Raw genomic sequence first — 922746 nt, 5'->3', positions numbered from 1 at the left:
TTCTTATAGAGCTTGTACTCAACAGGTTGGCTGTCAGCAATTGTCTCTCCCGTAAGCTCATAGGCAGACGTCAACCACTCAGGCTCTGTCGTAATTCGGGCATCGTAAGCGACATACACATCGGCATCGGCAGATAAATAGAAGGACACCAAATCGTCATTCGTCGCGCTTCTCGAGGCGACGGCCGTACGTACCCATTCCTGACCTTTTAAATGCTCCGGCATCGACAAGAACTTATAGATCTTGCTGCCGGTCATGCGGTCTCCGAATACAACGTCCCCCAGCTGCAGATTGCTTTGTACCGACCAGTTCGCTTCGTTGGCGCTGCCGCTGGAGCTATTGTCGTTGATCACCACATTGCGGAGCATGGCTCCATCGATGCTGGGTGCCGGTTCCGGCTCCGGTTCAGGTTCCGGCTCGACGACCGGCGGCGTAAATGGAGGACCGGACCATACCGGCGGCTTCATTGGGTAGTGAGCAGGGAAGCCGGGAGCCGCAAGCTCATTCAAATATGCCTCGAGATTGGTATAACCGTCCCCGTTAAGATCGCCGTTCCGATCCTCGGCATCTCCCGGATTCAGCCCATTCGCAAGCTCCCATGCATCGGGCATGCCGTCCCGGTCTTGATCGGCGGGCGCTGTGTCCCTCTTGATCGGAGGAAAGCCGCCCATATCCTGCTCATCTCCGATAATAACGCCGGTCTGATTTCTCACACTGTTCGTTACTCGCGTATCCACCGCATCGCGTACGAGGGATGAACCCGCGTGATCCAATATGGACGCATAGGCTTCTTCCGGAGCTTGCGTGTTAACGAGTGGGTATTCGAAGCGTTCCGGCATGACAACGCTTGGCTTCTCCGCTTCGATGATGCCTGTGCCGGTGTCTGCTCCGTCCAGCTGGCCGTTCTTGTTGCTGTCTATCCGGTTGTTTTGGAGATACACCTGATAGTTCTCGTTGCCGCGAACGACGGCGTATTCGGGATCCGCTGAATTCCTGCCGGCGATAAAATAGTTTCCGACCACATTCCCGTAGCCCTTCGTCCCGGATTCGCCGCCTGCTACATAAGGGAAGCCGCCCCAGTTGTAGACGATATTGTTCACGAAGTCGATTTGGCCTTTTGTTTTCGGATTTCGATCGTTGTTGTGGGCATACAGATTGTGGTGCATCGTGATCGTATTCATTTCGATCAAGCCGCCCATCGAATGGGTGAGCAGTCCTTCCGAGATGATGGACCATTGGACGGTAATATTTTTGGAGCGCGGATTCTCGTAGTCCTTGCTTTTGATAGAAAGCACCTCGTCCGTCCCCCATGAGAAAGTGGAGTGGTCGATGATGACGTTCTGACAGTCTTCAAAATACATCGTATCGTCGTTAACATTTAATTTCCCCATGCGAAAGCGTAAGTACCGAATGACAATATCGTTGGAATCGATGAACCGGATATTGTTTCCCCGGATGGTGACGCCGTCGCCCGGTGCCGTCTGGCCTGCGATCGTAATATGAGATTTGTTCGTCACGACAATCTGTGGGATCGTAATCTCTCCGGATATGTCGAAAACGATCGTGCGAGGCGTGCTGCCGGCCGTCATGAGCGCATCATGAAAAGTACCGGGACCCGTAAGCTCATAGCTTGTGACGTGATAAACTTCGCCGCCGCGGCCCCCTGCAGCTGCATTACCGAAGCCCTCAGCCCCTGGGAAAGCCGGGAGCAGGGAGTTGTTAGCTTGTGCGGTCGGCATGCTCAGCGGAAACAACGATAATGCCATAACCATAATTAACATCAGTGCCAAAAAACGCTTCATTGACTGCCTCCTTATGAATCTGTATTGGATCGTTTGGCGATGCGCTTGTCCGTCCTCCTTTTGTCTGAAATGATGAGTGCCCGCAAGTTTCAGTATAGAGAGCGCTTTCATGAAGAGGCAACCAATCATAAAACCATGGAGTGCACATTTTATGGATTTGAAGGCGATTATTGGATTGGTTGATGCCAGGGAGGACTGGTTGATTGAACTTTGCAGCCGGATGTGTTATTAGGTAGCGTAAAACATCTGAAAGATTGCGAGAATGTATAGAGAACAGTAATTGCGGGAGTAAGCCGGCTTTTTAAGTATTAAAAAAAGAATCCGGCATGTTGGTTTGCAGGCTTCTTCCTCTTCCAGTACAACGACAAAATAATCCCGCTTTAGAACCTTGATATATCAAGGTTCTTTTTCATTTGTACGTATTTTCTTGTCGTTATTTTATGGACGTGAAAATCCCATTTTACTGCACTAACGACAAAAAAATCACCTTATTAAGGTATGTAAGGAATAATATTGGGAAATAATAGTTTATATAGTAAAATAAAGGGGATGTTCTGCGAGCTTAAATTTGCAGAGATATGTCCTTTTCATTTGAAAAAAAATTAATTAACAGATGCCCTTCGTGTAATAATGTTATTTTATATTTATTTAGTTATAAAAGTCAGTTTCAATGTGAATGTGGTTTTATCGCAACAACTCAGTGTACATATAACATAAACCCTTGGAACAATTGGGGTACTAATTTAGAAATACAAGATGATTTGTTTAAGAAAATGGATAATATTTTAAATAATAATAGAATTGGTATATAAAAGTCAGAAAAAGAACCTTAGGGTTCTTTTTTCATGAACATGAGAATCCCGTTATAATGCACCAACGACAAAAAAATCACCTTATTACAGTTTATAAGTGCCTTTCTTAGGCAATAATAACTACTAAAAACAATAGAGGTGATTAGAAGTGTATACAACGCCCTTAATTAAATCACGAAGTGGACGTTACGGTAATAATCATTGGATCGTCTACAGCACCCGAATAGAAAGGGAAGTAAATTTATTCAGTGATCTTGAATATGACCACTGGGTAATGGTTGAGGCTGATCCAACTATTGAAGCTTTTTGTGAACAGCCTGATAAAGCTGAAATTGAAGGTGAGGATGGATCCTCAATATTTGATTTGTGGATTAAGAAAAAAGATGGCAAAGAGATCTATATTGAAATTAAATATGAAAAAGATCTAGAGGATGAAAAAGTAGTCAAACAAATCGGGTTGCAAAAACGTTGGTGTGAATTGCACGGTAAAGAGCATCAGGTGCGTACTGAGAAAGATATACGAAGCAACGAAATCTATTTAGAAAATTTGAAAGATATAATTCCATACTTACAGAATAACGACACTATAGTTGAAATTGATCGCCATAAAGTGATTTCACAGCTCAAGGGTGGAAAAAAAGCAGTAAAGGAATTACCTCAATTACTAAACCTAAATTTACCGCGTCTATATGAAGCAATTGCATGTTTGATATGTACCGGTGAAATTAAAGCGAATATTGATAAAGAATATTTTGGTCTGGAGACGGAGGTGTGGATCGATGAGGCGTAAAAACTTGGTTGAGAAGCTGGGGGTAAGCCAAGACATGCTCGAATTATCCAACTGGCCAATTGTAGACATAAATGCATTAGATGAAGTTGCAGCGGAGAAATATCAAAACAGAAAACGGGCTGTTGAATTGTACCTTCAAGATCATGGAACCATCTCTGAAATTTCCGAAGTTACAGGAATTGAAAAAAAAGAGATAACGAGATACGTGGAACGTTGTTTTAGGAGTAATCAATTCGGAGAGACTCTGGGTTTTAGAGCACTCGTCCCAGGTCTTCATTTGAAAGACTATGAAAGGAAAAAGCTTCCCAAAATAAAAGCCTCTAATTACGCTGGTGCATTCGAGCTATTACTTGAAAAATATATTGAATTGCGGGATTGGATCGCTGAAAAGGCGTTAGCGAAAAAAAAGAACTCAGCAAGTTTCACTTACTCCGTGAAATATCTACATAAACATTTTATTGATGAGTGTAAGGAACTGGGGATATCTGCAAGTGAATATCCTCTAAATACAGAAGATCAGGGAAGGAGATCGTTAGAGAGATATGTAAAAAAGTTAAAAGAACGACATTTTGGAAATGAGCACATTTATGGTGAAGTTGCTGCTATGATGGCAAGAACTGTGGGTAAAGGTGAGAAGAATTACACAATCAATTTTAGGCCTTTCTCACGAGTTATGTTCGATGCACATAAAATTGATTTAATAGTGACGATTCGATATACGGACCCTAATGGCAACCATGTGAAGAAAGTGTTAAAAAGGATTTGGCTGCTTGCAATTCTAGAAGTCCCAACAAGTGCAGTCCTAGGTCACTTGTTATGCGTGAAGCCAGAATATTCTCAGATGGATGTCCTACAGTGTATTCAAAATGCAATTTATCCGCATGCACCAAAGATATTCACAATAAATGGGCTTCAGTATCCAAAAGAAGGATCTTTCCCTTCAATATCTATTCCTGAGACCCAGTGGGCAGTATGGAGAGAATTCTGGATGGATAATGCGAAGGCAAATTTAGCTATAAATGTAAAGGATAAATTGACCAAAACAATCGGGTGTTTTATAAATGCAGGTCCAGTAAAGTCTCCATTACGAAGATCTTATATAGAGAGATTTTTTCGTATCCTTGAAGTGAATGGATATCACTTACTTCCTTCTACTACAGGAAGTAATCCAAGCGATCCTAAGCGTAAAAATGCTGAAGAAAAGGCATTGGCTTCAGAAATTAGTATTGAGCATCTAGAGGAATTAACAGAGGCTATGTTAGCCCAATATAATGTTGAACCACATAGTGGTAACTCAGGATTAAGTCCTATTAAGGCAATGAAAGACAAAATTGGAAGAGGATTCCTGCCAAGAGTTCTGCCTGAGCATCGACGTCAAGAACTGGGTCTTTTAGTCATTAGTCAGACTGTCACTGTGCAAGGTAACTTGCTCAAAGGAAAGAGGCCTTACATTAACTTTGAGGGTGCGCAATACAGAAATGAGATTTTATCTCAGCATGCGAGTTTAATAGGAAAGAAGCTAACGATTTATATAAATATTATGGATATACGCTATGTCAGGGCTTTCTTAGAAAATGGAAGCGAACTTGGTCAGTTACGTGTATCCGGTAAGTGGGTTAAAACTCCCCATAGTTTAGAAACAAGGAGATATATTAATAAATTTCTACGAAGTGAAAAGAGGGCGTTCTTCTTGGCTAGTAATGATTATGTCCAAGCTCTCAGAGCACATCTTAGTACGAGTAAAAATAAAGGTGATAAAAATTGGTTAGCCCATATAGATAGGTATCAGAAGCATATGGAAAATATGGTACAAGAGGCAGCTGTTGATGTAGAAGAAGAGGAAGTGGCACCCGAAGTTCCCGAAACTAGAAGTTATCAAGATGAATCTGCATTCAGTAATACTTTTGTATTTAAGAAAGAAGAAGTTACTATCGATGAACATGATGATAGTTGGGATGAATTTTTTAAACCGATATCATTTTAGGAAAGGGTGTTAAATCGTGAGTACGGAGTATAACGATAGGCCAGTCATACCTTCTGGCATGCATAAGCTAGTACAAGATAAGTATTTGGTACCAACTAATGAAATAAGGAAACTATATACTAAAGTAGCTGAATGGATAGAAGATCGCGCTCCTGGTGGAATTATTTATGGCTTTCAAAGACGAGGAAAGACAGAAGCTATTAAATATGTTCGTGATAAGCTTAAGGAGCAATATAACGATGAGTTACCTATTTTTTTTATACCAGCCAAACACAAGTTCACTGCGAATGAAGAAGTATTCTATGAGTTGTTATTACTGTGGACGGGTCATCTGTTTCCGTATGCTGGTAAGAAAAATCATAAGTTTGATAGATTAGCTCAGTTTTTACATGATAAAGGCGAGAGTTCAAGGTTTAAACAAGTAGTTATGTTTATTGATGAAGCACAAGCACTTCTAGAGGCTCACTACAAATGGCTTATTGATGTATACAATTACTTAAACGAACATAATGTCAAATTAATTGTAATACTGGTAGGTCAACCTCAACTTAAGGGAAATAAAAATCTTTATGCCGCAGAAGGAGCTTTGCATATCGTCGGTAGATTTATGTCTAGGGAGCATCAGTTGTTTGGGGCAAAAAGTGTGAATGATATAAGTGTGTGTTTAAAAGGTTATGATAATCTTGAATATCCCGAAGGAAGTGGATGGTCATTTACTAGATATTATTATCCTGAAGCATACGCTGCGGGAGAAAGGCTTGAGAAATGTGCATCAACTTTATTTGAAGCATTTGCTACTGTTAGGCAAGAAAATGGTTTAGGTGGAAAAATGGAAATAGGGATGCAGGATCTTACGAATACGATAAAGCATGCTCTCGTAAAATATGGAGCGGAGTCAAAAGAGAAAAAATATTGGATTGATCTTGATACCTGGATTGGATGTGTTAGGAGATCCGGCTACATAGATTCAGAAGTTTCTTTTATTGTTCAAAAAAGCTAATCGCAACCGAAATAAAAAGGCAACCGTTCCTAAATGATTGGTTGTCTTACTTTGTTATTGGAGTATTTAAAAAGAGAAGCAGCGATCCAGGTTTATTAGCATTAGCAGTTAAGCGTTACGCTTCAAGCAGTCTCCATCTTTCTTCAATATAGTTTTTTTGACTTTACGAACAGGGGCTACATCGGTATCCTAACTAAAACTAATACATATAACAGGGAGGGAGAGAGGGCCATGGGCAGGATGTACGTTATGGCTAAAGCAGTATATCTACGAGAGCAAATCGAAAAAACGCAGGGAGTATCTTCCTTCGTAATTATTCGGCGGACAGTAATAGAAGATACCAATAAATTAAGGATGTATGTTGCAAAGAAATCGAGAAAAAATCGAGATAATAATTGATGATCAAGTGAGAAAATAGAGTTTGTTAATTGATCCGGGAAAATAAAGATCGTTAGTGGAAAATAGAATTCGTTAATGGAAAATAAAGTTCGTTAGTCGTTGTTAACTTTTGTAAATGCGTGCTTTTTGTGGTCAAATCGAGGGTGAATATTGAATTTTAATACTAAATTGCTCAGATTTTTAGTTTTTTTTAAAGGTTTGAGTCCAATGAAGTAATTAAAAGTCCAATTTCAAAAAAGATATATAAGGGATCTTTATAAGTAAATTGTAAAAGGGTGGTGGGGAGCAGTGATATGAGGATCATGGCTAAGACCGATTCGTTTGTGAAGGCTAGAATAATCAAAGGGTTCTCCCAGAGGGAGCTGGCAAAACACTCGGGTTTAAGACATTCCTATATCAGCTTGCTAGAAAGATCATTGAAGTCAGTGGGGCCGGCGACTGCAAAGAAATTGAGTGACTTGTTGGGGAAGGATTTGGAGGATGTTGTTCGGATTGATTAATGGTAGTAAATTGAGAAACTTAGTTCAAAGCAACAGATTAAAACCTCTCATTAGAAGAAACCCTAGATTTAATAGGACTAATGGGAGGTTTTATTATGATGAATATAAGTCAATTGTGGAAGCTATATGAAGCCGATAAGCGGATCCAGGGATTCAGTACAAATACACTAAAAGCATACGCCCTCCAGCTAAAAATGCTGGTTAATGAAATTGGCGATATTCATATTTCAGATGTTACCCTACAGCTGTTAAAGGAATACTTATCGAAACAGTCGGATCGACTGAAACCAAGCAGTTTAGGGCATCGTATCCGCTTTGTTAGATCCTTGTTTCGCTTTGCATATGAAGAGACCTACCTAACATCAAACCCATCTCTAAAACTAAGAGAACCTAAGCTGGAGAAGCGTATTCCTAAGTATTTAATTGAGGAAGATGTGATCCACTTAAAGATCTCTTGTCTATCCATGCGGGAACGTGCTCTTCTTGAGTTCCTATATACTACCGGTTGTCGAGTTGGAGAAGTACAAAAGATAAACATTGAAGATTTGAACTGGGAGAATTGCTCTGCAATCGTTAATGGTAAGGGATCTAAGCAAAGAGAAGTTTATTTCACTACTGAGTGCAAGGTCTGGCTGAAAAAGTATCTGGCAAGTCGCAAGGACTCCTGCAAAGCTTTGTTTGTTACCGATACTCATCCAACTCGCCGAATGGCCATTCCTACGATCAGGTGGTCATTAAAACGGATTGCAGATCGGGGGAAGTCGCAGCCAACGTGTACCCTCATAGATTTCGCCATACCTATGCGTGCCAGTTATTGGACAATGGAGCTCCTTTGGATTTTATTCAAGGCATGCTAGGGCATGAGAAAGCATCAACCACTCAAATATATGCCCAGCTTCGCGGTGAGCGCCGAAGGGAACTTTATCGTCGGTTCTTTTAGAATTTCTCTGCCCTTCAGTAATGATGGTTTGGATCAACTAACGGGCAGCATTCCTATTATGAAGAAATATGAGGTTTGAGAAATAAAAAGACTCCTTGGTATGATGTTTATGGATCCCAGATGCTGGCCAGCGTCAGATCCAAAAACAAAACCAAGGAGACTACAAGATGAATTCTACTCAAAATGAACGCATTAATCAAATCACTTCTTCTACCTTAATTGTCGGAGTCGATATCGCAAAATTCAAACATGTGGCAAGGGCCCAAGACTACCGCGGAGTCGAGCTCGGGAGGCCAATTACGTTTGAGAATAACCGAGAAGGCTTTGAATTGTTTGTTAGATGGTTCCGGAAGATTGCGACGGAGCAAGGGTTCAAGGACGCCATTGTTGGCATGGAACCCACCGGACATTACTGGCTAAATCTGGCGTATTACCTGGGCGAACAACAAGTACTATGTGGCGTAGTTAATCCGCTGCACGTGAAGAAAAGCAAAGAATTAGACGACAATTCACCGACCAAGAACAACGTCAAAGATACCAAGGTCATCGCACAGCTTGCCAAAGATGGTAGATACGCCATAGCAGTAGGTTCTTGGAGTAGAGGAATCTGGTTTTCTTAGCTTAGGTATTATAAGTCACCCAGATTATCGAGGTAAAGGACACGTCAAAAGCAGTTGTAAGTGCTTTAACTAGAAAAGGGTTAGAAGATGGTTTCACGATGCATTATCAAACTTAATGTCCAATAGTTCGTCAGTAGCTATTGCCAAATCGCTGGGATTTGAAAAATTAGCTTGTACTTTTGCTGTAAGGATTCTTGTAGTCCATACGGCGGCTTGGTTATGGCTATCAGCAATAGGTTGTATGTTTGTACAGACCCATCAAGGATATTCCATTACCGCGATTACTCCAGCAATGATAGTATGTAGTTGGCTCCTTATTGTGTGGTTTTGTATTTTGGTGCATTCTTTTTTACTTTATGTAAGGGAGAAAAGATAATGAGAAATTGGATTATAGTCGCTTTCATTTTGCTGGTGATCGGATTGATTGGAATAGGAGGGACGTTTAGTATTGGTAACATTTTCGGTCCTGGAGGTGTGAAGGTTGAGCAGAATCAGACGGTTGAAGGTGAAGGAGTAAGAAATATCAAGGTACAATCCGGAAGCACTGATTTCCAGGTTGTGAAGGGTTCAAAGCAGCTGTCTTTAATCGAGTTAAATAACTCGGTTATAAAGATAGAACTACCTTTGAAAATATTTTTAAACTTTTGAAATAAGTGCAATTGGAAATTATATATTAAAGGGATTTACTTACAGTTTTTGTTGTCGTCTCCCGTACAATGTGTCTAAGAACCAAACGGAGAAATACATCCAAAAGATCATTGAAATTCCAATTGGCACAAAATATCCTTCCCGGAAGATAAGAAGATGACCTCTGTAACCGAAGTATATCAAAGTACCCACTAAAGTTATGGATACTATTCTCCAAATCCAATGTTTTCGAAAGAATCCCCATATCACAAGTAAATAGCTTACCAAAGTAAAGACTTGGTATAGACCGTAACGACTTATTCTAGGTTGGCTAGGGAACAAAGTTGTCGTAAATTGCATATACCCAAACAAATCGAGAACACCCCAAAGAAACAGAATTGTACAGATTGGGAACATACCCAATATCATATAGATTTTAAAGTATGATGACCTGACACCACGAACTAAATGAGAATACATCCATTTCGAAATGGCGAAAAAAAGTAACAGCGCTATGAATGTCATCCATGTTCTCCACCAATAATGACGATATATATCTAAAAACACAAATAGTACCTCTACCATAGAGTAAATAAATGAGATAACCACATACCAGTAAAATGGTTTTCGACGAACAGTCAATAGCAGTGAAGATGATGCCACTCCAAATTGCGAGAATAGATTCCCAGCTAACACATCATTGAAGGGATCAAGTTTTGGATTTTGTATAATTTTTGGAGAATATTCATAAGCATTCAAAAAAATCATGATAAATGTTTCAAAATATAGTGGAAACCCCACAAGTGATAAATAGAAAGCAAATGTACGGAAGCGATTCTCCGAATGATACAGAGTATATATGACTTGAATTAAGGTTGCTACGCCTAATAATAAATACCAAAAGGTATGTGACCAGAATGAGTTCATAAAATATTCCTTTTAAATAATAATAGGAGAGCAATATAATTTTAACCAAAATTTTCGAAGAATATAGTTAAACGAAAAAAAATTTGTGCACTATTGGAGAACACCAAAATTATCAAAATAAGCCGCGGAAGGCAGCTGCCCCTTTTAATCCAATTCAAGGTTCCGATCTAACAATACTCCCATTTGTTTGGCCACAAGCTCAACCGATTCTTTCAATTCCTCGGTAAACCACGATTCGACGAGCCCTACGATAGCTGTTCCAAGAAAATAGATTAATACTTCCTTGTTTAACCCTTCATTGATCCCTCTCGATACATTAACGCAAAGCAATAATCGTTCTTTCACATATTCAAGAAATCGGATGCGATAGGAATTCACTTCTTTGCTTTTAAGCATCGTTGAAAAAAAAGCGTAATTGCGCTCGAAATAATCGAACCAAATAAGACATCTATCCGCAAAGCTCATATCGAATGCGGATTCGCAAATAGTTCTTAGCACGTTCATATGTTCTGTAACGACCTGATCCAACAGTTCAAATTTATCACGTAATGAAGATAAATCGTTCTTCGGCCGACGTTTGCTTGACGGAAATATCCTGCATCGTGATTTGGTCGAACTTTTTTTGCGACATTAACGTAAGAAGTGCGGTTTTTATGGCTTCCTGCGGACTTAAGTTTTCTTTTATCGGCTTTATTCACCCTGACCTCCGATATCCTATCACACAATATCAAACGGTTTGTGCGTTAATGCACCGAACACCTTAGTTTGGCCATTGAAGAGATTTTGTTAACTTATATAATTAACAAACAGATGTACAACAATACATCGACATGAAATTTAAAGGGCATTAGATCACTCACAATAATGAGGAGGAGTTCCGATGGATCTTAAACTACCATGAAAATTAGAAAGCTGGCAGTCGAAGAAAGAGACATCACTAAATATGACGCGGCTCAGTCTCTTTTAAAAAACTGCAGCGTGTAGTATCATCGTAATCCACAGATCAGGAGACTTCAGAAATTGTTACGTTGTAGCCTAAGGTTTTAAGTCTTCGAACTGAATTCCTTACAATAGATCCCGAGCTTTTGCTTATCAAAATAATCTTCACCTAAATCTATGTCCAATGTCAGAACGAAAAAGCTTGAGAAATCAAGCTTTTATTTTCTACATTGTAGTCGTGTGACACAAATCTCCCAACATTCTAGACACCAGCCTCTAGAGTTACATCTATGAGGCAGTATAATAACACAAGCGTAATAACCTTTAACATTGATTGGGATGTAATGAGTGACCAGTCGGTAAAGTCGAATAAATCAAAACACTTTGAGTTATATATAGGTGAAGCGTACCATTGTCGAATGGATAGTGGTGGAGGTAGTATAATTATTAAGATTTTATATTATTAGTGTCAGAATGATTGAAATGGATTTAGGATGTAACTATAATAAGCTTACCGGCCGGTCAGTAAGTACGATTCATCAAGAATTCTCACCAAGAAGGAGATTGTTAAAGATGAGTAATCAAAGCAAAGCAGATGTGATGTACAGAAATAATAATAAAGAGAATACATTCCTATTTCTTAGTGACGTAAATTCAATATTGGTAAGCGGTGATGATACGAATGGAGAGTTTTGCGTCGTGCATTGTGCCGTCAAGAAAGATGATGGACCTCCCCTGCATTTGCATCAAAAAGAAGATGAATCTTTTTATATTCTGGATGGTGAAATAGAGATGACGCTAGGTACGGAGACTATTTCCGTGAAAAGTGGAGAATATGTGTTCGCACCACGCGGCATTCCACATACATTCAAAGTAAAATCAGACACAGCTAAGTTTCTGGTGACCGCGTACCCTGCAGGATTTGATTCTTTTGTGAAGGAACTAGGCGTCCCTTATGTAGAAGGGATGGAGGCTCATGTAGAGCCACCTACTCCTGAGGCTATGCAACATCTGTTATCAGTTTCCAAAAAGTATCATATTACTTATCCCGGTCTTTAATTAAATAAAAATGTAATCAGCCTGTGAGGCTAGTGGTTTCCTTAGTGGGAACAATAGCCTACAGGCCGATGATTTTTAAATAGTGTGCCAATTGATTTGATTATATGCTCTTGCTATTTTTTTAAAAGACGATTAATTCCATACATGATATCTGGAATGAAATTGTCACGCATTGCGCGGTTGTACTGCAGTGCTCCCTTGATGACAGATAAGATAGTGATCGCCAAGGCACGCGTATTAATTGCAGGATCATCTAATCCTTCAGCAACTATTTCATCGATGATCGAAAGTTCAAACTGACCTATCTCTTGCAGTTTTTGTCTCATCGATTCTGGTAGCATTTCATAATCAGACTGTAAGGAAGAGGTCGGACAAATGTCATACTCTACAAACTGTTTGGAATTGTACGCACAATATTGAATTAGCTTCTCTTCAACCGACTGCGATGAAAGTTGAATAACAGACTTAAAATTGACCAATCCTTGATAAAGTTGATCCAATACGGCAAGGCCGAGGTCTTCCTTTTTCTCGAAATGATAGAAAATACTTGCTTTTGTAACGCCAAAATGTTTTGAAATTTCATCAATAGAAAAAGTTGAATAACCCTTTTTTCGAATGAGTGATGATGCAAGATCTATGATTTGCGATTTTCTGTTTTCCATGTAGTAATTATTGCTCACAGGTGTATAAGAGTCAAGTACTTACCCAATTTGAAAGTAGAAAGCTGGAGGAGATCTAATTGTCAACGATTCAGAATCTTATTCTTGAAAATATGATCCGCGCTTACGAGAAATTGAGTCAGCTTAGCCAGGTATTCACATTCGTGGAGACGGATCGCACGCAACGATTTGAGTCCGAAATCCCATATGGACTGTTCAATAGCGTTTTTACGTACAAGCGATCTGAGGAGATCAATCCCGCGGATGAGATGGAGTCCATCAAGTCCCTTTACCATAATCGTGGACATAAATTGGCATGGTTGACCACCTCGCACGAGCAGGACGAAGTCATTAACCAAGCGCTTGCGGTTAATAATTTTAATCAGATTGGCGTCATTTCGGGCATGGGGCTCTCTCTGGAAGGATGGCGTTCGGATTTGCCGGAAATGCCGGGCTTGGAAGTCCGAGCTATACGCGAACCACAAGAGATTGAAGAGTTCCGAAAGGTAATGCTGGCAGGATATAACGTTCCAGAGCCAATGGCCGATATTTTTTGCAAAGTGTTTGTGGATGGCCCCAATCAAGATACGACTACGGTTCAACATTATCTTGCTTATATGGATGGAGTACCAGTAACTACGCTTACGACCTTTACCGAGGGTGATGTCGCAGGCTTTTATAGTATTGCAACATTAGAAGCTTATCGTTTGAGAGGAATAGCCCGAACTGTGCTTGCTCGCGTATTGCGTATTGTGCAGCAAAAAGATGTGAAATTGGCCGTTATTCATGCAACCCCAATGGGCCGAAGTGTTTACCCCAAAGTTGGATTTAAAGAAGAACTGACCTTCAATATTTTCTCCAGCTAAAGCGGGTTCGTGGGGAGTTGTCTGTGTAGATTTGCTTCAAACACGTAATATTAAGGGGATAGAACCAATGGCTGCAGATCCAAACGCTATTCGAACGAATTTGTTGTCTACTTTTGATTATTTTAGTACAAACAACCCGCTTACTTGGTTCAAACGGGCTCCAACAATCACTCGTATGGAATCCGATGTGCCATTCTCCTTGTTCAACGTTGTCTTTGACTATAAAAAATCTGATCAAACAGATGTTGTCGCGGAAATTATGGCGATTACGGAATCTTATCATGAACGAGGCATGAAGTGCCTCTGGTACACATACTCTCATGATTTGGATCCTGCTGTCATTGAAGCGTTGAAATCTAACGGATATGTTCATACCGGTATGTTGGCTGGCATGTCGCTATCTCTGGAAAATGGTAAGTTTCAGATTGAGGAAGTGCCCGGGCTGAAGATTCATACGATCCATAACGAACAGGAATTCGATTTGTTCCGTCAAACCTTCATTGCTGAATATGGGCTAAGCGAGGAACTTGAAGCATCCGTCGTTCGAATTTTTGCTGACGATCCAGACGGCAAAGCAGAATATTATGTTGCCTATTTAGACGATACAGCTGTAGGAACATTAATGACTTATGGAGAAGGCGACGTTAAGGGGATCTATACCGTTGCCACGTTAAAAGCATTCCGTTCCAGAGGAATCGGCAGTGCCCTTGTTTCCCGTGCCCTGTGCGACATGCAAACAGTAGGGGTGAAGCAAGTGATATTGCAGGCGAATGCGATGGGAAAGAGCATTTATAACAAACTAGGTTTTAAAGAAGAACTTATTATAGACTTCTATTCCGCATAGACCGTATATTTCTCTGCCTTCTGCCTTGGAGTCGCATGTTTCTTAAGGATTGTTGCGCAAGTGCACATTTAGATAACCTCTATAAAATTCCAGCCAACTTTTGAGGAAGCTCTTGAACCCTATAGTCCAGCTCCATTTTTCATATGTTGGGTAATCTCAGGAATTGGCCTTATAGTTGCTAGTATCTACAACTTCAATCGGCGAATCGTTTAGAAAAATAAGTTAACCAACAACTGATTAACCTAAACAATCCTGTAGAGCTTAAGAAATGAGCTTTGTAAAAAAGGGAGCGCCTCGGTATGATGGGTTTGTCGACAACACATCAGGGAGGCGCTCTTACTATGAAGTTTAAGCAAATAGATACACAAAATCAACGGGTCGAACAAATTACCACCTCGCATCTTGTTGTAGGAATCGATATGGCGAAAGAAACACATGTCGCGCAAGCTACAAACTTCCGCGGAATAGTGGTTTCGAAACGTCATCTCTCATTTTCCAATAGCATTGAAGGGTTTGAAAAACTTAACCGTTGGATGAGTGAATTACAGCAGAAACATCAGTTGAAAAAGCTCATTATTGGCATGGAACCGACCGGGCATTACTGGTTTAATCTGGCCAACTGGTTATTAGATAATGGTGTACATGTGGTTATGGTTAATCCAGCCACCACGAAGAGAAATAAAGAAAACCGGGATAATAGCCCGTCAAAGAATGACCCCAAAGATGCGCTTACCATCGCAGATTCTGTCAGCCGAGGCTTCTACTACGAGTATACCCGTCAGTCACTTGTGTTCCAACGCTTGCGGACCATGATGAGTGACCGAGAATTTTGGGTGACGAATAGTGTGAGGCTGCAGAATCGAATCGTCCGCTGGTTAGACATTCGTTTCCCGGAGTATACGTCTGTATTTAAAGACTGGACCTGTAAGCGCTCATTGGCGACTCTCAAGACCTTCCCTTGTCCACAAGATCTTGAGAAGTATACAGTACCGGATATCATTAGCGCTTGGCGAGTCCATATGCAGCGTGCTGGAGGGACTACGGGGATCGAGAAGGCCGCGCAACTGATCGCACAAGCTAAGCGAAGTGTTGTAGAACGAGTTGCTGTTGAAGAAGCGAAAGCAGATTTAAAACGGCTCATTGAAGAACATGAGCGAGTGACCTCCATGCTAGAACAGATCGAAAAGGATATCGAAGCGCTGCTTTCGGAGATTCCAATGGCTCAGCAACTTCGCAGCATAAAAGGACTCGGGAAGATCTTCACTGCGGCCATTTTAGCTGGTACAGGGGATCTAAGGCAATACGCACACGGACGCCAGGTTTTACGGAAGGCTGGTCTTAATTTGGCCCAAAGCACGTCCGGGAAGCGCAAGGGACAAATTGTTCTTTCGAAACGAGGAGACTCCGCCTTGCGAAAATATCTCTATCTCGCGACGGTTCAACTCGTTTGGAATAATCCCGTTTTTCGCCATCTGCATGAACATAATTTGCAGGAAAAGAAGATGAAAAAGCAGCAGTCCATCTTTAAGTTAATTGGGAAACTAGCAAGAATCTTAGTTGGTATTGTTCAACGGGGAGAAAAGTTCACACCAGAAAAAACTGTTTTGAACTGGACTGAAGCAGCTTAAGTTTTTGAAGATACATCACGTATATTGACTCGTTCGCGGGATTTCACAAAGAAAGCACGGAGAACCGAGTTCGTTCCTCTTAAGGGCTAAGACCCATCCGCTAAACGCGATCGGTCTCCACACCTTGGACAAGTATAACGAAGGATTGTAAGGGCAATGACCCGTTGAGTTATGGGAGGGTGAACGCCAAGGGATTCGTGGAGTATGTGTGCAGTAGAAACTAATTGGGGAATATTTCCTAATAGTCCTCTATTTCCGCATGCGCTGCCCGCCCCCTCAACCGGGTCCATCTGTTCTCTATCCTAAAATTTATTTGATTTAAGGTGATGAAATTCTGCGAACGAGTGAGTATATGTGAGATAAACCCTTAAAACCGAGGGAGATAAACCCTTAAAACCGAGGGACGAGGAACGATAGCGTAATGACTAGGGAGCAGAACGCCACGCGGCAACTGCTCCCTGGTCGTGTTAAGCTAAAGGACAGAATAATGGAATGACATATCAAAAAAATGTGCTTTTAAGTCATAAAATTACAGGGATAATTTTTATCGGATTAGGATTAAAGCTGCTTCGTACAAAGGCTCCGCAATGAATGTGCCTTTAAGTAGTTCGCTACGCTAACGGGACACAATAGCTTTGATCATAGTGACTAGGAAGACCCGTATGCAATGAGAACATCATCGGGCATTTTTAAGATGTTTCTATGATTTACTATAAGCTCATTCAATCGTTAGTACTCCCTGAGCTTTAATAAGGTGTTATTGACATTACCTGAGGTTAACTTTTCTTATTCTCTGCTTCAGTATGGCGATAATAAGCAGAAAAAGCGGTAACCCGGCGATGAAGATCGGAAGAACTATATTTTTCCAAAAAATGGGGAATGACATTTGCGATACCACAATGTTATTTGGAGAAATTGCAATAAGAAATAAAATAACAGCAGCAATTCCTGTCATTTTTCTCCACTTTATAATTCCAAATAATTTAGCTGTACCGTAACTGGTCATGAACAAGTACATGGATAGCTTAATGAAGATGCTAAAGATTAAGACGTTCACCGCGAGCACGTCAATATTTTGAATGAATTCCATAACGGATACATATTGGCATATTGAATAAACGGGGTAGATAAAATAAGTTGGAAGTACGGGACCAATAATCATACATGTACTCGCTGCCATTACGACAAGCAATATGCCTGCTAATGCAACCCCGCCAATTGCTGTAACGGTTGCTTTTCGCTGTATAGGCAGAAATCCAACTAGCATTAATACTGCGATCGACTCACCAAGGAAAGATAACGTTCCAAGGCTTCCTTTCACTAATGAGATGAAACCATTCAAAGGGATTAATGGTAAAAGTCTATATGGCTTGAAATCCTTTGTTAAAAATATAGTTATTAAAATAATGGTTCCTACGATGAAGGGGCCGATGATCTCACTGCAACGTCCCAAGGTTTGGATGCCGCCATTAACGGTGTAGAGCATCATCACGACCATCATAATCATAATGACCCAAATCGGTGTTTTGGAGAATAGCGTCATAAACACGAAATCCGCGTACTCCCGAAGAATAATACCCCCAACGGCATACCAAATCGCAAGATACAATACGAAAAGAACTTTACCGAGCAACTTACCGATAATATCGGATACGAATTCATCGAACGTTTTTCCGGGATACAATAAACTCAATTTAACGGAAATGTAGGTTATGACAAGGCTCGCCAAGAGGGCCAAAAACACCGATAGCCATGCCACTTGCCCGCTTTCATTAAAGGCATCTCCGATAGCTAGTAATGCAGTCATGCCAATTTCCATCGTTACGAGCAGCCAGAACAGCTGATTCAAAGACAGTTTCATGTAATCCCAACTTTCATTTGAATTGAATCGAAGAATTTTGTTGTCCGAGTTGTTTGATTTCCAAATTAGTTCGAACGACGAATTCAGAATTAACGAAGATCGTATCCCAATCCTTTCTGTGTTGGATCCAATAGTTTGGATGTTGTCGATATAACGTTTCTCCGATGCCGAGGACGTCTAACTTAAACGTTTTCTGCACCTTATCGATGAGCTGAAGCATCTGCTTGCTGATCTCCTGATTGAATGATTTTTGAAGTTTCATTAGATCGGAGTAATTAGATAACACAAGCGATGTATTGTTTTCTTTGATGACGATATGTCCTTTAATTGTAATCTCAATTCGAATTTTGCTGGAATCCAAGACTGTAATACGGATTTTTCTTTTCGGTTGGAAGACGACTCCGGATGATTGACCCTGAAGTTCGGTCGTGAGAACTACATATTTGCCGAATCCAAGGATCCAGTCTCTATTGTGCGCTTCTCCATTGTCTAGGTATCCCACCAACTGATTGTCGTGATTGAATATAGCTCGCCCATAGAACATCATCGTTGGCTTAGCTAGGCCAGGGGGGATTATTTTCTGCATGACAGGAAGCGTTGGCGAACTTCCTTCTCCCTTGGAAGTTATTAAATATTCAACTAAAGAACTTCCGACTATACCTCCGGTAGCCTGATGAATTTTGATAGGCGCCATTCCCGGGAGTTCCTCTAGTGGATAGTTGACTTTCATAATATCCATCGCAGTACCGTCTTTGACTACCCATATATCTGTCCGGAGCCTGCTATCTGGATCGTGGGTATAAGAGTCCAGAATTTCTGATATTCCGTTTTTTGCAAGCCTTTCGCCAATGAATAGATTACGTCTATGCCCGCGAGTCATTGACCTGGAAAGGTAACGCTGCATAAACTCGATCGATTCATAAATATTTCTGCCGCTGCTTGTCTCAAGAAAATAAGACGGTTTCGATGATGATTGTCCTTCCCCCTTTTTAGAGGGAATAAATAGTTGAGCTGTAGCTAGGTAACGTTTGTCCTTACCTTCGTCCAAGTCAATCCCGCCTGCAAGATCAAAAACCTGATCGTTCAGCTCTTTTCGATCCCAGCAGCCGCATAATAGACAAGCAAGTGTCAGTATTAATATACAAACTTTACAGCTCCCCTTCATTACCAGTCTTCCTCCTAAACACGGACTTTCCATATCTCATTCGACTAGTATGCGTTCGTGGAGCTCTGATGAATACATCACCCAATTGCCGGAGACGTAACGGGGAGACAGGGGACAAATATGGAACGCCGAATGGCTCCAATCGGGCCAAATGAGCTAAAAGCCCCATCGTTCCCATTGCGACTCCATATAGTCCGAACATCCCTGAAAGGAGAAGCATCGGAAATCGAAGGATTCGAAAAGCAATGCTCATGTTGTAACGTGGTATGGCAAAAGAAGCAATGCCGGTCATTGAAACAACGATTACCATAGGTGCAGAAACGATTCCTGCTTGTACGGCAGCTTGTCCGATGACAAGTGCGCCTACGATGCTGACTGCTGAACCTGTCGCCTTGGGCAAACGAATTCCCGCTTCACGGAGTGCCTCGAACATGAATTCCATCAATAATGCTTCGATGACGCTGGGAAACGGAACACCTTCTCGAGCAGTCGTAATACTGAAAAGGAAATTCGTCGGCATGAGCTGTGAATGAAACGTTGTAATCGCTACGAACAACGAAGGAAGATAGAGTGAGACGGAGAAGAGTATGAGCCTTGTCCACCTTATAAGAGAAGCGAAAATGAAACGTTCATAATAATCATCTGCAGACTGAAACGTTGACCAAAACGTCATAGGGACGATTAATGCATTTGGCGAACCGTCCGTAAGTAAAGCGACTTTGCCTTCCAAAATATTTGCCGTAACAATATCCGGGCGTTCTGTTAGTTGGATTTGAGGGAAAGGAGTAAACGATACATCCTCAATCATTTCTTCGATATAACCCGAATCTAAAATCGCATCCGTTCGAATGCGGTTAACCCGTTCCTTCACCTGACTCAATACGTTTTCCTGGACAATACCTTCCACGTATACGATAATGACGCTTGTATTCGATAATGAACCGATCTTGACGGATTCAAGCTTTAAGCGAGTCGATTGAATTCTTTTACGAATAAGAGATGCATTTACTTCAATCCGTTCCGTAAAGCTCTCTCGAGGTCCTCGAATCGTCTGTTCAAATGTTGGCTCATCAATGCTGCGACCATCTTTTGATTTCAAATCCAGCGAAATACAACTGGATCTTCCTTCGACAAATACCGCTGTTTGGCCTTGAAGAAGCAAGTTGCAGACTTCTTGAATGAACCGCGTCTCGCTGCTTGGGGCAACGGAAGAGATGTGAGCAGTCGTAAATAATCCACACCACTGAAGGGAATCGGGTCGAAAGAGTTCATTGTTAAGTTTGTCCGTGTCGACTAATCCGGCGATATAAATGATCAGTATGCTTGGACCGTCAGGTGGATGGATGGAGCGAAACGTAATATCGAAACAAGCATCGAACAGTTGACGTAGCACTTGTTCGTTCTCCGCATGATTTTGGGATACGAGTGTGTCCAGCTTGAATTCACCTCACATATCTTTGCCAAGATTATTTTTCCATTATTTATCAAGTTTATGCATGATAAAGCATGTTGGACGTTAGATTTAGAAAATCAACGTCTCATACTGAGCGCTCTTACGTATTGCATGTCGCGGCAGTACGGCCGGAGAAACTCTTAGAGTTTGGGTGATGTGATTCAATTGTGTTATTGAACCAGCGAGATCATTGTGCAAAGCTTTTTTGGACTAACAATTTGACATATCGCAAAACTGTAATGTATAATAGCGACATGGGTAACCAAATTGAAGTTTTTAAGGCACTATCTAATGAAGCGCGTATTCAAATTTTAGAATGGCTGAAAGATCCAACAACTCATTTTTCACCCCAGGAAGGGGCTGATTTAATCACAGTGGGGGTATGTGTAAGTCAAATCACTGAAAAATTAAACATGAATCAATCTACTGCTTCGCAATATCTCTCTATTCTTCAAAGAGCAGGATTGGTCCACGCTACACGCCTAGGGAAATGGACTTATTACAGAAGGAATGAAGATGAGATTAAAAATATCGGCCAGTTCCTTCAGAAATAGGATAATCAGCAATTAAGAAGAAACTGAATTCATTTATTGGATTCAGTTATTCTAAGAAAATTCATATCGACAATTTCCGAATTGTAAATTTTTTTAGTATTAAATATCGATATTTCGTTATATTTGAATATACCAACTTGAGGAAGTGAAGATCTTGTGTTAATTTTGTCATCCTTGTTTTAGCAAATTAATTATTTTAAAAGTAACCGGAATACCCGTTCGTAGTATGCTTTTCTAGCTACTCATTTTGATTACTCAAAATGAAAATATAAATGATCCACTTCATTAGTAAAACCAACGTTTAACGAGCACATGCACATTTGGAAGGTCCTGAAAATGGGTGTAGCCTGCCACTTAAGTTAAGCAATATTGATTTCAAATTAAAACTTAAATAGAGAGAGGTATGACGAATATGGAAAACTTTGAATTTCATAATCCGACTAAGATCTTGTTTGGAAAAGGTCAAGTAAGCAACTTGAGAAAGGAAATACCTGTTTATGGAAAACGAGTCTTGCTAATGTACGGAGGCGGCAGCATCAAAAAAATCGGCCTTTATGATAAGGTCATAAGTGAACTAAAAGAAATTGGTGCTCATATCATTGAGTTAGGAGGGGTTGAACCGAACCCTCGACTTACGACTGTCAATAGAGGGATTAACCTTATAAGAGAAAATCAGCTTGATTTTATTCTTGCAGTCGGAGGTGGCAGCGTTATTGATTGTGCTAAAGCGATTGCCGCGGGTGTTCCCTACGAAGGTGACGTATGGGATATCGTGACCGGTAAGGCAAAAGCATCGTCCAATTCTGTACCAATTGGTACAGTTATCACGATAGCGGGAACAGGATCAGAGATGAACGGAAATTCCGTTATCACGAATTGGGAAACGAATACGAAAGCATTTTTCAACTCCAATCATGTACTTCCAAGATTCAGTATTCTAGATCCAGAGCTTACAATCTCTGTACCTCTGGACCAAACGATATACGGCACCGTTGATATTATGGCCCATGTCTTCGAACAGTATTTTCATGCTTCAAGCAATGCACCTCTTCAAGAGAGAATCGGTGAAGCGATTCTTCGTACCGTTATCGAGACAGCACCTAAGCTCGTGAACGATTTGAACAATTACGAATATCGCGAAGTTATGTTGTTAAATGGTACATTGGCCTTAAACGGACTAACTGGAATGGGCGTTAATCCGGATTGGGCAACGCATCTTATCGAACACGCAGTATCGGCTGTCCATGACATACCTCATGGCGGAGGGATCGCGATTATCGCACCGCATTGGATGGAATACGTAGCGGCCACACGTCCGGAGAAAGTCGCACAGCTCGGAGTTCGTGTATTTGATTTGGACCGGACAGGGAAAACAGATACTCAATTGGCAGCGGAAGCGATCCAGTCTCTCAGAAAATTCTGGACATCTATTGGGGCACCTACGAAATTATCAGACTATGGAATCGATGACAAGGAAATTGAATTGATGACGGAAAGGTCCATGCTCGCCGATCTAATAGGCAACTATGTTCCCCTTACCAAAGAAGACGTCAGAACCATTTTGAGAAACTCTTTATAATGAACTATAAAGGTGGGCTGCCTCTTTTGAGACAGCCACCACTTGTAAATGGAGTTTCTTTGGCCGATAAGCAGCGCAAGTCATGGAACTTCTTTTGAAGGTATAATCAGTTGAGAACAGCGTGATAGCTAGTGCAAATACATTGCATAGCAAGGAAACTGTAATTAAGACTATCGGGCAAAAGGTAAGAGGAGTTATGTTTATGGTAACCCGCAAGTACCTTTCGGCTCTGGTTTCAGAACTTCATCAACAACCGATCGCTACTGAAGTTTGCTTTCGTCTAATTTAGTTACCTTAGCGGAGGGGTCGTGAGAAGCTTGCAAATTCCTTCACTTCACAACTTATCTTGGCTAGAAGGAGCGAGCAGAATATTGGCATCCCTTCAAATGGCACAACTACTTGCATAATCTTTTATGGATTCAAATCGGTTCAATTTGATCGCCGAAGGTAGTATTATATCCGATTTAATGTAACTAGATGCGGGAGGAAATTTTTTTGAAACAAATTCTATCTTTTAATAGGTAGAATAATAGGAAGTGAATAATCGTCTATATTATGTCTTCAAGCATCCCGACATGGAGTTGCGCAATATAAACCACGAACGCGAATGTTTCCGCGCCGATCCCGAATGGATCGAAGCAAAGCGGCTTTCGGAATTGGACGGCCTCTGATTCAGAAGCAGAAAGTATTCTCACGAAAACGCAGTATTTTCAAAAAACTAATAAATTAATAGAATGGAGCGAATCAAATGAAAACACTCGTAATCGTAGCACACCCGAACCTGGAAGCATCTAACTGGAACAAAGCATGGGTTGAGGAACTCAAGAAACAAGAAGACATCACGATTCATGATTTGTACAAGGAGTATCCAAGTGAGGGCATCAACGTAAAGCGCGAACAGTTGCTGGTCGAAACGCATGACCGTATCATCTTCCAATATCCGCTTTACTGGTACAATATGCCGCCGCTTCTCAAGAAATGGTTCGATGCCGTGCTGCTGTACAACTGGGCTTACGGTCCGGAAGCTACTGCGACAACCGGCAAAGAAATAGGGGTTGCCATCTCGACTTATGGCACAGCCGATTCGTATCAACCTACAGGATCCAATCGTTTAACGCTGGAACAAATTTTAGCGCCAATTCAAGCAAGCGCGCGTTTCATCAGCGCTGTATACCTCCCGCACTTCACGGTTAATGACACGTCCGACGTGACACCTGAGCGTTTGGCGCAAAGCAGTCTAGCATACGTCGAGCACATTAAAACGATTAAACCAGTAACGGTGGCGTTATGAAAAATGTAACGATTGACGTTTATATGGATACGGTGTGTCCATGGTGTCGGATGGGGGATGCAAGCCTAAGAACCGCGTTGAATGAGCTTTCGGAAGGCATGAAAGTTACTGTTCGTTATCATGCGTATCAACTGAACCCTGGCATTCGAAATGAAGGCGAGGATTACCGTAAGGTTATGGTCAGCCGCTTGGGCGGTCAAGCTCAATTTGAAGCGAGAATGAAGCAATATAATCAAATCGGTGCTCAATTCGGCCTGAACTACAATATGGATTTGGTCAAATATACACCGAATTCAGTGTTGTCGCATCAGTTGATCGCGATTACGCCGGAGCGTCAGCAAGCAAAATTGCTTGAGCGATTGTATACAGCCTACTTTGAAGAAGGCGTTAATCTTGGTGATGTGAATAAGCTTGTGGAAATTGCGCAAGCGACCGGTGTCACGAATGATCCCGAGGCACTCAAGGCACGCCTCCTCCAGGGTGAAGGACTTGAGAAGGTTGAAGAAGGACAGCGCGAGGCGCAGAAGCTTGGTATCCGAGGAGTACCTTTCTACTTAATCAATGATAAGTACGCTTTATCCGGACTGCAGTCGCCTGACGATCTGATCCGTGCATTCAAGCGGCAGTAAATAGCTGCTTGGCAACTTGCCGGCGCAGTTGAAGCAATTCCTCGATACAACCGGTGGTTTGTGGGCGCAATGCAAAACAGTAAACAAAGTCGTGAGTGCTATGACATCAGCTACGAATCCGAATTCGGGACAAGAGCAAACAATCCTGCAGTTGTACACGTCTATGTACCACTGGGGCGCCATCGTCGCTGCGCCTGGATTTACGGATCAAGCCATATTCACGGCCGGAGGCAATCCATATGGTACAAGCGTAACCGTCGGTCAAGACGGCAACATTAAGGAAGATGCACGCGGAGCTGTCGAACATCAGGCCAAACGAACCGTATCCATTGCAACAGCATTGAAAATCGGTTTTGGACAATAATAATAAAAGCTAGGTAAACGAGCAATCAAGGAAAAGAATATGCCGTCACTGGCTCCAATAGCGGACTTGGTAAAGCAATGGCTGTAGATAGTTCAAGAAAGCAGGCGCTGAAAACCAATTTTAGAAGGATGAAGTCAAAAGGTTGCGTTAGGTAGCGTCTATTGCAAAGTCGCTATCAATTCAAACACTGTCCGTCTGTTGATTAATTGCATATTGCCACTTTGGTTGGGAATACTTGATGTGCGCAACGCAAGTAATGGCTAATGGTGGCAGTCGATCATAAATATCTTCTATTGGGGGTGGAACGAATTTGCTAAGCTTAGGAACGTTAATTGCTTTTGGAATTGTGTTACTTGGGATGGTTTGTTCTCCCGCCCCCAATATGATCTACCTGATTTCACGTTCTATTTCATAAGGGCGTAAGGAGGGCATTACATCTTTAATGGGAGTTGTGCTCGGCTTCGTAGTTTATCTTACTGCTCTATGTTTGGTTTAATAACGATATTCAATACCGTACCGGTTATTTATACGGTAATGAAGTGGGCGGGGGCTGCATATTTGCTTTGGCTCGCATGGAAGTCGATCAAGCCTGGTTCCGCCTCTATACTGGCACTACAAAAAGATTTTGAGAAATTCTTTATAATGTCTTGAAAATGGCTGTCTCAAGAAAAAAGAGACAGCCCATTTTTTGTCTTTGCTAGCCTTTCACCCGGTCATTCCCTCGGATATTGTTCCTAATATATCTATTGCTAATATGTTCCTAAAGATTTGCTAAGCACACAAGGTCACTTACAATCATATCAGGTTATGTATTCCCTGGGGTTCAACGTAGCCGCTATGCATTCCGAATTCAAATGGACAAAGAATATAGACTGTTGAAATGCCAGCATCAGCAGCACCGTCCAAGTCGTAGGATGTGCTGCTACCATCAATATTTCTTGAGGACTCCTTTGTTCGATATCTTTTGTACGGATAAACGAGATTTTATAACGTTCAATTAACTCAAGTAATTTTCTTTTAGTAATCACATCGTTTGTTTCCAAGGGCTTTAATCCTTTAGCTATTTCATCAGTTGCAATCATAGAACTTTCCATATTCCAATCTATAGAGAAACTTCCTAAACAAATACCAGTTTCTACAATAGCACCGAGCCAATCCATTATAGTACCGAAAGTATCAAACATAATAATCTTTATTTTTGAAATATCCATGATAACCCCCTTGTAGTGGGCAGAATGTACAACTCCAATACCATTACTATATTTTTTATAAAATTCATATGGCAAATACTAGGCGAGCAGAATGAGGCTTTCCGTGATCCGTAATGTATATGGGTTATTGGGCTAGGGAAACTTAACTTATGATGGCGAAATAATGAAGTTAATGGAGGAATTGTGATGTTAAAGACCAAATTTAAGGCTCGAAAGATAGCGAGACTGCTGATCCTAACGCTAATGCTTCTCCCCGTAAGCTTGGTAACCTACAAGCAAAATGTCGCAACGGGAACAGAACCTACATTTATTTCTGCCTCTTCTGATTCGGGTAGAACTGAGATTACGGACGAAGAACTCGTTAAAACGCTGCAGGGTTTTCATAATGAAACTAAAACGGTCAATGGAATCAAACTTCACTATGTGGAAGGCGGTAAAGGCGAACCGCTATTTCTACTGCCAGGATGGCCCGAAACGTGGTATGAATATCGCAAAATAATGCCTGAGTTAGCTAAGTATTATCATGTCTATTCCATCGATATTCGAGGAATGGGTAGTTCTGATAAGCCTACAACCGGCTATGATAAGAAAACGATGGCGTCCGATATTTATGCATTGATGAACGAGTTGGGTTATAAGAATATTTATATTGCAGGCCATGATATCGGGTCCACCGTTGCTTATGCTTTCGCGGCTAATTACCCGCATGCCACAAAAAAACTAGCCATGCTAGACATCTCACATCCAGACAACAACATGCTAAAGATACCGCTGGTGGCACCATCTGGCTCATACGATGAGAGTAATCCAGCCCGTGTAAAGTTCCCGTGGTGGTGGGCGTTTAACGCTGTACCCAATTTGCCGGAGCAATTACTGCATGGTAAAAATCTAGACATAGTCTACAATTGGTCTTACGATTATTTATCCTATGATAAACCTGCTCTTACCCCACAAGAAAAAGCAATTTATATTGCTGCCTATGCAAAACCAGATGCGCTTCGCGCAGCTAACGATTGGTTTCGGACGTTTCGACAGGATATCGACGATTTCAACACATATAAAAAACTATCTATGCCGGTCTTAGGTATATATGGTTCAACGGGCATTAGCGATCTGGGTCCTTTCCTAAAAGAAAATACAGTGAACCCGAAAGTGGTTGAACTCAAAAAAACCGGACATTGGATTGCAGAAGAGCAGCCAGAAGAAGTCATTAAACAGTTTAAGGAGTTTTTCCGGTAAAGAATGATTCATCATAGTGGATTGGGGTAACCGGTTGCCTAGCAACACATTTTTTTGAACACAAGTAGCCATTTCGTAGCCGAAAGTAAAACATAGAAATGACCAATAATTGAATTGGTTATAAAATCCCAAAAAACACACCGTCCCAATAGGTCGGTGTGTTTTTTTGATTTCGAAATTTTGCGCCCCGCGGGAATGGGAGTAGTTCTCTCCAAATGTTAAGCTAAAGGGCAGGTTAACGTGGTGAACCGGTTATTGTATGTAGCTAATAACAAAATTTTGCAGGCACGAGTTTTTTTCAAGAACAGCTGGCAACACGGCAGCAGCACCTTGTGAGAATAATGAAAAGTTCATGCTAATTTGACGAAGCTAATAATTAAATCAGAACTTGCCAAACTAAAAACTCAGAACAAAGTCCTGAGTTTTTTAGTTTGGTCTTGTTTTCATTTTACGGTCTAGTAAAAGTACCTGAGAAAGCAAAAACGCTGCTATCGGCAAACATGTAAGGAGGAACAACTACTTCTTTTGAGTCAGTCCAATACCCAGTGACGTAATCTGTTCTATTATTGCCGTAATAAAAGGCTTGCCATAAAAATTTTGAACAATAGTTTGGGTTAATAGTACTTAATTTAAAATCTTCCCAACTGTAAATTGGAATTGAGTAATTAGTTACCCTAGAGTAATTCACTTTTGCCCAGTTTGCAGCATTTGTTGCGTATGATGCTCCAGCACGAAGTTTATAAATAGTAATTGTTTGACCTGAGGCGTGTCTATTCCTATATGTAGTAATATCATCAGACTTACCACCAGTTACCCCATTCTCTGCTACGGGGTTAACATGATATACTCTGAAGTCAGTTCCTACAATACCAACATGCCCTACAATTGGAGAACTACCACCTAGCGATTTAGAGGAATAAAGAACGTCCCCAGGTTCCATAGCAATAGTCGTTCCAGGATACTCAGGGTTAGGTATGCCATACGGTACAACTTCTTGTGCGCTAGCAGTAACTGAAGAAAATAAAGAGATTAATAGAACAAGAACCAATACAACAGAAAAAAACCTTTTTTGACTTTGTTCAAACAAAATGCAACATCTCCCATTTTTTGATATAATTACAGTATTACTATATTAAAAGAAAGGTAAATAGTCAATAATTACCATGGAAAAAATATGTATGAAGTGAGAAAATTTAGTATAGTTAGTCGAAGAGAAGTGTTAAATTAAATAAATATAATACTGGGAGGCTATAACAGATAATGAATGGCACAACAAAGAAAAGAATTACCATTTCTATTGTTATTTTTATACTACTAATTATTTTGAGTATATTTGTGAAAATCAGATTTGATATTTATCAACATGAGAGTAAAATGCATGATTATCTAATTTCTAAAGGGTATAAAGAAGAAGAAATCTTAAAAATAAATTGTGAGTTAAGTATATTGCCCAAGTACCCAGTTTACGTTACTTTCAAAGATGAGCCTGACCACACATATTTGTACTCATACTCAGCAACTAGCGGATGGTTTCAGTTTCCTCCTCAAGGTGAGTACGACCCACGGAAGTTTAAGCATTTAGAAACAAAGTAATTAAATAAAAATACAAAGAGGGATTCATGCAGTAACGAAAAGATGATTAAGCTATCGGCGAACGATAGTTGAACGGCTGCCGCGAAGCAGCCTTTATTACGTTAACTGGCAGAATACTTTAAATGTGAGGGAGGTTTAAGAATTGTATTGTCCTTATTGCAAAGAAGAACTGAAAGTTAAAAATGAAGAGTTATATTGCAAAGCTGGAGATAGTTATTTTTCAAAGCATATAGAAAAAGTTTTTAATGGAGCAATAGATAATTCTAAAGAGGTTAAAGTGCGGATACCAGAAGTTGAAAATAGTGAAGCCGGAAGATTCTTTTGTGTGAATTGTGGAAGCGAAATGATGAAAATTGAATCTATGCATGAAGTTTGTACATGTTGCGGATTCGAAATAGACAAACGTACATTCTATGAGATTATTGAACGTAACCCTCATTGTTCATTCAGGTGAAAAAATCATTGTAAAAATGAAATTATTGAAGTAACGAGGAACTATAGTTCAAAAACAGCAGGCTGCTGTGCGAGGGATGGGGAGTTATATTTAATAAAACATTGCCATTTTCCATAATATGGTTTATCGTTATTGTGTAAATAATTAATAAAATACTTTATTGAAGGATGGGATATGATGAATAAAGGCACTTGGGCAAAAATGGAAATATTCGTTGCGGACGCTCGGCTAAAGGTCGTATACAGCGGCTTTGCGATGGCTTTTCTTTTACCGTTCATCTACGGAAGCAACTGGCCCGAGGTGGGCTGGTGCTAAGCGTCTAACCCGCCGAAAGGCAAAAGGCAGAATCTTCCGCGGAGGTTCTGCCTTTTTGGCGTTTCACGGACGCCCGCTAGGAATCATAGACACGTGGTTCGCGTCAAGTCTTGGTGCTGATGAACAGCCTCTCGCATTAGTGAGAAAAATTATAAAAGTTATCCCACCCAAGTATAATGATTTTGCTGAGTGGCAAGAAAATTCATTAATCATTTTGGTTTACTTGAGGAGATCCGCTGCAGACTATATTGCTGGGCCGCGCCGGCGCTTATGTTTTACGCTTACCTATAAACATCGCGGTAGGTATTGTGGCGACCGTGCCGATGCGAGTATCTGCGTCACTCCCAAAGGCCGAGGGCGAACGAGGGGGCTGTCTGCAACGGTCCACCACTGGCGTTAAGCTAACGGGCAGCATTCCTATTATGAAGAAATACGAGGTTTGAGAAATAAAAAGACTCCTTGGTATGATGTTCTTAGGTCCCAGATGCTCGCCAGCGTCGGATCCAAAAACAAAACCAAGGAGACTACAAGATGAATTCTACTCAAAATGAACGCATTAATCAAATCACTTCTTCTACCTTAATTGTCGGAGTCGACATCGCAAAATTCAAACATGTGGCAAGGGCCCAAGACTACCGCGGAGTCGAGCTCGGGAGGCCAATTACGTTTGAGAATAACCGAGTAGGCTTTGAATTGTTTGTTAGATGGATCCGGAAGATTGCGACGGAGCAAGGGTTCAAGGACGCCATTGTTGGCATGGAGCCCACCGGCCATTACTGGCTAAATCTTGCGTATTACCTGGGCGAACAACAAGTATTATGTGGCGTAGTTAATCCGCTGCACGTGAAGAAAAGCAAAGAATTAGACGACAATTCACCGACCAAGAACGACGTCAAAGATGCCAAGGTCATCGCACAGCTTGTCAAAGATGGTAGATACGCCATACCTAATCTTCTCCACGGCAAATATGCCGAACTAAGGGAAGCGATGAAAATTCGCGATCATCTGTCGACTGACCTGCGAGTGGTGCAAGGCCGGGTTCATAATTGGTTGGATCGGTACTTTCCAGAGTTCCTCACGGTGTTTAAAGATTGGGAATGCAAGTCTGCACGCCAAATGCTTAGCCTTTGTTTGTTGCCACATGAGCTGGTTGCTCAGTCAGAGGAAGCTCTGTTAAGGCATCTCAGAGAGGTGGCTAAGCGAGGTCTCGGCTTGGAACGTATGAGGTGTTTGAAAGCAGCTGCAAGCCGATCTGTTGGCATCCGAGAAGGTACAGAATTAGCAAAGCTCGAACTTAAGCTGCTGTTAACACAGTACGAGTTGCTTGAAAGTAAGTTTGAAGAGCTCGAAGAAAAGTTGGATGAGCTCCTGGAGCAAATCCCTCATGTAAAGCAAATAATGGCCATTAAAGGTATTGGTCGGGATAGCATAGCTGGATTTCTGGCTGAAGTTGGCGACATTGAGCGTTACCGGCATCCTAATCAAATCATAAAGCTAGCGGGCTTGAACTTAAAAGAAAATACGTCCGGTAAACACAAGGGACAGACAAAGATCACCAAGCGTGGTCGTAAGCGGCTACGAGCACTGCTATTTCGCGTCATCATGCCACTGGTGGCTAAGAACCGAGCATTTAAGGCCTTACATCAGTACTATACCAAACGGTCAGATAATCCCTTGAAAAAGATGCAGTCGCTCATTGCGTTATGCAATAAGCTGATTCGAGTTCTCTTTGGTGTCCTAAAAAAGGGTCATCGGTTTTGTGAAGAAAAGATGTTGCAGGATATCCCCCGATTCACGGCAGTGTCGTTAGCAGCTTAGATTCAATGTTTTCGTAAAAGTCGAAATATTAATAGAGATAGACAATTGAAGCACGGATGAGTCGGAACAGAACTAACATACGGACGAAGATCCTGCCGGGCAGCATATCCGACCTCCACCTCATGGACAGGTTGAATGAAGGAATGTGGGAGCGAAGACTCTGTGAGACATGGGAGGGTTGACCGCCATGAGCCATGTGGAGATCCAAAGGTGCGATCATATATTTCCAGAATCTCCACTTTTTAAAACGAGTGGTCTGGGTGGATGTGTTTTTTTGCTTCCTTAATCCCATATTTTACACTTTCTACAACTTTGTTCCTTGTGTTAATTGTCTTTCACGGAAGAAAAACGTTCGAAATCTAAGAAAACAAGAGTATTTAAGAGCTAACTGATTCTCCATAGAGGGAGATTAGTGGAATTGTTACTTAGATATTTTCAGCCAATTGATCATCGGACAATCTCTCCAAAACCAAAAGTTCAGTGACTTATGGATGTCGGAAAGCATACTCATCAGCTCAAAAACCACCAAAGGTACGACTGGTAATTCTACCTTCTCGGTAAGTTATTAGTGTCAAGTAATTGAAAGGCGCCGCTTCCTATCAATTGCGTAATCATTAACGCGATCTCTCTGGGCGATTGACGTCTTTCCGTATCAATCCAATGCTGAAGGATGCTTAAATTCGCCGAAGCGATACTAGCAATGAGGAACTCTAAGGGAGGTGAAAAATTCGAAATTTCAGGTTTTACAGTACTCAGCATGTTGGATAAATGTTGCTTTATTAAATAATCCTTGATTCGAATGCTGTAGGACGGATCGCCTTTTGGTCCGAGAATAACTCGAAAAAAAGCAGCATTTTCCCCAAAATACTCCACAACCTTCACTAATGTGGGATAAACCTCTTTCTTATTTGCAAAATGAAGGTAATCATATGGTTCAAGTTTGTCAATGCGTTCCCTCAACCCTTCCCATATCTCTTCCTTTACTTTTTGGAGCATATCCATTGAATCCGTGTAGTGCAGATAGAAGGTACCACGATTTACGTCTGCTTTCTTGGTCACATCACTAACCGTAACTCGTTCGGCTCCCTTTTCATCAATTACTTCAAGTAAAGCTTTTTGCAATAGCCGTCTTGTCTTCAATTTCCTTCGATCCATCTTCATCCCTGCGAGTCCCCCAATATTTTTAATAAGTAATCGACAGATCTACTTCTTTTTGTTCAGTAGTGTACATATCTCGGAAATTCTACTGATTGAATATTTTTCGACGCTTCCATAGTATATAACTTGTAAATTAAGATAATCAACACTGATGATGATTAAAATCGGAAGGGTAGTGGATTCATGAGTGACTTGAGACAACAGCGCATCGTAATGGTGACAGGAGCAAATTCCGGGCTGGGCAAAGCGACAGCAATATCTTTAGCAAAACAAAATGCTAGAGTGGTTATGGTCTGTAGAGATCCACATCGAGGAGAACTTGCAAAAGAAGAAATCGTGAAAGAAAGTGGCAATCCGAATATCGATTTGTTGATTTGTGACTTCTCCGCACTGTCTAACGTTAGAAGATTAGCGATTGAATACAGTAACAACTATGATCGTCTGGATGTATTAATCAATAATGCGGGCATTATAACACGAGAGCGGCAACTCACTCAGGACGGTTACGAAATGCAATTTGGCGTCAACCACCTGGCACCATTTTTATTAACAAACCTGCTGTTAGAACAGCTTAAGATGAGTAAAGCAGGGCGAATTGTGACGGTCTCTTCTCTTGGGCATTTTTATGGAAAGATCCACTTTAGCGACTTACACTTTTCCAAACGTTATCGTTTCTTTAAGGCATACGCACAGACGAAACTAGCCAACATTTTGTTCACCTATGAACTTGCCCGGCGTTTGGAGGGAACGGGCGTAACTGCAAATAGTCTTAATCCTGGAGAAGCGAAGACAAATATCAGCGTTTATACGGAAGGTGGATTTGCACAGTTTCTAACTACGCTGTTTACTCCGTTCCTAAAAACCCCGGAAGAGCATGCGGATACTTCAGTATATCTAGCAATGTCTCATGAAGTGGAGGGGATAACGGGTAAATATTTCAGCAAACGAAAAATAGTAAAGTCTAAGTCAGCTACCTATGATCGAAAGATGGCATCGCGTCTTTGGGAAGTAAGTGCTGAAATGGTCAATCTGCCGAGTTCATTAAAATAGGGTGCCGACGATTGCGGAAACTCACGCGTGCTTCAGCGGCGTTTTCGCAGAAGTTTATTCGAAGATTAAGCTATCGGGAGACGATAGCTGAATAGAGACACCGCGGCAGCCGGCACATAAAGATCGGCTGCCGTTTCCGCACTAACGGGCAGAGTTCACAATCGAAAAGCCTTTAGTAATAGAAATTAGTTGTGGAGTTGTTATCCAAAATATGGTGCAAATATTGATGAGGTGTATAATGGAATTTAACATAGAAAGTTCTTTTGGAGAAATAACAGAAGAACATATTGTAGCAGTTGAGGAGAGATATGATTTCATTCTTCCAGAGGATTATAAAGATTTTTTATTGAAATATAATGGCGGAAAACCAAAATGCAGAAAGTTCACAACTAAGAATGGAAGATTAACAAATCATTTGATGTATTTCTTACCTTTAATTCATAATGAAGTGCTGTGTCTAGCAGTTGCTTTTTTAATTTTCACTAAAGAGAATGAACTTCGCTTCAATATAATCCCTATTGGAGAAGATCCAATAAAAAATTTTGTTTGCATCTCTGTTGCAGGAGATGATTTCGGTTCAATTTATTACTGGGACTTTATACATTGCGATGAGGAAATACCAACTTATAAATATCTAGTGCCGATTGCTGATAGCTTTACTGAATTTATTGAAGGGTTGGAAGAGTCCGATCAGTAGTACGGATCACTGATCTTTAAACTAACGCAGAACTATAGTTCAATTAAGACATGACGGCAGCCGGCACCGATAGGCTGCCGTTGTCTATTGAAGTAACGGGCAGCATTCCTATTATGAGGAAATACGAGGTTTGAGAAATAAAAAGACTCCTTGGTATGATGTATATGGATCCCAGTTGCTGGCCAGCGATCGGATCCAAAATACAAAGCCAAGGAGAGACTACAAGATGAATTCTACTCAAAATGAACGCATTAATCAAATCACTTCTTCTACCTTAATTGTCGGAGTCGACATTGCAAAATTCAAACATGTGGCTCGTGCGCAAGACTTCCGCGGAGTCGAGTTTGGGAAGCCCATTACCTTTGAAAATAATCTAGAAGGCTTTGAATTGTTCATAAGCTGGTTCCAGAAGATTTTAATGGAGCAAGGGTTCCAGGACGTTATCGTTGGCATGGAACCAACGGGCCACTACTGGTTGAACCTTGCTCATTTTCTAAAAGAAAAGCAAGTGAAATACGGTGTAGTGAATCCACTGCACGTGAAAAAAAGTAAAGAACTAGATGACAATTCACCAACAAAGAATGACATGAAAGATGCGAAAGTGATCGCACAGCTGGTCAAAGACGGGAGATACGCCGTACCGAGTCTTCCCAAGGGTATTTATGCCGAACTGCGGGAAGCGATGAAAATTCGCGAACACCTAACAACTGACCTTTGTGTTGTGCAAGCACGTGTCCATAACTGGTTAGATCGGTATTTCCCAGAGTTTATGACGGTCTTTAAAGACTGGGAATGCAAATCTGCCATCCAAATGCTAAGCCTTCATCTACTGCCGCATGAACTTGTTCACGTGCCGGATACAACCTTACTACGGCACTTGAGAGAAGCTGCAAAACGAGGGCTTGGTCTAGGACGAATCATTAGTTTGAAAGAAGCAGCAAGCCGTTCTGTCGGCATACGAGAAGGCACGGAGTTAGCTAGAATGGAGTTAAAATTACTACTGACTCAATACGCATGGTTTCAAAGCAAGCTCGAAGAACTGGGAGCAAAGTTGGATGAACTGCTCCTGCAGATCCCTCATGTAAAACTATTACTGGGCATAAAAGGGATCGGTAGGGACACTATTGCAGGTTTTTTGGCTGAGGTAGGCGACATAAATCAGTACCGTCATCCCAAGCAGATTACGAAGCTTGCTGGATTGAACTTGAAAACAAATTCATCAGGTACACACATCGGACAAACGAAGATAACGAAGCGAGGCCGAAAACGCCTACGTGCTTTGCTCTTTCGGGTGATGATGCCCTTAGTCGCTAAAAACGCAGCCTTCCGGGCTTTGCATGAGTATTACACCAAACGACAGGTGAATCCGCTCAAGAAGATGCAATCTCTCATTGCGTTGTGTAATAAGCTTATACGTGTCTTTTTCGGCATATTAACAAAAGGTTACGAATTCAGTGAAGAAAAGATGATGCAGGATATCCCTCGATTTACAGAGTTACCGAAAGCAGTTTAAATAACGAAAGATACTCAGTGTTGATGATCTAAGCAAAGGAAAAGATAACAAGAAGCACGGATGAGTCGGAAAGGCACTATCCTTACGGACGAAGATCCTGCCGGGCAGCATATCTGACCTCCACCTCATGGACAGGTTGAATGAAGGAATGTGGGAGCGTAGACTCTGCGAGATGTGGGAGGGTTGACCACCATGAGCTCATGTGGAGATCCAAAGGTGCAACCATACATTACCATACCATCCGTTTTTTACGTCAGGTGGTTTAGGTAGAGAGACTTTTGCCCTTCGGCATATCCATAAATTTCTTCCTCTACAACTTCATACCATTGAAATGTTATCTGCTAGAAAGTATTGAAGGTCAAAAACCGAGAAAACGAGAGTATTTAAGAGCAAAGCGTTTCTCCATAGAGGGAGGATACTTCCAATTTGTGTTAATATAAATTGCAGGTAAACAAAAGGGAGGTTTGTGATATGGCTATTTGTCTGAACTTTGAGCTAATTACTATCAGAGGAGACAACGCTGAGTATCGATTCGGCAAATGCTTAGCGGAATTGGACGGTATTTTTGAAATAAATTTGCCAAAATTGATTACCGGTGAAACTTCTAAGGAAACTCCAATGAATGAAGTAGTCAAATTAACAAATGGTAATCAATCACAAGCTATGGCCAACAGAGTATTTGGAAAGATATATAAACATTATCTTGAACACCAGGAGTACCTTACAAAAGGCGGGTATTATGCGTAGTACATTAACCTAACGGGGAACGTTAGTTGAAAGACACCGCGGCAGCCGACCATTACGATCGGCTACTGTTTCCGTGCTAACGGGCAGTTTAACTGAGCAGCAGGAACCAAATTGAGGTAGTATGGAGTAGATAAGTTAGTGATGAAAGGTGTGGTTGTTTGGATATTGAACATAGACAATTCGCAATGCGGGCTTTAAATCATATATTTGTTGGTTGCCAATTAGATGGTGTTAAATTTGGTTTAGGTCCAGGTGCATTTTTAATACGTTTTGAACAATACGTAAATCATTCACCAGATCAATTATGGTTAAACATTGAATCAAGATGGGCTGTCTTCCCTAAAGGGACACAATTATTCCCAGTATCCGAAGCTGAAATGGTTGAACTATCAGAAGAAGAAGAGTATCAATTAATATTTGAGTTACGTAGGGAGAAGGTAATTGCCGTTACGTTAGGCACTCAATCGCCACATCTACACATTGAATTTGAATCTGGCAAAACGCTCTTTGTAAATGGGCACCATGATAAATATGAATGTTGGCAAGTAGGAGATGGAACTGGATACACACATCATGAATGGCTTATAGTAGCTACACCTGGAGATGGAATCTCTACATGGGCACCAGATTCGTTCAACTAACGGGAAACTATAGCTTAATAAAAACACCGCGGCAGCCTGTTACGATCGGCTGTCTTTTTCAACGCTTACGGGCGGAATAACTTGGTAATTCGCTTGGAAATAAAGAGGGAATTAATCATATTTCTCGAATAATTGTCTGAGCTTGCAGTGAATATCTGGCGTTGTTACGCATTCGAACGAAGGTTTGTTTTATGGAGGATACTATGGAAAAAGACTTAGTAAAATATCTTGGAGAACTGCTTTTACATCAAGATGACGGGTTGCTAATTAAATTAAGGATGGGTGACGGTTTAGTTAAAAGTAAAGTTGATGAGGTTTGTGCAGTATTAAGTCAGTTAGCCATCGAGTGGGGAAATGATGATAAGATATCGAAAGAGGCAGTTGATTACTTTATTCATATAGATCCAGTTATGAATGCAACCTTGAATCTATATTCCGAGAAACAGCAAGAAGAAATCTTAATAGCGCTTGATACAATAATGGATAACGTAAGACATTGCTTACAGTAACTACGTTGCGCTAACGGAGAACTATAGTTGAGGAGCATGCTTCTAACGGGAGGATAAAGGATATGGTATAGTAAAAATATGTAATTATATTAATGATTTTAATGGAGGAACAGCATCATGACATGCAAAGGGGAAGGGCAACTGACTGAGATTCAAATCGAGGGTAGCGATATTTTATTGAGATTTGCACGGGAGTCTGATCTAGAGGGATACTTCACTTTTATACAAGATACTGAAATCAACCGATTGACTGGATCGCAAAGGGAATTCACCCGTGATGAAATTGCTACTTGGATTAGGAAAATAAGTGTTCAAAACAATGATCGAGTTGATTTTATGATCGTATTAAAAGGAATTAACGAGCTACTGGGTGAGGTCGTGTTAAATGAAATCGATTCTATCAACCTAAGTGCAAATATCCGCATCGGAATTCAAGGGACTCAGCATCGCGGTAAAGGCTACGGTACGGAAGCGATGATCCATATGCTCCGGTACGGCTTTAACGTATTAAAGCTACATCGAATTCATTTGGGCGTGTATACTTTTAACCCACGTGCCATTCATGTGTATGAGAAGATCGGATTCAAACGAGAAGGGGTACAACGAGATTCCCTTTATATAGATGGGAAATTTCATGATATGATCACGATGGCTATTCTAGAAGATGAGTTCCGATTATTACATGATTCGTTACACTAACGGGATACGTTAGCATTCCTGTAGAGCGTTAATTATCAGCTTTGCAAAAAAACGAGCGCCTCGGTACGATGGGAATACGCAACGGGTCATAGCCCTTAAAATCCCATCATCCAGGAGGACGCTCTACTATGAAGTTTAAAGCGCAGAACAAACAAAATCAACTCATTGAAAAAATTACCGCCCAGCATCTAGTTGTCGGGATCGACATCGCTCAACAAGCACATGTCGCACGAGCAGTTAATTTTCGTGGAATCGTAGTCGGTAATCCACTATCCTTCTCGAATGATGAAGAGGGATTTCAAAATCTTCTTCGGTGGATTCATTCGCTGCAAGCAGCCCATAGCCTGAGCTCGGCTATTGTTGGCATGGAACCTACCGGTCATTACTGGCTTAACGTCTCTAAATGGCTCTCCGAGCGTCAATATGAAGTTGTTCTCGTTAATCCTCATCTAGTGAAAAAGAATAAAGAAAACCGCGACAATACGCCATCTAAGAGCGACAAAAAGGATGCTCTCGTCATTGCGGATATGGTTAAGAACGGCTACTACTCGTTCACTCGCAACACACCCGAAGCCTTTGAAGAACTTCGAGTTTTTCTCTCAAACCGAGACTCTGTCGTAACGAGACTTGTTAGTGCGAAGAATCAAATCCATCGTTGGGTTGACGTTGTGTTCCCCGAGTTGAGACAAGTCTTTAAAAACCTTATGTGCAAAGGCTCATTGGCCACATTACGACTGTTCTCGACACCTGAAGAACTGAAGGAATTAGAGCCTCAAGACGTAGTAAGCGGGTGGAAGTCCATAATGAAGCGTCAGCCTGGTGAAAGAAAGGCTCGAGCGCTTATTGCATTTGCTAGTCATTCTGTTGGTTCTAAACAAGCTACTTATGCGTACAAGCTTCATTTAAAGCAGCTTCTCGCTGAATACGACCTTGCTTGCCAACAGCTGAAAATAGTAGAGACAGAGATTATTGCTGTTTTAGACCGCATTCCTTTTGCTAAATCAATGCTTGCTGTAAAAGGGATTAACGCCATTTCACTTGCTGGTATTCTTGGTGAAGCAGGGGACTTAAGTGGCTTTGTACACGGCAATGCATTGCTTCGGCATGCTGGTCTTAACCTTGCAGAAGCAAGCTCAGGCAAATGGACTGGACAGATGAAAATTAGTAAACGCGGACGATCTCGCCTCCGCCGTTTCATCTTTATGATGACAATGAGCTTGGTAGGGAACAATCCGGAATTCAAAGCTATGCATGCATACAATGTACAGGTGAAAAAGATGAAGAAAATGAGGTCTCTTATGAAACTGTGCGGTAAATTAGCTCGAATACTCGTTGGAATGGCTCGCAGCAACGAAGTCTACAATCCTCATAAAACGATGCCACTTCAGCTAGCAGCTTAAGTAATATCTTACCGTTTCGTCGTACGAATTTTGGCTTATTCGCGGGATATCAAAAGAAAGCACGGGGTACCGGATGTATTCAACCAAAGGGCACCGACCCGTAACGTTAGCAAGACCGGCCTCCACCCCTTGGAAAGGCGTAACGAAGGAATGAGAGGGCAATGACCCGTTGAGACATGGGAGTGAAAACCTCCAGGGGCGGCGTGGAGAAAGCGTGCAGTATGTGGAAATATATGGGATGATAACCTCACCCTTTGTTTCAGTGCGCCTTCATGTTGCCAGGGTCTATTACGGTGATACTCATCCAAACATTCTGTCTTTTAAACAAGGGTGATATCCTGCGAATAAGCGAGCATCCGTGAGAAAAATGAATCGTACCGAGGGAGTTGAACATTCTGGGAGCAGATCGCCGCGGCCGGCAGATCCTCCCTTTTTCATTGAACTAATGGGCAGGATAGTTCCAATATGTGGAAGTATAGAACAACTGACTCAGTAGGAATATAATGCCATATGACGATTTCTTTACTGATCGTTCTCAATATGTTATATTACTTGAGGGAGGGAGATGGGAATGGCGAGAAGCAAGGAGTTTGAAGAGAAAGAGGTCTTGGATAAGGCGATGAGGCTCTTTTGGGAGCAGGGGTACGAGAAAACGTCCATGACCGAGTTGGTTGAGCATATGGGCATTCATCGAAGAAGCTTGTATGATACTTTTGGCGATAAGCACAATCTGTTCCTAAAAGCGATGGACCGGTTTGACGACAAAATCAGCGCCGCGCTTGCTGGAGGGGTTAAACGTTCCAAGACTGCATCGGAGGCATTACAGTTTATTTTTAGTTTTATGATCGACGGGGATGAGGACTCGCCAGCCGGGTGCTTAATGGTGAATTCGGCCGTAGAATTGGCGGCGCGCGACGCCGAGGTCGACAACAAGTCCACGAAATCATTCACGACAGCAGAGCAAGTGCTCAAGGAGATTATTCTTTGGGGACAGCGTGAAGGTGAATTCACCTCCACTTACAATGCTGAGGAATTGGCGGAATACCTGCATAATGTATGGATAGGGTTAAGGGTAATGGCAAGAACCTCGGCTTCCAAAGAAAAGCTTCACCGCATTAGTCATATTTCGATGAAACTTTTGGAAGAATGAGTGTAGTCAGTTCAGATGCAAAAAGTCACCCTTATGCTAATTCATGCTCTTTCAGATCTATTTATTTTATACCTTTTTTAGAATGATCATTCCCAAATCGAGCAATAACTCGCTTACCGTATACTACAGATCAAAACGCAGAGCGAATAGCTTTAAAAACAATTTCATAAACAAAATACAATAAAAGGAGCACATGAACATGAATATTTCACAACAAGTTGCATTTGTCACTGGCGCGAATCGAGGTTTTGGTCGCCATCTCGCCCTTGAACTTCTATCCAGAGGAGCTAAGGTGTATGCCGGAGCCAGAAATCCGAAGTCCATTGACATTCCCGGTGCAATTCCTGTAAAGCTTGATATTACCAACCCTCAAGAGGTAGCTGCAGCTGCTATGGCCGCTAAAGATGTTACGCTTCTGATCAACAATGCAGGCTCGGCTACAGGCGCTACTTTGCTTGACGGTGATCTCGATCAAATACAGTTGGAAATTAATACGCATTTCTTTGGCACATTATCCATGATTCGCAATTTCGCACCTATTCTTATTAATAATGGGGGAGGATCCATACTGAATATTCTTTCCGCATTATCATGGTTCAGTATTGGGGGAAGTGAAGGCGCTTATTCAGCTGCAAAGGCAGCAGCTTGGGCAATGACGAACGAGTTGCGCTTAAATCTGTATCCTCAAAATGTAAGAGTAGCTGGCTTGCATGTGGGCTTTATGGATACAGACATGACATCAGGGGTTGAAGCTCCGAAGTCCAACCCTGCTGATATTGCAAAAATTGCAATTGATGGAATAGAGTCCGATAGCTTTGAAATTCTTGCTGATGAACCGAGCCGTCAACTCCAGCGTGCTCTCGCTGGCGGTGTAGCTGCTATTTACCCACAGCTTAAATGATGAACAAAACTGTGCTAATTACCGGAGCGTCGGGCGGAATTGGAAAAGAGCTGGCGGATCGTTTCGCCAAAGACGGATATGACTTGGTATTAGTCGCACGCAGCGAGGACAAGCTCGTGGAACTCGCGAGGGAATATCGGGAAAAGTACCATGTCCAAACGACATACATCGCCAAAAATGTTGCGTTACCTGGGGTGGCAGAGGAAATCTACAGGGAGCTTAAAGAAAAAGGGATTACCGTCGACTTTCTTGTTAATAATGCGGGCTTCGGCTTGTACGGTGAATTCTTAGAGACACAGCTAGAGCAAGAGATGAATATGATCGACATCAATATCAAGGCTCTGACTGTAATGACGAAGGTGTTCTTACCGGATATGGTCAAAAGGCACCAAGGGGGCGTGCTGAATGTGGCTTCATTGGTTGCTTTTTTTCCAGGACCACTTATGGCGGTTTACTACGCGACAAAGGCATACGTACTATCGTTCACTGAGGCTTTGGAGAATGAGTTGCGTGGCACGGGCGTGACTGTGTCCGCACTCTGTCCGGGGCCAACTGCCACAGGTTTCGTCGATCGTGCTGGGCTGACCACCTCAAAGTTGTTTAGAAACGGCGTCATGGAGGTTGGACAGGTGGCTGACATAGGATATCGCGAATTCTTGCGGGGCAAGACTTTAATCATAACAGGGGGGCGCAACAAGTTCATGGCGTTCTTGCCGCAGTTGCTGCCTCGTAAGCTCATGACAAATGCGGTCAGATCCGCACAGGCTAAAGTGGAGCGATAATTGAAAAAACATTGGAGTTAATAAAATAGACCAAACTCAAAAAGGGGTTATTAAGAATGGAAATACTGTGGAGCAAAACGAAAATTGGCAATCTGGAATTACCCCATCGGTTAGCGATGGCACCAATGACACGTAGTAGAGCGCACGAGGATGGTACGCCGGGAGAGTTAACTTCACATTATTATGCACAAAGAGCATCGATGGGTTTAATTATTAGTGAAGGCACACAACCTTCTGATGATGGACAAGGTTACTTAAGGTCACCGGGCATCTATACGGAAAAACATATTGAAGGTTGGAAAAAGGTTACGGACTCGGTACATGATGCAGGTGGATTTATTTTTATCCAATTAATGCATGTCGGTCGTGTTTCGCACCCCGACAATACACCACATCATCGTCAACCCGTTGCACCATCTGCGATCAAACCCGGTGAAGAAATGTTTACGGCAAAAGGGATGCAGGAAATACCCGTTCCAAGAGAATTAAGTGAAGAGGATATCCAGACGACAATTGCAGACTTCCGGAAAGCAGCAGCGGCAGCAATTAAAGCAGGTGCTGACGGCGTTGAAATTCACGGAGCCAATGGTTATCTGATTAATCAATTTTTCGGGGAGAATTCTAATACACGGGCGGATAAATACGGTGGATCGATAGAGAACCGTGCTCGCTTTGCAATTGAAGTAACAAAAGCAATCGTTGAAGAAATTGGAGCAGAACGAACAGGTTTCCGTATTTCGCCGGGAACACCTCTTAACGGAATTGATGAGGGCGAACACGGCCCTGAAGTATATCTTCACCTTGTAAAAGAATTAGCTCAATATAATTTAGCTTACCTCCATGTTATGCATTTAGGGAACGAAACACTGCTCCGTGAAATTCGCAACATCTGGCCAAATCCTTTATTAGTCAATAGAGCTGGACGGTCTCTAGATGATCTTAGTGTAGATATTGATAATGGCCTTGCTGATATGGCGCCAGTCGGGGTATGGTCATTAGCTAATCCAGACTTAGTTGAACGTCTTAAAGAAGGCTTTCCTTTGAATGAAGCAGATCGTAATACATTGTACTCTGGCAACGGAAGTGAGGGTTACACAGATTATCCTACGATGAAAGAACTTCAATCTCAACAACAGTAAAGAACAACATGGATATTGCTATATGATGGCGTACAAGTTAAAGTACGCCATCAATTTTTCCAAAATACGAATGTGGAAATAAGATAAATGAGAAAAGGAGAAGATGAATAATTGAAAGCTGCACAAATGAAAAAATATTCGAAACAAATCCAATTAGAAATAAACAATATAAAAATACCGGAAATCAATAACCATGAGGTTCTTATCAAAGTAAAAGCGGCGGGTGTAAATCCCTTAGACATTCTTATCTTAAATGGGAGTATTCGCATGATTGCCGATTATGACTTCCCTTTAACTTTAGGAAACGAACTATCCGGCGTTATTGAGGCTGTTGGAAAAGATGTTGTGAAATTCAAGGTTGGAGATCTCGTTTATACGAGGCTGCCAATGAATAAAATTGGAGCTTTTGCTGAGTACGCGGCAGTCCATGAGGGGGCGATTTCCATTATGCCTAAAAACCTTTCTTTTATTGAGGCCGCCGCGGTACCCCTCACGGCTTTGACTGCATATCAAGCCTTGCATGATGTACTTCATGTTCAGCCCGATAAAAAGCTATTTATTCCTGGAGGAACCGGCGGTTTTGGTACGATGGCAATCCCGATTGCCAAATCGATGGGGTTATATGTGATTACGAGCGGCAGTGAAAGAGGTAGATCACGTACTCTGTCCATCGGCGCTGATCAATTCATTAACTATAAAGAGGAAAATTATTATGATTTGCTATCTAATATCGATTATGTTATCGATACTTTAGGGATAAAAGAAATTAAAACGGAACTTGCTATTCTCAAACCACATGGGAAATTGGTTTCATTGAAGGCTTTACCCAATTACCGCTTTGCTGTTGAAAATAACTTTCCAATATGGAAAAAGCTATTATTTGGTTTAGTAGGTGCTCGTTTAGATCGATTAGCAGCTAAACAGAATAAAGAGTATCGCTTCTTATTCGTGTCCGCCAATGGCAGGCAATTACAAGAACTAACGAAGTTAGTTGAAGATGAAGATATTAAGCCGGCTATAGATTCAGTTTATAATTTTGATGACATTAACAAGGCTTTAATTAAAGTTTCTACTGGTCACTCCGAAGGAAAAGTGATTGTAACCTTTTAAGGAGCGGACATATAAATTTTGGAAATAGCTCGAAGGGGGCCTTTGCATAACACTGCATTCACGCTTCGTGGCATTTGGCTGATTACGCTAACGGAGAACGAGAGTGCAAAACAAAGGACAGATTGCCGCGGCCGGCAACTGTCCCTTGTTTCATTTAAGGCCTGCGAGATTGACTCTCGGGCTTTTTTTCAATTCCAGAGGGATTTACTTGTCCTCTTCTTCTTTTGACTCTGATTTGGCAGCATCTTTAATATACTCATCCTGATCGCTACCCCAAACATAATCGTAGTTAGTTATATCAGGTTTGTAATCAGAGTCGTTTTTCTTTATATCCATTGGGAGTATCAATCCTTTGCTAATTAATTAGGTAATTGTCCAGTTAGTTGATTTCTAATTGTAGGTGAAAAGTCCGTCATTGAAGCTTAGCTAGTTACGGTTCATCAATATATTCTTCTTCGCTCGGAATACTGTTCAAAAGGTTATTATCTTGTTTCTCATTTTGCTCGGTATCGCAGTTAACAATACACCTCATTATTTCTTCAGAGTTGTCTTGAATATTAGTGTACTCAACCATCCATGTACCTCCTTTCATCGAAATTAGATTTTCCAATATCAAGAAAATTATTCGATTAGTGGTTGGGATGCTTCCATTAAAGTAACGGGCAGTTTAACGCAACTTCCAGTGTATGGAAAAGTATAATAATTAGGTTATAAATGGGAAAAATGATTATTTGTATAGTGGTGCTAATAATCATTAGTAAAGGTGGGCAATCAATGCAAGGAATTATCTTAAATATAATATGCTTTTTTATTGGCAGTTTCCTTGTGCTGCGTTTGTTCAGTCCATGGGCGAAGACTTATTGGAAAAAGGAATTAATTATTGCCCTAATACAGGCAGTGGTTTTCACAATCGTTCTTGTCTCCATATCTCATCATAACAATAACGACACCATTAAATTTCCTTTAATAATCAATCTATTTGCAAAAAATACTACAGAATTAAACAGTGAACCAGGTATCATTCGCATTGGTATAGCAAGTGATCAAAATAAGAACTTAATAAAAGTGGGTATAGGTGTTGATAACACAAAAATAACAGACTATCGTCTAAAACAAGTAGTTGAATCTTATTTAAGTAATTCTGCGGCATTAACCAATGAACATGATTGGAAGAAATTACTGCTACCTTACACATTGATAATAGAAGACATCGGTGATGCCAATAACGGTAGAATATTAGCTCAAAAAGAGTCTGGAATGACAGATTTATTATGGTCAGAATAAATAAAAACGAAAAGTGTGTATTGTGGGAGTATTTTTAAGCTAACCCCTACAACTCCGTTACTTAATCTTGAGGAGGATTAATATGTTGAGAAGGCATGCTGGTATTTGGGTTGCTCTTTTACTTATCGAATTAATTTTCTTGTATGATAAGATTCAATCCAACGGATTCTCGGGGCATAACAATAAACACTAATTCAAAGATTAGAGGGCTGTCGCATTTCAGTCCGTTGTGCAAACGATACACTATAGTTTAAAAAAAGGTGATGGCAAATGTTTTCCGAACATGAAGACTTCATAATCAATAATTTCGGTATTTTGATTGCCGAAAGTGCAAATGCTTTGCCTCTTATAACCATTCCTAAAATATATGATGTAGAGGAAGTTGGTGCTATTTACGAAGTTTACTCAGCTGGAATTGTTTCAGGCAAACCGATAATTATCGCTAATACAGATGGTGAACTTGTTTTATATCGTCTTCCTGACGAATTGTTGAAATGGGCTGAAATGTGTATTGAGGCTTTCAAAGATAGAGAAGTAGATGTGTTTCCAGATAAAGTTGAATTTGGAATATTGGATGGTCATGGATATTATGCGAATTTTCTATATGAATCTGATTAAAGTTTAGAGGTCGTTAAACTATCGAGTAACTTTAGCTTTATTAATAATATTTTTGAAACGGTGATGATTATATGGACAGAACTGAGTCACTACTTGAAAAGTATGGTCTAGAACCAACAAAAGAACACAGGGATATTCTTAAAGAGTTACTGGGTAGAGAGTCTTCAAATGAGAAGCGCAAGGATAATGAATACTTGAAAACACTTTGTATCCTTTTATATACCTATGGAATTGCTGAGGATACATTGCAGATATGGATGGCAAAAAATATTGATTTCGATACAGGTTGTTATATTGACGGAGAACTGCTTATAGGCGCGGGACTTGAAGAAACCATTTCATATTTAAAAACATTAAAAACTGCTGAAGCGGACAAAGAATTAGATTATCTCGCGAACCTCGAGACGAATGGAAGGGATAAAGTTTTGGAGTTTTATAGGAATTATTATGGATTGAACTAACGGCGAACGTTTGTTCAAAACACAGCAAAGGGAGGCTGCCGGCACGATCGGCACCCTTTCGCTCACCTAATGGGTAGTTTAGTTTCAATATGTGGTAAAAATGAAATAAAAGCTTAGGGGAGGCGGCTAAACTTGAAATTAACTAAATTATCTCTTTTTTAGTTGACTCATTGTTACTATAAATTAAACAGCTTTTTTAATGTATAGTCGAAACGATGCCAAGTTTGGGTGGAATTCACTAATTTTATGCTATTGCCCTTATTAACGAGAAAAGTGTTTCCCTTCGCATCAATGAAGGCAGAATAAGATGAGAGATCCGTTAGTTTTTGGACTGAGAAATTCGTGTCTATAGAATAAAATCCATCAGTTTCTTTCGTTATATTAGTTCCAAACCGGTTGTTAAATGATTTTACGATGATTTTACTTTCTTTAATTGAGACAATTTCAACGTCGAGACTATTGAATTCCGCATTGAAACCGTGAATTTCCGCATTCGATTTAATGAGTCCGATTTGCGATCGAGCATTAGTGGGTTTAGACACATTTATATCCGCATCACTAACAAGCCAAACTGAACCATCGGATGTTTTAATGTAACGTGTTGGCTGTTGTGTTAACCCAGGCACGAGTTTGGCCGCATGGTCTTTTACCACATAGGTGTAATATACCGGGAGTATGGTCCACCATTTTTCTGAATCGGCATCATCTCTTTGGGCTCCCACCACCACAAGATCCATATCGTCGGCAATTTTAGTCTTAAAACCTATAGGATCATGACTTACAGACTTTACAGCAGAAAGGTCCATAATGTCTGTACCTCCGTAACGGATCGTATTGCCCACTCGCTCGAATTTTTCGTTCTTTTCATCAAGTAAAGAAATAATGGTAGCTCCACTGGATTTGAGAGATGCAATTTTAATCGATTCAGCCTCACTAATATTTAATGGAATGGGGTCACTTTGCAAGTTCTTTGCAACTTTTATGAGTGAAGAAGCTGATGTATCCAGGTAGAGATAGGAGTCATCTTCATACAATATATTGTTCAGTATTTGTTCTTGATCAGTTTCAATTCGAAGTCCTTCTGTACTGTTCCAATTTGTTACCCACCCAAATTCGTCATGAACAAATCTCCAGGTCAAAGGGAAGTATGTTATGTCTTTATACACCAATATTGGGTAAGTTTCATTAGCGTTGTCTATGGATTTACCGTTTACTTTAATAGGGAAAGTGGGTATAGATGCTTTTTCTAAATATTGATCACGTGAAGTAGTCTCTGGTTTAACTTCAATCCCTTTTGGTGGTAATTTGCTAATCTCCAGGCCGGTTTCTTGGCTCCAGTTAACTTGTAGTGCGAGCGATTGGCAATAGTCCCACGTCATTGGTACATATGTGATGTTTTTATGAAGCAAAAGAGGGTATTGCGCTGTTTGGTTGTTAATGGTAACTCCATTAAATTGAACAGGAAATGGGGCTTTTGTAACCGGAAAGGAACTTGTGGCAGCTGTAGTTGTTGAAGATATCAATGTTAAGCTTCCAGCTATAGCAAGGGTGACAACTTTGATCATTTTTCGCATTATGTTTCCTCCTTTAAATCCATGTATACTTTAGACGTATAATAAGTATAATAATAAAAAGTCATGTCAAATGTATAGAAAACATATATAAGATCGATGAGGATATTGGGCATAAAATAACTCAAATTTACCTAATAGAATTAAATGATCCAAATTTATATAAGCAAGAACGATTTGAGGTCAATGAAGGTGAAAAAATCGCCTATGCGATATGGATACCAGTTGCTGATTTTGAACTCGGTCAAAGAATTCTATATCCTAATGGCTTAATTGAATTACTTAAAGAAATTACTTAAAAAATTATAAGATACTAGAGGTATGATTTAGCGGGAACTATAGCTTAAAAAACACCAGGAAGGCAGCCAATCAAGCGGCTGCCTTTTCCATGCTAATGGGCAGTAGAGCTACATTATATGGTAATAATATATTCATGTGGGACGCGGAAGGCATTTAGTTAACTAACTCTTCTATTTTGACAAGGCAGGAAGGGATATAAGGAGGCTCCTTCGTACTGATTTATGGTCAGGGCTCCCATGCTCAGTATCAATTCTAGGATACGGATACCCGGGATTGCCTCCAGTTGTTGGATCAGAATAATTTTCTGTCCACCAGCGCTGTTTCGACAAGACAACCAGCTCTAAAAAGCTCTAAAAAGAAGAGGCCCTCAACCAGAAATAAGGGTCTCTTTTTCTTTTTATGGCGCCTCAATATATAAGGTTAATATAGATAGAGAAATAGGTTTCAGGTGGTGTGTAGATAAAGTTCGCTGCATTCCAACGACAAGAAAATGCCCTCATTAGCGGCAAGAAAGTCCCTACAATCTCCAAATTTAAGAATTTCGCGAAACGAAGATACCTCTAATGAGTGCAATTTCAATATGCACGACAGGAAAATACCTATAATAAGTGCTGACATATGGCCAAGGAGTCGAAATTAACGTTATTTGAAATTGCATACACATTCCTCAAAAAGTGGCGGGAAATAAGAAAGGCCCCAACAAAGAGGCGTGTTGAACGGCCGTATCCGTTCAAAAATTCAGTGGGTAGTCAAGGGTCCATGATATAGTCTCGAATGAGTCATATTGCAAGCTTTGTAGGGATTTTCTTGTCGTTGGCACGCTTTATAGGGATAATTATCTTGTTGTACTTCGTTTTAATAATCAGATCCACGATGTTGATCCCACGGTACCTGATATCTTAGGGGACTCTCTAGGACTTTAATTTTTATGCTTGTTCAATCGAACGAGATAAGGCTCTTGTCATTTGGTTTTGACAAGAACCTTATCTCGTAGAGTAGAGAACTGAATTTTCATCATTGGAGGCGAAAGCCTCCTTACGACTTAACATTTCTGCAGTTGAATTGCGTAATAATTACCCTCATCAAAAATCTCAGTGTGTCACGAAATTAGAAATAAAGAATATATCTTTGAATAGAGGACTAGTAATGGTGCTGAACACAAGAATTATAAGGATAAGCCCTCCCACGGTTAGACTTATTAATCCAAATATTTTACCGATTTTATTTTTAAAGATTGGAAATAATAGTATTAATAGAGTACCTAATCCGAGTGTTAATAAGATTAGTAAACGAACAATTATCAAATCAGTTTGTGTTATTCTAATCATTCCTTTCATTTAACTAATGCTAAACGTAAGCTCGGTTCAATATCCATGCTATTAAGTCGATTATACAACTGAAATGGCTTTGGTATAAGTATTGTAGTAAAATTACTTACTTTTGTTACATTTTGAACGTCAAGATTTTCAGTATAAATATTCCTTTTATTGGGAGACACAGAACCAAAAATGGCATATTTACCATCAAACTTTATCGGCACCCAATCCTTCAAAGCAATTATAGCATAAGGCAATTCGCTTTCACTGGTATTTCCCACTTGTATTTTATATTGAATATTATTAGTTCCTTCCAAGTCTTCTATCAACCACCTCGTTAGCTCATCTTTTTTAGATAAGAAGATCCCTTGTAGGACTTTATTTTCCAATGTAGTACCCTCAACAATTTGATGCTCAGGAATTTTTTCTTCATCCACTATGACACTTAACCTAAGACCTACAACATGATTAAGTTCAGTACTCTTTCTGTATTCTTCATTAATATCGTGATTATTTGGATCTTTTATTATTAAGAATATAATATCATGTCTTCCTTTTTCCAAGTTACTTAGTTTAACTGGTACAATCGATGCTTTTTGGGCCTCTAAATTAAACATGATTCTGTCTTGTTTTTTATTATTAATAATTACTTCTCTAGGGGCAAAATCAATTATTGGCAACACCATTAAGTCCATTGCAAGCTCTTTACCATTTGCAATCATTATATTCAATTCAAGGTCTTCGTTATGCTTAATATTAAATATTCTTTCTTCAACTGTTCTGTTTAAGTCATCGCTAACAAATCCAAATGAAAACCCATTTCCTCTAGGGATATAGGGGTAATTTTCTATATCCCTACCAATAACAATTTTATCATTAGTTGAGCAAGATGTGATTATACTTGATAGTGCTAGTATAAATATGAGTATTACTAAACTAGTTCTTATCCTAATGTTCATTGATCTCTCCAAATATTTTTTATAATCTAATGGGCGACAATCACAAAAACTAAAATAAGCAAGGACAGGGAGTCCTGTCCTTGGTAAAATGCATAAATTATAATTAGTAAGGAGCAGTCTGTTGCGAAAGATTAGTATCGTGTGATTCGGGAACATAATCTAAGTAGCCTGCGTTTTTAAAGACATGATTTCCATATCCATCCGTATACTTTCCTGATAAATCATCTGTTTTAATTGCAGCATAGCTAGTATTAATCTCTTTGTCTTCTTTAGAGGTAGCTAATCCCCCTGTTGAAGAGTAAAGTCTTGCTTTTGCTTCAATTACATCAATACGTTGGCGACTAGTGTAACCACCTTCTGAACAATATGCAATGCTTTTGGCGGTATAACTTGTACTGAAACTTCCTCCACTGCCGCCATACCAAAGGTCACCGAAATAGGAATATTGAAGAGAGCATCCACTTGGTACATCAATAAATGTACTAATACCACTTTTCTGTGCAGCAGCTGTCCCAAAAGGTTTTAATGTTTCTGTGGCAAATGCAGAATTAACTAAAGAGCTCATTAAAGCAAGAGATAGCACTAATACTTTAGTAGCCTTTTTCATGCAATATTCCTCCATGTATTAATATTTTGGTTTTAGCGTGAACTCTGCGCAGTAGTTCGTATTACTTTCCTTAATATGGAAGAGGTAACAATCTAAGGGTACCATCTATTTTATTATAGAAAAATAGTTCTATTGAATCATTTTATTTGTATCATGTTGAACTTTATTTACTAGAATTAGATTGAAGTTATTTCCTCGTCAGGCGCAGTGAACCATCTGAGTTTCCCAAACCTCGAGATTTAATCTCCCTCATTTACATATACATTTGCAAAGGAATTAATTTCAATTAACTCTCCAATAGCTGGAATTTGGCTAATTACAATGCCTTTCTCCACCTGATTACTAGTGGCCTTGGCCTTAGAAACATTTAATTTTAGACCCTTAGAGTCTGCAATTTTAATCGCATTATCAATAGTTTGACCTACTAAATTAGGCATTTCTACCGAATTGTTAACCAATGGGTAGGTCTTACCTTCTTCTCTTATAGTTAAAAATAAGGCTAACGCTATTACCAATAATAGACCAAGAATCATCAATACTAAGTTTAGCTTTTTTATTTTTAAAAAATTATCTTTCAATAGATATCCACCTACTTTTGAAAATTTAATCCTTATTATAAAACAATTGGCAATTAAAATCCAAATGTTTTATTTTATTGTAAATAACTTGAAAATATTTTGAGGTTGGTGATATGATAGGAATATATTTACATGTCATATAATGGATGTGATGGAGAAAATAACTATCTATTGTTTGAAGTAATTTCAAGTAGTTATCTTTATTCCTATTAAAACTAAATTATTGGAGGACTGATTATCATTTTTAAGAAAACATCCAAAAGATTAATACCACTTGTACTAGCAATGTCCTTTGCTTTTCTACCGAATCTTGTGAGTGCTGATAGTGTTGAGCCTGTATTAACAGAAGCAATTATTTCTCAATCTGTAAAAAGTATTGTTAAAGCCCACAATAACCCTAACGAAGCAATAATCGCTGATTCAGGTTACAAAGATAAAGATGGTACTAAAATATTTTATTACATATTACCTCCGACTGTTTCTGCATCCGGAAACAATAATGAATTTTCAATTCAAAGTGTTACGCCAATTTCAAGCCACACAATTCCGCAGGGAGTAAGATTACTTTATTCACAATCCAATGGTAACCCATGGACTGTAACTACTAATCAAGTTGTTGGTATGTCTTTCACTACAAATCAATCTTCAGCAACTTGGATGGAATGGGGGCATATTAATACTGATACAGGAGCAGATGTTTGGTTGAATTCTGGTAATGCAAACCCGGGAACCGGTGGTTATAGTTATAGTGGATTAGCATCTGCTACGCATATTAGGTTCTTTATTAAAAATGGATCGGCATCTAATGTAATAGTGAGTGGTTCAATAGTGTTTTAATATTCTTGGTTTATGAAAGAGTCTACCAAACTTGGTAGACTCTTTGTTTTAAGCGGTTCATTAGGTATGTGTGACAGTCGACAGTCGTCGGGTGACAAGAAGATTATTCATTAAAAGCTGCGAATTTTTCCGCCAATGCTCATATGTGCATCCTGTTGTTCAACAGAACAACAAGAATGCATGCACAGGAACATCATTTTTTTCCGTAAGGTGAAACTGAGACTCGGTATGCAAAAAGAAAAAAGTAACCGGGAAAAATGGGTTCTTTTAGCCGAATCTCTGAGCAATAACAAAGTATTATTGCCAAAGAGTATTTTACTAAAAAAACTTTGACGGAAAACCAATCAACCATTGCTAGTAATGAATTATAGAACTTAATACAACAGGCTGCTAACATTAGTTTATTTATTTCATAAGGCATTTACTCGTAATGATGAGTAATTTTGAAACCTTTTCCTTGACTGAGTGTCTTTATTATAGAAGAAGGCAGAAAGTAGGTGAGAGCCATTGAAGCAGAAAGATCTATTTATGCAATGGATCCAACAATATTATGATCGGTTAACCTATGTAGCGTTTACCTACGTTCGTGATCAAAGCAGAGCACAAGACCTTGTTCAAGAAGCTTTTATGAATGCGTATCTCTCGATTCATCAACTTAAAGACCCAACTCGCCCGTTTCCCTGGTTAGTTCGGATTGTAATAAATCAATGCCATAACGCAATCCGGAAAAACCGCTGGGAGTTAACAACGGAATATCTTCCCGAGCAGAAAAGTATGAGTACAGAAGATATCTACATGCAACAAAGCAGAGACAGGGAAGTATATAGCGCAATCATGTCATTGCACGAGAAATTCCGCACGCCTGTCGTTCTTTATTACTTTGAAGAGTTGTCAATTCGGGAAATTGCAGATGCATTAAAACTCAGTGAAGGAGCAGTTAAGACACGACTCAGAAGAGGAAGAGAACAACTGAAAAGTAAATTAAGAGGGGTTGATATGGATGAACTTGGAGACGCTTATTCGTCAAGCTAAACCAGATTATATTCACGCTGATTCAGAAAAGGTGGCATCGGCCATTCTGGAAAGATTACATGAATTGCCTAAGCCAAAAAGACGGAAAGTTTCCATGCGGATTGCAGTTATCGCTGCAGCTGTAGTTGCTATGATGTTGTCCGCATTAACCGTCAATGCTGCTACTGGAGGCAAGTTGTTTGGTGCGATATTACTAAACAAGGAAAACAGGCACATTGCCAAAGAACCAAATTATGTTGCCATGCAAGAAGTCCCTGCCGGAACTAAAATCCCACCTGATAAAAGGCCGATTCCGAATAGCAATATTATTAATAAAGACCTGCTGCAAACGGTCAATGCCAGTTCGGTAACTAATGTTGCTATAGCAGAGAACAATGGAAATTCTGAAATACCGGAGCTTTTGCTCAAATACAATGGTGATCTTGTGATTTTCACAAAAAAGGGTGAATCGGGATGGCACTTGAACAAAGGCGAGGAGTTGACCATCCAATATAAGCTTGACTTGAAAACTAGCGAGTATTCCGATCCTGCAGGAGAATGGATGGAGATCGGATATATTAAAAACGGTGAATTAATCACTAGCTATACTAAAAAGGCAATGGAGTTTTCAAACACTATTACGGCAGATGAAGCAGGAGAATATTATTTCTACGCTGAGAATTTTTCTGCCGGCTCTATTATCATTACATCTGGAATGATTAAATAGAACTACTAACCCACCGAAAGGATCTGGATAATGAGTGGAGTGGATTATGCACATCATATTAATCTCTAAAAAGTAAACGTTCAATGAAACAGCTAGAACTTATTTTACTCTTCCTTGGTTGTCGCTGTTTCAGTTTCTGAAATCAGTCTAATACTTATAAGTAGATATAAGTAAATGGAATTACAGAAGAACCCACTTACGATCTTGCGAAGGTCATCCAACTTTATTATCTATTATTATAATTTATTGCTCTGTTAGGTCTATAGCAACCATGAATTTACCTTCATAAAATGCAACTTTGAAACCGAAGCACTTTCATTGAATTACTATTTATAGCGAAGACCTATTGTTAGCCGTAGCACTTTTTTTTGGGCTACGCCAAATTATATATAATTACTCATTATAACAACGAAATGTAGTGTATTAGGAGCTAAAATTAATAAGTAATAATAGGCCAAAAGTAACATTTTGGAAATAACAAGAAACTTTTTCCATCATTTAACTGTCTAATGGTATGAAGATCATATTTATACTATTTAAGGAGGAGAATGGAAATTGATTCTTAGAAAAAAGAAGATAACTATTATTACAACTGCACTATTATCAATCTCAATTTTAGGTACTGCATATGCTTATCCGGCCACAGTTGATGGTTATCTTCGAGGAGCGCACTATTATTCGGGGCTTCTAAACACAAGAGCTTGCGGAACTAGTTATTACATGAATGGAGCGTCAACTGTAATTACAAATCACCAACAAATCTACACTACGTCTCCTTTACAAGCGACAGCAGGGGTAGAGCTATGGAAAGATGGTTTTTACGTAGACGCACACAGTAATACTGTGAATGGAAGTGGTAAGGTCGAAGTTAATGACTTACTAGATGCGTGTTTCCATCCAAGCAACAATGATTACGATTTATATGTAAGTCAAAACATATGGTTCACTGATGCTACTGTAAATAATATTTATGGCGCATACAAAAGTTCGCATTTAGCGAACTGGTAGACTTTTTAGGAGGAATATTAATGAATAAGAAGCTTATTTCGATAATGAGTATTGGTGCAATTATTACTGGAATCGTTGCACTTACACCTGTATTTGCAGAATCAAATGTCAACCCAGAGAGGGTTAGTAAAGTAGTAACAGTACCAGCAGAGCAACAACAAAAAAAGGAAGTTGTAGATCGTCTGAAAAAATCTTGGGCGAAGGGAATAGCTAAAATTGAGCAAAGTAAAGGCCAGACGTTCAAGAAAGAAGAATGGGACTTAATATATGGTGTAGATGTTGATTTTCATTTTACAAACAATCTTTCAGCCACTGAAGCACAGTCATTCTTTATGGCGTTGGATTTGGCTAAAAAAGAGTATAAAGCTGGCGATTCTCAATATGGGATATTGCTAAATAAAGACCATAAATCGGCTAGGATTATTTGGGAGCGTGCCAATGGAGGTTTCCATATTGCAGATATATCCATAAAAACCGAAACTAGAACTTTGGAAAATGATCCAAACGTAAGCAAGAATCCAGTTTGGTCGTTAACAAGCCAAGAAGAATTACAGTGACTTTATATTAATATATTCAAATCATATATAATGCTAGCCTTCTTCTGAGGCTGGCATTAACACTGTTTGGCAGCCAACAGGTTGTTGTTTTGCTAATAATTATTTAATAAACCGCAACAGCATCTCAGTTATTCACTTTCAATTAAATGCATTAAATTACAAATAAATTTTTTGATTTTAAGCTGCATGCGGCATTCAGTTAGCTAGAGTTGTATGATGGTAATATTGTTCTTTGACTGCTTGGCTTAAACCATTTAAACCGCACTTGTGATCGAATGATTTGTATAGAAGCATACCGGCATCTGATGACAAGTCGCCACCGCCAAAACCGCACGTTAAGACAATTCTAAGTAGACTAACTCACCAAAGAGTAGTATTATCCGCTTTTATTAAACACTCAACAATGTAGGGAGAGAAGAGTAGTATGAGGAAAAAAAGCAAAATACTAAATTTTCTTAGTGTAGGTTTGTTAAGTATTATTTTAGTTGTTCCATATAACGTTACTGCTTCGGAACCAAATATTACACAAGTTCAAAATAGTAATGAGATGCAAGATAATATCAAATTCAGAACAGAATTTGGTCTCAATGTTAATCAAGAATATATTGATAATGTCATAAGAGATGCGAAAAATAAAGGTAAGAATAATAGATTCGGTGCATATTTAACAGATGTAGAAGAAAAGGAATTAGATATACGTTTTAATAGACAAAAGGAAAATATAACAACAATCATAAAGCATATTGAAAATAGTGTTAACTCTAATCAGTTTGCTACAATATTTATAGATCAAAAAGAGGGCGGAAGAGTAAAAATTGGATTCAAGAAAAAGCCTGATTCAGTTTTTGTAAATGAGTTAAACGAAATATATGGAACTAATGACATCGAATTGTTTGAAACCAAATATTCACAGAAAGAATTGGACCAACTCAATGAGCAAATTGGAAGAGATCGCAATAAATTGATTAATCTAGGGATCTCTCTTTCTAGCGTCGTTACTAACGTGATTAGTGGTAAAGTTGATATAGGTCTAAAACATATAAATGAAGAATCGCTTACAAAGCTTAAACAACTATATCCTGCCGACATAATTAACGTAATTCAAGACAACGAAAATCGTCAAAATCAAGCGTCTCCCTCTGATAATTATCGACCTTTAGAAGCTGGTTTAAAAATTACCGCAGCCGAAGGAAATTCATGCACCAATGGATTCACCGCTACGGGACAAGGGTATAACTATTTAGTTACAGCTGGTCACTGTATGACTTATGCAGGCTATCCAGGTCAGCAATGGTATCAGGGAGGCGGTTTAGTAGCTTATGCAGATCGTTATCAAGAATCAGGCTCTGTTGATGCTGCGGTAATGAAGATAGATTCTGCGAACTTAACCAACCAGTTATTTGCTTACGGTACTCACAATTTCCTTAAGTTTAATACAACCCAAGCTTATTCTTCTGAGGTAGTGGGTCAGACTACTTGTATATCTGGAGCCGTTGGTGGTACAAATTGTGGTACACTAAAATCAACGAGCTGGTCTGGTTTTTGGGGGACCACTTGGTTTTCTGGTCTAAGAACCGCAAACTATACTGCTCAGAGCGGTGATAGCGGGGCACCAGTATTTTTTGCTTATTCACTCAATGGAATACATAAAGGAGCAGATTCTAATAATAAATACTATAGTATGATTACTAATGTAGAATCCGCACTATCAATTCAAGCCCGATTATATTAAAAAATAAAGGAACTATTTTATTGAGGAGCGGTTCATCGCTCCTCAATTCTCTAGGAAGGTGATTCAAATTAAAAAATTGGGTTTATTATTTATTCTTCTTTACACAACAATCATTTGCAACGGATGCTCTGAGAAAGAACGATTAGATGGAATGATAATAAAAATACATGATGACCAACTTATTGTTTCTAGTAATATTGACTCCAACGTCACCGCTTTTTATTTCGACCTATCTAAAGTAAACCGATTAACGAATGAATCAAATAAAAAAGTTAAATCTACCGAACTAGTAGTTGGTCAAACTATATCCATTTATTATGATGGAAAAACTGAAGATAGTTTTCCTGCAAGAATTTACCCTACAAAAATAGTTCTTCAAGGTGAAAGCAAAGATTCGGTTGAGAAGAAAAAAGCCATTGAGATGGTTTTAGAACAAACCCCAAATGATAAGTATTTTTATGTTAAAAATGCTATCCAAAACAATCATGTTTGGGATGTGTACTTAGGAGATATTACTAATAAAAAGATAGAAATAAAATATAAAGTAGATATTTTAAATGAATCATTATCTGAAATTAAACAGTCATAAAAATACAACCTGCATTGAATGGGTTGTATTCTTTTAAGATAGACTTTGTAAGCCTGCAAGAGAAGGGGAACAACGGTTATGCAAGCGGCCTACTTGAGGGCCAGGCGTTATGAACAGCATAGCCCCATTATTTTCCTCCTAGACGGTCTTTTTAATTTATGGGATCAAGTTCTTGTCACGAGTTAATGACAAGAACTTTATCTCATTCCCGACGGAAGGCCAGGGCGAGTATTTTCCAAATGATTAAACTAACGGGAGAACGATAGTTGAACATTCAACAAGAACAAGGCTGCCGACAATGTACGGTAGCTTTTCGTTCACCTAACGGGCAGGATACTTCCAATATCTGTTATAATAAAATGTAATATGCTCTAGGGGGATGATACAATGCTTAGTCTACCACAGGGGTTTAAAAACAAGAAATTTCAATTTTGGTTTTACAGGGTAAGTCACGGAGAACTTCTTATTCGTAGTCCCAAAAATAAGGAAAACCAAAAAAATATAGATATTTTGTTTTTTGATATTAGATATATCGAGTTACCAAGAGTTCTGGATGAAATTGTGCTCGATGATGCAACTAATGAAGAAATCAATTATGTAAATAACAAATTAGGTGAACATATAACTGATCAAAAGGTAACTATAATTGTTTCAAAAGGCATTCGATATCTCATTGTAGCATCATTTTCTAAAGTAAAAGAAAACGAGCTAGATCTTTTTGAACATCCTTTTAATGAATAACTAGGATTATCGCTGAACTAAACAATCCTGTAGAGCTTAAGAAATGAGCTTTGTAAAAAAAGGAGCGCCTCGGTATGATGGGTTTGTCGACAACACATCAGGGAGGCGCTCTTACTATGAAGTTTAAGCAAATAGATACACAAAATCAACGGGTCGAACAAATTACCACCTCGCATCTTGTTGTAGGAATCGATATGGCGAAAGAAATACATGTCGCACAAGCTACAAACTTCCGCGGAATAGTGGTTTCGAAACGTCATCTTTCGTTTTCCAATAGTATTGAAGGGTTTGAAAAACTGAGCCGTTGGATGAGTGAATTACTGCAGAAACATCAGTTGAAAAAGCTCATTATTGGCATGGAACCGACCGGGCATTACTGGTTTAATCTAGCCAACTGGTTAGTAGATAAAGGTGTGCATGTGGTTATGGTTAATCCGGCCACCACGAAGAGAAATAAAGAAAACCGGGATAATAGCCCGTCAAAGAATGACCCAAAAGATGCGCTTACCATCGCAGATTCTGTAAGCCGAGGCTTCTATTATGAGTACACCCGTCAGTCACTTGTGTTCCAACGCTTGCGGACCATGATGAGTGACCGAGAATTTTGGGTGACGAATAGTGTGCGGCTGCAGAATCGAATCATTCGCTGGTTAGACATTCGTTTCCCGGAGTATACGTCTGTATTTAAAGATTGGACTTGTAAGCGCTCATTGGCGACTCTCAAGACCTTCCCTTGTCCACAAGATCTTGAGAAGTATACGGTAACAGATATCATTAGCGCTTGGCGTGTCCATATGCAGCGTGCTGGAGGGACTACGGGGATAGAGAAGGCCTCGCAACTGATCGCACAAGCTAAGCGAAGTGTTGGAGAACGAGTTGCTGTTGAAGAAGCAAGAGCAGATTTAAAACGACTCATTGAAGAACATGAGCGTGTGACCTCCATGCTAGAACAGATCGAGAAGGATATCGAAGTTCTGCTTTCGGAGATTCCAATGGCGCAGCAACTTCGCAGTATAAAAGGACTCGGGAAGATCTTCACCGCGTCAATATTAGCTGGTACAGGGGATTTAAGGCAATATGCACACGGACGCCAGGTTTTACGGAAGGCAGGTCTTAATTTGGCCCAAAGCACGTCCGGAAAGCGCAAGGGACAAATTGTTCTTTCAAAACGGGGAGATTCCGCCTTGCGAAAATATCTCTATCTTGCGACGGTTCAACTTGTTTGGAATAATCCCGTTTTTCGCCATCTGCATGAACAAAATTTGCAGGAAAAGAAGATGAAAAAACAGCAGTCCATCTTTAAGTTAATTGGGAAACTAGCGAGAATCTTAGTTGGTATTGTTCAACGGGGAGAAAAGTTCATACCAGAAAAAACTATTTTGAACTGGACTGAAGCAGCTTAAGTTCTGAAGATATATCACGTATATTGACTCGTTCACGGAATTTCATACAAAGAAAGCACGGAGAACCGAGTTCGTTCCTCTTAAGGGCTAAGACCCATCCGCTAAACGCGATCGGTCTCCACACCTTGGACAAGTATAACGAAGGATTGTAAGGGCAATGACCCGTTGAGTTATGGGAGGGTGAACGCCAAGGGATTTGTGGAGTATGTGTGCAGAAGAAACTAATTGGGGAATATTTCCTAATAGTCCTCTGTTTCCGCATGCCTTGCCCGCCCCCTCAACCGGTCTACCTGTTCTCTATCCTAAAATTCACTTGATTTAAGGTAATGGAATTCTGCGAACGAGTGAGTATATGTGAGATAAACCCTTAAAACCGAGGGACGGGGAACGATAGCTCAATTAACTTCAAATAAATCAAAAGAAAACCCGGCATTCACGCCGGGTTCGTTGTTACATAAATGTTACCATGTTAGCCATCCGCTTGTTCTCTTATAGCCGACAATCATATCGAATTTCTCTGAACGTACTAATTGAGTTATTTTGTTTCTGTAAATCCTGTAGTGATCTTTACGACAGGATTTTATTTCTTTATCGTAGTGAACGGCCTTGATACCTTTTCGAACTTCTTTTAGTTTCTGAACTCTAGGGTCCTTATAGCTTTTTTTCTTGATAAAAATTTTTCTACTTGCAATTTCGCATTCCCAAGCCTTGATTTCTTCGTTATCAAACATTTTCTTCCCCGTTGCGTGGGGCTAGATTATGGTTTGCACCATGACACCATCGCAACTAACGGAAGAACGTATTAGGATTTTGCATGAAATCCTCTCCTTAGAAAAGCTCTGTGAATTACAAATAAATTATCTTATAAATACCTCTAATAAGCAACAAATTAGAACTTATCATTACGTTAACGGGTAACGATAGTTAAATACCAGGAAGACTGACCAAGACTGACCTGAGTGAGGTAGGAGGAGAATATTGGACAAAAGAAAGGTAATGTTGTTTACGCTTACTACTATTATTGTTTTGCTAAATGTGTTTGCAAGTTTCCGATGGAATTATAACAATATTGAAGGTGACATGAGATACAAAACTGATCGTTGGACCAATATAGTTTGGGTTGAATTTTACGCACCTCTTGCAAGTGGAACAGCTATGGAGTTTCCGTTATTATCGAATTCAGAGATTAGTTCATACCCACAACTAGAGTCTCATGTAGAAAAAATTGCTATGTCCGGTTATTTGGTGAGTGAATGGCTTAAGAGAATGAAATTTACTTACTTATATTATGGCATTAACTCGTCCCACGAGGAAGAGTGGTTTGAACTAACGGGACACGATAGCATAACAACAAAAGAGCAGATCGCCGCGTGATATGCTCTTTTGTTGTCAGTCAGGGGGATGTCGAGAGGTCAGTTCTTAACTGTTAACTAAGGGAGTCCGTTTGAAATCGTAATATTGCAGTATGAACTCCATTGCTCCTGGTTCTTTTATTAGTTGTGGAAAATAAAAAAAGTCATTTTTAAACAAGTATGATGCTGTTGTGATGTCAATTTCTAGCCACTTTATCAATAACTCATCTTTTATTGGTACGTGGAGTTGCCATTCTGATAATGATTTGAAATTCAAATCAGTGATTAATTCAGAACATTTACATGTAAAGCCCTCGAAAGTTTGAAAATTAACAAAATTAAAGGTGATTTTTCGACCACACTTGCTACAAGCGTTCCTTAAATCACATAAATGGAATGGACATTGATGCAATAAACTGAATTGGTGAAAAAGGCTGTGGTGTCCCATACTCAAACATTCCTCGCAATAAGTAAGGTCGGATCTTATTAGATAGTTAATGTAAGTTATTTTTGAAAACATTCCAGTAAGTCTGGTCAAGTTTTGTTTTGACTGTTCCAAGAAGTCGAATCCAATTACATGAATGAGATTTTCGAGATCAAATTCAAATTCGTGTAGCAAATCTCGAGTATTAATGACGTTTGCGTATTTAATTTTCTCAAGAATTGACCATCCGGATTCAAAAGGATTAACCCAAGACGCATTCCATGTAAGAGTGCCCAATTGTGTCACTTCCTTCTTTTAATTAAAATATGTTTTCGATTATTATGTTCCAACTTTAATTGATTTAATTTTCGATAATACTCATCTAAATCTAGTTGGGGTAATTTCTTTGTGTCTGAAAGAACTTGTGTCTTTATCAGCTCTCCAGTATCTAAAATGATGCATAGCGCATGCTGCTCTTCTGAGTAAATAACCGGAATTTTCACCATATAATAAGGGCTATTTAGTGAAAACCATTGCTCGGATATAGCCAGAGTGCAAGTGTATCTTTTTTCTTTAAAAATGATTCCTTCAACTGTTACAATTGCTAATGAGTCGATATTGTTTGGAAAATACGTAGAAATCCCTCCTTAGAGATACAGGGCTATACTAGTATGTATTGCCAATATATTCAAGGAAGATTCATTTTTGAACACAAATAGTAATCAAAAAAAGATGACAACAACCATGGTAGGTGTTGTCATCTTTTTTCGCTTGTCCCTTTAATGAATTTTGCGTTTTTCATAGCATATTCAAGTGCTAAGTTTATTAATTCGTTTCTAGATCGATTGCTTATTTTCGAAAGGTGGTCGAACTGCTCCTGTAATGCTCTATCTACTCTTATGGTGATAGTAACAGATTTATCTTCTTTTGGAGTAATAATAAAATCATCGTCACTCATTAAATCACCTCTATAAAATAGTATAGAAGTAATAAAGCACATAAAAATATAACACAATTTGTATTCATATATGATTACAAATTAAATTCGTGGTTAGACTGGTAAGCAGTAAGTGAATTAAGGTTTATTAAGTATAGGAGTTGAATAAGGTTATGAATAATAGTACGAAAATGCAATTACTTGAGGCAGCAAAGAGTGTTTTTGCAAGGAAAGGCTTTGAGAAAACCAACCTTATAGAAATTATTCATGAAGCCGGAATACGTAACAAACTTGTCGTTTATCAATTTAAAGGAAAAGATGGTTTGATGTCCGCGGTATTACAAACATTTCTACCTCTAAACAAAATTATCTGGAAAAAGGAGCTTCATGATGACCCGGTCGTATGGATGAAGCAAATTATTAATGATGTTGTTCATTTACGAGAAAAGGATCCTGAAATTCTATCAATCCTTCAGTCAGAAATAATGTTTCCTTCAAATCGTGGTGATTTAGTTGACTTTTACATTTCATCAATTTGGAAAGAATTTAGAGATGTGCTGGACTCAGGAAAAACTAGGGGATGCTTTCAATTCGGCTCCTTAGAACTAACATTAGCGTTCGTTATTAGTTCAACTTTTATGTACAAGCAAGAGTTCCAAACTAACACTAAAATCATTAGTAGCGACATTATTACTAGTGAAACAACAAGCCTTGTATTAAAGGCATTAGATTATAAATCAACTGATAATTCATTGACTGCAAGAGGGATTTTATGAGTCTATCAAATTTCGATAAGTTTTTAGAAACTGGGGAATATAGTAGGCTTAAACGTATTTCAGAAGAAATTAAGTTAATAAAGGATTTTATTAGAGAAGATCTATGTTTTAAAGGAGTTACCCGAGAAGTATGGAAGGAATACGGGATTGTCGGGAAGTTTCGAAGTATAAATCGATATGAGTACAATCATTCGATATTAAATGAATATTTATTTGATTTGGGAATCTTACCTCTGTTATCTAATGTAAAGGGAGTATGTTTAACGGATGAAGAGAAGCAATGTTTACTCAGAGCTAACAAAGCAGACCGAGAAGATAGGGTTTATTTTATTCCTACAAAATTAATAAATTTAGGTTTTAACAGAGCACAAGAATATAATTTGTCACTTAACGAATTGAGCGTTAATGAGAAGGTGCTTCTATGGAAGGAAAAAATGGTCTTAAAAGAAATTCTGGAAAAAGAATGGGAGTCTCTATTAAATAGTTTGAGGGGGTTACTCAAGCAAGAGGATAATTTTAAGATAAAATCAATGTTTGGCACTGTCACGTTGAAAAGTAAAAATCTGTATTGTCCGAAGGATGTCTTAGAGTTATTAGGGAAAGATGTTCTCATACAATCAACGAAAGTTAGATTTGAGAAATTAGAGGAATATGCTGCACAAGGATTTTTGAATATGACTGAAATAAAGCGATTTCGAAGAGTTGTTAATGTCGAACAACAGTTTGTTCTAATGGATTTAGATAAAGAAGAACGCTGCAAGTACTGGTTCAATCAAAGATTAAATAAGTTATCGGAATTAAGTAGGAGACGAAATTAGGGAGTCTGATCGTTTACGTTATTATGACGATCGTTGAATCTCTCATTAATACAATAGAGCACGAAGTTCAAGTCTTGCTTCATAGATATATTTTTAATGTTTTGAAATACAGTACCCTTCAGAATTTGTTTATGTTCGCCGTACATATTAAGAAGGTCGAGTAGATCTTTTGATCTAATATCGTTCTTAGTATAAGATTTATAGTTTGGAAACGAAGGTTGGTGCAACAAAATAGGTTCATTACAATTGGTACAGCACTGTGAAATTAAGGGACTCTTATAAAATGCGTAAGTTAAAGGTTGATCACACACTCTACAATTGTTTTTCAGTGATTCCTGATGAAAGGGACATTCATTAATAAACTTGAATTGAAAAAATAAACTGTGGTAACCAGTTAAAGAACAAGAATTGCAGTAGTAAAGATTTTTATTATAAAAATCATCTGCATGATTGGCATAACTTATAAAATCCTCAGATAAATTATTTTTTACATTATGAAATTGAGACTGCAATGGATATGAAATCATGTTTTCAATTTTATTATGATCTAGTCCTCTTATTAGTAAAAAGGAGATGCTATTATTATGTGGGCAACTAAAATTTTTGAAAAATTCACTATGTGATATTACATTGGCATAACAAAATTTATCATAGACGCTTAATGGTGATTCATATTCTGATATCCAGTCATTTCTCCAGGTAATTTCCTTATGCATAATATCATCCCGAATTTAATTTTAAAGTTAATTTTGTACTTCACTGAATCATTTACGCTCCATGACTATTTGTAACGGTGTTGGGAAACAGGAGATTGCTTTTACTGAGAGATAATAAAACTATACATGTAGAAGAATTGCCTTAGGCTCTTCTTCTTTTTTTGATTTATTTTTATTATGCACCGACTATAGGACGCACCAACATACCTCTTGGATGTCTATTGACTGTATTATATTCAAATAATAAATATCAATCGTTGCTACAAGCCTTCTGCAAGATTGTAATTATCATGCATGATTGATATCTCAAGTATTGGTTTAAATTTAGACCAATTTTTCCATACTGATTCATCAAATGTTTGATATAGTTGATTACCGCATTTACAGGTGAAAGGGATATCTTTCGCAATATTGAAGAAATAAATGTCTTTACCGCAAAAATCACATTTAGTTTGAAGCTCGGTTAAATGAAAAGGACAAACATCTATTTGCTTATATTGATGTAAGTAACTATGGTAGTTGTACTGGATGCATTTTTCACAGTAGCATAAGTGTGTATGAAAGTAATGCAGCGGATTGTATCTTTCAAGTTTGGAGAGTTTTAACATAGTTGTTTTAATCTCGAAGAAATCGATATCTGTGAGTTCTTTTAGCTTATTAAGTGCATCGTCAGACAGCTTATTTACATTTCTTAGACTACGCATTCTACTAGTTGTATTATTATTAATGTATTGCGACAGTTCACTACCATTGATCCAATTGGAAATTTTTATGTTCTCAATTAATGACCAAATTGATTCGTAGGGTCTTTTCCATTCATTGCGCCAGATAATGTTTCTCCCCATATAATTAGCCCCCTAAAATGAGTTCTGGATATATTTATTTCCAGCCGAGAGCCTTTTTTATACATGCGTTTTCTCTATTATTGTGATTTTCATGTCGTAATAATCCGATTTTCTTGATTATCGGCATTTTCTTGTCGTGAATAGTATCCTTTTTTTACGATGTCGGGATTTTCTTGTCGCTAATGAGGATATTTTCATGTCGTTGTACTCTTCCTCCCTCTCCTTATTTATAATAATTATAAAAAAGTATTGACTTCAGCCCACCCCTTATTTATAATCATTATTAACTGATATGGATTATCAGTGGACAAGCAGTTGATATGGATGAAAGGGTGCAGCCTATGTACGATGTCATTATTATTGGAGCCGGACCAGCAGGTGCTTCCGCAGCCATTTATACAGCAAGAGGAAACTTGAAAACACTTGTGATCGACAAATCGCCGAACAATGGGGCGCTCGCTATCACACACAAAATTGCTAACTATCCGGGTGTACCGGGCGAGATGTCGGGTAAGGATTTGCTCGATACGATGCGTGAGCAGGCGAAAGGCTTCGGGGCGGAGTTTATTCAGACGACGATAACAGCTGTCGATGTGGAGGATGAAACGAAGGTCATTTTCACCGCTGACGGGATTTATGAAGGCAAATCGGTCATCGTTGCAACAGGCTCCAAAGGACGGAACCGGATGCTGCCAGGCGAAGAAAATTTGCTCGGACGCGGGGTAAGTACATGCGCAACGTGTGACGGAGCCTTCTTCGAAGGCAAGACGGTAGCCGTTATCGGCGATTCGGAAGAAGCGTTGGAAGAGGCGCAAGCCCTTAGCAAATTCACGGATAAAATATATTTCGTCGTGCCGCGTCCGGAGCTGCAAGGTGTTCACCATATGCCGGAGCTGCCGGGAACGGAAATGTTTTACAAAGCCAAGCCGCTTGAAGTGCTGGGCGACAATCAGGTGGAGGGACTGCGAATTCGGACAGGCGCCGGCAGCGAGGAAGTGCTTAAGGTCGATGGCCTTTTCGTTTTCTTGTCTGGCAGTAAACCGGGCACGGACTTCCTGCAGGATCAAGTGCCGCTTGATGAGGATGGCTTTATGATTCTGGATGCTTCCATGCAATCATCGGTTCCTGGCGTATTCGGAGCCGGAGAAGTAAGACGCACCCCTGTGAAACAAGCCGTCGTTGCTGCAGCCGATGGAGCGATCGCGGCAATGGCCGTCGACAAATTTATTAATAAAAGGGCTCAAATGATCCCTCAATACAAATAATTTCAACCTATTCTAAGGAGAGATGATCGATGTCTAATGTTATCGTTTATTCCAGCACGAATTGCCCTTATTGCCAGCAGTTGAAAAAATACTTAACCGATCAGCAAGTGGCGTATGAAGAAAGAAACATCGACTTGAACGATCAGTACGGCCAAGAGCTGCACGACATGGGCCTCATGTCTTTGCCGGTAACGGTGATTGGCGAACACAAAATTCTGGGACTGAACGTCACGAAGCTGAAGAAAGCTTTGGCCGAAGTTACAGCTTAATTTAACACGTTGACCAACCAAACATACATCAGGAGGAGACCATCATGACACAATCAACCGTTCAATCTGTACCATCATTTGCGAAAATAGGGCTGCCAGCCCCTGATTTTTCCCTGCTGTCCACGAAAAACATGGAGACCTTGGAAGAGAAAATTTCCCTCGAGGATTATAGAGGCAAATGGCTTGTGCTCTTCTTCTGGCCATTCGATTTCACGTTCGTATGTCCGACTGAAATTACAGCGTTCAGCGATCACTATGAGGAGTTCCTTGATTTGGATTGCGAAATCGTCGGAGCTTCCGTCGACAGCGTGTACACGCACAGAGCGTGGACACAAACGCCGCGCGACCAGAACGGCATCGGTCCTGTGAAGTTCCCGCTCGTCAGCGACTTCTCCAAAGAAACGGCCCGCGCTTACGGTGTGCTGGACGATGCAACCGGCGCGGCTCACCGCGGCTTGTTCATCATCGATCCGGACGGCGTGCTGCGCTACCAGGTTGTGACCGATATGAACGTAGGCCGCTCCGTCGACGAAACGCTGCGCGTGCTGCAAGCTCTGCAAGCAGGCGGTCTTTGCCCGGCGAACTGGAAGCCAGGCGACAAAACGCTATAAGTTCAAAGATAGAAGCAGCAAGCCCCGGTTCGCGCGCCACTCGCGGACCGGGGTTTATTCTGTATTCAAGCCCGCATTTGCAGTATAATAGAGAAGCAAATGAGGCGAAGGCAGAAAGGTTAGATCGATGATGCAGTCCTTATCGGACAAGTTATTTATGGGTTCTTTGATTTTACTTATGATTTCCGTTGTCGTCAGCGGCATCGGCTTTCAATTTGTGAATTGGCGCTCGCAAGTGACAGACGAGATGGAGGGAGAGATGAGCGACAGCTCCGCCCGGAAGAAAGCGGTCATGGACCGTCAGGATAAGAGCCTGAAGCGGGTGCTGCGCTCGTACTTATTTTGGATTTCCATCGCAGGCATTCTTATCTCCATCCTGCTCTCTCGATTGTAAGCTCTTCATACAGGAATAAGGCGTACAGCGGCTCTATCCGAGCGCGGCTGTACGCCTTATTTGTTTTAACCCGATTCGCGGGCAATGAGACGCGAGGAGAGGATGATTTTCTCGGTCTGTCTCCCCGGATGCTTCAACCTGTACAGCAGCGTTTCCACGGCCCGGATACCGAGCGATTCCTTCGCCAGCTCAATGGTGCTGAGCGGCGGGTGCGCATATGCGGAAGTTTCGATGTTGTCGATGCCGATAACTTTCACTTGACCTGGGATGTTGATACCGGTACGCCTCAAGATGTGCATAAGCTCCAGCGCCAAATGATCGTTCGCACAGATGATGCCGTCCGGCAGGTTCTCAGCGGTTAGGGCAGCTGCTTTGCGTTCGAGGAAGGGAACGATTTGCTGAGGGTGATAAGGGACGTTCCATTTCTTCAAGGAACAATCCTCGCCCGATGCAGCGAAATCTTCCATCGCATGGCGGCAGCCCCAATAGCGCTCCTTGAAGCTTACGGCGAATGTATCGTCGCCTATGAACAGGAGCCGTCTGGCGCCTGCGGATAACAGGCGCTGGCAGGCCATTTTGCCGGAATCCAAATTGTTATTCAGCACGCAATCCACATCCACCAGCGGTTCGGAATGATCGATTAAGACGAGCGGTATCCCTGTTTGCTTGAGCGAGATGACGGAGCTAGGGGGAAACGTTCCCGCCAGCAAATGACCTGCGCAATGATCGGGATTCACGTAGGAAGGGATCTTCAAATGCTCTTGATGATGCGCCGGAACGGGAATGATCAGATGCTCGTAGCCCAGCTCCTTGCTGGCTGCGCCGATGCCGGCGAGAACCTTCCCCCAGAACGGATTATCCTGTTGGTACATAGCTTGAATCCAAACCAGGATGTAAGGAGGATGACCGTGCTCGCGAGATTGCTGCGCATATGCATCCGATTGAGAGGCCGGCTGAGACGGGGCCGTTTGGATGAGGTAGCCCATGGCTTTGGCGGTCTCTTGAATTCGCAGCCGGTTCTCTTCGCTGACACCGGATTTGCCGGAAAGCGCTTGGGACACGGTATATTTGGACAAGCCGAGGCGGTCGGCGATTTGCTGCATCGATACTTTTTTGCTCAAAGCGTACCAGCTCCATGGGAATTTTAGATGATTACATAACGAAACTAACAAGCTATATTGTTGATGATAGGAGGGGAGTTGTCAATGTTTGAGCAAGTGAACTTACTTCTTGGAAAAATCAATTGACGGATCACCATCGAATCAGTAAAGTATGGGATGAAAATGATATGTTAGGCTAACAAAACAAACAAAAAACAAATTATCGTTTTGGAGGTTGACCAATATGAGTACGTGTCTTATTTTCTACGATGCCGGATTTCCGTATGAAGGAACCCGGCCGGACAGCGACAGCTTGCAGGCACTTCGGCAAGCCGGCCGCATCGTTGGGGCGGAGGAGCTTGAAGCGGCTTTGCGGCAAGGAGCGGATACGCTGCTGCATCTGCATGGCCGCTATTTCCCCAAAGCGGCATGGGGAGCGCTCATGGCGCATGTGAAGGAGGGCAAAGGGCTGATCCATATCGGGAGCGCACCGTTCCGCACGCCTGTGTACTTGAGCGGCACCGGCTGGATCGAGGAGACGGAGCAGACGGCTTATCACCAGCTCTTGCAAATTCATGAGGTGCTCACCGTCGATCCGGCTCCGATCGCGCGCTATGCCGCTCATCCGGAACTGCCGCTACTTGCGGGCAAGGAAGGGCTGTTCAGCATCCAGCCGACGGTCGGTATGGCCTTGCACGTTACGCGCTCGGATGATCATCCGGGGCAGATCGGCTCCAGCGGTCCGATGGATGCGCACCTTCTGCCGCTGTTGAAAGGCATCTCCCCGGAAGGCCGTGAGGTGGCGGCGCCGGTCGTGCTTCTGGAGAATACGAAGGGGGATTTCGCGGGAGGCCGCTGGATTTTCGCCAACCTCGTGACGAACGGCCACTTCTGGTCGCAAGGCGGCGCGGAGCTGCTGACGGAGTTGGCTGCCTTCACGGCGCGGGGCGTAACCGAAATATGGTTCAAGCCGAACTATGCTTGCTACGACCCTGGCGATCGCGCTGCGCTGACGGTGCAATTGCAAACGCTGCCGAATCGCCGGGAAAACCGTATATCGGATAATACCTCGTGGACATTCTCAGTGACCGTGAAGAAGGACGGGGCTTCGGAGCCGCTATGGTCGACAAGCTTTGCCATGGACGCTTCTCGCGAATTGACCTACCGGAAGCTCAATGTACCGGCAGATCTGGAGCCAGGCTATTACACGGCTGTCTGCACGGCTGCTTCCAATACGGGCGAAACGCGTGCGCTGCAGCAAGGCTTCTGGGGCAACGATGGCGAATTGCTCCGCCAAGGTACGCCGCTTACTTGTGATCGCGATTATTTCATCAAGGACGGGCGTCCGCTTCCGATCGTCGGCATGACTTACATGACGAGCGATGTCGCGAGGAAGTTTCTGTTCATGCCGAATGTTGCCGTCTGGGACCGGGATATTGCGCAGATGGCCAAGGCGGGCATCAATTTGCTGCGGACAGGGATCTGGTCGGCTTGGCGGCAGGTCATGTTCATCGACGGGCATCCTTACGAAGAGGTGCTGCGTGCCATAGACGCTTTCATTCTCACATGCAAAAGGCATGGAATGGAAGTCACGTTCAACTTCTTCGCCTTCACGCCTGAGCTGTGGGAAGGGGTGAATCCCTACCTGGATCCGCGCAGTGTGGAAGCCCAGAAACGGTTTATTTCCTCGATCGTCTCACGGCATAAGGAAACGACGAATGTCCATTGGGATTTGATCAATGAGCCTTCGATGTTTAATCCGCAGAAGCCGTTCGCCGGCCCGCAATCCGCGCATGACCGGTTCGAGCAGGAGGCTTTCGCTGTCTGGCTGGAGAACCGCCATGGCGATATCCGCAAGCTGCAGGAGCACTGGAATATGACGCCGGACGAGCTGCCGGATTTCCGAAGCGCGCGCTTGCCGGACGCTGCCGAAATGAACATGAAAACGACGGAAACGCTGGAGAAAAAGGGCGGGCCGTGGCTCGATTACACGTATTTCACGATGGATATGCATAATCGCTGGGCGCGGGAGCTGATTTCGACGATCCGCAGCATCAATCCGGCGCATCTGGCCACCGTCGGCCAGGATGAAGGGTTGGGGGCTCAGCGCCCGTCGCCGTTCTTCTATGAGGAAGCGGTGGACTATACGACGGTACATACCTGGTGGCTGATGGATCAGCTCGTCTGGGACGGCATTTTCGGCAAAGCGCCCAACAAGCCGAGTCTCATTCAAGAAACGGGCATCATGTACGTCGAAACGGCCGACGGCCGCGCCAAGCGATCGGAGCTGGAGCTGCGTAACATTTTGGAGCGGAAATATGCATATGCGTTCTCTACGGGCGGAGCGGGCGCCGTGCAATGGATATGGAATATTAATTTCTATATGAACAATATTAATGAATCGCATATCGGAGCGCTGCGGGCGGACGGCACTGAGAAGCCGGAGGCCGACGTCTCTTACGATTTCGGCGCTTTCATGGGCGGCATTCGCGATCTGTTCAAGGGGCGGAAGCTGGAGGAGGTCGTAGCGGTATTCCCGTATGCCAACGATTTCTCTACGAGAAAGCTGGCCGGGGAGGCGACAGCCAAGCTGACGCGTACGCTTGCGTATGCGCTCAACGTACCTTTCCGCGGCATGGGGGAATATCACTTGGACGCGTTGGAGCAAGATCATCCTAAGCTGATTATCGTCCCAAGCGCTCACAATTTTAGCGACGAGGCCTTGGCGAAGCTGACCGGGCATGTGCGCGAGAATGGCGGAACGCTGTTGTTCACAGGTCCTCTCGGTCTTAACGAATACTGGACGCCGGTGACGCGCTTAGCGGATATTGTGGGGGAGACGGTACTCAGCAACGTGCTGCGGGAAGAGATGATGCTGCTGGACGGCAAGCTGCATCCGGTTTCGTTCGGCGGGGCGCGCATTGCCCAGGTGAACAAAGAAATCCCCGTTGGCGGCGGAAGCACCCGGTCTAATGAAGTAACCCGTTATGCGCTTGGCAAAGGGCAGCTCATCTGGTGTCCGCTGCCGGTTGAATTGAATGAACGAAGCGCATCGCTTGAAGCGCTCTATCAATATGCGCTTGCGGAAGCGGGCGTGAAAGAGGAATTGAGCTGGCTGAAAGGCGGAGAGCTGCCGGGCATTTATGGGCGCAAGCTAAACTTTCACCAGGGTGCCTTATACATTTTCGTCTCGGAGTATAGCGCAGATACGGAGCTTGAAGTGAAGGATCCCGACACGGGCCGAATCTATACATTCGAGCTGGAAGCGGAACGGACCGTGATGTTTGCGGCAGATAGCGAAGGCGCTTTGACAGCCGTTTACAGGCCTCATCAAGTTCATATCGACGTGAAATAATAGCGAAAAGCCTCTGAACCTGAGCGCCGGCGGGAGCCGGCATCGTGTTCGGAGGCTTTTATGAATTTACACGATTTCATCGATGCAAGAGCTGCAGACCATTTTACCTTTGAAATACGTCATATTCTCGAAATTACCGCAAAAAACGCATGCGGGCATATACTTTTTGAGGGTAATGCGCTCCGGGTCGACATAAACCTCGATGGCATCGCCGATATCGATGTGAAGTGTTCGCCGCAATTCAATCGGCAGGACAATACGTCCCAACTCATCTACTTTTCTAACAATCCCTGTTGATCTCATGATTTACATCCTCCTATAACCGTATGAATGGAATCGATCTGTTTGATAGATACTAGTATTCCACATTTGGACTGGAATTCCTTTTATTTACTTGCATGTATTTGTATAAATTTTGCATACGGCCATCGAGTTTCCTATAATGAAGACAACTATTTTCGGATTAATTTAAAATAAATCGTGCATCTCTCTTATATAAACGGCTGCCCGCTATTGGTACTATAGACGTAAGCAAGACATCAATGACGAAATAGGGGGATTACACACGATGATGAAATGGAAGCGTTCTCTAGGCGTCGTATTAGCGACCGCGTTAGCAGGATCATTGGTAGCCTGTGCGAATGGCGGCAATACAAATAGCAATGCAGCACCGAATAACTCAACAGCACCGGCAACGGCAGCGGCTTCGAATGAGCCGGTTAAGCTGCGCATTATGTGGTGGGGGGCAACGGTTCGTCACGAGGCGACGCTTGCCGCACTGAAGCTGTACACGGAGAAGCACCCGAACGTTACGTTCGAGCCCGAGTACTCCGGTATTGACGGTTATTTGGACAAGCTGTCCACACAAGCGGCGGCGAATAACGCGCCTGATATTATGCAGCTGGATCCGGGCTGGATTTCCGATTGGGCAGGCCGCAATCAATTGGCTCCGCTGACAGGTGTCAATGTGGAGAAGATCGATGCCAAAGTGCTGTCCGGGGGGCAGGCCGGTGGGAAGCAATATGCCATGCCGCTAGGCTCCGTTGCTTACGGGATGATTTATGACAAAGCGGCGATGGACAAGCTTGGTCTGAAGGCGCCGCAAAACGGCTGGACATGGGATGACTTCTTCGCCCTTGCCAAAGAAGCGAAAACGAAGCTGCCGGAAGGACAATACTTCACAAAAGATTATGCAGGGGATTATTTCGCTTATTCGGCTTACCAATATGCCAAAGGCAAAGGCATGGTCGTATCGGCAGACGGTAAATTCAATGTCGACCAAGCTTCTTTCCTGGAGTGGACGCGCAATTTCGAGGAGCTCCGCAAAGCGGGAATCGTGCCTCCGGCTGACGTGAACTCCTCGGACAAAGAGTTTGATCCGAAAATGGACTTGATGGTAAACGGCAAAATTTTGTTCCGCATGGGCTTCTCCAGTAACTATGGTTCTTGGGACAGCTTGAAAAAAGGCGCGTACGCGCTTGTCACAATGCCGCGCAGCGTGGAAGCGGGCGGATGGTTGAAGCCTTCGTTGTACTTGGGCGTTTCTGCGACATCCAAGAAAGCCGAAGAAGCCAAGAAATTCGTGGATTGGTTCGTGAACGATCCGGAAGCTGCGAAACTTTTGACTACGGTACGCGGTTTGCCGGTTAACAAAGAGATTGCCGCCTCCTTGGAATCCAGCATGAGCGATGTCGACAAAATCGGTTCGGCTCTCCTGCACGCGACGGAGAAAGACGGCCAAACGTGGAATCCAGGCGTGAAGGGCTGGACGAACTACATCGATAAAGACTGGCCGCTTATCCGCGATCAGCTCAGCTTCGGGAAAACAACGCCGGAGAAAGCCTTCGAACAATTGAAGGTAGCTGCGCAAGCTTACGAGAAATAAGGCACAATGGAGTCCGGGACATGCCTGTTCCGGCTCTTGCCTTTTATAAGGAGGAGCGGATGGCTGTGACGATTCGAATTCAGGATATCGTAGACCACTTGATTGAGCCGGTCGGAAAGCTGGATGTAACGGTAGATACGTTAAAATTCGGGGACCCTTCTGCTGAAGTGAAAGGGATCGCAACCGCCTTCATGCCGACTTATGAGGTGATTCGGCAGGCCATTGCGAGAGGGGCGAATTTGCTGATTGCGCATGAAGCTCCTTTTTATCATCATCATGATCAGACCCAGTTCCTCGCGAACGACCCGGTGTATCTCGAGAAGGTTAGGCTGATCGAACAATCGGGCATTGCCGTCTTCCGGTTTCACGATTATTGGCACCGGTATCGCCCGGATGGCATTATGGAGGGCTTAATTGAAGCGTTGGAATGGCAGCCTCATATAACGGAGAACAGACCGGCCGCAGCATTGGCTGCAGTGCCTGCTATGACGGTGAAAGCGCTGGCCGAGTATGTCAAAAGCAAGCTGAACCTCTCTTACGTCCGGGTTGCCGGGGATTTGAACATGACCTGCACGCGCGTCGGTCTGCTTGCGGGCTACAGAGGCGGAGGCGGGATGGCCATTCCCCTCTATCAGGATGGGGTCGATGTCATTCTCGCGGGTGAAGGGCCGGAGTGGGAGACGCCGGAATATGTGCGGGATGCCGTGCAGCAAGGGGGGCGTAAGGCGCTGATTATGCTGGGGCATGCGGAAAGCGAAGCGTCCGGTATGCGCTATTTGGCTGATCGGCTGGCGGCCAGGTTCCCGGATTTGCCTGTTCATTATTTGGAAGAACAACCTGTCTTTCATTCGTTATAACGGCATTATTTTCATACCTTTGGAGAGGACGATTATGTTATGAGTGAACGCAATGTGAATCAGACCGGCTATAATGCCTGGCTTGAATATCCTCCCCTGTCAGGGGGGCAATTCCCGCTGTACAGCCGTATAGTTTGTACGGAACAGCATGAAGTCATTCGTACGGCGGCAGAAGAATTAACTCGCGGCATCGGAAAGCTATTGGGCACGGAAATTGCCGTGGCGTCGAACGCCGAGGGGCATCCGGCTATCGCCTTGGGCACGTTCGGCAGCGGAAATGAGCTTGTCGATTCGGCATTCGGGGAAGAACGCCGTTTGGCTGTCGGACCTGAAGGTTTTGCTATTAAGACGGTTGAGGACGGCGGCCATATCGTAATCGGAGCGTCCGCGGCTTCCGGCGTTTTGTACGGAGCTTTTCATTTGCTGCGTCTGTTCAGTACGGGGCAGCCGGTGACCGGCTTGGACATAGTCGAGAATCCGGTTAACCAACTGCGGATGATCAATCAATGGGATAATATCGATGGGAGTATCGAGCGGGGCTACGCCGGTAAGTCGATTTTCTATGAGAATAACCGTATTACTTCGGATTTGACGCGGATTCGTGATTATGCGAGGCTGCTGGCTTCCTCCGGGATTAATGCGATTTCCATCAACAATGTGAATGTGCATAAATGGGAAACGATGTTTCTAACCGGGGAGTATCTGCCGGATGTCGCCAAAGTCGCCGAGGTGTTCCGCGCGTACGGCATCAAGCTGTTTTTGAGCATTAACTATGCGAGTCCGCTCGAAATCGGCGGCTTATCGACGGCCGACCCGTTGGACCCTGCCGTGCGCGAATGGTGGAAGGGCAAAGCGGCGGAAGTGTATGCGGCCATTCCGGACTTCGGCGGCTTCCTGGTGAAGGCCGATTCGGAGAATCGGCCGGGGCCGTTCACGTATGACCGCGATCATGCGGACGGCTCGAACATGCTGGCAGAGGCGTTGGCACCGTACGGCGGCATTGTTATTTGGCGCTGCTTCGTATACAACTGCAAGCAGGACTGGCGCGACCGAGCGACAGACCGGGCGCGGGCGGCGTATGATCACTTCAAGCCGCTGGACGGCCGATTCCTGGACAATGTCATTCTGCAGGTGAAGAACGGCCCGATGGACTTCCAAGTACGCGAGCCGGTGTCTCCGTTGATCGGAGCTATGGAAACTACGAACCAAATGATCGAATTCCAGATCACCCAGGAATATACCGGCCAGCAGCGCCACTTGTGCTACCTCGTGCCGCAGTGGAAAGAGGTGCTGGACTTCGAGACGTATGCGAAGGGCGAAGGGTCCAGCATTAAACGGATCGTTGACGGCTCTCTGCATGGCAACCGGTACAGCGGCTTTGCCGCTGTGTCCAATATGGGGAACGATGAGAATTGGACGGGACATCTGCTGGCGCAGGCGAACTTGTACGGGTACGGCCGATTGGCGTGGAATCCGGAGCTGTCCGCAGAAGCGATTGCGGAGGAATGGATTCGTCAGACGTTCGGCGAGAATGAGCAGCTCGTCAGCGTTGTGCTGAGTATGCTCATGGATTCCTGGAGCATCTATGAAGCCTACACGTCGCCGCTCGGCGTGGGCTGGATGGTGAATCCGGACCATCACTACGGACCGAACGTGGATGGCTATGAATATTCGAAGTGGGGCACGTACCACTTCGCGGATTGCCATGGCATCGGTGTCGACCGGACGAAGGCCACCGGTACAGGGTATGCCGCGCAGTACGAAGGGGCGAACTCCGACATGTACGAGTCGGTGGCAAGCTGCCCGGATGAGCTGCTGCTGTTCTTCCATCACGTGCCATATACGCATGTGCTGCATTCCGGCCAAACGGTGATTCAGCATATTTATAACACTCATTTCGAGGGAGTCCAGCAGGCGGAGCAGCTGGTTGCGAGATGGGCGAGCCTCGAGGGCCTTATGGGCGAGGGGCTGCACAAGCAGGTCGCGGACCGGCTTGCGGAGCAGGCTTCGCATGCTCGGGAGTGGCGCGACATGATTAACACCTATTTCTTCCGTAAAAGCGGCATTGCCGATGCTTTGGGAAGAAAGATTTATTAGGTGTTCAGCAGTTAAAATGCCTATAGGGTAGCGAATTGCGGTAAAACCGCCTTTGTGAGAAAATAACAGCCTATACGAAAATTGCAACAAAACAGGCAAAGGCAAATTGCGATAAACCAACTTAGCCAAAAGTTGCAATAAAACAACCAATGCTAAACTGCGATAAAACAACCTATGCTATGGCAGTAAAACAACCCCGCTGTTACTTTCGTTGAAAGTAGCGATGGGGTTGTTTTGTTGCCATGGATGCCAACATCGTCTGAGATGCCCCTTCGCTCACTCGCCTCTCCACCCCCAGCCAGCCGATACATGGAAAAACTCCCGTTATTCCGCCATCCAACTCCCTCAAAGAACGAATAACTGGAATACCTCCAGTTAAAATCAACACTAGTTGAACAAATGTGGCACTTTTGGCGAAATTAGCAGGAGAAATTCCAGTTGTGACTGCAGCGTGAGGAGGATTTCGACAATTTAACAGGAGAAATTCCAGTTACGGGGGAGCCGAGGCGAGGGACAACGCAAGGATTGCCTCGCCTTGCCCCCGCCTCGGCTCCCTGAGCTACCTGAAACCCGATTCTGGTCGTACATTTCCGCAACATCGTCTGATGCCCCTTCGCTCACTCGCCTCTCCGCCCCCAGCCAGCCGATACATGGAAAAACTCCCGTTATTCCGCCATCCAACTCCCTCAAAGAACGAATAACTGGAATACCTCCAGTTAAAATCAACACTAGTTGAACAAATGTGGCAATTTTGGCGAAATTAGCAGGAGAAATTCCAGTTGTGACTGCAGCGTGAGGAGGATTTCGACAATTTAACAGGAGGAATTCCAGTTACGGGGGCGCCGAGGCGAGGGACAAGGTCCGCCCTCGCCTTGCCCCTCGCCTCGGCTCCCTGAGCTACCTGAAATCCCGATTCTGGTCGTACATTTCCGCAACATCCTCTGATGCCCCTTAGCTCACCGGCCGCCCCTTCCCCCAGCCAGCCTATACATGGAAAAACTCCCGTTATTCCGCCACCCAACACCCTTAAAAAACGAATAACTGGAATACCTCCAGTTAAAATCAACACTAGTTGAACAAATGTGGCACTTTTGGCGAAATTAGCAGGAGAAACTCCAGTTGTGACTGCAGCGTGAGGTGGATTTTGATAATTTAACAGGAGGAATTCCAGTTACGGGTGATCCGAGACAAGGCAAAGGGATCAAAATAAATAATCGATCGCCTCCCGAGTCAGTTCATATCGGACAATTCTAACTTTATTTTCCCCATAGACAGGGGATAACAAGCCTTTAGCGCACATGCGCTTCAATAGGAGGATGGCCGTCTTGTGATCGACTTCGAGATGAAGCTCCACATCCTTCGGACGGATGGATTGAGCTCGATGTATAGCAAGGCGTATGATTTCTTTTTCGGTGAACAAAATACGCGGTATAGGTCCGGCGCCCGATATATATTTGCTCAGGACCATACGCAGCAAGGTGATGCAAAGTTCAGGTCGCTGCTCAACGTCATCGTAAGCGAAGGATATGACATGGAAGCCGACGGCATGGAGAAACGTCTCGCGATTTAATTCCCTGCAATAGTTAGGCCGATCCATGTCGCGCACATGGGTGCCGAAGCCTTTGATTTCGATGACTAACTTAACAAATCCCGGCAGCCAAGCGAAATCGGCAAAATAGGGTCGTCCCCGCCAATCTAGTACTTCGTACTCCGGATGGAGATCTTGGAAGCTGCCCTGCAGCGGCCACCATACGTTGCTTAGAAACAGTTTTTCACCGTGCCGGTGACCCCTCTCCAGTCTGCCTTTGCGCTCGGCCGATCTCTTTTCCGTATGTTGATGGATAAAAGCGGCATGTGCTTCTTCAAACGTCATCATCAATGTCAACTCCCTCAATAAAAGTAGAAAACGCCCCATATCCACGCAACCGGCATGGAAAGGGACGTTCTTCGTCACTATTCATTATAAACTCTCCGACTATTCCAGTACCAGCTTAACTGTTGGGGAAAAGGCTGTCCGGGAGGAAGGAGTCAAATCCTTACTTATGGTTCAATCTGCGGTCACCGGCATGGCGAAAAGTGCAGCCAATTGTCCGGGTTAGGTTCACCGCACGCACACGCCGCGGCCACCGTATAGTGAAAAGATGCAGGGAGCGGTGCGCGGTAACCCGCTTTTTCGGGATATTTTGAAAGAATTCGATGATTCCTCTCATTTAGTCCCTCTGCCGCAACCTTTATACTTGAACTATATCAAGTTACTAGACTAACTGCAGAGGTGAAGCTACATGAATCGTTCCACAGCCGTTGCCGTGCAAGCCGCTGCGGGCACTAAGAAACGCCGCACATTCCTGAAACGCTGGGACGCGCCCATCGCGGGATATTTATTTATTTTGCCGTGGCTGCTCGGATTTTTCGGGCTTACCGCGTACCCGATGTTTTTATCTTTGTACTATTCTTTTACTGACTATACGCTGATGGAATCGATCCATTGGGTCGGTTTCCGTAACTACGAACGCATTTTCACGGCTGACGCCAAGTTCCTGCAATCGGTAAAAATCACGTTCTACTACGTCATCGCCTCTGTGCCGCTGAAGCTGGCTGCAGCACTGGGAGTAGCCCTGCTGCTCAATAAGGCGATGAGAGGGATCTCCGCCTACCGCACGGCAATTTATTTCCCGTCGTTGATCGGCGGCAGTATTGCCGTTTCCTTGCTGTGGCGGAACATTTTCGGAGTGGACGGAATTTTTAACGAAATTTTGGCCAAATTCGGCATCCAAGGGATCGGCTGGATCACGAATCCGAGCACGGCGCTTTGGACGCTCATTCTGCTGACGGTTTGGCAGTTCGGTTCGTCGATGGTCATCTTCCTCGCAGGACTGAAGCAAATTCCGAATGATCTATATGAAGCGTCCGGTGTGGACGGGGCGAACAAGTTCGTGCAGTTTTTCAAAATTACGCTGCCGATGCTTTCGCCGACGCTATATTTTAATCTCATTATGGGCGTCATCAACGCGTTCCAAATGTTCACCTCCGCTTACGTAATCACGAACGGCGGACCGATGAACTCGACGTACGTTTATGCTTTATATTTGTACGAGCGGGCTTTCAGCCGCTACCAACTCGGTTATTCTTCGGCATTGGCGTGGATTATGCTGGTGATGATTGTCATTGTAGCAGCCATTATCGCCGGGACATCGAAGTACTGGGTATTTTACGAGACTGATACGGGAGGCAAGAAAAGCAAATGACCTTCAAATGGAGCCAAGCAGTCCGTCATCTGTTCATGATCGCCTTCAGTATACTGATGGCCTATCCGGTCCTTTGGTGGGTCGGGGCATCCTTGAAATCCAACAGCGAGCTGAGTTCGCCGAACTTATTCCCATCGTCTCCGCAGTGGAGCAACTTCGTTAACGGGTGGAACTCGGTTCCCGGGCATTCGTTCACGGATTTTTATCTCAACACGTTCGGACTTGAAATTGCCGTTCTTGCGGTAACGCTAATCTCCAGCACGCTGGTTGCGTTCGGCTTCGGCAGACTGGATTTTCCGCTGAAAAACCTGTGGTTCTCCCTGCTCATGGTCACGCTGATGCTTCCGGGGCAGGTGCTCATCATTCCGCAGTATGCGATGTTCCACCAGTTGGGCTGGGTGAATACGTATCTGCCGTTTATCGTGCCTCATCTGCTCGCCAGCGGTGCAGGCGGTACGTTCTTCGTCTTCCTGCTCATCCAATTCGTGCGCGGCATCCCCAAAGAGCTGGACGAATCTGCGAAAATGGACGGCTGCTCCTGGTTCGGCATTTATTGGCGGATCGTGATGCCGCTAACGAAGCCGGCGATTGTGACCGTCATGATTTTCTGCTTCCTATGGAACTGGGACGATTTCCTCGGGCACTTGCTGTACATTAACTCGGTTGATAAATATACGGTCGGGCTCGCGCTGCGGATGATTAACGATTCGCAAACCGGTCAAGAATGGGGACAGTTGCTCGCCATGTCGCTCGTATCTATCGTGCCTGCGACGCTGGTCTTCATGTTCCTGCAGAAGTACTTTGTTGAAGGGATTGCAACGACAGGTATTAAAGGATAAGATGAAAAACAAATAAAGCATGTCCAGAGCGGTAGAGCAGCGTCAGATTACGTTGTTTTACCGTTTCTTTCGCCTAATCGCAACGTTTACGGGAGTGCTATCAAGCATGAAGAATCCTTTCAAAAAATTTAGAATCGACCACCTGTTCTTCCGCAGCTTCGCCGGGCTCATTGTCGTCGTACTGGCTTGCAGCGTCTGGGCCAGCTACAGCATCTCCTCCAAAGAGCTTGTGCAAACGACGTTTCAATACCAGCAGAAGCTGCTCGACGAACTGAATAATGAGATTAGTACAAGGCTTGTGACCATCGAGCAAATCTCGCTCTCCACATCCCGCGATAATGAATTGATTACTTTCTTGACCAGCAAGCAGGATGAGTTCGACCGGTACAGGAGATCGATGAGCGTGGAGAAGGCGTTGGCGAATTTGACGTATTCGATCCCGCTCATCCAGGGGATTGATCTCTATATGAACCGCCCCCTGCAAGGCGATGCCAAAAGCTACATCCAGTTCCGGGACATCGCGGATTTGAACAATCAATCCTTTGCGCAGCTGCTCACCGGTAACGATTTCACATGGTCGATTGAGCATCTCATCCCAAGCTTTCAGGGCGATGTGCCGGTTCTTAGCTTTGCCCGCAAAATTGTGTACGACGACAAATACTTAGGCGTGCTCGTCATTCATGTGAAGGCGGACCAGATCAGGGCCCTGCTGACCGGGCATTCCACCGAATCGAACCGGCTGATGATCGACTCCAGAGGAGAACAGTTTCTGAAGATCGGCCGAATTCCCGACCATAACGAGCTCTCCAACTGGATCGGCAGCGATGCCAAGCAGAAGCAATCGGGGTATATTCGCATCCAGGGCAGCGGCGAGACCGTCGACTCCCTGCTCGTGTACTCCAAGCTGGTTGATTCGAATTGGACACTCGTCGAAATTACACCTTGGCAGCAGATTACGGCGGGGAGTTTTCGATTGGCCGAAGTAATCGGCCTTATCGGGATCGCCGCGGTGCTGCTCACGCTCATTCTCACTCATATTCTGAGCAGACAGTTCACGAAGCCGATCAAAAAACTCGTAAGCGCCATGGGCGTCTATTCCGTTGGGGGCAACAACGTAGAGCTTCCCCATGACTATGAGAACGAGTTCGGCTATTTGTTCTCCGGCTACCGCAAGCAAAATGAGCGGATTGAGGAATTGTATCTCTCCCTGCAGCGCAGGTACGAACAGCAGCGCAAGGCGGAGATTGAGGCGCTGCAAGCCAACATCAATCCGCATTTCCTCTATAATACATTGGACCAGCTGAATTGGATGGCGATTGAAGCGGGGCAGGATGAGATCAGCCGCATTCTGGAGCTCATGGGACGCATGTTCCGGATCGGTCTCTCCAACGGGGCTGCCTTCATCACGATCGAAGAGGAGCTCATGCATATCGAGAGCTATCTGGAAATTCAACAGCTGCGATGGCGAACGGGGCTTGACTACACCGTGGAAGCGTCCCCCGACATTCGGAAGCTGTTCATTCCCAAGCTCACGCTGCAGCCTTTCGTCGAGAATGCGATCGTTCACGGGTTCAACATGCGCAGTCAAGGCAGGATTGACATCCGCCTCGCGCTTGCAGACAGCAGACTTCACATCACGATAGACGATAATGGAATCGGCCTGCAGCAGGCTGTGGACAAGCAGCATAAGCGCAAAACAGGCGGATATGGCATCCGCAATGTCAAAGAACGAATCGCCGGGTATTTCGGAGGCGGCTATGGCGTTACGCTGATGGAGCGGGAAGAGGGAGGTACCCGGGTCTTGATCAGACTGCCTATGCTCGAAGTGCCTCCAGTGAACGACCCGTTGTAGGATGCGGCATAGTTCGGTGTATTTTATAAAGAATCGTGCATCTGTCTTCTACCGCGCAAGCGCAAGGACTGATAGGATAGTTGTAGACATTTCCAATAACGTCACTCAAGCCTGGAACAGCTTCTGTTCCGGGCCGAAGTTATATGCTGTGCAGACGGTTCCGGTTCACAAGGTTGAAGTTTAGGAGGTAAGCGTTGTGTGGAAAATCGCGATCATTGACGATGAACGCCAAGTGCTTCAAGGGATGAAGAGAGCCATTCCCTGGGACGAGCTGGAAGCCGAATGGGTCGGGGAAGCCTTGAACGGACAGGAAGGGCTGGAACTGATTCGGAGAGCCGCGCCGGACATTGTCATTACAGATATTTATATGCCGGTGATGAGCGGTCTTGATATGATCGAACAGCTTAGGCGGGAAGGCTTTGGCGGTAAAATCATTATTCTGAGCGGATATTCCGATTTCGAGCATGCGAGGCAGGCGCTTCGCCATAATGTCAGCGATTATTTATCCAAGCCGATCTCCGTTCCTACGTTGAAATCCATTCTCGGCAAAGCCATCGAAGAGTTGATGGACGAGGAAGAGAAGCGTATCAAGCAGGACGAGCTTCAGCAGAAATTGATGCTTTACGAGCCTTTTATCGAGAAGGAATGGGTGAAATCGGCGGTTGCCGGAACGCTGGACAGATCTTATCGGAGCGAGGACAGACTGCCGCAGCCATACCGTTTCTGGTGCGGACGCAAGCATGTGGTCGTCGGGATCGAACTGATCCGCGACGTTCGGTCGAGCCGTCTTTCGCTGCCGGATTGGAACTTGTTCCGCTTCGCAATCAGCAACATCGCTTGCGAGGTGGCCCGCGAATCGTTCCAAGCGATTGAATATGTAGAACTCCATGGCACGAGAGCTGTGCTTATTCTGCATCCCGAGGCGGACTGCCGGCAGGAAGACCTGGATCGGAGCCTCGGGGAGCTTGGCGTCAAACTTATCGACTGTATCAAAAATTACTTGAAGCTGGTCATTCGTATCGGCATCGGAGGCACCAAAGCCGAGTGGACGGCGATGCCGGACTCCACCGAGGAAGCGTTCCGGGCTATTGACTTGCGGGACCGCCGCGTCGAGCCGGCTTACGAAGTCTTCGCTTATAGCGAAGAGACGGGGGCCGGTCAGGGAACGCTGGTCATGCGTCCGGCGAAGTTTTATTTCGAGCTGGCCGGCGCGATGAAGGCATCGCAGGAAACGCAAGCGCAGCAGCTGGTTGCCGGATATATGAAGCAGTTGAAGGAGCAAAAAGGCATTACACCCGAATATGTGCAGATGCTGGCGGGCGAGCTTTGGGGAATTTTCGCCTACTGCTTGTATGAGGTCGGCATGGTGTTGGACGATATTTTCTCGAACGAGCAGATTGTCCAAGAAATGGTCGGGCTGACGCAGCCCCAGCAGCTGGAGGAATGGCTGACGGCCAAAATATCCGTGATTTTCAGCAGCAGGCAGTGGAAAGGCAACAGCAAGCACAGGCAGGCGGTCGATTTCATGACGCAGTATATCCACGAGCATTATGCGGAAGATATGACGCTTGCGGATTTGGCGGACAAGGTATATATCTCGCGCAACCACTTGTCGATTATTTTTAAGAATATGACAGGCGAGACGTTCAATACGTACTTGACGCGCGTGCGCATCGAGAAGGCCAGAGAGCTGCTGTTGGAAAGAAACATGCTCGTCTACGAAGTGGCGGAGCAGGTCGGTTATAAGAACGTGCCGTACTTCAGCACGCTGTTCAAGAAGTTTACCGGAATGAACCCAACGGAACTTATCAAATGACGAAACAAGGAGAGAGCATGCGCATGAGCGAACTAGTACAATTACCCGTAACGATGAAAGCAGCCGTGATGACCAAGCCTGGCACGATCGTATTGGAAGAACGTCCGGTGCCTGTCCCTGGCCCCCATGAGGTTCTGATCAAAGTGATGGCGGTCGGCGTGTGCGGGTCCGATGTCCACTATTTCGAGAATGGCCGCATCGGCCGCTACGTGGTGGAGAAGCCGATCATTCTCGGGCACGAATGCGCGGGCGTTATCGCGGCTGCGGGAGCGGCGGTTACGAACGTGCGTCCCGGCGACCGCGTCGCCATCGAGCCCGGCGTGACTTGCGGGCATTGCCGCTCCTGCAAAGAAGGCCGCTACAACTTGTGCCCGGATGTGCAGTTCCTCGCAACGCCGCCGGTAGACGGCGCCTTCGTTCAATATATGACGATCCGTGCGGACATGGTGTTCCCGATCCCGGATCATCTGTCCTTCGAGGCGGCGTCTCTCGTCGAGCCTTTCTCCGTCGGCATTCACGCAGCCAAGCGCTGCAAGCTGCAAGCGGGCTCGACCGTGGCTATCATGGGCATGGGACCGGTCGGCTTGACGGCCGTGGCTGCGGCCAAATCGTTCGGTGCAAGCCGGATCATCGCCACCGACTTGGAGCAGGTTCGTTTGGATGCAGCCAAACGGATGGGGGCGACAGACGTCATCAACGTCAAGGAGACGGACGCGGTTCAGCGCATCCGGGAGTTGACGGATGGTGAAGGCGTGGATGCCGCTTGGGAGACGGCCGGCAATCCGCGTGCCTTGCAATCGGCGCTCTATTCGCTGCGCCGCGGAGGCAAGCTGGTGATCGTGGGCTTGCCGGCACAGGATGAGATTCCGCTCAATGTGCCCTTCATGGCGGATAATGAGATCGATATTTATGGCGTTTTCCGGTATGCGAACACATACCCGACAGGGATTGGATTTCTTGCCGGGGACGGCATTGACGCCATGTCGCTCGTGACGGACCGCTACCCGCTCGAACAGACGCAGGAAGCGCTGGAACGCGCGATTCATAATAAGAGCGGCAGCTTGAAAGTTATGGTCTATCCGAACGAAGTTCTGTAACATGCAATCGGGAGGGATGTACGTTGAAACCAGTAAAATTCAGCATTATCGGCGGCGCCGGCTTTCGGGCGCAATATTTCCTGCGAATCGCTCAAGCGCTGCCTGAGCGATTCGAGGTTAGCGGCATGGTGGTCAGGAATGAAGAGAAAGGGCGGGAGATGGAAGCTGCCTGGGGAACGCCAACGTACCGAACCCTGGAAGGGCTGCTTGCTGAAGAACGGCCTGATTTTGTCCTCATTTCGGTCTCTCCGGCACAGAGCCTGGATTATCTGCTGAAGCTCGCCGAGCTGGATATTCCTGTTCTGCTGGAAACGCCGCCGGCTCCGGATTTAAGCGGACTTCAGCTGCTGCACGAGCGGTTGACGCTTCGCGGGGCGCGCGTGCAGGTTGCTGAGCAGTACCATTTCCATCCCGTCCAGCAAGCAAGGCTGGCACTCATTCAATCCGGCCGATTGGGCCGGATTACCGAAACGACGGTATCGATCTCGCATCTGTATCATGGGGTCTCTCTGATCCGCAAAATGCTGGGGATCACCTATGAAGACGTTCGGATTCGAGCGATGCGCTTTGCCTCCGAGTGGGTTCAAGGCCCGACGCGGAGCGGTCCGCCGACGGAAGATAAGCTCGTCCCTTCACAGCGGGATTTGGCTTGGCTCGACTTCGGCGACCGGCTGGGAATTTACGATTTCACGAAAGATCAGCATCGTTCATGGACGCGCTCCAATCACTTGTCCGTCAGGGGCGAACGCGGGGAGATTTTCGATAACCGGGTGCTGATTCAGCAGGATTCATGCGCAGAGCTGCGCATGGAGCTGAAACGCATGAACCGGGGCGAACTGGAGAACGCGGAAGGCTACTATTTGAAGGGCATCCTATGCGGGGAGCAGTGGGTGTATGAGAATCCGTTTGCCCCGGCGAGATTATACGACGACGAAATTGCCATTGCCTTCTGCATGCAGAAGATGGCTGAGTATGCTGCCGGCGGTCCCGGCTTCTATAGTCTGGCGGAGGCTTCGCAGGATCACTATCTCGGCATGATGATCGAGAAGGCTATTGCAACCGGAGAAACCGTAACATCGGTGCCCCAATGTTGGGTACCCTCATGAGGTACATAACCCAAAGACTGATGCGAATAGCATTGGTCTTTTTATTATTTTGGGGTTTGGGGGAAACCGGCCGTTGTCCCGTGCCTTGTTAACGGACACAGTTGACCTTTTTCGATGAAAAAGGGCCCCTTGGAAAGTGTAACGGACACCAGTATCGTTATTTGCCTGTTTTGGGCCTGATTTGGTCCCGAAGACGGCGAATAAGGTCCATGTTGTCCGTTAGCAGCGATATGCAACGTTTTGCACGAGGATAACGGCTGCAGTGTCCATTAGCGCGATACACATCTACATTGTAGATTTTTCAGAAAATTATGTCAATATACCTTACATGATATTTTCTTAGGATGACGGATATAGGCCGAAAGTATTACAGATTCAAGAATTTAACTACTTTTGTCTTGCTTTACGATAGAAATCGCTATAGAATGTCGAATAAGATGATGAATGTCATAGAAAATCACACCATATGTGATTAAAGGGGGATGGGGTATGTTTGATTGGCTTGGGTTTCGAAAAGGACTGCCTTTATGGTGGTCGTATCGCCTGAATCGGCATCTCAAGGAAGATGTAGAACATATCTTTGAAGGTATTGCCCATACGCGTACCGAGATTTTGCGCAATTGGGTCGAGTCTTATTGGCTGCATTTGGACAGGTTGAACGTACAAATCGCGAAGTCGGCAGCGGCGCAGGATGCAGTGGGTCTGCACAAAATGCTGGCCATCACGCTGAAAAACGGTGCCGATTTCTCGGAAATTTTCATGCTGGACGACAAGGGGACCGTCTGCGGCTCCACCTATCCCGCTCATGTCGGGAAATCTTACGAGGCTGGAAGTGTACTGGCGAAAGGGCTGGAGATGAGCCGCAAAGGGGACAAATGCTTATTCGGGCCCTTTTCCGACGAGATGACGCTGAAGATCGGCCCCAGCACCTCGCCGTTTCACGATGCGATGACGTTGGCTTTCATTCTGCCTGTGATGGAAGGCGGCGTGTGGAAAGGGGCGCTCTGCGGACGCGTGCCCAATGATGTGCTCGGCGATCTCATTCAGCGGGAATCCGGGCATGTATACCCGGATTCCGGCGACAATTATTTGTTCATGGCGAAGCCTGTGCTCAATAAGCATATCGCTCCGGGTACGGCGCTGTCGCGCAGCCGGTTCGAGGATCTGACCTTCACGCACGGGGATAACTTGAAAGACGGCGTACGCACGGATTTCGGCATCGTGCGGGTCAAGGAGCATACGGAGCTGGAGCTCGTCTTCACGGATCCGGCTACGGGCCAGCTGCATCCCGGGGTTGCGGGAACGATTGCCCAAGGACACAACCTCTTCGTAGAGTTTCCCGGCTATTCGGACTACCGGCATATCCCGGTTATCGGCAAAGGGGTGACGTTCCAGCTGCCGCATTGCCCGGACGTATGGGGCATGATGTGCGAAGGGGATCTGGAAGAGGTGTACCGGATCCGCAGCATTGACTGGAAGCTGTTCAGCTTGCAGCTGTGGTTCCTCGCAGGCTTTATCGTTTTATCGGGCGCAAGTTTCTGGCTGTTGTCCGGCCATGTTTCCGGCTGGCTCGGCGGAGTGATCACCGCAGCCGCCAGCGCGGTGTACGGTGTCATTGGCTCTAGCTTGATCCGGCGCCAAGGAAGTAAACCGCTCGTCCGGCAGCTCGCACAAATCAATAAATTCATCCGTGTGAACGCCGAGGGCAGCGGAGACTTAACGCAGCGTCTGCAGGTGCAGGAGTTCGCCGGGGATGAAACGCGGGAGCTGGCGAAGTGGATCAACAATATGATCGACTCGCTGGAAGGGATTATGCTGCAGGTCAAGCAGGCGGCCGCCGAGGTGCAGACCAGCCAGGAGCTGATGAACGAGTCGACGGGGTCCACCGAGCAGTCGACCGGCCGCATGAGCACCCAGATTCACAACATGATCCGCTCTTTGCGCGGCCAGCTGAAGGACATCGATATCGCCAAGGATGTCACGCAGAATATGAGCGGCACGCTGCGCGAGCTGGAGGATAAGGCATCCGATCAAATTGCCGTCGCCCAGGACGAAGTAGGCCGCATCGGTGATAAGATGGATCAGATCTCCGTCAAAGTCGCCGATACGAACCGCACGATCCAGACGTTCCTGCTCACGACGCAGGAGATTCCCAAGCTGCTGAAGGTGATTGAGGAAATATCCGCGCAGACCAACCTGCTCTCGCTGAATGCCTCCATCGAAGCGGCCCGGGTCGGCGAGCACGGCAAGGGCTTCGCCGTCGTGGCCGGGGAGATCCGCAAGTTGGCGGATCTGACGAAGAAATCGACGGAAGAGATCAACGAGACGATCGAGCAGATCGAACGCCATGCCAATGAAGCGTTCCTCTCGATGGAGGAAGGCACGAAGGTCGTCCTGGAAGGGACGCAAATCGTTGCGGCGGCCACGGAGATTCTCAGCAGCGCCAGCGCCCGCGACACGAAGAAGACCCAAGTCGTCGAAGAAGTGGTGGCGCTGATGGAGAAGGTTGCCGGCGTGAGTAAGGAGAACCGCCAAATCTCGGCGGAGGTGGAGCAAACCGTGCAGGAGCTGCTGCACGATATGCTGCACGTGCGCCAAACGACGGAAGAGGTCGGAGCGATTACGGAGTCGCTGCTCCAGCTCGTGAAGCAGTTCAAATTGACCGAAAGCCGCATTCGATAATTGCCCTTGTTTTCCTTCGCATGTTAGCTGACCCCTTCTGCATACAATGGTAATGCGGAAAGAGTCAGTTTTTTTCTTGCGCAACAAAACTTAAAGGAGGATGACGAATGAACCACCGTTTGAGCATTCAAACGAATAGGGAGTATGTCGCGGATCCCGGGAATTTCCCGTTGCTCGTAGAGCGTCTGAAGGAGGAGCACGTGCAGATGCGTCAGCAGCTCTCCGAGATTCGTATGATGGCGGCTTCCTTGTACTCCCTCGAGGATTGCTCAATAGGAATGTGCAAGCTGATTGAACTCCAAGACAGGATTCTATTCCTGGTAGAAGAGCTGGAGCAGCATTCGGAATGGGAAGAGAGGGTACTGTTTCCCCAGCTGCAATCGTATTTGCATCCGACCACCGCGCTGTCTGTCTCCCGTTCCATCTCTGTGCTGGAACAGGATCATGACTTGGCCAAACGGGTTGTGCAAACTTTCGTTGACGGTGTGAATGCGATGAAAGTGCCGATAGATGAGGAGTTTCTGCATTTGATGGCATCGGAGCTGTCGACAGCCTGCCTCATACTGCTTAAACATTTCACATTGGAGGAGGAGTTGGTGTATCCGCTAACCGACCGGATTATGGAGCAGTTCACGTAGCTTTACATAGCAAAGGGCCTTTCGCAAGTCGGATGACTTGCAGAAGGCCCTTTCAAATTGACATGCCGGATGGTGAAACGCCGTTAAGCCTCAAGCCGGCTCATCGTTTTCTCTTCGCATTCCGTGGAGCAGAAGCTGTTGTGCTCCTCTTCGCAAGCCTCGCAGCAAATATGCTTCAAGTGGCAGAGGTCGTTCGCGCAATTGATGTAGCGGTCCTCCGCCTTGCCGCAGTGGTAGCATTTTCCTACGATGACATCTTCTTCGGTACGGTTGATCGGAACGGAGATGCGCTCGTCGAAGACGTAGCATTTGCCGTCGAAGAGACGGCCTTTCACTTCTTCGTCTTTGCCGTAGGTGACGATGCCGCCATCAAGTTGGTACACTTCCTTGAATCCTTCGTTGATCAGGAAGCCGGACAGTTTCTCGCAGCGGATCCCGCCCGTACAGTACGTTAGAATCGGCTTGTCCTTATACTGCTCAAGATTGTTGCGGATCCACTCCGGGAACTCCCGCGTCGTTTCCACTTCCGGACGAATCGCGCCGCGGAAATGGCCGATATCGTATTCATAATGGTTGCGTCCATCCAGAACGATGACATCCTCCTGCTGGAGCTTCTCGTAGAAATCCTTCGGCTTCAGATGAACGCCGGTAAGCTGATTCGGGTTCACATCTTCCTCAAGCCGGAAGGTGACGAGCTCTTTTTTGGGGCGGACGAACAGCTTCTTGAAAGCATGTCCTTCGCTCTCGTCGATCTTGTACACCATATCCTTGAACAGAGGCATCTGGCTCATCATCTTCATGTAAGCATCGGTCTGCTCGACAGTTCCCGAGAGCGTTCCGTTGATGCCCTCCGGGGCGATCAGAATCCGGCCTTTGATGCCGAGCTTCTTGCAGAAGGCGAGATGCTCGCTTGCTAATGCTTCATGATCTATGACGTTAACGAATTTATAATACAACAAAATGCGGTATGGAGCGTTTTGTTCTGCCATGATTTGTTTAACCACCTATACGTATAAAATGCATGCTCCCAGCCTGAAGGCAGAGAGAGCATAAGCATAGTGTGACATAAAACCGCACATTTTTCAATCGAGGGGCAATTTTTGGATCGTATGAAACACCTCTTCCAAGGCAATGGCCAGCGCTTGCAGCTGGTTGTGGACGAGATTGGACCGGGATTCGTCCGGCGGCGCCGCATCGGACAGCATGTCTTCCAGAGCCGTTGCCGCGGCAAGGACACGATAAGCGGACAAGTTGCTCGCCGAGCCGCGAAGCGTGTGCAGCAGCTTCAGGGCTTCCTCGTATTTGGTTTGCCGAATGGCTGTACCCAACTGCTCGACGAGACCTTGGGACTGCTCATGGAACTTGCGCAGCATGTGATGATAGATATCGGTTTTCCCGAGCAGCCGTCCCAGCGCTTCATCCTTGTTCAATCCGGGAGTCGCCATGTTGGCCCGCTCGTTCAAGATGCCGTTGACGGCTTCGAACAGCCGGTCCGGTATGATCGGCTTGGAGATGACCTCATTCATGCCGGCACGGATGCAGGCAAGACGCTTCTCCAGAGTCGAATCGGCCGTAACTGCAATGATCGGAATATGCCGCCACTTGGGTTGAAGCCGGATGTGCTTCGCGGTTTCGATGCCGTCGAGCTCTGGCATATGAATGTCCAGCAGGATCAGATCGTAATCCTCCGCCTCCATGAGCGCCAAAGCTTCGAAGCCGTTGGATGCGACATGCACGTCAGCGTTCATGCCGGTAAGGAGGTTCCTGGCGACCGTTTGATTAATTTCGTTATCTTCGACTAGCAAAATGCGCGGGGCTGAAGTCCACGATTCTATGGCGCTGATGCCCCCGCTGCCGGATTCGGCGCCGCCGGTCAAGTTCTGCAGCGTGTGATACAAGCTGCTTCTGGAGACGGGTTTCACCAGGATCGCGTCCGGCGCGGCCTCAGGAGGCAGCTGTTCCAGAGCGTCGCGGCCCGGAAGCGTCGTGTAAATAATCGTTCTCAGGTTATGGCGCTTGCACGCCTCCAGCATGTCCAGCCACACTTCTTCCCCGTACATGTCAGAAGCCTCCATATCCAGCACGATTATATCGAGCGGGATGGCCCCAACCGCTTGCCTCGCTTCCTTCCACGCGTACACGCCTTCCGCATCCGTGCACATGGCGTGAAGCGTACGCAGCAGCACCCGATGCAGCTCGGGATGATCCTCGACGAGGAAGGCCCGAAGCGGGAACGGCTTGGGCGTCTTCACCGCCTGTGAAGATAAGGAGAACGGAAGGCTCACTCTGAACTCGCTGCCGGTGTCAGGCTGGCTGAACGCTTCGATCCAGCCCCCCATGTTCTCGATAATATTCTTGGCAATGACAAGGCCAAGCCCTGTACCGCCGAATTTGCGGCTGGTTCCTTCGTCGGCCTGCACGAAGGGCTGAAACAGCTTGGCGAGCTGATCCTCGCTCATGCCGATGCCCGTGTCGATGATGCTGAAGCGGATAGCGGCGAAGTCGTCCCTTTGCTCTTCGACATGAATTCGCAGCGTGACCGTCCCTTGCTCCGTGAATTTGATGGCATTGCTGGTGAGATTCAGCAGCACCTGGTACAGACGCAGCGAGTCGCCGATGAGACTGAGCGGAACATCCTCTTCAATATCGCAAATAAAATCAACCGGCTTATGTCCCAATAGCACGCTGAGTGTTTCGCACACTCTGTCGACCGTGTCGTCTAGCAGGAAGTCGTGGTGTTCGATCAACAGCTTGTCGACCTCCAGCTTGGAGAAGTCCAGAATATCGCTGATGATTTGGGACAGCGAGAGCGAGGATTTCATGATTTTGCTCATATAATCGCGCTGCAGCGGGGACATGGCGGTCCGCTCCATGAGATGGGATAAGCCGACGATGCCGTTGAGCGGGGTTCGAATTTCGTGGCTCATCCGTGCCAGGAAGATGCCCTTGGTCAAATTCGCGTCATCGGCTTCCTGCTTCGCGCGGATGAGCCCCTCTTTGGCCTGCCGCTGCTCGGTAACATCCCGTGAAATGGCGGAGAAATAGCGTTCGCCTTTCTCGGCCGGGCTGTGCGGGACGACGACGACGTCGATGAATATTCGGCGTTGCTCCTTGGTCAAGACCTCCGCCTCGAATTCCCAGAAGCCATCGGTTATAGCTGTAAGCAGCCCTTCGTCCAGATCGACGTCCGATTGGATGTCTACGTACTCGCTGAAATGGTAACGCGGGTTTGTGTCGCGCTCCAGGTCGAGCAGGTTTCTGCAGGCTTGATTCATATAGAAAATGTTGCCCTGCATATCGAAGGAGAGGATGGCGTCCCTGGCGCTTTCTACAATCGTCAGCAGCCGCAGCTTCGTTTCATTGCTTTCTTTGATGTCGGAGATGTCGCGGGCAATGAAGACGAAGCCTTTGAGATCGCCGCCAGGGTGCGTAATGGCGCTCACACTGAGCTGGACGAAGATGCGCATGCCTTCCTTGTGATACCAGATCCATTCCAAATCTTCATTCATCTGGCGCAAGGACCGGATGACGAGCGCCGTACAATCGGCCGGGATGTGCTCTCCCAGCTCCTGCGAATATTTGGCGGCCCGTTCGGCGAGCTGCTCTTGATCCAGCCATAGCATCGGCGTAGCCTTCTTATGCACCTCGCTTAACGAATAACCGAGCAGCTCCATCGCTCGACGGTTCATATGGTTAATAGAGAAATGAGGGTCCGTGACGATCATCGCATATTGATTATGGTGAATGAAAGCTTCGAAGGGCTCGAACAGCTCGCGCAAATTGTCGATCATCCCGTTGACGGAATGGGCGAGCGCGCCGAGCTCATCTTTGCTGGTGAAGCTGAGCGGTTGGATGTAAAAGTCGCCGGCTGCGACCGATTCCGTTACCCGCAATATTTGTTGGACGCGCGAGATGATCAAGGTGTTGGCCGTCAAGCGAATCAGCAAGAAGATGACGACCGTCGTGACGAAGATCAATCCGACAGTCCACCACAGCAGCGTGCTGGCCGGCGCTTGCACCGCTTTGGCCGGCATCGAGTAGGCAAGATGCCAGTTCAGATGGGGGACGCGGGCATAGAACCACTGCGCTTCGCTGCCGTTATCCAGAACTTGATCGAAATAACCGGCATCATGCTGGAAGGCTTCATTAAAGTCCTTCGTTAGCCCGGGATTGTTCTTGAAAATGTTTTGGGTCAATATTTTGCTGTTGTCGGAATGGTAGAGAATCATGCCTTCATGATTCACGATAACCGTCTGGCCGCCCGCCAGCGGCGGATACAGATGCTCGCGGAACGTTCGGTCCGCATCCAGCGAGATATCGACGATGCTCGTTATCTGTTTGTTCTCGTTATAGATAGGCGCTGTAATTGTAATGATGTACGTCTTGGATACTTCGCCGATGTGCGGATCGGAAATGAACGTTTGGCCGAGAAGAGCTTCTTCGAATCTTCGCTCGCCTTTAATGTTCAATCGCTGTCCGTTGGTTAACAGCAAATTGCCCTGCAAATCAACGACCCCCATAGAGGAGAAACGATTATTGCCCGCTTGCAGCTCTTGGGTCAAATATTGAATCTGCGCTTTCGGCGTTCCTTTTCTCATGTCGCTCACGCGGCTGACAAGCTCCACTTCGGCTACGCGAATGGACAGGAAATCGTACAAATTTTGCGCGGAATTGGCGACGGAAGCAACGGCCTGATTTTTCATTTGCTCGATTAATTTGTCTTTGGACAGCTTGTAGTTCGTAAAGCCGACGACGGCTAGTGAAATCGTTGTAATCAGTACCATCAGCGCAACCAGCTTAAAACGCAAGGAAGATGACATGGAAACCTCCATAATTCGACAAAATGTTAGGAAAACTCATAATTTTTACGAGATCTATGCAGAATTCCTTTAACGTTTACCAATTAATATCAATGATATCAAGGATGAATTGAGTATACATCATAGTTCGAACATTCATTCACAAATGGAGGGGTTTGGTTCAATGCGTTTTACGGTGAAAACGAAATTGATGTCGGTATTTGCGATTATTCTGCTCATGGTCGGCGGTTTAAGCTATACCGATATGACGCGGATGGCCGTTCTTAAGGAGAACAGCACGAAGATGGCGACAGAGTGGATGATCGGCGTACAAATCATGGATGAGATCCACTACAACTCGGAGCATTTATTGACGGTATACTATCAGAAAAAGATGGAGCCGGATACGAAAAAGCATGAGCCCTTGGATGCGGCTATTGTCGGGACGATGACAAACATCGACAAATTGTTAGAAAACTATAAGGGAAGTTTGTCCGGCGATGAAGACGTTGTCAAATTCAATGAGCTTAACACGAATTGGAATGGATTCAAAGAGGCTTTTGCAAATAATAAACAGCTGTCGGGTGACCCGGCTAAAGGGAAAGAAGCGGCGGAAAGTTTGCAAGCGATGTCGGCGGCGTTCGGCAAAGCGCAAAAAACGATGGCGGAAATGGTCGTCTACAACCAGGAAGGCGGAAAGCTGGCCGACGAAGAGAACAAGCACCTCTATGATGAGAGCGTGAGGATATCTCTGATTGTGCAAGGCGTGCTGGTCGTCTTCATGATTGCTGCCTGCGTGGGGCTAGTGCGCAACATTTCTACCCCGGTTCGGAGAACGTCGCAGGTGTTGAGCCGGATTGCAAGCGGCGATCTGACGAGCGAGCCTATTGTCGTGAAAAATAAAGACGAAATCGGCGAACTGGCCTCTTCCGTGAACCGGATGGTCGAGCATCTGCGCGGATCGGTCCTGCAAATGATGACAGCCGCAAGCAGCGTGGCGGCCTCTTCCCAGCAGCTGTTCGCCAGCTCGGAGCAAAATGCGTCCGCGTCCCAACACGTCGCCACAGCGGTTCAGGAATTCGCAACCGGCGCCGACTCGCAGGCCCAGAGCTCGATGGAATGCGGCAGAGCCATGGAAGAAATGTCTGTCGGCATCCAGCGCATCGCCGAGACGACCTCCGACGTGTCCGAGCTGTCCGTATCCGCGACGCAAATCGCCGAAGAAGGCACGCATTCGATGGAACGCGTCGTGAGCAAAATGACCGCGGTCAGCCACTCCGTGGATGCTGCGAATAAAGTGATTCAAGAGCTGGAGAAGCATTCGCAGAGCATCGGGCAAATCTCCACGCTGATCGGCAGCATCGCTTCCCAGACGAATCTGTTGGCGTTGAACGCAGCGATTGAGGCGGCGCGTGCAGGTGACAGCGGCAAAGGCTTCGCGGTCGTGGCGGGCGAGGTTCGGAAGCTGGCTTCTCAGACCGACGACTCGGTCCGCGGCATTTCCGAGCTTATCTCGAGCATCCAAAGAGATTCCATACGCGCAGCCGCCGTCATGAACAGCGGTCTGCTGGAAGTGCAGGAAGGCTTGCGAGAAGTCGGCCATGCCGAACAGGCTTTCGGCCAAATCGTGTCGGCTTCGCAGGAGGTTGCCAGCAAAATTCAAGAAACGGCGGCTGCCGCTCAACAAATGGCCGCATCCTCCGAACAGGTGGCGGCGACCGTAGCGAACGTCGGCTCCGTGGCGCAGATAACCTCGGGAACGGCGCAATCGGTTGCCGCAGCAACCGAGGAGCAGCTGGCCTCGACGGAAGAGATCACTTCCTCCGCCAGAAATTTGGCGACCATTGCCCAAGATTTGCATCAAGCCGTTACGACATTCCGCATTTCCTAAATGAAATGCCAAATCCAACAAGAAACAGCAACGAAGCCTTCGGTTCGCCCAAACATTTGGGTGAGGCGGAGGCTTTTCCTGTTCACATTATTGAAAGCGCTTGCGTATACTAATATATCTCGTAATTTCCATATCGGATTCACGATGATGCCAAAAACTTGTAGGAGGTGGAAGATGACCATGTATATGAAAAATTTGATTTCGGCGTGCATGGGACTCTGGTTTGTGCTTAGCCCCTGGGTATTTGGATTCTCGGATCAAACGAATGCGCTCTATGCCAGTGTGCTGCTTGGAAGCTTACAGTTCGTAGGATCCCTGCTGGCATTAGGGAAGTCGGGGAAGCGGGTATGGCAGAATTGGCTCTGTTTGGCCATTGGCGCCATCTTCATTCTCGTTCCTAATTTGTTTCATGTCGGTTTAATGGCTTACTTCTCTTTTGTGTTCCTCGGCTTCATGACCATTCTCGTGAATTACGCCAACTTGTACGCCGATGAGCAATAATCGTTTATACTGGAAGGAAACGACCAGGAACTAATAGGAGGATACAAATAGACATGCTCCGTTCATTGGAATTGATCCACAAATATCGAACAGGGGACGCCGGCGCAGCCAGCGGGCACCCATGGCTGACCTACCTGATTTCGGCGGAAGAACGCATCGTCAATCTGGAGCGGATTCAGTCGATTCGGGAGCTGGCTCAGGCGAACCCTGTTCTTGATTATGTTGAGCGCACGCTGCGCATTTTGGACGGGCTGGCGTTGTCTTTCTGGAAGAAGGAAGTGTTGGAGGAAGTGCTGATATGGTCCGAGGTCGCCAAAGGCGGAACGTTGAGAGACCGTCTCAGGTGGCAGGAACAAGGCATTGGTTACCATGTACATAATCTGGGCTCGGCACAGTTGTACAAGCTCCATGACGATCTCAGCAGCGACAAGAGCACCGTGATCCATACGTTGATCGTCACGCACGGGCTCATCGGCCAAACCATACGGGGCGAGGTCCCGGTTCAAGAGCACGAGCCTTTGAGACAGCTTGTGAAGAGCGGTCATCTCTCCGAGGAGGAGCTGCGAGAATTGCTGCTTCCGCTCAATCGCTGCATCATTGCGGCGGTATCCGAGGAGCTGTGGCTTTCCGTCGGCCCTCAAGTCGAGACATGGGTCGCGCTCATCGCATCGGAGGAACGGCTCAAGGAGCCGGAGTTCTCTGAAAGGCTTGCGCGCTTGCGCGGAAACAGCATTCGGAAGGGCGAGAACTTCGAAGCAGCCTTCCGGAAGCTGCAGGAGGAAGCTCCTGCCCTTCTGGACGGACTTGCCGGTTACCTCGACGGGACAACGCTGTGGTACGTGGAAGCGGGCCTGCAGGAGTTCTCACTGGAGCAAATGGTCAAGGTTCTCCTGCTCGTTCAGCTTGCATGCGCGCCTGGGGAGAATGTCCGGCATATCAGCTTCGAGCCGCTAATGAACACGATGTATTATGACTACAAAGGAAGCAAGAAAGTTAATGTTTATAAGAAGCGAATGATTGAGAAATATGTGGACGAGCTGTCGTGGGAGGACATCCTTCAAGGGCGTCTTCAGCGGAATAACGCGCATTTGCGGCATCGCGCGGAATGGATGGCGACCCTACCGGACACGCTGTTCGTGACGTTCGAATTCTCGCCGGCAGCGGAGAAGCTGATCGAATTTTGCGTGGAAGCCGAGAAATCGCCGCTCTACGAGAAGGCGGTTCTTCTGCTGTTCGATCTGTTCGAACTGCGCCGGGATGCCTATGACCGTTTCCATAACGAGGAGGAATATTTGGCCACGATGAACCGGACGGCGGATTACAAGAAGTTGATGCTGGACTATGTCGTCGGGCAAAGGGTCGTCGATATAGGGCCGGGCGGCGGTGTCATGCTCGATCTCATCGAGCAGTATTTGCCTGACAAGCAGGGAATCGGAATCGATATTTCGGCGAATGTGATCGAGGCGCTTCTGCGCAAGAAGCAGTTGGAGGGCCGCAAATGGGACGTCATGAAAGGCGATGCGCTGGACCTTAAGCGATATGTAGAGCCGGGGACAATCGATACCGTCATCTTCTCTTCGATTCTGCACGAGTTGTATTCGTACATCCCCTACGAGGGCCGGAAATTCAACCACGCGACCCTTGCGGCCGCACTTCGCAGCGCATTCGAGGTGCTGTCGCCGGGAGGGCGGATCGTCATCCGGGACGGGATCATGACAGAGCCTGCGGAGCAAATGCGCAGAATCCGGTTTCTGGACCCTGGGGCTATGGCCGTCTTGGAGCGGTATGCCAAAGACTTCGAGGGGCGGGCAATCCGTTATGAGGTCGTCGGACCCGACGAAGTGGCGATGCCAGTGAACGATGCCATGGAATTTCTATATACATACACGTGGGGGGAAGAAGCCTATGTGCATGAGGTCCAGGAACAGTTCGGCTATTTCACGCCGAGCGGATTCATCGCTTTCATTCAGCATACGCTCGGTGCGGAAGCCCGTATTGTAGAATGCCGCCATTTTCTCCAGGAAGGATATACGGAAGCACTGCGGGACAAAGTAAAGCTGATGGATGATCATGGCAACGAAGTGGCGCTGCCGGACAGCACTTGTTTGATTGTGATAGAAAAATAGGCGCTCCAGGCTCAGGTTTTAAGCAAAAAAGCTGTTGCATACGGATTTTATTTATGTCATAATGAAAATATCAAATTGATAATATCAAGAAGCGAATCAAGCAGGTGAGTACCTTGAACACAGAGAACGAAAGCAATTATCGAGCAAGCAAATATCGCACGCCGGACGGTGCGCCTGCGGACATTGTCATATTCACCATTACTTCGGAGGGCAAAGGCTCTGTGAAGAAGTCGCTCCCGCTGCGGGAGCTGCAGGTACTGCTGATTCAGCGCAAGCAATGGCCGTTCGAAGGCCAGTGGGCGCTGCCGGGCGGATTCTCGGCCGAAACGGAAACGATACACGAAAGCGCGCGCCGCGAATTGACCGAGGAGACGGGCGTCTCCGACGTCCACCTCGAATATTTCAACGTGTACAGCACGCCGGGCCGTGATCCTCGGGGATGGATCATCTCGCATGCCTACTTCGCTCTAGTGCATGAACGTTTCCTGGAGAAGCGCCAGGCAGCGGATGACGCCGCGGATGTGCGGCTGTTCCCGGTGGAGGAAGCGCTCGCGATGGATCTCGCGTTCGATCATGAGACCATCCTCCGGGATGCGCTGGAGCGGGTTCGGCAGAAGATGCTGACGACGACGATCGCCAAGGAGTTTCTGTCGGAGGAATTCACGATTTCCGAGCTGTATCAAGTGATTCAGACCGTTGTTCCGTCGTTCAATGAGCGCAATTTCATCCGCAAAATTACGTCCACGCAGAGCCGCAAAGGGATCATCGAGGAAGTGCTGGATAGGAATGGCCATGGGAAAATGTCCAACCAATACTCCCAACGCGCTGCCCAGTTATACCGGTTCACGGATTATGTGCCTCAGCTGTCCATCTACAGCTAGGCCTCTCTTTTAGGGATTGATATTGTCAAAATAATAATATTAATAGTACTTAATAAGGAGTGTTGCTAGATGCGAGCACTGATTGTCATTGATTACACGTTTGATTTCGTTGAAGGGAAACTCCCCTGCGGAGAGCCGGCTATCGACATCGAGAACCGGGTATGTGAGATTACCTCCAAGTTCGTCGCCGAGCATGATTTCGTCGTTATGGCGGTGGATCTGCATGATGAAGACGACCCCTATCATCCGGAGACGAAGCTGTTCCCGCCGCACAATATTCGCGGCACGGCGGGACGCGAGCTGTACGGCAAGCTGAAAGAGGTGCATGAACGGCATGCAGACGAGATTTACTGGATGGACAAAACGCGATACAGCGCGTTCTGCGGGACCGATCTGGAGGTGAAGCTGCGGGCCAGAGGCATCCGGGAGCTGCACTTGATCGGCGTATGCACGGACATTTGTGTGCTGCACACCGCGGTGGATGCTTACAACAGAGGCTTCGACATCGTCGTGCATGAGGATGCGGTCGCCAGCTTCAACGAGCAAGGCCATGTATGGGCGCTGCAGCATTATACAGGTACGCTGGGGGCCAAAGTTGTTCGCGGCTGGTAGTATGAAACGGCGGTATGAACAGGAATGCTAGAATCATCCAATCCAATTCCAAGGAGATGTTTCTTATGTCACAGGCACAACAACGCGAAATACAAGCGGCACTGCACGTACAGCCGGCCATCAACCCGGCAGGCGAGATCCGGCGGCGTGTGCAGTTTCTGAAAGACTATCTTCGGTACACCGGAGCCAAAGGCTATGTGCTGGGCATGTCGGGCGGTCAGGACTCGACGTTAACGGGCAAGCTGGCTCAGCTGGCCGTCGACGAGCTGAACGCCGAGAGCGGCAAGGACGCATACCGGTTCATGGCGGTGAGGCTGCCCTACGGCGTGCAGCAGGATGAGGCGGACGCGCAGGCGGCGATTCGGTTCATCGGGCCGAGCTCCGTCGTTACGGTGAACATCAAGCCTGCTGTGGATGCATCCGTTCAGCAATTCGCGGAAGCGACCGGCGAGACGTTAGGCGATTTCCATAAAGGGAACGTGAAGGCGCGTGAGCGCATGAAAGTGCAGTACGACTTGGCGGCGCATTACGGACTGCTCGTGCTGGGGACGGATCATGCCGCTGAGGCGATTACCGGTTTCTACACGAAGCATGGCGACGGCGCTTGCGATGTCGCACCGATCTTCGGCCTGGATAAACGGCAAGGCCGGCAAATCCTGAAGGAGCTGGGCTGCCCGGAGCATCTGTATTTGAAGAAACCGACGGCCGACCTGGAAGATATGAAGCCGGGTCTTCCGGACGAAGAAGCGCTTGGGCTTACGTATGAGCAGCTGGACGATTATTTGGAAGGACGCCCCCTCCCTGCTGACGCCGTACGGAAGATCGAGGAGCGCTATGGGATGACGGAGCACAAACGAAGAGGACCGGTAACATGCTATGACACATGGTGGAAGGGTGACGGGGAATGAAGGGGACTGAAATGAACTATGACAATTTGACGCTTCATACGGATAAATATCAAATTAACATGATGTACGCGCATTGGCTGCAGGGCACTCACCGGAATCGGGCGGTCTTTGAGGTGTATTTCCGCAAGCTGCCGTTCGGCGGCGGGTATGCGGTGTTCGCCGGCTTGGAGCGGCTCGTCCGCTACATTCAGAATTTGCGCTTCGGCGATGACGAGATCGCCTATCTGCGGGAGCAGGAGGAACAGTATCGCGAAGATTTCCTTGAAGCGCTGCGCGACTTCAAGTTCAGAGGCGACCTGCAGGCCGTACCCGAAGGGACGCTCATCTTCCCGAACGAGCCGATCGTGCGCGTCGTGGCGACCATCTTCGAAGCGCAGCTTGTGGAGACGGCGATTCTCAACTTCGTGAACTACCAGACCCTCATCGCGACGAAAGCGTCGCGCATCAAGCAGGTCGCCCCGAACGACGTGCTGCTGGAGTTCGGCACGAGACGCGCCCAAGAGGCGGACGCCGCGATCTGGGGCGCAAGAGCGGCTTACATCGCGGGCTTCCATGCGACTTCGAACTTGCGGGCCGGGATGCTGTTCGGCATCCCGGCCAAGGGCACCCACGCGCATGCCTGGGTGCAGGCGCACGACACGGAAGAGGAAGCCTTCCGTGCTTATGCCGAGGCGCTGCCGGAACAGGTGACGCTGCTCGTGGATACGTACGACACGCTGCGCAGCGGCGTGCCGAACGCGATCAAGATCGCGCAGCTGCTCCGCCAGCAGGGCAAGCGAATGAACGCCATTCGCCTCGACAGCGGCGATTTGGCGTATTTATCGCAGCAGGCCAGGCGGATGCTCGATGAGGCGGGCTTCCCCGATGTGGCGATCGTGGCATCGAACGATCTCGATGAGAACATCATCGAGGGCTTGAAGGCTCAAGACGCCAAGATTACCGTCTGGGGCGTCGGCACCCAGCTCATTACGGCCGCCGACCAGCCTGCGCTCGGCGGCGTTTATAAGCTGGTCGCCCGGGAGAAAGACGGCGAGTTCCTGCCCGTCATCAAGATTTCGGGCAACCCGGAGAAAGTGACCACGCCCGGTTTTAAGGAATTGTACCGGATTGTGAACAAGCAAACCGGCAAAGCCGAAGCGGACTACCTCGCTTTGGAGCACGAAACGGATATTCGCCGCGGCGCGCGGATCAAGCTGTTCGATCCTACCCACACGTACATCTACAAGTATATTGAGGATTATGAGGCCATTCCCCTGCTGCGCTCGATTTTCGCCGGAGGCGAGCTTGTGTACGAGCTGCCGGCGCTGGATGAGATTCGCGCCTACCATACGGAGCAGATCGGAACGTTCTGGCCGCAATACCTCCGGAAGCTCAATCCGGAAGGTTACCGTGTGAATTTGAGCGCCGAGCTGTGGGAGCTGAAAATGAATTTGGTTCATGCGCACACGATTATGTAATCCCTGTCTCCGGTGGTATGATAGTTAAGTATGCAGCTATGTATCTCTTACACGATTCATACGAAAATGGAGGTAGATTAGGATGACGACAGGTGCATTCACACAAGGAGTTACTTTGAATAACGGCGTGCACATGCCATGGCTGGGATTGGGCGTTTGGAAAACCAAAGAAGGGCAAGAAGTGATCGGCGCTGTCCGGACGGCCCTGCAGCTAGGCTATCGCAGCATCGATACGGCGGCCATCTACGGGAATGAAGAAGGCGTCGGTCAAGGTCTGCGCGAAAGCGGCGTGCCGCGCGAGGACATTTTCGTGACGACGAAGGTGTGGAACTCGGATCAGGGTTATGAGTCCACCTTGCAGGCGTTCGAAGCAAGCCGCAAGCGTCTGGGGCTGGAAACGATCGATTTGTATTTGGTTCACTGGGCGAAACCGGCGACATATAGAGAAACATGGAAAGCGCTCGTTCACCTGTATAAGGAAGGCCACGTGCGCGCTATTGGGGTCAGCAATTTTCAAATTCATCATCTGCAGCAAATTATAGAAGATACAGGCGTAGTGCCGGCGGTGAACCAAGTCGAGTACCATCCTCTGCTCGCTCAGAAAGAGCTGCTCGCTTTCACCCGCGAGAACCATATTCAGCTGGAAGCCTGGAGCCCGCTTATGCAGGGCAATCTCGATCAGCCGGTGCTGTCGCAGCTGGCAGCCAAGCACGGCAAATCGCCGGCCCAAATCGTGCTGCGTTGGGACATCCAGAACGGTGTCGTCACGATTCCGAAATCGGTGACCGAGCAGAGGATTCGCGACAATGCGAATATTTTCGATTTTGAGTTAAGTTCCGAGGATATGGCGCTTATCGATACGTTGAATCAGAACAAACGCCTTGGCGCGGACCCGGACAACGTACCGTTCTGAGGATGGCTTCGGAGGAATTTCCGCTTGCAGCGGGAATTCCTCTTTTTGCTGTGCCGGCGTCACTTCAGGAGCGCAATCATCTGGTACACCTCGCGGTGATCACCGGGCAGCAGATCGTCCGCGACCTTGAGCTGGGAAGAACCGTCGCCGTCCAGGAACAGCCCGTCCACCAGCTGTCCGTCCCCCACCTGCTCCTGCACGGCAGTGCGGAATTGCTCGCCGGTGCACGGCGTCGGAGCGACAACGAGATAGACGTTGTTGTTCCGATCATACACGATGCCGGAGCGCATCCGCTTCTCGTCGATGACCGGCATCTCTTCCGCCACCGCCTGTGCGGCCCATCCGTCCGGATTGGCCAGTCCCATGCTTACGCCCCCTTGCGCCCAGTAATGCCCGCGGTCCATCACCTTCAGCTCACCGGCATGCCGGGCGACTTGAACGGTGAAGGTTTGCGCCTTCTCATCCCAGACCAAAGTGCCGCGTTTGCGGTCGATGTTGTACCACCCGGACCCGTAATCGCCAGGCTGGCCCTTCACAGGCCGGTCATTCATCACGGCGATGCTGAGCAGATACCCCTGCCAGAAAAATCCGCCATTGATCCCGTTCTCAAGCGTGTCCGTGACGTTGGATGCGATCGCTCGCAGCCCGATGTTCTGCGGCAATGTCCGGATGCTGTGAAGCGTCACGCCGTTGCTCGCCTGGTGAACGCTGTATTCGGATACCGGCAGCGCAGGTGCCGGGTTCTTAGGCGGCGCCCCCAGAATGACCGTCCATATGAAACTAGTAATGGCAACTAGGACATAGATAAGCAGGGAGGCCGCTTTGGATCTGACAGGAGGGAACGTGCGCATCAGGGCAACACTCCTATTCTTCAACTCTCTTATTTCTATTAGTCTATGAAAAAAAATAGGGGATATGCCTGCTATTATGAAAAAAAAGCCCATCCGCCAAAGCGATGGATCGCATGGTCGAGAGGGCTTTCTTTTGTATGTAGGCGTGCATTTAGAAAATCGGAATTCTGGCTTTATTTCCATCCTTTGCATATAAAATGGCTTCCGAACTAAATAAATCCACGTGTTCTAACGTATGAACAAGGTTCGTCGTCGTAAATTTGTTATAACGAAGAGCGTTGATCAGAGAGGGAATCAATTTGTGGTCGGTGCCAATAAAGTTGACAGAAATCGGCTTCTTGTTAAATAAAATATTCATTCTCAATTCAACTCATCTCCTAACATGAAAATTATTATCAATTAACTGAGTTCTAAGCGTACCATGGACGTGACAGGATGTCCGTCGATTATCGTTGTCGAGAAAGCACTTCTTTTGTCACAATGAAAAGAGAGAATAACGATTGTTTGCAATGTTAATATATTGTCATATAACCTCACATATGATAAGATGATGTCACTTGAAGTCGAAATAGTTGACGGCCTTTACAGCGGCGTAAAGGCATGTCGGAGCAAAGAAGCTCTAATTACCTGTCGTGCAAGCCATGCAGGCAAACTCACGTTTGTCATGCTTTGCTGCTCCGGGTGAGGAGGGCTTCTTTTTGTTTTTTTACAAATTGTGGTCATAGGGGTGGCGCTTATGAAGATGTTCCGTTCTTCTGCAAGCAAATGGATGGAAGAGAAATTACTTAACATGGCATCGGGCGACTTCAGCATGGCACTGGCTGCCAAAGGCAAACCTCCGTTACTGATCGTTTCTCTCCGGAAGGCGATCGGCAGCCTTAAAGGGATGATCAGGATCGTGAATCGTGCTTCCGAGCGTCTGCATGCCAAAATGGTTGATATGAGCAAGCAGTCCGCAGTAATGGCCGAGCAGGTAGAAGGCGTGACGAGCACCGTTCGGGAAATTGCCGTCGGCATGCAGGATACGTCGGAGACGATTCAGCATATGGCGGAGGAAATGGCGGGAATTCATCAGGTTCTCGGACATGTGGGCCACAGCAACGGCGTGCTGGTCCGGGATGCGCATCTTTTTGCGGAGAAGCTGGCCGCAGGCAAGCAGGACATGCGTACCTCCAAGGAGCAAATGCTGGGCATTTCCGAAGACAGTGCCAGCATTCATGCGGGAATGCAGCAGCTGCAGAGCGCCATTCACCGGATTACCGGGATCGTCAAGCAAATTAAAGAGATTTCCAATCAAACGCAGCTGCTTGCGTTGAACGCGAATATCGAAGCTTCCCGCGCGGGCGAGCAGGGCAAAGGCTTCGCTGTCGTTGCCGAGGAAATATCCAAGCTTGCCGTTCAAGCGCAGCAAGCTACGGTTTCCATCCATGAGCAGATCGCCTCGGTTACGGAGAATGCCGACGGTTTGAAAGACGGTATCGACCGGCTGCAGCAGGCGGTCGGCACCGGCGTTGTCACGATGGAGGCGTCCGAGCATGAGTTTGCAGAAATGTCCCTGTTCCTTGAACGCATTCTGGGGCAAATGCAGGAGATGGATGGCCGGTTTACCGACATGCTGTCGAACAGTTCTTCGGTTTCGGCATCTTTGAACGAAACGTCGGCGGCCATCGAGCAGGTGGCCGCAGGCTGTGAAGAAGTGCTCGCCTCGACCGAAATCCAGCAGCTGTCCATGCACCGGATGAACGATGATATCCACGAAACGACCCGGGCGAGCTCGTCGCTTCGTTCCGTCATCTCCCAATTCAAGCTGCCTGCCGGGCAGGATGACCATCCGCTGCAGACGGAGATGGACCGTTGGGTGGAGCATGCGCTTGGTTTGCGGGCTATTATGGTTTCCATGATCGATGCCAGAGAGATCACCGAGATCCGGTATTGGAACGGGCAGAAAGCCGCGAAAGAACGGGAGCTGGCAGCGTGCCTGGAGGAGCTGGAGAGGAAGGTCGCCAGCGGGCGGGACCGGCACTATTTGGCCATTTTGAAACAAAGGTGGCAGGAGTTCAGCAAAGCGAAGGAGCAGAATGTCAGATGGATGCTGAATGGCGAGTATGAGAAGGCGAGAAGCGGGTTGGTGAATGCGGGGCGGCTGGGCTTCAAGAGCACGATGGATTTGGTGAATGAGTGGATGGAGGAGGCGGTTGCTGAGGGCGGTAATTCGCGGTGATTGAGCCCGGAGTCCAGGCTGCGGCGCGATGACCTATACAGCCCTACGTTTGGCGGGCGGGGGATTCATATACAATTGCTTCAGCCCCCATGTTTGGAAGGAGCACCTGATTGTATATGAAATTTCATATACAATTGCGCAAATGGCGGCGGATTTGATGATTGTATGTGAAAAATCATATTCAGCCCCGGAGTCGACGATGACGAAGCGTGACTTGTCTTCGAACCGTTCGTTACACTTGAAGGTTGTCCATCCTTCACGACGATATAGGAGAACCAGCCGTTAACGCGCGAAGCAAACAGTTGATTGCGATATTTTCCCGCGTTTTATCGCTGTTCACAATCAGATTAGCTGATATCCATTAATTTGTTCTATGCATCAAAGGTGACCTGTCGATGATTTTGATTCCGATCCGGAAATCAAACAAATGATCGAGGATTCCGAGAAAGATCTAGCGCTAGGCAAAATCTACTTCACAGAAGAGATGATTGAAGCGATAAAGCGCGGTGAGCTCTAGTTGAACATACAGTGGACCGAAAAGGCACGGCATCTCTTTTAACAAATTCATAGTGAATATTTTAGTCAACAGGAAACAATTGAATATAAAATTAAGTTAATCAGAAGAGTCGAGGAGAAAGTATCCTTATGGGAAAGTCCGTGCCTTCACGAGAATTTTGAATAGCACCAAACATCCGAGTACTCCAAAGAACCGCCAAAAGCCCATGCTTATAAGCATGGGCTTCATTTCTTCTATAGAAATCTGCGATGATGCTTCTTTCCGTCGAAAGTGAACAAGACCGGCTTCTCTTCCACCACCGTATGCAAATGGGTCGGTTTGCCCCACAGCTTATAAATATAAGGGAGGGTACGCTCCACATATTTGAGGTCCAGCTCGACGCCTTCATAGCTGTGCTTCAAGTAGAGCTCGCCGTTCCGCTGGTAGTCGCCATCCTCCACCACAATGTAAGGGAATCCGCCGTTGACACGCGAGGCGAACAGCTGATCCCGGACATTTTCCCACGTTTTATCCGTAATTTTCCACTCGGGCCCTTTCTTCTCAAAAACATACAAATCCAGCTCTTCCACCAGCGGCTTATTCATATAGTTCCGGATGAACGACGTATCCGATTCGTACTCGCGGACCTCGAATATTTTGCTGCGGCCCTCGCCTTTTTTGCGCCCTTGGGTCCGTATTTCTTCTTCGGTCGGATTGTCCCAGCGCTTCTCGATGTCCTCGAAGATTTTGAGCCCTAAGTAATACGGATTCAGCGTGTGGCGGGAAGGCACGACAACCGAGGAGTTCAGCTTGGAGTATTCGATCGTTTCTTCCTCCGTCAAATCCAGCTCGCGCAGGATGCGCTGATGCCAGTAGGAAGCCCAGCCTTCGTTCATGATTTTGGTCTCCAGCTGCGGCCAGAAATAGAGCATTTCATCCCGCAGCATCGTTAGAATATCCCGCTGCCAATCCTCCATATACGGCGCGTTCTCTTCGATGAAGAGCAGAATATCTTTCTCCGGTCTCGGCGGGAAGCGTTTGACTTCCTCTTTATCCGCTGCGGGCGCGGGTTTGCTGCGGTTATCCAAACTCCATAAATCCTCGTAGCCGTATGTGACTTCTTTGGGCGTTTCAGGCGCTTGCACTTTGTTATATTCCTGGCGCTTGCGGGCCTGCCGGTAGGACAGGGTCAGCACGGGATCGATATGCTCCTGAATGGCGAGAACGGCGTCGATGAATTGCTCGACTTCATCGATGCCATGCTCGAGCTCGTATTGGCGAATGCGTTCGGCCGTCGCGGACATGCTTTCGACCATATTCCGGTTCGTTTTGGAGAAACGGACGTTATTTTTGAAGAAGTCGCAGTGCGCCAGCACGTGCGCGACAATCAGTTTATTTTGAATGAGCGAGTTGCCGTCCAGCAGGAAAGCGTAGCACGGGTCAGAGTTGATGACCAGCTCGTAAATTTTGCTCAAGCCCAGGTCGTACTGGGTTTTCATGCGGTGAAAGTTTTTGCCGAAGCTCCAATGGCTATAACGGGTTGGCATCCCGTAAGCCCCGAACGTATAAATAATCTCGGCAGGGCAGATTTCATAGCGCATGGGATAAAAGTCGAGACCGAATCCTCTGGCAATTTCCGTTATCTCGTCAATAGCGTATTCAAGCTGCTCGATTTCGGATTTACTCACGTTGCAGCCACTCCCTCCTGCTTGCTAAAAAAGGTTTTCAACGCTTTGTAGACTTCGCCTTTTTCACGGATGACGTAGTGCAGGAATTTGGGGTCGTGAATATGGCGAAAAGCGGACATCAGCGTAGAGCTGCGATTGTACTGGTTGACCTCTCCATAGCCGAACATGTTGCACCGCTCCATCAATTGGGAGATCAGCTTGACACAGCGTTCGTTGTCGGACGTTAAATTGTCGCCATCCGAGAAGTGGAACGGATAAATATTAAACTGGGAAGGCGGGTAACGTTTGTCGATAATATCGATCGCCGTTTGGTAGGCGGAGGAGCAGATCGTGCCGCCGCTTTCGCCTTTGGTGAAAAACTCCTCTTCCGTGACTTCTTTGGCTTCCGTATGATGGGCGATGAATACAATCTCCACATTCTCGTATTTCGTGCGCAGGAACCGCGTCATCCAGAAGAAGAAGCTGCGGGCGATATATTTCTCGAAGGAACCCATGGAACCGGATGTATCCATCATGGCGATGATGAGCGCGTTGGAATGCGGCTTCTCCACTTCATCCCACGTTTTGAAACGTAGGTCATCGGGGGAGATATGATGAATGCCCGGCGCGCTTGAGCGGGAATTACGGCGCAAATTCTCAATAATGGTGCGCTTCTTATCGATGTTGGACATGATCCCTTTCTTCCGGATGTCATTGAAAATGACTTCGGTTGTGGTCATGTTCCGTTTTTCTTTTTTCTGCAAATTGGGCAGCTCCAGCTCGGAGAAGAGCATCGCCTGCAGCTCCTCCATGCTTACTTCGGCTTCATAGTAATCTTCACCGGCCTGATCGCCGGCACCCTCGCCTTTGCCGGGACCTTGGGCTGGCTGCGGATCGGTCCCCAGCACATCGCCGACTTGTGAATCGCCGTCTCCCTGACCGACGTGCTTCCCTTTGTTGAAATTATAACGGAAGCGGTATTCATCCAGGCTTTTGATCGGCACTTTCACGACCTGCTTCCCGTTGGACATGACAATACTCTCATCCGTTACCAGATCGGGGAGGTTCTGCTTGATGGCTTCTTTAACCTTCTCTTGGTGTCGGGTTTGATCTTGATACCCTTTGCGGTGCAAGGACCAGTCCTCACGAGATACGGTAAATAGGGGTTCTGTCATGCTGACACCTCCTTAGGCGTGATCAATCTTGACAAGTTGCAGCTTACAGTGACCGTATGGCATGCATAAAGCAATGATTTAGAATGGAAAAAATAGCTTGTTACTAAATATATTCAAGTCCGCGGGGGATATGTGATGGGAAATTTTTCAAGTGGCGGGGATGCGGGGAAATGCAGGCGTTGGGTGTCCGTTAAGTGGGGGTCTAACGGACACCACAGCCGCTAATGTTCTGGGAAGCGGCTGGTTGCGATTCTAACGGACACAGGTGACGTTATTTGGGGATATCGGGGCAAAATCTCGCCCCATAAGGCCAAATAACAGCACGGGTGTCCGTTAGAATGTGTGATCGGCCGAAATGGGCCGATTAAGAGCATCTGTGTCCGATAGCCGGCCGCGGCGGACACAGCACCCAGGATGCCCACGGCCCAAGGCGCGCATCTAACGGACACCACAGCCGCTAATGCCCTGCGAAGCGGCTGGTTCCGATTCTAACGGACACAGGTGACGTTATTTGGAGAAATCGGGGCGAATTCTCGCCCCATAAGGCCAAATAACAGCACGGGTGTCCGTTAGAATTTCCAATCGGCCGATATGGGCCGATTAAGAGCATCTGTGTCCGTTAGCCGGCCGCGGCGGACACAGCACCTAGGATGCGCGCGGCCGAAGGCGCGCATCTAACGGACACCACAGCCGCTAATGCCCTGCGAAGCGGCTGGTTCTGATTCTAACGGACACAGGTGACGTTATTTGGGGAAATCGGGGCAAAATCTCGCCCCATAAGGCCAAATAACAGCACGGGTGTCCGTTAGAATCTCCAATCGGCCGATATGGGCCGATTAAGAGCATCTGTGTCCGTTAGCCGGCCGCGGCGGACACAGCACCCAGGATGCCCACGGCCGAAGGCGGGCATCTAACGGACACCACAGCCGCTAATGCCCTGCAAGGTGACGTTATTTGGAGAAATCGGGGCGAAATCTCGCCCAATTAGGCCAAATAACAGATCTGGTGTCCGTTAGAATCTCCAATCGGCTGATATGGGCCGATTATGAGCATCCGTGTCCGTCAGCCGGCCGCCCCAGCCTTTTTTCACTTTAACAATGATAATCATTATCACTTGTGCTATAATGATCATTATTCAATTACGTCACGTTTATGGTGTTCATGTCGGAAGGAGATTTTGTTCATGAGTGTTACTGCAGCATCTGGCGATGCAACGCGCCCTAAGCTGCGCAGCCGCCCGCTCGTTGCGACTTTGATTATTTTCGGAGGGTTGGCCGCGCTGCTGTTAGGATTAGCCGTGTCTGTATCGGTCGGAGCCGCTGATATTAAGCTCGCAACCGTGTGGGAAGCCGTATTTCGATTTAATCCCGAGCTTACGCAGCATCAAATTATTCAGGAGCTTCGGCTGCCGCGAGCGCTTGCCGGAGCGTTAGTCGGCGTTGGATTTGCCGTATCCGGGGCGATCATGCAGGGCATGACACGCAATCCGCTAGCCGACCCCGGTCTGCTTGGCATTAATGCGGGAGCTGGCTTCGTGCTTGCGCTTTGCTTCGCTTTCTTCCCGGGGCTGCCTTTTCGCTATTTAATTTTATTTTCTTTCGTAGGCGCCGCTATCGGAACGGGTCTCGTGTACGGGATTTCCTCCATAGCCAAAGGCGGGCTATCCCCCGTTCGGCTGGCGCTGGCCGGCGCCGCGGTAAGCGCGCTGCTTGTGGCGCTTAGCGAAGGGATTGCGCTCTATTTCCACATCTCGCAGGATTTGGCGTTCTGGTATGCCGGAGGCGTAGCCGGAACGAAATGGCTGCAAGTCAAGATCGTCTGGCCTTGGATCGTGGCCGGCGTCATCGGTGCGCTCATGCTGTCGCGGTCCATCACGGTGCTCAGCCTTGGCGATGAAATCGCCGCAGGACTCGGACAGCGCACCGGATGGGTCAAACTAGCCGGCATGCTGTTGTCGCTTGTGCTGGCCGGGACATCGGTTTCGGCGGTCGGCGCTGTCGGGTTCGTCGGACTCGTCATCCCGCACGTGGCCAGAGCGCTTGTCGGCGTCGACTACCGCTGGATTATCCCATGCTCGGCAGTGCTCGGCGCGCTGCTCATGGTGACGGCGGATATCGGCGCGCGCCTGATTAATCCGCCATTCGAAACACCGATCGGCGCTCTGATTGCGCTGATCGGCGTGCCTTTCTTTCTCTATCTGGCACGCCAAGAAAGGAGGGAGCTCTAATGGCCTCTCCCGTCGAAGTTTCGATGCGCAAACGTTCTTCGAAAGCTTATACGATGCTCGCCATTCTAGTGGCGGCAATCGTTGTCGTTTTTATCATCTCGATGAATACCGGCTTCATTCGGCTGTCGCCGCTCGACGTCTTGCGGACGCTCTTCGGCCAAGGGACGGACCAACAAGAGCTGATCTTGTTCGAGTTCCGCTTGCCCCGGATCATCATCTCCGTGCTCGTCGGCGCCGGTCTAGCCTTATCGGGCGCTATACTGCAGGGACTATCGCGCAACGCGCTCGCGGATCCGGGCATACTCGGCATCAATGCCGGAGCGGGGCTAGCCGTCGTACTGTTCATTTCGTTCTTCCCCATCAAGCAGGCAGCTCCGGTTTTCATGATGCCGTTGCTGGCGATGCTGGGCGCTGGGGCAGCGGCGGCGCTGATCTATATCTTAGCGTTCAAAAAAAGCGCCGGCATCTCGCCCACCAGGCTCGTTCTTATCGGCATCGCCGTAGCGGCGGGCATAAATGCCGCGATGCTCGTGCTGACGATTAAATTGAATCCTCAGAACTATCAGTTCGTTGCGGTGTGGCTTGCAGGCAGCATATCGGGGAACAGCTGGAAATTCGTCGGAGCCTTGCTGCCGTGGCTCATTATCATCATCCCGTACGTGCTCTACAAAGCTCAATCGCTGAATGTGCTGCAATTGGGAGATCAGTTGGCGAACGGGTTAGGAAGCGCCGTGGAACGGGAACGGCTTGGCTTGCTTGTAGCGGCTGTTGCATTGGCCGGATCTTGTGTGGCTGTCGGCGGAGGCATCGGCTTCGTCGGATTGATCGGACCTCATCTGGCCAGACAATTGGTGGGACCGAAGAATCAATTCCTGCTTCCGGCTTCGATGCTGACAGGCGGATTGCTGCTTATCGCGGCGGACACGATTGGCCGCTGGATCCTGCAGCCGAGCGAAATACCGACCGGAATCGTTGTCGCCGTGATCGGCGCACCGTATTTTCTGTTTTTGCTGGCTAAATCCAAAGCATAAAGAACCTAACCATGAGAGGGGAACCCCAAATGACTCGTTTGTATACCGAGCAAGTAGACATTGCGTATGATGACCGCTTAATCGTCAGCAACCTGAATTTAACGATTCCCGATGCCAAAATAACGGCGCTCGTCGGCGCCAACGGCTCCGGCAAATCTACGATTCTGAAGTCGCTAGCCCGCATCATGAAAATAAAAGGCGGCCAGGTGTATCTCGACGGCAAATCGATTCATCAGCGCACAACGAAGGAAGTTGCCCGGGAGCTGGCCATTTTGCCGCAAAACCCTACCGCGCCCGAAGGACTTACGGTCAGCGAGCTGGTATCGTACGGCAGGTTCCCGCACCAGAAAGGCTTCGGCTCGATGACCAAGGAAGATAAAGAAATGGTTGCCTGGGCCATTGAAGTGACGGGCATGATGCCGTTCGCGGACCGTCCGGTGGACCAACTATCCGGAGGCCAGCGCCAGCGGGCGTGGATTGCGATGGCGCTCGCGCAGCAGACGGATATTTTGTTCCTGGATGAGCCGACAACGTTCCTCGATATGGCCCACCAGCTGGAAGTGCTGAAGCTGCTGCAGAAGCTGAACCGGGAAGAAGGAAGAACGATCGTGATGGTCGTACACGATTTGAATCACGCGACGCAATATGCGCATCACATGGTTGCGATCGTGCAGGGCAAGGTCGTCAGCGAAGGGACGCCGGAGCAAGTTGTGACCGCACCGGTGCTGCGCGAAGTGTTCGGCATTCATGCGGACATAGTGCAGGATCCTCGCACGGGCGTGCCGCTGTGCATCCCTTACGATCTGGTAGGGGCGGAGACGGCGAAGAGTCAGGCGCAAGAGCCGGAATTGGTTGCGGCTGGAGAAGCCCGCTAAATCGAGAAGGGAGGCAGGAGCATGAGTTCATCCATACAGCAGGCTATCGCGGAGCAGTTCGGAGTGACGACGGAGTTTCATCCAGATCCGCTTTATGCGATCGCAGGGAGCCGTCTAATGACGGAGTGCGGAATGCAGGAGTTGATCGACGCCTACTCGCCGCTTATGAAGGCGCTGGAGCCGGCGGCGGCCGGTGCGTATTTTATCGGCCGACTGAGCGTTTTGAACATGGCTATGCATTATATGTTGACCCAGGATGAGCTGATTGATTTGGCTCCCGAGCTTTGGACGCTGCAGATTTACATGCATGACAAAGGGTATGTCGAGTTCCGGTACGCGCTTCACGAGATCCGGCCGCTGGAAGGCCCTGCGGATGGAGAGCGCAGCGCTTGGCGCGAGGAGCGTTTAAGCCATTGGTACGGCACGCATCTGCGCCCGATCGTCGAAACGACCGCCCAAGCGGTTGACATGGATCTGCTGCATCTATGGAAACTGTTTCCGATTCGGCTGCGCTATATGTTCGACCAGTTGAAAGAGAAGGCGGCTTCCGAGCAAGAGCGGCTGCGCTTGGAGGAGGAGTGGGCGTTCGTTTCGCAACAGTTGGACGGCCAAGTATTCGGACGCGCGAGAAATCCGCTGGATGTGAAGTTCGTCACCATTGATTATCCCGGAGCTCCCGGCGAGCCGGATAAGCAAATGCGGATGAAAACGGCCTGCTGCATGTTTTACCGTACGGATGGCGGCTACAAATGCTACACATGCCCACGGATGAAGCCTGCTGAACGGGAAGAGCGCAAGGTGCAGATTCGAGAGAAGCTGGCACAGGAGGCTGCGGTCCAAGCAGCCGCCCGATAATGACCAAAAAATCTGCCTGGAGGCTCAGCTCCGGCAGATTTTTTTGGCATTTCCCTTTATTTTTTTAACGCCTGCTCAACGAACTTGCTCTCAAGCACCTTCGATGTATCCAGCTTCTTGTTAATAGCGCCTACCGATTGAAGGAAATCGGCCTGTTCTTGATGCGCTTTGGCGAATTCCGGGGTAATCGGCGATAGAATCGGAAATGTATTTTTTAGAACGTCAACAATAATGGCTTTGTCCAGCTTCTGTGTCTTGGAGAGCTCGTTCGCAATTTCATCCTGATGCTCGACGTAGTATTTGCGGGCTTCCTCATAAGTTTTGAGGAACAGCACGGTGAGATCGGGATGCTCCTGCGTGAATTTGGTCCGCGCAATCAAGAAGGAAGGCGCATTGATGTTCAGGTCCTCGCCGCTCACCAGAACGGAAGAACCGGTCTGGTACACGGCCGTTGTCGCGTAAGGCTCCCAAATGGACCAAGCGTCGATGGCGCCGCTGTCGAGCGCAGGTCTCGCTTCATCGGGCTGCAGCTGAATGACCTTCACGTCGTCGCCTTTAAGTCCGGCTTTATCGATGGCCATGTACAGGAAGTTATAGGCGCTGCTTCCTTTGGCTACGGCGACCTTTTTGCCTTTGAGATCTTTCAGCTCCTTGATCGGACTGTTTTTGGGCACGACAATCATATTGCCTTTCTTCCCGTCGCTCGTAACGGCAATGCCCTTGAAATCAACGCCTCCGACTTGCCCGGAGATCAACGGAGTCCCGCCGGTGGCGCCGAAATCGAGCCGGCCTGCTGCGATCGCTTCGAAATGCGGAGGGCCGCTGGCGAATTCGTTCCATTTGACCTCGGCGCCTACAGCGGAGAAGGCTTTCTCGAAGTATCCTTTATCCCGGGCAAAGACGAGAACGCCTGTTTTGCCTTGGATCCCGATGTTGACCACGACTTTCTCCTTGGAGGAGGAGGCGGGAGTGGAAGAAACCGCGCTGCTTCCGGCAGCGGGGGAACCGTTGGGAGCGGCTGTGCCGGCACCGGTCGGCGCTGTCGTCGTTTTCGCCCCGCAAGCGGCGGTCAGCAGCATGAACGTTAGCAATGTAAATAATGATGCGCTTTTATAATAAAATGATTTCTTGACCATATCGATTTGACCCCTCTCAAGTATGAATAAAGATTAGTGAACCGAAGATGCCGATGCGGCGCGCGCGGCATAACGATTGACAGGCTTGGCTAAGCCGAGGTGCTCACGCAGCGTCGTACCCTCGTAATCCGTCCGGAACAACCCGCGGCGCTGCAGCTCAGGTATGACAAGCTCGACGAATTCATCCAGCCCGCCGGGCAAGTAGGGAGGCATGATGTTAAAGCCGTCGCAGGCTTTGCTCACGAACCATTCTTCCAGCTGGTCGGCGATTTGGACCGGCGTGCCTGCGATCGTCCGGTGCCCGCGGGCGCCGGTCACCCGGTTGATCAGCTGGCGGATCGATAACTGCTCTCTGCGCGCCATGTCGAGGAGCAGCTGATAACGGCTCTTGCCGCCATTGATCTCGGTGGAATCCGGCAAATCGGGCAAAGGACCGTCCAGCGGATAGCCGGTGAGATCGACCCGAAGGATGTTCTGCACCATGCCAAGGCCGACTTCGGGCAGAACGAGATGTTGGAATTCGGCTTCCTTCTCGCGGGCTTCCTCCTCGGTCGCGCCGATGAAGGGAAGAATCCCGGGCAATATTTTCAACTGGTCCTCCGAACGGCCGTATTTGGGCAGCTGGCTCTTCAAGGAGGCGTAGAAGCTCTGCGCTTCCTCCAGCGTTTGCCAAGCGGTAAACACGACCTCTGCCGTCTGCGCGGCGAACGCTTGGCCTGTTGTCGAAGAGCCGGCCTGCACGATGACAGGACGTCCCTGTACGGAACGATGAATGCTCAGCGGGCCGCGCACGGAGAAATGCTCGCCCTGATGATTAAGCGCATGGACTTTCGCAGGATCGGCGAATATGCCGGAGGCTTTATCCACGACGAGCGCGTCCTCCTCCCAGCTGTCCCATAGCCCGGTGACGACATCGACGAATTCCTTGGCTCGCTCGTACCGGAGAGAATGATCCAGATGATGGTCGCGTCCGAAGTTTTTGGCCGTATTTTCCATGCTTGTGGTCACGGCGTTCCAAGCGGCACGCCCCCTGCTCAAATGATCGAGCGAGGCGAACTTCCGAGCGACGTGATAAGGCTCGCTGTAAGTGGTGGACACCGTCCCGACAAGACCGATTCTGGTTGTCACGGAGGCGAGTGCGGACAGCAGGGTGAGCGGCTCCGCCCGGACCGGCAACGTATACTGAACCGCTCTGGCCAGCGGCTCGGGAAGCACCGGGATGTCCTCAATGAAGACAAGATCGAACTTGCCTCGTTCCGCCGTCTGCGCGAAGCGTTTGTAGAAATCGAGCTTAAGCAGTCCGTTCGTATCGGTGTGCGGGTAACGCCATGCGGCGATATGATGGCCAACGCCGAAGATGAATGCCCCAAGATGAAGCTGTCTTTGTCCCATTGTCTGATTCCTCCTTAGTAGCCGCTTGCCGATTCAGCACTGCTGCTGTAACGGCTTACCGGTCTGGTTAATCCCAAATGCTCGCGCAGCGTCGTGCCTTCATAATCCGTCCGGAACAACCCGCGCCGCTGCAGCTCGGGAATGACGAGATCAACGAACTCCTCCAGCCCGCCGGGCAAGTAAGGAGGCATAATGTTGAAGCCGTCGCAAGCGCCGTTCCGGAACCATTCTTCCAATTGGTCGGCGATTTGCACCGGCGTGCCATAGATGGTGCGGTGACCGCGGGCGCCTGTCACCCTGTACATCAGCTGGCGGATCGTCAGGCCTTCGCGGCGCGCCATGTCGGATACGAGCTGGAAGCGGCTCTTGCCGCCGTTCACCTGAGCCAGCTCGGGAAGCTCCGGCAGCGGTCCGTCGAGCGGATAGCCGGTCAGATCGACATTCAGCGATGCCGACAGCATCGATAAGCCGACGGCAGGAAGCACCTGCGACTGAAGCAGCGCCTCTTTCTCGCGGGCTTCCTCCTCCGTCGCTCCGATTACCGGGAAAATGCCGGGCATAATCAGGATGTCGTCCGGAGAGCGGCCGTATTGGACCGCGAGCTCTTTGACGCTGCGATAGAAGCGCTGGGCTTCTTCTAACGTCTGCCACGCCGTGAAGACGACCTCCGCCGTCTGCGCGGCAAGCTCTTTCCCGGTTTCGGAGGCGCCTGCTTGAATGACGACAGGTCTGCCCTGCGGCGAACGCGGCAAGTTCAACGGACCGCGCACGGCGAAAAATTCGCCCCGGTGATTCACTTCATGCACTTTGCGGGGATCGGCGAAAATGCCCTTCTCCTTATCGGCGACAATGGCGTCGTCCTCCCAGCTGTCCCATAGCGAGGTGGCCACATCGACGAATTCACGCGCTCTGGCGTACCGTTTGTTGTGATCCGGATGCCGGTCCTGGCTGAAATTATGCGCCTCCTCGTCGCGGCCCGAGGTCACGACGTTCCATGCGGCGCGCCCGCCGCTTAAGTGATCCAGGCAGGAGAACTCCCGCGCCAAGTTAAACGGCTCATGATACGAGGTGGAGACGGTTGCGGCCAAGCCGATCCGTTCGGTTACGCCCGCCAGATAGGAGAGGAGTGTAATCGGTTCGGGCCTAACGGTTACCGTATGTTTGATGTTCGTTTTGAAGCGGTCGATGACGGCTAGCGTGTCGGCCAGAAAAATCATATCGAACTTCCCGCGTTCCGCCGTCCGGGCGAAGTGTTCATAAAATTCATGCGTTAAGATCCCCTGCGCATCCGTATCCGGGTAACGCCAAGACGCGATATGATGTCCGACCTGGAATAGAAAGGCGCCCAAGTGCAATTGACGCTGCTCAGTAGTTGGCTGACTCATCGTTCATTCCTCCAATTTCGATAATGATGCCCTTTAATAAGAAGAAAGGCCCTCGCAAGCAGCCGTTCGGAAACGGAGCCTGGAGAGCCTTTGGTTGACCAATGGGCTTTCGGGTTATTGATTAGTTATGCTAGCATATTAAATCCGATAAAACAAGTGGGAAATATAAGATTAAAGTGTTGACTTCCAAAAAATGTGATGATATGATCCTTTTATATCCAAGTCGTTTACTATGAATTAAATGGTCGACCAGCCATCTGGAGACTTTCTTACATCCCCGAGAGGGATATGGTGAGGAGGTCTCTTTTTTATTTGATCATAAGGGGGAAGAGCGCATGAGCGTCATATCACTGGATATCGATCTGCCGAGCAAAACGTTCGAGACGCCGCAAGGGCAGCGTGTCGAAGCACTGCATGACATTCAGCTTAAGATTAAAGAAGGAGAATTTATTACCATTATCGGGCCGAGCGGCTGCGGCAAAAGCACATTGCTCAAAATTATCGCCGGTCTGGACACGGATCATAACGGGAACGTGCTGCTTGAAGGCAAGCAAGTAGAGAAGCCGGGGATCGATAAGGGGTTTATTTTCCAGGAGCATCGCTTATTCCCTTGGTTGACCGTCGAGAAAAACATCGCCGCCGACCTCAATCTGAAGGATCCGGACGTACGCGAGCGGGTGGATCGTCTCATCGAGCTAGTGCGGCTCCAAGGCTTCGAGAAGTCGTATCCGAGGGAGCTCTCCGGCGGCATGTCGCAGCGGGTTGCGATTGCAAGAGCGCTGCTGCGGAATCCGAAGGTGCTGCTGCTCGATGAGCCGTTCGGCGCATTGGACGCGTTCACGCGTTCGCATCTGCAAGAGGTGGCGCTGGATATTTGGCAGAAGAACCGGACCACGATGATTCTCGTGACCCATGATCTCGACGAAGCCGTATTTCTGGCGACCCGCGTCGTTGTGATGAATGCGCGTCCGGGGACGATTCGCAATATCATTCCCGTTGACCTGCCTTATCCGCGCAAAAAGACGACGGTTTCCTTCCAGGAGCTGCGTAAAAAGGTACTGAGCGAATTCGAGCCTGTCGATGAGTTAGAGCTGATTGACAGCTCGGGCATTTAATAGATGAAAGCGAGGGAGCAGCAATGAGTCAAGCAGAAGTGATTGTTGGCCAAAACGGGCCGGTTACCCGGCCGAAAACGTCCGAACCGCAAGTGTCGTCGGAACTTCCTCAAGTCACGAAGCCGCTGAGGAAAGAAGGCAAGTGGGGGCTAATCGTGCGGGGGAGCATTTTACCGCTTACCGTTTTGATTTTATGGCAAATCTTCGGTTCACTGGGCATCGTCTCTCCGACCCTGCTGCCTACACCGTATGCCATCTGGCAGGCGTTCTATGATCTGCTCATCAGCGGCGAGCTGTACATGCATGTCAAAATCAGCATTTGGCGGGCGGCGATCGGCTTCCTGATTGGCGGAAGCTTAGGTCTCGGGCTGGGCCTCCTTGTCGGACTATTCCGCAAGTTCGAGCAAACGGTCGATCCTTCCGTCCAGATGCTGCGCACGATTCCGCATTTGGCCATCACGCCGCTCTTCATTCTGTGGTTCGGGTTCGGCGAGTTCTCGAAGGTGCTGTTGATCGCCAAAGGCGCGTTCTTCCCGCTATATGTGCAGACGTTCTTGGGGATTCGCAATGTCGATTCGAAATTGTTCGATGTTGCGAGAGTGCTGGAATTCAGCAAGTTCAAGCAGATTACGAAGCTGGTGCTGCCGGCGGCTCTGCCGAACATTTTGCTTGGCCTGCGGCTTTCGATCGGCGTCGCCTGGTTGGGGCTCGTGGTGGCGGAGCTGATGGGATCGAGCGAAGGGGTCGGCTACTTGATTCTGGATGCCAGACAGTTCTCGCAGACGGCGATCGTGTTCGTCGGGATTATTATCTTTGCTTTCGTGGGCAAAGGCTCCGACTCCTTAGTGCGCATTCTGGAGAAGAAGCTGCTGAAGTGGCGCGATAGCTTTAACGGATGAAGGCTGCTGCACGCCGGTTGAGCATATGGGGTTAGCGAGGAGGACACAGGCCTCGTTAACGGACAAGGAGGTCCTTATTCGATGAATGAGGGCCTCTTTGTACTTGTAACGGACACGGATGCCGTTATTTACTCAATTTGGTCTGATTTTGGATAAAAATCGGCGAATAAGTTCTCTGGTGTCCATTAGGCTGCGAGATGGTTCTTTATCGTACGTATAACGGCCGCTGTGTCCGTTAGCGAACGAAACCCGTCACTGAGGGAATGAGAGGGGGATGCTTGAAGCGGTTGCGGGGACGAGTCTCGGATTCGAGGCTGCCATTAAGTCCGATTTTACCAATCGCCTCATTTCGACAGACAATAGCTCACTTATGCTCTATGATGTATAATAAATTGGAAGCGCTTTCCCATAGAGTGCGTACAAGAAAATAATGAGGTGAGCCGTTCGTCATGAAGCTAATGCTCAATCCGAGACGCCATGCATCGACTAACCATAAACCTAAGATCAAACCGATCCACTCCCCCATCTTCAGGAGCTTCCTTATTTCCTATGTGCTGATTCTCATCATCCCCATGCTGACAGGCTTCATCTCATACTACGTATCCGCCGGCATCATCAAGAGCAGTTCGCTGGAAGCAAGCACCATGCTGCTGAACCAGAGCAAGGACGTGCTGGACCGCCGCATGGAAGAGGTCGAGAACATTACGAGACAGCTGTCGCTGGATCAGGAATTGAACTATGTGCTGAACGAGCAGGTGGATACGGACAGCTATAATGTGTACGCGTTATGGAAATCGTGGCGCAATACGGCGGCGTACAGCTTAACGAACACGTTTCTGGAGGACTTTTACATTTATTTGAACAACTATCATGCGGTGTTTACGCCATCCGGCGTGTTTGTTCGTCCCGATGATTTTTTCGACTTATACCATTATCAGAATGTGGAGCCGAAGCAGTGGAAAGAGCAAATTTTGGGCAAAATTCACCGCAGAGAAACGCTGCCTTTGCAGCCGTACAACAATAACGGCAAGAAAACGAATGTCATCACGTATTTGCAATCCATTCCTTTTGACAGCTTTCAGCATTCGCTTGGAACGGTGGTCATCTTGATCGATGAAAGTGAAATCGTCAAAATGCTGGAACGCATCCCGCAGCAGTACGGGGGCTGGGCTTACATTAGCGATAAAGACGGCAATGCCATCGCCCGAATCGGCATTGACGATACGCAGTTCCATGCGCTTAACATCCCGGAGCCCAACCTTAATCAGCCCAGCAGCACGCTTGTCGCTGACAAAACCCTGCTGATCTCTTCCCGTTCTGCCTACAACGGATGGACGTATGTCGTAGGGCTTCCGAAGAGTGTGGTTATGCAGCAATCGGCGTTCATTGCCAAAGTTACGTGGACGATTACGGCTTCGACGCTTCTGCTGGGGATTGTTGCCGCGCTGTTATTCGCCTATAGGAACAGTGCGCCGATTAACCGGATCGTGACCGTTTTCCGCGAACAGACGGGCCAGGGCGGTTACAGAGGGAAGAATGCTTTTGATTTCCTGCAGGGCAACATTTCCAATTTGCTCGCCAGTCAGCGTTCCTTGGAAGAGGAGCTTAAGCGCCAACTGCCTTTGTTGGAGGACGCTTTCGTGAAGCGGCTGCTCAAGGGGGAGTTCGATTCCCTCCAGGAAGTCCGTACGTCGATGTATCTGCTCCCGAATTTGAATTTGAAGAGCGAAGCAGGGTACACGGCGATCATTCGCATTAACGGCTACAGCGGAGTCGTGTCCAAAGAAATTATCCGCGAGCTGAACGCAGCCCGATGGTTAGTTAAGAAATGTCTGCTGGAGGAGGCAGGCGCATGGCAGTTGAGCGTAACCGATATCGATTCGGATAAAATCGGGCTTCTCCTGACATTGGGCGAGGAGGAAACCGACCCCGATTCGCCGGATATGGCGTCCGGTATCGAAGCGATGTTCGCCAGACTGAGGGAAGAGGTGAAGGAGGAATACCGGATCCAGATTACGGTCGCGCTCGGAGGCAGCTTCGATGCGCTCTCGGATATCAGCCGTTCGTTCGAAGAAGCGAAGGGCGCTCTGGATTATTCCATGCTGAGGGAAGAAGAGGCATTCATCCGTTATCGGGATGTGATTAAAGAATCTACGTCCTATTATTATCCGATCGATATGGAGCTGCGCATGCTGAATGCCGTCAAAATCGGCGAGCTGCAGGAGGTACACCGCATTTTCGAACAGCTACTGGAGCACAATTTCTCGGAGCGCCAGCTGTCCGCAGAGATGGTCCAGCAATTGTTCGGCGAGCTGAAGGGGACTTTCTTCAAGCTGCTCCAGCATAGCCCTTTCACGGACCAGTCGGTATCCCAAGGACTGAAAGCGCGGGTCGAGCAGCTTCAGCTGTCCACCAGCCTGGAGCGGTTCCGGAACGAAGTGCTGGGACTACTGGAAGCGTTCTGCAGCCGGGTATTGAAGATGAAGGAAGACAGCACAGGCGAAATGATCGGCAAAATCATCGCCTATCTGGATAATCATTATTCCGATGCCGATATGAATCTGTACAAAATTTCACTCGCTGTCGAGCTGCCGGAGAAATCGATCTCCCAACTGTTCAAGGAGCAGACCGGGGAGCATGTCTCCGACTATCTGGAGAAGATCCGCATCAAGAACGCTACGGACTACCTGTTTAATAGCGAGCATACCATTGACGAAATCTCGCAATACGTTGGCTATAACAGTGCACATGCGTTTCGGCGGGCATTCAAGCGCGTATCGGGGGTATCGCCCAGCATTTACAGGAAAACGGTCAATTAGATTGTTTTATGCAAAAGTACCTTAGTATTGTGCTATCCTTCACCATCGGTTTTATGATGAAGTGGAAGTGTTCATTATTCACTCGTACATAGGAGCTGATGATTATGAAATTGCGCTATAACAGCTGTGCCAAAGCATGGACGGAGGCGCTTCCGGTCGGCAACGGACGACTGGGAGCAATGGTGTTCGGCGATCCCGAAACCGAGCGTTTGCAATTGAATGAAGATACGCTGTGGTCGGGCCCGGGGCCGGTCGACGGCAACAATCCGGGAGCCAAGGCGGCGCTGGCCGAGGTGCGGGCGCTGATCGCGGAGGGCCGCTACGCGGAAGCCGATACCAAGAGCAAGGAAATGATGGGACCTTACAATGAATCTTATATGCCGCTTGGCGACCTGTATGTGAAATTCCGGCATGGAGGCGTTATCCGGGACTATGCGCGCAGCCTTGACTTGACGAATGCGCTCTCGCAGGTGACATACCGGATCGGGCAAGTAAGCTATACGCGCGAAGTATTCGCTTCTTTCCCCGATCAGGTCATCGCTTTGCGGTTAGAGGCCAGCGTTCCCGGCGCCTTGCATTTCACGTTAAAGCTGGACAGCCCGCACCCGTACCGGTCAGGCACGGCGGCGGATCAGCTGTATATACAAGGCATCTCCCCGGAGCACGTCGATCCCAACTACTACAATACCGATCAGCCAGTCGTGTATGGAAGTCTGGATGAAACCGAAGCGATGAGGTTCGAAGGCCGGGTGGCCGTCCAACTGGCGGGCGGGACGTGCCGTGCCGATCACGACGGACTGCATGTGCAGGATGCAACAGCGGTGACGCTGCTGTTCAGTGCGGAGACCGGCTTCCAAGGCTATGACCGTCCTCCCGCCGGGACGAACAGCGAGCTGGCTGCCGCTAACATCGAGCGTTTGCAGCGGGCTATTGCCAAACCTTACGCGGAGCTGAGGCAGGCCCATATTGACGATTACACGGCGCTCTACAACCGCGTGGAACTGGATCTCGGCGAGTCCCTGGCGCCTGAGGAGATGCCGACCGACCGGCGAATCGCCGAGTTCGGGGCGAAGGATCCGGGCCTCGTCCAGCTGCTGTTTCAATACGGCCGTTATTTGCTGATAGCCAGCTCCCGTCCGGGATCGCAGCCTGCCAATTTGCAGGGCATATGGAATAAAGAGCTTCGGCCGCCATGGAGCTCCAACTGGACGCTGAACATTAACGCCCAGATGAACTATTGGCTGGCGGAGACGTGCAGCTTGTCCGAATGCCACGAGCCGCTGCTGCGGTACATCGGGCAGCTGTCCCAGAACGGCCGCAAGACGGCCGAGGTGAACTACGGCTGCCGGGGGTGGGTCGCCCACCACAATGGCGACATCTGGTGCCAATCCGCTCCGGTCGGCGATTATGGCGAAGGCGATCCGGTGTGGGCGATGTGGCCGATGTCGGCCGCATGGCTGTGCCAGCATCTATGGGAGCATTATGCGTTCACGAAGGACGAACGCTTCCTCCGGGATCAGGCTTACCCCGTCATGCGGGAAGCGGTGCTCTTCTGCCTGGACTGGCTGCATCCGGACGAGAACGGTCATCTGATTACATCGCCGTCCACATCGCCGGAGCACAAGTTCGTAACAGCGGACGGTCAGCTGGCGGCTGTCAGCCAAGCGACGACCATGGACTTGTCGCTAATCTGGGATTTGTTGACGAACGCGATCCAGGCCGCTGAGCTGCTGGAGTCAGATGAAGGGTTCAGAGCCGAGATGGCGTCAGCGCTGGATAAGCTGAAGCCGCTGCAGATCGGCAAGCACGGCCAGCTGCAGGAATGGTCGGTCGATTGGGACGATCAGGATGTTCACCACCGCCATGTGTCGCACTTGTTCGGGATTTACCCTGGCCGGCAGCTAACGCCTCAAGGCACGCCGCAGCTGTTCGAAGCCGCCAAACAATCGCTCGAGCGGCGGGGTGACGGCGGAACAGGCTGGAGCCTGGCCTGGAAAATATGCCTATGGTCCAGGTTCCAAGACGGGAACCGGACGCTGCAGCTTATTTCCAATCTGCTGCAGCTGGTCGGAGAGGATGGAACGAACTATCATCGTGGCGGCGTGTACGCGAACCTGTTCGACGCTCATCCGCCGTTCCAGATCGACGGCAACTTCGGCTTTACCGCCGGCGTGGCGGAGATGCTCGTCCAATCGCATGACGGGGAAATCTGCCTGCTGCCGGCGCTGCCGGATGCGTGGCCGAACGGATCCGTGAGAGGGCTGCGCGCCAGAGGCGGGCATACCGTCCATCTGATTTGGGCGGAAGGCGCGATGCAAGAAGCCGAAATTGAAGCCGGATTCGGCGGCAGCTGCCGTGTCCGTACCCAAGGCAAGGTACAGGCAGTCGAGTCGGATGGCAAGAGCATCTCGTTCGAACGGGTGGCGGACGATGTCATTCGTTTCGATGCGGAGGCCGGGCAAGTCTACAGACTCAAATAAGAAGGGTAACGGCGGGTTCCACCGAAGGAACCCGCCGTTTTCTTATCTGCAGCGTGTAATGTACCTCCCCGAAGGAAGTGTACGCTGCCGTGAGGAAGCTGTTGTACGCAGCGATTTGAGGTGTACCTTTACGGCGAAGGCCGGAATGTGGTGTTGTAGACATATAGAAAGCGCTACCAAACAGGAGGGATGGTTTTGGAAACAGCAGCAGTCAGAGAAACGCGCGCTCCTAGTCTTGCGAAGAAAGCTTCGCTATGGACCGAGATGAAGCGAAGCTTTCGGAAGCATTGGCAGTTTTATCTGCTCATTATTCCAGGTATTCTTTACTTCCTCATCTTTAAGTACATTCCAATGGTGAATGCGGTCATTGCTTTCAAGGATTACAGCGTCGTCAAAGGGATTTGGGACAGCCCTTGGGCAGGGCTCAAGCACTTTCGCCTCTTCTTCAATAACCCGCAGTTCTGGACGCTCATTAAGAATACGCTGGTCCTCAGCCTGTACCAGATAGCGGTCGGCTTCCCCGTTCCGATCCTGCTGGCCTTGGCGTTGAACGAGATACGAGGCGGTATTTTCAAAAGAACGGTTCAGCTGGTGACTTATGCGCCTTACTTCATTTCAACGGTTGTCATGGTCTCGATGATCATGCTGCTCCTATCGCCGAGACTCGGCGTGATCAACATTTTACTTCAAAGCTTCGGCCTGGAATCGATCAACTTTCTCGGCATTCCGAGTATGTTTCGCAGTGTCTACGTGTTCTCCGACGTATGGCAGGGAGCCGGTTACTCGGCCGTCATCTATTTGGCGGCGCTCGCCGGGGTAGATCCGTCGCTGTATGAAGCGGCCAAAGTGGACGGGGCATCCCGTTTTCAGAAGATCATCCATATTGACATTCCCGGCATCATGCCTGCGGCCGTTATTATTTTGATACTGAGCGTCGGCAGCATCATGTCGGTCGGATTCGAGAAAATTTACCTGCTGCAAAATCCGCTAAATCTGGAAACGGCTGAAATCATCGCGACTTACGTGTACAAAATAGGTCTGCTCAATGCCAATTTCAGCTTCGCCACGGCTGTAGGTTTATTCAATTCGATCGTGAATCTGATTCTGCTCTTAATCGTGAATGCGATCGCCAAACGAATTTCCAGTACAAGTCTATGGTAACAAGAGAGGAGGCTTCCTTATGATCAAGGCAGGTCGCGGAATTCGCGAATCGACGGGAGACCGGTTGTTCCTTGCGGGGGTGTATACCCTACTGGGCATCGTGCTGGTCGCCGTCCTCTATCCGCTCATATTCATTGTCAGCTCGTCTCTGAGCTCCCCGCTTGCGGTTTCGTCGGGCAAGGTTTGGCTCTGGCCGGTCGATCTGACCTTTGTCGGATACAAGGTCGTCTTAAGCAATCCGCAAGTACTGCAAGGCTATGGCAACTCGTTATTTTATGCTTGTATCGGAACCTTAATCAGCGTCACGCTGACGATCGTACTTGCGTATCCGTTGTCGCGCCGAACCTTTTTCGGCCGTAATGCGCTCATGATGTTCATTACGTTCACGATGCTGTTCTCCGGCGGATTGATTCCTACTTATCTGGTTGTGAAGCAGCTCGGTATGCTCGATACGCGGTGGGCGCTGCTGATTCCGCAAGCGATATGGGTATGGCAAATCATCATTGCCAGAACGTTCTTTCAGTCATCCATTCCCGAAGAGCTGGCGGAAGCTAGCGAAATGGACGGCTGCAGCGATCTTCGCTTCCTGTTGAGCGTAGTCATCCCTTTGTCGAAGCCGATCATTGCCGTGCTGATCTTGATGTATGCGATCGGGCAGTGGAACGCTTATTTCGATGCATTGATCTATTTGAAAACGCAATCCTTATACCCGCTGCAGTTGATTCTGCGCAGTATTCTGATCTTGAACTCGGCGGCGTCCAGCAACATCGATGCGGCTGAGCAGCTGAGAAGGCAGCAATTCGCCGATCTGACCAAATATTCGCTTATTGTCGTTGCGAGCCTGCCTGTGCTGGTCATTTATCCTTTCGTTCAGCGGTACTTCGTGAAAGGGATGCTGATTGGCTCCGTGAAGGGCTAGGCTGCCCGGCAGGAAAGGAGGTGAGGCCAAGAGAACTTGGGTACGGTACGGGAAAGCGTATACAGGGGTTATCATTTGAACATGAAAGGGAGAGATCGCATTTGAAAAAAACAATTTCGACAGTCTGGATTATGCTGCTTACCATCAGCTTGGTGCTTACCGCTTGTACATCCGGGACAGATTCCAATACGAACTCGCCCGATGCACAGTCGACAACGAATAGCTCGGGGAGCGGCAGCGCGCCGGTGCCGATCAAAATTTTCGCGCAACAGGACACGAATACGGATTTGGCGACGAACAGCTTTTCCAAATTGGCTGAGCAGAAATTTAATATCAAATTCGAATGGCAGACGGTTCCGTTCGACGGAGCTGCTGAGAAAAGGCAGATTTCGCTGGCCAGCGGCGACTATCCGGATGTGTATATGCTGATTCCGTGGGTAGATAAATTCTCACAAACGGATATTCTGCGGTATTCCCAGCAGGGCGTCATCCTTCCGCTCGACGATCTCATTAACCAATATGCGCCCAATGTGAAAGCGGCCTTGGACAAATTCCCTTATTTTAAAGCGATGAATACGGCCCCTGATGGCAAAATATATGGACTAACGCAGCTGGTTGAGTGTTACCACTGTTCTTATCCGAACAAAATGTGGATCAATTCGTCTTGGCTGAAAAAGCTGAATCTGACGATGCCCGCCACACTGGACGATTACAAGAACGTGCTTGAGGCTTTCAAGACGAAGGATCCGAACGGCAACGGCAAAGCGGACGAAGTGCCGCTCAGCGGTTCAATTGAAGACTATGGGGTTCATATCATCCCGTATTTCATGAACTGCTTCATCTATGATGACGACCGTACGTATCTCCTTCTGAAAGACGGCAAGGTGGATGTGGCGGCGGATAAAAGCGAGTGGAAGCAAGGCTTGCAATTCGTGAAGTCCCTGTATGACGGAGGATTGATCGATAAAGGCGCATTCACGCAAAATGCAACGGCATATAAGAAAATCGGCGACAATGCCGATGCGCAAATTTTGGGCTCCGGCGCAGCGATGCACCCTTATATTTTCGTAACGGGAGGGTCGGATGCTTCCAAAACGTATGATGCCGTGCCGCCATTGAAAGGGCCGAACGGGGCTTTCGCTACTTATAACTATCCGAGCGACCCCGGCGCGACCTTCGTCCTGACGAATAAAGCGAGCAAAGAAGCGCAGATCGCCGCCATGAAGCTGGTGGATTACATGTTCTCCCAGGAAGGCCAAATTCGCGGTCACTTCGGCGAGGAAGGCAAAGACTGGAGGAAGCCGAAGGATGGCGACGTGCCGGTTGAGAAATCGGCGTCTCCGCTGCTGGCGACGATTCCGACGCCGACGGGCGAAGCTCCGCATAACTCCGCATGGGGGGCGATGGCGCAATATTTCCAACCCAAAGCGTTCCGTGACAGCTGGGTTGCGGCTACCGACATTTATGATACGACCGGTTATGAGCGCAGATTGCAGGAAGCTACCCATCTCTATGACGGTAAGCAGCCGAAAGACGTGTTCCCGCACTGGGCGATCTGGATCGATCCGTCTACGGCTGACGAAGCGGCAATGCTCAAGACGAACATCAAAAACTACATCGATCAGAATGCGCTGCAGTTCGTTACGGGCGCCAAAGATTTGAACAAGGATTGGGATGCCTACGTCGCCGGCCTCAATAAACTGAATTTGAAGCGGTACCTGGATATTATGCAGCAATCTTACGATAAATCGTTCAAAAAATAATGCCGCCGAATTCGAAGTCCTGCGCAGCCTGCCGGCTGCGCGGGATTTCGTGCGGCACATAAGGGAGCGGAAACGATGAATCCAACCGAGCAAGTGAAGCGGCACGGGATCGTTCACGATAAGCCGGCGCCGGATTTCTTCGAAGGGGCGCTGATGGGCAACGGCGGACTGGGCGCCGTCGTGACGACGCGTCCGGATGCGGTCGTCATCCATTTCGGACATAACAATGTGTGGGACATTCGCATCGCCGAGGATAACGCGGACAAGATCGGCACGTTTCAAGACGTCTTCGAGCAGTTGAAGCAGATTCCGCAAGAGCTGGATACGTTCCAGGAGCATGCTTGGTATCGCGAATATTGCCATATGACGCAGGAGAACTACCGCAAGCCGTATCCCCGGCCCATGCCGTGCGGTTCTCTGCTGCTGGGCTACGACAGGCGCAGGGCGGAGGTGCTGGGCCATAAAGTGCATATTCACGACGGCCTCTGTGAAGTTTATATGAAAGCGGATGCGGCTGAGGTCACGCTGCAGCTGTTCATCGAGCCTGATACCGACCGCATGTGGCTGAGGTTGGTGGCTGCCGGAACGGAGGCCGGTGCTGCTGGGGGAGCTGCAGGAGACTCTGCCTCTATGCGAGGCGTGTTCGACAGAATCAAGCTCATTCCGGACCCGGATACGCCGAAGGTGTTTGCGCCGGCGGAGAAAGCGGCGTCCGCCGAGCTGGGGCAGCTGTTCTTCCGGCAGACGCTTCCGTTCACGTCGGAGGGCGGCACAGGCCATCCCAAGGACAAGGCTTTCCGCCTTGCTGTTCGCACAGCCGAAGCGATTGCACCGGCGCATAATGTCAAGGACGGTGTGCAGGCAAGCTTGCTTGGCACGGAGGATTTCCTCGTCTGCGTGGAGCTGGCGGAAGGGGCGGATACAGCGGTTGCGAAGGGTCTGACGGTCCTTCAAGCACCGGCTGCCGAGGGCTGGGTTGAGGCATATGCCGCATGCCGAAGCAGCTGGGCCGACTATTGGAGCCGTTCGGGCGTGAAGCTCGGCGATGAGTTCCTGGAGCGGATCTGGTATTGGAACTTGTATTTCTATCACTGCTCCGTCAAGCCGGAGGCGACCTGTCCCGGCTTGTTCGCGAACTGGAGCTACCGCTCCATCGGCTCGGAGTGGCACGGCGACTACCATATGAATTACAACACGCAGCAGCCGTTCTGGCTCGCGTTCTCCAGCAACCATGTCGACAAGCATCTTGCTTATGTCAACATGGTCGATCATATCCTTCCCGTGAGCCGCAAGTGGGCGAAGGATTATTACGGCATGCGAGGCGCGTATTATCCGCATTCCGCCTATCCGGTCGAGATGAACCTCATGCCGTATCCGGTGCCTCATTGGGGGTGGGAGGTTTGCGAGACGCCATGGACCGTCCAAAGTTTATGGTGGCATTACTTATATACGATGGATCGGGAGTTCTTGGCGAACCGGGCCTTCGTGCCGATGAAGGAAGCCGTGCTGTTCATGGCGGATTACATGGACCGTCCGGATACGCACGGGGAGGCGTGGGGCGATGACCGGTACCATGTGTATCCCACCGTTGTTCCCGAGCTTTATGAGCTGACGCCCGGGTTCAAGAGAAATTACGATTGTCTCGTCGATCTGACGTTGACGAAGTTTCTGTTCCATGCGTATGCCGAAGCTTGCAAGGTGCTCGGCGTCGAGCAGGAGGAGGCGGAGCTGCTGGGCAGCGTTCGGAAATTGTTGCGCCAATTCCCGGAATACCCGACCGCCGAATCCCGGCGCGGAACCGTGTTCGTCTCCGTGCCCGGAGAGGATCCCGAAGTCGTCTATAATACGCCGAACGGCATTATGACGATATTCCCGGGGGAAGAACACGGACTGCATTCGCCGGAAGATCAATACCGCATCGCCGTGAACTCGTATTGGAACCACCGCAACGAAGGCGGTAACGAGCTGGTGTTCTACCACCTGGCCGGGGCGCGTCTGGGGCAGCTCGATTTGGAGCGGTTCAAACGGCAAATCAGCTACTGCATGCTGCCCAACGGCACGTGCACCGACCGGGTTCTGCTGTCGGGAGGCAGGTACAGCGACACGCTCAGCTTCGACTTCATGCGCCGTGTCGGCGTATGGTTCGAGAATTTTGCGCTGCCGGTCGTCATTAACGAGTGCCTGCTCCAAAGCTATAACGGCATCCTGCGTTTCTTCCCGAATTGGCCGGCAGAACAAGAGGCCGAGTTCGCCACTTTACGGGCGGTTGGCGCTTTCCTCGTCAGCGCTTCCTTCTCCGGCGGCGAGGTGCGGTGGGTAGAGATTGAAAGCGAAGCGGGCGCAGCGCTGAAGCTGTACAATCCGTGGCCGCAAGGAGCCGTATGCCGGATGGCCGGAGGCGAATCGACGATTCATGCCGATGTGATCGAGCTTCCGACTTCGCCCGGCGACAGAATTCGGCTCGTGCGAGCGGATGTTCAAGCGGCTGCGGGGTGAGAGATTGGAGGCCTCCATGGTGCTGCCTCATGACAGATGTTCCGGCGCGCCGAAGTGTCAGGCGGATTGATCGCCAAACGCCAAACCCCCAGCCTAAGGCTGGGGGTTTGACGTTTTTATGCTCGGTAAGCACGTTCTATTCTTCGTAAATGACAACGGATTGCGTTTCGGCTTCCCATTTAACGGCTGCTTTCAAAGCTTCGCTCACGAAGCGAACCGGAACTACCGTGCTGCCGTTCTCGATTGCCGCCGGAACTTCCAGCGTCACTTCATTTCCGTTCACCGTAGCGGTTTTGCTATCGATGAAGAGCTTCACTGTGATACCGTCGCGCGTTACCGTGACGGAACGCTCTTCCGGATCCCAGCTCACAGTTGCTTTCAGAGCTTCGGAAATCGCACGGAAAGGGACAAGCGTGCTGCCTTCACGAATGAAAGGAGCTACTTCAAATGCTGGCTCTTCACCGTTGACATACAGCTTAACGCCTTTTTTGCCCAATTTGTCATATAACTTTCCAAGCTTCTTGTAAGAATCGATGTTTTTCACATTTGCCGTGATCGCTTCTTTTTGAACATAAACGGCTTCCGTTACGCTGCCGTTTTGAACCAGAATATCAGCGACGGCCGACAATGCGGCATCCTTCTCAGTAATCGCTTCAAGCTCAGCCTTCATCTCGTCTGTCAGTTTCGTTTCATACTTCGTCAACAGAAGATCAGCAATGACGGCGCCGGCAGGCTTGTCCTTCACATTGTTGATTGCATTCAGAAGCCCTTTGTAGCCATTGCTTCCATGGCTGCCGTACGTGTCGGATGTTACGCTTGCATCTGCATTCGCGTTCACGTCCACATCAACCGTAATGCTCTTGTCCGGCTTGTTGTCGCCGTTGCTGCCGTTGTTGCCGTTCTCCGATTTCGCGAATGCCGATCCTGCCATCAAGCTTGTTGCAAGCGCGCAGGATGCGAGGATGGTCCAAGTTTTTTTCATATGTCATTTCCTCCCTTGTTATGTACAATTCATATATTCGGTATAGCGAACGAGAATTGTGAGGGTAGGGGCGTAAAAAATTAAATTGACCAGGGACAGGGGGAAAGGTTTTCCGCTTTAAATTTTCATGTAAAATTAAGGTAACATTCAGCTAATTTTCAGTTTAGCTTGCTATGCTTTTAACACTACACGGTGTAGTGTGCTTATAAACTTACAGAAAAGATGAATATCGATAGGAGGCAGGATAATGAAAATGAAACTTGCAGCATGGACGGTGGGCGCTTTTGTAGTGCTGGGAGGAGCTTATTATGCTTACGACTATTATGCAGGCAACCATGTGACGATTCAAGAGGCAATCCCCGCGGGAGCGGCAGCTGCAACGACGAGTGCGGCTTCGGCTCCTGTCGGGGAAGCTCTGAACGGAAATTGGAACATCCGCCCGGACTCGAAAGTGTATTTCACGGTGAAAACCTCTAAGGAACAAGTGAATTTTGAAGGCAGCTCCGTTGCGGGGAAGTGGGCGCTGAATAGCGCGGATCCCGCGAAAATGGCGGCCGACGCCGTAGTCGGCATCGCTGCGCTGCAATCCGGCAATTCCCAAAGGGACGGCCATATCAAAGGGGCGGAATACTTGAATGCCCAGACGTTCCCTGAAGCCAAATTCAAGCTGAAAACAGTCAATAATTTTCCGAAAGAATGGAAAGAAGGCGAAAAGGTTTCTTTTGATATGACGGGAACTTTGACGATCAAAGATATTTCCAAGGACGTCACGTTCAAGACGGACGCTGCGTACAATCAAGGCATTATTAATATGGGGGGCACCGCGGTGGTTACGTTTGACGATTTCGGCATGAAGAATCCGCATGCGGTTGTGCTGGACACGGAGAATAACGTCACGATAACGCTGAGCCTTGCAATGGAGCAGCAAAATTCATAATTTCATTAACGAGCTCATCCAGATCGTTAATCGGAGAGGTGCCCGCGCGGGCGCCTTTCTTTGTTGTTGGCATACCGTCCCGGCGCCGGCATTCTTACTTTCGGCCCGTTTTCCGGTTATAATGGTGATAATTGCAGCGGAGCGAAGGGGGAAAAGGATGGAACATATCACGCTCTTGCTCATCGAGCGGATGGGGATTTTGCTGCTGCTGACGTTCATCTTGACCAGGATCCCCCAGTTCCGGTATTTGCTTGACCGGCGGTTGGACTTGCGGACAGGAGTGACGTTCTCCCTGTTCTTCGGCTTGATCAGCATCGCAGGTACTTACGCAGGCGTTGTGGTTACCGAGAGCGGGCTGGACTCGACCTTCTTCGTCCGTTCCCTGAACGCCCATGAAGCGATGGCCGATTCCGCGCTGATCGGCGTGATGGTTGCGGGACTTCTTGGAGGCGCTTTCGTGGGCACGGGAGCGGGGCTTATATCGGGGATTCATGCTTATTGGCTGGGCGGAGTGACGGGCGCAGCCGATGTATGGTCCACGCCGATCATCGGGCTTCTAGCCGGATTCGTGGCGCGCTTTTTCGCGGAGGAACGGGTGATCGCACCGGTGAAGGCGCTGTTTATCAGCGTGTTCGCCCCTATTCTGCAGATGGGCGTTATTCTCATCGTCAATGAGTCTTCGCCGCTTGCGATCCATACGGTGGACGGGATCGGGGTTCCGATGGTTGTGGCGAACAGCATCGGGGTCGGCATCTTCGTGGCGATGATTCTGGCGGCCATGAAGGAGGAGGAGAGGGCGGCGGCTTCCGAGACGCAGCGGGCGCTCCATATCGCGGAGATGGCGTTACCGTATTTGAAGAGGGGCTTGACGTTCGAAACGGCCGAAGCGACGGCGAATATTTTGCGCCGGGAGCTTCATGCGAATGCGGTGGCGGTTACGGATACAGAGAAAATCTTGGCTCACGTGGGGCTCGGGTCGATGCGGCACGTACAAGGCGAGCGGATCGTCACGGAGCTGTCTTTGCGGGCTATTCAAACCGGAGTCATCCAGATCGCCGTCAGGAAGGAGCAAATTCAACCGCACCATCCCGCCATCGGCGCTGCGTTGATTGTTCCGTTCCGCAGCGGGGGACAGGTGGCCGGGTTAATCAAATTATATTATCAGAGCGCCCGGCAGATTCGCCCGGTAGAGGAAGCGTTCGCCCAAGGTCTCAGCAAGCTGGTATCCATCCAGCTGGATATGGCGACAACCGAACATTTGAGAAATCTGATGAGGGAGGCGGAGCTCAAGGCGCTGCAGGCTCAAATTAATCCGCATTTTCTATTCAATACGCTCAATGCCATTGTGACGTTGATTCGCATCAAGCCGGAGGAAGCAAGGCGGGTCACGGTGAAGCTGGGGACGTATATGCGGATGAATTTGACGCTGACCCAATCTCCGCTCGTCCCGCTGTATAAGGAAATGGAGCACCTGCAAACGTATTTGGACATTGTCAATATCCGCTTCGAGGATCAATTGCACGTCCATTGCGGGTGCGAGCCCGGTTTGGAGTCTCTCGGCATACCGCCTTCTACGCTTCAGCCGCTCGTCGAAAACAGCATTAACCACGGTTTTAAGGGAAGGACGGACAGAGGCGAAATTCATGTAGAGCTAAGGAGAGCGGAGAACGGCGTCCAGATAACGGTTATGGACAACGGCAACGGATTTCCGCCTGAGGTGCGGACGGTATTAGGCCATTCACCGATTACGAACAGTGACAGCACCGGCTTGGGCGTATTCAATGTGAACCGACGGCTGATCGCCTTGTTCGGTCCGGAGGCATGCCTCCGGTTCAGCAATCCGCCGGGCGGAGGCGCACGCATCGACTGCATAATTCCTTACCCGGATGAAAGGAGTGGAGCCTGATATGAAAGTGATGATCGCCGAGGATGAGAGACTGGCTCGCGAGGAGCTGATCTATTTGCTGTCGCAGGAGCGGGACGTCGAGCTCCTTCCGTCAGCCACGAACGGTGCGCAGCTGCTTGAACTGGCGAGCGTACATAAGCCGGATGTCGTTTTCCTCGACATTCATATGCCGGGATTGGACGGGGTGCAGGCGTCGCAGAGCTTGATGGCCTTCACGCCCAAACCGCTCGTGGTGTTTGCAACGGCCTATGAGCAATATGCCGTCGAGGCGTTCAGGCAGGAGGCGGTCGATTATTTGCTTAAGCCATATGACGAAGAGCGCCTGCGATTCACGCTGCAGCGAATCCGCAAAATGCGGGCTGCGATGGCAGCGCCGCCCCAAGCGGCTGTTATTCCCGCCCCGCCTGCGGCGAAGCCGAAATTGCTGGTTGACGACGGCAGCCGCATGGTCGTGATCGAGCCGGTGAAGATCAGCTTTGCCGTGAAGGAGGAGAAGCTGACGCGGATTCATTTGTCGGACGGGCAGATGCACACGACGAGACAGACGCTGCAGGAGCTGGAAGACAAGCTGGTCGGGTATTCTTTTTTTCGCACGCATCGCAGCTATTTGGTTAATATGGATTTCATCGATGAAATCGAGCCATGGTTCAATGGCGCTTACAATGTCATTCTGAAAGATGCGAAGCGCAACCGGGTTCCGTTATCGAGAGTGGCCGCCAAGGAGCTGATCCGGCGGCTGGAAGGCGGGTAGCAGCTTTGGGCCTGAACGGTTCAAGGTTGTTTTCTGCTGTTTGAGGAACGATTACCGACGTTTCGCGCCGGGAAACGAACAGGAGAAGACGGCTCGTGATAAAATGATAAAGCGCTTACAAGAACTGCGGAATCACGAGATTGTATCATTCAGGAGGGACTGTATGAAAGAGCAGCATAACCACAATCGTTATAGTGAAATTGTAAGATCCGAATCTTTCCAGAAGCTTCTTGCCAAGAAAAAGCGATTTATTTTACCGATGTCCATTTTCTTCCTGGTGTTTTACTTCGTACTCCCAATTATGACCTCTTATACGAAAGTGCTGAATGAACCTGCGATTGGCTCGATTACATGGGCGTGGTTATTTGCTTTTGCGCAATTCATTATGACTTGGGTGCTGTGTTCGCTGTATTCGCGCAAGGCCGCCGAGTTCGATGCTTTATCCGATCGAATTAAAGCGGAAACGGAAACGGCCAATCAGAGAAAGGCGGGGTAAGCGATGAATACGGCATTTTTATTATTTCTGGTCATTGTTGCGGGAACGCTGGTCATCACATATTATGCAGCCAAAAAAACGAAGACCGCCAGCGAGTTTTATACGGCCGGAGGCGGCTTGACGGGATGGCAGAACGGGCTTGCCATCGCCGGCGACTACATGTCGGCGGCATCGTTCCTGGGCATTGCCGGGATGGTGGCGCTCTTCGGCTTCGACGGCTTCTTCTACAGCATCGGCTTTCTCGTCGCCTACCTCGTCGTGCTGTACCTGATCGCCGAGCCGCTGCGCAATTTGGGCAAATATACGATGGCCGATATGATCGCGGCCCGTTTCGACAATAAAAAGGTGCGCGGTGTGGCCGCACTCAATTCGATTACGATCTCGATCTTCTATATGATCGCTCAATTGGTCGGAGCGGGAGCGCTGATTAAGCTGCTGCTCGGCTTGGATTATATGACATCCGTCCTAATCGTCGGGCTGCTGATGACGGTCTACGTCGTGTTCGGCGGGATGACGGCGACGAGCTGGGTGCAGATAATCAAATGCGTGCTGCTTATTGCCGGTACGTTCATCATTTCGTTAATCGTCTTTGCCAAGTTCGATTTCAATGTGATGCACATGTTCGAACAAATGCGAACGGCGACGCCGCTCAAGGAAGCGTTCTTGAACCCCGGCAATAAGTTCACGAACGGTCTTGACACGATATCGCTCAATCTGGCGCTCGTCCTTGGAACAGCGGGCTTACCTCACATTCTGATCCGCTTCTTTACGGTGAAAGATGCTCAGACGGCAAGGAAATCGGTCGTCGTGGCGACGTGGGTCATCGGAATCTTTTATGTCATGACGCTGTTCCTGGGCTTCGGTGCCGCCGCATTCGTCGGTAAGGACGTCATTGTCGCGGCGAACGCAGCCGGCAATATGGCGGCGCCGCTGCTGGCGAAGTCGCTGGGCGGGGATTTCCTCTTTGCTTTTATATCGGCCGTAGCTTTTGCTACGATTCTTGCCGTCGTGGCCGGACTCGTTCTGTCTGCCGCCTCGGCGTTCGCACATGATTTCTACAGCCATATCGTCCGTAAGGGGAAGGCGACAGAGAAGGAGCAGGTCGTTTCCGCGAAGCTCGCTTCCGTCGGTGTTGCGCTGATCTCCATCGTTCTGGCGTTGTTCGCCCAGAAAATGAACGTCGCCTTCCTGGTCGCTTTGGCCTTTGCCGTTGCCGCAAGCGCCAATCTGCCGGTGCTCGTGTTCACTGTGTTCTGGCGGAGATTTAATACGGCCGGTGCCGTGACGGGAATGCTCGTCGGCTTAATCAGCGCTCTGATCCTAGTTATCGTGAGCCCCAACGTCTGGGATCCGGTTGCCGGCAAAGCGATCTTGGTCGGAACTCCGCTAATTTCGCTAACTAACCCGGGGATTATTTCCATTCCTTTAGGCTTCTTGGGAGCTATCGTCGGCACCTTGCTTTCCTCCAAGCGCGCCGATGCGAAATATGATGAAATTCTGGTTAAAGCCAATACAGGCTTATAGATAGGATACATGCTGAAATCCTGAAGAAAATAAGTATAACCAATCTTTCCGCCCCGGGCGGATTGACGCGAAGCAGGTTTGACTCGTATGATGTTTGTAAATGAATGGAAAGGGGGCCGATGGCTATGATTCGCAATCGAATTCGTAATCTGACAATTGAAGCAAGCGGTATACCACCGGTCTCGCACGCACGTTTGACATAGCAGCGCAGGCACTCCGCGGAGTGGCCTCCGTGCATTGCACATGTTAAGCCGTAGACGATGTCGGTCTAGGGCTTTTTGGCGTTCCTACCTAATTAACGAAGAAAGGGTGAGTCCCATGACATTGGATACAGCTACAATCAAAGATCAGCTTCAGCTTATCGAGCAAACAGAAGGCGTCAAGATCATATATGCCTGTGAGTCAGGCAGCCGGGCATGGGGATTTCCGTCGCAAGACAGCGATTATGACGTGCGGTTCATCTATGTAAGACCGGTGGACTGGTATTTGTCCATCTTCGAGAAACGGGACGTCATTGAGCGTCCGATCAGCGATCTTCTCGACTTGAACGGTTGGGATGTGAAGAAGGCGCTGAATTTGTTCCGCAAATCGAATCCTCCCCTGCTGGAATGGCTGCAATCGCCGATCGCTTACATCGAGCCGTACGGCATCACAGAGCAAATTCGCCGGTTATCTCCGCTTACCTTTTCCCCGCGTTCGAGTATGTACCACTACTTGCATATGGCGAAAGGGAATTTCCGGGACTATTTGCAGGGCGATGTTGTCAAAATCAAAAAGTATTTCTACGTGCTGCGCCCGATTCTGGCGTGCATGTGGATCGAGAGGCACGGCGGTATGCCGCCGATGGCCTTTGAACAGCTGGTGGAGGGCGTGCTCCCAGAATCCAGGCTGAAGGAAGACATCGATACATTACTGGCGCGCAAAAAAGCCGGTGTGGAATTCGATTTGGAACCGAAAATATCGGCGATCCACGATTTTTTGGAAAAGCAAATTGCTTATTATGAGGAAACCGCCAAACATACGGCTGTTTCGGGAGAACAGCAGGACGCAGCGCTCGATGCTTTGTTCCGCGAAGCGCTGAAGGAGGTTTGGGGTTCATAGAGAGGATAGAAACAGATGAAAGAAAATTATACACATCAGGTGCAGCTTCCTTCGGGGGTTGTACATGTCTACGCAGCTCCTGAGCTGTTTAAATCGTTGGACTATCAGGTGTTCCAGATGGCCAACAACAATCTGCAAATACCGAACCAAAGGTTCATGAGCTATACGCCGGACGTGCACGTAGGCATCGGAACCTGCATCGGCACGACCGCCGCCTGGTATACCCATGACGGCTACGTATCTCCCTCGATCGTCGGCAGCGATATCGGCTGCGGGATGAGGGTGCATCTGACCAATCTGCACCGGAATGAGCTCAAGGATGTGAAGCTGCGCCGCAAGCTGGTGAAGGCTATCGAGAAATATTTGCCCGTCGAGGATCATGCCCGGGGGCATTTCTCGGACATTCGCCTGGAGCACGTCGTGACCAAGGGTTTGCACGGGCTGCCTAAGAAATATGTGCCGGACGGCTACACGCCGAGGAAGGCGACATCGCTTACGCATGTGGAATGCAGCAAATTTACTGTGGATGAAAATGATTTGAACCGTTTCCCGAATGCAGTCTGGCACCGGTCGCACCGCCAGCTTGGCACGCTCGGGAACGGAAACCATTTTGCCGAGATCCAAGCGATAGAGATTGCCGAGGAGAACCGGGCTGTCGCGGAAGCATGGGGGTTGTTCGACGGGCAGGTGGCCGTCATGATCCATTCCGGATCACGCGCATGGGGAGGTTCTGTGAACCTCAGCTGCACCAGCGACATGCAGAAGGTGATGCGTACGCTTGGTTTAGGGACGGCGGACCCGAAGCTCGTGTTTGCTCCGCTTGCCCATCCGGCTGCAGAAGCTTATGTCAATTTGATGTATTCCGCGCTGAATTATGCTGTGGTTAACCGGCATCTTATTGCGTATGCCATTCGTGAAGCGGGCAAGGATGTCTTCGGCTCGAAGTTTGAGATGACGACGCTGTACGATTTGATGCACAACTATGCCTGGGAGGAGCGGCATGAGGGCGAATCGTACTTCGTTCACCGCAAAGGGGCGACGAGATCGCTGCCGGCCGGCCATCCGGACAATCCGCAGCCCTATGCGGCTACCGGCCACCCAGCGCTCATCCCGGGGTCCATGGGGACGGCCTCCTACTTGATGGTCGGCGCGCCGGGCGGCAAGGCCAACTTTCACTCCATCTGCCATGGAGCGGGCCGCCTCCGCTCGCGGGGGGCTACGAAGCGGCTGGTTACGCTGAGTGAATTCGCCTCCGCGATGCGTGTGGGGACGGACGAGGAGGTCGTCGTCAATCAGAAATCGCTGGAAGCTATTCTCGATGAATCGCCGCAGGCATACAAAGATGTCGATCAAATCATCGAGAGCGTCGTAGGAGCCGGTTTGGCTCAGGTTGTAGCCAAGTGCAAGCCGCTTGCAGCGATTAAAGGCGCCAAATGAGTTATGAAGGAGGCGGCTGTGTGTTAACGAACAAGGAGCGGACGGCTTTAAGCAAGTTGATGAGTAAAATATTGCGGCATTCGCCTGAGCCATTCGGCGTGCAGCTTCATCCGGCGGACGGTTCTTGCCAGCGGAAATACAGTTCGCTATTACGGCTGAATTAGCGGTTCTGGAAGGTAAAGCGGAAATACAATGCGTTATCCTTGCTGAATTTGAGTGTTTCGCAGCTCAATCAGCAAAATAGCGCATCTTATTTCCGCTTCGGCGGCTATTGGCCCTCGTTATACTGAAATAAGGGCCTGTATTTCCGTTCCGCTCCCGCACCGCCAAGCTTCCCACCCGAATCTACCTGCCAACACAAGTACGAACTCCATCCTCGCACCCTTGATGCCTGTTCCTTCAACGTCGCACACATCCACCAAACAAGCTGCCGCACCGGAATGACCTCGCTACTCTTTATTGCCTAACAACCGCACGTGTTCTCCCCTTGGAAATACTGAGGCTAAACGACCCTCACGCCAGCGGAAATACAGTTCGCTAATACGGCTGAATTAGAGGTTCTGGAAGGTAAAGCGGAAATACAATGCGTTATCCTTGCTGAATTTGGTTGTTTCGCAGCTCAATCAGCATAATAGCGCATCTTATTTCCGCTTCAGCGGCTATTTTCCCTCTTTATGCTGAAATAAGGGCCTGTATTTCCGTTCCGCTCCCGCACCGCCAAGCTCCCGCCCGAATCTACCTGCCACCACGGCACGAACTCCATCCTCGCACCCTTGATGCCTGTTGCTTCAATGTCGCACACATCCACCAAACAAGCTGCCGCGCCGGAATGACCTCGCTACTCCTTACTGACTAATAACCGCATGTGTTCCCCCCTTGGACTCTCGCGCCAGCCGGAAATACAGTTCGCTAATACGGCTGAATTAGCGGTTCTGGAAGGTAAAGCGGAAATACAATGCGTTATCCTTGCTGAATTTGGTTGTTTCATAGCTCAATCAGCATAATAGCGCATCTTATTTCCGCTTCGGCGGCTATTGGCCCTCGTTATACTGAAATAAGGGCCTGTATTTCCGTTCCGCTCCCGCGCCGCCAAGCTTCCCGCCCGAATCTACCTGCGAACACAAGTACGAACTCCATCCTCGCACCCTTGATGCCTGTTGCTTCAATGTCGCACACATCCACCAAACAAGCTGCCGCGCCGGAATGACCTCGCTACTCCTTACTGACTAATAACCGCATGTGTTCCCCCCTTGGAAATTCTGTGGCCAAAGGACCCTCACGCCAGCGGAAATACAGTTCGCTAATACGGCTGAATTAGCGGTTCTGGAAGGTAAAGCGGAAATACAATGCGTTATCCTTGCTGAATTTGGTTGTTTCGGAGCTCAATCAGCATAATAGCGCATCTTATTTCCGCTTCAGCGGCTATTTTCCCTCTTTATGCTGAAATAAGGGCCTGTATTTCCGTTCCGCTCCCGCGCCGCCAAGCTTCCCAACCCAATCTACCTGCCAACACGGCACGAACTCCATCCTCACACCCTTGATGCCTGTTCCTTCAACGTCGCACACATCCACCAAACAAGCTGCCGCGCCGGAATGACCTCGCTACTCCTTACTGCCTAACAACCGCATATGTTCCCCCCTTGGACTCTCGCGCCAGCGGAAATACAGTTCGCTAATACGGCTGAATTAGCGGTTCTGGAAGGTAAAGCGGAAATACAATGCGTTATCCTTGCTGAATTTGGTTGTTTCGCAGCTCAATCAGCAAAATAACGCATCTTATTTCCGCTTCGGCGGCTATTGGCCCTCGTTATACTGAAATAAGGGCCTGTATTTCCGTTCCGCTCCCGCGCCGCCAAGCTTCCCAACCCAATCTACCTGCCACCACGGCATGAACTCCATCCTCGCATTGATGCCTGTTCCTTCAATGTCGCACACATCCACCAAACAAGCTGCCGCGCCGGAATGACCTCGCTACTCCTTACTGCCTAACAACCGCACGTGTTCCCCTAGCAAATATGCTCTTTGCACCTGCCAGCCGTACGCCTTTTAGAAAATCCAACCTGAGACCGTATCTCAGGTTTTTTTCGTTCTAATTAAGGCGGAAAAGCCATACCCATGAAAAAGGAAAATTAGGAACTGCGTGGAAACAGTTTCTATACCAAGTCATGAGGGGTAGAAGATGAATCATTTAACGGAAGCTTATGTCGATAGTCTGGCGCTTAACAGCAGCGCGATCAAGAATGGCAAAGATTTGGTGAAGAAAAACAGCTTCCCGCTGCTTTGCCGTTCGGAAGACGGAACGATCATTTTCGGGGAATGCAAAGGCAGCGGCAAGGAGCCCTATAAATGTTCGGTCGATGCGCTCAAGGAAGGAAGTCCTGTGTTCCGCTGCACTTGCCCAAGCCGTCAGTTTCCATGCAAGCACAATCTCGGGCTGATGTATGCATTTACCTCAGGGAAAACGTTCGTCACAGCCCCTATTCCCCCAGATATCGCCGACAAAAGGGAAAAGGCCGAGAAGCGGGAGGAGAAGAGGAAGGAAGCCGCCGCTGTCGGGACGGATGCCTCGAGCCGGGCGGCCTCGATAGCTTCGACAGCTTCGACAGCTTCGACTGCATCGACATCTTCAACGGCTGCCGCAGCCGCAACGGCCACCAAGCGCAAAACGAGTAAAGCGACCCTCACGAAGAAGATAGCCGCTCAGCTCGAAGGGATCGGCATCGCTGAGAAGCTCATTCTGCAGCTGGTCACGTCAGGGCTGGGCTCCCTGGACAAGAAGGGGCTGCAAACCGCTGAAGATCAAGCGAAGCAGCTCGGCAATTATTACATTCCCGGCATTCAGTCCCAACTGCGGGAATTGACGCAGCGATTCCGAGCCGAAGACAATCGCGAAGCGGCATACCCCGCCGCGATTGAGCAGTTGACAACGCTCCATGCGCTGATCAAGAAAAGCAAGGAGTACTTAGGCGGGAGATTGGAGAATCCCGATGCGCCGGTTGACAGCGAGTCCACGCTGGAGGAATGGATCGGCCATGCCTGGCAGCTCGCGGAGCTGAGAGAGCTTGGCCGCGTTCGCAGCAGGGCGGAGCTGCTTCAGCTCTTCTTCCGCTCGTACGCGGATCAGGCGAGAGGCGAATATATCGACGAGGGCTATTGGGCCGATCTCCAAACCGGACACATACACCTCACGAGAACGTACCGACCGTTTCGTGCGGTGAAATACATACGCGAGGAAGATTCCGTTTTCCAAGTCGTCCAAGCGAAGGATTTGGCCCAATACCCAGGAGAGCTGAATGCGAGGGTGCGCTTCGAAGAAGCGACCTACCGGGAAGCCGTTGCAGACGATTATAAAGCTGTCATTGCCTCCGCCCGTCCGTCTTTCCCGGAAGTCGTGAAGCTGGTGAAGAATCAAATCAAGAACCCGCTGTCCGACAAGCATCCGGTCATGCTGCTGCGGTTCGCCGAGATGATGAGGAGCGGTTCGGGCTTCGTGCTTCTGGATCAGCAGGGGAAGCAGCTGCCTCTGGCGGACATTCCGCATCTCGGCGAGCCGACCATGCATTTGCTGACCTTACTGCAGGAGTCCAGCCTGCATGACCAAGCGATTGTGGTTATGTTCGAGCATAACCGTGAACATAACCGGCTGGAAGCGCAGCCTCTGAGCATTGTAACGGCGACTGCCATCATTCGCCTGCTGTATTGATGATGAGAATTAGGAGACGATTCCATGAGCATAGACATTTTGTATGAGCTGCAGCATGAGGTGCGGCGCTTGTTTATTGCGGGGAGCGGTATGGCGGCGGGCGATTTGCGCTTGCAGAAGATGCTTCCCCGCCTGCAGTCGCTGGGCGAGTCCGCTCCGGTGTTCCAACGAATGGCGCAAGCTGTCAGCCAAGTGCTGGAGACGGAAGCGAGCGGCTCGGCCGGGAAGCTGCTGGAGCTGGGCATGCTGCTGAACTCGGTGCTGTATACGCAGGGGAGAACGGAGACGAAGGAATCGCTCGAACCCGTTGCATCAGCATCAGCATCAGCATCAGCAACGGCTGCGCCACTGCCTGCCTCCATCCCTTACCGCAAGCTACATCCGCTCAAGGAGGCACTGACACAGAAAGGCCAGGGCCGAATGGAGCAGCTGCGGATCGGATACGATGAGGGACTGTTTCACGATCTCCGCGTGATTCCCGCAGCAGTGTCTGCGTTAGACGACAGCTACGCGGAGATTCCTGAATTCCTGCACCGTCAAGTGCTGCCCTCAATCGGCGCTGCGGCGCTCCCCGCACTGCGGCAGCAGTTCAACCGGGATGGCGGCAGAGGCGATGCCCGCCGGTTAGAGCTGCTGCATGCCGGGCTGCCTGCCTGGGAAAGCGAGAAGCTCCTGCTTGAAGCTGCGGCGGAAGGCTCGATTGAAGTGCGGGCGGCGGCAGTTGAAAGGCTTGGCTATTATCCGCAGCATGAAGATTTGATCATGGGGTACGCGGACGACAAGAGGAAAGAGATCCGTAAGGCGGCGCTGTACGCTCTATCACGGCTTGGCACGGACGAAGCCGCCGCCCGTCTGTACAAGGCGCTGGGCTCCAAAGATCAGGAATTGGCGATCGAGCCGGTTCAACTATGCGCAGCCGGGGGATTGACGCTCGCCGTTCTAGAGCAAGCCGACAGCATGCTGGCGCGCATCGTTCAGGGAACGAACGTCAAGGACGCAGCCCAGCATTTGATGGCTGACATTCGCAGCCTGCGTGGCAAGAGAGTGCCGGAAGTCGTCCACTTCCTGGAGAAGTTGCTATCGTCGCCGGGCTTCCTCTTACCGGAGACGGATGCCGTACAAGAGGAGGCCGCCGACCTGCTGCTGGCACTGGATATGCCGGAGGCGTACCGTGTGGCCGTTACGCTGTATGAAGCATGCGACCGCAAATTTACTCCGTACAGCTTTCGGGCGGCTCTGCGCATTTTGCCTCCAGAGGCTGTATACGACCGCTTCGCCCGCGAGCTCAAGGACCTCAAATCTCCCGCTGCCAAGGGACTGGTTCGGGTACTCTACGATGAGACCCCTTCGATACATGAACAGCTGTATGGTCAGGAAGACTTCGAAGAGAGTAGATGGGATCCGAGATGGGTGCATCTCTTCATCAAGTTAAACGAAGTGGAGCTGGTCTGCCGGTTCGCCCGGGAGCCCGATCCGAAGGTGACGAAATTTATCGTCGCCAAATGCGAGGAACGGCCTAATTTCAACACGGCGAAGACGGTTCATCTCTTGCTCGTGCTGTTCCGTCAGCAGCATCCGGAGGCGCCGAGGCTGCTCATGGACATCCTGGAAAAGGGTGGAAACAAGCCGTTTTATTATTTGGACCGCCTTCAGCTTACTCTGCTTTCGCTGCTGCCCAAGTCTTATGCGCCTAGCTTACAGCGGTTCGCAGAAGGTTTATCGTACCAAGGAATAAGAAATCAGCTGCTGGACATTGCGGAAACCGTCGCCTCCGCGCAGGAGGCGGAACAGGAGCAAGCGGACAGCTCAAATCAGGAAAAGAAGGGACAGGGATTATGGGGATGGCTCACAAGCAGGATGTTGTAAGATTGCCCTCCGAGCGGCTGTACGCGGAAGAGCTGGAGGCATTGAAGAAACTGGACCAGGACGCGAAACCGGCCGGATGGCAGCTGTCTCCCAAAGCCGTTCTGACCTTTCTGACGGGAGGCCAAGTCAGGGGAGTCAACATTACGCCGAAATACATCGGAAACAAAAGACTCGTCGAGATGGCGATCGCCACGCTTCTGACGGATCGGGCGCTCCTGCTGATCGGGGAGCCGGGTACGGCCAAGTCATGGCTTTCGGAAAATTTGACGGCTGCAATAACCGGGGATTCGGGCCGGGTTATCCAAGGTACGGCAGGCACAAGCGAGGAGCATATCCGCTATTCGTGGAATTATGCGATGCTGCTGGCGCAGGGGCCGTCCGATCAGGCGATTATCAAGAGCCCGATCTTCCGGGCGATGGAGACCGGCGGAATCGCCCGGTTCGAAGAAATATCCCGCTGCGCCTCCGAGGTGCAGGACGCGCTGATCTCCATCCTCTCGGAGAAGACGATAGCGATTCCCGAGCTGAACCGGGAAGTGTTCGCCGCCAGAGGCTTCTCCATCATTGCAACGGCGAACACGCGCGATCGCGGGGTGAATGACATGTCGGCGGCCTTGAAGCGCCGCTTCAATATGATCGTGCTTCCGCCGCCTGCGGATATGGAGACGGAAGTGGAGATCGTGCGCAAGCGGGTCGGCGAAATAGCGGTCAGCTATGAGCTGAAGGCAGCGCTGCCCGACGAAGAGGCCGTGCGGAAGGTGGTGACGATATTCCGCGAGCTGCGCAGCGGGATGTCGCTGGACGGCAAGGAGAAGGTGAAGGGGCCGAGCGGGGTCATCTCCACGGCGGAAGCGATCTCGCTGCTGACCGGCAGCATGGCGCTGGCGGGCAGCTTTGGCAGCGGCAGGATTGAAGAGGAGGATATTGCCGCCGGGCTGCAAGGGGCTATCGTGAAAGACGAGGAGAAGGATCGTCTGGTCTGGAAGGAATATTTGGAAAATGTGATGAAAAAGCGGGGATCGACATGGAGAAATCTGTACTTCGCGTGCTCGGAGATGAACAACTAGCGGACGGCTCGGGATTTCATGTTTTCGGAATTCGGCATCTGTCGCCTGGCGGCGCGCATCATCTGCTGGCTTTCCTGGATGCCGTCAAGCCTACGGCCGTCCTGGTGGAAGGGCCGAGCGACGCGAGCCCGCTCATCGCCGAGCTCACGGCGGACGACGTCAGTCCGCCGGTGGCCATTTTGGCCTATACGGATACGCTGCCGGTAAGAACTTTGCTGTACCCGTACGCCGAATATTCGCCGGAATATCAAGCTTTCCGCTGGGCGAGCCGGCACGGTGCGGAGGCAGCCTTCATCGATCTCCCCGCCGGGCAGGCATTGGCTTTGTATGAGCTGAGGCAGCAGGTGCCTTCGGAGAGCTTTCAAGCCTATGCTCACGAACAGAACGATCTGTACCGGCAGCTGGCTGAGCTGTCCGGAGAGCCGGATTATGAGGCCTATTGGGAACGGCATTTCGAGCATAATTTGCACGAAGATGCTTACCGCCAAGGCATTTACCGGTTTTCCCTGCAGATGCGGGAGCTCACCTCCCCGGGCGAAATGCAGCATGCCCCGCAGGAGGCGGCATATAACGAAATTCGGGAAGCTTATATGCGGCGCCGAATCCGGGAAGCCATCGCATCCGGCCATGACCCGCAGCGAATCGTCGTCGTGACCGGCGCGCATCATGCCTCGGCTATGGATCATCGCCTCCCGGCGATGACGGACGAACAGTGGAAGGGACTGCCCAAGACGAAGGCGAAATTGACGTTAATGCCTTACTCCTACTACAAGCTTTCGTCGCATTCCGGCTATGGGGCAGGTAATCAGGCGCCGGCTTACTTCGAGCTCTTCTGGCAATGCCTGCAGCGGGGGGATCTCCATAGACTTCCGGCTCTGTACTTCTCCCAAGTCGCCGCTTATCTGAGAAAGCATGGCAACTACAGATCGACAGCTTCCCTCATCGAGGGCGTGAGGATGGCGGAAGCGCTGGCCGCTCTGCACGGAGGGAGCCTTCCGACCTGGAAGGATTTACGTGATGCCGCGGTCGTATGCCTCGGCTATGGCGAGCTGTCGACCATCGCGGAAGCGCTGGCCAGAACGGATGTCGGCACGGCGATCGGGAGGCTGCCGGAAGGCGTTAGCCAAACGCCGATTCAGGACGATCTGAACAGACAACTGAAGCGGCTTAAGCTGGAGAAGTACAAGTCGGCCGTAGCAGCGACGCTGGAGCTGGATTTGCGCGAGAACCGCAGGGTGAAATCGGAGGAAGCGGCGTACCTGGACTTGAATCGCTCCGTTCTCCTGCAGCGGCTTACACTGCTCGGCATTCGCTTCGCCAAGCCGCAAAGGGTGAACCAGGATTCCGCTACATGGGCGGAGCACTGGGTGCTGCAGTGGACGCCGGAAGCGGAAATTCAGGTCGTGGAGTCGACGCTGAAAGGGGAGACGATTGAGCTGGCGGCGGCGTTCGTGCTGAAGGAGCAGCTCGAATGCTGCGCAGATATCGCCGAAGCATCCCGTATCGTTCGCATTGCCTGCGACTGCGCTCTAACGAAGGAGATGGAGCGGGCAATAACCGCACTGCACAGGCTAGCGGTGGATGCGGGCAGCTTCGAGCAGGTGGCGGCGGCCGTCTATGAACTGTCGGTGCTGATCCGTTACGGCTCGATCCGCCGGATTGAAACGGAGGAGCTCCTGCCGCTGCTCCGGCAGCTGTTCCTGCGCGGAGCGCTGCTGCTTGCTGGCGCTTCAAGCTGCAATGACGATGCCGCCCACGGCATGGTTCGGGCGATTCAATCGCTGCATGCCGTTGCCGGTGACCACTACGACGTCGTCGATGACGGCTTATGGCTGGCCAAATTGCAGGAGCTGGCTTCACGCGATGATTGCAATGCCAAGCTGTCCGGCTTCGCCTTCGCCCTTTTGCTGGAACGTAATGAAATTCCTGAGGAACGCGTTGCCAGGGAAGTTTCCCGGCGGCTTTCGCCGGGAATACCCGCCGATCTGGGAGCGGGTTGGTTCGAGGGCATGTCCATGCGCAACCGGTATGCGCTGCTCTCAAGAGTTACGCTGTGGCAGCAGCTGGATAGCTATATCGGTTCGCTGGATAAGGAAGCCTTCCATCGTTCGCTCGTTTTCCTGCGCCGGGCCTTCGGCTCGTTCGAGCCCAGGGAGAAAGCGGCAGTGGCCGAAATGATGGGCGACATATGGGGCGTCGGCTCCGTGGCGGCAGGCTCTGTCTTACAGCAGCCTCTAAGCGAGGAAGAGAAGGAGAAGTTGGATGAGCTTGGTGAATTTGACTTTGGAGATTTGTAGCCTATGACGACAATCGATCAGGAGCAATTAAACCGTTGGCGGTTAATACTTGGTGCAGCCGTCGAAGAGAAGCTGCAAGCTTATGGCACAGGCGAAGCTATGCTTGATGAGGAAACGCGGCTTATGGATGAAGCGCTCGCCGCCATTTATGACGACACCTTCGGCGGAGGTGACGCCGGAACGGGTGCGGGCGGTCCCCGCAAAGCGGGGCTAGGCGCATCCATGCCGAAGCTGGCCAAGTGGCTGGGCGATATCCGCACGTTCTTCCCGCCGGATGTCGTTTCTGTCATCCAGGGGGATGCCATCGAGCGCAGGGGCCTCAAGCAGCTGTTGTTCGAGCCGGAGCTGCTGGCTCAGGTGAAGCCGGATATTCAGATGGTGGCTACGCTGATGGCGCTCAAAGGGAAAATCCCCGAGAAGACGAAGGACACGGCCAGACAACTGGTTAAGGCGGTTGTGGATGAGATCGTGAAGCGGCTGTCGCAGGATTTGCGCCGGGCGGTGACCGGCGCGCTGAACCGCAGACAGCACTCGCCGCTGCCGTCGGTGACAGGGCTCGATTGGAAGACGACGATCCGCAAAAATCTCAAGCATTTCGACAAGGAACGAGGACTCCTGCTGCCGGAGAAGGTATATTTCTTCGATCGTGCCAAGCGGAGCAAGGAGTGGACGGTCATTCTCGACATCGATCAGAGCGGTTCGATGGCGGGCTCCGTGATCTACGCCTCGATTGTCGGCTCGATATTCGCCAGCATGCCGGCGCTGGATACGCGCGTCGTTGCTTTCGATACGGAGGTCGTCGATTTGAGCGAGCAATGTGCCGAGGATCCGGTCGACATGCTGTTCGGCATACAGCTTGGCGGCGGAACGGATATTAACAAGTCCATCACATACTGCGCGCCGTTCATTACCGAACCGAAGAAGACGCTGTTTATTCTAGTCTCGGACCTGTACGAAGGCGGCAACCGGACGGAGATGATCCGGAAGCTTGCGGAGATGCACCAAGCCGGCGTCAAGACGATCTGTCTGCTGGCATTGACCGATCAGGGCGTGCCGTCTTACGATGAGGCCGTGGCCAAGAAGCTGTCGCAGTACGGCATTCCATGCTTTGGCTGTTCGCCCGATAAGCTGCCTGAGCTCATTGAAGGCGCCTTGAAGGGGCACGATCTCGGCGTGCTTGCCGAGCGCGTGAAGCAAGGAGGCGGGCAGGGATGATAAGCTGGCTGCAGCGTCTAGTCAGCCTAGTGCTTGTGCTGGTCGTGCTTGCAGGTATTCAAGCGCCGCCGGCGCAGGCCTGCTCACGCGGGCCGACAACGCAGGAAGCGGATTATTTGGCCGCGAACGCTATTTTCTCAGCCACCGTACTGCGCCTGGAGGACGTCTATCCGTCGCAGACGCTGGCCGTTCTCCAGCCGCTCGACGTATATAAAGGGAAGGCCTCTTCTTATGTAGTGACGAACGACGATTCGGATCAATGCGGCGCAAGCCTTGAAGCAGGGAAGACGTATTTATTTTTCGCACAGGGATGGGATATTCCGTATATTAGTGTGTTTGATGCGTATGAGGATGGGACTGAACACATGAAGGCGCTTGTGCAATGGCTTGAGGCGAGAGCGGAGGAGCCTTCGGGCTATAAGGCGGTAGAAGCGTTCAGGCAGGGAGAGATCCGCCTTACGCTGGAGCAGCAGGACCAAGGAAAGATGGATCAAGCGTTCATCTCAAATCATACGGTATATGCTCCTCTTCCGTATATACTCGAAGTATTGGGAAGCATTCCTGCATCTGCAAGGGAACGGCTTCAAGCGGAAACGATCGCATACGGTGAAGAGCGGTTCGTTCCTGTACGGCTCGCCGCCGAGAGCATGGGCTACGAGGTCGGGTGGATCGAGCACAACTCGATGGTCGTGATTCATACGCCGATCGACAAGCGGAAGGGACCGATGACGCTCGCAATGCGCTATCTGATTCAAGTCGGTTTGGAAGGCAGCCTTGAGGTTGACCGTTTGACAAAGGATGAGATTGCGTACCGCTCTTATCATGGACATATGCCGCCGGGTCTGGAGGTTCAGCCACAAACGCACCCTTTCTCCGATATGCTGCAGGAAGAGATCGGGCACAGGAAATACATCCTTGAGTTTTATATGAAAAATGGGCAAAATGATATCCGGCTGTTAGCAGCCCCCGAACTGGTTCGCCGAATCGAAAGCGATTCCGCATTCCGCGCACAGGTAGGGAAGAGGCTGGGCAAGCCGGCCGGCGCGCTGCCGGCGCATCGGCTGGTAACTGCAGCGGATTTCGAGTGAAGAATGTCAAAGGGGAGGATTCGATGAAGCTATTTCAGAATATACCCCTGCTGCCGACCAAATTAAATAGGCCGCAGCAGCCATCGTATCATATCCCCCGGGAGCATTTGATGGCCGGCATGTCCAAGGCGCTATCCTGCAAAGTGACCTTCGTCACGTCGCCGCCGGGCTTCGGCAAAACAACGCTGGTCGGCGAATGGCTGCTGCACGGGTCCGTACCCGTCGCATGGGTTTCCTTGGATCAAGGGGAGAATGACATGCTCCGGTTCTGGACTTATGTCATAGCAGCCTTTCATCGGCTGTATCCAGCGCTCGGCCACAAATCGCTTTCCTTATTGCGAACGATTTCGTTCTCGGCGGAAGAAATGATTGATTGGCTGCTTCATGATTTATTTGACATCCATCATGATGTGCTGCTTGTACTCGATGATTACCATGTGATCGATTCCCAAGAGATCCATTCCCAGGTTGCTTATTTCCTTGACCGTATGCCGCCGCATGTCCATCTTATTCTGCTAAGCCGCAAGCAGCCGCCGATTGCCGTCGGCAAGCTCCGTGCCAGAGGCCAGCTGTGTGAAATCGGTTTGAAGGATTTGCGTTTCTCCCCGGATGAGATGAAGGCGTTCTGGCTGAAGCAAACCGGCGACACGCCTAGTGAAGCGGTTATGCAGCTGTTAACGGAGCGCACGGAGGGGTGGGCGGCCGGCGTTCAGCTGGCTGTGCTCACCCATCTGTCGGGTCATCCCCAGGCGTTGAACGATTTCAAGGGAAATCACCGGTATGTCGTGGATTATTTGATGGAAGAGGTTTTCGACCATATGCCCGATCGCGTTCGGTCGTTCCTGGTGAAAACGTCGGTGTCGGAGCGGATGAACGCCGGACTTTGCTCGGCGCTTATCGGGCGCGATGTTCAGGTGGACGAGCTTCAGGACATGGAGAAAGCGAACTTATTCGTTATTCCCTTGGATGCGGAGAGGCATTGGTACCGGTATCATCATTTGTTCGCCAGCTTCTTGCGCAGCAAGTTGGAGGGGGCGGAAGCGAGCGGTCTCCACAGGGCGGCATGCGAATGGTTTGCGGAGCAAGGCTTCACGGCAGAAGCCGTCGAGCATGCGCTATCGGCAGCGGCGTACGGCCGGGCAGCGGGTCTCATCCTGCAGAGTGCGCCGGAGATGCTCAAGCGAAGGGAGCTGGCCACCCTGCACAGATGGCTGCTGCAGTTGCCGTCCGCTGTGCGGGAGCGTCCGGAAATGCTGATGATTCAAGTGTGGACGGAGCTGCTTCTGGGGCGCAAAGAGCAGACGGAGGTCCACATCCATACGCTGCACCGCGCGCTGCAGCTGCCTGCTCATGCCCTCACGCCGCAATTGATCGGAGTCAGAGAGGATTTGAAAGTGGTCCGGTGCTTTCAGGCCATGCTGGCGGGCGATTTCCCTCTGTGCTATTCCTTGCTGCAGCAGATGTGCGAGGAGGAGAGCCTGCCGGACCTTCAAGATGTGCCGATGCTGTTCAGCATGGGGGTGGAGATGAACGCCGGAAGTTTGCCGCTGATTCGCAGCTATTACGGGTTTCGCGGACGGATCAAACAGGCGAAGCGCTATCACCGGTTATACGGCTCATTCATTGACAAGCACGGGTTTCACGATTACCCGTTCACGGCTTATCAAAGGGCGGCGCTGAGCGAAGTTTGTTATGAGCAGAACCGGCTCGACGAAGCGCTGCGTTGGGCCGACGATGCGGTTCGCCTTGCGAGGTTGAACCGGGTTATGGGGGCTTATGTGCCTGCAGAGATCGTTCGTTCTAAGATCACAAGAGATCGAGAAGGGGCGGAATCTGCTCTTGCCATCCTTCGGGAAGCAATGGCGTATGTGAACGCAGAGGATCTCCCGGGTTCCCGGTGGCACGACCTGCTCTATGCGTATTACATTCGCTGCCGGCTGGAGGTTGGCATTACGGAGGATACCGGCCCATGGATGGCGGCTGCCTCATGGGGCAAAAGAAACGAGATGATCGGCGACCAGGACGACGAGCTGCTGACGTTCATCCGTGTCTTAATGGCCGGAGGCGATATCCGCGAAGCACTTCTATGGTGCGAGAAGCTCATGCGGAAGGCGCAGTCCTCCGGCAGCATCATGACGGAGATCGAGGTTCGGCTGTGTCTGGCGCAAATTCATCACTGGTTGGATGAGCCTCATACGTCGCTGCTTCAGCTGCATAAGGCGCTTTGCTTGGGAGAGCAGGAGGGTTACTTGCGCATATTTGCCGGAAAGGAGCTATCGGCTTTGCTTACCCGCTATGCCGAGGTACGGCGAAGCAAATATATGCCGGACATTCAGTCGGACGGGGTATCGCTGTCTTATCTGCAAAGCATAGTATCTATCGCTCAGGAGGGGCACGCGGGGGAGCGTCAGAGCGCAAGCTCCGTGCATACGCTGACTCCTCGCGAGCGGGAAGTGCTGCAGCTTATGGCGGAGGGCTTGTCGAACAAGGCCATTGCCGAGCGGCTGGTGTTGTCGGAAGGCACGGTGAAGCTGCATCTCCACCGGATCTACAGCAAATTGCAGGTGAACGGGAGAGTGCAGGCGGTTCAGAAAGCGAATGAAAGTAAAATATAACGATCGCATATATCTTTCGTTAGCTGGCCGCACCCCACGCATCTGTTAAGCTGAAAACAGTTCAACAGATGAGGAGTGGAAAGCATGAATTATGATGTGATTGTCGTCGGGGCGCGCGTTGCCGGATCTTCGCTCGCTTATGAATTGTCGCAGGCCGGCTTCAAAGTGCTGCTCGTGGAGCGGTCTGTTTTTCCAAGCGATATGTTGTCGACGCATAACTTTTTTAACAATTCGGTGGCTATGCTTAGGGAAATGGGTGTACTGGACAAGCTGCTGCAGACGGGCACCCCCTTGTACCGGAGGGCTTATGTGCGAATGGACGATGCCGTAATTGACGGCCTGTATCCCGAGGTGTCCGGTGAATCGTGCTGCTTGTGCATCAGACGCAAATATTTAGATTCCATTCTGTTCGAGCATGCGGCAGCTTCACCGCTCGTTACCGCCATTCAAGGGTTTCGGGTTACGGATGTATTGCGGCAAGGCGATACGGTCACTGGTATTGCAGGCGTGGGACGCGATGGCCGTAGAGAGCAATTCACAGCCAGGCTGGTGGTCGGAGCGGACGGCCGCCATTCGACGGTGCGCGATTTGGTGCGGAGCGAGCGGATAATGGCTGTACCGACGGACTATGCTTCGTATGTAGGTTACTTTTCCGGGTATCGGCAGGAGGGGGAGCCTTGTGTGGAGTTTTATAAAATGAGAGATCGTCTGGCGATCCTATTCCCCACTAGCGACGAACTCGTCGTTGTTGGCGTCATGTTTCCGCTGGTGAGCACGGAATGGATGGACAAATTCAAATCCGGACCGGAGGCAGCTTTCCGCGAGCTTGTCGATTGCGGGTTCCCGGACACAGGCTTCCCCGAGCGGTTGCGCGCAGCGAAGCTGGAAGAGCCGGTTCGAGGACTGCTGGGCTATGATAACGACTGGTTTCAAGGGCTGGGCCAGGGCTGGGCGCTTGTCGGAGACGCCGTTTCTTTCAAGGATCCCGCGGTGGGGCAGGGCATGCACGATGCGATCTACGGCGCTCGATTGCTGACCTCGCTCTTATCCGAGGAAGAGGATTGGGCCGGCAATTGGGAACAGTTGGCAGGGCGTTATCAAGCGGCGATGGAGTCCAAGCTGATGTCCCGCTACGGGATGGCTTGCCAAATGACGAAAGTTACTCCCGTTACGGCAGAGCAAGCGATCGTGAATCAAGTTATCGCCGCGAATCCTGCAGTGACGCAGGCATTCCTTGGCATTTATAATTATGCGAACGAACCGGAGGCTTTCGGAGAGATGGTGATGCAGGCGATGCAGGGGCCGTAGAACGACTCTATCATTTTGTATGCCGCCTTTCCTCCATTTTCATAGTATAATAGTTCCTAATGACATATGGAGGAACTAAAATGACGTTAATTAAGCACATGCAAGCCCCAGATGAATTTCTCGGTTTCTATCTAATTAAAGAATTGGAAATTAAACAAACGAATACGACGCCGGCCAAAGATTTCATGGATATCGTGCTGTGCGATGCCAGCGGGCAAGTCACCGCCAAGATGTGGGATGTCAGCGCGGCGGACAAGGAAACCTTTTTCCCGATGACGCTCGTGAAGGTCCAAGGGCTCGTGCAGACATACCGGGATAAATTACAGGTGAAAATCGGGAGAATCCGCAAGGTGCTGCCCGAAGATGGCGTGCAGATGACGGACTTCATCCGGTCGGCTCCCATAAGTCCGATGGATCTCATTCATACGATAAATAACGTTATGGCCAGCATCACGAATGAGGCGGTGAAATCCATCGTATCGTACTGTGTGGCCAAAGTAGGAGAGAAGCTGAACCACTATCCGGCCGCCAAAACGCATCATCACGCATATTTCGCAGGTCTCGCCTATCACATTGTGCGTATGCTGGAAATCGGCGAGTTCATTTGCAAGCAGCGCCCATTCCTTAATCCCGACCTGATTAAAGCGGGTATCATTCTGCACGATATCGCCAAACCGGAAGAAATGACCGCCCAGCTGGGCATCGTCACGGAATACAGCGTGCAGGGCAAGCTGCTCGGTCATATTTCGATGGCGTCGAGCTGGATCACGGAAGCGGCACTGCACCATGGGCTGGACCTGCAGTCCGATGTGGTGATCGGGCTGCAGCACATCGTGCTGTCCCATCATAATTTGCCGGAATGGGGAAGCCCGGTGCTGCCGCAAATCCCGGAAGCCGTCGCCCTGCACTACATCGACTCGATGGATGCGAAGCTCCAGATGGTCGAGGATAGCTTGCAGGTAACGCCGGAAACGGATGCCTGGACCCCGGTTATCCGCGGGTTGGAGAATAAAGCGATGTATCGTTTGAACTTATAATGGGAAGCCGTCAGGATAGTCTGGCGGCGCTTAATAACCGCTTTCCCCGTTATGTGAACAGGGGGGCGGTTATTTTTGCTCTTCTAATGTTTACTTGGTAAAAGAAGGAAAGGTGGTCGGATTGTCGAAATAATGTTAATGCCTATGTCATTGTTCAAGGCTGTAAGTTTTGTCGGGGAAGGTGAAAGCGTGAAGCGGGTCATTCAGATGTGCTGGATAGGTTTAATTATTGTCATATTATCTAGTGTATGGACAGGTTCGCGAGCTCATGAAAATGAACAATCTATTGAAATGAAAACGATTCCAGAATGGAGCGTTATGTGGGGCGATCCTCCGGGCGGATTGGAGGAAGTGGAATTAATTTCACCGGATAAGTGGATTGCCGTGAGAAACGGTCAACCTGCACCGCATAAACCGGCGCTTGTTACATCGGCTTGGATCAAAATTCAGCTTCCGTCCGGCATACCTAAAGACTATGGGATGTACATAGAAGATATTCGGTCACAACGAACGAAAGTATACATAGACCATCATGTCGTTTGGGAGGCGAATTATCATTTTCCCTACGATACCCAACGAAGCTTATTTCCGATCAGCAGCGAGGATGGGGAGAAAACGGTCTATTTGAAGCTTGAGACTTCAATGGACCGGTTAAGCATATACTCCGATGTCAGACTCGGCCATTACACAGCGTTAATGCGGTCGTTCATGCTGAAGGATCTGCAAAATATCATTTTCGGATGTTCATTTCTTTTCATCGCTGCGATCATGCTGATCGGTTCCGTTTTTCTGAACCGCGGTCAATTCCAAAGCTGGGCGATCATCAGTGTGCTTAGTTTATCGGTAGGCGTTATTTTCATCACTTACTCGCCCTTCATGTACGCCAACTTCACGCAATATGGCGGTATTTATAGTGCTTCATTCGATGTCGCGCTTTTTTTATTTTTGCCGGCACTCACTTATTTTATTGAACGGATCTTCGATGACGGCAGGTTTACATGGGTACGCTGGTTTCGGAAGTTCCAAATGGCTTACTCCGGCTTGTTAATTTTACTCATGTGCGTGAATCTGCTGAGTCGTAATCAACTGCTCAATGTCTACTTTTTCGCATCCGTTACGGTTTTGGCCGTAATCATGGTTTGCCAATTCATATTGATCATTGGTTTATGCATTAAGCTGGTTCGCAAAGGGAATAAGGAAGCGGTCATTTTTTCCAGCGGCTTTGCGATGTTGGCGTCTATGGGCATATTGGATTTGACCAACTATTACGCCTCTTCCGGGAATTACCAGTTTTTTCTGTGGAAATGGGGGGTGATCGCCTTATTTATTGCCCTCGTGGTCATTCTGGTCAGACGCTTCGCCATGAATCAGGCACTGATGATGAATTATTCCAAGGAACTCGAATTTTACAATCACCAGCTCCAGCTGTCTGAGAAAATGGAAATCATTAGCGCGCTGGCTGCATCCGTCGCCCATGAGGTGAGGAATCCGCTGCAGGTCACAAGAGGTTTCCTTCAGCTTGTCGCTTCCCGTACAGATGGCAAAAATCAAGAATACATGCGAGTAGCCATCGAGGAGCTGGACCGGGCTTCGACGATTATTACCGATTTTCTGAGCTTCTCGAAACCGCAGCTGGAAGACTTGGCGGACCTCAATGTAGCCAATGAAATCAAACAAATCGAAGGCATTATTGTGCCTCTCGCTACTTTGCATGGCGGACGAATTACGGTTCATGTTCCTTCCGGGCTTTATATTCGCGGCAATGTTTCGAAGTTCAAGCAAGTGCTGATTAATCTTATCAAAAATAGCATAGAAGCTTTCCAAGAGGATGGTGAAGGCCAGATTCATATCTGGGCTTATGAGAAGCAGGAGCACATCTACATTCATATCAAAGACAATGGGGAGGGAATTGAACCGGCGAAGTTGGCGAAGTTAGGGGAGCCTTATTTCTCGACCAAAACGAAGGGTACAGGCCTCGGTCTCATGGTTACCTTCCAAATCGTTGAGGCCATGAAGGGGACGATCGAGTTCAAGAGCCAGCGGTATATCGAGACGGAGGTCGTCATGTGCTTCCCGCGCGTGAAAGAAGCGGAGGCGGGGTGAGTTGGCGAGCGGTCGCGCTCTAACGGACACCACGGCCGTTAATGCCGGGGAACGCGGCCGGTTTGCGCTCTAACGGACAGGGGAGCCGCTATTTGCCAATTTCCGCGCGAGAATCGCGCCGATCGAGGCAAATAACGTCCACTGTGTCCGTTAGGACCCGGAATCGGCGCAAAACCGCCGAATAGCGGCTTCTGTGTCCGTTAGCCGGAAACGGGGGGCGCGGGCGCGGTGCTTCGTGCGCCGTGAACGGCGCGCCGCGAACAGCGGTGCCGAGCTGTGCAGGCGGCCCTCAGTCGCGAGCGCTCCGGGGTACGCCGCTCTAACGGACACCACGGCCGTTAATGCCGGTGAACGCGGCCGGTTCGCGCTCTAACGGACAGGGGAGCCGCTATTTGCCAATTTCCGCGCGAAAATCGCGCTGACCGAGGCAAATAACGTTCGCTGTGTCCGTTAGGGTCCGGGATCGGCGCAAAACCGCCGAATAGCGGCTTCTGTGTCCGTTAGCCGGTTCCGGGCCTCGGCCGCGGAGCTTCGTGCGCCGTGAACAGGCGCGGCCGTGAACACCGGAGCCGAGCTGTGCCGGCGGCCCACAACTGCCGATCGCTCCGAGGTACGCCGCTCTAACGGACACCACGGCCGTTAATGCCGGGGAACGCGGCCGGTTTGCGCTCTAACGGACAGGAGAGCCGCTATTTGCCAATTTCCGCGCGAGAATCGCGCTGATCGAGGCAAATAACGTTCACTGTGTCCGTTAGGACCCGGAATCGGCGCAAAACCGCCGAATAGCGGCTTCTGTGTCCGTTAGCCGGTTCCGGGCCTCGGCCGCGGAGCTTCGTGCGCCGTGAACAGGCGCGGCCGTGAACACCGGAGCCGAGCTGTGTCGGTGGCCCACAACTGCCGATCCGAGGTACGCCGCTCTAACGGACAGGGGAGCCGCTATTTGCTAATTTCCGCGCGAGAATCGCGCCGATCGAGGCAAATAACGTCCACTGTGTCCGTTAGGACCCGGAATCGGCGCAAAACCGCCGAATAACGGCTTCTGTGTCCGTTAGCCGCCCGAGCCTAGCCGGCGACAGCCCGCTCATCTCGCTTCCCGTCACCCCTCACCCGTCCCCGCTTTTGCGCGATCACGTGCTCCCAACATGCAAACAAAAAAAGGAGCTGAGCAGCAAGCTGCTCAACTCCTTTCTATTTATGTAGTTTACCAGTTGGGGTTGGATGGTCCCGCAGTTACCAGCACCTTGGCCGGGTTCGCAGGGATCACGAGTACAAAATCGGTAGAAGTTTCTTCGACGGCTTTCACTTGGAAGTCATCCGGAATGGTGATACCGAAAGTTTGCTTGAGCGCAGCTTTAGGATTCGCTAACAGTTGGTTTTTGAAAGCTTCGTCTTCCCAGGCTTTTTGAATAATTTTCGCTTTGAGTTGTTCATTCGTTGACATAACAGATCACTCCCCTTTTTTAGTTGAACGGACTAGTAAAATAGTCCGTCATTCGCAGGATAAATTCCTAATTTTTCCTGCAAAATCATTATAGCACGAATATTCAAAATTTTCTATCAAAAATTGCTAGTTTCCGACATAAAATAGTAGAAACCGCCGGAAAGTAACTTTAATCGCTTTTCTTTGATCTCATCCGCAGCCGCCTGCAGATCGTTCACGAGTCCGCTTTGAAACTGAGCGAGTTCATGCAGTGGCAGTCCCAGCCTCCGCACATTTTCCTGATGCGAAGCGGCAATCTCCTTGAAGCCCTCAAGCCGGTCTTGGACAAACACTTGCTGCTTGACCCACTCCGCCGTCATCGGCTCTTCTCCGGGGCGATCCGCACTCCTTCGCAAGAAAGCCAACAAGCAGTTATACGTTCCTTCCGCCAAGTCTTCCTCCCAATCGACCCAATCATCCAGCATTTGCAAACAGATGAGCACTTGATCGACCGCTTCCGTCACGACGGGCACAAGATCTTCCCGGCCTGCAAGCAGCAGGGCGCCGGTAGAGGCGTTTTTGACGGGACTGGCCTTCCAAGCCACTTGTTTGCGATCCGTATAGAAGGGATCCCGTGTGGACTCGCCTGCAACCGCATCGGCCCATTCCCGCACATACGATTCATAATGGTGCCAGAAAGGGGAGTGCGGCGGATACAGCTCCCGATAGATCGACTGAAACTGCAGTTGAAATAGATTGGCCAGCGGCAGCTTGTCCCGGTGCTCTCCAGTGGCGGAATCCATAACGTCGTCCACGACGAAGTAATACAGCATGACGAAGACATTGGCCAAGCACAGCTTCCGAGCAGCCGAGTCAGGCACAGCTACGATTTCTTTCATCCAATAGGGAAGAAGGTAACAGATGTAGTTCTTGGTGCTATCTTCCCGGCGCATGTCAAATTTGGCGAAATAAGCAAGTCCGAGACGATTCAACCCGTCAGGAAACATGTTGATGATACGTTCCCCTTCGGCAAATGTCTCGTCCAGATCGGCTCGATGTGCATTCAACCACAACATAGGTCAATTTCCCCTTTATTGGTATATTCTTGAAATAAGCCTAGCATGAAATCTTTTGGGTGGCAATCGATTTTTATCACCAGTTCACGGAAGTTAAGATAGTTCATACCCCGTTTCACCACTATGTTCACAGACGTAGCGAGGCTTCACTACCCAGAAGCACAGCCGCTGATTATGATCATCCTAAGACACATCGCCCCAAGGAGGATCTAACGGAACATGGTCAAACGAAGAGGTTTACTGTATGAAATTGTGACGAACAAAATTATGTTTCTCATGCTGCTCCCCACGCTGATCTTCTTCTTCATTAACTCGTACATTCCAATGGTGGGCATCTATTATGCGTTTACGCGCTTCGATTTCAACGCCGGACTGTTCGGCAGCCCATTCGTCGGCCTGGATAATTTCTCATTTCTATGGAAATCCGGCATTTTGCTGCGATTGACGCTGAACACGCTTGGCTATAATTTGGCTTTCATTATATTAGGCAACGTATTCGCCATTATGTGCGCTATATTGCTAAGCGAGATTCGCAGCGCCTGGTTCAAGAAGATGGCGCAATCGGTCATGTTCCTGCCGTATTTCATTTCTTTTGTTATCCTGAGCGTTATCGTCTACAACTTGTTTAACTACGAAAGCGGATTTCTGAATACGACGTTAAAAGAGTTCAGTTATGAGCCGGTCGATGTGTACAACACGCCGTGGGCCTGGATTTTCCTCATTATTTTGTTTTACCTGTGGAAGAATCTCGGATACAGCATGGTCATCTATTTGGCTGCCATAACCGGGATCAGCGATGAATATTACGAGGCCGCCAAGATCGACGGCGCTAACATTTTTCAACGTGTCTGGCACATTACAATCCCGATGCTGAAGCCAACCTTTGTTGTCCTGCTATTGTTCGCGTTAGGGAGCATTATGAAAGGGCAATTCGACTTATTTTACCAATTAATTGGAAATAACGGCGTGTTGTTCAATGCCACGGACATCGTCGACACCTATGTGTACCGTTCCTTGAAAGTGACGTTCGATGTGGGGATGGCGACGGCGGCCGGGCTTTATCAATCGCTGTTCGGTTTTATTCTGATCGTGACGGTGAATTACATCATTCGCAAAATCAACGACGATTACGCTTTATTTTAGGAAAAGAGGTGCTAAGAGCTTGAGAGTCAAGGATGAGAACTATATGCTGCTGTTTCAAACGCTGGCCTACGCCGTCATTATCGTCTCTTTCCTGGTGTGTTTGTTTCCCTTCCTGATGATAATTTCAGCGTCCTTCACGCAAAACGAGTCGATTCTTAGAAGCGGCTATCACTTCTTCCCCAAGGTGTTTTCGATTGAAGGCTATAAAACGGTGTTCCGCTTCCCTGAACAGGTACTTAAGGCATACAGCGTAACGATTCTGGTCACGATTGTCGGAACGGCGCTCGGCTTGTTCTTCATGACGATGGCGGGCTACGTGCTGCAGCGCAAAGATTTTCGCTACCGCAATCAATTCGCGTTCTATATTTATTTCACTACGCTGTTCGGCGGCGGCTTGGTCCCTTGGTATATTCTTCTGGCCAGCTATCTGAAGCTGACGGACACTTATGCGGTGCTTGTGCTGCCGGGACTGATGAGCCCGTTTCTCATCATTCTGATGCGCAGCTTCATGAAATCCGCCATTCCCGAAGAACTCATCGAGTCCGCCAAGATTGACGGTGCCAACGATTTCAAAATTTACTACAGCGTCGTGCTGCAATTGTCGATGCCCGGCATCGCAACCGTCGGCTTGTTCCTGGCGCTGCATTATTGGAACGGCTGGTTCATGTCCTCGCTGTTCATCAATGATCCGAACAAGTATGAGCTGCAATATTATTTGTACAACGTGATCAACACGATGCGCTTCATCTCGCAGATGGGGGCAGGCACCGGTGTCGTCATGACGGGCGAAATGCCGACGGAATCGACGAAGATGGCGATGGCCATTGTCGTCACAGGGCCGATCCTGTTCCTGTATCCGTTCGTGCAGCGATATTTCGTCAAGGGATTGACAATCGGTGCTGTCAAAGGTTAGAACCGAAGAAGGGGCAAGCATGCGTCCACCTTCTCGGCTGACATATCATTACACACTAAAGGGAGGATTCACATGAAAAAGCCATCATCACCCCGATTCTCGGCCATCCTGTCCGGAGCGCTGGTTGTTACGGCTCTAACAGGCTGCAGCAGCGCCCCGGAGCCTAAACAGGAAACGGCAGCGCCGGCAGCGAGTGCGGCAGCCCCGGCGGCTACAGCCAAGGCGGAAGCGCCCAAAAGAGAGAAGGTCGAGCTGCAATTCTATATGCTTGGCAATGCTCCCAAAGATCTGCAAATCATTCAGGACGAAGTGAACAAGCTGGCGCTGAAAGATTTGAATACGACAGTCAAATTCAATTACACCACCTGGACCGACTGGGATCAGAAATATAAGCTGCTGCTTTCCTCCGGACAGCAAGTGGACTTGATCTTCACAGCCGACTGGACGCAGTATCAATCGTATGCCAAGAAGGGCGCCTTCCTGCCGCTTGACGACATTTTGCCGAAAGTTGCCCCGACGCTGAACCGATATGTCCCAAAGGACATGTGGGACGCCGTGAAAATCGACGGCAAAATCTACACCGTACCGGCGACCTTCAAAGAATATGTGACTAACGGCTTCGTTTGGCGCGAGGATTTGAGGGCGAAATATAATTTGCCGAAGCCGACATCGATGGAAACCTTCGAAGCCTACATGGACGGCATTAAGAAAAATGAACCGAACATGCTGCCATTCGCCAGCGGCGGTGACGGCAACTTGATTATTAACGGGCTGAGAGACGTCGTCCATAACAGCATTGGCTCGCCGCTTTATGGCATTGGCATCAATTACAATAAGCCTGGCGAGGTCTATTCTTACTGGGGCTCCGAGGAGCATCTGGGCGACATCAAGATCGCCAAGCGCTGGATGGATAAAGGCTTCATTCCGAAAAACGTGCTGAACGTGAAGGATTCCACCTGGGACCAACTGGTCAGCGGGAAAGCGGCGGCGGAGTTCGGGGATAACCCGGCGCGCTTCAACGATTCCCTGAACAAAATGAAGTCGACGCATCCGGATTGGAATCTGGAGTATTACCCATTCCCGGTTATCAAAGGGTATGCGACGCCGGTTCATCCGATCCACAATGGCTTCGCCATTCCGAAAAGCAGTAAAAATGCGGAGCGTGCGCTCGAATTTTACGAGAAAATGGTTACGGATAAAACGTATAACTGGCTAACCTCTTACGGCATTGAAGGGAAAAACTTCCAGGTTGAAAACGGCTATTATAAAATGATCGGCGATAACAACTCGAACGGCTTTCCTCGCGAGTCCATGAATTCCTGGGCATGGCGCAATCCGCAGTTTATGTTGTTCGAGAAGAGCTTTGATGGCGTGAAAGCGATCTATAATGATTTGGATAAAATCCAGAAGCCGGACTTGTTCACGGGCTTTGCCGAAGATTACAGCTCCTATCAAGCGGAGAAGGCGGCGCTGGAGCAAGTGGAGAAGCAGTACTTGTGGCCTCTGCAGATGGGGCTTGTAGCGGATGTGGAAGCAGGCTTGAAAACGTTCATGGAGAAGGCCAAACAGGCCGGACTGGAGAAGGTTCAAGCCGAGTACAAGAAGCAATGGCTGCAATATGTGAGTGAGAAAGGTATTAAATAAGGAACCGGAGCTGTCCCCAAAGTAAATGTAACGGCGAGTTGTAAATTGGGGCAGATGACGGAATTGAAAGAGGGTGCCTTTTGGGACACCCTCTTTCGGCGGTTTTTGGAGCCACGTCGTGCGGTTAGTCCGCTGTGCGTTATGTGCGGAGCAGACTTCACCTCGCGTCAAGCTTAGCGATCTGGCTGAAGGCTCCTACCAAATATGGGATTATATATGATTTTTCATATACAATCATCAGAAATCTCTCCCTAAGCGGGAATGTGTATGATATTTCATATAAAATTATCAAATCCGCCGTTAAACCAACAAATGTGTATGATTTTTCGTATTGAATCAGCAGGCTCCCGCCAAACCTAAAGTGGGTGTCCCACTTCCGGGACACCTGTTTTAGGTCGAGGCTTGGTTGCCAGGCTCGAGCAGCTCGCTTTTGCGGTAATCGGTAGGCGTAACGCCAAAATTTTTCTTGAACATGCGGTAGAAATAGGAACTGTTGGTATATCCGATCCGCTCGGCGATATCGGCAATGGGCAAATCAGAATGCTTGAGCAGATCTTTGGCGCGTTCCATCCGCATCGTATTAATGACATCGACAACGGCATTCATGGTGTTTTGCTTATAGACCCGGCTCAAATAGATCGGCGACATATCCAGCTCATCGGCTATCCAGTTCAGACAAAGGTTGGGGTTACCGCAGTGCTGTTCAATCATATCGTTAATTTTACGGATGAGATCGTCCTGCTTCATGCTCCGCTTGTCGTCGAGCCGCCGCTTGATGTCATCGAACATTTCGAAGACGACGGCTTCAATCTGTTCGATCGTTTCGAGTTTGGCTAACGAATGACGGGATAACTGCAGTCCCGCGGGGACATCGAGGGCGTTATTCTTGAGTATCGTATGCAGGACGCCATTCAGCGTGATCGTTAAACGCGATAAGGTTGCTTGAAAGACGCTGATCGGATAAGGCCGTGTTTCTTCAATAATAACGCTGTACAATTTCTTGGCTTCGGCAACCTTGCCGGCCATTAACGCATCAATCAGCTTCTTCTCTTTCTCCACGGTGAATAAGTAATCGTCCGTTTCCCGCATTTGGTGATCCAAGGAGGCGATCAGGCAGCCCGGTCCAAGGAACACGCGATGCTCCGAAGCCTCGACAACGCTGCGGTACAGAGGGACAAGATCCTGCGGCTGGGAACTGAGCGGGCTATAGGTGATCGACAAGCTGATTTTGAGCAGCTCGCTGACGGCTTTCTGAATTTGCTTCAGAAGCGCCTGCAGCATACTCTGATCTCCGCCCGTCGGCGTGTTCTGCGCATTCACGAGCAGCACCGTGCTATCGCTGCCGATATCCACCGTTTCCACCTGGAACGCTTGCGAAGCTATTTCCGAGGAAATATTCATAATCGCATATTTATAAACGTGCAGGTCGTCCTGATGGTTGTGCATGAAAGGCTCAAACCCGTCAATCCGCAGCAGAATCAACCGGTAATCGCTTTGGAAATCGAAGGAGATGCCAAGCTCGCTGCGTTTATCCCGCATCATTTTGGCCGTAACGGGCTCTTGCCCTTGAAGCAGCTTCCGCAGGACATCTTGTTTCAGCGTAAATAGTGAATTCCGTTTATCCGATTCCAACGCTTTCATTCTCGTTACGATTCGATCGATCGGTACATAGAGCTTACGGGACAAGTGCCAGGATACGAGCAGACCGGCCAGCAGGATAGCAAATCCGATGTAAATGGTCGTTGTCCGTATGTTGTTGATTTTCTCGATGATTGCTGCATAAGACGTTATGCGGATGTACCGCCATTCTAGCGAGTCGGGGGCCGTGTAAGAGATCAACGATTTATGTCCTCCGACCTGATCGATGAAGTAGCCGGAGCCTTTATTGCTCATAATTTGCTTGGTAATGGCCGAATCCGGTGTCAGCGCCTGGGCGAAGTCGGGGAGGTCGCCGGCGAGCGTTCGGCCTTTCATATCGATAATGAAGGAGCTGCTTCCTTCCTTGCCTTTGGGCTTGCCGATATCTTTATTGATCCAATCGGTGGAGATGTTGACGATAATCGCGGAGTTCAAAGCGTTATTGTTGCCGATCGCATCATAGCACAGATAGGTGTACACCTTGCTTTTCTCCGCGCTGGAAGCGCTTTTCAGATAAGTTCTGGGGATGGGCACGAAAGGCTTGAATTCCTGAAAATGGTCCAGTACGTTCAAAATGTCTTTGTCCGCCAGCTCTTCCTTGGTCATGAGACCGTTCTGACCCGAGTTCGAGGCGATATATACATAACTGGCTTTGGGATTGTATACGTAGATGGAATCGATGTAAGGCATGGAATTCAAGTAATTACTTAATTCCCTCATGGCCGCGGTCGTATCGTAAATATCCGGGTTCTCGTAAAACATCAGCTTGCTGATGTTCCCGTTCCGGTACAGCTGGAATGTAAGCGATTGCGCGCTTTCCGTCATGGAGATGACTTCCCGGCTGGTTTGGGTGAGATTCTCCAAATCGGTCTGATACACCTGGTTCAAATTGATGTTCCGGTAATTGACGAAGTAAATGGCGGAGGATACTAACAGAGTGAGGACAGTACACAGAATTGTGCTCAATAAAAGTTTGATATACAGCTTACGGTTATCTCCCGAATTGTTTGCATTCACAGGCATGCCTCCTCCACGCGGACTAACAGTATTACTACCATATCACCCCCGCGCAAAAGGGCACAAGATGAAATCATGCAACATTTATGAACTTATCTGACTATTCATAATTGACAGAGGGGGTATTTTTATATACATTGGAAGCAAATCGATTGTTCGCAATAAGACTCAAAGAGAAAGGAGCTTCGTTATGGACAGCAGTGAACTTTTAAAACTAGAGAATCAGCTGTGCTTCAGCTTGTATGCAAGTTCCAGAGCGATTACCCGGATGTACCGCCCCTTTCTTGAAGAATTGGGCATTACGTACCCGCAGTATTTGGTCCTGCTCGTTCTGTGGGAGCAGAAGGAGAGCACGGTCAAGGAGCTGAGCGAGAAGCTTGATCTGGATTCAGGCACGCTCACGCCGATGCTCAAGCGGATGGAAGCGCAGCAGCTCGTGCAGCGGAAGAGATCCGCGCAAGACGAGCGCGTCGTGAACATTGTCATTACCGAAGCCGGTCTTGCCTTGTATGAGAGAGCGCTCTGCATTCCTCAGACGCTGCTGGCTTCCAGCGGATTGTCGCCGGAGGAAATTCACAACTTCAATGTACAGTTGAAACGCATCATCCACAGCGTCAACGCATCAACTACGTAGCAGCCCGCACGGCTGAGAGGATTGGAGCTAGAAGCATGCCAAGATTAACGTTCAGAGGAATCACCGTCGAACAGCTCTGCGCTATCAGCGAATCACTGGTCGACCGGCTTGCAGTTGTTTGCAGCTGTGACCGTGATAATTTCACGCTGGAATGTATCCAGCATGCCGCCGTCTTCGGCGGGAAACAGGTAGAGGCGTACCCGTTCGTTGAAGTCGCGTGGTTCGAACGAGGAGACGAGGTCCGGGATGGCGTAGCCGGAGCGATTACCGACCATGTGCTTGGCCTCGGCATTCCGGAGGTTGAGGTTGCGTTCACGACCTACGCCAAAGAGGCCTACTACAGTAACGGAACTTCATTTAAGTGAGGAATTGAAATGGGTTATTTTGTCTACATCTTAGTTAACAACATCGTGCCGATTTCGATTATGATCGCCATCGGGGCTGTGATGTATCGTGCTTTTCATCTTGACATCAAGACATTATCCAAGCTCAATTTCTATGTGTTTTCACCGGCTCTTGTTTTCGTCAAGCTGTATGAATCCGAGATGAACTTGCACGTTCTGCTGCAGGTTCTCTTGTTTTTCGTCCTTTTCTTTAGCCTTCTTTTTGCCTTGATTGAGATTTACATACGGATTCGCAAGCTGCAGCGCGGAATGCGCATTGCGATGCGCAACAGCGTTATTTTCTATAACAGCGCGAATTATGCGCTGCCGCTTAACCAGACCGTTTTCGGCGGGAATGCGTATACGCTGTCGATCCAAATCGTGATCATGATTATGCAGACGCTGCTTCCGAACACGTACGGCATCTATACGCTGAATGCCCATAGATCAAACTGGAAGGCCACGATGAAGACGATCCTGTCCTTGCCGGTCATTTACATGATTCCGCTTGCGCTGCTGCTGCGCTACTTCCACCTGCCGGTGCCTTCCTCTATCAATCTGCCGCTGACGTATATTGCCAATGCGTTCATGGCTACGGCACTGCTTACGCTTGGCGTGCAGCTGGGGGGAATGAAGTGGGAGTTTCACTTCTCCAACGTGGCCGTCTCGCTCGTATTAAGGCTTGCCGCTGCGCCGCTAATCGGATTCTTCGTTGTGTGGCTGCTTGGGATCGACGGATTGACGGCCAAGGCGCTTATTCTTTCATGTGCGGTACCGACGTCGCTCAGCAGCGTGCTGCTCGCCATTGAGTATGAGAACGAAGCGGAGTTCTCATCTCAGGCCGTGTTTACATCCACGCTGTTAAGTATGTTTACGATACCGATTGTCATCTATTTATTGGGTTTTCTGTGAACATTTCGGGTAATAATTGAAAAGAGCAGGACTTTCGACATTTTTCGGCGAAATGGTTATTTCAGCTATTATTCAAAGGGGGCAGCTTTTGATGAAATACCAATTTTGCCAGTATGTTACGATCGTGGACATGAATGAAGAGATTTTATCCGAGGTGTTGTTCGAGCACGGGGAATTTGAAGGCATCAGCTTGTCCATCGGCGCTTCTGTTCTCATGAATCAATTGGGTCTTAAACAGTTCGATGTCGTGTACGATCGTAGAGAAGGTAAAACCGCGCGCAACAAAATTGTAGATATTGAAATCGATTTGATAAAAAAACCGTCGGTCACGAGAGTCTATCTGGAGCCGGTTCGCCTGATCGTCGGCCAACATGATATCGGCGAAGTGGAATGATTGCGAGTGCCGTAAGGAAAAGGAGTAAACGAGCATGATGAAACTATTTGTATTGCTCGGCAGTTTGAACGCTTTTCTCTCTGTCGCGCTTGGCGCTTTCGGAGCGCATATTTTGAAAGGGAAACTAACGCCTGAGAAGCTGGATGTCTTTCAGACCGGCGTCCACTATCACATGATTCATGCGGTCGCGCTGCTGGCGATTGCCATCTTGTCCGACAAGCTGGCCAGCACTTCCTTGGTGAATGCATCCGGCTGGCTGATCTTTATCGGCATTATTTTGTTCTCGGGCAGTTTGTATGCCTTGAGCCTGACCGGGCTCAAAATATTTGGACCGATTACCCCGCTTGGCGGCGTAAGCTTCCTTGTCGGTTGGGTTTTGCTGGCGATTGCTGCGCTAAAATAAAAAGAAATGGAAAGAGTCTGGGAAATCCGACTCTTTTTTCTTTATTCATGACAGATATGCAGGAAAAAGCTCGACTCATGTAGAAATAAGGTTTCGAAGATACGGACGTGTGTCGAATAGATCACACGCCATATGGATAAGGAACTGTAGTCAGTGTGACGCTTCCTATTCCTTTAAGGGAGACAGCAAGAGGAGGCAATCTTGTGAGAAACAGGCTCTATATCGGCGCGTATGTACTCGTGGCCATATTCGTAAGCCTTTATGTAAAGCCGTATGCCGCATGGATCTGCTTGATTGCATCAATGCCGCTAGTCGCGCAGCTGCTCAGGACGACCGGGCAACCCCGGCCGCCGTCAGAACCGGTGATGCAAGGTCCGGCGTACCATCATGTGCTGGATTCTTTATTCGAACACAATCCGAATGCGATCGGGATCTTCGATCAGGAGGGGACCTTCATTCGGATCAATCAAGCGGCCGAAACGATGCTCGGCTACTCCGCCGCGGATTTGATCGGTCAGCCCTTCAGCCGGTTCGTGTCCCAAGAACAGCTTGATCTGACCTGCAAGCAGCTTCAGCAGGCGAATGGCGGTACCTCGGCTTCCTTCGAAACGACGGTCTCGCATAAGAGCGGCTATCGCGTGGATTTGCAGGCGACGGCCGTGCCCGTTGACTTGCAGAACGGTGTCCATGGTTATATTTTGATTTGCCAGGATATTACGGAGCGCAAGCGCGGAGACGAGCAAGTCCGGTATATGGCTTATTATGACGATATGACGGGTCTGCCGAACAGGCGCTTGTTCCGGGACCAGCTGAACGAGCGGCTCGGCATGAGCAAATCAATGGGATTTAAGGTGGCCGTCTTCTACCTCGACATCGACCGCTTCAAGCTGGTGAACGACAGCTTCGGCTACGATTACGGCAACATGCTGCTGCTGCAGCTGGCCGAGCGCTTCATGCGCTGTGTGAAGGAGAACGATTATCTGGCGCGGACCGAAGGTGATGAGTTCGCGTTCTTCTACTCGTATGTAGCGGACTCCAACGATGCTATCGCCGTCATCGCAGAGATTAACCGCGTACTGGAAAAGCCGTTTCTGCTGGAACAGTACGAAGTACATATTACGGCAAGCATCGGAATCGCCATTTCCTCCGAAGACGCGGAAGATGCCGATATGCTGATGAAATATGCAGACATTGCGCTTGCCAGGGCCAAGGAGAAGGGCCGCAACGATTTCCAAATCTTCAACACCGACATGAAATCCGTCTCGCTCAACCGGCTGAAGCTGGAGAATGAACTGCGCCGGGCGATTGCCGGAGAAGAGTTCGTCCTATTTTATCAGCCGCAGGTTGACATCGAAACAGGACGCATTGTGGGCACCGAAGCGTTGATCCGGTGGCAGCACCCGGAGAAGGGGCTGATCTCTCCGAACCATTTCATTCCGTTCGCCGAGGAGTCCGGGCTCATTGTGCCGATCGGCGAATGGGTGCTGCGCGCGGCCTGCAAGCAAAACAAAGCCTGGCAGAACATGGGCTTTCCGAAGATGCCGATATCCGTGAATTTGTCGATGAGACAGTTTTTCCAGCATAATCTCAAGGGTAAAATATCGCACGTGCTGGACCAGACCGGGCTGGACCCGCAGTATCTGGAGCTGGAGATCACCGAGAGCATGACCATGGACGTCGACCACGCCATTCAGTCCCTGCTGGAGCTGAAGGAGCTGGGCGTGCACGTCAGTATCGATGATTTCGGAACGGGGTACAGCTCTCTCTATTATCTGAAGAAATTCCCGATTGATAAGCTGAAGATCGACCGTTCCTTCGTTCGCGATATTATGGTGGACCCGAATGACGCGGCGATCGTCGCAACGATCATCGCCATGACCCACCATCTGAATTTGAAGGTTATCGCCGAAGGCGTCGAGACCGAGGAGCAGCTGCACTTCCTGCACCAGAACCGATGCAACGAAGTGCAGGGCTATTGGTTCAGTCCGCCTGTGAACGCGCAGGAGCTGGAGAGCATGCTGGCTGAAGGTGTTGCTGCGCCGGCCAAATAACAAATAAGGTGAGCCCGATCCGATACGGATTGGGCTCACCTTATGCGTGGGCTAGAAGGCGACGTAGTCGTCAATTTCGTTCAGTTTGAAGGAATACACTTTCTTCTCGTCCACGTGATAAACGGTCACGTTCTGGTTGCTGCTGTCGTAATTGAGTATCCGGCAAGGAAGATTCAGCTTGATGCCCTGGCCCTTGATGACCGTAAGCCGGATCAGCGTGTTGTTCGCTTTGAAGCCTTCCAATTGCTTAATGATGAGATCGGCGGCTTCGCTAGCCGCGGGTACTGCTGCGGGGGGCGCCGGAGCGGCAGGAGGGGGAGCTGCTGCTGCCTTTTTGCTTGTATGTGAGGGAGGCGTGCTCTCTTTAGTCGTGTTCAGTTCAATTAATTTGCCGAGCTCGATGCCTTTGACGATTCGATAATCTTTGACCGACGGGGTGTTCAATAGATGAAGGAGCTTTTCCATGGCAAGACCGTTCGTGGCCTCTTCGACTAGAATTTCAACGGTAAATAAATGACCTGTGTGGTTTGGTTTTCCTTGACTCATATGGCCTCCTTGCAGCCTAGAAAAATTGCTCGTCATCTAACTATATCAGAATATGGTACCCAAATATAGATTCGTTTTGCGACGTGGTTAAATTCTTTTCAGCGAACTATCACACCGTACTAGCCGCACGCGCATATACTACCGTAAGACTGCAAAGAGGAGCTGTGCAGAGCATGATGCGCGTAGAACCCATTACTCTGGAGGGACATACTGCAATTGCCATAGAGGTCAAATTGCCCAAGACGACGTTGCTGGTGGTGACGACGGATAAAGGTTATATCATGTGCGGTGCAAACGTAATACCGGAAAATCGGACAAGTGTATAATGCCTCTGTTCATAGGGATAACTCAGGAAGGACAAGCGTTTGAGCGATTTTATTCGTTCTGTGTAATTCTGCCTATTCCTGAATAATTCTATTCATTAATCAGCTTTTGTGACCTCTTTTGTGACCTTTCCTGTGACCTGTTGTGATTCACAGAAACCAAAAGAGAAGATGGTGATTACTTTGACTAGGAACACACCTTTCGGCGGCCCAATCACCCCGCAGCGGCAAGCATTTAAATTTATGATGAAAAGAAATGAAGCACTCCAAAGACGTGGCTTGCTCAAGTTGCACATGGAGCAGAAATTAAAAAGAGAGCTGAAAGAAAAATTCGACAATGCAGAAGATTGTACGTAAAAAGAAAGTGGTTTTCCCGCTCTTAGAACGCCGCCATTTGGTTTTAACCATGGTATATTTATATCATAGGAAATCAAGAAGAGGGCAACACCCGAAAAAAACATTTGGTAAGCAGGCAGCGCCGCTGCATTGGTGAGAGAAGTACGCACTGATGGCCGCGCATAAGCCCTGCTCATTTTATTTTCGCGGGGATGGTCGCCTTCTCTTGTTTCCTCTATGTTGAGCTGCGCACGGCGAGCACTCTGTACAATTACCGGGGTGAGACTGCAGCCTTTGCTGTGCGCTACAACATAACTATCGCAGCGAGTGACTAAAAAATCTAATGGTTGCTTTTCAGACGAGTAAAACCTGCTCGTTGCGATCTGCGGTCCTGTAAAAACTATCTCCGTAGGATGACTCAGGACCGCGTTTTATAAAACTGCATTTAGAAAGTGAAATGATCCTTCGTTGCACTCTTTAAGTGCGGTTTTAACTTCCTTTTACGAGGTGATTCCATTTGTCATCTAACAAGCCAAAACGCGAGAAGAAGAAGCCAAAGCAGCTCAGGGAAGCTGAAAAGGCACACGATGCCGGCATCTATAGTGAGGGATATCGGCATGGATATCAGATGGGTTTGGAAGAAGGGAAAAGACAGGCTCTTAAAATGGCGTCTAAGGAATCTTAATGGTTCGACAGTCGAATAATTCATTTTGGTTGTGAAAGCGGCTAAGAATGGCGATACGGGCTTTATATGATGGATCGAGAGGGAGGGCGAAGATAATCATGAGTGAAAGATCGAAGTTGGCTCAAGGCGGTATTATTAATCCTGACGAAATTAAAGTGAATCTAGGAACGGAGAAGATCCTTCCGTTAAATGGACAGAGCATTGTAGAAGCCATCAAGAACGCATTTGCAGCGGCTGGAGTTAAGACTGTTACAAAAGACAACATCAAACCAGATCATTACAAAGTCGGCGGCATGGAACCAATTGAATACATGAAGCTAAAAATGTCCAAAGAGGCATTCAACGGTTTTCTGCTCGGGAATGTGATTAAGTACACATCAAGATTCGAACATAAGAACGGGCTTGAGGATTTGAAAAAGGCGCAATGGTATCTGAATAGGCTGGTTAGTGAGAATGAATAGGTTATTAAGAAAAATTGCTTGGTGGCTGCTTACAAAGGATTTTAGGAGAAACATATATTTGAGAAGTTGGTCATATACAGTTGATGGCGTTGAGTATGTTGTTAAAAGAGTAGAAGATCCAAAAGAATGGAAATAGACTTGAAAGGTTGTTGAATCCGTGAGAAGTATAGTAAATGCCTTGATTACATTCGCTGTATTTTGGGTTAGTTCTAACTATTTCAGCGAGCATGTTCACATTGACAGTACTAAAACTATGATCTTGGCAACCTGTTTCATGGTGGTAATAAGCTATCTATTCACTTGGTTATTCGTGATCAGCCTTCTAGCCATTTCTGTTGGAGTCGGATGCGTAACGAGTGTAATTCTATTCATAATCGGACTGGTTTTGACTCCGGTCAAACTATTGCTCTTGTCTGCGTATTTGCCAGGATTCGAGGTTAGCGGGTTTTGGACGTATGTGATCTTGACCGTAATTCTTAGCGTCTTTAAAATTCGTTCTCGTACAAAACAAAAGGACGGCGATAAGTCTTGAAACTGATCTTCCTAGACATTGATGGTGTCATGAATCATAGAAATTACATGGTCCGCAGCAGATTGCACATGATGCAGGAGTTTTGCCCGGTTGCTGTTCGTAATTTGCGTGAAGTGGTTAAACGGACCGGCGCCAAGATTGTTCTTTCGTCGACTTGGAGAAAAGGTTTATCGATCAAAGAAATTAAGAAGCTCTTTTCCTGGTACGATCTCGACAAGCATGTGATTGGCAAAACTCCTGTGCTTGACTGGGAGATCCGCGGCAAAGAGATACAGTTGTTTATGGATGAGTTCAAGCTACAACCGATCGAGAGTTTTATTATTCTTGATGACGATGACGACATGGGTCAACTGCTGCCACATTTGATTCATTGCAAGAATTACTCAGGGTTTGTCAGTGATGAGAGAAGGGAACAGGCAATAATGCTTCTTGGTGAAGTGCCGGTTGAAAGAAAATAAAACCACCAGCGGGGGGCTAGTGGTTAGGTATGATGGCTAAATTACTTTTTCTTTGTTTGTGATAATGCACTTCCAGCTACTTTTTTAGCAGCATCACTGTAACGATCATCGCGTAAAATCTTAGATGCAGTTTTAGCGACGGATGGGCTTGTTTGCTTTTTATTCGGCATACATATTCCTCCTTTCTTTGTACCGACTTCATAAATAATTATAAGAAATTTCTAGGATATTTTGGCGAATATTAAAGAATCTTTAGCTGATGTTCGTATAGCAAAATAAGAATATACGTTCGTGAGAACAAGTATTCGTGAGATCGAGTATCTCCGATATTTAAAAAACGGCTGATTTTGTACGAATATGAGCGAATTTGAAAACCGCTGATTTTTTCCTACATTATAAAATAATAAGACCTTTTCTTTATACGTACTTAGTTACTAAGACGGTGTTTTAAAGATCCTTATGTTAATTCGACGAAGTTAAAATATATGGCCTTTTCGTAAGAAAAGGTCGAGTGAGGTGTGGAACGACGGTGAGTTCCACGGTCTTAAACAACGCCTTAGTAACAAGGGTGCTATAAAGGGAAGTAAGTATGACAGGCTCATTCTTTCGAGGATGGGCTTTTTGTTTTGCTGAAAAGAGGTGGATTAAATGATCTCTATGATATGGATGTACACATGGCATACGTTCATAGTTTGGGTAGTTATTGGGTGGTTTGCTTTAACAAGTGACGCCTTTAAATTCTCTATATTGTTAACGATGATATTGCTGATGTATGCGGTATTGGTATCAGGTGGAAATCCGCTTGCTGTACCTATCTTACTCTGGAGATTGTTCATAAGTTGGTATACTGACTCTCCTTTTGATTGGACACCGATAACATGAGCAACAACAGAGGAAGGACTGAGGAGGATCGGTATTACGATAAGTTCAAACGTGATAAGGATTCAAAATCTTTCTACAATTCAACTGACTGGCAGAAGGTTCGAGAGCAAGCTCTAACTAGGGATAACTACTTGTGCCGAAGGTGCTTCAAACAAAAGAAATTAGTGCCGGCAGATATGGTCCATCACATCGTACCTTTGCGTGATGATCCAGGTAAGGGACTTGAGTTAGATAATCTTGAAAGCCTATGTCATCCATGTCACAACAAAGAACATGGCGGTAAAGAAACGAAAGAAGTAAAGATAAGAGCTGCACGCATCATCCAATCGAATGCAAATAGTGAAGTGAGGTGATTACATGCACGTCATTAGAAGCGCTAGGAGCGCCGTACAGGCATCGAACCTATCCAACACTCTAGATGTCGAAAAGTTGTTCAAGCCCCCCTCCTTTCGATTTTAAAATGATTTAAGGGCTAAGACCGCGTGTCCACATTCGTTTTCGGTGCAGACTAAATTTTCGTATGGGAGGGGGGGTTCAATGTTTAAACCCAAAACAATAATTACGACGGTCGCTGCCAGGGAGTTATTTAAAATTCTGGTCAGAGAACTCGAGATCGATAACAACCTAAGCGAACGAACGATTATGTTGGTTGATAATATGGTGCTGCTTGAGCAGTTGAAGCGAGCGCACATTGAGGATATCAAGAAACGCGGATCGGTTGAATTGTTCAAAAACGGCACGCAGGAAATGTACCGTTCAAACAAATCGGTCGATGCAGTTTTGAAGATCGTTGAGCAGCAGCGAAAGCTGCAAGCTGAGCTCAAGCTTACACCGGCATCAGATCGTAAGGTCGCGGGCCTTGTTAAGTCGGAAGGTGGCGACAATGATGGTGACAGCGACAAGCGAGACGAATTCGAAAAATTCTAAGCTTAAAACGACGGCATATGCGAGAGCAGTTGTTGCTCACTTAATCATCACATCGAAAAAAGTTTATCAGGCATGTCAGCGTCATTTAAACGACTTGGAGCGCCAAGGGTATGAGAACTTCCCTTATATCTTCGATGAAGAAAAAGGGTACAGGCCAGTAACGTACATCGAGCAGTTCTGCAAACCATCACAGGGCGACTTTGACCGGCTTGAGCTGCAGCCGTGGCAGCATTTCGTTATCGGCTCCTTGTACGGTTGGGTTCATATGAATACAGGGATCCGGAGATTCAAGGAAGGTCTGGTTTATGTCGCCCGGAAAAACGGGAAGACCACACTGATTAGTGGTCTGTCTCTTTATGCTGCCTCGAAGGATGGGGAGAATGGCGCCAGAGTGTTCCAACTTGCCAATTCAAAAGAACAGGCTCGAGAGTTGTTCGATGAATGCAAGGCGATGGTTAAGGCCTCCAGGCTGCTTGATCGTCACTTTGAATCGACGCTGCATGAAATCAGATATGGTAAGACTGTTTCTAAGATCGTACCGCTTGCGACCGACAGTAAAAAGCTTGATGGTAAGAATGCATCATTCGCTGTCTTCGATGAGATCCATGAGTACAAAGGTTACAAGCTAATCAACGTCATTAAGAACAGCACCGGGGCCAGATCGCAGCCGATGTTGATTTATATCACGACTGCAGGTTACCAGCTCGACGGTCCACTCATGGATTATTACGAGAAGGGTGCAGATGTACTGAATGGTGTGATACAAGATGAGCGTACCTTTTACTTCATGGCTGAACTCGATGAGGATGATGATCTCAACAATCCGGATAACTGGATCAAGGCGAACCCTAGCTTAGGAACAACATTGAAGATTGATACGCTGATTGAGGAATGGGAAAGCCGGCAGCACATCCCGGCAGAGCGAAACGACTTTATAACAAAACGCTTAAACCTATTCGTGCAAGCGGATGAGCAATCATTCATTGATTTCGAAGTCATCAAGAAGAACAACAAGGTCATCGATATACAAACATTGAGGGGTCGTAGCTGCGTTGGCGGTTTCGACCTGTCACAAACTGAGGACTTTACAAGCGCGTGTCTCGAGTTCGCACTCGACGATGGACGCGTTTTTGTTTTGTCGCATTCCTGGGTTCCTGAGAAAAAAGTGAAGCTAGATAATGAAAAACTTCCGTTTGAGGAGTGGAAAAAAGAGGGTTTGCTCTCTATTTGTCCGGGTGCTTATGTTGATTATAAATACATCTATGACTGGTTTGTTCAACAATCGAAACTATACCAAATTGATCTAATAACCTTCGACCCTGCCAATGCTTATCGATTAGTAGAGGATCTGAAGGCTTTTGGATTTGTTTGTGAGATAGTCCGTCAAGGAGCACTCACCCTGAATAGCCCGCTGAAGGACATAAAGGAACTTCTGCTTGCTGGAAAAGTCATCTATAACAATAACAAGTTGTTACGATGGTATTTAAACAACGTGAAGTTGGTCGAAGATCGCAATGGCAATTGGTTACCTACAAAGCAGGGGAGATATCGGAAGATAGATGGTTTTGCTGCGTGGCTTAACGCTCACACCGAAACGATCAAGCGTATGGCTGCGCCTGAACTAAATGGGAATGTTGACTTTGTATCTATCAAGGATCTGCTAAGGGGGTGATGAAATTTGAATATATGGCAGAGAGCTAAAGTTGCTTGGCGTGTAATCAGGAATAGTTATAACGAAGTGACTGACGGTAATTTTTCAAGGTGGTTTCGTGGCGGGAAATCAATCTTCCAGTGGGGAGTTAGTGGTAAATTAGCCAACAATGAGACAATATTCGCGGCAGTATCACGGCTTTCTAATTCAATGTCTACGCTACCCTTGAAACTTTACCGGGACTTCAACCCGGTTCAAACGGATGTGTCGGACAAAATATCAAATGCACCAAACAATAACATGACCAGTTTTGATTTCATTCGAATACTCGAGACGCACAGAAACGTACACGGTAATGGATATGCATTGAAGATGTATGGCAGGATGCAACAATTGGAGCAACTTCTCATACTGGATCCCACCTGTGTTAGTCCGATTATCGAAGTGGATTCAGGTGACTTATGGTATGAAATAGACGGAGATAAGGGCCGTTATTACGTCCATAACCTTGATATGATTCACGTCAAGCACATTCATACGATTCAAAACGGTTATAAAGGCATTAGTCCAATCGATGTGTTGAAGAATACAATCGACTTTGACCGAGAGGTTCGCGAGTTTAGCTTAAGCCAGATGGAAGGTGCTATCCATGCATCATTCATCCTGAAATACGCAGCCCATGTCGGTAAGGAAAAGAAAGCTGAAGTGATAGCTAACTTCAAGGACTTTTATAAAGACAATGGCGGCGTGTTGATTCAGGAGTCCGGGATTGAAATTGAACCTATCGAGAAGAAATTTATCGATACTAAGGTATTTGAGGTTGAAAAAATTACTCGATCACGCGTCGCAACAGTATTTAATATGCCGGTCAGTATGTTAGGTGAGACTGAAGGCGCCAGCTACTCAAGCATGGAGCAAATGAGTCTCGAGTATGTCACCTACACACTACTAGCCATTGTTAGGCATTACGAACAGGAATTTAATAGAAAGTTGCTCACCCAGCAGGAGCGCCGATCCGGACTTTACTACAAGTTCAATGTCGGCGCTCTTCTGCGTGCAGATATGGCTACTCAAATGGAGGCATTCTTCAAAGCCATTCGTTCTGGTATCTACAAGCCGAACGAAGTACGCGCAATGTTGGAACAACCTCCTGAGCCTGGCGGCGAGAAGCTTTATATCAGTGGAGATTTATACCCGATTGATACACCTATTGACCAACGAAAAGCTTCAAAAACAAGTGATTAGGGAGTGATTTTATGAGTGTGTTGACATTGGATATTGTACGGCAAGAATACCACATCAAAGGACTCAGTGACCGTCAAATTGCCGAGAAGTATGGGGTGGTCAGAACAGCCGTCACGAAATTCAGGTCATATCATGACATAAAATCACGGGCTCATTCCGGAGATGCGGGTGAATCGCTTGTTAAGTCCAAACTTGAAAATCTAGGTTTTCAAGTTGACGATATGAACAAATTGCAAGGGAAAACTCACCCTTATGATCTGTTGGTCAATAAAAATATAAGGGTAGAGGTGAAAACAGCGAAATTCCTCGATAATAAGTGGACTTTCGTATTAACAAACAAACACGAATCAGGCATGGTGGAGTCAGCATTCAACATTAGACTTCCGAACGGAAGAATAAAAAAAGACTTATCTCTATCTTCAGACATTGTTATCTTGTGCGCACTAATCGGGCAAGAGGCAATGTTTTTTGTTATGCCATCAACTGCAATACCTAAAGATCAACAAACTTTATCGGTCACCGCGAATGGTAAGTGGGCAATTTGGCGTGATAGATGGGAACTCATTATTAAGTAGGGGAGGTGATAATAAAAATGGCAGATAAGCAAAATGCGAAGAATAAGAAGTTTTGGGAGTTCAAAAATCAAACAAGTGACGAAGCTGACCTTTACCTTTACCTCGAAATTGCCTCTTGGGGTGGTGGCTACTACGCACATTCAGCCAAAAGTTTCAAAGGAGAACTGGACGCATTAGGTGAGTTGAAAACACTTAATGTTTATATTAATTCTCCTGGTGGTGATGTGTTTGAAGGTGTGGCAATTTACAACATGCTCAAGCGTCATAAGGCGCATGTAAATATCCATGTTGATGGGCTTGCAGCGTCAATTGCATCCGTAATTACGATGGCCGGCGACACGATCATCATGCCAAGCAACGCTATGATGATGATTCACAATGCATGGATGTACACCGCAGGTAACGCTAAAGACCTTCGTGAAGCCGCGGACATGTTGGAAAAGGTTGATACGTCGATCAGACAGTCTTATCTCACCAAAGCTGGTGATAAACTTTCTGAGGACGATCTAATCTTACTTATGGAAGCGGAGACCTGGCTAACTGCACAAGAGGCATTTGACTATGGACTCTGTGATGTTGTCGGGGAATCCAAGCAAGTTGCGGCTCATGCCAATAACAAGCTTTTAGCTAAATACCGTAACGTTCCGGCCGCAATTATCCCAAAAGAGGAGCCTGTAGCCGCCCCTGAAAATAAGGTTTTGACAGAGCAACAGCGGCAAGAAATTGCCAATAACGCAAGACTTGAACTACAAAATTTGAAATCATACCTGGGAGGTATTTAAATGAAAACTTTATTCGACCTTAAGAATGACCTTGTTACAATCGGTAATGCGTACGCTGCTGCAAAGCAAGAAAAATTGACAGAAGCCTCTAAGCCGGATGCAAGCATCGATACAATCAAGGCGCTGGAAACGAAAGAGTCCAACTTGAAAGCTCGCTTCGACATCCTGCAAAAAGAGCATGACGAAATGGAAGCAGAGCAACTGAAGAACCTGCAACGCAACCCAATTGAGAACGTTGCTGATCCTAAATCGAAAGTTGCTGCGGCTAAAGCAGCCCTGATTCGCGCGGTTATCGGCGGTAAAACCGTATCTCCAGAGATCAAAGCTGCTCTCGGTGATGGAAACAGCACAGGTGGAGAGAAGATCCTTCCATCCACAATGTCGACTGAATTGCTCCATGAGCCGTTCGTGAAAAATCCGTTGCGTAATGTTGCGACGGTGACAAGTGTTGCTAATCTCGAAATCCCGAAAGTAACCTTCACGCTCGACACTAATGATGATTTCATTGCTGACACAGCCACGGCTAAAGAACTAAAAGCCGATGGTGATGTTGTAACGTTTGGTCGACACAAATTCAAGGTATTCGTTCCTATTTCCGAGACGATCCTGGCGGCTACGGACACCAACCTTGTACAAACCGTTGACCAAGCTTTGCAAAGCGGTCTTGCTGCAAAAGAGAAGAAAGTTGCTTTTGCTACAACACCGGCCACAGGTGAAGAGCTGATGAGCTTCTATTCCACTCAAAATGGCATCACCGAAGTTGTGGGGTCTGACCTTTATAAAGCTATCAAGGCCTCGATTGCAGCTCTGCATGAAGATTACCGCGAAAACGCAAGCATCATGATGCGCTATGCGGATTACATGGATATTATCGAGACGCTGGCAAATGGCAACGCAACACTCTATAATGCGCAACCTGAGCAAGTTCTCGGTAAGCCTGTTGTGTTCTGCGATTCTGCAACTAAACCAATTGTTGGTGACTTCCGTTATTCCCACATCAACTACGACCCACAAGTGCTATACGATCGTGACAAAGACGTTAAAACCGGCATTGAATTGTTCGTTCTTACAGCTTGGGTTGACCACAAAATCAAGCTGAAATCCGCATTCCGCATCGCGAAAGTGGTTGCTACGCCTTAATTAAGGGTGATTTTATGGAGCTCTCGTTGGGAGAATTGAAAGGATATCTGCGCATTGATGGGAGCGAGGATGATTTAACCCTCGCTCTCCTAATTGAAGCAGCCAAGGAGTATTTGCTAAAAGCGGGAGTGGAGGAGCAGGATGGGGCCAGTTATACACTGGCCGTCATGCTCTATGTATCCCTTCATTACGAGAATCGGGATCCTTCAGTGAAGATCGACAAGCTGAATTTCAGCTTGGAAAGCATCATCTTACAGCTTAAAGATTGATGAGAGTAGGTGATTACATGAAAAAACACATTGTTTCGGTCGAATTTATCGAGAAAAGTAATGGTATTTACTATCCTGTTGACTCTGTTTACGAAGGAAACGCCCAAAGGTGTAATGATCTTCGTGAACTTGGTTTCCTTGGCGAAGAAGTGAAGGAACAAAAAAGTCAGCAGAAGCAGGAGGCTTCTCCTAACACTGGCAAAGGTCCAGGGCGAGGGGGAGTCGATAAAAATGAATCTCCTCGGAACGACGATGAGGATGATGCGTCGAAATGATCAACGCCGGTAAGTTGAAGCAGACAATAACGATAAAAACATTGAAACCGGGTCGCAATTCATTTGGTGAAAGTAACCATGAATGGATTGATTTCATGACCATACGAGCCTCCAAAGATCCCTTGATAGGTAAAGAGTATTTCAGCGCTGCAGCGATACAGAGTTTGGTTGAAGTGAAGTTCAGAACGAGGTATCAACCTGGAATAAACAATACTATGAGAATTCAACATGGCACTGAGGTCTACGAAATACTTTCTGTTATAAATGTTCAATCATCAAACCGAGAGTTACTTTTTTATTGTAAGTTGGTGGTTTAGTGGCTCGACGAGGAGATATCGATGGTTTAAGACGGCTTGAGCGTGACATGCGGCGACTCGGACAAGTGCCTCAAAAGGTCGCAAATAAGGCGGCTAGAGCGGGTGCTGCAATCGCGAGGAAAGCCGCAAAGTCAAATGCTCCGGTAGACACCGGTCAACTGAAAAAGGGCGTCATCATGAAGGCAGAGCGCAAGGTGAAGCCCGGTAAAAAGGTTTATGGAGTTATGATCGATCCAAAGATGAATGACGTATTCGTCAAGCTTTCAAAGACGAACAAGCGCTCATACTATCCAGCTTCGCAAGAGTATGGATGGACGACCAACGGACACTATACGCCGGGTTATCGCTATCTGAGGCATGCTATTGAGAATAATGCGGACAAGATCGAGAAGCAGGTTATTCAAACAGCCGGGAAAGAAATTGATAAGATCCTTAGTGAGAGAGGGTGAGTTAGTTGAGATTCGAGGAAGCTTTGGCTTTTGAAATTGAGTTGATTCCAGCATTGGCGAACAAAGTATTTCCTTTGGTTGTAAGTGCAGACAAGACGGCTCCTTATGTGGCTTACGTCTCGAATGAAGGTGTGAAGCTAAAAACATTGACTGGCTATATTAACAGCAAAAGCATATCTGCAGAAGTCAGCATTGTAGCTAAAACCTATCCGGAGATGAAGCAGCTAACTTCACTCGTCACTGAGTCTATTATCAGTTTTCAAACCCGGGCTATTGGCGACGGAACGTTATATGTACAAGATGTCATTCTCTCTGAACCACAAGAGGGTTATGACGTTGAGCCTGATTTATATCGGTCCACAATTCCGTTTCAAGTTTATTTATAGGAGGTTGTTAATTTGGTACAAAGAGCAATGGGGACGAAACTAACGATTGGAGCTAATAATATAGCATCGATCACATCCATCACACCACCTGAGATGCAGTCAGACTCGATTGACGTTACAACCCTCTCCAGTCCAGGTGGCTATAAAGAGTCTATTCCCGGGTTTAAAGATGCTGGTGAGGTTAGTGTTGTTGGGTTCTTTGACCCATCGGATACACTCGGTCAAATGGCGCTATATAATGCTTTTAACAATGGAACAAATGATTCATATGCGATCATTTTCCCACCGGCTTTAGGAGCGTCATGGAATTTCACTGGAGGGGTAACAGGCTTTAAGACAACAGGTGTTGAGGTAGAGGGAGCGATCGGCTTTGAAGCGACAATTAAAGTCTCAGGAGCTCCTTCGTTGGTCACAACACCAAGTACTGGACTGTCTGCTCTTGGACTTTCCGGTGCTGGTGGTACATTATCACCGGCATTTTCAAACAACAATTACAGCTATACTTTCAGTGGCGTAACCGCCACGTCAACTACAATTACAGCAACAGCAGCTTCTCATGCGCTGAAATTGTATATTGATGGTGTATACTCACAGGACTTGGTGAGTGGTTCTCCATCGGCCGTTATTCCTTTGACAATCAACATCGGTAAGAAACTGACGATCCTTGCTAACGAAAATGGCAAGACACAAAAGGTTTACGAAGTTGTTGTGGTTAAAACAGCTTAGTAATTAAGCAAGCGAGGGCTAGGACTTTAAACGGTTCTAGCCTTATTTCTATTAATCGGAGGATGAAGAGGAAATGGCGAACGCAAACAATAATGACGTTGTAATTGTAGAATTGGACAGACCACGCGAACTGCGTTTCGGTCACAAAGCTCTGAAAAGAATGTTGGCTCGCAATGGTAAAAGTGTGGAGGACATGGAACAGGAAAACCAAGGAACAGATCTTGATGAACTTGAAACAATCTTTTTCTATGGACTAGAAAAAGATGCAAGAGAGAATGGCGAAAAGCTCACTTTGGAAATGATGGAGGACATTTTGGATTATGCACCTTCTCATGAATACTTGATGGAAAAGATTTATGAGGCTTTCAATAAAGCCTACGGCAAGTTTGGGGGAAACAATCTAGCGGTGGACCAAATGAAACCGGCGAGCCGCGAGAAGTAAAAGCTTTCGATTGGCAAGAATCATACAGGGCTGCGGTGGCGGTCGGTATTAGCTTGTACGAGTATAACGATATGACGCCATATGAACTAACAGTCCATATAGAAGAACACCACAAGCGCGAAAAGTTTATGCAGAATGAGCGAATTTCTGCGGCTTATTATGGCGCATATTTCGGTCGGGTAAAGAACTGGCCTAGATTGGAAGACATCCTCAAAGAAAAACCAAAAGAGAATCAAGAGCAAGCTGCCGTCGATATGTTCGCGGAGGTGAAACGATTAAACGCGATGTTCGGCGGGACAGTGACATGAAGCATACAAGGAGGTGAACGGCCATCTCGATCATCCGGAATTTAGTTATACGTGCTGGCGCAGACTTCACCCAGATGAAAAAAGAGCTGACCAAAGCTCAAACAGATCTGAAAAATTTCGGCGGAAAAATCGCTGGGATTCTCGGTAGTATCGGAGTTGGATTGGCTTTAAGCGATGCGGTGGATGATGCTATAAAATTCGAAGCATTGATGGGAACCATAAGTAATACGCTCGGGAAGAGCATGGGCGATTTTGTAAAATGGCAAAACACCGTCGGTGATGCCATGGGGTTTTCAAAGCTATCGGTTGCGGAAATGGGCAATAACTATTCGCTACGATTGAAGTCTATTGCTAAAGATGAGCAAGATTTGCTCAAAAAGACGACTGACTTAATTAAAGCTGCTGCGATTATTCGGAGCAGAACCGGCATGGATCAGGTAGAGATTTCCGACCGGATGCGTTCAGCGATGAACCAAGAGGCCGATGGTGCTGACGAGTTGGGCGTCAACGTTCGTGTTGCAGCAATCCAACAATCCAGAGCATACAAAATGATGGCTAACGGTGCCCCCTGGGAAGAACTCAGCGAGGGAATGAAAAAAACCATCCTTTACTATCACATCTTAGATTCAACAACCACTAACTTTGGTACAGAAATAGCGAACAACACAGCCTTGTTAAAAGGTGGTTTTGTTGCCGCTTTATCCGATGTTAAGTTGGCTTTAGGGCAAGCATTTCTTCCTATTCTTAACATAGCATTACCATTGCTCACGGAAATGGCAAGAAGAGCGGAAGTTGTTTTTAAGAATGTCTCTGCATTCATGAGAGCATTATTTCCTAAATCTAATATTGCGGCGGGTAATGCTCAAGCGGCTGCCATTGATTCTCAATCGGGTGCTGTGGATGGTTTGGGGGATTCTCTTGACGCTGCCGGTAAAAAAGCAAAGAAGGCAGCTAATTCGCTCGCAGGATTTGACGAGCTTAACCAACTAGGAAGCGCGAGCAAGGATGACAATGACTCAAAGTCAGACTCAGTGGGCGGTGGATTGGGCGTAGGAATGAGTGACGGATTTAATGATGAATCCACAAAGATTCCTACAAAAATTCAGGAGCTAGCCGATAAGTTTCGAAAAGCCATTAATGATTTCATTCCGGAAGAGGACAAAAAGCGCCTCAGTGATTCTTTGGGAAATCTAAAGAATTCCTTTGGTGAATTAGGCGAAAGCATTGAAGACCTTGTTAAATCAATTTCCAACTCTAAACCTATTCAAGATTTCTGGGATCAATTCAAAAGCGAATCAGCTAAACGAGTGTCATATTCCATTGATTCCATTGCAGGTGGCATTAGATCTTGGGCAGGTACTATTCAGTTAATTAGCGGATTGATCAGCGGGGATTTTGAAAAGGCTTTTAATGGTTTCGAAAAAAATATCTCTGGTTCATTTGATGCGATTACCGGATTCATTGGGATATTCTCACCTGAAACAGCAAACAAAATGAAAGAATGGAAAAAGGAATTCAGCGACACATGGTCTGGATTGAAAGAAGAAATCAAGAAGTACGGCGATCCAACCAAACTAGAAGCTTTAGACTTTGCCGAATATATCCGCGATAAGGTATCGACCAAGTTTGGAGAAATGAAAGAAAGTATAGGTAAAACATGGTATGCCATAGAAAACGGCATTGTTTGGGATGCCGTAAAGACGAAGGTCGTTGCTTACTGGGAAGAGATGAAAGGTGAGACGGAAACAAAGTGGACAGAGTTTAAAGAAGTTCTATCCAAGGGTTGGGAAAACACAAAAGCATATGTTAAATGGGATGAAATTAAGAAGGCAATTGTCGATAAGTGGACCGATCTTAAAACCGAAACTGGGACCAAGTGGGATGAATTCAAACAAAGCTTGAGTACTAAGTGGGAAGAGACGAAAGCTTTTGTGAAGTGGGATGAAATTAAAAATACTATCGTTACGTCCTGGGAAAACCTTAAAACGGATACAGGGACCAAGTGGGATGAACTTAAGAAAAAAGTCAGTGAGAAATTCGACCTCATTGCTAAACTCGACTTCTCTGGAGTAAACACAGCTGTCCTTGCGGTATGGGGAGAGTTGACAGAGAAGACCGGTGAAATTTGGGAAGGCATTGGTACGGCAATTAAGAATGGAATCAATTCAGCTATCGATCTGGTCAATGGTTTCATCGACAAAGTTAATGCTATCAAAATTAATATCCCAAGTGTTAGTGTACCAGGTACTGATATTGTTCTTGGTGGCGGATCTATCGGAATGCCACAAATCCCGAAAATTCCAAGACTCGCCCGGGGTGGGATTGTAGATAGTCCGACGATTGCGCAGATCGGAGAGGCTGGCTCTGAAATGGTCGTGCCGCTTGAGAATACATCCTTCGTCGACAAATTAGCAGGCGCTCTTGGCAATGCAGTACTTACAGCAATGCAATTCAGTAATGGCGGAAATAGCAACAACAAGTCAGGTGACGTCAACTTAATCATTGACGGTGTTAGTCTCGCCCGTGTTGTCGGCCCATATCTGAATAAAGAGAATTCGCGTATTGGTGGAAGCATGATTACAACAACCTAGGAGGTCGGTAAACCTATGGCATTGTTAACAATTGACGGGGTTGAAATGCCGACCCCTTCCGATCTTACAGTAAGTCACCAGGATCTAACAAAGGACCCTATGAGGAATACAAATGGTCTTTTGATAACTGAGTTCATCGCACGCAAAGTTAAATTAGAGTTATCTTGGAAGTTCCTCGATGCCGAACAAATGAGTCAGATATTAAATGCAATCGATCCGTTTTATTTCGAAGTGACATATATAGATCCGAAAACAAATAGCCCTGCAACCAAAACGTTTTATAAGGGCGACCGGAAGATGCCTATGTTGGACTTCATCGATGGAACCCCGCGGTACAAGGATGTTGCTTTCAATGTAGTCGAAAGGTAGGCGCGGCATATGTACAGGACAACGCAAAATTTCAAGAATAACATATACGCGCCTGTCAGACGTACAGCGGGGCGCGTGACATTCGATATTAGCGATGTTACCGCCTCCGGGGATGTTACCAATATCACAACTTCACCTGAATCACCGTTAAGTGTTAAGGCTCACTTAATCGATAAGAGGCGCAGCATGACATATAAGGCTGCAACATTAGAAAAGGACCGCTTCCGCTTGGACGGTTCTTTTTCATTTGCTGACGATGTAATCGCCAATAACGAGGAGTTAGGCTGGAGTAGCTCTGATATATGCGACGCTTTCGGCGTATTCGCAACACCTCTTACTATATCCTTTGACTTCGGATCAAATCACTCTAGCGCCGGGTTGACAATCACATTCGACCAAGTGAATGGTGAATACGCGGTTGACTTCGATATGACCGCTTATGACGCTGGGGGAGCTGTAATAGCGACGACCTCAGTCACGGGTAATACCGATATTATCGCAGTCCCAATCGGGCAACTATACAACTATCGCAAGGTGTCGGTCATCATTCGTAAATGGTCCAAACCGAACCGCAGAGCTCGAGTTTTTGAAGTTGACTTTGGTTTTGTGAAGCAGTACACCGATGACAACTTAGTTAACCTAAGCTCAGTCGAGGAAATGGACTTGCTTACTGGCAAGCTCCCTTCTGCTGAGTTCAAGTTCACAATCGATAACTCCGACAGGCTTTTTAATATCTTGAATCCGACCGGGTTCTATAAATACTTGCAGCAGCGTCAGCAGGTCATAGGGGAGATCGGGCTTGATACCGGGGGCGGTAACTTTGAATACATTCCCATTGGAAATTACCTGCTTCAAGAATGGCAATCGGACGAGGGCAGCTTAACAGCTACGTTCACAGCCCGGACCAATCTCGACACCATGGCGAGCTTTGTTTGGAACAATTCAGCGCCCGCCTCGCAGTCATTGGCATCATTGGCGAGGTATATTTTCTTCCTTGCGGGGATATCGAATTACTGGATTGACCCGGCACTAGAAAATATAACAACAAATTCGGTTGCCGAAAAAGTGAATTACCGGGACCTGCTCCAAATGATTGCCATAGCCGGGGGTGCAAACATCTATGTCACCCGTGACGGTAAAATCACTTTGAAGTGTAATAAAACTCGCAAGGTGCGATACATCCGGGATACCACAAACGGCAGCACTTTCAACAATGCGGGTCATTGGGTGGAAATACAGGCGGTCAATTCGAGCGGTACAAATATAGCCCTTGGAAAGCCTGTGACGACTTCCTTTGTTCCGGTTAATTCGCCCTCATTAATTACCGACGGCAATACAGCTTCAGAAAATTGGTGCGGACAAGGTGGTTTAGGGAACGTAACCGTTGACCTTGGCGCAGTATATGACATTGAGACAGTCAAGGTATGGCACTACTACGCAGACGGGCGCACCTATCACAACACCAAGACGGAAATATCTGCCGATGGGGTAACGTGGAAAACTGTATTTGATAGCGCGATATCCGGGGAGTATGCAGAGACATCAGCCGGGCGCACCTACGCCATGGAAACCGTCTTAGGCGATATGACCCCGGTCGATTCAGCCGACTTTGACAACATGTATACGGAGCCTCAAATCGCCCTTGATAAAGCAATCAAACGGGTAGAGGTAACATACTGGACAGACCTTTCAACGTCCGGCTTTGTCGGTGTTAACCATCCCGTTAATACCGTAGGCGACACTCTGAAGCTAGAAAAGAACACCCTTATCAACACCTCTGCACGCGCTCAGGCGGTCGCTGATTGGCTTATGGCGCAGTTGGCATATAGAGCGACCTATTCCGTCAGATGGCGCGGAAACCCGGCTCTAGAGCTTAATGACGTACTCTCAATGGAGAACACATACGGCAGCACAATGAACGCCTATGTCACAAAGAATGAAATCGAGTATGCCGGGTATCTGACAGTAAAAACGCAAGCGAAGGGAGGGGTCAATTAATGGCATGGATCACTCCCCGATTGAACTGGACGGAAAATGATTACATGAACCCGGATGACTGGAACCGGATAGAAAATAACATCAAAGAGGTTGCCGACTATCTAAACAGCATTCAATACAATATCGTTGGACTGGAAGAAAACCTCTACGCCCTGTCATTCGATGGGGTTGACGATGCCGTGAATTGTGGCAATAGCTCTGTTTTCGACTTAACGCAATTGACTGTTGAGTGTTGGATTAAGCCGGGCACAGCGCAGGTCGATTATGCGAATATAATAGATAAGTCGCATACATCAACTACAGGGTGGGCATTTGAGTACAACAGCACAACGAGCCAAGTATACTTTTTTGTGGGCGGGGCGAAAGCCTACACGCTCACAGCTTTAAAAGACAATAGATGGCATCACATAGCAGCCACATACGACGGTGTGACTATACGCATATATGTGGACGGTGTTCTTGAGGGATCGGGTGCTTGTCCCGGCGTAGTGCAGAATACAGGAAACCTATATATAGGTTCTTGGCAAGGTGGCTCCAGGTGGTTCAAAGGCTGTGTGGATGACGTTCGGATTTGGAACTATGCGCGCAGCCAAGCACAGATTCAGGACAGTATGCGCCGCTTCCTGAAAGGTACTGAACCGGGGTTAATTGCATATTGGAGGTGCGACCAAGGCACGGGCACAAGTTTAGTTCCCACAACCGGGGTCGCATTTGGCACGCTTACAGGCGGCACAGCATGGACCTCAGACACGCCGAAAGTCGGCATTGTGAAGAACCGGACGAACTACAGCATTGATTTTCTCTCGTCCATTAACAGGATTGAACAAAACATTGAATACATCAAAAGTAACTTCATGGTTCCGTCAGGGTATGGCGGCGTTAAATCTTGGGCGGTCGGCACAACGTTCGATTACAATGACGCGATCCGGCTAGAGAAAAATGTCTTGGACTTACTTAACACCGGGGTTCTCGTTTATCAAAGTTTCGTGTACTGCGGAACCATAAGAAGCGGCGAGAGTGGAGGGTTATACTAAATGGCTTACACAAAAACGACTTACATTGATAGGGCTGTACAGTGGGCGAAAAGGTTTTTTATGAACTGGGACGGTGGGAGCGACAAGAACCTTTTGCCGCCTTTCTCGGACTGGACGCTACATGCGAATGCGGTGGTTACATCGCCTTACGTTCTGACATTGAACTCTACGGGTACATGGCAGCAATCATACATTGAGGTCCCCGTATTGCCTAGTACGTCTTATGCTTTTTCTTGTACACTTGCAGGAAGTAACGCCGGACACTTTTATATCTTGTATAACTCAGCAGGAGCGCAAACATTTTCATCTTCTTCGTCTACGGCTTCGAGCATTACTTTCACAACGCAATCCGATACAGCGAAAATTAGAATTATCGTGACTAGCGCTTCGGGCGCTTCAACGGGAGCCATCATCTTCACCAACCCGCAGCTCGAACTAGGCAGCGCAGCCACAGCATTCGCGCCAAAGAAGCTCTACACTATCACCCAATCGCCGGGCACGGTTACACAAGCAGGAACGCCCCTTAACGCCGCCAACCTGAACAAGATGGAGCAAGGTATCTATGACGCCCATGTGACGGCTGACGGGGCTTTACAGCGTACAGGCGGTACGATGACGGGTTTATTAAGAAACACAACAAATTCGCCGTTAGTCTCTAAAATGTCAGGGTATAAATCGTGGATTATCCATCACCCATCCGCTAATTCTTTTATTTTTGCACCTTCTGCAACCGTTGACGGAGAGGATTGGGATTGGCCGAAGAACATTATATTCAATGAAAACGGGACTATCCAAGCAGGACAAAATTCAGTTTGGGATACTGGGAAACTACGCGTCCACTCAAGCGGGACATATATCGAGTGGTTCAACGGTTCAATATGGCAGGGGGTGGGAGGATTGAAAAGCATTCAAAGAGGGGTTGTAGGTGCGTCGGGGACTAGCGCAACTGATGTGACGATTTCAGCGGTTAATATGGCAAAGACAGTGATAAGCCTTGACGCTTTTGGTCCTATGAGAGCTTCAGATACTATTATTCCGGCTTCCATTTATGCAACCCTCATATCATCTACAACACTCAGATTTGTTGGAGACAGTGGAATTAACACGGTTCCCGTCGCTTGGCAAGTAATCGAATACTACTAATGAGGTGTGAGCATGTTCAGATACGCACAGATTGACATTGAAACGGGTGTTTGTATATCGGTTTCGTTACTTTCCGGTGAATTCGTTGCGGATCACATGATACCTTTGTTCAAATGGGTGGACAAGGAACAGCCGGGAGAACCAGACGAGGACGGAAATCCCACGACAATTATAGTTCCCGAGGTAGTTATGCTTGATATCGAAGTAAACCCCGGTGATACATACGCCGATGGGGTTTGGACGCCAGCGCCGCCTCCTGAACCAGTAGATCCGCAACCCACTCCGGTTCAAATAAAAATAGCTCAACTCGAGCAAGACAACATCAACCTCATGCTCGCAATCACTCAGGTCTACGAAGAAAAAGAGGCCGAAAAGGCTGCCGCAGAGCAAGAAACCATCAACAATATGTTGGCTATCACAGAGCTGTACGAAATGATTTTGGCACTTCAGGGAGGCGTGGAGTAGTATGGCACTAATTTATTACAAACTCATTCTGTTTGGAAAGAAAACGATCGAAGAAGTGCCGTTGAATTTAAGACCCGAAGTACAAATTTTACTGGATCAAAGCAATGTTTAAAGGAGCCGTTATATGGCTTCTTTTTTTGTTGTTGGGAGGAGGTGAAGAAACAATGGTCACAGTATACGTAACGCTAATCGTCAAGGGATACAAAACATTCGAACAAGTTCCTGTTAACTTGAAGCCAGCTGTTGAAGCTGAACTCGCTGCTATGGACCTGGGAACTGACGGCAAGCCATTGGAATAATTGAATTATGCCCCGGTTTAGTACGAATCGGGGCTTATTGTCTTTTTAGAGAAGGTGGTAATCATGGATAAAAGCATTGTGATTGAACCCATCAAAAATAGTGTTGACGTGCAGCTTGTGAAGGTCGAAACCCTCCTGCATTTCGTTGCTCCTGTACAAAATGTCGTAGAGCGGAAAGAGGTGGATTGATGGCACTAACGATGAAGCGAGGAGACACAAGGACAGCCATAAAAGCAGCTCTGATAAGCCCTAAAGGAACGCCAGTGAAATTGAATAATGCTTCGGTGAAATTCAAAATGGCGACGTACAGGAAAGGCTCGATCCTAGTTAATCGTGAGGCTGATATCTTATCTGCTGACGATGGCATCGTTTCTTTTGTTTTCGAGCCGGAAGAAGTAACAACTCTCGGGACAATGAAAGCGGAATTTGAAGTTACTTATGAGGACGGAAGCGTCGAGACCTTCCCTAATCAGGGATATATCCTAATTAATTTTGAATCTGATTTAGCGTAGGAGGTGGGTTAATTAAATGCCTGATGAACTTAAACCAATGATTAAAATAGGCAATGTCACGCCTCCTCAATTCTTAAATGAGCAGGGAGAATGGGAACTTGTAAGAGGATCGGGCGGCTCTTACCACATGCAGTCGCCCATTGAAGTCTCTGACGAACCTTTCAGTGGAAGTGGAAATCTAACCAAAGAGTTCGCTAGCGAAATGATTGGGATCGAAGTCAGTAATGATTCAAAGCCAGAAACATCCGGAGCTGCTGATCTTACATTTACCATTAATGGCAAAACACGAACCGTAAAGGCTGGAGAAGTTGTTACAGGCCGTTTCAAACCATTCACAGTAGTTACCATTAACAGCACCGTACCGTGGCGTGCAGAGGGCATTCAACTGATCGGCGGATTTACACCATCACAACCTGTCGATACCACTCCACCGGACAACGTCACCAATCTTGCAGTATCTAATCTGACTGCAACGAGCCTCACATTAACCTGGAATGCCTCATCCTCCAGCGACTGTATCGGCTATGATGTTTACCGCGGATCCACATTGGTAGGCAGCGTAACGGGCACGACATACAATGCAACCGGCTTGACACAGGCTACTCAATACACATTTACAATCAAGGCAAAAGACGCAGCGAATAACATTTCGTCGGGAACTTCAACAACAGTGACAACTTCCTCTAGCGCAGATACGATTCCGCCGGCGAACGTTACAAATCTCACAACATCCAATATCACACAAACGGGCCTGACGCTGAACTGGACTGCTTCGGTATCGAGTGACGTAGCATCATATGACATCTACAACGGGACCACATTCCTGGCTAACGTTACGGGAACGACCTACAATGTGAATGGCTTGGCTGCTTCTACAGCTTATACTCTTTGGGTAAAGGCTAAAGATGCGAGTGGGAATGTTGCAAGTGGTACGAGTGTAGATGTAACAACGAGCGCACCGCCGGCAGATACAACAGCACCGAGCAATGTCACGAATCTCACGACAAGTGGATTGACGCAAACAGGCGTAACGCTCAATTGGACAGCAGCCACGGATAACGTCGCGGTAACTGGGTATGACATCTATAACGGCCCTAGTCTTGTGACGACCGTAATCGGGACCTCATACAACGTCACAGGGCTTACAGCGGGCACTCAGTACACTTACACAGTTAAAGCGAAGGACGCGGCGGGGAATGTGGCGAGTGGCACAAGCACAACGTTCACGACTACTGCAGCAGCGGATACAACGCCGCCTAGTCCAGTTACCGGTCTAGCAGCCGGAACTCCGACAGCAAACAGTGTGCCGCTTTCGTGGACTCTTTCTGCTAGTGGTGATGTAACTGCTTATGAGGCAGCATATTCCGCTGACGGAACGAACTTCACAGTGTTCAGTGGAGCAATCAATCCAAGTTCGACGTCTACAACTGTGACTGGATTAAGTGCTAATACTGCTTATACATTCCGCCTTGTTGCTATCGATGGTGCAGGTAATCGATCGACAGCGATGACAACGACAGCGACAACATCAGGAGCAGCGCCGTCAGCCCTAGTATCAGACTCTTTCACAAGAGCTGACGGAAATTTAGGTGGAACCATCACCGAGGTTGGTAATAAAACCTGGATAGCACTAGCTGGAACGCCAACAATAGCATCAAACGTTGTGAAGCCTGGTCTTAGTAATGGTTTAGCGGTTGTTGATGCGGGCGTTTCGGATTGTAGCGTAGAAGCTAAATTTGTAAATATCGTTGCAGCAGCTACGCGCTTAGCGTTCCGAGTTACGGACGCAAATAACTGGTGGTTTGTTCAAGGCGCAAGTGGAACTGGTAAGTATGAACTTTATAAAAAGAATGCAGGAAGTTACGTTGCCGTGAAGTCAGGTGGTATTTCCTATGCGAACAATGACATTGTAAAGGTCGTTTTATTAGGATCTTCTATAAAAGTTTTTGTTAATGGAGTTGAAGACACAGCATTAGCTACAACTGATACATTTAATCAGAGCGCTACTCAACACGGTCTTGCTGCAAATTCAGCAACTACAACACTTGATGACTTTAAGGTTTATTAAGGGAGGTAATATTGATGTGGCAAAAACCGAAGTCCGGTCAATCTATCCCTGACCCTAATAGTCATACACACAACAATAAAACGGTGTTGGATAGTTTATCGGAAGATACAGGAGTTTTGATGTTTCACGGAAGCCCTGTAAGCATCGGAGGTGGCGGTACGAGTAGTGCCTATTCCGCTAAAGACGATATTTTTAATGTTATTACAAGCCCGTTAAAGCGAGCTAATATCGCTTTTGTTGGTGATAGCATAACTAATGGTGCAGGGGCAAGTGCAGGTAATTCTTGGGTTTCTAAAACAATTGACCATATCACTAAAAAATTCGTTACTGGAAACCCTGTAAAAGTTAGCGCGGCTGATTTGTCTTATATAACTCGTTTGGGTGGTTTACAACCCGACTTTACAGGGGCATTGGTTGCTTATCCGGTGAGTTCGATAACTAATCCACCGTTGGGGATACAATTTAGTTTTTACGGCACATCGTTCACACTATACACTACGTTTAGTAGTCAGGGCGGGAAGTTAACAGTAAATGTTGATGGCTTAGACATTCAAGTGATTGATTGTTACATATCAACAGCGAGTGCGGTTACACCAGTGTTAATTGCCGGTTTAACTGAAGGTAATCATATAGTGAAAATTACTTTAACATCACTAGGACACACACCAAATCAAACCTACTTGAGTATTAGCGATATTGAATTTACCAAGGTCGGACGGTTAGAAAACAGGGGTGTAAATGGTTCTGTTTCTGATGCTTTAAGAACAACTCCCAGTTTAATAAAGACTGACGATGATGTAATTTTTATTTGTTACGGAACTAATGAAAGGAACCTACCTAGAAGTACTACTTTCAGCAAGTTTGATTATCAACTCAACTTAGTTGAAACGAAGATTGGTCATAAAAGGATAATCCTCTTGGCACCAAACCCGGTTTGGGCGAGTGATGAAAATGCCAAAACTGGATTTCATCAAGAAGATACGTCAAGCGAGTATAAAAAAATAGCCAAGAGAAGAGAATACATGTTCATTTCCCATTATCAAGCGATAATTGACTATTGTTTGTATAGCGGGAAAACTATTGATCAAACTCTTGCTGACTCCTTACACCCAAACGATACGGGCCACGACGCTATGTTTAAGAATGTTCTTCGTAGTTTGGAGTTAGCTATGATAAGAGACGGAAGAACGGTTTACTAAAACTGTTCTCACCAGATATTTCTTTCGGTGCGATCTTCTTCAACGTCAATATCTAATTTGTCCATTTCTTTTTTAGTACTATAGCCGTAAGCAAGCAGTGCTATTACCCCAGTTATAGCTAAAGATGTTACCAAAGTAGTATCCAACAATATTCATTCACCACCCATTCTATAATCTTAATGTTCATGATACAGAACAATTCGTTTATTGTTAAGAACAAAATTTCATACTTGAATTATGAACCCGAATTATTATATTCTTTATGAAGAACAAATTTCGTTCTTTATGAAGAATTTTTATGTAGGGGGTCGCAATGAGTAAAAGATACGATGAATTAGATTCATTAAGAGGATTGGCAGCAGCGACTGTGGTATTCTGTCATTTACTGCCCTTGGGGAATTTCTGGCTAATGAATAAATTAGACAAAACTCCATTCCATCTGTTATGGGCAGGTCATGAAGCAGTGATTTTATTCTTTATATTAAGTGGCTTTGTGCTGTCATTACCTTATTACAATAATGATTTTAAAAAACCAATTTATAAAAATTATCTAATTAGACGAATCTGTAGAATTTATTTACCTTACGCCGTCAGTGTTATTATTGCAATTGTCTGTATGAAGAGCTTCTATTCAATAGACTTCTTTAAATTAGGTGGGTGGTTTGACAAACCAATCTCATCTGACCTTGTATTGAACCACGCTGTTTTAATAACAGAATTTGATAGTTACAGGTTTAACATGGTTGTCTGGTCTCTCGTCCATGAAATGAGGATTTCGCTGATTTTCCCACTGTTAATGTTTTTAGTCTTGAAATTCAGTTGGAAACGTAATTTAATTCTATCTGTTTCGGGATCGATTTTCTTTTATGTTTTGTATGTTGCGTTTCTTAAAGTATTTAATTATGATGCGACAAAATTACAAGGGTCTTACTTGTATACTATTCATTACTTCGGTTTCTTTGTCGCAGGGGCTTTATTAGCCAAAAATAGAGAACATCTGAATCTCATTTATGCTAAAATGGGGAGATCGTTGAAAATCACATTATTGGTTGCTGGTGTCTTGGCATACACATATAATTGGTGGTTTTTAAATGATTTATCAATAGTTCATTTGTTAATCGTAAATGATTGGATTATTGCAGTTGGAGCAGCAATTTTTATCTTATTTTTTGTCAACTCAAAAGCTATAAGCTCATTGGTGTTGAAGAGACCTATTCGTTTTGTTGGCAAAATCTCTTACAGCTTATATTTGTACCACCTGATCGTTGCGCTTTCAGTCGCTAATTATTTTCATGGTAAATTACCAATGGAAGTAATCACGGGAATATCTATAGCACTCACATTTATTGTAGCGACCGTAATGTATTACTTAATTGAGAATCCATCAATTAATTTAGGTAAAATCATGACTCAACCGAAGAAAAGTAAACACCTTGGAGCAGAAAAATTAAGCAGGATCGCTTAAAACTTCATTTAGGTAAAAGTAAGCCCCAATCCGATTGGGGCTATTTCTATTTCCGGGAGAGTGGGACATGTTTAAGAGAATACTAGCTGAAGGATTAGGATTGCCATCCACACAACAAGCCGCAGCCCTCACGACATCAACAGGAGTAATCGGAGCAATTCTCACTTATGCCTATGGGGGGTGGTCGGAATTGCTAAGCTTATTCTTTATCGCGATGGTGGTTGACTATATTACGGGTATTGGGGCTTCAATCAAAGAGGAAAAAGGACTGAGCAGTAAAGTTGGCTTCCTTGGAATCTTCAAGAAGTTCCTCATGGCTGTGGTGGTTGTGCTGGCTCATCGGATGGATATCTTACTTGGCACCAATGTCTTAATGACTGGTGCCATTTACTTTTATCTTGCCAATGAGCTTATTTCAATCACTGAGAACTATGGTCGGCTGGGGCTGCCGATGCCTCCAAAGCTAAAAGAAATGATCCAGGTACTTAAGGCAAAAGGTGATGGAACGTCACAAGATAAGGATGTGTAGCAATGAAAGGATTCGACTGTGCAACTCCATTGACTGCGAAGACAGCTGTATTGTTTGCTGCAGATGGTTTTCAATTCGCAGCTCGTTATTTGGTCCCGGCTAGCAGTTGGAAAGCACTGAAGAGAGAAGAAGCTGAGGCTCTAAATAAAGCAGGCATCGATATCATTTCAGTATTCGAAACAACTGCTGATCGAGCACTTGGCGGCCGTGCTGCCGGATTGGCTGACGGAGCAACAGCTGTTCAGGTGGCTAAGCAAGTTGGGCAACCGATCGGCAGCTGCATCTATTTCGCCGTGGATTTCGAAGCTAGGGCTTCTCAGATGGCAACTGTGATCGAGTATATACGGGCAGCGAGTGAAGCCACTCCGGATTATACAACTGGCGTTTATGGCTCTTATGCAGTTATTGAAGCCGTATATGCAGCTAGCGCCTGCTCGCACTTCTGGCAAACACGAGCATGGAGTTATGGTAAAGTTTCTGACAAAGCAAATATTTATCAGTACGATTGCGGTCCGCAAGGTTTAGGTCTGACATTGAACGGTATCGGCGTTGATCTGAATGAAAGCTTTGGAAATGAAGGAGCATGGAACAATATGAAGGCGAAGGAGGAAGAACCGATGCTGAAAGTTGAGGATGCAAACAAAATTATTAAGTTATTGAAAGCTGTTTACGAATTGTCTCCACACTTAGAGATTGGCCGCCTTGCAGATGAATTGCGTGTAGCTTCTGGTCAACCAAAAGAAAACTCCTAATCAGAACGAATCCCCCACTGGCCGTGAAGGCTGGCGGGGGATTTTTTATTTTGAACTGAATTTTACTCTAAGCTCGCTATAAGCTTTTTTGTCATTTTCACTTGTGGCATCCGACATGAGTAGGATGAAAAACTTCCCTTCTTTAGTCATTGCAATTACTTCTTTTTTCTGCTCGGAATCATTTTTGGCATTGATCAATAATAAATCAACCTGCGTTCCTTTATCTTCAAACTTTGTGGTTTCAATAATCTCAGGATCAAGCAAGACATGAGGTTCTTTAAGGTCATAAGAAGCTAACATTTGATATATCGGTTGAGTATCGTTGTGGATTTTTTCTTTTAGAAAGCTCTCCATTTTAGTCTTGTCACGCTCGTTAAAAAAAGTATTGATGAATTCGATTGCCAATTTATCCGGAGTATCAGAAACGGCGTCGGCCGATGTGCTTGGTTTTGTTTCAGATACACCCTTTTGCTGGATGGATATTTCCCTTTTCTCCCCATCCCACTTAACATCAGCTCCTAGTGATTCGCTTACCACTCTAAGTGGAACATAACTGTTTCCATCAACGATCTGCAAATCTGCATTGATCAATTTCCCGTTAATAAATAATTTAATATCTGAAGCAGCATATGCCCCGACTGCGACAGAAGCCGCGATGATTCCAGAAAGTCCTAGTGCAACGAGTAGTTTCTTCTTCAAGTTAATTCCTCCTCATTTTGTATCCTCATCACTTCTGTAATACCTACGCCAAATCCTACCAAACTGTTTCATTAATTTTACATTTAATCCTCTGTTCGTCTTTTTTGTTCCCATAAAATTTCACTTGCATAACTATTACGTCCACGGTGTATAATACAAAAACGCGAATGAATGTTCTTATTCATGGAGGTGTTATGGATGAGTTTCACAACTAAAGAGGAGCAAGACGACATAAGCACTTACGTAATTCTCCCTTTGTTACTTGATTTGATTGATAAGTACATGTGGTTTCCCGAAGTCACACCACTTAAACATTTGCATCCCGATCAGTTCCAGGAGCTGCTAGACATGGTTACAGTGGACCATGTAGAGTGTAAACAACGGTTAAAAGCCGCCAATGTCAAAGTGGTCAAGAACTGGAAAGTTGGAGAGACACTGGACTACAAAATTTACGTTAGGCGTTATGAGGAGAACTTTAGCTTATGGAAAGGCTTAGCTAAGGCAGAGTTGCAAATTCGATTGGGGAAATACGTTGCTCGCTTAGATAAAAGTAAGTTCAAGAAAATCGCCGCGGCTCCGGTTGAGAAGAAAGAACAAAATATTGATGGTAAATTGTTTGTCAATTTTGAATAGAAGGTTGTGTGAAGAGTGAGCAGCACATTCGATGAGTTGACTGAAACATTTTTTCATTTGTACGGGAAAGGTTACAGGTTTGTAGAAACGTTGGAAGACCAAGTTGTCGTTGAGCAAATTGGTGTAAGCAAAGTAGTCACGCCAATAATGAAAAGAGGTGGCTTACTTATTGATGGAATAAAATTGTCTGATGAAGAAATTGAGATGGGTATTAATTTTTTCGCCTTTAAACGATCGATCAAACTTAAGAATGGTAAACCTTTATAAAAAAATATAAATGTGCGTCACTGGAGAAATCCAGTTGGCGCTTTTTTGTATTTACCAAAAATCCTCGACTGTAACATCATAACCTTTTTTGCGCAAGAAACTAATGACTGTAATGATGGTGTCTTCATATGGCTCATAATCCAAGTCATTGCACAACCTTGAAGCAGTATTCTTATTAACCGGAAGTTCCCCTTGTTTGATCCCCTCCTTATCCAACCATTTTCCAAACCTTGTTCTTGACTTTCCTAATCCAAACATATTATCCATCCTCCTTCTATTATGAAGAATGGACAATCTATGAAAAATTTATTCTGAAATATAAAAAACCATAGGAAACGTGACCAAGCATTCGACATATTCCTATATTGTCAGACAACAAAGAGAGGATGATGACGATGGCAAGAGTGGTCCAGCAAGAGAACAATTTTATCAAGCAGGCAACGCGCATGGGATTGGAGCAAATGTTGGCGGATGTAAATTTGCTTTTATCGATGGAGCTCACTGAAGGTCAGAAGATTACGAACGAGGAGATTAAAGCGCAAATTCTGAAGCACCTGGATGAACTGAAATGAAAGAAAAGCGATTTACATTTCGCGTTAAAGGCTGGCTGTTGGAGAAGTTGTTGAAGGAGAAAGATGTTTCGAAGGTAATTCGTCAGGCTTTGATTACGCATTATGAGGTGAAGAAATGATTATCCCTCCTCAAGTTTTATCGATCGTAGGCATAGCGATCATCGGCCACATCGGAAACAATCTTATCGTAAGTATGGGTGGTAAAAACTTCGCAATATTCTTCACCATTATTTTGGATGTGGCTGCAGCTGTGGTGAGCTTGAAATGGGTATGGGATAAAGTCGGGGAAATCGCCCATACCTTCGGGGTGATGTTGTGAAAATCGTCTTAGTTCCTAAGGTGTGTTCGCAGCTTGTTGACCAATCGAATTGTGCAAAGGCAATTGAATTATGCGGAGCTGACACGAATCCTGACTTATGCACCGCTAAATTAATCGGCAAAGCGTTTGCTGATCCAGAACCGTTCGTAGTTACAAAATCGTTGTATGGATTCGGTCGATCTACTTATCACTTTACCATGCGACATGGACACAACTACTTGCATTCTTTAGCAAAAGATCTGATTCAAAACATTGGCGGAGATGGGCAGATTGGCGTTGTAGGGAACTTTATCGCCGATGTTTTAGGGGTACAGTAACATGATTAGTCTATTTACTGGGTTCTGTATCTTTGCTGGCAGCGTTCTAGCTTATGCTTCAATTCCCACTAATCCCAAAGAATGCGCACCAACTAGAAATGCGAAGCTGATCAAAAGGGAGGATGGTAAGGATGTTTTTATTACCATTAGGCGCAGGAATGATGGCAGCATCAGCGGTTTTACTAACGAAGTTTCGCTTAGACAAAATGAAAGAAGAATCGAATCATTACCATATCACCATAGAGGATGAACCAGATAACGTAATTCCGTTCAATCGTTTAATTGAGAAGCAAGAGAGTAGTAATGAGCAATTTAAGAACATGCTTCGAACTGAGTTTGATATCGATTGGCCGCCGTCAGATAAGTTCAAAAAGTAGGTGTCAGCATGAAGAATACTCTTGCATGGACAATAGCAGTAACCGGCATTACAGCAGAAATTTTCATAGCAACATTAGATTTTTGGTTTGATGTTCCACATTTTATCTTCCATATTGGCGACGACATGAATTTTACAAGGAGGTAATTCTATGGGCTGGCTTGTTAAGATGCTTGCAAAAGCTTCGCGTGTTGATATGACAGAGGTTATGAATCAACAGACTGCAGATGATGTCATTCACATCATTAAGGAGCTGCTGCTGTGATGTCTGGTCCGTTAGGTGGTTTACTTAAGTTCTTCGCGAAGGAGATCGGCAATAAAGGAGGTAGAATAGTCGCCAGAGATATCCAAGCGGCCGAAAGCTCTTTCCGCTGGACGCATGCAGATAAGATCGCAGAGCTTAAAAATGATGTTGGTCTTTCACCTTCTTATGTCAAAGAGTTAATCAATGAGAGTACCAAAGTTGAGGATCTAGATAAAATCTATAGATACCTTAACAAACCTGGGAACCATTACGATAACTCAATGCTCCATAGTTTGTATCAGAAACTCATGAATAAAGTTATTGAAGTCGACAACCAAAACACCATGCGTGAGATGATTCGTGTGTTCAAAGAAAAAGGAATGTCGATGATTGATCATCTAGATTACTTCATATGAGGTGGAATATGAAAATTGGTAAAACTGCTTTCGCTTTAGCTGCTGTCACGGTTTACATCGTTTGCCCGGCATACCGTTATTACATCATAGGGTCCTGGATCGGCTACAAGATTATAAATGATAAACCTCGTTTCCGAGTCGTTCCTAAGGGATCGAAAACTTACAATAGATTGGTGGGGAAGCCGGCATGATTACATTGTTTAAAGTTTTGTTTCTAGGTGAGCAGCACGAAGGAGTTACACATGGGAAGCTGTCCAACACTTATAAATGGCAATCATTCTTTAAGAACCAGTGAAAGTCCGAGCTACATTCTTTGCTTGTTTCCGGTGATAGTGAGGGGTGAATGGTACAGGGAGGTAATTCATTGCTTGTTCGGCTTAATATTCGTGACATTCACCCCTATTAATTTTTTCGTATCCTTTCGTTTCGTTCCACTCAACTCACTTATTCGCGCATTGCGCTCACTGGAGGTGCGCCGCCATCATGGCCGATCCATTCTGGCAAGATCGACAAGGTTCAATACCAAAATCAAATTGGTTCAAAGATCACCCTAAAACCACGCTTGTACTTCTCTTATCCGCTGCTATAGTCCTCGTTCTCATAAGTATATGAACTACACACAACGCATTCTTCAGATACTCAATAAGCCGCTGCTAAAAGACATCAAGGAAGGTCATAAGGGTTGGGCGTATTACAAGCACAGAAGGGTTATATGCGGGTGGGAAATCGGATTCCATGTACCGCTGAACTCGTCCTATGAAGAGGCTCAAAAGTGCCTTCCTGCGCTTATAGCGACGTGTGGGAAAGAGGTGGAGCTAATCAACTTTAAGGGGCTGCTTGTCTGTAGAATCATCGAAAAAGATTGGCCGTTTCCATTGCGCTATAAAAAGGAGCATTTGAAGCAGAATCAATTGCTTATTGGATACGATCGATTAATGCAACCTGTGTACCATCCGCTCAATGTTCATATCTTGGAGGGAGGTGCGTCCGGTGCAGGAAAGACGGATTGGCAGAGATGGATAGCTTACCAGCTTCTATTGCAGGGATACGAGGTTTATATTTGCGATATGAAGGGATATTCTTTTTCACCTTTTGAGGGTCTTGTGACGGTGGCAGATGATCTTAAATCCTGCAGGAAGATACTTATGGGATTGGTGAAGGAGCTCGAGAGGAGAAAGGCCGTAATTCAGTCGAGGGAGTTCGGGAATCGGGAAGAGACTGTTGCTACTTTCAAGCCGATTGTTGTGCTCATTGATGAGGCTGCCGATCTTTCTCCATCTCAATACGCCGCGAGAACTCTGGATAAAGAACTAGCATTTGAATGTGATTATGCAATTGGATTCATCGGTCGAAAAGGTCGGGAACCAAAAGTGTTTTGCATTTACGGCACACAGCGGCCGGATGCCCGAGTGATCAATAAGCAATTCAAAGATAACGTTGAAGCTTCCATTGCATTCCGGACTAAGGATCACTTCGGGTCCCAAATTATCATTGATCGTCCTGGAGCTGAGAAGATTAATCCTAAGGATAAGGGGCGTTGCATCTATTCCCACGGGGAAGATATTTTAGTTCAGACTCCATACATTGGCGGCGATAGAGAGTGGGAGAGATTGCTGGCGCCACTCAAGAAAGGAATGATCATCGAGAATGGCAACTCTAAGCGCTCCAACAAAGAAAGAAGTTATACTGAAGGCTCTTTCACAAGTTCCGATAGCTCGCACGGATCAGATAGCAAAACTATTCAGTTCAAACTCCAGTCCGCTAAAGAAGGCTTCTCAGCACCTTCAGGATCTGCTTCAGGAAAAACTAATCGAATGGGAATGGCACAGGAGAACAAAAATATGGCGTCTAACACGCAAGGGCCTACTGATGATGAATGGATCTAGGCAGACATGTGAGCACGTCGAGCACGCTTTAGAAGTGGGAGAGATATATTTCACCTTGCAGCCGTTTCAATGGCTTTATGAATACAAGCAGGAGTTTAACTTTGCTGGCAGATCGTTAGTGTGGAATCCAGACGTGGTATTTGCTTTCGTTACTCCAGAAGGTAAGAAGAAACTTGCATGCGTGGAAGTTCAGAGGACACCGCTAAGTGTGAAGCAATGGCAGAGTAAATTTTCGATCTACAATTCTTTCTTTGAGGAGGCTTATAGATCCGCGGAGTTTCAGAGTTGGAGATCCGGAGTAAGCTCCAGTGCAATCATGCCGCACTTTTATGTTATCTCCAATCAGAAGAATATCGAAGGTTTAAGTATTCCTAATCGAGAGCTAAAAGTTATTTCATGCGCAAGTGAAATTAACTAAAGGGGCCAAATCTTCTCTAAGATTAACTAAACTTGTGATATAATATTCTAAATTATCCATCATATAAAGGAGTAATATATGGCTAGTTATGCGCATGAATTTAGAGGGCATGATATTAAAATAAAAAATGAGATTTCAAAGATGTCATTAATAATTGATGGAGAAACACAAGATTGTAGAACAGGTGCTTACCCTTCAAAAACTTTCACACTACAAGGTCAAATACTGAATGGTAGAGATCAAGGGGATGAAATCAAAGTGGAATTCAAAAGAGGATTTCTTTTTAGTAGTTTGATTTTTTATTACAACGATAAACAGATTGGAAAAAGTACAGTACTAATTTAACTATTTTTTACGAAAGGCCCGAGGAGGAGGAACTCGGGCTTTTTTCCTTCAAGTACCATTAGTCATGAATAGCTCTAAGGTGTACGATTATTATGGGTGATGAAGATAATGTTTATTCCTCCAATGCTTCTCCAATATGCCAAAAACAATGAACCGTTTGAAAGTAGTTCCACTTTCGCTGAGTTGAAGTGGGATGGCATTCGATTAATCGTTTCGAATATGGAAGTGCTCAACTTATATACTAAAAATACAAATGCTACAGCGAAATACCCTGAGCTACACAATCCTCCAATTCCGAAAGGCACAATACTTGACGGTGAGATCGTGGTTCTTGATGAACTCGGGCGTGCAGACTTTGAAGCAACAAATGCGGGATTCAGGTCCAGCAAGAAGCGCAAACCGGTTGTATTTATGGCTTTTGACATCTTGTACCACCGCGGTATAGATGTGACTGGATTACCGCTTGTTCAGCGAAAGCAGCTGCTAGAAGAGACGCTCGAGGAGACAGAGCATTATAGAATTGTCCGACCGATAAAAGGCAGTGCAAAGGATTTCTTTAAGATCGTATGCCAGCATGGGCTCGAAGGAATTGTGATTAAGAAGAAAGACTCGAGATATGAAAAGGGGACGCGTTCTTGGTCGTGGCAAAAGGTAATCAATTATCAGAATGCTGAGGTCTACATAACTGGGTACAGCAAGAAAGAATACTCTTGGCTGCTTGGATATCCGGAAGGAGAACGTATACGGCCGATCGGCACTATGGAGCTCGGAATCACTCAGTCTGCTCGTGAATCAATGTGGCCTGTGTTTCAGTCGTTTAAGAGTGGTGAGAGCAAGGATCATGTTTATGTGAAGCCGGTTGTGCGCTGCAAGGTGAAGTATCGGGACTGGTATAAGTCTGGGGCTATGCGGCTGCCAGTGTTTGAAGAGTTTATTGTTAGGGAGTGACCTCAATAATTATATACGAAGAAAAAAAAGCCCAGAAACTCTTGGGCTTTTTGGCGTATGGTCGATGACTTTCTATCAAAGGAATAACTCATCTTTAAGGCGAATTATTATTTCAGGGGTGAAAAAATGGATCTGACGATTACATATAGTTCTAACGAACTGGAAAATGCAATTGATTACCTGGAACAAACTAGTTACTACTATGAAAGAAAAAATTATGATCACCGGTTTAAATGGCTAATGATATCTTTACATGGGGCATTATATGGATTTTGTGTTCTTGCTGTAAAAGGAACCAGCCCAACTCAGACAGTGTACAAATCGTTAGATAAGGTAATAAATAATAAAGGAAGGTTAAGAGAAGCTAGAGAAATCATCTCAAAATATTACAATGTAACAGATGAAACGTATATTGATATTTACGTTCAACTTAGTAAAGGGAAGCTGTTGGATATCTATAATGTGTTAGAACGTTGCCAAAATGAATCGGATATGCGAATGTTCACGGACAGCAAGGTTTTAGTTTTATCAGAGGAACAAAGTCTTGCAATTGGAAAATTGGTTAACCACAGAAATCAATTCGCACATTTTAAACCGATGCAGTATGCTATCACTGGTGATTATGATTTTAGTATTGTATATCCTGTCCTTGAGGTTATTAGGTTTCTAGCTCTTGAAAGTAATAATGTAATGTACTACCAAGAAGAACAAAGAGTACGAGTAGAAAATACTTTTACCAGGTTGTGTCCTAAAATTAATGGCTAGTGCCCCAATCGGCAGCTAGCCATTTTCTTTTAACCAAGAGAATTTAATCTTCGCGCCAGCGATTCGAGAGAATAAAACATTAATTATTCCAGTCGTGAATTTTGTAAGAACCTAGTTATGTAAATCGCTTTTGCATCGTATAGAATGTGAATGATGATCGGAACAAGCAAACCGCCAGTTGTAAAGTAAAGATACCCCATGATCAAACCAAAGATGGTTGAACTGATAACCCCACTTAATCCCTGCATGAAGTGTCCAGCTCCGAAAATCACTGAGGTAATAACCAAAGCCCAAAGATCAGATAACCCCAAACTGACAGCATAATTCTGCAGGAAGCCCCTAAACATAATCTCTTCACATATCCCGACTGTAACAGCCACACCAATGAACATTAGTTGTTGCCGGCCAGTAACTGGATAGAGTTTCGAATCGTAGTTCTCTGCTACCTTCTCACGAAGCATTTTAACAAATGGAAGGAGTATGAAGGGTAAAACAACGGTAACAATTGTATAAGCTATTAGAAGCCAGATAATGACGTCCCATAAGGTGTTAAATGGCATTATAGTGGTTTTATAGTGAGTTTGATCTATGAGTACGATAGGCAATGTGAGAAGCCAGTACACTGCGTATATGAGCAAATATCCGCGTTCTTTTGCCTGGTCGTTGTAAGAGGATGATTTGATTCTTTTTACCATGATGACATTGATAATTGGCATTATCAAAAGTATTAATACGACCATTGTTGTACTCAAGATTTCACCTACCTAAAGATTGTATAAAGATTAAGGTTTCCAATTGACGACCGATATCGGTCATGATAAGATCGTAACAGAAAGACCGATATCGGTCAATATTTCTGGAGGTAGCGCCAATGAACATCGAGCAGATTAAGGGACTTGTAATGGGGACCGAAGAAGCAGCCGCGATGTGGGAGCTCTCACAAGATCACGTTAAAAAACTTTGTAGACTTGGAAAATGTGAGGCGTTCTTACTCGGGAAGAGTTGGATACTTCTTAGGGATCAACCTAATCCTAAAAAAGAGAGGCGGAAAGAATAATGGAGTTATTCATAAAGCTAGTCTTATCAATACTCTTCGTAGCAGCTTTTGTAACACTAAATTTTGCAATATTTAAATTGCCTATCAAGGGAAATGACAAACAAATTGCAACATTAGCATTAGTGGTCGGTGCTGTAAATTTCTACTTTAAATTTGTGGTTGATTCACAATATTTCTTTCTGATACAGACTTTGACTTACATCATTATCTTGTCATCATTAAGAAGGTACCCGCTATTATTCTCTTGCATAGTTGTTTTAGGTGGTTCAGTCGCTGGCTCATTCCTTGACGTTGGAGTTTCATTTGCTGCCGTTGGGTTAAACCTCAGCAGTATTGAATTAATGGTAAACAACTTAACGCACTTCACAGTATTTCATCTAGCACAAACCTTCGTCTATTTCATTATCTCTTATCTGCTAGTTAAGTTTAAGATCGGGTTCAAATTGATTGCTTATAAATACAAGTTTTACGTCTTGGAAAAATTTAATGTTCTTTGGATGCTCTTAGTTATTTCTGTAACTGCTGTTCTTATATACTCCAGTCAAAACTTCCATACATCTTCATTGCACGCTTACATACTAGCCCTTATTACATTAGGTCTAATAATTTTTCTTACATATGGATATTCACAGAACAAAAAAGATCAGCAATCAAGAAGAGATGTTCTGAAAAAATAATAAGGAGGAAATCAATGATTTCAGTTGAAAAAACGGCAAATTACATAGCTCAATCTATAAATAAATACGACTCAAGTAGATCAGTTACAGTTATGGCTTACATCTTGAAACCATTCTTAAATGTATTAGTAACAATTGCATATGTGCTAATTATCGCGGCTTTAACAAGCCACTTCCTAGACGCATTAAGTTGTGTCTGGGCTTTTCCATTACTCAGGCACATTTCTGGTGGTATGCACTTTAAGTCAAACACAGTCTGCAATATTATCTCATCTCTGTTCATCCTAACTTCGGTTTATTCTCCAGTTATTTACTGGAATACAGGATTTATTATCAATATAATTGCAATAATGATTCTTTTGATCTGGGCTCCTAATGGTGTGAGTGGGACTATGGACCCTAAGAATTACCCATTACTAAAAGGTGCAGCAATCCTAATTGTTTCAACAAACTTCTTATTTCAATCACATATCTTATCTGTCGCATTCCTAATTCAGGCGATAACGACGATTCCTATTTCTCAAAAAGTGATCCACAAATTAAAGTTGTGAAAGGAGGTTGAGAACCTTGAAAGAGTTCGTCGCTAAAAAAGCTGGAGCTGCCCTTGAGTTCCTTGCTAAGAAGTTCAGCAAAACAAACTGTTGGTTAGCTTGCTACAATGAAGATGTTCCACAAGAACTGACGAAGTAATTACATAACGAAAAGGTGAGCTTCCTTTTGGGAGACTCACCTTTTTTTTGTCTTTCTATTCAAACGATCCTTTGAGGTTAAAGCTTCTCAAAAACGCTTCAACAGCTACTCTTTCATATCTCTTAACCTCTTCCTTTAGTCGCTCGAACAATTTCATGCTGCTTGCTGTTACAACTTTGGTTTTGCCCTTCTGGCTGCTGTTATGATGTTTCATGAGAATTTCCAACGTATTATCTAGGAGATCGTGGTGGTACTTACTCTCATCTTGCAAGCTCTCATTGAGGAAAATAAAGTAGTTTCCTTCAGTCGTCTCATTGTAGGTTCCATATATCTCATCCGAAGGAAAAGGAATAAGCGTCACAGTTACATTTTGAAGCATCGCTAATTTGAATGGATTAGCATCTAAATTCAGAGCGTCATTATTTTTCAATAAATTCATCCCCTGGTCTGTTTGATTTTTTAATCTTATGTACTCATTATAAGCGAACGCTTGTTTGTATTGTCTGCCGAAAGTCGGCCAAAAGAACTACGAATGAATTCCGTTATTAACACAAAATTGTTTGCACGTCAACGCAAGTTTTGCGTGTGAAACTGTAAAAAAGTGTACATACACAATTCGAATAATCTAATGTATACTATCACTATAGCGATATCCAATCGGACCATTTCACATATGTGCGCAGCCGCCAAACTACTGCACATTGGAAGTGGTTTTTTTATGTCCTCCTCCCCCAATAGTATGATTTGATTTGATTTAATCTCAAAGCACTGATACCATTTAAAGGTAATCTGATTTATTGGAGGACAGTTATGCCGCGCTATAAGCTCGGACGCTGCAACCTGCCAGAAATACTCGATGAATTAGGCATTTCAAATATTGAGTTCGCTGAGAAGATGGGTATGTCTAGACAGCAAGCCGGTGACTATATCAACAACAAAAAGAAGATGGGAACAGCATTGACCTTTTCTGTTGCTGATACTCTCGGTATTCTGGATCGGAGTATCTATCCACTTATCGAAGTGCCAATTAAAGCATCGACGCGCAGGAAGCAGAAGTCCCAGAACGAAGAGTAAACTTCGGTTTCTCTTCCGGGCAAGTTGTCAACCTTTTGGTTTACAAAGTATTTTCCAAAGCCCCCCAGATTCGGGATGACTGTGGAAATTATTATAGCACGAACACGAGGTAAAAATAGGCGAACAAATTGACTTTATCAAAATTTAATTGGTTTGTAGATAAGTGTCGAAATCATTATGTAAACCTTTTCGCTTACTGCTTTTTCCGCTTCGAATCGCCAAGCTTCTCCAAGAAAGTGACCTCCATAATCCGCAAAGTGTGCTGCAGCATGGTTTCATCCACGTTATCACTTTTCCTCAGAATATCCTCCATCTCAATCAATGCACGTCTTATTTTCAACTCATCTTCAGTCGGTGTTTCATTACGGTTAACTGGTGGTGTCGGATCATCAGTGCGGCCGAGAAGATAATCCGCGCTTGTTTTTAATGCATCAGCAAGAGATCCAAGTGTTTTACCTGGAGGAAAGTTGCGATCTGATTCATAACTGGATAACACATGCCGAGTGATCCCCATCATGTCAGCGAGTTGATCTTGTTTTAAGTTCAATTTCTCGCGTCTTTCTTTAATGCGCTCTCCTAGAGTTGTCATATCGTTGCGCTCCTTCATTGTCATTTCTATTTGTTAATTTTAAATTTCTAAATTTTATACTTGCCGAATTTTAAATACCATGTTATAGTCAGTTTACCAACAGGACAGGAGGTGATAACTGGTAATGAAAACAGAACAAAGAGCAGCAAGAAGGCCAAAAGCTTCTCCACCCAAGAAGGATCGTGTGCAGCCACGGGAATGGTTCAAGATCCTTCGATTACAGAAGAATGTTTCGCGAGCAAGAATGGGAATTGATCTAAAGTTGTCTGAAAACACAATCAAGAACATTGAGTACGGCGAAAGTGATCCCAGCTTTATGATGGCTTTTGTTTATGCGTTATACTTCGGGGTCACCGTTGAGGAATTGTTTCCTGATGTCGCTATTGAAGGTAAAAAGTATTTCGAAAAATTGCAACTTGAATTTGCAAAATAATCATTAATGTCATTCTCGCTTACATGATCATTATATTATGGTATTTAAAATACCACAAGTGGAATGTACGTTCGTGTTTTTGTTCCTTTATTTCGTAAAGGTTTATTTTTCTGTGCCCATAATGAAATCCTAAATTTCTTTTATGGACATTTTAGGAATCCAAAGTACATCCGAGGTAGGAGTTGATGAAGTGAAAGACATCGACTATAGACTTCACTTAATTAGTTTATTGCGGCATTCTGTTCAGAATGATCCGACACCTAAGCCAGTCACTATGCTCCAAATGTTCAGTGACATCGTTAATAAATCCGCCGATATTGGCGACGAAAGAACGCTTGAGTTCATTCATTGCATGATGTTGCTACTCAAATCCTTCATGGAAGATGGTGATCAGCATGCGGATAAAAATTAATGGCGAAGATATCGAGCCCGGTACCCGCGTCACTTTTGAAAGCTCCAGTTACTCTGATGTTCATGGTTTATTCGTAGTCATTGCCGGCGCTGTAGCAGCGTGGCTCTGGTATAACTCCTTCTAAAACTTAAAAAGAGGATGTGTTCTCATGATCGGTATTCACGAAGTTCACCGTAAGATGGCGGAAATTGCTTTTATGAATACGAACGAAGAAGGAATCCTTGAATTGGATTCGGTCGCAACTATGAGAGTCATTCAACTTCTTAAGAAAAACATGGAACTTGTCTGGAAGCACGATGGCCTTAAGAGCCTTGCATTAGAAGCTCAAGTGGCTGGAGACATGAAGTGGGTTCAAGAAATTTGCATTCAAATTGAAGAGCTTGAAGCTCAGATGATATGAAAGGAGCATTTGCCATGAACAATATGACCGTAGCGGATGCTATTCATCTTAACCAACTGCACTGCATCCTAAACAGCGGCGTTGTTCTGGAAGCTGCAAAGGATTGGTTACGCGGTGAGATTTATCAAATGGAAAGAGACTTGGGCTTAGATCCAGTGGAGGCGATTGCGTAAATGAACATCTCAGTATTGATGGGAAAAACTTTGACGGAGATAAAGAACAAAGATAACGAGGAACTTCTATTCTTCGTGTCTGATGGTGAAGTGTACCGCATGTATCACGAACAAGATTGCTGCGAAAGCGTAATGGTCGAAGAGATAATCGGGAATTTAGATGATTTGCTACACTCCGAAATACTAATGGCTGAGGAAGTGACGAATGAAGGAGAGTCGGAATGGGCTTCCCAAACTTGGACTTTCTATAAGTTAGCCACAGTAAGAGGTTACGTGACAATTCGGTGGTTGGGCGAATCAAACGGGTTCTATTCTGAGTCTGTCGATTTCGAATTGTGTTCACCTGATGAGGTCAATGATGGATCGCTTTGATCAGCCTATGAGCTGGGAACGTAACGGCCGAATCATTCATGAGGATGAGATGGCGGATTACAAGCGGCAGGTTGAAGAAGAGATGATTGAACGAATAGAAGATGAATCTGGAGGAAATGCAAATGTACGATCATGATGAATGGTGCCCGCCTGTCGATGAAATGGATGATTTCAGCTACAAAATGAAAGAGCTTATCGACGCGGAGATTGATCTACGTATAGGTGAGGTTGTCAAAAATCTTCATAACTCGAAAGAGTTGAACGCTAAGCTGTACAAGGAGAACCGTGAACTGCGAAACCTATTGCACATTAACGGTCACGCAAAGGATAACATCCTCCGAGAAGCTATGAAGGAAGCGCGACGGGAGATATTCGGCGGGTTCTACCCCGGGGATACCGTTTATTACCCGGATTACAAATATGACCGCACCACCTGCGCGACATGCAACGGTAAAAAGAAAGTAACAGCGGACGTTAATGGTGTGGATCACACGTTTGATTGCCCAACATGTGACGGCTACGGTTCTAAGTCGAAAAGCTATTATGTCTCATCCAAAGAGGACAGAATCGAAACAATTACACTTGAATTTAATCGTGACAAAAAGGCGAAGCATCATCGCTTTTATCTACAACGAAAAGACAGCAGCGTAGAACAAGAAAAAATCTTTAAAACCGTCGAAGAATGCCAAGCTTGGTGCGAAGCCAAGAACAAAGAACTAGAAGAACAGGAGGCAAAGAAGAAATGCAAATAAAATTCATCTCACTCCACCTTATCAGCTACACCGGACACGACGAAATCACAGTTAATTACGGAGATATCACCAAGCTCACTGGAAAGAATGGCGAAGGGAAGTCTTCTATCGGAGGGGCTCCATCCTGGATCATGTGGGGTTGCGACTTAACCGGTGGTAAGTTCGATCCTTCACCTACTGACCGTCCATATGAGCGCGTATACGCCTCTCTGACACTTTCTGTTAATGGGGCTGAACAAACATTAACCCGTGAGATTATCGGCGGTACAAATAAGTTCTATGTGAATCAAGTTCCAATGAAAGCCAAGGAATTCGAATCTCATGTGGCCGGCTTATTTACCAAAGAGCAGTTCTTAGCACTTTATAGCCCGGGCTTCTTCTTTAATCAACATTGGTCGAAACAGCGGGAACAGGTCATGCAGCACGTCTCGGCGCCAACCAATAAAGAAGTGTTTCAAGCAATGACCCGCACATCACCGGATCAAAAGGTAAAGGATATAATTCTTAATCCGCACGCTGCCCGACTTGAGGAAGAGCTCAAAAAGCATACTATCGCCGACCTGGAGAAGAAGTACACGGACCTAAAGGGCAAGAACGACAAGCTACATATTCAGTCACAAGGAAGCGTCAAAACACTCTCAGATCAGCTTAAAGCGCTGGGTCCTGCTGCTGAGATTGACAGAGAAGCATTGCAAACTGAAGGCGAAGAGCTTGATAGAAAGATTCAGTCTTATGAGGCTGATAAATCAAAGGTTACACAATGGGAAAATCAGCGCAGCCGCCTTCAAATGCAGATTGACTCATTATCGCAGCGGATCATCGACGGCAAGGCTGAGCATGCCAGAACAAAGGGAACAGAGATCAACACGACTTGCAATTCCTGCGGCCAAGAGTTGACGGAAGAAGCTAAAGCGACATCGCTCGATAATAAAAAGACGGTAGTAAACGGTATTGCAAAACGAGTGAACGACATGATTGAACAGAAAAAGGAACTCGTTGCCCAGCTGGAAGCATTTCCGCTTATGGAAGGTCCGAACTACTCAGTGGCAGACCTAATCAGCCGCATCGGCGAAATCAACTCTATTCTGCAGGCTGACATCACGAGAGCAAAAGCGGCTAGCGAATTGGATAAAGCAAAGCAGAATGAGGTTGAATACCTCAAGGCCAAGAACGACTCGATATTTGTGCTCGATGCAATCAAGGCATTTAAGGCAACAGAAGCACAATTACAAGTCAGCAAAGTGCAAGAGCTCTTCACCACATTGTCCGTCCGGTTGTTCGATTATGTTGCTTCTACAGGTGAATACAAGCCAGCATTCGTCATCCAAATGGATGGCAAGGACTATCCAACCTTATCCGCGGGTGAGAAGATCGGTGCCGGCTTGGAATTATCGGATGTACTCTACAAGCAAAGTGAGTTAATTGTTCCGACGTTTGTGGATGGGATTGAATCCTACACTGGCAAAGTTCTGGTGTATGGGCAGCTTATCACGGGGCGCGCGGTACCGGACCAGGAACTAAAAATCGAAACGGAGGTTATTGCATGACCATTCTAACATTCATCATCCTGGCACTTGCGGTTTACCGAATCACTCACCTCATCGTCTATGACAAGATTTTCGAACCAGTAAGAAATAACTTTGTAACACGGGACTTCATTGATTATCAGTTTACTTACACTCTCCAAGGTGGTTCTGTAAGACGCTTCATCGGCAGTGTTATGAACTGTTACTGGTGCGCAGGGATATGGGTTTCAGCGGTCCTCATTGGCTCTTATCTCATTGCTCCGACCATAACCTTCTATGTAGGTCTGATCTTCGCTCTATCATCCATACAAGCCATTTTAGAGACGGGTGTACTGAAGTCGGTAGGCATGCCACTTGATATGGTTGAAGTGAAGCCGGAGCTTGAAGAGGATCCACTGAGTGCAGCGCGAGGAATCAAGAACGCACTCTTCCTTAGTCTCATTTTTTACTTGGTTGTGACGTTCATCGCATTAATCGTGATAGGTCTCCTTAGGTGACTCCTATGAAGAACCAGATGGCAAATCTGTCGCTAAAAGTTTTCGTTCTATATGTTCACCGTGAGTACAGCACACATGAAATTGCGAAGATTTTGGGTGTTAGTCAAAGGACAGTCTCAGGTCACCTGAAGAAAATCGAGTTAACGAGTAGGTCATTAAAGATACTGATTCAGAAACAAAAGAAGCTAAATTTACTTAACGCTCAGTCTAAGCAACAAGAACTTAAATTAGGGAGGATTTAATATATGTCAACTCAAGTACAAGTGATTGGTGAATTCACGCAAGCGGAATTGGACACTATCAAAAACACGATCGCTAAGGGCACGACGGATGCTCAATTCAATCTTTTCGCTCGGACAGCTGCTGCCGCTGGACTCAATCCATTCCTCAACCAGATTCACTGCATCGTTTATCAAAGTGAGAAGTACGGCCCGCAAATGTCCATCCAAATTTCCGTTGAGGGCATTGTCGCACTCGGGAAACGTCATCCTCAGTACAAAGGATTCATTGCTTCGGAAGTGAAGGAAAACGACGATTTTGAGATCGACATGGTTACGGGAGAGCCTAAGCACCGGATTATTTCCATGACGCGTGGAAAGACGGTAGGAGCTTATTGTGTAGCGTATCGCGAAGGTGCCCCGAATATCGCTGTAATCATTACAAACGATCAAGTAGATCACTTAACAAAGGGTCGTAATAAGGAGATGTGGACCAGTTATTTCGATGACATGATTGTAAAGCATGCAATTAAGCGGGCTTTTAAACGGCAGTATGGTGTTGAAATCAGTGAGGATGAATATGCCACACAGAACAACCTTGATTCGAGCCTATCTCAAGAAACTCCACAGCGCAGAGACATTACTCATGAAGCCTCTCATACAAGCCAGCCAGCTAAGCCGGTAATTGAAGAACCTAAAATCGATCCAGTACAGAAAGCGATGAGTGATATTTCCGACAGGTTCACACAATTGGGAATTACAGATAGAGCAGCAAAAAATCAGTACCTGAAAGACAATAAAATTGTTTTCAAGGATCCAAAGGTTCCGACTCTTGCTGAATTAGAAGGTGCAATCCTGATGCTTGATCAAAAAATTACAGATAACGAAGCTCCAATTGATATGGAGTAATACTTATGAAGGTTACTATTATCGCATCCGGATCCAAAGGTAACTGCATTCATCTACAGAGTGGCAGCACGAGCATCCTAATCGATGCTGGCATTGCAAAGACGAAGATTGAACAGCGGCTGATAGACAACGGGATTATTCCTGGAGAGCTTAATGCAATATTAATCACCCATGCTCATGGTGACCATATTAAAGGCTTGCCGATTGCTAATAAGTACCGCATTCCAGTGTTCGCAGGTGAAGAGGAATGGAAAGACATCTCGACTGTTGATGAAGAATTAAAAAATGATATCGACGATTACTCAAGTGTTCTACTGGGTGGTTCATGTGATGACGGATGGTTCGAAGTGAATGCATTCAAGACTCACCATGACGCCTACAACCCTCTAGGGTACGCGATCAAGGGATCATGTGGTGAGAAGGTTAGTGTTTGCTTAGATACTGGCAAGGTTGATACCGACATGCTTGAAGCTATGGCTAACTCGGATATCTTTGTTATCGAAGCAAACCATCATCCAGATTTAGTCTTAGCATCTAATTACCCGATCAGCACCCAAACACGGATTCTTTCTGACATCGGTCATTTAAGCAATCAGCAGACAGCGGCGGCGCTTAAACAGTTGGTCAAAGGAAAAGGCGAGAGGATCTACCTCACCCACTTATCCAGCAACAACAATACTTCGATGCATGCCCAGGCTGAAGTCATGCGGGCTCTCAGGGAAAAGGGATTTAAAGAAGGACATCATTATCATTTGGAGGTGTGTAGTGAATGAGATTTCTAAATGTTGCGGATGCACTAGAGGATTTGAAAAGAAACTGCAAGCGTAATGTTGGTCAGTATTCTCCTAGAGTTGTGCTGGAAGTTATCGAGCATTACGAACAACAGGTGAAGGTTCTAGAGGAGGAGAAGGCATTGCTCCTCCAGCAGATCGAGCATGAAGTAGATAGTTTGCAAGAGGATCAAGCAGTTTAGTAAGTGGGTGGTGTAAATGGCAAGCCCGCAGAAGGAAAAAGGCTTTACACCTGTTGCTAATGAGATCCTGGACCAGATATGCCAATTCAACTTCAACGGAGCTCAACTCCGGATCATTATGAAGATATGGCGACTCACATACGGTTATGGCAAGAAAGATCACGAGTTCGCAATCAGCTTCATCCAAATGACTACCAAGCTGGCAAAGAGCACCGTTAAAAAGGAAGTTGCTGCACTTATCAAATCCAAAGTTCTCATTGTCACAAAAACAGAGACGAACTCAGAGGGCCGCATGCTAGGGTTCAATAAAAATTACGAGGATTGGATGGTTCCGAAAGGAAGTGAGTCCGTGAAAAAAACGGGGCAAGTTGATTTGTTCGATGAGTTGGAGGTACACGATTGTGACCCTCCAAACACAAATCTTGAGGTATACGATTGTAACCCTCCAGAGGTATACGATCATGACCCTCAAAGTAAAGAAAATGGTTACTTTGAGGTATACGATTGTGACCCCATTAAAAGAAAAAGATCTTTAAATAAATTATTTAAAGAAAAGAGTAACGAGGATATATTTAATTACTTCTATAGTAAGTATCCAAGAAGAATATCAAAAGCTGCAGCTAAAAAAGCATGGGAAAAACTTAGCAAAGAAAAAGGATTCGATCCAGTTCTTATTATCTCTAATACAATAAACTTTGCTGAGACATGCAATCTCCTTGAAACAAAAACAAATTTCATACCTCACCCTTCGACTTATCTCAATCAGAAAAGGTATGAAGATTATTCCGTGGTCGATCCGGAGGGATTAGCAGCGGAGAAGAAATCAAAATCTGCAGATAACGTTGACTTCTTACTTGGCGATATGGGCGGTGTATCAATTGACGGAGCAAGAAGTCAGACTCTTATTGGCGAAGGCGGTTGCGGCATATCCGAATAAGGCACCGGATTTTAAGAGCAGTCCAGTAACTTTGCAAATTTGGATCGAACGTCTCGCCTTCACAGATCCTTTAGTAGCGCTTGAAAATTTAAATGCTCATATCGATTCAAGTAACTTCTTTCCGGACATAGCCGACATCGTAAAGAAAAGGAAGATCGATGCAAATAAGCAGCTTCGACTTCAAACGGAAATGCATTTCATGGAACTTGAATCATGGTCAACTAAGGATGAACCGCCACCGGATAACTTCTGGAAAGATGTCAGAGCGCGAATAGCAGGTGAAGGAACATGAAAAACATCATAGACACGCTCGGTATCGATATGCCACATGATGAAGCAAGTGAAAACGGAGTTATCGGCGCAATCCTGGTAAACCCTACACTCTTCGAAACGGTAAGTGAAAGATTGAAGGGTGACGAGTTCATTAACCCAGCTCTTAGAACCGTATATAAGTCCATGGGAGAGGTTGTAGATGCTAAGGAGCCACTAGACCTAATAACACTCACATCACGCCTACAAGACGCCAATAAGCTGCAAACAGTTGGTGGGGTAACATTCTTATCTAACCTAGCCTCGGGCGTCGGGAAATTATCAAACGTCGATCACTACATCAGGCGAATTAAGGATATGTACCGGAAACGTCAAGCCATTGAATATGCAGCTGACCTGCTTGATAAGTCTGTCCAGGATCAAGACGTAACTGAGTTCGCTTCCCAAGCTGAGAAGTATGCTGCAAAGATCAGGGAACAAGATAAGCCGGCCACTACGTTCAAACCGATTAGAAAGGTTCTGCTCAATGTATGGGACCAATCAGAAGAACGTTATAAGAACCGGCACGAGTCAAAAGGGATAACCGGTATTCCCACTGGTTTCAATGACCTTGATAAGATGACGAAGGGTCTCCAGCGATCTGACCTTATCATTCTAGCTGCCCGGCCATCAGTCGGAAAGACAGCATTCGCCCTTAATATCGCTCAGAAGATAGGTGTAGCAGCCGATGAGGTAGTAGCAATCTTCTCCCTAGAAATGGGAGCAGAGCAGCTAGTAACGCGAATGATGAGTACTGAGGGACATATCGATGCTGAGAAGATGAAAACAGGATTCTTCGAAGGCGATGACTGGGAAAAGATGAGCGGCGCAATGAGCTCACTTGCACAAGCGAAAATCTTTATTGAGGATACACCAACTGTTACTGTGCATGACATCCGGGCTAAATGTCGAGATCTGGTGAAGCAACATGGGAGCCTCGGATTAATCGTTATCGACTATCTGCAGCTTATCTCAGGTCATGGCAGCAAAGGTGGAGGCAGAGGGAATCGGCAAGAAGAAGTTTCAGAAATATCACGGGAACTTAAACAGATTGCAAGGGATCTGAATGTCCCCGTCATTGCCTTATCACAGCTCAGTCGAGGTGTCGAGCAAAGGCAAGATAAGCGTCCAATGATGTCGGACTTAAGAGAGTCGGGTTCCATTGAGCAAGATGCTGACATTGTAGCTTTTCTTTATCGAGATGATTACTACGATAAAGAAAGCACAAAGAAAAACATCGTTGAAATGATTATTGCAAAGCATCGTAACGGCTCACTAGGAACAGTAGAGCTTGCATTCCTGAAGCAATACGGGAAATTCGCTAACCTAGATCGCTCCCATCAAGAAAAGGCGGGTGATGCTAATTGAGCAAGGTCAATCAAGTGACGAATGATGAAGAGCGGCAGCTCATGCAAAGCAGAATCATCAAAGCCTCAATCGTTATTGAAGATATGCCAGAAGGTGCAGAGAGAACCCGCTTGGTAGCTGCCTATGATGAAATGGTTCGCATCATGAAGGCTTACGATCGAGCTCAGTACTGCCTGCAGTACCCAGGAGTCAGGACGATCTACGAGCAACTTGGATGGGTTGTAGCAGATGTAAAAACAGAGCAAAGGGATACGTCTGTCCATGATGTAACGGAAAATATCGAAACGGAAGTTAAAAGTAACTCAGGATTACACGAGCAGCCAGATAGGGTAGAAGATGATGCACCTGACTGGCTGTAAGGGAGGACATATGAAATCCATCACCATAACACTTAGCAATGTAGAAACAGGTCAAGACGAAGAGAAGGCGCGTCGCAAAACACTTGAAGCTTTGGATACATTGATCGACGAACTATGCAAGCCACCGGTTGATAAAGAAGCTGCTCTAAAGGCATTCTTCGATGCCGGACAAGGGTTGGTTAACTTGATCAGAGCGGCCGGCAAGGAAACTCTTGTAGGTGAAGATGTTGGTTTATATGCAGAAGAGTTTATTCGGCAGCAGAATGAGAGCTACATTGCAAGGTGCTTACTATGAAACAGTTGACGAGAGAGCTCGTGGTCGATAATTTTGCTGGCGGAGGCGGCGCCTCTACTGGAATAGAGTTAGCAATTGGTCGAAGTGTTGATATTGCAATTAACCACGATCCAGCTGCTATTGCAATGCATAAAGCAAATCACCCTGAGACAGAGCATCATTGCCATTCGGTTTGGGATGTCGTGCCGAAAGATGTAGTTCGTGGACGTCCGGTCGCTCTTTGCTGGTTATCACCGGATTGCAAGCACTTCAGCAAAGCAAAAGGCGGAAAACCCAAAGAGAAAAGTATTCGTGGTCTGGCATGGGTAGCAGTGAGATGGGCAGCAACGGTCCGTCCGAGAGTGATCATGCTGGAGAATGTCGAGGAGTTTAAAACTTGGGGTCCACTCTTAAAGGATGGCTATCCTGATCCTGATAAGAAAGGGAGAACATTTCAAGCTTTTGTCAATGCGCTGAAGCGGCAAGGATACCAGGTTGAATGGAAAGAGCTCAGAGCATGTGACTATGGGGCTCCAACAATACGCAAAAGATTCTTCCTTGTTGCCAGATGCGATGGAAATCCGATTGTTTGGCCAGAACCCACACATGGAGATCCAGCCAGCGATGCTGTTAAAAGCGGTAGGCTACAGCCATGGAGAACGGCTGCTGAGATTATCGACTGGTCAATTCCTTGCCCGAGTATCTTTGAACGAACCAAGCCTTTAGCGGAAAATACACTTCGAAGAATAGCCCGAGGCATTCAAAGGTTTGTTATTGATAATCCGCGGCCATTCATTGCTAGGATCGGTCAAACTGGATTTGCTGGAGATCGATTACAGTACGAACTAAGCGATCCTTTAACGACCATTGTCACAAAGGCGGAACACCTACTTGTAACACCATTTCTTGCGCAATACCATTCAGAAACTACTAGCCACGATGCACGAGGTCAAACGTTAGATAGGCCTATTCTTACACTGGATACATCGAACAGGTATGGATTAGTAGCTGCATTTCTTGCACGACATTTTGGTGAATCGATCGGTCATTCAGCAAATGAACCTGCTGGTACGGTAACTGCCGGAGGTGGAGGGAAGTCATCGCTAGTAACCAGTCACTTAGTGAAACTTCGAGGTACGTGTGCTGATGGTCAACCGGTTTCCGAACCTATGCCAACTATTACAGCCGGCGGGCTTCATGTTGGAGAAGTCAGAGCTTTCTTACTGAAATATTACGGTAGTGCTGATAACGGTCAATCACTAAATGAACCATTACACACCATTACAACAAAGGACCGGTTCGGTCTTGTAACCATCGAAGGAACGCTCTACCAAATGGTTGATATTGGAATGCGCATGTTAGAACCACACGAGCTATTTGCAGCACAAGGATTCCCAAAAGAATACATCATTGATCATGACGCAAACGGGAATAAGTACCCGAAAACAGCTCAAGTTGCACGATGCGGAAATTCCGTTCCGCCACCATTTGCAAAGGCGCTGGTAGAAGCAAATCTCCCTGAACTCTGTAAAGTTAAACGGCCTTACCAATCTCAGTACCAATATGAAATGCAATTTATGTGAGGAGGGATAAGATGCCTGATACTCATTACCGAACTAAATGCCCGAAGTGCTCTTATCCCAATCTAATCGAAATACCGGTTAAGCAGCGTCGCAAAACCTTAGATATCGTCTGCAGCTTCTCTGATCCTAAAACGGGCAAATCATTCTGCGGCGCCCATTACACGGTGCTTGTAGAGGAAGCAGAGACGTTTGAGATGGTCCAGCACAAAGTGAAGCCATACATGAACAGCGCCGAGAGAGACGCCTTCATCATTCTTCTCGCTTTAGCAAATGAACTTCCGGCCGCAATGTCCAAGATTCCTACGATGCCGCAGATGTCCAACTATGCAATTGAACAAGCAAAAGAGTGGATCTCATACGCTGCACATGAGTGGGTTAAAGAGAAGGACCAGAAGACAACTGCAACGTTGTACCGGGAGAGCCAAGTTTATAAGTTCGGTCTAATGCATAAGCGGGAAGCAAAGGAGATTGTCCGTAAGAATGCAGCGCTAGATGCAGAGATGCGGAATGAGTTGATCAAAGAAGACGTCGATGTCGTTCTAAATTTAGCACTCGCAACAATTCAATTCGCATGTCGAGAATGCGACGGATCGCCAGAGAAGAACGGCGGATGCCCAGTGAAGAGTGCAATGGATAAGCTGTCGATTCCTCCATACGAAGCTGTAGAAGCCTGCCATTACGCCTACTCCGGACTTACTGATGAAGAGATAGCTGAACGCAAGGCGGTGACAGCGCAATGAAGTGGCGGGAAGCAAAGAATTATCAACTCGCAGAAATTGCCTACAATGACCAGGGATGCAGCTTGGAACACAAACTAGCTGCCCTTGAAGAGATAAAACGACGGAAGAGAGAACGTGCTTACTGCATAGTTCAGCAAACAAAGATAAGGAGGAAGCGAGCATGACAGCTACGTTCAGAACACCAACACTGTGCAAATATCCGGATTGCAAAGCAGTAGCAAGAGCAACATGGGCTTTTGTTCCCCTATGCCCAGGCCACCATTTGACGATTCGGCATGAAACGATGAACTACTATGCTAATAAATTCAGCTATCAACATCGGCAGCATTATTTGCAGATTGAACCTTTGGTTCGAGAGGCAAGGGAAGCATATTCGAAGTTAGTAAAGCGGCAGCGCGGGAAGGGTGAGGAGTTATCAGATTCGTTGGGATCGACCCGGCAACAAGGACTGGATTTGTCGTTCTAGATGAGTTCATGAACGTCCTTGTTGAAGAGGAACTGAGAGGTAAGGGAACAGGTGCAATGAGTATCCCTCAGCTGGTTTCCCTTGAAGATATGCTCTTCAAACGTCTTCAGAAAGAGGATGAAGTGGTCATTGAATCAGCTTCGGTTAGTACTCAGATGGCTATCACAACAGGCATGATTCATGGTGGTCTCCGCTCGATGATTCATAGGGCTCGATTGGATTTCGACGATGTTAACCCGATGCAAACAAAAAAATATGTCGGTGTCACTGGTTGGGTTAAAGACGGCGGAAAGAATCGCAGGCTCAAGGATGCTGAGAAGAAAGCTGCCGTAAAGCAAGCTGTACTGGAACACTTCGGATACACACACAAGAGTGATAACGTCATTGACGCTTACATCATTGCTCGCATCGCTGTTAATGTGCATCGTTCACGTAATTTGCTTCCAGAGATAGACCGTATGCCTTATCAACTTGAAGTCGTTGAAGCAGTCTTAAATAAAAAATAAACCAAAGGATGAGTGATTCAATATGACAATCAAAACAACAGCTTCTATTAAGAAAATTACAAGCGGTAAAGGTGTAGAAATCGTCTTGAGCTTGCCTTCAAGCGTAAGCCTTGATGACCTGAATGAACTTAAGCAGCGTGATGAGTTTCATCTTGTTCTCGGGATTGCACAGATGGAAGTCCAGGATTACATCGAACCGCGTCGTGGTCTGCAGGTCGTTACGAATGCCGGCGTTGTTGAGTCTGTGAAGGAAGATGAGAATCAACTGGCGATTGATGATGTGGAAACGGAAGAAGTCGATGATGAAGAGCAGTCCGAAGGGGATGTCATGGTGGAGGACTCCGAGGAAACTGATTCAGTAGAAGAGGAAGTCGAACATGCTGAGGACGACCTTCCATTTACTCCGGATCCCGATGAAGAAGAGGATCAAGATGCCCCGTTAACGTTCTTGGACGAAGAGTAATCGTTCAATGCCCCTGCTAGTCGGGGGCTTATATAAAAAACTGGAGGTGGTGCTGCATGAGAGAAATTAAGTTCAGAGCGTGGGATAAGGTTCAGAAAGTCATGATCGAACATGACGATGACAATGAATTTTACATCTGCAACGAGTATGGGAACATCACGTTTCCAATTAAGACACCTGATAATTACAGCATCCCATTCGGGGAAGGTGAAGATCGTTTTGAGCTAATGCAATTCACCGGACTCCTGGATTCTGATGGAGTGGAGATATACGAAGGTGACCTGCATGAACTAGATGGTGAGGTCGGAGTCGTTGAATACCACGATGGTACTTACTTTGTAATAGGTGAATGGGTGACAAGATTTCTTTATCTACAGTATTCGGAAGAAAAAGGAAAAGTCATCGGTAACATCCACGAGCACCCCGAATTCTTGGAGTCCTAACAATGAAAAAAGAGCGAGTCGGAATCTATCTACTTCCTCAAATCGTGATTAAAGGCAAGACATATCGAGCAAGTAACTTCCGGTGGAATCACAGAAAGAAATGGGCCGAGGTCGATTGCTGGATAGATGGACGCGGCTGGCAAGCAGTACATGATATTAACAAGATAGACATGGTAGCAAGGCTGCTATGGAGCCAGAGAACAGAATAGGAGAGTGAACGATGAATAGACAATATGAGATGGTAAAGGTGTTCCATGAAGCCATTGGCTTAGAGATGCCAAGTAAAGCTACGATACTTAGTAATGGCGATCATCAAGATACTCTCGATGGATTCGCAGATGATTTGAACATTCTTGTAAGTCGGATGAAATTTGTTTCGAGCAACGGATTCGGCGGTCAAGTTCTGAAACGTTCGGCCTACATGCTCGAAGAAATAGCGGAGTTTATGAAAGCAAAGACAATTGAAGATCAAGTCGACGCATTGTGTGACAATCAATACTTTAATCTTGGGACCTTTACTTTGATGGGGGTAGAACCTGAGAAACCTTTTGATATTGTGGGTAATGCAAATCTAGGCAAGATTCTACCTGATGGATCGGTTCTGAGAGATCCTGAAACCGGAAAGATCATGAAGCCTCCAGGATGGGAAGAAAACTTTGCTCCTGAGCCGTTACTTCGGTTAGAACTCGAAAGGCAATCAAACCCGACTAAGAGCTTCCTAGGAGGCGATTGAATGATACAGCTTCTAGCTGCTGAAGCCATCGTTTTCGAAGGTTTGAAGGCTGGTAAAAAGGTCTCACAAATTGCTAAAGAGCTTGACGATCCAAAGAGTGTAAGAACCTATGCCCGGATTAATAAGATGATGGAACTTGGTGTAATAACTCGGGAAGGTTATCCCAAAAAGTATGTGTATCATTGTTCGGATAAACCTTATGAGGTCGTTGAGAGCAGGGAAGCGAAGGCCCCAACACTTTCACCAGCTGAGCCCGATACCGTACTATGTGGGTTGATTGAGTTCTCATTGAGTGAAGATAAGCTACAGTTTCTGAAAAAGAACTATCAGATAATGAGCCGCACGCAGTTAGCTAAAAAACTTTGCGTAAATAAGCTTGAGTTAACCTATGTGATGCATAAGCTGGGATTGAAACAGAAGGAAGTTAAGGGTGAAGCGGCTGTTGTGAATAGATGAATAGGCGGTGTGAAAATGCAATTTATCGTCGTGTGGTTTATATTCGTAAACTTTTTAAAATCCGTTGTGCGGTCAATCTTTCGCTTGAAAGGGTGAAAACATGGGGAAAAGTGTCTATTTCACTGATTTGCAGATTGAAATGATACAAAACGCATTTACTCCCGGGAATTTCGCTTTTGAGGGAAGAGACGAAGAAGAAGAACTCAAACGGCAGGAAGCCGCCGCCGAAATTCTTCGAAAAGTATCTGAATGAATAGGCGGTGTGCGAGTGGTTAACGTAACAGTTTATTTGAAATCAGGGCAAACAGTTAAGTTTCAATGTGATTCTTGTACGTTCACTTACGACAATGCAAGTTTAGAATTTACGGGCTATGAGTTTCAAGGAATAAAAGGGTTTCAGAAAGTTAGTTTTGTTCCAAGCCAGATTTCGGCTTACACAACAAAATGAATATTTAGTTACAGAAGGAGGCCATATGAGCAAATTCAAAGCATCAACTCACGATAAGATTGATCAGCGCGTTAAAGAATTGTTGCGGCCTGCGATAGAGCCCGGAAAAACATACCTATTCAACGGCAGAGACGCAAATGGACAGGCTGTACTTGAACGTCTAGTCATCGAAGTGGACGTCCAGCACGTGACATACCTTCGGCAAGGCGTGCCCACTAAATGTCAATTAGCAACGTTTCAGAGGATGTATGAGGAGTACGGAATAAAATAGAGGTCGAATGTTCATTCATATTCAATGCCGTATTTCTTCTTAAGTTCATACAAAATTAGAAAAGTCCCAATCATTTGCCCTAAACCAAGACCGGCTTCGTATGATTTTTTATCTTCAGCATTTATGTATTTACTCATTCCTAAGTCACAAAGGATTTGCAATTGTTCATGGACGAATTTATTGATTTCACTATCAGTAGTTTGGTTCTTATCCATTATGATCACCCACAAAAATATTATCACAGTATGGTGATTAAACAAACCAAAGGCTTTAGTCTGTCCGTGATGCAACGCAAAATGCCGAGAATCAAATAAAATGTAACGGAGAATAGCTCCAGTAAAAGGAGTGAACAATTTTGCAATTAAGTTTCGGTGACGATATTTTCCCTGATCTTGATGGTGGTGAGACGAAAAAAGCTCTCATGAGAGTATTCGAACATTACCACATTTGCAAGTACATGGAGTTCGTCGAACGTGAAGCTACACTAACAGCAAGCTATGAAGATCGTCCAAGCGGACCCACGAACGTGACCAGTGACCAGACTGCGAATATCGCCATTTACAATGTAGACGAAAGGGCGCGGCGCAAAGCATTCTGTGATCGTGTAGAACGTGCTGTGAGGCATCTGGCTCCTAAAGAAAGGTTGCTCATAGAAGAGCGATACTTAAAGCCTTACGACAAGAATGGTGAGCCGATCAAGGACTATCAAGTGTACAACTTCATCTTCAATCCAGCTATCGGGAAGGACCAGTATACTAAGATCCGAAAAACCGCTCTGTACAAGCTGGCTTTGAATCTGAGGATCGATGTGGAGAAGGAACCAAAAGAACAGTAAATCAAGAAAAGAGAGGCTACTTCAAGCCTCTCTTACCAATAAACAGGAAGAAATAAACATTGTGACAAGCGGTGCATAAATACAAATAATTTTGAGGTGATAATCCATGAATGATGAAAAGGTTATGATCGGTGTCAGCGATGTGATGAAGAAGATGGGCATCGGCCGCGATCGAGCGTATGAAATTATGAAAAGTGGTGAATTCAAAACCCATAAGGTCGGTCGGAGGTATCTCGTACATTACCAAGTATTTGAGAATTGGTTGATTGGCGGGAAACAAACACCATCCAAAAAATAAAAATTTCAGAGGAGTTATATCATGTGATAAAATCAACCTACAACAGGTCACAGGATAGGCTCCTTTTTAGTTGGTCACTAAAGGGAGGAGATCTATATGGCTTCAATAACTCAAAATCCAGATACGAAAAAATGGGAGTTTGTTTTTGATTACTACGACAATGGGAAGAGAAAGCAGGTAAGAAGGAAGGGCTTTAAATCAAAGAAGGAAGCTAATGATAAATTAGTAGTCCTTCAAAAAGAGGTTCAGGATGGTGAGTTTGTTCCCATCAATAGAGACACACTTGGGGATTTCATGAAGTACTGGCTAGAGAACATTAGAATCATGGAATGCGAGAAAACGAGTTATTACAATAATGTGTTGTATCTAAAGAATCACATCATGCCGCGTATAGGTAATATAAAAATGCAAGAGCTGAGCCCTATCATATGTCAAAACTTCGTCAATGACATGCATAAGTGCGGTTATGCAAGAAACACAATTGATCGAGTTTGTACATTGATAAAGCTAGCTCTCGACAAAGCAGTCACTTTCAAATATATCAAAGAAAATCATATGCGGAAAGTAACTCTTCCGAAAAAGGCGAAAAGTGAGTTGAAAGTATGGACTTCTATCCAGGCAAATCAATTCCTTGAATTCACCAAAGAAAAAAGATATTTCTGTGTTTACGCTCTAGCCTTACTAACCGGTATGAGACAAGGTGAGATTTTGGGATTACGGTGGAAGGATATTGATTTCGAAAAGAAAATCATAACCGTTAGTCAGACACTAACTCACGATGGAAAGACTTTAAAGAGTGGAGCGAAGACAGTAGCAGGCGAACGAACAATATCAATGCCTCAACAGTTGGTTACAATATTAAAAAATCACAGAAAAAAATATGTAGAGTTTAGAATGGCTGCTGAAGATTTTGTTGACGAGGATCTTGTGATATATAACTTAAAAAATGGTGGGGTCGTGTTTCCTGCTAATCTGACGGCAACTTACATCAAAAATGTAAAGGCCTCCGGATTACCTCACATTAGATTTCATGATCTTCGTCATACTCATGCAACGATGCTGATTGAGAAGAATGTAAATGTGAAAGTAATATCTGAACGGCTAGGGCATTCTAAGGTAGGAGTCACACTCGATGTATACAGTCATGTGCTCCCAAGCATGCAACAAGAGGTTGCCGACAAGTTAGATGAAATCATAAGTTTGTGACCCTTTTGTGATTTGTGACTTGACTAACTCATGAAAAGCTTGAAACAACAAGGTTTTTCCGAAGAAAATATCATGTGCGGTGCGCTCGATGTGGGACTTTTGAACGAGCGGCTGAGAGAACGCAACATCATCGCGGCCAGGGCAACGGGCGTACGCACCATTGAGGAGCTGCTGGAAGCACCGCTGGAATCGGTGACTTACACGGCGGAGGACCTTGGCATTGTAGCCGGCATGACCGGCAGGGAAGCCATTTTAAGAATGATGTAGCTGTCGATACTTACGGAAATTTAAGCGCTCGGGATCGTGGAGATCCGGGGCGTTTTTCTATTTCCTTATAGGCAAAGCGTACAAAGGGACTGCCGCTCTATTGTGCGCCAATCCGAAAATGAACAAAAATCGCTGTTACCTGCAATTTCCTTCGATATTTTCTATAGAGAGGCGTTGTCATTTTATTGACCAAGTGTTAAAATATGATTCGTTCAATACATAGAACGGGGGGAATTATTTTGAAAAAATTATCTTTTTTTGTAGTAGCGGCAGCGCTGGTTATCGGTTTAACAGGCTGCGGAGCTAAAGACAGCGCCGGCGGCACGAAATACAAGTTCGCAACGGATGCTGCATACGCACCAATGGAATATATGGACAAAGACAAGATGACCGGATTTGACATCGATTTTCTTGCTGAAGTCATGAAGGAAGCAGGACTTTCCTACGAAATCACGAATACAGGTTGGGACACGATGCTGACGAGCGTTCAGCAAGGCAAAGAGTTCCACGCAGGTATTTCTTCCGTTTCGATTACAGATGAGCGCAAGCAAACTTATGACTACTCTATTCCTTATTTCGAGTCCACGAACATGATTCTGGTCAAAGAAGGCAGCCCGATCAAAAGCGCAACGGACCTGAAGGACAAGAAAGTCGCTGTGCAAATTTCCACGACAGCCGACACGCTGATGAGCAAAATCATGGGCGAAACGAACAAAAACCTGAAGCGTCTGGACAACAACACGCTGGCGCTCATGGAGCTTGAGAACAGCGGCGTTGACGCGGTTGTAGCCGATATTGCTATTGTTCGTGAATACGTGAAAAATAATCCGAACAAAAAGTTCGTAACGATCAGTGACGCGACGAACTTCGAATCCGAGTACTACGGCATTCTGCTTCCGAAAGGCAGCGAGCTGAAAGCGAAGCTCGATCCGGCGATCAAGAAAGTGATCGAGAACGGCGCTTACGCCAAAGTGTACAAAAAATGGTTCGGTCAAGAGCCCGACACCAAAAAATTGCTTGAGCAAAAATAATAAAACAGGCAGCATGCGTGACTTCATCCTTGCGCATGCTGTTGTTCTGTTATCCGCATAATACCATGGAGAAAGGAAGTGTGGAATGGATTTTCGTTTTGACATTATTGTTGAGTATATACCGCTCTTATTGAAAGGTACCGCATGGACCATCGGCATCTCCATTCTCTCCATCTGCTTCGGTTCGGTGCTCGGACTTGCGGTTGGATTAGGCAAAATGTCGCACCGCGGCTATCTGAGATGGCCCACTAGCATATACGTTAACTTCTTCCGCGGCACGCCGCTGCTCGTGCAAATTTTGCTCGTGCACTTCGGGGTCGTTCCGCTGTTTCTTGGCACCACCAACGCCATCGTCGCTTCGATTGTGGCTTTATCTCTGAACTCGGCGGGTTATATGGCCGAAATCTTCAGAGCCGGTATCCAGTCCATCGATAAAGGACAGACGGAGGCCGCTCACTCTTTGGGGATGACACACTACCAAACGATGAAGAATGTTATTTTACCGCAGGCGATCAAGCGGATGATTCCTCCTTTCGGGAACGAGTTTATCGTCTTGATTAAAGATTCGTCCTTATTTGCAATTATTGCAGCTCCGGAACTGATGTATTGGTCTAATGCGATGCGCAGCCAATATTTCAAAGTGTGGGAGCCTTACTTGACGGCAGCTCTTATTTATTTCATTCTCACTTATTCTCTAAGCAAGCTGCTTAGCTATGTGGAAAGGAAAGTGTAGAGATATGACAGCGATGATTGAAGTTAGACATCTGCAAAAAGCGTTCGGCGACAACGTCGTGCTGCGGGATATTTCCGCGGATATTCAGACTCGGGAAGTGCTTGTTGTTATCGGACCCTCCGGTTCGGGGAAATCGACGTTTCTTCGCTGCCTGAACTTGCTGGAGCAGCCGAACAGCGGCTCGATCAAGATTGAAGGCAAAGATATTATGGACCCCGCCAACAAAATCAACGAGATGCGCATGGAATTGGGCATGGTGTTCCAACGTTTTCATTTGTTCCCGCATATGAAAGTCATTGATAACATTACATTGGCGCCGATGCAAGTAAGGAAGTGGCCGGAGGACAAAGCGCGCAAGAAAGCGCTGGAGCTCTTGAACAAAGTAGGATTGGCCGACAAGGCTGAAGCTTATCCGGATTCGCTTTCCGGCGGTCAAGCCCAGCGTGTGGCGATTGCCCGCGCGCTCGCGATGGAGCCGAAGATTATGCTGTTCGATGAGCCGACATCGGCGCTCGATCCGGAGATGGTCGGCGAGGTGCTGGCGGTCATGAAGCAGCTGGCCAAGGAAGGGATGACGATGGTCGTCGTTACGCATGAGATGGGCTTCGCCCGCGAAGTTGGCGACCGGGTCATGTTCATGGAACAGGGCGTCATCGTAGAAGAAGGCAGACCTGAACAAATTTTCGAGAATCCGCAGCAGGAGCGGACGAAGGCGTTTTTATCTAAAGTGCTTTAAGGTGCTTGAAGTGCTCATAGTGCCTAAGGTGATCTAATGTGTATGTGTGCTGTAAGTGGCTAGGGTATCAAAGTGACTAAGTGTTCCAAGTGCCGAAATGCGGAAATGCTAAAGTGCCAAGATGCCGATGTGCCAAAGTGCCAAGATGCCGAAATGCCGAAATGCCGAAATGCCAAAGTGCCGAAATGCCAAAGTGCCGAAATGCCGAAATGCCAAAGTGCCAAAGTGCCAAAGTACCAAAGTGCCAAAGTGCCAAAGTGCTTCAAGTGCCAAACGGTGATCTATAGCAGGTGTGAGTGCTGTAAGTGGCTATTGTGATGTAAAGTGTATGAGTGCTGTAAGTGGCTAAGGTGATATAAAGTGTATAAAGTGCTGTACGTGGCTAAGGTGATTTAAAGTGTATGAGTGCTGTAAGTGACTAAGGTGATCTAAAGTGTATGAGTGCTATAAGTGGCTGTGGTGATCTGAAGTGAATGGGTGCTATAAGTGGCTGAGGTGATCTGAAGTGTATGAGTGCTGTAAGTGGCTGAGGTGATCTGAAGTGTATGAGTGCTGTAAGTGGCTGAGGTGATCTAAGTGACTAAGTGCTCGAAGTGCTCGAAGTGCTCTATAGTACACTCTCGCGCTGGATGCTGCTTTAGTACGGTGAATAATTATAGCAAATGGAGGAGGAGCCGGCTGGCTCCTTTTTTATATTTGTAGTCCGGCAAGACGGGTTGGTCCTTAACGGTACCAAATCGACCGAATAACGGCCGCTGTGTCCGTTAGCCGTGGCACGAACCGCTGCCGGGCAGGTCCGTCCTGCAAGCCTGTTCCGGTAAGCCGGAAACGGGGCATGCTAACGGACACCAGAGCCGTTAAAGCAGTGAAACCAGCCCCGTTACCGATCTAACGGTCACCCGTGAGCTTATTTGCCGATTTCTCCGTGAAATGGCGGCACAGACGAGCAAATAACATCACTGGTGTCCGTTACAATTCCAAAACGGCCCAAATCGACCGAATAACGGCCGCTGTGTCCGTTAGCCCTGGCACGAACCGCCGCCGGGCAGATCCGTCCTGCACCACGCCCGGCAAGCCGGGAAACGGGGCATGCTAACGGACACCAGAGCCGTTAAAGCAGTGAAACCAGCCCCGTTACCGATCTAACGGTCACCCGTGAGCTTATTTGCCGATTTCTCCGTGAAATGGCGGCACAGACGAGCAAATAACATCACTGGTGTCCGTTACAATTCCAAAACGGCCCAAATCGACCGAATAACGGCCGCTGTGTCCGTTAGCCTTGGCACGAACCGCCGCCGGGCAGATCCGTCCTGCACCACGCCCGGCAAGCCGGGAAACGGGGCATGCTAACGGACACCAGAGTCGTTAAAACAGTGAAACTAGCCCCGTTATCGATCTAACGGACACCGGTGCGCTTATTTGCCGATTTCTCGGCGAAATGGCAGCACAGAAGAGCAAATAACGTCACTGGTGTCCGTTACGATTCCAAAACGGCCTAAATCGACCGAATAACGGCCGCTGTGTCCGTTAGCCCTGGCACGAACCGCTGGAAGGCAGATCCGTCCTGCACCACGCCCGGCAAGCCGGGAAACGGGGCATGCTAACGGACACCAGAGCCGTTAAAACAGTGAAACCAGCCCCGTTACCGATCTAGCGGACACCGGTGCGCTTATTTGCCGATTTCTCGGCGAAATGGCAGCACAGAAGAGCAAATAGCGTCACTGGTGTCCGTTACGATTCCAAAACGGCCCAAATCGACCGAATAACGGCCGCTGTGTCCGTTAGCCTAACGTGACCGCCGTCTGCTCGTTACCCGTCTGTTAGCTGAAGCGATCGCCGACCTTACACCGTTACCCCGTTAGCCGTGACACCGCCTAATAGATTTATAGAAAGAATAGCGAGACTAGTATAGAAAAATATCCCACTGTGATATATTGACTATAGCTAGATATTTCCATTAGAATGTATTACATACTATTCCAGTAGGAATTATCGAGTTTTGGGTTTTCATTTCACTCATCTATTTCATCCCCATTCCGAGGAGGCACGTTCAATGTCAGATTCCAAACGCCAGTACTTACCGGAAACATTAGCAATCCACGCAGGCCAAGAGGTAGACCCTGCAACCAAGTCGAGGGCTGTGCCGATTTATCAAACGACGTCCTACGTTTTCAACGATACGGACCATGCCGCTAATTTGTTCGCGCTCAAAGAGTTCGGCAACATCTATACACGGATCATGAATCCGACGACGGATGTGTTTGAGAAGCGGATTGCTGCTTTGGAAGGCGCTCCTGCGGCACTTGCTGTGGCTTCCGGCCAAGCGGCGATCACGTTCTCCATCCTGAACATCGCCGGCGCCGGGGACGAAATCGTTTCTGCGGCTTCGCTGTATGGCGGAACGTACAACTTGTTTGCCAACACCTTGCCTAAGCTGGGCATCACCGTGAAGTTCGTCGATCCGAGCAACCCGGAAAATTTCCGCAGTGCAATCACTGATAAAACGAAAGCGCTATACGCCGAATCCATCGGCAATCCGAAAGGCGACGTGCTCGATATCGAGGCCGTAGCGGCGATTGCTCACGAGAACGGCATTCCATTGATCGTGGACAATACGTTCCCAAGTCCATACCTGCTGAGACCGATCGAGCATGGTGCCGATATCGTCGTCCATTCAGCGACCAAATTCATCGGCGGCCACGGCACGACCATCGGCGGCGTTATTGTCGACGGCGGCAAATTCGACTGGGCAGCCAGCGGCAAATTCCCAGGCTTAACGCAGCCGGATCCGAGCTATAACGGCGTTGTATATACGCAAGCGGTCGGACCGATCGCCTACATCATCAAGGCACGCGTGCAGCTGCTGCGCGACTTGGGAGCTTCGCTCTCGCCGAACAGCGCCTTCCTGCTGCTGCAAGGACTTGAGACGCTGCATCTCCGGTTGGAGCGGCACAGCTCTAATGCGCTGAAGGTTGCGCAATTCCTGGAATCGCACGAGGCGGTTGAATGGGTGAGCTATGCAGGTTTAGAAAGCCATCCGTCCTATAAGCTGGCACAGAAATATTTGCCGAAGGGGCAGGGCGCTATTCTGAGCTTCGGGATCAAGGGCGGCGTAGATGCAGGCAAAAAGCTGATTCATAACGTGCAATTGTTCTCGCATCTGGCGAATGTCGGTGATTCCAAGTCGCTGATCATTCACCCTGCGTCTACGACCCATTCCCAATTAAATGAGCAGGAACAAATTTCCACGGGGGTAACGCCTGGACTTATTCGTTTATCGGTCGGGACGGAAGCCGTCGAAGACATCATTTACGATCTGGAGCAAGCGATTGCGGCAAGCCAAGCCTAGGGGGCAATTGCCATTAAGCACTTTATAACTTGTATCGATCCAGCATAGCGAATAAAATATGAGAAGGCTGCGATTTAGGCGCATAAGCTGAACGCAGCCTTTTTTACGTTGTTTTGAAACTTTTCATCCGTGCATGAAGTCTATTTCATGAATAGCTTGTTAACTTGAGGAGGCATTTTACGAACATGAGCACAAAGTCTAAACTATCGCTAATCTTCCTGATGGCGATATCGATATTAGCTGCCGGCTGCGGCAGTCAAAAGGAGAACGCGGCAAACAGCCCTGCGGCGACATCAACGCCAGTCCCTACCGCTGCGGCAACCATGCCGCCTGCGACATCCAGCCCGGCCCCGTCCGCAGGAGCATCGGCATCGCCGCAGACCACGGCGAGCAGCAAGCCGTCTCAGAGCCCGGCTGCATCTGCAAAGCCACCGGCCAAGAACGATGGCCTGCAGGTCATTGCGAAGCCGGAGAGCGTAACGGTATTGGTGAATAAGCAGTTCGCTCTGCCTTCGAGCTACGAGCCGACGGATCTCGTCTATCCGGATATTCCGTTTACATTCAAGGAGAAGGTGGAGAAACGCAAAATGCGCAGCGTCGCGGCTGAGGCGATCGAGAAGCTGTTCGAGGGAGCGAAGAAGGACGGTATCAACCTTGCCGGCGTATCGGCCTACCGCTCGTATGCAACACAGAAAGCGTTGTTCCAACGCTACGTGCAGCAGGACGGCGAGGAGAAAGCCAAGACGTACAGCGCCGTCCCTGGAACGAGTGAACATGAAACGGGACTGGCCATTGATGTGTCGGGGAGCGACGGGAAGTGTGCGGCGTCCGACTGCTTTGGCGGAACGAAGGAAGCCGTCTGGCTGGAGAAGCATGCGCCGGAGTACGGATTCATCATCCGATATCCCAAGGGGAAAGAGAAAATTACCGGCTATCAATACGAGCCTTGGCATATTCGATATGTTGGGGTAGATGCAGCCAAGGAGATGGCGGCCAAAAAAGTAACGATGGAAGAGTACTACAACGCCGTACCTGTCGCCAAGTAATTCCGAATGGAACCGAAACGATGTCGCTATTTTGTACCTTTGCCTGTCGCTAATTCGAAATTTATCAGGCTGCTATGGCATGTTACAATGAAGCCAAGTCACTTATTTGGAGGTTAACATGATTAGAGTAGCGATGTTAAGTTTTTGGCACGTGCACGCGAAGGACTATGCAAGAGAAGTTACGGAGCACCAAGATACGGAAATCGTAGCCGTATGGGATGAAATTCCGGAGCGCGGCCAAGCGGAAGCGGCGCAGCGCGGTGTTGCCTTCTATGCGGATCTGAATGAACTGCTGGCCAATAAGGACATTGACGCTGTCGTCGTCGACACGCCGACCAACATGCACCGTGATGTGATGATTGCGGCTGCCAAAGCGGGCAAGCACATTTTCACGGAGAAAGTCATTGCTCCGACTTTACATGAAGTGAATGAGATTCTGGACGCGGTGAATGAAGCGGGCGTCACGCTGACGGTTTCATTGCCGCGCCTGAATCCAACGTATACATTAGCGATTCAAGAAATTATCGAGAAGGAATTGCTGGGGCCGATTACGCTCGTTCGCACCCGTTTATCGCATAATGGCGGTATCTCTACGGAAGCGAACCCGAACGGTTGGCTGCCGCAGCATTTCTATAATGCCGAGCAGTGCGGCGGCGGGGCGCTGATCGACCTCGGCTGCCACCCGATGTATTTGGCACGTCTGTTCCTGGGGCTGCCGGAAGCTGTAAGCGCTTCTTACGGCTATGTCACAGGCCGCGAGGTTGAAGATAACGCCGTGGCTACGCTGCAGTATGCCAACGGTGCGCTGGGCGTCGTAGAGGCCGGCTTCGTCAATGCGGTTTCCCCATTCGTTATTGAAGTTCACGGCACGGATGGAAGCGTACTGTTCTCCGAGCATGACGGTAAAGTGATGCTACGCACGAAGAAGCTGCCGGAAGCGAGCGCGAGCTGGATCGTCTACGAGAACGGACCGGCAGCCAAACCGCCGGCATTCAGCCAATGGGTTTCCCATATTCTTAATGGCACCAAAGCGACAGAGAATATTCAACTTGCGGTGGATTTAACGAAGCTGATGGAAGCGTCCAACCGCTCCGCGCAGTCGAAGCAGCAGGTGCGCATAGACTCTCTGGCTCAGTAGCAGGCTGCAGGACAAGTAAGGAGGAACAGCATGAGCCAGCCCTTTTATTTCGAACCTATGCTAGAAAATCCGATGGCCCTGGACCGCCTGGATCTGCGGTTTCGGTGGGGTTCTTATGGGATCCATGTGCTGCGCTGCCATCTGACCTCTTTTCCGGCCGGTACGATCATTGATTTCCATCATCATTCCGAGTTTGAAATCCATTATATTCCCAGCGGCAAAGGCAAAGTCATCCTGGACGGCGTCACCTATCCTTTACAAGAAGGGATGCTGTATGTCACGGCGCCGGGAGTCTCCCATCGCCAGGAAGCGGATGAACAGGAGAAGATGGATGAGCTGTGCCTGCATGTCGATTTCGTGAAGCTGGACGAAGCAGGGGACGCGGAGAATGGCGCCACGGGGTGGGGAGAAGCGTGGGAGCTGCAGGAAGCGGATGCGTGCATCCGGCAGTTAAGCGAGCTTCCGCATGTGCCTGCCTTCGACCGGCAGGAAGCGATGAAATGCTTTCTGGTCGCGTATGAAGCGTGGCGGGACAACCCGCTCGGCCAGTACACCCTCATCAAGCAGTCGATTATCCAAATGCTGCTGAGAACGATCGGCGCCTACAAAGCGGATCGGCACGGTCCGAACCTGCCCGCTCGCGATATGAAGAGCTACCGGTATCGGCTTGCCGTTCAGTTCATCGAGGACAATTTCCGCCGGCCGCTGACCCTGGAGGGCGTTGCCGAGAGGCTGCAAATTTCCTCCAGACAGCTGCAGCGTATTTTTAAGGAACAGGCGAATATCTCGTTCAGCGAATATCTGGAGCAAGTCAGACTGAAGCACGTATGCACCGAGCTGCTGCAAACCTCGCTGACGCTTGAGAAGATCGCAGAAAAGAATGGGTTTGCGTCCAGCAATTATTTGCATTATGTATTCAAGAAAGCACACGGCGTGACGCCGAACCGGTACCGTGACCGCATGCACGGATAACAAAAAAGGCTGTTCCCGCGCCATATGGCGCCGGGAACAGCCTTTATTCATTACTCGAACAGCTTGCGCAGGTTCTCGGTATAAGGAGCGCGCACGATCCCTTTCTCCGTAATGATCGCCGTCACATACTCGTTCGGGGTCACATCGAACGCAGGGTTGAACACCTTCACGCCTTGCGGCGCGGTGCGCTTGCCGAAGCCTTGCGTAATTTCGTCTTCATGACGCTCTTCGATCGGAATGTCTCCGCCGGTCGGCGTATTCAGATCGATCGTTGAGAGCGGGCAGGCGACGTAGAACGGAATGCCGTGAGCCTTCGCCAAGACGGCAACGCTGTAGGTGCCGATCTTGTTGGCCACATCGCCGTTAGCGGCTACACGGTCGGTACCGACGATGACCGCCTGGATCCAGCCCTTAGACATGACGGCGCCTGCCATGTTATCGCAGATCAGCGTCACGTCGACGCCGGCCTGCTGCAGCTCGAAAGCTGTGAGCCGCGCGCCTTGCAGCACGGGACGAGTCTCGTCCGCGAACACCTTCAGGTTCATGCCCTGCTCCTTCGCCAAGTAGAACGGCGCTAACGCCGTGCCGTACTTGGCTGTGGCCAAGCCGCCGGCGTTGCAGTGCGTCAGCACGCCGAAGCCGTCCTCGAACAGCGTCAGCGCATGTTCGCCGATCAAGCGGTTCGTCTCCTCATCCTCCGCTTGAATCTTCTGCGCTTCTTCGAGCAGCGCCGCCTTGAAGTCAGCCGGGCTGACACCCGCTGCTGCCAAAGCGTCCGCTTGCGCTCTCATCCGGTCAAGCGCCCAGAACAGATTCACCGCCGTCGGACGCGACGTCGCCAAATAATCCGCCTGCTTCCGGACTTCCGCCAGAAGCTCCTCCACGCCGGCATCCACGCCGCGAACGCCGAGGTACACGCCGTACGCAGCGGCGATGCCGATCGCCGGGGCGCCGCGCACTTTCAAATGCCGGATCGCTTCCCACACCTCGATCGGCGTCTCCAGCGGCAAATACACGATCTCTTCCGGCAGCAAGCGTTGATCGAGCAGATCCAGCTGCTGGCCGTTCCATTTCAAGGACTGCAATGCGCCTTGGTTCTCAAGGGTCTGACTTGTTTGTTGTTGGGTCATAGCACAAATCCTCTTTCTACAGTTGATTCTTGGGTGACGATGGCCAGGAGCTCATCGAGGGAGCTCACTTGACGATGGGTGCGGATGAGGGAGGTGCCGATCGCTAACGCCAAACGCTGAGCGCGCTCTCTAGCCACACTGTCTTCAATTTTGTCGATATCCGCTACGTGCGCGAGACCTACGATGCGGCGCACCATTTTGGCCCCGGTGAAGCCGACGGTATCTTGGAGCAGCTGCTGAACGAAGTGATCCTGGTAGCCCGGAGTCCGGAAAACGCGGTCCACGCCGTGTTCGTTCCAGAGCGCGCGGAAATTGGCTTCGAAGTGCGTCCAGACGTCCTTCACCGTCTGCAGCAGGTACGCGCGGTAAGCTTTGCGGCTCTCTTGATCCTGGCTCCAGCCTTCCTGGCCGGCATAGTTCAAGATCAGGTTCGCCAGCACGGCGCCGATATCGAAGCCCATTGGCCCATAGTAGGCGAATTCTGGGTCGATCACTTTCGTGGAATCGGGTTTGATGAAGATGCTGCCCGTATGAAGATCCCCATGAAGCAGAGCTTGCGCATTCGTCAAAAACTTCTGGCGGAGAATCGCCACTTCCAAATGCAGCTCGCTGTCGGCCCACAGCTGCTCGGCGGCGTCGCGGATATGCGGCTCGATGCTGTTCGTATCCGCGTCGCGGTATGGATCGTCGAAGATCAGATCCTCGGTAATTTTGCACAACTCAGGGTTGATGAAGCGCCCTTGCTGAATTTTCTTCTCTTGCTGGTTCTTGCCTAAGTCAGAAGTGAAGAACAGTGTGTGCGCCAAGAAGCGGCCGATGTGTTCAGCGAATAACGGATATTGGTTCCGTTCGATCAATCCTCTGCGCATGATGACATGGTCGCTCAAATCTTCCATCACCGTCAGCGCAAGATCGGCGTCATACGCATAGACATGAGGAACGAGATCGGGGACCAGTCCTTCTTCGATGAGCAGCGCTTCGCTTTCGATACGCGCCCGGTCGAGTGTCAGCGGCCAGGACTCGCCGACGACTTTGGCATAAGGCAGCGCTTGCTTCAAAATAATGCTTTGGCCTGTGCCCTTCTCCGATATGCGGAATACGAGATTCAGGTTGCCGTCGCCGATTTCGTTGCTGGTCAGCTCCGAGCCGGGCTGGAACAAGTTTGGAATGCGGCGGGCATATTCGATCGCTTGAGCTTCACTTAAAGGGTGATATGTAGACATGGCTTAGCCTCCTATAAGTTCATTGGAATTAATTCCAACTAAATTACTGTGTATTAATGATCTGTTCCTAGTATAAGACAAAAAGGTTCCACTTGAAATACTCTCTTCGGAATTGTTGCACAAATTACATAAAAATTGATGAAATAACGTAAATTAGCGTGTACAAGCTGTATGAGATCATAACAACAGGAGGCTTTTAATATGGTGACAATGACAGCTCAATCGGTTCAGGCGATCCTCAATAAGCAAATTGCAAACTGGGGGTTGCTGTATGTCAAGCTGCACAACTTCCACTGGTATGTGAAGGGCAGCCAATTTTTTACACTTCACGTGAAATTTGAAGAGCTGTACAACGAAGCGGCCCTGCACATCGATGAGCTGGCGGAGCGTTTGCTCTCGATCGGCGGACAGCCGGCGGCGACGATGAAAGCGTACATCGAGCAATCCTCTCTGAAGGAAGCTTCAGGCACCGAAACGGCGACCAAAATGGTCGAAGCGGTCATTGAAGATTTCACCATCTTGACGCAAGAGCTCAAGGCCGGCATGCAGGCATGCGAGGAAGCGCAGGACGAAACGACTTCGGACATGCTGCTCGCTATCCAAACCTCGCTGGAGAAGCACCGCTGGATGCTCCAGTCGTTCCTGGGCTAACATTTACAAAATCTTCAAGCCATGCGAACATCCGTCTGATGTCCTTCCGCTATACTGGCTGCATAACCGTGTATGGAGGATTCGGATCATGATGAAAATCCTGAATGTGCTGCTGGTAATCGCCGCTTGCTTGTTCCTGCTCTTCATAGCCTTCGAAGCGGACCCTCCGTCTCAGGAGAGCGAGCCGAATCCGATGAAACAGAATCAAGATCAGTTTACCCGTATACAACAAACGTATTACGCCGATGATGTAAAATAGATGACTTCGGGATGGCCTGAGAGCCATCCTTTTCTTTGTGCCATTCCCGAGGCCGGTTGTTTTGCTCCTGGATTTTCCTTATAATAGATGGATTATGGGGAGACCGAGGAGTTGGTAGGGATGGAAAGACCAAAGGCCTTGAAAGAGTGGGCATCGGCTATTCGAGCATTGGAAGAAGGCACACAAATTTTTATTATGCGCAAAGGGGGTATTGTTGAGGAAACGCGAGATTTTCACGTCGTCTCGGGCGATTTCTATCTTTATCCGACTTACGAGCATCAGAGAAAAGAGCTGCTGAAGGAAGATTACCGCGGCATCATTGATGACACGATGATCGGGTGGAGCCCGCAGGATGAGCAGGTCCGGATCACCTCGTACGCGCGGATGGTGGAGGATATCGAGATCAGCGATCAAGAGCAGTTGAACAAGCTGTATCCTTATCATATCTGGACGGAAAATTTCACGGAAGAAAGATTGAAGTGGAAGCGCAAAAATCCGCTGCATATTATGATTCTGAGAGTATATAAGCTGGCCCAGCCCTTACATATTCCGATTGAACAGGCCTATATCGGCTGCAAATCTTGGATCGGCCTTGGTGCGGAAACACCGCCCGAATCGTCCTTAATTCCCGTGTTGAGCGATGAGGAATTCACGGTGAAGGTGGAGGAAATGAAACGCATTTTGTCGGAATAAATCTGTTGCATTTTCACAAAATGCCCACCTTTTTCATCCGATTGCCCTTTCTTGATTTGACAATGTAAGTTATAATAGAATTATTCTAATGAGAATCAATGATAATCACCTTAAGATTGTCATTTATTTAGTACATTTAAACATTATGGAGGCTTAATGAAAATGGCAAATTCACCAACTTTTACAATAGACGGTCTTAGAGCGAACGTCGAAGGAAAGGAAATTTTGAAAGGTCTTAGCCTGGAGATCAAAGGCGGAGAAGTGCATGCGATCATGGGACCGAACGGTACTGGTAAAAGTACGCTGGCTTCCGCGCTGATGGGGCATCCGAAATATGAAGTGACCGAGGGTTCCGTTACTTTGGACGGCGAAGACGTGCTGGAGATGGCCGTTGACGAGAGAGCACGCGCAGGCCTGTTCCTGGCGATGCAATATCCGAGCGAAATTACAGGCGTGACGAACGCTGACTTCCTGCGTAGCGCGATCAACGTGCGCCGCGGCGAAGGCAACGAGATTTCCTTAATCAAGTTCATCCGCCAAATGGAAGCGAAGATGAAACAGCTTGAAATGAACCCTGAGTTCATGCATCGTTACCTGAACGAAGGCTTCTCCGGCGGTGAGAAGAAACGTAACGAAATTCTGCAGATGCTTCTGCTTGAGCCTAAATTTGTCATTCTTGACGAAATTGACTCCGGTCTGGATATCGATGCTTTGCGTATCGTAGCCGAAGGCGTTAATGCCATGCGCAGCGAAGAGCGCGGCTTCTTGATCATCACGCACTACCAGCGTTTGCTCAACTACGTTAAACCTGATTTTGTACATGTTATGATGCAGGGTCGTATTGTGAAATCCGGCGGTCCGGAACTGGCTGAGCGTCTGGAAGCGGAAGGCTACGACTGGGTCAAAGAAGAACTGGGTATCGTCGACGAAACGGTTGGTCAAGACGAGGAAGAATTCAAAGTTCCTATGAACACGACAGCGCCGAAGTACTAAAGAAAGGAGAGACTTTGATCTGAAGGATCGGAACTCCCGGGAAGGAGAGGCTTAGATCTCCGGTCAAAGATCCCTATAAATGGAGGAAAACATGAATACTCAAACACAACTTTCCATAGATTTAGGCGCTGTCGCCGAGCTCTCCCGCAGCAAGCAGGAGCCGGAGTGGATGACTGCTCTTCGTACGGAAGCGGTAGCGTTAGCGAATTCTTTGGAATTACCGGTTTTAGAAAAAACAAGAATCGATCGTTGGAGCATTTCCTCCTACGGTTCATATAAATCGCAAGCCCCGCTGGCTTCCCTGGATGCTCTTCCGGAAGCGGCGAAAGGACTCACCAACTCGGATAACCTGATTGTTCAGCGCAATTCCGGGATTGTGTACACGCAAGTATCCGAAGAGCTTAAGAAGCAAGGCGTTATTTTCACGGATCTGGAAACAGCGATTCGCGATCACGCCGATCTTGTGAAGCCTTACTTCATGAAAGCTGTCGAGGCGAACGAGAACCAAGTGACGGCGCTTCATGCCGCACTTTGGAACGGCGGCGTATTCATCTACGTGCCCAAAGACGTCCGCGTCGAGTCTCCGCTTCAAGCGCTGTTCTTGACGGACGACGCCGAAGCTACATTCGCTCCGCACGTATTGATCGTGGCTGAGCAGTTCAGCTCCGTTTCTTACGTGGATAACTTCGTATCCTCCGTATCAGGTGCGGAACTCGTTCAAAACGGCATCGTCGAAGTATTCGCGAAGCCGGGTGCCCGCGTTAACTACGCGTCCGTGCACAACTTGGAGGCTTCCGTCACGGATCTGACTTACCGCCGTGCCATTCTCGACAACGATGCGAGCATCGCTTGGGTTGTCGGCGAGATGAACTATGGTAACACAATGTCCGATACGACCTCGATCCTGCACGGCAAAGGCTCCGATTCCGATGCCAAGGTCATCTGTGTAGGTACGCAGGAACAGAAGCTTAACTTAACGACACGCGCCGTACACTGGGGCAAAGCGTCGACAAGCGATATGATTACGCGTGCCGTTATGAGAGATGGCGCGACAGCGATCATCAACGGCATTACGAAGATCGAGAAAGGCGCACAAGGCTGTAACGGGCAGCAAACGGAGAAAGTGTTGATGCTCAGCCCCAAAGCGCGCGGAGACGCTAACCCTATTCTTCTTATCGATGAAGATGACGTGAAAGCAGGCCATGCGGCGAGCGTCGGCCAAGTGAATGCGGAGCAAGTGCATTACTTGATGTCTCGCGGGATTACGAAGGAAGAAGCTCAGCGCTTGATCATCTACGGTTTCTTGGCGCCAGTCGTTTCCGAGATTCCGATCAAGAGCGTTGAAGAACAGCTGCAAAGCTTAGTGGAGAGGAAGCTGGGACAATGAATACTGCCGAGATACGTGAACTTTTTCCCATTCTAAAGCAAGAAGTGAACGGTCATCCACTGGTGTATTTGGACAGCGCTGCAACTTCCCAGAAGCCCATTCAGGTGATTGAGGCACTGAAGCATTACTATGAATGGGACAATGCGAACGTTCATCGCGGTGTTCATACCTTGGGTTCCCGGGCAACGGATGCGTATGAAGGAGCTAGAGCGAAGATCGCCAAGTTCATCAACGCCTCCAGCGAGCAAGAAATCATTTTCACCAGAGGCACGACAACGGCTATCAATATCGTAGCAAGCAGCTACGCCAAAGCGGTTTTGCGCGAAGGCGACGAAATCGTCCTTACGCCGATGGAGCATCACAGCAATCTGATTCCATGGCAGCAAGCCGCTAAGGCGACTGGCGCTACGTTAAAATATATCCCTTTACAACCTGACGGATCCATTGCGCTTGCAGATGTCGAGAACACGATTACGGACCGCACCAAGATCGTTTCGGTCGTCTATGTGTCTAACGTGCTCGGGGTCATTAACCCCGTCAAGGAAATCGCTGCAATCGCGCATAAGCACGGAGCCAAAATCATGGTTGACGGCGCGCAAAGCACGCCGCACATGAGCGTGGATGTGCAGGATTTGGATTGCGATTTCTATGGGCTTTCCGGCCATAAGATGTGTGGTCCGACCGGTATTGGGGCATTGTATGGCAAGAAGGCCTTGCTGGAGAGCATGGAGCCGGCTGAATTCGGCGGCGAAATGATCGATCATGTGGATCTGTATGAATCGACATGGAAGGAGCTGCCTTGGAAGTTCGAAGGCGGGACTCCGATCATCGCTGGGGCTGTAGGTCTTGGCGCGGCGATCGATTTTCTGCAGGAAGTCGGCATGGACAATATTTTCAAACATGATATTCAGCTTACGAATTATGCGCTGGAGCGTATGACGCAGATCGAAGATCTGACGGTGTATGGTCCGATGACGAATCGTGCAGGACTCGTCACGTTCAATCTTGGCGATGTGCATCCGCACGATGTCGCGACCGTACTGGATGCTGAAGGTGTAGCCATTCGTGCAGGCCACCACTGCGCTCAGCCTCTGATGAGATGGCTGGAGGTAAGCAGCACGGCCCGTGCAAGCTTTTATCTATACAATACCGAAGAGGATATTGACCGTCTTGTGATGGCCTTACAAAAAACAAAGGAGTACTTTGGCCATGCAATTGGATGATTTATACCGCAGAGTCATAATGGATCACTATAAGACACCTCGCAACCGCGGCAAATTCGAGTCCGGCGAAACGGTTACCATCGATCTGAACAACCCGACTTGCGGCGACAAAATTTCGCTGCAAATGCAGGTGGAAGACGGTATCGTGAAGCAGGCCAAATTTACCGGAGAAGGCTGCTCGATCTCGCTGTCCTCCGCTTCGATGATGACGGATGCCGTCAAAGGCAAAACGGTCGATGAGGCGCTCCGCATGGCTGAGGATTTCTCCAGCCTGATGAAGGGCGAGCCGGTCGAATTCGAATATGAAGATATCGAAGCTTTATCTGGGGTCAATAAGTTCCCGGCGCGGATTAAATGTGCTACACTGGCATGGAACGCGCTGCGCAAAGGTATTGAACATTCCCAAAAAACCGATAACTAACGCATTAGCGATAGCATAGAACGTTGGAACGCAGGCAGTAAACCAACAAAATGAAGGAGGAATTAACCATGGCAAAACAAATGCCAGATCTCGAGGATTATAAATATGGTTTCCGAGATGAGCACAAAGCGATTTTCCAATCGGGAAAAGGCTTGACTCGTGAAATCGTTGAAGAAATCTCCAGAATGAAGGGCGAGCCGGAATGGATGCTGGAATTCCGTCTGAAATCCTTGGAGCAATTCTTCAAAATGCCGATGCCGCGCTGGGGCGGGAACATGGATGATCTTGATTTCAATGATATTCAGTACTACGTGAAACCGTCCGAGAAGCAAGGAAAGACGTGGGAAGAAGTTCCGACGGAAATCAAAGAAACTTTCGACAAGCTGGGTATCCCTGAAGCGGAGCAAAAGTTCCTCGCAGGCGTATCCGCACAGTACGAATCCGAGGTCGTTTACCACAGCATGCAGAAAGAGCTGGAAGATCAAGGGGTTATCTTCATGGATACGGACTCCGCACTTCGCGAGTACCCTGAGCTCTTCAGAAAATATTTCGGAACGGTTATTCCGCCAAGCGATAACAAATTCGCTGCATTAAACAGTGCCGTATGGTCCGGCGGTTCCTTCATCTACGTACCGAAAGGCGTTAAATGTGAAGTTCCGCTGCAAGCCTACTTCCGTATTAACTCCGAGAACATGGGACAATTCGAACGTACGTTGATCATCACCGACGAGGAAAGCTTCGTGCACTACGTAGAGGGCTGTACGGCTCCGATCTACAGCACGAACTCCCTGCACAGTGCGGTTGTTGAGATCGTATGTCTCAAGAACTCCCGTGCTCGTTACACAACGATCCAGAACTGGGCACCGAACATCTACAACCTCGTTACCAAACGTGCGGTTGCAGAAGAAGGCGCTACGATGGAGTGGGTCGATGGCAACATCGGTTCCAAGCTGACGATGAAGTACCCGGCTGTTGTTCTCAAAGGCCGCGGCGCCAAAGGGATGGTTCTATCCATCGCAGTAGCCGGCAAAGGACAGCACCAGGATGCAGGCGCTAAGATGACGCATCTGGCTCCGGATACAACATCCACCATCGTATCCAAATCGATCTCCAAGCATGGCGGTAAAGTAACGTACCGCGGATTGGCTTCCTTCGGGCGCAACTCCCAAGGGTCCAAAGCGAACATCAAATGCGATACGCTGATTCTGGATAACGAATCGACGTCCGATACGATCCCATACAATGAGATCATGAACGACAACATTACGCTGGAGCATGAAGCTACGGTATCCAAGGTGTCTGAGGACCAATTGTTCTACCTCATGAGCCGCGGTTTGACGGAAGCGGAAGCTACGCAAATGATCGTAATGGGCTTCATTGAGCCATTCACCAAAGAACTTCCGATGGAATATGCGGTTGAGATGAACCGTCTCATCAAGTTTGAGATGGAAGGCTCGATCGGTTAATATGAAGAACACAAGCGTGCCTGCTTTGCAGGCATGCTTTTTTTTACGCTCGCTGCGCTTACCTGCGCGCCTATCCGGTCCCCGGCAATCTGTATGATTGTTCGAATACAATAATCAGAATAAACGAAAATTGCACGAATATATGTGATTTTTCATACAGAATTATCGAAATCAGCCTTTATAGCAAAATTTATATAATTTATCGAATACAATGGTCAGGCAGAATGAAAATAGCAAAATGTATCCGAACCGAGAGCATTCTCTTCCAATAAGCTCCAACCCGTTCAACCTCATACAAATGCATATTTATTTCCCGCGAACCTCACTCTATTAAGGATCATAATGTGTCCCCAAAGGAGAGAAGTGAAGGTATGTGGAAAAGGCTGAAATTAGCAGCAATAGGGAGCATGGTTGTCGTACTGGCAGCCACAACGGCATGCGGGAAGAATAACGTAACTCCCAATCCCTCATCGCCGACGCCGAGCCCTGTGACAGGCAGCGGCAGTTCCTCCCCGCGTATTTTGTCCCAGGGCGGGAATGGAATGACCCCGTTAGGTAATGGCGATGCCGTATTGCCTATTAAAGTCATCAACAATGTGAAGTACGTATCCGCTCGTGAACTTATCCAAACGCTCAACTTTCAGTCCGAATGGGACGCTGCCGCTCAGAAACTGTTAATCGGCGACAATGACGCCAGCTACGAGCTGTCGGTGAACACTCAGAAAGCTTCGAAAGACGGGGCCGATATTCATGTGAGCCAGCCCTTTGTCAAGGAAGGAGATGCCGTGTATTTACCGGTCTCCGCGATAGCCGACCTATTCCAAGACGAAATGGCTTATGACATTAGAGATAGCCAATTGAACATTCATCCTTCGCCAACAGCCGCGCTAGAGAACGAGGATTCGCCTGATCCTAGCGCGGATACGCCGGAGCTGGCCTTTGCGGACGATCCGAATGACCCCTTCAAGGGGGAGGCAACGGGAGGGGCCAATCCGGCTTCAGCTCAAGACGCGAAGGCTTTGCAGGATCTGGAGGTATGGGCGCGCTCTGGCGGCAATGCGGATGAAGCCGTTCCGGTTCTCAAAAACATCAATGTCAACTCGATGATCAACAAAGGTGAACAATATTTGGGGGTCAAATATAAATTCGGCACAGGCCCTTATCCGCAAACGGGCAGATTTGACTGCTCGACGTTCACCCAATACGTTTATGGAAAGTATAATTTCAAGCTGCCTAGGCTTGCGCGGCAGCAGGCGGCGGTGGGGAACCTGATCAGCCGCAAGTCGCTGCGCAAAGGCGATCTCATGTTTTTCTATGTGCCGGGCCGTTTCAAAACGAATAAAACGGTAGGACATGTAGGGATCTACATCGGGAATATGAAAATGCTTCATGCTTCCCCTGAGCCGAAAAACGGGGTTCAGATCAGCAACATTAATAAAGCGTATTGGAAAAAAACATTCCTGCGCGCAAAACGAGTTGTCTATTAAGCCATTCCGGTCTATCCTTAGGGATAGGCCTTTTTTATTATTTTTTTCCAGAATGAAACAAATGGGAAGTTCATGCGTTTAAATCTAGTATGAAGTCATGGATTGAAGGAGGATAAAGCCGAATGATGATTGCTCTATATGAGAAATTAGCCAGTGGGCATCTTCAGAAAATTAGCGAGCGCCCATGGGATGAAAAGCTGATTCAAGCGTTGGATGCAGCAAACTATGTGCTGGTCGGCGGTAAAGAATATGAAATGATTGAAGGACGATTGAACCTGGATTCGAATGTGTTTGAGCTGCTGCTTGTAACCGTAGGCGCTGAAGGAGGAGGGAACCGGGAGTGAAGAGACCGCTCAAAGTATTTTCCGCATCGGTAAGTCTTGTGCTCGTCAGTCAACTGCTGCTGCTCCCCGCGCATGCGGCAGATACGCCGAATGCGGCTTCGGCTAAGCTGGTTGAATGGTCCACGGATGAGGTGAAGGCTTATTTCGACCCAGCGGTAGACTGGAACTTGCCTGTACAGCCTGCAGCTTCACCTACCCCAACGCCAGCGGCAAGCGGCAGTGGAAGCGGAAGCACGGCACCGGTCGTTATCAACCACGTAGGCAGTGGCTTCGGTTGGGATGACCTGCTGCTGTACCATCTTATTTTCAACAGCCCTAGTCCTTATTCTTCGAGCAGTTGGGGAAGCAGTCATAAATCTTATTATTATCGTTCGAATACACCCTATGTGACCAAAACGTACCAAGCAAGCTCTTTCTCCAACAAGTCCGCAACCAAAGCGCCGACAACATCCAGCGGAACCGGCAGCTTCACGACGAACAAGTCGTCTTCCGGTACGAAATCAAGCACAGGCTCTACGGGCAGCGTAAGCAGCTCGGGTTCAAGCAGCAGTTCGACTTCCGGCTCCAAATCGACCTCTGCGTCTACAGGCAGCATCGGTGGCAAATCAAGCGGCTTCAGCTCTTCATCCAGTTCAGGAGGTTAAGGCATTGGTATTCGAAGTCACCGGCACACCTGCGCCCAACCGAGAACACCGCGTGCAGCAGTTAGCTGAGCTTGGATTTACCTGGGCTAATTTGGAGGATGAAGCTTACTGGGTGGATCAGATCGTACTGATGGAACAATCATCTTACGATGAGCTGATTCATGCCGCAGGACTGCTTTGGCGTGTGTTCGATCACACGGTCCGCTATGTAACGGGCAACAGAGCTATGTATGAGAAATTGTCGATTCCCGAGGTGCTGTGGGATGGGCTGGATCGTTTGGAGTTGAACGGCGAGGGCCTCATAAGCCGCTATGCCCGGTTTGATTTCACGGTGAATCAGCAGGGCGATATTAAGCTTCTGGAGCTGAATGCCGATACGCCGACCGGTTATGTGGAAGCTTCGATAGCGACCCCGTGGTTATGCGAGCAGGCCGGAGTGCTATCACCCAATAAGCCGATGAAAGAGCTGGTCCGCGCAGCATGGGAAGAAGAAGCGCCGGATTATGCGGCCTGCATCGCGTATGGGCAGCATCTGGAGGACACGGGAACGATTGACGCACTGGTTGCGCATAGCGGAAGAAAGATGACCTGCGTCGATTGCCTGGATTTGTGGATCGACGAAGGTGTAGTCAAAGTAGGAGAAGACCGGATCATCTCCAGCATGTTCGCGCTCTATCCGAAGGAATGGATGGGGATTGATGACGGGGGAGAAGCACTCTCTTATGCCATTGAGGAACAATTCGTGCGATTGTTCAATCCTTTGCATGCGGTTATCTTGCAGTCCAAAGGCTTGCAAGCTGTTGTCTGGGGCTTGCATCAAGAGAATTCGGAATTTTATACGGATGATGAGCATAAAGCGATCGAGAAGTACATGCTGCCGACGTTTTTTACCCCGGAGCTGTCTGGAGATTATGTATCCAAATCGATGTTCGGTAGAGAAGGCGGCTCTGTAGAGCTCTATGACGCCGCTGGACAATTGGAGATCAAGGACGAGGCCGGGTTTGATACGAGTGTCTTTTTCCAAAGAGTATATCAGCAGCGGGCCGATTTGCCTGAATTGCAATTTGCCCATGGCAGGAGGCATTTGTTAACGGGACTGTTCGTGCTGAACGGAACGCCTTGCGGGCTTCTGGGCCGGGCAGGCGGCATGATCACAGGCAATGCAAGTCAATTTGTAGCGATTGGAGTGAAAGCAACTTGAAACGAAATCGATTATGGCTGTTCGCGGCGGTCGTCCTCATCGGCATATTGGTCATATGGGGCATTACCAAAGCGGTAGGCAGCAAGCCTTCGGTCTTAAGCAGGTCTACGGCGGGCAGCTCGGCAAGCATCAGCGGCGCCGGCGGCGAAGTGCCTTGGGATTATCAAGTGCAGCAGGCGAAAGTCGGAGATTTGATCGATGGGGATATGGTTCTGCTGCCGGGCAACGAGCGGATATCCAATGACCAAAATTTTGCGACAGGCGATCAAATTTATGTCCTCAGTTATATGCAGGCGACGATGAGAACCGATAGCCAAGGTAAGAACGATGTTACATTGTCGCAATGGAAGCCGATCAAAACGTTCAAAACGAAAGAAGAAGCGGATAAAGATTTGGCGGAGCTAAAGGTTGAAATTAAAACGGATGTGAAATTGATCGGGGTCTACAAAACGGAGCTTGACGGCAAATTCCGCTATTTTGCGGTAGCCGATCTCCCGACGGGGCAGAAAGTGAAGCAGCCGATTCCGGAAGAACGGTACGCGAGCTTCAAAGATAAGAAGGAAGTTACCGTAGTGCTGGAGGAAGTGCACGATTATAGCAATTATGACCAATCGATGGCGAAATTTCGGGGGTGGGCAGAATGATCGTATTGAACCTTATTATCAGTTTATTTGTAATTGTCCTTCTGCAATTTGCAGGGATGTATATTTTCAGCCTAATGACACCCTACCGCGATATGGAAGAAATCAATAAAGGCAATGTTGCCGTCGGGATCACGATGGGCGGCAAATTCGTGGCGACAGCGATCATATTGGCGATTGCTGCCTACACGAATTCCTCTATCTGGCATATGAGCCTCTGGTTTGCTGTAGGGTACGTCTGTTTAATCGCTACGTACTGGGTATTCGACTGGCTGACACCGGGGGTTAAACTATCCGATCAGTTAAAAGGAGGCAATGTTGCCGTCGGTACCCTGCTGGCGGCCGTCTATATCGGAATTGCGTTAGCCGTCAGCTCGCTCATTATCTAGACTGCGATGCTTGTAATCTCGACGCCGCTAAGCTGAGAGAGATCCACGAATTCATGATTGATATTAATGAGCGGACGGAAGAAGTCGGAAGGGTTAGTCATTACGATCGTTCCGGCTCGTCCATCGCTCAGGGATACTTTTTTGCCGATAAAGTTAGGAATCATATGGCGGATGAACACTTGCGTGATTTTCGGATCCAGCTGACCAAAGCTCATGCGATGGAGCTCTTTCAGCACGAACAGAAGATCGCGCTTTTCTTGATAGACGCGGTTGGAAATCATCGCGCTATATACGTCGGCAACGGATACAATACGCGAGTACGAATGAATTTCCGTACTTTTTTTGCGCAAGGGATAGCCATTGCCGTCCATACGCTCATGGTGCTGGAGAGCTACGGTCGCAAGCGTGTCGTCCTGAAGCGTCTTTCTAATAATATCGTACCCGTAGATCGTATGTTTCTGTATTTCACTGTACTCGTCATTGGTCAGCTTGCCGGGTTTGTCAAGGATGTCGCGAGAAATTCGGCATTTGCCAATATCGTGCAAATAACCGGTCTTGCCGATATAGAGCGCTTCTTGACAGCTCTTGTTCATCCACTTGGCTATGTAGAAGGAAAGCATGCCTACTTGTACACTATGTTGGAACGTATAATCGTCTTGGCTGTTCAGCGAAAGCAGCAGAGAAACCACGTCTTTCTCTTCTTCGAAGCTCTCGACGAGCGGATTGAAAGCGGATTCTATAAATTCATTGGAAAGGGAGCTCCCCTGTTCGGCGGAGCGAAAAATCTCCTTAATTCCTTCGATCGCATCATGAAACGAGTTTAACTGTGCTTGTCTGGCTGCCGGGACCTGCACCGGTTCTTCCGTAAGTCTGGGGGCAATATCTACATATTCGATATTGTGGCGGTTAAGCATTCTAATATCGCTCGCATCCACTATGGTTCCTGCAGATAAAAGATGCAGACCTACGTGATTGTAGGAATCGGACAACAGTTTATCACCAACAATTAGTTGAAGCACGTGTATACGCATTGAGTTCCTCTCCCAGTCCTATGATCGTGTAGGTATATTGTAATAATATTACATCCCGATATAGCGGCTGTAAAGACTTTTGGCCTGAATTAAATCGTCGGTCCCTTGGATCAGCACACGCCCGTCAGGGAAGATAATCATTTGCAATTCAGGATTAGCCTGGAATTTCAAGAGGAACCGGTTACGTTCGACGGGCCCTAGCGGCTTCAAGCGCTCTTCCCAGTATTCAAGAGGCTTCGCCATCGGTACGACCGGGTGAATTTGCACGGAGTTACGGCCGCATAACGACTGGATCGTGTCGCTATCCACGTCTGCGTCCAAATACTCATACCGCTGCATCGCACAGGCGGGACAATCGGGCTTGCGAGCGCCGGCAACGCTAATGGAGGACTGTTGGTTGAACCATAAGTCCCATTGCTGCATGCGGAGATTCAAATGCTCGTTAGCGCCTACGAGCAGCTTCAAAGCTTCGGTCGCTTGGAACGAAGCGACAACGTGAATAATGCCGCCAATTACGCCGGCGGTATCGCACGTTTCCGTTGTTCCCGCAGCGGGAGCTTGGGTGAACAGGCAGCGCAGACAAGGCGTTTGTCCCGGCAGGATCGTCAGCGACACGCCTCTGGAAGCGACGGCACCGCCGTAAATCCACGGAATGCCCGACTTGATGCTGACATCGTTAACGAGGAAGCGGACCGAGAAGTTATCCGTGCCGTCCAGGATCAGATCCACATTACGCAGCAGCTCCTCGGCATTCGTCGGATTCAAATCCGTGACGTGCGGCTCGATGGTGATCTGCGAATTGATAAGCTGCAGTCTTCTGGCCGCAGCAATTGCTTTGGGCGTCGTCGTCGCCGCATCTTCTTCGTCGTACAGCATTTGCCGCTGCAAGTTGCTGGCATCCACGAAGTCGCGGTCGATCAAACGCACATAGCCGACACCGGCGCGAACCATATGGTTGGCGAGAACGGTACCGAGCGCGCCCATGCCGACGATGGCGACACGGCTGGCATTTAATTTGCGCTGGCCATCCAGCCCGATAGGGGAAAAGAGCACTTGTCTGGAATAACGGGCGTCCACCTCCGCTACTTCTTGAACGGTTCCTGTATGTAAAGGTGTATCCACGAACATCATCTCCGATCCGATTTTAATCCGATTGCGGTGTAAGGAGCGGGTTCCAAGGGCCGGTCTGGCTGCCCTTCCACTCCGAGCCGTCTTCCCAAATTTCTTTCTTCCAAATAGGCACAATTTGTTTCAATCTTTCGATCGCATACCGGCTGGCCTCGTAGCAATCGGGCCGGTGAGGAGACGAAACGGCGATCACGACGCTGGCCTCGGCGATAGCGACCTTACCTAGACGATGAGTAATCGCGCAAAGCGTGCCAGGCCATCGTTCGCCGATTTCCTGACCGATCGCCGCCATCGTTTTGACCGCCATTGGTATGTAGGCTTCATATTCCAGGAGGACGGTGCGCTGTCCATGAGTCATCTCTCTCGTTGTCCCAATGAAGAGCAGCGAGGCGCCATGATTCGGGTGATTGACTTTCTTGGCGACTTGCCCGGCATCGATTTCTTCATGTGTAATCTCGTACAGCTCAGGCTGTCCGCCCGACACAGGCGGGATGAGCGCCAGCTCGTCCTGCTCGGTTACGGCATCGGCATCGCCGGCATAGGCCTGATTCTTGGCGAAGAAGCAGGAGACGAGCTGCTGCGCTGCATGCGGATAGTCGTCCGCAATCCGTTGTTTGAGCTGTTCGATCGTAACAGTCTCTTGCTCCAGTGATATATGTAGGACGGAAGTCCCGAACAGATCGACGAGTCCTGCGAAAAGTTGGATATGTAGGTTCACGGCTATGCTCCTAAACACTTTGATGGTAGAATCCCTTACAGCATATCATATTTTGGCGCGAAAATGGTATAATGGGTAGGGCCGTGCCGTTGGCAAGCCCGAGCTTGGGAGATGAAGGGAGAAAGGTTACGATGGGAGCAGAGTTGCGCATACACGTGTCAGATCCATATATAACAGAAGAATCGCTTACGGTATTGGACATGGTTCATCTGGCAAACGGGACGCTGGCCGTTGAGGACCGCGTGCCGAACGTGCGGGGTGAAGGCTTTGATTTACAGTCGTGGTACGAGAGCTGGAGAAGCAGCAGAGGCGGGACGGAGCAGGGCGATCCTACGCACGTCAAAGTCGAGGCGGTTGATGAATTTCAAGCGTTAATGCCGTGGCATCAAATGGGAACGGCGTTCTTTCTGTATGCCCAAGACGGGGAACCGCTGAAGAAGGGATATCCGATCCGCCTTTACGTTCCAGACGGCAGCAGCGAATGCCTCAATGTGAAGAGTGTCGTACATATCTGGTTTTTGCATGATGCGGCGTTAGGCGAGGAAGCGACCTTCGGCTTTAAGAACAAAGTGACGCTCGATGAATTGAAAATGAAGAAGTAACCGCAATAAGAACATACGTATATGGCGAATGATTAGACATGCTGTCTGCGAAAGAGAGGTGAGAGGCGTGTCTGAGCCCTTGCAACGACTTGTTATATTACATACGAACGATTTACACAGCCATTTCGAAATGATGCCCAAAATCAGCGCATATTTCAACCGTGTCAGGGACGGTTACCCGGCGGATCAAGTGCTGACGCTGGACATCGGCGATCATATGGACCGGATGAGTCCGGAAACGGAAGGCACGAATGCGATTGCCAACCTGGAGATCATGAACGCAACCGGCTACGATGCGATGGTCGTCGGCAATAACGAAGGACTGACGTTCACACCCGACTTACTGCGGGAAGCCGTGCAGACCTATGCCAAGTTTCCCATTCTCGGCAGCAATATTAGGGAATTGGCAACGAAGGAGACGCCGGACTGGCTCGTACCCTCTGTGACGCTCGAGAAATCGGGCTTACGAATCGGCTTAATCGGCGTTACGGCGGCTTACCCGATTTATTATGAGCTGCTGGGCTGGCAAGTGACGGATCCGATCGAGGCGGTGCGCGCCCATACAGCGCTCTTGCGGCCGCAGACAGATCTGATCGTGGTCTTATCTCATCTGGGACTGCGGATGGACCAGCGGCTGGCGGAGGAGATCGAAGGCATCGATGTCATCCTGGGCGGACATACGCATCACGTGCTGGAGGAGCCGCTGCTGATCGGCGGCACCTATCTGGCGGCGGCCGGCAAGTTCGGCCAATACGCCGGCCACATCGAACTCGGCTACGACCGGGCGCAGCGCCGGATCGCCGAGTTCCGGAGCCGCGTCGTCCCGATGACGGAGGACGCCGAAGAAGACAGCAGCGTCTCGGCGCTGCTGGAACGCTTTCGCATCGCAGGCGCCGCAGCGCTGGATGAGGAAGTGGCGCAGCTGCGGGAGCCGCTGCGCCTGGACTGGTACGGCGAATCCCCGCTCGGCAACTTGCTTGCCGCCGGGATTCGCCGCTGGACCAGCGCCGATATCGGGCTGGTCAACAGCGGCCAGCTCCTTCAGGGACTGAAGGAGGGCCGCCTGACCCGCGGCAGATTGCTGGAAATCTGCCCGGGGCCGATCAACCCCTGCCGCCTGCTGCTCAGGGGCAGCGATTTGCTGCAGGCGCTCGAAGAGTCGCTGCAGCGCGAATTCATGGAGAAGCCGATCCGGGGACTCGGCTTCCGGGGTGAGGTGCTGGGCGTGCTGAGCGTCGACGGGATGACCGTCGAGATCGACAGCTCCCGGGCACCTTATGAGCGCGTCGTCGCCGTGCAGATCGGCGGGGAACCGCTGGACCGTGCACGGGACTATGTCGTAGGCACGATTGATATGTTTACGTTCGGATCGGGCTACTTGTCCTTGAGTCAAGGGAAAGAGATCGTCTACATGCTTCCGGAGTTCATTCGCGACGTGCTCGCGCGCGAGCTTCGCGATCAGGAAGCGATCGCGGAGTGCCATGCCGTCCGGTTCATCGATCAATCTCCGCAGGCGGCGAGGGCATAAGCCTCTCTATTTCGTCAATGAAAGTTGTCAGATTCATCCCCTTGGAAGTAGAATAAATAATTGGAGTAGAGTCCGACAAACAAACTATTAGGACTAGGAGGCAATCATGCATACTATTTTTGAAGCGATCATCATTGGGATCGTGGAGGGCTTGACCGAATTTCTGCCGGTATCTTCAACCGGGCATATGATTTTGGCCCAAAGCTTGCTGAACACCCAGAACGACGAAGTCACGAAAACGTTCGATTTCGTCATACAACTAGGCGCAATATTGGCTGTCGTCATTATTTATTGGAAACGAATCTTGTCGTTATTCGGCCTCGCCAAGAGGCAAAGTGAGAGCCGTACAGGCAAGAAACTGAACCTGCTTCACATTCTGATCGGCATCCTGCCTGCCGGCATTATCGGCGTGCTGTTCAACGATATTGTCGATGAGAAGCTGTTTAACTCGACTACCGTGCTGATCGGCCTCGTACTGGGCGGTATTCTTCTCATCATCGCCGAGCAGAAGAAAGAGAAGCCGCAAGTCGAGGTTTTGGACGATTTGACGTACAAGCAGGCTTTCTACATCGGGTTATGGCAGCTGGTGTCCATCTGGCCGGGCTTCTCCCGTTCCGGTTCGACGATTGCAGGGGGAATGCTCTCCGGCGTCAGCCGTGCCGCTTCCGCCGATTTCACGTTCATCATGGCGATTCCGATTATGATCGGGGCTTCCGCCGTCTACTTCTTGAAGAACTATGAGGCCATTACTTCCGAGCATCTGGCATTCTTCGCCGTCGGCTTCATCGTAGCGTTCATCGTGGCGCTGCTAGCCGTCGTTTCCTTCATTAAATTCGTTCAAAATATGAAATTGACTTACTTTGCCTACTATCGTTTTGCAGTAGCTATCGTATTCGCTCTATACATGTTCTTCAAATAAGGATGAAATTTTATGTTGCGAACCGCGTCGAATGATGCGGTTTTTTTTATTGAACTTTTAGATGAAATCTATTACATTTAGATAGATAATAACGTTCAGCTACACGGGGGTCCTGACATGCTGTTAATGCCGATCAACAAGTGCCAACCTGGTATGAGGCTGGCCAAGAATATTTACAACGAAGATGGCATGGTTTTGCTAGCTGTTAACGTTGAACTGACTCAAAGACTCATTGATCGGTTATTTTCCTACGGCATCGACTATATCTATATAGCCGATCCCAGGACCGATGACGTTGTTCAGGTCGATATTATTCAAGACGAAACGCGAAGCCGGGCCGTACACGAAATCAGGCACACCTTCAAGAAGGTGATGGAGGATTCCAATAAGCGCGGTTCCGTCAGCTACTACGATATCGGACGCAACTTCCGCGATGTGATGAATATGATTATTGACGATCTGAGCGCTCACGAAGGTGCGATGGTCATGCTCAATAATATGAATATCAAAGACAACTATTTGTTCCAGCACTCGGTCAATGTCAGTATTTACGCCATTATGCTGGGCATCAGCTTCGGATACAGCCGTGAAAACCTGGAGACATTGGGACTTGGCGCGCTCCTGCACGATATTGGGAAGACGAAGATCCCGCTGGGCATTTTGCGCAAGCCGTCACAGCTGACCCCGCAGGAATTCGCGGAGATGAAGAACCATACGAACTATGGCTTCCAAATTTTGAAAGAAGAACCGAACATTCCGCTGCTGTCCGCTCACTGTGCGTTCCAGCACCATGAACGGATGAACGGAAGCGGCTATCCCCGCGGCTTGTCCGGCGGAGACATCAATGAGTTCGCCAGATGGATCGGACTTGTCGATTCGTACGATGCGATGACGACGACGCGGGTATACCGCAGGCCATTGCTGCCGCACGAAGCCATGGAGCAGCTGTTCGCCGGTTCGGGAACGATGTACGATCAAAGTCAAATCGCCTTATTCCGTGACAAAATTGCCATTTATCCGCTCGGGATTACCGTTAAATTGAATACGGGCGAATACGGCATCGTTTCCAAGCTGAATATGAACGTTCCGCAGAGGCCCGTCGTGCGCATTTTGGCGGATGAGTCCGGTCAAGAATTGAAAGAGCCTTTCGAGATCGATTTATCCACGAAGCTGTCTGTTCTCATCACCGAAATCGGCGAAATCAAAGTAGAGGACCGGATTGATACCGAATCGGGTATGCCAACGTTACTTTGAGATAAAATATAGATAACAACTTTGAAGAACCTGGGACCCCAGGTTCTTTTTGCAGATCAGGAGGATGTTTCGGTGAAAGAATCAGCGGTGAAAGGTAAATTCTGGAGATGGGGGTATGCCATGCACAGGTACCGGTGGCTTGTCGTGACGATCGGCGTGCTGCTGCTCCTCAGCTTTGCCCTATTTGCTCAGAAAACGCCCGGCATCCTCAAAGATAACGGGTTCACTCCGAAGGGCAGCGAATCCGACCGCGGCTTGCTCCAGCTCCGGGATGAGCTCGGCGTGCCGCTTACGACACTGAACCTTGTCTACACGGGGGATGAGGGTCTCGATCTGACCGGTCCGGCTCAGATGTCGGCCATCATGGACTCCTTGACTGAACTGAAGCAGCTTCCGTATGTGACAAGCGTCAATTTCATGACTGCGCCGCGCAGTGAAGGGCAGACGAACGTGCAAGCCGTTACGATAGCGCTCGATCTGGATACGGACCCCGCCCTGGAGAAATTTCCGGAGCTGCAAAGTCTCGTGCAGGCACCGCCGGGGATGAAGGTTTATGTGACGGGGGGACCCGCCATCTTACACGATATGCAGGTGGCGAGCAAGCATGACATTGCCAAATCGGAAGCGATCGGATTGCCGATTGCGCTGATCGTGCTGCTTATCGTCTTCGGCACCTTGGTCGCCGCGGTACTGCCGATGATCGTAGGACTGATGAGCGTCACGTTGACCTTGGGCATCACCTATTTCATTGCACAGCATCAGTCCTTGTCGAATTTTCTGCCGAATATGGTTACGATGCTCGGGCTTGCCGTCGGCATCGATTACGCGCTGTTCCTCGTCAGCCGTTTCCGGGAAGAACTGAAGGTGCAGCCGGGTGTCGCCGAAGCTGTGGCGATGACGTGCCAAACCGCCGGGCAGTCGATTTTCTTCTCCGGCATCGCGGTGTTGATCGGCCTGCTCGGCATGCTGTTCGTCGATCTGACCTTCTTCCGTTCGCTATGTCTGGGCGGCATCATTGTCGTATCGATCTCGGTCGTTGTCGCCAATACGATGCTGCTGTCGCTGTTAGGGCTGCTTGGCGAGCGGATCAACTCCCTGCAGGTGCTGCCCAAACGCTTCAGAAAGCAGGGGAATTCCCGCTTTTGGGGGAAAGTCGCTTATGCGGTGATGAAACGCCCGGTTGTGCTTGTCGTCCTCGTCGGCGGCGCCTTGATCTATGCGATGCTGCCTATCGGCCAAATGAAGCTGAGTGTGCCGAACGCTGAGGTGCTGCCTCCGCATTATGAATCGCGGTACGGTTCGGATCTGCTCAAGAAGGCGTATGACCCCAGGATGACGGGACCCATACAAATCGTGCTTCATACGGATGAAGAGGTATGGGAGGAAGCGGCGATACGCCAAATTCGCGCATACGGTGAGCAAGTGAAGGGCGTATCCGGCGTGCAAGACATTCAAAGTTATCTAACTTCATTCGGGGCGCATACGGATGTTGAGCTAGCCGCTATGCTGAAGGCCCCCGGCATCAAAGAGAAGATCGAAGGCGGGAAGCTGGCCAAGGGGCATACGGCGCTGCTGGTCGTTATTCCCGAGAAGGATCCCGACGATCCGGTTACGGACGGGCTTGTGCGGGAGCTGCGCCGGTTAGATCCCGGAGGTCTCGAGGCCACGGTAACAGGCGGTCCGGCTTACAGGCTCGACATCATAGACCGCATTCAAAATGAAATCCCGTGGGTGCTCTCTTTTGTCATGGGCATTACTTATATTGTCCTGCTGCTTGCGTTCCGCTCCGTGCTGCTGCCGCTGAAGGCCGTTCTGATGAATATGCTCAGTCTCGGAGCCAGTCTGGGCTGTGTGGTGATGGTTTTCCAGCACGGATATATGGCGGATCTGCTTCATATTACGTCTATCGGATATGTGAGCGCGACATTGCCCGTCATTATTTTCTGCGTCGTCTTCGGCATCTCTATGGATTATGAGGTTTTCTTGATTTCCCGCATTATGGAGGAGTATGAAGCCAGCGGCGACAATGATCAAAGCACGGCGGAAGGGCTCGCCAAAACAGGCTCCCTGATTACAAGCGCTGCCTTCATTCTGGTGGTCGTCGTCGGTTCGTTTATTTTCACAGACATTGAAATTATGAAGGCGCTCGGCCTTGGGCTGGGGCTTGCCGTCCTGATCGACGCGACAATTGTGCGCGTTATGCTTGTACCGGCGCTGATGAAGCTGCTGGGGAACGCGAACTGGTGGGCGCCGAAGTGGCTGCGCGGCAAACGGGCCGCTCTAGCCGATAACGAGTAGGAAGCGGGCGGGGCGGTTTCCTTTTTTATGAATCATAAGTTACAATAAAGGGCATAGGTATAGGCAAGATAGCAGCAAAGAGTTATTGAATAGGAATGATAGGTCAGGTGCAAACAGCATGAATATGAATGAAACCCGCTCCGTTATGCCGGAGCTGACGCCCGCGTACGATCCTTGGGACCCCATCAGGTCTTATCGAAAATACGGCAGGCATGTGCTTACAAGTGTAGAGTTAACCATAACGAATCTGTGCAATATGCGCTGTGAGCATTGCGCGGTAGGAGATTCGTTGACGATGACGGAGGGACCTCGCATCCCGCTGCCGGTTATTTTGAACACATTGGATCAGGTGGAACATTTGGAAACGATCTCCTTGACGGGCGGAGAGCCATCCTACCATATCAAGGTCGTGAAAGACTACATGCTGCCGATCCTCAAATATGCGCGTGAACGCGGCATCCGAACGCAAATCAACTCGAATCTGACGTTGGATTTGGAGCGCTACGAGCTGCTGGCACCTTATTTGGACGTGATGCACATCTCGTTCAATTACTTGCATGCAGACGATTTCCATCAGGTCGGCTTCGTAAATTCGCAGCACCCGGTTGGCCGGGATACCGCGGCGCGCATGTACGAGCGTATGGTCGAGAATACGATAGCGCTTAGCAAAGGCGGGCTCTACGTATCGGCGGAATCGATGATTAATACCCGCACGCATGAGAAGCTGCCGCAGATCCATCAGCTGATCGACGAGATGGGCTGCAGAAGGCATGAGGTGCATCCGATGTACGCCAGCTCTTTCGCCTCGCATCTGCCTATGGTGTCCTTGGACGAGTTAAGGCAGAGCATCCATAGGCTGCTGGACAGCCGGAACCAAGCGATGTGGATGCTGTTCGGAACGCTGCCGTTCTTTGCCTGCAACGAGCTGGAAGAGGACAGGGCTTTGGTCCGAAGACTGCGGGAAGAGCCGAACGTTACGGTTCGGAACGATCCGGACGGACGCAACCGCTTGAACGTCAGCACGTTCACAGGTGAAGTGTTCGTCACCGACTTTGCCGACGAGCCGCCTCTCGGCAGCATCCATGATGATAAGCTGGATACGATATTCGCCAGATGGGAGCACAATCCCCTTAACCAGAAAGTAAACTGCTTCTGCAACGCCGCTTCCTGCTGCGGACCGAATTTATTGGTCGCTGATTCGTATTACCGTACGGTGGATTTCAAAAGCCGCAAAGCTATTATTTAATATCATTCAATCTGAAGGAGATATCCGCACTTGCCACATACTTCCTTTGAAATCGGGCCTATCGTACTCAATCTAATACTGGTCATTCTTCTCGTCATGCTGAATGGCTTCTTCGTTGCCGCGGAGTTCGCCCTTGTGAAGGTACGGCACTCCCGTATCCAGCAGCTGGTTAACGAGGGGAGCGGCAAGGCCAAGTATGCGAGCAAGGTGACGTCGCAATTAGATACGTACTTATCCGCAACTCAGCTGGGGATCACCCTGGCTTCTCTGGGCCTGGGCTGGGTCGGGGAGCCTGCGGTTTCCGAGCTGATCATGGAGCCGCTCTTCCACGCGATGGGCTTGGGCGATTCGGTGTATGCGCACGCTGCGTCTTTCATTGTGGCTTTCAGCTTTATTACATTCCTGCATATCGTGCTCGGGGAACTAGCGCCCAAATCGTTCGCGATTCAGAAGCCGGAAGTCACTTCATTGTGGCTGTCCGCACCGCTGCTGTTCTTCTACAGGGTGTTCCGTCCGATCATTTGGGTGTTGAATGGCGCAGCCACGAAGTTTCTGTCCTGGATTGGCGTAGAGCCGGCAAGCGAGCATGAGGCTGCCCATACGGAGGAAGAGATCCGGATCTTGATGGATGAAAGCGTCAAGAGCGGGCATATCGACCAAGACGAAATGGTTTTGTTCGATAACATTTTTGAATTCTCGGAACGGATTGCCCGCGAAGTGATGCTGCCTCGTACCGATATGGATTGCTTGTATATGGAGCTGAGCTTCATCGAGAATTTGCGCATGGTGCATGAAACCAAGCATACGAGGTACCCGGTCGCCGATGAGGATAAAGATCGAATTGTCGGCTTCGTCCATATTACGGACTTATTGACCGCCGACCCGGATGTCGAACAGGATCTGAAAAATTTCATCCGCCCGATTCTGAACGTGCCGGAGTCGATGGAAGTTAGCCGCGTTCTGAAACTTATGCAAAAGAAGCATTCCCAGTTAGCCATCGTGGTCGATGAGTACGGAGGCACGGCCGGGCTGCTGACTCTAGAAGATATTATGGAGGAAATCGTCGGCGAGCTGCATGACGAGTTCGATATTGACGAACGTCCCGGCGTGGAAGTGAAAGAGAAATATACGTCCGTGGACGGCCGTGTTTTGATTGAAGATTTGAATGATTTACTGGATTTGAACATCGAGGACGAGGATGTGGATTCCATCGGCGGATGGTTGTTCAAGAAGCTGGAGGGGGCACCTGTCAACGGAAAAAATATCACCTTCGGCAATCATCTGTTTGAAGTGTCCGAAGTGGATCGATTGCGTATCGTTCGCATACATATTACCAAAATCAACCCTGTGCAACCTGGAAATGAATAAGCGGAGGAATTCCTATGTCGCCTAGGACGACAATCATAGTGGTGCTCGGCATGCTGCTCCTGTATGGGCTGTTTACGATAGGGTTACCTTTCTTGCTCGCTTTGGTGACCGCGATATTCCTGGATCCTCTGACTATTCTGCTCATGCGCGGGATCAGGGTCAGGCGTTTGATTGCCGCATCTATCGTTTCTACGCTATTTACGCTGCTGACGTTGACCTTGTTTTATTTCATCGGGTTTAACGTCGTTACCGAAGTGATCGATCTAGGGAAGAACGCGCCTAATTATATGGACGAAGTCAATAAATATGTCGATTCCGCCGTAAGCCAAACCCAAGTGTTCTACGAGTCCTTGTCGCCGGAAATGGCTGAGCAATTTCAAGCTTGGCTGGAGCGCAGCACGGAAACGTTAACGGGAGCTTTGACGGACGTGTTCAGCGGCATCTCCGGATTTTTCCTCAATATGGCCGGGAAAATTCCGAATTTATTCGTCATTCTGATCGCCTATGTGATCGCCTTATACTTGGTGATGTTCAGTCTGCCTAATCTCAAATTGGCGTTTCTGTCCATTTTCGAGGAACAGACCCGGAGGAAGATGGAAACGGTTCTTATCTATTTGCGGGAAGGCATCTTCGGCTTCATCCGGGCTCAATTGATCATGGCGATCTTGACGTATCTCGTTACCTTCATCGGCTTGCTCGTCTTAAGAGCGGAATATCCGCTTGCGATCTCTTTGCTCGTCATGGTGATGGAATTCGTTCCCGTTATCGGCACCGGGCTTGTCTTCATTCCGTGGCTCATCTACCAGTTCCTGACGGGACATACGGGGATGGGGATCGGCTTGCTGGTATTGTTCCTCGCCTTAACGATTTTCCGCCGTATCGTCGAGCCTAAGGTGCTCAGCGACGCGGTAGGCATCAATTCACTGGCCGCCTTGATCTCGCTCTACGTCGGTTTCGAACTGCTGGGCGTAGCCGGGTTGTTCCTGGGTCCGCTTGTCGTCATCATCTATCAGGCGATGCGCAGAGCCGGACTGCTGAAGCTGAATATTCATTTGGACTAAATGACGGTGTCACATGCCTCGACAAAACCGCAAAAGTCCCTGCTCATTGCCGAAGGCGGCTATGAAGCAGGGACTTTTTTTAATATACGCGCTTGGCTCCTATATACTTAGGTCCCCAGTACGAGCTGGTGAGGCTCTGCGGATAAATGCCTGCGGAACGAGTAGCGGAGAGGAATTGCCCATTGCCCATATAGAAACCGACATGGTCCACGACACCTGGATTCGCGATGGCGAAGAAGACGAGATCTCCCGGCTGCAAATTGGCCTGGCTTACGGAAGTACCGGAATCGTACAGCCCTTTGGAGGTTGTGCGAACGGCTGGAATTCCGTGTTTCTGGAACATGAAGTAGATAAAGCCGGAGCAATCGAAACCTTGCGGTGTCGTTCCGCCCCATAAGTAAGGTACGTGCAAATAGTTCATGGCATCGTTCAGCAGCACGCGTTTCTTCAGAGAGTGTTCAATGCTGGTTTGCGTCGCCGCGTCGGCGATGCCGGTTTGCGGAAGAGAGTAGGCTTTCTGATAATCTTTCACAGCTTGAGCGGTGATGGTGCCGAAGTAACCGGTAACGGTCGGGTACGTGAAAAAGCCGAGTGTTTTCAAGTTTTGCTGCAAATTGGAAACGGTGGAGCTAGACATTCCTTGTGCTAAAGTCGTGTAAGCGGTAGCGGCTGCCACGGCAGGTGCGGGAATGAAGTTACCCGTGGAAACGGTTACAGAAATGGCGACAGCAGCAATGAGCAAGCGTTTGGATCGGATCAATGTGATTCCTCCTAAGATGATGTTAGATTATGTAAGATTAGGCACCACATGGATGAATATGAATGAACTTGTCCTTATTGTAAACGCTCCGAGCCTTCCATGACCATATGGAAATCTTGGAAGATCAGTGATTTTGGCCAAGTTCATGCGCATATACGTGCTTATAGGCCTCTAATGAATTGGATGTCGAAGCATGGAAAAGGAGGAGGAGAAGCATGCATCCACAATTCAAAAAGTATTTCCCTTACATTGGACCGTTCGACCCGTGTCCGCCGATTCTTGTGAAATTGTATAATACGCCGCCGCAGCTTTATATGAATTTTCAGCCGCCCGGCTTGCCGCAGTTCAGCCCTTATGAAGCCTTGAAAAAAGGGACGCTATGGCCTGCTCTTTTCGGTCCTTATGAATCCAAAATTGTTGAAGAAGGGAGCCCTAGAACATGAATCCACCGCAAGTGCCGGAATCTTATTACAAGCAGCTGCACGATCTGCAAGCGGTCGATTTCGTTTTGGTGGAATTGACGCTCTATCTGGATACGCATCCAGACGATGTGGCGGCCATCCAACAGTACAATCAATTTGCACATAAGAGAAAAATGATGAGCCAGGAGTTTGAACTTGAATTCGGACCGTTGATGCCATTCGGCCATTCTTACAGCAAGCATCCTTGGCAATGGATCGATACGCCGTGGCCTTGGCAGGTATAAGGAAGGAGGGAGCGTATGTGGGTTTATGAGAAAAAGCTTCAATATCCCGTCAGAGTCAGCAAATGCGATCCGCGGATGGCGAAGCTGCTGCTGGAGCAGTACGGCGGAGCGGATGGCGAGCTTGCCGCCGCGCTGCGCTACTTGAACCAGCGCTATTCGATTCCCGACAAGGTGATAGGGCTTCTTACGGATATTGGCACAGAGGAATTTGCTCATTTGGAAATGATTGCAACAATGGTATATAAACTTACAAAAGATGCCACGGTTGAGCAGTTGAAAGCAGCGGGTCTCGATGATCATTATGCGGCGCATGATCGGGCGCTCTTCTATCAGAACGCCTCAGGCGTGCCCTGGACGGCAGCCTACATACAGGCGAAGGGAGACCCTTTTGCCGATCTCTATGAGGATATTGCCGCCGAAGAGAAGGCGAGAGCCACCTATCAGTGGCTGATCGACCTGACCGACGATGTAGATCTTCAGGATGGTCTGAAGTTCCTCCGCGAGCGCGAAATCATACATTCCCTTCGGTTCAGGGAGGCTGTGGAAATTTTGAAGGAGGATCGGGAGACGAAGAAATTTTTCTGAGGAGGATGACCGGCTAGCCTCCGGCGGCTAGCAGTCCCATATATTCCTTCAATGCCGTCGCCGTTTGGGCGAGACCGCTGGCGGAAGGAATGAAATTGCCGGTCCGCGCCAGCTGATTCGGCTCCGACATATAATCGGTCGGGTATGGAAGGACGTCCACCTTCAAAGACTGGAATTGCTTCACGGAGCGGGCCATGTGGAAGGCGGACGTTATGAGAACGGGTCGCTTCCACCCTCGCTCTGCGAGTATGGCGGCCGTATGCTGCGCGTTCTCTTCGGTATTGCGGCTCGTATCGTCCATGACAATAGACGATTCAGGCACGCCTAGCGCCAGCAGATGCCGTTTGGCGATTTGCGATTCATTGCCGGAGTCGGGAAACACTTGACCGCCCGATAAGAGAACCGGCAGCTTCGTGGTGCGGTGCAGCTCCGCAGCGGTCAGCACGCGCGCGGCGGTATTGCCCGTCAAGTAGCCGGCGCCTTTGGTCAAGGGATCGGGCGTGCCTAAGGTGGCGCCGCCTGTCAGCACAACCAGCACGTCGCCTGACACTTGATCCGGCATCACATAGCGGCGCTCGATGGAATGAAGCAAGGCATTGCCGAAATAAGGCATCGCGGACACGCATAAGAGAATGGCGGATAAGCCCACGAGAAGAGTGCCTAGGTACTCTTTTTTTTGCTGCAGCCACAAGGCGGTGCAGAGGAGCAGTACGATGATAATCCCGGGAGGGAGCAGCAGCGTATAGGCGATTTTGATCAAATAGAGCATAGGCGTTTCACCCTTTCTTGAGCCACAGGCATAGGATTCTTTGTGAGGATTTTCGACACAGGCGCGGGATCTCCTGCCGAACCGCCGTGAAAAATGCGCAAAAAAAGCTGACCTGCAAGCTCTCAAGCTTGCGGTCAGCCTCTATGTTTATGCGCCTAGGGCTTGGCCTCGAATCCATACGCGCTCGAGCTCCAGCTCCGGGCCGATCAACAGCAGATCGGCCTGCTTGCCCTGCGCGATCGAGCCGTGCGACGCCTCGAGTCCAAGCAGCCGCGCCGGGTTGCCGCTCGCGAACCGGCTCGCCTCTTCCACGCTGACCCCGACGTGGCGCACCATATAACGGAGCGCCTCGATCATCGTCAGCGTGCTGCCGGCGAGGGCGCCGCCTTCCGTCAAGCGGGCAACGCCCCCTTGAACGGTTACGGCTTGCCCCCCGAGATCGTACTGGCCATCGCCAAGTCCTGCCGCGGACATGGCGTCGGTAATCAGCAGCAATCCATGCGGCTGCTTCGCCTTCACCAGCAGGCGAATCGCTGCCGGATGCACATGAATGCCATCGGCGATGACCTCGCCGCTGATGCGGTCGTCGGTGAGCACGGCGCCGACGGTACCCGGCTCGCGATGATGCAGCGGCTTCATCGCGTTGAAGGTGTGCACCGCATGCGAGAGCCCCGCGTCAACCGCCGACTGGATGTCGGCGTAGGAGGCGTCGGTATGGCCGCATGCGGCTACGATGCCATGCTCGCGCAGCCATGCGATCATGGCGTGAGCGCCCTCGCCTTCCGGCGCGAGGGTCAGCTGTTTGACGAGCTGCGGATAGCGCTCGTCCCAGCTCTGCAGCCAGGATAGCTGCGGCGGCAGCATCAGGTTCGGATCTTGCGCCCCTGCCCACTTGGGCGAGATGAAGGGGCCTTCCATATGTACGCCTAGAAGCTGGGCGTAGGGCATCGGCTTGCGCATGTAGGCGTTCACTTCGTCAAGCACACGATCGATCGCTTCGCGCGTCTGGGTCATCGTCGTCGCCAGCATGGCCGTGGTGCCGCTTTGCGCGTGGAAACGCGTAATGGTATCGAGCGCTTCGGAACTCGCATCCATGAAATCCGCGCCGTATCCGCCATGCACATGAACGTCGATGAATCCCGGCAGAAGCCAGCTGCCGCGGGCATCCAACGTGACGGCTTCCGGGCTGGCCGCACCGGAGTTCCAGTCGGCGCTGTCTTGGACGGATGCGATGACGCCGTCTTTGATATGAACGACGCCTTGTTCAATGATCCCTTGCTCCGTTACGATTTTGGCACCGGTAATGATCGTTTCGCTCATTCGAACAACCTCCCGGCGTCAGCGTCCAGCAGTACGACTAGGTGAGGGTGCGTTTGCAGCAGTGTAGCCGGCACTTCGGTTGTAATCGGACCGGTGAGCGCGCGATGCACGATTTCGGCTTTGTCAGCTCCGCGAACGACCAGCAGAATCGTCTTGGCTTTGAGAATCGTGCCTACGCCCATCGTCAGGGCATGTGTCGGCACTTCATCGATGGAGTTGAAGAAACGGGCATTCGCTTCGCGGGTTTCGTGCTTCAGCTCAACCGGATGGGTGCCGCTGACGAGCGAATCGTCAGGCTCGTTGAAGCCGATATGCCCGTTGTGGCCGAGGCCGAGGATTTGCAAATCGATCTGCTTCGCGTCATCCAGAAGCGCATTGAATCTTGCGCACTCCGCTTCCAAATCCGGCGCATTGCCGTTCGGGATATGGGCGGAAGCCGCCGGCAGATCGATATGGGAGAACAGATGCTGCTGCATGTAAGCGTGATAGCTCTCCGGATGATCGGTCGGCAGACCAACGTATTCGTCCAGATTGAACGTCGTCACTTGCTTGAAGCTGACCCGGCCTTTCTTGTAGGCTTTGACCAGTTCTTCATATATACCGACAGGAGTGCCTCCCGTGGCTAAGCCGAGAACGGCTTTTGGCTGCATTTGGACAAGCGAGGTAATAATCCCGGCTCCGGCCTCATTCAGCTCTTGTTGATTTTGAAAAATATGAAGATTCATATGTGTGCTCCTCACTCTCGAGATGATAAAAAGAAATAATAATCAAGAATTATGAAATAATTTTGCATAAAATAGTCGTTTTTTAACTAAATTATTCTCATTTCAATCATAACTGAATTTTATCCTTACGGCAACAGGCATTTTCCCAAATATGGACATTGACTTACATGGGTATGTTTGCCATTCTTAATGAAGATCATGACTAGAAGTAGACAATTTTTTTGACGGAGAGGGAGCTAGAGGATGAGTACTTTAAGAAACCGGCCTGATGCGATGTTTTTTGACTTGGATGGGACGTTATTTCAAACGGAGACGCTGTTGCTGCCTGCTTATTATGCAACCTTCGATGTGCTCCGGGAGAAAGGGCTTTACGAAGGGGAGACACCTCCGGAAGAGCGGATCCTGGGAGCTTTGGGCATGCTGCTGGAGCATATCTGGGAGCGTGTGATGCCGGAAGCCTCGTTAGAGGCTCGCAGGGCGGCGGATGAGCTTCTGCTGAAGTTTCAAATGGAGGGACTCCAGCAAGGTCAAGGGGTTCTCTATGAAGGGGTCGCCGAAACTTTGCAAGCGCTGCATGATAAGGGGATTCGACTTTTTGTCGCGAGCAATGGCTTGGAGGATTATGTGAAGCACGTCGTAGAGGCTCAAGGAATCGGCCATCTATTTGAAGATTTGTACAGCGCGGGGAAATACCGGACGAGATCCAAAGTCGATTTGGTCAAAATCGCTCTGGATACGCACGGCATCCGTTCCGCTTGGATGGTAGGCGACCGTTCCTCCGACGTGGAGGCCGGATTGAAAAATAACTTGACGGTTGCCGCTTGCGACTATGCCGGCTTCCGCGAAGCCGGTGAACTGGAGGGCGCGCACATTCGGATTCGCAGCTTTGCGGAGCTGCTGCAACATGTTTAGCCGTTGTTTGTGCCGGCAGTAGTCGCAAACTGTGCTTAATGGGCATACACTGTAGCACAAATGACAGTAAGGGTGCTGATCAGAATGCCTTCTTTTGTAGGAATATTCAACATTGTCAGAAATGAGGGAAGCCTGGTGAACGGAGACACGTTCGTCATCGCCCCGACCAGTGCAGCCAAATCGTACTCCGGCAGCGGCGGCGGCATTACGGGGGATTTCACGTTGTCTACGTCATTATTCAGCGCTACGATTACTTTTGATCCAGACGCTGTCGAGGCAGGTGCGAATAAGGTAGCTACAGGCACGTAGCGGCTTCGCACGATAACGCCGATGAAGCTGATGGAGCCGGTGGTCCAGCCGTTTAACGGACACCACGGCCGCTATTGTTGTGAGATTCGTCGTTTTTTCAATGTAACGGACACCAGGTACCTTATTTGCCTATTTTGGGGTGAATTCACCCCCGAAATGAGCAAATAACGGCGCTGGTGTCCGTTACATTTTTGGAGCAGCCCAATCTGCCGAAATAAGGGCTGCTCAGTCCGTTAGCGCGGCGGGGGCTGCGGAACACCGCACGCCGCACACCGCACGCCGCACACCGCACACCGCACACCGCACACCGCACGCCGCAACTCGCACGCCGCACACCGCGCACCACCAACCGCCCCCTTGCCCCTCGTGCCGCCTAGCCGCTGCGACCACCTTATGAGTCACTGCAATTCTCCGGGGAGAAAAGCGCTAACCCGCCAGACTCCTTCGCGCTTTCTCTCGTCACTTTTCCAATGATTCCTTCGTGCATTTTCTCCTCACTCTCCCCATACTCCTTCGTGCTATGTCTACCGTCACTCTCCCCTTGACTCAGGAAATGCCCGTGAGCACGCCCATATATTCTCATTTTAGGCAAAACGTTATTGACAGAGGGACGTCCGAGTCATTAATATATGAATAAGTACTCATATGTTATTGCATCATGTATAAAGAAAAGAGCGGCACGCCATTCTAGTGGCAGAGCAACAGGGAGGGAACGCTATGCATCTACACTCATCACCAAAGGACACACATTCTCATAAAAAACGCGCGTCAGGCGGAGACGGAGGCGAGAAGCCAAACGGTCAAGCGAAGGAGCTGCCAGAGCACTCGCACCAGGACCACGCGCACGAAGGCACCGGCGCGCACTCGCACCAGGATCACGCCCACGAAGGCACCGGCGAGCAGTCGCACCAGGATCACGCGCACGAAGGCACCGGCGAGCACTCGCACCAGGACCACGGCCACGAAGGTCCCAGCACGCACTCGCACCAGGACCACGCCCACGAAGGTCCTACCGCTGCGCACTCGCACCAGGGTCACGCTCACGGAAGCACCGCCGCCCACTCGCACGACGACCATGCGCATGGCGGCTCCTGCGCGCACTCGCACCACGGCCATGCGCATCATGGCCACCATCATGGCCATCATCATCATGGCCACGGGGGCAACAAGCAGGGCCTGCTGATTGCCCTCGGCATAACGACAGGCATCATGGTTGTGGAGTTCATCGGCGGGCTGTGGACGAACAGCTTGGCGCTGCTCTCGGATTCGGGCCACATGCTTAGCGACGCCGGTTCGCTGCTGCTCAGCCTCATCGCGCTGTGGTTCGCAGCCAAGCCCGTCTCCGCCAGCAAATCGTTCGGCTTTCACCGCATCGAAATTTTAGCGGCGCTTTTTAATGCCGTCACGTTGTTTCTTATTGCAGGGTTCATCATTTGGGAAGCGTTTGAACGGTTCCTTGAGCCGCCAGCCGTAGCCAGCGGTAAGATGATGCTGATTGCCTGCATCGGGCTGCTCGCCAATCTGCTCAGCGCCTGGTCGTTGATGCGCAAAGGGGATGTGCACGGCAATCTGAATTTGCGCAGCGCTTATCTGCACATTCTAGGCGATGCGCTCGGCTCCGTAGGCGCAATCGTCGCAGGTGCCGTCATGCTCTTATTCGGTTGGTACGCAGCGGATCCGATTATCAGCGTAATCGTGGCTTTGCTTATTTTGCGGGGAGCATGGGCGGTGCTGAAATCCACCGTACACATTCTGATGGAAGGAACGCCGGAAGCCGTTTCTTTAGGCGATGTCCGAACGGCGCTGGAAGGCATCGATGGCGTCATCAATGTACACGATCTGCACATTTGGACGATCACGTCGGGGCTTGATGCGCTCAGCTGTCACTTGCTGATAGCGGACGACCGCGATGGCCAGGCGATTCTGCAAGAGGCGATTCACCGGATCGAAGACCGTTTTCAAATCAACCATACGACGATTCAGATTGAGAATTCAACCAATTCACATTCCGAGTTGAAGGTGTAGCGGGCAAAAGGAGGGGGGCCGAATGGATCAAGTATGGCTGGACACATGCGAGGAAGCTTGTACAGGATCTCAGATCGCACGCCGGGAGCCATCTCACATTTCGGAAGAGCAGGCGGCGGGTATTGCGGAGGTCTTCAAAGCGCTGGGTGATCCGACAAGGGTCAAAATCATTTTTTTCCTGCTGGGCAAGGAGCTTTGCGTGCATGATTTGTCCACGCTTCTCGATATGGGGCAGTCGGCGGTTTCGCACCAGCTGCGCTATCTGCGGGATTTGCATATTGTGAAGCGGAGGAAAGAGGGCAAAACCGTGTTTTATTCGTTGGACGACAGTCATATCGAACAAATATTCGTCCAAACGATGGGGCATCTCCACCATATGTAGCTCGGAAGCTTCCTGCAGTCAGTCGCTGACGCTTCCGAATAAACCTGTTTAATCCGTTGTGCTCGATTCCTCGTCCTCCGGCGGTTCCAGCGGTTGCCGTCTGCTTTGCTTCAGCATCCAAACGGCATACTCAATCGGTCTTGTAACCGCCTTCCGGTACGTGGCGTTTTCGCCGATTTTGCGAAACACTTCCCGGGAGGGCTTGGGATTGACTTCAAGAAGCCAAACGTCTCCCTGCGGATCAACCGCTATATCCATCCCCAGCTCGCACAGCTTGCCGAATTTCGTCTCCAGATAACCGGCCAGCTTGTAAGCGAAGCTGTTCATTTCCTTTTTGATCGTTTCCTTTTGCTCAGCCGAAGGGAAGCGGTACGACAATAGTCTATCCTGCGAAACCGCGCTGCCGCCTCCGTGCAGGTTCGAGGTGATGCTGCGGTGGGGACCGATTCTTCCCGCACAGCCGGTCACTTCCCACTCACCGCTGCCGTTCTTCTGAATGAGCAGCCGGTAATCGTGTACGCGTCCGTCTTTTAACGTCAGCTGTATCCCCTGTTGAACCACATAGTCCGGACTCAGTTTCAAGGCGTGCAGCTTAACAAGCAGCTGTTTCTCACTGGCACGGTACGGAGCGATGATGGTTCTTTGTTGATTGCGCCCCTGCAGCAAATACAGATCGGGTCCGAGCTGCTCAATGCGGAGTATGCCTCTTCCGCCCGTACCGTTTTTCGGTTTGACATACACGAGTCTATACTTCTTCAAAAATTTCATCAGCTCCAGAACGGAACTGAACCGCACGGTAGCGGGCAAGTAGGGGCGAATGCCCTCATTCTCCGAAAGAATTTGATGCATGGACCATTTGTTGGCAAGCGGCCTGCTGAGGAAGATCAGCTTGGCATGGCGGGCCCGGAACGCTTTGAGCATTTGATAATTGGCTGCAGCCTTGTAGCGGCAGCGATCATAAATGACCGGCGGCATGGAGGTGCGGCGTCGTATCCATTTGCCAAGGTCCGCATCATACGTTAAGGTGCGCACGGAGTTGTCGCCCTCGACGTCGCTCGGCGTAAACACCTCGACCTGCACACCCAGTTTTCTTCCTTCTGTACTGAGGCGTTGAAAGTAAGAGAGCTCTTCAAGCCGGGATTTGCTTAAATAAATAGCGAGTACGCCCAGTCGTTGTGAAGACAAGCATAATCACCTTCTTTTTCCGTTATTCATTAAATACAAGCTGTAGCGAATAATGCGTTCTAGTGATTTTTTGCGAATTTTCGGTTCATCGAATTTCATCGGTTTGGAGTTGGCTTCGAAGAACCATATATGGCCTCCGACATCGACGCCGATATCCATGGACATTTCGCCCAGTTGGTTGCCCGATGATTTCTCAATTTGTGTCGCCAGCGTGACGGCAGCCGTTTCCACCCGTTTCAAAATGTTTCTCGCTTCTTTCGCCCCGAAGCCGTGCGTCAGCAGTTTAAGCGGTTCGTCAATGGAGCCGCCCCGCGGCACATGCGTAGTGATGCTTGCTTTCCCCGCAACCCTTGCTCCGATGCCGGATACGCTCCATTCCCCTTTGCCCGTCTTCTGGATAAGTGCTCGTAAATCGTACGCCCGCTGTTTATACCGGGTCAGCGCGATCCCCTGCTGGACGATGTACTCGTGGGAGCCGCGGTGCTTATTCCATTCGTTCCAGACTTCCGAAGGAGAGTTATGAACCGTGTACAGCATTTGTTTATCGACTTGGCGGCTTAAACGGTATTGCGTACCGCTGCCCTTCGCCGTCAGCCGGTCGATGCGCATAATTCCTTTGCCTGCTTTGCCCTTCACCGGCTTCAAATAAAGAACGGCATGCTTGCGCAGCAAGGAGCTGAGATCTTCGGCCGAGCTGAGCTGCTTGGTGTCGGGGATGTAGGGCTTGCTTTCCTTAGAGCTGTTTAACCAGCTGTACAACGTCCATTTGTTGAAAAACGAAGGGTTGAACAGATGGACGCTGGAGCTGCGGTTGCACGCCTGAATCGTTTGCTGAACCTCGGACTTCATCTCCATTTTGCGATAAGGGATCCGGTTGTAGACGACTTGAGGAGAGGGAACGAGTTCCCTGCTCCATTTCTTCTTTGCCGCGTTATACCGGTAACCGTAAAGCTCGCTTGCCGATAAGTTAAAATCTTTCGTCGTCAGGACGTAGACGTCCACCCCGAGCCGCTCCCCCGTCTCGATTAAATCCAGGAAATTGTGCAAATTTCCACGAAACACCCGATTGCTGTCTTTGACGGTCAAGATCGCCATCGTCGGGTTTGAACCTCGATTGTGCAGGAAGAAACCCATTAGTTCTCCCTCCTAGCGCGGAATCGACTCAAGTAGAGGCAGTGCTCGTAAATATTTTGCAATGTGGCAAGATCGCCTTCCTTCAAGGACGGATGTTTGAAAATAGATCTTCCCGGCTTGGCGTTCGCTTCGAACATCCAGATTTTCTCATTTTGGTCAATTCCGATATCGAAGCCCAGCTCGCCGAGCAAATGATTGTAATTGTTTTCGATGCCTTCCGCGAGCTTGATCGCCGTTTCTTTGGCATTGGTGAGCACTTGCTCCGCCCGGCTGCCATAAATTTGGCGAAGCACCTGCTCCGGCGTCATGAGCTGACCGCCGTTGCGGATATGGGTGGTGACGCTGCCCTTGCCGGATTTCTTGGCGCCGATGGCGCCTACGACCCAGTTGTTGCTGCCGTTCTTCGTCATGTGGAAGCGGAAGTCGATCGGACAATTGTCGATTTCGATGAGACGGATGCCCTGCTGTGCGACGTAGTTCGTCAGGCGGCCGCGTCCGGTTCCGAGCATCTGCATCAGTCCTTCGAATTTGCCGTAACGGATGAGCACATTTTTGCCGCCTTTGCGGTAGCGGACGAAATAGCCCCGTTTGGGGTTAAACGTCACCCGGAAAATACCGATACCGAGACTGCCGGCAGTCGGTTTCAAATAAATGAATTTATGCTTGTCGAGCATTTCTTTGATTTGCTCGGCGGATGGGTTGATTCGGGATTCGGGGACGTATTTGAAAGCTTCGTCACCGTCCAGCATTTTATAGACATCCCATTTGTCGAAGAAGCTCCAGTTAAACAGCGGGATACCCCGGCGAACGAACCGTTCCTTAAAGCTCTCCATGCCGGCTGTCTTCTCGGCTTTACGGCTGGATAGCCGGTTGTATACCACATCGGGCAGCGGGAACGTTTTGCGGGTCCAGCCGCCGCCTTCTTTGGGAATAACGCCTGTCACGGTTTCCTGAACCCAGTTGATGCTGCGAGGACTGAAAGCGAATAGAAACGATCTGTTCGAACCTGTATTCAGTACTTGGCGAATGAAACCGGTCTTGGTACCGAAAGGCGACGAGCCGCCGACGATATTCGTCATTACGCCGATGACGGGCCCGATGCGCAATTCTTTATTGCTATTGCTGGCCGCCAAGACGCTACCCGACCGAGGGATGCGTAAGGAAGCCATCAGGGAAAGCGGAATGTACATATGCTGGCCACTTTTTTTGATCAGGCGGACCGGTAGGGTGGCGCTTTTGCTGCCGACCTTTACAGTAATCGTTTTGTTCCCGGTTAACCGTAAAGCTTTGACGAGTTCACTTGTTAAGTAGACCGATCTATCTGTTCGTTGTACGGCGTGGAGCATACACGTTGTCAAACTCATTAGGTTACCCTCCTAAACTTGTTGCCCTACGGGGCTTTCCGTGTCAAAGCAGACAGACGTGTCCGTCTGCCTACCCGGGCACTTACCAGCAAGCCGAGCTTAGCCCAGCTTTTTGTGCAGCAGAAACTCAGCATAGTAGATAGGATTAGCCATCGATTTCACACGCGCCCTCTCATTGTGCAAACGTGCAAATATGGTGCGGCCCGGCTTCGAATTGACTTCCAGAACCCATACCCGTCCGGAGGTATCGATCCCCAGATCGATGCCCAGTTCGGCCAATCGTCCGTGGTGGTTCTCCAGCAGCGGGGGGATCCGGGCGGAAAGCATGCCGAGCGTTGCCAAAAGCTCTCCCGCTTTGGCGTCGCCGAACTCCCTGGCGAGGAAGCCGGCTGCCTCTTCGGCGCTGCCGCCGCCATGCAGATTGGAAGTAATGCTGCCGGGCTTGCCGATCCGAACCGCCATGCCGGTATTCTCCCATAAGCCATGGCCGTTTTTTTGCATAAGCGATCTTACGTCATAAGCCATTCCGTCTGAGGAGTGCAAGTGCAAATATTCCTGCAGCAAATAAGGACGGCTGCCGATCTGCCGGCGAAGCCAATGCCAACAGGCGTTCCAATTGGGGAAGGATCGCTCGAAGGAGCGATTCTGGCCATTGCGCCCTTTTATATGAAAGAGACAGCTTCCGTTTGCGCTGTTTACTTTGCGAAGATGCAGAGCGCCTTTGCCTTGGCTGCCGCCCTGCGGTTTAAGGAAAACATCGTCCCTTGTTTGGAGCCAGTTCCTCAGGTCGCTGCCGCTTGCGAGCAAGGCGGTTTCGGGCAAGTAGGCACGTATGGCGCTATCTCGCAGCAGCATTTGGCCCACATCCCACTTTCCGCCCAAGCCGTAGCCTAAGAAACGAATATGAGGGAGTTCATGAAGCTTCCGAGCATAGGAACGGTACTGCTCATAACTGCTTTTGCTGCTGAAGAAGCAGCGGTCATAGATGAGCGATGGCAGAGGGAATAGCTTGGAGACCCATTTCTTGGTTTCTTTGACATAACTGTAACCTCGCACGGTCAGCTGCTGCCAATCGATGCGATTCGGTGAGAACACAATGACGTTCAGGCCCCGGCTAGCCCCGACGGATGTCAGATGCCGGTAGAAATCCGCACTGGCAAAGGGCAGCTCCCGCTCCCGCTGCAATTCGGTAACCATAATCCCCAATAAGGGCCGCTCGGTGCTTAAACGCATGGTTTCACCTCAGATTTTCGCCAAATATTTTGCATACTGCACGAGTTGTTTCACGGACGGTCTAATCTTCTTCTCATTGTTCAGCGGTGTATTATCATCTTTGGAAGGCTTGGAGTTCACCTCGAGCAGCCAAACCTTGCCGTTACGGTCGACGGCCAGATCGATGCCGAGTTCGCCGAAATGGCTCGGAATCTGGTTCTCGACCCCCTTAGCGATTTCGAGCGATGCCTTCCGTAAGCGTGCCATAATGGATACGCGGGCGGCGGACGAGAACGAAGTTTTGGCCAGCGCTCCTGTCACATTCGTGAGTGTGCCGCCTCTTGCCAGATTGGAGACGAAGTGCTGGCTGCCCGCAATCCGTCCAACGATGGAAGTGACGCCCCATTCCCCTTTGGCCCCCCGCTGAACGAGCGAACGGAAATCGACTGACTTCCCTTCGGTTGTAATCAGATCAAGTCCTTGCTGCAGCTGATAGCGTTGGGTCTTGAGCTTGCCGGAGATCGCTTGGAATAGCGCGGTAAGGGACGGAAAGGTTTGTTTGCGCACACCGGTTAGGTTCGTATAATGACACGTATACGCATCGCCGGTTTCCCGGCGAATCCGAATGATCCCTTTCCCCAGGGAGCCGGTGATCGGCTTGAGGAACAGGACGGGATGGCGGGAAGCCATCGATTTGAGCATTTGATAATTTTTGAAGAGGTAGGATTCCGGCAAATATCCATGCAGAGAGCTCTCTTTGCGCAGGGCGTCGAACACTTCCGTTTTGTTCAAATATTTCTCATTGAAAACCTCCGTCCCGTGACGGGCTTTGGCATCTTTCAGAAATTGTTGAACGTTCGGCAGGTTCTCATACTTGCGCGAGGTGAGCCGGTTATAGATCACATTGGGAATCGGAAACGTTTTTTTGCTCCAGGAACCATTGGAATACGAATACGCAGAAATGGAGCTGGCATTGGCATGCATTTCACCTGGCGGGAAGAAGCATACGACGGCCCCATAACGTTCACATGCATCCGTCATTTCTTTACAAAAAGCGGTAATAGCACCAAATGGGCGATCGGGCGAACTCGTATAAACACGGCTGATCATTACGCCAATCAAAGGTCCAATCGACAAGGTGCCCACATTTTGCCTATAATGGAGATTAAGCCGAGCCCCTTGATGAATACCGATCTTGGTAGCGAGGACAGGATTGAACCGCAAACTGTTCGATGTAGCGGCGGTGATGACTTTAACATCCTGTTTGGCAGAGCCAAAACGCAGGGTCATCGATTGGTTGGACGGAACTTTCCATTTTCTTGCAATGGCTTCACTTAGAACAACGGTCCGATCATCCAAATAGATGCTGGTGCCATGAATGGATATTCCGACTTTCGTCCTGGTCAATAGCGAACACTCCTTCCAGCATCAAAAATGGCATTGCTGTTTAAGCAAAGTAAACTACTCCATCATATGAGGACATATATCTAATGGTTCTTAGGGATATGTTCGAAACTGCACTGGGAAAAGCCCAACCGTATGGAAGTATAATAAGGAGGCAAACGCAATGAATGTACATGACAAGGCTTACGAGCTGGCCAAAGCGATCAGAGAAAGCAGCGAGTATCAGGATATGCTGGCAATAAGATCCAAAATCAATGGGGATACGGCCAGCAGCCAGTTGCTGGACAATTTCCGTCAGCGGCAAAGCGAGCTTCAGCAGAAGATGGCTGCAGGCGGCATGCCGCCGCAAGAAGAATTGGAACAGCTGCAGAAGCTGTATGACACGCTGGCATTGAATCCCGGCATTAAGCAACTGTTCGATGCGGAGCGGCGGTTATCCGTCGTCCTGGAGGACGTTCAGCGGATCATTGCGGAGCCGCTGCAAGCGATGATGAATTAGGAAGTCAGACTATTCGGTGGAATCGTACTTATACGATGGCCGGATAGTCTTTTTTTTTGCTCAGGAACGGTTATTTTTCAGTGTATTTTCAGTTTACGCTAAGGCAGTGCTCAGGCTTCCGGGCTGTTGTGCCATTATAATGAGATCATACAGGCAGACAAGGAGGGGCGAAGGCAATGAGAAAATCCAAATGGACGAAATGGCAGTTCGGTATAGGTATAGGCGTCCTTCTCTTCTATTTATTTCAAGAGGTGCAAGAGAGCCCTCAATTCCAGGAGGCGGTCGTCGCGGCAGCATCAGCCAAGAGTGCTCCTGTCGTCGCTCAGAAGGAAGCTTCACCCAATACGAATCGGATTCAGCCGAACGGAGAGCGAAGGGGCAGGAATCATTCCCGCATAGCGGGAGGCATGGCGGACTCCGGTTCCGGTTCGGGATCAAGTTCAAGTTCAGGATCGAGTTCAGGATCAAGTTCCAGTTCCTCACAGTCGCAACTAACGCCGCACGCGAGAAGTCATGCTTCTTAGAAATGGATGAGGGGGTGAAGCGCCATGCTTGAGGAGATCAGCTTTCGTTCGATGAACACGGATATTCAAGTTTTGCTGAGCGGGGAGAACGGCGGGACTTTGCTAGAGCAGGAAATCCGTGCCTACTTCGCAAACGCCGAACGGAGATTCAGCAGATTCCTGCCTGAGAGCGAATGCTCTTCATTGAACCGGTTGGCAGGCAGCAGGTGTATGATATCGCAGGACATGATGAACGTGCTTGAGCTTTGCCGGCATTATTATGAAGTAACGGAAGGCATTTTCCATATCGGTATTCTTCCGGCCCTCGCACATGCCGGGTACCGGCGTACCTTCGAATCCATTCAACATGCAGAAGACATACAGATAGATCCAGCGCCGAGACTCGCTTATTCCCGTCCGGACGACTTGCAGCTGGACTTGAATCAAGCCATGCTGTCCGTACAGATGCCGGCCCATCAGCAGATTGATTTGGGAGGCATTGTGAAAAGCTGGACGGTTCGCGAATTGTCTAACCGTCTTCGCAGGGAGGGCCAAGCGGCAAGGGGGCTTGTGAACGCCGGGGGCGATATGCAAGCATGGGGTGGCGCCACGGGCGAGCAGCCTTGGGTGATTGCGATCGATCCGCCCGAAGTGGCGCGCGATAAGCCGTTCGACGAAGTCATGCTCCTGCTGGAAACCGGAGCGGTCGCCACGTCCAGCACGCAGAAGCGAAGCTGGAAGACATCCAAGGGAAGTATGCATCATCTTATCGATTCCCGTACCATGGAGCCAAGCCGTTCCGCGGTGCTGCAATGTTCGGTCGTTGGCGGGGATTTGATCGAATGCGAGATTTGGGCCAAAGTGATGTGTATCCTGGGGGTAGAGGAAGGGCTGCCGCTATTGCGCAGCCGTGCGCCGCGGCTGGAAGCTCTTATCTATACGGCGGATGGAGCGCTTCATCATGCGAAGCCTCTCGCCGGCACATCCACCGGCAGGTGGGTGGGACTTCAAGCGGACTATGTATACGATGCGGAAGAAGAAAGGAGCGGGATTCGCTATGATTCAATTTCTCGTTGATTTGCCGAGTTGGACGTTGATCCGGCTGTTCGGTATTCTAGCCTATCTCAGTTTATTTATCGGGATGGCGCTTGGCATTTTGTACAGCTTCCCGCAGTGGAAGGGCCGTACCAAAGCGCAGATGCAGCGATGGCATACGTCTGCGAATCAGCTGGGAACCGGCTTGGCTTTGCTGCATGCGGTTCTCTTGATTATCGATACGTACATGCCCTTTCAGTCGAGGGAGATCTGGGTTCCTTTCGCTGCCAAGCAGTCACCTGCCTTGAACGGGATCGGTTCGCTGGCTTTATATGGCTTGCTGCTGCTTATTTTCACGACGGATATTCGCCAGAAGCTGAAGAGAAAGCTTTGGTTTGCGCTGCACTTGCTCGCTTATCCGGTCTTCGCAATGGCCTTGATACACGGATTATATCTAGGCACCGACAGCTCGAACCCTATGATCAAAATGATGTATATATTGACGGGACTTGCTTTGGCCGGTCTGACCGTCGTTCGCGCCGCAATGCGACCGCGCAAACGTCAAACACTGAAACAAGAGACCCGTCCTGTTTAATCCAAAAGGTTCCTATTCTCGCTGAATAGGGGCCTTTTTGCACATGAGAGGCGATGTTGCGAAAAATGTCTAAACTGTCTATAGTTAAAGGGATTGAATAGGAAAAGAGGATTTGAAACCGTTATGGCCAAACAAAAGATTACGGAGCTCGAGATCGTTAGAGCGCTTGCCATTCTGGCTGTCGTCACCATTCACGTAACGGCCGATTGGACCGTGGACCCGACGCTTGCGGGAAGCAGCTCGCAGCTGCTCATTTTATTTTGGAACAAAATCAGCTATTTCGCTGTGCCCGTTTTCATTTTTTTAAGCGGCATCGTGTTGTTCTACATTTATACGGATAATTGGAGCGCCAAGCAGGCCGGCGTGTTCTATTGGAAGCGCGTCAGACAGGTGCTGGTCCCTTACATTGTGTGGTCGTTTTTCTACTATATGTACAACCCGTGGCTCTGGACGCCGGGACATCCGGTGAAGATCGATATCCGCGTATTCCTGGAGCAGCTGAAATGGGCCGATTCCGGTTATCATTTGTATTTCATGATTATTATCGTGCAGTTCTATCTGCTGTTTCCGCTGCTCGTCTGGGCGGTCAGGAATGCGGCATGGTTCCGCAAAACGCTGGCCCTGTGGGGACTAGCTATTCAAGCAGGCGTTTACGTCTACAGCCACTGGTTCGGCTCGATCGCCCATAAACCGGAGCTGTGCGTCACGTACTTCGGCTATTTTCTCATCGGCGGCGCCATCGGGATGAATTATGGAGCTTTCCGCGCTTGGCTGGAGAGGAACAAAGGGTGGGTACTGCCGGCATCGGTGCTTGCCGGACTTGTGTACACAGGACTCTATCTCTTGGGGCTCAAAGGGTATACCTTCGAGAACACGTGGTTTGAGCTCTTGTGGCTGCTTTACAGCGTGGGCATCGGCGTCAGCTTCATCTGGTGCGGGAAGTGGCTGCTGCAGCACGCCCCGCGGGTCGCGAGCTTCTTCGTTTCTCTCGGCTCCGTGTCGTTTGGCGTCTATTTGATGCATCCGGCACTGCTTTCCATGTGGAAGTATACCATTCAAATGCCGGGCTCGATCGTGATGTTTCATTTGTATAACGTCCTGGTGCTCGTACTGATCGTCGTCATTCCTTGGGGACTGACGCTGCTGTACCGCAAAGCGCGGAAAATGTTGGGTTTGAGATGAAAAAAAGGTGTCCCGAAGCTGTGATAGCTGGGGACACCTTTTTTTGGTGTTAAAGGCGGTATGTCAAGCTGCGCATACTGCGGAGGCTGCGCTACCCGAGACATGCAGATTGCCCATGGAAGAGCCGGCTTCGGGTGCGGCGACCCGGATCGGACGACCTCCCGTGGCGTTGCATCTCCTTGTCGGCTGGCCCGGATGGAACAGAATCTAACGGACACAGACGATCTTATTTACCGGTTTCGGCGCGAAAACGGGCCGAAATTGACAAATAGCGGCGCCGGTGTCCGTTAGAATTTCTAAACGGTTCAAATCCATGGAATAAGAGCAGCCGGGTCCGTTAGCGAGAAGCGGAGGTGCGATAATGCGCTTCAAGGCCTTAGCGGCAGCCTGCCGGCATCAATACCCGCGCGTATACTGCGGCGGGATGTGCGCCTGTTCGCGCTGGTCAAACTGCACAGCCGCATGCGCCGCCCAGTACGGATTGCGCAGCAAGCCGCGGGCAACGGCCACGAGATCGGCATCTTCATTGCCGATAATGCAGTTGGCGAGCTCCGGATCCTCCAGCATGCCGACAGCGATTACCGGCACCTGCACCGCTTCGCGGATCTGCCGGGCGAACGGCACTTGATAACCGGGGAAGTTGCCCGGTTTCCTAACGCCCGCGGGGCCTTCCCCGCCGGAGCTTACGTGAAACGCGTCGACGCCGGCTGCGCGGTAAGCATGCGCCAAATGGATGGCGTGATCGATATCGTAGCCGCCATCGGCATATTCAACGGCGGAAATACGGAAAATAAGCGGCATATCCGCCGGCATTTCCTTTCTCACCGCAGCAATCACTTCCGTGCCGAAGCGGGCGAGATCTTGGCCGTACACATCGTCCCGGCGGTTCGTGAGCGGCGATTGGAATTGGTGGATGAGATAGCCATGGGCGCCGTGCAGCTCGATCGTGTCTACGCCGGCTTGCACCGCGCGGCGGGCGGCGGCGCCAAACTGCTGTACGACCTCCTGCACTTCAGCGGTCGTCAGCGCCCGCGGCGTTTTGGGATAGCCGGGGAACGCGATGGCCGAAGGCGCTACGGGCACCTCCGCATCCTCGGCTTTGCGGCCGGCGTGAGCGATTTGGATGCCGATTTTGGCGCCGTGCGCATGGACGCCGTCGATGATTTTGGCGAAGGCAGGAATGTGCTCGTCGGACCATAAGCCAAGGTCCATGTCCGTGATTCGGCCGTCCGGATGCACGTCGGTCATTTCCATAATGATGAGTCCGGTGCCGCCGATGGCCCGGGAGAGATAGTGGACGTAATGCCAATCATTCGGCTTCCCGTCCTTGGCAGTTACGGAATATTGGCACATAGGCGCCATGACGATGCGGTTTCGTATATGCAAACCTTTGAGATCGTAAGATGAGAACAAATCTTTTTTCAAGCGAAGTACCTCCTCATGAAATTAAACCTGCAATAGCGCTCGGCTATTACAAAGTATTATGGTGTGTTATAGTATGAATTACAAGTACCCACTTTTTTGTAAGATAGTATCAAAAAGTATACCGTACAAATGTCGTGAAAAATATGTTGAATACAATATGTTGAATACAATGGAGGGAACACCCTATGATTCCAATCTCGATTCTGGACCTGGCGCCCGTTATCGAAGGCGGGACGCCAAGAGATTCTTTTCGGCGCTCGCTGGATTTGGCCAAGCATGCTGAGGAGTGGGGCTACCGCCGTTACTGGCTGGCTGAACACCACAACATGCCGGGAATCGCCAGCTCCGCCACCTCTCTGGTGATTTCACATGTCGCAAGCGGTACGAAGACCATTCGTGTCGGCTCCGGTGGTATTATGCTGCCCAACCATGCTCCGCTTATCATCGCCGAGCAGTTCGGGACGTTGGATGCTCTCTACCCGGGCCGCATCGATCTGGGCTTGGGCAGAGCCCCGGGATCCGATCAGCTGGCAGCGCGCGCGCTGCGGCGAGGGCTGGGGAGCGACGGACATGACTTTCCCGAAATGCTCAGCGAACTTCGCGGCTATTTGGATCCGTCGCTGGGAACCGGTATGCCGGGCGTGCGGGCAGTCCCCGGAGAAGGGGCGAACATTCCGATTTGGCTGCTGGGCTCCAGCGGCTTCAGTGCGCAATTGGCAGGACAGCTGGGGCTTCCGTTCGCTTTCGCCAGCCATTTCGCTCCGGATTTCCTGCTTCCAGCACTGGAGCTATACCGCGGCGGCTTCCGCCCCTCCGAGGCGCTGGAACGCCCTTACGCCATGGTAGGAATCAATATTATCGCCGCTGACACGGATGCGGAAGCGCATCGGCTGGCTACCTCGCAGCAGCAGCAATTTCTTAATATGATCCGCGGCCGGACCGGCATGCTGATGAGCCCTCCCGTAGATGATATGGATCAGCTGTGGACCCCTCAAGAGAAAGCTTACGTGCAGCAACAATTAAGCTTCTCTATGATCGGCAGCAGGAATACCGTCAAGGAGAAGCTGCAAGCGCTTGGAGAACGCACCAAAGCGGACGAATGGATGATTGCCGGGCAGATTTATGATCATGATGCCCGGTTGAGATCGTTCCAAATCGTAGCCGAAGTTATGAGAGAGTTGTAAAATCCATAGAGCCAAGGAAGGTTGTTGCTTATGAACGAGACGATCCAGCTGCTGCAAAATCATCGCTCGATCCGCAAGTTTAAAGATGAGCCTGTGCCATCTCAGCAATTGAACGCGATTCTGCTCGCCGCCCAAGCGGCGTCGACGTCCAGCAATATGCAGGCATACAGCGTCATCCGCGTTACGGACGGCGGGCTGAGGGAACGGCTTGCCGAGCTTGCCGGCAATCAGGCCTATGTGAGCGAATGCCCGGAGTTTCTCGTCTGGTGCGCGGACCTGCACCGCTACGCCCAAGCGGTCCGCCTGCACGCGGACACGCCTGTGACCGGCAATGCCGAGAATCTCGTCATTGCCACCGTCGACGCTGCACTCGCTGCGCAGAATGCAGCCGTGGCCGCCGAGTCCCTCGGTCTCGGCGTCGTCTACATCGGCGGGCTGCGCAACAAGCCCGCCGAAGTGTCCCAGCTGCTGGGCTTGCCGCAGCTGGTGTATCCGGTATTCGGCATGTGCATCGGCATGCCGGACCAGGAGCCGCTGCAGCGCCCGCGGCTCCCGCAAGAGGCCGTATGCCATGAGAATCGGTATACGTATAAAGCGGATACCGTTCGCAAGTACGACGAGACGGTCCGTGCATACATGCACTCGCGGACCGGGGGGAAAGTCGATACGACCTGGTCCAAGGAGATGGCGGCCAAAGCGCTGCGGCCGCGCGAGCATATGAAAGCGTTCCTGAACGCTCAGGGCTTCGGTGAGGTCTGATAAGCCGATAACCAGCGAAACTTTCGGCGGATGACTCATATCGCGAGTACTTGTCTCATACAATGGAATATGGCAAGGCTGGCTTGCAAAGTCATTATCCGCCGAAAGGAGATCGATCCCGTTGAAAGGCTTTAAAAATGTCGTCTATATGAGCGTAGCGCTAGGCATGCTGATTTATTCCGTGCCCCAACTGCAGCTGCGGGAAATCGGTTCGCTGCCGATGATTTTCAGCTGTATTTGGATCGCGATGGCGCTGCTCGTCATTGCGTCTCATCTGCACCAGATCCTCGGTGTGGACGAAGAGCAGCGCAAAGAGCTGCGGCGCATTAACCGGATGAAGAAGTGGCAGATGGAACAGCTCGTTCAGGGCCGCCGGAAAATGCTGCAATTCCGCAAATAACATGCAAGGCTTCGCCTTACTATTTTGACAACGAACATATGTTTGGTATAATAAGTTTATGAAACATCCAATCCAATAGGGTTGGATGTTTTCATTGTGAATTGCTGAATAGCCGCATTGTTCTTGATCCGGTGAACGTTTATACTAGTAGTACAGAGTAGTACAGGATCAAGCGAATGGGGTGTAACAGTTGGATACACAATCCGCAGATGCGCTAACGAAGCACGAACAAATATTGCGATATATCGAAAGCTTGAAGCTGGGCAGCCGGATCTCGGTTCGGAAGATCGCCAAGAACATGGAGGTTAGCGAGGGCACAGCTTACAGGGCGATTAAAGAGGCGGAGAATCAAGGTCTGGTTTCGACCAAAGAACGGATCGGCACCGTCCGGGTGGAGAAGAAGCTGCGGCAGAACATTGATAAGCTGACCTTCTCGGAAGTGGTCAATATGGTGGACGGACAAGTGCTCGGCGGCTCGCGCGGGATGCACAAGACGCTGCACAAGTTCGTCATCGGCGCGATGGAGCAGGACGCCATGATGCGTTATATCGAGGCCGGCAGCCTGCTTATCGTCGGCAACCGGAACGAGGCGCATATCTGCGCACTGGAACAAGGCGCAGGCGTGTTGATCACAGGCGGCTTCGATACGAGCGCGGAAGTGAAGCTGCTGGCGGACAAGCTGGAGCTCCCGATCATCTCGAGCAGCTATGATACGTTTACGGTGGCTTCTATGATCAATAGAGCGATCTACGACCGGCTGATCAAGAAGAAGATCATGCTCGTCGACGATATCTTGGCATCGGGGACTTCGCTATACGCCCTGAAGGCGAACAGCACGCTGAAGGATTGGCAGCGCCTGTCGGAGGATACGGGCTTCAGCCGGTTTCCGGTCGTTGACGAGTGGAATCGGATCATCGGCGTCGTTACCTCCAAGGACATGGTAGGAGCGAGTCCGCTGCAGAGCGTCGATAAGCTTATGACGCGCAACCCGCTTACGGTCACCCCGCAGACATCGGTGGCCTCCGCAGCCCACATGATGGTGTGGGAAGGCATCGAGCTGCTGCCCGTTGTGGATACGAACCGCAAGTTGGTGGGCGTGTTGAACCGCAGCGACGTGCTCAAAGCGATGCAGTACATTCAGAAGCAGCCGCAGAACGGAGAGACGTTCGAGGATTTGATCTGGTCCGGCCTGGAGGAAGTCAGGGACGAGAACGGCTCGCTGCAATTCCATGGCGTCATTACGCCGCAGATGACGAATCATCTGGGCACGGTATCCGAGGGCGTGCTTACAACGCTGATGACCCAAGCGGCTTACCGGATCGTACAGGAATTCAAGAAAGGCGATCTCGTCATGGACAACATGTCGACCTATTTCCTGAAGCCGCTGCAGATCGATTCCAAAATAGAAATACGGCCCACCATCATTGAGGTGAGCCGTAAATTCGGAAAGATCGATGTAGAAATTTATCACGCGGGAGCATTGGTGTCCAAGGCGATGCTGACCGCCCAAGTCATCTAGACTGTCGCTCTTATTAGCCCAGCATGCGGCTGAAATGCCCGTGATTGCGAACGCCGGCGAAGAAATTGAACAGTCCGAGCAGGACCAGCACAGTGCCGAAAATTCGCCGGAAGCTGGAATCGTTGAAGAAGAACAGCTGGGTGATTGCGATCATGACGAGCATAAGGCCCATGCATATATTCATGCGGGCCGCATAGAGGCCGCGTTGGGCGGGCTCTCCCGCACGGCGCGCCCGAAAGCTGAAATATACGGATAAGGCCAGCAATACACAAATAACGGTAAATAATATGGCTTGAATCGCGAACATAGGGTTACTCCGTCCTTTATATGCAAGTTTACTGTTTACTTTAGCGATTTCCGGACGAGATTGCAATCCTGCCCTCTATGCCGCTTCTAGGTTCGTTTCTCTTGCGCCGTGACCCAGACCGTCAATTCCGTTTGAATGAGCACGATGGATTTGACTTCGACGATATATTTTTTATCATGCAGAACATATGTTCTCTGTGTAATAAGCCGCTCATAGAGCGGCTGGGCATCTTTGACATAGGTGGCCCTCTGGCCGATCACGAGCTTAAGCTCGTTCTTCACGTCGCCTTCGATTTCTTTCTGGATATCCTCGCTGATGATGTCGTCCTGCGTCTTCGGCGTCAAATGCACATTGACGACATTAATTAACGATTGCTTGTTTCGCGTTTTGTGCAGGCTGTCGATATCGGTGCGAAGCTCGCGGTTTTCTTCCAAAACTTTATGCATTTCCACGTAGAGCTGTGTGTATGTGTGCTGATGAATGCTCATATATACGGCGCTCCCTATGATGGCTCCCGAAACCATCAGTCCGAAGCTCGCAAGCAGGCCCTGATATCGGGAAAAGGGAGGAATCCTCAAGGCTGATGGCCTCCCTTGCAAATCATTTGGATCAGCGAGGTGCCCATCTGCGCGCCAACGAAGGCGACGACGATGAGGATGATTTGCTTGATGGCCGGATTCAAGTGCCCAACGGCTACATGGCTTTCTATATAGCGTATCGGATCAATCGTGCCGCCTACGGCTGCCACCATGGCCCAGATCTTAATGTTTTCCGCAACGGTTAACATTTTCTCGGTCGGAGATTGCATCGTCAGCACAGCTGCGATACCGCTTAACATGCTGCCTCCGAAGACCACTCCGAAAGCAATGCAGAAGTATACAATAATATTCGCCCAGAAGACACCCATGGCCATTACCGCTTCCTTTCCAGCTAAGTTGTGAGGACAAACTCTCTATACTTACTGTATGGGAATGCAAGGCTACATTATGATAAGATGTAAGGAATAAAATGAGAGCAGGGAGGAAATGCTGATGAGTTCGTTTGTACACTTACACGTGCATAGTGAATACAGTTTATTGGATGGGGCCGCACGGATGGAGGAGCTTGTCTCACAAGCGGCGAATCTGGGCATGACCTCTCTGGCTTTGACGGATCACGGCGTTATGTACGGGGCCATTGCCTTCTACAAGGCGTGCAAGCAGCGGGGGATCAAACCGATTATCGGGTGCGAGGTTTATTTCACCGCGGGCTCCCTTCGCGACAAAGGGACCAGGCAGGAACAGCCGATTTATCACCTTATTTTACTTGCCAAAAATGATCGGGGCTATCAGAACCTCATGAAGCTCGTTTCCATCGGGCATCTGGAGGGTTTTCATTATAAACCGCGCATCGACCTGGAGCATCTAGCCCAATATGCCGAAGGGCTCATCTGTTTGAGCTCGTGCTTGGGCAGCGAGATTTCGCAGCATTTGCTGCACAACCGGACGGATGAGGCGAGACAAGCCGCAGAGCGGTACAGAGCGATCTTCGGCGACGACTTCTTTCTGGAAATTCAAGATCACGGCATGATCGAGCAGAAAAAAGTGATGGTTGCCATGATTGAGCTGAGCAAACAGACGGGGATACCGCTGATTGCCACGAACGACGTGCATTATGTCACGGAGCCCGATCACGTCGTCCAGGACGTTCTGATTTGTATCGGTACCGGCAAAACCGTTGAAGATACGGACCGGCTCAAGATGGGCACGAGTCAAATGTATTTGAAAAGCGAAGAGGAGATGCGGCGGCTGTTCGTCCATGTGCCCGAGGCGCTGGCGAACACCGAGGTTGTCGCTTCGCGCTGCGATCTGCAGCTGGAGTTCGGCAAATCGATTTTGCCGAAATTCCGGCCGATTCCGGACGGCCTGGCGGCCGCCGATTATTTGCGGGAGCTATGCTTGCAGGGCTTGGAGCAGCGGTATGCGCACAAACCGGAATGGCAGCAAGCCGGCTCCCCGCTGAAGAAGCAGGCGGAAGAGCGTCTTGGCTATGAACTCGGCGTTATTGAGAAAATGGGCTTTTCCGATTATTTCCTGATCGTATGGGATTTTATCCGTTTTGCCCATGAGAAACAGATTATGACCGGACCGGGCAGGGGTTCCTCCGCCGGCAGCCTCGTAGCTTACGTACTGCGCATCACGAATGTGGATCCGCTGCAGTACAAGCTGCTCTTCGAGCGCTTCCTGAATCCGGAGCGGATTACGATGCCCGATATCGATATCGATTTCAGCGACGAGCGCCGGGACGAAGTCATCGATTACGTCGTCGCGAAGTATGGGCATGAGCATGTGGCGCAGATCATCACGTTCGGAACGATGGCGGCCAAAGCGGCGGTACGGGACGTCGGACGTGTGCTGAACGTGCCTTACGGGGACGTGGACCGGGCGGCCAAGGCGATCCCGAATCAGCTCGGCGTGACGATTGCGGAGGCGCTGCAAATCAGCTCCGACCTGAAGACGCTGGTGGCCAGACAGCCCAAAACGTCGGAGCTGCTGGATATGGCTATGCGGGTGGAAGGGATGCCCCGCCATGCCTCGACGCATGCCGCAGGGGTCGTGATTTCGCGCGAGCCGCTCACGCAGTACGTTCCGCTTCAGGAAGGAACGACACAGACGGCGCTTACTCAATATACGATGGAGCATCTGGAGTCGATCGGGCTCTTGAAGATGGATTTTCTCGGATTGAGGACGCTGTCCATCATCGAAAGAACCGTAGATTGGATCAAGCAGATGGAAGGCGTGCGCCTTAATTTCGACGGGTTGGATATGGACGAGGATGCCGTTACCTACGGCATGCTGAGCAAAGGAGAAACCACCGGGGTGTTCCAGCTGGAGTCCACCGGCGTACGCAAGGTGCTGAAGGATTTGAAGCCGTCTGTCTTCGAAGACATCATTTCCGTTCTCGCGCTGTACCGTCCGGGTCCGATGGAGTTTATTCCGAAATATATATACGGGAAGCACGGTCAGGTGGAGGTGGACTATCCGCACCCGCTACTTGAGCCGATTCTGAAGGATACGTACGGAATTATCGTGTACCAGGAACAAATTATGCAGATCGCTTCAAGCATGGCCGGCTTCTCATTGGGAGAAGCGGATCTGCTGCGGCGAGCCGTTTCCAAGAAGAAGCGGGAAGTGCTGGATGAAGAGCGGACTCACTTCGTCAAGGGCAGCTTGCAGCAAGGCTTTCGGGCGGAGGACGCCAATCGCGTCTATGATATGATCGTGCGCTTCGCCGATTACGGTTTTCCGCGGGCGCACGCTACCGCCTACGGGGTGCTGGCGTTCCAGACCGCCTACTTGAAGGCGCATTATCCGATCTATTTCATGGCCTCGATGCTGACGGCCGTCATGGGCAATCACCGCAAGGTAGCCGAATACGTGGATGAATGCCGGCGGATGAAGATCGAGGTGCTTCCTCCGGATGTGAACGGCAGCGGAACGGTGTTTACGCCTGACCCGCAGGCGGGAGCGATCCGCTTCGGGCTTGCCGCCATCAAGAATGTGGGCACGCAAGCGATCGACGCCATTCTTAGCGAGCGCAGGCAATCTCCTTTCGAGAGTCTGCTCGACTTCTGCAGGCGCGTGGACTTGCGCATCTGCAACAAGCGGGTCGTCGAATCGCTGATCCAAGGCGGCGCTTTCGACTCCTTGGGAACGCATCACCGGGCCCAACTGATGGCGATCCTCGATGAGACGATTGCCTCGGCGACCAAATGGCGCAAGGAGCGGGACGATCTTCAGCTCCACCTGTTCGGCTTCGTGGAGGAGCCGAACTGGGAAGTGGAGGTTCCGAATATTCCGGTCATGCCGCAGAGCAAGCAGCTTGAGCTGGAGAAGGAGCTGCTCGGGATGTATATCTCGGGCCACCCGCTGGACGCTTATTCGCAGCTGCTGTCGGAGATGGATGCGGCACCGCTGCACCAGCTCGCCGAGCTGCCGGATAACAGCGAGGTGCTCGTCGCCGGGATGATTCTCTCGAACAAGACGATCGTCACGAAGAAAGGCCAGCCGATGGCCTTCATGGAGCTCGAGGATCGTATCGACAAGGTCGAGGTGGTGCTCTTCCCCGAGACCTGGAAGCAAGCGGCTCCGCTCGTGCAGAAGGGCAGACTCGTCCTCGTGCGGGCGAAGCTGCAGCTGCAGGACGAGGACCCGCCCAAGCTGCTCGCGGAGCAGCTTGCCCCGCTGGACGACCCTGCGGCCGTCCAGCGTCTGCGCCGGCAGCCCCGTGCGGCTGCCGCATCCGGCGGCGCCCGCAGCAGCGGCGCCGGTGCAAGGACGGCGTCCCCGCCTGCGGGACGCCGGGGCGTTCGCGCCGGGGCTGCGCAGCCGGCGCGTGAGGCCCCTGCTGCGGAGAAGCCGCAGCGGGTGTTCGTCAAGATCCCGGCTGACAGCGAGCAGCCGGATAAGCTCCTGCAGCTTAAGGCGCTGCTGAAGCTGCATAAAGGGCCTCTCGCGGTTGCGCTATTCTACGAAAGCAGCAACAAGCTTTTGGCCCTGAGCGACCAATATTTGGTGGATCCATCGAAGGATTTGATTCGGATGATCGAAACGATCATGGGTAAAGATTCCGTAAGGGTGAAATAAAGCAACATTCCTCCGCATATGAATAGGAACCCGGCCTTTCAGGGGCATTCCATGTGTAGGAGGAGCACGTATGACCGAACAATACATGATTCAATTGCTGCAAAAACGCGGTGTGAACGTTGAACAAATCTCGGAGATTGTGTTCAAGCTGCAGAGGCCTTATAACGACCAGTTGACGGAGGAAGAGTGCGTCGACAGCGTGCTGGCCGTTCTCGCCAAGCGGGAAGTGCAGTATACGCTGTACACCGGCATTGCGCTGGATGAGCTGGCGGAGAAGAAGCTGCTGCCCGAACCGCTGCAATCGATCCTTGAGGCAGATGAACCTCTGTTCGGCGTCGACGAGACTTTGGCACTGGGAATTGTTCATGTCTACGGGATGATCGGGCTGACTTCCTTCGGCTATCTGGACAAAGAGAAGATGGGCATCATCCGCTCGCTGAACGACGACAAAAGCTCCGTGCACGTATTCCTGGACGATTTGATCTGCGGCTTGGCCGCCGCTGCATCGGCCAGAATCGCTCATCAGAATGAGCATGCGCATGATTATAGCAGTAAATTACGTCTGGACTAAGCAATTAGTTCAGACTTCAATTTTTTTCATAATCGTGCTTTGTTGCGGGAAAAAGAGAAATTATGATATCATTATTCCATTGTGTGCGCCTATGCTTATACAGGATGTTTATTATCATCGTTACTAAATTGCCCTAATCCATGTTGCAGCACTTCATAGGAGGTTTTTTTTCATGTGGACGGTGATATACATAGCTCCTACCGCGAAAATTGCAGAGCGGATTAAACAAAGGCTGACGGAAGAAGGATTTCTTGTACAAGTAAGGGGTATCTCCTTATCCAAGAACCAGTTCGAAATTGTCGTCCCCGCCGGGGAAGTCGAAGAAGTGCAGGAAGTGCTCAACTCTATTTTACATAGATAGTTAAAGTAGAAGTAAGTAACGTGGCTTGTCAGAGGTTCACGATAACAGCCAATTAGAGGTGGAAATGTGCTAAAGGATTTATTTCAAAAGCGTAAATACGCAACGATTCCTTCCGAGAAAACGAAAAGGGAAATTCCCGAAGGGTTAATGAATAAATGCCCGAAATGCGGAACCATTCAAACGAGTAAAGAGCTAGAGAAAAACCTGAAAGTGTGTACAGCTTGCGGCTATCATTATCGTTTAAGCGCATTGGAACGTATTCAATTAACGCTCGATGAAGGCCAGATTCTGGAATACGATGCGGATATGATTTCTGAGGACCCTTTGCATTTTCCCGATTATGTAGAGAAATTAGATAAAGCGAAGACCACAACGAAATTACAGGATGCGATTATTACCGGCGAGGGCACCATCGGCGGGTATCCGGTGGTGATTGCGGCCATGAGCTTTGACTTCATGGGCGGATCGCTAGGCTCCGTTGTAGGAGAGCGGATTACAAGAGCGGTGGAAGCGGCGATCGAGAAGAAGCGTCCGATCATTATTTATTCCACATCCGGCGGCGCGCGTATGCAGGAGAGTATTCTCAGCCTGATGCAAATGGCCAAAACAAGCGCAGCTTTGTCGAAGCTGAGCAATGAGGGCGGCTTGTTCATCTCCGTCATCACGGATCCGACCTTCGGCGGTGTCTCTGCGAGCTTCGCCATGCTGGGCGACATCATTCTGGCCGAGCCGGCAGCGCCGTTCGGTTTTACAGGACGCCGCGTTATCGAACAAACGATCAAACAAAAATTGCCGGACAATTTCCAGACGTCTGAATTCAATCTCGAGCATGGTCAGCTCGACAAGGTCGTGAACCGCAAGGATATGCGATCTACGTTAATCAAGCTGCTGGACATGCACGGAATGAAGGGGGAGGCGACTTATGGCGGGTGAAATGCCGTTCGAACAGCCGCTGGCGGAGCTGAAAAGTAAAATTGCCGAACTGCGCAAATTTGGGGCCGAGAAGCAAATCGACTTTTCCGAGGAAATTCGCCGTTTGGAAGAAAGATACGTTCAACTGGAAGATGAGCTCTACGCAACGATGTCTTCCGCTGAGAAAATGCAGTTGGCGCGTCATCCGCAGAGGCCGACGACGATTGATTATATTCAAGCGATTTTTACCGATTTCATAGAATTCCATGGCGACCGTTTATATGGGGACGATCTCGCGATTGTAGGCGGTTTGGCCAAACTGAACGGCATCCCGGTCACGGTTGTCGGTCACCAAAAAGGGAAAGATACGAAGGACAATATTGCCCGTAACTTCGGATGCCCGCACCCGGAAGGGTTCCGCAAAGCGCTTCGTCTCATGCGTCAAGCGAATAAGTTCAAGCGTCCGATCATTACGTTTATCGATACCAAAGGCGCATTCCCGGGGAATGCTGCAGAAGAACGCGGTCAGGGAGAAGCGATTGCCAGAAACTTGCTGGAAATGGCCTCTTTTGTTGTGCCGATCATCTGTATCGTCATCGGAGAAGGCGGCAGCGGCGGTGCGCTTGCTTTGGGCGTAGGCAATAAAGTGTTGATGCTGGAGAATGCGATTTATTCGGTCATCAGCCCCGAAGGCGCAGCTTCCATCTTATATAAAGATGCTTCCAAAGCGCTGCACGCGGCAGAAGCGATGAAGATTACAGCCGACCATATCAAGGAGCAAGGCGTCATCGACGGCATCGTACCGGAGCCTAAGGGCGGCGCGCACCGTGATCCGGCTGCACAAGCAGAATTTATTAAAACAGCGATCTGGGAACAGCTTCAGCCATTGCTAAGTTTGACCGAACAGGAGCTGTTAGAGGACCGTTACCGTAAATTTAGAGATATTGGACGGTTCACATTCACTCAGGAGGGTAACCATGCGTAAAACGAAAATTGTCTGTACCATCGGACCAGCAAGCGAATCACAAGAGAATTTGAAAAAGCTCTTACTAGCGGGAATGAACGTCGCCCGTCTTAACTTCTCCCATGGAGATTTTGAGGAGCACGGCGCACGTATCCGCAACCTTCGCGCTGCATCCGCTGAGACAGGCAAAGTAGCGGCCATTTTGCTTGACACCAAAGGGCCAGAAATTCGTACCGGCAAGTTGAAAGAAGAACCGATTGAACTTGTGCAAGACAAGCACATCGTTCTGACGACTGAAGAAATTCTCGGGGATGCGAACCGTATCTCCGTCACTTATTCCGATCTGCCGCGCGACGTTCAGATCGGATCCACCATTTTGATCGATGACGGTCTGATCGGTCTTACAGTTGTTGACATTCGCGGAACGGAAATCGAGTGCCGTATCGTCAACGGCGGAACGATCAAAAGCAAAAAAGGCGTTAACGTGCCTGGCGTTAAAATTTCCCTTCCTGGCATCACGGAGAAAGATGCGAACGATATTATTTTCGGTATCGAGCAGGGCGTAGATTTCATTGCCGCATCGTTCGTTCGTAAAGCAAGCGACGTTATGGAAATTCGTGAATTGCTGGAGAAGCACAATGCGACTCACATCCAAATCATTTCCAAAATCGAGAACCAAGAGGGTGTCGACAACCTGGACGAAATTCTCGAAGTTTCCGACGGCTTAATGGTAGCGCGCGGTGACCTCGGTGTTGAAATCCCGGCTGAAGACGTACCGGTTGTACAGAAACAAATGATCAAGAAATGTAACATCGTCGGCAAGCCGGTTATTACAGCTACGATGATGCTGGACTCGATGCAGCGTAACCCGCGTCCGACGCGCGCAGAAGCGAGTGACGTTGCGAACGCCGTATTCGACGGTACGGATGCTGTCATGCTGTCCGGTGAAACGGCTGCGGGGAAATACCCGGTTGAATCCGTTCAAACGATGGCACGTATTGCCGAGCGCGCTGAAGCGGCTCTGGAATACAAAGAAATCTTCCTGCGTCAAGCTCAGGCTCAGCAGGTGACTGTCACTGAAGCGATTTCGCAAGCGGTCGCGAACTCCGCGCTTGAGCTCGGGGCGAAAGCGATCCTGACGGCGACGGAAAGCGGCTATACGGCGAGAATGGTATCCAAATACCGTCCGAAATCGCCGATCATTGCCATCACGCCTAGCGAGCAGGTTATTCGCCGCCTGTCCCTTGTATGGGGCGTAATTCCGGTGTTGAGCTCGCAAGCGAAAACAACGGACGAGCTGTTCAATCTTGCGGTAGACAGCTCCATTAAGACAGGTATCGTCGCCTTGGGCGATATCGTGGTGATTACGGCTGGTGTACCGGTAGGTCGCTCCGGAACGACGAACTTGATCAAAGTTCATCAAGTGGGCGAAATGCTTGCCAAAGGTACGGGTATCGGGATGCAAACCGCTACAGGTATCGTCGTCACCGCACGTACGCCGGAAGAGGCGAACTCCAAGATGGTGGATGGCGCTGTGCTTGTTACCGTCACGACGGACAAGGAATATATGCCGGCTGTGCAAAGAGCTTCCGCTTTGATTACGGAAGTGGGCGGCATTACGTCTCACGCGGCGGTTGTAGCGCTGAGCTTGGGCATTCCGGTTATCGTGGGCGTGGAGAACGCAGTGGAAATTATTAAAGACGGAACGGAAGTATCGATTTATCCGGAAGTGGGTATTATTTACTCCGGACAAGCGAAAGTTCTGTAAGCATAGAAGAGAGAGGCTGTCTGAGAAGTCTGTAATGACTTCGAGGGCGGCTTTTTTTATGGATGAATTTTCATTATATGGATTACCGGTTTAAACGGATCTGAGGAGAATGAATGTGTATGATTTTTCATATACAATTACCGGTGTGGCGGGCTTAGATAGGAATGTATATGAATTTTTCATATACAATTACCGGTGGAGCTGGCATAGAGAGGAATTGTATATGATATTTCATATACAATTATCGTTTTAACTTGCTTCGAGAAGAATCTATACGATTTTTCATATACACTCATACCTTAAGCCTCCGCATCCCAATTCCTGTCATTATCCCGCAGCACCCTCCGCTAGCGGCAATTGCCTAATTTACACGTCACACATTTTTACAGTCAGGTCGTCGGCGCATAGTATCTCTCACTCAATACCCCAGCAGTCCAGTGACAATATCCCCCACAGTCCCTCACTCCAGCAGTCCAGTAGCAACATCCCCCACAGTCCTTCAGTCCCAGCAGTCCAGTAGCAATATCCGCCACAGTCCCTCACCCCCGGCAGTTAAGTAGCAATATCCCCCACAGCCCCTCACCCAGTAGTCCAGTAGCAATATCCGCCACAATCCCTCACCCCCAGCAATCCAGCCGCAATATCCGCTACAGTCCCTCGCTCTCACAGTCCAGTCCCAGTATCTTCACCCACACCGCTACTCGCCGACAGTGTCCCTCATCCCCAGTCAGCGCCCTCATCACCCCGCCTCCGCAGGAAATGAGTATCCCCCACACGCTATGGTATACTAGAACCATAACGATCTCTCAGGAGGAAACACCATGACTGAAGTACAATGGTTCGGGCACCAGATGCGCGTCCGCTACGCGGAAACCGATCAGATGGGCGTCGTGTACCATACCAATTATTTGAACTGGTTCGAGATCGGGCGGACCGAGCTTATCCGGGAATTGGGTTATCCATATCGCACAATAGAAGATAAAGGCTTGCTGCTGCCTGTCGTTGAGGCGGATATAAAATTTCTTAAACCTGCCCGCTATGACGACCTGGTCACGGTCTACACGCGCGTGCTCGAGAAGAGCAGTGTAAGGCTGCATTTTACGTACGAAATTCGCAGGGAGAACGAGAAGGCGGCAGCTTCGGCGCCGGATGAGCGGCCAGGGGATCTGCTCGTAACGGGAACAACTCGTCACGTCTGGGTGAATCCTTCTTGGAAGCCCATACGTATAGATAAGGAAGCGCCGGAATTATGGCAGCTGTTATCCAAGTATTCCTGAAGGGGATGAGTTTATGTTTCGAATCATTCTGGCGATCTTCATTCTTGTACCGGCGATCGAGATTACGTTTCTTATAATGATGGGACATCTCGTAGGCGGCTGGCTGACATTTGCCCTTATTATTTTGAGCGGTTTTCTGGGGGCTTATTTCGCCCGGAGGGAAGGGCGCAAAGTATTGGAGTACGCGCGATTCGAATGGTCGCAAGGCCAGCTTCCGGCCGGTCAACTGCTTGACGGCATATGCATATTCCTCGGCGGTATTTTATTGATTACACCTGGCTTTATCACGGACATTTTCGGTTTCCTGCTTGTATTTCCGTATACAAGGCCGATCTTCAAAGCGCTGCTGCTTGCTATCATTCAACGCCAAATCGGCAAAGGCCGCATTCATTGGATTAACCGAAGATAAAACCTTGTCCCGCCTGGCAGGACAAACGTAATAAAAGGCTCGGTCCCCCTCATTTGGGAGGCGCCGAGCCTTTCTGTATGTAAGAAGCGATATCGTGGAAAATTTTGGCCCTGTAGAAGGCGGAAATGAGTATGAGCGATACGGGACCGACGATCAATCCGAGGAGACCGAACAGCTTCAATCCGACGAACATGGCGATGAGCGTAGCGAGCGGGTCCAGACCGACGGAAGAAGCGAGTACCTTCGGCTCCATGATTTGTCGGGCTATGACGATGACGCCATATAGCACGCTGAGCCCGATGCCTAGGAAGATGTCCCCCTGAGCGAAAAATACATACAAAATCCAGGGCACCATAACAGCGCCTGTTCCCAGATAAGGCATCAAGTCGGCCAAGCCGGTCAACAGTCCGATCGTTATAGCATAGTCAACGCGCAGTACGAGCAAACCGATGATGACGACGAGCGCTGTCAAGGAGACGAGAATCAGTTGGGCTCGCATGTAGCCGAACAGCGCTTTTTGCAGATCGTTGCGGATCAGCTGCGTCGTTTTGACAATCATGTCCGAGAAAATACCTTTGTACCGCTGGATGAGAAGGTACCAGTCTTTGCTGATAAAGAACGTAGCCAGCATGACGATGATTGTTATTGTCGCAATATTCGGCAGGGAGGTCAGGAAGCGTCTGAGCGTATCGAACACGTAGCTGATAATGAATTTGCTTACGTCGGCGATGGAGCCAGCGGTAGATGAAAGGTTATTGTTGACCGTCTCTTGATATTTCGGGTTGTTCTCGAAAAACTCATTGATTTTCTCAATCCAGCTTTGAAAGGCGGTGGAATTGATGAATACGTTGAACTGTTCCACCCACCGGTTGATCTGCAGCTGCAGATTGTCGGCCAGCGAACCGAGCTCTACGATAATATTGGCTACTAGCAAAGTGATGGCCGCAGCCATGGAACCTGCGAACAGCAGCATCGATAAAGTGACCGACAGCCACCGCGGAAGTCTGAGCTTGAACTGGAAGAAGTTCACAAGCGGATTGAGCATAAGCGCCAGAATCCAGCCGAAAATAAACGGATAAATGAGCGGAACGATATAGTAGAGGGCGTATGCGATTCCGATGATAATCAAAGCCACCCAGATACCCCGGAAAATCTGATGAACTAAGCGCGGATTGAGGATTCCCATCGTTTATTCTCTCCTTGGTTCAGTTGTTTGTATTGTACCATGAATATGGATAAATGCGGAAACCAACATGCCTTTACAAAATCTTAATATATTAAAAGAGGGGGGCCTGCATTGTAGGTACTCCGGCCGCATAGTACAATGAAAACATAAAAACGAACTAAACTGGAGGCTTTATGAGTATTGCGCGAGAACCCGATCTGAAAGATGTGAAAGAGCTGAAGGAACAGAAAGAGATTTCGACCAAGTACTTAAATCGCGATTTAAGCTGGATCGAGTTCAATTGGCGCGTTCTGGAAGAAGCTCAGGATCCAAGTACTCCACTTTTGGAGCGTGTGAAATTTCTGGCTATCGTGTCCAGCAATCTCGACGAGTTCATGAGTGTTCGCGTCGCAGGACTCAAAGATCAATTGAAGGCCGGATATACCAAGAAAGATTTCACGGGATACACCCCTGCTGGACTAATTAAACGGATAATGAAACGCACATCCAAAATGGTGAACGAACAGTACAAAACGTACCGTGAAGTTACGAGACTGCTTACGAAGGAAGGCATCGTGTTTACCGAATACGAGGACCTGAATACGACGCAGAAGAAAGCCATGGACGCGTATTATCATGATATTATTTTCCCGGTATTGACGCCGATGGCGGTGGATCAGAGCCGTCCGTTCCCGCTTGTACATAATCATTCGGTTTATTTGGCTGTTCTGTTGGTCCGGGAAGGGGATGATCCGGAGGATGAGCCTTATTTTGCCATCGTTCAGGTACCGAGCAATTTGTCCCGCTATATTCCGGTCCCGACCAGACCGAACAGCAAGAAGCAGGAGTTCATTCTTCTGGAAGAATTAATGGAGCATCATATCCAATCCTTGTTCAGCGGCTATATTCCGCTGTCCGTTCATGGCTTCCGAGTGACGCGCAATGCGGATTTAACGCTCAATGAAGAAGGGGCGGAAGATCTGCTTGAGGAGATCGAGAAAGAGCTTAGACGCAGGCGCTGGGGCGCTCCGGTACGGCTTGAGGTGCAAGAAGGGATCCATCCTTATGCGCTGGCCCAGCTGCAGGATGAATTCGAAATCGAAGAGATCTTCGAAATTGACGGGCCGCTGGACATCACGTATTTCATGAAGCTGGCCAATACGCTGAACGGTTTCGATCATTTGCGTTACCCGCGGGTGAATGCGAAATATCCGGTCGAGTTCGAAGATACGAGCGATTTCTTCGACGTGCTGAAGCAGCGGGACGTTCTTGTACACCATCCGTACGAATCTTTCGACGCGGTCACGGATTTCATTGTGAATGCGGCCTACGACCCCAAAGTGCTCGCGATCAAAATGACATTGTACCGGGCAAGCGGCAACTCGCCGATTATCCAAGCGCTGGCCCGCGCAGCGGAGTCCGGCAAGCAGGTCACGGTCGTCGTGGAGCTGAAGGCGCGATTCGACGAGGAGCGCAATATCGCTTGGGCGAGAATGCTTGAGAAATCGGGCTGTCACGTCGTCTACGGTTTGGTCGGGCTCAAAACGCACGCCAAAATTACGCTCGTCGTCCGCCAGGAGGAGAATACGCTCCGCCGGTACGTGCACGTAGGCACGGGAAATTACAACGACATCACCGCACGGCTATATACCGACGTAGGGCTTTTCACTTCCAATAGCGTAATCGGAGAGGATGCTTCCGCATTGTTCAACGAAATTACGGGCTATTCGGCCCCGCATGACTGGCAGTCGTTCGCCGTAGCTCCAACTGATCTGAAGGATAAGCTCTTCGAGCTGATCGCCAGGGAGGCGGAGCATGCGAGAGCGGGCAGACCGGCGAAGATTGTGGCCAAGATGAATTCGATATCGAATCAGGAAGTCGTCGATGCGCTGTATGCCGCTTCGCAAGCCGGCGTGAAGATTGAATTGATCGTCCGCGGCGTCTGCTGCTTGCGTCCCGGTGTGCCGGGACTCAGCGAGAATATTACCGTCCGAAGTATCGTTGACAGATTCCTGGAGCACTCCCGGATCTACTATTTTCAAAATGGCGGGCTGGATGACGTTTACTTATCGTCGGCCGACTGGATGACGCGCAATCTGACGAGACGGATTGAATTGATGTGTCCTGTGACCGATCCGCAGATGAATAAACTGATGATTTCCATTCTGAGCGTCAGCCTGCATGACAATGTCAAAGCGCGCGAGCTCATGCCCAACGGTATGTATACCCGCATCAAAAATGAACTGACCCCGTACCGGAGCCAGTTCGAAGCGATGAAGATCACTTCCTGGAAAAAACTCCGGCTTGAATCTTAAGCTTGAGTCCCCAGGCTTTCTCGAAATCTTTGGTTACATTGGCGAGCTCTTTGAGCTCGAGGATCGGATTATGGACACACATGAGCTTCAGCGTCAAGTTCGCATCGCTCTGCGTTAAGAGCAGCTCCTGCACAGGCTGCGTCTCGCTGAAATCCAGGGCGATGGCCAGTTTGAGCAGCGTGCCCAGCTTCACGATTGCCGTTTCGTCGGATTCCTTCAGCAGGTCCTTGTAGACAAGGGCTTGTTGATGGGTCCGGCTTTTTGTTTTGTATGTGGCAATCAGGGAGGCCATGACGATTTCCCGGTGCGAGAACCCGTCGATCCGGGCATTCGCTATCATATACTGCGTATGCTTCTGGTAATGATAATAATGAACGGAGACGCCGATTCGGTGCAGCATCGCGGCGGCATGCAAACAATGCCGGCTGCGGTCATCCTGTTCCGCTGGAGAGCCAAGTTTGTCGAACAGCTGCATCGCGAGTTGATCGACGCGCCGAACATGCTTCTCCGCAGCATTAGGATGCAGGGAAAGCAAATTATGCAGGCTGGCTTCCAGAACATTCAGATAGACCGGCTGCTTCGGGTCGAACGTCTCGAAGAACAGACCGTCGCGTAGGCCGGATCCGCTGATGACGCAGCGGGATGCGCCGGCAGCGCCGAAGAGCGTATCCAAAATAAGAAGCCCCGGCACGATAATGTCCGAGCGTTCTTTGGAGAGCCCTTCCACCTTCTTGCGCTTCTCGATTGGCAGCTGGGACAGCGTAGTGACGAAGGAGCGGAGCTCTCCAGGCTTCAGCTCATAGTTATGAGCAAGCTGGAGCGGGTATTTGGCCTTCTTTTGGCTCATTTTGCCCAAGGTCCGGATCGTCCCGCCCAGACCGATCATCGGCAAATTCGGCGAGCTCCTGATCCAAGGATGGGCGGCAGCGGCCTCTTCAACCATGCGGCGAATGTCCGCGATTTCCTGCTCGGTCAGATTCGCATTCTTCATATGCTGCCTTGTCGTGTTGACGGCTCCGAAGGGGAAGGAGACGCTGCTTAGCACCTGCCGGTTGCGCAGCAGCGTGACCTCCGTGCTGCCGCCGCCGATATCGATGATGAAGGCGTCCCGAATGTCAATCGAGTTGACGACGCCCAGATAGCCGTAACGCGCTTCCTCGGCGCCGCTCAGCACCTCGATGCGCAGGCCCGTTTGCTCCTCCAGCAAACGCACGATTTCTGCGGAATTGGCCGCATTGCGAATCGCCGCCGTCGCTACCGCTCTTACCGTCTGGACTTCATGTACACGGCACAGCAGCGCATAATGGGATAGGACGGGAACGATAGAAAGGATATCTTTGTTATGTAAAGTGCCGTCATATCCGATCCGTTCGCTAAGTCTTGCGGAATCTTTATGCTCGCTTACGACACGGTAGGCGCCAAGCGCATTGATTTCATAAATCACGAGCCGGATGGAGTTGGACCCGATATCGATGATACCGATTTTCGTACAGCTGCTCATGGCATTGCTCCTTTTTCCGAGAAAATCTCTGTTGCATTGCCTACATTGTATCAATCCGGGACCCTCTCGACAAACTTTTACATAGGGACTGCATAATTCGGGGAAATAAACAAAAACTTGTATCGTGTGTTTTCAAGATGAGGAGCGATGAGGAATGGCGATGTAAACGCCACAAAGATTGTTTATGGGAGAGATAGCATATCTTTATGGTAGTGATAATGAAGTTTTATGTCCCCTTTTGTTCACTTACAGGGTAAAATACTTTATTATTGAAGTTAGGAAAAAAGCAATTTTTTGCTAATAGAGTAGCTAAGGAGAGATTCCCATGACTGCAACCAAAGGTTTGGAAGGTATTGTAGCCACGACCTCGTCGATTAGCTCCATCGTAGACGGAGTGCTAACTTATCGCGGGATTGATATTGATGACCTCGCAGAAAATGCGACATTTGAAGAAGTAATTTATTTGCTCTGGTTCGGCAAATTGCCTACCCAAGCAGAGCTTGAGAAGCTGCAAAGCGACCTGAACGCGTACAGCAAGGTGCCTGATGCGGTGATCGAACAGCTCAAAGCATTCCCTAAAGGCGTGAACTCGATGGCGGCTCTTCGTACGGCTGTTTCGGCGCTTGCGCTTTATGACGAAGAAGCGAACGACCTGAGCCAAGAGTCCAATGTGCGCAAAGCGATCAAGCTGCAGGCGCAAATCCCTGGCATCATCGCTGCTTTCGCCCGTATCCGCGAAGGTAAAGAGCCGCTGGCTTCCCCTGGATATTCTTCCGTGGCAGCCAACTTCTTGTACCAGCTGACAGGCAAAGAGCCGGATAAAGTAGCAATCGAAGCGTTGGACAAAGCGCTGGTCCTGCATGCCGACCACGAGCTGAACGCTTCCACGTTCGCGGCGCGCGTTACGGTTGCAACGTTGACTGACATCTACTCCGGGATCACTTCCGCAATCGGCACGCTCAAAGGGCCTCTTCACGGCGGTGCGAACGAAGCGGTTATGGCAATGCTGGAAGAGATCGGCACGATTGAGAACGTCGTTCCTTACATCAACGGTAAGCTAGAGCGTAAAGACAAAATCATGGGCTTCGGACACCGCGTTTATAAGAACGGCGATCCACGCGCGAAGCACTTGCAAAAAATGTCATATGAGCTCGGTAAATTGACTGGCAACCTGAAATGGTATGAAATGTCCGTGAAGGCAGACGAATTGGTAACCGGCCTGAAAGGCTTGAAACCGAACGTAGACTTCTACTCGGCTTCCGTATATACAACGCTTGAAATTCCACGCGACTTGTTCACGCCGATTTTCGCGATTTCCCGTACATCCGGTTGGACTGCCCACATTCTGGAGCAGTATGAGAACAACCGCTTGATCCGTCCTCGCGCCGAGTACACAGGTCCGGTTAATCAGAAATACGTTCCGATCAGCGCTCGCTAATCGGTATAGAGATAAGCTCAAGGTGCGGGCAGTTCGGTAGCCGGCTTCAGGACTTGGTGTCCCGGGGCATACCGCAACTCCCGTCACTTTTTGTGTGTTCAAATGCGTTTCACCGCTGCTTGCTGCGAGGTGTTGATTGTTTTAAGTGACCTCGTTGTAGTAAAGTAACTAGTGGAGTGTATGGCAGCAATGTACATAAATCTAAGGAGGAACTATCATGCCACAATTCGAAACTTATGAGCTTCCACAAGAAGGTCAAAAAATCACGATCGAGAACGGTGTTCTGCAAGTACCTAATAACCCAATTATCCCATTCATCGAAGGTGACGGTACAGGTCCTGACATCTGGGCGGCTTCCCAACGCGTACTGGATGCAGCTGTAGAGAAAGCTTACAAAGGCGAGAAGAAAATCGCTTGGTACGAAGTTTTCGCAGGTGAGAAAGCATTCAACAAATTCAATAACTGGCTTCCTAACGATACTTTGACAGCTATGCGCGAATACATCGTTTCCATCAAAGGACCTCTGACTACGCCAATCGGCGGCGGTATCCGTTCTTTGAACGTTGCTCTTCGCCAAGAGCTTGATCTGTATGTTTGTTCCCGTCCGGTTCGTTACTTCAACGGCGTACCGTCCCCAGTGAAACGCCCTGAACTCGTAGATATGGTTATTTTCCGTGAAAATACAGAAGACATTTACGCTGGTATCGAGTGGGAAGCGGGTTCCGAAGCGGTTAAAAAAGTGATCAAATTCTTGCAAGACGAAATGGGCGTTAAGAAAATCCGTTTCCCTGAAACTTCCGGTATCGGTGTAAAACCTGTATCCTCCGAAGGTTCCGAGCGTTTGATCCGCGCTGCTATCGAGTATGCCATCAAACATGGCCGCAAGACCGTTACACTGGTACACAAAGGCAACATCATGAAGTTCACGGAAGGCGCGTTCAAAAACTGGGGTTACGAGCTGGCTGAGCGCGAATTCGGCGACAAAACGTTCACTTGGGCTCAATACGACAGAATCAAAGAAGAGCAAGGCGTTGAAGCGGCGAACAAAGCTCAAAAAGACGCTGAAGCTGCCGGCAAAATCATCGTGAAAGACGCAATCGCGGACATCGCGCTGCAACAAGTATTGACACGTCCTACTGATTTCGACGTTATCGCAACATTGAACCTGAACGGTGACTACCTGTCTGATGCGTTGGCTGCACAAGTTGGCGGTATCGGTATCGCTCCGGGAGCTAACATCAACTACTTGACTGGCCATGCGATCTTCGAAGCTACACACGGTACGGCGCCTAAATACGCTGGTCTTGACGTTGTTAACCCTGGTTCCGTTATCCTGTCCGGCGTTATGCTGCTTGAGCACCTGGGCTGGTTGGAAGCGGCTGAGCTGATCTACAAAGGTATGGAAGCATCCATCAACAACAAAACCGTTACTTATGACTTCGCTCGTTTGATGGAAGGCGCGAAAGAAATCAAATGCTCCGAATTCGCGAACGAAATTATCAAGAACATGGCTTAATTGTTTCATATTGGGAAGGCTAAGGATATCTATAAACCATTAGGAGGTATTCACAATGGCAATCCGACGCAATAAAATCACCGTTGTCGGCGCGGGTTTCACAGGCGCAACAACCGCACTTATGCTCGCTCAAAAAGAACTCGGTGACGTCGTTCTTCTCGATATCCCGCAATTGGAAAACCCGACCAAAGGCAAAGCGCTCGATATGCTTGAAGCAGGTCCGGTTCAAGGCTTCGATGCGCAAATCACAGGTACGTCCAGCTATTCGGATGCGGCTGATTCCGACATCGTGATCATTACGGCCGGTATCGCCCGTAAGCCGGGCATGAGCCGCGACGACCTCGTGAATACCAATGCAGGTATTGTGAAATCCGTTTGTGAAAACGTAAAAGAAGTAGCTCCTAACTCCATCGTTATCATCTTGAGCAACCCGGTCGACGCCATGACTTATGTGGCTTACCAAACGCTCGGTTTTCCCAAAAACCGCGTGATCGGTCAATCCGGCGTACTGGATACGGCTCGCTATCTGACATTCATCTCCCAAGAGCTGAATGTTTCCGTTGAAGACGTCAAAGGGGTTGTTATCGGCGGTCACGGCGATGACATGGTTCCGCTCGTTCGTTACACATACGCCGGCGGGGTGCCGATCGAGAAGCTGATTCCAGCCGACCGGATCGAAGCCATCGTGGGGCGTACGCGTACAGGCGGCGGAGAGATCGTTAACCTGCTTGGTAACGGTAGTGCATACTACGCGCCAGCAGCTTCCCTTGTGCAAATGACAGAAGCGATTTTGAAAGATAAAAAGCGGATTATTCCTACAATCGCCCTTCTTGAAGGCGAGTACGGCTATGAGAACTTGTTTATGGGTGTTTTGACCGTTCTTGGCGGCAATGGTATCGAGAAAATCATGGATATCGAGTTAACGCCTGAAGAGAAAGCCGCGCTGGACAAAACGGCAAATTCCGTTCGCAACGTGATCAAAGTTGTTACAGGGTAAGAAGTGAGAAAAGCCAGCTCCTATGGATGTAGGGGCTGGCTTTTTGTTTGGCTGAACGGACCTGACCGCCAGAATGGAGAACAGCGACGACTCGCGGCCATCCGCATACCGCGTCAACTCCAACTGCATGTTAAGCGGCCAATGCAAGCGAACACGACGAGAAGATGGTGAACGTGCAGAGCAATCCTTGCATCAGGTTATGACAGATTTAGTCACATTTATATGTAGAAATGGTGAAAACCTCAGAATGATGACATCGCTTTCTTGTCCCCATGAAACGTATTCGGTATACTACATAAGAAAGATTATAATTTGAAAATTGCGGAGGTTGTAGAATGTATCAAGTTATGATTTTCTTACATGTCATTAGTGCCCTGCTGCTTGGCGCCTACGTCGTGTTCCCGTTCATTGCCGGACGTGCAGCTTCGCTGTCGGGTGCTGCCTTAGAGGGCTTCATGGGGCTGCTGTCATCGTTAAACCGCGTTGGACAATTCTCATTGATCGTTACTTTCATTACAGGGGGCGCTATGGTTTCCAAAGTGGAAGTGTCCGTGTTGTGGATGATCATTGCGGTCGTTCTGCTGCTTATCGTCGGGGCTGTGACAGGTATGATCGGCGGAAGAATTAAGAAGCTTGTTGCAAACAGCAAAGCTGGCGCAAACACGGCAACGGATGCTGCCAAAATTAAAACGTTTTCGTGGATCGCAGCGGTTGCCGTCATCATCGCCATTTTGATTATGACGAATCCGCAATTGCTGGCATAATGCCGGGAAATAAAAAAAGCTAAGCGTTTTTGCGCTTAGCTTTTTTGTTTGCGGTAGGGGGGCCATGGAGCTCCGTTCGGACCCCGCCGGTCGAGCAGGCAGCATAGGCGTTAGCGGGGGCTGGAGCTGCGCTAACGGACAGGGAGGCCCTTATTCGATGAAAAAGGGCCTCCCTCAAAATGTAACGGACACAGGAGCCGTTATTTGCTTCATCCGGGCTGTGTTCAGCCCTGGAATCGGCAAATATGGCCGCTGGTGTCCGTTAGAATCGAAGCGCGGAGCGCATCGCAGGAATAACGGCACCTGTGTCCGTTAGCAAGCAGAGCGAGCTCCCGCGGTTCTGGCGCGTCGGTGAGACGCGGGCTAATCCGCACGGACACCGCCATGCTATTCTTCTTGATTCGGATGCAGCGTAATTTCATCCAACGTTTTCTCGAACGAAGCGCTCATATGCTCAAGGAAGTAGTCGACCTCCGGCATGTTCATCTTCCGGAGGCTCTCCAGAATTTGCTGCTTGGCGACGACGAATTCGCGGTTGCCCGCCGACAGCTCCGTCAAGCATTTGATGTAAGCCTCGAGCAGATCCGCAGCTTTCACCCAGCGGTAGAGCTCAGGATCCGGCTCCTGAATCAAATTGCGGTAGGTGCCGCGGATTTCCGCCGGAATCGTCTCGAGCAGCCGCTCTACGGCTACATCCTCGATCTCGCGGAAGTTGCGCAGAATCTGCTCGTTGTTGTGCTTGACGGGCTGAGGAATGTCGCCGGTCAGCACTTCGGAGGCGTCATGGAATAGTGCAATGGAGACGACGCGGTCGGTAGGCACATTGCGGCCATACACCTCATTGGCGATGGTGCAGAGCATGTGCGCGATCGTTGATACATAGAATGAATGCTCGGCCACGGTATCTCTTCGCATGTTCCACATGAGACTCCAGCGATCGATATATTTGAGCCGGTATAAATAAGCAAAAAAATGATGATTCATGATGTCGTGCACTCCTTCAGATTAGTTGACGCTTGGCGCCACCCGCACAGCCACGCCTGTGGCAGGGGTGTAGACAAGCGGCTGCCCGATCAACGCGCTGAGATCGTCCAGCGCGATCGTCACCTGCCCGCTGCGGCGCAGCACGGGCTCCCGCAGCTTCACGCGCGCTTCGCCGCGCGCAGCGCTCGCCGCATTCACCTGCAGGGTGAATGCTTCTTGCCCAAGGCGAAGGCGCAGCGTACCGCCTTCCGCCTCCGAGCTGCCGCCGAGCTGCGCGATGGCGGCAGCCGCATCCACGCGCAGCGGGGCTTCGCCCGGCTGCGCCATAATTCTGCGCTGGATCGAGCGGTGCAGCAGCTCCGGCGTAATGCCGGGGCTGCCCGCGTTGATCCGCGGGATGAGCAGATGGTCCGCGCTGCGCGTGGCCATCTCGGGCGAGATCGTGAAGGCGAAGCGGATGCCCGCCTTCTTCACTTGCTCCGTCGCCTCGGGCGAGGTGATGCCGTACGGGTACGCCATCGTGTCGAGCGGGGCGTCGGTCAGGTCAGCAAGCTTGCCGATGCAAGCTTGCGTATCCTGCAGCACCCGCTGCTTGTACGCGTCGTCGCTCTCGGCGTCAAGCCGGCCGACGAGCGCGGCCTTGCCGCTGGGGAGCTTGTTGTGCAAGCTGTCCGTATGGCAGCCGACGTCGATAAAGTTCGTCGCGCGGGTCATCTCGCGGATCTGGTCTTTGGACATCGAAGGTATATAGGATGCCATGGGATCGGCCAAGTCATGCGTGATCACGAAATTGACCGCCGGAACGCGCAAACTGGTCAGAATCGGATAAGCGCCCGTATAGAAGCTCTGATAGCCGTCGTCGAAGGTGATGAGGACCGCGTTGGAAGGGACTGACGCTCCCGCCATAAACTGCTTGAATTCCGGCAAGGAAATAAAATGATACCCTTTGCTCAGCAAGTATTGGAGCTGCTCTTGGAAAAGCGCAGAGGTGATCGTGCTGGAGCTGGTATCCGTGTCATGAATATGATGATACATGAGGACTGCAACTTGATCCTGATAGTAGATATCTTGAGATCGTTTGGCCTGCAGCGGCGTTAGCAGCAGCGTGAGGCCTGCTAGGCACAGCAGAATCGTGATCCCGATTCTTTTGGACATGTCAGCGTTACTCCTTATATGATATAATTGATTATAATGATTATTATTTGCTAGTTGAGAGAGGAGCCATTTTCAGTCATGCAGCATTTTTATCAAAGCGTCTACGATTTGATCGTCGAAACGTCTACCAATCTACCAGGTGATGTACGCCGTGCGGTTCAAGCGGCAAGCGAGAAAGAAGACAAAGGAACCCGCTCAGCGCTTTCACTATCCCGTATTGCCGATAACATTCATATGGCCGAGTGCAACGTATCCCCGATTTGTCAGGATACCGGTATGCCAACGTTTATTATACACTGTCCGGTTGGAGCAAACCAACTTATTATGAAGAAGCACATCCTCGAAGCTGTCGCCAACGCGACCAAAGCCAGCAAGCTTCGCACGAACTCGGTTGATTCCTTAACCGGTGCCAACAGCGGGGACAATCTCGGACCCGGAACGCCGGTCATCCACTTCGAGCAGTGGGAACGCGACGATATCGAGGTGAAGCTGATCTTGAAAGGCGGCGGCTGCGAGAACAAAAACATTCAATACAGCTTGCCGGCTGAACTCGAAGGCGTAGGAAAAGCAGGGCGCGACCTTGACGGGATTCGCAAATGCATCATGCATGCCGTGTACCAAGCCCAAGGCCAAGGCTGCAGCGCCGGCTTTATCGGTGTGGGCATCGGGGGCGACCGGACGAGCGGTTACGAGCTGGCGAAGCACCAGTTGTTCCGCCATGTTGACGATGTGAACCCGCATCCGGAGCTTCGCAAAGTAGAGGAGTACGTAATGGAGCACGCCAACACGCTGGGAATCGGCACGATGGGCTTCGGCGGCCAAGTCACGCTGCTCGGCTGCAAAGTCGGCGTGATGAACCGTTTGCCGGCAAGCTTCTTCGTCTCGGTTGCGTATAACTGCTGGGCGTTCCGCCGCCAAGGCGTCATTCTGAATGCGGAAACGGGCGCAATCAACGGCTGGTCGTATCCAAGAGGCACTGAGGTTTCGTTCCAAGAAGCATTCGAGGCAAGCGCCGAAGCGGCCAAGAATGTGAAGGAAGAGGACCGTCGCGAGATCGTCTTGACGACGCCGATATCCGAAGAGCAGATCCGCAGCCTGAAAGTCGGCGATGTCGTCGTTATTAACGGGACGATGCATACAGGTCGCGACGCTTTGCACAAATATTTGATGGACCATGATGCACCGCTGGATTTGAACGGGGCGGCAATATACCACTGCGGACCGGTTATGAGCAAAGATGAGGCCGGCGAGTGGCATGTGAAAGCGGCCGGTCCGACAACGAGCATTCGCGAGGAGCCTTACCAAGGCGATATTATCAAGAAATTCGGCATTCGGGCGGTAATCGGTAAAGGCGGCATGGGGCCGAAAACATTGGCGGCATTGAAAGAGCACGGCGCTGTTTATCTGAATGCGATTGGCGGTGCTGCCCAGTACTATGCGCAATGCTTCAAGAAGGTTGAAGGCGTCGACTTCATGGAATTCGGTATTCCGGAAGCGATGTGGCATCTGGAAACAGAAGGCTTCGCAGCGATCGTGACGATGGATGCCCACGGAAACAGCCTTCATGCCGACGTTGAGAAGAATGCCCTGGAGAAGCTGTCCGCTTTGAAAGAACCGGTCTTTAAATAATCTTAACAAATAAAAACTGGATTAGGCACGGAAGAAAGGGTTACTATGTAGAGTAGCCCTTTTCTTTTATTTCACAGACATAAGTCTATCGGAGGCCAACTTTCATATGACCAAATTCCGTGCCAAATTGACGATTATTATGATTGTATTGATCGGTTGTTCGATGGGGATTGCCGGGGTCTTCATGGCCAAGGTGCTGGAAGATTCGCACATCCAATCCTTAGAGGAAAACATGAAACGTGAGCTCCAAGTCCTCTCAGCCATGGGGAATTGGAACAGGACGGGAACGGAGGCCGAACTCATTGCCTATTACACCGGGGAAGCGAGGCGGATCAAGTCCGTTACGGGAGAGCGCTTGACCTATGTACGCACAGACGGCAAGGTGATTGGGGATTCCGACCAGAACCCGGAGCAAATGGACAACCATTTGAGTCGGCCGGAAATTGTGGCCGCAGCGGCGAACGGTGTCGGTTACGTGACCCGGTATAGCGATACGATCAAAGAGAAAATGCTGTACGCTGCCATTCCGGTGAAGAACGATGCCCAGACGACGATCGGCTTCCTGCGCATATCGATGAGTTTGGAACAGGTGGGCGAATCGATTCGCAACCTGTGGTATTTCCTCATCCTGGGGTTAATCCTGCTGTTCTTGATTGCGGGCCTTGTCTCTTACCGGATTGCCAAAGGGATTACGCACCCGATCGAGAAAATGACGAAAGTCGCTCAACAAATCACGAATATGAACTATGAATCGCGCGTGCCCGCTTACAGCAATGATGAGGTCGGGCAGCTGGGGCTTGCCATCAATCGCATGTCCGAAAGCTTGCAGCAGCAGATGGCGCGGATACGCGAGAATGAACGCAGGCTCCAGGGCGTGATGGAAAATATGATGAGCGGTATTATGATGATCGACCGCGACGAGCGGATTATGCTGCTGAATCCTTCGGCGGAATATATTCTGGGCTTCTCCTCGCAGGAGCTGCTGGGCAAGAAATATAATGAAGCCAAACAGCAGTTTGAGTTTACGAAGCTCATCCAAGAATGCATTGAAACGGGAGAATCGATTCGGGACGAGATGATTTTCTATTATCCGGCTGAGCGGATTTTGGACATTCATTTAAGTCCGATCGCGCATGAAGACGAGGAATGGTCAGGCGTCCTCATCGTCATCCATGACATTACGGCCGTGCGCAGGCTCGAGCGGATGCGAAGCGAGTTCGTAGCTAACGTCTCCCACGAGCTGAAGACGCCGATTGCGGCTGTCAAAGGGTTCGCCGAGACGCTCCTGGCCGGCGCTCTGAACGATAAGGAAACGGCGGTTTCGTTTCTGCAGATTATTTTCGATGAGAGCGAGCGGCTCAACCGTCTGATCGGCGACATTTTGGAGCTGTCCAAAATTGAATCGAAGCGGATACCGATGAATTTCTCTCCGATCTATTTGCCGGAATTTCTGGAGAGATCGCTGAATGTACTGAAGAAAGAGGCGGAGAAGAAGCATATCGAGCTGACGATGCAGGTTGACGACGACGTGTATATCGAAGCGGATGAAGACCGTCTGCGCCAAATTATGATTAATTTGCTTTCCAACGGTATCGCATATACGCAGGACGGAGGCAAGGTCAAGCTGCGCGTCGAACCGCTGGACATCAATAGCGACGGTGATTATGAGCGTCTGCGTCTGATCGTGTCCGACACAGGGATGGGCATTCCGAAGAAAGATTTGCCGCGTATTTTCGAACGCTTCTATCGGGTTGACAAGGCTCGTTCCCGCAGTTCAGGCGGTACCGGACTCGGTTTATCCATTGTGAAGCATTTGGTGGAGCTGCATAAGGGCACGATTCGTGTGGACAGCGAAGTCGGAGTCGGTACGAAGTTCACCATCGAGCTGCCGGTTATTCACTAATTTACATGCGGATAATGTAATATTTACATTCTCTTTACAATCATGTGTTAAAATAAGGCTGTGCAATGTTAATAAACTGTAAACGCGGGGGTTCCCATGGCACAAAAAATTTTAGTGATTGAAGACGAGCCGACCTTAGCTCGCCTGCTATCGTATAATTTGTCCCAGGAAGGATATCACACGAAGGTCGTGGATCATGGCGGTGACGGGCTGCAAGAGGCGCTTCAACAATCCTATGATTTGATTATTCTGGATATTATGCTGCCTGGCTTGAACGGCTTTGAAGTGTTGGGCAAGCTGCGGCAAAAAGGGAATACAACGCCCGTTATCATATTAACGGCCCGCAATGCCGAGGATGAGGTCGTTCAAGGTCTCAAGCACGGTGCGGATGATTATATAACGAAGCCTTTCGGCGTTGCGGAGCTGCTGGCTAGAGTCTCTGCCGTGCTGCGCAGAACGCAATCGGAAGAAACGGCGGCAGACAAGCACGGAACGAATGAGAAGGTGATTCAGGCCGGAGAGCTTTTCATTTACCCGGAGAAGTATGAAGTGGTGCTGAACGGGGAGTCGATCCCTCTGCGGCCGAAGGAATTCGAGGTGCTGCTGTATCTCGTTCAGCGCCCCGGCGTCGTCGTGACGCGGGACGACCTTATGAACATCGTATGGGGCTTCGATTATATCGGAGGCCAGAGGACGGTTGATGTTCATGTCAGCTCGCTGCGTAAGAAGCTGGAAATGAATCAACAATCCGTTCAGATCGATTCGATTCGCGGGGTCGGATACAAACTGGTAGCAACGATTGTCAAGAAATGAGAGCCTTGGGTGCTGGTTAACGAGCTGCCCGGGCTCATTTTTGTGTCCGAATGATGAAACTTGGTAATAGTTGATTGATGAATAGCAAATACTGGTTATAGTTAACTATAAGGACTGTATACTGCGAAAATCGTGGAACGAAAGAGTCCTAGAAAATCGTACGAAAAGAGGTCGTTATGGTTATTAATTTGATTGTGATTGCGCTCCTTATCCTGCTCACTGCTTTCTTCGTTGCAACCGAATTCGCGGTCATTCGTATCCGCCCGAGCCGTGTCGATCAAATGGTCGCGGAAGGCACCAAGAATGCCCGCGCGGTACAATCGGTCGTCTCCAATTTGGACGGCTATTTATCGGCCTGTCAGTTAGGGATTACGATAACCGCATTAGGGTTAGGTTGGCTTGGCGAGCCGACAGTCGAGAAAATGCTGCATCCCTTCTTCGAATGGATCGGCGCAGGAGAACGTTTATCGCACTTCTTATCTTTCACAATTGCTTTCGTATCCATTACCTATATCCACGTCGTACTCGGCGAGCTTGCTCCCAAAACCTTAGCTATCCAGAAAGCGGAGGCTATCTCCATCTTTACTGCGCCGCTCATTATTTATTTTTATAAAGTGATGTACCCGTTTATATGGATTCTTAACGGCTCGGCCAATCAACTGGTCAAAGCGTTCGGCATGAAGCCGGCGACGGAGCATGAAGAAGCCCACTCGGAGGAAGAGATTCGTATCATTTTATCAGACAGCTACATGAGCGGGAAAATCAATAAGACCGAGTTCGGCTATGTGAACCGGATCTTTTCGTTCGATGAGCTGCTGGCGCGCGAGATTATGGTGCCTCGGACAGATATGATTTGCCTCTATGCCGAGAAGTCGTTGGCGGAGAACAAGAGCATCATTATGAAAGAGCAATATACGCGTTTCCCTGTGGCCAAGGGCAGCAAGGATCATATCATCGGCTTCATTAACACGAAGCAGTTTTTCTTGCGCTACATGGAAAATCCGTCTTTTGATTTGCATACGCTGCTTCAACCGATGATGACCGTTCCGGAGAGTATGCTCGTGAAAGTGCTGTTAAGGAAGATGCAGCAAGAGAATGTTCACATCGCCTTGCTGCTTGACGAATACGGAGGAACTTCCGGTCTCATTACGATCGAGGATATTCTGGAAGAGATCGTTGGCGAGATCAGAGATGAGTTCGATAAAGACGAGAAGAAGGAAATCGAACATTTAGGCGACAATCATTATCTGGTTGACGGAATCGTGCTGGTTAACGAGTTGAATTACTTGCTGGGTACCGACATCTCCGACGAGAATGTTGACTCCATCGGCGGGTGGCTCTACAGCAAGCTCCCGGAGATAGCGATTGGAGAGGAATGGCACTATCAATCTCTGACCTTCATTGTGCGTGAACGGGACGATCACCGGATACGTAAAATTGAGATCAAGAAAAAAGAAAGCTCCAAGCTGAGCTAAACGAAAATGAGCGTCTTAGGCCGGGCAAGTTCGGCGATGCCACAATCGCATACAATTACCGCCAGATTGGAAATTTTATTTTTGCAGGTATTTGTTATAATACGGTGATGTAGTACTAGTCCTGATCAAATGTGAGAACGATAGAGAAGTACATAAACACTATTTTAAGGAGGACACTCATGTCCAAAACGTATCGTATTGCTATTATCGGTTGTGGCGGGATTGCCAATGGCAAACATATGCCGAGCTTGAACAAGCTGAAAAATGTAGAAATGGTCGCCTTCTGCGATATCATTGCCGACAAAGCGCACGAAGCGGCCGCTAAGTACGGCAAAGGAGAGGCTCGCGTTTATGAGGATTACCGCGAGGTGTTGAAGGATGCTTCTATCGATATTGTTCACGTATGTACGCCGAACGACTCCCATGCGGAGATTACGATTGCCGCGCTGGAAGCAGGCAAGCACGTCATGTCTGAGAAGCCGATGGCGAAGTCGGCCGCTGATGCGCGCCGGATGGTGGAAGCGGCGAAGCGTACGGGCAAGAAATTGACCGTAGGCTACAACAACCGTTTCCGCAGCGACAGCCAGCATTTGCATAAGCTGTGCGCCGATGGCGAGCTGGGCGACATTTATTTCGCCAAAGCGCATGCGATTCGCCGCCGCGCGGTGCCGACTTGGGGCGTATTCCTCGACGAAGAGAAGCAAGGCGGAGGCCCGCTGATCGATATCGGTACGCACGCGCTTGATTTGACGTTGTGGATGATGAACAACTACGAGCCGAAGGCTGTTCTCGGCACGTCCTATCATAAGCTCTCGCAGCGCGAGAATGCAGCGAATGCCTGGGGTCCATGGGATCCTTCCAAATTCACCGTGGAAGATTCCGCATTCGGGATGATCACAATGAAGAATGGCGCGACCATTATTCTTGAATCTTCCTGGGCTTTGAATACGCTGGAAGTCGACGAGGCGAAATGTACGCTTAGCGGTACGGAAGGCGGAGCCGATATGAAGAACGGTCTGCGCATTAACGGCGAGAAGCATAGCCGCTTGTACACGACCGACGTGGAATTGAAGTCCGGCGGCGTAGCGTTCTACGACGGTGAGACGGAAAGCGCGCCGGATCTGGAGATGCGCCTGTGGATCGAAGCGATCGAGAAAGATACGGATCCGGTCGTAACGCCGGAGCAGGCTTGCGTCGTTTCCGAGATTTTAGAGGCCATCTATGAGTCTGCCAGAACGGGAAAAGCTGTCTATTTCGAGTAAGTGAATCCGGTATCCCCTTGGTTCGAGCGTTAAGCTCGGGTCAAGGGGATTTTGCTTTTGCGATGCTCGCCGGGGGTATGTCCGGTCCGTTTCTTGAATGTTTTGGCGAAATGGTGCAGGTCGGCGAAACCGCAATAGTCGGCGATCATTTCCTGGCTGAGCTCGGTATTGGTGAGCAGCTCCTTGGCATGATTCACCCGCATGTTGATCAAATATTGATGGGGAGAGATGCCGTACCGCTGCTTGAACATGATGCTGAAGCGGGAGACGGACAGATTCGCCCTGGCCGCCATGTCCTCCAGTGAAATTGGCTCGCGCAGATGATGGGAGAAGTAAGAGGTAATCCAGTCGAACGAATGCCCCCGGGTGCTCGGTCCCTGGTAATACGCTTCGAGCAGCGAAATGGCGATATCGGTCACGAAATGCTGGGTTTTCAGCTGGATGAGCGGATCCTGCTGCTCGGCCTGCTCAATCACCTGCAGGAGCGTTTCCTTCAATTTAAGCGGGTTGGCGGGCTGTACGTGCACGGGCATGTCGAGGCCATACAATTCGCGGATCGTCGGCTGCATCAGATGGCGGTACGCGGACAAATCAATTTGGCCGGGACGAGTCGGAAAGCTGAGCTCTCGCTGCCGGTTGTAACAGAGATCGAAATGAATGTAAGGCGTAACCGTGTTCGTTAGTCCTTCCAACGAGAGCAAGCTGCCGGGCTGAACCAGGCAAAATTGCCCTGCGGTGAACATGTATGTCTCCTGATCGACCCAGAACCGGCACGTTCCTTCTTGAATATAAACGAGCAAATAATCGAGCAGTCTCCGCTCCGGGTATGACCACGGCTTGCGGACGGCAAAATCGCTTTCTCTAACGAAGGGGACAATCGGATGCAGCTTTAATTTATCGCTCAGCATAGGGATCCTTTCGGCGTTTAAGGCAGGTTATTTTCCTCTATTCTAAACCTCAGGCGTATTCATAATCCAGTTGTTTTTGACAATAATATAACCTTGTTTGACAAAGAATTCTCGGGATTCTGCCACTATAATAAAGCTGTAATTATACAAATTAGAGGTGATCCGAGATGAGCATGCACGAAACAACCCCAATCGATTCATTACCCGCCTTGGAAGACAGTTACGCACTCACCGAGCAGCAGTTGGAAAGCTACAAGCAGAAGGGGCATATCCGGCTGAAGCAGGTAGCCGATACGGCGGAGATCAATGCCTATGAGCCTATCATCACCGGCATGGTGAAGGCGCTGAACTATCACGATAAGCCGCTTGAGCAGCGGGATACGTATGGCAAAGCTTTCATCCAAATCTCCAATCTGTGGGAAAAAAGCGAGGCGGTCCGCCGGTTCGTGCTGGCCAAACGCTTTGCCAAAATCGCAGCGGACTTAATGGGCGTTGACGGCGTGCGCATTTATCACGATCAAGCTCTGTATAAAGAGCCGCATGGCGGACATACGCCTTGGCATCAAGATCAGATCTATTGGCCGTTGGATACGGACAAAACGATTACCATGTGGATGCCGCTGGTGCCGATCTCGCAGGAAGTCGGGTCGATGACCTTCGCATCCGGCTCCCATGCGCTGGGCTATATCAATAAGATGGTCATTTCCGACGAATCGCACAGAACGCTTGCCGGATATATTGAAGGCAAAGGATTCGAAACGGTCTCGTACGGCGCTATGGCCGCCGGAGACGCGACTTTTCACGCGGGGTGGACGCTGCACAGCGCACCGGGCAATCCGACGGATTCGATGCGCAAAGTGATGACGGTCATCTACTATGCCGACGGACTGTCTATTGCGCAGCCGGACAGCAAAGCCCGCGAGAATGATTTGCAGACGTGGTTCCCTGGGGCCAAGCCCGGGGATTTGGCGGCAACGGAGCTGAATCCTTTAGTTTACAAGCGCCAATAGCTTAGCTTATGTTAAGGCTACCTGCCGGTTTGTTCCTGCTTGCGGAACTTGCCGGGGGGGAGTCTTTTTTCTTGCGTGAATGTATGGGTGAAATAATGAACGGAAGAAAAGCCCGTTGCTTCGGCAATTTCCTTGATCGACAGCTCGCTGGTCAGCAGCAGGTGGGCTGCTTGGCGTATGCGCTCGCTGCGAATGAAGTCGGTATAGGTTTCGTGGATCCCTTCCGAGAATAGGCGGGATAAATGGCGCTCCGACACATTCAGATAGGCCGCCACGTCACCTAGTTGAAGGGGACCGGCAAGATTGTCGCGGATGTAGAGCTTCGCGCGCTGCAGCAGGACGTTCGTATTTTTGCGTTGGATGAACGGCTGGGAGCCGGCTCTACCGAACATGCTGAGAAAAGAAACGAGCAGCGTATAAGCAAGTGTCGGAACGGCTGTAATCGGCAGGCTGCCATGCCCTTCCCGGATCAGCATCGACCTCCACAAGAGCGCGGTCGGATGATGGTCTCCGTCATACAGGCACACTTCGGCATGCTCAGCCAAATCGTTAAAGGCATTCCGCATCGATTCGTCGCATTGGGATTCATCCAGCTCGAAAGCGACGTACATGATGAATAGGCCTTTCTGTGTGCGGATTTGGTGTGTGATGCCCGGCCTGGAGATGAAGTGGGTGCCTGCCCGCAGCGGATAAAGAACGCCTTGCTCCGTATATTCTCCTTCGCCGCCGATAATGTAACATACTTCGAAGAAGGAATGCTTATGGGGCTGATTATCGAACAGGCATGGATTAACGCCCCAGTATTGAATTTTGAAGCAGGCCGCAGGGCCGTGAATGACGGTAACCGCTTCATTCAGCATGGCGTTGGTCTCTTTGCACAAATACATATGCATCCTCCATCATGTCCTTATATTGCAAAAAACTGTCCTACTGAGCAAAAGACAGATTGCAGCCGGATTCCCTATAATTATAGATAAGTAAGCGGTTAACTATCAATAGTTCGATGGAGGAATGGCCAGTGATTACTCAGAAGGATGCCGATTTTTACAAAGAAAATGGATATTTGCTCGTCAAAGGGGTATTCAATCAGCAGGAAGTTGAGGAAATGAGACAAGCGGTTGAGGAGATCATCCAGCGCGCTGCGGAAGCGAAGTCCGACCACAATCATCAATGGAAGGGTGATTTCCTTCCTGCGGAAGAGTTGAAGAAGCTCGTCCTGAAGGGGTTCCATGACGTGCATTATCATGACGCCGCGTTCATGCGCGCCGTTATTCATCCGAACATGGCCGCTGTGCTGAAGCGACTGATCGGCCCGAATGTGCTGCTGCACCATTCCAAAATGCTCGTGAAGCCGCCGGAAAACGGCGCCGCCTTCCCGATGCATCAGGATCATCCGTATTTCCCGCACGAGAAGCATACGATGCTTGCAGCTAGCGTTCATTTGGATCATGCGGATGAGGAGAACGGCTGCTTGCGCGTCATTCCGGGCTCGCACCGGAGCGGGACACTGAAGCACGTCGGGCAGCATTATTTGAATCACAAGGAGTATCCGGTCAAAGACGGAACGCCCTGCGTGGCTGAGGCGGGGGATGTGCTTTTCTTCAATTATTTGACGATTCACGGATCGGAAGCGAACCGCAGCTCCAGAACGAGAAGAAACGTCCTGTTTCAGTATCGCGACCCGAGCGATTTCCCGACGGAGAAGACGCATTTCGACTGGGGCATGGGCCTGATGGTCACGGGCAAGAACCCGCATTTCAAGCAGGTGAAACCGGAATTTAAAATTCTTTAAATAGAAAGGCGCCCTTGGGGTGCCTTTTGGCATTCGTAAGGGGCGCTGGCGGGATGCCACCTCGCTAACGGACACGGGCGCCATTACTGGTGCATTTCAGGCTGGTCATGCGACAGAATCGGCAAATAACGATTCTTGTGTCCGTTACAATTAGAATAGGACGCTTTTTGCCCGTGTATAACGTCCGCTGTGTCCGTTAGATGGGTCTGTCCCATTTTAAGGTTCTACTTTGGGACATTCTGTTGTAGGATGAATAGTAAATATGCAGGAACGGGATGGTGGTCGTTTGGATTGGACGCGCAAAGAGTTAAAAGATCGTGCGAAGCAAGTATTAAGAACCTCCTACTGGAAAGCGTTTCTCGTCAGCTTGCTGCTCGCCGTGCTGGGGGGCGGAGTATCCAGCTGTTCGTATAATTCGGGCGGCGGCACCTCCGCAAGCTTGCCCGGTCTGAACGGCAGCTGGGAGGAGATGAGCAACAGCCCCATGTTCATGGCTGTGATCGCAGGCGTCATTTTGCTGTTCCTCTTTATCCTGCTGCTCTCGATCGCTTTTCAAATATTTGTCGTGGCTCCGTTCGAAGTAGGCGGCATGCAATATTTCAAACAGGCTGCGCACGATGATGTGAACATGAATTATATGGTGTATTCGTTCCAGAGAGGCCAATATATGGCCATCGTGAAAGGGATGCTCTGGAAAAACGTGCTTACGTTTCTCTGGTTCTTGCTGCTGATCATTCCGGGCATCGTGAAGTCGTATGCCTACAGCATGGTGCCTTTCATTCTCGCGGATAATCCGGGAATCGGAACGAAGAGAGCCGTCCGGCTGAGCACGCAAATGACCTATGGCCACAAGTGGAAGATGTTTGTCCTGGATCTTTCGTTCCTGGGGTGGTACCTATTAGGAACGCTGGCGCTTGGCATCGGCATATTGTTCGTCCTGCCATACGATCACTCGACGAAAGCGGAGCTGTATAAGGTGCTTCGCCGGCAGGCGCTCTACGATGGCCAAACCAGCAGCAAGGAACTCCGGCTTCCTGAATGATGAAGCAAGAAGGACTGTCTCTTGAAGGCCGAACCGGTCTTCCGAGACAGTCCTTTTCTCATGCGGCTCCGCTTACTTGTGCAAAAGGTCTAGGAGCTCCTTCAGCTTGCGGATTTCGTAAGCGGGCCGTTTATGCTCAGGCGCCATCCGCTGATGATGATTGATCCAGACGCTCCGGATACCGGCCGCCAAGGCCCCGCTGATGTCGGTATCCAAATTATCTCCGACCATGACTGCCTCCTCGGCGGAGAGACCGAGCAGCTCCAGGGCATGCTCGAAAATAGCGGGATCCGGCTTCCCACGGCCAAATGTGCCGGATATAACGACGTGGTCGAAGTAGCCCGCCAACCCGGGGATACTATCGACCTTCTCCTGCTGCAGATCCGGCGCGCCGTTCGTGAGCAGCAGCAGTCGGTAGCGAGGGCGCAAAGCCTGCAGCACCTCGAATGTATCCTCATATACCAGCGGGCGCTCCCGCCGCTGCACCGCGAAGCGTGCGGCCAGCATCTTCCCTAACGCGGGATCGTCTATGCCCAGCTTCAGCAGACCTTCGGTCCAAGCCTGATTCTGATAAAGGGGGGCGAGCTGCCGGAGCTCCAGAAGCGCCGGGTGTCCGCCGGAGTCGAAGCGCCCCCATAGCGTTTCCAAATTCGTAAGTTCAATCATCTTCGCGTAATCGTAACAAGGCAGCTGCCGAAACAGGCGCTCCGATGCCGCCCGAACCTCATGCTCTAAAGCAGCAGGATCGACGCCCGTTGATTCGGCCGCCCTCCCGCAGACGTCCTCGAACGCTTCTTGAATGCTCTTCTCATCCCACAAAAGCGTGTTGTCTAAATCGAAAATTACCGCTTGGACCTGCTCCATCTCCATCATTCCTCCTCTATGTACACACTTAATTTCCAACAGAATGACAAGGAAGTCAACAAGAAAATGCATAACGTTCATTCGCTGTTTGTTTATTTTAATGAATAAACAAACCAAATCAAATTAAAAACACAAATTTTACATGGTTTTAACGCGTAGTTTACAAAACCCTAGTATGATATACATATAGACGCAACCAAATCCAAGTTGGGTTGAGTTAATAGAGGTAACAATCGATTCAGTCAAACAGGAGGAAATGTCGATGATACGAGCAGTTGTTTTGGATTGGGCGGGAACGATGGTGGACTACGGGTGCTTTGCTCCCCTGCATGTGTTTATGGAAGTCTTCCGAAAGCAAGGAATAGAGATAACGCTGGAAGAAGCCAGAGAGCCGATGGGGTTGCTCAAACGGGATCATATCGCTGCTATTTTAAATATGCCAAGAGTAGCCGGCTTATGGGAGGAACGTTATGGCAGGCTTCCGCAGACATCGGACATCGATGAACTTTATGCCGATTTTGAACCGAAGATGCTGGCTGTCGTGCATCAATATGCCGAACCGGTACCCGGTGCTGTGGAGCTTGTCGGGAGACTGCGCCAAAGCGGCATTCGCATCGGCTCCACGACGGGTTATACGGCGGAGATGATGGCGATCGTCAGCGCTGAAGCGAACAAACGCGGCTATGCGCCGGACCATCTTGTCACGCCTAGCGAAGTGCCGGCCGGACGCCCGTATCCTTGGATGATCTACAGGAATGCGGAAGCGTTGAACGTCTACCCGATGCATAGCTTGATGAAGGTCGGAGATACGGTGAGCGATATGAGAGAAGGCGTCCATGCAGGCGTATGGACCGTCGGCGTTATTCTAGGCAGCAGCGAGCTGGGTATGAGCGAAGCGGAAGTAGAAGCATGCGCACCGGACGTGCTGAAGGCGCGTATGGAGGCGGTCGCAGCGAAGTTCCGCGAAGAAGGCGCTCACTACGTGATTGCGTCTATTGGCGAGCTCGATCAGCTCATCCCTGCAATTAAGCAAAGACTTCTGGGAGGCGAACGTCCATGACGACAGGAACGAATGTGAATCAAATGCCGGATAACCCCTACCTGCTGCTAACGCCAGGTCCGTTATCGACAAGTAAAAAGGTGAAGTCGGCGATGCTGCGCGACTGGTGCACGTGGGATCGGGATTACAACGAGCTTGTGCAGTCCATTCGCAGCCGGCTGGTCGCGATGGCTTCCAGCAAGCCGGACGACTATACGGCGGTCCTGATGCAAGGCAGCGGGACGTTCTGCGTGGAATCGGTCATCGGCTCCGTCATTCCCAAGAAAGGCAAGCTGCTTGTACTAACGAACGGTGCTTACGGCACAAGGATCGCACAGATGGCTGATGTTCTGGACATCTACTCCATCGTGCTGGACAGCGGGGAAACGAAACCCGTGAATGTGGGGCAGCTGGAGGAAGTGCTGAGGATCGACAGCTCCATCACGCACGTAGCGGTCGTTCATGTGGAAACGACCACGGGGATGGTAAATCCTGTCGCGGACGTCGCTCGTATTGCCAAGCGGTACGGCAAAACGTTGATCGTCGACGCCATGAGTTCATTCGGCGGCATTCCGATCGATGTGGACGCACTCGGTATTGATTATTTAATCAGCAGCGCGAACAAATGCATTCAAGGCGTACCCGGATTCGGGTTCATCATAGCGCGCAGAGAAGCTATAAAGGCATGCAAAGGCCAAGCGCGCTCCTTGTCCCTCGATCTGTACGATCAGTGGGAGACGATGGAGAACGGTAACGGCAAATGGCGTTATACGTCACCGACGCATACGGTCCGAGCCTTCGATCAAGCGCTTCAGGAGCTGGAGGAAGAAGGAGGCGTCGCGCACAGATTCGCGAGGTACAGCCGCAACCAGCAGCTGCTTGTGGCCGGTATGGAGCGCTTGGGCTTGCAGCCTCTGCTGCCTGCCGAGCTGCAATCGCCGATCATCACTTCCTTCTTGTATCCGGATTCGCCTGTGTTTTCGTTCGATGCGTTTTACTCGCGCATGAAACAGGAAGGGTTCGTTATTTATCCAGGCAAAATAACAGCTTCCGCTACGTTCCGAATCGGCAACATCGGCGATGTTTATCCTGCAGATATCGAACGCTTGCTGGAAGGCATAGAAAAACAGCTGTTCTGGATAGATTAACACCGAAAACAACGTAAAACAAACTAAAAATTATTAAAAACATATATTTTACAAGTGTTTAATACTGATTTTACAAATCCTCTTTATACTAACCTTATCAGGTTGAAAAGAACCAACCGATAGAAACCAAACAAAGGCGGGAGTAAAGACGATGAAGAGATCACTAGGAAGCGCAGCGCTGTTATTGACAGTCGCAATCATGTTAGGCGCTTGCGGCGGTAAAGCGGCAAGCACAGACGGAGCACGGACGAGCGCAGCACCGGCGCCGGCAGCAAGCGCAGAAGCTGGAGTGGACGCGAAAAGCAAAGATTTGACCGTATATACGGCGTTGGAGGACGATCAGATCAAGACGTACCTCACGACTTTCAAAGCCAAGTATCCGGATGTGAAAGTGAATATCGTGCGTGACTCGACGGGAATCGTGACAGCGAAGCTGCTCGCCGAGAAGGAGAACCCGCAGGCGGACGTCGTATGGGGCTTGGCAGCAACCAGCTTGCTGGTATTGGACCAGAACAGCATGCTGGCTCCTTACGCACCCAAAGGTGTGGATCGCATTCTCCCCGACTTCAAGGACAAGAATCCGGTACCTCACTGGGTCGGTATCGACGCCTGGGAGACGGCATTTATCGTGAACAAAGTGGAGATGGAGAAGCGGAAGCTGCCGATTCCTGCCTCCTATGAGGATTTGGTGAAGCCGGAGTACAAAGGGCTGATCACAATGCCGAATCCGTCTTCCTCAGGCACCGGTTTCTTGACGGTTTCCGGCTTGGTTCAATTGAAAGGCAATGATGCCGCTTGGGATTATATGAACAAGCTGCATGACAACATAGCGATGTACGTTCACTCCGGTTCGAAGCCGGCGAAATTGGCGGGCACGGGCGAATACCCGATCGGTATCTCGTTCGGGTACCGCGGAATTCAAGAGAAGAAGAAAGGCTCGCCGGTGGAGGTCGTCTTCCCGAAAGAAGGCTCGGGTTGGGATGTAGAAGCCAATGCGCTGATGAAGAAGCCGGTCGTGAAGCAAGTGGCCAAAGACTTCCTGGATTGGGCGATAACCGACGATGTGATGAAGGAATATAACAAAAACTATGCGATTCTGGCGATCAAAACCGATGCAGCTCAAATTCCCGAAGGCTATACGGTCGATCCGGTCAAACAGCTGATCAAGAACGATCTGAACGACGCTGCCAAGAAGCGCGACTCTATTTTGGCCGAATGGGACAAGCGTTATAACGGCAAGAGCGAACCGAAGAAATAAGCCCGGTCCAAGGAAAAGGCTGACTGCGAACCTTGATTTGCAGCAGTCTTTTTCCATTAATAATTCGATAACAAATCAAGCTTATACTAGAGCTATTAAGACGAAGGAGGCTGCTTGATCATGCTGCAGGCGTACTTATCCATTCAAGGGATACATAAAACATTCGGATCTTTCAGCGCTTTGAAAGACATTCACATTGATATTCACAAAAATGAATTTATCTGCCTGCTCGGACCAAGCGGATGCGGCAAAACGACGCTGCTTCGGATCATTGCCGGACTGGAGAAGCCGTCGCAGGGGCGCATCGTGGTCGGCGGTAAGGACATCACCGATCTGCCTCCGGCCCGAAGAAATTTCGGTATGGTGTTCCAGTCTTATGCGCTGTTTCCGAATCTCACCGCTTATGAGAATGTCGCCTATGGCCTGCAGGGCAAAAAAATTCCGAAGAAGGAGATCGGCGAGAAGGTCCGCGAAGTGCTCTCGTTGGTCGACCTGCTGCATCTGCATGACCGCTACCCGGCGCAGCTGTCGGGAGGTCAACAGCAGCGCGTGGCGCTGGCTCGAGCCATCGTGCTTTCGCCTGATTTCCTGCTGCTCGACGAGCCGCTCTCTGCGCTGGATGCCAAAGTGCGCGTCAAAATACGCGAGCAAATATGCCAATTGCAGGATCAGCTGGGCATCACGACGGTGATGGTCACGCACGATCAGGAAGAGGCGTTGACGATGGCAGACCGGATCGTCGTGATGAGCAATGCGGAAGTCGTGCAGATGGGAACGCCCGAACAGGTCTACAGCGAACCGAATTGCCCGTTCGTCGCCGATTTTATCGGATCGATTAATTTCCTCGACGCCGGTGCGATTCGCCCTGAGCATATTCGCCTCACGGCTCCGGGTTCTAGCCGCGGGTTGCGCTGTACGGTGAAACACAGTGAATTTCGGGGCGCCTTCTACAGACTGCTGCTGCAGCCGGCAGGCGGCTCAGGGACGCATCGCGAGTTGCTGACGGTCGATGTGTCTCCGCAAGCTGTACACGAGCTTCGCCTTACAAGGAATGGGGAAGTTGACGTTGAATTCCCGCAGGATAAATTGATCGGCTTCCCGGCGGAAGCGCTGGCGGGTGTCCGATGAGTAAGGCAGCCATTAGCATGAATCCGCCGATCCGCCGCCGCTTCGGAGCATTGTTCACGCTGCAGAACGGCTTGATCCTTCTGCTCGTCGCGACCCTCCTGGTCAGCACGCTTATTCCGCTGCTGCTCTTATTCAGTAAAGCGCTGCTGAACAAACATGGGGAATATACCGGTATCGCCAATTTCATCACCTATTTTTCTACACCTTCGTTGCTGCAATCGTTAACGAATACGGTATGGATCTCGGCGTTATCTACCGTGCTTGCCGTATCGTTAGCATTTCTGTACGCATACGGCGTTAGCCGTACGGGCATTCGCGGCAAAAGCTACTTGCGCTATGTAGCGCTGCTGCCGCTCTTCGAGCCTACGATGATGCACGGCATCGCCCTGACGTATTTATTCGGCAATCAAGGGATGGTTACGCACGGTTTCTTCGGACTTCTGCCGGGGGTGCGTGTTCCCATCTACGGACCTGTCGGCATTATCATCTCGGAAGTGATTTATTTATTTCCACAAGCCTTTTTAATTTTTATAACCGCTTTGTCGATGACCGATCAACGGCTGTATGAAGCTGCGGAGTCGCTTGGCGCGAAGAAATGGAAAACATTTGTTACGGTCACGATACCGTCCGTTAAATATGGTCTCATTAGCGCTATTTTCGTCTGTTTCACGGCCAGTTTCACGGATTTCGGGGCGCCTCAGGCAATCGGGGGGAAATTTAACGTTCTCGCTACGGATATTTATAAACAAGTGATCGGCCAACAAAATTTACCGATGGGCGCGACGGTGGGCATCCTGCTGACCGTTCCGGCGGTCATCGCGTTCATCGTCGACCGGATTGTCGCAAGCAAGCAGCGGGCGATGCTTTCTTCCAAATCCACGCCATACCGCATACCGGAGGGACGCGACAGGGACCGGTTCTACAGCGTGTTCTGCCTGCTGGTATCCGTCGGAATCTTGGTCCCGCTGGCTACGATTGTTTTTGCTTCATTAGTGAACGTGTGGCCATATCATTTAACACTCGGATTCAAGCATTATAATTTCTCAAGTGTTGCGGGGTCGGGGCTCGAGCCGTTCTGGAATTCCATCCGGGTTGCGTTCGTTACGGCGGTTGCCGGTACGGTGATGACATTTGTTTTTGCCTATATCATCGAGAAAATGAGATCCTTGAAGCTCCTCCGGCAATTCGGTTATTTCCTGTCCATCCTGCCGCTTGCGCTCCCGGGGATGGTCATTGGCCTTGCGTACATTTTCTTCTTCAATGAGCCCGGCAATCCGCTTCATTGGATGTACGGGACGATGGCGATTATCGTACTTGCGAACATCACGCATTATTATGCGGTCCCGTTCATTACGGCCACGACGGCGCTGAAGAAGCTGGACAAGGATTTCGAACTTGTCTCGGAGTCGATGCGCGTGCCGTTGTACCGAACCTTTCTGCGGGTAACGGTCCCGATGTCCATGCCGGCCATTATCGAAATGGCGATGTACTTTTTCGTCAATGCCATGGTCACGGTTTCCGCGGTCGTATTTCTCCGGTCGGCCGATATGAATTTGGCGGCTGTCGCTTTGGTGAATATGGAGGATGCCGGAGACGTTGCGGCCGCAGCTGCCATGTCGACATTGATCGTCGTGACGAACATCGTCGTTCGTCTCGGGTATGAACTTATTTTGAAACGGGTAAAAAAAGGAACGGCTCCTTGGCAAACGGCCAAGTAAAACCCTATAATGGCTGTAGAATGCTTATAACTGGAGGATTTGCCCCATGTCATTAGTCGGTGAAGAACGGAAGGATTATATCCTCAACCAGTTGAATCTGGAGGGGAAAGTAACAACGAACGATCTGGTGGAGCGTTTGAATGTTTCATCGGAAACGATACGCCGGTATTTGGAGGAGCTGGAAGAGGAGAAGAAGCTGAAACGGGTCTACGGCGGCGCCGTCAAAATCAATCTATCCCGGGACGAGCCATCCCATCTGAAGAGGGAGGTGCTGCATGCGGACGAGAAGCGCAGAATCGGCCGGGCGGCGGCAACGATTGTGGAAGACAATGACGTTCTCTTCATTGACGACGGCACGACAACACTGCATATCATCGATTATTTGCTGAATAAGAAAAATATTACGGTGCTCACCATCTCCATCCCGGCACTCATCTTGTTGATCGATTACAAAAACAAAGGCTTGTTCTCGGGCGATATTTATTTGCTGGGGGGGCAAGTGAATGCGATGCATTCCCGGGTATCCGGTACGCTGGCGGAGAAAATGGTGGAGAACTTTCATGCGGACAAGGCGTTCCTCTCCGTGGACGGCATGATGCTGGGCAAAGGCATTACAGGTTTCGAGGTGGGCAAAGGTCAAATGACCCAGCAGTTCATGAAATATGCCAAGCAAAGCATTGCGCTCTGCGACCACTCCAAATTCGGACTTGTGCAATTCTACAAAATTGCCGATCTCGGAGAGCTGGATATGATCGTGAGCGATGTTCCCGCACCGAAAGAGTGGGAATCCGAGCTGGAGAAAAAGGGTGTCGTCTGGGTCTCAGCAAGTGAGTAGCTGTGTATGATAGTACAGTGATAATGACAAATGCGAGGGGATGATCCTGTTGTCCGTTCAACTGGAAAGAGCGCAGGCCGCTCGAAGTATGAGCGTCATGAAGCATGCCGTCACGATGCTGATGGGCGTGTGGCTCATTACAGGTCTGTTTATCGATGGCTTCGCTCATAATCATGGAGCGGTCGAAACGTTCTTTACGCCTTGGCATGCCATTCTGTATTCGGGATATTTGGCTTGTGCGGTGTGGATACTCAGCATCACGTACCGGAACAAAGCGGCAAACCGGCATCTCACATGGGCGGAGGCGATACCGGCCGGATATAAGCTCGGGATTGCGGGCGTTATCATTTTTCTTATCGGCGGTCTTGGCGATATGTTCTGGCACACGATTTTCGGCATTGAGAAAAACATCGAGGCGCTCCTCAGCCCTTCGCATCTCGTCCTATTGACCGGCGCGCTGATGATTCTGACCAGTCCGTACCGCGCCATGAGCAGTATGGAGGAGACGTCTCCGACATTTCGCAGGCTGCTGCCGGCGCTGACCTCGATTGCCTTAACGTTCGCGGTCTTGGCCTTCTTCCTTATGTATGCTTGGTCTTTCCGGCAAAACCTGTGGATGGCCAGGGAAGAGGATGCCGTCGCGAGAGCCGTGGTCGATTTCCTGGTGACGACTCTGCTGCTCGTCCTCCCCGTCATGCTCGTCATGAGAAGATGGCGGCTGCCGCTGGGCACGGTCACCTATTTCTTCGTTCTTGAAGCCGTCTTAATGGCCGGACTCGACGGATTCAACCATTACGGCTCGATCGTCATTTTGCTCATAAGCGGTATCGTTGGCGATTGGCTCTTCTATATGCTGAGCGGGAAAGAGGCGGACGCGTGGCAATACCGGCTTGTTTTCTTCTTGCTTCCCGTGTTGATCTGGGGCTTGTATTTCGCCGATCTGCAGCTGTATCATACGTTGGATTGGTCTCCGGAGCTGTGGGGGGGCACCATGTTCATCTGCGGTCTCGCATCGTTGGGGCTTAGCATCATGACGGCACCGCTCCGGCCCGGGAGAAACCAATGAAACAGTTGGCCATCCTGCTCATAGGGCTGACGATCCTTCTCAGCGGTTGCGGAAGGGCGTCCTCCCTGCAAGAGGGGATGGAGATGCCGGGGATGGCGGGAATGGCAGGGGCTGGATCCGCGCATGCCCATAGCAGCGATGCGATCGCTCATTTCGCGGTAACGGCCGACCGCTACATACCGAATGAAGAGGCAACGATCACGATTCTGATTCAAGATAAATGGAATAAACCCATTGATGCGTTCGACGTCGTGCATGAGAAGCTGATGCATGTGATCGTCGTTAGCCGGGATCTTGCTTACTTCGAGCATCTGCATCCCGAGCATACCGGTAAGGGGCAGTTCGAAGTCAGAACGAAGTTCCCGGCGAACGGCTACTATCAGCTCATTGCCGATTTCACTCCGCAGGGGATGGGGGAGACCGTGCAAACGCATTGGGTCACGATCGGCGGAGGGAGCAAGGATACCAAACCGCCTTCGCTGAAACCCGACACTTCGCTCGCGAAGGTGGTGCAAGGCAGGCAAGTGACGCTGGCCTTCGACCACCTGATGGCGGGGATGGATCTGGATATGGTCTTTACGATCAAGGATGCTGAGACGAAGCAGGGCATCACCGATCTGCAGCCCTATCTGGGAAGTTTGGGTCATGTCGTCGCGATCAGCGCCGATGGCAGCGACTATGTGCATGTACATCCGAACGACCAGACGGGGTCAGGGCCTGTGGCCGCCTTCAAAATTAACTTTCCCAAGAGCGGCATCTACAAAATTTGGGGCCAGTTTCAGCACCGGGGCGAAGTGTTGATTGTCCCTTATATCGTTCAAGTGCCTTGATAGGCTTGCGGCTGATGCCGTAGGCTTTTTTAACATGGACGTTATTGTTGCGTCAAATGCTGCGACGGGGTTCAAAATGAGCTTTCCGTTGTTTCAATTTCATTAGCGGTTACACCATTTCACATTCCAGGTCACCCTGAACCTAATAAAAAAACCTTCGCCACCGCGACGAAGCGGGTGCTGAAGGTTAAGGTTGAGGGGCCTTATTCGTTCGGTTCTTTACGTTTGTAAAACAGTCTGGAAATACCGACGCCTATCGCGCCAAGTCCGATGAAGAGGATCGCGCGAACGGCTGTGGATACGTCTGGCAGATCGATGAAGATGATTTTGAGCAAAGTGATGAATAAGAACAGGATGCCGACCCAATTCGCCTTGGCTTTACGGACGAACTGCCCTGCGATGATGAGCAGTACGGCGTAGACCGCCCAAACGCCCGAGAGGATCAGATGCTGATAATCGCTGTCCAAGCCTTTCGTCATGACATTCGTCAATTGGGAGACGTAAACGAGCAGCAGGACGAATTCCAACCAGAGTAAAACCATTGGAAATTGCGGGTGTACAAGGTCCGCTTTCGCTTGCTTACGGTAAAACGCATAAAGACCGCCGATGGTCACTACAAGCAAAAGCCAGGCGAATGTCTCGCTGGATAGGATGCAATCGATCCCATGATCGAATACGATGAGCATCCCGATGAAATAAGTCAGTGCGCCGCTAACTTGCTGCAGCCGGCTCCGGAAGCGGGTCCCCAGCACAAGGGCCAGGCTGCCTTCGACGAGCAGCGCCGCTCCCGCTTGATCGGCCCGCAGCACATAGATCAGCCACAGGAAAACGCCGAACGTTGCGATAGCGAGATGGGTGGACATATTGCGCTTGTTCCTATACAGCCAGACGGATGTGCCGATATATAAGATCGACCACAACGCCAGCATCGACTCGTAGAAGAGCCGATCGACACCTGAAGCGCCATACAGACCGTAGCTCCATGCTGCGAGCAGGCCGAAGCTGAGGAACAAGGCGATTCGCTGTCCGATCCGGCTGTCTTGTGAGCGTAGCAGCGAAACGGCGAAGAGGAGCAAGTGCTGAACGATCACAACAGCCAGCAGCGCGGGTCGATCGCTATCCTCATGGCCGGCAATCGTTGCAATGAGCAGCGGCAGATGAAGCACGCCGAATGCGGTGAAATAAGCGCTGCGGAACGAATAGCGCAGCGATAGCAGCAGCATCGCCATGGAGAAGAGGCCTTCATAGCCCGCGAAGGTCCACATGTTCGGCTGCTCGGTCTCGATGAGGAAGGGAACGAGATAGCCGGCTAGCAGCGTGATAATCATGAGCGCCTGCGAGCGATGGTGGATCGCTGTGTATACGCTGATTGCGAGAGAGATCACGTATAGCAAGAACGCGATGGAGGCCGGGATCAGCTCGAACAGCATATGCGCGGCAAACAGCGTCAGGATCAGCACCCCGCTCGCCCCGCCGAGCAGGACTTGCCCCAGCGCCGCGCGGTTGCGGCGGATTTGGACCTCCCCTTGCCAGTACATCAGGAAGGCTGCGGCAGCTCCGAGCCAGCACCGGATGGGCTCGGTAATGATGCCGGCATTGACGGCAGCGGTGAAGCCCCACAGCACGCCGAGCAGGAAGACGAGGATGAAGATGCGCGGCAGCCAGACGCGCGCGATCAGATGCTCCCAGTCTGTTGGGGGAGCTTGCGGGGCAGGCACCTTCTGGGCGGGGAGCTGCCGATCGGGCGAAGGCGGGAGCTGTGAGCCGGTGAGTGGTTGTTCAGGCTGAGATGAGAGCTGAGGTGCGTTAAGTTGTTGGTCAGGCAGAGACGGCAGCTGAGGCCCGGAAGTGGGTTGGGCGGCATGTTCAGCTGACGGCGGCGGTGGCCAATCGGGCCGGCCGGCTTTCGCAGCGTTGTCCCGTTCCAACGTATGGTGCAGCAGCTGTTCCAGCTCTTGGACTTTCTTCTCAAGTGCGGCGACGCGTCGTTCCAGATTCATAGTACCCCCTTGTAGCGTTGTTTTTTAGGTATGTTTTTCCAAGCCATTCTATGTTAACATGACCAAGGTGATACGCGGTATCAGGTGAGAAAAATAAAATCCGGACAACTGTGCTACAATAATCGGAAGAAGTCAATGGAGCAGGAGATGATGAATCATGAGTAATAACAAACAATTAAACGAGCAGGAACTGATCCGTTTCATCGCAGAGAAGTCGAATGCGGATGAAAAACAAATTCAACTCGTGCTGAAGTACGAAAAAGCGTATATTCTCAAAGCCGAGGAGAACGCCAAAGGGGAGGTCGACATCGACAGCGATGACCTGATCGATCACATTTTGAGCAGGCCGGATGTGAAACTGACGGAGCTGGCGGTCGACACCATTTTGGAGGCGGAAATGGATTATTTGATGAAGCATGGTTTCGCAGGCTATATCGATTAATGAAATGAGCGATGCAGGGGGTTATGCCTGCGTCGCTTTTTTTGCGCAGAAGACCTGGCTGGGCATAACTCCAGGTATCGATGTCGCGCATGCGGCTCCCTCCAAGCACAAGCAACCACTGAAAGGACTCCAAGTAACTTTAATGTCGCACGCAGCGCTCCCTCCAAGCACTAACAACAACTGAAAGAACTCCAAGTAACTCTAATGTCGCAAGTGGCGCTCCCTCCAAGAACAAGCAACAACTGAAAAATTCCAAGCAGCTCTACCTAAGCACATGCAGAACTCGTCCAAATACTGGTTAACTGGAAAAGCTCCAGTTATATTGCTTCCAAAATGTCTGGTAGGACGAATAGCGGGAATTTCTCATGTTAAAATCAGTAAAAAATGCACGAAAGCAGCACTTTTTATGAAATTAGCGTGAGGTTTTCCAGTTATCACAATAGATGGAGCATCATTCAGCAGAAATAAAGGGAGAAATTCCAGTTACGCCTGCGAATGGGCAGGCTTGTCTATTGATCGGCGATGAACGCAGCAATTCTAATGCAGCACACGCCGCTCTCTCGAAACTCAAGCAACAACTGAAAGAACTCCAAGCATCCCCAGTCGCACATGCAGGACTCGTCCGAGGACTGGAATAACTGGAAAAACTCCAGTTATAACGCTGCCAAAATGTCTGGTAGGACGAATAACGGGAATTTCTCATGTTAAAATCAGCCATCGATGCACGAAAGCGGCTTTTTTCATGAAATTAGCGGGAGGTTTTCCAGTTATCACGACTGTTGGAGCATCATTCAGCAGAAATAAAGGGAGAAATTCCAGTTACGCCTGCGATCGGGCAGGCTTGTTAAATCTGCAAACGGGTCTGGCTTTCTACGCCAGCGTATAGCCAGGCTTGTTACGCTGCGTATGGTTCAGCCTTGTTACACCTGCGATTACGGCTGGCTCGCCCATTCAGCAAAGAGCGAAGCAATTCTAATGCAGCACATGCCGCTCCTCCTTTTCCGCCCCGTTTCGTACAAGGTATCATCGCAAACTGTGCCAGAGACAAGCCATGAATATGTAACAAGGTACGTTAAGGTTAACCATTCAGTTAATTGAATAACGTATATTGACAGATAATAAACTTGGGATGATAATAGGTTTAGGCAAAATGGACTTATTTAATTAACTTACAAATTAATTTTATGGAGGTAATTTTCAGCTATGACGAATCAACCTCGTGCTGAGCACCCAAGACCGCAATTCATAAGAGACAGTTGGATGAACCTGAACGGCGAGTGGGAATTTGAATTCGACGACGAGCGCATCGGGGGCAGAGAGAAGTGGCATCTCGGAACTAGGAAGCTATCCAAAACGATTCAGGTACCGTTCGCGTTCCAAAGCAAGCTTAGCGGCATCGGCGATAACACGTTTCACGATGTCGTATGGTACCGCAGAGAGCTGGCGATTCCGGATGCTTTTAAGAACAAACGCATCTTGCTGCATTTCGGGGCTGTTGATTATGACGCTTCGGTTTGGGTGAATGGCTCCCTGGTAGCGACGCACGAAGGCGGGCACACGCCGTTTCACGCCGATATTACGGATGCCTTGCAGGACGGAACGAATACGTTGGTCGTCAAGGCGGTCGATTACAGCCAAGAGGTTACGCTGCCGCGGGGCAAGCAGTATTGGCTGAAGGATTCGGCTAGTATTTTTTATACGCGTACGACTGGAATCTGGCAAACGGTTTGGCTGGAGGCTGTTGCATCCGAGGCCTATTTGGATAAAGTGAGAATTACCCCCGACATTGACGAGAAGCAGGTGGAGTTCCAATTTTTCATTGAGAGCGACAACAAGCAAGCTAAACAACAGGTGAAGGTTGAGATTTCTTTTAAAGGCGAGCTTGTTGCGGAAGACACGTATCTGCTGAAAGGCGGTTCGGGTGCGAGAAAGGTTCGTTTGAACGATTTTAACGACCATGGGCTTGGCGGCTGGTGGTCACCGAATAAACCGAATTTGTATGACGTCAAATTTACGCTGCTCACCGATGGCCAGGCTGTGGATGAAGTAACGAGCTACTTCGGTATGCGCAAGGTTTCAATTGAGAATGGCAAGCTGTGTCTGAACAACCGGCCGTTTTTCCTGAAAATGGTACTGGATCAGGGGTATTTCCCGGATGGCAACTTGACACCGCCAAGCGATGAAGCGATCAAGCGGGATGTGGAGTTGACGAAAGCGATGGGCTTCAACGGCGCCCGCAAGCATCAGAAGCTGGAGGACCCCAGATATTTATACTGGTGCGATGTGCTTGGGCTGGTCGTGTGGAGCGAAGCGGCTAACGCATACGAATATTCGGAGAAATATGTCGGACGTTTCACGAAAGAGTGGCAGGCTTCCGTAGAGCGCGACTATAACCATCCTTCCATCATTGCGTGGGTTCCGCTGAATGAAAGCTGGGGCGTGCCGAATATTCAAATCGACAAGCGGCAGCAGCAGCACGCGCTGACGATGTATCATTTGACGAAGTCGCTGGATCCGATGCGTCCGGTCATTTCCAATGACGGCTGGGAAATGGTCCAAACCGACTTGTTCGCGATACACGACTACGAATGGCGCGAAGAGGTACTGCAGGATCGCTACAGCACGGCTGAGAAGGCCGTACACGCCATGCCGGCTAACCGCCGTCTGTCTGTCGAAGGGTTCCCGTATGCCGGCCAGCCGATTCTCGTTACCGAGTTTGGCGGCATCGCTTACAAGAAGAGCGACTGGGAGGGCTGGGGATATTCCGGCGCCGACAATGACGAAGACTATGAGAAAAGGCTGCGCGCCGTTATCCGTCCGCTGCTGAACTCGGGCGTGGTCCAAGGATATTGCTATACGCAATTAACGGATGTGGAGCAGGAAATCAACGGCTTGCTGACGTATGACCGGGAGCCGAAAATTCCGCTAGACGTGATCAAAGCGATTAACGATCGTAAATAAGAGAGGCCGGGGCCATTCAGGGCCCCGGCTTTTTCAAATTAGGAAACAGGCCTCGACGACTTTCCCTTTCCTTATTCATCCGCCTGCTCGACCCAGATCATAGCCTCATTGGAGAGGACCGTTCCCGTGTGGACAGGATCATTCACTTGATAGGCATATTGTGCGGCCGATCTTAGCGGGATACGCCTTGTATTGGGCCGTGAGACGACCGCTTCGGTATAGGTGATCTCGGTTGAACCGTTCAGCGGGACTGCCCATAAGACGAGGGGCTGAGTTACCGGTGCTGTCAGATTCACCGGCACATCGCCTATGCGCAGTGTACCCGGCAGCAGCGTGGTCAGCGGCGAAATCCAATTTTGCACGGTTACGCTGTCCGCGGACAGGTTTCCCGCGTTGGACACCCGGATTCGGAAGTGAACGGTCAATCGGCTTTTCGCCGGAAGCGATCCGACATACAGGGAGCTGGGCAGCGGCGAATCCCCCTTCCGGGATGAGGCCGGACAGCCAAATATCGGCGGCGATATTGCCGTCATTCGCAACTGTCACGCCATAAGCCATCCCTGGCAAAACTATGCGAAAGCACCGCCTCCTCAGCATATGAGGCAGACGGTGCTTTCACGGCGAAGCTTGTTATCCCTTGACGGCGCCGATCATGACGCCTTTGACGAAGTACTTTTGCACGAATGGATACAGAATGAGAATCGGCACGGAAGCGACCATAATCGTCGCGTATTTGATCGTTTCTCCGATCTGGAACTGGTCGGCGGCATTTGCCCCCGTTGACATCGCATCGGTATTGTTCGCGATGAGAATTTCCCGCAAGATCAGCTGCAGCGGATACAGCTCGCGATCCTTCAGGAAGATGGAGGCGTAGAACCATCCGTTCCATTTCTCAACGGCATAGTACAGGATCATGACGGCAATGACCGGCATGGAGAGCGGGATGACGATGCGGAACAGAATGACCAAGTGGCCCGCCCCGTCCATTTTGGCTGACTCCTCAAGACTTTCGGGAACGGCCATGAAGGCGGTGCGCATAATGATCAGATTAAAAGTGTTGACGGCGAACGGCAATATCGTAGCCCAGAGAGAGTCAATGAGACCTACGCCCTTCACGACCAGATAAAGCGGGACCAAGCCGCCGCTGAAGAACATCGTCAAGACGACGACAAAGATAAATACGTTGTTCCACATCACATTTTTACGCGAGAGCACATAAGCGCCAAGCGAGGTGACGATCAGGTTCGTGGTGACACCGAATACTAGAATGAACAGCGTATTCTGGTAACCTTGGAGAATAGCCGGATTGGCAAAAACGCTCTTATAAGCTTCGAAGCTGATGCCCAGCGGCTTGTATAGAAACCCTTTGTGCGTAATCAACTGCCCAGCGTCGCTGATGGAAGCGAAGGCGACATAAATGAGCGGATATAAAGTAATGACAACAAGCAGAAGCAATAGAATATGGTTGGTTATCGTAAAGGCTTTGTCGGAGACGCTCGTTTTCATTGCAGTCCCTCCTTTCTTACCATAAGCTGCTTTGGCTTACTTTTTTGCTGATTTTGTTGGCGGCAATAAGCAGGGCCAAGTTGATGACTGAGTTAAACAAGCCGACGGCTGAGGAGTAGCTCCATCCGAATTCGATAAGCCCTTTCCGGTAAACGAAGGAGGAGATGACATCGGCCGTGTCATAGGTGCTCGGATTGTACAGCAAAATAATTTTCTCAAAGCCGACGTTAAGCAAGTTCCCCATCCGCAGAATGAACATAATGGCGATCGTCGGAAGAATGCCCGGCAGCGTAATGTTCCAGATTTGTTGAAGCTTGCTGGCCCCGTCCATTCTCGCAGCTTCATATTGCTCCTGATCGATGCCCATGAGTGCGGCCAAGTAGATGATGGACTCCCAACCGATCTTTTGCCAAATTTCCGATAAAACATAGATGGTCCTGAACATTTCCGGTCTCTGCAAGAACGCGGTATCGCTGACGCCGAAGTAAGTCAGGAAGTTATTAATTAACCCGCCGTTATTCGTAAAATCTTTGATCATCCCGGCGATGACGATAAGCGAAATGAAATAAGGCATGTACGTAACCGTTTGCACAAAACGCTGAAACTTTTTGTTCACCAGTTCGTTAATCAATATCGCCAAAATAATCGGCGCCGGAAACTCAAAGCATAACGTATAGAGCGAGATGATGACCGTATTTTTGAGAATGCGCCAGAAATAATACGAACCGAAAAAGTCTTTGAAGTGATCGAAGCCGACCCATGAGCTGCCCAAAATCCCTTTGGCCGGCGTATATTCCTTGAAGGCAATCAGCGCGCCGTACATCGGCGCATAATGGAAGATGACATAATAGGCGATAACAGGAACCATCATCAAGTACAAATATTTGTTGAGCAGAAAATCGCGTCTAAACCGGACTTGGAACGCAGCTTGTCCCTCTTTGCGCATGATATCTCTCCTTTCGCCTGGTTAGTAAAAACGGGGAGAGCGGCTGCCCTCCCCCCTGGCGTGTTATCTATCTTTTGTTGAAGCGGTCCAGCGATGCTTTCTTGATTTCGAGCGCGCGGCTCAGCTTAACGGACTTGAATTTCTCTTGGTACTTCTCGAAGGAATCGACAGGCTCGGTGCCCAAAATAATTTTGACCGTCATTTCATCGACCAGCGTGTTCAGATCCGTCATGATTTTGGCGAGCTCGGTGCTTTCTTCCGGTGTCGCTGTGATTGGCGGCAATTTGTATTTGTCGACGTTCGTTTTCGACCAGGTCGTAACGGCGTCGCGCTGCGTTTGCAGAGCCAAATATTGCTCGACGTAACGCTTATCTTGAACGAAAGGACCGTTGTAGTTACCGCGAACGTACAGGGAGAGCGCTTGTGCCGGAGCCAATTTATCCGGATTCTTCATTACAAGGTCCGTATATTTCGGATATCCGTTTTCCATTTTGTACGAAACGCCTTCAGTTCCGAAGTTGAAATAATTATGTCCTGCTTCGGAGTAGCCGTAGTCAAGCATCTTGGCAGCAACCTCCACATTTTTGGAGTTTGCCGTAATGGCGACCATACCGCCCGGCGAGAAGGCAGGATCTTTCTGGCCGTACATCGCAATGTCGCCTTTTTTGAGCACCGGATACGGCGCTGCGACCAGCACGCCTTTCGGATCTTTCGCCGAGATGAGCGGCTGCCATTTGCCGATACCGCCGCCGGCATTATTGACGGTTGCGCCTGTTGCGCCGGAAGCAATGTTGGCGTCTAAGGCTTTGCCGTCTGTCGTTGCAAAGTTTTTATCGATCAGCCCTTCTTCATACCATTTGTGCATGGTAGCGAGGAAATCTTTATAGCCTTTTTCAGCTGGACCGAATTTGATCGTGCCGTTATCAATGAAGAAATCGCGGGTTACGCCGTATGCGCCGGCAAAAGCGCCGTTGCCCAGCTCATTGAAAGGTCTTGGTACAGAGATGACAGAGAACGCGGCCGTAGCGCCTTTCTTCTCTTTGAACGTTTTGAGTGTCGTATACCAATCGTCAATCGTTTCCGGCATCGGCAGACCAAGCTCATCAAGCCAATCTTTCCGAAGGATCGGGCCTTGGTACACACGCAGATAATCGTCGCCGCGAATGAACGGGAAGGAGTAGTAGCTTCCGTTATCGGTTTTTACCTGCTTATCGATTTCGGGATGTTCTTTGAGATACTTTTTCAAGTTGGGCGCAAATTTATCGATCGTATCGTTAAGTTTCAGAATATAACCGTCTTTGATCGCTTTCTCTGGTCCGCCTGGGAAAGCCCCTTGCCAGTCAAATTCGATCATGTCAGGGAGATCGCCCGATGCCAACAGAACGTTCAATGCTTGCGATCCTTGGTTGGTAGGAGGAGCCAGGAATTTCAACGGAACGCCGGTCTTTTTCTGCCATTCTTGGAAGAACGGAACGTCTGCGTGAGCAGCCTTCACCCCGGTTAAGTTGCCGGGAAGCTCGCCCCAGTACGTTAATGGTTTGTCTTGTTTAAGCGGATACGTAACCGCACTGCCAGCCGGCGCCGCCGAACTTCCGGCCGTTGCCTTGGGTGCTTCGCTGGAACTGGTAGCCGGCGTGTTCGATGTAGAACAAGCGACGGTCAAGCTTCCCATTAACGTCGTTGCGACAAGCACAGTGAACATTTTTTTTCTGTTTTTTTGCATACTAGACCTCCTAAGCGTTTTTCGATTGAAAAACCGGAATTGAAAGCGTTACCGAGTTTTTCGCTGACATAAACCGTTAAGCCGATGCGGGTAGAGGTGCTTATGTGGTACACCTTCACTATATGATAACGCTTACATTCAAAGCTATCTGCAAAAGGTCCAAATGCATCTCGAATTGTTGTGAAATGCTCTACAAAATGTCCAATGTTATCTTCAAAATAGCCAAAATGGGGCGAAACGAGCCTGAAATAGGACGTTTCGACGGGCAAACCTTCCGTCTGGCCGGGTTTGTTCATGAAGAAAGGAAGCTGAAAGGACAGCCGAGCGGCTGCCCTTTTCGTTATTTCTGTATAAGCTCCTTGTATTTCCCGGGGGTAATACCTTCTACTTTCTTAAACACGCGGATGAAGGCGTTAATATCGTTGAAGCCGACCCCGTTGGCGGCGTCGCCAACCGATTGTTCCTGTTTGCCAAGCAATTGCTTCGATTTGTCGATCCGCACTTTGTTAATGCGGTCGAGCAGCCCTTCGCCTGCATAATCCTTGAACAGCTTCGACAAATACGTGGCCTTGCGGTCAAAATGAGTGCCGATCATCGAGACATTCAAATTGGCGTCGGAATAATTATCTTCGATGAACGTGGAAATCTCTTCAACGAGCTGCTGCAGCGCCTTCTGCCGCTGTTGAGACATGGTGGCCTGCCGCTTCGCCGAGGTGTATTCGCAGATGCCGGCCAGCATTTCGTTCAATTGCCGGTGCATGTCTTCCAACGTTTTGCTGTTGAGCAGCCGGTCGATAAGCTTCGGATTCCGGGTGAAAATGCTTTCCTGCATGTCGCCGGTTTCACTGATGCTCTTCATCATCGTCGTAATCAGGCACAGCATCAGGCATTTGGTCAAAGAAACGGAAATGCCGCGAACCTCGAAATTTTTGGTCATAATGTCGGCCAGGATCGTTTGCGATTCTTCCAATTCGCCTGACTTCAGCGCGTACAGGAATTGCTGCTCGACCTGCATCGGATAATAATAGCCGGAAACGGGCTCGCAGGCTCTGTTGGCCTGCAAATCGTCGTAAGCCAGGATTTCTCTTCCGCCCATAACGAGCTTATAAGCCATCGAATCCAGAGCTTCCCGGAAGGCTTGGGGCACGTTTGCGATCTGTCCGTGAACGCTGGAAATCGAGATCGTGAGGTGAATGTCGTAAGTCGCCGACAGAAAATTTTGCGTCTCCTCGGCGATGCGCAGCAGCTCTTCTTTGGCGCTTTCACCCTCATCACTCGTTATATTGACCAGACAGGCCACAGAATCGTCAATTTCCGTCGCATAGCCCCGATGCCGCTTGGAGAGCAGCTCTTCTACGACATTCATAATAATGAATTGCAGCAGCTTCCATTTGTCCTCATCGGACTTATGCGTGATGCGGCTGAAGAAGGGAGCGTGCTTATCGACAACGAACAGCATGACGGCAAATTCGTTGCGGTCCAGCTTCATATCGAAGGCGGTCAAAGCCTCGAAGATCGGAATATGCCGGTCGTGTTTGCCCTTGAGCAGCTTTTCGATGAAGTGGGAGCGGACCATGTGGCGCTGCTGTTCGATTATGGTCTTGAAATCGGCGATTTCGAGCAGCGTGTTGTCAACCGCTTCCTGAATGAAGTGAAACTCATTGTACCTCTGGCCGGAGGCCATCGCCTCCTTTTTGGAGAAAGCATGCACCAGACGTCTGACCGGGTTATAGTTTCTGCGCAGAAAAAATATCGTCAAGATACCGCCGCCAAGCAGCGAGATCGCCATGCTCATATAAGTCAAGTTGCGGATATGCGAAGCTTTCTGCCAATAAACCGTGCTGGGCATGATCGATACATACTTCAGCTTGGACATTGGCGACTGAATGGTGAAAATCTCATATTTCTCGCCGTCCGAGCCGGTGTAATAGAGATTGGTGGCTTCCGTCAATTGGTCATAAGGGAAATCGGCGGGAAGCAGGCCGGTCGAGTTGGATGCCAGCACTTGGTTTTCATTATTTAAAATAAGCACGTGGCCCTTATTAAAGATTTCCATATTTTGAATGGCGCCAAGGATGCGGGATTGATCGATCATGATGACATTGGTAGCGAGTGGCTGATTATGCTCGACGGCATAAGTGCTGACGTAAGCGACTGACTTGCGCAGCTTATTGTCGTCGCCGATCCGGTACATCGGGATGAAGCCTTTGAAATTAGGGCGTGTCATAATTTCTTGCCATGCGGAGAAGGGGAATTCGTCACTCATATGCAAAGTCTGGTAGGCAAATGCGCTAGAACGAACGGTAGTGGGCAGGATAACGGATTGATCTTTGTACAAATAAACATAGAACGAATCGATTAACGGATAAGAGGTTTTGTACAGGGAAAGATTACGGGCAATTTGCGAGATATCATAAAGATACTCTTTGGGAAATGCTTCATACTTGTTGGAATACAGCAGTTCCTGCATGTTCACGTTCCAAGTGAGCTCGAAATTCAATTGCTCCATCGCTTTGAATTGGTTGTCCATCACTTCGCGCACTTGCTTCAACAGGGAATCGTTCGCTTGCTGAATTTCTTCCTTTAACGTTTTGCTCGATTCCACATACAATAGTAAGCCGATAGCAATGGGTAAAAGGAGAATGACGATATAGGAGATCATCCACGTCAGAACAATACTTTGTCCATTAAAGATGATTTTATTCTTCATGATTAGCAATCCCCTCACATCAAGAGTCGATTAGGATTAGGAGCTCTAAGGCGATGCTATGAATGCGCTCTCATTTCATTGTATTTCCTTTCTATCGTCTGCGTCAACGATAGAAAAGAACCATTTTTTATCGGGCTTCCTCCACGGGCTTGAACCGGTTCTTGCCGAAGAAGAAATAGAAGAAATACGAGATGACCGAGTAGACGACGGCCGTAATGCAGAAGGCGTAGGCATAGCCGTAATAAGACCCGAACCGTTCGACGAGGCCTGTACTGACAGGTGCCGCGAGAAACCAGCCCAGGTTGAAGACCGCTTCTCCCGAAGAGGAAGCGAGCCCGCGCAGCGAGCGGTCGACATAGCTCATCTTGACGGAATTGTAGAAAGGGTTCGCTGCGTTCATCAGCGCCTGGCGGAACAAGTAGCCGCCCGACGATAAGTAGAAGTTGGCCGAGAATGCCGTTATAAGCAGGAACGGGATCGAGCATAGCTGCAGATACACCACGGACTTGACTTCCCCGAAGCGCCTGGCGATCATCGGACCGATGAGAAAGGCTACGGCGGTTGCGCCTTGTCCGAGGGCGACGACCAGGCCGATCGCCGACTTCGAAGCTTGGAAACGGTCTTCGAAATAGACGTTCAAATAAGGAACTATCATGCCTCCGCCGATAGAGGAGAGCAGGCCCAGCAAGCAGAAAATGGCGATGACTTGCAGAGATGACCGGTGAGCGCGCCAAGACGCCTTGATGCTGATCGATTCGGTACGCGGCTGCGATTCAACCTCGCTCGGCTCGAACAGCGCGACAGGGATAATGCCGAGCGCAGCGATGCAGACACCGGTCATCAAGGTGAAACGCAGGCTTACGATCGGCTCCAAGTTCATTACGTATTGAAAAAAATCGCACAGCACGCCGCCCAAGGCGATGCCGACGACATTCGCAATCATAACCAGCGCCATGTTGAAGCTGAACAGATGAACACGCTGCTGCGGCGTGGAGTTGTTGGCCATGAACGGCAGAATCGTCGCCGATACGACGGCCAGCGCCATACCGCCGAAGAAGGAGGAAACCAGCATGCCGCCTTGCGCTTCAATGAGCGATCTCGCCGTAAGCGCGGCAATGGTCAGTACGAGTCCGGTTGTGATGACGCGCTTCGGCCCGAACCGGTCGTTCATGATGCCGGCCGGAATCAGAATAAGGGCTGCGGCCAGCGAGGTCATGCCGACGATGCTGCCGACCGTCGTCTGCCCGTAGCCGAGACTTTTGACGTATAGATTATAAACGAGTCCAAACATGCCTAATCCTAAATTCCAAACGAAGTTAAACCAAAAAAACAGCATAATATTTCGGCTGTAACCTTGAAACTGTGACTTCCATTCATGAAGCAAATTTGCCATGCAAGTTTCCTGCCTTTGCAAGTGTGTCTAATTTGTAGCCGCCCTTCTCATTTTACCACTGGTAAATAAATTTGAACACGGGAAAGACTTGATATTCCAAGGGATCTGTATAATAATAAGTAGTCTAATCTACGAAACAGGGAGAAGCTATTCAAATGTCTACACCAACGAGTACCATAACGGAAGAACAACAGAAACCGGAAGTCGAACAAATTGAGATCTGGAAATGTAAAGAGGCGGATTGTAAAGCATGGGTTCGCAAAGAATTCGTTACGGAAGCTTTACCGACTTGTCCTCTATGCAAAAATCCGATGATTCGCAGCTACAAGCACGTACCTGTGACGGCGAAAAAAGGGAATAAAAAGTTTCTGGTTGGCAAAAAGCGTTTCTAAATGACTATGACGGAAAATTCAAAGACCAAAGCATCTTCGGCCACGCAAGAAGAGTGATGCTTTCGGTCTTTTTTTTTGTCAAGATTAGCCATAGACAAGCATACGATGGATAGGGGGGGACTGCCGATGAAGTGGCCGGACGTGAACGTAAGCAATGATACGAGAAGAATGCTGGATAAGCTGATCGAGAAGAAGCGCGACTGGGACAAGCTGAAGAAAACGCAGTGGTTCTTCGTTCTCCTGACCGGCGGCATCATTTTTTATTTCATCGTCAACTTCTATCACAAGGTGTTAGTGGTTTCCGGAGGCAATGCAATTGCCATTCTGGATCACCTAACCTCGAACAAAGTATTGTCCGGTTCGCTAGTGGCAGGAATCTCCTTATTCATGTTTACTAGAAATCGCGTGGCGCGTATTGAGAAAGCGAAAGGCAAATACGAGGATCTCAGGAAAGAAGCGGTCGAGCGTCTGGACGCCGATTGGTTAAGGGATGTGAAGTCCGAGGATCGGGATAAGATCTCTAGCTTTATGGACCAAGAATATGATATTAATATTGTGTACAAGAGTTGAAACGCCACTAGCAGATTGCGCGAGCGATGGCGATGGTGATAGCGTGAAATAGATGAGAGAGGCGTTGCAGCGGGATGAGGTATGAATGTCGTTATATCCGGGCGGTTGAGAACATAAGTTGGGGGAATATTCCAAGCGGGAGGCTGGTGGAGGTTGTGACCGGCGGCCGGCCCCGGCTGGAGACTCGCTTCCGAGCCTGCTGGACGACGGATGCACTGCATGTCCGGTTCGAATGCGAGGATGATCATGTCGTGGCAACGATGGTGCGGCGGGACGATCCGATCTATGAAGAAGACGTCGTAGAAGTGTTCCTGGATCCGAAAGGCACGGGGCGGGAGTATTACGAGTTCGAGCTGAGCCCCCGGGGCGTGGAGTTCGATGCGTTGATTCGCAACGATTTGGAAGGGCGGATCGAAGCCGATATTGCTTGGGACGCCCAAGGGCTGCACACCTCGGTAAGCGACGCGGCGGATGGGTGGCGGCATTATGAGCTGCAGATCCCGTTTGCGGATTTGCTTGAAGGCTCCCCTCTCCCTGGTACCGAGTGGGGCTGGAACGTGTACCGGATCGACGACGACGTCGAAGGGAACCGGCATTATTGGGCTTGGTCGCCGACCGGCAAAGTGAATTTCCACATCCCGCAGCGGTTCGGGACGCTGGTGTTCGTGAAGGCATAGAGTAAGGCTGTCTGCGGGTCTGGAGCGACCTGGCGGACAGCCTTTTGCTTAGCAGGAAAGAGTATGATCCTATTGCCGGGTGGCTTAGACGGTCATCAGTACGTCCCGCACATGCTCCCAGGCCCAATCCAGCTCCTCCTTCGTAATCGTCAAAGGGGGAGCGAGCCGAATAATGTGCTCATGCGTCTCCTTGCACAATAAGCCCTTCTCCTTCAACCGCTCGCAGAACGGGCGGGCCGGAACCGTAAGGTCGATGCCGATGAAGAGGCCGCGGCCCCGGATCTCGGCGATGTGGGGCGCCTTTATTTCCTGAAGCCGTTTCAGGAAATACGCCCCAAGCTCATCCGAGCGCTCCGCGAGCCGCTCGTTCTCGAGCACCTCCAGCGCCGCGATGGCGACGGCGCAGCCGAGCGGGTTCCCCCCGAAGGTGGAGCCGTGGGAACCGGGCTCGAACACCGCCAGCACCTCGCGGTCACCGGCCACCGCCGAGATCGGAAACACACCGCCGCCGAGGGCTTTGCCCATAATGTACAGGTCCGGCGTGACGCCTTCCCAGTCCGTAGCGAAGCGGCGGCCCGTGCGGCCGAATCCCGTCTGGATTTCGTCCGCGGCGAACAGCACCCGATTCGCGCTGCACAGCTCATAGCACTCCCGCAGGTAGCCGTCCCGCGGGATCACAATGCCGGCTTCGCCTTGAATCGGCTCGAACAAGAAGCCGGCCGTGTTCGGCCCGATCGCCGCGCGAAGCGCCTCCACATCCCCGTAAGGGATGATGCGGAAGCCCGGCGTGAACGGCCCGAAGCCGCGCTTATATTCCGGCGAGGACGAGAAGGAGGTGACGGTCACCGTCCGGCCGTGGAAATTACCTTCGCAGACGATGATTTCCGCTTGATCGGCGGGGATGCCTTTCACGTCGTAGCCCCATCGGCGGATCGCCTTCACAGCCGTTTCCACCGCTTCCGCGCCGGTGTTCATCGGCAAAATCATCGGTTTATTCGTATAAGCCGCCAGCTTTTCATAAAACGCCCCGAGCGTCTCGCTGTGGAAAGCGCGGGAGGTCAGCGTGACTTTCTCCGCCTGCTCATGCAGCGCCCGTATAATATGCGGATGCCGGTGTCCTTGATTGAGCGCCGAATATGCGCTTAGCATATCCATATAGCGGATGCCGGCGGGATCTTCCACCCATACCCCTTCCGCTTTCGAGATGACGATCGGCAGCGGATGGTAGTTATGAGCGCCGTATTTTTCTGTTTGTGCAATAATCATTGAACTTTGCTTATCCATTAGTATTCCTCCTCGGAGTTCAACCTGGCCAAACGATCAGTGACAACTACATTGTCGCATATAGCGGGCTTGTAATCCATTGTATTCGCAGCCGGCCGGCATTGCGACCTGCATTCCTCGGCGGCATCCTCATAATCGGGCGACGGCATGAGCGAAATGTCCTTTGCGTTTGCGCGCTTGCCTGCATATATAAGTACTGAGCGATAGTCTGTGCTACAAGTTTTCACGAAATGGGCCAAGTTCAATCATGGTAATGGGCAGATTGGGACATAGTATGGGGAGATACGGCTTCACTCATGCTAAGAAGGGATGTTTCATGTTAAATAAATTTATTACAAGGCGTGTCACATATTGCAGGATTGTACCCTTGTGAAAGCGAATTCTTCAATTGAAACATCTACATCGAGCAGTTACTTTATTGACAAAAAGGAACGGTGTGTACGATGACTTATCGCATTGAGAAAGATTTTCTAGGTGAGAAGCAAGTTCCGGTGGACGCTTATTACGGGATTCAAACGATGCGGGCGCTGGAAAATTTCCCGATTACAGGCGTGAAGATCCACGCCGAGCTGATAACCGCATTGGCGGAGGTCAAACGGGCGGCCGCGCTGGCGAATATGGAGACCCATATGCTGCCCAAAAAAATCGGCGAGCAGTTGGTGAAAGCAGCGGAAGAAGTAAGAGAAGGTAAACTGCTGGAGCAGTTCATCGTAGATTCCATTCAGGGCGGTGCAGGAACGTCCATCAATATGAATATGAACGAAGTATTGGCGAACCGGGCGCTCGAGCTGATGGGTGAGCAGAAGGGCAGCTATTTCCACTGCAATCCGAACAATCATGTCAATATGTCGCAATCGACGAACGACGTCATCCCGACGGCGATCAAAATCGCCGCTTATCGCCTATCACAGCAGCTGCTCGAGACGATGAGCTCGCTGCAGGCCGCTTTCGCCCGGAAGGAGAAGGAGTTCGACGATGTGATCAAGATGGGAAGAACGCATCTACAAGATGCCGTTCCGATTCGCCTCGGGCAGGAATTCGGCGCTTATTCGCGCGTCTTGCAGCGGGATATTAACCGGATTCGTCAAGCGTCCCAAGGGTTGTTGACGGTGAACATGGGGGCGACGGCGGTCGGTACAGGACTGAACGCGAAGCCGGAATATGTGGACCGCGTTATGTTCCACCTCAAGGATCAATGCGGCATCCCGATCCAGAATGCCGAGCATCTCGTTGACGGCACCCAGAACATGGATGCCTACACGGAGCTCTCGGCGTCCTTGAAAGTTTGCGCGGTGAACTTGTCCAAAATATGCAACGATATCCGCCTGATGGCGTCCGGTCCGCGCGCAGGGCTTGGCGAACTGAAGCTGCCGCCTCGGCAGCCGGGATCGTCCATCATGCCGGGGAAAGTGAATCCGGTCATGCCGGAGGTGGTTAACCAGGTCGCATTCCAAGTGATCGGGAACGATCATACGATTTGCTTGGCTTGCGAAGCGGGACAGTTCGAGCTGAACGTCATGGGACCCGTTCTTGCGTTCAACCTGCTGCAATCGCTGAAAATATTGCGTAACGCGGCGGATGTCTTCGAGCGCTTCGCGATCGAAGGCTTGGAAGCCGACCGCGAGCGGTGCCGCACCTTCGTGGAGCAGAGCTTCGGCATTGTGACGGCTCTGAACCCGCACCTCGGCTACGAAGTGGCCGCGCAGCTGGTCAAAGAGGCGGTGCGCACGGGAATGACGCTCAAGGAGCTGATTCTCGAGCGCGGACTGTTGACACCTGAGGAGATCGAAGAAATCCTCAACCCGATCCAGATGACGACGCCGGGCATCGCCGGCGAGCGATTGCTCCAGCCTGCCGACTAGCAGGCGGTACAAGGCGAACGCCCCCTGCTCATCGCAAGATGAACAGGGGGCGTTCGTTTATGATAAAGGCTCGAAGAACGTAATCCGGTTCCCGAACGGATCGGTAACGGAGACTTCCTTGGTTTTCCACGGGCTTTGTTCCAGGCCGGGACGCAAATATTTATACTTTTTATCGGTCAGACTCTGATGAAAAGCTTCGATGCCGGTTATTTCTACGCGAATCGCAGATCCCGGACTACAATCTCCATAATGCTCGGATAAGTGGAGGCGCAGATCCCCGAGGCTGACTTGCAGATACAGCGGCATATCGCTCTCGAAGCTGTGCTCCCAATCGAGCGTGAACCCCAAATAATCCACGTAAAACTCCCTAGCCTTGTGCTCATCGAATATCCGAAAAATCGGTGTTATGCTTACCGTTTTCATCCTGTGCACCTCCTCCTTATCTTCGGTTGGCCTGCAGCTTCGATCCTGCAACACCATTGATCAACATATAGAAAGTTACATAGACCACAAGAACGACTAAACCGGCCAATGCGGAGAAGAGGAGATCCTCCTTATTCAAGCTGTCGCGGATAACCTCGAAGATTCTCAAGTTCATCAGGGCGTCCCACGAATTCAATTGATATTGTCTGCCGAGAAGGATGCCGTACCCGCTGAGCAGGGAGACAACGACAACCAATAGCCATGACCATGCGCGGCCAATATGTTCCCGGACGATTGTTTGGATCATGTACATGGAACTGCTTCCGAGCATGAATCCGTTCCAAGCGAACAGGAAGACGATGAAGAAATCGTGCCAATACGGAGCCAAGAACAATTCGTTGTGCACGTATGTATCCTTCAGAATCGTCAAGTGGATGAAATCCGTCAAGATGTATGGCGCGTTGGGCAGAAACAGCAGCCAGGCAAGTCCCAGAAGGAAGATAAGCGTTTTCTCCAAAACCGTTGTTCGGCCTGTATGTACCCAATAAGCGCCCAATGCGAACAGATTCGGCAGCCAGCCCAGAAATAGATTCCAGAGGAGGAATTCATAATACGTCTGGTTTTTGAAAAGCAGGTAAACGGCAATCGTCACGAGCGAAAGCACGACAAGCATAAGCTGCGTGTACCATAGATTCAATGTTCTCATTGGGGCTCCTAATAGCGTGGCATAGGTTATATCCATATTTTAACTTGGAATGTCTTCCGCAACAAGCCGAAAAACCCGCATTCCATAAGGTCTGCGAGTTCGCTCTTCCTGTTGGCTGCCCTTATAAAATTTGCTCGCCCAGCAAGGAGGAAATCAGCCCGACAGCCAGTTGGGACGTTTTGTTGTTGTCGTCGAGCAGCGGATTGACCTCAACGAATTCGGCCGATGTCACGATGCCGGCTTCATGCAGCATTTCCACAGCCAGATGGGCTTCGCGGAAATGGAGTCCGCCCTTGACCGTCGTGCCGGTGCCGGGCGCTTCCAGGGGGTCGAGCGAGTCGACGTCGAAGCTGAGGTGAACGCCGTCGGTTTTGGCGCTGATGTAATCGATCGCATCCTGCATGACGGCCGCCATCCCCCTGCGATCAATATCATACATCGTATAGCATTTGATGCCGAGCGAACGAATCAACTTCTTCTCGCCTTCGTCGAGCGAGCGGCAGCCGATCAGGATGATATGCTCCGGCTTCACTCGCGGATGATCGCCCATGATGGCCGTTAACAGAGGATGCCCCATTCCGATGCTGACCGCCAGCGACATCCCGTGAATGTTGCCCGAGGGACTGGTGTCCGCCGTGTTCAAGTCGGAATGCGCGTCGATCCAGATGACGCCCAGGTTCTTATAGTGAGCGGATAGTCCGGCCAATGTGCCGATGGCGATGCAGTGATCGCCGCCGAGAACAAGCGGGAAGCGCCCCTGCCCGGCAGCCTTGGAAACCTCCGCGGCCAGAAGCTTGTTGACTTCGATGACCTCCGCCAGAAACTTCAAATTTTTCGTATCGGCATCAGGAGGCAGTGGTGTTGCCTTATCGTCCGGCAGCCGGATCTCCGCCACATGCTCAGCGGTAATCTCTATTTGTTGCAATCCTTGCAATAACCCTGCCTGCAGGATCGCCTCGGGTCCTTTGCGAGCCCCACGGAGGCCTGCTCCAAGATCAAATGGCACGCTAATCGCAGCGATTGTCGGTTTGGTACTCATACGATCAACTCCTCTTGTTTGGATGGGGTTGCAATGTCTAACATTCCCAAATTCGCCGGAACCATGCTCGGGCTCGCTGCGAATTTGCCCCAGGTTGAGTCTGAATAGGTTGTTTCTTTACTATATGAAAAAAGAACCTTCTTTTCCACTGCTCGCGAGCGGTTAAAGAAGGTTTCTTTCTCTATCTATCGGGTATCAGGTGTTCAGGTGTTAGGTTAAAACGCCCAGTTGCCCTTGCGGAAAATTGGCTCGATGCGGCCGTCCGCATATTCGCCGTCGATGTCCATCTCGGCAGATCCGATCATGAAGTCAACATGGATCAGGCTGTCGTTGAGCCCGGCTTGCAGCTGCTCCGCTTTGGTCATAGCGGTGCCGCCTTCGATGCAGGTCGGGAACGCTCTGCCCAAAGCCAGGTGGTTCGAAGCATTCTCGTCATAGAGCGTGTTGAAGAAAATCAGGTTCGAATTGGAGATCGGGGAATCGTGCGGCACGAGGGCGATTTCACCCAGGTGGCGGGCGCCTTCATCCATCTCCAGCAGCGCCTTCAAAGACTCGTAGCCGACTTCGGCTTGGTAGTCGACGACGCGTCCATTCTCGAAGGTGAGGGAGAAACGGTCGATCAAGTTCCCTTGATAGCTCAGCGGCTTCGTGCTGCAAACCGTTCCCGACGTTCCAGCGCGATTGGGCGAAATAAACACTTCCTCGGTCGGTATGTTCGGGTTGAATTCGAAGCCGCCTGTCCCGTTGGTGGCGGCACCTCCGCGCCAGATGTGGTTGGCCGGCAATTGAACGGTAAGCTCGGTTCCCGGAGCCCGGTAATGAATCTTGTGAAACTGCTTCGCATTGAGCTGTTCTCTCTTGCTGCGCAGTACAGCGTTATGGTTAAGCCACGTCTCAACAGGGTTGTCTTGATCCGCGCGGGTAGCTTTGAAAATCGCATCCCACAGCGCCTGCACTGCCTCGTTCTCTTCGAGCTGAGGGAACACTTTGCGGGCCCGGGCCGGGGACGGTGCGGCGACGATCGACCAGGTCATGAAATAGGAGGACATGCTTTCTCGCCATTTCACGAGCAGCGGTCCGCCTGCTTTGGAATAGGCGGCGATGCGTGCTGGATCGGCATCCTTGAGCAGCTCGGGATCGTCGGCGTCGATCCACAGATAGGCGCCTCCCTTATCCGCCAGTTCATTCAGCGCTTGCGCCCGCCATGCCGGATATTCATTGAACGAATCGTCCGGGGCGTGCTTATATTTAATTTGTGTGCAGATTTCATCCTGCCATTCGATATGTACATGCTTGGCGCCGGCGTCATAAGCTTTGCGCGAGATGAGGCGCACAAGCTCCGGCTGAAGAATGGGTGCGTTGACCCAGAGCGTCTGTCCTGGCTGAATATTCAGACCGACACGGACAATCAGCTCCGCATATTTCTCAAGATTGGTTGCAAAGGTCATAGAAATCCTCCTCTTTCTTCATCTTGCTAGCAAGTTTATCCTGCCCCATGTCAACTGTCAAATAATTTTTACCGTCTATTTTTTATGAAAGAGCTTGGGGTCGTCCCCTGCCATTTGCGGAATTGATTCATGAAATGATTGTAATTCTGGAAGCCGACATCGTAGCATACCTCCGAGGCGCTGCGCTGCGTATGCTCGAGCAGGAGAGCCGCTTGTTGAACCCGCATCCGGTTCAGGGTGTCGATGATGGAGTAGCCCGTACTGTCTTTGAACAGATGGGCAAGCCGTGATGGCGAGAGTCCGACGTGCTCGGCAAGCTCCTCGATCCGCACGGACTCCCGCATCATTTGTGAGAGCAGATGGAGGACCTCCTCGATGCGGGGATCCATTGTGCGGCTCCATTTCTGCGCCATGATCAGCACAATTTCCCGTAATGAGCAGCAGATCAGTTCAAACCAATAATCGCCGCGCTCCCTGGAATCATTCAATATCCGTATGAATGCCTGATGAATGCGCTCACGGAGCGAATCGCTCTCTACCGTCAGCAGCAGCAGATTCTCCTGCGGCAGGAGATTCGTTTCGGTGAGCACAGGCGGGAAGTGAGCCCAGACGAAATGCCAGACGTGCCCCTTGCGCGTTCCGTAGTGCTGCGGCGTTCCCGGAGCGAGCAGCGTAAGGTCGCCCGCCCGGCAGACGTGTTCGCGGCCGTCTTGCATGAAGTAGCCTTCTCCCTCCAGGGTGAAGCACAAGAGCCAGTCCGCACGCCCCTCCGGGCGGATCGTAACATAGGCGTCGTTTTCCTTGAACTGTCCGGCCAGGAACGTTTTGTCGTCAATACTCATGCGTTAGGCTCCTTTCGTCTCTGGATTGATCCTATCGACAGTATAACAGCAACAGCAGAATTGTAGGAGTAATTAGCAACATTCTTACTTCTATGACATGGTTGTTTCCGGTATGCTGAAAGCAAGAAAGATCAAGTGAAACATGGAGGAGAGACACGATGTCTAAGACACTATTGAAACTGACGGAAGAGCAAAAGCAGCATTTTGAGAAGGAAGGCTATCTGATTGTCAAAGGCTTGTTCTCGCCGGAAGAACTGGCTGATATCGACGCTACGTTCGAAGAAATCAGCCGGCATACGGTGCCTGGGCATTTCGAGCCCGACTGGGAGGCGGACGGCTCAGATCCGTTGAGGCGCTACCCGCGGGTTTTGCATCCGCACCGGTTTAACGAGACGGCGAAGAAATATATGATCCACCCGCCGGTCATGCAGGTGCTAGCCGATTTGTATGAGGAGGAGGCACTGGCTGCGCAGAGCATGTTTTATTTCAAACCGCCCGGTTCGAGGGGGCAGGCGCTGCATCAGGACAACTTCTATCTGCAAGTTGAGCCCGGCAATTGTATCGCCGCGTGGACGGCCATCGATGCCGCCGACGAGGAGAACGGGGGACTGCTCGTCGTTCCCAAAACGAATACGCTGGCGTTATCCTGCCCGGACCTCGCCGACAGCAAGGAATCGTTCACGACGCATTACGTGAAGCCGCCCAAAGACGAGAAGGCGATGCCTGTCGTTATGGAGAGAGGCGACGTGCTCTTCTTTAACGGGAACCTGATTCACGGTTCCTACCGCAATAAGACGAAGGACCGGTTCCGCAGGGCGTTCATCTGCCATTATGCGAACGAGTCGGCGACCCACATCAGCAACTATTACAGGCCGCTCTACCGTCAGAACGGGGAGCCTGTCGATCTCGATGTCAATCCGAGCGGCGGCCCGTGCGGTGACGAGTTCGAGGTCGTTTATCCGCATTAAAAAGTTTCAAGGACTGGTTCTCTGCCGGATGGCGGGAAGCAGTCCTTTTTTCTTTTGGAGCGGGCACGGGGGGAGGGCGCGGCTTGCAGAGTTGGATGATCTGCTAGGAGCTCGCGTGTAACCCCAGGTCAAAGGAGTGCGGTAACAGTCAGGATCCAGGCGGCGATCCTGGCCCAAGGAGTGCGTAACAGAAATTTCTCCTGTTAATTTCGCGGAATGGAGCCGGTGCGGGCAGGATAACAGGATAATCTCCTGTAATTCAGAGTAAAAGCGCCGCAAGAGGGTGTTCTTCGCTTTTTTAACGGGAGTAATTCCTGTTATCGGTCTCACATGGTATCCCGCTCACACGCCGATTGGGCAGTGGAATACCGGGAGTAATTCCATTCGTCCAATTCACGCGTGACCCAGCTCAAACGCTGTAATTTGAGATGCTTTTTATAGTTCGCACGATAAAGGTATGGAAAAATTGCAATTGTTCACAATAGGGGAGGGGTGATTGAATTCATGATGCAAGGATGGATAGCCATCTGCATGCTTCTGTTGCAGCAAACTTTTGCACCGGACCAAGCGATGAAAGGCGAGAAAACCGAGCTTCAAGCGAATATTCAGCGTGAGGCCTATATGCTCGATTATGTGAATTTGCCGATAATCGATACCGAGCAACTGAACCGTCTCATGACCGAAATAGAGAAGAAATCGTACCGGAAACCCGTCAACGCCACAATTAACGATTCAGGCAGTATAGTGAAGGAGGTCCCGGGCGCAAGATTGAACCGGAAGGCGTTCGTGGAGCGGTTCTATGAGCATTTCTACCGGAGCGGACCGATGACCTTCGAAGTGCCGGTTACACCGGTGTATCCCAAGGTTGACAGCGAGTTGATGGCGAGCATTCGTGCACATCCGATCGGCTATTATGTCACGTATTTTAATTCGAACAACAAGCACCGTTATACCAATATTAAGCTGGCGACACAAGCCATCAATAATCATGTCGTTCTTCCGGGCGAAACGTTCTCTTTCAACGGCGTCGTTGGCGTTCGTACGCGCAGCAGGGGCTATATGCCCGCCAAGGTGATTGTCAGGGGAGAATTCTCCGAAGGCATCGGGGGAGGCATTTGCCAAATATCCTCTACGTTGTTTAATGCAGCGGACCGGGCGGGACTTACGATCCTGGAAAGATACTCGCACAGCCGCTCCGTGCCGTATGTGCCTGCGGGCAGGGATGCTACGGTCAACTGGGGCGGGCCGGATTTCAGCTTCAAGAACGACTACAACCAGCCGATCCTTATTAGAGCACAAGCGCTGCCAGGGCGCATATACGTCACCATCTACTCGTCTGAAAACATCCAGCATAAGCCGCGGCACGTACCTGGCGCATCCAAGCTGCTGCCGGAAGAAATATCTGCAGGCACGGATGTCGGCAAATCCGTTCCGTAACGTAGAGCCTCGGGTCCATGTATGTGGATTCGGGGCTTTTAGTATTCGGGAAGGAGGTCAATATATGCATATTTCATAAAATTATAGCAAAAAATCACAAGACTTCAGTGACGGCTTGGCTTACAATAGAAGGCAGAATCTTCAGGTTGAGAAGGGTGGAAACCAGCTTTATGAAACCGTTTTTAGATGAAAACTTTTTGCTTACGAACGAGACTGCCGTTCATTTGTTTCACGAATATGCCAAAGATCTGCCGATTATTGACTATCACTGCCATTTGAGTCCTAAAGAAATTTATGAAAATAAACAATTCAACAACATTACGGAAGCTTGGCTGTATGGCGATCACTATAAATGGAGAATGATGCGCGCCAACGGTGTTGACGAGAGCAAAGTAACCGGCGAAGCCAGCGACTACGACCGTTTCGCAGCATGGGCGAGCACGGTGCCGATGGCTATCGGCAACCCGCTGTACCACTGGTCTCATATGGAGTTGCGCACCTTTTTCGGCGTGGACGACCTGATCAATGAGAAAAACGCGCCTGCAATCTGGGAGAAAGTGAACGCGAAGCTGGCAGAGGGCGGATCCCGCGCCAGAGACTTGATTACGAATTCCAAAGTAACGGTCATCTGCACGACGGACGATCCGGTGGATTCCTTGGAATACCACATCAAAATCAAAGAAATCAAAGATTTTAACACACAAGTGCTGCCATCCTACCGTCCGGACAAAGCGCTTGAAATTAACCGCGCGACATTCCTGCCGTGGATCGCTCAATTGGAACAAGCGGCCGGAATTAAGGTTTCCACTTACGACGACCTGCTTGCAGGGCTTGAGAGCAGAGCGGAATTCTTCAATTCCGTAGGTTGTAAAGTGTCCGACCATGCTTTGGATTATGTGCCGTTCGCACCGGCGACCAAAGAAGAAGTCGATCAAATTTTCAAATCTGCATTAGCCGGTAATTCGGTTAGCCTGGAAGACGAGAAAAAATATAAAGCGTTCACGCTCTTGTTCTTGGGCGGCGTGTACAAAAAGCTCGATTGGGCGATGCAGTACCATATCAACGCGTCCCGTAACAACAACGGACAAGCTTTCGCGAAGCTCGGTCCGGACACAGGCTTTGATTCCATCAACGATAGTCTCGTAGCTAGCGCCTTGACAGGTCTGCTGTCTTCCCTGGCTGTTGCCGATTCCCTGCCAAGAACGATCCTGTATTCATTGAATGCACGCGACAACGAAATTCTCGCTTCCTTGATGGGCAGCTTCCAAGGCGAAGGCATCCCGGGCAAAATTCAGCTGGGCTCCGCATGGTGGTTCAACGATACGAAAGACGGCATGATCGCCCAAATGAAATCGCTCGGCAATTTCGGTTTGCTCGGCCGTTTCGTCGGCATGCTGACAGACTCCAGAAGCTTCTTGTCCTATACGCGCCACGAGTATTTCCGCAGAATTCTCTGCAACCTGTTCGGCGAATGGGTGGAAGCCGGCGAGTTCCCGAACGACCAAGAGCTGTTGAAGCAATTGGTTCAAGGTATTTCCTACAATAATGCGAAACAATATTTCGGATTTTAAATCATAAAGAGGCTGCCCATCGGGCAGCCTTTTCATTTCTGCGGGGTTATCGGTCTATACGGGGTCCATCCCCATCAACCCCCAACCCCCGTCTCCCACAAGGCCGTCCCACGGCCTATCCAGCTTAAGCTACTGACTCCGGCGCATCAGCTTCCGGCACTCCAGCGGTGTCTGCGACGTCACCTGCTTGAACACGCGGCCGAAATGGGCCACGCTGTCGAAGCCGGATTGCTCGGCGATGTGAATCACCTTCAGCTTCGTTTCGCGCAGCAGCCGCTGCGCTTCCCGGATCCGCACATTGTTCAAATACTCGACGAATGAGAAGCCGGTCGTTTCTTTGAAGGAACGGCAAAAATAACTCGGACTGATATAAAACGTCTCCGAGATTGAAGCCAGCGTCAACCGGCTCCGGTAATGCTCGTTGATGTAAGCGACGATCTCGAAGATTTTGGGATTGTGCGCCTGCGGATGCTCCTGCGCGGAGCTCAGCTTATCGGTTAGCCGCGTGCAAAATATCAGCAGCTGGGTGAACAGCGCTCTGCTGTTCAGCTGCCAGCCGCTCAGCGCCTGCTGCTGCTCTCGAAGCAGCTGAAACAGCAGGTTCTCCACCACCGTGCGGTTCGCGCCGGATAAAGAGAAAACCTGATGCTTCTGCTGGAACGGCACAAGCAGATGCGCGGCGGCATCCTCGCCGATGGAGCGGATCCACTTGTCGTCGAAGCTCAGCAAAATGCGTTCGTGCGGCTCGGTGCCGACATTTCGCGTTTTGTGGAGGGCATTTTTATCGATAAGGACGAGATCGCCTTCTTGAATCAGATAGGACCGGTCCTGGATGAAATAGTATCGCTTCCCGCTGAGCAAATAATAAATTTCATAATGATCGTGGAAATGATTCACCTGCATGGAGTAGGGAACATCTCTGCGCAGTCGTTCTATATCAAATTGAACCACAGGACACCTCTTCACCAGAAACTGTACTTTTATTATAGCAAAATATGCAAGGATTGAAAGACGATAGATAAGATTTGATTAGAAACGCAACAAATATTGTATTAATCTTGAGGTAACAAAATTTTATTTCTGAGAGGGGTTCAACTATCATGTCAAAAAAACGTTATGCTCTCGTCGGTACCGGAGGTAGGGCCGAATTCTTCTATGGCTCGATCGTTAGAGATTTCCAGGAAACTTCAGAGCTGGTAGCCATTTGTGATATCAATCAAACGAGAATGAACTTTACGAATCGTCTGCTGCAAACGAAATACGAATACAAAGCGGTTCCTACGTATAAAGCCGATCAATTCGAAGAAATGATCCGCACCGAGAAACCGGACTATGTCATTGTGACAACGGTTGACCGCACGCATCACACCTATATCATCAAGGCGATGGAACTCGGCTGCGATGTGATCTCGGAGAAGCCGATGACGGTTGACGAAGAGAAATGCCAAGAAATTATCGACGCTATCGAGCGGACAGGTCGTCAGCTTCGCGTAACGTTCAACTACCGTTATGCGCCGCACAATACCAAAATCCGTGAGCTGATCATGGACGGTACGATCGGCGACGTGCATTCCGTGCACTTCGAGTGGCTGCTTAACACTCAGCATGGCGCTGACTATTTCCGCAGATGGCACCGGGATAAACGCAATGGCGGCGGTTTGCTCGTACACAAGTCGACGCACCATTTTGACCTCGTGAATTTCTGGCTGGGCACGCGCCCCGATACGGTCTATGCGATGGGCGGTTTGATGTTCTACGGCAGAGAAAATGCCGAGAAACGCGGCGAAACGAAGTTCTATCAGCGCGCAACGGGCAACGAGAACGCGAAAGGCGATCCATTTGCCTTGCACCTGGATAAGAACGAGCATCTGAAAGGCTTATATTTGGACGCGGAGCATGAAGACGGTTATCAGCGCGATCAAAGCGTTTTCGGCGACGGTATTAATATCGAAGATACGATGGGTGTCATGGTTCGTTACAAAAATAAAGCGATTCTGACTTATTCTTTGAATGCCTATATGCCGTGGGAAGGCTTTAATGTGCATATTAACGGCAGCAAGGGCCGTATCGAGATGAAAGTCGTGGAACAATCCTATGTTAACTCCGGCGGTAAAAAAGAAGATGAAGGCGCTTTGAAGCAGAAATCGATCAAAGTATTCCCGATGTTCGCGGCTCCGTACGATGTTGAAATTGAAGAACGGGCTGGCGGCCATGGCGGCGGAGACCCGATTCTGTTGAACGACATTTTCGGTACGCCATCCGATGACCGCTTCCAAAGAGCGGCATCCCATGTCGACGGTGCGATGTCCATTCTTACGGGGATTGCCGGCAATATCTCCATTCGTACGGGACAACCGGTTAACGTTGAGAAGCTCGTTAAATTCTAATTCGCGAGAAGGAGAAGCCTATGTGGAATCCAGATGATCTGATGGAACAGTTGTACCGCTCCTATGACCGTCAGCGGGCACAGCTGAGGGAGCAGGAGAATGCGCAACAAACGCGGGACAGGCTGAAACAAGGCTTAGCCGACTCCTTGCAGATGGGCAAGCTGCCTCAGGAAGAGCTTCGTCCCGTTCTCCTGGAACGACTGGAGTTCGAAGATCATATCCGGGAACGGGTCGAGTTCGGCACCGTTCTCGGGTTCCGCGTTCCCGCTTACGTCCTTATTCCGAAAGGGAATAAGGAACGGTACACGGCGGCGTTGGCGCTGCATGGTCACGGGTACGGGAGCAGACAAATTTCCGGTATGCTTCCTGACGGTTCCCAGCAAACGGGAGAGCCGGATTCCCACGGCAACTATGCGTTGGAATTGGCGAGACAGGGCTTTCTCGTCGTGGTGCCGGAACTCTTCGGCTTCGGCGACCGCAGGCTGGCCGAGGATCAGCAGGATGGGAAAGTTAACAATTCCTCCTGCCAAGCGCTCACTTCCCATCTGATGCTGTACGGCATATCGATCGCAGGGCTGCGCGTTCAAGAGGCGCTGAGGGCCGTCGATTATGTGTTGTCGCGCGAAGATGTCGAAGGCGACGGAGTAGGATGCTTCGGCTTCTCCGGCGGTGCACTGGTCGCTTCGTATGCGGCCGCAATGGATGAACGGATTAAAGCGACGGTACTTTGCGCTTTTCCCAATACGTTCAAAGGCAGTATTATGCATGTCCGCCACTGCATCGACAATTACTTGCCAGGGGCGCTTGCGTATGGGGAGCTGCCTGAATTGATGGGGTTGATCGCGCCGCGTGCGTTATTTATTGCTTCGGGCAAACAGGATCGCATTTTCCCGGTTGCTACGGTCGAAACCGCGATCGGCTATTTGCAAGAGCTGTACGCAGAAGCGGGCGCAGCGGAGAAATTAGGCTCTCATCTCTATGAGGGCGGACATCAAGTGAATGGGAGCCAGGCTTACCCTTGGCTTGCCCGCATGATGGCTATAGAGTCGTCCGGTATATAACCGGCGGCTCTTTGTGCTTTCTATCGCGATAAATCTATGCTAACCTGTCAGTAGTGCGTATTAGGCGGTGAACTTCCATTGAAACGTGTTTTAATCACAGGGTACAAAGCTTCGGAGCTTGGCATTTTCTCACTGAAACATCAGGGGATCCCGATTATCAAAAAAGCGATCCAAAAGCGGCTCATTCCGCTTGTCGAAGAAGGTCTCGAATGGGTCGTCGTCAGCGGCGGATGGGGCGTTGAATTGTGGGCGGCCGAGGCGGTACTCGAGCTACAGGCCAAAGCTTGTCCCGAATTGAAGCTGGCGGTCATCACGCCATTTCTGGAACAGGAAGAGAACTGGAGCGACGAGAAGAAGGGCTGCTATACAAGTGTTCTCAACAGGGCGAACTATGTCAATAGCATTACGAAGACCAAATATGAAGGGCCTTGGCAGTTCAAGGAGCGGGACAAGTTCCTGCTGCGCAATTCGGACGGCATCATTCTGGTCTATGACGAAGATACGGAAGGCTCCCCGAAGTATATGAAGATGCAGGCGGTGCAGCTGGCCGCCAATCACGACTATCCGATCATCACGATCAACGCCAACGATTTGCAAAATGCCGCCGAAGAGGACCACGAGGATGCCTATGGCGATTCATGGACGGATATGGTGGACGAACCTGCCAATTATAATGATGATCATGAGATCTAGATAGATCCGTACCGCTTAGAGAAGACATTGGAAAAACCACTGGTTAGTCCGATGAAAAATGTGCACCCCTTAGAATAGACATTGGAAAAACCTATGGTTAATCCGATGTATTCTTAGGGGTGTTTTCTGTGGGGATTAAAAGAAGCTGCCAAGATTACGACTGGGTTAATAAGGAAGATGGCGCAGCTCGCAGATGTCTACAAGCAGATCTTCATTGAATGGAAGCATGAGGATACACGGGTATAATCCTCATGACGGGGATGACAGGCCGGGAGCCAGCATCCCCATGAATGCGTTAAGCGAGGAGCTGACGAAAGCATCTTTGCGCGTGATGAATTCCGTTTTGATATAACGGTACGGCTCGGGGATGTCGAAGGTGCGGATCAAGCCTTCCTCCTCGTGCTTTTGCGTGACGGCTCTGGGCATCAGAGAGATACCCAGCCCGGCCGAAACCCCGCCAACGATCGCTTCGAGCATGCCGAACTCCATCATGACGGGCTGCGGGATGCCGACGGATTGCAGCCATTGCTCCAATACGTCGCGATATGAACAGCCTGGATTGAAGACCAGGATGGGTTTCGTTAAGGCTTCCGTCAGACTTGCTACGGCAGGCCCAGCAGCGACGACCAGTTCCTCCTCGAAAACGGTGACCGCCTGCAGCTCGGGATGGTTGCAGGTGCAGCCGATGAAGGCGCCGTCCAGCTCATAATGCAGCACTTTATCCATGAGATATTGCGTATGTCCGGTCGTGAGAGACAGCTGCACATTCGAATGTCTGCTGTAATATGAAGCAAGCAGCTTAGGAAGCCGGACCGCCGCTGCGGTCTGCGTGGAGCCGATGAGAAGCGGGCCGCTCGGTTCGCCGGTCGAAGACAGCGCAAGTACGGCTTCATCCAGCAGCCCGATGATTTTGTCCGCGTAAGCTAATAGCGATTTGCCGCTGGATGTCAAAGTCATGCCCCGGTTGTGCCGGAAGAAGAGGACCGTCTGCAGCTCCGATTCCAGCTGCTGAATCCGTGCGGTAATGTTGGATTGCACATAACCGAGCCGCTGCGCCGCCTTGGTGACGGAGCCTTCGCGGGCAACCATTTGAAATATTCGCAGATCCGGGCTTTCCATTCGGAGACCTCCTTGTCCGTGATTTGGTATCATAAAATATGATTACAGGTATCTATAGCAATCATTATACATAATGCCAACCCTCCAGTACAATGAGATCATCTAATTGGATGGGAGGTAATATGGGATGAACAAATATAAATACATCTCACTTGTTATTTTTACAACTTTCGTGATGGGAGTCGCCTTCCCTGTAGGCAAAGTAGGATTGTCCTATTCGACGCCGTTCTTCTTGATGGGCATTCGATTCGCTTTGGCCGGAGCGGTGTTGGCGGTTATCGTGAGAAGAAAGCCGCAGCCTTCCAGTTGGGCGATGTGGGGGAAAGCGGCGCTGATCGGCTTGCTGCAATCCGCAGGCGTGATGGGCTGCGCTTATTACAGCATGCACTGGATCTCCTCCGGGGAATCCGCGATTATCACTTGCACGAACCCTCTGGTGGTCATCGTGTTGGGCACATTGTTCGCCGGTGCCAAGTATCGCGGCCGCCAATGGTTCGGCGTCGTTCTGGGCTTTATCGGCGTGGTCATAACGTTCGGGCTGCAAATGAATTTCCAGCCGGGCACATGGATCGGCTTCCTTGGCGCTGTGTTTTTCGCCGGCTCCACCCTGCTCATTAAACGGTGGGGAACGGGGTTTGATATGAACGTGCTTGCCGCCTATCAAATGCTTGCCGGCGGAATCGCCCTGCTGGTATTGGGTGCGGCTACGGAGCATCCATATTTCGCTTTTACTTCAACTTCAGTCATCGTCTTGCTGTGGCTTGTCATCATGGGATCCATCGTTCAATTCTCGCTATGGTTCTATTTGCTGCGCAGCGGCGACCCGGCCAAAACGAGCGCGTTCCTGTTTCTCGTGCCCGTTTTCGGGCTGCTCTCCAGCTGGCTGCTGCTCGGCGAGAAAGTTGCCTGGTATGCAGGGCTTGGGGGCGCGTTCATTTGCGCGGGCATTTTCCTGGTGAACTGGGAGAGGCGCGGCAGTTCGGCAGGCAGGATGGCGCAGGTTCGGGAGCTGCGCTGAGGGTGGCGCCTGGGGCGGGCTGGCAATGGGCAGAGCGGGGTGAGGCGCTAACAAGGCAGCCCGTTCGCGCGCCCGATCCGGCGCGAAGCATGCCCGCGCGTTGCCGCGGCGGGCTAACGGACACAGCGGCGCTTATTCGCGCAGGATGCGCCGCGAAGGAATGCTAACGGACACCGGTGCCGCTATTCGCTCATTTCCAATGGGAAATGGGGTGGAAAACGGCGAATAGGAGCCCTGGTGTCCGTTAGACCACAGCCGCGCCGCAATTTGCGGCAATAGCGGCTGCTCAGTCCGTTAGCCGCGGCCAGCCCGGCTAACAAGGCAGCCCGTTCGCGCGCCCGAGCCGGCGCGAAGCATGCCCGCGCGTTGCCGCGGCGGGCTAACGGACACAGCGGCGCTTATTCGCGCACGATGCCGCCGCGAAGGAATGCTAACGGACACCGGTGCCGCTATTCGCTCATTTCCAATGGGAAATGGGGTGGAAAACGGCGAATAGGAGCCCTGGTGTCCGTTAGACCACAGCCGCGCCGCAATTTGCGGCAATAGCGGCTGCTCAGTCCGTTAGCCGCGGCGGGCTAACGGACACAGCGGCACTTATTCGCGCACGATGCGCCGCGCAGGAAACCTAACGGACACCGGTGCCGCTATTCGCTCATTTCCAATGGGAAATGGGGTGGAAAACGGCGAATAGGAGCCCTGGTGTCCGTTAGACCACAGCCGCGCCGCATTTTGCGGCAATAGCGGCTGCTCAGTCCGCTAGCCGCCGCCAGCCCGGCTAGCAAGGCAGCCCGTTCGCGCGCCCGATCCGGCGCGAAGCATGCCCGCGCGTTGCCGCGGCGGGCTAACGGACACAGCGGCGCTTATTCGCGCAGGATGCGCCGCGCAGGAAACCTAACGGACACCGGTGCCGCTATTCGCTCATTTCCAATGGAAAATGGGGTGGAAAACGGCGAATAGGAGCCCTGGTGTCCGTTAGACCACAGCCGCGCCGCAATTTGCGGCAATAGCGGCTGCTCAGTCCGTTAGCCGCGGCTAGCCCGGCGCTGTTCCACCAAACACCTCCATGGGTCTCAACCCAGGAGGTGTTTTTTTATCTGTTTTTCCCAAACAAAAACAAAGACAAAAATAATGATTCAAAAATAAACAAAGATGTGATAAGATGAATCCATCAAAAACAAACACATACACATGGGATGTAAAACTTAGGAGGGTACTTATGGTTGCGAATTTGTGGGATGCAGAGAAAGCGAGTACAGTATCGAAAGGCGTAGAGGAACTGGTGTACCGTTCCAACCTACTGGGAACAGACCGTGCCGTTGCAAACTGGGGCGGAGGCAACACTTCTTACAAAACGATCGAGAAGGATTTCCGCGGCCGCGACGTTGAAGTCATGTGGGTCAAAGGCAGCGGCTCCGACCTTGCGACAATGAAAGCCAAAAACTTCACAGGCCTGCGCATGGAAGACATCCGTCCGCTTTATGAAAGAGACGAAATGTCCGACGAAGAAATGGTCGCCTACCTGGCCAACTGCATGATCGACAGCAAGCACCCGCGTGCTTCGATTGAGACACTGCTGCACGCGTTCCTTCCGTTCAAGAACGTGGATCATACACACCCAGACGCCATTATTTCGCTGTGCTGCGCACACAATGGCCGTGAGCTTGCCAAAGAAATTTACGGCGACCGCTTCGTATGGGTACCTTATGTACGTCCTGGTTTCACCCTTTCCAAAATGATCGCCGACGGCGTAAGAAACAATCCGAAGGCCGAGCTCGTACTGATGGAGAAGCACGGTCTGGTTACTTGGGGCGAAACGTCCGAAGAAAGCTACCTCAAAACACTTGCTATTATTAATGAAGCGGAAAGCTTCATCGAAGCCCGCGTGGATGAGGACAACCTGTACGGCGGCTCCAAATACGAATCTCTGTCCGAGTCCGAGCGCAACGATATTTTGGCGAAAGTGCTGCCGACCGTTCGCGGTGCCGTTTCCCAAGAGAAGAAAATGATCCTTACCGTCGACAGTGCTGACGATGTGCTGAAATTCGTGAACAGCAAAGATGCAGCCGTCCTTTCTCAAGTAGGCGCTGCTTGCCCGGATCACCTCGTTCACACGAAGATGAAGCCGCTGTACATCGACTGGAACCCTAACTCCCGCGATGCGGCTTCCTTGACTGAAGCTTTGCAAGCCGGCATTGCCGCATACAAAGAAGAGTACAAAGCGTACTTCGAGCGCAACAAAAATGAAGGCGACGTTATTTTCGAAACGGCTCCTCGCGTTATTCTGATCCCAGGAATCGGGATGATTAACACAGGCAAAAGCTGGGCGATGGCGCAAGTCAGCGGCGCACTTTACCACCGTGCGATCTCCGTGATGAGAGGCGCGACTGCGCTTGGAACTTTCGTTTCCTTGAGCGAGAACGAGTCCTACAACGTGGAATACTGGCCGCTTGAACTCTATAAATTGACACTGGCTCCGGCAGAAGCGGAATTTTCCCGCAAAGTTGCGTTCATCACCGGCGGAGCAGGCGGTATCGGCAGCGTGACGGCTCGCCAATTCCTCAGAGACGGCGCACACGTCGTGCTGGCTGACTTGAACCTGGAAGGCGCACAGAAGCTGGCGGCAGAATTGAATGAGCAATATGGCGAGAACAGAGCCATCGCTGTCAAAATCGACGTTACGAAAGAAGAGGAAGTCGAAGCGGCATACCGCGAAGTCATCCTTACTTACGGCGGTGTCGACATTATCGTGAATAACGCAGGTCTTGCGACGTCCAGTCCGTTTGATGAAACGTCCCTGAAAGAATGGAACCTGAACATGAACGTGTTGAACACGGGCTATTTCCTGGTTGCCAGAGAAGCGTTCAAAATTATGAAGCAGCAAAGCGTCGGCGGCTCCATGGTATTCGTCGGCTCCAAAAACTCGGTATATGCAGGGAAAAATGCTTCCGCATACTCCACAGCCAAAGCGGCGGAAATCCACTTGGCGCGTTGTATCGCAGCGGAAGGCGGCGAGTACGGCATTCGCGTGAACTCCGTATTGCCGGATGCGATTCTGCAAGGCTCCGCGATCTGGAACTCCAACTGGCGCAATGAGCGTGCAGCGGCTTACGGCATCGAGCCGGATCAACTGGAAGAGCACTACCGGAAGAGAACGACATTGCTCGTTAACATTTTCCCGAAAGACGTTGCGGAAGCGATCGTGTACTTTGCATCTTCCAAAGCGGAGAAAACGACAGGCTGCATGCTGACCGTAGACGGCGGCGTTCCGGCTGCATTCACCCGCTAATTTCGTTCCATATCCAAAAGGAGGCTATTATCCGATGAGCGATAAAGCATATGCGCTGTTCGAAGAACAGCAAGCAAATAGAGGCATTGATCTGGCTGCTGTCAAAGCGAAGCTGAAAGCCCTCAAAGTTGAAACTCCATCTTGGGGTTACGGGGATTCCGGAACACGGTTCAAAGTGTTCAAGCAAAACGGCGTGCCGCGCAATCCTTTCGAGAAATTCGAGGACGCAGCGCAGGTTCATAAGCTGACGGGTGTATGCCCGTCGGTTGCGATCCATATTCCTTGGGATAAAGTAGACGATTATGCGAAGCTGAAGCAGCATGCGGCTGATCTCGGCGTATCCATCGGCGCGGTCAATCCCAACTTGTTCCAAGAGGACGATTACATCTTCGGAAGCGTGACGAACTCGAATGCTGCGATTCGCCGCAAAGCGACGGACCACCTGCTGGAGTGCGTAGATATCGCCAAAACCGTAGGCTCCGACATTCTGAGCCTCTGGTTCGCTGACGGCTCCAACTATCCGGGTCAAGTGGACATTCGCGCACGCAAAACTTGGATGTACGAAGCGCTCAAAGAAATGTACGATGCGATGACACCAAGCATGCGTATGCTGATTGAATACAAGTTCTACGAGCCGGCGTTCTACCACACGGATCTTGCCGACTGGGGCATGGCGTTCAACATGGCTAACAAGCTGGGTCCTCAAGCAGAAGTGCTCGTTGACACAGGTCACCATCCGCAAGGAACGAACATTGAGCATATCGTGACTTACCTGTTAGATGAAAATAAACTCGGCGGCTTCCACTTCAACTCCCGCAAATACGGGGATGACGATTTGATCGTGGGCTCCGTGAATCCATATGAGTTGTTCCTGATTTTCTACCAAATCCTTGACGCGGCGAACGACAAAAACCCGCAAATCCGTCAAGCGGCTAATAACATTGCTTACATGATCGACCAAAGCCACAATATCGAGCGCAAAATCCCGGCGATGCTGCGTTCCGTGCTGAACGTGCAAACCCAGTATGCGAAAGCGCTGCTGATCAACCTGGATGAAGTGAAAGCTGCTCAAGAGCGCCAAGATGTTCTTGCAGCTGAAGACGCGATTCGCAAAGCGTTCGAATTCGATGTGGCTCCGCTTCTGCAAGCGGTTCGCGAAGAAATCGGCGTGCCTGTAGATCCGATGAAAGCTTACCTCGAGAGCGGCTACGACGAGAGCATTAACGCTCGCGGCAAAGGCGGTGCGAGCTGGTGAGTCAACCTTCGCGCGTCCTGGCCTTTGATTTGGGAGCAAGCAGCGGCAGAGCGATCGTCGGAAGCCTTGATTCTGAAGCGGGCCAAGTGACGATCGAGGAGATTCACCGCTTCTCGAATGATCCGGTGAAGGTGGGCGACCGCCTTCACTGGGACATTCTGCGATTGTTTCATGAGTTGAAACAAGGCATTTTACAGACCAAACATCGGGGTTACACCGATATTGAGAGCTTGGCTATCGATTCCTGGGCGGTCGATTTCGGACTGCTTGCCAAGAACGGCGAGCTGCTCGGCAATCCTTATCATTACCGCGATCATCAGACCGACCATACGATGGAGAAAGTGTTTGCCGTCGTCGGACGCGAGAAGCTGTACGCCAAGACGGGGCTTCAATTTCTGCAATTCAATTCACTTTTTCAGCTCGCAGCCATCCAGGAGAGAAACCCGGAGCTGCTTGAGCGGGCCGAAACGTTCCTGATGATTCCGGATTTGCTGCGCTACTTCCTGACCGGCGAGAAGCACAGCGAGTTCACGAACGCTACGACGACACAGCTTCTGAACGCAACGACGAAGACGTGGGATCCGGAGCTTCTGGAGCAGCTGGATCTTCCGGCCGATTTATTCCTGCCTCCGGTGCCGTCCGGCTCGCGCGTAGGCTCATTAACGCAGGACATTTGTGAAGAGCTTGACGTGGTTCCGATTCCGGTCATCGCCGTAGGCGAGCATGATACGGCTTCCGCCGTGGTTGCCGTCCCTGCGCTGGAGGAAGATTTTGCCTTCCTCAGCTGCGGCACTTGGTCTTTGTTAGGTACGGAAACGAAGGAGCCCGTGCTCGGCGAGCAGGCGCTGGCTTGGAATTTCACGAACGAAGGCGGCGTGTACGGGACCAACCGGCTGCTGAAGAACATTATGGGCTTGTGGCTAATTCAAGAGTGCAAGCGCACCTGGGACAAAGAAGGCAAGAACCTCAGCTTCTCCGAGCTGGTTAAGCTTGCTCAGCAGGCGAAGCCGTTCCAAGCGTTCATTGATCCGGACCACGACATGTTCTTGGGACCGAAGCATATGCCTAAGCAAATTCAGCAGTATTGCCGGGATACACAGCAATTCGTACCGCAGTCCGAAGGCGAAATCGTACGCACCATTTTGGAAAGCCTGGCTTTGAAATACCGCTTCGTGCTGGAACGTACAGAGCAGTTGACGGGGAAAACGTATTCCGGTCTTCATATTGTTGGCGGCGGCATCCAGAACGAGCTGCTGTGCCAATTCACTTCCAATGCGACAGGGCGCGAGGTTTGGGCGGGTCCTGTTGAGGGTAGTGCCTTGGGGAACCTTGTAGTACAATGGATAGCACTAGGGTATATCGCGGATTTGCGCGAAGCCAGGAAGCTGATTCGGAATTCGTTCCCGGTCAAGACGTACGTCCCCGAGGACGTGGCGGGTTGGCAGGCGGCGTATGCAACATTTTGTCAGGTGGCGACCCTATAGAGGGTGAAATGAGGGAAGACGATGCTGGTAGCGGAAAGATGGCAGAGAATCGTTCAATTGGTCAATGAAAGAGGAAGTATTCGAGTGACGGAGCTCAGTGAGCTCTGTCAGGTGACGGAAGAGACGATCCGGAGAGATCTGGACCGGCTGGAGAGCGAAGGCAAGCTGATGCGCAGCCATGGCGGCGCTGTCAGCGTGAAGGAAGCGCAGTCGGAGGTGCCGTTCCTGGAGAGGGAGACGGCGCATGCCGACTTCAAGAACAGCATCGCCAAGGAAGCGGTATCGCACATTCGCGAAGGCGACCGGATCATTCTGGATGCGAGCACGACGGCTTGGTATATGGCGAAGCTGATTCCCGATATGCCGCTGACGATCATTACGAACTCCATGAAAGTTGCCTTGGAAGTTAGCGGCAAGGAGAAGATTCAAGTGATTTCCACCGGGGGCCTGTTATCTCCCCGCTCGTTGTCCTACGTAGGACCACTGGCGGAGAGATCGCTCGACATGTACCATGTCCATAAGCTGTTCCTGTCCTGCAAAGGGGTTCATATTCAGCGCGGAATCAGTGAGTCGACGGAGCTTCAAGCGCTGATCAAGCGCAAAATGATCTCCATCGCGGATGAAACGTACCTGCTGGCGGATCACAGCAAATTCGGCATGCAGTCCTTGACCCAAGTGGCAAGCTGGCCGGAAATTAAACATGTCATCACAGACGGACAGACCCCTAAGGAAGATGTGGACCGGATTCGGGACAAAGGTGTGCACGTCATTCAATTAGATAAAGAGTAATCGACATTGTTCCTTCCATCTCCAGTATGTTCTCTCGTACTGAGGATGGTTTTTTGTATAGCCACAATGCCTCTGTGGAGGGAACGATGCAGGAAGGGAGTTAGCTGCAACATGAAAGTATCGATGTTCATTACGTGCCTAAGCGATCTTGTTTATCCCAAGGTTGGCGAGTCCATCGTTCATATCCTGGCAAAATACGGAGTAAAGCTAGACTTCCCGGCGACGCAAACCTGCTGCGGCCAGCCCGCTTTCAACAGCGGATATTGGGATGAGGCGAAGGGATCCGCGCTGACGCTGCTGGATGCTTTTGAAGACAGCGATTTTGTGATTTCGCCTTCGGGCTCCTGTACGAGCATGATTCACCATTATTATCCGAAGCTGTTCGAGCATGATCCGGCCAATCTGGCGCGTGCCAACCGCCTCGTCGAGAAGACCTATGAATTCACGCAGTTCCTGGTTCAGGTGCTCGGTGTGACGGATCTGGGAGCGTCGTTCCCGTATAAAGTTACGTATCACCCGTCCTGCCACGGCACACGGCTGCTCGGCGTCAAAGCGGAACCGATGCAGTTGATGCAGAATATCCGCGGACTGGAGCTCGTGCCGCTTCCGCATGCGGAGGATTGCTGCGGGTTCGGAGGTACTTTTGCTGTGAAAATGTGCGATATATCCGGGGCGATGGTTTCGGAGAAATCCGACCATGTGCTGGAGACGGAAGCCGAGGTGCTCGTCGGGCTTGACATGGGCTGTTTGATGAATATTGCCGGTAATTTATCGTACCGTGGGAAGCCTGTGAAGGTGATGCATCTGGCGGAATTACTGGCTGAGGGAGTGAAGATGGCCCATGAGCGAGCATAAATCCGGCGGCAGTACCGTCAAGGAAAGATCGAAGATTGCTTTGAATAACGACTTTTTGCGCAATGCGGTGAAGTTCACCACAGAGCGGCTGAAGAACGGCAAGCTGGCGGCGACCGCCGAGCACGGCAACTGGGAAGAATGGCGTGAGCGGGGTCGGCAAATCAGGCTCCATACGATTGCGCATCTCGACTATTATTTGAGCAAATTCGTTGAAAATGCAAGGGCGCAAGGGGTGCACGTGCACTTTGCCGCCGATGCGGCCGATGCCGTCCAATTGACGATGCAGATCGCCGAGCACAAGAAAGCGAAGAGCGTCGTGAAATCGAAGTCGATGGTTTCCGAGGAGCTGCACATCAACCATGCGCTGGAGCAGATCGGCGTCGAAGCGATCGAGACGGACCTGGGTGAATATATTATTCAGCTGGCCGGCGAGACACCGTCGCATATCATCATCCCGGCGATTCACAAGAATCGGTACCAGATCGCGGATCTGCTCTCGGAAGACGCCGGGGAGAAGCTGGAGCCCGATACGGGCATATTGGCCGGCTATGTGCGCAGGAAGCTGCGCGAGAAGTTCCTTGAGGCCGATATCGGCATGACGGGCTGTAATTTTGCCATTGCGGAGACAGGCTCGATGGTGCTTTTCGAGAATGAAGGCAATGCCCGGATGGTCAGCACGATTCCGAAAACGCAAATCACCTTCATGGGCATGGAGCGGATTATTCCTACGCTGGATGATCTCGAAGTGATGGCGACGCTGCTGCCGCGTTCGGCGACCGGACAGAAGCTGACGGTGTATATGTCCGTCATTTCCGGACCGCAGCGTCAGCAGGACGGGGACGGCCCTGAGGAGATGCACATCATCATCCTCGACAATGGGCGCTCCTTGCAGCTCGGCGATCCGGAGTTCCAGGAGCTGCTGAACTGCATCCGCTGCGGCGCATGCCTGAACGCCTGCCCGGTTTACCGCCATATCGGCGGTCATGCTTACGGCGGCGTGTACAGCGGACCGATCGGCGCGGTGCTGACACCGGCGCTAAATAAGAACGTCGATCAGTGGGACGACATCGCGAACGCCTCCAGCCTCTGCGGGGCATGCTACGAGGCTTGTCCGGTGAAGATTCCGCTGCATGATATGCTCGTTTATTTGCGTCAGCGCAAGGTGAACCGCGGTTCGACCGACCTGGCCGAGAAAGTGGGCATGAAGGGCTTCAAATTCCTGATGTCCGATTCGAAGCGTGTGAAAGCTCTGATTAAGATCGGGCGTGTGGGGCAGAAGCTGCTTGTGCGCGACGGTCACATCAAGGCGCGTGTCGGACCGCTCTCGGGCTGGAATTCGTACCGCTATGCACCGAGCTTGGCGAAGAAGACGTTCCGCGAATCGTGGAAAGACATCGAGCAGGAGCTGGAAGGGACGTTCCCGGAGCTTGACGCTGCGATGAAAGCGCGCATGGAGAAGCTTGTGGCGGATCGCAAAAATGGCGGAGGAGGACATCATCATGGCTAAATCAGATGCAGCATTTCTCCAGGGACTGCACGAACATGCGCTGAAGAAGCAGGAAGCGTTCTTCGCGAATATCTCGAACCGCCTCGGCCGTTCGAAGCCGCTGGCTTCCGCTCCGGCGCATCCGATGAAGGGCGCTCCGGCCTTCTGGGCCGAAGTGGATCTCCCGATGGAAGACCGCATCCAGCTGTTCATGTCGAACTGGCAGAAGGCCGGCGGGCATACCAAGCGCCTGCAGGGCATGGCGGAGGCGGAGGCGTTCATTGCCGATTTCATCGCTCAGACGCAGGCGAAGCATTTGATTATGCAGGATCAGCCGGAGCTGAAGGAACTTCGGGAAGGCCTATCGGCCGGCACGGATACGGACATCACCGTTTGGAACTCGCAAGGTGCGGATAGCGTGGCCAAAGACGAGCTTGTCGCTAAGGCAGCGGGCGCGGATATCGGCATCGTGGCGGTACAGCATGCCGTGGCCTATACGGGCTCGCTCGTCGTCACGTCGGACAGTACGCGAGGCCGAAGCGTCAGCCTGCTCCCGACGACGTTCATCGCCATGATTCCGGTCGATCGTTTGAAGACGAAGCTCGGCGAAGTGCTGCGTCCGTTCGATGAACTGGCGCTCGGCGAGCGGCCTGCCGGCATCCACTTCATCTCCGGCCCGAGCCGGTCTGCCGATATCGAGAACGATTTGACCATCGGTGTGCATGGTCCCGGGATCGTATATGCATTGATCATCGAATAAACGGACGGATGAATGAAGCAGCCCCACAAGTGAGGGATCACTTATGGGGCTGCTTATTTGTTTTAGCGAACGTACCATTCTCCCGACACCCAGTCGGTAGACTTCCAGCGGAGCACATCCGGGTTCGCCAGATGCATAATTTCTTTGAGGAAGGCGAGCTGCTCCAGCTCGGTCATCGGCTTAAAGCTTGCTGCGATTGCGAGGTTCTTCTCGAGCTGTTCCATCGATTCCATTCCGACGATAGCCGTCGATATGGGCAATGAGAACGTATATTGCAGCGCCTTCTCGTACCAGGGAGCAAGCTTACCGAGCGCCATCACCTTCATGCCGATGACGGCGACGCCCTTCTCATTGGCCTTCGGCAGAAACTCGTGCGCGAAGCTGTACACAAGATGATCGGCGGCGGATAGCGCGACAAGCGCACTGTCGAACGGGTAACGTTCGATCGCCTCCAACTGGACGCGCGGGTTCGTATGCCCGCTGATGGAGATGTGCTTGATCATGCCTTGTTCTTTGGCTTCGATCAATGCCTCCAGGGCGCCTCCTTTGGCGAAACATTGCTCCAGCTCCTCCATCGTCATGATGTTGTGCAGGCGCCATTCCTCGACATGATCCGTCTGCAGGCGATTCAAGCTCGCCTCAAGCAGCCTCATCGAACCGTCTCTCGTGCGGTCGTGGGTCTTCGTCGCAATCCAGACGTTCTCTCTGCGGTTTCTCAATGCCAGCGCCTTGCCCAGGCGTTCTTCCGATTGTCCTTTGGAGTAGCTGGGCGCCGTATCGAAATAAGTAATCCCTTCGTCAATAGCCCGATTGACAATGGCAATGGCCTCATCCTCCGTACAATTGTGCTCGTCCACAATGCGCTGCGCCCCGAAGCTCAGCAGGGGAAACTGCTGCCCCGTCGAACCGAAATTCCGTTTTTCCATGCTCATCGCTCCTTCATGTTCAAGGCTGTAAAATCTTTTCCTATCATTTCCACAAAGTATACCAGATCATACCAGATCCATATAGTTCCGCCAGAGATCGCTTTTAGAAGGAATTGACCTGCCCGGGGTCTAAATAAGCTATTAGAGGAAAGTCGGATTTCGTCATTCCTTGGTAACAATTCACAAAATATACATGACTATAGTCCTAGATTTTCGGCGAAAACGATTGTAATTTGCGGTGATCAAACCTATTATTAAGAATATGGACTGATTTTTTTGTCGAAATATTGGAAATTACACATGTACGTATGAAGCAATCATCATAGGAGAAGAGGGTGCCTTGAATATGGAAAAATCATCGCTAATTGGAATTGTCTTAGCACTAATATCCATCGGTGTGGGGATGGTGCTGAAAGGAGCAAGCTTGGCTGCGCTGTTAAATCCGGCGGCGGCGCTGATCATTTTCGGCGGTACGGCATCGGCCTTGTTCATCGCATTTTCCTTGGAAGAAATCAAGAAGATTCCGACCTTATTGAAAATCATTTTTACGGAACAAAAATTAATGCCCAAAAAAGAACTGATCGATACGTTCGTTGACTGGGTATCCATCACGCGCCGCGAAGGCTTGCTGTCGCTCGAGAAACAAGCGGAAGAGCTGTCCGACCCTTTCATGAAAAGCGGTATGCGTCTCATTATTGACGGCAACGATCCGGATTTCGTCCGTGACGTACTGCTTGAAGATATTGCCGAGATGGAAGCGCGCCATAAGAAGTATGCAGGTATTTTCACACAAGCCGGTACATATGCACCGACCCTTGGCGTTCTGGGCGCCGTAGTAGGGTTGATTGCGGCCCTCGGTAACTTAAGCGAAGTAGAGAAGCTGGGGCACTTGATTTCGGCGGCATTCGTCGCGACGATGTTCGGGATTTTCCTCGGGTATGTTATTTTCCACCCGTTCGCCAACAAGCTGAAGCAGAAGTCCAAGAAGGAAGTAGAAATCAAGCTCATGGTGGTTGAAGGGCTGCTGTCCATTCAATCCGGCGTTTCCGCTAACTCTGTGAAGCAAAAAATGATGATCTTCATCGCGAACGGCGATCGATTGGCTTTTGACGAAGAAGCGAAAGGGGCCTCCCCAGAGTGAGTAAAAAGAAGAAGCATGAGGAACATGAAGAACACGTTGATGAATCCTGGCTGATTCCGTATGCGGATTTGCTTACCTTGCTTCTGGCTCTTTTCATCATCCTGTTCGCCTCCAGCCAGATGGATTCGAAGAAATACGACTCGATCATGCGGTCGCTGAATAATGCTTTTACCGGCGGTCAAGCGCCCTTCGAGATGTCCAATCTGATTCCGATCGATGACGCGGCGAATTCTACGAAGAACAATAACAATAACCAGAACCCGCCGACCAAAGTAGAGAGCAAGACGGATAGCCAATTGGCCGCCAAGCTGCAGAAGGAAGAGAAGGATCTCGAGGAATTAAAGAAAAGCATGGACGCTTTCATTAAAGAGAATCAGCTGAACGAGCAGCTGACGACGAAGCTGGACAGCGAGAAATTGACGATAACGATCAGTGATCGCGCCTTGTTCGATTCGGGTTCGGCCACGATCAAGCAGGATGCGCAGAAGCTGGCCGTTTCGATGGCGGAGATGCTGGCAACCTATCCAGGCTATCAAGTGGAGGTGGCGGGGCATACGGACAATATTCCGATCCACCGGGCCGATTTCGAGACGAACTGGGACTTGAGCGCCAAGCGGTCTGTTAATTTCATGAAGATTTTGCTGAATAACGGCCGGATCGATCCGACCTCCTACTCTTCCGTCGGCTTCGGGGAGTACCGTCCGATCGCGTCTAACGATACGACGGAAGGCCGGGCGAAGAATCGCCGGGTCGAAGTCAGCATCCTGCGCAACATTAAAGCGACGGATGAAATTGCCAAGTGACGGAATGGGGCAAGAACCGAAGGGTTCTTGGCCTTTTTTTTTTGGCGATGCTTGGCGGATAGTCGAAGACTCTATATGATTTATCGAATAGAATTACCACTGCTCATAGGAAAAGTGCAGATTGTATTCTATTTTTCATATAGAATTAGCCAATTTTGAGTTCTGAGCGAGGAATATATGCGATTTTTCATATTTGCAATGGCACCGACATGCAGCACTTTGTAACTAACAATTTCTCATGGCCTTTGATTAAGAGGGGGTGCACATCAGCTACATTCCTCGGTATCCCGTTACCCTCGCTCTGTTACCCGCGCTCCTTAGGCTAGGATCACCTCCTGCCAACCACCTCCTGAACGAGGGATATTCGTATGCCGCAGCGCAGCAGGTCGAAATCCCACCTGACCGCAGAATAAAAGGAAAAACTCCCGCTATTCCAACGCCTAATAGGCATTTGATAGGAATAACGGGAATTACTCCCGTTAAAATGGCGAAGAATGCCCTTTTGCGGCCATTTTGTGCAGAATTAACAGGAGTTTATCCAGTTATCCTACCCGGACCGGCTCGACTCTGCGGAATTAACAGGAGAAATTCCCGTTACCCGTGCTCCTTAGGCTAGGATCGGCTCCTGCTTCCTCCTACTGCCTCCTACCCGCCGCTGAAACGGGGATCTTCGTATACAGAGATGCACGTCGAAATCCTACTCGAGAACAGAATAAAAGGGAAAATTCCCGCTATTCCTATGCCGTATAGGCTTTGGGAAGGAATAACAGGAATTACTCCCGTTAAAATGGCGAAGAGTGCCCCCTTGCGGCCATTTTGTGCAGAATTAACGGGAGTTCGGCTAGGAGGTTAACTTTTTATATGATCCCATAAAAGTGTCCTAATACTGATAACGGTTCATGAAATAACAGCTTTGCTTTCTCATTCACACAACCCCAAAACCTCACATATAAAAATAGGTGAATCAAACTTACTTCATAATGGGGAGAAGCTATGATCCTAATCGAAGGCACCAGCTATATATCCTTTGGAGAAGGTACGCTGTCTGAGTTAGAATTATCCATTTTTGAAAAGAAGCAGACCAGCCCTTATGAGTATCGGTATAACTCTATGCAATCCTTGTTGTTTGAGCTGTACATGCGAACGCAGATTATGGAGTCCGCGAAAGAGCTGAGCAGAGCTGGTGTCTATTTTGCAGGATTCGAAAGAACACTCTGCAACCCGGCATATTGGCACTTAACGAATGAAGGCAGGTTCCAACTGAATCGTGGAGTTGCACCAAAGGATGCGATAAAGGATATATTCGCAAATGGCAGCTCTTACGGATTCGAGTGTTCAATGGCTGTCATCGTCGTCTTGTATCATGCACTTTTACAATGGATAGATCCTGGTCAATTTGACCTCTTATTTGCGGATCTTTTATTATTTGATTGGCATTCCAATGGCAAATTGAATCTCATCAACCAAACCAATAACGCGGAGGCTGTAGTGGGGGATGTGCTTTATTTTGAAAATCCCGATTTCGAGGAATTGCTGCCTTGGTGGAAAGGGGAGAACGTCGTCTTGTTGGACAACGATCTTTATTATGGGCATGGTCATGGGCTCGGTATAGCTTCTGGGGAAGAAGTTATTAATGTGCTTAATAAACATAGAATGTCCGGCAGTACGAAATCAGCATTTCTGACGGATCATTATGTTCATCCTGATTTCTCCTATTTCTTACAATTCCAGCATCCTTTATGGGAGAAACCCATTATAGCGAAGATAGGAGACTGGATTCATGTTCGCAAAGCTGGAGTTTTCACAAATCATGATACATGAGCCCAATTTCTGTAGACATATACCCAAAATCCGAAACGATGCATAGGATGGCGTATTGACAGATGCCTACCCTAGAAAGGAGCAAACAAATGCTTAAATACAATGTATCATCGGAAGATAGCTTACCAATTTATCAAACTGTAACAAGAACGGAGAAACTCCAACCAGCTCAACCAGTCCAACCAGTCCAACCAGTCCTACCAGTTCAACCGATTCAACCGATTCAATCAGTTCAACCAACTCAACCGGTGCAACAAGCTCCAAAATGGACTGGAGATAATCTCCCGATCTACCAACAACCTATAGTGGCGCCAGTGGCTCATTCTCCAGCGCAAACACATCACACTCAAGCCCACTATGCACAGCCGCATCACGTTTATTATCCGCACGTGTATCACCCACACCACCATGCCTATCATCCCATGCATCATGTTGCTTACCATCCTATGCATCATTATGTTGCCTATGGTCCACATCCTTACCATCCTTATATGCATCATCATCCCATGCACCACCATCAACACCATGTTGTTCATCACAATCAACATACCGGGCAGCACCACCACACGGGGCAGCACCAACATACTACGCAAGTGCACCACCATCATACACCTACCCAATTGAATTAATGAAGTCACTAATATCAAAATAATCCCTAGAGGCTCTAGGTTTCTAGAGCTGCAGCCTCAATCATATCAGAAGCCGCTGTAGATAAAATGAATGTCTTCAGCGAAGATGTCAGTAACCGACGTTTTCGAACATAATCTTTAGATAAATAACCGGTCAAATAAGACCGGTTATTTTATTGTGTGGATTTGGAGCATTTGCTGGGTTTCATTGAGTTTATTCTAGTGACGAGTCTGATAGATATCTTTGACTGCGCCAAGATGAGGCTGAATAAAAGCGATTCGAAAGACTGATTGGCAAAAGGCACACTTTACAGACGGCATTGGTTACCTAGATCTTTACCTAGATCGAAACGTGTCCGTTGAGCGTTCACTCATCTACTGTGGGTGAACGTTCTTTTTATAGAGTTAGGGGCCATCGTTAACAAATCTATAAGCAGCGGATTTCGCGGATATGCAGTCGCATGACAATTAAAAAAATAAAACCCAAAATCTAGTTGTAGGGATCGACATCGTTCAACAAACGCATGTTGTACGTGCAGTTAATCTCCGTTGATTCCTCGTTGGTAATCCTTAATCTTCTCGAATGATGAAGAAGGAATCAGAACCTTCTTCGATGATTTCATTCGCTACAATCAGCCCATAGCCTATAATATCGGACACTTAATAAGGAGAAAAAAGCAGAAATTTGAAGGAAAATATTTCCATAAAATTCGTTGACAAATATTCCCTCCGGTTTTAGAATTTGAATCAAGACACTTTGTTAGTCATCTTAACTATCAAAGGGGGTGAGAAAGTGCTTGGGCATGGTCAAGCTGGAAATACCAAGCTAGTTAAACAAATGAATCGACATCTCCTTATAAGTCGGCTCAGGGAATACAAGCGTGTTTCCCGGGCGGATCTGGCTAAGCTCACTGAATTAAGTCGTCCTTGCGTTTCCTCTTTAGTGGATGAAATGATACGTGAAGGCCTCATCAACGAGGTCGGCGTCGGTGAATCCAAAGGAGGAAGAAAACCGATTTTACTTGAGTACAATTTTAAAGCTAAAGGTGTGATTGGCGCTGTATTTGAGGGTAGTACCCTCCATATGTCCATAGCGGATCTTAGCGGTGAATTGCTCTTCAATTATGGGACCCGGTTATCTCAACCGACTAACGGAGAGACGGCGATCCGTGCACTGGAAGTGGGTGTGGATGTCCTTCTGAAGCAAAGTGGTTTTGATAAAGACCACCTTCTAGGGATTGGGATCGGACTTCCGGGAATCACGCAACGCACGGACGGAACGATTAGTTATGCGCCAAGCACAGGATGGATGGGGCTGCCTGTTCAGCAAGAAATGGAAGCAAGATTGCGTATTCCGGTATTCATCGAGAATGACGTTAATTTAATGACGATTGGTGAGTTTCATCAGGGGATTGGCTTTGGTGTTCGTAATCAAGTTCATATGTATGTAGGTACAGGGATCGGTGCAGGAATTATTGTTGATGGCCAATTTTATCGTGGCTTTCGTGAAGCTGCTGGCGAGATCGGCTATATGATGATTGGGCCAGTCGGACGAACTCGACGCGGTGAATATGGCGTATTCGAAAGAAATTATTCGGTTTCTGGCATCACTGAAAAAGCAAGGCTGATTCTTACAGGCTGGAATGAAGATACGAGTGTGATCGCCGAACTTATGAGGCAATCAGAGGGCGGAAATCGGGAAGCTGAGCAGCTTCTGGAAGACATTTACGTTCACTGGGCACATGGCATGGTCAATATGATTAGTGTCTTAGATCCAGAGTTGTTAATCATTAACGGAGAAATGGTCAACATCGGCGAACAGGGGATAAAGAAGTTAAACCAGCTTCTTGCAGAATGGGTTCCTTTTGTACCGCCTGTCAAAGTTGCAGCCTTAGGCATTAAAGCAGGAATTATCGGAGCCATTCAAATTGTTTTGGAAGCCCTTACATAAACCTACATAACGAATCGTCAAAAATAACCTACTGGAGGAATTTAAACGATGAGAATGATAAAGGGGAACGTATCGAAATGGGTTACCAGCATGCTTCTTTGTACTGTAATGACAGCGGTTACAGCGTGTGGGAGCGCGACTCCTAGTGGTGGGCAAACAACCAGTCCCACAGATAAACCGGCAGAATCGGCTAAACCTGCCGAAACTCCAAAGTCCACTGAGAAGCAAAAGCTCGTCATTTACACAGCTAGAGATAAAAACGTTGTGGATGAGATTATTCCAAAGTTTAAAGAGAAAAATCCAAATATTGATGTTGAAGTGCTTACGATGGGCGCTCAGCAGATTATGGAACGTGTCCGTGGAGAGAAAGCTAATCCGCAAGCGGATTTCTGGTGGGGTGGAACCCAGTCCTCGCTCATGACAGCGGCGGATGAAGGACTCCTCGAAAGCTTCAAACCTAGCTTCGGCGACAGCATACCGGCGCTCTATAAGGATGCGAAGGACCGTTGGTACGGTGAAATGCTGCTGCCTGAGGTTATTATGTATAACTCTAAAGCGCTGAAAAAGGAAGATGCTCCACAGGATTGGGATGATCTGCTTGATGCTAAATACAAGGGGAAAATCATCATTCGCGGTGTTCTCGCTTCCGGTACGATGCGAACAATTTACTCAGCGATGGTGTTTAAAGAAGGTGGAGCAACAGATCCGAAGAAAGGCTACGAATGGCTGAAGAAGCTGGATGCGAATACGAAAGAATATGCGCAGGATCCTACAAACTTATATTTGAAGCTGGCGCGTGAAGAAGGAACTCTGTCTCTGTGGAACATGCAAGATATCATGATTCAGAAGGAATTGCAGAAGCAGCCATTTGACTTTATTTATCCGAAGAGCGGTGCGCCGATTCTGGTAGATGGTGTAGGTATTGTTAAAGGTGCCAAAAACATGGACGCGGCTAAGAAGTTTTATGAATTCTTATTTGACGCCAAGCTGCGAGTGGAATTAGCCGAGAAGCTATTCCAGATTCCTACCAGAACGGATATTAGCAAAGATACGCTTCCTGCTTGGTTGAAGGGTGTTGAATTAAAGCCTATGCAGTTGGATTGGACAGTTATGGCGAACAAGGAAAAAGACTGGATGCAGTACTGGGACGAAAACATCAGGGGCAAAGGCGGCAAATAAGTCGGATTTGATGGCGGAGGATTCCCTCCGCCTGATTACAACAAGGGAGGTAGCCTGCTTGATTGATGTGGCCTTGGAACATGTAAGTAAAGAGTTCGGCAAAGTGAAAGGTGTCCAAAATGTAGATGTCAGAATTAAGCCAGGAGAGTTCTTCACTTTTCTTGGTCCGAGCGGATGCGGGAAAACAACGACGCTCCGAATGATCGCCGGATTCTATTATCCGAGCGCAGGACGTATTGTCTTCGGGCATGAAGATGTGACGATTCTGCCTCCGAATAAACGTAATACGGGGATGGTATTTCAAAACTATGCGCTTTTTCCGCATTTGACCGTATTTGAAAATGTAGCGTTCGGTCTGGAGGTTAGAAAAAAGTCCAAAGCGGAAATCACCGAGAAGGTAGAGCGAGCCTTAAGACAGGTACATCTGGGTGATTTCGGACACAGACGAATTGACCAATTGTCAGGAGGTCAGCAACAGCGTGTTGCTCTAGCAAGAGCCCTCGTGATTGAGCCTAAAATATTACTTTTGGATGAACCCTTATCCAATCTAGACGCTAAGCTTAGAGAAGAAACACGCCTAGAGATCAAGCGTCTGCAGATGGAGCTTGGAATAACTACGATCTACGTTACCCATGATCAAGCAGAAGCGATGTCGATGTCAGACCGCATTATGGTCATGCATGGCGGTGTCGTCCAGCAAATCGGGACCCCCGAGGAAGTGTATCACCGTCCGGTTAATCGGTTCGTAGCTTCGTTCATCGGTGAGTCGAATTTGTGGGAAGGCGTTATTGAAGAGATTCATGGGGAGGAAGTCAAAATCCGAGTTGCCCCTAGCCTCGTGCTAACGGCTTTGGCCCGTAATTGTTCGCCGGACACAACTTTGAGCGTTGGGACAAAAATAACGGTATCCATACGTCCTGAATCCATTCGTGAAGCACTGCCGGAGGAGCAGCTTCAAACGAATGCGGTGACCGGTAAGGTGATGATTTCAGAATTTACAGGTATCAGCGTCAATTATTTACTTCAGGTGCAGGCGCTTTCGCTGAAAGCCATGTTTGTCAATCACAAAACACAGGTCCAGCAGCGCGGGGACGAGTTGTTTATCTATATTCCCAAAGAAAGCGTATACCTGCTGGGGTAGACGAGGGATCCGACGATGAAATCAGAGATGCAATCCTATACACAGCCTGTCACTCGTAAACGTTCGATCGTACATTCACCCAATTTCGTTTATGTACTAGTAGCACCGCTATTTCTTGTATTACTGGCATACGTGTTATTTCCTTTATGTCAGACCTTTTTACAAAGTGCCTTCGTGGATGGGCAGTTTTCGATGAAAAGCTACGCCAAGTTCTTTAGCTTGGAGCACACTGCAAATCTGGAAGCGCTATGGACCAGCATTTATTTATCGGTCCTTAGTGTGATAACGTGCGCACTCGTTGGTATCGCCATGGCATTCTTGCTTGAGCGCTATGAATTCCCGGGACGGAAAATATTAGCCGTGCTCGTAATGGTTCCAATGGCTTTGCCCCCGTTAATCGGTGTGCTTTCTTTTACGTTTTTATATAGTGAGAGCGGAATCATTCCCCGAGCTCTGAAGCTTCTGTTTCACATGGATCACGTCCCTTTTTCACTTAAAGGTGTGTGGGGAGTCCTCGTTGTCCATACGTTTACAATGTATACGTATTTCTACATGACAGCTTCGTCCGCTATCAAAGGCTTGGATCCATCCCTGGAGGAAGCGGCTTCCAGTCTTGGAGCCGGAAGATTGTATATTTGGCGGCGGGTTATCCTTCCGATGCTGACGCCGGCCATTATCGCTTCTTCTCTGCTGGTTTTTATGGTTTCTATGGCTTCTTACACAGCACCACTCATCTTTGGAATAGAACGAACTATGACAATGCAGATTTACTTGTCGCGTACGAATGGCAATCTGGATATGGCTGCGACGCAATCGACGATTTTATCGTTCGTCTCCATTTTGTTTTTGATTCTAATGCGCTGGTATCAAAGTCTTCGTAACTATCAAAATATGAGTAAAGGCGTCTCTGTGCACAGGACCGAGGTGAAAACGGTGTGGGGCCGGTATTTGGCGATGCTGCTTTCTTTCCTCGGTGTCATTGTTCTGCTTCTGCCGATTTTCGTGATCATTCTGATCTCTTTTTCCGCAGATGGCAAATGGACTACGCAAATATTACCTCCGGAGTACACCTTTAAGCACTATGTGGAGCTTTTTACGGAAAGTAAAACGTGGCGTCCGGTGGCTAACAGTTTCAAAATGAGCTCCATAGCCACATTAGGTAATGTCATATTTGGCGTAGCGGCAGCTTATGCGATGGTACGTATGAAATTCAAAGGAAAGTCGTTAATGGACATTTTTATTATGCTTCCATGGGCGCTGCCGGGTACGGTTGTAGGTATTAATCTGATAGCTGCATTCAGTACGCCTTCAATATTCAGCTTTAACCAAGTGTTGGTAGGAACCTTTTGGATTTTGCCTATCGCTTATTTTGTTCGCCATTTACCTCTGGTTTTCCGCTCGACGTCCGCCACTTTGATACAGATGGACGCCTCCACGGAAGAAGCAGCACGCAATTTGGGGGCTACCTGGTGGTACAGCTTCCGGCGCGTCGTGTTCCCGATGGCCTTAAGCGGCATACTGGCCGGGACACTGCTTGCCTTCGTGGATGGCATTGGCGAATTCGTGGCTTCCATTTTGCTTTTTAAAACAAGTACCGTTCCCATCTCAGTAGAAATATTTCAGAGGATGTACTCATTCGAATTCGGCACCGCTTGTGCATACGGCGTTTTGCAGATCGTCCTGATCATCATTGTTCTCTTTATTTCGCGTAAGATTACAGGGGATAAAGCGGGTAGCGCATTCTGACGATCACTGTTTCATATCAAGCAGGTTCGGTCATATCGTGGGAACACCTAGGAGTTCATAACCACGTCATGATATACAGCGGGAAATTGGCCATTTCTTGCCGTGTGAGAAAGTGATGATCAAAGGAGGAGTTCAATTGAGTGGTAAGTCGAAATCAAGCCCCAAATTAGTATCCATGATGACAAGCGTTGCGATCGCGGGAAGTATGCTCTTACCTGCAATGGCAAGTCCTGCTTATGCGGAGCGAGGCGTAGTAGATCTATGGAAATCGATCAAACCGTTAACGACGATTGCAAGTGCCATGAACACCGGTGCTCATCCAGATGACGAGCATAGTGCTATGCTAGCTTATCTTTCTCTGGGCAAAGGAGTCAATACTTTCAGCGTTATTGCAAACCGTGGCGAGGGCGGGCAAAATGAAATCGGCAGTGAGCTGGGAAATCCCTTGGGCATCATCAGAACGCGCGAACTGCAGGAAGCTTCTAAAATCACTAACGTAACGCTAGGTATGCTTAGCGAGGAAATCAATGATCCGATTTTTGACTTCGGATTTTCCAAAAGTGTAGAAGAAACGCTTCAACATTGGGGAGAGTCCGTTGCGTACGAAAGGTTGATACGTAAGATCCGTGAGGATCGTCCGGATGTCATCATCCCATCATTCCTGAATGAAGATTCGACACATGGCCATCATAGAACGATTAACGTTCTTACTGTTCGGGCTTATAAGGATGCCGCTGACCCGAATGTATTCCCTGAGCAGCTAAAGAAAGGTCTGCAGCCTTGGCAGGTTAAGAAGTTATATTTGCCAGCAGACGCCAAGAAATATAACGTCATGGTTCCAGTCGGCGAATATGATAACATCTACGGCGCCTCTTATGTGCAATTGGGTGAGGAATCACGTTTTATGCATAAGAGTCAAGGTATGGGCAGAGTCGTAGATGAAGGTCCCTCCGGTAATTACTATACACTTGAATCAAGTACGGTAAAAACGAGTGATAAGGAAGCAAGTTTCTTTGAAGGCATTGCATTTACTTTTGCCGATTTGGCTAAAGAGGTTGAGACCAAAGGCAAAGATAACAAAGTAACGAAGGACCTACAGCAGCTGCAAAAAGACAGTGAAGAGGTTATTAAGGCGTATCCTAACTTCACGGAAGTGGCTCGGGAAGTTCACGAAATGAAAAAGGATGTCCAAAATGCCTTGGCCGATGTGAAGTCTTCCAGTCTGGATCAAGCCGTGAAGGATGACCTGTTCTATCGTTTGAATGTGAAAGACGCGCAATTGAACAAAGCTAGCATGGAAGCTACTTCGCTGGTTGTTAAAGTTAAACCGGATACAGGTGAGCTGGTAGCTGGGCAAACGACCAAGGTCGTGGTTTCTGCCTTCAACGGCGGCAATGTCGACCTGAAAAACATTCAGCTAAACTTGAATGTTCCGCAAGGCTGGGCAACAAAGGCTGCAGGGCCGGTTAACTTCGATTCGATTGGCAATAATCAAACGGTTTCTGTTACGTACGATGTGACCGTACCTAAGGACGCTGCTGAGTTCAAGCCTTATGCGGCACCGAACCTAACGGCTGACGTTACATACAAGGCATTTGATACGTCCAGTACGGTTAGAGCAGTTCCGCAAAATGCGGTTGCCGTTCTTCCTGCGTATGCGATGTCGCTTAGCCCTAGTGCAACAGTATTTAATACATTGAAAGCGGATGAGGCGATTCCGGTTAAGGTTACCGTGCGCAACTATACGCCAGGCGCTTCGAAGGCATCCATTTCCTTGAATTTGCCGGAGGGCTGGACGGCTGAGCCGGCTGTAGAAGAGATAAGTTTCGCTTCTAAAGGCGAAACCAAATCCGTTTCTTTCACGGTCAAAGGCTCCTCCAAGGTGGCTACAGGCATGTATTCAATTACGGCAGTAGCTAGGAATGAAAATGTTCAAAGCAATGAAGGCGTTCAAGTGATTTCATACCCGCATATCGGTAAAACATATTTGATTCAGCCTGCCGGACTAAAGGTTCAAGCGTTTGATCTGGCAGTTCCGCAAAACTTGAAAGTTGGATACGTGTCAAGCGGTTTCGATAACATTGATGAATATTTGCGTCAAGTAGGCGTTAATGTTGTGAAGCTGGATGACAAGGCAATCCAATTCGGCGATCTCTCTCAATATGATACGATTGTTCTTGGCATTCGCGCATACGCATTCCGTCCGGAGCTGATTCCGAGTAATCAACGTCTATTGGACTATGTGAAGAACGGCGGGAACCTCGTGGTTCAATATCACAAGCCTGAGGATAAATGGAAGCCTGATCTTGCGCCTTATCCAATCAAGATTGGGGAGCCGCTTATTCAATGGCGGGTAACCGATGAGAATTCCAAGGTTACGATGCTGGCCCCGGATCATCCGATCTTCAATTACCCTAATAAAATTACAGATGCGGATTGGGATTCGTGGATTCAGGACCGTTCCGCTTATAATCCTGCAGAATGGGGCAATGAGTATACGCAGCTGATTTCTAACGGAGATCCGGGTGAAAAAGAATTTACAGGTACTTTCTTATCAGCTCCTTATGGAAAAGGTGTTTACACATACAGCTCGCTGGTATGGTATCGTGAAATTCCAAATCTAGTTCCTGGCGCTATTCGTATGTTCGTTAATATGATTAGCCAAAAACAGTAGTCTAGTATTTAGCTAACCAATTACATCTGGAGGTCACGATCGGTGTCCTCCGGATGTATCATGAATTCGGAGGTTGTTCAGGGGATATGAATGTAATTAATGTTCATGGGCGAGAGGTAGATGAAGTTAAGAATACAGCGCAATTCGCTGTGGTTCCAATCGGTTCTTTAGAGTATCATGGACCACATTCACCGTTGGGTACGGATGTTATCTTGGCTGAGGGCTTTGCACAAATGGTAGATTCTGCTCTTAAGCCCTTAATCTATCCTGTCATCTCGTATACGCCTTGTCCAGGCAAAACCCAAGATTATCCTGGTACGGTTTCGGTCCGCCCATCTGTCTTTATAGATTACTTATCAGACATCGTAGACGGAATTTGTCAGTTGGGAATTCGAAATATTGTCTTACTCAATGCTCACGATGGCAATATGGGGCCTTCCCGGACCGTAGCCGAATCCATCACCGGTGTATATAAAGACGCGAGCTTCTTGTTAATCAACTGGTGGCAAATGGTTGCGACGGATTTTCCTGAGCAAATGGGGTTATTTCAAGGGACTGCGGGCAGAGGCCATGGGGGTCCATACGAAATGTCTGCCGTTAAGGCTTTTCGACCGGACTTGGTTTCCGTACAGGATTCAGACTTGGAATTAGATTCATATCCGCTTTTAACTACAATGCCCTATGTTTTAGTGGAGGGTACGCCCCAAGGATGGGATGGATACACAGGTAAAATCAAGCAAACTTCCTATGAAGCCGGGGAGTCGATCGTGGAGGAAGCTGCTCGGAATATGAATCGACTAATCGCGAATTGGCTAGAAATGAGAGCAAAAAATGAAAGGAAAGGATGAACTGCACAATGGGATATCGTGAACAGCTGCTGGAATCGGAAGGAGCTTCTTTTCCGGGTAAAACGTATACGGAGGTTGTTTTGGAACCGGCTTTTAATGAAGCAAAAGAAAATCTGCTAGGCCCCATGATGGCAATCAATAAAGCACATCTGATCATGCTGCGTGAGCAAAAACTGATCACGGAAGAAGAATGCAAACAAATTGCTAGAGCCATTCAGAGTCTAGATGTGGAGGCTCTGCGCCATAGCGCTTATACCGGAGAGTTCGAAGATTTATTCTTTCAGGTTGAACATCAGCTGTTGGAACATGCCGGGGATATTGCCGGCAATTTGCATCTTGCGAGAAGCCGCAATGATATGGGAATTGCGATCTATAGAATGGTGCTCAGAGAGAAATTAGCGGTGACACTGTCTTCTGCACTTCTCTTAAAGGACCATTTACTGAATTTTGCAGAGGAACATTTGGACACGGTGATGATAGGCTATACACATACACAGCAGGCTCAGCCAACGACTCTCGCTCACTACATGACGGCTGTTATCGATTCCCTGAATCGGGATATTCGACGCATGAAGGCGGCTTATGCCAACTGTAACCGAAGCAGTATGGGGGCAGCGGCATTGACGACCTCCGGATTTGCGATCAGCCGGGAACGTATGATGAACCTGCTTGCTTTTGATGAACTTATTGAAAATTCATATGATGCGATAGGCGGCGCTGATTATTTAGGTGAAATCGCGACGGCCATTCAGTTGGCGGCAATTAATCTAGGGCGGGTTGTACAAGATCTTCTCTTGTGGTGTACGCAAGAGTTTGCGGTGCTTAAGGTAGGAGCTCCTTACGTACAGATCAGCTCCATCATGCCACAGAAACGCAACCCCGTCTCTTTGGAGCATATGCGGGCGTTATTGTCGAGCTGCGTAGGGAATACCAATACAATTCTATCCATGATTCATAACACGCCCTTCGGAGATATTGTAGATACCGAGGATGATATGCAGCCGTATGCTTGGAAAAGTTTAGATATAATGGATAAGTTATATAGATTGTTAGCTGCCGTCATGGGTACGATGGAGGTCAACAAGGAAGTGCTTCGCCGGAGGACGGAAGGAAGCTTCGCAACAGTCACTGAGCTGGCGGATACGTTAGTAAGATCGGATGCGCTGTCATTCAGAAAAGCCCATCATATCGTCAGTGAAGTAGTCAAAAAAGCGCTTGCTAGCGGGTTAAACGCGAATCAAATCACACTTCAGTTGGTGAATGACGCTGCAAGACAAGTTATTGGCCGTGACGTGTCCTTGAATGAAGAAACCTTGCACAGAGCGATGGACCCCGTTCATTTTGTAGACATCCGTACGTTGCCGGGGGGCCCAAATCCGAAAGAAATGAAAAGAATCATTGATGACCGCAGGCTCCAGTACTCGTCACATTTTCAATGGCTGCAAGAGGCTCGGGAAAAGAGCCGATGTGCCATTCAGCATCTGGATGAAGTCATTCTTTTATGGAGTGAAGCTTAATGAGGAAAATAAAAATTCCCCTGCTTGCTTTTGATGGAGGAGGTACCAAAAGCCGCGTTGTACTCACAGATAAGGAAGGAAATATATTAGGACAAGGAAAAGCAGGTCCATGTAATTATCAAGGGGTTGGTAAGAAGAGGGCATTGCGGGAAATCGCTCATGGTATTCGCGAGGCGATAGTGGATCTCGGGATAACCGTAGATTCCGCGACGCTCCCTCCAGTCGAGATCGGCTGCGCCGTTTTTGGAATCGCCGGGTTGGATACGGAATATGATAGGAAAGTGATTATGGAAATGGTGAAGGAGACCCTCTGCCTTCTGACGATCCAAGTAGGGCACTTAGTGGTCCATAACGATGGATTAGCCGCATTGTTAGGTGCAACCGAAGGCCAGCCCGGTGTGCTCGTCATTGCAGGAACAGGGTCGATCGTATTTGGCATAAACGAGTTAGGCCAAACGGGCAGGACTGGCGGATGGGGGCATCGGGTAGGGGACGAAGGAAGCGGGTATTGGATCGGCAAGCAGGCCGTGACAGCGATTCTTCGGACGCATGATGGTCGGGGGGACGCAACTAGACTACATGAATGGGTTCTGCCGCACATGGGCATCAGCCATGTAGAAGACCTGTTCAATTGGGTCTATAGTTCGGACTACTCAGTGGATAAATTAGGAGAATTATCTCATTCGGTTAATTTAGCGGCGATAGCCGGGGATCCTGTAGCTAAACGTATTTTATCCGCAGCCAGTGAGGAATTGTTTGTAAGTGTGCGAGCTATCATTCAGCAATTAATGCTTACGGATAAACCGTTTAAACTGATCCTGCAAGGCGGCGTATTGCAAAATATTAGCCTCGTTCGGGAACAATTGATTTCGCAAGTTGAGGAATATGCACCCCAAGCTCAAATCGTTGAAATGCAGGGTGAACCGATAAACAACGTGACTTCGATGGGCCTCGTTTATCTAAAGGACTCGATCAGCGAATTGAAGGAAGGAGCTGAGTGATATGAGCAAGAGGTTATTATTCGTATTTGCTCATCCTGATGACGAATCTTTTGCTGCTGGAGGAACCATGGCTAAAGCCCATAAACAGGGGCACGAGGTGTTTTTAATATGCGTCACTTCGGGCTGCAAAGGGAGATCCGGCGAGTTTCAATTTAACTCGCGAGAACAGTTAGCCATGCACCGCGAGGAAGAATTACGGATGGCATGTACCATACTGGGTGTTACCGACTTAATTTTATATAGATACCCAGACGGAAGCCTTAAGGATCAAGATCCGGATAAACTGGCCGAGCGGATTAGCCAAACGATTATTGCTTTAAAACCAGATGTAATCCTATCGTTTCCGCTGGATGGGGTTACCGGACATCCGGATCATATTGCCGTCTCCCATGCAGCAGAAAAAGCCGTAATCTTATCGGAGCCATATTATTCCCCGGCTCGGTTGCCTAAGTTTTATTATATATCCGTTCCCCACTATTATGATCATTGTCAGGACGCTGGGCCCAAGGATACATGCATGATTACAGGAAAAGTGGACATCAGTGAATATAGATTGTTGAAGGGACAGGCATTGCAAGCCTATAAAAGTCAAGTTTATTCCGTAAACCGGGCCTACCCGGGTGTGATGCAGAACGATTTTACGGTCATAGGGGCTTATGAATACTACACCTTAATTCGCGCTGACGGAAAGCAGGTTGATCTAGTCGCAGAAAAGTTCTCAAACGAATTACCACTCATCGACTTAGTTGATAAATCCAGCTTCTAAAGCGGAATTAACGATAACATACCATATTCACGTTGAATAAAAACAACAAAAGGATTCGTCGCGGCGGATCCTTTTTACGTTGCACAATATATTGGGCAGAATAAACATTGAATAGACCTTATGTTGGCTTACCCTTGCGTAGTTAATCTGCCGTTCATTCAAAAAAAAACGCAAGACGAATCTGTCATAAAGCCGAATACGATGTATAAGGAAGCAGGTCGGTGAAAATAAGTTTTAGACTGATCCCTTAAAGGAAGCAGCGGCAGACCAAGACTTGGATAAAAAGCCTTAGACTGCCGCTGTAGTCATTCAAATAACGTACCCTTCAGTATAACATCGCATCATCTCTGCAGTCTCCGAAAGAGTTAATGCACAATGAGGACTGGGCATCTTGATAGCTGTGAAACCTTGTGGCTGACACTTGTCATGCCATCCGACACTTATTCCTGGCTGACATTAACTATCAATGGTCACCATAATTTTGCCAAACATATTTATCATCCTTTCCGTGGCAGCTCGCAACTATTTTGCTATCTACAAAACGGTTTCTTGCTGCTCCTATTCCAACTAAAAAGAGCAATACCGCAGCACCAAGCAGAATGAAAAGTGGCAGGTTCCAACTATTTGTCGCATCATGCAGATATCCTATAAGAGCAGGACCGACTGCGGCAAAAAGATATCCGATCGATTGCGCCATGCCAGACAGTTTCGCTGCTTGATGCGCGTTTTCAGTACGTAACCCGAAAAACATCATGGACAAACTAAAGGCGAAGCCTCCACCAATTCCGAGCATGATGATCCACAACAGAATCATATTGGAGCTTCCGTAAAGAAGTCCAATCGTTCCCATCAAAAGCAAAATGGTTGTTATGACCACTAACAACCGTTGGCTAGACATGCGCCCAGCAATAACGGGGACTATAAAGACAAATGGAAGCATAACTAACTGCATGATCGAGAGGTACCATCCTGATTGATTTGGATGAATTCCTTGCTGCTTTAAAATTTCAGGCAACCATGCGATCAACACATAGAAAACCATGGACTGTATACCCATAAACAAGGTTACTTGCCAGGCAATGAGGGATTTCCAAACATTCACATCGTTGCTGGCCATTTGTTGACTCGCCGTGGTTGTTTGCTTCGTTTGACTTCTTAATTGGGGTAACCAACAGAGGACCGATACAAAGCTTAGAACCCCCCATATTCCCAATGCTCCCTGCCATTTTAGACCTGCGTTCGCGGCTAGAGGCACACTGATTCCCGATGCGATTGCTCCACATAAACTCATTGAAATGGAGTAAACACCTGTCATGGCACCAATTTTATTTGGGAAATCCCTTTTGATTATACTTGGCAATAATACATTACATACCGCAATTGCAAATCCAAGAATTGCTGTCCCAATAAACAGATTAGCTGCGCCAGATAAAGAACGTATTACAATACCTACAGTGAGAGAGAGTAAGGCAATCATTATGATCCGTTCAACCCCATACCTTTGCCCTAATTTTGGTACTAGAGGCGATAATAAAGCAAATGCAAGCAAGGGTACCGTTGTGATCAGGCCTGCTAATGTATTTGAAATATGAATGTCATCCCTTATTAGACTTACTAAAGGACTGACTGATGTTAAGGGAGTACGTAAATTAGCTGCAATAACAATAATGCCGAGAATGATCAGCCCTATAGAGGATGGTACGGCTTTATTATTTTGTTTGTTCGGCATTCTTAATTTCTCCTTCCTGAATCTTGAAAAGACAATACATCCGCGCGAATAAACAAAGTATATTATAGTATATTATTTTTATCAATAAGTAATTTATAATATACCGAAATTCATCTAGAAACAAAAATACAACTCTGAAATTCCCGTCATGGAATTCAGAGTTGTATTTAATAAGTTGAATTTTCGACTTTAGAAATCGTATTTTAAGGATATATGGAGCACTGTTTCGCTATCCGTATGATTGGTATAAGAATGAGGACAATCTGCACGAAAACTGATAGTATCATATTGATTCAATGTGTAAATCTCTCCATTGACTTGGATTTCAATGGAACCAGTCATGACTGTTGCAATTTCAGTTGTATTGACATGATGCCCTTCAGGCTGATACAAGCTATTTGGCTGTAAGTAAGCCCTACACATCTCAATATCGTTACTTTTAAAGACTGGTTCAATGACCCAATTTTTATGATCATTAGAAAACCGCAGTCCTTCACCTGCCCGATACAAACTAGCAGAGGAGGCGTCTGATTTGAACAAAGCCAATAGCGGTAAAGATATACCTTTTGAAATTTTCCATATAATCGCCAAAGTTGGATTTGTCTCGCCACGTTCAATATTCCCCAGAGTAAGTTTACTTACGCCCGTTAGTTCCGATAAGTCGTCTAAGCTCATGTTTTTTTCTTTTCTGTATTTTTTCAAGGCAACACCGATTTGTAATACAATTTCTTTTGATTCATTGATTTCATCCATTAGATTCACCTCAACAAAAAACAGTTATAGCCAGTATATTATTTATTTAGATTCTTTTCCATACGAGTAGTATTTGATGGTGGACTACACTCCTATGAAAAATAATCTCGCCCGTCTATTCGTCAAATGAAATTCAGAGCGCAGAAATTGGCACTTGGGACACGGAACTTATACTTCGCGCTGAAAGATCCGGTAAAGGGAATGGACGTATATACACATCACCAACCGGCGATCGTTCTTGCAGGGCTTCCATCAATTTATATTCGCTGCCTCAGGCCGCTTCACATATATCCGAAATAACTGAATATATAAAACAATACTAATGAATGCAAATGCCAAAATAATGGTGAAAATGACGATTGGCGGAACCCAACTCGATAGGAATACCGTCACTGGTGCTACAAATTTGCCGATCGTGTTCTGCAAGCTGTTGGCTCCCATGTACTGCCCCCTTGCGTTCTCTGGCGCATAGCCGCTTATAAAGCTCTGTGCCACTGGAGAACGGACAATTTCCCCAAAAGTGAAAATGGCTGTAACAAAAAAAAGGAACCATATATTGGAATTTATTCCGAGAGCGAACGTCCCAATTCCAGACAATAGGGATGACAGAATGAATACATTTCGTTCATTCCATTCGCGGAACCATTTCGTAACAGGAAGGATAAACAGTACAAATAAAATTCCGTTGAACCCCAGTAACCATCCATAAATCTCCTTGCTGGACAGCCTCAGGGATTCGCCGCCGTTCCACGCCAAGAGAAACTGGGCTGGGACTTCATTGATCACATATACCGATGAATATAAATCCAGTTGCATAATGGGCACTAGAGCAAAGATTCCTGCTGAAATATAGAGTAGGAACACTTTATCGCGAAAAATAACGCCATAACCCTTCCATTGCTCCTTGAATGCATGGCTAATCGAAGTTGAACTTTTCGTACATTGTGCCGAATGCGGTAATGTTTCATGAACGATAAAATAAATGGCGATAAAATACAATAGCAAGACTAATGCGCAGATCCACAGTAGCTCTTGCCGATAGTGGAAGAAGAAAACGGCTCCAAGTGCTGGACCAATCACGGCACCAATGTTATTGGCCGTCGTAAACGTTGCGTATATTTGCCGAAGGTGCCCCGAGGGGACCAGGTCTGCAACCATTGCCGAACTTGCGGGACTATAGAGGGCCCCCCCCAGACCAATGCCGATAAAAGCGATATAATCGAACCAATGGGACGGAGACATCGCAAATAAAATAAACATCATTGCCTGAACAAAAGCGCCAAGCAGCATAACGGGCCGCCGCCCTATCTTGTCGGCTAGAGTTCCTCCGAGTAGACTTCCAAGCAAGCTGAAGATCGGAGGGACTGACATCATAATGGCGGCGATATGATTGCCCAATGCAGTACCGAAATATACGGTAATAAACGGGAAGTACATCCAGAACAGCATGTTAAACAGTCCTTCACCGATTAACCGGACTTTTAAATTGTTATTCCATAAGCGGATTTTCACAAAATCCTCCTCTTTCCACAGGCATCTGAATGTACCTAGATTACCCAGTCGGGTATACAAAATATAGAATATTATCCTGATAAAATATAGACTTATAATTACGGATGGTTTATAATAATATTATGGAATTCGAATGCAGACCGGTCTATTTAAATTGTATCAAAAAACGAACATATGTTTGTTACTGAAAAGACGCTTCTATCAGAAGCGTCTTTTTTAGTTACTTTAGTAGTGGGCCTGTCTCAGAATTGAGACAGGCCCATTATTCTTCACAGGATCACAATACTCCATTTTTTCATGGTAAGAATAGTTAGCGGTTTTCCAATATTAATCTGATGTGCTGCAGAGCTGATATCAGTTTGGAAAATAATTCTTGAGGGCAATGGTAATCATAATATCAGCCCAACCGGATCGGAGAAGAAACAATGCTCTATAACTTATTTCGCGGCCGATTCATAAGCGGAATCGTCGAGGTCACGGAGTAGTCCTCAAGTTTACAAATTGTGGGGGCCCATGTCAAAAATCGGACTTCATGGGAAGGCGGGGCCCCGAAACTTAAAAGTACGATGGATCTGAAAGCAATCGTGTTGGAGGCCAAAGAGAAGGACGTTTTGGACAACAGGATTTTGAAGCGAGAACTGGAACAGCTCCTTGAAAAGCGGTTTCAACTGCTATTCAGCAAGCTAAAACAGGAACATTCGGACATTCTGATGACCGGCGAGATCTTTCGAAGGAAGCTCACGCAGAGTCAAGTCGATGAATGGGAAAATCAACTGTTTCCTAAGCTAGTTATTGATTTTCGAACGGTAGTGGATATTCGGAATACCGGGGATTTAAAAATAGGAAAATAAACTGGGTATTCTCGCCTATTCGAGATAATTTATATCCATCTGTCCCAGTTGTATTTGCTCATCGCTAACTTTCTCACCTGTTACTGTAGAAGAGTAGCCTGAAACAGGGCGTCCCCGGCGGTGACATTCTGTTAGATGTTCGGTCTGCCTACAAGCCGCTCTTTTTTTACGTTCGTAGTATGTTGACTCCGATAACCCAAGGATGCGCAGTACAACTGCTGCTGGCTCACCCCGCTTAATGAACGGGTTGCTACTTCAACTTTTTCTGATAAGCGGGGTTTTTCTTTTTTAATAGCTCTCTGAGGATTTCTATTTCGAGTTCTTTCTCACCAAGAACCTTCACCGCTTTTTCATAGCGCTCCTCCACCTCCTGCAGTCGCCGTAATTCCTCTATATTCTCATCTGTTCGAGGAATCCCCGATTCTGCGATGGTGTCACGGTAATCTTTCACCCATAAACGGATGGTTTCAGGGTGTGTGTCATATATGCGGGCGAGCACCCCAATCTTAACACCGGCTAATGCTTCCTTAACTATTTTAAGTTTTTCTTCCTCTTTAAACCTCTTTTTCATTCTGGATCATCTCCCTTGCTTTTAGTTTAATTTATTGGTTGGGAGGACTCCAGTTTAATTAAGGGGTCTAAGAGGTTTATCCCACCTGAGCGCAGAATAAAAGGAAAAACTCCCGCTATTCCTATGCCGAATAGGCTTTGGGAAGGAATAACGGGAATTACTCCCGTTAAAATGGCGAAGAATGCCCTCTTGCGGCCATTTTGTGCAAAATTAACAGGAGTTTATCCAGTTATCCTACCCGGATCGGCTCTATTCAGCCGAAATAACAGGAGAAATTCCCGTTACCCGCGCTCCGTAGGCTAGGATCGGCTCCTGCTGCCTCCTGCTGAACCAGGAATCTTCGTATACAGCGCTGCACGTCGAAATCCCACCTGAGCGCAGAATAAAAGGAAAAACTCCCGCTATTCCTATGTCGTATAGGCTTTCGGGAGTAATAACGGGAATTACTCCCGTTAAAATGGCGAAGAATGCCCTCTTGCGGCCATTTTGTGTAGAATTAACGGGAGATTATCCAGTTATCCTACCCGGATCGGCTCTATTCAGCCGAAATAACAGGAGAAATTCCCGTTACCCGCGCTCCTTAGGCTAGGATCGTTACCCGCGCTCCCTAAGCTAGGATCGGCTCCTACCTACCACCTCTGCTACCACCTGTGCCTACTACCTCCCACCTGAACCAGGGATCCTCGTTATGCCGAAGCGCTGCACAGGATTATCAGAGAATTTCCATATAATCCGTCAAGAAACCGGGGATGCTATCAGAGACATTATCCGAGGAGGAGTATGGCAAGTGGATTCTACTTATGAGCATACGTACATTCCCTTAACGTCCGTTTCGAGCGGCGAGGGCAAGGAAGTCAGCATCGATATTTACTGTTACTGCATTCAATTCGTGAATATATGTCTGATCGGGAACCCGACAAGCAAAGCGAAAACCTGGTATCTCGTCGATGCCGGCATGCCGCAATCCGCAAATGAGATCATACGGCTTGCCGAGGACCACTACGGCCCGCTTACGAAGCCGGAGGGGATCATCCTGACCCATGGTCACTTCGATCATGTCGGGGCGCTCACGGAGCTGCTGGAGCATTGGGACGTGCCCGTATATGCGCATGAGTTGGAAATTCCGTATCTGACGGGAAAAGCGAACTATCCCCAGGGCGACTCTACCGTGAACGGCGGCTTGATTAGCGAGCTTTCCCCGCTATTCCCGAATCACGGCATCAACATCGCCAGTCATGTGAAGCCGCTGCCGCAAGGCGGCGCCATCCCCGGATTGCCGGAGTGGCAGTGGGTACATACACCGGGTCATACGCCGGGTCATATTTCGCTGTTCCGGGAGAAGGACCGCTCCCTTATCGCAGGGGACGCTTTCGTAACGGTGAAGCAGGAATCGCTTTACCGGGTCATCCTGCAGACGCAGGAGATCAGCGGGCCGCCGAAATATTTTACGACCGACTGGGAAGCGGCGGAGCAATCGGTGAAGAAGCTCAACGAGCTGAAGCCCAGCTTGGCGGTAACAGGGCATGGCACGCCTATGCGCGGGGATGAGCTGACCCTTCAGCTCGGCAGCTTGGCTGACCATTTCGAGCAAATGGCTGTGCCGAAAGAAGGCCGGTATGTTCACTAGCCGGTAATACAAACAACAGGACCTGGGGAATGTACGGCATACAACCATGCCGCATGCATTCCTCAGGTCCTGCTCGTTTAACCTATAAGTACAGGTTCTTTCTTCTCCTGCTTGATGTCCTTGGACTCGGTTGATTCCGAAGGTTCGGCTTCATCTGCAGAACCAGGCGCGTTCTCCGCAAATTCCTCCCCGGCGAGATCCATTGCCATCTGCCCTTCCTCTGCTTGCAGCTCTGCATGAGCCTGAGGTACCGCAATTCCTGTGCGATCGAGCGCAGCCACAGCGGCAGCCGCAGTCTCCCGGTCAGGAAGACTTCCCAATTCTCCGCTTTCGTGCGCATCCTCATCCTCATCCGATTCGGTAATCCGGAATTTGCTGATCTCCATAAACAATTGTTCCGCCAACGATAGAATGTCATCCGATTGCTCGGCAATCCGGCGAATGGAGGCATCCTGCTGGATCGACGTCGAATTGACTTCCTCCACGCCTGCCGCAGTTTCCTGTGCGATCGCCGCAACGAATTGAACGGAATCGACCAGCGTATCGTTCTTTGAGCGGGCTTGCTCGATCTTGAGATGAATCTGTTCGATCTGATTCTTGATGCCCTTCATGGACTGGTCAATGCTCTCGAAGGAGCCCAGCGTATCGGCAACACGGTGTCTCTGCGCATTGGCCGATTCCCTTGCTTCGAGCAGCGAGCTTTGCAGCTCCTTGATCTGCTTCTGCAGCGCTTGTGTGATGCCGCTGATCGTTTTGGACGAGTCGTTCGTCTGCTGCGACAGCTGGCGAACCTCGTCCGCGATGACGGAGAAGCCGCGGCCGTGCACACCCGCTCTTGCCGCTTCAATCGCGGCATTCAGTGCAAGCACATTCGTCTGCGTCGAGATCTCCGTGATCGAATGTGTGATAGCGCCGATTTGCTTCGAGCTGGCGGCTAAGGTCTGCATCGCGGCATCCACTTTGTGCAGCACCGCTTGCGACTGCTCGGACGACGTTTTCAACGCCCGGACATAGCCCGTGCCTTGCAGCGTGCCCGCTGCGGCTTCATCGCTGGCGCGTATCATTTCATGTGTGTACGCGGTAATGTCGCGAATCTCCGCCTCAAGCTCGGCGATGATCTGCGAGGACATCTCGGTCTTCGTTGCTTGCTCGTCGGCACCGCCGGAGATTTCGTGGATCGCCTTGAGAATGTCCGTGTTCGCCGAAGCCGTTACCTGCGAGAACCGGTGGAACTCATGCGAATGGCCGGTCAGGGACGAAGCGATCTGCTTCGTGGCATGGAGCATTTGGCGAACCTGAAGGATCATATGGTCGAAGCTGTGGCTAAGCCGACCCAACTCGTCGTTCGAGGTCGCGTTGATCGTGTGAGTCAAATCACCGGAGGCAATAAGCGAAACGGCTTTCTGCAGCTTCTGAATCGGTCGAATATAGGAACGAATAAGGAAGAAGGCGATCAAGACAGTAGATATGAGCACGACGATAGATACGTATATCATAACCGACGTGGTGCTGTCCAACGCTTTGGTAGACGACTGAATCGCTTGGTCCGCCTCCCCGGCGTAAGTCACATAGAACTTATCAACGAGTTCGAAAATGACGGTTTTCAAATCCTGTGATTCATTGTACAGATACAGCAAATTCATTTCCAAATCTTTCGCATTCGTTCCATTGCCCTGAATCATCGCGGCAGCAGAATCGAAATTGTTTATGTAGTCGACGGACGCCTGGATCAACTGGCTGCGCCATTTTCGTTGCTCATCTGTAACCGCGGTATCGCCAATCCTCTTGATGCGGTCATTGAATGGGTTTCGCAAAGCGTTGTACTTCACAATATATATGGGTTTTTTGGAAATCTCCAAACCGGAAGCAATAATATTCATTTCCTGCACCATTTCTTTTAATTCCAACGCCAGCACTTTGAGCTCAACCTTATCATTCTGATCGGTCAAGCTCTGTTTGATTTGACTGACTTGATACAAATTAAAGAAAGCTACGGCCAGGAAGATCAGGAGTACACCGCTGAAGCTGACGATTAACTTGGTGCGCATAGTCAAATTATTAATGCTGAATTTTCTCACACTCATCCCCCCAAAAATAGACAAGATCTGATAAAGTTCTTGTTTCTACTTATAAATATAGGAGGCTTCTATTAACTAAAGCGTCGAAGTATGTAAATGAAATGTAAAATAAACCAGACAAAACTATGGAAAAAGTACGATTAAAAGTTTTACATTACGTTTACGTTTCACGGGTTTGGAATTTACATTCGGTTGTTACGATGAATGTGTAAGTTAGTTCGAGGCACACAGAGGAAATCGAAACTAACAAGAGATAGCAACATACAATAAAAGGAGGACATGCTGACAATGTTCAAGTTCATGTCGAAAAAAGGGATTACATTTACACTTTCCGCGGTACTCATGATGGGGTCTTTGGTTGGTTGCGGAGCTAAAACAGAGACGAATGGCGCCGCTTCTACAACACCTGCTGCCACAACAGCGGCATCAGCTTCTGCTAAACCATCCGACACGCCAAAAACAGAGCTTAGCGGCACAATCACAGCTTCCGGCTCAAGCGCACTGCTTCCACTGGTGAAACAAGCGGCAACGGAGTTCATGGAGAAAAACCCTAAAGTAACGATCAACGTTACAGCTGGCGGTTCCGGTACAGGTATTAAGAACGTAGCTGACGGTACTTCCGACATCGGTAACTCCGACGTAGAACCAGCTGCTGAATATAAAGACAAAGGTCTTGTCGACCACCAAGTTGCAATCGCACCTTTTGCATTGATTGTAAACAAAGATGTGAAAGTAGATAATGTAACGAAACAGCAAGCTGCTGATATCTACATGGGCAAAGTCACGAACTGGAAAGACGTCGGCGGTAACGATGCCAAAATCGTACTTGTACACCGTCCGGACAGCTCCGGTTCCCGTACACTTGTTAAAACAATCATTCTTGACGGCAAAGAGTTTACGAAAGACGGAATCACACAAGAAAACAGCGGCGCTATGAAAACTGCCGTTGCCGGTCAATCCGGTTCCATCGGTTATGTAGATACTCCTTACATCGACGATACCGTTAAAGCTTTGAAAATTGACGGCGTAGCTTTCTCCGAAGACAACATCAAAAACGGCACATACAAATTGTATGGTGTTGAGCACATGTATACGAAAGGTGAAGCTAAAGATCCGGCAAAAGCATTCATCGAGTACATCCAAAGCAAAGATTTCCAAGGCAAACAAGTTCGCGATTTGAAATTCTTGCCGGCTGACCTGCTCAAAAAATAATAGCAATAACTTCTTGGAGCGCCCACAATCTGTGGGTGCTCTTTTTAGGTTTTTGAACGGTGGTTATGAAACTTTTACATTGCCTTTACAATTCATTAACGATCCAATGACATTCATGTCCTATCATGAAAGCATGACATGTGAACGCATGTGGTAATAAGTGAAGGGGGATTATCCCAGTGAATTCCATAGCAGACAAACTATCAAATGCGAGTTCAGAAAGAAGCCGTCCAGTTGTTTCCAAATGGACCCGAGGACAACATAGACAAGACAGCATCATGCGATGGTTGTTTGTCACCAGCGCGGCTCTTGTGTCCGCGATTATTTTCTCAATCATCGTTTTCGTAGGTATGCAGGGATTGAAAACTTTTCAAGGTGTTAGCCCGCTGGAGTTTTTCTTCTCCACCGACTGGACGCCGGGCCAAAATAAATTCGGAGCTTTCCCTTTTCTATACAGCACGCTGTTAATGACGCTGGTAGCGGTCGTGATCTCGGTACCGCTCGCTTTATCGGGAGCGTTGTTCATGGCGAAGATCGCTCCCAAATGGATGCGGGAAATCATGCGTCCGGCAACGGACTTGTTCGTCGGTATCCCGTCCGTTGTATATGGTCTTATCGGGATGACCGTCATTGTGCCTGCTTTGGGTAAGCTCACAAACGGAGTCGGATACGGGATTCTGCCTGCCGCTATAATTTTGGCGATTATGATTCTTCCAACTATTTTGTCCATTTCGGAGGATGCTATCCGCGCTCTGCCGAGCCGCTTGGAAGAAGCCTCGCTCGCTCTTGGAGCAACGCGCTGGCAGACGATGTGGCGCGTGCTGCTGCCGGCAGCCAGACCGGGCATTTTGACGGCCATCATTTTGGGAATGGGGCGTGCGATCGGCGAAACGATGGCCGTCTTCATGGTCATCGGGAACTCGCCGCAAATGCCGAAGTCGCTGCTGGATTCCACTACGGTACTAACAACAGCGATCGTGAAAGATATGGGGAATACGAATTACGGATCCACATGGAACAACGCCCTCTATTTAATGGCACTACTGCTGCTCGTGATCTCCTTAGCCTTAATTCTTATCATTCGTATCGTCGCGAAGAGGAGTGAAGTGAAATGACAAGTAAAACGACAGACCGGATCGCGACGGTATATTTCTGGGCCGCGGGCATTGCGATCATCGGTATTCTGGCCTGGTTCCTCATCCGGATATTGGGTGACGGACTGCCGCATCTATCCTGGCATTTCATTTTCGGCAAATCGGAAGAAATCAAGGCTGGCGGGGGGGTCGGACCTCAGCTGTTCAACTCCTTCTATGTCTTGATTCTCTCTCTCATCATATCGGTTCCAATCGGATTGTTCGCTGGGATTTACCTGGCGATTTACGCACAAAAGAATTGGTTTACGGATCTCGTTCGTATCTCGGTTGAAGCTTTATCCTCCGTACCTTCCATCGTTTTCGGTTTGTTCGGTTTCTTGCTCTTCGCCAACTTGCTCGGCCTGAAATTCTCCATTCTCGGCGGCGCGGCGACTGTAGCTCTTCTGAATCTGCCGGTCATGGTTCGGGTCACAGAGGAATCGATTCGTACCGTTCCGGAATCTTATTGGGAAGCGAGCTTGGCGCTCGGCTCAACGAAATGGCAGGCGATCCGCAAGGTGCTGATTCCGGCGGCGCTGCCCAGCTTGATCACCGGCATCACGCTGATCGCAGGACGCGCATTAGGTGAATCCGCGATTCTGATTTATACGGCAGGCTTGTCGGTATCGAGATTTTTCCCGGATTTCAACCCGCTCAACATGGGGGAGACCTTGTCCGTTCACCTCTGGTATGTCGGCGCTGAAGCGCTTGTTCCGGATGCTAAAGAAATTGCCAAAGGAAGCGCCGCGCTGCTTCTGATCGTCGTTCTTATCTTTAACCTTCTCGTGTCCATACCAAGCCGAATCCTACAAAAAAGACTTTCCGGGGGGAAATAATTATGGCGATCGCGACCATGACCAAAATCAAAGCAGAGAAATTGAATTTGTTTTACGGCGAAAACCATGCGCTTCATGATATTGATTTGACGATCGAAACAGGAACGATCGCGGCGTTGATCGGACCTTCCGGCTGCGGGAAATCGACGTTCCTGCGGACGCTCAACCGGATGAACGATCTCATCGACAGCGTTCGTATTACAGGCAGCGTATCCGTTGACGGCCAAAATATTTATGGCGGGGACTCCGATGTCGTCTCCTTGCGCAAGCGCGTAGGCATGGTGTTTCAACGCCCGAATCCTTTCCCGATGAGCATCTACGACAACATTGCTTACGGACCGCGCATTCACGGCATCAAGAAGAAAGCGCTGCTCGATCAAATCGTGGAGCGCAGCCTAGTGCAAGCCGCGCTGTGGGACGAAGTGAAGGACCGCTTGCACAAATCCGCACTGGGCTTGTCCGGCGGCCAACAGCAGCGTCTATGCATCGCCCGTTTGCTCGCGGTAGAACCCGATGTGCTGCTGATGGATGAGCCGACATCGGCACTCGATCCAATCTCGACGCTGAAGGTTGAAGAGTTGACCCAAACGCTGAAAGACAAATATACGATCATTATTGTGACACATAACATGCAGCAGGCCGCTCGGATTTCGGATATGACGTCTTTCTTCCTGAACGGATATTTGGTGGAAACCGATAAAACCGACAAAATCTTTACCAATCCTAACGACCAACGGACCGAAGATTACATCACGGGCAGATTCGGTTAACTACAACTGGAAGGAGCAACGTTTACATGGACGCAAGACCAGGGTTTCACCAATCTTTATCCTTATTGCAGGAAGAGCTATTGAATATGGGGGAAAGCGTCAAGGAGCTGATTCTGAAGTCCGTACACTCGCTAGCTAATTTGGACGAGAGAACGGCGCAGCAAGTAATCAAAAACGATGACCAGATCGATGATTATTTGACCATAATCGACGAACTGTCCCTGCGTCTTATTGCGCTGCAGCAGCCGATGGCCAGCGATTTGCGCATCATCGGCACAGCGCTCAAGATCGCTACCGACTTGGAACGAATCGCCGACCATGCGGTGGACATCGCAAAGATTACGATTCGTTTCGCAGGAGAAGAGCTGGTGAAGCCGCTGGAGACGATCCCGCAAATGGCGGAAATCGCCATTGTGATGCTGCAGGAAAGCTTGCTTTCCTACACGGAACGCGATGTGCATAGAGCTGCGGCGTTAGCGGAGAAGGACGACCGGGTAGATAAGTTGTACAGCACAGTGATGACTGAGCTGATGGGCATGATGAATTCCGATTACAACCGGAACCGCCAGTTGACGCATCTGCTCCTCGTTGCACATTTCTTGGAGCGGGTGGCCGATCATACGACGAATATCGGGGAAGCCGTGATCTATATGGTGACCGGGAAGCGGAAAGATTTGAACGTGTAAGCTGACTATAGTGTAAGTGAAGAGGCCCTTATTCGACGGAATAAGGGCCTCTTCGCGTATATACCGGACGACAAACGCCTAACAAGCCTAGCGTCATCACGCCAGGCTTGTCTGCTCTCCGACAGCCTGAGGCACCGGAAACCGGATTAGGAACGTCGTCCCCTTCGGGCTGGACTGCACTTCAATCGAAGCATGGTGCCTCGCCGCGATGCTGTAGCAGATCGCCAAGCCGAGACCCGTGCCCTCGTCTTTCGTGGTAAAGAAAGGACGTCCCAGCTTCTCCAGGTGCTTCTCATCGATGCCCGTCCCTTGATCCGCGATAAGTAGAACCAGATGCTCGTTCTCCAAATAGGTCTGTATGGTCAGCGTGCCGCCAATAGACATCGCTTCCAGACCGTTCATGCACATATTGAGAATGAGCTGGCGCAGCTCCTTATCGTCCAGATGAATATCGGGACATTCGGTGAACTGGAACTGAACATGCTTGCCGGACATGACGGCTTCAGCCTGAATGAGCGGCAGCAGCATTTCGATAATCCGGTTCATGTTATCGGGCTGCTGGTGGGATTGTTTATTTTTGGCCAAGGATAAATATTCGGTAATGATTTCATTCGCACGGTCCAGCTCTTCGAGCATGATGGGGATATATTCCTTCTGCATATTCCGGTCGTTCTCCCGGAACAGCTGCAGGAAGCCGCGGATCGTCGTCATCGGATTGCGAATTTCGTGGGCGATCCCGGCGGCCATTTCGCCGACCAGGTTCAGCTGGGCGAGACGCGCCATCTCGGTTTCAAACCGCAAGCTCTCGGTAATATCCACGGCGACCTGAAGCAGGCAGCTCTCATTCTCAATATCGATGATTTCCGTGGACAGCAAGGCTGTCCGCATCTCCTTGGACTTGGTTTCATACCGGACTTTGCAGTTATGAACGACTTCTTCGCAGGAGGTGGACTCGCCGGATTCCTTGCGCAGAAGGTCCAAGTTCGTACCGATGATTTCGTCGCCATAACCGGTATATTGCTTCCAGCTCTCGTTAATTTCGATATACGACAAGTCCGGCAAGCGGCGAATGGCCATCAGAGAGGGAGAGAGCATGAACATTTTTTTGAAATGATCCTGGGATTTCATCAGCTTCTCATGAGCGTCCACGAGCTCCGAGGTGCGCTCCTCCACCCATTGCTCGAGCAGCGTATTCTGCTGCTTGAGCTTCTCTTCGGCTTCCGCCAGCTTCCGGTTGGTTTCTTCGAGATCGAGCGTACGCTTGTGCAGCAGTTCGCTCTGGTATTTGATTTTTTGATGATTGAGGTGCATATTGACGAAGGCATCCACCTTCATTCGGAGCATCTCCGGGTGTACAGGCTTGAACAAATAGTCGATCGAGCCGACATGATACCCCTTCAGAACATGCTCAATCGATGTGCTTAGGGCTGTTAGGAAAATGATCGGGATGTCCTGACAAGCTTTGCGCTGCTTGATGAGCTCTACGGTTTCAAAGCCGCTTAAACCAGGCATCTGCACATCCATCAAGATGACGGCGATATGGTCAGCGGGCTCTTTCAATAAATATCGTAAAACTTCCTCGCCGGATTGCAGCGAGATCACGTCATAGTGGGATGAGGCTAAAATGCTATTCAGAGCCAGCAAGTTCTCGTAGCGGTCATCTACCGCCAAGATTTTGACTTGTTGTTCCATTTCAATTCCTTTCCGTGCTTGTACAAAGGATGTACGCACCTAGCAATCGTCCTTCTATTTTTTCGTGGGCGGAGAGGCATTTCCCTCTTTTTATTTTAAAGTCTTTACATAGATTTTACACATCGATAATAAAGACTATCATTTGTTTTGATAGACTATACATATACATAAAACGACATGAGGGATGATGGACATGAACAGTCAGTCAGAAGCAACAACCTTATTTCAAGATATACTCGCCACGGGGGCGGTACATTCGGTCTATCAACCTATTGTCTCTCTGCAGGACGGACAGGTGATGGGATATGAAGCGCTGATCCGCGGCCCCCAAGACAGCATGTTTCAATCTCCGATCGCCATGTTTGAATTCGCCGAACAGAACGGAGAGCTGTATAAGCTCGAACAGTTGGCGCGCGAGAAAGCGATTCAGGGTTCGATTCTGGAGCACCCGCAGCAATTGCTGTTCATTAACATATCCTCCCACGTGCTCTATGACCCCGGGTTCGTTCCGGGTAAAACGCTGGACATTTTGCTGAAATACGGTCTGAAGCCGAGCAATGTCGTTTTCGAAATTACGGAAAGAACGTCCATTGAGGATTTCACTCTCGCCCAGAAAATATTGGAGCATTACCGCAAGCAGGGCTACCGCATCGCCATCGACGACGCCGGGGCCGGCTACTCCTCCCTGCAGGCGATCGCGGAGCTTCAGCCGGATTTCATCAAGATCGACCGGTCTCTCATTGAAAACATACATAAGCACAAAGTGAAAGAGTACATCTTGGAAACGTTCGTCACGATCGCTCACAAAATGAACATTTCGATTATTGCCGAAGGCATCGAAATTCCGGATGAGCTGGCCAAATTGACGCGGCTTGGCGTTCATTATGCGCAAGGGTTTCTGCTAGGGAAGCCGCAGAAGGCGCCGGCGGACATTCAGGACAGTTTAAGAATGCTCATTGGGCAGCATCGCAAGGTGCAAGGAGGCCATATGAACTGGCATATCGGCGATCTCAAGACACCTGTCAAAACGTTCGACAAGAAATCACCGATCTCGGAAGTTGCGGACTATTTCAAAAAAAATCAAGAAGCGGTCGGCGCCGTCATCGTGAGCAACGAGGAGCCTGTCGGTTTAATGATGAGAGAACGGCTGTTTCAGCAATTGGCCGGGCAATATGCGTTCTCCTTGTTCTGGAATCGGACGATTGAGTCTATTATGGATGAAACGCCGCTCATCGTAGACGAGTTCACGTCGGTTGAGCAGGTATCGCAAATGGCGACGTCGCGCTCCATCCATCATCTATACGATCTGGTGATCATTACGACGAATGGCAAAATGGCAGGGATTGCTTCCATCCGATCGATTCTCGAAAGCATCACGAATGTCCGGATGGAGTCTGCGCGCGTGGCCAATCCGCTGACGGGGCTGCCGGGCAATCTGCAGATTAACCGGGAGCTGAACAGACGCATTCACGAGCAGAAACCATTCCATGTCGTCTATGCGGATTTGGATTATTTCAAATGGTTTAATGACCGTTTCGGCTTTCAGAAAGGGGATCAGCTGATTCAATATACAGCCGATATTATGCAGCAGGCCATCAGCGTGTGCGGAACGCCTCTTGATTTCGTAGGTCATGTGGGGGGCGACGATTTCATCGCCATCTCGGTGGCGGCGGAGCCGGAGCTTCTGTGCCAGGAGATGATTCGCAGATTCGAGCAGGGCGTGCAGATGTTCTATGAAGACGAGGAATGGGAGTATGTATGGGACCGGAGCGGGAACAAGGTGAAGAGCGAGGGAGTCACATTGTCGCTGTCTTTAGTCGTCTGCAGCTGTGAATCTCCCATTTCACTTGAAGACATTTCTCAAACGGCGGCTGCGCTCAAGAAGAAGGCCAAGGCCTATCCAGGCAGCATTTATTATTTTCAAAATATCGGATGACAAGCCCATTAGAAGGTATAATTCAACTGCTTGAAAGAGCGAATGATGATGACCTTCTGTTTGCCGATGCGGCGTTCCGATATTTTCTTCATATTCCCCGGATGTATCCAGATGGCGTCCAAGCCGCTGGATGCGGCGCCAACCACATCGTTGCGCCACGAATTCCCCACCATGACGCTTTGGCTGGCCGCTGCGTTCATAGCCTTAAGCGCCTTCTCGAATATGGCCGGGTGCGGTTTGCGCGGTCCATCCTTCTCCGAACTGAACAAGCGGTCCTGGCTTATCCACCGGGTCAGCTTCATTTTCTCCAAATTATGCTGCAGCCTTCTGCGGTTCCCGTTGCTGATAATGGCAAGCTTATAATGTTTGGACAAAGACTCAAGCGTGTCCTCTACGCCGGGAAAGAGAGCGACAAAATTGTCTTCCTGCTCCTCGACCCCCTCGAAGAAAGCTCTGGTGAAAGCGGGGCTTACATTCACCGGCAAAGGCTGAAGCGCCTTGCGCAAACAGATATGCCTGAGCTCGTCGGGTGAGATCGGACTTCGCACCGGCGCTTTGCGGTGGCGGCTCCATTCCATTTTATAGCTTTGCAGCACATCTTGGGCGGTGAAGAGCGCTTCGTCCGGCTCCCACCTGGCCGTGTAATCGTTCATGACTTCCAGAAAGGCCGAGTCAAAGCATTGCCTGCGATCCAGAATCGTATTATTCATATCGAAAAAAATAACCTTTTTGCGTACTGGAGAAAAAAAAGGGCTCATTCGGAGAACCTCCTTCTGAAGACCGGAGCATCAAAACTTAGGGCTCCTTCTATGTTTATGTGCAGCAACGTTTTTTTATTTTAATTTCGTATGCTATGATGAAGGAAGTATGTCTAAAATCGGGGTGCGAACTTATGGATAAGCTTATAATTATTGACGGTAACTCTATTGCGAACCGGGCTTTCTATGCTCTGCCGCTTCTTAGCAATTCGAGCGGCCTGCATACGAACGCCGTTTACGGTTTTACAACGATGCTGCTTAAACTCATTGAGGAAGAAAAGCCAACTCATTTCCTGGTCGCTTTCGATGCCGGGAAAATCACGTTTCGACATAAGGAATACACGGAATACAAAGGCGGAAGGGCGAAGACGCCGTCGGAGCTGTCCGAGCAGTTCCCGCTTATCAAGGAGCTTCTGAAAGCGTTCAAAATCCCGCAATTCGAGCTCTCCGGCTATGAAGCGGACGATATTATCGGAACGCTGACCAAAGCCGCCGACGCCAGAGGGGAGAAGGTGCTGCTCGTCTCCGGAGACAAGGATATGCTGCAGCTCGCCTCCGATCATGTCACCGTAGCGATCACCCGCAAAGGGATCACGGAAGTGGAACTGTACGATCCGGCCGGCATCCAGGAGAAATACGGCCTGACGCCTGCTCAAATCATCGATCTCAAAGGCTTGATGGGCGATACGTCGGACAATATTCCGGGCATTCCCGGGGTAGGGGAGAAGACGGCGCTCAAAATGCTGCACGAGTTCGGCACGGTAGAGGAAGTGCTGGCCAATACGGCAAGCCTGAAGGGCAAGATGAAGGAGAAGGTCGAGGAGCATGCCAAGGACGCGCTAATGAGCAAAGAGCTCGCTACGATTTTCCGCGAAGTGCCGATGGAGACGGAATGGGAGACGTTCCGCTATGACGGCTTCGACGGACAAGCTCTTGCCTCGATGTTCCGCAAGCTGGAGTTCAAATCCTTGCTGGAGAAGATGGACTTCGGCACCACGGATTTGGAAGCGCTGGGACAGACGGTGGAAAGCCTGGAGCCGATTGTCGTAACGGAAGAAAATATGAGCCTGCTGACCGCCAGCTTAAACGACGACGCGGTCATTCACGTCGAAGCCGTGGGCGAAAACCCGCATCAGGCGGTGAATGTCGGTGTCGTCTGGTTTATCCAGGACGGGGATACGAATAAGTCCTATTATGTGCCTTTCCAGCTGATGCAGAGCGAAGCGGGGGAGCCGCTGCGCGCTTGGCTCGGCGACGAGTCCAAGAAGAAGAAAGTATTCGATCTGCACCGCTCCTTGCTCGCGCTGGCTTGGCAGGGGATCGAACTGAAGGGTGTCGATTTCGACGTCCTGCTGGCCGCCTATCTGCTGGATCCGACTGAGTCGAATCTGAGCTTGAGCGGCCTGTCGGCGAAGTACAGTCTGCCGGGGCTGAAGGCGGACGACGAAGTATTCGGCAAAGGCGCGAAGTTCCGCCTGCCGGAACTGGCTGCGCTTAGCGACCATCTGGGCCGCAAAGCGATGGCGACCGCCCGCCTCGTGCCGGTGCTGGCGGAGGAGCTGGAGAAGAGCGAGATGCACCGCCTCTTCTACGAGCTGGAGCAGCCGCTGGCCGGCGTGCTGGCGGAGATGGAGCTGCGCGGCATCGCCGTGGATGCCGACGGGTTGAAAGCGCTCGGCGTCGAGCTTGTCAATAAGCTGGACACGATTATGGCCAGCATTTACAAGCTCGCCGGCGTCGAGTTCAACATCAACTCGCCGAAACAGCTTGGCGAGATTCTGTTCGAGAAGCTGGGACTGCCAGCTTGGAAGAAGACCAAAACCGGCTACTCGACGGATGCCGAGGTGCTGGAGCGGCTCGCGCCTTATAACGAAGTGGTCGGGCAGATTCTGAACTACCGTCAGCTGGCGAAGCTGCAATCGACGTATGTCGAGGGGCTGCTGAAGGAGGTGCGGCCGGAGACCGGTAAGGTGCACACCTATTACCGGCAGACGATCGCGGCCACAGGCAGGCTCAGCAGCCAGTTCCCGAACCTCCAGAACATTCCGATTCGTCTGGAGGAGGGGCGCAAGATCCGCAAGGTGTTCGTGCCATCCGAGCCCGGATGGTACATTCTCGCTGCGGATTACTCGCAGATCGAGCTGCGCGTGCTAGCGCATATCTCGCAGGATGAGAAGCTGAAGGAAGCGTTCCTTCAGAATATGGACATCCACACGAAGACGGCGATGGACGTCTTCGGGGTGGAGGAGAGCGCCGTCGACGCGAATATGCGGCGTCAGGCGAAAGCTGTTAACTTCGGCATCGTCTACGGCATCAGCGACTACGGCTTGTCCCAGAACTTGGACATTACCCGCCGGGATGCCGCGCAATTCATTGAGCAATATTTCGCCGTCTTCCAGGGCGTTCGCAAATATATGGACGATATCGTGAAGGATGCGCGCGCGAACGGCTACGTGACGACGCTGCTGCAGCGCCGCCGGTATTTGCCGGAGATTACGCATTCGAACTTCAATCTGCGTTCCTTCGCGGAGCGCACGGCGATGAATACGCCGATTCAGGGAACAGCAGCGGACATCATTAAGCTGGCCATGGTGCAGATGGCGGCGCGGCTCAAGCAGGACGGTCTCAAGAGCCGCATGCTGCTGCAGGTACACGATGAGCTGGTCTTCGAGGTCCCGGAAGAGGAGCTCGAGACGATGAAGCAGCTGGTGCCGGAAGTGATGGCCGGCGCGCTGAAGCTGGACGTGCCGCTTCGAGCGGACGTCGACTATGGCACGACTTGGTATGACGCGAAGTAAGTTCTCAATCAACTGACAGAAGAGGTGAACATCCGTGCCTGAACTACCCGAAGTGGAAACGGTCAAGCGCACACTGAATAACCTGATCGCCGGGAAAACGATCGAGCGAGTTCAGGTCAGATTGCCCCGCATCATTCAGAAGCCGGACGATATCCAGCAGTTTGAAGTGCTGCTTCAGGGGCAGACGATTGAATCTATCGAGCGCAGGGGGAAGTTTCTTCGCTTCCTGCTCACGGACTACTGCATGGTCTCGCATCTGCGGATGGAGGGGCGTTATGGGCTGTACGACGGCGAAGATCCGTTGGAGCCGCATACCCACGTCTTATTCCGGTTCACGGACGGCACGGAGCTGCGGTACAAGGACGTCCGGCAATTCGGCACGATGCATCTGTTCCCGCGCGGCGAGGAGCTGACGCAGGCTCCGCTGCATAAGCTGGGGCTGGAGCCGCTTGACGAAAGCTTCACGTTCGAAGCGTTCCGGGACCGTATAGCCGGCAAGAAGACGAAGATCAAGCCCCTGCTGCTTAATCAAGAATATATTGTGGGCATCGGTAATATTTATGTAGACGAGTCCCTTTTCTTAGCCGGTATCCATCCGGAACGCGAAGCCTCGTCGCTCAGCAGGAAGGAGCTGCAGCGGCTGCACGAAGCGATCGTGCGAACGCTCAGCGACTCCGTCGAGGTCGGAGGCTCATCCATCAAATCGTATGTGAACGGCCAAGGTGAAATCGGCTTGTTCCAGCATCAATTGAACATCTATGGCCGGCAGTCGCAATCCTGCAAGGCATGCGGCAGCGAAATTTACAAAACCGTCGTTGGCGGCAGAGGGACGCACATATGCCCAACCTGCCAGCCGCTCAAGCGGAAGAGAATTCGAAAGAAGTTAGCCGATTAGGCACGTGAAGCCCGCCCTTCCCATATGATATGGAGTACTTAGCCCAGACCGTCAGCTGGCACCAGCTCTCGGCCGTATGCGGCAATACTCTTAGGAGGGGTAATATGCTTCCGGTGTTTTCTCTGCTTATACTGGCTTTTGCAGTTTCCTTGGACGGTTTCGGCGTCGGAGTCATGTATGGTTTACGCAAAATACGCATTCCGATCCTCTCAATTGGAATCATATCGCTTTGGTCTGGTATCATTATTTATAGCTCCATGCAAATTGGCGTCTTGATGTCGTCATTCATGTCGCCGCTTATGGCGCAACGAATCGGAGCGCTCATTCTGATCGGAATCGGCATCTGGGCGCTGGCACAGCTGAGGCAGCAGAAGTCGCATGATTCTGCGGATACGGCCAAAGGCGAGGAGCAAGCTATGCTTAGCTCTGTAGGCACTGCCGGCACTGCCGGCTCTGCGGGCACGGAGCTTGTCACCATGGATACGCTGCAAAGGACGAAGGAAATTTTGAATATCGAGCTGAAGCGGTTCGGTCTGGTCATTCAGATTTTGCGCACGCCATCCATAGCCGACGTTGACAAATCAGGCAACATTTCGGCCTCTGAAGCGACGCTGCTCGGCTTGGCTCTCTCTCTGGATGCGTTCGGGGCAGGGATCGGTGCGGCGCTCATCGGCTTCGTCCCTTTGTTAACAGCCTCGGTCATCTCGATTTCGAGCGGTTCTTTCATTGCTTTAGGATTAAGAGTAGGCTTTCGGTATGCGGAAATGAATTGGATGAAGAAATTATCGATTCTTCCAGGTTGTGTGCTTATTCTTATGGGTTTATTGAAAATGTTATAGTGCCAGGAATACGCTTAGGAGAGAAGAAGCTTATGAATATCGGGTTAACAGGAGGAATCGCCTGCGGCAAAAGCACGGTTAGCGCCATGCTGGTAGGCCGCGGCGCTCTATTGGTAGATGCAGATCAAATAGCCCGCGACGTTGTCGAGCCCGGCAGCCCTGTTCTCGAACAGGTTGCTGCCCATTTTGGACAAGCGGTTCTTCAGGAAGACGGCACTCTGCACAGGAAGAAGCTCGGGCAGATCGTCTTCGGTGATGCCGAAGCCCGCAAGCAGCTGGAAAGCATCCTGCACCCGCCGATCCGCAAGCAAATCCGGGAGCAAATGGAAGCTTACGAAAGTCAGTATCCGGACAAGCTGGTTGTCGTGGACATTCCATTGCTGTACGAATCGAATTTAGCTCATTTGTTTGAACAGGTGATGGTTGTTTATGTGCCCCGCCATGTTCAATTGGAACGCTTGATGGTGAGGGACGGCTTGACGGAAAGCGCAGCCAACAACCGGATAGACGCGCAGATGTCGATTGAAGAAAAACGCAAACTAGCGGATATCGTGATCGACAACAGCGGAACGCAGGAAGACACCTATGCGGAGGTCGAACGATTTTGGCTAGGGAAGGGGCTTTCATGAAGTTTCTACGCAAAAAGCGAGTGTTTGCTCTCTTGCTCATTTGCTTCATTATGGTTCTCTTTATGAATAGCTCTTTTATAGGAAGAAAGCTGTATCCGATTTATTTTCAGCAGGAGATTAAGCAAAGTGCGGCGAAACACAATATAGACCCTTTCCTGATCGCAGCCATCATTCGGGTAGAGACGAATTATAAGTATCACCTGGAGTCGAGCAAAGGAGCGCTCGGTCTCATGCAGCTAATGCCGGACACGGCGGAATGGATCGTAGAGTCTACGAATTTAGGGCCTCATACGCAAGCGGATTTATTAAAAGCGGAAGTAAACATTAATCTCGGGTCTTGGTATTTGAGCTGGCTGACGAGGCATTACAACGGAAACTTGATTTATGCGATTGCGGCTTACAATGCAGGACAGGGGAATGTGAATAAATGGAAGCAAAATGAAATTTGGGATGGCACACAAGAACACATCGACCAGATTCCATTCGGTGAAACCCGGCATTATGTACAACGCGTGATCTATTATTACGAGAAATACACGAAGCTGTATTCCGAGCAATGGGAAACTTGACATAAACAAAGAAGCATTGGACCAGCTCCTTGTGGGGGCTAGCGTCCAATACTTCCTGTTGTGCAGTCACCCGGCTAACTCTTCAAGATTACTTGAATTGACCAGCCAAAGATTGTTCTGCGATTTGTACCAGGCGACGAGTAATGTGACCACCGATGGCACCAGTATCACGAGTAGCCATGTTACCGTAGTATCCATCTTGTGGGATAGCGATACCCAGTTCTTGAGCCACTTCGTATTTCAACTGATCCAGTGCTGCGTTAGCTTGAGGAACAACTAGAGTGTTGCTATTGCTGTTGCTGCCTGCGCCCATGTCTGTTCACCTCCTTGTCGGTTGGTACTAGTATTGTGCGCACTTCTCCGGAGTTCATGACTTGTAACATATGGTAATAGATCATTACATAGAAGAAGAGAAAGGAGAGAAGAGCGAATGAAGTGTCCATTCTGTGATTATTCCGGTACGAAGGTGCTTGATTCCCGTTCGGCGAATGAGAATAAATCGATCCGCCGCCGCCGCGAATGCGAGAAATGCGCGCGCAGATTCACAACCTTCGAGATGGTGGAAGAAACGCCGCTTATCGTGATTAAGAAGGATGGAAGCCGGGAAGAATTTAGTCGAGAGAAAGTACTGAGAGGCTTGATTCGAGCTTGCGAGAAGCGTCCGGTTTCGATGGAAAGGCTGGAAATGCTCGTATCCGAGGTCGAAATGCAGCTTCGGACGACCGCACACGCGGAAGTAGACAGCCTGCACATCGGGGAAATTGTGATGGAGCAGCTGTACCCGGTCGATGAAGTGGCGTACATTCGCTTCGCCTCCGTCTACCGGCAGTTCAAAGACATCAATATGTTTCTCAAAGAGCTCACACAAATATTGGGCAAGCATGACCCCGGTCTTCTCCGGGATAAATAAGATAAGCCGGTCTGACTCATGGGAGTCTGACCGGCTTTTTTATGCTAAACTTTAAACCTTAAATCTGACAAAAAATAATAAAAAGACAGCGGAGCATTTCCGCTGTCTTGGGCTGTTAGGGAAGATAAACCGCATCAATACGCGATTTGTGACCTTATCAAAAAAAAAAATTCTATAGACATCAACCGACTGCATTTTTGTGCGTGTTCATGCATAATGCTGTTATTGGGTACGTTTGTCCAGTTCGCTTCTTAGAAAATGAATAAACCGAATCGACTCCTCAACGGATAACACATTGTTATTGAACTTAAAGGAGAACATATTCAAAATATCATTTTCCGGCAGATGCAAATTAGCAATCAAGTGCTCAACATCCAAGCTCATGCTACCGTCTAAAACAATTTTCCCCATTCTATTTAACTCCTCCTTTGGTCATTCTACACGAATCGGACGGAGGCGCTTCTGGCAGCTGGCTGACATTTTGGACATGATGCAATATGGCCAATTTAGTCCCTATAGCTTTGCGTCACCACTTTTCAATGGTTTTGCCTTTGTCGTACCGATTCATGCTTGTAACAAAACTATATCATATTTTTAAGCGCAATGTTCTGATTTATTACATTTATTCGAAGGATGGTAGAAGAATATGTCCGTCAAATCCAATCCAATTCCAGGTTTCCCTTATGAACTCGACATCGTGAAAGTGGCTCGTTCTCTCGGAATCGATCAGGACCGTTTGTTAGCCTATGTGTATGATGGCACTGACTCTAATAAGGGAAGTGAGCATAGATCCGCGCATCTCCTGGAATTGGAAGATCTGACTTAATCAAAGAAGCCCTGCTACCGGTTCCGGTGACAGGGCTTCATATGGCTTCTGGGGGTTACACCATGATTTTGCAAATATCGTTCGTGAATTCAACAGGATCTTGCAGCGGCAGACCTTCGATCAAGAGCGCTTGGTTGTATAAGAGAGCCGTATACAGGTTAAGCTTCTCTTTATCTTGACCAAAGGCATCTTTCAACGAACCGAAGACTTCATGGTTTACGTTGATCTCCAGTACTTTCTCCGCCTTCACATTCGGATTGTTCGGCATAGCATTCAAGATTTTCTCCATCTCAATCGTCACGTCGCCTTCCGTGGATAAGCAAACCGGGTGCTTCTTGAGACGTTTGGAAGCTTTCACACTGGAAACCTTGCCGGACAGCAGGCTAGTCATATAATCGAAAAGCTCTTTGTTGTCGTTCTGATCGGCTTCGTTCTCCGCTTTGTCATCCGCTTCGATCCCCAGATCGCCGCTGGATACGGATTTGAATTCTTTCTCCTTGTACGTCATGATCATTTTGATCGCGAACTCATCGATATCGTCCGTGAAGTACAGAATTTCATAGCCTTTGTCCGTCACGAGCTCCGTTTGTGGAAGCTTGTCGATGCGCTCCATGGACTCGCCCGAAGCGTAGTAGATATACTTCTGGTCTTCCGGCATTCTGGCGATGTACTCGTCCAGCGTGACAAGCTTTTTCTCCTTGGAGGAGTGGAACATGAGCAGATCTTGCAGAACCTCTTTGTGGGTTCCGTAATCGCTGTATACGCCGAATTTCAACTGGCGGCCGAACGATTTGTAGAAGAGCTCGTACTTCTCTCTCTCGTCTTTGAGCATGGCTTGCAGCTGGCTCTTGATTTTACTTTGAATATTCTTGGCGATGAGCTTCAATTGACGGTCATGCTGCAGCATCTCCCGGGAAATGTTCAAGGACAGGCTCTCGGAATCGACCATCCCTTTCACGAAGCTGAAATAGTCCGGAAGCAGGTCTGCGCATTTGTTCATGATGAGAACGCCGTTGGCATAGAGCTCCAAACCTTTCTCATACTCTTTGGAATAGTAGTCGAAAGGCATATTCTCCGGAATGAAAAGAATGGCCTGATACACGACCGCGCCGTCCGCGCTTACGTGAATATGTTTCAGCGGCTTGTCGAAGCCGTAATGCTTCTCGTGATAAAATTTCTCGTAATCCTCAGGCGTCAATTCGCTCTTGTTTTTTCTCCAGATCGGCACCATGCTGTTCAGCTGCTGCTCTTCCGAGTAGTCCTCGAACTCGTTCTCCGTGCCTTCTTTCAGCCTTTTGCCGGCAACGTCCATCTTGATCGGGTAGCGGATGAAATCCGAATACTTCTTGATGATCGCTTTCAAGCGGTATTCATCCAGGTATTCGTCGTAGTTGTCGTCTTCCGTATTCGCTTTGATGGCGAGGACGATTTCCGTGCCCACGGCATCTTTCTCAGCCGGTTCAATCGTGTAGCCGTCTGCGCCGGTGGACTCCCATTTGTAGGCCGTATCGCTGCCAAGCGCTTTGCTCGTTACCGTAACCACATCGGCTACCATGAAGGCGGAATAGAAGCCTACGCCGAATTGGCCGATAATATTATGGCCGTCTTTGGCTTCGTTCTCTTTCTTGAACGCCAGCGATCCGCTCTTCGCAATGACGCCGAGATTATTTTCCAGCTCTTCTTTGGTCATCCCGATACCGGTATCGCGAATGGTCAGCGTCCGGTTTGCTTTGTCCGGGATCACTTTAATAAAATAGCTGTCTTTGTCAAAGACCAATGAATCGTCCGTTAGCGCTTTGTAATAAATTTTATCGATTGCATCGCTGGAGTTGGAGATGAGCTCTCTTAAAAAGATCTCTCGTTGCGTATAAATGGAGTTAATCATCATTTCGAGTAGACGTTTGGATTCAGCTTGAAATTGTTTCTTTTCCACAGATAGATCTCCTTTCGAATATGTAACGAAGATTTCAGATATTAGCACTCTCTAGTCTTGAGTGCTACACATTATTTTTATAACATCCCTGTCATTTAAAGTCAATGATTCGCTGCATATAAAACAAGCCGTCCCGCAGCTGCACGCCGATGTGCTCGCGGAAACGGCTTGTTGCTTTTACTTCATGGCTGGAATAGCGCTTGTCTTCGTCGATGCCGCAGCTCTACGATGGTGAAGCACGTAGTACAAGATAGACGAGCAGGCTACCACGATACCGGCTACCAAATACATCGTGTGATAGTTGGATTTGGATGCAACAACTCCGAGCACATAAGAGCCGATGCCGTAGCCGGAGTCGAAGAGCAGGAAGTACGTGCCTGTGGCAAGACCTCTGCGATGCGGCGGCGCCGCTTGAATGGCGATCGTCTGGAAGCTCGGAAGCATCGCCCCGAAGCCGAGTCCGAGCAAACCGCCGGCAATCAGGAACGGTACGGGCGAAGACATCAGGCTGAGGACGATCATCCCGACGGTGAACAGCACGACTCCCGGATACACCAAGCCGTTGGGACCTGAGCGGTCGAACCATTTGCCGGTGAAAGGTCTGGAAATGACGATCATCAAGGCGAACACCATGAAAAAGTAACTTGCATAGCTTTCCAAACCGTTCGCTTTGGCATAAACGGACAGAAACGTCGTGATCGCTCCGTAAGAGAAGGCGAGCACGCTTCCCGTTAATGAGATTGGGATAGAACGCGGCTCGATGAACTTCCTCCAACCCTTCTCCGGTTGTGCCGCGGCTTGTACGACCCGCTGCGGAATGCGCAGCGACAATCCGAACAGGAGAGACAAGACGGAGAAGCCGATGCACACGCTGAACAGCAGCGTATTATTATGAGTCTGCATGATGGAGAGGCCGAGGAATGGGCCGACGACCATGGCTAGGCTCATGAAAAGCGAGAAATAGCCGACTCCTTCCCCCTTGCGCCGGTCAGGCACAAGCTCGACGGCAACCGCTCCGGCGGCCGTTGTCGCCATGCCGAAGCCGATGCCGTGCAGAAAGCGCAGTCCGAGCAGCAGTTCATACTGATGAATAAGCGGGTATAAGGCCGTGCATATCATAAATACAATCAGGGCAAACGAAATGATTTTCTTCCTGTTCCACTCGTCCATCCATTTGCCTGTCAACGGCCGTAAAATAACGGTAGATATAATGAAGACCGTCATGACAAGCCCGATCTGCTGCTGTCCGCCGTGCAGCGTATCGGTGACGAAAATGGGCAGCGTTACGGCCAAAATATAAAAAGTCATAAATAAAAAAAAGCTGCTGAGACATACAGCAACAAAATCGCGGTTCCACAATTTCTGATCATCGTTCATGATGGTGTATCCTCCACTTCTTTCACGCGTGTATTGGCCGCTTCGGTGATCTTGAGCAGCAGTTCCCTTAGCAGGGACACCTGCTCCTCCGTAAAGCCGGTTAGCAGCGATGCGATGACTTGCTGCTCGATGGGGTTGAGCTTATCGTTCATGGCTCTGCCTTGGTCGGTAATGAACGTCAGAAACGACCTGCGGTCATTCTCGTTGGCTTTGCGTTCAACCAAGCCCTTGCGCTCCAATTGGTCGAGAATGCGGGTAATATTCGTCTGGTCCTTCTCCGCGCGGATGGCGAGCGTCTTCTGGGAGATCCCGTCCTCGCAAGCCAGGCGATGGAGCACGACCCACTGCTCTGTCGTCATATCGTAAGGCTGGAAATGCAGACTTAACAGCTGTGTCATTCGCCGGCCGGCATGGTTGAGAATGAATCCCAAGGAATGATCCAGTTGCATGGGAAGCCTCCTTTCAAATTTAGTTGCTATAGCAATTATATTATTGGCAACTATTTTCGTCAATGGTTATCGCGGAAGCGGGGCGGATTGGATTGGATCGGATCGGGTCCAGGTCACAGAATGTTAGCATGCCACGATAGCCGAGGCTAATTCGGGATATCCGCCGCCTAAATTTTTACGGCTGACTGTATAGTTGCTTTCATATCGGACATACTAATTTTCGACGGTGATTCAGAGAGGTGTTGTGTCGCATATTATCATGCAGGCGTAAATACCAGGGAAGTTGTTATTGAATCTACCTAGAAGCGAGGAGATGTGCCGCAGAACTGTTCAAGTGGTCTAGTACTACTGAGATTGTGATGAGGTAGTTAACCGAGCCTAAGGTTCATGGCAAAAGTACCATCAATCCGTCACCGTCGAAGAGGACTCCGCGAGGAGTCCTTTTTCTGTTGTTCTGTTGTGGGGGATGAGCAAGGGGGACCAGCCCAAGCAGCAGCGAGCCCCGGTCAGTAGCAACAAGCGTAACAAGCGGCACAAGCACCGCAAGCACCGCAAGCACCGCAAGCACCACCGTCCAGTTCCAACTAGTAGCAACAAGCGGCAACAGAATCAACGATTAGTGTTAAGGAGCAAACGGTATCAATCAGCAGCGAGCCCCGGCAGCCCCAAGCAGTACCCAGCCCCGGCCAGTAGCAACAAGTAGTAACAAGCAGCACAAGCACCGCAAGCACCACAAGCACCACCGTCCAGTTCCAACTAGCAGCAACAAGCGGCAACAGAATCAACGATTAGTGTTAAGGAGCAAACGGTATCAATCAGCAGCAATCAGTCCCAAGTAGCACCGAGCACCCCGTCAGCCCCAAGCAGTACCCAACCCCGGCAGTCCAACAAGTAGCAAGCACCAACAATCGGCACACCAGCAGAGCAGATTGATTAATTGATTGATCGCTCGTGGATAAGCATCTTGCCTTATCGTTGATCTGTATGATTTTTCGAATACAGTATTGAGAATAAGCGGAAAAAAGCAAATTGTATTTGATATTTCATATACATTTATCGTTTTGATCATTTTTGAAGCTTTTCTATATGGTTTTTCATACAGAATCAGCGGGAACGTGACGTGGAGCCATATCCGTGCTCTGAAAAAGGGATGACACTGCCTACTGCAAGCGGAATTCCAGCTTTTGCGTTCGGCTTGCTAGGCAGGCAGCGGGGCAAAGCCGGCGAACAGACGCAAACGCAAACGCAATCATAGACGTCATCACGCCTCGCTGCCCGCTAACGGACAGAGAGGCCCCTATTCGATGAATAAGGGCCTCTTTCAACATGTAACGGACACCAGCGACGTTATTTTGTTCATTGGGACTGGATATTGCCCGCAAATCAGCAAATAAGGTCTCTGGTGTCCGATAGCCGCGGCACGGTGCGTAAAAGGTGCATATAACGGCCGCTGTGTCCGTTAGAGCTTTACGGAGTGAGCGGCGGACTCTCCTGTAGCATCTACAGCTCTATTGCCCTGTACGCATGCTGTTCAGATCGCTGCTCTCAACAATCGGCTTGTGATAACCGTGCAAGGCAACATGAATCATGGCGCGGCCGACCTTCTCGGAGGTCGTGACGGCATTCGGAAACCATTTTTCCAGCAAGGGGTAGAAAGGTTTCATGACCGTGTACACCGCTTGATACAGCCGGGTTTTGGATCGGACGCCATGCAGCGGGAGAATGCCTCCCGGCCTGAACATGTACGCCGCCCGGAACGGCAGCTTAAGCAGATCGTTCTCGGTCTTGCCCTTAACCCGCGCCCACATGCTGCGGCCTTTCTCGGAGGAGTCGGTGCCTGCGCCGGTTACATATACAAATGTCATATCCGGGTTCAACCGGACCAATGTTTTGGCGACACTGAGCGTTAAATCATACGTAATCGCCGAATATTTCTCTTCGCTCATGCCTGCTGACGATACGCCCAAGCAGAAGAAACAAGCATCATAGCCTGTAAGCTTATGCTCGAGGGCGGTCAGATCGAGAAGGTTCGCATGTACGAGCTCATGTAATTTAGGATGCACCTGGCGCGTAGAGCTGCGGCCGACGGTTAAGACCCGGTTCACCTGGGGCTCAAGGAGACACTCGCGCAGTACGCTTTGTCCGACCATCCCGGTCGCTCCGAAAAGAAGGACGTTCATGTTCATCACACCTTTCGATATAGATAGTGACAGCTTCAGGTCATGGCCGAATAATTCGCTGCTTCGCCGCTTCTTTCAACCATACCGGAAATTCGTTCAAGAGCATCCCGTAGAGCGCTTCGTCCGAAACCCGGGCTATATCCTCGATATGTATAAAATTCGCATTGTCGACAACCCGGCCTTCCATTTCGTCCAGCTTCCTCAACACCTCGAAGTCCGCATGTCCGATCCCTACGAATTGCCAGAAAATGGGTTGAACGGCTGCTTCCGTGATCACCTTCTTGATCGGCTTCACGACGCCGCCGTCGTTAATGAAAACGATGAAAACCGGGAGCGGCGAGCTTTCCTCCACCGTATATTTGCGGATGACGTCCAGCATGACCGGCGGTTCATTATTATAACCAAATTTGTGAATACGTTGATTCGTCATCACGTGCTTTTGCACATACCCTTCAAAGTCACTCTCCGTTGCCGAAGGCAGCCGGCTGAATTCATTGTCGTAAATCCAAATGTCCAGCGTCGCATTGTCGTCGAATTGGCACGCAACGGTCAAGATGCGTTCAACCACTTCCTGGACGGTGCCGTTCTTGTACAAAGTGCGCATCGACCCGGAGATGTCGAGTACTAAGCCGACTCTCGCCATCACTCCTGTCATTTGCTTCTTCTCCAGAGTGACCTGGACGGTCTTTTTGCGCAAATCTATCGCCGATAAAACAGGCGGTTTCACAAGCTCTGCCGCCGCCGCAACCTCCGGCTCCGCGTCCTCTTCAATCTCCAGACCGAAGCTTGTACACAGAGCGGCCAATCCGCCGTAGAAGCCGCTTCCGACAGCGCTGAATTTCCATTCGCCTTGATGCCTGTACAGCTCGCCGGCGACAATCGCCGTCTCTTTCGTCAAATCCGGCCCCAAATCATAGCGGAACAGCTCCTCGCCGCCATCCCCATCGAGCAATCGAACATAGAGCTGGCTCATGTCTTGCATGCTGTACCCATGCTGATCGCCTTCATGAATCGTGACGGTGAAAGCGATTTTGGCGATGCGCTCCGGCACGCCGGCAAGCTCGATGCGGATAGCTTCCCGATCCGGTCCATTCAGCGTCTGATGCGTAACGGCATCATGGAGTCCCGCAGCGTTACCGTAAAAAATAAAGTCCTCATCCCGCTCGCAGCGGCCTGAAGCCGACAACAAGAAGCAGGCGGCGTCGACGCTCATGCCGGAAACGGGTGTGGACCACCCAAAATGCAATTGAAGCTTGGATAGGCTTCTTCCTTTGGTGATGTCTATTTTTTGACCCTTCGTCAGGTTCATAGCGCACAACTCCTTCACTTAAGTAAATTATAGGCGATGCAGCTTACGGTATTGGGTAGGAGGGATGTGCATTCTTTTTTTGAACACGCGGCTTAAGTAGAATTCATTCTCGAACCCGCACTGGCCGGCAATTTGCTGCAGCGTCAGGTCGCTTTCGAGCAGCAGCTTCTGCACCTTCTGCAGGCGGAGCGAAGTGAGATAATCGAGCGGCGGCATACCGGCTGACTTTTTGAACCGGCGGGTAAACTGCACCTGGGTAAGCCCCAGCTCTTTAGCGAGACGTTTCAGGCTAAAATGGTCGGCGGCATGCTCCTGCAGATATTGCACGGCTTTCTCGATGAGGCTGTCTCTGGTGCCATGCTGCGTGCTTGGATTCCTGTACGCCGAATGTTTCTCTTCAGCCAACTGCATCCATATATCCATAATAAAATGGTGGCGCAGCGCGGCGGATGCATCGGAGCCCAGCTCCGCCCATTTTCTCAAATAGGTGTAGCTGGACGTGAGCCGGTGCAAATCGTGTAGCGTGACCTTGCCGGCCGGGATGCCGTCGTCTGCCGAGTCCCACCGCAGCAAGATGACATGAAAAGACAAGGTCTGGAGCACCGCTCTCCGAAACGCGACCCCAGGCGGGCAAAACACGAGATCACCGAAGGACGCCGTTCCTTCCTGCGAACCGATTTTGTAGGCGAAGCTGCCTTCCTCCACGGCAAAAACCACCCAGAAATCATTCGTATCCTCTTGCAGCTGAAAGGCCGACTTATCCTTCCAATATACGTGGCTCAGAACAGACGGTTTCATTAAGATTTCCTCGTGTATTCGCACGGCACACGCCTCGCTCTTCATCGTTTTGTTTGCTATCTGTATCATAAGCGAACGGCCTGGGCGGGGGAAGACGGTTCGTGAAATTTTGTATATGGGGATGATGCTTGCGTGCATGGTTTGAAGCGCTATCCGTGCATTAAAATAAGATCAAAACGCATGTTCAAAGGGAGTGGGAACGAATGCAAGAGGAATTGGTAAAAACGGATATTACCGTCATCGGCGGCGGCTTATCGGGCGTCTGTGCGGCGATCGCCGCAGCCAGACTGGGGCAGACTGTGGCGCTCGTCCAAAACCGGCCTGTACTGGGCGGCAATTCGTCCAGCGAAGTGCGGGTATGGGTATGCGGCGCAACGGGGCACGGGGTCAACCGCCATGCACGGGAAACGGGTATCATGGGCGAGCTGTTCGTCGAGAATCAATATCAAAATATGGATGGCAATCCGTATTTATGGGATCTGACCGTGCTGGAGGCGGTGCGTGCGGAGAGTAACATACAGCTGTTCCTCAACACGGATGTGCATGAGGTTGAGGCGGACGGCGACGAGGAGAACCGGACGATCCGCAGCGTGACGGGGTGGATGATGGGGTCCGAGCGGAAAATTCGTTTCGCGAGCGAGATCTATCTCGACTGTACGGGCGACGGGCTCATCGGCTTTCTCGCCGGGGCGAAATACCGGATCGGCCGGGAAGCGAGGACGGAGTACGGCGAGGCGTGGGCGCCTGAGATTGCGGACCGCATAACGCTCGGCAGCACGATTTTATTTTATACCAAAGATGCCGGCCATCCGGTGAGATTCAACCCGCCAAGCTTCGCCAAAGATATTACGACAACGTCCATTCCGATCAAAAGAGTGATCCGCAGCGGCGACTCGGGCTGTCACTACTGGTGGATCGAGTGGGGCGGCGAGCTCGACACGGTGCATGAGAATGAGCGGATTCGCGATGAGTTATGGGCCGTTATATACGGGATATGGGATTATATCAAAAATTCGGGCAACTTCGACGCCGGGCAGATGACGCTGGAGTGGGTGGGGGCTCTGCCTGGGAAAAGGGAGTATCGGCGCTTTGTCGGTGATTACGTACTGAACCAAAACGACATTATGGCCCAGGAGCCGTTCGATGACCGCGTCGCCTTTGGCGGGTGGTCGATAGATTTGCATCCGCCGCAGGGCGTATACTCGGCGGAAAGCGGCTCGAAGCATCTGCACGCCGATGGAATCTATCATATCCCGTTCCGTTCGCTGTACTCGGTCAACGTCAGCAACATGCTGATGGCCGGCCGCAATATCAGCGCCTCGCATGTCGCTTTCGGCACGACGCGCGTTATGGCGACCTGCGCGGTCATCGGCGAAGCGGCGGGGACGGGCGCAGCGCTGTGCGTGCAGAAGCAGGCGACGCCGCGCGAGCTGTACCGGAAGCATCTGCAGGAGCTGCAGCAGACGCTGCTGCGGCAGGATGCTTCGATCATCGGGCTGCGCAGCGAAGATACGTCGGACCTGGCGCGCCGGGCGCAAATTACGGCGTCCAGCACGTTGACGCAGCTGTGCGTGGAGCGGCCTGTGGAGCCCAGGCGGCTGGATGCCGACGTCGCTGTGCTGTTCCCGGTTGCGCCGGCGCTGAACGGATTCGAGCTGCTGGTCGACAGCGAGGAAGCGACGACGATCGCCGTCGAGCTGTGGGATACCGGACGCGCGGAAAATTATGTGCCGAAGCGCCGGATCGCGTCGGCGGAAGCCCATGCGGCTGCCGGCAGACTGCAGTGGATTCCGTTCGAGCTGCATTGGCGGCCGGATGAGGCGCAGAACGCAGTGGTCATCGTCCGGGCGAATCGGCATGTGACGGTGTACCATGCGGATGAGCCGCAAACGGGTATCCTTGCGTTCGTGCGCGGCAAGCAGCCTGTCGTCGATCCGAAGCTGGAGGATCACCAGCCGGAGCAGCCTGTCGTAGAGTGGAGCATGCGAGGAGGCCTTGACCGCAAGCCGCTCTGCTTCCGGGCTGTAGGCGCTACGCATGCCTTCTCGGCGGATAAGGTGACGGACGGTTACTTACGTCCTTACGGGACGCCGCATCTGTGGATGTCGGAGCCTTCGCTGCTCGCTGCAGGCGGGGAGGAGTGGCTGGAGCTGTCGTGGGCAGAGGAAGTGGCCATCGCGCAAGTGCAGGTGACCTTCAACGATAATGTGAATCAGGATCTAATTAACCTGCATGCGTTCAGAACGTCCTTCGACGTGATGCCGGAACTTGCCAAGGACTACCGGCTTGAAGCGCTGGTGGATGGGCAATGGCAGGTGCTTCACCGGGAGACGAATAACCGGAAGCGGACGCGCCGGCACGACTTGCGGCGGACCGTTCAGACCGGGCGGCTGCGACTGGTCGTGGAGTCGACGAACGGCAGTCCTTGCGCCGAAGTCATAGAGGTGCGGGTGTACGGGTGAGACCGGTGAGCAATCCTGGGCGGCGCTGCCGTTGGGAGCGATGCCTATCTTGTGGGATTGCCCGGCTGCCGGTCTTTGTGACGGGCTAAGGAAATAGGGTGCGCTATTTCTGTGAAAAGCGACCATTTGTGCGCCTTCGGGGAAATGAGATACGCTATTTGGCTTTTAGAGGCCGTAATCCGGCTCGTGACGACCAAATAAGGTACCGAATTTCCCTTTCGATAGCGAATTCGGCGTATTGTGCAGCAATAGCGTATCTCATTTCCCTCACCTAGGGGGCTGTGGAGGCTTAACATCCGCAAGGCGCGCATCCCTTAGGTTGCCGTTAACGAATGGGGCAGGACCAGCGCCCGACCCAGCCCAGCCCAACCTAACCCAGCCGCACCGCCACCTACCCCTTCAATCCGGAACTGGCAAACCCCCTCCACAACCCATTTCTGCCTTGTGACGGGTTGAAGGAAATAGGGTGCGCTATTTCCTTGAAAAGCGACCATTTGTTCGCCTTGGGGGAAATGAGATACGCTATTTGGTAGTTAGAGGCCGTAATCCGGCTCGTGACGACCAAATAAGGTACCGAATTTCCCTTTCGATAGCGAAATGGGCGTATTGTGCAGCAATAGCGTATCTCATTTCCCTTCACCTAGGGGGGTGTGGAGACTTAACATCCGCAAGGCGCGCATCCCTCGAGATACCGTCAACGAATGGGCCCGGCAGGACCAGCTCCCAACCCAGCCGCACCGCCACCTACCCCTTCAATCCGGAACTGGCACCCTCTCCACAACCCATTTCTGCCTTGTGACGGGCTAAGGTTAAAGGAAATAGAGTGCGCTATTTCCTTGGAAAGCGATCATTTGTTCGCCTTCGGGGAAATGAGATACGCTATTTGGTAGTTAGAGGCCGTAATCCGGCTCGTGACGACCAAATAAGGTACCGAATTTCCCTTTCGATAGCGAAATGGGCGTATTGTGCAGAAATAGCGTATCTCATTTCCCTTCACCTAGGGGGGGTGGAGACTTAACATCCGCAAGGCGCGCATCCCTCGAGATACCGTCAATGAATTGGCGCGGCAGGACCAGCTCCCAACCCAGCCCAGCCCAACCTAACCCAGCCGCACCGCCACCTACCCCTTCAATCCGGAACTGGCAAACCCACTCCACAACCCATTACTGCCTTGTGACGGGTTGAAGGAAATAGGGTGCGCTATTTCCGTGAAAAGCGATCATTTGTGCGCCTTCGGGGAAATGAGATACGCTATTTGGCTGTTAGAGGCCGTAATCCGGCTCATGAAGACCAAATAAGGTACCGAATTTCCCTTTCGATGGTGAATTCGGCGTATTGTGCGGAAATAGCGTATCTCATTTCCCTCGCACAGGGGGCTATTGAAGGCTTAGCATCTACAAGGCTCGCATCCCTCGGATTGCCGTCAACGAATGGGCCCTACCCCTTCAATCCGGAGCTGGCAAACCCCTCCACAACCCATTTCTGGCAAGTGATGACGACGATGAGCAGAGGCAGCAGCGCCGAGACGGAGGCCGCCATCGTGAGGACATAATTCGTGCCGAATTCCTCGACATAGCTGGTCAGGCCGAGTGGAATCGTATAAAGCTCTTTGTCGCGCAGGAAGATGAGCGGGCTTTCGTATTCGTTCCAATGCCAAGTGAATGACAGAATAAGCAGCGTGACGATCGCAGGCTTCGTGAGCGGCAGGCAGATTTGCCAGAAGGTGCGCCAGTAGCCGGCTCCGTCTACGCGCGAGGCTTCGAGAAGCTCTACGGGCAGCGTGCTGAAGAACTGCCGCATCAGGAAGGTGCCGAAGACGGTGAACAATCCGGGCAAGATGAGCGAATAGTGCGTATTAATCAGCTTAAGCGAATCGAACAGAATGAAGCGCGGAACGAGCAGCACCTGGTTCGGAATCATCATCGTCGCCAGGTAAAGCAGGAACAGAAAATTACGGCCCTTGAAGCGGATTTTGGCAAAGGCATAGCCCGCCATGGCGCTCGTGAGCAGATTGCCGAGCACGGTGATGACCGTAATTTTGATGGAGTTCAAGTAAAACAGATAGAACGGATTGGGGCCGGCCCATACCTGCTTGTAATTCTCAAAATGCCACGTCTGCGGTATCCAATCGATCGGATATTGGAATACCTCGCCATTGACCTTAAAGGAGGTAGAGAGCATCCAGACGTAAGGCAGAATCATCAGCAGCGCGAAGCCCGCCATCACAACCGTCAGGAGCGATTTGACGAGCAGCGGAAGCGGTTTGCTTCTCACACGCGATCTGCGCTGTGCAGTCTGCGCGGAATAAGCGGTTTCTATGTCCATCGTAAATCCCCTTCCCTCTTAGAAGTGATCCTGCCATCGTTTCTGGCTTTGCCACTGAATGAGCGTAATGATGAAAATAATGGTGAAGAGCACCCATGATACGGCTGCGGCGTAGCCCATTTTGTAGAAACGGAATGCCAGCAGGTAGATGTGATAGGAGAGCACCATCGTCGAATCGATCGGTCCTCCCTGTGTCATGACGGCGACGGGACCGAATACCTGAAAGGACCAGATCATGAGCGTGATGGCAATCAGGAATGTCGTAGGCGTCAGCATCGGAACCGTGATCTGAATGAATTGCCGCAGCTTCGACGCACCGTCGATTTCGGCGGCCTCATACAAATCCTTGGAGATGCCTTGCAAGCCGGCCAAATATATGACCATCGCATAGCCGATCGTCACCCAAACCGACATGATGATGATCGCGAACAGCGCGGATTTCGGGCTGGATAGCCAGCCTGGCGGATGTTCGATGCCGATGGACAACAGGAACTGATTAATCGGTCCGTTCGACGCGCGGTACATGATGCTCCATATGACGGAGACGGCGACAAGGGAGGATACGTACGGCAGGAAGATCAGCGTGCGCAGCGTGTTTTTGGCAAACACATATTGATTCAAAATAACGGCGAGAATGAGCCCGAACAGGATCGAAGCGGGAACGCTGACCACGGTGAAAATGGTATTGTTCTGCAGTGATTTGATCAACTTGGGATCATCCAGAAGCGCTTTGAAATTGTCAAAGCCGACCCACGAAATGCCGGCAAATCCTTTGAGATATTCCCAATCGACGAATACCAGATAAAGACTGAACAGGATCGGGAGTAAAATAAAAATGAGATACCCGGAGAGGTTAGGCAAAATGAACAGGTAACCTGCGAGGTTTTCCCTGAATTTTGCGGTTTGCCAAAATGGTCTCATGGGCAAGTTCACCCTTTCGTTTGAGATGTAAGGCTAACTTTACCAACGCTTGAATCGAAAGCACATAGCATGAGATTGAACGTTTCTGTAGTTTGATTGAGAAAGCCTCCGGCATGATCATGCCGGAGGCTTGACAGGTTATTTTTTGGCGCCTTTAAGCGTTGTGTCCGCCCGGGATTTCATCGTCTCCAATGTTTTATCAATCGGCTGCACGCCGAGCAAATATTTCTCCATTTCGTCCTTGTAAATCGCCTTCAACTCGGTTGGAACCGGGACGTTATACGAGGTCGGGAACGTATAGCTGCCGGCGAGCAGCGCCTTCAGCGATTCTTCGTCGATCAGATCTTTGGCGTCGCCGATCAGGATGGAGGCGATTTTGCCGGCATCGGCTTTCTTGTTCGTCGGAATGCGTCCTCCCGGAACCATCGACATATTGCCTTCCTGCAAGTACCAGGAGATGAACTTCATAGCCGCTTCTTTGTTCTTGCTGTTTTTGTTAATCGCCATGTAGTCGCCCATACCGCCGCCAGGGTTTACGTTGCCGCCGGCTGTGAATTGCGGATAGGGAGCGAAAGAGACTTTGAAGTCGTGAGGGAAACTTTTCGTATCCTTGATGTAGCGGATAATATAGATAGCCGAAGGCGCCATGGCCGCTTTACCGGTTAGCAGCTCGTTCTGGACGGTAATTTTGCCCGCGACCGCTTCGGAATACTTCATCATTATGCCTTTGCTTTCCAAGCTTTGCTGCAGCTCCAGACCTTTCTTCAGAGCCGGGCTGTTGAAGTTGGAGGTACCGTCATCGGCGATATAGCCGTCTTTGGCTTTGCCGGTTTGAAGAACGAGCTCGCCGAAGGTCGACAGAGCGGGATCGAGCATCGTGCCTTTGCGCTCGCCTTTATTGAGCTTCGCCGCCAAGGCGCTGAAGTCGTCCCAAGTCCACGTGGTCGGCAGCTTCTCGCCGGCTTCGTCCAGCGCTTTCTTGTTGAACAGGACAGCGCCGACGTTCTTGTTGGCAGGCAGGTAATAATATTTGCCGTCGGCAAATTTCTTGATGTTCGCGCTGCCGATAATGCCTTCCACGTCAAAGCCGGCCTTGGCAATGAGATCGTCGAGCGGCTCCGCCATGCCGGCGGCTTGGCGCTTCGTCATTCTATCGTCACCGTAAGTCATGTAGATGTCCGGTGCGTCCGTGTTGGAGAGCAGGGCGGTCTCCAGCTTCAGGTTGCCGGGATCGTCATTGACGAAACGGATATATTCGACCTTGATGTTCGGATTCGCTTTATTCCAATTGTCCACCGCTTCTTGCGGGCCGCTTTCCGGCGGAACGCCTCCCCAAAATTTAAGCGAAACCGGCTTCTGCGCTTCAGGCGTTGGCGATGCGGCTGCTGCCGTGGCTGCAGGCGCTGCGGATGAGGAGGCTGCAGGTGCGACTTCGGTTTTGGCACATCCCGACACGAAAACGCTTACAGCCAAAGCTAGCGATGCGCTTACCCCAAAAACTTTTCTCATGTGTTCATCCCCTTTTCTTTTGGTATCTAAATCGTAATGGAATCCTCAAGAAAAGGACACGGACGATTCATTCCAAGATCAGCATAATTCTACGATGTTCGGTGGCCGAAATACATTTTGCGAAATTCGGTCGGATACATGCCCTCCAGCTGTTTGAAGCTGCGGGAGAAGTGATTGGGGTCGGCATAACCGATGCGCTCTGAAATCTCAAAAATTTTGTAATCCGGATTTTTAAGCAGCTCGCGCGCGTTTTTCGTCCGAATGTTGGTTATATAATCGGTAATCGTTTTGCCGGTTTCCTTTTTGAACAAAATGCTCAAATAATTTTCCGTATATCCGACTTTGCTTGCCAAATCGGCCACTTTCATCGGCAAGTGATATTGCTCCGTAATGATGCGGATGACGGTTTGAATCTCAGGGCGCAGCTTATCCTTGCCGTGCTGGCGTTTGTATGCCATGAACACGGGAATCCAGCCGACGAACCAATCGGCCAAGTCCTGCAGCGTCTCCGCGCCGCGGATCACAGGGTACGGATATTAATTCTCGTGGAGCGTCACGGAATAAATGTCGGTGCCCTCGGCCTTCAGGCTGCGCGAGAACATATGCAGGAGGCTGAGCCACATTTCACGGAGTATAAGGGGGGGCACGTTTTTCTTGGCCAGCAAATCCTTCGTCCATGCGAGCAGCAGCTGCGTGATTCCGTCTGCATCCCCTTCGTCAATGCGTTTGCTGAGGTCATCCTCGTTCCATGGCTCGGACAGCCTGGGAGGGACGGGAGGAATCTCGCTGTAATGAACGATGCATGCCCGTCCGCCATAGAATCGGTAGGAGAGGGAATGATCGGCTTGCTCGAAGGCGTGATGAAGCTGGCAGGCATCTTCGAAGGCGGGGGACACGCCGCAGGATATCGAGATTCTCAGGAAGGTCTGCACGGCGCTCTGCATTTCTCGCAGAACCTCCGTGTTCAACTGACCGGTCAGCAGGCCGAATTTGCCCCCACCAATCTCGACCAGCTCACCATTGCCGTGTTTCTTCAGGATTTCGCTCAGGACATTTTTGACGGTATAGCTCAGCAGCCGATCGCTTTGGAACCGGTTGTTTTGAATCAGCTCGTCGTACGCTTCGATCTGGATGGCTACGGCCGAGAGCGGTGCAGGGAAGGGACCGAGCTGAAACTCGCTGAACACCTGCTCGACTTCCCGGCGGGAGGAGTGGCCCAGCACGAGCTCGCGCAGCCTTTTCTCCTTCACCTCGCCGCTGTACAGGTTCACCTTCTGCTCCAGCTTCGTATAGGCGTTCTGCCCCTGTTTCTCGATCAGCAGCTGTTCCTTAATGGCCCGCAGCTTCTGCATGAGCTCGGAAGGGTTGATTTCCAGCTTCGTAATATACTCCGTCGCACCAAGTCTGAGAGCCTGCTGCACATAGGCAAAGTCGCTATGATTGGATAAAATAAGGCATTTCACCTGCGACCAGCGCTCGCGGATGATTTTGAGCAGGGCAAGACCATCCATCTCAGGCATGCGGATGTCGGTGAGCACGATTTCACAAGGCTGAGTCTCCAGGATGGATAGAGCTTCGACGCCGTTCGCGGCTTCGCCGATAACTTGGAATTCTTCGCTATCCATCGGAATAATCGTTTTTAAACCAATGCGGACCAATATTTCGTCATCCACGATGAGTATGCGCATGTTCCTCAGTCCTCCTGTTAAGTGGGAGTAGCAATGTCAATCGAACGCCCTCGTTCGGTGAGCTGGCGATTTGCATCCCGTATTGGACGCCGAAATGGAGCTTGATCCGCTCATTGACGTTGCGGATGCCGATGCCGCTGAACTTGGCGTGAGGCTGGTTGAGTTCGGCTTCGACCTGCTGGATCTTCTCCAGGCTCATGCCGGCTCCGTTATCCTGAAGTATGATATGTAAATGGCCTCCTGCTTCTTTCGCTTGAAGCTCAATGTGCAGGGGGAACCGGTTACCGTGAATGATGCTGTTCTCAACGGCCGGCTGCAGCGTAAATTTCAAAATTTCGCAGTCCAGGAGCGGTTCCGGAATGTCATAAGTGAACTTGATTTGATCATGATAGCGAATTTCTTGAAGCGATAGATAAACCCCGATATAGTCAAGCTCCTCGCGAAGCGTGACGAATTCCTGTTCATTCCGCATGGTGAAGTTGAGCAGCTTGCCCAATTTCGTAATCATGTCGCTGACGTGCTCGCTGCCGGACAGAATCGCCATCCATTTGATCGAATTCAACGTATTGAGCAGGAAATGAGGATTGATCTGCGCTTGCAGAGCCTGGAATTGCGCCTTCTGCTTGCGCTGCTGCTCGTCATATAAGTTCGCGATCAAATCTTGGAGATGGCTGACCATCTTGTTGAAATTGCTCCCTAAGACAGCGATCTCGTCGTCCCCTTTGATAGCGACCATCGTGTTGAATTCGCCTTTCCCGACTCTGTTCATCGATTTGGCCAAGAGCTTGAACGGGCTCGTAACACGGAGCATCAGAATAATGAAAGCGATCGCAAATAAGAAAAACCAAGCGACGACCCAGCCGATGGATTTGTCTTTCTCCCGTCCCAGCTGTGTCGCGAAATCTTGTTGATTCATGAGCTGAAGAAGCCGCCAGCCCAGTTGGGGCACGTAGCCGTCGTTCACGAAATACTCCTGGCCGTTCATGGTTATTCGCTGAATGCCGCTCGCGTCCCTGCGCATCGATTGGAGCGCGGACTGGAGCTCCTCCGAGCTGGAATGGCCAAGCAGCAGCTGCCCTTGCTGATCCAGAAGCAGGGACGTCATCCCGGCTTCCTGCTGCTTGCGCAGCTCATCGGAATTGTAGAAAAATATCGGAATCGGCACCCCGATCAGGAAAAAGCCATAGTTGCTCGTATACTCGCCGTTCACCTGCCGCGTCATGACGATGAGCTCTTGGCTGCTGCCGGCTGTGCGGAGTGTGTAAGGGACCGACCAGTAGGGCGATCCGCTCTTGCGGAGCGTCGGTTCGTACCAGCTTTCCTGCCGGTAAGCGTTAATGTCCGTTTTGGTAACGGCTGACCATGTGGTATGGGTGAATCCGCGGTTGTCATACAGGCCCAGATACGCATCGCTATCGAGCAGCAGATCTTTGACATTGGAGAGCTTCTTTTGCAGGCTGGTCAGTTTAACGAACGAATCGTAGCTGTCCGACCAGTTGGCAGGTTCTCTTAGAAATTTTTCCGTTTCCGGATCGTTGATGACGAGGCTCGATGCTTTGATAATACGTACGGCAAGATCGTTCATGGTTTCCGCCTTTTGCATGACGGCCGCTTGGTTGGATTGATTCAGCTGGGTTTGGACGATGAGCTCGGAGGAGTTATAGAAGCGGTACAGGATGACTACGACAGGTAAAATAATGAGAAACAAGGCGGAAATGAGGATTTTTCCACGAAGCGTTGTGAACGGACGGCGCAGAAGGTTCATTGGGGTCACCATTCCCTGTATATGGCCTATACGCATGAATTATCTCTATCATACAACGGAAGCTCTGAGGGACGCTATAGTGCCGGCAAACGGCCGGTAAACAACAAAGAATATGCAATAAAGAGCAAAGAATCGTGCTAGTCTGTCAGCTGGAGACGACAATGACTGTAAAAAAATCCCCTGAGGCTTAATCTCATGGGATTTCGCAAAAGAGCTTCAGACACTGTGGTACTCCCGATATGGAAGCGTATACATAACTCAGATGATGTCAGACTTCACAACGTTCTTCATGACGTCGCAGGTCAGATCTGATTTGAAATCTTGGATGTGCTGCCAGGCTTGCGGCTCGTCCATTCCGAGTATAGTCGTAAAGTAGTAGAGCATGTGTTCGTAGACGGAGCTGTAATTTTGAAGTTCATGAGGGTTATCCGACAAATGCTGTTGATGTTGCTTAATGAGCTTCTCGGTGACTGGCTTCAAAATGATATCCCTCCATTGGATGATACATTCAATCTATCACATTTAATGAAGGTAGAACAGTCTTATTGTAAATAAATCGATCCGCAGCCTGTAGGCGGCTGCGGATCGAAGGATTATGCGGCTGCCGCCGCGTATGCTTCCGCTGCAGCGGCAAGATAATAGGCCAGCCCGGTCTGCTGGGATTCAAGCATCCCGAGATGAAAGTCGTCGCTGAGGAAGAAGCGGGTCTGCGCTGCAAAATCGGCAGGCGTCGTCGCGTGGCCATGCGCATTCAAGAAGGCAAGGTGAGCGTCCATCTGCCCGCGAAGCTTCCCGTCATTGACTTTCACGCCGCTGCGCAGAGCCTCCGCCATCGCAGCCATGAACGATGCGGCTTCGGCTGCCATCGCATTCATTTCCTCGACGTTCAGCGGGGAGGAGACGGGCGGCTCGTACTGATAAGCTGCTTTCAAATGTTCGTTGTGCTCATGAAGAGCTTCTTGCCATGCTTCCTCGGTTGCCAATCCTTTGAAAAGCTCCTTCGCGTCCATAGGTTCTCCTTCTTTCTCGCTAGTTATTGTATGACGAAGTGTGCCGATGACGTCGTCCAGCCTTTGTCTGCGAACGAGCATCAGCTTTTCTTGTTGGGCCAGCAGGGACAGCCTGTCAGGCTCCTCGTCCAGCAGCGTTTTGATTTGATCCAAGGTGAAATCCAACTCTCTGTACAGCAGAATTTGCTGCAAGCGCTCCAGTTCATTCCTGCCGTAGAGCCGGTATCCGGCATCCGTAATTTCGCTTGGCAGGAGCAGGCCGATCTTGTGGTAGTGGTGCAGGGTTTTGATCGTGACCTTGGACAGCTGAGCGACGTCCTTCACGGTATACATGGGGTTCATCTCCTTTCAACAATGAGTGTAGCGGCTGCCCTAAGGGGAGAGTCAATGCGTATTCTCCGTTATTAATATAAATGCCAAAAAGGGACTGGCATTTAAGCATGCAGTCCCCTTCATTTATTTCACAATGCCGCTTAAACTCGCGCCTTCGGCAAAGAATCGCCGGATGTTCTCCTCAACTATCCGATCCGGGATGAGCGGCGGCGCTTGATGCGGTTTGGTACGGGCATCGATGACGACGTTGTCGCAAGCCCAATGTTTGAACTCAAAACGGCTGTTCACGCCGTATATATCATGCGAAGGATTGCTCCGTGTGAAGGTTGCCCATACGAAATTGTCGAGCGATTCGCTCAGGAAATGGCTGTCATCGCATACGATGATCATCGGGCAAGAAGGCAGCGGCCCATGTGCGGCAAGCGCATCGCAGAGCTCTTTCATTTCCGCTTCCGCTTCCGCGTAGCTTGTGAAGGGCCTGCTCTGGACGGCAACGACGCCGGGCATGACCAGGCGCGCTTGGTGAATGCCATTGGTCTTATGGAAGGCTTCGGGAACTTCCCGGCACAGCTCCCGCTTGCGCTCGCCGACCGCGGCGACAACGATCTTGCTGCCGGTATTAAGTCCCATTCCCGAATAATCCAGCGTATCGATGGTCGTATTGGTATGAAAGTGAAGATCGCGCCGGAGATCGATACGTGCCAGTATATAGGTGAAGAACGCCTCGATATCGTGGGTATTCACGGGTTCGTTCTCCTCGGCCGTAATGAATAAATACTTGGCCAAGCTGACTTGTCCTGTCCCCAGAATGCGGTTGGCGATCGTCAGCAGCTCTGCCGGCTGCTTGGTTGGCTGATAGGGCGTGTACCGTTCGCTGCCGATCGCAAAAAGCAATGGATGCACGCCCGCGGCATCGACGGCATGCACTTCTTTCACACCGGGTATTTCCTGTTTGATGGCATCCCCCGTCAGCTCATGAATCAAGGCGCCGAACGCCGTATCCTCTTGAGGCGGCCGGCCTACGACCGTGAACGGGAAAATGCCGTTACGCTTGGCGTATACTTTATGCACCCTCATGAGCGGGAAAGGATGCGTCAGGCTGTAATAGCCCAAATGATCGCCGAAAGGTCCTTCCGGTTTCGTCTCGCCGGGGTAAATCTCGCCGGTGATGACGAAATCGGCATCATGGCTTACACAATAGCCGTCGATATAGCTGTATTGAAAGCGGCGTCCCGCCAGCAAGCCTGCGAACGTAATCTCGCTCATCCCTTCCGGCAAAGGCATGACGGCGGATAACGTATGGGCGGGAGGACCGCCGATGAAAATACTTACTTTCAGCGAAGCGCCTTGCTTCGTCGCTTTCGCTTGGTGAACGCCGATCCCGCGGTGAATCTGGTAATGCAGGCCGATCTCTCGATTCAATTCGTACTCGTTGCCGCTCAGCTGAATCCGGTACATCCCCAGATTGGAGTTCATAATACCGGGCTTGTCCGGATCCTCCGAGTATACCTGGGGCAGGGTGACGAATGCACCGCCATCATCCGGCCAGTGTTGAATCAGGGGCAGGTCGGCAATGCTGATTTCCTGGAAATCGGCCGGCAGCCCGCCGGATTGCTTGGACGGCAGCGCCTTCCAAGCCGCAAGCCCTGATCCGACGTGCTGGAACGGATGCTTCATAGCTTTCATCGGGTCGCTGCGCAGAGCGATGACGTTCTGTACGCTGTCCCACGTCTGGCGGAATATGAACTTGCTCCGCTCTACAGTGCCGAACAGGTTGGACACGGCGCGAAATTTGGATCCTTTCACACGCTCGAACAGCAGGGCGGGACCGCCAGCTTCATGGACCTTCATATGAATGGCGGCCATTTCCAGATAGGGGTCCACTTCTTCGTGAATGCGAATCAAGTGGCCATTCTTCTCCAAATCGACGATACATTCTTCAAGATTGCGATATATCATGCCTTTGCTCCAATCCGATACGTATTCCTAAAATCTATTTACCAATAGTTAATATGAAGTAAGGAGACTTGTCAAATGAAACCAAACAAAAAACACGTCAAACCGACGTGTTCTTGAAAGCTTCTTTTTATACGGTAACCAGCTCTTTGTAGGCTAGCTTGCGGATGATGTCCTCGTGATTCGGATATTGCTGCAGCAGCTCATCTTGGGTGAACAGCTCAAAATCCTGAAAATCAAAGCCTGGCGATACCATGCATCCGACGAGCGAGAACGTATCCTTCTCCATGACCGAGGAACCGAATATTGCATTCTTGGGAACGACATACTGCGGCACTTCGCCGTTGTCCAAGTTAATGCCGAGCTTGATTGCTTCGTAAACGCCGTTCTCATGGATGACATGGATCGTCAGCGGGCTCCCGGCATGGTAGTACCATAATTCATCCGATTTCAAACGGTGGAAATGGGAGACGTCATGAGATTGCAGCAGAAAATAAATGCTCGTATACAGCAACCGCCGACCGCTGAACTGCACGGACAGCTCTTGATCGGTAATTTGTTCTTGAGATTCATACGTGCGCTTGTAATAACCGCCTTCGGGATGAGCGGTTAATCCGAGCTTCGATATCCAATATTCGGGACGATTCGTTACCATGCTATCAGTTCCTTCTGCTAAAAAATAAGATATATAAACTAGTATTATAATCTAGCAGAGGTACGGATTCAATTCGTCAAGCGCGATTAAGGCTTCTTCGCTTGATTAACCCGCAGATGAAAGATGTAATCCTTCGGGGAAAAACCGGTCATCCGTTTGAACTGACGGGAATAATCCGTTATTGCGATTCCAGGCACTGCGCCATAGAGGAATATGATTCGCGAACTGGACAAATCTGATCTGCTAACGGATATAAGAAGAAAGAAAAAGAGAAAGAGCCTGCCGCAAGCGGCAAGCTCTTCATGGGAATGACGGTTCGCTGCCATTCAAGCTTTGCGGGGACCCGCAACCTCTTGAACGAACCGCTCCAATGCGGTGAGATCCGTCATATTTTTGTTGCATACTTCGCTGTTCACACACATGTAATTCCCGATCGCTTTATAGTAATCAGACGAAGCGTTGGCCGGCTTCCATTTCGTGGCCGCGGAGAATAAGGCGACTTCCTCATGCTTGTTGCAAATGAAACAGACACCTTTATTCGCGGGTGTGTACCTGCCGGTGATGCCGACCAGCTCTCCGTGCAGTTGATAGACAAGGAACATCGTATTCGTCGCGATATCGAGCCAGCCTAGATAGCTGACGTATCGGAAATCGGTTTCGGTGAAGTCGGGGGCCTTTAACTTTTTGACTTTGGGAAAAAGCTTATTCAGCTGCTTGGCAGTCACTTGCGGAAACGGCTCCAGATAAGGCTCCAATGCTTTCAAATAATGCTGAAATTGCTCTGCTGAACGCAGCGTTGAACATTCGTTCAGCATTCGGGCGTGGTGCTCGGAGGCATTTGGAAACGTTTCGGATATTTTTAACTGCGTGTTGTAGCGCACCGATTCGACCACCTTCGGGTCAGAAATCGTTTCTGTGGCTTGCTGCAGCAGGCGGATCTGCTTTTTGACTTCGTTGTATTGATGGTTTCTAATGAATGGTTGGTTCATTGCTTTCAGCTCCTTATTTTTACTGGTTCATAAAAATAGGTGCAAAGCCCATTTCGATTAGAAACGATATAAGCTTATTGGGGCGACATGCTCATCGAGATTGTCCGCCCATGCAAAGTATCGCCCTATCTGCAGGCTTTGCATGAGCTGCTTCTTGCTCCGGCATAAACGTTTGCCATTGGTACCGACCACCTTTCCCTGACATTATAGAAGGTTTCCGGCTTTAACGCCATTCCAAAAATAGTTATATAAAATGTTTCTTGCGGTTCGTCAGATTCATTTTCACAAAACCGAGAATGATCCATCGGATGAGAAGCCCGAAAACAGAGAAAGCAATGAACGAGTACGAATGTTTCCAATTCATCAGTTCAAACATGTCAAATTTTATAAACAGCGGTTCGATCGCATAGGAGAAGAATACTAAGGATATCCAATATTGTCGGTATAAACGGGACGTAGTATGCAATCTACCTGGCTAAAAAGTAAAAGAGCTCCTTCCCGCAGGAGCCCCTGAGCCTTTCGCTTATGGATATGATCCGGTTAATGTCTCCGCGGGATGGTTATAGACTTCATAAACCGTAACGATAGGCGGGCTTTCGATGTAGGCTCGTTCTGCGGAAGAATAAACTTTGGCCGACAGGGTTTCACCGGCTGCAAATGCATCCTCTCGGGATTCCCAAAAACTAATGGAGCCAAATTCACTCGTTATGACTTCGCCCAAAAATGTGATGCCTCGAAAACCTGGTAACGTCCGATGAGCGTCATGCGTTTTCTCGGCCCATTGCACGGCGAATGAGAGGGGGGTATCCGGTTTCAATCTGAACATGCACAATCTTGCATACATTTAGGGATCCTCCATCTTCCAATAGTCAATAGTACAATTTTATGCCTGCGTCATCACTATAGTGTAATGTTGGAAGGAAATATTTTGAACATTTAGGCACAGTGAAGAACGCTTGTTACGCTTTTGACTTCCTTTGGAGCTTAAGGTTGGAATAACTGAAGCCCGCAACAATGAGAACTATGCCTGACAATAAATAAACCATGTCGTATATCAGCCAATTTGCACTAGCCGGCCTTACGTGGTGCAGTCCTAATATCTGATGGTCGATTAACCCTTCCAATAAATTAAAAGCTCCGGCTCCAATAACGATCGAACCTGCAAAAGCCCGGGTATGAAAGCTTAAAGCTTCTTTGGCCGCATCTCTAAATATTTTCACACACGAATAAAACAGAAGCAAAGTAACGAATAAATTGAACACTCCGTCTGAGAAAAGCTCTATGCGATGATTGTGATGATCGATCACATGGTGCCATTGCAAAAATTGATGAAAGACGATCCCATCCAATGCCCCCATGAGCCCCATTCCAAGTATGACTGAACTTACAACTAGATTCTTCGTTTCCCTATTCATCATCCATTGTCTCTCCATCCTGACCATATTCTATCACTATTAAGTTATCGCCAAAATGAATAGGAGATAAACGATGAACAGGTCAGTAGAAAGAGGCACCGCAACCGGCAGGTTGTGATGCCTCTGCTTTTGCCGTCTGGGGGATGAATCTTTTATTTTGACTCTAAGAATTTGGAGCCTTCCGGTAAAACGGCATCCTTATCGACCGCAATGACGCCCACGCCGCCGGGTACATACACAGCCCTTGTATTTTCATCCACATTGATATATCTGCCAGGTACATAAATACCGTGGACAAAGGTATGAATAAAGCCGTTCTTATACGTATAAGGCGAAGTCGCAGTCTCGGTTGCTGCGCTTATGACGCTCGGCGCCATTAAGCTGGAACAGGCAACTGCCAGAATGAGCTTTGTTTTCAGGAATTTCATTGTGCATCACTCTCCCAACGGTTCGATTTTATGCAGCTTTTAAAAGATCATATGTCATGAATTGGGAAAATAGTATGCTGAACTTTTTTGATAAGCTGCTTTGAGGGTTCGGTAACCAGAAAAATCCTTGTATGTAAAGGCTTCATGATATAATAAGAAAACGAGGGGAGTTGATTTCAGTGAGAGATTTGCTTGACCCAAAGAATGATTTTGTCTTTAAACGAATATTCGGGAGTGAGGAGAATAAAGATGTGCTGTTGGCATTTCTCAACCGAACATTCCAAGAAGCTGGTGAGCCGCAACTATCCGAAATTATCCTCATGAACCCTTATACCGATAAAGACTCTCCACAGGATAAGCAGTCCATATTCGACATTCAAGCCAAGACAGCGGAAGGCAAATTAATAAATATTGAAATGCAGCTTTTTAACCGCTATGACAATGAGAAGCGGACGTTGTATTATTGGAGTAAGCAATACGCTAGTCAGCTTGAGGAAGGACAACCCTATAAGAATTTAAAGAAGTGCGTTACAATAAATATTCTCAACTTCTCCATCCTACCGAGTGATCGGTATCACAACGTATTTCATTTACGAGAAGATCGCAGCGGCATTTCATTGACGGATGATCTTGAAATCCATTTCCTTGAGTTGTCCAAGCTGAGCCACAATCAGACAACCGCTTCTGGCGGATTGTTAAGTTGGTTACTTTTCTTGAAAAGTGACAATACAGATAATTGGGAGGTGCTGAAGATGCAAGAACCTGAACTTGGCAAAGCGATGACTGTTCTGGAATTTCTTAGTCAAGACGAAGATGCGCGCCGGATATATGAATTGAGGCAAAAGGCTTTGCATGACGAGGCATCTCTGAGAGAAGGAGCAAGAGAAGAGGGCGAACGGAAAGGTAAACTTGATGTTGCCATTAAAATGATTGCCAAAGGGATGGATTTGGCATCCATCTCCGAGCTCACTGGGATTTCGATCGAGGAGTTAAAAAAAATAGCTCAAGCGCAATGAAATACACATTGTCAGAAACTTCCCCTTGGGCACAAACAAATAAGAACAGCCATCCATTGGATGGCTGTTCTTATTTATTTGTATGGAGCTTAGACAAGTGTTTCCCCAGTCTCGAGAAATGTTTTCATGCCGGAAAGTACAATGGGCAAGCCGTTCGAAAGAATTTTGGCAGTTGGAGCCGCTTGCTCATATTCATCATGCACAACGGTTACGAGGGTGACACCTTGAAGCTCCGCATGTGCCCCAATTTCCCACGTAATACGTGACGGGCTATCGTTCTCCGTACCAGGTAACGAAGTAAAGCGCCAACTCATGACGAGTTTACTGGGAGGCTCGAAGCTGAGAATGATCCCTTCGGCTTTCTTCTCCTCACCGTTCCATAATTCAAATGGAGAGTCGATCTCCCACGTGGATCGGATCGCGCAATGAAACCAGAACTTTGACGTTTTGACCGGATCGGTGAGTGTTCGCCATACTTGTTCAGGCGTTGCTTTAATCGCTATCTGATGAACTTGAACGGGCTTCTTTTCCATATGTGTTTCACGCTCCAATTCGTTTTGTAGTTCGGATAATCCGATTGTCCATGGCTCGGTATATTTGCTTACCCATCGTTCGTAAATTTGACGGATAGGTACGGCGTTCAAATAGTGAAGCTTTTCGCGGCCAGCTTTTCTAGTCGTAATAAGTCCAGCTTCCTCCAAAATATTCAGATGCTTCATAACGCCGAAACGGGACATGTCTAGGGGCGTGCAGAGCTCGTTCAGCGATTGTCCATTGGAAGCGCGGAGCAGATCCAACAGCTTCCGGCGGCTTGGATCTGCGAGCGCTTTGAAGATATCATTTTCCACGCAAGGTCCTCCTTTCTCAACAGGATAGAAATAAAAGTATCGCTTGACATGTTACCATTGGGTAACGTATTATAGTAACAAAAGTGACTATATAGTCACATGTTAGCACAAACCGATTTGTTTGTCAGCCGGCGGCATTCAAGTCCGTTCAAGCACCACCCATACACTCAAAAAAGAAAGGTGATACGGAACATGAAAGTAACCTTGATAGCAGGAAGCAACCGCAAAAATTCCACGAGCACATCCCTTTTGCAATATATCGAAAGCCTTTTGACAGAGCGGGATATTTCCGTTGCCTTTGTTGATCTATTCGAACTGCCATTACCGCTATTTTCACCCGACAACTGGGAGTTCCATCCTAATGCGAAACGGGTATTGGAAGCGGTCGCCGACGGAGACGGCTTGATCATCGCTACTCCGGAATACCATGGCTCCGTTTCAGGAACGTTGAAAAATGCCCTGGACTATGTAACAGGCGGCCAAATGGCAGGTAAGCCGGTGCTTGCTGTCAGCTCCGCGGGAGGTCCGTTGGGAGTGAGCTCGTTATCGCATTTGCAGACTATTGTGCGCAATTTGCACGGGATTAATTGTTCGGAATGGATCTCGCTCGGCCATGCATCCACAATTGTCGGAGCCGATGACATGGATGATGTGCTTAGGAAAAGGATCGAAGATGCCGTGCATAGCTTTGTGGATTTGACCCGGAGGCTTGCGGCTGGTTCCGCTGCTGCAAACTAACGTTATTTTTTCCTTTTAAATGTTACCATTTGGTAACGTGTTGATGTGCAATCCGATTTATGCAGTTAAAGGCTATACCAATTAGACCTTATAAGGAGATGTTCGCATGCATACCAAGGAACAAAAGAACGCGGAAACCGTCACCTCATTTATCGAGGACACGGCGAACTGGCGGTTTTTGGAGAAGACGGATCAATTCTTCCTCCCCCAATTCATGGACGCCTTCACGAACCGGTACTTTACCGTGGATGATACTATCGCGCAGGGTGACAAGGTTATTGCCAGGGTGCTCGTGACGGCTGTTCATTCCGGCCACTTTGCCGGCCATGCACCTACAGGCAATACCATAAAGGCTACTCAATTTCACGAGTTTCACGTAATCGACGGGGTCATTCAAGAGCACCGCGGCTGGTTGGATACGAGCACACTTTTGCCCCAAATCAAGACTCCGTAATTACGGGGCAGGCCGGTCTATATTTTCAATCAGAGGAGAGATGAAGTGTGAGAGAGCAGCACAATGTTGAAAGAGTTCGCGAGTTTATTGATGCATTTTGGAACAAAAATCAATTGGATTGTGTGGATCAGTTTCTGTCAGATGCGTATCGGGAGCTGTCTTATCAGTCCAAAGAGGGTTTGAAGAAATTCGCTGCGACGATCCTGGAGGCATTTCCCGATAAACAATATACGGTGGAAGAAATCGTCGGACAGGGCGATCGAGTACTCGTGAGAATGACCGTAAGAGGGACCCATCAGGGCATGTTCTTTGGAACAGAGCCCACAGGCAACCGGATTGATGTTACATTGTACCGGCAGTATCGTTTAGAAGAAAGTAAAATTATCGAGCACCGCGGCTGGATCGATATGGTGACCATGTGGCACCAAATTCGGGGCCACTGATCGAAAATATCCCCTGCCAGCCATTGACGGCCAGCAGGGGATTTTATATTCAGGTAGGGCTGTCTCATTTCAAAACTTGAGTTACTAATTGCTCAACATAGTTATCATCAATCGGATCCCCCGTAACTAGTAAGCGATAGAAAATCGGGCCGTATATGAGATCTGTATATAATGCGATATCGAGATGGTTCTCCAACTCTCCACGCTGAAGCCCCCGGTTCATTATTGTACGAACCTCCAGCCGGCGAGGCTGAATATAGCGGGTCCGAAATGCCTCGGCCAATGCAGAATCAACCTGTCCCTCTCCTATAATCTGCAGAAAAATAGACCCCTCGCGGCTTATCATAAACCGGGCCATATTCTTGGCATGCTCCAGGATATCCTGAAACGCCGAACCTGTATCCGGCACAGGCAATCTGGCAGTCGCGGCGGATAGAAAACCGTCCATCACCACTGCAGCCTTGTTTGGCCACCACTTATAGATCGTGGCTTTGCTTACCTGGGCACGTTCAGCGATTTTCTCTACCGTAACAGCTCCAAAGCCGCTTTCCAACAATAATGCATATGAAGCGGCAAGGATGGAGCTTTGTGTTTCCATATTGCGTGGACGCCCTCTTTTTCCCTGCACATGAATCCTCCTTTGTCAAAATCCGCTTTTTCCAAATAAACGATACGTTTAGTATACAAAATAAATCATTTTATAAAAAGCCTATTTACAAAACGATACGTACAGTATATTATTTCAATATAGATTTAGTAAACTAAACGTTCAGTATTTATTTCGAGGAGGATTTATATGGTTAACGAACAAGGTAATCAAGACAACCGTATATCAAGTTGGATGATGTTTCTGTTGGCAGCCGCATGCGGACTTATCGTTGCCAATCTTTATTACGCTCAACCCCTAGTGGGACCTATCCGCCTTGCAACCGGCCTGAGTGCTGCAGCGGCGGGATTCATTGTTACTGTGACCCAAATCGGTTATGTAGCCGGGCTGCTGTTCATCGTACCGCTAAGCGACGTCATGGAGAATCGGCGTCTCACGAAGATTATGCTTATGGTTGCAGTTGGGGCACTGTTAACTGCCGGACTCGCGCCCAATGCACCGTTGTTCTTTATTGCAGCCTTATTCATTGGCATTGCATCGGTAGTCGCCCAGATTCTAGTACCATTCGCCGCCTATTTAGCGTCCGAAGATCAGCGCGGCCGCGTTGTCGGTAATGTCATGAGCGGCCTCTTGCTCGGTATTATGTTCGCCCGGCCGTTGGCAAGCTTCGTAACTAGTCTTTGGGGTTGGAGGGCGATATTTATTTTGTCTGCCATTGTTATTTCTTTATTGACTGTCCTGCTATCCTTTGCACTTCCGGTTCGCAAGCCATTGCCAGCCGTACGCTACCAAAAAATAATTCTTTCTTTAGGCGCTATATTACAACAAACCCCCTCGTTACGGCGTCGCGCAATGTATCAAGCTTGTTTGTTTGGTGCTTTCAGTTTATTTTGGACGGTTGTTCCTTTACATTTAGCGGATCATTTCGGAATGTCCCAAATAGGAATTGCATGGTTTGCGTTAGTAGGTGTGGGTGGGGCGATAGCTGCACCGATTGCCGGGAGATTAGCGGATAAAGGCTGGAGTCAAATGTTGACGGGAATAGCCATCGTTGTAGCCGTATTGTCTTTTTTGATCATCCATCTATTCCAAAGTTCTTCAGCCTTTGCTCTGATTCTTCTCTTTGCATCCGCCATAACTCTTGACATGGCCGTATCAGGGAACCTGGTGATTAGTCAACGTACGATTTATTCATTGGGAAGTGAAGCGAGAGGACGCCTGAATGGACTTTTCATGGCCATATTCTTCGTAGGCGGAGCCATTGGTTCATCTTTGGGAGGCTGGTCGTATACCCTGGGAGGCTGGAGCCTCACATCTCTGATTGGAACGATCTTGCCGCTCTTGGCTTTGGGTTACTTTCTCACCGAAAAAAGGGCAACTGGACGGATTGAACATACAACTCTTGATAGTTGAATGAGATCCCGGGATCAAAAGGAAAAGCCGACCAAAAGGTCGGCTTTCTTACTATGGAGCCTAGGGGGATGTATGAATCTCGATTGAAATGGCTGACGAAGTAAACTCGGGCGAAGACAAACTTAGCGGTAGATTCATCCGTTCCGTCCGCGCGGGCGAACCTGCGGGGGTTCTCTCCCCACGGCTCCATGAACGAAAAAGAACATGTCAGAAAGACATGTTCTTTTTCGCGTTCTATATGGAGCCTAGGGGGATCGAACCCCTGACCTCATCGCTGCCAGCGATGCGCTCTCCCAGCTGAGCTAAGGCCCCGAAATGTCGTTGATCAACGTCGACTTTTTGTATTATACATGAATTATCGCAGGCGGGCAAGCCCTAATGTGAAGATTTTTTTTTCATGGTTTCCGCCTGCGACGTTTCTGTTGCGAACGGGTGCAAACGTTGTTTTCAGCGGCGCTTTCATGCTAACCTAGTACAGAAACTAGTTGATTTGGTAGGAGTGACGAAAGCGTGTCGAACGGGGTATGGTATTGGGTTTTCTTGGGAATCGCGTTTGCATTGCCGTTTGTAATCGGTGTGTGGTTGATGCGGAGAACGAATCGGCTTGGATTCTCATTCTGGATAACGACTGCCTTAAATATCGTCTTAACCTTGGCTGCAGCGTTCTGGTGGAAGTCGGTGGAGGAGGATCCTTTCCGCATGATGTTCGGGATGGCGTTCTACGGGGTTTCGTCCGTCAATCTGATGGTCATTGAATTTTTCGCGTTATTCAGCATCCGCAAGAAGATGAATTCATAGAGGGGATGGTTCTTACATGCAGCAATCTTCTTCCAAGTTTTATTTTTATGCCTTTACTGTTGCAGCCGTCCTATGGATGGCCTTTATTTTTTTTAAGTCCGGAGAGACGTACCAGCAGCAGACGCTCAGACCGTTATTGGAAGCGAAGCTAGGCGGTTCGGCACTGTTCAGACACTTTCCGCGATTGTCGTTCACTTACGACGGGCAGCTGGTGTCGTGGCAGGATCCGGTCGGCGTCATTGAATTCTTCATAAGAAAAGCAGGGCACGTTAGCGAGTACGCTATCCTAGCCCTGCTCTGGATTATTGCGCTTCTTGCGAAGCCTGTGCGTGTGATCATGACACTTGTCACCTCCTCAATCATTTCGGTGCTGTACGCAGCGTCCGATGAATGGCATCAAACGTTCGTGGATGGTCGTACGGGTCATGCGATTGATGTTGTCGTCGATACCATAGGAGTGCTTCTAGCCGTTCTCGTGGTTTTGGCGGTTCTTGGCATCCGCGCTCGCATTAAACGAAGAAGAATAAGCTGGTAATCATCATATACACTTTGCGTTTTTTGATGGATTTGAATTTCCAAAGCTCGCGGGCTTCGACTTCCAAATCGTGCTGCTGCCATTGCATTAATTTCTCGGATACATATAAGTTGGATGGTTGCATATCGGAATCACCTTCCTTTCTTTTCCTGTTAGGTCTATCTTACATCTAGAATAAGGGGAACAAAAAGTGTATAATTCTCTTTAACTATTTCCCCTTTTGAGGAGAGGAAGTGAATCATGCAGCTTCTGACTCATTTCTTGGAGCTTCGGTCGGGTTTCGCCCATGGCGTCGAGCATAAGCCGCAGCCGATTACTTTGGAAGAGCTTTCGGAGAGAATGTACTGTACGACGCGAAACGTTAAAATTTTATTGAAGAAAATGATGGATATGGAGTGGATTGCCTGGAAGCCCGGCAGGGGCAGAGGGAACGTCTCCGAGCTGACATTTCTCGTTTCTGCGGAAGACATGGTATCCAAACAAGCGATGGAGCTTGCGGCCCAGGGTGATTATAAAGGAACGATCGAGCTGATTCACCAACTGGGTAAGGGAGAAGCTTTGCAGGATTCTTTCGTGGATTGGCTGTTTAGTTATTTCGGCTACCGAACGGTTGTGCAGGAGGAGCGCTACAAAGATACGCTGCGCTTCCCGGTTTATAAGTGGCTCGTATCGCTGGATCCGGCGTATTCGTTTTTCGCATTCGACACGCATTTGATGAACCAGATCTTCGATACGCTCGTTGTATATAACCCTAGCAAGATGGTTGCGGAGCCTCATCTGGCGCATTACTGGGAGAAGAGCGAGGACGGCTTGCATTATACGTTCTACCTTCGTAAAGGCGTCATGTTTCACCACGGCAGAGAAATGACGGCGAACGATGTGTATTTCTCCTTTGCAAGGCTGAAGGAGCTAGGCTCCAAGGCCTGTCAAGGCTGGATAACGGAAAGCGTTGAGAATATGAGGGTGCTGAACCGGAGTGCGATTGCGATTGAGCTGAAGCAGCCGAATGAACTCTTCCTGCAGCAGATGGCGCACCCTTCGCTCGCGATATTGCCGGAAGAAATTTGCCGGGATAACGAAAGCATTTTCGGCAGAATGCCGATCGGAACAGGGCCGTTCAGACTGGAGCGGAACGACGACTATATATGTAAGCTGCGCGCTTTTGATAATTATTTTGGCGTCAGGCCGCACCTGGACCAGCTGGAAATCTGGCTGCTGCCGCATGAGCTGTCGGAGGCGGGCCCCAGCTGGGATACGGTACAGGTGCTTTGCGACCATACGAATTCTCGTAAGCCGTCGGGGGCGGTCGGGAAAGATACGGAGTGGCATCAGATCGAGCAGTCGGTACTGGGATGCAGCTTGTTAACGTTTAATCAGGGGAAGAACGGGCCCCAAAGTCATCCTCATTTCCGGAAAGCGATCGACCTCCTGATCGACAGGGAACGGATGATCGAGCAGTTGGGAGGCTTCAGGGAAGCGCCGGCCAGTTCCTTTCTGCCGACACGGAATTTCAAGAATACATCGGTTGAATACCGCACCGATCTGGCGGAGGCTAGAAGGCTGCTCGATGAGATGGGGTATGGCGGCGAGCTTGTACGAATGTATATTTACAGCACGAATAGCGAGGATGCGAATTGGATTTGCGAGCAGTGCGCCAAAGCGGGCATCCGCATCGAACTCATCACCCGAAGTATGGGGGATATGATGAAGCTGGATACGATTCACGAAGCGGATCTGATTTTCTACCACATTTGCTTGGAAAGCGAGTACGATCTCCATATTATTCAGACATTGAAGCAGAGCAACAGCTATGTCCGCGCTCATTTGAGCCAGGAGCAGCAGGCTTGGATTGATGAAGAAATCGATCGTGTGCTCACGATTCCGAATCTGGAAGAGCGGATCATCAAGCTTCATGAGATCGTGGAAAGGCTGCAAGCGGATAAACCGTTTCTTTTCGTCCTTCACCGCTCACAGCAAACGACGTATCACGATTCCATCAAAGGCGTCTGCATCAATGACCTGGGTTGGGTTGATTTTCGCAAAATATGGTTCACCCCAAGCTCCTGATAAATCCATCCTTCCCTGGAAATACTCATGGTAACAACCATTCGCCAGGAGGTAGGGGCATGATAACAATTAAAGAGGCGGCTATTGCCCGGTTCACGGAACGAAACGACGTTTGGTGCGCAGATGTCGAAGTCAAGGCGGAAGGCGTGGAAGGGACGCTTATTGCCGAATTCGCAGCGACGAAGAGCGATGAATTCGACTTGCGTCACGTATACCGGAAGGATGCTTCCCGGGAAATTGACTGGTATGACAATAACTTGCACGATGCGTATCAGGACGTGTCCAAGGAGCTGTTCGGACAGCCGTCGAACAAGTCCAAATGGGGATCGCGCGAAGAGTTCATAGAAGGCATACTTGCCTTCGGCTCGATTCGTGAAGAGTTGACCGAGCATTACCGGCTTAGCCGAACAGCTTCGCTGTTTCATACCGACGATGTGGAAGATCAGACCTACTTGCACTAATAAAAAAAACGACCCGCTAAGGTCGTCGGCTACTAGGTTCATAACGGTTCTCCATGGACATCCAGCTGGCGTTCGCAACGAAGAAGCCTACGAAGAAGAAGAGCACAATGCGGATGGGCACCCAGACGAGAGAGAGCTGCTGCGTGTTAAGAAATTCAATAATGCTGAATAATACCGTTAGTCCGGCGCCCCAGGGAATCAGACCGAATCGGATTAGATATTGGGTTCTGCCGAGCTGCTTTCTTTTCAGCCATTTGGCCTTGCGCGGATCAAGATCGTTCATGTGTAACTCCCTTTTTTCTTTTTATTATAGCATGGGTAGAAATAAATCTCGAATACGCGATTCATCCGAAGCACCCGTTCATAGGATAGTCATAGACGGGTGTTTTTTCTATGGAAATGATGACCAATCCCCTCATATTATGGTAGTATAAGGAAGTTGAAAGGAGGTTTCATATTGTTACTCAAAATTCTTGCTTTTGGCCTGTTATGGAGAATCGTCGGCAATCCTTTTCTCGCTCTTCTTATTCTACTAATTATTCTCTATCTCCTGGATAGAAGATTTATCGGATTAACGCCGAGTCTGTTCGGGCCGATCCGTTTAAGACGCCGAGCGTCGCGATTGCGCAGCGACTTGCACGCTAACCCGCACAACACGTCAGCCAAGCTGGAGCTGGCCAGAAATTTGCTGGAGCGTAAGAAATATCAGGAGGCATTGCCATACCTGGAGCAAGCGCTGCCGGTTATGGAGGATTCCGCCGATGTGCACTACGAAATCGGGCTCATTCACTTGAAGCTGGGCAATCTGAAGGAAGGCGAGCGCTACATGCTGAAGGCGGTGGAGCTGAACCCGCGAGTCAAATACGGCGAAGCCTATTTGCGCCTTGGCGAAGCGTTGGCCCGCATCGCACCGGACCGGGCCGTTCAGTTCATCGAGCAGTTCCGCGATCTGCATTCCTCCTCGGTGGAGGCGTACTACCGGCTCGGACTGCTGTACCGGCAGCTCGGCCGGGACGAAGAGGCCAAGCGTACGTTCCGCGAGGCGCTCGATATATACCGCGGCCTCCCGCGGTACAGCCGCAGACAGCAGCGGCGCTGGGCGCTGCTGGCCCGCTTGAAATAAAGAAGGTTCCGCTACTTGGGCGGAACCTTCTTCGCGTATAGCCGGACAAGCAGCCAAGAGCCGAGCACGCCGATGAGCAGCGCGGCAAGCGTGTGCAGATCGAACAGCCAGACGCGCTCCAGCGGCGGAGCCAAGCGGTCCCACAGCGTAAGCAGCGCAGGATGCGCAAGGTAGATGCCGAATGAGGCCGCGCCGAGAGCAGCGAGCAGCGAGCTGAGCTTCGTGCCGTGCGCTATGCGTACTTGCGACCAGCGGAGGCTGCACAGCGGCACCGCCATGCAATAAACGAGCAGCACGAGCTCGAACCAAGTGTGCCGAACGGGCATCAGGCCGTATTGGTGGAGGAGCATCATGCCTGCGAACGCGGCGCCTGCGAGCCCGGTGAGGCCCCGAATCCATTGGCGATGCCGGCTCGCCCAGGCGGTTAGCTCTTCATAATGAATGCCGGTATACGCGCCAAATGCGAACAGCGACGCATAACCGACAAAGAGCGAGGCATATTCCGGAAGCGGGTAAACCTCGTTATGAATGACGTAGAACAGCGCCTGAACGCCGATACCGAGCGGAATGAGTGCTTGGCGAAGCCAGGCGAACCGCTTGACTACGGTCATCAGCAGCGGGAACAGGATGTAAAATTGCACGATAATGACCATATAATAGAGATGATAGCTGGCATTTCCGGATATAAGCAATTTCACGAAATGAACGGTATCCCAGCGGACTGTCCCGTGGAACATTATTTGATTGTATAAATAATAGAACAAGGACCAGAGCACATAAGGGACGACGATCCTTCGCAGGCGCTTCGTCCAGAATCCGCGCGTCATTCCCGGCTCCCAGCGGTCATAATAGGAATAGAAGAGAACGAGGCCGCTGATCCATATGAACAGAGGGACGGTAAACAAGCTGGCTTTATTGATGAAGAAAAAGACGCCTTGTGAGACGCTGCCTATCGGAAGAAGCGTAGCTCCCGAGGTGGCATGGATGACAACGACGGCAAGGATGGCGATCCCGCGGACGAGATCGATTTCGGACAATTTGGGCCTGGGTGGCATAAGGACAATCTTCTCCTTTAATCACTTTGTACACTGTAACATGAATGAAAAAGGAGAACAATACTCGCCGGAACGCAGCTTTCTACTCTCGATAAGCGACGAAACCGTCGGGATCCAGCTCCTGCCAGCCGGATGGCGGCGTGCCGAAGTCGGGAACGTCCGTCATCTCGCCTTCCCGCTTGGCGGATTCATGGGCGACGAGTCCCGGTGCCAAATAATCCGCAGCCCGCCACGCGTGGTTAGGCGGCAATTTGTTCGTATGAATCGCTTTCAAATAATCATCGACAAGGAATTGATGGGATCCCAGATGCCCATTAGGTAAGCCCTTGAACGTCTGCGGCAGCCGGAAGCTGTGATGCACCTTGGCTAGCGCAGCGTGGAAATCATGGCTTAGCGTCGGGTTCAAGTCCTTGTCACCCAATTGGACATATTCGTCCTTGCAAGCCAGCTGCGGAGTTAAATCCCGGACATCCCCCCATTGCAGCGAGGTCCACACCTGACCGCCGGCGTGCTCTTCATAGCTGCCGTTCGTTCCGAACATGCTTAAGTAAACGCTGTTGCCGCCGCCCCAGCCGACCCGCCGGAATTCATTGAGCCGCATCATCCCCCCGTCCGATGTTCGGACCAGGGCGCTTTGATTGCTGAACGTGTTGTCCCATAGATTGGCGCCTTCCCGGAAAATCCCGTCTTCATGCCGGTCGACATAGCCAAGACAGGACACCTTGACAGCCTTCGCGCCCGTGACGGACAGCACCATAGAAACGGAATGCGTGGGATAGTACATCGGCGGAATGCCGGCCACCTTCTTCCAATCCGGCCCTCCCGAATACTTGAAGGCATCGTAGAACCCATGCGCCATATCGTGCAAATATTGCGCTTCGCCGTAGACGAATCGGCCGAAGTGGCCCCCTTTGAACTGGTCCCGGCAGTAAACGGTGGAGGGGTAATAATAGCTCGTCTCCCCAGTCATATAGATTAACCCGGAGGACTTGACTTCTTCGATTATGGCGGAAATTTCCTCCAAACTCTGCGCCATCGGAACGGCACAGTACACATGCTTGCCCGCTTGCAGAGCTTGAAGCGTCTGCGGCCCGTGGAGATGCCTTTGGGTAAAGATGGCTACGGCGTCCACATCGCTGGCAAGCATTTCTTCTAAGGATGCATATGTTTCTTTAAGGGAGAAAGCTTTGGCGAATTGTTCGCGGCGGTCCGTCCGCAGCTCGGCCAATACGACGTCATCCACATAAGGATGTGCTTGAAAAAGCTGAATGAAGCATTGGGAGAATTGCCCTGCGCCTGCAACACCGATTTTGATTCCCATGGATATTCCTCCTATACGGCTTGTCGGATATATTTCGCGGTCATCTATATTGTAAAAAGCCGTCACTCAAGTGTATTTAGTCCAAAACAACAATATGGTTTCCAAAATCACTTTGGAGGCCTAGGAAATCCGGACGGAGAAAGCTTTGTGACACAGATCGCTTGCTTGACGCTCCCAAGCTGGAACGATAAACTGTATAGAAGTGAATACTGTGAAAGCCAAGAGGGTGAACGCACGTGAGCTATGAATATGTCATGCAAGCCGTATTGTTAATTTTTTTAGTTATCGTGACATTTTTTGCAATGATGATTTGGACGAAATGGCGAAAAAGAGGACGGAGATAGGCAATGTATTTTATCAATCATGAACAAATCGATCAACGAATTCAGTTTCTTTCAGCTTTGGCGGAGGCGGTCAATCAGCTGCAAGCGCAGTGGGCGCAAGGGACGCACGATCTTATTTGGCAATTGGCGCAGGAGCGGGTTCTGCATCTGGCCATTGAAACCGTAACCGATGTCGGCAGTTTGCTGATCGACGCCTTTATTCTGAGAGATGCCAGCTCGTATGAGGATATCGTGGACATTGTGCACGGGGAAGGGGCGTATTCAGAGCCGCTTAAGGAGACGCTGCTGGAGCTCGTGAAGCTCAGAAAACCGCTCGTGCAGGATTATGTAGCGTGGAACCGCGAGGAGCTGCATCCGGTGCTGCCTAAGCTTCCGGCGGCTTTTGAAGAGTTTGCCGGCAGTGTGCGGGCCTTCATTAAGAGTGAATTGGAATAACATACATAGATGTTTCTTAATTTACTTCTGAACATTCATGCTGTAAAATGAGACATAATGACTGTTCCGAGGGTAGGTGAGCACATGAATCCGGCACTTGAGACGTCGACGCGTAAAGTGATTCTTGCTATGCTCAAAACTCAGGGACCGTTAAGCGTTCATGAGATGTCCAAACAGCTCGGAATTACGGAAATGGCCGTCAGGCGTCATATTCATTCCATGGAGAAGGAAGATCTGCTTGTAACAACGCTTGTCCGTCAAGCGATGGGGAGACCGACGAACGTGTATGCGCTGGCTCCCAAAGCGGATGAACTGTTTCCGAAGAAATATATGCAGCTAACGTTAGACTTGCTCGGTGAGCTGCTCGAAGATCAAGGTCAAGACACCATTGAACGACTGTTCGAAGGACGTCAGGGTAAGCTTGAATCCCGCTATCAACCGCGGATGCAGGGGCTCACTCTGGAGGAGCGGGTCGCCGAGCTTGCGACGATTCAGAACGAGAACGGCTACATGGTCGATTGGGCTCCGTCGGGGGAAGATGCTTATGTTTTCAACGAGCATAATTGTCCCATAGCTCAAGTGGCTAACGATTACGGGCAGGCCTGCCAATGCGAGCTCGCCTTGTTTCGGAATCTGCTGGATGCGAAGGTCGAACGGACCGAGTGCTTGGCCAAGGGCGCCAGCAAGTGTGTCTATATCATTAGCCAGAACAAATAACCATCACCTCCACAACTCAGAGGATGATGGTTATTTGTTTTGACGCGTTATTTCGAGGCGGCCAGCAAACGGGAAGCTTTGTCCGTCACCCATTCGAAATTCCCGGCTTCGATTTCCTTCAGGTTGATCAGCGAGCCCCCGATGCCCAGCCCATAGCAGCCGATGTCCAGAAACTGCTTAATGTTCGCCTCGGTGACGCCGCCAACGGCCATCATGGGAATATGGTCAAGCGGTCCCATTAATTCCTTGATGTATGTCAGACCCAGGCTTGCGCTTGGGAAAATTTTAATCGCCGTGGCCCCGGCCTTCCAAGCTTTGACGACCTCGGTCGGTGTCATTGCCCCAGGGAACACCGGAACCCCTTCCCGGTTCGCGTACCGAATGACGTCCTCGTCCAGATTAGGCGTCACCAGGAACGAAGCGCCGGCGCCGACGGCCTTCTGTGCGTCCTCGACATCCAGCACGGTTCCTGCGCCGATATACATCTGCTGACCAAGCTTCGCCTGCAGCTCGCCGATCATCTCCAGCGCGCCAGGCGTGTTGAGCGTGACCTCCATCACCGTGACGCCGCCCTTCCGCAGCGCTTCCGCCACGGACAGAATATGGGCTTCCTTCACGCCCCGAACGATGGCGATAATGCGGGTACGCTCGATTTCCTTCAATCCTTGCTCTCGGTTCATCTTACTCCTCCAGATGGTTGTTTTGTTTTTCATTATGACAAGGTCCCGGAAATTTTTCCAGTTATTTTGTGTCAAGTCAAGCCTCTCCGATCTATACTGTAGTAATTCATAGGCATTCGTCTAGAAGCCGCCGAAATTCCTCACAGCTTACAGCCCCAGGAGGTGCCCGTCATGACTTGGATGGAGATTAGTGTCGTTAGTATCGCCGCTGCTTTCCTTGTGCTCGCAGGCTTCGCCATTCGCGTGCTGATCGCAGCGAAGCAGCTGCTTCACCAGCTCAGCCTTACGGCCGCCCGGACGGAACAGCATGTAGCGAAGACCGCAGGGCAAGCCGAGCAGCTGTTGAAGCAGGCCGGGCAGTTGACCGAAGAGGTGCATATGCAGGTCCTGGCGTTAGAGCCTGGCGTCCAATCCATCGAGAAGGCAGGAGCAGCTATAGGGGACGTCGCTTCTGTCCTTCGCAAAGGAGCACGAATGATGAACGATTCGCTTCATGGTGCGGAAAAGGTTGTACATACCCACCAGAAGCGCATACAGGACGTCATGGAGTGGGCAACGACCGGGTATGAGCTGTGGCAGCGATGGCAGGCAAGCCGCAATGCCAAATCAGACCATTAAGGAGTGGATGACACATGTCCAACGAGAAAAAAGCGAAAGATCTCCTCATCGGTGCCGTAGTCGGAGGCCTGCTAGGCGCAGCGACGGCGCTGCTGTTCGCACCGAAGTCCGGCCGCGAGCTGAGAAGCGACATCGCCGATAATGCGAAGGCGGTTAGCGACAAGACGGTACAAATCGCCAGTACGGTATCGCAAAAAACGCAAGACGTTGCAAAAAGCGTAAGCATGACGACTTCCGATTTGGTCGGCAAAGCGAAAGATACGGCGGCGAACGTGGCCAGTACGGTCCGTTCCTGGAAAGAGTCCAAACAGGACGATATGGAAGCGCTGGATGAACTCGAAGCTTCCGAAGCAGCGGAGGATTTGGTTATTCTGGGCAACCGCTAGAGTGTACGGTAAAATAGAAAAGAGCTAAGCAGTTTGAATGCTTAGCTCTTTGTGTGATGTCCATTTGGACAAGTCCCCTGGTCCGTGCGACGCTCACGGACACTGGCGTCCAGTCGGCACGTTACCACTTCGAAGGGTCAATCTTGCGAATGTCGAGCCCTTCCCAGACGTTCTTGATCGGTGCGGTCTCCGGATGCTCGAAGATCAGCCATGCCGTTGGAAGGTATCTTTCGCCGTATTCACTTGACGGTTTGTTGACGATGGCATTGTTATGGACGAGAACTGAAGAGGCTCCCCCGTCCAAATTGGCGGCGGTGATGGCGCCGTGCTGCAGGAAAATCTCTTGTATATCATACAGCGTGGCCCCGATGCTGTGCTTCTGTCTGCCGTCGATGACGGCGAACAGAATGGATCCGTCTTTCGTTTGCGCCATACACGTGCGCGGGGCGATGCCCCAGCCGTCCGCTTGGCTCTTGATCTGTCCGACACCGTTGACGATAAACCGCGGGGAGAAGGAAACCGCCTCCTGCACGCCCATCTCCACGAGCTCGGAAACTTTGTATTTCCCGGCAATCATCCGGCCTTCCTTGTCGATCCCGACGACTTGCACCGTACCGTTCATCCCTTTGTCATTATAGAAGATCTTGCCGCCGGACATCACGATGCCTTCCGGCTGGAATCCGTTTCCTTCCCAGTTCGGGTCGATGAAGCCCCCGCCGTTGACGCCGAGTAGGGCTCCCGTTCGCTTGACCATAGAAGAAACCTTCTCCCCTTTGCCCACCTTCTCCGGAACGGCGATACGCAGCTTCTTCGGATCGGATATCGTGACGAGGTACCCTTTGTAATTGGAGCCGGAAATCGGTTCGATCTTGACCAGCTCTTTTTTGACAGGCGCCACAGGCGCTGTGGAGCTCACAGGCTCGAGCTGCACGATCCCTTGATCCTTCTCATCGCCCATCTCGTCGAACTTCTTCCAATACGCTTCTACGCGTTTCTGGAGCTCTTCGGAGCCGATCAAATACTTGGCCCAGTCCCTATGCTGGGTCGTAATGAGCGTATCCGCCATCATGAGCCTGACGCTCGTGCCTGACGCTGTAAGAAAAAACCAACATAAAGACAGAAGAGACAAAATCGTAAAGCTTATTATCGTATACATAAAAAAGCGCAACCCCGCAGACCGCTTCGTTCTTGCCCGCGCCCGCCGAGATTGCGGCGTGGTAGTAGCTTGCTGTACCGCCATGTGCCCGTTACCAACCCTCTCTACCGAAAAATGAAGTTTTCATTCTCTATTCTCTATGTATGGACGAAAAAAAGGAGCAAAAGTTTCATTTTTGATGAACTTTGCTCCTTTTTTTGTAATTTTACGCTAAATCGGTCGTTTGACGGAGGAAATCCGGGACCCGTCCGATGCGGCGCGGTCATAGTGGAACTCCAGGCCCATGCCGGTATTGCGGGCTACGCTGCGCACGATGAGGTCATGATATTTTTTCTGGCGAATCGCAGCAATGACGACAAATTTGGAGATGCCGAGCGGATCGAAATAGAGCTTGCCTTCCCTCTCGATATATTTCTGAACTTGGTTCATGTTGACGAATAGATCCGTGTCCATTTTCTTATAGCCCATCTCTTCGAGCTTGTCCAAGAACAGACTGAAGTCCAACAAGGAATTCACGCTTTTGGTCATTCGTTCGATCCGTGTATGATAAGTGATTTCTTTCGTGCTGACTTCAATATACAGAGTGTCTGCCATCGATACCGGGTCCGACAGGTCCGAGGTTGCGGTCGCCGCAGGTACGCTGTCGAGCTCCAAATAGCCGGCTTTCTCCATAAGGTCCGTATACGGAATGTTGTAGGCATCCGACAGCTTTTTGAGGGTGACGGGCGATGGGTTGATTTTCTCATTGGTCGAGCGGTTCCGCTCCAACTCCAGATCTCTGATGTACGCATGTGAAAGTCCGCTTTTGTTAGCTGCTTCGCGCAAGGACATTTTGCCGCGCAAGCTTTCCAAAAATTTACCGAATCCTTCTAATTGCTTCATAGATAAATCCCTCCGTATGGTTTAATTGTAATTGAGTTTTGCGCAATTGAAAATGTTTGAAGAGTGATTGGTGTCATTTACCTGTAATTCCTGTCTGCTCCGCTGCATGCATATTTAAGCTTCTCGATTGGAAAAGTAGTAGCAACATCATGGAAAGAGGCTGATTGCATGGCAAGGGATTTGCCCATTGGGAATGGGAATGTGCTCATTAATTTCGACGCTGCTTATAATATTCGTGACATGTATTACCCTTTAGTAGGGCAGGAGAATCAATCTAGCGATCATCTTTCACATTTCGGCATTTGGTGCGCGCAGGACTTCTTCTGGATCGACCATCCGGAGGTGTCCAAAAAGTTGAATTATCTGGACGATTCGCTGGTTACGAACGTGCAGTGCGCCCACGACAGGCTTGGACTGAGCATGCTCATTCGCGATGGGGTTGACGTCCAGCAAAATATTTTTCTGCGCAAAATCAAGATCGAAAACCGCTTTGATGCAGAAAGAGAGATAAAGTTGTACTTTCATCTGGATCTGCAAATTTATGGAAACGGCGTCGGGGATACGATCTATTACGATCCCGAACTGAACTCGCTTGTGTTCTATAAAGGCCATCGCTATATGTCTCTGTCCGGCTTATCTCCGGATGCCGACCGGCCGTCGCCAAGCGGCTACGCGACGGGGCAGAAAGGGATTCACGGCCTCGAAGGAACGTGGCGCGACGCCGAGGACGGCGCATTGGGCGGGAATCCGATCGCGCAAGGGTCTGTGGACGGAACGCTGGAATTAACGGTGACGCTGCCGCCCAAAGGGGTCAAAGAAGCCTGGTTCTGGATCTGCTTCGGCCATACGAAGCAGGAGGTAGAGCGCATGGAGCAGCTTCTGCGCACATCGACGCCGCAGGCTCTGCTGCAGCGTACGCATGATCATTGGGTGCAATGGGTCAATCGGGATGCCCATCAGCTGTCTTTGCTTCCGCAGGATATCGCTGCTTTCTATAAAAGATGTCTGCTGATCACCAGAACGAACATCGACAACCGCGGGGCGATTATCGCGGCGAACGATTCCGATATTTTGAAATTTGCCAAAGATACGTATTCCTATATGTGGCCGCGAGACGGAGCGCTCGTTTCGCATGCGCTGGACCGTGCCGGCTATTCCGAATTGTCGCGCAAATTTTTCGACTTTTGTATGAAAGTGTTAACACCCGAAGGCTATCTCATGCATAAATACAACCCGGACAGCTCCGTCGGCTCCAGCTGGCACCCATGGGTGGACGGGCAGGGGAAGAAGCAGCTGGCCATTCAGGAGGACGAAACAGCCCTCGTTCTGTACACGCTGTGGCATCACCATAAGCTGGCGGGGACGCTGGAGAAGTCGCGGGACGATTATGAGAAGTTCGTCAAACCGGCGGCCGACTTTCTCGTGCATTACCGGGATGCGTCCGGTCTTCCGCTGCCTTCGTACGATCTGTGGGAGGAGCGGTACGGCGTGCTGGCCTTTACCGTCGCCTCGGTATACGCGGGCCTGGTCGCTGCGGCGCGGTTCGCCGAATATCACAATGATAAAGCCCGTTCCGTCTATTATGCGGATGTTGCCGTTCAAGTGAAAAATGCCGCGGATCAGCAGCTCTACGCCTCTGACCGCAATCGTTTCCTGCGGGCTCTGTATTGGAGCTACGAGGACAATAAATATGTGCCGGACTATACGCTCGATATGAGTATGTACGGTCTGTTCGATTTCGGTTTGTTCGAGCGGGAGGATCCCCGGGTTGCTGCCACGCTGCGGATTCTAAGAGAGAAATTGTGGGTAAATACGGATATCGGAGGCATTGCCCGATATGAGAACGACTACTACCATCAAGTGACGAACGATGTGGCGAAAGTGCCGGGCAACCCTTGGTTCATCTGTACCCTGTGGTACGCGGAATGGCTGGTGGCCTCGGCGGCGAAGACGGCTGATCTGCAGGAAGCCGAGAACTTGATGCGATGGGCTATTCGTCACGCGCTGCCTTCGGGAACGATGGCGGAGCAGGTGCATCCGTTCACCGGAGCGCCGCTCTCCGTTTCGCCGCTTACGTGGTCACATGCTTCCTTCATCAAGGTGACGCAGGAATATTTGACCAAATTGAAGCAGCTCACGTCCCAAGGTTCGATGCAGGCGGCGGACGCAAGCGAAGACCAAGTGCTCGAACCCGCTCATCATTAAGGAGGAGATGGAGAGATGAAAGCGATACGGGTGAAACAGCTTCGGCAGGGGAATCCGTCCATTGCGCTGGAAACGGTGGAGGATCCGGTTATTCGTCATCCTCAGGAAGTTATCGTGAAGGTATTGGCTGTAGGCCTGGATGGCACGGACAAGGAGATTTTGCAGGAGAAATACGGCGTCCCCCCTCAAGGGGAAGACGACTTGACGACAGGTCACGAATCACTGGGCGTCGTGACCGAGGCGGGGGCGGAGAGCGGCTTCTCCCCGGGAGATCTCGTGACCGCCATCGTCCGGCGCCCCTGCCGCAAGCAAAGCTGCGTCAATTGCCGCAACGGCCATTCGGACTTTTGCCAGAGCGGCGAGTTCGTCGAGCGCGGCATCAAGGGAGCGCACGGCTTCCTCTCCGAGTATTACAAGGAGGAAGGCCGGTACCTGGTGCAAGTGCCCTCCGGACTGCTGCATCAAGGCGTGCTGGTTGAGCCGCAGAGCATCGTCGAGAAGGTGTGGGACCAGGTGCTGCGCGTGCAGCAGAGGCTGATCTGGGAGCCGAGGACGGCGCTCATCCTCGGCTCGGGACCGCTCGGGCTGCTCGCGGCGATGACCTGCCGGCTGCTGGGGCTGGACGTCTACGTATGGTCCAGATCCCCGCAGGACAGCCTGCAAGCGCAGCTGGTCAAAGACTGCGGAGGCGCGTACCGGCAGGCCGGGGCCGACGAAGGCGGCACCGACACTCTGACGGCTTACGCCGAGGAACTCGGCAAGCCGATAGATCTCATTCTCGAATGCACGGGCTTCAGCCCCCTTGCGTTCGAGGCGATGGGGGTGCTGGCGCCGAACGGTGTGTTGGCGCTGCTTGGGGTGACGCCGGCGGACCGGAAACTGGAGATTCCGTCGGACATGCTAAACCAGAGCATGGTGCTGGAGAACAAATGCGTGATCGGTTCCGTGAACGCATCGCGCAAGGACTTTGAAACGGCCATCTACCGGCTGCAGCAGATGGAGAAGGAATATCCCGGCTGGCTGGACCGGCTGGTCACCAACCGGATGAAGCTGGATGCCGTGCCGCAGCTGGACTTCGCCAGCATCCCGATCAAGGCTGTCGTCGACCTTGTTCCTGTGGAACAATGGAGCGGGCTTGTTAAGCAGACGGAAGAAGTCGTGTACAGCTTTTCGGTATGAATGAAGCCGAGCGGGCGCTTGCCTGCTTGGCTTTTTTGCGACTGGAGCGTTAGACTTCCCTGCTATATTTTTCTATAATAGTGGGAAAGGGGAGGACGAGCTCGAATGTCAAAAAAATTTTTTAGAGAGAACGGTATGCACCTATCCTGGCTGCTTGCGCTAATCGCCACATTGGGGAGCTTGTACTTCTCGGAAATCATGCATTTCATACCTTGCAAATTGTGCTGGTACCAACGCATTCTGATGTACCCGCTGGTCGTCATTCTGGGGATCGCCGCGGTGCGCAGAGATTACAAACTGACGATCTATGTCATGCCGCTCACGATCTGGGGAGCCTGCATATCCGTCTATCATGTTTTGCTGCAGTCCGGCGTGTTTCACGAATCCGCCACAGGCTGCGGCCCGGTTCCCTGCGATGTGGACTACTTGAACTGGCTGGGCTTTATTACGATCCCGATGCTGGCTGGAACAGCTTTCATTCTGATCACCATTCTCCAATATTTGACGTACCGCGCCACGAAATAACACCACGCACCAAAATTAGGCAGGTAATTTGTCTAGCGCTGTCGAAAGGAATACCGAACGTATTCTTTCGGAAGCGAGGTCCGACAATGACACCAATTACCAAAAGTGCTGCACTGCTGATCCTGCTTAGCGCAACATTGGTCGGTTGTGCAGACATAAGCCTAACGGCCCCTGCTTCCGAAGCAGGCACGCCAAGCCCGCAGGCTGCGGCCAAGGCGGCGACGCCGGCGCCTACAACCAAACCGATTGCAGCTCCGGCCGCAACGCCCAAACCGACAGAGACGCCGAAATCGACGGCAGCACCTGCACCATCCCCTTCGCCTTCATCGCCTTCATCGCCATCCGCATCGCCTAAGGCTACAAGCAAGCCGACCGCGACAGCCGACAGCGGCAAAATCAAAACGACAACCGGGGACAAGACGCCCTATTCGTGGTATTACATGAAGAAGAAAACGGGACAAGTTCCCGATTTCCCCAAAGAAACGAAATCGTTCACTGCCGACCAGAAAGCCGTCTGGGTAGGCACGGGCAAGAAGGTATACCTCACCATTGATGCGGGAGGCCCGCTGATCGAAGTGGATTTGATGCTGAAATCGCTCAAGGATAACGGTGTGAAAGCGAACTTCTTCATCTCGGGGAATAACATTAAGCAGAATCCGGAGTATTTGAAAAGAGTCGTGGCTGACGGCCATTTCGTAGCCAATCACACAATGACGCACAAAGATTTCAACGAGCTGAGCGACGACCAGATTCGCAAGGAAATTACGGATTTCGAAGCGCTGTACAAAAAACTGACGGGGAAAGAAGTGGAGAAATATTTCCGGTTCCCCTACGGCCATTACAACATGCATAATTTGAGCCTGGTATCCAGCATGGGCTACACCTCCGTATTCTGGTCGACGGCCATGCGGGATTGGGAGCCGCGAGCGAATGGCGCGGAGGACCCTTATAACGATATCATGAATAATTTGCATGACGGGAACATTATTTTGATGCACCAAGGATCGCTTGAGAACATGCAGGCGCTGGCGCGCATCTGCAAAGAGATCAAGAAAAAGGGCTACGAGTTCGCGCTTGTTAACGACATCCAGCCACCAAAATAGGTAAAAAGCCCTTCTTCTAAGCCGCTAGTTTAGGTACCTTTCAGCTTGTACGTTCATATTCTATCCATGTGACCCGCGTAATTCATTAACCGGCAAAGGAAGCGGATAGGTGTGCAGCAAGCGATAGCCGTACTGGACTCGGGAGTCGGAGGATTAACTGTAGTCAAAGAACTTATGAGACAGCTGCCGCAAGAGAAAGTGATTTATTTCGGCGATACTGCCCGAAGCCCCTATGGTCCGCGCTCTGCGGATGAAGTACGTACCTTCACTCGGCAAATCGTGGATTATTTGATTCAATACCATCCGAAAATGATTGTCATTGCTTGCAATACGGCAACGGCCGTTGCTATCGAAGATATCCGCGAACGCGTATCCGTTCCTGTGATTGGCGTTATCTCGCCCGGGGCGCGAGCCGCTATCAAGCAAACGCGAAGCGGCGTTATCGGCGTGATCGGTACGGACGGGACGATCCGCAGCAAGGCTTACGAGCAAGCGCTGCGGTTAATTTCGCCTAACGTGCAGGTGTACAGCCAGCCTTGTCCGCTGCTCGCGCCATTCGTGGAGAAGGGGCTGTTCGGCGCGGAGCAGGAGCAGGAGATTGTGGAGCAATCCCTCCGCCCGCTGGTCGGCAAGCCGATCGATTGTTTGATTCTCGGCTGTACCCATTACCCGTTTTTGATGGAGCCGATAGCACGGGTGATGGGCCCGGACGTCGCGCTGATCTCATCGGCGGATGAAACGGCGAGAGAAATCAGCACGATTTTATATCACCGTGAAATGATGGAGACTTCAGGCAGTCTGCCGATTCACCAATTTTTCTGCAGCGGTGAGTCTGACCGCTTCAAACGGATTACCGAGAACTGGCTCAAGGAGCAGATTGCGATGACACCCGTTGTTTGGCAGATGCCCACCATTTTCTAATAGCGATGACGAAAGATGACCCGGCAGGGTCATTTTTTTGCGTCCGTTATGTTCATGGGCAAGGTCGCGCGGCTTGCAACGGACACAGCGGCCCTTATTCGTTGATATCGGGCCGCTTGAAGCTTGTAACGGACACCAGTGCCGCTATTTGCCCTCTGGGGCCGATTATCGGCTCGAAATCGGCAAATAAGTTCACCTGTGTCCGTTAGCGGCGGCACAGGCTGCATGCAGCGCGGATAACGGCTGCTGTGTCCGTTAGAAGCGGCTTTGAAGCCGCGCGGGGCCAGACTGCCGCGGTGCATGGCGGTAAATGCACACCGCGGGTGCGGCAGGACAGGCTCCAGGCTCAGACTGCCGCAGAGTTGGCGGTAAATCCACACCGCTTTCTAATAGCGATGACGAAAGATGACCCGGCAGGGTCATTTTTTTGCGTCCGTTATGTTCATGGGCAAGGTCGCGCGGCTTGCAACGGACACAGCGGCCCTTATTCGTTGATATCGGGCCGCTTCCAGCATGTAACGGACACCAGTGCCGTTATTTGCCTTCGGGGGGCCGATTTTCGGCTCGAAATCGGCAAATAAGGTCACCTGTGTCCGTTAGCGGCGGCACAGGCTGCATGCAGTGCGGATAACGGCTGCTGTGTCCGTTAGAAGCGGCTTTTGAGCCGCTCGAGCCCAGATCGCTGCGGTGCATGGCGGTAAATGTACACCGCGGGGGGCAAGACAGGCTCCAGGCTCAGACCGCCGCGGTGCATGGCGGTAACCCCACCCCGCGGGTGCGGCAGGACAGCCGCCCAGGCGCCCTGACCCGAACCCCCGCCGCCCCCGCGTCCGCATGAATCCGCTGCGGCGGGCATATTCATAACCTACGTAAGAGATTACAGAGGTGCGAGGTGGTCGTATGTTAGGATACGGGTATGACACGTTATGCTGTGAGCTTAATCGGCTCGGGAAAATTTATCCTTTCCTGTGTGTCGAAACTATAGGCGAAAGTGTGATGGGAAGAAGCATACCGGCGGTGCGGCTGGGCCAAGGCGCCAGAGAAATTCATGTGAACGCAGCCTTTCATGCCAACGAATGGATTACGACACCCCTCATCATGCAATTCGTGGAGGATGTAGCCTGTTCGTTTGCGAGAGGAACGGCATGGCAAGGAAGAAATATCAGACGTCTGTTCTCCGAGTATTCGTTCTGGATCGTCCCCATGGTGAATCCGGACGGCGTGGAGCTCGTACTGAACGGCGTGAGTCCGGAACATCCGTACCGGGATCAACTGCTGGAATGGAACGGCGGAGCAGCGGATTTCAGCGCCTGGAAGGCCAATATAAGAGGCGTCGACCTGAACGACCAGTTTCCGGCCCATTGGGAGGAGGAAGTGGCTCGCAGAGGGCAGCTGGGGCCTGGAGCGCGGGATTACGGCGGACCGGAGCCGCTGTCGGAGCCGGAAGCCGCGGCGATCGCCCGTTTCACCGAATGCCACCCCTTCGAGCTGGTCATTGCGCTGCATACGCAAGGGAGGGAAATCTACTGGAATTACCGCGGGTACGAACCGCCGGAAGCCGAGGACTTTGCCGAGCATTTGGCGACGGCCAGCGGGTACCAGGCCGTCAAGTTGACGGACAGCGATGCGGGCTACAAAGATTGGTTCATTCAGCATTTCCGCAGGCCCGGATTTACCGTCGAGGTGGGCCTTGGCGTTAATCCGCTGCCTCCCGAGTCGTTTGCCGGACTCTACGCCGAGATCGTTCCGATCCTCCTGACGGCGCTGGATTTGCAGACCATCAGGGGGTAGATCTCCAAGAACCGATCCTCCCGGACTTCATATACTGAAGTAAGGAAGAGCTGGGAGGCGAGGTTATGGCACCACCGAAAGGGAAGGGCAAGGTCGCGAAGAAGAAGATTGCTTCATCCATCGAGCAGTACACCATGAGAATCGTGGAGTCGGCAACATGCTCGGTTTGCAAAACGCCATGCACGAGAGGGCTTCGTTACTTGGCTTTGATGGAGAAGCCAGGGGCAGTAGGTAAAGGGGTTCCGTGTATTCTGACAAGAAGAAAAATTAATTAAAATGAAAAGTCCACGCCCGGTTAGGAGGCATGGACTTTTTGTATGTTACCTGTAACGGAAATGTTCGTGCGGGATGGAGCATTTGTTCTGAATCCAATGAATCTGGTTCTCCAGCCGGTTGCGCTGCTCATCGGGACCTTCGAACTGCTCCAGCTCCTGGATCAAATTGTGTAAATCGGTGCCAGCATTCGCACAATCGTAGTTGCTCTCTAAATTGTCCAGCATAGATGGCCCTCCTTAGATTCCGCTATCGTTATTTGTGCCCTTTGTTGCTCTTTTGATCCTGCGTGCGTGTCGTCGTATTTTGTCTTCCGTGTCCTTGCTGTTTGTGGCTCTCTGACATGTCGTTCACTCCTTGGCAGTATGATTTGATGAGTTGCGAGATTAGTATGAACCGTTAGCGGATTTTGATACGGCGGAGAGCCAAAAATAAAAAAGCCCGGCGTACGGTTCGCACCGTTCACCAGGCTCTGTGGGCAAATTAATGGTTGGGAGGGAGCAGTTTATCTTCTAGGCGCTGTTTAACCTTCTTGATCGCGTCTCTCTCCAGCTTTTGGTTGAGGTTAAATTTGGCCCCTGTTAATGCAAGCGCTTCCTTAACAGTCATTTCTACATAAATAATCTCTTCGCCTTGACGAATTTGAACGGAATTCTGATCCATTTTTCATCACTCCTATGTCAACTTTTTGAAGAGGAAACCTTGATTTGTCGCACTTTTAATATAACACACCATGTAAGGTTGCGCAAGAGTATCGAAGACCTATTTATCGCAAAATATTGTCGGGAATCCCGCTAAGCCGTCAACCCAAAAAACGCCAAACGGCTGCAAATTCTGCCGTTTGGCGTGCTTGGTTTTGGTTAGCTGTAGCAGCGGATTTCCATAACTTCTGCCCGCTGCGAACCGTTCGTCGATTCGATCAGGACGCGCAGACGGTCGGTTTCAACCGTATTGGACAGCACATGCGTATGATGGCGAGTATGATTGTCGCTGCCTTCGGCAACGGTTTTCCATTCCCCGCCGACATAGGCTTGCAGCTTATAATCTTTCACCAGCTCCGGAATAATCTCGAACTCTGTCCGATGGTGGTGCAGGTTGATGAGATCCTCATGCACGTCGTCATTGAACGTAAGGTGTATGCTGCGAATCGGCACAGCCTTCGGCCAATTGAGCTCCAGCCATTCCGGCTTACCGGCTTCCATCGCTGTGGAGGACCACATATTCGGTCCGCCGTACGGGCGTTTGTAGCCATTCAAGACTTTATCGGCCGTGAACGCGTAGGTAGGCGAGAGCAGGCGGAAGCATAGCGGCTTGCGAACGAACTCCTTGCCGTTCCAGTCAATGACCGGCTGGTGGTGATGCATATCTCCGAAGTCGGCGGAAGTGTCTTTATCGATCTTCTTGAACGAGAGCACGCCGGATTGCGGCTTCGATGACAGATGCACGGACAGGGCCGGGTTGCTCCGCAAGATGATGAACGCGTTCTGCGCTTCATTCGGCTCCCAGCTCAGAGGAGCTTGAACCCACTGTGCGCTGCCCTCGGCCACAGCCACCTGAACGCTCGCTATCATCGTGTGGGGCACGTAGTTCTGCGGCTTGCCGGTGCTCCACAGCTCTACCGTAAGCTCCGTAGCTTCCGCGGCATCGAGCAGCAGCTCAACGCCGTTCAGAGACGGATCTACGGGCACGAGCAGCGCTGCATGCACGTTAAGCGGCAAGACCGATCCCGTCGTCTCGAGCGCAAGCATCGTGAGCGTGCTGGAGGCGCTCACCGATGCGCTGCGCGCAAGATCGGCTGCGTCCCCGTTCTTGACGCCGAGCACGGACGCATCCTGCCGCAGCAGCGTTTGCTGCAGCTCGCTCAAGTGGCTGCCGTGCAGCTCGCGCGGCGAGATGCCCTTCGCGGCGCACAGCGCGGCGCCTGTGCCCGCGGCTTCGCCGATGACGGCGCAAGTCGCCATGACGCGCGTCGTGCCGAAGGCGACGTGGGACGCGCTGATATTGCGCCCGGCCATGAGCATATTCGTCACATTGGACGAATAGAGGGAGCGGAACGGAATATGATAGCTGCCGTCCATATGCATGTGCTTGGAGCCGCTCTCGGTGGCGTACATACCTTGCGGCGGGTGCAGGTCAATGGACCAGCCGCCGAAGGCGACGCGGTCTTCGAACAGCTTCTGCGCGATGACGTCGTTCTGGTTCAGTACGTAGTCCCCTACGAAACGGCGGTATTCCCGCTTGCCTGGAATCGAGCCGATCCATTCGAGGGTGAGGTTCTCGCTGTCGAACTTGCCGGAGTTTTTGATATAATCCCAAATTCCGTAAATGACCGAGGACAGTTCATCGCGGATGCGTTCATTCTCATGAACGGTGTCCAGCTCGCCGCCCCATTCAATCCACCAATATGAGCAACCGTTGTCGCCGCTGCGAATGACGCGGCGCATCGGAATCGTCGTCTGCGTAATATCTTTGGCGAAGCTTGGCGGGATATATTTGACCGGCCGGCCAACATCTTTCGTATAGAATAGAAGCGTGCTGCCTAACGTAATATCATCCGGAACGAGCGGAGCCCATTCCTCGTTGAATTCTTCCTGCGCTTCGCGGCCGAGCCGGAACTTGGCTCCGGCCAGGAAGCCGACCAATCCGTCGCCCGTGCAGTCCAGATAGACTTGGCTGTCGAAGCGAATCCGGCGCTCCGAGCCCATCATCCAGCCCGTTACGGAGCGGATCGTCCGGGCGTTCTCATCGCCGTCAGCCTCGACTTCGTGCACGTCGGTGTTTAAGAATAGCGTAATGTTCTTCTCGGCTTTTACTTTCTCCAGTACGACGAGATCCCAAATGTACGGGTTCCCATCGATATTGCGATATTGATTCTCTACGAACAGTTCCCCCATTATACCGGTTTCACGAGCATTGCGATGAACCCCGTGGGAAGTAGCTCCGCATACCCATACGCGAACTTCGCTGGAGGCATTGCCGCCAAGAACAGGGCGGTTCTGAACGAGGGAAACGGTCTGACCCAGACGGGCAGCTGCGATTGCCGCACATACGCCTGCCAGGCCGCCGCCGATGACGGTGATATCGGATGTCACAATTTCATGCTTCATTACCATGCACCTCACTGGTTATTAGAATATCTTTGATTTCATTGTAGAAGATTTTATTTCCTTTGAACATGCAGTCAGTTACAATGAGCATATACTTTATTTCAAAATGAAAGAGGGGCGTTCCATGACCTATCGCGATGTGGCCGTGAAGCTCCTTTCTCATGTGTATTGGCACCGCAAAGAACAGTTTATGTATGACGAAGACCAATACCCCTGCTGGACTTTATTTGCGGTGGAGGACGGAAGATTCTGCTATGGCATCGGCGATAAGAAGGGAGAAGCCGGGTTCGGCGATATCGTTCTGTGTCCGCCGCATGCGGGCTTCCAGAGGAGAACGCTGGAGCCGCTGTCGTTTCATTTTGTACAATTCCTATGGCTATCGGAACCTGGGTCTGCGGAGGAAGAAGAGGGCTGGCGGGGCAAAGTGACGGTCCACAATAAAGAGCGGCTTATTTCGAATTATGATTATTTGAAACAATTGTCCGGTTGGGACGAAGAGAGCACGCTGCATAAGCAGCATATGGTGAACGATCTGCTCCGGCTGGTCCAAATCGAGAAGATCCGCAAGGACGAGTCCGATACCGAAAGTGACGCGCTCATGGATACGGCACGCAAATACATGATGGATCATGCCTATGCCAGTCTTTCCTTATTGGAGCTGGCTGTCTCCCTCGGGCTTACGCCGGTTCAATTCACCCGCAGATTCCGCAAAGCGTCAGGTCAGACGCCATCGGAATTCGTCAATGAGATGCGGTTGACGCGAGCGCGGCATCTGTTGGAAGGCACGACGCTGACGCTGGACGCTATCGCGGCGAGATGCGGATATGAGAACGGCTTTTATTTGAGCCGCGTGTTTACACAGAAGATCGGGATGCCTCCTTCGGTATACCGCAGCATGTATCGCGTCTAACAAGGAAGAAGCTCCGAATCCACAAGGTGCGGATCGGAGCTTCTTGAAGCTTAAGTGCCGGAGGAAGGCGAACTTCCTGGCGTATATTCGTTTTCCGGCTTGCGGATCCACCGCTGGAAATAGCCTTGCGTATAAAGGGCCTTGAACAAGATAATCAGAACCGGAGACAGAATGACGCCGGCAACCCCGAACAACGAGAGGGAGACGATCATGAAGGCCAGCGTGGTGAAAGCGGAAACGCCAAGCGATTCCCCGGTAATCTTGGGCTCCATAATTTGTCTGACAAGGATGACGACGAGGAGAAGAGCGCTTAACCAGATCGCCAGTGCAGTTTGGCCGACGATGAACAAGTAGACGATCCACGGGATGAACAGCGTCGATACGCCCAGCAGCGGCAGGACATCGAAGATGGCCGACAGCAGGGAGATCGAGAACGCGTTATTGACGCCGAGCAGCAGCAGAGCGACGAACACCACGATGAACGTTAATGTAATCAGCTTGAGCTGCGCTTTCACATAGGAGACAATGCCTTTGACGACATTTTCTTTGAGAAAGAAGAACACGGACTTGAACGTATTGGGCGTTTTCTCGCTGGCCAGCCGTTTCCAGGCATCGATTTCTATACTGAGGAAGTAAGCCAAAATGATTCCGACAATGAAGTTGAACATGAAAGTGGAAAAGGAAGTCAATGAGGTAACGAGTCCAGATAAGAAACCGATGATAAATTTGGAGGCTTTGCCAGCGAATTGTCCGGCATATTCCTTGGCTTTGATAATGACTTCAGGAGGAAGCGCTTGGAACCGTTCATTTAATTCGCTGATTCTATGTACGATTTGATCATTGAAGACGGCTTGGTAATCGTCGATTTTATCGACAAGACTCATGATCTGGCTGGTGAAAATAACGGCTGCCCCCGCTAGCGCGCCGAGGATGATCAAGACGAAGATCAGCGTGGAGATCGCGGACGCTATCGACTTGCGCATCCCTTTGCGGTTCAGAAACCTAGCCAGCGGCTCGATCATCATGAAGATGATCAGAGCCAGGAAGATAGGCGTCGCGATGCGGTACAAGTAGCTGAACAGCAGCATGAATAAGTAGACCGTTAGAACAATAAGAGCAATGTCAAAAGCAGTTCTCCAATATTTCTTGTAAAAAGAAATCATGCATGTCCTCCGGGGGCGGCGTTATTGTTCCGTTAGAATAACCGGTCCTTGACTCGTAATCGCAATCGTGTGCTCATATTGAGCGGACAGACTGCCGTCGTAGGTTCTTGCAGTCCAACCGTCGGCATCGACTTTGGAATGGTATTTGCCTACGTTCAGCATCGGTTCAATGGTAAAGACCATGCCTTCCTTGATGCGCGGCCCTTTGCCTGCAGGTCCGTAATGCGGGACTTGCGGCTCTTCGTGCATCTCGGAACCGATGCCATGGCCGATGAAGTCTCTGACCACGGAGAAACCGTGCGACTCCGCATATACCTGAATGGCGTGCGACACGTCGCCGATGCGGTTGCCGGGAACGGCTTGTTCAATGCCTTTGTACAGCGATTCCTTCGTCACTTGGAGCAATTTCTCCGCAATGGGCGAGATGCTGCCTACCGCGTACGACCAAGCGGAATCCGCCAGCCAGCCATCTTTGCGCACGACCATGTCGATCGTTACGATATCGCCGTCCTTCAGCGCTTCCTTCTTCGGGAAACCGTGGCAGATGACGTCATTGACCGATGCGCATGTGGCATACGGATAGCCGTGATAGCCTTTCTGCTCCGGTGTCGCGCCGTGCTTCGCCAGAAATCCTTCGACGAACTGATCGATTTCCCAGGACGTGATGCCGGGACGGATCATAGTCGCAATCACTTTGTGGCAATCCGCCAGAATACGCCCGGCTGCGCCCATTTTTTCAATTTGTTCCTTTGTCTTGATGGTAATCATGTACGTCCAACTCCTCAGGTGATATTCCTCATTATGTCCACTTTGCTGACCATAGCTTCATTTCTTTTAATATTTGATGCAAATCCTGGCCTTTCGGTGTCAAGGTATACTCGACGGTAACGGGAACGGTCGGATAAGCCGTACGCTCCAGAACGCCGTGATCTTCCAGATGACGCAGAATGTCGGTTAAGGATTTTGGGCTGATTCCTGTCACTTGACGCTGCAGCTCGCCGAATCGCTTTGTTCCGCAGAACAGTTCCCGAAGTACGAGAAACGCCCATTTTCCGCCGATGACCTCAAGCGTTCGTTCAATGGAGCATTCGATTACTTTGGGCACTTTGGGTACATAATTGCTGAGGGGAGCGACTTTTTCATTTTCAAGAGTTGACATCAGGCACGCATCCTTTCCAATTGTGTTGTACATTACTATCCAAGAAGTAAGTAAGTTACCGTCATATAATAAGGGGAAAATAATTTCACTACTATGTATTTTAAAGTTCGTGCGGCTAATTAGCAATAGCAGGGCGTAACGGCGTTCCTACAATCGCTTTCAATCCCGCTATGCACAAAGGTTGATTTCGAGACCTAGATTCTTTACAATAAGAAATAAAATTTATAGTTTCAGGAGATGTGTACATATGAAAGTCAAAATTTCGCGCAATGCAGCAAAAGTACTTCAATTGGAGCTTGATAAAGAAGAAAACAAAGGCCTTCTGGTCCGCGTCCAAGTGACTCACAAACATGGCGATCATGCGCACTATGGTTTGGGTCTTGACGATAAATCCGAGAACGATGTCGTTGTAAGCACGGACAAAGGGATCGATGTCCTGCTGGACGGAAATGAACCTTTGCTGGACGGTATCCGTATCGACTATTTCTACACGCCGGAAGAAGGCTTCATGATCACGAACCCGAGCAAGGGGAACCACGGAGATCACTAATGCGCAATGATATCCGCATTTGTGACAAATGCAAACACATGAAGGTGAAAAGCGCACTTTCCAAAATTAAAGTCATAGCTCCGGACGCTGAAGTCAAGGTGGCGTGTAAGTCCTATTGCGGACCTTGTTCCCGGTTTGCTTTCATATTCATTAATGGCCGCTATGTGACAGGGGCAACCGAAGACGAAGCGATCGAAAAGGCAAAAAAATATGTCAAATAACAATAAACCGTTTGGGTAATGGACCCAGACGGTTTATTTGTTTTGCCCTGTTTAGGCGTGCACAGCCGATTTCGCCAGCAGCTTGCGGATTTCGCTCTCGATTCTGCGCGGTGTGGTCGTAGGGGAGAAGCGCCGGATCACTTTGCCGTTCCGGTCGACGAGAAACTTCGTGAAATTCCATTTGATGGCGGAGCCGAACAGGCCGGAAGCCTGCTTCTTCAAATAACGGTAAAGCGGATGAGCGTCAGGGCCGTTCACATTTATCTTGGAAAATAACGGGAAACTGACGCCGAAATTCAGCTGGCATACCTGCTCGACCTGGGCATCGTCGCCAGGCTCCTGATCTTTGAATTGACTGCAGGGGAAGCCTAGGACGCTGAAGCCTTGGTCTTGGTAGGTGTCATGCAGCTCTTGAAGGCCGTGGAACTGAGGGGCGAACCCGCATTTGGACGCTGTATTGACGATAAGCAGCACTTGGCCTTCATAGTCGGATAACGATTTATTGTCGCCGCGGATGGTCCGGGCTGTAAATTGATAGATGCTCATTAACATCACCCTTATTTATATTTCAAACAAATTAATTGTACACAAATTTAAATGGATTGTGAAGTGTTTTTTGAAAAAGAAACCCGAACACAACGAGAAGCCCTCGTGAAGTCCGGGTTTATGGGCTCACTATATCCGCCAGCGCAGCTTCGACGGTCGTATACGAGAAGGAGAAGCCATGCTGAAGCAGCACGTGGGGCAGCACCTTCTGCCCTTCCAGAAGCAGGACGGACAATTCTCCGAAGACGAGCTTCATGACAAAAGCGGGAAGCGGAAAAAGATTCGGCCTATGCAGCGCACGGGCCAGTGCAGCCCCGAATTGTTTGTTCGTGACGGGGTTGGGTGCGGTTGCATTCACGGGACCGCTTATTGACTCGTCGTGTAGGCAGAAATCGATCAGTCTCACCATATCGTCGATATGGATCCACGACAGCCATTGCCTGCCGCTGCCGACCGGGCCTCCGACGCCCAGCTTATAGGGCATAGCCATCTTGGGGAAGGCGCCTTCCTTGCCGTCGAGTACTAAGCCGACCCGAACCTTCACGATACGCGGTCCGCGAATTTGATCCGCCGCTTGCTCCCACTTCACGACTACGCGGGATAAGAAATCCGTCTCGTTCTGCGGGCTGCGCTCATCGAAGGTCGCCGTCTCCGAGGTGCCGTAGACCGACATGCCCGATGCGTTGATGACGACCTGCGGTTTCTTGTCCATCCGTTCTACGAGCTGAGCTACTTGGCGGGCGGCTTGCAGGCGCGATTCCAGAATGCGGGACTTCGCGGCTGCGGTCCATCGCTGGTTGATGGACTCTCCGGCCAGGTTGACGATGGCATCCAGACCGTCCGTATACGCTTCCGGTGAGCGGAGCTGCTCCCAGGTTACCGTGCGTGCGCCAGGCACGACGGTAGCTGAAGAGCGAGAGATCGTCATAACCTCATGACCCTGCCGCAGGAAATGGGCGATCAAGCGTCTGCCGATAAAGCCGCTCCCGCCGGTGACTGCTATTTTCATCGAAACACCTCCATAAACGCATTATATCATTTGCAAAATTTGCATGCCCAGCGAATATTCCATTTGCGTGAAGCAGGGGCGGTATGCGCTGTATGGAGCGGGATTTTTGGCATTGACACAGTTAAGGAAACAAATGGTATATTGGATAAAAGGAGGGATGCCTATGTTTCGTTTTTTATTCGGCAAATCAACGAAAAAGCCAAAGCGGAGCCGGCAAGCGGCAAGCAAACCGGTCTACCGGGCCGCTGATCTGCCTCAAGGTGCCGGGCTTCTTCAAGGTATTCCGCTAGAGGGAATAGTCGCCAAGCTGAACCGTTCGATTCCGGCCGATTATGCGGAAAGAATCGAATACCGGGTCCGTTCCGAGCATCCGCGCATGACCGACGATGAGTTCGCTTGCAAATGGTTCGAGCTGAAGCGCTATTTCCTGATGACGCTCATCCTGAAATCGACTCCGATGTTCAGCAGCGAAATCGATGATATCTGGCACGAGATGTTGATGTTCACCAGAGAATACCAGCGGTTCGGGGAACAATTCGCAGGGGGCGTCATCCATCACTCTCCGGAGCGCGAGCCGAGAATGATACCGGGAGAACGGGCTTGGTTCGATTGGGTATACGCGCATTTATTCGAGTTCGCGCCGAGCAGCAAACGCTGCTGGAACGGCTTCTTCCGCAATCCGCTGGATGCGCAGCTCACGGAGCTGCTGCGCGCAGACCAGCCGGATATCATTGCCGAGCAGCTGTTCAATATGGAACAGGCACGGCGGTATCCGGAGGTTGCGGAAACGATCGACCTATTGATTCGGCAGGCGGTTCAGGAGGCCAGGCAGGCGGCGGCAAGCCGCAAGATGGAGGATACAGGGTGGAACGACCCGCTTATCAATCCGGCCTCCATGGTTTATTTGGCAGGTGCGATGATGTTCTTCTCCATCCATAACCCGGAGAGCTATGCCAGCGAGATGAACGACCATTACCCGGAGAACGCTCCGGTCGATCCGAGAGATAAGCAGAGCGGCTGCTCATCTTCAGGCTGCGGGGGCTTCGGAGGCTCCGACTCCGATGATTCAGGTGATTCCGGCGATTCCGGCCAATCAGGCGACTCAGGCGACTCTGGCAGCGGAAGCTCGTGTTCTTCAGGGTCTTCCTGTTCTTCGGGATCCAGCTGCGGATCCGGTTGCGGGTCCAGCTGAATCATTGTCCATCAGCACTTTCCTAAGCGAACGGGGGAAGTGTTTTTCTTCATGCGGGGCATGATAAAAAATAGATGGAAAATGGAAGAGGGCCTATGCTATACTCTTTCCAAACAGGAGATGATCTGATGAATTCCAAAATGTCCTTTCAACCGCTGAATCGTCCCAAGCTCGTTGACGATGTGGTGAATCAGCTGCAAAAGAAAATCTCGGAAGGAGAGATTAAGCCGGGCGATAAAATTCCTACGGAGCCGGAGCTCATGCAGCAATTCGCCGTCGGCCGCTCGACGATCCGCGAAGCGGTCAGGGTGCTTGTGCACGCCGGACTGCTGGAGAAGAAGCAGGGCTTCGGCACGTTCCTCAAGGCTCAATCCGGCATGCAGGAGCCGCTGGATCACAGGCTGCGCAGAGCGGAGATTCTCGAAGTCTACGAGGTTCGAAGAATGCTGGAGCTGGAGATTTCCCGGCTTGCCGCCGAGCGGCGCGATGAGCACGATCTCGAGCAAATGCGCAGTGCGCTCGATCAGCGCTTAGAGGCGCTGGAGAAAGGCGACATGAACACCTATTTGAATTTCGATGTCAAATTCCATCTGTCCATTGCCGTAGCGAGCAAAAACTCCGTCGTCGTCGACTTGTACCGGTCTTTCACGTCGGCGCTTCTGGAAGCTTCGCAGAAATTGGTCAGCGTCGAAACCATTCATGATCCCCATCATCTCTACCATGAGAATATGTACTTGGCGATCAAGGATAAAGACGTCGCGGGAGTAGAGTACTGGACGATGAAAAACCTCGATGAAACCGTGTCCCAGCTGGAGAAATATATCAATCAGGAGTAGCTTGATCTCTCCTCTGTTATTAAACATCAGATGATATGATGAAAGGGGCTGTTTGCAATGTCAGTATCGAAATCAGAATCAGCTAGCAATCAAACCGTTTATGCCATTTTATTTTCCATCTCTCTGGTCCATTTGTTGAATGATGCGATTCAATCCGTCATTCCGGCTGTCTTCCCGATTCTGCATAGCTCCCTGCAGCTGAGCTTCTCGCAGATCGGATGGATCGCGTTTACGCTGAATGTGACAGCCTCCTTGTTCCAGCCGCTAATCGGCTTATACACCGATGCGAGGCCGAAGCCGCTGTTGCTGCCTGCAGGCGTATTTTTCTCGCTTCTTGGCGTCATTCTGCTCGCCGTCGCTTCTTCGTTCATTCAAGTGCTGGGCGCCGTCATTCTTGTTGGGATAGGCTCCTCTGTTCTGCACCCGGAAGCTTCCCGTGTCGCCTACTTGGCGGCAGGGCCCCGCAGAGGGCTCGCGCAGTCGATTTTCCAGACGGGCGGCAACATTGGGCAGGCGCTGGCTCCTGTCTTCACGGCCTTGATTTTCGTACCTTTCGGCCAATTCGGCATCATTTGGTTCTCGTTCGTCGCTGCAGCGGCGATTGTCGTTCAATTTTTCGTAGCCAAATGGTACGGCAACGCGGGCAAAAACCGTTCCCGCTCAACCGACAAGGCGGCAGCCGCCAAGCAGCCGCTGCCCCGCAAGACGGTAGCTTACGCCATAACGATCCTGATCCTGCTGTTATTTTCCAAATTCGTCTATGTCGCAAGCATGACAGGCTTCTATGCCTTTTATTTGATCGAGCAGCATCAGCTTTCCGTAGAGAAAGCCCAACTGTTCATCTTCACCCTGCTTGCCGCCGGAGCGGTCGGTACATTCATGGGAGGACCGCTGGCGGATAAGTTCGGCAGAAGAAACATGATTTGGTTCTCCATCTTGGGCACTGCCCCGTTCTCGCTGCTGTTGCCGTATGCCAATCTGTTCTGGGCTGGCGTGCTGTGCGCATGTATCGGATTTATTTTGCTATCCGGCTTCTCCGTCATTGTCGTCTACGCGCAGGAGCTGCTGCCCGGCAAAGTGGGGACGGTCTCGGGCTTATTCTTCGGCCTTGCTTTCGGTTTAGGAGGGATTGGCTCCGCTGTGCTGGGTAACCTGGCTGATGCGACGAGCATCTCCTACGTCATCAAGCTCTGCGCCTTCCTGCCGCTGATCGGATTGCTGGCGGCGCTGCTGCCGTCGGATAAGAAGCTGAACGTACAGCAGCCTGAGGCGGCACCTGCCGCTGTCAACGCATAAAGGAGAGTACCCAATGACATCGATAATAGAAATGAGCAATGTTTGGTGGCAGCGTGACGATAAAACGATCCTGCAAGGAATCGACTGGCACGTAAACAAAGGCGAGCATTGGGCTGTACTGGGTCTTAACGGATCGGGAAAAACGACTATTCTGAACATGATCAACGGCTATATGTGGCCTACCCAAGGGCAAATTTCCGTTCTTGGCCATCCTTTCGGGAGCGTGGATCTGAGAGATTTGCGCAAAAGGATCGGCTGGGTATCCTCCTCCCTGCAGGAAAAGCTGTATGCTTCCGACCGGACACAGCATGTCGTCATTAGCGGCAAGCACGCGTCCATCGGTCTGTACGAGAAGCCGAGCGAGGCGGATGTCGAGCAGGCGAGACATTGGATGCAGCGACTTTCCTGTCTCCATCTCTATGACAGGACGTATCAGTCCTGCTCGCAAGGGGAGAAGCAGAAGCTGCTTATTGCCAGGGCGCTCATGGCTTCGCCGAAGCTGCTGATCCTGGATGAAGCGACGAACGGGCTCGATTTCCTGTCCCGGGAAGCCTTGTTGGCCAGCATCGATGAATTGGCTCAAGGGCCGGATGCGCCGACACTGCTGTTCGTCACGCACCATATCGAAGAGATTTTGCCTGTGTTCAGCCGGTCGCTGTTAATTCGGCGCGGCGAGGTGTTCGCCAGAGGGTTGTCGCGCGATGTGTTGACGAGCGCAGGCTTATCCGCCTTTTTCGAGACGGAAGTCGAGGTTAACTGGAGGGGCGAGCGCCCATGGCTATCTATTCCTTCTAGCGATTGAGCTTGAACAACGCAATAGGATCAGTATGTCAAGCCGCCTGTGTAGAGGTACGTATAACGCCATTATTCGACCTAACGAAGTGAAAGAAGTACAGAAATTCGTGGTTGCGGAGATCCCCGAAACGGAAGAATGGAGCCGATTACTAACAAAGGATGTATTCCAGGTGAATCATCGACATGTGGTATTTACAATCGATGAAGGGCTGTGGAATCTTTTTTGCTGGATAGAAAAATGTTGAAAGAGTTCATGGACGAGGCCGTACGGATGATTAAAGAACATTTTGAGAAGAAGCATAAGATCGGACCGTCAGGGCGATATTCCCTGACGGTTTTTCTTAAACTGCGGCGGGGCGGGGCTCTCTCGTTGAGGGAGCCGAGCTTTTCTTGGTCAGCCGCAGGTCGTAACTGGAATTTCTCCCGTTATTCGCGAGGAATTTAGCCCAGTTGTACGAATAAAGGGAATTCCTCCCGTTAATTCATCCCCATTTCTTGTAAAGGCTGCGAGTACGGGCTGAATAACGGGAGGAATTCCTGTTATTCAGCATTCGAGGATTCGCCAGGCTGCATGTAACAGGAGAAATTCCCGCTATGGGCGGGACTCTCGGTAGAGGCTTGGCTCTCTTAGAGGAGCCGAGCTTTCTTGTATAGATTCTTCATACTTGAATCAGGGTTTTCCTGACGGACAATCTTAGACAAAAAAGAACACGGAGCGCCGTTTTTCGTGTATAATGGGTTTTTGATGTCTTGACCGTAGGTAAATTAATGGCTAGAGGAGTCCATCCAGATGAATCGATTGCGCGGTTTTCTTGGTTCGTATCATCCGATTGTACATACGTTAATACTTGGAACGGTCATGGCCAGAGCGGCATCTTCCATGAGTTTGCCTTTTCTGGCGATTTATTTGGCCAAGCATACATCGATGAGTGCGGTCATGATCGGTATCGTCATCGGCATGGGTTCGTTAGCTGGGACCGTAGGGGGCTTCATCGGGGGCAATTTATCCGACCGGTTCGGCAGACGCATCATTATGTTAGCGGCACTTTTCGGATGGGCGGTCGTATTCGTCGGGTTCAGTCTCGTGAAACTACCGATTCTGTTCATGCTGCTTAATATGTTGAACGGCTTATGCCGCTCGTTCTATGAGCCGGTGTCGCAGGCGTTGATGGCGGACTTGACGGAGCCGGCCAAAAGGCTGCGCGTGTTCTCAATGAGATATATGGCAATCAATGTGGGCGTTGCCGTAGGGCCGCTATTGGGGGCATTTTTTGCAACGATGGATGGGGCGCTGCCTTTTCTGCTCACTGGCATTGTCTACTTCATCTATGCGGTCACGCTCTATGTTCTGCTTATCGTATTCGGGATTAAACAAATTGAAGGCGAGAAGAAGCAGCCGGTGACATTCGTCTCTGCCTTGCGGGTCGTACACAAGGATATTACGTTTCGCTTCTATATCCTCGGCGGCATTATCGGCGCCATCGGTTATTCGCAGGTGATGGTCACACTTTCTCAGTATTTGGAGCAAAACTTCGCCGAAGGCGTCAATATGTTTGCAATCCTCATGAGTGTGAATGCGATTGTTGTCATTGCGCTGCAAATTCCGCTCACGCGGATTTCGGACAAGTATACGCCCCTTGCGACGATCGTTGCCGGTAATCTGATGTTCGCTCTCGGGGATATCGGGTTCGCCTTCTCGCATAACCTGGGTTGGATGATTGGATCTATGGCGATTTTTACACTTGGGGAAATATTGAATTATCCGGCGGCTAACATGCTGATCGATAAACTAGCTCCCGAGCATATGCGCGGCACTTATTTTGGGGCTCAAACCCTAACGAATATCGGTCATTTCATGGGTCCTTGGGTGGGCGGTTTCCTGCTTGTCGCTTATGGCGGCAGTACCTTGTATCTGGTTATGGCGGTTGTGATCATGGCTGGATCGTTGTTTTACTGGAAAGGTGCCACAAATCTACAAATGCACCTAAAAAATACGTCGAAAAAAGAAATTTTATGAATAAAATTGCAAAATTAGTTCTTTTGAACTATACGTTTTCGAAACAACTTCCCTTATCCTTGAGAGTGTAGTTCATTTTCATGTCAAAAGACTTCACATTACATCTCGAAATGGCAAAGCTGGCGAAAGTCAGTGACGCAAAGCTAAAGGGGCTTCCTTGTTCTGAAACGGACTCGTTGCCAGCCAGTTGCCGAACGATTGGGTACTCAACTTAGACCCCCCTGCGATCGGTTCACCAAGGTGGGGTTTTTCGCTGTGATAACGAATCGTACAACAAATCTTACAAAGGAGGATCAAGCAGCATGCAGTTCGAATTGCAGGAAGAGCAGAAAGTAACATCGCTTTGCGGCAACCATGTTGCCCGTTTGGTACCATCCTCAGATGGGCCCAAGCTATTAATTAATCGTGAAGAATATTCTCTGAAAGAAGCTTGCTGGGATGTTGAAATGTTTCATGGAAGAAGCAGCAGCATCTTGATTTTCTATTGGAAAGGCGAAGTTAAGCTGTCGGTGAAAATGCCGGCGATGCCGCAAATCGAAGCCTTCATGACAAGACTTTATCAAATATTAACGTTCAAATTGAGAACGGCACAGCCTCTTTAGGGCGGGCCGTTCTTTTTTTTGCGTCTGTATCGTATATCCGACAAAATCATTGTCACCCATCGGCAGGTGCTGATATAATGGGATTCTATAAGGTTGAATAGTGCTTAAGCACTATCCATTAGGGGGATTCATGGGATGAGATTAATCACACGTTCTGATTTTGACGGCTTAGTCTGTGCGATGCTTTTCAAAAAAATGAAAATGGTCGATGAAATGAAATTCGTTCATCCCAAAGATATGCAGGACGGTCTCATCGAAGTAACGGAGAATGATATTTTGGCGAATGTGCCGTACGTTCCGGGCTGCGGATTATGGTTCGATCATCACTCCAGCGAGCTGGAGCGGATGGGCGAGAAGGTGGCGTTCAAAGGGGAAACCCGCATTGCACCGAGTGCGGCGCGCGTTGTCTATGATTATTACGGCGGCAAGGAAACATTCGGCGATATTGATGACATTATGCAGGGCGTGGACAAAGCGGACGCTGCGCAGTTCAGCAAAGACGATATTTTGAACCCATCAGGTTGGGATCTGCTCTCCTTTATTATGGATGCCCGGACAGGGCTTGGCCGGTACCGCGACTACCGGATCAGCAACTATCAGTTGATGGAAGATCTGGTGGATCACTGTGCTGTCATGACTGTCGATCAAATCATGGAGCTTCCGGATGTGAAAGAGCGTGTAACCAGGTACTATGAGCTGGATGCGTTGTACCGGGACATGCTGCATACCTATACGCGGACAGAGGGGAATGTAGTCATTACCGACCTTCGCGGCGTCGAGACGATATACCCGGGTAACCGTTTCATGGTGTATGCGTTATATCCGGAGCAAAATGTTTCCATCTGGATCGTGGACGGGCGTAACAAACAAAATTGTGTATTCGCCTGCGGCCACAGCATCGTGAACCGTTCGTCGAACACGAACATCGGAACGTTGATGCTCCAGTACGGCGGCGGAGGCCACCATGCGGCAGGCACTTGCCAGGTTGACTATGCGCAAGCTGAGGACATTCTGCAGAAAATCGTTGAAACGATGAGAGCAGACGGTTAAAATAAGTAAAACGAACCGCAGGAGGGGGAGTCCCGGAATGCGGTTTTTTGCCGAAGTCGGGAGGACGAACGAATGAACATTACACGTATTCATCATGTAGCCATTATTAGCTCGGATTACGAGCGTTCCAAGCATTTCTATGTCGACCTGCTGGGCATGACGGTGATTGCCGAGACGTACCGGGCGGAGCGGGATTCGTATAAGCTGGATTTGCGGATAGGCGAGTCGGAGCAGCAGATTGAATTGTTTTCGTTCCCGAATCCGCCGTTAAGGGTGAACCGGCCTGAGGCGCGGGGATTGCGGCATTTGGCGTTCGTGGTAGCGAATATGGACGATAGCGTGAGAGACTTGGAGAGCAAAGGAATATCGGTCGAGCCCGTGCGCATCGATCCGGTAACCGGCGACCGGTATACGTTCTTTGCGGATCCGGACGGGCTTCCTCTGGAGCTGGTGGAATATACAGACGGGCACGCAACATAGGTCCAAGATCATAATAAGGGCTATCGGCGCCAGATCATGATGATCTTTCGCAGATAGCCCTGTTTTGTATAGGTGCCTATGCATGGTGCGAGTTTTTCTGGAAAGAAACGAACAGGTCGGTAATCAGTTTGGCGAGTATGGTCACCAGGAAATAAAGCAGGAACAGGTAGAAATAATTCATCCTGCCGTACAGATGAAACAAGTCGAACACGGATAGGAGCGGTTTGAAGACGAACGAGAAGAGAGCGCACATGATCGCGCTGTATAGGTAATAATTTTTTTTGTGATTCAGGGTCCACTGATATACCAGCATAAGTACAATCGGATTAAAGGATGCGTCCAGCGTAATGCTTGTCGGCAGGTATGGCACAATTTTGTATGGAAAGGCCCATATATAATTTCTTTCGCCAAACATATGAATATAGGTCGCCATCATGTGGATACTGAACCCATAAAAGCCTATTTGCAATGCTTTCTTACGGTCGAGAGCGAACCATAGAACGACCAGCGGCAGGAGGAGTAGAGCTAGGTTGAACCAGAATTGCCACGTCTGGGCGTTCGAAAACTGATGCCAATAATCGACCCATGAAGTTGAGATGGATTTCTCTTTTGTAAGTAACTCCTCGAATACATGCTGTTGCTCTGGCGTCATTGGAGATCTCCCTGCATGTTTTTGTTATTAATATGTGCATTTTGCAGGATTTTACACAGATCCATGTGAAAAAATTGGAATGGTGCTGCCTTTGCCTGCGGCCGCAGGCATGGACGACAGCCGCGTTGACATGTTGTCGGCGCGCAGGCTACGATGAATAAATAACCAATTTTATTAGAAGTAAGGTGGTGTTGCGCATGAAGACGGAGCTGCTAACCGAACGCGTCCGAATTACGCACAAGCGGCTGCGCAAAGAGCTGCTTAGCCGTGTGCTCGACGAGTTCGACGGGCAGATCATGGGGCTGTCCGAAGCGAAGCGACTGCAAAAATACGCGAAGATGGCGGGGAGTCCGTTTTCATTCTACCGGGGGAGCGCCTATTTGTTTTATTTTGACGTCAGCCGGGAATGGTTCCCTTATCACAGCTCGCCAGAGAGGCCGACATGGGTTCAGGGGGATTTGCATTTCGAGAATTTCGGGGCGTTCCGCAGCGAAGAAGGCCGGATCGTCTATGATGTGAACGACTTTGATGAAGGCTATCTGGGCTCTTACTTGTATGACCTGCTTCGGATGTCGGTCAGCATTGCGTTGGTATGCCGAACCAAGCAGATCGAAGAAGAAGGACAAGCCCATGCGATCACCACGTACTTGGAAGCCTATGTGAATCAGATTCGCAGGTTTGCGAAACGGAAGGATGATCCGCGTACGCTTGTCTTCGATAAGGACAGGACGGCAGGACTCCTCCGCAAGCTGTTGAAAAAGACGGAGAAGCGGGTAGCTTCCCAGTTCCTGGAGGGCGTTACTACACTTACGCGCACGGCAAGAAGGTTTGCGAAATCGGATGAGATCGTTCCGCCTACGGCAGAAGAGCGCAGGAAGCTGGAGGAAAGCTGGCCGCATTATGTGGCATCGCTTGCGGAAAGCACGAAACGTCCTGACGGGTACTACGCAATCAAGGACGTTGCGGTTAAGCACGGTTCGGGTACGGCATCTATCGGTTTGGACCGCTATTATGTGCTCATTGAAGGGGAAGGCGGCGAGCATGCGCTTGACGATAGAATCCTCGAGGTGAAGGAAGTTCGAGCACCGGTACCGGCATATTTCATGCCGTATTCAGAGTCGTTCTGGACACATTTCAGCCATCAAGGCAAACGGGTTATGACTACGCAGCAAGCGATGCATCATGAGGCAGACCCTTTTCTAGGTTATTTGACGATCGGCGGCCGCGATTTCTACGTGCGGGAACGCTCTCCATACAAGAAGCGGCTGAAGGCGGACAAGATAACGCGACTGGAGGAGCTAATGCCGGTGTTGGAGTGTATGGGGAAGATCACGGCGAAGCTTCATGCGCGGGCGGATGCGGATGTGGAGCACGGGCTGATCGCCTATCATAGCGAGGATGAAATTCATCGCGCGATCGGACCGGATACGGATGCGTTTTGCGACCATATCGCTGGCTGGGCCCATTCTTATGCGCATCAGGTGGAGGAAGACTATGACTTGTTCAAGGCATGGCTTGGCGAGCGGATGGATTAGGTTGAGTACATGAGGTGGTATGCATGAGCGGTGGTTGGCAGGATTCCTATTTGGGCAAACTTCGTAGAGTCATCGGCACGCAGAAGGTGATCGTGAACGCCGTACGAGCAATTATTCTTGACGATAAAGGGCATGCTCTGTTCATTAAGCGAACTGGCGATAGAAAGTGGGGCATGCCTGCAGGCAGCATGGAGCTGGATGAATCCGTATTCGAAGCGATGCAGCGTGAAGTTAAAGAAGAGACAGGACTTGACGTGCGAAGGGCGACTTTAATTGCCATTTATTCTTCACCCCAGACACAAACCTATACAGACCGCTGGGGGAATGAGCATCAAGTCATCGAATATCTGTTTCGAGTGGATGAGTGGTTGGGGACAATTGAACGGGAGACCGAGGAGAGCGTAGACGCTGCGTTCTTTCCGGTCGATTGTTTGCCTGAGGCTTCAAATGAACTATTTGCAAGACATCACACAAGGGTGTTTCAAGACTTGATGGCATATGATGGGACATTGAGATTGGAATAGTTCGGAGTTCCAACGGAGAGACTGTTTGACAGTAAACTTATAGGTGTTATAATAAATGCGAAACCAAAAGGTTTCGTAAAATGGCTTCAGGAGGCAACGAATATGGACAAGCAAAGTCAAGACAAATTTTTGAATTTTATTTTGGAAAGAGTGCAAGAAGGTAAAGAGGAAGAAGCGAGAGAAATTCTTACGATTAATTTCAAGAAACAAGCTGAAGGCACGTTCTCGCTAGAGGATGTTCAGCAGTTTATCCCGAAGATGATCAGCTTGCTGAAACCGGAAAAATTAGGGGAAGTACAAGAAGTTGTGAAACAGTTTGGCGGAAATTTCGTGAAATAATGATTTATGAATTTAAGATATTGCCTTATCCATGCTGCCTACACCAAGGCGGCATTTTTTTTGTTTTCAACGGCCTATATTAAAAAAAGATAAGCGCCCTTAAGTCACGGTATCCCTCTTTTCCGCTGCGTACACTGCAAGCATAACAACGAAGATAGGGTGATGAAGCATATGAACTATTCCGAGGCTAAGCCGGCGCTAAACTCGGTGATGGCGTTCCAGGATTACAGCATTTCACGGGGATTTGGAAAAGCGACTGGGTCGGTCTCGCCAATTTCCGGCGAATGATCGAGTACGCGGATTTCTGGCGCATTCTCAAGAATACGATGGCGATCGGCGTGTATACCTTGGTATTCGCCTTCCCGATTTCGATTGTACTGGCGCTGATGATGAACGAGCTGCGCAATCAGCTGGAGGAGAGCATGTCCGCTTACCGGCATATTCTCATTCATGAGCGGGGGAATCCGGAGAACAATTATACCGCTTGGCTCAATGCGTCCCTCGCCTGTGTGTATGCGGCTCAGGGAGCACGTGAGGGGCTAGTGGCTCTTATTGAGGCGCCAGGCGGTTTCGTCACCGTCTCGCTGAACGGGCAGTCGCAGGCGGAGCATACGGGGCGCTGCGTTCAGTTTATGTGCGGCGACGGCCAGAGCAGCACGTATGTATGGCTCCAATCGGATGCCGCTTATCCTTATGCGGGCTGCCGGTTGGACCGCCATTTGCTTCTGACCGCCGATTGGATGCTGGATTGGTTCGAGGTTGTGCAGGCGGAGGGCAGCGTCGAGTCCTTGACCGACTGGTGGCTGCATCCGGTCGTGCCGCCTCTCTCCGGGAGGCTGCAGGAAGTGGGGGCTGCAGGCGGAGTTAGCCGGCCGCCGATCGCCGTCCCGTTCGGCGAGTCGACGCTCGACCTGCCCGTGACGGGGAGCTTCGCGCCGGAGGCCGGCCAGGCTGTGCCGATTGAGTATCGGCTCCCGGGCGGCTCAACCGTGTGGCATACAGCTTGGGTCATGCCGGGGCAAGAGCTTCTGGCCGTGCAGACGCCGGGGCTTTCCACGGATCCGAGCGTGCGGTTGACCGGGCTTCTGCACCGCGTGCGAGGATAGGGCGCCCGGTTTGTGCACGCGTACCGGGCGGGAGCTTCGCCTGTGAGACTCGCGCTTGAGCGGGACATTCTGGAGGTGGGCGTGCAAGGCGGCACGACTTATGTGCATTGGACGGAAGGGGGCGGGTTGCGCGTGGTTTCCGGATAACCAGATAAGCCCTTCGTTCGATATGTCGAAGGGCTTATCGGTTGTTAGTGGAAGACGAGTGAGCGTCACATGTACGATGAAAATGGAGCTAACGGACACAGGAGCTCCTATTCTCGGCTATTCGCTTGGTTTCGCGTCTAACGGACACCAGAGCTCTTATTTACCCATTTTATGGGCAAAACTCATTCGAAATGGACGAATAGAGGCTCTGGTGTCCGTTAGAATTCTGAATCGGTAACATTTTGCCGATTAAGGGCTCCTGTGTCCATTAGACCGGATACCCGTGTATATGCAATCCAAAAACAGCGGTAGCTAAGACATTAAGTCTCAGCTGCCGCTGTTTTTTGTGTTGTCCTCGACCGACGCGGAGAAAACGGCAAGAGAAATTGGTACAGGTTGGTAGGCTATGGTAAAAAACAGTGGGTATTTTAACAAAACGTAAGATAACTCGTCTAATATAAAAGAACAAATGTAACTGGAGGGATAGTTCAATAAATGAATAGATTAATTGTACTTAGTTTATTGTTAGTTTTATTAACTGCATGTAAGGCTAGTCTGGATAAGGGACGTGTAAGTTCTGCTCCTATGGAAAGTTCAGCGGTTGAAAGTAATATTCTAATCGATAAAAGTAGTAATAAAAACGAAAGTGTTGATGTCAACTCAGTCTATGGTGATTATTTATCTGGTTCATCAATAGGTTGGTTCTCAACAATTATCAAAGATCATCCTATAGATATGGATTACGCAAAAGAAAATAATGAACTACAAAATTCTAAAGATTTTAATACTTCTACTTGGCTAGAGCTAGAAAAAAAGTATACCAAAGCCTGGGATGATGAGTTAAATTACATTTATAAAAAACTACTAGTTAAGTTAAATTCAGAGAACAAAGAATCACTAGTTGAAGCACAGAGAGGCTGGTTGCACAAATTGCCGCAAAGAATAGAATAAAAAAACGGACAATACAACTATATGAGTATTATTTTTTGCTTGATGAGATAATTGAATTTAATTATAAATCCCAAGTATAAAAACGCATGCGGTTGTTATTTTCATGCCCATGACATAATCATGATATGAGAGCAAGAGCCAGGTCACGACCGTGTGCTACTGTCCAACGCAGTTAATTAAATGTAACCAAATTGAAATCTTATACTCATCTGGCATTAACATATTAACCCTATAATAAAAATTCGTTCCCGTCTAAAATCCCAGAAATAATTTTTGAACAGTACATGAATAGAATGGGGTTATTTGATTCGCGTTACGAGGACTTTTTTGAAAAGGAGGATGCGAGTGGAAGGAATTTTATTGAACTGCCTTTACGTACTCTTAGTCATATTTATTCTCTACATAAGCTTTATTTTACCAACACAATGGCTAAAAATTGAGCGCATCAAATATCCGCTTAATTTAAATTTGAGAATCTTGCAAATAAGTGATTTGCATGTTGAAAGATTAAGAATTAGTCCATCCCGAATAGCTGCGATTATTAATGATGAAAAACCCGACTATATATTTATTACTGGTGATTTTACAAAACACCGAAAAAGTCTTCCTAGACTGGAAGAGTACTTAAGAGCAATGACGATCTGTAACGTGCCCATATATTGTGTCCTTGGAAACCATGATTATCAACAGAAAAATGTGAAAGATATTGTGAAACTTCTAAAAAAATATGGGCTTCATTTGTTAAGAAACGAGTCGCTGCATTTGGAACAATTTGAGCTAATTGGAATTGATGATTTCGATTCAGGCAAGAGTAACATTGAAGCTGCGTTTCAAGCAGTAGATGATCGTAGAACTAAACTCATTATTACCCACGATCCTAACATTGTACTACATTTAAACAAAGATTTTGATTATTTGATGGCCGGGCATCTCCACGGTAAGCAATTCAATATTCCATTTTTCTTTCAGATCAAAAACGCAGGTAAGCTGCCTAGAATGGGGATATATAAGGGATCCCATAAGAACGAATTTGGGACTTACTATATTTCGAAAGGCATTGGGCAAACAGGAATCAATGCCAGATTATTTGTCAGAAGCGAAATAACAATGCATTATTTGTGAATACTTTCCATCACCCATTGCGGGACATGAAAATTATCCTGAACTGCATAGAGAACTTGTCAATTAAATCCACAGATGTGATAGTAGATCAAGGAGTTTCCGTCATCACCATTTTCAAGGGCATATGTAGAGAGAAATCTTATTGGCGGTGATACATGCTAGATGGTAAGTATTATAAATACTTAATAATTCAATAAAAAATTATGATATTTATTCCAACGATAAGTTCTTTGGTTTCTGAAATCAATCCTTATATAAATGGAATAATATCAGAAATTGCAGCATGTATGGCAGCTGTGACCGGAATCATATTGTATCTACTGATTTCATAAGTAAAATTATTGTAGAGCTAACACAGAACGGTAGTTTAATCAATAACAGAGGAGAATATGACTTCTTCACGAGTTGGGGTGAAAGCTTGAAGAACTCACACGAGTTTGTAACAAAAAAATCAGTTGAAAGCCTCACTGAGAAATTGCAACTTCCTGTAGAGCGGGAATATCAAGACTGGGAAGTTGAGATTGCAAATTCATCGAGATTAAGTGAGTTTGTCATGTTTTATGAAAGTGCTAAACTAAATGATGAAGAAAAATTCGCGCTAATGAGCCTGATTATTGCATCATTTGATGATGCCCTATCAGAGGGAAATGTACCCGATGGGATTTGGGATAAGATTAGAGGGCTTTTGAGAAGTAATTTTGATTTACATGGAAAAACTATCTTGTACTGGTCGCTAGTTGACGAAGAACTTGATGATTGTTTTTCTGTTACACAATATATGAGAGAGCTTATCGTGTATTAAAATTTTAAAGACATAAATTTGGGATTACGGGGGAAATAATGTTTATGTCTGAAATGGAGAGAGAGATACGTGAAATAGATGTCTTGACGGTAGATGACATCCCCCAAAATAAGGCAGGTTGGGACGAGATATTCTATCTAGCTAGCTCCTTTAATGCATTTGGGTATTGGGGCTCGTTTGATAAAATGTCTATTACCTGTGAAAAAGTGAAATCAGCATATAAAGTGGAAGGCCATTTTGATAATTGTAGTCTTAATGATCTTAGAACGGAACTTTATATGGTGGAGAGAGCGCACAATCATTTGGGTGTGCCACCAAGAGACGAAAAGTTAGCTTATGTACACGACCTCGTTGAGGCGATACGGATAAAAGTGTTAAATGTGTAATTAAACTATCGGAGAGACGTTAGTCTAAATAAAGACAGCGGCAGCTTGGACGTAAAGTCCAGCTGCCGCTGTTTCATTTCGTACAATTTTTCCTACCGACGCGGAGGAAACGGCCCTAAATACTGATACAGGTTGCACTCAATCCGCCCGTTAAACAGCTTGCGCTTCTTATCGGCGCGGCGGTTCATATACTGCTCGAGCTGCGTGCTCGGGCTCAGAATAAACAAGCTCCACGACGGCATCGGCCGTGTCAGCGCGCCAAGCTCGCGCAGCGCGACCTCGACATCCTTGGCTTCGCCAAGCCGCTCCCCGTACGGCGGATTGGTGATCAAGCAGCCATAGTCGCCGCGCGGGCGGGCCTTGGCCACCGGTTCCACGCGCAGCTGGAACTGCTTGGTCAGCCCCGCCGACTTCGCGGCAGCCTCGGCCACCTCAATGGCCGAGGGATCGATGTCGCTGCCCACGATGTGCAGCGGCACGTTGTCGCGGACGGAGTCGAACGCCTCGTCGCGCGCCTGATCCCACAGCTTGCGCGGCACGCTGCCCCACGCCTCGCTAGGGAAGCTGCGCCGCAAGCCCGGCGCAATGTTCCAGCCGATCATCGCCGCCTCGATCGGAATCGTACCCGACCCGCAGAACGGGTCGTACAGCGGCCGGTCCACCGACCAGCGGCTGAGCAGGATCATGGCTGCGGCCATGGTCTCCTTCAGCGGCGCTTCGGTGACGAGCTTACGGTAGCCGCGCTTATGCAGGCTTGGGCCGGTGGTATCGATAGTAAGCGTCGCGATATCGTTCAGAAGCGCGACTTCAATCACGTAGCGGGCGCCGTTCTCGGGAAACCATTCGGTGCCGTAGCGCAGCTTCAGCTTCTCGACCACGGCTTTCTTCACGATGCCTTGGCAGGCGGGAACGCTGGATAGCTGTGATTTATGGGAGCGGCCCTGGACAGGGAATTCGGCGTCGTTCGGAATCCAATCCGGCCATGCGAGTGCCTTCGTGCCTTCGAATAGCTCGTCGAAGGTGACGGCTTTGAATTGGCCCATGAGCACGAGAATCCGGTCCGCTGTCCGCAGCCACAGATTGGCCCGGCAGATCGCGAGCTCGTCTCCCATAAAGCGTACGCGGCCATTCTCGACGGTAACGTCGGTATAGCCGAGATCGCGGACCTCGCGGGCAACGACGGCCTCAAGTCCCATCGGGCATGTTGCAAGTAGTTCGATATGTTGTGACATGTTCAGTTTCCTTCCATCCGGGTTGTGCTTCGTTCATAAAACTCATACAATTAACAAGTATAGGACAAATAGGAATCACTTACAAACGAAAGGCGCAAATCGCGCAGGAGGAAGCGCATGGACACTTTAACACCTGAAAGCTATATGGAAAGTTTATATGAGCATGATCCCGTGCTGGAGCGGGTCCAAGAAGTGATACGAGCTAACAATATGCCCGAAATCTCGATTGCCCCGGGCTATGGCCGGCTGCTTACCATGCTGGTCAAGATGATTGGCGCGGGCCAAGTGCTCGAGATCGGTGCCCTGGGCGGTTATAGCGGCATCTGTTTGGCAAGGGGGCTGAAAGCGGGAGGAAGGCTCGTCTCGCTGGAATTGAAGCAGGAGTTCGCGGATGTCGCCAAGAGCAATGTCGCAGAGGCAGGCCTTGGTGAGCTCGTCGAGTACCGGATCGGCGAAGCGCTCCACCATTTGAAGGAACTGCTTGCGCAGGGCGAACGGTTTGATTTCTTCTTCATCGATGCGGACAAAGTGAATTACCCGAATTATTTGGAGCTGGCGATACAACTGGCCAATCCTGGAGCCATGATCGCAGGAGATAATACGCTGATGAGGGGCAAGGTCGTGGATGCCGCCCAGACCAAAGCTTCCGTTCAAGCGATGCGCAGCTTCAACAAGCTTATCGCCACCGATCCGCGGCTCGAGAGCACGATTCTGCCGGCCTACGACGGCTTGGCGCTAGCACGAGTAAAGGGATGAAAAAAAGCTGTCTGAATGTCTTGGGCATTCAGGCAGCTTTTTTACGTTAGCTGTGCACTTGATAAGATATGGGTTCGCTAAGCTGCGAAGGTGCCGCCTGTTCGAAGTCGTTTAGTGGAAGCGGGGGCTTGGGGGAGGCAATCGGGTAGTCATGGCGCTGCTGCTTGAAAGGTACAGCCGACATCACGTGCCAATAGATGAGCAGGAGCTCCGCACATAAGACGATAACTGCAATTTTACGCCAGTTCAACTTCATGGATGGCATCCTCACTTTCAATGATGCACCTATATTATCATAGAATGGAAAGCATTTCCATGATGATTTTTACGATTTATGAACCAAGCCCGTCGTAATTTCAAGCTCATAACGCTCGGCTTCCGGCATATCGACGGTATATGCCTGTTTCACGGCTCGTTCGATATCGTATGGTACGCGCACGTATTGAATGGAGAAACCGGCTGACTCCGTCCGGTCCGCATAACCTTCCAGAATGCAGTAGCAGGCCTGTGGAATGCCATCATAAGGGATTCCTACGCTTCCGACGTTAAATAGCATGAGACCGTTGTCCGTCCGCTGCGCAGTCTGCTTCTCCGAAGGGTTCTTCATCGTGATGAGATAAGGGATGTGAATATCCCCGTAACCGACGATATCGGGCTGCTTCCCGCCGGCCGGCGTTCCGGTCATTTCGGTATTATGAAACATGGCCAGCCGTTCCTTCTTGTCAGCTTTACGCTTCACGCGATGGTACACGCTTCGGGAGGAGGCGTGGAACAGCCGGAACAGCTTACCGCTCAAGTAGAAATCGGTGGAGAAAGCCAGCTCCTTCAAATAAGCTAGGCGCTCGGCTCCCAATTGCTGCTGCTGCCAGATGCCCGCGGGGAGCTCCTGCGGCAAATTGATCCCCAGGTCCCAATTCCCCTGGATGACGACCTGGCATGTCTGGCGGATGACGTCCACGACGGCAGCCGAATCAGGCCCTTTGCCAACCAGATCGCCCAAGCAATAGATGCGCTCGATGCCACGCTGTTTGATATCGTCAAGCACGGCTTCCAGTGCCGGTAAATTCCCGTGTATATCGGAAATGATTGCGATTTTATCCATCTTCGTGTATCCCTTTCTTGTGCCGCATGCGGCGTACCGCCTTGTTTCTTCAGTTATACCATACAGATGCCCGGATGAAAATGAGAGCCTTTGACTATTACCTTCTGATAGATTGATCTGCTATAATTTGTAGGGGGAAAGGGGAAGGTTTTGAAATGGAATCCAGACAGGAGCGTCACCGCAGGGTGAAGAAAGAGCACTCTTCGCAGAAGAATCCGCAGAAGAAGACTCCGCTGAAAGTGCTTGGAGGCTTCACGCTGGCTGCTATCGTGTGCTTTGCTATCGGAGTGGGCATCTCCCATATGGCGATGAACAGCCAGTCGGCTGAAGAGCAGGATCCGTCCAGCGCGTCGTCTGTGGCAGCCGAAACGTCTCAACCGACATCGGCAGCTAGCGCTAAGCCAAGTGTACAGCCGAGTGTCAAGCCCAGCCCGACTTCTACGGCTATTGCCGCAATTCCGTCGACCGAACCGGACAAGCCGGGGAGCAGCAGCGGGCAAGTGAAGATGACTTTTGTAGGAGATGTGCTCATGGCCTCGAAAGTGGAAGATATTTTGAAGGTCAAAGGGTATGATTATCCTTATACGAATGTGAAAGACTATTTGAGCAAGCCGGATGTGACGATTGCCAATTTGGAGACACCTGTAACGACGCGAGGTACGGTTCAAACGAAGGATTATGTGTACCGTTCGTCACCGCTGGCCCTGCCGGCACTGAAAGCTTCAGGCGTCGATCTGGTCAATTTGGCGAATAACCATGTGATGGATTATGGACCGGAAGGTCTGCTGGATACAATGGATGCACTCGATGAGACGGGGATTCAACGCATGGGTGCGGGCCGAGATTCGGAAGAAGCGTACAAGCCTGTGATCGTGGAGAAAAACGGGCTCCGAATCGCTTTCTTCGGCTTCAGCCGTGTCGTGCCCGAGGCCTCCTGGAAGGCCGGACCCGGACATGTCGGCGTAGCGGAAACCTACAGCTACAAGCTGCCGGTCGAAGCGATCCAGAAGGCCAAGGCGCAAGCCGATCTCGTCGTCGTCGTCGCGCACTGGGGCGTTGAGAGAGCCGATCGTCCGGACAAGAATCAAACGGATTTGGCCCACCGGTATATCGATGCGGGAGCCGATCTGGTCGTTGGCGGTCATCCGCACGTTCTGCAAGGCATCGAACAATACAAAGGCAAATGGATCGCGTACAGCCTCGGCAACTTCATATTTACAACGAATGATAATCCCAAAACTTGGGAAACGGTTATAATGGAAGCATCATGCTCCAAGGATCAATCATGCGATATTCATCTGGTACCGGTCTTGACCAAATTTGCGCTGCCGACACCGATGAATGAGGAAGACGGCACGAAGCTGTTCCAGAGACTCAGTCAGATTTCTATCGGATCGAAGATTGACGCACAAGGCAATGTCAGTAAGAAATAAAGGCGAGGAGTTATCCGTATGACACAAGAGATTCGCAATATTTACTGCGTTGGACGCAATTACCGGGCGCATGCCGCAGAACTCGGGAACGATGTCCCCGATCAGCCGATGATTTTCACGAAGCCTACGCACGCGCTCGTCGCTATGGATGGCGGCGAACTGACGCTGCCTGGCGACCAGGGCGAGATTCACTATGAAGCGGAGCTTGTCCTTCACATTGCGAAGCCGTACCGCGAAGGGATTCAGGTCGACGAGCTTGTCGACAAGTATGCGCTGGGCATCGATTTCACGCTGCGGGACGTGCAGTCCGTCATTAAGAAGAAAGGCCAGCCGTGGCTGCCTGCCAAAGGCTTCCTGAGGTCGGCGCCGATTACTTCGTTCCGTCCGTTTCCAGGGGCTGCCAAGCTGGCGGAGAACAACTTCAAGCTGCTTCAGAACGGGCAAGAGGTTCAGAATGGCCGAATCGGCAACATGATCTTCGATCTGCAGACGGTCGTTGACTACATAGCGAAGCACTACGGTCTGGGAGCCGGCGATATCATTTACACAGGTACGCCGGAAGGCGTCGGGCCCGTAGCGAATGGGGATCTTTTGGAACTGGTCTGGGGCGAAGAAGTATTCGGATCGGTTACCGTTCACGTCTAAAATGAAAAGGGCATTCTCAGAAGTCGCGATGACTTGGGAGACATGCCCTTTCTATTTATACATCGGCCGGATCCTCTTGAGCCGTATCGGCATACTGCTCGCGCACGCGAAGGAGAGCTGGAAGCTGCTGGAAGAAGGTATCCACGACCGCGGGATCGAAGTGTTCGCCTCGCTCCTCACGGAACAGCTGCAAGATGCGTTCGAGCTCCCAGGCTTTCTTGTAGACGCGCTCGCTTCCAAGTGCATCGAATACGTCGGCTATCGCTGTGATACGGCCGAAGATATGGATGTCTTCGCCTTGGATCCCGCGCGGATACCCGCGGCCGTTCCATTTCTCGTGATGCTCGTAAGCGACGATAGCGGCGGTTTTCAGGATGTGGCGGTTGGAGTTTTTGAGCAAATTATATCCGATGAGCGTGTGATTCTGCATTAACCGGAACTCTTCGTCGGTTAATTTGCCGGGCTTGTTCAGCACGCTGTCGGGAATGGCGACCTTGCCGATATCATGCATGGGCGACGCCATCTTGAGCAGTTCGGCTTCTTCCTGGCTCATGCCGAGGCCGAGAGCGAGCAGATAGGAATATTCCGCGACTCGCTTCACGTGATTGCCGGTTTCTTTGGACCTGCTTTCGCCGATTTCGCCCATTCTGAAAATGATTTCTTTCTGCGTTTCTTCGATTTCGTTCGTGAGCAGCGCGGATTCCAGCGACTTGCCGGCGTAAGAGGAGGCGAGGGTTAAATACTCCATATCTTTATCCGAGAACTGCTCGCATGCCGTCAGCTTGTTAATCGCTTGATAGGCCCCCATAATTTCGCCTTGGGAGTTGCGGAAAGGAATGACCATCAGCGCCTTCGTCCGGTAGCCCGTCTGCTGGTCGGTGCGCAGAGCGCCGTTCTGCAAATACTCTTTATATTCTTCGTTCGTATAAGCATCGTCAATAAATACAGCTTTGTCGTGGGTAACCGCATAACCGACAAGACCGGCGCTGCTTGGAATACGGATTTCGTCCAAACCGTGGGCCACCTTGGACCAGAGTTCGTTACGGCTAGTATCCAGCAGCCATACGGTACAACGATCGGAGACAATCATTTCACGACCCATATCAGCCATCAGCATGAGGACTTTTTCCAATACGCGTTCATTGGCAATTTTGGCTGCGTAATCGAAAATGACGCGCAGCATTTCTTGCGGATCCAAGTCTTTTTTCATCTGGGACTTGTTGTGGATGTGATCTTGCTTCATGTCAGCCTCCTATCTAATCGCATTCTATTTTATCATATATTTCTAGTTAATAGATAAAGTTCCTGCTAAGATTGCGCGAAGATTGCTTGATTTTGTCGAAAATGGCGCAAGATGATGCGCCTGTTCGCACTGTGCTACAATAAAGTGGGAAATGAGGTGTTGCGAATGGAATGGATCATGGGGCTCGGCGGAAGCCTGATAATTGCAGGAGCGGCTTATCTACGCAGGTCGTTATCCGGATCGGGACTGCTATCGGCCATAGTGCTTGGCACTTTGATGTTTGTATGGGGCAGCTTGGCTTGGTTCGGGATGCTAATCGCCTTCTTCATCACTTCAAGCGTATTATCGAAGCTGAAGCATGAGCGCAAGGCTGCCGCGGAGAGCGGGTATGCCAAAGGCGACCGGCGCGATGCCGGACAGGTTGCGGCCAATGGCGGGCTGGGTCTGGCGCTGTGCGCCTGCAACGCGATATGGCCGGATCCGGTCTGGTGGATGCTGTTCGTCGGGGTGATGGCAACGGTGACGGCGGATACTTGGGCCACGGAAATCGGTGGGATGAGCAAGTCTGCACCAAAGTCGATCGTGAACGGAAAGCGTGTTCCGCCAGGGACTTCAGGCGGTGTCAGCCTGCTTGGGCTGCTGGCTTCGCTGGCTGGAGGCGCATGTATCGGCGGAATCGGCGGATGGTTGAGTACGCTGAGCGGCTTGGGCTACGAAACGGCAGCTTGGCCGGTGCTGGCTGCGCTCGGAGCGATATCCGGCTTGGCGGGCTCGCTGACGGATTCCTGGCTGGGCGCGACGCTCCAAGTTATGTATCGCTGCCAAGTTTGCGGCAAAGAAATAGAGAAAAAGACTCACTGCGAGCAGAGAGCCTTGCAAATACGCGGTATAAGCTTCATGACCAACGATGGGGTCAATGCCTTGTCTTCGCTGGCCGGAGGCATCGTGTGCCTCCTCTTATGGCTTCTGGGACAAGCCTAGTGGATGGTCGGCGGGGCTTCGCCCGCCGTGTCCCGTGCCTGCTGCGGCGCAACGGGAGGGAGCAGGGCAGCATGCAGCTGTTTCTCCAAATGCTTCACCCTGCGGTGGAGCTTATACTGGCGGACCATGCCGAACAGAGCGACAATAACGCCGCCAAGCAGCGTGGAAGAGATAATAACGAGAATAAGCGGGATGGATGTCTGCGCGAAGATGAAATTCACTTGGACCGGTTCGACATTAACGACCGCGAACACGGCTGTAAGCAGGGCGAATAATAAAGCGCAGATCAGAATCCATTGCATTTTCATCCGGCATGCCTCCTTTCATTTCAATGGAGAAAGAGGTTGAAGGCCTTCGCCTTCAACCTCCATGCTCGCTCTTACTTCGTTAGTTCTTCCATCTGATCCAGCAAGGAACTGAAGACGCTCATCGCTTGCTTGATCGGCTCCGGTGTCGACATGTCGACGCCGGCTTTCTTCAGAATGTTCAGCGAGTAATCGCTGCCGCCGCTTTTGAGGAAGCCGAGATAACGGTCGACGGCAGGCTGGCCTTCATCCAAAATTTGTTTGGCAAAAGAGGTTGCGGCAGAGAAGCCTGTCGCATATTTGTATACATAGAAGCTGTTATAGAAGTGAGGAATACGAGCCCACTCCATCTCGATATCCTGGTCTACGACCATATCGTTGCCATGGTACAGCTTATTCAAGCCATAGTAGATCTCGCTGAATTCCTGCGGTGTCAAGGACTCGCCTTGCTCGGATTTCTCATGCGTAATCATTTCGAATTCCGCAAACATCGTTTGACGGAATACCGTGGTCCGGAACTGATCGGCATAGTAGGTCAGCAGATACAGCTTCTCCTTCGGATCGGTTACGCGTTTCAGCAAGTAATCCATGAGCAGCGCTTCGTTCAACGTAGAGGCGACTTCCGCCAGGAAAATCGTATACTGCGCATAGCGGTACTCTTGATTCTCATCGGACAAATACGAATGGATGGCATGGCCCATCTCATGCGTCAGCGTGAACATACTGTTCAAGTTGTCTTTATGATTCAGCAGCACGTAAGGATGCGTGCCGTAAGCTCCCCAGCTGTACGCCCCGTTGCGCTTATTCTTGTTCTCATATACGTCGATCCAGTGGTTATCGAAGCCGTCTTGTAAAATTTTCAAATAGTTGTCACCAAGCGGAGCCAAGCTTTTCTTGATTTCTTCTTTGGCTTGCGCATAGGTGATATCCATTTTGAATTCTTCAACAAGCGGTGCGAACAGGTCGTACATATGTAATTCATCGACTTTCAGCAGCTTTTTGCGCAGCTTGAGGTAACGCTGTAGTTGCGGCAGAGAGTCGTGAATCGTAGAAATCAAGTTCGTGTAAACTTCCTTCTTGATGTTGTCACCGAATAGCGTCGATTCCAAGACAGAAGGATAATTGCGCGCTTTGGCATAGAAAATGTTCTTATTGATATTCGCGCTTAGTGTAGCGCCGATCGTATTTCGATGACTGCGATAAGTTTCGTACACCGCATGGAAGGCATTTTTGCGCACTTCAGGATCGCGGCTTTCCAAGAACTGAATGTAGCTTCCGTGCGTCAGCTCGACTTCTTCGCCTTTTTCATTTTTGATTTTGGGAAATTTCAAATCGGCGTTGTTCAGCATGCCGAAGATGGTGCTCGGCGCTCCCGCCATATTACCGGCCTGGGCCAGCAGCGCTTCCTGCTCTTTGCTCAGCGTATGCGGCTTCTGCCGGATCATTTCCTCGAGCGTGTCCTTGTAGAACGATAAAGAAGGATCGTTCACCAGCTGCTGCAGCTTTTCTTCGGATAAACTCAAAATCTCCGGAGAGATGAAGGAAAGCGCTTCGCCGACTTCAACGCTGATTTTTTTCGCTTTATCGGATAAGGCCTGGTAAGTGGGCTCGGCTGTATCTTCATGGTGCTTCATGTTGGCATACACATACAATCTTTCTGTCTTGAGAGAGACTTCGTCTTCCAACTGGAAACATTGTTTCACCGTAGCGGCATCGCTAAGTTTTCCTTGGAAGGCGCTAATTTTGCCAAGCGAGCTCTTAACTTCCTGAAATTCCTTCTCCCATGCTTTCCCGTCGGCGTATAGATCTTCCAGTTTCCAACGGTGTTCGGCCGGTACTTGCTTGCGTTCCAATAGTTGAGCCATCGGAGCCCTCCTGTCCTTGTTCTGAATTTGGGGTAGCCTGTTTTCCTTGGCATGCAGATCGGCTGCTGGAACAGAGCTTAGCAGAAGCCCCATTGCGGCCGTCACATAGATCCAGCGCATTGCGGTCACGCTCCCGGCATGTACCCATGTCAGGGTTCGGAACGAATCCCATATCATGGTTTTCACCTAGTATGACCGTTAACCCATTCATTTATGATTATAAGAAAAAGCTGGAAGGAAGTAAATTTACATTCCCGCTCCGAAGAAGGACACCACGATGAGCACGAAGGACAGTGAGACCATGACGATCGCCAGCAAGGCGAGGTACCGTTTCATTGGTGCAGGGAGACTGTCTTTTTTTATGATCAGAATGATGGCCAGACAGAAGGATACGAGTATGAATGTGAGTATAGAACCGGATTGGGTCATGGTGAATCATCCTTATCCCTATAGAGTATGACGCTTGCTAACGAATGCATGATAGTAAGTTTCGCTGCACAGCGGCAAACTCCTTTTTTACCCGGCATGCTGCATCGTTTCATTGGTCTCTTCGTCGTCCTCGGATTTAACTAGAATCAGCTTGCCTCGGGAATCCATCTTAACCGTAAACCGGTCTTCGGGTTCGATTTGCGCTTCTTCGCTTAATTCTTTGGGCAGCGTCAATTGACCGCGGTCTCCGACTTCCACCAGGTACCCGACCATTTTGGTCCATTTGCCGGCGGCAAGCACGATGACGATCAACAAACCGATCAATAACCATTTGCCAAGCGGATTGGACTCAAAATACGGGGCAAGGAATTTCTCGCCGGTAATCATTTTGCCTGCTGTAAGCGCCAGTACGCCTGCGCCGATATAAACGATCCACGGGAACCTCTCTATCCAGCTGATGAACAGCGTGCTGCCCCACACGACAATCGGTACGCTGACCAGAAGACCGATGATGACGAGCAGGAAGTCGCCGTGCGCAGCGCCAGCCACTGCAATGACATTGTCCAGTCCCATTACCGCGTCCGCGATAATAATGGTCCGAATCGCCGCCCACATGCCGTTCTTGGCTTTGATCTGCTCATGATTTTTCTTCTCGCTGAGCAGCTTATAGGAGATCCAGAGGAGCAGGATGCCTCCCGCAAGCAGCAGACCGGGAATTTTCAATAGATAAACAACGAGCATCGTGGCCAGTGCACGGATGACGATGGCGCCGACGGTTCCCCAAAGAATGACCTTCTTCTGCGTTTCCTTCTTCAAATTGCGCGCCGCCATGCCGATCACAATCGCGTTGTCTCCGGCAAGTACCAAGTCAATCAAAATAATAGTGAGCAGCGAAACGAAAAAACCAGCAGATAACCATTCCATAACCAACACTCCTTTAGCAATTTTTTTTGAAAAAAAATAGAGCCCAACACCGTTGACCGGTGAAGGCTCTAATTCATCAAAAAAGACCTTCACCAAATAAACTTTGGCAAAGGTCTTGCTAACAACGTTGGACGTTGCCAATAAAGCCGGGACCTGATGAGGATCCGAATTGACGACTTTATTGTAACAGCTACTCCCCTTTGGAGTGGTGCTATAAGATTGATTTTATTATAGACACAGGACAAGCAGGAAGTCAAGGTATGAAAGTGGAGAGCTTGTCTGCTGTCTAAACAGCGTTGAAAGCATCCATAATGGCCTGCCGTTCTTCCTCGGTTCCTTCGAACTTGTCTTTCGCGAACCGCTCATTCGCCCAGTGCATCATGGCCGGTCTGCCGATGAATGTGTGGCATTCTTCTCCCCATTGCTCGGAAATTTCCGTCAGGACGATTTTGGAGCCTTGCACTTCCACATTGAGCATGTTCCATTTATCTTTTTTGTAGATCGTATGTTTCTTGAAGGGCTGTTTGGACATGGGAATTCCTCGTTTCTGCAGTAAGCTATAGATATAGGACATCGTATCATAAAAACAGGGGATTTCCAAACAAGCTGACGTGAAAAACGGTGTTGCGCAAGGGAATAAGACGTGTTAGAATTCTCCTAATCCTTTCCAGAGGGGAAGGGCGAACAGATGAGTTGAGCGTATGTAATGAGCCGAGAAGAGGAGAGTTGAGCATGGAGACTAAGCGTATTTATGAGCAGGTTGGGGTCGCAATGACCTCGAGATCGTATGCCGAGTATGAGAATATGTTTATGCTGCACACGGATGAACTGAGAGGCAAGCGTGTGCTGGATGTTGCGGGGGGCGCTTCTTCGTTCACGATGGAAGCTAGAAGCCGCGGCGTACTGGCAGAAGCGGCCGATCCGCTGTATGCTTTGACGGCTGAAGCGATTGGTGAGCACGGCAGGCGGGAGATCGGGATTGTCGCTGCCAAGATGGAGAAGCTGGTGGACGTGTACGACTGGACGTTCTATGGTTCCTTGGCGAATCACACGGCGGGCCGATTGAAAGCGTTGGACCGGTTCTTGGAGGATTTCTCCAGTCCCGAAGGTGCTTCGAGATACCATGCCGCAGGACTGCCGGCGTTGCCCCTGGAGAGCGACAGCTTTGACTTCGTTTGCTGCAGCCATTTCCTTTTTCTATATGAAGAACAGTTTGATTATACGTTTCATCTGGACGCCGTACGGGAGCTGCTTCGCGTCTGTAAGCCGGGCGGTCAAGTCCGGATCTATCCGCTGCTCAGCTTCCGGACGGAAGAGTACGGCAGGCTCTCCGAACTGATGAATGAGCTGGCAACCGAGGGGCATTTGGTGGATAAAAGGGAGGCAAAGCTGCCTTTTTTGCCGAATTCTCATCAATATTTAAGCATAATGAAACACGGTCCTGCATAGTGGAAAACGTTGGTACATCAACAAATTTTAGCTTGCCCACTGCGTTTTATGCGTTGATTTATCCCAAATCTGATGGTATAATTTCCTTATTCGTCATAGATGGCGATATTTTTAGGAGGTTGTTCACTTGAAAGGTACAGTTAAATGGTTCAACGCAGAAAAAGGCTACGGTTTCATTTCCGTTGATGGAGGCGACGATGTATTCGTTCACTTCTCCGCAATTCAGGGCGAAGGATTCAAAACATTAGAAGAAGGCCAATCCGTTGAGTTCGATATCACTCAAGGCAACCGTGGTCCTCAAGCAGCTAACGTCACAAAATTATAAGAAACTGGGTCTTCCCACTTATAAATAGAGTGTCATAGCACAAACAACGAAGGCAGCTCCTACTGGGAGCTGCTTTTTTGCAGAGGTAAGAAGCCTGTACTTGTCTTCTGCGGAAGAGGTACAGGCTTCTTCTTTATACGAACATATCGACGATCAGCACGGTGCCGAAGGCGATGAAGGACAGCAAGGTTTCGAGCACCGTCCAGGTTTTGAACGTTTCCTTAACCGTTAGGCCCAGGTACTCCTTGACCATCCAGAACCCGGCATCGTTCACGTGGGACAGCATCAGCGATCCTGCACCCGTCGCGATGACGAGCAATTCCAGATTGACGCCGGACATATGTTCAACGATCGGCGAGACGATACCGGCAGCCGTCGTGAGGGCGACTGTGGCGGAACCCGTCGCAACGCGAATCAGTCCCGCGACCATGAAGGCCAGAACAATCGGCGAGAGGGAAATATTCTCGGACATCTGGGCGATGGACGTTCCGACGCCGCTGGCGATCAGAATTTGTTTGAAGCCGCCGCCGGCACCGATAATCAGAATGATCGAACCGACGGGCAGCAAGCATTCGTGAGAAAGCTTATTGATATAATTTTTGTTCATGCCTTGGCGGATGCCCAGGAAGTAGAAGGCGGCGAAGCAGGAAATCAGCAGCGCAATGACGGAATTTCCGATGAAGACGAGAAACTTCTGGATGCCGGCCGGAACCGGCAAGTACGGCGCTATGACGGACAAGACCATTAACAGAACGGGCAGCAGGATGATGAAAAAGGAAATGCCGGCGCCCGGCAGCTTCGCGGGCTCTTCGCTTGCATCGAGCAGCTCGGGCTCGTTCTCGGGAACGACGCGCTTGCTGACCCATCGGGCGAACAAGGGACCTGCTATAACGGCGGCAGGGATCGCGATAATAAGCGAGTAGATCAGCACTTTGCCGATGTCCGCTTTGAAAATCCCGATGGCCGTCATCGCACCGGGATGCGGCGGTACCAGACCGTGCACGATGGATAATCCGGCGATGACCGGCAGACCGATGAGCAAAATATTTTGCTTTGTCGATTTATGAATGGAGATAACGAGAGGCAGCAGCATGACGATCCCGACGTCGAAGAACACGGGAATGCCGATGATGAAGCCGGAGAGCAGCATGGCCCAGGGCAGCCGCTTTTCGCCGAAGACGCGAATGAAGAAGTTGGCGACTTGTGTGCCGGCTCCGGAATCGGACATCATTTTACCCAAAATGGTACCTAGGGCCAAGATACCCACCAAGTGCCCGAGTACGGCGCCAACGCCGGTTTCGTAGGCGCTTACGATTTTGTCCATCGATAGTCCGGCCATCAGCGCCAAGAACAAGCTGGCGACCGTTAAGGAGATGAAAGCATGCCATTTCCACCAAGCAACGCCGAGAATGACAATAACGATAGCCAGCAATGTGACCGTCAGCAAATACAAATTCATGGTAGAATCCCTCTTCTCATAATTGTGTAGTAAGCGTTATCAATGTGTGGACGAGAAAAGGAACCGAGTATACACTCATTATTCCTAGGTGTCGTAGTTAACTACATAATTGTGCATGTCCGTGCTGTAGTGCCCTGTGCTGAATTCGATCAAATTCCCCAATTCGTCATAGGAGTACCGCAATCTTTTCAACAAAGGCGTTCCTGCGCTTACGCGCAAAACGTCCTCTACGTGCGGAGGCGCAATAGCCGCTGCGAACTCATCGCGATATTTCTCCAAGGTAATCCCTTGCTCCTCCAATAGCTCGTACAAGGATTGGTCGTTCAAATCGCCGGGCTCAAGCTTGGCCATTCGTAAGGATAAGTAATTGGCGAAGTGAATGTAAGGCTTCTCATTCAGAAGATACAGGCGCTCGATATAGAAGCACTGCTCGCCCATTAGCCGGTAAGGCAATGTACCTTCTTCATTGCGGATCACTTCGGCACGCAGCAGTTGCTTACGGATTTGGTGGCCTTCTTCCACGAGAAGCTCCGTGAACCGTTTCCATTTGGACAGCTTGGACAGCGATGCGTTGCGGATCACTTTCGTCCCTTTGCCGCTGCCTTTCTCCAAGTAGCCTTCCTGCGCCAGTTCTTTGATGGCATTGCGCACGGTGATCTTACTGACGTTGAATTCCTGCTCCAGCTGCGGCTCGGAAGGAATGTTGGTGCCCAAAGGATACACACCGTGCAGGATGCGATCCTTTAGGATATTCATGATTTGTATATATAAGGGTCTTTTGTTGCGGGATAAATTCACCGGAACTCTTCACTACCTTTCTACATCGCCCACAGCCTCCGTCATCGCGCGCATGATTTCGCTCTCCGACGACATGGGCGTATCGCCAACGATCGTATGTGCCAGCATGCCTGCGGCAGCTGCAAATCCGACGGTTTGTTCAGGGGGGAAGCCTTGGATTTCCCCATGTACGATACCGCTTGTGTAGGCATCTCCTGCACCAATTCTATCATAGATGGAAAAGGTGAGCAGGTTGGAAAAGAAGAAGGTTTGATCTTTGTACATATAACCGCGCAAAGAATGCGTGTTGTCGCTGTTGATGTGCCGGTGCGTGCCCGCTATGACGGAAATCCGGTATTTCTGCGCGACGGCCGGGATCAGTTCGTGCAGCTGCTCCTGCCGGTCCGTCTGTTGCGTAGGCATGCCGAGAATGTACATGGCGTCTTTCTCATTCATCATCACAATATCGGCGAGGTGCATCATGTCCTCATAATGAGGCTTGGCTTTGGCGTAACCGCCTTCTCCCCAATGGGCAGGCCGGTAGTTGCAGTCGAATACGACGGTGCCGCCGCGGGCTTTGACTTCCTTGGCCAGCTCTTTCATATGCTGACGCACCTGGTCGTTCATCGCGAGCGTGATGCCGCAGAAATGAACGATATCGATATGGTTAGCTATTTCGGCGAAATTATAAGCGTCAAGGGGAGCGGTATTGAAGCTGCTTTCTTGACGATTGGAATACGTGACCCGGCTCGCTCGCGCACCGAATCCGTTTTCTAGGAAATACATGCCGACGTAGCTGCCGCCGCGGCCTACAAAGTCCGTGCGGATGCCTAACTTGCGCAGATAAGCTTCCGCCGCATCGCCCACGGGATTGGCAGGCAGGCTGGAGATCAGGTACCCGGCATGGCCTAATCGGGAGAGGGCGGAGCTGACGTTCACGCCCGTTCCGGAAAACGAGTAGTTCAAAGAGCTGGCTTGGGACAAGAGTTCATACCCTGGCACCTGCAGGCGCATCATGACCTCTCCGAAAGCAGCAATTCGTTTAGCCATGCAGATCAACCAGCTTCTTCATGATGCTGAGCAGCTCGCGGACATCCGAAGTTCTTGTATGCCCGGACGCTTTGTCAATGATGGAAGAGTAGACGTGCGGGATGACTTGCGGAACTTTGGCTTCCAAGGCGATACGCACAATCGCTTCGAAGTTCTCCATGTCGATACCGCCGGTCGGTTCCAGGGCGAACCCTTCTTCACCGCAAGCCTGTGCAACGGCACGCAGCTCGTCTTCCCGGCTAAGGCCGTTCATCGGGAAATATTTCAGTGCATTGCCGCCCATGTCGCGCACCAGCGCGATGGCTGTCTTGACAGGGACGATGGCCTGCTCAGGCTGGGCTGCGCTTACGGGACCTGTTGAGATATTCACGTATCCGACGCGTCCTGTCGGCGATACCAACGAGTTGATCCAGCTGTCTTGTCCGCCGAGGTTCGCACGTGTGGCGCCAACTGCAGGGAACACTTGATTGATATGTGTCCCCGGATAATGCTTGGCAATTTCCGCGACAACGGCAGCTTGGCGGTTATCGCCTGCGCCCAGACCGATCGATACGGCTTCGTCGATCGCTTGGCCGTATTCCTTCATCGCCGCTACCGCCGTTTCGACGGTCGGATAATCTTTGGAAAGCACGCCGACAAGCACATAGCCTTCCGCAGCCTCGAATACTTCTTTGGCATTCTCCACGCTGCCTGCCAGCACATTGAGTGCGGCGCGGCCTTTATAGAGACGTTTGGTCATAGTAGACATGTTTAGTTACCCCCTGCAAGTTTCCGTATTTGTGCGGCAATGACCTCAATATCGTCGCCTTGAAGCGGACGCGGATCGATATCGAAATAACCTTGTCTTACGCCGTAGTCGCGTGTATAGATGGCAATCTCGCCTTCACGCAGCCCGTCGTTCACTTCTTTGGCTGTAGTTCCTGCTCGAGCGGCATCGATATGAATGCGTCCGCGATAAATCGTGCGGCCGGCTTCATCCTGTACAATCGTTACGTTGACGCCGTTCAGCTCGTTAAGCGGCATGAGGGCTTGCAGGGAAGCTTTCTCCTGCTCGCTTCTGTCTTCTTTGACGCCGTATTCATCCAGTGCTTGCAGCAAGCCGAAAGTCGTTTCCTTGCCGACCTTCATGCTGCGACCGATGCCGTGGAGCTGAACTTTCAGCCACTCGATATAGGTGCGCTTGCCGCCGACGATGCCTGACGTAGGACCTTCAATGGCTTTGGACCCGCTATAAATGGCAAGATCCGAGTATTTCACATATTTCTGGAGGTCTTCTTCCGCCGCCGCATCGACGATGAGAGGCACTTGGTTGCGCTGTGCAATGTCCCAGGCTTCCTCGACGGAAATCATGTTCTTCTGAACAGCATGGTGGGATTTCACATATAAAATCGCCGCCGTATGCTCGTTAATCGCATCTTCGATGTGTTCGGCCTTACCTTCGTTGGCGTAGCCGACTTCAATCAGCTTGCCGCCGCCGAGGTACACCATCGTCTCTACAGGTGCGCCGTACTGAACGTTATGACCCTTAAGGATAATAATTTCACGCTTGGCAATAGGCTCCTGGTGCAGCTTCTCGCTTAGACGGCGATTGCCGCGGGTAACGACTGCAGCCACGGACAAGGCGATGCCGCTGGAAGCGGAATTGACGACGACAGCAGCCTCGGAGCCGAGGATGCCTGCTATATAATCGCCTGCTTTATCTACGAGATCGGCGATCTCCACATAATTCTGGCCGCCGTGTTTCATAGCTTCCATCACGGTGTCCGTCGGTGCGGAAACGCCGAGAATGCTCATGCGCCCGCTTGCGTTGATGACGCGCTTGAGACCGTATTTAGCATGTAATGAGTGTGCCATTTGCAACGACTCCTTTGGGTTGGATTAGTTGTTCTCCGGTCCGCGTATCGCCTTCGGAATCCTTCAGCAATACCGGCTCATCTTTCACTGCGAAAAGTGTTAGATTGGCCGTATCGCCGACCTGGATGCGCCCAAGCTCCGGTTTGCCCAGCCATGCGGCGGCACGCTTCGTGACGGCGTCGATGACCTCTTGGAGCGGGTAGCCGAGATACAGGAATTTCGCCAGCACGTTGGACATACTATACACGGGGCCGTTCAACCGGTTACCGCGGTAAATGTCCGTCGAGATCGTGTCGAAATGGATCCCATGCCGCTTCGCGGCTTCCGCCACTCGGAACGAAAAGCTGGCCGTACCGTGCCCGACATCCAGATGAACGCCTCTGGCGATCGCTTTGGTCAGCACGTCCAGCGGCTTGCCGCTCTGGTCAAACAAATTGTTGGCTTTCCCATTCAAATAATGGGTAATGATATCTTTCTCCTCCAGCAAGGAAACGACTTCCTCGATGCTTGGGGGACCTGATCCGATATGAACCATTAGCGGCAATGAGGTTAGCCCCGACAGCTCTCGAGCAGCTCGTAACGGTTCTAAGCCGGAGTCGCGAACGACGCTCTGGCTAATGCGCGCCTTCAAACCGACGATCATGTCCGGATACGTCTTAACGGCACGGGCCGCCTCAGCGCTATCGATCCAGGACATATCGGAGAGTTCGTCGATGCGCTGCAGGCCGATGCGGGAAATGTTCAAGAAGGCGAGCACATTCGTTGCGGCGCTGCGCCGGCTGGCGGCCAAATCGGCTATGCGGTCCGCTCCGCAGCTGCCTGCGTCAACAATCGTCGTCACTCCCTGCTTGATGCCGATCTCATCGATTTCATCGCCATACGGGTCGAAAGCGGGGAAGGCATGTACATGCATGTCAATCCAGCCGCTGGAGACGTAGGCGCCGGCATAATCCCGAATGGGCTTTCCTTGTCCTTGCCCGGGAGGAGCCAATTCGGCAATCTTGCCGTTTTCGATAACAATATCAACCGATTCTCCATTTACATGCTTAACATTGTGTAGGACGTAACGCTCTTGCATGCCTGTCACCTTCTCTGTAAGCCGTTTTAGTTACGCTTTCACTAAGATTTCCTTAATGGCCCTCCAACTATGTAGGAGAGGGATAAAACGTTTCGTAAAATGTATAACGTTATAATGTTAAGATAGCACAAAGTAAGTTCCAAGTAAATATAACGTTATAATGTTTACGAAGAAAACTGCTGGAAACCAAACCGGACCTCGCAGGCGATCACAGAAGAGCGGTCAGCCTATTGCCAAATAAAAAAACGCCGCATATGCGGCGAATTCATCATAGAAAAGGAGCTGACCGTGAACCACGTCAGCTCCTTCATTATTAATCGATGATTTGCAAAATATCATCAATTTCTTTGCGGGCCAATTTGCCCGGACGTTCCTTCGGATGGCCGAGGGAGATGACCATATTGATCTGGTATTCGCCCGGAATGTTGAGATACTCGCGAATCTGGTCTTGGGCGAGCAGGACCGGTCCTGTCATCGGACAGGTGGCAAGACCTCTGGCATGTGCGGCCAGCATGAGGTTCTGAGAGGCCAAGCAAGAGCTCTTGATGCCTTCTTCCGCCCAGACGGCATCCTCGACAAGCTCAATCGGATCGAAGATCCGTTCGCGGAATTTCGATTCATACGGCGTTGCCAAGCAGATGATCAGTACGGGAGCGTCGGAGAAGGCTGTCGCATACGGGCCGAATGATTTCACCAGCAGGCGCGCCTCACGGGAAAGGCCTTTCTGCTCGGCGGCTTCCGCACGCAGGTGCAGCTGCTCCCACGTCAATTTCTCGATATGTTTAATCTTCTCTGTATTTCTGATGGCAATAAATTTCCACGTCTGGGAATTCGTATCGCTTGGCGCATAACGGGCGCAGTCGATAATTTCACGAATATCTTCGGTAGCGACTTCCTGCTCAGTAAAATTCCGAACGCTGCGGCGCTCGAGTACGACGGACTTGAAATCCTCATAATTCATATAAAACAATTACCTGCCTTTGCTGCTTCATAGTCGTCAAACTTGATACTTGGTACTAAGACTATATTATAAAGCAGTTGCTACTGCAGCACAACCGTATCTCCGTCCTGTAGACCCTTAAGCACTTCGGTTTTCTCCGGTGTTTCCATCCCGATCTCGATTTCGCGGCGCTCCACGCCTTGTGCCGTTTGCAGCATGACATAATAAACATCCTTCTCATGCATGACGGCCAGCGTCGGAACGACGACGGCTCCGGCTTTCTTCTCCGTCTCGATCGTACCCGACAGACTGAGCCCGGCGATAAGCTGCTCGTCCGGCTCCAGTGAAATCGTCACTTCGAATTGAGCTGCCGCGGTGCCTTGCTCCGTACCCGCTTTGGCGAATTTGGACACCTTTTCAACTTTGCCTTGCAGTTTTTTCTGCTTCAGGGCGTCTACCTTGACTTGAACGGGCATGCCCGGCTTAATCCGGAAGACGTCGAATTCACCGACCGTACAGACCAACTGCAGCTTCGTCAAATCGACGATTTTGCCGATTCGCTCGCTTTCCTCAACCGATTTCGGAATTTTGGCGGAATCCTCGAACAAGAAGATGCCGTCCTCCGGCGCCAGGAAAGCCGCCTGCTCCACCTTCTCCTGCTTCTTCGCCAACTGCAGTTGAATCGATTCATCATTCACTTCACTCAACTGTTCTTGAATTTTGCGTTCTTCGGCTGCCGCGAAGCGAGTGCGGGCGTCGTCCTCGCCGACAGCGCCTGCCGGCAGGGCAGTATCCCCGGCGGGGCCGGCAGCCTTGAATTTGGCGAGGTCCGCTTCCAGCTTTTGCTTGCGGAGCGTCGTCTGCAGCGAGGCGATCTCGCTTCTAAGCGGGGTGGCGTCAAGCTCGAACAGCAGCTGTCCTTTTTTGACCTGCGCGCCGTCGGCCATTTGCCACGATTTAATTTCGCCGCCGAAGGGAGCGTAGACTCGCGTTTCTTTCTCGTAAGAGGACTTGCCTTTGACCTCGACGTTGTTCGTCAAGTCCTCTTTGGTCACCTTGAATTGCAGAGCGTTCATGGCAGCCGCCGCATCGGCGTCCGCCCGGTTCGGCGCCTTGGGGTGACTGGCTATGTATAAAAAAGTGCTGATTCCGCAGACGGCGATGCCGGTTGCCAGCAGAATCCAGAATTTCTTTTTCCTCATGCTAAGCAAGCTCCTATTCTCGTTTAATGGCCGTCAATGCATCGGTACGGGATGCTTTAATGGCGGGGTACAGTCCGGACAGCACGCCGGTCATCACAGCGAAGAACATGCCGACAGGGAGAATCCACAGCGACAGGAAGAGGATCTCGACCGTCTCTCCGGGTCCTGAATCGAACGTAATAATGAGCAGGTTGATGGCCCAGATGACCCAATACGACAAAATGATGCCGACAAGACCGCCTAACAGGCCGAGTAGAGACGATTCCACAATAAACATATTGCGGATTTGCTTCAGGTTCGCCCCCAGCACTTTCATGATCCCGATCTGTCTGCGGCGTTGATGGGTGGACATCGTCATGGCGACGACAATCGAGATGGAGGCGACGAATAGGACGAAGAGACCGACGCCTGTAAGCAGCAAACGGACGATGACGAATTCGCCTTTCATCCGGTCTTCTTGGTAGAGATTGGTCTGCGTCTGCAGCTGCAGTTTCTTAATCCACTCATCGACCTGCTTCACGTTTGCGCTGCTGTCGACTTTGACCTTCACTTCGGAATATTGAACCCGGCCGTCGGTCGATGCCTTGTTGAGCGCCTCCAGGATGTTCCGCCCGGTTTGCGGCGAGACATAGGCCGTTTTGTTGCCTTGGAGCATAGCGTCCGGCAGCCCTTCCGGTTTCTTCAGAATGCCCGTAACGCGGAGAGAGATTTCTTGGGCCTGCACGGCACTCGTCTGATTTGTTCCCCCAGGCTGTCCCTGGAAGTCGTTCGGCTTCAAGAGCAGATGCTTCTGATAAAGCGGGTAAGGGATGGCGCCCATTTGGCGGTACGTTTCCGCCTGCTCCTTGGTCGGATTTTGCTGCATAAGCTTATTGCGAACTTCCATCGTTTTGGCGTCAAGCACACCGAGGGTAGTGCCGTAATTCAGCACGATGCTGCTCTCCTGCGCATTGGCTCCGCCTTGCTGGTACTTGGAGTCGAAGGCCTCCAGCTCGCTCAGCTCCGTTGCAACGAGACGCAGATAACTTTGTTTGCCGTCGTCGACGGTGAAGCTGAATTGTCCCAGCTCTTGAAAACTGGCGACGGATTTCACATGGGGGAACGTGCGAATGAGATCGAGCTTATTTGCCGTCAGTTTCGCCGGGCTGTTGGGGTCGCCGCTCTGGTCCATGATCGTGATCTCATCGGTTTTGAGATAGAAGCTCATCTGCTTCTGGCTGTAATGCTGGATGGATTCGCCGAAGCCGAGCGCCACCATAATGGAGGCGGAACCGATGGCAATCCCGACCGTGCAGAGCGCGGTTACGACCTTGCGGCGCCGCAGCTGGTCCCAGCCCAGCCGAACGTAATCCTTCAGCTTCATCCGGCTTCACCCGCCAGCAGGTTCTCTTCCAGCAAGCGTCCGTCGCGAAGCTGCAGCACACGCTGCGTTCGACGGGCGACTTCGAGCTCGTGGGTGACGATCACGAAGGTGATGCCGGAGTTCTGATTCAAATCGATGAGCAAGTCGATAATTTCCGCTTCCGTTCTCGTATCGAGATTGCCCGTAGGTTCATCGGCAAAGACGATGGCCGGCTTCGTGATGAGGGAACGGGCGATCGAGACGCGCTGCTGCTGCCCTCCGGATAGCTGCGACGGAAATAGATCCGCCTTATCGCCGATGCCGACCTGCTGCAGGAGAGCCATCGCGCGATCTCGGCGCTCAGCGCCGGAGACGCTCTGGAAGACAAGTGGCAGCTCAACGTTCTCGCGAACGGTCAAATGTGGTATTAATTCATAAGATTGGAAGATGAATCCGATGTGAGACCGGCGAAATTCCGCCAAGCGGTTTTCGCTCATCTGTTCTATGGCATGCCCGGCGATAAGGATACTTCCTTGCGTAGGCTTCATTAAGCCGGCCATCAAGTTAAGCAGCGTCGACTTTCCGGAGCCGGAGCTGCCGAGCAGGGCGACCATCTCGCCTTGCTCGACCCGGAAGCTGAGCTCATGCAGAACGGGGGTATCTTCTTGCCCTGTGCGGAAACTGTGAGATAACCGTTCAATGGCTAACACGTTATCAATCCTTTCTTTCTAGAACCTATTTGCGGCCGAGGAGACGCCCCTCCTGCCCTAACAGATGCGAGCCGAAGAAGCCGGCGGTCGCAACGAGGGATAAACAAGCCGCTATGAAATAGACGGTGCTTCCTCCCGCCGCATCGTAGATCCAGCCGCCAGCCGTTCCGCTGATCAATCCCGCGATGCTCGACCAGGCTACGGCGAAGATGGCTTGACCGGAGGAGCGGTATTCATCCGGAATAATTTGACTTAAGTAGCGGTTCGCAGTAATCAGGAATACCCCGAAGGTTAAGCTGTGCAGCAGCTGAATCCCGATGATCCAGGCAGGGTTATGGATGGAACCCATCATGAAGAAGCGCAAAGCATAGATCATTCCGGCAAAGCCGAGAAGCGGAAGCTCCTTGAACCGGTGACCGTGCTTGCTAAGAAGGAAGAACACCGGGATTTCGCTTAGCGCAGAAGCCATCCAGGCATAGCCGATCAACGAGTCCGATGCGCCAAGCTCACGCATATAAAGCGCCAGGAAGCCGTCGTTGAAACGGTGGGAAACGGACATGACGATAACCAGCAGCAGGAACCAGACGAATTTCTTATTCTTCAGCATGCTCAGCATGCCGCCGAAAGCCATCTTCTTGCCGCCTTGACGGGCATCCGTCAAGAAGAAGACGATGACCAGCGAGCAGGATATGGTTAGCAAGCATAGAATTGGCGTAAGCCCGGTGCCATAATGCTTAAGCAGCATGCCGAAGCCTCCGGCGGAGACGGCGAAGCCGATGGACCCCCATACGCGGAAGGATGCGTAGCTTTTGCCGCTGGCCCGGAGGCTCAGCATAAGCTGGCTGTCGTTCAATGAATTGACAGGCTGCTGGAAGAAGAAAAACATCGCCAAGCAAACATACAGCAAGGAAAACCAGCCGGCCGTAAACACCAGAATGGCCGTGACCAATTGTCCGGCTATCAATATGATCATAATCTTCTTCACCGTTTGGAAGCGGTCGCTCAGAAAGCCCCACAGCAAATTCGTGGCGATCCCGATTAACGGGCCAATGGCATACAGCAAGCCGATTTGCAGCTTCGAATATCCTTTGTAATCGAAATACAGGGGGAAGAAGGTAACGACGATCCCCATCGTCATGAAAAAAGAAAATGTGAACAGACGAAGCAGCTGATGTTGTGACTGTATAGATTTAGACGTACGCATAAAGGGTAATCACTCGTTTTCGTTACAAATTTTTTGAAGGCAGGCTCGGTTGTTTGATTTCAGACGTTCGTCTGAGGACATAAACGACGACCAGCAGCTCTGCCAGGAGGCCGACGGATTGGGCCAGAGCACCGATCATCCCGTTCCAGCCGGGCACGGTCAGAATGGCGATGAACAACGTAATCACCGTCGTGGCAGCATTCGCAGATTGTGAGATAACCATGATTTTGGTTTGTCCCCGAAGCATGATGATGCCGTTCATATAATCCAGCCAAGGGAAGACAAGCGTCATGATCATGAAGATTCGCATCGCATGCAGGCTTGCGTGCATCAGTTCGGCGTTGACCCCCATCACATGGTACATGAACCAGGGTCCAAGCGGCGTATAAGCAAGAATAGCGATAAGAGTGCCGGGAATGAAGCTAAGCAGCAAGACGAAACGGACAACGGTCCGCGCATCCTTCCTGTAGAAGTTAAGGACGATTTGGTGGATATAGGAGAAAAAGCTGATGACCAGCTGGGTTAAGGAACCGGCAATGGCAAAAGACGATATCGCCAGATGGACTTGCATCGTTTTCCCCAAAACTGCATTGATCGCAGGACCGATGATGACGGCAATGACGGAAGAATACAGGAGGGGTCTGTAGAAAGTGAAAATTTGCCGCTTCGTTTCGATTTCGTGATTGGGCGCCTTCTCGGGGATGACCTTCTTCAGGAGACTGGAGCCTTCCCAGATGGCTACGGCCGCTTCAATGACCATGCCCAGCAGGAAAATAATGGCCCCAACACGGCCGCTCGTTACGTTGTCGGTTGTAATGAAGTAAAGCGATAACAGGTACATGGCGGCGATTCGCACACCCATGCCGATCGTTAGCCATTTGGTCCGCATGTTGAAGATGATGATACCGTGGAACAAGCACCTGAGCCCGGAAAAGATGCTTACATACATCAGGATGCGGTACACGCTGAGCGTGCTGTCCAGCAGCTCCGGTTCGACGCCAAAGAAATAAAGAAATACCCACTCTCCGAGCGGCGTATAGCATATAATGAGACCAATAAGAATGATGCATGCGAATACATAGGAGCTCACGGCCGCCATGGCGCGAAAAGAGATCCGGTCTCTGACGAGAGCCGAACAAGCCTGCCTCAGCAGGACGACCGGCTTTTCGGTTAAGCCTAACAAACTGAGCGGGAGCGCGTAGCTGGCAATGACGACTTCGGGATTGTCCGCTCGGGCCAAAGTGCTGTTGATGATTACGTGCGAGAGGGTTACGAGCGTTGCAGAAAGTCCGAGGGGGAGAAAAAAGGAGATAAGCTGTTTCCATGAGATTGTGCTTTTCATTGATGAGGCTGCCATCTGTATCTCTCCTAACTATATGTCCCTGCTAAAAAACGTTATTTAAGTATACCAGAAAATGAAATCTAGATGACATACAATTTTAACTGGAAACCCAAGGTTTGAAGTGATACATTTAAAGGTAGAATGTTTCTTGAACTATCGCAGCGTGTTTTACTGGAAGGAGGCAATTCAGAAGAATGAGCTGCTATTTTCAATATGATGCCAGACTCGGCATAGAGACTCCCGCTCTGGAGCACGATTGGGAAACGTATCCTGCAGATATACGGGTAGATATTTTATTTCAATGGGAACAAATCCGCGGCACGATACCCGATCGCATCTTGAAGCTGGAATCCTCGATTATTGTGAAACAAAACCAGTTGGATCAAGAGGACGATTTCCTGACTTCATGTCGTTTGAATTCCGAAATTGCTGATTTGGCATCGATCATAAATGATCTTCACCTGTGGTTCCGGATCAATCAGGATCTGGAATCGAAGACCCACCATTAGGGATGTTTAATGAAAGGGAGAGTGACGGGTTACATGCATAGCAATCAAGATGGAACCAATTGGTTGGAAGCTATTGCGAAGCCTCTCTTGGAGCATCTGCCGGCGCTGTATCCGATAGAAGAATGGGATCACGCGATGGATGAAAGAATCGAAGAGATGCTCCCGGCGAAGCTGGCCCAGGGCAGCCCGGAACAAGAGATGTACTTCCTGGCTATTAAAGCGGGGCTTTATTTGCTCAATGAGAGCCTCGATAAATCTCACGATATTGCCCAGGAAATTACCAATGCGACAGGCAGTTATTGGCATGGTCTTATGCACCGGATGGAAGGCGACTACAGCAACGCCAAATATTGGTTCAACGATGTCGGCCCTCATCCTATTTTTTCCAATTTAATTGCGTGTGTTCGGGATTATTTGACTGTCAAAGATTTGGCTGATCTGGATAACGAGGCGATGCGTCATAAGCTGGAAGTGCTGATTACTTCTCCGGTTTGGAACCCTTGCGTGTTCATTGACGTGGTCGAGCTGCAGGTTTCACTTGTTCAGAATGGGACGGTGGATAGCTGGTTAAGGCATATTCAGCGGTACGAAATGCAGCTGCTGCTGCAATATTGCTATGAACAAAGTTGTGGAGGAAGTCTGCTTGAAGCAATTGGACAGAAGTAGCACGAAAGTTCCGCAAGGTCCGTTTCGGTTGATGGTCAGAGTGTACCGCTATATTTTGCCGGAGGTCGGCGCCCACCTTTCCAGTTGGAAAGCAAGAGCGGAGCGGATTCCGGATCCTGAGCTAAGAACGCAAGCGCTAGCCAGTATAGCGACTAAGAAGTTTCACTGCCAGGGCGGTGCGGTGTACGCGGCTGCCAACCTGCAGATGCGGCATCTATTAATTCCGCTGATTGTCTCATTCCAGACGATTAGCGATTATCTGGATAATTTGTGCGACCGCAGTACGTCGCTGGACCCTCAAGATTTTCGGCAGCTGCACCAATCGATGCTTGATGCGGTCGATCCTTCGAAGCCGTTGCATGACTATTACGCTTACCGGCAGGAGAAGGAGGACGGGGATTATCTCCAAGATCTCGTCCTGACTTGCCAGCGTTGTATCGCTGCCTTGCCTTCGTATGGGCAGGTGGCGGATCAGGTGCGCGAATTCGTTGCCCTGTATTGCGACCTGCAAGTGTACAAGCATATTCGCAAGGATATGCGCGAACCTGAGCTGCAGGCGTGGTGGAATCTTCATCATCACCGGTACAGCCAAATTGCCTGGAATGAATTTGCAGCAGCGACAGGCTCGACATTAGGGATGTTTATGCTGTTTCTGGCCGCTTGCGACCCCCACTTAAGCGAGAACCAAGTGGCGTCGATCCGGGAGGCCTATTTCCCGTATGTGTGCGGATTGCACATTTTACTCGACTATTTGATCGATCAAGAGGAAGATATTCAGGGCGGGGATTTGAATTTCTGCAGCTATTACGATTCGATGGACGATACGGTGGAGCGAATTGCCTTCATCGTGCAGGAAGCGCGGAGTAAAATTTTGTTCTTGGAACATCCGCGATTTCATCGTATGATAATCGAAGGTTTGCTCGCGTTATATTTGTCGGATCCGAAAGTGAATGGACAACAACAAGTTAAGAACGTATCCAAGCGTCTAATGAAAAATAGTCCGTTAACCCGGTTGTTTTTCTGGATTAATAGCATGTTTATCCGCACGACATCATGAATGTCATTCACAAGAAATGAAGGAGGAAATGAAATGTCAGCAGTAAAATCAATTGCAGTATTAACAAGCGGTGGGGACTCCCAGGGGATGAATGCGGCCGTTCGTGCGGTAGTACGAAGCGCGTTATTCCATGGTCTTGAAGTCTATGCCGTACAGCGCGGTTATCATGGTCTCATCAACGACGATATTCGCAAGATGGATTTGCGCAGCGTCGGCGACATCATCCAACGCGGCGGCACGATTCTGCAGACGGCGCGCTGCAAAGAATTTCTGACGCCGGACGGTCAGCAAATCGGCGCGAAGAACTTGCGCAAACGCGGGATCGACGGTTTGGTCGTCATCGGTGGAGACGGGTCCTATCAGGGAGCGAATAAACTGAGCAAGCTGGGGATCAAAACGATGGGCTTGCCGGGAACGATTGACAACGATATTCCGTTCACAGATTTCACGATTGGTTTCGATACGGCGGTCAGCATCGTTGTGGATGCGATCAACAAGCTTCGCGATACGATGACTTCCCACGAACGTTCTTCCGTTGTCGAAGTGATGGGCCGCCATTGCGGCGAAATCGCCCTTTATGCAGGTCTCGCCAGCGGCGCTGAGACGATTATCGTACCGGAAGTCGAGTATGATATCAACGAAGTAGCGAACCGGATGAAAGATAACTTCGCACACGGCAAACGCCACAGTATTATCCTGGTCGCTGAAGGTGCGGGTACGGGCGAAGGCGTGGCGAAGCAAATTACCGAAGCTGTCGGCATCGAACCGCGCGTTACGGTGCTTGGCCATATTCAGCGCGGCGGCGCGCCGACACATAACGACCGGATCTTGGCAAGCCGACTTGGCGATTTCGCGGTTCGTCGACTGATGGAAGGCGATTCCTCCAAAGCTTGCGGCGTGATCAAAGGCGAATTGGTCGCTACGGACATCGACTTGGTTGTCAATACGAAGCGCGAGTTTAACAAAGAGCTGTACGAGCTGGCAAGCCGTCTGTCCCAATAAAGTGACGTGAGGGTCGCCTATTGACCGGGCGAAGGGTTTCGTCTATAATAGCGAACAATATACAAATCGGCATTATGTCAATGAAGAGCATCCAACTCGGAGACGTTTATGATCGGAATGAGTTTGTTGTACGACCCGGACCATTCTCTAAATAGACCGGCACCGCCCGTTATCGCGGAACCAAGCGGATGATGGCCTGTACAAGGCGATCATCAAGTTGGGTGGCACCGCGAGCAGAACGCTCCTCGTCCCAATTCGGACAGGGGCGTTCTTTGTCTTTTTATCGATAATGAAAAGGAGCGGTGACGGCGTATGTTGGATATCAAATGGATTCGTGACAATCAGGAAGCAGTGACAGAGGCAGCTATTCGGAAAGGGGTGGACCTCCCGCTCGGAGAGCTGCTGGATGCCGATGAGCGGAAGAGACGGCTGCAGCATCGTGTGGACCTGCTGCGTGCTGATCGGAATCGGGCTACGGCTCAGATTGGGATGCTTATGGCAGAACGCAAGCCGGCGGAGGCTGAGGTGTTGAAAGACCGGGTTCGAGCTTGGAACGGTGAACTGGGAGCGGCTGAAGCGGAGCTCGGGGAGATTGAGGAGCGGTTCAAGGCGCTTATGCTAGCGGTGCCGAACGTGGTTTCGTCCGAGACGCCGTCAGGCCTTACGGATCGGGATAATGTAGTTGTGAAAGTCGTCGGTGAGCCGGTTTCATTCGATTTCGTGCCTCGCGATCATATGCAGATCGGCGAAGACCTGGACATCATTGATGTGCCGCGAGGCGTGAAGGTGGCCGGGACACGCAACTACTACCTCAAAGGGATGGGGCTGTATTTGCACAGAGCGGTTCAGCAGTTGGCGATTGATGTGTTGAACGACCGAGGGTTTACCGTCATGGACGTGCCTTTGATGGTCCGGGAAGAGACGCTGGTGAACGCTGCGTTCTTCCCCGGAGGGCGCGATCAAACCTATGAGCTGCAGGAAGAGAACAAATGGCTCGTCGGCACGTCGGAAGGCCCGCTCATTTCGTATTACGCGAACGAGATTGTCGACCTGTCGGAGGGGCCGCTGAGATTGGCTGCGGTTTCGAACTGCTTCCGCAAAGAAGCCGGCTCGGCCGGACGGGATGTGCGCGGCTTGTACCGCGTGCACCAGTTCGCGAAGGTCGAACAGGTCATCGTTTGTGAGAATGACCCGGATACAGCGGATCGCTTGATGGATGAGATCACCCGCAACGCTGAGCATATCCTTCACCTGCTGGAGCTGCCCTATCGCGTCGTTGCCGTCTGTGCCGGAGACATGGGGGCCAAAAACTACAAGCAATACGATATTGAGACGTGGATGCCCAGCCGTCAAGCGTACGGAGAGACGCACTCGTCGTCGAGCCTGCTGGATTTCCAGGCGCGACGCAGCAGGTTGCGTTACCGGGATTCGCAAGATGCGCTTCGTTACTGCTATACGCTCAACAATACAGCCGTAGCCACCCCTCGCATATTGATCCCATTATTGGAAAACCATCAGCGGGCGGACGGTTCCATCTATATACCGAAGGCGCTTCGCCCGTATATGAGAGGCTTGGAAGCGATCCCCGGCAAATAATTAAACGCACCTTATCGCAAAGCGGTACTCCGCTTGGGTAAGGTGCGTTGCCGTGTTTCAGTAGCCTTCGGAGATATCAACGACATTCATCATGTCGCCGCCGTCCAGCATAGCCCGTAAATTGTGGTAAAAAATAGACGATACGCGCTCCGTATAATGTGCGGAGGATCCGGCGATATGCGGCGTAAGGATGACGTTCTCCATCGCCCATAGCGGCGAGCTTTCCGGCAGAGGCTCCTGCTGGAACACATCGAGCGCAGCGCCGGCCAGCGTGCCTTCCTGCAGCATTCGGATTAATGCGCCTTCATCGATGACATCTCCGCGAGCGAGATTAATCAAGAAGGCGCTCGGCTTCATCAAGGCGAGGTGCTCCTTCGTCACGATGCCGCGCGTCTTGGGTGTGCTGGGGAGCAGAAGAACGACGAAGTCGCTCTCGGAGAATAAGCGGCGCAAGCCTTCGTCGCCGCTGTACGTGGCATCGTAGCCGGCTGAAGGCGAACCGGATCGGTTGAATCCGATGACCGACATGTCGAAGGCCTTGGCTTTGCGGGCCACAGCCTCTCCGATGGCGCCTGCGCCGACAATGCCCAGCGTCTTGCCGTGCAGCTCGCCGACGCGGATGCTTTGGAACCACTCTTTGCGCTGCTGGCATTCGTGCAGCGTATTCGAGCGTCGGACCCATTGCAGCATGAGGCTAAGCGTGAATTCGCTCATTTGGATCGTATGTACGCCGCGCGCATTGGTTAACGGAATTTGGCGTTCAGCCAGCAGCTGAAGCGGCAGCTTGTCCACACCGGCGGATAACGTTTGTACCCATTTCAACTGCGGTGACCGCTCTGCGGAGGCGAATGCGGGATTCATGCGGCCGGCTGTCATGATGACATGGGCGTATGCGATATGCGCCTCCGCTTCCTTGGACGAACGGAACCAATGAAATTGGCAGCGTTCCTTCAAATCTTGCGGCATGCCCTCCTGCATCGGGGACAGGTCCATGTCCGTGATGGCGACAATGTTCATTTGTTCTGGCTCCTTTCGGCGGTTCATGCATGAACACCCTGAGGCATGCGGATCCTCAGGGTGCAGGTATGCTCAGTAATTGACATTCGCCGTGTAATTGTTGTTGGCGTTCCAGAGCAGGTATTCGTCGACTCCGTTATCATGGAGCGCGCGAATCTGCTCTTCCACTTCATGTTTGCCGTATTTGATATAACCGGGAACCCAAGAAGCGGTGAAGTCTTGAATCCAAGGCCGAACGATCGGCTTCCAGCCTTTCTTGTCAATGGCTTCCAGCTTTTTCGTCGTATCTTTGGACGCTCCGTTAATTGTAACATATGGAGCCGCATCTGGCACTTTAGCACCGAACCAGCCTGTGCTATAATGACTCGGATATATCATTGGCGAGATGACGTCGACGTTCTGGGAAATCTTCTCAAAGTCCTGTCCGATCCCCTCTGCCGCAGGGACTGAAGCCGCATAGCCGAAAATATCTACGGACACGCGGACCCCAAGCGGCTGCAGTTGTTCTTTGGCATACTTGACGAAGGATGCGACGGCATCGATGCGGGGACGTTCGTCCTTGGTGTACTTGAGCGTATCCGCTCTCTTCTCGAAGCCTTCCGGGAAGCGCACGTAATCGAACTGAATTTCTTTGAATCCGGCTTTCACCGCTTCCTTAGCAACGGCGATATTATAGTCCCATACTTCTTTGTTGTAAGGATTGACGAAGCTGTCTGGCGGGTTCTTGCTGTTGCCCCATACGGAGCCGTCCGGATTCACGAAAGACCATTCGGGCTTCTTCTTCGCGAGGATCGTATCCTTGAAAACGACGATACGCGCAATCGGGTAAATGTTATGTTCAGTAAGAGTGCTCATCAAACCTGGCATGTTGCCGATGATTTTCTGTGTGGTGCCCATCGCATCAAGATCTGCATTGCCTGTTTCCCAAGTAATGTATCCCCAATCATCCTTGACATCGATGACGAGTGAGTTGAGTTCCGTGTCGTCCATCAGTTTAACCAGGGTGTTGAGCCGGGAGCCGCCGGCACTGTGCGCTGTGGCATAGACACCTTTGACTTTGGGGGCGTCTTTCTGCGGATCTTGCTTGTTGACGGGAGCGAGAGGATCAGCAGGATCTTGGGATGGAGCGGGTTGGACGATAGCAACGGCATTCTTGGCGTCCAAAGAGGCTTGGACGAGCTGCTCGAAGCTGGCGTCCGGGTTAGCGGCAGTAACATTGCCCCAAATGAGGGCAAGTGAAGCTAGTAAAATTTCCATGAAGTATAAGTCCTCTCCTATGTAGTGCTAGCTTTATTATAAAGCAAGCGGTAAACTCCGCACAGAGGAAATTTGTAGAGGAATGTAGAAAGAAGGTAGACGTTGTTGAAGCTCGACAAGCAAATTGTTTCTTTGTCCGGTGTTAACTTTTTTTACTATGCGTCCAGTGCCATATTGATGCCGTACTTACCTCTGTATTTGCAGACAAAAGGTTATACCGCCGCTGAAATCGGTCTGTTAATGATGATCGGCCCGTTCGTTTCGATCTTCGCCCAACCTTTCTGGGGCTATGTCAGCGACCGGTTCAACTCGGTCAAGAACATCGTATTTATGCTGTGGGTGCTATCCTTGCTCGGAAGCTTCGGACTCTTCCTGACGAGCGGATTTACCCTGACGCTGGGCTTTATTCTGCTCTTGTATTTCTTTCTGCTGCCTTCCATTCCGCTAATCGACAATCTGGTCGTCAAGTCAACGGCATCCCGCGGATTGTCTTATGGCTCCGTGCGGGTCTGGGGGTCTATCGGCTTCTCGGGCGTAGCTTTAATTTCGGGCCTGCTGCTCGACGAACTGGGCGGAGTGTCCAGGATTCCTTATTTCTACTGGGTACTGTGGATTTTCCCGTTTGTGCTGCTTGCTTTCATTAAGGACGAGCATAGCAGCGGACAACAGCGGATAACGTTGAATGCAATTGGCATTATTTTCCGCAGCAAAAGCTTTCTATGGTTTATGCTGATGGTCCTCATCATCTCCATTCCTCACCGGATGAACGATGCTTTATTAGGGCTGTATCTCAATAAATTGGGAGCGACAGACGCGATGGTCAGCTGGGCGTGGGCGATAGCGGCGTGCAGTGAAATTCCGGTGTTTGCTCTCATTAACCGATACATTCATCGCTATCACGAACTGACGGTTCTAGGCATTGTTGCCGTCATCTATACGATTCGTTGGATTTTGTATGCCGTCATTACCGATCCGTGGGTATTAATCGGATTGCAGGTGACGCAGATGCTTACTTTCGCCGTACTATGGATCGTGGCTGTTCAGTATGTAGTGAGGCTGCTGCCGGAGCAATTCGGGTCGACGGGGCAGTCGATCCTGGCTATGGTATTCATGGGATTGGCGGGCATTATCGGCGGCTCGGTAGGGGGATGGCTCAGTGAGCAGTGGGGTGGAGCGAGTATGTATGTTTTTGCGACGGTCATGTCCGCGATAGCCGCCGTGATGTTCCTTGGTACGCAAGCGGTCATGCGCGGCAAGGTCTGAAAATCAGGTAATGAAAAAAGCACCCGGCAGCAAGTACCTGCTAAGGGTGCTTAGTTCTTATTTGTGAACTTGTCCTGATTCCGTAGTCGTTACTTCCGCAGCATTGATCTCTTTGCGTGGCAGTACAGGCTGATCATCCGAGTTTGCGTTTCCGTTCCCGTTCGTTGCATCTTTGAATTCACGAAACATTTTGCCAAAACCTCTGCCAAGTTCAGGCAATTTATTAGGCCCGAATAAAAGCAAGGCCACTATTGCAATCAAGATGATGTGCCAAGGAGATAGAGCTCCCATATTAGACACCTCCAGTAGATTATCTTATTTGTCTATTATACCATGACCTTATCATAACCTATAGTCCCTAATTATTACAAACTCAATAACTTTGCATGTCAATCATGGATAAAAAGACGCCCTTAATGATAAAGGGCGTCTTTATGATGTTCCGTAATGCTGAACTGAATAATCTCCATGACATCTTCCGCTTCAAGCGCCTCGAGACCGAACATGAGGACAATCTCGGAGTCCAGCTCGCAGCTGGTTAAGAAGGGGTACAACTCGGGTGTTAATTTCATTACAATCCTGGATAATTTGACTGTCTCCACAAGCATCACCCTTCCAATCATAAGATTAGAATAAGAACTACGCCTGAACCACTCACGATGAAGCCAGAACTATATGAAATTACAATCATTATAACACAAATCGACCCGGATGAAAGAGGCTGGTTTCACGATTTACGACTTCAGCTTGCGGAATTCGCCAACGATCCCAACGGTTTCAACGATATTTACGAACGCTTTTGGATCTATTTTCTTAATAATTCGTTTTAACTCTGCTAGCTCATAGCGTGTTGTAACGGTCATCAGCATATCATGCTGCTGTTTGGTATAAGCGCCTTCCGTTTTGAGGAGCGTAACCCCCCTCGGAAGCTGCAGCAGCTCTTGCGTCAATTCTTCTTTCTGCTTCGTGACGATGAAAGCCGTTACCTTAACGTGCCGGATATGTACGGTGTCGACGACTTTGCCGCATATATAAATCGCTAACATGGAGTAAAGGGCAAGGTCCCAATTGTGTTTGAAATAACCTAGAGCTACAATGACGATCCCGTTCATACCGGAAAGAATTGTGCCTAAGGGGAACTCGAATTTGCGCGTCAAAATTAAGCCAACGATGTCGAAGCCTCCGCTGGATCCGCCAATTCTTAAGGTGATTCCGCTTCCGATACCGATCAGCACACCTCCGAATACCGCCCCAAGTATCGGCTCCTGGGCCACATAGTTGGTGGGCAGTATCTGCATCAGCCATGTCGTTAAAATGACGGATGCGACGCTGATCATGATGAATCTGCGGCCGATGGAGATCAAGCCCCAGATCATTAAAGGCATGTTGAAAAATAAATATAAAAAGCCGATGTTCCAATTCGTGAAATAGCCGATGATCATGGCGAATCCGGACACCCCGCCGCTAAGCAGCTGGTGAGGGATGAGAAACATGTTGAAGCCGACCGCGACGAGCAGAGCGCCAACGAAAATGATGACGGCATCCAGCGCTTTTTTCAAAAAAAATCACCTCTAAAATAGTATGCAGCATAATGCAAGTATAATTCATTCTTTCAAAACTTCAATCATTATTTAACCAGTGTCTAATTAAAAGAATGCGGAAATAAAAAAGCTGTGTCCAAATGATGGACAACAGCTTAGGGAGAGGGGCTAACGCCTCTTGAATGAGCCTGTTTTCTTGGATGTGCTTGGCTTGCTGACCGACGGCTTCGTGACCTTATTCGGCGTCGAACCGTCGTTGCGCCGGGTTGTCGAGGAGCTGCCCGAGCTGGGGTTGGCCGTTCCGCCTTTGAACGTTCCCGTGCGGTCGGATGTCGTCGGCTTCTTGTCTTTGGAGACGTCGGTGGTCGGCGTCGCCGCTTTGCCGCTGCCGGCGCTATAAGTCGGCGTTCGGGTATAGCCGCGATAATCGTAAGATTTCTTACTATTATACCAGCTTCCGCCGAACAAGTTTTGGAGCAGCGCCGCTGTCACAAAGCCTTGCAAGAACGAAGAATCGTAATGAGTTCTGGCATACTCGATGCTGTCAACCTGAATGAGCGTATTCTGGCTTTCATTCGGGTCTTTCTGGATGTTGATCACTTTATCGTTATAAACAAGGAACATTTGGTCGTTCGATTCCTTGCTCTTCTCTTGCGGCGTTTCTTGCGCGGCCAGCTCGTTCGCGACGGCAGGGACGGTTTTCCCTTCGGCCACATAAACCTTGGACATATTCGTGCCCTTGCCCTCAACGCTAACAAGCGGGTATTCATCTTTAATATAGCGGACGGTATCAGCGCCACACCCGGTCAGAAGGGCGATGATCAATAAGAAGGAAAGCCAGGAAGTCCATCTTTTCACTTTTCAGTAAACCCTCCTTTTGGGGTATGACTCCATGATAGCATAGGCTTGTTTAGTGCGTCGATTTTAAAAATTTGATCTGGTTGCCCGGCGTGCGTTCGCCTTCCATGGCGATAAATTTGCCATCCTGCCATTGGAGGAAGAAGAATCTGCGGTCCGGTCCGAAATAGCGCCAGAAAATGACGTCGTCTCCGCTGCGGAAATCGGTGTTGCCTTCCGTCCGCGTCACGTCATTGCGATGGAATTCCAGGTCGAAGGCTACGTCGCCGTCGAGTTCCAATCGCGTAGGCACATCATTAGGATCGTCCAAGGCCCCCTCGATGAAGCTGCAAAGGAAACAATCATAGGTTCGTCCTTTTTCCACAATCAAACACTGAATATTTTTGCCGCTTTGCAAATAATAGGCGTAGCGGTGTGGAGCAAACCCGCGGTCGAAATAAATCACTTTGCCGGAGATCACATACTCTTCAAGATCCACGTTAACAATATCTCCAACTTTGGCATCTTCAAGCGGATTTCCGGCTGGCGCTGTCGGTGGAATTTCTTTTTGACTCCGTAAAATGCTGCTAACTCGTTTGAAAATGGACATTGAAAAACTCTCCTCTGTTCCGAATGTTGTTCTACTCAGTAATACGCTTAGCTTATGCGGAAGGTTTCGTTCTCATCAATGAAAGCAGCCTCTGGAAATGTGTGTATGACTTGTGTTATAATACTTTAGATGTTCTTAAGGGCGGCCAATTGGATCATGGAAGATGATGAATCGAAAGTGTAATCCACCAAGAAACTATAGACACGGATAGGAAGTCGTACTTAAGGGTAAAAAAGATACAAGGCATTAGCCTGCCCTGTACAAAAGGAGATTGAATATATTTGAAAACATTTCAGGAGTTTGGTTTAGAGCCAGCAATTCTACGCGCGGTTACGGAGATGGGCTTTGAAGAATCCACACCTATTCAAGAAAAAACGATTCCGCTGGCTATGGAAGGCCGGGATTTGATCGGTCAAGCACAAACGGGTACTGGTAAAACGGCGGCGTTCGGTATCCCCCTTATTCACAAAATTAATATGAAGGAAGAGCGTATTTCCGCTCTTATTATGTGTCCGACACGTGAACTTGCCATCCAGGTTGCGGAAGAGATTGAGAAGCTCGGCCGTTTCAAAGGCATTCGTTCCTTGCCGATTTATGGCGGACAGGACATTGTGAAGCAAATTCGCGCTCTGAAGAAGAAGCCGCAAATCATCATCGGAACGCCAGGACGTCTTCTTGACCACATCAACCGCAAAACGATCAAGCTTGACGATGTCCAAACGGTCATTCTGGATGAAGCGGATGAAATGCTGGACATGGGCTTCATGGACGATATCCAATCCATCTTGAAGCTCGTTCCGGAAGAACGCCACACGATGCTGTTCTCCGCAACAATGCCGGCGAATATCCAAAGATTGGCACAACAATTCTTGCGCAATCCTGAGCATGTATCGGTCATCCCGAAACAAGTCAGCGCGCCGCTGATCGATCAAGCTTACATTGAATTGCATGAGAAACAGAAGTTCGAAGCGCTTAGCCGTTTGCTTGATATGGAAGCTCCGGAGCTGGCGATCATCTTCGGCCGTACGAAACGCCGCGTAGACGAGCTTGCGGAAGCTCTTCAGAAGAGAGGCTATGCAGCAGAAGGTCTTCACGGGGACTTGTCCCAGAATCAACGTGATAACGTGATGAGAAAATTCCGCGACGGCAGCATCGATGTGCTCGTTGCAACAGACGTTGCGGCTCGCGGTCTCGACGTTTCCGGTGTAACGCACGTTGTGAACTTCGACCTGCCTCAGGATCCTGAGAGCTACGTTCACCGCATCGGCCGTACAGGCCGTGCCGGCAAAGAGGGTACAGCATGGACATTCGTAACACCTAGAGAGATCGACCACCTGCACTTCATCGAGAAAGTTACTCGTCATAAAATTAGCAAAAAGCCGCTTCCTAGCTTGGCGGAAGCGATCGAAGGCAAACAAAAAATGACAGCTGAGCGCATTCTCGATATGCTGCAGAACGATGGGCACACCGAGTTCAAAGGCTTGGCGATTCAAATGTTGGAGCAATATGATTCCGTGAATCTGCTTGCTGCCGCAATGAAGCTTCTGACAGGCGATAAGAAAGAAGCGGTCATCGAGTTGACTCCGGAAGATCCGATCCGTGCAAGAAAGAAAAAGTTCGATGTTCGCAGCGCAGGCAGACGTGTTGGCGGCGGCTACGGTTCCGGTTCCGGCGATCGTCGTCAAGGCGGTTACGGTTCCAGCTCGAACTCCCGCTATCCGCGTAAAGACGGCAGAGAATACGGCTCGAACCGCGAAGGCGGAGAAGGTCGTTACTCTTCCAAAAACCGCGAGTACGGCAGCAATAACCCGGCTAACCGCGATCGTGACCGTTCCAGAGCTCCGCGCAAAAGCGAAGACACTTTGGTAAATAAATAAGAGTCTGGCAACATATAAAGGCGGAGATCCTTGAAGGATCTCCGCCTTTTTGCAATAAATACGTGTATTAGAGGACGAAAGAGCTAGTTATAATGACGAGTAGGATAAACAGAACCAATACAGCACCTGCGGACGTACCGACTGCTGACATAGTATCTACCTCCCGGGTCAAGATTTAGCGACGTTAGGATCGCCAATACTATCCTATGCCGGAGTACCTAGTATGACTAGACGGCTACCTATATGTTCGAAAATAGGCTATAATTAAAGTTATATATATGTGAGACAAGCTATACCCCAATAACATGGACAATCAACGTAGAAAGTTTCCGCTATGGAAACGCTAAGGAGGAAGCGGTTTTGGAGTTTAGAGGAGTAATGGGTGGGCTTTACAAAATATCGGAATGGATCATGCGTTTATCGGTGATTAATCTGCTTTGGCTGTTATGCTCAATTCCGGTTTTCTTTTTTGCGTTCATGGGGCTGGTCAGCCAAACGCCTGACGGATTGAAGGCAATGCTGCCGCTGATATCCATTTTGGCACCGTTTACTTTGTTCCCCGCAACCGCGGCGATGTTCACCGTTGCCCGCAAATGGGTCACAGGAGAAGAAGATGTTCCTCTGCTCAAAACATTTTTCCGCGGGTACAAAGAAAATTACGTACAGAGCATGGTTGGCGGCATTTTCTTCGTTATCATTTTCGTCATCATCAGCGTGAATTACTTCTTCTATTTGAAGCAGGGCAGTACACTTAAGATTTTGGCCGTACTTTTTATCGCATTCACGGTCATTATGGTTATCGCTTTGTTTAATTTTTTCTCGATCATGGTTCACTTGCATATGAAAATTTTTCAAATCTTGAAAAATTCCGTCCTGATCTCCATCGGCAATCCGATCAATTCGATCGTCCTGCTGCTGTGCAATGGCGCCATTTTCTACATTTGCGTGACTAAATTTAACTTCTTCCTTGTTGTTTTCTTCATGGGAAGCATCATGGCGACTTTCTCCTTCTGGCAATTTAACCGCAGCTTCACGAAATTGCAAATCAAACAGCAGGAGCTGGAGGAGAAGGAACAGCAGAAGCTTGCAGAAGCGGAAGGTGAAGGTCTGGAAGAGGGTTCGGAACAATCGGATGAAGAGGATGCCGAGACTAAACGGACTGAAATCTCTTTGCATAAAAACGACGAAAAGAATAAAGAATAAACCTACCAGTTGATCTTCAACCGGTACAGCACTATAATAAGAATACAAAAAGAATCCTGCGATGTTCGTAACGGTTTTAAGTTGTTTTAAACCAATGACTGTTTCTAGGGAGACCTATATCGAAGTGTGGCTGACATGCCCTCGAAAGGGGACCTCAAATACACTTCTGCGGACACCCACCTGCGAGAGCGGGTTTGAAGCACAGAAACCGGACGGCATATGCGGGTTTCTTTATGTCCACATGAATAAAGCGGTTGATCAGGAGGTTTCCTGTTCAACCGCTTTTTAGCGTTGATTATGCGTGACCGGCAAGGTCGCTTAATTGATGGAACGTATCTTTGAGCGTGCCGTATAAGCCGCGGTAAACCTGATAATAAGCCTCATACTGCTGCTGATTGGCGGCGATGGGCTCGACTCTGTCCGTGACCTGAATCCACTTCTCGCAGAGCGTTGTAATCTCTTCGCCAAGAACACCCGACGCCGCCATGATCGCTGCGCCGTATGCCGGGCCGTCTGTGGAGTTCACCGTCACGACCGGGATGCCGAAGATGTCGGCGATCATTTGCCGCCAGAACGGGCTTCTGGCGCCGCCGCCGTTCACGCGCAGTTCCGTCACTTCGACCCCGGACTCGCGAATCAATTGAAGCGAATCGCGAAGCCCGAAGGTGATGCCTTCGAGGACGGCACGCGTCAGGTGGGCTTTGCCGTGCCGCAGGTTCAGACCGATGAAAGCGCCGCGCGCTTTCGGGTCCGGGTGCGGCGTCCGCTCGCCGGACAGGTAAGGCAGGAACAGCAAGCCTTCGCTGCCAAGCGGCGCGGTGGAGGCTTCCGACGTCAGGATTTCATAGACGTCTTTGCCTTCCTGCTGCGCACGCTCCAGCTCCTCGTGCGCGAAGTGGTTGCGCCACCACTGGAACGAGCCTCCGGCGGCCAGCATAACCCCCATGCGGTGCCACTTGCCCGGCACACCGTGGCAGAACGAATGAAGCCGGTATGCTTCATCCACTTGATACGTGTCGTCGTGTACGAAGACGACACCGGACGTGCCGAGCGCCACGGACGCGATGCCTTGGCGGACGACGCCGACGCCGACAGCGCCGCAGGCTTGGTCGCCGCCGCCCGCTACGATCGGCGTCCCGGCGGTTAAGCCGGTGAGGCTGGCGGCTTCCGGCAGCAGGTGCCCGGCGACGTCGCCGGATTCAAACAGCGGCGGCAGCCACGCGAGCGGGATCTCCAGGCGCTCGGCGACGGTTTGCGACCAGCTGCGGTTCGCGACATCGAGCAGCAGCGTGCCGCTGGCGTCGGCCATGTCCATGCCGAACGCGCCCGTCAGGCGCAGCCTGACGTAGTCCTTCGGCAGCAGCAGGTGCCGAACGCGCGCGTAATTCTCCGGCTCGTGCTGCCGGAGCCAGATGACCTTGGGCGCTGTGAAGCCTGTCAGCGCCCGGTTGCCCGTCAGCCGGCCGAGTTCGGCTTCGCCGACGGTCGCCTCGATATATGCGCACTGCTCCGCGGTGCGCTGATCGCACCACAGCAGCGCAGGGCGGATCACCTGCTGCGCTTCATCGAGGAATACCGACCCGTGCATCTGGCCGGAGAAGCCGATACCGGCCACTTCGCTGCCAGTGATGCCGGTTTTGGCCAAGAGCGCACGGATTCCTTCGACCGTGCCGTTCCACCAATCCTCCGGATGCTGCTCAGCCCAGCCGGGATGAGGCTGCTGGAGCGGATATTCAACGCTGTGGCTGCCGACGACGGCGCCGGAATCATCGACCAGGATACACTTGACGGCAGATGTTCCTAAGTCCAAACCCATAAAATACGACATAATATTATCACCCTTTGTTGTTTATGATGGAATCTTGCGCTAATCTTTGTTTGTTTATTAAATATACAAAGATAATTCATTTATTATATTCGCAAGAAAAAGCGAAATTCCTTCTTCTTGCGCGGATGATTTTCGGCGTGCGGTTACAGCTTCTATTCATTTCCATATCAGATGCATCTCATGCCATTGAATTCCTCCGTGTTCAGAGGCGGATGGTGCGATGTATCGAAATCCTTGCTTTTCGTAAAATAAGATCAAATGCTCCTCGCACATAAGCACGATGCCTGCAAGTCCGTCTTCTCGGGCTCTCGCAATAATTTGCTCCAGTAATTGCGTAGCGATGCCTTGCCGCTGATAGCTCGGATGAACCGCAATCGTCAGCACACAGAAGTAACGTCCGTCAACAGCTTGGCTGACGCCTTGTTTAATGCTTTCATCGGCCAAATCCTTATGTTCGAGCTTCACCCCGTTCGTCACTCCGATGAGCTCTTGATGACCGTTGGAATCGGCTTCAGTCATGGCAACCAGGAAATAGCCGCCGAATACTTCCTTCCGCATCCGGAAGGCATCCAGGGTAGCGGCTGCTTGTGCGGGATAAACCATCGTTTCAATATGATAAGCCTCCAGCACTTCATGATCATTCGCAACAGGACGTATTTGCACGTCATCTCACTCCTTGATGTTAAGTTTTTCCCATGGGAAAATTTATTTCACCAGCACATAAGTGTTTACCTGTAGCATAGTATAGCGTTATATAGTATAATTCTAAACAAGAAGTTTCCTTAACACAACTTTATTGGTCCGATGAAAGAAGGGATTTAGATATGGAAGCTGCATACAAAGAGTCAGAGAAACCCGAACGCAAAGGTTGGAGACGAGATTCATCGATGCCCAGCCTGCCTGAAGTCCATCAGAGCATGCGCGTACCTAAGAAAGCCGGCTTCTTCCGGAAGCTGCTCGCTTTCGTCGGTCCCGGGTATCTGGTCGCCGTAGGATATATGGATCCGGGGAACTGGGCGACGGATTTGGCGGGCGGCTCGCAGTTCGGTTACACCTTGTTATCCGTTATTTTAATTTCTAATCTAATGGCAATACTGCTGCAAGCCCTGGCTGGGCGGTTGGGTATCGTGACAGGCCGCGACTTAGCGCAGGCTTGCCGGGATCACTATAGCAAACCCGTTTCTTTTGTCTTGTGGGTGCTGTGCGAGCTCGCTATTGCCGCTTGTGATCTGGCGGAAGTCATCGGCGCCGCGATCGCATTGAATTTGCTTTTTGGCATCCCGCTCGTGTATGGCGTTATTTTGACATCCGTCGACGTACTCTTAGTCCTTTTATTGCAAAAACGCGGTTTCCGCTATATTGAGGCGATGGTGATCAGCTTGATCGCCATTATTACAGGCTGTTTTATTATGGAACTGATATTCTCAAGACCCGATGTAGCGGCAGTCGCCTCCGGCTTCATTCCGAGAGCGGAGATCGTTACTAATCCTGCGATGCTCTATATTGCGCTCGGGATTCTTGGAGCAACGGTCATGCCGCACAACTTGTATTTGCATTCTTCGATTGTGCAGACGCGTAAAATCGAGCCGACGATCGAAGGAAAACGCGAAGCGATCAAATTCGCAACGATTGATTCAAGCTTTGCTTTAATGCTGGCTTTGTTCGTTAACGCAGCCATTCTTATCCTGTCTGCCGCCGCTTTTCATTCGGCGGGCCGTGAAGTTGCTGAGATACAGGATGCCTATCACCTGCTCGGGCCTATGCTCGGTACAGGCGCGGCCAGTATTTTATTCGCGGTTGCTTTGCTTGCTTCCGGCCAGAATTCCACGCTAACCGGTACGCTAGCCGGTCAGATCGTGATGGAGGGCTTCCTGAATATCAGGCTCACGCCATGGCTGCGCCGCTTGATTACGCGAATTATTGCCATCGTGCCAGCAGTCATTGTAATCGGTATTTACGGGGATAGCGGAGCTACGGATTTGCTTATTTTAAGCCAAGTGATTTTGTCGCTGCAGCTTTCTTTTGCCGTCATCCCGCTGGTGAAGTTCACTTCGGATCGTAAGAAGATGGGTGAGCTGGTAACCCCTAAGTGGATGATCGTGCTCAGTTGGTTCGTTGCCGTTCTGATTGCTGGGTTAAATGCTTATCTCTTATACAGCACATTTTTTGGCTAAATATAGGGTGTCAATCTGCCCCTTTCAATGAGGCTTATCCATTGATTTCATTTTCCCTCTTTTTCTTACGCCTAAACAATGGTAATATAGAGGACAGTGTAGAGATGGCAAGCGGTCTAAATGCACTTCATTGAAGGGGGAAAAGGCTTTTGCTTAAGAGAACTTTAATCGGATTACTTCGCAGTCACGAAACGACCGGAGATAAAGCCAAAGATCCTTTGCTTAAAACAAGATATTACAAGCTTCCTAAGGACCAAGTTTGGGAAGAAGTCACTGCCGTTCTGAAGAAAACACCGGGATATAAGCTGCTCCACGAAGTTCAAAATGTCGGCGAAATTTTGGCGGAACGCAAAACCATGACGGGACGCACGCAAGATGTCACGCTTACGTTGTTCGCGATTAATCCCGTGAAGACCGCAGTGGATATTTATTCGGCTTCCCGGGGATCTATGGGCGATCTGGGTTCCAACTACCGCACGATTATCGATATCTATAAACAATTAGACCGGAAGCTAGCTCAATATAAAACCGAACAATAATAAAAACAGCAGGGAAGCTAGGCCTCCTTGCTGTTTTATTTGTTTGGCTTACACTAATTTTTGTACAGCGTCAACGGCAGCTTCGTAGTTAGGGTGAGCTGTCATTTCGCCCAGGTACTCTACATATTGAACCGTATCGTTAGCATCGATTACGAAGATGGAGCGCATATCCAATTGAATTTCTTTAATCAATACGCCGTATGCTTCGCCGAACGATTTCGTTTTGTAGTCGGACAAAGTGATGACTTTGTCGATGCCGGCAGCTCCGCACCAACGGGATTGCGCGAATGGAAGATCCACGGAAATTGTCAGAACAACGACATTGTCGCCTAATTTCGCTGCTTCTTCGTTGAAGCGGCGAGTTTGTGCGTCACAAACGCCTGTATCCAAGGAAGGAACGACGGAGATCAGCTTAACTTTGCCTGCATAGTCTGCCAGGGATACTTGTGTCATCAAATCTTTGTTAACTGTGAAGTTAGGCGCTTTGTCACCTACTTTGATTTCGGGTCCTACCAGGGTGATTGGATTGCCTTTGAGTGTAGCAACACCAGTACGTTCTTGTGCCATGTGAACAGTTCCTCCTTTAATTTCCATCGATATAACAACTTACTTATTATAAGCTTTTTGCTCTAAGGTTGTCCAATTGATGCTGTGAGGCTATAATTTAATTGCATCAAGTTGCCGGATTCGTCATTATGAGAGATAAAGTCGGGGGATTTTACCAAGTGGAATTAAGACAATTGCAATATTTTGTGAAAGTTGCCCGCAAGCAGCACGTGACGCAGGCCGCAGAGGAAATGCATGTGGCGCAATCGGCTGTTTCGAGACAAATTCACTTGTTGGAACAAGAACTAGGCGTTAATTTGTTTGTTCAAAAAGGGCGAAATTTGCACCTTACTTCCGTAGGACATTTGTTCCTGAGCCGCATCGAAGGGATTTTAACGGATTTGGAGCGGGCGGTCGGGGAAATGCATGAGTTTCTCGATCCTGAAGCCGGTGAGATTCGTATCGGATTCCCGCATAGTCTTGTTATCAACTTGCTGCCGGCGGTGGTGGCGTCCTTCAAGAAGGATCACCCCAATGTGAAGTTCCGGCTGCGCCAAGGAACGTATACGTCGCTTATACGCGACGTGACCAGGGGAGAGATCGACCTCGCGTTCATTTCACCTTTCCCGGAGAAGCACGAGCATGTGACGGGGGAAATTTTACTGACCGAAGAGTTGTATGCGATCATACCGTCCAATCATATTTTGGCTGATTATACGTCCATTCGGCTCGAGCAGCTCAAGCACGAATCTTTCGTCATGTTCAGCGAAGAATACACGCTCCGCACGATTGTCATGGAAGCTTGTCTGAAGGCGGGATTCGTGCCGAAGATCGAGTTCGAAGGGGAAGAAACCGATACGATTCGCGGACTCGTTGCCGCGGGCATGGGGGTCAGCCTATTGCCGTCGATGGCGCTTATGGAAGGCGGACAGATGCAGCCGGCCAAAATCCGCGTTACGGATCCGCAGGTTACCCGTACGGTTGGGTTAATCAGCCGCAAGGGCGAGAAGCTGCCGCTGGTGGCTGAGGTGTTCAGGCGGTTCTTGCATGAATATTTCCAATAAAAAAAGCTCTCCGTGTCTGCGGGAAAGTCGCAGCATTGGAGAGCTTGTGTCGTTTAGTCGTCGCTATTGCGACCGGAGAAGATCATAATATACTTCAGCAGCTCAAGGACGGAGATAAGCGCGGCGGCAACATACGTAAGCGCTGCTGCGTTCAAGACCTTGGCTACGCCGCGTTCTTCTTGGTTGGAGATGAATCCCTCGGCGATCATCAAATCGCGGGCTCTGGAACTTGCGTTAAATTCGACCGGCAGCGTAACCAGCTGGAAAGCGACGGCGGCTGCGAAGAAAATAATGCCGAGTCCGAGAAGCCAAGGAATCTGTTGGAATATGAAGCCGGCAAGGATCAGCAGCGGCGCGACGCCGGATGCGAAATTGACGACCGGAAACATATAGTGCCTTGCTACAAGCATCGGATAATGGACCTTATGTTGAATGGCATGACCGACTTCGTGACAGGCGACGGAGACGGCCGATATGGAGCTCTGGTAGTAGACAGGCTCTGAGAGTCGTACTACACGGGCCATCGGGTCGTAGTGGTCGGTTAGCGTTCCTCGTACGGCTTCTACCGGAACATCGTAGAGCCCGTTGGCGTCGAGCATCCGTCTGGCCGCTTGCGCGCCGGTCATGCCGGAGTATACAGGAACGTTCGACCATTTGTTGAATGTTCCCCGAACTCGAAACGAAGCCCACAAAGAAAGAACGAACGCAATAATAATGAGAAAATCCATTGGGTGAAAAAAGAACATTGCACACGCCTCCGTAATTCGTTATGAGAACGGATTTTTACCTAGCAGGACGATTAGCGCTTCAATGCATGCCGCGGTTGGCTGCGTTAATACTCGGTAAAGCTTTTTGAGTTGATTCGGCTTCAGCTGCTGGATAATCGGATCAAGTTCCTTCGCTTCCTTCTTCAACTGTTCAAGATGAAGCTGGATCGATGTCAGCTTATCTCTCACTTCATCGTCTTGGGACACTTTGTTCCACTGCTGCAAGCTTGCTTTGATCTCCTCTAAGGTATACTTCTCGTTCTTCATAGATTCAATACGTTTAAGTCGATGCAAAGTTTCATCGCTATATAATCGGTAATTCGTATCGGATCTCTTCTCGGGTTCAATCAGATTCAGCTTGGTGTAGTAATCAATGGTTCGAGAACTGACGTCGGCAAGCTTTGCGAGTTCCCCGATCTTATATAGCTTCTCATTCCCCATATGTCATCCACCTCTACTTCAATTTCATGTCTTCGAATTTCTTCTACAGTAATGATAACTGATTCCAAACCGTACAGTCAAACGTGATGCTTGGACTAGTTGGTAAAAGTATCTGAGATAGAAATCTTAACATTTTAAATCGAATATGAATGAAAACACGAATTATGCCTGTTCGATGTCAGGTTATTTTTCGTTTTTTTCATTTTATTAACGAAAATCCTATTGTCAAACCCATATAACCTGTATATAATGACATTAAGAGTTGCATTGCATGTTATTTAATCTAACATTAAAGGAAGTGGTCGTATGGTAAAGAAATTGTTGTTAGCTTTTGGGGGCATGTCGATGTTGTTTCCTACTCTCGCATTCGCGGCGGATGAAGCGACAATTCCCCAATTGACAGGAGCAATCGATGCTGTTTGGGTCATGTTAGCCGCCATCTTAGTTATTTTCATGCAAGCGGGTTTTGCTTTATTGGAAGCAGGTTCTACCCGAATGAAAAATGCCGGTCACGTAGCCGGTAAAACAATCTTAACGTTCGGGATTTGTGCCATCGCCTTCTGGGCAGTAGGCTTCGGGTTCGCCTTCGGTGACGGCAATGCTTTCTTCGGAACGACAGGGTTCTTCGTAACCGGTTTGGAAGATCAAGCGGCCGCGTCGTTCAGCGCGCTTTCCTTCTCCGACGTGCCGATCGGCATTAAATTCTTGTTCCAATTAGCATTCGCGGGTGTATCCCTGGCGATTGCATGGGGCGGTTTCGCAGAAAGAGCGAAGCTTCCGGTTTACTTCATCTTCGGTATTTTGTTTACAGTTGTGATCTATCCGATCGTAGCTCACTGGGTGTGGGGCGGCGGCTGGTTGAGCAAGCTCGGCATGCAGGATTTCGCGGGCTCGACCGTTGTTCACTTGCAAGGTGCGACAGCAGCGCTTGTAGCCACCATCTTGTTGAAACCTCGTATTGGCAAATATAATAAAGATAAAACGCCAAACCTGATTCCTGGTCATAACCAAGTGTTGTCCGTACTCGGTGTTATCATTCTGTGGATCGGCTGGTTCGGCTTCAACCCGGGCAGTACGCTTAGCGCAATGGGCGACGGTTTCTTCGGATACATCGCTTTGACAACGAACATGGCTGCTGCGGCAGGCGGTGTTGCAGCGCTTGTGATCTCCTGGATGTACTTCGGCAAGGCGGATATTCCTAGTATGTTGAACGGTGTTCTTGCAGCGCTTGTTGCGATTACGGCAGCTTGTGCGTTCGTAGATACATGGGCGGCGATTGTTATTGGCGCAGTGGCAGGTATCGTTACATTCTTCACGGCGCAATGGTTTGAAAGAGCCGGTATCGACGATCCGATCTACGCTTTCTCCGTACACGGTATCGCAGGTATCTGGGGTACGCTTTCCACAGGCTTCTTCGCAACGCCTGAACTTTCGGCTAAAGTCGGGATCGGCGGCGCAGGCTTGTTCTACGGCGGCGGATTGCACCAATTAGGCGTTCAAGCGCTTGGCTTGTTCGGAGCTTTCGCATTCGTTCTCGTTCTTTCCTTCATTATCTTGGGAGTTCTGAAAGCTACAATCGGTCTTCGCGTTACGGAAGAAGAAGAAATCATTGGTCTGGACTTGTCTGAACATGGTTCCTACGGTTATCCGGAGCAAATGAAGAAAGCCGCTCAAAACGGCATGTCCGTTTAAAATCACATTACTTTCTACTTGAGCAAAGGGGATGCAACATGAAACATCTCTCAATGGAACAGATCCTGGAACGTATCTACCAATCGGAACAGTTCGATGAGATGCGGATAACCAGAGATCAGGTGCATGAGATGTTTCGGGAGCATCTCCTTTTCGCTCATGCGCCTGACATGAACCGCACCATCAACGCGATACACGACGCATTCATCCGGCGAACGATCGAACTGGCGGAACATATGCTGGAGGATGAAGGTCATGGCAAGCCGCCCGTGCCCTATGCTTTTATGTTATTCGGCAGCGGAGGACGAAGCGAGCAGACGCTTTGGAGCGATCAGGATAACGGTCTTATTTTCAGCGAAAGCACAGAGCATACTATGGAAGAAGTTGAAGATTATTTTGCGAAATTGGTAGATTGCACGCTGCGTGGTCTCGAAGCTTTGGGCTATCCGCCTTGCGAGGGGAATGTCGTATCCAGCAACAAGCAATGGCGCAAGCCGGCAGCGGAGTATAAGGCGATGCTGCTGCGATGGCTGCAGGAACCGGTGTGGGAAAATGTGCGTTATCTGCTCATCATGGCGGATATGCGCTGTATATATGGTTCGCCAGTGTTAGTGGAACAGCTCAATAAGACATTTCTTGATTATGTGAAACAGAATCCAGCTATTTTGAATCAGCTCTTATCCAATACGCTTCATCACAAAATATCGCTTGGTGTATTCGGGCAGTTGATTACCGAAAGATACGGCGAGGACGCAGGCGGCTTCGACATTAAATATGGCGCTTATATTCCTATCGTAAACGGCATTCGGCTGTTGGCGATCCAAGCGGGAATCACAAGCTCCTCAACGTTCGAAAGAATTGAACGGCTCAAAGCAAGCTCGTTCATTCCGGAGCGGCTGGCGGATGAATGGCGGGAAGCATTCGGCGTTGCGCTTAAGCTCCGAGATCTGACGCCGTTTCAGCTTGAAGGCGATCTATACACGACCCGCGGGAAGTTAGCGGCCGATCAATTATCCAAGGACATTAAGCTTGAGTTAAAACAATGTCTGCGCGCGGGGGTCGAGCTTCAGCGTTATGTGAAAAAGTCGATTGTTTCACATTTAGAGAGAAAAGGTTAGATAAATCGGATTGCATGTTTCCTGTGCTGGAGAGGTGAAATGGGATGAAGGATATGCGGCCGGCCGGACGTATGTGGCATTTGTACAAAATGGGGGGGCTTACTCCTGCCATCACTTCCATGTTTGATGTGCAAAGTGCTCAGCAGATGGCTTTTATTCGCTCCATGTTGAAAGAACAGCGGAAAGATTCCCTGTTTGAAATACCGCTGCACTCTATAGAAATTGTCGTTTTTGATTTGGAAACGACGGGGTTTTCACCTTATAACGGCGATGAAATTATTTCTTTCGGCGGCGTCTCCGTCATTGGCGGTGACATTCAAAGAGATCACACCTTCTATAGTATGGTGAATCCGAAGCGTAAAATCCCGGACGACATCGTTGAATTGACAGGCATAACGAATGAAATGGCCGCGGATGCGCCTGAACTGATCGGTGTGCTCAGCGATTTCCTCGAGTTCGTTCAGCAGCGGATTTTGGTGGCTCATGCAACCGGGCATGACAAAAACTTTTTGAATTCGGCGCTTTGGCGGACGTCCAAAGTCAGCTTGTCGCATCGCGTGCTCGACACGATGATGATTGCCAAATGGCTGATGCCGAAACGGAAAGACTTGAGCTTGGATGCGCTGCTTCATGCTTATGAGATTCCGATTACGCAACGCCATCACGCCCTGGAAGATTCCTTGATGACGGCGCAGCTGTGGTCCAGGTTCATGGAAGAGATCAAAGCAAGGAATGTAGATACATTAGGGGATTTGTACGCTTTATTAAGCCATCATTGATCGATTGCAAACGCGAGTTTGTGATACGTGGTCGATGTGGCTTTTTTTATTTGGAACAGCTGAAGGTCCGGCTTGTGCGGCTGCTGCAAGGATAAGATCCAATAGCTTGGGAGGGAGTGCCAGAGCGTTTGCAGATCCTCCTGAGACGGGATGGCGGGAGCTGCAGGATGCGAGTGAAACAACCCGATGACCGGATGCTTGCGATCCATGAGGTAAGGAAGGAGCTCTGCAGGGTTTAATTCAAAATGCCGCTGCGGGTTGGCGGCATGGTTGGTTAAAGGGGCGAAACGTTGGGCGCGAAGGGTTGTTGCATGCCGCCTTGGTTCTGATTCACCAAGCAGGAGGCCGCAAGCTTCTTCGGGCAGCATTTGCAAGCTGTGGGAAAGCAGATGCTCGTATAGTTCTTTCTTAAATTGCACGATCATCTGCATCCCCCCAATTTGCGCAACATTCGTTTGAAGGTTAGTATATCATGCTTTCTGGACCATTTGCTTATCCGGTTTAATGAAGAAGAAAACGAGACCCAGCATGAGCAGCGCCAAAGCTGAAACGGTAATGAATAAAGTTTTGTGCGACATGTTCATCAGCCAACCGAATAAAGGCGGCCCTAAAGCCACGCCAATGAAACGCAGGCTGTTGTATAGCGATGTGATCATACCCCGTTGGTCGCGTTCGACGGAACCGGTAATCATGGTGTTCAAACAAGGAAGCAGAAGGCCTGTTCCAATACCGCTGAGAGAAAGCAAGCCGATGAAGACGTATAGATTGGTGTTCAGAAAGATGGCGAGCGTTAATGAAATCGTCATGATGACCAGCCCGATATTCATCAACCAGCGCATCAGGGTGCCGTTTTGTTTGATCTTCGCGCCTGTGGTGTAGGAGGTGATGACCATGCATAGCAATGGAATCGCCAGCACAAGACCTTTGCGAACGCCGTCGATGTTGTACGGCTTCTCCTCTAATATTTGCGACAAATAAAAGAGTACGCCGAAAAGGATGAACAGTGTGATGGATCCCGCGAAAAAGGCGGGGATGAGCCAGTGCCCTTTTTGCTTCATAATATCTCGAATATGCCCCAGGTAGACACCGAGCGGATCGGCCTTCTTCTTGTTGGGGGGCTCCTTGATCATGAAGATGACGGCGAGCAGGGCAAGCAGGCAGAACACAGGGAAGGCGAAGAATGGCGCGTACCAGACGATCATGGCGATCAAGGAGCCCAAGATTGGAGACACAACTTTGCCGGTACCGTTGGAAGCTTCGATCAATCCTAATGCTTTACTTGCTTCCCCTCCCTTGTAGAGGTCGCCGACTAACGCCATTGCGATAGGGGCTGTTCCGGCCGCTCCAAGGCCTTGTATGGCTCTGGCGATGATAAGGATGGTGTAGGAGTTCCACACCGCCCCGAAGCCTGCCAGGATGCCTGCAGCGCCATAGATGATGAGTGATGGAATGATGACGGCCTTCCGTGTGAATCGATCCGACAAATAGCCGGAGACGGGAATGACGATGCCTGCTGCGATGGAGAACAAGGTGATAACGAGCGAGCTTTGGAAACGGGAGATGCCCATTTTGTCTTGAAGATCCGGCAAGATCGGGACCAGCATGGAGTTGCCCAGCACGAGCACCAAGGGAATCGTTGCAATGGCGATGTATTGCCAAACGGACCCATTGCCGGATGATTCTTTGGAATTCGGCTTATTAGAAGAATTAGTGCTGTTATGGCTGGTCCAGTTATTGGAGCCGCTTTTGAATTTTTTCTTAGCTGTGGCTGCTTTGTTCACCTGTTGGCTTCCTTTCCATGTGTTTGTCAGACCTTACTTTTCCCCATTGAGGGGAAAGCATACTTGGGAACAACCGATGTTGGAAATTTCGGCGAATTGGAGATAATATAGACAGAGTGGAGGTGAACAGGCATTTTGAAGAAAAATGTAATTGTGATCGCTTTGGTCCTTGTGTTGGCAGGGATTGCGATCTATCAAAACGCCCAGCGCGAGAATAAGCAAACTCTTATGCCTACCGAACAGGCGCCCCAGGTGAATTATTTGGCGCCATCCTTCACGTTGACAGGACTTGACGGTAAGACATACTCGATCGGCGGTCCCCGAGAGAAGCCGCTGCTCGTGAATTTCTGGGCTTCCTGGTGCGGTCCGTGCGAGGAAGAAGCGCCGGATCTGGTGAATGTGTATAACAAATATCAGGGGCAATTCGATCTTTATGCGGTGAACGTAACGCCTGGAGATAAAATGGAGAATATTAAGAAGTTCGTGGACACTTATAAATACCCTTTCCCGGTGCTGCTTGACAAACAAGGTACGAATGCGGATGCCTATCGTGTCTTGGCGATTCCGACGAGCTTCCTGATTGATCGGAACGGAGTCGTTCGCGAAGTTATCCACGTCGTATCGCCCAAAGAATTGGATAAAAAGATTGCCGGGCTTATCAAGGGATAAACAAGAAAAGCTGCAGATCGGCCCGAGAACGGGCTGATTTGCAGCTTTTGGCTTATTAGTGGTTGACGAGACCGAGGCGCTCGTTCTGGTCTTTGTTCGCCGGCTCGACGCGCTGTCTGCCAATGAGGGCGTAGCGCAAGCTGTCCACCAGTGCGTACCAGCTTGCTTCGATGATGTTGCTGGATACGCCGAGCGTGTTCCAGGTTGAATTGAAATCCGTCGTCTCCATCAAGACGCGGACCTTGCCTGCGGTGGCGTCTTTCTCGTCGAGGACGCGAACCTTATAATCGGACAAGTGAATGTTCTTGATGTCCGGATAGTACTGAATCAGTGCTTTGCGCAGCGCATTGTCCAAAGCGTTGACGGGGCCGTTGCCTTCCGCCGCGGTATAGATCGTCTCTCCGTGCACTTTCACTTTGACGATTGCTTCCGAAACGACGGATTGGTTCGCCGATTTCTCTACCAGCATTTTGAACGATTCCAGGGTGAAAATCTCTTCGAGCCCTTCGATAGCTTCGCGAAGCAGCAGCTCCAGCGTCGCATCCGCGCCTTCGAATTGGTAGCCTTGGTGCTCGAGATCCTTGATTTTCTCGATGACTTCTTTGGTCTTCTGGTGCTCTTTGTTGAAGTCGAGATTCAGCTCTTGCGCTTTCACCAGCACGTTGCTTTGTCCGGCCAATTCGGAGACGAGGACGCGCTGTTTGTTGCCGACCAGCTCCGGCTTGGTATGCTCATAAGTGCTGGCATCCTTGAGGATCGCAGAGACGTGAATGCCGCCTTTGTGCGCGAATGCCGCGTTGCCGACATAAGGCTGATTGTTCGGCATATGCATGTTGGCGATCTCGCTGATATAACGGGAAACCGGCGTTAGGGTCGCCAATTGTTCCTCCGTGATGACGTGATAGCCGAGCTTCAATTGCAGATTCGGGATGATGGAGCTCAAATTCGCGTTGCCGCAGCGCTCGCCGTATCCGTTAATCGTACCCTGAACTTGTCCGGCACCTGCTTGCACCGCAGCCAGAGAGTTGGCGACACCTAATTCGCAATCATTATGCGCATGGATGCCTACAGGCGTCTTCACATGCTGCTTGACGGCTGTCACGATCGCGGTGACTTCGCCGGGAAGCGAGCCGCCGTTCGTGTCGCACAGCACAATCCAATCCGCTCCCGCATCCTGTGCTTTGGTGATCGTTTGCAGCGCGTAGTCCGGATTATTTTTGTAACCGTCGAAGAAATGCTCCGCATCATAAATGACTTCAAGTCCGCAGCTTTTCAAATAGTGCACGGAGTCGTAAATCATCGCCAAATTCTCTTCGAGTGTCGTCTGGATCGCGGTATGTACGTGGAAATCCCACGACTTCCCGAAAATCGTCGCGACTTGAACGCCCGATTCCACAAGTCTATTCAAATTGATGTCTTCCGAAGCGACGGAATCCTTGCGTCTTGTACTTCCGAAAGCCGTAATCTTTGCGTTGTTGAACTTCATGTCGCGGACACGCTCAAAGAATTCGATATCTTTGCTGTTGCTGCCCGGCCATCCGCCTTCAATATAATGAACCCCGAGCTCGTCGAGCTTGCGGGCGATTTTGATTTTATCCTCAACCGATAGGCTGATGCCTTCTCCCTGAGTTCCGTCCCTTAATGTAGTATCGAAGATTTTGACTGATGTTGACATGGCTTCCTCCTTCAAAAGCTAGCAAAGTGACTTAGTTGCTTGTGTACGGGTGAATATGCTTGCTTTAAAGCGCTAATGTATAATTTACGATTATACCATAATACAACGGATAAAGTCATCATATCGCAAAAATGCGTTTGCTTGAATCTTTATTTTTTTGTATGCTGAAAATGGCTTTCACACTTGTTTTTGGTTCTAGGAGGGGAATGTGAAATGGTGACGGTGGAGCATCATTATCCCAAGTCGGGGAGAGTCATTTTGCATATCGATATGAACGCCTTCTATTGCTCGGTACATGAAGCTGTGGAGCCGGAAACGTATAAAGGAAAGCCCATTGCGGTCGCAGGCAGCGTCGAGCTGCGCAAAGGCATTATCGTGACTTCATCTTATGTGGCGCGCGCGCTTGGGATCAAGACAGGCATGCAGGTCAGGCAGGCGCTGAAAATATGCCCCGATTTGATCCTCATCCGCCCGGATTTCGAGCTGTATCGCAGCTTCTCCCGGCGGTTCATGCAAATTGCCTACAGCTATTCGCCGATGGTCGAATCCATGTCGATCGATGAATGCTTCGTCGATATTACAGGATCCAAGCAGTTCGGTACGCCTGTGGATATTGCGAATGCAATACAACAAAGAATTATGAAAGAGCTCCAGCTGCCCTGCTCCATCGGCATTGCGCCTAATAAGCTGCTGGCCAAGATGGGCTCCGATATGAAAAAGCCTAACGGCATTTCGGTCCTGCGCTTGCGGGATGTGCCGGGGATGTTATGGGATAAACCGTGCAATTATTTATTTGGCATCGGGAAGAAAACGGCGGATAAGCTTACGAGGCTCGGGATTCATACGCTAGGTCAGCTGGCGGCCGGCGACGAGGCTTTATTATCGAAGCATTTCGGCGTACTAGGTCCTCATCTGAAGCGGGCGGCGAACGGTATCGATCATGCTCCCGTCAATCCGGAACAAGAACAGAGCAAGTCGATCGGACACACAACTACGCTGCCGCGGGATTATATAGAAAGAAAAGACGTTCACCGCGTATTTCTGAATCTTGCCGATCAGGTGGCCAGAAGACTGCGCAAGCAGGAATTGATGGCCTCTACGATTCAAATCACGATTCGGGATCCGGAGATGCGAACGATTACGAGATCCGTAACGCTTCCTACACCTACGGAGCACATGGACGATATTTATAAAACCTCGTGTCAACTGTACGATCATCAGTGGGAAGAGGGGAACCCGGTAAGGCTGCTGGGCATTACCCTGCAAAATCTGACGAGCAAGGAAGAGACGTTCGTTCAGCTCGATTTATTTGACTACGAGAAACAGCCCAAACGCGAGAACTTGAATAAGATCATGGATGAGCTCCGGGATAAATTCGGCGAGAATGCGATTCTGACCGCCGGGATGATGAGTGACGATCCTTCCGCACTCATCCGCAATCACAGGGCAAGAGGGACTTCCTTGCAAATGGACCATTTGAGGAACAACCCCCTTCATCAAGAAGAGGAGAAGTGAGGGCAGCTTATGGCGCATTGCATCGGCTTTGCGGGGTACTCGAACAGCGGCAAGACAACGTTAATCGCTAAGCTCGTCGTTGAGATGAAGCGGCGCAACAAACGGGTTGTGGTTATGAAACATGACGCGCATGGACATTATAAAGAAGCGTCAGGAGCGGATTCAACTATTTTCGCCGAGTCCGGGGCCGATGCGGTTGTGACCTTATCCCCGGGTGGGGTTCACGTCTACGAAAGGAAGCAGCAGCCCGATCTGCAAGAGCAGGTCCGCGCATGGAATCATTTGGATTATGTTTTTGTTGAAGGTTTTAAAAGGGAAAAGCATCCAAAGATCGCGATTTTCCGTACAATAGAGCAGAGAGGAATTGTTCATGTTCTAGAGCCGGAGCCTATCGCGATTGCCACCGATCTGGAAGCGGAAGGAATGGCTGGTTTGGCTTATCCGATTTTTGATGTAAACGACGCTTCTGCTCTGGCCGACTTTATTCAGAGGTATTTTGAGGGAGATCAATATTAAGGTTTGAACTTTGTCCTCATTTATATTATATTTTACAATGAGGATAATTCGAGGAGGAGTAGAATCATGGCAAAGTATACATTCGTTGATAAAGATACTTGCATCGCTTGTGGCGCTTGCGGAGCTACAGCACCAGACATCTATGATTACGATGATGAAGGCTTGGCGGAAGTGATTTTTGATGGAGACGGCAACAAAGGGGTAACTGAAATCCCTGAAGATCTGTACGATGATCTGCAGGATGCACAAGATGGCTGCCCAACAGACTCCATCAAAGTTGCGGATTCACCTTTTAACTAATCATACCTTATTCGTAGAGGCGATCTGCGAAATGTCGAAAAAGCTCAGTTCCTGACCGGGAACTGAGCTTTTTTTTGCTACAATTTGTATATAAATGTAAGAATTCATTGCCATTTGTCTACCTCCATCTTACAATGAATCTAGTAGGTATAAGGAGGTTCATATGGGTAAAAAGAAGTGGATCAAGACGGTAGTGGCAGGACTTTTGATTATGCTGCTATCGACATATTTCTACACGGTCAACTCGAGCGGTTTGTTTTATTTTGTGGAAGGGCCTCTGCAGGATGTTTTGCGCAAGGCGAAGTCCGTAGAAGAACGCCAGCCCGAAGACCGAATCAAAATCGTCAAGATTGATGAGAAATCTCTGAAAGCGATCGGTAAGTTCCCGTGGGACCGTTCGATATATGCGCAATTGATCGAGAAGCTGGAACAATCCGGTGCGGCGGCGATCGGCATCGACGTGGTCTTGGCCGAACCTTCCAAAAACCCCTCAGACGATAAGGCATTGGCTGATGTGATGGCCAAATACGATAATGTCATCTTGCCCATACAAATTAACTATCCCTCCAAGCAGCAGCAGGCAGGAGATCTGGTGCCTGACAAAATCGATTACCCGACATCGACAATAACGACCGACCGGCAGCAGATGGCGCATATCAATGTGTTCGTCGACAAAGACGGCAAAGCGCGCAAGCTGCCCGTTGGACTGCCGGATGAGAACGGGACTTACATACCTGCATTCAGTGTCGCTCTGGCGAATCTAGTACTGGATGACCACGAGAGAATCAAGAGAGATGACACGACGGGAGCATGGAAGCGCGGAAATGTCGTCATGCCAACCAATGAGAGAAACCAAGTGACGACAGAGTTTTTCACACTGCCCAGGCAGAAGGTGGATGCGACCTCCGGTTATGAGATGCTTTCGTTCGTGGATGTGATGAACAGCAAAAATCCTTTGCCTCTGCAGGGCAGCATCGTGTTGGTAGGGCCTTTCGTCACGGCCATGCAGGATGAATATCCGACGCCGATTTCTTCGGTCAAAATGTTCGGAATCGAAATCCATGCCAATATGATTCAAACACTGCTGGAGAGCAAGTTTTACCAAGATTCGAGTAAGCCTGTAGGGATTGGCTTGATTTTGCTTATTTCGCTGCTTGCTATTTTCTTATTTGAGAGATTCAGAGGAAAGACCGCGCTGTTCATTTTCATCGGCATCTTTGTGCTGTATGGCGGCGTTTGGTTAACGTTCTATATCGCGGGCTCTACGTTCGCGCCGCTTGTTTATCCGCAGTTTGCCCTTGTTTTAATTTACATATGGTCGCTTGTCAGTCATTACTTAGAAGAACGCAAGGAAAGAAACCGGGTCACGGGGATTTTCGGACGCTTCGTATCCAAATCCGTTGTCGATGAACTGCTGCAATCCGGTGAAGATGTGAAGCTCGGCGGAAGCCGGAAGGACATTTCGCTTATTTTCGTCGATATCCGCGGGTTTACGCCTATGTCTGAGCGGCTTGAGCCCGAGCAGGTCATTCAAGTGTTGAACGAATATTTGGATGTATGTACGAAGGCGATTTTCAAATTTAACGGAACGCTCGACAAATTCATTGGGGACGGCGTGATGGCGATGTTCGGCGCTCCGATTGAATATGAGAACCATCCGGAGATGGCCGTTCGGGCTGCGATCGAAATGAAATCCCAGGCGAACATTTTGGAGCAGAAGCTGATTGAGAAATATGGGATCGGCGTGAAATTCGGTCTCGGCATTAACAGCGGACCTGCTGTTGTCGGCAACATCGGATCCGAGGACTTACGCTTGGATTATACCGCTATCGGCGACACGGTGAATTTGTCTGCGCGTTTGGAATCCAATGCCAAGCCGGGCCAAATTCTCATTAGCGAGCAAACCTATGAAAGGGTCAAGCATCTTTTCGTCATAGAATCGATAGGTGAAATTAAGGTCAAAGGCAAAGAAAAGCCCGTTGCTGTCTACGAAGTGATCGGGAATCTGTAAGAATGAAAATTGGGGAGGAATTCGGAGTGGAAGTTTCCAAGAAATCATTTGTCTCATTATGCTTAAGCTTGTGTTTGGTCGTCAGCTTGATTTCCGGGCTGTTCGCAAGTCCGGCGGATGCCAAAACGGTGCGGGTGGCCGTCATTGCTTCGTTATCCGGGGATGTCACCGTGAAGAAAGGCGGAGGCTCCAAATCGTACGACGCTTACGAGAGTATGAGCTTGAATCAAGGGGATACCGTGTATACGGGGTCCGGTTCGTCGGTTACTTTGAATTTGAGCAGCGGGGATGCGGATGTAACGCTAGGCGAGAATGCGGAAATCAACGTATCCGATCTCAATTCGTCCGATGGAAACAAAAAGTCCAAGCTGAAGGTTTGGGCGGGCTCCATGTGGGTCAAAGTCAAATCGCTGGCCGGATCGAACGATGAATTTGAAGTAGAAACGCCAACGGCAGTAATGGGCGTACGTGGAACGCAGTTTTTCGTTTCCGTCGATCCGAAAACAGGGGCTATCAAAATGGCGGTCGGGGCAGGTAAAGTATCTGCATCTACAGTAACGACTGGCACTGACAACGAACAGCATACCACGATTACTTATTTGTATCCGACGCAGCAGATTGAGCTGGATTCCCGGGATGAAACGGACGATCTTGCGCTGAAAGTGGATTTCCTGGATCTGGAGGATTTCGTGGCACAGGCTTCCCCGGAAGTCATCAAAGCATTCATCCTGAATAAAGCGGAGATTGACAAAGAGAACGATGAATTTATTGAGAAGAAGAAGCAGGAATTAAGCCAAGGCATCGTCACCGAAGATGGGAACCTTGTTATCAAAAGCTTGGAAGAGCTGAACAAGGTGCAGCAAAATTTCGATAACTTGGTCGGCAATATCGCCAAAAAAGCGCTGTCAGAAAATAAAATCGATAAATCGGACATGGATAAAGTCATCAATGAAGCGAATAAGAAAATTGCGCTGGATAACAGGAAGTTAGATTTAGGTAAAGTCAAAGAGTTGGACAAGACGGCGGGAGTCGATCCTGAGAAAGAGAAAGCGAAGCAGGAGCAGCTGAAAAAGCTGGAAGCTGCGAAGCTCAAAAATAAGCTGGAGCGCGAGAAGAAGGAAGCTGAGTTGAAAAAGCAGCTGGAAGCGATGCTTAAGCTGCTCGAGGAGCAGAATAAGAAGCAGCTGGAAGCGGTGAAGGCAGCCGAAGAGAAGGCGAAGCAAGACGCTTTGAAGAATCTGAATCAAACTACGACTGGGAATCAGCCTCAGACGAATCCGGGGAGCGGCGGTTCGGACTCTGGCAGCGGTAATCCCGGCAGTGGTAACCCAGGCGGAGGGGATCCAGGAACGCCGCCGGCACCGGTGCCTGCCGTGAGTTTGCAAGCTGCGATGGCTGGAACTAGTGATACACCGAATAAATACAATTTGGATATCCTTATGAGCAATTTCAAAGATACCAAAAATATTTATGCCGTAGAAGTTCATTTGCTGTATGGCGATAATACGTTCTATAGCGACGACATGCCGTTCATTAACGGCTCAATCTTCGGTAGAGACAGCAGCACTAATTATGCGGATTATATCAAAGAATACGAAGGTACTGAGCAGAAAGAATTAGTATATACGGTCACTAACTTCGGCAATGCAGGCAATATCGATGTAAAAGATTCCCAAAAGCTGGTTACGATTCCGCTGCGTGGTTTCGGGCAACAAGCGATATCGGTAGGCAAAATTGTCATTGTCCGCAAAGACGGGACATCGGTACAAACGATTCCGTTCTCCGAAACCAGCATTGAGCCGGTGACGTTGAATATTGATATGGGCGTTTAATCTATAGATAGGAAAAGGAGATAGCAATGAAACCTTTCAAACATATTCTCGTTTCTTCCCTTGCGGCAGCTGCTTTAATGGGAGGGTCGTCCGCTTGGGCGGCAGGCTTATCGGGAGATGCGCTGCGTTCGGATAGCGGGCGCATACTTGCCGATGTTACGACATTGGCCGGGATCGGCGACTTCGAAGATGTGAACGGCGACGCCTTGAAGGCCGGTTTCCGCGCGCCAGGCAGCACGCTGCAGCTGCCGGACGGCAGCATTCTGATCGCGGACACCCGCAACCACCTCATTCGCCGATTGGCAGACGGCCAAGTGACGACGTTCGCTGGCCCTGAAGTCGTGGTGACCAAGAATGCGCAAGGATTCCCGACAGGGGGGCTTCTGGACGGCAAAGCGTCTCAAGCGTTCTTCAACGCGCCGAAGGGCTTGGCTGTCGATGGCCAAGGGAATGTATATGTCGCCGATTCCGGGAATAACGCCATTCGGAAAATAGACGCTGCGGGCCAAGTGACGACCTTGGCAGGTAACGGCGTGCCGGGCAATAAGGACGGCCAAGGGGCGGCAGCCAGCTTCAACCATCCGAGCGATGTGGCCGTAACGGCGGATGGAACCGTCTATGTTGCCGATTCGCTCAACCATGTGATTCGCAAGATTACGGCGAACGGCACGGTTACTACGCTGAGTGCGCCTGCGAACCGCGCCGTGCGGCTTACGCCGGGCGAGGCGTCATTCGCAGGAGAATTCCGAGATGGCGCATTAAGCGCAGCGAAATTCAATGAGCCCTCCGGTCTCGTGCTGGATGGCAAAGGTAATCTCTATGTAAGCGATACGGGCAACCAGCTGATTCGCTACGTTGATTTGCAGGCTGGCACCGTGAAGACCGTCGCCGGTTCTTCCCAAGCGTATGGCGCTAACGAATTATACGCGGCCGGAGACTATGCGGATGGCGAGGCGGCGAAGGCGAAGTTCGACTTCCCCAAAGGGCTCGCAGTGACAGCCGAAGGCGGCGTCTTGATCGCGGACAGTTTGAATCATGCCGTTCGCTATTTGTTCGACGGCAAGGTTACGACGATTGCCGGGACCGTTCAGACGGGGGAGGCGGACGGTGTCGAGCGTGCAGCGCAGTTCTATAGCCCGGAAGACGTGCTTGTGACCGAACAAGGCAATATCGTCGTGGCGGATGCCTCGAACAACAAAGTGCGCAAAATAGCGCCATATCAGCTTCCTGCCGGCCTGGCCAAAGAGGGAATTAAGGTCGTTCACGGCAGCCAAGCGATCGCTTTCGACGCACAACCGGAGCTTTCAGATGGACGGACGATGGTTCCCGTTCGTGCGATCAGCGAGACGTTCGGCTATGAAGTGAAATATGACGAGCTGGACGGCCGCAAAGTGGTACAGCTGGTCAAAGGGGATACAACCGTAGAATTGGCTATCGGGGAAACAGGCGTCGTGCTCAAGCAAGCCGGGAAGGCTGACGTGAAGCAGGCTACGGACGCTTCGCCTTATGTGAAGCAGGACCGCACTTATGTGCCGATTCGCTTCTTCGCCGAGCAAATTGGCTTGGACGTGCAGTGGGATGCCGGCACACAGACGGCAATTGTGCGTACGAAAACATATAAGTAATAAATGAGCTTGGCAAGGGGAACCTTGTCAGGCTTTATTTTATTGGGGCAGGCTTTTCTGCCCCGCAAGCTCCCACGTCGTACGTCCATCGGCGCAAGGGAAATACAGTGCGCTATTTCGCCGAAAACCATCCATTCTGCGAACGAAGAGGAAATACGGTTCGCTATTAAGTGGTTTTTCGCAGAAATTGAAGGCACAACTGCGAGATAGCGAATCGTATTTCCGCATCTTCCCCCAAAGAGCCCTCTTAGGGCTAAATAACGCATCGTATTTCCGCTAACCTACTGGTGAGTGGTGCGGTGTACCCCTTATCGTACGACAGCGCCCGCACCTGCCCGCTGCTGCCCACTGGATAGCGTAAGGATGTACTTGTGCGTTCTGGTGCTGCGCTGGGGTGGCATAACTGGAAAAAAACCAGTTAATCCAGGGTCCTGGTAGCCTTCGGGACGCTATTAAGAGCCGATATGGCACTTTTCGTGGAATCAGCAGGAAATTTTCCTTCAGTTGCGCCTCAGATTATGGAGAAATCGGATGGAATAACTGGAGAAATTCCAGTTACGCCTCATTCTGCGCATGCCCGGCCCGCCCTGCATGCCCCGCCCGCCCGGCCCGCCCGGCCCGCCCCGCGCGCCCTGCATGCCCCGCATGCCCCGCCCGCCCCGCGAGCCCGCGCGCCCGCGCGCCCGCAAGCCCGCAAGCCCGCAAGCCCGCCCGCCCCGCGCGCCCCGCGCGCCCGGCCCGCCCCGCAAGCCCCGCATGCCCCGCAAGCCCCCGAAAATCAGGAGTCTTGTTTTTTCATTTGGCCGCTATGCTCATAGAAATCAAGACTTGTTAATTTAGGCTTCACCTCCGAGTCCATGCTGCCGATAAATCAAAGAGAGTCTGGAAAAACATGGGGAGGTATCCGGGTTGAACAGGAAGAATGACAATGAGCGGTTGGAAAAGTTTTTCCAACATAATCCGATCGAAGATCCTCTATACCTGAAGAAATATGTCAAGGATCATCCTGATCATAAAATGGCTTGGTATTTGCTGGGCCGAGAATACGCCGCACAAGGCAAAGAGGGCAAGGCTGCCTATTGTTTCGCACAGTCTGGCGAGATTTACGAGGCCTTTGAGCGTCAGAAAATTACGATCGAAGGTCCGCTGCCCGAATATCCCCCTGCGGCCTCCAAGGGCGCCAGAGAGGCGGTAACGGCAGGCCGTGCGAAGGGAAAAGGCAGGTGGATGCCGCTGATGGTGCTTCTGCTGCTGCTGGCGGTTCCCGCGGCCATCGATTCCGCCAATAGCGGCTTACCTAAAGAAGCCGGGAAGGCGGGGGCCGGCCTTAACGCCAATGCCGCAGCCTCTGCAACACCTCCTGTGGCGAAGCAGGAGGGACCGACAGGGACGAGGCTGTATTTCGCGGAGGGGGATTGGTCGAAGAAGCTGGAACAAGTGCTTGCCTCCTCCGGTTCAGGAGCGGGCGAAGCCGTCATCATGCAGGCGCCGCGAAGCGCGGACGGCAAGTGGAAGGAGTGGCATAAGGCGGTCAGTCCGCTCCTCAGCGTTATGACACAGCCGGAAGGCGGTGGAGCTGCCGCGCTGAAGGTTTACCAATCGCAAGTATGCTCCTGCCAGCTCGCCGACAGTACGGCGCTTACCCCCGCTATCGATCAATGGATGCGTGACCGGGAGCAAGCGATTGTGCTTCAAAGCGCGATCCAAGCCTATGGAGCGAAGAACGGAGCGCCGCCGGAGAGCGCCGCGCAGCTGACGAAGCCGTATCCGGATAACCTGCTGCCGGGGTTAACCCCAGAGCTGCAGGAGCTGTTCCCGCAAGCGCTCGGTAACGTGAAAGCAGCCGCTTCCCAAGCGGGGCGCCAGGCAGCGGATGATAAATCCGTCCAGTCTCCGCCTGCGGCTCAAGAGCGTGGTGCACCCGGCAGCACGCAGCCTAAAGCTTCTGCGGATCCCCTGCAGGAACCGCTCCGCATCGTGATCGATACGGAGAAGCATCGGCTGGCGCTTGTCAGCGGCAGCTATATTTTACGCAGCTATCCGGTCGGACTTGGCGGTGACAAAACGCCGCAGGGCGAGTTCTATATCAGCGAGAAAGTGCGCAATCCGAACGGGAAGTCGAACGGGGAGTTCGGGAGCCGCGGGATGACGCTGTCGGATACGCTGTATGCGATTCACGGCACGAATAAACCTTCCAGCATCGGGAAGGACGAGTCGCATGGTTGTGTACGGATGCTGCAGGCGGACGTTGAGGAGCTGTACAATATGGTGGCGCATCAGACGAAAGTAACGATCGGCAAAGGGATCCTGCCTGCAGAGACGCCCGGCGCAGGCGACGGAAGCGGAGGCGGCTCTCCCGGTGTCGGTGCGGGTCGAGGGAAGCCCGATCAAACCTTCGGATTGCCGCTGCAGACGAATGACAGCAATCCGGGCAAAAAGTACAAATGGTTGGACTAACGTGGACGTAGATATTCAGTACATCGTAGTAAACCCGTCTGAACAGGATTCAGACGGGTTTTATCAATTTGTGTTGACATTTAGTTAGAAAGCGATTACAATTCGAAATGTGATGAATTCAAGCATTTATTTTGCAATTATTTGTCCAAAATGATCAAAACAGTCATCACAATGATGACAACGAGCAAAATCGAGCCTGTCCAAATGATCGCTTTCTTATTGATCTCCTCTTTGGCTTTTCGATTGACAGCTGCTGGTTTACGTTTGGACATTGGAATCACCCTTCTTCTTGAATTAGACGATATGTCCTATCATATCATAAGTAAGGGCTTTCATAGAAGTTGGCGGAAGCAAAGAAATTTTCAAATGAGCTATTGACGATGATGTTATTTTGGTGTAATATTTAGTCACATCAGGCAGTGAATTTAATTGAATATGTGAGTTTTAATAACATGTTACCGTAAGGGCATTAGTTATTAGAAGAATGCAAGACCTCTTCTATAACTATGCCCTTTTATTTTTTTTCCTGAAGCCAATAGCACGAAAGGGGTTGGTAGCTCCAAGCTTTAGAGATGAGAAACCGGGATCTGCGCTACGCCAGCTATCCAACAGAACGATTAAAAAAGGGAGAAGATGAACACATGAACATGAAAAAATGGTCAACAATGGGTTTGGCAGCAACCATGGCACTTGTAGCCGCAGGATGCGGTAATACGGCTGCTCCGGCGGAGACGGCGAAACCGGCTGCAACGGCTGCCCCGACGACGGCAGCAAGCGCTGCGCCAACAGCAGCGGGAGCGAAGAAATTGACTGGCGATTTTGAAATCCAATACTTTGTCGGCGGTTATGGCGACAAATGGTGGAAGAAAGTCATTGCCGACTTCCAAGCGGCAAATCCGGATTTGAAAATTAAAGAAAGTGCGGGACCCAAAATCAACGAACAAATGAAGCCCCGTTGGATCGCCGGGAACCCGCCTGATTTCGTATATATCGACGGACCTGAGCTGTTCGACCGCCAGATGGTCACAGACGGGCAGCTTGAAGATTTGACGGATTGGATCAAAGAAGCGAAGAACGTTGACGGCGAGAAAATTATCGATTTGCTGGCGCAAAAGCCGCAAGAGTTCGATGGCAAAATTTATAACATACCGTTCGTGATGAGCTCGTGGGGAATTTTCTACGACAAAGCGTTGTTCAAAGAGAAAGCTTGGGCTGAGCCAAAGGACTTCGAGGAGTTCCTGGCTGTAAGTGAGAAAATCAAAGCTTCCGGCATTAATCCATTCATCCATACCGGTAAATATCCTTACTACATCAATGGCTCCGTGCTGTATCCGGCGATCGTATCGGCCAATAACAACGACTACAAGCTGCTGCAAGATATGGCGACCAACAATCTGGAAGCATGGAAAAACCCGGCCATTATCAAAGGCTTGAACAAAATCGTACAGCTGCGCGACAAAGGCTATATCGACAAAGCTTCCGTACAAATCAACCACACGGATTCTCAGTCCTTGTTCCTGCAGCACAAAGATGCGTTCATCCCGAACGGCCTGTGGCTCCCGAATGAAATGGCGAAAGACGTGCCGGCTTCCTTCGACTTCGGCTTCATTCCATCCGTCACACAGGATAAAGGCGGCAAAGTTGTAGCCAATACATCCACATCGACTTTCGCCATTGCGAAAAAAGCGAAAAACAAAGATGCGGCGAAAGCGTTCATGCAGTTCGTCTTCTCCAAAACGCAAGCTTCCCAATGGGCTGAGCTGAGCGGCGCGCCATCGAATATTAAAGGCGACATTTCTTCCTCCAAGGCGCCTAACTTCGTTAAGGACGCTGCGAAATTCCTGTCCTCGCCTGACACGGTTGTGGTACCGAACGTTTCCTTCGCCGCTGATGTAGATAAAGCGATGCAGGATGCGACGGTTGCTCTGACGATCGGCACGATTACGCCGGAAGAGTGGGTCAAACGCGTAACGGATGTCGTAGCCAAGCAAAAGAAATAGCAATTGAATGAGGCGGTGCGGAGGACGAACGGGTAAACTCCCCGGCGTTCTCCGCCATTTCAATGATAGGACGGTGAGGATAGAATGAAGGCCAAGTCAAAAGTGTGGAAAAGGAATTTATTCATCGCTTCATTCATCATTCCGACTTTTGTGTTCTTCTGTGTATTTACCATTTATCCTGTGATACAGGCTTTGCAGAAGTCATTCTACGATTGGTCAGGAATGTCGGAGAACAGCACATTTATCGGCTTAGACAATTTTAAAGAGCTCTTCAAAGATCCAATTATCTTACGAGCCATCGGCAATGACTATTTCCTGGTAGCAGGCAAAGTCATCGGCATTATGATCCTTGCGACGTTCTTTGCGGTTGCTTTAACACGTTTCAAAGTAAAGGGCTCCGGCTTCTTCCGCGCCATCTTTTTCATCCCGAATGTTATTTCCGTTGTCGTTATCGGTGTGCTATGGAATTTCATTTATAATCCGCAAATCGGATTCCTGAATGCTTTCTTATCGCTTTTCACAAGTCAAAAAGTAGAGATTACATGGTTAGGCTTTCCTCAGCATACGATTTGGATGCTATTGCCGCCTACCATTTGGGCGGGTATCGGATTTTATATGATCTTGATGATTGCTGCAATCGTGAATATTCCTGCTTCTTATTATGAAGCAGCTAATATAGATGGAGCCGGTCAATGGTCGCAATTCCGCAACATTACCATGCCGCTCATCTGGGAGCAAATTAAGGTTTCCATCGTCAATATTGTTATCACGACATTGAACGGATCCTTCGTCATCGTTCAATTGATGACGAATGGCGGACAGCCTGACAATACGACCCAAGTGATGGGATCTTATCTGTATCGGATGGCTTTTCAACAATATCATTTCGGTTACGGAGCAGCCATCGGGGTTATGATTCTGGTCGTCTCGTTGATCACCACCCTTATCCTGCAGCGCATTATGCGCCAAGAAACCGTCGAAATGCATTAAGGTCATCCCAGAAAGAGATTCTAGAGGAGGGGGCACCACCTGATGGAGATCAAAAATCCGTTAGCTAAATTAATTGTGTGGATCATTCTGTTGATTTGGAGCGTCGCCGTGCTGTATCCGCTGCTATGGACGCTGCTCGATGCGCTCAAAAATAATGAGCAATTTTTCTTGAACGCCCCATGGGCGCTGCCGAAATTCCCGCTGCTGTGGTCGAATTTCTCCTATGTTTGGAGCAAATACAACTTCAGCACGTATTTCCTGAACTCCATTGTAGTCACTGCGGGGAGCACGCTGCTAGGGATGATTTTATCCGCCATGACGGCGTACATCTTAGCCAGATACGAATTCCGAGGAAGTAAACTTCTTTTCACCATTTACATCTCCTCGATGATGATTCCGTTCGCGCTTGCCCTGATTCCGTTGTTCTTCCTGCTGAACGATTTGCATCTGATCAATACGTGGTTGGGCCTCATTCTTGTCTATGCGGCGCTCAATCTGCCGTTCGGCATCTTCCTGCTCGTCGGCTTCTACAAATCGCTGCCGAAGGAGATCGAGGAAGCGGCAATCATCGACGGAACTTCCCACTACGGGACATTCTTCCGCGTCATGCTGCCGCTTTCGCAGCCAGGTCTCATTACGGTGATGATCACCAATATGCTCAACAACTGGAATGAGTATTTCTTGGGCGTTGTTCTGACGAACGAGCCGACGAAATATACGCTGCCCATCGGACTTGCCGTTATGCAGGCCGAGATGCAATACCGCGTAGAGTGGGGGCCATTGTTCGCAGGCTTGCTGATTACGACGCTTCCCACGCTGGTCGTGTATATCATTTTCCAGCGCCAGATTGCCAACGGCATCACGGCCGGTGCAGTGAAATAACCGTATAATTTTGCATAGAAAAAACACCTTAACCTAGAGGATTTTATCCTTTCGGGAGGGTGTTCTTTCTACTATAATTGGGATAGGCGAAAGCCAACAAGAAACGGCCAAACTTGTGGGCTTGATAGGTGACAGATGATGAGATCGATGTATATGTTGCAGAAAATGGGACGTTCTTTAATGATTCCGATTGCGGTGCTGCCGGCGGCATCCATTCTTTTACGTATAGGTAAAATGACCTTCAGCGATCCATTCCTTATGCAGGTGGCTCATGTATGCGAGTCCGGCGGGAGTGCGATCTTTGATAATCTGCCGTTAATTTTCGCGATTGGCATAGCCATCGGGCTAACTTCCGGCGAAGGGATTGCTGCGCTCGCGGCAACGGTTGGCTATCTGGTGTTCAACAATGTTTTACAGCTCTTTCACACGGGAACCGCTTCGGCGGAAAAGCTGGATATGGGTGTGCTCGGGGGCATGCTTGTCGGGGTGTTGTCAGCCGTGTTCTACAACCGGTTCCAGAACATTCAGCTGCCCAGGTCCTTAGGTTTCTTCGGCGGGAAGCGCTTCGTCCCGCTGCTTACGGCGATGTCGATGGTGTTTCTGGGGCTGCTCATGGGCTTGATCTGGCCTCCGGTTCAGCGGGCCATCAGCGTGTTCGGGCTATGGATCGTGGATAACGGCAATGTCGGCGTACTCATCTACGGTATCATGAATCGCCTGCTCATTCCGACGGGCTTGCATCACATCCTCAATAATATCGCGTGGTTCCAGATCGGGGATTACACAACGGATACGGGCAAAATCGTGCATGGCGATATCACAAGGTTTTTCGCGGGCGATCCGAGTGCGGGTATGTTCATGACAGGATTCTACCCGGTCATTATGTTCGGACTGCCGGCCGCGGCGCTAGCGCTGATTCGAAGCTCTTCCTCTACGAACAATAAGCAGCTGCTCGTTCCGGTTATGCTGAGCGCGGGCTTGACCAGCTTCCTGACGGGCGTTACGGAGCCTATCGAATTCGCTTTTATGTTCGTAGCTCCAGGATTATACGTGATCCATGCCTGTTTGACGGGCATTTCGATGCTTCTCATGCATGTGCTTCAGGTGAAAATGGGTTTCGGCTTCTCGGCGGGGTTCATCGATTTGGTGCTCAGCTGGCACTTGTCCAGTCATCCCTTCTATATTCTCCTTGCAGGCGCAGGGTATTTCGTTCTTTATTACGTAACGTTTCGCATCTATTTACATTTCTTCCCGATAAAAGCCTCCTCCAGCGAGGAAGCGGCCATGGCGGATGCGGAAGACGTCTCAATGGCAGCGGCTCCGCAAGAGGATCGTCCGACGAGCATTTTAAGACATATCGGCGGGCCGTCCAATATCGTTTCTATCGATGCTTGCATCACGCGGCTGCGTCTGCTCGTCCACGAGGAGAAACTCGTGGCGGACAGCGAACTGAAGGAGCTCGGCGCGATCGGCGTTATTCGACTCGGTAAGGGCAACGTACACGTCGTATTCGGAACGGAATCGGAACAAATTCGCGAGCGGATCAAACCTATGCTCCACACGCATAAGGACAAATCAGGACAAGCCTAAATTTACCCCACAAAGTGACGTATGCCTTCGAAGTCTATTCCGATTACTTTGCGGGGACCCCGAAACAAAGATTTGGAGGTGTCTTATGATTGAACGGACGATTGTACATGTTCTCTCCCACAATGTGGTGATGGCGCATTTGACTTCCGGGAAAAACTCGATTGCTTTCGGCAAGGGGATCGGCTTCAAGAAGACGCCGGGCATGCCGATTGCGGAAGCGGAAATTTCCCAAGAATTTCTTCTGCATACGTCAGAGGTGCTGAAGAATTACGAACAAATATTGAATGCGGTGGACGTCAAGATCATCGGTATAACCGAAGAGGTGATCGCCTATGCGCAGAGCATGCTCGAAGGCGACTTCTCGGAGACGATCCACGCTTCGTTAGTCGATCATATTAATTTTGCGGTTGAGCGGCAGAAGCGCGGCATATTCATCACGAATCCATTTGCCTACGAAATCGGATACATGTATCCCGAGGAATATAAAGTCGCCAAGAAAGCCGTCGAATTCTTGAATGAGCATTTGGACGTTACACTGCCTGAGGACGAAGTTGCTTTCTTGACGATGCACTTCAACAGCGCCCGCAAAAAGGAGCAAGCGTCGGATTCCCTGGCGGTCGTCCGCATGGTGTCCAAGACGATTGAGGCGGCCAAAGAGCTCGGCTTTCAATTCGACGATTCCTTCTCCACACTGAGATTCATCTCCCATCTGAAAGGCGTCATTGAACGGGTGAAACAAAAAAAGACGCTGCAGAATACGCTATTAGACAAAATTAAAGAAGAATACGGAGATACTTACGTGAAGGCGAAAGTTCTTTCCCTTGGGTTGAGCGATTTGCTTCAGATGGAAGTGCCGGATGATGAAACGGGATATTTGACGATGCATCTGGAGAGGCTGCTGCAGCGCTCGGAAGTATAATGAATGATCAGGTAGAATCGAATTCCTTGCAACCTTCATGGAGCAGGGATTTTTTGTTTGAAAATAAAGCTTAAGCCTTACATTGGATTGCATAATTGCACGTTGTCAGCTAAACTGACTGTTAGAGTCATTAGAGAACGGAGTGCATAGGACATGCTGTATAAGAAGTTAGCAAAACCATTTTTGTTTCGTATGGATCCAGAGAAGGCGCATCATTTGACGATTGACGGGCTGAGTGCGGTAAGCCGCTTCCCAGGCGGAACGCAGCTGCTCAAGTCGATGTACGGAGTGCCGCATTCGCCTCTGATGAATCAGCGGATCTGGGGATTGGAGTTCGCCAACCCGGTTGGCTTGGCAGCCGGACTGGACAAAAACGCGAAGGCGGTCAAAGGCTTCTCGCAATTAGGTTTCGGATTCATGGAAGTAGGCACGATCACGCCGAAGCCTCAGCCGGGCAATGAGCTGCCGCGGTTATTTCGGCTTCCCGAGGACCAGGCCCTAATCAATCGAATGGGCTTCAACAATGTCGGGACGGAAGAGATGGCGAGCAACCTGCGGCAAACAGGAAGACGCGACATTCCCGTAGCGGTTAACATAGGTAAGAATAAAACGACGCCCAACGAGCAGGCCGAAGAGGATTATCGGGCTTGTATCCGGGAGTTGTATACATATGGCGACTTCTTTGTCGTCAACATCAGCTCACCAAATACGCCGGATCTGCGTAATTTACAGCATGGGAATGATTTGAAGCGATTGCTTGATGCGGTTACTGCCGAGATGCAGCTTCAACAGAAGAAGCACGGTCACACGGGCAAGCCTATTTTGGTCAAAATTGCGCCGGATCTTACCGACGATGAACTGGAATTAACCGTCCATACGATTAAGGACAGCGGTGTTTCAGGGATTATCGCGACGAATACGACACTTAGCAGAGAAGGGCTTGTGCATGAGAATCGTTCGCAAGCTGGCGGACTGAGTGGAAGACCGCTTACGAAGCGCTCCACGGAAGTCATCAGCCGCGTCTACCAATTGACGGAGGGCAAGCTGCCGATCATTGGAGCCGGCGGCATATTCACGGCCCAAGACGCCTATGACAAGATTAGAGCCGGCGCCAGCTTAGTTGAAGTATATACAGGATTAATCTATGAAGGACCCGGGATCCTTACCCGGATTAATAAGGGCCTCCAGGATTTACTCAAACAGGATGGATATACTCATATTTCCCAAGCAATCGGTGCAGATCATAACTGACTTCATCTGGAATGGAGGATAAATCGATGGATGGACGAGACTGGAAGAAATTTCTCCTGCCATACGAACAAGCGACGGAAGAACTGAAAGTGAAATTCAAGACGCTTCGCGGCGAGCTCAAGAGCAGGGAAGAATATGCGCCAATTGAATTCGTCACCGGACGTGTCAAAAAAATATCGAGCATGCTGGAGAAGGCGAAGCGTCTGAACGTGCCGATGGACCAATTGGAGTCCGGGATTGAAGATATCGCCGGCATCCGGATTATGTGCCAATTCGTAGCGGACATCGAGCGCCTTGCCGAGCTTATCCGCAGCAGGCAGGATATGAGAGTCGTTTACGAGAAGGATTACATTGCCAATAAGAAGCCCAGCGGTTATCGCAGCTTTCATATTATTATCGAATACCCGGTGCAGACGGCACTCGGGATGAAGCATATTTTGGCCGAGATTCAGATACGAACGCTTGCTATGAATTTCTGGGCAACCATCGAGCATTCGTTGAATTATAAATATAAAGAACAACTGCCGGCTGATGTCAGAGCGCGGCTGAGCAAGGCGGCGGAAGCCGCTTACCAGCTGGATCAGGAGATGTCCAGCATTCGCGGAGAAATCGTCGAGTCGCAGAAAATGTTTGAAGACAATTCGAATTTGGTTAATAAAGTGCTTAGCAACATCCAGGAGCTGTACTTCTATCACCGAGTTCGGGAAGCGGCCCAATTCCAGCTAAGATTCAACGAGATTTGGGAAACGGAGGACGGCTTAAGCGATCTGTCTTCCGATATTGAAGCCGCAATCTCCAGAGCCAAAAAAGGAGAACAAAACTGATCTATGGCAACTTACGATCGTTTGTACGTAGCTTACTTGTATTATTTCAATGAGCTTCGCGATTATTTCGAATGCCATGAAGTCATGGAGGAGCTTTGGCTGGAAGAAGGCCGAAGCCCTCTATATCAAGGTCTGCTGCAGATTGCAGTGGGCCTTTATCATCATGCCAATGGAAACGTAAGCGGTTCCATTAAATTGTTTAGCGCAGGCTTGGATAAATTGGCGCCCTATCCGGCGGATGCGCTCGGTATTGATTTGGGCAGTCTCATGCAAGAAAGTACGCTGTATGTGTCCAAATTGAAAAGAATGGATGTTGAGCCGTTCGCTCCATACGATCTGACCATTCGGATACTAGACCCGGAGCTCGACCTGCTGCTCCAAGACATGAAGCAGCATCCACCCCGGCATGAGGAGGAAGGCGATGATTGAGGTACGCAAGTTAAGCAAATGGTATCAGGTTCACGAGCGGGAGCCCGGGTTCGCCGCTTCGCTCAAGAGCTTGTTTCACCGGAAGTTCCGAACGGTCAAAGCGGTTGATGAGATCTCATTTCACATCCCTGAAGGGGAAATCGTGGCATTCTTAGGGCCGAACGGAGCGGGCAAAACAACGACGATGAAAGTGCTGACAGGACTGCTGCATCCTTCCCATGGCGAAGTGAATGTCGGCGGTTTTGTTCCTTTTCAGCATAAAAAAGAGTTCAAGAAACAGATTTCCCTCGTCATGGGGCAAAAGAGCCAATTGATCTGGGATGTTCCCGCAGCGGAAACGTTCCTGGTGAACAAGGTGATCTACGAAATTCCGGATGACGTTTATGAAGAAACGCTAGGCGATCTCGTAGGGCTGCTTCAATTGGAGGAAGTGATCCGCAAGCCTGTTCGACAGCTCTCGCTCGGAGAGCGAATGAAGTGCGAGCTGGCCGCAGCGCTGCTGCACAGGCCGCGGATTGTTTTTCTAGATGAACCGACGATCGGCCTTGATGTGAATATGCAGGAAGTGATGCGCAGGTTCATTCAAGACTACAACCGCAAGTACAAGGCGACGATCCTGCTCACCAGCCATTACATGGCGGATGTGACCGCGTTATGCGAGCGTGTGCTCGTCATCGGCAAGGGCAGGCTGCTGTATGACGGTGCGATTGCTCAGCTCATCGATCGATATGCACCGAACAAACGGATTCGCCTTCAATTGGCGGGACGTACAGAGGCGCAAGCAATCACGGAGCTGACGGATGGAATGGGGACGTTGGTTCACTATGAATTTCCATATGTCGATATGGATGTACCGAGAGAGCAGGTTACCGAGCTTTCCGCTAGACTGCTGTCTACGCTGAACGTGCTGGATTTGACGATTGAAGACCCGTCAATGGAATCGGTCATCGCCCAGGCGTTTGAAGCGAAGACCGAAGGGGGAAGAGAGGACGCATGAAGGCATTCGCGCTGTTTTGGCACAAATACCGCGTGCTGCTTCGGGTGGAATGGGCGGTCATGTTTGCCTATCGCAGCGAATCGCTCATCTGGATGATCGGCGCCTTCATTCAACCGCTCGTATCCATGGCCGTTTGGCTGTCGATTAGCGACAATCAGACGGTCGGCGGGTACGATGCGCATGACTACATGGTATATTTCCTTGGCGTCCTGCTCGTTGATCGGCTTACGAGCACATGGGACGTATGGGAGCTCGACGCCAGCATTCAGGACGGCTCGTTGTCCACGAAGCTCGTGCGCCCTTTTCACCCCGTGCATTGGAGCATCTCGCAAAATCTCGTTTACAAGCTGTTTTTCGCTTTTCTATTAATCCCGGCATGGACGATAGCGGCAGCATGCTTTCCCATGCTCAGGCTAATTATTTCCTTGGAAATAATGGTGCTCTTCTTCATCGCCATTGTGCTGTCTTCTGCGATCCGTTTTCTTATCGGCTATGAGTTTGGCCTGCTTGCTTTTTGGACGAATCGGGCGACGGCAATTTACAGCTTATATGAAGGCATCCACTTGTTTCTTGCCGGCCGCATCGCACCGCTTAGCATGTTTCCCTCCTGGGTGGAGGATGCTGCTACTTGGCTTCCGTTCTATGTAACGGTCGGCTTTCCGGTTGAGCTGCTGACGGGGAAAATCGAAGCGGGTTCGTCTGCTGTGCTTCATTATTTGATGATTCAACTGGGTTGGGTCATTATTTTAGCGGGGGTATTCCGTCTGTTATGGAGAAGCGGTATCAAAAAATATGGCGCAGTCGGCGGTTAAGGAAGGAGGCGCAGCTTCGATGAAATATTTGCGGCTGTTCAGGGAATTTATGCGGGCCTGCTTGGTCGAGGAGTTCGAGTACCGGGCCAACTTCGCCGCCAATGTGTTGTCAACGGTATTTTGGCTGGCGATGGCTATATTGACGGTACAGTTATATTTCTATCGAACCCAGGAGATTGGCGGCTGGAACTTCTATGAGGTGCTTGTACTGCTGGGCATATTCAACGCCGTGCACGGGTTTATTGAGTTTATATTGCAGCCCAACATGACCCGCCTTGTTAATCATATCCGGAAAGGAACCTTGGACTTCGTTCTGACGAAACCCGTCGACAGCCAGTTTTATGTTAGTTTCAGGCATCTGGTCTTCTGGCGATTGTCGGATGTGGTGTTAGGACTTGGTCTGGTCGCCTATGCCTTATGGCAAATGCAGGCCATGCCCAGCCTGATGGAGTTGGCCCAGTTCGCCATCGTCTTCCTGGCATCGTTAGTTGTGGTGTATTCGCTCTGGATGGGCATGATGATGTTCTCCTTCTGGGCGGTGAAAGTGGACAACTTGTCCTATTTGTTCAGCTCTTTCTTTGAAACGGCGCGCTTCCCAGTCTCTGTGTACAAAGGCTTTCTGCGCGTTATGTTAACGTATATGTTCCCGATTGCTTTCATTACAACCTTCCCCGCCTCGGCGCTCATTGGCCGGATCCACGGTTGGCAGGTTGTGTTGAGCGTCGGCATTGCACTCGTCTGTTTTGTACTGACACGCTTGCTCTGGAGATTCGCTCTTAGGCACTATACGAGTGCAAGCAGTTAATTTCATTTCAGGCGTCTCGCCGGTGCTGATCAATCTAACGGACGCCACGGAACGATGGACCCAGCCCCCCATCCGCTCGGATGTTCATGCCTTCTCACCGATAGGTGCGGGGCTTTTTGCTTTTTACAGTTTCTACATAATTCTTGTGTCTTTAGGGAAAACTTCCCATAAGCAGGATCATGTCTGATTTCAAACGGTTTGGTGGTGGCGATAATCAAAAACTTCTGGAGTAAAACGCTACATCAACTCTTCAATCGCGACAAAATACCAACGCAGTCAGCTCAGGAGCAGGACACCGTCCTTTCCTCGATTGCCCTTCAACACGATGGTATGCTGAACGTCGAGCAAATCAAGACAACCTTCGGCTATAGCGCCGATTTGATAACCGGAGAGCTTTATCTGGAACTAGAAACGAATTGTAAAGTGAATTACGCTTTCTTGGAGCAGCTCATCAATAAAACGCTGTTTCAAAGCATCATGAACGATCTGGGCGCCAAAGCCTCCGAATTCATGGAGAGCGCAGGGACCGGGTTCTATGAGCTGCCGGATTTGATGAAGAACGCGCTTCAGTCCTTCGGAGAAACGAAAGCCGTGATGGATTACAAAGAAGTGTGCTATCGGCTGCTGAACGGCGATACCGTAATCTTCGTCGATGGTTATGCACAAGCACTATCTGTGAATACAGCGGCAGAGGAACAGCGCTCCGTGGAGGAGCCGATGACACAATCGGTGGTCCGAGGACCGCGCGACGGATTCACGGAATCGATCGGCACGAACATTTCGCTCATTCGCAAAAGGATTAAGAGTCCGAACCTCTGGCTGGAAAGCATGATCATCGGCAGAGTCACGCAGACGACGGTATCGATCATGTACATCAAGGGGATCGTGAATGACAAAATCGTTGGCGAGGTCAGGCAGCGGCTAGAGCGTATCGATATCGACGGTATTCTGGAAAGCGGAAACATTGAGGAGCTCATTCAAGACGAGACCTTCACGCCGTTTCCGACCGTATACAATACGGAGCGGCCCGATGTCATCGCGGCGGGCCTGCTGGAGGGACGAGTAGCCATTCTTGTGGATGGCACACCGTTCGTGCTGGAGGCGCCTGTTTTTTTTACACAGTTTTTTCAATCGGCGGAAGACTATTACCAGCGGGCCGAATTCGCCACACTGATTCGCATGCTGCGGTATGTGTGCTTCTTCATCTCCTTGATGGCGCCATCATTCTATATTGCCATAACTACGTTTCATCAAGAATTGTTACCCAGCTCATTGCTGTTCAATTTGGCGGCGCAGCGGGAAGGCATCCCTTTTCCTGCCTTCGTGGAAGCACTGCTTATGGAGATCACCTTCGAGATTCTTCGGGAGGCTGGGGTGAGGCTTCCCAAGACAGTCGGTCAAGCGGTGTCTATCGTAGGCGCCTTGGTTATCGGCCAAGGGGCCGTGGATGCCGGGCTGGTCTCGCCGGCGATGGTTATCGTCGTGGCGATTACGGCTATCGCTAACTTCGTCATTCCGGCGTTCAGTATGGGCATCCCGGTGCGAATCATCCGATTTATTTTAATGATATTTGCAGCTATGTTCGGTCTATTCGGAATCACCGTCGGTCTAATCGCTATGGTTCAGCATCTGTGCAGCTTGCGGTCGTTCGGGGTGCCGTATATGGCTCCGATGGCGCCGTTTGTCTTGGATGATCAGAAAGACACGATATTCCGCATGCCGCAATGGGGGTTGTTCTCAAGACCGCGCTTCATTAGCCAAAACAATATCATTCGTGAAAATAACACCCCAACGATGAAACCAAAACGAAAGTAAGGGTGGGACTGCCACGTGAAAAAATTAGGGGGGATGCTCTGTACGCTTATCTTACTTGGCTTTGTGCTCTCCGGGTGTTGGGACCGGCATGAACTCAATGACTTGGCGATTACTGTCGGCGTGGGGTTTGATAAAAGCGGAGACGAATACCTGGTGACGGCACAAATCGTTAACCCTAACGAGGTGGCATCCAAAAAAGGAGCGGGCTACAGCACGCCCATTACTACGCTGTCTGCAAAGGGGATATCGACACTTGAGGCTGCGCGCAAGTTAACGACAACGGCGCCGCGCAAATTATTCTCGTCCCACTTGCGAATCGTCGTCATTGGCGAGGAGCTTGCCCGTGAAGGCGTTGCCAAGGTTCTCGACGGTCTTACGAGAGATCATGAAATCAGGTCCGACTTCTATATCATTGTGGCCAGGGATACGTCTGCCGCTGAAGTATTAAAAATATTGACGCCAATTGAACGGATTCCGGCGAATGCCATGTTCAAAACGCTGGAAACGTCAGAAAAGGCATGGGCGCCTACCGTAAGCGTAAGGATCGACCAGTTCATAACAAGCCTGGCTGAGCCGTCTACCGATGCTGTTCTGACGGGGATACGCATCGAAGGGGCGAAGGAGAAAGGAGAGTTGAAGACGTTACTATCCGACACAGCGCCAAGAACCCAGCTGCATTATTCCGGAGTGGCGCTCTTTAGGCAAGACAAGCTGGTCGATTGGCTCAATGAGAACGAAAGCAAGGGATACAACTATATTAAGGGAAATGTAAAAAGTACAATGGGGCACCTGCAATGCCCGCAAGGAGGGACGTTAACGGTAGAAGTCATCCGTTCCAAAACAAAAGTGAAAGGACATGTGATTAACGGCAAGCCCAAAGTACACATTCATGTCTTCCTGGAACAAAACGTTAGCGAAGTACAGTGTGAAGTTAATTTGTTGGACCCCGCTACGATACAAGAGCTGGAGAAAATTGCCGCGGATACGCTCAAGTCAATCATGAATGCTGTGATTCGGAAGGCAAAGGAAAATAAGACGGATATATTTGCTTTCGGGGAGGCCATTGAAGATGCTTCACCGAAAACCTGGGCGAAAATTAAACGGGATTGGCCGGATATTTTCGCCGAGCTGCCGGTGGAAATTTCAACGGAAGTGCAGATCCGCCGTCTTGGCACGACGAACAACTCCATTATCATACGCCCGAAGGAGTGATCGCGTGGGGATCATTTTTTTGATTCTTGTCGTAGCCGTGCTCATCGGTCTGCTGGAGCTTCCCGGCATGCTGCGGAAGAAGATGAAAGTCGAGAGCTGGGTGTTCTCGGTATTGCTCATCTTCGGGACAATACTTAGCATTTTGCAAATCAGCAGAATTCACATCCCGAATCCGCTGGACTGGATAACGTACATCTACCAGCCTGTCAGTGATTTTGTTTTCGGCATACTACAATAGAGGTGGTCGACATGTTTGAGAAAGGCAGGATTGGGGTACACCAATTTACGATATTGACGATCCTGTTCACAATCGGCAGCTCCATCCTAATCGCGCCTTCCGGACTTGCCTATGATGCCAGGGAGGACGCCTGGATTGCGGCCATCTTAGGGTTGATTGTGGGGCTGCTGCTAGTCACCATGTACTCATTCCTCAGGCGCCAGCTGCCTCAGAACACATTGGTCGGTAATTGCGAAGAGCTGTTGGGGAAGTGGCTTGGCAAAGCCGTCTCTTTGCTCTACTTCGGCTTTTTTTTCATCCTTGCTGCCCTGGTGCTTCGCAACCTAGGCGACTTCATCTCCACACAAGTGCTCGTGGACACACCTCTGCAATTTACGCATATTTTTTTCCTGGCTATCATTATTTTAGGCATACGCAATGGGTTGGAGACGTTTACACGGACATCGGAAATATTTCTCCCTTGGGTGCTCACCTTCTTCTTCCTGATGTTCATTCTCCTCCCGACTCAAATGAAGGCAGGCAATATACTGCCAATACTCGGCCAAGGGATCAAACCTGTCGTACGCGCTTCGGTCCCTTTGATCGGAACCCCGTACTTGGAGCTTGTTCTGTTCTTTACCATTTTACCTTACGTAAGCCAAACGAAAAAACTGGGGAAATCATTTCTCACCGGAGTGGCGATCGGCGGCAGCTTAATCGTCATCGTTTCCCTGCTGTCCATTCTTGTCTTAGGCGATGATTTGACATCGGTACAGATGTATCCGAGCTTCTCCTTGGCACGAAGAATTTCCATCGGCAATTTCTTGGAACGGCTAGAAGTCATCATGGCGGGGATATGGTTTATAACCATTTACTTTAAACTGACGTTGTGTTTGTATGCATCGGCTACGACGCTGGGAGAAGTATTCAGAATGAGTGAGATTCGGCAGCTGTATCTGCCACTGGGAATGAGTCTCGTCGTGCTCTCCGTCGTTGCTTACCCGGATGCAGCTTATTTCATTCAGTTCGCATCGAGAATTTGGGTTTTCTACTCCGCTACCTTCGGGTTCGTGATTCCCTTGATTTTGCTTCTCTTGGCTGCTATCCGGCGAAAAAAGCAAACAAGGAGCTCTTAACTGCCGGTGCAGAGGGGGACAGGGAAAGGGGGCCAACAAAAAAAGCAGCGTTTCCGCTGCTTTGCCGATTTATCCTTTATATTTCTGGAAAAAGGCTTTAAACATTTCCGGCGTATTCCCGCCTTGCGAGCCCGGTTCCGGCACTCCGCCAACCATCCGGTCCACTTCTTTGCCATCTTTGTAGTAAACCAGCGTCGGCGTGGATTCGATGTTATACTTTTGCCAGCCATCCTTGAATTCTTCCAAGTTAAATTGCTTCACATCAATGCCCAGTTCTTTTTGCAAGGGAACTAGAACCGGTGTCGTTACTTTGCAATGCGGACAAGTAGATGCGTAGTAATATTGGAAAAATGTTTCTTTATTCTTCAATCTTTGGTCCAGATCTTTCGGCAAAATGAGGTTTTGATAGTTCGGATCGGTTAATTGTTTGACCGTTTCCGGATTTAGCTTGGATGCCGCAACGCCGTATGGGTTGCCGGCATTCGCTTTGTCCGTGGATTTGGTAGACTGCTGGTTAACGAAATATAGACCCCCGAATAAAATGACAACAATGCCCAGGTAAATAAGCAGCTTCTTCATTACATACACCTCTATCATGTTCTAGATTACTTTGTTCTATTTTCTCTAAAAAGTATAGCATATCCTGTGCGAATTTTGAAAATTATTGGCTGTTTGGTGACAGTTCAGCTATAATAGCGGAGATAAAAAGAAAGAAAGAGAAGATGTCGGATGACGAAGCAGCTGCCCCCCTTGTTCAGGGATAAGATGATGGATTTATTAGGGCCGGACGAATTTGAACAATTCCTGGACTCTTACGATGAAGAGAGATCGTTCGGTTTGAGAGTGAATACAGGAAAAATTGCAAAGCGCGACTTCTTAGATAAGAGTCCGTTTGTGCTAGAGCCGGTGCCATGGGCTTCGGAAGGTTATTACTATGAAGCGGGAGAACGTCCCGGCAAGCATCCTTATTACCATGCCGGCCTTTACTATATTCAAGAGCCCAGCGCCATGGCGCCGGTGGAGCTGCTGCAGGTACGGCCGGGTGATAAAGTGCTCGACTTATGCGCAGCCCCCGGCGGCAAGTCCACGCAAATCGCGGCGAAGCTTCAGGGCGAAGGCGTGCTGGTGGTGAATGACAACCATTCGGACCGGGTCAAAGCGCTTGTCAAAAATTTAGAGCTTTTCGGCGTACGGAACGCCGTCGTGCTCAATGAGCGGCCGGAGCGGATGATCTCCGCGTTCTCCGGTTATTTCGATAAAATTTTAATCGATGCCCCTTGTTCGGGGGAAGGGATGTTCCGTAAGGAAGAAGAAATGATGCAGGGCTGGGAGCGTCATACGGTGCAGGAATTCGCTGCGATGCAGCGGGAGCTGCTCGGACAGGCGGCACAGATGCTGGCTCCGGGAGGTACGATTGTGTATTCGACCTGCACGTTCTCTCCGGAGGAGAATGAGGCGCAAATTGCCGAATTTCTCGATAAGCATCCGGCTTTCGACGTGGTACCGGTCCAGGGGTTTAGTCCCGGCCGGCCGGACTGGCTCCGCGCTCCTTGGTGCGAGGCGTCGTATTCGGCTAAGGCCCGCGCTGCGGTTGCGGGTACGGCGCGATTATGGCCTCACCGCTTGCGTGGAGAGGGCCATTATGTGGCCGTGGTTCGCAAGGAGGGCGTTGAAGCGGGGGGAGAGGCGCCGGAGGCTTGGAGCGGAGCGGTGAAGGAAGCGTCGGAGACGTGGAGAGCGGAGGCGCGGAGCGGAGCGGTGAAGGAAACGTCGGAGACGTGGAGAGCGGAGGCGCGGGGCGGATCGGGGCGCAGCGGCCGGGAGGCGCTGCGGGGCAAAGGGCGCGCGGCGGCGGTTGAGCCGCGCGTAAGTCTGGAGCCGCTGCAGGCGTTCGAAGGCGAGCTGCTGCGCAGCGATCCCTTCGCCGCTCTGCGGCTCGTATGCTACGGCGACCACGCGTACGCGTCGCCGGCGGGGTTGCCCGAGCTGCACGGACTGAAAGTCGTGCGGCCGGGCTGGTACATCGGCGCGCTGCACCGCGGCCGATTCGAGCCGTCCCATGCGCTAGCTATGGGACTGCGCATGCACGAAGCCAAGCGAACGCTGAGCTTGGCTTCGAGCGACGAGCGAGCCCTTCGGTATTTGAAGGGCGAGACGCTCGAGGTCGCGGAGAGCGAGATTGTCCGCGATTCGCAAGAAACGAAGGCAGCCAAAGGCTATTGCCTTGTCTGCCTGGATGGGCATCCCGTCGGTTGGGGCAAATGGCTGGACGGGATGCTAAAGAACGAATACCCGCCCGGCTGGAGGTGGACCTAATCGGTCATGAAACAAACGCAGAGGCTCGATAAAATACTCGCCCATGTAGGTGTCGGCACGCGCTCTGAGCTGAAACGCTTGGCTAAGGAAGGCGCGATTTATGTCAATGGCGTGAAAATCAAAGACAGCGGGATGCAGATCAATCCCGATAAGGATACGATTCAGGTGAACGGAGAGACGGTGCTTTACCGCGAATTTGTTTATCTGATGATGAACAAGCCGCAAGGCGTTGTTTCCGCTACGGAAGATAATCGCGACCGTACGGTTGTCGATTTGTTGGATGCGTCGTATGCGCCATTCGAGGTCTTTCCTGTAGGTAGGTTGGACAAGGATACGGAGGGCTTTCTCCTGCTCACCAACGATGGGAAGCTCGCTCACAATCTGCTTTCCCCACGCAAGCACGTTCCGAAAACCTACTATGCCCAAGTGGAATGGGAGGTTAATGAGGCGGATGTCGAGGCATTTGCCAAAGGAGTAACCTTGGATGACGGGTATGAAACGCTTCCTGGTGTACTGAAAATAATAAGCCCCGGTAACAAAAATGGCGGAGTGCCTTCCGAGATCGAGTTGACGATTATGGAAGGGAAATTTCACCAAGTGAAAAGAATGTTCCTAGCAGTTGGAAAGAAAGTCGCATATTTAAAGCGAATTTCTATGGGGCCTATAGCGCTGGACCCGACGTTGGCTTTAGGCCAAGTTAGAGAGCTTACGGCGGATGAGCTAACAGCACTGAGAAATGCCCACGACTTACAAAATTAGAAGTTTACAAACCTACTAGTATATGGTATTTTTGGTTATATAGCATTTGAAATGTGCGGAAGAACCGCCCATGTTATCGCGGCTTATTGGCGATGACTGGGTGGTTTTTTGCATGTATGTCCATACATATTTTGTCAATAATAGATTTTTTATTAAGAGGGGGGTTATTAAATGATGAAGAAGGCTGTTGTTCTGGGAGCATCGATAGTTTGTGGTCTCTCCGTTGGTTATGATGCGATAATTTCATCTGCTCAAGACTCGATACAATTTAGAGATACGGAACAACATTGGGCGCAAAAATCTATACAAGCAGCAGTCGATAAAGAGTACGTCGACGGCTATGAAGACGGGACTTTCAAGCCTGATGCGCCAATTAGCCGAGCGGAATTTATTAAAATGGTGGCTTTGGCCACAGGGGAGAAAATCAATCATGTCGAAGGGGAGGGCTGGTTTCGACCTTATGTTGAACGCTTGAAAGAGCAAGGCGTGATCCCGGCAGAGTTCCCAGAACGCTATAATGAGCCGATGCAAAGAATTGAAATGTCCGTTGTAAGCGTGCGAAGTGTTAATAAAAACTTGAAAGGCTCGATGATGGAGTCCACGGGACTAGGGCTAATACATGGTGTCAGTAAGACTGACCTGGATATGTATGGGACCAGCACGCGAGCTCAGGCAATTACGATCATTGAGCGTATACTTGCTGCGAGGAAGGGGGACAAGCTTCCGGTTGATAAGTATGCAGCCAGTGCGGCAGAGATATCGGAGGCCGGCAGTAATGTAAAGACGATGCTGGGCCTTACTCCGAAGGAAATTGGAACTACTTGGACTTGGTCAGAAGGGGTTACGGTCAGATTGAATCAACTGATTGTGGCTGATCCTGCCGATCCGGATGATCCTTATATGAAGCTTATTGATATGACGACCTGGGGAAAGTCGACCAGTAAAACAGAGAACAAAGTTATTTTGGCTAATTTTACGGTAGTGGCTACTGAAGCTGGCGTTGGGGCTCCTGATTTATTACCTTTACAGGTGTTAAAACAATTAGATACCTCTGATTTCTTGTTGCTAACCGACCAAGAGTTAACTGGATGGATGCGTTTTTTAAAACCTCAAACGCATGAAGGTTATGTGGCTTATGCACTGCCAAATAAATTTGCTAATCGGACTATTATGTTTGATATCCTAGGAAAACATATTACATTAGCAGATAGATAAGGAGATGGACTTAACTGCGTAAACTAAGCAATAGGGTGATATTGTTCTTGATTCTAATCGAAATACTAATACCACTATTTAATGCTGATAGGTCTCAAGCTGCTTCTACTGTTAGATTGTATTATAATTTTGAACAAGGTACCTACAGTTCCTTATCTGTATTACCTCAATATTCTTCAGCGCAGGCTAAGTCATTTTCTAAAGATATAAGCGATTTAATTAGTGGTAACATAACCGGAGTAACTATAAATAATCAAACTGAGTCTAATGGAATCGTGACCTTTACTTCAACTTCAGTAACTGTGAACAATCTAAATGGTGCTAAAACTAAGGTTTATGGTAAGTCCGAAACAAATCCAATGCATCAAATTTATAGGCAACCGTTGGGAAAAATATGGGAACATAAAGGGAGTAAGACTGTTGCAGTAGAGTTTGATGGAGTTAAAGGAAACCCATCACCTTACCCAGGTAGTATTCCGAAGAACGGAAGGTTACGTTATTTAACTACTCTATTTAATTACAACAATGTTAACACTTATGGACCTGATTTAAGGTACACGTATCTATCTCCGCTATATAGCTCTAAAGGTGCAAGTGGCGATCAGGTAACTAATTATGATAAAGAAGGTTACGCTGTCACAACTGCCTATGAGGTACCAAAAGCTATGAAATGGTTTTTACAGGAGTCTTCTACAAGCTTATCAGGCACCGATGCTGATATTACGGATCCTGATAAGCTCGATCAAAGCAGCATCCAAATCATTAAAGCTGAAAAGTATAGCCCTGACTACGGTGCTGAACCGTTGGCATTTGGTAAAGGTGACACTCCCGGCACAGGGATGATTCGTACTATGATGTTATTGGATGGATCTGTACCACCAGATCAAATTCGTGATTTCCCAGACCCAGATGGTTCAGGAGGATTGCTTCGTAACTATGCGATGTACGCAATAGGACTATGGAGTGGAACCACCTACAAATACCAAATGTCTATCGACGTCACGTACTCCCCACCCAACAAAGCCGACCTGGCTGCGCTCTCCATTGAGCCAGACCCCTGTGTTCAAACAGGAATTAGCACCGATTTGAAAATCACCTTCAAAAACATCGGAATCAACATACCGAGAGGAACTAGATTCACGGTAACGGTAGCAGCAGACGGTGCGATTATCAAGACCCTCATTTATACAGCAGGACTAAATAATAATGTTCCCCTAACGGAAATCATCCCCTACACATTCAACACGGTCAAAAGCATCACACTCACAGTCGATGCCAATGACGACATTCCGGAAACAAGTGCTTCGAATAACACAATCACCACAATCATTACCCCGCAAACCTCGTGCGGGCCTACAGGCGGCGGCTACATAGGGAAGACCTCGGCAGACCGGCCCGCTATAACTTGGAAGGAATCCAATAGGATTAAAGCGAATTGGAAAATACCTTCCACGGGCTGTACCCCTGTGCGTGGCAGATTCATTTTGTCGCAAGCGACCGGAGCCTCCGTTCAGTACGGTTGGAGCCGTTTAACGAGTACGGCAACAAGTGATATGTCTTTGTTTGCATATGGCATGATGGGATTTACGGGTTATCCGGGAAATATAACTAGCGGGGAAGTCCATGTCGAATATAAATTGGAGGACAGCTGTGGGGGAACCTCATATTTCTATGAGGGAAAGTTTACGATTGGTTCCAGGCCGCCCAATCGACCGCCGCAATTCGAAATCGGATGGTATTCCGAAAACGATTATACCAGCCGTACTCCAATTGCGCAGGCCGTTGTCGGCGATAAGTTAAATGCAAGGCTCCTTCCCGAAATTGCTCCTAATCATTACGACCCTGATGATGACACGGTTACGTTCGAGTGGTTGTTTCAGAATAGTTCGAGCTCCTGGATCAAAAGTTTCCCCGCTTTGGGCTATTTGAAAGGAGAGGAGAAGCTAACATGGCTAACCGCGACCTCGGCAGGGAGCCATACGATTTCTGCCCGAATGTGTGATGATAAAGGCGCTTGTACCGAAGAAGAGGCAACGATCGACATCATGAGACCGGAACCGATCCCTTGTATCAATATCCCCAATCGAGTTGTTCAACATAGACCCCTACCGGCAAATGCGATTAATGGCGCTTGCAGTAAAGCTGCGCTAGGAAGAACGATCGTACAGGAGTTTTGGACGAATAAACGCTCTGTTTATCCGACCATCGGAGTGGAGACCGTTTCACTTGAGGTTATGGACAACCGTGGAGTACGAAGCTTACCGGCAAACAAGGCTATTAAGCACATCAATGTCGTTGAAGATAAGCCTCCTGCAGCTGTGATTAACTTGCCTTTATTTGCTGTGAGGGGGAATATTCCATTCCGAGATATGTCTTATAGTCCCGATGGCGACGTTATTGTTGAAACTAAAATTAGCTATGTGTATGACAAGAATAACGATGGGATATTTAATGACCATATGCCGCTTGAGATCTCCATTTCGGTAGGCGGTTCCGCTTCGTTAACTGCTATGCAAGTAGGAAAGTATCAATTAACGGTTACTGCCAAAGAAGATTGGGGCTTAACGGACACAAGGACTTTTGACGTCGATATTAAAAACGATTCCCCCGAGGCTTCCTTCACGGTCACCTCTTCCAACCCTGAACCTCCAAAGTTCGATACGATCTTAGAAAATGAGATGCTTATGGCCTTTGGGGATCAATGGCAAGGGTCTTCATTAACGAATCCAAGCCTGAATAAGGCGAAAGACATTGGCTTTACTTACAATACGGCCACGAACGGGCTAACTTCCCATTATGGGAAGCAGCCATATTACGGTCCGGCGATCGGCCTGACGATTACACCAGAGCAGTACGAGAGATCGGCCTATACGGCATGGCACTCCTTTCCTGTACCTTCGTTATTCAACACGCAATTCCTAGGTAACAGATATGGTGTAGGCTCTATTGGCGCTATTCCGCTTTTTAATGGAAAAACCACAAGTATGGAAGGCGGTTTAGGCACCGTCAAACCAACACCGGATAATCCTGGGAAATACTTGGCCTATGATACGAAAGGCGGGGCTTATTCGATTGATTTAGTTACATCGAGGTATGACGATAATTATTCGGAGTCATGGACACTCTATCGCAAGCTTGCCGACGGTACGGTCTCATGGAGCCGGTCCGGCTCCTATACGTATGATGGTTGCTCAGGCGACTGCGACCCGACGGAAACGGGGACGCGCGCTCCGCTGTCCATTCTAAAGCTGAACGATGATGGCACGAAAGTAATGGTTGAGAATACTTACAGCTACCTATGCTGGTGCCAAAAAAGCACCTGGGTGGATGTTGAAACAGGACTGGAGGTACCTGCAGCATCAATTATTCCGGCACCTTCTTTTACGGGAATCTATGAGGATTCAGAAGTTTATATGTACCGTGAACAGTCCAAAGTTTTAACGACAGATACCTACAGTTCAGGGAGTTGGGGCTCCTCGGCCAACCGTTTAGGTAAGGTCAGCGAGTACTTGGTATCCGTCAACAAGTCCACAGGTGCTGTGAGGAAGCTTGCTATCTTTAAGGATATTGCGTACAAGAACACATACAGGATCGATGATGGCAGCATTATTCGCGGGGACGGCGAAGATACGTCGAATGACACATTCGTAGATGCTCATTATTCAGTTTCCGCTGACGGATATGTCTATGTCGTAGACGGGTTTAACCGAATCGTCGTAACGGATAAATTCGCCAATCAGCTAGCTTCCTTTCCGACCAAAAGCTTAAGGCCTACAAATTCAACCATCAATCATCAAACATTAAATGAAATATATAAATATACAATTGCACAGGCCGGCTTAAGTGCTGACGGGGAATTTCAAGTTGTGCTTCAAGAAGACCACTACAAGTTAAGGCGATGGAATTTCAAGTGGAAATCTTGCGGAGCATGCAGTGTGGGAAGTTATGTATCGAGCTATGACTCGGATGACAGTGCTTCGGAACGCAAATTTTATTACTACAAAATTAAGGGGAGCACCGCAAATTCTGCCGGATACGCCTCAAGCGAAATTGGTCAAACGTTGAAAAAGGATGCCAACGTCAAAGATGCTGATTATGTATTTGACTTCCTTCAATCGAGTGCCAATATGAATGAGAATGCCCCTTCAGGTCTTATCTTTCGGGCCACAAGCCATAATACGATGTACCGTTTGGAAATGACAACGAACAAAATAAGCATTGCGAAGATCGAGGGAGGGGTACGAACGGAATTAAAATCAACTTCCGTCTGGCTGCCTGCGACTTCTTTTACGAACATGAAGGTCAGCGTTAGAGGAGGGAATATCAAGGTTCGACTGGGGACGGTTCCTATTCTGGAACTTAATGATTCCACATTAGGGGAAGGCACTTACGGTTTCTTTATTGGCGGTTATGGCTCGCATTTTCGGAACTTTTATGTGAAAATTCCGCTCATAGATAACACGGTGATCAGTGATACGGGGATTGCAGGCGAACAATTAACGTACCAAACGGACTTCTATGACCCTGAGAATGACGAGCATTTGGTTAGTAGAGACAAGTGGACCTACGAGCATTCGAACGCTTCGAAATTTCTAGACGCAGGTGACGGTAAAAGCGGGTTATCGGCGTTGCATCTGCAAAGTTACATAGGTTCTCCGCAAAGAGTATTAGATAAAGTGGGCATCTACACGATAGCGTACATTGGCGCTGATGATCCGACCCCAGTCGCATATAAGTATCCCAATCCAACGTTTGCCCCGTACATTTCAGAGTCTGAACCGTATTTCAGAAATGTTCTAGTTCACCGCAGACCTGTAGGTGTGCTAAGAGTTAGTCAGGATCCGTATTATCGTATTTCTTATGACGATCAAAGCTATGACCCGGATCGTTGGTTGAGCGGCTCAACATTTTCCACGGAGCCTACGGGCATAGATTATTCAACGACTCGCGGCATTACCGAACGCCGGTACGAGTACATCAAGCCGGATGGAAGCACGATGGGAGGTAAATTAAACAGGGCTACGGAGATGGGGATGTACACGTTTCGTGTAGCGGTCAAAGACGAATACGGTGCTTGGTCCGATTGGGCGGAGGATCGTCTATGGTTAGATGCACCGCCAGAGAACCACGCTCCTTTTGTTGAAATTACGAGCCATAAGAGCACAGACATGAATGCACCTTCAGGAGCGGCTGCTCTGAATCCTGTATTTACTTGGAACGCTGTAGACTATGATGCAAAAAGCAGAATTGTCGCTTCCGAACTTGACGTTCAATATTATCGCTTTGATGCCTATAGCAATCCTCCATATAAATGGATTAGTCAAAGATCCCCGAATCTGGTAAGGACGCATGACGAGAGCAGCGACGGCCAAGTCGTGTCTTTCAGTTATGCCTATCCGCTTGAGGTTCAATCAAACAAAACTTACAAGATACGAATAAGAGTACAGGATGAACACGGCGAATGGTCGGCATGGGATGAAAAATATTTCGCAAGAGGCTTCCCGCCCTCAGCAACCCTAACGTTCCCGAATGGAACGCAGGCTAATCCAACACTTGTGACAAGCGGAGTGCTATCTCCTTCTTGGAATCAAAACGATCCGGATATCCCGACTGCGTACAGTCGATATGAGTACCGAATTCTGGATGCCGCTGGCCGGCAAGTTACTTACCAAAGCAGGGGATTCACGTATACCGCTTTCGTTAGCGGTAGATATGCACGCGGGTGCAGTTTGGATAGTGAATCAAGCGTTTGGTATCGCTGCAGCTATGGAACAGCAGCCAACTCTTGGACTGCTCAACCGAGCGAACAATTTGGGTTATCCCTACTGGCCGGCAGAACGGACACTCTGCAAGTTCAGGTCCGTGTTAACGATGGGACGTATTGGTCGGATTGGTCCAACTCCGGGTGGTTTATGATGAATCTGCCGCCTGCAGCGGAGATGACGGTGCCAGCAGGCTCGCTGGAGGCGCCTACGATTTTCTCCGAATTGCGGCCAACGTTTCAGTGGAATCAGACGGATTCGGATCCGGGGACCATTTTCAAATATTTTCAGCTGCAAATTACGAACGAGTCTAATGATGTTGTAGTTGCAGATTCGGGGCAGCACGACCAAGGTTCGGCTTCCTCCGTCGGAAGCTGGCAAGTCACTCAAGATCTCCCGGCTGGGCAGAAATTGCGCGTACGGGTCAGGGTTCATGATGGGGCAGCTTGGTCGGACTACTCTCCGCAAACTTGGTTTTATATTAACCGTTCCCCGGTTGCGGAATTTGATTGGACGCCTAAGCCCGTTTGGGAAGGGGATGTCGTTCACACCATCAATGCGTCCTATGATCTGGATGGAGATCAGCTAAGCTATCTTTGGGAGATCGTACAGGCAAATGGTTCTGCGCTTACATTCTCCACGCCAAATGTTGCTCATCATTTCTTGGCCCCTGGCGTCTATAAGGTGACTTTGACCGTATCGGACGGCCGGGCTGCTCATTCGGTGGCGAAGCTGGTCGCTGCTATGCCTTTGACGATACGTTCGGATGTTACTTACACGCATAATTGGCTGCCTTTTCATGAAAAGAGCGGGCATCAGACCTCGGCGGCACCTAAAGATTTTTATTCCGGGGAAATCTTCGTTGTCTCGGCTCAGAGCTCACCGGCACCTGTCGAGGAGGTCACGGCGTGGATCGAAACCATCGGATTGGATGGGAAACCGTTGTATGCAACAGTAAAGTTAACAGGTTTGGCGTGGGATCCGACCCAGTTCACGGGAGAATTATTTGATGCCAAATTCCAATCATTGACGGAAGGCCTCCCTTTAGGCTTGCAGATCGTCCGTTTTCAGATTCGTTACCGGAACGGCGTCGTGAAGCAAGACGAAGTTCCAATCAACATCATCGGTAATGTGAACAAAGCCGTTGGCGTTCATCGAGTTCATTAAGGAAGAGCAGCTATCTTCGGATAGCTGTTTTTTCCGGAGCATGCCTATGGTACAATTAGTCGAAAAAATGGTATGAGGGAGAGAGAGAGCTTTGAACTACCGATTAATCGCACTGGATGTTGACGGTACCCTGTTGAACGACGATCATGAATTGACGGAGCAGACGATTGCAACCATTCAAGACGTATATGACCAAGGAAGCCATATTGTACTCTGTACAGGGAGAGCGCCGGCCAGTACACTTCCCATTCTTCAGCAGCTCGGATTAGAAGGAACAATGATAACGCATAATGGAGCGGCTACGGTGCATGCGGATGAGCGTGGACTGGAACTGGTCAATGAGTTCTCTTTTACTCTGCAGGAAATAGCCCCTATGCTCACTTATGTGAGACAGGAGGGCATTCATTTCGATGTCTGCACCTCGTTTAACATGTACATTGAGCGTATCGGCGAGTATGAGAAGAAGATGTACGAGAAGTTTCTTATTAGTCCCAAGCTTGTAACGGACGTATCCGAACTCGGGCTGCCTATTGTCAAATTTACCTTATTCGGCCAGCCGGAAGTGTTGGACCGTGTCGAGCGCGAATGGAATGAACTCAAATTGTACGGTGATCTGCGGATGATTCGCAGCGGTGACCTGTTCATTGATGTCATGAGTGCCAAAGCGAATAAAGGGAATGCGTTGAAAGCATTAGCTGCTGATTTGAAAGTGGAGCCAAGCGAAATACTAGCTATCGGAAACTACTACAATGACTTGGAAATGATGGAATTTGCCGGTCTAGGTATCGCAGTGGACAATTCGCCGGAAGGCGTAAAGGCAGCCGCGGATGCCGTGACGGCATCCAATAACGACGAGGGTGTGCATAAAGCCCTAGTTAAGTATTGTTTATCATATTAATTTCCCATAAAATCCTCGATTTTTGAGGATTTTTGTCGTTTAAGGGGTTCTTCCCAATTGGCTGCTATGGTAGAATGAGGGAAAGAATACTAGATGGCGGTGGTGCAAAGTGATAGGGAAAGAGAAGAAAGGCTATAGCAAGAAGGGGAAATGGGTAGGGGCTATAGCGAGTACGGCACTGATGGCGTATCCGTTCATGGCGGTTCCTGCAGCGGCGAACGTGGAGTCGGAGATTCCGGAGATTAACCATGAAGATATGCTCCAAACGATTGTAATTCCTGCGGGTGGCAAGAAATACATTGATTTGAATAATCTGTATTATTTCTCAAGAGGATTTGAAGTTGATCACAATTCTGCAATAGCCAGCGTGAATGAAGACCTGTTAAGGTATGGAATTCTTGAGATAAGCGCTAATCCTTTAGTAGACAATTCAGGAACCGGACTTGCCACCTTTACCGTGACCGTAACGCCTTATGAAGGTGAGGGAACTTACGAAGATGAATTCAATGTTGTTATCGTTCCTGACGCTGGTGCCGGGGCGAATTCACATTTTACTATTCAGCATATAGTTTCTTTGCTCCAAAATTTCCCGAGTAGGTATCCGGATAAATCGAGCATTCAAAAATTAATGGATCATATCGATCTAGCCTCTACGACGATTCACAAAGAGGATCCCTTCAACAATCCGGACAATCAGGCTCCAGTTGCCAAGACCGATGTAACTCCTTATGAGATGTACACTGGTCAGGATATTAATGTGAGTGCTTACTATGAGGACTTGCCCTTGTTTGAGATCGAACAGTTTTATGAAGATCCGGACGACGATGAGGAGAACGAAAGTTACGATTATATCAATGCTGTCTTTACATCCTCAGGAAATGAGTACATAAGAGTAAATAATACGTCTGCAGGACAGACACTGACCCCTCTAAAGTCATCGGATACGCCTGTATATCTCCCTGTTGTGGTCTATGACAGCAATGGCGGGGTGACGACAGGAACCATTCCATTCATGGTCCGGCCTTCCGAAATTTTCGAATTAGATGGCGGGGCTTCCATTACCCTTGATTTACATAATTACTTTAATGATATCGATGAGAATTCATACTTTGATAAAGAGATTTTGGAAATAGGCGAGTATTATCAAGACCCGGAAGATCCCCATGATCCGCTTGAGATCAATGGAACCAGCGTGAAGATTGTTTCTCATAAAGCGGTCTATAAATTAAATCATTTGAAGGCAGACAACGTCCAGCAATCGATCTATTTCATAATTAAATACAATTGGGACTTAACGGACAATCATTTAACAACCAGCTCCATTTATGAGAACAGCACACTGGATATTGACTTGGACCAAATGTTCCCGCAGCACGAGGGAGCAACTGTCCAGTACTCTGTGTATCATGAGAATCCTAACCCGACGGTTACCGGAAGCACCTATCTGACATACGGGATTACTAATGGGAAAACGTTATCTTTTGCCGCAAGTCACGATGCAGCTGATCACGAAGAGGAAGAGCCTTATAAGTTTACGGTTATTGGCAAGGATTTATCCAATCACGTAACGTATGTAGATAGAGTGAATCTCTGGCCTTTGAATTATTATAGTAATGAGTCCATTTATGTTAATTCATTATTTAATTGGTACAAAGACGGCCAAGATGTTACGGTCAGTTCAACGACACCCGATTTTAATTTAAGAATCAACGAATACGACAGCGGTATCCACATCGTTGAAGTGGACAGCAATACTTCTAATACGAACAGTACTACCGCGATTATTAAATTAACTAACAATTCGGTTGTGTATAGAATACCATTCATTTTAAACTAGGTGGCTCATGAAACAATCTACCGCGACAATCATCGAGCAGTTACAACAGCATAGATACAAAGAAGCGGAATACACAGCGAAAGATCTAATTCGGGTTAAACCGCTAGAAGCTCAGAGCTGGGTCTATCTAGGGGAAGCACTGATGCATCAAGGCTGCGGGAGGGCAGCAACGCAAGTGTTTAATCGCGCTTGGCTGCTCGATCCGGAAGCTGCTTGGGTCGTGTCCGTGTTCGAGGCACTAAAGAAAGTACCGGATGGCGACGAGAGAGATGACATTGCAGGCCTGCTGCATACAAGGAAAGTGACCATTACCGCGGGGATTATTACCTACAACATGGAAGCTACCATTGAGCGCTGTCTGGATTCGCTTCAGGGAGCGGTCGATGAGATCGTGATCATTGATTGTTCCACGGATCGAACGGTTGAACTTGCTCAGAAGTATCCCAACGTCACGATTGTGCCGTTTGTTTGGGTCGATGATTTTGCCGCAGCTCGAAATGAAGGGCTCCGTCATATGAACACGGACTGGGTCTTCTGGATGGATGCCGACGAATATCTGGCAACGGAGGACAGGCACTATGTTCGGGAAGCTGCAGCGATCTATCATCATTCGCCCATCCCTCCGATTCTATGCATATGGCAGGTTAATCTCATCAACGGGCAAGTCAAACATAATTTTGCACAAGCGCGCTTGTTTCCGCTACGTCGGGGCCTTCGATACTGGGGGCGGGTGCATGAGCAAGTAAGTACGGAAACAGGTATATATAATGCTGAAGCCCGGCGTCATAAGGTGAAAATTAGAGTTCTGCATGACGGGTACGAACCTGATATCATGAAGAGCAAGAACAAGCTTGCCCGCAATGTGAAATTATTGAGACTTATGATTCAAGAAGATCCTGAAGATCCCGCGGCGTGGTTCTATCTTGGACGCGAGCTGCTGGGAGCGGGCCAGGAACAAGAGGCGCTTGAAGCGCTTATGGAGGCAGAGGGCAGAAGTATTTCTAATCCACTGTTCGGAAGAATGCTCGATGTGTATAAATACTTAACCGAGATTTATTACCGCCGTCAAGATTGGGAACATGCTTTGACATGCTGTCAAAAGGCATTGGCCATTCAGCCCGATTTCCCGGATGCTCATTATCTGTTGTCGCTTATCCGCATTAAGCAGGCGGACCTTTTATATCAAGAGGCAGAGGCTGGCTTAAAGCGTGCAAGAGAATCGTTTCGGACGTACAGAAGCTTCGTTGCAGCAGATCACGAAATTGCCGAGTGGAAGGCCGAATATGCATTAGCAGAAATTGCTCATCGAGGCGGCAAATCCTCGACGGCTAGGAGCATCTATCGGAATATTGCCAAGCGGCATCCGCGAACAGCGAATTTGATCCAATCGAAACTCCACCACATCGAAGCCGAACGCCAGAGGCTTAACGGCACAAGCGAGTAAAAAAAGACTGTTCCCCTTACAAAAGTAAGGCGGAGCAGTCTTTCATTTTAAATAAATTAGAGAACGAATGCGCTAGTGATGATAACCAGCAGGATGAAAAGTACTAAGATTGCACCTACATTATTGTATCCAGCAGACATGTCAGATCCCTCCCTTTCGACTCTATAGGATAGCATATGAACTGACGGACAGAAGTGTATAGACGTTTACCCTAAATACTCATAATTTGGTCGAAGTTGGGACAATCTACAGGAGAATCATAAGATCTGTAGAGGAGGCGAAAAGAGTCGTGGCCGATATGATGCTTAGACCCGACCTGAAAACGGCAGGCGGAGAAGTCTGCGATATGATGTATAATGGGGAGTTTGTCGGTACGTTAACGCTAGTCTACAGGGAATCGGATCGACTCAGGGGCTCGATTCATCTGGAGCGGCAGTCCGCTACGCAAGTGGACGTAGAACAAGTCTACGAGTTCGTGCAGTCCTATATCCAAGATGTGATTGATGCATTGGGAATCGGCGAATGCGAAGTGATCGTGAGCTCCGGCGATTATGATTTCGTGATCGCAACGGATCATGCCTTGGAGAAGGGGATGGTCCTAGAGGATGAGCATGAAGACGAATCTTATTATTTGGATGATGATGACGCCGACTATGAGTGGGTCAATGATGATGAAACGCGATTCAATGATATCGACGAGGCGGCTGGACCGGAGAGCATGCATATGGTCGATCAGCGCGTGCACCAATTAGGTTATGAGCTGGTGAATGTCGGTGAATTCAGAAATTTGGTGGAGTACCATGTATATGACCAAGATTCGGAGCTGGTTGCTGAGGTAACCACCCATATTTATGGTTCTGATGTAGTCGGGGAGATCACATGGCAATTCGACCCGTTCGATGAAGAGATGGATGCTGTCACGGAATTGGTTGTAGCCGACTTCGATGAGGATGAAACCGATTCGTTCATTTTCAATATGATGTATAACGGAGAAACCATCGACACGGTCGAATTGACCCATATTGACCTGCTGGACTTGGTGGATGATATGGAGGTCGACACGTTCGCGCCGCTGAATCCGGATGATTATACGATCAGTCTGGCCAGGGACGATGGAGATACGCTGACCTATGAAATTTATCAGCAATCGAACGGCAGCTTGCCGATCGGCACCGCTACGGTGGACATTAGCTCCCGCCAGTTGACGGGGTTCATTGATTTCCGCGAGCCCGGCGATTCCGATGATCGCGAGCTTATCGCGACGTTATTGCTCGAGGAGCTGGATAAGGAGAAGGAATACGAAACATTCAACGTTTCGATGCTATATCGCAATAAGCTGATCGATGAGATTTGGTTTGAGACGGAGCAGCTGCATTAAAGCATAGAAAAAGGCATGAGCTCTCATCAGAGAGCCATGCCTTTTTCGTTATCTATTTAGAACGTGTTGGACACGGTGATTTGATCCAGAGACAGACGGCCGGATGGACGAGCAGGCGTTGCCGCCAAACCGACGCTGATCAGCATAACCGGTACATAACGTGCAGGTACGTTGAAAGCTTCTACGAATTTCGCAGCGTCATAACCACCCATTGGGCAAGTGTCATAGCCCATAGCTTTGGCTGCAATCATAAGCTGCATAGCAGCAAGGGAAGCATTGGAAATCGCTTGGTCGCGAGCAACTTGCGGGTATTGGTAAGCGCCGTTGATTTGAGCAACGAGGTTGTCTTTCACTTCTTTCGGCAGTTGGCCGGCTTCAACGGCAGGTCCGAATACAAGCTCAGCGTTTTTGTTCGCTTCAAGGTCGCCAAGCACCGCGATGACAACGGAGCTTTCAACAATTTGCTTTTGCCCATAAGCGATAGGAAGCAGTTTTTCTTTTTGCGCTTGATCGTCAATGACGAGAAGCTTCCAGTGCTGAAGATTCCATGCGGATGGCGCCAAGGAAGTAGCGGTCAACAATTGCTCCAGATCTTCTTTCGGCATTTGGTGTCCGGCTTGGTAGTGCTTAACGGAGTGACGCTCCTCCAAAACTTTCAAAACTTCGGATTGAACTTGTGTGCTCATCGGTTTCCCTCCAGGAAAATGATTTCTTTTTATTTTGTATGATGTGTTCTAAAAGCATTCTGTCAAATGATTGAATGCGATGCAAAGCTGTGTACGAATCCATCAATCAATACTGTAATCATAAATGTTATAGTTAACATTGTCAAGGGGTCTTTCGTGTTGTCGGAAAATGTTGGATAATGGAAGCAGGAAAGGGGATGTTCCTCTTGAAATTAGCGCAAAAAGAGCTGAACCACCTTATTTTTTTGACTGAGGTTGTCCTTGCCGGCAAAAAGAAAAGTCTGATGGAGGAAACGCTGCAATGTTTGCTCTACATCGTGAAATCGCTGGAAGAGGTCGAGCTTCCGGAAAGCGTGGTCGATCAAATTGCTTGTCTGACGGCGATGATTGAATTGGATCTTCGTTCGGAGAACGAACGGATACAAGAGATCACCAGCCACTTGGACTGGCAGAAGAAGCGAGGCCGCAAGACGCCAGATATTGATAGATTGTGAGAAGGGGATTCTCCGTGATATAATGTAGAGTACTGTTTTTTTCAAAATTATGAGGTGATAGATATGAGCTATGAAATCCCCAGAGATGTACAAATGTTGGGGCGTGACATCACAGAGAACCAATTAAAATATCATCACAAATCCGTTTTGATTTCCAAGGAATTTACGTTTGACAGTGCGCATCATTTGCATTGTTATGAGGGAAAATGTAAAAATCTGCACGGCCATACGTACAAGCTGCAAGTTGTTATGCGCGGCAAGGTGGACAGCCGGGGGATCGCAATTGATTTTGGAGATATTAAACGTATAGCGAAAGAACGTGTCGTCGATCGTTTAGACCATAAATATTTGAATGATGTGCTGCCGCCAATGAATACAACGGCGGAGAATATGGTCGTCTGGATGTATGAAGAAATTCATCAAGCACTCTTGGATGAAGGTCTCCATCCTGCCATTCAACTGGAAGAGATTCGCCTATGGGAGACGCCGACCAGCTACGCAGCCATCACTCGCGCCATGATGGAGGAGGAAGCGTAATGCGAGACATCCGCATTCCAATGGTTGAGATCTTCGAGACGGTAGAAGGCGAAGGGACCCGTGCCGGATTCCCTACGATCTTCGTCCGTCTTTTTGGCTGCAACCTGCGCTGTACCTGGTGCGATACCAAGTACAGCTACCCGCCGGCGGAAGCGGAGAACGTGATGACGATTGCTGAGATTGTCAGCAAGGTGACGTCGTTCCGCTCCCGGCATATCTGCCTGACAGGCGGCGAGCCGCTCCTGTACGGGGACAAATCGCTCGCATTGATCGAAGCGCTCGCAGCGCTTGAGCAGGTCGACGACCTGCACATTGAGACGAACGGCGCGATCGATCTCGCCATGTTCGTAGAGCGTGTCGCATCGCCGAAGGTGCGATATATTATGGACTTCAAGCTGCCCGACTCCGGCGAGATGGAGCAGATGCTCGTCAGCAACTTCGCGCTGCTGCGCGAGCAGGACGAGCTGAAGTTCGTGATCGGGAGCGATCACGATTTCCGCACCGCGGTGGACGTGCTGGAGAAGCATCCGACCAAGGCGCTGCCGATGTTCAGCCCGGTCTGGGAGACGATGCCGCCTCATAAACTCGTCAAGCTCATGCTGGAAGCGGGGCTGTCCGGCGTTAAGCTGAATATGCAGCTGCACAAAATCATTTGGGATCCGGCTATGCGCGGCGTGTAACCGCGCCTGGACGGAATCCCTTTTTTCACAAACAAATCAATTAAGGTAGAGGTGGCCGTATGAGCGAGAATAAGAAGCGGGCCGTTATTATTTTGAGCGGCGGATTGGATAGCACCACATGCATGGGAATAGCCCAAGAAGCGGGATACGAGCTGTATCCGATTTCTTTCGACTATGGGCAGCGCCATAAGATTGAACTGGAGAATGCGAAGCAAGTTGCTGCGCACTATGGGGTCAGCCACCGTCACAAAATCATTAAGCTTGATTTCTTGCGTGATTTTGGCGGAAGCGCACTGACCGATGATAAGATCGATGTGCCGAATGTGATGAACGGAGAAGGCGGCGGTGAGTCTGAAATTCCAGTCACGTACGTACCTGGCCGTAATCTGCTCTTCCTGTCGATCTCAACTTCGTATGCGGAAGTGACCGGCTCCGAAGCGATTTATATCGGTGTGAATGCGCTGGATTACAGCGGATATCCGGATTGCCGCCCGGAATTTATTCATAAGGTGGAAGAAGTGATAGCCTTGGCGACCAAAGTGGGCGTAGAAGGAAAAGGCATTACAATCGAGACGCCGCTGATTGACTGGACGAAAGCGAAGATTATTGAAGAAGGTTTGAAAATCGGGGTTCCGTATGAGCTGACAACGTCCTGCTACAATGGGAAAGCGGAAGCGTGCGGTGTTTGCGATAGCTGCCGCCTGCGATTGAAAGGCTTTGAAGAAGCGGGCGCCAAAGATCCTATTCCTTATCTGTAACCAAGCAAAAGAAAGGCAGGGCGAATCGTGACCAAAATCTTGGTAGTAGATGACGATGCGGATATTCGGGAATTGATTCGCGTCTATCTGGCGGGAGAAGGTTTAACCGTGCTGCAGGCCGGCAATGGTGTCGAAGCGCTGGATGTGCTTGAGTCCACACCTGTGGATCTCGCTGTTCTCGACATCATGATGCCGCTAATGGACGGTTGGGAGCTCTGCCGCGAGCTGAGGGCGCGATACGAAGACATGCCTTTGCTCATGGTGACGGCCAAGAGCGAGTCGGTTCACAAGGTGAAAGGGTTTCAACTGGGCACCGACGATTATCTCGTGAAGCCATTCGACCCTTTGGAGCTGGTCATGCGGGTCAAAGCGCTGCTGAAGCGTTACCGGATCAACGCATCGCAGACCATTTCGGTAGGCAGCGTCGTGATTGACCGGACGGCTTTCGAGGTGCGGCTGCAGGATCAGCAGCGGCTTGCTCTGCCGCTCAAGGAGTTCGAGCTGCTGTACAAACTGGCCAGCTATCCGGCACAAATCTTCACGCGTACGCAGCTTATCGAACAAATATGGGGAATCGACTATGAAGGCGATGATCGAACCGTTGATGTACATATCAAACGACTGCGGGAACGCTTCGAAGGGCTGACGGAAGAATTCAAGATCGTTACGATTCGCGGGCTCGGATACCGGCTAGAGGTGAATGCATGATCAAGTCGCTCTACCTGCGCGTGGTCTGTACGTTTCTGGCGGTTGTCGTTGTGAGTGTGTCGGTGGCGTTCCCGCTTGCTACGTTATTTTTCAGAAATTTGATCACGAACGAATTTCAGGATGAAATGCTGGCCATCGGCCAACAAATCGTCAAGCTGGCCGAAGAAATACAGGTGAAGCAGATCGATACCTTCGTATCGGCGAGCAACCGCTTCAATGACAACTATATCTTCGCGTTATTCGATGAATCCGGTCAGCCCATGACGGAGGTTGTCTTCAATAAAGATGGACATCCGCGCATTGAAGACGCGGAAATTGCCATTGTTCTGAAGGGCAATGTGTACAAAAGCTTGGATTACGGCATGGTGAAGGATCCGCTCAAAGAAATCAAGGTCGGTCTGCCGATCGAGCTCGGCGACAAAACTTACGCTTTATTCATTCATCCGAATTTGTCGGAAGCGACCCGCCGCCAAGTGCAGACCGCCGTCATTACCGTACTCGTGATCGTGCTCCTCGTAGGGTCGCTGCTCATCTTGATCGCATCGCGCTATGTGGTGAATCCGCTGAAGAAGCTGACCATTGCGACGCAGCGGTTGGCGCGGGGCAATTTCAACGTTCATGTGGCCGTGAAGCAGAAGGATGAGCTCGGACAACTGGCGGACAGCTTCAATCACATGGCCGGAGAGTTGAAGCAGCTGGAGCAGATGCGGCAAGATTTCGTCTCCAACGTGTCCCACGAGATCCAAACGCCGCTCACCTCGATCCGCGGCTTCTCCAAAGCGTTAAGAGGAACGGAAATCGATGAGTCGGAGCGTCTCAAGTATTTGGAGATTATCGAACGCGAAAGCGAACGGCTCTCCCGTCTCAGCGATAACCTGCTGAAGCTGGCTTCGCTGGAATCGGAGCATCATCCGTTTCACCCGACGATCTTCGATCTTGACGAGCAGCTCCGAAGAATCGTCGTCTTCTATGAGCCGTTATGGTCCGAGAAGCAGCTCGATATTGATCTGGCCTTGCCCAGAGTGAAAATCTCCGCGGATGCCGACCAGCTCAACCAGGTTTGGATGAATCTGATCGGTAATGCCCTTAAGTTTACGCCGGCAGGCGGTCATATTTTCGTTAAGCTCGTTCCGCTGCGCGATCGTGTTCAGGTCTCCATTCATGACGATGGGATTGGGATTTCGGAGGAAGATCTTAGCCGTATTTTCGACCGCTTCTATAAAGCCGACCAGGCTAGACAGCGGGATACGGGAAGCGGGCTTGGGCTTGCGATCGTGCGGAAAATTATCGATTTGCATCAGGGGACGATTGAGGTACACAGTGAACCGGGAAAAGGCACTCAATTCCTGGTAACTCTGCCAATTTTAACCTATTCCATGAAGAAATAATGAACGCGGAAAGCCTGGAAATTTCATTTTTCCAGGCTTTTTTGCTGCCTGTTCATATTGGGTTCATATTCGCCTTGTATCTTAGAGTCAGAATCATTATACGAGGGGAGTACAGGAATGAATCGACTTACACACTTTTCGATGAAAAATGTTTCGGCATTATTCATTATTATGATCATGCTTTTCGTAGGCGGGTTATATTCATCCTCGCAGCTTAAAGTAGAGAACATGCCGAACGTTTCTTTCCCGGTAGTTGCAGTCACGACTACCTACACAGGTGCGCCGAAGGACGTCATGGATGAGATTACAGATCCGATTGAGAAGAAGCTGGCGAATCTGGAAGATCTGGACTCGATGCAATCGACATCCAGCGATAACTTCTCCATGATTATTCTCATGTTCAAGCAGGATGTCGATGTGGATAAGAAGAAACAAGCCGTTCAGGATATGCTGGCTGAAGTTTCTTTGCCGGCCACAGCCGGGACGCCGAAGGCGTCGACGTTCGGCGCCGCGTCATTCCCATCCAACTATCTGGTGGCCTATGCGGAGAACGGCATCAGTCAAACGGAGTTGGATAAATCCTTTAAAGATAAAATCAAGCCTGGACTTGAAGGAATCAAAGGGATTGACCATATGGATGTGATCGGAGCCCGAGACACTTCGCTCGATATCGAGCTGGATGCTTCTGCGCTGGATGTGTATGGTTTATCGCCCGCTCTTGTGAGCAATGCGATTAACTCAGCCGCGGCTAAGAGCCCGATCGGCTCCGTCGACATTAGCGGCAATAGCAAAATGACCCGTGTTACAGGCAATATCACCAGTCTGTTCGATCTGCAGCAGCTTGAAATCACTACGCCGAAAGGCGATATCGTGAAGCTGGAGCAAATCTCAAAAGTTAAAGCCATTACGGAATCGGACTTCATCGGCAGATTGGACGGCAAGCCGGCGATCGGGATGATCTTGTACAAAGCAGGCAGCGCGAACGCAGTTGAATTCTCCGAAGCGATCGAGAAGCAGATTCACGAATGGAAAGCGGAAATGCCGAATATCACGTTCAAAAATACGTACGATAGCGCCGATCAAATTAAAGAGTCCATTACAGGACTTGTGCGTGAAGGTGTCGTAGGGGCCGTACTTGCATCCTTGATGATCCTTATCTTCCTTCGCAACGTACGGATGACGCTGATCGTTCTGGTCTCGATTCCTTTATCCATTCTCATTACATTGCTATTGATGTCTTCCTTGGATTTGACATTGAACACGATGACGCTCGGCGGTATCTTCATCGCAGTCGGACGTGTCGTCGATGACTCCATTGTCGTCATTGAAAATATATATGCCTCCTTGGAAAAAGCGCAGGAGCGCAAAGAGTCCGTTATCGCTCTAGCCACGAAGCAGGTTTCGATGGCGATTACGTCCTCTACACTGGCAACTGTCGGGGTATTCGCTCCGCTAGCTTTGGTTACCGGGGTTGTCGGCGGGTTCTTCCGACCTTTTGCCTTAACGATTGCTTGTGCGCTGCTATCTTCCTTGATCGTTGCCTTGACCGTCATACCGATGCTTGCCAAATTGCTCGTTCTGCGCAGCAAACCAGGTAAAGCTCACGATGAGTCGGCGCCGACGAAGCTGACAGCGTTCTACGAGAAAGTATTGACTTGGAGTTTGAAAAACCGGATTAAAACCTTATTGATTGCACTAGCGATGCTGATCGTCACGATGGCCGGAACGATTCCGTTCTTGTCCGTGTCCTTCTTGCCGGAAGCCAGCGCCGCGAAAACGATGTATTTCCAATTAAAGCTTCCTTACGCGACTTCTTTCGAAGCTACGGATGCCAAAACGAAAGAAATCGAGAAAGTGCTCCTGGATACGAAAGATTCCAATGGCGAACCGGTATTTAAATTCGTAGAGTCGTTAGTCGGTTATGCCGGCAATGATGACGAGCGGACGCCATATGCTTCCCAGATTTTCGTTCAAGTGAACGATAAAGTAGATCCGAATCAAGTGAAAGATGAAATGAAGGCTTATATTCTCTCCGAGCTGCCTAGCGGTTCCGAGGTTGAGCCGAAAGCGATGGAAGGCGACTTTGGCGTTTCCTCGACGGATTTTGCCTACACCTTGCAGGGTGAAGACCAGCTTCAGCTGGAGAAAGCGGCGAAAATGGTGAAGGAGAAGCTCCAAACGTTCCCTGAGCTTTCCGAGGTTGAAGACAATTTAAGTGATGCCAAAACAGAGATAGAGATTGCTGTGGACCAGAAGAAAGCAAGAGCCTACGGCTTGAGCTCAGCGGCGGTCCGGGATACAGCACGCGCCTGGATTCAGAAACAAAGTCTGGGAGATATGAAATTTGATAATATCGTCTACACGACGACGGTATCGTTAGACAAATCGGACAAAGATACACTTGAGAAATTAGGCAATATCCCATTATCAGGACCAAACGGCTCCACGATCTTGTTGAAAGAGGTGGCCAAAATCGGTGAAACGAAAGGCGCCGCTTCCCTTGCTCGTGAAGACCAGCAGCAGCTTGTGAAAGTATCCGCCAAGATCAATGATGACAACAAAACCGGCGTAAGTGCTAAATTGACTGCGGCGTTGAATCAGCTTGAATTGCCGGAAGGCGTCACACCGAAAGTGACGGGCGTGTCCGATGACGTGAATGAAAGCTTCGGTCAATTGTTCGTCGCCATGGCAGCAGCCGTATTCGTTGTTTACTTGATCATGGTCCTTGCCTTTGGTAATGCAGGTGCGCCATTCGCCATCTTATTCTCTCTACCGCTTGCGGTTATCGGGGGTCTGCTGGGGCTTGTTATTGCGAGAGAGCCGTTAACCGTAACTTCTATGATCGGTTTCCTCATGCTGATCGGTATCGTTGTTACGAACGCTATCGTTCTGATCGACCGCGCGCAGCAGCTGCGCGAAGAAGGTTATACGGTTCGCCATGCTCTAATTGAGGCAGGTAAAGTGAGATTGCGCCCAATTATTATGACGGCGGGTGCTACGATCATGGCGTTGGTGCCTCTGGCGCTCGGGATTTCCGGAGAAGGCGGATTAATCGGGAAAGGGCTCGGCGTCGTCGTTATCGGCGGTTTGATCACTTCTACCCTCTTGACGCTGGTCGTCGTACCAATCGTCTACGAGTTGATTGAAAGCATTAAAAACCGTTTCGGTCGCATGTTTGGCCGCAAGAAAGCAACCCCAACACCAACAAGTCCGTTAGAAGTATAAGGAGGCACATAGATGATTAACGATAGTTCGCGAAAACGTAATTTCAAACTCCGTCCAGTAGGCATGATTGCACTGCTGGCTGCGGCTGCGGTCCTGGCGACAGCCTGCTCCGTTCCAGGAGCGGGTGGAGCGTCAACCGTACAGCTTGCTCCCAGAGCGGTCAAAACGGAAGTCATCGCCAAACAGAAAATCAGCAGCCCGATCGAGCAGGTTGCCGATGTCGCGGCAGGAACGACGCTGGACGTCGTGTCCAAAGCGAACGGCGAAGTGCAGCAAGTATTGAAAAACCGAGGAGAATACGTGGAGAAAGGCGAAGTTTTATTCGTGATCGATAGTACTGACGCCGTATCCGCGAAACGCAAAAGTGAGCTTGCCCTGAAGAGCGCCCAAGAGTCCTTGCAGCAGGCAAGAGATAACAAAGTCAACAACCGCAAAGATCTGGCGGACAATGTGACTAGAAGCGAAACGGCCCTGAAGAACGCTCAGCAGGACTACAACAAGGCCCGTAATGATTATGATGCGGGAACAATCGTTCAGCACCAGGTAGATCAAATGAAGCAAGCGCTGGATAACGCGCAAATGAATTTGGATGCAGCGAAGAGCAAGCTGGCGGCTTTCGACAATTCCGATTCGATCTCCGCTGCGCAAACACAGGCGGAATCTGCAAGCCTATCGCTTGAAGACGCAACGCGCGCTCTTGAAAATTATGAAGTGAAAGCACCGGGCAGCGGGGTGCTGACCGATTTCAACATCGTGGTTGGCCAAACCGTTTCGGCTGCGGCAGGCAAAGTCGGTCAAGTGCAGCAAATCGATCCGATCAAGATCAAAACGGAACTTGCCGAAACCAATTATCAGCTCGTCAAAGGCAAGCAGGAGCTCGTTTACTATAACCCGGACACACCGGAGAAAAAAGGCACGGCAAAGATCAGCTACTTGGCGCCAATCATGAGCGCGACGAGCAAAACGTATACGCTCGAGCTGGAAGTGCCGAATAGCGATCATCAGCTTCAGCCGGGAACGCGGTTCATGGTTCAGCTGACGACCGAAACCGAAGAGCAAGTGGTGGCGATTCCTACGCTCAGCGTGATTCGTGAAGAATCGGAAACCTTCGTCTTCGTTCAGCAAGGCGATCAATACGTGAAGCGCAAAGTGAAGCTCGGACGCATCAACGGTGAGTATCAGGAAGTGCTGGATGGTGTGAAAGACGGCGAGAAGCTCGTCGTTACCGGACAGAACACCTTGAAGGACGGCCAGAAAGTGGAGAGCGCGAGCGCTTCTCCACAGCCGTCAGCGACACCTGCGGCGAAATAAGCTGCTAAGTGAAATTTCTATATAAGAGGAGAGTAAATACATGAAAAAGAGACCATGGAAATCAAGTCTAACCGCGATTATGCTCGGCGCTCTGATCGTACAAGGAGGTACGACCGTTTGGGCAGCCGATGCGGCGACAACGACGGTTGCCGCGCCAACGGTGAATTACGGTTTGACAAGCGACATTCGTGCCGCGATCAAAAGTGTAGCCGTGACGCCAACGGCGACAGGCTCCGAGCTATCCGTCACCGTTCGTCTATACAACGGTGGCGCGAATCAGAACCGGGTGCCGGAGCATGAACTCCGCGTACAGACATCGAGCGGCGTGTTCTACACGCTGAAACCGAGCGGAAGCAATAAGGAATCGCTTCAGCCCAAAGAAATCGGCGAGTTGGTCTACATGACAACGGTCGATTCGAAGGAAATCGGTACGATCGATCAAGTGTCTTTTGTGAATGTGGATGTGTACTCGTATCCGAAGCTGGAAACAACGCTGCTGACCATGCCGGCGAAAGCCGTCTGGTATGGCGGAACGGGTAGTGCAGCTCTACAAAATCTCGAAAATATCGCTTGGGGGCAATCGTTCTCGATTCCTGGCGTGAATTCAGGTCTGACTTATACAGCCGTTGAGGCATCGATGCAAACGACGGAGACAGGCCGCGTGGCGGTCGTTACGGTGCTGGCCGACAATCCGGGGGCGGGGCGCGAGACGGTGCCGGCGTTCCGGTTAGATGCTCAATCGGAGACGAAGAGCTATGTAGGCAAACGCGCTGAAGTCGATCCGGTTACCCTTGAAGCCGGAGAGAAGAAATATATTCATTATGCCATCCCGGTTGAAAATGGTGTGACCTTGTCCAACCTGGTGGTCTTGTCGACGGACACATTCGTGCCGAAAGGCGGGGGCGAGGCTGCCACACTAGCTACTGGCAAGCTGGCTGTTGCATGGCCGAAGGAGCAAGGAACGGGCGCAGCGGTTCCGTATACTATCGGTCAACCGATCGCCTTTGACGCGCTGACGAAGGTCATCGATAAATCCACGGAAGTATCGTTAATGGAGCTTCACCTTCACGAGAATCCGGGCGAAGGCTATCAAACGGCTGTAGCGAAGTTCAGATTAACGAACACGAGCACGACGCCTGTGGCGATGCCAACGTTCCAATCGGAATTGGTGAGCACGCAAGGCATGACGTACCAAGGCGCACGCCAAGCGAACGTGGCTGCGATGCTGAATCCGGGGCTGAGCTATGTGGTGAGCTACTCGTTCATCGTTCCGCAATCGGAAGAGAGCACAAGCTTCGCAATGAAACTGCTGGATCCTGTTGCCGCCGCTCCTTACACGACGACGGTTGCGGCGCTGCAAACGGAGCTGCAGCAGGAAGATACGGAGAAGACGATTTCCTTGTATCCATTCGAGGTGACGTTCAACGACGTGACGGTATCGTCGATAACGACTCCGCAATTGACTTATTCGTATAAGTTCCGTATGGACTTGGATATTAAGCAGGACGAGAATGTTGTCGTAGATAACAACTTCTCGAAACTAAGATTCGAGATCGTCGATAACGCGGGGCGTGTCGTTGGCTCCAAAGATGCTTCCTTCACTGGCGCTAACAAATTGATTAGCGGCAAACAAGAGCTGGATGCATCCAATATTACATCCGACCAATTCAGCTATCCGTTCACTGTGAATGTGTACGAAACGATTGAAACGGCGAATGGAACGGCGAAGCGTTTATTGAAAGTTATTAAATAAGTTAAAAAGCACCCAGGATGGCACTGTGATCGTAACAGTCCCTACTGGGTGCTTTTTGATTCCGGTCAGGGAAGCCGCGCCTTCACCGATTTGGCATAATCGGACGGCGACATGCCGACGGTTTTCTTAAAGTCTCTGGAGAAGTAATGAATGCTGGCATATCCGAGCATGGCGGCGATCTCGGTGAAGTTGTAACGGCCTTCCCGAATGAACGTTTTGGCTTGCTCGATCTTCAAGGCTTTGAACGTTTCCAGGACACCGGTCTGCATCTGCGACTGGAAGAGCTCCTTCAGCCTGCTTTTGCCAAGGTGAAAGGTCTGGCACAGCTGATCTTGGGTCAAAGATTGCCCGAGATTATCCTTTAAGTAAGCCATGATTTGCTGTACAAGCCGTTGCTCGGCTTTCTCCTTTTGCAAGGAGGATTGCTTGTATTTAGACGGATCCGTGGAAGCGGCAGGCTGCTGCTGATTGCGAATCAATGTGATGAGCAACGCTTCCAGGTACGCTTGGATCATCTGCTCGCTGGCAAACGGGGCATTCGGGTTCCTCTCCAGCTGATGCTCCGACGGCCTGTCAAATGGGGGCAGAAAAGCTTGAAACCCTTCTTGGATAATAAGGGAAAGCATATTTCTTTCACGGTCGCCAAGGGCAACAATTTTGTTCTCCAAATGGCTCATGGCTTCCGACTTGCATTCAAAAGAGATGACGATCAGATTCGGCGGCTTATGTTCATGTCTCACATGTACCGTATGGAACTCCTCCGGCTTATGGAAAATCATCGATCCTTGGCTAAGCGTATGGATATGATCGTCGGCCCGGACCTCGACCTCTCCTTTGTCCACATAGAGAAGCTCCCAGAAATCATGCTGCTCGCCGTCAAAGACGAATCCCTTGGCGTATTCGAAATAATGAAAGGAGATCAAAGTTTGAATGGTGATAGCTTCTTGAAGTTGCAGGCGTGGGAACTCCATGCTGGCCGTCCTTTCCGAGGGTCGATTTCGTAAGTGAACCCAGCCTTATTTTAACATAGAAAGTGCAAATAAATCGGCTTTTTGGGTAAATCTTCTCGGACGCGCCTCTTCTATAATGGAAGCAAGAGACGGAGGCGATAACGATGAAAAAAGGGATTAATATTTGGTCTTTTCCAGGCTCCATGAAGGTGGAGGCATGTATATCCGTTGCCAAAGAGGCGGGATTCGACGGTATCGAATTGGCATTGAACGAGACGGGCGAGCTAAGTCTGGAGAGCAATGAAAGCGAAATCAAACGTTACCGTCAGGTTGCGGACGAGCAGGGGATTGAGCTGACGAGCTTGGCCAGCGGTTTATACTGGACATATCCGATCACAAGTGCAAAGGCCGGTACGCGCCAGAAATCGAAAGATATTGTGAAAAAGCAATTGGAAAGCGCAGCGATTCTGGGCGTTGATACGATTCTGGTCGTCCCGGGTGCGGTTGGCGTCGATTTCATTCCGGATTCTGAAGTGGTGCCCTATGATCAAGCTTACGATTATGCGCTCGAAGGCATTAGCGAGCTAGCCGAAGTAGCGGAATCCTACAAGGTGTCTATCGGGATCGAGAATGTATGGAACAAGTTCTTGCTCTCGCCGCTGGAGTTAAGAGATTTTATCGATAAAATCAATTCCCCTTATGTGGGATCGTATTTCGATGTTGGGAACGTAGTGTATGCCGGGTACCCGGAGCATTGGATTTCGATTCTGAACAAACGCATTAAAAAGGTGCACTTCAAAGATTACCGCCGCGCCGCAGGCGGCCTGCACGGTTTCGTTGATCTGCTTGCAGGCGATGTGAATTATCCGGAAGTGGTCAAGGCGCTGCAAGCGATCGGGTATGAAGATTATGTCATCGCAGAAATGATTCCGGGCTATACGCATCACGGACAACAAATCGTTTTCAATACATCGGGCGCGATGGACGCAATCCTGGGGAGGAAATAACCATATGTTGAAGATCGGATTAATCGGCTTAGGTTTCATGGGAAGAACGCATCTGGAGAACTACATTCGTCTTGAATCGGAAGGAGTCCCTATTCAAGTTGTCGCACTGTGCGATGTGGACGTCGAGAAGCTGGAAGGCAACGCTTCGGGAGGCAACATCGATACCGGTGCAGACGCTATCGACTACAGCCGTTTCAACAAATATACGAGTGTTGCGGAGATGTTGGAGAAAGAGCAGCTGGATTGTGTGGATATGACGCTGCCGACTTACCTGCACCGCGATATTTCCATTCAATGCTTGAATCAGGGGATTCATGTGCTGGTTGAGAAGCCGATGGCGCTGAACGCGCAAGAGTGTAAGGAAATGATCGAAGCCGCCGCACAGAACGGCAAACAGTTGATGGTCGGTCAATGCTTGCGCTTCTGGCCTGCCTATGAGTATTTGAAAGAGCTGGTTGTGAATGAATCGTACGGCAAAGTGTTAGCGGGCTATTTCTATCGCGGCGGCGGTACGCCGACATGGGGGCCGTGGCTGCTGCAGAAGGCGAAGAGCGGCGGAGCGCTCCTTGACATGCATGTGCATGACATCGATATGATCAACTGGCTGTTCGGCAAGCCGGAGTCCGTATCCAGCTTGGCTCGCAACGTTGTGCCGGGCAGCGGCTATGATATCGTTTCTACGAACTATCTGTATGAAGACGGCAAAGTGATCAATGCGCAGGCCGATTGGACGCTGCAAGGGGATTATGGTTTCGATATGCAGTTCCGGGTTAACTTCGAGAAAGGGAATATCGTTTTCAATTCCGACGGGTTGAAAGTGAATGTGAACGACGGCCCTGGCTTCAAGCCGGAGATTTCAGAAGAAATGGGCTATTACCAGGAGCTCAAATATTTCGTAGAAACGTTAATCGCCGGGCAAACGGTCACTACAGCCGAACCTTCCAGCACGATGGACAGCATTGTCATAGCGGAAGCGGAAATCGAGTCGGCGGACAACCGCGGGGCATGGGTTCGCGTGAAGTAAAGCAGAGAAAAACCTTGGACACCTCTAGGGAGGTAACCAAGGTTTTTGTTTGTGTTATTTGTCCGGATGCTTATCCGCGTCATCGATGCCATTATGGCTGTTATTATTGTTTTTATTGTCCTCGCTTGCTTTCTGACCCTTGGGTTGGTTGTTTTGATTTTTTTGCTTGTTCGCCATGTGCGCACATCCTTAGCCTGTTATTTGTTAGTTGAAACCTTCATTTATTGTGGGCTCATTGGCGGCAAATATGCGAGAAGGACGTTGGTGGATAATAGCAATTGACTGAAATCGCTTACGTATCCTACACTGAAAGCATTTGAAATTGAGGAGCGTACCCAATGATAGACACCCAGTCAACAGCTACATGGAAAAAATTAAGTCTATTCGCGGTCACGTGGCCGATCTTCATTGATTCCGTTCTTCGTATGATGCTCGGTACGGCGGATGTATTCATGTTAAGCCGGATTTCGGATGAAGTGACCGGAGCGGTTGGTCTGGCGAATGAAATCATCGTCTTCTGCATCCTCATGTTCGGATTTGTTGGGATCGGAACGAGTGTGGCCGTGGCTCAAAATTTAGGAGCAGGCCGAGCCAAAGAAGCGAGCCGCATCTCCGCTCTGGCGATTACGATCAATTTGCTCTTCGGTATCGTAGTGAGCATCATCTTGGTTGCTTTCGGCGAATCGATCATGCAGCTGATGAATTTGGCTCCGGATCAAATTCACATCGCCAAGCGTTATCTCAACCTTATCAGCGCGTTCATCTGGATTGAAGCTCTATCGTATGCGATATCCGCCGTGCTTCGGTCGAATGGTCAGACGAGAGACGTCATGTATGTGACGCTCGGAGTTAATATCATTCATGTGGTCGGTAACATGCTGCTCATCTTCGGTAACCTCGGTTTCCCTGAGTGGGGAGTAACGGGTGCCGCGGTTTCTACGGTTGTAAGCCGATTCTTAGGACTTATCGTATTACTTGTTATCTTGTATCGCCGTATTCCCGCACCGATTCGTTTCCAAGACTATTTCACCTTCGATAAGAGGATTGTGAAGCAAATCCTTAGCATCGGGCTGCCGTCCGCGGGCGAGCATCTGTCCTGGCAGTCCCAATACTTGATGATCGTCAGCTTCGTCAATATTATCGGGCAAGTGGCATTAAGCACGCATGTGTATGTCATGAATGTCACGAACTATTTCATGGCCCTCGGTATGGCGATCGGCATGGGGACGGAAATTATCGTCGGGCATATGGTAGGCGCGGGAGAATTCAAAGCCGCCTATCATAAGTTAATTCGCAGCTTGCGGATCACGTTCCTGATGACATTCGTCGTTGTCGGAATAGCTTCTCTCTTCCGCAAACAATTGCTGGGGCTGTTCACAAATAATCCGGACATTATCGCGCTAGGTTCCGGAATCTTGCTATTATCTATCATTTTGGAGCCGGGTCGAACGTTTAATCTGGTTGTGATCAATTCGCTACGTGCTGCCGGTGATGCCAGATTCCCCGTTGCCATGGGCGTTCTGTCCATGTGGGGCGTTGCCGTACCGCTTGCGTACTTCCTGGGCATCCATATGGAAATGGGCCTTCTCGGCGTCTGGATCGCCTTCGCCGTCGACGAATGGCTGCGCGGCTTGATTATGTATTTGCGGTGGAGAAGCCGCGTCTGGGAGAGCAAAGCGCTGGTCAAACCGATCGGCAGCGGCGTGATGGCCGAAACATAACCGAAAAGCACAGGGCCCTTACGGGTTCCCTGTGCTTTTTGGATTGGAGGTAGACATACACACGGCTGCTGGTGGCTGGTGTAATACTATTCTATTCAAGTTTCTTTTAAATAACTGGATGTTTGAAGGATAGAGTAGAAAAAATGCTAGTGTCCCGATAACTGGGCTTCTACCGCTTCTGACCGGTATAGATGCGGATGGCGTCCCGCAGAAATTCGGCTGTGCCCGGTTGGTTGGCATCGTAGTAGGCTCTGAAGCGCTCATCATCGACATACATCTGGGCCAGGCCCGCATGGGCTTCCGGACTGTACTCGTGCCAGTAGTAAGTGAGCCATTGCTTATGCAAATGTGCGGCTTGCTGAGCCGCTTCGCTCGCGGGATCGGCCGTGCGGAAGGCTTCGGCTAATGCGGCTGTCACCTCATTGGCGAGCCGGGTCACCTCGTCATGCTCCTCTTGTGTCATATTCATCACTCGCTGATTGGATCGGTTGACGGCATCTTCCCCGTACTTCTCGCGAATTTCTTGGCCGTATTTCTTCTCGTTCTCATCGATCAGCTGTTGTTTGAAGCCTTCGAATTTCTCTGTATTCGTCATAGATATTCTCCCTTCCTGTGAGGCCATGGTCTTTTCAACATTGGCAATCAGCTTATCGAGCTGATTTCTTTTGTCGAGGAGCTGCACATAGTGCTGTTTCAAAGCATCGGCTCCGTTGAAGGCGGGGGAAGTGACGATTTCTTTAATGCGATCCAGACCTACGCCTAATTCTCTATAAAATAAAATCTGCTGCAGCGCATCCACTTCCGCCTGACCATAGATTCGGTACCCGGATGAATTGATTCTCGCCGGCTTAAGAAGTCCAATTTCATCATAGTAGCGAAGCGTTCTGGTACTGACGCCGGCCAACTTGCCTAGACTCTGTACGGTGTATTCCATGTGTTCACCTCCTGACATCTTCACTCTACAGCTTTACGCAGCGTCAATGTCAAACACTTTCTCAGCAGTCATTCGGTTGCGAATAAGAGGATGACTAAGTCGCTCCTTCCCCCTTATCGGGGTTGCGCAAAGGCAGCTTGTCAGGGCGAAAAGAGGATATGCCACTCGCCGGCGCTTCTTTCTTCCACTTGAAATGGAGGATGATTGCAATGACGGCGATGATAAGGACGAATAGCAGGCTGGTCCAGAAGCCGGGCCGGCTCATCGGATGCACCAGCGTCCCTGATATTGCGGCCAGGATCATCAGCATGCCGGTATATCGTTTCACCTTGCCCAACAAGGTTAACGTTAATAAACGTCCGGACGACAGGAGAATGAATATCCAATTCAAAAGCAGCATAATCCCGGCGGCCGTTGTCACATTCGCATACAGTGATTCCGGCAGTAATAGTGCCATCAGCACGGCAGCCGTCATCCCGCCTGTTGTGAATCCGATCGCGGCAAGCGGCATTTGGCGTCGGCCGCTTGTCTTTCCGGCGAACAGAGATGGCGCATTACGCGCTTCCGCCAGCGTGACGAGAATCGTCGTAATGGCGAAGAGGGAAGCGACCATGGTCGAGAAGCCGGCGATGATGAAGATCGCATTAAATGCATGCGGCACATAAGGGAGATTATATGGGGTTAGTGCCGATTGAAACGGACTTTGCTTGTCCTGAAAGGCATGGAGCGGCAATAACGTGAAGGCCAACGCCAAAGAAGCGATATAGATGACGCCTAACAGGACGATCATCACTTTCCCCGCTTTCGGAGCCTCTTCCGGCCGCTTCAGCCTCGTGGCCATGATGCCCATAATTTCGATGCCGCCGAATGAATAAAAGGCATAGATAAGAGAAGACCAAGTACCTTGCAGTCCATTGGGCAGGAGATGCCGTTGTTCCGTTGGGAATTTCGGCGGATGCGTGCCGGACATGAATCCGAGGACTGCAGAGCCGGCAAGGACTAGAAATATCAGGATGGCGGATACCTTGATGATCGCCATCACGATTTCGGTGCGTTCGAAGAACCGCGGACCGAGCAGAATGACGCCTAGACCTAGTAAAGCGTAGCCGGAAGCAAGTATCCACATGGGCAGCTGCGGAAGCCAGAGGCGGGTAAACAAAGATAAGGCGGTTAACTGGCTCCCCATAATGAGCAATTCGGAGCACCAGTACACCCACCCTGAGCAGAAGCCGGCCCAGCGCCCGAAGGCCTGTGTCGCATACGTGTGGAAGGAGCCTTGCGCAGGATCTTTCCCTATCAATTGGGCTAGTAAATCGAAAACCATATAGGCTCCGAGAGCGGCGAGCAAGAACATGAACAGGAAGGACGCGCCGCCTGCTTGAATGCCTATGCTGGAGCCTAAATAATAGCCGGTACCGATTGTACAAGCTACGCCTAATAAGGTTAATTGCCACCACACCATTCCGTGGGGCTTCTCTTTGTTCGTCTGGTCGGTCATGCAGCCTCCTAAAGCCGTTCGTAGAATAACAACAGCTGTTATTATAGCTTGACCACTGGTAAAATATACGGTAGATCACCCCATCAGCGCGAATAGCTGATTGTCTTTGAGGATGACGTCGTAGGAAGCCAGTCTGGCGCTGGGAACATTATGGCAGCGGCCTGTATGTGACTCAAATGTCCAGCCGTGCAAGGGACACTCAAGTTCTCCGTCAATAAGATCTACGGTGTAGCCGCCATGCGGACATATGCTGGAGAATAAGCTGTACTGCCCTTCATCCGGATGCACCAGGAAATACAGATCGCCGTTAAGCTGAACTTCTACGGGAAAAGCGGTATATTGATCTCTAGGACCTATGAGAATTTCTTTCATGACGGTGTCTCCTTTTCAGTCGGCATTATCATGATTATAGGCTACGATTGATCGGATACCAAGAGAGATATGTGACATACGAAGGAGTACGATCCAAATGAACAAAATCAATCCATTATTAGAAGCGTTTCAGCAAACCGCTTACCCGCTTGGCGGGCACGGCATGAGAAATGTTGAAGTCTTGAAGGAAGCTCTTCACGACATTGACGGTAGCTTGAATAGCGATACTTACGGCTCGGGTAAACTGATCGAGGACTTTCAAGAGGAAATGGCTGCCTATTTGGGCAAACAATCGGCAGTATTTTTTCCAAGCGGAACGATGGCTCAACAAATTGCGCTGCGGATCTGGTGCGACGAGAAGGAACTCAAGCGAGTGGCCTATCACCCTCTGAGCCATTTGGAAATTCACGAGGAAGACGGCTTGAAGGAGCTGCACCATATTGAAACCATCCTGCTTGGCGAGAAAGACAGGCTGATTCGTCTTGAAGATGTGCGCCAATTGAAAGAGGAGATCGCTTGCTTGCTGCTGGAGCTGCCGCAGCGCGAAATCGGCGGCCAGCTGCCGGATTACGAAGAGCTGGTTGCGATTTCGGCGTACTGCCGGAACAGCGGGATTAAGCTTCATTTGGACGGAGCGAGACTCTATGAGATTCTTCCGTACTATCAGAAATCGGTACATGAGATCTGCGCGTTATTCGATAGCGTATATATGTCGTTCTACAAAGGAATCGGCGGCATTGCGGGCGCAATTCTAGCCGGGAGCGAGGAATTCACGAAGCGTTCGAAAGTTTGGAAAAGGCGCCATGGCGGCGATTTGATTAGCTTATATCCGTATATCCTGAGCGCCAGTTATTATTTGAAGCGGCGGTTGCCGAAGATGGCCGAGTATTATGAGGGAGCCAAAGAGCTTGCCGCACTTTATAACAAAGTCGACGGTGTAGCAACGCTACCGGTTACGCCGGTGACGAATATGTTCCACGTTCATGTCGGCATATCGAAAGAGAAACTGGAACCGCTGCTTATTCAGCTGTATGCAGAGACAGGCGTGGGTCTGACGCATTACCTTAGGGAGGCAAGTGAGAATTCGTGTTCCTATGAAGTGTCCATTGGAGACCGGTTTGCGAATGTGCCCCAAGATAAGCTTGAGCATGCCATGATGTGGTTGGACAAGAAACTGAGAGACATTCGGCATACGTAGTCGTATCGTAACGCGCGCTGTTGTTTAGAGCTATGGAAATTTCCCCAAACTGGTAGCAGGGGGGATCCTTCATGCTGTTTTCCGCGGTAAAACCGATGAACGCTGCGCTTGGCCAAGAGCCTTTTGATGACGATCGTTATATGTTTGAACCGAAATGGGACGGCTCGCGAATTCTCATACATAAGCAAGGCAGCCGCATTGAAGCCTACACGAGAAGCGGGCGGGTCGTCACCGGTAAATTTCCTGAGCTGCAGGAAGGGCTTGCGGCAATCCGCGCGCATAGCGCTATTTTGGACTGCGAGGGCATCGTGCTGCGCGGGGGTAAGCCTGTTTTTGACGATTTCATGTACCGGGACCGAATAAGCCAATCGGCCAAAATCAGCGGTGCCGTGCTTTCGCACCCGGCAACGTTCGTTGCCTTTGACATTCTGCAGACGGATCGTGAACTGCTTAAGGAGCCTTTGACAGAACGGAAAAAAGTGCTGCATGGCATCCTGGCTGCCAATTCCGTCATCCTGCCAACCCTGTATGTGGAAGGTCAGGGTAAGGCGCTGTTCGACTTAATGAAAGCCAAGCATATGGAGGGGATCGTCGCTAAGCGTAAAGATTCGCTCTATCGCTTGGATACCCGAAGCGCTGACTGGCAGAAGCTGAAATATGCCAAGTCAATTGATGTCATGGTACTTGGCTACAGGCTCATCCCGTTCGCTCTAAACATTGGCCTGAACTTCAGAACGGTCAAGAACAAGCCGGTGGGCATGGTAGAGGCCGGTTTGACGGAAGAAGACAAGAAGCTGTTTCTAGCGTTGGCAGAGCCGCTGCACACAGTCTTAGAGAAAGGGACGCAATGGATCGAGCCGAGGCTCGTCTGCAGAATCGACTATCTCGAGCGGTCCGATACCCACCAGTTAAGCGCGACGGTGTTTCGCTGTTTTTTGCCGGAGAAGGCTTCTGAGGATTGTGTATGGGGGTATGATTGAGACAGGCGTTCACAACGAAACGATGAATTTCAGCTTGGTTAATAAAGTATGGTAAAATAATTCAGAGCCTACCCCTATCAAAGGAGCGATACAATGGATATCATTTTTCATGGACAAAGTTGTGTAGAGATTCGTTTGCAGGAACATACGCTCATCATAGACCCTTTCTTGAATTATAACCCTGTGGCCGTAGTGAAGGCTGAGGAGATCAAAGCGGATTACATCTTGGTTACGCACGGCCACGGCGATCATCTAGGCGATACGCTGGAGATCGCGGCTAGCAATGATGCTACCGTCATTGCGCCGAACGACTTGGCGAGATACATCGGCTTTCAAGGCGCTAAGAATCATGGCATGGGCATTGGCGGTGACTACGATTTTCCTTTCGGCAATGTGAAAATGACACTGGCTCTGCATGACTCTTCTTATAACCCGCCTGGAACGACGGATAATATTTATACGGGGATGGCCAGCGGTTTCCTGATTACGGTTGAAGGGAAAACGATCTACCATGCAGGAGACACAGGCTTGTTCGGAGATATGCAGCTTATCGGCAAATTGAATAATATCGACCTCGCCTTTCTGCCGATCGGAAGCAATTACACGATGGGGCCGCGCGATGCTGTGATCGCTGCCCAGTTTCTGCAGGCCAAAACCGTTGTTCCCATGCACTACAATACATTCCCGGTTATTAAGCAGGACCCGCATGCATTCGTGGAAAGTTTGTCGGCTGAAGGCATAAAAGGGCTCGTCATGGAGCCTGGCCAGCGTATCACGTTGTAAGTTACATATGGAGGTTATCGCGATGTTCGAGCATTTGGTCTGTTTTCGCTTTAAGGAGCAATTGGCGGTTGAGAAGGAACAGGAATTGATTGAAACTTTGTTGGCATTCCGGCATCAAATTCCAGGCATTGTCGATGTGACAGCGGGGAGCAATGTGACGGAAGAGACGGACAATATCCGCGGGTACACGTTGGGACTGCGTGTGACGTTCCGGGACCGCGAGTCGCTCCAGCAGTACGGACCGCATCCGGCTCACCAGGCGTTCGTCCAATCGCTCGCCGGCATTATTGAGAATGTCATCGTAATCGATTACCCGATTCAATCCTATCAACAAGAAAAACCGGCTGAATAAGCCGGTTTTTTCTTATTCCGATTATGCCATGGGACCAAAGCCATCTTCCTCTTGATGATTGTCGTCTTCGGGATCCTCGGATTTCGCAGCATGCCGCTGTTTCCAGAACAGGACGGTGAGCATGCGCTCCACCCATTCCTTGTCTTCATCGGTGAGCAGCATGCCATCGAACATCAATTCGTTCTCGCGCAGGAAACGCCGCAGATTGACAGGATTGCTTTGATATTTCTCCGTTGAGGGCGGTGACTCCAGATAGCCGGCGAGATCCATCAATTCCGAGTAGGAAGTGTTGAGTCCTTCGGAAAGCTTCATTAATACATCAGGCGAAGGGATCCCGCGGTTGCCGTTCTCTAACTGGGAGATGTAGGCTGCAGAGACGCCGGAACGGTCGGCCAATTCCCTCAGGGTAAAGCCTTTTAATTTGCGCAAATCTCGTAATCTATCGTAGAAATACATCGTTTCAACCTCGCCGAGACAAAAAGTAAATTTTAGTAAACAATACAATAATTTCAGTATACAAAAGTAATATGAATCTTGCAAAGCATAAAAAATGAAGCGAAAAACGTTATATGAAGTAAACGATTATGATTGCAAAAGTTAAAGAGGTTGGTATATAATAGAAACAAGGGAACAAAATGAGAACGTGTTCTGAAAATGGATGATGATGGATGGTTTAAGATTCAAACATAAATATAAGGGAATTTTATAAAGAATACGTTAATGATTGGAGGAGAGTTGGTTATATGAGGATCATGGCTAAAACCGAGGCGTTTATGAAGGCTCGAATTATCAAAGGTTACTCCCAGAGGGAGCTGGCAAAACACTCGGGATTAAGTCATTCCTATATCAGCTTACTGGAACGATCGCTTAAGTCGGTGGGACCTGCGACTGCGAAGAAGTTGAGTGATTTGTTGGGGAAGGATCTGGAGGATGTGTTTCGGATTGATTGATGGTAGCAAAATGGAGAACATTAGTTGAATACAACAGACTCGAACAACCTCTCATTAAAGAAAACCTAGAATGAATAGGACTAATGGGAGGTTTTACCCGATAAGCGGGGCGGACCTAAAGGGAAATTGCATTTCGAATAGATTGAGGAACTAGCATTTGAATTCCTAGTTGACGTATGGGAATTATGAGTATAAGATAAAAGCATTCGATTTCCTTTTAACATATACCGACTAGATGACTAGAGGTTCAGATAGGTGAGTTTATTCTACGCGTGTGGAATGAGCTGCCGGTCTGGGCTCTTTTTTTGTTTTAAAAGAGGGTCGAACCAAGCACTGTGCGTAGGATGCACAGATATTTTTAAGTCGGATCTGAAACATTTATTCACAGATAAGCGAAATTGATGTAACAAAGTTTCTATGAGGAGGGAACGCATTGGTCAGAGGCGGGTTGATCAGTATACGGGAGGCGCTACATTCCCTGACGCCGATGGAACAGCAGGCTGCACGTTATATGCTGGACTATCCCGAGTCCGCGGTGGGGTGCTCCATTCAGAAGCTGGCCAAGGAGGCTGACGTCAGTGAGGCCACGATTATTCGTCTGGCACAATCGCTGGGGTACCAAGGCTTCAAGGAGCTGAAGCTGGCTATTGTTGCCAATGTTGCGGTTGAACGTAGCGAGCAGCACCCGTACCGGCAGTTTCAGGTTGACGGACCGACGGAGTCGCTGCTGGAGTCGATCTCCAATAACAACATAAAGTCGATTAAGGATACCTTGATGGTGCTGGATGCAGCGCAGGTTGAGCAAGCGATAGGGCTGCTCTCCGAAGCCCGCAAGATTGCGATCTTCGGCATCGAATCGTCGGCGGTGATTGCCGACGATTTCCGGCACAAGGCGAGCCGGCTCGGGATGTGGTGCGAGGTCGGCGCCAGCGAGGACGCGCAGGCGATTATCGCCGCCAATCTGACGGAAGGCGATGCCGTGCTTGCGATTTCTTATTCCGGGCAGACTGAAGCGGTGCTGCGGGCGATGGAAATCGCCAAGCGGAGAGGCGCGAGACTGATCTCCTTAACCCAGTTCGGCGTCAACCCGGTTGCGCAGATCGCCGATATCCCCCTTTTTTGCAGCACGGTGGAAAAGGACTTCCGCAACGGTGCGATGGCATCGCGGATCGCCCAGCTCAACGTCATAGACATGCTGTACGTCGGGCTGGTTCAACACAATTATGAAGGACATATTGAGACGCTGAACCGGACGAAGGAAGCGGTGCGGTATGCCCGCAACAAATCATCTCACTAGGAGGAAGATACGATGAACAAACGAACATTAAAAATCATCAATAAGCGCTCCTGCGCGGCGCTATTCTTAAGTGCAGCAGTGTTAAGCACGGTGGTGGCAGGCTGCTCGCAGCCCGCCGCTCCCGCTCAAGTTAGCCCGGCAGCTTCGGCAGGCGCTTCCGCGAAGGCCGTGACGAAGGAGAAAGTGACCCTGAATGTCGCTACTTGGGTGGAGGAATTGAAGGAGCCGTTCAAGCAAACTGTCGCCGTGTACAACAAGGATCACGGGAATGTGGAGGTCAATCTGACGGTTACGCCGGTCAAGGACTACTATACGAAGCTGCAAACTTCGCTGGTAGGCGGTGAAGGTCCGGATTTATTCCTGATGAACGGCCCGAACTTTTACAAATTTGCTTCGCTCAACCTGCTGACCGATTTGCAGCAGCTAGTCGAGCGTGACAAGTGGGATCTGTCCGTCTATCCGAAAGGGATCACGGAGCTGTACCGCTATAACAACAAGCAATACGGCATTCCTTATTTTCAAGGTACGGTCGGACTTTTTTACAATAAAGAGCTGTTCGATAAAGCGAGAGTACCGTATCCGGATGGATCGTGGACATGGGAGACGCTCAAGACAAATGCCGCGAAGTTGACGGATACCAGCCAAAAAATATACGGCTACATCGCCGCGAATGACGCTCAAACAGGCTATTATCCTTTGATTTATCAGGCAGGCGGTTCGGTCATCAGCGCCGATCACACCAAGTCCGGCCTCGACTTGCCGGAGACGCAGTCGGCCATTCAATTTATGAAGGATTTAATCGATCAAGGCATTTCGCCGACGGCCCAGCAGCAGGTGGAAACGAAACCGACGCAGCTGTTTGGCTCAGGTAAGGCAGCCATGGTGCCAGGCGGTTCGTTTGACGCTTCGACACTCTACAAAATGCTTGGCGACAAACTTGGCGTGGCAGAGCTGCCGGCCGGCAAGCAGCAGGGTTATTACATACATGGCTCCAGCTGGGTGATCAACAGCAAGTCCAAGCATCAGCAGGAAGCATGGGAGCTGCTTAAGGTGCTGACAGGCAAGGACGGGGAAGATCTTCTGGCGAAAAGTGCATTTAACTACCCGGCGCACAAAGGTTCTGTCGACCTATGGCTGCAATCGATTCCTGCGCTTGATATGAAGGCGTTTATCCGTACGGTGGACCAAACCGGTCCCTACCCAGTATCGAAAAATACAGCCGAATGGCAAAATTTGCTTATCGAGCAAATCACGAACGCGCTGCTTGGGAAAACACCGGTGACGGAAGCGTTAAACGTGGCAGCGGTGAAAATGAATGATTTACTGGCTAAGGAAAAGTAAAGCGAATCTTAAGCAGAGCGAATTAGCATTGAAGAGAAGGGAAGTCGTTCTATGTACAGCAAGAACTTAACGAATCCGGTAACCGCCCGCCCATCGGGGGCGAACGTGCGCGGACAGAGGTGGCGAAGCCGGACGGTGGAGGCGTGGTGGGCGTACGCTTTTCTATTCCCAGGCCTATTCTTTCTGGGCGTGTTTCATCTGCTGCCTGCAGCGGCTTCCGGCGTGATTTCGGTTCTGGACTGGGATGGTCTTGGGAAACCGTCTTTTAACGGGCTGGGCAATTATACGGACCTGCTGAAAGATGAGCATTTTGTGGCATCGTGTTTGCATACTCTGCTGTTTGCTGTGGTGAGCGTGCCGCTGTCGATTGCACTTGCCACACTCGCGGCCGTCGCCTTGAACCGGCAGATAGTTGGCCGCTCCTTGTACAGGACGCTGTATTTCATCCCTGTCGTGACGATGTCCACGGCAGTCGGACTGATCTGGAAATGGCTTTATAATTCGGACTACGGCCCGATTAACGCCATGCTGCATGCGCTGCGGCTGCCGGAGCCGAATTGGCTGTCCGATCCGCATTGGATTATGCCTTCGATCGTGTTGGTCAGCGTATGGTCGACGTTGGGCCATCATATGATTGTGCTGCTGGCCGGTCTTCAAGGAATCTCATCCAGTTATTACGAGGCGGCCGAGATGGATGGAGCGGGACGGGCGTATACCTTCTTTTGCATCACGCTGCCACTCTTGTCCCCAAGTTTGTTCTTCGTTGTGTTGACGGCCACGATTCAGGCTTTGCAGCTGTTCGATCTTGTGTTCGTAATGACAGGAGGTAATCCGGCTCTGCTGGATACTTCGCGCAGCGTCGTTTATAACGTCTATGAAGAAGGATTTACGTTGTTCCATATGGGCTTTGCCTCTGCGCAAGCAGTCGTGCTGTTTGCAGCCATTCTGGCGATAACGGTTGTACAGCTGAGACTGCAGCGCAGATGGGTGCATTATACAGGATGAGGAGATGAGACGGATGAAAGACGATCGTTTATTGACACATCTAGGCCTGCTGGCCGGCGCCTTGCTCATGGTGCTCCCCTTCTTGTGGATGGCGCTGACTTCAGTCAAAACCTTCGCTGAATCGATGCACGCTCCGCCGACGTTGTTCCCGGCGGTCTGGCAGTTCGCAAATTACATCAAAGTGTTTCAAACGACAGATTTGCTGCGCTATCTCGGGAATACCGTGCTGGTCACAGTAGTGAAGACGGCGGGACAGCTGCTGTTCTGTTCGATGGCAGCCTTCGCCTTTGCGACGCTGCGCTTTCCTTGGAAGAACACGCTGTTCCTGCTGATGCTGTCCGTGATGATGCTGCCGCATCAATTGACACTGGTGCCGACCTTTCTGCTCATCAAACAGCTTGGCTGGTTGAACACGTATCAAGCGCTGATCGTGCCCGGGCTGGCAAGCGCTTTTGGCATCTTCCTACTGCGCCAGTTTTTCCTCTCCCTTCCAGCGGAGATCGGGGAGGCGGCCAAGGTGGACGGTTTCTCGTACCCTCGTATATATTGGAGCATCTACATGGCCTTGTCCCGGCCTGGGCTGGTGTCGCTGGCGATCTTTGTGATCATTGCCTCGTGGAACGATTTCCTCAACCCGTTGGTGCTGACTTCTTCGGATCAAATGAGGCTGCTTTCGCTTGGGGTAGCCAGCTTTGTCGGCGAATTTGCGACGGATTACCCGCTGATGATGGCGGCCGCTTGCATCGCTGTGCTGCCGTTAATTGTAATTTTTATGGTGCTGCAGCGCTACTTTATACAAGGAATTGCTTTGACGGGAGTGAAAAGCTGAATGACAAACGTGATTTTGCTGATGACGGATCAACACCGGGCCGATGCGCTGGGATGCTACGGTAATCCGATTGTAGAAACGCCTAATCTCGATTGGCTGGCGTCACAGGGAACGCGCTTTACGCAGGCATATACGCCGTCTCCCTCCTGCGTACCAGCCAGAGCGGCGCTGCTCACCGGCATGGACCCTTGGCACACGGGCATTCTCGGCATGGGGCGGGGCCAGGGGCCGATGGGCGTTGGCTTTGCCCATACGCTACCGGGTGAGCTTGCGGGGGCCGGGTATCAGACGTTCGGTGTCGGCAAAATGCATTTCTACCCGCAGCGGGCGCGCAATGGCTTCCAGGAGACTGTGCTGGATGAATCCGGGCGAGAAGAGGATCCAGGTTTCGTGTCCGATTATCGGCGGTGGTTTTTGCAGCAGCGGAGCGGGCCTTACGACATTGTCGATCACGGCATCGACTGGAACAGCTGGATGGCCCGGCCTTATCATGCGCCGGAATCGCTGCACCCGACGGTCTGGACGGTGAACGAGGCGCTCTCGTTCCTCGAGCGGCGCGACCCCTCCCGGCCGTTCTTCCTCAAGGTATCGTTCGCCCGGCCACACTCGCCTTATGATGCGCCGGCATCGTATTTTGACATGTACCGGGACAAGGCGATCCCCGAGCCTTACCGGGGAGACTGGGACGGACTGCACGACGATCCTGCGGAGGCGCTGCGGCCTGACGCTTGGAGAGGCGTCAAGAACCATGAGCTAATCCGGCGCGCCCGGATCGGGTACTACGGGTCGATCACGTTCATCGACCATCAGCTTGGCCGGCTGTTCGGCGCTTTGAAAAAACAGCGATTGTTTGATTCCACTTTGTTCGTCTTTCTGTCCGACCACGGCGATATGCTTGGTGATCATCATCTGTGGCGCAAAACCTATGCTTACGAAGGTTCGGCGCGAATTCCGCTGATCATCAAGCCGCCTGGTCAGGGCGGCAGCAGCCCTGTGCAGACCGTCTCGAAGGCAGTGGCAATTCAGGATATCATGCCGACTATCCTCGACATGCTGGGGCTGGCTATTCCCACCACCGTGGACGGCATCAGTATGAAAGGTCTCCTGCAAGGGGAGACTGCGCACAAGCGTGAATTCGTTCATGGCGAACATTCGACGTGTTACTCGGAGGAGCAGGAGATGCAGTACGTGACGGACGGAAGGTTTAAGTACATCTGGTTCCCGCGCCTCGGGACGGAACAGTTCTTTGATCTGCGATCCGATCTCAGTGAGAGCGCCGATCTGGCAGACCACCCTGACTGGCAGGAGGAAGCAGCGTTGTGGCGCCGACGTCTCGTTGAGGTATTGGAACAGCGAAATCTCGGGCTGACTGACGGAGGCAAGCTAGTGTCCCAGGCAGGAAAGCCGTTCATCGTTTCACCGCACTATCAGGCGCGGCTGGAGGCATCCTCTTTTGATTGGCAGCGCTGGGAAAGAAAATAGTTTGTCTGTTATGTTGGCCAATTAATTATCCAATGGTTCTCTACACAAGGTTACCGTACCCGGAAAAGATTAACCGAATAATCGGTAAATAAGTATAAAGAGAATAGGGGCGCCGAATGATTGTAATTCGGTTAGCCCCTTTTGGTTATAATTAATTCCGACTAAACCTATTGACTTTATTGAATAATGAGTTACGATATGAATAACAGATTGCGGAGCGTTTAAAGAGAAATTTATTTGAATGGAGGAATTGAAATGAAGACGGTTGCGATTATAGGCGGAACACAAACCAATACTTTCAAGAAACTAGGCGAGAAGCGCGGTTTAATTGTAGAGCATCATAATGGCAAAACGGGCGGAGGCTCGGTAGAAAGCTACTTTCAACGTATTATTAATCATGCTGATGTGATAATCATCTTAAAAGGTGCGATCAAACATACTTCGATGTGGGCCGTGAGGGAGCTTGCGGAGAAAAAGGGGAAGAAGCTTGATTACCATGATGGCTTTGGCGCGACTGGAGCACTTGAAAAGGCTTTGCAATTATAATTATTCCTTTTGGTCCTATTTAAGAAAGGTGGTCGATCCTGTATGAACACGGTCCCTCCATCCATTCCCCGGCCTTTGGTCCGAGCTAACCAATGGGTAATTGTTTTGTCAGTCCTGTTCTCCTTGGTCACAGGGGGCTACTGGATTATGGCTGTACCTTTGATAGCCGGATTGATGGGAATTGTTTTTGATTTCAATCCTATTATGCGGGCGGCAAAAGGCTTCCTCAAAAAAAAACCTTCCGAATACATACCGGAAGATAAAGCACAACAGAAGTTTAATCAGCTATTAGCTGTCCTTTTTTTGTTAATTGCATTCATCAGTCACTTGCTGCATTGGACGCTGTTGGCTTATGCCGCTTCCGCGATTGTTGGTCTAGCCGCTTTCATAGCCATACTGGGATTTTGCATCGGTTGTTTCATCCACTATCAGTGGTCCCAATTTCGGTACCACAATAGAAAACACGATTGATTGAAGGACAACCCTTATGTGGGGGAACGAAGTTGAGACCTTAAAAAAAGGAAGAGCACTCTTAGAGGCTCTTCCTTTCTATTTTAGGGCTGACGCGCTGCAAGACGCTGCAGCAGGACGACGGCCTCCGCTCTGGTCGTGGAAGCTTGCGGTTGGAAAGCGTTGCCCGCTTGGCCCTGAACCAGCTTCGCAGATAGGGCGGAGGCGATCCAGCCCTTCGCCCAGCCGGCGATGCGGGCATCATCCGCGAAGCCGGTTGCGGCTGCTTGCGTCTCTGCAAGTCCGGCCGCTTTGGCGATCATCACCGTAGCTTCCGTACGGGTGATGCTGACGTCCGGCCGGAAGGTGCGGTCCTCATAGCCGCTCAGGATGCCGGCTTGTACAGCGCTGGCGACTGCGGGAGAAGCCCATGCCGGTATGCTCGAGGCATCGGCGAACGGTAGGCTCTGTCCGGCAGGGAGATGCAGGACGCTGTTCAGCAAGACGGCGAATTCTGCGCGGGATACCGCTCGATTCGGCAGGAACGTGCCGTCGGGATAACCGCTAATCCAGCCTTGTGCAGCGCTGCTGCGAATAATTTGTTCGGCCCAATGGCCGGTAATATCCGACAATACGAGGGGTTTGCTTTCCGCAGCAGGGAGGACGGCAAACAGGGTGAAATGATCCGTCTCTCCCGTAATCAGGGATCCTTCCGCTTTGCTTGGAAGCTTCGTCCACTGCTTGGTTGCTTCATCGTAATAGAAAACAGCAGGGCGCTTCTCTTTGCTAAGATCAGCCGTGAAGGTCAGCGAAATCGGTACGGCGAATTTGCCGGTTACATCTTTCGTTAATCTATAAGCCTCACTAAGCAGAGCTTGTCCTTGGGTAATCAGCTGCTGCGCATCGGTTCCTGCGCGTTTTACCGTAATCGTTGTCGGCACTTTCACGGCACCCGCCGGAATCTGCACGGTAAGTCCTTCAAAGGTGAAGGTGTACGCTTTACCCGGTTCAACATAGAATTGACCTGGCGGTGTGACAGGAGCAGCGGGAGCAGCAGCGCTATCTGAGTTTGAGGCTTCACTCACATTCGTAATCTCGATGACGACCGCTTGCTCGTTGCCCGCCAAATCCGAAGCGTAGACGGTATATTTGCCGTTTTGTGTTACGGGAATGAGTCCGGAAGCAGGTACATCCGTTCCAAAAGCAGGATCGGCAAAGCTGCTTATAGCAAGGTCTCCCCGCGCCCAACGCAAGCTGTTGAGCGTGTTGCCCGTGCCTTCTTCATAAACCGAAGCGGTGACGGTCAGTGTGACGCTGCTTACTCCAATGCTTTTTGGCGTGTAATCCAGGGCAATCACTGGCAGCTGGGTCACAATATTCGCTATGGTGATCGTTTCAACCTTCTGATTGCCGGCCATATCGATGGCATAGACAGTGTAGGTACCATTGTGCGTAACATGGAAGCTGCCGGTCAACGGAATCGCTGTGCCAAAACCCGGTGCAGCAAAATCAGCCGCGCTTCTTGCGCCTTCCGCCCATTGCAAATCAGCAATGGCATTGCCTGTGCCTGCATCCGCCGCTTCTGCGGTGACGGTAACGTCGACACCGGTATGTACAAGCTCTTTTGGATTAAAATCCAACAGCATCGACGGATTTTGCGTAATAATATTCGTGATCTCCAATGTGGAAACGGCTGTATTACCTGCTGCATCCTTGGCATAGATGGTATAAGTGCCGTTATCTGTCACTTGGAAAGCACCGGCGGTTACGACAGTCCCGCTGCTTGTGAAATACGATGCCGGATGCGTACCTGCCGCCCATTTGAGCGAGGTTAGCGCACTTCCGGTTCCGTCTGCCGTGACGTTAACCGTAATCGGCCCATTGGTAGGCGTTGTTGTCGCCGGTACCGAAAGAATGGCAGGCACAATGCCGTCAATCACAATACCGGAAAGCGAGGGAACCCCGGCAATCGTCAACGGCACGTCTTGGCCGATCGAAGTAATGGTGGCTGACGGAGCAAGGGATAAAGCGGTTCCGACTTCGATGCCGTTCGGATCGGTGTCACCTGTCTGGACGATGTAGCGGAATTTAAGCTTGGTCGGTTGTCCGGCGGGCTGTCCGGTATAGACGGCGTTGACATCCGTCCCAGCGAGATGAAGCGGCAATACCGGGGTGCCGGAGATTGTGACCGGCTGGGTATAGGTAACGGTGAAGTCCATGGGTTCACCTAAGCCATAAGTGCCGTTAGAAGGAACCTGTAACGACTGAATTTCCGGTGTTGGAACATTGATATTCATGCGGTACAAGCCTTGTGAGATGCCGTCCGGTGAGGTGACCCGAATCAGAACCGGGTTGCTGCCAAGTGTTAAAGCGACGTTGTTGGAGCTCGTTCCGTTAAAAGTGACCGTCGCATCAGGTGTTGAAGGGGTTGCCAGAATTGTGGCCGCACCTACAGGCGTACTCAGCGATGGCGAATAGAGGCCGGTGCCGGACTGGAAGCCGCGCATCGAATTGGAAGAGCCGGGCGTGCTTAAAGTTAAGCCGCTGAGTGTTAAATGAGCGAAAGTTGCAAGCGGCGTTGGGTAGCCGGTACCGTCTATAATCTCCCAGCTATGTCCGCTTCCGAATTGCCAGCCGCCGGCTGTAAAGGTTGATTTGGTCATTAAATCATTCGTGGTTTTACCTAGGCCTCCACCATAAGTAATGGCTTGCCCGCTGGTTGCCATATCCCAGAAGGAATGAGTAACCACGTCAGCGACCGTTGTAGTGCCAATGAGGCCTCCGGAGCTGCCCGCTACTGCGGATACGTAAGCAGCGGAGAAGGAGTAGTCCACAAGGCCGGATGAAGGTGTTGCTGCGATGAGGGTCCCGATTAGACCGCCTGCGTGATCCTGGCCATACACCGCGCCCTGAACGGACACGGAGCTGACAGGCGTATCTTCGGCATACCCGATCAAACCGCCGACATGGTCTCTCCCTGTCACTTGCACATTCACTAGCGCGAAGTCATGGAGCTGCGCGCTGTTCGTGCGTCCGAAGAATCCAACTTCGTCCGCTGAGGGCTGACTGATGGTTACATTGGCGATGGTGTGATGATTTCCGTCAAATACACCGTTGAAAGGTGTCACACTGCTGCCGATCGGTGACCAGTTGCTGATGCCTGCAGCTGCCAGATTGAGATCGGCATCCAGCCGGTAGAAGTCGCTTAGCTTATAGCCCTCCGTTAAATTGCCAATACTGGCCAGCTGTTCAGCGGATGTAATGCGGTGTGGATAGCCAGCCGTCCCGGCATCCCGGATCACGGTCAGCTCATACTCAGCGCTAGCGCCATCGGTATCCGTGACTTTGATGGTAATTGAGTTTGACCCCGGATTCAGTGGGATGCTTTCAGAATTTCCGCCGCCGTTCACGGAGACGGCAGAGGATCCCGTCATTGGCGATCCGGTAACGGTAATTTCATCCATCTTATTCACGACTTGTGCCGTATATTTGCCATAGTCGCTAGAAAAATCGCGATCTAACGACACCACTGCACCGTCGGGCGCATTGGTTACTGTGAGGGAGTTTAAGGCAACTTTGGCATATTGGCTGTAAGCCAGCGGAGGGGTAATTTCCTCAATAATGCCCCACGTGCCCGCAAAGTCCCAACCGCTAAACGTTGCTTTGCGCATCAGTTCAGCCTTCGTCTTGCCTGTTCCGCCGCCAGCCGAAACATTGACTCCGCTGGACTCCGTATCCCAATAAGCGTTCTGGACCTTAGGCGGAGTCCCTACTCTTCCGACGAGGCCGCCGGCATTGGAGCCGCCGGTAACCACTGCGTTGGCGTACGAATTAAAGATCCCCCCAAAGAAGTTGTTGCCTGTGGCATAACCGGCAATCCCGCCGAAGCTGGTTTGAGGGGATGCCCCTGAGGCGACCGTTCCGGTTACATAGCTGTCTGTGATCTTGGAGAAGTCACTGTAGCCCGTTAATCCGCCAACGGAATCATTACCGCTCACAGTACCGGAAAAGGATACATTCGACACGGTTGACTCTTTCAGATGGCCTGCCAATCCGCCGACATACATCGTCCCGCGGAGAGTGGCGTTCATGAAATGAACATTCGAAATTGTCGCCCCATCGGTGTAGCTGAAAAATCCGACATAATTCGCACCAGGTTTATTAACCGTAAAATTTTTGATCACATGCCCTTGACCATCGAACTTGCCTACAAACGGACGAATGTTATATTGTCCGATAGGTGTCAAGTCAGCTCCGGATAAATCGATATCTTGCGTTAGCCTGTAATTTAAGGTTAGATTGGTAGAGGACAAGCTCAAATCTTTCAGTTCATCCGGGGTACTCACATCTACCCAAACATCAGCTGCTGAAGCACTCGGTATGTAAACCAACGGGGTAACCGTTAGCGTAACGAACAACGAAAGTGCAAGCAGGAGAAAGGTAAGCTTTCTTATCATATTTTTCACTCCTTTACATTAGAAACCTAATTAAATTGGCTAAAAGAAATTAAAATCCTCTACATGTATCGGCAAAATTTACCTAAATTTATAGAGAAAACTTTAACATGTTTTTCTACCCGCTCTGCTGTCTCTCATCATTTAATTGACAGCCGCACCGAATGTTGAGGCTCGCGTGCCGCAATCGAGAAAACTAAAAAACACAACGTGCCCAAATGACCTTGAAGGGTATTTGGGAGTTGTGTTTGATACGTTTAATAAAGTTGAAAAGAAAAATAGCTAATTTTAACCTAACTTTGTTCAAATAACTGGGAACATTAGTTAACAACGGGGAGCAGACCGCCGCGGTGCCGTCAACTGCTCCCTGTTTTATTGAGGTCACTTTCTTTCAATATTGCAAACCCCGGCATTATAAAGAGTTGAACCAATGTAATGGAACCCTGAACAAAAAATTAGGATTTGTTTCGATTTAGAACGCAAGTGGAGTTCTTTACACTGTATACAATAGTACATTGAATCACCTCGGTGTTACATAGGCAATTTGTTGTGTCGGACGTCAAGAGCAACGTCAACGTAGTTCTACATGAATTTCTGCATCATCTTTTATTGAAATTTGCTTCTTTTCACAACAACATGAACATACACCTGTTCGATAAACATAGCCTGAAATGCGCTTATAATCCGTTTTAAAAAAGTACATCACATAATCTTCGGGTACAATTCTGCAGCATTCACAACAGTAATACGAGTTTGTATGATCCATACAACGCACTCCTTTCAAAATTTAAATGCGATGCCAGAAATCTCAACAGTTATGTACTCCAGCTGCTTGACGATAATCCGTTTACTCATAGTCTACAATAACGATTATAGTTCTATTTGCAAAGAATATATAAGCGCTTTCAATCATGTTGTTAGGCTGAATCAATCTTTCGTACTCATTACCGGTGACGATAGTTGTATAAAGACACCGCGGCAGCCGGCCATGATGAATCGACTGGCGTGCCCGCGTCTGGTTGGTTTCTGCTCCTTTACTATTCCGGCTTTTGCTGGTGCGTCTTCAATCAACTCTTCGATGTAGCCGCTTTCCAGAATAGCATCAATCTTTATGCGCCCCAGCCTCTGTTTTACCACTTCGACAAGCCCTTCTTTAACCAGATCCTGAATGTAAGCAATATTTATATCTGTCTTCGATCTTGTTCCGATCACCATTGCGTCAAGACGCAGCATCGGGTCCTTGATCCGTCTGCGAACAAGCGCCGTATTGGTCCGTAGACTTTCTGTGAAGCCATCTCTTGGTCCTCGTACGTTATTTTCAGTTGCAGGTTCCTCAACGCCTCTATCCTTGAAACCTTTAGAACTAACAAGATTAGCTTGTTCAATACCCTCAATAACGACCAAAGTATCGCCGGATAAGACGGCAGCGATACCGTCACCAATCGTATTGCATGTTTTTACACCTGCATTAAACATAAGACGCTTTAAAATCTCTTTAGCCATGTTGAATGGTTTAGGTTCTTCAATCAGTTCGCTGCTATATACGACTAAAATAAGCTTGTTGCATCATTTCATGCATAGGTGACAAACCAACAACCTCCATTCTTGTGAAAAGTGGAATAAGCGGAAAACAAACCATTCGAAGATATCAAGAAGAACTGAAAAAGAAACGTATTAATCCGGATGCTTAAATATAATGGTAAATATAACTATTAATAGTATTATTTTTTGTACAACTTTTTAAATTATTCCGCTTTTCTAAGAATAAAGCGCTCCTTATCCCACAAGTGCATATCTGATTTTAGACAGCCTAAAAGGACCGTAGAGGTTTATCCTCACGGCTTCTTTCCCATACTTAATGTGAGATCTTCAAAGGGGAGGTTCATCTTATGCTGGAAGAAAATAACCATTTAAACGAAGCTGAGATTGAAATCATATTGAATGCCCTTCATTTGTCGAAGGAAACATTGTTAACGGTGTACACGAAAGATTGGCTTCAAGTAAAAATGAATAACATTATGGATAAGCTTGACGCTCAACAAAAGGAACTGGAAAGAAATCACTAAAATAATGCTAAAATAAGCACTAGAAAGCCGTAGGTCATGAGCTTGCGGTTCTTTGCGTTGTAGTATGTAAGCTCATGAGTACTATTAATATTTAGTACTTACACATAAGTACAATGAATGATAAGTTAAACTTGAAGGTGATAAAATGAAGCTGCCTTATAAACTGGGTTATCTAATAACAGTATTATGGTTCTTCTCGACTTTGTATGGATTTATTAACTTTGATTCAGATAATGAAAGTAGAAAGGTTGATTTAGTTTTATTATCTGCTTTTCTTGGGCTGATTTTGTTCCCGATTTATTTCATATGCATTTTTGTTTACTACCGTATATGTAAGAGAACCTCTTGAATCGATGTTGTTATATAGCCCCCAAAAAAAGAACCCGGACAAATAAAAAACCGGGTTTTTGTTGCGTATTTGAAGTATATGACCGTGTGTTTAACAGGGTTACTTCGATTTCTTTTGTTCCCCAGCTTTATTGGATGACGTCGTATGCTTCGGGTTGTTCGTGTCTTTAGTTCTGCTCATTTCATTGTTCACCTCCCGTCTTATTCCTAAAAAGTATTTCTCCAAACCGCAATCCTTATTAGAAAATAGTTATATTTCGGTGCAAACGTCATTGACAAACTAACTACTGCGTGATACTTTATAGTGGTAGTAAGTAATACTTCATACCAGTCATACAGAATAGCAAGGAGTGATTGTGCTGGAAAACCTAACGGAAATGCTCAAAGGCGTGCTTGAGGGCTGCGTCCTTGAAATTATCAGCCGCAAAGAAACCTACGGCTACGAAATCACGCGGCAGCTGAACGCCCTCGGCTTCACAGATGTTGTGGAGGGGACGGTATACACCATTCTGATCCGCCTTGAAAAGAACAAGTTGGTGGAGATCACCAAGAAGCCCTCGGACATGGGACCGCCGCGAAAATTCTTCGCCATCAATGAAGCGGGGCGTGAGGAGCTGCGGGCATTCTGGGGGAAATGGGAGTTCGTATCATCAAAAATTAACGAGTTAAAGGAGAGAAAATAATGAATTTTTGGGAAAAAATCACCGGCAGCGACATGACGAAGGAAATGAAAGGTTTTGAATCGCGAGCCCAAAAGCTGCCGGCTGATTATCAAGCGGCATGGGGAGAAATTAATGCCAATCTTTGGCCGCACTCCGATTTCACCGGTCGCAACCTCATGCCAATTCTTGATGGTGTGCTTGGCCTGCTCGAAGAAACGGCGGCGGACGGACAGCGTGTCCATGAGGTTTTGGGCAACGATATCAAGGGCTTCTGTTCAGCGCTGGCCGGCGAAGAAGGGGCAAAGTCTTATCGCGATAAGTGGCGCGAGCAGCTCAATGCGAATATTGCCAAAAAATTAGGTAAATAGGAGGATAACATGAGAATACAAGATATCATCCAAGGCAAAAAAGAGTGGCGAGCGCATGTGGCGCGTGTCAAAGCGCTCCCGCAAGATTATCAGATTGTTTATAAAGAGATTCAAAAATATTACTTTAAGGTTGGCCCTGTTGAGTTAACCGACGGGACGGGTTTGCTTGCGGGGATTATCGATCTTTTTGAAGAGGGCGCGGCCTCGGGCAAAGACGTGCTCGAAGTGACGGGAAGCGATGTAGCTGCTTTCTGCGACGACCTAATCAAAGATTCAAAAACTTACGCTGACATCTATCAAGAATCGGTTGACCCCAAAGAGCGTTAGTTTTGAAATAAGGGGCTGGTTACGAATAGCATAATATTTTGGTTATATATATAATGTTGAATAGAGCCATTTAATAGCTCCAATTCATCAGGAGTTACCAAGACCTAAGTCGAAATATTCGAAGAGGGGCAAGTTGCGTGGATAAAACGGAAAAAATATACAACACGGCAGTGGAGGCAACTTTAGAGGTAATCGGCGGGAAATGGAAGCCTGTGATTCTCTTTCATTTGACATTCGGTAAGAAACGCAATCATGAATTTAAGAGCTTGATTCCCGCAATTACGCAAAAGATGTTAACGCAACACCTCAGGGAGCTTGAAGAAGAAGGCATCATCCTACGAATTTCCTATAATGAGGTACCGCCTAGAGTTGAGTATGAATTGACAGACTACGGCTGGAGTCTCAAGGAACTGCTGCATCTCATGTGCCGTTGGGGGGATTCGCATATAGAGAGAAAGTACGAGGGAAAGGCTTCGGTACTGGCTAATCCAATGCTTACAGACGTAAATAACAGCTAAGAAACCGACCCACTGCAAGGTCGGCTTTCTTATTGTACGGTAGTTTACGGGATGACTTTACGCTGACGGAAATCGTTAAAGATGTTTATAAACATGGCTTCGGTATCAACGAATTCGTGAAAGCCAAAACGACGAGCCTTCGTGCCATCGGCAAAGAAATCGTAATCCCATCCAAATACGAAATCACCGAATGACCACGAGGATACATCTTGATAGGAATTCCGAGCAAGCCCATGCTTTTCAACCATTTTATTCCACAGCTGCTCCTTGTCCGCCATGACAACATTCAGAGACATCTGCAGCGGAGGGGCTGTTTCCATATCAAAGTATTGAGCGATCTTCGGCCATAATTCATTCCATCGAAACAAATCGCCATTCGTAATGTTGAAGGCCTGATTCGCACAGCGTTCGTCGGTCGCCGCCCATACGGTTGCCTTGGCGAGAAGCCCAGCGTCTGTCATCTCCAAGAGGCTGTTGTAAGCTCCCGGCTTGCCTGGAAACCGCAAAGGGATACCAAGCTCCTTCGAAATTGAAGCGTAAATCGCTATGACCATTGCGAGATTCATCGGATTTCCAAGCGAGAAGCCACAGACGACAGAAGGTCGGAGTGCCGACCACGTCCAAGCCTTCCCTTTCTGCCGTTGTTCTAAGAAATCCTGCTGATCAATATTGAACTCAGGAGGCATGTGGTTAGCGTCAGTCTCCCGAGCAGGAGTTTTGAACGGTCCGAGATGTGCGCCATATACTTTGTATCCCTGCATGAGACTGACATGCTGCAAGCCGGGCGCAATGGGTTCGATCGCTTCTACAATGTTCACCAACATGGCGAGGTTCGGTGGGACAAGTTCAGCCCATGTTGCACGGTCTTGGTAAGCCGCATAAAAAATATGTGTTACCTCAGTTAAATCGCTTAACTTCTCGATAAGCTCGGCTCTATCGAGCAGATCCACCGCCACATATCGAACACGGTCGTTAGACTCTCCTCCGCGACGGGATACGCCGATCACGTCCCAATCAGGGAGAGTGATGAGGTGATCAATGAGATTGCGACCGATAACACCATTCGCACCCACGACCAAGGCGACCTTGCGTGTTGTTATAGATTCATTATTCATATGTTCCAGCTCCTTCTGAACTATACTTTGATAACATTATTTTGCATGAACTTCCCATACATTGGAAGTACGCACATTAAAGTGACATAAGCACTTTAAAGTAATCAAGGTATATTCAGACGAAGGATTTGATGGTAAGAGGTGAGAAGGAAGCGGATGAAAGATATTCTATTTAAGTACATGAGCAGTTTGACATCACTTACCGAAGAAGAACAACAAGCCATCATCAATGAGATCCATATACAAGAATTCAAGAAGGGTACTCTTCTTCTTCGGCAAGGCGACATCTCCACTAAGTGTTACTTTGTTCTGAAGGGGTGTATTAGGCAATACTCGATAGATGAGGCAGGCAGAGAAATCACCTCGAATTTCTATACCGAAGAACAAGCTATCGCCACATTCAGTCATCATAAAATGGATAAGTCATCCGAATACACCTTGATGTCTCTTGAGGATTCCGTACTGGTTGTGGGCGACCTAGATACAGAGAAAGACATGTATTCGAGATACGCACAAATGGAATCCATGACACGCAAAATGATCGAGCAGAACTTTGCGCGAGTTCAAGAAGAATTTGCCGCTTTTATCGCTTCTTCACCTGAAGATCGCTTTAAAGGATTAATAATGAAACGTCCTGATCTTATCGATCGCGTTCCCCATTACCAATTGGCAAGTTATCTCGGGATGACTCCGGAATCATTCAGCAGGATCAAGAAGAGGCTTTCCACCCCGAAACAATAGCCATATCCCGAAGCCGAGTTCACCTGCAGTCATAGGCACAATTAGCACCCGCTCAAGGATCATCATGATGTCAGAGTGAGCAGGGAGCATTATTTTACCTACGTGAATGATGAAATAGCTGACGGCGGCAGCACACATGAGCACACCAATCCATTTGGGCATGGTTTTAGATTGGAGAGTTAATATCCCGACTATGAGTAAGTGCCCTCCGAAAACAATTAACCCAACAGACCACATGGAATCAAAGGCCCTAAGGTTCAAAAGAACTTGCCCGTGCAGTTGATCGATTGTAACAAATGATTGACAGTCTGCAGGGTTGGAGGTAACCAGCTGTAAGTAAATCAAATTCATGATGGCGATTCCCAGTAGGGCAGCATATGCAAGTCGTAGCCACGCAGCGAGCAGTGAAAGATTTGGATCGACCGGCTTCAGGAACACATACAAAGACCAAGCGGCTACGATATCGCAGATTAGTATGATGATCCAACCTAAGATTTCTGCATGAAGCAGAAGATGTTTTGAAATGATGTTCTGTAGTGTTGTACTTGCATCCCCCTGGACTTGAAGGCTTTGGTGCACAATACCATAGGAAAAAATAGCCGCGACCATCATGATCATCAGAGATGTTCCAGTAATGAGAGCAAACTTCCGCTGTTCCGTTCGTTCTTTTCCTCGCATCGTCATATCAATAAACCCCCTTACATGTATGAATACCATTGTAATAAGGCGGTTCTTAGCAATCATTGACGTAAGTCAAGGAAGGAGGATTTTATTTGAAGGCAATCGATACTGTTATTTTCGATCTTGACCAAACATTGCTTGATAAAAACAAGTCATTAATTAACTTTGCTTTTTACCAGTTTGAGAAGTTCTCTTTGAGCAGATTCATTCCAAATCGAAATGATTTCATTGAGAAATTCACTGAACTTAACCATCTTGTAATGCCGAAAGAACACGTGTATGAACAATTAATAGGTTTCTTCAATATTGAAAAGAACTTATTTGAAGAGTTACTTGATGATTTAAACAATAATTTTCATCTATACTGTATAGGATTCGATGGCCTGCATGAGATGCTCGCTTCATTAACGAGTCAAGGATATAAATTAGGCATTGTTACGAACGGCAGGGACTTTTACCAACGAAACAAAATAAAGGCTTTAGGTATTGCCGACTATTTCTCTGACATTGTTACTTCCGGTTCTGTACATATAAAAAAGCCTGACCATGCCATATTTCAAATCGCTCTTACTAATTTGAAAGCAATCAGCAGCTGCACGGTAGTTGTTGGGGATAGTATGAGAGCTGATATCGTCCCTGCTAAGGAACTGGGGATGTTCACGATTCTTAAATCGAAGGATACGTCGTCGATTCTTCCCGATGCAATTTGTGATAACTTGAAGGAGATTCCAAACCTAATTAAGTCATTGTCAGTGAATGAGTTTATTATCACGAAAGTTAGCCATCTAGAGACTGATAAGTTATTGAGACTGGTTGAAGAAAGTACGAGCGAAGGATTTCGTCACCTCAATCGACTAGTAGCCGACTATGAAGCCGGAACCAATAAATTCGACAGGGATGGGGAGGCATTCTTCATTGCTACGATAAAAGGTGATATTGTTGGGGTTTGCGGGTTGAATCAAGATCCTCATGCAGCTCGTAAAGAAGCCGGTCGTGTTCGCCGTCTTTATGTCTTACCAAGTGTCCGCCGATTCGGGATAGGACGGTTGCTAATGGACTCCGTTATTGCTGAGGCAAAAAATCACTATCAGATGCTTGTCCTAAAGACAGACAACCCAAATGCAGATGTATTTTATCAATCAATCGGATTTTCTGTTATGGATGATTCAGAGAACGATACTCATTTTGTGGAATTAATCTAAAGCGATGCGAGTGTTGAGGGGCTTGCTATATTCGAAAATTCGGGGAAACTAGCAAATATTTTTTTTGTGGGAGTAAAAGCTGATTAGCAATTCTCATAATGAAATTCAGAAGGCAGCAGAAAATGCAGCCGGCAAGGCTGCCTTTTTCATTAAAAAAACTAATGGTTGCCCCAATATTCATATGGTAGTATAATTCTTCCAATTATTGAGCGTGGGGGGATTAAGGAATGACTGAAAAATCAATCGCCGATAGATTAGCAGCACTAGGAATCGTACTACCCAACGCAAGTGAACCGGCGGCTAAGTATGCAAACTTCGTAAAGGTAAATGGTCTTTTGTTCGTTTCAGGAAAAGGGCCTGCTGGAAAACCAAAAGGTAAGTTGGGGCGGGAATATACGACTGAAGAAGGCTATCAGTTTGCGCGACAGACTGGAATCGAGATTCTAGCTGTTCTCCAATCAGCTCTAAACTCTCTTGAGAATGTGAAACGGGTTGTTAAGATTCAGGGGTTTGTTAACGCAGATGCTGATTTTGAAGATCATCATAAAGTTTTAAATGGTTGTTCAGATCTTATGATGGATGTGTTCGGAGAGAAGGGGAATCATGCACGTTCGGTGTTTGGAGCTGTTTCAGTTAGAGACAATCTTCCAATTATTATTGATTCAATATTTGAAGTAGAGGAGTAAAGTGAGGGGAAGTATGAATATTGTTCTTATAGGTATGTCTGGGGCTGGTAAGAGCACATTAGGTGTATTGCTTGCTAAAGCTTTGGGAATGGACTTCGTGGATACGGATATTGTTATACAACAACATCAGGGGAGGCTGCTCCAAGATATTATTGATAATGAGGGGATTGAAAAGTTTCTGGAAATCGAAGAAAAATCTGTGTGTGAGCTGCAGCTGAATAATTGTATTATTTCTACTGGCGGAAGTATGATTTATTCGAAAAAAGCTATGGATCATCTTAAGCAAAATGGCCAGATTATCTATTTGCATGTCCCATATGATGAAATTAGGAAAAGACTAACGAACGTAACAACCAGGGGCATTGTGATAAAAAAAGGAAATAGTCTTAAGGACGTTTATGAGGAACGAGTCCCTTTATACAAAGCATACAGTACTACGACTTTTGATTGCTCCAACAAGGATATCGAACAATGTGTAAGAGAAATGATAGCAAAACTTTCTGGAGATCGTTCAACGACTGGGTAACAGGTGCATCATATTACTATCGAAAGTTATAAAATACAAGAACAAGGCTGCCGGCAATCGGCAGCTTTTTTGACATATAAGAATTTATAAGTTTTGGGGTGACCGAGAGGTTACCCCTTATTTAAATTTTTGGTAAGGAAAAGGTAGTGGTGGAGGTATGTATCCAGAGTATTACAAAGGTATTCATGGTCATGACTACAAAATTACCGATGTTCGTCAAACCTAAAAGGACCGTCAGGGAAGTTCCCTGACGGTTTTTCTTAAACTGCGGCGGGGCGGGGCTCTCTCGTTGAGGGAGCCGAGCTTTTATGTCATCGACGGCTAAAAAGCCCTCTGAAAAAACCAGACGCATCCAAAAAATAATACAGCCGTAGACACACTTGGCATGAACCATTTATAAGTGAGGCGTTTATTTAGGATAATGAGAATTGGGAAAATCAAAGATACAATAAGGACTTGTCCGAATTCAATCCCCACATTAAAAAACAATAAAGACGTAGCTAGGTGAGCCGCACCTAAGTTCAGTTCCGCCAAGATGCCTGCAAACCCAAATCCATGAATGAGTCCAAACGCAAAGGCTATCCACGGGGCGTGCTTGGATTCGGGTTGAAAGATGTTTTTAAGCGCTATATAAATAATACTCAGCGCAATCGCAGATTCAATGAACTTGCTTGGTAATTGAACGATTTCTAGCGTTGCAAGGGCAAGCGTGATGCTGTGGGCGATAGTGAATGCTGTAACTAAAGCAAGAATATGACGGATCGTGATGGCCCCAATGAGCAAGCTGATAACAAATAAAATGTGGTCATACCCCGTAAAAATATGTTTTAATCCCATCCAAAGAAATTGTTTGGCACTGGTGAAAAAGCTCATTTCGCCGATATCCATTTCTCTTTTCTCATACGTGAAGATAAACTCCTGTTGCTTTTCTCCAATTTGTACTTTGGCCATGTTCGCATGACTAGGGTCGCTGTCCTCAAAAAATACGTTGTAACGAATGCTCAAATTTTCAGGAACTTGGTTCACTGGGTAAGAAAGGATAATTTCAGCAAATGCGCGACCATTTATCTGCAGGACAGAAGTTCGATGAATTGCGCCTTCAACCGGGAAGCTATTTGCGTAAACCGCAATGTGTGTATTTATATATTCTTGGAGAGGAAGCTTGTTCTGAGCAATGAGATTGTTCAGTTCCTCTAAGTTTTCAACGTTTTGTTCATCGATCTTGAACCCAACGGCATGACTTAATTCAATGAAATCGAGCTGTAAGTTGTAATCGATCTTCTGATCTTGAACAGCTATTGTGGAGAAACCCTCACTGTTATTGCTGTGTGCATGTGCAATCGGTGATGGTATGAATAAAGCAATAGCTAGAGTCATGATTAACCAATGAAGTTTCACTATGACTACACATCCTCATTTATCATTTCAAAAGGAAAGACGAGGAGCTAGTTGACTTAACTCCTCGCCGCAAATCATTGTCTTGAATTTATTTCAAATTCAAAAAGATAGGGTTGGAGTAGAACCAAAGGTCTTTCCATGGATCTTCACCTTTAGGATCAAGGCTAGGTTCAAGTTCACTCGTGTTTGTTCCGCGAACCCGAATGTAACTATCTTTGTTCACATTGTGCAATGTGTACGTAATCGTCATATACTCGCCGTCTTGCTTCCAGCTGCTCTCGTCGAATCTAGCAACCACTTGCGTAGTCGGGTTGGTCGCCGCAGATCGATTATCTACTTTTCCTGTCACTTCACCCATGATCAGATCGACGCGATTGACTTTTGGGTTATCCCCGTGGTTATTGGTTGCGTTCGGGTCTTTGAATCGAATCGTCAATGTGACATCGCTTCCATCTTTCTTTGGAATATTCAATGTTTCACCGATGGAAGCTCGATTGCCATTCGACTCAGCATGAGCAGGGGACTTTCCTGCCGCTTGCGCAGTCACATCCAGTTCATTAATTAAATCGCCGGTTGTTACGAATACCCGTCCATTCCGCAGACCATCCAAAATATCCTCGTGAGTTTTCTCAGCCTTCACGTAGGTTTTGGAATATTCGCCAGGCCAGAAGTCGCTGCCGCCGTCACGCCAGTTTACATGTGAATCGGAAGTTGAGGTGATCCACCAATGCCTGCCCTCGCCTAACATGGAATCCCATAGACCGCCTACTTTAGCGCTCATCTGATCGAATCCGCCCATGGTCGGGTAGCCGCCATAACCGCCTCGGCTGCCGTTAGGATCAATGGAACCATCGGGGTTGACTGCTCCCGCTTGATGACCGGGTGCCCCCTCCATACCAACGGAGACATTTGGTGCTGCATCGTTCCAATTGCGGAACTCCTGCGGAGTATCCTGCCCCCAAACGCCGCCTGCATTAGCTGAGCGCGCAGGATGGTTTGCAAAAAGAACAGGCGGTTCTTCTAAGTCTTTCATATAAGTTAGAGCATCGATCATGTTGGATTCCGTATCACGCTGCGGATCAGTAGGATAGGGATCGCGCTTATTAAACTTATTTTCAATATTATAGAGGGTCTGTGACTCTTGATCGGTCTTCGGAATGATTAATGAACTATGATCCGCTGCGGGTGTATCAAATTCCATGCCATAGAATAAAATCAGGTCAGGAACCGCTGCACGGGCTTTGAGCACTTCGGGATAAGCCTGCTCCAAATTCACTTTTGAATGGTTTGGACCGCCGTGATCCGTGGAAACCATCCAATCCACGCCATAGGATTTGGCCATTTGAGCGTTCTTCGTAATCGGATAAACGGCATCTCCGCCTTTGATAGCAGTTGGCGGGGTGGTAGAATTATCCCAACCGACACTCCATTCACTATGAACGTGATGATCCCCGGCGAGCCATGAAGCCTCCTTTTTACTCGGTCCTTTGGCTTCTGCCGTCGGCAGTTGGAACCCATTGGTAAAGCCCTGCGTGGTAAAAGCTGTTGTGGCGAGTAAGGTTACCGCCAACATGGGGAATGATTTACGATTCAATCTCATCATCTCTCACACTCCTTTTGGATTACTAGCTTCGAGTCAATGATAGCTTTTATTTGTAAAGTCAGATTGTTTACTATGTGTGATTATTATGAATATGCTATAAAAGATCTACTCCAAAAGTAGAAGATCTCCATACTAATCTATTAAATTAGCCCTCGCAGACATGCCATTTCAGCATATTGTATAGTATCACAGCCGAAAGGAATGTTAAAAATGACCTTATTACTCAATCACTTCTATGGCATTGTTTACCGAAATGCCAATGGAACCATAACCGTGTTTAACGGTCGTGTCGTTAACCGCCGCCGCACTTTCATTGTCATCCGATTTATGAATGCCAGAGGCGTCATCGTTCTTAGAAGACTTTTCCTGATTCAAATTATTAGATTTGCCGCTATTTAACAGAGAACCAAATGCAAAACTCCCCTGCATGATTCGCAGCGAGGGGAGTTTTCATTTCTATACATGTGTCTTCGTCTTATTCGCATTTTTGTACTCATTCGGCGTCATGCCTGTATGTTTTTTGAAAATGGTGCAAAAGTATGAATAGTTTTGGAAGCCAATCCGTTCCGCCAGCTCGTAATTGCGGTATTGTCCGTCGGTTAAGTAGGTCTTGGCCATCTCGACGCGCTGTTCCACAATATAGTCGATTAAGGATACGCCGACTTCCTTCTTGAACAGATGGCCGAAATAGGAGGGGCTCAGCTGTACGTTGCCGGCGATCAAATCCAACGTCAGCTCCAGATGCAGGTGCTTCTTGATATAGTGGACAGCCGCAGCGATTTCCGGCCGCAGCTCGCGCAGCGAGGAGCGGCTTTTCAGTTGCTCTTTGATATACGCGGTCAGCTCGGCAAGCGCCTCGGTCAAGCTGGCCGAGGAAGCAAACCGGGGCCATGAAGGTTCCTGTGCAGGCAGCGCTGGAAAACGCTGCTCCACGATCGGTTTGAGCTGCTCGAACAAGCAACGGGCCGAGGCCGGATCCGGCTGAAACCGCTGGAGGAGCAGCTTGACCTCTTTGGACCAATCCTCCAGGTCCGGCTGTTCCTGCTTAAGAAGCGCATCCAGCCGCCGGCTGCATTCGGCCCAACGCTCAGCGGGAACCTGTTGAAACAGCAGGGGCCCTCCCGCATCTAATGCCGCAGGCCGGTCCTGGTAGAAGCGCAGAACGGCAAACTTCAACGTATCCGCATACACTTTGCGCAAGCCGGTTAATGATGGAAAGGGACGGCTGTAGCTGGCCGTCAGTCCCATCTGTAAATACGTGCTTAGCGGGGCCGATATCGAGCGGTATACGCGCTGTACACGCGAGTCGTACGGCTCGCTGTTCGCTTCGTCACCTCCAAGCAGGAGAACGAATTGACCGAATTCCAGGGGGAACAATTCGAACGGGCGCTGCTCGGTGTCTCTCAAGGTCTCCCGCACGATCTCAAGCATACTGTATTCGATCAGCGATTTATCTCTGTCCGGGTACCGGGCTGCGTAAGCTTCGAGGCGGTCGGCAGCGCAGATCATCAAGACATGCTCCGGGGATGCCAGATTCATGCCAAGTCTGACGCCCTCCCGAATCAACTCTTCCTGCTTGTTGAACAGGCCGTGCAGCACATCGGAGAAAAATTTGCGGCGCAGCGGATACTGATAGCTGCGCAGCATCTGGGCATGCGATTTCTCGTGCCGGTCGAAGTGCAGATCCCGGTCCAAGTCAAGGCAGGCGCGGTCAAGCGCCTTTTTCATTTCTACCATGCTGACAGGGGCCTTAAGCACGTAGCCGAAGGCTTTATGCAGGATGGCCTGCTGCGCGTAGGTGAAATCCCGGTGCGCGGTCAGCATAATGCTGCGTACGCCGGGATGCTCGGTGTCAAGCCTCCGTAGCAGCTCCATACCGTCCATGACGGGCATGGTGATGTCGATAAGCGCAATATCCGGCTTGAGAACGGCACATAACGCGAGCGCTTCCTCGCCGTTCCCGGCTTCGCCGACAATCTCGCAGCCGCAGGTAGTCCACGGAAAGCTGTCGCGGATATGCTCTCTTGCAGCCGGCTCGTCATCCACGAGCAATACCCTTTTCATTGGAAGCGACCTCCAGTAAAGTAAGATATGACGCATTATTCACGATAGGCAGCGATATAATAATCCGCGTTCCTGCGGTTGCGGTGCTTTCCATGTGGACCGCATAACGTTCCCCGAACATGAGCTGCAGCCGCCGGTGCACATTGACCATGCCGATCCGGTCGGATCGTTCCTTGCCGTCGATCTTGTCACGCAGCTGCTGCAGCTTGGATTCGGACATGCCGACGCCGTCGTCCTCAATCATGAGCTCCCAGCTTGCTCCGTGATCTGAAGCGCCGATGAAGAGAGTGCCAGGCCGCCCGAGCGGAACCAGACCGTGGAATATGGCATTTTCGATAAGCGGTTGTAGAGTGAACTTCGGAAGCAGGCGTTCCAATACGGCCGGATCGATGTCAGATTCATATACGAAAGCGCCCTTATATCTCGCGCTCATCAGCGTAATATAGCTTTCCATCGACCTCAGCTCCTCGCGGAACGTGACCGGGGCGGGGGAGGCGTCCAAGCTGTACTGCAGCTGATCGGTGAGTGCCGAGATGAGCTCGTCGGCCTGCTCGTGCTTGCCCTGCCGGGTCACCATACTGATGGTATTCAGTGTATTATATAGAAAATGCGGCTTGATCTGGGCTTGAAGCGCTTTGAAATCAGCGGCTTTCCGCTGTTCCTCGGTATGGCGCAAATCTTCGATCAAGCCCTTTAGACGCCCGACCATCCGGTTGAAATGGCCGGCCAACAGGCCTAACTCGTCAGCTCGGGTCATATGAATGGAGACATTCAGGTTGCCCTTGCTGACTTCATTCATCGTCGAGGCGATACTGCGGATCGGACGGCTGACAAGCACGGAGATCAGACCGGCGATCCCAAATGACAGCACTAAGGAAAGAATAGCCATCCATACGGTATATTCCAGCAGCTTCTGCAGAGGCTCTAGCAGCGTCTGCTGGTCGAGCACCCACACGACCTGCCATCCGACGAAGTTCGTCCGGCTGCGAGTCAGAAACAGGTTGTGCTGAGCGGCATCCTTAAGCTCCGTTCTCGTCCAGCTGGCATTGAAGCTGGAAGCGGGGAGACTCGTCAGGCTGAAGCTTTTGGTAAATACGGAATATTCGGCATAAGGCGGCTTGGCATAGACGAGATTGTTTCCCGCATCGAGGAGCAGCAGCGAGCCCTGCATACGGGAAGTGCTCTCGGGAATGAGCGCTTCATACAGGCCGGGCAAGTCCAGATCGACCAGCAGCAGCCGGGCGCTTCCTGAACTGTCCTCAATCCGCATCGCAACGGAAACCGTGTAGCCGGAGACCGGTGAGAAGTAAGGGCCGATCCAATAGAGCTCCCCCCGATTCAGAACGGCATTAAGCTTCTGCATCAAAAAATGGCTTTCTGTCAACTTCCAGCCGTTCGGCGTCGTCCCAATCACCGTATGGTCACCAACGATAACATGAATATTACTGGCGCTTGGCATGAAATAAATGAGGTTTTCATTCAGCCATCTGCGCATTTCCGACTCCGTTCCGGTTCGCAGCCGGTTGTCGTTCGCGACGGACAGGAAAAAGCTGCGAATATTTGCGAGATTTAACTGTAAATATTTATCCGATTTCTGGACCATTTGCTCGGCATACTCGGTCTGCGCCGCCTGCAGCGTGTTCGACGAATACCGGTAATAGGAGAAGCCGAGCAATAAAATGATAGCTTCTACCAAAGCGAAGGTGATCACGAACATTTTCGTTGACAGCTTAAAGCGAAGTGAAGATCTTACCCCCAGCATTCGTACCATATCCATGCGACCGTCCTTCCGGCGCTGTTCTCGTTCTATGTTCATTATAAAAGCAAAAAGGCGGTCATGGACAGCGCAAAACCAAAAAAGCGAAATAACAAAACAAATCGTGAAATATGAAAAGCGGGTATCATGGTCTATGGCAGTGAAAGCGTTTATAATTAAAGTATTGCAGCACGAGCGGAAGGAGGATGTATCATATGAGCGGTTCACGGACAACTCTGACAGTTACCGCCTTAGTGCTGGCTTGTGCCTTGCTGCTTGCTTCGTGCAAAGGAATTTACCCGGCAGCTTCATCCCCAGCTGAATCAACCGCGCCGGCGAAGGGGGCTCCTCTTATCGAGGTGCTTGTAGCGGGAAGCGAGCTGCCGGATGCGCAGGACGATGATATTAAACATCAGCTTGACTCGGTGCTGGGCATCGACCTGCATATTCTCCAGTGCCTTGGCGACGCTTGCAGAAATCAACTGAATATCCGGCTTGCCGAAGGCAATCCACCCGATTTATTTTATGTAGACCGCCGTACGCTGACGAAGCTGGTGAAGCAGGACGCGCTTCTGGATTTATCTCCTTACGTGGACTTGCTGAAGCCGGCCATCGATTTTGCCGGAGGCGGGAATCCTACGATAACCCAATATAACGGTAAGCAATATGGGATCGCTCGGAATAATACCGCTTTCCAATATACATACTGGGCTCGCAAGGACTGGTTGGATCGGCTCGGATTGCAGCCCCCGGGGAATCTGGAGGAGCTGAAAACCGTGGCGAAAGCCATGACCGCTGGTGATCCCGACGGTAACGGGATTCAAGATACGTATGGCTTCAGCGGTGCGCCTTATTTGGCGCTAGGCCCCATCTTCGGCGCTTTCGGCACAACCTACCCGGGTCATTTCTACCAGAAAAACGGCGCTTTAATGAACTCGCTCTACGATCCCAACATGAAGCCGGCGATAAGTTATATCCAATCGCTCATTCAGGCAGGAGCCGTAGATCCCGATTTCTTATCGAATATGAAAAATCAGCATGAAATGAAGGCATTTCAAGGTCAGATCGGCCTCTTTTATTACAACTGGCCTAATATTATTAATGACAACAAGGTCAAAGAATGGAAGCCTTACAACCCGGCTGCGGAATGGATTCAGCTGCCGAGCCCATCGGGGCCTGGCGGTACGTATACGGACTTCTACGATCCGGGTGCAACGAACATGCTGGTCATGTCCGGGGCTCTCGCACGAAATCCGGCCAAGCTGGACAAAATCATTAAGCTTATCAACTATGTTTCTTCTCCGGAAGGGAACCGGCTGGTCATGTATGGACTGGAAGGAAAGCATTATGCGATGCGAAACGGCAGCATTACGCCCACCGACAGCATGAGCGACGTCAAGTACGCCTATCTGTACCAACTGACCGGCCGGGATGAAATGGTGTACTTAAGGACGAAGTTTCCCAAGCAGGAGCCTTACTTCACCTATGCCATGAACCAGCCGCGACTGGAGGTGCTCGATTCGTTTATAGACCCTCCTGCGGATTATGTGCCTGACGAAGCGAATCGTTACATAACCGAGGAACTTTACAAATTTATATACGGCAAACGCGATCTAGCGACTTACGACGAATTTCTGCGTACGCTGGAGAATGACTATCACTACAAGCAATACCTGGAGGCTGCGGAGGAGCAGCTGAAGGAGCAGGGATTGCTATCACCCTGATTGCAGCTGTTCGACGCTTGGCTAACTCCATGGTGGAGGGGGCCAAGCGTTTTTTACGTTTTGGCAAGTCGGTGAAATAACAAACATTTTCGCGAGATATTAGATTTTTTTGCAGCCCTGGCTTCGCTACAATGACGATACGTTAAACAAATCGCTGCAGGAAAGGACAGAGGAACCGATGGCATTCACAGCGCAACAAGCGGTATCCGCCGCCGGGGCGAAGACGCGCAGGCAGGCATTCCGCAAGCATATGTCCCATCATAAGTGGCTGTACGTATTTTTGATACCGGGCTTTCTGTATTTGATCATCTTCAAATATATTCCGATGACCGGCATTGTTATCGCCTTTCAGGACTTCAGTCTCGTTCGGGGCATCTGGGGCAGCGACTGGGTCGGGCTTGATAACTTCGAGTACCTGATCCAAGCTCCCGACTTCTACAAGGTACTGCGTAATTCGCTGCTGCTCAGTATGTATCAGATTATTTTCGAATTTCCCGCGCCCATCCTATTGGCTGTGATGCTGAACGAGGTTCGGCATTTGCTGTTCAAGCGGGTATCGCAAACGATTCTATACTTACCTCACTTCATTTCTTGGGTCGTCTTGGCCGGCATGGTCATGAACTTTCTGTCTCCTTCAACGGGCATCGTCAACCAACTTCTGCAAACACTCGGCCATGAGCCCATCCCCTTCCTGCTGAAGGCGGAATATTTTCGGACGATCATCATCTCCGCAGAGGTGTGGAAGGGTGTAGGCTGGGGCACGATCATTTATCTGGCGGCGATGACCGCTATTGATCCGACCTTGTATGAATCGGCCAAAATGGATGGAGCGGGGCGGTTCCAGCAGATCCGCCATATCACGCTGCCGGGGATTACGTCGACCATCGTGGTGCTGCTCATCCTGCAGGTCGGCCACATCCTCGACAACGGCTTCGAGCAGGTGTTCCTGCTGTACAACCCGATGACGTATGACGTAGCCGATGTCTTTGAAACGTATACGTACCGGGTTGGACTTATCGACGGACGTCTGTCTTTCGCCGCTGCCGTCGGATTATTCAAAGCTTTGGTCGGCTTAGTGCTGATCCTGCTGGCGAACCGGCTTGCGCGCGTATTCGGAAAACAAATCTGGTAGGTGACTAGATGAAACTTATGAAGCTAACCAAAGTGAAGCTTGAGGTATTTGATTGGATCAACTATGTGCTGCTCACGCTCGTATGTCTGGCGATGCTGTATCCGTTCGTCAATGTGCTTGCCGTCTCATTCAGCTCCTATGCCGCTTACGTGGATAATCCGATGATGATATGGCCGCAGGATTTCGAAATAAGCGCTTATAGGGAGATCATGTCGCATCGCATCTTATGGGTGAGCTATAGGAATACGATTCTGGTAACCGTATGCGGTGTGTCGCTTGGCCTCTTTCTCTACATCATAACGGCCTATCCGCTTTCCAAGAAGGTGTTAAAGGGCAGGAAAATATTCATGCTGCTTATCGTATTTACGATGTTGTTCAGCGGGGGGCTTATTCCGAACTACTACTTGATGCGTTCCCTCGGCCTGCTGGACTCGCTCGCGGCACTGGTGCTGCCATCCTTATTTTCCGGTTTCAGCCTCATTCTGATGAAAAATTTCTACGAAAGTCTGCCCGAGGAGCTGGAGGAAGCGGCGCGCATCGACGGCGCTTCGGACCCTTACATCTTGTTTCGCATCATCGTTCCGTTATCGACGCCGATCATCGCGACGCTTGCGCTGTTTGCCGCCGTCGGTTACTGGAACAACTTCTTTAACGGCGTGATCTATATCCGCAGCGTTGAGAAATGGCCGCTTATGCTGTTTCTTCGCGAAATTATCGAAGGGGCCGGCATGAAAGAGATTGCCACCGGCGGTAATGCAGCCGAAACCGGCGGCGAACAGGCGACGACGGAGACGCTGAAGTATGCCACGCTAACTATCGTGATGGTTCCGATTCTGCTCGTGTATCCGTTCATTCAGCGTTACTTTGTCAAAGGCATTATGCTCGGCTCGGTCAAAGGATAGTGGTAGGGGCAACCCTTGCTATAGCTTTATCAACCAAATATGTGGGAGGAACGATCTATGATGGCGAACAAGAGGGGTATGTTAGCGGTATTGGCAGCGGCGGTCCTGCTGACTAGTGCGGCCTGCGGAAGCAATGAAGCCGCTACGGGGACACCGGCAAGCAGTGGAGGAGAGGCGACAAGCGGGCAGGGCTCCTCGCAGCCTGTGCCTCTGAAGATCATGGCCAACTATGACCAGGCGGATCTGTCGGCAACCGATAAGAAGATGGTCGAGCTGCTGGAGAAAAAGACGAATACGAAGGTGACCTTCGAGATTCCCCCGCTTACGGGATATAAGGAACGCCTTCAGTTAATGCTGGCTTCGGGCGAATATCCGGATATCGTGTTCTTCCCGGCAACGAACGATCCGAGCTTCCTGAATGCGATGAAGGACGGCATCTTGCTGCCGGTGAACGATTACGTGAAGAATGCGGCCAACCTGCAGAAATACACGTACCAGACTTCTTGGGACGCGCTTAAAGTGAAGCAGGACAACAACATTTACGGAATCCCGAGAACGTCGGTGAACCGGAATGATATGTTTTGGGTACGCAAGGATTGGCTGAAGAACGTCGGCGTGACGATTCCGGATAATTCGGAGGTCACAATCGACCAGTTCACCGATATTTTGCGGAAATTTACGAAGGAGGATCCGGATAAAAACGGCAAAAACGATACGTACGGATTAGCGGTTAACGTGAATGCGCGCAAAGTGCTGGATCCCGTACTCACAGGTCCGTTCGGCTTGACCGGCTGGCAGCCGACCACAGGCGGCTCGTATGCTTATATGGATCCTACCTATGACACGAATAGCGACGCTTACAAAAAAGCGCTAGCCTACAGCAATCAGCTGTATAAAGAAGGCCTTCTCGATCCGGATGCAGCCACCAACGACGGGACCAAGGCGAGAGAGCGATTCTGGAAGGGTATGACAGGGGTCTACTTAGGCTTCGCCGGTCATTACAATTGGCATACGGACGAGATGCGCAAGCAGAACCCGAATGTCGAGCTGACTTATCTTTTTGTGAAAAATGAGCAGGGCAAGGTCCAAGGCGGGGGCTATGCGACGGGCCTATGGGGCTTCTGGGCGATCACCAAGGCTGCGAAGAACCCGCAGAAGGCTGCTGAGTTTCTCGATGCGTTCCTTGCCGATGATGTATGGCCAACGGTGAGCAACGGCTTTGAGGGCTCCGATTACAAGCTGGAGAACGGGAACAAGGTGGCGATTCCGAATCCGCCGACAAGCTTTGTTCGCCGCAATACGATGCGCCGTGCGAACGATACCGACTTTTTCATTACGGTGGGTACGGAGAAGAACGTGGTTGACTTAATTACTCCATGGCTGAAGAAATCCGTAGAAACCGTTGCGAACGGCAAGGATCTCGGCTTCGTGCCCGAAGCGGCCAAGAAGCCATCGCTGATGGATTATCAGAAAGTATGGGATCAGACGGTGATGAAAATCATCCTGGGCGAAGCGCCTGTCAGCAAATTCGATGAGCTGCTGGCGGGGTGGTATAAAGCAGGCGGCGAGGATTATATGAAGCAAATGAATGAATTTATTAAAAAGATGGAGAGCGCGAAGTGACGGAGGAGCGATATTCGATGGAAAGCGTAGAGATGAAGCATGACCGTAATAGGAAACGATTCGTACAAACGGTGGCGGGCGAAGCCAACCTTCTATCCGCCGGGGAAGGACACTATGCACCCGACGAGCGAGGCATCATCTACAGCTGTGAGCTTGAGCTTCCGGCTTTCGAGGTTGCGAGCTACTTCGCTCCTTTTCAGAAATACGACCCGATTCCCGGACATTCGCAAGCGTGGCCGGATGGCTGCAACCGGATACAGCCGTTAGCCATCCATGATTTCGAAGCGCTCGCTCCGGGAGGCCATTTTCTGCTGCTGAAGCTGAACGCAGGCGGATATATGGCTTTGCTGGCGGCAGTCGGACCACGTACCTTCGGATGGTTCGCCGGGGATGCCGGCTCCTTGATGCTGAACGTGAGCACGTTCGGTACACAGGCCGTTCAAGAGGACGTCCCTTTGCTTGCGCGGGCCGTCAATGCCGATCCTTATACAGCTTGCCGGGAAGTATGGGAAACCGCTATCAAGGATGAACGTATCGGCGGCACGACCAGGCTGCGGGAGCAGAAGCGGTATCCGGAGCCCTTCCGTTACTTGGGCTGGTGCAGCTGGGAAGAGTACAAATTCGATATCAATGAAGCGATGCTGCTTCAAGCCGCCGATCGAATAGAGGCATCGGGACTGCCGATCCGGTATATGCTTGTCGACGACGGTCACTTGCATGCCGACGCCAGACGCAGATTGATCAGCTTCAGGCCGGATGCCGCCAAGTTTCCGGACGGCTGGGCGGCGCTTACGGCCCGGCGCAGCGAGACGCGAATCCAATGGATGGGACTTTGGCTTAACTTCAACGGCTATTGGGGTGGCGTTGCGCCCGACAACGAGTTCGGCGGGCTGAACCGCCACTTGGAGCCTGTCCCGGGCGAACGGCTTCAGCCGAAGAATTCCTTCACGGATTCTTTTGCCTTCTACGACAGCATGATCCGTGCGGTACGCGAGGCCGGCTTCGATTTCGTGAAGGTTGATAATCAAGCGCAAAATGTCAAGCTGAACACGGGAACGGATAACGGAGCCGAACGCGCTGCACATAACGCTCAAGGCTTGGAAGCGGCATGCGCCAGGCACCTGGACGGTCTGATCAATTGTATGGCGCATAACGCCGTATGTGCGTTCAATACCAGAATCAGCGCGGTCACCCGCTGCAGTGAGGATTATGCCGTAGGCGATCAGGGGCGGGCGAGACGGCACTTGCACAATTCCTACGGCAACATCCCGTGGATCGGGCAGACCGTATGGGGCGACCATGATATGTTCCATTCGAATGACGAGGAAAGCGGCCAAATCATGGCGATCTCGAAGGCGATGTCGGGAGGCCCGATTTACTTATCCGACAATCCGTCCGATTTCAATAAGGCGAACATTATGCCGCTCTGCTATGCCGACGGCGAGCTGCTGAGGCCGCTAGCACCGGCTGCTCCGATCAAGAATTGTTTGTTCCTCAATCCGCTGGAAGGAGACCCGTATGTGGTCATCGCTCCGCTGGCGGGAGCAGCAGCCGCTCTCGTGGTCTATAACCTGACCGAACCGGCCGTACCTGTTCGCGGTGTTATACGGGCAAGTGATTACGCCGATGCCGGTTCGATGTTGCAGAATGGAGATACTGTATGGTCCCTGCCTCCCGAAGGGCTTGTTCTCTATGATTGGCAGAAGCAGTGTGCTGGGAAGCTGACGCAGGAGCATCATTTCGAGCTCGGCGGGTATGGGAATCATCTCTATCTGATAACCCCTGTCCAGCAGGGGTGGTCGGCGATCGGCCGGATTGACAAGTATTTGTCGCCGGCGGCTGTCGAGCTCTTGGATGCCACCCCCTTGGAAATGGTGGTCAGGCTGAAGGAGAACGGCCCCTTCGCGGTTTGGCATGAGCAGGGCGGTACTCTGAAAGCAGAGGGCTGGAAGGCGGGAACCGAGGACGGCCATCTCTGGCTTCTGGAGCCTGAGGAAGCAACAGTAAACCGGGTGGTTCGGATTCATCGCGTGACATCATAAGGAGGATGCCTTGTGGAACGAAAAATGCTTATGGCCCGCACAGCGCTGTTGTTGTCCATACTCTTATTCTTCACATCGTTAGCGGGGGGCGGTTTGGCCCCCTCTACGGCGAAAGCCGCCGCTGCTTCGGCTGAGCTATTGATTATCGATAATGGAGAGCCCGGATATGCGGAGAATCCCGCATGGTCGGCGAGCAGCATTAAGGGCTACAACGGTACCTCGACCCGGGTCACCGGAGGGGTCGGCAATACGGCTTCTTGGACGCCGAACAGCGGAGTGTTGGAGGGACGCTACAAAGTATCCATTTACAAAGTAAAGCGCCCGACAGCCTCCGACGATCCGAACGTGCGGATCGATATCGTGCACGGCGGTGTAACCGATACCAAGCAGCTGGATTTTACGCAAGGGGTATCCGAATGGGTGGAGCTTGGTACATATGCCTTCGCAGGCTCGGGAAGCGAATTGGTGAGAATGACCAAAACCTCCGCCATACCGGGTACGTTCGTTCATGCGGATGCCGTGAAATTCGAACGGGCCGCAGACAGCAGCGACGCATCGTTGAGAGGGCTCAGCATCGATGGCGGCGGCAGCTTGTCTCCGGTATTCTCGCCGACTGTGACGGCTTACACGTACACCGCTGCTCCTGAAACATCCTCGATCACCGTCACAGCGACGGTCTACGATCCTCAGTCATCCCTGAAGATTAATGGAGTTCAGGCAGCAAGCGGCGTACCGTCTCCAGCACTTTCTTTGGCGCCGGGGGACACAGTAATTTCCATAACGGTGACGGCAGGAGACGGGACAACGGTTCGCGATTATACGATTACCGTAACACGGCCTTTCGCCGCAGATCCTTCGCTTAGCAGCTTGTCGCTTCAAGCGGGCACCTTGTCTCCAGCCTTCCGTCCGGACATGACGGATTATTCGGCGGAGGTCGATCTGCAAACGTCTGCCATTAAGGTGAATGCGGCACCGCTGGACACTGACGCGGTTGTGCGTGTGAATGGGGAAGTCGTTGCCGGCGGTCATGATTCTCCTGCCATACCGCTTGTTGTGGGCATGAACGAGATCACCGTGGAGGTGACGGCGCGGGACGGCATGACGACTAGAACTTACCATTTGCATATCACAAGAAAGAACGTCAACACGATCATCATCGATTATGCCGATGGCGGCTACGTGGAAACAGGGAGTTGGACGACCTCCAATACGGTCAAAGGGTATAACCTAACCAGTACCCGCTATACGGCAACTGCAGGTGCGACGATTACGTGGAAGCCTAACATCACCGCCGGCGAGGCTGCCGTTTCATTCTATAAAGTGAACTGGCCGAGCAGCGCGGATTCGCGGGTTATGCTTGAGATTGTGCATGACGGCTTGACGGAAACCCGTTATGTCGATCTGACGCCAGCCGGAGAAGGCTGGGTGGATTTGGGAACCTATGCTTTTGCCGGTACGGGTAACGAATATGTACGCTTGACCCGTATCACCTCCAGTCCGACTACGATATACACGCGCGCGGACGCGGTGAAATTCGAAGGGACCGTGGAACGTAAACCCGATCCCTTGGGGCCGATCCGCAGCAGGGAGCTTCCCAATCTGCATTATACGGAAAAGGGCTCCATTCAGAACGCCGGCTATAAGGTCACCTTCTATGAAGCCGCATGGGACGGGGGCAGCACGATCGTCCGGGACATCTCACGACGCGTGAACGGCGTATGGTCCGCCGTCTATGCCGAGAATGAACGGCTTGAAGAGCAGTGGGTCCTTCTGAACGGCTCCGCGGGCGATAGGGCCAATTATTACGACACAATGCCATACGATTGGCTCACTTTTGACGGTTTCGAGCTGCAGGACGATAAGACTGTCATCTTGACGGATTCGAGTCGTCCCGACCGGTATGATTTCCAGGTGACCTGGTCGCTGGCGGCGGAACGGCCGATCCTGTCGTATGCTTTCACTCCGCGGACGGACGGGAATTACGTGATCGGCTACCAGAGCTTCACCACGGAGCGTAGGGCTGATGTCACCGAGGTTCTGAGCGGAGCGCGCAACCGTGCGAAAATGACCGGCACCGTGGAGTCGACAGGCCTCTGGGAGCTTACGGCTCCGATGAGTCTGGTCGAGAAGCCGGATGCCTCGGGCAGCCCCTTCACCTATGGGCTATTCATTCCTGCGAAGCAGCTGCCGCTGCAGTTCGAGCCTACGGGAACGGCTAACAATCAAAGGCTCGGCATGAGCTTGATCAATAATGAAGGAGATGTGCAGCCGATTCTCTATGCTCCCCAGTACGGGACTTATTCGGCCATGACGGCCGGCAGCACTTACCGGTTCGACATAGGACTGTATGCAGAGCCGGGGAAAACGATTTATGACGCCTACTCCGATATTTTGCGAAGCGAATACGACTATTCGGCGTATCGCGAGAATGTCGGCTCCGGTTCGCTTAACGATGCCATGTACAATATGATCGAGCTGTTGAAAATTGAGCCGCAAGGAGACGATTCCGTAGATTACGTGCCGTCGCAAAGCGGCTGGTGGAACCGGGCAAAAGGCTTCGTCGATATTGAAAATCAAGATGCCATACGCACGGCCGCCAGCTCCGTTCTGCTTGGAGCCTACTATTTAACCGGTGACGATCAATTGTATGAGACTCGCGCGCTTCCGATGCTGGAGCATGGGGTATCGCGCAACGAACGCGGCTGGTCGCCGAAGGGGGCTCCCGTTTACGGAGATCCGTCGCTGTGGAAGATGGCGGCGGTACCGTTCGACGTCTCGACGATATCCTCGTTCTACGACATGACGCGGGGACAGAATGCAGGTCTGCATGCCCTTGGACTTGAGGAATATCGCTTCCGCAACCCGGACCAGTTCGTTCGGGGCCCGGTCATTCAACCGTTAATGACCTACCGGATGACGGGAGACAGCCGGTATTTACAGGAAGCGACCGCAGCCGCTGATGCGTATATCGCAAGCGATATCGATACGCCAAGCACCGCGATACCGGACCGGAACAGCTTCTTCTACAGTTACGGCAAGCTGTGGGTTGAGATTCTGGAGCTGTATGAAGAGACGAAGGATCCCAAATATTTGGCGGCGGCGCATAAGGAAGCGAAACGGTACGCCTCGATCTTCGTGGCCCGTCCTGTGCCGGGAGGGCAGATTACGATTCCTCAGCCATCGCCGTTCCGCTATGACCTTGCATTCCGCTGGTCGCCGGAATCTATGTATCCCTACACGCGGACGCGCCTTCCGGAGGATGAACCGGGAGCATCCATGCAGGTGGACAGCTGGGTCGTATCGCCGACCGGGATGACCTTCGAGGCGGGGAACACCTCGGCAGCATACCGGATGAACGCCCAGGAAGCTCCCTTCATGCTGAGACTGGCTTCATATACCGGGGATGAGCTGCTAAGAGATATTGCGCATAACGCCGTCATCGGCCGTTATACGAACTATCCCGGCTATTATTACCGCGGATTCATCCAGAGCCAGCAGGAGCCGGACTTCCCTCTGCTCGGGCCGATAGCCGGAACATCGTTGTACTACCATCATGCGCCTGCACAGTTAGGTCAGACGATGGATTATCTCGTTACGGAGCAGATGGCCAAATCGAACGGAAGCATCGCGTTTCCATCCGTCTTCGAAACTGATTTCTTGTGGTTTAAATATCATGTCTACGGCAGTAAGCCCGGCACCTTCTACGGGAATTCGGATGTATGGCTGTGGATGCCCAAAGGGATTATCTCGACCGACAACAAGCAGTTGAACTGGATGACGGGGGAGAGCGGGAACCGCTTCTACATCGGATTGTCCAACGAATCCCATCAGGCGCAGCAAGCGACCATCGATCTGAATGAGCAGCTGATCGGGTTCGATCCGAGCCTCACCTACCCGGTTACGATTATCCGCGATAACGGACAGCCGGAGTCGGCCGTAATGACCGGAGGACAGCTGCAGACGAGCGTCTCGGCTCAAGGGTTGACTGTGATTATCATTGATGGCATGAATATCGACGTTCCTTTGCACCGGCTGCCTGAACAGCAGGATACCTCGGACAAAAGCTACTTTTTCGATACGTACAGTCCGATCGATGCCGTTAAGGGCATGCTGCTGTTGAAGCCGGATGGAACTTCTTACAATGCATATATCCAGGCCAAAACAACCAAGTCCGCAACCTTGCACTATTCCCTGAACGGGGGCGCAAGCTTCACGGCGCTGCCGGATACGATATATCCGATGGAGTGGTCCATCCCTGTGGGGGATCCGTCGCAGCCGTTTACTTATTATGTGGAGTCAGAGGGCAAACAGACCCAGAAGAGAACATTGTATTTCCCGAATCACGTCGCAACGCCTCCCGCCCAGCCTGCACCTGAGGCCGAGCGGCCAGAAATTGTCGTGGACAATATGGATGCGGAGACGGAAGGCAGCTGGGCAAGGGCAACGGCGGCCAACGGATACTACTACAGCAACTACGTAACAGCCAAGACGACCTCCGGAGAGCCGACAAGCCGTATCCGCTTTAAACCCGACTTGCCGGAGACGGGGCTTTACGAAGTGTATTACAAGCTCCCGGCAGGCCGCTCCGAGTGGGCGTCGGATGCAGCCCTGACGGTTCACTATGACGGTGGAGAGCATACCTATACCGTCAATGAGAAAAACGCAAACGGCGAGTGGCAGCTGCTCGGCACGCATCGCTTCGCCGCAGGAGTCAGCGGCGATGTAGAGCTGACGAACCGTGCCGTCTCAGGCGCCAGCATAGCCGCGGACGCGGTCATGTGGGTACCCGAAAGCTATACGCCGACATGGGAATCTGTAACGCTTACGGCTGACACAAGTGTGCTGATGCGCACGCAAACCGCTCAACTCCGGGTATCTGGCGTGTGGGACACCGGCGTACCGGCTGACCTTACGGATGCGACAATTGTCTACAGCGTTGACCGTCCTGACCTTGTGTCCGTTAATGAGGCCGGTCAGGTGACACTTCTCGGATTGGACGATTCGACGGAGAAGATTACTATAACCGCCAGCGTCACCATCGGCAGTGAAACCAAATCGTCCTTACCGCTGGAGCTGCAGATCCGGAAGCTCTCCGTCGTAGTTGACAGCACAGATCCTGTCCATTATACGGAGACGGGAACCTGGAAGCAGAGCGGGCTCGCAGGCTACAATCCGAATGTCCGGTCCAGATATACGGAAATGCAAGGGGCAACTGCGACCTGGCAACCGATGCTGCCGGCCTCTAAATTTAACGTATCTTTCTATAACATCGTGCGCAGTCCGGGAGCGGATCCGTCCGTTCAGATCGAGATTAAGCATGCGGCAGGAACAGAAGTACGAATGCTGAACGCTTCGGTAGGCGCTTCCGGCTGGGTTGAGCTCGGCACATATGATTTCACAGGGGATGGCACGGAGTATGTCCGAATGACGCGGTTGACCGCAACCTCGAACCCGCCTGCCTTCGAGGTGTACACTCGGGCAGATGCCGTGAAATTCGATGAAGTTGAAGATGCGGAGATCGCAGTGACAGGCCTGCAAGTTTCGCCTGCTGCCGTTCTCATGAATCCGCATCTGGCTAAGGAGCTGCAGCTTACTGCGCAGGTGCTGCCTGCAGACGCGACCGATTCTTCGGTTCGATGGAGCACGAACGATCCAACCGTTGCGGCTGTGGAGCCGAACGGAACGGTGATTCCGGTCGAGGATGGCAGCGTAACGATTACGGCGGTGACAACGGATGGAGGCTTCAGGGCCTCCTCCGAGGTTACCGTGGACGGCAAGCCTCCGGTCATACGCTTAGCCACTTCCGATCGATTCCCCCAATCGGAAGGTTGGACCGGCGAGGTGATCGTGGAGGATTCCGGAAGCGGCATAGCTCGTACCGAATACCAGATCGATGGCAGACTTGTTGAACAACCGGCAATCGCACCGTTTTCAGCGCAGGCAGGCACTCACAAGCTCACCATAACAGCTGAAGACAAAGCGGGGAACGTTGCTACCAGCCTTTATCAGATTGAGGTTACGGTCAGTAGGGAAGACCTTCAAGCGCTGCTGCGGCATGGTTTCGAAGCAGGAGCTATTACGAATGAGGGGGTCTATCGAAGCCTCACGGCGAAGCTAATGCCAGGAGCTAATGGATGGAAGGCGCTTGAGAACGAGGTGAAGGCTCAGAAAGGCCAGCACATTCAGGACGATTTCGCTGCAATTGTATTAGGCGATATCGCTTATCTACAGGACCTGGAGTAACAGTGTTATTGCGGCTGCCGGCTAATCGGCAGCCTCTTGATATGGGGCGGAAAAGTTTAATCAACATTTTTTGATTAAGTGATTGACCGCTTATGAAAATGATGGTAAATTGATATCGTGCATTAAATCAAAAAAAATTGATTATTAGTTAAGGAGGTGCTAAAATGAACGGAGAGCCAGAATTTCTTAAGAAGGTGTAGACCATGATCAGAGAAATACCGATTACATCAGGAACTGAGCCACTTGTATCCTTGAAAGAGTATGAAGCCAAATTCAAAGCGCTTGCCGATGAGAAGCGATTACAAATCATGTATGAGCTTACTCAGCGTGGTAATACCTGTGTGTGTGATCTCACTGAAATTGTCAATATGCCGCAATCCAAACTATCTTATCATTTGAAAATTTTGTTGGATGCGGGGATGATTACAAAGGAAACACGGGGTACTTGGAGTTACTACGAAATAAATCAAAATGAAGTAAGCCGAATACTTTCTGAGCAATTGTGCTGTATTTTTAAGCCTGCTCGGAAGAGTGGCAGTGATTGCTGCTAAATTTTTTTTGGTTTTTAAATCAAATTTTCTTGATTTATGAGCGAGGAGAAAGTCCGAATCTATTAAAAACCGTAGAAAGAAGGTAAATGATCATGATCCAAAGAATGCATGTGGCGGTAAACTGCAGTAACCTAGAGAAATCACTCGAATTTTATAAAGCCTTTTTCGGAGAAGAACCAACCAAAGTGAAAGAGAATTATGCCAAATTCGAGCTTACTGAACCCGCGCTTCATTTCTCCTTAAACGTTCGTCCCTTTGAGAAAAAAGGAGTGCTTAATCATCTGGGCTTCCAAGTGAGTGACACTGCAGAAGTACTGGCCATAGGGGATCGCCTCCGCCAGAGCGGGCTGCTTTTAATTGATGAAATGAATACAACTTGCTGTTATGCCGTTCAGGACAAAGTCTGGGTATACGACCCTGACGGTAATGCGTGGGAAATTTTCCATACGAAACAAGACTCCGAATTCGAGAGTGCCGATGAATCACGAGACATATCCCTATGTTGTACGCCGATTGAGGCGAACAAGGAGAAGGAAGCATGCTGTACACCTGCAGCCGGTCCCCAAGTAATTGAAATGGGTTCATTAAAGAGAAACCCTAACTGACGGAATCCCATCCAGTTAGGGTAAGGCCACCGCCTCTATTCATAAATCTCAGTCTTCGATACTTTCAGCTGCCCCGAGACCTGGGCAGGAAGCGCATGAATCGTAGGCGCGGATTCACCGGCGGTGACCATTCGCTTGATGAGCAGCTCGCGCAAATGCACCCGCACTTCCTCGTGCGATTGTTTATCGACGAGGTTGTTCAGCTCATAAGGATCCGCCTCCAGGTCGTACAGGTAGGATTCGACATAGTCGGAGGCTCCGCTGTCGCGAATCGGATCCCCAGCCGGCGCCGTCACGGCATATTTCCAGCGCCGGGTACGGATCGCCCGCCCGATCTCGGATTCGCTGATCTGTACGAAGACCTCCTGCTGCCAAGCGGCACCCCCGCGGTTGCCGCCAATCAGCGGCAGGATGGAGCGTCCCTGCATGTGATCCGGAACATCGATTCCGGCAGCATCAAGCAGTGTCGGCGGCAGATCAATCAGGCTGACCAGCTCGCGCAGGGTGCCGCCGCCGTTAAAGCCGGGACCGCTGAACGCCAGCGGTACCCGGATGGAGCTTTCGTGGCAGGAACGCTTATATTCTTCGTTGCGCGTTTTGAAATGGCAGCCATGGTCGGAGGTAAATGCCATAACCGTATTCTCCGTCAGACCGAGGCTCTTCAGTGCGTCGTTCAACCGTCCCAGCGCCTCGTCGAGCCTCTTGACCATGCCGTAGTATCCGTCCAGATGCTGATGAGCCGTTCCGCTGAGCGCGGCGAGGTCCGGCGGTACGTAGCGGGACGAGTATCTTCCACGGTATACGTCAGGTGAAGGGTAATCGTCGCGATGATTTTGATGGTGCGGCTCCAGAAACGAGAGAAACAGATAAAACGGCTTGTCGGCATGCCGGCGGTCCGCAAGATAACGGATGGCGGCATCCGTTAAAGCGTCTACGCGATAGCCGGGCAGCTCGACAGGCTCGTTGTTCTCATTATAGAGCATGGTCCGGTAGGCATCGGACGTATGCTCAAGGGCGTCTGCAGCAAGCCAGTACTCATAGCCGCCTCTTTTCTCGACAGGCACCGGGTTGGTACGAGTACCTGCCAGGTGCCATTTGCCGATATAGGCCGTATCATAACCGGCTTCTCGGAAATAGTGGGCAACGGTCCGGGTACCTTCCGGAAGCGGGATGCGGTTCGTGAAGCAGCCGGATTCCGTCGGGTAAAGTCCGGTTTGCAAGCAGGAGCGGGACGGTCCGCAGACCGGCTGACTGGTGAAGGTGTAGGCGGCATGCGTGCCGTACGCCGCCATCCGGTCATAATTCGGCGTCAGCTCCAGCGGGTTGCCATGAGCGCCGGTCGTATCCCAGCGCTGCTGATCGGTGAAAAATACGATAACATTAGGCCGCTTCTCTGCGGAATGATTCATGAGTAAGTACCTCCCCCATTATCCTTTGATACCCGTCGTGGCGATACCTTCCACAAAGTACTTTTGCGAGAAGAAGAACACCAACACCGGCGGCAAAATCGCCAACACAGCCATCGCCATAATCTGGTTCCACTCAATCGCACCGCCAGTCGAATCGATGGTCATGCGCAGCGCCAAGGAGATCGGGAACTTTTTCACACTGTTAATGAAAATAAGCGGGTTGAAGAAATCGTTCCAGGTCCAAATGAATTGGAAGATAGCAGCTGAAAGCATGGCCGGCATACATAACGGCAGGAGGATGCGGAACAGAATGGTCGGTGGACTGCAGCCGTCCATCACCGCAGATTCGTCGAGCTCCTTGGGAAGTCCCCGGAAAAATTGGACCATCATGAAGATAAAAAATGGAAAGCAGCCGAACGCGGCAGGCACGATGAAAGGCAGGTAGCTGTCCAGCCATCCCATATTGCGAAAAATGAGATACCGCGGAATGATAATGACCGTATGCGGCAGCATCAAGGTAGAGATCATCAGTACAAACAACAGGTTGCGAAGCGGAAATTTGAATCGTGCAAAGCCATAAGCGACCAGGACACTGGATAGCACGGTGAGAATGACCGTAGGAATCACCAGCACGAAGGTATTATAGAAAAACGTTGTATAGGTGTACTGGCCTGTACCCGCCCACCCCTTCACATAAGAATCCCATACGAATTGACTGGGCCATAGCCTGAGCGTACCGAATAAGTCGGCGTTCGTCTTAAAGGAGCTCAAGAACAGCCAAATCAGAGGATAGATCATCAGCCAGCCAAGAAGCAGCAGAGCCATGTGTTTGATCACATTGCGCAGCATGGCGCTTTGCGCTCTGGAGGCCGCACTTCGCGGTCGAGCCACAGTTGTTGTTGGATTCGGCATCTTATTTACCTCCGTCTTCATAATGGACCCATGATCTTGCCGAGCGGAAGATGAAGAGGGTCAGGATAAGAATCATGGCGAACAAGAACCAGGAAAGGGAGGAAGCGTATCCCATTTTCATATTCTGGAATGCCTCGTCGTAGATTTTCAAACCGAATAAATATGTCGATTTCACCGGTCCTCCGTTGGTTACGACGAATGCCGCAGTGAACTCCTGAAGAGCATTGATGGTCTGCATGACCAGATTGAAGAAAATAATCGGCGTGAGCAGCGGGATGGTAATCGTCCAGAGCATACGCACACGGCCGGCACCGTCAACCATGGCAGCTTCGTACAGCTCCGATGGAATTTGTTTGAGCCCTGCCAGGAAGAGAACCATGGATGAGCCGAATTGCCATACCACGAGCATACTGATGGTCCCGAGAGCCACATGCGGGCTTCCCAGCCAGTTAACGGGCGGAATATGGAGAAAGGACAAGGCTTGATTCACGACCCCCTCCTTCATAAACAGAAATCGCCATAGAATGGAGATCGCAACGCTGCCGCCAAGGATGGAGGGCAAATAATAGACTGTCCGGTACCAATTAACCGATCTCCCTTTGATATTCAGAATCAAAGCAATGAGCAGGGCGAAAGCCAGCTTAGCGGGAACCGCAATCAGCGCATATATAATCGTGACCTTAATGGAGGGGAAGAAATCTTTATCGACCGTCAACATTCTCACGTAATTATCCAATCCAATGAACTTGCCTGGCTTTACAAGCGTGGAATCTGTGAATGAGTAATAAAACGATAAGAGCAGCGGATAGAGCTGAAACCAGAAAAATCCAATCACCCAAGGCGATACGAATAACAGGCCCCAAAGGACGTTGCGCAGGCGCATGCTTTTCAAGTCAGATGTTCCTTTCCATATACGGGCTATGTGTTAAGAAGGGTGCTGCCCTGACGGACAGCACTCCTTCGCGCTTCCCTTATTTTGCTTTCATTTCTTGGAGCTTGGAGGTGAAGCCGGCGTAAATTTCGTTGGCTGCTTGTTCCGGTGTAAGCTTATTGTAGATCAGCTTCTGGATGGAATCTTTCACGACTTGCGCAAGCTCTGCATTCGTGCTTATGACATTTGGTGAAATCGTCTTCTTCGCAGAAGCGAGTTCCAGACCTTTGGAAATGTTAGGATCCAGCTTGCCGGATTCCTCCAGCGCTTTGCGCGCCACGGTTGAAGCCGGAATTCCGCGCTGAGTGGTCAGAAGCAATGCAGCTTCTTTGTCATTGACCAGGTAATTAATAAATTTGGCGGCTTCCTCTTTGTTTGTCGAGTCTTGGGAGATGGCGAAACCTGTACCTGCAACGGTAGGGTTACCCGATTGAACGGCACCTGGATTCTCTGGGAATGCACGGACACCGATTTTGGCAGCAGGAACAGCTTGCTTATACTTGTCGATGGCTTGAACGTAGTCAAGCAGAAGACCGATTTCACCTTTCACCCATTTCGGATTTTGCTCCATCTTACCGACGAACGCGGTACTATCGCCGAACGGCTCAATTGCACCGCTCTTATATAGATTGGACAAGTAGGTAAGACCGTCCGTTAACTGAGCCTTATCGAAGCCAGGCGTGAAGTCGTCGTTCACCCAGCCCTTGCCTGTTTTTTGCATGATATACGGCTGCAGAATCAGCTTGTTAATCACGTCGATATCGGCCGTTAAGAGGTAAGCGTTTTTATCTTGTTCATGGACCTTTTTGCCTTCTTCGATCAGTTTATCCCAGGTCCATACGGTGTCGGCGGGAACTCCATGCTTCTGCATGAAATCTTCATTCAGAACGGTCGTTGCTGCGAACATACCGGACGGAACCATAATTTGTTTGCCCTTGTAGGCACCGTAATCCTTGAGGGCGGAATCCGGAATTTGTTTCGTATCAATCAAGCTGCTGACGGATTTCAGGTCCAACATGAAATCGCTCATCTCCACGGACCATTCATAGGTGAACTGGAATAAGTCGGGAGCGGTTCTGCCGGCGAATTGAGTGGCGAGCTTCTTGTTAAATCCGTCAAAGCCCATATATTCGGCTTCGATTTTGACATTCGGATGCAGCTTCATATAGGCGTCGATGGCAGCGAGCGTTGCTTTATGTCTAGCGTCGTTGCCCCACCAGGCAAAGCGCAGCGTAACGGGTTTGTTACCGCTTGCTGCCTTATCTGACCCGGTTCCGGTGGTAGAGCCGGAAGCAGCGGAGTCTTGGTTGGAGCCTGTGCCGCAAGCGGATAAAATGATGAGGATGCTAAGCAAGACGGCAAACATTTTGGACAAGCTATACAGTTTTCGGTTAAACAAAGTACTTCCCCCTGTCGGATAGTGAATTTCGGGCCCAACCCCAAGTTAACATGAATCCGTTTTCACAGAAAGGGGTTTCATTTTGGAACATGGTTCATTCCTTGCCCGTTTTGTTTGGATTAGGTATCATTTTTTTAGATTGTTCGCTTAAATTATGCCAATTTATGCATGCATTCCTTTTACTATTTATGAAAGTATATAATAAACAGGGGGAGGGTCGATCATGTACAGATTAGCATTTATTGATGATGAAACGGCGACTCGGGACACGCTTTGCAGCTGTTTTCCATGGGAGAAGGCCGGATTCGAGATTGTGGCACAGCTTGGAAATGGTATGGAAGCGCTCAAATATTTGCTCCAACACGAGCTGGACGCCATCCTTTGCGACATCAAGATGCCCGTCATGAATGGGATCGAGCTCGCGAGGGAAATTCATGAACGCAAACTGCCCGTCCAGGTCATCCTGCTGAGCGGGCTGAGGGATTTTGAGTTGGCACGGCAGGCCATCAGCTATGGAGTGCGGCACTACATGGTGAAGCCGGCCAAGTTCCAGAACTTGCATGATGTTCTCATGCAGCTTAAGCAGGAATTGGATGAGCAGAAGGGACGAGCAGATGAATCGGACTCTGACGTGCCGATGCAGGCGGACGTGAGCGCACAATCCCCTGATCATCCTGTGATTCAGCGCATACTTCACTACATCGAAGCCGAATACCGCAACGTAACGCTGGAGGATGTGGCACGGTTCGTGCATATGAATCCCAGCTATGTGAGTTCGTATTTCCGTAAGCTGACCGGTCAGAAATTTTCGGATTATGTGCTCGCGGTTCGAATGAGAAAAGCGGCCGAGCTTTTGCGGGAGCATCGCTGGAAAGCGCTTGAGGTCAGTGAAATGGTGGGATATGCAAATGCGAAAAATTTTATACGCGCTTTTAAGCAGTATTACGGGAAAACGCCCGGGCAGTTCAAGCACGAGCATTAAATATGTCAAACAGAGCGATGCGGCGCTGGCGCGTAAATTTTTCGCCGAGAACCTGCGAAGAGTTATCGTACTGTCGCTGATTCCTCTGACTATATTGGGTTCCTTGTCCATCTTCATTACGGTTTGGTATATCCGCGGCTCGATTGAGCAGAATAGCGAAAACCGGCTGAATCAGATCAATCAGCTCACGGAGGTCATTCCGGCTGAGCTTGATTCCTTAAGCCTCTCCTTCGACAAGGACCCGAAGATTAAAATCCGGCTGACGAACATATTGAACACGACCTCCTTTTCCTTTGAAGAAGTGGAAGCGCTCTTTTATTTGCGCAATGTCATTGATGTGCCGGCCAATTCCAAGTCCTATATTCATTCCATCTATATTTATTATGAGAATTCGCAAGGACGATTTCTAAGCTCGCGCGACGGCATCGCCCAGGTGGATTCGACACTGGATACGAGCTGGTACTCCTTTTATCAATCCGAAGCATTCAAGGGTGGCGAGGAGTTGATTACGCAGCCACGCGAGCTGATGACCAGTTCCGATCCTAACGGCACCACGCAGGTGCTGACGGTGTATCAGCCGTTCGGCGACCTGGATGCGAAGGGGCATCCCCGCGGTCTCATTGTGATGAATATCCTGCCTTCCTATTTCGCGAAATCACTGAATCTATTTAACGATTGGGAGGGCAGTTATTCGTATATCGCAGACTCTAACGGCACTCCGCTCATCACCTCCGACAGCTTCGGAGGCAGCATCGCGCTGCCGGCGGCTGAGCAGTTAACGAAGGGGCAATTGCTTCGCTCTTCCCTTGACGGCGCTCTGGTCACCATGAAGCAATCCCGGCGCTTGGCGTGGATTGCAGTATCCGTTATTCCGACGAAGGCCTTGTACAGCCTTCCGCGGATGATCGTGTATATCACCCTGGCGCTATCGGTGTTCTCCTTGCTGCTGAGCATGCTGTATGCTTTGTGGATCACAAGAAAAAATTACCGTCAGGTCACGCAAATCGTCCATGTGCTGGAGCATGCCGACCGCCATGAGGATAGTGTTCCTGCCATGCCGGAAAGAATTCAGGATGTGTACGAGCTGATCGTCAAGAACATTCTAGATACGTTTCTAGAGCAAAAGTATTTGCGAATCCAGCTTTCCGAGCGGCAGGCGAAGATGGAGCTGCTGGAGCTTAAAGCGCTTCAATCCCAGATGAACCCTCACTTCATGTCCAATACGCTGCACTCGATTTATTGGAAGGCTTTCCAGCTGACGCGTTCACCGAATGATGCCTGCGTCATGATCGAACAGTTGAGCGACTTATTGGAATATGCGCTGCGCGGAACGGATGACGCGGTAACGCTGCAGGATGAGCTTGCCAATGTACGAGGCTATATCCAACTGCAAAAAACTCGATTCTCTGATCGTTTGCAGGTGATTTGGGATACGAAGGAAGAGATGAAGGACTGCCGCGTTGTGAAAATCAGCATGCAGCCGCTGGTTGAGAACAGTATCCATATCGGCCTTGCCGCCCAGGATCGGCTGGCCGTTAAGGTCAAATGCCGTATGAATGGCACAAGCCTGCATGTGACCATTATCGATAACGGACCGGGCATACCGCGTGAACGGCTTGGGCAAATCTGCGCGTCATTCGACTCCGATGCGATGCAAGGCAAGCATCTTGGACTTTTTAATACCAACAAAAGGCTTATGCTTCATTACGGCGCAGGGAAGTGGATGCGTGTTCTAAGCAAGGAGGGGAAGGGTACGGCTATTACGTTGATCTTTCCGCAGTAGTTCTAAGAAATGGTACCATAACTTGGTTCAATGCAAACCAGAGGCTGCCGTGAAATTAAACGGGCGGCCTTTTCCACGTTCAGAATATCCTTGTGAACGAATATTGAACAGTGGTAAATTATTCGACTAAAATGGCAAAGATCGACATAATCCTAGAGAAGTCTATTTTATTATATTGTTATAACTCACAAATCCTTCATTACATAAGGAGCGTGTTAAATTGCAACAAGTATCCGATTATCTGTTTATGGGTTCTATGATTTTATTAATATTGACTTTACTTTTTAAAGGCTTAGGCTCAACAGGACATTCTAATCCGTTAGGAAATATCGATTTGCAAATGCAACAAAACCACAAAAATGACTTGGAAAAGCAAGATTTCATTATTTCAAGGATTCTTAAATCTTACTAATTATGGGTCTCAATTGTAGGAATAGTAATATCAATAGTCATATCAAAATTTTGATTGATCTTACTCATCATTTTTCTTCCATTTATAAAGCGCAAATGTTGTAAGCTTTATGATCTTGGCGATGTTCACAAAGTCATTCAAAGAGGAGTTGAGGCGAGGCAGTGCACGATTTGTTGAAACATACCGAACACAGGCCATACCCTCTTTCTCCCGGCCCTTGGATCATGACCCAGACATGGGAGAGGTTGCTTTTCGCTCATTGGCCGGTACCGAAGGACATTATGAAGGTACATTTGCCGAAGGATCTTCCGCTTGACACGTATGACGGTTATGCTTGGATCGGGATCGTACCATTCCACATGTGCGGTATACGCCTAAGATGGCTGCCGGCAGTTCCTTATTTGTCCGCTTTTCCAGAAATCAATGTGCGTACTTACGTCGTGAGGGATGGTAAGCCGGGAGTTTACTTCTTCAGCTTGGATGTTACGAATCCGATGGCAGTGGCATTAGCCAGAGGAGTGTTTCATTTGCCCTATTATCGGTCAAGGATGGGGATGGAGAAAGCCGGAGTCGGCTGGAGTTATAGAAGTGAGCGAACTAGCCGCTTCGCACCGCAGGCAGTATTCACGGGCTCCTACGCGCCGATATCGAACGTTTATCGGGCATCTCCCGGCTCCATCGACGAATGGCTGACAGAAAGGTATTGTTTATACACAACCCATGGCGGAAATCTGTACCGCGGTGAAATTCATCATTTGCCTTGGCCTCTTCAACGAGCGGAGGCGGAATTAGAAAAAAATGACATGCATTCGGATTTCAAACGTTATGTAACGAATTCAACCGCTCCGATTCTGCATTACGCTGATACGCTCAAAACCTTAATCTGGCCTCTAGTCAAGGTCACTTAAAAGTGCTCTATCATGTAGAGGCTGCCATCGATTTCCGATGGCAGCCTTTGCTAATATTCATGCATTGAACCACGAGTATTCTCGTTACGTCTTATCCTCAATATGGAAAATATATTTCGTAGTATTCATACCATGAGGTACTAACACATGAAAAAAATGAAAAAGTTTTGGATATGGGCGACTGTAGCAACAGTGACTATGATGCTTTTGACCGTGGCCTATTTCACGTGGATGAGCGGTCAGGTTATGGAGTCCTGGAAATCCGCCCACGGTAATCCTAGTGATTGCGCAATCGTTCTCGGTGCCGCCGTGTGGGATGGTAAGCCGAGTACAGCTATGAAGGAAAGGCTCGATATCGCACTCCAAGTTTATCAGGAAAAGCTGGCAGACCGCCTGATCCTTTCAGGAGGAGTGGGGGCTGGAGATCAGCTTTCCGAGGCTCAAGTCATGAAAGCCTACTTAATGGAAAAAGGGATACCTGAAGCCGCAATGCTCCTGGAAGAACAATCCCATTCCACCATGGAGAATCTCCTCAACAGCAAGGTCATCATGCGGGACAACGGGTATGCAAGTGCCATATTGGTCACTCATGGCTTTCACGCTTTAAGGGCTCGCCTCATGGCGGAGAGTATTGGTATCCAAGCTAGCGTTGAACCCGTTCAAATTCGGCCGATTGATCTAAGGTATTATGTGCTTCGTGAAGCCTTAGGTATCGCTGTCTTTAAGCTCGGCGGTTAAAAGGCCCGTGGGATAAGGATAAACCTTCCCTGAGGCCTTTTTGGCATCTAGCCGGTTTATGGCGCGGGCTCAGTAACTAGTATCCAACGTGACGCGTTGCAGGAAAATCTCCAATAGAACGCCGGACTGCGTAGTATCGTTCTTAACCCGGATGTTATTACCGCTATCGATATCGATAATGACACCTTGATGAAGCGCTATTTGTGATAATTCGTACCGAGTGATAAATATCGGACTATACGGAGCATAAACAATCTGATTATGATACAAACACGAGGCTGAGCAAGCGGAGCCTAATAAATGTAAGCGCTTATATGGGTCTGAAAGGAGAGCGGGTGGTTAAGATGCAGTACGAAATCAAACACATGCAGGAGAATAACCTGTGATCGCTTGTTCAGAAAATTAAGAGGAGGGATATTGAAATGGGGAAAATGTGTAAGTGGTATCCAACTCGCATTGTAGCCTTACTAATGGCACTCATCATTGCAGTAACGTTCATCCCTGTCGGCAATGTTCAAGGGGCGGGGACTCTGCTCAAAACCGGCAATTACCAATACAGCGTCGCCCCAAATGGGGGCAATTCTCCGGACAAAGGAGTAACCGGGTTGATCTCCTCAGCCAATGGCGTACTGTTGGACGGATTAACCACAACGTATGCCGGATTCATGGGGAACGGCACGGGTACGCCAGGGAGCGTTCAGGTCGTATTTGACCTGTTGAAGGATTACCCGTTAGACAGTATCAACGTCGTGCTGAACTCACCTAATTCGTTTTGGGGCTTTAAAGAGTTAACGGTCAAATACCGCCCTGAGGCTTCCGAAAATTACTATATCGCGGACAAACACACCAGAACGCCAATAATTACTTCCACGAGCCCAAGCTCAGCCTGGAACTATTCGGTCAACATCCCGATGTCGAACAAGACGGCTAGATTTATTATTATCGATATAAAACGTCCTCATGATTTTCAGCATATCCCCCTCACCGAAGTTCAAATTTATAAAGGGACCGGTCAGGAGGGTGTGAATCCCGGACCTGCGCTTACTTCGGAGCAAATGGCGCTCGAACTGAACAAGGACACCTTAACGGCAGAAAATTTACTGAAAACCGGCAATTATTTCTACAGCCACGCTCCGAACGGAGGCAGTCTTCCCGATAAAGGAATGACCGGGTTGGTCTCCTCGAGCAACGGTGTGTTACTTGACGGGTCCACCGCAACATATGCCGGATTTATGGGGAGCGCGACCTCTCCGGGGACGGTACAAGTGGTATTTGACCTGCTGAAGGACTATCCGTTGGACCGAATTAATCTGGTCCTGAATTCACCCAATTCGGCATGGGGGTTTAAAGAGTTTACCGTCAAATACCGACCTGAGGCTGTAACGGATTATTACTATATTGCTGCCAAGCACATCAGAACGCCTGGAATAACGTCCACGAGCCCAAGCTCAACCTGGAACTATGCCGTTAACATTCCGATGTCGAACAAGACGGCCCGATTTATTGTCATCGATATCAAGCGTCCTCATGCTTACCAGCATATCCCCCTCACCGAAATACAGATTTATAAAGGGACCGGCCAGGAGGGCGTGAATCCCGGACCTGCGCTTACGGCGGAACAAATGGCGCTCGAACTGAAAAAAGACGGCTTAATGGCCGACAAGTACGGACAATGGGTTTATGAAACCTGGCCGGGAAAGGTGACGTCCGACGAGCAGCTGCAGCAGGAATATACGAATGAGGCGAATGCGCTGTCAGATGTTTCACTGGATCTTACCCAATACGATCCATACGGCGGGATTAAAAGTGGAGGAGCTTACACAGGCAGCGGTTATTTCAGACTTCAGCAAATCGATAACAAATGGTGGTTTATTACCCCGGATGGATACAAATTTATTCTGAAGGGCGTGGATGCGACAAGTATCTGGGAATGGGGATACGGGACGCCGCTTAAGAAAGCTGACGGTACCCCGAGAGGGGTGTTCGAGGAGCTGCCTGATCCTGTGACTTATGCTCCTGCCTATGTAAATGATGCCAACGGCGAAAGAGTAAGCTTCATCGTTGCCAATGTAATGCGGAAATACGGCAGCAATTTCGAGTCCAAATGGGAGGACATCACGAAGAAGCGTCTGGTCGATTGGGGCTTTAACGCCTTTAGCAAGTGGACCAAGCCGACAAATATCACGTTTCCATATATTAATGTTCTGCAAGACCCCGGCAACTTGCGAAGGATTCAATGGACTTACGATGTATTTGACCCGCAGAGTGAAGCCATCATAGAATCCGCATTGACCCCACAGCTGGATAAAGCGAAGAATGACCCATGGCTAATCGGTTATACGTACGATAATGAGGCTGGTTGGACAACCGATATCGTCAAAGAGGTACTCACCTATAATTCGACGTCTGCGGCTAAAGGCGCTTTCGTGAATTTCCTTGCCCCAAGGTACAGCCATGATATTTCGGCCGTTAACCAGCTTTTGGGTACGAGTGCGGCATCGTTTGACGAGTTGAAAAATAGTTCGATCAATATAGCTAATGTGCCTGCTGCGGATGTATCGGAATTTATCAAGCTGGCATCCAGAACGTATTTCTCAACGATCAGAGATATAATCAAAAGACATGATACGAATCATCTGTTCTTAGGTGCGTCTGTCGTTCCCACCTGGCGGACCAGTCTGGAATGGGATTCGGCGGCTATGGAATTTGTAGATGCATTCTCGGTGGACAATTACACGAACGATCCTGGTTGGATTTCCAGATATGAAGCTTTCGGCAAACCTTTATTGAACCTGGAATATACATTTAGTACGACTCAACGTGGGTTGTCACCCGTCAATGGGGCTACGAGTGTGGCTAGTATAGCGGATAGAGGGATGGCCTACAAATCTTTCGTGGAAAGCGAAACTTCACATCCGTTGTTCGTTGGCTCAGGCTGGTTTTCGTACTTTGATCAAGCGGTTACGTGGCGTAAAGACGGTGAGAACTATAATATAGGCTTAGTCAACCAACAGGATCAGCCCTACACGGATATGGTCAATATTATGAAGACTGTCAATGCCGGATTGGAAAATATTCATGCGAATGGGATAAATCTCGCCTTGGATAGACCCGTCACGGCTAGCTCATCCCAATCCGCTTCGCTAGACGCCGGGTATGCCTTCGATGGGCAAACAACGACGAGCTGGGGATCGAACTTAACCGACAATGAATGGATCTATACGGATCTTGGTTCCATGAAGACGGTAAGCAGGGTTAAACTTAACTGGGGGACAGCATATGGTAAAGCCTATAAGATTCAGGTGTCGGACAATGCTGTAGACTGGACCGATGTATACAGCACGAATGCCGGCAATGGAGGCACAGACGATCTCTCTTTTACGGAGGCTAGTGCCAGGTATGTCAGGATGCTGGGTATACAGAGCGGTGCCGGCGGCGGATATTCGCTATCTGAATTGGAGGTATATGAGCAGTCTGGAGCACCATCGGATGAGATTCCGCCGGTTACGACCGATGATGCGCCTACGGACTGGAGGAGTACGGATGTAACGGTGTCGCTGAACGCTGCGGACAATCAATCCGGTGTCGATAGCACGCAATATCGGATCAATGGCGGCCAATGGCTGAGCTATGACGGCGCTTTCGACGTTTCGGCTGAAGGAACCAATACGATAGAATATCAAAGTAAGGACAAAGCAGGAAACCTGGAAGAGATCAAGCGTGTTCTCGTGAAAATAGACAAAACGGCGCCTGAATTTCAGATCAATCTGAATAAAGCGGTGCTGTGGCCGGCTAATCATGAACTGGTGACCGTTACAGCAGAAACGTACGGCGCAGTAGACGGGGGAGCTGGTATTAAGTCCATTATTTTACAATCCATCACCTCCAATGAACCGGATGATGGTACCGGTGACGGAGACACTTCGCAGGATATTCAACATGCAGACTTGGACCAACCGGATTATATGTTTGATTTGCGGGCTGAGCGATCCGGAAGCGGAGAAGGACGCGTATACACTATTACTTACATCGCTACGGATTATGCAGGCAACGTGAAGCAAGCAGCATTGAAGGTCAACGTTCCGAAGAACCGGGAACAAGGATGATCGGATCGATGGAGAAGTGGCTTGCAACATGGAAAATAGTATGTTAGAATTTCGCTACATTTAACAAACGGAGGTGAAGAGGATAATGTAATAGTTCTTGCTCTTTTTCTAAGAATAGAACAAGGCTTGTTTTATTCTTGGTTAGCAAGAGAGTTACTTTATCCTTTCACTCAAAACATAGATCCTTTTTCATCCCCTGACCGGGGTTGAATTTGTCGTATTTTTTTGAGCTGCGGGAAAGGTAACTTTCTTGCAGCTCTATTTTTTTTACGACAAAGGAGGGTGCCACATGTCTACGATTAACGTGTCAAACTTGACGTTTGCCTATGAAGGCAGCTACGACAACATCTTTGAGAACGTCAGCTTTCGGATGGACACGGACTGGAAATTGGGCTTTACAGGGAGGAATGGCCGGGGCAAAACGACGTTTCTCCAGCTATTGCTCGGCCAACTTGCATACAGTGGCCATATTTCGTCGAAGGTCGAATTCGAATATTTTCCATTCCCTGTGGAGCGCAAGGAAAGTCTTACGCATGAAGTCGTTGAAAATATACATCCGGACTATGAGCGTTGGCAATTCATGCGGGAGTTATCGCTGCTCAAAGTGTCCGAGGACGTGTTATACCGGCCTTTCCATTCGTTGTCTAACGGCGAACAGACCAAGGTGCTGCTGGCGACCTTGTTCATGAAGGAGAACAATTTCCTGCTTATTGACGAGCCGACGAACCACCTGGATCAGGACGCGAGGAAGCAGGTCAGCCGATATTTGAAATCAAAGAGCGGGTTCATTCTTGTCTCGCATGACAGAGCGTTTCTCGATCATTGCGTCGATCACATTCTCTCCATCAACAAAACCAATATCGAGATCCAGAAAGGCAACTTTTCGAGCTGGTGGGAAAATAAGCGGAGGCAGGATCAGTTCGAGCTTGCCACGGACGAGAAACTCCGAAAGAGCATCAAACAGCTCGCTGATTCGGCCAAACGTACGGGGAATTGGGCGCATGCGATAGAGCAAAGCAAGAACGGCACAAGGAATTCCGGCTCCAAAATCGACAAAGGCTACGTAGGTCACAAAGCCGCGAAAATGATGAAGCGATCGAAGTCGATTGAAAAAAGGCAGCAATCGGCCATCGAAGCGAAATCCAAGCTTTTGAAAAATGTGGAAAGCTCCGAAAGCTTGGAGATCACACAGCTCTCTTATCATTTGCCTACACTTGTCGAGCTGGATGCGATTTCGATTCATTATGGGGAAAGACAGGTATGCGAGAATGTAAGCTTTACGATTGAGCCAGGCGAACGCATTGCACTAGCGGGCCCGAACGGCTCGGGAAAATCTTCAATCCTCAAGCTGATATGCGGGGAGGGGATAAGCTACACCGGAAGCTTGCAGAAGGATAGCCAGTTACAGATAACGTACGTATCGCAGGATACTTCCCACCTTCGTGGAGATTTGTCGGACTATGCTAGGGAGCATGGCATTGACGAAAGTTTGTTTAAATCCATACTAAGGAAGCTTGATTTCTCCGAAATTCAGTTTGAGAAGGATATGTCGGCGTATAGCGGCGGCCAGAAGAAAAAGGTGCTGCTCGCCAAAAGCCTGAGCGAGAACGTGCATTTGCATATATGGGACGAACCGCTTAACTTTATTGATGTCATCTCCCGTATGCAAATCGAGGAACTGCTGCTTGAGTACACGCCAACCATGCTGTTCGTGGAGCATGACAGCGAGTTTTGCGAGAATATCGCAACGAAGATTGTAAAACTGACAAACTAACTCTTTTTGAGGAGGAGAAGGCTAAGATGGTTGAAGTTGAAGTTGTAGATGATTTGGTGAACCTGCTCATCCCGGATGAGAAGGTTCACGTACATATTGGGTGGGAAATGTACCCGTTTATCGACAAAGGCACCTAGCGTTACTCCCTTGGCTGCGAATTTGGATAATTTTGTTTATGCTCCATATAACCTGCGTCTCGTCATTGCCGCGTACTGGGGCATAAGCCCAAAAGTTGTTTCAGAGCTATAGCTTGGCATCTGTCCGGGGGCACATAATGGGTTAACAGCTTGGGAATGAAGCTGCAAGCGATTACAAGTTGTTAACCTATTATTGGAGGAGGACGAAGTAGTGAAGAAAAAGACGCTCATTTCTGTACTGGCAGCAGTTCAGCTAATAGGTTCCGTGCACGTGAGTGCTTCGACAGGCGAGACGGCGAATGGGACAGGCACGGTGCCTGCATTTCCGGGAGCCGAAGGCGGCGGCATGTATACGAGCGGCGGGCGCGGATACGACGTATACGAGGTCACGACTTTGGCCGACTATGGGCTTGGCGATACGCCGATTCCGGGCTCGCTGCGCGATGGGGTGAGTCAAGGAAACCGAAATGTGATCTTTCGTGTATCCGGGACGATCCATTTGAAGCAGCCGCTCAAAATTAAGCAAAAGAACCTTACGATAGCCGGACAAACAGCCCCTGGCGATGGCATCGCTATTGCCGGTTATGGCACGGACATTTCGGGCTCGGAGAATCTCATAATCCGTTACTTGCGGTTTCGTCCCGGCAGCGCCAATATAGCTTCGGAACCCGACGCCTTTGGCGGAAGAGATGTCACAAACGCCATCATCGACCATATTTCCACCAGCTGGTCGGTGGATGAGACGTTGTCTTTTTACCGGAATGAGAACACGACCCTGCAATGGAGCATCATCAGTGAAAGCATGTTGTTATCGGGACATGTCAAGGGAAGACATGGATATGGCGGAATATGGGGCGGCGAGAACGCGACCTTCGCCAATAATCTGCTCGCGAGTCATGTAAGCCGCGTCCCCGCGCTCGGGAATACAGGCAATAAGGTGAATCCTGTCTCCAGTACGGATTTGGTGAATAACGTCATGTACAATTGGGGCTTTAATTCCACCTATGGCGGGAACGATCAAGAAAATAACATGATTAACAATTATTATAAGCCCGGCCCTTCTACACATGAGAAAGTGATGAAACGGATTGTCAGCCCCGGTCAGGACGGCAGGCTAAGCTGGTTCCACATTTCAGGTAATTATATGGAGGGGGATCAAGCCGTATCAGCCGACAATGCGTTGGGGACCGAAGAAATCAAAAGCGGCACGTCGTTCTCCGACACGCCATACGAGGTGCTGGGCCATGATACGCTCAGCATTAGCACGGCTGAACAAGCTTACGAACGGGTACTGAGTCAGGCAGGAGCGACGTATCCGCGCAGAGATGCTGTCGATGCCCGAATCGTGAACGACGTGCGGAACGGGACCGGCAGACTGATCAATAATGAATGGGAAGCAGGCGGCTATCCAGAGTTGAAGTCGGTGGAAGCTCCGAAGGATACGGATCATGATGGCATGCCGGATGTCTGGGAAATCGAGGCGGGCCTGAACCCAAGTGATGCTGCCGATGGCAAGCAGGTGACGGAATCAGGGTATTCCAACCTGGAATTGTATATGAACGGGCTAGTCCGCATCGATCATAAAGCCGAGAATCCGGACGTCGTGCTTCAGTCACCTGCATTGAATAGTATTCATAAAGCCGGATCGCCCATCAAATTGAACGCAAAGCTAAGTAACAAAGGAAGCATCGCCAAGGTCGAGTATTATGCCAATGATGTGAAAATTGGGGAATCGACGAAAGGTTCGTTCGATTTCGCATGGCAAGATGTTCCCGACGGCACTTGGTTCGTTTCTGCGAAAGCGACCGATCACGAAGGTAATGCGACACAGACGACCTCGATGCCGATTCACGTAAATACGGAGAAACAACACGGTGATTGGACATCCAAGGATATTGGCGAAGTGCCCATTCAAGGAAATGCCTCATTGGCCGATGGGGTGCTTACAGTTAAGGGAGCTGGCCGGATCGGCGAAACGGCAGATGCCTTCCAGTTTGCCTCCCAAGCGGTGAAAGGCGATACCGAGCTGGTAGCAAGGATTGACTCGTTAACGAAGGTGGACAACAATGCGATCTCGGGCTTGATGATTCGAGAAAGTCTCGCGGCGGATGCGGCTACAGCCATCATCAGTACGTCGGTCGTGAAGGCTGATAAGCAAGATACGCCGTATTCCGTTCATTTTTCAACACGTGCATCCACAGGGGAGCCGATCTTAGCGCTTGGCGAGAACGATCGACCGGAGGATTACGGTGTACCTACCTTGAAAGGGACGGAACTGCCTTATTGGTTGAAAATTGCCAGAATAGGGGACACCATCACGGGGTACGCTTCGGAAGACGGAACGAACTGGACGGAAGTGGGGCATAAAACGATTGCGATGAACGAAACGGTGTATATCGGTTTTGCCGTCGATGCCGCTCAAAATACGAGCCGCATTCACAATTACAACACGGCAACCTTCTCTAACTTTACATTGGCAGGAGAAGTCGTTGGCCACCATAAAGGCGGCGGCAACTAGGTTCCGCGGTACCATAAAAAATGACAGTTATCTCTAAGCGGAGATAACTGTTTTTATTTGATTAGATCTCGAAGTATCATATCCCTCGCCGATAATCATTAACTCAGAAATAGGGGGGATATGAGCAAATGATTATTTCGGCACCGCCTTCATAACTGGTACGCTGAGGATGCTCGAGCTGATTGATGACGATGCGAGAGGGGGGATAGAGCAAACTTGTAAGCGATTTCAAGTATTCTCAACCAATCTACTGCGGGAGGAATTCAATTGAACAAGAGTGTTGCCAAAGTAACGAGTTACGTTTTACTGTTTGCCCTTGTGCTATCTTTCATCGTGGCCAATACGGCCGTACATGCTGCCGGTCTTTCGATCAGCAACAGCGGAGGCTGGAATGAGACGGCCTATGTTAAATGGGCGCCTGTGAGTAATGCTCAGGGGTATAATGTTTATGTTAAGCCTGCCGGCGCGGCAGATGCTCAATATAAACAAATCGATACGCAATTAATCCGCAGATACGCTGCATTTTGGCGAGCTGACGCTGTAGGGCTTGCAGCCGGCAGTTATGTTATGAAGGTGGAAGCGGTACTGTCCGATGGTTCCAAAGAGAGTGTCGTTTCCAATGCGATATCGGTAGCACCGCATGACAGATCCGGATTTGCTTTTGCAGATAACTCGCCATTTGGCACAGGTTCAGGTGCTTATAATGAGGATGGCACGCTTAAGAATGGCGCTCAAGTTCTTTATGTAACCTCTGCGACTGCCAAAACCGTAGCTCTTGATGTGAAAATCAATAGCGCAGGGGATGTACAAACCGGAGTTGGTCTAGGTCCGATCCTGGCCTTAAGACAAAAAGGCTATGATAAAACGCCGCTAGCCATCCGATTTATTGGGAAAGTAACCGCTGCCGACATGAGCGGACAGCTGAACAGCAGTGGATTCCTTGAAGTTAAAGGTAAATCCAACTATTCGGAAATGAACATGACCTTGGAAGGTATCGGAGAAGACGCCTATGCGTATGGATGGGGAATGCTGCTCAGATATGTCGGTAATGTAGAGGTTAGAAACTTAGGGATCATGTTATTCCCTGACGATGGTCTTTCCCTGGATACGGGGAATGCGAATGTTTGGCTGCATCATAACGATATTTTCTATGGAACTGCAGGAGGAGATGCCGACCAAGCAAAAGGCGATGGTTCAACGGACCTTAAAAAAGCATCGACTTATATTACAATCGCCTACAATCACTACTGGGATTCCGGCAAAGCCGCTCTCGTCGGTTTGAGTGAAACATCGGAATTCTTCGTCACCTTCCACCATAACTGGTTTGACCATTCAGACTCTCGTCATCCGCGTATAAGAACAGGGACTATCCATATCTATAATAATTTCTTTGATGGTGTCTCCAAATATGGCGTGGGTGCTACAACAGGAAGTTCTGCTTTCGTAGAATCCAACTATTACCGACATGCCAAAAACCCAATGCTGATTTCCTTACAGGGTACGGATATGCAGGATGGGGAAGGTACTTTCTCAGGTGAACCTGGAGGCATGATCAAAGCCTACAATAACATTACGCTGGATCCTGGAAGTCTTATTTATGCAAATTCCGATGCAGGAACAGCTCCCGCTAGTGCAACCCAATTCGATGCCTACTTAGCTTCGACAAGAAATGAAACAGTTCCGAACATCTATAAAGCATTATCAGGCGGAACACCTTATAATAACTTCGATACGACGATCGACACGGGTGTTAATGTCTCTAACATTGATGCTGTAAGCACGGTGGAACAAGTGGTTACTGCAGAAGCGGGACGGCTAAATAGCGGAGACTTTACATGGGAATTCGTTGATTCCGTCGATGACACATCGTCAGTCCTGAATTCGGCCCTGATGTCTAAAATTCAAAGTTACACCACGCAGCTTGTCTCTGTGGGCGGTAATTCAACAGATCCGGCAACGCCAACACCAACGCCTACCGCACCACCAACAACACCAACGCCAACACCAACGCCACCAACATCGCCAACACCTACACCTACGCCGCCGCCTACTTCGACAATTGTTCATAACTTTACGACGGATGGCAAAACAAGCAGCTTCTTCCATATTCAAGGGAACCTTTCAACAACGAAGGGAACAGTGGCCTATAACGGTTTAACACTAACCCAGTGCTTGAAAATGGAGTCCGGAACTACGATTGACTTTACGACGACTACAGCATCCACGTTAACATTAGTGCTGAATACGGCCGACGGGACAAAAGTTAAGATCGACGGAACCGATTATGCAATGACGAACGGTATGATCACCGTATCCCTTGCGTCTGGCGCTCATACGATTACAAAAGCTGATGTCACTAATCTTTATTACATGAAACTAGAGTAATTGCGTTCAAGAACAGCGACAGCCAAGGACTTTATTGCCACGTCCACGGCTGTCGCTGTTTTGATTTCTTAAGAATCTGTTTAGTCCTAAAGCTATTTCAAGAATTTGGAGCCTTCAGGTAACACAGCATCCTTATCGACCGCAATAACGCCTACCCCGCCAGGGATAAAAGCAGCAACGGTATTTTCATCCACATTTAAATAACGGCCAGGAATATACATACCGTCGACAAAAGTGTGAATAAAGCCATTCTTATACGTGTAGGTTGGCGGCGTATCCGCAGTCGTCTCAGCAGCGGCGCTAATGGCGCTAGGAATCATTAAACTCGAACTCGCAAGAAGCACTATCAATTTTGTTTTGAAGGAACGCATAATGGAACACTCTCCCAAAGGTAGTTTTATTAAAGCTCTATAGTACTTATAAACAATTGGGATATTTTTGAAACGGATGAAAGCAAAAACTTTGAAAAAAATGTTTTCAAATAAAACGAGAAGCCGCCTATTCATTGCTGCAATGAATATTGTTTTGGCTTTATTTGCATGCTAAGAAGAAAAAAGTTGGAGTATTTATGCATTTCCCCAGTTGGTTTAAGAAGCAGAACAAAACATTTCTCAACCGTTCATTGGCTAACCTGTCTCCCCTGCCGAATGTTGAGGTGGAGTTAAGCTGCAGAAGGCAATGGTTTGAAGAGCAGTTGAGAAATTGCGCGGACATTCGTTTTCATGAATGCATGACGGGGCACATTGCTTGTGTATTCATTTTCGTCGAGGGTCTCGTCGATCAAAAAATGCTTCAAGAGCAAGTGATTGCACCGCTGCTTATGGACATACCTGCTGGTTCGACGGAGGAACTCGTAGCGCATATCCTTCGATTCAAGCATCTGCCGGTTTCGGCGATTACGAGCAGCAGCGAAGTCAATAGCGTATTGCAGGGCTTGTTTGAAGGTACGATTGTATTGTTGATCGATAATGAGCCCAGCATGATTTTGTTTCCTATGAAATCCGTTGAAAAGAGGGCCATTCAACAAGCGGAGAATGAGAACGTCATTCGTGGACCGAAGCAGGCCTTTGTTGAGGATTTATCCGTTAATATTACGATGATTCGCAAAATCATCAAGCACCCGGCATTGAAGGTTGAAAAATTTCAATTCGGCGAGTTCACTCATACAACAGTCATGATCTGTTATATAGAAGGGATCTGCCAACAAAAGCTGGTGCAGGAAGTCAAAACGCGCATATCGCGAATAGAGATAGATGCCGTATTGGGCAGCAGTTATATTGAAGAATTTATTGAGGACAATCCATACTCGCCATTCCCTCAAGTGCAGTATACAGAAAGACCGGACACCTTATGTGCAGCGCTGCTTGAAGGGAGAGTTGCCGTCCTTGTTGACGGAACGCCTGTGCCGATCATGGTTCCTGTTACTTTATACATGCTGCTTCAATCGGCTGAGGACTACTACCAAAGATATATAGCCGCCACTTGGATTCGATGGATACGGTACTTTTTTCTATTGATTTCTTTCTTACTGCCCTCTGTTTACATCGCCGTAACAACGTTCCATCCTGAAATGCTTCCGCCCAATCTCTTGGTGGCTGTAGCGGCAGCCAGGGAGAATGTCCCCTTTCCTGCCATTATTGAAGCTATTATTATGGAAATTACGTTTGAAGCGCTAAGGGAGGCCGGATTGCGAATTCCTAAGCCGATCGGGCAGACGGTTTCCATTATCGGAGCCTTAGTCATCGGACAGGCCGCTGTACAGGCAGGCATTGTGTCAGCGCCAATGGTTATCGTTGTCTCGATCACGGGAATAGCCTCATTCATAATCCCGCATTTTGATTTGGGATTAACGTTCCGGTTATTGCGTTTTCCTGTCATGATCCTTGCCGCATCTTTGGGGCTTTACGGCGTGATTCTATGTATCATACTTATTTATCTTCATCTGGTAACCCTACGTTCGTTCGGGACGTCCTACCTCACGCCAACAGCACCTATTGCCTTTAGTGACTGGAAGGATGTACTGATTCGTGTACCCATGTGGATGATGAAGAAAAGACCTACGATCTATGGTTCGGAAGGCGGTCAGAGGCTGCGATATAGACCAAGACCGCAAATTCCAGAAGATGATGGTGATTGACAATGAAGCGTCTTATAGGAGCGTTTGGCCTGTTTGCTTGCATAATCATATTGAGCGGGTGTTGGTCAAGGATTGAGATCAATGACCGCGCTTTTGTGACCGCGATGTTTATTGATTACCCGGAAGATGGCGTCTATGAAGTTTCGTTAGGGTTTCCTTTGCCCAATCGAATGGCGACTGGAATCGGACTATCTCTGGGAGGGACTAGCGGCAACCCCTACTCCATCGTTACGAAAAGAGGCGAGAGTATCCCTGTGGCCATTCGGAAGATCCGTTCGGACCTGTCAAGGGAAATTTCATGGGGCCACTGCCGTGTTATTGTCATCGGCCGCAAAATGGCGGAACTCGGGATTGATCAATTGTTAGAGTTCACGGCGCGTGAACCGAATTTCCATACCAAAACCTTTTTGTTTGTCTCTCCAACCACAGGGAAAGATATTGCCAATTTAACCCCAGTCTTCGAACGGCTTCCATCCGAAGTATTGCGTGAGTTCGCCCAGAGAAATGTGACGCTTGGTGCGACAATCAAGGACTTTCTGGAAGCCGAAGCATCGGGAGGGGATATGGTGACAGGTTTGCTGACCATTGGGCAAATGGAGATGGTCAGTGAGAAAGGGAAAATGAGCACATGGGTTGGAACAGATGGCGCGGCGCTTTTCAAAAGCGGGACTATGGTCGGAACATTAGATGTTATAGGGATGCGGGCAGGACTCTGGCTTAATGGAAAAATGATGAGTTCGATGAACTCGATTCATTCACCGACGGACGGGAAAACGATCAGCTTTCTGATCCAAACCTCCAAATCGTCTATTACCCCCATCGTCCATGGTGACAAGATTGAATTCAGCATTCGTATTGAAGCTGAGGATGATGTGCTGTCCTCTGAATCCAATCTTGATTTAATGGATCCCGAACAAATACGAATGCTTGAGAGCTTGCTATCGGAGCAGTTGAAGGACAGGGTTACTCGAACATTGCGAACGACTCAATCCAAAGGTGCTGACGTATTCAATTTCGGAAAAATGGTCTCATGGAAATACCCCAAGAAGTGGAAAGAAATCAAGAGCCATTGGCGTGAAACATATGCCAATTGCGAGTTTCATGTAGATGCCCGAATCTTCGTCAAACGGACTGGAACCGAAAAAAATACAGTTATTCGAGACTAGAAGGAATCGGAGGATTGTTCATGATTGGCATAACGATCGTGTTTGTGGCAATAGCGGGCTATGAGCTCCAGTTTCTAATTCGGCACAGGCGTAAACCGAGAACGTTTTGGATTGCAGGTTCGTTTCTTGCAGCCGCTTATTTATATATAATGGCTATTCATGCTTATGATCTGCCAAGCGTTAACCGGATTATTGAATATGTCTTTAATTTCTAATTCATCTGGGATGAATGAGGGGAAGGATGTCGGCATGCAGCGAATCAGACAAATCGAACTGGGTTTGATGTTTGTTTTATTTAATTTCTCAACCGCCGCCGGTTTTCTGATTGGCCCTCTGACGAGTACAGCAGGTTATCAGGGGTGGGTAAGCATATTCATCGCACACACCGGCGGGCTCCTGATAGCCTGCTTATCGATTGCATATGTAAAGAAGCGGCAGAATGAATTCTTGATTCATTATGGGAAGGAAGTGGTCGGCCGATGGATCAACTTCATCATGATGGTGATTTATGCCTTTTTCTTCATTCATCTAGCCGGGATTGTCCTCCGGCAGGCTACAGATTTTCTGGTGCAGATTTATTTGCCTTCAACGCCAGCATGGGTTATTGCCAGCTCATTTGGACTCGTTATCGCCATCGCTGTGAGGTCCGGGATCGAGGCCATATTCCGATGTGCCGCGGGATTCTTTTTTGTCATTTTCTCCACAGCAACGTTGGTTCCCTTTCTAGTGGGCAAAGAATTGGATTACCATCGGGGCATTGCCTTACTAACCAATCTAAGTTTAGGCGATCTGGTTCAGACGAGCTATCCGTTTGTTCCATGGTTCGGCGAAATGTTCTTAGTCATTTTCATCTTTCCCTTCCTTGCTAACGCAGAGAAAACGCCTCGGACTTTACTATGGTCCTCTATGATAAGTCTGCTTTTCTTTGAGGTCTATTTTTTATTGTGTATTCTGCTATTTGATGAGACGTTAATGGCACATTTCACATATCCCATATTAGAAATGCTGCGATTCATTCGCATAGGCGATTTTTTGGAAAATTTAGACCCGATTGTAGTGGCCATTTGGATTGCAGGACTATTTATTAAAATTAGCATCCTGCTCTATATGGCTGTATTCATTTCCTCACAACTCCTGCAGCTTAAAGACTCCAGACCGCTTTCCTTCTCGATTGGGGCAGTGATGGTGGGAATGTCTATGCATTCCGTTAAAAACTTGATCGAGCTTAATCATTTTATCACGCATGCCTGGGTCAATTTTGCCTACTTCATAGAATGTTCACCGCTGATATATTGGGCGATTTCCGTGGTGCGAGGCCGATTCTTAAGTCGGGCACAAGGAGGGAAGGATGCTGTTTGAGAAGGAGGAGGCAGAAAGAAATATTCATTATTTGATCTCATTCAGTGTGATTACAATAACATCCTTTACTTTGAGAATGAGGTAAACTTAAACTTGTAGAAGGCATATAAGCTTTTTTTACTTTTTCAAAGGGGGATCATTCATGGAATTATACGAATATATCGGAGGAGAAGCGACAATACGGAGAATCGTAGAGACGTTTTACCCGAAAGTTCTTGCTCATCCAAGTCTTGCGCCTATTTTTCCTGAGGATATAGATTCTTTGGTCGAGAAGCAATATCAGTTTTTGACGCAATTTTTCGGAGGCCCTCCGTTATATACGGCTGAACACGGGAATCCGATGATGAGGGCGCGGCATATGCCATTTCCAATTACGCCAAGTCGTGCGGAGGCATGGTTAGACTGTATGCGGATTACGCTCGAGGAAGTCGTGCCATCCAAAGAAACGCGGGCCATCATATTGGAACGCTTGAAAGGACCTGCTTTCTTTTTTGTAAATACGGATGAACAAGAAGGCCAGTAACATGGGATCAAGAAGAGAACGCACATCATACAATCAATCAACTAGAGGGTGATCTTGTGTTATCCTATATTTTCATTGCCGCTATTGCATTTATTGGGCTCCTGGCCACATTCGCTGTAGGCATATCGAAAGCTAACCAAACGGAAGGAAGTCAGTACAGCAACAAAACCAAAGGCAACATTCTTAGATTAACCCTTCTCAATGCGCTTTATGTTGTTATCTTGGTTGTCGTTTTTTTGGTTTACATCCGTTATTTCCAGTAAAGACATTAGTAGTGGATGGCGTAAAAAATGATGAATTGGTGGGTTACATTCCTTCTATTCAACTTTATGATAGGTATGAGAATTACGTTGCCTGTCATAATCGGTGTAAAGGAGAGGAATAGAATGGCAGCTCAAATAGCTTTTATTTTTCTTTGTATTGCGTTTTTCAGCGGTCCATTGCTTTTTTTCATTGGGGGACCCATCCTAGTACGTGCGGATGAACTTGAGTGCGGGGCTAAGCATTAAGATCTTCTATGTATATAAAAAAACGAGGCTGCCGGTGGAAATGAATCGGCAGCCTTGCTGTGTTTTGGTAAACCTTGAGAGGCATAGAAGGGGATCCTCCATCAGGCATCGAAAGAAAATGGGTAAGAATGGGTCTTACTTGACCCGCTCTCTATAAGAGGAGGGAATGGCATTGATCACTTTAACTGGATTTGCGGACGAAATTTCACCTGATTTGGATACGCAGTTAGATACGTTGACCGCGGAGGGCATCTCTTATCTGGAGCTGCGCAGCGTATGGAAAACCAATGTATTGAAATTATCGGACGCTCAGGTAGAGCGCATAAAGCAGCAATTAGACAGCCGGGGTATCCAAGTTTCGTCGATCGGCTCGCCAATCGGGAAAATCAAGATCACGGACGATTTTGAGCCTCATTTGCTTGATTTTCAACGAGCCATCGCTTTGGCCCGATTTTTCGAAACGCCGTACATCCGTATTTTTTCGTTTCTCATACCAAGCGGAGAGAGCCCCGATCACTACAAGGAAGAAGTGCTCCTTAGAATGAAGGAGCTTGTCCGGATCGCGGAACAAGAGCACGTGATCCTGCTGCATGAGAATGAGAAGCATATTTATGGGGATACGGGAGAGCGCTGCCGAGTCCTGTTAGAGGCTTGCCAATCTTCACATTTCCGCTGTGCATTCGATCCCGCAAACTATATTCAGTGTCGTGTCCGCCCTATGACAGAAGCACACCCGCTTGTAGATGATTATATATCTTATATTCATATCAAGGATGCGCTCTTGGAAACAGGGAAGGTCGTTCCGGCCGGTGAAGGGGATGGTCAGCTTGCAGAGCTGCTTGCTAATTTAAGAGATCGGAAGTACGAAGGGTTTCTATCGCTGGAGCCTCATCTCGCGGCAGATGGGAAGTACCAAGGATATTCCGGAGCAGAGCTGTTCAAGGTAGCTTCCAATGCCATCAAAGGTATGCTTCAACAGGCAGGGATGGAGTGGAAATAATTGAATTCCAAACGAGTGAAGAATACATACATGCATTAATCGACAACGGCAGCCCGCATACGCTCGGCTGCCGTTGTCCATCAAAAAAAGAACCTGGAAATACTGTCCAGGTTCTTCTGTATTGCACATAAACAAACACGATGATATAATCAGATCACGACTGTTTTTCGTGATACGAACACATTTATTCTATCTTACATCTTAAGTGTATCACGACCGGTTAACTCTTGTCAAATGGTTTTCTCAAATTCATGATTAGGAGTGATTTGGCATGCCTTCATTGGTTCTCGGCTTCCACGAAATCGAAACGAAACAGCTTTTGCTCGTCGGCGGAAAAGGCTTAAATTTAGGGGAATTATCTAAAATTCAAGGCATACATGTACCCGAAGGATTTTGTGTTACGACCGTAGGCTTTCAAAAAGCCATCGAACAAAACGAAACGTATCTTGCTTTGTTGGACCGATTAACCATGCTAAAAGCAGAAGATCGGGATCAAATTGGTGAGATCAGCAGGGAAATTCGGCAAATCCTTATGGAAGTGAAGATTCCGAGGGATGTTGTGGAGGCCGTGACGCAGTATCTCTCCCAATATGGCGAGGAGCATGCTTATGCCGTGCGATCTAGCGCGACTGCTGAGGATTTGCCGCATGCTTCTTTTGCCGGGCAACAAGACACCTATTTAAATATCATAGGCCGAGAAGCCGTTTTGCACCATATCAGCAAATGCTGGGCTTCCCTATTTACGGATCGCGCGGTCATCTACCGGATGCAGAATGGCTACGATCACAGGCAAGTTTACTTATCCGTTATCGTTCAAAAGATGGTTTTCCCCCAAGCTTCAGGCATTTTATTTACGGCTGATCCAATGACCTCCAATCGGAAGTTGCTGTCCATCGATGCCGGTTATGGACTTGGAGAAGCGCTCGTCTCCGGCTTGGTATCTGCGGATTGTTATAAAGTTCAGGAAGAGGAAATCGTCGAGACGCGGATTGCGACTAAGAAATTGGCGATCTATGGTCGGAAAGAGGGCGGAACGGAGACCCGGCAGCTCGATCCCGATCAGCAGCAGAGTCAAACGCTGTCTGAACACCAAATTCTGCAGCTGGCACGCATAGGAAGACAGATCGAGGCCTATTTCGGTCGCCCGCAAGATATCGAATGGTGTTTGGCCGATGATACGTTTTATATTGTCCAGAGTCGGCCAATCACGACTTTATACCCGGTCCCTGAAACGAATGACCAAGAAAAGCACGTCTATTTATCGGTTGGTCATCAACAAATGATGACGGATCCCATCAAACCGTTGGGATTGTCTTTTTACCTGTTAATCACTCCTGCACCTATGCGTAAAGCCGCGGGGAGGTTGTTTATCGATGTTGCACCTAGGCTCACTACACTTGCCGGCCGGGAAGCTTTATTAAATACCATAGGATCCGATCCGCTCATAAAAGGCGCACTCATGACCGTCATCGAGCGAGACTTTATACAATTGCTGCCAAATGATCAAACGCCACCGATGCCTGGCAGAAATCATACAGATGGGCCGGTACCATTCGAGAACGATCCGACAATCGTTGCTGATTTGATTCAGCGTAATCAAGTGTCGATCGAAGAGCTAAAACAAAACATCCAAGCGAAATCGGGACCGGAATTGTTTGATTTTATTCTGGAAGATATCCAGCAATTAAAGAAGATCCTGTTTGACCCGCAAAGTACGGCTGTGTTCATGGCTGCTATTAATGCCACGACATGGATCAATGAAAAAATGAACGAGTGGTTAGGCGAAAAAAACGCAGCGGATACACTTTCTCAATCCGTACCGAACAATATTACTTCAGAGATGGGTCTGGCGCTATTGGATGTCGCGGATGTGATTCGCCCTTATCCGGAAGTGATTGCGTATTTACAGCAGGTTCAAGCGGATAACTTCTTGGAGGAACTCGTTAGATTGAAGGGCGGCCGGGAAGCGCGAGACGCTATCAACGCTTATCTTCATAAATTCGGCATGCGATGTGCCGGGGAGATCGATATTACGAGAACGCGGTGGAGTGAGAAACCCATGGCACTTGTCCCTATGATTCTCAATAATATCAAAAGCTTTGAGCCTAATGCCGGCATTCGGAAATTTGAACAAGGGCGACAGGAAGCTTTGGAGAAAGAGCAAGAGCTATTAGAACGATTGCTACTATTACCGGATGGCGAAGCAAAAGCTAGCGAGACTAAACGAATGATCAGCCTCATCCGGTCATTCATCGGATATCGTGAATATCCGAAATACGGCATGATCAGCCGCTACTTCGTGTATAAACAGGCTTTGATGAAAGACGCCGAAAGACTCCTTCAAGCCGGCGTTATTCGTGAGAAAGAGGACATTTTCTATCTCACTTTCGAAGAACTTCACGATGTTGTACGCACTAATCATCTCGATGATCAGCTCATCAACAAGCGGAAAGAGGATTACAAATTTTACGAAAAACTAACGCCTCCACGAGTGATTACATCGGATGGTGAAATCATTGTGGGCAAGTACAACCGAGACAATCTGCCAACCGAAGCGATTGCAGGTCTACCTGTGTCTTCCGGTGTTATAGAAGGTCGAGCCCGCGTCATCTTGCATATGGAAGATGCGGATATCGAAGAGGGAGATATCTTAGTCACCGCCTTTACGGACCCTGGCTGGACCCCCTTGTTCGTATCGATCAAAGGTTTAGTTACCGAAGTTGGCGGACTGATGACCCACGGAGCGGTTATCGCTCGCGAATACGGCTTGCCGGCCGTTGTTGGCGTGGAGAATGCAACCACCCTCATCAAAGACGGGCAGCGCATTCGCGTGCATGGAACGGAAGGGTACATTGAAATATTGGAAAGCGACAATGTCAAAAGGGCATAAAATAAAGAGAGCGATACCAACGCCGCGGCAGCCGCTCCGTCAAGGAGCGGCTGTTTTCTTTTTGACACGATAAGTTTGCAAAGACTTCACTTATCACCTATACTGAATAAATGTTCAGTATAATGGATGACTCTCATTTTAAAGATCTGCCAGCTGGAAAGTGGTGAAGCATGCGTGAATAAAAAGCAACAGCAAGCCGAGCAAACAAAGAAGAAGATCGCCGATGCGGCGCGAGCTTTATTCGCTCAAAAGGGCTACAAAGCAACGGCCATTGAAGACATTGTCAAAGCAGCGGGGTGCAGTGCCGGTAACATTTATTATCATTTCAAGAACAAGGAAGGGCTTTTTGTATACTTACTTGAAGATTGGAACAGGGAATGGGATCGGACATGGCTGGTTAAAGAAAAGCAGTACCTGACTACAACCGATAAACTGTACGGTATGGCTGAATATTTGGCGCTTGATCAAATGAGCCACCCCTTGACGAAGGCCGCTGATGAGTTTTTCAACAACGCGGAGAAAGCTCCGGAGGTGGAGGAGCGGATAAATGAAATGGTCCAAGGGTACATTGAATTTAATCGGCGGCTGCTTCAGCAGGGAATCGATAACGATGAATTTGCAATCAAGAATGTGTCCAGTCTGGCGATTATTTTGGACAGTTTGCTGCTGGGGCTAAGTCAACATAGCCGGAGAATGGAACGAGAGGAAGCGCTAGAGGCTTATCGGCTGGCTATGGATGTGTTTCTGCAGGGCATTGCGAGGCGGATCCGCTAGCCTTTTTTTTGTCAATATACTGAATATTTATTCAGGATTATTATTCGATTAATGGAGGAACTTTGTCATGAAATTATTGACAAAAAATCAGGGAGCATTATTCATTCTCATGTTTAATTTACTATTGGTCTTTTCCGGAATAGGGCTTGTCATCCCGATTATGCCTAAGTTCATGGAGAGTCTGGGCATTACGGGAGGAATTATCGGCCTGTTGGTTGCCGCTTTTTCATTGACGCAGCTTCTCTGTTCGCCAGTGGCCGGCCGTTGGGCCGATTCATTCGGCAGGAAAAGAATGATCGTCGCCGGCATGATCGTGTTCGCCGTCTCGGAAGCGATGTTCGGATTAGCCGGTTCGGCCGGCCTGCTCTTTGTTTCGAGATTGCTGGGCGGCGTCAGTGCCGCCATGATTATGCCGGCCGTTATGGCTTACGCAGCGGATATCACGACACCGGAAGAACGCGCAGTCGGGATGGGGTATATTACAGCAGCGATTACAACGGGCTTTATTATCGGACCGGGCATCGGCGGTTATATCGCTGAATTCGGCATCCGCGTACCTTTTTACGCCGCGGCGGCTGCGGCGGTTTTTGCGGCATGCATCACTTTGGTTTTCCTTCGGGAGTCGCTTCCAAGCCAAGATCAGGAGTATGCAGCGGATACGCCATCCGGTCCGGTTGAACCAAGGGGTTTGCTTACGCAATTGAGGAATGCTTACAAAGAGCCGTATTTCTTAAGCTTAATCATCGTTTTTGTGATGTCGTTCGGACTTGCTAATTTCGAAACGATCTTCGGCCTGTTCGTGGATCAGAAATTTGGCTTTCAGCCTAAGGATATCGCCTTCATCATAACGTTCGGGTCCATCGCCGGTGCCGTGGTTCAAATGACGGCCTTCAGCTGGATATTGAAACGTTTTGGGGAGAAGCGCGTCATTTCCCTATGTCTGCTGTTTGCAGGTTTGTTTATTCTGCTGACGCTTTTCGTTCACCGATTCTGGATGATTTTTGCCGTGACCTTTGTCGTATTTTTGGCGATCGATATTTTACGGCCGGCCATCAGCACGCAAATGTCCATGGTGGCTAAGGATCAGCAAGGCTATGTCGCCGGCCTGAACTCCGCTTTCACCAGTCTTGGCAATATTGTGGGACCGATTGCAGCCGGATTTTTATTCGACTTGGATGTCAATTACCCGTATACGCTGGCGTGCCTAGTCATGTTATTCTGTTTCATCTTATCGGTGAAAGGGACGAAGCGCAGCTTGCAGGAAACACGTACATCCTCCTAACGGGAATTCGTTCGGGGCTGCGGGGTGTAGGATACGGCGGCATTCTTCGTTCCTATTCCCGCATTTTCATGTGGCGTTCCTTGGTGTTATAATGAACCCGATTATGAGCAGGAGATGATAGCCTTGATGGGGTTCGGCAAACTGGGTATAACGCACTTGAGAAACAACTTGTTCATGAAGCTGCTGCTCCTGTTTTCTTTGATTACCATTCTCACGATTATTTCATTTTCGTATTTCATGTACCGGTCAATGTCGCAAGCGGCCATCAATCGGGAACTGGATATTCAGAAGAAAGCGATGACGAACGTAAACAATTATTTGGGGCAAAAGTATGACTCCGCGCAGTCCATCTTATTCGGGCTGTACAGGGACAGCTCGCTGGCCGCCGGCGTCTCCTTCATGCTGCAGCACCCCTTTCAAGAATATGTGCAGCATAGTCTTGAACAATATAACATGGGCGGAACCAGCACGTGGAATGACGGCTTGGATTATTTCAAGAACCGTTTGGAGGATGACGCGGACATTCGCAATCTGATGCTGTACAGTGTGGACCAGCAAGTCTTGTATGTCCTCAGCCATAACCGGCCGATGAGGATGATCTCCGCGAACGCGGCGCATTCCTACATCCCGGATGTGATGGCGCTGGACAATAAGAGCGTCTCGCTGCCGAACGTTTGGCTGCGGGATGCCGCGAATCAATGGGATAATCATCTGTACTCGGTGCGGACACCGATCAGCGATAAGCAAACGTTGAAAAACATCGGTCAACAGGTTGTATTTTTCAGCTCGGATGGCATCTGGAACGTATTATCGAATGAGCAGGCCGAACTGAAAGGGACGATACTCGTTCTGTCCTCGGATGGAGGCGTGCTGTTCGACTCTTCCGATCGGTATTACGGCAAGCCTTATCCGCACATGGATCAGGTGAACGCGATGTATGAACATAACGACCTGAGCAAGACAGATTATGTGACGAAGCTTACGCAAAACAAAGGGGATTTTATCGTCGTCGGCTTGATGCCGAAAGAGGAGCTGGCGGCTTCCTCTTGGCGAATCGGAAGCACGATCTTCTCGATCGGCGCGGTTTGCATTGTGATTGCGATATTACTGCCTTCTCTGGTCGTGCTGAATGTCGCCAAACGAACTAATCTCATCATCCGGTTCACGCGGAAGGTCAAGCAAGGCGACTTGACCGCGCGGATTCAGGATAACCGGGAGGATGAGCTCGGCCAAATATCGCGCAGCTTTAACGAGATGATCGATGAACTGAATCAGTATATCGACCGTGTATATAAGGCGGAGATCAAACAAAAGCATACGGAGCTAACGGCCTTGCAGGCCCGGGTCAATCCCCATTTTCTATACAACACGCTGGAAGTGATCCGCATGCGGGCGATTTCCCAGGGCGCTCATGACGTAGGTGAGATGATCTACAGTTTATCGGCATTATTCCGCAGCTTCGTTCAGCAGAAGAGGAATTACACGCTGAAAGACGAGCTGGAAGCTTGCCGCTTGTATTTGGAACTGTTCCAGATTCGCTATAAGGATAAATTCACTTATTCGATCGCGTGCGATCCCAGGCTGGCTTCCCGCCGTGTGATGAAAATGTCGCTGCAGCCCATCATCGAAAATTATATCGTGCACGGACTGCGAAGCGAGAGCACAGACAACGAGCTGCATATCCGGGTTCGACTTGAGGAACCCTTCCTGCACGTTCAAGTGGAGGACAATGGCAACGGCATATCCCCAGAGCGGTTGAAAGAGATCGGGATGCTGCTGCAATCGGAGGAAACGGAAGGAGAATCTTTCGGTCTGCGCAGCATTAATCAACGTCTGAAGCTGCTCTACGGCGGTAAATTCGGCATTGAAGTGCACAGTGAAGCGGGCCGGGGAACGTGCATCGATGTATGGCTGCCTGCTGACGACGGGAAGGAGGGGCACGATGTTTAGAGTTTTCCTTGTAGACGACGAACCTTTCATTATCGAAGGTTTGTATGACATTATCGATTGGGCGGAAGCAGGACTGGAAATTGTCGGACATGCCGGCAACGGGCAGAAAGCTTTGGAAGCTTTGCGGGAAACTTCCGTCGATATTTTGCTGACCGATATCTCGATGCCTGTCATGAACGGCTTGGATTTGATTCGACATGCGCGATCCGTTCATCCGGAGTTGAAGGTGATTGTGCTCAGCGGCTTCGACGAGTTCGGGTATTTAAAAGAAGGCATGATGCTCGGCATTGAGAATTATTTGCTGAAGCCGATTAATATCAAAGAGCTGAAAGCGACGCTGCATAATACGGTGGAGAAGCTGCATTCTTCCAAAGAGACACAATTAGTCCAAGCCTACAACAAGCAAATTCTGAAGGACAACACCTTGCAGCGGTGGCTTACGAACCAGATGGCGCCGCTTGAATTCTACGAGCGGGCCGATTTGCTGGGCATCGATCTCGACTGTACCTATGTGGCCGTTTCTATTCTTCGAGCCGAATCCGGCGCCGCAGCAATGTTCGAGCTTCTCACTCGGCGTTTGGAGCCGTACCGCTGGTTGAGCGCATTCTCCGACATGGATGGAGACATCGTGCTGCTGGCGTTCATGAACGATGCCGAGCGGGAAAGGAAAGAACTGAAGGAGCACCTTCGGCAGTTTCAAGTCGAGCAGCATGACCGATTGCTCCGCATCACGATAGGCAGCGTGGAGCTTCTTGCGGAGCAGGCGGGACGCAGTTACGCGGCGGCGAAGAAGGCGCAGGAATATTTCTGGATCTATCCCGAGCTGCTCATGATTGACGCTGCGGAGCTGGAGTTTCAAGAAGGTCAGCCCAAGGCGGATTTCTCCATCATAGACTGGCCATCCTATGCCAAACTGATTGTGGCTAAGGACCAAGAGCAATTGCGCCTGCTGATTCAGCAGGATTTCAAACGCATGCAAGCGCTGCCTGGTATCACGCCGCAGCATTTTCAAGATATCGCTTATGAGATGGTCATTCATTTCAAAATGGAGCTGAAAGCGATCCGCCATACCGAGGAAGCGGACGTTTATCATCAAGCGTTTCAACAAATTAGGAGCGCCGTAACGCTGGACGATTTGGAGAAAGTGATTGTAGAGGTCGCCGATATGACCATCGGCTGCTTACTCTCCGACGTTCGAAGTCCGATTGTGCAGCAGGTATTGAAATATATTCATCAATCTTACGCGGAAGAGCTGTCGCTCAAAATGCTTGGCGCTCACTACCATATCCATCCTGTTTACTTAGGGCAGTTGTTTCACAAAGAAATTAATGAATCGTTCACGGAATATATCAACCGGTACCGGATCGAGAAAGCGAAGGAACTGCTCAAAACGACGACTACCAAGGTGCACGTCATTGCCAAAGAGGTGGGGTATTGGGAAGTCGGTTATTTCTATAAACAATTCAAGAAGTATGTGGGGATATCCCCAACCGATTATAGAGGACTGCTCTAGGGAAAACTGGAGTGCAGTCCTTTTTTCTGTTTTTTCTTTGATTTGTACACCGATACATTTAATTTATCGTCTATTTGTAACGGCTTTCATGAGGTACTGTAAATATAGCCCCCTCGGGCTTATACATTAGAGCACTCAACAGGGAGGATACAAGAATGAGCAAGATCAAAAAACGGTTGGCTGCGACACTCGGACTGACGCTTGCAGCTTCTATGGTACTTAGCGCATGCGGCAGTAAAGACGCTGCCGATAACAATGGAGCGGGTTCACCGGACAAACCGGTAGAATTAATTTGGTATACGATCGGTACTCCGCAGAAGGACGTTGACCGCGTTATGGCCGAGGTCAGTAAATATACGGCAGAGAAAATCGGCGTAACGGTGAAAATGAACATGATCGACTGGGGCGACTACCCGCAGAAAATGCAGGTGATGGCCGCTTCCGGAACACCGATGGATATCATGTTCACGTCTTCATGGGCCTTCGATTATGTGCAGAACGCTCGGAAAGGCGCATTCAAGCCGATTGACGAGCTGCTCCAAAAAAATGGACAAGGCATTGTGAAAGCGTTGGACCCGGCATTCTTGAACGGCTCCAAAGTTGACGGCCATAATTACGGCGTGCCGGCGAATAAAGAGCTTCCGGCGCAAGACGTATGGCGTTTCAATAAAAATCTGGTCGATAAATACAACTTGAATATAGATAATGTGAAATCCATTGAAAGCTTGGAGCCGTTGTTGAAAGCGATTAAAGAGAAAGAGCCGAATGTATATGCGTTAGCCGTGGACAAAACGTTCATGCCTTACGTTCCATATGACTATGTAATCGAGAAAATGCCGATGGCTGTCAAAGTCGACAACCCGGATTTCAAAGTCGTTAACATTCTGGATACGCCGGAAATGAAGCAAGCGCTTCAAACGATGAACAAATATTACAAAGCGGGGTATATCCCAACGGAAGCGGCAACGCTCAGCTCGCTGAACGATGTTCAAGTGACCGGCAAATGGTTCGCGGACAAAGCGACGAATCAACCGTTCGCAGACAATTTGTGGTCGGCCAGCTACGGGTATCCGGTTGTTTCCAAACAAGCCAGCCCGGCTTTCATTTACAACTGGTCCGTTATGGGCTCCATGCAAGCGATCTCGGCGAATTCCAAATATCCGGAGAAAGCGATGGAGTTCCTGAACCTGCTGAATACGGATCCGGTGCTGCGCAATATGGTTGATTCCGGTATCGAAGGCGTCCATTACAAAAAGCTGGATAACGATAAAATGGAAAACTTGCCGGAATCCAAAAATTACGATATGCCGACCTTCTCGCTTGGGAACGTCCTGCTGACGTACAAAGACCAGAAAGATCCTGACAACAAGTGGGACGAGTTCAAAAAATTTAACGATACCGGCGTACCGGCACCGCTGCTTGGCTTCAACTTCGATCCTTCGAAAGTAACGAGTGAAATTGCGGCGGTTCAGAACGTCAAAGAAGAATTCTGGGCAACCTTGATGACGGGTACCGTCGATCCGGAGAAATTCATCCCGCAAGCGAATGAGAAGTTCAAAGCGGCCGGGCTTGATAAAATCATGGCGGAAGCGCAAAGCCAGATCGATGCTTGGAGAGCGGCGAATAAGAAATAAGATCAGATGCTGGATTAGGCGAATGTAAAGCATTCGCCTGATCTTTTTAATCTTCAAGATGAGGGGTGATTGTATGAATAGAATAGGAGCATTTCTGAGAGATGTTAAACAAAGCAGAGTGCTGCTGCTCATGGCGCTGCCGGCGACGCTTTGGTTCCTGTTCTTCTCGTATTTACCGATGGCCGGTATGGTGATCGCATTCAAACAGTACCGCTATAGCCGGGACGGCTTCTGGGCAAGCATAATGGAAAGCAAATGGGTCGGCCTGCAAAATTTCAAATTTCTATTCAGCACGAACGATGCATATATCATTACGCGCAATACCTTGCTCTATAATACGGTGTTTATCGTTGTCGGGCTTGTACTCTCGGTGGCGCTCGCGATTATTTTATCGGAAATCGCCAATAAGAAGCTGGCCAAAGTGTACCAAACCGGGATGTTCCTGCCTTACTTCTTATCCTGGGTCATTGTAGGCTATTTCGTGTTCAGCTTCCTGAGCTTCGATAAAGGGATGCTCAACCATATTCTAGCGGCGTTCGGCGTCGATCCGATCCAGTGGTATAACGATAAGACGTACTGGCCTCTTATTATCATTTTGGTTTACCTGTGGAAGTCGGTAGGCTACAGCTCCGTCGTTTATTTGGCGGCGATTATGGGGATTGACAAGTCGCTCTATGAAGCTGCAATGATTGACGGCGCAAGCAAATGGCAGCAAATCAAGCACATTACGTTCCCGATGCTGAAGCCGCTGATGACGATCTTGACCTTGCTCGCGATCGGGCGTATTTTCTATGCCGACTTCGGCTTATTCTTGCAGGTGCCGAGAGATTCGGGAACGCTGTATTCGGTCACGAACGTAATTGACACCTATGTATACCGCGGCCTCAAATCGACCGGGGAGATCGGGATGAGTACCGCAGCGGGTCTCTATCAATCTGTGATCGGCTTCATTCTCGTCATGACGTCCAACTATATTGTCCGGAAATATGATAAGGATAACGCGCTGTTCTAATGAACGGAACGGAAAGGAGGGAAATAGCGTGATTACGAAACCGATGAAAAGTCGTGACTTTCATAAATTACCGCCTGTGCTCAATGTGCTCTTTAATCTCGTAGCGGGGATCTTTGCGCTAGCTTGCGTGTTTCCGTTCCTGTTCGTAACGATCATCTCGTTCACGGACGAGAAGTCGCTCAGTACGAACGGGTACCGGATCTTCCCCGAGAAGTGGAGCCTGGAAGCTTACAGATACTTGTTCAAAGCGGGAGATCAGCTGCTGATGTCGTACGGCGTCACGATTCTGGTGACCGTCGTCGGAACGATTGTCAGCCTGCTTCTGACGGCTACTTTTGCCTATGCGATTTCTAGAAAAAGCTTTAAATTCCGCAATTTCTTCGGATTTTTCGCCTTTTTCACGATGCTGTTCAACGGGGGGCTTGTCCCGACCTATATCGTCGTTACACAGCTTATGGGACTGAAGGACTCGCTGTGGGCGCTGGTCTTGCCCTTGGCCGGCAATGCGTTCTATATGATGATCATGCGGACGTTCTTCAGTACGTCGGTGCCTGACGCGATCATTGAATCCGGGAAAATCGACGGAGCCGGCGAGTTCGGCATTTTCGTCAAGCTGGTGCTGCCGCTCTCGCTTCCGGGACTGGCAACGATCGGTTTGTTCAGCACGCTGGGATACTGGAACGATTGGTTTAATGCACTGCTCTATATCGATTCGCCGAATCTCGTGCCGCTGCAGTCGATGCTTATGCGAATCGAGAACAGCATGCAGTTCCTGCTTCAGAACACGAATAACCCGTCCATCGGCGTGAGCTTGCTGCAATCGCTGCCGCAGGATACGTCGCGGATGGCGATGGTCGTGCTTGCGACAGGACCGATTATTTTCGCCTATCCGTTCTTCCAACGGTATTTTATTCAAGGTTTGACGATCGGTGCGGTGAAAGAGTAAATCCGAAGAACTTATACGAACATTGTTCATTATTCAAATGATGGAGGATATCCCATGGAACAATTCAGATTGCCCAAAATTGCGATGCCGAAGCTGGAGCTGCCGCAGGCGATTCAGGACGTGCTGGCGGAAGCAGAAGTGAAGCTGGCCCATCGCCCGAGATTATTGCAGTTATTTAAGAACTGCTTCCCCAATACATTGGAAACGACGACGAAATTGATGGAGGACGGCACGACCTTCGTCATTACCGGAGATATCCCGGCTTCCTGGCTGCGCGATTCGGTTGAACAGGTCATGCACTACGTGCCTTTCGCGAAGAACGATCCCGATCTGCAGCGCATCCTCAGCGGACTCATTAAACGTCATATTCACTATATCTTAATCGACCCTTACGCGAACGCTTTTAATGAATCGGCGAACGATTGGCATTGGAACCAAGCAGACCGGACGGACATGTCCCCATGGGTATGGGAACGGAAATTCGAGCTGGATTCGCTGTGCTTCTCCATGCGCCTGGCCTATGCCTATTGGAAGGAAACGGAGTTGACGGATATTTTCGATGCCGGCTTTAAGGCGGCGATGATCCGTATCTATGAGCTGTTCAAGACGGAGCAGCGCCACTTCGAGGAGTCGCCGTACCGGTTCACACGCAATAACGGCATTCCGACCGACTCGCTGCGCAATAACGGCATGGGGATGCCTGTGAACTATACGGGCATGGTCTGGTCCGGTTTCCGTTCAAGCGACGATGCTTGCGACTTCCACTACAACATCCCGGCGAATATGTTCGCGGTTGTAGCGCTGCGGCATATGCAGGAATTCGCGGAATGGGTGTTCCGGGATACCGATTTCCTGCATGAATTGAAGGCACTCGAAGCGGATATCGATCATGGCATCCAGCTGTACGGCATCTACCGCCATCCGGAGTTCGGCCCGATCTATGCCTATGAGACCGACGGCTTCGGCAACTACTGCCTGATGGACGATGCGGGAACGCCGGGACTGATGTCGATTCCGTATCTGGGCTATGTATCCGCCGATGATCCGGTTTACCGGAATACGAGACGATTTGCGCTCAGCAAGGAGAATCCGTTCTACTTCGAGGGCAAAGTGGCCAAAGGGATCGGCAGCCCCCACACGCCGGACAACTACATTTGGCATATGGCGCTGTCCATGCAGGGAATAACGGCGACCACGGCGGAAGAGAAGCTGGCGATGATCGCCATGCTTGAAGCGACGGACGCGGACACCGGGTATATGCATGAGGGCTTCCATGCCGACGATCCCGCCCTTTTCACGCGAAAATGGTTCGCTTGGTCCAACAGCTTGTTCTCCCAGCTGGTGTATCAAGCCATGAAGGAAGGCTTGCTATGAGGCGTCCCATTATCATTTTCTACGAGGCCGGCTTCCCGAGCGGCGCAGCAAGCGAAGTTCCGGCCGCCGAACTGACGGCGCTTGGCGGGAGCATAGCAGGCGTCGATGCGCTGGGTGAAGCGCTCCGGCAGGCGGAAGGCGGATGCTTCGTCAACCTGCATGCGCCCTACTTCCCGAAGTCCGCTTGGCCGGACATTCTGGCGTTCTTGCGACGCGGCGGCGCACTCCTTAGCATCGGCGGCGCCGCCTTCAAGCGGCCTGTGCGCCGCGAGGCCGGCAGCTGGTATGCGGAAGCGGAACAAACCGCTTACCATCAGCAATTGTTCATACATGAGATACTCCCGGTGGAATCGAAGGGAATTCGCAGTCTTGCGGCGTCTGCGGCGGTGCCGCTGCTGGCGGGGCAAGAATCGCTGTTCGAGATCGGCGATACATGGAACATGGTGCCGCATACGACACGTAACAGCGATTTGCCCCATCAGATGGGAGCGGCAGGGACGATGAGCACGCAGATCTATCCGCTGCTGAAGGGCGTAAGCCAAGAAGGGCGGGAAATCGCGGCGCCGGTGGTGCTGTGGGAGAACACCCGCGGCGAGTTCGCCGGTTCGCGGTGGCTGTTCGTGAACACTACGATCCGTGGAACGTTCTGGGCGAATGGCGGAGCGCAGTCCTTGATCGCTTGGGCGGCGATGTGCGCCCAAGGCGTTACGGAGCTGTGGATCAAGCCGAATTATGCCAGCTATGAGCCTGGGGAGCATGCGGTATTGACGCTGCAAACCCAGTACCTGGGAAGGCCTGTTGCCGGAGCTGCGTCGAGAGCGTGGACATTCGATCTGAAGGTAGAGCGTGAAGGGAGCGGGCAGGCCGTATGGGCGCAGCGCGTGACAGCCGAAGTGACCAAGGAATTCGGCAGTATGCGAATTCCAGTGCCGCTGGCGATCGAGCGCGGCTTGTACCGTGTGACCTGTCAAGCGGAGTCGGCGGACGGAGAGATTCGCATGCTGCGCCAAGGCTTCTGGGGATACGATTCGAGCTTGCTCGCCGAAGGAAGTCCGGTCCGTTGCGACCGCGACTATTTCATCCAAGACGGACGGCCCCTGCCGATTGTCGGCATGACCTATATGGCGTCCGACGTTGCGCGCAAATTTCTGTTCCTGCCGAATGCGGATGTGTGGGACCGGGATATGGCGCAGATGGCGAGGGCGGGCATTAACTGGATTCGTACGGGCATATGGACGGCTTACCGGAATATCATGCAGGTGGACGGCCATGCTTCCGAGGAAGTGCTGAGAGCGATCGACGCCTTCTTCTTAACGGCGAAGAAACACGGCTTGCAGGTGACGTTCACCTTCTTCTCCTTCACACCGGAACCATGGGAAGGCGTCAACCCCTACCTGGATCCGCAAAGCATCGAGGCGCAGAAGCGGTTCATCCGCTCGATCGTGTCGCGTCACCGCGCGTCAACCCATGTGGATTGGGATCTGATCAACGAGCCGTCGATGTTCGATCCGGCGCAAATTTTCGCGGACGGGCCTCGTTCCGGCAGGGACGCATTCGAGCAGGCCGCTTTCATCAATTGGCTCAAGGAGCGCCATGGAAGCATCGAAGGGCTCCAGGAGCGGTGGAACATGTCGCCGGAGCAGCTGCCGACTTTCGAAGCGGCGGCCATTCCCGAAGCCGGAGACATCAACTTTGACGTGCAAGATATGCATAGGGCGAAGAAGGGCACCCGCTGGCTCGATTACTGCTTATTCTCGATGGATATGCACAATCGCTGGGCCCAAGAGCTCTACGATACGATCAAGGACATCAGTCCTAACCAGCTTGTCGTGGTCGGACAGGACGAGGCGCTGGGCGCGCAGCGGCCATCGCCATTCTTCTATGAGGAAGCTGTGGATTACACGACCGTTCACTCCTGGTGGCTGAACGACAATCTCCTCTGGGACGGCATTTTTGCGAAAACAGCTCGGAAGCCCAATGTGGTTCAAGAGACGGGCATCATGTACGTGGAAACGCCGGATGGACGCGCCAAGCGTTCGGAGAACGAGCTCCGCAGCATGCTGGAGCGCAAGTATGCGTATGCTTTCGCAGCCGGCGGTGCCGGAGCCATTCATTGGATCTGGAACACGAACTTCTATATGGATAATGCGAACGAATCGCATATCGGCGCGCTGCGCGCGGACGGCACGGAGAAACCGGAAGCGGACGTATCGTACGATTTCGGCCGGTTCATGGCGGAGATCCGGGATCTGTTCCGCGACCGGCAGCTGGAAGACATCGCAGCGATTTTCCCTTATTCGAACGATTTCTCCAACCGGCAGTTAGCGTACGATGCGACGACGCGGATGGTCCGCGTACTCTCCTACCAGATGAACATGCCGCTGCGCGGCGCATCGGAATATCATCTGGACGATCTGGCGGAGCAGCCGCCGAAGCTGATTGTGCTGCCTAGCGCTCATAACATCGATGAGCAGGCTTGGAGCAAGCTGATCCATATCGTCAAGACGACGGGGGCGACGCTGCTGGCAACAGGTCCGGTCAGTCTCGATGCTTATTGGCATTCTGTGCCGCGTCTGACCGATGTGTTGGGCGAAGGGACGCTTCACAATGTGCGCCGGGAAGAAAGGCTTCTGCTGCACGGCGCGGAACTGCCGGTATCCTACGGTCAGCGCCGCATCGCAGAAGTGATGAAGGAAGTGCGCACAGGCATTCCTGCGGCTGCGGGAAGCGGCCGTGGCGACACCGTCGTTCACATTCCGCTTGGCAGCGGCCGACTCATCTGGAGTCCGCTGCCGGTCGAATTGAACGAGAGAACGGATACGCTGGTCGAATTGTACCGGTATGCGATCGAAGCGGCAGGATGCGAAAGCGGATTGCAGTGGAACCGGGGCGGCGATCTCGCCGGTGTATTCGGGAGGAAGCTTCGTTATAGAGACGGCTTCTTATACGTATTCGTATCCGAATATGCGTGGGACGCGGAGATCGAAGTGAAGGATACGGACAGCGGGGCTGTCTATGCGTTTACTTTGGAAGCGGAGCGATCCGTACTTTTTGCAGCTGACAGCAAGGGCAGCATCCTGTCCGTCTACCGGCCGGAAGAAGTTCATATCGAGAGGAGCTAAGCCATGAGCACGAAGAGAACGGCGCATATTATTTCCCATACGCATTGGGACCGGGAATGGTATTTGCCTTATGAGAAGCATCATGTACGCCTTGTTAAATTGGTGGACACCTTGCTGGATAAATTGGATAACGACCCGAATTACCGCAGTTTTTATTTGGACGGCCAAACGATTATTTTGGAGGATTACCTGCAGGTACGACCGGATCAGAAGGGCAGATTGGAGAAATATATCCAGGACGGCCGTATCATCATCGGTCCTTGGTATATTTTGCAGGACGCGTTCCTCACCAGCAGTGAAGCGAATGTGCGCAACATGCAGATCGGTCATCAGGATGCGAGAAAATACGGCTCCGTGGCCAAAATCGGCTATTTCCCCGATACGTTCGGACTGGTCGGCCAGACGCCGCAGCTGATGCAGCAGTCGGGCATTACGAACGCGCTGTTCGGCCGCGGCGTGAAGCCGACGGGCTTCAACAACACCGTCTCCGACGGCGATTATGAATCGTCGTTCTCGGAGCTGATCTGGGAGGGGCCCGACGGTTCCAAGGTGCTTGGCATTTTATTCGCCAATTGGTATTCGAACGGCAATGAAATTCCCGCTGACCCGGAAGCGGCGAAAGCCTACTGGGAGCGGAAGCTGGCGGATGCAGAGAAATATGCGTCAACAAGCGAGCTGCTCTTCATGAATGGCTGCGATCATCAGCCGATCCAGCTCGATTTGCCCGAAGCGATTCAGACGGCGCGTGAGCTGCATCCGGATACCGTATTCGTTCATTCGAACTTTCACGATTATTTGCAATCTGTGCAGCGTTCGCTGAAGCATGAGCTTTCTACCGTCAAAGGCGAGCTGCGAAGCCAGCGCACGGACGGCTGGTCGACGCTGGTGAACACCGCTTCGGCGCGCGTGTATTTGAAGCAGATGAATCAGCTGGGGCAGGCGATGCTGGAGAAAGTTGCCGAACCCTTGGCGGCGTTCGCGCACGTCCTCCGCGCCGGAGAGAACTATCCGCACCATCTGTTCACGTATGCGTGGAAGACGCTCATGCAGAACCATCCGCATGACAGCATCTGCGGCTGCAGCGTCGATGAAGTGCACCGGGAAATGGTCACACGCTTCGAGAAAAGCCGGCATGTAGCCGAGGCGATCGTTGAAGCAAGCTCGCGTGCCATTGCCGGAGCGGTTAATACGTCAAGCTTCGGGAAGGATGCACTGCCGGTTGTCGTCTTCAATACATCCGGTTGGGAGCGTACGGGTGTTGTAACTATCGAGATCGATGCGCTGCGCTTATATTTCCGCGATGGCTACTCGCTGGAGGAAGCAAGCCGTCTCGCCAAGGAAGCCGATCTTGCCGGACGCGTGCTCGTGGATGAACATGGCCTGGAAATTCCTTGCACGGTGGAAGACGCCGGGTTGCAATTCGGCTACGAGTTGCCCGATGACAAATTCCGTCAGCCGTATATGTGCCGTAAAGTGAGATTGACATTCGAAGCGGGGAAAGTTCCTTCGCTGGGATTGAAAACGTACGCTTGGGTGATGAAGGCGTCGACGCTCCCTCCCACGTCCTCGCTGCTTATCGGAGACCGGACACTCGAGAATGAGGTTCTGAAAGTAACCATTGCGGATGACGGTTCATTCGCCGTAACGGACAAAACCAACGGCCGCACGTACCGCGATCTGGGCGTCTATGAGAATACCGGGGATATCGGCAACGAGTATATGTACAAACAACCGGACGGTGAAACGGCACGAACGACCAAAGGATTGGCCGCGCAAATCCGCGTGCTGCAAGATACGCCATATCAGGCGGCGATCGAAATCGTCCATGCGTGGGAGATCCCGGCGTCGGCGGATGAGAAGCTGGAGGAAGAACAGCGTGACTTGGTCTACTTCCCGTATCGTAAAGCGCAGCGTTCCAAGCATATGGTGCCGATGACGATCCGGACCGTTGTTTCTCTGAGCCGCAACGGCCAAGGGGTCGTAGTGGAGTCGGCGTTCAACAATCAGGCTAAGGACCACCGTCTGCGGATGCTGTTCCCTACGGATCTGAACACGAATGTTCACCGTGTGGACTCTATGTTCGAAATCCCGCAGCGCGACAACACGCCGGCGGGAGAGTGGGAGAATCCGAGCAATACGCAGCACCAACAGGCATTCGTTGATGTCAGCGAGGCGGGAGCAGGTCTTGTTGTTGCCAACCTCGGCTTGAACGAGTATGAGGTTCTGCGGGACGGACGCAATACGATTGCGGTAACGCTGCTCCGTGCGGTTGGCGAGCTTGGCGACTGGGGCTTGTTCCCGACGCCGGAGGCGCAGTGTCTCGGCGAGCATACGGCACGCATGGAGCTCATTCCGTACAGTAACTCCAGTATGCAGTCCAGGGCATATGCGGAAGCCTATCAATTCCAGATTCCGTGGACATTATGCCAGACGGAGGTTCACGGGGGAAGCATTGCGCCTACGTTCGGGCTATTCCAGTGGGAAGGCGAGGAGCTGGCTTTCTCCTCGTTGAAAATGAACGAAGGAACCGGAGATTTGCTGCTCCGTTGGTACAACATGAGGCCTCAAGCTGCAGAATTGAAGCTGAAGGCCGGTATTCCGCACTACTATTTCTACAAGAGCACGATCCTCGAAGAGCACGGGGAGCGCGTCGACGCAGCTGTCTCGGACGGCCGATTGTCGCTGCCGGTAGGTGCTTGCGAAATCGTCACGCTCGGCGTTGCTCGCCGCAGCTAAACGTAAAGGGCGCCCCCCAGCTATGTGAATGGCTGGGGGGCGCCCTTTGTGCGTTTGGCGGCCTGCGGGCGGCAAGCTTTATGCGCCGCGCAGGCTATTAGGCGGCTCGGGCAGGGGGGCGGCGCTGCATAGAGGCGGGAGCGCGTGCCTGCCGGAGATGCGCTTGTGCCAGCGCGGCGCACTTGGCAGGAGTACGCGTCTCCTGCCGAGCACGTGCCAGCGCGCTGTGCTGCCGCCAGGTTTAACGGACACCACGGCCGTTAAACCCAGGAATGTGGGCGCGCGGCCAATGTAACGGACACCGAAGCGCTTATTTACCGCAAATGGGGCGCAAATGGCATACGCATCGGCAAATAGGGACATTGGTGTCCGTTAGAATGCCAATTCGGCCATCATTGGCCGAATAAGGGCCGCTGTGTCCGTTAGCCATGCCTAACCAGATTTCCGGCTGTGCGGAAAGCCAAGGCCAGAATCGTCAGCACCGGATTCACGCCGCCATTGGTTACATGGACGGAGCCGTCGCTCACCCAGAGATTGTCATATCCGTGAACGCGGCCGTTCGGATCGGTAACGGAAACCGCCGGGTCGTCCCCCATGCGCAAGGTTCCCGCCTGATGCTGTCCCGCACTAAGTTCTCCGCCCGGCTGAGTCCGCCAAACCCGGCGCGCGCCGGCCGCCCAGAGCCAAGTCTCCGCGCGCTCCGCCAGCATGGCGGAGGCGCGAAGCGACTCGGGGTGGACACTTCCCGAAAGCCGGGCGACGGGCATGCCGAAGCGGTCTTTGACCGCCGGGGAGAGCCTTACTCTCTCCTCGGGCGTCGGAATGTCCTGGATCGGGCCCTGGACATGGCTGGTGCGCAGGTAGCTCTCGCGCATTGCAGCCTTCCCGGCGGCACCCCACCGCACGGCATCGGGTGCTAACGCGCGGTACCAGTGAATGAGGGGCAGCCGGGTGAACTCATTGGCCAGCATCCCGCCGCCGATGATCCCGCCTCCGTTGCCGTGGGCAAAGTGACGGGTGGCGATGCTTACCCCGGGTCCAAGTCCGTCTTGGACCGGCTCGCCAAAGAGGCCGTAGGCTCCCGAATACACATGGCCCTGAAGGTTCCTTCCGACCTGCCCGTACCGGTTGCCGATGCCGTCCGGTTCGGCATCGCTCGCCGAATGGAGGAGCAGCCGCGCACTTTCAATGGCGCCGGCAGCAACGATCACGTGCCCTGCCCGCACCTGGAGCCGCCGGAGCGAGCCTCCCGCAGCCTGCACAAGCCGAACGCCGGTAGCGTGTTTGCCTCCCTCAGTGTCGATTCGTTCGACCATCGCATCGCAGATCAGATCGCAGTTGCCGGTAGCCATGGCGCGCACGAGCATCGTATTGTGACCGCCGTTCTTGCTGTTCGTCGGACAGGCGAACCCGACGCACTGCCCGCACCTCCCGCAGGCGGAACGGCCGTCGCGCTCGACGGAATTGATGAGAAGGGGGACAGGTCCTGCGTCCCACCCCAGCTTTGCCGCCGCACGCGCCAAACGCTCCGCTTCCAGCGTACTGGGCAATGGCGGCATCGGGTATGGCCGCTGACGATCTCCGCATCCGCGGTGTGCGTCTCCGTCTCCCGAGACGCCGATTTCCCATTCTGCGCGCTCATAATAAGGTTCAAGCTCCTCGTAACTAAGCGGCCAATCGCGAAGGGAGCTTCCGTCCGGTATGCCGTAACGGGTCGCCATCCGAAAGTCATCCGGATGAAATCTCCAGGCTTGCGCTCCATACACGCGTGTGCCGCCGCCAACCGTCATCGCGTTATTATGATAGCCGCCATCGATAGGGGCTGTAATCCGTTCGGTGCCGTCCGCCAGCACGATCGTGCGGGGATGGCCTTCCAGCTCCGGCCCTGTATTGTGGCCATATTTACTTAACCGGTGATTGCGGAGATGATCGCTGCCTACCTGGTCGAAGCGAAGCCAGCTTCCGCGCTCAACGACGAGCACGCGGAGCCCCGCTTCGGCCAATACGGCCGCTGCCACCGAGCCCCCGGCCCCGGCTCCCACGACGATTGCATCATACTCTTCACGAAGCTGTTCGATCGTTCGCTGCGGCAGATCCGTCTCCGGATTCGCGGCGCCGGTACCCGATACGGGCCCCGGGCGGAAGCCAAGCATCTCCCAGGACTTCCCGCCGAGATTCCCGCCGGCTTCCGGACTTCCATAATATCCTTCAGCAACCAGGTTCAGAATGGCAGCAAAGAAAAGCTTCGCCGAAGGCGAAACAGGCCAGCTGCTACGGGTACGATCAAGCTCAAGCTCTTGTAACAATGCATCCTGCTTGTCACCCGACAGCTGAGAGAAGGGGTGACCATGCAAGGCGGCAGCCTCCGCATCCAGGGCGCGCAACCCGGGTTCGATGACATCTTTCCAAGTGCCGGGATCCTCCTGGGCGCGCCGCTTCACATATTCCGTAACGCCGCCTTCGGTTGCCGAAGGCCAAGCATCCTTCGGAATGAGCCGATCTGCGATAACGCTTACAATCGCGTATGTTTCATCCGATAAATCATAGTTATCACCGAGTTTCATCTTCCTCCACCCCTGATTTCCAGTCTCCTTGCAAGGTCAAATGGCAGCTTCATGAACGTACGCTCCTTTCCCCGTCGAGGCCAACGAATTCCAATCATGAAAAGATTCAAGGGCTTATATCGCTTATGCAGTGGTTCGTGGAGGGAATGTGGATGTAAGCGCTTATAGGGATAAGTCTATCACGCTATTCGGCTTTCCTGCCAGACTTTTCATGGATGCAGCAAGATGCGGACGAGCATCATGACGTCTGCCGCCAATGCAAAAAGCAGCCGCTCATGGCGGGCGCATCGCCCGGAGCAGCTGCTTCTTCATTTGACTTATAGCTTAGTAATCGGCTTGTAAGTCCAGTCTCTGGATAGCCGGATGGCCTTCAGGACGCGTATTCCCTGCGGTTTGGGATGAAGAATTTTAAACTCCATCGCAGGCGCAATATTTTTCAATTCAACCTCTAGATCATAATGTCTTAAGAACAAATCGATATAATGCCCGACCGTCGGTTTGGTCCCGATGTCAACGAATAACTCCAACTGCTCCGTGCGGACGCCAAAATAATCGGTTATTTCAACGGTCAAAAAATATTTATCCTGGGTTGTAATCTTATGTGCCGTATTCATGATGTCTGCTCCTCTGAAGTATGGTTAGTTAGCCATTCGATTCGGGAAGAGCGGATTCCTTCAAATTCGGATCCAGGGTGACGATGTACATTTGTTTCCATGAATGTCTACAGTGCGGGTTCCTCAGCTTCCTGCCTGCGGTATTGTTGAGGCGTAAGAGATACCTGTTCGCGAAAGGTTTTGGAGAAATAGCTCGCGGACCGAAAGCCGGTTCGCTCGGCGATCAGATGGATGGGCAGTTCACCGCTTCGCAACAGATGTTTGGCAAGCTCCAACCGGGTTTCGAGCAGCTTCTCTTTGAATGTGACGCCATAATATTGTTTCATGATCCGTTCCAGTTGACGAACGCTAACGCCGATCTTCCCGGCCAATGCTTCCGGGGTAAGCTCTTGAGATGGATCGTCGAAATAGGTATCGGCGATATAGCGCCGGGAGTCGTCGGGAATTTTAAGAGGGATATAATAGTTGGATTTCTTATGTTGAGTAAAAGAGCGAACGGCGTTCATAATGATTTGACTCACTAAGCTTTGTACCACCGTATAGTAGCCCAAATATTGCAGCTCGAGTTCTTTCAGGATGGATTCGAACAGCAAGACCGTACGGAACTCGTCTTTGCCGAACCAGAAGCGGGTGTTCGTTAAGGTTCGCAGGACCTCGTCGATTTCCGATTGGAGATAGGTGCTGCCCTTGGTCTGCCTCCCGGACCGGATTTTGATCTCAAAATTAATGCAATACTCGCTCATCGGATCATCCCGATCGGCAAGCTGCTCGTGGTACACCCCGGGCCCCGTCACGTAGAAAATGCCAGGTTCAATTTGAAATTGTTGGTGCGACACCCGCAGCAGCCCTCTGCCTTTCGGAATAAAATGCAGTTCATAGCTGCTGTGGCAATGATTGCCGTAGTACCAGGAAGGAACGGGGGGTTCATAATTGATATATAAAATATTGATCAACATATTGCCCATCTGGTGTTTAATATTTAAGTTTTCGTAAACCACCGGTGTTTGCAGCTGCTTTCCTCCGTTCTTCCATTCTTCCGTTCTTCCGTCCTAAGTTTATTATAACGGTAGAATGTGAAAAAAACGACATCATTTGTAGATCTCGTCGATTATGTCTATTTATTCGCATTCATCCTTAACTTATGCTTAGGAGGAGTAAAATATGGTCTAGGAGGCACTTGCACACATGGCACCTCAATTCAAATATTCATCCCAACCGGTGTTAGAACCTGCTGCGGGTTGTGATTGGGCAAGCAAGATGGTCCTTAATCCCGCCATCGTCAAAGATCCCGTTTCCGACAGGCTGCATATGCTGTTCCGGGCGACAGGGCCATGGTCGCAGAAGCGATTGGAAGGCAAGCATGATCCGTATCCGATCTTTCTGGGTTATGCGTTCAGCGACGATCTTGGAGCGACCTGGGAGGCCGACTTCTCGCGTCCTGCGCTGGCGCCAAGCTTGAATTGGAACGAAGCTGACATTGTCATTCATAATGTGAACGGCGAGCTTGTGAAGGATTATGCCAATGGCTGCATCGAAGATCCTCGCATTTTTCAGGTGGAAGGCGAATGGTATGTCTCGGTGGCATGCAGGCTGTTCCCGCCTGGCCCTTATTGGTTAGTGGATCAAGACCCTCCCGTCCAGACCCGGTATGACTATGTGCCGGAGTGGGCGCTCACTGGCGATGAACCGTTCCATGTCACCGCTCGAATGAACGAAACGGTGACGGTGCTGTATAAACTGAATTTGGATAAGCTGAAGGCAGGTCATTACGAGGAGGCTTTCACATACGTATGCCCGCTAACGGATGGGGCACGGAGCGATAATCGCGATGTGTTCCTGTTTCCTGAGAAAATGATGATAGACGGTAAGCGGCAGTATGTGCTTCTGCACAGGCCGATGAACCCGGCTCATTTCCCGGGCGGAGAAGCAGCCGGGATGCCATCCATTTTTGTTGCCGCTGCTGAGCGGATCGAGGATCTCGCGACGTCTGAAGCCACACATCGCCTCATGGCAACCGGCATATTCGATTGGGAGGAAGACCGTATTGGCGCCAGCTGGCCGCCGCTGCAAATTTCCGAAGATGAATGGCTTATCTCTTATCACGGCAAGAAAGATGTACATTTCGGCTATACCCAATCCTTCATGATCGTGAAAGAGCGCGATAATGACTTCCCTGTCGTCACGCACCGGTGTCCCGATCGTCTGATGTTTGCGCAGCAGGATTGGGAGATGCCTTCGGACTATCCGACCCCGTGTCTGTTCGCAACGGCCGGCATTGTAGTCGGCGACGATTTGATTATTTCGTACGGCGCTGCGGATCAGAAGGTTGGGATTGCATGGGTGAATTATGAAGACTTAATTGCGCATATTCGCCATTACGATGCAGATGGGAACGCTTTGGAGGATAGATGAACGAAGCGTCAGAAGAAGCGGCTTGCCTTGGCAGCTGCTTTTTTATTTTTTATAAGTAATGGTACAGGTACAGGTGCAGGTGTAGGAGCAGGTACAGGTGTAGGAGCAGGTGCAGGTGCAGGTGTAGGAGCAGGTGCAGGTGTAGGTGTAGGAGCAGGTGCAGGTGCAGGTGTAGGAGCAGGTGCAGGTGTAGGAGCAGGTACAGGTGCAGGAGCAGGAGCAGGTGCAAGAGCAGGAACAGGTGCAGGTGCAGGTGCAGGAGCAGGTGCAGGTGTAGGAGCAGGTGCAGGAACAGGAGCAGGAGCAGGAACAGGAGCAGGAGCAGGTACAGGTACAGGTACAGGTACAGGTGCAGGTGCAGGTGCAGGAACAGGAGCAGGAGCAGGAGCAGGTGTAGGAGCAGGTGCAGGAGCAGGAGCAGGAGCAGGAGCAGGAGCAGGTGCAGGTACAGGTACAGAAGCAGGAGCAGGAGCAGGAGCAGGTGCAGGTACAGGAGCAGGAGCAGGAGCAGGAGCAGGAGCAGAAGCAGGTGCAGGAGCAGGAACAGGTGCAGGAGCAGGAACAGGTGCAGATGCAGGTACAGAAGCAGGTGCAAGTGCTGGAACAGGAGCAGGAGCAGGAGCAGGTGCAGGTACAGAAGCAGGGGCAGGTGCAGGTGCAGGAACAAGTGCAGGAGCAGGTGCAGGTGCAGGAGCAGGAGCAGGAGCAGGAGCAGGTACAGGCACAGGTGCAGATGCAGGTACAGGTACAGAAGCAGGTGCAGGTGCAGGTGCAGGAACAAGTGCAGGAGCAGGAACAGGTGCAGGAGCAGGAGCAGGAGCAGGAGCAGGTGCAGGTGCAGGTGTAGGAGCAGGTGCAGGTACAGGTTCAGGTGCAGGTGCAGGAACAAGTGCAGGAGCAGGAACAGGTGCAGATGCAGGTACAGGCACATGAACAGGAGCAGGAGCAGGAGCAGGTGCAGGAGCAGGTGCAGGTGCAGATGCAGGTACAGAAGCAGGTGCAGCATTCAGCAGATTCTCAGTGAACGTTCAACCCTCTTTCAGTTGGTTTTAATTGGCCTTTAAGATACGGGGTCTATACTTCAACTTGTAACGCAAATAAGAGAGAAGAGAGAAGAGAGGTGGAGAGCATGAGACATGAGTTTCCGGCCCCCCGGCTGCATGTCGGTAATCCGGTTGCGGAGCGATTTGCTGATAGTCATTATCACCACGGATTTCATGGTGGACCTATCCTTGGGATTGTTATCGGACTTATCCTTCTAATTCTGGTATGGGTAATGGCGAAAAGAATCCACAATAGAAGAACCGACATCAACCAACTGGCGATGCCTGCTTTTATGATGGACGAGCATACCGTTATGTACAGTGCTTCATCTGCGCAGCGGGCGGCCACCTTGGATCAATGGGAACGCAACATACTTAAGGAGGAGAAATAAATGGGAATTTTCAAACGTGTGAACGATATCGCAATGGCTGGCATTCATGAGGCGCTGGATAAAATGGAAAATCCGCTTAGTATGGTGAAGCAATATATACGCGAGCTGGAAGGGAAACTGATGGAAGCCAAGCTTGCCTTATCCAATCAACTGCTTGCCGAACGGAAATATGAAGTTATCATCGCAGAGCTTGAACACCTCGTACAGAAGCGCACCCGGCAAGCAAATATCGCGATTGACCGGAACGAGGAAGACATGGCGGTACTGGCTGTGGAGGAGAAGTTGGCCACGGAGCGTAAGCTGCAAGCACACCAGGATCAATATGAGGCGATGAGACAGCAGACGCTGGCTCTGGAAGATCAATTGAAGAGATTGATGGAGCTGTACGAAGAGCTGCAAAATAAAAAGCTCATGTACTTGTCCAGAGCGAACACGGCTCATGCGATCCAGCAAGTGAACAATACGCTTTATTCGGTTGATGCCTCGAGCATTCGCAAAAACTTCGCTAGAATGGAAGAACAAATCTGGCAGCTGGAGGCCAGAGCTGCAGCATCGCTTAGGGTGAACAAGCTGGTTAATGCCTCTGTGAGCAGCGCGCCCGATTTGGCTTTCCAGGAAGATGTGAGCCTGGAGCTTGAGAAGCTCAAGGCTGCGAGGAAAGCCGTCTAAGACGCATACAAGAGCGGCTGCTTTTTTCAACTTATACATTCCTGTCCCGCGAGTTCCCACGTTGACATTCATCGGCGCATAGGAAATACAGTGCGCTATTTCACCAAGGACCACCCATTCTGCGAATGAAGAGGAAATACGATTCGCTATTTAGTGGTTTTTCACAGAAATTGGAGGGAAAACCGTGAGATAGCGAATCGTATTTCCGCATCTTCCCTCAAAGGCCCCGTTTTGGGCCAAATAACGGATCGTATTTCCGCTAACTTGCATACAAGAGCAGCTGCTTCGGCGGCTGCTTTTTTCAACTTATACATTCCTGTCCCGCGATCTCCCACGTCGACACCCATCGGCGCATAGGAAATACAGTGCGCTATTTCACCATGGACCACCCATTCTGCGAATGAAGAGGAAATACGATTCGCTATTTAGTGGTTTTTCACAGAAATTGGAGGGAAAACCGTGAGATAGCGAATCGTATTTCCGCATCTTCCCTCAAAGGCCCCGTTTTGGGCTAAATAACGGATCGTATTTCCGCTAACTTACATACAAGAGCAGCTGCTTCGGCGGCTGCTTTTTTCAACTTATACATTCCTGCCCCGCGATCTCCCACGTCGACACCCATCGGCGCATAGGAAATACAGTGCGCTATTTCACCAAGGATCACCTATTCTGCGAATGAAGAGGAAATACGATTCGTTATTAGGTGGTTTTTCATAGAAATTGGAGGGAAAACCGTGAGATAGCGAATCGTATTTCCGCATCTTCCCTCAAAGGCCCCGTTTTGGGCCAAATAACGGATCGTATTTCCGCTAACTTGCTGGTGAGTGGTGAGTTATACCCTTAGAGTGCAACCGTACCCGCACCTGCCCGATGGATACCGTAAGGATGTGTTTATGCGTCTGATGCTGCAGGTGATAACTGGAAAAACTCCAGTTAATCGAGTGTCCGGGCGGCCCTCAGAAGAGTATAAAAGGAATTTCTCCAGTTAAAATTTGCGATTGATGAGCCGGCATGGCAGTTTTTGCGAAATTAGCGGGAGATTTTCCAGTTACCGCTTCAGTTTAAAGGGAAAGCGGCTGGAATAACTGGAGAAATTCAAGTTACGGCTCATTCTGCGCTCGTCCCGCCCCCTGGCGCTCGTCCCGCGCCCCCTGGCGCTTGCCCCGCGCCCCCTGGCGCTCGTCCCGCCGCCTCGCGCTCACCCCGCGCCCGCCGTGGCTCGCCCCGCGCCCCCTGGCGCTCGTCCCGCGCCCCCTGGCGCTCACCCCGCGCCCCCTGGCGCTCACCCCGCGCCCCCTGGCGCTCACCCCGCGCCCCCTGGCGCTCACCCCGCGCCCCCTGGCGCTTGCCCCGCGCCCCCTGGCGCTCACCCCGCGCCCCCTGGCGCTCGCCCCGCGCCCCCTGGCGCTCGTCCCGCGCCCCCTGGCGCTCGCCCTCGAACTCTCTCCAATCGAGGAGTTTTGAAACGGCGCGCCTGTAATTTATAATAGAGCAGATGCAAGAGAGGGAGGTTCTCCTTCCAATACGAGTAACGAGGATGATCACAGTGGACAATCTGATAACCATTCAAGCAATGAAGTACGGAAATCGGCGGCATTATGAATGGAACACGAGCTTATTGGAAAAGACCGATTCCCATATTTTCGTTTTAGGCGAGTACGGCAGGCAATTGAATCATTATACGAAGCAAAAGGTATTTACCGTCGAGGCTTGGACGATCGAATATTTCTCAACAGAGTCGTGGTTTACGGTTAGTGCGGATGTCGTGAACGGCGCGATCCAGCACTATTATTGCAACATTAACCTCCCTGCGGTGATGCAAGGGAACACCGTTTCTTTCATCGATCTGGACCTTGACTATGTGTTCAGGAATGGGGAATGGAAAGTCGTTGATGAAGATGAATTCATTGTGAATGCAAGCAAGTTTCACTATCCGGAGGATTTGATTCATCGCGCGAGGCAGGAATTATTGAAGCTGCAGGAGCTTGTCGCGAAAAAAGGGTTTCCGTTCGACGGCTCGCTCGAAAGGTTCGTCGAACGTATTCCTAGATAGAGGTTCTTACCGCTGGGGAGGTGGAAGAGAGCTAGTCATTGCGAATAATCAAATACACAATCAATCCAAGGATTGGAAAAAACAGCATGGCTAACAGGATCAGGATAGCGAATTCCGTGCTTTTTCGTCTCCGTATACAATCCCGGTAAGCCCAGACGCACAAGACGATGTGCGCTGCGAATAGCAGCAGAGAGATGACAAAAAACAAGATAATAAGGCCTGAACCAAAGGCAAAACCAACACTGCTGGACAAGTGTGCATCCCCCTTTTCGAGACCCGCACTAAGCCGCCGACGGTGTCTTTTGTTTATCTTTTTTTAAGATATGGTTTAGATGCAGTTTATTTCAATTTATTATCGTAAGGGTATAAATATAACAAGGGGGTCATGCGGCTTGAAAACCCTGACAATGACACAGAAGAAGTGGCTTCTGAGCCTACATCTCCTATTCGCGGCCATCATGCTGGGGACCAGTGTAACGTTCCTCATCTTGAGCATTACCGCAGCGAGCACGGAGGATTCGGGGTTGCTGCTTGCATGCTACAAAGCGATGCACGTGTTATCCGCAACATCCGTGCGGGCCTCTGTCATCGGGACGATCGTAACCGGCGTTCTGCTCTCCCTATGGACGCATTGGGGGCTGGTGAAATACTACTGGATCATAGCCAAAGAAGTCCTGAGTGCAATCGCGATCCTCCTCGGACCGATAGGTATGTATATGTGGACGCTGCGAGGAATTTCGTATTTGACAGATACAGGGGTGGGGGCTGCGGATCAAGGCGCGTACGTGGTAAATACAATCTCGCTATTCATAGGTATCGGATTACAGATCGCCTCGTTAGTTGCCATGTTTTTGCTATCGGTATTCAAGCCTTGGGGGAAGCGCAGAAAAGGGTGAATACAAATGAAAGGCCGCCGGCTTTTCAATAGCCAGGCGGCCGTTCCATCTTGTTCTACTTGAGTGTGTTCAAACGCTCTTCCAAACGATCCCAAGTTTCGGTGATGCCTTGGAGCATACCCATGTCCATAACCGTTTTAAGAGCTTCTGCGGAGACATATTCGCCACGGTTGATCAGCTTCGTTTTGCCGCCAAGATCGACGAACTCCAGCGTAACCTCGGTCGAAGGCATAGCGTCATTCGAATTGCCTTCCGCATCCGAGAAGTAATCGGTGTAGATAATTTTCTCCGGCTCGACGATCTCTTTATAGATGCCTTTGCCCCAAGATTCCATGCCATAGAAATCGCCATGATTCTTATCCACGCATTTCATGCAATAATGCCAAACGCCTCCAGGACGGAAATCGACGGTGCATACGGGAATGTCCCAACCTCTCGGTCCCCACCAGTGCTTGAGATGCTCAGGCTCCTTGAACATTTGGAACACCAGCTCGCGCGGCGCATCGAACACACGCTCCAGTACCAGTACCCGATCGTTCTCTACCCTCGAAAGCATTGCATTGTTTGACATTGTAATTCCTCCTTGTATTTTTGAATGATTTGGAATGGTTCTATGATTGATCCTTGTTCTGCAGTTTTCGCAAATAGGCTTCCAAATGATCGAATCGCTCCTCCGTGATGCGATGAAAGGATTTCACCCAGCTCTCCAACGCTTGGAAGGGTTCGGCACGAAGCTTATAGATGCGGCGGTTGGCTTCAGCCTTCACTTCCACAATCCCGTTCTCGCTAAGCACCTTCAAATGTTTGGAGGCCTGGGGCTGGCGAAGTCCCAAGCGTTCGGCGATTTCCCCAACAGTCAGGGGGCCGTCGCGCAAGAGTTCGACGATCTCGATTCGCTTCGGTTCGGCTAGAGCGCTCAGTGTCGTCATGTCCATGCCCGGATCGTTTCCTGACATGCCAGTCACCTCGTTAATGGTTGATTTCTCGGTATATGCTCAACTCCTTCATCTGAAAGGTTACCTTGTTGTTGATCTAAATATACCCCATAAGGAATATTCCTGTCAAGGAATATTAAAAATTCCACATCTCCTAAACAGCTCAAACATGGGAATCCCTACGCAGGTAAAGTCCCTGCACCCCTTGCCATAATCGGACTGCCGTAAGTAAAATGTGGAAGTAACCAATCGGCGCAACAAACTGGCAATAGCAAACTTTCAGTTATGGAGGGGAACCGATGCGTATTCGCAACGACCGATTTCCAAATGGCGTCCACAAGGCGTTGACCATCAGCTATGACGATGGCAGAGTGCACGACCGCAGATTCGTAGGTAAGCTTAATGAGTATGGTATCAAAGGGACGTTTCATCTCAACAGCGGATTTCTGGGCAAGGAAGGGTATATTACAGCGGAGGAAGTGGCTGTGCTCTTCAAGGGGCATGAAGTTTCGGCGCACACCGTCGATCATCCGTTCCTGGAGCAATCGCCGACGGAGCAAATCCTTCAAGAGATTAGCGAGGACCGGAAAGCGCTGGAGCAGCTCGTCGGCTATCCGGTCAGAGGGATGAGCTATCCGTTCGGAACTTATAACGATCACGTCGTCTCCATGCTGCCCGCCCTGGGCATTGAGTACGCCCGGACCGTGGCAAGCCATGGCAAATTCCATGTTCCCGCGGATTTCCTCCGGTGGCATCCGACGTGCCACCACAAGATGATGGTGGAGCTTGCCGAGCATTTCGTCCATCTCGAGCAGCGGCATAGCCGCATGGCGTTATTCTATGTATGGGGCCACAGCTACGAGTTTGAGAACGATAACAATTGGGAGATCATCGACCGGTTCGGGGAGCTGGTCGGCGGCCGCAGCGATATCTGGTATGCCACGAATGCTGAGATTGTCGCTTATATGCAGGCTCTGGACAGGCTGCGTTATTCGGCCGATCGCCGGATCGTGCATAATCCGTCGGCAATGTCCGTCTGGATCAGCGTGGAAGGCGAAGCTGTAGAAATTGCCGGCGGACAGTTGGTTCAGCTGTAGGCCTATGTGCGAATCTCTCCATTTTCAGGTATACTATAGCCTGCAGATGTTAAAGGGGGGATTCGATGTTTACGATTACAAGCTATACGGTGGAAATCGTCAAAGATCCGTTCGGCATTTTGAGCGGACAACGGTATGAATTTCTTATCGATATTGAAGTGGAAGAAGACGATGAGTTATTTTCCGAGAGCGGGCTGTACATTCGAGCCATCTATAACGTAGATGAAGACAAGTCGGGCTTGTTGAAATACGAGATTTATGAGAAAACGACTGAGCTGTATCTGGATTTTGACCTAGAGGACGATGAGGTTGCGGTTGTGGAAGCTTTCTGCAAGGAGCATGTGCTGGAAGCGGACGATGAATAGAGGATGAGTGAAAGAGTGAAAAAGTGAAAGAAAGGGCTGTCTCTGCCGGTCAAGCGACCGCAGATAGGACAGCCCTTTGTCTTGCGCCTAATTACGCATATTTGACGACTTTGTTTTTACCGGTTGTTTTGGCTTTGTACATCGCTTCGTCCGCCTGCTTGATCAGCTCTTCGGCGCTCAGTCCATTCTTGTACTTGCTGTAACCGATGCTGGCGGTGACGATCGTTTCCTTCTCGATCCGGCTGCGAACCCGTTCGGCGAAAGCCTCCATTTTGACACTGGGATCGGTGACCATGACGACCATTTCCTCTCCCCCGTAGCGGCCGGCAATGCCGCACTCCTCGACCTCTTCCTTCATAATCTGGGCGACCTGCTTGAGCACATCGTCCCCCATCTGGTGGCCTTGGGTGTCGTTCAATTTCTTGAAGTTATCGATGTCGCTGAACAGAATGGACACGGGAAGATGTCTTCCGACGTATTGCGTGACGCGGTTGTAGAAAAATTTGCGATTATACAGCCGTGTTAACCCGTCCGTGATGGAGGAATTGTAAATCGCTTGCATCAGCTCGACGACTCGATCGAATAGTAGCATGAACAATAGGAAGTAGAACACGATTGGCAAAACATTGCCGGCGACGGTTAACCAGGGCTGGGCATTCCCATACATGTAAGCATTGACGAGGTGGCCGGACTGCATGAAGAAGTAGACGGTTAACGCCGATTGGTACTTGACCTGCTGGCCGATGTAAGGCGGAATCATATAAAAGCAAAGGAAAATCAGCACGAATACGTACAGTTCAAGTGCGACATCCTGCAGCAGCCGGACCTGCTGAGGGGTTCCGTTATACATTTGCGGTACGCTGAAGTGCAGGATGGAAACGACCAGACCCATCAGAATCAAGCCATAGAAGAATATGTACTGTTTGCGGCGGGTACGGTTGTATAGCTGGTAGATGCCCAAATTCAACAGAACGAAGGAAACGATTTTGAGCATGAGCAGCAGATAGGACGTCAAGCCAGTATCCAGAGCCGTCAGGATGACATATAGTTTCAGAAGGTAATGGACGCCGACAAAAACAAGCGAAATCGTCATCGACATATAGCCTTTCTTCCGGCGGTCCAGAAATAATCGCAATGAAATCACGAACATTAGTGTAACAATGACCACTACGATAGCATTCGATAATAATGAAGCCAAATCACCGAATAAGAGATCAACAGGTCTCATGCGTTCCCCCATAAAAACCAAGATTTCGACAAGCTTTGCTACCTATTATAAAGGAAAATGAAGGAGAGGGATAGAATCGTTTCATAGAGCGCATATTTGTTGTTCTCTTTTCTATTCGACCCGCACAAGTTACAATAAGAAGGTAAGCTCAAGGATTTGGGAGAGGGGCTCATGCAATGAACATCTTGCAAGCTTTGTTTTTCCCCCCGGAACAGCCGGGTGGGGTGTCATCCATGGTTCCCTATATTTTGGACCGTTTCAATAAAAAAGGCTGGGAAATGGAGTTATTTTCGCTGCCTAAGCGAATTCGCAACAAGGGCACAGAGGAAGTGGAATTCGTCACTTTCGATTGGCGGAAATATGCCGGAAACCCGATCGTAGATAAATACATTCAAACGTACAAGGATTATGTTTGGTGGACGAAGCTGAGATTGACGAAGAAGTATGATATTATTCACGCGCATCATCCGATTGCGGCGATGGTAATGAAGCAGCTGTATCCGGAAACGCCGGTCATTCTGACGATTCACTCGAGCTTCGAGAGGGAGCTTATTCTGAACGGGCGCATTCAAGAGAACGGGGTCGAGCATCTCTTCCTGACTCAGATTTATGGAGAGCTGGAAGCGAGGGTCGATCAGATCATAACGGTCTCGAACTCCTTCAAGCAATACGTTGCGGAATATGTTCAGGACAGCGAACGAATCGGCGTGATTCCGAACGGCTTCGACGAGAAGCGCTTCCGTCCGATCTCCCACGAGAACGCCGTGACGCAGTTCATTACCGTATGCCGTCTTGTACCGGCCAAAGGGCTGGATACGCTGCTGATTGCTTGCGGGGAACTCAAGAAGCGGGGCCATCCCTTCGTTCTACATATTATCGGCGACGGACCAAGCCGGCCGGAGCTGGAGAAGCTGGCCATCGAGCACAATATATATGAAGATACGATTTTCTACGGCTATATGCTGCATCCGGAAGAATTTATGCCGTTCTTCGACGTCTTCGTCCTGCCGTCCCGAGCGGAAGCCTTCGGCTCGGTGTTCGCGGAAGCGGCGCTATGTTGGTTGGCGCTTATCGGCACGGATGTCGGCGGGATCGCCGAACAAATCGAGCACGGGCACAACGGGCTTCTGGTGCCTGTCGGCGATGCGATGGCGCTGAGCCATGCATTGGAGAAGGTCGTGATCGATCCGACATTCCGCTACAATCTGGCGAGAACCGCATGGGAGAAGGCGAAGAAGACGTATTCCTTGAACCGTGTGCTCAGACAGCTCAAGAGTGTGTACGAAAGCTATCAGATTGAGGGAGCAAGCGGCGAACAGAACGATAAAAGCTAAGGCGGGAAGGCGTTAGGGACATGAAACGACTGCGGTTTATGCATGCCGCCGACTTGCATCTGGATTCACCGTTCAAAGGCATGTCGGCGCTGCCCGAAAAGGTTCGTGAGCGAATGCGCGAATCGACGTTCAGCGCGCTCAAGGAGCTCGTGGCGGTTGCCACGCAGGAGCAGGTGGATTTTGTTATGATCAGCGGGGATGTCTACGATCTGTCGGATCGTTCGCTGCGCGCGCAAATTCGGTTCCAGAAAGCATTGGAGCAGTTAGCCGCGCACGGCATCCCGGCTTATATTATTCATGGGAATCATGACCCGGAGGATGGACGCGCCGCGAAGCTGGTTTGGCCGGCAGGCGTCCATTTTTTTGCGTGCGACCGGGTGGAGACGGTTCAAGTTGAGAAGCCCGGACGAGGCGTGATCGCCGAGATTCACGGGATTTCGTACCGCCATTCCGCGGTCACCGACAACTTGGCCTTGCAGTTCCGGGCAAGCCGCGTGGACGCAGCGCAGATTGCGATGCTGCATACGAATGTTGACGGCGACCCGGGTCATGACAATTACGCCCCTTGCAGCAAGACGGATTTGCTTGCGGCGGGCATGCATTATTGGGCCTTAGGCCATGTACATACGAGAAAGGTGCTTCACGAACGCCCGGCGATCGTATATCCGGGCAATCTGCAAGGCCGGAATATTCGGGAAACGGGCCCGCGCGGCTGTTATCTTGTGGAGATGTCGGAGGAAGGACAAGCTCACTTGACCTTCCGGGCGCTGGATGCCGTCCGGTGGTTTCATCAGCGTCTGACGATTGCAGGCATGCAGACGGAGCAGGATTTGAAAGACCGGGTCGGCGAAGCGCTGGAGCGCATCCGGGAAGAAGCGGACGGCCGCGATGCGGTCGTTCGGCTCACGCTGGAAGGGCGCGGCCCGCTCTCCGGTCTGCTGCGCCGGGGCAAGATGCTCCAGGAGCTGACGGCGGAGCTGAGGCTCGATGAAGAGGAGCGAAGCCGCTTCGTTTGGGTGGAATCGATCGAGGACCGCACGGCGGGCGAGCTCGATCTGGCGGCGCTGCGCCAGGAGAAGAGCTTCCTCGGCGATCTCCTGCGGTATGCAGAAGCGCTGCAAGGCGACGACGGCGCGCTTCACGCTTTCGCCGGCGAGGCGCTCGCCGCGCTGCAGAGCTTGCCGCAGTCAGCCGGCAACCCGGCTGCGGCGGATCCGGAGCGGCTGCGCGAGTGGCTGCGCGCCGCCGAAGCATTAGCCGCGGATCTCTTGTCCGCGGACGGGGGGGGGGCTGGATGAAGATCGTATCCATCCATGTGGGAGGCTTCGGCAGCCTGCGCCAGCGGCAGCTCGAAACGGACAGCCCGCTGGTGCTGTTCTACGGCGCCAACGAAGCGGGCAAGAGCACGCTCATGGGCTTCGTCCGCGCGGTGCTCTTCGGCTTCCCGCCCCGGCAGCGCGGGGCGGAGCGCTACGAGCCGCTGGGCGGAGGCGCCCATGGCGGCGCACTCACCCTGCTGGACGAGCAGGGTGAGCTCATTCGCGTCGAACGGTTCGACGCGGCGGCCGCAGGCGGGCGGCGAGCCTCTGCAGGGCTCGTCAAGGTGACCCGCGGTGACGGCACCACCGGCGGCGAAGAGCTGCTGAACACGCTGCTGGGCGGGCTGTCGCCCGACCTCTTTCGCAGCTTGTTCGCTTTCGGGCTTACCGAGCTGCAGGAGCTGCGCACGCTGCAGACAGACGAGCTCAGCGGCTATCTGTATAGCGCTGGGCTCGGTGTAAGCGGCTCGGCGATCATGGAGGCCGAGCGCAAGCTGACGGCGCAGGCCGACAGCCTGTATAGACCCCGCGGACGCAATCAGGAGATGAACCGTCTCCTGAGAGAGCTCGAGGGTCTGGAGCAGTCGCTGCGCCGCAGCAAGGATCTGGCAGCCGATTACGACCGGCTGCAGGAAGAGCGCCGCTCCGCGGAGGCGCGCATCGCTGCTCTGGAGGAGCAGCAGGAAGCGCTTCGCGCGGAGCAGCAGCGGCTCAGCCTGGCCGGCAAGGCCCGCAGCGGCTGGATCCGGCTGCGGCAGATCGGCCAGGAGCTGGCCGCGCTGCCGGAGCTGGCGGGCTTCCCGGAGCAGGCGTCGGCGCGGCTGGACGCGCTGGAAGCGGAGCGGGAGCGCATCATGGCGGAGCGCGCGAAGCTCGGGCTGCGCCGGCAGGGGCTGACCGAGCGGCTGCAAGCGATCCGCATTCAGCCGGACGTGCTGGCGCATCAGACGGAGCTGAACCTGCGGCTGGAGCAAGCGGCGGCGTACGAGGAGCAGAAACGCGGTCTGGATCAGCTGCGCGTGGAGCAGGAGCACCTGCGCGAACAGTTGGACAGGCTGCTGAAACAGATAGATACTCACGGCGATGAGAACGGGGAGGAGCTGGCGGCATCGTTCGCGGCGACCATTTCCTTGCGTGAGCAGATTCGGTTGTATAAGGAACGGTTTCAGACCGGCCGTGCGGATGAACTAAGGGTTCAGACCGAACGGGATACTTTGGAACAGCAAGTTCAGCGAACGGAAGAGACGGTCCGGCTGCTGGAGCACGAGCTGCGGGCCGCTCCGGTGCTGCCGGGAGGGGCGGACCCAACCGCAGCGCTGCAAAGCATGGCAAGGGATTATACGCGATGGCAGACGTTGGTAAGAGATATTCAGCACAGGCAGGAGCGGGAAGCGGTGCATAACCAGCTTCAAGCCCGGCTCGAGGAAGCGGCCAAAGCCAACCAAGCCGCCGCGCGGAAATTGCGCGGACGCATGGCCGCGATGACCGGCTTGCTGTCGCTCGTGGTGGCGGGTATCCTCGCCTGGCAAGGGAACCGGGCGCTGGCGGGTGGAGCGATGCTGCTGCTCGCCGTTGCGGCGCTCTTGATTCTGCGCGGGAACCGCACCGTTGAAGGAGGCCGCGCTGGCCGGACGATGGCCGCGCCTTCGGAGCAGCCCCCTGGCGATGAAGCTCGCGAGCTTCAAGAGCTGGAGCGGCGGCTGCAGGAGCAGATCGCGGCGTTCATGAAGGCGGCGCAGGGGCAGCCCGGTTGGCGCGAAGCTGCTGCGGCTTCCGCCAGTCCGCCTTCCCAAGCGGCCCAAGCAGCCAAGATCCCGCTGCATGGCTTTCAGCCGCAGCTCGATGCGTGGCTGAGAGAGGCGGAAGGGAACAAGCAGCGGATCAGCCAAGGGCTCCGCAAGCTGGAGAAGCTGCAGGATGCCCAAGAGGAGCTGCAAGCCCTTCGCGGTCAAGCCGGACAGAGAAGCGCTGCCGCCGATCAGCTCGCCGGAGAGGCCGCTAGATTGCAGAACGAATGGCGGGGCATGCTGGAGTCGCTTGGACTAAGCGGGCGTTTGTCACCGGATGCCGCCTTGGAAACGATCCAAACGATTGAGCAGGGGCAGGAGAGCATCCGTCAGCTGCATAAGCTGTCTGCGAAGGCGGCGGCTTTGCGGCTTCGTGTAGAGCAATTTGAGGAAGCTGTCGGTTCCCGGCTTGGGGGCGCATACGGACACGAGCCTCTATTTGCGTTGAAACGCTGGAAGGAGGAGGAGCAGGAGCAGCTTCGTCTTCTCGAAGAGAAGCGGCACTGCGAGACCCAGCTCGCCGAATTGGAGGAGGAGCTGCTCCTGCTCCGGGCGAGTGAGGAGCGCGTCAGCGAGAGGCTGCAGCTGCTGCTGCGCGAAAGCTATGCTCGCGATGGCGAGGAGCTGCGCCTTCACCAGCGGGCCCAAGAAGAGCGCCTCAAGCTGATCGAGGAGCGGAAGCTGCTGGAATCTTCACAGGAAGCGCTTCTGGGCCGGGCTATGACGGATAGCTATTCCGAGCTTCTGGAACAGTGTGGAGATGAGGATCTGGCAGACCGTTTGCAGTCGATTGGCAGCCAGTTGGCGGACACGGCCGCCCGAACGAATGAATGGCGCGAGGAAGCCGGCAAGCTGGCCGCACGCATCGAGCAGCTGGAGCTGGGCACCGAGCATGCCGATGCTCTGCTCCAAGCCGAGTCCTACCGGACTACAATCCGGTCGCAGGCGGATCAATATGCCATCGCTTCGTTCGCTTCCCTGCTGATGAGGAAGGCGCGCGAGGTGTACGAGCAGGAGCGCCAGCCCGGCGTGCTGCTGCGGGCTTCCGAGTACTTCGCGAAGATGACGAACGGCGCCTTCGTGCAGGTGAAAGCACCGTTCGGCGAACAGCGGCTGGTCGCGATCCGGGCCGGCGGACAAGCTGTCGAGACGAGCCAGCTCAGCAGGGGGACGGCCGAACAGCTGTATCTGTCCATGCGGTTCGCGCTTGTGGAGGAATACGCCGGCAAAGCCGTGCTGCCGCTTGTCATGGACGATATTCTCGTGAATTTCGACGAGGCGCGAATGGAAAGCTGCCTGCGCGTGCTGGAGGAGTTAAGCGGCAGGCATCAAGTGCTGCTGTTCACCTGCCATGGTCATGTACGGGATGCGGCGGCTCGGGTCGTTCCGGGCCACCGTTTAATTCACTTATAGCAGCGTTTTCTATATGGATGGAAATCGCATTGGGAACATTTACGGTAGAAACAAAAGCGGGAGGTAACGGAACGTGGAGCCAGGGAGCGGGAAGAACAAAGAGCATCGGGAGATTACGTACCAGGTCGGTTGGAAGAAGGGTAAGATCGAGTGGAATGAAGGAGCGGGGGAAGCTTTCGCCCCGAAAGCCCATCGTGCGGAGCCTACCTGGGAGGCAGCCGCCCGCAGGCGGCTGCAGCTGATCTGGCTTCCGGCCATGAAGCTTCCCGGCTGGCTGCTGCTGCCGCTTCTTTATGCGCTTCCTGTACTCTGTTTCACCCTGACGCTTGTTCTTATCATTGGATTAAGACACGGATAATACACTTGAGAAAGTAGAGGAGGACGTACGGATGAACCTGCTACTCGCGATTATCGGCGGGCTTGTCGGGCTTTTCGTCACAGGGGCGGCCTTGTATACGGCATGGATGATTCACCAGCTGTGGCGGCAGCAGGCTGCAGCCCCCAAAGCATTGAGCCAGGTGGACATTGCGGTCACCTATTTATCGCGCTGGACGGTGTTGGATTATGCAGCGATCGGGTTGTTTATTCTAGGTCTATTGCTGCTCCTGGCAGAGCTGTTCGCGCTTCTGCGCGATGAAGCGGCGACATCGGCTGCCTTTCATTATTCCTATTTGCTTACAGGCATTATTTTTTGCGCGATGGGCATGCTGCTGTTGATTTCCCGCTTGGCTGTCGTCTTGGGCTTCGCCGAGAGGGGGGCGCTACACCGCACGGCGCCGGTTGCGCCATACCATCAGCACGAGCCAAATCACGCTAATGAGGCCGAATAATGGATAGAGGGCGGCAAGCAGCACTTTGAAGCCGATTTGACTGACCAAATAGCTGAGTGCCAAGATGCTGAGGAGCAAGATCTTGGGATGCAGCTTCGTGCGCTGGCCGAGCTGCAGGGACAAGCCGTAAGCATCGGCGATGAACGTCGTGAAGATTTCACCGTAAATGACGAGCAAATAAGCAATCTGCGGCGCGGAGCCTAACCGGTTGATAATGTTTCCCATCGGGATCTCATATTGGGCGATTCCCGGCATCTGTGCGGAGAGCGCATAATGAGCGGACAGCAGCAGCAGACCGATGCCTGCTCCCCCGACCAGACCGCCCCAGATGAGATCGGAGCGCTTCTCGATGGAGGCTCCCATGGGGACAAGTACGGCTTGGGCCATAGCCAGGTTGAAGGCGGTATAGAGAAACGGTGAGAACCAGATTTTCCCGGGCGATGCATCGGTCGTTATTCTCAGCCAGTTGTCGGAAGCGGGCGAGTGCCACGTATAGACGACAATCACGATGCTGAAGACCAGCATAATGGGCACGACAATGGAATTGACCGTCATAATGGCTCCGATTCCGCGGGATAAGACGATGTACGCAAGCACGAGCGTCACCAGCAGTCCGGTTTGGTACGAGAGATGCAGCTGCTCTTCGAAGACCGTCCCTCCGCCGGCCAGCATGACCGTTGTAATGCCGAATAGCACCACCATTGTGAACAAGGAAATCCAATTGCCGATCTTCGGCCCGAAAATAACCCGGTTGAGATCCTCGTACGAGGCAGCTTTCAATTCATGCGCCATCAGCATCAGCTTAATTCCGATCCATATGAAAAGCACGCAGGATAGCGCTATCGTGAGCGTCGCCAAATTGCCGTATTGCGTGAAAAATTGCAGAATCTCTTGCCCGGAAGCGAAACCGGCCCCCACGACAGTCCCGATATACGTAAAGGCAATTCGGATGATCTGTGAACCTGTTCGCATGGATTGCCCCGCTTTCTTTCGTTTGGTATAGTACAAGGTATGTTCGCGAAGACAGTCGCATGACTGCAACTTGGGGCAAGCCTTCGTTTCTGGTAAACTGGTTGTGAATGGGAACGAAGTAGAATGTGGGAGTGTGGCTCGGATGAAAGAAGCTCTTTATGACTTCATTGGCCATTATGGCTATATAGCCCTGTACCTTTTGCTATCCGCCGGCATTGTGGGCGTTCCGATACCGGATGAGACCTTGATGGCTTTCGTCGGTTCGCTAACCGCGCCGGGAGGCCCCTTTGAGTATGTGCCTACGCTCATGGTGATTTACGCGGGGACGATGACGGGCATGATCGTGTCTTATATCATCGGACATCGTGTGGGCAAACCCTTTCTGTACCGGTATGGCAAATGGTTCAAGCTGACGCCGGGGCGAATTGAACGGGCGGAGGAATGGTTTCACCAATATGGGCTTTGGACTGTATTTTTCGGATATTTCGTGCCGGGGGTCCGGCATTTTACCTGCTATTTATCCGGTGTCAGCGGCGTGAAGTTTTATAAATATATGCTGTTTGCGGGGACAGGCGCGCTGCTTTGGTGTACAACCTTCCTCACCCTGGGGCATTTTATCGGAAGCAATTTGGATGAGCTGTTTCAGCTGATACATAAATATATGGGAATGAGCTTGATCATAATCGCGGTCATTGCGGTCATTGCCGTGCTTGTGTATTTGCGGTTTCGGAAGAGACGTGCTGTTTGAGGAATGCCAAAAAAGACCATGCTGTCATCATTGCGATGCTGCATGGTCTTCGCTGTTCGGGTCAACGGTCCGCGAAAAGCTTGATGGATTGAATGGTGTTCTCGTTCGGGTCCACATCGATCTTGAGCAACGTGCCCTGGGATTTGTAAGAGAGTACATAGGTCGTGTTAGCATCCGGTTTGCCCAGGATGTCGATGGCTTCCTGCACGCTCTGGCCAAGATGCAGCCCGCGCAGACCCGGATCAATATCGGTCGAATGCACGTCGACGAACTCGAGCGCGTTCTTCATGTTGAAGCCGACGGAGAAATCGCCGAAGTCGTAGACTTGAATGGCGTCGTCATCTTCATCCATCACAAATTGTTTCTTCGCTTTACCGAATCGCTCCAGCACCACGTCCTTGCTCGTACCGAGCTTCAGCCCCATCAGAGTCGGCTTCTCCTGCTGGTACACATCCTCCGCCTTCACCTTCGGCTTTGTCGTCGGTTTCGCGCTGGCTGACGATTGCGGAAGATCGGACAAATCCGTTTTGTTCGTGTTCGCCACTTGGGCTTCATGCTTGGCCGGCGTATCCTCCGCCGGAGCAGACGGAAGCGGTGACTCTACCGTGATAACGGTTGGCGAGGCTGACGGTGATGTGCTCGGCGTCTGGATCGAGATGGCGGAATCTATGGTAGGCTGAGGGGAAGGCGCAGATGACTTCTCGCATCCAGCTACGACGAGCGAAGCAAATGCGACTGGCACGAAGCCAAGTATGATGGGTCTCATCGGATTGTTCATCGTCATCTATCCTTTCTGCCGCATATTTATTGGAAAAAAAGTAACATTACTTATCATACCGCTTTCTACAGCTTGAACTCAACCGATCTGGTGAAATATTTGTGAGCAATCTTAGGCAAATTCATATAAGTAAAACCTTGTATTAGTATAGACACCTATTGCGGCGTAAAAGTTTCACTGTGCCAGGGGATATTCGCAAATTGGGACTTGAAACCTACTTCGTCATTATGGTAACTTACTCATAATAGACAGGATTAAGGGGGCCAGTAGCATGGAATTGTTAAAGCAGCGTATCCTAGAGGTCGGTGTCGTTGTATCGGATAAAGTACTCAAGCTGGATGCCATTCTTAATCATCAGGTGGATCCGGCGCTAATCATGGAGATGGGGCGGGAGTTCGCCCGGTTGTTTCGGGAAACGAAGCCGGATAAGGTGTTGACGGTGGAATCTTCCGGAATTCCGATTGCCTATACGACGGCTCTGCATCTCGAAGTTCCGATGATTTTCGCCCGCCGTAAGAAAACGCTGACGATGGATCAGGATACATACAGCGAACGCGTGCCGTCCTTTACCAAAGGGATCGTCACCGATATTATGGTATCCTCGCATTTGCTGCACAAAGGGGAACGCATTCTCCTGATTGACGACTTTATCGCCAATGGCGACGCAGCACGGGGCTTGATTCGCATTATTGAGAAAGCGGAGGCGGAACTCGTCGGCGTAGGGATTGCGGTGGAGAAAATGTTCCAATCGGGGGGCAATTCCATCCGCGAGCGGGGGATTCGCGTAGAATCATTAGCCCGCATTGCCTCGCTGGAGAACGGGCAGATCACTTTTGACTGATTTTACATCACGTCAATGGCTTCCCTGAAACCGAATTATCCATTATAATGGTTACAAGGTGAGAGAGGAGGCTGACATCTATGGGTATCGAAAATGGTTCCATTGAATATTTCATGACTAAGCTAGGGGAAGCCAAAACACATTTTGAGCGTGCTCTTGATTGTAAGCATACGGAATTTGATGATCTGTATCCGTATATGATCGAACATCCTCAATTTTTTTGGTACAAACGCTATGTCGCCTGGTCAGAGTTGTTAACGATCGTGAAGCTTTGCACAGAGCTGAATATCGAATGGGAACAGCAATTTACCGCGGCTCAAGTGGAATATATTCAGAAGCGCGTCATGTCGAGCAAAGTGCTTGATTTCTGGTTCGAAACGAACGATTCGAAAGAGCATGTAAGCTAACGAAACGTATAACAAGAGGCCAATGGATCCGTGTAGGATTCGTTGGCCTCTTTTTTTACTGCTATATCCCGTTTTCTAGAATTTCCATGCTCTCGATGTGCTGTTTCGTCTGATCATTGCCCAATCGGTGTAAGGTTCTGTAGATTTCGGTCAAATAATAATCGTAATCCTGATTAAACTCACTGGTTTCCGTGGAATAAACCTTCCAAGGGTACCATGAAGTTGCGTAGCTGGCTTGTGAAGAGTTGTCAATTTCCTCGAGGAGCTCCTGCAGCTGGTCAATTTCTTCGTCCGTTGCCGAGATGGAAAATTCATAATTCAACGCGGAGGGGTCTTCCAGTACCTCGCCGGTACCGACGTTCACGTAGTAGGTTTTTTTGTCCAATCGAATACCTCCCAAGGGGTAAAATAGCGATCTCCTTCTTTCGTCTAGGTTAAGTTAACCTGAGTCCGGAGCATTTATGTAAGTTTCATCGGGACAGGAATTGGTGTATGCTAAGGGGGTAGAAACGGATATTGGAGGTAAAAGGTATGATATCGGAAGAGCAGCTGGATCAGTTCCGTATTGAGAGCACATTACTCCGCGTTATTCGCGACGTTTCCCCCAGAAATGATGTCCGCGGCATCGTAGTCGCCTGGGACGACGAGAGCGTGCTTATCCGCAAAAAAAATCGCAGAGTCGTCAAGCTCTCGCGTCATTATGTATATCAGCCCTATGAGGCGGAGAGACCGCCGGAATTCATGCTGCCGCAGGACCCGATCGAGCCCGATGACCTCTCCGATGAGGGATAACGGGAATAATCGTGGTGCTCATTCCGCGGCGGGCATCCCGATCGCAGGTCTGCGAATGGAACTGGTGAATGCTGCTTATGGAAGCTATTTGCTGATTCGCTGTGATACGGCGCTCCGGACGTTGAATTCGTCCCCGTGGGGCGGCGGTTTCGGCATGCATACGGCCTTGATGAACCGGCAGGTGGACAAGCTGTATAATGAGGCCGATCCGCTAAGCGAGATGGACGCATTCATGCGTCGGGAGGGGCTGTCGCCGGGCGAAACCGCGGGGATGCTTACCGCGGCTATGGTGAAGGATGCCGGCTACCGGACATTGACATGGACGGGGGACGGTGTAGAGGAGCTGGGCCATGCACGCAGCAGCGCGCATGAGCAGGAGCGCTTGCACGTCTGCGCATGGGTTACCGTCGGCTTGGGCAATAAAGCCAGGGCGGGTGCGGTGCTTCCCGCAGCATCACTTTATCCTGGCACGATCAATACGATCCTCGTGATCGATGCCCAGCTGACGGACGCCGCGATGGTCAATGCGGTGATCACGGCAACGGAGGCCAAGGCCGCTGCGCTTCACGACCTGGGCATTGTAACGGCGGATGGCAAGCCGGCAACGGGGACGACGACGGATGCGGTTCTCGTCGCGGCAACAGGGCGCGGGCGGACGTACAGTTACGCAGGAACCGCTACGGCAGTCGGCTACATGATCGGCCGAATGGTGTACGAGGCGATTATGGCATCGGGACGAATCTATGAGAAGACGCCCTATTAGACCGGCAAGGATCTAAAGGGCGTCTTCGGTTGGGGATGCAGGTAGAGCAGCGCTTGTCAGCTTCTGCGGAAAACGCCAAAGGCTAGTCCCGCTGTTACCGCGTCTACGCCGTCTTCGTCGTTGTCTTCATTCTTGAAGTTGGGGTCATGCACAATCGCTTGAGCTTCCCCTTCCGTAAGATGGCGCTTATTGCCGGTATATTTCGGTTCGAGCGCCTCAATTTCTTCTTTATCCATGGGTATCACTCCTTCGGCAATAGGGTTAGGAAGTAGCAAGGGAATTATTCACGAATTGTAAAAGAGCATTGACGAGCCCCCATAATCTATGGTATATTTATTCTCGTTCCACATTATATGCGGTCATGGCGGAATTGGCAGACGCGCACGGTTCAGGTCCGTGTGGGCTAACCCCCCGTGGAGGTTCGAGTCCTCTTGACCGCATCCAACCACAACAACCCCTTCAGCTATCTGGAGGGGTTGTTTTATGTTATGCTTCGGGAAAGTTAGCTTGCTAAAAGGGCATGTCATGGAAACTTGGCCGTTAATCGACTCAAAGTCTGGCGGGCGTTTCCCCATTATCGCATAGAATCGCCCGGGGGCGGGAGAAACGGGTAAATGTATTCTATATTTCATATCGAATCGCCCGAGGGGCGGGGGAAACTGGGCTGGCGAAACTGGCAAATGCGCTCGCGTTCAGAGCCCACCACGGTGCGCTAGAGCAGCTCCCGGGAGGAGCTCTCGCCGAACGTCCGATAGGAGCAGCGGGAACCATGTTCTTTTTTAAAGGAATGGGGAGGGAAGGGCGCTAATATATAAGGTAGATAATCGGGCAAGGAATGGGGGACCACCTGTGGAAGAGGATTGGAATTTGTTTGAGCGCATCCGGGATCAAGAGCAAGTGCTCATTTTCATGAACACGGCTTTGAAATCCAGGGTTCCTTTCATAGGCTATGGTCATCGCATTACGATCGTATTCAATATGTACAGCCTCTGGGATCTGTCGGGCAGTTCGACTCAGAAGGCACAGCGGTTGTTTTACGAGCTGGAGGACAGGCTGATTTGCCGGATGAAGGTTAAGGATTTTGCGATCTACGCAGGACGGATTTCTTCCCACAACAAAATGGAAATGTACTTCTACGCCAGAGAAGATTGGGATTGGGAGCCCGAACTGAAGAGAATTATGGCCGATTTCCCAAGCTTTCGCTACTACTCGGCAATGACGGCGGATCCGGAGTGGAGCTTTTATTTGAATGAAATGGCGCCCTCTGCACTCGAAGAACAGTGGATGCGCAATGCCAAAATCGCTTATGCGCTCAAGCGCCGCGGGGATAATTTGGAACTCGTGAGGGAAGTTCAGCACTGGATGTATTTCTCGGATAGCAAGCGGATGAATGAAGTGAAGAGCAAGGTCGGTCAGCTGGGCTACCGCGTGATCGCCTCGGAAATGGATACGGAGCGGGTCGTGGAGCCCTACGTTCTGCAGATTAGCAAAATGCACACGCTCGATGTGCCGACGGTCAATGAAATTACGAAAGAGCTGTTCGAATTGGCTTCCGAAGGCGGGGGGACCTATGACGGGTGGGGGACAAGGCTGAAGCTGAAACTTCCGGCGAAAATACGCGCACGCGTGAAGCGGATCTTCCTGAAGTTCATCTCGACTTTCCGGTAAGAGGAGCTGGAATCCCAAGCCTGTAGCGGTTTTCATGAAATTTAGCTATAATACATAGTATAGATTGTACATGTTTTTTAATAAAGGAGCTGGTATCGTTCATGGATAGAACAGTCACGGTTTCACATTCGGGCAGCTTTGCCCACGTGCTTCAAACTTTTGCCATCTCGCTCCTCGTTTCCTTCCTGGGAACCTTGGTCGGAGCTATGGTCGTTCCGCCTTCTATGGTCATGCTTTTCGTCATCGTCGAAGTGGTGATGCTGGTAGCGGCCATCGTGATTCGGATTCGCGGCAAGCATATCGGATACGGATTCCTGTATGCCTTCACAGCGATTTCCGGCGTTACCTTGTACCCGGTCATCATGATGTACGGCGGCATGCTCGGAGCTAACGTCGTATCCGGCGCATTCTTCGCAACAGCGGCCATTTTCGGCGGACTGGCCTTCTACGCTTCGCGTTCGCAGCGCGATTTCAGCTTCCTGGGCGGGTTCCTGTTCGCAGGAACGATCGGTCTTGTGCTGATGAGTGTCATCGGCATGTTCGTTAATTTTGGCTCGATTACGAATCTGGTATGGTCGATGATCGGGATCTTAATTTTCAGCGGATGGGTGCTCTACGATGTTGCTCAATACCGCAACGGTGTGGCATCGGAGGAAGTGCCGCTGGCAGCGCTCAACATTTATCTCGATTTCATCAATTTGTTCCTGTATATCTTGCGTTTTCTGGCCTCTATCGCCGGCATTAACAGAGACTAAGGCTTCCTTCACCCAAAGCACGCTCGAAACCCGCATCGGGAATCGAACGTGCTTTTTCGCGTTATTCCAGCGAGTACGGCGGTTGGCTACAAGCAGCCTATTTTCATGATACAAGCACGATTTGCGCCCTCCCTTCATACAATTTAGTGATCCTATATGGGGAGAGAGGAGAATGACCTATGGCGGCTTGCAGTACATGGACGTATAGAGGGATTTCATCTTCAGTATTCAGATCGTTACAGCAAATAGGCAGGAAACAGGGCTTTTCCATTCCTAACGCAGCATCCGGCAAGTTCATGATAACCGTAGTAGGGATGAATGTCGGTTTTCAATATGCATGGGATATGAATGCCCAGACGCTGCTCTTGCAGTGCGATAACAAGCCGATGCTCCTGGGGTGCGGCACGATCAAGTCATTCGCGGACAAGATCATCATGGAGAGCGGCGGCAAGGTCGGTTGAATGCATGCTTCCACCTGCCTGTACGGTTTAGGGGCCAGTCTCTCTGGTTACAATAGGGAGAAAAGGCAGGTGGGCATATGGCCAAAAGTGATGAGCTGGTTAAATACATAACGCAGCAGGTTGTGACGTATATCGATACGCCGAAGGATGTTCGCCAGCAGGCAAAAGCGGTGAACAAGGAGAAGCGCGAGCATTGGCAAACACGCTGGTTCGGTATGCTGCCGCTGGCGGCCCGGATGTTGTTCGATCAGTTTAAGCCCAAGAAATAAGTTGAACGAAAAAACTGCTTAGCCATTTCGGCTAAGCAGTTTTTTTAGTATAAATGCCCTTGCTCCAGAGCAGGTGTCATCCGGACGTACCTTGGGCCTGCATGATCCAGCACGAGATACGTTTCCCCCGCCTGCCAAGCTTGATAGCCGAGCACGGCGAGCGGCAGCGTGACCTCCCCGTCATATAGCTCCGTGACATAGGTGAGGTGCTCCTTCAGATTCATAGCGCTCTGAAGAGCCGGGAGTCCGGTGATCGCAAGCGGCGTACCGGTGATCCAAGGCATGCGCTCATAAGGATCGAAGGTCGGCTGCAGGGCGGTCTGGGCGCTTTCTGTCAGATCGGAGTAAGCATTCTGGTCGTCCTCCGTCTTAGGGACGGGATCTTCAGTCAGCGGCAGCACCTCGCCGGACTTGGCATCCGCGTACAGGATTTGATCCTGCAGCTTGATTTTCCAAACGGCGGTTAAAGCATCCATATATAATCGGGCTTGGACAATCGTTTCATCAGCGGCGAAATCGGAATAAGTAAACGAAACAGGAATGAGTTCTTGCTGTACCAAAGAACGATACAGCGTGTTCAAGCTGAAAAGCGGATTCTTGCCGGTTCCGTACTCCGTTAGGCGGAAAGAACCGTTCTCTGCAGCATGGACAATCATGTAACCGACGTCTTCGCCATGCGAAGTGAGGATAACGACCCAACCATGCGTGCCAGGGCCGAGCGGGTAGCTGTTCCATGCGGCAGCCTGCCAGTCCTCGAAGCCTTCCTCGCGGGCGAGCGTATGTCTCCACTTGTCGATGGTAGCGGGCAAGGTAGCCTCGCTCTTCAGATCGGGTACAGATTTGGCGGAAACCGCAGCCAAGCTGTCCCCGGAGGGTCGATCGGCTGTAAGTATAAGGCTTGTCCGGTCGGAATGGTCGCCTGCAGAGCTTTGGAGCGGTACGAATATCAAACTGCTGATGCCAATGACGCATGCTGCCGTCCATGCGGTCCACAGCTTCATATGCATTCACCTGCCTATCCTTAACCTCTCATTTGTATGAATCTATTGTAATGCTTATGCTATAAAAAGATTGTTAGAACCTGGAGCGAACATTTTGCGATGTTTTAGCGACTGGCGTCAGTTCCTGTGTGATCGTCCGGCATTCAAATGAAATAATCCGCCATTGATGACAGTTACCGTAATGCGCGGTTTATGCTGCCAATCGATTTCCTTCAGCCGGTTCCGGCATTGCATCTCGATCTCATCCCGCTGCTCGGGTTCTGCGTTCAGCAGGAGACCGTTGTAGTACGATTCGACGCGGTCGATCTCGCTGCGGTGCTGCTCGTTCGCTTCGTCCGCCCAGCTGTGGTCGTAGGCGCTCACTTTGCGTTCCAGCGTCTCTTCCAAAGCGTTGATGGCTCTGGGAAGCGAGATTGTGTCCGGCAAAATATGGCTGTTCGCCGGCAGCTTCGGAGATAAGCTTTTGGTCAGCAGATGCTTGTGGAAATGCTCCCGGATCTCCCCGCTGTTCAATTGGATGGCCAACGAATGAATCTCGCTGCGCTTGCGGTCGCAGGCCAGCTCGACCTTGTAGTTGACGCAAAACCAGGTATCGTAAACGAGCGCCGCTTGATAGGTGGCTCCCATCGGGAAAGGCTCTTCGAAGAGATGCACGAATCTGCCGCGTTCGCGGACGATGTTGAACATCTGCTCCAGCCGTCTGCTGCCGAAAGTTACGTCATCCTGCGGCACGCGCGCAGCGATCGCCGTCGGCACGAAGCCGAAGTAGCGGCCGAGAATGCTGTCCGACGAGCCGTCAGGGGCTTGGCCTGCGGGCTGGTTCGGCGGACCTGCGGGGGGCGGTGCCTGCTTGACCGCTGTGGCGGCGGGCTTGGGCTTGGCTTCGAGCTTCATCTGCTCCGGGTCGAAAACGAATTTATATGTCATCGTTTCGGCCGGAGCGCCGGTTCGTTCAACGAAGCTCCAGTAGTAAGGCCTGCCGGTCATCTCCTTATCGGCCTCGGGCGAGAGCTTGGCTGTTACGTAGGCAGGGGATTTCTCTAAAATGGTGCAATTGTAGGCTTCCAGAAATCGCATGACGAACGTATGAATGTTGCGTTTATTCATGGTCTGACCTCACCGCTCTGTGCCCCGCCGACGGCGTCGAGAATGTCCTGGAACGCAGCGCCATAGTGTGGATTCTGTTCGATTTCTTCCCGGACTTCGGCGAAGGAGTGGCCGAGCTCGTCGATTTGACGGCGAATATCTTCCTTGGACCCGGACTCCATCACCATCCGGAAGAGGGAGGCTTCGAGCGAGCCTTTCTTCTCGATTTTCTCAAGAATCGTATCCAGCTGCCCGATGACCATCTCGAACATGTTGATCTTCTCGTGCAGCAGCGATAGGATGTGCTCTTCAATCGTGTTCGTCGTGGACAAGTTGTAAATGTTCACGTCATGGGTCTGGCCCAGCCGGTGCACACGGCCGATTCGTTGTTCCACGCGCATCGGGTTCCACGGCAAATCGAAATTGATCATGTTGTGGCAGAACTGCAGATTAATGCCTTCGCCGCCGGCCTCCGTTGCGACCAGCACCTGGACGCGGTTGCGGAACAAATCCATCATCCAATCTTTCTTGCCGCGATTCATGCCGCCGCGGTAAGGGACGGCCGTGATTTTATGTTCTTTCAGGTAGTTGAGCAGATACTCCTGAGACGCGCGGTACTCCGTGAAAATGATGACTTTGTCATTAATCTCCTGAACGAGCTTCATGGTCGCTTCGGCTTTGCTGTTCGCCTTGATGCTGCGGATGAGCTCGACCAGCTCCCATATTTTGGCGCGGGCCGGCGAATCCTCAGCCGTTTTCTTGAACAGATTCACAAGCGTGATGAAGACGGCATCCCTGGAGGAACAGACCTCCCGCTGCAGCGTGATGAGCGAGAGCATGCTGGTCAGATCGCCGGCGCTTTCCTTGTACCGGGTGCGAATGAAATTCGTCACCCCGTCGTACAGCGCTTGTTCTTCGGCCGAGAGCGTGATCGGGATGTTCCTGACCACGCGTTTGGTGTAATGCACGCCTCCGTCGCCGCGCCGGTTCCGGATCATTACCTTGGAGAGCTCCTGCTGGAGCTGAATCTCGTTCTTCGGAATGCGTTTGCCGACGACGAAATTGGACTTGAAGGAGCTGTGAACGCCAAGCTGCCCCGGCTTGAGCAGGGTGATGAGATTGTACAGCTCCTTCAGATCGTTCTGCACCGGTGTGGCTGTGAGCAGCAGGCAGTATTTTTTGCGGAGCTCGTTGACGAACGTGTAGTTCGTCGTCTTTTTATTTTTGAGCTTGTGAGCCTCATCAACAATCAGCATGTCGTACTCGAGTCCCATCACGATTTCCCGGTGCGGATCGCGCTTGGCCGTGTCCATGGAGGCGACGATGATGTCGCTTTGCTGCCACATGTACGCCTTCTTGTGGGCGACGGCGGGAATGCCGAACTTGGTATTTAGTTCCCGGACCCATTGCAGAACGAGGGAAGCCGGCACCAGGATGAGCGTTTTGCGGACCAGGCCGCGGATCATGTATTCTTTTAAAATCAATCCGGCTTCGATCGTTTTCCCGAGTCCGACTTCATCGGCGAGAATCGCGCGACCGCGCATTTCGTTCAGTACTCGCTTCGCTGTGTCAATTTGGTGAGCCATCGGCTCGAGCTGTCCAAGGTGAACGAGGCATTGCATTTCGTCGAACGTAGGAATAAGCCCGGATTCTTCCGCTTCATAGGCTAGCTGGTACAATGTCCAATCGTCCCATGGACCACCTCCGCGCACGCGATGATCCAGCTCAGTAAACCAGTCCCTCTCAAAGTGCATATCCAACTGATGATGAATGGGGCGAATGTTTTCTTGCTGTTCATGTTGACGCATGATGTGCCCTCCTAAATAGAGTTCTGCTAGGTATTGCCAGGCAAAACGGTAACTAAACGCCGAATACGTGTTAGTATGTCCATTAGAGGCGCTTTCATAACTTTTTCCAATGGAAAACGGCAGTGTGGGGCGTACGTCCTCCCCGGAAGGTGGCTGCAATCGTAAGCGCCGGTGAATTTGTGGTATGATAGAGGTTGTCATTGGGAAAGCAAAGCGGGAAAGGTGGACATTGGAAGATGACGTCATGGCGATTCATACATACGGGAGATCGTTCTCCCGCTGAAAATATGGCTTTGGACGAGGCGATTCTGACTGCGCACAGCGAAGGGCTCGTGCCGCCTACGGTTCGTTTCTACGGATGGAATCCGGCGACGCTGTCGATCGGCTATTTCCAGAAGGCCGCCGAGGTCGATCGGGAAGCCGTCGCCGCCGAAGGGATCGGCTTCGTACGCCGCCCGACGGGCGGAAGAGCTGTGCTGCACGACCGAGAATTAACCTACAGCATCATCGTCGCTGAGGATTATCCGGGCATTCCCCGGAATGTGACGGAGGCGTATCGCGTGTTGAGCGAAGGGCTGCTTCAAGGCTTCCGGGCGCTCGGGCTCGGTGCCGAGATGGTGCAGCTGGCCAGCGAGGAAGAGAAGGAGAAATACGCTTCGGCCGGCTCGGCCGCTTGTTTCGATTCTCCTTCCTGGTATGAGCTCGTTGTTGAGGGCCGCAAAGTTGCCGGCAGTGCTCAGGTGAGGCAAAAGAACGTTGTGCTGCAGCATGGGTCTATTCTGCTGGACATGGATACGGATCAACTGTTCCGCATGCTGCGCTTCTCGAACGAGAAGGTGGCGGAGCGGATGAAGCAAAGCTTCCTGAAGAAAGCTGTGGCGATTAACGAACTGCTGCGGGCGCAGGGCAAAGAGCCGGTTACGCTGGCACAGGTCGAGGCGGCGTTCCGCCGGGAGATTGCGCTGGGCTTAGGCGTGGAGCTGGTAGAAGCGCCATTGACGCCTTTCGAGACGGAATTGGCGGAGCAGCTGGTGCGGGAGAAGTATGGCACCGACGATTGGAATTTGCGGCGGTGAAGTTTGCAGAAAAAGAGGGGCGGCCTCTTCGGCTCAGTTAGCTCTAACGGACACAGGAGCCGCTAATCGGTCGAAAAGGGAGCCGTTTCGGCGCTAACGGACAAGGGAGCCGCTATTACCCGAATTCTCGGCGATATGGCGGGATTTGAGGGGAAATAACAGCTTCGGCGTCCGTTACAATTGCTGGGCGGCCCCTAAACGCGGAATAAGCGCGGCTGTGTCCGTTAGAATTTGAAGAAGGCGGCTAAAACAAAGGAGCTAAGCAAGTTAAATTGCTTAGCTCCTTCTTTAATGCTAAAAACCCCTTGATGAAGTTATTTAGTAATCCTCCACTAAGCGAAAGTCCGAACGAATTCCTCCTGCAGCCTGCGGGTTTGCGGCCCCGGTACGCCGGTGCCGATGGCGGCGCCGTCCACTTCCAGAATCGGAGTCACCTCAACGGTCGTCCCCGTAATGAAAGCTTCGTCCGCCAGCATGAGCTGCTCGGTCGTAAAGGCTTCCTCGCTGACCGGTATGCCTATCGAGCGGGCCAGACGCAGAACAACCGCACGGGTAATACCGTGCAGAATCAAATGATTGGCCGGATGCGTATACAGCACGCCGTCCTTGATCATCATGATGTTGGAGGCGCTGCACTCCGTCACGGTTCCTTCGCGATGCAGGATGACTTCCTGCACACCGTGATCGAGCGCTGCCTGCTTCGCCATCACATTGGGGAGCAGGTTCAGCGTTTTGAGATCGCAGCGGAGCCAGCGAATATCGGCGAATGTAATGGTTTTGATGCCGTTATGTATGGTTGCGGCGGGGCGGGGGACCTCCGTGCAGTAAGCGAGCATTACCGGTTCGGATTGCTGCGGAAAAGGATGGGCGCGAGGCGCTTCGCCACGGGTCACTTGCAGATAGACCGTGCCTTCAATGAGATGATTGCGCGCCACAAGGCCGGTTAGAATTTCCTCAATCCGCTGCACGGGATAAGGCAGTTCGATGCGAACCTCGCTTGCAGTTCTTGCAAGACGCTGCATATGGGCATCAGCCTCATACAGATGGCCGTTATATACGCGGAATACTTCATAGATGCCATCTCCGAAATAGTACCCGCGATCGTCCGGCGAGACGTGAAGATCCTGCTTGTTGATGAACTCATTTTTATAAAAATACATATGGCTTGCAGCCCCTTTCGATAAAAAAACGAACAAATGTTCTAAAAATGATGGACTTATGATATACTAAGTATAGGTTAGCAAAGGAAATCGCGAACGTCAAAAATTGCGGATCCGGTACAAATCTACGAAATAACGAGAATTGAACAGCTTATCCGAGCTAATGTGGCGATAGTTTCTCTTTTCGTATCAAAATTGGTCCTTTAGCCATTCGAAGATCAATATCTGGTGGTGTATAATGAATATCTCACACCATATATTGTAATTTTTATTTTAGTTGCAGCTGAATCTGTAGCTTATTGGGAGGGCATTTATCGATGGGGATTGCGCAATCAGGGAAGAAGCTGGAAGGTTTAAGCGAGAAAATATTTTTGGATCGCTATGCACTCAAGAATGCGGATACGAGCCTTGCGAAAGTCGGGGATACCGTTCTTGTATTAACGAAGGATGACCCTAAATTCCCAGCCAAAGAAGTAGGAGAAATTATCAGCCGTGACGGCGGCACCGTTCAAGTGCGCACGCGGAGCGGCGAAACGGTTACATCCCAGGTAGAGAAGCTGACGCTAAACATAGAGAAGACACCGGAAGAAATGTGGGATCGTTTGGCGGGTGCCATGGCATCCGTGGAGGCAACGGCGGAGAAACGCAAAGAATGGACGGACAAATTCAGATATATTCTTGATGATTGGAAGCTTGTACCGGGCGGGAGAATTGCTGCCGGCGCCGATGCCAGCGACGAATTAACGCTTTTCAACTGCTATGTGATCCCGTCTCCGCATGACAGCCGCGGCGGCATTATGAGCACGCTGTCGGAGATGACCGAAATCATGTCCCGCGGCGGCGGAGTCGGCATCAACCTGTCTTCGCTGCGACCACGCCGCTCCGTTGTGAAGGGCGTTAACGGCTCCTCCAGCGGCGCCGTGTCATGGGGAGGATTGTTCAGCTACACGACCGGTCTGATCGAGCAGGGCGGAAGCCGCCGCGGCGCGCTTATGCTGATGATCAATGACTGGCACCCGGATCTGGAAGATTTCATTACGGTCAAATCGACGATGGGCCAAATTACGAACGCCAACTTATCCGTTTGCGTCAGCAATGGATTCATGAAGGCTGTGAAGGAAGATTTGGAGTGGGAGCTTGTATTCCCGGATACGACGGACCCTGAATACGATGAGAAGTGGGATGGCAATCTGGACGCTTGGCGGAAGCTCGGCAAAGCCGTGAAGCCATACCGTACGGTGCGGGCGCGCGAAGTCTGGCATACGATTATCGAGTCTGCCTGGAAATCAGCCGAACCCGGCGTCGTATTCATGGAATACTACAACCAAATGTCCAACAGCTGGTATTTCAATCCGATCATTTGTACGAATCCGTGCGGAGAGCAAGGGCTTCCAGCTTGGGGCGTATGCAACTTGTCGGCGATCAACCTCTCGAAGTTCTACGATGCCGAGAAGCATGACGTCAACTGGGCGGAGCTGGCGACTGTTGTCCGCTACTCCACGCGTTTCCTTGACAATGTCATCGACAAGACGCCGTATCATTTTGAAGAGAACCGTGCCAACCAGCAGAACGAACGCCGTGTAGGATTGGGGTCCATGGGCCTTGCCGAGCTGATGATCAAATTGAAGATCCGTTACGGAAGTCCGGAATCGCTGGTATTTCTGGACAAAATCTATGGCTTTATAGCCAAAGAAGCCTATCTGGCATCGGCGGAAATTGCCGGCGAGAAAGGTTCATTCCAAGCGTTCATCGCGGATAAATTCCTGGAGAGCGGCTTCATGAAGAACATGACCCGAGTGTTCCCGGAGGTCGGGGAGGCTATCCAACAGCAAGGCATGCGGAACGTCACTGTGATTACACAGGCTCCTACCGGGAGCACGGGAACGATGGTCGGTACATCTACGGGGATTGAACCGTATTTCGCCTTCGAATACTTCCGTCAAAGCCGTCTCGGCTTCGATAAGCAGTACGTGCCGATCGCGCAGGAATGGAAAGATGCGAACCCGGGACAAGAGCTGCCGGATTATTTCGTGACGGCGATGTCGCTTACGGCCGAAGATCATATCCGCGCGCAGGCAGCGATCCAAACTTGGGTAGACAGTTCCATCTCTAAAACAGCGAACTGTCCGTCCGATTTCACAGTGGAAGAGACGAAGCGGTTGTATGAGCTTGCGTTCGATCTCGGCTGCAAAGGCGTCACCATCTATCGTGACGGAAGCCGTGACGTGCAGGTGCTTAGCACAAGTACGGATAACAAAGACGAAGCCAAGGAAGAGAAGAGAGTGGAAGAAGCGGCTCCTGTAGCTGTCGCTGCGGAGGCGGTCAAAGAAGAGACTAGCTTCGCCAATCTCTCCGGCAAGCTTGCTGTCCAGGTAGACGCGAAGACGGAGCAAGTCTTCGACAGACAGTACAAACGCCGCCCTCAAATCTTGCGAGGCGCTACGTATAAAGTGAATACGCCGTTCGGCATGGCGTACATTACGATTAACGATATGGACGGAACGCCGAGTGAGATTTTCCTTAACGTGGGCAAGGCCGGCTCCGACGTGTTCGCCATGTCCGAAGCGCTCGGACGCGTGTGCTCGCTGTTCCTGCGTTACGGCGACCACGGGGATAAAGTGAAGCTGCTCGTGAAGCACTTGAAGGGCATCGGCGGTTCCGGCGCCATCGGGTTCGGATCCAATCGCGTCGAGTCGATTGCCGATGCGGTTGCGAAGGCGCTCGAGCAGCACGACGAAGTGATGAACGAGCAGGACGACGTGCGGAACTATGTGACCGCGACGAGTGAAGTGGTTGAGGCGCCGGCGCCTGTACCGGCTGCAGCCGCGAGCGGGCACGCCGCGCATGGCAGCGTGAGTGCTAGTGCTAATGACGCGACGAAGGACTTATGTCCGTCGTGCGGCTCCGCTTCGCTGATCAACAGCGAAGGGTGCAAGAATTGCGCGAACTGCGGATATAGCCGCTGTTCGTAAGGAGACCAGGGGCTGGGGCCCCTGGTTTTTTTTGTTGTCAAATTCCAGAAATCTTTAGAATGGATCCATAATTCTAATTCCTTAGACGATTTGTTGCAGAATTCTTTAGAAATATATATTGATATAAAAAAATGAGTAAAAATACAACAACGACAACATTGATCGTTTGCCTCTTTATCGTAAAAGTAATGGAGCTGAGGAACTTTGAATAGGCAATGATGACATTTGCCTACCCCATTTTTATCAAAATAGAAGGTCCAATAATGAAAAGGTTTCCTATTTTGGACAATCAATGGGCAAGTGATATTCCCGGAATTAAATGATTTTCATATGCTGTAGCATTCCACAATATTGGAGGAATGCCTCTTGGCTACTATGTATCAGGCCTTTTTGCAAAAGAACAAGATTTCCATGAAATTATTAAGCCGTCCGGAAATTGTAGGGGTGGGTATCGGATACGCGAATCCGGAGAGACCGGATTGTGGTGCTGCCATCATCATTTACACTCGAAAAAACATCGCGGCTACGGAAGTTAAACAAATGGTAACGAAAATAATGGGGACAAGCATCCCGGTTCGTATCATTGCATCAGGCCAATTCAGAACAGGAGCAGCATCAACAATGAAAAGAAAGCTAAAGCTCGTTAGAAAGATAAATCGGAACCCGGCGGGAGCGAAGAAAAAGGTTTCTCAAAGAAGTCAAATTATTTTCCGACAAAGGATACGTCCGGTACCAGCCGGAGTCAGTATTGGTTATTTAGCAGCTCCTAAACATGGTTCTGTTGGTACAGCAGGACTAATTGTTGTGACCACAAACGGTAAACCGTATATTCTCAGTAACAATCATGTCCTTGTTCGTGCAAACAAATTTTCCGTAGGGCTATATCAGCCCGCCCCTTTTGAGAATGGTCAGTTCAAACCAGGCGATTTTATTGGTCGACCTTTTTTGTTTGTGCCGTTAAGACTAAATCAAGTCAACTTTATGGATGCAGCTATAGCCAAACCTGTTTCCGATAACCTACTCAATCCTCGATATCTGATTGGCGGAGTTCGCAATCATCCCAACCTAATAGTGGTTCCAGGTCATTTACTTAGCCCCCAGCTCGGAGCAACACTTGTTAAATCAGGGCGCACAACAGGCTTTGTAACAGGCATTATTCAAGCCATTGGTGTGAGCGCCAAAATCTCAGGCTACGACATAGGAAATGTAGAAAATGCCACTTTGCAATTTGATAATCAGATTACTATTTCAGGGACAAATATCGACCGGTCTGGAGATTCAGGGGGAGTATGGTTGCGTAAAAGCGATCATTTTGCGGCTGCCCTTAATTTTGCTGGTACCAGTGATGGATCTATAAGTACTAGTACTCCTATCGCGACTGTCATGAATACTTTTGGATTGCGTGTTGCTGCACCAGGCGGAGCAAGCGGTTTTAAGCAGGGTTCAATTAAAGGTGCAGCTCCGAAGGGAAACTACTCCTACATTCAGCCTTTATCGGCAGAAGAAAGAAAACAGATAAAAGTGATTAGTCCCAAGTAACAGAGCACATTTGACAGGATTATGCTGTGCCGATGAGTATAAAAGGCAGTTTTTTAATCTTCCAGGTAAGGAATAGGTGCATAAGGACAAACAGAACAACTGGTTAAGTGATGAGCTCTTAATGCATATCGAAAAACTCCGAGTCGGTAAGGCGATCCAATGGATCAAAGAAAATTACGCACGTTTTTTTTTCGTTGAGTAACTCGCAAAATCCTGCAACATGAGTATCTTCGGACTTCAGGAAGCCAGGCGAATGATGTTTAGCGGTCCCGTGGGTGCAACGACTGCCCGTTGACATTAGGCTATGAAAGTCCGTCGCAATTCAATCGGGAATACTGAAGGCTTTTGGTCTGCCTCCTCTGCAGGATGTTAAAGCGATGCGAAAATCTTCTTGCGCTGGGGGATTCGAGGATAGTTAATGATAATGATGGATGGAAAAATCGCATGTATATTTATGCAGTACATTTCCGCCGCGACGGTCATCGAATTCTAGTGAATTAAGGAACAATGGAAACGGAGCCACGCGGATTTGCGGGCTCCGTTTTCTAATTAATTATGGAATATCACATTTTTTTTTTTTGTTGTTGTTGTTTTTTATTTATTTTTTTAGATAAAGTTGCAATGTAGAAAAAAAGTTATAATAAATTTGAACGTTTAAATACAATATGGCAAAGAGAGAAGTTCAGGGCTCTTGTTTCCCCTGTGTTAAAGAATTCAAGAAGGGTAACTTTTGAGTGTGGTACAATCACATCGTTGGAAATTAATGCAAAATATTGAATGAAAATGGTTCTTGATCTCTTTGAATATGATTTGTTAGTAGCTGTAAGGGTTATTCCATGAACATGGGACATAATTTCATCAAAAGTTACTCATCTTCCAATACAGGAGAATGTTCTCAATTGAGCTGGTTATGTTGCTTGAAGAAAGAATCGTACTTATCTATCACCCAGGTAAGTAGATCGAGAATCGAGTATAGTAATCTGACGCACAAACGCTCACGTCATTGAACGGTGATTTCTTCACCGGCAAATTCGCGAGCGCTTACAATTGATTGACGTTAGTTCAGTTTGCAATACTTGATTCTGTTGTTTCGATTACTCGTTCACTGTTTTTCTTTACGGATACTCTAAATAATATAGTTATTAAAATAGCAACTACACTTGCCAATGCACAAAAACTAAAAAACGCATTATAACCGCCGTTGGCTCCGTATGTTTTAAAGAAATAAATATTCGCGATTGGTATTACAATATCCGGCAAATAACCTATAAAGGAGATAACTCCGATTGCAAGACCGAGAATCTCTTTATCTATTTGGCAATCGCCAAGTAACGACCAGTAGAGTCCTCTAATGGTATAGATCATCAATCCGGATAATACGACCAGGAAATTAAAGTAAAGATGAGGCAAAGTAATTGGCAAGAGTACTAAAGCTAATAAAGAAGTTGTGGACAGCCCTAAGGCTAATATTAAGATACTACTCTTTCCGAATTTATCTCCTAAATAACCGCCAATAAATCCACCAATCGGTCGCATCCAAAGCATTAGAACTGTCACTTTACCTACAGTTGCTGCATCAATTTTTATATTCGTTTGTAAAAAACCACCTAGATAATAAACAGACCATGTCACAATGTATGACATTGAAATGATGCCACCTAGCAGCCATACAAACTTATTGCTAAATATTTTTTTGAAAAGTTTAGCATTAACTTTAGTATTGGTTTCTACTTTGGATGAAGATTCTGCTTCATTAGAAGAAGAGCTATCTTCTTTAATAAAGACTATAAAAAGGATTGAAACCAGTATCAGCACAACGGAATACATGTAAATAACAAATTGCAGGGCTTCTTTTTTATGAAAATATTCTGTGCTGCCTCCCAATGTGCTAGTAAATATAAATATTGCAATACTAGCTAATATAGCTTCTACTACACCACGACCGCCATCTAAAGCACCGAAAAATCTTCCTTCTTCTTCTTTCTTGGCAATTAGCTTAACAAGTTTTAAATGGGCTGCCCAAAAGGTGAATACGGAGAAAAAACCCCAAATGGCAAATATAATTAAAACGATTGGATAACTCGGAACTTGAGCGAACCAAATTCCATTAAGTCCACAAACCAATAGTGAAATGAATATAAGCTTTTTTGAGGAGAATCGATCAGCTAGCCAACCGCTTGGAAAATACCCCAACAGAAAAGCGATACCCAAAACAGAGAAGATACCATTCAAATCCGCAAGAGTTATTCCGTAAACTTCCAAAATCGTTTCTTGATAATTTGTTTTTAAATAGATAAGAGGATATATGGATCCTGCCGCTAGAACGATTAGCAAAAACTGAAAATACCTTTTATAACCACTTGCTTCCATAGGTTAACACCCTTTAGTGAAAGATTGGATAAGTTTGCTTTAAAATCTCATCTGTATGCGCTCTTATATTTTTAACGATATTATTGTTAATTTGATTGTAGAATTCGTGATTCTTTTGGCTTGGCAGAAAAGTTCGTTCAGTTTTAACCATTTTATTCGCAGCCTCATAAAAATCTTTGTAGACCTCCAAATAGTGGCATGCGCATATAGCTGCTCCTAGACACGCACTGCTACTGCCTTCACGTCTATGCACTGGCAATCCAAAGAGATCAGCAATGATTTGCATAAGCAAATCACTTTTAGAGCCCCCACCTATTACAACTAATTCATATAACTCCACGTCGATTTCCTCTAACATCTCATCAATATTATTTTTAATATTGAATGAAATCGCTTCTAATATAGAGCGGTATATGTGGTATTTTGTATGGCGCTGATCGAAACCTATCATAATTCCCTTTCTATAAGGGAAAGATGAAGAAGACAACCAGTCTAAAATGGTGATCAGTCCTTCGCTACCCACAGGAACATCTTGTGCTTTCAAATTCAAATATTCCTCTTCCGATATATCCAGCTTTTCTGCATGAGTAACAAGTTCTTCACCAATTAGTTTCTTAAACCAACTAACTGTCCACATACCGCGTCGTATTCCATTTGATTCATAAACATATTTAAATGGAATACATGCGAGTGTAGGGAAAAAATTACGAGCATTTTCATAATATTCATTTCTAAACAGCATAGAGGAAATAAATGTTCCCAGAGATATCATAATGGATCCCTCGTCCTTAATTCCGGAGCCCAAGACCTCTACAGCTTTATCATTTGCTGTCGCTACTACTGGTATACCTTTATTTAAACCGAATTCACGAGCCAATTCTGGGCGTAACGTTCCCAACTTATCTCCCGGCTTAACGAGATCAAATAACATCTCTCTTTTCAAGCCGTTTGCTTTCATGACTTCATCATCATTGGACCACTCTAACGTTTCGCGGTTTAATGGCCAGTGAACCTCATAGTTAGAAGCTGTATCCTTAAATTCACCTGTCAGTCTAAAGCCAAGATAGCCAGAAGTTGTCGTAACATACTTGACTTGTTCATCCGTATGTTCATAAGGTTTATTAAGTCTTGCGTCCATCCAGCTTATCACTGGATAAGCTGGATGGCCATTTTCTTTTAACAAAACACGACAACATCTAATTGTACATAAACCAATTCCGGCAATATGTGCAGGATCGCCTTTAAAGTTAGCCAGACAGTTTTTAATACCTCCGTACACACTGTCCCATAAATCATCATCAGGATGTATAACTACACCTGGTTCAGGTGATAACGTTTCCCTTAACTTATTTGAACCGAAAGCAACTTCATTTCCATCTAAATCATATATAGCTACTTTCGTACTTTGTGAGCCATTATCAATACCCATTACATACTTGCTCACAAAATCACCTCAGTTTCGTCCCTTTATATATTTCATTCCTTCTTCTTGAGGGAAGATGGTACCAAAATTCATGATGCCATTAGGATCAAAAGCTTCTTTTAATTTTTGCAACATATAATAGGCAGAACCGTGCTCTTCTTTAGTCCATTCGGTGCGGTACTTCCCAATACCATGGTGATGACACATGGAACCACCAAGTTTTAATGTTTCTTCGATAATAATAGCATGGATTGGATGATGATAAATTCGCATCTCATCTTCCGGTGCGCAATTAATGTTGTAGTTATATACAAAATACATATTTGTTCCATTCATATAGCTATGGGAGGAGTGTCCACCAAGCATTGTTATATCTTCTATTCTGTCAAATTCTTCCCTAACCCTATTCATTACATTGTGATAAATCTTAATAATGTTTTCCCAATCTGCAGATACCTCTGTTGTAAATCCATCATGTTTGCCAAAGTCAACCATTCTCTGGAATTCATTATCAATAGATTGTTGTGTCCAATTCAAGTGATTAAACCATTTCTCAATATAGTGGTCTTCTACTTTTTCGACGATGCCATCTTGGAATTTAGAAACTGCTGCTTCAATTCCTTCTACAGTTGCTTTAACAATACTTAGCGGTCCTTCTGACATAAAAATTAAAACACATTTGTCTTTATAGAAATGTGAAAAATGTTGTCTTGCATCTTCTTCGGAATACACACGTGCAACCGAGGGTTTGAAACCGTTCACAATTACTTCCCTTAAAATTTTAATACCTGTATCAACATCTTTAATAAGATAACCGTGGAAAACATGATTGTCAGGGTAGTATTTAAAGATTTTAACTGTAACTTCTGTTATATAGCACAGAGTTCCTTCGTTACCAATGGCAATATGCCGAATATCGGGTCCGCCAGCTCTTCTTGGAACATTTTTTATTCTGGAAATGTGTCCGTTAGGAAATACGCATTCCAACCCAATAACCATGTCTTCAATGGCGCCGTACAAAGTAGAAAATTGTCCAATACTTCTAGTTGCCAATAATCCACCATATTGTGCAACCGGTTTGGACTGTGGAGAGTGACCTGTCGTGTAACCAATTTTACGCAATTCATCCTCTAATGATTGCAGGATCACACCAGCTTGCACAGTTGCTTGCATATTATATGGGTCAATTTTGAGAATTTTGTTCATTTTCGATCCGTCGATCACCAACGTGGCTTCTTTCCAGTTCTCAAGACCGCCTTCTGTAGCTGTTTTACCGCTTCTAGGAATAACATTGATATTATTATCATTACAGTACATTAGAAGTGACTTCACTTCTTCTGCTGAGTACGGATATACAATGGCCAATGGAATGGGAACATCAAGGGCTTTTTTGGCTTTTGCATACTTTTTATAACGATCTGCCGCTGCATCAAAAAGTGCTTCAGAATCTGTATTGATTTGTTCCACTGGAATAATAGACTTCAATTCGGTTAATAATTGTTCTTTATTCATGGTATCCATTTCCCCTTAATATGAATTATTATCTCTTATCTTACTAAGTATCCGCCATCAACATTAACCAAGGTGCCATTAACATAATTGGAAGCATCTGAAGCTAGAAATACTACGGTACCCATTAGATCTAAAATATGACCCCATCTATTTGCAGGAATATGGTCTAAAATACGTTGATTAGCTACTGGGTTTGCTCGTGTCGAGGTTGTAATTTCAGTAGCAAAATACCCAGGTGCAATGCCGTTAACTTGAATATTAAATTGCGCTAATTCATCACAATAAGCTTTAGTAAAACCGGCTAAACCGTGCTTGCTTGCTGCGTATGCAGGTGACCATTGCCCTCCAAGGTAAGAAAACAAAGAACACGTATTAATGATTTTTCCACTATTTTGTGGAATCATAAATTTAGCTACCTCGTGAGATAATTCAAAACAAGCGGTTAAATTGAGGGAGATCATTCGATCCCATTGAACTCTTGTAAACTTGGTTACATCCGGTTCGTTTATACAAATACCAGCGTTATTCATGAGAATATCTATTTTGCCGTAAATTCTGATACATTCTTCCGCGACTTTGTTACAGATACCATCTTTCGTAATGTCCGCAATCATAAGGTGATACTTCACACCTTCTGCTTCAATCAATTTTCTTGTTTCATCATTGTCATCAGCTATGCTGACTGCAAAGATGTCCGCCCCTGCTTTCGCAAGTGCCAGTGCAAAGCCTTGTCCCAACCCGGAATTTCCTCCAGTGATGATTGCAATTTTTCCTTTAAGGCTAAAAAAATCCAACGAGAAATCTTTGATATGATTTTTCAAGCTTACACCCACTTTCTCAAACCTATATTTTTATGCTCATATACTTTCTCAACATCTCAATTTCATACTCATAATATCACATCAAAATCTAAAATCAAGGAAAATTTTCTTTTTATATAATTTAAACGGTTTAAAAATAGAAAATTTCTTTAAAACTAATGCTTGGGTAAAGAAACTGCTGAAAATAATGAATACCCGTCAACTCATCTTGACAATCGTGGCTACTAACATAAAATGAATGATATAAAATGAACAGGATCTATGATCAAACTAATCGGAATATGTAGAAAAGAGGAAATATGTTAAATATAAATGTAAACAAATTAAGTCAGCTAGAGCTTTCAGTCCATAACAAAATTACAGAGGCTATTGTACAAAACAACAATCTTAAAATATTGGATGCAGCTCATTTTTGTCAGGTATCTCCATCCCAAATATCAAAACTCGTTAGAAAATTAGGGTTTGAAAGTTTTAAACAGTATAAGCAGTATTTTGGAGGTCAGAAAATCGTTTCAGAAGACAAAAAAAAATCAAATGAGCTTGAAAGATTAAAAAACTTTATAGAGAACTTTAATCCTGTTTTGATTGATAATTTTTTGAAAATATATAAGAAATACAATAAAATCGTTCTATTCGGTTTAGGCCCATCATTTTTCTGTGTGGAATATTTTTCATATAAGCTTGCTCCCTTAACGAAAAAAAATATATTTGCGACCCAAAGTCAAACATATGCTCAAAATTTGGTTGATAAAGAAACTCTTTTGATCGTTTTTTCAGTAACTGGTAAATTTACTTCATTTGAAAACCTATTTAATTCGGCTAAATCTTGTGGGGCAGAAATCATGCTAATTTTGGAAGAGTATGATAACTCTTTAACTTTTGAAGTTGATAATATTTTTTACTTAACAAGATCTACTCAAAACGCAAGTCTGTTAGCCTTTGAAAAAACTCGAACCGTATTCTTTATCTTCATAGAAGAGGTTATTGTAAGATTAATGTCAGAACGTGATTTTAACACTACACAGTAACTGCGGTTGCGTGGGTCGGGGAGACTCCGGAGCTTTTTGGGTCACAGAACGATGTGGTATCGGAGGGACTTTTGCTTGCGGAAAGCAAAAGGTCAGAGACGCATACGATTCCAGAGGGATCCAAGTTTGGAGAAAACAGAATACACTTCACATTGACGGGTCATGATACTTAGAATATGATGGGTCTGTCTAAAAAGGGGTGAGAGACGATGGCATTTTTCTTTCAAGCCTTTACCAGCCGGCTAACGCAGAAGTACTTATGGATCTTTTCGCTAGTTTTGATCATACCAACAATCATTATATACCGTTTCATTGTGAATTTCGCGCAGCATACGATGGAGGAGCATATTTCCCGCGACAATTTGATTGCAGCGGATGCGGTCGTGAAGCGTTTGAATGCGGAAATTACTGATGTGGTGCTCCAGCTTCAGCTCATAGCCGGCCAAAATCTCGCATTTCGAACCGATGAAAAAACGATGTACGAGAATGCAAGGCAGACGATTGCCAAAAGCTCCATGATCCATTCCATTTATTATGTTGACAACGAGTCCAAGCTGCGCTTTGAAGCCCCTTTTTCTCCGGATATGCAATCGGTTTCTTTTACCTATCCGGGTCTGGAGCATGTGCGTTGGAGCTATACGTATATGGTCTCCGGGTTGATTCCGAATTCCAGGCAGGAAATGGCGGTGACGATTGCCGTTCCTGTTTACTATAAAGACAGAGTGTTTCACGGTGCACTCGTAGCTGAGCTAAGCCGGGATTATTTATCTGAGATGCTTCGGACGATGAGTGCGAGCCGCGAAGGGTTCAGTTACTTGCTCGATCTGAATGGAAGAGTTATCGCATCTTCAGACGAATCCATTCTTGGACAGGATTTCAGTCAGGATCCTATCGGTGAACGATTGACCGTAGGCGATTCGGACCTGGTTACCAGCTTCTATCAAGGTCGGGAGAGCATCATCGCCTTTCAGCAAATTCGGGATAACTGGGGACTTGCGCTCGGCATTCCCAAGGAACTCGCTTTTCAACCCGTCAAGAGGCTTGGCCAGGCGCTTACCATTAGTTTTTTGTCGATTTTCGCACTGACCTTGTTTACTATTGTTCTGGGAATGAGACAACTGCTTTATCCGATTATACATTTGACCCGATTTGCCATGAAATACAAGCAGGATCATGCCATTGAAACCTCATTCAAGGAACGGGAACAGACGAAGGATGAACTGAGCCAGTTGACCGTCACGATGAAGGCGCTCACGCGGGAACTGGATTTCAAGGAACGTTTTCTTCGAGATGTGATTGAGGGTATTCCTTTTGCGTTGGTTACGATCAATCATGAAGGGGTGGTTACGCATGCGAATGATAAATTTGCGCAGCTGTTTCAAGTTAGGTGGACGGATCCGTCGAATCGGCAAATTTCGGTCATACCGGAACTTTCAGCTATTCCGTCGATCCATGGGGAAACCGAGTTGGCAATTCTTGGAGCAAGAGGCGAGCGAATTATCGTTCGCATCGTAACGGCACCATTCCAAAACGGGATGTTAGCTGTCCTGCAGGATGTTACGCAGATAAAATTGCTGGAAGAGCAGGTCAATCAAAGAGAAAAACTCGCCCAAATGGGACAAGTTACGGCGGGCGTGGCACACGAGTTGAAAAACCCGCTTGCCGTACTGGCCAGCAGCGCGGAGTTATTGAAGGACGAGATGACGGAAGAGTTGCAAAACCCCGAATTGATCCGGATGCTCGTGGCCGATATCGACGAGGAAATTGCTCGGATGAGCGGGATTGTGAATCAATTTCTGTCTTTTGCCAAAACCAAAAATGAAGATGAAACCTGGATCGAAATCGATCAGCTTGTCGATCGGGTGCTTCATTTGCTGCGGATTAAATTTAACGAACTGCACGTCCATGCTGTCAAAAGCTATGCACCCGAATTGCCGCTGACTCGCGGAAAATCGAATAAACTGATTCAACTGTTTTTAAATCTGTTTTTGAACAGTCTTGATGCGATGCCGGGCGGCGGCGTTCTGAAGATTAACATAAATGTGAGAAAGCCGTACTTGGAAGTAAGCATCGAAGATTCCGGACAAGGCATTACCCAAAGCGATATGCAATGGCTGTTTAATCCGTTTTTCACCACTAAGGAGCAGGGCACCGGCATCGGCCTGACGATCGCGAGTGAGATTATCCAAGAACACGGAGGAGAAATCCAGATCGAAAGCGTGCTTCACGCAGGGACGACAGTCATTTGTAAATTTCCAATACGGGCGTAGGAGGAAGCTGAATGACACACAGAATTCTGGTAGTAGACGACGAAGTGAAGTTATGCCGGAATATTGCCATCAAATTGGAACGCTGCGGCTATCAAGTCGACACAGCCCAAGATGGCAAGACGGCTATCGGTCTGATAGAGCGGCTTACCTACGGAGCAGTCATCTTGGACTATATGCTCACGGATATGACCGGACTGGACGTGCTCCAGGCGATTAAACAGAAGCATCCGTATTTGCTCGTTTTTATGCTGACCGCATACGGAAATGTGGAAAATGCAGTAATGGCGATGAAGCTCGGCGCTGCAGACTATTTCAACAAACCGATTGAATTGAAAGTGTTGGCCGAAAAGATTCAGACGGTTCTGCCGCTAACGGACACTGAAGAATTTACGGGCACTATGGCATTTGTAAGCGACAGAATGAAGCAAATTCGCGAGATGCTCGAGCGGGTCAATCAAACCGATGCCAGCATTTTGCTGCTCGGAGAGAGCGGAGTCGGCAAAACGGCGCTTGCTAAATGGGTTCATCAGATGAGCCATCGCCATCAGCACCCGTTTATATCCCTCAATTGTGCGGCGATTCCGGAGAACCTGTTGGAGAGCGAATTGTTCGGTTATGAAAAAGGGGCTTTCACAGGCGCGATCGATACGCGCATCGGCAAATTCGAGGCGGCCAATCAGGGCACCATTTTCCTAGATGAGATTGGCGAGATGTCCCTTGCAACCCAGGCAAAGCTGCTGCATGTCATCGAAGAAAAGCGGATTATACGGCTTGGAAGTCATCAAGAGCGCCAGGTGGATGTACGCATTATTGCCGCGACGAACCGGAATATTCAGGATTTCGTACGCAGCGGCAAGTTTCGCGAGGACTTATACTACCGTTTGAACCTGGTGGAAATTGTTTTGCCGCCGCTGCGCGAACGTAAAGAGGACATCAAGATGCTTATCCAACTAAAGTTGAAGGATCTCAATTTGAAATACGGCAAATCGGTGACTGCCTCCGATGAGCTCAAAAAAATGCTTGAAACTTTGCCTTGGCAAGGCAACATACGGGAACTGTTCAATGTGCTGGAGCGGATGCATATTATGAAAACGACCGGCCATCTGCATATCGGAGATTTGCCTCCCAATCTTTCGGATTCCATTGAAACGAAACCAGTGGAATCTCCGGCCGGCAAGCTGCAAGACGTGCTCGAAGAGGTCGAGGAAAAGATGATCGAGGACGCGCTGCTCCGCGTCAAGGGAAACCAGACGAAAGCAGCGGATCTGCTGGGCATTTCCCGTAACACGTTAATCCATAAAATGAAGAAGATCAAACGATGACGAAATACAAATTGTTATGTAGCTCGTTGTTGGGGGTGCTACTGATGGTCTTCCTATCGTCCTGTAACCGCGGAGCCTTGGATGCGCCAAATGTAAGCCATAAACCGCTTCCTCTCAACAAAACGAGAATAACGGTCGGATCCAAGTCGATAACGGAGCAATATTTGCTGATGAAAATGACCTCGCTTGTGCTGCGTGAGCACGGATATCCGGTGAATGAGATGGTTACACTCGATAGCGATGCGGTCCGCTCTGCGATGGAGGCGGGGGTCATCGACTTGTATTGGGAATATACGACGACGGCGAGGCAATATTATCAGAAACAAGCTGTGCTGTTCGATCCGGACGAAGTGTATCGAGCCGTCTTGGCATCCGATGCGGAGAAAGGGATCGTCTGGCTGCCGCGAAGTGAGTTTAACAGCAGCTGGGCGCTGCTGATGCGGGACGATATCGCGCGGCAGCTTGGCATTCGGACCATATCGGATCTGATTCGCGTTTTTGAGGGGAACCGGGCTTCAATGAAGTTCGCCACGAACGATGAATACTTGCAGAGGGAAGATGGCGTGAAACGGCTTCAGGAAATTTATGATTTTACCATCCCCCGCAATCAAATTGTTGCCATGGATACAAGCCTGCTGCCGCAGGCTGTCAAAGAGTCACGTGTAGAAGTAGTGATTGGTCTTGCCACCGATCCCCGGATTAAAGAACTTCATCTGGTGGTTATCGAGGATGACCGGCATTCGTTTCCGCCGTACCACACGGCTCCGGTTATTCTCAAAAATACGCTCGATCAAAATAAAGAGATCAGCGATATCATCAGACCCATTGCTCAAGTCGTCAATAATAGCAATATGATGGAATTGATGTACCAGGTCGATATTCTGCATAAGGATGTGACCCAAATAGCCCGCGAATTTTTGCTGCAAAATCATATTTTGAATCGATGAACACGGAAAATAAACCGTGTTCTTTTTATATTGAAATTGCGCAATTTTTTTACAGTTTGCCGTAAAAATTTTGTGCAATCGCTTACAAAATTAGAGCCTCATATGTTTATTTGCTTATTCAACGTCGGTTTTTTCTATTGGCACGCTTCTTGCTCTGTATATAGTCATCCAAATAGAAGAGGTGACAAGATGAAAATTACTGCAAGCGATATCAAACATAATCTGCTTCCTTTGGACTTGCCTTTCAAAGCATCGGATACGACGGGGCTCGGTATCGAACTCGATGAAGAAGCGCTTGAAAGTTATGATTACAAGCACGTGTATGTAGGTGAAAGCTGATGAGCTATTTATTCAACAATTGGGAAAAGGTAGGGGCCTTGTTTGGAGAACACGTCCTCTTGACGTTTACATCGCTCGGGATGGCCTTACTGTTCGCTTTTCCGATCGGTTTCTTGGTCGCGAAGTACCGGCGGCTCCACACGCCGGTGACCGGTATGCTGGGCATCGTGTATACGATACCGAGCATGGCGCTCTATGCGGCATTGATTCCATATACCGGACTGGGCGTCAAAACGGCAACGATCGGGCTCGTCGCTTATGCCCAGATGATTTTGGTCCGGAATATCATATCGGCCATTAAAGGCATCGATCCGATGATGCTCGAAGCGGCCAAAGGAATGGGCATGAGCAAATGGCAAATCGTTTGGAAAATTGAGATGCCGCTGTCCGTTCCAGTCATTCTGGCTGGGATTCGAATTGCAACCGTATCCATCATCTCGATCGGGACCATTGCAGCCTGGATCGGTGGAGGCGGATTGGGAACGCTTATTTTTCAAGGCTTGAATCATCAGCATACCGGCAAAATTATTGCGGGAACCATCGCGATTACGTTGTTGGCCATCGCTGCAGATGGTTTGTTTAGATTGATTGAGAAGCTGCTTCGTCCGAAATTGGCGTAGCGCTGCTAAAGGAGGTAACCATCCGTGCTTTGGAAAGAAATTCAAACGTATTTTCAAGAAAACGCTTCCGTATTTTGGAGCAACTTGCTTAGCCACCTCGTACTCAGTCTCACGGCCGTAGGCGTCGCGCTGCTCATTTGCGTTCCGCTTGGCATCTGGATTTCCAGAAAGCTGGCAGTGGCCAACTATATCATTAACGGCATCAATATGTTCCGTGTCGTACCGAGTCTCGCGATTCTGGCTTTGGCCATGCCGGTGCTGGGGGTTGGTTTTTTGCCCGCGCTGCTTGCTTTGATCGTGCTCGCTTGTCCACCCATCATTATTAACACCTATGTTGCGTTTCGCGAAATCGACGCTGGTGTCAAGGAAGCCGCCAAAGGAATGGGCATGACGTCGCTGCAGACGGTGTTCAAAGTCGAGTTTCCGCTTGCTCTTCCAGTTATGCTGGCAGGCGTTCGCTCGGCTTCCGTGGAGGTTATCGCGAGTGCGACGCTGGCCGTATTGATTGGCGGAAGCGGGCTGGGCAGCTATATTATCAATGGCGTCAGCATGATGTCGAAAAGCTACTTGCTCATTGGAGCTGTACCCGTCGCGTTGTTGGCGATCGCAAGCGAAAGTGTATTCGCTTACATTCAAAAGCGTTTGAGTTATTACTGATAAATGATCAATGCAGCCCACAAGGCGATTGAAAAATTAAATCTATTTGATAAAGGGGACATTCATATGAAAAAACGCATTTTGGTACTATCCGTTCTAACGATTACAGCAGTAGCACTGGCTGGCTGCGGCAGCACGAAGACAGCTTCAACGGACGGAGCCTCGTCAAGTAAGCTTGCTCTGACTGTCGGTTCCAAAGATAACACGGAAAACCATTTGATTGGCGAGATGTATGCCGAAATCTTCGAAGATATGGGTATTAAAGTAACGAGGAAGTTAAGCCTGGGAGGTACGGCTCCGACATTTGAAGCGTTGAAAAAAGGCGACCTGGACATTTATCCGGAATATACGGGGACAGGCCTGACGGTTATGCTCAAGCAGCCGGTGGAGAAGGATCAGAAGAAGGTGGAGCAAACGCTGGCCGACGGCTTCAAACAATGGAACCTCACGTGGCTGGATTCGGCACAAGAGAACGCCACTTACGGCTTTGCAGTGAAGAAAGAGACGGCTGACAAATATAAGCTTGTAACGATCTCGGATCTGGCTGCAAATTCTAACGAGCTAACACTTTCCTATCCGCAGGAATTCGATGTACGCGAGGATTCGCTGCCTGGATTGCAAAAAGTATTTAAAGATAAAGGCGGTTTCAAGTTCAAGAAGCAATTCCAGATCGATTACAGCCTTCGTTACAATCCGTTGAAAGACGGGCAATCGGATGTGACGGTTTCCGTAGGAACCGACGGACAAATTGTCGGCATGGGATTGGTCCAGCTGAAAGACGATGTAGGCTTCTTCCCGGCTTATCAGGTAGCGCCGCTGATTCGCAATGAGAAGCTGAGTGCGGAACCGAAAATTAAGGATCGCCTGAATCAATTATCCAAGCTGCTGGATGACAAAGCCATTCAAAAATTGAACTGGCAGGTTGACGGTCCTGAGAAGCAAGAAATTGAAGATGTAGCCAAAACATTCCTTAAAGAAAACAAACTTATCAAATAGCGCTGAAGTCGCTTTGCTTACAATACAAGCAATGTTGTACATCGATGGGGGAGTGGACGGAGGCTAGATCCAGCCTTCGCACTTCCGTTCTGTCAATTTGAATTTCTGATGAGGTGAGTAACTGATGAGCATTAATTACAAACAGGTGTTTAAACAGTATCCAGGTGCTATGGCTCCAGCTGTCGACCATGTCAATTTATCCGTCCAGGAAGGCGAGTTTATCGTCTTCCTGGGTCCTTCGGGCTGCGGAAAAACGACGCTGCTCAAGATGACCAACCGATTGTATGAGCCCACTTCGGGCACGATCGAGATTGACGGGACGGACATCATGGCGATGCAGCCGGAGACGCTGCGCCGCCGGATCGGTTATGTCATTCAGCAGAATGGGCTGTTTCCGCATATGCGGATCGAAGATAACATTGCCGTAGTTCCACGCCTGCTTAGCTGGAATGAGAAGGTGATTTCCGAGCGTATCGACGAGCTGCTGGAGATGGTGCACCTCGATCCGAAAGTTTTCCGCAAACGGCTGCCGAGCCAGCTGTCCGGCGGCCAGCAGCAAAGAGTCGGCATTGCCCGCGCACTGGCCGCCGATCCAAGCATTCTGTTAATGGATGAACCTTTCGGCGCTATCGATGCCATCACGCGGCTCAGCTTGCAGGACGAACTGCGGCGCATTCAGCGCAAGACGAAGAAAACGATTCTTTTCGTTACTCACGATGTGGATGAAGCCTTCCGGCTTGCCGATCGGATCGTGGTGATGCAGAGCGGTCGAATCGTCCAGTTCGATACTCCGTATGCGATAATTACGAGCCCTGTCAATGATTTTGTGAAAAAGCTGGTCGGCGACAGAGACATTTACCGGCGGATGAATCTACTCAAAATCAGCGACATTCTTGATGTGAAGAATTGGGAAAAAGGGCCTGTCGTCAGCAGCTACAATGTCGTTCAGCTAGAAGAAAGCGTGAAGGATGTATTCACCCGTTTGGTTGAAACAAGAGTAAAGGAACTGACGGTTGTCAATCACATGAATTGCCGTATAGGGACAATCGATATTGATACGATCCTGGATCAAATGGAAGAACACGGACGTACTTATGCGGGAAGTTAATGATGTGTTCGGATCGCTGCATATCCCGGATGATGCCTTGTACGGCATACAGACGGCGCGAACGGTCGCCAATATGAGCTACTCAGGCCGGACCCTGGCGCAATTTCCTGCTTACATTCGCGCGCTCGCAGCCGTGAAAAAAGCGGCGGCAATCGCCAATTCGCAAGACGGGACGATCGGCGAACCGATCAGGGACGCGATCATCGCCGCTTGTGATAAGTTGATCAAAGGCGAGTATACGGATCAATTTCCCGTAGACGCCTTCCACGGCGGCGGGAGTATCGGCATCAACATAAACGTGAACGAAGTGATCGCCGGTCTGGCGGGGGGAGATGTGCATCCCGCGGATCATGTGAATGCGTCCCAATCGACAGCCGACGTATGCCACACGGCAATTCGTATTGCGCTCATTGAGTCAGCGAAGTCGTTAAAGATGAACTTGCTTCGGATCATAGCAACGCTAGAAGCAAAGGCATTGGAGCTGGAGCCGGTAACAACGATCGCCCGCACCTGCTGGCAGGACGGGATGCGCGTATCGGCAGGGGTTTTGTTTCAGGCGACGGCATCTGCGTTGTGGCGCCGGCTGGAAGCAGTGGATCATGCGGTGGATGGCATTCATCACATCAATCTGGGCGGGACTGTGATCGGCTCCGGCACAGGAGCCAGCTTGAATTACCGTCAAGCAATTGTCCCTGTGCTCGCCGAAATAACAGCGCTTCCTCTGCGATTGCGGCCGAATCTGTATGATGCAGCGCAATATCCGGACGATTTAGGCCGTTTGTCAGCAGAAATTCGGCTCACATCAGCAGTGCTCGTAAAATTGGCCAAAGATTTGCGGCTGCTCGCTTCAGGCCCCGAAACCGGATTATCCGAGCTGACGCTTCCTGCGGTGCAGGCAGGATCCTCCTTTTTTCCAGGTAAAGTCAATCCGGTCATTCCGGAAACGGTAATCCATTGCGGTCTGCTGATCGGCGGCAATGATGCGATTATCCAGTCGGCGGTAGAGCTCGGCGAGGTGCATTTGAACTTGGCTGACGGTTTCATCGGCACGCTACTGCTCGACAGTATACAGATGCTCGCCCGCACGGCAGATATATTCGATTATCGGTGCTTGGCCGGTATCACGGTCAATGAAGAAACATGCAAGCGTTACGCAGACAGTTTCATTCCGCTGATCGTTGATTTGAAGGAAACATACGGGTATACACAGGTAGCGGAGTGGCTAAAGCAATGGAAACCGGAGCAGATCATTGTAAAATTCGGGAGGAGAGAGAAGCATGAGTAACATTCGGCATGCCCGATTGGACTGGGCGAAGGATTGGTTAAAAATAACGAAATCTCTATATATTGGCGGAGAATGGGTGGAAGGCAGAGGCTCGCTGCTTAGCTCGATCAATCCGGCTAACGGGCAAGTGCTTGGGAACTTCCGCGGCGCGAATGAAGAAGATGTGAACCTGGCGGTAGCTGCCGCACGTCAGGCGTTTGAGCAAGGGGAATGGAAGTCGATGTCCCGCAAAGAACGGGGGCGCGTCATGTGGCGGATTGCCTCGCTCATTCGCGAGCATCATGAGGAGCTGGCGACGTTAGAGGCGCTGGACAACGGAAAGCTATACAAGGAAGCTTATGCGGATGACGTGACGGAAGCCGCCGAATTATTTGAGTATTACGGAGGCTGGGTAGATAAATTCTATGGCGAAGTGAACCCGGTAGAGGGCAATTTTACTAGTTTTACAACCAAAGACCCGATCGGTGTATGCGGTCAAATCGTACCTTGGAACTTCCCGATCGTTATGGGCGTCTGGAAGCTGGCTCCAGCGCTGGCGATGGGCAATACGGTCGTATTCAAGCCGTCAAGCACGACGAGCTATTCGATCATCCGTTTATTTGAAATCATTCATGATTCCGGTCTTTTACCGAAGGGGACGATCAACCTCATTCTCGGCGAGGGCCGCATCGGTTCCTATATAACGCGTCATATGGGCGTAGATAAAGTCTCGTTTACCGGAAGCACGGGTGTCGGCAAGCAGCTCGTTCACGATTCCGCGGATTCGAATCTGAAGCCTGTGACACTTGAGCTTGGCGGCAAATCGCCGAATATTTTATTCGCCGATGCGCCGAATATGGCAGCGGCAATCGAGCGTTCCTTTTACGGACTATTCACGCATAAAGGGGAAAAATGCTCCGCTCCCACGCGGCTGTTTGTGGAAAGGCCCATCTATGAAACTGTCGTTGCGAAACTTGCCGAGTTTGCGGACAGCTACCGCTTGGGTGACCAATTCGACCCGGATGCGAATCAAGGCCCGCAAGTATCCAAAGCGCACATGGAAAGCATCCTAGGCTACATTCAAAAAGGTGTCGACCAGGGCGCCCGCATTGCTGCTGGCGGCTATCGGGACATAGAAGGCGACAATGCCAATGGTTATTTCGTCCGGCCAACGATCCTGGCCGATGTGACGAATGATATGATCGTGGCACAAGAAGAGATTTTCGGGCCTGTGCTCGTTGTGATTCCTTTTGATACAGAAGAAGAAGCGGTTCGGCTTGCGAACGACTCGATCTACGGTTTGGCCGCAGGACTATGGACGAACGATGTGTCAAGAGCGCACCGGGTTGCGAAGCAGTTGGATGCTGGACAAGTGTTTGTCAACCGCTATGGCTGTTACGATTACGCGAGTCCGTTCGGAGGGTTTAGACAAAGCGGCTGGGGCAAGGAATACGCGATACATTCCTTAAGTTCTTATACCAAATCGAAAGCGATCTGGATCGCTCATTAAACTATTGTCTTAGGAGGACGTCGCATTATGAAAATGAAAGCAGCCGTCATGACAGAAATCGGGAAACCGCTAGTGATTACGGAAGTCGATCTTGCCCCGCCTCAGGTGAATGAGGTGCTAGTCAAAATAGAAGCGACAGGCGTCTGTCACAGTGATTACAATGCACTACTTGACGAAACGACGCCTATCCCGACGATTCTAGGTCATGAAGGCGCCGGAATTGTCGTTGAAGTCGGACCGAATGTCAGAACCGTCAAGCCTGGCGATAAAGTGGCTTTAAGCTGGGTGCCGTTTTGCGGTACCTGTGAATTTTGCCAGACGGGCAAAGTGAATTTGTGTGAGTCCGCGTTCGGCCCGATGTTCGCGGGCACGCTGCTCGACGGCACAACGCGCATTAGCAAGGACGGCAAACAGGTATATCACAACTCCTTGTTGTCCACCTTTGCCGAGTATACGGTTGTTCCTGAAATGAGCTGCGTCAAACTGCCGGATGATATGCCTTTTGCGCAAGCTTCCTTGATCGGCTGCGGTGTCGCGACAGGCTACGGAGCCGCTGTCCGGGCGGCGGAAGTGAGACCAGGCTCGACGGTCGCCGTCTTCGGCATTGGAGGCGTAGGCGTGAATGCAATTCAGGGCGCGCGGATTGCCGGCGCTTCCAAAATCATCGCATGCGACTTGAAAGAGCAAAATCTGGAGATCGCCAAGAAGTTCGGCGCCACGCATACCGTGGGCGTCGGCGAGGTCAACGCCGCCGAGGCGCTGAAGGAGCTGACCGGTGGCTTCGGCGTTCATTACGCCATCGATTGTACGGGCAATACGCATGCGGCGTCATCCGCCTGGCAGGCTACGCGCAAAGGCGGCACGACCGTGGTGATCGGCGCGTTCAATCCGAAAAAGGAGTTGGCGCTTCCGGCAGGAGGCTTTCATCGCGTCGGCAAAATTTTAAAAGGAAGCTTCTATGGCGATGTGCATCCGTTCCGGGATTTCCCGATTATCGCGCAGCTCTATTTGGAGGGCAAATTCCAGCTGGATGAATTGGTGCTATCCCGCATTCACCTGGACCAAATTAATCAGGCGTTTGACAGCTTCCACGACCATTCTTGCGTCAATGTCGGCCGTAACGTCATTGAGTTTGGAGGGAAATGAATGAGCTATTCCATTTTATCCCGATGACGACACTGTTGATCATTCTCGTCCTGCAAGTGATTTACGTCTCCATGCTGACAATTCGCTTTATCCTGATGGTCAAAGGATTTCGCTATGTCGCGGCCTTGATGAGTGCGGTCGAAATCGGAATCTATGTCATCGGCTTCAAAATCGTGCTGGATCATTTGGACGAACCTGTCAATTTGATCGTGTACTGTCTAAGCTATGGGCTGGGTGTCCTGATCGGAACGAAAATCGAGGAGCGGCTTGCCCTCGGGTTTGTCACCGTGCAGGCAGTAACGAAAGCCGAGTTCAGTTATATAGCTGAGGAATTAAGGTCCAAAGGCTATGGGGTTACCGTATGGCAGGGTGAAGGCAAGGAAGGTGCTCGGTGGGTCATTTCCATAGTCATTTCCCGCAAGGAGCAGCAGCGGCTTTATCATGAAATATTGCTCAAAGACCCGCAAGCATTTGTCGTTTCTTATGAACCGAATATGTTCCACGGCGGTTTTTTATCGAAAAGATCGGCTTGGAACCGTAATCGCCATGTATAACGCAAGAGCCGATGTTCTTCATTGAACACCGGCTGTTGCAGTAATTTCACGCAAATATCCAGTATCATTTCGCAATTGATTCTTTTACAATAAATCTTAATAGAAGTTTGGTATAGGGGTGTCACATGATGATTCTGAAACTTGCAGCCGAAGCGACACAAACGACCCAACTGAATCTAACGCCTCAGCTAAAGCAATCGATTTTTATTTTGCAAATAGCTTCGGATGAACTGGTCGATTTTATTCAAAATAAAGCGACAGATAATCCGTTTTTGGACATAGAATGGCCCTCCACCGGCATTAACGGCAGTAATAAAGGTGGGACGGCGGGCATCGACCATAAGGATCGCTGGTTGAACAACTTGAGCAGGCCGGGTGAAACGGCAGAGACGGCGCTGTTAGCTCAGCTGAGACTTGCGAATATACCTAAGAGCACGCTTGCAATTGCTCAATACTTGGCGGGGAATTTGAATGAATCGGGATACCTGGAGATTTCCGTAGATGAGGCTCTGGCGGCTTGCCATGCTGATGAAAAGGAAGTTTTGTATGCGCTTGCGTGCCTTCAAAGCCTGGAACCGGCCGGGATAGCAGCGCGGGACTTGAAAGAGTGTTTGCTGCTGCAAATTCAGCGGGACTCAAGCCCGGACCCATGGGCTGCAGAATTGATTGTTAATCACATGCAAGAGTTGGCTAATGGAAACCGAAAGCAGTTGGCGGATAAACTGGACATCTCCATTGATATACTACTGGATGCGATCGCGTATATTCGCACATTGAATCCAAGGCCCGGTCTTGCGTTCGGCCATCAACAGCAATCCTATATCCAGCCGGATGCAAAAGTCCAGAAAGTTGACGGCGAGTACGCAATTACGATGACAGATGCCTTTCTCCCGAAAGTCATAATGAACAAGGAATACCGCTCGCTTTTTACGGGAAATATATCAGGAGACATATCCGCTTATGTGCGAAACCAGCTCCAGGATGCAGAGCAACTGTTGTGGGGATTGGCTCAAAGAAAAATAACGCTGCGCCGGGTCATTGAAATTATCGTGAAAGAACAGAACGCGTTCTTGGAAAAAGGTGTCAGCTGCTTAAAACCGATGAATTTAAAAGTAGTTGCTGCCCAATTAGGGCTTCATGAGTCGACGATCAGCCGTGCTGTACAGAATAAATATATTCTTACACCACAAGGCGTGTATGCATTGAAGTACTTTTTCCCGTTCGGTGTATCAACGGTAAGTGGTGAAGAGGCTTCGGCCGAAAGCATCAGAACTAAAATTAAACTGCTTGTGGAACGTGAAGATAAGAAAAGGCCATTATCTGACCAACAAATGACCGATTTGCTGAATAAAGATGGCATTCAAATATCACGGCGTACGGTCATGAAGTATCGTGAGGAGTTGAGAATTCTCTCATCCAGGCTTCGTTCATATTGAACGACGAAGTTGTCCATTTATATAGCTATGTATACGGCTGCGGAATTGAACACGGAACATAATCCGTGTTCTTTTTTTGTTTTAAATTGCACAATTTTTTTACAGTTTGCTGTAAAAAAATTGTGCAGCCGCTCACAAAATAAATGCCACGTATGCTTATTTGCCTATTCAACGCCTATTTTCCTATTGGCTTGCTTCTTGCTATGTATTTAGTGAAAAAGAAATAATAGGTTCAACTAATAATCATTGAAAAAGTGGAGGCAGGATGATATTTGCACATAGTGATTGACTTTGGGGGGACCGACATCCAAATCGGATTGGTCCAAAATGGGACCGTTATCTCAAGTACGAGATTACCGGCCTTATCGCAAAAAGGGCTGTTAAGTCGTCTTTCGGATGTAATAGGAGCCATTTATCATTTACTTTCCCAAAGTCGATCTTCCATTTCCGAATGTACGGGGATCGGGCTAGCAGCGCCGGGAGTGGTGGATCCAACAAGCCGAACCCTATTATCGATTAACGATAAATATTCGGACGCTGTAGGGTTTCCTTTTGAACAGTGGTTTGAAGGGGGATTCGAATTGCCTTGTATCCTTGTAAATGACGCCCGGGCTGCGCTGATCGGTGAAGCAGCCTATGGCGTGGCGAGAGATAAAACGGATGCCGTCCTGATAGGAGTTTCACGATTGCTTGAATGGAAGCAAGCCCAAGAAACGTTTTACAAAGATAAAAGGAGAGTGTATAAACATATGTCAGTTTCAAACGTTGCCAGCACGTATATGATATTTCGGCTTCAAATCGATAAAGAACAAACCTCTCTAGGCGATATAGCCGCTGTAATCGAAGGGACTAATGGCGATATTGTGGGAATTGATGTTATCTCCTCCGGGCGTACCCATACGGTCCGCGATATAACCGTCAATGTGTTAGATCAAGCGCACAGCCAATCCATCCATGAATTGCTTCAAAAGCTAAGCGGTGTCCAGGTCATTCACGTATCGGACCGCACGTTCCTCGTGCACTTGGGCGGGAAAATCGAGATTGCTTCCAAAACGCCGGTAAAAAACCGTGACGATTTGTCCCGGGTATACACCCCAGGTGTAGCCCAGGTTTGCACAGCGATTGCGGAACAGCCAAGCAAGGCCTATTCATTGACGATAAAAAGGAATATGATCGCGGTCGTGTCGGATGGAACGGCTGTACTTGGGCTTGGCGATATCGGACCGATGGCAGCCATGCCGGTGATGGAAGGCAAGGCCATGCTGTTCAAAGAATTCGCAGGTGTCGATGCATTTCCGATTTGTCTGGACACAAAGGACCCCGACGAAATTGTCCGTATTGTCAAAGCATTGGCTCCGGCATTCGGCGGCATCAATCTGGAGGACATTTCATCCCCTCGGTGCTTCGAAATTGAGGAGCGTTTGAAACAGGAACTCGATATTCCGGTGTTTCACGACGACCAGCACGGGACGGCTGTCGTCCTGCTGGCCGGATTATTGAATGCACTCAAGATTACCGGCAAACAAATGTCGGATATAAAGGTCGTAGTGAACGGGATCGGTGCAGCGGGCATCGCATGCTCGAAGATGCTGCTCGCCGCCGGTGTGCGTAATTTGATCGGTGTGGACCGCTTTGGCGCCATTCATCGCGAGTCCCATTACGATAACCCGCATTGGACAGCGTTTGCTCACTTGACGAATCCGAACTTGGAGGTCGGCGGCTTGTCCGAGGTTATCAAGGATGCAGATGTTTTTATCGGCGTATCGGCTCCGAATATTTTAACGGTGGAGCATGTGCAGTCCATGGCTAAAGATCCAATCGTCTTCGCAATGGCGAACCCGATCCCAGAGATTGACCCGGAGCAGGCCAAGCCTTACGTTAGGGTCATGGCTACGGGAAGGTCTGACAAACCAAATCAAATCAATAACGTGCTGTGCTTCCCGGGCATTTTCCGTGGAGCTTTGGATTGCAGGGCAAGCGAAATTAATGAATCGATGAAGCTTGCGGCAGCACATGCGATCGCATCGGTTGTGTCGGACGATGAATTGAACGAAACGTATATTATTCCCAGCGTATTTAATCAGAAGGTAGTTGAAAAAGTGAGAGAGGCTGTTATTGAAGCGGCCTACCGTACAGGGGTTGCCCGAAAAAGGTTGAGAGAATCCAATTAGGATTCATGAAATTTGGTTAAAAAATGAGGGGGAATTTGTAGAATATATCATTCTCTTATCCTTGACATCAGATTACAATCATTGTGAAAGCGTTAGCATGTGACAAAAAAGGACCAACACGGTCACTTGTTTGAGGTTGCAAAGTGGAACGGTTGTTAATTGATTTAAGGGGATGATGAGACTGGTCAAGAAATTTTCGGTTATGTTAGCTTTATGCATGTCTGTTCAAGCGGTCGGGAGTATCAACACAACAGTATCCAAATTTACAACTCCCGTTATAGCTGCAGCATCGCAATCGCAATCACAATCCATAGAATCTTCTGTGATGAGAGTGACTGTTGATGACACATTTCCTAGAGTGCTGCAGTATGAATGGCTAGCTAATAACGCTGTTATGTATGGTCAAGAAGATGCATTAAATGAAGTCAAGATCAATGGTACAAGCTATACCCCGTCTGTAACATTTAGTAAGACGGGCTCGAAGGCATCTTATACATTATCGATTCCTTCAATTGAAGTTACGATAAGCATCGATCTTGATGTTGTCGGGAATGTATTGAATTATCATGTTACCGGAATCACGGAGAGTGGTACGACCAAAGTTAGCACGTTCGAGATCCCGAATCATAACCTGCTTTCCGTTAGAAGTACACAAACAGGAGCTGCATTTTCCGGTACAAGACTGCACACGGCTGTTGCCGGGAGTGGAGATACGTTCTTGAATGTAACCGGCACTCCTGCCATTGATAGCTCTCCCGGAAATTATATGTATAGCATACTGAATACGAACCAACTGGCGGGGGCCGTCTGGACGAACGCAGTTCAGGATTATTCCGCAGATTGGGATAATGATCGACTTCACAAACAAACGGTAAATAAAACAGACTATTACCGTACCGGCGTCTGGAGTGCGCCATGGGTATACAGACCGGAGGGCATGAGCACAACCGAGCCGCTGCCTAATGAAAAAGTTGTCATCACGCCGGATGCAAACGGAGATGGCGGCGTTGATTGGCAAGACGGGGCCGTTGCGTACCGTAGCATTTCGAAAAGTCCGTTTGGCAGTGAGAAGGTTCCCGATCTGGTTGTTCAACGAATTCCTTTTAATTTCGCCAGCCAGGCTACGAACCCATTCCTTAAGACATTGGATGAAACGAAAAGAATTTATCTGGGAACGGATGGACTTCAGCAATTTATCGAGTTGAAAGGGTATCAACAAGAAGGTCATGATTCCGCGCATGCGGATTACGGTAATAATATCGGCATACGCCAAGGCGGAGATGCGGATATCAATACCCTTGTCAATGAAGGCCATAAATATGGAGGTTATTTCGGGGTGCACATTAGCGCCACAGGCGCAAGTCCGCAAGCCAAATATTTTAGCGAGAATTTGGTGGATCCGAATAAACCAGGATGGGATTGGCTTGACTTATCTTTTGATTATAACAAAGCTCAAATGCGCAGCGAAGCTGCGACAGGGGCTAGATTAAACCGCTTGAAAGAATTAAAGGACAGAGTGCCGAATCTCGACTTCATTTATAATGATGCCTGGTTTGAAAATGGCTTTGACGGCAGAAGACTGGCACAGGAACAGAATGGTTTGGGATGGGCGACTACTACAGAATTCCCCATGTATATGGAGGACGATGCGATTTGGTATCATTGGTCCGTTGACTACAATTATGGCGGTCAGGAAACTAAGGGCTTCAATAGTCAAATAGCCCGTTTTATCCACAACCATCATAAAGATACCTGGATCGCACGCAATCCGCTGCTTGGCGGTACAGAGCTTGAAGCATACGAAGGTTGGCAAGGAAAAGTGAATTATGACGACATGATCAAGCTGACATTCACGACGAATCTGCCAACGAAATATATGCAGCATTTCCCTATTCTGAAATGGACGAATAACTTCATCGAGTTCACAGATCATGTAAGCGTTAGCAACGCTACCGGCACGAGAGTCATCAAGAAGGATGGAATCACGGTCTTGAATGGTGGATCGTACTTGCTTCCTTGGAGTCCAAAAACAGAAGATAAACTATATCACTGGAATGCTAACGGGGGTTCCACGACCTGGACACTTCCGGTGAGCTGGTCAGGGCTTCAAACCGTGAAGCTTTACAAGTTGACGGATCAAGGTAAACAGTTTATTCAAGATTTGACCGTTAATGGCAACCAAGTAGCAATTAACGCTCTGGCGAATACGCCTTACGTGGTCTACAAAGGAACAGGTCCTGTAACTCCGGATGTGAAATTTGGAGAAGGTACGCCATTGAAAGACCCGGGCTTCAATAGCGGAAATCTCTCATCCTGGACGGTAACCGGCGATAAACAGGCTGCATCCGTTCAGCGAAATACACGCGGGCAATACGAGTTGAAAATCGCGAGCGGTGATTCTGTTAGCGTCAGCGGGCAGCTTACAGGACTTTCGCCGGGAACTTATTCGGCTTATGTTTATGTGCAAGTGGACGGTACGCGCCGTGCCCGAATTGGGGTCAAAGATTACGGCGGAATCGAGGTGAGTAATTATACAGATAGCTCTTTCGCCATCAACAGCATAGGCGGAGATTCCAAAAACGGTACCAAGATGCAGAGGATGCGCGTAATGTTTGATGTCCCAGCAGGACAAACGACAGCGACGCTGTATCTGCAGGGTGAACCAGGTACTGCCGCCATTACGTTTGATGATGTTCATCTCATGAAAGTGCAGCGGTCGGCAAACCCGACAGGGGCATACTTCGCAGAAGATTTTGAACACATTGATGCAGGCTGGTATCCGTTTGTGAAGGCGGATGCGGGGGGGACGACCTCCGATCCTAGAACTTCTTTGGCCAACTTGCATGCGCCTTACACGCAAAAGGGCTGGAACGGCAATCCGATTGACCATGTGATTAGTGGAGACTGGTCGCTGATGTCCCATAAGGAGAATACCGGGCTTCTATATCGAACATTGCCTCAAACGCTTCGATTCGCGCCTGGTACAAACTATACAATTTCTTTCAAGTACCAGAATCAACAAGCCGGTGATTACGCTTTGGTTATCGGCGACGGAACAAGAGAAATATCCTCCGTCAATTTCGATACCGTTACTTCAACGAAAACATTTACCAAAGTGATTGCCGGAAGCACGTCAGGCAATACATGGGTCGGAATCCGGAAGTTGACGAATAATAGCTCAGACTTTGTTATGGATGATTTTACCGTGCAGGTAGGAGGGGAGATTCCTCCACCCAGTGTTCCACAGGTGCAAATGACGGCGACGGCGACTAGCCAGGAAACGGCAGGTGCAAATAATCCAGCCTCTAATGTGTTGGATGGACAAAGCGGGACAATCTGGCATACAAAGTGGGATTTGAGCAATTCGCTGCCGCAATCGATTACCCTGAACCTTGGCGGCACCTACAATGTGACAAATCTGAAATATTTGCCAAGACAAGCCGGCGGCGTGAATGGCATCATAACGGCTTATAACGTTTATGTTAGTGACGATGGTACGAATTTTACAAAAGTAGCTGACGGCATCTGGGCAAATGATGCGACTGAGAAAAATGCTGCTTTAGCACCAACTTCGGCATCGTATGTGAAGCTGGAGGCCACAGCCGGTAATGGCGGTTATGCTTCCGCAGCAGAAATCAACGTGAACTACGAGGAGCCAGTCATCATTCCACAAGAGCAAATGACAGCGACGGCGACTGGTGAGGAAACGGAAAATGAGAATAATAGCGCCTCAAATGTAGTGGATGGAACTTCATCAACCATCTGGCATACGAAATGGGATTCTTCCAATTCTTTGCCTCAGTCGATTACGTTGGATTTGGGCGGAAGCTATCAGGTCAGCCAGTTGGATTATTTGCCAAGACAAGACGGGCAATCGAATGGCTTCATTAAAAGCTACAATATTTATACAAGCACAGATGGTGTGAACTTCACGAAAGCAGCGACGGGGAACTGGGACCAATCTGCAGCTCAGAAGAGTGTAACATTTAAGCCGGTAACAGCAACGCATGTGAAGCTGGAGGCCGTTCAGGGAGTGAATAATTATGCGTCTGCTGCCGAGATTAACGTATTTAGTATTCCTGTCGCTACCGTGCCAGTAACCGGCGTGCAGTTGGATAAACCGCAAGTCATGCTGAAAGAAGGGCAAACGGTAGAGCTGGTTGCAACTGTGCTGCCTGAGAACGCGAAGAATAAGAATGTCACTTGGGCGAGCAGCAACGATACCGTCGCCAAAGTGGAGGTCAAGGACGGCAAAACAGTTGTAACCGCATTGAAAGCGGGATCGGCGGATATTACGGTCACCACGGTAAATGGCAATTTTACAGCGGTAAGCAGAATTACGGTACAAAAAGGCGAAGTCACGCCAATTGACGCTTTAACGACGCTATCCGCAGCCGGCACCGTTCAGACAGGCGAGGAATTCCCTGTACAGCTGGGTCTGGGCAGCGTCACGCAAAGCGTATATGCACAAGATATTAAGATGGACTACGACTCGAACGTTTTTGACTTTGTCTCGGCCCGTGCCGCGAAAGAAGGGATTTTGCTCGTAGATACTGTGAAGGACACACTGGGCAAACTCCGGTTTATCCTAGCAAACGTAGGCAAGGAACTGACAGGCGATAGCGGGATTCTAGAACTGAAGTTCAAAGCCAAAGCTTTGACGCAGCCGGCAACGGGAACGATTGCCGTAACCGATGCAACGCTTAGCGACGCGCAGGGAGTCGAAACGAAAGCGCAAGCTTCTGCGGTGGGCGTGAGCATTGCGACACCGCCTCCGGGAATTCCAGGCGACGTCAACCATGATAATAAAACAACCATCGGCGATCTCGGCATCGTCGCAGCGAATTACGGCAAAACATCATCCAGCCCAGACTGGGAGCAAGTCAAGCGAGCTGACATAAATGGGGATGGCAAAATCGATATTGTCGATCTTGCGTTCGTGGCCAGCAAAATTATGGAGTAAGTAATTATTCAGGAAAGAATGGCGATGCTAGGTGCTATGCACCTAGCTTTGCTTCTTAGCGTAAGCTAAGATTCTGCAAAAATGGGGTGTATGAATTTGAAGGTTATAACTCGACTAATGCTGTGTCTTCTCATGGTGTTGGAGATCATATTTGTAAATGTACCGCTCGTAGCAAGTGCTAATCAAGGAAATATCGGGGGAAATGAGAGAACCGTATACAATTTTAATTCGGACTGGGGTTTTTATCGGGGAGACCTTGTTGGCGCTGAAGCGGCCCAATTTGATGATAGCGCTTTTGCTGCAGTAACCATTCCGCATACGATGAGGCTTGAAAAAAAACATGCCAATGGAGCGAACGCTGTTTATGCGGGGATTGGCTGGTATAGACGCTATTTTGCGATTGATGAAAGTTATAAGGGAAAAACGATCAATATTGATTTTGAAGGTGTAATGATTGATAGTGATGTTTATTTGAACGGCGAGAAAATCTATACGCACAATGGCGGTTATATAGGTTACTCCGTTGACGTCACCAATAAAGTAAAGTACGGCCAAACGAATGTGCTCGCGGTAAAAGTATCGAGTTCTGACAACCCGGATACACCGCCGGGCAAACCGCTTGCCAATTTGGATTTCCATTACTATGGCGGCATTTATAGAGATGTAACATTGAGAATAACAAATAAGCTGCATATTTCCGATGCTTTGCAGGCCAATAAAACAGCCAGCGGCGGTGTATTTGTCACTTACCCTAATGTGACAAGTTCAAGCGCCACAGTTAATGTGAAAACTCATGTCGTTAATGAGAATCAAGCTTCTGCAAACACTAGACTTTTAAGCAAGTTAGTGGATAAAAATGGGGTTGTTGTCGCTCAAGACGAGACCGCCGCAACAAGTTTATCGGCAGGCGGGGATCATCAATTCACTCAAAACTTGACTGTTGCAAATCCACAGTTGTGGGACACTGCCTCGCCGTATCTGTATTCGCTTGTAAGCGAGGTTTACTCTGATTCCGGCTTGGTTGATACGGTTACGACGAAAGTAGGAATCCGAACGATTGCGTATAAGCCGGATGGCTTCTATCTCAATGGTAATAAGATTTACTTGCGTGGAGCGAATCGCCATCAAGCGTTTCAAAATGTAGGGGATGCAGCTTCGAATTCAATGCAGGTTCGCGATGCAATGCAGATCAAGGCAGACGGATTTAATGCCGTTCGTGCTACGCATTATCCCAACGATCCTGCCTTCTTGGATGCAGCCGATGAAATCGGACTCTTGGTTATCGAATGTCAGCCGGGATGGCAAAATTTCACTAATTCCACTAAATTTCGTGAATTAACGATCAGAGATACACGTGAAATGGTAAGGCGTGATCGAAACAGGCCTTCGGTTATTTTATGGGAAACTTCGTTAAATGAAACTTGGGTTCCTGAGGATTGGGCGCAAGAAGCAACTGGAGCTGCTCATGAGGAGTATCCAGGGAACCAAATTTATACAGCGGCTGATTATGGTCTGCGAGGATCGTACTATGACGTAAATTATAAAGTGGTTGATACCAACTGGAAGACAGACCCGAGTCAATGGACCGATTTTGATTCAAATAAACCCTTCTTTACTCGCGAGTGGGGAGATTTTGAAGAGTCCAGTAAAGCGTTGAGAAAAGAGGGTGAAGCTGCACAGATCACTCAAAATTTGACTCGGCAAAAATATTTAAATGGCAATGGATATTCGGACTGGGGCGGCCTTGACGCCAACGACCGGATTGGCGGTTACTTCCTCTGGAGCTGGAATGACTACATTCGCGGTTCAACAACGAAGACATTAGGAAGCGGTACGGTAGATATTGATCGTTATGAGAAATATGGTTACTATTGGCTGCAATCCATGCAGTCCGCAAGAGACCCGCTTTATGGTCCTATGGTATTTATTGCAAGCACTTATTCTTCTACATCAAGTCGTTCAGTTAACGTTTTCAGCAACGCTGATTCTGTGAAATTATACCAAAATAACGTGCTGGTAAAACAAATAACGAGAACAGAGGCTTCAAGCTCAGCTCCAAATATCGTGAAAAAAGGCGGAAGCCCCATATTCACATTCAATTTAAATAGCTTTATCCCGGGAGAATTAAGGGCTGAGGCCATCTTGGATGGACAGGTTGTTCAAACGCATACCGTTCGAACACCAGGTCAAGCAAGTCAAATCGAAATTGAAGTGAGAGATAGAGGGGTAAAACCGGTAGCAGACGGATCAGACTTAATCCCTGTCTACTTCAAGGTTGTTGATGCGAATGGAACCATTGTGCCGAATTACAGTGGTAAAGTTAACATATCGGTAACGGGTGAAGGGCAGCTTGTAGGCAGTGGAATCGCAAGAATAGGTGTGGAGGAACAGGTTGTAGAAGGAGGAATTGGCTTTGCATTCGTAAGAACTTCCGGTACGAGTGGAGCTATACAAATTAATGCCACTTCTGACGGACTTGTTTCTGGGAATGAGGAGGTAAGTACACTACCCTATCAAGGACAGTTTGTGCCAGATGGTCAGCATACGCCTTGGGTGGGTGGAGTTGAGAAATTAGAGTCCCCAGTAGACTCCGTTCAAAACATCGCAGTTGGAAAGCCAATCACAAGTTCTTCGGAGCAATCAGGAAACTTTGCTGTCAATGCCGTAGATGATGATGCATCTACGAAATGGACGGCTAATGGATCGTCTTTGCCACAATGGTTACAAGTCGATTTAGGTAAAGACTATTCGTTAACCGGCTTTAAGATGCTCTGGGAGATGAAAGCTGTTGCCTATAAATATTATATTGAAGTTTCAAAAGATGGTGTAAACTGGGATAAGGTGATCGACAGATCGGCCAATACCACGCCTAATGGAGCGGAAGAAACAGCTCTGGCTGATTCCCGGGGCCGATATGTAAGGTTAAAGATCGTAGACAAAATAACGGATAACTACTGGGCATCCTTGTATGAATTTAAAGTGATACCTGCAGATGATCAAGAACCGGGTGACATGATTCCGAATGATGCTATTCAAGTCATGAATGAATCAACGGCGTCTGAACCTGAGCGTGGCACCGATAAATTACGAGATGGCATTACAACGATCGGAACCGGATGGCTGGCCAAATCAACAGAACTGCCACAATCGGTTACAGTCAAGTTCAATGAGCCTCAAACGGTAGTCGGCAGCCGTATTTTTTGGGAGAAAGACAGTAATTGGTACACCTACGATTTGGAAGTATCAACCAATGGGCAAGTATGGCAAAAAGCATTGACTAATCTCAATGTAGGTGGGCAGACGTTCACACCGAAAGCATTCGCCAAGTCCTATAAAAATATCAATTATGTCCGTGTGACGATTAAAGATATCGTTGCCGGCGGCGGTTATCGTGTGGGTATGGCTGAACTGATTCTATATGGAAATGATTCTGCGTCTGATAATGCGCCGGTCGTCATACCACAATCACAAATGATAGCAACGGCGACTAGTCAGGAAACGGAAGGCGAAGATAATTCAGCCTACAATGTGTTGGATGGAAATAATGGGACTATCTGGCATACAAAGTGGGATGGGAGCAATCCGCTTCCGCAATCGATTACCTTGTATCTTGGCGGTGCATATCAAGTAACGAATCTCAAATATTTGCCAAGACAGGGAAGCAGCAACGGCATTATAACCGATTACAATGTTTATGCCAGCACCGACGGAAGGAATTATACGAACATTGCAAACGGCAGCTGGAGCAATGACAGGACGGAGAAGAACGTTCAATTCGCGACGGTAACAATGGCAACGTATGTGAAGCTGGAAGCCGTTCAGGGAGTGAACAATTATGCATCGGCCGCAGAGATTAACGTAATTGGCATTCCGGTCCCAACCGAGGTGCCTGTAACCGGCGTGCAGCTGGATAAACCGCAAGTCACGTTGAAAGAAGGTCAAACGGCAGAGCTGGTTGTAACTATGATTCCTGATGATGCAACCAATATGGATGTAACTTTGGCGAGCAGCGACGATACGGTCGCCAAAGTAGAGTTTACAGACGGCAAATTCGTGGTGACCGCCTTGAAAGAGGGAGTGGCGGATATTACAGTCACCACAGTTAACGGCAGCTTTACAGCAGTAAGCAAAATTACCGTACAGAAGGTCGATGTCACGCCAAACGCTTTGACGACGTTATCGGCACCAGGCACCGTTCGGACAGGTGAGGAATTCCTTGTACAGCTGGGGCTTAGCAGCGTCACGCAGAACGTCTACGCACAGGATATTAAGATGGACTACGATTCGAACGTTTTCGAATTCATCTCGGCTCGCGCTGTGAAAGACGGGATTCTGCTTGTAGATACCATGAAGGACACACTAGGCAAACTTCGGTTTATTCTTGCAAACGTAGGCAAGGCTTTGACAGGCGATACCGAAATTCTCGAACTGAAGTTCAAAGTCAAAGCGATGACGCGGCCGGCGACGGGAACGATTGCTGTAACCGACGCAACGCTGAGCGATGCGCAGGGAGCGGAATTGAAGGCGCAAGCGTCTAGGTTGGGCGTGAGCATTACGACACCGCCTCCGGGAATTCCAGGCGACATCAACCATGATAATAAAACAAGCATCGGCGATCTCGGCATCGTCGCAGCGAATTACGGCAAAACATCATCCAGCCCAGACTGGGAGCAAGTCAAGCGAGCTGACATAAATGGGGATGGCAAAATCGATATTGTCGATCTTGCGTTCGTGGCCAGCAAAATTATAGAGTAAGTCATTTAGTTAAAATGACGATAATAGGTGCATGGTGCGACGGTTGTTGCACCGTGCACCTAACTTTGTTTTAAGAATTCTGAATGGGACGAGGTTTATACAGATGAGCAGGTTAAGAAAACCGTGGAAAATCTCGACACTCCTTTATCTTCTTCTTTTTGTCATGGTGGTCGTCCCTTTGACAACGTTATCCACCATCATTTTACAGGTTTATAAGCGTGATTTATTAGCGCAAACAACCAATCGAACCTTGCAAACCTTACACTCCATTACCTACACTGCTGAACAGGAAACTAGGAAAGTGATGTATATCACGGCCAATATTGGGACGGATCAAGAAATTTTGACCAATGCCACACAGATGTCGCAAGCAGATAGCGGCAAAAATCAAACGAACATTGATTTTTTAAATTCAGCATTGACTCGGTATAATGCATCAATCAATAACTACATTCTTTCGGTAAGTTTCTTTTTCAAGCATGGAGGAGTCTTCTCTTATAATCGAAACTTGATCGAAGATTCAAATGTCATCCATCAAACGGATTGGTATGCAAAGACCCTTACCAACTCTAATCAGGTTCATTTTATTGGCTTGCAAAAAAATGTATTGTTCGATAGCGGAAAGCCTTATGTCATTACCGCAGCTGTTTCCCCGGAATTCATACCTGGACTGCAGACCGTCGAGTTGATTTACTGTGCTTTCAATCGCAGCTCATTTGAGAACTTATTACGGGGCAATCAAACTCATACCGTTGATTCTGATTTTCTAATCGTAGATAAAAATAGGCAAGTCATTGCTTCGAGCTATGGATTATCCAATATCAATCAGGTGGATGAGCATTTATATGAGAAAATTAATAACGATCAGGAAGGTCATTTTGTTTCCAAATTAGACAATACATCGATGCTCGTCACTTATGCAACCGTCCCCAATACCGGATGGAAGGTGATTCACCAAATTCCTTACAGCCAGCTTACGCAAACTTACGATCAAATTTTCAAAGCGGTAATCATTTTCACAATTGTATGTACCTGCGTGTTTTTGATGATCTCGTTTTCCATGGTGCGCAATCTGACGAAGCCGATCCATCTGATGGTCCGGAAAATGACAAGCGTGGTGGGAGGGAATTTGAATGCCAGGATTGCTGCTTCGGGGAGCGCCGAGATGGTAACGCTTGGACATACTTTTAACTATATGTTAGATCATATTCATCTATTAATTTTGCAGAACAAAGAGGAAGAGAGAGCAAAACGGATCGCAGAGTTTGACGCCCTGCAATCACAGATTAATCCTCATTTTCTAATTAATACACTAAATGTCATCAAGCTAATAGCGCTTGTAAATAAGGTAGACAATATCCGTAATATAACCGTAGCCTTAATGAAACTGGTCTCTTCAGCTTTTAATCGGGGGAGTACCCTGAATCCGCTTTCGGAGGAAATTGAGAATCTCAAGCATTATCTTTACATCATGGAAAACAGGTTTGGCAAGAAAATAAGTGTCGAGTGGCATGTAGCGGAAGAAACGTCATCTCTCTTTATATTGAAGCTGCTACTGCAGCCGATTGTGGAAAACTGTATTGTGCACGGGTTGGATGAGAAGGATATAGATGGGCAGATCCTGGTGAAAACAAGCATTGTCGAGGGGAGTTTGCATATAGAAATCGCAGACAATGGTGTCGGAATGGAGAAGGAACAACGGAATTCCTTTATGAATCAGAATCATGAGAATAAGTTCAGCGGCATGGGGATCTCCAATGTGAATCGTCGCATCCAATTGCAATATGGCGCGCAATTTGGTTTAACGATACAACCGAATGAACCGGAAGGTACGAAAATTGTGATTCGTGTGCCTCTTCTTACAACGAGGTCACAAGATAATGATCTGCAACAAAATGGGGTTTAAAAGGTGTAGAAAATATCATGTTTGTGTTAGATTCTATCATTTGTTTGCGTTTTTAAAAATTGTATGCTGATAGCAGGTTAATCACAACCTATTCACTGTAAAGGGGTGCTTCAATTGAGCAAGAGAAAATGGATGGCTTCATTAGGTATGGTTACGTTAGTCATGGCAAGCGTGGTATCAGGCTGCGGAACAAAAACAGAATCTAATCCGGCAACAGCTCCGGCAGCTACGCAAAATGCGCAAGAACCGGTCAAGCTGAAATTCGCCATGTGGGAAGCGCAAGGGGATCTCGACTTCTGGACAGAGAAAGTCAAAGAGTATTCGAAGTTGAAACCGAATGTCAATGTAGAAGTGCTCAAAGTACCGGATAATAAAGGGCAATATTTAAAGGTTAATCTTGCGGCTAACGATTTGCCGGATGTCTTCTACATGAAACCGGCAGCATTGCAAGTTTATAAACAAGCTTTACAGCCGCTCGATGATTTGCCGGTAACGAAAGATAATAAATATGTAACAAAGATTGATGGCAAAACGCTAGGTCTTCCTTTGGTTTCTTTTTATGAAGTTGTCTACTACCACCCAAGTATTTTCAAAGAGCTGGGCTTAGAGATTCCGAAAACAATGCCTGAATTTATAGCTTTATGCGAGAAAATTAAGGCCGATGGGAAATACGTTCCGCTTTCCCTTGGTATGAAAGATAGCTGGACCTCTTATCCGTTTATGGAATTCGGACCGCACGTGCTATCCGGAGACGAAAGCTTTCTGACAAATCTTCCGAAAAACGAAGCGCCGTTCGCGGCTAACTCTTCCTTTGACAAGGCTGCCAAGTTCCTGCAAGAAATTTCAAACGAAAAACTGGCAGGTCCAGATCCATTGTCCATTTCTTTCGATCAGCAGACACAAGCATTCGAAGCTAAGAAAGCTGCGATGACCGCGCTAGGCCAATGGTATTACCCAGGATATCTCGATAAAGTGAAATCAGAAGATGATCTTGGTGCTTTTGTTATGCCTTGGAGAAGCAGTGAAAGCGAACCGCTTACAGCGATGACGATGTCCGATATGCACGTTGGCATTAGCAAAAACTCGAAAAACCTTGAAGAATCAAAAGCATTCTTGCAATGGGTTTTCAGCCAGCCGGTTTATGGAGCTTATCTGAATACTAGCAAACAAATGTCTACGATGAGTAATGTAAAAAGTGACAATGCTTTCTTTGATAAACAAGCAGAGAAGGCACCTTTCAAACCGTTTGTGTACAATGCAAGCGATGAAATGTATAACAAGGTGAAAGCCGCCGCTCAATATGACCCTAGTATGGTAGCTCAAGATATTTTTGCCGGGAAGTCGATTGACAAGCTTGAAGCCGATTTGAACAATAAGTGGAAAAAGGCTATCGATTCCAGCAAATAATTCGTGATCATTCAAAGAGAAGGTGCTACTTTGCCATTGGGAATAGCACCTTCTTCTTACAATCAGGAGTGAAATGAATGAATTACAATCTGCAAAAAAAGGTAACGATCGTTACTTTATTATTCGCACCAGTTTCGCTGCTCTTATTATTTCTTCTCTATCCAACCATCGAATTGGTTAGATACAGCTTTACGAACTGGGACGGGTTCAGCCCAACCTTTAAATACTTGGGTTTTGACAATTATACAAGGGTATTGTTTGATTTTCCGGAAGCTTGGCACGCGCTGAAAAATAACGGTCTTTATTTTATTATTCATACATGTATGATTCCCGTTGAGCTCGTGGCAGCTGTACTGCTAAATCGAAAACTGCTGGGAAGTTCATTTTTCAGATTCACTGTTCTCATGCCCTATATCATTAATGGGATTGCAGTAGCTTATATGTTTACTTATATTTACAATCCCGTGAATGGACCGTTAGATGCATTTCTGAGAGCTGTAGGCCTGGAGTCATTTATTACTGGCTGGATCAGCAATGTGAATGTCGTTAATTACTCGCTGGTAGCCGTATCGGTTTGGCGCTTCTCAGGGGTTCATATTATTCTTTTTATGGCAGGACTTCAATCGATCCCTCATGATTTATACGAATCTGCGAAGTTAGACGGGGCTAACTTTTGGCAGCAGCAGCGTTACATTACGTTGCCAGGTATTCGGCGCGTTGTTGAAATTATACTGTTCCTGAACATTTCGGGAGCACTGCTTCAATATGATATTCCTTTAGTTATCACCGGTGGCGGACCGGGAATTGAAAGCAGCACATTCGGGCTGTTTGCGTTAAGTACTGCATTTAAAAACAACAGCTACGGTCTTGCCTCTGCGATGGCTATCATACTCTTACTTTTGGTTATTATTCTCTCCAGAGTGCAGCAATGGTTGATTAGAGATAGGAGTGAGCTTTAGGTGGTACGTATTCTAAGCCGAACCATATATTACATGTTATTCATAGGTATGGCTGTTATCGTGTTTGTACCTATGCTGCTCATTTTTTTCGGGTCGTTTAAAAACAATATGGAGCTGGCTGCAACATCTCCGTTTTCCTTGCCATCTAATTTTTTGAATCTGGATAATTACAAAGTTGCTATTACCAAGGGCCAGTTGTTACGAGGCTTGCAAAATTCATTTTTATTAGTAGGTATAAGTATTGTTGGCAACGCACTGCTTGGAACAATGACAGCTTATATATTGAATCGCTTTCAATTTGTTGGCAAGAAGATCATTGTTTCATTATTTTTGTTTGCGATGGTGATCCCTACCTATACGACTGAAATTGCTCGGTTTCAATTAATTCATAAGCTTGGAGCTTATGATACGATCTGGGCACCAATTATTATCTATGTGGGCACGGATATTTTGCAAATTTATATTTACATGCAATTTTTGGAGAAAATTTCAGAGCAGCTGGATGAAAGTGCCATGCTGGACGGCGCATCTTATTTCCGAATTTATAGATCCATTATTTTCCCTTTGCTGCTCCCAGCGACAGCCACGCTTGGCATTCTTAAGGGAGTAACCATCATGAACGATATATTTGTCCAACAGCTCTATATGCCATCCCGAAAGCTATTAACGATTGCTACCTCATTAACCAGTTATGTTGGCGACCATAGTTCAGATCTGGCTTCCTTATGTGCAGCCATCATGGTCGCATTATTCCCGAGCGCACTGATCTATCTCCTTTTCCACAAATATATCTTTAAGGGAATGATGGACGGTGCGATTAAAGGGTAATTAGCCTAACAGGAAAATTTCCATTGGAGATGATGTATGCTTGTATAAAGTCATGATCGTAGACGATGAGCCACTTGTCAGGTTGGCCATGCACCAATTGATTTTATGGAAAGAACTTGATATGGAGATTGTAGCTGAAGCCGATGATGGCATGGAAGCTTTGGCTATTTTGCAAGATCGTAATGATATCGATATTTTGCTGGTAGATATTCAGATGCCTAAAATGAACGGTGTTGAACTGCTAAATTCAATTCAATCCATAGATTCAATGAAAAAGCCGATTCCAATAATCCTAAGCGCATACAGTGATTTTAGTTATGTTCGTGAAGCCTTTCTGCTTGGAGCCTTTGATTATATTGTGAAAGTAGATATGGATGAAGAGCACATGCTGCCTGTTCTGCAAAAAGCACGCCAAAAGTTAAAAAAGCTGAATACTTTGAATGAGTTGCAAATAACCCATCAATTGGAAAAAAAAGAAGGTCCGGACAGAGTGATCGTCCAGCTTCTCACTTTAGATATCCAATCTAATGTTAGGGAGTATTCCCGAATCGTTTCTGATGTGTGCAATTGGCTGGGCGAAATCAATCAAGTGGCCGTTGCGGTGTCGCTTTATAGCCCAGCGGAGATGATTTCGAAGACGGCGATTAAGCAGACGATTAAAACCGAGATGGACTCGGCGTTCTTGAAGCATATCGTTCATTGTGAGGACGCGAACGAAATCATCATTCTGTTAACCGTTCCACAGCTCAGAAGTGAAACAGCCATTCGTAAACTGATTCACACTACGCTTTCATTGATCAAAACCAGACTTGAGCAATATATGAACGTCCGTGTAGCAATGGGAATTAGCGATACGGCTGATGGGAGCATGCATTGGCAAAAGTTAATGAATCAGGCGCGAAGCCTAGTTTCTTTGCGCTTTTTTGAAGGCTATGACAAGTTCTTCTATCCAGAGAGTGAAATCAAATTGGGCATGGAACCTAGTCCTGATCTGCGAGATACTCTAAAAGCCAAAGGCATTGAAATTGTACGTTTGCTTGAGCTGGAGAATGGACCGCAATGGGAGCTTGAATTTGACCGCTATGTGATGCTCTTGAAACAAAAAGCAAGATTTGAAGTCCAGGAAACAAGGTTGATACTCACCGATTTCCTATGGGAGCTTGGCTCATTACTGTACGCGCAAGAAGTTCGTTGGGGAGGTGTGTTTGACCATAGTCATCCCTTTGAACAACTGAAGGATTTTCATACCCTTGAGCATACATTACAATGGATCAAGCAGGTTTGTTCAGATATTTATCGTTATATTCATGAGCTAAGCTCGAAAGCAAATTCGCCCTATAGTATCGTTGAGAAGGCGAAAGAATTCATTCATCAGCATTATTGTGAGGAATTAAGTCTAGGTATGGTTAGCCAATGGGTTGGGGTCAGCGAAAATTATTTAAGCAGGTTATTTATGCAAAATGTCGGCGAGAGTTTTATTCAATATGTAACGAACTTACGTATCGAAGAGTCTAAACGCTTGTTAAAAAAGGGATATAAAATCGTTGATCTGTCTGAAAAAATCGGTTACGTGAATGCGGAGCACTTTAGCCGAGTGTTTAAGAAGGTCACGGGTGTAAGTCCGAAGGTTTATAGGGAAAGATTTGGTTTAGCTGCAGAAATGAAAACCAATCAAAGATAATCTTCGAAGTATTGTCTCTAACTGATAGGGTCAGCCAGCGATTGCCAGCTGACCTTTTTGTGTCAAGAACAATGTGTCTTAAAGGGGGATGAAAAATGAGGGGGGGGTTGTAGCGTTTTAGTGCAAATTTAAATTCTCATAGGATGTTTCTTGTAGGAAGCATGGCGATGCCAGGTGCGATAATTGTCGCACTATGCACCTGCATTTGTTTCAGGCTTATTGCATTAAAATATCATGTTTAGTTGGAAAAAGATCATGTGAATGCGCTTGCAAGTAATTTAAAATTATAGTAAGAATCAAAAAAGAGGAGGGCCTAACCATGCATTGATTCAATGAAAAAGCTTGTTTTGGAAGCGCTTCAAATGTGAGGGAGAAAAATTGAAGGCATATAAGGTGTAACTAAAATGAAGTAGGAGAGGTGCAGTCTCATTGAAGGTAAGAATCCTTAGTTTTGTTCTGGCAAGTTTAATGGCATTTGTGAATTTTCTTGCAATTTTGCCTGCTTCAGCTGAAGCGTCTGCTGCAGAAATTGTTCCTAACGTCCCTGAGGTGTCAGTTACTTCAGGACAACCCCATACTGTATCTTGGGATAAGTATTCACTAAAAATTGATGATCAGCGCGTTCCGATCTGGTCGGTGGAATTCCATTACTGGCGCTTGCCAAGCCAGCAAATGTGGCTTGAAATCTTACAAAAAATTAAAGCGTCAGGCTACAACGCCGTGAGCATTTACTTTGATTGGGGGTTTCACTCCCCAAAACAGGGCGTCTATGATTTTACCGGTTTGCGGGACATTGATGCTCTGCTCAAAATGACACAGCAGGTCGGACTGTATGTGATCGCGCGACCTGGTCCCTATATTAATGCGGAAACGGATTCGGGCGGCTTCCCGGGTTGGCTGCAGAATACTAGCGGCGAAGCAAGAACAACGGCCGCCGATTATACTGCAGCGTACCGAGAGTGGCTCTCCGCTGTCGATCCGATTCTGGCTCGTCACCAAATTAACAATGGTGGGAACATTATCTTGTATCAGACGGAGAATGAATACTTCGGTAAAGACCCGCAGTACATGCAGGACGTGATCGATAAGGCGAAAGCGGACGGCATTACGGTGCCTACCTTCCATAACGATGCAGGCTTATGGGGGTTATGGGCTTCCGGTAAAGGCGCTCCGGATATTTATTCTTTTGATGCGTATCCACAAGGATTCGACTGCAGCAACCCGACGGCTTGGGGGGCAGTGCCAACTGGAATTGAAAGCGGTGTTCATACAGCATCGCCCAATAGTCCGATTTTCTTGGCAGAGTTTCAAGGCGGCGCCTTCGATAAATGGGGCTCTTCCGGATTTGGCTTTGGCAAGTGCAGGGAGAAGACGGGCCCGGACTTCATTAATGTATTCTATAAAGGAATTTTAAGTCAGGGTGCGACGTTAATGAACTCCTATATGGGATATGGCGGAACGAACTGGGGCTGGCTGCCGTCGACGACCATGTATACATCCTATGATTACGGCGCCCCGATTGATGAAGCTTTACAACTGACACCGAAAGCGTATGCAATGAAGCGGATCGGATATATGCTGCATGCAGTGAATCCGTTTGCAAAAACGGACCGCATCGACAACATAACTGCATCCAATATGAGTATTCTCGTCAACGCAAGGAAAAATCCGGATAACGGAACGGCGTTCTGGACACTGCAGCATGCATCTTCGGGGTCCTCTGTCAATGATACGACGAAGGTGACGATTAATGGTCAGGACGGGACCTTTACGATTCCGCAAAAAGCAAACACTTCGATTCGCATCAATGGCCGAGATGCCAAAACGCTCATTTCCGGTTATTCATTCGGTGCTCAGCGACTTATCTATTCCACATCCGAACTGCTGACGAATACAACCATTAACAATCAGGATGTTGCTGTTTTATACGGACGCAATGGCGAGGACGGCGAGACGATGCTTCGCTTTGCAAATCAACCGACGGTTGAGGTACTTTCAGGCAATGTGAGCCAGACCTATAATAAATCTACAGGCCAGCTGCGTTTAAACTATACACACACGGGAATGGCTAAGCTCAAAATAACCGGCGGCGGCAACGCACGCGATCTCATGCTATGGATCGGAACGGATGAAGAGGCCGACCGTGTTTGGTTGAATCAGACTGACAATGGTCCGGTGCTTGTGAGAGGGCCATATCTCGTCCGCTCCGCCTCGACATCCAACGGGACGTTGGCGCTGACAGGAGATACGGAAGCTGAGACGGGGATCGAGATATTGGCAGGTGGAGTCGGCAGTATTACTTGGAATGGGGGTACACTTCCTCTTACCGTTCTCCAGGATGGTTCAAGCTTAACGCAATTAAGCGGTCCGCCAGCTGTACAGCTTCCTGCGCTAACGGGGTGGAAGTTTATGCCTGAGGCGCCTGAGAAGTTGCAGAACTTTGACGACTCCAACTGGACCAATGCGAATGCATCGAATTTGCAAATGGACAAGTATGGTTTTCATTACGGTTATGTGTGGTACCGGGGGCATTTTACTGCAACCGGCCAGGAAACGGGGATATCACTTAGCGCAAAGCCAGGCTATGCAGGACGTTATAACGTGTGGTTAAACGGCACCTTTATTGGGGGCAGTAACGCAGACAAAGCATTTACATTCCCAGCCGGTGCTTTGAAGACTGGACAGGATAACGTAATTAGTGTGCTGATCGTGAATATGTCCCATGATGAAGACTGGGCGTCTAATGAATCTTGGCGAGATCCAAGGGGCGTCATCTCCGCGACAATGAGTGGCGCTACAACAGCGATTGCATGGAAAATTCAAGGCGCTCAGGGCGGGGAGAATGTCGTTGATACGACTCGCGGCATATTTAACGTCAGTGGACTTTATGGCGAGAGAAACGGCTGGTATTTGCCCAATTACGATACCTCCTCATGGAGCAATGTCACCCTTCCGCACGATTGGTCGGCAGCTTCCGTTTCAGGCGAAGGCGTAGGCTGGTATAAGACACAGTTTAACTTAAGTATCCCTGATAATGTCGATGTGCCGCTAGGCATTCATTTTGATAAGTTAGGGACGAAATTATTCAAGGCACAGCTGTTTATTAACGGCTGGAATATGGGTTTATATTCTAATAACGTAGGCCCACAGAACACGTTCTTCGTGCCGAAAGGTATTCTTAATACGAACGGCATCAATGATATTTCGATCGCGGTTTGGGGAGAGGGTACAACGGACGGAGGGCTCGGTAATGTGACGCTTGCTCCTTATGGCACCTACAGCAAAGCTAGCGGAGGAGTATCAGCTCAAGGAGAATGGGACAGCATTTCGATAGATGACAGCGTGCTGGGAACAAGTTCCAATCAATTGAATTACGTTGGTGCTTGGTCCCGAAATTCAGGCAACGGTTCGATTTTATACAATAGAACGAATAGCTGGTCTAATACCACGGGGAATACAGTTTCGATGAAGTTTAACGGCACGGGTATAAAGGTGTATGCCGTTAAAGATAGCAATAATGGAATCGGAGCGGTGTCGATTGATGGCGGTCCGGAAACAATGGTCGACCTCTATACACCGATTCGCGATGGCAATCAGCTTGTATATAGTAAATTGGGATTGGCCAATGGCCAGCATACGGTGACGATTCGAGTGACGGGTACCAAGAACCCGAGCAGTGTGGGGAATTATTTCGTTTTGGACCGCATTGAGGCGATCATGCCGGCCGCTCCGGCTAGTGACCAGACAACCATTGAAACTCCAATCCTTGGTTTACGTATCAATGGCAGCAATTTTACAAGTTTCGATCCTCTGAATCCCAGCTATGACGTGAAACTGATTCGGGGGAGCGCACTGCCGATCGTAGAAGCGGTGAAAACAAACGATTCTATTCATGCACAGATCGAACAAGTTACAAGCTTGCCCGGCAAAGCGGTGATTACTGCCATATCGGGAGACGGTCTGACCACTTATAAGTATGAAGTGAATTTTAATGAAGTCGATCCATATCTCAGCGATTTGAATTGGACAAGTGCGACAACGGGATGGTCGACGATTAAGAAGGATCTAAGCGTGGATGGCAATCCCATTAAAGTTCTTGGAGCTTCAGGAGTCGTTACCTATGAGAAGGGGATAGGGACGCATGCCAATTCGGAAATTGTATATGATCTCCCTGCAGGAATGTATCAAAGATTCACAGCAGTGGCAGGTGTCGATCAAGAGATTTCAGGCAGCAGTGCTACAGTGACGTTCCAAGTGTGGCTCGATGGCGTGAAAAGTTTCGACAGCGGGACAACGGCGATGAGAAAGTCAACTGTAGCTGTACCGATTGACATTGATGTTACTGGCGTTCGACAATTAAAATTGGTTGTAACGGATGCGGGAAATGGCATCGGTGAAGATCATGGGGACTGGGCGGATGCCAAACTTATTCCAATTGTCAAAAGCAATGACGCTACACTCAGCAGTTTGAAAGTAAATGGAGCTAGCGTGAATAGCTTCGATCCGAGTACGCTTTCTTATGAAGTTCAACTGCCAAAAGGTTCGACAATCGTTCCTGAAGTGACCTATGTTACGAATGATCCGAATGCGACTGCGGTTGTTCAAGCAGCAACTTCACTTCCAGGCACAACTTCGGTTGAAGTGACGTCAGCTAATGGGACGAAGAAAACGTATGTGATCAAAATTACGGTACAGGCAGGCGATGTCACGCCCAATGGCGCTTTAACGACGCTATCCGCAGCAGGTACCGTTATGGCAGGCGGGGAATTCCCTGTACAGCTAGGTCTGGGCAGCGTCACGCAAAGCGTATATGCAGAAGATATGAAGATGGACTATGATTCGAGCGTTTTTGAATTCGTCTCGGCCCGTGCCGTGAAGGAAGGCGTTCAACTCGTAGATACGAAGAAAGATACTCCGGGCAAACTTCGGTTTATTATCGCTAGCATTGGCAAGGCAGTGACAGGCGATGCAGAGATTCTAGAACTGATGTTCAAAGCCAAAGCTGTGACGCAGCCGGCGACGGGAACGATTGCTGTAACCGACGCAACGCTGGGCGATGCGAAGGGAGCGGAAACAAAGGCGCAAGTTTCTTCGGTGGGCGTGGGCATTACAACGCTGCCTCCGGGAATCCCGGGCGACGTCAACCATGACAATAAAACCAGCATCGGCGATCTTGGCATCATAGCAGCGAATTACGGCAAAACCTCTGCCAGCCCGGATTGGGAGCAAGTTAAGCAAGCAGACGTAACTGGCGATGGCAGAATCGATATTGAAGATTTGGCATTCGTTGCCAGAAAGATGATGGAGTAAATCATTCAGATAACAGTACAAAAGCCAACCAGCGATTACTGGTTGGCTTTTGTATCCTTGGTTGATAATTGTCGGGGGATTTAGATAAAAAATGATGGGTAAATTGCAGGAAATATCATTCATTTTGCGCCGAATTTCGAGTAGAATCACTTGATAATCCATAAGAAGAAGAGGGCAGGTGCTCATCATGTACAAAATCATGATTGTGGATGACGAATCAGATGTACGGGAAGGCATCAAAGAGAGTATCGATTGGGAGGAACACGGTTTTGAGTGCATAGGCGATTATGCGAGTGGAAGAGAAGCTTTGGAAGCAATCGCAGAACTGAGACCGGATCTGGTCATTTCCGATATTTGCATGCCGTTTATGGATGGGATCGAGTTGACCCGGAACATTCAGATGTTATATCCCTATATCAAAGTAATTATCCTTACCGCTCACGATGAATTTGATTATGTCCAAAAGGCTCTGCGGTTAAAAGTATACGACTTTATCGTAAAGCCGATTACTGCATTTGAGCTTCGAGGTCTTCTGGATAAGGTGAGATCGGACATGGACAAGGAAGCAGAGCATCGAGAAAATCTGACCGATCTCAAAATACAGCTTCAGCAGAGTTTGCCGTTATTAAGGGAACGTTTTCTTGAGCAGATGGTAAGCGGCACCCTAAAAGACAGGCACATTCAAGAGAGGCTACACTATTTCCGCATTCCGGCAATGCTCCCTCCTTATCTGGTTACAGCCATTGACATTGACGAATTCAGTGAAATAACCAAAGGCAGATGGGATAACGATCCGGAGCTTCTCCGTTCTGCGGCATACAATATTGTACAAGAGGTCATAGAAGGCAAAGAAGCGGTGATCTTCCGTACAAGGGAAGAACGCATGGTAGTCGTATTTTACGGTAAATCGGAAGAGGTGCTGTATGACGCGGCTTTCCATTTAGCAGAGGTCATACGATTTTGTATTGAGAAATATTTGAAATTCACGGTTACCGTTGGTCTCGGTACATCATGCAGCGCATTAAGCGAGCTGTCTATTTCTTACAAGGGGGCAATATCCGCATTGGATTACCGATTCCTGCTGGGGGCTAATCGTGTTATTTCCATTCAAGATATGGAAGGTGCGCATAACTCCATGCATAGGCTGGACACGGAATGGAACCGAAGGTTCGCCACCATGATCAAAACAGGTACGAACAAAGAATCTCATGCCCTCATTGAACAATTAATCTTCTCTTTGAAAGCCTCATTGATGCCTATCGATGCCTGTTACCTGCAGATTCAGTCGATCCTTATTGCGATTTTGAATACGATTCATGAGTTAGTCGGAGATGAAAGCGCTCACTTTAAAGGACATGAGTTGATATTCAAAAATATGAACCGTTTAAAAACGTTGGAAGAGATCGAGCAATGGCTCCAGGAAATTTGCAAGGAAGCGATTGCCTACATTGCGGGACAGCGGAATGATTTGACGAAAATGCAGGTCCAAAGTGTTATTGATTATATCGAGAAAAATTATCATAACGAGGATTTGACGATCCATGATCTTTGCCGCCACGTACATCTCAGTAAAAGCTACTTCAGTTCCGTGTTTAAGCAGCATACGGAACAAACGATCATGGAGTACGTAACGCGATTCCGGATTGACAAAGCTAAAGATTTGCTTCGGCATACCCCCATGAAATTTTACGAAATCGCCGCGAAGGTGGGTTACGGCGATCCCAACTACTTCGGTGTACTCTTCAAAAAGCATACGGGGACAAGTCCCACGGAGTACCGAGAAAAGCTCGCGAAGGAGACGGCCGGATGAAAAAAGGACGGGAAGCGGGACTTCAACTCTTTAAATTTCGAAGCATTCAATCCAGCATTTCCGTCGCCTTCTCGTTATTGATCCTGGGATCAATTACGATCACGAGCTTCATCTCTTATCATTTGTCGGCCCAAGCTGTTGAAGGGAATTCGGAGCACTACATTTCGGAAATCATACAGCAGGTAAATAGTAACATTCAGTCATACATCACCAATATGGAGAATATCGGGATGCTCGCTTCGGCGAACAAAGATGTGAAGTATTATATATCGGGCACAAGCTTCATTAGCGAAGAGGAGCGAAGGCCATATGAGAAAAGAATATCCGATCTGTTTCAATCGATTCTGATTTCCCGCAAAGATATTGCCTCGATCATGATTTTCGGCTATAACGGCCGGTTCGTCTCCGACCGCAGAATCACAAGCTTGAATGAGAATACCAGAATTGAAGAGCAGCCCTGGTACCAGCGTGCGCGAACCGAGGGAGGCAAATCCGTCATCACGGCCCCGCATGTCCAAAATATAATCCAAAACGAGTACCGCTGGGTCGTATCCTTGAGCCGGGAACTGAAAAACGCTGACGGCATTACGGGGGACGGCATTTTTTTGGTTGACTTGAATCTGAGCGTGATCAACGAAATTTGCAATCAGATTAACCTTGGACCAAGAGGGTACGTGTTCATCGTCGATAAGGACGGGAACATCGTCTATCACCCTCAGCAAAAGCTCATTACTAGTAATCTCAAAACGGAGTTGATCGATAAAGTAAGATCAGCCGATAGCGGCAGCTTCGTTACGGGGGAGGGCAACAGAAAACGGATTTATTCGATCCAAGAAGCTCATTTCGGGTGGAAGATTGTCGGAGTTGCCTATGCGAGCGAACTGATCGCCAATCAGTATCAGATCAAGTTATCTTATTTCTTATGGACGATACTGGCGCTGGTCATTGCGCTGTATCTCTCTTTTACCGTCTCCCGGCATCTTTCGCGACCGATCAAAGTGCTGCAGAGCAGCATGAAGCAGGTGGAAAAAGGCAACTTCGACATTCGCTCTGAAATTCACAGCGAGAATGAAATCGGCCAGTTGGGCCGGGCGTTCAATATGATGGTAGGCAGAATCAAAGATTTAATGAGCCAACTCATTCAAAACGAGGAAGTCAAACGAAAGAGCGAAATGAAGCTGCTGGAAGCGCAGATCAATCCTCATTTTTTGTACAATACGCTCGATTCGATCATCTGGATGGCGGAATGCAAGAAGCATGAAGAGGTTGTTTTGATGACTTCTTCGTTAGCAAAGCTGTTTCGCGCCATTATTCATAAAAATGATGAAACGGTCCCCGTTCGAGTAGAACTGGAGCATATTACCAACTATTTGCAGATTCAAAAGCTTAGATATAAAGATAATCTTGACTTTGCTATCGACGTGGATCCGGACATTCTTGAGCATCACATTCCTAAAATTATTTTGCAGCCTATTGTGGAAAATGCGATTTATCACGGAATTAAAAATAAGCTGGAGCCAGGTGTGATACGAATCACCGGGAAGGCGCAAGGAGAAGCCATCGTGTTTGTCGTTGCAGATAACGGGGTCGGCATGGAACCGGACAAGCTGAATCAAATTTTGAAGGCGAAGAACGGAACCAAGAAAGGAATCGGGGTCAGCAATGTGGATGAGCGGATCAAGCTGTTTGGTCATGAGTATGGCATCAGCTTTAACAGCGAGCGGTGGGTAGGCACCGAGGTTACGATTGTAGTTCCCTTGAACGCTCGGAAAGGAGTATCGGATGGCGCATAAGAACCCCGTACTTTTGGCCGTACTGCTGGCTGTTCTTATTGGACTGCTGGCCGCGCACGTCGTTGATACGTTTCGTTTGATGAATCCAAGGAAATATGAAATTGCTGTCGTGCTGAAAACGAACAATATTCGCTCCGTCTATTGGCAGATGGTAAGCAGCGGCGTGAAAGCCGCTTCGAAGGAATTCGATATCCATGTCAGCATTACTGGGCCGCTATCCGAGACGGATACGGACGAAGAAATCCGCAATTTGAATGATGTGCTGGCCGGAAAGCCCGACGCTATCATCCTTGCAGCGACCGATGCCGTAAAGCTCGCGCCGATGGCTAAGAAAATAAAGGAATCAGGCGTTAAACTGATTTTAATCGATTCGCTTATCTATAACGCTGATGGAGAAAGCCTGATTGCTACCGATCATATTGAAGCGGGAAAGAAAATCGGCATGAGCTTTGCGGGCTTACGAAATGGCGGACCGGCGAAAGTGCTGACGATTAGCGACAGCAAGAGCGCTTTGGCTGAACAGGAACGTGTGAAAGGATTTAAAGAAGCCATTGCAAGCCTTGCCGGCGTTGAACATGCAGGTACTTTTTATTTTGATTCAACCGAAGACGCAGCCTATGAGCAAGTCAAAAAGCTGTTGTCCTTGTTCCCGGACATTCAGGGGATAGCCGGATTGAATGAAGACGCCACGTTAGGGGCCGCAAGAGCCCTCAAAGAATATAAACGGACCGATAACGTAAAACTCGTCGGTTTCGATAGCTCCGTTTATCAAGTTAAGCTTTTGGAAGAAGGCCGTTTGCAGGCAATGATCGTGCAAAAGCCGTTCAACATGGGGTACTTGTCGGTAGAAACAGCTGTAAAGGTTTTGAAGGGGATTAAAGTCGAACCGTTCCATAAGATGGAGGCGTTAGTCATCACCAAAGCCAATATGTATACGCAGCAAAATCAAGAGCTGCTCTTTCCTTTAGTGGAGAAGTAACAATAGGGTGGAGGAGGGAACAAATGAGTATCGCAGTTGTGCGTAAATTGGCATCGCTATCTGGCGTGCCGCTTCTTCTTTTAGCAATTCCACTCGCCGGATGCACGAAAGAGGACCGTGGCGCAGCTTCGGCCGAGCCTGAACCAAAGGCTTTTATTTCCTTCGTTGCTCCTGAATACAGTTCGGCGACCAAGCCTTTTTTTGAAAATCTGGTGAAGGATTTCGAGACGAAATATCCGAACATCGAGGTCGAGCTTCAAGTGATTAACTGGGATATTTTGGACAGTGCCTACAATACGATGATCAGCCGCAACCAGCCGCCGGACTTGCTGCTTTCGAACATTTACGCGCATTTTGCGAAGGATGGCCTGTTGAATCCTATGGATGAACTGCTTTCTCCCGCACTTCGGGCGAAAATGTATCCTTATTTCACAGAAACCGGCAAGTGGAATGGCGTGCGCTTCACAGTGCCATATGCGGCGACGATCCGGGAAATGTACTACAACAAAGATATTTTCAATGAGGTAGGTATTGACGGTCCGCCCAAAACGTGGAAAGAACTGGAGAACGCTGCGCGCCAAATCAAGAATACGAAACAAGTGGACGGCTTCGGTGTCGATCTGACGGATAACGAGATTTGGGCTTATCTTTCCTACTTTTTCTATGGTGCCGGCGGAGGTTGGATGAAGGACGGGGAATGGGCGATCAATTCGCCCAAAAATGTGGAAGGCGTTCAATTCCTGAAGGAACTTTATGAAAAAGGGTTGACGGACCCGGAGCCCACGGTCACGACGCGTGATGAAAAACAACGCATTCTCGGCAACGGCCAGATGGGCATGCTCATATCCGGCAATTATTTCGAGACCGTCGTGCCCCGTGAATTTCCAGGATTAAAATGGGGGAAAGGACCGATCCCGGTCAAGGAAGGACAAACGCCTCTTGTGCTAGGCGTGCAGGATGTATGGATGTCGTTCCGGACGGATCATACGAACAAGGAAGCATTGTCCAAGTTTCTCGACTTTATTTATGAGGATGCGCGCTATGAGGAGTTTGTTATCCAAGAAGGCTTCATCCCGACGATCAGCACGGTAGGGGTGAAGCTGGCCGAGAATGATTCCGTCATGAAGCAAAATCTCGATTGGATCGAGCACGCAAAATTTTATCCAATCCAGCATCCCGCTTGGTCCGCTGTGCTTAACGCGACTAGGAACATGGGGCAGGCCGTACTGCTCGGGCAAATGACGCCCCAACAAGCGTTGGATCGGCTGCAGCAAATTGCATTAAGCAAGAGTCAATGAGTCCGCAGAATAAATCATGTAACTCGCAAAATATATCATGCAATCGTAGAATATATCATGCAATTTATTGAATATATCATGTTCTAAACGCCGAACTCCTATTATCATTATTTTGAAAGCGGTTCAAATGCGTGTTATTCCTAAAAAGGAGGTATTTTTTTAGAAAATAAATGAAGCGATCCGGGAGACATGAACAGTTCTGGGGGACATGAACGACAGGGTATTTTAGAATCTTAATTACGGTTTAGGAGTGGGAAAAGTGTTTAGAAAAATAGTAACGATAGCATGTTTATTTTCGCTGTTATATGGTCCAATACCATTAACTTCCGATTCAATGGTAAAATCGGCTCACGCTGCTGATCTACCAGCAAGTGTGGCTTCAAACCAGAATGAAAGAAAACAAAGCTTTGACTCCGTCTGGAAATTTAATCTGGGTGATGTCGCTGGTGCGGAAGTCGCCAATTTCAATGATTCATCATGGAGAACATTGGACGTTCCCCATGATTGGAGTATTGAACAGAATTTTAATAAGTATTCTTTAGCCGGCAGAGACGCAGCGTTTCTGGATGGCGGAACCGGATGGTACCGGAAATCATTCACGATGCCAAGTGAAGCGACTGGAAAAAAAGTAACCATTACTTTCGACGGCGTCTTTATGGACAGTACGGTGTATCTAAACGGACATGTTCTTGGTAATCGCCCGAACGGATACATTTCGTTCGAATATGATTTGACCCCTTACTTGAAATTGGGCGGGGAAAAGAACGTCATTGCCGTCAAAGTCGTTAACAAGCAGCCGAGCAGCCGTTGGTACTCGGGAAGCGGGATTTACCGTCATGTATGGCTCTCGACCACGGACCAGGTTCATGTTGGGCAATGGGGCACCTCTGTCACCACTCCGCAGGTTAGCGCTTCCTCGGCAGATGTCAATGTGAAAACAACCGTCATGAACGAAACCTCTGCAAGCAAGCAGGTCACTTTAAAGACTACGATCCGTGACGATCAGGGAGCTCAGCAGGCCGTTCTTGAAACGGCAGCAACACCGATTGATGCAAAAGGGAAAAGCGAATTTGATCAGACACTGACGGTGGGCAATCCGAAATTATGGTCCATCGAGAAACCTGATCGTTATACGGCAGATACGGAAGTGAAAGTGGATGGGGTCGTCGTCGACACGTATCAAACGTCTTTTGGGATCAGGACGTTCAGATTTGATAAAAACCAAGGATTTTTCCTGAACGATAAGCATGTGAAATTGCAGGGCGTGTCCATGCATCACGATTTGGGAGCGTTAGGGGCCGCTGCTAATACCAGAGCCATGGAAAGGCAGCTGGAGATTTTGAAAGGTATGGGCGTGAATGCGATTCGAACGACTCATAATCCTGCGGCGCCCGAACTGCTCGATTTATACGATCGGATGGGATTCGTCGTCATTGAAGAAGCATTCGACGTCTGGAAAGGATCGAAAAAGGAGTACGATTATTCCCGTTTCTTTGGTCAGTGGGCTGAAAAAGACCTCAAGGATATGGTGCGTCGTGACCAGAATCATCCTTCTATTATCGCATGGAGCCTTGGTAACGAGATTTGGGATACTACGAATAGAGATGACGCTGTTGCAACTGTGCGAGACCTAAAGAAATGGGTTAAAGAGATTGATACTACAAGGCCGATTACGATGGGCATTGCGCTGATGTTTGACGCCAAAACGGTAGAATTTGCGAACGAGTTAGATATTGTCGGCTACAATTACACGGAATATCTTTACGATAAACATCACGCAGATCATCCTGAATGGAAGATCTATGGAAGCGAGACAGCCTCTGCGGTCAGATCGCGCGGAGTCTATCATCTGCCGATCGATCAGAATGTACTGACAGATCCGGATCTTCAAACTTCTTCTTACGATAACAGCTGGGTCGGGTGGGGACTCAGTGCGAGAGAATCATACAAGCTGGATGCTGAACGCGATTTTGTTGCAGGTCAATTTATTTGGACAGGCTTTGACTATCTTGGCGAACCGACTCCGTATTACGAAGACAATAGTCCTGCTAAGAGTTCGTACTTTGGAATCGTGGATACGGCGGGATTCCCGAAAGATATTTACTATTTCTATCAAAGCCGCTGGACAAGCAAGCCGATGGTGCATGTGCTGCCCCACTGGAATTGGAAAACCGGGGACACCATACCGGTTATTGCTTATAGCAACGCGGACAGCGTTGAACTGTTCTTGAACAATCAATCTCTTGGCGTAAAAACATTTGCCCCCGGAGATTTGCAAGTGCAATGGAACGTTACATTTACACCGGGTACATTGAAGGCCGTTGCCAAGAAAAATGGCGTCGTTGTAGCAACGGATGAAGTGAAGACAGCAAGTGAGTCCGCCAAGGTGTTGCTAAAGCCGGAACGAACTGTCATCAAGGCAGACGGCAAAGACCTTGTCTTCATTGAAGCCGATATCGTCGATGCGAATGGCGCACTGGTTCCTAATGCGGACAACTTGATTAACTTTAGCGTAACTGGCGGAACGATCGTCGGTGTGGACAACGGAAATTCCATCAGCTGGGAAAGCTATAAAGGATCAAGCCGCAAAGCGTTTAGCGGCAAGGCGTTGCTCATCGTGCAGCCGTCCAAAACCGCTGGTGAAATTGTAGTCAACGCGACAGGTTACAACGTGGCACCGGATAGTACGAAGGTATTTGCAGTGTCCGATATCGATCCGAACAGTACGGATATTATCGGTATTCAACCGGTCACTGTTGAATCCAAACCGGGCATTGCTCCGGAACTGCCTTCGACCGTAACTGTGATCCAGCAAAATGGGAAACAAAGAGAGGTTACTGTAGCCTGGAATCCGGTTGACGCAGCACAATACGCGAAGACAGGCAGCTTTACCGTCAACGGCACGGTACAAGAGACTTCCATCAAAGCGTCTGCCACCGTATCAATCGTTGGCGTTTCAAGAGTTAACGGCTCGATCACGGTCAAAACGTCTGTAGGTACGGCACCTAATCTTCCAAGCAAGGTTGATGTGGAATATACCGACGGATCGCTTCGCTTGTCCCAAGTAACCTGGGATGCGATTGAGCCATCGAAGTATGCGGCCGAAGGCGAATTTCCGGTTGCAGGTAAAGTGGAAGGAACAAACCTGACCGTTGGTGCGTCTGTTCTGGTTAAGTCGGCTGCTCCAGAAAATGTCTCTTTGAATACAGGCGGAGAGTATCCGAAGGCAAGCGCGTCGTTTACCAATCCTTCTGATCCTGATCGCTTTTTGAACGATGGTATTATTTCCTATACGGATAATCCGAAAAACCGGTGGACGAACTGGAGCCCTACGTCTAGGCCGTCAGACTGGGTACAAATCGATTTCGGTCAAACAAAGACCATTAACCAAGTCAATATGTATGTATACATTGATGGAGGCGCAGCTCCTCCGACATCCATGAATGTACAGGTGTGGGATGGGTCGAAATGGGTCGACGTGACACATGTGACCAATGCACCAACGGTACCTACAGACAAGAAGAATACGATCACTTTTGACCCTGTATCTACATCGAAGGTAAGAGTGAACATGAATAGTGTCGCTGGTATGTGTTTGGGGATTACGGAAATGGAAGTTATCGGACTAGTCCCTGTTGTGGGGCATGACGCAGCATTGAAAGGAATTGAAATTAACGGTCAACCTTTTGCTGAATTCCAAGCAGACGCCCTTTCCTATGAGGTGCAATTGCCTTCAACAGCGCTTCCGACTTTCAAAGCTAAGCTGTCCGACCCATTCGCAAAAGCTACGATCACTAACCCGAGTGGAATTCCAGGCAAGGCTACAATTGACGTGACTTCGGAGGTTGGTACTAAAACGCAAACCTACACGATTCATCTAAATGTCCAAGATACGACACCTCCTGTGACGACCGCTACCATTCCCCAGTCGCAGATGACGGCAACGGCAACTAGTGAGGAAGTAGTGGGTGAGAATAACAGAGCATCCAACGTGCTCGATGGAAATTCCAAAACGATTTGGCATACGAAGTGGGACAAGTCTACTCCACTGCCGCAATCGGTCACATTGAATCTTGGTGGTTCGTACGACGTGAATAGTATCAAGGTTCTCCCTAGACAAGGACAAGGCGCGGCGACGAACGGCATGATCACGGCCTACAATGTCTATACAAGTACGGATGGCGTCCAATTTACAAAAGTCGCCGATGGAACCTGGCCGAATGACACGATGGAGAAAACAGCTTCGTTCCCGGTAAAGAAAGTGGCCTTCATCAAACTGGAAGCAACCGCAGGGCAATTCGGATATGCATCTGCAGCTGAAATGAATGTCTATCGCGTTATCGATGTGCCAGTAACCGGTGTTCAGTTGGATAAACCGCAAGTCTCGCTGAAAGAAGGACAAACGGCAGAGCTCGTTGCTACGATGCTTCCTTTTAACGCGAATAATAAGAATGTAACATGGGCGAGCAGCAACGAGACCGTCGCCAAAGTGGAAGTGAAGGACGGTAAAGCAGTTGTCACTGCATTGAAAACAGGGGAGGCGGACATTAAGGTCACCACTGTTAGCGGCAATTTCACAGCGGTAAGCAAAATTACGGTACAGAAAGACGATGTCACTCCAAACGTTGCTTCAACGACGCTATCCGCAGCAGGCACCGTTATGGCAGGCCAGGAATTCCCTGTACAGCTGGGTCTGAGCAGCGTTACACAAAGCGTCTATGCACAGGATATTAAGATGGACTACGATTCGAACGTATTTGACTTCGTCTCGGCAAGTGCCTTAAGAGAAGGGAATCTGCTCGTACATTCTGTTAAGGACACTCTGGGCAAACTTCGCTTTATTCTCGCAAACGTTGGCAAGACTTTGACAGGCAATGCTGAAATCCTGGAACTGAAGTTCAAAGCCAAAGCTAATGCGCAGCCTGCGACGGGAACGATTGCTGTATCCGACGCGACGCTTGGCGATGCGCAGGGAGCGGAAACGAAAGCGCAAACTTCTTCGGTGGGGGTGAGCATTACGACGCTGCCAACGGGAATTCTAGGCGATGTCAACCATGACAATAAAATTAGCATCGGTGATCTTGGCATCGTTGCAGCAAATTACGGCAAAACATCTTCCAGCCCAGATTGGGAGCAAATCAAGCAAGCAGACGTAACTGGCGATGGCAAAATCGATATTGAAGATCTTGCGTTCGTGGCCAGAAAGATGATGGAGTAATTCCACTGAAGAAGGAAGGGCTGTCCGCTGCCATGGAAATGGCGGCGGGATGGCTCTTCCTTTTTGCGTTTAGCAGCTTCCATGATTGCGCCAATATCACTTGTGCTTCAAAGACAGTACTTTATCAACGATTTACAGGACGAAATTCAATAGTTGTCCGCTGGATAAACCAATATGATAAAGATGTAAAACTTAAAGGAGGTCATCGCAAATGAGAAATGCTAAAAAAGCAATGGCATGGAGCATGATTTTGTCAACGGTCTTACTATCAACCGGCTGTGGAACCAGCACGAATTCGGCGGGCGGGACAGTGAAGCCCCTTGAAAGCGACAACACGACTGAAAGCGTAAAACCCGCTGCAAGCAGCCAGCCTCAGGGCTCAAAACTTACTGGGGACTTTGAAATTCAGTATTTTGTCGGCGGTTACGGCGATGCGTGGTGGAAACAAGTCATATCCGATTTCCAAAAGCAGAATCCGGATCTCAAGATCAAAGAGTCGGCAGGAGCTAAAATCAACGACCAAATGAAACCTCGCTGGCTTCAAGGGAATCCGCCCGATTTCGTGTACATTGACGGTGCTGGATCCAATACAAGACAAATGGTGTCGGACGATCAGCTCATGGACATAACAGACTGGCTGAAGGATGCGAAGAACGTTGACGGCAAAAAAATTACGGATCTCTTGATCGCCCAGCCTGAAGAATACAAACCGGGCAAATCCTATGCCATTCCTCTGGTGTTCGGATCATGGGGGACGTTCTACGATAAGGCGTTGTTTAAAAGTAAAGGCTGGCAAGCTCCTGCGGATTTCGAAGGCTTCCTTGCTATAGGCGACAAAATTAAAGCTGAGGGCAACATGATTCCTTACATCCATACAGGTGTATATCCTTACTACATTAACGGCGGTTTGTTGGATCCTACTATCATCGCGATGAACAACTATGACACCTCGATCTTTAAGCGAATCAATTCGCTTGAAAAAGGGATTTGGAAAAGTGAGCCGGTCATGAAATCGCTTGCCAAAATAGTGGAAATGCGAGATAAGGGCTTCATCGACAAAGGATCACCAGCACTGAATCATACGGATTCCCAATCCCAATGGCTGCAGCACAAAGCGGCGTTCATTCCGACTGGCATTTGGGTTGAAAGTGAGATGGCGAAGGACGTTCCGGCAGGCTTTGAATTCGGCTTCTTGCCGTCTATCGGCCAAGAAAAGGGCGGTAAATTCGTCGCAAATCCATACACAGCAACAGTCGCTATTGCGAAAAAAGCGAAAAATCCGGAAGCGGCCAAAGCCTTCATGCAATTTATTTTTACGGAGAAGCAAAGTAAAGCATGGGCGGAGCTTTCCAAAGCCCCTTCTAACATTAAAGCGGATCTTGAAGGCACGAATGCGCCTGCGCTTACGAAAGAGGCGGCCAAATTCTACAATTCCCCGAATACCGTCGTAGCGCCTGAGATCGTCATTCCGGAGGAACTTGTAACAGCTAGAAACAATGCAACTGTAGCGCTGACCAAAGGCGAAATTACGCCGCAGCAGTGGGCGGACCGCATGGAAGAAGCGACGGAGAAAATCCGCGCCAAAGAAAAGAAATAAGACTCTCATAAGGATCTGATGATACGAAGGGAGTACTTCGGATTCCCTTTGTATCATTCGGATATTTAGATTGGAGGCAAGTATGCAAGAGCGCAAGACTGTTAGAAACGGCACTGCGAAGATGAAGCGGAATATGTTCATTCTCTCCTTTACTCTTCCAACTTTGCTCCTATATATCGTCTTTACCGTCTATCCGATGTTGAAAGGCATTTATCTGAGCTTGTTTGATTGGTCCGGCGGTTCCGAAACCTATAATTTTATCGGACTCGGCAACTTCAAAGAGATGCTGCATGACGCTGTGATCGCAAAGGCTATTCGCAACGACTATATCCTTGTCATCGGGAAAGTGGTCGGGTTTATGATTATGTCCATGTTTTTCGCCGTAGCGCTAACCCGGTTCAACATCAAAGGTTCGGGCTTTTATCGGATCGTATTTTTTATTCCGAATGTGCTTTCAGTTGTTGTCGTAGGCGTTCTTTGGCGCTACGTATATAATCCGAACCTCGGCTTCCTGAACTCTTTTCTCTCCTTATTTACAGATAAGCCTTTCGATTTCGCCTGGTTAGGCGATAAATGGTCGATCTTTGCGTTGCTGCCGCCATCGATTTGGGCCGGTATCGGTTTTACAATCATTTTGCTGGTTGCCGGCATTCTCAGTATTCCATCGTCCTTATTTGAGTCCGCCGACATCGACGGCGCTTCACAGTGGAGCCAATTTTGGCTGATTATACTGCCGTTGTCGTGGGAGCAGGTCAAGACGTCCGTGCTTTGGATTGTCATGACGACGCTGAACGGATCATTCGTCATCGTAACGATCATGACCTTTGAAGGCGGCGTCGACAATGCCACACAGGTCATGGGTTCGTATCTGTATCTGAACGCTTTTAAATTCGGCAAATTCAGCTATGGGTCCGCGATTGGTGTGCTTATCCTGGTTCTTTCTTTCATAACGACAGCAGCCCTTCAGCGGCTGATGAGGAGAGAAACCATTGAAATAACGTAGAGGGGCCATGCATATGAGTCAAAGAATACTCAATCCAGTCAGTCGTGTCTTTTTCAAAATCTGCCTGTTCGTTTGGTCGATTTGCGTCCTTTATCCGCTGCTCTGGACGGTCTTAAGCGCTTTGAAAGACAACAAGCAGTTATTCCTGGGCAAGCCTTGGGCATTGCCGGAGCTTCCGCTGCTTTGGAGCAATTTCACCTTTGTATGGGAAAAATATAACTTCGCCCACAATTTTATGAATTCATTGGTTGTGACCATTGTGAGCACCGCTGCGGGCGTGCTTTTATCGGCAACGACGGCTTATGTGATCGCACGCTTTACTTTCAGAGGGAACGGCTTGCTTTACTATTCCTATCTTTCCTACATGATGATTCCAACCTTTCTAGGCATCATTCCTTTATTCTTTTTGCTGAACGATCTTCATTTAACGAACCATTTATTGGGCTTAATCTTCGTTTATACGGTAACCGCCGTGCCGTTCGCTGTTTTCGTCTTAGTCAGTTTTTTCAAATCGCTGCCCAGTGAGCTGGAAGAAGCCGCTGCCATGGATGGCGCCTCGCATTATGGCGTCTTTTTTCGGATTATGCTGCCGCTGGCCAAGCCCGGCTTGATGTCTGTAGCGATTATTACCGTGCTGAATATTTGGAATGAGTATGTGTTCGCGCTCGTCCTGATGAATGATCCTACGAAATATACGATACCGGTCGCGATTGCGGTCATGCAGGGCGAAATGCAATATAGGACGGAGTGGGGACCGCTATTTGCCGCTCTAATCCTATCGATGGGGCCCACGATTGTGTTTTATGCCATGTTTCAAAAGCAAATTACCGGAGGCATAACGGCCGGTGCATTAAAAGGCTAAGCATGAGCGGCTTGAAAGGGGGGATTATGGCAAGACACGGGGAACGCCTCGGCAGTTTGGCCAAATGAGGTTCAGGATGAATGAGGAGAGTGTCTGAATTGAAAACGCTTAAAAACGCTTTGGGTTTTACTTTTTGCCTAATGTTCGTATTCGTGATTATGTTCATCAGCGGGACAACGACACATGCGGCTGCGGTAGGAGACATAACGGGCTTTGAGAAAACAGACGATAAAACTTTCACGATTACGTCAGGTTCCGATCAGGTGAAGGTCATTTTTAATCGTGGCGACATCGTGCGCATATGGCTCGGTGTAGGCGGAAATTACCAAACGCTGTCAGGCAGAAGCTCGTCCGAGCCCAAAGAGCCGATCGTGATGAAAGAGGATTTCGGTCCGGTCTCGGTCAATTGGTCCGATGAGGGCGCTTATTACAAAATGGCAACGGGCAAGTTTGTGCTGCGTGCCTACAAAAGTCCTCTCAAATTCGCTATGTACAAGAGCGATAATCAGACTGTCGTATGGGAAGAGCAGTCACCGCTGAATTATAGCGGGTCGTCGACGACCCAGACGCTCGTTAGAGGAGCCGACGAGTATTACTACGGCGGAGGGATGCAGAACGGATTTTTCTCCCATCGAGATAAAAAGATTACAATTGCCGAAAACTACGGCGACTGGGGCAGCGGAACTGTGTCCAATCCGTCACCGTTTTATTTAAGTACAGCTGGCTACGGCGTACTGCGGAACACGTTCCAGGATGGAACTTACAATTTCGGGAGTCCAGCCCAGTTAACGCACGAGGAGAATCGCTTTGACGCGTATTATTTTTACGGCGAGACATTCAAAGATATTTTAAATGGCTATACCGACTTGACCGGTAAGCCTTCGCTCATTCCGCGTTGGGGCATGAGCATGGGAGACTCGGATTGCTACAACACGAGCAACACCGGAGCGAATAAACCGGGTAAGCTGACGACGCCGGATGTCGTGAAGGTTGCGCAAGACTTCCGAGCCAACGACATGCCGGGCGGCTGGTTGCTGCCGAACGACGGTTACGGCTGTGGTTACGTGCAGCTGCCAAGCACCGTTAAGCAGCTTCATGATTTGGGCTTTTACACCGGCTTGTGGACACAGAACGGTCTTGCCAATATCGCAACGGAGGTTGGCGTCGCCGGCACTCGGCTAAACAAGCTGGATGTAGCCTGGGTCGGTCCTGGATATGACTTTGCGCTGGACGGGACGAGACAGGCTCATCAAGGGGTTGAAACCCACTCGAACGACCGTGGCTTTGTTTGGTCTGTTGGCGGTTGGGCCGGCACACAGCGGTATTCAGCCGTCTGGTCCGGAGATCAAACCGGCAGCTGGGAATATATCCGTTACCACATTCCATCCATGATCGGCGCCGGATTGTCAGGCATGACCTATGCGACCGGTGATGTGGACGGGATTTTCGGCGGCAGCCCTCAGACTTATGTGCGTGATTTGCAATGGAAAGCCTTCACGCCGATTCTGATGAGCATGTCGGGCTGGGCGTCCGTCGATAAGCAGCCATGGCACTATGGAGAGCCATACACAAGCTATAATCGAGATATTTTGAAACTCAGACAGCGCTTGACGCCTTACTTCTATACCTATTTGAACGAAGCCTACGAATCGGGAGCGCCGTTTGCGAGAGCGATGGTTTACGAATTCCCGAACGATCCGAATACGAAGAGCACGCTGACACAATACCAATTCATGTCCGGCGGGTCGTTCCTCGTTGCACCAGTGTACAAAGATGCCACGGTCCGGAACGGTATTTATTTGCCGAAGGGCAAATGGATTGACTACTGGACAGGTAAGGAACATTACGGATCCAAAATGCTTGACGAATACAGCACGCCATTGAACCGTTTGCCGCTTCTCGTCAAAGCGGGTGCGATCATCCCGATGTATCCGGAAACTTTGTATGACGGCCAAGTGCCGCCAAATCCGATTACTTATGACATCTATCCGTACAAAACGTCCAGTTTCACGATGTATGAGGATGACGGTGTATCGAGGGAGCACCGCAGCGGCAAATTCGCGAAGACGCTCATTACTTCGATCGCGCCGGAAACCGGAACAGGTGATTTGAAAGTTCAAGTCGGGGCGAGCATCGGTGATTATAACGGAAAGCTGGCATCGCGGACGAACCAATTCCAGATTCATATGCATACGAAACCAGCGAGCGTTGAAGTCGGAGCCTCTGCATATACCGAATTGGCAAGCAAGGCGGAATGGACGAATGCCGCAAGCGGTTGGTACTTTGATAGCGCGGACAAAGGCGGCATTGTCTATGTGAAAACACCGGATCTGCCGACCAATCAAGGATTTGAACTGAAAGTGGCAGGCTTTGCAGCGGATACGACTCCGCTTATGGATGCAACTGTCATTTCGCTGCCAGAACTAGATAACGATCCAACGAAAATTCCGCAGGCAGACATGGTAGCATCGGCTACCAGCGCCGATACGACTGCGCCAGTCGCGAATGCGCTGGATGGCAGCATGGATACGATCTGGAGCACGAAGCTGGATGGCAGCACACCGCTGCCTCAATCGATCACATTGAATCTCGGTTCGAAGTTTTCAGTGAATAAACTGAAATATTTGCCAAGACAATACATGGGGACCGACGGTAATATTACCGCTTACAACGTCTATGTCAGTACAGACGGCACGCATTTTACGAAGGTAGCCACCGGAACATGGAATGCGGATAAGTTGGAAAAAACGGTGACATTCGATACCGCCGAAGCGCAGTATGTGAGATTGGAAGCGACAGCTGGCGTTAATGGTTTTGCGGCTGCAGCTGAATTGAATGTGTACAGAGATGGTTCTGTTATCATCCCGCTGCCGATTCCGAAGAGTGAATTGACCGCAACGGCTGCAAGCTTCCAGCCTAGCGACAAGCCCTCGAATGCGATCGACGGCGATGCCAACACCCTTTGGCACACGAAATGGGACGGTTCCGATAAACTGCCGCAATCAATTATCGTGGATTTAGGCAAAGTCCGCAGCATCAGCCAATTCCGCTATGCGCCAAGGCTTAATGCCGGCAACGGAACGATTACGTCCTACAATCTCTACGTGAGCACGGACGGAACGAACTATACGCAAATCAGCACGGGGAATTGGGTGCGGGACAATGTGAAGAAATATATCCAATTCACGGCAGTCGATGCCAGGTATGTCAAGCTGGAAGCGACGGCTGCAGTAGGCGGCTTCGCCTCCGCATCCGAGATCGACGTTTATGAGACGCCTAAGGCTCCGCCTGCGTTAGGCGATATTGTACGAGGTAAGCCGGCAGCTGCAGACAGTGAAGATGCCGCCTTCCCGGCAAGCTACGCCAACGACGGCGATCCGGCTACAATGTGGTCGGCCGCCGATACGAACCCAGGCCATGTATGGTCGGCCGATCTGGGTAAAATGTACGCGATTAAGGGCATTGAGATCTCGTTTGGGCAAAGCGACAAAGTGTATAAATATAAGCTCGAAGTCCGGGAGGCGGGCAGCAGCAACTGGATTCAAGTATTGAACCGCATGAACAATACGGAAGCCGGCGCTGTGCTGAAGGATACATTCGGCAGCCAAGGCCGCTATGTGCGAATTACGATTACAGGTCTGCCTGACGCAGCAACGAAAGCCAGCATTGCAGATGTGAAGCTGATTGGCTTGCCGATCATCGGCACAGCTCCTGTAACCGGCGTATCGCTGAATCGGACAGAGCTGAACATGAATGTGCTTGATGCCCCAGTCGCTCTTGAAGCTGCAGTAGCGCCTCTGAATGCAGCGAACACATCGGTTGCTTGGAGCAGCAGTGATCCGGGTATCGCGATGGTCGACGAGAATGGCGTTGTCACTCCGAAAGGAGCAGGCTCGGCAACGATTACCGTCACTACAGCGGATGGTGGCTATAAAGCGTCATTGAATGTCACCGTATCGGGGCAAACCGGCTTGGTCAAAATCCCGCAAAGCCAAATGACGGCCACGGCAACAAGCTTCCAACCGGGAGACGATCCGAGCAATACGCTTGACAGCAACCCGAACACATGGTGGCACATCAAATGGTTCGGCGTCGATCCGCTGCCGCAATCGATTACTCTGAATTTGGGCGGTACGCATACCATCGGTATGCTGGAATATACACCTCGTCCGGATAGCGGCAACGGCACGATCACAGCCTATAACGTTTATGTAAGCCAAGATGGCGTAGAGTTTACGAAGGTTGCGACAGGCAAGTGGCTGAAGAACAACTTAGTCAAAGAAGTGAATGTTGCTCCCGTCCGTGCCGCTTATATAAAGCTGGAAGCGAGAGAAGGGGCTGGCGGTTTCGCTTCGGCTGCCGAGCTGAACGTGTATAAGCAAGCTGACTCCACTTCGCTGCAAGCGGTTGCGTTCGATGCAGCAAGCTATGAAGTGAAGGAAGGCCAATCCGCACCAGTGAAAGTTACGGCTCGGTATGTGGATGGCAGCCAGCAAGACGTGACGGCTCAATCCGTGTTTGAGATCGCAAATTCATCATTGGCAACGATCGCAAATGGAACGATCACCGGTGTTTCGCATGGGGAAACCGTCATCACGGCAACGTACGGAGGCAAGAAGACGACTGCAACGATCGTTGTCAAAATGGCCAATCCTGGGGCTCCATCTACAGCATTGACCGGAAGCAGCAGTGTTCAAAGCGGTCAGCCGTTCGTGATTACTTATGGCTTGAATGGCGTTACGCAGCAAGTATACGCAGAAGACATTTCACTGACCTACGATCCAACTGTCATGGAATTCACTTCGGCAGAGCCGCTTCTTCCGAACACGAGCATTGTACGGGAAGCGAATGACGGAGCAGGCAAGCTTCGCCTGATTGTCGCCAGCGCAGGGGCAGGGCATGCCGTTACCGGCAATGTGCAGCTTTTGAAGGTTACTTTTAAATCGAAGCCGGTTTCCCAGGTTCATTCGACCACAATCGCTGTGACGGATACAACCCTCGGGGATGGGCAAGGCAACGAGTCCAAGGCTGTAAACTCCTCTATCAGCGTACAAATAACACCTATTCCAGTTGGCATTCCGGGCGATATGAACCAAGACGGTAAAGTATCGATCGGCGATCTGGGCATGGTGGCTGCGAATTACGGTAAAACGTCGGGAAGTCCGGATTGGGAGAGCATTAAACATTTAGATTCGAACCATGATGGCAAAATCGATATTACGGATCTGGCCTTCATTGCACGGAAGATTATAGAGTAAATGACTGAATCTGGCGCCGGTATCCTACCGGTGCCAGTAATTAAATGAATGGAGGTATGAAATTGAGTCCGTTTATGAAAAAAGCAGTTTTTGCCTGCTCTCTTGTCTCCATTTCGTTAATGGGCGCCGTGTCCTCTGTACATGCCACATCGGCCGCCGTTCAGCCTGAAACATCATTGCAGGATACACCTGTATTGGCAGCAACACCGCCGATGGGTTACAGCACTTGGAATGCCGTTCGTTTTAACGTGAATGAGGAACTGATCCGTAATGTGGCGGACAGTATGGTGTCCACCGGTTTGCGTGACTTAGGATACAACTATGTCAACATTGATGACGGTTGGCAAGGCACCAGAGATGCTACTGGTAAATTAAACGCCGACTTAACAAGATTCCCGAGCGGAATGAAAGCGCTTGCGGATTATGTGCATAGCAAAGGATTGAAGATTGGCATCTACACCGATATTGGCAAAATTGGCTGCGGAGGAAAGACGGGCAGTTACGGACATTATCAGCAGGATGTCGACCAGTTTGCAGAATGGGGATACGATTATGTCAAAGTAGATGCATGCGGTGCGGATGCGATGGGTCTCGACTTCAAGACCCAATATCAACAATTCAAGGACGCTTTAAATCAGGCGAATCCGAAACGTGATATCTTGTTAAATATCTGCGAGTGGGGTAAGCAGCAGCCGTGGAAATGGGCCCCAAGCATCGGGCATACATGGAGGGTTGGTTACGATATTGATAATCAGGGAGATTATTGGAACGGTGTGCTCTATGAGATCGATCAGACCTCTCCGCATGCGGATGTAGCGGGTCCCGGGCATTTTAATGACCCGGACAGCTTGGAGGTTGGTGTAATAGCCGACAAATATCCCGGCCAAAAAAGCTTATCTTACGAGGAATCCAAGGCCAATTTCAGTATGTGGGCGGTACTGGCGTCTCCGCTTATGCTTGGTTTGGATGTAACCGCTTTAGACGAGCCGGACTCCTACAGCAGCAAATTTGCCGATATCATTCAGAATGCCGAAGTGATAGCCGTGGATCAAGATCCTGCCGGCATTCAAGGTATTCTAGTAAGCGAAACGGGAGGACTTCAAGTTTGGGCGAAAGAATTGTCGAAGGAGGGAACACTTGCAATTGCCCTACTTAACCGCACTGATTCTGCTGCGAATATAACCGTGGATTTTGCACAAGTTGAATTGGATGCTTCTACAACGGTTCGGGACTTGTGGGAACATGCAGATAAGGGGCAATTCAACGGCAGCTATACAGCGAATGTGCCGTCACATGGAGTAGTTATGCTTAAATTAGAAGGCAAAGAAATCGGCAAACCGCAAACCCCATTCATTCCGCAATCCCAAATGACCGCAACGGCAACGAGCGAAGAGCTTGAATCCGAAGATAACGGAGCATCCATGGTACTTGATGGAGATCCAGCTACCATTTGGCATACGAAGTGGGATTTGTCTAATCCGCTGCCGCAATCGATCACACTCAATCTTGGCGGTGCTCACAAGGTAAATAAAATCAAGGTTCACCCTAGACAAGGCGGGGGAAGTAACGGCATGATTACGGCCTACAATGTCTATACGAGCACGGATGGCATCCAGTACACTAAAGTCGTAAGTGGAACATGGGCGAAAGACGCCGTGGCGAAAACAGCGGAGTTCCCGGCGACGAGAGCGTCATTTATTAAACTGGAAGCAACCGCAGGGCAAGGCGGATGGGCATCTGCAGCTGAAATGAATGTCTATCGCATAATCGAGGTGCCCGTAACCGGCGTGCAGCTTAATACACCGCAAGTCTCGCTGAAAGAAGGGCGGACAGCAGAGTTGGTTGCAACTGTGCTTCCTGAGAACGCAACGAATAAGAATGTAACTTGGTCGAGCAGCAATGATACCGTCGCCAAAGTGGAGGTCAAGGACGGTAAAACTGTTGTAACCGCATTGAAAGAAGGAGTGGCGGACATTACGGTCACCACGGTGGGTGGCAATTTTACAGCGGTAAGCAAAATTACCGTACAAAAAGGCAACGACACGCAGAACGCTTTGACGACGCTATCTGCAGCCGGCACCGTTCAGACGGGCCAGGAATTTACTGTACAGTTGGGACTGGGCAGCGTCACGCAAAGCGTATATGCAGAAGACATGAAGATGGACTACGATTCGAACGTTTTTGACTTCGTCTCGGCCCGTGCCGTGAAAGATGGAATTCAACTTGTAGATACAAAGAAGGATACGCTGGGTAAACTTCGCTTTATTCTCGCAAGCGAAGGGGCCGATAAGGCTGTGACAGGAGATGCCGGGATCCTGGAACTGAAGTTCAAAGCCAAAGCTGTGACACAGCCGACGACGGGAACGATTGCTGTAACCGACGCAATGCTTGGCGATGCGCAGGGAGCGGAAACGAAGGCGCAAGCTTCTGCGGTGGGCGTGAGCATTACGACATCGCCTCCGGGAATTCCAGGCGACATCAACCATGACAATCGAGTAAGCATTGGTGATCTTGGCATCGTTGCAGCGAATTACGGCAAAACGTCTGGAAGTCCGGATTGGGAGAGCATTAAACATTTAGATTCGAACCATGATGGCAAAATCGATATTACAGATCTAGCCTTCATTGCACGGAAGATTATAGAGTAATAGAGTAATTTACTGAATCTGGCGCCGGTATCCTACCGGTGCCAGTAATAAAAACACAAGGAGGTCAAGAAATGCATACTTCAAGAAGAGCAGGCGGGAAAAAACATTTGGCATTATTATTGACACTGCTTATGCTTTTGACATCGTTTCTAAGTGTTAATAGTACCAGTGCAAGCACAGTAACAAATCTTGCCTTAAATAGTACACCTGGGACAATAAAAAATGTATCGTTTGGCAAGCCGGTCACTGGCAGTCTCTCATTTTCCAATATGAGTGTCATTAATGACGGTGTAAAAAATAATACCAATGCCTACTCACAGGATTATCCCAATGGAAGCGGCCTTCAATGGATACAAATCGATCTAGGTAAGAGTTATGATCTTTCAAGCGTAAATATCTGGCATTACTGGTATGATGGAAGAAAATATCATGATGTGATCGTCAGACTTTCAAACAAATCCGATTTCTCAAGTGAAGTCACGACGGTCTTTAACAACGATACCAATAATAGCGCTGGATTTGGTGCAGGCTCAGATACGGAATATACCGAAACAAGCGCTGGGAAGAGTATTAGTTTCAACAATACGAACGCAAGGTATGTCAGGATTTACTCTAACGGCAGCACATCAAACACGAATAACCACTATGTAGAAGTTGAAGTCATGGGTGCAGAGCCTCCTCCAACCGCGCCTCCGATAGCACCGACTGGCTATGCTTACCCTATGGGGACATCTCGCATCAATGCAAGCTGGAATTTGCCTGAAGGCGCGTCAGGCTATGATATCGAGGTTGACGGCACTGTCATAACCGACGTAACGATGCCTTACGGTCACACCGGCCTTGCTGCGGGAACAACACACAATTACAGGGTAAGAGCCAAAAATAATTTAGGAACAAGCGGATGGAGTACACTTTTCAGCAGTACGACACTAGTTCCAGTTGAAAGCGGTTTCAGATTTATGGGGCCACAGCCGGGAGAAGCGCAAGGTACCAATCCAAGCTCGGGCGTGTACGTATTAAACAATGCGATCCTATCAGCCAAGTTTCAGTTATTAGGGAACAACCTGACGCTAACTGAATTCAAGGACAATATGACAGGAAACGTAAACCCTATAACCGTCGGGAAACTATTCAATATTGAATTATCAGGTGGAACTAGCTTGGTTGACACCGATATGACGGCAGGAACGCCAACTCTTACAAAAATCACCCGAAATGCTTCTAGCGTTAAAGTATCCGATCGTTATGATGGCTGGAAAATAAGCGTGCCATTCACCTATGTAAGCGGAGGAAATACATTGACGGTGAATTGGTCCGCAACACTGCGTGACGGCTCCAATTACATCATACAGGATGTATCTTACTCGGCTGCTACGGGAAGCTGGAATGTGACCAAGGTTAAGCTTATAGACATCACAGCTGCCGGAGTGGAGAAGGCCGGTGTGGTGGACGGTTCACCGTTCTTTGCCGGCAAAGTTTTCTTTGCCCAACAAACACCTGTGGCCAAGGTCAGCATTTCTGGAAATAAGGCATCGGCTTATGTGGAAAGAGGCGAGGCAACTCTGCAGGGGCAATCTTTTGCACAAAGCTCGGTCATCGGCATATATCCAGGAAATCAGAAGCAAAGAGCCTTTCAGTACTATCTAGAAAGGGAAAGGGCTCATGAGCACTACAGCTTCCTCCATTATAATTCTTGGTACGATTTAAGCTGGATTACAGATACCTACATGACGGAAGCAGATTCATTAGATGTCATTAACACCTGGGGGCAGAAATTTGTTCAGCAGCGAGGCGCAGCTTTGAAAAATTTCCTGTTCGACGATGGATACGACGATTACAGCAGTACGGCATCAACGATTTGGGATTTTAACCCAAAAACCTACCCCAACGGGGCATCAAAGATGAAGAGCGCAGCCGAGAGCTTCGGAGCAAGTCTTGGCTTCTGGTTGAGTCCCACAGGCGGATATTACGATAAATTGACGAAAAGGATCGCTGTCGGAAAGAAGATGAATCCTCCAACTGAAACCAAGATGAGCAGCACAGGGGAAGAAATATTCAAAATGAGCGGTCCTAATTACTATAACGCATTTAAACATGCAGTTACCAAGAAACAGCTTGTGGAAGGTGCGAATCATTTCAAGTTTGACAGGACGGAAGGTATTGAAGACTTCCACGCGCTCCTGAGGCTTACACAAGATATGAGGAGCAACGACCCATCCGTATTTATCAATGCGACCGTTGGAACATGGGCTTCCCCGTACTTTACATTCTATGTAGATTCCATCTGGCGCGGTGGTGGAGATATGGGTAAGGCAGGGACTGGGACCATTAGGCAGCAGTGGGTGAACTATCGCGACAAAGTGAGCCGGGATCTGCTGCAGAAGAATCCGTTCTATCCGTTAAACTCCTTAATGGTACACGGTATTGTTCATTCAAGATTCGGCCAGGGCGCATGGAATAGCCATGTAGGCGGTACTGAAAGCGGTCCCTTATTAGACATGACAGACCCGGCAAATCTCAAGGATTTTGCTGATGAGGTCTGGTCCTACTTTGCATCAGGCTATAACCTTCAGGAATTATACATTCGCCCCACTTCTGATTACACAACGGATAAAATGTGGGACACTCTTGCCGAAGCCTCAGCTTGGGCACAGTTAAATCATGACGTGCTGCTAGACTCACATTTCATTGGCGGAGACCCGGGTAAAGGCGAGCCGTACGGCATAGCCTCTTATTCAACGGCAAAAGCGGTTTTAATGTTAAGAAATTCCGGAAATACAAGCCAAACTATGAACATTGACGTGAATGAGGCATTTGTATTGCCTCCCGGTGCCAAGACAGGATACAAGCTTGTGAACAAGCTCAAAAATGAAACGGATCTGCACCTGACAGCTGGGGTCCCATATGCCATAACCATACCTGCAAATTCGATTGTACTATATGAAGCATATCCCGAAGGAACAGTTGTCATTCCTGATGCCGATGCTGACTTGAAGTCCGTCGCACTGGATAAAGCAGCACTCGACATTGGATACGCGAATGGTGACAGCGCATCGCAAGTGACGCAGAGCATTATTCTGAACGCTTCCGGTACCAACGGCTCCACGATCACATGGAGCAGCAGCGCGCCGCTTCTCGTCTCGACGGACGGTACTGTCACGCGTCCTCCCTACACTTCCGGCGATGCGACCGTTACTTTGACAGCTACGATCAGTAAAGGAGCGGTTACCGACACGAAGACGTTTACGCTCAAGGTGCTTAAGCAGCTTGATACCACTCCGCCTACCCCAACAGCCACATTAAAAGGTCCGGCCAGCGTCTCTAGCGGACAGACCTTTGATGTTACTTACACATTAAACACGGTAAGCAAGAATGTTTATGCTCAAGATGTGACGATTACTTACGATCCTCAGCAGTTGGAGTACATTGCTGCAAATTCGTTAGTAGACGGTTGGAAAATTGTTGCTGTTTCAACTGAAACGAACGGGAAAATAAGAATGATTGCGGCAAATGTAGGCTCGCATCCTAGTGCTGTGGGCGAGCTGTTCAAGCTAACTTTGAAAGTCAAGGCATCTTCGGCCGGTTCCAGCACAATTGCTCTGACAAACGCTGCTTACGCGAGCGGCGATGGCGTGGAAACAACAGTGGAAGGTACTGCCTACCACGTACAGATTGCGGCTGGGACTCAAGGAGATCTGAACGGTGACAATAAATTCTCTATCGGGGATTTGGCTATGGTTGCTTCTTACTATGGCAAAACATCAGCTGATTTGAACTGGAATGAAATCTATAAGAAAGCGGATATGAACAATGACGGAGAGATTAACATCCTCGATCTGTCAGCCGTTGCACAATTGATTTTCAATTAAACAGCTTTTATAAAAAAAACAGAAGTCCAGAACAACGTGAATGTGTTCTGGATTTCTGTTTTTTTTATTTATTTCAATCCGCCTGTCAATCTTTTAAGCACGACTACCGCTTCAGCTCTGCTGGCTTGCTCCTGCGGTGCAAACTCTTGCTCTGTTCTACCATTCATGAGTCCCGAATCAACTGCAAGTGCTACAGTCTTCTTCGCCCACTCACTCACCGCTGCCTCATCGCTGAAATGAATTGAACCTGTAACAGGCATATCCTCTACTTTCGTCCCTGTAGCGTATCCTTTTGCACGAAGGAGCATAGCGGTCATTTCTTCACGTGTAATGTTTTGCTCAGGCGCGAACTTGTTGTCCGCAATACCGTTAATTAAGCCGGCTGCATAAGCTTTCTTAACCGTCTCCTCATACCAAGACCCTGAAGTTACATCTTCAAACGGGTTTTGCCCTGAAACAGCCTGAAGGTTTAATGCTTTGGTAAGCAAGGTTGCAAACTGGGCTCTCGTTACATTCGTATCCGGGGCAAAATGATCGTCATCCATACCTTCAACAACTTTTTTGTCAACCATCAGCATAATATCGGCTTTGGCCCAATGGTCAGCAAGATCACTGAAAATTTTGGTGAAACGAATCGACTCATTCGGTGTAAACGTTTGGCTTGATAAATGGTGATCAACGATTTTAACGGAGTTCCATTTGATGTTCGTCGTACCCGCTTTTTTTGCTTTGAAGGTAATGGTGCCAATATCCAGATTTCCCTTTTCACCGTCAACTTGGCCGATTTTTGTATGCGCGTAGGTAACTTCATTGTTCTTCACCATGGGAGAAACCGAGAAACCCGTTATCTCTGTATCGGCCTTGATGATTTCCACTTTGTTCGCATCGATGTCCAGTTTGACTTCATATGCGTATAAATCTTTGATATTTTGACCCTTTAATGTTACGGTGAATTCGCCGTTAACAGACTCGGCGCTGGAGGCAACCAGCTCGAATTGAGCAGTATTCTCCGCATAGGAAGGCGTTGCTGCAAGTGCTAAACAAAGACTACAGGCTAGAGTTGTTATCATCATTTTGTGCTTCATGATCTGATTCTTCCTCTCGTTTGTTAAGAATAGGAAAAGTTTGTCCGCTTTGATTGAACTTGTTTCTACTGAAGTCTAGGAATACACAATACATCATCATTTAGTTTACATCTGATAAAAGCGCATACAAATGATATTTTTTATCCAAAAGTTGATCTTTTCTACACTCATTGATGATTGGTTGGGAAATATGGATATCACTAAAGTAAGCTAGTGTGAAAAGGCGGTATGACAATGATGAAATGGTAAATGTGAATATAGTAATGTAAAAATGCGTATATTGAGAGGTCATTCAGCCCCCCTCTATAATTAAATATGAAGAAAGCGATTTCTTATCGGAACAAAATATGACAATGGGGGAGTAGATCCAATGAAGAAGCGATTGTTTAAAATAGGATTAACACTTTCGTTAGTCTCTGCTTTAGGTATGACGACAGCATGCACCAGCAATTCGTCAAATCAACCGCAAAATGGAAATCAGACTGAGCCGAGTGAAAAGGTGAATATGTCTTTAACCGATCCGATGTCTAAATATGATCCGCCAATTGAAGTAACAACAATACGTGCAGTCAGCAACATTAAGTTTGACGAAGGTGAAACCATTGATAAAAATGCGGTATATGACGCTTATGAGAAGGAGCTTGGCATCAAAATCAAAAATAGCTGGGTATCCGACAAATATACAGAAAAGCTGAAAATCAGCATTGCCTCGAATGACATACCAGACTTCTTTCGGGTATCCGCGAATGAATTGCAGCAGTTGCAGGAAGCCGATATGATTGCGGACGTAACTGACATCTTTGATAAATATGCAAGTCAGAAAACAAAGGAATGGTTTCATCTTGACGGGGGACGGCAGCTCAGTACAGCTACCTTCAATAACCGCTTAATGGCTTTCCCGGCTACAGACAATCCTTATAACTCTTCCAGTTATTTGTGGATCCGTAAAGACTGGTTGGAGAAATTAGGTTTGCCCAAGCCGCAAACGATGCAGGACGTAATGATGATTGCCGAGGAGTTTGCCAAGAAAGATCCAGGGGGAGCAGGCAAGACATATGCCTTCGCTTTAAATAGCGATTATATCGCTGGAGGCGCTTACGATCTGCAAGGCTTCTTCAACGGATATCACGCTTATCCGGGCAAATGGGTCAAAGATGCTTCAGGCAAGCTGGTCTATGGAACGGTTATGCCGGAAATGAAGCAGGCGCTAAAGCAACTTCAGGACATGTATAAAGCCGGGATGATCGATCCGGAATTTGCTGTGAAAGATGCGGATAAGGAAAATGAACTGGTTGTGGCTGGTAAAATTGGAATGGCTTACGGCGCATTCTGGCAAAGCATTTGGCCGCTTCAATCGGCCGCAGTGCAGAACGGGAAGCTAGCTCAGGATTGGGAAGCATATCCTATCGTTTCGATTGACGGCAAACCGGCGAAAACCGCAACAGATATTGGAACAAGCAATTATTTCGTCGTATCTAAAAAAGCGAAGCATCCTGAAGCCGTAATGAAAATGATCAATAAATGGATTGATGTTCAAACCAATTTGACAGATGCGAATAAAGTTTACATGTTCGGAAAATCAGGTGTGGACAAAAGTGCGCTCTTGTGGAAAATTAACCCGACTGTATTTTTCGCCCAGGATGAGAATCTGCCTGCAGGCAAACTGCTTCCAAAAGCAATAGAGGCGAAAGACCCTACACTGCTCGGATCAAACCCTGAAATCAATTCCCGCTACAGACGTGTGGAGAAATATTTGGCAGGGGACCTGTCCATGTGGAACGAATGGGCGATTTCCAAGCCGGGTGGATCGTTTGCGATCATGGATCAGTATGATCGGGAAAAGCGCTACCAAATCGATGAGTTCTACGGCACATTGACACCGGCCATGCTCGAGAAGAAAGGGATACTTGAAGAAAAAGCCAAGGAAGCTTTCACCAAAATCATTATGAATAACGTATCGGTAGATGAATTCGATAAATTCGTAGTGGAATGGAAGAAGCTTGGCGGCGAACAAATGACCAAAGAAGCTAATGAATGGTATGCAAAAACTAAAAAGTAGCGACGGACGAACGTGTTCGGGATGCGGGTAGAATCCGCATTCCCGGACACTTCAATCTTCTGTGGGCCTAGTTACAGATGGGAGTTGAGAAGTGTGCGGAGATTCATGCGAAACGAACGACTGCCTTTGCATCTCATGCTGATGCCAAGTTTAGCGATATTGGCCGTTTACAGCTACTGGCCGATGGCTGGGATCATCATCGCATTTGAAAAATATATCCCCACCAAAGGGATATTCGGATCACCGTGGATTGGTTGGAGGAATTTCAACTATTTATTCGATTTGCCCGATACCGAGAGAGCCATTATTAACACACTGCTTATCGCATCGATGAAAATTGCCTTGGGCCTGATTGTGCCAATGATCATTGCTTTATTGCTGAATGAAGTAAGGAAGACTGCGTTCAAGCGCACATTTCAAACACTTGTCTATTTGCCACACTTTCTATCCTGGGTTATCTTGGGAGGCATATTAATCGATGTATTATCTCCATCTCATGGGATCGTCAATCAAATCCTAAGCATGTTCGGCATCAAACCAATTTTTTTTCTTGGCGAAAACGGCTGGTTTCGGTTTGTTCTGGTTTCATCCGATGTCTGGAAAGAATTCGGATTCAACACAATTGTGTATTTAGCAGCGCTAACGGGGATTAACCCCAGCCTTTATGAAGCGGCCGAAATCGATGGGGCCAATCGGCTTCAACAGACTTTGTACGTAACAGTGCCGGGCATCATGCCTATAGCCATTTTGATGGTAACGCTCAGTATCGGTAATGTTTTGAATGCAGGGTTCGACCAGATATTCAATTTATACAGCCCGCCTGTCTATGAAAGCGGCGATATCATCGACACGCTTGTCTATCGTCTCGGAATTTTACAAGCGCAATACGGGCTTGCTACGGCAGTTGGATTGCTGAAGTCCACCGTTTCCTTGTTTTTGATTTCTGCGTCTTATTATTTGGCTTACCGTTTTGCCAACTATCGTATTTTCTAACCTGAAAGGGGGAAGAAACATGGTTACTCGCGCATCTATCAGCAGAAAGGCATTTATTGGCTGCAATTATGTTTTTCTAACTGCACTCTCTCTGCTTTGCGTGCTGCCGCTCATTCATCTTTTAGCTGTGTCGCTTAGCTCAGGGACTGCAGCCTCTGCTGGGATTGTGAAGCTGTGGCCGGTCGAGTTTACAACAGCAGCATACCAGAATATATTTAATAAAGCTCAATATCTTACTGCATTTTGGATGTCCATCAAGCGTGTAGTCCTTGGAACAGGGATTAACTTGCTGCTGACTGTCACAGCTGCTTATCCGCTATCCAAGGATTCTACCTATTTTCGTATGCGGACCGTATATGTTTGGATATTCGTCATTACGATACTATTTAGCGGCGGACTGATACCGTGGTTCGTGACGATCAAGGCGACAGGGCTTATGGATACGATATGGGCGCTTGTGCTTCCATCGGCAGTACCTGTATTTAACGTGATTCTGCTTCTTAATTTCTTCCGAAGTTTGCCGAAGGAGCTGGAGGAATCAGCCAGAATGGATGGAGCGGGGCATGTTATGATTTTATGGAGATTTTTTGTTCCACTTTCGCTTCCGGCTCTGGCAACGATTACACTGTTCAGTATGGTGGGACATTGGAATAGTTGGTTTGACGGCTTGATTCTGATGAACAATCCAGAGAATTACCCGATGCAAACATTTCTTCAAACCATCGTGATCAGTAAAGACCCGCGATTTTTATCAGCCCAGGAAGCCCAATTACTGGCGACTATGTCCGATCGGACAAGTACGGCTGCTCAAATCTATGTTGCTGCACTGCCTATTTTGCTCGTCTATCCTTTCCTTCAACGTTTCTTCGTTAAAGGTATTGTGATGGGCAGCGTCAAAGAATAGAAGATATAACGAAACATGGCTATAGATGACTAAGTGAGGTGGTCAACGTTGCAAGGATTTCGCAGATCCTCACCGATATTTTTGCGGCTTATTTTGGCCTTTATTATTATTTTGACTCCCTTGTTTGTCATCATGCTTGCTTTCATCGATAAAGGGAAGGAGGAATTGAGGGATAAAATTTCGGAGTCGATGATGGACAGAAATACGAACGTTCTGCACTCGTTGGAAATAGAAAGCGAGCGGATACTAAGATTGCTGCCTGAGTTTGTATTGGACAAAGATTTGCTGATACTCGCAGCAAATGGAGCTGAGTTGGATGACTACGATAAAGTCGAGAAAATTCAAGCCATTCAACGTAGACTCAAGCTTGTGAAGCAATCGAGTCCGTTTATCTCGGAAGTGAAGACCTATATTCCATCCATCGACCGGACTATATTGAGCTCGCAGTATCTAACCTCAATCAACGTACAGGAGTTTACGGCAATGGCGGCCTTGGACTCGCATGAGGGATCGCTGGTTTCCTGGGAAGGACGTCTTTGGATTCGATTTCGCTATGGCGGAGGTTTAAATAATCGACCGTTGTTCGTACAAAGTGTCGAGCTTTCTTTGCCTGAGATGACGAAATTGTTATCCGATACCAATCGATCGCTAGGCATAAGCACGGAGCTCGTTCGCTTTTCTGCCGATTCCTCCATTTCGACCGGAAACGATCCGGAACGGACGGAGTGGCTCAAGAGCCGTCTGCAGAAAGGGGGAGATCATGCAGGCATCGAATATGTTTCCTATCATAAAGAGCCGTATATGGTTGTATATCGCAAGTCTCTTCAACTAGGGATGTATATGGTATCTTTCATACCGGAAAGCAGCTTGCTGGGTGAATTGAGAAAGTACGAAACGAGGCTATGGATACTTTTTGCGGTGTCGTTAACATTGATTGTCATCTTTTCTTATTGGATCTATCGTATCATTCATAAACCGCTTAAGAAACTGGTTGTCACGTTCAAAAGTATGAAGAACGGCCATCTGAGACTGATCGAGGTACCCCGCCGTAACGATGAGTTCGCTTATTTATACCAGGGCTACAATGATATGGTAGGAACATTGGATGATCTGATCCGGGAAGTATACCACCAGAAAATTATCAGTCAGCGTCATGAGCTGAAGCGATTACAGTCGCAGATAAATCCGCACTTTCTATACAACTGCTTGTTCGTATTGAATCAGCTGATTTTATCAGGAGAGCTGGAAACCTCATACCGGTTCTCGCTATTTGTTGGGCAATACTTTCAATTTATGACCAGGGATGGTGCCGACGAAATACCTCTTCAAGCTGAGATTGCGCATAGCCAAACTTATATCAATATTCAAAAAATTTGTTTTGCGGACCGTGTTGACGTTTGCATACCTGAGCAAATTTCGTTTAAACATGCATGGATCATACCGCGGCTGATTGTTCAGCCCGTTATTGAAAATGCCTATAAATATGCTTTCGGCAATAAACACTCAGGCGGTAAGCTACGCATTCATGTGAACGAAGACGAAACGGGCATCGCTATACATATTGAGGATAATGGTGATAATTTGACCGATCTTGACATCTTAAAACTGCAAGAACGGGTAATAAGCACACCGGGTAATAACGAAGATATATCGGGTCTACATAATGTACATAGACGTATACAGTTAAAGTTTGGACAAGAAAGTGGAATTTCACTTGGCAGGTCCAGTTTGGGAGGTTTACGGGTAAGCCTTCTATTTAAAGTGGCCCCAACTAAGAACCAAGGGGAGATTGAGCATGCATCGATTATTGGTAGTAGATGACGTTCCGATTATCGTCGACGGTTTAACGGAATCGCTTCTGGAGGAAGAATCGCTTGATATAGAAGTTTATAAAGCGTATTCAGGAATAGAAGCTCTCGAAATATTAATGAAGAATAAAATCGACGTCGTCTTGTCTGATATCAAGATGCCGCATATGGAGGGCATTGCTTTACTCCAAGAAATCAAAGCGCAGTGGCCGAACTGCAAAGTTATCTTTTTGACCAGCTACAACGATTTTGATTATGTCCAAAGCGCGTTAAGTCTCGGTGCATTTGACTATATTTTGAAAACCGAAGAGCAGACGAAAATTATACAAGTCATTTCGAGGGCTATTCAAACCATAGAGGAAGAATTCACATCAAAGAAGCTCGTCGAGAAGGCGGAAATACATATGAAGCTGGCTATCCCGACGCTGCAGAAGGAATATATACTGGCATTGCTGCATGGAAAATCGAAAGATCCGTTTCGTATCGAGCATGATTTTACAGAAATAGGTATTCCTCTGAAAAGCGGCATTCCTGTATTTCTGCTGATTGCACGAGTCGACAGCTGGCGTAATGTCTCGATGAGGCTGGAGCAAGAGTTGCTCATTTTCGCCTTACAGAACATCATGGAAGAATGTTTTGGCGATGGCGCGACATTTTTCTCGGTTGTCTACGAACCCTCCAAAATGATATGGTTCATTCAACCTAATAAACTTGAAGCGTCACTTCCAGAAAACGAAGTTTGGCAGCGTACGTTCTATTTCATCAAAGGAACGCTTGAAACCATCCAGAACGCGTCCCGGGATCTGCTCCGTTTACCCGTCTCTTTTGTATTAAGCGAGCAGCCGGGGGAGTGGAGCGGTATTTCCGAGAAGTTCGACCGGTTGCTATCGTTTTTGGCACAAGAAATCGGTTTGCAGAGCGAAGTGCTCTTGGTTGAAGGAAGCCGTTTAACAACATCCAGTATGTTGACGGCGATTCCTAGTAAAGTAATCGGTTTCTCCTTACAAAGGAAATTTCAACTCCTGGGCTACCATCTCGAAAATGGCGGAGAAGAGCAATTCACAATCGTACTCGAGGAAGTGCTGAGCACTCTTGCGAGCGACGAATGCAATGATTATCTGAAAATGGAAATCTATCATTCCCTTGCATCGATTTTCATGTCTTATATGAACAGGCATGGTCTTACGCGGAAAGTGGTCGAGCAGGTGCCGGTCGGTAAGCTGTTTGATTCAAGTGAAATCATTTCATGGATGGAATTGATTGAATATTTCAGGCGATTGGCAATATGCATGTTCGTCTGTCAAAGAAATGATATGGATAAGAGTACGCATATCATTGTCGATAAGGTGCGCGAATATGTTCATGCGAATATAGCCTGCAATATTTCATTGACGTGCCTTGCGGAACAGGTCCATTTGAATGCCTCTTATTTGTCCCGCTTGTATAAAAGCGTCACGGGGATCAGCATATCCGAGTACATTGCTTCGGTCCGTAACGAACAAGCAAAAAAAATGTTAAGGGAAACAGGGATGAAAATTCAGGATATTGCGAAAGCGGTGGGTTATCTATCCGGGCTTGCCTTTATGAGATTTTTCAAAAAGTACAACGATGTAACGCCGCAAGAGTATCGGAATGGGAAATAAATGCGAGAAGGCAGGAGGAAAATACATGATCTTAAATGTAGAGAAGTTTGGCGCAAAGCCGGAGCAAGGCTTCGATAATACATGGGCTGTCAGGAATGCACTGGAGTACTGTAAGGAATCGGGAGCCTCAACGCTTGTTTTTCCGACGGGGAGTTATCATTTTTGGCCTGACAAAACAGTAGAGAGGCAGCTTTTCATCTCTAATCACGATCAGGAAGGACTGCGCCGAATTGTATTCCATTTGACTGACCGAAGCGGGTTTACAATTGACGGACAAGGGTCGGAGTTTATTTTCCATGGTCCGGTGATCCCATTCGTTATCGATAACTGCCGTCATGTGACCATTCAGAACCTCGTGATCGATTGGGAGGAGCCGATGTTCACCCAAGGAACGGTCTCCCGCACCCATTCCGATTCGTTCGACATCCAGCTGCCGGAAGGGAGTGTCTATCGGGTCGAGAACAACGCGGTTTGGTTTGAATTTGGCGGAAAGCCTGAAAAAGTATGGGGACTGAACGAATTCGACATGAAGACGAAAGCACCTGCCTATCAAAGCGGCGACAGATTAAGTTGGGGGAGCTATCGCAAGGTGCGAATTGAAGAGTCGAGTCCAGGAACAATTACATATTCTGGAGATAACATAAAACCGCCGCAAGCTGGCAATATCTTGGTTATGCGTTTCGGAAGAAGAGAGAATCCGGCTTTTTTCATCAACGGCGGGGAAAACATGAACTTGGAATCGGTTAACGTCCATCATGCCCCGGGCATGGGACTTATTGCGCAATGGTGTACGAATATACGTTTGTATAAGTTCAACGTCATGCTTAGACCAGGATCTGACCGTATGGTAACAGCCACAGCGGATGCCACTCACTTTGTTTATTGCCGTGGCCAAGTGGAAATCGAGCATTGTCTCTTTGAGAATCAACTGGACGACCCATGCAATGTGCACGGCATTTATGCCAGAATAATCGAAAAGCTCGGTGATGACAGGCTTATGGTTGAACTCGCTCACGGCATGGCCAAGGGGATCAAGATTGCCGAACCCGGCGATCAAGTTGAATTCGTGCGGCGCGACTCGCTGTTGGCATACGCAGCTTCAACGGTTAAAGACGTGAACGTTTTGAATAAAGATTATGTGGTGCTTACTTTTGATCAGCAACTGCCTGAGGATGTGCAATTGCTTGATGCAGCCGGCAATACCTTGTGGTATCCAGATTTAACGGTCATGCACTGTACGGTCAGGGCTAACCGTGCCCGTGGATTTTTGATCACTACTTCGGGAAACGTGCTTCTTGAGCATAACAAGATCAGCACACCGGGAGCCGGCATTAAAATTTCCGGCGACGCCAATTACTGGTTCGAGTCCGGAGCGGTTAGGCAGGTTATGATTCGCAACAACGAGTTTACGGATTGCAATTATTGCTGTCCGGATTGGGGAAGTGCCTTGATCGATATCGATCCCGAGATTGAGCGGCCTGAGGCGTTCGAGGAATGTTACCATCGCAATATTACGATTGAGAATAATCGGTTTGTTACATTCGATGTCGGTATCGTGAATGGGCATTCTGTCGACGGGATCAAATTCGTAAATAATGTGATTGAAAAAAGCGAATCTTATCCGCCGCATCATTTCATGAAGTATCCCATACAGCTTAAGGCGTGTAAGAACGTTACGATTTCCGACAATCAATGGCCGGGCGGAGCGCAAACCGTTGTTCTGGTCAACGGTGTAGAAGTCACACAAGTGCCAATATAGTCCTATTAACGCGGAACATTGAATACAAAGTGGCTGTCGTGGGTATTTCATCCTGGCGGCCGTTTTTAATTATGTCAAAAAGATCGATAACACCGGCGAAGATTTGGCGGTAGCGGATGATAAGCAACGCATTTTCGCTAAGTTCAACCCAACCTTCCGCAATAACGGATTCCCATGAGAAAGTTTACGTAAGTCACCTCCACATGCAAAAGAGCAGCCGTTGCAGGAACAGAAACACCGACGGATCGAACGAGATCAGAACAGGGGATTTCGGGCAAAAGCTTTTTAATCATCTCGTCCGCTTCATCAATGATGTGGCAGATTCGTTCGAATTCTTCGATGAGGTGCCGCAGCTCCCATTTGTCTTCCAAAGAGCATGTAGCGTCTCCAACGAAGTCTAGCGAGTGCTTGGAGCTCAAGAGCTTTGTTCCTGCCTCGCATACCGCCAGGTCTATCCATGTACGCTTCCCAAATGAAAAGCATGATTAAACTGTCTGTTTGGATAACGACCCGAAATATTCTACAACTACATCACGGAATTCCAGAGCAGCCCGCGAAATATATCGGCTCCTGTGCCGTAATAAAGCAATCTCCCTTACCAATTCATGGTCCTCTACTTGGAGATACTGGATATGCTCCCGCGAATTCCTTGCTGTACTTGGTATGAAGGCAATGCCTATTCCGGCTTCTACAAGCGCGCTTAACCTGGCAGGCTCATTTCCCTCATACACATATTTAGGTGCAAAACCGGCCTCTTTACATACGGAGTCTACTAAATCGCGAGTAAGGTAGCCTTTCTTTACACCGACAAACCATTCATCCTTAAGTTCATTCAAGGATACGCTGCTTCGGTCTGCCAGCCGATGCCCCATTGGAACAGCTACAAGGATGGGGTCGATGAACACGATTTGACATTCAATGTCATCCCCTTGTATTGGAGGCGAGGACAAGCAGAAATCGACCTCTCCTCGATGAAGGAGCGTAATCATTTCCTGCGTGGTCAGCATTTGCACATGAAATTGGATCTGGGGATGCTTTTTCCGAAACTCTCGAAGGATATTAGGCAGCGTGCTTGCGTTGGTCACCGCCAATTCGATTGTGTCATGTTCCGGTCTGGACAAATCGATAATCTCCTGCCTCCCTTGTTCCAATTCAAACAAAGCCCTTTCCGCACGGCGAAGAAATTTGCTTCCGAACTCATTGAGTCTCAGTCTCCTCCCTATTCGATCGAATAGAGGGACCCCTAGATCCTCCTCTAGGCGTTGAATCGTTTTGCTTAGCGACGATTGAGTAACGTGCAGACTACGTGCAGCTTCAGTCACATGTTCCAATCGAGCTACCGCTAGAAAATATTGCAGTTGAAGAAGTTCCATTCCACACCTCATTCATTCCTTCAAGTCAATGAAATCATAACATAAAATGCGTTGGAATAAATAATTGATTTCAAGTAAGATGACATCAATAAACTTTGGAGGGGAGCTCAAAAATGAATGCTCGCAACAGGTGGTTGATGATTTCCGTTGGCCTTGGTATATTATTGAACCCATTAAATTCTTCGATGGTTTCTGTTGCTATTCCAAGACTACAAAATGTGTTCCAACTTGACTTTACAGTTGTTTCCTGGATTATTTTTTCTTTCTACATTGCAAGCAGCATCGCTCAACCTGTTATGGGAAAAGCCAGCGATTTATTCGGTCGCAGGAGGATATTTCTTATCGGACTGATTGTAGCCTTCGTTGCCTCATTATTAGCTCCTCTTTCGCTCAACTTCGGGTGGCTCATCGTGTTCCGCATTGTGCAATCTATTGGAACAAGCATGATGGTTGCGGTGGGAATGGCCATTGTGCGAATTCATATTACGGAGAAGCAAGCGTCTGCGCTGTCTGTTTTGTCCATATTCCTATCCGGGGCAGCAGCAATTGGTCCCTTTGTTGGCGGGATCCTGATTCACTGGTGGAGCTGGCCTGCTATCTTTTTCGTCAATATTCCGTTCGCGGTGGCGAGCTTTCTATTAGCTTGGAGGAATATTCCTAAGGACAAAACGACAACATCCGTTGCACGGGGCATGTCCTTTAGTAAATGGTTGGATTTGCTTGATGCGTCAGGGATCCTGCTCTTCACAGTGGGTTTGGTTGCCTTCCTCGCCTCCTTACTTTCAGCAAAATCAAATGGGCATATCTCATTAATGAGTGCTTTTGTCGGGCTGATAGGCCTCGTGCTGCTTGTGGCTTTCGTACGGCATGAGTTAAAAACGACGTCACCCTTTATTCCTTTGCGCGCATTCGCCAAGTATCCTACGATGACTTGGGTCAATGTCGAATTCATGCTCGTTAACTTACTTTTTTACTCTATCTTTTTCGGACTTCCGTCCTACTTGCAAATGGTACGTCATGTGGGCGAACTCCACACAGGGGTTCTTATGCTAAGCTTGGGCTTGTGCTCCCTCGTGGTTTCTCCAATTGCAGGACGCTGGATCGATAAATCAGGACCCAGGCCGGCATTGTTACTATCCGGTATACTGATGGCACTTGGGTCCATATGGATCGTGACATTAAATCAAACTTCACCGGTTATCAGTGTATGTTTAGCGTTAGCAGCATTCGGTATCAGCAATGGATTGAACAGTGTAGGTATGCAAGCGGCCTTGTTCAAAAGTGCTCCCAAAGAAATAATCGGAGTAGCATCCGGAATATTCAATACTTCAAGATACCTGGGAACCATTCTCTCTTCCTTGTTAATAGGTATCGTAATGGGGGGCAAGTTCAGCTTCGAAGGATTTCGAGTGCTTGGCATTATCCTCACGGTCATCGCATTGTCCTTGATACTTATGAACCGGCGGCGCCGGGAGTCAGGGCATTTACAAGAGTCGTAGCTTAAAAATAAGGAGGAATCGCAATGAAGACATACAAATCCATCGTAATCGGCACGGGGCCAGCCGGACTGACGGCTGCCATTTACTTGGCGTGCGCAAATCAGGAGCCGCTCGTTATCCTGGCGGGCAGCTGACGACAACAACCGACGTGGAGAATTTCCCTGGGTTTCACAAATACCGCCAGACGATTACCGCAGCGGGCAGCGGCTGTATGGCGGCGCTCGATTGCGAGAAATATCTTGAAGCCGTGGAGAATGTCCACTTTTAATGAGAGGAGAGAATGATTAAGATGAATGCGAGAGAAATCACAACAATCGAAGAATGGAAATCGGTGTTGGAGCATTCTGGCGAACGCGGACAAGTGGTGCTGAAGCATAGCACGATTTGCCCGGTTAGTGCCAATGCGCTGAAAGAATATAATGATTATTTGCAAGACAATCCAAATCGTGATGTCGATTACGTACTCGTAAAGGTAATCGAAGCTCGTCCTGTTTCGAACCAAATCGCCGAAGATCTTGGCGTCAATCACCAATCACCGCAAATCATCTACGTTACAAATAAAGAGAAGTACTGGACCGCCTCGCATTGGGCGATCACGATCGAGCATATGACGGCGGTACTGAACTACGGAAAAGTTCGGCAATATTAAATTTTTGTAAGTGAGTGTGAGTGTCATGACAACTGTCAACATTAAGGATTGCTCCTCAAATCGACTATCGTCGCATTAGCTTCAATAATACGGTTCCATCATTAGGAACACGACAACCCCGGTTAAGCTGACATATAGCCAAATCGGCATCGTCCAACGGGCAATTCTACGATGTTTATGCAACTGGTTAGTCCATCCCCACACGAGAGTGAACAAGGCGAGCGGCACGATGATGGCCGCCAGAATGCTGTGAGAGATCAGAGTGAAGAAATAAATCGGCCGGATAATGCCTTCACCACCGAACCTCGCCGTCTCCGAAGACATGTAATGGAACGTTAAGTAGGAGACAAGGAACAACAGTGTAGAAGAGAAGGCGGCGAGAATGAACCCTTTGTGAAGCTTTACGTTCTTCCGTAGGATCCCTATCAACGCGGCTAGCAGGAAGATGAAGGTGAAGCTGTTCAACACCCCATTGATTCTTGGAAAGATGGTAAGATCGAAATCGATCTCTCCCTTGTAGCCAATCGGTGAGAAGAACAAGAGTAAAATAACGATATTAGCGACTAATGAGATGGTGACGATGGCAGCCGTATAATTTTTGTTGCTAGCTTGCCGCGGTGCATGGTGGTTTTCGCTCATTTAAACCGAAGATCTCCTTTCCTACCACATGGTAATGGCTTCATTATAAGCGGGTTTTGTCGTACAGCAATCAGATATTGATGTCAAAACTGCGAACTCTTATTGACGATTTATAGTCTTCAAAAGGTATTAACCTCCCTCAGAGAAAAAGAATTAACGGAGAACGTTAACACAGCAAACCACCCTCCTTTCGAGAAGGTGGTTTGTTTGATTCAAAAAGCAAAATCAAAGATTAACATAGCCATTATTTTAAACAAGGTGAGGATCAACAAGTACGACTTCAATGGCCTTGTTGTTTGTATTTGGGCTGTATAATTTAAAGTCACGACCCAGGTTGGGAAGAAATTACTATGCGAAAGACGTACGTTACTATCTCGTAAAAACAATAGAACTGCAAAAAAATTATTCTAATCTTTCGAAAATAGTACAAACGACAAATACTTTAACCATTTAGTTTGAGAAATTTCAAAGATAAAATGATAAAGTGAAGGAACATTTTATAGAGGAGATGAACGATGATCTACTTATAAATAAATGTGCTATCGATTGTAACCGCTATCAAATCTTACCTCGAGTATCAACGGTTGCCTCAAGATCCTACTTCAACTTCATAGCCAACTAAGTATGACAGGTGTTCTCTGATTCATACTCCAAACTAAAGTTTTATGAAAGAATGAATAAACACATATGTTGTAAGCGTATTCAATCTTTGCGTTCAAGCTATGCCATTCAAATAATGTAGATTGAGAATGACTGCTTTAATTTCTCAACAAGAAGAAAGTTAAGGAGGAATACGTGCATGAGTAGTTTTATTTGGCGAAAGACACTTGCGGTTAAGTTGATGGGCGCATTGATGCTTTCAAGCATTGCCCCTGTGGCCTATTCCATCCAGGTTCAGGAAATTCAAGGAGCCGTGAATGCCGCTCCTGTAACAGCCAATTGGTACTCGACATATCAAACGATGGATGGTGTAGGCGCGGCTTATGCATACACGGATTCCATCCATATGCTGCAGCTTGCTGCTGCTGGGCATCAGGATACCGTGAGACATTTGCTAAATCTTACATTTAGCGAGAAAAATGGAACAGGACACGATATTGTACGTGTGATTATTGGGGATAACGGCGGCTTAACCGCCTCAGGCGCTACTGCAGCAAGTCCAGGCTTCAATCCTGTAACAGGGTTGCTGGCAGACAAACCGGGCTTCGACGTTGAGGGGAATCCTATTCCTATGAGAGGAACAGCTGGCCAGTACGGATACAAAATTGAAGCTGAGAACCGTTATGCCGACGGTAATACAGATAGTATTTGGCCTAACGAGCCGGAGCACGCCCCGGGTACGTTGGTGCCGGTTGAGGGCTTCGTATGGGATTATCCGTCCTGGAATCAGCCGATTGCAAATGACGATGGAGGACCCACCAACCTCCTGAGCGCTTCTGATCAAGAGCCTGTAGTTATGAAGAACGGTCCGCGTACCCGAAAAGAGCTGTTCGATTTCGATCAGGTATGGACAATGCGTCAGGCGATGCAGTATGGTGTCAAGCAGTTCTACGCTTGTACATGGACGGTTCCTTATTGGATGAGCAATTCTTCAACCAACTCTCCTAGCAAGATCGTCCGAGGCGACACGGCAACCATTGATGGCAAAGTCGTAAAGATTTACTACCAGGCCTATGCCGATTATCTCGTCAATTATATTCGAGGCATGTGGGAGCAGTGGGGAATTCCGATAACGCATATCAATCCCTTCAATGAAGTTGATCTTGCCGGCGGAACTGCTGACTATGTTCGGGAGCTGATAAACGGCTATATTGGACCTACTTTGAAAAAGTCCATGCAACCAGGCGGAGCCTTGTATGATATTAAGAATCCAGACGGTAAGATTATTGATTTTATACCTCAACTTGCTGCCGTCGATGGTACTAATCTTAGTGCGTCCTTAAGCAGAGGCGGTTTGGTCTTCCAAGATACAGATCCGGATAATGCCTTAGATAAAAATCCATACCTCGATGTGTTTACGACACATTTATATGGAACTGTAGGCATCGGTACGGATGAAACAAAGCTGTACCATACAGGTGACTTTTCCAAAAATCCTTTAGATTATACCAAGGATGGGTCCAAGTATCCCGAATACTTGAATAAATATAAGCTCTGGCAGGCAGAGTTTATGAATCAGGACACCGCGGACGGATCTGCAGGTGCGTATACGCAGCGGTACGGTAATCAGAACATTAATGATGCCGTGCGTTGGTCCAACCTGCTGACCAATATGTTCACTAGCAATCCAGGCTTTAACGGATTCGTTTGGTGGAGTATGTGGGATAGCAACGGTGCAGACGGCTCTGACTTGATACGTTTCGTAACAACGAACTCTCAGCAGGAGCCCGGAAGAATTAGCACGTTGACAGGCGAATACCGAGCATTCAAGCGTTTTTACGGTTATGGTCATTTTTCACGTTTTATGAATCCCGGCGATGTACGTTTCGATGTAACACGAACGCCCGCTGAAGATATTAATGTTGTCGGCTTCAAGAATCCGAACACGAATGATTTTGCACTCACGGTTTCTAACGCCAAAAATGATGACAGCGTTCAGCCCTTGGAGTTTACAATGAAGGACTTCCCGGCGGGTACGACGAGTGTAACCGTCTTCCGTACCTCAGGCAGTGAGAATCAAAAGAAGTTAGCCACGATTCCAGTGAGTAACGGCAAATTCGTTATCGACATCCCGTCGGCTAGCATCGTTACGATTGTACCGTCCCAAGGGACCTATGCCACGTACAACGGTCTTGATCGTGAGCGTGATATTTTCTCCTCGCTTGAGGCGGAGGGAAATGACAACGGCGTGAATGGAGACACTGCCGGAAACGCGGGACGTGATAATGAGGCCGTCACCTTGAGCGAGGAAAAATACCTTTCCTACAAAAACATGAACTTTGCGGATGGCTCCGCTAACGGCGGGGTGGTTCGTAGACACTTGTTATACCTTACAGCGCAAACCAAGTCGGCAAAAGGCGGCAAGCTTCAAGCCTACGTTCTGCCGGTTGGAACAGCTGTGAGCAGCACCGCCGATATTGTATCCAAAGGTACGCAGGTAGCTGAAATTCTCGTTCCTGCTAATGATAAATACGGCAAATATCAGGACATGGTTGATACAGGCGACCTTAGCGCGTATGGTCATAAGGATCTTTATATCGTATCTAACGGTACGGTCACCGTTGACCGCTTCTTATTCGGAGCTAATGACTCCGATTGGAGTGCCGCTGCAAATAACTCGACGGTGTCTATTCCAGGAAACATTTTACAAAATGGTGATTTTGATACTGCAACAGCCTCTAATACAAACAATTGGTCAGCAGGTCGTTATACGAAAGGGTCGTTTGAACAGACCGTTTCAGGGCCTGTGTTAACTGCGGATACCATCCAAAGCTACTCGGGTATATCCCGTTATCTCAAAAACAATTCCACATCAAAGGTTGCCGGCTCCGGGAAAGTTGTAAATCGTATTGACGCCCCGGATCAATACGACGGAATGTGGCAGGATGTCACGGGCAAGCTGACTAAGGGTGACAAATACAACTTCAAAGGTTACTTCCTCTCCATGAAGAGTCGTCCGGAGAGCTATGATATTGCCGCTGAAAATCCGGGGGATGTGGAAGCCGCATTGGTGTATTACGACAGCGCCGGGAAGCAACTGGGTATGACGCCTATTAATAACCGAGACATGCCTGAACCGTACTCAGCTCGTGAAGCCGGAGACGCTGCTTATTGGAGCAACGGTAAGTTTATCGGGCGCATTCTAGAGGGTGGACCGGTCGGTTTAAGCTCATTCCAGCCTGTTAATGTGAAAGTGGCTGATTGGCACGAAACACCGAACCAACCGTTTACTTATAACGAACCAGAGGGGACGGCCAAAGTGGTTCTGGCTGTGTACGCAAAGGATTCCAATATTCTCTATGCAGACCAGCTATCGCTTACACCCGAAGTAACGTCAAGCTATAGCCTTTTTATTAACGGAGTTCAGCCTTCGAATTTTGATGCAAATAAGTCGGATTATACGTACACGGTATCTGGAAATTCCATACCGGTTGTAACCGCTTCATCGAGTGATAAAAATGAAATCGTAAGTATCTCGCAAGCGGAAAGTGCTCAAGGAACGGCTGTTGTCCGGTTTATTAAAGGTCAAAATATTAAAACATATAAGATTGCTTTCAGTACAAATGATGTCATCAGCTTCGCGAACGGTCTTCCGACCGGGTGGCAGGTAGCTAATCCGGCGGATCCTCAAACTGCTATCACGTATGGTACGGCAGGAGAGGTAACGATTGCTACCACGAAAGCGGATGCCGATTATCCGAATAGTCGGAATGTGCTGCAATTCCCGGGCTCGGCGAGTGGCAACTGGACGCTCACAGCGAGACTTACCGTGAATAAAGCACTGAATGATTCCACTATAGATGAGCTTTCACAAGTAGGGCTTGGCATTAATCGCCCTTCAACAGGTGAGTTTTATAGAATCAATGCAAGAAAAGTCGCTCCTAATATTAAGGTGAATTACTCAGGTAAAACCGGTACCAGCACGTACTCGGGTAATACGAACCAAACGAACTTAACAGGTACTGTTTATGATCTTCGTATAGTGAAGGAAGGCAATATTGTACAGGGTTATTTCTCGACGAATGGCGGCTCAAGCTGGCTTGCTATGGGGAATACAACAACATTTACTCCAGCTTTTTTTGATGAAGCGAAATTGGAATTATATGGGACTAACTTTAGTGCGACAACAGATTTGAACGTGAAATTTTCAAATGTCTCCTTGGTGAAAACTTTAGCGGAGGCCGGAGAGCTTGACCCCGATCAACAAGCTGTGGAGCAAGCAGCGGCATTGATTGGTACCCGGCTGGCTGTTCCGAATGCAACCGGTGATAATGAAGAAACACTGAAAGCAAAAGCACAAACGATACTCGATAACGACGCTAATCTGAGCGCCCTTGGAGTTACCTGCACAATTCTCTATGAGAATGGTCAATATACGTTGATTATTTCCAAAGGAGCTTCAAGCGTAAGTGTCAATTCGTTTGCTGTTGTAGGAGGCACAGAAGACACAACGCCACCTACATGGACCCAAGGAAGCGTACTTGAAGAAAGTAGTGTAACAAGCACGGGATTGACATTAAAGTGGCCCGCGGCTGAGGACGCTAATGGGGTAGCCGGCTACCGAATATTCAATGGTATCGATGAAACGCCTATTACTGTAGCTGGAAATGTATATAGTCACGCTATTACTGGATTAACGCCAAAAACGACCTATACATTCAAGGTTGAGGCAGGGGATCATGCCGGAAATTGGAGCACAAACGGACCTTCCAAATCAGTTACCACAGCTCCGTCAACCGCAGCTACGGCGACATTAACAGGCCCAGGAAGTGTTGCTCCAGGCCAATCCTTTCAAGTAAACTACGGTTTGGCCAATGTATCAACTGATCTATATGCTCAGGATATCACTGTAAACTTTAATGCCTCGCAGCTTGAACTGCAAAGTGTTCAATCCTTGAAGCCAGGTTTTGTTGTCATTGACAAGCACGAAGTAGCACCGGGCAAAGTGCGTATTCTAGCCTACTCTCAAGGTGAGGAGAACGCGGTAAGCGGAAGCGGCGATCTTCTTCAGTTACTGTTTAAGGTGCTTGCTTCGAGCGGCACTGCAACAAGTACCGTATCCTTGTCAGATGTGAAGGTTTCCGATGATAGCGGAACGGTCACTTCAGTGAGCAGTGGTTCTACGTATAGTGTCGTTATTAGCAGTGTAAACGAAGTTAATAAAACTGCATTGAATAATGCTATCCAATCGGCATCCGCAACTCTGAGTAATGCGATGGAGGGCACTCTATGGGGACAATATGCAGTCGGTTCTAAAGCTTCATTGCAAGCGGCTGTCAGCGATGCACAAGCGACGGCAGCGAATGCCTCAGCTACGCAAGAGCAGGTAGACCAAGCGGTATTGCAGCTAAACAGTGCGCTGCAAACCTTTCATAATTCTATTCAAACTCAAGCTACAATTGGTGATTTGGGCATTTTGGCTAAGTATTACAATAAAAAATCGGATTCATCTGACTGGAACCTTTATAAGCGTTACGATATAAATAATAGTGGTCAGATTGATATTGCCGATCTAGCGTACATCGCAAGACTTATCTTAAATAACTAAAGATAAGAAAAATAATGAATCAGCCCTCGGGTGCTCACTAGGAGCGCCTAAGGGCTGTTTTTTTTCGCCCGAGCATTCGTCGGAAAGAAGAATAGAAGCTAGTATAAATTCGCAAAGAGCATGTTCTTTACTTTTTGTAGTATGTTCTATACTTTATGAAGTAAACTTTCTTGAATCCAAAAAAATCCCATAATATAATTAAATTCTCTAGAGTAGGTATTGGATTAGCTGTATAATTTTATATTGGAAAGGATAATTTCTATGGAATATATCGAAATTAATCCTCAGATTGAATTATTCATCAATAGACACTCCACACCCACTTGGATTATTGAGGATGCCACAACTGATTTTATCGACTTAACCTATATTTTCAAGGGAAGAGCTTACTACTCCATTAATGGCACCGTGCATGAAGTTAATCAAGGTGATCTCATATGTATTCCTAAAGGCAGCCGTCGAAGTGCCACCACTGACCCCACGAATTTGATGACCAGTTATGCTCTAAACATTCATCTCTATGATCTGAAAGGCAAAGACGTTCAATTGCCGTTTCCTTTAATTTCGCATATCGGTGAGCCAGAGGAACTGCTTTCCTTATACAATGAATTGACATTTGAATGGTTAAAGAAAAATAAAGGGCATGAAATGAAAGCGCGTGCATTGCTTCTCCTAATTCTCCATTATTATTTCAAGTCTCTTTATTATAAAGGTAACAATGTGAATATAGACAAACGGATTCAGAAGGCCATTAGATATATATTTAGCAACTTGCAGAATCAAATTGAGGTTGAAGAGCTAGCAGCTATTACCGGTTTAACCACTGCATATTTTGGAACGCTATTTAAGAAATACATGGGGGTATCCGTTAAAGAATATATCAACAGAATGAAAATTAACAATGCTGAGAATATTCTTCTAAGCGGTGAATTTACCGTTCAGGAGGCTGCTTATAAATGCGGTTTTGAAGACATTTATTATTTCAGCAAGCTATTTAAAAAAATAAAAGGTTTTCCCCCCTCTAGAATACTAATAGAAAATAGCAGATCTGAGCGGCAGGAATTTGAAGTCGTAAACAAGTAGAAAAAAAGGCTTATCGCAGATAGTAGGCCTGAAATGACAAGAACCTCGGACTTCTCTGAGGTTCTTTTTCATGCTGTTGAGATCCGTCCGCTTAAATTAAAATGTTATCCATAATTAATACAAAAGGTAAAAAGTTTGTCCATGGATATTGAAAGCGCTTAAAATTACAATTCAAATATAAAAAACTCTTCGGGCGCTTAGGATTCGTTTGATCTGAGGCATCTGATGCAAGCAGCAATAGTTAAAAAACACAAAGAGGTGAGTACACCAAATGGAGAGGAACGATGTAATGAAAACAGAAACCAGCACTACTACCTCCATTCTTGCTGTCAAAGGAGGTGGCATCGCCTACTTGAAAAGACAATGGCCACTTTACGCAATGATGGTCGTACCCATGGCATTTTTCATCATTTTTAGGTATATCCCGATGGCCGGCGTGGCCGTTGCTTTCAAAGAGTACAACATTTTTAAAGGGGTTTGGGCCAGTCCATGGGTAGGGTTCGCAGTCTTTAAGGAAATCTTCGCCATGCCCGAATTTTATAAGGCGCTTCGCAACACTTTGATGTTGAACGTGCTCGGATTGCTGACCTTTCCGGTTCCCATTCTATTAGCACTTCTTCTGAATGAACTTCGGGTGCAATGGTATAAGAAGCTTAGCCAGACATTGATGTATTTGCCCCATTTCATTTCGTGGGTCATCGTAGGGGGGATGGCTATCGAGCTGCTCTCAACCAATAATGGTTCAATTAATCATATGCTGATGGCGATCGGCGCTTCCCCCATTCCATTCTTGGAAAAACCGGCATTATGGATTGCAACTTATGTTGGAACAGGGGTCTGGCGCAATGCCGGATGGGGAACGATTCTGTATTTGGCAGCACTTACGGGAATAAATAAGGAGTTGTATGAAGCGGCAGAAGTGGATGGTGCAGCCCGGATGCGCAAGATTTGGCATATTACTTTACCAGGCATTAAGCCGACCATCGTCGTCCTGTTCATTCTTCAGATCGGGAATATGGCCAATATCAGCTTCGAGCAGCCCTATGTTCTGAAGAACTCCTATGTGATGGATTACGCTCAGGTAATTAGCACTTATGTATATTCTGTAGGAATTCAGTCGGCAAGATTCGCACTTGCAACTGCTGTCGGTTTGTTCCAATCCGTAGTGGGATTAATACTTCTTCTGTCGGCAGAGTTCATTTCGAGAAAAATCAATAATCAGGGTATTTTTTAATGGGGGTACATGTATGATTCAGAATCCGGCTGAGAAAATAGGCAATACGGTTATTATCCTTCTGCTGGGCATCTTCTGTTTGTTTTGCGTGGTGCCCATGATCCATATTTTCTCGTTATCACTCAGTGGTAACCGGGCAATCATGTCCGGCGAAGTGACTTTATGGCCGATAGACTTAAACTTCGAACCCTATAAGAACGTATTTGGTGACCTGAGCATGATTCGCTCGCTGTTGTTTACCATCTGGCTTGTTGTCGGTTACACAATGGTTAGCTTGATCGCCACGATCCTGGCTGCGTATCCGCTAAGCCGGCGCAATTTTAAGGGGAAGAACATGTTGTTCGCTCTGATCATCATCACCATGTTCTTTAATCCGGGGATTATTCCAAACTACTTGTTGATTAAAGAGCTTCATATGTTGAATAGCGTATGGTCGCTGGTATTGCCGCTGCTCATCAACGCCTTCCTGTTGATTATCCTGAAAACATCGTTCACGCAGCTACCCGGTGAACTGGAAGACTCGGCTTGGATGGACGGATGCGGTCATTTCCGTTACTTAATGCGAATCGTGCTGCCGCTGTCATTACCGATTTTGGCGACATTGGCTCTGTATTCCGCGGTCGATCGATGGAACATGTTTCAGGATGCGCTGTTCTATATTAACGATTCACGGCTATACCCGATTCAACAGAAGCTTTATGAGATCGTAATCAACAGTCAGGTGAACGACGCTACTGCCCAGGAAGGCTTTGGGGGCTCTGCTCCGGTGCCGGAGAGCTTGCAGGCGGCAAGCATCATGTTCGCAACTGTCCCAATTCTACTCGTATACCCTTGGCTCCAACGTTATTTTATCTCTGGCATGCTCGTAGGTGCAGTTAAAGGCTGATAGCTGTCTTCAACCGCTTTAAACGGTTGAATTCACTATATATTCAATAGATTAAAGGGAGGATTAACCATGCGAGTAAAATTACGCAAAACGATTAACGTGGCTATGGCCGTTGTAGCGACGACTGCTATTGCGCTTGCAGGCTGCAGCAGCTCACAAAACAGCCCAAGTCACTCAGCCGCGCCGGGAAGTTCGGCAGGTGCGAGCGAGACCCCGAAGGGTCCGCCGATCACTTTAACGGTTGAGCTGTTTGATCGAAGTAATGCGCCGGCAGGCGCTCCGCCAATCACAGACAATTTCATGACACAGTACGTTCAGAAAAACTTCGGAGATCCGAATAATATCACAGTTAAGTTTGTCACAATCCCGCGCTCCGAGGAAGTCAAGAAGTTGAATGTATTGATGGCGTCCGGAACTGCGCCAGATCTCGTCTTTACGTACGACAAGCCTACTGTTCAAAGTTACGTGCAAAGCGGCGGAATTGCGGATCTTGGGCCGGCGATTGAGAAATACGGACCTCAGTTGAAGAAAGTACTTGCTCCAACACTGAAGGACGGCGTTTTTAACGGTAAGCAATATACCATTCCAGCGCTACGGGTCATCCAATCGCAAACGACAAGTATCATCCGTAAAGATTGGTTGGATAAATTGAACCTGCCTTTGCCGACGACGACGGATGAATGGTATCAAACATTGAAAGCGTTCAAGGAGAAGGATCCGGGCAATACTGGCGGAAAAGTCATTCCTTTTACGTTGATCGATATGTTCCATATCAAGCCGTTAACCAATTCCTTCTGGGATTGGAGTAAGATCACTGAAGAAGATCTGTTTGCTGATCCGGACGGTTGGACGCTGCCTGGCAACAAGGAAGCATTCAAATTCTTAAATAAACTATACAATGAAGGCCTGCTTGATAAAGACTTCCCGCTAGCGGCAGACTTCAGTCAGACCTTCAACAAGCAAGTCGTCAACGGTCTTGCAGGGTCTGCCACACCGAATACAAACGATCCAATTTACAGCGGCTACTATGCAAACCTTAAGAAAAACAATCCTGAAGCTGTTCTTGCAACGATCGATCCGTTCAAAGCAGCGAATGGCAAGTATCCTAAACCGATGTATTCCCCAAGCGGTATTTATCTGATGGTTCCAGCAGCGAGTAAAAACGTCGATTCGGTTATCAAATATTTGAATTGGATGGCGGAACCGAAGAATCTTATCGCCCTGCAGTTTGGTCAAGAAGGCGTTTCTTATAGAATAGGTGACGACGGCATTCCATTTGCCTTGACAACGCCTGAAGCCAATCAGATTCTCTTTAATAATCAAGATTACGCCATGATTATGAATGGTAAATACGTGAGCACGGAAGCACCAGAAAAGAACATGGCAGCCAATGCAACGGATCCGCAATTTAAAGACTTCACGATAGACAGTATTAAGTCTGGTGCGCGAGACGGCTATACAGGCCCGCGCGTGGACATTCCCATTCAAGCGGAAATCAAGTATTCACAGATTCTGAACGACAAGATCAAGCAGATGCTGGCAAAGATTATTACGGCCAAGTCTACCGAAGTCGACAGTGTCTATGACCAGCAGCTGAAGGAATGGAAAGATGCGGGAGGCGAAGCTGTTATGAAAGAAAGAAGACAGGCGTATCAACAAACCTACAAAAAATAACTCTTTTTTAGCCTAACGTACTCGGTTCTCACTCATTGGGGGAACCGAGTTTTTTATTTCTATTGGATAAAAGATGAAAGGCAAAATATTTAAAGTTTTTAAAAAAAATATTCCATGTAACTCCTATCTATATTTGATTAAAATTTTTATTAAGAGCTGTTTCACATGAACGTATGAAGGAAGAAAGGATGTGATGATAAACGTTATTGGCAAGCAGTAGCCTATTAACTACTCAAGGAGATGAAAACAATGAACTTACGTTTGAGAAAGTCATTTAGCATACTCTTGGCATGTGTAACTGCTATGCCGCTGTTTTTCGTGCCTGCGCCGGCTGAGGTATCAGCCGCTTCGGCAGCTAACGATGTAATTGTTAACTTATCGGCAGAAAAGCAAGTGATTCGCGGATTCGGGGGGATAAACCACCCGGCATGGATCGGGGATTTGACACCTGCTCAGAGAGAAACTGCTTTTGGTAACGGAGATAATCAGTTGGGTTTTTCTGTTTTAAGGATTTTTATAGATCCCAATAAGAACAACTGGTATAAAGAACTTGAAACAGCTAAAAAGGCGATTGAACGAGGAGCAATAGTGTTTGCATCGCCTTGGAATCCTCCGAGTGAAATGCTTGAGACATTCACCCTTGGCATGAGTTCAGGCAACGGCACCACATATGAAGCGGAGACGGGAACAACATTGACCAATTCCGTTGTGGAAATGAGCAATTCAGGGTATAGCGGTACCGGCTATGTTAATTTTCAAGCAGCGTCTGATGCGGCTATTCAGTGGGGGAGTATCGGCATTGGCAGTACGGGTACGAAAAACGTAAGGATTCGGTATGCTTTACAGGAAGGAACAAGCAATCTAGATATTTATGTGAATGGGACGAAAATGCTCACCGATGTAGCCTTTGCAGCAACCGGAAGCCTGTCAACCTGGGGCGAAAAATCCGTTCAGGTTCCTATGATTAGCGGGAACAATACGATAAAACTGGTAACTACCGGGACAGACGGACCGAATGTAGATCATATCAACCTATCGGCATATGTTGAGGATCCATCAGCTAAACGCCTTAAACATGATATGTACGACGAATATGCGCAGTATCTGAATGAGTTCGATACTTATATGAAGAGCAATGGCGTGGAATTGTATGCGATCTCTGTTCAAAATGAACCTGATTATGCCCACGATTGGACGTGGTGGAGCCCTGAAGAAATGCTTAGTTTTATGAAAGAAAATGCGGGTACGATTCATAACAGGGTTATCGCACCGGAGTCATTTTCTTACGTAAAACAAATGTCAGACCCTATCTTGAACGATCCGGAAGCACTAGCGAATTTGGATATTCTAGGCGCTCACACGTATGGCACGAATTATAAGGATTTCCCTTACCCGCTTTTTGAACAGAAAGGAACAGGCAAAGAACTGTGGATGACGGAAGTGTACTATCCAAATAGTGAGAATAACTCAGCGGATCGTTGGCCCGAGGCATTAGGTGTTGCAGAGCATATGTATAATGCCATGGTAGAAGGGAATTTCCAAACCTACGTATGGTGGTATATCCGCAGACAATACGGTCCCATGAAAGAGGACGGAACGATAAGTAAGCGCGGATACATGATGGCGCATTACTCCAAATTTATTCGCCCAGGCTACGTTAGGGTTGAGGCTACCAAGAATCCCGATCCGCAGATTTTTACATCTGCCTATAAAGGTAACAATAAAGCGGTTATTGTTGCAGTAAATAAAGGAAATACAGCCGTGAGTCAAAAATTTGTTTTGCAGAACGAGACCGCAACGAACGTAGCTTCGTGGTTAACGGACAGCACAAGGAATCTTACTGCCGGAGCCCCTATTCAAGTAACGAACGGTTCCTTTACGGCCGAACTGCCTGCCCAAAGTGTTACGACTTTTGTTGCTGATATCCATACGGGCAATCTAGTACCGACTGCTGCACTTTCAGCAGACAATCGTGTGATGCCTGGGAGCAGCTTTACAGTGGGAGTTAGCTTGAACAATTTGGGGAAAAGTGTTTATGCCGAAGACATTACATTGACTTATGACGCCAATAAATTTGACTATGTAAGTGCGGCAGCGGCAAATCGTAGCATCGAGATCGTTGGAGAGGAGGAAGCAACTGCCGGCAAAGTTAGGCTTATTGCTGCTAACATTGGAGGTGTAACAGGAGCAAGCACGCCGGCTCTAAATTTATATTTTAAAGTAAAAGCCGGTGTTCAGAATACGACCGGCACGATCGAAGCTGCAAAGGCAGACCTTGCTGATTCTGAAGGAACCGTCATTCAAGCAGCGCTTGACAGCAAGAATATATCAATTGGCAGTGAGGTTGTCATTGTAGATAAAACGGCTTTGACAACGGCCATTTCAAGCGCACAGAGCCTGTATGATGCTGCAGTTGTCGGCACAGAGTCAGGTCAATACCCACAGGCAGCCAAAGATGCCTTCGGCTCTGCGATCGATGCGGCCAAAGTGGTAAGAGACAATGCAAGTGCGACACAGCCTCAAGTAGACAGTGCCGTTGCAGCATTGGGCAGCGCAGTGGAAATCTTCAAGGCAGCGGTTATTCAATCTCCTGACCTTAATAAAGATGGAAATGTTGATGTAGGTGACCTCGCCATTGCGGCTTATCATTATGGGAAGGATTCTAACAGTGCGGATTGGGAAACGGCTAAGAGAGCTGATTTGAATGGGGATCATAAGATCGATATTATGGACATCGCCTATATAGCATCCAAGATCATTGAATAATAGTTCCGTTTAAGTTTGGTACTTAGTGGTACTTAGGCGAATACAAAGGAGATGGCAAATGGAAGGGACTCTTGAAGTTCCTTCTTTTTGTCTGCCTAGCATTCTTTTGGGGATAGGTTAATTATGATACAATAATTTTCATCAATCTGGGCAGATGTAGAAGGGGGCAATTATCTTGTTCAAGGTATTGTTAGTTGACGATGAGGTATTCATTCGTAAGGGTCTGCAAAAGTTGATGAAATGGGAAGATTATAAATTTACCCTGATTGGAGAGGCGAAAAACGGTGGGGAAGCTTTGGGCATGATTCACCGTTTGGAGCCGGATGTGGTGATTACTGACATTATGATGCCTGTATTAGACGGGCTTGGCTTGATCCGAAGCGTGAAAGAGGCAGGACACGTAGATCCCGAATTTATTATTATTAGTGGTTATAATGATTTCAAATATGCTCAACAAGCGATTCGTTACGGTGTTCAGGATTATATTTTAAAGCCTATAGATGTGATGGAACTGGGGGATACACTGCAGAGACTTGCGGTTTCTATTAGCAGAAAGAAATTGACAGCGCTTACGGAGGGGAGATACGCACTCGGTTCTGTGTTGGAGCTGCTGCTGCAGGAGGATCTTCAAGAGGATGAGGCTGTGCGTTATATAGAAGGATTAGGAATTGAATCCAATGCTGAAGGATTCTTATTTGCATGGGCCGAGATCCAAGTAGCGCTCGGTGAACAGCAAGTTAGTTTAAAAATTTTCCGAGAAGTATTATCTTCCTTTGGCAAGGCAGGAGGCAGGATCCCCGTGCTTGAGAATACGCAGGGCCGGTTTGGAATGGTAGTAAGTACAGAGGTACTGAATCGGTGGGGGAATGAGGTATCGTATGCCTTGGCGGGGCTTCGTGCAGAGATTTCCAGAGAGCTCCGTCATGAAGTAACCCTCTTTGCAGGCGACATCGTGAATAGCATCGCGCATTTGCGGCAATCTTATTTCGGTGCCAACGAAGCAGTTAAACATAAGTTTGCCGAAGATGGCAAGGATGTCATTCTATATGGGAAAGTGAAAAGCAAGCCTCTTAACATGACCGAATTGGCCCCTAGTACATACCATCAGTTGATGGTAGAGTTGGAGGAAAATAATAAACAAGCTTTCGTAAAAACCATCGACGGCATGTTTTTGACTTTTCGAAATCAGCGATTTGCCCTACATACCGTTGTCAGTCTTCTTTCTGCTTTCAGTTTAAGAGTTATTGATGTCATAAAGCAGATGCACGGCGACGATGAAGAGCAGCGCCGGTTGCTTACAATTCTAGAAGAAGGCCATCAAACTTGGAGCCTCCAGAGGTTAAAGGAGCATTTCTTACAAATGACTTCACAAGCAGCCGAGTATATAGCCCAGCTGCGCAAAGAACAGAATAAGGGAGATATCGAGAAAATTAAGAAATATATCGACGCTCATTATAACGAAAATATTAATCTTAAGAGTATTGCCAATCAATTTTATATGAATTCCGTCTATTTGGGGCAGCTCTTTCGGAAGACCTATGGACCTTACTTCAACGATTACCTCCTAGAGTTGCGTGTGGAGGAGGCGAAGAAGCTGCTTCGGCAAACGGACCTGCGGATTTATGAAATTGCGTCGAGGGTGGGCATTCCGAATGCGAATTATTTCGTAACCCAGTTCGAAAAGCGGGAAAAAGTCTCACCGTTGGACTATCGTAATAAACTCGTTAACAAAGAATAGGTGGCGTTATGGATGCGAAAGATACATCTCAATAATATGAAACTGCGAAATAAACTGCTGCTTATGTATGTGCTGTCCGTCTTCATTCCCATCGTAATGACGAATGTTGTATTCTATAACGTCACATCTACGAATATCCGTAACCAGAAGATCCGAGATGCTGGCGTAGCTTTAGAAAATATCAAGGGTTCCCTGAAGACAGTGACCGATCAGGCGGCCGGCCTGTCCTACTCCTTTTATGTGGACCGGACTTTTAATGATTATCTTGACCGACACTATGCCAGTACGTTTGAGTATGTTGATGCGTATAATTCATACTTGAAAGAGGCCTTTTCCAATTCCGACAAAAATCTGATAAGCATTATGAAATATAGTGTTTACACGGATAACCCTACCATCCTTGCTGGTTATATTGAGCCGTTGACCGATGAAGTCAAAAGTTCCGATTGGTATAGCCAGATCAAGCTTAATCCCGCTTCCTCCCCCATTCTGATTAGCTCGGATCACTCGTTTAGCTTGCTTCAAAGGTTAAATAATTTCCACAACAATACGTTCAGCCCTATTCTCAAAATTGATCTTAACATGAAGAATATCAGCCAATATTTCGAGAACAACGGTTTCGATGGCAAAGTGTATCTTGTAGATCCCCAAGGGCGCGTACAATACAGTAACGATTCCGATACCAATTGGGCACAGCAAATGCTTCAATTTAAGGATATTGCACTGCCGCCAAAGTCTGAAGTGTTCAATACGACATACACAGGGATCAATTATTTGGAAGGTTGGACATTGCACGGAGTAATGAACAGAGAAATCGTACTGAACGAAGTACGGAAGTCACGTTTCTTCGTCTTCCTGTTAGCGTGCATAAATTTCGTGGTTCCAACCATCATCATCGTCTTCATGTCCCGATCTTTGCACGTTCGGCTTGTGCGAATTCTCAAACATATGAAAAAAGTTAAAAATCAAAACTTCCAGATCATTCCCCATGATGAAGGACAGGACGAAATCGGCCAGTTGACGAATGAGTTCAACCGGATGACAGAGCGCATGGACAATCTTATTACCGATGTTTATCTTGCGGATATTCAGAAGAAGGATCTGGAACTTAAGCAACAGCAAGCCCAGCTCCATGCTCTTCACAGTCAGATAAATCCCCATTTCCTGTTTAATGCGCTGGAATCCATTCGAATGCGCAGTGTACTCAAAGGTGAGGATGAAACATCAGAGATCATCCATAATATGGCCAAAATGTTGCGTAAATCCATTTCATGGAGTCGAGATTGGATTACGGTCGGCGAGGAATTAGAGGTTATTAAAAGCTTCTTAGAGATTCAGAAATATAGGTTCGATGAAGAGCTAGAGTATGACATTCAGGTCGATGAAAATGCAATAAATTGTAATGTTCCGAATATGATTTTTCTACCCTTCGTAGAGAATGCCAGCATACATGGAATCGAATCTACTCCGGATAAAGGGATCATTCGTGTTCAAATCGGTGTGGTGGCAAACGAATTAAGATTTACGATTGAGGACAATGGATGCGGTATGTCCCCGGCAAAGGTAGAAGAAATCCACCACCTTCTTAATCAGGATGATGTGATGGGTGAACGGGTCGGTATTAAAAACACCTATTATCGTTTGAAACTTATCTACCGGGAACGTTTTGCGCTCAACATCCACAGTGTAGAAGGGGAAGGGACGCGCGTTGAAATTGTATTGCCTTTGCTCAGCGGGGGACGGTATTATACAATCCGAAAGGGGGAATAGTCGGATGCTTGGAAAGAAAGTGTTTGCTTCAGGGTTGGCCGCCATCTTGTTAGCCGCTGTAGTGACCGGTTGCAGCAGCACTCCGATCAATGCTTCAGGCGTTGCATTTGAAACAGCGGATACTGAGAATAAAGCGCCAGTAACTTTCTCGTATTATCTGTTCGCGCAGGGGACAAAGGATGTATTGGCAAGCGAAACTACCATTGGCAAAGAGCTGCAGAAGCAAACAGGGGTTGATTTCAAACTTCAATATCTTGTTGGCGACAGTGCGACCAAAGCAGGAGTCATGATTGCAAGTGGAGATTATCCTGATGTCATTAGCTCCAGCGGTGAAATGGCCAAGCTGATGGATGCAGGGGCGTACATCGCGCTGGATGATTTGATCGAAAAGTATGGACCGAATATTAAGCGTGTATACGGTCCTTATTTCAATATGATGAAAGCTAAGGATGGTAAGATTTATACGCTTCCATTCACAGCTAATCAGGGATACACGGCAGAACCCGATATCGGCGGCGGTGCATTCTGGATCCAGCGATCTGTACTGAAAGAGTTCGGTTATCCCAGAATTACGACAATAGATGAGTATTTTGATTTGATTAAGAAGTATAAGGGAAAAAATCCGAAGGTTGACGGTAAGGACACAATTGGCTTTATGATATCAGCAGGTGTAACAAACAATTTCTTCACCCTGCAAAATCCAGCTATGCATTTGGCGGGCTACCCCAACGACGGCAGCGTAACTGTGGATATGAAGACAAATGAAGCCAAGCTTGTAGCAGGTACCGACAATCAGAAGAGATGGATGAAGAAGCTAAATGAAATGTATGCCATTGGCTTGTTCGATCCGGAGTCCTTGACCATGAACAAAGACCAATATTTAGCTAAGCTGACTTCGGGTCGCGTACTCGGTTATTTTAACTATGGCTGGCAGGTTGCGGAGGCTACTAAAAAACTGAAAGCAGCCGGAATTGACGAGAAGCGCTATGCGCCGTTACCTATCGTATTTGATAAAGGAATAAAAGATCAATACATAGACCCGCCGGGATTTGTAAACAACTACGGTATCGGTATTACAGTGAAAGCCAAAGATCCCGTTCGTATCATCAAGTATTTCGATAATATGCTGCAGGAAGAAAATCAAATTCTGGTTTCTTGGGGAATGAAGGATCAAACTTACAGTGTTGATGAAAAAGGCCGCTATTATTATAAGGATGATCAAAGTAAATACCATGAAGACCCTGAACTTAGCCGCACATTCGGATTCACCTATTATGGCAATGACTGGCCTCGTTACGGCTATAACTCCGTTCTGAAGGATGGTAACGCTTTTGCACCGGGCAACCAGTCGGAGGTCGTGTCCAAATTGTACACCGAAGGTGACAAGAAAATTCTCGATACCTACGGTGCCAAAACCTTCAGTGATTATTTCAGCAAGCCCGAAGAGCGCAAGTGGTTCCCGGCCTGGTCGATCAGTATTCCTCAAGGATCGCCCGAACAGATCTTTACAACCAGGTCCGACGATCTTCAAAAGAAATATTTATCGAAGATGATTCTTGAATCTCCTGATAAATTCGAATCCATTTGGAATGCATACATCAATGAACTAAACAAGCTGGACAAGCAAGGATATGAGGGGACGATCACCAATGCTGTCAAGGACCGTGTAGCCGGCAAATGGTAAGCACCGTGCTGAGGTGTGAGAGGAGACGAAAGGTTAACCGGAAAGTTTTGGTTAACCTTTTTGGCTATAAGCTGGCGTTCCTTTCCTTTGAGGAGTAATGATTGATGCCTGGTTATGATTGCGCTTACAATATGACAACGATTGGTAAGTGAAGTAAAGAGATGCACATTGTCCGCTCCTTTTCTGGATTTTACAATGAAGATATAACACGTCAAGATCACCGCCGCGTATTTCGTTTTTCATGGAAATGGCGATGTCCGTATTACGGAGCTGACTGCCGATGCAAACTATGCAACCGGAGAAAGTGGTGGGTATGCCGATTTTGCCAATATCCATTATGAGCATCAAATCCGATAAAAGTGCAAAAGATCGAAAGTTTGTTCATTATCTTTTGGTTTATAGACTGTTAAAATAGTGTTACACAGATTTGAAAGCGTTTTAATTCCGGGATATTGCTTCGAAGTTGCTTCAATAGTCACCCTTCTCATTCCAATGGAAAAAGGTGAGCCATAATGAAAAAAGTCATGCTAGTAGACGATGAAATTCTGATCAGGGAAACGATACGGGAGTGCATCCATTGGGAGCAAGAGGGCTTTATTTATTGCGGTGACGCCCCCGACGGGGAAATGGCGCTGACTTTAATTGAGCAATTACGGCCTGACATCATCATTACAGATATTATGATGCCCTTTATGAACGGTTTGGAACTGAGCGCTATCGTTCGAGAACGATATCCGGAAGTGATAATTATTATTTTGACTGGACATGAGGATTTCGGCTATGCAAGAACGGCTTTAAGGATGGGGGTCCACGATTACTGTTTGAAGCCGATCCGTGCATTAGATCTCGTCCAGCTTTTACGCAATGCAAGCGAGTTGATCGATAAAGAACGTGAAATAAAGGCCAGCATTGACAAATTGAGGCAAAGCGAGCTCGAGAAAATTGAAGTTTCGCGTGAAAAGCTGCTGAATGATTTGTGCAGCGGTTTTGTTACAACGATTGAGGCTATTCAGCTCGGCGCGACTTTGTCGCTTGATTTGCAAGCGCGCTATTATGTTGTAGTAATCTCAGATGTGCGTACGGTTGAAGACAAGCCAATATTGGATGCCGGCGTAGCGAGTCAAATAGAAGATAATCTGATCGGGCAATTTCAAAAAGCTCTTGATCGTAAGGAATTGTTACAATTTAAGCGAAGCCGCACGGAGATTTGTTGGCTAATTAAAGGTGAGACGCTAGAACAAATCCAGTTTGAGCTAGAAATTTTCAAGGAAATACTAAATATGAATAACGAACGGATACCTTCTGCTTCGGTTTCGATCGCGGTAGGGATTGGCAGCGTACAGGAACGGCTGATGAATATTCACCTCTCTTTCTTGGAGGCTGTTGAGGATATGCACTGGAGGCGATTATCCAGTCAAAACCGGGTCACGCTTTGGGAATCGATCTCAGGGTCCATGGAACAATACGTTTTCTTGGACCGTGCCTGGTTCGTGAACTTCCTGAAAATAGGCTCTCCTTCACAATTATCTTCGTTCTTGGAGGAATACGCCTCGGCATTGGCTGGTATTGATTGGACCTCCTCCCCAATTGGTTATTACATTCTTAATGATTTGACATTGGAGGTATTTCGTTCGGCTAAGGATATGTACCGGCATTGGGACGCGCCTGAGGACACGCTTCAGCAGTTGCAGCAAATTCTCAAGACGGTTCGTTCTACGGAGGATGCGATTCACTATTTGACCAGCCTCACAAATCAGTTTTGGTCGTGGCGTTCTCAAACGAATGACAGATATGGCGATATGCTCAGGAGTGTTAAGGAATACATTCATGCTAATTACAACAATGACACTTTTTCGCTTCAGGATGCAGCGGAGCATGTCAAGGTGAGCTCCAGTCATTTAAGCAAGGTATTCAGTCAGGAAACAGGCCGCACGTTCATTGAGTACTTGACACATTATCGTATTCGTAAAGCGATGGAGCTCTTTAAAACGACATCGTACAAATCGTTTGAAATTGCATTTCTCGTCGGTTATAACGACTCCCATTACTTCTCTACTCTCTTTAAACGCATAACCGGGATGACCACCAAGGAATTTAAGAAAAGTGGGAATATGGATAGCGCCCTCTTGGTCATGGAGCGGAGCGAAGCCAGTGAGCAGTTGATTAAACGATGAGCATGAATTGCTATCATCCATCTTATGCATTAAGGATGAAACTTAATGAAAGAAAGGACTTTGGCGGAACCCGCCAAAGTCCTTTTGTTGTTTTACTTATTAGCCCATTTTCGCTCACTTAATGCCTTCTGGAGAAGGATGAATATGCAGAGTAGTAAACCAATTACAATTTTAGTCCACCAAGAGCTAAGCGTACCTTCGAAACTAACTATCGTTTGGATGACCCCTTGAATCAGGACTCCAAAGAAGGTACCTGCTATATAACCTACTCCGCCGGTTAAGAGGGTTCCGCCAATGACGACGGCCGCGATCGTATCAAGCTCCATTCCCATGGCATGTAAGCCATAACCAGATAACATATAGAACGTGAAGACAACGCCGGCGAGTGCAGAGCATAAACCACTGAAAGCGTAAACGCCCATCTTTGTTTTCGCAACAGGTAAGCCCATTAATAGAGTGGATTGTTCACTACCGCCGATAGCATAGGTATTACGTCCAAAGCGGGTATAATGTGCCATATAAAATCCAATCGCCACAACCATGAGTGCGATGATTACGCTAATCGAAATGAAGTTACCTCCTGGCAGCGGAATTTTGGTCTGTGCAATACGGGTATAAAGTGCATTATCGATTGTAATTGTGTTTATGCTGATCACGTAACAAAGTCCTCTTGCTAGAAACATCCCAGCGAGTGTGACAATAAACGGCTGGATATTGAAATAATGAATAATCGCTCCCATCCCCCAGCCGAAAAGGGTCCCAATTATTAATACGAATAAGATTACAATAACAGGGGGCCAGCCTGCTTGCAAAAGCGAGGCAGAGATTATCGTCGTTAATGCGATTACCGATCCTACCGATAAATCGATACCTCCTGAGATGATAACAAAGGTCATCCCAACGGCCGTAATGAGTAGAAAGGCATTATCGATTAACAAATTTAATAGAACCTGCAAGGAGAAGAAACCTGTATATCTGAACGAGCCTGATATATACATCAATGCGAATAAACAAACGGTCACATAGATAGGAATATATTTACGATTAAGCAGCATGACGTTTAACCTCCCGTTCTGCCGGATATTTGCGAGCCTTCCAGCTCATAAGTATCGTTTTGCGGAAGGTTTCCGATTGAATGAGACATACAGCAAGGACAACAATGGATTTGACGACTAATGTAATTTCGGGTGGAACTCCGATCATATAAATCGTTGTTGTCAGGGTCTGAATAATTAATGCTCCAATTAGCGTACCGCTAAGATAAAATCGTCCTCCATTTAATGAGGTTCCTCCGATGACAACGGCCAGAATGGCATCCAGTTCATACCATAAACCCGCATTATTACCGTCCGCGCTAGAGACGTTTGAACTCAAAATTAAACCGGCAATTCCTGCGCACAATCCGCAAAAAATATATACAGACAGCGTAACGGTGTGAGAGCGAACACCTGCCAAAAGACTTGCCGTCGGTTTACAACCAACGGACTCAATAAATAACCCAAGGGCTGTTTTACGTGTTAATAAAACGGAAATCACAAAAACAATGGCAACAAGAAAGATGGAAAAGGGCAGAGTCCCTAAAGAACCGGCACCAAGATATTTATAAGACGAGCTCGATACGGTAATAATTTGACCGCTTGTTATTAGCTGTGCAATTCCTCTTCCGGCAACCATTAAAATCAAAGTGGCGATAATGGGTTGAATACCTGTTTTCGCAACTAGGAATCCATTCCATAAACCTAGCAGCAAGGATAATGCAAGGGAGATCCCAACGGATAACAATAATGTTCCCAATGCGTTTTGATCGCCGCTTTTACTAATCGTTAGACAAGCTACAGCACCGGATATGGCTACAACAGATCCCACAGAAAGATCGATACCCTTTGTTGCAATAACTAAAGTCATACCAATTGCTACAAGAATGAGAGGGGAACCGAAATTCAGAATGTCAATTAAACTTCCGTATAAATGGCCATCTTTCATTGTAATAGCGAAAAAACTGGGGGAGTACACCAAATTAAACAATAACAAAATAGCTAACAGACATATCGGCCAAAACAAATGATGCTTCATCATGACTTAACCTCCCGCTATCGCCTTCATGACATTTCGTTGACTGATTTCCTCTCCTGACATCTCCTTCACTTTCTTACGGTCTCTAAGAACAACGATTCGTTCGCTAACTCGAAGCACCTCTTCAAGCTCCGACGAGATAAATAGGACCGACATGCCTTTATGTGCAAGAGAAAGGACCAGCTTTTGAATTTCTGCTTTTGCGCCAATATCAATCCCCCGCGTCGGCTCGTCCAGAATGAATAGTTTTGGTTCAGTCAGAAGCCACCTGGCAAGCAGTACTTTTTGTTGATTGCCGCCACTTAGATGCTTAATTAAATGCTCGGGATTGGGCGGATTGATATTTAAAGCACGGATATACTCTTCGGCTATCTCATCTTGCCGTTTTCTTGAAATCGTTTTAAACCAACCGCGAGTTGCCTGAAGAGCTAGAATTATATTCTCACGAATGGTTAAATCATCAATAATCCCTTCCGTCTTGCGGTTCTCTGAACAAAAAGCAATTCCTTGATCAATCGCTTGTCTTGTCGATTGTACATCGACGATGGAACCGGAAAACTTTAATTCACCCGAATCGGCACGGTCTGCAGCGAAAAACAGTCTGGCAAGCTCTGTTCTCCCCGAGCCTAGAAGACCAGCCAGGCCAACAATTTCACCCTTGCATATCGAGAGATCAACTGGTTCAATCGATCCTTTTTTGCCTAAGGCCGAGGCTTCCACGAAGACTTCATTTTTTAGATAATGCACATTATTTTTGGGAAGTTCATCGAGAAGACTAATGTCCTTGCCTATCATCTTCGATACTAGTTCTATGCGAGGGAGGTCTTTAGCCAAATGCTCGCCAACATATTCCCCGTTGCGAAGAATAGTTATACGATCTGAAATTTCGTATACCTGGTCGAGGAAATGAGTGACGAATAAGATAGCCAATCCTTCATTTTTCAGCCTGGACATGACCGTAAATAGCTGCATAACCTCGCCACGATCAAGACTTGAAGTTGGTTCATCCAAGATGAGGACTTTGGCTGATATACTTACAGCTCTTGCAATCGCGATTAGTTGCTGAACAGCTACTGAGTATGTATGCAAAGGTTGCGTTACATCAATCTCAAGATTCATTCTCTTTTTCAACAACTGCTCGGCCTGCCGATTTATCTCTTTCCAGAGAATACGGCCGAATCGCCGAGGTTCTCTACCGATGAATATATTTTCAGCCACGGTAAGATTAGGACATAGATTAACTTCTTGATACACGGTACTGATACCAGCCTGCTGTGCATCCCGGGGGCTGGTGAATTTAGCCGCTTTCCGGTCCAACATTACGCTACCTTGATCAATGGAATAAACTCCTGTCAGAACTTTAATAAGCGTTGATTTCCCAGCTCCATTCTCTCCCATCAAAGCATGAACTTCTCCCGGGAACATCCGGAAGCTAACGTCTGACAGAGCTTTAACACCAGGAAATTGTTTATGAATACCGGACATTTCTAGAACGGGCTCGTTTTCCCTCATTGGATAACACCTCTCTTAGATGAGAATAGCCAGTCCTCACGAGTACTAACATCAGAGCTGGCCGATTCCTTATGAATTCATTATAGAAAGATCACAAATCATTTTATACAGAGTTTCTAACTCGTTTCTTGTAAATTTTTTAGCGCTGCATCTTGCTAAAAAGCGAAAGTTCATTTTCATTCGCAAAAAATTTGATTTTTGGCAAAAAGGATCATGGACGTATTACCTAAAAAATGAACTTTTATAAAAAGAAATTACATCGTGCTTTACTAATCGCACAGTTATAATGAAGGAAATATTATCCAGGGGGGCGGTAAAATGTTTCCAATTCAATGATGATCCGCAATATTTAAAGCGCTATCAATTTCTGCTTTTAAATTCATGGGAGTACAGATCACTCGTCCAAATGGTCAAAAATTAGCTTTCAGACTGAACCAGAATGGGAGGAAATTCAAATCCATGTATAAAAAAATGTTTGCATTCTTATTAGTTTTTACATTAGTGGTAAGTTGTTTACCAGGCAGCAATACGGCACAAGCTGCAGAAAGCACTGCGAAAAATCCAATTATCTGGGCCGATGTACCGGATGTTGATGTCATTAGGGTAAACGATACTTATTATATGACCAGCACGACCATGCACGTAAACCCAGGCGTTCCAATTATGAAGTCTAAGGACCTCGTCAATTGGGAAATTGTCAATTATGTATACGATATTCTGGCCGCTAACGACAAGCAAACTCTTTCAAATGGGCAGAACCTATACGGTCAGGGCTCATGGGCAAGCAGCATTAGATACAATAACGGCAAGTTTTATGTAGTGTTTGCTTCCAATGATATTGGTAAGACCTATGTTTTTCAGACTACGGACATAGAAAAAGGTCCGTGGGAAAAGTATGAATTAGCCGGTGGCGTTTATCATGACATGTCCTTGCTGTTCGATGATGACGGACGTGTTTATATGGTTTATGGAAATGGAACGATTAAAATAATTGAGCTTACAGCAGATGCGACAGCAATCAAAGCAGGCGGTATGAATAAAACAATCATTCAAAATGCTAGTGCTCCAGGAGGCTCTGGCGGTCTTGGTGCTGAAGGCACCCACGTATATAAAATTAATGGAAAATATTACATTTTCAATATTTCATGGCCATCAGGGAGTATCCGTACTGAGTTAGTCCACAGAGCGGATACGATTGATGGAGCATATGAAGGGAAAATTGCTTTAAGATCCGGCAGTAATTCTAACAGTGCCGGTGTAGCGCAAGGGGGAGTTGTTCAGTCCCCTGACGGGAAATGGTATGGCGTGTTGTTCCAGGATTACGGGTCCGTGGGCCGTATTCCTTACATTGTGCCTATGACCTGGAGTCAGGACGGATGGCCTGTATTCGGGGATGTCAATGATACGGGGATTCCAGCGGCGCTTTCGAAATCCTGGGTTTCATCGGACAACTTCGATCAGAGAACAGAGAAAGTTAGAGCATATCATACAGAGGTAGCAAGCGGTGAAAACGACGATAATGGTTCGAATCTCTCACTTGTATGGCAATGGAACCATAATCCGGATAATAGGTTCTGGTCTCTAACTGATCGCACAGGGTATCTGAGACTTAAGACTGGTACAACGAGCACGGATATTTTGAATGCAAGAAATTCTCTTACACAGAGAACCTTTGGACCGGAGAGTTCTGGGACAGTTGCGTTAGATGTTAGCAATATGAAAGAGGGGGATTATGCTGGGATTGCGGCATTCCAAAAAAACTATGGATTTGTCGGCGTTAAAATGTCGGGAAATACCAAATCCATCATCATGGTGAATGGCAGTTCTGGATCGGCAGTGGAATTAGCAAGTATCCCTCTTAATCAAAATACGGTCTACCTAAGGACTGAACTGGATTTTAAGAACAGGACGGATAAAGCTTATTTTTATTTCAGTCTTGACGGTCAGCGTTGGGCATCGATAGGAAACACACTCCAAATGTCGTATACAATCCCGCATTTTATGGGCTACCGTTTTGCATTATTTAATTTTGCGACTCAAACAACAGGCGGTTACGTTGACTTTGATTATTTTAAATTAGATGACAAGTTATCAGGCTCAAATTTCGACACGAATTTAAAATCGCTTCAGATGAATGGCGTACAACTGAGCGGATTTAATCCAAGTGTATACAGCTACTCCGTCGATCTGCCAGCAGGCTCAGCACCGCCGCAAATTACGGCCGCTTCCAATGACGCTGATGCAACTGTCACAATTACACAAGCAACGGCTGTACCAGGAAAGGCCACAGTGACTGTAAGCAGGGAGGGTCTGCAATCAGCGGTCTATACCATTAATTTTAATACGCCAGCCTTTGTGGCTATTGAGGCGGAAGCGGCTGCAGAAAACTCAGCTAATGCTTATGTACATGGTGTAGCAAATGGCCATACATGGACGCTAGTTGACGGTCAATCCACGAAAGCCATGTTATTTGGACCGGACGACGGCACCTCTGTTACGCCAGGAACGGATGCGGCGAGTCTTGCTGCAGGTTCCAGTCTTAATTACAAAATCAACATTCCAACGGCAGGAAGTTACAATGTTTGGTTGCTTGCGAAAAGCCATAGCTTCCAAACGGATTCTATCCACGTCGGGCTGGATAATCAGTACAAATTTACATCCAATGGTATTCAGAGCGTGAGTAACAGCCAGTTCAGATGGATGAATCTAAGTAATGGCGGTACAGCTGTAACAGGCGGCACAACGTTAAATATCACTGCCGGTGAGCATGAGTTGAATCTATGGGGAAGAGAATCCGGCTTAATTATTGACCGGATCTATCTAACCACAAGCAATTCAACCACAGATCCTGTGTGGCCGGCGGTCGAGCCGAAAGTACCTACAGCTGCAATAACGGCAGATAACAGCGTAAAGCCTGGAAGCAGTTTTACAGTTGCAGTTAACCTGAACAACCTGACACAAACGGCTTATGCTCAGGACATGACCTTCTCCTATGATCCTAATGTTTTCGATTATGTAAGTGCGGCAGGCTCCAATGAAAACATTGTGATTGCCGGCGAGGACCAAGTGACCGCCGGAACAGTTAGACTCATTGCGGCTAATATCGGAGGGGTCACGGGAGGCAGCACGCCGATTATGAATCTTGCTTTTAAAGTGAAGTCCGGTGTTCATGATACGTCTGGAACGATTGCTGTTACTCAAGCCAAGCTGGCTGGCCCGGATGGAACGGTTGTTCAAGCAGCTATAAGCAGTAAGAGCATTTCAATTGGCAGTGTTGAAGTTGTCGTAGATAAAACCGCCTTGACAGCTGCGATTTCGAATGCACAAAGTCTGTTTGACACGGCTGTGGTTGGAACACAACCCGGTCAATATCCGCAGTCGGCTAAAGATGCGTTAGGGGCTGCCATCCAAGCGGCCAAAGCTGTAAATGACAATGCAAGTGCAGCACAGTCTCAGGTCGACAGTGCCGCAGCGGCACTGGGCAGTGCAGTGGATATCTTCAAGGCTGCGGTAATCAAGTCTGCGGACATGAATAATGACGGAAGCATCAATGTGGGAGATCTGGCGATGGTTGCTTACCATTATGGCAAGGATTCCACAAGCGCGGATTGGGCAATTGCTAAAGCTGCTGATCTGAACGGGGATAATAAGATCGACATTCTGGATCTTGCGTTGGTTGCATCTAAAATACTTGAATAGGTCATAACGCTAACAAAAACTGAATGCTAGTAAGCTCTATCCTTAACATGTGATCTCATCGTGGGATAGAGCTTACTATGTAGAAAAAACGCCCGAAAAAAATAATCAATTAGCTCGCCTGATTCGCCTAAGTTTAGTCGTTTTTGACATTCGCTTCGCGCAAAATCCCACCTAAAATTTCAACTTTTTAAAAAAGAAATTACATCGTGATTTCCAAATAGCAAAGTTATAATTAAAGCAGTCAGAAGGACAATGGCAGTCATAAGCAATGTTCGAGTATCTGGAATAAGAAAGGGCTAGGAACTAGGAAACTTATTCTGTGTCAGTGTTAATGAAAGCGCTTTATTTTCCATGGCGTAGATGGAGTGAAAGGAGGTGTCCAGGCAAAAACGAGTTATAGATTGCAAGTAGAAATGTGATGGCTAACGCAACAAAAATCATTTTCATGACGGTGGAGGTTGTTCTATGAAAAAGTGGAAGAAAGTGCTTGGGGTGACAATGGCTCTAACGGTTGCGCTCACATCAAGCCCGGTAATTACAGAGAGAGTCGAGGCTGCGACAACGACGGTCACGCCAGCGATCGGCAAAACTCCTGGCAACGCAAATCCGCTATTTACGCAGAAGTTCGGTGCTGATCCGTATGCCATGGAATATAACGGCAGAGTTTATGTTTACATGACCAATGATGTATTTGAATACAATGCAGACGGGACTATTAAGGATAACGGATATGGCAAAATTAATAAGATTACGGTTGTTTCATCTGACGATATGATCAACTGGACAGACCACGGCGAAATACCTGTAGCTGGCCCGCAAGGTGCGGCCAAATGGGCCAATAATTCCTGGGCACCGGCAGCTGCACATAAAACGATTGATGGCAAAGAGAAATTCTTCCTTTACTTTGCTGATAGCGCGAACGGAATAGGTGTGCTCACAGCGGATAGTCCCATCGGCCCCTTTACAGATCCAATTGGAAAGGCTTTGGTGAATAGAAACACACCAGGGGCTAGTGATGTTACTTGGCTGTTTGATCCAGCGGTATTGGTTGACGATGATGGAAGTGGATATATCTATTTTGGCGGCGGCGTACCGACGGGTAAGGAAGCTGACCCGGGGACAGCGCGTGTGGCTAAGCTCGGAGCGGATATGATCAGTTTGGATCTGAGCGCGAGCGGTGGAACACTGGGCCGCATCAATCCGCCTTGGTTGTTTGAGGACTCAGGCATTCATAAATATAATGGAAAATACTATTACTCTTATTGTACGAATTTCTCAAGCGGACATCCGGCGGATATTCCAACTGGAACGATTGCTTATATGGTAAGTGATAATCCAATGGGCCCATTCACGTATGTGAAAACCATACTGCCTAATCCGGCAACCTTCTTCGGTGTTGGAGGCAACAACCATCATGCCGTCTTTGAATTTAAAGATCAATGGTATATCGTCTACCATGCCCAGACCCTCGCTAAGGCATTGGCTGAAAGCGGGACTGTACCTCAAATGGGGGGACAACCGCATGGATACCGTAATGCACACATTAATAAGGTCAATATTGATGCAAACGGAGTCATTGAAAATATTACTGGGGATTATAAAGGTGTCCCGCAGTTGAAAAACTTCAATCCATATACCAGAGTTGAGGCTGAAACCATCGGTTGGAACGGGGGCATTGCCACAGAAGCCACTACTGAGCCCGGAGGAATGGTAAGCAGCATAAACCTGGCTGTTACCAATATTAATGATGGAGACTGGACAGCCATTTCCAAAGTCGACTTTGGTGCCACAGGAGCAGGAGTATTTAAGGCTAATGTTGCAAGCGGGTCGGCCGGCGGCACGATAGAACTCCGTCTTGATAGTGCGGACGGCGCCTTGATTGGGACACTTCCGATTTCCAACACAGGCGGAGACAACGTATGGAAAACAAAAGCAACAAATGTTTCAGGTGCGGCAGGTGTTCATGATGTTTATATGGTATACAGAGGAACATCTGCAGGCAATCTGTTCAAGGTTGACTCCTGGCAGTTCGAACCAAAGAGTGCTGTTCATGAATTAGCTGCCATTAATGCCTCCATCAATAAACAAAAGATCGACACTGTTTCCGGAACGAACCAAGCAACTATGAAGGTTACTGCCGTATACTCCGATGGGACTAGTGAAGATGTTACTGCTCAAGCAACTGCAACATCATCGCCTAGCAGCATCGTAAGTGTCAGTGAAGGAGTAGTCACCGGCATTGGCTATGGTACGGCAACCATTAACGTAACCTATGGCGGTAAAACAGATACACTCAATTTACTGGTTAAGGACTTGAACAGTGAGTTGACGGTAAAGAATATTACGGTTGATAATGCTTCTTTCGCACTGGATGCGGGCAAATCCGCCACATTTAAAGTAACAGCAGAGTATATGGATGGACATACGGAAGATGTAACGAAATTAGCCACTTATACGAATTCGAGTCCTGCCGTAGCAGATGTTGCAAACGGTACAATTACTGCCAAAGCCAGTGGAACAACCAATGTTACTGTAAGTTATAAAGGGACATTAGGCGATGCAGCAACAACGCAAATGAATGTAAGTGTCAATACGCCTGCCGTAGTGGCCATTGAAGCAGAAGCTGCAGCAGAAAACTCAGTTAATGCTTACGTATATGGCACCATAAATGGACACACTTGGTCGCTGGTTGACGGACAGTCAACGAAAGCTATGTTATTTGGCCCTGATAACGGTTTTGCCATGTCAGGTACGGATGCAGCTACACTGGCATCGGGATCAAGTCTGAACTATAAAGTCAACTTCCCGGCTACCGGTTCTTACAACGTATGGTTACTTGCGAAGAGTATTGATTATAATTCAGACTCTATCCACGTCGGATTGGATAATCAATATAAATTTACCGCCAATGGTATGCAAGGCGTGAGTAACAGCCAATTTAAATGGATTAATGTTAGCGGTACAAGCGCAGGGGTAACCGGTGGAGCTGCTTTGAATGTTACTGCCGGCATGCATGAATTGAAACTGTGGGGGAGGGAAGATGGGCTTATTATAGACCGAATCTTGTTAACCACAAGCAGCGCAACGACTGATCCAGTCTGGCCAGAACAGAAAGGACCAACAGCTGCAATTTCGGCCGAGAGCAGTGTGAAGCCCGGCAGCAGCTTCACAGTGGCGGTGAATTTAGACAACTTGGCACAAAGTGTTTATGCTCAGGATATTACCTTGTCTTATGATGCCAACGTATTTGACTATGTCAGCGTGGCAGGTGCAAACGACAATATCCAGATCGTGAAAGAGGATAAGTCGACCCCTGGCAAAGTTAGACTTATTGCCGCTAATATCGGCGGGGTTACTGGAGCCAGCACACCGGTTCTCAATCTGACCTTCAAGGTTAAGGCCGGTGTTCAGGATACGACGGGAGCGATTGCAGCAACGCAGGCCAAATTCGGCGTAGGTCCGGAGGGAACCGTGGTGCAGGGAGCTCTCGGCAGTAAGAGCATTGCAGTAGGCAGCGTGGAAGTCGTTGTAGATAAGTCCGCCTTGATAGCTGCGATTTCGAATGCACAAAGTCTGTTTGACGCAGCAGTGGTTGGAATGCAACCTGGTCAATATCCGCAGGCAGCCAAAGATGCTTTAGGCGCTGCCATCCAAGCAGCCAAAGCTGTAAACAACAATGCGAATGCGACACAAGCCCAGGTTGACAGTGCCGCAGCAGCACTGGGCAGCGCAGTGGATATCTTCAAGGCTGCGGTAATTAAATCTGCAGACATGAATAATGACGGAAGCATCAACGTGGGAGATCTGGCGATGGTTGCCTACCATTATGGCAAGGATTCCACAAGCGCGGATTGGGAGACTGCTAAAGCTGCTGATCTCAATGGGGATAATAAGATCGACATTCTGGATCTTGCGATTGTTGCAGTTAAGATACTCGAGTAACTGATTGAATATTTAGTTGAACTGCGAGTTTATGCCCTCTCTCGATAAGTTAATTTCTAGCGAGATAGGGCATAACTCTAATATCTTTAGAGATCACCTTTTCTTAAAAAGGAGTTCGGCAGATGAGAAAAGTAAAAAAAATTGTCTCCTTACTTATGTCTGCGGCTATATCGGCGAGCATTTTTATCGGCGTGCCACCTTCCGTTAAAGCTGCAACCGATGCAAACCTAAATCTAGGGCATAAGATTGACGGGGTAAGCAGTGCTATAGTATTGGATTCTTCAGGCAATACAATCAAGACTCTAAATACGGAAGAGGTTGTACCCGTAACAGATGTAACAGTTGCGTTAAGCATGATCAAGGGGTCCACCGCAACACTGCTTGCAACAATATCTCCCGGGAATGCTGCAAACAAGACAGTTACCTTTTCATCAAGTCATACAGAAGTAACAACAGTTACTGAAGCATTTTACAATCCTTCTACAGGTGCTACTAGCGTAAAGGTAAACGCAGTAGCAGAAGGAAATGCAGTCATTACTGCAGCCACAGCAGATGGCAGTAAAACCGCATTGTTTCATATTACGGTGGTTTCATCCACCCAACCATTAGTACCTACCGCTGTACTTTCGGCAGACAACAGCGTTAAACCTGGAAGCAGTTTTACAGTAGGCGTTAGTTTGGCGAATGTGACACAACAAGTTTTTGCTGAGGACATCATCTTAACTTATGATGCCAATGTTTTTGAGTATATAAGCGCTTCTGGTGCAAATGCTGACATTCAAATTGTTACAGAGGATAAAAGTACCGCTGGCAAAGTTAGACTTATCGCAGCTAACATCGGAGGAATATCGGGGGCTGGTACGCCTGTTCTGAATACAATTTTTAAAGTAAAAGACGGCGTTCTAAATGCTAGCGGGACAATTGCAGTTACACAGGCAAAGCTTGGGGTAGCTCCTCAGGGAACTGTAATTGAAGCGGCCCATGGCAGTAAGAACATTTCAATCAGCAATTCAGAAGTGGTTGTAGATAAGGCAGCATTGATTGCAGCCGTTACCAACGCTCAAAATTTATATGAAACGGCAGTGGTTGGTTCACAACCTGGACAATATCGGCAAGCAGCTAAAGATGCATTCGGCGCAGCCATCAGCGCAGCAAAGGCGGTAAAAGACAACGGAAATGCCACTCAGATTCAAGTAGACACTGCGGTTGAAGCGTTAGGTAGTGCTGAAGCTATTTTCAAAGCAGCGGTCATTAAAGTCGTATCAGCAGATCTGAACAAGAATGGAAGCCTCGATGTAGGTGACCTTGCGATTGCTGCTTACCATTACGGTAAGAATTCAACTAGCGCAGACTGGGCGACTGCCAACATGGCCGATATGAATGGAGATGATATAATCGATATTGTTGATATTGCGTATATTGCGTCCAAGATTCTCGAATAGCTGAACGAAGAAGCCGCTCCCTGGGAGCGGCTTCTTTGTTTCAAGTGATCCGTTCAGATTCATATACAACCGTAGAAATGATAAGTATCTTTAAAAATTACAAATCATCTTGGGTTCTTCCATGGTGTAGTCATACGCGATTTCATATAATCGAAATCAACGGAATGAATCTTAAGTAAGCATGGATATGGCTAAACAACGACTAGGAGGATTATTCGAATGAGCAGCAACGGATATGCTTGTTGGCTGGATTACGAGCTTACGTCAAGGGCAGCGAAAGAAGCTGCCAGGGAGTGGGCAAGGGAAGTCATTATAGACGAATCGCCTCAACAAGGGCCACTACAAACAGCTGTAAATGAGTTAGTAATAGGTCTTGAAGCGATGCTTGGACAGCGTCCGGCTATCGTAAAGGATTCTGGGCAGCATCGACAAATTGTACTGGGCACATCACGTTCCCCGCTGGTGGCGCAAATGTTGAGTGAGAACGAATTGGGGGGAGTCGGCCCGGAAGGTTACCGGATCAAAACCGTTCATACAACGAATCGGGAAGCGATCTTGCTGGCTGGCGGTTCGAGTAAAGGCTGCTTATATGGCGTGTTCCATTTGCTGCGGCTGTTGTCAACCGGGGCAGCTCTTGATTGCCTTGATATTAAGGAACAACCGAAATATCAACTGCGTATGATCAATCACTGGGACAATATGGACGGCTCCATTGAGCGTGGCTATGCCGGGCGCTCCTTTCTGTTCCTGAACAATGAGGTTTTGGCTGGTTCACAACGAATACGGGACTATGCTCGCTTAATGGCCAGCATCGGTATCAACGGTATTGCTATCAATAATGTCAACGTTCATAAGCACGAAACACTGCTGGTGACGGAGACATATTTACCTCATGTCGCAGTTGTGGCCGATGTATTTCGCGAGTATGGCATTCGACTGTTCCTCAGTGTGAATTATGCCAGCCCGCTTGAACTGGGAGAGACTACGACTGCAGATCCGCTTGATTCGAGTGTAGCGGCATGGTGGAAGACGACAGCTGAGAACGTATATCGCTATATCCCGGATTTCGGAGGGTTTGTTGTAAAGGCTGATTCGGAGAACAGACCGGGTCCGTTTACTTATGGGCGAGATCATGCAGATGGAGCCAATATGCTGGCGGAAGCGCTAAAGCCATATGGCGGACTAGTGATGTGGAGATGCTTCGTCTATAATTGTCACCAAGATTGGCGAGACCGTTCGACTGACAGAGCCCGTGCCGCCTATGATCACTTTAAGCCGCTGGACGGCCGATTTATGGATAATGTCGTGCTGCAGATTAAGAACGGGCCTATGGATTTCCAAGTGCGTGAGCCCGTATCGCCGTTGTTCGGTGCCATGGAGCGGACGAATCAAATCATGGAGTTTCAAATTACGCAAGAATACACCGGTCATCAGATTGATGTGTGCTACTTAATTCCACAATGGAAAGAGATACTTGAATTTGATACCTACATGAAGGGGCAAGGCAGTACGATCAAGGAAATCGCGGCTGGCACTGTACATCCATATGTCCATTGCGGTATTACAGCCGTAACCAATGTGGGAGATGACGCGAATTGGACGGGGCATCATTTGGCACAGGCGAATTTATACGGATACGGTAGACTGATTTGGAATCCCGAGCTTACGGCGGAGGAAATCGCCAAGGAATGGGTACTCCTAACGTTCGGCGATCATCCCGATGTTGAAAACACAATAACGGATATCTTGATGTCATCATGGCAGACCTATGAGAACTATACCGCCCCGCTCGGAGTAGGATGGATGGTGCGCCCGCATCTTCATTACGGCGTTGACGTGGATGGTTACGAGTACTCCAAGTGGGGGACATACCATTTTGCCGATCATGCAGGAATAGGCGTGGACCGGACGACTGGAACCGGAACTGGCTATACGGGACAATATGGTAAGGCGAACGCTGAGCTATATGAAGGACTTAACAGATGCCCGGATAAGCTGCTTCTATTTTTTCACCATGTGCCATATACGCATCGGCTTCAGACCGGCAAAACCGTCATTCAGCATATTTACGATACACACTTCGCTGGCGTGGAGCAAGTGGAGCAGTGGATTGCACGCTGGCAGGACCTTGAAGGTAAGATGGACGCGGAGCGCTTCGGTCATGTCGCACGGCGACTTGATTTGCAGCTGGACAATGCCAAACAATGGCGAGACGTCATTAACACGTACTTTTACCGGAAATCTGGTATTTACGATCAAGGTCAGCGAGTCATCTACGTGTAAAAGAGGACTATAAATAGAAATAAAAAACTTCCCTTCCCACGGCAATATGCGGGAAGGGAAGTTTTTTTATTTCAGCTCTGCTAGAAGCCTTTTCAACACGACAACGGATTCAGCTCGACTGGCATGCTCTTGCGGAGCAAATTCTTGTTCGGTTCTTCCGTTCATTAGGCCGGATTCGACGGCGAGTGCGACTGCTTTTTTGGCCCAATCGTTGATGGCAGTCTCGTCGCTGAATTTGACGGATTCTTTGACAGTCATATCATCCATATTCATCCCTGTTGCATGGGCTTTAGCTCTCAATAGCATTGCTGTCATTTCCTCGCGGGTAATATTTTGTTCCGGCGCGAACGTGTCATCCGCTATGCCGTTGATAAGTCCTGCCGCATAAGCCTTTTTTACGCTGCCCTCAAACCAGTCTCCTGAGGATACATCGGCAAAAGGATTTTCCCCAGTGTCATCCTTCAAATCTAATGCCTTGGAGAGCAACGTTGCAAATTGAGCTCGCGTTACATTCATATCAGGCGCAAAACGATCGTCGTCCATACCTTCTACGACTTTTTTATCTACCATCTGCATAATATCGGATTTGGCCCAGTGGTTTGCAAGGTCGCTGAATATTTTAATAAAATTAGTGGATGCGTTTGGTGTAAAAGTCTTGCTGTCCAACTTTGAATCGACGATTTTAATGTTCGTCCAGTTAATGGTTGTCGTTCCTGCTTTTTTTGCCCTGAAAGTGACAGTACCGATGTCTACGTTGCCCTTCTCGCCATCTACTTTACCAACCTTTGTATGAGCAAAAGTAATTTCATTGTTTTTCACTATAGGTGGAACGGAGAATCCGTTAATGGCAGTGGTTGCTTTAACAATTTCGACCTTGTTGGCATCGATGCCAAGTTTTACTTCATATGCGAATAAATCCTGGATATTTTGCCCTTTCAAAGTAACTGTAAACTCTCCGTTGTCTGCTTCGGTAACGGGGGCCGTTATCTCGAATTTGACGTCGTCCGCTGCTCCTGCAGGCGCTGCTGCAGCTAAAGTTAAACATAGATTGCAAAATAGAGTTGTCAGAATGAGTTTACGTTTAAGCATGTCTACCATCCTCTCCTATAGGACAAGGGGAGCGAGTTTCTCCCACTCGTAGCACGGAAATGTACCATAAATTTTTAAAAATATTAGTTACAGCAACGTAAGCGTTTTCCTGAATTACTTCTATTATAAACCTGTGTCATAACTAGAATCGATGAAGTTTTGCGCTTCAAAAATTATAAATTTTTATTTCCCGTTTTTAGCGATGATAAAATAACAAACCTTTCAAATAAATTATTCAACATTATTCCAGCATTTGCTTGGTCATCTCCTGAACTCCGGTGTCGATATAGGCAGAGGCGCTTTCCCCGCGAACAGTGCTTAGCAATTGTCCAATGATGTAGTCTCCCCACAACTGTTCATTTTGTGAAATAACCGAGGTGATTTGCCCGTTAATGAGCGCCTCCTTCACTTTCGGCATCATACCGAAGGAGATTGCATTTCGTTTCAAACCCTTGGCCTTCCACAAGAGGATCGAGGCTGGACTGGACATAATATCAAGGGTAATGAGCGTATCAAAGTGGGGATGGTCGTCGATCATACGTTCCATATCTTTTAAAGCTTTATCCGAAGAGCCTTCGTTATAGCCGACTTCCAGCACCTGAATCTCCGTATTCCGGGACAAATAGTTGAGCAGGCCGGATAGTCGTTCCTTCTGAATAGAGTTATGAACCATGCCAGATTCGACAAGCACCATCCCTTTGCCTTTCATTAGCTTGTTCACTACCTCGCCCATTCGCATCCCACCTTTATAATGATCAAGCCCGATGTAGGAAGAGCGTCGGCTTAATGGGGCGTCAGTTTCGAAACATATGACCGGTATTCCGGCATCCACCGCTTTGTTAATTACGGAGATCAGGGAGTCTGGATCGATTGGATCAATGGCAATTCCGTCGACCCTTTGCTTAATCATCGTTTCCATCATGCGAATCTGCTGCTCGGTACTCATTTCTTCCGGCGCTTTCACCACCAGTTGAACTGAATTAGCGGCAGCCGTCTTTTCGGCATTTTGGGTAATGATTTCGTAAAAAGAATGGGCGATTGGATAAATGATACCAAACGTATAGGTTGGGTTATGCGCTGTTTTTGGAGCAGGCGTAGACAGCGTTTCGGAAGAAATCAGGGGAGTACTGGATTTTCGGCAGCCGACATTTGTGATTAGTGAACAGATAATGAAGAATAACAAAAGCGATCTAGGAGTTACTGACACAGAGCTTATGCTCCTTTCTTTTCATCAAGTTAGCGTCCCTTTTTCACGGCACTCAGCGTCAATCTTGTCGCTTACCTGCCGAAGTACTTGGTACAGATCTGCTGAACTAAACGGTTTCGTACAATACGCTTCCACGCCTATTTGTAAAGCAGATTTGATATATTCGTGCTCTCCGTGGCCGCTTAGAATGATAATTTTGATATTCGGCATGTTCTTCTTGACGTATGAACTTAATTCAAGTCCGTCCATGAACGGCATCTTAATATCCGTAATCAAAATGTCAGGTTTATATTGCTCGATCAGCGGCAGTGCGGCTTCACCGTCGGGAGCATCCCCGGAGTATATAAGCCCAGCTTCTTCCCAATGAATCGTATCTCGAATCGTCTCGCGGATTAAAATTTCATCGTCAACTAGCAACACCTTTTTCAATATCCGTTGCCTCCTGTTTTGGGGATTCTAATGGAAACCTTTGTTCCTTCATTTTGAATGCTGTCTATACTTACTCCGTACTTGTCTCCGTAATATAGCTTAATTCTTTGCTGCACGTTATGCAGACCGAACCCGCCTGATACTTCATTCCCCGTTTGCTCCGGCAGCTGCTTATTGGTTAAATATTGACGTATTTGTTCAAGCTTCTCCGGTGACATTCCAATACCGTCATCTTCGACGACAAGCACTATTTCTTCATTGTCCTCGATGTGGCCATAGATTCGGATCAAGCCTTTTCGGCGCTTGTTTTTTAAGCCATGATAAAGCGCATTCTCTACAATCGGCTGCAGCGTCATTTTGAGGATTGGATAAGGGTTTAACTTCTCGTCTATAAGAATCTCATAATCCAGAATATCTCGATAACGCATCTGTTGAATAACTAGATAGCTTTGTACATGCTCGATTTCTTTATGAATGATAATCCAATCCCGGCCTTTGCTGAGTGAAATGCGAAACAACTTGGAAAGAGATTGTACAAGCTGAATGACTTGAGCATTCTTCCCAGCCTCGGCCATCCACACGATGGAATCCAATGTGTTGTACAGAAAGTGAGGATTAATTTGCGCCTGTAAGGCCCGCAGTTCCGCTTTTTTAATTTCTTCCTGTTCTTTAATACTCTGTTCAAGCAACTCTCGAATTTTACTGAGCATAGAGTTAAAGCTGTTGCCTAGAAGCGCAATTTCGTCATTACCTTTTGGTGTGACCTTAGCTTCCAAATAGCCTGAAGCCGCGAGCTGCATTTTACTTTTTAATAGATGAAGAGGGTGCGTTAATCGATAGGAGATGAAAAAATGAAGCGAGACGGCAAAGATAAAACTAAGCACAACAGTAATAATGATCAGTTGGCGAATGGAGTTTGCTTCTTCAACAATTTCCTGAAGCGGGACATAACCAATAATTTTCCACCCAGTTGCATTTGAAGGAGCTGCATATACAAACTTAGGCTTACCTTCCGCGGAGTCCACATAATTTGAATCCGAACCGGTCATTATGCGTGATAAATCCGAAGACGACGGGAGCTTGGTCGGGTTCTTGAGGGATGATGGCGTAAAAATCGGTTTACCTGATGAATCCACGACAAAATAAAATCCTGTTTCACCAATCATAACGTTATCGCAAAATTGTTTGACAATCTTATCATCCACATCAATGATGATGAATCCAATGACTTCATGAGTGATTTGCTGTTTGATCGCAGCCATAATGGAAATGACGTTCGTGGTGTTGTATTGAAAACCGTCAATACGGTCGAGCGCGGATGCTTCGGATGGAGGAATAATAAGCACCTCATCCGGGTTATTCGTCAGATGTGTCAGGTGCGGATTGCGCAAAGGGTTTTTCTCCAGTTGGAATAGGCCCCTACGCTCACTGATGCCTCTGCCGTATAAGTTAATCATAGTAATATTGAGAACGCTGTCATATTGGTATGTCTGCCGGTAAGAATCCATGGTTCGTAAGATTTGTTTGGCATCTTCATAAGTATCTTCCTGGGAGAACATAAAATGAAGCACCTGCGAGTTTTTACTGATCTCAAGCAGACTCCGCGTAGCGATGAATTGTGTATCAAGGTCCCTAGCCAATTGGCCTGCGGAAAGCATAGCGGCTGCTTTACTGTTGTCGAATACGGTTTTGAAAGACTTCTGATAGGAGATAAGTCCAACTGCAATAAGAGGAATGCAAGTTAGTATGATAAACATTGTAAGCAGCTTAATTTGCAAGCTGGAAGAAATCCATCGTATCAATCTCATGAATGATGCAACCTTTCTACCGCTCAGGTCATAGTTCTCCATTTTACTATAGCAAATTGTTACCAAGGCGGATATGGTGCTTATCAAATTCAAAGTAAATAACAATTTTTTCTCAAAAAAACAAACTTTTTGCTGAGACATCTTAGTGAACCCCAAAAATTTATAAGAAATGAACTTGAAACTCCGTATAAAGCGATGATGGAAGCGTTTTATAATGAGGGCACACCGACCAAGAGGTGAATGAAGGGGAGGAAATAAATCATGAAAATGACGAAAAAAATGGGAGTCCTCATCGCAGCTTCCTGCATGATGTTATTCACGGCGGCTTGCAGCAATAGCGCCGGTACGGGTTCCAGCGGCACAACTGCAGCTCCTGCAGGTAATACAGCGACAACTGCTCCGGCGACTCCGGCGGCAGCAAAAAAAATTACGCTAGGCTTCGCACAAGTGGGAGCGGAAAGCGGTTGGCGTACGGCAAATACCAAGTCAATTCAAGATTCGGCGAAGGATGCGGGCTTTGACCTTAAATTCTCCGACGCTCAGCAAAAGCAAGAAAACCAAATTAAAGCCATCCGAACGTATATCCAGCAGAAAGTGGACGTCATCGCGTTCTCTCCGGTCGTTGAATCCGGTTGGGACACGGTATTGAAGGAAGCGAAAGACGCCAAAATTCCGGTCATTCTTACAGACCGTGCTGTTGATTCCAAAGATACTTCGCTATATGCGACATTTATAGGTTCGGACTTCGTAGAGGAAGGCAAAAAGGCGGGGAAATGGTTGGCTGATAAATACAAAGATGCGAAGGAAGACGTGAATATCGTTGAGCTTCAAGGGACAACAGGGTCTGCTCCGGCAAACGACCGAAAAGCCGGTTTCGCTGAAGAGATTAAGAGCAACTCGCACCTCAAGGTCATTGCTTCCCAAACTGGCGACTTTACTCGTGCCAAAGGGAAAGAAGTTATGCAGGCGTTCCTGAAAGCACATAAAGATATTGATGTGCTGTATGCACACAACGATGATATGGCGCTTGGCGCGATTCAAGCAATTGAGGCGGCTGGTCTCAAACCAGGCCAAGATATTACAATTATTTCTGTTGATGCGGTGAAGGACGGCATGACAGCAGCGGCTGAAGGTAAAATCAACTTCATCGTTGAATGTAATCCATTGCTCGGACCGCAATTGATGCAGGCTGTGAATGATGTTGTGGCCGGTAAACAAATCGAGAAGCGCATTGTTACCAAAGAAGGCGTGTTTACTTCAGAAGATGCGAAGAAGGCTCTTCCCGAGCGACAATACTAACAAGCAGTAGTGAGTTAAAGCCGCTCCATTACATATATTGGTGGAGTGGTTTTCTCTATTTACAGGAGAGGAGCTGTCGCATGAGACTACGAAAGAAATGATTACATTCCTTCCAGGGGGCTCTCATGCTCAAGTTGTAACCGCCTACGAAAAAAATACAAATGATCTATTATCCATCCATGGAGTTAATAATAAGGTTTGTTTATCATAGTATCAATAGTTAATCTTGAAAACGTTTCCATTTCCTACGGGCCAATATGAGAGGGAGGTGTTTAATTGACCGTCAAGCCATGTAATTCCTAATTTTCCAACAAACACAACTATCAGTGAAACTGTGAAAAATTTCGAAATCTAACAATTGGGCGACTTTAAAACGAGACTGTAGAGGTTGCCTAAGAAAAGGAGTAAAACGAAGATGAACCGTGAAAAATTCTTAATCAACGTCTCCCGCATCCTCGTCGTCATCATGCTGTTCTCTTTATTCGCGTCTGCCCCCGTCCCGGCCGCTGCGGCTGAAGGCGAACGGACACAAGAACTGAACGACCTCATTGCACAAGCCGAAGCTTTAAAAGCCGGCAACGAGGAATTCCCGCTCCAGATTAGTCACACTGACGTTGGATCCGATGTGAATAAAGCTTTCCCCTGGGTGTTCGCCGACGAACTCCAAGAACTGGATAACGCGCTTGAGTTCGCGCGCGATGCGCACACTCCGGCCAACGAAGCCATTGCCAGTCTTGAAAACGCAATAGCGAGTTTCACTGGAAAGATCAAAGCGGATGGTTCCAATCCCTATTTCCGTCTTGATCCGGGTCCTGGTAAAATACCTGTAAAAATTACCGCGCCCACCAATGTCTGGACCTCAAGAACCCCGCTTGACAACCGTGTTCCCACCGACTTTGCTGGTGGTACATTCAAAATGATTCCGTATCCTTTTGCAGATTCTCAAGGCAAAGCTGATGTGCTCCAGATCAATTACGTCCATAACGGAAAAACCATCTTCGGAGGAATGTCTCTTCAATCTCCGTTGTCCCCGAGTGTAGATGTTCCCGCAGGCTCAACTATTGAGTTTGATGTGTACTATCCCAAGAGCGCTCAGGGAAAATTCATGAGGTGGAGAATCAGAAATGCAGGCTCTGACATCGATACCTACCTCAGGGAATACGAGTACAACAACCTTAACCCCGACTGGATTGGCAGCTACAACGGTGAAACCTGGTTGTTGAAGCACACTAGCATTACCGCCACAACAGGCACTTCCTCTAACTTCATTCTTGAACTCCATGGCGAGAACGGCCGTCCCGCAGAAACCGGTATGCTTCTTGTCGCCAACATCCAAATAACCGCACCGGACCCTAACGGTGTTGCGCTTCCTAACGTTGTCAACAATGAAAACCAGAGTGTCGTAACGCCTTTAAAGAATATTTACAACAGGCAAAATGGCACGTTCATGGTCGGTACGATCGGAACCGGAGCAGTAACCGGAACCAGAGCCAATCACTATGAAATCTTTGTCGACGGCAACAATCTCAAGGCAGATGGTACGCATCCCCGCGGCCCGAGTTGGTTGAAAAGCGTTACCGGCGAGGCTCTAAGCGGCGCAACCACCACCCCTGGTATAGGTGAATACAGTTTCCCGACCAGCTCTTATCAAGCGATCAGGGATTCCGGAACTCCAGGTCAGTACAAGTCTCACGCTCACGTCTTGGCATGGTACAACCAGGCACCTGCATGGATGAGGCAGATGATTCCCGCGACACTTCCCTTGGGATATAATGGAACAACTGATTACTACGGATTGGGCAACGGCGTTACAACAACGGTTAAGGTAGACAGGGAAATGGCAAGAAGAGTGCAGTATAACCACACAATGTATGTGATGCGGCACTTCCTGACCACGGATACGAAGTATGGCTCAAGTGTATCCCGCGGAGTAATCCCCTTCAATTCATGGGACGTACTCAACGAAGAGGTCCACGAAAGCCGCCACAGCGAAACCATCCCTGCGGATCCGAACAGCTGGAGACAGACACTCAAAAACACCAACTGGCTTTCTGCAATGTCGGATAATCTAATTGGCGGCGACATCTCCGAGCATTACATTTACTTGCTCTTCAAATACGCGCACATCGCGGCCCCCAACGCCAAGATGGCGGCAGCTTACAAAGCCAACTACGCTAACCTTCCCGCGTACATGAAGCTCGACGGACACGACAACGTTGGCAGCATTGATGCGTATATCGTTAACGATCCTCCGAAGCTGACCTATAACGATTACGACATTTCTAATCGCACCAAAGCAAGAACTGTCTACAACATGGTTCGCGCACTGAACACCGCATGGCTCTCCGATCCGCTGTATGACGGAAGACCTCTAATCGAAGACATCGGTATCCAGGGACACGATTCGATTGGAAAGACCCTTGCAAGCGATAACCAATTTGCCATGGCCCTCTATGCTTCTCTCGTTGACGAAGGCCTTCTATCCGGTATTGCCTATTCAGAACTTGACCTTAAGATGCCAACTAACACCCCAGGTGGTGGTGCGGTCGCTCCCGCAGTGCTCAATGTCAGACAGTCTGACGCCCTCGGTTATGAGTACGCGCTGATGTACAAACTGTTCAACAAGTTCGCACCTTACATCGATCACATCATCAGCTGGGGCGTAGCCGGTTCGGGATGGCAGGGAAGCTATGTGCTGTTCGACAGTCAGAGCAATGCCAATGCCGGCTACTATGGCGCCGTGAATCCGGACAGATTCATTCTCGGACATTCTTACCTGGATGATTTCTTTGCAGGCGAACACGAGAAACTCCAGAACAGCTATGCAATTGATCTAGGCGATCTTGGAATTTATACACCCGGTAATGGAGAAGCCAAATCGCTTACAGCGACAATTGCAGCTAACAACAGTGTGACACCTGGAAGTACTTTCACAGCAGCTGTTAGCCTGGATAGCGTGACACAAAGCGTATACGCACAGGATATCACGCTAAGCTATGATTCCAGCGTATTCGATTATGTCAGTGCAGCGGGTGCAACCAGTAACATTCAGGTTCTGAAAGAAGATACCGCTACACTTGGAAAGGTGAGAATCATTTCCGTTAATATCGGAGGCGTATCCGGAACCAGCACACCTGTTCTAAATATAACCTTTAGGGTAAAGTCCGGGGTTCAGAATACAACGGGTACCGTTGCTGTCTCCCAAGCGAAGGTTGGCGGTTCTGATGGAACCGTAACCACTGCGGCACTGAGCAGCAAGACTATATCCGTTGGTGCTATTCAAATAGATGTGGATAAAACTGCTTTAAATGCAGCAATTACGAGTGCACAAGCCCTGTACAGCGCGGCTATAGTAGGTACTCAACCTGGCCAATATCCGCAAGCAGCTAAAGACGCACTCCTTGAAGCAATTAACACCGCAATTGCTGTAAGAGACCATGCAAGCGCGACTCAAGCCCAAGTTGACAGTGCTCTCACAGCCCTCAACACCTCCATTGATGTCTTCAAAGCAACAGCTAATAAGTCTGCAGACATTAACGGAGATGGAGACACTAACGTAGGTGACCTCGCGATTGTAGCTTATCACTACGGCAAGAACTCCATCAGCGAAGATTGGGCAAAAGCTAAGGTTGCAGATATGAACGACGATAACAAAATTGATATCTTGGATCTTGCGTATGTCGCAACCAACATCAATTAATTCGTTAGTTATATTGTATTTGTAAAATAGCAATTATAAAAAACTGCCGCATTGAAGCGGCAGTTTTTTTGTAATTGGGTTCTTGTGTCCAGCCTTGTTTTATTGTGCGATACTAAGGAGAATCTATAGTAGGATTCGGGACAGTTTCTATTGCAATGCTATCGAGGTAATTTCAGTTGATCAGATCGAATGAACAACCTAAACGGGAGATTTTACCTTATTTCGATTATAGTAATTCATAGGAATATTATTCTAATATGGAATAGGGTGTTTCTTATGAGAGTGGGCGAACGGATTGGCAGAGGCAACACTGCGGATATTTATGCACTAGGGTCGAAACAGGTCCTTAAAGTATTTCGCGACCCGAAACTGCTTGACCTGGAGCGGAATATTAGTGCCACTATTGAGGAATTGGCGGTAGGAGCCCCGACATTTTATGGAAAGGTAGAAACTGACGGGCTTACCGGACTTGCATATGAGAGGATCCTGGGGCCTTCCATGCTAGAGATTCTAATGAGTCAGCCGGAAAAAGCTGCAGAATACGGTCGTCAGCTGGCGCAGCTTCACGCTAAGTTACACAGTGTCAAGGCAACCGGTCGTTTGGAGCCCATTAAAAGTCGACTGGCATATATGATCAGCGGCATTCGTCACGTCGGCTTCGAGCCGTTACGATCGGTGATCGAAAGCCGTCTATCCGAGCTTCCCGGGGGTGATCATCTTTGCCATGGTGACTTCCATCCTGGCAATGTACTTTTAAGTCAGAGGGGTCCTGTCGTCATCGATTGGATGACCGCCGTATGTGGTCCGGCACAAGCCGATGCAGCCAGAACGATCCTTATTCTGCGTCACGCAGTCTTACCGGCGGAGCTTCCCGAGGTCATTATCCAGACGTTTGCTCAGCTTAGAACTATATTAATGCAAACTTACGAGGACACGTATCTCGAACTGACCGGATACAGCCGGGAGGAGCTCGCTAAGTGGGAGCTTCCGCTAATAGCGGCACGCCTAGGAGAAAGCGTCCCAGTGGAGGAGCAGCGCACTCTGCTTGATATCATACAGAGCCAGATAAACTAGTTTGCATCACTTAGAGAATTAGGCTAGCGATTCGAAAATGGAGTCAGAAATTATGAGAACAGTCGCAGAGTACCGGCGGTTATGCTGGTGCGCTGCGACTGTTTTTTGGTTTATCTGATGAAATCCTCATTCTATTTCATCTCAGCTTGAATGGGGAACAACTTCTGAGCGTTCTCGATAAAAGTTTTAACCGCAATGGTACAGTCCTCAACGGGACCGGAAGCAATGTGAATATCCCGGTATGCTGCGGGGGAGACAGGTTTTAGAATTATACCGGAAGGAAGGTCCAATAGGGACAGCTCGGACATGACGGCCAATCCTTCGCCTGCAAGAATCATTTGAAGCGCAGTTCTGTAGTTGTAGAGGATGTATTTAATATTGGGCTCTACACCGGCACTTTCGAACCATTGCAGGACTGGAGGTTCGTAACCGGCTTTGCAGATCAGCATAGGTTCCTCTCGCAAATCTTCCGGTCTGATGATACTTTTTTCACTTAAAGGGTGATCATCTCTCATAACTGCATAAATGACTTCTCTGTAAAGTGGATGAGAGTTCGTCGTTTTATCCGAAGGGATAAGCAACCCCACATCAATGATCCGATTATCCAGCCATTCCTGAATATCCGCAATGGTACCTTCCAAAATGCTGAATTCGAGCTTTGGATATAGTTGTTTGATATGGCTGATCAGTTTGGGAACGAAATAAGAAGCAGCAACCGGGAATGCACCAATTCGGACATTGCCGGTTTCCATCCCTTTTTCATTCGAGATTTCCTGATCAATCTTATCGTACCCTTGAAGAATCTTTCGGAAGATCGGTAAGATTCGCTCTCCAACGGGCGTGAGGGCGACGCCTAGACGCCGGTCTCTAGTAAGGAGCGTTACTCCCAGTTCGCGTTCCAGTGAAGTGATAGCACGGCTGACGGCAGGCTGTGTCATATTCATTATTTTCCCGGCAGAAGTAAAGCTTTGGGTCTCCGAGATAGCAACAATCAACTGAAGAAGTGATCTATTCATACCAAATATGATATCTCCTTAATAACTTATATTCATTTCATTTATGATAAAGTTTATTGTAACATGATAATAGAACAAGAGAAAGAAGTACCTAAAATAGAGTGGGTGAGGTGTTTGGTTATGAAAGCTAAAGCATGGATTTTTCTAATATTAGCTAATTTGTTCTGGGCAGGGAATTTGATTTTCGGCAAAGCGGTCACAACGGATTTCCCACCGATTTGGGCTTCCTTCTTGCGTTGGGCGATTGCTTCTGTCGTATTAATTCCAATGGCCCAGCTGCTGGAAAAGCCAAACTGGCTAAAGATATGGAGAAATAACTGGGGACTTATATTATTTCTTTCGATAGTGGGAGTTATGTTCTACACTCTTCTTACCTATACAGCACTCCAGCATACCTCATCGACAAACGGTAGTCTGATTAACAGTTTGACTCCGGCAGTTATGATTCTGTTGTCTCTGCTGTTCCTGAAGGACAAAATTTCGGTGCTGCAGGGAGTGGGACTGATATTATCTTTCTTAGGAGTATTAACTGTATTGACGAAGGGGCATCTCCTTGGCGTGTTCAGTACGCATTACAACCTAGGGGATGGCATTTTGCTCATAGCCGTGTTTCTTTGGGCGATCTATTCCATTATCAGTAAAAAAGCGCAGCAGCTGCCTCCAATTACATTTGTGGCATTCACAGCCTTTATCGGCGTCATTTGCATGTTTCCGTTACTTTTTATTCAACCTCTACAAACCGTGCATATCAATGCAATCGGGATTACGGGGGTCATCTATTTGGGCTTGTTCCCATCCATCGTTTCATTCTTGTTCTGGAATCAGGGAATCAAAATACTTGGACCGGGTAAAGCCAGCATCACGATGAATCTAATGCCGGTTTTCACGGCTATTCTGTCTGTGCTTACAGGACAGGAATTACTTGTCTCCCAGATTGTTGGCGGCGTTATAGTTATTGTGGGGATGCTGCTGTCAGCCAACATATTTGCTGGATCGGGGAAATCCGTAACGAAACGCGTGGCTAAACGGTATGCAGGTATACAAGGAAAAGAGCAGCCCTCAAGTCATTAGTACTGTGACAGGATTGTGTACACTTTAACAAGACAGCCCCAGACAGAAAAGTGGTACATAAGGGGGACTCATATATGTTTTACTGTTTGAAATGTCATGCGGTCCATGAAAAAGTTTCCACTTCAGACATAGTCATAAAGACAGGATTTAAAGCATTACTAAAGAATACTTTGTATGTTGGATACTGTACCAACCATACCTTTACTAGAATTAGAATGACTGAAACACACGAAAAGGGGATTGTTACAGTAACAGAGACGGCTGGAAGCCTATTGTTTTAGGTCTGACATAGGGGTTCACTTAACCGAAAATCACAAGGACTTAACCGGCTATGAGTCTTACGACTTGTAGCCGGTATTTATTTTTCTAAAAAAAGGTAATAACAAAGAAAGGTATCTATCTACACTAAACTTCTTAAATTCCTGCATAATGAACTTAAAAAACAGCATACGAAACGATTTTGGGGTATGTTAGTCTTAAAACACGGAAGAAAAAAGAGTGTAGTGGGATAAAAACCAGTCCTACACATAGAATTCTTACCATATTGGGGAGGTTAAACGCACATGAAAAAGATGCAAAAAAATATCGTTCTAACCGTAACAAGCTTAACGGCACTATCGCTCGTTTTATCCGCTTGCGGAAGCGGCAACACAGGCACGAGCCCGGCTGCAACGGGAGCAGCAAGCACGAGCAGTGCGGCACCAAAGAAAAATGTGACATTCTCCATTGGTTATGCAACGGGCGACCCGGCAAGCAAGCAAGCGATGGCAGATGCAGTGGCTGCCTTCACTAAAGCGAATCCGAATATTAAGATTAACGACCTCTCCGAAGGAGGGATGGCCTCCTATTTGGACTGGCTTAAAACGAAGGATGCTGTTAACGAGTTCCCGGATCTCGTGGAGATGCGCGACACACAATTATTCTCTGAGGCTGGTAAAATTGCGGAACTACCGGCGGAATGGCTTGGATTGTTCAGTGACGCACCGAAATTGAACGGCAAAAATTGGACGGCGCCTATTGCAGGTACAGCACCTCAAGGTATCATTTACAGCAAAAAAGCTTACGCAGATGCAGGTATAACGTCCGAGCCGAAGACTTATGATGAATTTTTGGCTATTCAAGAAAAGCTGAAAGCGAAAGGAATTACGCCGCTGACCTTCGGGGGGAAGGATATTTTCCACTGGGGATTCTGGGTGAACAAATACCTGATGGACGATGTTTTTGCGGATGATCCGAACTGGAATTCCAAACGTACCAAAGGGCAAGCGAGCTTTACCGATGCCGGCCCGTCGCAGGCTATGAAGGATTTTAGTGAATTGTTTACGAAAGGTTACGTGGACAAAGGGTTCTTAAGTACAGCCGACAACCAAACTTCTTCTATGCTCGTAACCGGCAAAGCTGCTCAACTGTTCTCAGGTCCATGGATGTTCTCTCAAATCTCACAAGCGGATTCTAAATTTGAATTCGGCTGGTATCCGGTGCCAGACCGTAAGGGCAGAATTGTCGTGAACGGCCTAAACACGCTTCAAGGGTGGTCCATTTCCACCAAAGCAAATCAGGATGCGGATAAGAAAGCTGCCATCACAGAATTTGTGAAATTCTTCTTCTCGAAGGATCAATATACGAAGTTTATGAAGTCTGTGAACGGGATCCCAACTACAAAAGAAACCATCACTTATGACAGCGGACCGCAAATGAAACGAGTGCTTGAAGTCATGAATGATCCTAAAACAATTAAATCGCTGCAAATCAACAGCTTCTGGGGCGACAACCAAATGCCTCCACAATGGCGTAACTGGTTCTATAAGCTTGCACAAGAATGGCTGACCAAAGGCGACTTCAGTGTAGACTACTTGAAAAAGGCCGATGCTGAATGGGATGCCAACGTGAAAGCGAACACAGCCGGCAAATAGATGTAAAGGGGCGAGAGCAATCTTCTGCCAGCGCAGAACGATTGCTCCTTCCCAATCGCAGTTCTAAGGAGTGAGAGTATGGCGAAAGCGGAAACTGTACATGCAAGGACATACACGAGGGCGGAAGCCAAAAAGAAAAGAAAATGGCTCTCCTTCTCCGTTCTTTTTATCTTACCTTCTTTTATTCTATATACCTTATTCGTTATTTATCCAACTCTAAACAGCTTTAATCTAAGCTTTACCAACTGGGATGGGGTTAGTGAAGAGATTCATTATATCGGCTTCGATAACTTTGTTGAGATGTTTCATAGCGAGCGAGTCTACAATGCATTGAAGAACACATTGATTTTATCGGTATTATTGGTTGTGTTGGAAAATGTGATAGCTATTCTGCTAGCTATGCTAGTGGATCAGGTTCGCTGGTTTAAAAATTTAGTGCGAAGCGTTTTCTATTTCCCCGTTCTCCTAAGCGGCATTGTTATGGGGTTTGTATGGACAATTATTTTCAATTATAACTTCGGAGTCATCTCCCAGTTGCTTGACCGGATCAGCTTGGGCGATTACAAGATTGACTGGTTGGGAAATCCCAACTACGCCTTGATTGCAATCGTTATTACCACGGTCTGGAAAAGCTCGGGGTACTATATGATCATTTATTTGGCAGGTTTACAGGGGATCCCATCCGAGCTCCACGAAGCGGCGGCTATTGACGGTGCGAATCGCCTGCAGCAATTCCGGCATATCACTTTCCCGCTATTAGCTGGAGCAATGACGGTTTGTGTGATGTTATCCATGATTGGGGCATTGAAGATCTTCGATCAAATTGCTGTAATGACGGATGGAGGGCCGGGCTTCGCGACGGAGACCCTTACGTATATTGTCTATAAAGTAGGCTTCGGTGAGCTTCGGCAAGGCTACGGTACAGCGCTGTCTCTCGTTTTATTCATCCTGATTCTTATCGTATCGTTGATTCAAATTAAAGTGCTGCGGCAACGGGAGGTGCAGATGTAATGCAAAAATCCAGTAAAGGATTCGATATCATCCTGTTTGTCATTACCGTTATTTTGGCCATCCTGTTCTTCTTTCCGGTGTATTTTAGTTTAATCTCATCTTTTAAGTCGAACGGCGAGATATTGCGTGATGCCATCGCGTTTCCTACAAGCTTATATTTGGATAGCTTCAAGTACTTGTTGACCCAAACTGAGTTCCCGAAAGCCATGATGAACAGTATGATCTTAACCGTAGTATCCATTTTCTTCATGGTTCTGATCATCCCTATGGCGGCATACGCGATTGAACGGACACAAAAAAAATGGACCCATTTTATTTATGTGTACTATCTAGCGGGCATGATGATCCCGTTTCAAGTCTATATGATTCCCTTGTTTAAAGAAATGAGGACTCTCGGCTTATACGGTTCTTTGTCCGCTCCGATTCTTATCTACGTCTCGGGGTCTGTGGGGATGGGGGTTCTGTTGTTCACGAGCTTCATCAAAGGCATTCCTGCTGAAATTGAAGAAGCGGCAGCTATTGACGGCTCCTCGAAAGTCCGTATTTTTTGGCAGATCGTGTTCCCGCTGCTTGGACCTTGTACGGCAAGTATGGTGGTCCTTCAGGGATTGGGAATTTGGAATGACTTCTTGATGCCGAGCTTGGTTCTTCATTCGGATCATAGAACGATGATTGTGGAGATTTTCAAATTCGTTGGCGAGCTTGCTTCCCAATGGGATATGGTATTCGCCGGCACAACGATGTCCATCCTACCTGTGCTGATTATTTTCATCGCTTTGCAGAAGTATTTTGTTAAGGGAATTGCCGCAGGCGCTACGAAAGGATAATGTCTGGAAACCGCTTCTGAATCTTCGGGAGCGGTTTTACCATATTTATAAGTGACACATGGGATAGGTTTTCCTTATTGAACCTGATATGATAAAAGCACTTCCTCCTCTGAGCTAGAAAGGGGCATACATGTTGAATCTATTCCAGTTTGGCAGGCTGCGAAAGAGTATTTTCGCCAAGTTCGCTTTTTCATTTATTATTGTAGGTTTAATACCGCTCTTAGTTTTAAGTTTCTTCTCATTGAACACCTACGGCAATTATATGGAGCGCTACTCCATCAACAACTTCGAGCAAATGGTACTTTATGCCGGCAAAAATGCGGATGATTTATATACGAAGTATAATAATATCTCCAAGATGATGTATTCATACGGACAGTATGCCAACAACGGCCAATTCGGCAGGGTTATTGCAGAACAAGTTTCACAGAAAGACAATCGGCTTACCGCTACGGTTGACGAATTTCTTCAGACGGTCGTGGCTTCGGACGTTCATATCCGCAGCGCCGCTTTTGTGTTTACGGAAGGCGGATACCAGGATTTAAACCGGGATGGAAGCCGGATTGACTTCCGATTCCAGTACCCGCCTGTCGAGTGGAAAAGAACGATGACTGAGAATTCAAAAGAGTTGGTGTTGTTCCCAACGCATCCGCAGGAATACTATCCCCACTCGGGTATGACGGTTATGACGTTCTCACGCAATTTAATTGATGTGATTGGCAGTCCGGGATTGGATGGCAAAGTCGTAGGCAGCTTGTTCTTCGATGTCTCCCTCAGCGCGTTCGATGAAATCTTTCAGCACTTGACGACCGATCAGAAGGATGTCATGTATGTGACGGACCAGGAAGGGCGCATCCTCTATAGCAATAAAATCAACCTGATCGGACAATTGTTCCAGCCCTCCGATTCTGAGGTATACCATTATGTCAAACATGATATGCCCAACTCCAATTGGAGCGTGATCGGAGAGGTCAATAAAAACGAGCTATTTAACAAAATTAACGGGATAAAAAGAACGATTGCCATCGTCATTGGTCTTTGTATCCTTTCGCTCGTGGTAGTAGCCGTTTGGTTCTCCAATAATCTATCCATTCCGATACGCCAAATTATCCGCAATATGACTCGAGTGGAATCCGGTGATTTCAATATGCAGGTTCAAGTCCGAACTTCCGATGAAATCGGTATGCTAGCCCGGGGCTTTAATAGGATGACGGACCGGTTGAAAAGCTTCATTGATGAAGTGTATGTAGCCCAAATTAAGCAAAAACAGGCCGAATTGACGGCTCTGAAGAGTCAAATACGTCCACACTATCTTTATAATACATTGGAAGTCATCAGAATGAGTGCGGTTGCCAATGATGATGATGAAGTGGCAGATATGATTCTCTCCTTATCCCAACAGTTGAAATATGTTTTGAATTATGGAGAAGAACACGTTACGCTCCTGGAGGAGAAGACAAACATCGAGCAATATTTCCGATTGATGAAGCTGCGGTACGGGGATCATCGATTGGCTTTGGATCTTCGAATCGATAGCGAGCTGCTGAACTGCATCTTACCCAAGCTGTCTATCCAACCGTTAGTAGAGAACGCGATCTACCACGGCATTATGCCCAAGTCAGGTAAGGGAACGATTCGGATTACGGGGGAGATAGAGAGGGGGCTTTTCATGCTTACTGTGGATGATGACGGGGTAGGTATGACGGAGGGTAAACTTCAAATGCTGAGAGATAAACTGGCAGGTAATGTTTCACCGGATCAAGAGGTAGGGGGGATCGGGATTAAGAATGTACATGACCGTATTACGGCCTTATACGGACCCGAGTTCGGAATTCGCGTGAACAGTACCCCGTATATCGGCACCTCCATCCAAATGATTCTTCCCTATAAGAAAGAGGTGAAAAGTGTATGATATCAGCGGTTCTGGCCGACGACGAGCCTATGATCATTAAAGGACTGAAGAAGCTCATTCCTTGGGAGGAGCACGGGATTCGAATTGTAGGTGAAGCTTGGACAGGCAGGGGACTCATGGAGCTTATTGAGACAGAGAAGCCTTCGCTGGTCATTACGGATATTAGCATGCCGGACTGGACCGGTATTGATGTGCTTAAAGAAATCGGGCGCAGAGGGCTGCGGGCTAAGGTGATTTTCATCAGTGCCTACCAAGAGTTCTCCTATGCCAAGGAGGCTGTTGCACTCGGAGCCGTAGACTATCTGGTGAAGCCCATCGAGAAAGGGCTGCTGCTGAATGCTGTGGAGAGAGCTTTATCTGTTCTAAAGGAAGAGTCGGAAGGCGTGCAATACAAGAGCAAACTAGCTGTCTATGAGCATAAAAACCGGAAGGCCAAACTGGAGGAGTTGTTTGATCGTCTCCTGGATGGAGACATTCGGAAAGAGGAAGCTGAACAGAAGCTGTACAGCTTGGATCCCGGTTATATATATAGCCGCTATACCGTTATGCTGCTTGAATCGAAACAACCGGGTGCGGATTCCCGTTGGGGCGAGCATGAGAAGCGGCTGCTTCTTTTTGCAATTGGCAATATGGCAGAAGAGCTTATCCATCGCAATGCGGTGGGCATTGTATTACGCAGAGGGGAACGGCTTTGCGCGGTGGTGAACCATGGCGAGGATATCGGAATACAGTCACTTGCTGAGGAAATGATTGTGAACGTGCAAAATTATCTGAAAGTTGTGCTGTCGATTGGAATCGGCAATGAAGTCACAGATTTGGAAGAGATGAAGTACTCCTATCAGACGGCTTCCGAGGCGCTAGGTCTCATTTTTTTCTCAAATGGCGGCAGGGCTCATTCTTTACTTGAAGAAAATTGGGATACCACTTTGTCCGAACGAGACCTTGGAGAAGCCAGACAGCTTGTCCTGCAGTCCATCGTTACGAAGGAACGCGGCAGGTTGGAGATCGAGCTGCCGGCCCTGTTCGAGAAAATTCGACTGTTCTCCCGCGGGAGAAAGGACAAAGCTGTGATGGCCTGTTACAATACGCTGCTGGAGTGGTCGGATGGATTAGAGGAAGTCGGCATTACCTTAACGCAATCCAGTGAAGAGCTTAAGGATCAGCTTACTTTCATGCAGCAGTTCTCCCATTATGAGGAGCTGGAGCAATATCTATCTGACTTGATTGAAGGTCTGCTCCAGCGGTTGGAATCAGGCGGCGGATTCAGGGAGGTGCAGCAGCTTCTGACGGTCAAAGCGTATATCGATCAGTATTATATGGAGAATATCACACTAGAAGGCGTTGCCTCCAAAATATTTATGAATCCGTACTACTTCAGCAGCTTTTTCAAGAAGCATACGCAAATGAATTTTAAGCAATATTTAACCGATGTTCGGATGAAACAAGCCGTTAGACTTTTGCTTCATACCGATATGAAGATTTATGAGATTGCCGAGCGTGTAGGGTATAACAACGCGAGACAGTTTAGCGATATGTTTAAAAAGCACTTCGGGAAGCTGCCGCAAGAATTCAAATCGCAAGGCGGGGCTAATAAGTAGAAGATCGAAGGAAAAATGCGATTTCGGTCCATCGGGCCGTATTTCAGCGTGTCTATTTGTTGATGACGCAGGAGATGCAAAAGCGTCTTGCATCCGGCTTTTTCCATGATACCGTTTGGATGGAGCGTGTTCTAGTCGGCTTCGCGAAGCTCTACTTCGATGCTGTCGATGCTTACGAGGCAGGGCTGCCCTGTTCACCTGCATGGGAGCTTGCTTTTCATGAGGCTGCCGTCAAATATGGCTTCGTACTGCAGGATGCTTTGCTTGGCATCAACACACACATCAATAATGACCTGCCCTTGGCACTGTATATGATACTGAGCGAGGACCAAGCATGGCCTGATGCACGAATTATGCTAAAGCGAGTCATTATCCAAATTCATTCTGACTCACTGCAGAACCAAGGGATGGCACAGTACCGAGCTTTTACTCGACGCTTCTAATGAGGAGCAGTGGGCCATTGAGCGGCAGCGAATTGAACATGATGCTTATGCAATTGGGCGGAAGGTCGCTTATTACCGCCCTTTTCGATTGATGAAAAAACTCGCTCCGTTGTCCAGGAGAGGGCGTTGGTTTTAAGCTTTTTTAGGAGGACAAGGCGGAGAAATCCGATTTCGGTCATACTTCCAGCTTTCTGAACTTCAAAGGCGTCATGCCTACTTCTCTTTTGAAGACTTGGATGAAATAAGAAGAATTCGGAAATCCGATCGCCTCTCCTATTTGTTCAACGGATAAGATCGTAGTGTCCAATAACCGGCAAGCTTGCTTGATCCTTCGTGCAGTTACATAATCGGTGAGGCTGCTCCCGGTTTCTTGTTGAAATACTTTCGATAGGTAGGAACTGGACAAATGCATGTGCTCTCCAAGCCGATCCAGGTTAATCTCTTCATGGAAATGGTCCTCGATCCACTGCATCATCAATTCCGAATATCGCTGAGCTCTCCTATCATGAGTATCTGCAGGAGGCAATTCGACATTTTTTCTTTCAACCGAGAGCAGACAGCTCATCAAATGAACAAATAAAAATGTCAGTTCCTCATCCTCTTCCCCTTTTCCCGCGAGGTAAGCTTGTTGATAGGCGCCAAATAGCCATTCTAAAATTTCAGCCTGGTGAGATAAATCGTAAACCTGACAGTCGCCTTTGCCCTGCCATAACGAGGTGAAAAGAGCATGACGGTTGGCGAAAGGACGCAAAAGTGTGTCCATAATGAGCGGATCGACATAAAAGATGGTGCGGCAGTAAGGGGTGTCTGGACTTACATCCGCATAAACTTGATGCAATTGAAAGGGTTGAAAGAAGAATAGCATGCCTCTGCGAATGTCATAGGTCTGGCGATTGAGGACGACACGGCCTTGCCCCTCATGAACGAACAGGATCTCGCAGCACTGATGCCAATGATAGTAGCCTTTAAAATTGCTCTGCATCCGAATAAGGTAATCCCAAAAGATCGTTCTTCGCTCTAAATTCACATACTCAAATAGCCGCTTCATGATCCTCCTGATATGACAAAAAATGAACATTTTCCGATATCATAACATAACTTTTCCGGAAATCGAAGTGATATACTGATGGAAATATTGCAAATGAGGTTATGTTTAATGGAGAACATTGCAAATGGCATTTGGAAATTAAGTTTTGGAACGACAGAGACGCATACACCTGTTAAATTACGTGAATCTTCAATTAACGCAGCAGCCTTAGAGAAACTTGATTGCAGCGGGACTTCTCCGTTTTCTGACAACGAAATTATTATGAAGCAAACGCCTCGAGGGGTTTATATGGAAATCCCTCTAAAAGCAACGGAGCATATTTATGGCTTCGGACTACAGCTGCATCGCACAGATCATACAGGCAGAAAGAAAGTGATCCGCGTAAATAGTGACCCTGTTGCGGATACGGGTGACAGCCATGCGCCGGTGCCTTTTTATGTTTCAACGGCCGGTTACGGTGTTTACGTGGATACAGCCCGTTATGCGACTTTTTACTGTGGAACGAACTTGCGCAAAGGAGCTTCCGAGTACAAGAAGCTTGAGCATAAGGAAATCGGAACCTCGGAGATTGAGCTGTATGGCTATCAGGAGACGGAAGGCGATCGATCTGTCGTGGTTGACGTACCGGCAGCACAGGGAATCGATGTGTATCTATTTGAAGGACCGACGTTGGTCAAGGCCGTTCAGCGGTATAACCTGTTCTCGGGAGGCGGCTGTCTGCCACCTATGTGGAGCCTTGGGATGTGGTACCGTGCGTACAGTGCGGCCAAACGTGAGGATGTGATGCGCTTAGCTGATGGGTTTAGAAAAGATCAAATGCCTGTCGATGTTTTTGGCTTTGAACCGGGATGGCAAACCAAGGCTTATTCATGCTCCTTTGTTTGGGATGACGTAAGGTTTCCGGAACATGAAGATATGCTGAATGAGCTGTATGCGAACAATTATCGTGTCAATCTGTGGGAGCATCTCTTTGTGCATCCAACTTCACCTATGTACCAAGAGCTGCTGCCTCATTCCGGGGATTACGAAGTTTGGGAAGGCTTAGTTCCTGATCTGTCTATACCTGAGGCGAAGGACGTGTTTACCAAACATCATTTGCATGCATTCGTGGATAAGGGGATCGCAGGGTTCAAGTTAGATGAATGCGATAGTTCCGATTTTGTTCATTCCAATTGGTCATTCCCGGACACCTCCGTATTCCCGTCTGGTATGGATGGGGAACAGATGCACAATATGATTGGTACTCTGTATCAATCGGTAATCCAAGCCCCTTTCGAAGAGGCAGGCCGAAGAACGTTGTCCCAAGTGCGTGCCTCCGGCGCCCTCGCGGCTCCGTTTCCATTTGTACTTTATAGCGATTTATATGACCATAAAGTGTTTATCCGTGGGGTCGTGAATGCGGGGTTCTCCGGACTTCTCTGGACCCCGGAAGTGCGCCAGGCGGCATCGGCGGAAGATTTAATACGTCGCATTCAGACAACCGTTTTCTCTCCAATGGCGCTTCTCAACTGCTGGCGTATTCCTAATCCGCCGTGGATGCAGGTGGATCGTGAATTAAATGTTCAAGGTGTATTTCTTGATAATGCTGAGGAGATCCAAGCGATTTGCCGAAATCTATTCGAAATTCGCATGTCGCTCATTCCGTATTTGTATGCCAGCTATGCGAAATACAATCAAAACGGATTACCTCCATTCCGAGCGCTCGTCATGGATTATCCGGATGACCCCAACACGTATGGGATCGACGATGCCTATATGATGGGAGATGCCATTCTGGTTGCTCCCATCGTAACGGGAACTTCAGAACGAAACGTTTACTTGCCCTTAGGCGAATGGCGTTGTTTCTGGACAGGCCAATCTTATTCAGGCGGGCAAACGTATACCTTGGCACCGGGACTTGAGCGAATTCCGGTATTTGTAAAAGAAGGAACGCTGCTTCCTCTTGCCAAGCCGCTTCCATACATTTCCGATGATACCGTCTTTGACATCACCGTAATTCGTTTCGGGGATCATCCTGAAGCGGCTTACCTCTATGAAGATGATGGAGAATCCTTTGAATTCCGGGATGGTCATTACAATTGGATCAAGCTGGACTGGGATGGAAGCTTAGCCATTGAACGAAGCGGTAATTATAAGGGCTTTAAGTATCGGATAACAGGCTGCGAGACTAGATAATTCAAGGGGCACGCAGGGGCGCACACATAGCGCTGAATAGAATGGGCGCCAACCGGCTAGCTGACTTGGCGTCCTGGGATTGAATTCAGACAAAGCTTGCAGGAGGATTAGTCGTGAATAAAACTGTCATATACCCAGCTCCCGCCGGAGCGCCCGCAAACGATGACTTCTCGGTGTGGGTACGAGTTCCTGGAGGAACTTGGGAAGAATTATTCGTATATCGGGTTAAGGTCGATATGCACGAAGTGCGCGCAGCTTCAATGGTATATTTCGACATGGAGGGAACGGTAGAGGTTAAGGTAACCGGCAACCGCTGCGGTATTAGCTTGGTCGCTATTCGACCCCTGTCAGCAGGAATTGTGTATGAGCAGAATGGGAACTCTCTTACCTTTCCGTTGGATCGTCCGCGAAAACTGTCCATTGAAGTGGATGGGGATCGGTTTCATAATCTGCATGTGTTCGCCAATCCGCTCGAGTCCGATGTTCCGGACATGCAGGAGGAAGGTGTCCTTGTGGTTGGGCCCGGTATTCACCGCAATGAGCAGCTGCTGGAAATGGCTGATGTACATACCGGATGTGTACGGGCACCTAAGGTCATTTATTTCGCTCCGGGCATGCATTGGCTGGAGGAGACCATTTTGCTTATTCCATCCCATACGACCGTTTACTTGGCGGGGGGCGCCGTGCTTGCCGGCTCGCTGGTATGCAGACATGCAGAGAATGTTACGATTCGCGGCCGAGGCATCATTTATTTGGAGGCATTCCACAGATTCTCGGCTTTCCGCGCCATTCGGCTGCAATTCTCGCGAAGCATCCACATTGAGGGTGTCATCACCGTGGATTCTCCTCATTACAGTATTTACATCGGGCAGTCGGCATACATTACGATCCGGAATTTCAAATCATTTAGCACCCGCGGTTGGTCGGATGGCATTGATATGATGGCTAGCTCGCATATCGACATTGATGACATTTTTATGCGTAATTCAGATGATTGCATTGCGATTTACGGAAGCCGCTGGCAGTATCGAGGGGGTTCGAGTGATATCACCGTGCGGAATTCCGTTCTATGGGCGGACGTTGCACATCCTATTAACTTGGGCTCACACGGCAACCATCAGGGGAACGGGGATCAAGTGAGCGGCATCCGGTTTGAGAATATCGATATTCTGGAGCATCATGAGCCGCAGCCCGATTATTGGGGGGCGATCGCTATTAATGCTGGGGATAATAATACCGTTCGTGATGTTGTGTTCGATAATATCCGGGTAGAGGATTTCCAACAGGGGCAATTGTTCGATCTACGGGTCGTCTGGAATGCGAAGTACAACCCGGTCCCTGGCAAGGGAATTTCAAATATTACATTCAAAGATATCACGTACTGCGGAAGACATGAGAATCCGTCTCGCATACATGGCTACAATGCGGAGCGGGGAGTGAGCGGGATCCGATTTATTAATGTGCAAGTGAATGGCGAATACTTGCAGGAGGCCAGCCGCAATTTTATTGATATAAATGAATTTACAGAGAATATCACTTTTGAGGTCATGTAAAAAAGCCCCTGCAGGGGCTTTTTCTGCTCACAAGCTTTGATTTATACAACTACAAGATAGGATAAATTATTTAGAAATGGGGAAATTATGTACCTCATGGCGTTTATTTAGATATGAAGCGGAGTGAGTAGGAGTGACTCATAATACATTTTGGTATGTGGGATTGAGTGTACTTTTTTTGATTTTACTTGCCTTCGTACTTTATAAACAAAGAAACATGCTTACGATATTCCAATTCCTCGTACTAGTCGAAATTGCGTATCTCATTGAAGCCGTCATCTATATTTTCTTGGGAAGCTATCTATATCACCCGAACATCATCAAATACAATTCATATTACGATAGCCATCTGGGTGCGATAACTTCGAATTTGATTGCAGTTCCTGTGGCTGCCACCATCATCTCCACATTTCAGCTCAACTGGGTTTGGATGATTGCGGCAACGATATTGCTCGCAGGAATCGAATGGCTATTCGTGAAGCTTCAAATTTACACCCTACATTGGTGGCGAATTGAATATACGGTTATCGGTCTTTTAATATATTTTCCACTCTCAAAAATCATTTATCGGCGGATGCTTTATTCCTTAAATGGTTTTCTACATTCCGTTTTTTTATATTTATGCATAGCACCTATATCCGGTACCTTGCATTTTCTCCCCATTATGTTTTTCTCGAACAGGGTTTATCGACCTGGTTGGTATTTAAATCAGTCTTATGACACAAGTGCTTTCGCGGTTGTGTATTACATAGGCATTAGTATTATAATAGTTTTTTTAGTGAAAAGGTTTTGGATAAATAAATGGATAAAAACTGTATTAACAGTGATGATAACACTCATAGTGACATATTCCTTGAAAAAAGGTAGGATTTTGTTTAGTACGGTTTGGTGGGACTCATGGTATTATATCTTGTTCCCCATTTTGCTTTTAATCATTGCTGAGGCGTTCAGCAAACGTTTGTATAACAGTCGGTTTACGGAATAGATCGAAACACTAGCCTAGCATTTGCTGTATTATGTTTGTAAGACAAACTCCTGCGCTCTAAACGAGACGCAGGAGTTTGTCTGTTTTCAGGACCTCGAACAATAGGCTAGAGCGCAGTTTTTATATTATTGATAAGCAGGTTGTTATACTTAGCGGCATGCTTCTGCTCATCCACGATTATTCCATACAAGGTGTCCTTATAGATGCCATTCGGGAGCCCAAACCAAATTTTTCTGTACTTCTCAACCGCGGCCAATTCGCCTTCGAACGCTTTCTGCAAGCCGTCCATGTAGGAGTCCACGATAGGGTTCTCTTCATTCACTTCCCCTGTAATTTCATAGCCGGTTAAGTCCTTGTACATCTGCCGAAACATACGATTATGGCTGCGTTCATCATCTCGGATCGAGGCGATGATCGCGGCTTGCTGCGCATTCGGTGCCAAATTGATCAGCTGGTCGTAAAACAATTCATCACTTCGTTCACCTTGCACAGACTCCTTAATTAGTTCAACAGCTTGCTGAGGCGTAATGAGCCAGACGGGAACAAGAGTAGGAGCTCTCCAGTAAGAACTTACGTAATACATGAACCTTCCTCCAATGTCGGGAAATAGTAGGCGCACATCATCATATGCGTTGTTCTCATCGGAGGCGAATAAATAAATGCCCTTTGAGCAAAATATTTCCAAATACACAATTGTCGGAGGTATATGAGTGTCAGACTATCTAATTATCTTGTACCGAAGCATTGCAGCCTTCGTTCTTCTATTAGTCATTACAAGGTTTATCGGTAAGAAGACGTTATCCAATATGAATATTCATGAATTTGTTACCACAATCATTTTAGGCGCCATTGCCGCTAATTTGGCATTCAATGAGAAAATTGCTTCCTCTCATCTGCTGATTTCCCTACTTGTGTTTACGGTTACCTCGTGGATCATTTCATTTCTAACCTTAAAGAGCCGTAATACCGAAAAATGGTTGTTCGGCAAACCCTCCGTGCTCATTGAGGACGGGAAGCTGCTGGAGGATCATATGAAGAAAAATAAGTATACGTTGGATTCGTTGAACGAGATGCTTCGTGAGAAAGATATCTTCGACATCGCCGAAGTCCAGTATGCGCTCCTTGAGAATAACGGAAAGCTCTCGGTGCTTAAGAAGAAGGAGTATCGGACGCTCACCCTTCAAGATTACCAATCACAGTCACATCTCCAAGGGAAGCCCCAACCAAAGAAACCCAAATCCAAATCCAAATATCCGATTGAACTAATCATGGAGGGGAAGGTGATTCCTGAGCATATGCAGGAAGCCGGTATGGAAACGCAGTCCCTAGAGCAGGCTGTACGTAGTAAGGGATATGCACTAGGTGATGTCTTTTATGCTGTACGGGGTACGGATGGCAAGCTCTATTTTGATTTTTATGCGGATCGTCTAAGCAGCCCGCTGGATCTTTGATCGTGAGATATGAGAACGGATAGTAATTCAATTAATTTAAATGGCTGTTACGATATTGAATGGGAGTTAAGCCCGTTATTTTTTTGAATAGACGGCAAAAGTAAGGGAAATTGGGGATTCCGACGGACAATCCGATAAGTTCAACCGATTTGGACTCAGTTTTAAGCAACCAACAAGCTTGTCTTATTCTTCGAGCGATTATATATTCGGTGATGTTGCCCCCTGTTTCGGATCGAAACAGACGGGAGACATGGTGCTTAGAAAGATAAAGTTCTTCGGCTAAGGTGTTGAGGTTAAAAGGTTCTGTATAATGCAGCTCTATCCAATTCATTATTTTCTCAACATGGCTTGCATGGCGTGCGACTGCAACGGAATGGCCGTTATGCAATGATTTGAGATAATCAAAAATGTTGAGAATCAGCATCGATGCAGCTTCCGGGTTAATATCCTCGTGCCACGAAAAAAGATCATTTAAACGTTCTAGAACGCCTGAAATATAAGCCGTGTTGCTCTCTATACGGAACACTTGATTAACAAGTTGTTCTTTCCACACCTGCTCATAAAAACGGAAGAGGATAGGGAAATTCTTAAGAAAAGGTGTGAAGGCTGAGGGTTCAAAATTCAAAACCGTGCGCTCATATGGACATTGACTCGTATCAAATTGAATACGGTGTAACTGAAAAGGTTGTAAAATGACTACGCATCCTGATTCCAAATCATAAATCCTGCGATTGAGGGTCAGGTTTCCTTTACCCCGATGGACAAATATGACCTCGATGCCTTTGTGATAATGATAAAAAATACGAGGGTTTTCTGTAGTTACCATTCTATATCGTAGCTCTATGTCCCTATTATTTAAAACATTAAAACCCTTTTCTATGATTTCCATCCAACTCTCCCCCCCAATCTCAAGTATATCAATTGAGTGACATTTTGTGGCGAAAAAGTATAACTTTTTGTTCTAAATAAAAGCTATATTAAATTTGATCCTACAAATCAATTATACGCTATTGTGCTAAATTGCCAAATAGGAGGAAGTGTATGGAAACGGAAACCACATTTGTGTCCTTGAATGAAAATGAAAACACTGAATTATTGGATGGACTCAAAGATCTATTAAGAGAGAGCTATGGAATTTCTGAGGAAGAAGCCATATTGATGATCCATCAGGGGTATGAAAGAGTGCCAAAGCTATTAAAGGATTACGCTCCATATCTAGATTTAATAAAAAATGTTAGTGATGGTCTCAGTGAAACACTCGAAAAGCATTTGAAACAAGCCGATTATGAAGATGAAAAGGTTTTGAAAATGATGAATGAAGCTGCTGCATGGTATGCTTTCGAATATATAAGGGTTTTGTACAAAAACAAGGCGAATATTTTTTGATGCAGAAAGGAGAAAGGAGACAGAAAGTGGCTGCCGCATGATGAAAACGGCAGCCCGAGTCATACAGCTATTGACCACTGCGGGAGAATCAGTACTTGATTTTTCCCGAGTGGTTTAATTTAACTTCGACCGTCATGTTGAGGGAATCTGGAGTTAGATTCAGACCTCCGCGATCACGCCATTTTTTCCATTCCCGGTTGTCTAGCCGGTAGAGGGCGTGTTCTAAATGCATCAAATCCAAATTTTTTTTAAGTCCTTCCTCGTAGGTATCTTTGATTTGTTTCTTTACTTCCTCCGCGACTCTTAGCTCCAGAACCGTTTCGGGTATCGGCTGCTGTAAAATTTCACTGATATAACCTGAAATCTTTACGTTCATATGAAAAGTGACTTGATCCTCTCCGGCTTGGGGAACTATGTTGATTTTGGGTTTTTCCAAGGATACGGATGCTTGAGGCTTACCTTCGGAACGGAGCAGAAGCGGACTTCGTTCGGTCTTAGGCTCAACCCACCTAAGTCCTTGAACGCTTTCCCAGTCGAACCATTTTTGAAAATGTTCACGCTGAAAAACAAAAACACCGTCGATCTTCAGCATTGGCTTTTGCTGATTACCGTTTCTCCAAGTATGACTTGAGATTGACAATGAAGGTAGGAACGTGGAGTTACCAGGTTCACGCGTCTCCGAAATAAACTCTCTCAATGTTAAAGGTGCGATGAGAGATTGTTGTTTGTATACTTCTAGAGGTTGATTCAGCACGGACATGAGTGGCGATAGATTGAAAAAAGGGGTAATCTCAAACAATTCATCGATAGGTTGTCGGCTTCCAAACACCCATGGTGTGTATCGGAACTCATAATAGCGGCTCAGAAGTTCCTTCACATCTTTCATTCCTGTTTTCATGAGGCCTTCACCTATGACAACTGTGTTAAGCTGACCAAATGAAGTTCGCATTTGTGAGGTTTTATACAGATCATTGAATGCTCCAATTAAGGTCTCCCCCGTACCAACCCCCACCCAAACCGGCATGGGCTGTGTTGGTTTGCTTGATTCTGTTTTCGCTACGGAGGAAAAGTCAAGCATTTGCACATACGCGCGGTACCGGTTGTTGTCTAGATCGAACCCAATGGAAGTGACATAGTTGATTTCCTGTATATCTTTAATGTCCCAGCACCCTGCTAGCAACGGCAGCAGCAACCATATCATAGCGATTTTCCCTACTCTGCGCATTAGGATTCCTCCGGTTGCCGGGTCGTGTCTTTGGTCTGCAGCATGTCTGATCGCCGGGTTTTCATGTACCAGGGCTTCCGGAGCAGCGCCATGACAATATCCTTCCAGCGGATGGGGGATAAGGGCGCAAGGTACGGTACCCCAAACGATTTGAGCGAAGAGAGGTAAACGACAATGGCGATGACCGATAGGTTAAATCCGAAGATACCGAGCGTAGACCCGCAGAGCAGGACAAAGAGTCGGATGATACTGACTGTACCTACCAGGGACTGATTGACCAGAGTGAAACTGGAGACGGCGGTGATAGCGGCAATGACGAGAAAGGTCGTGGACGCAAGTCCAGCTCGAATAGCCGCATCGCCGACGACAATGCCTCCGACAACGGCAACCGTCTGTCCAACTGCTTTGGGGAGACGTTCACCGGCTTCCCGGAACAATTCAAACAGAGCGATCATCAAGAATCCTTCCAAAGGTGCTGGCATCGGAAGTCCAATACGTGAAAGAGAGATTGTGGCAACGAACGGATAAGGAAGCTGCTCCAAGTTGAATGACGCAAGTGCAGCCCAAAAACCAGGAAGCAGTAAAGAGATTACAAGCCCGGCAAAGCGAAATAGCAGTCCGAACGAGCTCATATAGAATGGAATATAGAAATCTTCCGGGGTCTTCAGCAGCAGCGTTAAGTTGGCCGGCCCGATGACGGCCGTTGGTGCCCCATCAACGATCACGATAAACCTGCCCCGTGCGAGGCAATCCACTACAAAATCGGGACGAGTGGTATAATGCAGCAATGGAAATAAGGAACGGGAAGAATCCGAAAGTATTTCTTCCAGCTGACTGCTGCTGAACAGCAAATCCATCTGAATATGCTGCAACCGTGATCGGACTTCGTCAACGATCTCCGTCCGCGTAATATCGTTAACATAGAGAAGCGCGACCTTACTGCGGCTTCGTTTGCCTATGGTAAACTGTTCATAGCACAAAGAGTTGCTGCGAAGCCTTTTGCGAACCAATGCTACATTGGTACTAAGCTCTTCAACGAACGCGTCTTTCGGGCCTTTAATGGATATCTCGGTATTCGATTCCTCGGGCTGGCGTTGAGGAGGGGACGACGTATCAGCTGTGTATATGACATTCAATTGTTCAAAGTATAGAACGAGTTCGCCGGAAAAAACACGGTCAATGATTTCTTCTTTTTGATAGATGCGGTCTAATTTTAGTTTTTTATCCAGCTCCATACTGAAATTCTTATTGATTAAGTCTGTCAACCGAGGGAGCAAATATTCATTCATCGGTTTGGTGTCCGTCAGCCCTTCGCAATAAAAAAGCAACACGCTTTGCAAATGTTCCGTGTCACCCAGCTCGTATGTTTCCATTTTCATGTCCGCTGATTTTCGAAATAGCTGACTAATCTCTTCGGCGGTCCATTCCTTATCTTGAGAAGATGAAGGGAGGGCTTCCGAAGCAACTCGGACATTTTCCTCTTGTGTAATAAGTCTCCGAAACCAATTCGATTTCATTCTCTTTTCACCTCCCTTTTCGAAAAAAATGCCAATGCAAATAAAATGACCAATGCCGAAGTGGTACCCCACAGGGAGCCTGGCAAGTAGAAGCCCTTCAAGAATGCGGTATACTGCATATCACTGATAGGTAATTCTACAAAGATTACGACCACGATGCCGAAAAGCGCTAATAATACACCAGAATTCTTCTTTTGCTTGGTCATTGTCATCAATTCGACGAGTAAATACATCGATATAGCTATACGGACGAAAGCTCCTGACAGCCATTGATAGATAGATAAAAAGTCTACATGACGGATGTACTTCCCGATCGTGACAAGCCGCCATTCTTCATAGGCAGGGTATCGTAATTCCCCAGCCTCGAAGGGTCCGAATTCTGCAATTGCCCCCGTTACAGGTCCGAGAATCAATAGGACTAGAAAGCAAGCCAGCAAATATAACGACCAGAGCGGGACTTTCTTTTTGATCTGATGCTGGAAAAGCAGAATGACAATAAGCTCAACAAGCCCCCCGCCAATATACAAACTCCCATTGATCATGGGGCCTATCCCATTTTCAAAAACAGGTGTTAGTAAGGAATAATTTTTTTGGGGAAGATTAGAGCTCATGACAAAGTCTCCGAAAATGATTACGAAAGGTAACAAAATACCCGATGTAATCGCAATGGACTGTACGCCGAATTGTGCGGCAAAACAGGAAAGCAGGACCAACGAAATGGAAAGGGCCCACTGAGGAGTGCGCGGCAAATAGGATGTATGTGTCCACATCGTCGTCTCCTTTAACGTCATCACGATGATCAAGAAGAGGTATAGAATGAAAAAAAGACGATAGGCTCCGCAGATCACTCTTCCATAATATTGTGTCAGCCAAGTAAAAAGAGGCTGCTGATCTGTATTCCTCATAATGTAGAATAAAAGGGTTGTCCACGCTAAATAGGGCAGTATGGCAAACAATACGCTTACCCAAGCATCCCGTTTTGCCTCATGGAGAAGCGGGGGGATGACCATGACGTGATTCATTAACCCTACGGCCAATATGATGATCGAGAACGCGGACAGGATGCCGATGAGATCGTTGCCTAATTTGTTTTGCACGGGTATCCCCCATTTATCCAAACCTCTTCAGAGAATTATTTCCAAGTCCCCTTGGGTTTAAACAAAAAGAGACATCGAAGTGTTGACTTAGAGCCGCCACAATCTTGCATATTCTTTGTAATTTCATAAGTTTTTTGCTAGAATAGGTTGCCAAGGATGGGCACGACCGAGGCTATTTCCATCATAGAATCGAGAGAGGGACGCTTCACACCGAAGCATCCTCTCTCGTTTTTTTACATGTATAAAAATGGAAGTCATTGCGAGACTAATTATATTTGGAATGAAGGAGCGGAACATGGAGGCTAAGGGCAGAATCCTCGTGGTTGACGATGAAATGCTGGTGCGTCAAGGAATTATCCATCTGTTGAACTGGGAAAGTGAAGGGTTTCAAATCGTCGGCGAAGCCGCCAACGGCAAGGAAGCGCTGGATCTGGTTCATTTGCACCGGCCGCATATTATTTTGACCGACATTGTGATGCCGGTGATGGACGGCACAGAGCTGGCGAAAGTCGTGAAAGCGATGTACCCGGACATTGAAATTGTCGTGCTGAGCAGCTTCGGCGAATTTGAATACGTGCGTTCGACCTTTCAGAGCGGTGTTGCCGATTATATGCTGAAGCCGAAGCTCGATGCCGATTCGCTGCTCGCAGTGCTGCATAAAACAGCTCAGCGCATCCCTGAGCTGCGGGGTATGGAGCTGGCCGGCGAAAGCAAGCATTCTCTGGATTATATTCTCGATAAGCTGATATCCGGCTATTCCATCCCGTACGACCGTCAGGAGCTGACCAGCGCGCTTCCATATTCGGACTTTGCCCTATTGATCGGGGATGCGCAGCAGCTTGGTTCGGCCACGCTTCAACGCAGTGAAGAATGGGCCGAGGCGGTTATCGGAGCCGGTGTGCAGCAAATGCAAAGCCCAATGACCGTGCGGCTGCTGTCTCATCAAGACGGGCAAATCCGCTTCTTGCTCAACCTGGATCCGGAGGCCAAAGCGGATGCTGCACGCTTGGTCAGACAGCTTGCGGAAGCCGGGGCCAGCTCGGGCAGAAGCTTGTTTTTCGCGCTTAGCCGATTTTTTACAGACATTGAAGCGATGCACGAGGTGTATGCCAACGAAATTATGCAAATCGTCAACCACCGCTTCTTTTTGTCGAACCGGCAGTATTTGATTTTGGATGAGCTGAAGGAGCAAGGGGAAAGCGTCAGCTTTGATATGGAAGCGTTTAATGCCGGGCTGAACCGCCAAGAGTATCCTCAGGCGTTCGAGCGGCTGCGCAGCTATGTGCAGTCGATGCCTGGACGGATGGACATGGACATGTTCGCCTTGAAATCGTCATTAGGCCACAGCCTTTTCAATATTATCGTTTCGCTGCTGCATTTTCATTATGAGGCGGCTTCCTTGGATGAAAGCAAATATGAGTATTTTCGTTCGATTCATGAGGCGGATCATATTACGGACGTGATCGCGCTGGTAGAGAAATTTTTGAACGAGGCCATGGAATGCGTCACCGGCAAAAAAGCCGGCTCGCCGGCCTTCCAAAAGATTTTACAGTATATCGACGAGCATCTATCGGAACCGCTGACCTTAACGGAAGTGGCGAAGCTGTTTCATTTTAACGCCTCGTATTTATCCAATTATTTTGCCGTTCATAATAAAGAAGGCTTCAATGAATACTTGAACCGTCTTCGCATTGACAAGGCCTGTGAGCTGCTGCGGGATAACCCGGCGCTTTCGATCGCAGAGATAGGCAGCAAAGTCGGTTACTCCGACCACAGTTACTTTACGAAAGTGTTCCGCAAGTTAAAGGGAATTTCGCCTAGCCTATATCGTAAAAACCAATAGAGGAGACAATCGGCTGCCAATGGGAACGCGTCTACGGAAAATCGCAGAACAAAGCTTATTTAGCAAAATTTTCATCGTCATGGTAATCAGTATTATCTCCATCACGATCTTAACTTCATGGGTAACGGTGCAAATGTCTAAAAAGCTGTTTGTACAAACGTTCAGTATTACCAATTCGAAGATTATCGACCAGATCAAAAGCGGGTTGGAATCGTTCCACTACTCCAACGTAAACATAGCGATTAATACGGCGCAAAGCGCTGCGATCAGAAATTATCTGACCGGGCCGGAGATGGACTCTTTGACGAGCTACAGCATCGTGTACAGCATGGAGGAGCAGATGCACCGGATTCAATCCGGTATCGGGGCCAAAAGCATTGGGATCTTGCTGCTCGGGGGAAACGGCAAAAGCTATGTCAGCGACCGTGCTTATTGGTCCGGATCCCCGCATGAACTGCAGCAAAATCCGATCACACAAAGCACGCTCAGTCAGCCTGGAAAGCTGCTATACAGCTTTATGAAACCGGAAGCGGCGGGCTGCGATGAGGCTTGTTTGGTCGCTTCGAAAGCGCTGTACATACCGGGAAGCGAGCAAATATACGGCACCCTGTACATGATGATCAGGGAAAGCGAATTCAATGGTGTGTACAACAATTTTACAAGCACCGGTAATGATGTGATGATCCTGGATCAATCCGGGGTCATCGTCTCCAGCAATCGGACGGAGCTCATCGGGACGGTATCCGATCAGCTGCTAACCGGCGCCAAGACGCTGGAGCAGACGGGCGGGGCTAATCTGGAGATGGCAATGATCGGCAAAGATGTTATCGTGCTTGCCGATTATTTGCCTTTGTTTGATTTCTATATTGTGAATGTGATCGATAAAAATATGGTGCTCGGCCATATGCTCAACACGAAGGCGATCGTGCTTATTTGTACAGGTATTGTGGCCGCTGCCGTGCTGCTCGTTTACTTTATTACGCGTAGACTGACCAAGTCGCTGCGAACGCTCGTCAAGAAGATGTCGAACGTAACCAAAAACAATTTTAACAACTATATGACGGTCTCAGGGACCTACGAAACGCGGGAGCTCAGCAATTCCTTCAATTATATGCTCGACGAGCTTAACGACTATATCAGCAGGCTGGTTGAAACCCAGAAGGAGCAGCGAAGGGCGGAGCTGGCCGCGCTGCAGCAGCAAATTAATCCTCATTTTCTGTATAATACGCTCGCTTCCGTGAACATATTAGTCCAGCGGGGCAGTAATGATCAGGCTACAGAGACGATTCATGCGCTCATCTCGCTCCTCCAAAATACGATCAGCAATGTCAAAGAAACGATTACGGTTGAGCAGGAGCTCCAGAGTCTGAAGCATTACGTGTTTATTAACCAGGTGCGCTATGGCCGCGGCATTAAAGTCGATTACTTCGTCTCGCCGGATTGCCTGACGGCGCAGGTGCCCAAGCTGATGCTCCAGCCTTTTATCGAGAATGCCTTTTTTCATGCTTTTAATAAAAAACATACAGGTTATATTTACGTTATCATTACCAGAGACCGGGAAACACTCGTCTGCGAGGTCGTCGATAATGGCGACGGAATGGAGCTGGCACCCTCTGAGGAGACAACGACGAATCCGGCCCATGCGAAACATCCGTTCACAGGCATCGGTATCCGCAACGTTCACGACCGCTTATTACTGCTGTATGGCAAGGAGTACGGCGTTTCGATGGAGAGCGGACTAGGCCAGGGCACGAAAATTACGATTAGGATTCCATGGCTGACCGATCAGCGGGTGTAACCCCCTGCAATCCTAAAAAAAGTACAAATTCTAAAAAAAGTACAAATTCTAAAAAAATAAGAGAATAAGAACGGTTGTAACTTCAAAAAATAACACTAATTGTTGAAAAGTAATTCCTAACAGGCCTTTTTCGAGGGATGTTAAGATTACATTGTAAGCATTTTCATAACTCAATCAAACAGGGGGAGCAACATGAAAAAGAAACTTTCAGCCGTTCTGCTATCGAGCTTTTTGCTGCTATCGGCATGCTCGAGCAACTCCGGCAATACAACGAATACCGCGAAACCTGCGGATCAAGCGTCAACCGGCGCGAAGGAAATTACAGTCTGGGCTTGGGACAAAAACTTTAATATCGCAGCGATGAAGCTGGCGCAAGAAACGTATGCGAAAGATCATCCGGATGTGAAAATCAACATCGTGGAATATGCTCAAGATGACATCATCCAAAAGCTGAACACCGGACTTAATTCCGGCACAACTTCGGGATTGCCTAACGTTGTTTTGATCGAAGACTACCGGGCTCAAAGCTTTTTGAAAGCGTACCCCGATTCTTTCCAAGACCTGTCGGCTTCCATTAAAGCGTCTGATTTTGCCGACTACAAAATTGGATCAACGAGCGTAAACGGGAAACAGTACGGTCTTCCGTTCGATTCCGGCGTAACCGGATTGTACGTCCGCACCGACTACCTGCAGCAAGCCGGCTATAAAGTCGACGATATGAAGAACATCGATTGGGACAAATTTATTGAGATCGGTAAAGCGGTCAAAGCTAAAACCGGCAAAGATATGCTGACACAGGATCCGAACGACCTCGGTTTAATCCGCATGATGATTCAGTCGGCAGGCTCCTGGTATCTGAAAAGCGACGGCTCTACGCCGGATCTGAAAGATAATGCTGCTTTGAAAGACGCTTTCCAAACTTACAAAACGTTAATGACCGCCAATATCGTGAAGATTACTTCCGACTGGAACTCTTTCCTGGCTGGCTTTAACAGCGGCGCAGTCGCAACCGTGCCAACAGGCAACTGGATCACGCCTTCCGTTAAGGCGCAAGCGGATCAATCCGGCAAATGGGCCGTCGTTCCGTTCCCTAAATTGAAGAACACAGCGAGCTCGGTCAATGCTTCGAACCTTGGCGGAAGCTCCTGGTATGTGCTGAATAGCCCTGGCAAAGAGGTTGCCGCAGATTTCCTTGGAAAAACGCTTGGCTCTAATGTGGAATTGTATCAAAAAATGCTGACCAATATCGGCGTTATCGGCACCTATAAGCCTGCTGCTTCAGGCGAAGCTTATACGAAAGCGGATGATTTCTTCGGCGGGCAAAAGATCAGCTCTGATTTTGCAACCTGGACGACGCAAATTCCAAAGGTCAACTATGGCATGCATACGTATGAGATCGAAGATATCCTTAAAGTCGGAGCGCAAAGCTATTTGAAAGGTACGGATTTGGATAAAGTGTTGAGCGACGCGCAGTCTCAAGCGGAGTCGCAAATTAAGTAACCCGTTGCATTCCGATCAACGCTGACCTTCGTTTTGCCGATGAGCATGGCGAGGTCAGCGTTTCCATTTTTTATAAGGGAAGGTTTGGTAACCTTGAACTATACAATGAAAAACCGAGCAAAGTTGACGGGATGGCTGTTTATTGCGCTCGCCGTAATCTTGATCTGTATCTTTTACTTTTATCCGATGATTCAAGCTTTGCTGCTGTCTTTTAAGACCGGAGCCGGATCAAACCTGCATTTCAATGGCGTCGACAACTACAAACGGCTGTTTAGCGATAAGACGTTTTTTACTGCTGTCAAAAATACGTTTCTCTATTTGATCATCCAAGTGCCTATCATGATTTTGCTGGCCATGATCATCTCCGTGTTGCTTAACGACAGTAATCTACGGTTCAAAGGGTTCTTCCGCACGGCGATTTTCTTGCCCTGCATCACCTCGCTTGTCGCATATTCAGTCGTGTTCAAATATTTGTTTGGCAACGACGGTCTGGTCAATCTCGCACTGCTGAAGCTGCATATTCTCACGCAACCGATTCAATGGATTTCCGATCCGTTCTGGGCGAAGATAACGATTATTATCGCGATTACTTGGCGCTGGACCGGCTATAATATGATTTTCTATTTGTCCGCTCTGCAAAACATCGACAACTCGATCTATGAAGCCGCTCGTCTCGACGGCGCCTCCTCGGTCCGGCAATTTTTCAGCATTACGGTCCCTTTATTGAAGCCGATCATCTTGTTTACTTCGATTACTTCGACGATCGGGACGCTGCAGCTGTTCGACGAAATTGTGAATATTACAAAAGGCGGACCAGGCAATGCAACTCTATCGATTTCTCAATACATCTATAATCTTTCGTTCAAATACTCGCCGGACTTTGGTTATGCCGCTACCGTTTCTTATTCGATTGTGGTCATGATTATCGTGCTGTCTGTCCTTCAAATTAAACTGGCAGGTGAGAATAAATAATGTTGAAAAGGATCTTCATCTATGTGTTTTTGACCGCTGCGGCGATTGTCTCGATATTCCCTTTTATTTGGATGGTCATCAGCTCAACGAATCTTTCCGTGGATGTCACCCAGGGGAGAATGCTGCCGGGCAGCCATTTTGTCGAAAACTTCAACAAGCTGGTGAGCTCGATCAACCTGTTCCAAGCTTTCGGCAATTCACTCAAAATCTCGATATCGACGACAGTGCTGGCGCTCCTGATTGCCTCCCTGGCCGGTTATGGCTTTGAAATTTACCGCAGCAAGGCCAAGGATATCGTGTTCAACATTTTGCTGCTGTCCATGATGATTCCATTCGCGGCTATGATGGTGCCGCTTTATCAGATGTTCTCCAAGCTGTCGCGAACGGTTCCCGTGATTGGGGTCAATACGATCGTGGCGGTCGTGCTCCCGACTTTTACGACTGCGTTCCTCATTTTCTTTTTCCGCCAAAGCACGAAAATGTTCCCTAAGGAGCTGCTGGAGGCCGGACGCATGGATGGCTTGACCGAGCTCGGCTTGTTTATCCGCATCTACTTACCGACGATGAAGACAACTTTCGCCGCCGCGTCGATTATTACGTTCATGTCCAGCTGGAACAACTACTTGTGGCCGCTGATTGTGCTGCAAACCCCGGATAAAAGAACGATTCCGCTCTTAGTCTCGAACTTGGGTTCCAGTTATTCGCCGGATTTCGGTGTGATCATGACGGCTATTGTGATTTCCACGCTGCCGACTGCCATTGTTTTCTTCCTCATGCAAAAGCAATTCGTCGCGGGCATGGTCGGATCTGTGAAATAAAGTCATTGCTGAATTTGAATGTTTAGGAGACGAATCGAATGAGTCATACGAAACCAAGCCTGGATTGGCTTCAAGATGTAAGCATTTATCGAGTGAACAGGCTGGATGCTCACTCAGACCACCGCTACTATAAATCAATGGCGTCTGCCATGGCCGGATCGCCGATGGACATGCGCCACAGCTTGAACGGCAGCTGGCAGTTCAGCTATGCGGTGAATCCGGCAAGCCGGATTGCCGCGTTCTACGAAATGGATTACAATTGCGCCGCTTGGGAGCATATTCAGGTACCGGGCCACATTCAGCTTCAAGGCTGGGGCCAAGCGCAGTACGTGAACACGATGTATCCGTGGGACGGGCTGGCCGATCTTCGTCCTCCGCACATTTCCCAGGAGCATAATCCGGTGGGCAGTTATGTGAAGCATTTTGATCTGCCAGCCGATATGCAGGGCAAGCCCGTTTACATTTCTTTTCAAGGCGTCGAATCCGCTTTTTACGTTTGGCTGAACGGCGAATTTGTCGGCTACAGCGAGGACAGCTTCACGCCATCCGAATTCGATTTGACACCGTACATCCGCGAAGGGTCGAACAAGCTGGCAGTTGAGGTCTATCAGCGCAGCACCGGAAGCTGGCTGGAGGATCAAGATTTCTGGCGCTTCTCCGGCATTTTCCGCGATGTGTACTTATTTACGGTTCCGAAGCATCATGTTTGGGATCTGCACGTCAAAGCCGAGCTGGATGACCGTTATGAGAACGGCACCTTGAAGGTGGATTTGGCGCTGCGCGCAGAGCCGTCCGCTCCCGTTCAGGCGCTGCTGGAATTGAAGGATGCCGCGGGCAAGACGTGCCTTACGGATAAGAAGGAATTCCAAAGCGGCAAGCTGGAAGTCACTGCTGAAGCGGGCCGCGTGCATCTATGGAGCGCCGAGAGCCCGTATTTGTATTCGCTGTGCATCTCGATTCTGGATGAGCAGGGGGAACTGGTCGAAGCCATCGTGCAAAAGGTCGGCTTCCGCCGTTTTGAAATGAAGGACAAGCTGATGTGCCTGAACGGCAAACGAATCTTGTTTAAGGGCGTCAACCGCCATGAATTTAACTGCCGCAGCGGGCGGACGATCACGAAGCAGGATATGCTGTGGGATATCCAGACGCTGAAGCGCAGCAACATCAACGCCGTCCGCACCTCGCACTATCCGAACCAAACGTTGTGGTACGAGCTGTGCGACGAATATGGCGTCTACGTCATCGATGAGATGAACTTGGAGACCCACGGATCTTGGCAAAAGATGGGGGCTGTCGAGCCTTCTTGGAACATTCCGGGCAACGATCCGGAGTGGCGGGACATCGTGCTCGATCGTGCGCAATCGATGCTGGAACGGGATAAGAACCATCCTTCCATCTTGATCTGGTCGTGTGGTAACGAGTCTTATGCGGGGCAGGTCATCCTGGACGTGTCGAATTATTTCCGTGAAACCGACCCGAGCCGGCTTGTCCATTACGAAGGCGTATTCCATAACCGCGACTATGATGCAACCAGCGACATGGAGAGCAGAATGTATGCGAAGCCGGCAGATATTGAAGCCTATCTTCAAAGCCAGCCGGAGAAACCGTACATCAGTTGTGAGTATATGCATGCCATGGGCAACTCTGTAGGCGGCTTGCACAAATATACGGAATTGGAAAGCAAGTACCCGATGTATCAAGGCGGCTTTATTTGGGACTATATGGACCAAGCGTTGGTGAAAAAAGACCGTTTCGGCCGCGAATATTTGGCTTACGGCGGCGATTTCGGTGATCGCCCTTCCGATTACAGCTTCTGTGGCAATGGCCTTGTATACGCGGACCGGCAAATCACGCCGAAAATGCAGGAAGTGAAATTCCTCTATCAGAATTACAAGCTGGAGCCGGCCCGTACGCATATTACAATCGTCAATGAAAACTTGTTCGTAGGAACGGATCATCTTGTGCTCGAATACCGCTTATTATGTGATGGCCGGCAGATAGGGATTTGGCAAACAAATGTCGACGTTGAAGCGCAAAAACAAATTAGCGTCCCGATCGAACTGCCCCATATGGATGAGGTGCCCGGTGAGTATTGCCTGCAAGCTTCGCTGAAGCTTAAAGAGTCGCACTTATGGGCCGAAGCTGGATTTGAGGTCGCTTTTGGCCAAAATATCGTGGCAAACATCGCGTCAACCGACCGCAGTCTGCAATCCGGAGTTCTTAAAGTGGTTGAAGGCGATGTAAATATCGGCGTAATGGGCAAGGACTTTACCGTGCTATTTTCCAAGCAAGTCGGATCTGTGGTATCCATTAAATACAGCGGCCGTGAAATGATTGCCGTACCGCCGACGCCACTGTTTTGGAGGGCTACTACCGATAATGATAAAGGGACATCGCTCGGCTATACGGCTGGCGCTTGGTATGCAGCGAGTCTGGCGAGAAAATGCGTAAAAGTCGAACTACAGCAAACGTCGGATTCGGCAACCGTCACGTTTGAGTACACGTTCAGCATCCATGCTGACATACGTGTTAGAACGGCCTACACGGTGTATGCGGATGGAACCGTTCGTGTGCACAACAGCTACAAAGGTGCCGAGGGTCTTCCGAATCTGCCTATCGTTGCGCTCACTTTCAAGATGGCGGCAGATTACAACCAATCCGAATGGTATGCGATGGGACCAGAAGAAAACTATATCGACCGCGCTTACGGTGCGCGTTTGGCTGTTTTCAGCAAGCCGGTTGATCAATTGCCTTCGCGTTATCTCGTTCCGCAGGAATCGGGTAACCGCACTGGCGTCCGAAGCGTGAAAATAACCGATGTGCATGGACTCGGGCTTATGATCAAAGCGGATCCGCTGGCTCCGGTGGAGTGCAATGTATCTCCTTATTCCGCCTTTGAGCTGGAGGAGGCTAATCATCATTGGGAGCTGCCGGAGGTGCATTATACGGTCGTAACCGTGGCCGGCCGGCAAATGGGAGTAGGCGGAGACGACAGCTGGGGGGCACCTGTGCACGGGGAATATCAGATACCTTCAGATCAGGATTTGGAATTTGAATTTACCATTAGCAATCTAACAGTGAAAGAATAACAGCTTGCGGGTACAAAAGAGCGAGACTAGGTGGGGTAGTTGCCCAAGCCCATCTCGCTCTTTTCTTTTCATCATGGCCAATTGCGGAGAATCTATATATCGGAGAGTGGGGAAAGCACGATGAATATCTATTACAACGAAAATAAGCAGCTGTTTCATCTGCAATCGAAAGATATGAGCTACATCATTCAGCTGGTGAACGGCTATCCGTCTCATGCCTACTGGGGAAAGAAACTGGATCCGGACGGGAACTTAGACGAATTGCTGATGCTGCAGGAGCGATGCTCGTTCAGCCCTAATCCGGTGCCGGAAGACAGGCGCATCTCGCTTGATACGTTACCGCAGGAATATCCGCAGTATGGAACCAGCGATTTCCGCCATCCGGCTTATCAGGTACAGCTGCAAGACGGGAGCCGGATTACCGAGCTGTTATATAGCAAGCACCGAATCGTAAAGGGAAAGCCCGTACTGGATGGGCTGCCGGCTGTCTATGCCGAGTCGGAACAGGAAGCGATGACACTGGAGCTCGAGCTAACCGACTCGTATTCCGGCTTGCTGGTTATTATCAGCTATACGGTATTTGAAGCGTTCAGTGCGATTACACGATCCGTACGTTTGGTTAATAAAGGGCAGCAAATGCTGAACCTACGGAGCGCTTTGAGCGCAAGTGTCGACTTTGCCGATGCTGAGTATGATTGTTTAGTTTTGACAGGCGCTTGGGTGAGGGAAAGGCATATCCAAAGAAATCCTCTCACGAAAGGTGTGACGACTAAGATTGAAAGCCGTCGCGGCTCGAGCAGCCATCAGGCGAACCCATTCATCGCCTTGCTCCGTCCGGATGCGGGCGAAGAGCAGGGGGACGTGTTCGGTTTCAGTCTCGTCTATAGCGGGAATTTCGCTGCCGGGGCGGAAGTGGATCAGTTCGATACGGTTCGGGTATCGATCGGCATCAATCCGTTTGATTTCAATTGGCTGTTGGGGCAGGGAGAGTCGTTCCAAACGCCGGAAGCGGTGCTTGTTTATTCAGCCGAAGGGCTGGGAGGCATGTCGAGAACGTACCATAAGCTGTACCGTACAAGGCTGTGCCGGGGGGTTCATCGCGATAAGGAACGGCCGGTTCTGGTGAATAACTGGGAAGCGACTTACTTTGATTTCAATGCTGAGAAAATTGAGGCGATCGCTGGCGAAGCAGCTAGGCTCGGGATTGAACTGTTCGTGCTCGATGACGGTTGGTTCGGCAAGCGCGATAACGATACGACTTCGCTTGGAGATTGGACGGTCGACCGCGCCAAGCTGCCGAACGGTCTGGAAGATTTGGCTGCCCGTGTCAATAAGCTGGGACTTCAGTTCGGTCTATGGTTCGAGCCGGAGATGGTATCGCCGGAGAGCGAGCTGTATCGCCTTCACCCGGAGTGGTGCCTGCACGTGCCGGAACGGCGGAGAACGGAAGGACGGCGTCAGCTCATTCTCGACTATTCCAGACAGGATGTCAGGGCCTATATTTATGACGCGCTCAGCAACATCTTCCGAACCGTCCCCGTCAGCTATGTGAAATGGGATATGAACCGGAATATGACGGAGATCGGTTCCGCTGCGCTGCCGGCGGAACGCCAATCCGAAGTAGCGCACCGGTATATGCTAGGACTGTATGAACTGTTGGAGAAGCTGACCGGAGCCTTCCCGCATATCCTATTCGAGAGCTGCTCCGGCGGCGGCGGCCGGTTCGATCCGGGCATGCTCTACTATATGCCGCAGACGTGGACAAGCGACGATACGGATGCAGTCGAAAGGCTCAAAATCCAGTACGGAACCAGCATCGTCTACCCGGTCAGCGCGATGGGTTCGCACGTTTCCGCCGTACCGAATCATCAGGTGGGCCGCATCACGCCGCTCACGACCAGGGGCGACGTGGCGATGTCCGGCAATTTCGGCTACGAGCTGGATCTGACCAAGCTGTCTGAGGAAGAGAAAGCGGTCATGAAGCGGCAGGTGAGCGATTATAAAGAGCTTCGCGGACTTGTGCAGAGCGGCGATCTGTACCGGTTAAAAAGTCCGTTTACCGGCAATGAAACGGCTTGGATGTTCGTTTCGGAAGATAAGAAGCAAGCGGTCGTCTTCTATTTCCGGGTGCTGGCGGAGCCGAACGCTCCGCTGCGGAGGCTGCAGCTTCGCGGTCTGAATGCGGGCTTCAATTATCGCGTCAGCCAGCTGGGCACCAGCTATCGCGGTGACAGGCTCATGCACTTCGGGCTGAATCTACCGCAGATTGACGGCGATTATGCTAGTTGTTGGTTTAAGCTGGACGCCGAGTAAGGAATGCTGGAACAATTATAACGGAGCACCGCGGGTTAGCGGGCTCCGTTTTCTAATTACACTAAAGATCAACGATTACTAAGATTGGAGTAAAATTATGAACCTAGGGCATGCTATCGTTCGGAGGGGGTGACACATAATGGAGACACTAACAATTCAAGAGGTTTGTGGCTGGTTTGAGGCTAATTTAGACAAAAACATTTTGATTAAAAAAGAAGAACAGAATGACATAGATCAGGTTGAAATTGCGTTACAAGACGTCGGGCTCATGAGCCATTCGGACAGCATAGATGATTATCTTTCACCTCAGGCGATATTACTTCATGGGAGCGGGTTCATCTTTCAACTTGATGATGATAAGCAACCCCTGCCGGGAGATAGTTTCGAAATTCCGTTGAATGGCAATTTCCATGGGTATCAGGACGAAAATGGTATGGAGATCAATACGGAGGCTGCCTCTTATTCTATCAAGATTCAATAACTGCACATACCTATAAGGAAGAGGATTAAGGGGCAAGGGGCAAATGTTGTCCGGGATCGCCTCTTCTTTTTATTAATACGAGGATACAAATGGAGGAAACATAGTGGCAAACGAAAACTTGGTCAAAATCAAGGTCAATGATAATGGATCGCTTCGAATTACTGGGGCAGTCGAGTTGTTGGACGCTGAGGGCAACTTGTTCGAGCATGAAGAATCATTCTCCCTATGTCGATGTGGCGGATCAAAGAACAAGCCTTTCTGCGACGGCACTCATAAGTCTATAGGCTTTGAGAGTACTCCGAGAGCGAAGAAAGAGTAAGGATGCGTAATTTCAGCAAAAAAAGCATCTTGAATGGATGCTTTTTTTTGGGTTAATTTTAGTCCTCCGGTGTGCGGTCTAAGTAAAGGCGTGTTACTGAAGTGGCCTCTCCGTTCTCAACATCTTCTTCCGTTGCTTTCTTTTCAAGTAAGTCGTGTGTGTTCATACCTGGGGCGATAGTAGGCTCATCATGTTCAGTGTTATCTTTCAATGTAATAGCCGTCCTTTCGATTATTTTCATGGAAATACAACCTTAAGCCTTCGTTTCTGGTTTATAAGGTTCCCTGGAAGACTGGTTCTATCCACGAGCTAGGTATTTTCTTTTCCATATTTTACATTTGCCTACGAGGAATAGGGCATGGTATATTAACAGTCCGCCAAATGAATGAAACGAAACAAGCGGAATTGGAAAATTCAAGTTGTTGCAAAGTTCGCTAAGCGGTGATAAGATATAACTCCGCTTCGAAACGACTGGGACATTGATTGATCTTTGAAAACTGAACAACGAGTGAGTAAACAGAACGAGCAATCGTTCAAACATGAGATTAACAATCTCGCTAGCAAGTCAATTGAGCTATTCAGCTTTCAATAAATGAGCGTAATATAGGGATCTTTGATCGTAGATCAAAGTCTCTCAGCTATGTTCAACTATTATGGAGAGTTTGATCCTGGCTCAGGACGAACGCTGGCGGCGTGCCTAATACATGCAAGTCGAGCGGAGCACTTCGGTGCTTAGCGGCGGACGGGTGAGTAACACGTAGGTAACCTGCCTGTAAGA

General features: G+C 49.2%; 811 protein-coding genes, 2 tRNA genes, 1 rRNA gene, 1 other RNA gene, 11 pseudogenes and 2 riboswitches (1 of these 828 only partly in view). Of the genes and pseudogenes, 593 read left to right on the top strand and 233 right to left on the bottom strand.

The genetic code is table 11. The features are described from left to right. Window positions 1–1802 carry the 5' portion of an FIMAH domain-containing protein gene (locus PUT07_RS04100; protein WP_274466506.1) on the bottom strand. It extends 1468 nt beyond the left edge of the window, so 1802 of the gene's 3270 nt are visible here — the first part of the coding sequence; its start codon is at window positions 1800–1802; its stop codon lies beyond the left edge, outside the window. A gap of 960 nt (window positions 1803–2762) precedes the next feature. Here PUT07_RS04100 and PUT07_RS04095 point away from each other — a divergent pair. The 8 genes and pseudogenes from PUT07_RS04095 (at window position 2763) to PUT07_RS04065 (ending at window position 9495) form a co-directional block, all read left to right on the top strand. Next, window positions 2763–3404: a TnsA endonuclease N-terminal domain-containing protein gene (locus tag PUT07_RS04095; RefSeq protein ID WP_274466504.1), complete on the top strand. Its 642-nt coding sequence runs from the start codon at window positions 2763–2765 to the stop codon at window positions 3402–3404. Then, window positions 3394–5388, top strand: a complete 1995-nt coding sequence (locus tag PUT07_RS04090; protein ID WP_274466503.1) for a hypothetical protein — start codon at window positions 3394–3396, stop codon at window positions 5386–5388. The genes PUT07_RS04095 and PUT07_RS04090 overlap by 11 nt, the downstream gene beginning before the upstream one ends. A 16-nt stretch (window positions 5389–5404) precedes the next feature. Then, window positions 5405–6388, top strand: a complete 984-nt coding sequence (locus tag PUT07_RS04085; RefSeq protein ID WP_274466502.1) for an ATP-binding protein — start codon at window positions 5405–5407, stop codon at window positions 6386–6388. Between the two features lie 692 nt (window positions 6389–7080). Further along, window positions 7081–7287 carry a helix-turn-helix domain-containing protein gene (locus PUT07_RS04080; protein ID WP_338000740.1) on the top strand — a complete coding sequence of 69 codons (207 nt, stop codon included), beginning with the start codon at window positions 7081–7083 and terminating at the stop codon, window positions 7285–7287. Window positions 7288–7382: 95 nt separating this feature from the next. Beyond that, window positions 7383–8144, top strand: a complete 762-nt coding sequence (locus PUT07_RS04075) for a tyrosine-type recombinase/integrase (protein ID WP_338000739.1) — start codon at window positions 7383–7385, stop codon at window positions 8142–8144. Then, window positions 8102–8227: a tyrosine-type recombinase/integrase gene (locus PUT07_RS35405; RefSeq protein WP_338000738.1), complete on the top strand. Its 126-nt coding sequence runs from the start codon at window positions 8102–8104 to the stop codon at window positions 8225–8227. Before PUT07_RS04075 ends, PUT07_RS35405 begins: the two co-directional genes overlap by 43 nt. A gap of 167 nt (window positions 8228–8394) precedes the next feature. Continuing rightward, window positions 8395–8808: pseudogene (locus PUT07_RS04070) on the top strand (IS110 family transposase); the annotation flags it as partial. A 414-nt stretch (window positions 8809–9222) separates the two neighbouring features. Beyond that, a complete protein-coding gene (locus PUT07_RS04065) occupies window positions 9223–9495 on the top strand; it encodes a hypothetical protein (protein WP_274466501.1) in 273 nt (90 codons plus the stop codon). A 1050-nt stretch (window positions 9496–10545) separates the two neighbouring features. Here the strand turns inward: PUT07_RS04065 and PUT07_RS04060 are convergent. After that, window positions 10546–10905: a TetR-like C-terminal domain-containing protein gene (locus tag PUT07_RS04060; RefSeq protein ID WP_274466500.1), complete on the bottom strand. Its 360-nt coding sequence runs from the start codon at window positions 10903–10905 to the stop codon at window positions 10546–10548. 1008 nt (window positions 10906–11913) lie between these two features. On the opposite strand from PUT07_RS04060, the gene PUT07_RS04055 reads away from it, so the two are divergent. After that, on the top strand, window positions 11914–12399 hold the full coding sequence (locus tag PUT07_RS04055) for a quercetin 2,3-dioxygenase (protein ID WP_274466499.1): 486 nt from the start codon (window positions 11914–11916) through the stop codon (window positions 12397–12399). Window positions 12400–12512: 113 nt separating this feature from the next. On the opposite strand, the gene PUT07_RS04050 is transcribed toward PUT07_RS04055, so the two are convergent. Next, complete coding sequence (locus PUT07_RS04050) at window positions 12513–13061, bottom strand: TetR/AcrR family transcriptional regulator (RefSeq protein WP_274466498.1); 549 nt, start codon at window positions 13059–13061, stop codon at window positions 12513–12515. A gap of 77 nt (window positions 13062–13138) precedes the next feature. On the opposite strand from PUT07_RS04050, the gene PUT07_RS04045 reads away from it, so the two are divergent. From PUT07_RS04045 to PUT07_RS04035, 3 genes are all read left to right on the top strand, one after another. After that, a complete protein-coding gene (locus PUT07_RS04045) occupies window positions 13139–13924 on the top strand; it encodes a GNAT family N-acetyltransferase (protein WP_274466496.1) in 786 nt (261 codons plus the stop codon). 67 nt (window positions 13925–13991) lie between these two features. Next, window positions 13992–14768, top strand: coding sequence for a GNAT family N-acetyltransferase (locus PUT07_RS04040; RefSeq protein ID WP_274466495.1), 777 nt, complete (start codon window positions 13992–13994; stop codon window positions 14766–14768). A gap of 341 nt (window positions 14769–15109) precedes the next feature. Continuing rightward, entirely contained in the window at window positions 15110–16396 is a 1287-nt protein-coding gene (locus PUT07_RS04035; RefSeq protein ID WP_274466494.1) for an IS110 family transposase, read from the top strand. Window positions 16397–17162: 766 nt separating this feature from the next. Here PUT07_RS04035 and PUT07_RS04030 read toward each other — a convergent pair. The 3 genes from PUT07_RS04030 to PUT07_RS04020 are packed head-to-tail and all read right to left on the bottom strand — an operon-like array spanning window position 17163 to window position 20815. Continuing rightward, window positions 17163–18257: a GerAB/ArcD/ProY family transporter gene (locus PUT07_RS04030; protein WP_274466493.1), complete on the bottom strand. Its 1095-nt coding sequence runs from the start codon at window positions 18255–18257 to the stop codon at window positions 17163–17165. A 13-nt stretch (window positions 18258–18270) separates the two neighbouring features. Continuing rightward, window positions 18271–19422, bottom strand: coding sequence for a Ger(x)C family spore germination protein (locus PUT07_RS04025; protein WP_274466492.1), 1152 nt, complete (start codon window positions 19420–19422; stop codon window positions 18271–18273). After that, window positions 19406–20815, bottom strand: a complete 1410-nt coding sequence (locus PUT07_RS04020; protein ID WP_274466491.1) for a spore germination protein — start codon at window positions 20813–20815, stop codon at window positions 19406–19408. Before PUT07_RS04020 ends, PUT07_RS04025 begins: the two co-directional genes overlap by 17 nt. A 314-nt stretch (window positions 20816–21129) precedes the next feature. On the opposite strand from PUT07_RS04020, the gene PUT07_RS04015 reads away from it, so the two are divergent. From PUT07_RS04015 to PUT07_RS03990, 6 genes and pseudogenes are all read left to right on the top strand, one after another. Beyond that, window positions 21130–21429, top strand: a complete 300-nt coding sequence (locus PUT07_RS04015) for an ArsR/SmtB family transcription factor (RefSeq protein WP_274467451.1) — start codon at window positions 21130–21132, stop codon at window positions 21427–21429. Window positions 21430–21841: 412 nt separating this feature from the next. Then, window positions 21842–23008 carry an iron-containing alcohol dehydrogenase gene (locus PUT07_RS04010; RefSeq protein ID WP_274466490.1) on the top strand — a complete coding sequence of 389 codons (1167 nt, stop codon included), beginning with the start codon at window positions 21842–21844 and terminating at the stop codon, window positions 23006–23008. Between the two features lie 748 nt (window positions 23009–23756). Further along, window positions 23757–24299 (top strand): NAD(P)H-dependent oxidoreductase, encoded by a 543-nt coding sequence (locus PUT07_RS04005; RefSeq protein WP_274466488.1) that lies wholly within the window; start codon window positions 23757–23759, stop codon window positions 24297–24299. Next, on the top strand, window positions 24296–24928 hold the full coding sequence (locus tag PUT07_RS04000) for a DsbA family oxidoreductase (protein ID WP_274466487.1): 633 nt from the start codon (window positions 24296–24298) through the stop codon (window positions 24926–24928). Before PUT07_RS04005 ends, PUT07_RS04000 begins: the two co-directional genes overlap by 4 nt. 10 nt (window positions 24929–24938) lie before the next feature. Further along, window positions 24939–25292, top strand: a pseudogene (locus PUT07_RS03995) (NAD(P)H:quinone oxidoreductase, type IV); the annotation flags it as partial. Between the two features lie 310 nt (window positions 25293–25602). After that, window positions 25603–25901: pseudogene (locus tag PUT07_RS03990) on the top strand (LysE family translocator); the annotation flags it as partial. Between the two features lie 191 nt (window positions 25902–26092). On the opposite strand, the gene PUT07_RS03985 reads toward PUT07_RS03990, so the two are convergent. Next, on the bottom strand, window positions 26093–26503 hold the full coding sequence (locus PUT07_RS03985) for a hypothetical protein (protein WP_274466486.1): 411 nt from the start codon (window positions 26501–26503) through the stop codon (window positions 26093–26095). A 186-nt stretch (window positions 26504–26689) separates the two neighbouring features. On the opposite strand from PUT07_RS03985, the gene PUT07_RS03980 reads away from it, so the two are divergent. Next, window positions 26690–27742 carry an alpha/beta fold hydrolase gene (locus tag PUT07_RS03980; RefSeq protein ID WP_274466485.1) on the top strand — a complete coding sequence of 351 codons (1053 nt, stop codon included), beginning with the start codon at window positions 26690–26692 and terminating at the stop codon, window positions 27740–27742. Between the two features lie 448 nt (window positions 27743–28190). On the opposite strand, the gene PUT07_RS03975 is transcribed toward PUT07_RS03980, so the two are convergent. Next, window positions 28191–28829 carry a hypothetical protein gene (locus tag PUT07_RS03975; protein WP_274466484.1) on the bottom strand — a complete coding sequence of 213 codons (639 nt, stop codon included), beginning with the start codon at window positions 28827–28829 and terminating at the stop codon, window positions 28191–28193. Between the two features lie 173 nt (window positions 28830–29002). Here PUT07_RS03975 and PUT07_RS03970 point away from each other — a divergent pair, with 173 nt between their 5' ends. The 3 genes from PUT07_RS03970 (at window position 29003) to PUT07_RS03960 (ending at window position 31922) form a co-directional block, all read left to right on the top strand. Next, window positions 29003–29335: a DUF3139 domain-containing protein gene (locus PUT07_RS03970; protein ID WP_274466483.1), complete on the top strand. Its 333-nt coding sequence runs from the start codon at window positions 29003–29005 to the stop codon at window positions 29333–29335. Window positions 29336–29477: 142 nt separating this feature from the next. Further along, window positions 29478–29789, top strand: a complete 312-nt coding sequence (locus PUT07_RS03965) for a hypothetical protein (RefSeq protein WP_274466482.1) — start codon at window positions 29478–29480, stop codon at window positions 29787–29789. Window positions 29790–30635: 846 nt separating this feature from the next. Continuing rightward, entirely contained in the window at window positions 30636–31922 is a 1287-nt protein-coding gene (locus PUT07_RS03960; RefSeq protein ID WP_274466481.1) for an IS110 family transposase, read from the top strand. A 546-nt stretch (window positions 31923–32468) separates the two neighbouring features. Here PUT07_RS03960 and PUT07_RS03955 read toward each other — a convergent pair. Beyond that, entirely contained in the window at window positions 32469–33083 is a 615-nt protein-coding gene (locus PUT07_RS03955; protein WP_274466480.1) for a TetR/AcrR family transcriptional regulator, read from the bottom strand. Between the two features lie 180 nt (window positions 33084–33263). Between PUT07_RS03955 and PUT07_RS03950 the strand changes: the two genes are divergently transcribed. From PUT07_RS03950 to PUT07_RS03890, 13 genes are all read left to right on the top strand, one after another. Further along, window positions 33264–34130, top strand: coding sequence for an SDR family oxidoreductase (locus PUT07_RS03950; protein WP_274466479.1), 867 nt, complete (start codon window positions 33264–33266; stop codon window positions 34128–34130). Between the two features lie 238 nt (window positions 34131–34368). After that, window positions 34369–34827, top strand: coding sequence for an SMI1/KNR4 family protein (locus PUT07_RS03945; protein ID WP_274466478.1), 459 nt, complete (start codon window positions 34369–34371; stop codon window positions 34825–34827). 226 nt (window positions 34828–35053) lie between these two features. Next, window positions 35054–36340, top strand: coding sequence for an IS110 family transposase (locus tag PUT07_RS03940; protein WP_274466477.1), 1287 nt, complete (start codon window positions 35054–35056; stop codon window positions 36338–36340). A 471-nt stretch (window positions 36341–36811) separates the two neighbouring features. Then, window positions 36812–37087 carry a hypothetical protein gene (locus PUT07_RS03935; RefSeq protein WP_274466476.1) on the top strand — a complete coding sequence of 92 codons (276 nt, stop codon included), beginning with the start codon at window positions 36812–36814 and terminating at the stop codon, window positions 37085–37087. A 158-nt stretch (window positions 37088–37245) separates the two neighbouring features. Then, on the top strand, window positions 37246–37728 hold the full coding sequence (locus PUT07_RS03930; RefSeq protein WP_274466475.1) for a hypothetical protein: 483 nt from the start codon (window positions 37246–37248) through the stop codon (window positions 37726–37728). 203 nt (window positions 37729–37931) lie between these two features. Continuing rightward, window positions 37932–38237 (top strand): hypothetical protein, encoded by a 306-nt coding sequence (locus PUT07_RS03925; protein ID WP_274466474.1) that lies wholly within the window; start codon window positions 37932–37934, stop codon window positions 38235–38237. A gap of 117 nt (window positions 38238–38354) precedes the next feature. Further along, on the top strand, window positions 38355–38936 hold the full coding sequence (locus tag PUT07_RS03920) for a GNAT family N-acetyltransferase (protein WP_274466472.1): 582 nt from the start codon (window positions 38355–38357) through the stop codon (window positions 38934–38936). A gap of 128 nt (window positions 38937–39064) precedes the next feature. Continuing rightward, window positions 39065–40336 (top strand): IS110 family transposase, encoded by a 1272-nt coding sequence (locus PUT07_RS03915; RefSeq protein ID WP_274466471.1) that lies wholly within the window; start codon window positions 39065–39067, stop codon window positions 40334–40336. 571 nt (window positions 40337–40907) lie between these two features. Next, window positions 40908–41486: a TetR/AcrR family transcriptional regulator gene (locus PUT07_RS03910; protein ID WP_235118586.1), complete on the top strand. Its 579-nt coding sequence runs from the start codon at window positions 40908–40910 to the stop codon at window positions 41484–41486. 199 nt (window positions 41487–41685) lie between these two features. Then, window positions 41686–42387: an SDR family oxidoreductase gene (locus tag PUT07_RS03905; protein WP_235118585.1), complete on the top strand. Its 702-nt coding sequence runs from the start codon at window positions 41686–41688 to the stop codon at window positions 42385–42387. Further along, the gene (locus PUT07_RS03900) at window positions 42384–43169 is read left to right on the top strand and encodes an SDR family NAD(P)-dependent oxidoreductase (RefSeq protein WP_274466470.1); all 786 of its coding nucleotides are present in this window, start codon (window positions 42384–42386) and stop codon (window positions 43167–43169) included. The genes PUT07_RS03905 and PUT07_RS03900 overlap by 4 nt, the downstream gene beginning before the upstream one ends. Window positions 43170–43225: 56 nt before the next feature. After that, window positions 43226–44308: an alkene reductase gene (locus PUT07_RS03895; protein ID WP_235118583.1), complete on the top strand. Its 1083-nt coding sequence runs from the start codon at window positions 43226–43228 to the stop codon at window positions 44306–44308. Between the two features lie 111 nt (window positions 44309–44419). Beyond that, window positions 44420–45418, top strand: a complete 999-nt coding sequence (locus PUT07_RS03890; RefSeq protein WP_235118582.1) for an NADP-dependent oxidoreductase — start codon at window positions 44420–44422, stop codon at window positions 45416–45418. Window positions 45419–45622: 204 nt separating this feature from the next. On the opposite strand, the gene PUT07_RS03885 is transcribed toward PUT07_RS03890, so the two are convergent. Together PUT07_RS03885 and PUT07_RS03880 are read right to left on the bottom strand one after the other, a co-directional pair. Further along, window positions 45623–45754, bottom strand: coding sequence for a hypothetical protein (locus tag PUT07_RS03885; RefSeq protein ID WP_274466468.1), 132 nt, complete (start codon window positions 45752–45754; stop codon window positions 45623–45625). Window positions 45755–45848: 94 nt separating this feature from the next. Continuing rightward, window positions 45849–45992 (bottom strand): hypothetical protein, encoded by a 144-nt coding sequence (locus PUT07_RS03880; protein ID WP_274466467.1) that lies wholly within the window; start codon window positions 45990–45992, stop codon window positions 45849–45851. A 200-nt stretch (window positions 45993–46192) separates the two neighbouring features. Here PUT07_RS03880 and PUT07_RS03875 point away from each other — a divergent pair, with 200 nt between their 5' ends. The 3 genes from PUT07_RS03875 to PUT07_RS03865 all read left to right on the top strand — a co-directional run bounded on the left by PUT07_RS03875 (window position 46193) and on the right by PUT07_RS03865 (window position 47781). Next, window positions 46193–46702 carry a hypothetical protein gene (locus PUT07_RS03875; protein ID WP_274466466.1) on the top strand — a complete coding sequence of 170 codons (510 nt, stop codon included), beginning with the start codon at window positions 46193–46195 and terminating at the stop codon, window positions 46700–46702. Window positions 46703–46972: 270 nt separating this feature from the next. Continuing rightward, window positions 46973–47320 carry a hypothetical protein gene (locus tag PUT07_RS03870; RefSeq protein ID WP_274466465.1) on the top strand — a complete coding sequence of 116 codons (348 nt, stop codon included), beginning with the start codon at window positions 46973–46975 and terminating at the stop codon, window positions 47318–47320. 71 nt (window positions 47321–47391) lie between these two features. Beyond that, entirely contained in the window at window positions 47392–47781 is a 390-nt protein-coding gene (locus PUT07_RS03865) for a hypothetical protein (protein WP_274466464.1), read from the top strand. A gap of 176 nt (window positions 47782–47957) precedes the next feature. On the opposite strand, the gene PUT07_RS03860 is transcribed toward PUT07_RS03865, so the two are convergent. The 4 genes from PUT07_RS03860 to PUT07_RS03845 form a co-directional block, all read right to left on the bottom strand. Next, window positions 47958–49355, bottom strand: coding sequence for a hypothetical protein (locus PUT07_RS03860; RefSeq protein WP_274466463.1), 1398 nt, complete (start codon window positions 49353–49355; stop codon window positions 47958–47960). Between the two features lie 1630 nt (window positions 49356–50985). After that, window positions 50986–51927, bottom strand: coding sequence for a hypothetical protein (locus PUT07_RS03855; RefSeq protein WP_274466461.1), 942 nt, complete (start codon window positions 51925–51927; stop codon window positions 50986–50988). 103 nt (window positions 51928–52030) lie between these two features. After that, window positions 52031–52534 (bottom strand): hypothetical protein, encoded by a 504-nt coding sequence (locus tag PUT07_RS03850; RefSeq protein WP_274466460.1) that lies wholly within the window; start codon window positions 52532–52534, stop codon window positions 52031–52033. A gap of 239 nt (window positions 52535–52773) precedes the next feature. After that, window positions 52774–53112, bottom strand: coding sequence for a PASTA domain-containing protein (locus PUT07_RS03845; protein ID WP_274466459.1), 339 nt, complete (start codon window positions 53110–53112; stop codon window positions 52774–52776). Between the two features lie 285 nt (window positions 53113–53397). Here PUT07_RS03845 and PUT07_RS03840 point away from each other — a divergent pair, with 285 nt between their 5' ends. The 9 genes from PUT07_RS03840 (at window position 53398) to PUT07_RS03800 (ending at window position 61717) form a co-directional block, all read left to right on the top strand. Continuing rightward, window positions 53398–53949 carry a hypothetical protein gene (locus PUT07_RS03840; protein WP_274466458.1) on the top strand — a complete coding sequence of 184 codons (552 nt, stop codon included), beginning with the start codon at window positions 53398–53400 and terminating at the stop codon, window positions 53947–53949. Window positions 53950–54456: 507 nt separating this feature from the next. Beyond that, complete coding sequence (locus PUT07_RS03835; RefSeq protein ID WP_274466457.1) at window positions 54457–54981, top strand: RNA polymerase sigma factor; 525 nt, start codon at window positions 54457–54459, stop codon at window positions 54979–54981. After that, on the top strand, window positions 54950–55687 hold the full coding sequence (locus PUT07_RS03830; protein ID WP_274466456.1) for a hypothetical protein: 738 nt from the start codon (window positions 54950–54952) through the stop codon (window positions 55685–55687). The genes PUT07_RS03835 and PUT07_RS03830 overlap by 32 nt, the downstream gene beginning before the upstream one ends. Window positions 55688–56242: 555 nt before the next feature. Next, window positions 56243–56695 carry a hypothetical protein gene (locus PUT07_RS03825; protein WP_274466455.1) on the top strand — a complete coding sequence of 151 codons (453 nt, stop codon included), beginning with the start codon at window positions 56243–56245 and terminating at the stop codon, window positions 56693–56695. Between the two features lie 20 nt (window positions 56696–56715). Then, window positions 56716–57252 (top strand): hypothetical protein, encoded by a 537-nt coding sequence (locus tag PUT07_RS03820; RefSeq protein WP_274466454.1) that lies wholly within the window; start codon window positions 56716–56718, stop codon window positions 57250–57252. Window positions 57253–57676: 424 nt separating this feature from the next. Further along, window positions 57677–58984, top strand: coding sequence for a S1 family peptidase (locus tag PUT07_RS03815; RefSeq protein ID WP_274466453.1), 1308 nt, complete (start codon window positions 57677–57679; stop codon window positions 58982–58984). 58 nt (window positions 58985–59042) lie between these two features. Continuing rightward, complete coding sequence (locus PUT07_RS03810; protein WP_274466452.1) at window positions 59043–59573, top strand: hypothetical protein; 531 nt, start codon at window positions 59043–59045, stop codon at window positions 59571–59573. Between the two features lie 387 nt (window positions 59574–59960). Next, window positions 59961–60314, top strand: a complete 354-nt coding sequence (locus tag PUT07_RS03805) for a hypothetical protein (protein WP_274466451.1) — start codon at window positions 59961–59963, stop codon at window positions 60312–60314. A gap of 116 nt (window positions 60315–60430) precedes the next feature. After that, the gene (locus PUT07_RS03800) at window positions 60431–61717 is read left to right on the top strand and encodes an IS110 family transposase (protein WP_274466450.1); all 1287 of its coding nucleotides are present in this window, start codon (window positions 60431–60433) and stop codon (window positions 61715–61717) included. Window positions 61718–62178: 461 nt separating this feature from the next. Here the strand turns inward: PUT07_RS03800 and PUT07_RS03795 are convergent, their stop codons facing one another. Then, on the bottom strand, window positions 62179–62448 hold the full coding sequence (locus tag PUT07_RS03795; protein WP_274466449.1) for a hypothetical protein: 270 nt from the start codon (window positions 62446–62448) through the stop codon (window positions 62179–62181). Window positions 62449–62695: 247 nt separating this feature from the next. Between PUT07_RS03795 and PUT07_RS03790 the strand changes: the two genes are divergently transcribed. Continuing rightward, complete coding sequence (locus PUT07_RS03790) at window positions 62696–63091, top strand: hypothetical protein (RefSeq protein WP_274466448.1); 396 nt, start codon at window positions 62696–62698, stop codon at window positions 63089–63091. 1159 nt (window positions 63092–64250) lie between these two features. On the opposite strand, the gene PUT07_RS03785 is transcribed toward PUT07_RS03790, so the two are convergent. After that, on the bottom strand, window positions 64251–64451 hold the full coding sequence (locus PUT07_RS03785) for a ribbon-helix-helix protein, CopG family (RefSeq protein WP_274466447.1): 201 nt from the start codon (window positions 64449–64451) through the stop codon (window positions 64251–64253). A 152-nt stretch (window positions 64452–64603) separates the two neighbouring features. Between PUT07_RS03785 and PUT07_RS03780 the strand changes: the two genes are divergently transcribed. Continuing rightward, window positions 64604–65206, top strand: a complete 603-nt coding sequence (locus PUT07_RS03780; protein ID WP_274466446.1) for a TetR/AcrR family transcriptional regulator — start codon at window positions 64604–64606, stop codon at window positions 65204–65206. Further along, window positions 65203–66024: a hypothetical protein gene (locus PUT07_RS03775; protein WP_274466445.1), complete on the top strand. Its 822-nt coding sequence runs from the start codon at window positions 65203–65205 to the stop codon at window positions 66022–66024. The genes PUT07_RS03780 and PUT07_RS03775 overlap by 4 nt, the downstream gene beginning before the upstream one ends. Window positions 66025–67000: 976 nt before the next feature. On the opposite strand, the gene PUT07_RS03770 is transcribed toward PUT07_RS03775, so the two are convergent. Continuing rightward, window positions 67001–67585, bottom strand: a complete 585-nt coding sequence (locus PUT07_RS03770) for a hypothetical protein (RefSeq protein ID WP_274466444.1) — start codon at window positions 67583–67585, stop codon at window positions 67001–67003. A gap of 341 nt (window positions 67586–67926) precedes the next feature. Between PUT07_RS03770 and PUT07_RS03765 the strand changes: the two genes are divergently transcribed. From PUT07_RS03765 to PUT07_RS03750, 4 genes are all read left to right on the top strand, one after another. Further along, window positions 67927–68850, top strand: coding sequence for an NAD(P)/FAD-dependent oxidoreductase (locus PUT07_RS03765; RefSeq protein WP_274466443.1), 924 nt, complete (start codon window positions 67927–67929; stop codon window positions 68848–68850). A gap of 29 nt (window positions 68851–68879) precedes the next feature. Next, window positions 68880–69119, top strand: coding sequence for a glutaredoxin family protein (locus PUT07_RS03760; RefSeq protein ID WP_274466442.1), 240 nt, complete (start codon window positions 68880–68882; stop codon window positions 69117–69119). Between the two features lie 44 nt (window positions 69120–69163). After that, entirely contained in the window at window positions 69164–69730 is a 567-nt protein-coding gene (locus PUT07_RS03755) for a peroxiredoxin (RefSeq protein ID WP_274466441.1), read from the top strand. A gap of 127 nt (window positions 69731–69857) precedes the next feature. Further along, window positions 69858–70124 (top strand): hypothetical protein, encoded by a 267-nt coding sequence (locus PUT07_RS03750; protein WP_274466440.1) that lies wholly within the window; start codon window positions 69858–69860, stop codon window positions 70122–70124. A gap of 65 nt (window positions 70125–70189) precedes the next feature. Here PUT07_RS03750 and PUT07_RS03745 read toward each other — a convergent pair whose 3' ends face one another. Further along, window positions 70190–71245, bottom strand: coding sequence for a LacI family DNA-binding transcriptional regulator (locus tag PUT07_RS03745; protein WP_274466439.1), 1056 nt, complete (start codon window positions 71243–71245; stop codon window positions 70190–70192). A 223-nt stretch (window positions 71246–71468) separates the two neighbouring features. On the opposite strand from PUT07_RS03745, the gene PUT07_RS03740 reads away from it, so the two are divergent. Further along, window positions 71469–74579 carry a beta-galactosidase gene (locus tag PUT07_RS03740; RefSeq protein WP_274466438.1) on the top strand — a complete coding sequence of 1037 codons (3111 nt, stop codon included), beginning with the start codon at window positions 71469–71471 and terminating at the stop codon, window positions 74577–74579. A 66-nt stretch (window positions 74580–74645) separates the two neighbouring features. Here the strand turns inward: PUT07_RS03740 and PUT07_RS03735 are convergent, their stop codons facing one another. After that, a complete protein-coding gene (locus tag PUT07_RS03735; RefSeq protein WP_274467450.1) occupies window positions 74646–74885 on the bottom strand; it encodes an AbrB/MazE/SpoVT family DNA-binding domain-containing protein in 240 nt (79 codons plus the stop codon). Between the two features lie 262 nt (window positions 74886–75147). Between PUT07_RS03735 and PUT07_RS03730 the strand changes: the two genes are divergently transcribed. The 3 genes from PUT07_RS03730 to PUT07_RS03720 all read left to right on the top strand — a co-directional run bounded on the left by PUT07_RS03730 (window position 75148) and on the right by PUT07_RS03720 (window position 79418). Next, complete coding sequence (locus PUT07_RS03730; protein ID WP_274466437.1) at window positions 75148–76464, top strand: ABC transporter substrate-binding protein; 1317 nt, start codon at window positions 75148–75150, stop codon at window positions 76462–76464. A 65-nt stretch (window positions 76465–76529) separates the two neighbouring features. Beyond that, window positions 76530–77321, top strand: coding sequence for a Nif3-like dinuclear metal center hexameric protein (locus PUT07_RS03725; RefSeq protein ID WP_379239632.1), 792 nt, complete (start codon window positions 76530–76532; stop codon window positions 77319–77321). Window positions 77322–77360: 39 nt separating this feature from the next. Continuing rightward, on the top strand, window positions 77361–79418 hold the full coding sequence (locus PUT07_RS03720; RefSeq protein ID WP_274466436.1) for an alpha-glucuronidase family glycosyl hydrolase: 2058 nt from the start codon (window positions 77361–77363) through the stop codon (window positions 79416–79418). A 1201-nt stretch (window positions 79419–80619) separates the two neighbouring features. Here the strand turns inward: PUT07_RS03720 and PUT07_RS03715 are convergent. Continuing rightward, complete coding sequence (locus tag PUT07_RS03715) at window positions 80620–81294, bottom strand: hypothetical protein (RefSeq protein ID WP_338000736.1); 675 nt, start codon at window positions 81292–81294, stop codon at window positions 80620–80622. A gap of 406 nt (window positions 81295–81700) precedes the next feature. Between PUT07_RS03715 and PUT07_RS03710 the strand changes: the two genes are divergently transcribed. The 8 genes from PUT07_RS03710 to PUT07_RS03675 all read left to right on the top strand — a co-directional run bounded on the left by PUT07_RS03710 (window position 81701) and on the right by PUT07_RS03675 (window position 92693). Next, window positions 81701–82663: a carbohydrate ABC transporter permease gene (locus PUT07_RS03710; RefSeq protein WP_274466435.1), complete on the top strand. Its 963-nt coding sequence runs from the start codon at window positions 81701–81703 to the stop codon at window positions 82661–82663. Next, window positions 82660–83502, top strand: a complete 843-nt coding sequence (locus PUT07_RS03705; RefSeq protein WP_274466434.1) for a carbohydrate ABC transporter permease — start codon at window positions 82660–82662, stop codon at window positions 83500–83502. The genes PUT07_RS03710 and PUT07_RS03705 overlap by 4 nt, the downstream gene beginning before the upstream one ends. Window positions 83503–83608: 106 nt before the next feature. Continuing rightward, the gene (locus PUT07_RS03700; protein ID WP_274466433.1) at window positions 83609–85354 is read left to right on the top strand and encodes a cache domain-containing sensor histidine kinase; all 1746 of its coding nucleotides are present in this window, start codon (window positions 83609–83611) and stop codon (window positions 85352–85354) included. A gap of 196 nt (window positions 85355–85550) precedes the next feature. Further along, window positions 85551–87170, top strand: coding sequence for a response regulator transcription factor (locus PUT07_RS03695; protein ID WP_274466431.1), 1620 nt, complete (start codon window positions 85551–85553; stop codon window positions 87168–87170). A gap of 23 nt (window positions 87171–87193) precedes the next feature. Next, entirely contained in the window at window positions 87194–88267 is a 1074-nt protein-coding gene (locus PUT07_RS03690) for an NAD(P)-dependent alcohol dehydrogenase (protein ID WP_274466430.1), read from the top strand. A 23-nt stretch (window positions 88268–88290) separates the two neighbouring features. Further along, on the top strand, window positions 88291–89373 hold the full coding sequence (locus tag PUT07_RS03685) for a Gfo/Idh/MocA family protein (protein WP_274466429.1): 1083 nt from the start codon (window positions 88291–88293) through the stop codon (window positions 89371–89373). A gap of 489 nt (window positions 89374–89862) precedes the next feature. Continuing rightward, the gene (locus PUT07_RS03680) at window positions 89863–92055 is read left to right on the top strand and encodes a methyl-accepting chemotaxis protein (RefSeq protein ID WP_274466428.1); all 2193 of its coding nucleotides are present in this window, start codon (window positions 89863–89865) and stop codon (window positions 92053–92055) included. 107 nt (window positions 92056–92162) lie between these two features. After that, window positions 92163–92693 (top strand): hemerythrin domain-containing protein, encoded by a 531-nt coding sequence (locus tag PUT07_RS03675; protein WP_274466427.1) that lies wholly within the window; start codon window positions 92163–92165, stop codon window positions 92691–92693. Between the two features lie 83 nt (window positions 92694–92776). Here the strand turns inward: PUT07_RS03675 and trhO are convergent, their stop codons facing one another. Then, window positions 92777–93682, bottom strand: coding sequence for an oxygen-dependent tRNA uridine(34) hydroxylase TrhO (gene trhO, locus PUT07_RS03670; RefSeq protein WP_274466426.1), 906 nt, complete (start codon window positions 93680–93682; stop codon window positions 92777–92779). A 93-nt stretch (window positions 93683–93775) separates the two neighbouring features. Next, window positions 93776–97513, bottom strand: a complete 3738-nt coding sequence (locus PUT07_RS03665) for a response regulator (RefSeq protein WP_274466425.1) — start codon at window positions 97511–97513, stop codon at window positions 93776–93778. 163 nt (window positions 97514–97676) lie between these two features. Between PUT07_RS03665 and PUT07_RS03660 the strand changes: the two genes are divergently transcribed. The 8 genes from PUT07_RS03660 (at window position 97677) to PUT07_RS03625 (ending at window position 106781) form a co-directional block, all read left to right on the top strand. Next, window positions 97677–99383, top strand: a complete 1707-nt coding sequence (locus tag PUT07_RS03660; RefSeq protein ID WP_274466424.1) for a methyl-accepting chemotaxis protein — start codon at window positions 97677–97679, stop codon at window positions 99381–99383. 174 nt (window positions 99384–99557) lie between these two features. Next, entirely contained in the window at window positions 99558–99884 is a 327-nt protein-coding gene (locus PUT07_RS03655) for an SPW repeat protein (protein WP_274466423.1), read from the top strand. Window positions 99885–99937: 53 nt separating this feature from the next. Continuing rightward, the gene (locus PUT07_RS03650; protein WP_274466422.1) at window positions 99938–102010 is read left to right on the top strand and encodes a class I SAM-dependent methyltransferase; all 2073 of its coding nucleotides are present in this window, start codon (window positions 99938–99940) and stop codon (window positions 102008–102010) included. Between the two features lie 113 nt (window positions 102011–102123). Further along, window positions 102124–102891 (top strand): NUDIX hydrolase, encoded by a 768-nt coding sequence (locus PUT07_RS03645; protein ID WP_274466421.1) that lies wholly within the window; start codon window positions 102124–102126, stop codon window positions 102889–102891. A 69-nt stretch (window positions 102892–102960) separates the two neighbouring features. After that, window positions 102961–103503: a cysteine hydrolase family protein gene (locus PUT07_RS03640; protein WP_274466420.1), complete on the top strand. Its 543-nt coding sequence runs from the start codon at window positions 102961–102963 to the stop codon at window positions 103501–103503. A 65-nt stretch (window positions 103504–103568) separates the two neighbouring features. After that, window positions 103569–104411: an ammonia-dependent NAD(+) synthetase gene (gene nadE / locus PUT07_RS03635; RefSeq protein ID WP_274466419.1), complete on the top strand. Its 843-nt coding sequence runs from the start codon at window positions 103569–103571 to the stop codon at window positions 104409–104411. A gap of 11 nt (window positions 104412–104422) precedes the next feature. Next, window positions 104423–105868, top strand: a complete 1446-nt coding sequence (locus tag PUT07_RS03630) for a nicotinate phosphoribosyltransferase (protein WP_274467447.1) — start codon at window positions 104423–104425, stop codon at window positions 105866–105868. Window positions 105869–105950: 82 nt separating this feature from the next. Continuing rightward, window positions 105951–106781, top strand: coding sequence for an aldo/keto reductase (locus tag PUT07_RS03625; RefSeq protein WP_274466418.1), 831 nt, complete (start codon window positions 105951–105953; stop codon window positions 106779–106781). Window positions 106782–106840: 59 nt separating this feature from the next. On the opposite strand, the gene PUT07_RS03620 is transcribed toward PUT07_RS03625, so the two are convergent. Together PUT07_RS03620 and PUT07_RS03615 are read right to left on the bottom strand one after the other, a co-directional pair. Further along, window positions 106841–107632, bottom strand: a complete 792-nt coding sequence (locus PUT07_RS03620; RefSeq protein ID WP_274466417.1) for a hypothetical protein — start codon at window positions 107630–107632, stop codon at window positions 106841–106843. A 151-nt stretch (window positions 107633–107783) separates the two neighbouring features. Next, window positions 107784–107996: a hypothetical protein gene (locus PUT07_RS03615; protein ID WP_274466416.1), complete on the bottom strand. Its 213-nt coding sequence runs from the start codon at window positions 107994–107996 to the stop codon at window positions 107784–107786. 372 nt (window positions 107997–108368) lie between these two features. Here PUT07_RS03615 and PUT07_RS03610 point away from each other — a divergent pair, with 372 nt between their 5' ends. Beyond that, window positions 108369–109853, top strand: coding sequence for a methyl-accepting chemotaxis protein (locus PUT07_RS03610; RefSeq protein ID WP_274466415.1), 1485 nt, complete (start codon window positions 108369–108371; stop codon window positions 109851–109853). Between the two features lie 750 nt (window positions 109854–110603). On the opposite strand, the gene PUT07_RS03605 is transcribed toward PUT07_RS03610, so the two are convergent. Beyond that, window positions 110604–112037 carry a SpoVR family protein gene (locus PUT07_RS03605; RefSeq protein WP_274466414.1) on the bottom strand — a complete coding sequence of 478 codons (1434 nt, stop codon included), beginning with the start codon at window positions 112035–112037 and terminating at the stop codon, window positions 110604–110606. After that, window positions 112034–113191 carry a sporulation protein YhbH gene (yhbH, locus tag PUT07_RS03600; RefSeq protein ID WP_274466413.1) on the bottom strand — a complete coding sequence of 386 codons (1158 nt, stop codon included), beginning with the start codon at window positions 113189–113191 and terminating at the stop codon, window positions 112034–112036. The genes PUT07_RS03605 and yhbH overlap by 4 nt, the downstream gene beginning before the upstream one ends. Before the next feature lie 1183 nt (window positions 113192–114374). Between yhbH and PUT07_RS03595 the strand changes: the two genes are divergently transcribed. From PUT07_RS03595 to PUT07_RS03580, 4 genes are read left to right on the top strand one after another with little or no spacing between them, the layout of a single operon-like run. Further along, entirely contained in the window at window positions 114375–115418 is a 1044-nt protein-coding gene (locus PUT07_RS03595) for a FecCD family ABC transporter permease (protein ID WP_274466411.1), read from the top strand. A gap of 23 nt (window positions 115419–115441) precedes the next feature. Further along, window positions 115442–116449 (top strand): FecCD family ABC transporter permease, encoded by a 1008-nt coding sequence (locus PUT07_RS03590; protein ID WP_379239631.1) that lies wholly within the window; start codon window positions 115442–115444, stop codon window positions 116447–116449. Window positions 116450–116478: 29 nt separating this feature from the next. Beyond that, window positions 116479–117324: an ABC transporter ATP-binding protein gene (locus PUT07_RS03585; protein ID WP_274466408.1), complete on the top strand. Its 846-nt coding sequence runs from the start codon at window positions 116479–116481 to the stop codon at window positions 117322–117324. Window positions 117325–117345: 21 nt separating this feature from the next. Beyond that, window positions 117346–118179 carry a (2Fe-2S)-binding protein gene (locus PUT07_RS03580; protein WP_274466407.1) on the top strand — a complete coding sequence of 278 codons (834 nt, stop codon included), beginning with the start codon at window positions 117346–117348 and terminating at the stop codon, window positions 118177–118179. A 56-nt stretch (window positions 118180–118235) separates the two neighbouring features. Here PUT07_RS03580 and PUT07_RS03575 read toward each other — a convergent pair whose 3' ends face one another. Genes PUT07_RS03575 through PUT07_RS03565 form a run of 3 tightly spaced genes read right to left on the bottom strand, consistent with a single transcriptional unit; the run spans window position 118236 to window position 122092 of the window. Continuing rightward, window positions 118236–119315 (bottom strand): aliphatic sulfonate ABC transporter substrate-binding protein, encoded by a 1080-nt coding sequence (locus PUT07_RS03575; protein ID WP_274466406.1) that lies wholly within the window; start codon window positions 119313–119315, stop codon window positions 118236–118238. 33 nt (window positions 119316–119348) lie between these two features. After that, the gene (locus PUT07_RS03570) at window positions 119349–120707 is read right to left on the bottom strand and encodes an LLM class flavin-dependent oxidoreductase (RefSeq protein WP_274466405.1); all 1359 of its coding nucleotides are present in this window, start codon (window positions 120705–120707) and stop codon (window positions 119349–119351) included. Window positions 120708–120721: 14 nt separating this feature from the next. Next, complete coding sequence (locus PUT07_RS03565) at window positions 120722–122092, bottom strand: LLM class flavin-dependent oxidoreductase (protein ID WP_274466404.1); 1371 nt, start codon at window positions 122090–122092, stop codon at window positions 120722–120724. 335 nt (window positions 122093–122427) lie between these two features. Between PUT07_RS03565 and PUT07_RS03560 the strand changes: the two genes are divergently transcribed. The 8 genes from PUT07_RS03560 (at window position 122428) to PUT07_RS03525 (ending at window position 135744) form a co-directional block, all read left to right on the top strand. Then, window positions 122428–123207 carry an ABC transporter ATP-binding protein gene (locus PUT07_RS03560; protein WP_274466403.1) on the top strand — a complete coding sequence of 260 codons (780 nt, stop codon included), beginning with the start codon at window positions 122428–122430 and terminating at the stop codon, window positions 123205–123207. A 23-nt stretch (window positions 123208–123230) separates the two neighbouring features. Further along, entirely contained in the window at window positions 123231–124106 is an 876-nt protein-coding gene (locus PUT07_RS03555) for an ABC transporter permease (protein ID WP_274466401.1), read from the top strand. A 449-nt stretch (window positions 124107–124555) separates the two neighbouring features. Then, entirely contained in the window at window positions 124556–126925 is a 2370-nt protein-coding gene (locus PUT07_RS03550) for a helix-turn-helix domain-containing protein (protein ID WP_274466400.1), read from the top strand. 104 nt (window positions 126926–127029) lie between these two features. Next, window positions 127030–129405: a glycoside hydrolase family 95 protein gene (locus tag PUT07_RS03545; RefSeq protein ID WP_274466399.1), complete on the top strand. Its 2376-nt coding sequence runs from the start codon at window positions 127030–127032 to the stop codon at window positions 129403–129405. Between the two features lie 189 nt (window positions 129406–129594). Further along, on the top strand, window positions 129595–130566 hold the full coding sequence (locus PUT07_RS03540; protein ID WP_274466398.1) for an ABC transporter permease: 972 nt from the start codon (window positions 129595–129597) through the stop codon (window positions 130564–130566). 19 nt (window positions 130567–130585) lie between these two features. After that, complete coding sequence (locus PUT07_RS03535; RefSeq protein ID WP_274466397.1) at window positions 130586–131485, top strand: carbohydrate ABC transporter permease; 900 nt, start codon at window positions 130586–130588, stop codon at window positions 131483–131485. Between the two features lie 101 nt (window positions 131486–131586). Next, on the top strand, window positions 131587–133248 hold the full coding sequence (locus tag PUT07_RS03530) for an extracellular solute-binding protein (RefSeq protein ID WP_274466396.1): 1662 nt from the start codon (window positions 131587–131589) through the stop codon (window positions 133246–133248). 75 nt (window positions 133249–133323) lie between these two features. Further along, window positions 133324–135744 (top strand): glycosyl hydrolase family 95 catalytic domain-containing protein, encoded by a 2421-nt coding sequence (locus PUT07_RS03525; protein WP_274466395.1) that lies wholly within the window; start codon window positions 133324–133326, stop codon window positions 135742–135744. A gap of 136 nt (window positions 135745–135880) precedes the next feature. Here the strand turns inward: PUT07_RS03525 and PUT07_RS03520 are convergent, their stop codons facing one another. Continuing rightward, a complete protein-coding gene (locus tag PUT07_RS03520) occupies window positions 135881–136726 on the bottom strand; it encodes a stalk domain-containing protein (protein ID WP_274466394.1) in 846 nt (281 codons plus the stop codon). Between the two features lie 247 nt (window positions 136727–136973). On the opposite strand from PUT07_RS03520, the gene PUT07_RS03515 reads away from it, so the two are divergent. The 18 genes from PUT07_RS03515 (at window position 136974) to PUT07_RS03430 (ending at window position 163177) form a co-directional block, all read left to right on the top strand. Next, on the top strand, window positions 136974–137663 hold the full coding sequence (locus tag PUT07_RS03515) for a YceI family protein (RefSeq protein ID WP_274466393.1): 690 nt from the start codon (window positions 136974–136976) through the stop codon (window positions 137661–137663). Window positions 137664–137820: 157 nt separating this feature from the next. Next, window positions 137821–139569, top strand: coding sequence for a LytS/YhcK type 5TM receptor domain-containing protein (locus PUT07_RS03510; protein ID WP_274466392.1), 1749 nt, complete (start codon window positions 137821–137823; stop codon window positions 139567–139569). Window position 139570: 1 nt separating this feature from the next. After that, window positions 139571–140320, top strand: coding sequence for a LytR/AlgR family response regulator transcription factor (locus PUT07_RS03505; RefSeq protein WP_274466391.1), 750 nt, complete (start codon window positions 139571–139573; stop codon window positions 140318–140320). Between the two features lie 163 nt (window positions 140321–140483). Beyond that, window positions 140484–140816, top strand: a complete 333-nt coding sequence (locus PUT07_RS03500; protein WP_274466390.1) for a DUF485 domain-containing protein — start codon at window positions 140484–140486, stop codon at window positions 140814–140816. 3 nt (window positions 140817–140819) lie between these two features. After that, the gene (locus tag PUT07_RS03495) at window positions 140820–142340 is read left to right on the top strand and encodes a solute symporter family protein (protein ID WP_274466389.1); all 1521 of its coding nucleotides are present in this window, start codon (window positions 140820–140822) and stop codon (window positions 142338–142340) included. 318 nt (window positions 142341–142658) lie between these two features. Further along, a complete protein-coding gene (locus tag PUT07_RS03490; protein WP_274466388.1) occupies window positions 142659–143441 on the top strand; it encodes a nucleotidyltransferase domain-containing protein in 783 nt (260 codons plus the stop codon). A gap of 15 nt (window positions 143442–143456) precedes the next feature. Then, window positions 143457–144878, top strand: a complete 1422-nt coding sequence (locus PUT07_RS03485) for an RtcB family protein (RefSeq protein ID WP_274466387.1) — start codon at window positions 143457–143459, stop codon at window positions 144876–144878. 20 nt (window positions 144879–144898) lie between these two features. Then, window positions 144899–145042, top strand: a complete 144-nt coding sequence (locus PUT07_RS03480; RefSeq protein WP_274466386.1) for a hypothetical protein — start codon at window positions 144899–144901, stop codon at window positions 145040–145042. Window positions 145043–147057: 2015 nt separating this feature from the next. Beyond that, complete coding sequence (locus PUT07_RS03475) at window positions 147058–148581, top strand: SWIM zinc finger family protein (protein ID WP_274466385.1); 1524 nt, start codon at window positions 147058–147060, stop codon at window positions 148579–148581. Window positions 148582–148605: 24 nt separating this feature from the next. After that, entirely contained in the window at window positions 148606–150447 is a 1842-nt protein-coding gene (locus PUT07_RS03470) for a HEAT repeat domain-containing protein (RefSeq protein ID WP_274466384.1), read from the top strand. Then, window positions 150423–151514 (top strand): ATP-binding protein, encoded by a 1092-nt coding sequence (locus tag PUT07_RS03465; protein WP_274467446.1) that lies wholly within the window; start codon window positions 150423–150425, stop codon window positions 151512–151514. The genes PUT07_RS03470 and PUT07_RS03465 overlap by 25 nt, the downstream gene beginning before the upstream one ends. Next, window positions 151472–153811 (top strand): DUF5682 family protein, encoded by a 2340-nt coding sequence (locus PUT07_RS03460; protein ID WP_274466383.1) that lies wholly within the window; start codon window positions 151472–151474, stop codon window positions 153809–153811. Before PUT07_RS03465 ends, PUT07_RS03460 begins: the two co-directional genes overlap by 43 nt. 3 nt (window positions 153812–153814) lie before the next feature. Continuing rightward, window positions 153815–155026, top strand: a complete 1212-nt coding sequence (locus PUT07_RS03455; RefSeq protein ID WP_274466382.1) for a VWA domain-containing protein — start codon at window positions 153815–153817, stop codon at window positions 155024–155026. Then, on the top strand, window positions 155023–156114 hold the full coding sequence (locus tag PUT07_RS03450) for a hypothetical protein (protein WP_274466381.1): 1092 nt from the start codon (window positions 155023–155025) through the stop codon (window positions 156112–156114). Before PUT07_RS03455 ends, PUT07_RS03450 begins: the two co-directional genes overlap by 4 nt. 23 nt (window positions 156115–156137) lie before the next feature. Next, a complete protein-coding gene (locus PUT07_RS03445) occupies window positions 156138–158729 on the top strand; it encodes a helix-turn-helix transcriptional regulator (protein WP_274466380.1) in 2592 nt (863 codons plus the stop codon). 84 nt (window positions 158730–158813) lie between these two features. Further along, a complete protein-coding gene (locus PUT07_RS03440; RefSeq protein WP_274466379.1) occupies window positions 158814–160037 on the top strand; it encodes an FAD-dependent oxidoreductase in 1224 nt (407 codons plus the stop codon). An 80-nt stretch (window positions 160038–160117) separates the two neighbouring features. Continuing rightward, window positions 160118–161074 carry a 3'-5' exoribonuclease YhaM family protein gene (locus tag PUT07_RS03435; protein ID WP_274466378.1) on the top strand — a complete coding sequence of 319 codons (957 nt, stop codon included), beginning with the start codon at window positions 160118–160120 and terminating at the stop codon, window positions 161072–161074. A gap of 291 nt (window positions 161075–161365) precedes the next feature. Further along, window positions 161366–163177: an ATP-binding protein gene (locus tag PUT07_RS03430; protein WP_274466377.1), complete on the top strand. Its 1812-nt coding sequence runs from the start codon at window positions 161366–161368 to the stop codon at window positions 163175–163177. A 1201-nt stretch (window positions 163178–164378) separates the two neighbouring features. Here PUT07_RS03430 and PUT07_RS03425 read toward each other — a convergent pair. Together PUT07_RS03425 and PUT07_RS03420 are read right to left on the bottom strand one after the other, a co-directional pair. Further along, the gene (locus PUT07_RS03425) at window positions 164379–164618 is read right to left on the bottom strand and encodes an NHLP leader peptide family RiPP precursor (RefSeq protein ID WP_274466376.1); all 240 of its coding nucleotides are present in this window, start codon (window positions 164616–164618) and stop codon (window positions 164379–164381) included. Between the two features lie 116 nt (window positions 164619–164734). Further along, window positions 164735–165673, bottom strand: a complete 939-nt coding sequence (locus PUT07_RS03420) for a hypothetical protein (RefSeq protein ID WP_274466375.1) — start codon at window positions 165671–165673, stop codon at window positions 164735–164737. A gap of 219 nt (window positions 165674–165892) precedes the next feature. On the opposite strand from PUT07_RS03420, the gene PUT07_RS03415 reads away from it, so the two are divergent. The 3 genes from PUT07_RS03415 (at window position 165893) to PUT07_RS03405 (ending at window position 169373) form a co-directional block, all read left to right on the top strand. After that, complete coding sequence (locus PUT07_RS03415; RefSeq protein ID WP_274466374.1) at window positions 165893–166816, top strand: ABC transporter permease; 924 nt, start codon at window positions 165893–165895, stop codon at window positions 166814–166816. Between the two features lie 43 nt (window positions 166817–166859). Beyond that, window positions 166860–167729, top strand: coding sequence for a carbohydrate ABC transporter permease (locus PUT07_RS03410; RefSeq protein WP_379239630.1), 870 nt, complete (start codon window positions 166860–166862; stop codon window positions 167727–167729). 72 nt (window positions 167730–167801) lie between these two features. Then, on the top strand, window positions 167802–169373 hold the full coding sequence (locus PUT07_RS03405; protein ID WP_274466372.1) for an extracellular solute-binding protein: 1572 nt from the start codon (window positions 167802–167804) through the stop codon (window positions 169371–169373). 390 nt (window positions 169374–169763) lie between these two features. Here PUT07_RS03405 and PUT07_RS03400 read toward each other — a convergent pair whose 3' ends face one another. Further along, window positions 169764–172028 (bottom strand): AraC family transcriptional regulator, encoded by a 2265-nt coding sequence (locus PUT07_RS03400; protein WP_274466371.1) that lies wholly within the window; start codon window positions 172026–172028, stop codon window positions 169764–169766. A gap of 190 nt (window positions 172029–172218) precedes the next feature. Here PUT07_RS03400 and PUT07_RS03395 point away from each other — a divergent pair, with 190 nt between their 5' ends. The 6 genes from PUT07_RS03395 to PUT07_RS03370 all read left to right on the top strand — a co-directional run bounded on the left by PUT07_RS03395 (window position 172219) and on the right by PUT07_RS03370 (window position 176805). After that, window positions 172219–172662, top strand: coding sequence for a MarR family winged helix-turn-helix transcriptional regulator (locus PUT07_RS03395; RefSeq protein WP_274466370.1), 444 nt, complete (start codon window positions 172219–172221; stop codon window positions 172660–172662). Between the two features lie 35 nt (window positions 172663–172697). Then, window positions 172698–173027, top strand: a complete 330-nt coding sequence (locus PUT07_RS03390) for a DUF1904 family protein (protein ID WP_274466369.1) — start codon at window positions 172698–172700, stop codon at window positions 173025–173027. Window positions 173028–173036: 9 nt separating this feature from the next. Beyond that, the gene (locus PUT07_RS03385; protein ID WP_274466368.1) at window positions 173037–173957 is read left to right on the top strand and encodes an AEC family transporter; all 921 of its coding nucleotides are present in this window, start codon (window positions 173037–173039) and stop codon (window positions 173955–173957) included. A 91-nt stretch (window positions 173958–174048) separates the two neighbouring features. Next, window positions 174049–174351 (top strand): hypothetical protein, encoded by a 303-nt coding sequence (locus tag PUT07_RS03380; RefSeq protein WP_274466367.1) that lies wholly within the window; start codon window positions 174049–174051, stop codon window positions 174349–174351. Between the two features lie 37 nt (window positions 174352–174388). Further along, window positions 174389–174754 carry a DUF423 domain-containing protein gene (locus PUT07_RS03375; RefSeq protein ID WP_274467445.1) on the top strand — a complete coding sequence of 122 codons (366 nt, stop codon included), beginning with the start codon at window positions 174389–174391 and terminating at the stop codon, window positions 174752–174754. Between the two features lie 203 nt (window positions 174755–174957). Continuing rightward, window positions 174958–176805 carry an EAL domain-containing protein gene (locus PUT07_RS03370; RefSeq protein WP_274466366.1) on the top strand — a complete coding sequence of 616 codons (1848 nt, stop codon included), beginning with the start codon at window positions 174958–174960 and terminating at the stop codon, window positions 176803–176805. Window positions 176806–176856: 51 nt separating this feature from the next. On the opposite strand, the gene PUT07_RS03365 is transcribed toward PUT07_RS03370, so the two are convergent. Continuing rightward, complete coding sequence (locus tag PUT07_RS03365; RefSeq protein WP_274466365.1) at window positions 176857–177351, bottom strand: hypothetical protein; 495 nt, start codon at window positions 177349–177351, stop codon at window positions 176857–176859. A 173-nt stretch (window positions 177352–177524) separates the two neighbouring features. On the opposite strand from PUT07_RS03365, the gene PUT07_RS03360 reads away from it, so the two are divergent. Further along, a complete protein-coding gene (locus PUT07_RS03360) occupies window positions 177525–177677 on the top strand; it encodes a hypothetical protein (RefSeq protein WP_274467510.1) in 153 nt (50 codons plus the stop codon). A gap of 95 nt (window positions 177678–177772) precedes the next feature. Here PUT07_RS03360 and PUT07_RS03355 read toward each other — a convergent pair whose 3' ends face one another. Further along, the gene (locus PUT07_RS03355) at window positions 177773–178180 is read right to left on the bottom strand and encodes a hypothetical protein (protein ID WP_274466364.1); all 408 of its coding nucleotides are present in this window, start codon (window positions 178178–178180) and stop codon (window positions 177773–177775) included. Between the two features lie 347 nt (window positions 178181–178527). Between PUT07_RS03355 and PUT07_RS03350 the strand changes: the two genes are divergently transcribed. From PUT07_RS03350 to PUT07_RS03340, 4 genes are all read left to right on the top strand, one after another. Then, window positions 178528–178695, top strand: a complete 168-nt coding sequence (locus PUT07_RS03350; protein WP_274466363.1) for a hypothetical protein — start codon at window positions 178528–178530, stop codon at window positions 178693–178695. A gap of 98 nt (window positions 178696–178793) precedes the next feature. Beyond that, window positions 178794–179156 (top strand): DUF3310 domain-containing protein, encoded by a 363-nt coding sequence (locus tag PUT07_RS03345; RefSeq protein ID WP_274466362.1) that lies wholly within the window; start codon window positions 178794–178796, stop codon window positions 179154–179156. A gap of 157 nt (window positions 179157–179313) precedes the next feature. After that, complete coding sequence (locus tag PUT07_RS35545) at window positions 179314–179688, top strand: phage holin family protein (protein WP_379239563.1); 375 nt, start codon at window positions 179314–179316, stop codon at window positions 179686–179688. Next, window positions 179685–180146 (top strand): HAD domain-containing protein, encoded by a 462-nt coding sequence (locus PUT07_RS03340; RefSeq protein WP_274466361.1) that lies wholly within the window; start codon window positions 179685–179687, stop codon window positions 180144–180146. The genes PUT07_RS35545 and PUT07_RS03340 overlap by 4 nt, the downstream gene beginning before the upstream one ends. A gap of 41 nt (window positions 180147–180187) precedes the next feature. Here PUT07_RS03340 and PUT07_RS03335 read toward each other — a convergent pair whose 3' ends face one another. Further along, a complete protein-coding gene (locus PUT07_RS03335) occupies window positions 180188–180316 on the bottom strand; it encodes a hypothetical protein (protein ID WP_274466360.1) in 129 nt (42 codons plus the stop codon). Window positions 180317–181024: 708 nt separating this feature from the next. Between PUT07_RS03335 and PUT07_RS03330 the strand changes: the two genes are divergently transcribed. The 27 genes from PUT07_RS03330 to PUT07_RS03200 all read left to right on the top strand — a co-directional run bounded on the left by PUT07_RS03330 (window position 181025) and on the right by PUT07_RS03200 (window position 202198). After that, window positions 181025–181381, top strand: coding sequence for an HNH endonuclease (locus PUT07_RS03330; protein WP_274466359.1), 357 nt, complete (start codon window positions 181025–181027; stop codon window positions 181379–181381). A gap of 184 nt (window positions 181382–181565) precedes the next feature. Further along, window positions 181566–181955, top strand: coding sequence for a P27 family phage terminase small subunit (locus PUT07_RS03325; RefSeq protein ID WP_274466358.1), 390 nt, complete (start codon window positions 181566–181568; stop codon window positions 181953–181955). Further along, window positions 181912–183627 (top strand): terminase large subunit, encoded by a 1716-nt coding sequence (locus tag PUT07_RS03320; protein ID WP_274466357.1) that lies wholly within the window; start codon window positions 181912–181914, stop codon window positions 183625–183627. Before PUT07_RS03325 ends, PUT07_RS03320 begins: the two co-directional genes overlap by 44 nt. 6 nt (window positions 183628–183633) lie before the next feature. Next, the gene (locus PUT07_RS03315) at window positions 183634–184851 is read left to right on the top strand and encodes a phage portal protein (protein WP_274466356.1); all 1218 of its coding nucleotides are present in this window, start codon (window positions 183634–183636) and stop codon (window positions 184849–184851) included. Window positions 184852–184862: 11 nt separating this feature from the next. After that, window positions 184863–185426, top strand: coding sequence for a hypothetical protein (locus PUT07_RS03310; protein ID WP_274466355.1), 564 nt, complete (start codon window positions 184863–184865; stop codon window positions 185424–185426). Window positions 185427–185443: 17 nt separating this feature from the next. After that, window positions 185444–186208, top strand: coding sequence for a head maturation protease, ClpP-related (locus tag PUT07_RS03305; RefSeq protein WP_274466354.1), 765 nt, complete (start codon window positions 185444–185446; stop codon window positions 186206–186208). After that, window positions 186209–187348, top strand: a complete 1140-nt coding sequence (locus PUT07_RS03300) for a phage major capsid protein (RefSeq protein ID WP_274466353.1) — start codon at window positions 186209–186211, stop codon at window positions 187346–187348. 14 nt (window positions 187349–187362) lie between these two features. Then, on the top strand, window positions 187363–187617 hold the full coding sequence (locus tag PUT07_RS03295; protein ID WP_274466352.1) for a head-tail connector protein: 255 nt from the start codon (window positions 187363–187365) through the stop codon (window positions 187615–187617). Between the two features lie 17 nt (window positions 187618–187634). Next, a complete protein-coding gene (locus PUT07_RS03290) occupies window positions 187635–187892 on the top strand; it encodes a hypothetical protein (RefSeq protein ID WP_274466351.1) in 258 nt (85 codons plus the stop codon). Continuing rightward, the gene (locus PUT07_RS03285; protein ID WP_274466350.1) at window positions 187889–188209 is read left to right on the top strand and encodes a phage head closure protein; all 321 of its coding nucleotides are present in this window, start codon (window positions 187889–187891) and stop codon (window positions 188207–188209) included. The genes PUT07_RS03290 and PUT07_RS03285 overlap by 4 nt, the downstream gene beginning before the upstream one ends. Next, on the top strand, window positions 188209–188658 hold the full coding sequence (locus PUT07_RS03280) for an HK97-gp10 family putative phage morphogenesis protein (RefSeq protein ID WP_274466349.1): 450 nt from the start codon (window positions 188209–188211) through the stop codon (window positions 188656–188658). The genes PUT07_RS03285 and PUT07_RS03280 overlap by 1 nt, the downstream gene beginning before the upstream one ends. A 5-nt stretch (window positions 188659–188663) precedes the next feature. Then, window positions 188664–189044 (top strand): DUF3168 domain-containing protein, encoded by a 381-nt coding sequence (locus PUT07_RS03275; protein WP_274466348.1) that lies wholly within the window; start codon window positions 188664–188666, stop codon window positions 189042–189044. A gap of 12 nt (window positions 189045–189056) precedes the next feature. Next, window positions 189057–189770, top strand: a complete 714-nt coding sequence (locus tag PUT07_RS03270; protein WP_274466347.1) for a phage tail tube protein — start codon at window positions 189057–189059, stop codon at window positions 189768–189770. A 73-nt stretch (window positions 189771–189843) separates the two neighbouring features. After that, entirely contained in the window at window positions 189844–190212 is a 369-nt protein-coding gene (locus PUT07_RS03265; RefSeq protein WP_274466346.1) for a hypothetical protein, read from the top strand. A 71-nt stretch (window positions 190213–190283) separates the two neighbouring features. Next, window positions 190284–190520, top strand: a complete 237-nt coding sequence (locus tag PUT07_RS03260) for a hypothetical protein (RefSeq protein ID WP_274466345.1) — start codon at window positions 190284–190286, stop codon at window positions 190518–190520. Window positions 190521–190594: 74 nt separating this feature from the next. Then, window positions 190595–193111 (top strand): hypothetical protein, encoded by a 2517-nt coding sequence (locus PUT07_RS03255; protein WP_274466344.1) that lies wholly within the window; start codon window positions 190595–190597, stop codon window positions 193109–193111. A gap of 15 nt (window positions 193112–193126) precedes the next feature. Further along, the gene (locus PUT07_RS03250) at window positions 193127–193480 is read left to right on the top strand and encodes a DUF6711 family protein (protein WP_274466343.1); all 354 of its coding nucleotides are present in this window, start codon (window positions 193127–193129) and stop codon (window positions 193478–193480) included. 186 nt (window positions 193481–193666) lie between these two features. Continuing rightward, window positions 193667–195478, top strand: a complete 1812-nt coding sequence (locus tag PUT07_RS03245; RefSeq protein WP_274466342.1) for a discoidin domain-containing protein — start codon at window positions 193667–193669, stop codon at window positions 195476–195478. Beyond that, window positions 195478–196512, top strand: a complete 1035-nt coding sequence (locus PUT07_RS03240; protein ID WP_274466341.1) for a LamG domain-containing protein — start codon at window positions 195478–195480, stop codon at window positions 196510–196512. Before PUT07_RS03245 ends, PUT07_RS03240 begins: the two co-directional genes overlap by 1 nt. Beyond that, window positions 196513–197655: a hypothetical protein gene (locus PUT07_RS03235; protein ID WP_274466340.1), complete on the top strand. Its 1143-nt coding sequence runs from the start codon at window positions 196513–196515 to the stop codon at window positions 197653–197655. A gap of 12 nt (window positions 197656–197667) precedes the next feature. After that, complete coding sequence (locus PUT07_RS03230; protein ID WP_274466339.1) at window positions 197668–198120, top strand: hypothetical protein; 453 nt, start codon at window positions 197668–197670, stop codon at window positions 198118–198120. Window position 198121: 1 nt separating this feature from the next. Then, entirely contained in the window at window positions 198122–198232 is a 111-nt protein-coding gene (locus PUT07_RS03225; RefSeq protein WP_274466338.1) for a CD1375 family protein, read from the top strand. 52 nt (window positions 198233–198284) lie between these two features. Beyond that, a complete protein-coding gene (locus PUT07_RS03220) occupies window positions 198285–198419 on the top strand; it encodes a CD1375 family protein (RefSeq protein ID WP_274466337.1) in 135 nt (44 codons plus the stop codon). A 63-nt stretch (window positions 198420–198482) separates the two neighbouring features. Then, window positions 198483–198608, top strand: a complete 126-nt coding sequence (locus PUT07_RS03215; protein ID WP_274466336.1) for a hypothetical protein — start codon at window positions 198483–198485, stop codon at window positions 198606–198608. After that, the gene (locus PUT07_RS03210) at window positions 198608–198931 is read left to right on the top strand and encodes a BppU family phage baseplate upper protein (protein ID WP_274466335.1); all 324 of its coding nucleotides are present in this window, start codon (window positions 198608–198610) and stop codon (window positions 198929–198931) included. The genes PUT07_RS03215 and PUT07_RS03210 overlap by 1 nt, the downstream gene beginning before the upstream one ends. 16 nt (window positions 198932–198947) lie before the next feature. Next, window positions 198948–200999, top strand: coding sequence for a fibronectin type III domain-containing protein (locus PUT07_RS03205; protein ID WP_274466334.1), 2052 nt, complete (start codon window positions 198948–198950; stop codon window positions 200997–200999). A 14-nt stretch (window positions 201000–201013) separates the two neighbouring features. After that, a complete protein-coding gene (locus PUT07_RS03200) occupies window positions 201014–202198 on the top strand; it encodes a GDSL-type esterase/lipase family protein (RefSeq protein ID WP_274466333.1) in 1185 nt (394 codons plus the stop codon). Between the two features lie 8 nt (window positions 202199–202206). Here the strand turns inward: PUT07_RS03200 and PUT07_RS03195 are convergent, their stop codons facing one another. Further along, window positions 202207–202344, bottom strand: coding sequence for a hypothetical protein (locus tag PUT07_RS03195; RefSeq protein WP_274466332.1), 138 nt, complete (start codon window positions 202342–202344; stop codon window positions 202207–202209). Between the two features lie 167 nt (window positions 202345–202511). Between PUT07_RS03195 and PUT07_RS03190 the strand changes: the two genes are divergently transcribed. From PUT07_RS03190 to PUT07_RS03180, 3 genes are all read left to right on the top strand, one after another. After that, complete coding sequence (locus PUT07_RS03190; RefSeq protein ID WP_274466331.1) at window positions 202512–203663, top strand: acyltransferase family protein; 1152 nt, start codon at window positions 202512–202514, stop codon at window positions 203661–203663. Window positions 203664–203730: 67 nt separating this feature from the next. Further along, window positions 203731–204192 (top strand): phage holin family protein, encoded by a 462-nt coding sequence (locus tag PUT07_RS03185; RefSeq protein WP_274466330.1) that lies wholly within the window; start codon window positions 203731–203733, stop codon window positions 204190–204192. A gap of 2 nt (window positions 204193–204194) precedes the next feature. Continuing rightward, window positions 204195–204944 carry a DUF1906 domain-containing protein gene (locus tag PUT07_RS03180; RefSeq protein WP_274466329.1) on the top strand — a complete coding sequence of 250 codons (750 nt, stop codon included), beginning with the start codon at window positions 204195–204197 and terminating at the stop codon, window positions 204942–204944. 45 nt (window positions 204945–204989) lie between these two features. On the opposite strand, the gene PUT07_RS03175 is transcribed toward PUT07_RS03180, so the two are convergent. Then, complete coding sequence (locus PUT07_RS03175) at window positions 204990–205643, bottom strand: copper amine oxidase N-terminal domain-containing protein (protein ID WP_274466328.1); 654 nt, start codon at window positions 205641–205643, stop codon at window positions 204990–204992. A 198-nt stretch (window positions 205644–205841) separates the two neighbouring features. Here PUT07_RS03175 and PUT07_RS03170 point away from each other — a divergent pair, with 198 nt between their 5' ends. Both PUT07_RS03170 and PUT07_RS03165 read left to right on the top strand, forming a co-directional pair. Next, on the top strand, window positions 205842–206276 hold the full coding sequence (locus tag PUT07_RS03170; protein ID WP_274466326.1) for a hypothetical protein: 435 nt from the start codon (window positions 205842–205844) through the stop codon (window positions 206274–206276). A gap of 15 nt (window positions 206277–206291) precedes the next feature. After that, entirely contained in the window at window positions 206292–206543 is a 252-nt protein-coding gene (locus PUT07_RS03165; protein WP_274466325.1) for a hypothetical protein, read from the top strand. A 51-nt stretch (window positions 206544–206594) separates the two neighbouring features. Here the strand turns inward: PUT07_RS03165 and PUT07_RS03160 are convergent, their stop codons facing one another. Further along, a complete protein-coding gene (locus PUT07_RS03160) occupies window positions 206595–206801 on the bottom strand; it encodes a transcriptional regulator (RefSeq protein ID WP_274466324.1) in 207 nt (68 codons plus the stop codon). 137 nt (window positions 206802–206938) lie between these two features. On the opposite strand from PUT07_RS03160, the gene PUT07_RS03155 reads away from it, so the two are divergent. The 10 genes from PUT07_RS03155 (at window position 206939) to PUT07_RS03110 (ending at window position 213149) form a co-directional block, all read left to right on the top strand. Then, window positions 206939–207115 (top strand): hypothetical protein, encoded by a 177-nt coding sequence (locus PUT07_RS03155; protein ID WP_274466322.1) that lies wholly within the window; start codon window positions 206939–206941, stop codon window positions 207113–207115. Next, window positions 207112–207234, top strand: coding sequence for a hypothetical protein (locus PUT07_RS03150; RefSeq protein ID WP_274466321.1), 123 nt, complete (start codon window positions 207112–207114; stop codon window positions 207232–207234). Before PUT07_RS03155 ends, PUT07_RS03150 begins: the two co-directional genes overlap by 4 nt. After that, the gene (locus PUT07_RS03145) at window positions 207231–207434 is read left to right on the top strand and encodes a hypothetical protein (RefSeq protein WP_274466320.1); all 204 of its coding nucleotides are present in this window, start codon (window positions 207231–207233) and stop codon (window positions 207432–207434) included. Before PUT07_RS03150 ends, PUT07_RS03145 begins: the two co-directional genes overlap by 4 nt. Next, complete coding sequence (locus PUT07_RS03140; protein ID WP_274466319.1) at window positions 207431–207751, top strand: hypothetical protein; 321 nt, start codon at window positions 207431–207433, stop codon at window positions 207749–207751. The genes PUT07_RS03145 and PUT07_RS03140 overlap by 4 nt, the downstream gene beginning before the upstream one ends. A gap of 131 nt (window positions 207752–207882) precedes the next feature. After that, the gene (locus PUT07_RS03135; protein ID WP_274466318.1) at window positions 207883–208128 is read left to right on the top strand and encodes a hypothetical protein; all 246 of its coding nucleotides are present in this window, start codon (window positions 207883–207885) and stop codon (window positions 208126–208128) included. A gap of 263 nt (window positions 208129–208391) precedes the next feature. Then, window positions 208392–208787 (top strand): hypothetical protein, encoded by a 396-nt coding sequence (locus PUT07_RS03130; protein ID WP_274466316.1) that lies wholly within the window; start codon window positions 208392–208394, stop codon window positions 208785–208787. 809 nt (window positions 208788–209596) lie between these two features. Beyond that, entirely contained in the window at window positions 209597–210673 is a 1077-nt protein-coding gene (locus PUT07_RS03125) for a hypothetical protein (RefSeq protein WP_274466315.1), read from the top strand. Window positions 210674–211169: 496 nt separating this feature from the next. Continuing rightward, a complete protein-coding gene (locus tag PUT07_RS03120; RefSeq protein WP_274466313.1) occupies window positions 211170–211436 on the top strand; it encodes a hypothetical protein in 267 nt (88 codons plus the stop codon). A 99-nt stretch (window positions 211437–211535) separates the two neighbouring features. After that, window positions 211536–212384 carry an ATP-dependent DNA ligase gene (locus PUT07_RS03115; RefSeq protein WP_274467443.1) on the top strand — a complete coding sequence of 283 codons (849 nt, stop codon included), beginning with the start codon at window positions 211536–211538 and terminating at the stop codon, window positions 212382–212384. A gap of 126 nt (window positions 212385–212510) precedes the next feature. Then, window positions 212511–213149, top strand: coding sequence for a hypothetical protein (locus tag PUT07_RS03110; RefSeq protein WP_274466311.1), 639 nt, complete (start codon window positions 212511–212513; stop codon window positions 213147–213149). An 83-nt stretch (window positions 213150–213232) separates the two neighbouring features. Here the strand turns inward: PUT07_RS03110 and PUT07_RS03105 are convergent, their stop codons facing one another. Then, window positions 213233–213901, bottom strand: coding sequence for a CPBP family intramembrane glutamic endopeptidase (locus PUT07_RS03105; RefSeq protein ID WP_274466310.1), 669 nt, complete (start codon window positions 213899–213901; stop codon window positions 213233–213235). A gap of 119 nt (window positions 213902–214020) precedes the next feature. Here PUT07_RS03105 and PUT07_RS03100 point away from each other — a divergent pair, with 119 nt between their 5' ends. Genes PUT07_RS03100 through PUT07_RS03085 form a run of 4 tightly spaced genes read left to right on the top strand, consistent with a single transcriptional unit; the run spans window position 214021 to window position 215573 of the window. Continuing rightward, a complete protein-coding gene (locus tag PUT07_RS03100) occupies window positions 214021–214206 on the top strand; it encodes a hypothetical protein (RefSeq protein WP_274466309.1) in 186 nt (61 codons plus the stop codon). After that, window positions 214206–214883, top strand: coding sequence for a hypothetical protein (locus tag PUT07_RS03095; protein ID WP_274466308.1), 678 nt, complete (start codon window positions 214206–214208; stop codon window positions 214881–214883). The genes PUT07_RS03100 and PUT07_RS03095 overlap by 1 nt, the downstream gene beginning before the upstream one ends. A 14-nt stretch (window positions 214884–214897) precedes the next feature. Next, a complete protein-coding gene (locus tag PUT07_RS03090; RefSeq protein ID WP_274466306.1) occupies window positions 214898–215434 on the top strand; it encodes an accessory gene regulator B family protein in 537 nt (178 codons plus the stop codon). A gap of 16 nt (window positions 215435–215450) precedes the next feature. Then, a complete protein-coding gene (locus PUT07_RS03085) occupies window positions 215451–215573 on the top strand; it encodes an AgrD family cyclic lactone autoinducer peptide (RefSeq protein ID WP_274466304.1) in 123 nt (40 codons plus the stop codon). 55 nt (window positions 215574–215628) lie between these two features. Here the strand turns inward: PUT07_RS03085 and PUT07_RS03080 are convergent, their stop codons facing one another. After that, on the bottom strand, window positions 215629–216003 hold the full coding sequence (locus PUT07_RS03080) for a hypothetical protein (protein WP_274466303.1): 375 nt from the start codon (window positions 216001–216003) through the stop codon (window positions 215629–215631). A 380-nt stretch (window positions 216004–216383) separates the two neighbouring features. On the opposite strand from PUT07_RS03080, the gene PUT07_RS03075 reads away from it, so the two are divergent. Continuing rightward, the gene (locus tag PUT07_RS03075) at window positions 216384–216647 is read left to right on the top strand and encodes a helix-turn-helix domain-containing protein (protein ID WP_274466302.1); all 264 of its coding nucleotides are present in this window, start codon (window positions 216384–216386) and stop codon (window positions 216645–216647) included. Window positions 216648–216840: 193 nt separating this feature from the next. Here PUT07_RS03075 and PUT07_RS03070 read toward each other — a convergent pair whose 3' ends face one another. Continuing rightward, the gene (locus PUT07_RS03070; protein ID WP_274466301.1) at window positions 216841–217236 is read right to left on the bottom strand and encodes a helix-turn-helix domain-containing protein; all 396 of its coding nucleotides are present in this window, start codon (window positions 217234–217236) and stop codon (window positions 216841–216843) included. Window positions 217237–217360: 124 nt separating this feature from the next. Here PUT07_RS03070 and PUT07_RS03065 point away from each other — a divergent pair, with 124 nt between their 5' ends. The 27 genes from PUT07_RS03065 (at window position 217361) to PUT07_RS02940 (ending at window position 232791) form a co-directional block, all read left to right on the top strand. Continuing rightward, window positions 217361–217669 carry a helix-turn-helix transcriptional regulator gene (locus PUT07_RS03065; RefSeq protein ID WP_274466299.1) on the top strand — a complete coding sequence of 103 codons (309 nt, stop codon included), beginning with the start codon at window positions 217361–217363 and terminating at the stop codon, window positions 217667–217669. 190 nt (window positions 217670–217859) lie between these two features. Then, entirely contained in the window at window positions 217860–218081 is a 222-nt protein-coding gene (locus PUT07_RS03060; protein WP_274466298.1) for a hypothetical protein, read from the top strand. Window positions 218082–218229: 148 nt separating this feature from the next. Beyond that, on the top strand, window positions 218230–218481 hold the full coding sequence (locus PUT07_RS03055) for a DUF7667 family protein (RefSeq protein ID WP_274466297.1): 252 nt from the start codon (window positions 218230–218232) through the stop codon (window positions 218479–218481). A 14-nt stretch (window positions 218482–218495) separates the two neighbouring features. Next, on the top strand, window positions 218496–218654 hold the full coding sequence (locus tag PUT07_RS03050) for a hypothetical protein (RefSeq protein WP_274466295.1): 159 nt from the start codon (window positions 218496–218498) through the stop codon (window positions 218652–218654). Then, window positions 218655–219026 (top strand): DUF7448 domain-containing protein, encoded by a 372-nt coding sequence (locus tag PUT07_RS03045; RefSeq protein ID WP_274466294.1) that lies wholly within the window; start codon window positions 218655–218657, stop codon window positions 219024–219026. Beyond that, a complete protein-coding gene (locus PUT07_RS03040) occupies window positions 219013–219162 on the top strand; it encodes a hypothetical protein (RefSeq protein ID WP_274466293.1) in 150 nt (49 codons plus the stop codon). Before PUT07_RS03045 ends, PUT07_RS03040 begins: the two co-directional genes overlap by 14 nt. Beyond that, on the top strand, window positions 219149–219778 hold the full coding sequence (locus PUT07_RS03035) for a hypothetical protein (protein ID WP_274466292.1): 630 nt from the start codon (window positions 219149–219151) through the stop codon (window positions 219776–219778). The genes PUT07_RS03040 and PUT07_RS03035 overlap by 14 nt, the downstream gene beginning before the upstream one ends. Then, the gene (locus tag PUT07_RS03030; protein WP_274466291.1) at window positions 219769–221325 is read left to right on the top strand and encodes an ATPase; all 1557 of its coding nucleotides are present in this window, start codon (window positions 219769–219771) and stop codon (window positions 221323–221325) included. Before PUT07_RS03035 ends, PUT07_RS03030 begins: the two co-directional genes overlap by 10 nt. After that, window positions 221322–221801: a DUF1360 domain-containing protein gene (locus PUT07_RS03025; protein WP_274466290.1), complete on the top strand. Its 480-nt coding sequence runs from the start codon at window positions 221322–221324 to the stop codon at window positions 221799–221801. Before PUT07_RS03030 ends, PUT07_RS03025 begins: the two co-directional genes overlap by 4 nt. Before the next feature lie 5 nt (window positions 221802–221806). Beyond that, window positions 221807–222043, top strand: a complete 237-nt coding sequence (locus PUT07_RS35540; protein ID WP_379239539.1) for an ArsR family transcriptional regulator — start codon at window positions 221807–221809, stop codon at window positions 222041–222043. 3 nt (window positions 222044–222046) lie between these two features. Further along, window positions 222047–222928 (top strand): RecT family recombinase, encoded by an 882-nt coding sequence (locus PUT07_RS03020; protein ID WP_274466289.1) that lies wholly within the window; start codon window positions 222047–222049, stop codon window positions 222926–222928. Window positions 222929–222933: 5 nt separating this feature from the next. Next, complete coding sequence (locus tag PUT07_RS03015; RefSeq protein ID WP_274466288.1) at window positions 222934–223701, top strand: MBL fold metallo-hydrolase; 768 nt, start codon at window positions 222934–222936, stop codon at window positions 223699–223701. Beyond that, entirely contained in the window at window positions 223698–223901 is a 204-nt protein-coding gene (locus tag PUT07_RS03010) for a hypothetical protein (RefSeq protein WP_274466287.1), read from the top strand. The genes PUT07_RS03015 and PUT07_RS03010 overlap by 4 nt, the downstream gene beginning before the upstream one ends. Window positions 223902–223917: 16 nt before the next feature. Further along, window positions 223918–224838: a replication protein gene (locus PUT07_RS03005; RefSeq protein WP_274466286.1), complete on the top strand. Its 921-nt coding sequence runs from the start codon at window positions 223918–223920 to the stop codon at window positions 224836–224838. After that, window positions 224807–225130 (top strand): hypothetical protein, encoded by a 324-nt coding sequence (locus tag PUT07_RS03000; protein ID WP_274466285.1) that lies wholly within the window; start codon window positions 224807–224809, stop codon window positions 225128–225130. The genes PUT07_RS03005 and PUT07_RS03000 overlap by 32 nt, the downstream gene beginning before the upstream one ends. Further along, a complete protein-coding gene (dnaB, locus tag PUT07_RS02995) occupies window positions 225127–226515 on the top strand; it encodes a replicative DNA helicase (RefSeq protein ID WP_274466283.1) in 1389 nt (462 codons plus the stop codon). The genes PUT07_RS03000 and dnaB overlap by 4 nt, the downstream gene beginning before the upstream one ends. After that, a complete protein-coding gene (locus PUT07_RS02990) occupies window positions 226512–226874 on the top strand; it encodes a hypothetical protein (protein ID WP_274466282.1) in 363 nt (120 codons plus the stop codon). The genes dnaB and PUT07_RS02990 overlap by 4 nt, the downstream gene beginning before the upstream one ends. Before the next feature lie 10 nt (window positions 226875–226884). Then, window positions 226885–227169: a hypothetical protein gene (locus PUT07_RS02985; protein ID WP_274466281.1), complete on the top strand. Its 285-nt coding sequence runs from the start codon at window positions 226885–226887 to the stop codon at window positions 227167–227169. Then, a complete protein-coding gene (locus tag PUT07_RS02980; RefSeq protein ID WP_274466280.1) occupies window positions 227166–228731 on the top strand; it encodes a DNA cytosine methyltransferase in 1566 nt (521 codons plus the stop codon). The genes PUT07_RS02985 and PUT07_RS02980 overlap by 4 nt, the downstream gene beginning before the upstream one ends. Window positions 228732–228742: 11 nt before the next feature. Then, window positions 228743–229471 carry a DUF5651 domain-containing protein gene (locus PUT07_RS02975; RefSeq protein ID WP_274466279.1) on the top strand — a complete coding sequence of 243 codons (729 nt, stop codon included), beginning with the start codon at window positions 228743–228745 and terminating at the stop codon, window positions 229469–229471. Window positions 229472–229631: 160 nt separating this feature from the next. Further along, complete coding sequence (locus PUT07_RS02970) at window positions 229632–229937, top strand: hypothetical protein (RefSeq protein WP_274466278.1); 306 nt, start codon at window positions 229632–229634, stop codon at window positions 229935–229937. A gap of 8 nt (window positions 229938–229945) precedes the next feature. After that, window positions 229946–230443, top strand: coding sequence for a hypothetical protein (locus tag PUT07_RS02965; RefSeq protein WP_274466277.1), 498 nt, complete (start codon window positions 229946–229948; stop codon window positions 230441–230443). Between the two features lie 22 nt (window positions 230444–230465). Then, complete coding sequence (locus tag PUT07_RS02960; protein ID WP_274466276.1) at window positions 230466–230906, top strand: hypothetical protein; 441 nt, start codon at window positions 230466–230468, stop codon at window positions 230904–230906. Between the two features lie 56 nt (window positions 230907–230962). Beyond that, the gene (locus PUT07_RS02955; RefSeq protein WP_274466275.1) at window positions 230963–231349 is read left to right on the top strand and encodes a YopX family protein; all 387 of its coding nucleotides are present in this window, start codon (window positions 230963–230965) and stop codon (window positions 231347–231349) included. Between the two features lie 220 nt (window positions 231350–231569). Beyond that, the gene (locus PUT07_RS02950) at window positions 231570–232082 is read left to right on the top strand and encodes a hypothetical protein (protein ID WP_274466274.1); all 513 of its coding nucleotides are present in this window, start codon (window positions 231570–231572) and stop codon (window positions 232080–232082) included. Continuing rightward, on the top strand, window positions 232083–232538 hold the full coding sequence (locus PUT07_RS02945; RefSeq protein WP_274466273.1) for a hypothetical protein: 456 nt from the start codon (window positions 232083–232085) through the stop codon (window positions 232536–232538). Window positions 232539–232638: 100 nt separating this feature from the next. Beyond that, a complete protein-coding gene (locus tag PUT07_RS02940) occupies window positions 232639–232791 on the top strand; it encodes a hypothetical protein (RefSeq protein WP_274466271.1) in 153 nt (50 codons plus the stop codon). Between the two features lie 477 nt (window positions 232792–233268). Here PUT07_RS02940 and PUT07_RS02935 read toward each other — a convergent pair whose 3' ends face one another. After that, entirely contained in the window at window positions 233269–233472 is a 204-nt protein-coding gene (locus PUT07_RS02935; protein ID WP_274466270.1) for a hypothetical protein, read from the bottom strand. 140 nt (window positions 233473–233612) lie between these two features. Here PUT07_RS02935 and PUT07_RS02930 point away from each other — a divergent pair, with 140 nt between their 5' ends. The 11 genes and pseudogenes from PUT07_RS02930 to PUT07_RS02880 all read left to right on the top strand — a co-directional run bounded on the left by PUT07_RS02930 (window position 233613) and on the right by PUT07_RS02880 (window position 244868). Further along, window positions 233613–234092, top strand: a complete 480-nt coding sequence (locus tag PUT07_RS02930; protein WP_274466269.1) for an ArpU family phage packaging/lysis transcriptional regulator — start codon at window positions 233613–233615, stop codon at window positions 234090–234092. Between the two features lie 106 nt (window positions 234093–234198). After that, on the top strand, window positions 234199–234390 hold the full coding sequence (locus tag PUT07_RS02925; protein WP_274466268.1) for a helix-turn-helix domain-containing protein: 192 nt from the start codon (window positions 234199–234201) through the stop codon (window positions 234388–234390). 96 nt (window positions 234391–234486) lie between these two features. Continuing rightward, complete coding sequence (locus PUT07_RS02920) at window positions 234487–235596, top strand: site-specific integrase (RefSeq protein ID WP_274466267.1); 1110 nt, start codon at window positions 234487–234489, stop codon at window positions 235594–235596. Between the two features lie 69 nt (window positions 235597–235665). Further along, window positions 235666–235863, top strand: a pseudogene (locus PUT07_RS02915) (YunC family protein); the annotation flags it as partial. A gap of 236 nt (window positions 235864–236099) precedes the next feature. Then, window positions 236100–236894 carry a basic amino acid ABC transporter substrate-binding protein gene (locus PUT07_RS02910; protein ID WP_379239629.1) on the top strand — a complete coding sequence of 265 codons (795 nt, stop codon included), beginning with the start codon at window positions 236100–236102 and terminating at the stop codon, window positions 236892–236894. A gap of 85 nt (window positions 236895–236979) precedes the next feature. Continuing rightward, window positions 236980–237627, top strand: coding sequence for an amino acid ABC transporter permease (locus PUT07_RS02905; RefSeq protein WP_274466265.1), 648 nt, complete (start codon window positions 236980–236982; stop codon window positions 237625–237627). A 13-nt stretch (window positions 237628–237640) separates the two neighbouring features. Beyond that, a complete protein-coding gene (locus PUT07_RS02900) occupies window positions 237641–238363 on the top strand; it encodes an amino acid ABC transporter ATP-binding protein (protein ID WP_274467442.1) in 723 nt (240 codons plus the stop codon). Window positions 238364–240362: 1999 nt separating this feature from the next. Next, on the top strand, window positions 240363–241712 hold the full coding sequence (locus PUT07_RS02895) for a homocysteine synthase (protein WP_274466264.1): 1350 nt from the start codon (window positions 240363–240365) through the stop codon (window positions 241710–241712). A 185-nt stretch (window positions 241713–241897) separates the two neighbouring features. Then, window positions 241898–242758: a M15 family metallopeptidase gene (locus tag PUT07_RS02890; RefSeq protein WP_274466262.1), complete on the top strand. Its 861-nt coding sequence runs from the start codon at window positions 241898–241900 to the stop codon at window positions 242756–242758. A 118-nt stretch (window positions 242759–242876) separates the two neighbouring features. Beyond that, window positions 242877–243896 carry a Gfo/Idh/MocA family protein gene (locus PUT07_RS02885; protein ID WP_274466261.1) on the top strand — a complete coding sequence of 340 codons (1020 nt, stop codon included), beginning with the start codon at window positions 242877–242879 and terminating at the stop codon, window positions 243894–243896. Between the two features lie 30 nt (window positions 243897–243926). Then, entirely contained in the window at window positions 243927–244868 is a 942-nt protein-coding gene (locus PUT07_RS02880; RefSeq protein WP_274466260.1) for an AraC family transcriptional regulator, read from the top strand. 50 nt (window positions 244869–244918) lie between these two features. On the opposite strand, the gene mtnA is transcribed toward PUT07_RS02880, so the two are convergent. Both mtnA and mtnK read right to left on the bottom strand, forming a co-directional pair. Next, complete coding sequence (mtnA, locus tag PUT07_RS02875) at window positions 244919–245998, bottom strand: S-methyl-5-thioribose-1-phosphate isomerase (RefSeq protein WP_274466259.1); 1080 nt, start codon at window positions 245996–245998, stop codon at window positions 244919–244921. Then, window positions 245995–247221, bottom strand: coding sequence for an S-methyl-5-thioribose kinase (gene mtnK / locus PUT07_RS02870; RefSeq protein ID WP_274466258.1), 1227 nt, complete (start codon window positions 247219–247221; stop codon window positions 245995–245997). The genes mtnA and mtnK overlap by 4 nt, the downstream gene beginning before the upstream one ends. 201 nt (window positions 247222–247422) lie before the next feature. Here mtnK and PUT07_RS02865 point away from each other — a divergent pair, with 201 nt between their 5' ends. From PUT07_RS02865 to PUT07_RS02800, 14 genes are all read left to right on the top strand, one after another. Continuing rightward, window positions 247423–247872: a Dps family protein gene (locus tag PUT07_RS02865; protein WP_379239527.1), complete on the top strand. Its 450-nt coding sequence runs from the start codon at window positions 247423–247425 to the stop codon at window positions 247870–247872. Between the two features lie 88 nt (window positions 247873–247960). Continuing rightward, a complete protein-coding gene (locus PUT07_RS02860; RefSeq protein WP_274466257.1) occupies window positions 247961–248131 on the top strand; it encodes a hypothetical protein in 171 nt (56 codons plus the stop codon). Between the two features lie 120 nt (window positions 248132–248251). Continuing rightward, window positions 248252–248824, top strand: a complete 573-nt coding sequence (locus tag PUT07_RS02855) for a DUF1802 family protein (RefSeq protein ID WP_274466256.1) — start codon at window positions 248252–248254, stop codon at window positions 248822–248824. Between the two features lie 162 nt (window positions 248825–248986). Next, on the top strand, window positions 248987–249817 hold the full coding sequence (gene sufC / locus PUT07_RS02850) for a Fe-S cluster assembly ATPase SufC (RefSeq protein ID WP_274466255.1): 831 nt from the start codon (window positions 248987–248989) through the stop codon (window positions 249815–249817). A gap of 91 nt (window positions 249818–249908) precedes the next feature. Beyond that, window positions 249909–251204, top strand: a complete 1296-nt coding sequence (gene sufD, locus PUT07_RS02845) for a Fe-S cluster assembly protein SufD (protein WP_274466254.1) — start codon at window positions 249909–249911, stop codon at window positions 251202–251204. After that, window positions 251201–252427 (top strand): cysteine desulfurase, encoded by a 1227-nt coding sequence (locus PUT07_RS02840; RefSeq protein ID WP_274466253.1) that lies wholly within the window; start codon window positions 251201–251203, stop codon window positions 252425–252427. The genes sufD and PUT07_RS02840 overlap by 4 nt, the downstream gene beginning before the upstream one ends. Then, a complete protein-coding gene (gene sufU, locus PUT07_RS02835) occupies window positions 252414–252848 on the top strand; it encodes a Fe-S cluster assembly sulfur transfer protein SufU (RefSeq protein ID WP_274466251.1) in 435 nt (144 codons plus the stop codon). The genes PUT07_RS02840 and sufU overlap by 14 nt, the downstream gene beginning before the upstream one ends. 68 nt (window positions 252849–252916) lie before the next feature. After that, window positions 252917–254314 (top strand): Fe-S cluster assembly protein SufB, encoded by a 1398-nt coding sequence (sufB, locus tag PUT07_RS02830; RefSeq protein ID WP_274466249.1) that lies wholly within the window; start codon window positions 252917–252919, stop codon window positions 254312–254314. 371 nt (window positions 254315–254685) lie between these two features. Further along, complete coding sequence (locus tag PUT07_RS02825) at window positions 254686–255801, top strand: C40 family peptidase (RefSeq protein ID WP_274466248.1); 1116 nt, start codon at window positions 254686–254688, stop codon at window positions 255799–255801. 122 nt (window positions 255802–255923) lie between these two features. Beyond that, window positions 255924–256145, top strand: a complete 222-nt coding sequence (locus PUT07_RS02820) for a hypothetical protein (protein ID WP_274466247.1) — start codon at window positions 255924–255926, stop codon at window positions 256143–256145. Then, window positions 256142–256789 carry a hypothetical protein gene (locus PUT07_RS02815; RefSeq protein WP_274466246.1) on the top strand — a complete coding sequence of 216 codons (648 nt, stop codon included), beginning with the start codon at window positions 256142–256144 and terminating at the stop codon, window positions 256787–256789. Before PUT07_RS02820 ends, PUT07_RS02815 begins: the two co-directional genes overlap by 4 nt. A 4-nt stretch (window positions 256790–256793) precedes the next feature. Next, window positions 256794–257990, top strand: coding sequence for a glutathionylspermidine synthase family protein (locus tag PUT07_RS02810; protein WP_274466245.1), 1197 nt, complete (start codon window positions 256794–256796; stop codon window positions 257988–257990). Beyond that, complete coding sequence (locus tag PUT07_RS02805; RefSeq protein ID WP_274466244.1) at window positions 257987–258634, top strand: hypothetical protein; 648 nt, start codon at window positions 257987–257989, stop codon at window positions 258632–258634. Before PUT07_RS02810 ends, PUT07_RS02805 begins: the two co-directional genes overlap by 4 nt. Next, window positions 258631–259020 carry a DUF350 domain-containing protein gene (locus tag PUT07_RS02800; RefSeq protein WP_274466241.1) on the top strand — a complete coding sequence of 130 codons (390 nt, stop codon included), beginning with the start codon at window positions 258631–258633 and terminating at the stop codon, window positions 259018–259020. The genes PUT07_RS02805 and PUT07_RS02800 overlap by 4 nt, the downstream gene beginning before the upstream one ends. On the opposite strand, the gene PUT07_RS02795 is transcribed toward PUT07_RS02800, so the two are convergent. From PUT07_RS02795 to PUT07_RS02785, 3 genes are all read right to left on the bottom strand, one after another. Beyond that, window positions 259017–260051: an HD-GYP domain-containing protein gene (locus PUT07_RS02795; protein WP_274466240.1), complete on the bottom strand. Its 1035-nt coding sequence runs from the start codon at window positions 260049–260051 to the stop codon at window positions 259017–259019. The two genes, PUT07_RS02800 and PUT07_RS02795, sit on opposite strands and share 4 nt — an antisense overlap. 48 nt (window positions 260052–260099) lie before the next feature. Continuing rightward, entirely contained in the window at window positions 260100–261128 is a 1029-nt protein-coding gene (locus PUT07_RS02790; protein WP_274467440.1) for a ThiF family adenylyltransferase, read from the bottom strand. 67 nt (window positions 261129–261195) lie between these two features. After that, window positions 261196–261897, bottom strand: coding sequence for a molybdenum cofactor biosynthesis protein (locus PUT07_RS02785; RefSeq protein WP_274466238.1), 702 nt, complete (start codon window positions 261895–261897; stop codon window positions 261196–261198). Between the two features lie 131 nt (window positions 261898–262028). Between PUT07_RS02785 and PUT07_RS02780 the strand changes: the two genes are divergently transcribed. From PUT07_RS02780 to ytvI (PUT07_RS02745), 8 genes are all read left to right on the top strand, one after another. After that, complete coding sequence (locus PUT07_RS02780) at window positions 262029–262499, top strand: hypothetical protein (protein WP_274466237.1); 471 nt, start codon at window positions 262029–262031, stop codon at window positions 262497–262499. Between the two features lie 79 nt (window positions 262500–262578). After that, the gene (locus tag PUT07_RS02775) at window positions 262579–264027 is read left to right on the top strand and encodes a bifunctional metallophosphatase/5'-nucleotidase (RefSeq protein WP_274466236.1); all 1449 of its coding nucleotides are present in this window, start codon (window positions 262579–262581) and stop codon (window positions 264025–264027) included. A 106-nt stretch (window positions 264028–264133) separates the two neighbouring features. Next, complete coding sequence (locus tag PUT07_RS02770; RefSeq protein WP_274466234.1) at window positions 264134–264946, top strand: undecaprenyl-diphosphate phosphatase; 813 nt, start codon at window positions 264134–264136, stop codon at window positions 264944–264946. A gap of 117 nt (window positions 264947–265063) precedes the next feature. Then, window positions 265064–266200 (top strand): HD-GYP domain-containing protein, encoded by a 1137-nt coding sequence (locus PUT07_RS02765; protein WP_274466233.1) that lies wholly within the window; start codon window positions 265064–265066, stop codon window positions 266198–266200. A 72-nt stretch (window positions 266201–266272) separates the two neighbouring features. After that, a complete protein-coding gene (locus tag PUT07_RS02760) occupies window positions 266273–268498 on the top strand; it encodes an MMPL family transporter (protein ID WP_274466231.1) in 2226 nt (741 codons plus the stop codon). Window positions 268499–268616: 118 nt separating this feature from the next. Next, window positions 268617–269744 (top strand): radical SAM/CxCxxxxC motif protein YfkAB, encoded by a 1128-nt coding sequence (gene yfkAB, locus PUT07_RS02755; protein WP_274466230.1) that lies wholly within the window; start codon window positions 268617–268619, stop codon window positions 269742–269744. 30 nt (window positions 269745–269774) lie between these two features. After that, on the top strand, window positions 269775–271112 hold the full coding sequence (locus tag PUT07_RS02750) for a hemolysin family protein (protein WP_274466229.1): 1338 nt from the start codon (window positions 269775–269777) through the stop codon (window positions 271110–271112). A 14-nt stretch (window positions 271113–271126) separates the two neighbouring features. Beyond that, on the top strand, window positions 271127–272173 hold the full coding sequence (gene ytvI, locus PUT07_RS02745; RefSeq protein ID WP_274466228.1) for a sporulation integral membrane protein YtvI: 1047 nt from the start codon (window positions 271127–271129) through the stop codon (window positions 272171–272173). A gap of 79 nt (window positions 272174–272252) precedes the next feature. On the opposite strand, the gene PUT07_RS02740 is transcribed toward ytvI (PUT07_RS02745), so the two are convergent. Next, entirely contained in the window at window positions 272253–272933 is a 681-nt protein-coding gene (locus PUT07_RS02740; protein WP_274466227.1) for a C40 family peptidase, read from the bottom strand. Between the two features lie 215 nt (window positions 272934–273148). Between PUT07_RS02740 and PUT07_RS02735 the strand changes: the two genes are divergently transcribed. The 3 genes from PUT07_RS02735 to PUT07_RS02725 are packed head-to-tail and all read left to right on the top strand — an operon-like array spanning window position 273149 to window position 274224. Beyond that, window positions 273149–273376, top strand: a complete 228-nt coding sequence (locus PUT07_RS02735; RefSeq protein WP_274466226.1) for a spore coat associated protein CotJA — start codon at window positions 273149–273151, stop codon at window positions 273374–273376. Next, window positions 273373–273639: a spore coat protein CotJB gene (locus tag PUT07_RS02730; RefSeq protein WP_274466225.1), complete on the top strand. Its 267-nt coding sequence runs from the start codon at window positions 273373–273375 to the stop codon at window positions 273637–273639. Before PUT07_RS02735 ends, PUT07_RS02730 begins: the two co-directional genes overlap by 4 nt. Window positions 273640–273654: 15 nt before the next feature. Next, entirely contained in the window at window positions 273655–274224 is a 570-nt protein-coding gene (locus tag PUT07_RS02725; RefSeq protein WP_274466223.1) for a manganese catalase family protein, read from the top strand. A gap of 13 nt (window positions 274225–274237) precedes the next feature. On the opposite strand, the gene PUT07_RS02720 is transcribed toward PUT07_RS02725, so the two are convergent. From PUT07_RS02720 to nagB, 3 genes are all read right to left on the bottom strand, one after another. Continuing rightward, the gene (locus PUT07_RS02720) at window positions 274238–274993 is read right to left on the bottom strand and encodes a YdcF family protein (protein ID WP_274466222.1); all 756 of its coding nucleotides are present in this window, start codon (window positions 274991–274993) and stop codon (window positions 274238–274240) included. Window positions 274994–275140: 147 nt separating this feature from the next. Next, window positions 275141–276313: an N-acetylglucosamine-6-phosphate deacetylase gene (gene nagA / locus PUT07_RS02715; protein ID WP_274466221.1), complete on the bottom strand. Its 1173-nt coding sequence runs from the start codon at window positions 276311–276313 to the stop codon at window positions 275141–275143. Next, entirely contained in the window at window positions 276310–277038 is a 729-nt protein-coding gene (gene nagB, locus PUT07_RS02710) for a glucosamine-6-phosphate deaminase (RefSeq protein ID WP_274466219.1), read from the bottom strand. The genes nagA and nagB overlap by 4 nt, the downstream gene beginning before the upstream one ends. Before the next feature lie 243 nt (window positions 277039–277281). On the opposite strand from nagB, the gene PUT07_RS02705 reads away from it, so the two are divergent. The 4 genes and pseudogenes from PUT07_RS02705 to PUT07_RS02690 all read left to right on the top strand — a co-directional run bounded on the left by PUT07_RS02705 (window position 277282) and on the right by PUT07_RS02690 (window position 280666). Beyond that, window positions 277282–277950, top strand: coding sequence for an HAD family hydrolase (locus PUT07_RS02705; protein ID WP_274466217.1), 669 nt, complete (start codon window positions 277282–277284; stop codon window positions 277948–277950). 60 nt (window positions 277951–278010) lie between these two features. Continuing rightward, a complete protein-coding gene (locus tag PUT07_RS02700; protein WP_338000735.1) occupies window positions 278011–278259 on the top strand; it encodes a spore germination protein in 249 nt (82 codons plus the stop codon). Between the two features lie 1098 nt (window positions 278260–279357). Further along, window positions 279358–280284: pseudogene (locus PUT07_RS02695) on the top strand (cation diffusion facilitator family transporter); the annotation flags it as partial. A gap of 22 nt (window positions 280285–280306) precedes the next feature. After that, window positions 280307–280666, top strand: a complete 360-nt coding sequence (locus PUT07_RS02690; RefSeq protein WP_274466214.1) for an ArsR/SmtB family transcription factor — start codon at window positions 280307–280309, stop codon at window positions 280664–280666. A gap of 48 nt (window positions 280667–280714) precedes the next feature. Here the strand turns inward: PUT07_RS02690 and PUT07_RS02685 are convergent, their stop codons facing one another. The 5 genes from PUT07_RS02685 to PUT07_RS02665 all read right to left on the bottom strand — a co-directional run bounded on the left by PUT07_RS02685 (window position 280715) and on the right by PUT07_RS02665 (window position 286968). Then, a complete protein-coding gene (locus tag PUT07_RS02685) occupies window positions 280715–281851 on the bottom strand; it encodes a YheC/YheD family endospore coat-associated protein (protein ID WP_274466213.1) in 1137 nt (378 codons plus the stop codon). Window positions 281852–281857: 6 nt separating this feature from the next. Then, the gene (locus tag PUT07_RS02680; RefSeq protein ID WP_274466211.1) at window positions 281858–282985 is read right to left on the bottom strand and encodes a YheC/YheD family endospore coat-associated protein; all 1128 of its coding nucleotides are present in this window, start codon (window positions 282983–282985) and stop codon (window positions 281858–281860) included. Continuing rightward, window positions 282985–284349 carry a YheC/YheD family endospore coat-associated protein gene (locus tag PUT07_RS02675; protein WP_274466210.1) on the bottom strand — a complete coding sequence of 455 codons (1365 nt, stop codon included), beginning with the start codon at window positions 284347–284349 and terminating at the stop codon, window positions 282985–282987. The genes PUT07_RS02680 and PUT07_RS02675 overlap by 1 nt, the downstream gene beginning before the upstream one ends. 99 nt (window positions 284350–284448) lie before the next feature. After that, window positions 284449–285582, bottom strand: a complete 1134-nt coding sequence (locus PUT07_RS02670) for a YheC/YheD family endospore coat-associated protein (protein ID WP_274466209.1) — start codon at window positions 285580–285582, stop codon at window positions 284449–284451. A gap of 9 nt (window positions 285583–285591) precedes the next feature. Continuing rightward, on the bottom strand, window positions 285592–286968 hold the full coding sequence (locus tag PUT07_RS02665) for a YheC/YheD family endospore coat-associated protein (protein ID WP_274466208.1): 1377 nt from the start codon (window positions 286966–286968) through the stop codon (window positions 285592–285594). A gap of 160 nt (window positions 286969–287128) precedes the next feature. On the opposite strand from PUT07_RS02665, the gene PUT07_RS02660 reads away from it, so the two are divergent. From PUT07_RS02660 to PUT07_RS02640, 5 genes are all read left to right on the top strand, one after another. Continuing rightward, on the top strand, window positions 287129–287464 hold the full coding sequence (locus PUT07_RS02660; RefSeq protein ID WP_274466207.1) for a YlbF family regulator: 336 nt from the start codon (window positions 287129–287131) through the stop codon (window positions 287462–287464). Between the two features lie 176 nt (window positions 287465–287640). Further along, window positions 287641–287988: a hypothetical protein gene (locus tag PUT07_RS02655; RefSeq protein WP_274466206.1), complete on the top strand. Its 348-nt coding sequence runs from the start codon at window positions 287641–287643 to the stop codon at window positions 287986–287988. Between the two features lie 24 nt (window positions 287989–288012). Beyond that, a complete protein-coding gene (locus PUT07_RS02650) occupies window positions 288013–289044 on the top strand; it encodes an FAD:protein FMN transferase (protein ID WP_274466205.1) in 1032 nt (343 codons plus the stop codon). Further along, window positions 289025–289597: a ferric reductase-like transmembrane domain-containing protein gene (locus PUT07_RS02645; protein WP_274466204.1), complete on the top strand. Its 573-nt coding sequence runs from the start codon at window positions 289025–289027 to the stop codon at window positions 289595–289597. The genes PUT07_RS02650 and PUT07_RS02645 overlap by 20 nt, the downstream gene beginning before the upstream one ends. 123 nt (window positions 289598–289720) lie before the next feature. Next, window positions 289721–290779, top strand: coding sequence for an acyltransferase (locus PUT07_RS02640; RefSeq protein WP_274466203.1), 1059 nt, complete (start codon window positions 289721–289723; stop codon window positions 290777–290779). 396 nt (window positions 290780–291175) lie between these two features. On the opposite strand, the gene PUT07_RS02635 is transcribed toward PUT07_RS02640, so the two are convergent. Further along, a complete protein-coding gene (locus PUT07_RS02635) occupies window positions 291176–292204 on the bottom strand; it encodes an NADH:flavin oxidoreductase/NADH oxidase (protein WP_274466202.1) in 1029 nt (342 codons plus the stop codon). 185 nt (window positions 292205–292389) lie between these two features. Between PUT07_RS02635 and PUT07_RS02630 the strand changes: the two genes are divergently transcribed. From PUT07_RS02630 to PUT07_RS02615, 4 genes are all read left to right on the top strand, one after another. Then, a complete protein-coding gene (locus PUT07_RS02630) occupies window positions 292390–293388 on the top strand; it encodes an LLM class flavin-dependent oxidoreductase (protein WP_274466201.1) in 999 nt (332 codons plus the stop codon). Between the two features lie 30 nt (window positions 293389–293418). Beyond that, on the top strand, window positions 293419–294147 hold the full coding sequence (gene nfsA / locus PUT07_RS02625) for an oxygen-insensitive NADPH nitroreductase (RefSeq protein ID WP_274466200.1): 729 nt from the start codon (window positions 293419–293421) through the stop codon (window positions 294145–294147). A gap of 121 nt (window positions 294148–294268) precedes the next feature. Beyond that, on the top strand, window positions 294269–294547 hold the full coding sequence (locus tag PUT07_RS02620; RefSeq protein WP_274466199.1) for a hypothetical protein: 279 nt from the start codon (window positions 294269–294271) through the stop codon (window positions 294545–294547). A 190-nt stretch (window positions 294548–294737) separates the two neighbouring features. Continuing rightward, on the top strand, window positions 294738–296066 hold the full coding sequence (locus tag PUT07_RS02615) for a DRTGG domain-containing protein (RefSeq protein ID WP_274466197.1): 1329 nt from the start codon (window positions 294738–294740) through the stop codon (window positions 296064–296066). A gap of 13 nt (window positions 296067–296079) precedes the next feature. On the opposite strand, the gene PUT07_RS02610 is transcribed toward PUT07_RS02615, so the two are convergent. The 3 genes from PUT07_RS02610 to PUT07_RS02600 form a co-directional block, all read right to left on the bottom strand. Next, a complete protein-coding gene (locus tag PUT07_RS02610) occupies window positions 296080–296373 on the bottom strand; it encodes a YtpI family protein (protein WP_274466196.1) in 294 nt (97 codons plus the stop codon). A gap of 86 nt (window positions 296374–296459) precedes the next feature. Further along, window positions 296460–296861: a hypothetical protein gene (locus PUT07_RS02605; RefSeq protein ID WP_274466195.1), complete on the bottom strand. Its 402-nt coding sequence runs from the start codon at window positions 296859–296861 to the stop codon at window positions 296460–296462. 86 nt (window positions 296862–296947) lie between these two features. Continuing rightward, complete coding sequence (locus PUT07_RS02600) at window positions 296948–297280, bottom strand: YtrH family sporulation protein (RefSeq protein ID WP_274467438.1); 333 nt, start codon at window positions 297278–297280, stop codon at window positions 296948–296950. 124 nt (window positions 297281–297404) lie between these two features. Between PUT07_RS02600 and PUT07_RS02595 the strand changes: the two genes are divergently transcribed. The 8 genes from PUT07_RS02595 (at window position 297405) to PUT07_RS02560 (ending at window position 307260) form a co-directional block, all read left to right on the top strand. Then, a complete protein-coding gene (locus tag PUT07_RS02595) occupies window positions 297405–300998 on the top strand; it encodes a DNA polymerase III subunit alpha (protein WP_274466194.1) in 3594 nt (1197 codons plus the stop codon). 70 nt (window positions 300999–301068) lie between these two features. Then, window positions 301069–301569 carry a phosphatidylglycerophosphatase A family protein gene (locus PUT07_RS02590; protein ID WP_274466193.1) on the top strand — a complete coding sequence of 167 codons (501 nt, stop codon included), beginning with the start codon at window positions 301069–301071 and terminating at the stop codon, window positions 301567–301569. A 172-nt stretch (window positions 301570–301741) separates the two neighbouring features. Then, window positions 301742–301930: a hypothetical protein gene (locus PUT07_RS02585; protein WP_057307280.1), complete on the top strand. Its 189-nt coding sequence runs from the start codon at window positions 301742–301744 to the stop codon at window positions 301928–301930. Window positions 301931–301996: 66 nt separating this feature from the next. Then, the gene (gene accD, locus PUT07_RS02580) at window positions 301997–302863 is read left to right on the top strand and encodes an acetyl-CoA carboxylase, carboxyltransferase subunit beta (protein WP_274466191.1); all 867 of its coding nucleotides are present in this window, start codon (window positions 301997–301999) and stop codon (window positions 302861–302863) included. Then, on the top strand, window positions 302853–303827 hold the full coding sequence (locus PUT07_RS02575) for an acetyl-CoA carboxylase carboxyltransferase subunit alpha (RefSeq protein WP_274466190.1): 975 nt from the start codon (window positions 302853–302855) through the stop codon (window positions 303825–303827). The genes accD and PUT07_RS02575 overlap by 11 nt, the downstream gene beginning before the upstream one ends. Next, complete coding sequence (pyk, locus tag PUT07_RS02570; protein ID WP_274466189.1) at window positions 303820–305574, top strand: pyruvate kinase; 1755 nt, start codon at window positions 303820–303822, stop codon at window positions 305572–305574. Before PUT07_RS02575 ends, pyk begins: the two co-directional genes overlap by 8 nt. Window positions 305575–306395: 821 nt before the next feature. Continuing rightward, complete coding sequence (locus tag PUT07_RS02565; protein WP_274466188.1) at window positions 306396–306851, top strand: acyl-CoA thioesterase; 456 nt, start codon at window positions 306396–306398, stop codon at window positions 306849–306851. Window positions 306852–306864: 13 nt separating this feature from the next. Beyond that, window positions 306865–307260: an FxsA family protein gene (locus PUT07_RS02560; RefSeq protein WP_274466187.1), complete on the top strand. Its 396-nt coding sequence runs from the start codon at window positions 306865–306867 to the stop codon at window positions 307258–307260. A 49-nt stretch (window positions 307261–307309) separates the two neighbouring features. Here the strand turns inward: PUT07_RS02560 and ytvI (PUT07_RS02555) are convergent, their stop codons facing one another. Further along, window positions 307310–308446: a sporulation integral membrane protein YtvI gene (ytvI, locus tag PUT07_RS02555; RefSeq protein WP_274466186.1), complete on the bottom strand. Its 1137-nt coding sequence runs from the start codon at window positions 308444–308446 to the stop codon at window positions 307310–307312. A 173-nt stretch (window positions 308447–308619) separates the two neighbouring features. Between ytvI (PUT07_RS02555) and PUT07_RS02550 the strand changes: the two genes are divergently transcribed. After that, window positions 308620–310740, top strand: coding sequence for an RNA degradosome polyphosphate kinase (locus PUT07_RS02550; protein ID WP_274466185.1), 2121 nt, complete (start codon window positions 308620–308622; stop codon window positions 310738–310740). Here PUT07_RS02550 and PUT07_RS02545 read toward each other — a convergent pair. Further along, window positions 310706–312241 carry a Ppx/GppA phosphatase family protein gene (locus PUT07_RS02545; protein WP_274466183.1) on the bottom strand — a complete coding sequence of 512 codons (1536 nt, stop codon included), beginning with the start codon at window positions 312239–312241 and terminating at the stop codon, window positions 310706–310708. The genes PUT07_RS02550 and PUT07_RS02545 overlap by 35 nt on opposite strands. Before the next feature lie 325 nt (window positions 312242–312566). On the opposite strand from PUT07_RS02545, the gene citZ reads away from it, so the two are divergent. The 5 genes from citZ to PUT07_RS02520 all read left to right on the top strand — a co-directional run bounded on the left by citZ (window position 312567) and on the right by PUT07_RS02520 (window position 317272). Next, complete coding sequence (citZ, locus tag PUT07_RS02540) at window positions 312567–313679, top strand: citrate synthase (RefSeq protein WP_274466182.1); 1113 nt, start codon at window positions 312567–312569, stop codon at window positions 313677–313679. 217 nt (window positions 313680–313896) lie between these two features. Beyond that, window positions 313897–315195 carry an NADP-dependent isocitrate dehydrogenase gene (gene icd / locus PUT07_RS02535; protein ID WP_274466181.1) on the top strand — a complete coding sequence of 433 codons (1299 nt, stop codon included), beginning with the start codon at window positions 313897–313899 and terminating at the stop codon, window positions 315193–315195. A gap of 55 nt (window positions 315196–315250) precedes the next feature. Next, complete coding sequence (mdh, locus tag PUT07_RS02530) at window positions 315251–316192, top strand: malate dehydrogenase (protein ID WP_274466180.1); 942 nt, start codon at window positions 315251–315253, stop codon at window positions 316190–316192. A 335-nt stretch (window positions 316193–316527) separates the two neighbouring features. Continuing rightward, window positions 316528–316956, top strand: a complete 429-nt coding sequence (locus PUT07_RS02525) for a hypothetical protein (RefSeq protein WP_274466179.1) — start codon at window positions 316528–316530, stop codon at window positions 316954–316956. Window positions 316957–317113: 157 nt separating this feature from the next. Beyond that, window positions 317114–317272 carry a hypothetical protein gene (locus tag PUT07_RS02520; RefSeq protein WP_274466178.1) on the top strand — a complete coding sequence of 53 codons (159 nt, stop codon included), beginning with the start codon at window positions 317114–317116 and terminating at the stop codon, window positions 317270–317272. 71 nt (window positions 317273–317343) lie between these two features. Here PUT07_RS02520 and yfbR read toward each other — a convergent pair whose 3' ends face one another. Continuing rightward, window positions 317344–317940, bottom strand: coding sequence for a 5'-deoxynucleotidase (yfbR, locus tag PUT07_RS02515; RefSeq protein ID WP_274466177.1), 597 nt, complete (start codon window positions 317938–317940; stop codon window positions 317344–317346). Window positions 317941–317961: 21 nt separating this feature from the next. Next, window positions 317962–319095, bottom strand: a complete 1134-nt coding sequence (locus PUT07_RS02510; protein WP_274466176.1) for a polysaccharide deacetylase family protein — start codon at window positions 319093–319095, stop codon at window positions 317962–317964. A gap of 78 nt (window positions 319096–319173) precedes the next feature. On the opposite strand from PUT07_RS02510, the gene PUT07_RS02505 reads away from it, so the two are divergent. The 5 genes from PUT07_RS02505 (at window position 319174) to PUT07_RS02485 (ending at window position 326177) form a co-directional block, all read left to right on the top strand. Then, window positions 319174–320724 carry a fumarate hydratase gene (locus PUT07_RS02505; protein ID WP_274466175.1) on the top strand — a complete coding sequence of 517 codons (1551 nt, stop codon included), beginning with the start codon at window positions 319174–319176 and terminating at the stop codon, window positions 320722–320724. 106 nt (window positions 320725–320830) lie between these two features. Then, window positions 320831–322627: a two-component system histidine kinase PnpS gene (pnpS, locus tag PUT07_RS02500; protein WP_274466174.1), complete on the top strand. Its 1797-nt coding sequence runs from the start codon at window positions 320831–320833 to the stop codon at window positions 322625–322627. A gap of 96 nt (window positions 322628–322723) precedes the next feature. Further along, window positions 322724–323440, top strand: a complete 717-nt coding sequence (locus PUT07_RS02495) for a response regulator transcription factor (RefSeq protein ID WP_274466173.1) — start codon at window positions 322724–322726, stop codon at window positions 323438–323440. 176 nt (window positions 323441–323616) lie between these two features. Continuing rightward, window positions 323617–324915 carry a hemolysin family protein gene (locus PUT07_RS02490; RefSeq protein WP_274466172.1) on the top strand — a complete coding sequence of 433 codons (1299 nt, stop codon included), beginning with the start codon at window positions 323617–323619 and terminating at the stop codon, window positions 324913–324915. A 179-nt stretch (window positions 324916–325094) separates the two neighbouring features. Beyond that, a complete protein-coding gene (locus tag PUT07_RS02485) occupies window positions 325095–326177 on the top strand; it encodes a Gfo/Idh/MocA family protein (protein ID WP_274466171.1) in 1083 nt (360 codons plus the stop codon). Between the two features lie 29 nt (window positions 326178–326206). On the opposite strand, the gene PUT07_RS02480 is transcribed toward PUT07_RS02485, so the two are convergent. After that, a complete protein-coding gene (locus PUT07_RS02480; protein ID WP_274466170.1) occupies window positions 326207–327085 on the bottom strand; it encodes an AraC family transcriptional regulator in 879 nt (292 codons plus the stop codon). Window positions 327086–327252: 167 nt separating this feature from the next. Here PUT07_RS02480 and PUT07_RS02475 point away from each other — a divergent pair, with 167 nt between their 5' ends. After that, window positions 327253–328095, top strand: a complete 843-nt coding sequence (locus PUT07_RS02475) for a phytanoyl-CoA dioxygenase family protein (RefSeq protein WP_274466169.1) — start codon at window positions 327253–327255, stop codon at window positions 328093–328095. A gap of 17 nt (window positions 328096–328112) precedes the next feature. On the opposite strand, the gene PUT07_RS02470 is transcribed toward PUT07_RS02475, so the two are convergent. Then, window positions 328113–328982, bottom strand: coding sequence for an AraC family transcriptional regulator (locus PUT07_RS02470; protein WP_274466168.1), 870 nt, complete (start codon window positions 328980–328982; stop codon window positions 328113–328115). Between the two features lie 131 nt (window positions 328983–329113). On the opposite strand from PUT07_RS02470, the gene PUT07_RS02465 reads away from it, so the two are divergent. After that, a complete protein-coding gene (locus PUT07_RS02465) occupies window positions 329114–329887 on the top strand; it encodes a phytanoyl-CoA dioxygenase family protein (protein ID WP_274466167.1) in 774 nt (257 codons plus the stop codon). 262 nt (window positions 329888–330149) lie between these two features. After that, a complete protein-coding gene (locus PUT07_RS02460; protein WP_274466166.1) occupies window positions 330150–330929 on the top strand; it encodes a DUF975 family protein in 780 nt (259 codons plus the stop codon). A 72-nt stretch (window positions 330930–331001) separates the two neighbouring features. Here the strand turns inward: PUT07_RS02460 and PUT07_RS02455 are convergent, their stop codons facing one another. After that, window positions 331002–331793: an HAD family hydrolase gene (locus PUT07_RS02455; RefSeq protein WP_274466165.1), complete on the bottom strand. Its 792-nt coding sequence runs from the start codon at window positions 331791–331793 to the stop codon at window positions 331002–331004. A 262-nt stretch (window positions 331794–332055) separates the two neighbouring features. Between PUT07_RS02455 and phnX the strand changes: the two genes are divergently transcribed. The 8 genes from phnX to PUT07_RS02415 all read left to right on the top strand — a co-directional run bounded on the left by phnX (window position 332056) and on the right by PUT07_RS02415 (window position 340815). Next, window positions 332056–332853 carry a phosphonoacetaldehyde hydrolase gene (gene phnX / locus PUT07_RS02450; protein ID WP_274466163.1) on the top strand — a complete coding sequence of 266 codons (798 nt, stop codon included), beginning with the start codon at window positions 332056–332058 and terminating at the stop codon, window positions 332851–332853. A 23-nt stretch (window positions 332854–332876) separates the two neighbouring features. Further along, window positions 332877–333980 (top strand): 2-aminoethylphosphonate--pyruvate transaminase, encoded by a 1104-nt coding sequence (gene phnW / locus PUT07_RS02445; RefSeq protein WP_274467437.1) that lies wholly within the window; start codon window positions 332877–332879, stop codon window positions 333978–333980. A gap of 151 nt (window positions 333981–334131) precedes the next feature. Further along, complete coding sequence (locus tag PUT07_RS02440) at window positions 334132–335238, top strand: putative 2-aminoethylphosphonate ABC transporter substrate-binding protein (RefSeq protein ID WP_274466162.1); 1107 nt, start codon at window positions 334132–334134, stop codon at window positions 335236–335238. A 123-nt stretch (window positions 335239–335361) separates the two neighbouring features. Next, window positions 335362–336366 (top strand): ABC transporter ATP-binding protein, encoded by a 1005-nt coding sequence (locus PUT07_RS02435; protein WP_274467436.1) that lies wholly within the window; start codon window positions 335362–335364, stop codon window positions 336364–336366. Next, window positions 336363–338084: a putative 2-aminoethylphosphonate ABC transporter permease subunit gene (locus PUT07_RS02430; RefSeq protein ID WP_274466161.1), complete on the top strand. Its 1722-nt coding sequence runs from the start codon at window positions 336363–336365 to the stop codon at window positions 338082–338084. Before PUT07_RS02435 ends, PUT07_RS02430 begins: the two co-directional genes overlap by 4 nt. A gap of 46 nt (window positions 338085–338130) precedes the next feature. After that, window positions 338131–338919, top strand: a complete 789-nt coding sequence (locus PUT07_RS02425; RefSeq protein ID WP_274466160.1) for a DeoR/GlpR family DNA-binding transcription regulator — start codon at window positions 338131–338133, stop codon at window positions 338917–338919. Window positions 338920–338968: 49 nt separating this feature from the next. Then, entirely contained in the window at window positions 338969–339985 is a 1017-nt protein-coding gene (locus PUT07_RS02420; RefSeq protein ID WP_274466159.1) for a hypothetical protein, read from the top strand. Next, on the top strand, window positions 339982–340815 hold the full coding sequence (locus PUT07_RS02415) for a hypothetical protein (RefSeq protein WP_274466158.1): 834 nt from the start codon (window positions 339982–339984) through the stop codon (window positions 340813–340815). Before PUT07_RS02420 ends, PUT07_RS02415 begins: the two co-directional genes overlap by 4 nt. A gap of 203 nt (window positions 340816–341018) precedes the next feature. Here the strand turns inward: PUT07_RS02415 and PUT07_RS02410 are convergent, their stop codons facing one another. Then, window positions 341019–342815 carry a DUF2339 domain-containing protein gene (locus tag PUT07_RS02410; protein WP_274466157.1) on the bottom strand — a complete coding sequence of 599 codons (1797 nt, stop codon included), beginning with the start codon at window positions 342813–342815 and terminating at the stop codon, window positions 341019–341021. 157 nt (window positions 342816–342972) lie between these two features. On the opposite strand from PUT07_RS02410, the gene PUT07_RS02405 reads away from it, so the two are divergent. Together PUT07_RS02405 and PUT07_RS02400 are read left to right on the top strand one after the other, a co-directional pair. Beyond that, the gene (locus PUT07_RS02405) at window positions 342973–343257 is read left to right on the top strand and encodes a hypothetical protein (RefSeq protein WP_274466156.1); all 285 of its coding nucleotides are present in this window, start codon (window positions 342973–342975) and stop codon (window positions 343255–343257) included. A 1203-nt stretch (window positions 343258–344460) separates the two neighbouring features. Then, window positions 344461–346218, top strand: a complete 1758-nt coding sequence (locus PUT07_RS02400) for a glycoside hydrolase family 2 protein (RefSeq protein WP_274466154.1) — start codon at window positions 344461–344463, stop codon at window positions 346216–346218. Window positions 346219–346289: 71 nt separating this feature from the next. Here PUT07_RS02400 and PUT07_RS02395 read toward each other — a convergent pair whose 3' ends face one another. The 6 genes from PUT07_RS02395 to PUT07_RS02370 form a co-directional block, all read right to left on the bottom strand. Next, window positions 346290–346751 (bottom strand): hypothetical protein, encoded by a 462-nt coding sequence (locus tag PUT07_RS02395; RefSeq protein ID WP_274466152.1) that lies wholly within the window; start codon window positions 346749–346751, stop codon window positions 346290–346292. Between the two features lie 97 nt (window positions 346752–346848). Next, on the bottom strand, window positions 346849–347724 hold the full coding sequence (locus PUT07_RS02390; protein ID WP_274466151.1) for a carbohydrate ABC transporter permease: 876 nt from the start codon (window positions 347722–347724) through the stop codon (window positions 346849–346851). Between the two features lie 16 nt (window positions 347725–347740). Next, window positions 347741–348670: an ABC transporter permease gene (locus PUT07_RS02385; protein ID WP_274466150.1), complete on the bottom strand. Its 930-nt coding sequence runs from the start codon at window positions 348668–348670 to the stop codon at window positions 347741–347743. A 67-nt stretch (window positions 348671–348737) separates the two neighbouring features. Continuing rightward, a complete protein-coding gene (locus PUT07_RS02380; protein WP_274466149.1) occupies window positions 348738–350393 on the bottom strand; it encodes an extracellular solute-binding protein in 1656 nt (551 codons plus the stop codon). Window positions 350394–350733: 340 nt separating this feature from the next. Then, window positions 350734–353103 (bottom strand): helix-turn-helix domain-containing protein, encoded by a 2370-nt coding sequence (locus PUT07_RS02375; RefSeq protein WP_274466148.1) that lies wholly within the window; start codon window positions 353101–353103, stop codon window positions 350734–350736. Window positions 353104–353230: 127 nt separating this feature from the next. Continuing rightward, window positions 353231–354496, bottom strand: coding sequence for an MFS transporter (locus tag PUT07_RS02370; protein ID WP_274466147.1), 1266 nt, complete (start codon window positions 354494–354496; stop codon window positions 353231–353233). 155 nt (window positions 354497–354651) lie between these two features. On the opposite strand from PUT07_RS02370, the gene PUT07_RS02365 reads away from it, so the two are divergent. The 3 genes from PUT07_RS02365 to PUT07_RS02355 all read left to right on the top strand — a co-directional run bounded on the left by PUT07_RS02365 (window position 354652) and on the right by PUT07_RS02355 (window position 356135). Beyond that, window positions 354652–354888: a cold-inducible protein YdjO-related protein gene (locus tag PUT07_RS02365; RefSeq protein ID WP_274466146.1), complete on the top strand. Its 237-nt coding sequence runs from the start codon at window positions 354652–354654 to the stop codon at window positions 354886–354888. Between the two features lie 126 nt (window positions 354889–355014). Further along, window positions 355015–355458, top strand: a complete 444-nt coding sequence (locus PUT07_RS02360; protein ID WP_274466145.1) for a DUF2663 family protein — start codon at window positions 355015–355017, stop codon at window positions 355456–355458. Between the two features lie 74 nt (window positions 355459–355532). Further along, window positions 355533–356135, top strand: coding sequence for a carbohydrate-binding family 9-like protein (locus PUT07_RS02355; RefSeq protein ID WP_274466144.1), 603 nt, complete (start codon window positions 355533–355535; stop codon window positions 356133–356135). Between the two features lie 84 nt (window positions 356136–356219). On the opposite strand, the gene PUT07_RS02350 is transcribed toward PUT07_RS02355, so the two are convergent. Next, window positions 356220–357419, bottom strand: coding sequence for an ornithine--oxo-acid transaminase (locus PUT07_RS02350; RefSeq protein ID WP_274466143.1), 1200 nt, complete (start codon window positions 357417–357419; stop codon window positions 356220–356222). A gap of 443 nt (window positions 357420–357862) precedes the next feature. Here PUT07_RS02350 and aspA point away from each other — a divergent pair, with 443 nt between their 5' ends. Continuing rightward, window positions 357863–359281 carry an aspartate ammonia-lyase gene (aspA, locus tag PUT07_RS02345; protein ID WP_379239489.1) on the top strand — a complete coding sequence of 473 codons (1419 nt, stop codon included), beginning with the start codon at window positions 357863–357865 and terminating at the stop codon, window positions 359279–359281. Between the two features lie 57 nt (window positions 359282–359338). Here the strand turns inward: aspA and PUT07_RS02340 are convergent, their stop codons facing one another. From PUT07_RS02340 to PUT07_RS02320, 5 genes are all read right to left on the bottom strand, one after another. Further along, window positions 359339–359704 carry a glyoxalase superfamily protein gene (locus PUT07_RS02340; RefSeq protein ID WP_274466141.1) on the bottom strand — a complete coding sequence of 122 codons (366 nt, stop codon included), beginning with the start codon at window positions 359702–359704 and terminating at the stop codon, window positions 359339–359341. Window positions 359705–359720: 16 nt separating this feature from the next. Next, window positions 359721–360410 carry a DUF1361 domain-containing protein gene (locus tag PUT07_RS02335; protein WP_274466140.1) on the bottom strand — a complete coding sequence of 230 codons (690 nt, stop codon included), beginning with the start codon at window positions 360408–360410 and terminating at the stop codon, window positions 359721–359723. Window positions 360411–360531: 121 nt separating this feature from the next. Further along, complete coding sequence (rocF, locus tag PUT07_RS02330; protein ID WP_274466138.1) at window positions 360532–361449, bottom strand: arginase; 918 nt, start codon at window positions 361447–361449, stop codon at window positions 360532–360534. Window positions 361450–361664: 215 nt separating this feature from the next. Beyond that, window positions 361665–362897, bottom strand: a complete 1233-nt coding sequence (locus tag PUT07_RS02325) for an aminopeptidase (RefSeq protein ID WP_274466137.1) — start codon at window positions 362895–362897, stop codon at window positions 361665–361667. Window positions 362898–362965: 68 nt separating this feature from the next. Next, window positions 362966–363739: a helix-turn-helix domain-containing protein gene (locus tag PUT07_RS02320; RefSeq protein WP_274466136.1), complete on the bottom strand. Its 774-nt coding sequence runs from the start codon at window positions 363737–363739 to the stop codon at window positions 362966–362968. Between the two features lie 158 nt (window positions 363740–363897). Between PUT07_RS02320 and PUT07_RS02315 the strand changes: the two genes are divergently transcribed. The 3 genes from PUT07_RS02315 (at window position 363898) to uxaC (ending at window position 367715) form a co-directional block, all read left to right on the top strand. Continuing rightward, window positions 363898–364707, top strand: a complete 810-nt coding sequence (locus tag PUT07_RS02315; RefSeq protein ID WP_274466135.1) for a phytanoyl-CoA dioxygenase family protein — start codon at window positions 363898–363900, stop codon at window positions 364705–364707. Window positions 364708–365211: 504 nt separating this feature from the next. Beyond that, entirely contained in the window at window positions 365212–366144 is a 933-nt protein-coding gene (locus tag PUT07_RS02310; RefSeq protein ID WP_274466134.1) for a VanW family protein, read from the top strand. Between the two features lie 170 nt (window positions 366145–366314). Next, window positions 366315–367715, top strand: a complete 1401-nt coding sequence (uxaC, locus tag PUT07_RS02305) for a glucuronate isomerase (RefSeq protein ID WP_274466133.1) — start codon at window positions 366315–366317, stop codon at window positions 367713–367715. A gap of 129 nt (window positions 367716–367844) precedes the next feature. Here the strand turns inward: uxaC and PUT07_RS02300 are convergent, their stop codons facing one another. Further along, a complete protein-coding gene (locus tag PUT07_RS02300) occupies window positions 367845–368666 on the bottom strand; it encodes a helix-turn-helix transcriptional regulator (protein ID WP_274466131.1) in 822 nt (273 codons plus the stop codon). 149 nt (window positions 368667–368815) lie between these two features. On the opposite strand from PUT07_RS02300, the gene PUT07_RS02295 reads away from it, so the two are divergent. From PUT07_RS02295 to PUT07_RS02285, 3 genes are all read left to right on the top strand, one after another. Continuing rightward, window positions 368816–370102, top strand: coding sequence for a Gfo/Idh/MocA family protein (locus tag PUT07_RS02295; protein WP_274466130.1), 1287 nt, complete (start codon window positions 368816–368818; stop codon window positions 370100–370102). Between the two features lie 20 nt (window positions 370103–370122). Next, the gene (locus PUT07_RS02290; protein WP_274466129.1) at window positions 370123–371163 is read left to right on the top strand and encodes a dienelactone hydrolase family protein; all 1041 of its coding nucleotides are present in this window, start codon (window positions 370123–370125) and stop codon (window positions 371161–371163) included. 78 nt (window positions 371164–371241) lie between these two features. Next, window positions 371242–371856: a DUF1273 domain-containing protein gene (locus PUT07_RS02285; protein WP_274466128.1), complete on the top strand. Its 615-nt coding sequence runs from the start codon at window positions 371242–371244 to the stop codon at window positions 371854–371856. A 249-nt stretch (window positions 371857–372105) separates the two neighbouring features. Here the strand turns inward: PUT07_RS02285 and PUT07_RS02280 are convergent, their stop codons facing one another. Continuing rightward, window positions 372106–372975 (bottom strand): LysR family transcriptional regulator, encoded by an 870-nt coding sequence (locus PUT07_RS02280; RefSeq protein ID WP_274466127.1) that lies wholly within the window; start codon window positions 372973–372975, stop codon window positions 372106–372108. 127 nt (window positions 372976–373102) lie between these two features. Here PUT07_RS02280 and PUT07_RS02275 point away from each other — a divergent pair, with 127 nt between their 5' ends. From PUT07_RS02275 to PUT07_RS02240, 8 genes are all read left to right on the top strand, one after another. Continuing rightward, window positions 373103–373993 (top strand): DMT family transporter, encoded by an 891-nt coding sequence (locus tag PUT07_RS02275; RefSeq protein WP_274466126.1) that lies wholly within the window; start codon window positions 373103–373105, stop codon window positions 373991–373993. Between the two features lie 1216 nt (window positions 373994–375209). Further along, window positions 375210–377279: a bifunctional aldolase/short-chain dehydrogenase gene (locus PUT07_RS02270; RefSeq protein ID WP_274466125.1), complete on the top strand. Its 2070-nt coding sequence runs from the start codon at window positions 375210–375212 to the stop codon at window positions 377277–377279. A gap of 34 nt (window positions 377280–377313) precedes the next feature. Further along, window positions 377314–378534, top strand: a complete 1221-nt coding sequence (rhaI, locus tag PUT07_RS02265) for an L-rhamnose isomerase (protein ID WP_274466124.1) — start codon at window positions 377314–377316, stop codon at window positions 378532–378534. Next, a complete protein-coding gene (gene rhaB, locus PUT07_RS02260; RefSeq protein WP_379239481.1) occupies window positions 378531–380018 on the top strand; it encodes a rhamnulokinase in 1488 nt (495 codons plus the stop codon). Before rhaI ends, rhaB begins: the two co-directional genes overlap by 4 nt. Window positions 380019–380039: 21 nt before the next feature. After that, window positions 380040–380807, top strand: a complete 768-nt coding sequence (locus PUT07_RS02255) for a DeoR/GlpR family DNA-binding transcription regulator (protein ID WP_274466123.1) — start codon at window positions 380040–380042, stop codon at window positions 380805–380807. Between the two features lie 111 nt (window positions 380808–380918). Next, the gene (locus PUT07_RS02250; RefSeq protein ID WP_274466122.1) at window positions 380919–381662 is read left to right on the top strand and encodes a (Fe-S)-binding protein; all 744 of its coding nucleotides are present in this window, start codon (window positions 380919–380921) and stop codon (window positions 381660–381662) included. Then, the gene (locus PUT07_RS02245) at window positions 381649–383169 is read left to right on the top strand and encodes a LutB/LldF family L-lactate oxidation iron-sulfur protein (protein ID WP_274466121.1); all 1521 of its coding nucleotides are present in this window, start codon (window positions 381649–381651) and stop codon (window positions 383167–383169) included. Before PUT07_RS02250 ends, PUT07_RS02245 begins: the two co-directional genes overlap by 14 nt. Beyond that, entirely contained in the window at window positions 383162–383908 is a 747-nt protein-coding gene (locus PUT07_RS02240) for a LutC/YkgG family protein (protein ID WP_274466120.1), read from the top strand. The genes PUT07_RS02245 and PUT07_RS02240 overlap by 8 nt, the downstream gene beginning before the upstream one ends. Before the next feature lie 62 nt (window positions 383909–383970). Here the strand turns inward: PUT07_RS02240 and PUT07_RS02235 are convergent, their stop codons facing one another. Further along, window positions 383971–384834, bottom strand: a complete 864-nt coding sequence (locus tag PUT07_RS02235; RefSeq protein ID WP_274466119.1) for an aldo/keto reductase — start codon at window positions 384832–384834, stop codon at window positions 383971–383973. A gap of 346 nt (window positions 384835–385180) precedes the next feature. Between PUT07_RS02235 and motA the strand changes: the two genes are divergently transcribed. The 13 genes from motA to PUT07_RS02170 all read left to right on the top strand — a co-directional run bounded on the left by motA (window position 385181) and on the right by PUT07_RS02170 (window position 402051). Next, window positions 385181–385975 carry a flagellar motor stator protein MotA gene (motA, locus tag PUT07_RS02230; protein ID WP_274467433.1) on the top strand — a complete coding sequence of 265 codons (795 nt, stop codon included), beginning with the start codon at window positions 385181–385183 and terminating at the stop codon, window positions 385973–385975. Continuing rightward, on the top strand, window positions 385972–386778 hold the full coding sequence (gene motB, locus PUT07_RS02225) for a flagellar motor protein MotB (RefSeq protein WP_274466118.1): 807 nt from the start codon (window positions 385972–385974) through the stop codon (window positions 386776–386778). The genes motA and motB overlap by 4 nt, the downstream gene beginning before the upstream one ends. Before the next feature lie 993 nt (window positions 386779–387771). Next, on the top strand, window positions 387772–388599 hold the full coding sequence (locus PUT07_RS02220) for a protein-glutamine gamma-glutamyltransferase (protein ID WP_274466117.1): 828 nt from the start codon (window positions 387772–387774) through the stop codon (window positions 388597–388599). Window positions 388600–388688: 89 nt separating this feature from the next. After that, on the top strand, window positions 388689–389228 hold the full coding sequence (locus PUT07_RS02215; RefSeq protein ID WP_274466115.1) for a hypothetical protein: 540 nt from the start codon (window positions 388689–388691) through the stop codon (window positions 389226–389228). A 793-nt stretch (window positions 389229–390021) separates the two neighbouring features. After that, window positions 390022–391179 carry an ROK family protein gene (locus PUT07_RS02210; RefSeq protein WP_274466114.1) on the top strand — a complete coding sequence of 386 codons (1158 nt, stop codon included), beginning with the start codon at window positions 390022–390024 and terminating at the stop codon, window positions 391177–391179. Between the two features lie 48 nt (window positions 391180–391227). Beyond that, window positions 391228–392358 (top strand): extracellular solute-binding protein, encoded by a 1131-nt coding sequence (locus PUT07_RS02205; protein WP_379239475.1) that lies wholly within the window; start codon window positions 391228–391230, stop codon window positions 392356–392358. A 58-nt stretch (window positions 392359–392416) separates the two neighbouring features. Next, complete coding sequence (locus PUT07_RS02200; RefSeq protein WP_274466112.1) at window positions 392417–393499, top strand: ABC transporter ATP-binding protein; 1083 nt, start codon at window positions 392417–392419, stop codon at window positions 393497–393499. A gap of 15 nt (window positions 393500–393514) precedes the next feature. Next, window positions 393515–395245 carry an ABC transporter permease gene (locus PUT07_RS02195; RefSeq protein WP_274466111.1) on the top strand — a complete coding sequence of 577 codons (1731 nt, stop codon included), beginning with the start codon at window positions 393515–393517 and terminating at the stop codon, window positions 395243–395245. A 175-nt stretch (window positions 395246–395420) separates the two neighbouring features. After that, the gene (locus PUT07_RS02190; RefSeq protein WP_274467431.1) at window positions 395421–397919 is read left to right on the top strand and encodes an NEW3 domain-containing protein; all 2499 of its coding nucleotides are present in this window, start codon (window positions 395421–395423) and stop codon (window positions 397917–397919) included. A gap of 86 nt (window positions 397920–398005) precedes the next feature. After that, the gene (locus PUT07_RS02185; protein ID WP_274466110.1) at window positions 398006–398767 is read left to right on the top strand and encodes a creatininase family protein; all 762 of its coding nucleotides are present in this window, start codon (window positions 398006–398008) and stop codon (window positions 398765–398767) included. An 8-nt stretch (window positions 398768–398775) separates the two neighbouring features. Then, window positions 398776–400284 carry an argininosuccinate lyase gene (gene argH / locus PUT07_RS02180; RefSeq protein ID WP_274466109.1) on the top strand — a complete coding sequence of 503 codons (1509 nt, stop codon included), beginning with the start codon at window positions 398776–398778 and terminating at the stop codon, window positions 400282–400284. Next, window positions 400284–401285 carry an N-acetylglucosamine kinase gene (locus PUT07_RS02175; RefSeq protein ID WP_274466108.1) on the top strand — a complete coding sequence of 334 codons (1002 nt, stop codon included), beginning with the start codon at window positions 400284–400286 and terminating at the stop codon, window positions 401283–401285. The genes argH and PUT07_RS02175 overlap by 1 nt, the downstream gene beginning before the upstream one ends. Before the next feature lies 1 nt (window position 401286). Beyond that, window positions 401287–402051: a PIG-L deacetylase family protein gene (locus PUT07_RS02170; RefSeq protein ID WP_274466107.1), complete on the top strand. Its 765-nt coding sequence runs from the start codon at window positions 401287–401289 to the stop codon at window positions 402049–402051. A gap of 463 nt (window positions 402052–402514) precedes the next feature. Here the strand turns inward: PUT07_RS02170 and PUT07_RS02165 are convergent, their stop codons facing one another. From PUT07_RS02165 to PUT07_RS02155, 3 genes are all read right to left on the bottom strand, one after another. Then, complete coding sequence (locus tag PUT07_RS02165; protein ID WP_274466106.1) at window positions 402515–403780, bottom strand: CynX/NimT family MFS transporter; 1266 nt, start codon at window positions 403778–403780, stop codon at window positions 402515–402517. Window positions 403781–403969: 189 nt separating this feature from the next. Beyond that, window positions 403970–404533, bottom strand: a complete 564-nt coding sequence (locus PUT07_RS02160) for a helix-turn-helix domain-containing protein (RefSeq protein WP_274466104.1) — start codon at window positions 404531–404533, stop codon at window positions 403970–403972. A 252-nt stretch (window positions 404534–404785) separates the two neighbouring features. After that, the gene (locus tag PUT07_RS02155) at window positions 404786–406045 is read right to left on the bottom strand and encodes an MFS transporter (RefSeq protein WP_274466103.1); all 1260 of its coding nucleotides are present in this window, start codon (window positions 406043–406045) and stop codon (window positions 404786–404788) included. Between the two features lie 503 nt (window positions 406046–406548). On the opposite strand from PUT07_RS02155, the gene PUT07_RS02150 reads away from it, so the two are divergent. Further along, window positions 406549–406896 carry a Ger(x)C family spore germination C-terminal domain-containing protein gene (locus PUT07_RS02150; protein ID WP_274466102.1) on the top strand — a complete coding sequence of 116 codons (348 nt, stop codon included), beginning with the start codon at window positions 406549–406551 and terminating at the stop codon, window positions 406894–406896. Window positions 406897–407146: 250 nt separating this feature from the next. Here the strand turns inward: PUT07_RS02150 and PUT07_RS02145 are convergent, their stop codons facing one another. Then, window positions 407147–407467, bottom strand: a complete 321-nt coding sequence (locus tag PUT07_RS02145; RefSeq protein ID WP_274466101.1) for a transposase — start codon at window positions 407465–407467, stop codon at window positions 407147–407149. A 787-nt stretch (window positions 407468–408254) separates the two neighbouring features. Between PUT07_RS02145 and PUT07_RS02140 the strand changes: the two genes are divergently transcribed. Continuing rightward, entirely contained in the window at window positions 408255–409094 is an 840-nt protein-coding gene (locus PUT07_RS02140) for an MBL fold metallo-hydrolase (protein WP_274466100.1), read from the top strand. A gap of 77 nt (window positions 409095–409171) precedes the next feature. Here PUT07_RS02140 and PUT07_RS02135 read toward each other — a convergent pair whose 3' ends face one another. After that, a complete protein-coding gene (locus PUT07_RS02135) occupies window positions 409172–411172 on the bottom strand; it encodes a methyl-accepting chemotaxis protein (protein WP_274466099.1) in 2001 nt (666 codons plus the stop codon). Window positions 411173–411460: 288 nt separating this feature from the next. Between PUT07_RS02135 and PUT07_RS02130 the strand changes: the two genes are divergently transcribed. From PUT07_RS02130 to phoU, 5 genes are all read left to right on the top strand, one after another. Then, complete coding sequence (locus PUT07_RS02130) at window positions 411461–412384, top strand: phosphate ABC transporter substrate-binding protein (RefSeq protein ID WP_274466097.1); 924 nt, start codon at window positions 411461–411463, stop codon at window positions 412382–412384. Window positions 412385–412662: 278 nt separating this feature from the next. Then, on the top strand, window positions 412663–413499 hold the full coding sequence (gene pstC / locus PUT07_RS02125) for a phosphate ABC transporter permease subunit PstC (RefSeq protein WP_274466096.1): 837 nt from the start codon (window positions 412663–412665) through the stop codon (window positions 413497–413499). Continuing rightward, the gene (gene pstA, locus PUT07_RS02120; protein WP_274466094.1) at window positions 413496–414353 is read left to right on the top strand and encodes a phosphate ABC transporter permease PstA; all 858 of its coding nucleotides are present in this window, start codon (window positions 413496–413498) and stop codon (window positions 414351–414353) included. Before pstC ends, pstA begins: the two co-directional genes overlap by 4 nt. Window positions 414354–414355: 2 nt before the next feature. Next, window positions 414356–415123: a phosphate ABC transporter ATP-binding protein PstB gene (gene pstB / locus PUT07_RS02115; protein ID WP_274466092.1), complete on the top strand. Its 768-nt coding sequence runs from the start codon at window positions 414356–414358 to the stop codon at window positions 415121–415123. Between the two features lie 26 nt (window positions 415124–415149). Next, the gene (gene phoU / locus PUT07_RS02110; protein ID WP_274466091.1) at window positions 415150–415809 is read left to right on the top strand and encodes a phosphate signaling complex protein PhoU; all 660 of its coding nucleotides are present in this window, start codon (window positions 415150–415152) and stop codon (window positions 415807–415809) included. Window positions 415810–415905: 96 nt separating this feature from the next. Here phoU and PUT07_RS02105 read toward each other — a convergent pair whose 3' ends face one another. Then, window positions 415906–417501: an ATP-binding response regulator gene (locus PUT07_RS02105; protein ID WP_274466090.1), complete on the bottom strand. Its 1596-nt coding sequence runs from the start codon at window positions 417499–417501 to the stop codon at window positions 415906–415908. A 193-nt stretch (window positions 417502–417694) separates the two neighbouring features. Here PUT07_RS02105 and PUT07_RS02100 point away from each other — a divergent pair, with 193 nt between their 5' ends. Next, the gene (locus tag PUT07_RS02100; RefSeq protein ID WP_274466089.1) at window positions 417695–419437 is read left to right on the top strand and encodes a GGDEF domain-containing protein; all 1743 of its coding nucleotides are present in this window, start codon (window positions 417695–417697) and stop codon (window positions 419435–419437) included. An 8-nt stretch (window positions 419438–419445) separates the two neighbouring features. Here PUT07_RS02100 and PUT07_RS02095 read toward each other — a convergent pair whose 3' ends face one another. Beyond that, window positions 419446–420195, bottom strand: coding sequence for an HAD family hydrolase (locus PUT07_RS02095; RefSeq protein WP_274466088.1), 750 nt, complete (start codon window positions 420193–420195; stop codon window positions 419446–419448). Window positions 420196–420329: 134 nt separating this feature from the next. Between PUT07_RS02095 and polA the strand changes: the two genes are divergently transcribed. From polA to PUT07_RS02070, 5 genes are all read left to right on the top strand, one after another. Next, window positions 420330–422993 (top strand): DNA polymerase I, encoded by a 2664-nt coding sequence (gene polA, locus PUT07_RS02090; RefSeq protein WP_274466087.1) that lies wholly within the window; start codon window positions 420330–420332, stop codon window positions 422991–422993. A gap of 34 nt (window positions 422994–423027) precedes the next feature. Next, window positions 423028–423888: a DNA-formamidopyrimidine glycosylase gene (gene mutM, locus PUT07_RS02085; RefSeq protein ID WP_274466086.1), complete on the top strand. Its 861-nt coding sequence runs from the start codon at window positions 423028–423030 to the stop codon at window positions 423886–423888. Between the two features lie 104 nt (window positions 423889–423992). Beyond that, window positions 423993–424727: an MntP/YtaF family protein gene (locus PUT07_RS02080; protein ID WP_274466085.1), complete on the top strand. Its 735-nt coding sequence runs from the start codon at window positions 423993–423995 to the stop codon at window positions 424725–424727. A gap of 32 nt (window positions 424728–424759) precedes the next feature. Then, a complete protein-coding gene (coaE, locus tag PUT07_RS02075; RefSeq protein WP_274466084.1) occupies window positions 424760–425356 on the top strand; it encodes a dephospho-CoA kinase in 597 nt (198 codons plus the stop codon). After that, window positions 425353–425925 carry a lytic transglycosylase domain-containing protein gene (locus PUT07_RS02070; protein ID WP_274466083.1) on the top strand — a complete coding sequence of 191 codons (573 nt, stop codon included), beginning with the start codon at window positions 425353–425355 and terminating at the stop codon, window positions 425923–425925. Before coaE ends, PUT07_RS02070 begins: the two co-directional genes overlap by 4 nt. Window positions 425926–426013: 88 nt before the next feature. Here the strand turns inward: PUT07_RS02070 and PUT07_RS02065 are convergent, their stop codons facing one another. After that, window positions 426014–426238, bottom strand: coding sequence for an alpha/beta-type small acid-soluble spore protein (locus tag PUT07_RS02065; protein ID WP_274466082.1), 225 nt, complete (start codon window positions 426236–426238; stop codon window positions 426014–426016). A 117-nt stretch (window positions 426239–426355) separates the two neighbouring features. Between PUT07_RS02065 and nrdR the strand changes: the two genes are divergently transcribed. Next, window positions 426356–426835, top strand: coding sequence for a transcriptional regulator NrdR (nrdR, locus tag PUT07_RS02060; RefSeq protein WP_274466081.1), 480 nt, complete (start codon window positions 426356–426358; stop codon window positions 426833–426835). A 222-nt stretch (window positions 426836–427057) separates the two neighbouring features. Here the strand turns inward: nrdR and PUT07_RS02055 are convergent, their stop codons facing one another. Beyond that, complete coding sequence (locus PUT07_RS02055) at window positions 427058–427246, bottom strand: hypothetical protein (protein WP_274466079.1); 189 nt, start codon at window positions 427244–427246, stop codon at window positions 427058–427060. A 50-nt stretch (window positions 427247–427296) separates the two neighbouring features. After that, window positions 427297–427395, bottom strand: a riboswitch (cyclic di-GMP riboswitch). Window positions 427396–427481: 86 nt separating this feature from the next. On the opposite strand from PUT07_RS02055, the gene PUT07_RS02050 reads away from it, so the two are divergent. Further along, window positions 427482–427661 carry a hypothetical protein gene (locus PUT07_RS02050; RefSeq protein ID WP_274466078.1) on the top strand — a complete coding sequence of 60 codons (180 nt, stop codon included), beginning with the start codon at window positions 427482–427484 and terminating at the stop codon, window positions 427659–427661. Between the two features lie 55 nt (window positions 427662–427716). Here the strand turns inward: PUT07_RS02050 and htpG are convergent, their stop codons facing one another. The 7 genes and pseudogenes from htpG to PUT07_RS02015 form a co-directional block, all read right to left on the bottom strand. After that, entirely contained in the window at window positions 427717–429594 is a 1878-nt protein-coding gene (gene htpG, locus PUT07_RS02045) for a molecular chaperone HtpG (RefSeq protein ID WP_274466076.1), read from the bottom strand. Between the two features lie 177 nt (window positions 429595–429771). Beyond that, window positions 429772–430971 carry an MFS transporter gene (locus PUT07_RS02040; protein ID WP_274466075.1) on the bottom strand — a complete coding sequence of 400 codons (1200 nt, stop codon included), beginning with the start codon at window positions 430969–430971 and terminating at the stop codon, window positions 429772–429774. Then, entirely contained in the window at window positions 430968–431420 is a 453-nt protein-coding gene (locus tag PUT07_RS02035) for a MarR family winged helix-turn-helix transcriptional regulator (protein WP_274466074.1), read from the bottom strand. The genes PUT07_RS02040 and PUT07_RS02035 overlap by 4 nt, the downstream gene beginning before the upstream one ends. Before the next feature lie 1508 nt (window positions 431421–432928). Next, window positions 432929–433600, bottom strand: a complete 672-nt coding sequence (locus PUT07_RS02030) for an NAD-dependent epimerase/dehydratase family protein (protein WP_274466073.1) — start codon at window positions 433598–433600, stop codon at window positions 432929–432931. A gap of 40 nt (window positions 433601–433640) precedes the next feature. Continuing rightward, window positions 433641–434255 (bottom strand): vWA domain-containing protein, encoded by a 615-nt coding sequence (locus tag PUT07_RS02025; protein ID WP_274467429.1) that lies wholly within the window; start codon window positions 434253–434255, stop codon window positions 433641–433643. 138 nt (window positions 434256–434393) lie between these two features. Next, a pseudogene (locus PUT07_RS02020) lies at window positions 434394–434909 on the bottom strand (TerD family protein); the annotation flags it as partial. Window positions 434910–434936: 27 nt separating this feature from the next. Beyond that, window positions 434937–435707 carry a helix-turn-helix domain-containing protein gene (locus PUT07_RS02015; RefSeq protein ID WP_274466072.1) on the bottom strand — a complete coding sequence of 257 codons (771 nt, stop codon included), beginning with the start codon at window positions 435705–435707 and terminating at the stop codon, window positions 434937–434939. Window positions 435708–435910: 203 nt separating this feature from the next. Here PUT07_RS02015 and PUT07_RS02010 point away from each other — a divergent pair, with 203 nt between their 5' ends. Beyond that, window positions 435911–438169 (top strand): FAD-dependent oxidoreductase, encoded by a 2259-nt coding sequence (locus PUT07_RS02010; RefSeq protein WP_274466071.1) that lies wholly within the window; start codon window positions 435911–435913, stop codon window positions 438167–438169. 1437 nt (window positions 438170–439606) lie between these two features. Here PUT07_RS02010 and PUT07_RS02005 read toward each other — a convergent pair. The 14 genes from PUT07_RS02005 to PUT07_RS01940 all read right to left on the bottom strand — a co-directional run bounded on the left by PUT07_RS02005 (window position 439607) and on the right by PUT07_RS01940 (window position 453163). After that, window positions 439607–440494 carry a carbohydrate ABC transporter permease gene (locus tag PUT07_RS02005; protein WP_274466070.1) on the bottom strand — a complete coding sequence of 296 codons (888 nt, stop codon included), beginning with the start codon at window positions 440492–440494 and terminating at the stop codon, window positions 439607–439609. Between the two features lie 18 nt (window positions 440495–440512). Continuing rightward, a complete protein-coding gene (locus PUT07_RS02000; RefSeq protein ID WP_274466069.1) occupies window positions 440513–441415 on the bottom strand; it encodes a carbohydrate ABC transporter permease in 903 nt (300 codons plus the stop codon). A gap of 138 nt (window positions 441416–441553) precedes the next feature. After that, window positions 441554–442924: an ABC transporter substrate-binding protein gene (locus tag PUT07_RS01995; RefSeq protein ID WP_274466067.1), complete on the bottom strand. Its 1371-nt coding sequence runs from the start codon at window positions 442922–442924 to the stop codon at window positions 441554–441556. Between the two features lie 89 nt (window positions 442925–443013). Continuing rightward, on the bottom strand, window positions 443014–443418 hold the full coding sequence (locus PUT07_RS01990; RefSeq protein ID WP_274466066.1) for a helix-turn-helix domain-containing protein: 405 nt from the start codon (window positions 443416–443418) through the stop codon (window positions 443014–443016). A 42-nt stretch (window positions 443419–443460) separates the two neighbouring features. Then, complete coding sequence (locus tag PUT07_RS01985; protein WP_274466065.1) at window positions 443461–444612, bottom strand: response regulator; 1152 nt, start codon at window positions 444610–444612, stop codon at window positions 443461–443463. Continuing rightward, window positions 444590–446377: a cache domain-containing sensor histidine kinase gene (locus tag PUT07_RS01980; protein ID WP_274466064.1), complete on the bottom strand. Its 1788-nt coding sequence runs from the start codon at window positions 446375–446377 to the stop codon at window positions 444590–444592. Before PUT07_RS01980 ends, PUT07_RS01985 begins: the two co-directional genes overlap by 23 nt. 258 nt (window positions 446378–446635) lie before the next feature. Further along, window positions 446636–446857 (bottom strand): hypothetical protein, encoded by a 222-nt coding sequence (locus PUT07_RS01975; RefSeq protein WP_274466062.1) that lies wholly within the window; start codon window positions 446855–446857, stop codon window positions 446636–446638. A gap of 113 nt (window positions 446858–446970) precedes the next feature. Then, window positions 446971–447720 carry a MerR family transcriptional regulator gene (locus PUT07_RS01970; RefSeq protein WP_274466061.1) on the bottom strand — a complete coding sequence of 250 codons (750 nt, stop codon included), beginning with the start codon at window positions 447718–447720 and terminating at the stop codon, window positions 446971–446973. Between the two features lie 123 nt (window positions 447721–447843). Continuing rightward, entirely contained in the window at window positions 447844–449679 is a 1836-nt protein-coding gene (locus tag PUT07_RS01965) for a UbiD family decarboxylase (RefSeq protein WP_274466060.1), read from the bottom strand. A gap of 127 nt (window positions 449680–449806) precedes the next feature. Then, complete coding sequence (locus PUT07_RS01960) at window positions 449807–450331, bottom strand: cupin domain-containing protein (RefSeq protein WP_274466059.1); 525 nt, start codon at window positions 450329–450331, stop codon at window positions 449807–449809. Window positions 450332–450657: 326 nt separating this feature from the next. Beyond that, window positions 450658–451320: a FusB/FusC family EF-G-binding protein gene (locus PUT07_RS01955; RefSeq protein WP_274466058.1), complete on the bottom strand. Its 663-nt coding sequence runs from the start codon at window positions 451318–451320 to the stop codon at window positions 450658–450660. A gap of 523 nt (window positions 451321–451843) precedes the next feature. Next, window positions 451844–452164 (bottom strand): antibiotic biosynthesis monooxygenase family protein, encoded by a 321-nt coding sequence (locus PUT07_RS01950; protein WP_274466057.1) that lies wholly within the window; start codon window positions 452162–452164, stop codon window positions 451844–451846. 115 nt (window positions 452165–452279) lie between these two features. After that, window positions 452280–452738, bottom strand: a complete 459-nt coding sequence (locus tag PUT07_RS01945; protein WP_274466056.1) for a DUF2243 domain-containing protein — start codon at window positions 452736–452738, stop codon at window positions 452280–452282. Between the two features lie 149 nt (window positions 452739–452887). Further along, entirely contained in the window at window positions 452888–453163 is a 276-nt protein-coding gene (locus tag PUT07_RS01940; protein WP_274466055.1) for a hypothetical protein, read from the bottom strand. Between the two features lie 179 nt (window positions 453164–453342). Between PUT07_RS01940 and PUT07_RS01935 the strand changes: the two genes are divergently transcribed. Further along, window positions 453343–454179: an Rpn family recombination-promoting nuclease/putative transposase gene (locus PUT07_RS01935; RefSeq protein WP_274466054.1), complete on the top strand. Its 837-nt coding sequence runs from the start codon at window positions 453343–453345 to the stop codon at window positions 454177–454179. An 89-nt stretch (window positions 454180–454268) separates the two neighbouring features. Here PUT07_RS01935 and PUT07_RS01930 read toward each other — a convergent pair whose 3' ends face one another. Continuing rightward, window positions 454269–455027 carry an ArsR/SmtB family transcription factor gene (locus PUT07_RS01930; protein ID WP_274466053.1) on the bottom strand — a complete coding sequence of 253 codons (759 nt, stop codon included), beginning with the start codon at window positions 455025–455027 and terminating at the stop codon, window positions 454269–454271. A gap of 192 nt (window positions 455028–455219) precedes the next feature. Here PUT07_RS01930 and PUT07_RS01925 point away from each other — a divergent pair, with 192 nt between their 5' ends. The 3 genes from PUT07_RS01925 (at window position 455220) to PUT07_RS01915 (ending at window position 456662) form a co-directional block, all read left to right on the top strand. Beyond that, entirely contained in the window at window positions 455220–455765 is a 546-nt protein-coding gene (locus PUT07_RS01925; protein WP_274466052.1) for an NADPH-dependent FMN reductase, read from the top strand. A gap of 106 nt (window positions 455766–455871) precedes the next feature. Beyond that, window positions 455872–456219 (top strand): ester cyclase, encoded by a 348-nt coding sequence (locus PUT07_RS01920; protein WP_274466051.1) that lies wholly within the window; start codon window positions 455872–455874, stop codon window positions 456217–456219. Window positions 456220–456266: 47 nt separating this feature from the next. Beyond that, window positions 456267–456662, top strand: coding sequence for an ester cyclase (locus PUT07_RS01915; protein WP_274466050.1), 396 nt, complete (start codon window positions 456267–456269; stop codon window positions 456660–456662). Between the two features lie 64 nt (window positions 456663–456726). Here the strand turns inward: PUT07_RS01915 and PUT07_RS01910 are convergent, their stop codons facing one another. After that, the gene (locus PUT07_RS01910) at window positions 456727–457290 is read right to left on the bottom strand and encodes a TetR/AcrR family transcriptional regulator (protein ID WP_274466049.1); all 564 of its coding nucleotides are present in this window, start codon (window positions 457288–457290) and stop codon (window positions 456727–456729) included. Between the two features lie 168 nt (window positions 457291–457458). Between PUT07_RS01910 and PUT07_RS01905 the strand changes: the two genes are divergently transcribed. After that, a complete protein-coding gene (locus tag PUT07_RS01905; RefSeq protein WP_274466048.1) occupies window positions 457459–458682 on the top strand; it encodes an MFS transporter in 1224 nt (407 codons plus the stop codon). A 239-nt stretch (window positions 458683–458921) separates the two neighbouring features. On the opposite strand, the gene PUT07_RS01900 is transcribed toward PUT07_RS01905, so the two are convergent. Next, window positions 458922–458994 (bottom strand) — tRNA-Ala (locus PUT07_RS01900). A gap of 198 nt (window positions 458995–459192) precedes the next feature. Here PUT07_RS01900 and PUT07_RS01895 point away from each other — a divergent pair. Then, window positions 459193–459480, top strand: a complete 288-nt coding sequence (locus PUT07_RS01895; protein ID WP_274466047.1) for a hypothetical protein — start codon at window positions 459193–459195, stop codon at window positions 459478–459480. Between the two features lie 16 nt (window positions 459481–459496). Next, on the top strand, window positions 459497–460015 hold the full coding sequence (locus tag PUT07_RS01890) for a VanZ family protein (RefSeq protein ID WP_274466046.1): 519 nt from the start codon (window positions 459497–459499) through the stop codon (window positions 460013–460015). Here PUT07_RS01890 and PUT07_RS01885 read toward each other — a convergent pair. Further along, window positions 459990–460139 carry a hypothetical protein gene (locus PUT07_RS01885; protein WP_167060732.1) on the bottom strand — a complete coding sequence of 50 codons (150 nt, stop codon included), beginning with the start codon at window positions 460137–460139 and terminating at the stop codon, window positions 459990–459992. The two genes, PUT07_RS01890 and PUT07_RS01885, sit on opposite strands and share 26 nt — an antisense overlap. Before the next feature lie 116 nt (window positions 460140–460255). On the opposite strand from PUT07_RS01885, the gene PUT07_RS01880 reads away from it, so the two are divergent. After that, entirely contained in the window at window positions 460256–462082 is a 1827-nt protein-coding gene (locus PUT07_RS01880; protein WP_274466045.1) for an SgrR family transcriptional regulator, read from the top strand. 59 nt (window positions 462083–462141) lie between these two features. Then, window positions 462142–462543 (top strand): hypothetical protein, encoded by a 402-nt coding sequence (locus tag PUT07_RS01875; RefSeq protein ID WP_274466044.1) that lies wholly within the window; start codon window positions 462142–462144, stop codon window positions 462541–462543. Between the two features lie 16 nt (window positions 462544–462559). Here the strand turns inward: PUT07_RS01875 and PUT07_RS01870 are convergent, their stop codons facing one another. Next, window positions 462560–462826: a hypothetical protein gene (locus PUT07_RS01870; RefSeq protein WP_274466043.1), complete on the bottom strand. Its 267-nt coding sequence runs from the start codon at window positions 462824–462826 to the stop codon at window positions 462560–462562. A 174-nt stretch (window positions 462827–463000) separates the two neighbouring features. On the opposite strand from PUT07_RS01870, the gene PUT07_RS01865 reads away from it, so the two are divergent. After that, complete coding sequence (locus PUT07_RS01865) at window positions 463001–463666, top strand: tetratricopeptide repeat protein (RefSeq protein ID WP_274466042.1); 666 nt, start codon at window positions 463001–463003, stop codon at window positions 463664–463666. A gap of 11 nt (window positions 463667–463677) precedes the next feature. Here PUT07_RS01865 and PUT07_RS01860 read toward each other — a convergent pair whose 3' ends face one another. Together PUT07_RS01860 and PUT07_RS01855 are read right to left on the bottom strand one after the other, a co-directional pair. After that, a complete protein-coding gene (locus PUT07_RS01860) occupies window positions 463678–464721 on the bottom strand; it encodes an acyltransferase (protein ID WP_274466041.1) in 1044 nt (347 codons plus the stop codon). Between the two features lie 82 nt (window positions 464722–464803). Continuing rightward, the gene (locus PUT07_RS01855; RefSeq protein WP_274466039.1) at window positions 464804–466042 is read right to left on the bottom strand and encodes a Gfo/Idh/MocA family protein; all 1239 of its coding nucleotides are present in this window, start codon (window positions 466040–466042) and stop codon (window positions 464804–464806) included. Between the two features lie 347 nt (window positions 466043–466389). Between PUT07_RS01855 and PUT07_RS01850 the strand changes: the two genes are divergently transcribed. Together PUT07_RS01850 and PUT07_RS01845 are read left to right on the top strand one after the other, a co-directional pair. Beyond that, window positions 466390–466821 (top strand): DUF86 domain-containing protein, encoded by a 432-nt coding sequence (locus tag PUT07_RS01850; RefSeq protein WP_274466038.1) that lies wholly within the window; start codon window positions 466390–466392, stop codon window positions 466819–466821. An 84-nt stretch (window positions 466822–466905) separates the two neighbouring features. After that, the gene (locus PUT07_RS01845) at window positions 466906–467538 is read left to right on the top strand and encodes a helix-turn-helix transcriptional regulator (protein ID WP_274466037.1); all 633 of its coding nucleotides are present in this window, start codon (window positions 466906–466908) and stop codon (window positions 467536–467538) included. A 47-nt stretch (window positions 467539–467585) separates the two neighbouring features. Here PUT07_RS01845 and PUT07_RS01840 read toward each other — a convergent pair whose 3' ends face one another. Then, complete coding sequence (locus PUT07_RS01840; protein WP_274466035.1) at window positions 467586–468218, bottom strand: bifunctional 4-hydroxy-2-oxoglutarate aldolase/2-dehydro-3-deoxy-phosphogluconate aldolase; 633 nt, start codon at window positions 468216–468218, stop codon at window positions 467586–467588. A 171-nt stretch (window positions 468219–468389) separates the two neighbouring features. Here PUT07_RS01840 and PUT07_RS01835 point away from each other — a divergent pair, with 171 nt between their 5' ends. Together PUT07_RS01835 and PUT07_RS01830 are read left to right on the top strand one after the other, a co-directional pair. Beyond that, window positions 468390–468836, top strand: coding sequence for a DUF948 domain-containing protein (locus tag PUT07_RS01835; protein ID WP_274466034.1), 447 nt, complete (start codon window positions 468390–468392; stop codon window positions 468834–468836). A gap of 14 nt (window positions 468837–468850) precedes the next feature. After that, entirely contained in the window at window positions 468851–469222 is a 372-nt protein-coding gene (locus PUT07_RS01830) for a YtxH domain-containing protein (RefSeq protein WP_274466033.1), read from the top strand. Between the two features lie 121 nt (window positions 469223–469343). Here the strand turns inward: PUT07_RS01830 and PUT07_RS01825 are convergent, their stop codons facing one another. Further along, window positions 469344–470462: a phosphodiester glycosidase family protein gene (locus PUT07_RS01825; RefSeq protein WP_274466032.1), complete on the bottom strand. Its 1119-nt coding sequence runs from the start codon at window positions 470460–470462 to the stop codon at window positions 469344–469346. Window positions 470463–470588: 126 nt separating this feature from the next. Further along, entirely contained in the window at window positions 470589–471260 is a 672-nt protein-coding gene (locus PUT07_RS01820; protein ID WP_274466031.1) for a helix-turn-helix domain-containing protein, read from the bottom strand. 168 nt (window positions 471261–471428) lie between these two features. Here PUT07_RS01820 and PUT07_RS01815 point away from each other — a divergent pair, with 168 nt between their 5' ends. The 7 genes from PUT07_RS01815 (at window position 471429) to PUT07_RS01785 (ending at window position 479259) form a co-directional block, all read left to right on the top strand. Further along, window positions 471429–473465, top strand: a complete 2037-nt coding sequence (locus PUT07_RS01815) for a glycoside hydrolase family 15 protein (RefSeq protein ID WP_274466029.1) — start codon at window positions 471429–471431, stop codon at window positions 473463–473465. Between the two features lie 15 nt (window positions 473466–473480). Continuing rightward, window positions 473481–474644, top strand: coding sequence for a glucose 1-dehydrogenase (locus PUT07_RS01810; RefSeq protein ID WP_274466028.1), 1164 nt, complete (start codon window positions 473481–473483; stop codon window positions 474642–474644). A 105-nt stretch (window positions 474645–474749) separates the two neighbouring features. Further along, window positions 474750–475169 (top strand): disulfide oxidoreductase, encoded by a 420-nt coding sequence (locus PUT07_RS01805; protein ID WP_274466027.1) that lies wholly within the window; start codon window positions 474750–474752, stop codon window positions 475167–475169. A gap of 86 nt (window positions 475170–475255) precedes the next feature. After that, window positions 475256–476272 (top strand): polysaccharide deacetylase family protein, encoded by a 1017-nt coding sequence (locus tag PUT07_RS01800; protein ID WP_274466026.1) that lies wholly within the window; start codon window positions 475256–475258, stop codon window positions 476270–476272. A 111-nt stretch (window positions 476273–476383) separates the two neighbouring features. Further along, on the top strand, window positions 476384–477193 hold the full coding sequence (gene racE / locus PUT07_RS01795; RefSeq protein WP_274466024.1) for a glutamate racemase: 810 nt from the start codon (window positions 476384–476386) through the stop codon (window positions 477191–477193). Between the two features lie 900 nt (window positions 477194–478093). Further along, the gene (locus PUT07_RS01790; protein WP_274466023.1) at window positions 478094–478984 is read left to right on the top strand and encodes a M14 family metallopeptidase; all 891 of its coding nucleotides are present in this window, start codon (window positions 478094–478096) and stop codon (window positions 478982–478984) included. Between the two features lie 65 nt (window positions 478985–479049). Continuing rightward, complete coding sequence (locus PUT07_RS01785; protein WP_274466022.1) at window positions 479050–479259, top strand: hypothetical protein; 210 nt, start codon at window positions 479050–479052, stop codon at window positions 479257–479259. A gap of 45 nt (window positions 479260–479304) precedes the next feature. Here the strand turns inward: PUT07_RS01785 and PUT07_RS01780 are convergent, their stop codons facing one another. From PUT07_RS01780 to PUT07_RS01770, 3 genes are all read right to left on the bottom strand, one after another. Next, window positions 479305–479484 (bottom strand): DUF2524 domain-containing protein, encoded by a 180-nt coding sequence (locus PUT07_RS01780; protein ID WP_274466021.1) that lies wholly within the window; start codon window positions 479482–479484, stop codon window positions 479305–479307. Between the two features lie 256 nt (window positions 479485–479740). Beyond that, entirely contained in the window at window positions 479741–479920 is a 180-nt protein-coding gene (locus PUT07_RS01775) for a hypothetical protein (protein WP_274466020.1), read from the bottom strand. Between the two features lie 197 nt (window positions 479921–480117). Further along, the gene (locus PUT07_RS01770; RefSeq protein ID WP_274466019.1) at window positions 480118–482364 is read right to left on the bottom strand and encodes an FAD-dependent oxidoreductase; all 2247 of its coding nucleotides are present in this window, start codon (window positions 482362–482364) and stop codon (window positions 480118–480120) included. Between the two features lie 124 nt (window positions 482365–482488). Here PUT07_RS01770 and PUT07_RS01765 point away from each other — a divergent pair, with 124 nt between their 5' ends. Next, a complete protein-coding gene (locus PUT07_RS01765; protein ID WP_274466018.1) occupies window positions 482489–483274 on the top strand; it encodes a helix-turn-helix domain-containing protein in 786 nt (261 codons plus the stop codon). Between the two features lie 50 nt (window positions 483275–483324). Here the strand turns inward: PUT07_RS01765 and ytvI (PUT07_RS01760) are convergent, their stop codons facing one another. Genes ytvI (PUT07_RS01760) through PUT07_RS01750 form a run of 3 tightly spaced genes read right to left on the bottom strand, consistent with a single transcriptional unit; the run spans window position 483325 to window position 485596 of the window. Further along, on the bottom strand, window positions 483325–484437 hold the full coding sequence (gene ytvI, locus PUT07_RS01760) for a sporulation integral membrane protein YtvI (RefSeq protein WP_274466017.1): 1113 nt from the start codon (window positions 484435–484437) through the stop codon (window positions 483325–483327). A 21-nt stretch (window positions 484438–484458) separates the two neighbouring features. After that, window positions 484459–485205, bottom strand: coding sequence for a type I methionyl aminopeptidase (gene map / locus PUT07_RS01755; RefSeq protein WP_274466016.1), 747 nt, complete (start codon window positions 485203–485205; stop codon window positions 484459–484461). Window positions 485206–485236: 31 nt separating this feature from the next. After that, on the bottom strand, window positions 485237–485596 hold the full coding sequence (locus PUT07_RS01750) for a winged helix-turn-helix transcriptional regulator (protein WP_127454678.1): 360 nt from the start codon (window positions 485594–485596) through the stop codon (window positions 485237–485239). A gap of 247 nt (window positions 485597–485843) precedes the next feature. On the opposite strand from PUT07_RS01750, the gene PUT07_RS01745 reads away from it, so the two are divergent. Both PUT07_RS01745 and PUT07_RS01740 read left to right on the top strand, forming a co-directional pair. Further along, on the top strand, window positions 485844–486146 hold the full coding sequence (locus tag PUT07_RS01745) for an iron-sulfur cluster assembly accessory protein (protein WP_274466014.1): 303 nt from the start codon (window positions 485844–485846) through the stop codon (window positions 486144–486146). After that, the gene (locus tag PUT07_RS01740) at window positions 486146–486367 is read left to right on the top strand and encodes a DUF1450 domain-containing protein (protein WP_127454674.1); all 222 of its coding nucleotides are present in this window, start codon (window positions 486146–486148) and stop codon (window positions 486365–486367) included. The genes PUT07_RS01745 and PUT07_RS01740 overlap by 1 nt, the downstream gene beginning before the upstream one ends. Before the next feature lie 51 nt (window positions 486368–486418). Here PUT07_RS01740 and PUT07_RS01735 read toward each other — a convergent pair whose 3' ends face one another. Both PUT07_RS01735 and PUT07_RS01730 read right to left on the bottom strand, forming a co-directional pair. Next, window positions 486419–486913, bottom strand: a complete 495-nt coding sequence (locus PUT07_RS01735; RefSeq protein WP_274466013.1) for a glutathione peroxidase — start codon at window positions 486911–486913, stop codon at window positions 486419–486421. Between the two features lie 118 nt (window positions 486914–487031). Next, the gene (locus tag PUT07_RS01730) at window positions 487032–487922 is read right to left on the bottom strand and encodes a TIGR01777 family oxidoreductase (RefSeq protein WP_274466012.1); all 891 of its coding nucleotides are present in this window, start codon (window positions 487920–487922) and stop codon (window positions 487032–487034) included. Between the two features lie 163 nt (window positions 487923–488085). Here PUT07_RS01730 and PUT07_RS01725 point away from each other — a divergent pair, with 163 nt between their 5' ends. The 9 genes and pseudogenes from PUT07_RS01725 (at window position 488086) to gloA2 (ending at window position 496190) form a co-directional block, all read left to right on the top strand. Next, complete coding sequence (locus tag PUT07_RS01725; RefSeq protein WP_274466011.1) at window positions 488086–489114, top strand: hypothetical protein; 1029 nt, start codon at window positions 488086–488088, stop codon at window positions 489112–489114. Between the two features lie 128 nt (window positions 489115–489242). Beyond that, on the top strand, window positions 489243–489950 hold the full coding sequence (locus PUT07_RS01720) for a FadR/GntR family transcriptional regulator (protein WP_274466010.1): 708 nt from the start codon (window positions 489243–489245) through the stop codon (window positions 489948–489950). Between the two features lie 57 nt (window positions 489951–490007). Then, window positions 490008–491246 carry an MFS transporter gene (locus tag PUT07_RS01715; protein WP_274466009.1) on the top strand — a complete coding sequence of 413 codons (1239 nt, stop codon included), beginning with the start codon at window positions 490008–490010 and terminating at the stop codon, window positions 491244–491246. Between the two features lie 13 nt (window positions 491247–491259). Next, window positions 491260–492048: an ABC transporter ATP-binding protein gene (locus PUT07_RS01710; protein ID WP_274466008.1), complete on the top strand. Its 789-nt coding sequence runs from the start codon at window positions 491260–491262 to the stop codon at window positions 492046–492048. A gap of 25 nt (window positions 492049–492073) precedes the next feature. Next, window positions 492074–492354, top strand: a pseudogene (locus PUT07_RS35535) (IS91 family transposase); the annotation flags it as partial. Window positions 492355–492831: 477 nt separating this feature from the next. Further along, window positions 492832–494058 (top strand): MDR family MFS transporter, encoded by a 1227-nt coding sequence (locus PUT07_RS01705; protein WP_274466007.1) that lies wholly within the window; start codon window positions 492832–492834, stop codon window positions 494056–494058. 102 nt (window positions 494059–494160) lie between these two features. After that, window positions 494161–494253: riboswitch (cyclic di-GMP riboswitch) on the top strand. Window positions 494254–494360: 107 nt separating this feature from the next. Continuing rightward, window positions 494361–494660: a hypothetical protein gene (locus tag PUT07_RS01700; protein WP_274466006.1), complete on the top strand. Its 300-nt coding sequence runs from the start codon at window positions 494361–494363 to the stop codon at window positions 494658–494660. A gap of 135 nt (window positions 494661–494795) precedes the next feature. Further along, on the top strand, window positions 494796–495710 hold the full coding sequence (locus tag PUT07_RS01695; protein ID WP_274466005.1) for an exopolyphosphatase: 915 nt from the start codon (window positions 494796–494798) through the stop codon (window positions 495708–495710). A 72-nt stretch (window positions 495711–495782) separates the two neighbouring features. Continuing rightward, entirely contained in the window at window positions 495783–496190 is a 408-nt protein-coding gene (gene gloA2 / locus PUT07_RS01690; RefSeq protein WP_274466004.1) for an SMU1112c/YaeR family gloxylase I-like metalloprotein, read from the top strand. A gap of 76 nt (window positions 496191–496266) precedes the next feature. Here the strand turns inward: gloA2 and PUT07_RS01685 are convergent, their stop codons facing one another. Next, window positions 496267–496842 (bottom strand): CBO0543 family protein, encoded by a 576-nt coding sequence (locus PUT07_RS01685; protein WP_274466003.1) that lies wholly within the window; start codon window positions 496840–496842, stop codon window positions 496267–496269. 197 nt (window positions 496843–497039) lie between these two features. Between PUT07_RS01685 and PUT07_RS01680 the strand changes: the two genes are divergently transcribed. The 8 genes from PUT07_RS01680 to PUT07_RS01645 all read left to right on the top strand — a co-directional run bounded on the left by PUT07_RS01680 (window position 497040) and on the right by PUT07_RS01645 (window position 503754). After that, window positions 497040–498377 carry a DUF2252 domain-containing protein gene (locus PUT07_RS01680; protein WP_274466002.1) on the top strand — a complete coding sequence of 446 codons (1338 nt, stop codon included), beginning with the start codon at window positions 497040–497042 and terminating at the stop codon, window positions 498375–498377. 23 nt (window positions 498378–498400) lie between these two features. Further along, window positions 498401–498901: an NUDIX domain-containing protein gene (locus PUT07_RS01675; RefSeq protein ID WP_274466001.1), complete on the top strand. Its 501-nt coding sequence runs from the start codon at window positions 498401–498403 to the stop codon at window positions 498899–498901. A gap of 102 nt (window positions 498902–499003) precedes the next feature. Next, on the top strand, window positions 499004–499240 hold the full coding sequence (locus tag PUT07_RS01670) for a hypothetical protein (protein WP_274466000.1): 237 nt from the start codon (window positions 499004–499006) through the stop codon (window positions 499238–499240). A 284-nt stretch (window positions 499241–499524) separates the two neighbouring features. Continuing rightward, on the top strand, window positions 499525–500346 hold the full coding sequence (locus PUT07_RS01665; protein ID WP_274465999.1) for a hypothetical protein: 822 nt from the start codon (window positions 499525–499527) through the stop codon (window positions 500344–500346). Window positions 500347–500988: 642 nt separating this feature from the next. Then, window positions 500989–501444, top strand: a complete 456-nt coding sequence (locus PUT07_RS01660; RefSeq protein WP_274465998.1) for a lysozyme inhibitor LprI family protein — start codon at window positions 500989–500991, stop codon at window positions 501442–501444. Window positions 501445–501789: 345 nt separating this feature from the next. Beyond that, window positions 501790–502566: a metallophosphoesterase gene (locus tag PUT07_RS01655; protein WP_274465996.1), complete on the top strand. Its 777-nt coding sequence runs from the start codon at window positions 501790–501792 to the stop codon at window positions 502564–502566. Window positions 502567–502984: 418 nt separating this feature from the next. After that, on the top strand, window positions 502985–503368 hold the full coding sequence (locus PUT07_RS01650; protein WP_274465995.1) for a hypothetical protein: 384 nt from the start codon (window positions 502985–502987) through the stop codon (window positions 503366–503368). Between the two features lie 44 nt (window positions 503369–503412). After that, a complete protein-coding gene (locus tag PUT07_RS01645) occupies window positions 503413–503754 on the top strand; it encodes a hypothetical protein (protein ID WP_274465994.1) in 342 nt (113 codons plus the stop codon). Between the two features lie 92 nt (window positions 503755–503846). On the opposite strand, the gene PUT07_RS01640 is transcribed toward PUT07_RS01645, so the two are convergent. Then, complete coding sequence (locus PUT07_RS01640; RefSeq protein ID WP_274465993.1) at window positions 503847–504986, bottom strand: THUMP domain-containing class I SAM-dependent RNA methyltransferase; 1140 nt, start codon at window positions 504984–504986, stop codon at window positions 503847–503849. Between the two features lie 111 nt (window positions 504987–505097). On the opposite strand from PUT07_RS01640, the pseudogene PUT07_RS01635 reads away from it, so the two are divergent. After that, a pseudogene (locus PUT07_RS01635) lies at window positions 505098–505742 on the top strand (O-methyltransferase); the annotation flags it as partial. Window positions 505743–505788: 46 nt separating this feature from the next. Here PUT07_RS01635 and PUT07_RS01630 read toward each other — a convergent pair. Next, entirely contained in the window at window positions 505789–505998 is a 210-nt protein-coding gene (locus PUT07_RS01630) for a hypothetical protein (protein ID WP_274465991.1), read from the bottom strand. A gap of 69 nt (window positions 505999–506067) precedes the next feature. Further along, window positions 506068–506844 carry a metallophosphoesterase family protein gene (locus PUT07_RS01625; RefSeq protein ID WP_274465990.1) on the bottom strand — a complete coding sequence of 259 codons (777 nt, stop codon included), beginning with the start codon at window positions 506842–506844 and terminating at the stop codon, window positions 506068–506070. A 155-nt stretch (window positions 506845–506999) separates the two neighbouring features. Between PUT07_RS01625 and PUT07_RS01620 the strand changes: the two genes are divergently transcribed. Both PUT07_RS01620 and PUT07_RS01615 read left to right on the top strand, forming a co-directional pair. Then, the gene (locus PUT07_RS01620; RefSeq protein WP_274465989.1) at window positions 507000–508277 is read left to right on the top strand and encodes a CapA family protein; all 1278 of its coding nucleotides are present in this window, start codon (window positions 507000–507002) and stop codon (window positions 508275–508277) included. 18 nt (window positions 508278–508295) lie between these two features. Then, window positions 508296–508922, top strand: a complete 627-nt coding sequence (locus PUT07_RS01615; protein ID WP_274465988.1) for a fumarylacetoacetate hydrolase family protein — start codon at window positions 508296–508298, stop codon at window positions 508920–508922. 55 nt (window positions 508923–508977) lie between these two features. Here PUT07_RS01615 and PUT07_RS01610 read toward each other — a convergent pair whose 3' ends face one another. Then, complete coding sequence (locus tag PUT07_RS01610; RefSeq protein WP_274465987.1) at window positions 508978–510165, bottom strand: HD domain-containing phosphohydrolase; 1188 nt, start codon at window positions 510163–510165, stop codon at window positions 508978–508980. A 165-nt stretch (window positions 510166–510330) separates the two neighbouring features. On the opposite strand from PUT07_RS01610, the gene PUT07_RS01605 reads away from it, so the two are divergent. Then, window positions 510331–511146: a DUF92 domain-containing protein gene (locus PUT07_RS01605; RefSeq protein ID WP_274465986.1), complete on the top strand. Its 816-nt coding sequence runs from the start codon at window positions 510331–510333 to the stop codon at window positions 511144–511146. Here PUT07_RS01605 and PUT07_RS01600 read toward each other — a convergent pair. The 5 genes and pseudogenes from PUT07_RS01600 to PUT07_RS01580 all read right to left on the bottom strand — a co-directional run bounded on the left by PUT07_RS01600 (window position 511143) and on the right by PUT07_RS01580 (window position 515201). After that, a complete protein-coding gene (locus PUT07_RS01600; protein WP_338000734.1) occupies window positions 511143–511454 on the bottom strand; it encodes a LapA family protein in 312 nt (103 codons plus the stop codon). The genes PUT07_RS01605 and PUT07_RS01600 overlap by 4 nt on opposite strands. Before the next feature lie 71 nt (window positions 511455–511525). Further along, complete coding sequence (pepF, locus tag PUT07_RS01595) at window positions 511526–513316, bottom strand: oligoendopeptidase F (RefSeq protein WP_274465985.1); 1791 nt, start codon at window positions 513314–513316, stop codon at window positions 511526–511528. Window positions 513317–513562: 246 nt separating this feature from the next. Next, on the bottom strand, window positions 513563–513745 hold the full coding sequence (locus tag PUT07_RS01590; protein WP_274465984.1) for a hypothetical protein: 183 nt from the start codon (window positions 513743–513745) through the stop codon (window positions 513563–513565). 282 nt (window positions 513746–514027) lie between these two features. Beyond that, a pseudogene (locus tag PUT07_RS01585) lies at window positions 514028–514669 on the bottom strand (TerC family protein); the annotation flags it as partial. A gap of 286 nt (window positions 514670–514955) precedes the next feature. Further along, complete coding sequence (locus PUT07_RS01580) at window positions 514956–515201, bottom strand: hypothetical protein (protein WP_274465982.1); 246 nt, start codon at window positions 515199–515201, stop codon at window positions 514956–514958. A 200-nt stretch (window positions 515202–515401) separates the two neighbouring features. On the opposite strand from PUT07_RS01580, the gene PUT07_RS01575 reads away from it, so the two are divergent. Both PUT07_RS01575 and PUT07_RS01570 read left to right on the top strand, forming a co-directional pair. Further along, window positions 515402–516118: a methyltransferase domain-containing protein gene (locus tag PUT07_RS01575; protein WP_274465981.1), complete on the top strand. Its 717-nt coding sequence runs from the start codon at window positions 515402–515404 to the stop codon at window positions 516116–516118. 127 nt (window positions 516119–516245) lie between these two features. Further along, window positions 516246–516443 (top strand): cold shock domain-containing protein, encoded by a 198-nt coding sequence (locus PUT07_RS01570; RefSeq protein ID WP_028556542.1) that lies wholly within the window; start codon window positions 516246–516248, stop codon window positions 516441–516443. Window positions 516444–516576: 133 nt separating this feature from the next. On the opposite strand, the gene PUT07_RS01565 is transcribed toward PUT07_RS01570, so the two are convergent. The 12 genes from PUT07_RS01565 to PUT07_RS01510 form a co-directional block, all read right to left on the bottom strand. Further along, a complete protein-coding gene (locus PUT07_RS01565; protein WP_274465980.1) occupies window positions 516577–517902 on the bottom strand; it encodes a GntP family permease in 1326 nt (441 codons plus the stop codon). Between the two features lie 84 nt (window positions 517903–517986). Then, window positions 517987–518658: a GntR family transcriptional regulator gene (locus tag PUT07_RS01560; RefSeq protein ID WP_274467428.1), complete on the bottom strand. Its 672-nt coding sequence runs from the start codon at window positions 518656–518658 to the stop codon at window positions 517987–517989. Window positions 518659–518712: 54 nt separating this feature from the next. Beyond that, on the bottom strand, window positions 518713–519729 hold the full coding sequence (locus tag PUT07_RS01555; protein ID WP_274465978.1) for a sugar kinase: 1017 nt from the start codon (window positions 519727–519729) through the stop codon (window positions 518713–518715). Continuing rightward, a complete protein-coding gene (dagF, locus tag PUT07_RS01550; protein WP_274465977.1) occupies window positions 519722–520477 on the bottom strand; it encodes a 2-dehydro-3-deoxy-phosphogluconate aldolase in 756 nt (251 codons plus the stop codon). Before dagF ends, PUT07_RS01555 begins: the two co-directional genes overlap by 8 nt. A 2-nt stretch (window positions 520478–520479) precedes the next feature. Then, complete coding sequence (locus PUT07_RS01545) at window positions 520480–521583, bottom strand: DgaE family pyridoxal phosphate-dependent ammonia lyase (protein ID WP_274465976.1); 1104 nt, start codon at window positions 521581–521583, stop codon at window positions 520480–520482. Further along, window positions 521561–522661 (bottom strand): amidohydrolase/deacetylase family metallohydrolase, encoded by a 1101-nt coding sequence (locus PUT07_RS01540; protein WP_274465975.1) that lies wholly within the window; start codon window positions 522659–522661, stop codon window positions 521561–521563. The genes PUT07_RS01545 and PUT07_RS01540 overlap by 23 nt, the downstream gene beginning before the upstream one ends. A gap of 313 nt (window positions 522662–522974) precedes the next feature. Next, window positions 522975–523622: a nitroreductase family protein gene (locus tag PUT07_RS01535; protein WP_274465973.1), complete on the bottom strand. Its 648-nt coding sequence runs from the start codon at window positions 523620–523622 to the stop codon at window positions 522975–522977. 80 nt (window positions 523623–523702) lie between these two features. Further along, window positions 523703–524803, bottom strand: a complete 1101-nt coding sequence (locus tag PUT07_RS01530; protein WP_274465972.1) for an efflux RND transporter periplasmic adaptor subunit — start codon at window positions 524801–524803, stop codon at window positions 523703–523705. A 13-nt stretch (window positions 524804–524816) separates the two neighbouring features. Continuing rightward, window positions 524817–526166 (bottom strand): ABC transporter permease, encoded by a 1350-nt coding sequence (locus tag PUT07_RS01525; protein ID WP_274465971.1) that lies wholly within the window; start codon window positions 526164–526166, stop codon window positions 524817–524819. Next, entirely contained in the window at window positions 526163–526855 is a 693-nt protein-coding gene (locus PUT07_RS01520) for an ABC transporter ATP-binding protein (protein ID WP_274465970.1), read from the bottom strand. The genes PUT07_RS01525 and PUT07_RS01520 overlap by 4 nt, the downstream gene beginning before the upstream one ends. Window positions 526856–526880: 25 nt before the next feature. Then, window positions 526881–528059, bottom strand: coding sequence for an MFS transporter (locus tag PUT07_RS01515; protein WP_274465968.1), 1179 nt, complete (start codon window positions 528057–528059; stop codon window positions 526881–526883). A 22-nt stretch (window positions 528060–528081) separates the two neighbouring features. Beyond that, window positions 528082–529416 (bottom strand): multi antimicrobial extrusion protein MatE, encoded by a 1335-nt coding sequence (locus PUT07_RS01510; RefSeq protein ID WP_274465967.1) that lies wholly within the window; start codon window positions 529414–529416, stop codon window positions 528082–528084. Window positions 529417–529595: 179 nt separating this feature from the next. On the opposite strand from PUT07_RS01510, the gene PUT07_RS01505 reads away from it, so the two are divergent. From PUT07_RS01505 to serS, 5 genes are all read left to right on the top strand, one after another. Continuing rightward, window positions 529596–529910: a hypothetical protein gene (locus tag PUT07_RS01505; protein WP_274465965.1), complete on the top strand. Its 315-nt coding sequence runs from the start codon at window positions 529596–529598 to the stop codon at window positions 529908–529910. 33 nt (window positions 529911–529943) lie between these two features. Then, complete coding sequence (locus tag PUT07_RS01500; RefSeq protein WP_274465964.1) at window positions 529944–530576, top strand: hypothetical protein; 633 nt, start codon at window positions 529944–529946, stop codon at window positions 530574–530576. Window positions 530577–530607: 31 nt separating this feature from the next. Further along, complete coding sequence (locus tag PUT07_RS01495; protein ID WP_274467426.1) at window positions 530608–531633, top strand: tetraprenyl-beta-curcumene synthase family protein; 1026 nt, start codon at window positions 530608–530610, stop codon at window positions 531631–531633. Between the two features lie 33 nt (window positions 531634–531666). Next, window positions 531667–532635, top strand: coding sequence for a 6-phosphofructokinase (pfkA, locus tag PUT07_RS01490; RefSeq protein ID WP_274465963.1), 969 nt, complete (start codon window positions 531667–531669; stop codon window positions 532633–532635). Window positions 532636–532947: 312 nt separating this feature from the next. Further along, on the top strand, window positions 532948–534231 hold the full coding sequence (gene serS / locus PUT07_RS01485; RefSeq protein WP_274465962.1) for a serine--tRNA ligase: 1284 nt from the start codon (window positions 532948–532950) through the stop codon (window positions 534229–534231). Between the two features lie 57 nt (window positions 534232–534288). Here the strand turns inward: serS and PUT07_RS01480 are convergent, their stop codons facing one another. Together PUT07_RS01480 and PUT07_RS01475 are read right to left on the bottom strand one after the other, a co-directional pair. After that, window positions 534289–535248 carry a D-2-hydroxyacid dehydrogenase gene (locus PUT07_RS01480; protein WP_274465961.1) on the bottom strand — a complete coding sequence of 320 codons (960 nt, stop codon included), beginning with the start codon at window positions 535246–535248 and terminating at the stop codon, window positions 534289–534291. A gap of 72 nt (window positions 535249–535320) precedes the next feature. Beyond that, complete coding sequence (locus PUT07_RS01475) at window positions 535321–536505, bottom strand: putative glycoside hydrolase (RefSeq protein WP_274465960.1); 1185 nt, start codon at window positions 536503–536505, stop codon at window positions 535321–535323. Window positions 536506–536607: 102 nt separating this feature from the next. Between PUT07_RS01475 and PUT07_RS01470 the strand changes: the two genes are divergently transcribed. Then, on the top strand, window positions 536608–537768 hold the full coding sequence (locus tag PUT07_RS01470) for an MFS transporter (RefSeq protein WP_274465959.1): 1161 nt from the start codon (window positions 536608–536610) through the stop codon (window positions 537766–537768). Between the two features lie 57 nt (window positions 537769–537825). On the opposite strand, the gene PUT07_RS01465 is transcribed toward PUT07_RS01470, so the two are convergent. The 5 genes from PUT07_RS01465 to PUT07_RS01445 form a co-directional block, all read right to left on the bottom strand. Then, window positions 537826–538059 (bottom strand): Sec-independent protein translocase subunit TatA/TatB, encoded by a 234-nt coding sequence (locus PUT07_RS01465; RefSeq protein ID WP_274465957.1) that lies wholly within the window; start codon window positions 538057–538059, stop codon window positions 537826–537828. 122 nt (window positions 538060–538181) lie between these two features. Further along, the gene (locus PUT07_RS01460; RefSeq protein ID WP_274465956.1) at window positions 538182–538376 is read right to left on the bottom strand and encodes a hypothetical protein; all 195 of its coding nucleotides are present in this window, start codon (window positions 538374–538376) and stop codon (window positions 538182–538184) included. Between the two features lie 126 nt (window positions 538377–538502). After that, entirely contained in the window at window positions 538503–539327 is an 825-nt protein-coding gene (locus PUT07_RS01455; RefSeq protein ID WP_274465955.1) for a YitT family protein, read from the bottom strand. A gap of 150 nt (window positions 539328–539477) precedes the next feature. Then, window positions 539478–540167 carry a DUF4247 domain-containing protein gene (locus tag PUT07_RS01450; protein WP_274465954.1) on the bottom strand — a complete coding sequence of 230 codons (690 nt, stop codon included), beginning with the start codon at window positions 540165–540167 and terminating at the stop codon, window positions 539478–539480. A 52-nt stretch (window positions 540168–540219) separates the two neighbouring features. Then, entirely contained in the window at window positions 540220–540756 is a 537-nt protein-coding gene (locus PUT07_RS01445; RefSeq protein WP_274465953.1) for a DUF4178 domain-containing protein, read from the bottom strand. A 281-nt stretch (window positions 540757–541037) separates the two neighbouring features. On the opposite strand from PUT07_RS01445, the gene PUT07_RS01440 reads away from it, so the two are divergent. After that, window positions 541038–542633: a DEAD/DEAH box helicase gene (locus PUT07_RS01440; RefSeq protein WP_274465952.1), complete on the top strand. Its 1596-nt coding sequence runs from the start codon at window positions 541038–541040 to the stop codon at window positions 542631–542633. A 67-nt stretch (window positions 542634–542700) separates the two neighbouring features. On the opposite strand, the gene PUT07_RS01435 is transcribed toward PUT07_RS01440, so the two are convergent. Further along, entirely contained in the window at window positions 542701–542784 is an 84-nt protein-coding gene (locus tag PUT07_RS01435) for a YjcZ family sporulation protein (RefSeq protein ID WP_274467425.1), read from the bottom strand. A gap of 209 nt (window positions 542785–542993) precedes the next feature. Here PUT07_RS01435 and PUT07_RS01430 point away from each other — a divergent pair, with 209 nt between their 5' ends. Beyond that, the gene (locus tag PUT07_RS01430) at window positions 542994–543836 is read left to right on the top strand and encodes a YesL family protein (protein WP_274465950.1); all 843 of its coding nucleotides are present in this window, start codon (window positions 542994–542996) and stop codon (window positions 543834–543836) included. 50 nt (window positions 543837–543886) lie between these two features. Beyond that, a non-coding RNA gene (gene ssrS, locus PUT07_RS01425) (6S RNA) lies at window positions 543887–544068 on the top strand. 63 nt (window positions 544069–544131) lie between these two features. Here ssrS and xylB read toward each other — a convergent pair. Beyond that, window positions 544132–545664 carry a xylulokinase gene (gene xylB, locus PUT07_RS01420; protein ID WP_274465948.1) on the bottom strand — a complete coding sequence of 511 codons (1533 nt, stop codon included), beginning with the start codon at window positions 545662–545664 and terminating at the stop codon, window positions 544132–544134. A 156-nt stretch (window positions 545665–545820) separates the two neighbouring features. After that, window positions 545821–546327 (bottom strand): GNAT family N-acetyltransferase, encoded by a 507-nt coding sequence (locus PUT07_RS01415; RefSeq protein ID WP_274465946.1) that lies wholly within the window; start codon window positions 546325–546327, stop codon window positions 545821–545823. Between the two features lie 161 nt (window positions 546328–546488). Between PUT07_RS01415 and PUT07_RS01410 the strand changes: the two genes are divergently transcribed. Both PUT07_RS01410 and PUT07_RS01405 read left to right on the top strand, forming a co-directional pair. Continuing rightward, on the top strand, window positions 546489–547838 hold the full coding sequence (locus tag PUT07_RS01410) for an Nramp family divalent metal transporter (RefSeq protein WP_274465945.1): 1350 nt from the start codon (window positions 546489–546491) through the stop codon (window positions 547836–547838). A 149-nt stretch (window positions 547839–547987) separates the two neighbouring features. Then, the gene (locus PUT07_RS01405) at window positions 547988–548377 is read left to right on the top strand and encodes a DUF1499 domain-containing protein (protein WP_274465944.1); all 390 of its coding nucleotides are present in this window, start codon (window positions 547988–547990) and stop codon (window positions 548375–548377) included. A gap of 48 nt (window positions 548378–548425) precedes the next feature. On the opposite strand, the gene tpx is transcribed toward PUT07_RS01405, so the two are convergent. After that, window positions 548426–548944 carry a thiol peroxidase gene (gene tpx / locus PUT07_RS01400; RefSeq protein ID WP_274465943.1) on the bottom strand — a complete coding sequence of 173 codons (519 nt, stop codon included), beginning with the start codon at window positions 548942–548944 and terminating at the stop codon, window positions 548426–548428. Between the two features lie 158 nt (window positions 548945–549102). On the opposite strand from tpx, the gene PUT07_RS01395 reads away from it, so the two are divergent. After that, window positions 549103–549987: a LysR family transcriptional regulator gene (locus tag PUT07_RS01395; protein WP_274465941.1), complete on the top strand. Its 885-nt coding sequence runs from the start codon at window positions 549103–549105 to the stop codon at window positions 549985–549987. A gap of 53 nt (window positions 549988–550040) precedes the next feature. Here the strand turns inward: PUT07_RS01395 and PUT07_RS01390 are convergent, their stop codons facing one another. Next, window positions 550041–550733, bottom strand: a complete 693-nt coding sequence (locus PUT07_RS01390; RefSeq protein ID WP_274465940.1) for a zinc metallopeptidase — start codon at window positions 550731–550733, stop codon at window positions 550041–550043. Window positions 550734–550754: 21 nt separating this feature from the next. Beyond that, window positions 550755–551195: a MerR family transcriptional regulator gene (locus tag PUT07_RS01385; RefSeq protein ID WP_274465939.1), complete on the bottom strand. Its 441-nt coding sequence runs from the start codon at window positions 551193–551195 to the stop codon at window positions 550755–550757. Window positions 551196–551501: 306 nt separating this feature from the next. Here PUT07_RS01385 and PUT07_RS01380 point away from each other — a divergent pair, with 306 nt between their 5' ends. The 3 genes from PUT07_RS01380 to PUT07_RS01370 are packed head-to-tail and all read left to right on the top strand — an operon-like array spanning window position 551502 to window position 554784. Continuing rightward, window positions 551502–552887, top strand: coding sequence for an ammonium transporter (locus PUT07_RS01380; RefSeq protein WP_274465938.1), 1386 nt, complete (start codon window positions 551502–551504; stop codon window positions 552885–552887). Between the two features lie 38 nt (window positions 552888–552925). Further along, on the top strand, window positions 552926–554005 hold the full coding sequence (locus PUT07_RS01375) for a DUF294 nucleotidyltransferase-like domain-containing protein (RefSeq protein WP_274465937.1): 1080 nt from the start codon (window positions 552926–552928) through the stop codon (window positions 554003–554005). A 44-nt stretch (window positions 554006–554049) separates the two neighbouring features. Beyond that, window positions 554050–554784 (top strand): exonuclease domain-containing protein, encoded by a 735-nt coding sequence (locus PUT07_RS01370; protein WP_274465936.1) that lies wholly within the window; start codon window positions 554050–554052, stop codon window positions 554782–554784. Here the strand turns inward: PUT07_RS01370 and PUT07_RS01365 are convergent. Both PUT07_RS01365 and PUT07_RS01360 read right to left on the bottom strand, forming a co-directional pair. Further along, the gene (locus PUT07_RS01365; RefSeq protein WP_274465935.1) at window positions 554778–555209 is read right to left on the bottom strand and encodes a M67 family metallopeptidase; all 432 of its coding nucleotides are present in this window, start codon (window positions 555207–555209) and stop codon (window positions 554778–554780) included. The two genes, PUT07_RS01370 and PUT07_RS01365, sit on opposite strands and share 7 nt — an antisense overlap. A 45-nt stretch (window positions 555210–555254) precedes the next feature. After that, complete coding sequence (locus PUT07_RS01360; RefSeq protein WP_274465934.1) at window positions 555255–556565, bottom strand: MFS transporter; 1311 nt, start codon at window positions 556563–556565, stop codon at window positions 555255–555257. Between the two features lie 135 nt (window positions 556566–556700). Here PUT07_RS01360 and PUT07_RS01355 point away from each other — a divergent pair, with 135 nt between their 5' ends. Further along, window positions 556701–557234 (top strand): TlpA family protein disulfide reductase, encoded by a 534-nt coding sequence (locus PUT07_RS01355; protein WP_274465932.1) that lies wholly within the window; start codon window positions 556701–556703, stop codon window positions 557232–557234. Window positions 557235–557289: 55 nt separating this feature from the next. Here the strand turns inward: PUT07_RS01355 and cimA are convergent, their stop codons facing one another. Next, a complete protein-coding gene (gene cimA / locus PUT07_RS01350) occupies window positions 557290–558909 on the bottom strand; it encodes a citramalate synthase (protein WP_274465931.1) in 1620 nt (539 codons plus the stop codon). A gap of 213 nt (window positions 558910–559122) precedes the next feature. On the opposite strand from cimA, the gene PUT07_RS01345 reads away from it, so the two are divergent. From PUT07_RS01345 to PUT07_RS01315, 7 genes are all read left to right on the top strand, one after another. Continuing rightward, entirely contained in the window at window positions 559123–560424 is a 1302-nt protein-coding gene (locus PUT07_RS01345; RefSeq protein ID WP_274465930.1) for a DNA polymerase IV, read from the top strand. Between the two features lie 9 nt (window positions 560425–560433). Further along, window positions 560434–560940, top strand: coding sequence for a molybdopterin-guanine dinucleotide biosynthesis protein B (gene mobB, locus PUT07_RS01340; RefSeq protein ID WP_274465929.1), 507 nt, complete (start codon window positions 560434–560436; stop codon window positions 560938–560940). A 66-nt stretch (window positions 560941–561006) separates the two neighbouring features. Continuing rightward, window positions 561007–561240: a ferredoxin gene (locus PUT07_RS01335; protein WP_126141398.1), complete on the top strand. Its 234-nt coding sequence runs from the start codon at window positions 561007–561009 to the stop codon at window positions 561238–561240. Between the two features lie 163 nt (window positions 561241–561403). Next, window positions 561404–563251: an adenylate/guanylate cyclase domain-containing protein gene (locus tag PUT07_RS01330; protein ID WP_274465928.1), complete on the top strand. Its 1848-nt coding sequence runs from the start codon at window positions 561404–561406 to the stop codon at window positions 563249–563251. Window positions 563252–563277: 26 nt separating this feature from the next. Beyond that, window positions 563278–565083, top strand: a complete 1806-nt coding sequence (locus PUT07_RS01325; protein ID WP_274465926.1) for a FecR family protein — start codon at window positions 563278–563280, stop codon at window positions 565081–565083. 26 nt (window positions 565084–565109) lie between these two features. After that, the gene (locus PUT07_RS01320) at window positions 565110–566708 is read left to right on the top strand and encodes a stalk domain-containing protein (RefSeq protein WP_274465925.1); all 1599 of its coding nucleotides are present in this window, start codon (window positions 565110–565112) and stop codon (window positions 566706–566708) included. 909 nt (window positions 566709–567617) lie between these two features. Continuing rightward, complete coding sequence (locus PUT07_RS01315; RefSeq protein ID WP_274465923.1) at window positions 567618–569165, top strand: L,D-transpeptidase; 1548 nt, start codon at window positions 567618–567620, stop codon at window positions 569163–569165. Window positions 569166–569302: 137 nt separating this feature from the next. Here PUT07_RS01315 and PUT07_RS01310 read toward each other — a convergent pair whose 3' ends face one another. Further along, a complete protein-coding gene (locus PUT07_RS01310) occupies window positions 569303–569437 on the bottom strand; it encodes a hypothetical protein (RefSeq protein ID WP_274465921.1) in 135 nt (44 codons plus the stop codon). Between the two features lie 369 nt (window positions 569438–569806). Between PUT07_RS01310 and PUT07_RS01305 the strand changes: the two genes are divergently transcribed. The 15 genes from PUT07_RS01305 (at window position 569807) to PUT07_RS01235 (ending at window position 585044) form a co-directional block, all read left to right on the top strand. After that, window positions 569807–571165 carry an ABC transporter substrate-binding protein gene (locus PUT07_RS01305; protein WP_274465920.1) on the top strand — a complete coding sequence of 453 codons (1359 nt, stop codon included), beginning with the start codon at window positions 569807–569809 and terminating at the stop codon, window positions 571163–571165. A gap of 84 nt (window positions 571166–571249) precedes the next feature. Then, window positions 571250–572155 (top strand): carbohydrate ABC transporter permease, encoded by a 906-nt coding sequence (locus PUT07_RS01300; protein ID WP_274465919.1) that lies wholly within the window; start codon window positions 571250–571252, stop codon window positions 572153–572155. A 42-nt stretch (window positions 572156–572197) separates the two neighbouring features. Beyond that, the gene (locus PUT07_RS01295; RefSeq protein WP_274465918.1) at window positions 572198–573037 is read left to right on the top strand and encodes a carbohydrate ABC transporter permease; all 840 of its coding nucleotides are present in this window, start codon (window positions 572198–572200) and stop codon (window positions 573035–573037) included. Window positions 573038–573190: 153 nt separating this feature from the next. Beyond that, window positions 573191–574627: a PTS transporter subunit EIIC gene (locus tag PUT07_RS01290; protein WP_338000733.1), complete on the top strand. Its 1437-nt coding sequence runs from the start codon at window positions 573191–573193 to the stop codon at window positions 574625–574627. A gap of 85 nt (window positions 574628–574712) precedes the next feature. Next, entirely contained in the window at window positions 574713–575546 is an 834-nt protein-coding gene (locus tag PUT07_RS01285; protein ID WP_274465916.1) for a PRD domain-containing protein, read from the top strand. A gap of 153 nt (window positions 575547–575699) precedes the next feature. Next, complete coding sequence (locus PUT07_RS01280; RefSeq protein ID WP_274465915.1) at window positions 575700–576797, top strand: quinone-dependent dihydroorotate dehydrogenase; 1098 nt, start codon at window positions 575700–575702, stop codon at window positions 576795–576797. A 26-nt stretch (window positions 576798–576823) separates the two neighbouring features. Then, window positions 576824–577621, top strand: a complete 798-nt coding sequence (locus PUT07_RS01275; protein ID WP_274465914.1) for a GTP pyrophosphokinase — start codon at window positions 576824–576826, stop codon at window positions 577619–577621. Window positions 577622–577624: 3 nt separating this feature from the next. Then, entirely contained in the window at window positions 577625–578050 is a 426-nt protein-coding gene (locus PUT07_RS01270; RefSeq protein ID WP_274465913.1) for a DUF309 domain-containing protein, read from the top strand. Beyond that, window positions 578043–579047: an ABC transporter ATP-binding protein gene (locus tag PUT07_RS01265; RefSeq protein WP_274465912.1), complete on the top strand. Its 1005-nt coding sequence runs from the start codon at window positions 578043–578045 to the stop codon at window positions 579045–579047. The genes PUT07_RS01270 and PUT07_RS01265 overlap by 8 nt, the downstream gene beginning before the upstream one ends. Continuing rightward, window positions 579044–579859: an ABC transporter permease gene (locus tag PUT07_RS01260; protein ID WP_274465911.1), complete on the top strand. Its 816-nt coding sequence runs from the start codon at window positions 579044–579046 to the stop codon at window positions 579857–579859. The genes PUT07_RS01265 and PUT07_RS01260 overlap by 4 nt, the downstream gene beginning before the upstream one ends. A gap of 19 nt (window positions 579860–579878) precedes the next feature. Further along, entirely contained in the window at window positions 579879–580664 is a 786-nt protein-coding gene (locus PUT07_RS01255) for an ABC transporter permease (RefSeq protein ID WP_274465909.1), read from the top strand. A 204-nt stretch (window positions 580665–580868) separates the two neighbouring features. After that, complete coding sequence (locus PUT07_RS01250; protein ID WP_274465908.1) at window positions 580869–582479, top strand: spore germination protein; 1611 nt, start codon at window positions 580869–580871, stop codon at window positions 582477–582479. Window positions 582480–582494: 15 nt separating this feature from the next. Continuing rightward, window positions 582495–583691, top strand: a complete 1197-nt coding sequence (locus tag PUT07_RS01245; protein ID WP_274465906.1) for a Ger(x)C family spore germination protein — start codon at window positions 582495–582497, stop codon at window positions 583689–583691. 4 nt (window positions 583692–583695) lie between these two features. Beyond that, window positions 583696–583929, top strand: a complete 234-nt coding sequence (locus tag PUT07_RS01240; RefSeq protein WP_274465905.1) for a hypothetical protein — start codon at window positions 583696–583698, stop codon at window positions 583927–583929. A gap of 11 nt (window positions 583930–583940) precedes the next feature. Continuing rightward, entirely contained in the window at window positions 583941–585044 is a 1104-nt protein-coding gene (locus PUT07_RS01235) for a GerAB/ArcD/ProY family transporter (protein ID WP_274465904.1), read from the top strand. Between the two features lie 69 nt (window positions 585045–585113). On the opposite strand, the gene PUT07_RS01230 is transcribed toward PUT07_RS01235, so the two are convergent. Then, window positions 585114–585623: a thioredoxin family protein gene (locus PUT07_RS01230; RefSeq protein WP_274465903.1), complete on the bottom strand. Its 510-nt coding sequence runs from the start codon at window positions 585621–585623 to the stop codon at window positions 585114–585116. Window positions 585624–585773: 150 nt separating this feature from the next. On the opposite strand from PUT07_RS01230, the gene PUT07_RS01225 reads away from it, so the two are divergent. From PUT07_RS01225 to PUT07_RS01195, 7 genes are all read left to right on the top strand, one after another. Further along, the gene (locus PUT07_RS01225) at window positions 585774–587360 is read left to right on the top strand and encodes an RsmB/NOP family class I SAM-dependent RNA methyltransferase (protein WP_274465901.1); all 1587 of its coding nucleotides are present in this window, start codon (window positions 585774–585776) and stop codon (window positions 587358–587360) included. Between the two features lie 6 nt (window positions 587361–587366). Beyond that, a complete protein-coding gene (locus PUT07_RS01220) occupies window positions 587367–588119 on the top strand; it encodes a pseudouridine synthase (protein WP_274465900.1) in 753 nt (250 codons plus the stop codon). Between the two features lie 171 nt (window positions 588120–588290). Further along, complete coding sequence (locus tag PUT07_RS01215; protein ID WP_274465899.1) at window positions 588291–589334, top strand: S-layer homology domain-containing protein; 1044 nt, start codon at window positions 588291–588293, stop codon at window positions 589332–589334. Window positions 589335–589381: 47 nt separating this feature from the next. After that, entirely contained in the window at window positions 589382–596263 is a 6882-nt protein-coding gene (locus PUT07_RS01210; RefSeq protein ID WP_274465898.1) for a PKD domain-containing protein, read from the top strand. A 91-nt stretch (window positions 596264–596354) separates the two neighbouring features. Further along, complete coding sequence (locus PUT07_RS01205) at window positions 596355–597161, top strand: Cof-type HAD-IIB family hydrolase (protein WP_274465896.1); 807 nt, start codon at window positions 596355–596357, stop codon at window positions 597159–597161. A 109-nt stretch (window positions 597162–597270) separates the two neighbouring features. Further along, window positions 597271–598998: a hypothetical protein gene (locus PUT07_RS01200; protein ID WP_274465894.1), complete on the top strand. Its 1728-nt coding sequence runs from the start codon at window positions 597271–597273 to the stop codon at window positions 598996–598998. Window positions 598999–599005: 7 nt separating this feature from the next. After that, the gene (locus tag PUT07_RS01195; RefSeq protein ID WP_274465893.1) at window positions 599006–600442 is read left to right on the top strand and encodes a TPR domain-containing glycosyltransferase; all 1437 of its coding nucleotides are present in this window, start codon (window positions 599006–599008) and stop codon (window positions 600440–600442) included. 56 nt (window positions 600443–600498) lie between these two features. On the opposite strand, the gene PUT07_RS01190 is transcribed toward PUT07_RS01195, so the two are convergent. Further along, window positions 600499–600582, bottom strand: a complete 84-nt coding sequence (locus PUT07_RS01190) for a YjcZ family sporulation protein (protein WP_274467423.1) — start codon at window positions 600580–600582, stop codon at window positions 600499–600501. 158 nt (window positions 600583–600740) lie between these two features. Between PUT07_RS01190 and PUT07_RS01185 the strand changes: the two genes are divergently transcribed. Next, window positions 600741–601820 (top strand): hypothetical protein, encoded by a 1080-nt coding sequence (locus tag PUT07_RS01185; RefSeq protein WP_274467422.1) that lies wholly within the window; start codon window positions 600741–600743, stop codon window positions 601818–601820. A gap of 56 nt (window positions 601821–601876) precedes the next feature. Here the strand turns inward: PUT07_RS01185 and PUT07_RS01180 are convergent, their stop codons facing one another. Further along, the gene (locus PUT07_RS01180; protein ID WP_274465892.1) at window positions 601877–602506 is read right to left on the bottom strand and encodes a nitroreductase family protein; all 630 of its coding nucleotides are present in this window, start codon (window positions 602504–602506) and stop codon (window positions 601877–601879) included. A 206-nt stretch (window positions 602507–602712) separates the two neighbouring features. On the opposite strand from PUT07_RS01180, the gene PUT07_RS01175 reads away from it, so the two are divergent. The 9 genes from PUT07_RS01175 to PUT07_RS01135 all read left to right on the top strand — a co-directional run bounded on the left by PUT07_RS01175 (window position 602713) and on the right by PUT07_RS01135 (window position 613360). Further along, on the top strand, window positions 602713–603000 hold the full coding sequence (locus tag PUT07_RS01175; protein ID WP_274465891.1) for a hypothetical protein: 288 nt from the start codon (window positions 602713–602715) through the stop codon (window positions 602998–603000). A 63-nt stretch (window positions 603001–603063) separates the two neighbouring features. Then, window positions 603064–603537 carry a 6-carboxytetrahydropterin synthase QueD gene (queD, locus tag PUT07_RS01170; RefSeq protein WP_274465890.1) on the top strand — a complete coding sequence of 158 codons (474 nt, stop codon included), beginning with the start codon at window positions 603064–603066 and terminating at the stop codon, window positions 603535–603537. Continuing rightward, window positions 603537–604217: a 7-carboxy-7-deazaguanine synthase QueE gene (locus PUT07_RS01165; RefSeq protein ID WP_274465889.1), complete on the top strand. Its 681-nt coding sequence runs from the start codon at window positions 603537–603539 to the stop codon at window positions 604215–604217. The genes queD and PUT07_RS01165 overlap by 1 nt, the downstream gene beginning before the upstream one ends. Window positions 604218–604276: 59 nt before the next feature. Further along, complete coding sequence (gene queC / locus PUT07_RS01160; RefSeq protein WP_274465888.1) at window positions 604277–604975, top strand: 7-cyano-7-deazaguanine synthase QueC; 699 nt, start codon at window positions 604277–604279, stop codon at window positions 604973–604975. Between the two features lie 27 nt (window positions 604976–605002). Continuing rightward, window positions 605003–605683: a response regulator transcription factor gene (locus tag PUT07_RS01155; protein ID WP_274465887.1), complete on the top strand. Its 681-nt coding sequence runs from the start codon at window positions 605003–605005 to the stop codon at window positions 605681–605683. Next, window positions 605680–607071, top strand: a complete 1392-nt coding sequence (locus PUT07_RS01150) for a HAMP domain-containing sensor histidine kinase (RefSeq protein WP_274465886.1) — start codon at window positions 605680–605682, stop codon at window positions 607069–607071. The genes PUT07_RS01155 and PUT07_RS01150 overlap by 4 nt, the downstream gene beginning before the upstream one ends. Before the next feature lie 117 nt (window positions 607072–607188). Then, on the top strand, window positions 607189–610296 hold the full coding sequence (locus PUT07_RS01145; protein WP_274465885.1) for an efflux RND transporter permease subunit: 3108 nt from the start codon (window positions 607189–607191) through the stop codon (window positions 610294–610296). A gap of 12 nt (window positions 610297–610308) precedes the next feature. Continuing rightward, on the top strand, window positions 610309–611607 hold the full coding sequence (locus tag PUT07_RS01140; RefSeq protein WP_274465884.1) for an efflux RND transporter periplasmic adaptor subunit: 1299 nt from the start codon (window positions 610309–610311) through the stop codon (window positions 611605–611607). 40 nt (window positions 611608–611647) lie between these two features. Further along, a complete protein-coding gene (locus PUT07_RS01135; RefSeq protein ID WP_274465883.1) occupies window positions 611648–613360 on the top strand; it encodes a hypothetical protein in 1713 nt (570 codons plus the stop codon). Window positions 613361–613425: 65 nt separating this feature from the next. Here PUT07_RS01135 and PUT07_RS01130 read toward each other — a convergent pair whose 3' ends face one another. After that, window positions 613426–614331 carry an AraC family transcriptional regulator gene (locus tag PUT07_RS01130; RefSeq protein ID WP_274465882.1) on the bottom strand — a complete coding sequence of 302 codons (906 nt, stop codon included), beginning with the start codon at window positions 614329–614331 and terminating at the stop codon, window positions 613426–613428. Window positions 614332–614474: 143 nt separating this feature from the next. On the opposite strand from PUT07_RS01130, the gene PUT07_RS01125 reads away from it, so the two are divergent. Continuing rightward, complete coding sequence (locus PUT07_RS01125; RefSeq protein ID WP_274465881.1) at window positions 614475–615317, top strand: sugar phosphate isomerase/epimerase family protein; 843 nt, start codon at window positions 614475–614477, stop codon at window positions 615315–615317. 4 nt (window positions 615318–615321) lie between these two features. Next, the gene (locus PUT07_RS01120; RefSeq protein ID WP_274465880.1) at window positions 615322–616341 is read left to right on the top strand and encodes a Gfo/Idh/MocA family protein; all 1020 of its coding nucleotides are present in this window, start codon (window positions 615322–615324) and stop codon (window positions 616339–616341) included. A 54-nt stretch (window positions 616342–616395) separates the two neighbouring features. Here PUT07_RS01120 and PUT07_RS01115 read toward each other — a convergent pair whose 3' ends face one another. Beyond that, window positions 616396–616518, bottom strand: a complete 123-nt coding sequence (locus PUT07_RS01115) for a hypothetical protein (protein WP_274465879.1) — start codon at window positions 616516–616518, stop codon at window positions 616396–616398. A 161-nt stretch (window positions 616519–616679) separates the two neighbouring features. Between PUT07_RS01115 and PUT07_RS01110 the strand changes: the two genes are divergently transcribed. Then, entirely contained in the window at window positions 616680–618062 is a 1383-nt protein-coding gene (locus PUT07_RS01110; protein WP_274465878.1) for an MATE family efflux transporter, read from the top strand. Window positions 618063–618231: 169 nt separating this feature from the next. Here the strand turns inward: PUT07_RS01110 and PUT07_RS01105 are convergent, their stop codons facing one another. From PUT07_RS01105 to PUT07_RS01095, 3 genes are all read right to left on the bottom strand, one after another. Beyond that, window positions 618232–618996: a MerR family transcriptional regulator gene (locus tag PUT07_RS01105; protein WP_274465877.1), complete on the bottom strand. Its 765-nt coding sequence runs from the start codon at window positions 618994–618996 to the stop codon at window positions 618232–618234. A 94-nt stretch (window positions 618997–619090) separates the two neighbouring features. Next, on the bottom strand, window positions 619091–620494 hold the full coding sequence (locus PUT07_RS01100; protein ID WP_274465876.1) for an amino acid permease: 1404 nt from the start codon (window positions 620492–620494) through the stop codon (window positions 619091–619093). A gap of 75 nt (window positions 620495–620569) precedes the next feature. Beyond that, window positions 620570–620866 (bottom strand): Rieske (2Fe-2S) protein, encoded by a 297-nt coding sequence (locus PUT07_RS01095; protein ID WP_274465875.1) that lies wholly within the window; start codon window positions 620864–620866, stop codon window positions 620570–620572. 97 nt (window positions 620867–620963) lie between these two features. On the opposite strand from PUT07_RS01095, the gene PUT07_RS01090 reads away from it, so the two are divergent. The 4 genes from PUT07_RS01090 to PUT07_RS01075 all read left to right on the top strand — a co-directional run bounded on the left by PUT07_RS01090 (window position 620964) and on the right by PUT07_RS01075 (window position 624179). Then, the gene (locus PUT07_RS01090; protein ID WP_274465874.1) at window positions 620964–622064 is read left to right on the top strand and encodes a threonine aldolase family protein; all 1101 of its coding nucleotides are present in this window, start codon (window positions 620964–620966) and stop codon (window positions 622062–622064) included. Between the two features lie 71 nt (window positions 622065–622135). Beyond that, the gene (locus PUT07_RS01085) at window positions 622136–623044 is read left to right on the top strand and encodes an ATP-dependent DNA ligase (RefSeq protein WP_274465873.1); all 909 of its coding nucleotides are present in this window, start codon (window positions 622136–622138) and stop codon (window positions 623042–623044) included. A 93-nt stretch (window positions 623045–623137) separates the two neighbouring features. Next, window positions 623138–623827 (top strand): metal-dependent hydrolase, encoded by a 690-nt coding sequence (locus tag PUT07_RS01080; protein ID WP_274465872.1) that lies wholly within the window; start codon window positions 623138–623140, stop codon window positions 623825–623827. Window positions 623828–623849: 22 nt separating this feature from the next. Further along, window positions 623850–624179, top strand: a complete 330-nt coding sequence (locus PUT07_RS01075; protein ID WP_274465871.1) for a Dabb family protein — start codon at window positions 623850–623852, stop codon at window positions 624177–624179. A gap of 21 nt (window positions 624180–624200) precedes the next feature. On the opposite strand, the gene PUT07_RS01070 is transcribed toward PUT07_RS01075, so the two are convergent. Further along, the gene (locus PUT07_RS01070) at window positions 624201–624635 is read right to left on the bottom strand and encodes a helix-turn-helix domain-containing protein (protein ID WP_274465870.1); all 435 of its coding nucleotides are present in this window, start codon (window positions 624633–624635) and stop codon (window positions 624201–624203) included. A 287-nt stretch (window positions 624636–624922) separates the two neighbouring features. On the opposite strand from PUT07_RS01070, the gene PUT07_RS01065 reads away from it, so the two are divergent. From PUT07_RS01065 to PUT07_RS01030, 8 genes are all read left to right on the top strand, one after another. Beyond that, window positions 624923–625129: a helix-turn-helix domain-containing protein gene (locus tag PUT07_RS01065; RefSeq protein WP_274465869.1), complete on the top strand. Its 207-nt coding sequence runs from the start codon at window positions 624923–624925 to the stop codon at window positions 625127–625129. A 433-nt stretch (window positions 625130–625562) separates the two neighbouring features. After that, window positions 625563–626426, top strand: a complete 864-nt coding sequence (locus PUT07_RS01060) for a MurR/RpiR family transcriptional regulator (RefSeq protein ID WP_274465868.1) — start codon at window positions 625563–625565, stop codon at window positions 626424–626426. Between the two features lie 12 nt (window positions 626427–626438). Further along, a complete protein-coding gene (locus tag PUT07_RS01055) occupies window positions 626439–627767 on the top strand; it encodes an ABC transporter substrate-binding protein (RefSeq protein ID WP_274465866.1) in 1329 nt (442 codons plus the stop codon). 51 nt (window positions 627768–627818) lie between these two features. Beyond that, window positions 627819–628772, top strand: a complete 954-nt coding sequence (locus PUT07_RS01050; protein ID WP_274465865.1) for a carbohydrate ABC transporter permease — start codon at window positions 627819–627821, stop codon at window positions 628770–628772. 13 nt (window positions 628773–628785) lie between these two features. Continuing rightward, window positions 628786–629601 (top strand): carbohydrate ABC transporter permease, encoded by an 816-nt coding sequence (locus PUT07_RS01045; RefSeq protein WP_274465864.1) that lies wholly within the window; start codon window positions 628786–628788, stop codon window positions 629599–629601. After that, window positions 629602–631083: an arylsulfatase gene (locus tag PUT07_RS01040; protein ID WP_274465863.1), complete on the top strand. Its 1482-nt coding sequence runs from the start codon at window positions 629602–629604 to the stop codon at window positions 631081–631083. Window positions 631084–631338: 255 nt separating this feature from the next. After that, window positions 631339–631629, top strand: a complete 291-nt coding sequence (locus PUT07_RS01035) for a DUF2325 domain-containing protein (protein ID WP_274465862.1) — start codon at window positions 631339–631341, stop codon at window positions 631627–631629. 42 nt (window positions 631630–631671) lie between these two features. Next, window positions 631672–632100: a DUF4395 domain-containing protein gene (locus tag PUT07_RS01030; RefSeq protein ID WP_274465861.1), complete on the top strand. Its 429-nt coding sequence runs from the start codon at window positions 631672–631674 to the stop codon at window positions 632098–632100. 83 nt (window positions 632101–632183) lie between these two features. On the opposite strand, the gene PUT07_RS01025 is transcribed toward PUT07_RS01030, so the two are convergent. The 3 genes from PUT07_RS01025 to PUT07_RS01020 all read right to left on the bottom strand — a co-directional run bounded on the left by PUT07_RS01025 (window position 632184) and on the right by PUT07_RS01020 (window position 638036). Beyond that, window positions 632184–636536, bottom strand: coding sequence for an S-layer homology domain-containing protein (locus tag PUT07_RS01025; protein WP_274465859.1), 4353 nt, complete (start codon window positions 636534–636536; stop codon window positions 632184–632186). A 378-nt stretch (window positions 636537–636914) separates the two neighbouring features. Continuing rightward, the gene (locus PUT07_RS35530; protein ID WP_379239386.1) at window positions 636915–637049 is read right to left on the bottom strand and encodes a DUF3973 domain-containing protein; all 135 of its coding nucleotides are present in this window, start codon (window positions 637047–637049) and stop codon (window positions 636915–636917) included. Window positions 637050–637460: 411 nt separating this feature from the next. Then, window positions 637461–638036: a spore germination protein gene (locus tag PUT07_RS01020; RefSeq protein ID WP_274465858.1), complete on the bottom strand. Its 576-nt coding sequence runs from the start codon at window positions 638034–638036 to the stop codon at window positions 637461–637463. A 386-nt stretch (window positions 638037–638422) separates the two neighbouring features. Here PUT07_RS01020 and PUT07_RS01015 point away from each other — a divergent pair, with 386 nt between their 5' ends. The 5 genes from PUT07_RS01015 (at window position 638423) to PUT07_RS00995 (ending at window position 640822) form a co-directional block, all read left to right on the top strand. Continuing rightward, entirely contained in the window at window positions 638423–638599 is a 177-nt protein-coding gene (locus PUT07_RS01015; RefSeq protein ID WP_274465857.1) for a hypothetical protein, read from the top strand. A 725-nt stretch (window positions 638600–639324) separates the two neighbouring features. After that, the gene (locus PUT07_RS01010; protein ID WP_274467420.1) at window positions 639325–639630 is read left to right on the top strand and encodes a PadR family transcriptional regulator; all 306 of its coding nucleotides are present in this window, start codon (window positions 639325–639327) and stop codon (window positions 639628–639630) included. Further along, window positions 639630–639977 carry a DUF1048 domain-containing protein gene (locus tag PUT07_RS01005; RefSeq protein WP_274465856.1) on the top strand — a complete coding sequence of 116 codons (348 nt, stop codon included), beginning with the start codon at window positions 639630–639632 and terminating at the stop codon, window positions 639975–639977. Before PUT07_RS01010 ends, PUT07_RS01005 begins: the two co-directional genes overlap by 1 nt. A gap of 9 nt (window positions 639978–639986) precedes the next feature. Continuing rightward, a complete protein-coding gene (locus PUT07_RS01000; RefSeq protein ID WP_274465855.1) occupies window positions 639987–640304 on the top strand; it encodes a DUF1048 domain-containing protein in 318 nt (105 codons plus the stop codon). Between the two features lie 137 nt (window positions 640305–640441). Next, window positions 640442–640822 (top strand): winged helix-turn-helix transcriptional regulator, encoded by a 381-nt coding sequence (locus PUT07_RS00995; protein WP_274465854.1) that lies wholly within the window; start codon window positions 640442–640444, stop codon window positions 640820–640822. 44 nt (window positions 640823–640866) lie between these two features. Here PUT07_RS00995 and PUT07_RS00990 read toward each other — a convergent pair whose 3' ends face one another. Then, entirely contained in the window at window positions 640867–641937 is a 1071-nt protein-coding gene (locus PUT07_RS00990) for an SDR family oxidoreductase (protein ID WP_274465853.1), read from the bottom strand. Between the two features lie 156 nt (window positions 641938–642093). On the opposite strand from PUT07_RS00990, the gene PUT07_RS00985 reads away from it, so the two are divergent. Continuing rightward, window positions 642094–642678 (top strand): Crp/Fnr family transcriptional regulator, encoded by a 585-nt coding sequence (locus tag PUT07_RS00985; RefSeq protein ID WP_274465852.1) that lies wholly within the window; start codon window positions 642094–642096, stop codon window positions 642676–642678. On the opposite strand, the gene PUT07_RS00980 is transcribed toward PUT07_RS00985, so the two are convergent. Next, window positions 642634–643362, bottom strand: coding sequence for a DUF4386 domain-containing protein (locus PUT07_RS00980; RefSeq protein ID WP_274465851.1), 729 nt, complete (start codon window positions 643360–643362; stop codon window positions 642634–642636). The genes PUT07_RS00985 and PUT07_RS00980 overlap by 45 nt on opposite strands. Window positions 643363–643451: 89 nt before the next feature. On the opposite strand from PUT07_RS00980, the gene PUT07_RS00975 reads away from it, so the two are divergent. The 3 genes from PUT07_RS00975 to PUT07_RS00965 all read left to right on the top strand — a co-directional run bounded on the left by PUT07_RS00975 (window position 643452) and on the right by PUT07_RS00965 (window position 645773). Further along, window positions 643452–644561, top strand: coding sequence for a GNAT family N-acetyltransferase (locus PUT07_RS00975; protein ID WP_274465850.1), 1110 nt, complete (start codon window positions 643452–643454; stop codon window positions 644559–644561). 227 nt (window positions 644562–644788) lie between these two features. Then, window positions 644789–645247, top strand: coding sequence for a RidA family protein (locus PUT07_RS00970; RefSeq protein WP_274465849.1), 459 nt, complete (start codon window positions 644789–644791; stop codon window positions 645245–645247). A gap of 13 nt (window positions 645248–645260) precedes the next feature. After that, window positions 645261–645773: a shikimate kinase gene (locus PUT07_RS00965; RefSeq protein ID WP_274465848.1), complete on the top strand. Its 513-nt coding sequence runs from the start codon at window positions 645261–645263 to the stop codon at window positions 645771–645773. 321 nt (window positions 645774–646094) lie between these two features. Here the strand turns inward: PUT07_RS00965 and PUT07_RS00960 are convergent, their stop codons facing one another. Then, on the bottom strand, window positions 646095–647171 hold the full coding sequence (locus PUT07_RS00960; protein WP_274465847.1) for a HupE/UreJ family protein: 1077 nt from the start codon (window positions 647169–647171) through the stop codon (window positions 646095–646097). 88 nt (window positions 647172–647259) lie between these two features. Then, a complete protein-coding gene (locus PUT07_RS00955) occupies window positions 647260–648774 on the bottom strand; it encodes a phosphoesterase (RefSeq protein ID WP_274465846.1) in 1515 nt (504 codons plus the stop codon). 210 nt (window positions 648775–648984) lie between these two features. Between PUT07_RS00955 and PUT07_RS00950 the strand changes: the two genes are divergently transcribed. Continuing rightward, window positions 648985–649173, top strand: coding sequence for a hypothetical protein (locus tag PUT07_RS00950; protein WP_274465845.1), 189 nt, complete (start codon window positions 648985–648987; stop codon window positions 649171–649173). 57 nt (window positions 649174–649230) lie between these two features. Here PUT07_RS00950 and PUT07_RS00945 read toward each other — a convergent pair whose 3' ends face one another. Beyond that, window positions 649231–650838 carry a response regulator gene (locus PUT07_RS00945; RefSeq protein ID WP_274465844.1) on the bottom strand — a complete coding sequence of 536 codons (1608 nt, stop codon included), beginning with the start codon at window positions 650836–650838 and terminating at the stop codon, window positions 649231–649233. Next, window positions 650813–652615, bottom strand: a complete 1803-nt coding sequence (locus PUT07_RS00940) for a sensor histidine kinase (RefSeq protein WP_274465843.1) — start codon at window positions 652613–652615, stop codon at window positions 650813–650815. Before PUT07_RS00940 ends, PUT07_RS00945 begins: the two co-directional genes overlap by 26 nt. A gap of 194 nt (window positions 652616–652809) precedes the next feature. On the opposite strand from PUT07_RS00940, the gene PUT07_RS00935 reads away from it, so the two are divergent. The 8 genes from PUT07_RS00935 to PUT07_RS00900 all read left to right on the top strand — a co-directional run bounded on the left by PUT07_RS00935 (window position 652810) and on the right by PUT07_RS00900 (window position 667416). Next, a complete protein-coding gene (locus tag PUT07_RS00935; RefSeq protein WP_274465842.1) occupies window positions 652810–654318 on the top strand; it encodes an extracellular solute-binding protein in 1509 nt (502 codons plus the stop codon). A 178-nt stretch (window positions 654319–654496) separates the two neighbouring features. Continuing rightward, window positions 654497–655450, top strand: a complete 954-nt coding sequence (locus tag PUT07_RS00930; RefSeq protein ID WP_274465841.1) for an ABC transporter permease — start codon at window positions 654497–654499, stop codon at window positions 655448–655450. Window positions 655451–655458: 8 nt separating this feature from the next. Beyond that, window positions 655459–656352, top strand: coding sequence for a carbohydrate ABC transporter permease (locus PUT07_RS00925; protein WP_274465840.1), 894 nt, complete (start codon window positions 655459–655461; stop codon window positions 656350–656352). Window positions 656353–656409: 57 nt separating this feature from the next. After that, a complete protein-coding gene (locus PUT07_RS00920; RefSeq protein ID WP_274465839.1) occupies window positions 656410–657975 on the top strand; it encodes an extracellular solute-binding protein in 1566 nt (521 codons plus the stop codon). 17 nt (window positions 657976–657992) lie between these two features. Further along, entirely contained in the window at window positions 657993–660017 is a 2025-nt protein-coding gene (locus PUT07_RS00915; protein ID WP_274465838.1) for a Sip1-related alpha-galactosidase, read from the top strand. Window positions 660018–660029: 12 nt separating this feature from the next. Beyond that, entirely contained in the window at window positions 660030–666260 is a 6231-nt protein-coding gene (locus tag PUT07_RS00910; protein WP_274465837.1) for a golvesin C-terminal-like domain-containing protein, read from the top strand. A 203-nt stretch (window positions 666261–666463) separates the two neighbouring features. Beyond that, window positions 666464–666811: an ArsR/SmtB family transcription factor gene (locus tag PUT07_RS00905; protein WP_274465836.1), complete on the top strand. Its 348-nt coding sequence runs from the start codon at window positions 666464–666466 to the stop codon at window positions 666809–666811. A 95-nt stretch (window positions 666812–666906) separates the two neighbouring features. Then, window positions 666907–667416, top strand: a complete 510-nt coding sequence (locus PUT07_RS00900; protein WP_379239628.1) for an ArsI/CadI family heavy metal resistance metalloenzyme — start codon at window positions 666907–666909, stop codon at window positions 667414–667416. Window positions 667417–667451: 35 nt separating this feature from the next. Here the strand turns inward: PUT07_RS00900 and PUT07_RS00895 are convergent, their stop codons facing one another. From PUT07_RS00895 to PUT07_RS00880, 4 genes are all read right to left on the bottom strand, one after another. Next, window positions 667452–668825 carry a sulfatase-like hydrolase/transferase gene (locus PUT07_RS00895; RefSeq protein WP_274465834.1) on the bottom strand — a complete coding sequence of 458 codons (1374 nt, stop codon included), beginning with the start codon at window positions 668823–668825 and terminating at the stop codon, window positions 667452–667454. Window positions 668826–668843: 18 nt separating this feature from the next. Further along, on the bottom strand, window positions 668844–669737 hold the full coding sequence (locus PUT07_RS00890) for a carbohydrate ABC transporter permease (RefSeq protein ID WP_274465833.1): 894 nt from the start codon (window positions 669735–669737) through the stop codon (window positions 668844–668846). Window position 669738: 1 nt separating this feature from the next. Then, window positions 669739–670620, bottom strand: coding sequence for a carbohydrate ABC transporter permease (locus PUT07_RS00885; protein ID WP_274467418.1), 882 nt, complete (start codon window positions 670618–670620; stop codon window positions 669739–669741). A gap of 88 nt (window positions 670621–670708) precedes the next feature. Then, window positions 670709–672067: an ABC transporter substrate-binding protein gene (locus PUT07_RS00880; RefSeq protein ID WP_274465832.1), complete on the bottom strand. Its 1359-nt coding sequence runs from the start codon at window positions 672065–672067 to the stop codon at window positions 670709–670711. Window positions 672068–672290: 223 nt separating this feature from the next. Here PUT07_RS00880 and PUT07_RS00875 point away from each other — a divergent pair, with 223 nt between their 5' ends. The 9 genes from PUT07_RS00875 to PUT07_RS00835 all read left to right on the top strand — a co-directional run bounded on the left by PUT07_RS00875 (window position 672291) and on the right by PUT07_RS00835 (window position 687810). Next, the gene (locus PUT07_RS00875) at window positions 672291–673049 is read left to right on the top strand and encodes a response regulator transcription factor (RefSeq protein ID WP_274465831.1); all 759 of its coding nucleotides are present in this window, start codon (window positions 672291–672293) and stop codon (window positions 673047–673049) included. Beyond that, window positions 672976–674832, top strand: coding sequence for a cache domain-containing sensor histidine kinase (locus tag PUT07_RS00870; RefSeq protein WP_274465830.1), 1857 nt, complete (start codon window positions 672976–672978; stop codon window positions 674830–674832). Before PUT07_RS00875 ends, PUT07_RS00870 begins: the two co-directional genes overlap by 74 nt. Window positions 674833–675052: 220 nt before the next feature. Further along, window positions 675053–675244, top strand: coding sequence for a hypothetical protein (locus PUT07_RS00865; protein ID WP_274465829.1), 192 nt, complete (start codon window positions 675053–675055; stop codon window positions 675242–675244). Between the two features lie 161 nt (window positions 675245–675405). Next, window positions 675406–676152 carry a YqjF family protein gene (locus tag PUT07_RS00860; protein ID WP_274465828.1) on the top strand — a complete coding sequence of 249 codons (747 nt, stop codon included), beginning with the start codon at window positions 675406–675408 and terminating at the stop codon, window positions 676150–676152. Between the two features lie 147 nt (window positions 676153–676299). Continuing rightward, a complete protein-coding gene (locus PUT07_RS00855) occupies window positions 676300–676890 on the top strand; it encodes a YdcF family protein (protein WP_274465827.1) in 591 nt (196 codons plus the stop codon). A gap of 422 nt (window positions 676891–677312) precedes the next feature. Next, entirely contained in the window at window positions 677313–680996 is a 3684-nt protein-coding gene (locus PUT07_RS00850) for a discoidin domain-containing protein (RefSeq protein WP_274465826.1), read from the top strand. 289 nt (window positions 680997–681285) lie between these two features. Further along, window positions 681286–682770: an Lsa family ABC-F type ribosomal protection protein gene (locus PUT07_RS00845; RefSeq protein WP_274465825.1), complete on the top strand. Its 1485-nt coding sequence runs from the start codon at window positions 681286–681288 to the stop codon at window positions 682768–682770. 348 nt (window positions 682771–683118) lie between these two features. Continuing rightward, a complete protein-coding gene (locus PUT07_RS00840) occupies window positions 683119–685425 on the top strand; it encodes an Ig-like domain-containing protein (RefSeq protein WP_274465824.1) in 2307 nt (768 codons plus the stop codon). A gap of 267 nt (window positions 685426–685692) precedes the next feature. Beyond that, window positions 685693–687810, top strand: coding sequence for a pectate lyase family protein (locus PUT07_RS00835; RefSeq protein ID WP_274465823.1), 2118 nt, complete (start codon window positions 685693–685695; stop codon window positions 687808–687810). Between the two features lie 92 nt (window positions 687811–687902). Here PUT07_RS00835 and PUT07_RS00830 read toward each other — a convergent pair whose 3' ends face one another. Next, window positions 687903–688181, bottom strand: a complete 279-nt coding sequence (locus PUT07_RS00830) for a hypothetical protein (protein WP_274465822.1) — start codon at window positions 688179–688181, stop codon at window positions 687903–687905. Window positions 688182–688378: 197 nt separating this feature from the next. On the opposite strand from PUT07_RS00830, the gene PUT07_RS00825 reads away from it, so the two are divergent. From PUT07_RS00825 to PUT07_RS00740, 18 genes are all read left to right on the top strand, one after another. Further along, a complete protein-coding gene (locus tag PUT07_RS00825; protein ID WP_274465821.1) occupies window positions 688379–689947 on the top strand; it encodes a spore germination protein in 1569 nt (522 codons plus the stop codon). 2 nt (window positions 689948–689949) lie between these two features. After that, window positions 689950–691113 (top strand): Ger(x)C family spore germination protein, encoded by a 1164-nt coding sequence (locus tag PUT07_RS00820; protein WP_274467417.1) that lies wholly within the window; start codon window positions 689950–689952, stop codon window positions 691111–691113. Between the two features lie 20 nt (window positions 691114–691133). Beyond that, window positions 691134–691328 carry a hypothetical protein gene (locus PUT07_RS00815; protein WP_274465820.1) on the top strand — a complete coding sequence of 65 codons (195 nt, stop codon included), beginning with the start codon at window positions 691134–691136 and terminating at the stop codon, window positions 691326–691328. Between the two features lie 34 nt (window positions 691329–691362). Continuing rightward, window positions 691363–692472, top strand: a complete 1110-nt coding sequence (locus tag PUT07_RS00810) for a GerAB/ArcD/ProY family transporter (protein WP_274465819.1) — start codon at window positions 691363–691365, stop codon at window positions 692470–692472. Between the two features lie 142 nt (window positions 692473–692614). Further along, window positions 692615–692995: a globin domain-containing protein gene (locus PUT07_RS00805; RefSeq protein WP_274465818.1), complete on the top strand. Its 381-nt coding sequence runs from the start codon at window positions 692615–692617 to the stop codon at window positions 692993–692995. A gap of 681 nt (window positions 692996–693676) precedes the next feature. Further along, on the top strand, window positions 693677–694504 hold the full coding sequence (locus tag PUT07_RS00800) for a sugar phosphate isomerase/epimerase family protein (protein ID WP_274465817.1): 828 nt from the start codon (window positions 693677–693679) through the stop codon (window positions 694502–694504). Window positions 694505–694775: 271 nt separating this feature from the next. Beyond that, window positions 694776–697394 (top strand): phosphoenolpyruvate synthase, encoded by a 2619-nt coding sequence (gene ppsA / locus PUT07_RS00795; protein ID WP_274465816.1) that lies wholly within the window; start codon window positions 694776–694778, stop codon window positions 697392–697394. Window positions 697395–697568: 174 nt separating this feature from the next. Next, window positions 697569–698168, top strand: a complete 600-nt coding sequence (locus PUT07_RS00790) for a TetR/AcrR family transcriptional regulator (protein ID WP_274465815.1) — start codon at window positions 697569–697571, stop codon at window positions 698166–698168. Window positions 698169–698235: 67 nt separating this feature from the next. Further along, the gene (locus PUT07_RS00785; protein WP_274465814.1) at window positions 698236–699450 is read left to right on the top strand and encodes an MFS transporter; all 1215 of its coding nucleotides are present in this window, start codon (window positions 698236–698238) and stop codon (window positions 699448–699450) included. A 126-nt stretch (window positions 699451–699576) separates the two neighbouring features. After that, a complete protein-coding gene (locus tag PUT07_RS00780; protein WP_274465813.1) occupies window positions 699577–701400 on the top strand; it encodes a sensor histidine kinase in 1824 nt (607 codons plus the stop codon). Continuing rightward, on the top strand, window positions 701393–702913 hold the full coding sequence (locus PUT07_RS00775) for a response regulator transcription factor (RefSeq protein ID WP_274465812.1): 1521 nt from the start codon (window positions 701393–701395) through the stop codon (window positions 702911–702913). Before PUT07_RS00780 ends, PUT07_RS00775 begins: the two co-directional genes overlap by 8 nt. A gap of 155 nt (window positions 702914–703068) precedes the next feature. Next, window positions 703069–704547 (top strand): ABC transporter substrate-binding protein, encoded by a 1479-nt coding sequence (locus tag PUT07_RS00770; RefSeq protein ID WP_274465811.1) that lies wholly within the window; start codon window positions 703069–703071, stop codon window positions 704545–704547. Window positions 704548–704620: 73 nt separating this feature from the next. After that, window positions 704621–705559 carry an ABC transporter permease gene (locus PUT07_RS00765; protein WP_274465810.1) on the top strand — a complete coding sequence of 313 codons (939 nt, stop codon included), beginning with the start codon at window positions 704621–704623 and terminating at the stop codon, window positions 705557–705559. A gap of 43 nt (window positions 705560–705602) precedes the next feature. Further along, on the top strand, window positions 705603–706505 hold the full coding sequence (locus PUT07_RS00760) for a carbohydrate ABC transporter permease (protein ID WP_274467416.1): 903 nt from the start codon (window positions 705603–705605) through the stop codon (window positions 706503–706505). A gap of 54 nt (window positions 706506–706559) precedes the next feature. Continuing rightward, on the top strand, window positions 706560–707879 hold the full coding sequence (locus PUT07_RS00755) for a glycoside hydrolase family 125 protein (RefSeq protein WP_274465809.1): 1320 nt from the start codon (window positions 706560–706562) through the stop codon (window positions 707877–707879). After that, window positions 707876–711001, top strand: coding sequence for a beta-galactosidase (locus tag PUT07_RS00750; RefSeq protein WP_274465808.1), 3126 nt, complete (start codon window positions 707876–707878; stop codon window positions 710999–711001). Before PUT07_RS00755 ends, PUT07_RS00750 begins: the two co-directional genes overlap by 4 nt. A 3-nt stretch (window positions 711002–711004) precedes the next feature. Beyond that, window positions 711005–713737, top strand: coding sequence for an alpha-mannosidase (locus PUT07_RS00745; protein WP_274465807.1), 2733 nt, complete (start codon window positions 711005–711007; stop codon window positions 713735–713737). Between the two features lie 46 nt (window positions 713738–713783). Further along, entirely contained in the window at window positions 713784–714032 is a 249-nt protein-coding gene (locus tag PUT07_RS00740; protein ID WP_274465806.1) for a hypothetical protein, read from the top strand. Window positions 714033–714159: 127 nt separating this feature from the next. On the opposite strand, the gene PUT07_RS00735 is transcribed toward PUT07_RS00740, so the two are convergent. From PUT07_RS00735 to PUT07_RS00725, 3 genes are all read right to left on the bottom strand, one after another. After that, window positions 714160–716301, bottom strand: coding sequence for a GMC family oxidoreductase (locus tag PUT07_RS00735; RefSeq protein WP_274465805.1), 2142 nt, complete (start codon window positions 716299–716301; stop codon window positions 714160–714162). A 317-nt stretch (window positions 716302–716618) separates the two neighbouring features. Next, window positions 716619–716915, bottom strand: coding sequence for a hypothetical protein (locus PUT07_RS00730; RefSeq protein ID WP_274465804.1), 297 nt, complete (start codon window positions 716913–716915; stop codon window positions 716619–716621). 107 nt (window positions 716916–717022) lie between these two features. Continuing rightward, a complete protein-coding gene (locus PUT07_RS00725; protein ID WP_274465803.1) occupies window positions 717023–717871 on the bottom strand; it encodes a helix-turn-helix domain-containing protein in 849 nt (282 codons plus the stop codon). A gap of 229 nt (window positions 717872–718100) precedes the next feature. Here PUT07_RS00725 and PUT07_RS00720 point away from each other — a divergent pair, with 229 nt between their 5' ends. The 6 genes from PUT07_RS00720 (at window position 718101) to PUT07_RS00695 (ending at window position 723484) form a co-directional block, all read left to right on the top strand. Then, window positions 718101–719327: a hypothetical protein gene (locus PUT07_RS00720; RefSeq protein WP_274465802.1), complete on the top strand. Its 1227-nt coding sequence runs from the start codon at window positions 718101–718103 to the stop codon at window positions 719325–719327. Between the two features lie 403 nt (window positions 719328–719730). After that, the gene (locus PUT07_RS00715; RefSeq protein WP_274465801.1) at window positions 719731–720174 is read left to right on the top strand and encodes a hypothetical protein; all 444 of its coding nucleotides are present in this window, start codon (window positions 719731–719733) and stop codon (window positions 720172–720174) included. Window positions 720175–720180: 6 nt separating this feature from the next. Next, entirely contained in the window at window positions 720181–720351 is a 171-nt protein-coding gene (locus tag PUT07_RS00710) for a hypothetical protein (RefSeq protein WP_274465800.1), read from the top strand. Window positions 720352–720456: 105 nt separating this feature from the next. After that, a complete protein-coding gene (locus PUT07_RS00705) occupies window positions 720457–720762 on the top strand; it encodes a hypothetical protein (RefSeq protein WP_274465799.1) in 306 nt (101 codons plus the stop codon). After that, window positions 720763–721431 carry a PspA/IM30 family protein gene (locus tag PUT07_RS00700; protein WP_274465798.1) on the top strand — a complete coding sequence of 223 codons (669 nt, stop codon included), beginning with the start codon at window positions 720763–720765 and terminating at the stop codon, window positions 721429–721431. Window positions 721432–722977: 1546 nt separating this feature from the next. Further along, window positions 722978–723484: a DUF402 domain-containing protein gene (locus PUT07_RS00695; protein WP_274465797.1), complete on the top strand. Its 507-nt coding sequence runs from the start codon at window positions 722978–722980 to the stop codon at window positions 723482–723484. 31 nt (window positions 723485–723515) lie between these two features. On the opposite strand, the gene PUT07_RS00690 is transcribed toward PUT07_RS00695, so the two are convergent. Further along, window positions 723516–723737 (bottom strand): PLDc N-terminal domain-containing protein, encoded by a 222-nt coding sequence (locus PUT07_RS00690; protein WP_274465796.1) that lies wholly within the window; start codon window positions 723735–723737, stop codon window positions 723516–723518. 139 nt (window positions 723738–723876) lie between these two features. Between PUT07_RS00690 and PUT07_RS00685 the strand changes: the two genes are divergently transcribed. Continuing rightward, window positions 723877–724380 (top strand): hypothetical protein, encoded by a 504-nt coding sequence (locus PUT07_RS00685; protein WP_274465795.1) that lies wholly within the window; start codon window positions 723877–723879, stop codon window positions 724378–724380. A gap of 55 nt (window positions 724381–724435) precedes the next feature. On the opposite strand, the gene PUT07_RS00680 is transcribed toward PUT07_RS00685, so the two are convergent. Next, the gene (locus PUT07_RS00680) at window positions 724436–724951 is read right to left on the bottom strand and encodes an SRPBCC domain-containing protein (RefSeq protein ID WP_274465794.1); all 516 of its coding nucleotides are present in this window, start codon (window positions 724949–724951) and stop codon (window positions 724436–724438) included. 40 nt (window positions 724952–724991) lie between these two features. Continuing rightward, window positions 724992–725336, bottom strand: a complete 345-nt coding sequence (locus PUT07_RS00675; RefSeq protein ID WP_274465793.1) for an ArsR/SmtB family transcription factor — start codon at window positions 725334–725336, stop codon at window positions 724992–724994. A 278-nt stretch (window positions 725337–725614) separates the two neighbouring features. Between PUT07_RS00675 and PUT07_RS00670 the strand changes: the two genes are divergently transcribed. Further along, a complete protein-coding gene (locus tag PUT07_RS00670) occupies window positions 725615–726412 on the top strand; it encodes a polysaccharide deacetylase family protein (protein WP_274465792.1) in 798 nt (265 codons plus the stop codon). A 65-nt stretch (window positions 726413–726477) separates the two neighbouring features. Beyond that, a complete protein-coding gene (locus PUT07_RS00665; RefSeq protein ID WP_274465791.1) occupies window positions 726478–726777 on the top strand; it encodes a DUF6509 family protein in 300 nt (99 codons plus the stop codon). A 91-nt stretch (window positions 726778–726868) separates the two neighbouring features. Here PUT07_RS00665 and PUT07_RS00660 read toward each other — a convergent pair whose 3' ends face one another. After that, window positions 726869–728005 carry a GGDEF domain-containing protein gene (locus tag PUT07_RS00660; RefSeq protein ID WP_274465790.1) on the bottom strand — a complete coding sequence of 379 codons (1137 nt, stop codon included), beginning with the start codon at window positions 728003–728005 and terminating at the stop codon, window positions 726869–726871. A 176-nt stretch (window positions 728006–728181) separates the two neighbouring features. On the opposite strand from PUT07_RS00660, the gene PUT07_RS00655 reads away from it, so the two are divergent. The 5 genes from PUT07_RS00655 to PUT07_RS00635 all read left to right on the top strand — a co-directional run bounded on the left by PUT07_RS00655 (window position 728182) and on the right by PUT07_RS00635 (window position 734688). Continuing rightward, window positions 728182–729339 (top strand): glycosyltransferase family 4 protein, encoded by a 1158-nt coding sequence (locus PUT07_RS00655; RefSeq protein ID WP_274465789.1) that lies wholly within the window; start codon window positions 728182–728184, stop codon window positions 729337–729339. A gap of 20 nt (window positions 729340–729359) precedes the next feature. Then, window positions 729360–730637 (top strand): metallophosphoesterase family protein, encoded by a 1278-nt coding sequence (locus PUT07_RS00650; RefSeq protein WP_274465788.1) that lies wholly within the window; start codon window positions 729360–729362, stop codon window positions 730635–730637. Continuing rightward, window positions 730634–733858 carry an AAA family ATPase gene (locus PUT07_RS00645; RefSeq protein WP_274465787.1) on the top strand — a complete coding sequence of 1075 codons (3225 nt, stop codon included), beginning with the start codon at window positions 730634–730636 and terminating at the stop codon, window positions 733856–733858. Before PUT07_RS00650 ends, PUT07_RS00645 begins: the two co-directional genes overlap by 4 nt. Before the next feature lie 73 nt (window positions 733859–733931). Continuing rightward, window positions 733932–734216, top strand: coding sequence for a hypothetical protein (locus tag PUT07_RS00640; protein WP_274465786.1), 285 nt, complete (start codon window positions 733932–733934; stop codon window positions 734214–734216). 31 nt (window positions 734217–734247) lie between these two features. Then, window positions 734248–734688: a hypothetical protein gene (locus tag PUT07_RS00635; RefSeq protein WP_274465785.1), complete on the top strand. Its 441-nt coding sequence runs from the start codon at window positions 734248–734250 to the stop codon at window positions 734686–734688. Here the strand turns inward: PUT07_RS00635 and PUT07_RS00630 are convergent. After that, complete coding sequence (locus tag PUT07_RS00630) at window positions 734620–735660, bottom strand: YkvI family membrane protein (RefSeq protein ID WP_274465784.1); 1041 nt, start codon at window positions 735658–735660, stop codon at window positions 734620–734622. The two genes, PUT07_RS00635 and PUT07_RS00630, sit on opposite strands and share 69 nt — an antisense overlap. A 142-nt stretch (window positions 735661–735802) precedes the next feature. Here PUT07_RS00630 and PUT07_RS00625 point away from each other — a divergent pair, with 142 nt between their 5' ends. Next, the gene (locus tag PUT07_RS00625) at window positions 735803–736408 is read left to right on the top strand and encodes a DedA family protein (RefSeq protein WP_274465783.1); all 606 of its coding nucleotides are present in this window, start codon (window positions 735803–735805) and stop codon (window positions 736406–736408) included. 61 nt (window positions 736409–736469) lie between these two features. On the opposite strand, the gene PUT07_RS00620 is transcribed toward PUT07_RS00625, so the two are convergent. Continuing rightward, complete coding sequence (locus PUT07_RS00620; protein WP_274465782.1) at window positions 736470–737186, bottom strand: DUF4309 domain-containing protein; 717 nt, start codon at window positions 737184–737186, stop codon at window positions 736470–736472. 271 nt (window positions 737187–737457) lie between these two features. Here PUT07_RS00620 and PUT07_RS00615 point away from each other — a divergent pair, with 271 nt between their 5' ends. Both PUT07_RS00615 and PUT07_RS00610 read left to right on the top strand, forming a co-directional pair. Beyond that, window positions 737458–738027 carry a xanthine phosphoribosyltransferase gene (locus PUT07_RS00615; protein WP_274465781.1) on the top strand — a complete coding sequence of 190 codons (570 nt, stop codon included), beginning with the start codon at window positions 737458–737460 and terminating at the stop codon, window positions 738025–738027. An 80-nt stretch (window positions 738028–738107) separates the two neighbouring features. Further along, window positions 738108–738434 carry a hypothetical protein gene (locus tag PUT07_RS00610; protein ID WP_274465780.1) on the top strand — a complete coding sequence of 109 codons (327 nt, stop codon included), beginning with the start codon at window positions 738108–738110 and terminating at the stop codon, window positions 738432–738434. A gap of 61 nt (window positions 738435–738495) precedes the next feature. Here PUT07_RS00610 and PUT07_RS00605 read toward each other — a convergent pair whose 3' ends face one another. Further along, window positions 738496–738819 (bottom strand): hypothetical protein, encoded by a 324-nt coding sequence (locus PUT07_RS00605; RefSeq protein WP_274465779.1) that lies wholly within the window; start codon window positions 738817–738819, stop codon window positions 738496–738498. Window positions 738820–738965: 146 nt separating this feature from the next. Here PUT07_RS00605 and PUT07_RS00600 point away from each other — a divergent pair, with 146 nt between their 5' ends. Continuing rightward, the gene (locus tag PUT07_RS00600) at window positions 738966–739226 is read left to right on the top strand and encodes a hypothetical protein (protein ID WP_274465778.1); all 261 of its coding nucleotides are present in this window, start codon (window positions 738966–738968) and stop codon (window positions 739224–739226) included. 55 nt (window positions 739227–739281) lie between these two features. After that, window positions 739282–739989 (top strand): adenosylcobinamide amidohydrolase, encoded by a 708-nt coding sequence (locus PUT07_RS00595; RefSeq protein ID WP_274465777.1) that lies wholly within the window; start codon window positions 739282–739284, stop codon window positions 739987–739989. A gap of 56 nt (window positions 739990–740045) precedes the next feature. Here the strand turns inward: PUT07_RS00595 and PUT07_RS00590 are convergent, their stop codons facing one another. Then, window positions 740046–740225, bottom strand: coding sequence for a hypothetical protein (locus PUT07_RS00590; RefSeq protein WP_274465776.1), 180 nt, complete (start codon window positions 740223–740225; stop codon window positions 740046–740048). A 119-nt stretch (window positions 740226–740344) separates the two neighbouring features. Between PUT07_RS00590 and PUT07_RS00585 the strand changes: the two genes are divergently transcribed. From PUT07_RS00585 to PUT07_RS00565, 5 genes are all read left to right on the top strand, one after another. After that, window positions 740345–740429: transfer RNA gene (locus tag PUT07_RS00585), tRNA-Leu, on the top strand. Between the two features lie 409 nt (window positions 740430–740838). Continuing rightward, window positions 740839–741657: a DUF695 domain-containing protein gene (locus PUT07_RS00580; RefSeq protein WP_274465775.1), complete on the top strand. Its 819-nt coding sequence runs from the start codon at window positions 740839–740841 to the stop codon at window positions 741655–741657. Between the two features lie 101 nt (window positions 741658–741758). Further along, window positions 741759–742412, top strand: coding sequence for a Bax inhibitor-1/YccA family protein (locus tag PUT07_RS00575; RefSeq protein WP_274465774.1), 654 nt, complete (start codon window positions 741759–741761; stop codon window positions 742410–742412). Between the two features lie 179 nt (window positions 742413–742591). Continuing rightward, entirely contained in the window at window positions 742592–742873 is a 282-nt protein-coding gene (locus PUT07_RS00570; RefSeq protein ID WP_274465773.1) for a hypothetical protein, read from the top strand. Window positions 742874–742950: 77 nt separating this feature from the next. Next, a complete protein-coding gene (locus tag PUT07_RS00565; protein WP_274465772.1) occupies window positions 742951–743142 on the top strand; it encodes a YqzE family protein in 192 nt (63 codons plus the stop codon). Between the two features lie 44 nt (window positions 743143–743186). On the opposite strand, the gene PUT07_RS00560 is transcribed toward PUT07_RS00565, so the two are convergent. The 3 genes from PUT07_RS00560 to PUT07_RS00550 all read right to left on the bottom strand — a co-directional run bounded on the left by PUT07_RS00560 (window position 743187) and on the right by PUT07_RS00550 (window position 747037). Beyond that, window positions 743187–744143 (bottom strand): hypothetical protein, encoded by a 957-nt coding sequence (locus tag PUT07_RS00560; RefSeq protein WP_274465771.1) that lies wholly within the window; start codon window positions 744141–744143, stop codon window positions 743187–743189. 117 nt (window positions 744144–744260) lie between these two features. After that, on the bottom strand, window positions 744261–745250 hold the full coding sequence (locus PUT07_RS00555; protein ID WP_274465770.1) for a YqhG family protein: 990 nt from the start codon (window positions 745248–745250) through the stop codon (window positions 744261–744263). Next, the gene (locus PUT07_RS00550) at window positions 745247–747037 is read right to left on the bottom strand and encodes a DEAD/DEAH box helicase (RefSeq protein ID WP_274465769.1); all 1791 of its coding nucleotides are present in this window, start codon (window positions 747035–747037) and stop codon (window positions 745247–745249) included. The genes PUT07_RS00555 and PUT07_RS00550 overlap by 4 nt, the downstream gene beginning before the upstream one ends. Before the next feature lie 236 nt (window positions 747038–747273). Here PUT07_RS00550 and PUT07_RS00545 point away from each other — a divergent pair, with 236 nt between their 5' ends. Then, window positions 747274–748113 carry a lipoate--protein ligase family protein gene (locus PUT07_RS00545; RefSeq protein ID WP_274465768.1) on the top strand — a complete coding sequence of 280 codons (840 nt, stop codon included), beginning with the start codon at window positions 747274–747276 and terminating at the stop codon, window positions 748111–748113. A 332-nt stretch (window positions 748114–748445) separates the two neighbouring features. On the opposite strand, the gene dat is transcribed toward PUT07_RS00545, so the two are convergent. Then, entirely contained in the window at window positions 748446–749273 is an 828-nt protein-coding gene (dat, locus tag PUT07_RS00540; protein ID WP_274465767.1) for a D-amino-acid transaminase, read from the bottom strand. A gap of 317 nt (window positions 749274–749590) precedes the next feature. Between dat and PUT07_RS00535 the strand changes: the two genes are divergently transcribed. Beyond that, the gene (locus PUT07_RS00535; RefSeq protein ID WP_274465766.1) at window positions 749591–752245 is read left to right on the top strand and encodes an adenosylcobalamin-dependent ribonucleoside-diphosphate reductase; all 2655 of its coding nucleotides are present in this window, start codon (window positions 749591–749593) and stop codon (window positions 752243–752245) included. 366 nt (window positions 752246–752611) lie between these two features. Further along, the gene (locus tag PUT07_RS00530; RefSeq protein WP_274465765.1) at window positions 752612–753784 is read left to right on the top strand and encodes a hypothetical protein; all 1173 of its coding nucleotides are present in this window, start codon (window positions 752612–752614) and stop codon (window positions 753782–753784) included. Between the two features lie 1062 nt (window positions 753785–754846). Here PUT07_RS00530 and PUT07_RS00525 read toward each other — a convergent pair. From PUT07_RS00525 to PUT07_RS00510, 4 genes are read right to left on the bottom strand one after another with little or no spacing between them, the layout of a single operon-like run. Next, entirely contained in the window at window positions 754847–756154 is a 1308-nt protein-coding gene (locus PUT07_RS00525) for an MFS transporter (RefSeq protein ID WP_274465764.1), read from the bottom strand. 13 nt (window positions 756155–756167) lie between these two features. Then, window positions 756168–757598 (bottom strand): FGGY-family carbohydrate kinase, encoded by a 1431-nt coding sequence (locus PUT07_RS00520; RefSeq protein WP_274465763.1) that lies wholly within the window; start codon window positions 757596–757598, stop codon window positions 756168–756170. A 9-nt stretch (window positions 757599–757607) separates the two neighbouring features. Further along, complete coding sequence (locus PUT07_RS00515) at window positions 757608–759089, bottom strand: FAD-binding oxidoreductase (protein ID WP_274465762.1); 1482 nt, start codon at window positions 759087–759089, stop codon at window positions 757608–757610. A gap of 35 nt (window positions 759090–759124) precedes the next feature. Continuing rightward, window positions 759125–759910, bottom strand: a complete 786-nt coding sequence (locus PUT07_RS00510) for an SDR family NAD(P)-dependent oxidoreductase (protein ID WP_274465761.1) — start codon at window positions 759908–759910, stop codon at window positions 759125–759127. A 299-nt stretch (window positions 759911–760209) separates the two neighbouring features. On the opposite strand from PUT07_RS00510, the gene PUT07_RS00505 reads away from it, so the two are divergent. The 35 genes and pseudogenes from PUT07_RS00505 (at window position 760210) to PUT07_RS00340 (ending at window position 825422) form a co-directional block, all read left to right on the top strand. Then, window positions 760210–760938, top strand: coding sequence for a MurR/RpiR family transcriptional regulator (locus PUT07_RS00505; protein WP_274465760.1), 729 nt, complete (start codon window positions 760210–760212; stop codon window positions 760936–760938). A gap of 209 nt (window positions 760939–761147) precedes the next feature. Then, window positions 761148–763208, top strand: a complete 2061-nt coding sequence (locus tag PUT07_RS00500) for a PAS domain-containing sensor histidine kinase (protein ID WP_274465759.1) — start codon at window positions 761148–761150, stop codon at window positions 763206–763208. Between the two features lie 11 nt (window positions 763209–763219). Beyond that, entirely contained in the window at window positions 763220–764530 is a 1311-nt protein-coding gene (locus tag PUT07_RS00495) for a sigma-54-dependent transcriptional regulator (RefSeq protein WP_274465758.1), read from the top strand. Between the two features lie 44 nt (window positions 764531–764574). Continuing rightward, complete coding sequence (locus PUT07_RS00490) at window positions 764575–765477, top strand: ABC transporter substrate-binding protein (RefSeq protein WP_274465757.1); 903 nt, start codon at window positions 764575–764577, stop codon at window positions 765475–765477. Window positions 765478–765666: 189 nt separating this feature from the next. Next, window positions 765667–765816, top strand: a complete 150-nt coding sequence (locus PUT07_RS00485) for a hypothetical protein (RefSeq protein ID WP_274465756.1) — start codon at window positions 765667–765669, stop codon at window positions 765814–765816. Further along, window positions 765816–766436: an ABC transporter permease gene (locus PUT07_RS00480; RefSeq protein ID WP_274465755.1), complete on the top strand. Its 621-nt coding sequence runs from the start codon at window positions 765816–765818 to the stop codon at window positions 766434–766436. Before PUT07_RS00485 ends, PUT07_RS00480 begins: the two co-directional genes overlap by 1 nt. Window positions 766437–766460: 24 nt before the next feature. Further along, window positions 766461–767093: an ABC transporter permease gene (locus PUT07_RS00475; RefSeq protein ID WP_274465754.1), complete on the top strand. Its 633-nt coding sequence runs from the start codon at window positions 766461–766463 to the stop codon at window positions 767091–767093. Between the two features lie 66 nt (window positions 767094–767159). Next, entirely contained in the window at window positions 767160–768089 is a 930-nt protein-coding gene (locus PUT07_RS00470; RefSeq protein WP_274465753.1) for an ABC transporter substrate-binding protein, read from the top strand. 124 nt (window positions 768090–768213) lie between these two features. Further along, window positions 768214–769197, top strand: a complete 984-nt coding sequence (locus PUT07_RS00465; RefSeq protein WP_274465752.1) for an ABC transporter ATP-binding protein — start codon at window positions 768214–768216, stop codon at window positions 769195–769197. Beyond that, window positions 769142–770482: a lyase family protein gene (locus tag PUT07_RS00460; protein WP_274465751.1), complete on the top strand. Its 1341-nt coding sequence runs from the start codon at window positions 769142–769144 to the stop codon at window positions 770480–770482. The genes PUT07_RS00465 and PUT07_RS00460 overlap by 56 nt, the downstream gene beginning before the upstream one ends. Continuing rightward, window positions 770475–771971 (top strand): aldehyde dehydrogenase family protein, encoded by a 1497-nt coding sequence (locus PUT07_RS00455; protein WP_274465750.1) that lies wholly within the window; start codon window positions 770475–770477, stop codon window positions 771969–771971. The genes PUT07_RS00460 and PUT07_RS00455 overlap by 8 nt, the downstream gene beginning before the upstream one ends. 27 nt (window positions 771972–771998) lie before the next feature. Further along, a complete protein-coding gene (locus PUT07_RS00450) occupies window positions 771999–773117 on the top strand; it encodes a Zn-dependent alcohol dehydrogenase (protein WP_274465749.1) in 1119 nt (372 codons plus the stop codon). Then, window positions 773114–773671 carry a DUF2179 domain-containing protein gene (locus PUT07_RS00445; protein ID WP_274465748.1) on the top strand — a complete coding sequence of 186 codons (558 nt, stop codon included), beginning with the start codon at window positions 773114–773116 and terminating at the stop codon, window positions 773669–773671. Before PUT07_RS00450 ends, PUT07_RS00445 begins: the two co-directional genes overlap by 4 nt. A 125-nt stretch (window positions 773672–773796) precedes the next feature. Further along, window positions 773797–775107 carry an RNA polymerase factor sigma-54 gene (gene rpoN / locus PUT07_RS00440; protein ID WP_274465747.1) on the top strand — a complete coding sequence of 437 codons (1311 nt, stop codon included), beginning with the start codon at window positions 773797–773799 and terminating at the stop codon, window positions 775105–775107. A 281-nt stretch (window positions 775108–775388) separates the two neighbouring features. Continuing rightward, window positions 775389–775778 (top strand): annotated as a pseudogene (locus tag PUT07_RS35525) (ROK family protein); the annotation flags it as partial. A 108-nt stretch (window positions 775779–775886) separates the two neighbouring features. After that, window positions 775887–777278 (top strand): NAD-dependent malic enzyme, encoded by a 1392-nt coding sequence (locus PUT07_RS00435; RefSeq protein ID WP_379239627.1) that lies wholly within the window; start codon window positions 775887–775889, stop codon window positions 777276–777278. 172 nt (window positions 777279–777450) lie between these two features. After that, complete coding sequence (locus PUT07_RS00430; RefSeq protein ID WP_338000732.1) at window positions 777451–782241, top strand: endo-alpha-N-acetylgalactosaminidase family protein; 4791 nt, start codon at window positions 777451–777453, stop codon at window positions 782239–782241. Between the two features lie 96 nt (window positions 782242–782337). Further along, the gene (locus PUT07_RS00425; RefSeq protein WP_274465745.1) at window positions 782338–786996 is read left to right on the top strand and encodes a discoidin domain-containing protein; all 4659 of its coding nucleotides are present in this window, start codon (window positions 782338–782340) and stop codon (window positions 786994–786996) included. A 103-nt stretch (window positions 786997–787099) separates the two neighbouring features. Then, the gene (locus PUT07_RS00420; protein WP_274465744.1) at window positions 787100–788902 is read left to right on the top strand and encodes a cache domain-containing sensor histidine kinase; all 1803 of its coding nucleotides are present in this window, start codon (window positions 787100–787102) and stop codon (window positions 788900–788902) included. 114 nt (window positions 788903–789016) lie between these two features. Beyond that, a complete protein-coding gene (locus tag PUT07_RS00415) occupies window positions 789017–790309 on the top strand; it encodes an ABC transporter substrate-binding protein (RefSeq protein ID WP_274465743.1) in 1293 nt (430 codons plus the stop codon). A 77-nt stretch (window positions 790310–790386) separates the two neighbouring features. Further along, a complete protein-coding gene (locus PUT07_RS00410) occupies window positions 790387–791268 on the top strand; it encodes a carbohydrate ABC transporter permease (protein ID WP_274465742.1) in 882 nt (293 codons plus the stop codon). After that, window positions 791269–792096, top strand: coding sequence for a carbohydrate ABC transporter permease (locus PUT07_RS00405; RefSeq protein ID WP_274465741.1), 828 nt, complete (start codon window positions 791269–791271; stop codon window positions 792094–792096). A gap of 40 nt (window positions 792097–792136) precedes the next feature. Continuing rightward, window positions 792137–793777 carry a response regulator gene (locus tag PUT07_RS00400; RefSeq protein ID WP_274465740.1) on the top strand — a complete coding sequence of 547 codons (1641 nt, stop codon included), beginning with the start codon at window positions 792137–792139 and terminating at the stop codon, window positions 793775–793777. Window positions 793778–794206: 429 nt separating this feature from the next. Next, window positions 794207–799087 carry a beta-galactosidase gene (locus PUT07_RS00395; RefSeq protein ID WP_274465739.1) on the top strand — a complete coding sequence of 1627 codons (4881 nt, stop codon included), beginning with the start codon at window positions 794207–794209 and terminating at the stop codon, window positions 799085–799087. Between the two features lie 187 nt (window positions 799088–799274). After that, window positions 799275–800897, top strand: coding sequence for a response regulator (locus PUT07_RS00390; protein ID WP_274465738.1), 1623 nt, complete (start codon window positions 799275–799277; stop codon window positions 800895–800897). Then, a complete protein-coding gene (locus PUT07_RS00385; protein WP_274465737.1) occupies window positions 800894–802690 on the top strand; it encodes a cache domain-containing sensor histidine kinase in 1797 nt (598 codons plus the stop codon). Before PUT07_RS00390 ends, PUT07_RS00385 begins: the two co-directional genes overlap by 4 nt. Continuing rightward, entirely contained in the window at window positions 802680–803669 is a 990-nt protein-coding gene (locus tag PUT07_RS00380) for a substrate-binding domain-containing protein (protein ID WP_274465736.1), read from the top strand. The genes PUT07_RS00385 and PUT07_RS00380 overlap by 11 nt, the downstream gene beginning before the upstream one ends. Before the next feature lie 23 nt (window positions 803670–803692). Continuing rightward, window positions 803693–804967, top strand: coding sequence for an extracellular solute-binding protein (locus tag PUT07_RS00375; RefSeq protein ID WP_274465735.1), 1275 nt, complete (start codon window positions 803693–803695; stop codon window positions 804965–804967). A 334-nt stretch (window positions 804968–805301) separates the two neighbouring features. Continuing rightward, window positions 805302–810185, top strand: coding sequence for a discoidin domain-containing protein (locus tag PUT07_RS00370; RefSeq protein ID WP_274467414.1), 4884 nt, complete (start codon window positions 805302–805304; stop codon window positions 810183–810185). A 211-nt stretch (window positions 810186–810396) separates the two neighbouring features. Next, window positions 810397–811782: an ABC transporter substrate-binding protein gene (locus PUT07_RS00365; protein WP_274465734.1), complete on the top strand. Its 1386-nt coding sequence runs from the start codon at window positions 810397–810399 to the stop codon at window positions 811780–811782. A gap of 82 nt (window positions 811783–811864) precedes the next feature. Next, window positions 811865–812785 (top strand): carbohydrate ABC transporter permease, encoded by a 921-nt coding sequence (locus PUT07_RS00360; protein WP_274465733.1) that lies wholly within the window; start codon window positions 811865–811867, stop codon window positions 812783–812785. A 13-nt stretch (window positions 812786–812798) separates the two neighbouring features. Next, window positions 812799–813647 carry a carbohydrate ABC transporter permease gene (locus PUT07_RS00355; RefSeq protein ID WP_274465732.1) on the top strand — a complete coding sequence of 283 codons (849 nt, stop codon included), beginning with the start codon at window positions 812799–812801 and terminating at the stop codon, window positions 813645–813647. Window positions 813648–813745: 98 nt separating this feature from the next. After that, the gene (locus tag PUT07_RS00350; RefSeq protein WP_274465731.1) at window positions 813746–818905 is read left to right on the top strand and encodes a discoidin domain-containing protein; all 5160 of its coding nucleotides are present in this window, start codon (window positions 813746–813748) and stop codon (window positions 818903–818905) included. Window positions 818906–818967: 62 nt separating this feature from the next. Beyond that, window positions 818968–821553, top strand: coding sequence for a discoidin domain-containing protein (locus PUT07_RS00345; protein ID WP_274465730.1), 2586 nt, complete (start codon window positions 818968–818970; stop codon window positions 821551–821553). Window positions 821554–821624: 71 nt separating this feature from the next. Further along, entirely contained in the window at window positions 821625–825422 is a 3798-nt protein-coding gene (locus PUT07_RS00340; protein WP_274465729.1) for an immunoglobulin-like domain-containing protein, read from the top strand. Between the two features lie 68 nt (window positions 825423–825490). Here PUT07_RS00340 and PUT07_RS00335 read toward each other — a convergent pair whose 3' ends face one another. Next, entirely contained in the window at window positions 825491–826507 is a 1017-nt protein-coding gene (locus PUT07_RS00335; RefSeq protein WP_274465728.1) for an S-layer homology domain-containing protein, read from the bottom strand. Window positions 826508–826877: 370 nt separating this feature from the next. Here PUT07_RS00335 and PUT07_RS00330 point away from each other — a divergent pair, with 370 nt between their 5' ends. The 6 genes from PUT07_RS00330 (at window position 826878) to PUT07_RS00305 (ending at window position 835673) form a co-directional block, all read left to right on the top strand. Next, a complete protein-coding gene (locus tag PUT07_RS00330) occupies window positions 826878–828566 on the top strand; it encodes an extracellular solute-binding protein (RefSeq protein ID WP_274465727.1) in 1689 nt (562 codons plus the stop codon). Window positions 828567–828671: 105 nt separating this feature from the next. Continuing rightward, window positions 828672–829559: an ABC transporter permease gene (locus tag PUT07_RS00325; RefSeq protein ID WP_274465726.1), complete on the top strand. Its 888-nt coding sequence runs from the start codon at window positions 828672–828674 to the stop codon at window positions 829557–829559. Between the two features lie 19 nt (window positions 829560–829578). After that, window positions 829579–830463, top strand: coding sequence for a carbohydrate ABC transporter permease (locus PUT07_RS00320; RefSeq protein ID WP_274465725.1), 885 nt, complete (start codon window positions 829579–829581; stop codon window positions 830461–830463). Between the two features lie 48 nt (window positions 830464–830511). Beyond that, entirely contained in the window at window positions 830512–832284 is a 1773-nt protein-coding gene (locus PUT07_RS00315; protein WP_274465724.1) for a sensor histidine kinase, read from the top strand. After that, window positions 832259–833914: a response regulator gene (locus PUT07_RS00310; RefSeq protein ID WP_274465723.1), complete on the top strand. Its 1656-nt coding sequence runs from the start codon at window positions 832259–832261 to the stop codon at window positions 833912–833914. Before PUT07_RS00315 ends, PUT07_RS00310 begins: the two co-directional genes overlap by 26 nt. 25 nt (window positions 833915–833939) lie before the next feature. Beyond that, window positions 833940–835673, top strand: coding sequence for a right-handed parallel beta-helix repeat-containing protein (locus PUT07_RS00305; protein ID WP_274465722.1), 1734 nt, complete (start codon window positions 833940–833942; stop codon window positions 835671–835673). A 143-nt stretch (window positions 835674–835816) separates the two neighbouring features. On the opposite strand, the gene PUT07_RS00300 is transcribed toward PUT07_RS00305, so the two are convergent. Both PUT07_RS00300 and PUT07_RS00295 read right to left on the bottom strand, forming a co-directional pair. After that, on the bottom strand, window positions 835817–836044 hold the full coding sequence (locus PUT07_RS00300) for a hypothetical protein (protein ID WP_274465721.1): 228 nt from the start codon (window positions 836042–836044) through the stop codon (window positions 835817–835819). Between the two features lie 114 nt (window positions 836045–836158). Continuing rightward, window positions 836159–837046 carry a LysR family transcriptional regulator gene (locus PUT07_RS00295; RefSeq protein ID WP_274465720.1) on the bottom strand — a complete coding sequence of 296 codons (888 nt, stop codon included), beginning with the start codon at window positions 837044–837046 and terminating at the stop codon, window positions 836159–836161. A 113-nt stretch (window positions 837047–837159) separates the two neighbouring features. Between PUT07_RS00295 and PUT07_RS00290 the strand changes: the two genes are divergently transcribed. The 3 genes and pseudogenes from PUT07_RS00290 (at window position 837160) to ytxJ (ending at window position 839194) form a co-directional block, all read left to right on the top strand. Further along, complete coding sequence (locus tag PUT07_RS00290) at window positions 837160–838545, top strand: MFS transporter (protein WP_274465719.1); 1386 nt, start codon at window positions 837160–837162, stop codon at window positions 838543–838545. A gap of 23 nt (window positions 838546–838568) precedes the next feature. Continuing rightward, window positions 838569–838714, top strand: a pseudogene (locus PUT07_RS00285) (thioredoxin-disulfide reductase); the annotation flags it as partial. Between the two features lie 120 nt (window positions 838715–838834). Further along, window positions 838835–839194, top strand: coding sequence for a bacillithiol system redox-active protein YtxJ (gene ytxJ / locus PUT07_RS00280; RefSeq protein WP_274465718.1), 360 nt, complete (start codon window positions 838835–838837; stop codon window positions 839192–839194). An 81-nt stretch (window positions 839195–839275) separates the two neighbouring features. Here ytxJ and PUT07_RS00275 read toward each other — a convergent pair whose 3' ends face one another. Then, window positions 839276–839833: a DUF420 domain-containing protein gene (locus PUT07_RS00275; protein ID WP_274465717.1), complete on the bottom strand. Its 558-nt coding sequence runs from the start codon at window positions 839831–839833 to the stop codon at window positions 839276–839278. Window positions 839834–840632: 799 nt separating this feature from the next. Here PUT07_RS00275 and PUT07_RS00270 point away from each other — a divergent pair. The 10 genes from PUT07_RS00270 to PUT07_RS00225 all read left to right on the top strand — a co-directional run bounded on the left by PUT07_RS00270 (window position 840633) and on the right by PUT07_RS00225 (window position 861050). Continuing rightward, window positions 840633–846041, top strand: a complete 5409-nt coding sequence (locus tag PUT07_RS00270) for a cohesin domain-containing protein (protein WP_274465716.1) — start codon at window positions 840633–840635, stop codon at window positions 846039–846041. Between the two features lie 261 nt (window positions 846042–846302). After that, window positions 846303–847124 carry an AraC family transcriptional regulator gene (locus PUT07_RS00265; RefSeq protein WP_274465715.1) on the top strand — a complete coding sequence of 274 codons (822 nt, stop codon included), beginning with the start codon at window positions 846303–846305 and terminating at the stop codon, window positions 847122–847124. A 379-nt stretch (window positions 847125–847503) separates the two neighbouring features. Next, a complete protein-coding gene (locus PUT07_RS00260) occupies window positions 847504–848358 on the top strand; it encodes an ABC transporter permease (protein WP_379239626.1) in 855 nt (284 codons plus the stop codon). Window positions 848359–848371: 13 nt separating this feature from the next. Next, window positions 848372–849244, top strand: a complete 873-nt coding sequence (locus tag PUT07_RS00255; protein ID WP_274465713.1) for a carbohydrate ABC transporter permease — start codon at window positions 848372–848374, stop codon at window positions 849242–849244. A 69-nt stretch (window positions 849245–849313) separates the two neighbouring features. After that, the gene (locus PUT07_RS00250; RefSeq protein ID WP_274465712.1) at window positions 849314–850918 is read left to right on the top strand and encodes an extracellular solute-binding protein; all 1605 of its coding nucleotides are present in this window, start codon (window positions 849314–849316) and stop codon (window positions 850916–850918) included. A gap of 249 nt (window positions 850919–851167) precedes the next feature. Next, entirely contained in the window at window positions 851168–853684 is a 2517-nt protein-coding gene (locus tag PUT07_RS35520; RefSeq protein WP_274465711.1) for a carbohydrate-binding protein, read from the top strand. Between the two features lie 175 nt (window positions 853685–853859). Further along, complete coding sequence (locus PUT07_RS00240; protein WP_274465710.1) at window positions 853860–855422, top strand: response regulator; 1563 nt, start codon at window positions 853860–853862, stop codon at window positions 855420–855422. A 12-nt stretch (window positions 855423–855434) separates the two neighbouring features. After that, the gene (locus PUT07_RS00235; RefSeq protein WP_274465709.1) at window positions 855435–857192 is read left to right on the top strand and encodes a sensor histidine kinase; all 1758 of its coding nucleotides are present in this window, start codon (window positions 855435–855437) and stop codon (window positions 857190–857192) included. A 4-nt stretch (window positions 857193–857196) separates the two neighbouring features. Further along, window positions 857197–858876, top strand: coding sequence for an extracellular solute-binding protein (locus PUT07_RS00230; RefSeq protein WP_274465708.1), 1680 nt, complete (start codon window positions 857197–857199; stop codon window positions 858874–858876). A gap of 512 nt (window positions 858877–859388) precedes the next feature. After that, window positions 859389–861050 carry a response regulator transcription factor gene (locus PUT07_RS00225; protein WP_338000731.1) on the top strand — a complete coding sequence of 554 codons (1662 nt, stop codon included), beginning with the start codon at window positions 859389–859391 and terminating at the stop codon, window positions 861048–861050. Between the two features lie 92 nt (window positions 861051–861142). Here PUT07_RS00225 and yjfF read toward each other — a convergent pair whose 3' ends face one another. From yjfF to PUT07_RS00210, 3 genes are read right to left on the bottom strand one after another with little or no spacing between them, the layout of a single operon-like run. Continuing rightward, entirely contained in the window at window positions 861143–862105 is a 963-nt protein-coding gene (yjfF, locus tag PUT07_RS00220) for a galactofuranose ABC transporter, permease protein YjfF (RefSeq protein WP_274465707.1), read from the bottom strand. Beyond that, on the bottom strand, window positions 862095–863126 hold the full coding sequence (locus PUT07_RS00215; RefSeq protein ID WP_274465706.1) for an ABC transporter permease: 1032 nt from the start codon (window positions 863124–863126) through the stop codon (window positions 862095–862097). The genes yjfF and PUT07_RS00215 overlap by 11 nt, the downstream gene beginning before the upstream one ends. A gap of 3 nt (window positions 863127–863129) precedes the next feature. Continuing rightward, window positions 863130–864635 (bottom strand): sugar ABC transporter ATP-binding protein, encoded by a 1506-nt coding sequence (locus PUT07_RS00210; RefSeq protein WP_274465705.1) that lies wholly within the window; start codon window positions 864633–864635, stop codon window positions 863130–863132. 459 nt (window positions 864636–865094) lie between these two features. Here PUT07_RS00210 and PUT07_RS35380 point away from each other — a divergent pair, with 459 nt between their 5' ends. The 4 genes from PUT07_RS35380 to PUT07_RS00185 all read left to right on the top strand — a co-directional run bounded on the left by PUT07_RS35380 (window position 865095) and on the right by PUT07_RS00185 (window position 876001). Continuing rightward, window positions 865095–868334: a family 43 glycosylhydrolase gene (locus PUT07_RS35380; RefSeq protein ID WP_338000730.1), complete on the top strand. Its 3240-nt coding sequence runs from the start codon at window positions 865095–865097 to the stop codon at window positions 868332–868334. Window positions 868335–868799: 465 nt separating this feature from the next. Then, on the top strand, window positions 868800–872276 hold the full coding sequence (locus PUT07_RS00195; protein ID WP_274465704.1) for a carbohydrate-binding protein: 3477 nt from the start codon (window positions 868800–868802) through the stop codon (window positions 872274–872276). Window positions 872277–872398: 122 nt separating this feature from the next. After that, entirely contained in the window at window positions 872399–873718 is a 1320-nt protein-coding gene (locus PUT07_RS00190) for an Ig-like domain-containing protein (protein ID WP_274465703.1), read from the top strand. A 219-nt stretch (window positions 873719–873937) separates the two neighbouring features. Beyond that, window positions 873938–876001: an alpha-glucuronidase family glycosyl hydrolase gene (locus PUT07_RS00185; RefSeq protein ID WP_274465702.1), complete on the top strand. Its 2064-nt coding sequence runs from the start codon at window positions 873938–873940 to the stop codon at window positions 875999–876001. A 66-nt stretch (window positions 876002–876067) separates the two neighbouring features. Here the strand turns inward: PUT07_RS00185 and PUT07_RS00180 are convergent, their stop codons facing one another. The 4 genes from PUT07_RS00180 to PUT07_RS00165 form a co-directional block, all read right to left on the bottom strand. Beyond that, window positions 876068–877090: an S-layer homology domain-containing protein gene (locus PUT07_RS00180; RefSeq protein ID WP_274465701.1), complete on the bottom strand. Its 1023-nt coding sequence runs from the start codon at window positions 877088–877090 to the stop codon at window positions 876068–876070. Window positions 877091–877331: 241 nt separating this feature from the next. Continuing rightward, window positions 877332–878297: a sugar ABC transporter substrate-binding protein gene (locus PUT07_RS00175; RefSeq protein WP_274465700.1), complete on the bottom strand. Its 966-nt coding sequence runs from the start codon at window positions 878295–878297 to the stop codon at window positions 877332–877334. Window positions 878298–878321: 24 nt separating this feature from the next. Next, window positions 878322–878717 (bottom strand): response regulator, encoded by a 396-nt coding sequence (locus tag PUT07_RS00170; protein ID WP_274467409.1) that lies wholly within the window; start codon window positions 878715–878717, stop codon window positions 878322–878324. Between the two features lie 5 nt (window positions 878718–878722). After that, complete coding sequence (locus tag PUT07_RS00165; RefSeq protein WP_274465699.1) at window positions 878723–880675, bottom strand: cache domain-containing sensor histidine kinase; 1953 nt, start codon at window positions 880673–880675, stop codon at window positions 878723–878725. A gap of 120 nt (window positions 880676–880795) precedes the next feature. Here PUT07_RS00165 and PUT07_RS00160 point away from each other — a divergent pair, with 120 nt between their 5' ends. The 3 genes from PUT07_RS00160 to PUT07_RS00150 all read left to right on the top strand — a co-directional run bounded on the left by PUT07_RS00160 (window position 880796) and on the right by PUT07_RS00150 (window position 886607). Next, window positions 880796–881833 carry an ABC transporter substrate-binding protein gene (locus PUT07_RS00160; protein ID WP_274465698.1) on the top strand — a complete coding sequence of 346 codons (1038 nt, stop codon included), beginning with the start codon at window positions 880796–880798 and terminating at the stop codon, window positions 881831–881833. A 415-nt stretch (window positions 881834–882248) separates the two neighbouring features. Further along, window positions 882249–885533, top strand: a complete 3285-nt coding sequence (locus PUT07_RS00155) for an endo-1,4-beta-xylanase (RefSeq protein WP_274465697.1) — start codon at window positions 882249–882251, stop codon at window positions 885531–885533. A gap of 276 nt (window positions 885534–885809) precedes the next feature. After that, window positions 885810–886607, top strand: a complete 798-nt coding sequence (locus tag PUT07_RS00150; protein ID WP_274465696.1) for a phosphotransferase family protein — start codon at window positions 885810–885812, stop codon at window positions 886605–886607. 131 nt (window positions 886608–886738) lie between these two features. On the opposite strand, the gene PUT07_RS00145 is transcribed toward PUT07_RS00150, so the two are convergent. Then, a complete protein-coding gene (locus tag PUT07_RS00145; RefSeq protein ID WP_274465695.1) occupies window positions 886739–887623 on the bottom strand; it encodes a LysR family transcriptional regulator in 885 nt (294 codons plus the stop codon). Between the two features lie 120 nt (window positions 887624–887743). Here PUT07_RS00145 and PUT07_RS00140 point away from each other — a divergent pair, with 120 nt between their 5' ends. The 8 genes from PUT07_RS00140 to PUT07_RS00110 all read left to right on the top strand — a co-directional run bounded on the left by PUT07_RS00140 (window position 887744) and on the right by PUT07_RS00110 (window position 896398). After that, the gene (locus PUT07_RS00140) at window positions 887744–888694 is read left to right on the top strand and encodes a DMT family transporter (protein ID WP_274465694.1); all 951 of its coding nucleotides are present in this window, start codon (window positions 887744–887746) and stop codon (window positions 888692–888694) included. 74 nt (window positions 888695–888768) lie between these two features. Then, window positions 888769–888975 carry a DUF3973 domain-containing protein gene (locus tag PUT07_RS35515; RefSeq protein ID WP_379239319.1) on the top strand — a complete coding sequence of 69 codons (207 nt, stop codon included), beginning with the start codon at window positions 888769–888771 and terminating at the stop codon, window positions 888973–888975. A 282-nt stretch (window positions 888976–889257) separates the two neighbouring features. Beyond that, window positions 889258–890607, top strand: a complete 1350-nt coding sequence (locus tag PUT07_RS00135; RefSeq protein WP_310190369.1) for an ABC transporter substrate-binding protein — start codon at window positions 889258–889260, stop codon at window positions 890605–890607. A 78-nt stretch (window positions 890608–890685) separates the two neighbouring features. After that, window positions 890686–891618, top strand: coding sequence for a carbohydrate ABC transporter permease (locus PUT07_RS00130; RefSeq protein WP_274465693.1), 933 nt, complete (start codon window positions 890686–890688; stop codon window positions 891616–891618). Then, a complete protein-coding gene (locus PUT07_RS00125) occupies window positions 891618–892445 on the top strand; it encodes a carbohydrate ABC transporter permease (protein ID WP_274465692.1) in 828 nt (275 codons plus the stop codon). Before PUT07_RS00130 ends, PUT07_RS00125 begins: the two co-directional genes overlap by 1 nt. A 130-nt stretch (window positions 892446–892575) precedes the next feature. Continuing rightward, window positions 892576–894357 carry a cache domain-containing sensor histidine kinase gene (locus PUT07_RS00120; RefSeq protein ID WP_274465691.1) on the top strand — a complete coding sequence of 594 codons (1782 nt, stop codon included), beginning with the start codon at window positions 892576–892578 and terminating at the stop codon, window positions 894355–894357. Continuing rightward, a complete protein-coding gene (locus PUT07_RS00115) occupies window positions 894354–895955 on the top strand; it encodes a response regulator (RefSeq protein ID WP_274465690.1) in 1602 nt (533 codons plus the stop codon). Before PUT07_RS00120 ends, PUT07_RS00115 begins: the two co-directional genes overlap by 4 nt. 20 nt (window positions 895956–895975) lie before the next feature. Beyond that, entirely contained in the window at window positions 895976–896398 is a 423-nt protein-coding gene (locus PUT07_RS00110; protein WP_274467406.1) for a DUF5995 family protein, read from the top strand. Window positions 896399–896573: 175 nt separating this feature from the next. On the opposite strand, the gene PUT07_RS00105 is transcribed toward PUT07_RS00110, so the two are convergent. Next, window positions 896574–897446 (bottom strand): AraC family transcriptional regulator, encoded by an 873-nt coding sequence (locus PUT07_RS00105; RefSeq protein ID WP_274465689.1) that lies wholly within the window; start codon window positions 897444–897446, stop codon window positions 896574–896576. 78 nt (window positions 897447–897524) lie between these two features. Between PUT07_RS00105 and PUT07_RS00100 the strand changes: the two genes are divergently transcribed. Together PUT07_RS00100 and PUT07_RS00095 are read left to right on the top strand one after the other, a co-directional pair. Next, entirely contained in the window at window positions 897525–899621 is a 2097-nt protein-coding gene (locus PUT07_RS00100) for a glycoside hydrolase family 31 protein (RefSeq protein WP_338000729.1), read from the top strand. A gap of 113 nt (window positions 899622–899734) precedes the next feature. Next, window positions 899735–901174, top strand: coding sequence for a glycosyl hydrolase family 28 protein (locus PUT07_RS00095; protein WP_274465687.1), 1440 nt, complete (start codon window positions 899735–899737; stop codon window positions 901172–901174). 1091 nt (window positions 901175–902265) lie between these two features. Here the strand turns inward: PUT07_RS00095 and PUT07_RS00090 are convergent. Then, a complete protein-coding gene (locus PUT07_RS00090) occupies window positions 902266–902742 on the bottom strand; it encodes a ferritin-like domain-containing protein (RefSeq protein ID WP_274465686.1) in 477 nt (158 codons plus the stop codon). 127 nt (window positions 902743–902869) lie between these two features. Between PUT07_RS00090 and PUT07_RS00085 the strand changes: the two genes are divergently transcribed. Then, window positions 902870–903610, top strand: coding sequence for a DUF421 domain-containing protein (locus tag PUT07_RS00085; RefSeq protein WP_274465685.1), 741 nt, complete (start codon window positions 902870–902872; stop codon window positions 903608–903610). A gap of 31 nt (window positions 903611–903641) precedes the next feature. On the opposite strand, the gene PUT07_RS00080 is transcribed toward PUT07_RS00085, so the two are convergent. Continuing rightward, window positions 903642–904499 carry a helix-turn-helix domain-containing protein gene (locus tag PUT07_RS00080; protein ID WP_274465684.1) on the bottom strand — a complete coding sequence of 286 codons (858 nt, stop codon included), beginning with the start codon at window positions 904497–904499 and terminating at the stop codon, window positions 903642–903644. A 152-nt stretch (window positions 904500–904651) separates the two neighbouring features. Here PUT07_RS00080 and PUT07_RS00075 point away from each other — a divergent pair, with 152 nt between their 5' ends. After that, the gene (locus tag PUT07_RS00075) at window positions 904652–904996 is read left to right on the top strand and encodes a hypothetical protein (RefSeq protein WP_274465683.1); all 345 of its coding nucleotides are present in this window, start codon (window positions 904652–904654) and stop codon (window positions 904994–904996) included. Window positions 904997–905084: 88 nt separating this feature from the next. Here the strand turns inward: PUT07_RS00075 and PUT07_RS00070 are convergent, their stop codons facing one another. From PUT07_RS00070 to PUT07_RS00060, 3 genes are read right to left on the bottom strand one after another with little or no spacing between them, the layout of a single operon-like run. Continuing rightward, window positions 905085–906221: a Ger(x)C family spore germination protein gene (locus PUT07_RS00070; RefSeq protein WP_274465682.1), complete on the bottom strand. Its 1137-nt coding sequence runs from the start codon at window positions 906219–906221 to the stop codon at window positions 905085–905087. Continuing rightward, on the bottom strand, window positions 906221–907738 hold the full coding sequence (locus PUT07_RS00065) for a spore germination protein (protein ID WP_274465681.1): 1518 nt from the start codon (window positions 907736–907738) through the stop codon (window positions 906221–906223). The genes PUT07_RS00070 and PUT07_RS00065 overlap by 1 nt, the downstream gene beginning before the upstream one ends. Further along, window positions 907735–908835, bottom strand: coding sequence for a GerAB/ArcD/ProY family transporter (locus tag PUT07_RS00060; RefSeq protein ID WP_274465680.1), 1101 nt, complete (start codon window positions 908833–908835; stop codon window positions 907735–907737). The genes PUT07_RS00065 and PUT07_RS00060 overlap by 4 nt, the downstream gene beginning before the upstream one ends. Window positions 908836–909130: 295 nt before the next feature. On the opposite strand from PUT07_RS00060, the gene PUT07_RS00055 reads away from it, so the two are divergent. From PUT07_RS00055 to PUT07_RS00015, 9 genes are all read left to right on the top strand, one after another. Beyond that, complete coding sequence (locus PUT07_RS00055; protein WP_274465679.1) at window positions 909131–910678, top strand: response regulator transcription factor; 1548 nt, start codon at window positions 909131–909133, stop codon at window positions 910676–910678. A gap of 19 nt (window positions 910679–910697) precedes the next feature. After that, window positions 910698–912476 (top strand): cache domain-containing sensor histidine kinase, encoded by a 1779-nt coding sequence (locus PUT07_RS00050; RefSeq protein WP_274465678.1) that lies wholly within the window; start codon window positions 910698–910700, stop codon window positions 912474–912476. 192 nt (window positions 912477–912668) lie between these two features. Continuing rightward, the gene (locus PUT07_RS00045; protein WP_274465677.1) at window positions 912669–913976 is read left to right on the top strand and encodes an ABC transporter substrate-binding protein; all 1308 of its coding nucleotides are present in this window, start codon (window positions 912669–912671) and stop codon (window positions 913974–913976) included. Between the two features lie 105 nt (window positions 913977–914081). Continuing rightward, complete coding sequence (locus PUT07_RS00040) at window positions 914082–914948, top strand: carbohydrate ABC transporter permease (protein WP_274467405.1); 867 nt, start codon at window positions 914082–914084, stop codon at window positions 914946–914948. Then, the gene (locus PUT07_RS00035; protein WP_274465676.1) at window positions 914948–915766 is read left to right on the top strand and encodes a carbohydrate ABC transporter permease; all 819 of its coding nucleotides are present in this window, start codon (window positions 914948–914950) and stop codon (window positions 915764–915766) included. The genes PUT07_RS00040 and PUT07_RS00035 overlap by 1 nt, the downstream gene beginning before the upstream one ends. Before the next feature lie 38 nt (window positions 915767–915804). Continuing rightward, window positions 915805–918855, top strand: a complete 3051-nt coding sequence (locus tag PUT07_RS00030) for a glycoside hydrolase family 2 TIM barrel-domain containing protein (RefSeq protein WP_274465675.1) — start codon at window positions 915805–915807, stop codon at window positions 918853–918855. A gap of 120 nt (window positions 918856–918975) precedes the next feature. Beyond that, window positions 918976–921168 (top strand): alpha-galactosidase, encoded by a 2193-nt coding sequence (locus PUT07_RS00025; RefSeq protein ID WP_274465674.1) that lies wholly within the window; start codon window positions 918976–918978, stop codon window positions 921166–921168. Between the two features lie 139 nt (window positions 921169–921307). Continuing rightward, window positions 921308–921649 (top strand): hypothetical protein, encoded by a 342-nt coding sequence (locus PUT07_RS00020; protein WP_274465673.1) that lies wholly within the window; start codon window positions 921308–921310, stop codon window positions 921647–921649. Between the two features lie 118 nt (window positions 921650–921767). After that, window positions 921768–921968 carry a CDGSH iron-sulfur domain-containing protein gene (locus PUT07_RS00015; RefSeq protein WP_379239625.1) on the top strand — a complete coding sequence of 67 codons (201 nt, stop codon included), beginning with the start codon at window positions 921768–921770 and terminating at the stop codon, window positions 921966–921968. A 58-nt stretch (window positions 921969–922026) separates the two neighbouring features. Here the strand turns inward: PUT07_RS00015 and PUT07_RS00010 are convergent, their stop codons facing one another. After that, window positions 922027–922209 (bottom strand): hypothetical protein, encoded by a 183-nt coding sequence (locus tag PUT07_RS00010; protein ID WP_274465671.1) that lies wholly within the window; start codon window positions 922207–922209, stop codon window positions 922027–922029. Between the two features lie 409 nt (window positions 922210–922618). On the opposite strand from PUT07_RS00010, the gene PUT07_RS00005 reads away from it, so the two are divergent. After that, window positions 922619–922746 (top strand): 16S ribosomal RNA (locus PUT07_RS00005); the annotation flags it as partial.

This window comes from Paenibacillus sp. MAHUQ-63 (genome assembly GCF_028765165.1).
In the GTDB taxonomy this organism is placed as follows: Bacteria; Bacillota; Bacilli; order Paenibacillales; family NBRC-103111; genus Paenibacillus_E.
Note: the sequence above shows the minus strand (reverse complement) of the source record. Positions and strands in the feature narration are given on the sequence as shown.

Bases quoted from the DNA above. Each gene is read 5' to 3' on its own strand.
- PUT07_RS04090 (WP_274466503.1), top strand. From the start codon at position 3,394: ATGAGGCGTAAAAACTTGGTTGAGAAGCTGGGGGTAAGCCAAGACATG.
- PUT07_RS04080 (WP_338000740.1), top strand. From the start codon at position 7,081: ATGAGGATCATGGCTAAGACCGATTCGTTTGTGAAGGCTAGAATAATC.
- PUT07_RS04075 (WP_338000739.1), top strand. From the start codon at position 7,383: ATGATGAATATAAGTCAATTGTGGAAGCTATATGAAGCCGATAAGCGG.
- PUT07_RS04065 (WP_274466501.1), top strand. From the start codon at position 9,223: ATGAGAAATTGGATTATAGTCGCTTTCATTTTGCTGGTGATCGGATTG.
- PUT07_RS04060 (WP_274466500.1), bottom strand. From the start codon at position 10,905: ATGAACGTGCTAAGAACTATTTGCGAATCCGCATTCGATATGAGCTTT.
- PUT07_RS04055 (WP_274466499.1), top strand. From the start codon at position 11,914: ATGAGTAATCAAAGCAAAGCAGATGTGATGTACAGAAATAATAATAAA.
- PUT07_RS04050 (WP_274466498.1), bottom strand. From the start codon at position 13,061: ATGGAAAACAGAAAATCGCAAATCATAGATCTTGCATCATCACTCATT.
- PUT07_RS04040 (WP_274466495.1), top strand. From the start codon at position 13,992: ATGGCTGCAGATCCAAACGCTATTCGAACGAATTTGTTGTCTACTTTT.
- PUT07_RS04035 (WP_274466494.1), top strand. From the start codon at position 15,110: ATGAAGTTTAAGCAAATAGATACACAAAATCAACGGGTCGAACAAATT.
- PUT07_RS04030 (WP_274466493.1), bottom strand. From the start codon at position 18,257: ATGAAACTGTCTTTGAATCAGCTGTTCTGGCTGCTCGTAACGATGGAA.
- PUT07_RS04025 (WP_274466492.1), bottom strand. From the start codon at position 19,422: ATGAAGGGGAGCTGTAAAGTTTGTATATTAATACTGACACTTGCTTGT.
- PUT07_RS04015 (WP_274467451.1), top strand. From the start codon at position 21,130: ATGGGTAACCAAATTGAAGTTTTTAAGGCACTATCTAATGAAGCGCGT.
- PUT07_RS04010 (WP_274466490.1), top strand. From the start codon at position 21,842: ATGGAAAACTTTGAATTTCATAATCCGACTAAGATCTTGTTTGGAAAA.
- PUT07_RS04005 (WP_274466488.1), top strand. From the start codon at position 23,757: ATGAAAACACTCGTAATCGTAGCACACCCGAACCTGGAAGCATCTAAC.
- PUT07_RS04000 (WP_274466487.1), top strand. From the start codon at position 24,296: ATGAAAAATGTAACGATTGACGTTTATATGGATACGGTGTGTCCATGG.
- PUT07_RS03985 (WP_274466486.1), bottom strand. From the start codon at position 26,503: ATGGATATTTCAAAAATAAAGATTATTATGTTTGATACTTTCGGTACT.
- PUT07_RS03980 (WP_274466485.1), top strand. From the start codon at position 26,690: ATGTTAAAGACCAAATTTAAGGCTCGAAAGATAGCGAGACTGCTGATC.
- PUT07_RS03970 (WP_274466483.1), top strand. From the start codon at position 29,003: ATGAATGGCACAACAAAGAAAAGAATTACCATTTCTATTGTTATTTTT.
- PUT07_RS03960 (WP_274466481.1), top strand. From the start codon at position 30,636: ATGAATTCTACTCAAAATGAACGCATTAATCAAATCACTTCTTCTACC.
- PUT07_RS03955 (WP_274466480.1), bottom strand. From the start codon at position 33,083: ATGAAGATGGATCGAAGGAAATTGAAGACAAGACGGCTATTGCAAAAA.
- PUT07_RS03950 (WP_274466479.1), top strand. From the start codon at position 33,264: ATGAGTGACTTGAGACAACAGCGCATCGTAATGGTGACAGGAGCAAAT.
- PUT07_RS03945 (WP_274466478.1), top strand. From the start codon at position 34,369: ATGGAATTTAACATAGAAAGTTCTTTTGGAGAAATAACAGAAGAACAT.
- PUT07_RS03940 (WP_274466477.1), top strand. From the start codon at position 35,054: ATGAATTCTACTCAAAATGAACGCATTAATCAAATCACTTCTTCTACC.
- PUT07_RS03935 (WP_274466476.1), top strand. From the start codon at position 36,812: ATGGCTATTTGTCTGAACTTTGAGCTAATTACTATCAGAGGAGACAAC.
- PUT07_RS03925 (WP_274466474.1), top strand. From the start codon at position 37,932: ATGGAAAAAGACTTAGTAAAATATCTTGGAGAACTGCTTTTACATCAA.
- PUT07_RS03920 (WP_274466472.1), top strand. From the start codon at position 38,355: ATGACATGCAAAGGGGAAGGGCAACTGACTGAGATTCAAATCGAGGGT.
- PUT07_RS03915 (WP_274466471.1), top strand. From the start codon at position 39,065: ATGAAGTTTAAAGCGCAGAACAAACAAAATCAACTCATTGAAAAAATT.
- PUT07_RS03910 (WP_235118586.1), top strand. From the start codon at position 40,908: ATGGCGAGAAGCAAGGAGTTTGAAGAGAAAGAGGTCTTGGATAAGGCG.
- PUT07_RS03905 (WP_235118585.1), top strand. From the start codon at position 41,686: ATGAATATTTCACAACAAGTTGCATTTGTCACTGGCGCGAATCGAGGT.
- PUT07_RS03900 (WP_274466470.1), top strand. From the start codon at position 42,384: ATGATGAACAAAACTGTGCTAATTACCGGAGCGTCGGGCGGAATTGGA.
- PUT07_RS03895 (WP_235118583.1), top strand. From the start codon at position 43,226: ATGGAAATACTGTGGAGCAAAACGAAAATTGGCAATCTGGAATTACCC.
- PUT07_RS03885 (WP_274466468.1), bottom strand. From the start codon at position 45,754: ATGGATATAAAGAAAAACGACTCTGATTACAAACCTGATATAACTAAC.
- PUT07_RS03880 (WP_274466467.1), bottom strand. From the start codon at position 45,992: ATGGTTGAGTACACTAATATTCAAGACAACTCTGAAGAAATAATGAGG.
- PUT07_RS03875 (WP_274466466.1), top strand. From the start codon at position 46,193: ATGCAAGGAATTATCTTAAATATAATATGCTTTTTTATTGGCAGTTTC.
- PUT07_RS03870 (WP_274466465.1), top strand. From the start codon at position 46,973: ATGTTTTCCGAACATGAAGACTTCATAATCAATAATTTCGGTATTTTG.
- PUT07_RS03865 (WP_274466464.1), top strand. From the start codon at position 47,392: ATGGACAGAACTGAGTCACTACTTGAAAAGTATGGTCTAGAACCAACA.
- PUT07_RS03860 (WP_274466463.1), bottom strand. From the start codon at position 49,355: ATGCGAAAAATGATCAAAGTTGTCACCCTTGCTATAGCTGGAAGCTTA.
- PUT07_RS03855 (WP_274466461.1), bottom strand. From the start codon at position 51,927: ATGAACATTAGGATAAGAACTAGTTTAGTAATACTCATATTTATACTA.
- PUT07_RS03850 (WP_274466460.1), bottom strand. From the start codon at position 52,534: ATGAAAAAGGCTACTAAAGTATTAGTGCTATCTCTTGCTTTAATGAGC.
- PUT07_RS03840 (WP_274466458.1), top strand. From the start codon at position 53,398: ATGTCCTTTGCTTTTCTACCGAATCTTGTGAGTGCTGATAGTGTTGAG.
- PUT07_RS03830 (WP_274466456.1), top strand. From the start codon at position 54,950: ATGAACTTGGAGACGCTTATTCGTCAAGCTAAACCAGATTATATTCAC.
- PUT07_RS03820 (WP_274466454.1), top strand. From the start codon at position 56,716: ATGAATAAGAAGCTTATTTCGATAATGAGTATTGGTGCAATTATTACT.
- PUT07_RS03815 (WP_274466453.1), top strand. From the start codon at position 57,677: ATGAGGAAAAAAAGCAAAATACTAAATTTTCTTAGTGTAGGTTTGTTA.
- PUT07_RS03805 (WP_274466451.1), top strand. From the start codon at position 59,961: ATGCTTAGTCTACCACAGGGGTTTAAAAACAAGAAATTTCAATTTTGG.
- PUT07_RS03800 (WP_274466450.1), top strand. From the start codon at position 60,431: ATGAAGTTTAAGCAAATAGATACACAAAATCAACGGGTCGAACAAATT.
- PUT07_RS03795 (WP_274466449.1), bottom strand. From the start codon at position 62,448: ATGTTTGATAACGAAGAAATCAAGGCTTGGGAATGCGAAATTGCAAGT.
- PUT07_RS03785 (WP_274466447.1), bottom strand. From the start codon at position 64,451: ATGAGTGACGATGATTTTATTATTACTCCAAAAGAAGATAAATCTGTT.
- PUT07_RS03780 (WP_274466446.1), top strand. From the start codon at position 64,604: ATGAATAATAGTACGAAAATGCAATTACTTGAGGCAGCAAAGAGTGTT.
- PUT07_RS03775 (WP_274466445.1), top strand. From the start codon at position 65,203: ATGAGTCTATCAAATTTCGATAAGTTTTTAGAAACTGGGGAATATAGT.
- PUT07_RS03770 (WP_274466444.1), bottom strand. From the start codon at position 67,585: ATGGGGAGAAACATTATCTGGCGCAATGAATGGAAAAGACCCTACGAA.
- PUT07_RS03765 (WP_274466443.1), top strand. From the start codon at position 67,927: ATGTACGATGTCATTATTATTGGAGCCGGACCAGCAGGTGCTTCCGCA.
- PUT07_RS03760 (WP_274466442.1), top strand. From the start codon at position 68,880: ATGTCTAATGTTATCGTTTATTCCAGCACGAATTGCCCTTATTGCCAG.
- PUT07_RS03755 (WP_274466441.1), top strand. From the start codon at position 69,164: ATGACACAATCAACCGTTCAATCTGTACCATCATTTGCGAAAATAGGG.
- PUT07_RS03750 (WP_274466440.1), top strand. From the start codon at position 69,858: ATGATGCAGTCCTTATCGGACAAGTTATTTATGGGTTCTTTGATTTTA.
- PUT07_RS03740 (WP_274466438.1), top strand. From the start codon at position 71,469: ATGAGTACGTGTCTTATTTTCTACGATGCCGGATTTCCGTATGAAGGA.
- PUT07_RS03730 (WP_274466437.1), top strand. From the start codon at position 75,148: ATGATGAAATGGAAGCGTTCTCTAGGCGTCGTATTAGCGACCGCGTTA.
- PUT07_RS03720 (WP_274466436.1), top strand. From the start codon at position 77,361: ATGAGTGAACGCAATGTGAATCAGACCGGCTATAATGCCTGGCTTGAA.
- PUT07_RS03715 (WP_338000736.1), bottom strand. From the start codon at position 81,294: ATGATGACGTTTGAAGAAGCACATGCCGCTTTTATCCATCAACATACG.
- PUT07_RS03710 (WP_274466435.1), top strand. From the start codon at position 81,701: ATGAATCGTTCCACAGCCGTTGCCGTGCAAGCCGCTGCGGGCACTAAG.
- PUT07_RS03705 (WP_274466434.1), top strand. From the start codon at position 82,660: ATGACCTTCAAATGGAGCCAAGCAGTCCGTCATCTGTTCATGATCGCC.
- PUT07_RS03700 (WP_274466433.1), top strand. From the start codon at position 83,609: ATGAAGAATCCTTTCAAAAAATTTAGAATCGACCACCTGTTCTTCCGC.
- PUT07_RS03690 (WP_274466430.1), top strand. From the start codon at position 87,194: ATGAGCGAACTAGTACAATTACCCGTAACGATGAAAGCAGCCGTGATG.
- PUT07_RS03680 (WP_274466428.1), top strand. From the start codon at position 89,863: ATGTTTGATTGGCTTGGGTTTCGAAAAGGACTGCCTTTATGGTGGTCG.
- PUT07_RS03675 (WP_274466427.1), top strand. From the start codon at position 92,163: ATGAACCACCGTTTGAGCATTCAAACGAATAGGGAGTATGTCGCGGAT.
- trhO (WP_274466426.1), bottom strand. From the start codon at position 93,682: ATGGCAGAACAAAACGCTCCATACCGCATTTTGTTGTATTATAAATTC.
- PUT07_RS03665 (WP_274466425.1), bottom strand. From the start codon at position 97,513: ATGTCATCTTCCTTGCGTTTTAAGCTGGTTGCGCTGATGGTACTGATT.
- PUT07_RS03660 (WP_274466424.1), top strand. From the start codon at position 97,677: ATGCGTTTTACGGTGAAAACGAAATTGATGTCGGTATTTGCGATTATT.
- PUT07_RS03655 (WP_274466423.1), top strand. From the start codon at position 99,558: ATGACCATGTATATGAAAAATTTGATTTCGGCGTGCATGGGACTCTGG.
- PUT07_RS03650 (WP_274466422.1), top strand. From the start codon at position 99,938: ATGCTCCGTTCATTGGAATTGATCCACAAATATCGAACAGGGGACGCC.
- PUT07_RS03640 (WP_274466420.1), top strand. From the start codon at position 102,961: ATGCGAGCACTGATTGTCATTGATTACACGTTTGATTTCGTTGAAGGG.
- nadE (WP_274466419.1), top strand. From the start codon at position 103,569: ATGTCACAGGCACAACAACGCGAAATACAAGCGGCACTGCACGTACAG.
- PUT07_RS03630 (WP_274467447.1), top strand. From the start codon at position 104,423: ATGAACTATGACAATTTGACGCTTCATACGGATAAATATCAAATTAAC.
- PUT07_RS03625 (WP_274466418.1), top strand. From the start codon at position 105,951: ATGACGACAGGTGCATTCACACAAGGAGTTACTTTGAATAACGGCGTG.
- PUT07_RS03620 (WP_274466417.1), bottom strand. From the start codon at position 107,632: ATGCGCACGTTCCCTCCTGTCAGATCCAAAGCGGCCTCCCTGCTTATC.
- PUT07_RS03610 (WP_274466415.1), top strand. From the start codon at position 108,369: ATGAAGATGTTCCGTTCTTCTGCAAGCAAATGGATGGAAGAGAAATTA.
- yhbH (WP_274466413.1), bottom strand. From the start codon at position 113,191: ATGACAGAACCCCTATTTACCGTATCTCGTGAGGACTGGTCCTTGCAC.
- PUT07_RS03595 (WP_274466411.1), top strand. From the start codon at position 114,375: ATGAGTGTTACTGCAGCATCTGGCGATGCAACGCGCCCTAAGCTGCGC.
- PUT07_RS03590 (WP_379239631.1), top strand. From the start codon at position 115,442: ATGCGCAAACGTTCTTCGAAAGCTTATACGATGCTCGCCATTCTAGTG.
- PUT07_RS03585 (WP_274466408.1), top strand. From the start codon at position 116,479: ATGACTCGTTTGTATACCGAGCAAGTAGACATTGCGTATGATGACCGC.
- PUT07_RS03580 (WP_274466407.1), top strand. From the start codon at position 117,346: ATGAGTTCATCCATACAGCAGGCTATCGCGGAGCAGTTCGGAGTGACG.
- PUT07_RS03575 (WP_274466406.1), bottom strand. From the start codon at position 119,315: ATGGTCAAGAAATCATTTTATTATAAAAGCGCATCATTATTTACATTG.
- PUT07_RS03570 (WP_274466405.1), bottom strand. From the start codon at position 120,707: ATGGGACAAAGACAGCTTCATCTTGGGGCATTCATCTTCGGCGTTGGC.
- PUT07_RS03565 (WP_274466404.1), bottom strand. From the start codon at position 122,092: ATGAGTCAGCCAACTACTGAGCAGCGTCAATTGCACTTGGGCGCCTTT.
- PUT07_RS03560 (WP_274466403.1), top strand. From the start codon at position 122,428: ATGAGCGTCATATCACTGGATATCGATCTGCCGAGCAAAACGTTCGAG.
- PUT07_RS03555 (WP_274466401.1), top strand. From the start codon at position 123,231: ATGAGTCAAGCAGAAGTGATTGTTGGCCAAAACGGGCCGGTTACCCGG.
- PUT07_RS03550 (WP_274466400.1), top strand. From the start codon at position 124,556: ATGAAGCTAATGCTCAATCCGAGACGCCATGCATCGACTAACCATAAA.
- PUT07_RS03545 (WP_274466399.1), top strand. From the start codon at position 127,030: ATGAAATTGCGCTATAACAGCTGTGCCAAAGCATGGACGGAGGCGCTT.
- PUT07_RS03540 (WP_274466398.1), top strand. From the start codon at position 129,595: ATGGTTTTGGAAACAGCAGCAGTCAGAGAAACGCGCGCTCCTAGTCTT.
- PUT07_RS03535 (WP_274466397.1), top strand. From the start codon at position 130,586: ATGATCAAGGCAGGTCGCGGAATTCGCGAATCGACGGGAGACCGGTTG.
- PUT07_RS03525 (WP_274466395.1), top strand. From the start codon at position 133,324: ATGAATCCAACCGAGCAAGTGAAGCGGCACGGGATCGTTCACGATAAG.
- PUT07_RS03520 (WP_274466394.1), bottom strand. From the start codon at position 136,726: ATGAAAAAAACTTGGACCATCCTCGCATCCTGCGCGCTTGCAACAAGC.
- PUT07_RS03515 (WP_274466393.1), top strand. From the start codon at position 136,974: ATGAAAATGAAACTTGCAGCATGGACGGTGGGCGCTTTTGTAGTGCTG.
- PUT07_RS03510 (WP_274466392.1), top strand. From the start codon at position 137,821: ATGGAACATATCACGCTCTTGCTCATCGAGCGGATGGGGATTTTGCTG.
- PUT07_RS03505 (WP_274466391.1), top strand. From the start codon at position 139,571: ATGAAAGTGATGATCGCCGAGGATGAGAGACTGGCTCGCGAGGAGCTG.
- PUT07_RS03500 (WP_274466390.1), top strand. From the start codon at position 140,484: ATGAAAGAGCAGCATAACCACAATCGTTATAGTGAAATTGTAAGATCC.
- PUT07_RS03495 (WP_274466389.1), top strand. From the start codon at position 140,820: ATGAATACGGCATTTTTATTATTTCTGGTCATTGTTGCGGGAACGCTG.
- PUT07_RS03490 (WP_274466388.1), top strand. From the start codon at position 142,659: ATGACATTGGATACAGCTACAATCAAAGATCAGCTTCAGCTTATCGAG.
- PUT07_RS03485 (WP_274466387.1), top strand. From the start codon at position 143,457: ATGAAAGAAAATTATACACATCAGGTGCAGCTTCCTTCGGGGGTTGTA.
- PUT07_RS03475 (WP_274466385.1), top strand. From the start codon at position 147,058: ATGAATCATTTAACGGAAGCTTATGTCGATAGTCTGGCGCTTAACAGC.
- PUT07_RS03470 (WP_274466384.1), top strand. From the start codon at position 148,606: ATGAGCATAGACATTTTGTATGAGCTGCAGCATGAGGTGCGGCGCTTG.
- PUT07_RS03465 (WP_274467446.1), top strand. From the start codon at position 150,423: ATGGCTCACAAGCAGGATGTTGTAAGATTGCCCTCCGAGCGGCTGTAC.
- PUT07_RS03460 (WP_274466383.1), top strand. From the start codon at position 151,472: ATGGAGAAATCTGTACTTCGCGTGCTCGGAGATGAACAACTAGCGGAC.
- PUT07_RS03455 (WP_274466382.1), top strand. From the start codon at position 153,815: ATGACGACAATCGATCAGGAGCAATTAAACCGTTGGCGGTTAATACTT.
- PUT07_RS03450 (WP_274466381.1), top strand. From the start codon at position 155,023: ATGATAAGCTGGCTGCAGCGTCTAGTCAGCCTAGTGCTTGTGCTGGTC.
- PUT07_RS03445 (WP_274466380.1), top strand. From the start codon at position 156,138: ATGAAGCTATTTCAGAATATACCCCTGCTGCCGACCAAATTAAATAGG.
- PUT07_RS03440 (WP_274466379.1), top strand. From the start codon at position 158,814: ATGAATTATGATGTGATTGTCGTCGGGGCGCGCGTTGCCGGATCTTCG.
- PUT07_RS03435 (WP_274466378.1), top strand. From the start codon at position 160,118: ATGACGTTAATTAAGCACATGCAAGCCCCAGATGAATTTCTCGGTTTC.
- PUT07_RS03430 (WP_274466377.1), top strand. From the start codon at position 161,366: ATGAAAACGATTCCAGAATGGAGCGTTATGTGGGGCGATCCTCCGGGC.
- PUT07_RS03425 (WP_274466376.1), bottom strand. From the start codon at position 164,618: ATGTCAACGAATGAACAACTCAAAGCGAAAATTATTCAAAAAGCCTGG.
- PUT07_RS03420 (WP_274466375.1), bottom strand. From the start codon at position 165,673: ATGTTGTGGTTGAATGCACATCGAGCCGATCTGGACGAGACATTTGCC.
- PUT07_RS03415 (WP_274466374.1), top strand. From the start codon at position 165,893: ATGGTCAAACGAAGAGGTTTACTGTATGAAATTGTGACGAACAAAATT.
- PUT07_RS03410 (WP_379239630.1), top strand. From the start codon at position 166,860: ATGCTGCTGTTTCAAACGCTGGCCTACGCCGTCATTATCGTCTCTTTC.
- PUT07_RS03405 (WP_274466372.1), top strand. From the start codon at position 167,802: ATGAAAAAGCCATCATCACCCCGATTCTCGGCCATCCTGTCCGGAGCG.
- PUT07_RS03395 (WP_274466370.1), top strand. From the start codon at position 172,219: ATGGACAGCAGTGAACTTTTAAAACTAGAGAATCAGCTGTGCTTCAGC.
- PUT07_RS03390 (WP_274466369.1), top strand. From the start codon at position 172,698: ATGCCAAGATTAACGTTCAGAGGAATCACCGTCGAACAGCTCTGCGCT.
- PUT07_RS03385 (WP_274466368.1), top strand. From the start codon at position 173,037: ATGGGTTATTTTGTCTACATCTTAGTTAACAACATCGTGCCGATTTCG.
- PUT07_RS03380 (WP_274466367.1), top strand. From the start codon at position 174,049: ATGAAATACCAATTTTGCCAGTATGTTACGATCGTGGACATGAATGAA.
- PUT07_RS03375 (WP_274467445.1), top strand. From the start codon at position 174,389: ATGAAACTATTTGTATTGCTCGGCAGTTTGAACGCTTTTCTCTCTGTC.
- PUT07_RS03365 (WP_274466365.1), bottom strand. From the start codon at position 177,351: ATGAGTCAAGGAAAACCAAACCACACAGGTCATTTATTTACCGTTGAA.
- PUT07_RS03360 (WP_274467510.1), top strand. From the start codon at position 177,525: ATGATGCGCGTAGAACCCATTACTCTGGAGGGACATACTGCAATTGCC.
- PUT07_RS03345 (WP_274466362.1), top strand. From the start codon at position 178,794: ATGAGTGAAAGATCGAAGTTGGCTCAAGGCGGTATTATTAATCCTGAC.
- PUT07_RS03335 (WP_274466360.1), bottom strand. From the start codon at position 180,316: ATGCCGAATAAAAAGCAAACAAGCCCATCCGTCGCTAAAACTGCATCT.
- PUT07_RS03330 (WP_274466359.1), top strand. From the start codon at position 181,025: ATGAGCAACAACAGAGGAAGGACTGAGGAGGATCGGTATTACGATAAG.
- PUT07_RS03325 (WP_274466358.1), top strand. From the start codon at position 181,566: ATGTTTAAACCCAAAACAATAATTACGACGGTCGCTGCCAGGGAGTTA.
- PUT07_RS03320 (WP_274466357.1), top strand. From the start codon at position 181,912: ATGATGGTGACAGCGACAAGCGAGACGAATTCGAAAAATTCTAAGCTT.
- PUT07_RS03310 (WP_274466355.1), top strand. From the start codon at position 184,863: ATGAGTGTGTTGACATTGGATATTGTACGGCAAGAATACCACATCAAA.
- PUT07_RS03305 (WP_274466354.1), top strand. From the start codon at position 185,444: ATGGCAGATAAGCAAAATGCGAAGAATAAGAAGTTTTGGGAGTTCAAA.
- PUT07_RS03300 (WP_274466353.1), top strand. From the start codon at position 186,209: ATGAAAACTTTATTCGACCTTAAGAATGACCTTGTTACAATCGGTAAT.
- PUT07_RS03295 (WP_274466352.1), top strand. From the start codon at position 187,363: ATGGAGCTCTCGTTGGGAGAATTGAAAGGATATCTGCGCATTGATGGG.
- PUT07_RS03290 (WP_274466351.1), top strand. From the start codon at position 187,635: ATGAAAAAACACATTGTTTCGGTCGAATTTATCGAGAAAAGTAATGGT.
- PUT07_RS03285 (WP_274466350.1), top strand. From the start codon at position 187,889: ATGATCAACGCCGGTAAGTTGAAGCAGACAATAACGATAAAAACATTG.
- PUT07_RS03265 (WP_274466346.1), top strand. From the start codon at position 189,844: ATGGCGAACGCAAACAATAATGACGTTGTAATTGTAGAATTGGACAGA.
- PUT07_RS03260 (WP_274466345.1), top strand. From the start codon at position 190,284: ATGACGCCATATGAACTAACAGTCCATATAGAAGAACACCACAAGCGC.
- PUT07_RS03255 (WP_274466344.1), top strand. From the start codon at position 190,595: ATGAAAAAAGAGCTGACCAAAGCTCAAACAGATCTGAAAAATTTCGGC.
- PUT07_RS03250 (WP_274466343.1), top strand. From the start codon at position 193,127: ATGGCATTGTTAACAATTGACGGGGTTGAAATGCCGACCCCTTCCGAT.
- PUT07_RS03245 (WP_274466342.1), top strand. From the start codon at position 193,667: ATGACATATAAGGCTGCAACATTAGAAAAGGACCGCTTCCGCTTGGAC.
- PUT07_RS03240 (WP_274466341.1), top strand. From the start codon at position 195,478: ATGGCATGGATCACTCCCCGATTGAACTGGACGGAAAATGATTACATG.
- PUT07_RS03235 (WP_274466340.1), top strand. From the start codon at position 196,513: ATGGCTTACACAAAAACGACTTACATTGATAGGGCTGTACAGTGGGCG.
- PUT07_RS03230 (WP_274466339.1), top strand. From the start codon at position 197,668: ATGTTCAGATACGCACAGATTGACATTGAAACGGGTGTTTGTATATCG.
- PUT07_RS03225 (WP_274466338.1), top strand. From the start codon at position 198,122: ATGGCACTAATTTATTACAAACTCATTCTGTTTGGAAAGAAAACGATC.
- PUT07_RS03220 (WP_274466337.1), top strand. From the start codon at position 198,285: ATGGTCACAGTATACGTAACGCTAATCGTCAAGGGATACAAAACATTC.
- PUT07_RS03215 (WP_274466336.1), top strand. From the start codon at position 198,483: ATGGATAAAAGCATTGTGATTGAACCCATCAAAAATAGTGTTGACGTG.
- PUT07_RS03210 (WP_274466335.1), top strand. From the start codon at position 198,608: ATGGCACTAACGATGAAGCGAGGAGACACAAGGACAGCCATAAAAGCA.
- PUT07_RS03205 (WP_274466334.1), top strand. From the start codon at position 198,948: ATGCCTGATGAACTTAAACCAATGATTAAAATAGGCAATGTCACGCCT.
- PUT07_RS03200 (WP_274466333.1), top strand. From the start codon at position 201,014: ATGTGGCAAAAACCGAAGTCCGGTCAATCTATCCCTGACCCTAATAGT.
- PUT07_RS03190 (WP_274466331.1), top strand. From the start codon at position 202,512: ATGAGTAAAAGATACGATGAATTAGATTCATTAAGAGGATTGGCAGCA.
- PUT07_RS03185 (WP_274466330.1), top strand. From the start codon at position 203,731: ATGTTTAAGAGAATACTAGCTGAAGGATTAGGATTGCCATCCACACAA.
- PUT07_RS03180 (WP_274466329.1), top strand. From the start codon at position 204,195: ATGAAAGGATTCGACTGTGCAACTCCATTGACTGCGAAGACAGCTGTA.
- PUT07_RS03170 (WP_274466326.1), top strand. From the start codon at position 205,842: ATGAGTTTCACAACTAAAGAGGAGCAAGACGACATAAGCACTTACGTA.
- PUT07_RS03160 (WP_274466324.1), bottom strand. From the start codon at position 206,801: ATGTTTGGATTAGGAAAGTCAAGAACAAGGTTTGGAAAATGGTTGGAT.
- PUT07_RS03155 (WP_274466322.1), top strand. From the start codon at position 206,939: ATGGCAAGAGTGGTCCAGCAAGAGAACAATTTTATCAAGCAGGCAACG.
- PUT07_RS03150 (WP_274466321.1), top strand. From the start codon at position 207,112: ATGAAAGAAAAGCGATTTACATTTCGCGTTAAAGGCTGGCTGTTGGAG.
- PUT07_RS03145 (WP_274466320.1), top strand. From the start codon at position 207,231: ATGATTATCCCTCCTCAAGTTTTATCGATCGTAGGCATAGCGATCATC.
- PUT07_RS03135 (WP_274466318.1), top strand. From the start codon at position 207,883: ATGTTTTTATTACCATTAGGCGCAGGAATGATGGCAGCATCAGCGGTT.
- PUT07_RS03130 (WP_274466316.1), top strand. From the start codon at position 208,392: ATGTCTGGTCCGTTAGGTGGTTTACTTAAGTTCTTCGCGAAGGAGATC.
- PUT07_RS03120 (WP_274466313.1), top strand. From the start codon at position 211,170: ATGGCTAGTTATGCGCATGAATTTAGAGGGCATGATATTAAAATAAAA.
- PUT07_RS03115 (WP_274467443.1), top strand. From the start codon at position 211,536: ATGAAGATAATGTTTATTCCTCCAATGCTTCTCCAATATGCCAAAAAC.
- PUT07_RS03110 (WP_274466311.1), top strand. From the start codon at position 212,511: ATGGATCTGACGATTACATATAGTTCTAACGAACTGGAAAATGCAATT.
- PUT07_RS03100 (WP_274466309.1), top strand. From the start codon at position 214,021: ATGAACATCGAGCAGATTAAGGGACTTGTAATGGGGACCGAAGAAGCA.
- PUT07_RS03095 (WP_274466308.1), top strand. From the start codon at position 214,206: ATGGAGTTATTCATAAAGCTAGTCTTATCAATACTCTTCGTAGCAGCT.
- PUT07_RS03090 (WP_274466306.1), top strand. From the start codon at position 214,898: ATGATTTCAGTTGAAAAAACGGCAAATTACATAGCTCAATCTATAAAT.
- PUT07_RS03075 (WP_274466302.1), top strand. From the start codon at position 216,384: ATGCCGCGCTATAAGCTCGGACGCTGCAACCTGCCAGAAATACTCGAT.
- PUT07_RS03070 (WP_274466301.1), bottom strand. From the start codon at position 217,236: ATGACAACTCTAGGAGAGCGCATTAAAGAAAGACGCGAGAAATTGAAC.
- PUT07_RS03065 (WP_274466299.1), top strand. From the start codon at position 217,361: ATGAAAACAGAACAAAGAGCAGCAAGAAGGCCAAAAGCTTCTCCACCC.
- PUT07_RS03055 (WP_274466297.1), top strand. From the start codon at position 218,230: ATGATCGGTATTCACGAAGTTCACCGTAAGATGGCGGAAATTGCTTTT.
- PUT07_RS03050 (WP_274466295.1), top strand. From the start codon at position 218,496: ATGAACAATATGACCGTAGCGGATGCTATTCATCTTAACCAACTGCAC.
- PUT07_RS03045 (WP_274466294.1), top strand. From the start codon at position 218,655: ATGAACATCTCAGTATTGATGGGAAAAACTTTGACGGAGATAAAGAAC.
- PUT07_RS03040 (WP_274466293.1), top strand. From the start codon at position 219,013: ATGGATCGCTTTGATCAGCCTATGAGCTGGGAACGTAACGGCCGAATC.
- PUT07_RS03035 (WP_274466292.1), top strand. From the start codon at position 219,149: ATGTACGATCATGATGAATGGTGCCCGCCTGTCGATGAAATGGATGAT.
- PUT07_RS03030 (WP_274466291.1), top strand. From the start codon at position 219,769: ATGCAAATAAAATTCATCTCACTCCACCTTATCAGCTACACCGGACAC.
- PUT07_RS03025 (WP_274466290.1), top strand. From the start codon at position 221,322: ATGACCATTCTAACATTCATCATCCTGGCACTTGCGGTTTACCGAATC.
- PUT07_RS35540 (WP_379239539.1), top strand. From the start codon at position 221,807: ATGAAGAACCAGATGGCAAATCTGTCGCTAAAAGTTTTCGTTCTATAT.
- PUT07_RS03020 (WP_274466289.1), top strand. From the start codon at position 222,047: ATGTCAACTCAAGTACAAGTGATTGGTGAATTCACGCAAGCGGAATTG.
- PUT07_RS03015 (WP_274466288.1), top strand. From the start codon at position 222,934: ATGAAGGTTACTATTATCGCATCCGGATCCAAAGGTAACTGCATTCAT.
- PUT07_RS03010 (WP_274466287.1), top strand. From the start codon at position 223,698: ATGAGATTTCTAAATGTTGCGGATGCACTAGAGGATTTGAAAAGAAAC.
- PUT07_RS03005 (WP_274466286.1), top strand. From the start codon at position 223,918: ATGGCAAGCCCGCAGAAGGAAAAAGGCTTTACACCTGTTGCTAATGAG.
- dnaB (WP_274466283.1), top strand. From the start codon at position 225,127: ATGAAAAACATCATAGACACGCTCGGTATCGATATGCCACATGATGAA.
- PUT07_RS02985 (WP_274466281.1), top strand. From the start codon at position 226,885: ATGAAATCCATCACCATAACACTTAGCAATGTAGAAACAGGTCAAGAC.
- PUT07_RS02980 (WP_274466280.1), top strand. From the start codon at position 227,166: ATGAAACAGTTGACGAGAGAGCTCGTGGTCGATAATTTTGCTGGCGGA.
- PUT07_RS02975 (WP_274466279.1), top strand. From the start codon at position 228,743: ATGCCTGATACTCATTACCGAACTAAATGCCCGAAGTGCTCTTATCCC.
- PUT07_RS02970 (WP_274466278.1), top strand. From the start codon at position 229,632: ATGACAGCTACGTTCAGAACACCAACACTGTGCAAATATCCGGATTGC.
- PUT07_RS02965 (WP_274466277.1), top strand. From the start codon at position 229,946: ATGAACGTCCTTGTTGAAGAGGAACTGAGAGGTAAGGGAACAGGTGCA.
- PUT07_RS02960 (WP_274466276.1), top strand. From the start codon at position 230,466: ATGACAATCAAAACAACAGCTTCTATTAAGAAAATTACAAGCGGTAAA.
- PUT07_RS02955 (WP_274466275.1), top strand. From the start codon at position 230,963: ATGAGAGAAATTAAGTTCAGAGCGTGGGATAAGGTTCAGAAAGTCATG.
- PUT07_RS02950 (WP_274466274.1), top strand. From the start codon at position 231,570: ATGAATAGACAATATGAGATGGTAAAGGTGTTCCATGAAGCCATTGGC.
- PUT07_RS02945 (WP_274466273.1), top strand. From the start codon at position 232,083: ATGATACAGCTTCTAGCTGCTGAAGCCATCGTTTTCGAAGGTTTGAAG.
- PUT07_RS02940 (WP_274466271.1), top strand. From the start codon at position 232,639: ATGGGGAAAAGTGTCTATTTCACTGATTTGCAGATTGAAATGATACAA.
- PUT07_RS02935 (WP_274466270.1), bottom strand. From the start codon at position 233,472: ATGGATAAGAACCAAACTACTGATAGTGAAATCAATAAATTCGTCCAT.
- PUT07_RS02925 (WP_274466268.1), top strand. From the start codon at position 234,199: ATGAATGATGAAAAGGTTATGATCGGTGTCAGCGATGTGATGAAGAAG.
- PUT07_RS02920 (WP_274466267.1), top strand. From the start codon at position 234,487: ATGGCTTCAATAACTCAAAATCCAGATACGAAAAAATGGGAGTTTGTT.
- PUT07_RS02905 (WP_274466265.1), top strand. From the start codon at position 236,980: ATGGATTTTCGTTTTGACATTATTGTTGAGTATATACCGCTCTTATTG.
- PUT07_RS02900 (WP_274467442.1), top strand. From the start codon at position 237,641: ATGATTGAAGTTAGACATCTGCAAAAAGCGTTCGGCGACAACGTCGTG.
- PUT07_RS02890 (WP_274466262.1), top strand. From the start codon at position 241,898: ATGAGCACAAAGTCTAAACTATCGCTAATCTTCCTGATGGCGATATCG.
- PUT07_RS02885 (WP_274466261.1), top strand. From the start codon at position 242,877: ATGATTAGAGTAGCGATGTTAAGTTTTTGGCACGTGCACGCGAAGGAC.
- PUT07_RS02880 (WP_274466260.1), top strand. From the start codon at position 243,927: ATGAGCCAGCCCTTTTATTTCGAACCTATGCTAGAAAATCCGATGGCC.
- mtnA (WP_274466259.1), bottom strand. From the start codon at position 245,998: ATGACCCAACAACAAACAAGTCAGACCCTTGAGAACCAAGGCGCATTG.
- mtnK (WP_274466258.1), bottom strand. From the start codon at position 247,221: ATGTCTACATATCACCCTTTAAGTGAAGCTCAAGCGATCGAATATGCC.
- PUT07_RS02865 (WP_379239527.1), top strand. From the start codon at position 247,423: ATGGTGACAATGACAGCTCAATCGGTTCAGGCGATCCTCAATAAGCAA.
- PUT07_RS02860 (WP_274466257.1), top strand. From the start codon at position 247,961: ATGATGAAAATCCTGAATGTGCTGCTGGTAATCGCCGCTTGCTTGTTC.
- PUT07_RS02855 (WP_274466256.1), top strand. From the start codon at position 248,252: ATGGAAAGACCAAAGGCCTTGAAAGAGTGGGCATCGGCTATTCGAGCA.
- sufC (WP_274466255.1), top strand. From the start codon at position 248,987: ATGGCAAATTCACCAACTTTTACAATAGACGGTCTTAGAGCGAACGTC.
- sufD (WP_274466254.1), top strand. From the start codon at position 249,909: ATGAATACTCAAACACAACTTTCCATAGATTTAGGCGCTGTCGCCGAG.
- PUT07_RS02840 (WP_274466253.1), top strand. From the start codon at position 251,201: ATGAATACTGCCGAGATACGTGAACTTTTTCCCATTCTAAAGCAAGAA.
- sufU (WP_274466251.1), top strand. From the start codon at position 252,414: ATGCAATTGGATGATTTATACCGCAGAGTCATAATGGATCACTATAAG.
- sufB (WP_274466249.1), top strand. From the start codon at position 252,917: ATGGCAAAACAAATGCCAGATCTCGAGGATTATAAATATGGTTTCCGA.
- PUT07_RS02825 (WP_274466248.1), top strand. From the start codon at position 254,686: ATGTGGAAAAGGCTGAAATTAGCAGCAATAGGGAGCATGGTTGTCGTA.
- PUT07_RS02820 (WP_274466247.1), top strand. From the start codon at position 255,924: ATGATGATTGCTCTATATGAGAAATTAGCCAGTGGGCATCTTCAGAAA.
- PUT07_RS02800 (WP_274466241.1), top strand. From the start codon at position 258,631: ATGATCGTATTGAACCTTATTATCAGTTTATTTGTAATTGTCCTTCTG.
- PUT07_RS02795 (WP_274466240.1), bottom strand. From the start codon at position 260,051: ATGCGTATACACGTGCTTCAACTAATTGTTGGTGATAAACTGTTGTCC.
- PUT07_RS02780 (WP_274466237.1), top strand. From the start codon at position 262,029: ATGGGAGCAGAGTTGCGCATACACGTGTCAGATCCATATATAACAGAA.
- PUT07_RS02770 (WP_274466234.1), top strand. From the start codon at position 264,134: ATGCATACTATTTTTGAAGCGATCATCATTGGGATCGTGGAGGGCTTG.
- PUT07_RS02765 (WP_274466233.1), top strand. From the start codon at position 265,064: ATGCTGTTAATGCCGATCAACAAGTGCCAACCTGGTATGAGGCTGGCC.
- yfkAB (WP_274466230.1), top strand. From the start codon at position 268,617: ATGAATATGAATGAAACCCGCTCCGTTATGCCGGAGCTGACGCCCGCG.
- ytvI (WP_274466228.1), top strand. From the start codon at position 271,127: ATGTCGCCTAGGACGACAATCATAGTGGTGCTCGGCATGCTGCTCCTG.
- PUT07_RS02735 (WP_274466226.1), top strand. From the start codon at position 273,149: ATGCATCCACAATTCAAAAAGTATTTCCCTTACATTGGACCGTTCGAC.
- PUT07_RS02730 (WP_274466225.1), top strand. From the start codon at position 273,373: ATGAATCCACCGCAAGTGCCGGAATCTTATTACAAGCAGCTGCACGAT.
- PUT07_RS02725 (WP_274466223.1), top strand. From the start codon at position 273,655: ATGTGGGTTTATGAGAAAAAGCTTCAATATCCCGTCAGAGTCAGCAAA.
- PUT07_RS02720 (WP_274466222.1), bottom strand. From the start codon at position 274,993: ATGCTCTATTTGATCAAAATCGCCTATACGCTGCTGCTCCCTCCCGGG.
- nagA (WP_274466221.1), bottom strand. From the start codon at position 276,313: ATGAGCGAAACGATCATTACCGGTGCCAAAATCGTAACGGAGCAAGGG.
- nagB (WP_274466219.1), bottom strand. From the start codon at position 277,038: ATGAATCTTCATATTTTTCAAAATCAACAAGAGCTGAATGAGGCCGGA.
- PUT07_RS02705 (WP_274466217.1), top strand. From the start codon at position 277,282: ATGAGTACTTTAAGAAACCGGCCTGATGCGATGTTTTTTGACTTGGAT.
- PUT07_RS02700 (WP_338000735.1), top strand. From the start codon at position 278,011: ATGACAGTAAGGGTGCTGATCAGAATGCCTTCTTTTGTAGGAATATTC.
- PUT07_RS02690 (WP_274466214.1), top strand. From the start codon at position 280,307: ATGGATCAAGTATGGCTGGACACATGCGAGGAAGCTTGTACAGGATCT.
- PUT07_RS02680 (WP_274466211.1), bottom strand. From the start codon at position 282,985: ATGGGTTTCTTCCTGCACAATCGAGGTTCAAACCCGACGATGGCGATC.
- PUT07_RS02675 (WP_274466210.1), bottom strand. From the start codon at position 284,349: ATGAGTTTGACAACGTGTATGCTCCACGCCGTACAACGAACAGATAGA.
- PUT07_RS02670 (WP_274466209.1), bottom strand. From the start codon at position 285,582: ATGCGTTTAAGCACCGAGCGGCCCTTATTGGGGATTATGGTTACCGAA.
- PUT07_RS02660 (WP_274466207.1), top strand. From the start codon at position 287,129: ATGAATGTACATGACAAGGCTTACGAGCTGGCCAAAGCGATCAGAGAA.
- PUT07_RS02655 (WP_274466206.1), top strand. From the start codon at position 287,641: ATGAGAAAATCCAAATGGACGAAATGGCAGTTCGGTATAGGTATAGGC.
- PUT07_RS02650 (WP_274466205.1), top strand. From the start codon at position 288,013: ATGCTTGAGGAGATCAGCTTTCGTTCGATGAACACGGATATTCAAGTT.
- PUT07_RS02645 (WP_274466204.1), top strand. From the start codon at position 289,025: ATGATTCAATTTCTCGTTGATTTGCCGAGTTGGACGTTGATCCGGCTG.
- PUT07_RS02640 (WP_274466203.1), top strand. From the start codon at position 289,721: ATGGCCAAACAAAAGATTACGGAGCTCGAGATCGTTAGAGCGCTTGCC.
- PUT07_RS02630 (WP_274466201.1), top strand. From the start codon at position 292,390: ATGATTCCAATCTCGATTCTGGACCTGGCGCCCGTTATCGAAGGCGGG.
- nfsA (WP_274466200.1), top strand. From the start codon at position 293,419: ATGAACGAGACGATCCAGCTGCTGCAAAATCATCGCTCGATCCGCAAG.
- PUT07_RS02610 (WP_274466196.1), bottom strand. From the start codon at position 296,373: ATGTTCGCGATTCAAGCCATATTATTTACCGTTATTTGTGTATTGCTG.
- PUT07_RS02605 (WP_274466195.1), bottom strand. From the start codon at position 296,861: ATGAGCATTCATCAGCACACATACACACAGCTCTACGTGGAAATGCAT.
- PUT07_RS02600 (WP_274467438.1), bottom strand. From the start codon at position 297,280: ATGGGTGTCTTCTGGGCGAATATTATTGTATACTTCTGCATTGCTTTC.
- PUT07_RS02595 (WP_274466194.1), top strand. From the start codon at position 297,405: ATGAGTTCGTTTGTACACTTACACGTGCATAGTGAATACAGTTTATTG.
- PUT07_RS02590 (WP_274466193.1), top strand. From the start codon at position 301,069: ATGACCGAACAATACATGATTCAATTGCTGCAAAAACGCGGTGTGAAC.
- PUT07_RS02585 (WP_057307280.1), top strand. From the start codon at position 301,742: ATGTGGACGGTGATATACATAGCTCCTACCGCGAAAATTGCAGAGCGG.
- PUT07_RS02575 (WP_274466190.1), top strand. From the start codon at position 302,853: ATGGCGGGTGAAATGCCGTTCGAACAGCCGCTGGCGGAGCTGAAAAGT.
- pyk (WP_274466189.1), top strand. From the start codon at position 303,820: ATGCGTAAAACGAAAATTGTCTGTACCATCGGACCAGCAAGCGAATCA.
- PUT07_RS02565 (WP_274466188.1), top strand. From the start codon at position 306,396: ATGACTGAAGTACAATGGTTCGGGCACCAGATGCGCGTCCGCTACGCG.
- PUT07_RS02560 (WP_274466187.1), top strand. From the start codon at position 306,865: ATGTTTCGAATCATTCTGGCGATCTTCATTCTTGTACCGGCGATCGAG.
- ytvI (WP_274466186.1), bottom strand. From the start codon at position 308,446: ATGGGAATCCTCAATCCGCGCTTAGTTCATCAGATTTTCCGGGGTATC.
- PUT07_RS02550 (WP_274466185.1), top strand. From the start codon at position 308,620: ATGAGTATTGCGCGAGAACCCGATCTGAAAGATGTGAAAGAGCTGAAG.
- PUT07_RS02545 (WP_274466183.1), bottom strand. From the start codon at position 312,241: ATGAGCAGCTGTACGAAAATCGGTATCATCGATATCGGGTCCAACTCC.
- citZ (WP_274466182.1), top strand. From the start codon at position 312,567: ATGACTGCAACCAAAGGTTTGGAAGGTATTGTAGCCACGACCTCGTCG.
- icd (WP_274466181.1), top strand. From the start codon at position 313,897: ATGCCACAATTCGAAACTTATGAGCTTCCACAAGAAGGTCAAAAAATC.
- mdh (WP_274466180.1), top strand. From the start codon at position 315,251: ATGGCAATCCGACGCAATAAAATCACCGTTGTCGGCGCGGGTTTCACA.
- PUT07_RS02525 (WP_274466179.1), top strand. From the start codon at position 316,528: ATGTATCAAGTTATGATTTTCTTACATGTCATTAGTGCCCTGCTGCTT.
- PUT07_RS02520 (WP_274466178.1), top strand. From the start codon at position 317,114: ATGAAAAAGGGCCTCCCTCAAAATGTAACGGACACAGGAGCCGTTATT.
- yfbR (WP_274466177.1), bottom strand. From the start codon at position 317,940: ATGAATCATCATTTTTTTGCTTATTTATACCGGCTCAAATATATCGAT.
- PUT07_RS02510 (WP_274466176.1), bottom strand. From the start codon at position 319,095: ATGTCCAAAAGAATCGGGATCACGATTCTGCTGTGCCTAGCAGGCCTC.
- PUT07_RS02505 (WP_274466175.1), top strand. From the start codon at position 319,174: ATGCAGCATTTTTATCAAAGCGTCTACGATTTGATCGTCGAAACGTCT.
- pnpS (WP_274466174.1), top strand. From the start codon at position 320,831: ATGACCAAATTCCGTGCCAAATTGACGATTATTATGATTGTATTGATC.
- PUT07_RS02495 (WP_274466173.1), top strand. From the start codon at position 322,724: ATGGCACAAAAAATTTTAGTGATTGAAGACGAGCCGACCTTAGCTCGC.
- PUT07_RS02490 (WP_274466172.1), top strand. From the start codon at position 323,617: ATGGTTATTAATTTGATTGTGATTGCGCTCCTTATCCTGCTCACTGCT.
- PUT07_RS02485 (WP_274466171.1), top strand. From the start codon at position 325,095: ATGTCCAAAACGTATCGTATTGCTATTATCGGTTGTGGCGGGATTGCC.
- PUT07_RS02480 (WP_274466170.1), bottom strand. From the start codon at position 327,085: ATGCTGAGCGATAAATTAAAGCTGCATCCGATTGTCCCCTTCGTTAGA.
- PUT07_RS02475 (WP_274466169.1), top strand. From the start codon at position 327,253: ATGAGCATGCACGAAACAACCCCAATCGATTCATTACCCGCCTTGGAA.
- PUT07_RS02470 (WP_274466168.1), bottom strand. From the start codon at position 328,982: ATGTATTTGTGCAAAGAGACCAACGCCATGCTGAATGAAGCGGTTACC.
- PUT07_RS02460 (WP_274466166.1), top strand. From the start codon at position 330,150: ATGCAGGAACGGGATGGTGGTCGTTTGGATTGGACGCGCAAAGAGTTA.
- PUT07_RS02455 (WP_274466165.1), bottom strand. From the start codon at position 331,793: ATGGAGCAGGTCCAAGCGGTAATTTTCGATTTAGACAACACGCTTTTG.
- phnX (WP_274466163.1), top strand. From the start codon at position 332,056: ATGATACGAGCAGTTGTTTTGGATTGGGCGGGAACGATGGTGGACTAC.
- phnW (WP_274467437.1), top strand. From the start codon at position 332,877: ATGCCGGATAACCCCTACCTGCTGCTAACGCCAGGTCCGTTATCGACA.
- PUT07_RS02440 (WP_274466162.1), top strand. From the start codon at position 334,132: ATGAAGAGATCACTAGGAAGCGCAGCGCTGTTATTGACAGTCGCAATC.
- PUT07_RS02430 (WP_274466161.1), top strand. From the start codon at position 336,363: ATGAGTAAGGCAGCCATTAGCATGAATCCGCCGATCCGCCGCCGCTTC.
- PUT07_RS02425 (WP_274466160.1), top strand. From the start codon at position 338,131: ATGTCATTAGTCGGTGAAGAACGGAAGGATTATATCCTCAACCAGTTG.
- PUT07_RS02415 (WP_274466158.1), top strand. From the start codon at position 339,982: ATGAAACAGTTGGCCATCCTGCTCATAGGGCTGACGATCCTTCTCAGC.
- PUT07_RS02410 (WP_274466157.1), bottom strand. From the start codon at position 342,815: ATGAATCTGGAACGACGCGTCGCCGCACTTGAGAAGAAAGTCCAAGAG.
- PUT07_RS02405 (WP_274466156.1), top strand. From the start codon at position 342,973: ATGAGTAATAACAAACAATTAAACGAGCAGGAACTGATCCGTTTCATC.
- PUT07_RS02400 (WP_274466154.1), top strand. From the start codon at position 344,461: ATGACGAATCAACCTCGTGCTGAGCACCCAAGACCGCAATTCATAAGA.
- PUT07_RS02395 (WP_274466152.1), bottom strand. From the start codon at position 346,751: ATGACGGCAATATCGCCGCCGATATTTGGCTGTCCGGCCTCATCCCGG.
- PUT07_RS02390 (WP_274466151.1), bottom strand. From the start codon at position 347,724: ATGAAAACGAGCGTCTCCGACAAAGCCTTTACGATAACCAACCATATT.
- PUT07_RS02385 (WP_274466150.1), bottom strand. From the start codon at position 348,670: ATGCGCAAAGAGGGACAAGCTGCGTTCCAAGTCCGGTTTAGACGCGAT.
- PUT07_RS02380 (WP_274466149.1), bottom strand. From the start codon at position 350,393: ATGCAAAAAAACAGAAAAAAAATGTTCACTGTGCTTGTCGCAACGACG.
- PUT07_RS02375 (WP_274466148.1), bottom strand. From the start codon at position 353,103: ATGAAGAATAAAATCATCTTTAATGGACAAAGTATTGTTCTGACGTGG.
- PUT07_RS02370 (WP_274466147.1), bottom strand. From the start codon at position 354,496: ATGGCAAATTTGCTTCATGAATGGAAGTCACAGTTTCAAGGTTACAGC.
- PUT07_RS02365 (WP_274466146.1), top strand. From the start codon at position 354,652: ATGTCTACACCAACGAGTACCATAACGGAAGAACAACAGAAACCGGAA.
- PUT07_RS02360 (WP_274466145.1), top strand. From the start codon at position 355,015: ATGAAGTGGCCGGACGTGAACGTAAGCAATGATACGAGAAGAATGCTG.
- PUT07_RS02355 (WP_274466144.1), top strand. From the start codon at position 355,533: ATGAGGTATGAATGTCGTTATATCCGGGCGGTTGAGAACATAAGTTGG.
- PUT07_RS02350 (WP_274466143.1), bottom strand. From the start codon at position 357,419: ATGGATAAGCAAAGTTCAATGATTATTGCACAAACAGAAAAATACGGC.
- aspA (WP_379239489.1), top strand. From the start codon at position 357,863: ATGACTTATCGCATTGAGAAAGATTTTCTAGGTGAGAAGCAAGTTCCG.
- PUT07_RS02340 (WP_274466141.1), bottom strand. From the start codon at position 359,704: ATGAAAACGGTAAGCATAACACCGATTTTTCGGATATTCGATGAGCAC.
- PUT07_RS02335 (WP_274466140.1), bottom strand. From the start codon at position 360,410: ATGAGAACATTGAATCTATGGTACACGCAGCTTATGCTTGTCGTGCTT.
- rocF (WP_274466138.1), bottom strand. From the start codon at position 361,449: ATGAGTACCAAACCGACAATCGCTGCGATTAGCGTGCCATTTGATCTT.
- PUT07_RS02325 (WP_274466137.1), bottom strand. From the start codon at position 362,897: ATGACCTTTGCAACCAATCTTGAGAAATATGCGGAGCTGATTGTCCGT.
- PUT07_RS02320 (WP_274466136.1), bottom strand. From the start codon at position 363,739: ATGAGTATTGACGACAAAACGTTCCTGGCCGGACAGTTCAAGGAAAAC.
- PUT07_RS02315 (WP_274466135.1), top strand. From the start codon at position 363,898: ATGTCTAAGACACTATTGAAACTGACGGAAGAGCAAAAGCAGCATTTT.
- PUT07_RS02310 (WP_274466134.1), top strand. From the start codon at position 365,212: ATGATGCAAGGATGGATAGCCATCTGCATGCTTCTGTTGCAGCAAACT.
- uxaC (WP_274466133.1), top strand. From the start codon at position 366,315: ATGAAACCGTTTTTAGATGAAAACTTTTTGCTTACGAACGAGACTGCC.
- PUT07_RS02295 (WP_274466130.1), top strand. From the start codon at position 368,816: ATGTCAAAAAAACGTTATGCTCTCGTCGGTACCGGAGGTAGGGCCGAA.
- PUT07_RS02290 (WP_274466129.1), top strand. From the start codon at position 370,123: ATGTGGAATCCAGATGATCTGATGGAACAGTTGTACCGCTCCTATGAC.
- PUT07_RS02280 (WP_274466127.1), bottom strand. From the start codon at position 372,975: ATGGAAAGCCCGGATCTGCGAATATTTCAAATGGTTGCCCGCGAAGGC.
- PUT07_RS02275 (WP_274466126.1), top strand. From the start codon at position 373,103: ATGAACAAATATAAATACATCTCACTTGTTATTTTTACAACTTTCGTG.
- PUT07_RS02270 (WP_274466125.1), top strand. From the start codon at position 375,210: ATGGTTGCGAATTTGTGGGATGCAGAGAAAGCGAGTACAGTATCGAAA.
- rhaI (WP_274466124.1), top strand. From the start codon at position 377,314: ATGAGCGATAAAGCATATGCGCTGTTCGAAGAACAGCAAGCAAATAGA.
- PUT07_RS02255 (WP_274466123.1), top strand. From the start codon at position 380,040: ATGCTGGTAGCGGAAAGATGGCAGAGAATCGTTCAATTGGTCAATGAA.
- PUT07_RS02250 (WP_274466122.1), top strand. From the start codon at position 380,919: ATGAAAGTATCGATGTTCATTACGTGCCTAAGCGATCTTGTTTATCCC.
- PUT07_RS02245 (WP_274466121.1), top strand. From the start codon at position 381,649: ATGAGCGAGCATAAATCCGGCGGCAGTACCGTCAAGGAAAGATCGAAG.
- PUT07_RS02240 (WP_274466120.1), top strand. From the start codon at position 383,162: ATGGCTAAATCAGATGCAGCATTTCTCCAGGGACTGCACGAACATGCG.
- PUT07_RS02235 (WP_274466119.1), bottom strand. From the start codon at position 384,834: ATGGAAAAACGGAATTTCGGTTCGACGGGGCAGCAGTTTCCCCTGCTG.
- motA (WP_274467433.1), top strand. From the start codon at position 385,181: ATGGAAAAATCATCGCTAATTGGAATTGTCTTAGCACTAATATCCATC.
- PUT07_RS02220 (WP_274466117.1), top strand. From the start codon at position 387,772: ATGATCCTAATCGAAGGCACCAGCTATATATCCTTTGGAGAAGGTACG.
- PUT07_RS02215 (WP_274466115.1), top strand. From the start codon at position 388,689: ATGCTTAAATACAATGTATCATCGGAAGATAGCTTACCAATTTATCAA.
- PUT07_RS02205 (WP_379239475.1), top strand. From the start codon at position 391,228: ATGAGAATGATAAAGGGGAACGTATCGAAATGGGTTACCAGCATGCTT.
- PUT07_RS02195 (WP_274466111.1), top strand. From the start codon at position 393,515: ATGAAATCAGAGATGCAATCCTATACACAGCCTGTCACTCGTAAACGT.
- PUT07_RS02190 (WP_274467431.1), top strand. From the start codon at position 395,421: ATGATGACAAGCGTTGCGATCGCGGGAAGTATGCTCTTACCTGCAATG.
- PUT07_RS02185 (WP_274466110.1), top strand. From the start codon at position 398,006: ATGAATGTAATTAATGTTCATGGGCGAGAGGTAGATGAAGTTAAGAAT.
- argH (WP_274466109.1), top strand. From the start codon at position 398,776: ATGGGATATCGTGAACAGCTGCTGGAATCGGAAGGAGCTTCTTTTCCG.
- PUT07_RS02175 (WP_274466108.1), top strand. From the start codon at position 400,284: ATGAGGAAAATAAAAATTCCCCTGCTTGCTTTTGATGGAGGAGGTACC.
- PUT07_RS02170 (WP_274466107.1), top strand. From the start codon at position 401,287: ATGAGCAAGAGGTTATTATTCGTATTTGCTCATCCTGATGACGAATCT.
- PUT07_RS02165 (WP_274466106.1), bottom strand. From the start codon at position 403,780: ATGCCGAACAAACAAAATAATAAAGCCGTACCATCCTCTATAGGGCTG.
- PUT07_RS02160 (WP_274466104.1), bottom strand. From the start codon at position 404,533: ATGGATGAAATCAATGAATCAAAAGAAATTGTATTACAAATCGGTGTT.
- PUT07_RS02145 (WP_274466101.1), bottom strand. From the start codon at position 407,467: ATGAAAAAGAGGTTTAAAGAGGAAGAAAAACTTAAAATAGTTAAGGAA.
- PUT07_RS02130 (WP_274466097.1), top strand. From the start codon at position 411,461: ATGTTCAAGTTCATGTCGAAAAAAGGGATTACATTTACACTTTCCGCG.
- pstC (WP_274466096.1), top strand. From the start codon at position 412,663: ATGCGATGGTTGTTTGTCACCAGCGCGGCTCTTGTGTCCGCGATTATT.
- pstA (WP_274466094.1), top strand. From the start codon at position 413,496: ATGACAAGTAAAACGACAGACCGGATCGCGACGGTATATTTCTGGGCC.
- pstB (WP_274466092.1), top strand. From the start codon at position 414,356: ATGGCGATCGCGACCATGACCAAAATCAAAGCAGAGAAATTGAATTTG.
- phoU (WP_274466091.1), top strand. From the start codon at position 415,150: ATGGACGCAAGACCAGGGTTTCACCAATCTTTATCCTTATTGCAGGAA.
- PUT07_RS02105 (WP_274466090.1), bottom strand. From the start codon at position 417,501: ATGGAACAACAAGTCAAAATCTTGGCGGTAGATGACCGCTACGAGAAC.
- PUT07_RS02100 (WP_274466089.1), top strand. From the start codon at position 417,695: ATGAACAGTCAGTCAGAAGCAACAACCTTATTTCAAGATATACTCGCC.
- PUT07_RS02095 (WP_274466088.1), bottom strand. From the start codon at position 420,195: ATGAGCCCTTTTTTTTCTCCAGTACGCAAAAAGGTTATTTTTTTCGAT.
- polA (WP_274466087.1), top strand. From the start codon at position 420,330: ATGGATAAGCTTATAATTATTGACGGTAACTCTATTGCGAACCGGGCT.
- PUT07_RS02080 (WP_274466085.1), top strand. From the start codon at position 423,993: ATGCTTCCGGTGTTTTCTCTGCTTATACTGGCTTTTGCAGTTTCCTTG.
- coaE (WP_274466084.1), top strand. From the start codon at position 424,760: ATGAATATCGGGTTAACAGGAGGAATCGCCTGCGGCAAAAGCACGGTT.
- PUT07_RS02070 (WP_274466083.1), top strand. From the start codon at position 425,353: ATGAAGTTTCTACGCAAAAAGCGAGTGTTTGCTCTCTTGCTCATTTGC.
- PUT07_RS02065 (WP_274466082.1), bottom strand. From the start codon at position 426,238: ATGGGCGCAGGCAGCAACAGCAATAGCAACACTCTAGTTGTTCCTCAA.
- nrdR (WP_274466081.1), top strand. From the start codon at position 426,356: ATGAAGTGTCCATTCTGTGATTATTCCGGTACGAAGGTGCTTGATTCC.
- PUT07_RS02055 (WP_274466079.1), bottom strand. From the start codon at position 427,246: ATGGGGAAAATTGTTTTAGACGGTAGCATGAGCTTGGATGTTGAGCAC.
- PUT07_RS02050 (WP_274466078.1), top strand. From the start codon at position 427,482: ATGTCCGTCAAATCCAATCCAATTCCAGGTTTCCCTTATGAACTCGAC.
- PUT07_RS02040 (WP_274466075.1), bottom strand. From the start codon at position 430,971: ATGAACGATGATCAGAAATTGTGGAACCGCGATTTTGTTGCTGTATGT.
- PUT07_RS02035 (WP_274466074.1), bottom strand. From the start codon at position 431,420: ATGCAACTGGATCATTCCTTGGGATTCATTCTCAACCATGCCGGCCGG.
- PUT07_RS02030 (WP_274466073.1), bottom strand. From the start codon at position 433,600: ATGAACGTCCTTCTTTTCGGAGCGACCGGGATGGTCGGACAAAGCGTA.
- PUT07_RS02025 (WP_274467429.1), bottom strand. From the start codon at position 434,255: ATGACAGGAGTGATGGCGAGAGTCGGCTTAGTACTCGACATCTCCGGG.
- PUT07_RS02015 (WP_274466072.1), bottom strand. From the start codon at position 435,707: ATGAAACCGTCTGTTCTGAGCCACGTATATTGGAAGGATAAGTCGGCC.
- PUT07_RS02010 (WP_274466071.1), top strand. From the start codon at position 435,911: ATGCAAGAGGAATTGGTAAAAACGGATATTACCGTCATCGGCGGCGGC.
- PUT07_RS02005 (WP_274466070.1), bottom strand. From the start codon at position 440,494: ATGGACATAGAAACCGCTTATTCCGCGCAGACTGCACAGCGCAGATCG.
- PUT07_RS02000 (WP_274466069.1), bottom strand. From the start codon at position 441,415: ATGAGACCATTTTGGCAAACCGCAAAATTCAGGGAAAACCTCGCAGGT.
- PUT07_RS01995 (WP_274466067.1), bottom strand. From the start codon at position 442,924: ATGAGAAAAGTTTTTGGGGTAAGCGCATCGCTAGCTTTGGCTGTAAGC.
- PUT07_RS01985 (WP_274466065.1), bottom strand. From the start codon at position 444,612: ATGCGCATACTCATCGTGGATGACGAAATATTGGTCCGCATTGGTTTA.
- PUT07_RS01980 (WP_274466064.1), bottom strand. From the start codon at position 446,377: ATGAACCTTCTGCGCCGTCCGTTCACAACGCTTCGTGGAAAAATCCTC.
- PUT07_RS01970 (WP_274466061.1), bottom strand. From the start codon at position 447,720: ATGTATACCGTGAAGGACGTCGCTCAGCTGTCCAAGGTCACGATCAAA.
- PUT07_RS01965 (WP_274466060.1), bottom strand. From the start codon at position 449,679: ATGATATATCGCAATCTTGAAGAATGTATCGTCGATTTGGAGAAGAAT.
- PUT07_RS01960 (WP_274466059.1), bottom strand. From the start codon at position 450,331: ATGGTAACGAATCGTCCCGAATATTGGATATCGAAGCTCGGATTAACC.
- PUT07_RS01955 (WP_274466058.1), bottom strand. From the start codon at position 451,320: ATGAACCAACCATTCATTAGAAACCATCAATACAACGAAGTCAAAAAG.
- PUT07_RS01950 (WP_274466057.1), bottom strand. From the start codon at position 452,164: ATGTATGCAAGATTGTGCATGTTCAGATTGAAACCGGATACCCCCCTC.
- PUT07_RS01945 (WP_274466056.1), bottom strand. From the start codon at position 452,738: ATGATGAATAGGGAAACGAAGAATCTAGTTGTAAGTTCAGTCATACTT.
- PUT07_RS01940 (WP_274466055.1), bottom strand. From the start codon at position 453,163: ATGAAATTCCTGAAAACAAAGCTCATTCTGGCAGTTGCCTGTTCCAGC.
- PUT07_RS01925 (WP_274466052.1), top strand. From the start codon at position 455,220: ATGAAAGTAACCTTGATAGCAGGAAGCAACCGCAAAAATTCCACGAGC.
- PUT07_RS01920 (WP_274466051.1), top strand. From the start codon at position 455,872: ATGCATACCAAGGAACAAAAGAACGCGGAAACCGTCACCTCATTTATC.
- PUT07_RS01905 (WP_274466048.1), top strand. From the start codon at position 457,459: ATGGTTAACGAACAAGGTAATCAAGACAACCGTATATCAAGTTGGATG.
- PUT07_RS01890 (WP_274466046.1), top strand. From the start codon at position 459,497: ATGCAGCAATCTTCTTCCAAGTTTTATTTTTATGCCTTTACTGTTGCA.
- PUT07_RS01885 (WP_167060732.1), bottom strand. From the start codon at position 460,139: ATGCAACCATCCAACTTATATGTATCCGAGAAATTAATGCAATGGCAG.
- PUT07_RS01880 (WP_274466045.1), top strand. From the start codon at position 460,256: ATGCAGCTTCTGACTCATTTCTTGGAGCTTCGGTCGGGTTTCGCCCAT.
- PUT07_RS01875 (WP_274466044.1), top strand. From the start codon at position 462,142: ATGATAACAATTAAAGAGGCGGCTATTGCCCGGTTCACGGAACGAAAC.
- PUT07_RS01870 (WP_274466043.1), bottom strand. From the start codon at position 462,826: ATGAACGATCTTGATCCGCGCAAGGCCAAATGGCTGAAAAGAAAGCAG.
- PUT07_RS01860 (WP_274466041.1), bottom strand. From the start codon at position 464,721: ATGCCACCCAGGCCCAAATTGTCCGAAATCGATCTCGTCCGCGGGATC.
- PUT07_RS01855 (WP_274466039.1), bottom strand. From the start codon at position 466,042: ATGGGAATCAAAATCGGTGTTGCAGGCGCAGGGCAATTCTCCCAATGC.
- PUT07_RS01850 (WP_274466038.1), top strand. From the start codon at position 466,390: ATGTATTTTATCAATCATGAACAAATCGATCAACGAATTCAGTTTCTT.
- PUT07_RS01845 (WP_274466037.1), top strand. From the start codon at position 466,906: ATGAATCCGGCACTTGAGACGTCGACGCGTAAAGTGATTCTTGCTATG.
- PUT07_RS01840 (WP_274466035.1), bottom strand. From the start codon at position 468,218: ATGAACCGAGAGCAAGGATTGAAGGAAATCGAGCGTACCCGCATTATC.
- PUT07_RS01835 (WP_274466034.1), top strand. From the start codon at position 468,390: ATGACTTGGATGGAGATTAGTGTCGTTAGTATCGCCGCTGCTTTCCTT.
- PUT07_RS01830 (WP_274466033.1), top strand. From the start codon at position 468,851: ATGTCCAACGAGAAAAAAGCGAAAGATCTCCTCATCGGTGCCGTAGTC.
- PUT07_RS01825 (WP_274466032.1), bottom strand. From the start codon at position 470,462: ATGGCGGTACAGCAAGCTACTACCACGCCGCAATCTCGGCGGGCGCGG.
- PUT07_RS01820 (WP_274466031.1), bottom strand. From the start codon at position 471,260: ATGAAGCAATTAGAAGGATTCGGTAAATTTTTGGAAAGCTTGCGCGGC.
- PUT07_RS01815 (WP_274466029.1), top strand. From the start codon at position 471,429: ATGGCAAGGGATTTGCCCATTGGGAATGGGAATGTGCTCATTAATTTC.
- PUT07_RS01810 (WP_274466028.1), top strand. From the start codon at position 473,481: ATGAAAGCGATACGGGTGAAACAGCTTCGGCAGGGGAATCCGTCCATT.
- PUT07_RS01805 (WP_274466027.1), top strand. From the start codon at position 474,750: ATGTCAAAAAAATTTTTTAGAGAGAACGGTATGCACCTATCCTGGCTG.
- PUT07_RS01800 (WP_274466026.1), top strand. From the start codon at position 475,256: ATGACACCAATTACCAAAAGTGCTGCACTGCTGATCCTGCTTAGCGCA.
- PUT07_RS01790 (WP_274466023.1), top strand. From the start codon at position 478,094: ATGTTAGGATACGGGTATGACACGTTATGCTGTGAGCTTAATCGGCTC.
- PUT07_RS01785 (WP_274466022.1), top strand. From the start codon at position 479,050: ATGGCACCACCGAAAGGGAAGGGCAAGGTCGCGAAGAAGAAGATTGCT.
- PUT07_RS01780 (WP_274466021.1), bottom strand. From the start codon at position 479,484: ATGCTGGACAATTTAGAGAGCAACTACGATTGTGCGAATGCTGGCACC.
- PUT07_RS01775 (WP_274466020.1), bottom strand. From the start codon at position 479,920: ATGGATCAGAATTCCGTTCAAATTCGTCAAGGCGAAGAGATTATTTAT.
- PUT07_RS01770 (WP_274466019.1), bottom strand. From the start codon at position 482,364: ATGAAGCATGAAATTGTGACATCCGATATCACCGTCATCGGCGGCGGC.
- PUT07_RS01765 (WP_274466018.1), top strand. From the start codon at position 482,489: ATGACCTATCGCGATGTGGCCGTGAAGCTCCTTTCTCATGTGTATTGG.
- ytvI (WP_274466017.1), bottom strand. From the start codon at position 484,437: ATGATTTCTTTTTACAAGAAATATTGGAGAACTGCTTTTGACATTGCT.
- map (WP_274466016.1), bottom strand. From the start codon at position 485,205: ATGATTACCATCAAGACAAAGGAACAAATTGAAAAAATGGGCGCAGCC.
- PUT07_RS01750 (WP_127454678.1), bottom strand. From the start codon at position 485,596: ATGTCAACTCTTGAAAATGAAAAAGTCGCTCCCCTCAGCAATTATGTA.
- PUT07_RS01745 (WP_274466014.1), top strand. From the start codon at position 485,844: ATGAAAGTCAAAATTTCGCGCAATGCAGCAAAAGTACTTCAATTGGAG.
- PUT07_RS01740 (WP_127454674.1), top strand. From the start codon at position 486,146: ATGCGCAATGATATCCGCATTTGTGACAAATGCAAACACATGAAGGTG.
- PUT07_RS01735 (WP_274466013.1), bottom strand. From the start codon at position 486,913: ATGAGCATCTATCAATTTACAGCCCGGACCATCCGCGGCGACAATAAA.
- PUT07_RS01730 (WP_274466012.1), bottom strand. From the start codon at position 487,922: ATGAAAATAGCAGTCACCGGCGGGAGCGGCTTTATCGGCAGACGCTTG.
- PUT07_RS01725 (WP_274466011.1), top strand. From the start codon at position 488,086: ATGTTTCGTTTTTTATTCGGCAAATCAACGAAAAAGCCAAAGCGGAGC.
- PUT07_RS01720 (WP_274466010.1), top strand. From the start codon at position 489,243: ATGAATTCCAAAATGTCCTTTCAACCGCTGAATCGTCCCAAGCTCGTT.
- PUT07_RS01715 (WP_274466009.1), top strand. From the start codon at position 490,008: ATGTCAGTATCGAAATCAGAATCAGCTAGCAATCAAACCGTTTATGCC.
- PUT07_RS01710 (WP_274466008.1), top strand. From the start codon at position 491,260: ATGACATCGATAATAGAAATGAGCAATGTTTGGTGGCAGCGTGACGAT.
- PUT07_RS01705 (WP_274466007.1), top strand. From the start codon at position 492,832: ATGAATCGATTGCGCGGTTTTCTTGGTTCGTATCATCCGATTGTACAT.
- PUT07_RS01700 (WP_274466006.1), top strand. From the start codon at position 494,361: ATGCAGTTCGAATTGCAGGAAGAGCAGAAAGTAACATCGCTTTGCGGC.
- PUT07_RS01695 (WP_274466005.1), top strand. From the start codon at position 494,796: ATGAGATTAATCACACGTTCTGATTTTGACGGCTTAGTCTGTGCGATG.
- gloA2 (WP_274466004.1), top strand. From the start codon at position 495,783: ATGAACATTACACGTATTCATCATGTAGCCATTATTAGCTCGGATTAC.
- PUT07_RS01685 (WP_274466003.1), bottom strand. From the start codon at position 496,842: ATGACGCCAGAGCAACAGCATGTATTCGAGGAGTTACTTACAAAAGAG.
- PUT07_RS01680 (WP_274466002.1), top strand. From the start codon at position 497,040: ATGAAGACGGAGCTGCTAACCGAACGCGTCCGAATTACGCACAAGCGG.
- PUT07_RS01675 (WP_274466001.1), top strand. From the start codon at position 498,401: ATGAGCGGTGGTTGGCAGGATTCCTATTTGGGCAAACTTCGTAGAGTC.
- PUT07_RS01670 (WP_274466000.1), top strand. From the start codon at position 499,004: ATGGACAAGCAAAGTCAAGACAAATTTTTGAATTTTATTTTGGAAAGA.
- PUT07_RS01665 (WP_274465999.1), top strand. From the start codon at position 499,525: ATGATCGAGTACGCGGATTTCTGGCGCATTCTCAAGAATACGATGGCG.
- PUT07_RS01660 (WP_274465998.1), top strand. From the start codon at position 500,989: ATGAATAGATTAATTGTACTTAGTTTATTGTTAGTTTTATTAACTGCA.
- PUT07_RS01645 (WP_274465994.1), top strand. From the start codon at position 503,413: ATGTCTGAAATGGAGAGAGAGATACGTGAAATAGATGTCTTGACGGTA.
- PUT07_RS01640 (WP_274465993.1), bottom strand. From the start codon at position 504,986: ATGTCACAACATATCGAACTACTTGCAACATGCCCGATGGGACTTGAG.
- PUT07_RS01630 (WP_274465991.1), bottom strand. From the start codon at position 505,998: ATGAAGTTGAACTGGCGTAAAATTGCAGTTATCGTCTTATGTGCGGAG.
- PUT07_RS01625 (WP_274465990.1), bottom strand. From the start codon at position 506,844: ATGGATAAAATCGCAATCATTTCCGATATACACGGGAATTTACCGGCA.
- PUT07_RS01620 (WP_274465989.1), top strand. From the start codon at position 507,000: ATGGAATCCAGACAGGAGCGTCACCGCAGGGTGAAGAAAGAGCACTCT.
- PUT07_RS01615 (WP_274465988.1), top strand. From the start codon at position 508,296: ATGACACAAGAGATTCGCAATATTTACTGCGTTGGACGCAATTACCGG.
- PUT07_RS01610 (WP_274465987.1), bottom strand. From the start codon at position 510,165: ATGAAGCAAGATCACATCCACAACAAGTCCCAGATGAAAAAAGACTTG.
- PUT07_RS01605 (WP_274465986.1), top strand. From the start codon at position 510,331: ATGGAATGGATCATGGGGCTCGGCGGAAGCCTGATAATTGCAGGAGCG.
- PUT07_RS01600 (WP_338000734.1), bottom strand. From the start codon at position 511,454: ATGAAAATGCAATGGATTCTGATCTGCGCTTTATTATTCGCCCTGCTT.
- pepF (WP_274465985.1), bottom strand. From the start codon at position 513,316: ATGGCTCAACTATTGGAACGCAAGCAAGTACCGGCCGAACACCGTTGG.
- PUT07_RS01590 (WP_274465984.1), bottom strand. From the start codon at position 513,745: ATGACCCAATCCGGTTCTATACTCACATTCATACTCGTATCCTTCTGT.
- PUT07_RS01580 (WP_274465982.1), bottom strand. From the start codon at position 515,201: ATGTCCAAACAGCCCTTCAAGAAACATACGATCTACAAAAAAGATAAA.
- PUT07_RS01575 (WP_274465981.1), top strand. From the start codon at position 515,402: ATGGAGACTAAGCGTATTTATGAGCAGGTTGGGGTCGCAATGACCTCG.
- PUT07_RS01565 (WP_274465980.1), bottom strand. From the start codon at position 517,902: ATGAATTTGTATTTGCTGACGGTCACATTGCTGGCTATCGTTATTGTC.
- PUT07_RS01560 (WP_274467428.1), bottom strand. From the start codon at position 518,658: ATGAATATCCTAAAGGATCGCATCCTGCACGGTGTGTATCCTTTGGGC.
- PUT07_RS01555 (WP_274465978.1), bottom strand. From the start codon at position 519,729: ATGGCTAAACGAATTGCTGCTTTCGGAGAGGTCATGATGCGCCTGCAG.
- dagF (WP_274465977.1), bottom strand. From the start codon at position 520,477: ATGTCTACTATGACCAAACGTCTCTATAAAGGCCGCGCCGCACTCAAT.
- PUT07_RS01545 (WP_274465976.1), bottom strand. From the start codon at position 521,583: ATGGCACACTCATTACATGCTAAATACGGTCTCAAGCGCGTCATCAAC.
- PUT07_RS01540 (WP_274465975.1), bottom strand. From the start codon at position 522,661: ATGCAAGAGCGTTACGTCCTACACAATGTTAAGCATGTAAATGGAGAA.
- PUT07_RS01535 (WP_274465973.1), bottom strand. From the start codon at position 523,622: ATGAATTATGAGGATTTCAAGTCCGTCGTACTCGAGCGCCGCAGCGTT.
- PUT07_RS01530 (WP_274465972.1), bottom strand. From the start codon at position 524,803: ATGAGGAAAAAGAAATTCTGGATTCTGCTGGCAACCGGCATCGCCGTC.
- PUT07_RS01525 (WP_274465971.1), bottom strand. From the start codon at position 526,166: ATGAAGCTGAAGGATTACGTTCGGCTGGGCTGGGACCAGCTGCGGCGC.
- PUT07_RS01515 (WP_274465968.1), bottom strand. From the start codon at position 528,059: ATGCGTACGTCTAAATCTATACAGTCACAACATCAGCTGCTTCGTCTG.
- PUT07_RS01510 (WP_274465967.1), bottom strand. From the start codon at position 529,416: ATGGCAGCCTCATCAATGAAAAGCACAATCTCATGGAAACAGCTTATC.
- PUT07_RS01505 (WP_274465965.1), top strand. From the start codon at position 529,596: ATGAGCTGCTATTTTCAATATGATGCCAGACTCGGCATAGAGACTCCC.
- PUT07_RS01500 (WP_274465964.1), top strand. From the start codon at position 529,944: ATGCATAGCAATCAAGATGGAACCAATTGGTTGGAAGCTATTGCGAAG.
- PUT07_RS01495 (WP_274467426.1), top strand. From the start codon at position 530,608: ATGGTCAGAGTGTACCGCTATATTTTGCCGGAGGTCGGCGCCCACCTT.
- pfkA (WP_274465963.1), top strand. From the start codon at position 531,667: ATGTCAGCAGTAAAATCAATTGCAGTATTAACAAGCGGTGGGGACTCC.
- serS (WP_274465962.1), top strand. From the start codon at position 532,948: ATGTTGGATATCAAATGGATTCGTGACAATCAGGAAGCAGTGACAGAG.
- PUT07_RS01480 (WP_274465961.1), bottom strand. From the start codon at position 535,248: ATGAACATTGTCGCCATCACGGACATGGACCTGTCCCCGATGCAGGAG.
- PUT07_RS01475 (WP_274465960.1), bottom strand. From the start codon at position 536,505: ATGGAAATTTTACTAGCTTCACTTGCCCTCATTTGGGGCAATGTTACT.
- PUT07_RS01465 (WP_274465957.1), bottom strand. From the start codon at position 538,059: ATGGGAGCTCTATCTCCTTGGCACATCATCTTGATTGCAATAGTGGCC.
- PUT07_RS01460 (WP_274465956.1), bottom strand. From the start codon at position 538,376: ATGCTTGTGGAGACAGTCAAATTATCCAGGATTGTAATGAAATTAACA.
- PUT07_RS01445 (WP_274465953.1), bottom strand. From the start codon at position 540,756: ATGTCCATTTTCAAACGAGTTAGCAGCATTTTACGGAGTCAAAAAGAA.
- PUT07_RS01435 (WP_274467425.1), bottom strand. From the start codon at position 542,784: ATGTCAGCAGTCGGTACGTCCGCAGGTGCTGTATTGGTTCTGTTTATC.
- xylB (WP_274465948.1), bottom strand. From the start codon at position 545,664: ATGTCGTATTTTATGGGTTTGGACTTAGGAACATCTGCCGTCAAGTGT.
- PUT07_RS01410 (WP_274465945.1), top strand. From the start codon at position 546,489: ATGGAAGCTGCATACAAAGAGTCAGAGAAACCCGAACGCAAAGGTTGG.
- tpx (WP_274465943.1), bottom strand. From the start codon at position 548,944: ATGGCACAAGAACGTACTGGTGTTGCTACACTCAAAGGCAATCCAATC.
- PUT07_RS01390 (WP_274465940.1), bottom strand. From the start codon at position 550,733: ATGTTCTTTTTTCACCCAATGGATTTTCTCATTATTATTGCGTTCGTT.
- PUT07_RS01385 (WP_274465939.1), bottom strand. From the start codon at position 551,195: ATGGGGAATGAGAAGCTATATAAGATCGGGGAACTCGCAAAGCTTGCC.
- PUT07_RS01380 (WP_274465938.1), top strand. From the start codon at position 551,502: ATGGTAAAGAAATTGTTGTTAGCTTTTGGGGGCATGTCGATGTTGTTT.
- PUT07_RS01375 (WP_274465937.1), top strand. From the start codon at position 552,926: ATGAAACATCTCTCAATGGAACAGATCCTGGAACGTATCTACCAATCG.
- PUT07_RS01370 (WP_274465936.1), top strand. From the start codon at position 554,050: ATGAAGGATATGCGGCCGGCCGGACGTATGTGGCATTTGTACAAAATG.
- PUT07_RS01365 (WP_274465935.1), bottom strand. From the start codon at position 555,209: ATGATCGTGCAATTTAAGAAAGAACTATACGAGCATCTGCTTTCCCAC.
- cimA (WP_274465931.1), bottom strand. From the start codon at position 558,909: ATGTCAACATCAGTCAAAATCTTCGATACTACATTAAGGGACGGAACT.
- PUT07_RS01345 (WP_274465930.1), top strand. From the start codon at position 559,123: ATGGTGACGGTGGAGCATCATTATCCCAAGTCGGGGAGAGTCATTTTG.
- mobB (WP_274465929.1), top strand. From the start codon at position 560,434: ATGGCGCATTGCATCGGCTTTGCGGGGTACTCGAACAGCGGCAAGACA.
- PUT07_RS01335 (WP_126141398.1), top strand. From the start codon at position 561,007: ATGGCAAAGTATACATTCGTTGATAAAGATACTTGCATCGCTTGTGGC.
- PUT07_RS01330 (WP_274465928.1), top strand. From the start codon at position 561,404: ATGGGTAAAAAGAAGTGGATCAAGACGGTAGTGGCAGGACTTTTGATT.
- PUT07_RS01320 (WP_274465925.1), top strand. From the start codon at position 565,110: ATGAAACCTTTCAAACATATTCTCGTTTCTTCCCTTGCGGCAGCTGCT.
- PUT07_RS01310 (WP_274465921.1), bottom strand. From the start codon at position 569,437: ATGTCCAAACGTAAACCAGCAGCTGTCAATCGAAAAGCCAAAGAGGAG.
- PUT07_RS01305 (WP_274465920.1), top strand. From the start codon at position 569,807: ATGAACATGAAAAAATGGTCAACAATGGGTTTGGCAGCAACCATGGCA.
- PUT07_RS01300 (WP_274465919.1), top strand. From the start codon at position 571,250: ATGAAGGCCAAGTCAAAAGTGTGGAAAAGGAATTTATTCATCGCTTCA.
- PUT07_RS01295 (WP_274465918.1), top strand. From the start codon at position 572,198: ATGGAGATCAAAAATCCGTTAGCTAAATTAATTGTGTGGATCATTCTG.
- PUT07_RS01290 (WP_338000733.1), top strand. From the start codon at position 573,191: ATGTTGCAGAAAATGGGACGTTCTTTAATGATTCCGATTGCGGTGCTG.
- PUT07_RS01285 (WP_274465916.1), top strand. From the start codon at position 574,713: ATGATTGAACGGACGATTGTACATGTTCTCTCCCACAATGTGGTGATG.
- PUT07_RS01280 (WP_274465915.1), top strand. From the start codon at position 575,700: ATGCTGTATAAGAAGTTAGCAAAACCATTTTTGTTTCGTATGGATCCA.
- PUT07_RS01275 (WP_274465914.1), top strand. From the start codon at position 576,824: ATGGATGGACGAGACTGGAAGAAATTTCTCCTGCCATACGAACAAGCG.
- PUT07_RS01270 (WP_274465913.1), top strand. From the start codon at position 577,625: ATGGCAACTTACGATCGTTTGTACGTAGCTTACTTGTATTATTTCAAT.
- PUT07_RS01265 (WP_274465912.1), top strand. From the start codon at position 578,043: ATGATTGAGGTACGCAAGTTAAGCAAATGGTATCAGGTTCACGAGCGG.
- PUT07_RS01260 (WP_274465911.1), top strand. From the start codon at position 579,044: ATGAAGGCATTCGCGCTGTTTTGGCACAAATACCGCGTGCTGCTTCGG.
- PUT07_RS01255 (WP_274465909.1), top strand. From the start codon at position 579,879: ATGAAATATTTGCGGCTGTTCAGGGAATTTATGCGGGCCTGCTTGGTC.
- PUT07_RS01235 (WP_274465904.1), top strand. From the start codon at position 583,941: ATGTTTGAGAAAGGCAGGATTGGGGTACACCAATTTACGATATTGACG.
- PUT07_RS01230 (WP_274465903.1), bottom strand. From the start codon at position 585,623: ATGAAGAAGCTGCTTATTTACCTGGGCATTGTTGTCATTTTATTCGGG.
- PUT07_RS01225 (WP_274465901.1), top strand. From the start codon at position 585,774: ATGACGAAGCAGCTGCCCCCCTTGTTCAGGGATAAGATGATGGATTTA.
- PUT07_RS01220 (WP_274465900.1), top strand. From the start codon at position 587,367: ATGAAACAAACGCAGAGGCTCGATAAAATACTCGCCCATGTAGGTGTC.
- PUT07_RS01215 (WP_274465899.1), top strand. From the start codon at position 588,291: ATGATGAAGAAGGCTGTTGTTCTGGGAGCATCGATAGTTTGTGGTCTC.
- PUT07_RS01195 (WP_274465893.1), top strand. From the start codon at position 599,006: ATGAAACAATCTACCGCGACAATCATCGAGCAGTTACAACAGCATAGA.
- PUT07_RS01190 (WP_274467423.1), bottom strand. From the start codon at position 600,582: ATGTCTGCTGGATACAATAATGTAGGTGCAATCTTAGTACTTTTCATC.
- PUT07_RS01185 (WP_274467422.1), top strand. From the start codon at position 600,741: ATGATGCTTAGACCCGACCTGAAAACGGCAGGCGGAGAAGTCTGCGAT.
- PUT07_RS01180 (WP_274465892.1), bottom strand. From the start codon at position 602,506: ATGAGCACACAAGTTCAATCCGAAGTTTTGAAAGTTTTGGAGGAGCGT.
- queD (WP_274465890.1), top strand. From the start codon at position 603,064: ATGAGCTATGAAATCCCCAGAGATGTACAAATGTTGGGGCGTGACATC.
- PUT07_RS01165 (WP_274465889.1), top strand. From the start codon at position 603,537: ATGCGAGACATCCGCATTCCAATGGTTGAGATCTTCGAGACGGTAGAA.
- queC (WP_274465888.1), top strand. From the start codon at position 604,277: ATGAGCGAGAATAAGAAGCGGGCCGTTATTATTTTGAGCGGCGGATTG.
- PUT07_RS01150 (WP_274465886.1), top strand. From the start codon at position 605,680: ATGATCAAGTCGCTCTACCTGCGCGTGGTCTGTACGTTTCTGGCGGTT.
- PUT07_RS01145 (WP_274465885.1), top strand. From the start codon at position 607,189: ATGAATCGACTTACACACTTTTCGATGAAAAATGTTTCGGCATTATTC.
- PUT07_RS01140 (WP_274465884.1), top strand. From the start codon at position 610,309: ATGATTAACGATAGTTCGCGAAAACGTAATTTCAAACTCCGTCCAGTA.
- PUT07_RS01135 (WP_274465883.1), top strand. From the start codon at position 611,648: ATGAAAAAGAGACCATGGAAATCAAGTCTAACCGCGATTATGCTCGGC.
- PUT07_RS01130 (WP_274465882.1), bottom strand. From the start codon at position 614,331: ATGGAGTTCCCACGCCTGCAACTTCAAGAAGCTATCACCATTCAAACT.
- PUT07_RS01125 (WP_274465881.1), top strand. From the start codon at position 614,475: ATGAAAAAAGGGATTAATATTTGGTCTTTTCCAGGCTCCATGAAGGTG.
- PUT07_RS01120 (WP_274465880.1), top strand. From the start codon at position 615,322: ATGTTGAAGATCGGATTAATCGGCTTAGGTTTCATGGGAAGAACGCAT.
- PUT07_RS01115 (WP_274465879.1), bottom strand. From the start codon at position 616,518: ATGGCGAACAAGCAAAAAAATCAAAACAACCAACCCAAGGGTCAGAAA.
- PUT07_RS01110 (WP_274465878.1), top strand. From the start codon at position 616,680: ATGATAGACACCCAGTCAACAGCTACATGGAAAAAATTAAGTCTATTC.
- PUT07_RS01105 (WP_274465877.1), bottom strand. From the start codon at position 618,996: ATGGAATACACCGTACAGAGTCTAGGCAAGTTGGCCGGCGTCAGTACC.
- PUT07_RS01100 (WP_274465876.1), bottom strand. From the start codon at position 620,494: ATGACCGACCAGACGAACAAAGAGAAGCCCCACGGAATGGTGTGGTGG.
- PUT07_RS01095 (WP_274465875.1), bottom strand. From the start codon at position 620,866: ATGAAAGAAATTCTCATAGGTCCTAGAGATCAATATACCGCTTTTCCC.
- PUT07_RS01090 (WP_274465874.1), top strand. From the start codon at position 620,964: ATGAACAAAATCAATCCATTATTAGAAGCGTTTCAGCAAACCGCTTAC.
- PUT07_RS01085 (WP_274465873.1), top strand. From the start codon at position 622,136: ATGCTGTTTTCCGCGGTAAAACCGATGAACGCTGCGCTTGGCCAAGAG.
- PUT07_RS01080 (WP_274465872.1), top strand. From the start codon at position 623,138: ATGGATATCATTTTTCATGGACAAAGTTGTGTAGAGATTCGTTTGCAG.
- PUT07_RS01075 (WP_274465871.1), top strand. From the start codon at position 623,850: ATGTTCGAGCATTTGGTCTGTTTTCGCTTTAAGGAGCAATTGGCGGTT.
- PUT07_RS01070 (WP_274465870.1), bottom strand. From the start codon at position 624,635: ATGTATTTCTACGATAGATTACGAGATTTGCGCAAATTAAAAGGCTTT.
- PUT07_RS01065 (WP_274465869.1), top strand. From the start codon at position 624,923: ATGAGGATCATGGCTAAAACCGAGGCGTTTATGAAGGCTCGAATTATC.
- PUT07_RS01055 (WP_274465866.1), top strand. From the start codon at position 626,439: ATGAACAAACGAACATTAAAAATCATCAATAAGCGCTCCTGCGCGGCG.
- PUT07_RS01050 (WP_274465865.1), top strand. From the start codon at position 627,819: ATGTACAGCAAGAACTTAACGAATCCGGTAACCGCCCGCCCATCGGGG.
- PUT07_RS01045 (WP_274465864.1), top strand. From the start codon at position 628,786: ATGAAAGACGATCGTTTATTGACACATCTAGGCCTGCTGGCCGGCGCC.
- PUT07_RS01040 (WP_274465863.1), top strand. From the start codon at position 629,602: ATGACAAACGTGATTTTGCTGATGACGGATCAACACCGGGCCGATGCG.
- PUT07_RS01035 (WP_274465862.1), top strand. From the start codon at position 631,339: ATGAAGACGGTTGCGATTATAGGCGGAACACAAACCAATACTTTCAAG.
- PUT07_RS01030 (WP_274465861.1), top strand. From the start codon at position 631,672: ATGAACACGGTCCCTCCATCCATTCCCCGGCCTTTGGTCCGAGCTAAC.
- PUT07_RS01025 (WP_274465859.1), bottom strand. From the start codon at position 636,536: ATGATAAGAAAGCTTACCTTTCTCCTGCTTGCACTTTCGTTGTTCGTT.
- PUT07_RS35530 (WP_379239386.1), bottom strand. From the start codon at position 637,049: ATGTACTATTGTATACAGTGTAAAGAACTCCACTTGCGTTCTAAATCG.
- PUT07_RS01020 (WP_274465858.1), bottom strand. From the start codon at position 638,036: ATGGCTAAAGAGATTTTAAAGCGTCTTATGTTTAATGCAGGTGTAAAA.
- PUT07_RS01015 (WP_274465857.1), top strand. From the start codon at position 638,423: ATGCTGGAAGAAAATAACCATTTAAACGAAGCTGAGATTGAAATCATA.
- PUT07_RS01010 (WP_274467420.1), top strand. From the start codon at position 639,325: ATGCTCAAAGGCGTGCTTGAGGGCTGCGTCCTTGAAATTATCAGCCGC.
- PUT07_RS01005 (WP_274465856.1), top strand. From the start codon at position 639,630: ATGAATTTTTGGGAAAAAATCACCGGCAGCGACATGACGAAGGAAATG.
- PUT07_RS01000 (WP_274465855.1), top strand. From the start codon at position 639,987: ATGAGAATACAAGATATCATCCAAGGCAAAAAAGAGTGGCGAGCGCAT.
- PUT07_RS00990 (WP_274465853.1), bottom strand. From the start codon at position 641,937: ATGAATAATGAATCTATAACAACACGCAAGGTCGCCTTGGTCGTGGGT.
- PUT07_RS00985 (WP_274465852.1), top strand. From the start codon at position 642,094: ATGAAAGATATTCTATTTAAGTACATGAGCAGTTTGACATCACTTACC.
- PUT07_RS00980 (WP_274465851.1), bottom strand. From the start codon at position 643,362: ATGACGATGCGAGGAAAAGAACGAACGGAACAGCGGAAGTTTGCTCTC.
- PUT07_RS00970 (WP_274465849.1), top strand. From the start codon at position 644,789: ATGACTGAAAAATCAATCGCCGATAGATTAGCAGCACTAGGAATCGTA.
- PUT07_RS00965 (WP_274465848.1), top strand. From the start codon at position 645,261: ATGAATATTGTTCTTATAGGTATGTCTGGGGCTGGTAAGAGCACATTA.
- PUT07_RS00955 (WP_274465846.1), bottom strand. From the start codon at position 648,774: ATGATGAGATTGAATCGTAAATCATTCCCCATGTTGGCGGTAACCTTA.
- PUT07_RS00950 (WP_274465845.1), top strand. From the start codon at position 648,985: ATGACCTTATTACTCAATCACTTCTATGGCATTGTTTACCGAAATGCC.
- PUT07_RS00945 (WP_274465844.1), bottom strand. From the start codon at position 650,838: ATGAAAAGGGTATTGCTCGTGGATGACGAGCCGGCTGCAAGAGAGCAT.
- PUT07_RS00940 (WP_274465843.1), bottom strand. From the start codon at position 652,615: ATGGATATGGTACGAATGCTGGGGGTAAGATCTTCACTTCGCTTTAAG.
- PUT07_RS00935 (WP_274465842.1), top strand. From the start codon at position 652,810: ATGAGCGGTTCACGGACAACTCTGACAGTTACCGCCTTAGTGCTGGCT.
- PUT07_RS00930 (WP_274465841.1), top strand. From the start codon at position 654,497: ATGGCATTCACAGCGCAACAAGCGGTATCCGCCGCCGGGGCGAAGACG.
- PUT07_RS00925 (WP_274465840.1), top strand. From the start codon at position 655,459: ATGAAACTTATGAAGCTAACCAAAGTGAAGCTTGAGGTATTTGATTGG.
- PUT07_RS00920 (WP_274465839.1), top strand. From the start codon at position 656,410: ATGATGGCGAACAAGAGGGGTATGTTAGCGGTATTGGCAGCGGCGGTC.
- PUT07_RS00915 (WP_274465838.1), top strand. From the start codon at position 657,993: ATGGAAAGCGTAGAGATGAAGCATGACCGTAATAGGAAACGATTCGTA.
- PUT07_RS00905 (WP_274465836.1), top strand. From the start codon at position 666,464: ATGATCAGAGAAATACCGATTACATCAGGAACTGAGCCACTTGTATCC.
- PUT07_RS00895 (WP_274465834.1), bottom strand. From the start codon at position 668,825: ATGAATCATTCCGCAGAGAAGCGGCCTAATGTTATCGTATTTTTCACC.
- PUT07_RS00890 (WP_274465833.1), bottom strand. From the start codon at position 669,737: ATGCCGAATCCAACAACAACTGTGGCTCGACCGCGAAGTGCGGCCTCC.
- PUT07_RS00885 (WP_274467418.1), bottom strand. From the start codon at position 670,620: ATGCGCCTGCGCAACGTCCTTTGGGGCCTGTTATTCGTATCGCCTTGG.
- PUT07_RS00875 (WP_274465831.1), top strand. From the start codon at position 672,291: ATGTACAGATTAGCATTTATTGATGATGAAACGGCGACTCGGGACACG.
- PUT07_RS00870 (WP_274465830.1), top strand. From the start codon at position 672,976: ATGCGAAAAATTTTATACGCGCTTTTAAGCAGTATTACGGGAAAACGC.
- PUT07_RS00855 (WP_274465827.1), top strand. From the start codon at position 676,300: ATGAAAAAAATGAAAAAGTTTTGGATATGGGCGACTGTAGCAACAGTG.
- PUT07_RS00850 (WP_274465826.1), top strand. From the start codon at position 677,313: ATGGGGAAAATGTGTAAGTGGTATCCAACTCGCATTGTAGCCTTACTA.
- PUT07_RS00845 (WP_274465825.1), top strand. From the start codon at position 681,286: ATGTCTACGATTAACGTGTCAAACTTGACGTTTGCCTATGAAGGCAGC.
- PUT07_RS00830 (WP_274465822.1), bottom strand. From the start codon at position 688,181: ATGCGTTCCTTCAAAACAAAATTGATAGTGCTTCTTGCGAGTTCGAGT.
- PUT07_RS00825 (WP_274465821.1), top strand. From the start codon at position 688,379: ATGCATTTCCCCAGTTGGTTTAAGAAGCAGAACAAAACATTTCTCAAC.
- PUT07_RS00820 (WP_274467417.1), top strand. From the start codon at position 689,950: ATGAAGCGTCTTATAGGAGCGTTTGGCCTGTTTGCTTGCATAATCATA.
- PUT07_RS00815 (WP_274465820.1), top strand. From the start codon at position 691,134: ATGATTGGCATAACGATCGTGTTTGTGGCAATAGCGGGCTATGAGCTC.
- PUT07_RS00810 (WP_274465819.1), top strand. From the start codon at position 691,363: ATGCAGCGAATCAGACAAATCGAACTGGGTTTGATGTTTGTTTTATTT.
- PUT07_RS00805 (WP_274465818.1), top strand. From the start codon at position 692,615: ATGGAATTATACGAATATATCGGAGGAGAAGCGACAATACGGAGAATC.
- ppsA (WP_274465816.1), top strand. From the start codon at position 694,776: ATGCCTTCATTGGTTCTCGGCTTCCACGAAATCGAAACGAAACAGCTT.
- PUT07_RS00785 (WP_274465814.1), top strand. From the start codon at position 698,236: ATGAAATTATTGACAAAAAATCAGGGAGCATTATTCATTCTCATGTTT.
- PUT07_RS00780 (WP_274465813.1), top strand. From the start codon at position 699,577: ATGGGGTTCGGCAAACTGGGTATAACGCACTTGAGAAACAACTTGTTC.
- PUT07_RS00775 (WP_274465812.1), top strand. From the start codon at position 701,393: ATGTTTAGAGTTTTCCTTGTAGACGACGAACCTTTCATTATCGAAGGT.
- PUT07_RS00770 (WP_274465811.1), top strand. From the start codon at position 703,069: ATGAGCAAGATCAAAAAACGGTTGGCTGCGACACTCGGACTGACGCTT.
- PUT07_RS00765 (WP_274465810.1), top strand. From the start codon at position 704,621: ATGAATAGAATAGGAGCATTTCTGAGAGATGTTAAACAAAGCAGAGTG.
- PUT07_RS00760 (WP_274467416.1), top strand. From the start codon at position 705,603: ATGAAAAGTCGTGACTTTCATAAATTACCGCCTGTGCTCAATGTGCTC.
- PUT07_RS00755 (WP_274465809.1), top strand. From the start codon at position 706,560: ATGGAACAATTCAGATTGCCCAAAATTGCGATGCCGAAGCTGGAGCTG.
- PUT07_RS00750 (WP_274465808.1), top strand. From the start codon at position 707,876: ATGAGGCGTCCCATTATCATTTTCTACGAGGCCGGCTTCCCGAGCGGC.
- PUT07_RS00745 (WP_274465807.1), top strand. From the start codon at position 711,005: ATGAGCACGAAGAGAACGGCGCATATTATTTCCCATACGCATTGGGAC.
- PUT07_RS00735 (WP_274465805.1), bottom strand. From the start codon at position 716,301: ATGAAACTCGGTGATAACTATGATTTATCGGATGAAACATACGCGATT.
- PUT07_RS00730 (WP_274465804.1), bottom strand. From the start codon at position 716,915: ATGAATACGGCACATAAGATTACAACCCAGGATAAATATTTTTTGACC.
- PUT07_RS00725 (WP_274465803.1), bottom strand. From the start codon at position 717,871: ATGTTGATCAATATTTTATATATCAATTATGAACCCCCCGTTCCTTCC.
- PUT07_RS00720 (WP_274465802.1), top strand. From the start codon at position 718,101: ATGGCACCTCAATTCAAATATTCATCCCAACCGGTGTTAGAACCTGCT.
- PUT07_RS00705 (WP_274465799.1), top strand. From the start codon at position 720,457: ATGAGACATGAGTTTCCGGCCCCCCGGCTGCATGTCGGTAATCCGGTT.
- PUT07_RS00700 (WP_274465798.1), top strand. From the start codon at position 720,763: ATGGGAATTTTCAAACGTGTGAACGATATCGCAATGGCTGGCATTCAT.
- PUT07_RS00680 (WP_274465794.1), bottom strand. From the start codon at position 724,951: ATGTCAAACAATGCAATGCTTTCGAGGGTAGAGAACGATCGGGTACTG.
- PUT07_RS00675 (WP_274465793.1), bottom strand. From the start codon at position 725,336: ATGTCAGGAAACGATCCGGGCATGGACATGACGACACTGAGCGCTCTA.
- PUT07_RS00670 (WP_274465792.1), top strand. From the start codon at position 725,615: ATGCGTATTCGCAACGACCGATTTCCAAATGGCGTCCACAAGGCGTTG.
- PUT07_RS00665 (WP_274465791.1), top strand. From the start codon at position 726,478: ATGTTTACGATTACAAGCTATACGGTGGAAATCGTCAAAGATCCGTTC.
- PUT07_RS00660 (WP_274465790.1), bottom strand. From the start codon at position 728,005: ATGAGACCTGTTGATCTCTTATTCGGTGATTTGGCTTCATTATTATCG.
- PUT07_RS00655 (WP_274465789.1), top strand. From the start codon at position 728,182: ATGAACATCTTGCAAGCTTTGTTTTTCCCCCCGGAACAGCCGGGTGGG.
- PUT07_RS00650 (WP_274465788.1), top strand. From the start codon at position 729,360: ATGAAACGACTGCGGTTTATGCATGCCGCCGACTTGCATCTGGATTCA.
- PUT07_RS00645 (WP_274465787.1), top strand. From the start codon at position 730,634: ATGAAGATCGTATCCATCCATGTGGGAGGCTTCGGCAGCCTGCGCCAG.
- PUT07_RS00635 (WP_274465785.1), top strand. From the start codon at position 734,248: ATGAACCTGCTACTCGCGATTATCGGCGGGCTTGTCGGGCTTTTCGTC.
- PUT07_RS00630 (WP_274465784.1), bottom strand. From the start codon at position 735,660: ATGCGAACAGGTTCACAGATCATCCGAATTGCCTTTACGTATATCGGG.
- PUT07_RS00625 (WP_274465783.1), top strand. From the start codon at position 735,803: ATGAAAGAAGCTCTTTATGACTTCATTGGCCATTATGGCTATATAGCC.
- PUT07_RS00620 (WP_274465782.1), bottom strand. From the start codon at position 737,186: ATGAACAATCCGATGAGACCCATCATACTTGGCTTCGTGCCAGTCGCA.
- PUT07_RS00615 (WP_274465781.1), top strand. From the start codon at position 737,458: ATGGAATTGTTAAAGCAGCGTATCCTAGAGGTCGGTGTCGTTGTATCG.
- PUT07_RS00610 (WP_274465780.1), top strand. From the start codon at position 738,108: ATGGGTATCGAAAATGGTTCCATTGAATATTTCATGACTAAGCTAGGG.
- PUT07_RS00600 (WP_274465778.1), top strand. From the start codon at position 738,966: ATGATATCGGAAGAGCAGCTGGATCAGTTCCGTATTGAGAGCACATTA.
- PUT07_RS00595 (WP_274465777.1), top strand. From the start codon at position 739,282: ATGGAACTGGTGAATGCTGCTTATGGAAGCTATTTGCTGATTCGCTGT.
- PUT07_RS00590 (WP_274465776.1), bottom strand. From the start codon at position 740,225: ATGGATAAAGAAGAAATTGAGGCGCTCGAACCGAAATATACCGGCAAT.
- PUT07_RS00575 (WP_274465774.1), top strand. From the start codon at position 741,759: ATGGATAGAACAGTCACGGTTTCACATTCGGGCAGCTTTGCCCACGTG.
- PUT07_RS00570 (WP_274465773.1), top strand. From the start codon at position 742,592: ATGGCGGCTTGCAGTACATGGACGTATAGAGGGATTTCATCTTCAGTA.
- PUT07_RS00565 (WP_274465772.1), top strand. From the start codon at position 742,951: ATGGCCAAAAGTGATGAGCTGGTTAAATACATAACGCAGCAGGTTGTG.
- PUT07_RS00560 (WP_274465771.1), bottom strand. From the start codon at position 744,143: ATGAAGCTGTGGACCGCATGGACGGCAGCATGCGTCATTGGCATCAGC.
- PUT07_RS00555 (WP_274465770.1), bottom strand. From the start codon at position 745,250: ATGAATAAACGCAACATTCATACGTTCGTCATGCGATTTCTGGAAGCC.
- PUT07_RS00550 (WP_274465769.1), bottom strand. From the start codon at position 747,037: ATGCGTCAACATGAACAGCAAGAAAACATTCGCCCCATTCATCATCAG.
- PUT07_RS00545 (WP_274465768.1), top strand. From the start codon at position 747,274: ATGACGTCATGGCGATTCATACATACGGGAGATCGTTCTCCCGCTGAA.
- dat (WP_274465767.1), bottom strand. From the start codon at position 749,273: ATGTATTTTTATAAAAATGAGTTCATCAACAAGCAGGATCTTCACGTC.
- PUT07_RS00535 (WP_274465766.1), top strand. From the start codon at position 749,591: ATGGGGATTGCGCAATCAGGGAAGAAGCTGGAAGGTTTAAGCGAGAAA.
- PUT07_RS00525 (WP_274465764.1), bottom strand. From the start codon at position 756,154: ATGGAAGCAAGTGGTTATAAAAGGTATTTTCAGTTTTTGCTAATCGTT.
- PUT07_RS00515 (WP_274465762.1), bottom strand. From the start codon at position 759,089: ATGAATAAAGAACAATTATTAACCGAATTGAAGTCTATTATTCCAGTG.
- PUT07_RS00505 (WP_274465760.1), top strand. From the start codon at position 760,210: ATGTTAAATATAAATGTAAACAAATTAAGTCAGCTAGAGCTTTCAGTC.
- PUT07_RS00500 (WP_274465759.1), top strand. From the start codon at position 761,148: ATGGCATTTTTCTTTCAAGCCTTTACCAGCCGGCTAACGCAGAAGTAC.
- PUT07_RS00495 (WP_274465758.1), top strand. From the start codon at position 763,220: ATGACACACAGAATTCTGGTAGTAGACGACGAAGTGAAGTTATGCCGG.
- PUT07_RS00490 (WP_274465757.1), top strand. From the start codon at position 764,575: ATGGTCTTCCTATCGTCCTGTAACCGCGGAGCCTTGGATGCGCCAAAT.
- PUT07_RS00485 (WP_274465756.1), top strand. From the start codon at position 765,667: ATGAAAATTACTGCAAGCGATATCAAACATAATCTGCTTCCTTTGGAC.
- PUT07_RS00480 (WP_274465755.1), top strand. From the start codon at position 765,816: ATGAGCTATTTATTCAACAATTGGGAAAAGGTAGGGGCCTTGTTTGGA.
- PUT07_RS00470 (WP_274465753.1), top strand. From the start codon at position 767,160: ATGAAAAAACGCATTTTGGTACTATCCGTTCTAACGATTACAGCAGTA.
- PUT07_RS00465 (WP_274465752.1), top strand. From the start codon at position 768,214: ATGAGCATTAATTACAAACAGGTGTTTAAACAGTATCCAGGTGCTATG.
- PUT07_RS00455 (WP_274465750.1), top strand. From the start codon at position 770,475: ATGAGTAACATTCGGCATGCCCGATTGGACTGGGCGAAGGATTGGTTA.
- PUT07_RS00450 (WP_274465749.1), top strand. From the start codon at position 771,999: ATGAAAATGAAAGCAGCCGTCATGACAGAAATCGGGAAACCGCTAGTG.
- PUT07_RS00445 (WP_274465748.1), top strand. From the start codon at position 773,114: ATGAATGAGCTATTCCATTTTATCCCGATGACGACACTGTTGATCATT.
- rpoN (WP_274465747.1), top strand. From the start codon at position 773,797: ATGATGATTCTGAAACTTGCAGCCGAAGCGACACAAACGACCCAACTG.
- PUT07_RS00435 (WP_379239627.1), top strand. From the start codon at position 775,887: ATGATATTTCGGCTTCAAATCGATAAAGAACAAACCTCTCTAGGCGAT.
- PUT07_RS00430 (WP_338000732.1), top strand. From the start codon at position 777,451: ATGATGAGACTGGTCAAGAAATTTTCGGTTATGTTAGCTTTATGCATG.
- PUT07_RS00420 (WP_274465744.1), top strand. From the start codon at position 787,100: ATGAGCAGGTTAAGAAAACCGTGGAAAATCTCGACACTCCTTTATCTT.
- PUT07_RS00410 (WP_274465742.1), top strand. From the start codon at position 790,387: ATGAATTACAATCTGCAAAAAAAGGTAACGATCGTTACTTTATTATTC.
- PUT07_RS00390 (WP_274465738.1), top strand. From the start codon at position 799,275: ATGTACAAAATCATGATTGTGGATGACGAATCAGATGTACGGGAAGGC.
- PUT07_RS00385 (WP_274465737.1), top strand. From the start codon at position 800,894: ATGAAAAAAGGACGGGAAGCGGGACTTCAACTCTTTAAATTTCGAAGC.
- PUT07_RS00380 (WP_274465736.1), top strand. From the start codon at position 802,680: ATGGCGCATAAGAACCCCGTACTTTTGGCCGTACTGCTGGCTGTTCTT.
- PUT07_RS00375 (WP_274465735.1), top strand. From the start codon at position 803,693: ATGAGTATCGCAGTTGTGCGTAAATTGGCATCGCTATCTGGCGTGCCG.
- PUT07_RS00370 (WP_274467414.1), top strand. From the start codon at position 805,302: ATGGTAAAATCGGCTCACGCTGCTGATCTACCAGCAAGTGTGGCTTCA.
- PUT07_RS00365 (WP_274465734.1), top strand. From the start codon at position 810,397: ATGAGAAATGCTAAAAAAGCAATGGCATGGAGCATGATTTTGTCAACG.
- PUT07_RS00360 (WP_274465733.1), top strand. From the start codon at position 811,865: ATGCAAGAGCGCAAGACTGTTAGAAACGGCACTGCGAAGATGAAGCGG.
- PUT07_RS00355 (WP_274465732.1), top strand. From the start codon at position 812,799: ATGAGTCAAAGAATACTCAATCCAGTCAGTCGTGTCTTTTTCAAAATC.
- PUT07_RS00340 (WP_274465729.1), top strand. From the start codon at position 821,625: ATGCATACTTCAAGAAGAGCAGGCGGGAAAAAACATTTGGCATTATTA.
- PUT07_RS00335 (WP_274465728.1), bottom strand. From the start codon at position 826,507: ATGAAGCACAAAATGATGATAACAACTCTAGCCTGTAGTCTTTGTTTA.
- PUT07_RS00330 (WP_274465727.1), top strand. From the start codon at position 826,878: ATGAAGAAGCGATTGTTTAAAATAGGATTAACACTTTCGTTAGTCTCT.
- PUT07_RS00325 (WP_274465726.1), top strand. From the start codon at position 828,672: ATGCGAAACGAACGACTGCCTTTGCATCTCATGCTGATGCCAAGTTTA.
- PUT07_RS00320 (WP_274465725.1), top strand. From the start codon at position 829,579: ATGGTTACTCGCGCATCTATCAGCAGAAAGGCATTTATTGGCTGCAAT.
- PUT07_RS00310 (WP_274465723.1), top strand. From the start codon at position 832,259: ATGCATCGATTATTGGTAGTAGATGACGTTCCGATTATCGTCGACGGT.
- PUT07_RS00305 (WP_274465722.1), top strand. From the start codon at position 833,940: ATGATCTTAAATGTAGAGAAGTTTGGCGCAAAGCCGGAGCAAGGCTTC.
- PUT07_RS00295 (WP_274465720.1), bottom strand. From the start codon at position 837,046: ATGGAACTTCTTCAACTGCAATATTTTCTAGCGGTAGCTCGATTGGAA.
- PUT07_RS00290 (WP_274465719.1), top strand. From the start codon at position 837,160: ATGAATGCTCGCAACAGGTGGTTGATGATTTCCGTTGGCCTTGGTATA.
- ytxJ (WP_274465718.1), top strand. From the start codon at position 838,835: ATGAATGCGAGAGAAATCACAACAATCGAAGAATGGAAATCGGTGTTG.
- PUT07_RS00275 (WP_274465717.1), bottom strand. From the start codon at position 839,833: ATGAGCGAAAACCACCATGCACCGCGGCAAGCTAGCAACAAAAATTAT.
- PUT07_RS00270 (WP_274465716.1), top strand. From the start codon at position 840,633: ATGAGTAGTTTTATTTGGCGAAAGACACTTGCGGTTAAGTTGATGGGC.
- PUT07_RS00265 (WP_274465715.1), top strand. From the start codon at position 846,303: ATGGAATATATCGAAATTAATCCTCAGATTGAATTATTCATCAATAGA.
- PUT07_RS00260 (WP_379239626.1), top strand. From the start codon at position 847,504: ATGATGGTCGTACCCATGGCATTTTTCATCATTTTTAGGTATATCCCG.
- PUT07_RS00255 (WP_274465713.1), top strand. From the start codon at position 848,372: ATGATTCAGAATCCGGCTGAGAAAATAGGCAATACGGTTATTATCCTT.
- PUT07_RS00250 (WP_274465712.1), top strand. From the start codon at position 849,314: ATGCGAGTAAAATTACGCAAAACGATTAACGTGGCTATGGCCGTTGTA.
- PUT07_RS35520 (WP_274465711.1), top strand. From the start codon at position 851,168: ATGAACTTACGTTTGAGAAAGTCATTTAGCATACTCTTGGCATGTGTA.
- PUT07_RS00235 (WP_274465709.1), top strand. From the start codon at position 855,435: ATGCGAAAGATACATCTCAATAATATGAAACTGCGAAATAAACTGCTG.
- PUT07_RS00230 (WP_274465708.1), top strand. From the start codon at position 857,197: ATGCTTGGAAAGAAAGTGTTTGCTTCAGGGTTGGCCGCCATCTTGTTA.
- PUT07_RS00225 (WP_338000731.1), top strand. From the start codon at position 859,389: ATGAAAAAAGTCATGCTAGTAGACGATGAAATTCTGATCAGGGAAACG.
- yjfF (WP_274465707.1), bottom strand. From the start codon at position 862,105: ATGCTGCTTAATCGTAAATATATTCCTATCTATGTGACCGTTTGTTTA.
- PUT07_RS00215 (WP_274465706.1), bottom strand. From the start codon at position 863,126: ATGATGAAGCATCATTTGTTTTGGCCGATATGTCTGTTAGCTATTTTG.
- PUT07_RS00210 (WP_274465705.1), bottom strand. From the start codon at position 864,635: ATGAGGGAAAACGAGCCCGTTCTAGAAATGTCCGGTATTCATAAACAA.
- PUT07_RS35380 (WP_338000730.1), top strand. From the start codon at position 865,095: ATGTATAAAAAAATGTTTGCATTCTTATTAGTTTTTACATTAGTGGTA.
- PUT07_RS00195 (WP_274465704.1), top strand. From the start codon at position 868,800: ATGAAAAAGTGGAAGAAAGTGCTTGGGGTGACAATGGCTCTAACGGTT.
- PUT07_RS00190 (WP_274465703.1), top strand. From the start codon at position 872,399: ATGAGAAAAGTAAAAAAAATTGTCTCCTTACTTATGTCTGCGGCTATA.
- PUT07_RS00185 (WP_274465702.1), top strand. From the start codon at position 873,938: ATGAGCAGCAACGGATATGCTTGTTGGCTGGATTACGAGCTTACGTCA.
- PUT07_RS00180 (WP_274465701.1), bottom strand. From the start codon at position 877,090: ATGCTTAAACGTAAACTCATTCTGACAACTCTATTTTGCAATCTATGT.
- PUT07_RS00165 (WP_274465699.1), bottom strand. From the start codon at position 880,675: ATGTCTCAGCAAAAAGTTTGTTTTTTTGAGAAAAAATTGTTATTTACT.
- PUT07_RS00160 (WP_274465698.1), top strand. From the start codon at position 880,796: ATGAAAATGACGAAAAAAATGGGAGTCCTCATCGCAGCTTCCTGCATG.
- PUT07_RS00155 (WP_274465697.1), top strand. From the start codon at position 882,249: ATGAACCGTGAAAAATTCTTAATCAACGTCTCCCGCATCCTCGTCGTC.
- PUT07_RS00150 (WP_274465696.1), top strand. From the start codon at position 885,810: ATGAGAGTGGGCGAACGGATTGGCAGAGGCAACACTGCGGATATTTAT.
- PUT07_RS00145 (WP_274465695.1), bottom strand. From the start codon at position 887,623: ATGAATAGATCACTTCTTCAGTTGATTGTTGCTATCTCGGAGACCCAA.
- PUT07_RS00140 (WP_274465694.1), top strand. From the start codon at position 887,744: ATGAAAGCTAAAGCATGGATTTTTCTAATATTAGCTAATTTGTTCTGG.
- PUT07_RS35515 (WP_379239319.1), top strand. From the start codon at position 888,769: ATGTTTTACTGTTTGAAATGTCATGCGGTCCATGAAAAAGTTTCCACT.
- PUT07_RS00135 (WP_310190369.1), top strand. From the start codon at position 889,258: ATGAAAAAGATGCAAAAAAATATCGTTCTAACCGTAACAAGCTTAACG.
- PUT07_RS00130 (WP_274465693.1), top strand. From the start codon at position 890,686: ATGGCGAAAGCGGAAACTGTACATGCAAGGACATACACGAGGGCGGAA.
- PUT07_RS00125 (WP_274465692.1), top strand. From the start codon at position 891,618: ATGCAAAAATCCAGTAAAGGATTCGATATCATCCTGTTTGTCATTACC.
- PUT07_RS00120 (WP_274465691.1), top strand. From the start codon at position 892,576: ATGTTGAATCTATTCCAGTTTGGCAGGCTGCGAAAGAGTATTTTCGCC.
- PUT07_RS00115 (WP_274465690.1), top strand. From the start codon at position 894,354: ATGATATCAGCGGTTCTGGCCGACGACGAGCCTATGATCATTAAAGGA.
- PUT07_RS00105 (WP_274465689.1), bottom strand. From the start codon at position 897,446: ATGAAGCGGCTATTTGAGTATGTGAATTTAGAGCGAAGAACGATCTTT.
- PUT07_RS00100 (WP_338000729.1), top strand. From the start codon at position 897,525: ATGGAAATATTGCAAATGAGGTTATGTTTAATGGAGAACATTGCAAAT.
- PUT07_RS00090 (WP_274465686.1), bottom strand. From the start codon at position 902,742: ATGTATTACGTAAGTTCTTACTGGAGAGCTCCTACTCTTGTTCCCGTC.
- PUT07_RS00080 (WP_274465684.1), bottom strand. From the start codon at position 904,499: ATGGAAATCATAGAAAAGGGTTTTAATGTTTTAAATAATAGGGACATA.
- PUT07_RS00075 (WP_274465683.1), top strand. From the start codon at position 904,652: ATGGAAACGGAAACCACATTTGTGTCCTTGAATGAAAATGAAAACACT.
- PUT07_RS00070 (WP_274465682.1), bottom strand. From the start codon at position 906,221: ATGCGCAGAGTAGGGAAAATCGCTATGATATGGTTGCTGCTGCCGTTG.
- PUT07_RS00065 (WP_274465681.1), bottom strand. From the start codon at position 907,738: ATGAAATCGAATTGGTTTCGGAGACTTATTACACAAGAGGAAAATGTC.
- PUT07_RS00055 (WP_274465679.1), top strand. From the start codon at position 909,131: ATGGAGGCTAAGGGCAGAATCCTCGTGGTTGACGATGAAATGCTGGTG.
- PUT07_RS00050 (WP_274465678.1), top strand. From the start codon at position 910,698: ATGGGAACGCGTCTACGGAAAATCGCAGAACAAAGCTTATTTAGCAAA.
- PUT07_RS00045 (WP_274465677.1), top strand. From the start codon at position 912,669: ATGAAAAAGAAACTTTCAGCCGTTCTGCTATCGAGCTTTTTGCTGCTA.
- PUT07_RS00040 (WP_274467405.1), top strand. From the start codon at position 914,082: ATGAAAAACCGAGCAAAGTTGACGGGATGGCTGTTTATTGCGCTCGCC.
- PUT07_RS00035 (WP_274465676.1), top strand. From the start codon at position 914,948: ATGTTGAAAAGGATCTTCATCTATGTGTTTTTGACCGCTGCGGCGATT.
- PUT07_RS00030 (WP_274465675.1), top strand. From the start codon at position 915,805: ATGAGTCATACGAAACCAAGCCTGGATTGGCTTCAAGATGTAAGCATT.
- PUT07_RS00025 (WP_274465674.1), top strand. From the start codon at position 918,976: ATGAATATCTATTACAACGAAAATAAGCAGCTGTTTCATCTGCAATCG.
- PUT07_RS00020 (WP_274465673.1), top strand. From the start codon at position 921,308: ATGGAGACACTAACAATTCAAGAGGTTTGTGGCTGGTTTGAGGCTAAT.
- PUT07_RS00010 (WP_274465671.1), bottom strand. From the start codon at position 922,209: ATGAAAATAATCGAAAGGACGGCTATTACATTGAAAGATAACACTGAA.